Origin of the sequence: Streptomyces sp. NBC_00988, from assembly GCF_045162645.1 — a bacterium.
In the GTDB taxonomy this organism is placed as follows: Bacteria; Actinomycetota; Actinomycetes; order Streptomycetales; family Streptomycetaceae; genus Streptomyces.
The window spans coordinates 744952-1660572 of the sequence record NZ_CP108730.1; the positions used below are offsets into that span (position 1 = coordinate 744952).

Sequence of the window (915621 nt, forward strand, 5' to 3'; positions counted from 1 at the left end):
GCTACCCGGTGCGCCCGGGTGAGCGGAGCACGTCGGTCGGCGGCACGATCGGCACCAACGTACGACTTGACGCACTTGATCGTCGGCTCCGAGGGCACCCTGGCTCTCGTCACCGAGGCGGTCCTGCGGCTGAAGCCCGGTGCCGGACACGGCGCGACGGTGCCGGCGCCCTTCGCAGGGGCCGAGGAGGTCGCGCGGGCCGTCCGGCGCCTGCCGGCCGGAGGACTGGACCCGCTGGCCCTGGAGTACGTCGACATGCTCACGATGGCCGCGATGACCACTCAGCAGTACCTCGGGCTCGGCATCCCCGCCAAGATCCGCGACACGGCCCTCGGCTGTCTGGTCGTGGTCCTCGAAGCCGATGTGGAAACTCTGGGCGCGCAGTTGCTCGACCTGGGTGCGGCCGACGTCCATGGGCTGCCGTCAGCGGTGGCACGCCAGTTGATCGAGGCGCGGGAACGGGCCTTCTGGGCCGCTCGGTCGGCCGGTGCCGACGAGGTCGTGGACATCGTCGTACCCCGTGCGTCCCTCCCCCGACTGCTCGCCGATGCGGGACGGCAACGTGCACCTCGCTGTCTTCCAGCCGGACGCGAAGCGGCGGGACGAGGTCCTACAGTGGCTGTTCCGCGCGGGAGCGGACGACGGCTCACTCCGGAGAACCGCAGCCGCAGGTTCCCCGGGGACATCTCCTCGTAGAGTCCCGGCAGTTGGTCGTGGTCGCCCGCCACGACGGGACGGACGCACACGGTGGCGCCGTACCGCGAGCAGGGCATGGACGGTGGGTCGGTTGAGCACGTCGTCCGTCGTCACGGGTCTCCTCCAAGGTTCTTCGACACTTCGAGCGTCCCGCGGAACGGAGAGAGGCCCCATGGGCTGCCTGGGGGCGGACCATGGGGCCTCTCTCGGTCGCGCTCAGTCGTCGGCGACCAGCGCCGTCAGGTCGAGGAGTCGGTTGGTGTAGCCCCACTCGTTGTCGTACCAGCCGAAGACCTTGGCCAGGGTGCCGTGTGCCTGGGTCAGGGCCGGGTCGAAGATGCACGAGGAGGGGTCGCCGATGACGTCTCGGGAGACGATCGGGGCCTTCGAGACGCGGAGGATGCCGTTGAGCAGGCCCTCGGCGGCCTCGTCGAAGGCCGCGTTGATCTCCTCGGACGTCACCTCTCGACGCAGCACCACCGCGAGGTCGGTGAGCGAGCCGTCCTCGACGGGCACGCGCACCGCGATGCCGTCCAGGGCGCCGGCCAGCTCCGGCAGCACCAGGCCGACGGCACGCGCCGCTCCGGTGCTGGTCGGGATGATGCTCAGCGCCGCCGAGCGGGCCCGGCGCAGGTCCTTGTGCGGACCGTCGAGCAGGGACTGGTCGTTGGTGTAGCCGTGGATGGTGGTCATCATGCCGCGCTCGATGCCGAAGGCGTCGTTCAGCACCTTGACCATCGGCGCGACGCAGTTGGTGGTGCAGGAGGCGGCCGAGACGATCCGGTCCTGCCAGCGGTCGTACGTCGAGTCGTTGACGCCCATCACGATGGTGGCGTCCGCGTTCTTGCCGGGCGCGGACAGCAGCACGGTGTGGGCGCCCGCCTTCAGGTGCAGGGCGGCGGAGTCGCGGTCGCGGAAGCGGCCGGTGGACTCGACGACGACGTCGGCGCCGTAGTCGGACCAGTGCAGGGCGGCCGGGTCGCGTTCGGCGCTGACGGCGATGCGCGTACCGTCGACGGTGATCGAGCTGTCGTCGTGGCCGACCTCGCGTCCGATGCGCCCGAACGTCGAGTCGTACTCCAGGAGATGGGCGAGGGTGGCGGGCGAGGTGATGTCGTTGATCGCGACCACCTCGACGTCCTGGGTGCCCGCCTCGGCGCGGTCGAGTGCCGCGCGCAGATAGGTGCGGCCTATCCGGCCGAAGCCGTTGATGCCGACGCGTATGGTCATGGCGGTGAACTCCTTTGCAGGGTAAGGGGTTTCAGGCGTCCCAGGTCCAGTCGGCGACCTCCGGCAGGTCGGTGCCGTGCTCGCGGATCCAGGCCTGGTGGCGGGTCCGGGCGTCGGCCATGGTCTGGCGTACGGCGGCGGCGCGCACGGCGAGGCCGGGGACGCGGTCGATAACGTCCATGACGAGGCGGTAGCGGTCGAGGTCGTTGCGGACGACCATGTCGAAGGGTGTGGTCGTGGTGCCGGACTCCTTGTAGCCCCGCACGTGCAGGTTGGCGTGGCCGGTGCGGCGGTAGGCGAGGCGGTGGATGAGCCACGGGTAGCCGTGGTAGGCGAAGATGACCGGCTTGTCCTTCGTGAACAGGCCGTCGTACTCGAAGTCGCTCATCCCGTGCGGGTGTTCGTCGCGGGGCATGAGCCTCGTCATGTCGACGACGTTGACGACGCGGACGGCGAGGTCTGGCAGGTACCGGCGCAGCAACTGGGCTGCGGCCAGGATCTCCAGGGTCGGAACGTCTCCGGCGCAGGCGAGGACGACGTCGGGTTCGCCGCCGTTCTCGGTGCCGGCCCACTCCCAGATCCCGGCGCCACGTGCGCAGTGGGCGCGGGCCTGGTCCATGGACAGCCAGTCGAAGCAGGGCTGCTTGCCGGCGACGACCACGTTGACGTAGTCGCGGCTGCGCAGGACGTGATCGGCCACGGAGAGAAGGGTGTTGGCGTCCGGCGGGAGGTAGACCCGTACGACTTCGGGGCTCTTGTTGAGGACGTGGTCGACGAAGCCGGGGTCCTGATGCGAGAAGCCGTTGTGGTCCTGGCGCCAGACATGGGAAGTCAGAAGGTAGTTGAGGGAGGCGATGGGTGCCCGCCACGCCAACTCCCTCGACGTCTTCAGCCACTTGATGTGCTGGTTGACCATCGAGTCGACGATGTGCACGAACGCCTCGTAGCAGGAGAACAGCCCGTGCCGGCCGGTGAGCAGATAGCCCTCCAGCCAGCCCTGGCAGGTGTGTTCGGACAGGATCTCCATCACGCGGCCGTGCCGGTCCAGGTGTTCGTCGACCGGCAGAAACCCGGCCTGCCAGGCCTTGCCGCTGGCGTTGAAGACGGCCTGCAGCCGGTTGGAGGCGGTCTCGTCCGGGCCGACGACCCGGAAGTCGCGGCTCGCCGAGGTGTCGTGCATGACCCTTTCCAGGAGGTCGCCCAGGATGCGGGTGGGCTCGTGCAGGGTGGTTCCGGGCTTGTCGACGGGGACCGCGAACTGATCGAGCGACGGGACCGGCAGATCGCGTACCAGGAGACCGCCGTTGGCGTACGGGCTGGAGCCGAGGCGCTTGGTGCCCTCGGGCAGGCAGGCGAGGACGTCCGCGACGGGCCGACCCTCGGCACCGAACAGCTCCTCCGGGTGGTAGGAGCGCAGCCATGCCTCCAACTGCCGTAGGTGCTCCGGGTTTTCGCGCACCTCGGACAGCGGGACCTGGTGTGCGCGCCAGGTGCCCTCGACGGGGACGCCGTCGACCTCGGCCGGACCGGTCCAGCCCTTGGGTGTGCGCAGCACGATCATGGGCCAGTGCACCCGCTCGGTGACGTCGTCCTCGCGGGCGGTCCGCTGCATCACGGCGATGCGGTCCAGCGCGTCGTCGAACGCGGCGGCCATCGCGCGGTGCACCTTGAGCGGGTCGTCGCCGGTGACGTGGATCGGCTCGTGGCCGTATCCCCGTAGCAGCTCGTCGAGTTCGGACTCGGGGAGGCGGGACAGTACGGTCGGGTTGGCGATCTTGTAGCCGTTGAGGTGCAGGATCGGCAGGACGGCGCCGTCGTGGACGGGGTCGAGGAACTTGTTGGAGTGCCAGGCGGCGGCGAGCGGGCCGGTCTCCGCCTCGCCGTCACCGATGACGCAGGCGACCAGCAGGTCCGGGTTGTCGAAGGCGGCGCCGTAGGCGTGCGCGAGCGAGTAGCCGAGCTCGCCGCCCTCGTGGATCGAACCGGGCGTCTCGGGTGCCACGTGGCTCGGTACGCCGCCGGGGAAGGAGAACTGCTTGAAGAGCCGGTCCATGCCCGCCCCGTCGCGCGAGACGTTCGGATAGGTCTCGCTGTAGCTGCCCTCCAGCCAGGAGTTGGCGAGCACCGACGGGCCGCCGTGTCCCGGTCCCCACACGCACAGCGCGTCCAGGTCACGTGCCTTGATCACCCTGTTGAGGTGGGTGTAGACGAGGTTGAGGCCCGGCGAAGTCCCCCAGTGACCGAGCAGTCGCGGCTTGATGTGCTCGGGCCGGAGGGGCTCGGTGAGCAGCGCGTTCGCCATCAGGTAGATCTGGCCCGCCGCAAGGTAGTTGGCGGCCCGCCAGTGGGCGTCCAGGGTGCGCAGTTCGTCGTCGGAAAGTCCGGTCGCGTCCGGGTGTTCGGCCTTGTTCATCAGGGGCTCCGGGAGTCATCGGCGTGGGCAAGGGCGGGAGAAACGGCATGGCAGGCAAAAGACTGCGAGGCTGCCGCGCCGGCCGTACGTGGGACAACTGCGTTGCTTGCGAGTGGAGTTGGTGACCCGCCGCGGCGCTGAGAGCATCGGTGGTCCGCCGCGCGATCCGCGGACCTGCGTCCCCGGTCGCGCGGCGGGTCTCCGAGCGGCCGGTCACCGCGTTCATGTGTGCTCGGGCACGATGACCACCGGGCAGGCGGAGTGGTGCAGCACTCCGTGTGCCACCCGGCCCAGTTGGAGCCCGTAGTGCCCGGAACGGCGCTTGGCTCCGACGACCAGGAGGTCGGCGCCCTGGGACGCGTCCACGAGGACGGGCCGGGTGTGGCCCTCGACCGTGCGGCGGCGTGAGGCGACATCGGTGGGAGCGTCCCGGAGCGCCGCGTCCAGCGCCTCCACCGCCTGCTGCTCGTGCAGTCGGGCGGGTTCTCCGGACATCAGCGGATGGTCGGTGGTCTCGTGCGCGGGCCAGCGCCAGGCCCGTACAGCGTCCACCCGCACCCCACGTCGTCGCGCCTCCTCGAAGGCGAAGCGCACCGCCGCCGAGCCCGCCGGCTTCTCTCCGACGCCCACGACGATGCGGCCGTGCGTACCGGCCTGGGCCTGGTTGTCGTGGTTGCCGCGCACGACGACCATCGGGCACTGCGCGTGCCCGGCCACGATCAGACTCACGGAACCCAGCAGCGCCTCGGCGATGCCGCTGCGGCCGCGGGTGCCCGTCACCAGCATCGAGGCGCTGCGGCTCTCCCGGACCAGCGCGTACTCGGGTTCCTCCGCCAACACCTCGACACGCACGTCGAGTTCCGGATGACGGCGACGCGCCCGGCGTGCGGCGGTGTCGACGACGTCCTCGGCCGCCACCTGCTCGTCTGGCTTGGCGAGGTCCTCGGCGATCGAGGTGCCCTCGTAGCGCTCCCACAGCGAGGCGTACACCACCCGCAGCGGGACCCCGCGCAGCGCGGCCTCGTCGGACGCCCAGTCGACGGCGCGCAGACTCGGCTCGGAGCCGTCCACGCCCACGACCATGGGGAGTGTCATCGTGGTCACCGCCCCGACGTGAGGTCGAAGACGATCCGGGCCCTGACCTCGCCGCGCAGCACGTCGGCGATGGACTCGTTCACGGTGTCCAGCGACCGGGTCTCGTAGATGACCTTCGTGCGGCCCGCCGCGTGCAGCCGGAAGACCTCGTCGAGGTCCTGGCGGGTACCGACGATCGAACCGATCACCGAGGTGCCACCCAGGACGGTGTCGAAGATCGGGACCTGGATGGTGCCGTGCGCGGGCAGGGCGACCATGACGAGCTTGCCGCCGCGCCGCAGACCGGAGTTGACGGCCGCGAACGCGCCCTCGTTCACGGCCAGCGCGATCGCGGCGTGGGCTCCGCCGTGCCGCTTGAGGACCTCTCCCACGTCGTCCTTGCGGGCGTCGATGACGAGGTCGGCGCCGAGCTCCGCGGCCAGTTCGAGCTTCTCGTCGGTGACATCGATCGCGGCGACGGTGGCCCCGGCGATCTTCGCGTACTGCACCGCCAGGTGCCCGAGCCCGCCGACACCGGAGATCGCGACGAGTTGCGCGGGGCGAACGCCGGCGACCTTGAGGGCCTTGTACGTCGTGACGCCCGCACAGGTCAGCGGAGCGGCCTCGACCGCGCTCACGCCGTCGGGCACCGGCTGGGCGAAGTCGGCCCAGGCCAGCATCTTCTCGGCATACCCGCCGTCGCAGCCGTAACCCGTGTTGACCTGCTGCTCGCACAGCGTCTCCCAGCCGGACAGGCAGTGCTCGCACCGTCCGCAGGCCTTGCCGAGCCACGGCACGGCGACCCGCTGCCCGATGCCCAGGTGGGTCACGCCGTCGCCGAGCTTCTCGACGAGGCCGACGCCCTCGTGACCCGGCACGAACGGCGGGCTGGGCTTGACCGGCCAGTCGCCGTGCGCGGCATGGATGTCCGTGTGGCACAGCCCCGACGCCACCACACGGACGCGGACCTGACCGGGGCCGGGCTCGGGATCCGGCCGGTCCTCAATGACGAGGGGCTCGCCGAACGCTCGTACAACCGCTGCCTTCATGACTACTGCTCCTCAGGGGACGGGGATGGATCAGTCGTGTGCGACGACGGCCACGGGGGCGGTGGAGTGGTGCAGGACGCCGTGCGCGACCGGGCCGATGTGGGCGCCGAGCGCGTTGCGGCGGATACGGCGGCCGATGACGACGAGGGAGGCCTCGCGGGCGGCGTCCACCAGGTGGCCGGCGGCGCTGCCGACGCGGGGCTCCAGGGCGACCTCGGTGCCGGGGTGCTTCTGGCGCCACGGGCGCAGGGCCTCGGTGAGGGAGTCGGTCTCCTCGCGGGAGAGTTCGTCGTTGAGGCCCGCGTCCATGGCGAGGCCGTAGGCGTAGTACGGCGGCAGGTTCCAGCCGTAGACGACCCGCAGGCCGGTGCCGCGCAGGGCGGCCTCGGCGAACGCGAACTCGATCACCGTGTCGGCCGGGGCGCCGGCGTCGAGGCCGAGCACCACGGGCCGGGGCGGAGTGGCGGATGCCGGGTCGATCTCGTCCTCGTCGGCGGACTTTCCGTCGGCGCGGACCAGGACCACGGGCAGTTCGGCGTGGGCGACGACGGCGAGCCCGACGGAACCGACGAGGAAGCCGCCGACCCCGCTCAGCCCACGCGAGCCGAGAACCAGCAGTTCGGCGTCCTTCGACGCGTCGACCAGCGCGTCCGAGGGCGTGCCGGTGACCTGCTCCTCGGTCACGTCCAGGCCGGGGTGACGCAGCCTCAGCCCCTCGCCGGCCTCGCGCGGAATCCGCTCGCTCCACTGCTGCTGCGTCTCCACGCCCATCAGCGGCGCCTGGGCCAACGGGTCCGGGGCGGGCACCCAGACATGGACGATCTTCAGCGGCAGACCGCGCAGTTCCGCCTCGCGGGCCGCCCATTCGGCAGCGGCACTGCTCTCGGGGGAACCGTCGAGACCTGCGACAACCGTGCGGACCATGGTTCTTCCTCCTCAACGGGATGTGATTCCAGCTTCGTGGCGTAGGGGTTCCCGCAGCAGGGGCCGCAGGTCCCCGACAGGGGCCGATCGGCCCAATGGACAGCCGGAGGGTGGGCCCCCTCGCGAGGGGCCACCGTTTCTCCTGCGGTCAGCGCAGCCAGGTGTGGTCGCGGACGATGGGCAGCGTGGCCCAGAGCTTGCCGAGACCCCAGGTGACACCGGCACCCGCCGCCGCGAGGGCGATCAGGACCACCGCGTAGATCAGGTGGTAGTCGACGAACGGGTTCGACGACATGCTCAGCGTGCCGTCCGACAGGTGCTTCGCCGGCGGCCACTCGGCCAGCCACATCAACGCCATCATCGCCGTACCGGCGACAGCGGCCGGCCGCAGTGCGACACCGGCAACCAACGCGACACCGACGCCCAGCAGACCGAGTATGAACAGCCAGTTCGCCCAGCCCGCACCCGCCCAGTCATGGAACGTCGACTCCATCGGACCCGCCGCCACCGAACCCAGGAAGCCCTTCGTCGGCGAACCGCCGTCGATCCAGCCCTTGCCCGACGGAGTCGCGTAACCGAAGCCGAACGTCTTGTCGAGGAAGGCCCACAGGAAGACGAACCCGGTCAGCAGGCGAAGGGAGGCGAAGGCGTAGACACGCGTCGCAGTCGTCGTCGTGGCGGCTGCCGTCACGGCGCCGTCCGCCGCCGAGCCGTTCCTGCGGGACGTGGGCAGGTGGAAGCCGGAAGTGCGGTGCGGGTGCTCGTGCACGGCCATGATCGTGGTCCTTTCGAGGTGTCGGTCGTTCGTCGCACCCCTGACTCTTGTGCGCCGGGCCGTCCGCCACCTGATGCCGTTGGTCCGTCGGCCCCGGGCTGAACGACCCCTTCCGCAGGGCCGGTTGGGCGTCCCCCGGAACGGTGTGCGCCGCTCGCTCTCCCGCAAGCAGGCCGGACCAGGGCCATGGCCGGACGTCATCACACTCGCGTGGACCGGCGGGGCAAGCGCGGTGACGAACTGGACGGTGTTCGCCCGCTCATCGTCCGCATGGACCGCCCGCCCGGGTACAGGAGGGCATGACCGGCGAGGGCGACAACGATGCGCGTGGGTGGGCAACCGACGGAAACGGGCGCGGTCCCTCCTACGCGGAGGCTCCCGCGGCCAACTGCCTGGACTTCCTCCGGCCGCGGTAAACGGCCACCGGCACCTTGGCGAACAAGCCCGCGACAGCGAGCGGGATCAGTGGGGAGAGCGCGCGGCCCAGCCGGTTCCAGTCACCCTGATCCACCGGCACCCAGGACCCCCAGGGCTCCTTGGCCACCTTCACCGGCGCTCCGAAGACGGGCTCGGAGGAGAAGCCGGTCGCCGTGATCCAGCGTGTCCCGCCACCCGAGTCCTGCGCCGGATCCACGAACCCCTTGCAATCGAGGTCGGGATGACTGCCACCCCGGGATGTCGTGGCCGGCGCGGACGCCTCGCAGTCCGTGACCCGCATCGTCAGCTCGTTCCCCACCAACCCCAGGCGCCCGACGGCCGAGACGGCCATGTAGACGGCGACACCGAAGAGGGAAAGGGCGATCACTCCACAGAGGACAGTCCCGAAGACCTGCTTCCGCCCCGTGCGCACCGTGGTCTGCTTGATCACTGTCCGATCGTACGAACCCACTGCCGGGAGGCTGACGGCACCCCTGCTTGCGGGGGTCGCCTCTCCATGCACGGTGCGTCAGTGGTGGACGGGAGCCCCCCGAGCCGGCCGGTGCGTGCGGACCACCGGTGTGACCGGCCGCCGTTGCTGCGTCCGGCGGGCGCGCATCCGCAGCACCGGCGCGTCGAGTACGGCGGTGGCCACGGTCGCGATCACGAGCAGGACTCGGTCGGCCCCGTCGGCGGGCCGGGTGGCCCATGGCCCGCCAGGACGCAGGGGCGGACGCTGGAGGTGGTAGATCCGTACGCTTTCCGGAGGTACCTCATGAACACTTCACCGACCATGAGCATGCCGCGGGCCCTGCCCCCGGAGGACCGCGAACAGCTGATGAAGCTCGCCCGCGAGGTGTCCATCCCGCAGGGCACCCGGCTCTTCCAGGAAGGCGCCCGTGCCGACCGGTTCTGGATCATCCGCACCGGCACGATCGCCCTCGACATGCACGTGCCCGGCCGTCAGGCTGCCGTCATCGAGTCGCTGGGTCACAACGAACTCGTCGGCTGGTCCTGGCTGTTCGGCCCGCACACCTGGCACATGGGTGCCGAGGCCACGACGCCGGTCCGGGCCTGGGAGTTCGACGCCACGGCCGTACGCGCGCTGTGCAAGGACGATCCCGCGCTCGGCGTGAACGTCTTCCAGTGGGTGGGCGACATCGTGGCCCACCGGCTCCGCTCGGCCCGCACCCGGCTGCTGGACCTGTACGCCCCGTACGGCAGCGGTGGCATGCGGTGACCGCGCCGACGGGTCGTGACGAGGGAGGAGTGACCATGCATGGATCGCCGCACATCGTGAGCGACGTGATGACCCGTACCGTCGCCACCGTCGTGCGAGGGGCCGCCTTCAAGGACATCGTGCGCACGATGCAGGAGCGGAAGGTCAGCGCCCTGCCCGTGCTCGACGCGGCGGATCGGGTGGTCGGGATCGTCTCCGAGGCGGATCTGCTGCCCAAAGAGGAGTTCCGCGACAGCGACCCCGACCGGCATACCCAGTTGCGCCGGCTGTCCGACCTCGCGAAGGCCGGTTCGGTGACGGCGGGCGAGCTGATGACGTCCCCCGCCCTGACCGTGGGCTCGGGCGCGACCCTCGCACAGGCCGCGCGGGCCATGGCCCGGGCCAAGGTCAAGCGGCTGCCCGTCGTCGACCACGCGGGCCGGCTGGAGGGCGTCGTCAGCCGGGCCGACCTGCTGAAGGTGTTCCTCCGGGACGACGAGGAGATCGCGGAGGAGGTGCGCCGCGAAGTGGTGGCGTACCTGTTCCCCGGTCCGGCGTCGGACGTGCGGGTCGAGGTCCAGGACGGTGTCGTACGGCTCGGCGGCCGGGTGCGGGACACGTCCCTGGTGCCCGTGGCCGCACGGTTGGTGCGAGCCGTCGAAGGGGTCGTGGACGTGCGGTTCGGACTCGACGCGCCCGTCCGCACCGCGTAACGAGAAGCGCGCTGAGCCCGCAAGCCGTTGCCCCGCCGGCCACCGACTGCCGACGAGGCAACGGCGTCTCAGCCGGTCCTGCGCCCGCACCGCGCCGCGGCCTGCTCCCAGTCCTCGCCCCACTGCTCGGTGGCCCGCCGCTCCACCCTCGGCCGGATCGGACGACCGCCGGCGAGCACGAGCAGTCCGCCGACCGGCCCGGCCCCCGTTCCGGCCATCACCACGTGTGCCGTCTCCACGACCGGGCTCGCGGGCTCGTCCACCAGGTGGCCGTGTCCGTCCGTCCACACCGGTACCGCGCTGCCGACGGCGGTTCCGGCCTTCACGTCCGCCATGGCGGTACGGACGGTGCCCTGCGCGTCGGTCCAACGCACGTTCGCCCGCGCGCGGTTGTAGTCGGCCGCGACGCGCGCACCGCGCGGCACGGTGCTGAGCAGCACTGCGGTGGCCGGCCGATGCTTGGCACCGTCCCTCGCCCGGGCGTTCGCGACGATCCATGGCTCGACCGCGTCGCTGTGCCGGCGCAGTTCGTCGGGCCGCCGGCGCCACCCCAGGACCTTCACGCGCTTGGTCTTCCGCATCGGTCACACCCCCTCACGGGACTGATGGAGACGAGAACAACAGGAAGGTCCCACCGGCCGACCGCCGCCGGGAGGGGCCGCCGGACCGTCGCACGGGGGCCGGTCGGGACACAGCAAGAGGGCTGGTTGGGCCGGTCGGCCCTAGTGCTTCGGGGCCGGGCGCGTGATGATCGAGGTCATGGACGGCCCGCAGTCCGTTCACACTCCGGGGAACGAGGCGTCGAGATGGCCGAGGCACACATCTTCACCGCGCAGGACCCGATCCGCGTCTTCCTGCTGGACGACCACGAGGTCGTCCGTCGCGGCCTGTCCGACCTCCTGGACGCCGAGGAGGACATCTCGGTGGTCGGCGACGCGGAGAACGTCGAACACGCCCTGGTACGAGCCCCCGCGGTGCGCCCGCACGTCGCCGTCCTGGACGTACGCCTCCCCGACGGAAACGGCATCACCGTCTGCCGCGAACTCCGCGACCAGATGCCGGAGTTGGCCGTACTGATGCTCACCTCGTTCGACGACGAGGACGCCCTGCTCGACGCCATCATGGCCGGAGCGTCCGGGTACGTCCTCAAGCAGATCAAGGGAACCGACCTGGTCTCGGCGGTACGCACCGTCGCCTCCGGGCAGTCGATGCTCGACCCCGCGACGACGGCCCGCCTGATGCGCTCGCTACGTGCCGAGCCGGTCCAGGCCCCGGAGATGGCACCCGAGTTGGCGAGCCTGTCGCCGCGCGAGCGGGAGATCCTCGCGCTGATCGGGGACGGACTCACCAACCGCGAGATCGGCAAGAGGCTCTACCTGTCGGAGAAGACCGTCAAGAACCACATCTCCCGGCTGCTCGCCAAGCTGGGCGTCCAGCGCCGGGTGCAGGCCGCGGTCCTCGCCTCGCACCTGGAACAGTCCGAGTCCGGCGACCGTTCGGGCGGCTGACCCGCGCGCCGGGCCGTCCGGCGCGATCCGAGGCCGTACGGCCCCTCCCTCCGGCCCTCCCCGCACCACCACGCTGGACAGGAACAGCGAACAGCCCTGGCGCTTCCGGCTCGACCCGGACACGGTGACGCTGGAGATCCGCGCCGTCGCGGAACGCGGCCTGCACGTCTCGGTCGGCTGCGCGCTGTTCAACCTGCGCGTCGCGGTCGCCCACTGCGGCTGGGAGCCCGTGACCCGGCGACTCCCCCGGTCCGACGAACCGGACCTGCTGGCCACCGTACGGCTCGCCGGAACCGCACGACCGCCCACGGCCCCGCATCTCTACAACGCCCTGTGCCGCCGGCGCGGCAGCCGCTTCCCGTTCGCCGACCGGCCGGCGCCGGCCTCTGTGCTGACCGAACTGACCGAGGCCGCCCACGCGGAAGGCGCCGTACTGGACCTCCCAGGCCCGCGGAGACCAACCAGCTGCTGCGGCTGACGCGAGAGGCGGAACAGCACAACACCGCTGGCACAAGCCGGGCGACGGAGAGCCGCCGATGGGTCCACCCGCCCCATGGCGAATCCCTCGGCATACCTCCGGAGGCGATCGGTCGGCAGGACTTCCGGGAGCAGATACCCGTCCGGGACTTCGGCGCCCACCAACACCCGACGACGCTCGCCGCCCGTCCTTTCGAGAAGCGGCCCTCCAGCGCCGCACTGGCCACCCTCCACGACCGCCGTACGGACTGGCTACGCGCCCGTGAAGCACTCGAACGACTCCTGCTGGTGGCCACCACCCACGGCGTGCGGGTATCCCTCCTGCATCAGGCACTGGAGTGGCCCGACCTGCGCGAGCAACGCGTGGACGGCCGACGGGATCACGCACGGATGATGCTCCGCCTGGGCTACGGCACACAGGGGCCCGCCTCACCGCGCCGGTCGGCGGGCCAGGCGTTGGAGCCAGGCACCCTGCCGGCCGCCGGGTCGGATGTGCCTGCTCATTGAAGCGGCCGTCGTCCAAAGCGAAGGTCGTGGGCCCGATCGTCAGCCGCACCTGCAAGTGGCCGGTGGAACTAGCAGCGGACGAGAGCGACAGGGCAGTCGGCCTCGCGCAGGGCCGTCCGGCCGACCGGGTCCAGCAGGCCGCCTCCGAACCGGGACCGGCCACGTACCCCGACAACCAGGAGCTGGCTGTCACCGCTGGCCTCGACGAGGGCCCGGCGAGACCGGGCCTGTGGCCGACGGCAGCGCAGGGTGACGTCCGGGTACCGCTTGCGCAGCTCGGACAAGGTCTCGGCGAGCGCGAAGTCCTCGTCGTCCTCCGCCGCGGCGGCACCGGACTCGCCGTACGGCCTTGTCGCGACGACGTGCCGCAGCTGCACAGCCACCAGGTCGGTTCCCCGCAACGAGGCTTCGGCGAAGGCGAATTCGGCGGCTCCACGGAGTGTTGACGTGCCGTGGACGGCGAGCAGTACGGGGCCGGCCGGGTTCGGCCTGCCACGCACCACCAGCAACGGACCGGACATCCGGGCGGACAGGTGTCCGGCGAACGAGTCGTCGCGCTGGGTGCCGTGTCCTGCGGTGCCGTTCCTTCCGACGACGGTCAGGGACGCGCGGCGGGACTCTGCCGCGAGCACGTTCCCGGGTTCGCCGACAAGGACCTCGCGCGCGATCCTCACACCCGGTGCGGCGCTGTGCGCACGTCGCTCGGCCTCGGCCAGTGCACCGGTGCTGCCCGCAGCCCACGAGGGAACGCCGGCCGGTGTACCTCCGGACGGCCAGCCGATGACCTCCATCAGCTCCAAGCCGACCCCGAGCCGCTCGGCCTGCTGCGCGGCGACTTCCACCACCGTCAGACTCGACCGCGAACCATCCACTCCCACGACCACCGGTCCACTCATCACGGTCCACCCCTCTCCAGGCACCCTCCCTGGACGGAAGAGGCGCTCCACTGGACTCCAGACTCGTGCGGCCCCCGGCGCTCCCACAGGGGCCGGACGGACCCATCGACACACCAACCGGTCCCCGCCCGCGGACCCGTTGGGCCCGACGAGTCCCCGGGCGGTCGGGAGCCGCTGCGGACGCCGGGGTGGGGCGAGGATGTTCGAACGCCGAGTGGCTCAGGTTGCGGATGAGCAGAACGGCGGCGGTCAGGAGCAGGGCGCACAGCAGGACCGAGCCGGCTGACATCGCGAACCAGTCCCAGCCGCTCATGTCGTGGTGGTTCCTCTACATCATCACGGGGTCACTCCCCGGACATGCGGGACCGATGCTGATGGCAGCCGGAGTCGTCGGGCTCATCATGTGCACGAGCACCCGGGGCGCTGTCTTGGTCACCGGCCACTGCCGGGCGCTCGCTGTTCGACTTCAACACCGGTGCGCTGCACCGGAGTTGGCGGGTGGCGTACTACGCGTACGGCGCCCTGCCCCTCGGACGGCCTCATCGCGCTGCTCGCTGTGGTCGCCGGGGTCTCACTGGCCGCCACCGGACGCTCCCCGCGCGGCCCGTCCGACCTGGTGATCGTGCTCAACCGGTGGGTACTGCGCGTGGTCGCCCACGCGGCACTCCTCACCGCCGTACACCTTCTGTTCCGGCTCGACCAGGGAGATGACGAAGGTGACGGACCCACAGCCGCGTCCTGAGCCCGGGCCTTCAGGACTGCCGGCAAGGGCCTGTTGGGCCTGTACCCGGCCCCCGTCGGCCCACGGCCATGGCGCTGGGTCCGGGCCACCGTGGTGACAAGAGACCGACCAGGGAGGCTGTCATGACCGAACACACCTACGGCAACGGCATCGTGGTGGGCGTCGACGGCTCCGAGCCGTCCATGGCGGCCCTGCGCTGGGCGGCCGAGCAGGCAGCGGTCCTGCACACGGACCTGGTCGCCGTGCACGCCTGGGAACCGGCCGCGAACGGACACGCGCCCTACGCCCCGGCGCCCGCCGGCCCGACGGCCGCCCAACAGCGTGAACAGGCCGCCCAGGTCCTCGCCACCACCGTGCGCAAGGCCCTGGGAGCCCGGACCGGCGATGCCGTTCTGCGCATCGTGGTGGAGGGACCTCCCGCCCACGTACTGCTCCAACAGGCCCGCGGCGCCCTGCTGTTGGCCCTGGGCCGCAAGGCGCGCGGGAATTTCGGACTGCCCTCGGTCGGCCCGGTGGGCCGTGAGTGCCTGCGGCACACCAGGGTCCCCGTGGTGACCGTGCCGATCTCGGACCGGTCACAGGAGTCGGCGGAAGCCGTCGGCTCGCCTTCGCTGGCCGGGAGTCGGGCCTCCTAGCGCCGTCGGCGGCCGGAGGGCCGACCGGAAGGCTGCTGCCGCAGACCCTGTTGGGCTTCCCTCCCTCAGGGCAGCCGGCCAGAGGCATGGAGCATGTCGAACACCATCCGGTCCACTGCCGAGACCCGCGCACGATCGCCGTGGCCGAACCAGTCCACTTCTGCGATTTCCCCTGAGGCAACCAGCGGGCCGGTGCAGTCGGCGGTGTAACAGATCATCCGGAACTCGGTGCACCTGCCGGAATCCCTGCGCGTCTCGAAGGTGCCGACGTGCACCATCGTGGCCGTGTCGACCCGGGAGCGGAGTTCTTCGGCGATCTCGCGCGCCAGGGTCTGGGCATCGGACTCGCCACTTTCTCCGGAACGACCTCGTTCTTCCCCATTCCCGGACCCTACCCACCCTCGCCAGCTGCGAGGGGGGTGCGGAGCGGGCGCCTATTTCACCGTCACCGGTACCTTCCACACGAGGGTGGTGCCGCCGCCCTGCGGAGCGGTCCACTCCAGCTCGCCGCCCAGTTGCCGGGCCCGCTCCTCCATGTTCCGCAGCCCGCTGCGTCGGCCTTCGGCCGGAATGCCCACGCCGTTGTCGGTCACGGTCAGACGCACCTCACGGCCGTCGGTCACCAGGGCGATGTCGGCGCGGTCGGCCCGAGCGTGCCGGGCGATGTTGGTCAGCGCCTCGGACAGCACGGCGATCACATGGTCGGCGATCTCCCGCGGCACGTCGGTGTCGACCAGGCCCTCCATCCGCACGCTGGGTGCGAAGCCGAGCACCGGGGCGGCTTCACCGGCCGCGCGCACGACACGAGCCCGCAGCCGCGTCCCGGCGCCGCCGTCACGCGCCCGCAGGCCGAAGATCGTAGACCTGATGATCTTGATGGTCTCGTCGAGGTCGTCCACCGCGCGCACGACACGCTCGGCGGCCTCGGGGTGCTCGATGAAGCGGCCCGCGCTCTGCAGGGTCATGCCGGTGGCGAAGAGTCGTTGGATGGCGAGGTCGTGCAGGTCGCGGGCGATGCGGTCGCGGTCCTGGAGAACCGCGATCTGCTCGGCGTCCCGACGGCGTTCCGCCAGTTCCATCGCGACGGCGGCCTGCGCGGCGAAGGCCTGCAAGGTCTCGGTCTCCGTCGCCGAGAAGGGCAGCCGCCCGACTTCTCGCGCGAGCAGCACCACGCCGCGCACACCTGTCTCGCCCGTGCCGATGGGCACCGCCACGGCGGGGCCGAGTCCCCCGAAGCGCGGGGGCTCCAGGGAGATGCGCTCATCGTGGCTCACGTCCGCGCTGGTGACGGGGGCGGCCCTGGAGAAGGCCAGTCCCATCAGGCTGCGGTCCAAGGACAGCACGAGCCCCTGGTGAGCTTCGGCGTCCATGCCGACGGCGATCTCCACGGCGAGCGACCCGGTGTCCTCCATCGGCAGCGCGACCGCCGTCAGTGCGGACCCCGTGATCTCACCGGCCCGCTCGGCGATCAGGCCGAGGACCTGGGTGCGGGAGTCGCCGGACATCAGGTTGTGGGTGATCTCCGCGTTCGCCCGCAGCCAGCGTTCCCGCAGCCGGGACTCCTCGTACAGGCGGGCGTTGTCGATCGCGACGCCCGCCGCCACGGCCAGGGTGGACAGGACCGACTCGTCCTCGTCGTCGAACTGCGCCCCACCGCGCTTCTCGGTCAGATACAGGTTGCCGAAGACGTGCTCGCGCACCCGGATGGGGACGCCGAGGAAGGTGTTCATCGGCGGGTGGTTGGACGGGAAACCGTACGACGCGGAGTGCTGGGAGATCTTCGCGAGCCGCAGGGGTTCGGGGTGCCGGATCAGCTCGCCCAGGATGCCGTGGCCCTCCGGGTAGGGGCCGATCGCGGCGATCTGCTCCTCGGTGACGCCGATCGTGTGGAAGGCCGACAGCGCCTTGCCGTCAGGAGTGATCACACCGAGCGCGGCGTACTCCGCGTCGACCAGGACCGCCGCCGCCTCGACGATGCTGTGCAGGGCCTGCTCCAGTTCCAGTTCCCTGCCGACCGAGAGCACGGCTTCCAGCAGGCTGTGCACCCGGTCCCGGGTGCCGCGAGCCGCGTCCAGACGAGCCTGCAGTTCCTCCAGCAGCTCGTCCAGTTTCAGCTGCGGCAGCCGTATACGCGCGTCCCGGGATTCCTCAACGCCTGCCACCGGTGATCCTCCAGAACCCCTCGCCACACCGCGGGTCGACCACGCCGGTCACGTGCCACGGTATCGGTCGGAGGCCGGTACGGACATGAGATCAGGCCCAGATCATGGGCCTCGCGCGCCTCACGCAAGGGGTGAAGGAGGCAGGCGCTGTTCGGGGCAACAGGCCGGTCGGCCACGGGTGAGGGCCGAACGGCCCTACCGGACTCGGGCCCCGGCACCGTTCCATGAGCATGATCGAGCCCTCGCCCGCCGACCGTCACCCTGTCGCCCCGGTGGACCGTCGGCCGGAGACACGAAGCGGTGAACGACGAACCCGTACGGAGGCTGCTCACGACCACGAACCATGACCAGCCGACCGCGGCAGTGCCGCACCACCGGAGCATCGAGCTCGACAGTGCGGAGGCACTGCGGCTGCTCGGCAGCGTGTCCCTGGGGCGCATCGCCTTCACGCGGCAGGCGCTGCCGACCATCCGCCCGGTCAACCACGTCGTCGACGGCGGGGTCATCGTCATCCGGACCCACGAGGGTGCGGCCCTGACCTCACGTACTCTCCAGGCCGACGGTCCCGGAGTCGTCGTGGCCTACGAAGCCGACTCCATCGACCCCGACACCCACCTCGGCTGGAGCGTGGTCGTCACGGGCTACGTCCACCTGGTCACCGACGCCGACGAACTGGCCCGATACCAGGGCCTGTTGCGGCCTTGGGTGCAGCAGACGACGGACTACACGGTCCGCATCCGTCCGGATCTGGTCACCGGGCTCCTGCTCGTCCCGGTCGACCAGCCGGCCGAAGCCTGACACTCGGCCTTCCCGTGCCGGTCCGTCTCTCGCACGGACGGGCACGGGTCATGTGCGGCAGCCGCTTGCCGCCCCGACGACGTACGCGTCAGTCGTGGGGCACCACAGCCACGGGCGCTACGGCGTCGCGCAGCACCGCGTGGGTCGCCACGCGCAACGCCGGCCAGGTGTGAACCGGCCTGACCGACCACAGCCTCTTCGATCACCTCGGCACCGGGGAACCTGTCCCGCCGCGCCCTCGGTACGTCGGTCAGCGGCTCCCGCGCGGCAAGGCTTCCGAGCGAGCCGGCCAGGCCGACGGTGACGGCACACGAACGACCGGGGTGCCACCGCCAGTTGGCGGCGACACCCCGGTCCCGACGGGTAACCGGCTGTCTACTTCAGCCAGTTGTGGTCGTGGACGATGGGCAGCTTCGCCCAGACCTTGCCGAGACCCCACGTGGCACCGGCGCCCGCCGCCGCCAGGGCGATGATGACGACGGCGTAGACGAGGTGGTAGTCGACGAACGGGTTGGACGACATGCTCAGCGTGCCGTCGGAGAGGTGCTTCGCAGGCGGCCACTCGGCGATCCACATCAGCGCCATCATCGCCGTACCCGCCACAGCGGCGAGCCGCAGCGCGACACCGGCAACCAACGCGACGCCGACGCCCAGCAGACCCAGCATGAACAGCCAGTTCGCCCAGCCCGCACCCGCCCAGTCATGGAACGTCGACTCCATCGGACCCGCCGCCACCGAGCTCAGGAACCCCTTCGTCGGCGAACCGCCATCGATCCAACCCTTGCCCGACGGAGTCGCGTAACCGAACCCGAACGTCTTGTCCAGGAACGCCCACAGGAAGACGAACCCGGTCAGCAGGCGCAGGGACGCAAAGGCATAGGCACGCGTCGCGGTCGTCACCGCCGTCGTGTCGGTGGCGGCCTGTGCCGTTCCGGTCCGGTGGAGGGACGGGAAGCGGAATCGCGGGTGGTGTTGGGGGTGGTTCTGGACTGCCATGATGCTCATCCCTTTCGAGGGAACGATGCTTGGGATTCGACGACTCTCGTTACGCCCTCAATGTCTCGCGGCGGGCGCCGGCGGCAGAGGGGCTGCAGGTCCCCGATCGAGGGCCCGAACGGCCCTGTCTGCCGGGTCACTTGGCGATGGGCACCACTACGACGGGGCAGTGGGAGCGGTGCAGCAGGGTGTGCGCCACCGGGCCCAGCGGCGGGCCGAACCGGTGGGTGCGACGGTGCGCGCCGACGACCACGACGGCGCAGTCGCGCGTGGCGTCCAGCAGGGCGTGCGCCGGGCCGGTACGGACCGTACGGCTCTCGACCTGGATGCCGGGGTGCCGCGCGCTCAGCCGGGCCAGGCTGAAGCGCGGTACTGAGCCCTCCGCCCTTCCCTTCTGGGCGAGTTGCTCCTGGCCCGGGCTCGTCGCCGGGACCAGTGAGGGCAGTTCGGAGGTGATGTGCCGGTGGGTCCAGGAGTGCAGGACGCGTAGCGGAACACCGCGCCGCTCGGCCTCCTGGAAGGCGTAGAGCGCCGTGTCCTCGTCGCTGTCGCCCTCCAGGCCGAGCAGCACGGGCCGTCGGTCGTCGCACGGATGGTCGCCGCGGACGACCAGCAACGGGCTGTGCACCTGCGCGGCCAGCCGCAGGCTCACCGAGCCGAACAGCAGGCCGGCGAGACCGCCCATGCCCCGGGTCCCTACGACTGTGAGGTCCGCTCCCTCGCTCTCACGCACGAGCGTGCGCACCGGACCGCCGACAGCGTCCTTGGTCACCACCGGCAGTTCGGGGTGACGTGCGCGGACGCGCGTGATCGCGGATGCCAGTACCGGTCCGGCCTCGTCGCTGTCGGGTACGGCGTACACGACACCCAGTTCGACGCCTCGGCGCGCGGCTTCGGCCGCGGCCCAGTCCAATGCCCGGACCGAGATCAGCGAACCGTCCACTCCGACGACCACATGATGGAGAGTCATGTCCCGTTTCCCTTCTGGCTGTTGCGTGCTCACGCTGTTCGGCGGGAAGGGGCCGCCCATGCTCACGACGGCTCCGATGGCGATGCTCGTCCTGTACGGAGGACCCGGTCAGGGGCCACGGGAACCTGCCGACACGCCGTACGGCCCCTTCTTGTGGGGCCGTACGGTCCCGGTGTTCAGCGGTTGAGGTCCACCCCGTCCATCGAACGCCCGCCGACGAGTTCGCGGCCGGTCACCCACTCGGGCTCGACGCGCACGAAGACCTCCTGGGGCGAGGGGACCCAGGAGGACGGGCCGGTTCGGGTCAGGCGTTCGTGCTCGGCCGCGTCGGTCACCACGGTGGCCGACCCGGTGACGACGACGCTCCAGCCCGAGTGTGCGACGGCGTCGACCTCGTCGGCCTCGAAGGCGACCACCGAGCCGTCGATCGCGCGCACCAGCTCCGAGGCGGCGGAGGTGCGGAGCAGTACCGCCCCGTCGTGGTCCAGGGAGAAGTTCACGGGCAGTACGGCGGGCAGGGCCTGGCGGGTGTGGACGATGCGGCCGACGAATGCCTGGCCCAGCCAGCGCAGGCACTCGTGTCGTTCCAGTTCGCGGAATCCGTCGTTGGAATACATCAGCCAGTCCGTCTCTCGCCCTGTGCGCGGGTCTGCGGGTCTGTGGGTGTCACTCCATGGTTCGCCCCGCAGGGTCGGCGGGTGAGGGGCCATCGGTCCCGCCCGCTTCGGAGAACGTCCCCCGTCGCGTGGTGATCCGACGTCCGGTCAGGCTCAGCGCGTCGATACGGATCCACTCCTCGCGTGAGCCGCCGGCCCACGGCGTGCTGAGCGCGTGTTCCGTCAGACTCCGTATGTCGTCCGCGTCGGTCACGGTCCGCGCCCGGCCGAGCGCCAGCACACTCCAGCCCTCACCGAACGCGTCGTCGATACGGTCGATCTCGAAGGTCACCTGGCAGCCCGCCGCCCGCGACGGCGTCGTACCGGGAGCGGTCCGGTAGACGATCGCGCCGTCGACCACGCTGTAGTTGACGGGGACGATGACGGGTCCCGAGACGGTGGGCACCGCGACCCTGCCCACCCCGTGCGTCGACAGCAACTCGCGGCACTCCTGGACGGTCAGTTCGGTGAACGTCGGGTCGGAGCCGGCCCGCCCGGGGCCGGGCGTCTGGTCGCTGCCGCCCCCGGCGAGTTCGGTCACGGTGGTGTCCAGGGCCGCGGCGAGGCTGAGGAGAACGCTCCGGCCGGGAGCGGCACCGGGAAACTCCTCCAGGTACTGGAGGTAGCTCGCCGCCACCCCCGCGCGGTCGGCCGTCTCCTCCCGGGAGAGGTCAAGTGCGGTGCGCCGTACGGAGATCCGGCGTCCGAGGTCACCCACGGGTGAACCCTCTGTCACGTTCAGCGGGAACGGGTCAGGCATGGCTCGTCACGTCCTTCTGTCCTGCCGCCTGGACGGCGACTTCCTCGTGCCGGGTCCCGCCGAGCACCACCTTGGGGGCGCCGGTGTCGGCCGCCTTGGCGAAGACGTCGTACGCCTTCTCCATGTGGTCCAGCGGGAAGATGTGGGTGCCCAGCGCGCCGGTGGGCAGCCGGCCGGGCGGTGGCGATCGCGGCCAGTCCGACCGGACCTGCTCCGACGACGGCGACGGTGTCGCCGGGGCGCACCTGTCCGTTGAGCACGCCCACCTCGTACCCGGTGGGGAAGATGTCCGCGGGCAGGACGGCGTCCTTGGCGTGCTGGGCAGCGGGTGGACGGAGAGGTCGGCGTGCGGGACGCGCACGTACTCGGGCTGGGTGCCGTCGACGAGGTGGCCGAGGATCCAGCCTCCGCCGGCGCGGCACTGGCCGTACATGGCCTTGCGGCAGTAGGCGCAGCGCCCGCAGGCGGTGATGCGGGAGACCAGGACCCGGTCCCCGGGCCGTACGGTCCGGACGTCGGAGCCCGCTTCCACGACCTCGCCGACCGCCTCGTGGCCGAGGACGGTGCCGGGGCGCACCTCGGGCACGTCGCCCTTGAGGATGTGCAGATCGGTTCCGCAGATGGTGACGGCGTCGACGCGCACGATCACGTCGGTGGCGTCCTCGATGCCGGGATCCGGGACGGTGTCCCAGGAGGACTGTCCCGGCCCGTGGAAGACGAGGCCCTTCATGACGTTCCTTCCCCGTTCGGTCGACTGCCCCCGTCTGTCCAGCGTGTCCCGGGCCGTCGGTCCTGGCTTGGGCCGGTCGGCCCTCATCGCCCGGCCGGACGGGCTCGTTGCGGCCGGGCGGCCGCGGGGTGGGCCGAACGGCCCATCTCGAACAGCTGGGCGGGTCCGGTCGGCCCTTCCGCGCGGGACCATCTGGCCGGTTGGCTCGCACCATGACCGAGATCCACACCACCGCCGCCCTGCGCTCCTCGGAACGTGTGATCGCCGGGACGACCCTCGTGGCGCTAAGCGGCGAGATCGACCTCCTCACGGCGCAGCCGCTGTCGGCACGCCTGGACATGCTGACCGCCGGCCCCCGCCCCGATCTCGTACTGGACCTGCGCGCCCTGTCGTTCATCGACTGTGCCGGGCTGGGTGTGCTGTGCCGGGCACAGAACCGGACGGCGACCCGGGGCGGACGGCTCCGAATCGTCACCGGCAAGACGGGCTTCCTGCGGATCCTGCGCCACGCCCAGCTCGGCGGCGTCTTCGAGATCCACGCACGGCTGTCGAACGCCCTGGCCGCCGGGCCGGAGTCCGGCGAGGCCTCCGCCACAGCGGGCTGAACGGCCCGTCCGGGCCCGGGACTCAGTGCCGATGGGGCACCCGACAGCCCCTGTTCGGCCCAAGCGACGTCATGTTCCCGACTGGCACCTTCGGGATGGCGACCACGACGAGGAGGTGCGGACCCATGGGCAGGAACGGGCGTATGAGGAAGCGGCTGTGGCGGTTGCGGAGCAACCCGTTGCGCAGGCACGACGACATCGTCGAGGCCTGGATCGTCCTGGTCGTGGGGGCGGTGATCCTGGTGGGCGGCACCCTCGCCGGCTTCGTGACGTCCCACGCCGCCGACGAGGAGTTCAGCGCGCAGCGCACCGAGCGGCACTCCGTGCGGGCGGTACTCCTCACGGACACCCCGTCCCCCACCGCGGGAGTCGGATCCCGCGACCTGATCAAGGCGAAGGTCCGCTGGACGACCGCCGACGGCACCGGCCGTACGGTCAGCGCCCTGGTGGACACGGGGCAGAAGGCCGGATCCAAGGTCGTGGTCTGGCTGGACTCCGCAGGCAACTCCACCATCGAACCGCCGAGTTCGAAGGAGACGACTCTCGAATCCGCCGTCCTGGGCCTCACCGCCGCACTCGCCTTCGCCGGTCTGGCGTTCGGCACAGGGGCCGCCGCACGGTACCGGCTGGACCGGCGTCGTATCGACTCCTGGGGTACGGAGTGGGACCTGGTGGGGCCGAGTTGGGGTCGAAAGACCGGCTGACGCCCTGCACGCGGCACAGTAGGACCATGCCTCTCCGGCAGCGACTCTCTCCTCCTCGGCTACCGTGCGCCGAGTACGAGGAGGAGTGAGCGATGAACGCGGACAGAGCCCCGGGAGGCACGGGTGGGATGAAGCGGCGTCTGGACGTGTCCGACGCCGTGGTGATCGGTCTGGGGTCGATGATCGGAGCCGGGATCTTCGCGGCCCTCGGCCCGGCGGCCGACGCCGCCGGTTCCGGGCTGCTGCTCGCTCTGGCCCTGGCCGCCGTCGTGGCCTACTGCAACGCGACGTCCTCGGCACGGCTGGCCGCCCTCTATCCACGGTCCGGCGGCACCTACGTCTACGGCCGCGAACGCCTGGGCGACTTCTGGGGCTACCTGGCCGGCTGGGCGTTCGTCGTCGGCAAGACGGCCTCCTGCGCGGCCATGGCCCTCACCGTCGGCGTCTATCTCTGGCCCGGCCAGAGCCACGCGGTGGCCGTGGCCGCCGTAGTGGCGCTGACCGCGGTGAACTACACCGGGGTGCAGAAGTCCGTCCTGCTCACCCGCGCCATCGTCGCGTTCGTCCTGGCCGTGCTCGCCGCCGTCGTCGTCACGGCGCTGACCTCCGCCCATGCGGACACCGCACGGCTGGACATCGGCCAGGACACCACCTTCACGGGGCTGCTCCAGGCAGCGGGCCTGCTCTTCTTCGCCTTCGCCGGCTATGCCCGCATCGCCACCCTCGGCGAGGAAGTCCGCGATCCCGCCCGTACGATCCCGCGCGCCATCCCGATCGCGCTCGGGATCACCCTCGCCGTCTACGCCCTCGTCGCCGTCGCCACCCTGACACTGCTCGGCCCGCGCGGGCTGGCGGACGCCACCGCCCCGCTGTCGGACGCCGCACGCGCCGCGGGCGCCGACTGGCTGGTGCCGGCCGTCCGTGTCGGCGGCGCCGTCGCCGCGCTCGGCTCACTGCTCGCGCTGATCCTCGGGGTCTCCCGCACCACCCTCGCGATGGCCCGGGACCGGCACCTGCCGCACGCCCTGGCCGCCGTCCACCCCCGCTTCGGTGTTCCCCACCGCGCCGAACTCGCGGTCGGCGCGGTGGTCACCGTCCTCGCCGCGACCACGGACGTGCGCGGCACCATCGGCTTCTCCTCCTTCGGCGTCCTGGCCTACTACGCCATCGCCAACGCCTCCGCCCGGACCCTCACCGAGGAAGAAGGCCGACCGAACCGCCTGATCCCTCTCACCGGCCTGGCCGGCTGCGCGGCCCTCGCCTTCGCCCTGCCCGCGAGCACCGTCGTCTCCGGCGCCGCGGTTCTCCTCGTCGGGGCTGCGCTCTATGGTCTACGACGGGTCAGGAACGGCAACGACACCGGCCGCTGAGCCGGACTGCACGCGGTCAGGACCGGTGACCGAGCTGATGGGTGCGGCTCCAGGACGGCGCCGGTGCCAACGGCGTATTTCGTCGGCTCCCCAGACGATGAAGGGGAACGGCGCGACGAGGGCCCATTGCCCGGCGGACAGTGTTTCGGTGCCCAGCACGGTGTGCACGACGGGGACGTACACCCCGGCGAGGGCGGCCAGGAGCGGCTTGTTGGTGAACAGACCGACGCCGCGCAGAGAGGCGTGTTCGGTGCGCACCGCCATGGCCGTGCCGATCTGGCAGGCGACGATCCCGACCCAGGTGACGGTGGTGGCCTGCCGGTAGGCGTGGTGGAGGGGGCTGCCCGCGCCGACGTCGTCGCCGGGGTGCCAGCCCGCGCGCAGGAGGACGACGAGGAGAGCCGTCATGACCAGCAGCGCGGAGATCAGTCCGAGGAAGCCCCGGGCGCGGGCGAGCATCGACCGGGTTACGTCGGCCGGCCTCGATGTCCGAGACGATGGTGGTGAAGTCGTCGTCGGTGAGCACCATCGTGGAGACTTCCCGCGCGACATCGGTGCCGGAGCGGCCCATGGCGATCCCGATGTCGGCCCGGCGCAACGCGGGGGCGTCGTTGACTCCGTCACCGGTCATGCGAAGACCACTTCGCCTGCCGAGGCCGGGAGTTGATCCAGTTCCGGTTCGGAGAGCCGGTCGAGTTCGGTGCCGGTGACGACGTGCACGCGGATGCCGGCCTGATGGGCGCGGGCGATCGCTGCCGCCACCCGAAGGCGGGGAGGGTCGCTCATGGCAACCAGGCCGAGCAGGTACAGGTCGAGTTCGGCTGGCCTCGCGCTGGGCGGGCACCGGTGCGCCGGTGGGGAGTTGGCGGACGGCGACGGCCAAGACGCACAGTCCGGCGTCCGCGTAGTCGTTCATGGCCGAGGTCACTGACGGCGGGCCCGCAGTACGCAGTCCGCTCAAGGGCCAGCGTGGCTCACGCGCCGCCGTCTCATCCCCGGGACTTCACGCGACAACGAACTGCTCCTCATCCGAAGGGCAGAACACGGAGGTTCTGCCCTTCTCTCTGATCACCGTCGATCGTCGTCGCAGCTCTTGCCGCCCTGGCACTCGCGGTGCCGGTCCGGAGGCGCCCGGCCCCCACGGCGGCCCTCGTCCTGTCAGCCGCCGTTCTGCGTGGCCGTCTTGGAGTAGTTGTCCTGCCAGGCGGCCTTGGCGCCCGAGTCACCGATCCGGTAGACGTCCACCACTGCGCCGACCGCGACAGCGAGCGAAAGAACCACGACCACGCCCCGAACCAGTACCGAGGGCGACCACGAAGCACTCACCATGCCGTCCTCGGCCGGTGCCGGGCGGCGGGCCGTCCACCAGACGACGGCCGAGAACACGAAGAGGCCGAGAGCCCACGGCAGCAGGCCGTCGCCGAGTTCGGCATGCTTGCGCACCAACGGGTCGCTGCCGACGTGCTGTTCCAGCCACTCCCCCGCGTGGGTGGCCACCGGCACGCTGGCCAACGTCACGAGCGCGAGGATCGGCAGCAGCAGTCCGAGCCGCCGGGCACCTGCGGGCCAGGCCGCGCACACCACGAGTGCCAGGGCGCTCAGGGGTACGAGCACGATGACGAAGTGCACGAACAGAACATGCGCGGGCAGTCCGTTGACGACAGTGAGGCTCATGAGGACTTTCTCCATGGGGGGGTTGGCCGGACGGTGGACGCTGCGAAAGCCTCGGCACTTTTTCACAGGGACTTCTCAGTTACCTCTGAGCCTCATCCGAATCACGGCCCCCCGTGGCCCCCACAGGGGGGCTCACGGAGCGCGTGAGAAGTAGCTCTCCGCCTGGCTGAAGTGCGGGCGGAGAACGGAATGGAACCCGCACAAACAGGCACGCCAAGCTGTACCGACCGATACGACGAGGTCGAGTCAGCCTGGCGCGAACACCAGATCACGCCGGCGCGCACCGGCCTGACGCTGTTCCACCACCGCTCCGCGCATCGGACGGGCCGGCCGGAACGGAGGAACCCTCTGTGACGCCGCCAAACTGCTTGATCCTGTCGGGACACTTGGAGTTGCCGAGGTCAACTGCCCACGGTTCGACAGGACTTCGGCCGGGGTGTCTCGCGCTCGTCGAGGTGGTTCCGGAAGGCAGTCGGCCCGCGAGACGCGGGGGCTTCCCCGGTCGACGGCAGTCCGCTGAGGCGCTCGATGTCGACGGCGATGGGCGTCAGGACGTGCTGGATGTGGGCCTTCCCCTGTCCTGGGCAGCGGCAGCGTCGCATGCCGTGTCCGTGGGCGAACTCGTTGACCGTGCCCTCCTCTCCGGAGCGGACCGCGTAGTGGTCTTCCACTCGGGCGTCTACTGCTCGGTACGGACGCGGAGTTGCAGGTCGCGGAGGTCTCCTGGGGGAAGGCCCATCCCGTAGGCATCCCGGGAGGCGAGGTGCAGCACGGTGATCTCGTGGGCCAGGGCGTCGTCGGTGGCTTTCCCCGAGCACGTCTTGTCACCGGTCGGCCATGCGTAGAAGGAGGAGCGGGGCCACCCCCACCCGTCGGCTGCGAGCGTAATGAGCACGACGAACAAGGTCACGGTCGCGCTTGCCGCAGCGCCGGTCCGCCACCTTCCACGGTGACGCGAGGCCGGTTCGCGCACGGCCTGGCCGGTCGTTGCGGAGTCGGACGGGGTGACGTACTGGCTGTCGTGGGTACTGGTGCGAGGGAGACGCTTCTCCACGTGCGCGGGTGCCGGGGCGAGAGGGGTGGCCGACTCGACCGCGCCACGCCGGTTCCAGGAGGATTCGGCGAGTTCCCACAGCGCACGCAGGCGCGGTTCCGGCTCGTTCACCAGCTGGCACAGCCTGCGGACCGCCGGCCACGGCGCCAGTGCGTGGCCGGTGAAATACCGCTGCCAGGACGACTTGCTGAACGCCGACTCGGCAGCGAGTGCGGACAGAGTCAGCTTGCGACGGTCGCGGAGCACACGCAGTTCAGCGGCGAGGCGGGCCAGCTCCCGTGGTATTTCCGTCACTTTCGCAGTGCCGCCCAGGTCCGCGGTCCGACCTGGCCGTCGACGCCGAGGTGGTACGTCTTCTGCGCCTGGATCACGGCGGACTCGGTGAGCGGCCCGAAATTGCCGTCGACACCGCCCGGCGAGATCCCCGCACGCCGCAGCAGGCACTGCAGCTCGGCCACCTCCGGTCCGGACATGTCGACTTCAAGGCGATCATTGCGCGTGGTGCTGTCACCGGCGTACCACATCCCGCCCTTGCGGACGTAGTCACAGGTGTACGAAGTGGGCCGCGCGACCGCAGCCGGACGGGTGGCGGTTCCCGCGAGCTGAGGGTGTTCCAACTCCACACCCAGTAAAGCGATCGCGGCACCCGCCGCGGCCGAGACGCCGACGGTCAGGAGCAGCCGGAGTCGTGCCCTGAGCGGCGCAGCGCCGAGAGGGCCACGTGCCAGGAAACCTCCACGGGCACGCCTACCGCCCGCACCTTCCTGCATGCCTGGTGCGCTGTCCCGCTCCACCGCACCGGGCCCGCTGTCCTCCTCGGCAGAAGCAGGTGTGTCGGGGTTCCGGTCACGGGACCAGGCCTCCTGTGCCATCTCGTGCCGCGCCAGCAACCGGGTCGAGTCCGCCCCCACCGTCGCGGCCAGGGCTTCCACTGCCTCACGCGGAGGCAAGGACCGACCACCGAGGTAGCGGTTCCACGACGATGCGCTGTAGCCGGTGCGGGCGGCCAGCTCCCGCAGACTCAGCCCACTCGCGTCCTTTAACCGGCGCAGCTGCGCCACGAACCCCACGACTGCGGGGTCAAGCCCCGCAGGCAGCGCTTTCCAGCGCGCCATGTCCCGCCCCCGTTTCTCCCCCGCAGCACACCCCCCGAGTGCCTCGGCCCGATCGTAACGGCTCACCCGTCCCCGCTTCCACGGGCACGAGCGTGTCGCGGCGACCCGCGCCGCGGCCGCCACACGGTCCCGGATTACTGCAGGTAAGAGCTGGTGGCAGTCCGTCCCGTCGGCACATTGCGTTCGTCCATCGACACGGACTTCAGGCCGGCGGTGAACCATCGGCAGCGCAGGAGGCACCACCACGCGGCGGGAACAGCAGCTCGCCGTGGTCGAGGAGGCCGCTCGCCGGCCGGCGGCCTGCGCGGACCGCGTCCGTGCGGCGCACGCGAACGGCACGGCGACACGCGAAGGCGTCGAGTTCGCCGAGTTCTTCGCCGCCGGGGCCGCCACCGCGGCCGACGACCGGCGCCGGCTGCGGCAGGAGCAACCCGAAGGCCGGCAGCGGACTTTCGAACCGTCGTGCCGCCTGGGCGCGCGCCGAGATCGGGGCCCGTGCGGCTGCCGGCCTGGAAGCCGAAGGGTGGATGCCGCCCGAGCGCTACGCCCGCCGCGTCCTCGCCGACTACGCCGCGCCCTGGCCACCGCTGTGGTTCTTCCGTCCGGCCCCCGGCGCCCTGCGGCACACGCAGGACGACGGGCACCTTGTGGCCAGGGCCAAGCCGCTCGACCCGACACCGAGCATGACGTCGCGTCAGCAAGCCGCGTCAGTGCACCGCTCGACTTTGAAGACCTCGGAAGGCGGGCCTGTCTCCGCCGCGGCGAGCGAGCGCGGGGCGAACGGACCGTCGTGGTCACTCCGCCCCGCACACTCGCCGCCGGGAGGGGCTCGGCGGTCAGCTGCCGACGAGCATCTGCCAGGTCTGCGGTCCGACCTGGCCGTCCACACCCAGGCTGTGCGCGGACTGGAAAGCCCGGGCTGCGGTGGCGGTGCCGGAGCCGAAACTGCCGTCGACAGCAAGGCCGTAGCCGAACTTGTTCAGCTCGACCTGGGCGGCACGGACGTCGTCACCACTGGAGCCCGACTGGACCTGGACGATCAGCGCCGACCACGTCTGCGGTCCGATCTGACCGTCCACACCCAGACCGTGCGCGGACTGGAAGCTCTTGGTCGCGGCGAGAGTGGCCGACCCGAACTCGCCGTCGGCGGTGATCGAGGCACCGTGGTAGCGCAGCAGGTACTGCGCGGCCAGCACATTGTTCCCGGTGTCGCCGTCGATGACGTTCGGCCAGGGCGGCGCGACGGTGCCACCGCCCGTGGCGCCGTTCCCGGTGCCGACGAGCATCTGCCAGGTCTGCGGTCCGACCTGGCCGTCCACACCCAGGCTGTGCGCGGACTGGAAGGCCCGGGCTGCGGTGGCGGTGCCGGAGCCGAAGTTGCCGTCGACGGTGAGGCCGTAGCCGAACCGGTTCAGCTCCACCTGGGCGGCACGGACGTCGTCACCACTGGAGCCCGACTGGACCTGGACGATCAGCGCCGACCACGTCTGCGGTCCGATCTGACCGTCCACACCCAGACCGTGCGCGGACTGGAAGCTCTTGGTCGCGGCGAGAGTGGCCGACCCGAACTCGCCATCAGCGGTGATCGAGGCACCGTGGTAGCGCAGCAGGTACTGCGCCGCCTGCACGCTGGGCCCCGTCATGCCGTCGGTGATGTTCGGCCAGGACGGCAGGATCACACCGGTACCACCGCCGCCGGTGCCGCCCCACTGCCCGAAGTCGGCGGCCATCGCCTGGTCGAGGTCCGCGTCGTGCCCGGCGACCGCGATACCGTTCTGGACCTGTCTCAACTGCGCGCGGCTGTCCCAGTTCCCGCCGGACCACGCGTACGTCTGCCAGCCCCAAGCTATCTTCCCGTTGTCGAAGAGTTCTCCGATCACGTGGTAGCCGCCGTACGCACCGGTCCGGGACCGGCCGATCACCGAGGCGACGCCGTCGAAGTAGGAGTTGAGCGCGGAATACATCGAGGGCTGAAGGTCGAAGTCGACGCTGAAGTAGATCGGCCGCGACGACGGCATCCCGTTGGCCAGCGCTTGCCGTTGCGCCTCAGTGGCATGCCCGGCCCCCTGGGAGTAGGGGTCGGAGGGGACTCCGCTCTGCCAGTCCTGCAGCCCGTCGGACTCCCAGTTGGAGACGATGCCCAGATCCGCGGCGGTCAGGGCCTGAGCCTCGGACAGGGTGAGGACCTTCGGGTTCGGCAGCCAGCTGAGGTAACGGCACACGAAGCCGTAGCCCGCCGCGGCGACCGAACCGGCGGTGAGCGACGCGTCGGAGTAGTCGATCCCGTAGCCGGTCGCCGCGGACGCCGACGGGGCAAATGCGATACCGGTCGCGGTGGCCACCGCGGCGCCGCCGGCGAGGGTCAGCAACCTGCGTCGGGACAATTGACGGCTATGGCCGAACAGGCTCATGACATGTTCCAATCCTTGACGTCTGGTGGCGGGTGAGCAACGCAGGATCCGCTGGGCGAACGGCATGCGAGTCCTGCCGGCGCCAGCTGTCCGGCGCTTGGGCGGTGCCAGTCGGAAGCAGCGCTGCAGGTGATCTTTCGGCCCCGGTCCGGCCCGTGTCCACGGCGAGTCGGGATCTGGCGGGATCGCGGGACGGCACCGGCACTGACCTGCCGGGATCCGCAGCGGCGTGACGATCGAGCGGGACAGTTTCGGTGCGGCCGCCGAGCAGGGCGGCTGTGTGGGTGCCGGCCCAGGTCTCGGTCGGGTTGGGCGCTGGTGCTGTGGAAGCAGCGCGAAGCCGCCCAGAGCTTTCCGGAGTCTTCACAGGTGAGCGGTGCGCTGGTTCGGCTTGCTGACGCGACGTCACGCTCGGCGCCGGGTCCAGTGGCTCGGCCCTCGACCCAGGGTGCCCGTCGACCTGCGTGATCATTTCTGTTCTCCACCCAGAACGATCACGCGGGAGCCACGGGCCTGCTCAACGATACGACGTTGCCGCTCGGCCTCGACAGGGTGTCCGTCGACCGGGTCGCGCGGCTGGCGGACGGGACACGCCGGGTCCACCTGGCCACGGCCGATGAGAGGGCCCGGGCGTGCCCGGTCCACAGGGTGTTCGCCACCGGAGTGAAGGGCTCGGCGGTGACCCGGCCCCGCGATCTGCCGTACGGCGAGAGCGGGTTGAAGTCAGGCCGGCACAATCGCCGCTGGTGGTGCCAGGAGCCCGGCCGCCCGCGCAGGTCCTACTGACGACCGTCGTCCAGCTCATTACGGCCGCCGAACGCGCCCGCGCCCAGGTCCACACCGGCCTCGCGCAGCTGCGCCAGGACGCCACCGCGAAGGGCCTGCCGCCGATCACCCGGGACAGGACATGGGGCTACCGGATGCCGGACGGCGCACGGGAGGCCCGGACGGGCTACGAGAGGGCGCTCATCGAATCGGTGCACCACCGGGTCGCCCACTTCGCCGCCGGGATCCTGCTGCCGCCCCGGAAGAAGACACCCGACGCCCCCTGCAGCCGCACGGTCATGCCACCGATGGGCGCGATCGAGCCCACCCGGACCTCCTCGCCGGCCTGGAGCGATCCACCCGAGGAAAGCAACGGGCTGCGACCGCCTCGCAGTTGGCTCTCTGTCAGGTCGCGACCCGGCACCCCGTCACGACCCTGCCCCTGCCCCTGCCCCGCCGCCCCTACGACACCAGTGACCTCGAATGGCTCCTCCTGGAACGGCTCCTGCCCGTCCCCGCCTGCCAGACCTCCAAGGGCGGGGGCCCGGAGAAATGGCCCCGCCGGCACGTCGTCGACGCCATCCGCCACATCACCGCCAACGGCGCGACAGGGCGGGCACTGCCCGCCGACTTCGGCATCCCCTGACGCACTGTGCTCGGCTACTTCGCCCGCCGGGCGAAGGCCGGCGTCCTGCGCCACATCCAGCGGATGACGATCCTCGCCGGGGCCGCGCCCGGTATGCAGCTCACCTGGCAGGCGGCCCGCCGCGGCCGGCTCTGGACGGCCGCCGCCGGTGCCTCACCCGGCGCCGATCGGGCCGCACATCAGGTTGCCGGGTTCGGCAGGGTCGTCGCTGGTCCAGAACTGGGTCCACAACGCGGCGAACTCAGAGCGGCTGAGGTAGCCGTCGGCGTCCTGGTCGAGCCGGTCGAAGGCACCGCCGGTCGCCACGGGCCGCCCATGCCAGGTGTCGACGAGACGCTGGTGCTCGCCGCGCGAGATGCGCCCGTCGGCGTTCTCGTCGACCGCGTCGAAGATGGTGTCGGCAGTGGCGGTGACGGCCTCGGGGATGGTCCGCAGCAGGTCCACCATGGCGAGGAGGTCGTCCATGTCGATCCGGCCGTCCCGGTCCGTGTCCACGGTGTCCGACAGCTGCTGCCACCAGCCCTTGAGCACACCGTCCACGCGCGCCGCCAGTTCCGCTCCCTCTCGCACTCGCGGCAGCCGGCCCCAGCGGTCCGCCAGGGCCACGAAGTCCGCCTCCTCCAGATAGCCGTTGCCGTCCGCGTCGAACGCCTCGAACATGGCCCGGAGCTTGGTCCGCTGGAACTCGCTGGACATCACACGTCTCCTCGCTCGCAGTACTTCAGTACTTCACTACTGGAGGACATGCTTTCCGCAGCCGGCCGCCCCGCAACGGCGCTCGCGCTCACCGCGGCGGACACCCGCACGCCCACGCGCCCGCCTGATGCGCCGGGCGCCGGTTTGCCCGCGCAGGATGGAGGACCGTTCCCCCGCAACCGCCCACGCCCGCCGAGAGCCGCCGCCGATTCCGTACCCTGGCGGCATGCGCATGCGCCCCACTCTGAGCTGGACCCCCGCGGCGGCGGCGGACCTGCTGCCGGGCACCACCGACCTGGAGCCGGTCGTCGACGTGCTGAGCGCCGGCGGTGTGCTGGTGCTCAGCGGGGCCGGCATCTCCACGGAGTCGGGCATCCCCGACTACCGGGGCGAGGGCGGGAGCCTGAGCCGGCACACCCCGATGACCTACCAGGACTTCACCGCGAGCGCGAACGCGCGGCGTCGGTACTGGGCGCGCAGCCACCTCGGCTGGCGCACCTTCGGGCGGGCCCGCCCCAACGCGGGACACCTTGCGGTGGCCGCCTTCGCCCGGGACTCCCACGTCTCGGGCGTCATCACCCAGAACGTCGACGGCCTGCACCAGGCCGCCGGCAGCGAGGGCGTCGTGGAGCTCCACGGCAGCCTGGACCGGGTCGTGTGCCTCTCCTGCCGCGCCATCAGCCCGCGCCGCGAACTCGCCCGGCGTCTGGAGGCCGAGAACCCCGGCTTCGCCCCGGTCGCCGCCGGGATCAACCCGGACGGCGACGCGGACCTCACCGACGCGCAGGTCGGGAACTTCCGCGTCGTGCCGTGCGCCGACTGCGGGGGCGTCCTCAAACCGGACGTGGTGTTCTTCGGCGAGGCGGTTCCGCCGCAGCGCGTCGAGCACTGCCGGCGGCTGGTCCGCGAGTCGACCGCGCTGCTGGTCCTCGGCTCGTCGCTGACGGTGATGTCCGGGCTGCGGTTCGTCCGTCAGGCGTCGCAGGAGGGCAAGCCGGTGCTGATCGTCAACCGTGACCCCACCCGGGGCGACCCGCACGCCCGCACCCGGGTTGCCCTGCCGCTGGGAACGGCCCTGACGACCGTCGCCGACCGGCTCGGCATCCCGGTCGGCGGGCCGACGGGCTGACGTCATCCGCTTTCCGAACGTGATCGGTCGGTTCGGGGCAGGCGGGCATGAACTCCGGTCGGTGGACGGAGAGACGGGCGTGATGCCTCCGCTCGTCCGGCTCGTGGAGGTGGCTGGTGGCGTCGGTGCCCGGTCCGCCGGCGGCCAGGGAGAAGAGGGTCCGGGAGGAGAGCGCACGGTTGCGGGAGGAGGCCCAGCAGGTGCAGCCCGCGCTCGGTGCGGCCGAACGCGGGCTTCACGGTCGGTGGATGCCCGGGTGACAGTGACCGAGGTGCCGACCGGGCCGCCTTCCCTCCACGACCGGGCGGCCCGTTCCGGTGTCGCCGATCGGGTTCACGCGTACGGCGCGCACCCGCGCCCCCGGCCGGCCTCACACCGAGAACTCGCGTATCACCGTGTTCCGGAACACCGCGCTGCCACCGATCGTGAACAGGGCGAGCCGGGTGTCCAGCAGGTACGGGAACACCTGGCTGGTGTGCACGTAGCGGCCGTCGTCGACGAACATCTCCACCGACGTGCGGTCCACCAGGATGCGCAGCTTCACCGTGCCGGCGGACGGGTCGAACGGGGTGTGGCTCTCCTGCCACGTGCCGGACGTGTCGGCGTTCACCGTGCCTCGTCGGTTGAGGAAGGCGTAGTCGGCGTAGATGCCGGCGTCGATGTGCCGACCGCCGCCGGGTGAGCGCCTCAGCTGAAGGCCCGCGCCGGTGAGTTGGGACCAGGTGATCTCGGTCGTCACCTCGTAGGAGATACCGGTGTAGTCGAGCACCTTCGTGCCGTCCACGGCCACGTCGCCCAGGTTCACGGTGCGGGAGACATGCGCGTCGAGGCCGGCGACGGGCTGGGAGGCGAGGTAGTAGGTGCCGTCGGATGCCTTCTTCAGGGCGATCTCGCGGACGACGGAGTCGGTGCCGTTGAAGCCGTCGCAGTCGATGGTGGGGGTGGTGTCGGCGTAGTCCCAGTTGTTCACCCATCCGATCGCGTACCGGGCGGCCGTGTCCACCGCGCCGCTCGCGTCCCGCTTCTCGAAGGTGACGGCGGCGTACCAGTCCCAGCCGTGGTCGAGCCACTGCGGGTCACCCGCATCGGCGGTGAACGCACTGCCGTCGAAGGAACCCGTCCAGTAGGCGTACGTGTTGGGCAGCCCCGAGCTCTTCCCGTTGGCGCTCACGCCGAGCACCCATTTCACGGTGCCGTCGGCGGCGGTGACGCGGAACAGGTCGGGGCACTCCAGGACGCCGATGCCGTCGTGGACGAAACCGTCCACGTACGTCCAGGACTTGAGATCGTCGGAGTGGTAGAAACCGATCTTGTCGTTCTCGGCGAGGGCCATCACCCAGCGGCCCCGGTCCTCGTCGCGGATCACCTTGGGGTCGCGGAAGTCGGCGACGCCGGGGTTGGGCAGGACGGGGTCGGTCCCGTAGTTGGTGAAGGTGAGACCGCCGTCGGTCGAGTAGTACAGGAACTGCTCCTGGTGGTCGGTGCCGCCGCCGGGGGACATCGTGACGATGACGACGACCGCGCCCGCACCGAACCCGGCCGTGTTGCCGGTGTCGACCACCACCGAACCCGACCAGAGATCGCCGTTGACCGTGGTGTCCTTGGGCACGGCGACCCCGCGGTCGGTGAAGGAGACCAGGTCCGTGGTGGTGGCCAGGCGCCACGCGGTGCCGACGACGCCGGTGAAGTAGTCGGCGTTGTAGAGGTAGTAGTAGCGGTACTCGCCGTCGATCCAGACGGGCCGCTGCGGGTCGTTCTTCCACTGGTCGGGCACCGTGAAGTGGTACGCGGCGCGGTAACTCGCCCCACTCACCGCGGAGTTGGCGCCGCTCTCGGCCGTAGCTCCGGGCTTCGGGGCAGCCGTGGCCGTCCCGGTGGGCAGCAGCGCGGCGGCTGTGCCGGCCGCCGATCCCGCGAACAGTGATCTCCTGGAAATCCCCGATATCCCCGACGTCGCCGATATTCCGGGCATGACAGATCGTTCCTCTCGTGGCGGCCCATGAGGGCTTGTGGCGGCTCGTCACACACGCGAGTGCGGCTCACAGTGCGGAGGGCGTGAAAAATCAGCTCCTGCGAACGAGGACTGTAGACCTAACTCGTTAAAGGTCAAGCGTTCCCGACCCTTGACAGGCCTGCCGCCCGGTTCCCATCATCTGGGGCATCACCCCTGAACTAACACGAGTTAGGCCCGTTGATGACTGACTCGCACCTCCCCCGCCGCACACTGCTGCGGTACGGCGCGTACGGGGCCGGAGCAGCCGCCCTGGCCGGGACCGCCGCGAGCTGGGACCGGCTCACGGGAGCCGACATCCCCGGCCGTGACGACGGCTCCCTCGTCGTCGCCACCCTCGGCTCCGCCTTCGACCCGGCCACCGTCGACGCCCTCACCAAGGGCTTCCACCGGCTGCACCCCGACATCCCGCTGCGGGTGAACCCGGTGCAGGCCGTCGACTGGTCGGACTTCTTCGCGAAGATCCTCACCCAGATCGCCGCGGGCACCGCCCCCGACCTGGTGTATGTGGCCACCGAGGGCGTGCAGTTGTTCGCCCAGCGGCTTGGCGTGTCCCTGGACCGCTGGGTGCGGCGGGATGCGGCGGAGCTGCGTGAGTACTTCGCCGACGTCCACCCCTCGCTGGTGGAGTCGATGATGTACGAGGGGCACCTCTACCAGCTGCCCATGGAGTTCAACGCCGCCGACATGTACCTCAACAAGCAGGTGCTGAAGCGGGCGGGCGCGGGTTTCCCGGCGGCCGACTGGAGCCGCGACGACTTCACCGCGCTGCTGCGGGAGATGAAGCGAACCGGCGGTTCGCACTTCACGCCGTACTTCTGGACCAACCGGCTGTGGGGCGGCGTGGTGCCCTGGCTCTTCGCGAACGGCACGAACCTGCTGAAGGAGTCGAAGGCGCCCGGCGGCTCCTGGCTGTGGGACACCTTCTACCCGGCCGCCGACCGGCGGGGGCGCGGCGGAGGCTTCCGCTGGACGACCCCGCAGGCCACCGCCGACCGGGTCGAGGAGGCGTACGACTATCTCGCCTCCCTCGTGCAGGAGGACCTGTGCACCCGGCCCGAGGGCGGCAACGGCAGCAACCTGGTCGGCGTGTTCTCCACCGGCCACGTCGGCGTCACACCGGCGGGCGGCTTCTGGGCGGGCGGCCTGCAACAGGCCGGCATGCGGGCCGACGGCTACGACGTGCAGTACTTCCCGCGCTGGCGCACCCAGCGCCACCAGTTCGGCGCGGCGGGCTACGCGCTGCTGCGCACTTCGAAGAAGCAGGAAGCCGCCTGGGAGTTCATCAAGTACGCGGCCCGCAAGGACACCATGACCCGGCTGTTCAAGAGCAACCAGACCACCCCGGCCCGGCGTTCGATGCTGAACGCGGCCCGCTATGCCGCGAGCGGCCCGGCGCACTGGCGGGTCTTCTACGACACCCTCGACCGGTTTCCCGACACCGGCCCGATCCCCGCGCCGCCGCAGGTCGCCGAGGTGACCGACGTGCTGCTCAAGTACACCGGCACGGCGCTGGCCTCGCCGCGTGCGGTGGGTCCCGCGCTGCGCCGGATGCAGGGCGACCTGGAGCAGGCCATGGAGCGTGAGGTATGACGAACACCCAGGTCCCGAACACTCAGGACCCGAACGCTCAGGTCCCGGCCGTACGTTCGCGGCCCGCCGTGCCACCCGCCGTCGCCGTGCGGCCGTCCGTCCGCGACCGCGGCGCCCGGCTGCTGGCGGCGCTGTTCCTGGCGCCCACGGTCGTCGGCATCGTCGTCTTCACGGTCGTGCCGATCATCGGGTCCGTCGTGCTGAGCCTGTTCCACTGGAACGTGATCGACCCGCCCCGTTTCGCCGGCGGCGCCAACTACCGTACGACCTTCACGGATTCGACCGTCCTGGTCTCCTTCCGCAACACGCTCCTCTTCATGGTCCTCGCGGTCACGCTGCAACTGCTGATCGCGCTGTCGCTGGCGCTCGCGCTGAACGGGCGGATGCCGGGGTGGCTGCGGTCGGTGTTCCGTTCGGCGTTCTTCTTCCCCCTGGTGCTGTCCGCCGCGTCTATCTCGGTGGTGATGAAGTACCTGTTCAACCAGGACTTCGGGGTGGTGAACTGGCTGATCGGCCTGGTCGGCGTCGCGCCCGTGCCCTGGCTGACCTCGGAGCACGCGGCGATGGCCACGGTGGTCCTGGTCTACGTCTGGCAGCAGTTCGGATTCTCGTTCCTGCTGTTCGTCGGCGGTCTGAACAACATCCCCAAGGAGATCCACGAGGCCGCCGCCCTCGACGGCGCGACCGGCCTGCGCAAGCACCTCGGCATCACGCTGCCGCTGCTGTCGCCGACGCTCCTCGTCGCGTCGGTGGTCGGCATCATCAACGCCCTGCAGGTCTTCGAACAGCCCTACGTCCTCACCGACGGCGGACCCGGCGACGCCACCCGCACCGTGGTGATGGTCATCTACGAAAGGGCCTTCGAGCAGCTCGACTTCGGCGAGGCGTCCGCGGTGGGCGTGCTGCTCTTCGCGCTGATCATGGCGGTCACCGCCGTCCAGTTCCGGCTCAGCCGGCGTTTCGTCCACTACCAGTGAGCCGGTGAGCCGCATGAGCCAAGCAACCCCGACCCTGAGCCGCGTACGTCACTCACTCACCCCGTGGGCCCGGATCGCCGGACTGACCGTGTGCGCCCTGGTGACGCTGGGCCCGGTCATCTGGACCGTCGCCACCTCGCTGCGCACTCCGGCCCAGTCCTTCGACCTGCCCCCGCAGATCATCCCGACGCATCCGACGACCGCGGCCTACCGCGGGGTCTTCCAGCAGATCGACGTGTGGCTGCTCGCCCTGAACTCCACGCTGGTGACGGCACTGGTCGCCGTCGGCCAGATGATCACGGCGGGCCTGGCCGGATACGCCTTCGCGCGCCTGGAGTTCCGGTTCAAGAAGCCGCTCTTCGGCCTGGTCCTGGCGACCATGATGGTGCCGTTGCAGGTCACCATCGTGCCGGTGTTCCTGGTGCTGAAGTCGATGGGCCTCACCGACACGCTCCTCGGCCTGATCATCCCGGCCTTCCCGACGGCCTTCGGCACGTTCCTGATGCGCCAGTACTTCCTCGGTATGCCGAAGGACCTGGGCGAGGCGGCCATGCTGGACGGCGCGGGGACCTGGCGGATCTTCCGTTCGGTGTACGCGCCGCTGGCCACACCCGGCCTGGCGATCGTCGGCGTGCTGGCCTTCAACTACCACTGGAACGAGTTCTTCCGCCCGCTGATCCTGGAGACCTCCAGCCAGAACTACACGCTTCCGCTGGGTCTGGTCTCCCTCCAGGGCAACCTCGGCACCGGGTCCATCTCGGTCGTCCTGGCCGGGGTCGTGCTCTCGATGCTCCCCGCCGTCGCCGTGTTCGCCGTCGGCCAGCGCCCTCTCCGCGAGGGCATCACGTCCGCAGGAGTCAACCGTTGAGCAATGACCCCAACGCGCCGCGTTTCAGGGTCCGTCCACCCGCCGGCTGGATCAACGACCCCAATGGGCCGTTCCGTTGGCGGGACCGCTACCACCTCTTCTACCAGTACAACCCCGACGCACCGGTGCACGCGAACGTCCACTGGGGTCACGCCTCCAGCACCGACCTCGCGCACTGGGAGCACCACCCGATCGCGCTCACCCCGACGCCGGGCGGCCCCGACGAGGCCGGCTGCTGGTCGGGCTGCGTGACCGACGATGCCGGCACACCGACCGCCGTGTACACGGGAGTTGACCATGCCCACACCGGACTCGGCACCATCTGCCTGGCGCGGGCGGCGGACCCGGACGACGAGCTGCTGACCGAATGGAAGCCGCTGCCGACACCGGTGGTGGCGGGGCCGCCGCCGGGACTGGACGTGGTGATGTTCCGCGACCCGTTCGTCTTCCGCCACGCGGAACGGCGCTGGGCCCTCGTCGGGGCCGGGCATGCCGACGGCACGCCGTCGGTCCTGCTCTACGACTGCGACGACCTGGCCGACTGGCGGTTCGCCGGTGTGCTGCTGGACGGCAACGACCCGGTGGCCGCAGGCGTGTTCGGCGACAAGTCGGTGGGCTGGGAGTGCCCGCACCTCTACCGGACAGCAGGCGGCGACCACGTACTTCTGGTGTCCCTCTGGGACGGAGACCCCTGCTCCACCGGTTACCTGACGGGCCGTCTGGAGGCGGACGGCAAGGGCAAGTTGAGATTCGCGCCGCGCACGGGCGGTCGACTCGACCAGGGGCGGGACTTCTACGCCCCCGCCGTGCTCCAGGAGCCGGACCGCGCACTGCTGTGGGGCTGGTCGTGGGAGGCCCGCCCGCAGGAGGAGATAGACCGCGCCGGATGGGCAGGCGTACTCACGGCACCCCGGGTGGTCGACATCCACCCCGACGGTTCACTGCGGGTGAGTCCGGCCCCGGAACTCGAACTGCTGCGCCCAGCCGAGCCGTTCGTCACCGCGCCGGGCCGGGTTCCGCTTCCCCCCACGTACGACCTGACGCTCACCGCATACGAACCGACCACGGTGACCCTGCTCCGGGACGCGGCGGGCCGGGAGCTGACCGTCCGGGCGGACCCCGCCTCGGGGACCGTCGTCCTCGACCGCGGCGCCTGGCCCCGGACCGGCAGGGAGGGCTCCGCCCCGATCACCGTGCAGGTGCCGAAGGCGCCGGAACTCACCCTCCGGCTTCTCGTCGACGGCTCCCTCCTCGAACTCTTCGTCGCGGACCGAGCCATGGTCACCGAGCGCGTCTACCGCCGCCCCGGCGACACCGCCGAGCTGGTCGTCGACGGGCCGGGTGCCCGGGTCACCGGGTGGGCGCCGGACCCACGGAGTCGCGGCTGACCACAGGGCAGGCCAGGCGTCGGACGGTCGCGGGCGGCGCCTGGCCCGCTTCGATGGCGTCCAGGAGCAGCCGGGTCGCCGCCTCGCCCATCGCCCGGTGCGGCAGCGCGACCGAGGTGAGCGGCGGGGTGAGGAACGCGGCCATGTGCTCCTGGTCGTCGTAGCCGACCACCGACAGATCGGCGGGTACGTCGATCCCGAGCCGGGTCGCGGCGTGCAGGACGCCCGCCGCGACCCGGTCGTTGTAGCACAGGACGCCGGTGGGGCGGCGGCCCGGCTCGACCCCGTCGAGCAGGCGCAGCGCCCCCGCGTATCCGGCGGAGATCTCCCCGCCGCCGCGCACGATCCACTCCGCGGGCAGGGTGACGCCCTCGGCACGCAGCGCGTCCCGGATGCCGCGGGTGCGTTCCGCCGAGGCAATGTCGTCCAGACCGCCGATCACGGCGAGCCGGCGGTGGCCCGCAGCGAGCAGCAGGCGGGCGGCGGTACGGCCACCGGCGCGCTCGGCGGGGACCACGGCGGGCAGGGAGTCGTCCTCGGGCAGGCAGTTGGCCAGCACGGAGTGGGTGCGGTGCAGGCCCTCGGGGACGCGGACCCGGCGCAGTGACATGGCCGCGTAGATGATGCCGTCCACGCGCCGGTCGAGCAGTTCCGCGACGGCCGCGTCCTCCTTGACCGGGTCACCGCCGGAGTCGACGGTGAGGACGAGATGGTCCCTGTCCCAGGCGGTCTCCATGGCGCCGCGCAACAGTCGGCCGGCGAACGGCGAGGACGCGATCTCGTCGGTGACCAGCCCGATCACGGCCGTACGGCGACGGCGCAGACCGCGGGCCACCGGGTCGGGGCGGTAACCCAGCTGGGCCGCGGCCTGCTGGATGCGTTCCTGGGTGGCGGCCGAGAGGTTGCCGTCCGCTCGGCCGTTGAACACGAAGGACACCGCGGTGTGCGACACGCCGGCGAGCCGGGCGACGTCCCGTGACGTCGGGCGCCCGGTGCCCGTGTTCCCGCTCTCCTCGGCACCGCCCACGCCGTCCGCCGTCCTCGCCCAGCCCGTCCCTGTCGATCACCGTCCACCCTATCCGCGGGGAGTGCCGCGGCACACAGGAGAGCCTCAGGACGCCGAGGCGTGGGCGTCCGATGTGATCAGAAGGGGGAAGCCCCCGGACACAAGTCCAGCCCTGCAAAAAGTAATGCCCAGTATGTACAAGGGAAAATCCAGTTCATCAGTCCGCAAATCGATCACTGGATCGGTGTAATCGGCACCTACGCCGCACCGCTCAGCGATCTAGCGTCGGAGTGCACGGGGCCGCACGGACCAGAAAGGCATCCAGACACTCATGCCCATCCCGCATACCGACGTCATGCCCGAAGCCGAGTTCGACACCCTGACCGTCTCCCGCGGCGGCGGTCTCCCGCCGGCCGGCGACCTCCTCCAGCCCGTCGACGAGCTGCCCGAGTTCACGTCGGAGCCCGACCTGGTCTGCCGCCGGGTACGCGACGAGCTGATGCTCGACGGCAACGCGCGTCTCAACCTCGCCACCTTCGTGACGACCTGGATGGAGCCGCAGGCAAGGGAGTTGATGGCGGAGACCGCCGAGAAGAACCTCGCCGACCGCGCCGAGTACCCGCAGATCACGGCGATGGAGGAGCGCTGCGTACGGATGCTCGCCCGGCTCTGGCACGCGCCGCACGCGGAGCAGGTCCGCGGCTGCTCGACCACCGGCTCCAGCGAGGCCGCGATGCTCGGCGGGCTCGCGCTCAAGCGCCGCTGGCAGGAGCGCCGCCGCGCCCAGGGCAAGGACACCTCTCGCCCGAACATCGTGATGGGCGCGAACGTCCAGGTGTGCTGGAAGAAGTTCGCCAACTACTTCGAGGTGGAGCCGCGTTACGTCCCGATGGAGCCGGGCCGCTACCACCTCACGGCCGACACCCTCACCGCCTACTGCGACGACAACACCATCGGCGTGGTGACGATCCTCGGGTCCACGTTCGACGGTTCCTACGAGCCCGTCGCGGACATCTGCATGGCCCTGGACGGCTACCAGGCCGCCACCGGCACCGACATCCCCGTCCATGTCGACGGCGCGTCCGGCGCGATGGTCGCCCCGTTCCTCGACCCGGGCCTCATGTGGGACTTCCAGCTCGAACGCGTCGCCTCCATCAACACCTCGGGGCACAAGTACGGCCACGTCTTCCCGGGCCTGGGCTGGGCGTTGTGGCGCAACGCCGAAGCCCTCCCCGACGACCTGGTGTTCGAGGTCGACTACCTCGGCGGCAGCTCCCCCAGCTTCACCCTCAACTTCTCCCGCCCGGGCGCGCATGTCGTCGCGCAGTACTACAGCTTCCTCCGCTACGGCGTCGAAGGGCTGCGCGGTCTGGCGTCCCAGAGCCGCTCCACGGCCCGCGCACTCGCCGCGCGCATCGAGACCATCGCGCCCTACGAGTTGGTCACGGACGGCTCCGAACTCCCGGCGTTCGCCTTCCGGTTGACGCCCGGCACGCGGGGCTTCACGGTGTTCGACATCTCCCACGCGATGCGCGCCCGCGGCTGGCACCTGCCCGCCTACAGCTTCCCCGCGCCCTGCCAGGACGTCTCCGTCCTACGTCTCGTGGTGCGCACCGGGTTCACCGCCGAACTCGCGGGCATGTTCATCGCCGACCTGACCGAGGTCACCAGGAACCTCCACGAGACCCGCCCGACGCTCGCGCCCCCGCACCAGCCGCTCGTCACCGCCTGACGAGACACCCCTCTCCCCCTGCACCTCCGTGGCCACCAACTCACCTTTCCCTGCGCCGAGTTGAGCACCCTCCGATACGCGGTCCGCAGCGACACCTGTCAGTGGGTGTGGCGGCGGACCGCGTCCAGCATTTGGTCGATGTCGTCGGCACTGTGCGAGAAGGCGGTGACGAAGCGGACGATGCCCGGCTCCCACCGGTCGTGGTAGAAGGCGTAGCCCTCGGCGAGGAGGCCTTCGGTGACCTGCTGAGGCAGGCGGCAGAAGAGGATGTTGGCCTGCGGGGTGGCCAGCAGGCCTGCCCCGGCGATGGACTTGAGGCCGTCGCCGAGGCGGGTGGCCATCGCGTTGGCCTGGCGGGCGTTGCGCAGCCAGAGACCGTCGGTGAGATACGCGTCGATCTGGGCCGTGTTGAAGCGCATCTTGGAGGCGAGTTGCCCGGCGCGCTTGGCGCGGAAGGCGAGTTCACCGGCGAGCGCGGGGTCGAAGGAGACGATGGCATCGGCGGTCATCGCACCGTTCTTGGTGGCGCCGAAGGACAGCACGTCGATGCCCGCCTTCCACGTCATCTCGGCCGGGGTGACGCCGAGTTGGACCAGCGCGTTGGCGAAGCGCGCCCCGTCCATGTGGACGCGCAGGCCCGCGTCCTTGGCGATGGCGGACAGTTCGCGGATCTCCTCCAGGGTGTAGACGCTGCCGCTCTCGGTGGCCTGGCTGATGCTCACCGCGGACGGCTGCACACTGTGCACGTCACCGGCCCGCCGACGCACCGCCGCCAGCAGCGCCCCGGGGTCGATCTTGCTGTCGGCGCCCGGCACACCGACGAGCTTGGCCCCGTTGGTGAAGAACTCCGGCGCGCCGCATTCGTCGGTGTTGATGTGGCTGTCCGGGTGGGAGAGCACGCTCCCCCACGGCGGGGTGAGGGCGGCCAGGCTCAGTCCGTTGGCCGCGGACCCGGTGGAGACGGGGAAGACATCGACGTCCCGCTCGAAGATCTCGCCGAGCCTGCGGCGGGCGCTGTCGGTGAAGGGGTCGTTGCCGTACGGCAGGACCTGCCCGGCGGCCGCGTCGGCGACAGCGCGGGCTATCTCCGGGGACGCTCCGGCCATGTTGTCGCTGATGAAGGCACGGCTGGAGGGCGTGGTGGCGATGGCGGAGGTGCTCATGAGCGGGGGTTCCTCGGTCTCAAGTACTGCTGAGGTCTTGGCTGTTGATGAGGTCTTGGTCTCTGCTGACGGTGACTCAGGTGCTGATGGGGGAGGCGAAGACGACGGTGATGTCGACCTCCTCGGCGCCGGTCCGGTAGAAGTGCGGGGCGTCTCCGGCGAAGGCGAGCATGTCGCCGGGGCCCAGGTCCTGCGGGGCGTCGACGGGGCCGGCGGTGACGTGCCCGGTGGCGATGAGCAGGTGCTCGATGGTGCCGGTGGCGTGCGGTACGCCGGCCAGCTCCGTCTCCGGCGGGATGCGCAGCCGCCAGATCTCCAGGCTGTTGCCGCTGCTGATCCGGCGTAGCAACTCCCTTGAGACTTCGCCGGGTTCGATGTCCGTGCCCGGCCGGAAGACCGGTCCGGTGTCGGCGTCGCGCGCCAGCAGGTCGGCGATCGGGATACGCAGAGCGATCGCGATCGCATCCAGGGTGTCGATCGTGGGATTGCCGTTCCCGGCCTCCAACTGCGACAGGGTGGCCTTGCTCAGCCCGGCCCGTCGGGCCATCTCCGCGGCGCTCATCCCGCGCTGCTGACGGCGCAGCCGGATCTTCGCGCCGACCGCGGCCGCGGTACTGCTCACCGGCCGGCGGCCGGACGGCGGGGGTGTCATCAACGGCTCCGGTGGGTCGCGGTGTAGGACACGCGGACACGGCCCTTCTTGACCTTCAGCGTCGGCAGCACCACAGTGGCCAGGTCCCCGAGGCTGCGCACATGCGTGCCGCCGCATGGCGCGGAGTGGAGCGCGTCGAGATGCACCACGCGCCGCCCGTCGGGAAGGTACCGCGCGGAGACCGGCAGATCGTCGGCGACCGCGGCCGCCACGGCGGCGCGCAGCTCGGCGGTCACTTCCTCCCGCCCGTCCGGATCGGCCAGCCGCGCGTCCGCGTGCGGCGCCTGGAACTCGATCCGAGCCTGACCGGGAAAGTGAATGCTCCCGGCCATCTCCCACCCCTGCGTCCGCCCGACCGCCTCGACGAGGTGCCCGGCCGTGTGCAGCGCCGCATGCAGCATCCGTTCCCGCAGATCGATCCGGGCCCGCACCCCCTCCCCCACGGCGAGGTCAGGAAGCCCCCCGCCCTCAGCCGCCGTAGCCACGATCAGGCCAGACGCCCGCTCCCGGACCGGAACGACCTCCGCATCCCCCAACCACCCGCGGTCGGCAGGCTGCCCCCCGCCCTGCGGATGAAACAGACAGCGCTCTACGGCCGCCCAGGGCGCCCCGTCCGTCTCGCCGACCGCGATCACCCGCGTGTCGACCTGCTCCAGGTATGTGTCGTCGAGGTACGCGCTGATCTGTGCGCCGACCCGAGAAGCCGCGATCGAATGAACCATTCGTTCACTATACCGAACCATGAGGGGAGTAGTGAACACATCGTTCGTTTTAATCAACGCATCCGTCCGTGAGGCCAGAAATCGACGAATGCCCGAGAACACCCGGGCCACGGGAACCACTCCGGCATCCGACGCATCAGGAATCACGCCAATGTCGGCACCCGATGCCTCACATCAGGTGGGCGCACCAACGCCCCCGCGAGCCCCGAACGCCCACCCCATGCAGTGCACGTACGCGACCCAGGCCGCCACTTCACACACTCGCCGCACCACCGTCACACCAGAAACGCATTCAGCCGATCCACGACCCGGGCCCTCCCCGCAGGGCTGACGGCCCGCGCGGGGCGCGCCTAGCCTCCCGGCCCATGCGATCACCACGTATGAGACGCCTGGGTCTCGCCACTGTCCTCGGTTTCCTCCTCGCCGTCTTCGGCCTGGCCCCGAGTGCGAGCGCGGCGGACGCCGACCTGACCTTTGCCACCGACACCGCCACCACGACGCCCGGCGGCGCGGTGAAACTCTCGATGACGCTGACCAACAACAAGACCTACGACGTCCTGTTCGTCTACCAGACGATCGAGCCCACCTGGCTGACCACCCAGCGGCCCGACCTCAAGTACAGCTTCACCGACTGCGCCCTGACCACGGACACCGGCAGCACCCCGTGCACCGGCGTCGGGCCCACCGACCTCGGCCCGGACTACGGCGCCACCATCCCGCCCGGGCAGAGCCGGACCGTGACGCTGACCCTCCAGGTCGCCACCGACTCGGGCTGCAACGGCAACATCGGCTTCTACTCGTACTACTACTCCGAGTTCAGCGACTCGACGAACGTCAGCGGCGGCCCGGTCTACACACCGGAGACGCGCGTCCTCTGCGCCTGACCTCCGACCGGCCCGTGGCCGTCGTCCTCAAGTCCGCTCCCTCGCCCCGCCGGTCGCCCGACCGCCGGGGCGAAGCGCTTCCCTCATTTGCGAAGCGGAAAGACTCGAACCACACCAATAACGCGAACACCACGCGGGTTACGATCGATTGGTACGTAGGCACTCTTGAGTGCGTTGCAGTCCTGACGGGAGAACCAGATGGCCACCAAGGCGAAGCAGGCGCGTCAGATCGAGCCCGGCACGTACGAGGCGTACATGCACGACTGCCCCGCGGTGGCCCTGCTCTCGACGATCAGCAACCGGTGGGTCAGCCTGACGATGTGCACCCTCGGGTCCTACGGCGAGCCGATGCGCTACAGCCACATCAGCCGCGAGATCCCGGGCGTCAGCCAGAAAATGCTGACCCAGACGCTGCGCATGCTCGAACGCGACGGAATGGTGGACCGGACGGTCACGCCGACCGTGCCGGTACGCGTCGACTACGAGCTGACCCCGCTCGGGCAGGGCCTCTACGGCCTGCTGTCCCAGGTGCGCGACTGGGCGGCCGAGAAAACGGACGAGGTCGACGAGGCGCGAGGACGCTACGACGCCCGGCAGACCGACCAGTGACGACAGGCGACAGACACCAGCCCTCCCACCTCGCGGGCTGTAACGCACTTTAAAGTGCCTTCTTACTAATCGATCGTAACCTGCCTAGCGTTTGTGGCGTTCGGATACGCAAACAGAATGGCGGACATCATGCGCGCTGCAGTCGTCAGGAAGATCGGTGGACCCGAGGCCGTCGAGGTCCTGGAGGTTCCCCTCCCGGAACCGGGCCCCTTCGAGATCCGCGTCAAGGTCGCGGCCGCCGCGCTGAATCCCGCCGACGCCGCCGTGTGGGGCGGGTTCTTCGGACCGTTGGACGAGGTCGAATGCACGGGTCTCGGTCTCGACGCCGCCGGGACGATCGACGCGGTCGGAACGGGTGTCCTCCTCAAGGTCGGAACGCCGGTCATCGTGTTCCACTCCCCCGTACAGCGCCCCACCAAGGCCCAGGCCGAGTACCTGGTGACCGACCTCAACTCCATCGCCCCCGCCCCTGAGGGCATGGACCTGACGCTCGCGGCGACGATCCCCCTCAACGCGATGACCGCCTCGATGGCCCTGGACCACCTCCCGCTGCGCCCTCGCGACACTCTGCTCATCACGGGCGCCGCCGGGGCCGTGGGCGGCTACGCCGTCGAGTTGGCGCGGATGCGGGGCGTGCGGATCGTCGCGCAGGGACGACCCGAGGACGAGGAGTTCCTCCGCGAGCGCGGCGCCACCTGGTTCGTCTCGCGCGACGAGCAACTGAGCGATGCGGTACGCCGGTTCGTGCCGGAAGGCGTGGACGGCGTCCTCGACGCGGCGGCGCTGGGCGCACCCGCGCTGGCTGCCGTCCGCGACGGCGGCATCTTCGTGAGCGTGCGGGTCGACGTGCTGCCGACGCCGGAGCGGGGGGTGGTCGTACGCCACACCTCCGCCGGCCCCGAACCCACCCGTCTCGCCTACCTCTCCGCCCTCGCGGAGGTCGGCGTCCTCACGCCACGCGTGGCGCAGACGTACCCCCTGTCCCAGGCACCCGAAGCCCACGCCCAGCTCGCCCGGGGCGGGCGGCGCGGCCGGATCGTACTGGTCCCGTAAACCCCGAGACCGACGGCTTCCTCCGCGGAAGTGGAGGAAGCCTCTCCACGTTCATTGACGTTTTTTTACGACGGTGACAAGATCGCTACATGGAACCTGAGATCCCGTCCGTTCCCAAGCTCCCCGTGCCCATAGCCAGCACCATCGCGCCACCGGACCTCGCCGACAGCACCTTGCTGAACGTCAGCCCGAATCCGCAGATGACCCTTGGCGCGGTAGAGATCGAGAGCCGTCCTGACATCGCCTTCAGCACGGTGCATCTGCCCAACGGACAGTCGCGCGATCTGAAAGCCGACATTCTTCGGCCCGCGACGGCAGACCGGCTTCCGCTGGTCGTCTTCCTTCCCGGCGGCGCGTTCCTCCGCTGCAACAAGGCAATGGCGTTCGACCTGCGTCGACACGTCGCCGAATCGGGCTTTGTCGTCGCCAGTGTCGAATACCGCGTCGCACCCGACGGTGGTACCTACGTGGATTCCGTCCACGATGTGCGGGCCGCCCTCACCCATCTGCGGCAGCATGCGGATGACTTCGGCATCGACCCGCGTGCGGTTGCCCTCTGGGGAGAGTCGGCCGGCGGCCATGTGGCGGCACTGACGGGCGTCACGAATGGCCTACCCGAGTTTTCCGGAGACTCGGACCCCGCCTCAACAGGTGCCGTGCAGGCGGTGGTTGACGCCTTCGGCACCTCCCTGCTCTCGGCGATCGCCGACGACTTCGACGAGGAGGCGCGGCTCCACTACCAGCGCACGGCCAGGCATTTCTCGGCCTATGCCGGCAAGGCAGGCGCGCTGTTCTCGGAGATTCCCGAGGCGGTCGGTGCCGCGGATCCCGCAACCTACGTGACGGCTTCGGCGCCGCCGTTCCTTCTCCTCCACGGCAGCGACGACATGCTCGTCTCCTCCTCCCAGACGCAGCACGTGCACAAGGCTCTTCTCAGCGCCGGCGTGGACAGCACTCGCTATGTCGTGGCCGGGGCCAATCACGGCGATTTCGGAGTCCTCGCGGATTCGGATGCCGCCCTCGCCTGGTCGTCCGCGACCGTCATGGACGTCATCACCGCATTCCTGCACCGCCATCTCGACGGCGCCGACCTGCCGAAGTGAGCGAGTTCTCCGCCCCTGGGACCGCGGGGCGAGTGGCTCAGTGGGTCTGCTCGTTTCCCGTGAACATGTCGAGCAGGCTCTGCGGCGCGTTGTCGCCGAAGAGCACCTCGTTCAGGTCGGCGCCGTCGGCTGCGGCCGCGGCGCTGCGGGGGAAGAGGGACTGTTCGTATGCGGTGAGGGCGGCTTCGGGGTCGTCGGGGTGGGCGGCGAGGGCCTTGCCGAGTTCGGCGCCGTCGTACATGGCCAGGTTGGCGCCTTCGCCGTTGGGGGCCGAGAGGTGGGCGGCGTCGCCGAGCAGGGTTGTGCCGGGCACGCGGTCCCACCGGTGCTCGACGGGGAGCGCGTAGAGGGGGCGTAGGACCAGCGGGGTGTCGCTGTCGGTGATCAGGGCGGTGAGTTCGGGGGCCCAGCCGTCGAATTCCCGCGCTATCCACTGGGCCGCCGTTGCGGAATCGGTGAAGTCGATGCCGGCGAACCAGTCCTCCGACCTGGACAGCGCCACGTAGGTGTGGAGGGTACCGCCGTTCTCCCGGTGTGCCTGGATGCCCTTGCCCGGTGCGAGCGCGAACAAGGACCCACCGCCGACTGCTTTCGCGACGGCGGGGTGGCGGGCGTCGGCGTCGTACAGGTAGGTCTCGACGTACGACCTTCCGGTGTATTCGGGTGCCGCGCCGGACAGCAGCGGTCGGACCCGTGACCATGCGCCGTCCGCGCCGACCAGGAGGCTCGTCGTGACGGTGGTGCCGTCGGCGAAGGTCACCTCGTGGCGACCCTCGCCGAGGGTATGGACGCCGCTGACCTTGTGCCCCCACCGGACGGTGCCGGGCGGGAGCGAGTCGAGCAGGATCCGTCGCAATTCGCCACGCAGCACTTCGGGGCGGCCGCGCGTGCTGTCGTCGTCGAAGAGGACGTTCCCGTCCGGGGCGAGGACCCGTGTCGCCTCACGGCCCTCCAGGACGAGGCCGCGGAACTCCTCGGTCAGGCCCGCCGCAGCGAGGGCCGGCTGGCCGTTGTCCTCGTGGATGTCGAGCATCCCGCCCTGCGGACGCGCGGTCGGCGCGGGCTCCGCCTCGTAGACGGTGGCCGGGATGCCGTGGACGTGCAGGACGCGGGCGAGAGTGAGGCCGCCGAGTCCGGCGCCGATGATCGTGATGTGCGTGTTCATGGTGACTCCTCAGGGATCCGGGTCGCCCGGTTGACTCCGGCCGACCTCTCTGGAATGCCATTCCATTGTTGGAACGGCGCTCCAGATATGTCAAGATGACCGCATGGCAACGCGGACTGGCAGGTCGAAGCGGCGTACCGAGGCGCTCTCCCGCAAGCGCATCGTCGAGGCCGCCGTCGAGCTGCTCGACTCCGTCGGCGAGGACGGGCTGACGTTCCGGACACTGACCGAGCGACTGGCCACCGGGCCCGGGGCGATCTACTGGCACGTGGCGAACAAGGGCGAGCTGCTCGCCGCCGCCACCGACGCCGTCGTGGCCGCCGCCCTGACCGTCGAGCCCGCCGACTCTCCGGACACGCCGCAGGACGGGATCCGCGTCGTCGCGCTCGGTCTGTTCGACGCGATCGAGGAACACCCGTGGCTCGCCACCCAGCTCGCGACGCAGATCTCCCACAGCCCCTGGGGGCCGGTGGCGCCGCGGATCTTCGAGAACATCGGCCGACAGATCCGCGCGCTGGGTGTGCCCGAGGCCGGCTGGTTCACCGCGACCTCGGCGTTGATGCACTACATCCTCGGCGCCGCAGGGCAGAACGCCGCGAACACCGAGAGCGCCGGCACTCTCGGGCCCGACACGGACCGCGCCCAGTTCCTGGACGCCGTATCGACGGCCTGGGAAGAACTCGACCCCGACGACTACCCGTTCACCCGGGCCGTCGCGAACCAGGTGCGCGGGCACGACGACCGCGAGCAGTTCCTCGCCGGGATCGACCTCGTCCTCGCGGGCGTCACCACTCTCCACCCGATGAACGGTTAGGGCTGCCGACAGCCTCGGCCATCACTGCCCAGGGCAGGATCGTCGCGTCGCTCGTCGCATGACCGAGGGCCCCTCCTCGGCAGACCTGATCTCATCACAGGCGCCCAACACACCGCTCTTGGCGCCGAGTTGCTCCAGTACGACACCGCGACGACCGCACCCCGCCCGGGCACCGCCCGCCGAAGTGTCGCCCTGAAAAAAGCCCACGTTCATCCGGTTGTTCCCGAACCCCACCGGCACCCCTGCCTATCGTGCGCCGGAACGAAGCGTTCCGCCCCCGAACCAGAATGCCCGGAGCAATCACCATGCCCGTCCGGACCCTCGGCCGTTCCCTCGCCGCCTCGCCTCAGCCCACGCGACTCCCCAAGTCCACCCGGAGCGCCGCCGCGCTGCTGTGTGCCGCCACCCTCACCATGGCCGCCTCCGCCTGCTCCTCGTCGTCCTCGTCCACATCCGTCGGTGGAGCCGCCGCACATCACCTCACCGCCTACGTCAGCGGTGACACGAACATCCAGAAGCTGTGGGAGGACATCGTTGTCCCGGCCTTCGAGAAGGCCAACCCCGGTTACCAGGTCAAGGTCGTCTTCTCCGCGCACGGCACCGCCGACGCGACCACGCTCGCCAAGCTCCAGGCCGCGGCGAAGACCGGCCGCGACCCCGGCTACGACCTCATGGAGTCGTCCGTCACCCTCAACGCGGCCACCGCCGGTCTGCTCACCAAGGTGTCGGCGAAGAACGTGCCGGGTCTCAAGGACGTCGACTCCGCCCTGCTCGGCCCGGTCGCCAACTCGGCCGTGCCGTACCGCGGTTCATCGGTCGTGCTGGCCTACGACGCGACGAAGGTGAAGACGCCGCCGAAGACGTACGACAGCCTGATCTCCTGGATCAAGGCCAACCCGGGCAAGTTCGCGTACAACAGCCCGGCCACCGGTGGCTCCGGCGGCTCATTCGTCGAGACGACGCTCGACCGGCACCTCGACGCGAAGACGCTGAAGACCTTCCAGAACGGCTACGACGCCTCCCTCGAAGCCAAGTGGGACCCGGGGTTCAAGGAGTTGAAGGCCCTGAACAAGGACGTCTACGGCAAGGGCGTCTACCCGAACGGCAACCAGGCCGTGCTCGACCTGCTCGCCAAGGGCCAGATCGAGCTGGCCCCGGTCTGGTCGGACCAGTACCTGTCGGGCGTCCAGAACCACACCCTGAACTCCGGCATCAAGTTCACCCAGATATCGGACCCGACGTTCACCGGCGGCGCCTCCTACCTCGGCATCCTCAAGTCGAGCAAGAAGCAGACCGCGGCCCTGAAGCTCGCCGACTTCTTCCTCCAGGCGCAGCAACAGGACGCGATCGTCAAGCAGTTGGGCGCCTACCCGGTGATCCCGGCGAGCAAGCTGCCCGCGGCGACGGCGGCCCGGTTCAACGGTGTCGACGTCGGCAACCTGCGTGCCGGTTACTCCGGTCAGACCAGCAGCGACATGAACAACCTGTGGCAGCAGAAGGTGCCCGGTCAGTGAGGACGACGAGTACTACGGGTACTACGGGTACTACGGGTACTACGGCGGGGGCGGCGGACGGTGCGCGTGCGCGCCGCCGCCGTTCCCCGGCCGGGGCCGGAGCCGTCGGCACGCTCATGGTGCTGCCGCCGCTCCTGGTGGTCGCCCTCTTCGTCGGCATCCCGGTGGTGTCCGGCGTGCTGTACACCCTCGGCCACTTCGGCGGTCTGAACTCTGTCATCGCCTCCATAGGCCTGCACCAGCACCCGGCCGACCACTGGTGGGGCACCCTGGCCGCCTACCGCGAGGTCCTCACCAGCGACACCTTCCTGCGCAGCCTGACCGTCACCGTCGAGGTGACGCTGGTGAGTGTCGTGGCCGTCTTCGCGCTCGGGCTCGCCGTCGCGCTGTACGCCCGCCTGTCCGGCGGCCGAACTGCCCGACTGGTCACCGCACTTGCTGTCACTCCCCTGTTCCTGCCGGCAGTCATCGGCTCGTACGCGATCCTGACCTTCTACGCCGGCGACGGCGCCCTCACCACCATGGCGCACGCGGTGGGCTGGTCCTCCGCGCCCCGGCTGAGCTACACGACATGGGGCGTGATCGTCGGCCAGGTGTGGACCAACCTCCCTTTCGCCGTTCTGGTGTTGACCTCGGGACTGGCCGCCGTGCCGGACGCGCTGATCGAGGCCGCCCGTGACGCCGGGGCGCGCCCCGCGCAGGTCGTGCTCCGTGTTCTGCTGCCGATGACTAGCGTGCCCGCGGTCATCACGGCCACGTTCACCACCATCGCGGTGCTCGGCAGTTTCACCGTGCCCTATCTGGTCGGGCCGACCGCGCCGACCATGCTCGGCGTCCAACTCGCCAACGCCTTCCAGTCGTTCAACCAGCCGCAGCAGTCCCTGGTGACGGCCGTCGTCGTCTTCGCGCTCGCCTCGGTGGTGGGGGTGGCGTACGTCCGGTCCAACGTCCGCGAGGCCCGGCGCGCCGCGTCGGTACCGCGGTGAAGGGGCAGCCCATGTCCGTCGTGACCGTGGCACGTCGCGCGGGCGGTGCCGCACTGGCCGCGCTGCTCGCCCTGTTCATCCTCGGCCCGCTGCTGTGGCTGCTCCCCCACGCCTTCGCCGACACCTGGCGCTACCCCGATCTGCTCCCGCAGGGCTGGACCCTCCGCTGGTGGACGACGGTCGCGGACAATCCGGACCTGGTGGCGGCGGTGCGCTGGAGCTTCGTGTTCGCGCCGGTGGTGACGCTGCTCTCGGCGGTGATCTGCCTGCCCGCCGCGTACGCGTTCGCCCGCCGCGACTTCCCCGGACGCCGGTTCTTCCTGGTGGCGCTGTTCTCCGTCAACGCGTTCCCGAAGATCGGTCTGTACGCGGCGATGGCCTCCCTCTTCTACACGTTGAACCTGATGACGACCTTCTGGGGCGTGGTCGTCGTGCAGTTGCTGGGCACGGTCGTCTTCATGACCTGGTTGCCGGCGGCGGCGTTCGCCGCGGTGCCGCGCAGCCTGGAGGAAGCCGCCCGGGACGCGGGCGCGGGCCCGCTGACCGTCTTCTGGCGGGTCACCCTGCCGCTCGCCCGCCCCGGCATCCTGGTGGCGCTGATCATGTCGTTCCTGGCCGCGTTCGACGAGGCCCAGGGCACCCTGCTGGTCGGCGCGCCCACGTACACCACCATGCCCACCGCGATGTACAGCATGGTCACCAACTACCCCGAGGGCGTCGCCGCGGTCTTCTCCCTCCTGCTGTCCGTGCCGTCCGTCCTGCTGATGCTCGGCGTACGGCGGCACATCATGGGCGGCCATCTCGCGGAAGGGTTCCAACTGCGGTGACCAGCACCACTGTTCACACGGCCACCGCCGGACTCGTGCTGTCCGGCCTCACGAAGACCCTCGGCGGCAGGGAGGTCGTCTCCGGCCTGGACCTGCATGTCGAACCGGGCGAGATGGTCTGCCTGTTGGGCCCCTCGGGCTGCGGCAAGACCACGACCCTGCGGATGGCGGCCGGTTTCCTGACCCCGGACTCCGGCCGGGTCGAGATCGGCGGCACGGACTACGCCGCCGTGCCGCCCGAACGCCGCCCCACCGCGATGGTGTTCCAGAACTACGCCCTGTGGCCGCACATGACGGTACGTCAGAACATCGGCTTCGGCCTGAAGATGCACAAGGTGCCGCGCGCCGAGGCCGACCGCCGTGTCGCCGAGGCGCTGGAACTGGTCGGCCTCGCCCACCACGCCGACAGCCGCCCGGCGCACATCTCGGGCGGCGAACAGCAACGCACCGCGCTGGCACGGGCGTTGGCCCTGCGCCCCCAACTCCTCCTCCTGGACGAGCCGTTGTCCAACCTGGACGCCAAGCTCCGCGAACGGGTCCGCGAGGAGATCAGGGACATCCAGCAACGCCTCGGCATCACCACCCTGTTCGTCACCCACGACCAGGACGAGGCGCTCAGCATCGCCGACCGCATCGCGGTCATGAACGCCGGCCGCATCGAGCAGTACGCGTCCCCGGACGAGCTGTACCGCACCCCGGCCACCCTGTTCACCGCCGAGTTCGTCGGCAGCCTCAACCGTCTCGACGACGCGTTCGCCGCGCCGGGCACGGTACGGCTCGGCCAAGTCACCCTGCCGTGCGCGGAGTTGACCGGCCCGACGGGATCGGGCCTGACGGTCGGCATCCGCCCGGAGGAGGTACGCCTGGACGGCACATCCGAAGGAGCCCCCGCCCGGGTCGAGAAGGTCCTCCCGCGCGGCCACTTCACCGAGGTGGTCGTGGAGTTGGAGGGCGGCCCGCGTCTGCGGTCGTACGTCTCCGGCGCTACGGCACCCGCGCGCGGCGAGGTCGTACGGGTGAGGGTCGGGCAGGCCCTGTCGTACGCGGTCACCCCTGTCGTAGAAGCAGAAGAAGCGGAGGCGGCGTGAGGACGCGGCGGGCGTTGGCCGTGGCGCACCGGGGTGATCCGTGGGCCGCGGTGGAGAACACCCTGGAGGCCGTGCGGCTGGCGGCGGACGCGGGGGCCGACGCGATCGAGGTGGATCTCCGGTGCACGGCGGACGGTGTCGTCGTCCTGCATCATGACGACGACCTGCGGCGTCTGTGGGGGCGTCCGGAGTCGGTCGCGGCCCTGACGTCGGCCGAGTTGCGGGAGTTCGCGCCGGCGGTGCCGACCCTGCGGGAGGCGCTGGAAGCCGCCGGCGGGGTGCCGTTGCTGTTGGACACCGGGGATCCGGTGATTGCGACGGCGGCGCACGCGGAGCTCGGTCGGCTGGGGGCCGTGGCCATGTTCTGCGGCGCGGCGGAGGCGATGGCGGCGGTGCGGGCGCGCGACGAGCGGATCACCCTGTTCCTCAGTTGGTACGGCGAACTGCCGCCGCCCGAGGGCGTGTTGGGGGCCGTACGTCCGCAGTATTTCAATCCGGAGCACCGGTTCCTGGACGAGGAGTCGGTGGCTTACTGGCATGCGCGGGATGTGCTCGTGAGTTGCTGGACGGTGGACGACGCGGACCGGCGCGGCGAACTGCTCGCCTGGGGCGTGGACGCGATCATTGGTAACGACCTGAACGGGGTGGTGAAGAGCTGTGCCGAACGGACATGACCTGGACGGTGCTCTGCGGGTGGCCGTGGAGTTGGCCGAGTGGGCGGCGGAGGCGATCCGTGGCGGGAACCGAGGAGGTGCGGGTCCGGTCCGGCAGAAGGACAGCCCGGCCGACATCGTCACCGACACGGACGAGGCGGTTGAGCGGCACGTACGCGCGGTGCTGCGGCGGGAGTTCCCCGACTGGGGCATCGACGGCGAGGAGTACGGCGCCGAGGCAGGCACCTCGGACGACGCACCGCACTGGGTGATCGACCCCGTCGACGGAACGACCAACTACGCCCACGGGCTTGGCTGGTGCTCCTTCTCCCTGGGCCTGGCGGAGCCGGACGGCTCCCCGCTGCTGGGTCTGGTGGCGGACCCGTGGCGGGGCGAGGTCTTCACGGCGGTGCGGGGCAAGGGCGCGCACCTGAACGGGACTTCGATCCACGCGGCGGACCACACCACGCTCACGGGCCATGTGTTCCTCACTGAGTGGGCGGCCCACGCCCACTGGCCCGGCCTCGACGCGCTGCTCGCGCAACTGGCCGACCGGCACTGCACGGCACGCGTCATGGGTTCGACCGCGCTGTCCTTGGTCCAGGTCGCTGCGGGCCGGGCGACGGCCGCCGCGATCGGCGAGTTCCACCCGGTGGACGGCCTGCCCGCCCTGCTCATCGCGACCGAGGCGGGCGCGGTGGCCATGCCGCAACTCCCCTCGTACGGTGAGCCGTTGCTGCTCGTGGCACCGGAAGCGGCGGCGGAGGCCGGGGAGTTGTGGCGCTCGACGGTCGGGGCGCGGCGACTCTGACGGCGTCCACCGAGTCGGCGGCCGTCGGTGTCCTTACGACAGGGGCATCACCTTGCGGTAGGTGACCACCGCAGCCGCCGCGACCGTCACGTGCATCAGGAGCAGCGCCCCGACGCCGGTCGCGCCGCCGTCGCCGTAGAGCAGGAAATCAGGGACGAAGGACACCACGACGAGGGTGGGCACGAGCCACCGCACCAGCGTCTGGGGGTCCTTCGACACCTTGCGCACGATGGCCCAGCCGATGGCGCCCGCGACTATGCCGAGCGTCGTCAGGAAGATGTACGACGGTGCCTTCAGGGGCTGGAAGTCGTCGGGTGCGCCTGCGGCCAGGGCGAGTTGGGCGAGCACGGTGTCCGCCGCGGAGGCCACCACGATCGCGGCGAGAACACCTCCCGCGACGGCGAGCGGGCCACGGCGGACGGCGACTGCATCGGAGACAAGTGACATGACAACTCCAGGGAGGAAGATTTCGGGCAGAACCCAAAGAGCTCCGAGATCCCCTGAGACGGATCATTTGAACTCTCAAACGAGAGTCTGACCGACTCCGTTTGAAACTTCAAGCGCGACGAAGTGCGGACGAGCGAGAACGTGCGGCCTGAGCGTAGGACCTGGCCTCACCGGACAGGTCACGGGTACCGGATCGCGGTCGGTGGCCAGGCCGGGGCGGTGTAGGGGCGTCGGAAGGTGTGGCGTCCCGAGCCGACCTCGAACGGGGCGCTGCCGTCCGGTAGTTGAACCTCGGCGTGCGTGTTCACGGGGACCAGCGCCTCTACGACGATGACGTCTCCCTCGATGTGCCAGCCCGCCTCGGCCCTGCCGTACGGGGTGTCGTGGGCCGTCTTCGCCCAGGTCAGGTCGCCGCCCGGGACCGGCGCGATGCGCAGCCGCCGCCAGCCGGGTCCGGCGGCGGCGAGACCCGCGACCGTGCGGTGCAGCCAGTCGGCGACGGCGCCGAGGGCGTAGTGGTTGAAGGAGGTCATCTCGCCGGGGTTGACGGTGCCGTCGGGCAGCATCGAGTCCCAGCGCTCCCAGACGGTGGTGGCGCCCATGGTCACCGGGTAGAGCCAGGACGGGCAGTCCTTCTCCAGGAGCATGCGGTAGGCGAGTTGGGGCTCGCCCGCCGCGCACAAGGCGTCGCAGATCAGGTGCGTGCCCGTGAAACCGGTGGCGATACGGAAGGACGCGCGGCGCACGATCTGCGCCAACCGCTCGGCAGCGCCCCGCCGTTGACGTTCCGTCGGCAGGAGCGAGAAGGCGATGGCCAGGGCGTACGCGGTCTGCGTGTCCGAGGACAGCCGGCCGTCAGGTGTGACGAACTGGTCGGCGAACCGCTCGCGTACGGCCTGCGCGTGCGCGTGGAAACGGGCGGCGTCCTCCTTGCCGTCCAAGTGCCCTGCGTCGTCCAGGAGTTGGGCGACCTCGGCGAGCACCTCCGCGGAGCGGATGACGTACGCGTTGGCCACCAGGTCGCCGTCGGTCCGCGCCTCTCCCGGACGGTCCGGCGGGGCCTGCGGGTCGAGCCAGTCCCCGAGTTGGAAGTCCTGGCGCCACAGTCCGCCGCCCTTGGCGGTGAGCCGGATCGTGGCCTCGCCCCAGGCCCGCATGCTCGGGTACTGGGTGCGCAGCACCTCCAGGTCCCCGAATCGCTGGTACAGGGTCCACGGCAGAAGCACCGCGACATCGGCCCACACCGCCTGGGCACCCGCGTCCTGGAAGGCGGCCGGGAGTACATCGGGGACGACGAGGGGCGGCACTCCGTCCGCTCGCGCCAACTGCTCCGCGGACAGGTCGCACAGCCAGCCGGTCAGCATGCCGGAGCAGTCGTGAAGGAAGGACGCAGTGGGCGCGAAGACCTGGATGTCGCCGGTCCAGCCCATGCGTTCGTCGCGCTGCGGGCAGTCGGTGGGGATGTCGAGGAAGTTGCCGCGCATGCCCTGCACGACGTTCTCGTGCAGTCGGTTCACGAGGAGGTCGGAGCTCTCGAACCAGCCGGTGCGGGCCATGTCCGTGTGGAGTACGACCGCTTCGACGTCGGCGGGGTCGAGCGGTCCGGGCCAGTTCCCGATCTCGGCGTATCTGAAGCCGTGGAAGGTGAAGAGGGGTTCGTAGGCCTCAACCCGCTCGTCTTCATCTCCCTCTCCCTCCACTTCATCTCCCTCCACGCCTTCGCCGCGCAGAACGTACGTATCCGTCGCGGCGGCCAACCGCAAGGGGCGCGTGCTCAGTTCGCCGTGCTCCAGCACCTCCGCGTGGCGCAGAGTGACCTCGTGGCCGGCGGGGCCCTTGACGCGGATGCGCAGTCGGCCGACCAGGTTCTGTCCGAAGTCCAGGACGGTCTTTCCCGACGGTGTCGTAATGACCTCGACCGGGGCGACGGCCTGGGTGCGTCGCACGGGCGGCCCCGTCGGTGCCACCAACTCCGCGCGCGGGGCGGGCAGTTCGCGGACACCGGTCATGCCGGACACCTCGTGTCCCGGCGTGGACCAGCCCTGCCGCTCCCGCCGCGCGTCGTACGCCTCGCCGTCGTAGATCTCCGAACGCAGCACGGGGCCGGTCGTCGTACGCCAGTGTTCGTCGGTGCGGACGGTCCGGGTCGTGCCGTCGGCGTAGGCGATCTCCAACTGGGCGAGGAGCGCGCGGTGTTCACCGTAGATGTCGCGGCGGCCGCCGTGGAAGCCGAGGCGTCCGGTGTACCAACCCTCACCGAGCAGGGCCCCGATGACGTTCTCACCGGTTCGCAGCAACGACGTGACGTCGAACGTCTGGTAGCGGAGCCGGTGTTGATACGAGGTCCAGCCGGGGGCCATGACCTGGTCGCCCACGTGCTCGCCGTTGATCTCGGCCGCGTAGACGCCGTACGCGGTGATGTACAGCCGGGCGGAGGCGACGGGACCGGCAACGGTGAAGTCGCGGCGGAGCAGCGCTGCGGGGAGCGGTTCCTCGGTGGGGGCGTCGAGATCCGGGGTGATGGGGCGGGCCGTCCAATCGGTCGGCTCCAGGAGTCCGGTCTCCGCGTACGCGTGCTCCGACCAGGGCGATGGCGCCTCCTCCCCCTCACCCCAGACACGTACGCGTACACCGACGCGTTCCCGGGAGCCGAGGTGCGGCCCAGGCCAGGGGACGAGGACGGACTCGGCGGTCTCCACGCGTCCGGTGTCGGCGAGGACCGTGCCGTCGGCGGCGGTGATCTCCACCTGGTGAGCGGCCTGGTGCCAGTCCCCGGTGTCGGTGACCGTCTGCCAGCTGAGGCGGGGAGCGGATTCGCCGATGCCGAGGGGTTCGCGGTGGTGCTCGAAGATAGGCGGGGTGACATGCACGGGGATCAACTCCGGCTCGGGTCATGGCAGATGTACACCCGTGGGGCTCCGCCCTCGTCGGGTACGGGATCCGCGGCCGTGGCGCGCACGCCCTCGCGGACGGTCTCGCCGGTGCGGGGATCGACCACCCGGTACGGGAGCGGGACGTTCTCCGGGTCGGTGATGAACAGTGGGCCGCCCTCCTCGGCGTAGCAGAGGTACAGCACGCCGGGGACGGACAGGCCCCGGGGCGCCAGGGCGGAACGCCAGTCCGGTCGCATGTCCGTCAGGGGAAGGCCGTCGAGGATGCGGGAGATCAGCCCGACGTGCCGCGAGCCCTCGAAGTGCAGTGCCTCGCGCCAGCCGGCGTCCTCGGCGAGGAAGAACTCCTCGTGGCCGGGTTCGGCGGCGTGCAACCGCCACTGCCACAGGCTCGCCGCACCGTAGACCACGCCCATCGTGCCGCCGGCGCAGACGTTGCTCCAGGCCTCGTGTCCCTGCCACCAGCCCGCGGCGCGGCCGGGGCGGCCGGTGTTCTCGTACGTCGGTTCGGCGTTGGCGACCGCCTTGGCGGGGGTGTTGCGCCACATGTCGGCGACCCGTTCCTGGACGTGCCCGCCCATGTGGCCGGTCTGGCACCACTGGAAGTGCAGCCAACTCTCGCTCTGGTGGGCGGAGTTGTCGGCGTGCGGCCGGTAGTGGATGCCGCAGGGCTGACCGTAGGCGTCCCAGCGGCCGACCTCCGCGCCGCCCGCCGCGATCTGCGGTTCGTGGCCCTCGCCGTCGGCGCCGACCAGGTAGACGACGGGGGCGGCGCCGTAACGGGCCACCAGATAGCGGCAGTAGCGCGCGTACTCCTGCGGCGGCACCACCGGACCCGCCACCCGCAGGCCCTTCCAGCCGAACCCGTGGAAGAGCGGCTGGAGTACGGGGACGATTCCGTGGTCGCGCAGGATGCCGATCAGCCGGTCCAAGTACTGGAAATAGGCCGGGTTGAGCACAGTGACGTGCCCGGTGGGCAGGTCCTCGAAGCCGACGTCGAACCCTTCGTCCACGGTGCGGTCGCGCGGTCCACGCGCGTCCATGTCGGGCTGGACGCTCATCAGCAGGGCCGCGTTGAAGCCCTTGGCCCGCCGATCGGCGGCGTACTCCGTGACCTGCTCCTCGGTGGCCCGCCAGGGCAGGGCCCAGGCGGTGTCGCCGACCAGCAGCGCGGGCGTCCCGTCCGCGTGCACCAGGCTGCGTGCGCCGGGCGACATCCGCCAAAAGCCGTACCGGTGAAAGGAGTTGGCGTCGTCCGCGACGGGGCGTACGACGAGCGTTCCGCCCTGCCCGGACAGTCCTTCGTCGGCGACTGAACTGCCGCTGAGCCAGGTCCAGCGGCCATCCGTCTCTGGGGAGGCGAACCGGACCTTCCAGACCCGGCCGCCGTCCCAGAAGGCGGGGCGGCGCAGGACGGTGCCGGATTCGTGGGTGAACTCGGCCCATACGTCGATGTCGGTGTACGGATTGGCGTAGTCGCGGGTCCCGGTGAGGGTGATCTCGGTCTGTCGCCAGGGCGCGACCACCGGGTCCGCTTCCGGCCGTGTATCACTCATGAGGTGCCGACGGCGATGTCGGCGGCCAGCGGCAGGGTCGTCGAGGACGGGCCCGCTTGCAGGGTGAAGATCCCCAACTCGACTGCCCAGCCACCCACTTCGGTGTCCCAGTGCTCGAACGCCCGCGCGTCCACGGTGACCGTCGCGACGGTCTCTTCGCCGGGTGCCGCCTCGACTACCGCGAACCCGGCGAGCCAGCGGAGCGGGCGCTCGACGGCACCGCCCGGGCGGCCGGCGTAGACCTGCACGACCTCCTTGCCGTGCCGGGTGCCGCTGTTGCGTAGGCGCACTTCCACGGTGAGACCGGCACCGGACGGCACCTCGCTGGGGGCCTCGATCGAGACGTAGTCCCAGGTGGTGTAGCCAAGTCCGTGGCCGAAGGCGTAGCGGGGCGGCTGGGAGCCGGTGCGGCCGTCGCCCCGGTAGCCGATGAACAGCCCTTCGTCGTAGGTGAGTACGCCGTCGATCGGTTCGGTGGCGGGTAGTCCCTGTTCGGACGCGGGCCAGACGGTCGGCAGCCGGCCGCCCGGCTCCGCGACGCCCAGCAGGACGTCGGCGAGCGCGTTGCCGAACTCCTGGCCGGGGAACCAGGCGAGCAGCACCGCCGCCACCTCCTCGGACCACGGAAGCAGCACCGGAGCACCGGAGTTGACCACCACGACGGTACGGGGGTTGGCCTCGGCGACCCGGCGGACGAGTTCGTCCTGCCGGCCGGGCAGTGCCAGGCGGTCGCGGTCGAAGCCCTCGCTCTCGACCTCTTCCGTGGTGCCGACCACGACCACGGCGACGTCGGCCTCGCGGGCGAGTGCCACGGCCCGCTCGATCTCCTCGTCGTCGCTGCCGTGCGGCGGCTGGAGGTTGAGCTGGAACATGGTGATCGCGTCGCCGAGGGCCTCGTCCGACGAGTGGACGTCGTAGGTGACCATGTCGTGGGTGACTGTGTCGTGGGTGAGGACGACTTCCGTCTCCTCGCCCTCCGCCAGAACGACGGTGTGCAGACGTTGCGGCGGAGTCATCAGCCCCTCCACCAGGTCGGCACCAGGCGGGAGTTGGAGGCGTACGTCGAACACCTCGGACCCCGCGACGGACAACCGGAAGCGCCCGATGCCCGACCCGCCGATCGCGTACCGGCCCGCGTCGGTCGCGCGGATCACGGTGCGTATCTCCACCCGGGCGACCTGACCGGTGGGCACGCCGGGGCCGTAGGACCCCATCCAGGTGTAGGCGCCCCCGGCGCGACGCTCGGACCCGAGCGGGGTTCCGTCCTCGGAGAGGAAGTTCACCTGCACGCCCTCGCCGGAGCCGTCGGGGTGACGGAGGTAGGCAAGTGCCGCCGCGGGTACGCGGGTTTGCGGGGTGACACCGACGCCGTGGGTGACCTCGACGTCGTCGCCCAGAGCGGCTCGGATGCCGTCGAGGGGCGAGACGGTGTAGGGCGGGAAGACGGTGGCGCTGCCTCCGCCGAGAGTTCGGGCCACGGCGGCGTTGGGGCCGAGGACGGCGACCCGGTTCAACTTGGCACGGTCCAGCGGGAGTTGGGCGTTCTCGTTGCGGGCCAGTACGAATCCGGCGGCGGCGGTCTCGCGCAGTTGGGCCGCCACGGACGCGGCGTCGTAGTGGGGCGGGCGGGCGGTGGCGGGTATGCCGCTCAGCGCGCCGACCCGAGCGGCGAGGCGCAGTAGTCGTAGCACCTTGTCGTCGACGAGCGACTCGTCGACCTTGCCCTTGCGTACGGCGGCGACCAGCGCGTCGCCCCACGGACCGATCGGGCCGGGCATCACCAGGTCGAGGGCGGCGCGAGCGGCCGGTTCGGTGGTGCGGGCCGCGAACCAGTCCGACATCACCAGGCCGTCGAAGTCCCAGTCGTCGTGCAGTACTTGGCGCAGCAGCGGGCTCTCGGTCATCGGGTGCCCGTTGACGCCGTTATAGGCGGCCATGACCGCCCAGACCCGGCCCTCGCCGACGATCCGCTCGAACGGCGCCAAGTACAGCTCACGCAGGGCGCGTTCGCCGATCCGCGCGTCGAGCGTCATGCGCTGGGTCTCCGAGTCGTTGCCGACGAAGTGCTTGGCCGTGGCCGCGACACCGCCGCCCTGGACGCCTCGGACGTAGGCGACGCCGATGCGGGCGGTGAGCAGGGGGTCCTCGCTGAAGCACTCGAAGTGCCGTCCGCCGTAGGGGGTTCGGTGCAGGTTCACGGTGGGGGCGAGGAGGACGTCGACACCCTTGGCGCGTGCCTCGTGGGCGAGGAGCCCGCCGAGTCGTTCGATCAGCGACTCGTCCCAGGTGGCGGCCAGTGCGGTGGGCGAGGGCACATTGGCGGAGGGGCTGCGTTCGTCCCACAGCTCGCCACGGACTCCGGCGGGTCCGTCCGAGACGACCAACCGGCGTAGGCCGACGGCGGGTTCGGGGTGGAGGGACCAGAAGTCGGCGCCGGTCAGCAGCCTCACCCTCTGCTCCAGGGTGAGCGCACCGAGGCGCCTGGCGAGCTCGGCTTCGTCGACGGCGGAAGGGGTGGAGGGGGCGTCGGTGGTGGGCTGCCGGGTCACGGCGTCCTCCTCGGTGAAGGTGAAAGTGAGGGTGCAGACGAAGGTGAAGGTGAAGTGGGGTCGCCGTCGCGTTCGATGAGCAACCGGACGTCCCAGGGGCCGAGTTCGAGCGCGGTTCCGGCGGCGAGGGGCTCACCGGTGAACAGGTCGCGGACGTCCACCGGCAGGCGGTAACCGACCGGATCCCAGGCCCAGTTGTGGATGAAGCGCAGGACGGCGCCGTCGGCGGTGGTGGCCGATGTACAAGTGACGGACGCGGGCCGGTCCTCGCGCCAGGCGTCGGAGGGGAGCGAGACCGCGGTGACCCACTCGGCGAGGCTGCGCGAGAGTTCGCGGTCCGGGACGGTGCCGACGTACGTAACGCGCCCGTCGCCGTACTCGTGCGTGGTGACGGCGGCGAACTGACCCAGGTGCCGATGGTCGTACCCGGCGAGGACGGTGGCGCCCTCCGCGATCAATCCATCGGCCCAGGCGGTGGCGTGCCCGTGCAGAGCTGGGCCGTTCGTGTCCCCCTGGGTGATCGTGACCGGGGTCAGCACATTGGTGAACTCCTGGTAGGACGCGCCCGTCGCGGGCCGCAGCACTCCGGGCATGACCGTGTGCCGGGCGACAGCCTCCTCGTCCGCGTAACCGGTGCGCGGAGTGAGGACGAGATGGCCGCCGGCTTCGGCGTACCGGCGCAGCAGATCAAGCGTCGCGTCGTCCGCGATGTACAGCGCCGGGACGACAAGCACCGGCCACCGGTCCACCAACTCCTCCGGGCTGGAGGGAAGTTGCTCCGGGGAAACGATGTCGACGGACAACCCGACATCGAACAGCCCCCGGTAGAACGCGGCGACGATACGGTCGTAGGACTGCGGATCACCGAACCAGGCTGGGGTGTTGCCCCTGAGCGGCGCCATGAACTCCATGGCCCAGCGGCTGTCGGCGGACAGCAGCATCGCGACGTCGCTGCGGGGCCGTAGGCCCTCGATCGCGGTGCCGGCCTGCTTGAACTCCCCCGCGATTGCCGAGAGTTCGTCGTACGTCCGGCCGGGTTCCAGGCTGTGGCCGAGGATGCCGCCCCAGTAGGTCTCGGCGCCGTAGTGCAGGGAGTGCCAGTGCCAGTACTCGATCATCCTGGCGCCGCGCGCGACCATGCTCCACACGGCCTGGCGGGCCTGGCCGCGGTAGAGGGGGAAGTTGTCGGCGGAGCCGCCGATCGAGGTGGCGTTGGTCTCCATGACGAGGAAGGGTTCCTGGCGGATGCCGCGTGCCATGTCGTTCTGGAGGTAGAGCCAGGCGGGTCCTGACCAGGCGACGAAGAACGGATACAGGCCGCCGTCCGGCTCGTCGGGCCCCGGAAGGGCCAGCCCGTCTTGCGTGGCGTAATAGATGTTCGCCCCGGCGATGTCGAGGGGCCGGCCGATCGTCGAGATGTCCAGGCCCTGCTGGCCGAGGGCGACGCAGGTGGTGACGAACTGGTGCTCCGGTACGAGGCCGCGGACCAGCTCGGCGTGCCAGGTGATGTATTCCTGCGTCAGCTGCGATTGATAGCGGCGCCAGGCGAGGTCGTACGACGGGGTGGAGTTGCCGTCGGGGGTCCATAGGTCCGCCCAGTCCTGCAGGCGGTGGGACCAATAGGTCAGCCCCCAGCGGCGGTTGAGGGTCTCGACGTCGCCGTAGCGTTCGCGGAGGTGGTCGAGGAAGCCCTGGAACACAGAGTCGTTGTGGAAGAGCCGCAGTCCGGGTTCGTTGTCGACCTGCCAGCCGATGACCGCCGGGTGGTCGGCGTAACGCCCCACGATCCTGCGGACCAGCCGCTCGGCGAGATGCCGGAAGGCGGGGTGCGAGTAGTCCGCGTCCTGCCGCATGCCGTACGGGATGGGCTGCCCGGTGCCGGAACGGGCCGCCGTCTCCGGGTACTTGCGGCGCAGCCAGGGCGGGACGGCGTAGGTCGGGGTGCCCACGATCGCCTTGATGCCCCGGTCTTGGGCGGCGTCGAGCACCGGTTGCAGCCAGTCGAGTTCGAACTGGCCCTCGCGGGGTTCCCAGGTCGACCAGACCGACTCGCCGACCCGGATGACGCTGAACCCGGCCTCGGCCATGAGATCGAGGTCCTGCGCGAGCCGCTCGTAAGGCTGGTACTCGGTGTAGTACGCGGCTCCGAAGAGCATGTGTGGGGAGGAAGTGCCCATACGGTGCTGGTGACTTTCTCTCAGGTGCCGGTCGGCTGTCGTTGACGGGGCGAAGGCGTCAGTCCTCGCCCCGGTACCTGAACTGGTCGAAGGCGACGGTCCCTTCGGCGGCGTACATGCCGACGACTCGGCCCGTGAAGGACGCGGCGGTCTCCGCGGAGACGTAGCGGCCGTCGAGCGCGGCGAGTTCGACTGGTCCGCTGTCGGTGTCGGTGTCGGTCTCGACGGACAGGCGGACCATGTCGGGGCCCAGGGCGTCGAGGCCCATGCCCCTCACCGGCTCGGTCTCGATCCGTACGGTCACCGGTCCCGGCCCCGTGGGAATCGGCTGCTCCCAGGTCTGGCACATCCCGCCCACCCGAGCGCGGGCGCGGGCGATACCGGCGCCCACCTCGATGTCGTAGTGATGGCGTTCGTCGATCCGCAGGCTCAGGCCGCCGACTCCCCCGGTGCTGTCCACCCGGACCGAGAAGGCGGCCGACTGGTGCTGCTGGCGCCGGCCGACGAACCGTGGCCGCGGGTCGTCCATGGTGGAGCCGTCGGCGTGTACGACGAGGTGGCCCGGTCGTTCGGTGAGTGAGGACCAGTCGGCGGCCGGTGTCCGTATGGAGAGCCATTCCGGGCCGAGTTGGGAGCCGGTGAAGTCGTCGTGGTGCTCAACTGGTTCGGTGGGCGGGGTCAGTTGGACCGGCTGTACCACCGGCCAGCCGTCAACCCATTCCAGCGAGGCGCTGAACGTCTCGCGGCCCATGGGAGAGAACGCCCTCGTCAGACCGCCGGGCCGCATCCCCAGCAGGAAGAGTGCCCAGCCGCCGTCCGGAGTGCGTACGAGGTCGGCGTGACCGGTGTTCTGGACCGGACGCGCGGTGCTACGGGCGCTGAGTACAGGGTTGGCCGGGCAGCCCTCGAAGGGGCCGTCGGGACGGGTGCCGCGGGCGATGCTCACGGAGTGGCCGCGTTCGGTGCCGCCCTCGGCGATCAGGAGGTACCAGGTGCCGTCGATCTCGTAGAGGTGCGGCGCTTCGGGGAACATCAGGCCCGTGCCCGACCACAACGAGCGGGGTTCTTCGAGGGGTTGGCCGGTTTCGAGGTCCATCCGGACCTGTTGGATTCCCAGGTGCTCGCCGGCGCGGTCGCCGTCGAGTTGGAGACCCGAGTACGTGACGAAACAGGTACCGTCGGCGTCCCACGCGAGGTCCGGGTCGATGCCCGGCACGCCCTGCATGACGATGCCGTCGGACCAGGGGCCCTCGGCCCGTTCGGCGGTGAAGATGAGACTGCCGCGGCCCATCGCGTCGGTGACGACCAGCCAGAAGCGGCCGTCGTGGAACCGGATGGTGGGCGCCCAGGCGCCGCCGAGTGTGGGGACCTTCTCGACCGCCAACTGCCCAGGCCGGGTAACGACGTTGCCGATCTGCTCCCACCGCACCAGGTCGCGGCTGTGGAACAGCGGTACGCCGGGGAGGTACTCGAAGCTGGAGCAGGCGAGGTAGTAGTCGGCGCCGACGCGGGTGATGCTGGGGTCCGGGTGGAAGCCGGGGAGGACGGGGTTGGGCAGGGTCATGCTCGGTCTCCCGACGTCGAGGCGGTCGTGGATACGGCTGTGGAAGCATCCAGGGACGCAGCTGTGGCCTCGGCCAGCCGTCGGCGCTCGGCCCGGCGTTCCGCCTGCCGCTGCGGGTCCGGCACCGGCGCGGCGAGCAACAGGCGCTGGGTGTACGGGTGTTGGGGTTCAGCGGTGACGGTGGCCGCGTCGCCGGTCTCGATGATTTCTCCGCCGCGCATGACCGCCACCCGGTGGCTGATGTGCCGGACGACGGACAGGTCGTGGGTGACGAAGAGGTAGGCGACGCCGGTGCGTTCCTGGATCTCGACGAACAGGTCCAGTACCCGGGCCTGGGTCGACAGGTCCAGCGCGCTGACCGGCTCGTCGCAGACGATGACGCGCGGGTCCCGGGACAACGCCCGTGCGATGGCGATGCGTTGGCGCTGTCCGCCGGAGAACTCCCTCGGCAGCCGCTCCCCCGCGTCGACGGGCAACCGTACGTGGTCGAGCAGGTCCCTTACCCGCTTCTCGGCCTCCGTCCGAGGGGTTCCCGCGACGCGCAGCGGTTCGCTGAGGATGTCGTTCACGGTCATCGCCGGGTTGAGGGAGGTGTACGGGTCCTGGAACACCACCTGGATGTCGCTGCTCAGCGCCCGGCGTTCCTTCGCACCCAGGCCGGAGATGACCTTGCCGTCGTAGCGGACGGTGCCGGAGGCGATCGGGGCCAGTCCGAGGACGGCCCGGCCCAGCGTGGTCTTGCCCGATCCGGACTCACCGACCAGTCCGAGGGTCTCGCCCGCGCCGATGGTGATCGACACGCCTTTCAGCACCCGGAACGGCGGCTTGCGCCAGCCTTTCGCCGGGTACTCCACGACCAAGTCGTCGGCGACCAGCAGGGGTTCGACCTGGAGTGCCTTGTTCGGTGTCCCGTTCATGGCCCCGTTCAATGTCCCGGTCATGCCGGACCCTCCTGACGTCCGGTGTTCGTGACCCCTGCGGCGCTCGCCGACACGGTGCGGCTCAGGCTCAGCGCGGACCGCGGTTCGGCGTCCTCCAACGTGGAGGACAGGAGCATGCGCGTGTACGGATGCTGCGGAGCGGCGAACAACTCCGCGACGGGTGCGGACTCCACGACGGTGCCGGTCTGCATCACCGTCACGCGGTCGCAGATGTCGGCCACCACGCCGAAGTCGTGGGTCACCAGGATCATGCCCATGTTCCGTTCGCGCTGAAGGGACCGCATCAGGTCGAGCACCTCGGCCTGCACGGTCACGTCGAGGGCGGTGGTCGGCTCGTCGGCGATCAGCAGGTCCGGTTCGCAGGACACAGCGCCGGCGATGAGGACGCGTTGCGCCATACCGCCGGAGATCTGGTGCGGATAGGAGCGGAAAACCCGTTCGGGGTCGGAGATGCCGACCCGTTCCAGCAGGCCGAGCGTCTTCGCCCTCGCCTCGGCCGCCGACAGCCCGAGGTGTCGGCGTACCGGTTCGACGAGTTGGGCGCCGATACGGAAGGAGGGGTCGAGGTTGGACATCGGTTCCTGCGGGACGTAGGCGATCCGGTGGCCGCGGTAGCGGTTCATCGTGGCGCGGCCGAGCCGCCCCAGCTCCGTGCCGTCGAACTCCAGCCGGGTGGTGGTGACTTGGGCCTCCCGGGGCAGCAACCCGAGGACGGCGAAGGCGGTTTGACTCTTGCCCGAGCCCGACTCCCCGACGAGTCCGAGGACTTCGCCCCGGTGCACTGTCAGGGAGACGCCATCGACGACGGTCTTCTCGCCCTGGGCCGTCGGGTAGGCGACGGTCAGGCCTTCGAGGACGAGCAGGGCGTCGCCCGTCTCCCCCGCCTCAGCTGTGACGGGCGGTGCCTTCTTGTCAGCGGCCGGCCTACGGGTCGTAGCGCCACGCGACTTCTTCCGCCCGCCGGTCGCGCTCCCGTCGAGCGCGTCCCGCAGGGCGTTGCCCAGCAGGCCGAAGGCGGCGACGGTCACGGCGAGCGCCACGCCGGGCCAGACCATCAGGACCGGCTTCGTGTAGATGTTGCCGAAGGCGTCGTTGAGCATGGAGCCCCAGCTCGCCTGGGTCGCCGAGCCCAGGCCGAGGAACTCCAGCCCGGACTGGATGATGACGCCGAGGCCGAGCATCTGGGCGGCCTGGATGATGGTCGGCGCCTGCACTACGGGCAGGATGTGCCGGCGGATGATCCGGGCGTCCGTCAGGCCGGACACCCGTGCCGCGTCGACGTACAGCTCCTCGCGTACGGAGATCACCGAGGCGCGGATCAGCCGGAAGACGCCCGGTGACATCAGCACGCCGAAGACCGCCATGGCGAGGTAGGTGTTCTGGCCCACCGCGGACATCACGACGAGGAGCACGATGATCGCCGGTACGGCCATCAGCAGGTTGGACACCCAACTGCTCACCGCGTCGAACCACTTGCGGTAGTACCCGGCCACCAGACCGGCGGGAACACCGATCACCACGGCGACGGTCACCGCGAGCAGGGCGCCGAGCAGGCTGGTGCGGCCGCCGTAGAGGAGGCGGGCCAGGACGTCGCGGCCGACGCCGTCGCCGCCCAGCGGGTGCTTGCCGCTGATCGGGGCGAGGCTGTCGGTCAGTGAGGTGTGTGCCGGGTCCTGGCTGGTGAGGAGCGGTGCGAACAGGCTGGCCAGGGAGATGAGGGCGAGGAGCACCAGGCAGGTCACGGCCACCGGGTCGCGCAGCAGTCGGCGCAGGAGTCCGGCCCGTCCCTGTGCGGCGACAGCGGGGGCCACCGCTTCTTCGGACTGGGGAAGCGTCATCCGACACGCACCTTCGGGTTGAGCCAGCCGTATGCGAGGTCCATCAGGATGTTGACCACCACGACGAGGGCGACCATGACCACGACGACGCCCATGACCACCGGGGTGTCGCCCTGAGAACCGGCGGTGGTCGCCTGGCTGCCGATCCCGTTGAGGCCGAAGACCTTCTCGACGACCACCGCGCCGCCGACCAGGCCGATGAACTGCAGGGCCAGCACGGTCAGCGCGGCCGGGGCGGCATTGCGCAGGGCGTGCCGGAACAGCAGGCTGCGCTCGCTGATGCCACGGCTGCGGAGGGTGCGTACGTAGTCCGCGCGCAGGACGTCGACCATGGAGCCGCGCACCTGTTGGGCGGTGGCGGCGATCGCTCCGACGGAGAGCGACAGCGCGGGCAGGGTGATCGACCGGAGCCAGCCGCCCGCCGAGTCGGCCAGCGGCACGTAGCCGGTCGCGGGCAGCCAGCCCAGGTCGACGCCGATCACGACGGCGAACACCAGGGCGACCAGGAAGCTGGGTACGGCGAACCCCAACACCGCGAGCAGTTGCACCACTTGGTCCAGGGCGCCCCGGCGGACCGCGGCGGCCACGCCCAGCACCGTGCTCAGTACGGCCGACACCAGGAGCGCGGCCAGCACGATCGACAGGGTGACCGGCAGTTTGTTCTCAAGTGAGCTCGTCACGGACTCGCCGCTGAACCACGAGCTGCCGAGGTTGCCGTGCACCGCGTCCGCGAGCCAGTGGCCGTAGCGGACCACGAAGGGCTGGTCGAGCCCGAGTTCGGCGGACTTGGCGGTCACCTGCTGCTGGGTGGCGGTCTGCCCGACGATCTGGCGGACCGGGTCGGAGCCGGTGAGGCCCATCAGCGCGAAGGTCGTGGTCGCGATGACCAGGACCAGGACCAGCCCGGCGACGATGCGCCGGACCAAGAAAACGATCATCAGTCTCTCCACCTTGCCTCTCCCTGACCGGAGTTCATCGGCGGCCGGGCGGAAGCCATGTCACTGCTCCCGCCCGGTCCGACTCCCGGTCAGCCAGCGGGCTTGAAGTTGTAGATCGGCGGGACGGCGGCGAACGTCTGCGGTGTGAAGGTGACGTTCTTGGTCGTGGCGTAGGTGTTCTCCACGGAGTCCCAGGGCGCGTTCCACGCCTGGTCGACCAGGTAGGTGTTGAGCTGCTTGAACAGCGCGTCCTGGGCGGCACCCGTCGCGGACTGCGCCTTGGTGATGAGGTCGGTGACCTTCGGGTCAGAGCTGTGCAGCGGGTTCCACAGCGCGCTCTTGCCCACCTCGATCTGGATGGTGTCCCAGGGGCGGAAGGAGGCCAACGTCATGTACGACAGCGGGTACTTGCCCGCGAGGAGGGCGCTGATGAACTGGGTGACGGGGATCTTGTCGACCTTGACCTTGATCCCGATGTCCTCCAACTGCTGCACCATGGCGGCCTGTTGGTCCGGGAACACCGACGACACGTCCGGGACGGTGACCGAGAAGCCGTTCGGGTAGCCGGCCTCGGCCAGCAACTGCTTGGCCTTCGCGGGGTCGTAGGAGTACGTGGAGTCGAGTGAGCTGTCAAAGGCCGAGCCACCCGGGTTGAAGATCTGGGTCGTCGCCTTGCCCAGTCCCTGCTTCGCCGTCTTGACGATGGTGGAGCGGTCGAAGGCGTAGTTCAGGGCCTGGCGGACCCGGACGTCGCCGAGCGCCTTGACGATCTTTCCTTCGCGGTCCCAGATGTACACGCCCTCGACGTCACCGGAGGTGTACTTGGTGACGCTCAGCCCGCTGCTCTTGGCCGGCGCGACGTTCTTGGCGCTGGCCAGCAGCGCGCCGTTGACCTGCCCGGAGCGCAGCGCGTTGAGCACGGCCGTCGGGTCGGTCAGCGGCTTGAGGACGATCTTGTCGAAGAGGAAGGCGGCCTTGTTCCAGTAGCCCTGGTTGCGCACGAAGGTGTACGTACTGCCGTCCGTGGTCGCGGACTTGTCGAGGGTGTACGGCCCCGAGCCGACCGGGGTGGTCTTGATCGTCCCCGCGGCGATGGCCTTGGGGCTGGCGATCATTCCGGCCACGTTGCCGAGGTTCGGCACCAACGACGGGTCGGGGGCGGAGAGTTTGATCGCGACGGTGGTGGCGTTGACGACGTCGACGCCGGTGATGCCCTTGAGCTGGCCCGCGGCCTCGCTGGTGCCCTTCTCGGTGTGCAGCAGGTTGGTCTTGACCGCCGTCGCGTCGAGGGCGGTGCCGTCGGTGAACTTGACGCCGGTGCGCAGGGTCATCGTGAGGACCGTGCGGGCCGCGTTGTACGACCACTTGGTCGCCAGGTTGGGCTTGACGTCGGCCGTCGGGGACAGCCGGAGCAGCGAGTCGTATACGGGCTGGTAGTACTGCGTGTTGTTGCCGAGACCGGCGTCGGCCAGATCCCACGGCTGGGCCGCGACCAGGGGGGCCAGGGTGAGGGTGCCGCCGGTGGCCGCCTTGCCCGAACCGGATCCCGATCCCGAGCCGCAGGCTGCCGCGGACAACATCAGGACAGCCGATACGGCGGTCAGCGCGATTCTTCGCATGGGTGCTCCGCTGGTGAGTGGTTGACCGGACGACATCGCGCGGCGAGCCGCCCTCAAGGGCCTCGGAGGGAGTGGGAAACAAACCAGGTCCTGACGCGGCCTGGACCGTTCTTGGCGGTCAGCCGTTCCTGGCGGAAGGGGCTATATGTCCACCGTTTTTCGGTGGGTCCGAAATCAGCCACTGATACGTACAAGTGAAACGTATGCGTAACGTAGCCCCGCGCTTGGTGGACCACAAGAGCCGTGCAACAGCTTTTTGGAAAGGGGGGAATCCGGACGAACGGCGACGGACGGTGGAGCCGTGGCGTACGGGGAGCCGGGGCGATGGCGCGCGGAGAGCCGGCGCTGTGGCGCGCCGGAAGCCGGGCCTACCCGGAGTCAGTCGAAGGCACCCTGGTCAGACGGGCCCGGGTCAGGCGGACTCGCGGACGACCAGCGTCAGCGGGGTCACCTGGGGTGCCGGTGGCTGGGATTGGCCGTTCACGCCGTTGACGATCATGCGGGCGATGCGGCCCACGGCGACGTCGAGGTTGTTGTCGATCGTCGTCAGCGGCGGTACCGCGAACGGCGCCAGTTTGTCGTTGTCGACGCCGATCACGGCCAGGTCGTCAGGGGCGGCGAGGCCCACCCTGCGCATCCCCGCGAGGAGGGCGAAGGCCGTCTCGTCGTTGTAGGCGCACACCCCCGTGACGGCGGGCGCGGCCGCGTGCCACTGCTCGGCCGCGGCGGCGGCCGCCGAGATGTCGAGGGGCACGTCCAGCACGACCGGCGGTTCGAGGCCTTGCTCCTTGCAGGCGGTACGGGCGCCGTCGAGTCGCAGGTCCAGGAAGTCCCGGAGCCGGGGGTCCCCGGGAGCGGCGTAGCCGATGCGCGTGTGTCCCGTCGCCGCGAGCCGCTCGACCTGCATCGTGCCGATCAGGGTCTGGGGAACGGTCAGGACGCCGGGGGCGACCGCGGGGCCCATCCCGGCGCTGACCACGTGGATGCCGGCCGCGCGCATGCTGGCCACGTCGTCGGCGCCGACATCGAAGGCTGTCATCACGGCCGCCGGCATCAGCTCACGCCACAGCGACTTCAGCGGGGCGTGCCGCTCGCGCCGTGTGACGAGGTTCAGGCCGTGCCGTTCCAGTTCGTCGCCGAGCAGTTCGACCAGGGCGGTCAGGGTGCCGCCGACGGGAACGTCCGGAAGGAACAGCAGCACGAGATCGCTGCGGCCCAGGCGCAGGGCGCGGGCGGCGGCCGACGGCTCGTAGCCCAGCTTCACGACCGCGTCGAGCACTTTGCGCCGGGTCTGGTCGGAGATCTTCTGGTGCGACACGTCGTTCAGCACATAGCTGACCGTGGTCTGCGAGACCCCCGCCTCCTTGGCGACGTCGGTCGCCGTCACACGGCCGGTCCTGCGCGCCATGGGAGTCTCCTGTGGAAGGTCTCGGGCAGTCCTGATTGCGGAGCGATTGCGGGGCGTCGACTGAGCGGCGGGCTCTACTGAATCGTAACAGTGAGCCTGCGGGATGTCCGATACCCCGGACAGCACGGACCGTGAGAGTCCAGTGCGCACCACCTTCCGACCGACGTCGGCCTCATGTGCTGTTGTCGATGCTCCAGGCCCACAACTTCCCCGTGGCGATGCGCTTGAGGAGGGTGTTGAAGTCGGCCTTGACGGCTTCCGGGGTCTTCTCCGGCGGGAACAGGGGCTTGACGGTCTGGCGCTCCAGGGGCAGGTCCTGGGAGAGGCGGGCCTTGTAGGCGTTGTACACCGCCGCGATGTCCTTGCGGATCGTCTCGCCCTCGCCGTTGCCCAGGATCGGCATGCCGCGCACACGGTTGTCGTTCGTCGCGGCGATCGACGCCACGTCCATGAGGAAGCAGTCGATCAGGTCGGTGACGTCCTGCTCCCGGGCGCCGTCCTCCTTGTTGTGCACGTCCCGCAGCAGCAGGTCCGCCATCTCCAGGGTGACGTCGCGGTAGACGGTGTACCGCGGACTTCCGGGGATGACGCCGAGCACGTGGTCGGCCTGCTGGGCGGTGTCGGAGTTCATCGACGCGAATCCTTCGGGAACGTCCTTCCCCTCAAGACCCGGCACCGGGTACGGCATGCCCCGGAAGGTCTCCTCTTCCTCGTTCATGTTGGGGGTGGCCTGCGCCATCGGATGCATGCCGAACTCATGGCACAGCATGCCCACGATGTAGCCGATGTCGTAGTTCTCCAGGTAGTAGGAGGCCAGCGTGACGAAGACGCCCTCGGCCCCCTTGTCGACCACGTCCGCCGGCGTCTCCGTCGTCCGCTTCTCCAGCGTGATCCGACAACTCCGGTCGCCGAGAAAGGACTTGACCTTGCTGTTGGAGGCCAGGAGTTCCAGAATCCGCGTGGCCTTCCCCTGCGATTCCGGGTACTTGAGCGACACATTGGTGAACGAGATGTTCCCGTGCGACAACTTGCTCCGCTGAACCACCGCCCGCTGCACGGCCGGAGCGGGCTCGCCCGCCCGCCCGGCCCAGGAGTGACCCCCTTCGCCGAGCATCCGCACGACCCCGGCATTGCCCGCCCTGCCCTGGAGCGACAGCAACTCGTGTGAAGGCGTAGCGGTGTTGACGGTATTGACTGCGGGGCCGCTCACCGAGGTACGCCGAACTGCGGCATCCTTCGGGTGGACTTCGTCTCGGGCGTGCACGTGCTCACTTCCTGGCCGGCCTGACATCGCGATCATCGCTGTCTAACCGCAGGCCGGACACCCCCACCAGGTCCTTCGGGGCAATGATTCCCGCCGAAGACCCCTCCAACTGCCCGTAGGGGCACGAAGGTTCAGGACGTACGCCGCGCGAACCTCGCACGAGCGTCGTCATGCGCGCCCCGCAACAACTCCACGACCAACTCCCCCGTCTTCTCACCGGGATTGACGACGCAGATCCAGCCGAGCGTCCCGTACACCGGGTGCGGCAGCACGGTGTCGATGGCCGTGAAGTCGTGGGACGGGTTGATGGTGTGCGGCTCCTGCTCCCCCGTGAGTTCGCGGAACGCCGTACGACCGACGTGGATGTTGACGCGCCAACGCCCCGGAGGGTCAAGGTCGGACGCGGTGTCGTCGGGGTAGTTCTTGGTGACGACGGTGCCGTACGGCTGGACGTTCTGCGGCAGTTGACCGTCGGGGGCGTAGTAGAAGAAGGCGTCTCCCCAGGCGAGTTCGGGAAAGTCGCCGCCCGGTTCCGGTACCAGCACGAGGGCGCCGGTGAAGTCTCGTACGGTCGCGATGATCTGTTCCATACTCATGGTTCAAGCATGGCCTTCAAGTGCTTATGTGGGGTTGGGCGATGAGTGAGCCGACGAGCGGTCCGCAACAGGAGACGCTCAGGACCGCCGAGGTCGCGCGGGAGTCGGGGTACTCGGTGCAACAGGTGCGCGACCTGGAACGGCTGGGAGTCATCCCTCCGGCAGTTCGGTCGAGCAACGGCTACCGTTCCTACGCACCGCTGCACGTCAACGCCCTCCGCGCATATCGAGGGATCGCGGGTGCTGTAGGACCAGTCGCAGCACGGCAGTTGCTCGCCGAGCTGCGCACGAAGACGATCGCTGAGGCGGCCTCGGCGATCAACGAGGTGCATGTGCGGCTCGCGCAGGAACGCGAGGAGGCCCTGCGCGCCCGACAGGCGTTGGACGCGATCCAGACCGAGGCGGACACACCGGAGTTCGAGCGGGACGTCGAGCAGGACAGCGACGCGATGACGATCACCGAACTCTCCAGAGCACTAGGCGTACGCCCTTCGACCCTGCGCTTCTGGGAACAGGAGGGACTCGTCACCCCCGAGCGGGTGACCTCCCTCCAGGCCCGCCGCTACGACCTCTCCGCCATCAGGACGGCCCGCGTCGTCGCGGCCCTCCGCAGCACCAGTTACGGCATTCCGGCGGTGCGCGAGATCGTGGGGTCCCTGCATCGACTCGACGGCGCGGAAGAGGCCCAGCGTGTCCTGGCTGCACGTCTCGACCAGATCGCGCAACGGACCGTAGGACTGCTCCGGGCGGGGACGGACCTGGCAGCCGTCGTCACCGATCCTCGCCGCGCCCGAACCTGACGTAGGCGAAGAGTCCGAGGACGTTCCCGTAGGCGCAGATCGCGAGCCGGATCTGGGGCGGGAACCGCTGGGTGCGTGGGTGGTGTGCGATGTCGAGCATGCAGAGACCACGGGGAGGATCGCGATGAGCGGCACGATCGCGACGCGGGCCTTCGTGTCGCCGGCCCTGGGGTTCAGCGGGATGTCGACGACCGCGTGGTCGCCGATGCGGCGCCCGAACGGCTCGCCTTCGCCGTAGCTAGCCCTCGAACTCCCCGACGAGTCCGGTGACCGTAGCCAGGCCGTCGCCTCGAACCTTGTCGGTGAAGGCCTCCAGCGTCTGCGCGTTGAAGGACTCAACTACAGCTCGACCACAACTACAGCTCGACGTCACAGACGGCGTCACCACGGCATCACCCACAATCCACCGGACAGCCCCGCCCCCGGACACCCCTCACCGAATTCCCGCACCGGCCCGGTCAGTTCACGGTCAAGAGCCTTGACAGGGGATTGGTCTAGTCCAAATATGGTCGCTGTTCGTCCCGGTCAGGGGCGACTTCTCTCCTCTCAGCATGGGAGCGTCAATGAGACGATCTGGGCCTCTTCGCGCGTCGCTGTCCTGCGCAGCCGTAACCGCCTTGTCCGCAGGGCTTGTTGCCGTCGGCGGGGGTGCCGCGGATGCCTCGCACCGCGCTCGGCCCATGCCGGACCATGTGGCGGCGCCGTACTTCGAGGCGTGGACCGGTGAGAGCCCGGCGGCGCTCGCCGCCGCGTCCGGGAACAAGTACCTGACGATGGCCTTCCTGCAGACCGAGGCGGCCGGTTCGTGCTCGGCGTACTGGAACGGTCTGCCCGCCCAGCCGATCGCGAAGTCCACCTTCGGCAAGGACATCGCCACGATCCAGGCACGCGGAGGCAACGTCATCCCGTCCTTCGGCGGCTACGCGGCGGACACCACCAACACCGAACTGGCCGACAGCTGCACCGATGTCGACGCCATCGCGAAGGTCTACGAGAGCCTGGTCACGACCTACGGCGTGAGCCGGATCGACCTCGACATCGAGGCCGACTCCATCAACAACACGGCCGGTATCGACCGCCGCAACAAGGCGATCGCCAAGGTGCAGCGCTGGGCCCAACGCATCGGCCGCAGCGTGGAGTTCTCCTATACGCTGCCGACCACCACCACCGGTCTCGCGCCCAACGGCGTCGCCCTGCTGCAGAACGCCGTCGACAACGGCGCGCGCGTGGACGTCGTCAACATCATGACGTTCGACTACTACGACGGCGCAACCCACGACATGGCGGAGGACACCAAGACCGCCGCAACCGGCCTGCACTCCCAACTCGCCGCGCTCTACCCGAAGAAGAACCCGGCGAAGCTGTGGAAGATGATCGGCGTCACCGAGATGCCCGGCATCGACGACTTCGGCCCGGCGGAGACCTTCACCACGCAGAACGCGGTCACGGTGAAGAAGTGGGCCGTCGCCCGGGGCATCAACACGCTCTCGTTCTGGGCACTTCAGCGCGACAACGGGAATTGTGTGGGCACCGGCGGCGCCAACAACTGCTCCGGGATCGCCCAGGACACCTGGTACTTCAGCCACACCTTCAAGTCGTTCACGCGCGACTTCGGCTACGACCACTAGCGGCTCGGCGGACCGCGTGTCGCCGCCTCCCCCAAGGCGGCGTCGCGTCAGTCCTGCATCATCTCGCGCACCAGCGGCGCGACCTTCGTGCCGTACAGCTCGATGTTGGTCATGAGGGCGTCGTGGGGCATTCCGGTGATGCCGTACTTCAGGTTGAAGCGGGTCGCGTCGAGGGTCTTGAGGGTGTCCGTGATCTTGCGGGCCACGGTCTCGGGAGATCCGACGTGCAGGGCGCCGCCGGGGCCGACGTCCCGCATGAGGCTCTCGCGGGTCGGGGTGCGGAAGCCGCGTTCCCGCGCCACGCTCGCGATCAGCTGCTGGAAGGCCGGCACGAATTCCTCCACCGCCTGTTCGTCGGTGGCGGCGACAGGGCCGGGCGCGTGCACGCCGATGGGCCGTGCGGGGTGGCCGAACTCCGCCAGCGCCCGCCGGAACAGCTCGGAGAACGGGGCGAAGCGGGCCACGTCCCCGCCGATGATCGCCAGCATCAGGGAGAACCCGTACTGGGCGGTGCGGATCACCGACTGGGGACTGCCTCCGACGCCGATCCAGGTGGGGATCGAACCCGTCTCGCTGTGCGGGTACACGGAGACACCGTCGAGGGCGGCACGGGTGGTGCCGGACCAGGTGACGGGCTTCTCCTTGAGCAGTTCGGCGAAGAGGGCGACCTTCTCCTCGAAGAGCTCCTCGTAGTCGTTGAGCTCGTAGCCGAAGAGCGGGAAGGACTCGGTGCTCGACCCTCTGCCAAGGATGACTTCGGCGCGGCCCGCGGACACGGCGTCGAGAGTGGCGTAGCGCTGGAAGACGCGGACCGGGTCGTCCGAACTGATCACCGTCACGGCCGAGTTGAGGCGGATATGCTCGGTGCGCGCGGCGATGGCCGCGAGGACGACGTCGGCGGCCGACAGAGGCATCGACTCAGTGTGGTGCTCGCCGATGCCGAAGTGGTCGACGCCCACCTGGTCGGCGAGGACGCCTTCCTCGACGAGGCGGCGGATCGCCTGGCCGTGGGTCAGCGGGGTGCCCTCGGCGTCGTTCGTGACGTCACCGAAGGTGTCCAGGCCGAGCGTGATGTCGAAGGGGGTGGTCGGGGTGGTCATCTCATGCTCCTCGGGTCTGCTCGGTGGGTCAGGTGGCGATACGGCGCATCACGCCGAGGAGCCGGGTCAGGTCGGCGGCGTCGACGTGGTCGAGGACATGGCGCCGGACGCTGGACAGGTGGGCGGGCCATGCCTCCTGGAGGCGGGCGAGGCCCTGGTCGGTGAGGACGGCGTTCCAGCCGCGGGCGTCCTCGGCGCACCGCTCCCGTCCGACCAGTCCCTGCGTCTCCAGGCGGGTGACGATGCGGGTCATGCCGCTCAGCGAGAGGTTGCAGACGGACGCGAGCTCGCTCATGCGCATGCGCCGGTCCGTGGCCTCGGAGAGGTGCATGAGGGTCGTGTACTCGGACAGCGGCAGGCGCTGCTCGCGCATCATGTCGGCGTCGACGGCCCGGGGCAGCACGAGCATCACCCGCGCGAGTTCGCGCACCAGCTCCTCCTCGTGCGGACTCATGGGGCGCAGTGGCTGCTCGGGCGTGGTCATGCCACCAGTTTACTTGATTGACGAAACAAGCAAGTCGGGTGAACTGTGCGGCGGGGCGGACCTGCGGCGCTCAGCGGCCGGGAGGGATCTCTTCGGTCGTGGTCGCGTGGCCGTGATAGCGCAGCAGGAGCATCGCGGCGTCGTCGTGGAGCGGTCCGGCCGTGTGGCGGACCAGGTCCTCGCGCAGGGAGTCGAGCGCGCTCTGCGCGTCGGGTTCCTTCAGCAGGTGCGCCCGCTCGCCCAGCGGATAGAACGTGCCGTGGTCGTCGCGGGCCTCAGTGACGCCGTCGGTGTACAGCAGCAGTTGCTCGCCCGGCGCGAAGCGCACGGAGAACGGCTTCGGGCTCTCGCTGCCCTGGGCGCCGCCCAGGCCGAGCGGCGGGGCGTAGGAGGGCGGTACCGGGAAGTCGGCGGTGCCGTTGCGGCGGACGACCATCGGGGGCGGGTGGCCGTAGTTGAGGAAGAGCACCTCGTGGTCCGTGCCGATCTCGGCGAGGACGGCGGTCACGAACTTCTCGTCGGACAGCACGCGGGAGACGCTGCGTTCCAGGCGTTCGCCGAGTCCGACGAGGTCGGGTTCGTCGTGCGCGGCCTCGCGGAACGCGCCGAGCACCACGGCGGCCGTCTCGACGGCGGCGAGACCCTTGCCCTGTACGTCGCCGACGATCACCCGCACGCCGTGCGGCGAGGCGACCACCTCGTACAGGTCGCCGCCGATACGGGCCTCCGCGACGGCCGAGGTGTACGACACCGCCGCCTGGAGGGGTCCCGCGGTCAGCGGCACGGGTCGTAGAAGAACTCGCTGCGCGACCTCCGCGATGGAGCGCACGCTGGCGAGTTCGGCCTCGCGGCGGCCACGCATCACGGCGGCGGCGATGCCCGCACCGGTCACGCCCACCACCGACACCATCGCCAGGAAGCCCCGGCGTTCCTGGAACAGGCCGTCGTAGAGGCCGAGTCCGACGCACAGGGCGAGCGCGGCCGCGCCGAACCACGCGGTACGGCGCCAGCCGCCGACCAGTCCGGCGAAGGCCGGGCCGAGGGAGGCCAGCGGGAGGAAGCCGAGGCCCGGCCCCGTGACGATGTCCCCGACCGCCACCACCGCCATCACCGCAGCGGGCAGCCAGGTCAGCACGGAAAGACTGCGCTGCGGCTTCGCTGCGGCCATGGTCCACTCCAAGGGCGTCGCGGCTTTCGGGGGCCGCCTTCCGCAGGGGCCCCTCCCCCACCTTTGGACATCCCAAGGCTGCCAGGCAATCCCCTCGGCGTGCCCGGCGCTTTACCCAATTGAGTCCGAGAGCGGACATTTCCTGATCGACGACAACCAGTCGACAACCATCTGCCGCCGCCTGGTTGCCGATCACGGACTCAGGGCAAGTGAAGTGTGTAGGACCGGCCGCGCAAGGTCTGCGGCGGCCCCGGTGCGGTGACGCCGCGGGGATACCGGGTTGTCCTAGGAGGGGAAGTGATTCGCCATGCGTACGCATCGGCGTACCCATAGGCGTTCTGTACGCGTGGAGTACCTGCTGCCCGACGAGGCCGCGTCGGCGGGTCAGGCACGGAGGCTGACCTCGGAGTTCCTCGCGCGGTCCCGCCATCAGTTGGCGCGGGTGGACGCGGAGCAGATCGACGACGCGACGCTGATCGTGTCCGAACTCGTCGCCAACGCGACCGAGCACGGCCGCGGCGAGTGCCGGCTGCGCCTCCAACTGTCCGACGAGCGCGTCACGGTCGAGGTCTACGACGACAACCCGGCCCCGCCGCGCGTGCGGCCGATGACGGTCGAGACCGAGAGCGGCCGCGGCCTGGCCATGGTCCGCTGCCTGGCCCACCGCCTCGACGTCACGCCGCTCACCGGGGGCGGCAAGCGGGTGCGGGCGATCCTGGCGATCTGACCCCGGCGGACGGTCGGTTCAGCCGACGCGCAGCGGCGGTACGACGGGCACCTCCGGCGCGGCTTCGATGTCGGCCTGCGTCATCCGGAACTCGACGGGGTACGCCTCGCGCCGGGTGCGGCGGTCGGGTTCGGTGGTGCGCCACATGTAGAGGCAGCGGACGCATTGGAGTACGTCCCACACTCCGGGGACCGGCGAGGTGGTCACGGTGTCGACCGTGTCGTGGGCGCAGCGGGGGCAGATCATGACGGGTGACTCCTGAGGTCGGGTCGGTGCACTGGGCGTCCAGTGGGCTTTCAGCGGGCGGCGATGAGGGCGCGCAGCCGGTCGGCCCACTCGGGGGTCTCGGGCAGGTCCCGTACCGGGGTGTCGAAGTGGCCCCGGTTGTCCGGTGCGACCGGGGTCGTGGCGTCGATGATCATCTTGCTGGTGATTCCCGGGGTGTTGGCGGCCGGTGCCAGTGCCATGACCGACAGGTTGGGGACGATGATCACGTCGTCCTGGGGGTTCACCTTCGCGGACATCGCCCACATCACCTGGGGCAGGTCGAAGGGGTCGACGTCCTCGTCCACCACGATGACCTGCGTGACGTAGCCGAGGCCGTGCGGTGTCGTCATCGCGCGCATGCCGACCGCCTTGGCGAAACCGCCGTAGCGCTTCTTCGTCGAGACGATCACCGCGAGGCCGTGGGTGTACATGGCGTTGACTGCCTGCACCTCCGGGAATTCGGCGCGGAGTTGCTTGAGGAGGGGGACGCAGGTGTTGGGGCCGACGAGGTAGTCGACCTCGGTCCACGGCATGCCGAGGTAGAGGGACTCGAAGACCGGGTTCGTGCGGTAGGAGACGCGGTCGACGCGGATCGTCGGCATGCGTCGGCCGCCGGAGTAGTGGCCGGTGAACTCGCCGAAGGGGCCCTCTATTTGACGCTTGCGGCTCTCGACCACGCCCTCGATGACGACCTCGGAGCCCCAGGGGACGTCGAAGCCGGTGAGGGGTGCGGTGGCGATGGGGGCGGGGGCGCCGCGCAGTGCGCCGGCCATCTCGTACTCGGACTGGTCGTAGCCCATCGGCATGCCGGCGACGATCGTGATGACGGGGTCGTTGCCGAGGGTGATCGCGATGGGCAGGTCCTCGCCCGACTCCTCGGCGGCGTGCAGGTGTTGGGCCACGTCGTGCATGGGGACCGGCTGGAAGGCGAGGCGGTCGCGGCCGATGACCTCGATGCGGTACGTGCCGACGTTCTGCTTGCCGAAGTGGTCCGGGTCGCGCGGGTCGCGGGAGACCACGGCGGCCTTGTCGAGGTAGAAACCGCCGTCGCCGTCGTTGAGCCGGAACAGCGGGAGGACCTTGAACAGGTCGATGTCGGCGCCCTGTTGGGTGTTCTCCCGCCAGGGCGCGTCCTCGCGGCGCTCCGGTACGACCGGGAAGGCGTCCCAGCGGCGGGCGAACTCCTCGACCTGCTCGCGCACGGAGGTGTCCGGGGGCAGTCCGAGGGCGAGGGCGTGGTTGCGCCACGAGCCGTGGACGTTCATCGCGATCCGGGCGTCCGTGAAGCCCTTCACGTTGTCGAAGTAGAGGGCGGGGGCGCCCTCGCCGATGCGTCCGGCCGCGTTGGCGGCGGCGGCCAAGTCCGGTTCGGGGAGGACCTGTTCGGTGATCCGCAGCAGTTGGTCGTGCTTGTCCAGGGTGTCCAGGAAGCTGCGGAGGTCGTCGTAGGGCATGGGGGCTCCGTACGTGAAGGGGTGGCGTCTCAGGCGGCGGGGTGGATGCGGGCGTCGCGGGCGGGGCGCATGCCTTCCCAGCGCCTGGCGGCGGGGGCGGGCAGGTCGAGCTGGTCGAGGACGCGGGAGGTGATGTGGGTGACGATGTCGTCGACCGAGGCGGGGTGGTTGTAGAAGGCGGGCATCGGCGGCACGATGCGGACGCCCTTGCGCGCGAGGTCGAGCATGTTCTCCAGGTGGATCTCGCTCAGGGGTGTCTCGCGCGGTACGAGGACCAGCGGGCGGCGTTCCTTGAGGATCACGTCGGCGGCCCGGCCGATCAGTCCTTCGGCGTAGCCGGTGCGGATGCCGGCCAGGGTCTTCATGGAGCAGGGCACGATCACCATGCCGTCGGTGCGGAACGACCCGGAGGCGATGGTGGCCCCCTGGTCCTCGGGGCTGTGGACCACGTCCGCCAGCTCGGCGACCTCTCGGGCGGTGCGTCCCGTCTCCAGCTCCACGGTGGTCCGGGCCCAGCGGCTGAGGACGAGATGGGTCTCCACCTCGGGCAGCTCGGCGAGCTGCTCCAGCAGCCGGACACCGAGGACGGCTCCGGTCGCCCCGGTCATGCCCACGATCAGTCGCACGTCGCCCAGCTCCTTGCCCAGTTCGGTCTCTGCGCTTTCGACCGTAGGAGCAGTTCGGTGGCCGACAAGGGTAGGCTCGGGACTCACCATGGGAAAAAACGGTCAGCATCGGTCCGAGATCACGGACGTGGCGTACCGTCCGTCACTCAGCGCGCCCATCGGTATGGACATCGTGGGATTCACCGAGCTGCTGGCGCGCGGTGCGCGTCGTGGCATCGACCTGTCGGCACCGCAGCGGCCGGACTTCCACCACCTGATCCATGTCACCGAGGGCACACTGCGCCACCGGGTGGACTTCACGGACTGCACGGTGGAGGAGGGCGGCTGGCTGTGGGTGAGCTCGGGACAGGTGCACCAGTACGTCCCCGCCGACCTGATGACGACCCGCGGCACGATCGTCATCTGGCAGCCCGGCTTCGTCCTGGCCGATCCCCCCTTCGACCAGTCACCCCTGCTCCCGACGGGCCCCCACGCCCGAGCGGCACGCCTGACACTCCGTCACCTCACTCACGAATACGCCGACTTGGCCTCGCTCCCGCTCGACGCCCACCTCCAGACGCTCCGCATGCTCCTCTCCGTCCTGCTGCTCCGCCTCTCCCACGTGCGCCCGGACCCGGTGTCGTCCGCACCGCCCGACGACACGTTCCGCCGCTACAGCGCCGCCCTGGAACGCGACTTCCGCACCAGCCACCAAGTAGCCGACTACGCGGCCGCCTTGGGCTACAGCCCGCGCACCCTCACCCGCGCGACCCTCGCGGCGACCGGCACCACCGCCAAGCAGTACCTCGACGCCCGCATCCTCCTGGAGGCCAAGCGCCTCCTCGTCCACACCGACGCGACGGCGGCGGACGTCTCCCGCACGCTCGGCTTCGGCGAGCCGACCGACTTCGCGAAGTTCTTCCGCAAGCGGGAGGGTCGTACGCCCCTTGAGTTCCGGGCGGTGGCACGCGGGCAGACATGAGGGAGCCCGACCAACCGGAGGTGGATATGCGGGAGTTCCAGCCGGGTGAGACCGCCGTACGGCGTGATGTGTTCCGGCGGAAGGTGTGGAGTGCCCATGCGTTACGGGTCGTCGAGGACACCACCGAGGCGCTGGTTCTGGGGTGCCGGCCGGGCGCGGAGTCGTTGGCGCCGACGACCTGGATCGAATCGCTCCTCACCGGTGACGAGACCGCCCGACTGCGCGCCCTGTCGAACCTGGCCGACGGCAACTGGCAGCTCGGCCACTGGACTTGGCGGGACACAGTCCATCTCCAATGGGTGCCGCCCGACAGTTGGTTCAGCGTCAACGCGTTCTTCGACACCGCGGGACACGGTCAACTCACGTACTGGTACGTCAACTTCCAGCATCCGATGCGCCGCACACCCATCGGCTTCGACACCTTCGACCTGCTGCTGGACCTGGTGGTCGTGCCCGACCTGTCGCGGTGGGACTGGAAGGACGAGGACGAGTACGCCCACGGCCGCCGGTTGGGGGTGGTGAGCGAGGCCGATCACCGGGCGGTGGAGAAGGCTCGCGAGGAGGTGATCGCGATGATCGAGGGTGGTGTCGGGCCGTTCGCCGCGGAACGGGGGTTGGGGAAGTGGCGCTACGAACCCCACTGGCCCGACCCTCAACTGCCCACCGGTGTCCTGGACTTGGGCTAGTCAGTACCGCCCGGATCTCCTGAGGGGCGGATACGCACCGGCAGTTCACTCAAGCCCCGCAGTAGCGTGCTCGTTCGCCATGTCAGTGTCGCGGGGTCGGTGGCGAGGGCGAGGTCCGGGCAGTGGTGCAGGAGGAGGCGTGCGGCGATGGCGGCCTCGGTGCGGGCCAGGGGTGCTCCCAGGCAGTGGTGGAGGCCGTGCCCGAAGGCGAGGTGGCCGGGGCCCCGGCGCCCTAGGTCGAAGCGGTCGGGTTCGGGGAAGTGGAGGGGATCACGGGAGGCCGCGGCCAGAGAGATCTGTACCGCGTCCCCCGCCGGGATGCGGGTACCCGCGAGGTCCAGGGACTCGGCCGCGAAACGGAACGCGGTGGCGTGCACGGGCGAGTAGTGGCGCAGCGCCTCCTCCACGGCGGCACCGGCCAAGTCCGGTTCGGCACGCAGCAGTTCGAGCTGGTCGGGGTGGGTGAGCAGGGCATGGACGGTCGCGGAGATCAGATTGACGGTCGTCTCGTGGCCGGCGACCAGGAGGAGGAAAGCCATCCCGAGGAGTTCCTCGGAGGTGAGCGGCGACTCGGCGGCGGGCTCACGAGCCACGCCGACCAGATCACTGAGCAGGTCGGCCTCTTGCGTGCCGCGCTTCCGGTGGATCGACTCGAACAGGTAACCGCCCAGAGCGGCGGCGGCCGAGGCGCCCGCCTCGGGCGAGGCGGGCATGACGAGCTCGTTCGACCAGGCGTGGAACACCGTACGGTCAGCGACGGGCACCCCGAACAGATCGCAGATCACCGTGACGGGCAGCGGCAGGGCGTACCAGCTGACCAGGTCCACGGTCCCCCGCCCCGGCAGCTCGCCGAGCAGATCGACGGCGATCTCCACGATGCGCGGCCGGAGGGCGGCGATCCGCGCGGACGTGAAGTGGCCCGCGACCAGCCGCCGTAGGCGCGTGTGGTCCGGCGGATCGGTCTGCAGCATGTTCCGGCCGAGGGCGTGGCCGCCGTCGTCCTGCCAGGTCGAGGAGTACCGGATGTCGTTGCGCAGGCGCGGATCGGTCAGCGCGGCCCGGGCCGCGTCCCGGGTGACGACCAGCCAGGCCTCACCACTGCCCGGCACCAGCACCCGATGCACGGGCCCGCGCTCACGCAGGGCCGCGTAGACGAGGTGGGGATCGGCGGCCAGGTCGAGGCCGTCGGGGGTCAGGTCCTGCAGAGTGGGTGCCGTCACGGCACTCCTTTCGATGGTCACCGGGGATGTGCGGGCATGATTGGTCGCTACGACACCTGCCCCAGCCCGCGTGACGACCGGCCCACCGGAACGCAGGGCCTTGCCGTCACCCGCCGCCGCGCCACACGGCATACACCGCGTACGCGAGAGCCATCGCCTGGGCGTGGCCGACTCGGGCGACGGGAGAGGGAGTTCAAGGCGCGGCCCACCGCATGCCCAGCTGCGCGATCGGGGGTCCGGCACGGCACTCCTTTCGATCGATACGGGCCGCTCGGGGCCGGGCCGGTCAGCCACCGCCGCGCCACACTGCATGCACCGCGCGCGAGAGCCGTCGCCTGGGCGTGGCCGGCTCGGGCGGCTGCCGGGCGGCGGGCGTCGGCGGTCAGGTCGCGGCCCATCGCGTGTCGGGCCTCGCGATCGGGGGTCAGGAGGGTGATCTCGGCTCCCTGGGCGGCGAGTTGGGCCGCCTGCTGCTGGGCGCTGGGGTGCGGGCCGACCGCCGTGGGGATCGGCGCGGCGGCCAGGACGTGGCGGTGGTCGGCGGCCAGGTACAGGTTGGCGGTCGTGCGGCTGCCGCCGTCCATCCAGCGGCGGCCCGCGGCCGTGACGGGCGGCGAGACGAGGGGGACGGCGCAGTTCGCGGCGACCGCTTCCAGGAGGGTGACCTTCGAGTCGGCGTCGAATGTCTCCAGGGCCCCGGACGCGGCGTCGACGGCTGCGATCCGCAGGGCGCGGTCGGGCCAGTCCCGTGCACCGCGCAGCAACGTGCCGACCGCGTCGAGGAGTTCGGACTCGGGTCCGCTGCGCGCGCCGAGGGCGGCACGGCCGAGCCGTTGTACGGAGCGCTGTGGATCTCGGGATCCCAGCGCCGCCCACAGGAAGCGCATCGTCTGGGCCGCGGTGACCCGCAGCTCCACCTTGTCGGCGCGGGTCACTTGACGTTCGTACGACTCCTGCGGTGTCTCGCCGGCCGCGAGCCGGGCGCCGAAGATCGCGCCCACGGAGGTGCCGATGATCACGTCGGCTCGGCCGAGGTCGACCCCGGACTCCGCGAGACCCGCGAGCACGCCTGTCATCCACGCCCCGCCGACCGGCCCACCACCCCCCAGGACCAGTGCCGTGCCCTGCATGACGCCCCCCCGCCGTCGAAGTGGGGACTACTCCCCACTTGATGGATCGACGATAGCATCACTACCGGGGAGCACTCCCCACCAGCTCGGAGGACGATGATGACGGGCCCGAACGACGCGACGGCACCTGCGCGACGCCGCGATGCGCGGCGCAATCGGGAGTTGCTGATCGAGGCCGCCCACGCCGTCTTCACCGAGCAGGGGCTGCACGCACCGATCGACGTGATCGCCCGCCGCGCGGGCATCGGCAACGCCACGCTGTACCGGCACTTCCCCACCCGTGCCGCGTTGGTGGACGCGGTCTTTCGCGACCTGCTCGCCGACACGATGAGCATGGGCGAGCAGGCGCGCGCGGCCGAGGATGCGTGGGCCGGGCTGACCGGCTATCTGGAGACCGTCTTCGCCGGTCTGACCGCCGACCGTGGCACCAACGACCTGATGACCACCCACCTCGACGGCGTCGAATCGCTCCAGGCCGTGCACGCCCACAACCGCCGCACCGTGGAACTGCTGCTGAGCCGGGGCCGCGACCAGGGCACGGTCCGTGCGGATGTCACCCCGGAGGACGTCCTGTTCGCCCTCGCCGCCCTGGGCCGCACCGTCCCGTCCCTCACGGCGGCCGCCGGCCCCGACGCCTGGCGCCGCCCCCTCGCACTCCTTCTCGACGGCCTGCGCGCCACCCCCGCGACGACCCCGCTCCCCTCCCCCGCCCTCACCGCGACCCAGCTCAACGACGCACTGCAGGGTCTCGGGCCGCGCAACTGAGCGGATTTCGGCGCGAGTTCACCGCCGCAGACCGGTCTACGGCCGTGCGCCGACCGCAGTTGGCCCCCAGCCCCGTCCAGGACCGGCACCCCACATCCGGCCGGCTCACCGCAAGGGCCGCTGCCCACCCGGGAGTTGACGACCGCGCAGCACGCTGCCCGGCGCAGAAGACCGATCCCTCGATCCTCCGGCGCCGGGCAGCACACCCCCGTACGTTCAGCCCACCGAGGTCAGGACTCGACCCCCGCCTCCTCCAGCGCGCCGACCGGCTCGGGCTTCTCCTGGCTCGGTGCGGCCTGCCGTACCGCCGGGATCGCCGCCGCGACCAGGGCCGCCAGCAGCGCGACGCCGCCGCCGATGATCAGGCCCGTGCGGAAGCCGCCCTCGGAGGTGAAGGTGTAGCCGCCTGCCGTGGTGGTCATCTGGGAGAGGACCACGCCGATCACCGCGGCGCCGATGGACGTGCCGAGGGCGCGCATGAGGGAGTTGAAGCCGTTGGCGGCGGCGGTCTCGGAGAGCGGGACCGAGCTCATGATGAGGGCGGGCATCGCGCCGTAGGCGAGGCCGACGCCGCTGTTGATGACGAGGCAGACGAGCATGAGGCCCCACGCGGAGCCCATCAGGCCCATCGACAGGGCGTAGCCGGCGGTGATGACGAGGACACCGCTGATCAGGGTGAACTTCGGGCCGCGGGCGTTGGTGAGCTTTCCGCCTAGCGGGGAGACGATCATCATCATGATGCCGCCGGGCGCCATCCACAGGCCGGCCGCGAGCATCGACTGGCCCAGGCCGTATCCGGTGGCCGCGGGGAACTGGAGCAGCTGCGGCACGACCAGCATGCTGGAGTACATGCCGACGCCGACGAAGACCGAGGCGATGTTGGTGATCAGGACCCGGGGTCGGGCCGTGGTCCGCAGGTCGATCAGCGGGTCGCCGGTGCGCAGCTCCCACACGCCCCAGGCCAGGAAGGCCACGACGGCGACGGCGAACAGGCCGAGGACGGTGCCCGAACCCCAGCCCCAGTCCGCACCCTTGGAGATGCCGAGCAGCAGGCAGACCAGGCCGACGGCCAGCCCGAGGGCGCCGGGCACGTCGAAGCGCTGACCCTTGGCGGCGGCCGGTACGTCCGGGATCAGGAACCAGATCAGCGCGGCGACGCCCGCGGCGAGGGCGGCCGAACCCCAGAACAGGGCACGCCAGTTGGCGTACTGGGCGACGGCCGCGGCGATCGGCAGACCGAGCCCACCGCCGATGCCCATGGAGGCGCTGACCAGTGCGATGGAGGGGCTCAGCCGCTCCTGCGGTACGACGTCCCGCAGCAGGGCGATGCCCAGCGGGATCATGCCCATGCCGATGCCCTGGAGACCGCGTCCGACGATCATCGGGACGATCGAGGAGGACAGCGCGCACACCACCGAGCCCACGATCAGCGGGACGGAGCAGGCGAGCAGCATGCGGCGCTTGCCCAGCAGGTCGCCGAGGCGGCCGACGACCGGCACACAGACCGCGGCCACCAGCAGTGTGGCGGTGATCACCCACGCGGCGTTCGAGGACGAGGTGTGCAGCATCGTCGGCAGGTCGGCGATGAGTGGCGTGACCAGCGTCTGCATGATCGCCGCGGTGGTGCCGGCGAAGGCCAGCGTGGCGACCACGCCGCCTGCGCGGGCTGAAGGCTGGGGGGCGTCCATGACGGGACTCCTCGGCATGTCTGTTCAGTCGGGATGTGAAGGAATATGCATCGTACACATCATATGTATCGACCATGTGATGGGGATGATGCATACCGTCGTGCGAGGATGGGCCGGGCCGCCCCTAAGCGCAGGACACGGCGGCGGCATCGGCAGGAAGCAGGAGGCAGCGGACCGATGGACAGGCGCACGCGCGAGATCGAGTACGAGCAGATGCTTCTCAGCCGGCACGGGCTGCTCGCGCAGAAGGGCGGGCGCCGCAAGGACGGCGTGCTGGAGCGCAGCGCCTACATCCTGTTGAGCCGGATCCGCATCCAAGGGCCCATGTCCATCGGCGAGTTGAGCGACGCCTTCGGTCTCGACACGTCCACCCTCAACCGGCAGACGGCGGCCGCCATGCGGTCCGGCCTGGTGGAGCGCATCCCCGATCCGCAGGGCGGCATGGCCCGCAAGTTCCGCATCACGGACCAGGGCGCGCGGATGCTCGACGACGAACGCGAGGGTCTCGTCCAGGCCCTGGACCAGATCATGGACGGCTGGTCGGACGAGGACATCGACACCTTCGCGGCTTTTCTACGACGCTTCAACACCGACATCGAGCGGCTCGGCGGGCGTCCCTGGCCACGGCCGTGAGCCCCGCCCCGTGACAACTCACGGGACGGGGCGGTCAGTTCACGCCGGGCGTGGCTGTGTCAGGAGGAGCGGCGGGCGCGGCCGGCCGCGTAGACCCCGCCGGCACCCAGGGCGATCACCAGGGCCGCACCGCCCGCTATGAGGCCGACCGGCGCGTTGGAACCGGTCTCCGCCAGCGGCTGGTTGCCACCGTTCGGCGTCGCCTTCGGAGTGGGCGAGGGCGACGACTTCAGCGGCGGGACGTGCGCGGAGGTGGGAGGCGTCGTCGACGGCTTGGGGCTGGCCGGCGGGGTCGACTCCTCGGCGGGAGGCGTGCTGTCGGCCGGGGTCGACGGCGTCGCGGGCGGCGCCGAGGCGGGCTGCGTCGGCGTCGGGGTAGGCGAGTCCGGCGTGCTCGGGGTGCACTCCTTGTCACCGCCGTTCCAGGCCGCGATGAGGTGGTAAGGCGTCATGATGTTGTCGGGTTGGTACGGCAGGGGGCCGTGGCCCTCGCCCGTACCGCCGTCGTAGGTGACGTCGTCGCCGTACAGGTCGATCTGGCCGTAGCAGTCAGGTGACTTGACCTTCAGCTGCTGCCAGGTGTGCTGGGCGTCGCTCGCGCCGGCGACGTCCTTGGCGGTGAGGTAGACCGTGGCCTTGTCGACCATGGTCTGGTGGCCGGAGTTGTACCAGTTGGGGCCCTCGGCGGTGTACTCGGCGAGGGAGACGGGGTACTTGCAGCTGTCCCCGACGCTCTGGTCGGGAGCCAGCCGGACCTCGACGGTGCCGGGGATGGTGTCCCATTGGAGGAACCCGCCCTGCGAGGTCCAGTCGGCGCCGACAACGTTTCCATCGGCGCCGACGATGCGGTACTGCACGGTGGCGGACTGGCACGCGTCGGCGTCGGTGGCGCTCGCCGGGCCGGCCGCGAGCACGGGCGCGGCGGCGGCGATGAACGCGGTGGCCGCGAGGGCGGACAGGGATTGGAGGTGGTGCGAACGTGACAAAGTGAGCCTCGACGATGGTAAAAGGTGTGGGAGGTGGCAGAGCGAGCGGCGGGCGCACGAAAGGAAACGATCGAGGCGTGCGCGACCGGACCGCTCGCATGTGCTCCGCTCAGCGTAGGCACAGCGAAGCAAGCTGAATTCTTGTCACCTTTCACAACTCCCGTCAATCCTTCACCAGTTGGCCACAGGTCAAGATCGGGGCATCACCGCGAGTAGATGCCGGCGCAGGCCCTCCAACTCGACGTAGAGACCGGGGTCGACCAGTTCGTCGCCGTCCCGGTCGTAGGTCAAGTCGCCGAGGAGTTCCGTGAGTTGGCGGGAGCCGCCGCGCAGGTCGGGCCACGGGAGGCGGACCCGGCCCTGGGCCGGCTGTTCGGAGAGGTTCACGACGACGAGGTGGCGGCTGGATTCCGTTGTCCAGGACCAGGCGATCAGGTTCTCGTGGGTGGGGTTGTCCGGCCAGCCCGTGCAGTCGAGCAGCTGCCACTCCCCTCCCGTGCGCATGCCGGAGGAGGCGACGGCCGCGAGCAACTGGTGGTGGAACGCGAGGAGTTCCTTGTCGACGGGCTCCTCCGGCCGACGGGAGAGGAAGACCGGCGGGCGTACCCGTCGCCCCTCGAACTGCCCCTCGTGCCAGAGCGTCGCGCCGGGCAGGGTCGCGATGGTGACGGCCGCCGCCCGTTCCCGCTCGGGCGACAGGGTGGCGGCGGCCCGGGGTTCGTCGTGGTTCTCCAGGAAGCGGACCAGGCCGCGCTGGTAGCGGACGTCGGCCTGAAGATGGCCGCGCACCGACTCGGCGCCCTCGTGCAGCAGCCGGTCGTAGAGGCGCTTGTCGTAGCAGTGGTCGAACCCCTGTTGCTGCAGGGCCCATTCGAGGTCCCAGTACGCCTCGGCGACGAAGAGGAAGTCGGGGTGCCGCTCACGGACCCTGGGGATCGTGTACGGCCAGAAGTCCTCGGCCGGTGCCGTGCCGGCCCGTTCGCCCCAGGTCTTCGCGAAGACGTCGGTCATCAGCAGCATGGCCATGTCGCAGCGCACGCCGTCGGCCTGGTCGGCGATCGAGGCGAGGGTGTCGACGGCCGCCGTGCGCAACTCGTCGCTGAAGGCGTTGAGTTGGACGACGTCGGGCCAGGGCGCGAAGTACGGGTCGCGGCCACGGGCGAAGACCTTGCCGCCCGCTTCCAGGAAGGCGGCGGGGACGCGCGCCAGGTCGTCCCGGGTGCCCTGGACGAGGCAGCCGGGGCGTTCGGTCAGCCAGGGATGGTCGGGAGCCACGTGGTTGGGGACGTAGTCGAGGATCAACCGGACTCCACGGGAGGCCAGTTGGGCGCGGGCCGCCGCCAGCCCCTCCGGGCCGCCGAGGGACGCGTCCACGACGTAGTTCCGGACGCAGTACGGCGATCCGGCGACGTCCTCCGGGCGGAGGTCGGGCAGTGCCGCCCGGAACGACGCCTGGAGCGAGGCGTCGCGCAGCGCGATCTCCAGTCCGGCCGGGCTGCGTTCCCACACGCCCATGAGCCAGACGGCGTCGACGCCCGGGAGGGCGACCTCGTCCCAGTCGGGCGCGGGCACCTCGCCGAGGGTGACGGTACGGCCGTAGCGGCTGCTCAACTCCCCCAGCCAGATCAGGGTGTTGATCTCGTAGATCACGGGGTGCTCGGGCCAGGCGGTCATGACAGGGGCTCCTCTCGGTCGCCGGTCGGGCGGAGACTCTCGCGGCCCCGGGCCGACCATTCGCCGTCGCCCAGGGTGTGGAAGAGGGTGGCGGTGACCGCGGACAGGCCGGTCCAGCCGGTCTGGTGGGAGGCGCCGAGACCGGCCCCGTTGTCGCCGTGGAAGTACTCGTAGAAGAGGATCAGGTCCTTCCAGTGCGGGTCCTTGGCGAACTTGGCCTGGGCGCCGTGCACCGGCCGGTGTCCGTCGGCGTCGCTGAGGAAGGTCGCGGTGAGGCGGTCGGCGATCTCGCGGGCGACCTCGTAGAGCGTGAGTTGTCGGCCCGATCCGGTGGGGCACTCGACGGTGAACTCGGCGCCGTGGAAGGCGTGCAGGTTGAGCAGCGCGCGGATCAGCAGCAGGTTGACCGGGAACCACACGGGGCCGCGCCAGTTGGAGTTGCCGCCGAACATCCCGGAGTCGGACTCGGCCGGCAGATAGCCGACGCCGTACGACTCCCCGTGCACCTCGAAGGTGTACGGGTGGTCGGCGTGGTACCGGGAGAGGGAGCGGATGCCGTGCGGGCCGAGGAACTCGCCCTCGTCGAGCATCCGGGACAGGATGCGCCGCAGCCGGTCCTCACCGAACAGGGCGAAGAGGTAGCGGCCGTCGGCGTTCGGGCCCAGCGCCTCGTGCGAGGAGATGGTGGCCTCGACGGCCGGATGGCGTTCGATGAACTCCCTTGCCCCTGCGACCAGTTCAGGGAAGCGCTGGTCCGCCCAGCCGCCGACCAGGCTGGTGGCCGCGAGCGGGATAAGTCCGACGAGCGAGCGGACCTTGAGCCGGGTCGCCGTGCCGTCGGGCAGCCGCAGCACGTCGTAGAAGAAACCGTCCTCCTCGTCCCACAGGCTCGCGTTGTCGGCGCCGATGCGGTTCATGGCGACGGCGATCCACGCGAAGTGCTCGAACAGGGACTGCGCCTGCTCGATGTAGACGGGGTTGTCGACGGCCAGCTCTATGGCGATCTCAAGGAGGTTCTGGCAGTACAGCGCCATCCACGCCGTGCCGTCGGCCTGGTCGAGATGGCCGCCGGTGGGGAGCGGGGCGCTGCGGTCGAAGACGCCGATGTTGTCGAGGCCGAGGAAGCCGCCCTGGAAGACGTTGTTGCCGTCGGTGTCCTTGCGGTTGAGCCACCAGCTGAAGTTCTTCATCAGCTTCTGGAAGGCGTTCTCAAGGAAGGCGCGGTCGGCCTTGCCGGTGCGGTGCTTCTCCAGCTCGTAGAGGAACAGGGTGGCCCAGGCGTGCACGGGCGGGTTGACGTCGCCGAAGTTCCATTCGTACGCCGGGATCTGGCCGTTGGGATGGAGGTAGAGGCGGCGCAGCAGCAGGTCCAACTGGCCCTTGGCGAAGGTGAGATCGACCATCGACAGGGCGACGGTGTGGAAGGCGAGGTCCCAGGCCGCGAACCACGGGTACTCCCAGGTGTCCGGCATCGACATGATCTCGTCGTTGACCATGTGGTACCAGTTGCTGTTCCGCACCCGGGGGTCGGAGGCGAGCGGGTCGACGCCGTGCTCGGAGAGCCAGCGCTCGACGTCGAGGTAGTAGTACTGCTTGCTCCACAGCATCCCGGCCAACGCCTGCCGCACCAGCCGCCGTTCGTCGACCGACGCGTCGGCGGAGGTGATGCCGTCGTAGAACTCGTCCGCCTCCGCGCGCCGTTGGGTCATGACGGTGTCGAAGTCGCCGGTCCAGTCGGGCAGTTCGGAGGCACTGAGGCGCAGGCGGACGGTGGCGCTCTGGCCGCCCGGGATGGTCAGCACGTGGTGGACGGCGGCCTTCGTGCCGGTCCGGTCGGGGTTGACAGCGCCGGTCTCGCCTCCGACGACATGCCGGTCGATGCCGTCCTTGACGTACGGGGACGAGTTCGAACTGCCGAAGATCTTCTCGTTGTTGGTGTCGTTCTCGGTGAAGAGGGTCTCCGCGTCCGCGTCGCAGTACAGCCAGCGCGGGCCCAGCTCCTCGTGGTCGGCGCGGAGCGGGCCGCCGGGTTCCTGGTGGATGGACGGTACGGCGGTGCCGCCGGCCCAGGACCAGGTGTGCCGGAACCAGAGGGTCGGCAGCAGGTGCAGGGGTGCCTCGTCGGGGCCGCGGTTGTGCGCGGTGATCTCGATCAGCAGGTCGTCGGGGCCGGCCTTGGCGTACTCGACGAACACGTCGAAGTAGCGGTCCTCGTCGAAGATGCCGGTGTCGAGGAGCTCGTACTCGAAGTCGCCACGCCCCCGTGCCTGATTGGTGGCCTTGAGGTCCTCGTACGGGAACTCCGACTGCGGGTATTTGTAGAGGTACTTCATGTACGAGTGCGTGGGCGTGCTGTCGAGGTAGAAGTAGTACTCCTTGACGTCCTCGCCGTGGTTTCCCTCGGAGTTGGTGAGGCCGAACATCCGCTCCTTGAGGATCGGGTCGCGGCCGTTCCACAGCGCGAGCGCGAAACACAACCGCTGCTTGTCGTCGCTGACGCCCGCGATGCCGTCCTCGCCCCAGCGGTAGGCGCGGGAGCGTGCCTGGTCGTGGGTGAAGTACGACCAGGCGTCACCGCTGTGGCTGTAGTCCTCCCGTACGGTCCCCCACTGCCGCTCGCTCAGATAGGGACCCCAACGGCGCCAGGGCACCCCGGACTCGTCCGCCTCGGCCAGCCGTCGCCGCTCGGCGTCCGGCGTGTCACCGCTCGTCCCCATCGTGTGTCCTCCTCGTAGCCCGGCACCTTCCCCAAGACTCCGGTGTCTGGCGCGCGACGGCAACGGATACAGGGCCGACCATGCGGATGGCTGCTTCTCGTTCATCTCCGGGTTCGGGCGGAGTGTGTGAGAACCACCGTGACTGCCAGCAGAAACGCCATTACCGCCGCGATCGGCGCCACCAGGAACGCCCCGGCGCTGCCGTGGCCGTCGGCCAGATATCCGGCCAGCGCCTGCCCTGTCGCGGTGCCGAGCGGGCCGCCCGCGCACAGGATCGTCAGGGCGACGGTCGCCCGGTCGGCGGGTGCGAGGCGTTCGGTGAGGGCGTAGAGGCTGATCAGGTACGGGGCGACCGTCACTCCGGCGACGGCCATGGCTGCGGGAAGCGCGTGTCCCCTCTCCCCGGCCAGCAGGGTGAGCGCGCCCAGCAGCAGCGTCGCGGCGAAGGTCACATACCGCTGACGGAGGGTGAAGCGTGCGGGGAGCCAGGCGCAGGCGGCTCCTGCCAGGGCGCTGCCGATGCCGAAGACGGCGTAGAGGAGACCTGCGCTGCCCGGGTGACCGCTCTCGTTCGAGTACGCGGTGACGCCGGTCTGAACGGCGCCGAAGATCGTGCCCATCGCGGCCATGGCGAGGAACATCGCGGCAAGTGGCAGGCGGGGCAAGGGAGTTCGCGCCGTGTGCGTGCTCTGCCGGAGTTCGGTGCTCCCCCGGGTCAGGGACAGGGCGAAGGGCAGGGTGGCCAGGACGAGGAGGGCGATGGCGGCCAGGGTCGGCGCTGTCGGGCCGAGGGCGGTGAGCAGTCCTACGAGCGCGGGTCCGGCGACGAAACTGATCTCGTCGGCAGTCGCCTCGTACGAGAAGGCGGTCGGTATGAGGTCGGGCCGGGCGCGGGCGTGCAGCAGGCGGGACCAGTGGACCCGTACCAGGGGGCCGACCGGGGGTTGGGCGAGCCCGGACAGGGCGGCGGCTGTCAGCATGCTCGCGCGGCCGGTGTGGCTCGCCGCGACGAGGGCGGTCAGGGCGGCCGCGTTGGCGAGTGCGGTGACCGCCCCGACGAGGCGGTGGCCGTGGCGGTCGGCCAGGGTTCCGGCGATCGGGGCGCCGATCGCGTTGGCGATGCCCTGGGCCGCCGCGGCGAGTCCGGCGAAGGCGTAACTGCCGGAGGCGGCCTGGACGAGGACGAGCGTCGCGAGCGACGAGGTGGCATAGGGCAGGCGGGCCAGAAAGCCCAGCGGGAAGAAGGCCGCGCCGGGCACACGCAGCAGGGATCGGTACGCCATCGGCGTCTCCCGTGAACACGTCGAAGAGACGCGCCACCCCAGCCACCAACGCGTAGACGATCCCTGTTCTGCCGCGCAGCCTAGCGAGCGAACGGGCCTGTCACCAGAGCGTTTCAGTCCCTTCCGTGATCACCGAAAGCGGTGACGGACAGGAAGCGGACGGGGAGTTCGAGCAGCTCCTGGGGGCCGTGTGCGCCCTCGCCGTCGAGTTGGAGGGCGTCGCCGGGTCGCATCGTGTAGGCCGCCTCTCCATGGCCGTAGACCATGACGCCTTCGAGCATGAACAGCAGCTCGGTGCCGGGGTGTTGGAAAAGGGGGAAGACCTCGCTGGACTCGGTGAGGGTGACCAGGACGGCTTCCATGCGTTTGTGGGGGCCGCGCAGGGCGCCGAGGAGTTCGTAGAGGTGGCCGACCCGGCTGCCGCGGCGGATGATCTGGGCGCCGTGGCCGGCGGGAACGTAGACGGCCTCGCGTTCGGTGTCTACGCCGCGGAAGAGGGCCGTGACCGGGACGTTCAGGCCGGTGGCGAGACGGCCGAGAGTGGTGAGGCTGCACGACGTGTTCGCGTTCTCGATCTTCGAGAGCATCGCTTTCGAGATGCCGACCCGGGCCGCCATCTCCGCCACCGACAGACCGGCCGCGATCCGGTAACGGCGCACCTGCCGGGCGATCGCGGTCTCCAAGTCCACCGGCCCGTCAGCCTGTTCGGGGGTGATCTCCCGGTCGGGCAGCGCGGCTGCCCGGTCGTCGTGGTCGGTGCCCATGGCGGTCATTCTGCCTGATGGGCGTGTGTTTGCCGGGAGTTGCGGGTCGGGGGTCATCGGCCGAGCGCGAAGCGTGGGTGGGGCTCGGCACGGCCCAGGGCGAGGTCGGCGGCCATCCTGCCGACGAGTGGCGTGAACTTGGCTCCGTGGCCCGAGCACGGGGAGACGACCACGAAGGGGCCGCTCCGGTCGAGCACGAAGTCCTCGTCGGGGGTGGTGGTGTAGAGGCAGCTCGCCTCGGCGACGGGTGTGGGGTCCAGGCCCGGGAGCGTACGTTCCACCCACGCGGTGACCTTGTCGCGCGAGGCCGGATCGACAATGCCGGTGCGGGTGTCCGCAGTTGTGGGGGTGCCCTCGTCGTGCTGGGCGACCTTCAACGCCGGGAGCGGTCCGCCGTCGCTGCCGGAGGGGAGGCCGTAGAGGTTCAGTTCGTCCTTGTGGACGAAGACAGGCCAGTTCACTGACGGGTCGCGGCGGCGGAAGTGGAACACCTGCTGTTGGGTCACCCGGAGGGGCGGCAGGGGCTCGGGAATGCCTAGTGGGGCGGCGAGTTGGGGCAGCCAGGCGCCGGACGCGATCACGACCGTGCCGGCGACGACAGTGGGGCCGTCCGAACTCAGGGCAACACGACCGTCGTTGCGGACCTCCGCACCGGTGACACGGACGCCGGTGAGGACGCGGGCACCCAGTTCGGCGGCCCGTCGTACGGCGGCGGCCACCGTCGCGTCGGCGTCGACCGTGCCCGCGTCCGGGTGGTGGAGCACAGGACCGTCGAAGCGGAACTGCGGCCAACGGTCCGTCGCTTCGGCCGCGGTCAGCAGTTCGTGCGGTACGGCGGCTGCCGCCAGGATGTCGGCGATGCCTTCCGGGTCGCGGCCCGCGCCGAAGTCCAAGCCACCGGTGAGGCGCAGCAGTTGGGTGCCTGTGTCGCGCTCCAGCTCCTGCCAGAGTTCGCGGGCCTCGCCGGTCAGGCGGACGTAGAGGGGGTCGGCGTAGGCGCGGCGGTAGATGCGTGAACTGCCGTGGGAGCTGCCGGACTTGTGGCCGGTCTCGTTGGCCTCGATGAGGGTGACCTCGTGGCCTTGCCGGGCGAGTTGCCAGGCCGTGGCCGCGCCCATGAGGCCCGCTCCTACGACGGCGATCACAGGGCGGCTCCGGAGGTGCCGGGGATCCAGTCGGTGCCGGCGAGGGGGACGCGGGCCATGGCGGCGGACTCGATGGTGAGGGCGACCAGGTCCTCGGGCTCCAGGTGGTGGAGGTGCGCCTTGCCGCAGGCGCGGGCGAGGGTCTGGGCCTCCATGGTGAGGACGCGGAGGTAGTTGGCGAGTCTGCGTCCGCCTTCGACCGGGTCGAGGCGGGCGGCGAGTTCCTCGTCCTGGGTGGAGATGCCGGCCGGGTCGCGGCCGTCCTGGAAGTCGTCGAAGTAGCCGGCCGCTGAGCCGAGTCGGCGGTACTCGGCGTCGTGGCGGGGGTGGTTGTCGCCGAGGGCGATCAGGGCGGCGGTCCCGATGGCGACCGCGTCCGCGCCGAGCGCGATGGCCTTGGCGACGTCGGCGCCGGTGCGGATGCCGCCGGAGACGATGAGTTGGACCTCGCGGTGGACGCCGAGTTCCCGAAGTGCCTGCACCGCCTGGGGAATCGCGGCGAGGGTCGGGATGCCTACGTGCTCGATGAACACGTCCTGGGTGGCGGCTGTGCCGCCCTGCATGCCGTCGACGACCACGACGTCGGCGCCCGCGTGGACGGCGAGCTTCACGTCGTAATAGGTGCGTGTCGCGCCGACCTTGACGTAGATCGGCTTCTCCCAGTCGGTGATCTCACGGAGTTCGCCGATCTTGATGGTGAGGTCGTCCGGACCGGTCCAGTCGGGGTGGCGGCAGGCGCTGCGCTGGTCGACGCCGACGGGCAGGGTGCGCATCCCGGCCACCCGGTCGGTGATCTTCTGACCGAGCAGCATGCCACCGCCGCCGGGCTTGGCACCCTGGCCGAGGACCACTTCGATGGCGTCGGCCTTGCGGAGGTCGTCGGGGTTCATGCCGTAGCGGGACGGCAGGTACTGGTAGACGAGGTGTTTGGACTGCCCGCGTTCCTCAGGGGTCATGCCGCCGTCGCCGGTGGTGGTGGAGGTGCCGGCCGCGCTCGCCCCGCGCCCGAGCGCCTCCTTGGCGTTCGCGGACAGCGCGCCGAAGCTCATGCCGGCGATGGTGACCGGGATGTCCAGGTGCAGCGGGTACTTGGCGTTGCGCGCGCCGAGGACGACGTCGGTGTCGCAGCGCTCGCGGTAACCCTCCAGCGGGTAGCGGGACATGCTGGCGCCGAGGAAGAGCAGGTCGTCGAAGTGCGGGAGGGGTCGCTTCGCGCCCCAGCCCCGGATGTCGTAGACGCCGGTCGCGGCGGCCCGTTGGATGGCGTGGATGGTGGCGCGGTCGAAGGTGGCCGACTCGCGCAGGCCGTGGGACGCGAAGTCCATGAACGATGCAACTCCCTCAGTACGCCGTCGAGTTGTCGACCGTGAAGTGATACAGCTGCCGGGCCGAGCCGTAGCGGCGGAAGTCGGCCGGGTCCTCGTCGGACTCCGCCGCCTTCAGCAACTCGGCCAGTTCCGCGAGGTGTTCGTCCCGCATCTCCTTCTCCACGCAGTCCGCGCCGAGGGACTTGACCACGCCCTTGACGTAGATGCGGGCCTCGTAGAGGGAGTCACCGAGGGCATCACCCGCGTCGCCGCAGACCACCAGCCGTCCCGCCTGTCCCATGAACGCGCTCATGTGTCCGACGTTCCCGCCGACGACGATGTCCACGCCCTTCATCGAAATCCCGCACCGGGCCGCCGCGTTGCCCTCGATCACCAACAGCCCGCCGTGTGCGGTGGCCCCGGCGGACTGGGAGGCGTCGCCGCACACCCGGACCGTGCCGGACATCATGTTCTCGGCGACCCCGACTCCGGCGTTGCCGTGCACGGTGACCGTGGCGTGCTGGTTCATGCCGGCGCAGTAGTAGCCGACGTGGCCCTCGACGTCGACGGTCACCTCGTCCTTGAGACCGCAGGCGACGCTGTGGGCGCCTCGGGAGTTCAACACCCGCCAGGCCGGGGCCGGTTGGGGGGCGTGGAGCGCCTGGTTGAGATCGCGGACGGTGGAGGACGCGAGGTCGGCGACCTCCACCCCGGTCAGCGCTGCCATACGTACACCTCTTCCGGCTCGGGTTCGAAGATGCGGGCGTTCTCGATGCCCGGCAGGACGTCCAGGGCGCGGTACTCGGAGGCCATCGCCACCCAGGTGTCGGTCTCGGCGACCAGCGCGGGCTTGCAGGCGATGGCGTCGCGGACCACCGCGAAGGAGTCGGTGGTGGAGACCAGCAGCGTGTAGAAACCGTCGAACCGTTCGCACAGCAGCCGCAGCGCCTTCTCCAGGTCGGCGCCACGGGCGAGGTGGTGGGCGACGAAGCGGGCGCCGACCTCGGAGTCGTTCTCGCTGTCGAACTCCACGCCCTGGGCCCGGAGTTCACGTCGGATGGTGGCGTGGTTGGCGAACGACCCGTTGTGGACCAGGCATTGACCGGGGCCGACGGAGAAGGGGTGTGCGCCCTCGGGGGTGACGGCCGACTCCGTGGCCATCCGGGTGTGGCCTACGCCCTGGTAGCCGGTCACTCCGGCGAGCCCGAACGACTCGGCCAACTGGACGGGATTTCCGGTGCCCTTGAGGACGGCGAACCCCTCCCCCGAGCCGATGACGGTGGCGTGCGGCAGCGCGGTGGCGATGGTGGCGAGCAACTCGGCGACCGGCGAGTCCGCGTGGACGACTGTCGTGGCGTCGGCGGCGACAACCCCCGCACCCGGCAAGGCCGTTGAAACCTCCTCCGGAGTCACCCCCAGCAGCGAGACGACGGCACGCCCGGGCGGCGACAGGCGCGGGTCGCCGTAGACCGCTACGCCCGCCGAGTCCGGGCCGCGTTCTACGACTTGGCCCAGCATCGCGGTGAGCAGTTCACCGAGCCGGGGTTCGAGGGAGGGCTCACGCAGATGGAGCCCGACGATTCCGCACATGCGGCTCTCCTCATGACCAGATGCGACACGAGATGGGACAGATGGGTCAGAAAGCGGTGAGGTAGCGGTCCAACTCCCAGGCGCCCACCGTGCCGTGCCAGTCGAAGAACTCCTGGCGTTTGACCTCGCCGAAGTACTCGCTGACTCCCGGGCCCGCCGCGTCGAGAGCCCCGCCGATCACCGGGTCGGCGGCCAGTGCTTCCACGGCGTGCAGCAGGGTCGGCGGCAGTTCGGGGCGGGCCGCCGTGGCCGCCGCGTCTCCCGGTTCGCCGGGGTCGAGGCCGCGCTCGATGCCGTCGAGTCCGGCGGCCAGCGCTGCGGCTGCCGCGAGGTAGGGGTTGGCGGAGCCGTCGCCGCCGCGCAGTTCGACGCGGTTGCCGTCGGGGACGCGGACGAAGTGGGTGCGGTCGTTGCCGCCGTAGCCGGCCTTGCGAGGTGACCAGGTGGCGCCCGAGCGGGTCGAGACCGCGCCGGTGCGCTTGTACGAGTTGACGGTGGGCGCGATGACGGCCTGGAGGGCACGGGCGTGGTCGAGGATGCCGCCGACGAAGGAGTAGGCGAGCGGGGACAGGCCGAGGCCTCGGGTGTCAGAGGCGTCGGGGAAGGCGGGGTCGCTCCCCCGCCACAGCGACAGGTGCATGTGCATCCCGGAGCCGGTGCGGTCGGTGAACGGCTTCGGCATGAACGTGGCTGTCATGCCCCGCTGTTCGGCCAGCACCGACACCAGGTACCGCATGGTGATGACCCGGTCGGCGGTGGTGAGGGCGTCGGCGTAGGCGAAGTTCTGCTCGAACTGGCCGTTGCCGTCCTCGTGGTCGTTGGCGTAGTTGCCCCAGCCGAGGGAGTTCATCGCCTTGGAGACGGCGGTGAGGTGGTCGTACATCCGGGTCAACCCGCGGGCGTCGTAACAGGGTTGGGCGGCGGTGTCGCGGCTGTCGGCGACGGAGAGCGTGCCGTGTTCGTCGCGGTTCACGAGGAAGTACTCGATCTCCGCGCCGACCGCGAGGGACAGCCCGAGCTCGGCGGCTCGCGCCAGTACGGCGCGCAGGATGATCCGGGGTGCGTACGGCCAGGGCTCGCCCTCGACGTGCGGGTCGCAGTGCACGAGGGCAAGTCCCGGGCGTACAAAGGGCAGCGGGGTGTACGAGGTGACGTCCGGGAGTGCGATGACGTCCGGGTCGCTGGGCTGCTGGCCGAGGGCGCCTGCCGCGTAGCCCGCGAATCCGACGCCGTCGGACTGGAGTTCCTCGACCGCCTCGACGGGGACGAGTTTGGCGCAGGGTTTGCCCGCGAGGTCGACGAAGACGGCCAGGACGAACTCGATGCCGTCGGCGCGGACTTGGGCGGCGAGGTCGGGTGCGGGGTCAGTCGTCCGTGCCGGGTCGGTGATCGTGGGCGGTGCGGCTGCGGTGTCCATCGCCATGGGAGGCTCCCAGCATCCGGGGTTTCCTGATGTGAATCTCGATTTCTCCCGAGGAAACCGCGCGGGCATTTCCGAGCCGTTTCCCGCACGGAAGCAGCCTGTTGCCAACTTCCGGGCGGGGCCGCCCGCGACGTAAGGCCGATCTCCTGTGATGATTATGGCGTTCTCAATTATCGAGAGGTAGCCTCTCGCTTGTTCGTCACAGCTCACGCCGTCTCGTCAACGTCTCGCCGGGGAGGCCGTCATGGCAGGCACGATGCAGGGCAAGGTCGCCGTGATCAGCGGAGGTTCGACCGGTGTCGGGCGGGCCGTCGGGGCGCAGCTCGCCGAGAACGGGGCACAGGTGGTGCTGCTCGCGCGGCGCGCCGACCGGCTGGAGGCTGCCGCGCGGGAGATGCCGGGCTCGGTGCTGACGATCCCGACCGACGTCAGCAGCGGCGACAGCGTCCGCACGGCGTTCGCTCAGGTCGAGGAGCGGTTCGGGCGGATGGACATCCTGGTGAACAGCGCCGGCGTCGCCCGTATCCGCGCCATCGAGGACATCGCTGACGAGGACATCCACAGCTGCATCGGCACCAACCTCCTGGGCCCGATCCACACGATCCGCTCGGCGGTGCCGCTGCTGCGGGCGGCGGGAGGTGGTGACATTCTCAACATCTCCTCCGAGATCACGCTGGACCACATGCCGCTGATGGCGATGTACGCGGCGAGCAAGCACGGCCTGAACGGCTTCACCGCCGCGATGCACAAGGAGCTGCGGGGCGACGGAATCCGGGTCGCCCTGGTGATCCTTGGCTCGATCTCGGACAGCGCCTTCATCGAGAACTTCCCCGGCGAGGACCGGCAGCGCGCGGCCCCGATATGGGAGGCGGACGGCTATCTGACCAGGGTGGGAGCCATGAAGCCGCTCCCCTCGGCGACGGTCGCCCGGGTCATGTTCCAGTTGCTCAGCACGCCGCCCGAGGTGGTCCAGGACGTGGTGCACATCCGCCCGGCGGGCTGAGAAAACCCCCGTCCATTCCATACACCGGCCGAACGTCACCCTTGGGCGCCTCATAAACCGGCCTTATGAGGTCATAGACCGGACCCGCATACCGACTTAGGCATGCCTTAGTTTAGGCTTCCCGTCGAGTCGCTTGTTTTCGCTCGAAGGGAACCTGATCATGCCGCGCCCCCTGCGGGTAGCCATCGTCGGAGCCGGCCCCGCCGGGATCTACGCCGCCGACGCCCTGCTCAAGTCCGAGGTGGCCGCCGAACCCGGCGTGTCCATCGACCTCTTCGAGCGGATGCCCGCGCCCTTCGGCCTGATCCGGTACGGCGTCGCCCCCGACCACCCGCGCATCAAGGGCATCATCAACGCCCTGCACCAGGTCCTCGACAAGCCGCAGATCCGCCTCTTCGGCAACGTCGACTACCCGACCGACATCAGCCTGGACGACCTGCGCAGCTTCTACGACGCGGTGGTCTTCTCCACCGGCGCGACGGCCGACCGCGACATGTCGATACCGGGCATCGAGCTCGACGGTTCCTACGGCGCCGCCGACTTCGTCTCCTGGTACGACGGCCACCCGGACGTCCCGCGCACCTGGCCCCTGGAGGCCGAGAAGGTCGCCGTCCTCGGCGTCGGCAACGTGGCTCTCGACGTGGCCCGCATCCTCGCCAAGACCGGCGACGAGCTGCTGCCGACCGAGATCCCACCGAACGTCCACGAGGGCCTCAAGGCCAACAAGGCCCTGGAGGTCCACGTCTTCGGCCGCCGCGGCCCGGCGCAGGCGAAGTTCTCCCCGATGGAGCTGCGGGAGCTGGACCACTCGCCGAACATCGAGGTCATCGTCGACCCCGAGGACATCGACTACGACGAGGGCTCGATCACCACCCGGCGCGGCAACAAGCAGGCCGACATGGTCGCCAAGACCCTGGAGAACTGGGCGATCCGCGATGTCGGCGACCGCCCGCACAAGCTGTTCCTGCACTTCTTCGAGTCCCCGTCCGAGATCCTCGGCGAGGACGGCAAGGTCATCGGCCTGCGCACCGAGCGCACCGCGCTGGACGGCACCGGCAACGTCAAGGGCACCGGCGAGTTCAAGGACTGGGACGTCACCGCGATCTACCGCGCGGTCGGCTACCTCTCCGACAAACTCCCCAAGCTCCCCTGGGACATCGACTCCGGCACCGTCCCCGACGAGGGCGGCCGGGTCATCCAGGAGACCGGCGAGCACCTCCAGTCGACGTACGTCACCGGCTGGATCCGGCGCGGCCCGGTCGGCCTGATCGGCCACACCAAGGGCGACGCCAACGAGACGGTCGCCAACCTGCTCGACGACCACGCCAACGGTCGTCTGCACACGCCTGTTTCGCCCGACCCGGAGGCCGTGGAGGCGTTCTTCGCCGAGCGCGACGTCCGCTTCACCACCTGGGACGGCTGGTACCAACTCGACGCCGCCGAGAAGGCGTTGGGCGAGCCGCAGGGCCGCGAGCGCGTGAAGATCGTCGAGCGTGAGGACATGCTCCGGGCGAGCGGCGCGTAAGCCTCACTCCCGCGCAGCTGACACCGAGGGGCCCGGCGGCCGTACCGCCGGGCCCCTCGCGCATGTCAGCGCGGCGCCCTCCCGTACCGTGCGAACACGGTGTGGGCCGTCTTCTCGATCTCCTGGCACTCCAGGTGGAGGGGCGGACCGCCCGCCGGGAAGAGCCGTTCGCCGGTGCCGAGGACCGTGGGGAAGGTGATCAGCCGGTACTCGTCGACCAGGTCCTCCGCCATCAGCGTGCGGACGACGGGCAGGCTGCCGATGACGATCACATCCCGCTCCTCGCGCTTCACGGCGTCGACAAGGTCGCCGTCGAGGACGCTCGAATTCGTCCACGCCGACACATCGGTCAGGGTGCGGGACGCGACCAGCTTCGCCCCGGCGTTCATGCGCGCGGAGAACTCGTCGTCGCGGCCCGGCCACAGCCGCGAGAACGCCTCCCAGGTCCTGCGGCCGAGCAGCATGACCCCGCCGTCGAGGGCGCTGCCAAGCCGGAACTTGTCGCCGTCGATCTCCTCACGGCCGTAGCGGAAGATCCAGCCGCCGTCCGGGGTGCCGTCGGACCCGTCGGGGTCGGAGACGATCCCGTCCAGGGTGTTGAACTGGATGACGATGACGCTCATGATGGGTGTCCTTTCGGTCGGTGCTCACCGGTACGTACCGGTGGCGTCGGCCGAACTCATCGCCGCGAGCGGGGTCAGTTCGAGGGAATCCGTCGTGGCAGGTCGAAGGTGTCCAGTACCTGCGGATCGGTGAAGACGACATTGCGGGTGATGCGGTCGCCGGTGACCGCGAAGACCTGGAGGCTGTGCAGACGGTGATCGCCTGCGGGGTCCTGTGCGTACGCGGCCAGCGCGGGCTGGCCGTTGGCGACCAGACGCCTCAACGCCCAGTCCGTTCCCCGGAGTTCGAAGACCCGGTGCATGAACGCGCCATAGTGCTCGGTGCCTCGGAACCAGAGCGGGACCGGCGGCATCTCCAGGACCACGGCGTCGGCCAACAGCCGTACCAGGGCGGGGACATCGGCCGCCTCGAACGCCCGCAGGTAGCGGTCGACGACCTCGCGGGCCTCGGGGTCGTCCGGTTCGGCGATCGCGTCGCCGTCACCCACGTCCGTGAGGGCGGCGCGGGCACGCTGGAGTGTGCTGTTGACGGCCGGGACGGTGGTGTCGAGCTGGTCGGCGACCTCGGCGGCGTTGAACTGGAGCACCTCGCGCAGCACGAGTACGGCCCGCTGGCGCGCGGGCAGCCGTTGCAGGGCGACGACGAGGGCCAGCCGCATGTCGGCGCGGGCCTCCATGTCGTAGCGCGCGTCGGGGAAGGGCTGCAGCCAGGGGATGTCGGTCGCGGGCGTGAGCGGTGTTCCGGGGTCCTCGCCCGGTGCGCCGAGGCCGGACGGCAGGGGGCGGCGCGCCCGTCCTTCGAGCGCGGTGAGGCAGACGTTGGTGGCGATGCGGTAGAGCCAGGTGCGCACGGACGCGCGGGCGGGGTCGTACCGGTCGCGGGCCTTCCACGCGCGCAGCATCGTCTCCTGCACCAGGTCTTCGGCCTCGTGGAACGAGGCCAGCATCCGATAGCAGTACGCCACCAGTTCGCCCCGGTACGGTTCGAAGTCCACCCGCCCATCATGGCGTACGGGCCTGCTAACGTCCCCCGGTGTTCTCCCTCCTCGAACCCCCGTTCCTCAGCCGTCTGCGCGACGCCCGCCGGATCCTCGTCGCCGGTGCGGGCGGCGGCTTCGACGTCTACGCCGGGCTGCCGCTGGCCCTCGCGCTGCGCTCGGCCGGCAAGGAGGTGCACCTCGCGAACCTGTCCTTCGCCGATCTGTACGGCCTCGACCAGGACGTGTGGGTGGACCGGGACGTCGCCGCCGTACGCCCGGACACGGAGGCCCGGGGCGACTACTTCCCCGAGCGGTCCCTCGCCCGCTGGCTCGACCTGCACGACCTGCCGTCGACCGTGTACGCGTTCCCCCTGACCGGTGTGGGGCCGCTGCGGGACGCGTACCGCACGCTGATCAGGCATCTCGGCGGTGTCGACGCCGTCGTGCTGGTGGACGGCGGCACCGACATCCTGATGCGGGGCGACGAGCACGGGTTGGGCACCCCGGAGGAGGACATGGTCAGCCTCGCGGCGGTGAACGGGCTGGACGAGGTGCCGGTGCGGCTGGTGGCGTGCCTCGGGTTCGGTGTGGACGCGTATCACGGCGTCAACCACTCGCTGGTGCTGGAGAATCTGGCCGCGCTCGATCGCGAGGGTGCCTATCTCGGCGCGTTCTCTCTCCCGCGTGAGAGCCGCGAGGGGCAGCTGTATCTCGATGCGGTGGCGCACGCCCAGGAGTCCACTCCGGACCATCCGAGCATCGTCAACGGTTCCGTGGCGGCGGCCGTGCGCGGGGACTTCGGCGACGTCCGTTTCACCGAACGCACGCGCGGCGGCGAGCTGTTCATCAATCCGCTGATGGCGCTGTACTTCTGCGTGGACGCACCGGGCCTCGCGCGCCGGAACCTCTACCTCGACCGGCTGGAGCGGACCGCGCTCATCCGCCAAGTCAGTTCACTCATCGAGGAGTTCCGCGACGAACTGCCCCGGCAGCGGCCACCACGCGCCTATCCCCACTGACCGAACCGAGCAGCGGACGCCCACTCGCACCCGCGAGAAGCAGGCCGGTCAGCATGCAGACGAGGCCGAGGGCCGGTCCGGACGCCCAGTCCACGCTCGATGCCCGGAAGGCCGGCACTACAGCCGGCCCGTTCGTCATGGGCGGCCCTGCGCAACCGGCGTGGCCAGGCGGGACGTTGGGGCCGAGGCGGCGAGGGCGGTCCGCTTCAGCAGTTCACGGCCGTACATCACGCGCAGGCTCACGACCGTCGTCGCGGCGAAGGCGAGCATGCCGCAGCCGATGGCGACACCGGCGGACAGGGCCGTCAACCGGTCGAGGCCGAGGGCGTGTTGGAAGACCGGGGCCGCGCCGATCGACAGCACCGGGGCCAGGCTCAGGGCCGTCAGGTGCAGCCGCCACTCCTCCCGCGCCCAGAACCGCCCCTGCCGTCCGGCCCGGCGGGCATTGACGGCCATCACGGCGTAACTGACCGCGTAGGGAAGGAGATAGGCCCACAGCAGTCGCCGTCCGGTCGCGCCGAAGTCGAGATACGAGCGCGCGATCCACAACAGGGCGGCCGCACCGGCGAGTTGCGCGACGGCGAGCACGGGCAGCGGCGCCCAGGAACCCGACACGCCCTCCACCGTCGTACGGCGGTCCCGTACGCGCGAGGCGATCAGCGCGCCGAACACGACCACCGAGCCCAGGTGCATGATCGCGACCTGGTTGATCTGTTCCATGGTCAGGCCGGGCAACAGCCGGGGCAGGAAGCCCCATTCGAGGCGCAGCAGCGGTGCGGTGAGGAGGAATCCGTAGCAGAGGAGCATCCAGCGCTGGTGCAGGTCGGGGTGTCCGCCGACCGCGGCGAGGATGCCGAAGGTCACGCTCATGACGGTGCCGACCAGGAGGGTGGCGAGCACGATCCAGAACGCGGGGCCGCTGAACGCGTCCTTGGGGGCCGTGCGCGCCAGGTAGATACCGGCGCCGGCCATCGAGACGTACACCGTGACCGCGAAGACCACGCCCAGCGTGCGGTGCAGGCGGGTGCGTCGGCGTGCGGCGGTGAGGAGTTGGGCGGGGCCGAGGAGCATCAGGGCGCCGCCGAGGACCGAGTGCACGATCATCGGGACGAGGCTGTGGCGGTAGGGGGCGACGCGGCCCGCGAGGGCGTCGGTGACGTAGCGCGGGGGGACGACGCGGCCCATGACCCACTCGCCGAGGGCGGGGGCGCCGGGGCGGGCGTACGGCCACAGTTCGGTCATCGCGATCGGCGCGTAGGCCAGGCACACGACCGTCACCGCGATCATCGTGGCGCGGCGCCAGGTGCTGTTCGTCGGACGGCGCACGGCGGCCCCCTTGCTGGGTCAGGGCCTCGGTCCGGCCCTCAATAGTCTCGTTTGGACTATCGAGACGGTAGGGCCGACCGTCGTCGGGGTCAACGGTCCTGCGCGCGTTCGTCGCGGTGCCGTACCCACTGCCAGAAGTCGACCATCATCCGCTCGTACCGGATGCCGAACTCCAGCGCCTCACGCTGCCCCGGGGTCAGTAACTCGCCCACACCCTCGGCGAGTTCCTCGTAGCCCCGCAGGGTCTTCTCGTGCTCGCCGAGCTGGACCGGCGCGAGGACGTCGGGCCGGCCGCCGAACCACAGCTTCAGAATGCCGCGCTCCCTGGCCTCGACCGGCACGAACTCCGGGTCGTCCAGCCAGCCCCTGAGGACGGACCGGCCCTGGCCGGTGAGGGTCAACACCCGGCGGTTTCGGCCGCTTTCCTGCCGTACCTGGGACAGCAGGCCCGCCTCCAGCAGCCGGTCGCACTGGGCGTACACCTGCGCGTGCGGCACCGACCAGAACGGCGCGACCGTGCGCGCGGCCTCCGTCTTCACGTCGTACGGGCTCGCCTCGCCGAGTCTGTCGATGATGCCGAGGACGAGGAAGGAGGAGGTGGTCAGCCGCGCGTCAGACATGCGTCGACCGTATCGCGGTGTCGAACGAATACTTGGGGTCCGCAAATGATGTGAACTGCCCCACGACGGGTAGTTCTTAACTCAGCTAGCCCTTAACTCAGCGCCTCTTCCGCGTGAACACCTCCACTCAAAGGAACTGTGGTCTTGGCTCTCGCGTACCCTGACGCCCCGTCAGCCCGTCGACCCGGGCGTACCTGGACTATTCGCATCACAGGTCACCGCGACCGTACCGCCTCGGTCAGCTGCTCCTCCGGGTGCGGCATGCCCGCCCGGTCGCGCGACATCACGGCCCTGCGCCGCTTCGCCGAAGCCCATGCGGCGGCCCACGTCAGAGCGGCGACCGTACGCCCCGACGCGGCCTGCGGCTGCCGTCGTCAGCGGTGCGCGGCGCACGAGGGGACCCGGGTCGACTGCTCGGGCTCGGTGCTGCTCGTGCTGCGCCACGATCCCGCGGTCGGCCAGGTGTGGACCCTGGCCGAGGTCTGCGCGGCCTGTGCCTCGCGGATGACGCACACCCGCGTCGTCGGCAAGCCGCTGCCGCGCACCCGGCCGCCGCGCGAGGAGACGGTCGTACCCCTGCAGGCGCCGTCCCCGACGAGCGCCCGTTCGGTACCGGCCGGGTTCAGCGCGCCCCCGCCCGAACCGGGCGCCCCGTCCCGGCCGGGCGCCACGGACAGGCGTCGGAACCGGTGAGACCGGGTGGCACACGGAAGGGACCCGCCCCGAGCGGATGGTGGGCGGGTCCCGTCCGCCACACCATTCTGCGGACAGGTCCACGTCAGAGGCACGCGTGAAACCCGGCCGCCCGGAGTGAACCGATCACACCCCGCGCGTAAGCTCACGCGGTATCCCAGGAAAATCGGGGCATACGAGACTCTACGACCCCTGCTCGACCCCCCGCTTGACCCGCCAAGATCTCCGACGGTGATACTGGTGGGTCAGCACCGCCCCCGCCCGCAGATTGGCCTATGTCGAACTCCTCCACAGCTCCGCCCACGATCCCCCACACGGTGTGGCTGGCTCGCGGCCGCCACGTCGGGTCCGCCGACGCCGCGGATGTCGTACGGCGACAGCTGCAACGGCTCAAGGACCGCGAGGTCATCGACGACCACCTGGAACCCGACGAGGACCAGGATCAGCAGCACGACCCCGGTCAGGGCCAGGTCCGTGATCCGCTCGACCGGGTCTTCGAGGCGCGGTGGCGTGTCGAGGGAACGGTGACCGTACGGGCACGGCTGACGCTTCCGCACATCCCGGAGCCCGGCTCCGGTTCTGCCGCTGCCGCCTCCGTCTCGGCGGAGGGGCAGGAGTGGCTCCTGGTCGCGGAGGCCGAGCGGGTCTGGGATCCCCGGTGGCCCTCCCCCGCGACCATGTTCTGGCCCGAGGACCCTGAGAGTGCAGACGCCGGCTGGGACCAGGTGACGGTCCCCGGGCTGCGCTTCGGGCAGGTCAATCCGCTGCCTTCCGACGAGAAGGAGCTGCGGCGCCTGTTCCGCAGCTGTGCGCAGGACGGCTGGAGCATCCACGTCGTCGTGCACGAGGCCATGACCCCGGACGCGCACGGCCGAGAGCCCCTGGCCCGGCTGCTGCCCGCGAGTCTCCGGCACTGCGTGGTGGAGCACCGGGCCACACCCGATCAACTACGGTCCGTCAACTGGGCGTTGCTCCGCGAGTTCGACTTCCAGGTGCCGCGCGGCGGTGCCGTGGTGCTGCCGACCAGTCCGGTGGCTCCCTCCTACGACGTGCGTGAGTTCTCGGTGCGCAGCGTCTTCCTCGACGGCTCCGAGCCCACCGAACTCGTGGACGTCCTCTGCCGCTACGCCGCCTCCGCGCGCCCCCTGCCGGACGGAGGCCAGGAAGCCGTCACGGCGCTGCGCGAGCAGTGGAAGCTGATGACACTGGAGGAGGAACTGGCCCGCGAGCGCAGGCTCGTGGCCATGTACGCCGAGGCGCTCGAAGCGATGACGAAGTCCCGCGACCTGTACCGGGAGTCCGCGGACCGTGCCAACGAGGCACTGGCCGCACTGCGCGACTCCGCCGGAGCCTCCGTGCCCGGGGCCCCGTCCCAGCCGGGCGGGTCCTCGTTCCAGCGGACGTTCGGCCGGCTGAGGGACGCGACGAAGGCACTGCGCCCCGCACCACCGACCGACAGCGACCGCGCTGATCCGCCGAGTGACGGTGACCGCCCGGCCGAGGAGCGGTAGGCAGTCGGCCTCGGAGCCATGGCAAACGTCGTCACGCAGATGACGCCCTGGCCCCTCGGCCGCGCCGAGGGCCTACGCAGTGCAACACCGATGGTGAGAATCGACCACCAGTGGTGATCACCGCCCACGCGCCCTCTGCGCACACCGTCCTAGCTTGGCGACATGCCGATGCAACCCTGGTTCCGCGATGCCAAGTTGGGCATCTTCGTCCACTACGGGATCTACGCCGTCGACGGCGTGCCGGAGTCCTGGTCCTTCTACTCGGGCCAGGTCCCGCACGACCAGTACATGCGGCAGCTCGACGGGTTCACCGCCGCACGCTACGAACCGCGGGCCTGGGCACGGCTGTTCGCGCGGGCGGGAGCCAAGTACGCGGTGCTGACCGCACGTCACCACGACGGCGTGGCCCTGTGGGACTCGGCCCACGGTGACCTGGACGTGGTCCGCCGCACCCCGGCGGGCCGCGATCTGATCGGGCCGTACGCGGAGGCGCTGCGCGAGGAGGGTCTCAACGTCGGCCTGTACTACTCCCATTCGGACTGGAACCACCCCGACTACGCCAGCACGATGCATCCTCAGCCGCCCGACGAGGAGATCCGCACCAACCCGTATGCCTCCGCACGGCCCGGCCACGAGGACCCGGCCGCCTGGGCCCGCTACCTCGCCTACCGCAACGGCCAGGTCGGCGAGCTGGTCGACCGCTTCCGGCCCGATCTGTTGTGGTTCGACGGCGAGTGGGAGCGCAGCGAAGAGCAGTGGGGCATGCGGGAGTTGGCGGAGCTGATCCTCGCCGGGAACCCCGACACCGTCCTCAACGCCCGCATGCTCAGCTACGGCGACTACGCGACGCCCGAGCAGGGGGTGCCGCTGCAAGCGCCGGACGGGCCGTGGGAGTTGTGCCTGACGGTCAACGACTCATGGGGTTTCCAGCACGGGGACGAGCATCACAAGTCGGTGCGGCAGCTGGTGCGTTACTTCACGGAGACGATCGGGATGGGCGGCAATCTGCTGCTCGACGTGGGCCCGAGGGAGGACGGGACGATAACGCCCGCGCAGACGGAGCGACTTGAGGGGCTCGGCGCGTGGATCGCCCGGCACTCCGAGGCCGTGTACGGGACGGTCGCCGGTCTGCCCGCCGGGCACCACTACGGCCCCAGCACCCTCTCCGCCGACCGCCGCACGCTGTATTTGGTGTGCTTCGATCCGCCCCGCGAGTCGGTGTCGGTGCGCGGCCTGCGTACGCCGGTCAAGCGGGTCACGGTCCTCGGCACCGGCGCCGAGCTCGGCCACGACGTCATCGGCGGGCTCGGTGACGTGCCGGGCGTGACGTGGATCGACGCCCCGGGTACAGCCGACGTGGACGAGTCGGCGACGGTCCTGGCGGTCGAGCTGGACGGGGATTTGGAGGTGTACCGGGGAGCGGGTCGGGACTGAGACATTCGGCAGCCACGACACCGGGCCGCACACCCGACCCTCAGCTCCCGCCCACCCGTGCCCGAACCGCCCTGGGTGAAGCCCCCAGTTCGCGTCGGCACGCCTTGTTGAAGGCCTGCAGATCGCCGATGCCGACGGCGGCCGCGATCGCCGGGATGGACAGGGTCGACTCGCGCAGCAGGTGCCGGGCGCGTTCCATGCGGCGGTGCCGGAGGTAGGCGACGACCGTAATGCCGGTCTCGGCGCGGAACAGGCGGATGAGGTGGTTGTGCGAGATGCCGGCCGCGTGTGCCACGTCGGGGACGGTCAGTTGGGCCGCCAGGTTCGACTCGATGTGGGCCACCGCGAGGGCGAATGCCGGGTGGGGACCGGTGGTTCCGCCCGCGGCCGGGGTCGCCAGGTCCGCCACGCGCCACAGGACGGTCCACAACTCGGCTGCCGCACGGGCGGAGTTGCGCGGCGCCGCCGCGACGGCCCGTTGCATCAGGTCGGTCAGCACGGGCGTCTGGGTACCGGCGTCCTGCATCACGGGAAAGGTCAACCGCTCACCGGTCGACGGGAGTTCCAGGTGGGCGAAGAGGTGCTCGGAACGGCCCCGGTAGTGGTACCGCACCAGCGCGCCGGGCGGCACCAGGCTCACATGGCCGGGCCTGATCTCGTGCGCCACGCCGTCGACGGTCAACTCGGCCTCGTAGCGGTACAAGTGGAGCTGCCAGAGGTCGGGCAGCCGGAACACGTCACGCAGGCTGACCGTGCCGTGCACGCCGACTCCGAGGCTGGCCACGCGTGGCGGGGCGTCGAGGCCGATCCGCACATGGGTTCCGGGGCCGTTGGTCGCGTTCACGGTGAAAACGTACCAGTGCCTGACATGGGGTCAACGGCTGTCAAGGCTCTTCGAAGCGTTCGGGTGTGATGTTCCCCTCCTCGGCCATACCGGGGCCGTAACCGGGCATCCGGATAGGGCACATGCCGTGCGGCCGGACCGGGAAAAGGGGCGCCAGTGGACTCGACCACAACCGTGATCGTCATCGTCGCGGTGCTCGCGGTGATGCTGCTCGCCGTGGCCGTCGGAGTGCTGGTGCGGCTCGTCCGCATGCGGCGTTCCATGCGGCGCGCAGGGCTTCCGACCGGCCCCAAATGGGTTTTCTGGGGTGCCGTCCTCTACTTCGTACTGCCGACCGATCTGATGCCCGATCCCGTGTATCTGGACGACATCGCCGTACTTCTCCTCGCTCTTCGCACGATGCGCAACTCCCTCGGCGAGCAGGAGAAGGGGCTGCCGGGCGAGCTCGACTGACCGCGGTGTGCGCGGCGCGCTCCTTACTCTGACTACGCAGAGTAAGGAAACCATTCACTCGTTCGATTCGTATAAGTCTCTGGAAGCAGACGGAAGTCAGCGGGCCAAGCGACCTCGCAGGGTGGCCACCGCTTGCACGAGGCAGTACCGACGAGGGAGAGACGATGCAACCGTTCGCGCTCAACTACGCTCGCCCGGCAGCACAGTTGGAGCTCACCGCTCCGTACAGCTACGACTCCGGACTGCAGTTGAACGTGCTCGCCGACGGACGGGTCGCCGCCCATGATCTCGCTCTGCTGAGAGAACTGGGGACCACGACGTCCACCGCGGGATCGAAGACTCACTTCGACGACTGAACACGGAACGACGAAAATGACCGTCCTGGTCCTTACCTGCGAAGAGGACGTCACGGCGGACATGGTGGTGGTCCACCTGCACGCGTCCGGCGTCCCCGTGGTCCGGATCGATCCCGCCGACCTCACCGGCGGGGTCGCGCTGTCCGGTGAGTACGTGCACGGAGCCTTCCGCGGCCATCTGTCCGCCGGGGGGCGGCTGGTGAGCGTGAGCGGACTGCGCTCCATCTGGGTGCGCCGACCGGGCACCCCGGCGACCCGCGCACCGCAGCCCTCCGCATGGCTGACCGAGGAGGCCTCCCAGGCGCTCTACGGCATGCTCCGCGGCTCCGGCGCCCGCTGGATGAACCACCCCGACGCGTCCCGACGCGCCCGGCACAAGCCCTGGCAGCTGCGTCTCGCGCAGCGCAGCGGGCTGCCCGTGCCGGCCACCCTGATCACCACGTTCCCGCAGGCCGCCCGCGAGTTCTCGCAGCGCTTCCCGGACCTGGTGGTCAAGCCGGTCTCCGGCGCCCATCCGCAGGATCCGCCCCGGGCGGTGCCGACGAGCCGGGTCGCGCCGGACACCGACTTCGCCGCCGTCGCGTTCGGCCCGACGCTGCTGCAACGCCGCGTCGCCAAGCGCGCGGACATCCGGCTCACCGTCGTCGGCGACCGGATGCTCGCCGCCCGTACGGCGACCGCCCCGGACGCCGACCCCACCGAGGTCGACGTCCGTTTCGCCACCTCCACGCAGCCCTGGTGCCCCGCCGAGGTCCCGCCGCGCATCGCCGAGGCCGTCCTGACGTACATGCGGGACGCCGAACTGGCCTACGGCGCCTTCGACTTCGCCGAGGACGGCGACGGGACCTGGTGGTTCCTGGAGTGCAACCAGTCGGGCCAGTTCGGCTTCGTCGAGGCGGAGACCGGCCAGCCGATCGCCCGGACCATCGCGGAGTGGCTGGCCCTGCCCGCCGCCTCGGAACGGGAGGGCCTCGTCAACGGGTCGGACAGCGTGGCCGGTTGAGCAGTAACGGTTCGCCTGAGGCGGACGGGGTGAGCGCCCCGGGTCAGGAGTGGCGCTCTGCCCCGTATGTCCCCAACAGGCCGCACACCGCGTCCTCCTCGACCGCGCGCACCTTGGCCAGGAGTTCCGGGTTCCCCGCCTGGTTCACCTGAGTTGTCAATGAGAAAGTGAGCGAGCGTCGGCCGTCGGGGGTCGCCGCGATCAACTGTGTGTAACCGAGGGTGTTTCCGGTATGTCCGAGTACGACGCCACATCGGGTGTCGTAACGGAAGAGGGCGAGTCCGGCGCTGTTGCGGCCGGGGCCGGCCGGTTCGGAGGCGCCGGGGATCCAGTGCCGCTGTTCCCGCACGACCGCCTTCGAGGTGAGGGCCCCGGCGGCGTATCCACTGATGAACGCGGTCAGGTCGCGGGGTGACGAGGTGATCCCACCCGACGCCCACACGCCCGACATGCCGATCGTCTCGCTGACGTCCTCCGGTCCGGTGGCTCCGCCGACCGCGTATCCGTGCATGTACGGCTCCGGCATCCGGTACCCCTGCGGCAGGCTCGTGTCGTGCAGCCCCAGCGGCTTGTAGACGTCGTGGCGCAGCAGGTCCTCGTAGCGCGTGCCGGTCGCCGCCTCGGCCATCAGGGCTACGGCGATGTTGTCGGAGTTGGAGTAGCGGTACTGCGAGCCCGGGGTGAAGCGCAGCGGCTCGCCCGCCACGAAGTCGAGCAGGCGCCGCGAGTCGAAGTGCCGGTGCGGGTCGGCCTGGATGAGGCTGCGGAAGCGGGTGCTCTCGCTGAAGTCCGGGAGTCCGCTGGTGTGTTGGAGGAGCTGGCGCAGGGTCACCTTCCGCCAGGCCCGGGGCTGGTGGGGCAGCCGGGTGCCGATCGTGTCGTCGAGGGCGAGCCGGTGCCGTTGTACGAGATGCAGGGCCACCGCTCCGCTGAACGCCTTGCTGGTGCTCGCGGTCCGGGTGTGGTCGTTCGGTTCGAGCGGGCGGCCGGTGGTGATGTCGGCGGTTCCGGCGCTCAGGACGCGCTGGTGGTCGCCGTCGCGCAGGACGACGATCACGCCGGGCGGGCCGTCGGGGGCGGCGACCAGGTCGTCGAGGCCGCGCTGGAGGGAGTGGTCGTCGGCCGCGGCGGTCGACGCGGGCACGAGGGCGCCCACGCAGGTGGCGACCAGCAGGGAGACGAGGCGGAGCGGCAGGGGCATGGAGTGTCCTGGGGGCTGTGGGGTCGGGGCACGACCAGAATCCGGGGGTCCGTGGGCGTCCGCGCGGGAGCGTGCTCCATACGGCCCCCTTCCCCTGTTCACCTCGCGCGCTGTTGCCCCGCGGGGCGTGCTGTGCCGTAATCGGATGACCCGTGGTTCGGATCTTGGCGGTGCCGTGCCGCGCCGGAAGGAGCGGCTGGGATGGACGCTTACGGTGCCGGGGACGGTGTCTCGGCCGCCCCGGGCGGGCTGCTGGACCTGTTGCGGGTCGCGGCGGTGGTCCTGGACGCGGGCGGGTACATCGGGCTGTGGAGTCCCGAGGCGGAGCAGTTGCTCGGCTACTCCCCCGAGGAGGCGCTGACCCAGCGCGCGGACCGGCTGCTCGTGTCGCCCGACGACCGGGTCAGGGCGCGTGAACTGTTCGCCCAGGTCGGTACGGGCGCCTGCTGGGCGGGGGTGTTCCCGCTGCTGCACCGGGACGGCACGGAGCGGCCGGTGGAGTTCCGCACGATGCGGCTGCGCGACAGCCACGGTCAGGCGCATCTGCTGGGCCTTGCGGCGGACGCCACGACCGTACGGGGTGTGGAGCGGGACCTGGCCCTGTCCCACAGCCTGGTGCGGCAGACGCCGGTGGGCATCGCAGTGTTCGACACCGATCTGCGGTGGGTCGGGGGCAACCCGGCCCTGGAGCGCATCAACGGCGTGCCGGAGGAGGAGGTCGTCGGGCGCCGGGTGGGCGAGGTGCTGCCCGGTCTGGACGTCGCGGCCATCGAGTCACGGATGCGGCATGTGCTGATCACCGGCAAGCCGCTGCTCGACCAGCAGACCGTGGGCCGGACGGCGGCCGACGTCGTGGACCGGGCGTACTCGGAGTCGTACCACCGCATCGAGGACGCGCAGGGCCGGGTGCTGGGGCTGGCGATGGCCGTCCTGGACGTGACCGAGCGGGAGCAGGCGGCGGAGGAGGTCGCGCAGGCGCGCCAGCACCTGTCGGTCGTCGCGGAGGCCGGGGTGAGGATCGGGACGACGCTGGACCTCCAGCAGACCGCCCGTGAACTGGCCGACGTCGCGGTCCCGCATGTGGCCGACCTGGCCGCCGTCGACGTCCTGGAATCGGTCGTCACGGACGGCACGATCACCCCGGTGACCGAGGACGCGCAGGTCGAGTTCCGCGCGCTGGCGGTCGCCGCCGGATACCTGACCGACGCGATCCACGCGGCGGACCCGGTGGGCGAGTTGGCCACCTACGGCCCGAACCGCATCATCACCCAGTGCGTCCGCGAGGCCGGCCCGATCCTCGTCGAGCGGGTCGACCCGCCGATGATGCGCCGCATCGCCCGGGACGGGCGCGCCGCCCAGACCCTGCGCACGGCGGGCGTCCACTCGTACCTGGCCGTCCCGTTGATGGCCCGCGGCGAGGTCCTGGGCACGCTGAGCCTCTACCGCACCGTCAACGACCGCCCCTTCGACGAACAGGACCGCGTCCTCGCCACGGAACTCGCCGCGCGCGCCGCGATCTGCATCGACAACGCCCGCCTCTACGGCCGCGAGCGCACCACCGCGCTGACCCTCCAACGCAGCCTGCTGCCACCGGCCCCGGCCCGGCAGGAGGGCCTCGACATCGCGGCCCGCTACCTGCCGGCGCTGAGCGAGGTCGGCGGCGACTGGTACGACGTGCTGCCACTGGGGCCGGGCCGCACCGGGCTCGTCGTGGGCGACGTGATGGGCAAGGGCGTCCAGGCCGCCGCCATCATGGGCCAGTTGAGCACCGCGACCCGCGCACTGGCCCGGCTCGACCTCCCGCCCGCCGAGTTGCTGCACCACCTCGACGACCTCACCGGTTCCCTCGGCGACGCGATCGCCACCTGCGCGTACGGCGTCGTCGACCTCGGCCGGGGCACCTGCGAACTGTCCAGCGCCGGGCATCTGCCACCCGTCCTGATCCACCCCGACGGCACCGCGGAACTCCTCGACATCCCCGGCGGAGTGCCGCTCGGCGTCGGCGGCGTGGACTTCGGTACCGCCGAAGTCGACTTCACCACGGGCGCGTTGCTCGCCCTCTACTCCGACGGACTGGTGGAGAACCGCGGCGAGAACATCGACGTGGGACTGCATGCGCTGACACGGCTGTTGCAGAGTTCCCGCCGCCCCCTGGAGCAGACGAGCGACATGCTCCTCAACGCGCTGCGCCCCGAACCGGACGACGACGTGGCGCTCCTCCTGGTCCGCGTCACCGGCTGACCGGTCAGGCGCCCGTGGTCGAACCAGGGCGGATGATCATGAGGACGGTGACGGTCGCCCACAGCAGGTTGAAGATGCCGGTGAACATGGCGAGTTGAACGGTCCCGGAACGTTCCACGGGCCGCTGTGCGCCGAGTTGCTCCAGGAGTTCGTCCTGGCGGGGCAGCACGAAGGCGATCAGGATGCCGGCCGCCACCGCGGTGAGCGTGATGGAGGCGATGAGCCAGCCGCTGCCGAGGACGCCCATCGCGGAAGCGGTCGCGAAGCCGAAGAGGGGCACCGCCAGCCCGACCGCGCCGTAGACACGGCAGATGCGATGCAGCAGTCGTACGGTCGTCACCCCCGCGTCGGGTCCGTCCGCGCCCGTGAGAGCGCGGCGGGCCGCCGGTGGGAACATGCTGGCGGCGACGGTGACGGGGCCGACCGCGACGATGGCGGCCAGGACGTGCAGAGTGAGAAGGATCTTGGTCACCGGCCCAGATTAGGGACGGCCGACGCGGCAGCACAGGGGCTGAAACGACAGCTTGCAACGGATTCTCGCCAAGCCCTCTCAGCAGGCAGCTATGCCAGAAGACCATGTGGGATGGCTGGCGGGAATCCATCTATCGTGGTGTTCATGCACACCGTCGCGATCCTGGTTCTCGATCATGTGGTGCCGTTCGACATGGCGACACCGATGGAGGTGTTCGGCCGTACCCGGCTGCCGGACGGGCGGAACGCCTACCGGGTGCGGGTGTGCGGCGAGACGCCGGAGGTGCGGACGGACGGGTTCGCGCTGCGGGTCGACCACGGGCTCGAAGCGCTGGTGGACGCCGACACCGTCATCGTCCCGGGCCGCTCGGAGCAGGCCGCGCCGCCCTCCGCCCGGGTGCTGGCGGCACTGCGGGAGGCGGCAGCGGCGGGTACCCGGATCGTGTCCATCTGCGTGGGCGCCTTCGTGCTGGCCGAGGCCGGGCTGCTGGACGGGCTGCGCGCCACCACGCACTGGGTGGCCGCCGACGCGTTGGCCCGGTCCTATCCCCTGGTCGAGGTGCAGCCGGACGTGCTGTACGTCGACAACGGGCAGATCCTCACCTCGGCCGGGGCCGCCGCCGGCCTTGACCTGTGTCTGCACCTCATCCGGCGGGACTACGGCTCGGCGGTCGCCGCGGACGCGGCCCGGCTGTCGGTCATGCCGCTCGAACGCGAGGGCGGGCAGGCGCAGTTCATCGTCCACCAGCACCCGCCGGTCCCGCAGGGGTCGACCCTCGAACCGCTGCTCCAGTGGATCGAGGACAACCTCTCCCACGAGGTCACCCTGGGCGCGCTGGCCTCGCGATCGGGCATGAGCGAGCGGACGTTCAGCCGCCGTTTCCGCGAACAGACGGGCAGCACACCGCTTCAGTGGCTGCTGCGGGCCCGCGTACGACGCGCCCAGTACCTGCTGGAGAACAGCGACCACACCATCGAACGCATCGCCCAGCAGGCCGGGTTCGGCTCCCCCACCGCGTTCCGCGAGCGCTTCCGCCGAGTGGTCGGCACCAGCCCGCAGGCGTACCGCTCGGCGTTCCACGGCAGGAAGGTTCCCGAAGTCGCCTTCTCCTGACGGATCTACGCAACGGCGCGGCCGTCCGCGACCACACTGCCCGGTGCGCTGCGCGCCGCCGCCAACAAAGCGTCCGCCTTGACGATGGCCTCCCGGATGCCGGTGGTGCCCATCATCACGCAGAGCGTGTAGACGACGTCGTTCAACTCGTCGGCCGCCTCAGGCCGGTGGCGCTCCGCCTGGGAGATGCGCAGCACCGCGTACCGGGTGAGCAGTTTTCTGACGGCCTTCGGGTCCGGCACCAGCACGAAACGCCCCTCTCTCGCTTTTCGCTCCGTGTGCCCAGCCCGCGCCGGTCCAACCAAACGACCGCGAGATCCGGTCAGGCGACCTGCCCGCTGTGCAGCGCCGTGTACGCACCGCCCCGGCGCAGGAGTTCGTCGTGCGTGCCGACCTCCAGGATCTCCCCGTCGCCCATCACGACGATCCGGTCGGCGCCCCGGACGGTGGACAGCCGGTGCGCGACCACGAAGGTCGTACGGCCGCGCAGCAGCCGGGCGAGGGCCTGTTGGACGAGGGCTTCCGAGCGGGTGTCCAGGGCCGAGGTCGCCTCGTCCAGGACGAGCACCTTGGGGTCGCGGATCAACGCCCGTGCGATGGCGAGGCGTTGGCGCTGACCGCCGGACAGCCGGGCCCCGCGCTCGCCGACCAGGGTCTCCAGGCCCTGCGGCAACTTGTCCACGAACTCAAGGGCGTTGGCGTCCCGCAGGGCCGCGCGCACCGAGTCCTCGTCGGCGTCGTCCATGCCGTAGGCCACGTTGTCGCGGATCGTGCCGTCGAAGAGGATCGACTCCTGCGGGACGACCGAGACGAAGCGGCGGTAGGTGCGCAGGTCGAGGGTGTTCATGTCGGTGCCGTCGAGGAGCAGTTGGCCGGTGGTGGGGCGGATGAAGCCGATGACGAGGTTGAGCACGGTGGATTTTCCGGCGCCGGACGCGCCGACGAGGGCGACGGTCTCGCCGGGTGCGACGGTGAGGGTGAAGTCGTGCACGGCGGGCCGGTGTTGGTCGTTGTCGTAGGCGTGGCCGACGTGTCGGAAGGTGACGGCTCCGCGTACCTCGGTGACCTCCGCCTTGCCCTCGTTGTCCTCCAACTCGGGTGCCTGGAGCACTTCGCCGACCGAACGGACCGATTCCAGGCCCTTGGTGATGACCGGGGCCAGGGTCGTGAGGGACGTGGTGGAGTTGGTGAGCGTGGTCAGGAAGGCGCTCAGCATGACGACGTCGCCGGCGGTGACTCCCCAGACGCCGTAGTACGACACCAGGGCCGCGCCGGCCAGGACCAGGACGCCGACGACGTTGAGGACGACCCAAGCCAGCGAGCCGAAGCGGCCGTTGAGGAGGTCGAGGCGGTTTCCGGAGGTGAGGAGTCGGCGCAGGGTGCCGTCCATGCGACGCAGGGCCTTGCCCTCCAGGCCGTGGGCGCGGGTGACCGGGATGAGGCGGGTCATCTCCGTGACGCGTGAGGACAGGGTCTCCACCTCGTGGCGGAAGTGCTCGTTGTGGGTGCGCAGGCGTGACCGCAGCCGGGACACGAGGAGCGCGGCGACCGGTACGACGACGATGAAGACGGGCACGAACTCCGGTGTGCGGAAGCCGATGATGACCAGGCCGCCGGTGAGCACGGTGATCGCGCCGAGCCCGGTCTCCGCGGTCTGCTGGACCATCTGCTCGACGGTCTCCACGTCCCGCACGACCTTGGCCTGGAGCACTCCGGCGCTGACCCGGGAGTGGTAGCCGATGGAGAGCTGCTGCATGCGGGTGCACAGGGCCGAGCGCAGATCGGTGCCCATGCGGCGGACGCTGCCGTAGAGGAGGCGGACGTAGAGCACGTGCAGGGGGTAGTTGATCAGCAGGATGAACAGGATGATGCCGGTGCTCGTCCAGAGCCTGCTGACCGGCTGGTGCTGGACGACCGTGTCGATGATGGACGCGGTGATCAGCGGGAGCAGCCAGATGGGGCTGTGCTTGACCGTGAACACGGCGACGGCCAGGGCCAGTTGTCTTCGGTCGGCACGGAAGAGGTAGGCGAGGGTGCGGATCGGGTGTTCGTCGCGGTAGCGGTGGTCGAGCGGTTTCTCCGTGGTCGACGCCATCGGTGGTGGTCCTCCCCCTGTGACCGGTCGGCCCCCTGGGGCCAGTTGGCGGGCAAGCGCTTTCTGCCCTTGCCCGCCCCTACTACACCTCAGACATCAGGGTCTTCTCAAACGGCGTCCAGCTCCGCGATCTCCTCGGCGGAGAGGGTGAGTTCGGGTGCGGCGGCCGAGTCGCGGATCGTCTCCGGGCGGCTGGCGCCCGGGATCGGTACGACGACCGGGGACTTGGCGAGCATCCAGGCCAGGCAGACGCGCTGCGGGCTGACGCTGTGCTTCTCGGCGATGCGGGCGAACGGCGCGTAGGCGGAGCCGAGTTCACCGGCGCGGGCGATACCGCCGAGGGGGCTCCAGGGCAGGAACGCGATGCCGAGTTCGTCGCAGAGGTCCAGCTCCGGTTCGCTGGAGCGGAAGGCCGGGGAGAACTGGTTCTGCACGGAGACCAGCCGGCCGTCGAGGATCTCGTTCGCGAGCCGGATCTGCTCCGGGTCCGCGTTGGAGATGCCGGCCAGGCGGATCTTGCCCTCGTCGAGCAACTCCCGTACCGCACCCACCGATTCGGCGTACGGGACCTTCGGGTCGGGGCGGTGGAACTGGTAGAGCCCGATGGCCTCCACGCCGAGCCGGCGCAGGGAGGCCTCGCAGGCCTCCTTCAGGTACGCGGGGCTGCCGTTCAGGGTCCAACTGCCGTCCCCGGGGCGGAGATGACCGCCCTTGGTGGCGACGAGGACGTCCGCGCCCCGGTCGTGGGAGGCGAGGGCCTTGGCGATCAGGGACTCGTTGTGCCCGACATCGTCGGCGTGCAGGTGGTAGGCGTCCGCGGTGTCGATCAGCGTCACGCCCGCGTCGAGGGCGGCGTGGATGGTCGCGAGGGAGCGTGCCTCGTCCGGCCGTCCTTCGATCGACATGGGCATACCGCCCAGGCCGATCGCACTGACCTCGACGTCACCGATACGGCGGGTGTCCATGCTGGTGCTCCTCTTCCGGTCTTCCGGCTGTCGCGCAGAACCGTGCCGTCCGGCACCGCCTGAGCCGGAGCCGGGTCTCGGACCGGGGTCACGACGGGCAGGACGCATCGCCCAGCCTCTCCGGCCCGGGTCCGCAGGTCCAATAGAAGAAATCGAACGGATCCAGCAGCGGGACTGCTCAATCGGGATCGCCCAGTCGGAATCGCTCAGTCGGGACTGCTCAACGAGCGGCGACCTTGGCGATGAACGCCGTGACGTTGGTGACGGTCCGCTGGATCTTCTCCTCCAGGGTGAGTGATTCGGGCATCCGTGCACCGACGCCCGCGTCCTTCTTGCCGCGCACGTACAGCGGGCAGGCGAGGTCGCTGCATATGTACGCGCCCACGGAGTTGCCCTGCTGCCCGGCCTTGCCCGCCCTCGCTGCGGTCATCAGCGAGACGCCTCCGGTGTGCATGGTCATGCACACCGAGCACATGCTGCGCCGCGTCTGCCAGGAGGCGACGCCGGGAGAGCGCAGGGCGACGGCCGTCGGGCGGCCGTCCAGCTCGATCGCGAGGTAGGCGCGGTCCGGGGCCTGGGGGTCCCGCCAGCCGAGGAAGTCCAGGTCGTCCCACGGCCGTTCGGCCAGGTCCCGGGGCACGGACAGGCGCTTGGCCTCGCCCTTGGTGCAGTTCACGAAGGCGGCGCGGATCTCCCGCTCGGTCAGTGGTCTCATGAACGGCACGCTAGTTTGCCTAAAACCTTTAGGCAAATACATAATGGCCATCGTCGAATGGGAGGAAGGTTATGGCCAGAGCAGGACTGACGCCGGAGCGGCTGACCCTGGCGGGGGCGGAGCTGGCCGACGAGGTCGGCTTCGACCAGGTGACCCTCTCGGCACTCGCGCGACGGTTTGACGTCAAGGTCGCGAGCTTGTACTCGCACCTGAAGAACTCCCAGGAACTCAAGACCAGGATCGCCCTGTTCGCGCTGGAGGAAGTCGCCGACCGGGTCTCCGACGCGGTGGCCGGGCGGGCCGGCAAGGACGCCCTGGCCGCCTTCGCGGACGCCTACCGGGACTACGCCCGGGAGCACCCCGGCCGGTACGCGGCGGCGCGGCTCCGGCTCGACCCCGAGACGGCGGCCGCCAGCGCCGGGGTGCGGCACTCGCAGATGACCCGGGCGATCCTGCGCGGCTACGACCTGGCGGAGCCGGACCAGACGCACGCGGTCCGGATGCTGGGCGGCGTCTTCCACGGCTACGTCAGCCTGGAGCTGGCCGGGGGCTTCGACCACAGCGCGCCCGACGCGCGGGAGTCCTGGGCCTGGATCGTGGATTCGCTCGACGCGCTGCTGCGGAACCGGGCCGCGCCCCACAACTGACCGTCCCGGAAACCCCGATCGACAGGCTGAGGCGATGAGCACCGAACACGACACGATCACCACACCCGTCACCACCGACATGCTGCGCGGCTTCCTCGACGTGGAGACGACCGCGCACGGTCTGCTGCCGCACCGGCTGCCCGCCCGGGCGCGCCGCCAGATCCCCGACGACCAACTGGCCGTGGCCGAGGCGCAGCCCTCCGGTGTACGGCTGGTCTTCCGCACCCGGGCCACCACGATCGAGCTGGACACGCTGCCCACCAAGCGCGTCTACCGGGGGTTCCCGGCCCCGGCGGACGGCGTGTACGACCTGCTGGTCGACGGCCGCCTCACGGCCCAGGCCACGGTGGTCGGCGGCAACGTGCGCACGATCACCGACATGATGACCCAGTCCTCCGAGTTCACGGAGGGGCAGCCCGGCACCGCCCGGTTCACCGGTCTGCCGGCGGGCGACAAGGACATCGAGATCTGGCTCCCGCACACGGAGACCGCCGAGCTGATCGCCCTGCGCACCGACGCCCCCGTCGAGAAGGCGCCGGACAACGGGCGCAAGGTGTGGCTGCACCACGGCAGTTCGATCAGCCACGGCTCGAACGCCACGCATCCGACGGCGATCTGGCCGGCTCTGGCTGCCGCCGAGGGGCAGGTGGAGCTCGTCAACCTCGGGTTCAGCGGCAACGCGCTGCTCGACCCGTTCACCGCCCGCGCGATGCGGGACACCCCGGCGGACCTGATCAGCGTCAAGATCGGCATCAACATCGTCAACGCCGACGCGATGCGTCTGCGCGCCTTCACCCCGGCGGTGCACGGCTTCCTCGACACCATCCGCGAGGGGCATCCGACCACACCACTGCTGGTCGTCTCCGCCATCCTCTGCCCGGTCCAGGAGGACACTCCCGGCCCCCTCATGCCCGACTCCGACGGCGGCACCCTGCGGTTCAGGGCGACGGGCGACCCGGCGGAACGCGCCCTCGGGCGCCTGACACTCACCGTCATCCGCGACGCACTCGCCCGCGTCGTCGAGCAGCGAGCGGCCGACGACCCGAACCTGCACTACCTCGACGGCCGTTCCCTCTACGGCGAGGATGACTACGCCGAACTGCCGCTCCCCGACGAGGTCCATCCCGATCCGGCGGGACATCGGCGTATCGCGGAGAACTTCGGGCGGTTGGTGTTCGGCGAGGGCGGCGCTTTCACGACCGGGACCGGACCCCGGACCGGCTGAGGTCGGCTGAGCAGGATCGCGGTTGCGCTGCGGCTCAACTGGGCGGACGTGAGCGGGACTTCGAGGCGGGTCCGCAGCATCAGCGGCATTCCTCGGCGCCCAACTGCCGTGCCTGGGCCGGGAACCATGCGGTGCGGGCGGCGAGTGCTCCGCCACCCGCAGCGGCCTTGCCGTCATGCGGGGCCGACTGACTGAGCTCGGCGCATCGATCGGCAGCCGGCAGCCCCGGTAGCGGTAAGGGCTTGCGCACCCGCCCCGTTCATATGGCACGCTCACCGGCGACCGGCCGGTCGGATCGGCTCCGGTCTCGTCACCAGGTTCGACCGTGGAAAGGCAGCGTTATGCGTATCGGACTGCTCGGCACCGGCCCTTGGGCGCAGATGGCTCACGCCCCCGCCCTCAGCGGGCACGACGCGTGGGACTTCGCGGGCGTGTGGGGGCGCCGCCCCGACGCCGCCAAGGAACTGGCCGACCAGCACGGCGTAGCGGCCTACGACGATGTCGACGCCCTGCTCGCGGACGTGGACGCCGTCGCCGTGGCCCTGCCGCCGTCGATCCAGGCCGAGTTGGCGGTGCGGGCCGCGCGGGCGGGTCGGCATCTGCTGCTGGACAAGCCCATCGCGCCGACGGTGGAGCAGGGGCGGGCCGTGGTCGACGCGGTGCGGGAGGCCGGGGTCGCGTCGGTCGTGTTCTTCACCACCCGCTTCCAACCGGAGACCGACGCCTGGATCACCGAACAGGCCGCCTCGGAGGGCTGGTTCACGGCTCGGGCCGAGTGGCTCGGGTCGGTGTTCACCAGCGACAGCCCGTTCGCGGCCTCGCCCTGGCGGCAGGAGAAGGGCGCGCTGTGGGACGTGGGCCCGCACGCCCTGTCCGTGTTGCTGCCGGTCCTCGGTGATGCACGACGGGTGGCCGCCGCCGTACGAGGTCCCGGCGACACCGTCGTGCTGGTCCTGGACCACGTCGGCGGCGCGTCCAGCACGCTGACGCTGAGTCTCACCGCGCCGACCGCCGCGGCGGGAGTCACGGTCGAGCTGCGCGGCGCGGCCGGGGTGACCAGCCTCCCGGACAGCTCGGGCGACGCGGTGTCCGCCCTGGTGCGGGCCGCCGACGCGCTGAGCGAGGCCGTACGCACGGGCCGGCCGCACGCGTGCGACGCGGTTTTCGGGCTTCGGGTCACCGAGATCCTGGCCGAGGCCGAGGCGATGGTGGACAGCGAGCCTGCCTGATCAGTCGCCCTGGTCGGTCGACGGGTCACTCGCCGCCGGGTGGCTCCTCGTCCTCGTCGAACGGCTCGTCGCTCCACCGGAACCAGGCCCGCTCCCCCTCGATGTGCAGCAGGAACTCGGGCACGGGACCGTCCGGCGAGGTCAGCGTCACCTGTCGGCTGATCTCGTCGTAGGCCTCTTCCCACCGGATCCAGTGCCCGTCGTCGTCCGCTTTCGAAAGGGCCAGTTCCCGCGCGAACAACTCCTCCACGTCACCGAACGCCGGACCGGCGGTGAACTTGCCCGACAGCCAAGGGAAGTCGGCGTCGTCGATCAGGATCTCCCCCACCGACTCCTCGCCCGTGCGCACCTGCCAGACCTCGCCGACGAACCCCATGCCCGCCTCCATCCCGCCGTAGATCGACCTGCCGCCAGCATGGCACCCGGCACTGACAGTCGGCCCGGAACTGATGACAGCCCGGGCCGACCGCCCTATGGGTCTACGGGTCTACGGGTCTACGAATCGACGCGCATACTCGGCTACTCGGCTACTCGGCTACTCGACGCAATTGAAGCTGGCCCGCTCCCGGATGACCGGATAGCCGACCTTCGCGAAGTGCGCGGCCATCGGGAAGTTGCCCTGGTCCGTGGCCGCGGCGATGAACTCGGCGCCCCGCTCGACGAGGTAGTGGGTGCACTCGGCGAGCAGGTCGCGGGCGTAGCCGTGGCCGCGCTGTTCCGGTACGACTCCGATGAAGCCGATGCAGGGGCCCGACGGGTTGTGGGCCGGGATGTGGATGCCCGCGAGGTCTCCTTCCGGGGTGCGTGCGATCTGCCACCACTCGCGCGGGGACGGGCACCAGCGGAAGAAGTCGATCTCCTCCTGTGCGGCCTTCTCGACTCCCCCTTGTTGGATGGCCCGTTGGGCGTGGGCGTCGAGGGTGACGGAGTGGATGCGGCGCAGCGCGTCGAAGAACACGGCGTCGTCCGGTTCGGGGGCGAAGACGAGGCGGCCGGGGCGTTCGGGCAGGCCGCACTCCGGGGTCCACCGGTAGATGAACCGCTCGACCAGGAGGTCGTAACCGGCCGCGCGCAGGGCGGTGAAGCGTGCCTCGGCGGCGGCGCGGGTCTCGGGGTTGTCGCGCCAGCCGGCGGGGAGGTTCAGTTCCACGTCGACGCGCCAGGGTGCGCTGCGCAGGAGTTCGGCCCCGACTTCCTCCTCGCCCTCGATCAGGTCGAAGCAGTCGACGGCGAGGGGTTCGGTGTCGTTCGGGCCGCCCCACCAGGCGGCGCGTGCGACGACCGTGCCGTCACGCAGGGCCACCCGCTGCCAGTCGGGCCGCCAGGTTGTCCGGCGGTGTTCGGCTCGGGCGCCGAGGGCGTCGGGAAGGGTGTCGAAAAGGTGGGCGTCGCTCTCGTCGAGCGCGCGAATGACCAGATCGGTCATGGGTTTCCTCCGGGAGGGGTACTGCGTGGAGCGCTCCCGGTCAGGTCACATGTGGCACGCCGGGTCAACGGGGAGGGAGCGCTGGGGTGTTGTGAACCTCATGGCACTCGCCTCCTTCCGCTGGTCTCAGGGCGTGCACGCACACGCTAGGGGGTGATCTCCCGCCCGTCCAACGTATTTTCGGGCCGGCCCGGCGGAGCGGCACTCCGCCGGGCCGGTGCGCATCACCTGGTGTGCGTCACCGGATGCGCGTCACTTCGGCAGTTGTCCCGGGTCGGTCGCCCAGCTCGTGTTCGGGTCGGTGGCGAGCCGGAAGTCCAGCCTGCCGCCCTTGAGCGTCAGGCCCGCGCCGGTCCACGCGCGCGTGAGGGTGCGGCCGTCAAGGTGTACGGCGTCGACGTACTGGTGGGTGTCGTCGGCGTCGGGGGCGGTGATGACGATGTCCGTGCGGCCGGGCCGGTCGACGACCGCCTTCGGGAAGAGGGGTGCGCCGAGCAGCAGGTCGGCGCTGCCCGGGGTGCGCGGATAGATGCCGAGGGCGGAGAGGACGTACCAGGCGGACATGGTGCCGAGGTCGTCGTTACCGGGCAGGCCCTTGGGGCCGGTGCCGTAGGCCGTGTCGAGGATCTGGCGGACCGTCGCCTGGGTCTTCCAGGGCTGGCCGAGGGAGTTGTAGAGCCAGGGCGCGTGGATGTCGGGCTCGTTGGTCGGGTCGTAGCGCAGCGCGTCGCCGCCCCGGACCGACCAGGCGCCGTCGGCGGTGTGGAAGAAGCCGTCGAGCCGGGTCGCCGCTGCCTCACGGCCGCCCATCGCCTCGGCCAGTCCCTGTACGTCCTGCGGGACCATCCAGACGTACGCGGCGGCCGAGCCCTGCGCGAAGCCGAGATCGCTCGCCGGGTTGAACGGGCCCACCCAGGAGCCGTCGAGGTTGCGGGCCTGGACGTAGCCGGTGGCGGGGTTGAAGATGTTGCGCCAGTAGGCGCCGCGTTCGGTGAAGGTCTTCGCCTCGGCGTCACGGCCCAGCAGTTTCGCCCACTGGCCGAGGGCGGAGTCGGCTACGGCGTCCTCCAGGGTCTCGGCTGCGCCGCCCCAGCAGTGGCAGGCGTCCTGAGCGGCGTAGTGGGAGGTCATGTACTGGGCGAGGTTGGGGCGTTGGCCCACGCACTGGCCGGGGCAGCCGGCGTCCGAGAGTTCGTCCGGGTTGGGGACGGTGGCCTGGTGGACGAGGGAGTCGAAGGCGCCCTCGTAGTCGAAGTTGCGGACACCCATGGCGTAGAAGGTGGCCAGGGTCGCGGCGGTCGGGTCGCCGGTCATGACGTGGGTGGCGCCGCTGATGTGCACCCAGCGGTCCCAGATTCCGCCGTTCTGTTTCGAGAAGTTGTAGAGCGACTGGGCGAAGTCGCCCGCGACGGTGGGCTTGAGGAGGGCGAGGAGCTGGATCTGGGCGCGGTACTGGTCCCAGCCGGAGAAGTTGCTGTACTGCGCCCGCTGTCCGCGCGCCAACCGGTGCACGGCTTGATCCATGCCCCAGTAGCGGCCGTCCTCGTCGCTGATCAGGTTGGGCTGCATCAGGGCGTGATAGAGCGCCGTGTAGAAGGTCTGGCGGCGTGCGGGGGTGCCGCCGTCGACGCGTACGGTGCTCAGTTCGCGGTCCCAGGCGCGGGCGCCCGCCTCGGCGACGTCGGCCACGCGCGCGTGCGGGGCGATCTCCTGGCGCAGGTTGGACTCGGCTCCCCCGAGGCTGACGTAGGAGATGCCGATCCGCATGCGGACATCGTTGTCAGAGGCGGTGTCGAAGCCGACCCAGCCGCCGGAACCGCGTCCCGCGCGGTCGGCGCCGGTGGCGTATCCCTCGCCTCCGGAGGAGGTCGTCGACCCGGGTGACACGGTGCTGTCGTGCCAGGTGCCGACGGAGGAGAAGGCGCGGTCGAAGGAGGCGCTGAAGTAGAGCTTGTAGTAGCTCTTGCGGTTGTTGACGCCGCCGTTGGCGCGGCGCCCGCAGAAGGCTCCCGTGTACACCCAGCCGGTCACCTTGTGGTGGGCGGTGTCGATGTCGACGTGCGCGTCCTGGCTGCCGTTGAGGGAGTTGGAGACGCGGAAGAGCAGGCTCGCCGGGCGGTCGGCGGGGAAGGTGAAGTCGGCGACTCCGGCACGCTTGCTGACGGCGAGGTCGGCGGTGGCGCCGGAGGCGAGGCCGAGGGTGTAGCGGCCGGGGGTGGCCTTCTCGTCGGCGTGCGAGAAGTTGGACGCGTACACGGCGTCCTTGGTGTCCGCCGAGGGTGACGAGGTGACGTCGCCGACGAACGGCATGATCGGTACGTCACCCGCCGCGCCGGGGTTGCAGCCCGCGCCGTTGACATGGGTGAGGCTCAGGCCGCGGATGCGGGTGGCGCCGTACTCGTACCCGTTGGCGGCGCCCGTGCTGGTCTGGTCGCCGGTGGTGCTGGTCGGGGACCAGGCGATCATGCCGTACGGGAGGGTGGCGCCGGGGTAGGTGTTGCCGCCGTTGCTGGAACCGATCAGCGGGTCCACGAGCGAGGACGGCCGGACGGACGGGACGGTCGCCGCGACGGCGGGGAGCGGGGCGGACGCGGCGAGCGCGGTCGTGACCGCCACGGCCGCGACTCTGACGCCGAACCGTCTTGCCGTGCCGAGGAGTTGGTGACGCATGCGTCAAGTCGCCTTTCGAGGAAGGGACATGGAGTCGGAAAAAAGACAGGGGGCGTCGCGAGGCTAGGAGGCCGTGCGATGGGAGGGAAGAGGCGCCCGGATACGGGTGATGAAGCACGGGTGAACGCTTCGTCGGGCGCTTAAGCAGCCCTTAAGTGGGGGTTAAGCCACCCATCTCACCACGTCCGTGCAGGTCAGCGCGGTGACGACTTCCCGCAGAACCGTTGGCTCAGCCCGTGGTCGTGCGTAACATCGGGCCTCGGCGGCGGTGTCGACGCTCGCTGTGAGAGCGCTCTCAATGCGTCGGCACCGTCCGCTTCGAACAGCCCGACTCGCCCGGAGGTCCCCCCACATGACTCCCCGTCACCAGCGCACGCTCGGCCGCCGCAAGCTCCTCTTCGCCCTCGGTGGCGCGGCGGTGGCCGCTCCCGCCGTCGCGGCGCTCGCACCACACGCCCTCGCGGACACCAAGTCCATGGAGACCAGCGCCGATCAGGCGGGCGCCCTGCCGCTGACGCTGGTCAACAACAGCGGGTCGTTCGACAACGCGAACGTGCACATCTACGTCGTAGGAAACGTGGACGGCAAGCAGGTGCGGGTCACTCCCGACGGGACGATCGCGCCGATCGCGCTCTCCGACAACGGCGCCGACGGTTTCACCGACTACGCGATCAGCCTCAACTCCGGTGCGGAGACGACGATTTCGCTCCCGTACCTGTCGGGCCGCATCTACGTGTCGCTCGGTGCGAAGCTCAAGTTCAAGGCCGTGGCGGACGGCAACGGCAGCCCCGCACTTCAGTACCCGGCCGGCTGGGTGACCTCCGACCCCAACTACGGAGTGCTGCACGACTGTGCCGAGTTCACGCACAACGCGTCCGGGATGTTCTGCAACACGACGATGGTCGACATGTTCAGCGTGCCGCTGAGCATCCGGCTGACCGGCGCGCAGGACCAGACGACGGGCACCCTGCGCGACGGCGGCCGGGCATCGGTGTTCGACGCCGTACGGAAGGTCGAGGCATTCGCCCCGCTGATCGTGGGCGACACGCGGGTGATCGCGCCGGGGCACGGGTTGGACGCGGGCCTGTTCTCCGCGGACTACTTCGCGCCGTACATCGACGAGGTGTGGAGCACGTACACCGGCAAGGACCTCACCGTCACCACGAACGCGGGTGCCTTCACCGGGCGGGTGCGCGCCGGCCAGTTCACCTTCACCGGACCGGCCTCGGTCTCGTTCGCGAAGCCGTCGACGCGGGACGTGCTGTTCTGCGACGGCAACCTGGCCGCCCCGAACGACGGCACCACGGGCCCGGTCGCGGCGGTCCTCGGCGCCGGGTTCAACCGCTCGACGCTCCTGTCGAACCCCGCCCAGCCGACCACCGACGCGTCGGGTTTCTACGCCACCGACCTCACGAACCACTACGCGAAGGCGATCCACGCGGCGACCGCCGACGGCAAGGCGTACGGCTTCGCCTTCGACGACGTGGCGGACTTCGCGTCGTACGTCCAGGACACGGCGCCGACAGGGATACGGCTGACGCTCACGCCGTTCTAGGCGCTCGGCGTGCGGGGCCGGTCCCGCCGTAGGAGCGTGGTGGTGTGGGAAAGGCGCGCGTTCCGCCGTTCCGCCGGGTCCGGGAGCCGGCCCGGCGGGGGTGGCTTCGGGGCGCGCCGGCGCCGCGGTGGGTGCGGGTGCTGCCGGGGGCGCTGGTGGTGGGGGTGTGCGTGGCGACGCTGGTCAGCCCGCACGCGCTCGACATCGGCTTCCTGCTGGGCGCCATCCCGCCGCTGGCCGGGCTGTCGTACGGGCCTGTCGCGACCGCGCTGCTGGGCGGCGCCACGGTCGCCCTGCTGACCGTGCCGGCGTTCCATCTCAACGATCCCGGCCAGACCGATCTGCTCACGATCCTGTTCGTCGCGGTGCTGAGCGTGTTCGTGTCCTTCGTCCGCAGTCGCCGTGATGCCCAGCTGGACCTGGAGCGCACGGTCGCCGAGGCGGCGCAGCGGGCCGTCGTGCCGCCGCTGCCGGAGCGGGTGGGGCCGGTGGGGTGCGTGGGGCTGTACCGGGCGGCGCAGCGCGGGACGCTGGTCGGCGGGGACTTCTTCGACGTGCGGGACGGGCCGTACGGCGTGCGGGCGGTCATGGGCGATGTGCAGGGGCACGGGCTGTCGGCCGTCGCGACGGTGGCCTCGCTGCTGGGGGCCTTCCGGGAGGCGGTGCTCGATCTGCCGGACCTGGAGGCGGTCGCGGCGCGGCTGGACCGGCGGCTGGTGGTGGACTCGGCGCGGTCGGCACACGCGGAGCTGTTCGCCACGGCGGTGCTGCTGGAGTTCACGGCGGACGCGGGCGCGGTGCGGATCGTGGCCTGCGGGCACCCCGCTCCCGTGCTGCTGCGCGGGGGCCGGGTCACGGAGATCGACGTCGAGGCGTGGACGCCGCTCGGTCTCGGGCTGTCCGACGCCGGTCCGCTGAGCGGGGTGAGCGTCCAACTGCGGCCCGGGGACCGGCTGTTCCTCGCCTCCGACGGGGTGTGGGAGGCGAGGGACACGGACGGTTCCTTCTATCCCTTCGCCGAGCGGCTGGTCCAACTCGCCGACGACGAACCGGCCTTGATGGCGGAGCGGGTGTGGGCCGACCTGCTGCGGCACTCCCCGGAGATCCGGGACGATGTGACGATGCTCGTGCTCACACCCCGGACACGACCGGTCGGCAGTTGAGACGCACGCCCCGGGCGCCGTACGGGAGTTGAGGCTCACGGCTGCTGCTCGTGGTCGCCCTCCGCGTCGATGTGCGGCAGGATCCGGTCCAGGAACCGGGGTGTCCACCAGGCGTGCCGGCCCAGCAGGGTCATGACCGCGGGCACCATCAGCAGGCGTACGACGGTCGCGTCGATCAGCACGCTGACCGCCAGGCCGAGGCCGAGCATCTTGACCACGATGTTGTCGCTGACGACGAAGGCCGCGAAGACGCTGACCATGATCAGGGCGGCGCAGGTGATGACGCGCGCGGTGATCTCCAGGGCGTGGGCGACCGACGCCTCCGCGTCGCCGGTGCGCAGCCAGGCCTCGTGGACGCGGGAGAGCAGGAAGATCTCGTAGTCCATGCTCAGGCCGAAGATGATCGCGAACATCATCATCGGGACGTAGCTCTCGATGGGGACCTTGCCGGAGACGCCCAGCGCGGGGCCGCCCCAGCCCCACTGGAAGACGGCGACGACGACGCCGTAGGAGGCCGCGATGGAGAGCACGTTGAGGACGGCGGCCTTGAGGGCGACGAGGAGGCCGCGGAACACGGCGAGGATGATCAGGAAGGCCAGCGCGACCACCACGCCGATGATCAGGGGCAGCCGGCTCGACACGATGTCGCGGAAGTCGACCTGGGCCGCGGTGGTGCCGGTGACGTAGCCCTTGGCGGAGGTGCCGGAGACCGCGTCCGGGAGGGTGTCGTGGACGAGCCGGTTGGTGAGGTCGGTGGTGTCGGCGCTCTGCGGGGACTGCTTGGAGTAGACGGTGCCGACGAGGACGTCACCGTCCTTGGTGGTCGTCAGCGGGGTGACCTTGGCGGCGCCCTGCACCCCGTCGAGGGTCTTCTGGGCCTGGCTGGAGAGGTCTGAGCGCTGGGAGGTCGGGACGCCCGTCTGGTCGATGACGATGGTGAGCGGGCCGTTGGAGCCGGGGCCGAAGGCGTCGGTCATCAGGTCGAAGGCGCGTCGGTCCGTGAACGAGGTGGGGTCGGCGCCGTCGCCGATGTGGCCCAGTTGGAGGGAGAAGACGGGGATCGCGAGGACGACCACGGCCGCGACACCCGCCGCGAGGAACGTCCACGGCCGGTGTTCCACGCGCTGCGCGTACCGGTGCCAGGTGCCCGTGGGTTCGGTGCCCGGCGCGGCGTCGGTCTCGGCGACCGGGCGGCGCACCCGGTAACGGTCGATCCGCTTGCCGAGGAGCCCGAGCAGGGCGGGCACCAGGGTGAGCGCGCCGATGACCGCCGACACGACCGTCACGGCGGCCGCGAGCCCGAGTTTGCCGATGAAGGGCACGCCGGACACGAACAGTCCGGCGAGCGCGATGATCACGGTGCAGCCCGAGACGAGCACGGCACGGCCGCTGGTCGCCGTGGCCTGTCCGGCGGCGCGCACGGGATCGGAACCGTTCATGAGGTTCTGCCGGTGACGGGTGATCAGGAACAGGGCGTAGTCGATGCCGACGCCTATGCCGATCATCGTCGCGAGGGTCGGTGACACCGTCGCGAACGTGAACGCCGCCGCCAGCAGCCCCAGGCACGCGAGTCCCCCGATGACGCTGATCAGCGCGGTCACCAGAGGCATCGCGGCGGCGACCACGCTGCCGAAGCCGATCAGCAGGACGACGATCGCCACGGCGAACCCGATGAGTTCGCTGATCCGGTCGTCGGCGGCGGGCCGGGCGAGTTCGCCGAGCGGTCCGCCGTACTCGACCTGGGCGCCGGCGGCACGCAGCGGCTTCACCGAGGTGTCGACGCCGTGGAGATAGCCGTCGCCGAGGGTCGACGGCTGCACGTCGAAGCGGATGGTGATGTACGCGGTCTTCGCGTCGGAGGAGAGAGGGCCGACGTTCGGGCTGGACGACGCCGGTGGCTGCGTTCCGGGCTGTGGCAGCGGGTTCTGCACCGACAGGACGTGCGGGAGTTTCTGCAGGTCGCCGACCGTCTCGGACATCTGCGAGTTCAGTGAGGTGAGCTGCTTGTCCTTGTCGTGCAGGACGATCTGGCTGCTGTAGCCCCCGGCCGCCGGATCGTGCTCCTTGAGGACCTGCAACCCGTGCTGGGACTGAACGCCGGACAGCGAGAAGTCGTCCGAATAGTCGCCCCCGAAGGACCTGTTGAGGACCTGGAGCGCGGCCAGCGCGACGAGCCAGGCGACGATGACGATCACGAAGTGCCGGGCACACCACTCCCCCAGCCTCCGCAGCACGCCCTTCGCGGCGGTTCCGCTGCCCCCTGCACTGGATTCCGTGGGCGCCATGGCCTCGGCCTTTTCCGCCAGGGGACACATCCGACATCCCCATTAGACGCCCCATGGATCACACCGGCATCTCGGGCATATCGATGTTTTGGACAGGGGTCAGCCGACGTCCCACAGGAACCGGTGGGTGTGGATGCCGAAGTACGGGAACGACTGGACGCTCCGCACTCCTTCGACCGGCCGCACCACGTCGTTGACGAAGTCGAGCAGGTCCCGTGGCCCCGGGGTGACCACCTCGGCGAACAGGTCGAAGCCGCCGGAGGTGAGCACGGAGTACACCACCTCGTCACGCAGGGCCAGTTGGTCGGCTACGGCACGCGGGTCGCCGTCCACCTCGATGCCGAGCATCGCCATGGCCTGGCCGCCCATGGCCATCGGATCGGTCACGCCGACGACCTGAACCGCCTTGGAATCCAACAGGCGTTGGAGCCGCTGGCGGGCGGCCGACGCGGACAGGCCGACCTTCGGTCCGAGGTCGGCGTACGCGATACGTCCGTCGGTCTGCAGCTCGCGCAGGATGGACCGGTCGATGTCGTCCACGTGCTTGCCTCCAACTCCCTGTGTCAGTGCGCCAGTTCGGCGAGCGCGTCGGCGAAGACCCGGGTGTGGGTGTCCACGTCCTGCCTGGTGGTGTCGGGGCACATCAGCGCCATGCTGTGGAACGGGGTGAGCAGGATGCCCCGGTTGGCGAGGTAGAGGTGGAGGAAGTCCTCCAACTCCGGGTCACCGGCGGCCTCGGACTCGGTGCCGGTGCGCGGCGCCGGCGAGGCGAAGCGGTACTCACTGCGGGCGCCGAGGCGGCTCACCGTCCAGGGCAGCGCATGGGCGTCGATGCCCTGCTGCACACCGGCGGCGAAGCGCTCGGACAGCTTCGCCATGTGGGCGAACGCCTCGTCGGTCAGGACGTGTTCGAGCGTGGCGCGCATCGCGGCGACGGAGAGCGCGTTGCCCGCGAGGGTGCCGCCGACGCCGCCCATGTCGACCAGGTCCAGGTCGGCGCGGCCGAGCAACCGGTCGGCGAGTTCGACGGAGAGGCCGTAGGCACCGGCCGGGATACCGCCGCCGATCGCCTTTCCGATGGTGAGCAGGTCGGGTTCGAGATCCCAGGCGGCGGTGCAGCCGCCCGGGCCCGCGGAGAACGTGTGGGTCTCGTCGTTGATGAGCAACGTGCCGTGTTTCCTGGTCAGTTCGCGTATGGCGGCCAGGTAGCCGGGCTCGGGCAGCACGATGCCGATGTTGGTGAGCGCGGGTTCCATGAGGACGGCGGCGACGTCACCGTGCGCCAACTCCCGTTCCAGCTGGGCCGGATCGTTGAACTCGGCGACACGGCTGGTGAGCGTGACGTCGCAGGGGGCGCCGACGTTGCCGGGGCGGGCGGTACCGTGGCCGTCCGGTCCTACGACGATGAGCGACTCGTCGACGCTGCCGTGGTAGCTGTAGCTGTTCACCAGGATCTTGGGGCGGTCGGTGACGGCGCGGGCGAGCCGGATCGCCCAGCGGTTGGCGTCGGTCGCGGTCAGCGCGAAGCTCCAGCGGGCGAGCCCGAAGCGGCGGGTGAGTTCCGCGCCGACCCACTCGGCGTCCTCCGTCGGGAGCATCGCCGTGGCGCCGCCCTGTTCGGCGAACCGCCGCTGCACCGCCTCCGCGACGACGGCGGGCGAATGGCCGGCCATCGCTCCGGTGTCGCCGAGGCTGAAGTCGATGTACTCGTGACCGTCGATGTCGGTGACGCGGGCGCCCCGGGCGGTGTCGAGGTAGCGGGGGAAGGCTCCGGCGGTCTTGTTCATCCAGGTCATCGGCACCCGCCCGAAGAGATGCTCGGCGCGCTCGTAGGCGGCCTTCGAGCGCGGGTTGAGCCGCTCGGCCTCGGCGCTCTCGCGGGCGAGGAGGTCCTGCAGGCGGGTGCGGTCCATGGGATTCCTCGGTGGCGTCGGCGACGGAATGTCCGGACCATATGACCGAAAGAGGCGAGCAGGCAAGGCATGGCCGCTGAATCGATCGCGGCGACGATCGATTCACGCTCACGTCCTGTCCACACGCGGACACGCGCTGGACGAGGCTCCCCTCCCGCACCGGCAGCTGCGCGCCAGGAAGATCAACGGCCGTGCGGTGATCCAACCGAACAGCTCACGCCCGCCGGCAAGTGCAGCAAGTCCCGCCCGATCGCCGGGAGTTCCGGCACGCCCGTCAGGCGCATCGTCTCGACGAGTTCCGCCGTCAGCTCCCCGAGCAGGCGGGTCACGCCCGCCGCACCGGCCAGGGAGAGTGCCCACAGGGCGGGGCGGCCGACGAACACCGCGCGGGCCCCGAGGGCGAGCGCGGCGAAGATGTGGGTGCCTCGGCGCAGTCCGCCGTCCACGTACACCTCGGTGCCCGTCCCGGCGACGGCGTCGACCACCTCCGGCAGCGCCCAGGCCGTCGGGATCAGCCCGTCGAGCTGGCGGCCGCCGTGGTTGGAGACGATCAGTCCGGCGGCGCCCGCGTCCACGAAGGCGCGGGCGTCGTCGCCGCGCAGGACGCCCTTGACGACAACCGGGAGCCCGGTCAGGTCACGCAGCCGGCCGATGACGTCCGGCGTGAGGTCGGGCGCGTGTTCGGCGGCCTCCCGGTCGGGGGTGCCGGTGACGTTGCCGTACAGGTCCTCCGGGCCCACGAAGTCGGCGACATGCGCGCCGGGTCTGCCGTGCGAGCCGATGACGGGGGTGTCGGCGGTCAGTACGACCGCCCGGGCGCCGGCCGCCACGGCTCGCCGGAGGGTCTCCTCGGTCAGGGACCGGTCGCGGGCCACGTACACCTGCACCCACCACGGCGCGCCCGAGGGTTCGAGGGCCGAGAACGGGACCGCCGTGTTCGAGGTCACCGCGAGCAGCGACCCGGCACCGGCCGCGCCGAGCGCGGTGGCCGCCTCGCCGTCGGGATGGGCACGGCGCTGCAAGGTGCTCGGGGCGATGAGGACCGGCGTGTCGACTGCCGTGCCCAGCACGGTCGTCGAGGTGTCGCACCGGGACACGTCCCGCAGGATGTGCGGTCGCAGGCGGAATCCGTCCCAGGCGGGGGCGGCTTCGGCAACGCTGAGGCCCTGGCCCGCGCCTCTGCGGAAGTAGGCGTGGATCTCCGGTGGAAGGACACCGGCCGCCTGTTCCTCGATGCCGTCCAGCCAGCGCGCCACACCTGTCACACCGCTCCCCCTTCATGCATGATGCACCGACCCTAGCGACTCAACTCTCTTTCCCCACAGGCCATTTCAGACACTTGCCACAGAAGCGAACAGAGGCCGGTCAGTTTCGGAGGGAACTCCTGTTACACCGTGCGAGAGCGGTCGATGACGGTGTGTACTGTGCTCCGGGCACCCCGCCCGAGGGGCCCGGACTAAGCCTCAAGGGCCCCGACTCAGCCCTGCCCGACTTCGCTTGGACTCGATTCGATGACCGAATTACCGGACCTGGTGGCCGGTGCGCTCGCCGCCGGCACGCTGTCCGCGCTGGCGCTCGGTGCCGGGCTGCTGCGGTCGCGGCGTCAACGTGCCCTGCAGCGTACGGAGATCGCCGAGCTGCGGGACCGACTGGACGGTGTTCAGGCGGCGTTGGCGGCGGAGGTCGAGCATCTCGCGGTGCAGCGGATTCCGGCCGCCGCCCGGCACCTCACGCATCCGCGGGTCACCGTGCCGGGGCCCGGCCAGCCGCAGTTCATCGGCTCGCCTCTCGGCATCGCCCTCGAAAGCGTGCTGAGCGCGGTGCGTTCGGAACTCGCCGCGCAGCGCACCCGCATCGACGCCGCCGCTCAGGCCGGGATGCGCGGGGCCACCCGTGAGATCCAGGCCGCGCTGTACCGCCTCCAGGACGCCCTGCGCTCGCTCCAACAGCGGTACGACGACCCCGAGTTGGCGCAGACCCTGTTCATGCTGGACCACGAGAACGAGCAGTCGCTGCGCCGTGCGCAGGTCGCGGCCGTCGTGTGCGGTGCCTGGGTCGGGCTGGCGCGGGAGGAGTCGCACCTCGTCGAGGCGGTCACCGGCGGCCAGGCCCGGCTCGCCGGGTACCACCGAGTGCGGGTGCACAACCATCTGGAAGCCGGTACCGCGCTCGTCTCGCACGCCGTCGAGCCGGTCGCGATCATCGTCGCCGAACTCCTCGACAACGCGCTGCGGCACTCCGCCCCGGACACCGAGGTCGTGGTCAACCTGGAGCACGTGCACCACGGTGCCTGCGTCACCGTCGACGACGCGGGTCTCGGCATGACCCAGGACGAACGCGACCACGCCGGGCGGATGGTGGCCGGTACCGACCCGATCCTGCTCACCGACCTGGGCGACCCGCCGCGCATGGGCTTCGCCGCGATCGGCCGTCTGACCCGGCAGTTCGACCTGAGCGTCGACGTGTCCTCGCCCTCCCCGTACGGCGGCGTCCGCGCGGTCCTGCGCATCGACAGCCATCTCCTCAGCCGCATCGACCCCGAGCGGCAGCCACCCGCGGCCGGCGCCCCGCGCTCGACCCGCCGCGCCCCCGCACCCACCCGCACGCCCGCCCCCGCACCGGCCCACTCCTACGGCTCCGAGCGCGACGAGCGGGCCGTGGCCGATGCGTCCGGGCATCAGGCCGTACCCGATGCGGGCGGCCTGCCGCGACGCCGTCGCCGCACCCCGGCCGCCGCACCGGCAGGACCGGTCGCGCCCGAGACACGCCGGCCCGAGCGCCGCCCGGAGCAGGCCGCCGCCGCACTCGGTGCCCTCCAGTCCGGCACCGCCGCCGCGCGCGCCGCGACGGACGACGCCGAGACCGCCGTAGCGGAGCGGGCACCCGAAGCAGTGACAGCGCACGAGACGCGTCAGACCGACTACGAAGGGGGAGCGGCTAGATGATCAGCCGCGATGGGGGCGACACGGCGTGGGTGCTCGATCCGATCCTGGAGGTGCCGCATGTGGTGGCGGCGGTGCTGTTGACCCGGGACGGGCTGGTGCGGGGGTACACCGACGCGCTGTCCCAGGCCTCGGGCGAGCGGGTCGCCGCGATCACCAGCACGGTGCAGGGGGCGTGCCGTACCGCGGCGGCGGCCTTCGCCGACCGGGAACGGGCCGAGATACGGCAGGTGGTCATCGAGTCGGACCACGGCTATGTGCTCATCGTCCCCACGGATCACGGGACGTGTGTCGCGGCCTACGGCGACACCGAGGTGCGGCTGGATCTGCTGGCGCACCGGGTGCACTCGCAGGTGGCGCGGCTGGGTGAGAAGGCGATGGCCGCCGCTCCGCGGGGAGTTGACGGCGGCGCGCCGGCATGACGGGCCGCCGCGGCGGCCGTCCTCTCGTTCCCGCGTATCTGTCGACCGGCGGTGTGGCCCGGCCCAGCCGCCCGCATCTGGAACGGCTGACGGTGCTCAGCGGGAGCGGCGAGCCCGCCCCGGCCGACCTGCCCGCGGCTCAACTCGCCCTGCTGGACGCCCTGTACAGCGGTTCGCTGACGGTGCTGGAGGCGGCGGCCCTGCTGGAGCTGCCCGTGTCCGCGGTGCGGGTCCTGGCCGCCGGTCTTCTCGACCGGAGCCTGGTGCTCGCCCGTGCCCCGATCCCGCCCGCCGAACGCTTCGACCCCGACCTGCTGAAGAGAGTCGCAGATGGCCTACGCGCCCTCAAGCACCACTAGCGGCAGCACGACCGGCGGCGTCCATCTGCCGGACACCGCCCGCGAGTTGGTCAAGATCCTGATCGCGGGTCCCTTCGGGGTGGGCAAGACGACCCTCATCGACTCCGTGTCGGAGATCCGGCCGCTGCACACCGAGGAGCGGCTGAGCGAGGCGTCCGTCCCCGTGGACGATCTCGACGGGGTGCGGGAGAAGTCGACGACGACCGTCGCGATCGACTTCGGGCGGATCAGCCTGCCGGGCGGGATCGTGCTGTACCTGTTCGGCACGCCCGGGCAGGAGCGGTTCCGGGCGCTGTGGGAGGACATCGCGTACGGCGCGCTCGGGGCGCTCGTCCTGGTCGACAGCCGCCGGATCGACGCCTCGTTCGACGTGCTCGCACTGGTCGAGGAGAGCGGGCTGCCGTACGCCGTCGCCCTCAACACCTTCCCGGACGCGCCCCGGCACCACACCGAGCAACAGCTGCGCGCCGCCCTCGACTTGGAGCCCGGCACACCCCTGGTGACCTGTGACGCCCGGGACACGGACTCGTCCCTCGACGCGCTGCTCGCCCTGGTCCAGCACCTGATCGACCGCGACCCTCCGGAGCACCGGTGACCATTTCTTCCCCCGCCCGACCCGTCCGGCTGTGGGAGGACGGCTTCGCACTGGATCCCTACGGCTACTACGCCGCCCTGCGCGCGCAGGGTCCGGTCGGCTGGGCCGAACTCGCCCCGGGCGTACCGGCGTTCGTCGTCACCGAGCGGCGGGCCGCGCTGGAGCTGCTGCGCGACACCGACACGTTCTCGCACGATCCCCGGCCGTGGGAGACGACGGTCGCCGAGGACTCGCCGGTCCTCGGGATGATGCGCTGGCGGCCCAACTCCCTGTTCGCGGACGGCACCGCGCACGCCCGCTACCGTGCCTCGCTGATCGACACCTTCGAGCGGATCGAGCCGCACGACCTGCGCGCCCGGGTGCACCGGGCGGTGCATGTGCTGGTGAGCCGGATCGGGCCGCGCGGAGAGGCCGATCTGGTGGGCGAGTTCGCCAGGCCGCTCATGGCGCTGGTGTTCAACAGCCTGTTCGGGCTGCCCGACAGCCAGAGCGAGCGGCTGGACCGGGCGCTGGGCAAGATGATGGAGGGCGGCGCCCAAGCGGCTGAGGGCGAGGCCGAGTTCGGCGGTTACGTCCTCGAACTCATCGCCGCCAAGGCGCAGGCGCGCGGCGACGACCTCCCGAGCTGGCTCCTCGACCATCCGGCCGGACTCACCCCGGAGGAAGTCACCTGGCAGGTGTTCCTCACCCTGGGCGCCGGCCACGAGCCGACCGCGAACCTGGTGTCCAACGCCCTGTCCCGCATCCTCGGCACCTCGGTCTACTACTCCACGCTGACCAGTGGCGCCCGACCGGTCATGGACGCCGTGGTGGAGGTCCTGCACCACGAGACCCCGCTCGCCAACTACGGCATCCACTACGCCCGTTCACCCGTGACGTTCCACGGCGCGTGGATCCGGCCCGCGATCCCGGTCGTCGTCTCGTACGGCGCGCTCGCGCACTTCGCCGAGCAGGAGATCGTCACCGGCCGCCATCCCCAGGACGCCTCGCACCTGTCGTGGTCGGCGGGCCCGCACGCCTGCCCGGTCAAACAGCACACGCTGCTCATCGCGACGGAGGCGATCGAGCGGCTCACCCTGTGGCTGCCGGACCTCGAACCCGTCGTACCGCGCGCGGAGTTGACCTGGCGTCCCGGCCCCTTCCACCGCTCGCTCACGTCCCTGCCCGTGCGGTTCAGCCCCCGCTCCCCCGACCAGCCAGGAGACCTGTCGTGACCGTGTCCGACCGCATCGCCCTCGACCCGTTCGGCGCCGACATGGCCGCCGAGAGCGCCAAGTTGCGTGCCCTCGGCCCGATCGTGCCCGTGGAACTGCCCGGCGGCATCCCCGCCTGGGCCCCCACCGGCTACGACACCCTGAAGGAACTGATCCTCGACCCGCAGGTCAGCAAGGACCCCCGGCTGCACTGGAACCTGTGGTCCGAGATCGGCGAACACCCGTCCTGGGGCTGGGTGTTGGGCTGGGTCGGCGTCATCAACATGCTCTCCACCTACGGCACCGACCACGCCCGCCTGCGCAAACTCGTCGCGCCCAGCTTCACCCACCGGCGCACCGAGGCGATGCGCGCCCGGGTCGAGACGATCACCGGAGAACTGCTCGACGCGATGGCGGCCGACGACGCCGAGGTGGTCGACGTCAGGGCGGCGTTCGCCCGTCCGCTGCCGATGCGGATCATCTGTGAACTGTTCGGTGTGCCCGACGAGTTGGTGGACGACACGGGTCGGCTGATCGCGGCCATCATGGACACCTCGGACCCGTCCCCGGAGCACGCGGCGTCCGTGCAGCGGCAGATCGGCACGGTGCTGCCCGCGCTGATCGCCCACCGCAGCGAGCACCCCGGCGACGACCTCACCACCGAACTGATCCGGGTGCGCGACGAGGACGGCGACCGGCTCAGCGACGAGGAACTGCTGTACACCCTGCTGCTGGTGATCGGCGCGGGCTTCGAGACGACGGTCAACCTCATAGGCAACGCGATCGTCGCGCTGCTCAAGCGCCCCGAGCAGCTGGCGGACGTGCGCGCCGGGAAGATCAGCTGGGACGCGGTCGTCGAGGAGACCCTGCGCGTCCACCCGTCCATCGCCTCCCTGCCGCTGCGGTTCGCGGTGAGTGACCTCATCGTCGGCGAGGTCACTGTCCCGGCCGGGGACGCCATCATCACCACGTTCGCCGCGGCCGGGCTCGACCCCGCACACTACGGCCCCGACGCGGACGTCTTCGACGCGGCCCGCGGTGCCGACGACCACCTGTCGTTCGGCATCGGCGTGCACCGCTGCATCGGGGCGCCGCTCGCCCGCGTGGAGGCCCTGACCGCGCTGCCCGCGTTCTTCGACCGCTTCCCGGACGTCCGGCTCGCCGTAACGGCGGACGAGCTGCGCCAGGTGCCGTCGTTCATCGCCTTCGGCTGGCAGGAGGTGCCGGTACGGCTGCACGGCTGAGCCTCGCGCCCCCGCACCCGCCCCTGTACCCGACGGCGGTGGAACCGCCCCGCCGCGGCCACGGGGGATGGGCCGCGGGCGGAGCCGGTCCTGCCCGGGTTCGGGGGAGAGACCCGGGCGCTCCCGTCGGCTTCCCCTGATTTCCCGGGGTACACATCCGCCGGACCGGCCGGCCGCAGCGGGCCCGCGCGGCGACCCGCGCGGGCACGGCATAAGCTCGGCGGGTGGCCAAGTACTTCGACGTGCATCCGGACAATCCGCAGCCCCGCACCATCTCCCAGGTCGCGGACAGTGTGCGCTCGGGTGCGCTGATCGCGTACCCGACCGACTCCTGCTACGCGCTGGGCTGCCAGCTGGGCAACCGTGAGGGCATGGAGCGGATCAAGACGATCCGGCATCTGAACGACCGGCACCACTTCACGCTGGTGTGCCAGAACTTCGCCCAGCTGGGCCAGTTCGTGCACATCGACAACGACGTGTTCCGCGCCATCAAGGCGTCCACGCCCGGGAGTTACACGTTCATCCTGCCGGCGACGAAGGAGGTGCCGCGCCAGTTGCTGCACGCCAAGAAGAAGACCGTGGGCGTGCGCATCCCCGACCACGTCGTCACCCAGGCGCTGCTGGCCGAGCTGGGCGAGCCGCTGCTGTCCAGCACGCTGCTCCTGCCCGACGAGGAGGAGCCGATGACCCAGGGCTGGGAGATCAAGGACCGGCTCGACCACGTGGTGGACGCGGTGGTCGACTCCGGGGACTGCGGTACGGAACCGACGACCGTCATCGACTTCTCGAACGGCGAGGCCGAGATCGTCCGCAAGGGCGCAGGGGACGTCTCCCGCTTCGAGTGAGCCCGGTTCCGCTTCGAGTGACCCCGGCGGAGGGGCCGTAGGCAGGCGTGCCACGATGATCGGAACACGCCGCGCCGGGCCGGCTGTCGGCCCGGCGCCCATCCGCAGGGAGGCACCCCCACCATGACCGCCGTACAGGGCACAGCCGTGGACATCCCCACCGAGGACGGCATCGCGGACGCCTATCTGGTGCATCCCGGTGACGAGCGCCCCCGTCCGGCCGTGCTGCTCTACCAGGACGCCTTCGGACTGCGCCCGCACCTGAAGTCGATGGCCGACCGGCTGGCCGAGGCCGGTTACACGGTCCTGGTGCCGAACGTGTTCTACCGGCAGGGTCGCGCGCCGGTGGTGGAGCTGCCCGAGTTCATCGATCACGACGGACGTCCGGAGATCTTCGAGAAGGTCGGCCCGCTGATCATGGGGCTGGCCCGGCATCCCGAGCTGATCGAGCGGGACGCCGGGGCCTATCTGCGCTGGCTGGCCGACTCCCCGCTGGTCGTCGACGGGCCGATCGCGATCACCGGGTACTGCATGGGCGCCCGCCTCGCGCTGTACACCGCCGGTGCCTACCCGGACCGGGTGGCGGCCGCCGCCGGTTTCCACGGTGGGCGGCTGGCCACCGACGACCCGGGCAGCCCGCACCTGGCCGCCGAACACATCACCGCCGAGCTGTACTTCGGCCACGCCGACCAGGATCCCTCGCTGCCCGAGGACCAGATCAAGCGGTTCGAGAACGCGCTCACCGCGGCCGGTGTCCGGCACCGCTGCGAGGTCTACCCGGGCGCGCGGCACGGCTACACGCAGGCCGACACCTCGGCGTACGACGCGGAGGCCGACGAGCGGCACTGGGTCGCGCTGCTCGACCTGCTGGACCGTACGTTCTGATCGGCAGACCGCTTTCACTCATTCAATCCAGGTGCCCACGGCGCGAGTTGCCGTGGGCACCTTTCGTTCAACTCATTGACATGCCCGCGGCTCGGCGCGACGCTGAGAGCGCTCTCACACAGGTACGGACCAATTCTTCGTACACCCCCCACACGGAGGTGAGTAGTGCTCGCCAGACTCATGCGTCGACTGGGCGCCGCGACCGCGGTGGCCACGATGATCGCGCTGGCCACACCGGTGACGGCGGACGCCGCGGTGCCGGCCACGATCCCGCTGAAGATCACCAACAACTCGGGCCGCGGTGACGCGGTCTACATCTACGACCTGGGCACCAACCTGACCACCGGCCAACAGGGTTGGGCCGACGCGAACGGCACGTTCCACGCCTGGCCGGCCGGGGGCAACCCGCCCACCCCGGCGCCGGACGCGTCGATCGCGGGCCCGGCGGCCGGACAGTCCACCACCATCCGGCTCCCCAAGTTCTCGGGCCGCATCTACTTCTCGTACGGCCAGAAGCTGGTGTTCAAGCTGACCACCGGCGGTCTGGTGCAGCCGGCCGTGCAGAACCCGACGGACCCGAACCGCAACATCCTCTTCAACTGGTCCGAGTACACGCTGAACGACTCCGGGCTGTGGATCAACAGCACCCAGGTGGACATGTTCTCCGCGCCGTACGCGGTCGGGGTGCAGCGGTCCGACGGGAGCACGGCCTCCACCGGGCACCTCAAGTCGGGTGGGTACACCGGGTTCTTCAACGCGCTGCGCGGGCAGCCGGGCGGCTGGGCCAACCTGATCCAGACCCGGTCCGACGGCACGGTTCTGCGAGCGCTCTCACCGACGTACGGGATCGAGACGGGTGCCCTGCCGAGCACCGTGATGGACGACTACATCAACCGTGTCTGGTCGAAGTACTCGTCGTCGACGCTGACCGTGACGCCGTTCGCCGACCAGCCGAACACGAAGTACTACGGCCGGGTGTCGGGCAACGTCATGAACTTCACCAACAGCTCCGGGGCGGTGGTCACGACCTTCCAGAAGCCGGACGCGGCCAGCATCTTCGGCTGCTACAAGTACCTCGACGCCCCCAACGACCTGGTGCGCGGGCCGATTTCACGCACGCTGTGCGCGGGCTTCAACCGGTCCACGCTCCTGGTCAACCCCAACCAGCCGGACACCACCACGGCGAACTTCTACGTGGACACGGTGACCAACCAGTACGCGCGCAAGATCCACGCGCAGATGGCCGACGGCAAGGCGTACGCGTTCGCGTTCGACGACGTCGGCGCCCAGGAGTCCCTGGTGAACGACGGGAACCCGCAGCAGGCCTATCTGACGCTGGACCCGCTGAGCTGAGAGAAACCGGAACACCCCGCACGCCTGGGGGCGCGTGCGGGGTGCCGGACTCACGGATCGATCAGCTGGTCGTGACGGCGGTGTCGTCGATGACGAAGCTGGTCTGGAGCGAGGAGTCCTCGACCCCGCTGAACTTCAGGGCGACCGTGGTGCCCGCGAAGGCCGACAGGCTGAAGGACTTCGCGACGTACCCGGTGGCCGCGTTGAGGTTGGAGTACGTGCCCAGGGTGGTCGATCCGGCGGTGACCGTCAGCTTGTCGTACGCGGTGCTGGTGGTGGTCTCAGCCGTGTCGATGTGGATGTAGAAGGTGAACGTCGTCCCCGTGCAGCCGCTCGGGATCGTCACCGACTGGGACAGCGTGTCGGTGTGGGTCGAGCCGTAGCCGTCGAGCCAGGCCTTGTACGAACCGGTGCGGGCCGCCTCGTCGGTGTCGCTGGTGATGACCCCGCTGGTCGCGGTCCAGGTGGTGGCACCCGACTCGAAGCCCGCGTTGCCCAGCAGCTGTGTCGAGGTGCAGGTGCCTCCCCCGCCGCTGGAGCTCACGGTCCAGGTGAAGGCCGCGGTGCCGGTCGCCCCGGTGCTGTCGGTGACGGTCACCGTGGTGCTGTAGGTGCCCGAGGTCGTCGGGGTGCCGGTGATGGCGCCCGTGGAGCTGCTGATCGACAGGCCGGTCGGCAGTCCGGTCGCGGCGTACGTCAGGGTGCCGCTGTTGGTGCTGCTGGCCGTGATCGCCAGGCTCACCGCCGTACCGACGGTCGAGGACTGGCTGCCCGGGTTGGTGACCGTGACGCCGGTGGTCGGCACCGTGATGTGGCTGCCGACGTTGATACCGGCGAAGGCGTTGCCGACTCCGGCGTACTGGGCGGACGTTGTGCCGTACAGCGCGCCGGCGGCACTGAGTGCGGCGGTGCGGGCCTGGGCGTACGTGGTGCTGGACGTCATGTACGTCGTCAGCGCCTTGTACCAGATCTGCAGGGCCGCGGCCCGGCCGATACCGGCGACGGCGACGCCGTCGGAGGTCGGGCTGTTGTAGGTGACGCCGTTGATGGTCTTGGTGCCGCTGCCCTCGGAGAGCAGGTAGAACATGTGGTTCGCCGGGCCCGAGGAGTAGTGGACGTCCAGGTTGCCGACGCCGGAGTACCAGCTGTCGGCGGAGCCGCCGTCCTTGTCGGGCTCGTCCATGTAACGCAGCGGCGTGCCGTCGCCGTTGATGTCGATCTTCTCGCCGATGAGGTAGTCACCGACGTCGGTGGAGTTCGCCGCGTAGAACTCCACGCCCGTGCCGAAGATGTCCGAGGTCGCCTCGTTCAGACCACCGGACTCACCGCTGTACTCAAGGCCCGCGGTGTTGGAGGTGACGCCGTGGCTCATCTCGTGACCGGCCACGTCCAGCGAGGTCAGCGCGTGGGTGCTGCTGGTGCCGTCGCCGTACGTCATGCAGAAGCAGTCGTCGTCCCAGAAGGCGTTGACGTACGCCGTGCTGTAGTGGACGCGCGAGTAGGCGGCGACGCCGTCGTTCTTGATGCCGCTGCGGCCGAACGTGTTCTTGTAGAAGTCCCACGTCATCTGCGCGCCGTAGGCCGCGTCCGCGCCGGCGGTCTGGGTGTTGGAGCCGGCGCCCGTACCCCATACGTCGTCGGAGTCGGTCATCAGCGTGCCGGTGCCGGACGTGCCGTTGTTGAGGCTGTACGTCTTGTGGCCGCCGCGCGTGGTGTCGTAGAGCTGGTAAGTGGAGCCGGACAGCGTGGTGTTGAGCGTCACCGTGCCGCTGTACTGGGTGTTGCCGGTGCCCGTCTTGATGCCCTGGTAGCGGTAGAGCTCCTTGCCGCTGGAGGCGTCGGTGATGACGTGCAGCTGGCTCGGCGTGCCGTCGTCCTGGAAGCCGCCGATCACGGTCTCCCAGGCGAGCTTCGGGGTGCCGCTGCCGGCCCAGATGACCTTGCGGGCGCTGTCGGTGGCGGGGCTCTTGGCGTCGAGGGTCCTGGCGGTGGTGAGCGCCTTGGTCTCGGCGGCCGTCTTGGAGAGGGACGCGGTGGTGGAGGGGACCGTGACGGTGTGCTTGTTGTTGAACGTGGCACTCACGGTGCCCGTCGCCACGCTGGCCGGCGGGGTGTGCACGACGAGGTCGCCGCCGAGGACCGGGAGGCCCGCGTAGGTGCGCTCGTAACGGGTGTGGACCGTGCCGTCGTTGTCCTTGACGACGTCCCGGACGACCAGCTTCTCCTTGGCGCCGAGGCCGAGGGTGCGGGCGGTCTTCGTGCTGTTCTGCGTGGCACTCGTCACCAGGGCGGAGCGCTGCGCCGGGGTGAGCTTCGCCTCCAGGCTGCCGGTGAGCAGCGGGCTCGGGTGGGGGGATGCGGGCTTCGCGGTCGCCGGCACCGTCTGGATGCCTACGGCCAGGAAGGCGGCGGTGGAGACCAGGGCTCCTACCGCCATCCGCTTGCGGGGGATGCGTCTCACTCTTAACTCCTACTGCGACGACCGCGGACGCGGCCGGTGACAGACCGGGCAGCCGGGTCTGCTGTCCGGGAAGAGCCGAGCTGTGCGGGACCGGTACGAACTTTGACCAATCCGTGGAGGATCCGTGGGGGTGGCTGGGTGGAGGATGACAGTCTTGACCCGTCCATGTCACCCAGGTCAGGGGCACTCAAGGGTTTTCCCTCTGTCAGGGATTTCGCTACAAGTTCCGAAATTATTCGTGACGGCTGAGCCACGCCGGCGAAACAGACCCTTCCTAACGTCGCAGTCAGCCACAGAGGTCCCATCAGCCGCATTACGGCCGTCGGACCGATAACGCTGCTTTCCCCGAAAATCCCGGAACCCGAAAAGGGCGGGGCTCCGGAATTCCCTTCACTGTCCTCAGCGCCCCATGAGACAGGAGCCCCCGAGTGTCCGATCCCTCCCGCCGCGGCGTCCTCAGACTGTCCGCCGGCACCGCTCTGCTCGGCACCCTCGCCCTCGCGGGCTGCGGGCGCGGCGACACCGCGACCGCCACCGCGAAGGCCACGGCCAAGTCGATCGACGACAAACCGGCCACCGGCACCGTGAACGTCTGGGCCGCGCAGGGCGACGCCGATGTCCTCGACAAGGTGATCAAGCCCTTCAAGGCCGCGAACCCCGACGTCACCGTGAAGTTCACGCTGATACCGAACTCCGAGTACTACACGAAGCTCCAGGCGGCGATCGCGGCGGGCAAGGGCCCCGATGTGGCCCAGTTCTTCCCCGAGTCGCAGGCGCAGTTCCTCGACCCGTCGATCCTCCGGCCCGTACCGGACGGACTCGTCGACTCCGGCGCCTTCTTCAAAAGCCTCTGGGATGCGGGCCTGGTCAAGGACGTCGCCTACACGGTGCCTTGGTACGCGTACACGTACGCCCTCGTCTACCGAGCCGACCTCGCCAGGAAGGCGGGCGTCGAAGCACCCACCACCTGGGCCGAAATGGTGCCGTTCTTCAAGGCGTTGAAGGGCGCCGGAGCCGTGCACGGGCTCGGGGCGGACAACGGCTGGGACATCTTCAACGGCCAGGACGTCGCTATGTACGCCTGGCAGGCGGGCGGCAACCTCCTCTCGTCCAGCGGCAGTTGGACCCTCGACACACCCGAGATGGTCGACGCGCTCAAGTACAACGCGTCGTTCTTCACCTCGAGTTCGGCCGACACCGCGACCCCCACCTTCCTCGACGCGCAGCCGTACTTCGTGTCCGGGAAGACGGCCACGATGATCACCGGTCCGTGGGTGCTCGGACAACTGGACACCGCCGCGAAGAAGACCGGCTGGACGGCGGCCCATGTCGCCACGGCTCCCCTGCCGGCCGGTGCCTCGGGCAGCATCTCCTTCTCCGCCGGGGGGACTTGGGGCGTCCTCGCGGACAGCGGGAACACGGACGCGTCGTGGAAGTTCGTCCGCCACGTCGCGAAGCCGAGCACGCAGGTCGCGCAGTACTCGGCGTACGGCTCACTGCCCGCGGTGATTTCCGCCTGGGACGCTCCGGCCGTCAAGAAGCAGCCGCTCCTCGACGCCTTCCTCACCCAGCTGAAGAACACCAAGGCCCTTCCCCAAGTGGGTACTTGGCAGCAGGTCGCCACCCGGCTGGGCAAGGAGATGGAGACCGTGGCGAAGGGCACGCAGACCGCGGAGAAGGCCGCCGCGAGCATCCAGGCGTACGCCAAGAGTCTCGGCACGGGCGCGGAGTGAGCCGCGGATGACCACCACGCTCGTCCCGGGAGCGCGGCACCGGGCACGCAACTCCCGTCGCACGGCGGTCGCTTGGCTGTTCCTCGCGCCGTTCGCCGTCGTGTTCCTGATCTACACCGCGATCCCCACGGTGGCCGCGCTCGGCTTCAGCCTGACCGATCTGCGCGGCTCGGACCTGCGGCATCCCCTCGCGGTCGACTTCACCGGCCTGGACAACTACCTGCGTCTGTTCCAGGATCCGACCTTCCTGCGGGACATCCTGAACACCGGTGTCTTCGTCGCCGTCGGGGTCCCGCTGACCATGGCGATCGGCTTCGGGCTGGCCGTCGCGCTGAACTCCGGGATCCGGCGGCTGCGTGGCGTGTTCCGTACGGTCTTCTTCGCACCGGTCGTCACCAACGTCGTCGCGGTCGCGCTGATCTGGCAGTACGCCTTCAACGCGGGCGGCACCGTCAACAAGGCACTGGGCTACGTCGGTCTCGCCGGACCGAACTGGCTGGACGATCCGCACCTCGCGATGCCCGTGGTGATCCTGCTCGGCGTCTGGCGCAACTTCGGCACCGCGATGGTGCTGTTCCTCGCCGGACTACAAGCCATACCGGAGGACGTGTACGAGGCCGCCGCGCTCGACGGGGCGGGCCGCTGGCGGCAGTTGAGGCATATCACCCTGCCGCTGCTGCTCCCGACCACTCTCATGGTGTCGGTACTGCTGACCGTCTTCTACCTCCAGGTCTTCGACGAGCCCTATCTCCTCACCGACGGCGGCCCGTTGGGGGCCACCGAGTCCGTCTCGCTGTACACCTACCACCAGTTCGGCTCCGGCCAGCTGGGCATGTCCTCGGCCGCGTCGTTCGTGATGCTGCTGCTCGTGCTGCTGGTGAGTGTCGTCCAGTTCCGACTGCTGAGGCCCCGCACATGACCGCCGTAGCCGCGTCGTTGACCGACGCAGACGCCGACCTGATCGCCGCCGCCTCCGAAAACCGGATCGCCGTACGCACACGGTCCGTTGGCCGCCCCGTCCTGTACGGCGCGTTGGTGCTGTGCGCGCTGCTCACGCTGCTGCCCTTCTTCTGGGTGGTCAGCGGTTCGCTGCGCGGACTCGACGAGATCCGCTCGGACCCGGGCGCGTGGCTGCCGCGGCACGTCACGCTCGACAACTTCGTGCGGCTGTTCCGGACCGAGGGCTTCGGGCGCTTCCTCACCAACAGTGTCCTGGTCGCCCTCATGGTGGTGATCGGCAACATCGTGGCGGCCTCGGCGGCCGGATACGCCCTGGCCAAGCTGGAGTTCGCGGGCAGGCGGCTCGCGTTCGGGGCGGTGATGGCGGCGATGATGGTGCCGTTCACGACGGTGTTCGTCACCCAGTTCGTGATCACCGTCGACATGGGCCTCGCCGACACCCTCACCGGCATCGCGCTGCCCGGTGTGGCGCTGCCGCTGTCGGTGTTCATCATGCGGCAGTACGCACAGTCGGTCCCCGACGAGTTGCTGGAGGCGGCGCGCATCGACGGGGCGGGCGAGTTCCGGATCTTCTTCCGGGTCTTCCTTCCGCTGACCGGTCCGGCGGTCGCGACGATCACGATCATGTCGTTCCTGAACTCGTGGAACAACTTCATCTGGCCGCTCATAGTCGCCCAGAGCACGGCGAGTTACACCCTCCCGGTAGGCCTCGCCGCCACCAGCCAGGCGGCCCAGCACGTCACCGACTACGGCCTGGTCCTCGCCGGCGCGATCGTCGTGATGCTGCCGGTCCTCGTGCTCTTCCTGTTCCTGCAGCGGTACTTCGTGCAGGGCATCGCCGGATCGGGGATGCGGTGACGCAGGTGACCGGGACCTGTGGGTTCGCGTCCGTCGCACGGGGCAAGTCCGAGGTGGCGGAGGGGTGTTGATGTCGGGGATGAACCAGAGCGCCGTGCGGCGCGTCAACACCTCGGTCGTCCTGCGCGCGCTCGCGGTCTCCGCGGGGCCCACGACACTGACCGCGCTCGCCGAACGGGCCGGGCTGTCTCGCCGTACCATCGAGCTGATCCTGGACTCGCTCGTCGAGGCGGGCTGGGTCGCCGAGTTGGAGCGGATACCGGTCAGCGGCTCTGCCGGGCGACCGGCCCGGCGGTACGAACTGCGCGCGGAACACGCCCTGTTGGCGGCCGTCTACATCAACACCGCTGACGCCTCGGCCGTGATCGCCGACGTACGCGGCCGTATCGTCGGCCGGGCGCACCGCCCGCTGCGCGCCTACCAGGACCCTCAGGTCACGCTCGACGACGCGGCGGCCCTGGTGCGGGAGGCGCTCGACGACGCGGGCGGATCACCGGAACGGCTGCGCGCCGGTGCGGTGGCGGCCGGTGGCGCCATCGACGACGAGGGGGTCGTACGACGCCTGGTGCACACCACGCGCTGGGAGGGCGTGCATCTGCCGAAGGAGCTCGAACAGCGCATCCGGATGCCCTGGTTCGCGGACAACGACTCCAACCTCGGTGCGCTGGCGGAGCGTTGGCGGGGTGTGGCCGGTGATCACGACAACGTGGTGTGGGCGATCCTGGGCAACCGGACCGGTCTCGGCATCCTGATCCGAGGGGCCGTGCACCGGGGTCTGGACGGCGCGGCGGGCGAGATCGTCGAGGCGCGGTCGATCCCGACCGGCACGGTCCAGGACCGCCCGGTGGCGTTGCTGAGTTCACCGGAGGCCGCCCAACGGAAGGTGGCGCTGGCCCACTTCGAGGCCGCCCGGGCCGGTGACGCCGAAGCGCTCGCCGAGGTAGACGAGTTCGTCGAGAACATCACCTCCATCCTCACCACCCTGTCGTGGACGGTCGCGCCCTCGCTCATCGTGCTGGGCGGCGGTCTGGAGGACGCGGCCGATGTGCTGCTCCCCCGGGTGCGCGAGGCGATGCGCGCGGCCCGTACCCCCGCGATCGAGTTGCGCGCCACCGGCCTGGGCCGCGACGCCGCGCTGATCGGCGCCGTGAAGCTGGCACTCGACCGCATGGACACCGAGTTGTTCGGCCCGCTCGTCCTCAGTCCCTAACTCCCCCCACAGCAACCGATTTTGGAGTCTTCCTGTGACCGACACCCCGCACACCGACGTCCTCATCGTAGGCAGCGGCATCATGGGTTCCGTGGTGGCCCGGCTGCTGCGGGAGAGCGATCCGGGGCTGGGCATCACGATGGTCGACGGCGGCAGCGCGATCGGTGAGGCGCCCGGGCTGCATCTGCACGACGTCGCCGATCCGGACGTCTGGTCTCAGTACAACGAGCGGGTCGAATCCGGTATCCAGGGCATGTACACGGGTGCCGAGGTGGTGCGCGAGGCCGCGGACAGCCTCGCCGGACTGACGCCCGGCATGTTCCACGCGCTGGCCTTCGGCGAGGACGCCGAGGCGATGCCCGCGACGGCGCTGGCGTGGAACGCGGGCGGCATGGGCGTCCACTGGACCGCCGCGACCCCGTGGCCGGCCGGAGACGAGGTCTTCGACTTCGGCGACCCGGCCCGCTGGGCGGCCGACCTGGACACCGCGCGCCGCCTGCTCGCCGTCTCCCCGTCCCCCATCGGCCCGACCGCGGTCGGCCGGACCGTCCTCGACGTCCTGCGCCGCCGCTACGACGACACCGCGCCCGCCGACCGGCACCCGCAGCCGATGCCGATGGCGGTCACGGCGACGGACTCGGGCCCCATGCCGCGCACGGCGCCGGGGACGGTCTTCCCGGCGATCGCGGCGGGCGGCGACCCGGCGTTCACCCTGCTGACGGGGACCCTTGCGACCCGGCTGCTCGTCTCGGACGGCCGGGCCACCGGCGCCCGACTGCGCCGCCTCGCCGACGGCACGGAGTCCGTACTCCACGCGGACACCGTGATCGTGTGCGCCGACGCGCTGCGCACCCCGCAGCTGTTGTTCGCCTCGGGCATCCGCCCCGACGCGCTGGGCCGCTACCTCAACGAGCACGCGTTCATCACCGCCCAAGTGCTCCTGGATCTCGACCGGTTCGGGATCGCCCTGGACGATCTGCCGCTCCCGCGCACCGGCGAGTTCAGCACGGACTCGCTGTGGCTGCCGCAGAACGGGGCGGCTCAGCCGTTCCACGGTCAGATCATGAACCGGACGTACGTCGACGAGGACGGGCGTCCCCTCGCACACGCCGTGGGTCTGTCGCTGCTCGTCCCGGTCGAGTCGCGCCCCGAACACCGGCTCGTCTTCTCGGAGTCGGAGACGGACCTCGCCGGACTGCCGCGTATCGGCGTCGAGTTCGCCTACACGGACACCGACCAGGCGCTGATCGAGCGGGGACTCGCCGAAGTCCGTTCACTGGCCGAGGAGTTCGGCCCCTTCGACCCCGCGACCGAACTCGCCCTGCTCCCGCCCGGCTCGTCCCTGCACCTGACCGGTACCGTCCGCTCGGGCACCGCCGACGACGGGACCAGCGTCTGCGATCCGGACGGCCGGGTGTGGGGCTTCGACAACCTGTACGTCGCCGGCACCGGCGTGATCCCCACGCCGATGGCCGCCAACGTGACGCTGACCGGCGCGGTGACGGCCGTACGGGCCGCCCGTGCCGTGACCACCCGCACCGCGCCGCTCACCGCGCACTGAGAGGAAGCCCAACCGTGAAGGACGCCCGGACGTGATCGACATCGTGAAGGAATACCGCGTGGCGCTGCCGGCGTGGATCGACGACGAGGTGGCCGACGTGCCCGCCGTCGTCCCCGGCCGCGAGGACCGGATGCGCCTCGTGCACCGGCTCGCGGACCGCAACTGGCGGGAGGGAAACGGCGGTCCGTTCGCAGCACTCGTCGCCGAGCGCGACACCGGCCGGATCGTCTCCGTGGGCGTGAACGTCGTTCTCGCCTCCGGAGTCTCCAGCGCACACGCCGAGGTCATGGCTCTCGGCCTGGCCCAAGTGGCCACCGGCGGCTGGGACTTGGGCGCCTCCGGCCTCCCGACGCACGAGCTGGTCGTCAACTGGCGCCCCTGCGTGCAGTGTTACGGCGCCACCTTGTGGTCCGGGGTGCGCGGTCTGGTGGTCGCGGGCGAGGGCCCGGAGCTGGAGGAGATCACCACGTTCGACGAGGGCCCGCTCGGCGCGGACTGGGCCCAGCAGTTCGAGGCGCGGGGCATCGAGGTCGTAGGAGATGTGCTCCGGGACGAGGCGCTGGCCGTGTTCCGGAACTACCGCAAGGCCGTCGACGAGTCGGACGGTGTCGTCGTCTACAACGCGCGCGGAGGTGCCGAGTGACCCCGCGTTTCGCGACCGATGTCGTCACCTTCTACCACCCGGACTTCTGGGATCTCCCCTCCGCGGACGCCGTTCGCGCGTGGGCGCTGGCGCACCCCGAGCGTTTCTGGGAGCGGGTGATGGACGCGCTGGACGAGGCCGGCGTCACGGGCATCGAACTCACCTTCGCGCCGGGCGACATCGAGTCGGCGCTGCGGGCCTTCGGCAGTGCGCAGGGCTTCCGCCGCGAGCTGGTGTCCCGTGGGCTGGCCGTGGTGAGCGCGTTCGTCGCCGGGGAGGACAGCCCCGACTGGCGGGACGCCGAGAACCTGCCCGCGATCGTCGCCGACGCCGAACGGCGTGCTGCCTTCCTCGTCGACGTGGGGGCCGAACTCCTCGTCGCGGGGCTCCCCATGCGCACGACGTTCGGGACGCGCCCGCCCCTCTTCGTCGACGCCCCGTACATGACGCGCATGGCCGACATCGCGCACGCGGTGGGCGAGGCCGTCTCCCGGCAGGGTGTGCGGCTCGCCTTCCACACGGAGTCCAACAGCACGCTCTGGTACGAGCGCGACATCGACCTGTTCATGGCCTTCACCGATCCTCGCTACGTCTGGCTGTGCCCCGACTCCTGCCACATCGCGCTCGGCGGAGGTGATCCGGTGGCCGTGGCACGCCGTCACGCTCAGCGCGTCGCGCTGGCGCACTGGAAGGACGCGGTCAGGCCCATCGACGTGGAACTCACCATCGACGAGACGGTCTTCGCCCAACAGCAGCCCTACATGGCCGAGTTGGGCTCGGGCATCGTCGACTGGAAGGGCTGGGCCGACGTAATGTCCCGTACGCCCGGCGCGGACACGGTGCTCATCGAACTCGACGAGGCGGCCGATCCGGTCGCCGCGTTGCTGGCGGGGAGGGCGGTGGCGTCGTCGGTGCTGCCGTGACCGGTGGCACAACTGCCGTGGCAGAAGGGTCACTTGATACGATCCGATCATGCCGCGCCTGGTGGACGTTCCTGGGTACGTACGCTTCTGGACCGCCTCCGCGATCTCGTCGTTCGGCTCGCAGATCACCGGGCTGGCACTGCAGATCCTCACCGCCGTCACGTTGAGCGCCTCCGCCACGGAGGTGGGTCTGGTCAACGCGGCCCGCTGGGCGCCCTACTTGCTCTTCGGGCTCGTGGCCGGAGTGCTGGTGGACCGCTCCCGGCGCAAGCCGGTCATGGTGGCCATGGATCTCGGCAGGGCCGTCCTCCTCGGCGCCATCCCGCTCCTGTACGCCCTGGACCGGCTCAGCGTCGCCACGCTGTGCGCGTGTGTCTTCGCCTTCGGGGTGCTCTGTCTGTTCTTCGACGCGGCCAACCACTCCTACGTCCCGCAGCTGGTCCCCAAGGAACTCCTCAACGCGGGCTATGCCCGGGTGGGGCAGGCCGACGCGGCGGCCGGGTCGACCGGGCCGCTGATCGCCGGAGTGCTGATCAGGCTGGTCGGCGCGCCGCTCGCCGTGCTCGTGGACGCCGTCAGCTATCTGGTGTCCGGCCTGCTGCTCACCACGGTGCGGGCCCACGACCCCGTTCCCGATCGCGGCGCGCGGCGCAGTCTCCTCAGCGAACTGCGCGAGGGGACGGCCTGGGTCTACCGCCACCGGACCCTGGCGTCCATCGCGCTGACCTCGCACCTGATGCTCCTCTTCAACACCGTCGTCAGTACGGTCTTCGTGGTCTTCGCACTGCGTGACCTCAAGATCGGGGACTTCGGCCTGGGCGTGACGTACGCCTGCGCGGGCCTCGGCGGAGTGCTCGGCGGCGCGTTCTCCGCACGCGCGGCGCGGAAATTCGACGTCGGCGCCGTCCTGATCGCGGGCCGTCTCGTCGCCGCCGTCGGCTGGCTGCCGCTGGTCCTCGCCCAGCGGGGACCGTGGGCCCTGATCTCGGTGTCGCTGGCCTTCTTCGTGGTCTCCGGCGCCATCTCGCTCGAAAGCCCGGTCGAGATGAGCTACCGCCAGGCGGTCACGCCCGAGCGCCTCCGGGGACGGATGAACGCCACGATCCGCTCGTTCAACTGGGGCATGGTCGCGATCGCCGCACCCCTGGGCGGCCTCCTCGCCGACCGGGTGAGCTACCGGTTCGCCCTGTGGGTGGGTCTGTCCGGAGCGGTCCTCCAGGCACTCCTGCTCGCCGGGTCCCGCACCCGGGAGGCCCGCGACACCGACGGGGTCGAGCCTCTCGTACGCGCCTGAGCCGAGGGATCGCCATGCCTTTCCGAGGTGGTCAGGAACGGCGACGTCAGAGGTGCGGCTCACGATCACCCACGACGGACAGGAGCTGGAGCTTCTGGTGGCTCTCGGTGCCGGGTGTGGCGGTGTAGACGAGGAGTGCCTGTGCCTGGTCGGCGTCGTAGAGGACCTGGCACTGGAGGTCGAGGATGCCGAGATCGGGGTGGCTGATGCGTTTGCGGTCGTCGGGTCGGCGGACCGAGATCTCGTGGTCGCTCCACAGTCCGGCGAACTCCTCGCTCTCCGCCAGGAGCGCCTCGACGATCTCGCCCACCCGGGTGTCGGCGCCGTTGCGGGAGTAGACGGCGCGCATTTCGGAGGTGAAGACGCGGCTGTTCAGCGCGTGGTCGGCCTCGGGATAGATCCGTCGGGCCAGCGGGTCGGTGAACCAGCGGTAGCCCAGACTGCGGCTGAGGCCGGTGAACTCGGTCTCGTTGCCGATCAGCGCGACCGCGAGGCGGGTCTGGATCAGGGTCTCGCCGAGGCCGTTGACGACCTGGGCGGGCGTGTCCGCGAGGCGGTCCAGGATGCGCATGATGCCCGGGTTGACATGGTCGGTGCCGAGACCGCGACTGGGTGTGTTGTGGCCGGCCATCCGGAACAGGTGATCGCGTTCGTCCAGGGAGAGATGCAGGCCACGGGCGATGGCGGCGAGCATCGCCTCGGACGGCATCGGCCCGCGCTGCTGCTCGATGCGTGCGTAGTAGTCGGTGGAGATACCGCAGAGCAGGGCGATCTCCTCGCGCCGCAGGCCCCGGGTACGTCGGCGCGGGCCGCGGGGCAGACCGACGTCCTCGGGCTGCAGTGCCTCGCGCCGGGTCCGCAGGAAGTCGGACAGCTGTGCTCGGTCCATGACGTGATTCTTTCTCAGGCGGGGAAGCGGACACCGGTCAGTTCCTCGGACAGCTCCCAGATCCGCCGGGCGTCGGCTTCGCTGCGGGCGTTCTTGTAGACGGCTTGTTCGACGGGGGCGCCGCTCAGGTGCAGGAAGCCTCCGGGGCCGTAGAACGCGCCGCCCCGCGCAGCCGGGTCCGTCGCCGCGTACAGCGCCGGCAGCGGTCCCGCGTCGAGGGGCTGGACGAGGAGACCGGCGCTCGCGAAACGGCGGATGATCCTCACCGACGCGGTGTCCTTGGACCGGCCCATGTGCGGCTGCGCCGCGAGCAGGTTGGTGGGGGTGACACCGGGGTGGGCGACGTTGCTGGTGATCCCCCAGCCGAGCCGGGCGCTACGGCGGTCGAGTTCCAGAGCGAAGAGCATCAGCGCGATCTTGGAGTGGCTGTAGGCGCGGGAGGGCTTGTACGTAGCGCGCCACTGGGGGTCGGCCCAGTTGATGCCGCCCATGTTCGCGGAGACGCTCGACTGCGCGGTGACCCGGCCGCCCGCCGCACGCAGCAGGGGCAACAGCCGTGCCGTGAGCGCGAAGTGGCCGAGATGGTTCGTACCGAACTGCAGCTCGAAGCCGTCCTTGGTCTCCGCACGCGCGGGCGGTTCCATGATGCCCGCGTTGTTCACCAGGAGGTGGACGGGCCGCCCTTCGTCGACCAGGGTCGCGGCGAGGGCCTCGACGGAGTCCAGTGAGGACAGGTCGAGCGGGCGGGTCGAGACCTGTGCGCCCGGGTGGGCTGCCTTGATACGGCCGACGGCGTCCCCGCCCTTGGCCTGGTTGCGCACGGGCAGGATCACCTCGGCTCCGGCGGCGGCGAGACGGCCGGCGAGACCGAGCCCGATCCCGTCGCTGCCACCGGTGACCACGGCGAGCTTTCCGGTCAGGTCGGGCACGGCCGGTTCGGGAATGTCCATGATGGTTCGGCTCCTGGGTCGGGGCTGGCTGGCTGGTGGCCAGGTGTGACGGTGCAGGGCGGTGAACCCGCCACCACCCACGATTCCGGCGCCGCCCCCGCGGATGAAGGCACAACGCATCCAGGGACAACCGATCCCTGCCTGACGCCCCGCCCGGCACCGAAATGCGGCCCGCCGGAAGCAGGGGGATGCTGGGAGGGCCAACGCACGTCCGAAGGAGGACAGCCATGTCGATCATGGACAAGGTCAAGGGAATGCTGGGCCAGCACTCGGACAAGGCCAAGGAAGGCGTGGACCGGGCGGGAGACATGGTCGACGAGCGCACGGGCGGCAAGCACGCCAAGCAGGTCGACATGGCGCAGGACAAGGCCAAGGACTTCATCGACCGCGAGAAGCCGCAACAGCCCTGACCGCTTCTGTCCCCGTATCACCCCCGATGCGCCCCAAGTGATGTCCCGGAAGCAGAGAGTTAACCGACCACTGGTGTGAAAAGGTTGCGCAGCCGGGGCCCGATCCATACATACTCCCCCCACAGGAAGCCACAACTCTGGGGGGAGTTGGCTCATGCAAGGCACGATCGACGGGTTCCGCTACGGTGCGGTGACCCCGGTGGCGGCCTATCTGATGGCCAGCCTGGGCGGGGCTCTGGGACTGCGCTGCGTAGTGCGGTCCCTGCACAACAAGCAGTCGTGGAAAGCGGGTTGGCTCGCGCTCGGCGCGACGTCGATCGGCAGCGGCATCTGGACGATGCACTTCATCGCGATGATGGGCTTCCAGGTCGAGGAGACCCGGATCGGCTACGACATCGGCCTCACGGTGCTGAGTCTGGCCGTGGCGATCGTCGTGGTCGGCATCGGTGTGTTCGCCGTGGGCTACCGCGGCGCGACCGCCGGCACGCTCTCCGCGGCCGGCGTCATCACCGGGTTAGGAGTCGCCGCCATGCACTATCTGGGCATGGCGGCCCTGAAGTTGAACGGCGACATCGAGTACCGGACCAGTACGGTCGCCTTGTCCGTGGCGATCGCGATCGTCGCCGCGACCGCGGCCCTGTGGGCGGCCGTCTCCATCCGCGGCTTCCTGGCGAGCCTGGGCGCCAGCCTGGTGATGGGCGTGGCCGTCTCCGGGATGCACTACACGGGCATGGCCGCCGTGAGCGTCCACCTGCACGGCACCGGCGGCGCGTGGACGGGCGACTCCGCCAACTCCATTCTGCTTCCCATGCTGTTGGGACCGGTGATCTTCCTGCTGCTGGCCGGGGTCGTCGTGATGTTCGACCCGCTGCTGGTGATGGGCGAGGGCGAATGGGACCGCTCCTTCGCCCGCCACCCGGTCGGCCCGGACACCGGAGGCAAGCAGCCCGCCCAGCGCCCCGACTCCCTCTTCGACACGGCGGGCCGCCCGGCAGTCGGCCGACCGGGCGGGTACGAGAGCCCACCCGCCCCACCGGGCAGCCGCCGGAGCCGAAGCCGGTACAGCCGCAGAAACCCCGCCACCCCGACGCCGAACCGACAGGCCTCGTACGGCAGCCCCGCCATCCCCTCGCCGCCGAATCCCCGCGGCGCCCACAACACCCCGACCGCTCCCGCACGCGGCCGCCCGGATCCGTACGGCACCCCGCAGCGCCCCGGCGAGTGGTGACCAACACCGCGCACCACGGCCCGACTTGAGCCCCCGCTCGCCGTAGCCGTCAAGTAGCCCTACGGCGGGCTCAGTTGGGCGCGCCCGGCGGCACCCGGGGCAGCGGATCGACCCGCACCGACCCGGCGTCGGCGAAAAACGCCCGGATCGACTCGCCCGCCTCACGCGCCTGTTCGTCGCCCTGGCACCGCAACTCCATCCCGAGCCGTCGCACGGCACCGCGCAGCGACATGCGTACCGGCGCGTGGAGAGCCGTGTCGTCGAGCAGGCTCAGCAGGTGGTTCAGGAGGGTCCAGTCCGCCGCGTGTTGTACGGCGGCCCCGCCGGGCAGTTCGGCGGGCACCGAGTCGGTACGGCGCCAGGTGGCGGCGAGGAGCGCGTCAACGATGTCGGTGACACCGGGCGCCGCGGGGTCGGCGGCATGCTGCCAGGCCACCCGGTTGAGCCGCGCCGGGTCCAGCAGTTGCTCCGTCACCAGTGCGGTCGCGACCCGTACGGCCTCGAAGGGGTCGAAGATCCGCCCGGCACCCGTGTCGAGGTACTGCCCCGTCCGGCCGTAGCGGATCGCGGGCGGGGTGAGGGCGTCCAACACCGTTCCGGGCAGGGCGAGTTGCTCGGCGCGCAGCAGTTCGGCGAGTCGGGCCAGCGCCGTGTGCTGGGTGGCCGCGTCGACGGCCTGTGCGCCCCGGCCGTCATCGCCCGCGAACCCGTACCCGTAGCGCACCCCGCCCACCAGCCGGGCCACGGCCGTCACCTCGTGCCGGTGCAGGAGGTGCAACAGGACGGCCCGTTCCTCCAGTTCACCGGTCTGCCGGTCGGGCGGCAGCACCCCGCGGGAGAAGCCGTCCAGTGCGATACGGCGGACCCGCAGCATCGTCTCCAGCGCCTCGAAGGCGTCCGGCCCGGTCACCCACGTCACGGCGTCAGCGTGCGCGGCGTTCGGGCCCTGGGCGTCCTCGTCGGAGAGGTAGATCAGGCCCGACTCGGCGGCCTCGCGGCGCAGTTGGGCGAGCGCGGTCTCCTCCACGCCGTCATCGAACCGGCCGTAGCCATGCGCGACCAGGAAGTGGTCCCACGGCCCGAGTCCCTTGCCGTACGCGGCGGACAGGTCCAGGTCGCCCTCCTCCGTGACCTGGATGCGCGCATGCGGATAGTCCATGACGGACGGCTCGGGGTGCTGCGTACTGGCGAAGTTGTGCATGAAGCCGAGCGCGTGGCCGATCTCGTGCGCGGCGAGCTGACGCAGCCGGGCGAGCACCAACTCCTCGACGGCGGCGAGCCGTTCGACCTCGTCCGGGCGGCCGTAGGGGGCGAGGAGGGACTCGCCGAGCGCGCGGACCTGTTCGACGCGCTGGGAGCCGAGCCGTACCCGGGCATGCAGGATCTCGCCGGTGCGGGGGTCGGTCAGTCCCTGGCCGAGGGACCAGCCGCGGCCCGCCCGGTGCACCCAGACCACACCGTTGACGTCGGAGTCGTACGGGTCGAAGCCGTCGCCGCCGGGCTCGACCCGGTAGGCGTCGGGGAGTCCGATCCGGGCAAAGGCCTGCTGCCACCAGTTGCCGCCCTCGACGACCGCCGAGCGGAAGGGCTCGGGGACGGCCGGGTCGATCTGGAAGACGATCGGGGCGCCGCCGGGCTCCGCGCGGAAGCGGGGCTGGAGCTTGACCTGCGTGTTCGCCCGGCCGACCAGGCCGTGGTCGGCGTACCCGATGGCGTAACCGCCCGAGGCGGGGTGGTAGCGCCGGACAGGAAGCGGGGACGCGGGCAGCCGCAGCAGGTTCAGCTGCTGGACGACGGTGAGGGCGCGCGGGTCGGCGGCGACGGCCCGGACCGCTGATCCGCGGCCGGGGCCCCGGAAGGTGAGCAGCGCGGGCAGCCGGACGGCGGTGGGTCCGGTGCGGCTGTCGGGGACCAGCGGGAGGCTGGTGGACGCGTCGATCGTGTAGTCGCCCTGCTCGCGGGAGTGGAGATGCTCGGCGATCCCGTCGTGGTCGGCGACGACGAGCCCGGTGGCGTCCACGACGGCCGCGCCGTTCTCCTCGCGCAGCACGGGCCCGCTCCACAGCACGGACAGCGCGAACGACTCGTCCCCCGCTCGTACGGCGGCCGCGTCGCCGGAGGTCAGGAAGTGCTTGTTGCGGACGGCGAACAGGACCCGGTCGCCGACCCGGCGGAACTCGGCGAGCCAGGTCCGGCCCGCCTTCCCCCGGTCCAGCCACAGGTCGCTGGAACCCAGGCCCTGGGAGAGCGAGACGGAGAGGAGGAAGGGTTCGTCGAAGTGGCGGATGCCCAACAGCAGCCGGTCCGAACGGAGTTCGGGGTCGGGGATCAGGTCGATGAAGTCGGCTTCGCCGGGCATGCGGGGGCCTTTCGGTTGAGCATCGTCGAGTTGATGTTGTCAGGCCCCTGCCTCTCGTACCGCGTTGGCTCGTTGTTACGGTGCACCGGTGTCTGAATCTTCACGCGATACTCTCGAAGGCGCCGGTTGGGGCACCGCGGAGCGCGGTGCGTATCAGCAGCTCATGCCGTCCCATGTCGAGAAGGTCTCGTGGCTCAGCCCGAAGACTCTGTGGGCCGCGCGCAACGGCGTGTTGGCCACTTGGTTCGGGGATCCGACCGGCGACACCCGCAGCCGTTGGGTGGCCCAGCGCACGGACGCCGGCGCAGCAGCCGACAAGGTGATCCGGCGCGACGATCCAGACACCTTCTCCTTCATGGTCATCGGCGACACCGGCGAGGGTGACGATCCCCAATACGCCGTCGTGCCGGGCTTTCTGAAGGCCGGTCAGGACACGGCGTTCGCGGTCGTCGCCAGTGACGTCATCTATCCCGTCGGCACCGCGGACGACTACGAGACGAAGTTCTTCCGCCCGTACCAGGCCTATCCGGCGCCCATCTACGCAATACCCGGCAACCACGACTGGTACGAGGGCCTCGGCGGTTTCATGCGCGTCTTCTGCGACGACGCGCCCGCGCTGCCCGCACCGAAGGCGCCACGCCCGCTGACGCGTGCCTGGTGGCGCGCGCTGCTGTGGCACCACCCCAGCCCGTCCGACGGCGAACGCCTGGACAAAGCACGGGAGTTGCGTTCCTCGCCGGTCCAACAGGCCGTGCAGCCGGGCCCGTACTGGGCGATCGACGCGGGTCCGGTGCGCATCATCGGTATCGACACGGGCCTGTTGGGCACGATCGACGCCGAACAGGGCGCCTGGCTGCGCGAGGTGGCGAAGGGGCCCACGCCGAAGATCCTCATCACCGGTTCGCCCCTGTACGTCGACGGCGAGCACCACCCCTGCGCCATCGAGGGCGGCGGCACGGTCGACGACATCGTGAGCGATCCGGCCCACCGCTTCGTCGCCGCGATCGGCGGCGACATCCACAACTACCAACGCTATCCAGTCCAGTTGGCGGACGGCCGCACGCTCCAGTACGTGGTCTCGGGCGGCGGCGGCGCGTTCATGCACGCGACCCACACCGTGCCGCGCGTCGACATCGCGAACGTCACCGAGCAGGACTTCCGGTGCTACCCGCTGCGCGGCGACTCCCTCGCCTTCTACAGCAGGCTGTACGGGCGCCGCCTGCACCTGCGCCGCTTCTTCACCCTGACCGAGGCCGAGGCATCGGCCGTGATCTGCGAGCGCCTCGGCATCCCGCCGACGCGGACTCCGGGCCCGCCCGTCCGGATCACCCGCCGCGTCCGCCTGGTGGCGAGCCTGCTGGGCGCCGGGAGCCGTCCCGGCCGCCGCTCGCGCTTCCGCCTCCCGGTGCGCAAGATCTACACGCAGCTCTTCTCGCCCAGCTCGGTGACGTACAGCCCGCCGTTCTTCAAGTGCTTCCTACGGCTGGACGTCACCCCGGACGCGGTCCGGCTGCGCTGTTTCGCGGCCACCGGCAACCGCGCCCAGGAGATGGACCCGCCGGTCGAGGACGAGATCACCATCCCGCTGAACTGATCACACGCGCGCAATGTTCGCCTGTCACAATCAGGACAGAACAGAACTGACGTACGACCGCCGGAGGAGCCCGTGCCGCCCACCTCACGCCCGCTGCGAAAGCTGGGCTTCCTCACGATCGGCCTCTTCGACGAGGCCGATCCGCGCCGGGGCCACGAGTCGACGCTGGAGATCATCGAACTGGGCGAACGCCTGGGCTTCGACAGCGCGTGGCTGCGCCACCGCCATCTCCAGTACGGCATCTCCTCCCCCGTCGCGGTCATGGCGGCGGCCTCGCAGCGCACCAGCCGTATCGAACTCGGCACGGCGGTGATCCCGCTCGGCTGGGAGAACCCGCTGCGGCTGGCGGAGGACCTGGCGACCGTCGACATCCTGTCCGGGGGCCGCATCAACCCGGGCGTCAGCGTCGGCCCGCCGATGCACTTCGACCAGCTCAAGGAGGCGCTGTACCCCGACACGGCCGACGTCGAGGACTTCAGCTACGAGCGGGTGCGCCGCCTCCTGGACTTCGTGCGCGGCAAACCGGCGACCGACTTCAGCGGGGTCGAGGGCTTCGAGGTGTTCTCGGACCGGGTCCAGCCGCACTCCCCTGGCCTGGGACGTCGCCTCTGGTACGGCGGCGGCAGCGCGGGCTCTGCGAAGTGGGCCGGCGAGCACGGGATGAACTTCCTGACGAGCAGCGTCGTCAAGGCCGAAGGGCCGGACGAGTCAAGGGACTTCGCGGAGATCCAGCTCTCCCACGTCCGCACGTTCCGCGCCCACCACCCCGATGGCGACGACGCCCGCGTCTCCCAGGGGCTGGTGGTCATCCCGACCGACTCCGCGTCGCCCGAACAGCGCGCGAAGTACGAGGAGTTCGCCCGCAAGCGCACTCCCCGGACGACGTCACCGCAGGGCCCGGCCCGGCTGATGTTCGCGCCGGACATCGTCGGCACCTCCGCCGAGATCGCCGAACTCCTGCACGCACACGCCGCGTTCAGGGAGATCGACGAGGTGGCGTTCGCGCTGCCGTTCACCTTCGAGCACGAGGACTACGCGCAGATCCTGACGGACATGGCGACAAAGCTGGGACCGGCGCTCGGGTGGCAGCCCGCCGCCTGACATTTCGGTGGCAGGCCGCCGCCCGACCTCAACCTCACCAGCGGCCGGGCTCGGTGCCGACGATCGGCTCGGACGGCTTGCCGTTGACGCCGACCGGTATGTCGCCGGTGAGCATCACACGGTGCATGGTGCGCGGGAAGCCGAGGTGGGCGTTGTCGCTGGGGGCGAGGTGGATGGTGGCCCGGTTGTCCCAGAAGGCCACGCTGCCCGGCTCCCAGCGGAACCGGACCGTGTACTCGGGCCGAGTCGCCTGCGCGAGCAGCATCTCCAAGATCGCGGCGCTCTCCGCGCGGGAGACGTCGGTGATCTGCTCCATGTAGTAGCCGTTGACGAACAGCACCCGCTCCCCCGTCTCGGGGTGCACCCGCACCAGCGGGTGCACCGAGGCGACCTGGTGGTCCAGGAGGTGACGGACGTACGCGTCGTCGCCGGACCGCGGCTGATAGCCGACGCCGAGCCGGTGCTCGGCCCGCAGTCCGTCCACGAACTCCCTTACCGGCTGCGACAGTCCGGCGTACGCGGCCGCCAGATTCGACCAGGTGGTGTCGCCGCCGTACGGCGGGACGGTCTCCGCGCGGAGGATCGTCGCGGCGGGCGGGTCGACGCGGGCGCCGTGGTCGCAGTGCCAGCCGCGCAGGAGCGTGTGCCTGCGTCGCTCCAGCCACTCCTCGTGCTCCATGCCGAACCGGCCGCCCAACTCCAGCCGGTCGGCGGTCGTTTCGATCTCCGGGAAGCCTTCCGGTGACGCGCTGCCGCGCCGCCCGAGCACGACCGGTTCCCCGAAGCGGCGCGCGAACGCCACATGCCCGGTGTGGTCGAGCCGTTGCCCGCGGAAGAACACGACCTTCCAGCGCAGCACCGCCGCCCGGATCGCTGCGACCACGGCGTCGTCGAGTTCACCGGCCAGGTCGACACCGGTGATCTCGGCCCCGATGTGCCCGGCGGCGGGCCGCACCTCCATGCCGTCCACCCGCACCGTCTCGTCCGTCGTCGTACCGCTGCTGTCCGTCGTCATGCCCGCTCCGTCGTCGTACGTGCCCGGCCGGTCGTCCGTACCAGGTCCTCCCTACCGGGTCGTACCCAGGTCGTACGGCTTCCAAGGAAGATCGTGTCAGCGATCCCCGCGCAGGGCGACAGGGGTTCCGGTCGCCCATACTGGCTGTACCGCACAGTCAAGGGAAGGTCGACCGTGATCAGCATCCCGACGCACACGCTCAACGACGGCACGAAGATCCCCGCCATCGGCCTGGGCACCTGGCCGATGGACGACGCGACGGCCGAGGAGGCCGTCGCCGGTGCGTTGCGCATGGGCTATCGCCTGGTGGACACGGCGACGAACTACCGCAACGAGACCGGCGTCGGTCGCGGCATCGCCCGCAGCGGCGTACCGCGCGAGGAGATCCTCGTGACGACGAAGCTGCCGGGCCGCCATCACGGCTACGAGGAGACCCTCGCGTCCTTCGAGGAGTCCCGGGCGCGGCTCGGCGTGGAGTACGTGGACCTGTATCTCATCCACTGGCCGCTGCCGCGCGTCGGCAAGTTCGTCGATTCCTGGAAGGCGATGATCAAGCTCCGCGAGGAGGGTCTCGTCCGGTCGATCGGTGTCTCGAACTTCACCCCCGGACACATCGAGCAGTTGGAGAAGGAGACCGGCGTCCTGCCCTCCGTCAACCAGATCGAGCTGCACCCGCTGTTCCCGCAGGACGAACTGCGCGCTTTCGACACCGAGAAGGGTGTTCTCACGGAGAGCTGGAGTCCTCTCGGGCGCGGTTCCGAGCTGTTGAACGACCCCGCTGTGGTGACGGTCGCCGAGGCCTTCGGTGTGACACCGGCGCAGGTGGTGCTGCGCTGGCACACCCAGCTCGGGGCCATCCCGATCCCCAAGTCGGCGGATCCCGACCGGCAGCGCGCGAACCTCGACATATTCGGCTTCGAACTCGGCCCGGCCCAACTGGCCGCCATCGCCGACCACACGCCGCAGCGGCTGGGCGGGGACCCGGAGACGCACGAGGAGTTCTGAGAGTCCTGGGAGCTCTGGAAGTCCTGGGAGCTCTGGTACTTCCGGAAGTCTGCGAGTTCAGGGGGTGGAAGTCGGCGTTTCTGCCCCCAACTCGCGTTCCCTGCCTCTATGTTCACGGCGGATGCTCAGGATCTCATCGGAAGGTTCTCGTATGCGCACCGCGTTCCGTACCGCCGTGACCGGGTCGGTGGCCGCCGCCGCTCTCCTGATCGGCGGCACCGCCCAGGCGACCCCGGCGGGGCCCGGAGTCACCGCCCGGCTGATCAGCCAGACCACGATCGGCGACACCGACTACACCCTGCGCGAGATCACCATTCCGCCCGGCCAGGCCACCGGCTGGCACTATCACGACGGCCCCCTGTACGGCGTCGTCAAGCAGGGCACGCTGAGCCACTTCGACTCCAGCTGCGCCTCCGACGGCGTGTACCGGGCGGGCAGCCCCATTCAGGAACCGGCCGGTTCGGGCAACGTGCACATCGGCCGCAATCTGGGGAACGTCCCTCTCGTCCTCGACGTGCTGTACGTCCTCCCGCACGGATCACCGTTCTCGGAGGACGCGCCGAACCCCGGATGCCCCTTCGAGTGAGCGGTCCGGTAGGCGAGTTGTCCGGGTCAGTCCGCCGGCGGCAGCGGCTGTTCGGCCCAGATGGTCTTGCCGCTGCCGGTCTGCCGGCTGCCCCAGCGCTGGGTGAGCTGGGCGACGAGGAGGAGGCCGCGCCCGCCCTCGTCGTAGGCGTGGGCGCGGCGCAGGTGCGGTGAGGTCGAACTCCCGTCGGAGACCTCGCAGATGAGGGCGCTGTCGCGGATCAGGCGGAGCTGGATGGGCGGTTCGCCGTACCGGATGGCGTTGGTGACGAGTTCACTGACGACGAGTTCGGTGACGAAGGACTCCTCGTCCAGCCCCCACGCGGTGAGTTGCTCGGTGGCGGCCTGCCGGGCCCCGGCCACGTGCGCGGGGTCGGGTTCGATGTCCCAGGTGGCGACCCGGTCGGCGCCCAGCGCCCGGGTGCGCACCAGCAGCAGGGCCACGTCGTCGCTGGGATCCTCCGGCATCACGGCCTTCAGCACCGAGTCGCACAGCGCGTCCAGCGACTCGGCGGACGCGGTGAGCGCGCGGCACAGTTCGGCGGTGGCGTGGTCGACGTCGCGGTCGCGGTCCTCGATCAGGCCGTCCGTGTACAGGGCGACGGTAGCTCCCTCGGGCAGCTCCAACTCCACTGCCTCGAAAGGGAGTCCGCCGACGCCGAGCGGTGGTCCCGCGGTCATGGGGACGAGGCTCGCGGTCCCGTCGGGCAGGACGACGGCCGGCGGTGGATGTCCGGCGGCGGCCATGGTGAGGCGGCGCGAGACCGGGTCGTAGACGGCGTAGAGGCAGGTGGCGCCCAGTTCCGCGACCTCGTCGCCGGTGTCGTCCGTCGCGAGGTGGGTGACCAAGTCGTCGAGGTGGGTGAGGAGTTCGTCGGGCGGCAGGTCCACGTCGGCGAGGGTGCGGACGGCCGTACAGAGGCGGCCCATGGTCGCCGAGGACGGGATGCCGTGGCCGACGACATCGCCGACCACCAGGGCAACACGGCTGCCGGACAGCGGGATCACGTCGAACCAGTCGCCGCCGATACCCGCGAGCGACCCGGAGGGCAGATAGCGGTGGGCCACCTCGACCGCCGCCTGCCCGGGCAAGTCCCTGGGCAGCAGGCTGTGTTGGAGTGCAAGTGCGGTCGAGCGCTCGCGGGCGAAGCGGCGCGCGTTGTCGATGCAGACGGCGGCCCGGCTGGCCAACTCCTCGGCGAGTACGGCGTCGTCGGCCGCGTAGTCGTCCGGGTGGGCCATGCGGACGCCGACCGCGACACCGAGCGTGGTGCCCCGCGCCCGCAACGGCACCGCGATCATCGAGTGGACGCCCTTGCGGTGCGAAATCCCTTCGGGAGAACGGGCGTTGCGGTCCGCGACCCACCGCACGAATTCGGGCTCGCCCGCCTGACTGCGCACCGCCCGTCCCTCGCGCAGAGCACGCACAGGTGGCGAGGACGGCTCGTAGACGTCCGTCTGTCCCAGGCGTACGGCGGCACCCGGCGTGCCCTCGTCGACAGAGCCGTGGGCGACGCGCCGCAGCACGATCTCGCCGTCCGACGCCGGCGGTGGTTCGTCCGCGCCGAGCACCCACGGGAGGAGGTCCACGCTGGCGAAGTCGGCGTAGCGCGGCACGAGGATCTCCACCAGTTCCTCGGCGGTGCGGACCACGTCGAGGGTGGTGCCGATGCCGGCCGCCGCCTCGTTCAGCAGGGCCAGCCGCTGCCGGGCGAGGTACTGCTCGGTGCTGTCGAACGCCGCGAGGGCGACCCCGGTCACCTCGCCGGAGTCCTCCTTGAGGGGCCACATCTCGATGCTCCAGGCGTGCTCCCTGTTCAGGGCGGGAGCGCCCGCCCAGCTGTTGTAGCGGACCGGTCTGCCCGTCTCGGCGACCAGGCGCAGGTTGGTCAGGAAGCTCCGGCTGTGGTCGGCGTCCTCGACGCTCTCCGGGAAGAACCGGCCGATCAGGACATCCTCCGGGACTCCCATCACCCGGCAGGCGACGTCGTTGAGGCGGAGGTAGCGCTGCTCGGTGTCGAAGACGGAGAACGACATCGACGCCTGCTGGAAAGCCTGCTCCGCCAAGGTGGGCCCGGGTGCGGGTGCCGGTTCGGCGAGAGGCTCGGCGGTGAGGACGTATCCGTCCGGTGCGCCGTCCGCGCCGAGCACCGGGCAGGCCCGCACGGTGAGCGGGAGCGGGGTTCCGTCCCGGTGCCGTAGGACCAAGGTGCCCGTGAGCGCGGCCAGGGCCGTGGTGGAGGGAGGTTCGGCGAGCAGTGCCGCCACCGGCCGGCCCACGGCCTCCTCGGCCGGGTATCCCGTCAGTGTCCGGGCACCGTCGCTCCACCCCGTCACGATGCCTCGGGCATTGATGACCGCCGCGGCGGAGGCCTGCTCCATATCGTCCAGGATGGTCCCTATACCGCGCCGCAACAACCGCGCTACGGCATTTGTGGCCTCTGTGTCACTTCCGGTGGGCGCGGAGGGCGGCAAGGGCGCGGTCGGCGTGGGTGTTCATCCGCAGTTCGCTGGAGACGACCTCCAGGATCGTGCGGTCCTCGCCGATGACGAAGGTGGCCCGCTTGGTGGGTGCGAGGGAGAACCCGCGCTTCACCCCGAACCGCTCCCGGATGGTGCCGTCGGTGTCCGAGAGGAGCGGCATGCCGAGGGTGTGCTTCCCGGCGAACTCCTGCTGCTTGTCGACGGAGTCGCCGCTGATGCCCACGGGCCGCGCGCCGACGGCCGCGAACTCGGCGGCCAGGTCCCGGAAGTGGCAGGCCTCGGCGGTGCAGCCGGCGGACAGGGCTGCCGGATAGAAGAACAGCACCACCGGCCCCTCGGCGAGCAGTTCGGTGAGGCTGCGCTCGGCACCGGTCTCGTCCGGCAGCGTGAAGTCCTCGACCTTGTCACCGACGTTCAGGCGTCCCGTCATGACCGTCCCTCCCCATTCTTCGCGACACTACGGGCCCACAGTACGAGAGGTACCTGCAGCGGCAGACGCCCGATGGCCGCCGCTTTCTGCGGGGTCGGCCGGTCCCGCCAGTCCAGCGCCATCTTCACGTTGGCGGGGAACACGCCCACGAAGAACCCCGCCGCGGCCAGCGCGGCCGTACGCCGGGTACGCGGCACCGCGATCCCCGCGGCCAGCGCCAGTTCGACGACACCGCTCGCGTACGTCCAGGCCCGGGGCGACCCCGGCAGGGAGCGCGGGATCGTCGCGTCGAACTGTCGCGGCGAGGCGAAGTGGGCGACCCCCGCGGTCGCCAACAGACCGGCGAGCAGCAGCGACGAGCGTTCGGACCGTGGCACGGTTCCTCCTCTGATGGCCTGCCGCGCGATGTTACTCCACGGTAGACGGGCGGTGGCGGTCGGCCTTGTCCAGCAGTGACGGTTGACCTTGTCCAAAGGTGAGGCCCGACGGTCGTGCGGAGACGAACGAGAGGAACCCGCATGAACGCGCGCTGTCTGATCCTCGACATCGGCGGTGTCCTGGAGCTCACGCCCCGGACCGGCTGGCTCACCCGCTGGGACGAGCACCTCGGCCTCCCGCCGGGCACGGCGGACCAACGGCTGACCGACGTATGGGACGCCGGAGAGATCGGGACCGTCACCGAGAACGAGGTGCGCGAGCAGGTCGCCGCCCGGCTGGGACTCGGACCGGTGGACACCGAGTCATTCCTGGCCGACCTGTGGGACGAGTACCTGGGTACCCCCAACACCGAACTCATCGACTACGTGGCGGGGCTGCGCCCGCACTGCCGGCTGGGCATCCTCAGCAACAGTTTCGTGGGCGCCCGCGAGCTGGAGACGGCGGCGTACGGCTTCGACCGGCTGGTCGACGAGATCGTCTACTCGCACGAGATCGGCGTCCGCAAACCCGATCCCCGGGCCTTCGCCATCACCTGCACCCGACTCCAAGTACGGCCCGGCGACTGCCTGTTCGTCGACGACTTCGCTCCCAACGTCGAGGCCGCCCGCGTCGCGGGGATGCAGGCGCACCTGTTCGAGGAGAACGCCGGGACGGTCGCACGGATCACCGCACATCTGGACCCTACTGCTTCGGTCTGACCTTTGATATGTTTCGCAATCGGAACCGGAGAAGGGTCCACATTCCATGGACTTTGAGCTGACCGAGGACCAGGAAACGATCCGCAAGTCCGTCGCCGGACTGCTGCGTGACTTCGACGACCAGTACTGGATGGAGAAGGACCAGGCGCACGAGTTCCCGACGGAGTTCTACGAGACCGTCGCGGGCGGCGGCTGGCTCGGGATCACGATCCCGGAGGCCTACGGCGGCCACGGCCTCGGCATCACCGAGGCCAGCCTGCTGCTGGAGGAGGTGGCACGCTCGGGCGGCGGCATGAACGCGGCCAGCGCGATCCACCTGTCCATCTTCGGCATGCATCCGGTGGTCGTGCACGGCTCCGAGGAGCTGAAGCGCCGCACACTCCCGCGCATCGCCAACGGCGACCTGCACGTCTGTTTCGGCGTCACCGAACCCGGCGCGGGACTCGACACCACGAGCATCACGACGTACGCCCGACGGGACGGCGACCACTACGTCGTCAACGGCCGCAAGGTGTGGATCTCCAAGGCCATGGAGTCCGAGAAGATCCTGCTGCTGACCCGCACCAGCAAGGCCGACGAGGTCGCCAAGAAGACCGACGGGATGACCCTGTTCCTGACGGACATCGACCGCGACCGGATCGACGTCCGCCCGATCCCGAAGATGGGCCGCAACGCCGTCACCTCGAACGAACTCTTCATCGACGACCTGCGCATCCCGGTCGAGGACCGCGTCGGCGAGGAGGGCCAGGGCTTCCGCTACCTCCTCGACGGCCTCAACCCCGAGCGCATGCTGATCGCCGCGGAGGCCCTCGGCATCGGCCGGGCCTCGCTCGACAAGGCCGTCCAGTACGGCAAGGAGCGCGTCGTCTTCGGCCGCCCGATCGGCATGAACCAGGCCATCCAGTTCCCCCTCGCGGACTCCCTGGCCCACCTCGACGCGGCGGAACTCGTGCTGCGCAAAGCGACGTGGCTGTACGACAACGGGAGGCCCTGCGGGCGGGAGGCGAACACCGCCAAGTACCTGTGCGCCGACGCCGGGTTCACGGCCGCCGACCGGGCCCTGCAGACCCACGGCGGCATGGGCTACTCCGAGGAGTACGGCGTGGCCCGCTACTTCCGCGAGGCCCGCCTCATGCGCATCGCACCGATCAGTCAGGAAATGATCCTCAACTACCTGGGATCACACACGCTGGGACTCCCGAGGAGCTACTGAATGACCGACAGCACAGGGCTGTTCGACCTCACGGGCCGGTCGGCGCTGGTCACCGGCGCCGGGGGCGGCATCGGTTCCGCGGTCGCCGAGGCACTGGCGCGCGCGGGTGCCGCGGTGCTGGTGACCGACGTCGACGAGTCGGCCGCCGCGGCCGTCGCGGGGAAGATCGACGCCGCGGGCCTGACGGCGGACAGCGCCGCACTCGACGTACGGGACCGGTCCGCCGCCGACGCGGCGGTGGCCCGCGCGGCGGCGCTCGCGGACGGGACGCTGCACATCCTCGTGAACAACGCCGGGGTCATCGCCCCGGCCATGTTCGACAAGCTGGAGGAGGCGGCGTTCCGGCGCGTCCTCGACATCCATGTGATGGGCACGTTCCACTGCGCGCAGGCCGCGCTGCCGTTCCTGCCGGACGACGGCACGGGGCGGATCATCAACGTCACGTCGTCGGCGGGCCTGGTCGGCACGCTCGGCCAGGTCAACTACTCGGCCGCGAAAGCCGGGATCATCGGCCTGACGAAGTCCCTGGCCCGCGAACTGGCGCGCCGGCGCGTGCTGGTCAACGCCCTCGCGCCGCTGGCCGCTACGCCCATGACGGAGACCATCCGCACCAACGAGAAGTTCTCGGCCCAGATGCTCGCCCGCATCCCGCTGGGCCGGTGGGCCGAGCCGGCGGAGATCGCGGGCAGTTTCGTGTTCCTCGCCTCGGATGCCGCGTCGTTCATCACCGGGCAGGTACTGCCGGTGGACGGCGGCATGGTCATTTGAAACCTCCCCCACCTAATGGGCGGGGATTCCTGGCTCACGTTGGCTGTGGACCGGCGGTCCGGCAGCTCTTACACGATCAGCACCAGCCGGGTTGAGACCAGCCCGGACGAGCATCACGCGGGCGGAGTTCTTGTCCCTGGGAGACACGGTTCCGCACACGGTGCAGGTGTAGGTACGTTCCGAGAGAGGCAGTGCGTGCTTGGTTCTCGCTCCGCACTGTGCGCAGTCCATGGTGGTGTGCGCGGGGTGTACGAGGTGAAGTTCGCGTCTGTATTTGGAGGCCATACGGATCAAGGCCTGCTTGGTCACGCCGATCGCCGCGTCAGCGGCCTTGCGGGCCATGGTGGACTTGGCGAGGAACTTCGGGCGGAAATCCTCGACCGCAAGGCGGTCGTGGTCACGGACCACGTGCTTGGCCCACTTGCGGCCGGTGTCCTCGCGTTGCCGCGCGATCTTCTTGTGGAGTTTCGCGGTCTGCCGCTTCGCTTCGCGGTAGCCCTTCGATCCGGCCTGTCCACGCTTGGGTTTCCGACGGGCCATCCTCTTCTGGTAACAGGCCAGGCGCTGCGCGGCGGTCTTGCCATGCTGGGGATGTGGGAGGTCGTGGGCGTCGCTGGTGGTGGTCGCGGTTTCCTTCACTCCCCAGTCGATGCCGATCGCCCGGCCGGTGGCGGGCAGGGTCTCGGTGGTGGTCACCACGACGAACGAGGCATACCAGTGGCCGAGACTGTCGCGGTAGACGCGGACGGACGATGGCGGCTTGGGCAAGCCCCGCGACCACACCACACTCAGCACGATCCCGCCCGCGAGGTGCAGGCGGCCATCTTTGAGTCGGAACCCGCGCTGCGTGTAGTTCAGCGTCGGGTCGGCCGCATGCTTCTTCTTATACTTCGGCATCCCGGCCCGCCGATGCTGCGGCAGCCGGGCCTTGATGTCTTTCAGGGCCTTCGTGCGGGACTTGGCGAAGTCGCGGATGGTCTGCTGCTGCGGCACCGAACTTCCCTCGCGCAACCACGCGTTCTCGGTGCGGGCCTCGGTCAGCATCTTGTCGAGGCGGGCCGGGCCGCACTTCTCCTCGTCGGCATGCGCCTTCTTGGAGCGGGCGCAGCACTCGTTCCAGATCCACCGGCAGCGCGTCCACTCCGCCTCCAGCGCGGTGCGGGCGGTCGACGACACACGGAGCCGATAGGTGTACCGGGCATGTCCGGCGCCTTCGACTTCCCTCAGGGTCATCATGCCGCCATTCTGCCACTACTGTAGGGGCATGAATGAAGAAACAAAGATTACGCTCAGGCTCCCCACGGAACTGCACCGGTGGCTCACGGCTCAGGCCAAGTCCGCCCGCAGGTCTCTCAACTCCGAGATCGTCTACCGGCTGGAGGGTGAGCGGGACGCCGCTGTTGCGGACGCCGAATCGCCCTGACGGCGATCCTGAAGGCCTAGGCATCCTCGGAGGTACCCTGTGGCAGCCGACGCGGATGCTGTGTTCAATGGTTCAGCCAAAGAGGCCGAAGAGCGCGGCTTCCGACGAGAGGCCTGAACCTGTGCAGAGCGCCGAGCACCCTTCCCGCACCCTTCGGGGACGCGCTACGGCCGGTGAGCCCCGGCCGCGCTTCGACACGCTCACCGTCCCGAAGGCGTCGGACGTGCTGGCGGCGGAGGTGCGCGAACGGATCCTCTCCGGGGAGTTCACGGAGGGCACGGCGCTGCCTCCTGAACGGCAACTGGTCGAGCAGACCGGGCTGAGCCGGGCGACCGTGCGCGAGGCGCTGCGCATCCTGGAGGTCGAACGGCTGCTGGAGATCAGGCCGGGGCGCGGGGGCGGTGCCTTCGTGCACCGGCCGGGCCGCGAATCCCTTGCGAACACTGTGCGGCTGGTGATCCGGGGGCAGCGGATCCGGCTGGAGGACCTGCACGAGACCCGGGAGGCGATCGAGCCCGTGTGCGCGGCACTGGCGGCCAGGCGCCGTACGGATGCCGATCTCGCGGAGCTGGACGACGCCCACGCCGACCTCGTCGCGGCGGGCGAGGACATCCAGCGCTTCCTGCGCGCCAACATCCAATGGCACAACGCCGTGGCGAGGGCCGGCGAGAACGAGCTTCTCATCGGGTTCATGAGCGCTCTCTCGCAGTCGATCCACGCGGCCACCGACATCGAGCAGTTCATGGACGCGGACATCCGCAAGCTCACCGCCCGCGCGCACGCCCGGATCACCGAGGCGATCCGGGAGCGCGACAGCGAGGCGGCGATGCGCCGGATGACGCGCCATGTGTGCGGCTTCGCCCGGGCCGCCGCCGAGGTGGACCGCCGGGACGGCGTGGAGCTCGTCGATCCGGAGAACTGACCCGATCGGAGAACTGGCTCAGCCGAAGGCGAGAATGTGATTCTCTTCTTCGTGCAACACCATTGACAGTATCGGTCTGACCTTTAATACCATCCCGGTATGAGCAAGGTGACTCCCGTGCTGACCGTGGCCGCCGACGGAGACGTCCGCATCGTCACCCTGAACCGCCCCGACCGGCTGAACGGCGTGTCCGAGGAACTCCACCGCCGCCTGTCGGAGGTGTGGCGCGAACTCGCGGACGACACCGAGGCCCGGGCCGTCGTCCTCACGGGCGCGGGGCGGGCGTTCAGCGCCGGTGGCGACTTCGACCATCTCCTACGGCACCACACCGACCCGGAGCTGCGGGAGCGGTCGATCCGTCTCGACCGCACCATCCAGACCGAGATGATCCGCTTCCCCCTGCCGGTGATCGCGGCCGTCAACGGCCCTGCGGTGGGCCTGGGTTGCAGCCTCGCCCTGGCCTGCGACCTGGTGCTGATCTCCGAGGACGCCTACTTCGCGGACCCGCACATCTCGGTGGGCCTGGTAGCCGGCGACGGCGGAGTCACCCTGTGGCCGATGCTCACCAGCCTGCTGCGCGTGAAGGAGTACCTCTTCACCGGGGACCGTATCCCCGCACCCAAGGCGGTCGAACTCGGCCTCGCCAACCGCACGGTCCCGCCCGACGACCTGATGCGCGAGGCTCTCGCCCTGGCCCACCGGCTCGCGGCCCAGCCCGCCGAGGCACTCCGCGCCACCAAGCTGGCCCTCGCGGCGGTCGCCGAGCAGGTGTCACGCGGCGGCATGGAAGCCGCGCTGATGGCCGAGCGGGCCACGATGACCAGCCCGGACCACATCCGCATCATCACCGAACTCGCGGCCCGCGCCGAACGGCGCGCCAACCTCCCTGAGGGGAACTGAGCGTGGACCACGAGGAGTTCGTCCTGGTCCGCGACATGGTGCGCTCACTCGCGACCCGCTTCGGCGTCACATCGGCGGACGAGGTGAAACCGTCGACCCGGACGGCCGCCCAACAGGCCCTGGACGAACTGGGTTTGGCGGATCTACGGCGCACCTCTCCCCCGGCGGCGACCGCCCAGGAGTGCGCGCTGCTCGCCGAGGAACACGGCCGCCACCCGCTCACGACGTCCCTGCTCGGCACGGTCCTACTGGCCCCCGAGCTGCTCCGCCTGCTCGGCGACGACAACCCGAGGTCGACGCCCACCATCGCGCTCACCCGCGAACTCCGCTTCCCCGGACGGACACCGACGGATCTCGTCGCCTGGGACAGCGAGGGAGCCGACAGCGCGCTCTGCGTCACCACCGAAGGGGCGGTCACACGGGTCGAGTTGGGCCCGGCGGCACCGAGCACGGACCTCGTGCGCTCGGTGCGGGCGGTGCCGTCAGGTGCCCCCGTGCAGGTCATCGGTCATCTCGACCCACCGGACCTACTCCGTTGGCAGGCCTACGCACTTGTAGTCGTGTCCGCCGAACTCGTGGGCACGGCGGGCTCGTTCGTGAAGCAGGCGGTCGAATACGCCCGCGTCCGGCACCAGTACGGGCAGGCGATCGGTTCCTTCCAGGCCGTACAGCATCTCCTCGCGGACGCGACAGTCCTCGTGGAGGCGTGCACCAGCGTCACGCGGTACGCGGCCTGGTGTCTCGACAACGAACCGCCCGAGCGCGCCCTGGCTGCGGCACGTGCCGCCAAGGCAGAGGTCAACTCCTCGGCGCTGGAAGCGGTTTACGCGGGGATGCAGGTCTTCGGCGGTATCGCGCAGACCTGGGAGCACATCGCGCACCTGTATCTGCGCAAGGTGCGCCTGGGCGCGACGCTCCTCGCCACGACGGACGAACTGCTCGCCGCGCTGGCCGTACCGGAGGTGACGCGATGACCGACACCCCGCTGGACTTCGGCGACCCGGCCGATCTGGACCGCCTGCGGCGGGAGTTCCGTGCCTGGCTGGCCGAACACCCGCTCCCCGAGCGGCAGTCGGGCGAACCGGTACCGGTCTTCCTGCGCCGCTGGCACCGGCTGCTGCACTCGGGCGGGTGGGTCGGCCTCGACGTCCCGGAGCGCTACGGCGGCCGGGGTCTGACCGCGCTGCACCAGGTGGCGATCAGTGACGAACTCGGCGCCTGCCGGGCCCCGGGCGTCCCGAGGATCGGCTATCTCGCCCACGCGCTCCTGGAGTTCGGCTCGGAGGAGCAGCGACTCCGGTTCCTGCCACGGATGTTGGCCGGTGACGAGGTGTGGTGTCAGGGCTTCAGCGAGCCGGGTGCCGGTTCGGACCTGGCCGGCATGAGCACCTTCGCCGAACGGCACGACGACCACTACATTGTGCGCGGGCAGAAACTGTGGACGAGCTACGCCCAGTACTCCGGCCTGTGCCTGCTGCTGGCCCGCACGGACCGTGCAGCACCGGCCCACAAGTCGATCTCGGCGTTCGTCCTGCCTCTGGACCGACCCGGCGTGACGGTCCGACCGCTGCGCGCAGCCAACGGCGACGACGAGTTCTGCGAGCTGTTCCTCGACGACGTCCGCATCGAGGAGCCCGAGCGCATCGGCGCCGAGGGCATCGGCTGGGCACTGGCGATGACGACGGTGTCGTACGAGCGCAACGCCCTCGACACCGGGCACATCTCGAAGTACGGGCTGCTCGTCGAACGGCTGCGGCGCCACGCCGCCGAGCACCGACACAGCCTGCCCGACGGGCTGTTGTCCCGGATCGGCCGGTGTGTCGTCGACTACGAGGTCCTGGTGGCGCACGCCCGCCGCCGTACCGCCGAACGTCTCGCCGGGCAGAACGCCGGCCCGGAGTCGTCCGTGGACAAACTGCTGATGACGAGGACCGAACAGCGGCTCTACGACACGGCACTTGAGGTGTTCCCGGCCGAACTCTCCGGAGAGGGCGGCGAGTTGTTCGGCGACTACCTGTACTCCCGCGCTGCCTCCGTCTACGGCGGCACCTCCCAGATCCAGCGGAACATCATCGCCAAGCGGATCCTGCATCTCCCCTCGAACGGCTAGCCCTGGAGCCAACTGATGCGCTACGACGACGAATTCCTCAGCATCCCGAACGTCATCAGGCTGGCGGCCAGGCGTTTCGGGGACGCCACGGCGCTCATCGACGGTGACCGCCGGTGGACGTTCCGGGAGCTGGAGGAGCAGATGGTCGACTCGGTCCGCGCCACGATGGCGCTCGGTATCAAGCCGGGCGACCGGGTCGGGCTGTGCGCCCCCAACTCGGCGGAGTGGATCTTCACCGCGCTGGGCATCCACGGCGCCGGAGCCATCCTCGTTCCGCTCAACACACGGTTCAAGGCGCAGGAGATCTCGTACATCCTGCGGAAGTCGGAGGCGGCGGCCGTGTTCGCCTCGCCCTTCCTCGGCAACGACTACATCGGCGAACTCCGGAAGGCCGACCCGGGACTGCCGGCCCTGCAGAAGACGGTGTCCGTTCTCGGCCCGCAGGGGGCGGCCGAGCTGGCCTGGAACGACTTTCTCGGCGCTGGAGAAGGCGTTTCCACGGCTGCGGCCCATGAGTCGGTCGACCGGTTGACGCCGGACGACGTGTCCGACGTGATGTTCACGTCCGGCACGACCGGCCACCCCAAGGGCGTGATGCTCACCCACGGCCAGTCCCTGCGCGCCTACGGGTGGATGGCGAAGGAGTACACCTTCGATGCCTCCGACACCTTTCTGGTGATCCCGCCGTTCTTCCACTGCTTCGGATACAAGGCAGGCTGGCTGGCCTCGCTCATGCACGGCGTGACCGTCATCCCCATGCCCGTCTTCGACGCCGGTCGGGCCCTGGACCTCATCGCGCGGGAGGGGGTGAGCATCCTCCTCGGACCGCCGACCATCTTCCACGACCTGGTCAACCACCCGGACCGTGCCACGCACGACCTGTCGTCGCTGCGGGTCTCCATGACGGGCGGTACGACGATCCCGGAATCGCTGATCCACGCCATGAAAACGGAGTTGTCGTTCGACATCGTGATGAGCGCCTACGGCCTGACCGAGTCGACGGCGCTGGTGACCACGACCCGTGTCGGCGACTCCGAGGAGACGGTGGCTCACACCACGGGAAGTGCCATTCCCGGTGTCCAGGTCCGGATCGTCGCCGCCGACGGTCTCGACGTCCCGATCGGCCTCGACGGCGAGATCCTCGTCCGCGGCTACAACGTCACCCGCGGTTACTGGGACGACCCCGACGCCACCGCCGCGACGATCGACGCCGAGGGCTGGCTGCACACCGGGGACATCGGCCGGCTCGACGACGACGGCGACCTCGCCATCGTCGACCGCAAGAAGGAGCTGTACATCGTCGGCGGCTTCAACGCCTATCCGGCGGAGATAGAGAAGCTGCTTCTCGGCTGCGAGAACGTCCAGCAGGTCGCCGTGATCGGCGTTCCCGACGAACGGCTCGGCGAGGTCGGCTGCGCCTTCGTGGTCCCGCCACCGGAGCGGACGCCGACCGAGACCGAGGTCATCGCCTGGGCCCGCGAGCACATGGCCAACTTCAAGGTACCCCGCCATGTCCGCTTCGTCGGCCAACTGCCGCGCAACGCGAGCCAGAAGGTGCTGAAGGACGAACTGCGGGCACAGTTCACGACCGCGATCCGAGACGCGACGATCTGAGATGACGACAACAACAGGGCCGCTGGCCGGAATCACCGTGGTCGCGCTGGAGCAGGCGATCTCGGCTCCCATGTGCACCCGCACGCTCGGCGACTTCGGTGCCCGTGTGATCAAGGTGGAGAACCCCAAGGGCGGCGACTTCGCCCGCCACTACGACGATGTGGTCAAGGGCCTGGGGGCGCACTTCGTCTGGGTCAACCGGGGCAAGGAGTCGCTGGCTCTGGACCTGAAGACACCCGGCGGCATGGGCGTCCTGCACCGCCTACTGGAACGCGCCGATGTCCTCGTCTCCAACCTCACACCCGGCACCACGGCCAAACTCGGCGTCTCTCCCGACGACTTGAAGACCCTGCACCCCAACCTCATCGCCGTCGAGATCGACGGATACGGCCCCGGCGGCCCCCTCTCCCACAAGCGCGCCTACGACCTCCTCGTGCAGGCCGAGTCGGGCGCCTGCGCGGTGACGGGCCACCCCGGGGCACCGGCCAAACCGGGGCCGCCGATGGCCGACGTGTGCAGCGGCCTGTACGCCGCCCTGTCGATCATCGCGTTGCTGTGCGGCAGGGAACGCGGAGTGGGGCCCGGGCCCGCGGCCTCGTCCGTCGCGGTGAGTCTGTTCGACACGATGACGGAGCTGATGGGCTATCCCCTCACCTACACCCGTCACTCCGGCATCGACCAACAGCCGCTCGGCATGAGCTCCCCCGCCGTCGCACCGTACGGCGCCCACCGGACCGCCGACGGTCACACGGTGATCCTCGGCACGACGAACGACCGTGAATGGCAGCGCCTGGCACGGGAGTTGATCGACCGGCCGGACTTGGCGGACGACCCGCGCTTCGCGAGCAACGCCGGACGGGTGGAACACCGCGCCGTGCTGGAGCCGGAGATCTCCGCCTGGTGCGCGCGGCACGACCTCGCCCACGTGCAGGACCGTGCCGACGCGGCCGGGATCGGCAACTCCCGCTACAACACGCCCAGCGACGTCATCGCCCACCCCCATCTGCGGGCCCGCGACCGATGGCGCGAGATCGACACACCGTCGGGCCCGGTCCCGGCGCTGCTGCCGCCCCCGGTCATCGCCGGGTACGACCCGCCGATGGGCGCGATACCCGCTCTCGGCCAGCACACAGACGCCGTACTCGCCGAACTCGGGCTGACGGACGAGGAGATCGCGGTTCTCCGGGCGCAGGGGGCGGTGCGATGAGTGCACGGCCGGTCCTGCTGACGAGCGACGCCGAGGGAGTACGCACACTCACCCTGAACCGACCCCACCGCAAGAACGCGATCGACGCCGAGCTGTGGGACGCCCTGAGAACGGCACTCTCCGCAGCGGGCAGCGACCGTACGGTGCGTGCGCTGGTCCTGACCGGTGCCGACGGCGCGTTCTGCTCCGGGGCCGACATCCGCAAGGGCGTCAGCGGCGAGCACCCCTTGTACCGGATGCGGACCCTGAGCGAGGTCACGCTGCTGCTGCACGAGCTGCCGATCCCCACCATCGCCAAGGTCAACGGCGTGGCGGTCGGGGCGGGTTGGAACCTCGCCCTGGGCTGCGACTTCGTCGTCGCGACTCCGGACAGCACGTTCTCGCAGATCTTCGCGCGCCGCGCCCTGTCCCTGGACTGCGGCGGATCGTGGCTGCTGCCGAAGCTGGTGGGGTTGCAGCAGGCGAAGCGGCTCGTGCTGCTGGCCGAGACGATCGCCGCCGAGGCGGCCCGGGCCCTGAACCTGGTGACGTGGGTCGTGGACGCCGACAAGATCGACGCTTTCGCGGACGACCTCGCCGCCCGGCTGGTGGCCGGAGCGCCGGTCGCCCTCGCGCAGAACAAGGCGCTCCTCAACGAGAACGCCGATCGCACCCTGCGCGAGGCCCTTGCCGGCGAGGCGCGGGCGCAGGCCATGAACTTCGCCACGGCAGACGTCCCGGAGGCGTACGCCGCCTTCGTGGAGAAGCGCCCGCCTCGCTACACGGGGCGCTGGGCGGTGCCGGGAACAGCGGAGCCAGGATCGGCCGTGCCGACAGCTACGGAGGACTCGTGATGCGTGAGGCAGTGGTGGTGGAGGCGGTCCGCACCGCCGTCGGCAAACGGAACGGCGGGCTGGCCGGTGTGCACGCGGCCGACCTCTCCGCCGTCGTCCTTCAGGCCCTTGTCGACCGCACGGGTCTTGACCCCGAGGTCGTCGACGACGTGGTGTGGGGCTGTGTCGGCCAGTTGGGCGACCAGTCGAGCAACATCGGCCGCTACGCGGTGCTGGCCGCGGGCTGGCCCGAGAGCATCCCGGGGACCACGGTCAACCGGGCCTGCGGATCGAGCCAGCAGGCGCTGGACTTCGCCGCCCAGGCGGTCATGTCCGGCCAGCAGGACGTCGTGGTGGCGGGCGGCGTCGAGGTGATGAGCCAGATACCGCTCGGCGCCTCACGGGCCGGCGGGATGCCGTACGGCCCTCAAGTCCTCGCCCGTTACGAGGACTTCTCCTTCAACCAGGGCGTCTCCGCCGAGAAGATCGCGCAGAAGTGGGGACTGGGACGGGGTGTCCTCGACGAGTTCTCCGCGCTGTCGCACGAGCGGGCGGCGGCCGCGCAGGACGGCGGGGCTTTCGACGCGCAGATCGTGCCGGTGACCGGCGGCACGAACACGGTGACCGCGGACGAGGGCATACGGCGCGGTACCAGCGTCGACACTCTCGCGCGGCTGAAACCGTCCTTCCAGGAGGACGGGGTGATCCACGCGGGCAACTCCTCCCAGATCTCCGACGGAGCCGCCGCCCTGCTGGTCACCACCCCTGAAAAAGCACGCGAGTTGGGGCTGACGCCGATCGTCCGCTACCGCGCGGGCGTCGTCACCGGTTCCGACCCGGTCCTCATGCTGACCGGACCGATCCCGGCGACCGAGAGGGTGCTCCGCAAGGCCGGCGTCCGCCTGTCGGAGGTGGGCGTCTTCGAGGTCAACGAGGCCTTCGCACCGATCCCGCTCGCCTGGCTGGCCGAGACCGGCGCGGACCCGGCGCTGCTCAACCCGCTCGGCGGCGCCATCGCGCTCGGACACCCGCTCGGCGCGTCGGGCGCCGTCCTGATGACCCGCATGATCCACCACATGCGGGACCACGGGATCCGCTACGGCCTGCAGACCATGTGCGAGGGCGGCGGCACCGCCAACGCCACCGTCGTCGAACTCGCCACCTGACAGGGGATGTTGTGCGCCGACACGTCTTCACCGACGACCACGAGGCCTTCCGCCGGCTCGCGCGGGACTTCATCGGCAAGGAGGTGGTCCCCCACTACGCCGAGTGGGAGGAGGCCGGCCGACTCCCCCGCGCACTCTTCGAACAGCTGGGCTCACTGGGCCTGTTGGGCACGGCCGTCCCCGAGGAATACGGCGGAGCGGGCCTCGCCGACTACCGCTACAACGTCGTCCTCCAGGAGGAATCGGCCCGCGCCCTGGTGACGTTGGGCACCGTGCGCACCCAACTCGACGTCGTGCTGCCGTACTTCCTCTCCTACGCGGACCGGGAGCAGCGCGAGCGTTGGTTCCCTGGCATGGCGTCCGGGAAGTTGCTGACGGCCATCGCGATGACCGAGCCGGGCACGGGCTCCGATCTCGCGGGGATCCGTACGACGGCCGTGCGCGACGGGGATTCGTACGTTCTCAACGGGGCGAAGACGTTCATCACCGGCGGGCTCCTCGCCGACCTGGTGATCGTCGTGGCGCGCACGTCGACCGACCCGGACAACCGCCGCGCCGGTCTCACCCTGCTCGTCGTCGAGGACGGCATGTCCGGCTTCACGCGCGGCCGGGTGCTGCACAAGTTGGGCATCAAGGTGCAGGACACAGTGGAGTTGGCCTTCGACGACGTACGGGTCCCGGTCGCCAACCGGCTCGGCGAGGAGGGTGCCGCGTTCGGCTATCTGGGCAACAACCTGCCGCAGGAGCGGATGACGGTGGCGGTCGGCTCGGTCGCCCAGGCACGAACAGCTTTGGACACGACGATCTCGTACGTCAAGGAACGCAAGGCGTTCGGAAAGACGGTCGCCTCCTTCCAGAACACCAAGTTCGAACTCGCCGCCGTGGCAGCCGAGATCGAGGCGGCGCAGGCGATGCTGGACCGGGCGGTGCTCGAACTCGTCGCCGGTGAACTGAGCGGACCCGACGCCGCCAAGGTCAAGCTGTTCTGCACCGAGATGCAGGCCCGCGCGGTCGACCGCTGCCTGCAACTGTTCGGCGGCTACGGCTACATGCTGGAATACCCCATCGCCCGGCTCTACGCGGACGCACGCATCACCCGCATCTACGCCGGGACCAGCGAGGTCATGAAGGTCATCATCGCCAAGTCCCTCGGATTGTGAGGCGGTTACGGTGCCGGACTTCTCCAGCAGACCAGGTGTCGCGTTCGTCGCGGGCGGCTCGGGCGGGATCGGGGCGGCGGTCGTCCGTCTCCTCGCTGAGCGCGGCAGCGAGATCGTGTTCACCTACCGCGCCAACCAGGAGGCGGCGGACGCGGTGGCCGCCGAGGTCACGAAGCTGGGCCGTCAAGTCCGGTCGCTGCGAATCGACTTGACCGACGAGTCCGCCACAGCCGAGGCCGTGTCGGAAGTGAGCGGCGGCATCCACACCCTCGTGTACGCGGCGGGCCCGCACGTACCCATGCGGCACCTGAGCAAGGTGACGCCGAGCGAGTACCGCGCCCAACTCGAAGGCGACGCGGTGGCGTTCTTCAACCTGGTGCATCCCGCGCTGCCGTTGCTGCGCGAGAGCCGGGGCAACATCGTCGCCGTCACGACCGTCGCCACCCGCCGCTTCCCGGTACGGGACGGACTGTCGTCGGGCGCGAAGGGCGCGGTCGAGGCGGTCGCCCGGGCACTCGCCGCCGAGGAGGGCCGCTACGGCGTCCGCGTGAACTGCGTGGCACCCGGCATGCTCAACGACGGCATCGCCGGCCGTCTGATCAGCTCCGGCGAACTGGACGAGGCCGCCCTCGCCGTCACCCGGCGCAACATCCCGCTGCGCCGTTTCGGCGATGCGACCGACATCGCGGAGGCGGTCGCGTTCCTCGCCTCCGACCGGGCCGGGTTCATCACCGGGCAGGCGTTGGGAGTTGACGGCGGGTACAGCGTGTAGGTCATGAGGGGCTGATACATCGGCCGGCGTGTCCGCGCCGGGTGTTGGGGCTCACCGGTGAACAGCCGTAGCGGGGCCGGAAAATGGGGCTGGGTCACGACCGTCGCCCCGAGCCGCCGCAGCCAGGGAATCGTCTCGGCCGGGATCACCGACCCGTGCTCGATCCGGTCACCGTCGGCCGGTCCCGCCTCGTCCAGGGCGAGCAGTGTCACCAGCAACTGCACCCGGGTCACACAGCGCACGGCGACCGACCGGGGCCTGGTCTCCCCTATGGTGCGGCCGAGTTGGGCGGGAGCGGGGAGCGTCGGATCGTCGAGCATCAGCTTCACGGGCTCGTCGACGCCCATCACCAGGAGCCGTTGCGGGAGAACGGACAGCATCTGTGTGAACCCGCTCGCGGGGTGCGGGTCGGCGTTGGTGAACCCGGTGACGCCGAGCGCCGCGGCCCGCCGCCCGATCCCCTCCAGATCCAGCCGTACAAGCGGCACAAGACCGCGCAGCCGCTCGTCCTCACCGGAGTCGAGTTACTACTTCCCCATCCACACCGGGCTACGGCGTTCGGCGAAGGCCCTTGCCCCCTCCACCGCGTCGGCGCTTCTGAACACGGAGTCGACCTCTTCCGGTTCGGCCCAACGGCGTTCTCGCATCAGCTTCTTGGTCATCGCGACGCCGAGAGGGCCGTTCTCGGCGATGCGGCCGGCCAGGGTGAGCGCCGTCTCCCGCACCTCCCCGGCCGGGACGGCGCGATTGACCAGGCCGAACTGCTTGGCGTCCGTCGCGGTGACGAGGTCTCCGGTCAGCCCCATCTCCATGGCCACGGCCAGCGGGACCCGGTCGGCGAGGGTCGTACCGCCTCCGGCCGCGAACAGGCCCCGTTTCACCTCCGCGATCCCCAGCTTGGCGTCCTCCGCGGCGACCACCAGGTCGCAGGCCAGGGCGAGTTCGAAGCCGCCAGCGAGTGCCGAGCCGTTGAGGGCGGCGATCACCGGAGTGGTGATGCCCTCGCGGAAGAACCACACCAGGCCGTCGAACCTGCCGCCGCCCTTCGCGAACGCCTTGAGGTCCATGCCGGAGCAGAAGACCGTTCCGGCGCCCGTGAGGACGATCGCCCGTACCGCAGGGTCGGTGTCCGCCTCCCGGAGCACGACTGACAGTTCGTCGATCAGCTCCGGGTTGAGGGCGTTTCGGGCCTCCGGGCGGTTCAGGGTCGCCACGAGGACGGCGCCGATCCGTTCCGTCAGGACCAGGTCGCTCATCGGGCCGCCGCCACGGCCGCCCGGGCCTTGGTGCGGAATGCCTCCAACTTCTCGGCGGGCTCGATGAGTTGGTGGCTGCGGGAGCGGGTGCTGACGTCGTGGCCCTCGGCCGCCTTGCGCAGCGCGCCCACGGTGGCCTGTTCGCGCGGGATGTGCGCGAAGGGGTCGAAGGAGTACCAGCGCATCGCGTTCTCGTAGGTGATCTTCCTGGCCTCGTCGTCGGGGACGTCGCAGCTCGACAGCACGTCGTGCAGCTGCTCGGGGGCGTCCGGCCACAGGGAGTCGCTGTGCGGATAGTCGCCCTCCCAGCAGATGTTGTCGATGCCGATGTCGTGCCGAAGTCGCACGCCCAGCTTGTCGGTGATGAAGCAGGTCAGGAAGTGCTCGCGGAAGACCTCGGAGGGCAGCTTGCCGCCGAAGTCCTGGAGGGTCCAGGTGGAGTGCATCTCGAAGGTGCGGTCGAGGCGCTCCAGGAAGTACGGGATCCAGCCCGTTCCGCCTTCCGAGAGGGCGATTTTCAGGTTCGGGAACTGCTTGATCGGGGGCGACCAGAGCAGGTCCGCCGCGGCGGAGACGATGTTCATCGGCTGGAGCGTGATCATCACGTCGGGCGGCGAGTCGGCGGCCGGGACGGCGAGCCTGCCGGAGGAACCGATGTGCACCGACATGACGGTGTCGGTGTCGGACAGCGCGCGCCACAGCGGGTTCCAGTACGGGTCGTGGAAGCTCGGGTAGCCGAGGACGGCGGGGTTCTCGGTGAAGGTGAGCGAGTGAACGCCCTTCTCGGCGACCCGGCGCACCTCCGCCGCGCACAGCTCCGCGTCCCAGATGGCGGGCAGCGCCATCGGGATGAAGCGGCCCGGGTAGGCGGCGCACCACTCGTCGATGTGCCAGTCGTTGTACGCCCGCACGAGCGCGAGGGAGAAGTCCACGTCCTTGGTGGCGAACAGGCGGGCCGAGAAGCCGGGGAAGGACGGGAAGTTCATCTGGGCGAGGATGCCGCCCGCGTTCATGTCCTTGATCCGCTCGTGCACGTCGTAACAGCCGGGGCGGATCTCGTCGAGGCCCTGCGGTTCGACGCCGTACTCCTCCTTGGGTCGGCCGGCCACCGCGTTGAGCGCCGAGTTGGTGATGGTCGCGCCGCCGAACTGCCACACGTCGGTGCCGTCGTCCCGGTGCACCAGTTGGGGCGCTTCTTTCTTGTAGCGCTCGGGGAGGTGGTTCACGAACATGTCGGGGGGTTCGATGATGTGGTCGTCGACGCTGATGAGGATGAGGTCGTCGCGGTCCATGACGGCTCCTTACGGGGGTGGGTCGGTCAGTCGGAGGCGGGCAGCGGCTTGGCCGCCTTCAGGGTCATGGGGGCGCCGTCACAGGTGAGTTCGCCCGCGCCGGAGGCGGTGCAGAGCAGTTCGAGCGTCCCGGTGGTGTCGACGTACCGCTTGCCGATGAGGGTGGTGGTGCCGGCCGGTCCGGGCTTCGCCGGGGGTGCGTCGGCCGCGGGGACCAACGGGCTGCCGCCGCAGGCCAGTTGGGGCTGTACGTCGGCGGGTGCGCGGATGACGACCACGCGGGTGCCGCAGACGGCGCTGGCGAGTTGGTCACCGGGGCGCGGCGTCGGTGCCGGTGGGGTCATGGCGGAGTTCCCTTTCGAGCAGGCGGTCGGCGAGGAGTTCCACGTCGTAGGACTGACGGGCCATCCAGTACCGCAGGAAGCCGGTGAGCGAGTACCGCAGGAAGAGTGCGGAACCGACGACGCTCCCGGCGACCGCGGCCAGGCCAAGAGTGAGAGCGTCGTTCTGCACCAGCGGATCGCTGGTGTCGTGCGAGATGAAGTAGGCGCACACGCCGAGGACGACGCCGATCGTCATCAGGGCGGCGCCCGCGCGCAGCCAGAGAACGGCCCTCCCGGCGGCCGGATCCGGGATTTTCAGGACGGTGAGTTCGCGGACGAAGCGGTCCGCTCGCGTCTCGGTGGACGTCATGTGGAACTCCCCAGGTAGAGAGCGGACAGTTCGGCACGCAACCCGCCGTCGGGGTGGCCCTGCCGTTCGACCCGGCCGCGTACGAGGACGGCGGCGTGGTCGCAGATGTCGAGGACGGCGGCGGCGAACTGCTCGACGACGAGCACGGCGACGCCCTGCCGGGCGATCTCGCCGACCTGTTCGTAGAGCCGGCCGACGACCAACGGGGCGAGCCCCATGGAGAGTTCGTCGAGCAGCAGGACGGCGGGGTCGGTGGCGAGGCCGCGGGCGAGGGCGAGCATCTGCTGTTCGCCGCCGGAGAGGGTGCCCGCCGCTTGTCCGGCACACCGGGCGAGGACGGGGAAGCGGGCGAACGCGATCTCCTCGATCTCCTCGCGGCTGCGGCCGGTGAAGGTCATCATGAGGAGGTTGTCGCGCACGGACAGGTTCGGGAAGACGCCTCGTCCTTCGGGGATGAGGCAGACTCCGGCGCGGGCCAGGTCGCGAGGGTCGGCGCCGGTCATGTCCCGTCCGCCGAGGACGAGTTGGCCCGATTCGACGGGGTGGACTCCGGCGGCGACGCGCAGGGTGGTGGTCTTTCCGGCGCCGTTCGGGCCGAGGAGTGCGACCACCTGTCCGGCGGCGACGTCGAGGTCGACGCCGTGCAGGACGGTGATGCGTTCGTGGGCGGCGCGGATGCCGCGCAGTTCGAGAAGTGCGCTCACGCGTCCCCCAGGTAGGCGGCGAGTACCGTTTCGTCGCTGCGGATCACCTCGGGCGGGCCGACGGCGATGATCTTGCCGAGGTCGAGGACGTACACCTCGTCGCAGACGGCCATCACGAGGCTCATGTCGTGCTCGACGACGACGACGGCGGTTCCGTCGTCGGTGAGGGCGCGCAGGAGTTCCGCGAAGCGTTCGGTCTCCTCCGCGTCCTGTCCGGCGGCGGGTTCGTCGAGGAGAAGCACCTTCGGGCGGATCGCGAGGGCCCTTCCCACCTCGACGAGACGGCCGACTCCGGTGGGGAGGGCGTCGGGTGAGGTGTCGGCGAGGCCGGTGAGTCCGAGGCGGTGCAGGATCTCGGTGACGACCTGGTCCGCGCGGCGGCGTTCGGGGCCGAGTTCGGCGGCGACGAGGAGGTTGTCGCGCACGCTGAGCCGGCCGAACAGTTCCAGACGTTGGAAGGTGCGGGCGAGTCCGTGCCGGGCGCGGGCGGAGGGCCGGGCCCGGGTGACGTCCCGGCCGTCCAGCCGGACCTGCCCGGAGGAGGGCCTGCGGAGTCCGGAGGCGACGTCGAACAGGGTACTTTTCCCTGCCCCGTTGGGTCCGATGAGTCCGGTGACGCGGCCTGCCTCGGCGGTCAGGGCGACTCCGTCGAGAGCGCGGTTTCCGCCGAAGGAGACGGTCACTCCACTAACCTGCAGCGATGCCACGGGCCAGCACCTCCTCGTCCTCGGGGCGCCAGTCACGCCGTATGCCCCACCACTCGACGGGGATCTGCGGCTCGGCCGGAGCGGTCTGCCGGGCGGTTGCCCAGGTGCGGAGGGCGACGGCGAGGACGAGTGAACCGCCGTAGTACGTCCAGTCGTTGATCACGTCGGTGAAGCGCAGGGCCCAGGCCGGGGCGAGGGCGCAGAGCAGGATGGACAGGGCGATGCGGTCGCGGGCGAGGGGCTCCCACTGGCGGCGGAAGCGGGGGACGATGCCGTCCGGGTTGTGGCCGAGGCCGACACCGGCGAGGCCGGGGAGAAGGGCGACCAGGTTCGCGGTGCCGGGCGCGATGGCGATCAGGGCGTTCGTCGGGCCGGCGAACGCGGTGCCGGCGAAGAGCCCGTTGCCGACCGCGCCGAGTCCGCCGACCACGGCGACGAGGAAGATGGGCAGGCCTGCGATGAGGCTGAACTGGCCCGCGGTGACGGTGCGTTGCTGCATTCCGTAGAGCGCACCGCCGAGTCCGGCGATGCCGGAGGCGAGGGCGAACACGGCGACCTTGGCGACCAGCAGGTTGCCGCCGAGGGTGGCGTAGGCGGCCTCGCTGTCGCGCAGGGCGATCAGCCGCCGGCCGAAGCGGCTGCGGCGCAGGGCCGCCACGCCGATCGAGGCGAGCGCGAGACAGACGGCGGCGAACACCATCAACTCCCGTCCGCTGTCGAGCCGGAGGCCGAACAGGTCGGGACCGGTGGCGTCGACCGAACCCTGGTCGAACAGGGCGATCCGCAGGCCGAGGACGTGGAAGGCCGGCAGGGTGAAGATCCACCGGTCGAGGATCACGGCGAACGCGGCGGTGCCCAGGGCGAGATACACGCCGGAGAGCCGCAGCGCGGGCAGTGCGACCAGCGCGCCGGCCACCGCGGAGACGAGGACCGTCGCGCCGAGCGCCCACAGTTCGCCGTGGGCGCCGAGGTGTGCCCAGACGACCGCGCCGATGCCGGCCATGCTCAGCTGGCACAGGGAGACCTGTCCGGCGTACCCGGCGAGCGGGACGTACGAGAGCGCCACCACGCCCAGCGAGAAGATCGCTCCGTAGGTGATGAGGTCGGCTTCTCCGAGGAGAGAGGCCAGTACCGCGCCGAAGGCGACGACGACCGCGGCGAACACGAGCGTGCCGCGCGCGCTCGGCACCGGCACGCGGGCCAGCCGCCGTTCACGGCCGCGCAGGCGTCGGTGCGGGAAGACCAGCAGGGCGAGGAAGAGCAGCAGGGCGGGGGCGGCGAGCCGTAGACCGGGAAGGTAGTCGTTCTGCGGGAGGTAGCCGGTCAGATAGCTCTCCATACAGCCGACGACGACCGCGCCGAGGAAGGTGAGCGGCAGGCTGCGCAGCCTGCCGAAGACAGCGGCGGTGTAGGCGCTGACGATCAGCAGGGAGAGCTGGGCGGCGTCGAGGGTGACGGTCGGGGCGATCAAGATGCCGCCGATCGCGGCCAGTTGGGTGCCGAGGATCCAGGAGACCCGGCCCGCCCGGACCGGGTCGGCGCCGGTGAGGCCGACGAGTGCCCGGTCGTCGACGGCCGCGCGCATCTCGGCTCCGGCGCGGGTGCGGTAGAGCAGGATGCGCAGGCCGGCCGCGACGGCGACGGCCACCGCCATGGTGATCGCCTGGTGCCAGGTGATGACGGCCGGGCCGAGGTGGATGGGCTTGCGGGCGGCGAAGAACATCGGCAGGGGCCGCGCCACGTTGGGGTCCCAGATCCAGCGCGCGGCCGCGATGAGGCCACTGAGCAGCGCGACCGTCATGACGAGCCGTTCTGCTTCGCCGAGTGCCTGGACGGGCCGCAGCACGAACCGCTCGACGAGCAGCCCGAAGCCCGGGGCGAGCACGAGCAGCACCACGACCAGGGCGACCGGAACGGGCCAGCCCCAGCCGACGGTCAGCTGCCAGTACATGAACGCGGACAGCATGCCGGCCGCGCCGTGCGCGAAGTTGAACACGCCGGTGGTGGTGTAGGTGAGCACGAGCCCACTGCCGATGACGGCATAGATCGCGGCCGTGCTCAGGCCGACGATCCCGAAGGTGAGGAACTGGTCCATCGCGTCGGATCTCCCCTCTCCATCGCTGGAAACTAGCTTCTCATCTACGGAGAATCAACCATTCAGACAGAGACTGTTGACGTCGCCTCACCCGCCGTGGAAATCTGCCACTCATCTGAGAGAATGCAATTCTCACTCATGGTGAAGGGTGGAAAGTCCTTGTCCTCCTTGCCCGTTCCGGCTCCTCCCCCTGGTCCGACCGACGACCTGATGGAGATCCAGCAGCTCCTCGCCCGCTACGCGGTGTGCATCACCCGCGGTGACCTGGACGGGGTGCTGGGGGTCTTCACACCCGACGGCACGTACAGCGCCTTCGGGGACTCCTACGGCCTCGACGAGTTCCCGAAGCTCGTGGCCGCCGCGCCCAAGGGGCTGTTCCTCACGGGCACGCCGGCCGTCGACCTGTCCGGCGGCACAGCGACCGGCACCCAGCCGCTCTGCTTCGTCGACCACGCCACACACGACCTGCGGATCGGCTACTACAACGACACCTACGTCCGCACGGACGAGGGCTGGCGACTGCGCACACGGGCGATGACGTTCATCCGCCGCAGCGGAGCCCACGACTCGGGCCGCCCGCACGCCTATCAGCGCCCAGGTACATGAACGTCGCCTCGGCGCCCGGGAACATGGACGTCGCCGACTTCCGCACGGGCCTGCGCACTTGGCTGGACGAGCACGACCTGTCCCCCGGCCCCGACCACACCCTCGACACCCAAGTCGCTCAACTGGCCCGGGTCCGCCAGGCGTTGTACGACGCGGACTGGATGCGGTACGGCTGGCCCGCCGAGGTGAGGGGGCTCGGCGGGCCCGCGGTGCTGAGGGCGGTGCTCGGCGAGGAGGTCGCCACAAGGGAGTTGGCCGAGCCGGGGATCTACTCGATGATCGAGGTTCTCGCCCCGACGATGATCTCGTACGCCCCTCCCGCGCTGGCCGCCGAGATGGTCCCGCGGTTGCTGAGCGGGCGTGAGCAGTGGTGCCAGGGCTTCTCCGAACCCGGCTCCGGCAGCGACCTCGCCTCCCTCACCACGCGGGCGGTTCCGCGCGGCGACCACTGGGAGATCAGCGGCCAGAAGGTGTGGACGAGCCTGGCTCAATTCGCCGCCCGCTGCGTCCTGTTGACCCGCACCGCGCCGGGCCACAACGGGATCACCGCGTTCTTCGTCGACATGGACACCCCCGGCATCACCGTCCGGCCGCTGCGCACGATGCACGGCGTGGACGAGTTCGCCGAGGTGTTCTTCGACGATGTGACGGTGCCCGCCGACCGGATGCTCGGCCGCCCCGGCGACGGCTGGCGCCTGGCGATGGACCTGCTCCCGCACGAGCGTTCCACCTGCTTCTGGCACCGGATCGCCCATCTCTACACGCGACTTGACCGCCTGCTGGCCGAGACGAGCGTCCCGGACGACGCCGAACTCGGCGCGGCCTACCTGGCGTTGCACACCGTCCGCTGCCGCTCCCACGCCACCCAGCGCCGCCTGGCCGCGGGTGAGCGGCTGGGCGCGGAGACGTCGGTCGACAAGGTCTTGCTGGCCACGGCCGAGCAACAGCTCTTCGAGACAGTGCGCGATCTGCTACCCGGCGTACTGGAGTTGACGGACACTCCGTGGCGCTCGGAGTACCTCTACGCGAAGGCGGCCACCATCTACGGCGGCACGGCCGAGATCCAGCGGAACATCATCGCGCGCCGACTGCTCGACCTCGGGAGGGAGTAGCCGTGGACGCCGCCGAAGAGCACCTGCTCGCCGAGACGCTCCGCAAGACGATGACGGCGGCCTCGGGACAGGCGCTGGACGCCGCCCTGACCGACCTCGGCTGGGCCGAACTCCTCGCGGAACAACCGGACATGGCCGTACCGCTCACGTTCCGTCTGCTGGGCGAGACGGGCGCGCACGCGCCGCTCCTGAACGACGTCCTGCTGAACGCGGCGGCCCGTCCGGTCGGCGGCACGCTGCCGCTGCCGTTCACGGGCGGCACGTGGGTCGTCTGGGACCGCGACGACGCGGCCGCCGGGACGGCCCTGGACGCCGAACTTCCCCTGCGCTCCGTGCCCGTCGGACCTTCTGTCCCCCTCGCCACCGGCCGGGTCGCGCTCGGCTGGTGGCTGCTCGGGACCGGCCGCGCCATGCTCACGCTGGCCCGCCAACACGCCGTGGACCGCGTGCAGTTCGGCCGTCCGTTGGCCTCTTTCCAGGCCGTACGGCACCGGCTCGCCGAGTCCCTCGTGGCGCTGGACGGCGCCGAGGCGACCCTGGTCGCCGCCAACGACGAGTTGGGCGCGTCGCTGGCCAAGGCGGCGGCCGGGAAGGCCGCGCTGACGGCGTCCCGGCACTGCCAGCAGGTCCTCGGCGGGATCGGTTTCACCGCCGAGCACGATCTGCACCGGCATGTCCGACGGGCCGTGGTACTGGACGGACTGCTGGGCAGCGCACGGCAGTTGACGCGCGAGGCGGGGGCACTGCTGCGGGCCGGCGGGTCCGCGCCACGGCTCGTCCACCTGTGATCGACCGAGGAGTGATATCAGTGACCGATCTGTGGAGCGACCTGCTCTCCTGCCTTGACCTCGGCACCCGGCCCGGCTCCGTGTTCGAGGGTCGCAACCAACAACTCGGCTACCACCGCATCTTCGGCGGGCAGTTGCTCGCTCAGAGCGTCCGCGCCGCCCAACTGGCCTGCCCTGAGAAGGCAGTCAAGAGCCTTCACGTGCAGTTCGCCCGCGCGGGGCGGCCACAGGAGCCAGTGCGGTACGAGGTGACGCGTCATCATGAGGGCGGCTCCTTCGCCACGTTGACGGTCGTGGCGCAGCAGACGCAGGGCGTCGCGGCCGTGGCGGCCGTATCGCTGCACTCCCATGAGGACGGTCCAGACCAGCAGATCGCGTTCCCGATGCCCCCGGTGCCGGGGGCCGAGCACGACGTGGATCTGTCGCTGCTTCCCTGGGACACCCGGGCCACCGTCGACATGGACTCGCCGAAGTCGGAGCCGCCCGAGTACGACCTGTGGATGCGCACACCGACCGTCGCGCCGGAGCTGGCCCCGGCGTTGGCGGCGTACGCGAGCGATCTGGGTCTGATCGGTACGGCGCTTCGGCCGCTCGAAGGGGTCACCCAGCACGATTCGGGAACGGCGTTCTCGTCCGCCGTCACCGCGCACACGGTGTGGTTCCACCGCCCTTTCACGACCGACGGCTGGCTTCTGCTGCGCCACCAGAGCCCGCTTCTCGCCCACGGCCGCTGCTACGGCCGCGGCGATGTGCTCACGACCCAGGGGTCCCTGGTCGCCTCGTTCGCGCAGGAGGCGTTGTTGCGCTTCCGTACGATCGCGTAGCTGCCCGTCCCCCACGCAGCGTTCAGCGCATCACCGTGCCGCCGTCGACGTTGATGACCTGGCCGTTGATCCAGGCTCCGTCGGCGGACATGAGGTGGGCCACCATGCCGGCGACGTCGTCGGCACGCCCGTGGCGGGTGCTGCGGGTGCGGGCGAGCAACGCCTCCAGCAGGTCGGGGGCCGCGCCCTCCTGGATGGCCTGCGTCAGGATCAGTCCCGGTGCGACCGCGTTGGCGCGGATGCCCTCACGGCCCCAGCGGGAGGCGACATGGCGGGCGAGGGCGTTGATGCCCGCCTTGGTCGCCGAGTACGCGGGGCGCGCGGCCTCGCCGGTGAAGGCCGCGATGGACGAGGTGTAGACGATCGCGCCGCCGCCCCGGGCCAGGAGTTCGGGAACGGCGTACCGGGTGACGAGCATGTGGCCCCGCAGATTGACGGCGAAGGTCCGGTCCCACACCGCGAGGTCCATGTCGACGACGTCCGTGTCCTGGGAGACCGCGCTCATGTCGCCCGCGTTGACGTGCACGGCGTCCAGACCGCCGTACGTCCGCACGGCGGTCCGCACGAGTTCGGCGACCGAGGCCTCGTCGGCCATGTCGAAGCCCACCGCGACCGCCTGGCCACCGGCGTCGCCAATGGCCGTGGCGGTCCGCCGGGCTCCGTCCAGGTCGAGGTCGCCGACGACGACCCTGGCGCCCTCGTCCGCGAGCCGTCGGGCAGAGGCGGCCCCCAGCCCGGTGGCCGCGCCCGCGACGAGAACGGCCTTCTCCTTCAAGCCCTCCACGTTGTTCCCTTCACGTCGTCGACGTTCTCCACCACCGGAACCGACTGCTGACGGACTATGGCGCGGGTACCTCGATGACCGTGGCCGAGCCCATGCCGCCGCCCGCGCACATCGCGGCGACGCCGATGCCGCCGCCACGGCGCCGCAGTTCGTGCACGAGCGTGACGAGCATCCGGGCGCCGGTCGCGGCGACCGGGTGGCCGAGGGAGCACCCGCTGCCGTTGACGTTCACACGGTCGGGGTCGAGGCCGAGCAGCTTCACCGCGGCGACGGGCACGGCGGCGAAGGCCTCGTTGATCTCGAAGAGGTCGACGTCGGCGGTCGAAAGTCCGGCGCGGGCAAGGGCTTTGGGGATCACCTTCACCGGGGTGAGGCCCGTCTCGGCGGGGTCGGCGCCGACCGAGGCCCACGAGCGGACGACGGCGAGGGCGGGCAGGCCAAGCCGGTCGCTGGCCACCACCAGGGCGGCGGCACCGTCGTTGGCGCCGCCCGCGTTGCCCGCCGTGATGGAGAAGCCTTCGATCTCCGGGTGGAGCGGCTTGAGCGAGGCGAGTTTCTCCAGGCTCGTGGTGCGGCGGGGGTGTTCGTCGACGGAGAACAGTCCGTGCGGTGTGCCGATGGGCGCCACCTCGGCGTCGAAACGCCCTTCGTCGATGGCGCGAATGGCGTTCTGGTGGGAGCGCAGAGCCCATGCGTCCATGTCCGCGCGGCTGAGGCCGGCCCGTACGGCGGTGTTCCAGCCGACCGTGATCGACATGTCCAGGTTGGGGGCGTCGGGCCGGTCGGGGTGTGTGGGCGGGCTCCATGGTTCGACCCACTCCCCGTCGACGCGGAAACGCTGTTTCGGGGACGTGGAAGCCGAGTTGACGCCGCCCGCGATGACGAGTTCGTCCATGCCCGCGCGGATGCTCGCCGCCGCACTCTGTACGGCGGCGAGTCCGGCGGCGCAGTGGCGGTTGTGGGCCAGGCCCGGTACAGAGGTGAGGCCGACGGTCAGTGCCGCGTGCCGGGCCACGACCCCGCCGCCGTACAGGCCCTCGCCGAGGATCACGTCGTCGATCGCGTCCGGGTCGAGGTCCTCCGTGGCGGCCGCCGCGGCGACGATGTGGTGGGCCAGGTCGAACGCGGTGGTGTCGCGCAGGGTGCCCTTGACGGCGGTGCCGACGGGCGTGCGCAGGGCGGACACGAGGACTGCTTCAGGCATGGGTGGTCTCCAACTCGGCCAGCAGGGTGCGGCGCAGCAGCTTTCCGGTCTCGGTCTTGGGGAGTTCGGCGCGGAACACGATCGCGTCGGGGGTCTTGGAGGAGCGCAGCCGGTCCTTGACCCACTGGCGGACCTCGGCCGGGTCGCCCTCGCCGACCACGACGGCCACGATCCGCTGCCCCCACTCGGGGTCGGGCACGCCGATCACGGCCGCCTCCACGATCCCGGGGTGGGCGACGAGAACGTCCTCTATCTCGGCGGGAGCGATGTTCTCGCCGCCGCGAATGATGGTGTCGTCGGCGCGTCCCTCGATGAACAGATAGCCGTCGGCGTCGAGTCGGCCGCGGTCCCGGGTGGGGAACCAGCCTTCCGCGTCGAGCGCGCTGCGTCCGCCGTACTCGCCGGAGATCTGCTCCCCGCGCACGAACACGAGCCCAGTCTCCCCGGCACGGGCCGGCTTTCCGTCGTCGTCACGGATCTCGATCTCGACTCCGGGCAACGGCCGTCCCACGGAACCGAGTCGGTCCCGTACACCCGGGTCGGATGCCGCAAGCGCCTCGCGGTGGTCGTCGGGTCCGAGGACCGCGACCGAGGAGGCCGTCTCCGTCAGGCCGTACGCGTTGACGAACCCGGTCCCGGGAAAGATCTGCAACGCCCGTTCCACCACGGGCCGCGGGGTCCTGGCGCCGCCGTAGGCGAGGCTCCGGAGCGTGGGCGTGCCGGCGTCGTCGGTCGGGACCTCCGCGACGATGCGGGCCAGCATGGTGGGGACGACGAGTGCGTGGGTGACCTGTTCGCGGCGCGCGGTCTCCAGCCACTCCCCCGCGTCGAAGGCGGACAGGTACACGAGGCGGCGGCCGGAGTAGAGGTTCGTGAGCAGGTTCATCAACCCGGCCACGTGGTACGGCGGTACGGCCACGAGTGCCGCGTCGCCCTCCTCGGCGGAGGCGAACTCCTGGGTGTTGAGGACGTAGGCCAGCAGGTGCCGGTGCCTGAGCAGGGCCGCCTTGGGTTCGGCGGTCGTGCCGCTCGTGTAGAGGACCACCGCGACGGCGTCCTGGCCCCGGGTCAACTCCGGTGCGTCGGTGCCCCCTTCGGCGTCCTTCTCGGCGCTCAGCAGGGCGTCGAGGTCGGCGGGGCGCAGGACGAGGGCGCCGGGGTGGCGGGCCAGGAGGCGGGCCAACTGGCGTTCGCCGAGGCGGTAGTTGAGCGGGATGAAGGGGATGCCCGCCAGGGCGGCGCCGAACAGGGCCACCGGGTAAGCGAGGTGACTGGGGCTCAGATAGAGCACGGCCGGGTGGCCCCGGAAGCGGTGCGCGGCGGCGTGGGCGCGGGCGAGCAGGTCCGAGGCGGTCAGGGAGCGGCCGTTCGCCGTGACCACCGGTCGGTCGCCGCCCGAGGCCACCATCTCCAGAATCATGGTTATATTCATGAGAATGCTATTCTCGTCTCACTAGAGCGCTGTTCGCAAGAGAGGAAATCCTTGATGCAGATCAGTGGGAGCTCCGCGGTGGTCGTCGGCGGGGCGGGGGGCCTGGGCGAGGCCACCGTCCGTCGGCTGCACGCAGCGGGAGCGAAGGTCGTCGTCGCCGATCTGGCCGACGAGAAGGGCAAGGCCCTGGAGCAGGAGCTGGGGGTGCGCTACGTGCGCACCGACGCGACCTCCGAGGACGACGTCCAAGCGGCCCTGGCCGAGGCGGAGTCGGCGGGACCGCTCCGCATCTCGGTGGACGCGCACGGCGGTCCGGCGAGCGGTGGCCGGCTCGTCGGCAAGGACGGCTCGCCCCTCGACCTCGCGGGTTTCCGCACGACGATCGACGTGTATCTCACCGGCGTGTTCAACGTGATGCGGCTGGCCGCGGCCGCCATCGCCCGCCAGGAGTCCGCCGAGGGCGGCCGAGGTGTCATCGTCAGCACGGCCTCGATCGCCGCGTACGAGGGCCAGATCGGCCAACTCCCTTACGCGGCAGCGAAGGGCGGGGTCGTCAGCATGACCCTGGTCGCCGCCCGCGACCTCTCCCCGCTCGGCATCCGGGTCGTCACGATCGCGCCGGGCACCTTCAACACTCCGGCCTACGGCAAGGCGGGCGACCAGTTGGAGGCCTACTGGGGGCCGCAGATCCCATACCCGAAGCGGATGGGGCTGCCGGTCGAGTACGCGGGTCTCGTGCAGCACATCGTCGAGAACGACTATCTCAACGGCGAGGTCGTCCGTCTCGACGGCGCCCTCCGGTTCCCGCCGAAGTAACCGGCATGAGTCAAGTGACGGGCATGAGCGGGCAGTTGAAGGGCAAGGTCGCGTTCGTCGCGGGCGCCAGCCGCGGCATCGGCCGTACGGTCGCGGTGGCGCTCGCGGAGGCGGGCGCCTCGGTCGCCGTGGCCGCGCGTTCCGAGCGGGAAGGCCGACTGCCCGGGACGATCCACTCGGTCGCGGACCGGATCACCGCGGCGGGCGGACGCGCGCTGCCGGTGCCCTGTGACGTGAGCGACGAGGCGTCGGTCGACGCGGCTGTCGCCGCCACCGTCGCGGAGTTCGGCGGAATCGACATTCTTGTCGCCAACGCCGGGGTGCTGTGGCTCGGCCCGGTCGAGTCGACGCCGCTCAAACGCTGGCAGTTGTCGCTGGACGTCAATCTGACCGGGGTGTTCCTGGTGACCCGCGCGGTGATTCCGCATGTACGGGCGCGTGGCGGTGGCTCGTTGGTGGCCGTGACGACCGGCGGGGTGGGCATGACGGACCGGGGCGCCAACGCGTACTGGGTGTCCAAGGCGGCGGTCGAGCGCCTCTACCTGGGCCTCGCCACCGACCTGCGGAAGGACAACATCGCCGTCAACTGCCTTGCCCCGTCACGGGTGGTGCTCACGGAGGGCTGGCAGGCGGGTGGCGGGGGCCGGGAGATCCCGCCGGAGATGGTGGAGCCTCCGGAGGCGATGGCGCGGGCCGCGGTCCTCCTCGCGGGCCAGGACGCGACCGGCCTCACGGGAACCGTCCAGCGCTCGGAATCCCTTGCCTGAAAGGCAGTTGGCCTGCGCGCGACGCGGGATGCGCATGACTGTTCGGCATCTTCCGGGGCACTCGGGAGACAACGGCGCAGCCACCGGGATCACCGGTGGCTCGCCGTCTATCCGTAGGGGTTAACAGATGCTTGCATTCGTGGCGGCCGCACTCTTCTTCATCGCCTTCATCATCCGTGTCACCGAGACGTCGACCCAGATCGTCTTCAGTTCGACGAGCCTCATGCTTCTCGGGCTCGCCTTCCTCGCCGCGCACTCGGCCGGCGTGGGGTCCGGCTGGTCCGCCCGGCGGAGCAGCGGCCGTCGGCGCTGAGGAAGCGGCGCGCTCCCTCGACAGCGCGCCTCCTCGGACAGCCGTCGACCGGTCACCGCCCGGCGCGTTCTCGCACCGCCGCACAGACCCCACCGTCGACGAGAACGTCGATTCCGGAAACGAAAGCGGCCTCGTCCGACAGCAGGAACGCCACCGCAGCCGCGACGTCCTCGGCCCGGCCCACCCGCCCGAGCGGCGTCTGCTCCACCAGAGCGGCCATGGCGGGCTGGGCCGAGGCCTCCTGTTGTCCCTGAGGAGTGTCGATGACACCCGGCGACACGGAACACACCCGGGCGCCGTACGGCCCGAGCCGCACCGCCTCCCGCCGTACGAACCGGTGCACCCCGTACTTGGCCCACGCGTACGCGAGACCGGTGTTCTCCACGGCAGGCCCGAGGGCCCCGCGCAGCCGGTCGAGAAAGTCGTCCCGGAGCGGATCGTCGAGGACCGCCGCCACGTCGGGATCGGCCTCCAGGTTGCCGAGGAGCGGGGCCATCGAGGCGAAGCACACCATCGCGGTCCCCTCGGTGGCGAGCGGGCGGAGTGCCTCGGCCAGGCGTGCGGTGCCGACGAGGTCGACCTCGAAGATGCGCCGCCAGTCGGCCATGGTGGGCGAGATTCCGGCCGCGTGGGAAACTGCCCTCAGCGAGCCCAACTCGGCTACGCAGGCGGCGAGTCGGGACAGTCCAGCCTTGTCGGTGATGTCGAGGACGAAGGGTTCGACCTCGATCTCCCCGTCCGCAGCGGCCAGTTCCTTCGCCGCGGCGGTCACGGCCAGCTCGTCCCGGTCCACCAGCAGCAGTGTGTCCACCAGTTCGGTGAGCCGCCGCGCGCAGGCCAGTCCCATGCCGCGCCCGGCCCCGGTCGCGATGCCTACGGTCGTCATGCGTCCTCTCCTCCGTGACCCCAGAGCTTCTCCAGTCCCGGTCGCGCCACCCGGTCCACGAGTTCCACGAGCAGTCCGCTCGGGCCGCGCAGAAAGGCGAAGGGCGCACCGCCGGAGCCGGACCGGCTCGCCTCGGTCACGAAGCCCTGTCGGGTGAGTTCGGCCGCATCCGCGGCGACGTCGTCGGACCAGTAGCCGACGTGGTGCACACCGCCACCCGCCACCGGTTCCCACAGCGTTCCCGGGATACGGCGGACGATCTCCAGTCGGGGCACCGTCCGGGAGTAGGCACAGCTGATGTCGAGAACGGCGTTTCCAGTCGGCAGAATCAGCGGAACCGACCCGCCGATCTCGGCGCACCACTCGTACCCGAACGCGGCCGAGAACTCGGCCAGCGCCCCGTCGAAGTCCTCGACCACAAGCCCGAGATGGAACTGGTCCTCCGCCCTCACGACTCCCCCACCACCCCGGAAGCGTCATGCTCACCCAGGCGGGGCGGCGGCCCGTACTCCGGCTCGTACCCCTCGACCCGCACAGAACTGCGCACCAGCCGGAAGTCCCCCGCCGTCACCACGGCCTCCGGCGTCGCCGCCAGCGCCTGCGGCAACGTTCGTACGGCGGCGGCCGGCACCCCGAGCGGACGCAGCCGCGCCTCCCAGGCTGCGGCGGTTTCGCCCGCCAGGGCATCCGTCACGGCGGCGAGCACCTCCTCGCGGCGCTCCGCGCGTTCGGCCATGGTGGGGAATCCCTGGACGCCGGCCTCGGCGGCGAAGGACTTCCAGAAGCCGTCGTGGGTGATGAAGAGCGCCAAGTAGCCCTCGGCGGTGGGAAAGAGCTGGGCCGGAACGTAGTAGGAGTGCGCGCCGAGCGGCAGTCGGCGCGGTTCGACGCCCTCGTTGAGATAGGCGGAGGCGCGGTAGTTGAGCTGAGAGAGCATCACATCCCGTAAGGACACCTCCACTTGGCCGCCGCGCCCGGAGACGATCTGGGCGAGGAGCCCCAACGCGGCTGTCAGGCCTGAGGAGTTGTCGGCTGAGGAGTAGCCGGGCAGGGTCGGCGGCGCGTCCGGGTCGCCGGTCAGCGCGGCGACACCCGTGGCCGCCTGGACCACATAGTCAAAGGCGGGCTCGTCGCCCGCCTCCAGCCCGTATCCGGTGAGCGCGACGCACACGATCCGGTCGTTCCACTTGCGCAGCACGTCGTAGGTCAGGCCCAGTCGGTGGATGGCCGACGGTTTGAGGTTGACGAGCAACGCGTGGGCGTCTACGACGAGTTCACCTAGCCGGGCCTGTCCGTCGTCGGTCGTGAGGTCGAGGCGGATGCTGCGTTTGCCGCGGTTGAGGCTGGCGAAGTAGGCGTCGCTCACCTGGCGGGAGATGTCCCCGCCGGGCGGTTCGATCTTGGTGACCTCGGCGCCGAGGTCGGCGAGCATCATCGTGGCGTAGGGGCCGGCCAGCATGTGGCCGACCTCCAGGATGCGGATGCCGTCGAGCGGTCCGGCGGTCATCGCAGGTCCGCGGCGAGGGCGGCGAGCATGTCGCGGGTGCGGTACTTGGAGGCGACCAGTTCGTCGCGGTTCTCGCCGATGGGCAGCAGCCGTACGGAGAGATCGGTGACCCCGGCGTCCGCGAACCGCTTGAAACGGGCGGCAATGGCGTTCTCGTCGCCCGCCGCGCACAGGTCGCCGACGTCGCGGGCGTCGCCGTACTCAAGGACCCGTTGGTAGTTGGGCGAGATCTCGGCCTCGCCGAGGATGCGGTTGGCGCGCTCGCGGGCCTCGTCGACGCGGTCGGGGCCGCACAGGCAGACCGGGATGCCCGCGACGATCCGCGGTGCCGGGCGTCCGGCGCTCTCGGCGGCCTTGGTGATGCGGGGGACGACGTGTTCGGCGACGGCACGTTCGTCGGCCATCCACAGCACGGTCCCGTCGGCGCGTTCCCCGGCGAGGTTGAGCATGACCGGGCCGAGGGCCGCGATCAGGACCGGCAGCGGGGAGACGGGGGCGAGCGTGAGCGGGTTGTGGACGGTGAAAGTGTCGTTCTCGACATCGACCATGTCCGTTCCGCCGAACGCGGCGTCCAGGACGTCGAGGTAGTCGCGGGTGAAGGCGGCCGGTTTCTCGTACGGCAGTCCCAGCATGTCCCGGATGATCCAGTGGTGGGACGGTCCGAGGCCCAGTGCAAGCCGTCCTCCTGCCGCTGCCTGGGCCGAAATCGCCTGCCGGGCAAGGGCGATGGGGTGCTGGGTCTGCAACGGGACGACAGCGGTGCCGAGTTCGATCCGCTCGGTGCGCGCGCCCATCAGCGCGATCGCGGTGAGCGCGTCGAAGTCGGTAGGGATCTGCGGCACCCACACGGTGTCGAAACCGGCCTTCTCGGCCCATGTCACGTCGTCGATCATCCGCGTGACCTTGCGGACCGAGTCCCCGCGGTCGGGCCCGATCATCACTCCGATACGCACGCTGCCTCCAGGTTTTCGGGTCGCCGCCGGGTCATGGCGAGGTGACGGATGTCAGAGCGCGCATCTGGGCCACGAGGGCGTCGAGCGGCGTGCCGGTGGGGAAGACCGCGGCGGCTCCCGCGGTGAGCAGTTTCGGTACGTCGGCCGGCGGGATGGTGCCGCCCACCACGACGGCGATGTCCTCGGACCCCGTGGCGCGCAGTGCCTCGATCACTCGGGTGGTGAGAGCGAGGTGTGCGCCGGAGAGAATGCTGAGGCCGACGACGGCCACGTCCTCCTGGACGGCGACGGCCACGATGTCGTCGACGCGCTGCCGGATCCCGGTGAAGATGACCTCGAAGCCCGCGTCGCGCAGGGTCCGCGCGACGATCTTGGCACCGCGGTCGTGTCCGTCGAGCCCTGGTTTGGCGACCAGTACGCGGGCTTTCATCAGAACACCACCGGTTGCTGGAACTCGCCCCAGACCGCCTTGAGCGCGGCGACCATCTCGCCGACCGTGCAGTAGGCGTTGGCGCAGTCGACCAGGATGGGCATGAGGTTCTCGGTGCCTTCCGCGGCGCGGGTCAGTTCGGCGAGGCGTTGCCGTACGACGGATGCGTCGCGGGTGGCCTTGACGTCGGCGAGCCGTTTCAGCTGCCGGTCGCGGCCTTCGGCGTCGAGTTCGTACGTGGCGAGGTCGGGCGGGGGTTCCTCGGAGACGAAGCGGTTGACGCCGACGACCGGCCGGGTGCCGGCCTCGACCTCGCGGTGCAACTGGTAGGCCTCGTCGGCGATGAGGGTCTGCAGATAGCCGTCCTCGATGGCGCGGACCATGCCGCCGTAGCGCTCCAGGTCGTCCATGATCTCGACGATGCGGGCCTCGGTGGCGTCGGTGAGCGCCTCGACGAAGTACGAGCCGCCGAGCGGGTCCGCGACCCTGGTAACGCCCGTCTCATGAGCGAGAATCTGCTGTGTGCGCAGCGCGAGTGTCGCCGACTCCTCGCTGGGCAGGGCGAACGGCTCGTCCCAGGCGGCCGTGAACATCGACTGGACCCCGCCGAGGACCGAGGCGAGCGCCTCGTAGGCCACGCGGACGGTGTTGTTCTGCGCCTGGGGCGCGTACAGCGAGGCGCCTCCGGCCACGCAGCCGAAGCGGAACATGGCCGCCTTGTCGCTGTCCGCCCCGTACCGCTCGCGCACGATGGTCGCCCAACGCCTGCGTCCGGCACGGTACTTGGCGACCTCCTCGAAGAAGTCGCCGTGTGTGTAGAAGAAGAAGGAGACCTGCGGGGCGAACTGATCGATCGTCATACGGCCGCGGGCCAGCACCGTGTCGCAGTAGGTGACCCCGTCCGCGAGCGTGAAGGCCATCTCCTGCACGGCGTTGGCGCCGGCGTCGCGGAAGTGCGAGCCGGCGACCGAGATCGCGTTGAAGCGCGGTACTTCGGCCGCGCAGAACTCGATGGTGTCGGCGATGAGTCGGAGGGACGGTTCGGCGGGCCAGATCCAAGTGCCCCTGGAGGCGTACTCCTTGAGGATGTCGTTCTGGATCGTCCCGGTGAGTTTCGCCCGTGGCACGCCCGCCCGTTCGGCCGCCGCGACGTAGAAGGCGAGCAGGATCGCGGCCGTTCCGTTGATGGTGAAGCTGGTGCTGATCTTGTCGAGCGGGATGCCTTCGAAGAGGACCTCGGCGTCGGCGAGTGTGTCCACGGCGACGCCCACCCGGCCCACCTCCTCGGCCACTTCGGGGTCGTCGGAGTCGTAGCCGCACTGGGTGGGCAGGTCGAGCGCCACGGAGAGTCCGGTGCCGCCCTGTCGGAGGAGGTAGTGGTAGCGGAGGTTGGAGGATTCGGCGGTGCCGAAGCCGGAGTACTGGCGCAGCGTCCACAGCCGTCCCCGGTAGCCGGTGGCGTAATTGCCGCGTGTGAAGGGGAAGTTGCCCGGCGCGGGCGGCGGGGTGTCGACGTCGTCGGGGCCGTAGACCGGTTTGAGGGGCAGGCCGGACGCGGTCCGGACGAGGTCGTCGCCCTGGGGCGGTGTGGGAGGCGTCATCGCAGGAGGTCCTTCATCACTTTTCCGGTGGCGTTCAGCGGCAGTTCCGTGCGGAACTCCACGGTCCGGGGCACCTTGAACCCGGCCATGCGGAGCCGGCTCCACTCGATCAACTCGTCGGCGGTCAGCGGCTGTCGGAGGACGACGAATGCCCTGCCGACCTGTCCCATCCGCTCGTCGGGGACGCCGATCACTGCGGCCTGGGCGACCGCCGGGTGTGCCATCAGGAAGCCCTCGATCTCGGCCGGGTAGGCGTTGAAGCCGCCGACGATGAACATGTCCTTCTTGCGGCCTACGATCCTCAAATAACCGCGCTCGTCGAGCGTGCCGAGGTCCCCGGTGTGCAGCCAGCCGTCCTCGTCGATGGCCTCGGCGGTCGCGTCGGGGTCGTTGAAGTAGCCGCGCATCACGCTGTAGCCCCGGACCAACACCTCGCCGTCGTCGGCGACTTGGACCTCGACGCCGTCGCAGGGAGTGCCGACGGTGGTGGCGATGTCCTCGAAGGAGTCGCCGGGCCGGGTGGCGGTGGCGGTGCCCGCCTCGGTCAGGCCGTAGCCCGTCATGATCGAGGTGAAGGGCAGTTCGGTCATCACGCGGCGGATCAGCTCGACGGGGATGTCGGCGGCCCCGGTCACCGCAACTCGCAGTGAGGACAGGTCTCTTGTGCCACGGTCGGTGAGCAGCGAGTGGTAGAGCGTGGGCGGGCCGGGCAGGACCGTCACCTTCTCGCGCTCGACCAGGTCGAGGACGGTGTCCACGTCGAAGACGGGCACGGGCAGGATGGTCATGCCGCGGATGAGCGACGCGACCATGCCCGCCTTGAAGCCGAAGATGTGGAAGAACGGGTTGACGATCAGATAGCGGTCGCCCTCCCTGACCCCGGCCAGGTCGCACCACTCCGCGTACAGCCGGAGCGTCTGGGCGTGGGTCATCAGGACGCCCTTGGGCCGGCCGGTGGTGCCCGAGGTGAAGACGATGTCACTGACCTGGTCGCCGGTCACCTTCCGCTCGAAGGGTGAACCGCTCGCCAGGAAGCCGGACTTGAGGTCGATGACCGGCACACCGGGCGGTGCCGTGAAGTCCAGGCCGAGGAAGCCCTCCTGGACGAGAACGGCCTTCGCACCGCTGCGCACGATGATGTCGTGCGCCTCGTCCGCCTTGAAGCGGGTGTTCACCGGCACCACCACACCGCCCGCGGTCATGAGACCGAAGGCGGCGACGATCCACTCGGCGGAGTTGGGCGCCCAGATCGCGACCCGGTCGCCCTGCTCCACCCCGGCCGACGCGAACGCACCCGCAGCCACACGCACCCGCTCGACCAGCTCGGTGAACGTGAGGCGGAGCGGGCCGTCCACCACGGCTTCGGCATCACCGAAGCGGTCGGCCGCGCTCAGCACCATCTGCGGGATGCTCTCCCAGGTCATACGCCGATCAACCGGGCGAGGTTGCCGCCCATGATCTTGGCCTGGTCGGCCTCCTTCATGCCCTGGAGCGCGTCGATGTAGGAGACCGGGTCGGCCAGCCCCTCGGGGTGCGGGTAGTCGGACCCGAACAGGACGCGCTCGACCCCGACAACCTCGGAGAGCGCGGCCATGTCCTCCTCCCAGAACGGGCTGATGTGGATGCGCTTCCTGACCTCCTCGACCGGGTCGCCCAGGAAGCCCTTCGGCTGCTTCTTGTAGGTGCTGCCCAGTTGGTCGAGCAGCGGCAGCAGCCAGGAAGAGCCGTTCTCGATGACCGAGACCTTCAGTTCCGGGAATCGGAACAGGGCTCCGTGGCAGACCCAGGACGCGACCGCGTCGGTGACCGGGCGCCATTCGGACATCATCCGGAAGACCTGCGCCTGGAACGGCGTCATCTCCTGGCTCTTGCCCTCCCAGTCGCTGGAGTAGCGCGAGTAGCCGCTGTCGGAGGAGTGCATGGCCACCAGCACGCCCGCCTCCTCGACCCGCTTCCAGAACGGGTCGAACTCCGGCAGCGCGAAGGACCGCGACCCGCCGTAGCCGGGGACCGGGGCGGGCCGGATGAGAATGACCCTCGCGCCGCGCTCCAGGCACCACTCCAGTTCGGCGATCGCCTTGTCCAGGATCGGCAGACTGATCACCGGGGTGGTGAAAATGCGGTTCTTGTAGTTGAACTGCCAGGTCTCGTGCAGCCATTGGTTGAGGGCGTGCACGACGACATGGATCAACTCCGGGTCGTCCCGCATCCGCTCCTCGACCAGGCTGGCGAGGGTCGGGAACATCAGGGTCTGCTGGATGCCCAGGTCGTCCATGAGCGCCAGGCGGGGCCCGGGCTCGCGGAACGCGGGGATCGACCGCATCGGCTCGCCGAACAGCTCCCGGTGGGACTTGCCCTCCGGGTTCCCCTCGCGGAAGTAGTCCTCCCACGCACCGGGCCTGGCTACAACCTCGAACGTCGGGTTGGGGATGTAGTCGCTGATCTGACCACGGATGGCGATCTTCGTACGGCCCTTCACCTGCACGTACTGGATGGCGCTCGCGTACTGCTTGGGCAGGTACCGGGTGAGCGCATCCTCCGTCTCGTACAGGTGGTTGTCCGCGTCGAACAGTGGATACGGCGGCACGCGCGATGGCATGAGATCCTCCTTCGCATATTGCGAGAATCCTATTCTCACTCTTGATGGGCGGCAATATCCTTGCGGAGAACGAACTTCCGGACCTTGCCGCTGGCGGTCCGCGGGAAGTCCTCGACGATGTGCAGTTCCTCCGGCCACTTCTGACGGGCCAGGCCCGCCGCGGCGAAGTGGGCGCGCAGGTCGTCGAGGGTGGGTTCGGGGTGGCCGGACCGCAGTCGTACGACGGCTGCCGCGCGCTCTCCGAGGCGGGCGTCCGGGGCGGCCACGACCGCGGCCTCGGCGACGGCCGGCAGGGCGAGGAGAACCTCCTCCACCTCCAGCGCGCCGATGTTCTCGCCGCCGCGGATGATGATGTCCGCCTTGCGGTCGGTGATGGTCAGGTAGCCGTCCTCGTCGAACTCACCGATGTCGCCGGTGCGGTACCAGCCGTCCTCGTCGAAGGCCTGCCCGGTGAGGGCCGGGTCGGTGTAGCCGAGGCACAGGTCCGGGCCGCGGCTGAGGATCTCGCCGTCCTCGGCGAGCCGGATCTCCACTCCGGCCAGCGCGTCGCCGTCGGTGTAGAGCCGCTTGCCCTCGGGCGCGGTGTGGGCCGAGGCGGTGATCGAGGGGTGCTCGGTGCTGCCGTAGGCGCGGAAGACCGTGATGCCGAGGTCGGCGAGGCGTCTGGTCACCGCGTTCGGTACGGCCGCGCCGCCGAGGCCCGCGTACTTCATGCGCGTGAGGTGGCCGGGCGTGAAGTCGGGGTGGTCGAGGAGGCTCGTCATGTAGTACGCGGCGCCGCCTCCGACGGTGAGGCCGTCGCGGGCCATCAACTCCAGGGCGAGGCCCGGGTCCCAGGTGTCGGCGAGGTTCACCGGGCTGCCGTCGAGGACGGGGATCAGGAAGGCGTTCACCATGCCGATGAAGTGGCCGACGGGCGCGGAGGTGAGTTGGTCGCCCCGGTCGGGCGGGTAACGGCCGGCGAGTTGGCGGGTCTCGAAGCCCAGGGTGCGGTGGCTGTGCACAACTCCCTTGGGGTCGCGGGTCGTTCCCGAGGTGAAGGCGATCAGCGCGGGTCCTGACGGGTCCGTCGGTACGACGCCGACGAGCGGTTCGTCGGCGAGCAGCTCGTCGAAGTCCCGCCCCACGACGCCGACCACGGGGATCTTCGCGCTCAGCTCGGGGTCGTGGCGCAGGTGCCCGAAGCGTTCGGCGGTGACGAAGACCTTGGGCTGGACCGTGTCCAGGATGTAGCCGACTTCCTTGCGGCCGTAGAAGTGGACGACCGGCACCACGACCGCGCCGAGGAACGCCGAGGCCCAGAAGACCGCCGCCGCCTCCATCCAGTTGGGCAGTTGGAGGGCCACGACGTCACCGGGGCCGATGCCCCGCTCGCGCAGTCCGGCGGCCAGTCGGCGGGCGGTCGACTCGACCTCGGCGAAGGTCCCTTCCCAGGGGCGCACCGCCGAGTGCACGCGGAACACGGCCCCCGGGGCGGCCGCCAGTCCCCGCGTCAGCAGGTCACCGATCGTCTCACTGGTCCACCAGCCCTCCGCCTCATAGCGGTTGACGAGTTCAGCGGGGATCGTTCGCACGACAGGAACTTCCTCTCGTCATTGAGAATTGCACTCTCTCAGAGCGAGAAGGTAAATTCCATACATGGGACGAGACCACGGGTTCCACCCGGTGCGGATCACACGGATCATCCAGGAGACGCCCGACACACGGACGTACGTACTCGACGCGCCCTTCCCGTACCGGGCGGGCCAGTTCGTGACGATCAAGGCCTGTGGCACGCTGCGCAGTTACTCCATGTCCAGTTCGCCGGAGACGGACACCGAGTTGATGACGACGGTGAAGCGGGTTCCGGGGGGTCTGGTGTCCAACTGGATGCACGACCATCTCGCGCCCGGCGACGTCGTCGAAACCACCCTTCCAGCAGGCGTGTTCTGTCTGCGGGAGGGCGACGAGGTGGGCGGCGCGCGGGAGTTGGCCGCACCGGTCGTGGCGTTCTGCGGGGGCAGCGGGATCACGCCGATCCTGTCGCTCGCCAAGTCGGCGCTGGCCGGCACCGGGCGCCCGGTGCGGGTGCTGGCCGCCGACCGGGACGCCGGTTCCGTCATCTTCGCCGCCGCGCTGGGCGAGCTGACCGAGCGGTACCCGGACCGGTTCGAGGTCCGGCACCACCTCGACGACCGGCAGGGCTTCGCCACCGCGGACCAGGTACGGGAGTTCGCGGGCGGCGACCCGGACGCGGACTTCTACCTCTGCGGGCCCGCGCCCTTCATGGAGCTGGTGGAGAACGCGCTTTTCGCCCACGGTGTCGCCCCGGAGCGGATCTTCGTCGAGCGGTTCGCGCAGGCCGCCACCGATCGCCCGCTCCACGAGAACTCCGAGCAGGAACCCGAGGAACCGACCGAACAGGACGGCACCCTCACGCTCGTGATCTCCGGCAAGCGGCACACGCTCGCGCAGCGCTCCGGCGAGACGTTCCTGGAGAGCGCGCGTCGGGCCGGTCTGGCCCCGCCGTTCTCCTGCGAGGCGGGCAACTGCGCCACCTGCATCGCCCAGGTCACCGAGGGCGAGGCCAGGATGCGCGTCAACAACGCGCTCGACGAGGACGAGATCGCCGAGGGCTGGGTCCTGACCTGCCAGGGCGAGCCGACCACACCGCACGTCACTGTCGAATACGAGGACTGAGGCCATGGACGTAGATCTCGAACTCGACGAGGGCCTGGCGGTCGTCACCATCGACCGGCCGCACGCCCGCAACGCCATCGCCCCGACCACGATGGACGAACTGGACAAGGCGCTCGACGCGGCCGCGGGCGCCAAGGCCCTGGTCATCACGGGCGCCGGCGACCGGGCGTTCGTCTCCGGCGGGGACCTGAAACAGCTGAGTGCGATCCGGACCGAGGAGGACGCGATGGCCATGGCCCTGCGGATGAGGGGGATCTGCGATCGCATCGCGGCCTTCCCCGGACCGGTGATCGCGGCGTTGAACGGGCACGCGTTCGGCGGCGGCGCCGAGGTCGCGGTGGCCGCCGACATCCGGGTCGCCGCCGACGACATCAGGATCGGCTTCAACCAGGTGGCCCTGGCCATCATGCCCGCGTGGGGCGGTGCCGAGCGCCTCGCCCAACTCGTCGGCAAGGGACGGGCGTTGATGCTCGCCGGTGCCGGGACGGTTCTCGACGCGGCCGAGGCACAACGCGTCGGACTGCTCGAACTGGTGCTGCCCCGCGCCGAGTTCGCCGAGGGCTGGCGCACGCTGGCCAGATCCCTCGCGACCAATCCGGCGCGGGAGATCAAACGCGTGATGAGCGGAGCCGTCCCGGAGGAGGAGGCGGCCCGCGCCTTCGCCCGCCTCTGGGTGTCCGACGAGCACTGGCAGGCAGCGGAGAGGGTGATGTCCCGTGGGTGACACACGAGTTGGGGCGGCCGGAGCGAACGCCGACCTGACCGGCACCGACCTGACCGACGTACGGGCGGACACGGACCGTGCGGCGGCGGCCGGCGACGGGCGGGTGCGGGTCGAGTCGAGCCCGGTGGGGCCGATCGTACGGCCGCCGGACGCGAGCGATCTCGTCGTCCTGTATCTGCACGGGGACCGGCAGTTGTCGGGTTCGCCGGAGTCGGTGGTGGACCTGGCCGAGCGACTCGCCCTGCGGACAGGGGCAGTTGTGGTGTGCCCGCGTTACCGGTCGTCGTTCCCGGGGGCGTTGGACGACGTGCACGCCGTATACAGCTCGTGCCAGGCCCGTGGGCCGGTGGCGCTGGCCGGTGAGCGGTTGGGGGCCGGGCTCGCGGCCTCGCTGCTGGTACGACTGCGGGACATGGGGGCGCCGGAGCCGGAGTGTGCGGTGCTGATCTCGGCGCTGCTCGATCTGACGTTGGACGCGCCGAGTCTGCTGTTCAACGCGGCCGCCGATCCGGGCTTCGACATCGACGAACTCCGGTTGCACGCGGCCCGGTTCGCGGGCGACGCCGACCGGACCAACCCGCTGCTGAGCCCGCTGCACGCCAACCTGCACGGGCTGCCGCCGATCCAGCTCCTGGTCGCCGGTACCGATCCGCTGCTGGACGACTCCCTGTCGTTCGCCGCCCGCGCGGCCCGCTCCGGTGTCACGGTGGATCTCCGGGTACGGCCGGACGCGGTGAGTCTGCACCCCGAGAGCGTCACGGCGATGGCCGATTTCATACAGGCGTGGGCCCGAGCAGCACGCCCATGACATCGCGGATGATCTCGGGGTAGTCGGTCTGCTCCTCGTCGAGCATCCACTGCTGCTGGACCCCTTCGAGCATCGCCACCACGGCGGTGGCGGCGGCTCGGGGGGACAGGCCGCTGGGGACCCGGTCGCCGTAGAGCGCGGTGAGGTGCTCGACGGTCTGGTCCTGGATCGACCGGTAGTAGTCGTGGCAGAACCGCTGTGCCTCGTCGCTGCCGGTGACGCCCTCGGCCACGAGAACGCTGTGTATCTGAGCGAGACCGGGATTCTTGTGGTCGTAGGTGATGACCTCGGCGAGCAGCCCGGGCAGGTCCTTGCCGGCGTCCGCGTGGAGCGCGGCCAGGTGTTCGCGGGCGAGGTCCTCGCGGAGCTGGACGAGGGCGAGGAGAAGCCGCTTCTTGCTGGGGAAGTAGTGCAGTACGCCCTGTCGGGTCAGGCCGGCGCGCTCGGCCACCGCGTCGATGGATGCCTTCTTGTAGCCCCGCTCGGCGAACACCCCCAGCGCGGCGGCAAGAATCTCCTCGTGTCGGGCCGTCGTCATTGAGCACCCCTTCCACCCCGGCAACACCCATGTGACATTACGGTTGCCGTCGCGATCGGGCGACCCTTCCGGCCATAGCGGACCCATTGACCGTACGACGGCGCCGGAGCCGGTCGTCGCGGTCGGGAGGATGTCGGGAGGGTGGGCGTACGCGGACCGGGCCGCCGGCCGGCAGCCGGGGCCCGGTCGTGGCCCACAGGGCAGTGCCCTCTCATGCACCCCGGGACGGCGGCTCGAAGCCCGCGATGATCACGGCGTTCGTGTCGGCCGCGGCCTGCCGCAGGGGCTTCGCCCGCTCGTACGCCTCCGACTCGTACCACGCACGCGCGGCTTCGGCGCTCTCAAATTCGAGAACGACGGTCCGGTCGCCGGGCCACTCGCCTTCGAGGAGCTGCGGACTGCCGTCGACCGCGAGGACGGACGCGCCGCCCTCGGCCATGGACGGACCGGCCGCCCGGCTGTAGGCGTCCATCCCGGCCGCGTCGTTGATGGACTCGGTCAGGATGACGTACCCCTTGGGCATCCGGTTCTCCTCAGCTCACTGGCTCACTGTGATCGCGCGCTCGGGGCAGCTGCCGATGGCCGTGCGGACCTGTTCCTCGTACTCGGCGGGGACCTCGGGGGTCAGCACCTCGGCGTAGCCGTCGTCGGTCAGGTCGAACACCTCGGGGCAGATCGACCAGCAGATCCCGTGCCCCCGGCAACGGTCCGCGTCGACGACGGCTTTCATCGGGCGGCCCCCTCAGGCCCCTCAGAGCCCACGGACTTCTCGGACTCCTCGGCGAGCGTGAACTCCAGGTTGAGATGGGTGAGTCCGCGCAGGATGTACGTCGGCAGGTAACGGAAGTTCCGCGCGTCGGCAGGGCCGTGCACGCTCTCCGAGATCCTGATGTCCGTCGTACGGTCGAGCATGCGCTCGATGCCCACCCTGCCCTCGGCGCGGGCCAGCGGGGCGCCGGGGCAGGTGTGGGGACCGCGGCCGAAGGCGAGGTGGTGGCGGGCGTTGGCGCGGGCCGGGTCGAAGATCTCGGGGTCCTCGAAGTGGCGCGGGTCGCGGTTCGCGGCGCCGTTGAGGACCATGAGGGTGGTGCCGGCCGGGATGTCGACGCCGCCGACCGTGGAGGGGACGCGGGACAGCCGGAAGTCGCCCTTGATGGGGCTCTCCGTGCGCAGCACCTCTTCGACGAAGTTGGGGATGCGGTCGCGCTCGGTGCGCAACAGGTGCTGCAGATCGGGGTCTTCGGCGATCATCTTGAGCGCGTTGCTCAGCAGCCGGACGGTGGTCTCCTGGCCGGCTGCGAAGAGGTTGGTGGCGACACGGGCCACGTCGGCGACGTCGGGGGTCGAGCCGTCGGGGAACTTCGCGGTGGCGAGACCCGTGATCACGTCCTCGCGGGGTTCGCGTCGGCGCTCCTCGACATAGGCCGAGAACTGCCCGTACAGGTACTCCAGCGGCGAGTGCGCCACCTCGCCGTCCGTGCTCCCGATGCCGCCCCGCGGCTGGTGCTCAAGGCCCTCCACGAACGTGTTGCGGTCCTCGTCGGGCACACCGAGCAGATCGGCGATGACCCGCAGGGTGAAGGGACCGGCGAACCCGCTGATGAAGTCGCCCTCGCCGGCGGCGAGATACGCGTCCAGCTGGGCGTCGGCGAGGTGCCACATCGACGCCTCGTTCTCCTTGAGGCGGCGCGGGGTGATCAGCCGCATCAGCAGTCCGCGGTGGTCTGTGTGCATGGGCGCGTCGAGCGTCGGCAACTGGTCGCTCATCGGGAGCTGGTCGCGGTACCGCTCGATCAGCGCGCTCACGTCGTCGCCCACGAGCGGGACCGGGAACCCCGGGAAGGGGCCGGTCACCGAGATGCAGGACGAGAAGGTGTCGGAGTCGTTGAGGACCTGGATCGCCTCGTCGTACCCGGTCACCATCGTCACGTCGTGGTGGCTCTCGCGTTGCACCGGGCACTTCCCGCGCAGGGCCGCCAAGTAGGGATAGGGGTCCGCGACGACTTCGTCGTCCTGGAAGAAGTCGATCGCCTCGAAGTCCTTCACGGTGTGCACGGTTCCCTTCCGTCACCAGTCTGACGACGAGCGACGATATCAATGTTCTCCGATGGCGAGAAGCTCGTTTTCGGTTTCATGGAGCGGGAGTTGCGGGTGCCGTCAGACGTCCCTGGCCCATGTGATCGAGGGCCGCGTCGGCCGCCGTCAGCACGGTGCCCGTCGGAGCGCCGGCCGAGTCGGCGAGGTCGGCCAACAGCCTCACGTCCTTGCGGAGCAGCGGTCCGGCACGTTCAGCGAGACGGTCGAGCGTGCCGCCCGCGGCCCGCACCCGATCGAGTGCGAAGCTCGATCCACTGCCGTGGAGGACGACTTCGGCGAGGGCACCGCGGTCGATGCCGAGCCCCGGTGCCAGGGCCAGCGTGTCGGCCGCAGTCGCCAAGTTGGCGGTGAACAACAGGTTGTTGAGGAGTTTGGCGATCTGTCCCGAGCCGAGCGGGCCCATGTGGACGACCGGATCGCCGAACGTCTCGAACACCTTGCGGCAGTAGGCGACCGTGCCGGACTCGCCGCCGGCCATCACCAGCAGCCGGCCCTCGGCGGCCGCCTTTCCGCCGCCGCTGACGGGTGCGTCGACCACGGAGACGCCGTGCACCTTGGCGCGCTCGGCGAGCCGCCGACAGGTGTCGGGGTGGACCGTGCTGTGTACGGCGATCACCCCGCCCCGGCGCAGACCTCTCAGCACGCCCTGCTCGCCCGTGACGACCTGCTCGGCGTCTGCGTCGTCGACGACGCAGACGCACACCAGGTCGCTGGCGGCGGCCAGTTCGACGGGGGACGTGGCCCGCTGCGCCGCCGTGTCCGCGAACGCGGTGAGCGTGGCCGGGCGCCGCGCCCAGAGCGTCGTGGCGAAACCCGCCTCGACGATCCGGCGCGCCATGGGAGCGCCCTGGCTGCCCAGCCCGATGAATCCGACGCGCATCAGCGGGCCTCCTGCTCGACCGAATCGGGGGTGTTCTCGGACTCCGGCTCCGCGACGGGGCTCTGAGGCTCGGCGCCCCCATTGGACTCGGCGTCGGCTTCGGGCTCTGCGTCGGCCTTCGGCTCCGGTCGCCAGAACGTGCCCAGCAGTCCCCCGGTCGCCACGACAGCCGCGCCCAGCGCGATTCCGCCGCCGGTCCAACCGGTCAGGTCGACGCCAGCCGCGTGGTCGACGGACCAGCGGCCGGGGCCCAGCACCGCGAGGGCCAGGGCGACGACGGCGAGCGTGAGGACGTACTCGTAGCCGTCCTTGAAGACGAAGAACCCGTTGGGCCGGTGGGCGAGCAGCCCCGCGACCAGCATCACGGAGATCACGGCGGCGCAGGCCAGCGGGGTGAGCAGGCCGAGGATCAGCAGGACGCCCGCGCCGACCTCGGTGAGCACGCTCGCCCAGGCCTGCAACACGCCCTGTCTCAGGCCGAGTCCGGTGAACCAGCGGGCGGTGCCCTTGATGCGGCCGCCGCCGCGCCAGTGGTTGAGTCCGTGCATGATCATGATCAGTCCTACGACCACGCGTACGAGCAGCAGTACCGCGACGTCGGCGTCACTCATCCGGCCCTCCTCGGCAGACGGTCGATCCCGTCGTTGTCGTATCCACCGTTCTCGGATGCGAGAACGCACTCCTCGACGAACGAGAGGATCTTCAGGTGGTATCCGGTCGCGGTGTGCCCGATGCTCAAGTTGTGGCCGCTGTCGGCCTGTTCGTCGGTGACGACCCTTGGGGAGTGGGTGAACAGGCTGGCGATGTCGGCCATGGCCTCGGGCCCGGAGCTCCACACGCGTTCGTGGTCGCCGAGCGTGTAGTGGACGGGAATCCGTACACGGGCGGCGACTTCGGCGAACTCCCGTGGCCAGCGGCGGGCGACGGTGGATTCGTACGGCGGGCCCGGTGACTGGATCCGGGGCGCGCCGACCACCTCGTCCGGGTACAGGCGCGAGGGCTCCCACAGCAGGTCGCGCAGCCCGGGTCCGGAGCGTCGCGGTACGGCCGGGTCACGCCGTCGGAAGTCGAGGATCTCGACGGCGCCGGGCGCGTGGTGGCGTCCGGTACCGGCGATCTCCAGACCGAGAAGGTCGTTCCGGCGTTCGTCGCCTGCCATGTGCACACCCAGGGCGCAGCCGATCGAGTGCGCCCAGAGGAACAGTCCCGCTCCGCGCGGACGCGAGGCGAGCAGCCGCTCCACCGCTCCGTAGGCGAGGTCGACGCGCCGAGCGGGCGAAGCCATGGTCTCGCTGTGCGGAGCCGAACTGCCGTATCCGGGGCGGTCGATGGCGACGACGGTGAAGTCCAGTGCCGTCGCGGTGCGCAGGAGGGACAGCCGGGGCTGGTCCGGGTAGTCGAAGTAGCCCGACGTCACCGCTCCCCCGTGCAGGGCGACGACGACCGCGCGCGGGTTGCGGACCTCGCACAGCAGCCCCGACATGGGGATGCCGTCGACGTCGACGACGCGCGAAACGACCTCCGTGGTACGGGAGTTCATCCGTCCGCCCGGAAGAGGATCACGCCGCTCGGGGTGAGTCCGCCGCTGCTCGCCACCGCGACCCGCGCGCCGGGTATCTGGCGTGCCCCGGCCGCGCCGCGCAGTTGGGTGATGGCCTCGTGGACCAGTCCCATGCCGTGGGTGCGGCCGTGGGAGAGCTGTCCGCCGTGGGTGTTGAGGGGCAGTACGCCGTCCCGTGCGATGTTCTTGCCTCCGTCCAGGAAGTCCTTGGCCTCGCCGATGCCGCAGAACCCCAACCCCTCCAGCCAGGAGAGGCAGTTGAAGGTGAAGCCGTCGTACAGCTCGGCCACGTCGACGTCTTGGGGGCGCAGCGCGGTGCGTGACCACAAGTGGGCGGACTGGCCGAGGACTTGGGGTTCATGGGTGAGTGTGCTCTGGTCCCATTCGAGCCGTTCCAGGATCTGGGTGCCGACTGCCTCGACGAATATGGGCGGTTGGGCGAGGTCCCGGGCCGCGTCCACGGCCGACACGATCACGGCGACCGCTCCGTCACAGGGCACGTCACAGTCGTAGAGGCCGAACGGGGTGGTGATCGGGCGGGCGTTGAGGTAGTCGTCCATCGTCATCGGGTCGCGGTAGATCGCCGTGGGGTTGAGTGCGGCGTTGGCCCGCTGGTTGAGGGCGATCCAGCCGAGCGTCTCGCGGGTGGTGCCGTAGCGGTGGAAGTGGCGTTGGGCGTTCTGCGCGAGGGTGTGGGCGGCCGAGATCGCTCCGAACGGCTTCATCCAGCCGTCCAGTTGGCGCGGTGGGTCCTGCGCGATCCGGCCGCGGCGCACGAGTTCGCCGTACGACGCCTCCCAGACCGTACGGAAGCACAGCACATGGCGGGCCAGGCCGCCCGCGACGGCGAGCATCGCGGAGATGAGTGAGCCGCAGGGGCCGAAGGTCTCGCTGCCGCCGTTGTACCAGGTCGGTTCCAGACCGAGGGCCGACTCCAGGGCGGTCACGCCTCCTTCGCCGAAGCCGCCGTACGCGGCACCGGCGCCCGGGTAGGTGGCCAGGCCGTCGATGTCGTCGACGGTCAACCCGGCGTCGGCGATGGCACGTTGGCAGGCCTGGACGGTCAGGGACACCGGTGGGACCAGGAGGCGGCGGCCGATCTCGGACATGCCGATGCCGGTGATCGCGACCTTGTCCTCGAACTTCTCGGTCGACGCCATCGGCCTTACGCGGCGGGCGAGTTGACGGGTGTCGACCTCGGCGAGCGGCAGGGGGTCCGTCGCCGGGTGGTCGCGGGCCGGGCGGAACAGCGGCAGCCAGGCGTCCTCGACCTGTTCGAAGACGACCTCCATCCGCATGCCCAACTCCAGCTCGTCCGGGGCGCATTGGACGGCGTTGGTGGTGAGCCGGACCCGGGGGTCCTCCTCGACGGCGACCTGGGCCACGACGTAGGGCGCGGGCAGGCCGGGCAGGGCGAAGCGGTGGTTGACGGTGAAGCCGATCAGCGTGGCACGGCCGGAGACGGCCCGGACGCCCATGTCGTGCCCGTGGCAGTACCGGCAGACCGGCTGCGGCGGGTGGATGAGGGCCGCGCACGACCCGCACTCCGCCAGCCGCAGCCGGCTGTCCGCGCCGGAGGCCCAGAAGAACGCGTTCTCCTCCGTGACCAACGGCCCCGGGCGGGTTGGGGAGTTCATGTGCCGATCCGTGCCTTCGCCGTACGGACGGTGACCGGTTCGGCGAGGCGCTGTTCGTCGCAGGCCTTCTGGAGTTCGGCGAGGGTCTCGTCGAGTCCGGCGCCGAGCCGCTTGCCCGGCGTGAAGGTCGCGGGGAGGTGGCGCATGCCCTGGATGACGCCGATGGTCTCGTAGTGCACGGCGCCTTCGGGGTCGCACGCGTAGTCGGGCATCCGGTCGAGGACGGCCGTCATCATCCGCTTGAACACCGTGCGGGCCACGTTGGAGCCGATGCAGCGGTGGATGCCGAGGCCGAAGCTGCTGTGCCGGTTGCCCTTGCGTTCCATGTCGATCATGTCGGGATCGGGGAAGACCGACGGGTCGCGGTTGGCCATCGCCCAGGAGAGCCAGAGGCGTTCGCCCTCCTTGAACGCGGTGCCGGCGATCTCGCAGTCGGCGGAGAAGGTACGTCCGTCGCCGGGGGCCGGGGTGTAGAAGCGCAGGAACTCCTCGGTCGCGGAGTCCAGCAGGGTCTTCCGGTCGCGGCTGAGCCGGGCGCGTTCCCCGGGGTTCTGCGAGAGCCATTCGAGGGCGTGGGCGGTGAGGGCGGTGGTGGTGTCGAAGCCGCCGCCGATCAACAGGGCGAGTACACCGAGGAGTTCGCCGTCGTCCGGGGTGCGGCCGTTGAGGTCGGCGCGGACCAGGGCGTCCACCAGACCCGGTCGGGGCGCCTTGCGGATCTCCATGAGCTGGCCCATGAGGTCCATGCCCATTTTGCGGCTGAGGTCCAACACCCTTTCCCGGTCGGGGGAGTTGGGGGGTGTGTAGACGGAGGCGTGGGCGGGTTCGTTGTAGATGGTCCAGCGCTCGACCGGGATGCCCATCATCGCCAGGGTGAGCACGGCCGGGACGATGTTGGCGAGGTCGTCGACGAAGTCGATGTGCCCGGACTCGATCTTCTCGTCGATGCTGGCGCGTACGACCTCGTCGACGAACGGGATCCAGCGCTGGATGGCCGCCGGCGACAGATACGGGTTGAGGGTCTGCCGGTAGTAGCGCTGGTCCGGCGGGTCCATCTCCAGGAAGCCGCCCTGGGCCTCCCGGGCGCGGGGCGGCGGGGGGATGGAGATGCCCTTGTAGCCGCGCCGTTCCCCTTTCACGTCATGGTCGTTGGAGAGGAACTCGGCGGACCTCGCGAGTTCGAAGACCTCGCGGTTGCCGCTGGCGACCCAGTGGCCGCCGTGGGTCTCCGTCCAGGCGATCGGGCACTGTCCGTGCAGCTCGTGGGTGATGTCCTCGAACCGGTCACGGTAGTCGGGTGTGTGCCGGTCGAAGTGCACCTGCGGGTGCTTGCGGCCGGCGTCGTCGTCGACGGCCGCGTCTTCCGTGGTCATGCGGAGTCCTCTCCTGCTCGGTGGATGAGGTGGGGGGGGTCAGGAGATGAGGGAGATCGCCCGTTCCGGACAGGACAGGACCGCCTCGCGGACGGCCGCCTCCTGGTCGGCGGGGACTTCTTCCTGGACGACCGAGGAGTGCCCGTCGATCTCGCTGAGTTCGAAGGTGTCCGGAGCGCGCATCGCGCAGAGCGTGTGGCCCTGGCAGCGCTCCGGGTCGACTCGTACCTTCACGGTCCTTCCTTCCTGCCGTGGTGAACGCCGTGGTGAACGGGTGGCGTGGCGTGGCTACTTGAGGTCGGCCATCGACTTTCCGACGTCGGCCAGGGTCGGCGGCTTGCCGTAGTTGCCCTTGAACTTGTAGGCGGGCGCGTCGCAGCGGTAGGCGCCGTCGGTGGGCTTGAAGTCGGCGGGCACCCAGCCGCTGGTGGTGGCCTTCTCGACGTTGAAGCACTTCAGGGGCTCGTCGGGCGCTGACAGGTTCACCGAGGCCTGGAGCCCTCCCCCGGTCCACTCGGTCTGCTTCTTGGCGTTCGCCAGGACACAACTGCGGGTCAGCTCCGCGCAGTCGCGGGCCGAGGTGGCGAACAGCAGCCAGGAGGAGAATGCCTGCATGGCAGGCAGGGTGATCTGGGCGTCGGGCGCGTACTTCTTGAACAGGGCGACCATCTCCTTCGTCGCCGGGTTTCCGTCGGCCTTCTCCAGCGGGTAAGCGCCGTTGATGGAGGCGAAGTTGGTCTGTGTGCCGAGCGCGGGGCCGGCCAGCTTGAGGAAGGCGGGGCCATACGCGTTGCTGTTGGCGTCGATCCAGTCGAGCTTGTAGTCGATGTTGGTGAGCGCCTGCTCCAGCTTCGCCAACTGGGTGAAGTCGCCCAGGAAGACGAGTCCCTTGACCTTCTTCGTCTTGATGGACTGGGCGTACGGCGTCCAGTCGGAGACACCCTGGGCCGGGTAGAGGTCGGAGTAGGTGACCTTGCCGCCCATCGCGGTGAGGACTTCCTTGTCCTGCCCGGCGATGGCCTTGGTGATGGGCACGTCACCGGTGATGATGCCGACGCCGCTCGCCGACGAGGGGTAGGCCTCCTTCAACAGCCAGGAGTAGTAGCCGGCGTAGGGCGAATATCCGGTCGAGGCGCCCGTGGTCATCACCTGGAGGTCCGCGCCGATCTCGGTGGTGACCTGTGCCGGGAACTCGGGAAGCAGGCACTTCAACCGGGTCTTGACGCCCAGGCCGTCGAGGGCGGCGCCGCCGCCGACCTCGAAGAAGTCGGTGCGGCAGGCCGAGATCATCTGCTGGTTGACCTGCATGAGCTGGGAGTCGTGCGTCACAGGCGTGATCTTGCGCCCGTTGATGCCGCCTGCGGCGTTGCACCAGGAGGTGAAGACCTTCGCCGCGTTCTCGAACTCCGGGTTCTTGGTGAACCCGACGTCGGTGAAGACGCCGACCTTGATGTCGGAGCTGGTGACGCCCTGACTGGTGACGGACTTGGCCGTCCCCTTCCCGCACACGGACTTCAGCGTGCCGAAGTCCGCGGTGGCGGTGTCGGCGGCTCCGGTGGTGGAAGGGCTGCTGGTGTCCGCGGACTTGGTGCGGCCGGAGCATCCGGCCGCGGCCGCGAGGGCCAGGACGAGCGCGGGGATGAGCAAGCGTCTCATCGGTTCTCCTCGTTGAGAATGTGAGTCCCGCTGTCGGGTGGTCAGGTGACGGCGCCCGCCGCCTTGAGCGCGATGATGCGGTCCCAGTCCAGGCCCAGTTCGAGGAGGATCTCCTCGGTCTGGGCGGCGAACCCGGGTGCGGGCCCGAGTTGTGGGGCGTGCACGTCGAACTGCACGGGGCTGGCGACCAGTTCGAGCTCTCCTGCGCGCAGGAGGTACTCGTTCGCTCTGATCTGCGGGTCGTCGCCCACTTGCAGGGAGTCCTGCACCGGGGCCCACGGCCCGGCGAGGGTGGTGAAGCGCCTGCTCCACTCCGCGAGGGTGCGGGTGGCGATGACCTCGCGCAGGATCTTGACGGCCTCGGCCGTGTGGGAAACGAGGTTCTCGGCCGTGTCGAAGCGGGGGTCGTCGGCGAGTTCGGGGCGGTCGATGTGCCGGCACACGTCGGCCCAGAACTTGCCGGGCTGCATCATGACGAACGCCAGATGGTGGCCGTCGGACGTCTCGTACAGCCCGGACAGGGGGTTGGTGACGGAGCCGTGGGTGCCGACGGGCGGCGGGATCCAGGGCTTGCCGAGGTGCAGGGAGAGCGCGGTGGCGTGACCCATCGCCCACAGTCCGCTGCCGAGCAGGGAGACGTCCACGACCGACGGCTCGCCGGTGCGCTCGCGTTTCAGGAGCGCGGCCGCGATGCCGCCGGCGAGGTTGGTGCCGGAGATGGTGTCGCCGTAGGCCGGTGCGGGCGGGTTGATGATGCCGTCGGTGCCTTCGGGGGTGATGCTCGCGGCGGTGCCGGCGCGGGCCCAGAACGCCGTCATGTCGTAGCCACCCTTCCCCGCCTCCGCTCCGCGCGGGCCGAAGGCGCTGCCCCGGGCGTAGATGATTCGGGGATTGACGCTACGGATGTCGTCGACGTCGATGCCGAACCGCTCCCGGTGACCGGGAAGGAAGCTGGTCAGGAACACGTCCGAGCGCCGGGCGAGGTCGTGGAGAACGTCCTTTCCCTCGGGGCGGGAGATGTCGAGGCCGAGGCTGCGTTTGCCGCGGTTGGCGTGCTCGACGTTGGGGTTGGGGTCGCCCTCGACGCGCATCGTGCCGGTCTGGCGCAGACCGCGCTGCGGGTCGCCGGTAACGGCGTGCTCGACCTTGATGACGTCCGCTCCCCAGTCGGAGAGGACGGCTCCCGCCGAGGGCACGAAGCCGTACATGGCGACTTCGAGGACGCGGATGCCTTCGAGCGGCATCATGACCGGACCACGACCGCGAACGCCTTGTACTCCAGGAACTCCTCAAGACCGGCCACGCCGCTCTCGCGGCCGATGCCCGACTGCTTGTAGCCGCCGAACGGCACGTCGGCGGCGAAGTAGTTGCCGCCGTTGATGCTGAAGGTGCCGGTGCGGATGCGGCGGGCCAGCGCGATGGCCCGCTCGTCGTCGGCGCTCTGGATGCCGCCGGAGAGGCCGAAGACGGAGTTGTTGGCGATGCGGACGGCGTCGTCATCGTCGTCGTACGGGATCACCACGAGCACCGGGCCGAAGACCTCGTCCTGGGCGATCTCGCTGTCCGGATCGACGTTGCTGAGCAGGGTCGGCTTGTAGAAGAAGCCGGGATCGATCTTCTCGCCTCCGGTAACGAGGTTCGCACCTGCGGCTACGGCCCTCTCGACCATGCCGTCGACCTTCTCGCGCTGGCGCTCGCTGATGAGCGGGCCCGCGAAGGTCTTGGGGTCGGCCGGGTCGCCGAGCGGGATGCGGCCGAGGCCCGCCGCCACCATGGCGACGATCTCGTCGTGGTGCTCCCTGGGCACGAGCAGCCGTGAGGTGAGCGCGCAACCCTGCCCGGAGTGGGAGCAGATGGTGCCGGCCGCGAACATGGCGGCGGTGGCGAGGTCGGCGTCGTCGAGGACGATCATGGCGGACTTGCCGCCGAGTTCCAGGAAGACCTTCTTCACCGTGCGGCTCGCAGCCTCCATGACCCGGCGGCCGGTCGCGGTGGACCCGGTGAACGTGATCATGTCGACGTCGGGGTGCGTGGTGAGCGTCTCGCCGACGTCGGCACCGGACGACGTGAGGACGTTGACCACGCCGGGCGGTATGTCCGTGTGCTCGGCGATGAGTTGGCCGAGGAACAGGGTCGTCAGCGGGGTGTCCGGGGCACCCTTGAGGACGACCGTGCAGCCGGCCGCGAGCGCTGGGGCGAGCTTGGCCAGGGCGAGTTGGTTCGGGTAGTTGTAGGCGATGATCGCCGCTACGACCCCCGCGGCCTCCTTCTCCACCCAGCGCCGGTGACGCTGGCCGCGGCTCTCGGACTCGCCGAGTTCCTCGGTCAGCGGGTACTTGCGCAGCAGGTCCGCGTAGTAGCGCACCAGCTTGACGGGGTCGTCGAGTTGGGGGCCGTAGGTGAGCATGCGGGGCGCGCCGACCTCGGCGATCGTCAGCTCGCGCAGCTCCTCGACGTGGTCGGTGAGCGCCTGATGCAGCTGGTCCAGACAGCGGATGCGCAGCTGTACGTCGGTGGACCAGGCGGTGGTGTCGAAGGCGGTGCGCGCGGCGGCTACGGCTGCCTCGGCCTGGGCGGTGGTGGCGTCGGGCGCGTGGCCGTAGACCTCGCCGGTCGCGGGGTTGAGGGAGGGGAACGTCCGCTCCCCGTCGACGAGTTGGCCGTCGATGAGCAGGCGGGTCACAGCCGCACCACCTGTCCACCGTCGACGCTGATGGTCTGGCCGGTGAGCCAGCCCGCGTCGTCGGAGAGCAGGAACAGGACGGTGGGGGTCAGGTCGCCGGGCGTGCCCATCCGTTTGATGGCCAGGGCCTGGGTCATCCGCTCCTGGAACTCGACCGGTACGACCGTGGCCGTGGCCTCGGTGTCGGTGGGGCCGGGGGCGATGCCGTTGACGCGGATGCCCCGCCCACCGAGTTCGGCGGCGAGGGATGCGGTCAGGTGGTTGATGCCGATCTTGGCCAGGCCGTAGTAGCCGCTGGCCATGTAGGCGGCGGCGGACGACTGGTTGACGATCGCGGCGCCCTCGGCCAGATGCGGGACGACGGCCCGGGTGACGTACAGGGCGCCCATCAGGTTCACCTGGATGAAGCGGTTGAGGTAGTCGAGGTCGACGGTGGTCAGGCCCTCGCGCCGCATGCTGTGGTAGATCGCGGCGTTGTTGATCAGGTAGTCGATGCGGCCGAACTCGGCGACGGTGGCGGCGGCCAGCGCGTCGGCCGAGGCGGGGTCTCCGACGTCGACCCTGACGAAGAGCGCGGAGTCCAGTTCCTTGGCGACCCGCTGTCCCTGCTCCTCGTTGATGTCGGCGACCACGACCCGTGCTCCCTCGGCGGCCAGCGCCCGGGCGTAGTCCTCGCCGATTCCCTGTCCCGCTCCGGTGACGATCGCCACCTTGTCCTGGAACCGCATCCTGTTCTCCTCGCATGGATGGGCGGCTTGCTCCAATGAAGCGGAAACTACATTCTCCTTATACGCGAATCAACCATCCGGCAGCGAGAATGTCATCCTGACGACTTGCTGACAGACCCACGGGGCGCGGCGAACAGCCCCCGCCTGCGCGGGACTTCCGGAAGCACCGGAGACGAGAATACGCTTCTCGTATCCGGAAGGGAGATTTTCATGATCGAGACGAAGGGGGTTCCGGCATGAGGACAGCGCTCGTCACGGGCGGCGGCTCCGGCATCGGACAAGCCATCGCACAGCGCCTGGAGGCCGACGGTCTCCAGGTCGCCACCCTCGACCTCAACCCGTCCGACAGGGGCTTCTCCCGGAAGGCCGACGTCTCCGACCGGGCCCAGGTGGACGAGGCACTGACCGAGATCCGCGAGCAGCTCGGCCCGGTCACGGTCCTGGTCAACGCGGCCGGGATGGAGGGCTACAAGCGCTTCGCCAACCTCACCTTCGAGGCCTGGCAGCGGGTCATCGACGTCAACCTCCACGGCGTCTTCCACTGCGTCCAGGCGGTGTTGCCGGACATGGTGGAGGCCGGCTGGGGCCGCATCGTCAACATCTCCTCGTCCAGCGCGCAGTCCGGCCAGCAGTTCATGACGCACTACGTGGCCGCCAAGGCCGCGGTCAACGGGCTGACCAAGTCGCTGGCCCTGGAGCTGGGTCCGCAGGGCATCACCGTCAACGCGGTCCCGCCCGGCTTCATCGACACGCCCATGCTGCGCCGCTCGGAGGAGCGCCAACTGCTCGGCGGGACGGTCGAGGAGCACATCGGGCGCACTCCGGTACGGCGGGTCGGGCGCCCGGAGGACATCGCCGCGGCCTGTGCCTTCCTCGCCTCCGAGGAGGCCGGTTACATCACGGGCCAGATCCTCGGCGTGAACGGCGGGCGGAACACGTGAGCGAGCACAGCGAGCATGGCCAGCACGGCGAACACGGCAGGACCGCCACCGAGCGCAGCGGGCACGGAGAACGCGGCCTGCACGACAACTCCGCCGCCGAGAACGCCGTTCGCATCCCCCCGGTGCCGTATGACGACTGGGACCACGAGGTGTTCTCGGTCATCAACCCGAACCGGAAGCTGCCGCAGGCCAACGTCCTGGGGATCTTCCAGCGGCATCCGGCCCTGGCCCGGGCGTTCCTGACGTTCAACATGCACCTCAACACCACGGCCCTGCCGGTGCGCGTCCGCGAGCTGGCCGTCCTGCGCGTGGCCTGGCGGCGGGGCAGCAAGTACGAGTGGGCGAGTCATGTCCTGATCGGCCGGAAGGCCGGGGTGACCGAGGCCGAGATCGACGAAGTCCGCACGGGCGCCGACACGTTGCTCAACCGGGCGGTGGACGAACTGGATGCCGACTCGGGCCTGTCGGACGCGACCTACGCCGCGCTCGCCGCCGACCTGGACGAACACCAGCTGATGGACCTGGTGTTCACCATCGGCGCCTACACGATGCTCACGATGGCCCTCAACACCTTCGGCGTGGAACTCGACCCCGCGATCTCGGAAGAGAACTTCAGTTTCCCGAAACGAGAATGGTATTCTCACAAACGAGAGGGGTGATCCCATGCCACACTTCACCAAGCCCGAGGCCGGGAGCTGGACCGAGAACTACCCCGAGCTGGGCACCAGCCCGGTGAACTACGAGGACTCCATCGACCCCGCGTACTACGAGGCCGAGAAGGAAGCGATCTTCAAGAAGACCTGGCTGAACGTCGGCCGGGTCGAGCAACTGCCCAAGGTCGGCAGCTACTTCACGAAGGAGCTCGCCGTCGCCGACACCTCACTGGTGATCGTGCGGGGCAAGGACAAGGAGATCCGCGCCTTCCACAACGTCTGCCGCCACCGCGGCAACAAGCTCGTGTGGAACGACTTCCCGGGCGAGGAGGTCAAGGGCACCTGCCGCCAGTTCACCTGCAAGTACCACGCCTGGCGCTACAGCCTCGACGGCGATCTGACCTTCGTCCAGCAGGAGAAGGAGTTCTTCGACCTGGACAAGGCGGACTACGGCCTCAAGCTGGTCCGCTGCGAGGTCTGGGAGGGCTTCGTCTTCGTCAACCTCGACCCCGACGCGCAGCCGCTCAAGGAGTACTTGGGGGAGTTCGCGAAAGGCCTGGAGGGCTACCCCTTCCACGAGATGACCGAGGTCTTCACGTACAAGGCGGAGATCGGCAGCAACTGGAAGCTGTTCATCGACGCGTTCGCGGAGTTCTACCACGCGCCCGTCCTGCACATGAAGCAGGCCGTCAAGGACGAGGCCGACAAGCTCTTCAACGTGGGGTACGAGGCGCTGCACTACGAGATCCACTCCCCGCACTCGATGATCTCGTCCTGGGGAGGCATGTCCCCGCCCAAGGACCTGACCATCGTCAAGCCGATCGAACGCGTCCTGCGCAGCGGCCTGTTCGGGCCGTGGGAGGCACCCGACATCGAGGGCCTGGACAATCTGCCGACGGGCCTCAACCCGGGCCGGCACCGCGCGTGGGGCAACGACTCCTTCGAGTTCTTCCCCAACATGACCCTGCTGATCTGGAAGCCCGGCTGGTACCTGACGTACCACTACTGGCCGACGGCGGTGGACAGGCACCTCTTCGAGGCCAACCTGTACTTCGTGCCCGCCAAGACGGCGCGCGAGCGGCTGAAGCAGGAGCTTGCGGCGGTGACGTTCAAGGAGTACGCCCTCCAGGACGGCAACACCCTCGAAGCCACCCAGACGATGCTCAAGAGCCGGGTCGTCACCGAATTCCCGCTCTGCGACCAGGAGTTGCTGCTCCGCCATCTGCACAAGACAGTCGCCGACCACGTCAAGGAGCACACCGATGCTGCCCAGTGAGTTCGCGGCACTTGAGCCGTTCAGCGAGTGGGTCCTGGAGTCCGAGCGCGACCGGTACAGCAAGCGCCTGGCCAGCTCCATGGAGGAGATGCAGGCCTTCTACGACGCCGCGTTCCCGCTGCTGGAACAGGCCTCCGACCACCTCGACAAGTTCCCGCTCGCCGAACTCCCGGAGCAGGAACGCAACTTGCTGCTCCTGATGTTCTCCCTGGTGAACGTGTCGTTCCCGGTCGAGGTCTGGAAGCAGGCCCGGGTGCCGGACAGCGGGGCCGCCTATATGGACCTCGTCGTCGAGCCGAAGGTCTGACCGGTCGTGCTCACGCTCAGAGCGGCGCGTGTACTGCATGTGGAGACGGGCGAGTTCGAGTCGCCGGGCCTGATCACGGTCGAGGGCGACCGCATCACGCACACCGGCGTCGGCACCGGCGAGGGTGAGGGTGCCCGTGAGAACGAGGTTCTCGATCTCGGCGACGTGACTCTCCTGCCCGGTCTCATGGACATGGAGGTCAACCTCCTGATGGGCGGCCGCGGAGAGACGCTCGCGTTCTCCCCCGTCCAGGACGATCCTCCGCTGCGGATGCTCCGCGCGGTGGGCAACGCCCGGCGGACCCTGCGCGCGGGGTTCACCACGGTCCGCAACCTCGGCCTGTTCGTGAAGACGGGCGGCTATCTGCTGGACGTCGCGCTGGCCAAGGCCATCGACGCCGGCTGGATCGACGGCCCGCGCATCGTGCCCGCCGGACACGCCATCACATCCACCGGCGGCCATCTCGACCCCACGATGTTCGCCGCGTACGCCCCCGGAATCATGCCTCTCTCCCTGGAAGAGGGCATTGCCAACGGCGTCGACGAGGTGCGCAAGGCCGTCCGCTACCAGATCAAGCACGGGGCTCGGCTCATCAAGGTCTGCGCGTCCGGGGGCGTCATGTCCCACACCGGCACCCCCGGCGCGCAGCATTACTCCGACGAGGAACTGCGCGCCATCGTCGACGAGGCCCACCGGCGCGGACTGAAGGTGGCGGCCCACACCCATGGGGCCGACGCCGTCCGGTCAGCGGTGGAGGCGGGCATCGACTGCATCGAGCACGGTTTCCTGCTCGACGACGACACCATCGCGCTGATGGCGGAGCGCGGCACTTTCCTGGTGCCCACCACCGCTCTCATCGACGGGATGGACATGTCCCATGCCGCGCCCGAGCTGAAGGAGAAGGCCGCCGAGATCTTCCCCCGGGCGAAGACGGTGGTGGCCAGGGCCGGCAAGGCGGGTGTCCGGATGGCGCTGGGCACGGACGCGCCGGCGATTCCGCACGGCCGCGGCGCCCAGGAGCTGATCGCCCTGGTCGACCGCGGGATGACTCCCCTGGAGGCGCTCCGGGCGGCGACGGTCAACGCGGCGGAGCTGATCGACGCCGACGACAGGGGCCGTATCGCGGAGGGCCTCCTCGCCGATCTGATCGCGGTGCCGGGCAATCCGCTGGAGGACGTCTCCGTGATGGCGGACGTCCGGTTCGTGATGAAGGGCGGGAAGGTGTTCCGGGACGAGCGCCGCTGATATCAACTCCCAGGCCAGTGGCGGGAGTTGATCAGGCCGGCCCGTCGAGGGGTCGTAGCATCCGCAGGATCATGTCGACCGTGCGCTCGACGGGGCGGTTGCGGGCCGTGACCGTGGACAGGAGGGTGCGGGTCAGGACAGCGCCTAGGAGCATGTCGAAGACGTCGTCCGGGTCCACGGCGGGGTCGACGGTCCCGGTCGGCGCGGCGCGCAGGATGTCCTGGAACTGGGGCCGCGCCGACACGCGCAGCAGCATCTCCGGCGGCCGGGGCGCGTTCGACGTCTGGGAGTGCGCGAAGAGACCGGCCGCGGCGGCACGGGCCGCGGGCGCGCCGAAGGCCGCCAAGTAGGCGCGGACGAACCGACGTAGATCGCGGCGCAGGTCCCCTGTCGGGCGGACGCTCAACGGGCTGAGCCCGGGGAACGTGGCCTCCTCGATCAGCTCGATCCGGGACGGCCAGCGGCGGTAGATGGCGGAGGCGTGCACGCCCGAGTGTTCTGCCACCGCCTGGATCGTCGTCGCGTCGAAGCCGCGCTGGACGAGGAGTTCGCGCGTTGCCGCGAGGGCCCGTTCGTTGATGCTCGTGTCCCGTGGACGGCCCGGGGCACGGCGCGGTTCTGCCATGCCGTGATTGTAATGACCGGGCGGGGTCCCGGTGTTGCCGTGTTCTCTCAATTATAGGAGACCGTCTTCTGTAATTTCCTCTGTGTGGCTACAGTCCGAAGGGGACGGACTTCGGAGTGCGGAGGAGAGTCTGATGCGTGCTGCTGTGCTGCGGGGCGGGAGCGTCGAGGCGCGGACCATCGACGATCCGGTCCCCGGACCGGGCCAACTCCTCGTCCGCTCGCTGGCGTGCGGGATCTGCGCCTCGGATCTGCACTTCATGGACCATCCGGAGGCGGGCGCCGACGACGACAGCGGGATGTCGACGTACGACCAGGACGTCGACATCGTGATGGGTCACGAGTACTGCGCCGAGGTCGTGGACTACGGCCCCGGCACCGAGCGGCGGATCCCGGTCGGGACACGGGTGAGTTCGCTGCCCGTACTGAGCACTCCCGCCGGCCGCAGGATCATCGGCCAGAACCCCGAATCACCCGGCGGATTCGGGGAGTTGTTCCTGCTGACCGAGGCCGTCACCCGGGTCGTGGTGTCGGACCTGCCGAGCGAGGTCGTGTGTGTCGCCGACGCGATCTCGGTCGGCTGGTCGACCGCGTCCCGCGCCCGACTGACCGCGAGCGAGGCGCCGTTGGTCATCGGCTGCGGCGCCATCGCCCTCTCGGCGATCGGTCGGCTCAAGAACCTCGGCGTCGGTCCGATCGTGGCGGCCGATCTCGTCGCGTCGCGTCGCGCGACCGCGCTGGCCATGGGCGCCGACGTGGTCGTCGACCCCGCCGAGGTCTCGCCGTACGAGGCGTGGCGCAACACGGCCGGGAACCGGTCGAGTTGTGTCGTGTTCGAGTGCGTCGGCGTTCCCGGCGTTCTCGACTCGATCATCAAGGGCTGCGAACGCGGTACCCGGATCTTCTCCGTCGGCGGTCCGCCGGAGGGCGACCATCTGCACACCCTGACCGCGAAGCGGAAGGGTCTCAACATCCAGTTCGGGGGCGGCCCGTCGATGGACCACTGGGACGAGGCGTTCCGGGCGGTCTGTTCCGGCGGCCTCGATGTCGGGCCGATGCTCGGCCACACCGTCGGGCTCGACGGAGTGCCGGCCGCGCTCGACGCCGCGCGGGACGCCGACGGGCCGGCCCGCATCATCGTCGTACCAGGGAGCTGAACGCCCATGAGCGAGACCGCCGAACTTGCCCAGCTGCGCGCCACCGTCGCGTCGTTGGCGACGAAGGTGCGCGCCTTGGAGGACCAGGTCGAGATCGCGCAACTCGTCACCCAGTACGGGCCCGCAGTCGACAGCGGTTCAGGTCAGGCTGCTGCCGCCCTCTGGACCGAGGACGGTGTTTTCGACGCGATCCCCCACCTGCGGATGGAGGGCCGGGACGGCATCGTCGGCATGGTCCATGGCGCCGGACACCAGAGTGTGATCCACAACGGCTGCGGTCACGTGCTGACCGCGCCGCATGTCGTCGTCGACGGCGACCACGCCACCGGCCGCAACCACGCGCTGCACCTCCGCTGGGACGCCGAGGCCGGCCGGTTCTGGGTGTTCCAGGTCTCCGCCAACACCTGGCGCTGGGTGCGTACTTCGGAGGGCTGGCGCATCGCCGAGCGGGTCAACGCCAACCTCGACGGCACCGAGGGGCCACGCGCGATGCTGGCGCCGTCGTCGAACTCACTCCACCTGGAGGAGAGTTGAGGATCGGGTTCATCGGGTCGGGCCGCATGGGGCAGCCGATCGTCGAGCGCCTGGTCGCCGCCGGGCATGACCTCACCGTCCACTCGCGCCACCCGGAGACGCGCGCCACCGCCCACGCGGACGGGCCGAGTTGGGCCGGGACGGTCGAGGAGTCCGTGCGCGACGCCGACGTGGTGTTCGTCGTCGTACTGACGGACGAGCAGGTGCGGTCGGTGTGCCTCGGCCCTCACGGTGCCATCGCGGCCATGGCGGCGGGCGCGACGCTCGTCCAGCACACCACCTCCGCCCCCGGGACCGCCCGCCTGCTCGCCGAAGCGGGTGCGGAGCGCGGTGTCCGGGTGTTGGACGCCGCGCTCTCGGGCGGCCCGCACGACATCGCCGCGAGCCGACTCACCCTGTGGGTGGGCGGGGACGAGGCACAACTGGAGGAGATGCGCCCGCTGTTGGAGACGTACGCCTCGCCGGTCATGTTCGTGGGACCGGTCGGCAACGGTCAGCGGGTCAAGCTCGTCAACAACGCCCTGTTCGTGGCGCAGGTCGGTCTCGCCGTCGACGTGGTGCGGGTGGCGGGGTCGCTGGGCATCGACGAGAAGGTGATTCTCGCGGCGCTGCAGCACGGCAGCGGTGCCAGTCGGGCGCTCGGTGTCGTCGCCAGCGGGGGGTCGGTCGACTCGGTCGCGGTGCGGCTGGCGGACCTGATGAGCAAGGACGTCGCCGTGGTGCGCGAGGTGGCGCGCAGCACCGGCGCGGACCTCGGGATCATCGGGACGGTGCTGTCGTCGGACGCGGTCGAGAAGAAGGTTCTCCGTTCGTCCCGGACGATCTGACTGATCTTGACTGAGGAGTACGAAGTGACCGAAACACTCACTGCCAAGTACGGGCCGTGGGGTGTCATCGCCGGCGGGTCGGACGGGGTGGGTGCCGCGTTCGCCCACCGGCTGGCGGCCCAGGGGATGAACGTCGTACTCGTGGCCCGGCGCCTGCCCGTGCTGGAGGCGTCCGCCGACGAGATCCGCGCGCGCCACGGCGTCGAGGTCCGCACCGTCGCGCTCGACCTCAGCTCCCCAAGTGCCCTGGCGGAGTTGGAGCATGCGACCGTCGGCCTGGAGGTCGGCCTGTTCGTGTACAACGCGGGCAGCGACGACGGCAGCGTGCCGTTCCTCGACAAGGACCTCGACACCCACCTCGGGCTGGTGCGGCGCAACTGCACGGCCGTACTCGAAGCGGCCTACCGCTTCGGTGGCCCGATGGTGGCGCGCAAGCGGGGAGCGGTGGTCCTGGTGACCTCGGGGGCCGCGTGGGCGGGTGGCGCCACGCTCGCCGCCTACGGCGCGTCGAAGGCCTTCGACCTCATCCTCGCGGAGAGCCTGTGGGCGGAGTGGCGGGGCAGCGGGGTCGACGTCCTGGGACTGGTCCTCGGCAGGACCGACACCCCGTCCCTGCGCCGGACCGAAGGCGTCCAAGGGAGTTCCTGTGGCGGCGACTTGGCCGATCCCGACGACGTGGCCGCCAGGGCGCTCGCCCACCTCTCCGACGGTCCGACCTGGATCTGCGGCAGCCCCACCCCGACCGGCGGTTCACCGTTCGGGGCGTTGAGCCGCCGCGACGCGGTCCTGGCGATGAGCCGGGGCGCGACCGCGCACAAGGAGCGGTGACGGTCGCGGTCCGGTCCATCAACCCGGCGGCCTGGCCTACTGGCCCTTGATGCGTTCCTTCATGGCGTCGAGCTGCGTGAGAATGGGATATCCGCTCACGCTCAGCGCGTTCCCGTGTCCTGTCTCGTGGATGTCGAACACGGACTGGATGGCGGCGTAGAAGCCCTGGACGTCGAGACTCTGGTTGACGGCCCGCTTCGCCTGACGGAGGCCGAAGGACGGCATCCGGGCGATCTGGTGGGCTAACTCCAAGGCCTCGGTGACCAGTTGGTCGAGCGGGACGACCTTGTTCACCATGCCGACCTTCGCCGCCTCCTCGGCGGTGACGGCGCGTCCGGTGAAGAGGATCTCCTTCGCCTTGCGCGGGCCCAACTCCCAGGTGTGGCCGTGGTATTCGACTCCCCCGATGCCCATGTGCACGACGGGGTCGGAGAACTCGGCGTTCTCGGCGGCCACGATCAGGTCGCAGGGCCAGCACAGCATCAGTCCGCCCGCGATGCACTTGCCCTGCACGGCGGCGATCGTCGGCTTGGGCAGGTTGCGCCAGCGCAGGGTGTACTCCAGGTACCGGCGGGTCTCGGCGCTGTAGATCCACTCCAGGGTGATCTCCTTCGGCGCCGGCCAGCGGTCCTTCAGGTCGTGTCCTGACGAGAAGTGCTTGCCGTTGGCCTTCAGGAGAATGACCTTCACGTCCTCGTCGGCCGCGGCCCGGCTCCAGGCCGCGTCCAGGGCGTCGAGGAGCTCACTGTTCTGCGCGTTGGCGACCTCGGGCCGGTTGAGGGTGATGATCCCCACCCGGCCGTCGACCTCGTACAGGATCTCGTCCATGCGTCTCGTCCTCTGTCGGCACTGCGTATGACGGCTCTGGCGGAATTCGGCTCTGGCGTAGGACAGTTGTGGCGCACGGCGGCTTCAGCGCGGCAGGCCGAGGATGCGCTCGGCGATGATGTTGCGCTGGATCTCGGAGGTGCCGCCGGCGATCGTCCCGCCGAAGCTGCGCGCGTACCGCTCGAACCAACTGGCGTTGAACGTCTCCAAGTTCATATGGGTGTACGGCCCTGTCCGCACGGGATGCAACAGCGCCTCGGTGCCGTGCTGTTCGAGGGCGTGCAGTTCGGCGCTCTGCGCGGCCTCGGAGCCGAGCAGCTTGAGGACCGAGATCTCCACCGGGTTCCGGTCGGGTCCGAGGAGCCGGTAGCCGAGCAACCGCAGTGCCTGGACGTCCATTTGGAGGGTGGCGTACCACTCCTCGTCGCAGGCCGCGTCCTGGATCAGGGCGTCCATCCGCTCGGCGTAGTGCACCCACAGCAGGGTCCGTTCGTGGCCGAGCGAGCCGTTGGCCACGCGCCAGCCCTCGTTGAGGGGGCCGACGAGGTTCTCCTTCGGGACATGGACGTCGGTGAAGAACACCTCGTTGAAGTCGAGGTCGTCCGGTGCGGCGATCGACCCGAACGGCCGCCGGACCAGGCCCTCGGAGCCGGTGGGGATGAGCAGGACGCTGATCCCCTTGTGCTTGGGCGCCTCGGGGTCGGTGCGGACGAAGGTGAGCAGGACGTCGGCGTCGTGCGCGCCCGAGGTCCACACCTTCTGTCCGTTGACCACGAAGTGGTCACCCTCAAGGGCCGCGCGAGTGCGCAGTCCGGCGAGGTCGGAGCCTGCTCCGGGCTCGCTCATGCCGAGCGAGGCGGTGATCTCGGCGCGCAGCAGGGGTACGGCCCAGTCACGTTTCTGTTGCTCGGTGCCGAAGGTCAGCAGTGAGGCCGCGATGATGTTGAGGCCCTGCGGGTTGAAGCTGTGGTAGATCCGGCGCCGGGACAACTCCTCAAGGTGGGCGACCACTTGGGGCAGCGTGGCGTTGCGGCCGCCGTACTCGGGCGGTTGGGCGGGCAGCAGCCAGCCCGCGTCGAAGAGCTTGCGCTGCCAGCGCCGGGCCCAATCGGGTATGTCCGCGCTGGACTTGGAGCGGACCGTGGCCTCTTCGGGGGTGGGCAGGTGGGCGTCGAGGAAGTCGCTGAAATCGGCGCGGAACTTCTCGACCTCGGGGTCGGGGGCCAGCCTCATACCAGCAGCGCCTTCCTGTGCTCGGACGCCGTACCGAGGAGCAGGTCCCCGGCCTTGGCCCGCTTGAGATGGATCTGCAGCTCGTTCTCCCACGTGTAGCCCATGGCCCCGAACAGCTGGAACCCGTTCTGGAAACAGACCCGTTGGCAGTCACCGGCGGCGGCCTTGGCCATCGCGGCGGCCCGGCCGCGGCGCGGGTCGTCCTCGGCGATGGTGAGTGCGGAGAAGTAGGCGAGCACCTTGGCGCGTTCGATGGCGACGTACATGTCGGCGGCCTTGTGCTTGACGGCCTGGAACGAGCCGATGGGGACGCCGAATTGGTGCCGTTGCTTCACATGGGCGACGACCAGGTCGAGGATGCGCCGGCAACTGCCGACCGTGCTCACCGCAAGTCCCATCAGGGCCAGGTCCGGTACGCCGGCGACCAGGTCCGGCGCGTCCACCCGGGCGATGTGCAGGGTCGGGTCGAACACGGACAGCCGCTCGGCCGCCAGGTCCGTTCCGTCCCGTACGACCACGCCCTCGGAGGTGAGAATCGCGATCTCGTCCGCGCGGTCGGCGTCGAGGACGAACTTCCCCTCCCCGTCGAAGACACCGGTGCCCGAGCCGTTGGGCAGCCGTCCGGCCAGCGGCGCGAACCAGGTCGCCGTGGCGAGGAAGGGCGTCGGATCGGCGGCGTACCCCAACTCCTCCAGGACGATGGCCAGTTCCACCGGCGGGGCTTCGAGCCAGCCCAACTCCAGGTAGGTGTCCCAGAGTTGCTTCTCGGGCAGTGACCGTGACTTGGTGACCGTTTCGCGGACCACTCGCTGGAGCAGCCGCTGTTCGTCGTCGAACTCAAACTCCATGCGCGACCTCCAGAAGGACCTTGCCGATGGCACGGCGCCCCAGGCCGAGGGCCTCGGCGACGTCGGCGAGCGGATACACGGCGTGGATGCGGGGCCGGATCTTCCCGGCGGCGAACAGTCCGTGGAGTTCGGTGCGGGCGGCGACCAGGTCGTCCCGCCGGTGCCGCGCCCAGCCGCCGAGGTCGAAGCCGTGCAGGCTGACACCTTTGAGCATCGGGAGGTTGAGCGGGATACGCGGGATCTCCCCGCTCGCGAACCCCACGCTCACGAACCGCCCGCCCCAGCGCATCGCCCGCAACACCTCCTCCGCGTACGGCCCGCCGACGGGGTCGATCACGACATCGGCACCGCCCGCGTCCCGCAGCCCCCGCTTCAGATCGTCGTACGGCAGAGTCAGCCGCGCGCCCTGCTCGGCGCACACCGCCCGTTTCTCCTCCGTCGAGGCGACGGCGACGATCTCCGCGCCGAGCAGCGCGCCGAGTTCGACGGTCGCGAGGCCGACTCCACCGGCCGCGCCGAGGACGGCGACCCGTTCGCCCGGCCGCACGTCGGCTACCAGGCGCAGCGCGTCGAAGGCGGTGGCGTGGCTGACGCCGAAGGCCGCCGCGCGCTCGGTGGGAATTCCGTCGGGGATACGGCTCAGTCCGGCGGGGCGTGCGGTGACGCGTTCGGCGAAGGCGCCGACGAACATCGAACCGAAGACCCGCTCACCCTTCTCGAATCCGTTCGCGGACGCGGCGACCACGCCGGCGAACTCGCTGCCGGGGGTGAAGGGCGGCACCGCCTTCACCTGGTACGCGCCGTCGATCACGAGGAGATCGGCGAAGTTGACGGCGGCGTAGTGCACGTCGACCGGGATGCCGCCCTCCGACCCGGCCAACTCCCCCTCAGGCACGACCTGTTCGGGGATGTCCTCGACGACCACCGGGCCGCCGACGGCGTTGCAGCGGGCGGCTCTCATAGCCGGGTCGTCGCGGCGAGTTCGGCCGCCTGGGCGGCCATCTGCAGGACGACGTCGCCGTAGTGGGCCATCTTCGGGTTGCCGCCCTCGCCCTTCACATGGCGGGCGTAGCCGCCTTCGAGGACGATGGCCATCTTGAAGCGGGCGAGGATCACGTAGTAGTCGATCTCGCTGACGTCGCGGCCGCTGACCTTGGCGTAGTGCTCCAGCAGGTCGGCCCGGTCGGGCATGCCGGTGTAGTCGACGTAGCCCTTCTGGGTGCGGTCCTCGTCGGCGTCTGGCCAGCCCATGATGACCCAGCCGAGGTCGAGCAACGGGTCCCCGACGGTGGCCATTTCGAAGTCGACCAGGGCGGCGAGCCGGGCGGGCGCGCCGTGCTGGAACATGACGTTGGCGAACTGGTAGTCGCCGTGGATGATGCCGGGTTCCCAGTGGGCGGGACGGTGTTCCCGCAGCCAGGCAGCGGCGTTCTCCAGGCCGGGTATCTCGCGGAACTTGAACTTGGCGAGGTGGGCGAGCCAGCGGTCGACCTGCCGGTCGTGGAAGCCGTCGGGGCGGCCGAAGCCTTCAAGCCCCTGGGCCCGCCAGTCCACGTTGCCCAACTTGGCGATGCCCTCGACGAGTTGGTACGCGAGGCCGGGACGCAGGGACAGGTTGCTGAGGAACGGCTCGGGCCAGCCGTCGGAGTTCATCGGCGACCAGCCATCGACGTGTGCCATGAGGTAGAAGCAGGAGCCGAGCACGCTCGTGTCGTCGCACACGGCGATCGCCTCGGGGTGCGGGACGTCCGTGCCGTTGAGGGCGTTGAGGACGCGGTATTCCCGGAGCATGGTCTCGTTGCGCCCCGGCGGAACCTTCTCCGGCGGTTTGCGCAGCACCATGCTGCGGTCGCCGCGCCGGATGCCGTAGATGTCGTTGGAGGTGCCGCCGGAGATGTACGACGTCTCGACGGGTTCGCCGGGGGCGATGCCCTGGTCGTCCAGCCAGCGGGCGAGTGATTCCGTGTTCGCGAGCGTCACAGCAGGTCCTCCAACTGCTTCCGGGCCCATTCGCGGCGGGTGGGCAGGTGCTGGGTGGGCCAGAGGCCGGGGGCGGCTTCGTAGCCGCGCAGGACGTCACGGGCGACGGTGATCTTGTGGACCTCGGTGGGGCCGTCGACAACCGCCATGACGGCAGCGCCGTTCCACATGTCCGCGAACGGCATTTCGTTCGACACACCGAGGGCGCCGTGCAGGTGCATCGAGCGGTACACGACGTCGTGCAGCACCTTCGGGGTGAGGAACTTGATGGCGGCGATGTCCTTACGGACCCGCTTGTAGTCCTGGTACTTGTCGATCTGCCAGGCGGTGTAGAGCACGAAGAGGCGGAACTGGGCGAGTTGGGCGTAGGAGTCGGCGAGGTCGGCGCGGACGAGCTGCTTGTCCGCGAGCCGCTCGCCCTGGGTCTCGCGGGACAGGGCCCGCTCGGCCATCATGTCGAGCGCCTTCTGGCTCTGGCCCACGACGCGCATCGCGTGGTGGACGCGGCCGCCGCCGAGCCGGGTCTGGGCGATCGCGAAGGCCTGGCCCTCGCCGCCGAGCAGCGCGTCGGTGGGGACGCGGACGCCGTCGTAGGCGATGAGTGCGTGCATGCCCTCGTCGGTGGCCTCGCCCATGATGCCGAGATGGCGCTCGATGCGGACACCGGGGGTGTCGCTGGGGACGAGGAACATCGACATGCTCTTGTAGGGGCTGACGTCGGGGTTCGTCACGGCCATCACGATGACGAACTTCGAGGTGCGGGCGTTGGAGGAGAAGAACTTGCGGCCGGTGATGACCCAGTCGTCGCCGTCGCGTTCGGCGCGGGTGGTGAACATCGTGGGGTCGGCGCCGGCCTGCGGCTCGGTCATGGAGAAGCAGGAGAAGCACTCACCTTCCAGCAGTGGTTGGAGGTAGCGCTCCTTCTGCTCGGCGGTGCCGTAGCGGGCGATGATCTCGGCGTTGCCGGTGTCGGGTGCGGCCGTGCCGAAGATGACGGGGGCCCAACTCGACTGGCCCAGGATCTCGTTGATGAGCGCCAGCTTGACCTGGCCGAAGCCGCGCCCGCCGAGTTCAGGGCCGAGGTGTGGTGCCCACAGGCCCTCGTCGCGGACCTGTTGCTTCAACGCCCGCACGATCGGGCCGAGTTGGTCGTCGAGCGGGTGGTACGCCCGGTCCGGATGGAGCAGGTCCAGCGGCTCCACTCGCTCGGAGCGGAATCGCCGGATCCACTCCAGTTTCTCCTCGAACTCCGGCTCGGTGGAAAAGTCCCATGCCATGTCAGACGAACCTCCTGCCAACCCGGACGGATGGCGGTGAGAATATCATTCTCATCTCACGCAAGTAAGGGTCTCGAAACTTGCCGTGCGTCCTTCGGTAGGGGAAGCCGGGGTGTTACCGCTGAAGTGGAGTATCGTTCTTCAAGTGACAGCTGTCCCCGAAGAACAACCAGCCTGGCGCCAGCGCGCCGTTGAGCGTTCCACCCGTGCCGCCAAGCTCCGCGCCGAACAACGTGTGCAGCGCTTCCTGGACGCGGCGCAGGAACTCATCGCGGAGAAGCGGACGACGGACTTCACGGTCCAGGAGGTCGTGGACCGCTCCAAACAGTCACTGCGCAGCTTCTACCAGCACTTCGACGGCAAACACGAGCTGCTGCTCGCCCTGTTCGAGGACGCGCTGTCCAAGTCGGCGGCGGAGATCCGCGAGACGGCCGGTTCCCAGTCGGATCCGCTCCAGGCGCTGCGGCTCGGCGTGACGATGCTGTTCGAGCAGTCGCTGTCCAACCCCGGTGTGGAGCGCCCCCTGTTCAGCGACTTCGCACTCCAACTCCTCGTGAAGCATCCCGCGCAGGTGGCGACCGCCCATCTCCCCCTGCACCAGGTGTTCACGGAGTTGGTCGAGCAGGCCGAGGACGCCGGCGTCCTCCCCGCCGGGAAGCCCCGCCGCCAGGCCTCGATCCTGATGCAGACGGTCATGTTCGTCGCGCAGGGCAACGGAGTTCCGGCCGGCAGCCACGCGGCCCCGGTCACCGCCGAGGAGGTCTGGCAGTTCTGTCTCGGCGGCCTCTCGGGCGTCCCCGTGCACAACTGACGGACGGCTGACGGGTATCCAACGGACGCTCGTCGATGTAATTGACGCTCTCCACAGCCGAGAGTACGGTTCTCGCCCACCGGAACAAGGGGTGGTCGATGACCGAGCCGCTACGGCATGGAGTGCAGCGCTACCGAGTCGTGCAGTGGGCCACCGGGAACATCGGCGCCCGCACTATGCGTGCCGTACTGGAGCATCCGAACCTGATCCTGGCCGGGGTGTATGTCCACACCCCGGCCAAAGCAGGCCTGGATGCGGGTGAGTTGAGCGGCCGCGGGCCCGGCACGACCGGGATCGTCGCGACGCACGACATCGACGAGATCCTGGCGCTCGGTGCCGACTGCGTCCTCTACACCCCGCGCACCTGCGACTTCGACGACGTGTGCGCACTGCTCTCGTCAGGCGTCAACGTCGTGTCGACGCGTGGCGAGTTCCATCACGCGCCCAGCCTCGACCCGGTCACACGAAAACGGATCGAGGACGCGTGCGAGCGGGGCGGGACCTCGGTGCACAGCACGGGCAGCAGTCCCGGATTCATCACGGAGGCCCTGCCGCTCGCACTCACCTCGATCCAGCGGCGGCTCGACGCGCTGACGATCGACGAGTTCGCGGATCTCTCCCAACGGGACTCCCCCGGGCTGCTGTTCGAGGTGATGGGCTTCGGCCGGCCCCCTGCCGCATTCGGCGAACAGCGCCTGGCCGGACTGCGCGACAGCTTCGGCCCGTCGTTGCAGCTGCTCGCCGAGGCGCTCTCGACACCGCTCGACTCGGTGGAGGCGGTCGGCGAGGTCGCAACTGCCCGCCGCACCACCCGAATCGCCGCGGGCACGCTGCCGGTCGGCACGGTGGCCGCGCAGCGGATCACCGTGTCCGGCCTGTGCAAAGACCGACCCCTGCTGCGGTTCCGCGCCAACTGGTACTGCACCACTGACCTCGACCCCGCCTGGGATCTCCGCGCGACCGGCTGGCACGTCTCGGTCGAGGGAGACGCGCCGCTCGACGTCGACCTGAGGTTCCCCGTGCCCCTCGACCGCATGGCGGCGATGTCCCCGTCCTACACCGCGAACCGTGCGGTGAACGCCGTGCCGTTCGTCTGTGCGGCAGCCCCCGGAATCCGCACCACGGCCGACCTCGGGTGACGTCAGCGCGCCCCGGGGGCCGGAACCCCGACGGTCCGCACGGAACCCAGACGGCCCGCACCCGGCACCGGGACGTCCCGCGCCTGGAACTCAGACGGTGCCGGCCGGGGCCACGACCTCGGTCTCGCCGTCCTCGTCGATCGAGTACTTCAGGAAGTCGTCGACCATGCGGTGGAACAGCGTTGCCAGTTGCTGCAGTTCATCCGTCGACCAATCCGAGAGGGCCATTTGCATGCCGCGCGCACCGGCGTCCCGGACACTGCTCACGGCCTTCCGGCCGGCCTCGGTCAGCTCGATCCGCTGGGCCCGGCGGTCGTCGGGGTCGGGCACGCGGGTGACGTAGCCGGACTTCTGGAGCTGCTGCACCGTCCGCGTCACATGCGAGGCCTCGACACCGAGGCGATGGGCCAGCTCCCCCGGACGCAGCGGGTCGGAGTCCGCGACCTGCCGCAGCAACGCCACCGCCGCGCGGTCCAGAGGCACACCGGCGAGGGCCATCAGCCGTTCGTGCTGGCGGGCGCGGGTGCTCAGGTAGGTGATCCGAGTGAGGGCTCGCTCGATCTCGGTCACCTCCGGGGAGGCGGGGGCTTCGGGGATCGGTGGTGTGGACATGGGACCCACTTTACCATATTGTTGCGTAACTCAAGTAATTTACTGCGTTCGTTTGGCGCGCGTACTGCGGAGAGAGTACTTGCCGGGTGTTCCGCCGCTCCGCCGCCCCCGCTCCCCGCCCCGTTCCCGCCTCACCGAAGCTTCACCAGGGCTTCTGGCTCGCGAAGAACCGCTCGAAGAAGTCCACCTTGGCCGCGTCCGCGAGGGCGAGCGGGCCGAACCGGTCGCCGCGACGCGCACGCCGGTCCAGGATGTCGCCCGCTGCGGCGGACGCCAGCGGTTGGCGCCCGCCGTGGTCGCCGCGTACGGCAGTCCCTTGAAGACGGTGACGCCGGAGACGAGGGAGGCCACGCCGGACACGCGGCCGGTGTCGATCCGGAGCGGGCCGGCGAGCGGGATTCCGGAGGCCGTGCGGTCCGCCGCGCCGACGCTCGTTCCCGCACCGACGAGTGCGGCCGTCGCGGCGACGGTCAGCGACCCGTTGAGGAAGGTCCGGACGGTTCATGGCGTTCGAAAGCATGGGGGCTCCCTAGTCCAGGTACTTGCGAACGCAAATTCCGCCGACCAGGAGTGCCAACATTATTGTCAACTTCAGAGCGGATCCACAGCATGCTCCCGCAGCGGGCCCACGGACAGGCCCCGCAGCGCGCAGGTGTCGAGGATGCGGGGCACGGCGCCGAGGGTTGCGCGCCAACTGCCGGGTGTCGAGGTGCAGTCGGAGTCGTGCAGCAGAACGGTGCCGCCGCCGCGGAGGTCCTCGGTGACCGTCCGGTGGACCGACTCGGGTGTGGCGCGCGCCCTCCAGTCCTCGCCCCAGGCCGTCCACAGCACCGGCGTGAGGTCCAGGCGGCGGGCTGCGAGGTGGGCGCCGGTCGACATCACGCCGTAGGGCGGGCGGAAGAGCCGTGGCACGCGCCCGGTGAGGTCGCCGACCGTGTCGCGGGCGCGGGCGAGGTCGTCGTGGGTGGCGCGGGGACCGCGCAGGACCAGCGGGCGGTGCAGCCAGCCGTGAACGGCGATCTCGTGTCCGGCGGCGGCGATCTCGCGGACCAGACCGGGGGCGCGTACCGCTTGGTTACCGAGGAGGAAGAAGGTGGCGTGCACCCGGCGCTCGTCGAGCAGCCGTAGGAACAGCGGGGTGGAGAGGGGATCCGGCCCGTCGTCGAAGGTGAGCGCCACATGGTCCGGCCGACCGCGGCCGGAAAGACGGGGCATCACGCGGTTGCGCAGCGGCCCGTAGGTGGAGAGGACGGGGGCGGCGTATGCGACGGCAAGGATCGGGAGTGCGGGGAGCGCGACGCGGGCGGTCGCGCGGAGAAGACGGGTGGCTGTCATGGACGGCGGCCCTTCGTGGAGCTCACGGCGGACGCGGTGCGGGCGGAGCAGGCGGCGTCGCGGACGCGCGGCGCGGCACAGCCGGCCGTAAGAAGAAGGCCTACGGTCGTCATACGCGGCGCCTCCTCGCGCCACCCACAGTCGAAGCGGCGCACGGCAACGAAGTTGCGCGGTGCGGCGCAGGCTGCCTAGGAAGAAGGCCTACGTCGCTCATGCGTGGTGCTCCTTCACGTGGCCCGCGTGGCCCCCGTGGGGCGCATGTTCCGCGTGGTGTGCGTGGCTCAGGTCGTCGAGGTCGAGGCCCTGGCCTATCGCGTGCATCAGGCCCGGGCCGCTCTCGGTCGTGGCGACCGCCGTGCCGACCGCGCCTGCCCAGACCGCGCAGGCCAGGGCGGTGGTGGTCGCGAGCCGCCGGGCGGTCGGGCGGGTGGTCCGGCGAGTGGTGGGCGGGATCGCGGGCCCCGTGGTGAGGGGCGCGGCGGGAACGATGCCCGCCCGGCAGATCCTGGCCGTCTCGGCGGCCGGGCCGCCGTCCGAACCGTCCGCGAACAGGGCGAGGCCCGCCTCCCGTTGCAGCAGTCCGCGCGGGCCGTCGATCAACTCGCCCAGTACGTGCTTGAGTTGGGCCGGGTCCCGGATCCACGCGGCGACGCCCGCCTCGTCCAGGGCGGCCGCGTTGGTCAGTCCGTGGCCGGGTATGCAGCCGTAGCTGGCGACGGGCAGGCCCGCGGCGAAGGCCTCCAGGGAGGTCAGGCCGCCGGCGTTCTGGACCAGGACGTCGGCTGCGTGCATCAGGCCGGGCATGTCGTCGACCCAGCCGTGGACGTGCTCGATGCCGTCCGCGCGGAGCTGCTCGGCCAGCATCTCGTTGCGGCCGCAGACCACGAGCGGTACGGCCGCGCCGCAGTCGCGCAGATCACGGGCGACCTCCCGGACCGGTCCCACGCCCCAGGAACCGGCAACCAGCAGGGCCAGTGGGGCAGTTGGAGGCAGGCCGAAGCGGGCGCGGGCCGCGGCGCGTTCCGGTGCGCCCACGGGGTGAAAGCGCGGGTCGGCGACCGGGCCGCACACGCGGACGTCGCGCGCGCCGGCGGCCCGGGCCTGCGTGGCGGGCACGGCGTGCAGTGCGAGGTGGACGTCGACGCCGTCGGCCACCCACAGCGGGTGCACCGAGAAGTCGGTGAGGTAGGTGAGGACGGGCACGGTCAGCCGCCCGTCGAGACGGAGGTTGCCCAGGACCCGGCTCGCACCCGGGTAGGTCGACACGACGGCGCCCGTGTCGGCGGGCAGGGCGCGCAGCAGCCGTTCCTCGGCGGAGCGCAGCAGCGCTCGCGCTACGGGGCCGCCGCCTCCGGCGCGCTCGGTGCTGCTGTAGATCCGCTGGTAGGCCCAGGGTGCCCGGACGAGCATGCGGTGGTAGCCGTCCCGCACGAGCCGGCCGAGCCGGGCGGGCAGCACGTCGAGCAGGTCGAACCGGTCGACCGTGAGACCGGCCGCCACCAGCCGCCGCTCCAGTTCGGCGGCGGCGCCGTCGTGACCGGCTCCGACACTCGCCGAGACGATCACGACACGCTCGGCCGGCAACGGACGGCGCACCGTGTTTCCGAGGTGGGGCATGGGCTTTTTCCTCCGCAGGTGGAGTGGAGCGGCGAAACTCTACAACATGTAGTAGATAAGCTCGTACAACATGTAGTAGATCGCGGTCGCAAAGCCCTTGACCGACCCCCTGGCCGATCTCTCCGACCCTTCGGTCCATCCCTTCGAGCCCTTGGCGCACTTCCTACAGGCCGTAGTAGGTACGCGGGTAGGCTGGGACGCCGAGCGGTGAAAGGCGGTGGGGTGAACAGTGCACGACCGGAAGAACGACGAGCCCGGCGCGACGTCCGGCAGGCGGGCGCGCGGTGAGCTGGAGAGCGGGGTTCTCGCCGCCCTCTACGGGGCCGACGCGCCGCAGACCGCTCGCCAGGTCAAGGACCGGCTCCCCGGGGACCTCGCGTACACGACCGTTCTGACGATCCTGTCGCGCCTGCACGACAAGGGGATGCTCGTCCGCCACCGCGCGGGCCGCGGGTACGCGTACGCGCCGGCCCGCGACGAGGCGACCCACACCGCGGAGCGGATGCGCTCGCTGCTGGAGCACGGCACCGACCGCGAGGCGGTGCTCACCCGCTTCGTCTCCGAACTCTCCGCCCAGGACGAGCAGTTGCTGCAGCGACTGCTCTCCGGACACGACGGACCCCACCCCGCCGGTCACACCGACGAAGGACCGTGAGCCGGTGCTGATCAGCGTGTACGTCCCCCTTCTGATCACCATGGTCATCGCGGTGTTCGCACCTCGCGCCGCTCCCCGACTGGCGCCGCGCCCGGCCGCCTGGTCGCTGGCCTCCGCCGCGCTGGTGGCGTCGCTGGGCTGGCTGGGGTCACTGGCGTTGCTGGCGTTCGCCGGGCTGGTGCAGATCCCCGAGGTCGCCGAGGAGGGCCGCTGGTCGGTCGCGGCCGTACGCGCCTCCGACCCGGTCTATCTGACGGTCGCCGGGGCCGCCGCCCTCGCCCTCCTCGCGTCCGTCACGGCCCTCGCCATCGCCGCAACCCGTCAGCTACGGCATCTGCGCTGGGCCCGCCGCGAGTGCCGACTCCTGCCCGGCGACACGGAGTTGGCCGTCCTGGACATCGAGTCACCGGAGGCGTTCGCGCTGCCGGGGGCGCCCGGGCGGATCGTCGTGTCGAGCGCGATGCTGCGCTGCCTCGGCGACCGCGAACGCGAGGCACTGCTCGCCCACGAGCGGGCCCATCTGCGCGGCCGCCACCACCTCTTCCAGACCCTCTGGCGCCTCTCCGCCGCCGTGAATCCGCTCCTACGACCGCTGTCCAACGCGGGCGGCTTCGTCCTGGAGCGCTGGGCCGACGAGGAGGCCGCGGTGCGCGTCGGCGATCGTACGGTCGTCGCCCATGCCGTGGGCCGGGCCGCTCTCGCCACCTCGGCGAACCGCTCCCGCCCGGCACTCGCCGCGACCGGCGGAGCGGTACCGCAGCGGGTCCGGGCGCTGCTCGCACCTCCTCCCCCGCGCCGGGCCCTGCCGTTCGTCGCGGGCGCCGCCCTGCTCGTCGTGTGCTGCGCGAGCCTGGCCGACGCCGCGACCGACAGCGAGGACATGATCGAGACGGCGCAGCGTGCGGCATGCGTGGCGACTCAGGCGGCGACCGTGCCGACACCAGGGGCGTCGGTCTCGCCGCATGGGGTGTGCTGTGAACACGGGGAGCTGGAGGGGCCCGCCCAGCACCGCTGACCACAGGGTCGGCGCCGTGGCGGCGTCGAGGAACACGCCGGGACACCGACCTGGGTCGGGGCGACCCCGCACCCGAAGCCACAGCCCTCCGGCGTCGCCCCCTGAACAGCGCCGATCGCACCATCCACGCGATATACACGCGTGTTATCGTCGCCCTACCCATCGCCAGGAATCCTGTTGATCGGCGCCCCGGCGATCGGACTCGAATCCCCCGTCGCGCTCACTCCACGAATGGAGCGGCATGTCTGTTCTGGCCCGGCCGGCGGTGGCCGCCTTCGCCGCCAAGTCCCTGCAGCGTCTTTCCGTGATGGCCGACCGGCGCCCCAGCGGACGTGGTTCCGCCGCTTCCTCGCATCAGCGGCTTCCTGAATTTCCGCGCCGGACACGGGAGTTGACGATCCCGACGAGCATCGCCCCGGCACGCGCCACGGTGTACCTGCCGGCCGGCGAAGGGCCGCCTCCGCCGGTGCACGTGAACTTCCACGGCGGCGGCTACGTCGTCCCGCTGACCGAACTCGACGACCCGCTGTGCCGTTTCCTCGCGGCGGAGGCCGGTGTCGTCGTGGTCAACGTCGACTACGTCGTCGCGCCGCAGCACCCGTTCCCCGCGCCGCCCCGGCAGGCCTTCGAGGTCGTCCGGTGGATCGCCGAGCTCGGCGGCGAGCAGGGCTGGGACGGGGACCGGCTCACCGTGGGCGGACAGAGCGCCGGGGGTGGACTCGCGGCGGCGGTGGCCCGGCAGGCGCTGGAGGAGGGCGGGCCCTCGATCGCGCTCCAGGTGCTGCACTATCCGCCGCTGGACCTGGCGACCAGCGCCAAGGACAAACACTCCGCCATCGCCAAGCCCGTGTTGAAGCCCTGGATGGCGGAGGTCTTCGACACGTCGTACGTCCCCGATCCGAAGGTCCGTGCCGACCGGCTGGTGTCGCCCGCCCATCCGTCGGACACCGCGGACCTGAAGGGCATCGCCCCGGCCCTGGTCGTCACGGCGGAGTACGACCTGCTCAAGGCGGAGGGTGTGCGGTACGCCGACCGGCTTCGTACGGCGGGGGCACTGGTGGAGCACGTCGACGTCGCCGGCGCCGACCACGGCTACGACGGCACGGACGACGAACGGGCCCTGCAGACCTATGCCCTGATCGCGCATCAGATACAGGAAGCCGTGGGTACTGCCTGAACTCCCCTCCCTGACAACGCACTTCGCCGACCATCCCCCTCGGACGGTCGGCGAAGTGCCGCTGGGTCACGCCGACGGCACCGCCTCCGGCAGTGTGAGGCCGAACTTCCCTGCCGCCTCGGTCAGTTCACGCCAGACCTTGGGCGCGACGGGGATGCCCTTCGCACCGCGCCCCTCGGCGACCGCCGCGCTGCGTTCGCCGGGGTAGAAGACACCCTCGGCGCCGTCTGCCGGCGGCAACTGCTTGAGGGTGGCCAGCGTTGCGTCGACCGCCTCGGTGAAGGCGGCCGGGTCGCCGAAGGCCGCCGGGTCGAGGGCGATGAGCAGGGCGTTCTGGCGGTGCTTGCGGCCCTGGGGGTCGTCCGAGTGGAACGCGGCGAAGATCGGCGCACCGACCAGCACGCTGGTGAGCAGCTCGAAGGCCAGGGACATGCCTGAGCCCTTGGCGCCGCCCAATGGCAGGGGCATGACGGCCAGTTCGGGGTCGGTGGTCGGGGTGCCGTCCGCCGTGGCCGCCGCGCCCTCGGGCAGCGGGGTGCCGCTCGCCTTCGCCTGGCGGATCTTGCCCAGGGCGATGGTCGCGGTGGCCATGTCGAGGAGCAGCGGGGCATGCGATTCCGCCGGTACGGCGATGGCGAGCGGGCTGGTCGCCACGGCGGCGCCCTTGACGCCGGTGTAGCCCATGTTGGGCATCCCGGCGACGTAGCCGACGCCGACGAGTCCCTGCTCGGCGATCTTCGACACGTAGTAGCCGATGGCGCCGGTGTGGACGGTGCGGCGGACCCCGACGGCGGCGACTCCGCTGATCCTGGCCCGGGTGACCGCCTCGTCGGCGGCGGCGCTGAGGGCCACCGGGCCGGGAGCGCGGTCGGCGTCGAGGACGGCCGCGGCCGGGGCCGTTGACTCGATCCTGATGTCGGCGTCGGGGTTGGCCACACCCTTGGCCAGCAGCTCCAGGTAGGCGGGGACGCGCGCGATGCCGTGCGAGTCGACGCCGCGCAGCGCGGCCCACACGAACACGTCGGCGGTGGTACGCGCCTGCTCGGCGTTCAGGCCGCCCTTCTCCAGGAGTGCGGCGGAGAAGGCGCGCAGGTCGTCGGCGGCGACAAGTACCTTGCCCGGCTTGGGCGTTGCGGTGTCGGACATGGTGGCGGGTGCCTTCCTGGTTCAGCGGGTGACGAGGACGTCGACGACGGCGGTGGTGCCCTCCGCCACGGCCTTGAGCGCACGCTCCAGCGCGGGCACGAGAGCCTCGGGTGCGTCGACGGTCTCGGTGTGCATCCCGAACGGCTCGGCGAACGCGGCGAGTCGGGGCAGCCGGCGCAGATCGGTGCCGAGCCACTCACCGGTGTCGGCGGCGGCGCCCTCGGGGTAGAACCTGCGGTGGTTGAGGTTCATCGACTTGTAGACGCGGTTGTTGAACACCACGATCAGCAGCGGGAGTTCGTAGGCGTTGGAGGCGTCGTACGACGGGATCACCGGGTTGTAGGTGAACGCGCCGTCGCCGATGGTGAGCACCACCAGGCGTTCCTGGGCGGCGAGTTTGACGCCGAGCGCGACCGCGATGCCCTGGCCGAGGCCGCCCTGGACGTAGAAGTACGAGTCGGGGTCGGCGGTCTGGACATGGCGCTTGACGACACGGCTGTGCGTGATGGTCTCGTCGACCACGATTCCGCCCTGGCCGTCCAGCAGCTTGCGCAGGGTCGCGGCGACGAGGACCGGGTCAACGCCCGCCGCCCGCGCCGCCTTTGCCTCGGCGGCGGCGATGGCGGCCTGCTCGTCGGCGTGCCGTTGCTCCTGGGCCGCACGGCGTACGGCGACGGCCTCCGTGTCCAGGCCCTCTGCCCGCTTGGCCAGCTGACGCAGGGTGTTGGCGACGTTGCCTTCCAAGTACGTGTCGGCGAACAGGACTTGGTAGACGACGTGCGGGCGCTGCGGTACCTCGTCGATGACGACGATCGTCGCCTTGGAGGGCCGGCGCGACGGCGGGTAGAAGGGAGCACGGCAGTTGACCAGAAGAATCAGGTCCGCCTCGTCCATCCACGGGCCGATGTCGTTGCCGGCGTGCAGTGGGTGGGTGCGCGGGAAGTTGCCGCAGACCGCCGAGTCGGGCTCGACGACCGGGATGTTCCACGCCTCGGCGAAGGCGACGAGCGCCTCGAAACCGCCCGCCTCACGGCCGGCCGTCTCCGTGACGATGACCGGATTCTGAGCCTCGCGGATCAACTGCGCGACAGGATCGACCTCTTCGGGCGAACTGTGCGTCGAGCCGGGCGGCACGATCGGCTTGGCCTCGCGCCCGTCCCACTCCTCCAGCAGGATCTCCAGCGGGACGTTGAGGTACGCCGGTCCCGCCGGGGCCCGCCAGGCCAGTTCCGCCGCCCGCGTCACCATCGTAGGAAGGGTGTGGACGCTGGCGGCCTCGTTGGACCACTTGGTGAAGGGCTGTGCGATCTGGTGCGGGCCGCCGACGACGGACAGGTTGCGGTACCACTGGCCGCCGGGGTCCTGGCCGGGGCCGTCTCCGTACGTGGTGGACTCCGAGGAGCTGACCACCATCGGGACGCCCGCGAGCAGCGCCCCGTGCACGGCCATCGAGCCCTGGAGCAGACCGGGGGCCGCGTGCAGGAGCACGCCCTGCGGCCGGCGCTTGATGAGGCCGTAGCCGGTGGCCATGCCGACGGCGACGGTCTCGTGGGTCAGGTCCAGGTACTGCGGGCAGGGCAGTCCGTCGCGGTGCCGGCGGGCGAGGGACTCCCAGACGGGGGCCCACTCGGAGCCCGACGAGCAGAAGATGTAGTCGGCGCCGACGGCGTTGAAGGCGGTGACGAGAGCGTCGCCGCCGTCGGCGCCCGGGGTGTTGGTGGTGTCGGTCATCTCTCGTGGTTCCTCAGCCCTCGATCGGCCAGTTCAGGACCTCGGAGATACCGCGGCCCATGATCCATTCAAGCTCCTCGGGCGTGAAGTCCCAGTGCTTGGTGAACTGCTCGATCGTGTCGGTGTAGGTGATGCCGTGGCCGAGCAGCCGGGTGATGTCGGTGCCGTAGAAGCAGCGCTGCGGGCCCATCTTGTCGACCATCTCGCGGACGTACTTCTGGATGTTGTTGTTCGGGAACGGCTGCGTGGAGTAGCCCGGGAGCGCCGAGAGCTTCACGTAGATGTTCGGGTGGGCGGCCAGGTCGGCGGTCTCCGAGACCCAGTAGCCGATCGCGTCGTCGACGCAGCGGGCCATGATGCCCATGTGGTCGATGATGATCTTCAGCTCGGGGTGCTTGGCCGCGATCTCGCCCAACTCCCGCTTCCAGATGGGCGCGTGGACCATCGTCGGGACGCGCAGCTCCTCGGCGATCGGCCAGTACCAGTCGTTGGTGCCGTCGATCATCCAGTTGCGGTCCTGCGGCCGGTGGAAGGTGAGGCGCGTGCCCTTCACATGCGGGTTCTGCGCGAAGTCCGCCAGCATCGCCTTGCCCTCTTCGGGCTTGTTCTGCGGGATGCGCGCCATGATGCCGAAGCGGTCCGGGTGCGCCTCGCAGGCCTCCAGGGCGTAGTCGATCCGGTCGCCCTCCCAGGACGGCGGCAGGATCAGGGCCCGGTTCACGCCGGCCTCGTCCATCAGCTCCAGGGCCTCTTCGTACGAGAAGGGGTCCTCGCGGTGTCCGTTGAGGCGGATACGCTCCCGCGCGCCCGGGACCCAGGGGCGGTCCGGGGTCTCTTCCTTCCAGATGTGGATCTGCGTGTCGACAACGAACATGTCGTGAGCTCTTTCTCTCGAAGGTCTTACGAAGGTCGTGCGAAGGGGCTGGTGAGGTGGTGTTGCGGAAGGAACGCTAGGCGGGTCGCGAGGCCTTGCCGAGCCCCGGGAGCGCAAGCAGTAGTTGCGCGAAACACCGCTGCACGCAGGGCATTCTCAGTGTGCGGACGGGGTGTCGAACACGGCGCCGACGATGTGCTCGGCGATCGCCATGGACGCCGTCGCGGCCGGCGAGGGCGCGTTGCGTACGGCGGTGATCCGGCCGACCTGGTGGATGCGGAAGTCGTCCACGAGCGTGCCGTCGGGGTCCAGTGCCTGGGCGCGGACGCCCGCACCGCCGCGTACGACGTCGGACACGCCGACGCCGGGGACGTACAGTTCGGCGTCCTTCATGAAGGCCTTCGCGGACAGCGAGCCGCGGTACTCCTTGATGCCGGTCCGCCAGTGCTGGGCGGCCATCTTCCAGGAGCCGGGGTAGGCGGCGAGGCCGGCGAGGTCCTTCAGGGAGAAGCGGCTCAGCTTGTAGCCCTCCCGCGCGAGGGCGAGGACGGCGTTCGGGCCGACCTCGACGCTGCCGTCGACCCGCGGGGTGAAGTGCACACCGAGGAAGGGGTAACGGGGGTCGGGCACCGGGTAGATGAGCCCGCGCACCAGGTTCGTGCGGTCCGGCTTGAGGAGCATGTACTCGCCCCGGAACGGGACGATCCTCGGTTCCCTCTTGTCCTGGGCCAGCTTCGCCACGGCGTCGGAGTGGAGGCCCGCGCAGAGGATCAACCGGTCGACGCGGACGCGCAGTTGGCCCGAGGCGACCTCGATGCCACCGGGCACGTTGGTGATGGACGTGACCGGGAAACCGAGCCGCACCTCACCCCCGGAGGCCTCGATGTCCTTGGCGAACTCCCTTGCGATCGCCGGGTAGTCGGTGATCGCGGTGCGCGGGGAGTGCAGGGCCGCGATGCCGCCCGCATGCGGCTCCAGCTCCTTGATCTCCTCCTGGGAGATCTTGCGGAGTTCGGGCACGTGGTTGTTCCTGGCCCGCTCGTAGAGGTTCTCCATCCGGCCCAACTCGTCCTGCCGTACGGCCACTACGAGCTTGCCGATCTCGTCGTACGGCAGCCCGCGGTCCTGGCAGTACTCGCGCAGGATCGCTACGCCGCGCACGCACAGCTCGGCCTTGAGGCTGCCCGGCGCGTAGTAGATGCCGGCGTGTACGACCCCGGAGTTGTGGCCGGTCTGGTGGACGGCGACCTCGTGTTCCTTCTCCAGGACCACGACCCGGGTGCCGGGGCGGCGCAGGGCGATCTCGCGGGCGGTGGCCAGGCCCACGATGCCGGCGCCGACGATGCCGATCGTCTCGTCAGCCATCGGCATCCTCCTCTCTGTCGTACCGAATATCTGTCGTACCGACTTGCTCAGACCCCGAAGTGGATGGCAACGGTTTTGACCCGGGTCGAGAAGCGCAGGACCTCGTCACCCTGCTCCTTGTAGCCGGTGCCGGAGTCGTGGAATCCGCCGAAAGGCAGGTGCACGTCCCAGCCGGGGGTGGTGGCGTTGACCGCGATCTGCCCGCACTCGGCCTCGTCCGCGAAGCGGTACGCGGAGGCGAGGTCGCGGGTGAACACGGCGGCGGCAAGGCCGAATTCGGAGTCGTTGACCGCGTCGACGGCCTGCGTGAAGTCGTCCACGGCCCGCACGGCCAGGACCGGTCCAAAGACCTCCTCGCGCCAGATGGCCGTCTCGGCGGTGACGTCGGCGAGCACGGTCGGCTGGACGAAGCACCCGTGCGCGTGGTCGCCGTCGGTGTCCGCGTGGCCGCCGGTAAGAACGGTCGCGCCTTGTTCTACGGCCCCTGCGAGGTGGGCGAGGACGCTGTCGCGCTGCTTCGGGCTGGACAGCGGGCACAGGGTGGTCGCCGGGTCACTGCCCGGGCCGACCTTGAGGGCCTGGACCTCCGCGACCAGCAGCTGGGTGAACTCGTCGTACACCGGCCGCTCCACGACGACCCGGCTGGTGGCGGTGCACCGCTGTCCGGCCTGCCCGAACGACGCCGCCACGACGGTCCTCGCGGCGAACGGCAGGTCGGCATCCTTCAGGACGACGGAGGCGTTCTTGCCGCCGAGTTCGCCCTGGAAGCGGACGTTGCGGTCGGCGAGACGGCGACGGATGCGGCCTCCGACCTCGTTGGAGCCGGTGAAGGTGATGGCCACGATGCGCGGGTCGTCGAGGAGCGCCTCCTCGATCTCGGCGGTGCGGCCGGTGACGACGTTCAGGACACCGGCGGGCAGGCCTGCGTCGTGCAGGGCGCGGGCGAAGTGCAGGCCCGACAACGGTGTCTCGGTGGCCGGCTTGAACACGGCCGCGTTGCCGGTGGCGAGGAGTGGGGCCAGCTTGCGGGCCGGGGTGATCAGCGGGTCGTTCCAGGGGCTGATCACGAGGATCACGCCGATCGGCTCGCGCTGGGTGTGCACCCGGGTGTCGGGGCGGGCGTCGTGCAGGAGGGTGCCGTAGCCCTGGCGGGCCAGGCCCGCGTAGTAGTCGAGGAAGTCGGCGGCCTTGAGGGTCTCGCCGCGGGCCTCGGCACGGGTCTTGCCGTTCTCGGCGGTGACGTCGGCGGCGATCTCGTCGACCCGCTCGCGGATCAGCCTGGCCGCCTCCGTGAAGACACGGGCCCGCTCGAAGGGGCTGGTGCGCTTCCACACGGCGAAACCGCGCTCGGCGTGGTCGTAGGCGCGGGTGACGTCCTTGGCGGCGAGGGCGGGGATGCGCGCGAGGGGGGTGCGGACGTCGGCGGGGTTCTGCACCTCGATCCACTCGCCGGTCGCCACCCACTCTCCGCCGGAGAGGGTTTCCAGGCTTCGCATGAAGATCACTTCCTTCGTCCGCCGCGGTGCGGGTCCGCGGTCTGCACAGTCGGCGGCCACAGTGGGCCGAATGCGACAACACACCATGTGGGGGCGGTGCCACCAGCCCCGCGGAGGCAGGCATTGCTTGCGCCGCGCGCAGGTCGGCGGAGGGTTGATCCGTGCTGGAATCGGCGGGCCGCACGGCACTGCCGACACGCCGTCGGCAGCCGAGGATCCACTCAGGATTCGAGGATCCGCCGAGGATTTCGACGAGGAGAGACACGACATGGCCTACGCCGTCATCGCCCACTACTTCTGCGAGCCCGCCGACGAGGCCACGGTGCGCGCCGCGTTGCTGAAGGTGCGCGAGCTCACCCGTGCCGAGCCGGCGAACCTGGCGTACGAGGTGCACGCCGAGGCGGATGTGCCGGGGAGTTTCGTGCTGTACGAGCAGTACGCCGACCGGGCCGGTTTCGACGCGCACAAGGCCGCCGAGCACTTCAACGAGCTGATCGTGGCGACCATTTGGCCGCTGCTGACCGACCGCAGGGTGACGTTCGCCGAGGTGCTCTGAGGTTTCGTGAGACCCCGCCGGGAAGCGCGTCTCCCGCGCTTCCCGGTCCTTATGTCAGAACTCGTTGCCCCACACATACCGTGCGACCGTCTCCACCAACTCGATCTTCCGGCGCTGCTGTTCGGTGGTCAGCAACGGTCGGCTCGCCACATCGGCAAAACCCCGTGACGGTGATACGGCCCCGTCCTCCAGGTCCTTGAACTCCCCCACCGCGTCGAGCCTGGCCATCACCGTGTCGATGTCCTCCAGCTCGGCCACGGTCGCGTCGACGACACCCAGGCAGAAGTCGCGGTCCTCCGGCAGGGCCTTGACGAGGGCGAGTTCGGCCGGGGTGCCCTGGTCGAAGGGGAGGATCCAGCGGTCGGCGCCGATCTCGCCGTAGAGCCGTTCGGCGCGGGCCCAGTCGACAGCGGCGGGGGCGACTGGGCCGGGTGCGAGACCGATCCGTACGCCCTCGGGGCGCTCGTCCAGGCGTACCGCCAGGGCGTCGATGGCGAGCGCGTCCTCGAAGGAGAGCGCGCCCGGGTCTGCCGGGTCGGTGGCCAACTGGCCCAGCAGGAGCGGGTTGTTGAGCTGGATCAGGCGTACGCCCCTGGCGACCAGCAGCTCCATCTCGGCGAGGACGATCTCCGCGAGGGCCTCCCCCAACTCCCTTGCGGAGGACGGGCCGTGGCCGGGCTGGAAGGTGGTGGCGGCAAGGTACGCGGGTGAGGGCAGCGAGGCCTTCGGGGCGATCACCGTCAGTTCGGTGAGGCGTGCCGCCCAGTCCGCGAGCAGGGGGCCGTTGGCCTTCGGGAGGGACTCCGCGACCCAGCGGGTGAGACCGTCGGCGTCGGTCTCGTCCGTGCGCCGGAAACCTGATACTCCGTCAAAGACCGCGCTGCGGAAGTCTTCCCGGGGGAAGTCGCCGTCGGTGACGACGGTGGAGCGGAGCTTGCGCTGGAAGACGATCGCGTCCTTGACCGCCTGGAGCTCCGCCTCCTTCAGGGCCTCGGGGTCGCCTGCCCCGCGTGCGGCGGTGAGTTCGGCGGGGCGGACCAGGCTGCCGTGGTGGTCGATGCGGTAGTTGAACGTGTCCGCCATGGGTCAGGCGTCCTTTCCGGACGGGGACGACGGGGCCGGGGCCGACTTGCCCGCAACGCCCCAGGCGGCGAACTCCAGTTCGTAGCCGAGGGACGCGAGGACCTCCTCGGCGATCTGCTGGTCCTCGTCGGCCGTGCCGCCGGCGATGCCTAGGCCGCCGATGATCTCGCCGTCCTTCTTGATGGTGAGGCTGCCTTCGGTGGCCATGATCGGCATGGCGGCGCCGGGGAGCTGGGAGAGCTGGGCGAAGAAGACGGGCTGGCTCTCCTGCCACTTCTTCAGCATCTTGCCGGGGCGCTGCATGACGGCGGCCGTGTACGCCTTGGCGCGGGCGATGTCCGGGGTGAGCGGGCGGGCGCCGTCCGGGCGGCGGATGGCGATGGGGAAACCGCCGGCGTCCACGACGGCGACGCTGACCGCCTTCCCGATCGACTGGGCGCGCTTGTGGGCGGCGTCGATGATCTCCTCGGCGGCGTCCAGGGTGAGGCTGCTCATGCTGCTTCCTTCGGTGCGGTGAGGGTGCGGCGCAGGTGGGCGACGGCGGCGTTGTACTTCGCGGGCGTCTCCCAGTACATGGAGTGCGGGGCGTCCGGGACGATCTCCAGGTGCGAGCCGGGCAGCAGTTCCTGGGCGCGGGTCACGGTCTTCACGCTGAGCACCGCGTCCTTCTCGCCGGCCAGGAACGCGACTCTCACGCCGGAGTTCTGGATGTCGTCCAGGGTCGGGCCGTCGGTGTCGAGGTTGCGCAGGTCCTGCATCCTGGCGACGTTGAACGTGCCCATCTGCTGGAAGAGGAAGGTGAGATCGGCGCGTTCCTGCTGGAACCTCTTGGTCAACAGGCGGTCGATGACGGGCAGTTTGACGGCCTCGGCGCGGTCGGCGGCGGCGAGCTCCTTCAGCTCGGGGTGGCTGATGCCGCCCAGCGAGTGGCCGAGCACGACGGAGCCCACGCGCTCGGGACGGAGCAGTCCGGCGCGGAGCGCGGCGACGGAGCCGATGGACTGGCCGACCAGCATGGCGTCGGTCAGGTCCTCTTGGTCCAGTACGGCGACGACGTCACCGGGGAAGTCCTGCCCGTCGAACTCGGGCCTCGACGAGTTCGGAGGGATGGGTGCGTCGGACTTGCCGAAGCCGCGCAGGTCCACGGTGACGACCGTGAACTCCTCGCGCAGCGCGGCCACTTGCTGCCACCAGGCGGCGTGGTGGCCACCACTGCCGTGCACGAACAGGATCGCCGGACCGCTGCCGTGGCGCTCGTAGTAGATGGAGGTGCCGTCGGAGTCGGCGATGGGCATGGGGGTGAACTCCTGTACGCGGGTGGCTAGTTGGGGCGGCGGCCGTGGAAGACGAGCTCGATCATGGTGTGGTCGGGGTCGTGGATGTAGCAGAACTTCGACTGGTTCTCAGGGCGTTCGATCGGCCGGGTGTGCCGGATGCCCAGGTCATTGAGGTGGGCGAGGAAGTCGTCCCAGTCGTCGACCTCGACGGCGAAGTGATAGGGCGCCATGCGCTCCATCTCCTCGACCGGGGTGAAGTGGAGGTCGAAGTTGCCGCGGGTCATCAGCACCACGCGGGTGTTGGACTTGGGCATGATGCGCTTCATCCCGAAGACCTTCGTGTACCACTCGGCGGTGCGGTCGGGGTCGGTGGTGGGGAAGTTGACGTGGTGGATGTAGCGGGGTGCGCTGCTCATGACGGATTCCCTTCGCTGTGTACGGGGTTGGACAGGACGCCGATGCCGCTGATCTCGATGTCCACGGTGTCGCCGGGTTCGAGTTGGCAGGTGGACTCGGCGCCCATCCACAGCACGTCCCCCGGGTGCATGGTGATGTGCTTGGTGAGTTCGACGATGTGGTCGAAGGGGTCGAAGACCATGTCGCCGGTGGCGAACGAGGCGCGGACCTCGCCGTTCACACGGAGTGTCGTGGTCTGCGCCAGGGCATCGACGTCGGTCTCCATCCAGGGGCCCATGGGCTTGAACGTGTCGCTGTTCTTGCTGCGCCAGAACGAGCGGTCCTGGTGCTGCCAGGTGCGGGCGCTCACGTCGTTGCCGATCGTCCACCCGAAGACCGACTTGCGTGCCTCGTCGTAGGTGGCGTGCTTCAGGGTGCGGCCCATGACCGCGACGAGTTCGGGCTCGGCCTCGAAGCGGCCCTCGACCCCGGCCGGCTTGACGATGGGTGAACGGTGGCCGGTGAGCGCGTTGTTGGCCCGGTAGCCGACCTCGGGGCGGGTGGGCGTCTCGGCGCGGGCGTGCGCGATGTGCCGCGGGTAGTTCATGCCGACGGCGTAGAACACGGGCGGGACGACGACGGGCAGCCAGTGCGCGGTGGCGACCGGCACGCTGCCGATCACGGTCGGGTCCCCTTCGATCGGGGACTCGGACAGCAGCTCGATGTCCTCCTCCCCCACGCGGCCCCACACCGCCCGGCCGCCGACCGCAACTCGCGTGTACCTCATGGCGGTTCAGCCCGCCAGCAGGTGCGAGACGCGCTTGGTGATGAGGTACGCGTCGAGGGCTTCGGGACCGCCCTCCCTGCCGTAGCCGCTCTCCTTGACCCCGCCGGAGGGGGCCTCGGCGACGGAGCCGCCGCAGTGGTTGATGGAGAGGATGCCGGCTTCCAGCGCGTCGATGAGCTTCTCGGCGGTGGTGGCGGACTCGGTGAAGCCGTAGGCGGCGAGGCCGTAGGGAAGGGAGTTGGCGAGGGCGAGGGTCTCGTCCAGGTCGGTGAAGGGCACGATCGGGGCGAGCGGGCCGAAGGGTTCCTCGTGCATCAGCTTCGCGTCCGCCGGTACGTCCGTGAGGACGGTCGGGGCGTAGAAGTAGCCGTCGCGGTCGAGGCGTTGACCGCCGGTGAGCACCTTGGCGCCACGCTCGACGGCGTCGGCGACCAGAGTCTCCATCGCCTGCAACCGGCGCTCGTTGGCCAGCGGGCCCATGGTGGTGTCGGCGTCGAGACCGTCTCCCACGGTGACTTCCTGGGCGGCCTTCACGAACTCGGCGGTGAACTCCTCGACGATGCTCGCGTGGACGAAGAAGCGGCTCGGCGAGGTGCACACCTGGCCGGCGTTGAAGAACTTCGCCTGGGCCGCCTTGCGGGCGGACTTCACCGGGTCGGCGTCCGCACAGACGATGACCGGGGCGTGGCCGCCGAGTTCCATCAAGGTGGGCTTCATGACCTCGCCGGCCTGGGCCGCGAGGAGCTTGCCGACCGGGACCGAGCCGGTGAAGGCGACCAGGCGGATCCGCGGCGAGGGGATCAAGTGGGCCGAGACCTCGGCCGGTTCACCGAAGACGAGGTTGAGGACACCGGCCGGGAGTCCGGCGTCGGCGTAGCAGGCCACCAGCGCGGCGGCAGTGCCCGGTGTCTCCTCGGACGCCTTGATGACGATCGAGCAGCCGGCGGACAGGGCGGAGGAGAGCTTGCGGTTGGGGCCGCCGACGGGGAAGTTCCACGGCACGAACGCGGCGACGGGGCCGACCGGTTCGCGGCGGACCGTAAGGAGGGTGCCGGGCGCGGACGGGATGATCCGGCCGTAGGCGCGGCGGGCGTCCTCGATGTGCCAGCGCAGGGTGTCGGCGGTGCGCAGGGCCTCGGTGGTGCCCTCGCGGAGGGGCTTGCCCTGTTCCTGGGCCATGATCCGGCCGATGTCGGGGGCGCGTTCGGTGATCAGGTCGGCGGCGGCGTGCAGGATCGCGGAACGCTTGGCGATCGGGGTGTCGCGCCAGACGCGGAAGCCGTCGGTGGCCGCGTCGAGGGCTCGGTCGAGGTCGGCGGTGGTGGCCAGGGGTACGTCGCCGATCACCTTCTCGGTGGCCGGGTTCACGATCGGGGCGGTCCGTCCGGTGCCGCCCTGGCACCACTCGCCCGCGATGTACATGCGGACGGCGGGGTAGCCGTGGTCGGAGGTCATGAGTGGGTGCCCTCTCAGGCTGGGGAGGAGAGTCAGGTGGCGGGGGCGTCCTGCTGGTCGCGGTTGGAGCGCAGCGCCCAGATGTGGTGCGGCGGGGTGGTCTCGTGGACGCGGGTCTCGTAGGTGTCGTCGACGCGGTCCATGTCCGCCGCGTACTCGACGCGGCCGCCGCACGGAGCGTGCAGGAAGCGGAAGACGTTCGAGCCGACGGTGTGGCGGCCGAGCTTGCGGGCCTCCCGCCAGCCGCGCTCGATCATGTGGTTGCCGCCCTCGATGACATCGTCGAAGCCGGGGACCTCGTAGGCGATGTGGTTGACGCCGGCGCGGTCGGGGCGGTGGCACAGCAGCATGGTGTGCTGGTCGTCGTTCCCCGGTGCCTGCATGAAGACGCCCATCGGTTCGACGATGTCGGTGGGCCGGAAGCCGAGCCGCTCGGTGTAGAACGCGACGGCTTCCTCGCGGCCCTCCTTGACGATGTTCAGCGCGACATGGCACATGCGGAGCGGAAAGGCCCGGGTGAGCGGTTCCAGCGCGGTGTTCCAGCGGTCCACGTTGCCGAGTGCGTTGGCGGGCCGCGGGGTGACGTCCGCGTTCTTCGGGCGGGCCAGGGTGAGTCCGACACCGAAACCGCTCTCGTCGACGGTGTGGTGGACGCCGTCGGCGCTCGCGTGGACCTCGCGGTCGCGGCCCGCGGCGGCGACCAGCCGGGCGAGTTCCTCCGGGGTGTCGACGCCCCAGACCACCTCGCGGATGGTCGGCCCGGCCTCCACCGGCGGGGGCAGCAGGGGGCCGGGCACGGTGTCCAGGTGGAGGGTCTGCCCGGTGAGGGTCTCGAACACCGCGTGCTCCTCGGTCCGCTCCAGCAGGAACAGCCCGAAGTCGCCGAAGAAACGGACACATTCGTCTACGTCGTCGATCCCGTAGGTGACGGATTCGATTCTCTGGATTCCCATGGATGCCTCGTTTCGCGGGTCGCCCGGCGAGCCTAGATTTCGGGGCGTGAAGGCCTCAATGGTCCGGGCTCGTCTGAATTCGCAATCGTTTCTTGCGACTACGACTCGATGGCCGGAATGGGGTTCTGTGAGAACCATTCGGCGAGGAAGTCCAGGAACACGCTGACCTTGCGCGGGGTGGCCTGACCGGGGCCGTAGATCGCGAACAGGGGGCGGTCGGGGACCGCCAGCTCGGGGAGCAGGACCTGGAGGGCGCCGGTCATCAGGTCGTCGTAGGCCGGGCGCTGGGGCAGCAGGGCGATGCCGCGGCCGTGGACGGCGGCCTTCTGGAGGGCGATGTACGAGTTGGACGAGAAGGCGATGTTGCGGATCTTGTGCAGGGTGGAGGCGTGGCCGTGGCCGATGCGCCAGACCGGGTCGTTGACGTGGACGAGGCAGTCGTGGTGGGCGAGGCCGTTGGGCTCGGTGAGCGGGCCGCCGCGCTCCAGGTACTTCTCGGAGGCGCAGAGCACGAAGGGCAGCGAGGCGATCTTCTTGAGGCGCACGCTGGAGTCGCGCAGGTCACGGGTGTGGAAGGCGACGTCGAATCCGCTGTCCAGGAAGTCGTACGTCCGGTCGGACATGCCGCCCAGTTCGAAGCGGACATGGATCTTGGGGTGGGCGGCGGAGAAGGCGGCGATCGCGTCCCCGAGGTCCAGGCTGCCTATCCACTTCGGGCAGATGATGCTCAGGGTGCCCTCGGCGCGGTCGTGGAGGTGCGAGATGACGGCGTCCTCGGCCTCGATCTCGTCGAGGATGCGGGCCGCGAACTCGGCGTACTTCAGCCCCGGTTCGGTGAGGCTGACCGAGCGGGCGGTGCGGTTGACCAGGCGGACGCCCACCTGCCGCTCCAGCTCGGCGACGTGACGCGACACGAGCGACCCCGACGAGCCCAGCTTCTTCGCCGCGCCGCTGAAGCTCCCGGCCTGCGCGACGGTGACGAAGCTGTGCATGAGGAGCAGTCGATCCATGATTCCTCCGGAGGCCCACGCATGCCGGGGGTGGGCCCCGGCGGCGGTGCCGGTCGTACTGATGGGTCCGACCCCTGCCGGGATGTCCTGGTGGCGGCTCCACTTGGACGTTCCGGCGGTGTGACGGACAGGCGGCTCGGACAACGATGAGACAGGTGTCGCTCCCGGCACCGGACCCCGCTGCTTCAGGCGGCACTCGTCACTTCGGGCAGTACTGGGGGGCCTTGCTCAGGTTGTCCTTGGTCACCAACAAAAGAGGAATGTTGGCAATTTTGTCAACCTTTTTCTTGGCCAACAGACCGACCGCGTTCTTCACCGCGGTCTGTCCTATCGCCATGGCCGAGTTGGCCACCGTGGCGGAGAGCCGTCCGTCCTTGACGGCGGCCAGGCCCTCGTCCGTGCCGTTGGCGGTCACGATCTTCACGTCCTTCTTGCCGGCCGCGTCGAACGCCTTGCGGGCGGCCAGCGCCATGTCCTCGGAGGCGACGAACGCGTACTGCAGGTCCGGGTGGGCCTGGATCATGTTCTCGGCGACGTCCTGTGCCTTCACCGGGTTGAACATGCCCGGCTGGTTCGCGACCACCTTCGCGGTGCTGGGCAGTGCCTTCGTGAAGCCGCCCACCATCAGGTCGGAGGCCGCGCCGGGCGCACCCGCGATGACGCCGACCTGGATGCTCCTGCCGCCCGCGTCCTGCGCGATCCAGCCCGCGTCCAGGGCACCGAGCTTGCCGAGATCGACGACGGCCGCGCCGAGGATGTCGTTCACGTCGCTGGTGGCCACGGAGGTCAGATAGATCGGGATGTTCGCGGCCTTCGCCTTGGCGATGTCGCCCTTCAGCGCGTCCACGTTGACCGTCTGCACGATCAGCGCGCTCACGCTGCGCGAGGTCATGTCCTCGATGTTGGACAGCTCGGTGGTGGAATTCTGGTGCGAGTTGGCGGTGAAGACCTTGGCGTTCTGCGTCTTCGCCTCCTGCTCGACCGCTTTCTGGAGACAGCTGTGGAACTCGGTGTCACCACCGTTGACGAATCCGAGGGTGACATCGCCGGAACTCCCGCTGTCGTCGCTCGCCCCACAACCGCTCAGTACGAGAGTGGTGCCGGCGAACGCGGCGAGCATGGATCTGCGGGAACGGAGCGAAATTCTCATGGTGAACCGCCTTTATGGGTACAGGATTTGGACGCGGTGAGTGAGACCGGTCAATGCCGTGCGGAACGTGCCTTGTGCATCTCGTTGGCGACGGCCGCGATGAGCAGCACCGCGCCGACGGAGACCGACTGGTAGTTGCTGGAGACCTGGAGCAGGTTCAGCGCGTTGGCGACCACGCCGAGGAGGACCACGCCGAGCGCGGTGCCGACGACCGTGCCGTAGCCGCCGGCCAGGGCGGTGCCGCCGATGACGACCGCGGCGACGGCCTGGAGCTGGAGCGAGAGTCCGCCGGTGCCGGGGCTGCTGCCGCTGAGCCGGGACAGCAGCATCAGGCCGGCCAGCCCGGACAGGGCGCCGGTGAGGGCGTAGAGCGAGAGCTTGCGGGCGGTGACGTTGATGCCGCTGAGCCGGGCGACGTGCTCGTTGCCGCCGATGGCGAAGGCGTCGCGGCCGAACACGGTGAACCGCATGACCAGAGCGGTCGCCACCAGCACGAGGATCGCCACGACCAGCAGATACGGAACCCCGAGGATCTTGTTGTTACCGAGGGCGAACATCCTGGTGCCGATGGAGACGCTGACGCTGTCGAGCACGAGCAGGGCGACGCCGTCCAGCAGGGTGGCCGTCGCCAGCGTCGCGACGAACGGGGCCACGTTCGTGAACGTCACGACCACCCCGTTGACCAGACCGATCAGGGTGGCCAGCACCAGCGAGACCACGACGGTGAACGCGGTGGAGTGGCCGTGGGCCAGCAGCTGCGCCCCGACCGCGGTCGTCACGGCGACGTTGCTGCCCATCGAGAAGTCCATGCCGCCCGCGGTCATCAGCAGCGTGAGTCCGGCCGCGATCACGGCGACGACGCTGACCTGACGCAGGATGTTGATCACGTTCGTGTCGGTCGCGAACGAGTCGGTCCGCAGCGAGGTCGCCACGATCACGACGATCAGGACGGCGATCAGCCCGGTGTGCGGGGCCCCGCACAATGCCGCGAACGAGAAGCGGGAAGGGGCTCTCCCGGGTGGGTCGTCGACGCCGGGGGCGTCGGGAAGTGTCTTGACGCTCACTGCGGTTGACCTCCGAGAGCGGTGGCGACGAGTTCGTCGTGGGTGATGGCGTCGATGTCGTGCTCGGCGACCGTCCGGCCGGCGCTGACGACCACGACCCGGTCGGCGAGGCGCATGACCTCCTCGGCGGACGAGGAGGCGAGGAGTACGGCGACACCGCGCGAGGCCAGGTCGTCGACGAGGGCGTGGATGTCGGCCATGGCCGCGATGTCGACCCCGTTGGTGGGGTCCTCCAGGAAGCAGGCGACCGGCTCGGTCTGGAGCCACTTGGCGAGCAGCACCTTCTGCTGGTTGCCCCCGGACAGCGCGCCCACCGGCGGGTTCCCGGCGAGTGCGACCACGCCGTAGCTGCGGCGCAACGGGGCGGCCCGGCGGGCGAGTTGAGCGCGTCGGTGTGTCCGGCGGCGGGCGAAGCGGTCGCCGGCCAGCATCAGGTTCTCGTCCAGGGACAACTCCGGGACCAGGCCGAGGGCGCGACGGTCGCCGGTGACGCACCGCAGGCCGCTGGCGAGCGAGGCGTGAACTCGGCCGAACGGCACCGGAGTTCCGTCCACGGCGAGTCGGCCGGTGTCGGGGCGGCGGCGCCCGGAGAGCACGTCGAAGAGGCGTGACTGCGCGTCCCCGGCCGGTCCGAGCACGGCGACGATCTCGCCCTTGCGCACCTCGACGGTGAAGCCCCGCACGGCCCGGCCGTCGGTGAGACCGCGCACCGTGAGCCCGATCTCGTCCTTGGGGGCGGGCCGTTGGGTCCGCTGCGAGACGACCTCCCGGCCGACCATGCTGCGTACGAGACCTGCGGCGTCGAACTCGGCGGCCGGGGCGCTGCGTACGACCGCTCCGTCGCGCAGCACCGTGACACGGTCGGCGACGGCCAGCACCTCGTCGATGTAGTGCGAGATGTAGACGACGGCGACGCCCTCGTCGCGCAGGGTGCGGACCAACTCCCTTATCTGCTGCGCCGCTTCGGCGCTCAGACAGGCGGTCGGTTCGTCGAGGATCAGGATGCGGCCGCCGCGGCGGACCTCGCGCGCCACCTCGACCATGGTCTGCTCGGCGACGGTGAGCGACCCCGCGGTCCGCGTGACGTCGATGTCGATACCGAGGGCCTCAAGTGCCTTCCTGGCCTCGGAGTTGACCGCCTTCCAGCGCACGGCCCCGCCGCGCGTCGGCAGGTCGCCCAGCATCACGTTCTCGGCGACGGTGAGCCCCATCGCCAGCTCCCGGCGCTGGGGCACCGACGCGATGCCGAGCCGGCGCGCCTTGCGGACCGTAAGTCCGTGCTGCGCCTGCCCGTTGACCTCGACGGTGCCGGCGTCGGCCTGATGAACCCCCGAAAGAACCTGTACCAGCGTCGACTTGCCGGCCCCGTTCATGCCCATCAGCGCGTGGACCTCGCCCGGGTACAGATCGAGGTCCACACCCTTGAGCGCGGCCGCGCCGCCGAAGCTCTTGGTGACTCCCCGGACGCGAAGTACCGCGCCTCCCCCCGGAGTTGTCACGGCCGTGACTCGGTGCCGTCGGCGTCGTCAGAGCTGTCCGGGGCGATACGGCCGTAGCCGCGGATGTCCGGGAACGGGGGTTCCCTGTCGGCCTGGAGGTCCACCTGGAAGGTGTTCAGGCACATGCCGAGCATGGTGAAGTTGCCGAGCGCGCCGATGGTGTCGACCAGGCCCTTGGAGCCGAAGTACTCAAGTGCAGCGGCGAAGGTCTCGTCGGTGACGAAGTGGTCGTCGAGGATCTCGCGGCAGAACCGGTAGAAGACCTGGTCCGCCTCGTTGTCGAAGACGGCCTCGCGCTTCTCCGCGATCGCCTTGACGGCGGCCTCCGGGATGCCGGCCTCGATGGCCTGGTGCACATGGGCGTTCCAGGAGTACTGCGCGTCCCAGTTGCGGGCGGCCATCAGCAGCGTGAGTTCGCTCAGGTGCCTGGGGAGGCTGGAGTCGAAGCGGGCGAAGGCGCCGAGGGATTCGGCCCGTTCGCACATCTCCGGGCTGTGCAGCCAGACCCGGAAGGGGCCGCGGACCCCGCCGCGCCGGCCGGCGATACGGGCGGCCAGTTCCTGCTGGCGCGGGTCCATTTCCTCTTCGGTGAGAACGGGGAGCCTCATGGGGCCTGTACCTGCCTTTTCTTTCCGGCGCGTTACGTGCACGGTTCGTGAATCCGTGCGATGCGTGCCGACGGTACAGGCGGGTCCGGGAAGCTCACCCCCCTGGAAATGCAAGGTAAAGCTGCACGCCAGAGGGCACCCATTCCCGCGCGCGGGGCCTAATGTCATGCGACGCAGAAGCGTGTAAGCGGAAAGGAAATCCGGATGACCACGATCATCAAGGTCGCGTCCGTGCCCGTGCTCGACCGGGGCGGTGCCGTCGTCACGACGCCTCTCGTCACGACGCCGTCGGCGGGCGGGGAGAACCGGATCACCAGTGGGATGAGCGTGTATCCGGGCGGCTCCGGGGCGCCGTTGCACTCGCACAACTGCGACGAGCACGTGACCATCCTGGAGGGCCGCGCGGAGGTCGTGGTCGACGGCGAGGTGACGAAGCTGGAGCAGTACGACACCACGTACGTCCCCTCGCCGATCCCCCACCTGTTCCGGAACATCGGCGACACCCCGCTGCGCATCCTGTGGGTGTACTCGTCGGGGTACGTCACGCGGACGTTCGCCGAGACGGGGAAGACGGTGGAACACCTGTCGGCGGAGGACCAGATGGGCAAGGACTGAGGCACACCCTCGTCAACCAACCCGCGCCTGCGCCCACTTGGGCAGCAGGCGCTTCTTCGTGTCCGGACAGGTCGACATGTCCGCACAGACACCGACGCCGGCCCCCGCATCCCCTGCGGTGGCCGGCGTCCGGTCCTCGTCCCCGCGCACCCGGGACAGGTGTCCTGCCTCAGTGACTGGCGACCAACTCCTGCTCCACGCCGGTCCGTTCACCCTGCTTCGAGCTGCGCAGCGCCGCGATGCCGATGAACACCATCGACGAGAGACCGGCGATGGCGAAGGACGTGAAGCCCCAGTCGCCGTTGCCCGAGGCGAGGAGCTGGCCGCCGAGCCACGGGCCGAAGACGGCGCCGAAGCGGCCCATGCCGGAGGTCCAACCGACCGCTGTGGCACGGTTGTCCGGGGTCGAGCGGATGGAGACGGTCGCGTAGATCATCGTCTGGGCGCTGTTGAGGAAGACGCCGGTGAGGAAGACGACCAGCATCGTCACCGCCTGGTTCATGTGGACACCGAGCAGGAAGACACCGACGGCGGTGAGCGCGAACCAGATCGCCGAGATGCGCGGGGCGCCGAAGCGGTCGGCGGCACGACCGGCGACGAGCATGCCCACGATGCCGCCGAGGTTGAACACGACCACGAACGTGAGGGCGTTGGCCAGTTCGTAGCCCTCGGCGCGCATCAGGGTGGGCAGCCAGGTGGCGACGCCGTAGACGAGGAGCAGGCCGCCGAAGGAGGCGAACCAGTACAGCAGGGTCTGGAGCCATTCGCCGCCGCGGAAGAGGGCGAGCAGGGCGTCCCAGCGGTCGGCCGCGGTCTTCTTGCCTGCCGCGGCGGGCAGTTGGACCTCGAAGCGTTCGGAGAGGGCGTGGGCCTCGTCGGTGCGGCCCTTGGCGACGAGGAAGCTCAGCGACTCGGGCAGGAACTTCAGGAGCACCGGGACGAAGAGCAGCGGGAGGACGCAGACCCAGAACGCGGCGCGCCAACCGACCGGGTCCACCAGCCACTTGGCCACGTAGGCGGAGAGGATGCCGCCGGCGTGGTGGGCGGTCATCAGCATGCCGATGGTGAGGGCGGTCCGGCCGCGCGGGGCGTAGTCGGAGACCATGCTGATCGCGGTCGGCAGCAGACCGCCGAGGCCGACGCCGGCGAGAGTGCGCCCGAGGCCGAAGACCTCGACGCTGCCCGAGACCGCGCAGATGCCGGAGGCGAGCGAGAACAGCGTCACGCAGCCGATCATCAGCTGCTTGCGGCCGATCCGGTCCGCGACCGTGCCCGCGGTGAGGGCGCCGACGAGCATGCCGAAGGTGGCGTAGCTGCCGAGGTCACCGGCCTGGTCGGCGGTGAGCCCGAAGGTCTTCGTCTCCAGCAGGTGCGGCAGCACCGAGCCGTAGATGAACATGTCGAGGCCGTCGAAGAGCACCGCCAGCCAGCACAGACCGATGACCAGGAGGGCCAGTCTGCTGGCGCGCGCGGACACGGCGGGCGACGGGGATGGGGAGGGGGAGGAAGACATCGTTGGTTACCTCTCGTGCTTGGTGCGCTAGACGCTAAGGAGCCACCCCCCAGATAGTCAACGTTTTTGTCAACAATCTCATCGACAATCGCGTGGGGGTGACTCCGGTGGGTCCTGCGCGCCGCTCAGCCGACCGGCGGAGTCCCGTGCGTGTGGAAGGACTCGATGGTCTTCAGGCCCCAGGCCTGCCCCTTCTTCCGCTCCTCCTCGGTCCAGGTGATCAGCGGCCAGTCGGGCGCCAGGACGAGTCGGGTGAGCGGGTTGCACAGTTCGATGCGGTTGCCGCCGGGCTCGTAGACGTAGAGGAAGAACGTCTGCTGGATGGCGTGCTTGTGCGGGCCCGTCTCGATGAACACACCGGTGTCGATGGCGAGATCGGCCGCGCGCAGGATGTCCTCGCGGGTGTCGGTCGCGAAGGCGATGTGGTGCAGCCGGCCGGTGGAACCGGTCCAGTCCTCGGTGTAGACGACGTCGTACGACTTGTTCGTGTACGTCAGCCAACGCGCCGCGATCCGCCCGCTGTTGAGCCGGATCTGCTCCGTCGGCCGGGCGCCCAGCACCTGTTGCTGGAACTCGGCACTGGACAGCACGTCCTCGGCAAGGAAGTTGATGTGGTCCAACCGCCGTACGCCGACGCCCCGGTTGGGCTTGGCCTGCGGCTGGTTCTTCAGCGCCGGCTTCAGCTCGTCGGGGGCCTGGTAGTACTCGCTCTCCCAGTACAGGGCGTGCTCGTGGCCGTCCGGGTCGGTGGTGACGTAGAGCTTGCCGAGACCGGGTTCGTCCTCGACCCACCTGCCGGTGCCGCCCGCCTCCTCGATCGCCTTGATACGGCGCTGGAGGGCCTCCTCGCTGGAGGTGCGCAGGGCGAGCCGGCCGAGGCCGGGCTGTGCGCGGGCGGTGAGGACCAGGCTGTGGTGCTCGTAGTCGTCGTAGGTCCGGAGGTAGACGGTGTCGCCGTCCTGGCCGTTGACGGTGAGGCCCAGGTAGTCGGTGAAGAAGGCGACACTGGCGTCCAGGTCCGGGGTGAAGAGCTGGGCGTGGCCGATATGGGCGATGTCACCGAGCGGCGGAGCCATCGTTGCCTCCAAGGGGGCGTGCGGGTGCGGGAGTTGGGGCGGTGTGGGTCGGTGCGATGTCGGCGGGTCGGGGGAAGACCGTGCCGTCGAAGATCTTGCGTGCGGTGCGGACGACCGCGGTTCTGCGGACCACGGGAGCGGAACCTTCGGATCCGGCGTCCACGCTGGTTTCGATGTCCAGGAATCCGCTGGGATGCTCGATGCGAATCCGGTCACCCTGCACGGGGATGTCCGCGATACCCTCCCCCACCCCTCCTGGCAGGAGCAGCCCCGCCGCCACGCTCGCGGCACCCAGGACGCCGATCGAGGTGTGGCAGCGCACGGGGATGAAGGTCCGGGTCATGACGGCGCCGCCCTCCCCGGGCGGTGCCAGCAGGCTGAGCTTGGGCACGGTGGTGCCCTCGACGTCGCCGAGGCCCATCCGTTTGCCGGCCTCCAGGCGGATCTTCCGGAGGCGATCGGCGAGAGCGAGGTTCTCTTCCAGGTCCTTGGGGTTCTCGTAGCCGGTGACGTCCAGTGCGGCGGCCGGGATCAGGACGACCGGCATGCCGTTGTCGACGCACGTCACCTCGATGCCGGCGATGACGTCACGGATACGGCCCGTCGGCAGCAACGGGCTGCTCCCCTGCGGGAATTCGATCACCACCGGTGCCGCGGTGCCGGGGACGCCGGAGATCTCCGCGGTGCCGGAGTAGTCGACGCGACCGCCCGGAGTCGGGAAGCTCGCGATCGCCAGTTCCCCGGTGTTGAGCATCCGGATGCGGACGGAGGTCTCGCCGTCACCGGGGGCCACGAGCCCCCGCTCCACGGCGAACGGGCCTATTCCGGCGAGGATGTTGCCGCAGTTCTGACGGTCGGTCACCTCGGGGCGGTCGACGGCGACTTGCAGGAACAGGTAGTCGACGTCGGCCTCGGGGTCGGCCGAGGCGGAGACCACGCCGACCTTGCTGGTGAGCGGGTGGGCGCCGCCCAGGCCGTCGATCTGGCGCGCGTCGGGGCTGCCCATGACGCGCAGCAGCAGGTCGTCGCGTTCGGCCGGGGCGGCGGGGAGGTCCTCGGCGAGGAAGTAGGCGCCCTTGGAGGTGCCGCCGCGCATCAGCATGCAGCGGACCTCCGCGGGCCCGGTCACGACCCGGCTCCGGTGTACTCCTCGTACGACCGGTACTCGACGCCGAGTTGCTTGAGGGTGTCGCGCAACCCGTAGCGGTCCAGGCCGAGTTGGCCCTCCAGGAAGGCGGCGCGGGTGGCGGCTTCCTTGGCCTCGCGGGCCTCCGACTTCTCGGCGGTCTCGCGGGCCTTCTCGCGCGGTACGACCACGACGCCGTCGTCGTCGGCGACGATCACGTCACCGGGGCGGACGACCTGGCCGTCGACGGCGATCGGCACGTTGACCGAGCCGCCGGTGGCCTTGACGGTGCCCTGGGAGGAGACGGCGCGGGACCAGGCGGCGAAGCCCATGTCGCGGAGTTCCTGGGTGTCACGGATGCCGGTGTTGAGGACGACTCCACGCACCCCGCGCTGCTGCAACGCGGTGGCGAAGAGCTCGCCGAACAGGCCGTCCGTGCACGGGGACGTGGTGGTGACGACGAGGATGTCGCCCTCGCCGCACTGCTCGACGGCAGCGTGGATCATGAGGTTGTCGCCGGGCCAGCTGAGCACGGTGACAGCGGTGCCCGCGACCCGAACTCCCTGCTGCACAGGGCGGATCGACGGTCCGAGCAGACCGGTGCGGCCCATGGCCTCGCTGACGGTGGCCACACCGAAGGCGGCGAGTGCCTCGACGTCCTTGGCGTCGGCCTTCGGGGGGTTGGTGACGATCACGCCGCCCATGGTTATGCCAGCTCCTTCGCGATCTGCGGGTACGGGCGCATGTACGCCTCGGCCATCGTCTTGTGGGCCAGGCCCAGGTTCGGGCCGGCGTTGCGCTTGAGCTGGACGCCTCGGCGTACGGCCAGGTCGGTGTAGTAGTCCCACAGGTGCTGCTGGGCGCCGAGGCACTCCATCGCCTTGCGCTTGGTGTCCCAGACCTCGGTGATGTCGAGCAGGACCTCGGGCTTGAAGCCGCTCATCTCGGGCTGGTGCGGCTCGAAGTAGAAGACCGGCGGGGCTCCGATGATCTCGCCCTCGCCGGGGTAGCCGATGGCCTGCGCGAGGACGCGGGCCTCCAGCGCCATGCGGTTGGCGGCCGGGTGGTCGCCGTTGTACGGGTCCTCGGTGGGGTGGGTGAGCACGACGTCGGGCTGCGTGGCGCGGTAGACCTCGACGAGCTTGTCGGTCAGCTCGGCGGTGGCGACCAGGGGATAGTCGCCCGCGTCGAAGAAGCGGACCTCGGCACCGAGGGTGGCCGCGGCACGCTCGGCCTCGTCCCGGCGTATCGCCTTGATCTCGTCCAGCTTCTTGCCCTCGCGCCAGGCCTTCGCGGACTCGCCTCGCTCGCCGAAGGTCAGACAGGCGATGGTGACCTTCTCGCCGCGGGCGGCGGCCAGGGCGATGGCTCCGCCCGCCCGCCAGACGAAGTCCCCGGCGTGCGCCGTGACGACGAGTGTCGATCGTGGGGTGGCGGGCGCGTTGCCGTGCGTCATGAGTCGAATCTCCTTGATGGACAGGTGTGCGCCCGCCCCCGGTGCGCCGATGCGCCGCGCGTCAGTCGCGCAACGCCCCGATCACGCTGGTGAGATGGGCGCGGACGGCCGCCTCGGCCGCCTGCGGGTCCCTGGCCGTGATCGCCTCGATCATCGCCAGGTGCTCGCTCAGGGACTGCTGCGGACGCCCCGGCCGCAGCGCCAACTGGAAGCGGTGACGCACCAGTTGGGCATTGAGCCGCTCCAGCAGGGCCACGGCCGTCTGCTGGCCGGAGAACTCCCGTACCTTGTCGTGGAGTTCGTGGTTGAGCTCGGAGTAGGTGACCGGCTCGCCGTCGGCCACGGCCTTGGTCATGGCCCGGCCCAGGTCCGCCAGTTCGGCCAGCTGGTCGTCGCCGGCCGCGACGGCCGCCTTGGCCGCGCACAGTCCCTCCAGGACCATGCGGCACTCCGTGATGGCGACCGCTTCCTCCACGGTCACCACCCGCACCCGGGAACCCCGGTTGCGGATCCGCTCCACCAGCCCCTCGGCCGCCAGATCGATCAGCGCCGCCCGGATGCTGGCCCGCGTCACATCGAACTGCTCGGCGAGTTCGTTCTCCACCAACCGCTGCGCCGGTGCCATGTCGCCCTGCAGGATCGCCTGCCGCAGCTGCGTGAGCGCATGCTGCTTGGCCTGCTCCCCGGTGCTCGGACGGGCTTCTTTCGGCATCGTTGCCCTCCCTGAGTGAGTGCCTGTCGAACCTAAATCTAGCCAAACAAGATTGTCAACAATTTTGTCCGCTGTATTGCACGCATGCTGCTGCCCATACTTACCGCAGACACGTCACTGCCCGCCCATGGACCGGCCATGGACGGGCAGTGGACAGCGGATTTCCCACGACCTTCTCATACTGTCTACGGCGTGTGACGGCCGCAGCTCATCGACTTGCCGTCCTTCGTCCCGCACCACTCCTGGTAGCCCGAGGTGAAGGAGCCCGCCCACTTGTAGTGGTCGTCGGGCAGCTTGTCGGGCGTGTAGGCGCGGTAGTTGGCCGCGTCCTTCTTGTCACCCGAGCCGTCGTAGGCGACGAGCTGCGGATACGGATAGACGGGCCGCGTGTACTCGACGGTGGGCGCGCTGCTGCTCGCGCTCGCGGAACCCTTGGTGTCTTTGGTGTCGCCGCCGCCGAGTTGGCCGCCCGCCGGTCCGCCGGGCTGGTTGCCTCCGCTGGTCTTGGAGGCGATGACGGCACCGGGCGTCCCGCCGGTCTCCCGCCAGGAGATCAACTGGCTCAGCAGGTCGAAGCTGTCGGGCCCGTCACCGCTGCCGCAGTGTAGGGGTACGTCGGCTCGGCGCCGTAGAAGGCCTTGGTGATCGCCTTGGCGGCGGTGGCGAAGGCATGCTCGGAGCGGTAGCCGAAGTCCACCTTGAGCTGGGGGTTCGTCGCCCAGACCTCGGCGGAGCCACCGCCCGTGCCGGAGGTGGGGACGTGGCCCTGATTGTCCTGGCCGAGGGCGAACGAGCCGTCGGTGACGGGGGCGCAGCCGGTGGAGGCGGCGGGCTGGGCGCTGACGCCGACCATCCCGCAGTAGCCGCCGCAGCCCTCCTGGAGGTAGCGCTGCCGGTACATCTTCGTCGGCAGCCGCAGTTCGAACTGGATCTGCCGGGCGACGGTGCCCTGGACGTCGCAGTACTCGTACGCGTTCGAGTCGCTCTCGGCCACCACGCTCGCGGAGGCGACAGAGGTCGCCGCGTCGTCGAGCGGGCCGAAGTTCCTCCGCAGCAGGTCGGCACAGGAGATCCTCGCGGTCGCATCGGCGTCCGCCGAGAACGTGTCGGGCAGCAGCGCGAGGCCGGTGATGAGGGCCGCGACGACGACGGCCACCAGGATGACGATCCTCGTCCGCTTCGACGAGTGGGCTCGACCAGGGCTCATGGTGTCAGCGTCGAGTCAGCCCCCGGCGGAGGCCACCACCGTGGGCCACAAGGGTGACAGGCTCAGGCCTCGCGGTAGAGGGCGGTGAGCAGTTCCAGTACGGCCTGGGTGGCGGGGTGCGGGTCGTCCTTCCACCAGGCGAGTCGTACGGCGACGGGCTCACTGTCGCGCACCGGGCGGTAGACGACTCCGGGCCTCGGGTACTGGTTGGCGGTCGACTCCGCCGTCATGCCGACGCTGCGGCCGGTGGCGATCACGGTGAGCCAGTCGTCCACGTCGTGGGTGTCCTCGGTCGCCGGGCGCGAGTCGGGCGGCCACAGGTCGGCGGTCGTGGTGCCGGTACGGCGGTCGACGAGGAGGGTGCGCCCCGCGAGGTCGGCCAGCCGGACCGAGCGGCGCCGAGCGAGGGGGTCGTCGGAGGCCATGGCGCACAGCCGTCGCTCCAGCCCGACGATGGCCGACTCGAACCGCCGGTCGTCCAACGGCCTGCGGACCACGGCGAGTTCACAGGCGCCTTCCCCGAGGCCGGCGGTGGCCGAGTTGACGCGGACCAGGTGCAGGTCGGTCTCCGGGTGCGTCCGGCTCCAGCGGCGCTGGAAGGGGAGCGTGTGCCGGCCGAGCGCCGACCAGGCGTAGCCGATGCGGAGATGGGTGTGGCCCGAGGTGGCGTCGCGGACCAGGTCGTCGACCTCGGCGAGCACCCGCCGGGCGTGTGCGACCACCCGCAGCCCGGTGCCGGTCGGGGTCACCGCCCGCGAGGTGCGCCTCAAAAGCCGTACGCCGAGGGCGCGTTCGAGCGAGGCGAGGGTGCGGGAGACGGCGGCCTGGGAGACGCCGAGCGTGGCGGCGGCGTCGGTGAAGGTGCCCTCGTCGACGATCGCGACGAGGCAGCGCAACTGCCTCAGCTCCATATCCATGACTCCAGCGTATAGATCGTCCCGCTGTTGCATTTTGCGCATGTGCCGATCAGGCGCACGATCGGAGCATGCCTGAAGTCGCCCCCGCACGCGCCTCCGCCTCAACTCCCCTGCCTGCCAAGGTACTTGTCGCCCCGCAGCCGTCCCGGGTGGGCCTCCTCGGGGTCGCCACCATGGCCGGCAGCGGTCTGTCCAACCAGCTCGGCGCGGCGATCGGCTCCCTCGCCTTCCCGGTCATCGGGCCCGTGGGGGTCGTCGCGGTGCGCCAGTACGTCGCCGCCGTCGTCCTGTTCGCCGTGGGCAGGCCCCGGTTGCGGGAGTTCACCTGGCGGCAGTGGTGGCCGGTGCTGCTGCTGGCCGTGGTGTTCGGGACGATGAACCTGTCCCTGTACACGGCGATAGACCGCGTCGGGCTCGGCCTGGCGGTGACGCTGGAGTTCCTGGGGCCGCTGTCCATCGCGCTGGCCGCGACCCGGCGCCGCACGGACGCCTGTTGTGCGCTGATCGCGGTGGCGGGCGTGGTGACCCTGATGCGGCCGCGCCCCTCGGCCGACTATCTGGGCATGGGGCTCGGGCTGCTGGCCGCCGGGTGCTGGGCGTCGTACATCCTGCTCAACCGGACCGTCGGCCGCCGCATCCCCGGGGCGCAGGGATCGGCGACGGCGGCCGGGGTGTCCGCGCTGATGTTCCTGCCGGTCGGGATCGTCGTCGCGGTCCGGCATCCGCCGACCCTCACAGCGGCCGCGTGCGCGGTGGCGGCCGGGGTGCTCTCATCGGCGGTGCCGTATCTGGCCGATCTGTTCACGCTGCGCCGGGTGCCGGCTCCGGCCTTCGGCCTGTTCATGAGCGTCAACCCCGTGCTCGCCGCCGTGGTCGGGTGGATCGGCCTCGGGCAGCGGCTGGGCTGGGCGGAGTGGGCGGGCATCGGTGCCGTCGTGACCGCGAACGCGCTGAGCATTCTCACCGCGCGGGACTGAACAGCCGAACCCCGCCCGTCCTTGTCATTCGGCGATGACGTCGCCCATGTCGCTGCTCTCCCGCCACTCGCTGAGCAGCGCGTGGAACTCGATGGGTCCGCCGCCGTACGACTCGCTGCGCTCGGAGGCCCGCCGAAGCCGCCGCCGACGATCGCGACCTCGACACAATCGGAGAGCGGTTCGCGGGTGACGTCGGTGTCGGCGTAGGGGTCGTCCGCGTAGTAGCCGAACTCGCCGGTGGCACCCCGGTATTGGGCGCAGCCGTCCGGTCGGATACGCCGGTCGCGCTCGGCCCGGTACCTGGCGCGCAGCACCTCCGGGTCGCAGCCGAGGTCGGTACGACAGGGCCGGACGCCGGTGTCCGTGGGGTGACCGGCGTCCGGGGCGGAGCCGTCAGTGCCGCATGTGCCGGCGGACCCACGCGGCCTGCCCGCCGTCGACGAGGAGGTCGGTGCCGGTGATGAACTGGGCCTGCGAGCCGGTGAGGACGCCGTGCGCCGCGTAGCCCTCGGCGGTCAACGCGGCGACGGCGCGGTCGAGTTGACCGCTTGAGACGTCGGCGAGGAACAGGGTGCGGCCGCTGCCGAGGCGACGCGCGATCGCCGTCCCCCTGCCTCCGGCACCGGTGACCACGACGACGTCGCGGGGTTCCTCAGACAGTCGGTGCGCCGTGGACGGCCTCCTGCCAACTCGCTCCGGCCACGATGGCCTGTCGCCATACGCGGATCGCCTTGGGCGGCATGCCGACCGCGAGGGCGCCGGTGAGCCGGTCGCCGGTGCGATAGGCGGCCACGAACCGCCGCTCGCCCAAGTCCCCGTCCACTACGGCGACTTCATCGTGGCCGCGCAGATAGCCGTAGGCCTGGATCTTCATGTCGTACTGGTCGGACCAGAAGTAGGGCACAGGCGCGAACGCCTTGCGCGCCTCGGAGTTGAGGAGGTTGCGCCCGGCCGCCATGCCCTGTTCGGCGGCGTTGGTGCGGTGCTCGATGCGCATCGAGGTGCCGAACAGCGGGTTGTACCAGCGGGCGACGTCACCGGCCGCGTACACGTTCTTGGCGGCCTCGCAGTACTCGTCGCACACCACGCCGTCACCGACGGACAGTCCACTGTCGGCGAGCCACTCGGTGTTGGGCAGCGAGCCGATCGCGACGAGCACCTCGTCGGCCTCGATCTCCTCGCCGGTCCCCAGCCGTACGCCCTCGTCGGTCACCTCGGTGACGGAGACGCCGGTGCGCAGCCGCACGCCGTGGTCCACGTGCGCCTGTGCCAGCACCTGCCCGACCTGCTCGCCGACCGCGTGCGCCAGCGGCACGGGCGCCGGCTCCAGCAGGGTGACCTCGACACCCAGCCGCCAGGCCACGGCGGCGGCCTCCGCGCCGAGGAACCCGGCGCCGACCACCACCAACTTGCGTCCGGGGCTCAGCCGTTCGCGCAACGTGAGCGCGTCGTCGAGCGTGCGTAGCACATGCGCACCCTCACCCGGCAGCCTGCGCGGACGCACCCCGGTGGCGATGATGAGCCCGTCGTACGACACCTGCGCGCCGTCCGACAGCCACACCTCCTGCGCCGCCAGGTCGAGCGCGGTCGCGGCGACCCCGAGCCGCAGGTCGAGGTCGAGCCCGCTCAGGTCGGCCGGGGTGCGCAGGGCCACCCGCTCGGGTTCCCACTCGGCGGCGAGGACCTGCTTGGAGAGCGGCGGCCGGTCGTAGGGCAGGTGCCGTTCGTCGCCCACGAGGGTCAGCGTGCCGGTGTAGCCCTCGCGGCGGAGCGTCTCGGCCGCCGCGAGTCCGGCGGCCGAGGCTCCGACGACGACGATCCGCGTCACCGCTCCACCAGTCGGATGGCCGCGGCCGGGCAGACCGCCACGGCTTCCCGTACGTCGTCGAGGAGTTCGGCGCCGGGCCGCTCCTCCAGGAGGATCGCCACGCCGTCGTCGTCACGCTGGTCGAAGACGTCGGGGGCGGCGACCACGCACTGCCCTGAGGCGACGCATTTCGGTTCGTCGAGTTCGACCTTCATGGCCGTGTCCTTTGCTCTCGGTTCGTTCGTGAGGGGGGGCGGTCACCAGGCGACGGGCAGGCAGGCCACGCCGTAGGTCGTGCCGGTGCGGTCGAAGGCCAACTGCTCGACGGGGACGGCCAGTCGGAGGGTCGGGATGCGGCGGTAGAGGGTGCCGTAGACGACCTGGAGTTCGAGGCGGGCGAGGTTCTGGCCGAGGCACTGGTGGGGGCCGTAGCCGAATGCCTGGTGCCGGCGGGCGGACCTGCCGATGTCGAGGCGGTCGGCCTCGGGGAAGGCCTCGGGGTCCCAGTTCGCGGCGTGCAGGTCGAAGATCATGCCCTCGCCGGCGCGGATGGTGACGCCGCCGATCTCGATGTCCTCCTTGGCGACGCGGCGGACGCCGGTCTGCACGATGGTGAGGTAGCGGAGCAGTTCGTCGACCGCGCCGGCGATGACCTTCGGGTCGTCCGTGTCGCGTAGCAGGGCGAGTTGGCCGGGGTTCTGGAGCAGGGCGAGCGTGCCGAGGCTGATCATCGTGGCGGTGGTCTCGTGCCCGGCGATGAGCATGGCGACGCCCATGTGGACGGCCTCGGTGCGGGTCATCTCGCCGTTGTTGACGCGCCCGGCCATCTCGGACAGCACACCCTCGGCCGGGTTCTCCAGGCGCAGCCCGATGAGCTTGTCCAGATAGGCCGCCAGCGCGCCGCTCGCCGACCGCGCCTCCTCGGGCGACGCAGCGCTGTCGAGCGCGATGCCGCTGTCGCGCTGGAAGAAGTCGTGGTCCTCGTACGGCACTCCGAGCAGTTCTGCGATGACCAGCGAGGGAACGGGCAGCGCGAGCGCGGTGAGCAGGTCGGCGGGGTCGGGGCCGGCCAGCATGTCGTCGATCAGCTCGTCGACGATCTTCTGGATAGGCGCCCGCATGGCCTCTATCCGCTTGACGACGAACGGCGCGTTGACCGTCCGGCGCAGCCGGGTGTGCTCGGGCGCGTCGGTGTTGGTGATCATCCGCGGGGTGTGCGGGGCGATCTCGGCGCGGTTTGCGTTGACGTAGGGGAAGCCGGCTTCCAGGTCGTCGTCGCTGACGCGGGGGTCGGTGAGCAGGGCGCGCTGGTCGGCGTGGCGGGTGATCAGCCAGGGCGTGGTGCCGTTCCAGATGCGGACGCGGCTGATCGGTTTCCCGTCGCGCAGGCCGTGCACGGCGGGTGGTGGGGCAAGGGGGCAGCACGCGTCCCGCCGCATCGGGTATTCGGGGACCGCCGCTGCCGTGTCGGGCGCGGTGTCGGTCAGGGTGTCGGCCATGTCTCTCCTCGGTGGTGGGGGGCTCCGTGTGGGGGGGGAAGCGCCGGGGTACTGGGATCGAGGCCTCGATGAGCACATGCAAACAGAGCGGGCTGACGCCCTCCGGTCAGTTTCCTGACAACGCCCTGACGTGGCCCAGATCACGCGTCAGCACTGTTGCCATGAGCCGGACAGAGATGCCAGGGATGGTCAACTCAGCTGATTTGACGGTGAGTTGACCGATGGGGACGCGACACCGCCGACTCACGCACGCAACGAGAAAAGGGCGGCGCCACGTCACCGTGACACCGCCCCGCACCCCGGTTCACAGGGTGTACATATTTACTCCGCGAATCCCTTGCAACTCCCCGGCGGGGCACTCACGCGCTCACGCCTCACCGGCCGCCCGTCCGAGCCAGTAGCCGAAGCCCCGGCGCGTATGGATGAGTGCGGCGCCTTCCTGGTCCACCTTGCGCCGGAGGCGGGAGACGAGCTGCTCCATCGCGTTGTCGCCGCGGAAGTCGCCCCAGACGTACCGGCTGATCTGCTCCTTCGACAACACCTTGTGCGCGTTGACGAGGAGGTGGCGCAGCAGCCGGTACTCCGCGGGCGTGAGGTCAAGGGTGCTTCGTCCGCGCCGCGCCTGGCAGGTGGTGTCGTCCAGGACGAGGTCGGCGTAGTGCAGCGCGCCGTCACGTCCACCACCCCGGCCGCGCAGTAACACCTGGATACGGGCGAGCACTTCGGCGATCCGGAAGGGCTTGGTGACGTAGTCCCGCTCCCCCGCGCCCAGTGCGGGCAGCAGCTTGTCGAGGGCGTCCCAGCCGGTGAGCAGGAGCACGGACGGGCGGTGCGTGACGAGTCGGCGGCCCTGCGCGAGGGCGTCCATCTCGGGCAACTCCGCGTCGATGACGACCAGTTCGAACCGCTGCTCCGCGAGCCGGGACACCACCTCGGTGCCGTTGCCCGCCGTCCTGATGTGGTAACCGGCCAACTCCAGTGTCGTGGAGAGGAGTTCGGCGTTGTCCGGCTCGTCCACGGCGACGAGCAGATGCTGCCCGCCACCGCGGGCGAGTGATCGTGTCTCACTGATGGTGTCGTACGTGGACATGGGCGTCACCCTATCGTCCTGCTTGCCTGACTCAAGCAATATACATTCGATTGCTTGACTCAAGTAAGTCAGATACGCTTGCCTAACTCAAGGAAGCCCGCCGTGAGGGTGGGCCGACAGGAGTCAGGAGCACAGCTGAGCCCTCGCTCACCAGAGCCGGGGCCGCCTTGAGCGGAAGGCGGCCCCCGCGCCGAACCCGTGGGGACGGGGGTCGGCGCCGTCCCGGACCCGGTCGCCGGCCACTCCCCCAGATCGGCGCCGGGTCCGCGGACACCCCCTCTCCCCCACCTCGGGACGACCGCGGCGGACCCGCGAAGAACCAAGGAGTACGCCATGCACGGCACCGGTCTTGAAGGGCGCAGCGTCGTCGTCACCGGGGCGGGGTCCGGGATCGGGCGGGCCGCCGCGCTGCAGTTCGCGCTCGCGGGTGCCGAGGTCGTGGTGGCGGACCTCGACCGGGCGGGCGCCGAGCGGACTGTCAAGGAGATCGAGCACGACGGCGGCTCCGCCGTGCGTGTCGTCGGCGACCTGAGCGAGCAGGCGGTGGTGGACGAGGTCGTCGCCACCGCCGTCGACGCGTTCGGCGGGCTGGACGTGCTGATCAACAACGCCGGGATCATGGACCGGATGTCGGCCCTCGCGGACACCGGCGACGCCGAGTGGGAGCGGGTTCTCCGGGTCAATCTGACGGCGCCCTTCCTGCTCACCCGGGCAGCGCTGCCGCACATGCTGGCCGCCGGACGCGGCGCGATCGTCTTCACAGCCGCCGAGGCCGGCCTGCGCGGCAGCGCGGCGGGCGCCGCCTGCACCGCCGCCAAGCACGGGATCGTGGGCCTGGTGAAGTCCCTCGCCGTGATGTACCGGGGGCAGGGAATCCGCGCCAACGCGATCGCCCCGGGGGCCACCGCGACGGGCATCACCTACGACGTCGACGCGCGGGCCCACGGCCCCGGGGTGATCGGCCCCGGGCTCGTGGTCTCCGACCGGATCGCCTTCCCGGAGGAGCAGGCGGCCGCGCTCGTCTTCCTTGCCTCCGACGCGGCCCGGCACATCAACGGCGTCGTGCTGCCCGTCGACGACGGCTGGTGTGCCGTATGACGGGCGCGCCGGGCCGTCGCCCCGGTCGGGTCAGGGGTGCCCAACTGTCACCACTCGACGGGCAGTTCGTGAACGCCGTAGACGGAGCCGTCGTGCTTGAACGGGATCCGGTCGAGGTCGGTGGCCCTGCGGAGGGTGGGGATGCGGCGGTTCAACGTGCCGTAGACGACCTGGAGTTCGATCCTGGCGGGCCTGGTGAGGTCGAGGCGGTCGGGGTCGGCGATGGCGTCGGGGTCCCGGTTGGCGATGTCGTTGGGGAGGATGATGCCGTCGCCGGCGCTGATCGTCCCGCCCGCGAACTCGATGTCCTCCAGGGCCACTCGACGTCGTCCGTTGTGCGGGATGGCGAGGTAGCGCAGGAGTTCCTCGACCGCAGAGACGACCAGCTTGGGGTCGTCCGTGTCACGCAACACGGCGAGCTGGTCCGCTCGACCAGTCCGGCAAGCAGGTCCTGGGCGGGGTTGGCCGCCTTCGCGCCCAATAGGCCGTCGAGGTACTCGATCAACCGTGCGCCGACGGCCATCCGTTCCTCGGCGGACGCGTCCCGCCTGATGAGGGTGCTGCCGTTCCCCTGGAAGAAGTCGTGGTCGCCGTACGACACTCAGCCGCTTCGCCGTGGTGGGGATCAACTCCCCTGTGCCGCCGACCTGTTCGGCCTCTGCTGTCGCCCTGTCCGTCGTCGCCGCCATCACCGTCACCGCCGTTCTCCCGGACGCGGGCTTCAGGCAAGCGGAAGCGCTCATTCAGGTCGAGCAGTTGACTTAAACGTCATCGGGTTCCGGCCACGCACCGCCCCGCCGGGCAGGAGACCGTCAGGCCGCCCGCCCGCGGGTCCGGTACAGACTGACGCCCGCCCCCAGGGCGACGGCACCCATCCCCACGGCGGTCAGCACGGCCTGCGCGCCGTCGGTGACGAAGGGCGCGGCCGTGGCGACGAGCAGGTTGAACAGGAACAGGAACCACAGCACGGGTCTCGACGCGAGCAGTGGCGTCATGGATGGTTTCCTCCGGATCGAGAAGACTTGGATCTTGACTGACGTGTTGCCTCAACGATTCCGCCGTCCGCCCTACGCCACGAGGGAGCGATCTCCCGGACCCGTGGTGGAGCGGGCTACACCCGTGTCGGGTCGTCAGCTCCCGCGTGCCCGGGCCGATGCGCCTAACCTGATCTCCATGCGCGCTACCGTGCGGCAGGCCGCCCGAGCCACCATCCAGCTGGTCGTCTCGGCCGCGATGGCCTTCGGGTCGTACATCTTCATCACCGTGCTCCTGATCACCGCGATCGCCACGGCCGCGGTGGTCGGCGCGTTCATGGTGCCCGAGACGGTGCTGCTGATACGGCGGATCGCAGGCGCCAAGCGGCAGCAGGCGGGCGCGTGGACGGGACGGAAGGTCCCCGAGGCGTACCAGCCGCTCACCGGCACGGTGCGGGAGCGGGTGCGCACGGCGGTCCGCGACCCGAGCACGCTGACCGACTTCCGCTGGCTGGTCGCCTACTACGCCTACGGCGCGCTGCCCGTGCTGATGCTGCCGTTGTGGCCGCTGGGTCTGGTCGTCGACGGGGTGTGGTGCGGGCTGCTGCGCCGCCGGGCCGTCGTCCTGCCGTTGATCAGTCGGCTCGCGGATCTCGACGCGCACTGGTCCACCGTCCTGCTGAAGCCCTCGCCTAAGGCCCAACTGGCCGTCCGGGTCGAGGAGTTGGTGCAGACCCGGGCGGGCGCGATCGCCGCGCACGGCGCCGAACTGCGTCGCATCGAACGCGATCTGCACGACGGCACCCAGGCCCGGCTCGTCTCGCTGTCGATGCGGATCGGCCTCGCCAAGCGGGCCTACGACCAGGACCCGGAGGCGGCGCGCAGGATGCTCGACGACGCGCAGACACTGGCCGAGGACGCGCTGACGGATCTGCGGCATGTCGTACGCGCCATCCATCCGCCGATCCTCACCGACCGCGGCCTGGTCGGCGCGGTGCGCGCGCTCGCCGCCAGCAGCGCGCTCACCGTCACGGTGACCGTGGACGGGCTGACCGACGGACACGACGGGCCGCGCGCGCCCGCGGCGGTGGAGGCGGCCGCGTACTTCGTGATCGCCGAGTCGCTGACCAACGCGGCCAAGTACAGCGGCGCCGACCGCGCCGACGTCCATCTCGCCCGCGCCCGCACCGGACTGCGCGTCCGGGTGCGCGACGAGGGCCGGGGCGGGGCCGACGAGGCGGGCGGATCGGGGTTGCTGGGCATGCAGCGCCGGGTCGCCGCGCTCGACGGCAGTGTGACTGTGACCAGCCCCGTGGGGGGACCTACCGTGATCGAAGTGGAGCTGCCGTGCGTCTGGTGAGCGTAGTTGAGGCGGAACTGTCGTGAGAGTGGTGCTCGCCGAGGACAACGCCCTGCTCAGGGAGGGTCTGGTCCTGCTGCTGACGTCAGCAGGGCACGAGGTGGTGGCGGTCGCGGGCAGCGGCCCCGAGGTGCTGCCCGCGCTGCTCGAACACCGGCCGGACGTGGCCGTGCTCGACGTACGGATGCCGCCGGGCTTCCGCGACGAGGGCCTGCGGGCCGCGTTGGAGGCACGGGAGCGGATCCCGGGGCTGCCGGTGCTGGTGCTGTCGCAGTACGTCGAGGAGTCGTACGCCGCCGAGCTGTTGGGCGTCGGCGCGAGCGGGGTCGGCTATCTCCTCAAGGACCGGATCGGCCGCGTGGACGAGTTCCTCGACGCCCTGGACCGGGTGGCGGCCGGGGGTACGGCGCTGGACCCCGAGGTGGTGACCGAGCTGCTCACCCGGCGCCGCAATTCACCGCTGGACTCGCTGACCCCGCGCGAGCGTGAGGTGCTCAAGCTGATGGCCGAGGGGCACGACAACACGACGATCGCCAAGACCCTGGTCGTCACGGAACGCGCGGTCAGCAAGCACATCGGCAACGTGTTCCTGAAGCTGAGCCTGCCCCCGAGCGACAGCGGGCACCGCCGGGTGCTGGCGGTGCTGGCGTATCTGCAGAACGTGTGACGCGCGCCGCCGGTCGTACCCGGGGATGACACGGCGGGCGGCGCGTACCGCGTTCTCAGTAGTGGCGATTGTCGGCAGCCGTAGGACGACGGGACGCGGGTCCGCCCGGGAGTCTGGGACGGTCCCCGAGCAGCAGATGTGGAGCACTCCGTCCCGTGGCTACTTTCCTCGACTGACCGGGCCTCATCGGAGACACCCATGAACGACAGCCTGCAGCGCTACGCGGACGAGCACATCCGCACCGTCGACACCATGTCGGCCGTCCTGCTGTTCGCCATGTTCCTCTTCGGCAGCGAGCTGGGCGCCCCCGGCGGTCCCCGGCCGGACGCCGTGGGCCCCACGATCACGCTCGCCGCGGTCTCCTGCGCGGCCCTGCTCTGGCAGCGGAGCCGTCCTCGTACGGTCGTCGCGGTCACGGCGGTGGCGGCTGCCGGGGCGAGTGCGCTGGGCCACCTGCTCACCCCGCTGATCCTGGGGCCGCTGATGCTGGCGCTGTACCGGCTGGCCGTTCTCACCGGCCGCGGCACGGCCCGCCGTCACTTCTTCGCCTCGGTCGCGCTGGTGGTCACCACGGCCACGGTGGTGGACCCGGTGCATCACCCCTGGCCGTTCAGGACCGTCGGCCCGGCCGCCTGGCTGCTGTTGCCGGTCGTCGCAGGGAACGCGGTCCGGCTGCGGGACGCGTATCTGGAGGCGGTGCAGGCGCGGGCCGAGTACGCCGAGCGCAGCCGCGAGGACGAGGCGCGGCACCGGGTCGCCGAGGAACGGATGCGTATCGCCCGGGAGTTGCACGACGTCGTCGCCCACCATCTGGCGCTGGCCCACGCGCAGGCCGGCACCGCGGCCCACCTCGCGCGCACGCACCCCGACCATGTGCGGAGGATCCTCACGGAACTCGCCGGTACGACGTCCTCCGCGCTGCGCGAGATGAAGGGCACGGTCGCGCTGCTGCGCCAGCCCGACGACCCCGGCACACCCCTGGCCCCGAGCCCTGGTCTGACCCAACTGCCCGAACTGACCCGCACGTTCGCGTCCACCGGGCTCACGGTCACGGTGACCACGGAGGGCAAGGAGCGCCCGCTGTCACCCGGGGTGGACCTGACGGCTTACCGGATCGTGCAGGAGGCCCTCACCAACGTCAGCAAGCACGCATCGAGCCGGTCGGCGCGGGTGCGGTTGCGGTACTCCTACGACCGGTTGACCGTCACGGTGACCGACGACGGAGCGGGCGCGGTGGACGCTGCCGGGGGCGGCGACGGGGCGAACGCGGCACCGGCCCCAGGCCACGGCTTCGGACTCGACGGGATGCGCCGGCGCGCCCGGTCCGCCGACAACGCCCTCCGGGCCGAGCACTCTGCCGCGAGCGGCGACGGAGCCGGCGCGATGCTGGTCGCCGCCGGCGGCTTCGGACTGATCGGTATGCGCGAGCGCGCCCGGTCCGTCGGCGGCGCCCTCCAGGCCGGGCACCGTGTCGAGGGCGGTTTCGAAGTCACCACCGAACTGCCGCTCTACCCCAGCGCCCCGGAACCGGAAGAAAGAACCCCATGACCATCCGCGTACTGCTCGCCGACGACCAGGCCCTTCTGCGGGCCACCTTCCGGATCCTGATCGACACCTGCGAGGACATGGAGGTGGTCGCCGAGGCGGCCGACGGCGCCGAGGCGATCCTGTTGGCCGGTGAACACCGCCCCGACCTCGTCCTGATGGACATCCGCATGCCCGGCACCGACGGTCTGACCGCCACGACCGCGATCTGCGCCGACCCGGCGCTGTCCGACACCCGCGTCCTCATCCTCACCACCTTCGAGGTCGACGAGTACGTGGCACAGTCCCTCCGGGCAGGCGCGAGCGGTTTCCTCGGCAAGGACGTCACCGCCGACGCGCTGCTGTCGGGCATCCGCACGGTCGCGTCCGGCGAGTCACTCCTCTCCCCGCTCGCCACCCGTACCCTGATCGCCCGCTTCCTGGCCACTCCCGCGCCGGGCGCCCGACTGGCCACGCCCGGCCGACTCGGCGCCCTCACCGCCCGCGAGCGCGAGATCATGGCCATGGCCGCCGAAGGCCACTCCAACGACGAGATCGCCGAGAAGCTGTACGTCAGCCCACTGACCGTACGCACGCATGTGCACCGCGCCATGGCCAAGCTCGACGCCCGCGACCGCGCCCAACTCGTCGTGATGGCCTACCAGACGGGTCTTGTGCAGGCGCCGCCCCCGCCCGTGCCCGAGTTCTGAGTCGACGACCACCAAGGGGGTCGGGGCCGTTCAGGCGAACCCGTACCGAAAAGTGCGTGCCACCGCCCACCCCCGTCGACACCTCTGCCGTGACCCCACCACCGCAACCGCTCCCCCGCATCCCACCCATGCTCGCCACCCCCGGCCCCCTCCCGCCCACCGCCCAGGACCTCCAATGGGCCTACGAGACCAAGCAGGACGGCCAGCGCGTACTCGTCCACCTCCCCGGCGACGGCAGCGTCCTCCTGCGCGCCCGCTCCGGCGAGGACATCACCGCCGCCTACCCCGAACTACTCGCCCTGGGCGGCGAGTTGGGCACCACCCCGGCGATCCTCGACGGCGAGGTGCTCGCCCTGGACGAACAGGGCCGCGCCGACTTCCAGTTGCTGCAGGGCCGGATGGGCCTGGCCGGGTCGCCCGCACAAGCCGCGCGCCGAGCCGCCGAAACACCCGTCCACCTCGTGCTGTTCGACGTCCCCCACCTCGGACAACCGCTCCTCGCCCTCCCTTACACCCATCGACGCACCGCCCTGGAGCAGCTCGACCTCAACGGCCCGTACTGGTCAACTCCCGCCGCTCTCACCGGACATGGCGCAGAAGCCCTGCGGGCCACCCGTGAGCACGGGCTCGAAGGCCTGGTCTGCAAGCGGCTGGACTCGGTGTACGAACCCGGGGTCCGTTCCCGCGCCTGGATCAAGATCCGCAACCTGCGCAGCGAGGACGTGCTGGTCGGCGGCTGGGTGCCCGGCAAGGGGCGCCTGACGGGTCTGCCCGGCGCGGTGCTGGTGGGGCAGCGCGCGGGCGGGCGGCTGCGGTACGTCGGCAATGTCGGCACCGGCTGGAGCGAGGCCGAGCGTGCCGAACTCGCCGTACTCCTGCGGGCCGCCGGGACCGGCACGTGTCCCTTCGACCCCGTACCGCCGGTGGCCGGCGCGCGCTGGGTCGTGCCCCGGCTGGTCGGTGAGGTCCGCTACAGCACCCGCACCCGGGCCGGGATGCTGCGCCAGCCGTCCTGGCTGCGGCTGCGCCCGGACCTCGCGCCGGAGGAGTCGGCGGCGGACCTGCCCGAGCGTTAAGGAAGTTGCGTAGATCAAGTATTGGGCGGGTCGTTACCGGAGTGACACCCCCGCCCCTTGGCGCGTACATGGAAAGTCGGGACTATGAAAGCCCTTTCCCCCCAGAGCCGTTGGGCTGCACCCAAGAGGAGGACGCAGTGTCGTCCCAGAAGTCCCGCATCCGCCGTGGAAGGTGGCTCGCCGGCCTCGGCGGTGCCGCCGCCCTGGTCATCGCCTTCCCCAGCGCCGCCTTCGCCGCCCCGCCCACCGCGCTCCCCGCGAACGCCGAAGCCGCCGAGCAGACGTATCTGCCCGCCTTCGACTACGACACGGACGGCTGCTACCCGACACCCGCGATCGGCCCCGACGGGACGATCAACGGCGGCCTGAACCCGACGGGTTCGCTCAGCGGCGAGTGCCACGACGCCTCGGACCTCGACAACACCAACAGCTACTCGCGCTACAAGTGCAACAACGGCTGGTGCGCCTACATGTACGGCCTGTACTTCGAGAAGGACCAGGCCGTCGCCAACTCCAGCATCGGCGGGCACCGTAACGACTGGGAACACGTCGTGGTGTGGGTGCAGAACGGCACGATCCAGTACGTGTCGACGTCCAACCACGGTTCGTTCACCGTGCACGCGGCGTCCGACGTCCGTTTCGACGGCACGCACGCCAAGATCGTCTACCACAAGGACGGCATCGGCACGCACGACTTCCGGCTGGGGAACGCGAACGACGAGCCGCCGGAGAACGCCAAGCACACCTGGCAGTACCCGCCGCTCGTCGGCTGGAACGGCTACCCGGCGGGCCTGCGCGACAAGTTGAGCGCCTACGACTTCGGCAGCGCCAACTTCGGCCTCAAGGACGCCAACTTCGTGGCCCACCTCACGTCGGCCAAGCCGTCCGGAATCACGTTCGACCCGGCCGCCTGACCGAACCGTCCAGGGGGCACCATCGTTCTCAGGGCTCCCGGAGTCACCTCGACCCCGGGAGCCCGAGAGGACGGAACGTGGCAGCTGAACGCGGGATCTCGCGGCGGGCTCTCCTGATCGCGCTGGGCATCGCCGGGGCGACGGCGGTCCCGGCGGGTGCGCAGGGCCCGGCTCCCGGGAACGGATACACCATGCCCACCCTCGCCTTCGACGACCAGGCCGTCCAACGCCGCCTCGGCACCGTCTACGCGTCCGCGCTCAGATCCGTCTCCGGCGCCAACACCATCGGCGCCGACCGCTCGGTGTACGACAAGGCGGGCCTGCTCAGCTACCCGCCCGGCACCGTCGTCCGGGCGGGCGGCGGCTATCCCGCGCCGCAGCGGTGGACGCGGGACGCGGCCGTCAACGCGTGGAGCGGGGTCAGCCTGCTGGCTCCGGACGTCGGCCGCAACACCCTGTGGTCCGTGGTCGACCGGGCGCGGGACGGGTTCGTCGTCCAGCAGGACAACCAGTGGTGGGACCAGATCGTGTGGGTCCTGGCCGCCCACCACCACTACCTCGTCACCGGCGACCGGGACTTCCTCACCCGGGCCTACGACACGTCCGCGCACACCCTCGCGGCCCGCCGCGCCCAGCACTTCAACCCGTCGTTCGGCCTCTTCGAGGGCCCCGGCTTCATGAACGACGGCATCTCCGGCTACCCCAGCCCGCCCGCCTCGACGTCCGTCCACTCGTCCTTCGTCCTCGACCACCCACACGCCGACAAGCTGATGTGCCTGTCGACCAACTCCCTCTACTACGGCGCCCAACTCGCCCTCGCCGCCATGTCCGAGGCCCTCGGCCACCCCGTACAGGCCGCCTCGTTCCGCTCGGACGCGGAGCACCTGCGCGCGGCGATCGACAAGCACCTGTGGCGCGCGGACGCCGGCACCTACGCCTATCTCGTGCACGGCGAGGGCACCCGTGCCGGACACGTCGACACCTCGCAGGAGGGCGCGGGCCTGGCCCTCGCGATCCTCCTCGGCGTCGCCGACCCCGAACGCGCCGTCCAGCTCCTCGACTCCACGCACTGGCAGCCGTACGGCATCGTCAACGTCTGGCCGCACTTCCCGCGCTTCGACGACCGGCATCCGGGACGGCACAACGTGATGGTCTGGCCGATGGTCCACGGGCTGTACGGCCAGGCCGCCGCCGACGCGGGCCGCGCCGAGCCGTTCGCCCTCGCCGTCGACACCCTCGCCGATCTGATCACCGCGAGCGGCGGCTTCTACGAGCTGTACAACTCCGCGACCGGCGCGGTCGACGGCGGCTGGCAGGGCGGCGCGAGCGGGCACGCCGACCACTTCGTGTCCCAGCCCGACCAGACCTGGTCGGCGACGGCGTATCTCCGCCTGATCCACGACGGCCTGTTCGGCCTGACGTTCACGGACGACTCCCTACGGCTGCGCCCGTGCCTGCCGTCGAACTGGGGGCCGGTGAGTCTGCGCGGGCTGCCGTACCGGGGCATGACGCTGGACGTGACGCTGAGCGGGGGCGGCAGCCGGGTGCAGTCGTGCACGGTCGACGGGGCGTCGGGCGAACCGGTCGTGGCCGCCGGTGGGCGGGGACGTCACGTGATCTCGATCGTGCTGGCTGACTGAGCGACCGGCTGGTGGGGCGGTGATGTGCGGCTCCGCCGCCCGGGTGGGGCGGGAGGGTGGATGGGCCGTCGTTCCGGTGCCGCACCGTCGTGGCTGGTCGCGCAGTTCCCCGTGCCCCTTCACGTCAGGGCGTTGCCGAGGCTCGGCCGGCTTCACCCAGGCCGCCTGGGTCCGCGGGCGTCTGCCGCGCCTGCGTAGCTGGTCGCGCCCACGCGGCGGAGCCGCATATCGACACAGCCCGCGCCCCTTCGGGGGCGCCGCCCGAACCGCTTGGGTCCTCAGGCCTAGGACCGGAGGTGGGCGTCTCTTCCTCCTCCGGTCCGTTCTGCGGACGCAGCTCCGCGCCTAGCGTGCTGGGCATGGATACGAGCGGAACGCTGGAAGAGGCTTTCGAACGACTGCACTCCACCGGACCCGAGCGCGAGGGCTGGCTCAGCAACCACGCCCCGATGGTCGCCGAGGCGCTCGCCGCGCACGGGCAGGCGGGGGCCGTCCACCGCTGGCTCGACCTCTACCGGGACAAGCTGGAGGACTTCCCCGAACCGGTGGCTCCCGTCACGGACGCCAACTGGCCTGCCGCGCTGGGCGATTCACGCCGGGCCGCCGACTGGATCGGCTACTTCTCCCGGGCTCTCGCCGAGCGACCCTGGCAGGTCGTGCTCGCCGTGTGGTGGCCGCGGCTGCTGCCCGGGATCGCCGCGGGCGCCACCCATCCGGTCATCCGCGTCGGGCATGCCGTACGGGCCCTCGGCCTCGACGAGAACGAGCCCCGCCGTACCGAACTCGCGCACGGGCTTGGTTATTGGGCGGCCCGGCACCAACCCGTGTCGGGGATCGCGGAGTTGCCCGCCGGTCCCACCGCCGCCGGTGCCCTCGACGCCGTGCCGCCGATCGCGGGAGGGGTGGTCGGCTTCCGGGCGCGGCTGGACGCCGTACGTCAACTGCCCGTCTGGGCGGGCGAGGTGAGCGATCCGGACGTGGCGCGGGAGCGGCTCACCGAGTTGGTGCGCGCGGCCACGCATCGTTACGCGACCCACGGTCACGGCGAGCCGACCATGCTGGTGCACGCGGCGACGGCGCCCAACGCCGTACTGCGCGCCCTGGACGCGCTCCCCCGCGACCTGTGGGCACCGAGCCTGCACGCGGCGTGGACGGCGTCCGCTGCCGTCACCGCGATGTACGCCCCGCGGGAGGCGATGGACTACGTTCCGCCCTCGCGGCTTTCGGCCGAAGAGGTGATGGAGCGAGCCCTGGAACATGGGGACGAGCACGTGATCAAGTTGACGGACACGGCCCTGGATGTCGGGGACGAGCGGGCTCTCGCCGCCGCACTGCGGGCCGTGGAGATCAGTGAGCCCCTTGTGCGAGGCCGGGCCTGAACCTGTTGCCAGGTGCACCCATCGGTCAACACGGGCATGCCGGACGGTCTATCGTGTCCGCATGTCCGTGCCCGAACTGATCCGTATCGTCTCCCGCGACTCGCCCATGGCGCTGGCCCAAGTGGAGCGTGTGCGCGCCGAGTTGGCCGTCCTTCATCCGCAGGTGCGCACCGAGGTCGTGCCGGTCAAGACGACCGGTGACAAGTGGATGGGCGATCTGGCCCTGGTCGAGGGCAAGGGGGCGTTCACCAAGGAGGTGGACGCCGCGCTGCTCGCCGGGGTGGCAGATCTCGCGGTGCACTGTGTGAAGGACGTGCCCGCCGACCGTCCGCTGCCGGCCGGTACGACGTTCGCCGCGTTCCTGAAGCGGGACGACATCCGTGACGCCCTGGTCCACCCGGGCGGGCTGACCCTCGACGAGCTGCCGCCCGGGACGCGCATCGGCACCTCGTCGGTCCGACGGGTCGCCCAACTCGCGGCTACGCACCCGGAGTTGCAGTGCGTGCCGTTCCGCGGCAACGTCAACCGGCGGCTGGAGAAGCTCGCGGCGGGTGAGGCCGACGCGCTGCTGGTCGCGATGTCCGGCCTGGACCGTATCGACCGGCGTGACGTGATCAGCGAGGTGCTGTCCCCCGAGGTGATGATGCCGCCGATCGGCGCGGGCATCCTGGCCCTGCAGTGCCGTGAGGGCGACACCGACGTCATCGACACGGTGAGCGGGCTCGGTCACCCGGAGACGCATCGGGAGGCGACCGCGGAGCGTATGTTCCTGCACGTCCTCCAGGGGCACTGCAACAGCCCGATCTCCGGGTATGCGCAGGTGGACCGGAGCGGTGAACTGTCGCTGCGCGCCTGTGTGTTCACGCCGGACGGCAAGACCCGGCTCAACGCCCACGAGTGGGCGGGCCGCCTCGACCCGGCGACGCTGGGCACATCGGTGGCCGTGGCGCTGCTGCGGCAGGGTGCCCGGGAGATCATCGACGGCATCCCGCACTGACCCGGGAGTCTCAGGAGGTGCCGGGCCACGCCTGGTCCGGAGGCTCAGGGGGTGCCGGGTTCCGCCTGGTCGCGGAGGAACTTGCTCACCTGGTGCGCCAGGCCGTCCCGCCCCACCCCGGCGGCGACGGCCGCCTCGCACAGACCGATGCCGCCGGCCCACAGGCGCCGTTCGGTCCACTCCTCCTCCACCCGCAGCTGGACCTGGACGTCCACCTGCTTCAGGGAGGCCTCGGGACCGGCGGCGTAGACGACGGCGGTGGCGCGGCGCAGCGGATAGACGTCGAAGCCCTCGATGAACTGCGAGCTGCGCCAGTCGATGAAGGCGCTCTCGCCGTCCGGGCCGACCCTGACGTCGATCTGGCCGTCCTCCAGGTGGATGCCGTAGTGCCGCGCGCCGCGGTTCTCGACGGTGACACGGAGCGTGAAGTAGGTCAGCCCTTCGGCCGCGTCGTCACGTCCGCGTGGCGGCTCGGCGGCGGCCAGGCTGTGGACGCGGACACGCAGACCGGCATGTTCGTCGTACTCGTGCCAGTCCCCGACCACGTTCGGCTCGTACACAGTGCACCCTCTCGCCCTCAGAGAGCTGCTTCCTATCTGTGTGCTCAGCGCACTGTCAAATGAGCAGAATGCGCTGTGGCCAGCGTTTTCGCCCGCTTGATCACTGATCAAGCCGTGCGCAGCAAGAATCCGCTTTCCGGCCATCGAATCCTGGTCGGGAGCGTGCCGCACATCACGTCCCGTCCAAGATCAGCGGGCGAGCCGTCCGAGCAGCGAGGAGGCGGCCGCGATGCCCAGTGCGGCGGCCATCAGCAGGACGGCGAAGTCGGTGCCCACATGGGCCGGGGTGCCGAGCAGCAGCCCGCGCAGCGCGTCCACTTCGTAGCTCAGCGGGTTCACCTTGCTCACCGCCTGCAGCCACCCCGGCATGATCGCCACCGGGTAGAGGGCGTTGGACCCGAAGAACAGCGGCATGGTGATCGCCTGGCCGAAACCCATCAGCCGGTCCCTGCTGAGCACGATGCCGGCGATGGTCATCGACAGACAGGAGAAGAAGGCCGAGCCGAGGATCACGATCGCCCCGACGCCGATCAGCTTCAGCGGGTTCCAGGTCAGCGCGACCCCGAGGAGCGCGGCGATGACGACCACGACGACGGCCTGGATCAGTGACTTCACACCGGCCGCGAAGGCCTTGCCGGTGATCAGTGCCGAGCGCGGGGTGGGGGTGACGAGGAGCTTGTTGAGGATGCCCGCGTCCCGTTCCCAGATGATCTGGATGCCGTAGAAGATGGCGATGAACATCGCGGACTGGGCGATGATGCCCGGGGCGAGGTAGTCGATGTAGGGGATGCCGCCGGTGGGGATCGCCTTGATGCGGGTGAAGGTCTGGCCGAAGATCAGCAGCCACAGGGCGGGTTGGACGGCGCGGGTGTACAACTCGGTGCGGTCGTGGCGGAGTTTCTGGAGTTCGACCGCGCACATCGCGATGACGCGGGCGGGCAACAGGCGCCAGCCTGCCCGGGGTTGGGGCGGGGTGAGCAGCAGGTTCAGGTCGTTCTCAAGGGCCGGGTCAGCCGACGCGGTTCGCGGTGCGGCGGGTGCTTCGGACATCGCGGAAACCTCCTGACTGGTCTTCGAGACCGCTGCCGGCTATGTCCCGGAAGACGTCCTCAAGGGTGGGCAGCGGATCGGTGGCGGGCGCTCCGTCGGCGCGCCGGCGTTCGCCGAGGCCCTCGCGGAGCTGGTCCGGGGTGCCCAGGGCGCGGATGCGGCCGCGGTGCATGAGGCCGACGCGGTCGCAGTACTGGTCGGCCTCGTCCATGTAGTGGGTGGTGACCAGGACGGTCATGCCGGTGGCCGCGCGCACGGCGTTGATGTGCTCCCACACGCTGGTGCGGGCGATCGGGTCGAGGCCGATCGTGGGCTCGTCGAGGATGAGCAGGCGGGGCGCGCTGACCAGGGCCTGCGCGAGTTCGAGGCGGCGGACCATGCCGCCGGAGTAGGTGTTGGCGAGCCGGTCGGCGGCATCGGTGAGGTCGACCGCGCGCAGCGCCTGGGCGACGCGCGCGGCGCGTTCCTTGCGCGGGACGTCGAAGACGCGGGCGAAGAGAGCGACGTTCTCGCGTCCGGTGAGCCCGCTGTCGGCGGACAGCTGCTGCGGGACGTAGCCGAGCATGCGGCGCACCGGCATCTGTTCCTTGGCCGTGTCGTGGCCGAAGACGTGGACCATGCCCGCCGGGACCGGCAGGAGGGTGGTGATACAGCGGATCGCCGTGGTCTTTCCGGCGCCGTTGGGGCCGAGCAGTCCGAAGACCTCCCCCTCCCCCACGGACAGGTCGAGCCCGTCCACCGCGGTCGTCTCGCCGAAGGAATAGGTGAGCCGGGTACAGCTGACGGCCGCGGGCCGCCCGGTGGCGATGTCAGTGGCGGTGTCGGTGGCAGCGTCGATGGACGGCGTCATGACTCCTCGGCCTCCTCGTGCAGGTTGACGGCCAGTTGGCGCAGGGCCGGGATCGCCGCGCGCAGCGCGTCCCGGTCCGACTGGTCGAGACGGTCCACCTGGCCCCGTACGAGCGCCGCGCGCCGCGCGTGCCAGTCGCTGAGGCGCGTCTTGGCCGCCTCGGTGAGCTGGAGGCGGGCGGCCCGCCGGTCGGCGGGGTCCGTCTCACGGATCATGAAGCCGTCCCGGACGAGCTGGTTGACGAGCGTCGACACCGAGTTGCTCGCGAGGAACAGCTCCTTGGCCGCGTCCGAGATGCCGATACCGGGCCGGACCTCGACCAGCCGCAGCAGCTCCACCTCGGCGCCGCGCAGTCGCGGCAGGGTCATCTCGCTGCGCAGTCGCCTGCGGATCAGCCGCTGGACACCGACGAGCGCGTCGGCCAGCTCTTCCGGGAATTTCTCCGTCTCCACACTCGGAGATTACCTCTTTAGCAGAGGTAACTAACCCAAAGGGATGGTCAAGACACCCGCTCGGCAGGCCGTCGGACCGGTTCCGGTTGGACACTGGTGGAGACCGGTGGCCGCCGGTCCACGAGATCGGAACGCGACTGCCATGAACCACGACAGGAATCCGTACCCCGGTGAGCTGGACGCCGTCTCCACCCGTTCGGTGTTCGGCGCCCCCTGCTGGGTGAGTCTCACGAGCCGCGATGTGGAGAGCACGGAGGCCTTCTACGAGGCCGTCTTCGGCTGGAAATGGCGCTCCGCCAGTCTCGGCGACCGGTTCCGGATCGCCACGGCGAACGACATCCCGGTGGCCGGTCTGGCCGCGGTCGCCTCCATGTGGCAGGTCGCGGTGGCGTGGACGCCGTACTTCGCCGTGCCCGACGCGGACGTGGCCGCGGCCCGGGTCCGGGAGCGCGGCGGCACGGTCGCCGTGGGACCGCTCTCCTTCCCGCCCGGCCGCGCGGCCCTGCTCGGCGACCGGGACGGCGCGACCTTCGGCATCTGGGAGGGCGACCTCGTCCGCGGCTGGGAGACATGGCGCCGCTCGGCCCCAGCCTTCGTCCGGCTGCGCACCCGCGACGCCTTCGACGCGGCGATCTTCTACGGCGAGGTCCTCGACTGGGCCTCGGCGGACCCGCAGAGCTGTGACGTGCGGTACGAGGGCGGCGAGGTCGTCCTGCGCAGCGGCGGGAACGTCGTGGCCCGCATCGAGTCGGGCGCCCTGGAGGCGGCCCCCGACCCGACGGTCCGCCCCAACTGGCAGGTCCACTTCGCGGTCTCGGACATCAGGTCCTGCGCCCGGCTCACCGAGGCGCACGGCGGCAGCGTCCTGCGCGAGAACACCACCGAGGCCGTCCTGCGCGACCCCGACGGCGCCCGCTTCACGGTCACCTCCCGCGACGCCCCCTGACCCTGCCCTCCTCCCGGGCGGGCCGCGACAACAGCACGAGACCGCGCGCCTCTACGGCCATCTCGGTGCCGGCCTTGTGTTCCGTCTCGTCCGGGGCGCCCTGCGGCTCGGCGGTGTCGATCAGGGTCGTCCAGCGCTCGCCGTAGGCGACGTCGGGCAGGCGAAAGTCGACGGGCTCCCAGTAGCTGTTCAGCAGGAGCAGGAACGAGTCGTCGACGACGGGCCCGCCGTGCGGGTCGCGTTCGGCGATGGCGTCGCCGTTGAGGAACACGCCCACACAGTGCGCGTCGGAGCGCTGCCAGTCCAGGTCGGCCATCTCGCGCGCGTCGGGCAGCAGCCACACCAGGTCGGGCAGCGGCTGACCCGCGTGCACGGCGGTCTCACCGCGGAAGAACCGGCGACGTCTCAGCACCGGATGCGCGGCTCGCAGCCCGATGACGTACCGCGTGAAGTCGGCGAGTTCACGCTGTTCGTCGCTCAACTCCCAGTCGATCCAGGAGACTTCGTTGTCCTGACAGTAGGCGTTGTTGTTGCCGCCCTGGGTACGGCCCAGTTCGTCGCCGTGGCTCAGCATCGGGATGCCCTGCGAAAGGAGCAGCGTGGCAAGGAAGTTGCGCTGCTGCCGCGCGCGCAGCTCCAGCACGGCGGGGTCGTCGGTGTCCCCCTCCGCCCCGCAGTTCCAGGACCGGTTGGTGCTCTCACCGTCCCGATTCCCTTCCCCGTTGGCCTCGTTGCGCTTGTCGTTGTACGAGACGAGGTCGCGCAGGGTGAACCCGTCGTGCGCGGTGACGAAGTTGACGCTGGCGCGCGGACGGCGCCGGCTGTGCTGGTACAGGTCGGACGAGCCGGTGAGCCGGGACGCGAACTCGCCGAGCGTGTGCTCGCCGCCCCGCCAGAAGTCCCGTACGGCGTCCCGGTACTTGCCGTTCCACTCCGACCACAGCGGCGGGAAGTTGCCCACCTGGTAGCCGCCCTCGCCCACGTCCCACGGCTCGGCGATCAGCTTGACTCGGCTGATCACCGGGTCCTGCTGGATCAGGTCGAAGAACGCCGACAGCCGGTCCACCTCGTGGAACTGCCGGGCCAGCGTGGCCGCGAGGTCGAAGCGGAAGCCGTCGACATGCATCTCGGTGACCCAGTAGCGCAGCGAGTCCATGATCAGCTGAAGGACGTACGGGTGCCGCATCAGCAGGCTGTTCCCAGTACCCGTCGTGTCGTAGTAGTGGCCCCAGTCGCCGTCCACCAGACGGTAGTAGGAGGCGTTGTCGATGCCCCGGAAGGAGAGGGTGGGGCCCTTCTCGTTGCCCTCGGCGGTGTGGTTGTAGACGACGTCGAGGATGACTTCGAGCCCGGCGGCGTGCAGCGCCTTCACCATGGACTTGAACTCGGTCACCTGGCGCCCGCGTTCGCGGTGGGCGGCGTAGGCGTTGTGCGGGGCGAAGAAGCCGATGGTGTTGTAGCCCCAGTAGTTGGACAGGCCCCGGTCCTGGAGCACGCCGTCCTGCACGAACTGGTGCACCGGCATCAACTCGACGGCGGTCACCCCGAGTTGGACGAGATGCTCGACGACGGCCGGATGGGCGAGTCCCGCGTACGTCCCCCGGAGTTCCTCGGGGACCTCCGGGTGGGTGCGGGTCAGCCCCTTCACATGGGCTTCGTAGATCACGGTGTCGGCGTACGAGCGCCGGGGCGGGCGGTCGTCGCCCCAGTCGAAGGCCGGGTCGGTGACCACGCCGAGCATGCCGTGCCCGGCACTGTCGCCGGGGGCGGGTCCGGCCGAACGCTCGTACAGCGAGGGGTCGTTGTCGATCTGGCCGTCCACCGCCCGGGCGTAGGGATCGAGGAGCAGTTTCGCCGGATTGCAACGGTGGCCGAGGGCCGGAGCCCACGGACCGTGCACCCGGTAGCCGTAGCGCTGCCCCGGTCCGACGCCCGGCAGATAGCAGTGCCACACGAAGCCGTCGGCCTCGGTGAGCCGAACGTCCCGGTGTCGGCCGTCGTCGCCGACGAGGACGAGGTCGACGCGTTCGGCGACCTCGCTGAACAGGGCGAAGTTGGTGCCCGTCCCGTCGTACGCGGCCCCCAAGGGAAAGGGGTGCCCGTTCCAGACGGGCACCCCTTTCCGGGACGGGCGCGCGGTCACTTGGCGTCCTCCAGGACGCCGTGCGTCGGGCGGGCCGGCAGGGCGGCCGGTACCTCGCGCGGGAGTTGGAGCATCTCCCGCAGGCGCGGCGCGGGCGTCCTCGGGACGCGCGGGACGCGTTCGCCGCTGCGGGCGCGCTGCGAGAACCAGATGACCTTGCTCCCGGTGTCGGTGGCGCAGCAGCCCCAGCCGTCGCTCATCGCGGCGATCCGGGCGAGGCAGGCGCGCAGGTCCTGGTCCGGGCGCAGATCGCGGTCGTTGTCGCCGATGGCGGTGATCAGGTGCTGGCCGTTCCACCACAGCTCTATGGACGTCTGCTTGTCCGTGGCGTGCTCGTCGATGGCCCGCAGCAGCAGCTCGGCGCCACGGCAGACGGGCTCCACGAGGATCTCCAGGTCCCACAGCCGGAGGTGGGCGGCAAGAATGCGCCTGACCTGCCCGACCCGTTCCTGACTGACGTCCACATCGAGGTGGTAGTAGCACGGCACTGCGGTCTTCATCTTCGTTGGCTCCTCACCGGCGGAACTCTCGCTCCGCCTCTGCCCCCTGCGGGGCCCGGCCCCGAACACGAAGCGTGAGCACTTATCGCTTCTGAGTCAGCTCCAGAGTGCGAGCGATAGGCCATTCGTGCAACACGAGCGACGAGTGAGGTAGTTGAAGAACCAACAAGACGCTGGGTCATCACCTGTGCACCATGAGTGAAAGCCTCGACTGCCGTGACGGAGCCATGCCGCTCCGGGTACGGCCGCCACCCGACGGTCGGGAACCGCAGTCCGCCGAGGCGAAAGGTGAACAGCGCCATGCTGCTACCCGCCAAAGCCGAAGTCGCCCGCCAACTGCGGCGCTATCGGGCGTGGGAACGCGTGATGCTCGCATCGCCGGGCGACCGGACGGTACGGGCCACCTTCGAGGACTCGGGCTACACCTTGTGCGTGCTGATGGGGAAACGCTGCGCGCGCGAGGCCGCGGAAGCCGCCGAACGCTTTCTGCGCGGCAGCCAGGGCACGTACCAGCAGGAGCAGAACGCCCGCCCCCGTACGGCGGCCGTCGTGCACCGCGGACCGCCCGTCGCGGTCGACCAGCGTTCCCCGGCGGGAAGGTAGTCCCCCTTCCGGCGCAGCTCGCACCCACGGCCGGGCGAACAGCCCGGCCTCCGGCACGGCGGAGGTGAGACCCATGAACGCGACCCCGGCAGCCATCGGCCGCATTCCGGTACGTGACGTACGCCCGTCCGTGGACAGCGGCGCCCGCCCGGCGAAGGCGGTGATCGGCGAGACGTTCCAGGTCACCGCCACCGTCTTCCGCGAGGGCCACGACACGATCGGCGCCAACGTCGTGCTCCACGACCCGGACGGCCGCCCGGGTCCATGGACCCCGATGCGCGAACTCTCCCCCGGCAGCGACCGCTGGGGCGCGGAGGTCACCCCGGACGCGACGGGCCGTTGGTCCTACGTCGTGGAGGCCTGGGGCGACCCCATCGCCACCTGGCGCCGGACCGCCCGCATCAAGATCCCGGCCGGCATCGACATCGGCCTGATGCTGGAGGAGGGCGCGGAGCTGTACGCCCGAGCCGCCACAGAGGCGCCCGAGGGCCCGGCCCGCGCCACGATGCTGGCCGCCGCGGAGACGCTGCGCGACGACACGCTGCCGGTGGGGACGCGGTTCGTGGCCGCGTTGACGCCGGGTGTGGACGGGGTGCTGGAGCGGTATCCGTTGCGGGAGTTGGTGACGGTTTCCGAGCCCCGGTCCCTGGTGGTCGAGCGGGAACGGGCTCTCTACGGCGCCTGGTACGAGTTCTTCCCGCGCTCCGAGGGCACGGTCGAGATCCCCCACGGCACCTTCCGTACGGCCGCACGGCGACTCGACGGCATCGCGGCGATGGGCTTCGACGTCGTGTACCTGCCGCCGATCCACCCCATCGGGAGCACCTTCCGCAAGGGCCCCAACAACACCCTGTCCGCGGGGCGCGAGGACGTCGGAGTCCCCTGGGCGATCGGCTCACCGGAGGGCGGGCACGACGCGATCCACCCGCAGCTGGGCACCCTGGAGGACTTCGACGCGTTCGTCGCCCGGGCCGCCGAACTGGGCATGGAGATCGCGCTCGACTTCGCCCTCCAGTGCTCCCCCGACCACCCCTGGGTGGAGAAGCACCCCGAGTGGTTCCACCACCGCCCCGACGGCACGATCGCGTACGCGGAGAACCCGCCGAAGAAGTACCAGGACATCTACCCGATCGCCTTCGACCGGGACATGGACGGCCTGATCACGGAGACGGTGCGGGTACTACGTCACTGGATGGACCACGGCGTGCGGATCTTCCGCGTCGACAACCCGCACACCAAGCCGGTGGTGTTCTGGGAACGGGTGATCGCGGAGATCAACGGCACCGACCCGGACATCATCTTCCTGGCCGAGGCCTTCACGCGCCCGGCGATGATGGCCACCCTGGCGCAGGTCGGTTTCCAGCAGTCGTACACCTACTTCACCTGGCGCAACACGAAGGACGAACTCACCGATTATCTGAGCGAGTTGTCGGGTGAGGCGGCGGCGTACATGCGGCCGAACCTGTTCGTGAACACCCCGGACATCCTGCACGAGTTCCTCCAGGACGGCGGCCGCCCGGCCTTCGAACTGCGCGCGGTACTGGCCGCCACTCTGTCCCCGACATGGGGTGTCTACAGTGGTTACGAACTATGCGAGAACGCCGTTCTCCGGCCGGGGAGCGAGGAGTATCTCGACTCGGAGAAGTACCAACTCCGCCCGCGTGACTGGGAGTCCGCCGAGCGGGAAGGACGTAGCATCGCGCCATTGCTGGGCGAGCTCAACGACATCCGGCGCCGTCACCCCTCGCTGCACCAGCTCAGGAATCTCCGCTTCCACCGGACGGACAACGACGCGCTGATCGCGTACAGCAAGACCACGGGTGTGGACACGGTTCTGGTGGTCGTCAACCTGGATCCGCGCCATACCCAGGAGGCCACGGTCTCGTTGGACATGCCGCAACTCGGCCTGGAACCAAACGAATCCATGTCGGTGTACGACGAACTGACGGGTGAGTCCTACCAGTGGGGCAGGACCAACTATGTGCGTCTCGAACCCGGCCGGGCTCCCGCGCACGTGTTGCACGTCCGGCGGTCCACACAGAGCGGAGGGTCAAGAGCTTCATGACTGTCAACGAACCGGTCCACGACACCTTCGAGGACACTCCCGCCAAGGACCGGGACCCCGAGTGGTTCAAACGCGCCGTCTTCTACGAGGTCCTGGTCCGCTCCTTCCAGGACAGCAACGGCGACGGCGTCGGTGACCTCAAGGGCATCACCGCCAAACTCGACTACCTCCAGTGGCTCGGCGTCGACTGCCTCTGGCTACCGCCCTTCTTCAAATCCCCGCTCCGGGACGGCGGTTACGACGTCTCGGACTACACCGCCGTACTCCCCGAATTCGGCGACCTCGCCGACTTCGTGGAGTTCGTCGACTCCGCCCACCAGCGGGGCATGCGCGTCATCATCGACTTCGTCATGAACCACACCAGCGACCAGCACCCGTGGTTCCAGGAGTCGAGGAAAGACCCCGACGGCCCGTACGGCGACTACTACATGTGGGCCGACGACGACAAGCAGTACCCCGACGCCCGCATCATCTTCGTCGACACCGAAGCCTCCAACTGGACCTTCGACCCGGTCCGCAAGCAGTACTTCTGGCACCGCTTCTTCTCCCACCAGCCGGACCTCAACTACGAGAACCCGGCCGTGCAGGAAGAGATCCTGGCCGCCCTCCGCTTCTGGCTCGACCTCGGCATCGACGGCTTCCGCCTCGATGCCGTCCCCTATCTCTATGCGGCCGAGGGCACCAACTGCGAGAACCTGCCCGCCAGTCACGACTTCCTGAAGCGCGTCCGCCGCGAGATCGACGCGATGTACCCGGACACCGTGCTGCTGGCGGAGGCGAACCAGTGGCCTGAGGACGTCGTCGACTACTTCGGCGACTTCCAGAGCGGCGGGGACGAGTGCCACATGGCGTTCCACTTCCCGGTCATGCCGCGGATCTTCATGGCGGTCCGCCGTGAGTCCCGCTACCCCGTCTCGGAGATCCTGGCCAAGACCCCGGCGATCCCGTCCAGCTGCCAGTGGGGCATCTTCCTGCGCAACCACGACGAGCTGACCCTGGAGATGGTCACCGACGAGGAACGCGACTACATGTGGGCGGAGTACGCGAAGGACCCGCGCATGCGCGCCAACATCGGCATCCGCAGGCGCCTCGCGACACTGCTGGACAACGACCGCAACCAGATCGAACTCTTCACGGCCCTCCTGCTCTCGCTCCCCGGCTCGCCGATCCTCTACTACGGCGACGAGATCGGCATGGGCGACAACATCTGGCTCGGCGACCGCGACGCCGTGCGCACGCCGATGCAGTGGACACCCGACCGGAACGCGGGTTTCTCCTCCTGCGATCCGGGGCGGCTCTTCCTGCCAGCCATCATGGACCCGGTCTACGGCTATCAAGTCACCAACGTCGAGGCGTCGATGTCGTCGCCCTCCTCGCTGCTGCACTGGACGCGCCGCATGATCGAGATCCGTAAGCAGAACCCGGCGTTCGGCCTCGGCTCGTACACGGAGCTCCAGTCGTCGAACCCGGCGGTGATCGCGTTCCTGCGCGAGTACGAGGACGACCTCGTCCTGTGTGTGCACAACTTCTCCCGGTTCGCGCAGCCGACCATGCTCGATCTGCGGGAGTTCGACGGCCGGCATCCCGTGGAGCTGATCGGCGGGGTACGGTTCCCGGCCATCGGTGAACTGCCGTATCTGCTGACGCTCGCGGGGCACGGCTTCTACTGGTTCCGGCTCCCGCGAGCCGCTTCCCGCATCGGCCGACGACTTTGAGGATGTGCCGGCGAAAGGACGCGTCACCATGCCGAAGACCGCACCGCTTCGACTGAGCAGCCCCGGCGTCGACAGGCCTCCGGCCACGCTCGCCGGACTGCTGCGCGAATGGCTGCCCGGGCAGCGCTGGTTCGCCGGCAAGGACCGGCCGGTGGCCGACCTCGACGTGCTGTCCACGACCGAACTCTTCCCGGGCTGCCTGCACTTGCTGGTCCACGCCTCGCATACTCCGGTGCCCTCGCCGGGCGGCACTCCCCCGCCCGGCGACTGCTACCAACTCCTGCTCGGTGTACGGGAACACGTCTCCCCGCGCCTCGCCCGGGCGTACATCGGGCGTGTGCAGGAAGGCCCGTTGGCAGGGCTCGCGGTCTACGACGCGCTACAGGATCCGCGGTCGGCGGAGCTGTTGCTGGAGCGGTTGAGGCACCCAGGTACGACGGGTCCCCTGCACTTCGAGGCGGACCCGTCGGTGTCCGTGCCCGCCGAACTCACGCCTCGGCTGCTGGGTGCCGAGCAGTCCAACTCCTCGCTGGTGTACGGCGATCGGTTCATCCTGAAGGTGTTCCGGCGTATCCAGCCCGGCGTCAATCCGGACCTGGAGCTGCCGGAGGCGCTGGCGGCGCAGGGCTGCAGGCGGGTCCCCGCGCCCGTGGCGTGGTTCCGGACGGCGGAGCCGCGGGCCGCGACGCTCGGTGTGCTCCAGCCGTTCCTGCCGGACGCCTCCGACGGCTGGGCGCTCGCGCTGCGCGCACTCGCCGACGGTGACGAATTCACCACCGAGGCCCACGAGTTGGGGCAGGCCACCGCCGATGTCCACCTCGCGCTGGCCGCGGCCTTTCCGTCAGGCGGCCATCCCCTCGCCGAGAACGACCGTACGGCGGCGACGATGACCGAGCGTCTGGAGGCGGCCGCGCACTCCGTGCCCGCGCTGCGGCCGTTCGTGCCGGGGCTGCGGACCGCGTTCGGCGCGCTCGTCGGCCGTGATGCCGGGCCGCCCGCCCAGCGCATCCATGGCGATCTGCATCTCGGGCAGGTGCTGCGGGCCGGCCGCGACTGGTTCGTCATCGACTTCGAGGGCGAGCCGTCCAAGCCGCTGGCGGAACGGCGCAGCGCGCAGTCCCCGGTGCGGGACATCGCCGGCATGCTGCGCTCCTTCGACTACGCGGCCCGGCAACGCCGGCCCTGGCGCCCGGAGTGGGCGCGCCGCTGCCGCGAGGCCTACTGCGCGGGCTACGCGGCCCGGGCCGGCTGGGACCCCCGCACCAAGCACGCCCTGCTGCGCGCGTACGAGACGGACCGCGCCGTGTATGAAGTGCTGTACGAGGCCAGACACCGTCCGGACTGGCTTCCCGTACCCATGGCGGCGATCGAGCGTCTCGCCGTCCGAGGAGGCTGAACTCCGTGGCCCTGCGCGACACTTCACCTCAGGAGGCGGGCGGTCCGCCCACGACCGGCGGCCCGGAGACGGACGAACCGACCGGGCCCGCCGCGCCGGACGCCTGCAGCCCGGCCGTACCCAGCTTGCCAGAGACGGGCGATCGGACCGTGACCGAGGCACCGGAGATGAACAGCTCGCCCACAACCGCCGGCCCGGAAACGGGCGAACCGAGCGGGCCTGCCGCACCGGACGCCTCCAGCCCGGCCGTACCCGGCCCACCGGAGACCGCCGACCGGACCGTGACCGAAGCGCCTGGTACGAGCGGCTCGCCCACGGCCGCCCGCCGAGCGCACGAGGGCCCGCCCGCCACCGCCTCCCCGCCCGCAGCCGCCTCGCCCTCGCCCCTTCCGGTCCCCCTGGGCGCGGGCGGTCCCACGGCAGCCTCCCCACTGGACCCCGCCGACCGCGACCGCCTCCTCTCCGGCGCCCACCACGACCCGCACGCGCTGCTCGGCGCGCATCCGGTGCCGGGCGGGATCGCCTTCCGGGCGCTGCGTCCGTACGCCCGTGCCGTGAGCGTCCTGATCGACGGGACGCGCAGCCCGCTCACCTCGGAGGGCGGCGGTCTCTTCTCCGGCGTGCTCCCGCTCAACCAACTCCCCCCGGCGTACACGCTGCTGGTGTCGTACGCGGAGGACGACGAGCACGAGGTCCACGACCCGTACGGCTTCCTGCCCGCCCTCGGTGAACTCGACCTGCACCTCATCAAGGAGGGGCGGCACGAGGAGCTGTGGAAGGCGCTCGGCGCGGAGCCGATGACGCACGGCGGAGTGGCCGGTACCCGTTTCACCGTGTGGGCGCCGAACGCCCAAGGGGTGCGTGTCGCCGGGGAGTTCAGCTCCTGGGACGGTACGGCCTTCCCGATGCGGTCGCTCGGTTCGTCGGGTGTGTGGGAGCTGTTCCTGCCGGGTGTGGGCGAGGACGCCCGCTACAAGTTTGAGATCACCTCCCGGAGCGGCGAGCGCTTCCTCAAGGCCGACCCGATGGCCCGCCGGACGGAGGTACCGCCCGCCACGGCGTCCATCGTGACGGCCTCGCACTACGAGTGGGGCGATGAGGACTGGCTCGCCCGCCGGACGGAAACTCCGGTCCACGAGGCGCCCTTCTCCGTCTACGAAGTTCATCTCGCCTCCTGGCGTCAGGGCTTGACGTACCGTCAGCTCGCCGTCGAACTCCCCGCCTATGTGAACGAACTGGGCTTCACCCACGTCGAGTTCATGCCGGTGGCCGAGCACCCCTTCGGCGGTTCCTGGGGCTACCAGGTCACGGGTTTCTACGCGCCGACCTCCCGCATGGGCACGCCGGACGACTTCAAGTTCCTGGTCGACGCGTTCCACCAGGCCGGTATCGGCGTGATCATGGACTGGGTTCCGGCGCACTTCCCCAAGGACGACTGGGCGTTGGCCCGGTTCGACGGGGAGCCGCTGTACGAGCCCGGGGACGAGCGGCGGGCCGAGCATCCGGACTGGGGGACGTACGAGTTCGACCTCGGGCGCACCGAGGTGCGCAACTTCCTTGTGTCCAACGCCGTCTACTGGTGCCAGGAGTTCCACATCGACGGTCTTCGTGTGGACGCGGTCGCCTCGATGCTCTACCTCGACTACTCACGCGACTCGGGCCAGTGGACCCCGAACGTCCATGGCGGGCGCGAGGACCTGGACGCGATGGCCTTCCTCCAGGAGATGAACGCGACCGTGTACCGCAGGGTGCCCGGTGTCGTGACGATCGCCGAGGAGTCCACCGCCTGGGACGGGGTGACCCGGCCGACCGACACCGGCGGTCTTGGCTTCGGGTTCAAGTGGAACATGGGCTGGATGCACGACTCGCTCGACTACATGTCGCACGAGCCCGTCCACCGCAAGTTCCACCACAACGAGATGACGTTCTCCATGGTGTATGCCTACAGCGAGAACTACGTCCTCCCGATCTCGCACGACGAAGTCGTCCACGGCAAGCGGTCGTTGGTGTCCAAGATGCCGGGCGACTGGTGGCAGCAACGCGCCGATCACCGTGCGTATCTGGGATTCATGTGGGCCCACCCCGGCAAGCAACTCCTCTTCATGGGCCAGGAGTTCGCCCAGGGCTCGGAGTGGTCCGAATCCCACGGCCCCGACTGGTGGCTTCTGGACCCGGCCTACGATGCCGCGCCCGATCACCGGGGCGTCCAGGACCTCGTCCGGGACCTCAACACGGTCTACCGCGCGACCCCCGCCCTCTGGCAGCGCGACACCGACCCCGGCGGCTTCCGATGGGTGATGGGCGACGCGGCCGAGGACAACGTCTTCGCGTTCCTGAGGTTCGACGCGGAGGGCTCCCCGCTCCTCGCCGTCAGCAACTTCTCCCCCGTCGTGCGCCATGACTACCGTCTCGATGTCTCCGACGAGATCCCGGCCTGGCGGGAGACCCTCAACACGGACTCCGCGCTCTACGGCGGCAGCGACGTCAGGAACCCCGACCCGGTCAAACCCGAGGACGGCCATATCCGGCTCACGCTCCCGCCCCTCGCGACGGTGTGGCTGACACCGGGGTGACATCCTGCTCCCATGCCGACGCCGATCCACTCCGACACCATCCAAGTAACCGGCCTGCACCTGGAGTTGCGGAACGTCTCGCAGGAAGTGCAGGGCGCCGGGCGCGTGTTGGACGACGTGACGTTCGAGGTCGAGGCCGGGCACCTCATGGTCATCGCGGGGAGCAGCGGCGCGGGCAAGACGGTGCTGCTGGGGACCCTCGCGGGACTCCAGGCCCCGGCCTCGGGGGACGTACTGCACGACGGCGCCCAACCGGGGCCGCCCGGGCCGGAGTTCGGATACGTTCCGCAGGAGGACGTGATCCACCGCGAGCTGCCGTTGCGGCGCACGCTGGAGTACGCGGGACGGCTGCGGATGCCGGGCGGGACGGTGTCGGCGCGGGTGACGGAGGTGCTCGACGTCCTCGGTCTTGCCCAGCGCGCCGACACACCGGTGCGGGCGTTGAGCGGCGGGGAGCGCAAACGGGCCTGTATCGCCGCCGAGTTGCTGACCCGGCCCCGGGTGCTGTTCCTCGACGAGCCCACGTCCGGGCTCGATCCGGTCACCGGCGCCGCGCTGTTGGCGACCTTGCGCGGTCTGGCCGAGTCCGGGACCACCGTCGTCCTCACCACCCACGTGCTGGCCGATCTGCCGCGATGCGATCAGGTCGTGTTCCTGTCGCCGGGCGGGGCGGTCGCGTTCGTGGGGGCGCCGGACGCGCTGCTCGGAGCGTTCGGGGCGGAGACGGCGGAGGACGTGTACGCGGCGGTGGCGGACGGGAAGAGGGCCGAGCGGGCCGCCCCGGCGCCGCGCGCGGAGCGGGTCCCGGCGCCTGTCGCGCACCGTCCGCCGCGCGTCGGTGCCGTACGCCAGTGGGCGCTGCTGACCCGTCGTACGACGGCGTTGTTGGTGCACAACCGGCTGTCGGTCGCCGTGTTCGTGGGTTCGCCGGTGATGATCGTGGCGATGTTCGCGGTGTTGTTCCGGGCGGGTGCGTTCGATGCGGCGGCGCCCGATCCGGGGTCCACGGCGATGATCATGTTCTGGATCGCGTTCGGGGCGTTCTTCTTCGGGCTGACGTACGGACTGCTGCAGATCTGCACGGAGTTGGCGGTGCTGCGCCGTGAGTGGCTGGCCGGGGTGCGCATCGGGCCGTACGTCGCCTCGAAGCTGACCACCGTGCTGCCGGTGCTGGCCGGGGCGGACGCGCTGCTGCTGGCGGTGCTGCGCGCGCTGGACCGGTTGCCGGCGGCGGGCTGGGACACGTACGCCTCGCTGTTCCTCACCAGTGTGCTGGCCTCGGCCGCCGCGCTCGCCCTCGGGCTGCTCACCTCGGCGGCGGTCACGGACCCGGGTCAGGCGACCTTGATGCTGCCGCTGCTCTGCTTCCCCCAGGTGCTGTTCTCGGGGGCGTTCGTCCCGGTGCCGAGAATGGCGTCGGCCGGGCAGGCGATCAGCTGGGCGATGACCAACCGCTGGGCGTTCGAGGCACTGGGCGGCGCGATCGGCCTGGAGAGCCTGTGGCGCGACGGCAACTCCCCTGCGGGACCACCGCTGTTGCGCTCGTACGGCGACTCGTTCGCGCATCCGGCCGGGCGCGGCTGGCTGATCCTCGCGGGCTTCGCCGTGCTGTTCCTGGCGGCGACGTGGGCGGTGCTGGTGCGCAAGTGCCGTCAGGGGGTGGCTGCGGCGCGCTCCGGGCGATGAGCAGCCCCCGCTCAGACCGTGAGGCCCCCGAGTGATCGCTCAACAGCCCGCCCGATCCGCGAGACCCGCCACCGTCGGCACCCGGTCCCGGTACGTGTTCGCGACGAAGTCCAGAAACGTTTCCACGTCCCTGGGCTGTGAGGAGACGCCCACCGAGACCCGTACCGCGCCGGCGGACGGCAGCCCCAGTACGTCCAGGTAGTCCTCCAGGGAGCCCAGTGGCTTGCGGGCAGCCGAGCGCAGGCTGCGCAACGGGAGAGCGAACGCGGCTTCTCCGGCGCCCGGGTTGCAGAAGCAGCCGTAGCGGAGGGAGATGCGGTGGTCGGCGCTGTCCTGGGAGACGACGCGTTCGTCGATCACCCGGCCGGCCGCGTCGAGGAGGTTGAGGGCGACGGTGCCGCCGCGGGCGGGGCCGGTGTCGGTGGGGCCGTAGACGCGTGTCATCGGGGAGCCGTCGCTGTGGCGTAACTCGGCGACGCCTGCGAGGAGTTGGCCGGTCAGGCGGGTCACGTGGTCGTGGACGCGGTCCATGCCGATGGTGTCGATCCACTCCAGGCCGGCCGTGATGTCGGGTATGGAGAGGAAGTTGACGGTGCCGTCCTCGAAGGCGGCTTCGCCGTCGGCGAGGACGTGCCACTGTGCCTGGGCGCTCGCGGCGTAGATGGTGCCGCCGGAGAACCAGGGGCGGCGCAGCCGGGCGAGGGCCTCGCGGCGGACGACGAGGCTGCCTATGCCGGTGGGGTAGCCGAACACCTTGTACCAGCTGACCACGGTGAAGTCCGGGTGGTGGCGGGACAGGTCGAGGGGGTTGGTCGGCACGAACGCCGCGGCGTCCAACAGGACGTCGTAGCCCTGTTCCTGGGCCGTGGCGATCCAGTCCAGGGAGTGCCGTACGCCGGTGAAGTTGCTCTGTGCCGGGTAGGCGAGGAGTCCGCGTCCGCGGCGGCGTCTGCGGGCCGACAGCGCGGTGTGCAGTCGCTCCTCGTCGATCGCCAACTCCTGGCCGTGGACCGGGACATACTCCGTTTTCGCGCCGCCTGCTCGCGCGTACTCCCGTAACCCGTTCACGGAGTTGTGGTTGTCGAGGAGCATCACGAGCCGGCTGCCGGGCGCGAACGGGTACGACTCGCCGATCAGGCGGAGCGCGGCCGTCGCGTTCGCGGTGAACACCACCGTGTACTCGGCCGGGTCCGCGTGGAAGTGCCGGAGCACCGCGGCGCGGGCCCGGGCGAGCAGGTCGCCCGAGGCGCGGGAGGCGGGGCTCTCCGAGTGGGGGTTGCCGAAGACGCTTCCGGTGATGCGCTCGGCGCTGGCCCGGACCAGGGAGGTCGGGGCGAGTCCGGCACCCGTGTAGTCGAGATAGGTGTGTCCTTCGGCGTCCAGGTAACCGAAGTCGTGCGCCCTCAACTTGCCGAGATCCACCGCGTTCACGTCCTCGTACCCCCCGCTTTGTCAGGTCGGTCCCACTCAACCATCAAACTCGGCAAAGGCACTTCCCGGTTCCCCTCACCAAACGCTCACACCTGGGCTACATTCGAGCACCGTCGATAACAGTAATGATCGGCAGAGTCACGCCCCGTACAACCCAGGAGCAGCGCATGCGCGACTTCGCCGTCGCTCCACCCCCCACCTCCACTTTCAACGGCGGCCTCGCCGACAGCATCTTCGAGACCGCGGTCCTGAATCCCACCCTCCCCCTGATCGCACGCAAGCCCGACCCCTCTTCCACGGAGTGGGAGGAGGTGACGGCCGTTGAGCTGCGGGACGAAGTCGTCGATCTGGCAAAGGGGTTGATCGCCTCCGGGATATCGCCGGGCAGCCGGGTCGCGATCATGGCCCGTACCCTTTACGAGTGGACGGTGCTCAGCCACGCCCTGTGGGCGGTCGGCGCCGAGGTCGTGCCGGTGCATCCGACGTCCTCGCGGGAACAGGTCGAGTGGATCCTGCGGGACGCCAACTGTGTGGCCGTGGTCGTGGAGGACGAGCAGGGCATCATGACCGTCGGCACGGTGTGTGCCGCGCTGCCGCTGCTGCGGCACGTCTGGCAGCTGGACTCCGGGGCGCTGGCCCAGCTCGTGGAGCGGGGCACGTACATCCCGCAGACCACGGTGGACTCGCTGCGCCGGATCGTGATGCCGGACTCGACCGCGGTCATCGCCTACACCTCGGGCACCTCGGGCCGCCCCATGGGCTGCGCGCTGAGCCACCGCAGTCTGGCCAGCCCCTGCGACACGCTGCTCGCGGGCTGGTCGCACACGGCGGCCCCGCCGGGGGAACAGCCGGCCGTGCTGGCCTTCCTGCCGTTCTCGCACGTGTACGGGCTGATGATCCAGGGGCTGTGCATGCGCGGCGGCTGGCTGATGGCGCACGAGCCGGAGATGACCGAGGCAGCGCTGGTGTCGGCGCTGCGCACCTTCCGGCCCACGTACCTGTACGCCGTGCCGTCGATCTTCGAGAAGATCTACAAGAACTTTCTCCGTACGGCCCAACAGATCGGCCGGGGCGCCCTGTTCGAGCGTGCCGCCGCGACCGCGCGGGAGTTCGCCGCGGCCGAGGAGAGACAAAGACTCGGCCGGGGTTCGGGTCCCAGCTTCGACCTGCGGCTCCAACACGCCCTGTTCGAGCGGACCGTGTACCGCAAACTGCGCGCCGGGCTGGGTGGCCGGGTGGTCCGCGCGACGTCGGGCGGTTCTCCCCTGAACCGTGAACTGTCCTTGTTCTACTCGGGTATCGGCATCTTCGTGCACGACGGCTACGGCCTCACGGAGACCGCCGGCGGGATCACGATGCAGCCGCTGGGCCGGGAGAAGATCGGCACGGTGGGGCAGGCGCTGCCGGGCACGGAGATCCGGGTCGCGGAGGACGGGGAGATCCTCGTGCACGGCCCTTCGTTGTTCCAGGGCTACATCAACGACGAGCGGGCGACCCGGGCCGCGATGCACACGGGCTGGCTGGCCACCGGGGACATCGGGCGGCTGGACACCGAGGGGTATCTGACGATCACCGGCCGCAAGAAGGACATCATCATCACCAGCAGCGGCAAGAGCGTCGCGCCGGCCGCGCTGGAGAACCGGCTGCGCATGCATCCGCTGATCCATCAAGCGGTGGTCGTGGGCGACGACCGTCCCTGTGTGGGGGCGCTGCTCACCCTGGACCCGGAGTTCGTGGCGCACTGGCGGGCCGGTCTCGCGCTGCAGAGCGACGCGCGGGGCCGCGAGGCGCGGGAGGAGAACGCGCTGCGGGAGGAGATCACACGGGCCGTCGCGGCCGCCAACAGCCCTGTGGGGCGCGCCGAGTCGATCCGGGTGTTCCGGGTGCTCCCGCATCCGTTCGACGTCGCGGGCGGGCTGCTGACGCCGTCGATGAAGCTGCGCAGGGACGCGATCGTACGGCACTACGCGTTCGAGATCGACGCGATGTACCAGGCACGCGCACGTGCCCCGCAGCAGTCGGCGGAGGAACAGCTCGCGGGCTGGGACGACGCGGACGACGTGTTCCGCTAGATCGTGTTGCCGAAGGTCTGGACCCAGTGGAGTGTGGCGGCGAGGCACTGACCGGAGTGGTGGTCGCGGGCGGTCTTGTCCGAGAGCGGGTCGGGCGGCATGGTCGTGTCCGCGACCTGGCCACCGGTCAGACGAACGCCAGCGCCCGCCCCTTGCCGTCGGCGACCAGGTGCGTCCTGGACGTCAACCCGCCACGGGAGCGGCCGATCGCGTGATCAGCGGGTTCATCTCCGAACTTCTTGTAGTTCGACCGTGCCCCCTGTGTCCCTGGGCAGGGTCGCGCCGTGCTGGTGAACGTGCGCCCGGACCCCGACCTTCGACCAGCGGTCGAAGGTCGTGTGGATCGTGTTCCGGTTCCCGAACCGCTCGGGCAGACCACGTCACGCGACCCAAGCACAAGGCTGCGCCCAACGACTTCGAGGACCCTCTGGCAACACGCTCCGAGGCTGACCGGGACTCGTTGCCCGCACGCGCCACGAAGCGTCTACTGGTCAGACGGGATCGGTGAACGAGATCGGCTTGCCGGTGGCGTGGGCATATGCGATCTCCCTGCTCGTGGACTCGCCGACATACCCGCCGGGGTTGACGACCAGAACCCGGTCGGCCAGGTCGATCTTGCGCAGGTGGAGGGCGTCCAGCGCGGTCTTCTGCTCGTTGGTGATCAACTCGTCCGCTTCGCCTGGCGCGACGACGATGACACCTGCGAAGGTCAGATCACGGTTCGCCGCACGCATCTCGTCCACGAACCGGGTAGAGCCGCAGATGCAGACGATCTCAGGTCGGTCTGGCACGGCTCAGCCCTTCGGTCGAACGGGAAACCGTCAGTGTGCACGTTGACATCACAGACAGGCACACGGGCCAACACCCCCGGCTCACCAGATTCCTTCACCAACACGGCCTAGGTCACCGGCCAGGGGGCGTTCCGGACGGTGGTCACTCCGGCCGGTGGGCGACGACCGCGAACATCGTCACGGACATGTGCAGCGCGCCCCGCTCGGCGGCCTCGGAGAGGTCCTCGTAGGCGCGGTCGCGCTGGGCCTCGGTCAGGGCGCCGCGGCGCACTGCGGACTCGCCGAGCATGCGGATCAGAGGCCAGGCCACCGAACGGTGGTCCTGGAGGAGCGCCTGCGAGCCGCGGTCGTCGACGACGAGTCCGGCGGCGCTGAGCTGGCCGACGAGCCGGCGGCCGGAGTAGGGGTTGGCCGCGCCGATGAGGGCGCCGGAGGTGAACGCGGCGGTGACCTCGGGGTCGCCCGGGTGCAGGATCGTGGTCGCCCAGTCGGTGTCGAGCAGGGCCACGCGTCCGCCGGGGCGCAGCACGCGGGCCATCTCGGCGACGGCCTTGTCGGGTTCCGCGAGGTGCTGGAGCACCCGTTCGCACCAGACGACGTCCACGGAGGCGTCGGGCACGGGCAGGGACAGCGCGTCGCCGTCCGTGAAGCGGGCCGGGTTACCGGCCGACGCGGCGCGTTCCTCGGCGACCGCGCGCAGCCCGGGGTTGGGTTCGACGCCGAGCGCCGACCCGTTCGGGCCGACGGCCGCGGCGAGTTCACGGGTGGTCGAGCCGGTGCCGGCCCCGATGTCGAGGGCACGTTCCCCGCTGCCCGGGGCGAGGGCCTCATGAGCCCATGCGCGCAGTCGTCGTACGCCTGGATTGGCTTCCTGGATGTCGAGCGCGGCCACCAGGCGCGTCACGTTGCCGGCGTCGATGTTCTGGGTGCGGAAGCCTGACCCCGGATCGGGCTGAGTGTGCGACATGGCGTGCACTCTACGGTCCGAAGTGATCGTCCACAGGCGGGTCAAAGGTCATTCAGGTACGGCATTTGTTCATGTGTCCGCGGCGTACAGCGGGCGTCGGCGGGGCATGCTGGTGCCCACGCGTTCGTCTGCCTGCCGCGCTCAGCTGGCGGAACGGCTCCCGGCACGGTGGGATCGATGTGGTGCGAGGCAGCGATCCAGGGGCAGGCGTACGGCGTCGAGGCAGACCGCCTGGAGCCGCAGAAGGGATGAACACCGTGACACGACCGAGGATCCTGGTGGTTGGCGCAGGCTTCGCAGGAGTGGAGTGCGTTCGCCGCCTGGAGAGGAAACTGACCCCGGAGGAAGCCGACGTCACGCTGGTGACGCCGTTCTCCTACCAGCTCTATCTGCCCCTGCTGCCCCAGGTCGCCTCCGGCGTCCTGACCCCGCAGTCGATCGCCGTCTCGCTGCGCCGCAGCAAGAAGTACCGCACCCGGATCATCCCGGGCGGTGCGATCGGTGTGGACATCAAGGCCAAGGTCTGTGTGATCCGCACGATCAACGACGAGATCGTGAACGAGCCCTACGACTACATCGTGCTCTCCCCCGGCAGTATCACCCGCACCTTCGACATCCCCGGGCTGACCGATCACGCCTTCGGGATGAAGACCCTCGCGGAGGCCGCCTACATCCGCGACCACGTCATCACCCAGCTCGACCTCGCGGACGCGAGCGACGACCCGGCGGAGAAGGCGTCGCGGCTCCAGTTCGTGGTCGTGGGCGGTGGTTACGCCGGCACCGAGACGGCCGCCTGTCTGCAGAAGCTGACGCACGCGGCGGTCAAGCGCTATCCGCGGATCGACCCGGGTCTGATCAAGTGGCATCTCATCGACATCGCGCCGAAGCTGATGCCCGAGCTGGGCGACAAGCTCGGCAAGAGCGCGCAGGAGATCCTGACCCGGCGCGGTATCGACATCTCCCTGGGCGTCTCCATCGCGAAGGCGGGCCCGGAGGAGGTCACCTTCACCGACGGCCGGGTGGTGCCCACCCGCACGCTGATCTGGACGGCCGGTGTGGTCGCCAGCCCGCTGATCGCCACGCTGGGCGCGGAGACGGTGCGGGGTCGGCTCGCGGTCACCGCCGACATGAACCTGCCCGGACACGACGGCGTGTTCGCGCTCGGTGACGCCGGCGCGGTGCCGGACGAGGCCAAGGGCGGGGACGGCGCGATCTGCCCGCCGACCGCGCAGCACGCCATGCGGCAGGGCAAGGTGGTCGCCGAGAACGTGATCGCGACACTGCGCAACCAGCCCCTGAAGCCGTACGTCCACAAGGACCTCGGGCTCGTCGTGGACCTCGGCGGCAAGGACGCGGTGTCCAAGCCGCTGGGCATCGAACTGCGCGGTTTTCCCGCCCAGGTCGTGGCCCGCGGCTACCACTGGTCGGCGCTGCGCACGAACGTCGCCAAGGTCCGGGTCGCGACGAACTGGACGCTCAACGCGCTGGCCGGCGACGACTTCGTGCGCACCGGCTTCCAGGCCCGCAAACCGGCCACGCTGAAGGACTTCGAGTACACCGACTCGTATCTGTCGCCGGAGCAGGTACGGGACCGCATCGAAGGGGCCGGGACCCAGGAGCCGTAGCATCGGTGGTACGGATCTTGATGTGAACCTGGGGAGAGTACGGCGGCGTGAGGGCAGCGGGACGGGCGGCGTGGGCACGGGTGCGGTATCGCGTCGCGGCGTCCGATCCCGGACTGCTGCGGCTGACGGCCGGACTGCGGACGGTGGCCTCGATCGCCCTCACGCTGACCGTGCTCTCCCTGCTGCACGCCTCCGTGCCGCATCTGGTCGCCGGCGCGATGGCGGCGATGGTCTCCACGTTCGCCATCCGCGAGAAACAGCGCACCCAGCAGGCGGTGACGCTCGCACTGGGACTGCCGGTGGCACTGGCCTCGGTGTCGCTGAGCGCGCTGCTGAACTCCCGGGTGGTCGCCGGTGACGTCTTCTTCGTCCTGCTGATCTTCGGCGCCGTCTACAGCCGCCGGTTCGGCGAACGCGGCACGGCCCTCGGTCTGATCGGCTTCCAGATCTACTTCCTGTCCCTGTTCGTCGGCGCGACCGTCTCCGCACTGCCTCGGCTCTACGGCGTGATCGGCGTCGCCTTCGCGTGCAGCGCGCTGGTGCGGTTCGCGCTGGTGCCGGAGACGCCCACGGGGACGCTGGACCGGCTGCGGCGGGCGTTCCGGGCGCGGTTCGCCCAACTCGTCACCGCGCAGCTCGCGTTGCTCGACGCCGGCCCCGACGACATGGAGAAGGCCCTCGTCGACGTACGGGAGGGCACCGCGCGCCTGCACGAGACGGCGCTGCTGATCCAGGGCCGGCTGGAGGACGGCACCTCCGACGAGACGGTGGCACGGCTCGTGCAGCGCCGTATCGCGGACGCCGAGGTCGCCGCCGAACGGCTCGGTCTCCTGCTGCTGACCGCCCGTAGCGCCGAGCGGGGGCACACCCTCACCCTGCATCTGCCGGGCGCACCGGTCCCCCTGGCCGACCGGCTGCCGGTGCGGGACGAGGCGACCGACACGCTGCGCCGCGATCTGGAGGCGCTGCGCCTGCTCGTCCTGCGGCCGGCGGGCACGGACTCGGGTACCGGGCTGGCGCATGTGCGCAACCGGCTGCTCGGTTATCGCGAGGAGGAGAACCTGCCGCCCGCCCCGGACGCCGTCCAGGACGTGTTCCGGGGCATCGGGGAGGCAGGGCGTGCGGTGCTGGGGCTGCGGATCGCCGTGGACGGGCCGCAGGACGAGTCGGAGGACACGCCCGCGACAACCCGCTCGCGCGAGGAGCTGGACGCGGAGGACGTCGCCATCGCGGGCAGCGAGGAGGCCGAGCAGGAGGACGCGGAGCGCACCGGGCTAAGGCGGCCGACCACGCGGGCCGCCGTGCAGGTCGCCGTCGGATCCTCCCTGGCCATCATCGGCGGCGAGTTCCTGTCCAGTCAGCGCTGGTACTGGGCGGTGCTGACCTGCTGGATCGTGTTCCTCAACACCTCGTCCACGGGCGAGATCCTCGTCAAGGGCTACCGGCGGCTGCTGGGCACGGTCCTGGGTGTCGTGGCCGGCATCGGGCTCGCGGGCCTGGTCGGTCATCACACGTGGACGGCGTTCGCCCTGGTGCTGCTGTTCATCTTCGCGATGTTCTACACGGCACCGCTGTCGTACACCCTGATGTCCTTCTTCGTCACCGCGATGCTGGGCCTGCTCTACACGCTGCTGCACACCTACAGCGCGTCGGTGCTGCTGCTGCGGATCGAGGAGACGGCGCTCGGCGCGGCCTGCGGGGTGGTCGCGGCGGCGCTGGTGCTGCCGGTGCACACGGACCGCCGTACGAACGAACTGCTCGGCACCGTGCTGGCGCGGCTCACGGACGTCACCGAGGCCGCCGTCGACCAGCTCAGCGGCGGGGCCGCGGCCGAACTGCTCGACAAGGCACGGGACTTGGACCAGGCGCTGGCCGATCTGAGCGCGTCCACGCAGCCGTTGACGCACCCGATCACGCCGTTGCGGGCGCGGCGGGACACGGCGCGGTATGTCGTCGCGCTGCTGGAGACCTGCGCGTATCACGCGCGGTATCTGGCGGCGACCGCCGAGCTGCTGCCCACGCATCCGTCGATAGCGGCCGATCCCCGGCTGCGTGAGGCGGGGCGCCGGATCGTGCACAACATCGGGGTGATCGGCGCGTACGTCGCCGACGGGGACGGTGTCGGCGAGATCGAGACCGGGCCGAGCATCGCGTCCCTGCTGCGGCCCGGGACACCGGGGACCCCGCGCTACGGGCGCGTCACGGACCGTGTGCTGCGGCATCTGCAGCGCCTCGACGAGGCCGTGACCGGCCTGGCCCGGCCGCTCGGCGTGCCGATCGCGGCGCCGGTGAAGTGAACTGCGCGCGCCTGGGTAGGCGACGGACATGACTGATGTCGTGGACTCGGACGAACTGTTGCGGCGCATCCAGCGGGCCCGGGCCTTCGCCGCCCAGGAGGTGCAGACGTGGTCGCAAGAGGGCGACGCCGTGAGGGAAGTGGCCTACGAGGCCGTTCTGCGGGTGCTGGACGAGATCGTGGCCCCCGGTCGGCATGCCGCGAAGTGAAACCGGTCACGCGACCGGTTGAACTGGGTACGAAATGCCCGTCGATGGTTTACGGTTCATTCATACGTGGATACGGGGTCGACCGTACCGTCCCCCGAGCCACCGCTTACGGCCCTGGCTGGTCTCCCCCGTCCAGCCAGGGCTTTTTCATGCCCCGATTCCGTCCCCCGAGGTGCCCGGGACGTCGACAGAGGCTGAAATGGGCGTAGGGAGAATTCCGGATCCGCTGCCGGCGAGGAGCCCTGTGCCATGACCAAAGCGATAAAACTGCTGACCGCCCTGCCCCAGGCCCAGCGCGAACGGCTGATGGAGGTCGCGCGGGAGGTCTCGTTCGCCGAGGACTCCAGGATCTTCGAGGCGGGCGGCACGGCCGACCGCTTCTGGGTCGTCCGCTCCGGCGCCGTCTCGCTCGACCAGCAGGTCACCCCGCAGCAGCGGGTCACCGTGGCCACGCTCGGCGCGGGCGACCTGCTCGGCTGGTCGTGGCTGTTCCCGCCGTACCAGTGGGACTTCGGCGCGGAGGCGTTCAGTGCCGTGCGGGCCTACGAGTTCGACGCCTCGGCCGTGCTCGCCCTGTGCGTGGAGGATCCACTGCTCGGGCTGTCCCTGGTCCGGATCGTCGCGGAGATCCTCGCGCACCGGCTGGCGATGACCCGCAGCAAGCTGATGGAGCACTACGCGCTCCATCGGCCGGTGTGAGGTCAGATTCGGTAGCGGCGCAGCGCCGGGACCGCGGCGGCCAGGGCCAGCATGATGACGATGACCAGGATGCCGCCGCCGGCGACCGCCGTACGCGTGCCGAGGGCCGAACCGGCCGTGCCGTGCAGGACGTCGGCGAGGCGCGGGCCACCGGCCACCACCACGGTGAAGACGCCCTGCATACGGCCGCGCATCTCGTCGGTCGCGGCGGACAGCAGGATCGCCCCGCGGAACACCATGGAGACCATGTCGGCGACACCGGCGGCCGCCAGGAAGGCCACGCCGATCCACAGGTTGCTGCTCAGCCCGAAGCCGGTGATGGCCGCTCCCCAGGCGACGACCGCGCCGATCACCATCCAGCCGTGCCGGCGCGCCCGCGAGAACGTCCCGGAGAACAGTCCGCCGACCACCGCGCCGATGGGGATCGCCGCGAACAGCATGCCGAGGGCGAGGCCCTCGCCGTAGGGCGCGTAGGTCTGGGCGGCGAGTTGCGGGAACAGGGCGCGGGGCATGCCGAAGACCATCGCGATGATGTCGGCGAGGAAGGACAGCAGCAGCACCTTGTGCAGCGAGATGTAGCGGAAGCCTGCGGCGACCTCGCGCCAGCCCGCGCGGCGCGGTGTCGCGGACTCCAGGGGCGGCAGCGAGGGCAGCTTGACGACCGCCCAGAGCGTCACGCACAGGGCCAGCGCGTCGATGAGATACAGCTCGGGCAGGCCGATGACCGGGATGAGGACGCCCGCGAGGAGCGGTCCGACGACCTGCCCTGTCTGCATGACGGTCGAGCCGAGGGCGTTGGCCGCGGGCAGCTGCCCGGCGGGGACCAGGCGGGCGATGGAGGCGTTGCGGGCGGGCGCGTTGAGGCCCCAGAAGGCCTGCTGCATGGCGAGCAGCACCATCAGCGCGGTCACCGAGTTGAGCCCGGTGGCCGCCTGGACCCAGAACAGCACCGAGGTCACGGCTATGCCGCTGTTGGTGATCAGCAGCAGTTTGCGGCGGTCCATGCTGTCGGCGAGCGAGCCGCCCCACAGCGCGAACACGATGAGCGGCAGCAGGCCGGCCATGCTGGCGGCGCCGACCCAGGCGGAGGAGCCGGTGATGTCGTAGATCTGCTTGGGTACGGCGACGGCGGTGAGCTGGCTGCCGACGGCCGTGACGATGGTCGAGGACCACAGACGGCGGTAGGCGGGGATGCGCAGGGGGCGGGTGTCCATCGCCCAGCGGCGCCAGCCGCGCCGGGGGCCGGTCGCCGGATCCCGGTCTTTCTGCGACTCTTTCCGCGATTCGGGTTCCGTGCCGCTGTCGGTGCTCTCGCTCGTGTCCACTGGCTTCCTGGTTGCTCGCTACATCTAATCGACCAGGGTTCACTATCGCAGCACCGGCTGTTGCTGCCGAATCCCCATCTCACGCTCCGGCCACCAGCGTTGCGCCGAGACCGATCATCGTCGCGGCGACCAGGCCGTCCAGCACCCGCCAGGCCGAGGGCTTGGCGAGGAAACGGCTGAGCAGGCGGGCGCCGAAGCCGAGCGCGGTGAACCAGCACAGGCTGGCGCAGACGGCGCCGAGTCCGAAGGTCCAGCGCAGCGGGCCGCGGGCGGCGGCGATGGAGCCGAGCAGGAACACGGTGTCCAGGTAGACGTGTGGGTTGAGCCAGGTCATCGCCAGGCAGGTGAGGACGGCCCGGCGGCGCGAGCCGGTCGACTCGCCCTCGGCCTGCAGGGCGGCGGGGCGGAAGACCCGGCGGGCGGCGAGGACGCCGTAGCAGAGCAGGAAGGCGCCGCCGATGAGCCCGACCGCCGTCAGCGCGCCCGGCCAGGCGACCACGACCGCGCCGACCCCGCCGACGCCCAGCGCGATGAGGAGCGCGTCCGAGAGGGCACAGATGCCGACCACGGCGAGGACCGCGTCGCGGCGGATGCCCTGGCGCAGGACGAAGGCGTTCTGGGCGCCGATGGCGACGATGAGCGAGAGGCCGGTGCCGAATCCGGCGGCCGCTGCGGAGAGGGCGTTGGTCATGCTCTCGACGCTAGGGATACCGGTGACTGGAGTACAGCTAAAGATTCTTACGTAACATTAGCGCTCGTGATGGTTTCGGAGCTTCCCCTCGACCAGGTACGGACGCTGCTCGCGGTGGTGGACGAGGGCACGTTCGACGCGGCGGCCTCCGCGCTGCATGTGACGCCCTCGGCGGTCAGCCAGCGTGTGAAGGCCCTGGAGCAGCGCACGGGCAGGGTCCTGCTCCTGCGCACCAAGCCGGTCCGGACGACGGAGTCCGGCGAGGTGGTCGTGCGCTTCGCCCGCCAACTGGCCCGCCTGGAACGGGACGCGCGCGCCGAGCTCGGCATGAGCGGCGCCGGCGAGGCGACCCGGGTGACGATCGCCGTGAACGCCGACTCCCTGGCCACCTGGTTCCTGGGCGCGCTCACCCGCGTCCCGCGCGAACTCCAGGTCTGCTTCGAACTCCGCCGCGAGGACGAGGACCATACGGCGGCTCTCCTGCGCGAGGGCCTGGTGATGGCGGCGGTCACCTCGTCCCCGGACGCCGTACCGGGGTGCTCAGTGCGCGCGTTGGGACGGATGCGCTACCTCCCGGTCGCGAGCCCGGAGTTCAAGGAGACGTATCTGGCCGGCGGCCCGCTGCGGGACACGCTGGCCGAGGCACCGGTGATCACCTTCGACCGGCTCGACGACTTCCAGGACGCCTTCGTACGGCGGCTGCGGCGCGGGCAGGGCGGTGCGAGTGCGGTACGGCATCTCGTGCCGACCTCGGAGGGGTTCGTCGAGGCCGTCGCCGCCGGCCTGGGGTGGGGCATGGTGCCGGAGATGCAGGCCGCTCCGTTGTTGAATGCCGGGCGGCTGGTCGACTTCGCGCCGGAGCGGTCGGTCGACGTACCGCTGTACTGGCAGCAGTGGAAGCTGGACTCACCGGCGCTGGCGGCCGTGGCGGCGGCGGTCATGGGGACGGCGGCGGGGGCGTTGCGGGGCTGAGCGGTGCGCCGTCGTGGCTGGTCGCGCGCACACGGCGGAGCCGTATATAGACACAGCCCCGCGCCCCTTTCGGGACGCTGCCGCAGGGGGTGGACATCACGCCTGCTCAGGGGCGTGCGGACTTCAGCTGGATGGCTGCGCTGTCCAGCAGCATCTCCAACGCCGTCGGATACGCGCTGTCGACCATGCGGGACGCCAGGAGTGGGGCCGCCTCGGCGATGCGGGGGTGGGTGGTGCGGGGTAGACGGGCGTACGTCGAGCGCCACATGTCCTCGTCGGCGTGGAGCGAATCGCTCGGCAGGGCCAGGGACGCGGCGTCTAGGGCGGCGAAGGCCAGGGTCTGGTCGATGAACGCGTGGTAGATGCGCACGGTGTCCGGCAGCGGGAACCCGGCCGTGCGCAGAACGTCCAACACCGCCTCGTCGGCGGCCAGTTCATTGGCCCGGCCGGTGACCCGGCTCGCGGTGAGCTGGGCAGCCTGCGGGTGGGCGACGTACGCGGCGTGGATGCGCAGGCCGATCGCGCGCAGGTCGGCGCGCCACTCCCCCGTCGGCTCCCAGCCGCGCAGCGCCTGTCCGACGAGGGCGTCGCCGATGGCGAGGGTCAGTTCGTCCATGCCGCGGAAGTAGCGGTAGAGCGTGCTGGGGTCGGCGTCCAGGGCCAGGCCCAGGCGGCGGGCGGTGAGGCCCGCGCTGCCGTGTTCGCGCAGCATGCGCAGGGCCGTGTCGACGATCATCTGCTCGGAGAGGACCGTGCCGCTCTTGGTGGGACGGCGCCGTCGCCGCTTCTCCTCGGACACCACCGGTTTCGGCATCACGGCCTCCCAGTCCTCTTATGCCAACGCCATTGACCTTATCCGTGCGACCGGCGTTGTATCTCCGGCAGGGGCCCCACCGACTTTCGTGACGTGCCGGGGATATCGGCAGTGAAGGAGTTCTTGTCATGCGTGTACTGCTCGTGGGAGCCGGTGGTGTGGGGACCGCGGTCACGCGGATCGCGGCCCGGCGTCCGTTCTTCGACGCGATGGTGGTCGCCGACTACGACCTGTCCCGCGCGGAGGCCGCGGTCGCCGCGCTCGGGGTGGACGGCGCCCGGTTCCGCGCCGAGCGGCTGGACGCGAGCGACGAGGAGGCGGTCGTAGCGGCGCTGCGTGCGCACGAGTGCGATGTGCTGCTGAACGCGACCGACCCGCGCTTCGTCCTGCCCCTGTTCCGTGCGGCGCGTGCCGCAGGCGCCAACTACCTCGACATGGCCATGTCGTTGTCCCGGCCTCATCCGGAGCGGCCGTACGAGGAGTGCGGGGTCAAGCTCGGGGACGCGCAGTTCGCCGACGCGGACGACTGGGAGAAGGCAGGCGCGCTGGCGCTCGTCGGCATGGGTGTGGAGCCGGGGCTCTCGGACGTGTTCGCGCGGTACGCGGCCGATGAACTCTTCGACGAGATCGAGGAGATCGGCATCCGCGACGGGGCGAACCTCACCGTCGACGGCTACGACTTCGCGCCCTCCTTCAGCATCTGGACGACGATCGAGGAGTGTCTGAATCCCCCGGTCGTGTACGAGGCCGAGCGCGGCTGGTTCACGACCGAACCGTTCAGTGAGCCTGAGGTGTTCGACTTCCCCGAGGGCATCGGTCCGGTCGAGTGCGTGAACGTGGAGCACGAGGAGGTGCTGCTCGTGCCTCGCTGGGTCGACGCGCGCCGCGTCACCTTCAAGTACGGGCTCGGCAACGAGTTCATCGAGACCCTGAAGACCCTGCACCTGCTGGGACTTGACCGCACCGAGCCGGTCACCGTGCCGAGTGCCGCGGGGCCAACTGCCGTGTCGCCGCGTGATGTTGTGGCCGCCTGTCTGCCCGACCCCGCGACACTGGGCGACCGTATGCACGGCAAGACCTGTGCGGGCACGTGGGTGCGTGGCACGAAGGACGGGGCGCCGCGCGAGGTGTACCTCTACCACGTGGTCGACAACCAGTGGTCGATGGCGGAGTACGGCTCCCAGGCCGTGGTCTGGCAGACCGCGATCAACCCGGTGATCGCGCTGGAGTTGCTGGCCACGGGGGCGTGGAGCGGTTCGGGTGTGCTGGGGCCGGAGGCGTTCCCGGCCGGGCCGTTCCTGGATCTGCTGACGGAATACGGCTCGCCGTGGGGGCTGCGGGAGCAGTGACGGGCACCAACTCCACCGACGACACTGTGAATTGAGTGAGCGTCAATCTCCCTCTGGCGCAGCGGAGTTCGGCAGGCGCAGCGTGAACACGGAACCGGCGCCGGGTTCGCTCGTCGCCTCGACCGTGCCGTCGTGGGCGGCGACCAGGTCGCGGACGATGGACAGGCCCAGGCCGCTGCCTCCGGTGCGGCGGCTGCGGGACTGGTCGGCGCGCCAGAAGCGTTCGAAGACGTGCGCGAGGTTCTCGGGCGCGATGCCGGTGCCGGTGTCGGCGACGGTCAGGACGATGTCGTCGCCGTCGCGCCATGTGGTCACGGTGACGGTGCCGTCGGCCGGGGTGTGGCGCAGGGCGTTGGACACGAGGTTGCCGAGGACCTGGCGCATGCGGACCGGATCCGCCTCCAGCCAGAGGGAGTTGTCCGTCTTGCCGGTGAGGGCGACCCCGGCCGTGTCGGCGGAGACGCGGTAGGCGGCGACGACCTGGTCGACGAGGTCCTCGACACGCACGGGTTCGCGGTGCAGGCGCAGGGTGCCGGCGTCGGCGGCGGCGAGGTCCTGGAGGTCGTCGATGACGCGCTGGAGGACCATCGCCTCGTCGTGCAGGGAGCCGAGGAGGGCCGGGTCGGGTTCGACGAAGCCGTCGCGGGTGACCTCAAGCCAGCCGCGGATGTTGGTGAGGGGGCTGCGGAGTTCATGGGCGATGTCGCTGACCATGGCCTTGCGCTGGGCCTCCATGCGTTCCCGGCGTTCAGTGAGGTCGTTGAACGCCTCGGCCAGGATGCCGGCCTCGTCCCGGGTCTTCACCGGTACCCGGACGTGCAGCTCCGGCGGCTGCTGGGCCGCTTCGGTCAGTGCGCGCAGGGGTCGTACGAGCCGGGTCGCGACCACCGCAGTGACGAGGACGGTGAGGGCGAGGACCGCGGCGGCCGCGCCGACGACCTTGGCCTTGTTCGCCGGGGAGACGGCGAAGCGGGGTGCGGTGGTGTTCCCGCCGCCCAGGAAGAGTTCGGCCACCGGCGCCACGTAGGGGTCGAGTTGGGCACGGCGGGCGCTGTCGGTGCAGGCCTCCGCCTTGCGTATGGCGGCCGCGTCGCCCAGCTTGCTGTACGCGCCCGTGACGTAGCGCGAGCCGAGGTTCTTGTCGAAGACGTCGACGCCGAAGTACGGGACCTTGAAGCTCACGCCTCCCTGTATCAGGCAGGGCTGGGCGCTCACGATCAGGCTCTTCAGCGCCTTGCTCTCGGTGGTGGTCGGGGTGTTGAGCTTCCCGTCGGCGCACGGCTCCGGCACAGAATCATTGGCGTCGTTGCCGTCCGCGTCGGTGAGGACGGGACGGCCGCTCGGCGTCATCGTGATGGTCGTGTCGATGCCGTTCTGCTTGAAGCACGCCTGGCGCTCCTTGGCGAGCCCCTCAAGCCGGACCCGCTCCTTCGCGGTCACCCGGTACGGGCCGACGACCCGGGGGTCGAGACCGCTGAGCTGTGCGCCGGGCTCCGTGTACGTGTCGGTGTGCAGAGGGTCGACGCTCGCGGCGGCGCGGGGCGGCAGGGAGGTGCCGTGCGGTGCGGAGTCCGCGATGAGGGCGCGGTCGGAGGTCGTGAGGGCGATGCGCCGGCCCATCTTCTTCGACAGTGCGCGGACGGTGGGTGCGACGCCCTTCCACTCGGGGTGGGTCGCGGCGTATCCGCTGAGCTGCGCGAGGATGCGCATGTCGTCCGCGAGGTCCTGGCCCTGTTCCTCCCGGATGGCCCGGGTGGTGGTCGTCACCGCGAGCCAGGCCGTCGCCCCGACGGAACAGACGGCGATCAGCACGGTGGCGACGAGCAGCCGGACCAACAACCGCTTGCGCAGCGGTATCCGGGGCCTCACGCGCGGCCGCCGCGGAGCTTGTAGCCGACGCCGAACACGGTCAGCAGCCGGACCGGCCGTCGCGGGTCGGCCTCTATCTTCTTGCGCAGGTTCATGATGTGCACGTCGACGGCCCGTTCCGTGGAAGCCCGGTCGAGGCCCCGGGTGTACTGGAGCAACTGCCGCCGGGAGAAGACCCGTTCGGGTTCGGCGATCATGGCGAGGAGGATCTCGAACTCGGCCGGTGTGCAGTCGACGGGCGCCCCGTCGCAGCGCACCTCGTGCCGTACCGCGTCGACGGACAGCCCCGCCGCCCGTACGACGGTGTCCTCCTGCCGGTCCTCGGTGGTGCGGCCGCTGCGCCGCAGGACCGTGCGGATGCGGGCCATCAGCTCGCGCGGGCTGTAGGGCTTGGTCATGTAGTCGTCGGCGCCGAGTTCGAGGCCGAGCAGGACGTCGTCCTCGGTGGAGCGGGCTGTGAGCATCAGGACGGGGATGTCGTCCTCGCCGCGCAGCACCCGGCACACCCCGAAGCCGTCGATCACCGGCAGCATGAGGTCGAGCACCACGAGGTCGGGTCTGAGTCTCCGGGCCGCCTCGATGGCGGCGGCCCCGTCGTGGACCACTGTCGCGGTGTGGCCTTCCGTCAGCAGGGAGCGTCGTATCAGCTCGGCCTGCATCTCGTCGTCCTCGGCGACCAGCACATGTGCGCACACCTGGCGGATCCTAAGCGGTCAGTGGTCGAGTGCGGCGGCGTCGCCCATGACGACGACGGGGTGCCGGGCCGGGTCCAGGGTGCGCAGGAGTTCCTTCATGTGGTCCTCGGCGATGCTGACGCAGCCGTGGGTGGGGCCGCCGTGGTCGACGTGGATCCAGATGCCGCCGCCGCGCGAGGCGCCGAGCGGGCGGGTCCAGTCGAGGGGTGAAGTACCGGGCTGCCGGTTGTAGTTGATGGCGATCACGTAGTCGAAGGACCCGGCGAGGGGTTCGCCCTCGAAACCGGTGCCGGGCGAGACGAAGCCCGTCCCGTGGTCGTACGACAGCTTGGTGCCGGGGTCCTTGAGCAGTCCGCCCGCGTCGGTGAGCGAATAGACACCGATCGGCGAGCGCAGGTCACCGGCCATGTGGTGGTCGGACCAGCCCTTGAGCGCGTTGTGCGCGGCCCAGCTCGCGGTCTGCTGCCAGCCGTCGTCGGTGCGCTCGTACAGGGCGAGGGTGGAGAGGGGCGAGTCCTCGCCCCGGCCGGTCACCAGGACGACCTGTTCGGTGCTCGCCGGTATGCGCGCCAGCATCTTCGGCCCCACGCCCGGGAGTTGGCGGGGCGCCGCCTCGGCGGATATCTCCGACGAGGGCGACGGCGCGGACGAGGAGGCGGGAGTGGGGGCGGACGTGTGGTCCGTCGCCGCCAGCGCACCGCCGCCGCATCCCGTGAGGAGAACGGATGCGGCGACGAGTGCGACCGAGGGAATACGAGTGATCATGAGTCGACGATGACCGACACATGTGAGGAACTCGTCAGCTCCTACGGCTTGGTCGGCTTGCCTTTCGTGTAGAGCCAGGTGTGGAAGAGGGCATCCAGGCTTGTGCCCGATTTCCGCTCCGCCAGGCTGACGAACTGCGCGGTGGTTCCGTGCCCGTAGCGGTGTGCGCCCGCCCAGTCCCGCAGGATCGCGAAGAAGGTCTTGTCGCCGACGGCCAGGCGCAGTTCGTGCAGGGCCATGGCGCCGCGGGCGTAGACCGGCGTGCCGAAGATGTTCGCGCCGCTGCCCGGGTCGCCGGGCGGGAACGCCCACAGGTCGTCGGTCGCCTTGCGGGCGTACAGCGCGTCGAAGGTCTGCTGGGCGGTCTTGCCGCCGTGCTGCTCGCTGTAGAGCCACTCCGTGTAGGTCGCGAAGCCCTCGTTGAGCCAGATGTCCTTCCAGGCGGTGAGGGACACGGAGTCCCCGAACCACTGGTGGGCGTTTTCGTGCACGAGGGTGCTGAGGTCCGGCGCCGAGTCGTAGATCGGCCGCCCCTGCGTCTCCAGCGCGTACCCGACGTCCGGCGCGTGGTCGACGATCGACCCGGCCGAGCGGAACGGGTACGGCCCGAACAGCTTGCTCTCCCACTCCAGGACGGAGGGCAGTTTCTTCAACACCGGTGCTGCGGCGGCGGCTTCACGCGGATCGACGGCGTTGTACACCTTCACACCGTCGCGGGTGGTGTACTGCTCGACCTTGAACTTCCCGACCGTCGCGGTGGCGAGGTAGGCGGCCATCGGCTCCGGCGCGTGCCAGCGGAACGTGGTCTTACCGTGCGCGGTCCGCTGCCCGAGGAGCACGCCGTTGGCGACCGCGGTGCGCCCCTGCGGGACCGTGATCGTGAAGTCGTACGACGACTTGTCCTTGGGGTGGCTGTTCGCCGGGAACCACGTCATCGCGCCCTGCGGCTCACCGGCCACGAAGGCGCCGTCGTCGGTGGCGATCCAGCCGTCGGCCGAGCCGTCCGGGTCGGTGACCTGCTTGGGGACGCCGCTGTACGTGACGGTGACCTGGAACCGCTGCCCCTTGCGGACGGCCCGGCGCGGGGTGACGACGAGTTCCTGTCCGTCGCGGCGGAAGTCCGCCTTGGCGCGGTCGACGGTGAGACCGGTGACCTTGAGGCCCTTGAAGTCGAGGTCGAAGCGGGTGAGCTTCTCGGTGGCGCGGGCGGTGAGGACCGCCTTGCCGTCGAGCCGGCGGCTCGTCGGGTCGTAACGGAGCGTCAGGTCGTAGTGGGCGACGTGGTAGCCGCCGTTGCCGGAGAGCGGGAAGTACGGGTCTCCCGCGCCGGCCGAACCGATCGTCGTGGCGCCTGCGGGCGCGGCGGCCGCGAGCAGGGCCGCGAGGGCGACGGGAACGGTGGCCACGACTGCGCTGCGGCGGAGGACAGCGGTGCGTCTTGTGGACTGCTGCCGGAGTTGCGTCACATGCGCTCCTACGGGTGAGGGGGGTTGATCATCCGCCTCAGAGACTAGGCCGCCGACTCCGTGTGGATCCCTCTAGTTAAAGCAAACTTGTTCGGCACTTGGTGAGCGGCTAGTGGCCGCGCGCGAGGAGCGGCGGTTCCGGAGCCGGAGTGGCGGCGGCCCGGTCGATGGCGCGCAGTTCGTCGAGGCTGTCGGCGAGGGTGCGGCCCGCCAGTGCGTGGAGGACGGCCGCCTCGGTCTCGTCGGTGAGCCTGAGGAAGTACTCGGCGGAGTGGTTGGTGACCAGGCACTCCCGGGGTCCTTCCCGCCGGGGGGCCCACAGCGGCTTGTCGCCGACGGACGAGCGGTAGATCTCCTCCAGCGTGATCCGGTCCGCGGGTCGGCCGAGGCGGACACCTCCGCTGCGGCCCTTGATGGACGCGACGAGACCGTCCTGCACCAGCGGGACCATCAGCTTGCGCACCAGGCTCGGGTTCGTGTCCAGACTCCTGGCGAGCTGGGTCGAGCTGAGGACGGGGCTGCCCGACTCCTCGGCATGGCCCAGCAGGAGCATGGCCTTCAGCGCGCTGGAGAACCGCACGTCCAGCATGGTCGTACCCCTTTTCTTCCGCCTCGTCCGCCGCTCGGTCCGGTTGAGTCCCGATGCACCCATATTAGCAACTCTTACTGTTGCACTTCTGTCGAAGGATATGTACTTTTCACACATGCATATTGCGGCCGCCCCAGGCGCCCGCCTGAGAGAACCGGAGAACGCCATGAGCACCGAGACCGAGATAAGGCAGATCGTTTCCCGCTACACCCGGGCCGCCGACCAGCGCGACGGCGAGGCGCTGGCGCAGCTCTACGAGGCCGACGCGGTCGTCGAGGTCCACTACCACCGCGGGCCCGACGGGACGGAGCTGCTGGGCAAGCTCTCCGGCGGAGCGCAGATCGCGGCGGCCATGTCCACGGCCATGGCACCGCACCCGCCGCTGGGCTGGAGCCACCACACCACCTACGACCACCTGGTCTCCGTCGACGGCGACGAGGCCAGTATCGACACCCAGTTCATCACCTTCGACGTCGTCGGAGCCGGGAAGCCCGAGGGCGGCTGGCCCGCCGGCACGTTCGGCGCGCAGGGCACCATCAAGCCGATCGAGTCCGGGTACTACCGCTTCACCTTCCGGCGGACCGACGGGGTGTGGCGGATCCGGCACCAGGACGTCATCCACGACATCCCGTACGTCTTCTGATCACCCGGCGGCTCGTCATCGATTTCAGCAGTCACCGCTGATCGGCACTCAATCGGGAGGTTGTTCCCGGCATGGCGACACTTGGACTCATCGGCAGTGGAAACATCGGCAGCACACTCGCCCGGCTGGCGGTCGACGCCGGACTGGACGTCGTGCTGAGCAACTCGCGGGGGCCGGGGACGCTTTCCGGCCTCGTGGACGAACTGGGGTCGCAGGCCCGTGCGGCAACTCCCGCGCAAGCGGCGGCCGTTGGGGACTGGGTGGTCGTGACGATCCCGGTCGGCGCCGTGGGGACGGTTCCCCGGGAGCCCCTCGTCGGCAGGACGGTCATCGACACCGGCAACTACTTCGCACCGCGCGACGGCACCATCCCGGAACTCGAAGCGCGGGAACTCACCGACAGCGAACTGCTCCAGCGGCACCTGGTCGAGGCGCACGTCGTGAAGGCGTTCAACAACATCAACTACCAACACCTCAGGGCGTTGCCGCGCCCCGTGAACGCGGCCGATCGCACGTCCCTGCCGATCGCCGGCGACGACCCGGGCGCGAAGAAGCATGCCACCGAGTTGCTCTCGCTGCTCGGATTCGACGCCGTGGACATGGGACCGCTCGCCGAAAGCTGGCGCTCGCAGGTGGGCGCCCCGGTCTTCTGCGCGCCGTACTCGGTGACCAAGGGCGACCGATACAGGAACCAGCCGGCCGCGCCCGCGTCCGCCGACGAGATCCGCGCGGCGCTGGCGGCGGCACGACGCTGAGCCACCGCCTGGGTCAGGGCAGCATGGTCATCACCACGTCCGCGCCGGTGCCGACCTCCATCTCCAGGGTGAGGGCCGCCCATGTGTCCCAGTCCGATGAACGTTGTTACGGTCCTGCCCACCACGACAACTACTGAGTGATGTCCGGTACGGCGAGGCCGAGTTCGCGCTCGCCGAGGGGTGCGAAGAAGCGTTCGACGTCCGCGTCGGTGACCTCGGCGAGCGAGGGCGGTGACCAGTGCGGGGTGCGGTCCTTGTCGATGACCTGGGCACGGATGCCCTCCACCAGGTCGGGGGTGGCCAGGGCAGCGCAGGAGACGCGGTACTCCTGGTTCAACACGCTCTCCAGCGGGCCGAGTCGGCGAGCCCGGCGGAGTGCGACGAGGGTGACTTTCAGTGCGGTGGGCGACTTGGCGAGGAGGGTTTCGGCGGCCTGCTTCGCCGCGCTGTAGCCGTGGTCGAGGAGGCGCTGGATGATCTCCTCGACGGTGTCGGCCGCGTAGCAGGCGTCGATCCAGGCCCGTGCCTCCGCCAGTTCACCGGGGGGCGCTTCGCGCGCGTACCGGCCCAGGACCTCCCGTACCGGCATGTGGGCGAAGTCGTCGAGGAGTTGGGGCAGGAACTCGGAGGGGATGTAGTGGTCGGCGAGGTCGCAGTGCAGGGCGTCGGACGCGCCCACCGAGGCTCCGGTCAGCGCCAGGTGGGTGCCGATCTCGCCGGGCGCGAGGCCGAGGAGGTAGGTACCGCCTACGTCCGGTACGAAGCCGATGCCGGTCTCGGGCATGGCGATGCGCGAGCGTTCGGTGACGATGCGGAAGCCGCCGTGCGCGGAGACGCCGACGCCGCCGCCCATGACGATGCCGTCCATGACGGCGACATACGGCTTCGGGTAGCGGGCGATACGGGAGTTGAGCCGGTACTCGTCGCGCCAGAAGGCCGCCGACGCCGAACCGTCCCCGTCCCGCGCGTCGTTGTGGATGGCGCGGATGTCGCCACCCGCGCACAGGCCCCGCTCCCCCGCGCCCGTGAGGACGACGGTTTCCACCGACGGGTCGTGTTCCCAAGCCGTCAGGGCCGCGTCGATACGGCGAACCATCTGGTGGGTGAGGGCGTTGAGTGCCTTGGGGCGGTTGAGGGTGAGGTACGCGGCGCGCCCCTCGACACGTACGAGTACGGAGTCGTCGGTGCCGTTCATCCGAACACCTCCGTCAGGCCGCGGGTCACGATGACGCGCATGATCTCGTTGGTTCCTTCCAGGATCTGGTGGACCCGCTGGTCGCGGACGATCTTCTCGATACCGTATGCGCTCAGGTGGCCGTAACCGCCGGGTCGGGGCTGTCCAACGAGTGGGCGTTCAGCGCGTTCGCCGCGGCGGGCACCGCCGCCGTGGACGTGACGCCCGGCGGGGACGCGAGCAAGAACGCCAGATCGGTCTACCGGACCCTTCTGTCGACGGCGAGTTGGCCCTCGGCCACCCCCGTGGTCACCGACTACGAGCGGGGGACGCTGAACGCGTACGCCGCCGGGATCGATCCGGCCCGGGTGTCCGCCGGGCGCAATCTCGTCGCGGACATCTACGGCTACTGGCAGCCGGCGGAGGCCGGCTACTTCGGTCCGTCCGCCAATTTCAACGGCACCGTCTTCGCCGCGCTGGCCCTGAACGGCGCGAAGACGCAGTCCGGAGTGCAGCGCGTCCCGCCGGCTCTGCGCGACACGATCATCACGCGGCTCCGCGCCAACCAGCACAACAACGGCGGCTGGAACTACAGCAAGGCCGAGGGCAACGCGACCCAGCTCGCGGCGACGAGCGACATCGGCATGACCGGGGCGGCGATGGCGGCCCTGTGCGTGTCGGGGGTGCCGAACACGGACACCGACATCGTGCAGGCGAAGGCGTTCCTGAAGAGCAGACTGGTCGCGGCCAGCGGCGCGATCAAACGCCCTGTTCGGCGTCAACACCGACTCCAACGGCTGGGCGGTCTCCGGTCTCAACGCCTGTGGCATCAACCCGCAGACGGGTGACTTCCTCACCTCCCTGGGCAAGACACCGTTGGACTTCCTGATCGCCCAGCAGTTCAACCCGGGCGGCGGCTTCAAGTACCTGCCCAGCGACACGAGTCCGTCTGCCTACGCCTCACTCGACGGGCTGCGCGCGGTAGTTGGCGGTGGCTTCACCGCCGCCCCGCCGACCCCGGTCACCAGCGGCGCCCCGCAGTGGGTGGGCCAGACCGCCTTCACTTCGGGTACGGCAACGAAGCTGGCGCTGACCGTGGACGACGGTGCGGGCGCCCTCGGGGTGTGCTCAGTGGCGCTCACCCCGACCGGCACCACGACGACGCTGGGCGCCGTCCTCGACGCGGCGACGAGCGCCGCCACCCCCTCGGGCTGCGTGACCGGCGTGACCCCCTCGTCCGGCACGGGCACGATCACACGCTCAATGGCAAGGCCAACAGCGGTTCCGGGACCTGGAAGGTGAGCGTCGACGGCGGCGCCTTCACCGGCGCGACCCGCGATCAGGTGATCAACGTCGGCGACACGATCGCCGTGCGCTGGGGCGCCTGACGCCGGAGCCGGGGTCGTAGGGTCGCGGCATGCGCATCGTCTCCCTGCTGCCCGCCGCGACCGACATCGTCGCCGAACTGGGGCTGTCCGCGCGGCTGGTCGGACGTACGCACGAGTGCGACTGGCCGCCGCGCGAGGTGGCCTCCGTCCCGGTGGTGACCAGTGCGGACCTGGACCAGGACCGGCTCACCAGCCGGGAGATCTCCGACGCGGTGGGCAGCTCGGCGCACAAGGGGTTGCCTTCCTGGCGTGGGCGGGCCCGCGGACGGCACCGAGCGGCCCGCGCGACGAACACGCCGGCGGGCCAGGGTTCTCGGCTTCGCGCTGCGGACCATGACAGTGGAAAGCGGTACGGAACACGACACACGCCGGGTGCCCCGACTCGCGACCCTGCCGGGCCGCACACGGTTGCAGGTCAGCGCCGGATTCCCACCGGCTTCCCCCGGTCGCACGCATAGGTGGTGCGGTTGTTGCCTTGCTGGAGCTGGTAGTGCTGCAGGTGCTCAAACCCCGGCATCTTAGGGCCAGTTGGCTTGCCGATGTCAGGGGTGTTCTCGTCCATTCGTCCGGCTGATCAGCGGCGGTGCATCGTCTGGAGGGCCTCGACCAGGACCTTCGGGTCGTGTCCGCCCTTGTAGACCGGGGGTGGTTGCCGGTCCAGGCCCAGGAGTTGGGCTACGGCGGTCCAGGCGGTGCGTACCGAGTACTCGACGGTGAAGACGACGTCGTCGGGGACCTCGGCGTACTGGCCGATGAAGGCCAGGTTGGTGGAGCCCTCCGGGACGACCTGCGGGCGGTCTCCCGAACTGCGCACCAGGAACTGGCTGGTGATGTACGGCATCAGCGCCGGGATGACGATCGAGTGGTCGAGGATCTGCGGGCCCTCCTCGAAGCGGAGGTGGTGCAGGACCTCGTCCAGGATCTCCCGGCCGGTGCACTCGCGCATCGGCTTGCGGACGAAGTCGCCCTTCCTGTCCGGAAAGAGGCCATAACCCCACCACACGAAGGTGTCCTCGGGCTGCTCGCGGAAGTGCGGCTGGTGGTTGAGGACGATGGTCAGCAGCCAGGTGGAGTCCTTGAACGTGATCAGCCCGCCCTTGCCCGCCTCGCTGCCGCTGAACCTCTCCATCACCTCGAAGAACGTCGGATCCTTCGTCGTGACCGTGAAGGACGCCCAAGTGGACTCCGTGATCGAGGAGTTGAAGACAGACGGGTCACCTACCCGGCCCGGCCTCTTCGCCGCGAGCGTCTCCCACAGCCGCCAGGATCCCCCCTCGCCGGAGGTGTCCAGCACGGGCGCGGTGTCGGTGGAACCGAGCGTGGAGTCGGCGGTCATCGAACCGTTGGTGACCAACACCAGGTCACCGGGGCCGAGCACCGTCTCCCCGCTACGGCCCGCCCGCGTCCAGGTGAGAGCCTCGACGGTGAGCGCGTCCCCCTCGGCCAGCCGCAAGTCGGTTACCCGCGTGCCGAGTTGGACGCTGACCCCCTGCTCGGTCAGCCACTTCGACAGAGGGCGCACGATGGAGTCGTACTGGTTGAAGCGGGTCCGGTAGATCCCCGACATGGAGTCGAAGGTCTTGAAGAGGTGCACGAAGCGGTTGAGGTAGCGGCGGAACTCGACCGCGCTGTGCCACGGCTCGAAGGCGAACGTGGTGCACCACATCCACCAGAAGTCCGTACGGAAGAAGCCCTCGCTGAAGCAGTCCGTGATGCGCTTGCCGTCCAGCAGCCGCTCCGGGGTGCCCACGTACTTCACCAGCTCCAGCCGGTCGCGCTCGGAGAAGCCCATGGAGTGCGTGTCGACCACCTTGCCCGCCCCGTCGACGAGGCGGGCGTGGTCGTCCCAGGCGAAGTCCTCGTGGAAGGCGAAGGTGTCCTCGGTCACCGACTTCGACGGGTCGTCGAGCGACGGGATCGAGCCCAGCAGGTCGTACGTGCAGTCGAAGTGGATCTCGAACATCCGCCCGCCACGCATCGTGTACCCGGTCTCGGGCGAACCGGCCGCGTCGAGGCTGCCGCCTTCCCGGTCCTGTTCCTCAAGCAGCAGGATGTCCGACCCCACGAACCCACCCTCACGGATCAGGAACGCCGCCGCCGACAACGCCGCGACACCACTTCCCACCAGGTAAGCCTTCGCCATGAACGCCGTCCCTCCTTGATGCCTTCACGCCGTCACGCCTTCATGCCGCGACCACGGGCGGCCCGGGCGGAGGCACGGGCACTTCACCGGCGTGCGGTCGGCTTTCCCAGCGTCGGCCGCGGGCTGGTTGCCCGCAGCGGGGCGGGGCCGAACGAGTGAGTCGGCGGTCCGGCCGTGGCGTTGGGTACGCCACCTTGGGATTTACGGCGTGGTCACCACAGGTCGCGGGCTACCAGGGAACGACCCCGTCGTCCTCGAAGAACGAGCCGGTCTGGCCTCCGTCGGGCAGCGTGGCCAGCCGGATCGCTGTGGCCGCGCCCTGCTCGGGGGTGCGGGGTCCGTGGAAGCCGGTGAAGTCGGTTGCGACCAGGCCCGGGCAGGCGGCGTTGATCAGGATGTTCGTGTCGGCCAGCTGCCGGGCGTACTGCACGGTGACGGCGTTGAGGAACGACTTCGACGGGGCGTAGGCCGCCATGACGGGGCCGATGTCGATGGCCGGGTCCGCCTGCCGGGTCAGGGAGGCGACAGCACTGGAAATGTTGACGATGCGGGGTGACGGCGAGCGCCGCAGGAGCGGCAGCATCGCGTTGGTCACCCGGATGACACCGACGACGTTGGTCTCCACGACCGTGCGGACCAGGTCGAGGTCGAGCGTGGTCGGGTCCTGGATCCAGCCCGGCCCCATGTCCCCTGAGATACCGGCGTTGTTGACCAGGACGTCCAGGCGCCCGGCCCACCGCTCGATCAGTTCCGCGGCAGCGGTGACACTCCGGTCGCCGGTCACGTCCAGCGGCACCCCGAACGCGTCCACCCCGGCGGCGTGCAGCTTCTCCACGGCACTTTCGCGCCGGGCCTCGTCGCGGGCTCCGACGCCCACCCGGTACCCGAGGGCGCCCAGCCCGGCCGCGATCTCGTACCCGATTCCCTTGTTCGCGCCGGTCACCAGCGCGGTCTTCGCGGTCTTCGTTTCGCTCATGCCGTTGATGGTCGCTCGCGGACGAGCTGTGCGGCCAACACCGTTACGGTGCCCTGTCATACCCGGTGGGTATCACCCGGAAGCTACGCTGGGGCCATGGACGCCCTGGAGACCCGCGAGTTGAGGTACTTCCTGGCCGTCGCCGAGGAACTGCACTTCGGCCGCGCCGCCGAGCGTCTCGGCATGGCCCAACCACCGTTGTCCCGGGCGATCCAGCAGCTCGAACGGCGCCTTGGCGTAAGCCTGTTGGAGCGCAACCGCCGCGGCGTCGCCCTGACCGGCGCCGGAGAGGTACTGCTGCACGAGGGCCGCGCCGCCCTCGACGCGAGCACCGCCGCCGCTCGCCGCGCCCGTCGCGCCGGTGGCGCCGACGGTCCGGGCGGCCCCCGCGACCGCCTGGTGCTGGCGGTGAAGGCCGCCGCGTCCCACGAGCTGCTGCGGAAGCTTCTCGACGCCTACGCGGCCGAGCCCGGTGCCGCCGAGATCGAGGTGCTCCCGTGCGGCATGTGCGAGCAGCCGGAGCTGCTGCGCGACGGCCGTGCCGACGTGGCGCTCATGCACGCGCCGTACAACTCCCTCGCCGGGTTCGACAGCGAGGCGCTGATGACGGAGGGGCAGATCGCCGTGCTGCCGGCCGGGCACCCTCTCGCCGCGCGCAGGACGTTGTCCCTGGCCGACGTGAGCGACATCCCCGGTCTTCCGCCCGCCCGCTGGCCCCACCACGGCACGTACCCGCCCGGCCCGGGCCCCGAGATCCACGACCAGACGCAGCTCGCCCAACTGATCGCCCTCGGACGCACCATGGCCGTCTTCCCCGACTCCGCCCGCTCCTGGCTGTGGGCCGGTCACACCGCGGTCCCCCTCACCGACGCACCCCCCGTCGTCACCCACATCGCCTGGCCCGCCCACAGCCGCTCCCTCGCCCTCGCCGGACTGGTCCGCACGGCCGTACAGCTATGACCCTCTCCGGGGTATCAAACTGACAGCCTCGCGTAAGGGGAGGGCGTGTCGCCCCGGCCCAACACCCCGCCGTTCAGCCCGAATCCACCGGCCCCGATCCCCGGACCAGCTGATGCCAGGCATGGGTGCACCCGGCGGCGCAGAACCACTCCCGGCGGCGCCCGTCTGCCACTCCGAGCAGGGCCACCAACAGCCGGAATGCCCTCACCCGCTCGTCCTGCGGCAGATTGATGATCTTTGTCAGCTGCGCGGGCAACTGCTGCCCACGCGTGATCAGGACCGCCGGAGTGTGCGTCGGCCGGATGCCGGCCAGACGCACGCTCTCGGGGCCGTCATCGACCGTCGCGCGGGCTTGGATACAGAACCCGCCCAGGTCCCGCAGGATCTCGAACTGCTCGTCCGCGCCAAGGCCCTCGAACCACTCGACCCCCTGTACGAGCGGACGCAGTCCCTGCGCGAACTCGTTGAGCTTGACCGTGCGTTCGTCCATCCATCCACCCCGTGATTCAGATCGGGCCGACACCTCCGCAGGCGAACTGGGAATCGCGGCACAGCCAGTCGGGCTCGCGGAGTCTCGCGATGGAGCTGATGAGCTCTACCTCGGATTGGGCGAGGTCCGGCCACGGGAACTCATAACCGTTGCGCAGCAGAACATAGCCGTGCATGGCTGCCCACAATTGTGTCGCGGTGGACAGAACGTTTCTCACGCCGGAGGATCCGTCGGCGATGCAGAGTCGGACGCCGTCCATGAGGTAGGCGAACGGCCCGGCGTCTGGGTTGCGGTTGTCCGGCTTGTTCGGCTTGTCCGCGGGGGTGGTGCGGGGTTCCGCTCCGCGAAGGAGCCGGTTGCGCTGGAAGAGCAGTCCGTACAGATTCGGGTTGTCGACCCCGAACGCCATGTAGGCGCGGCAGCCCGCGATGAGCCGGCTCCGAGGCGTCCGGCAAAGGTAATTCCCTGTGAACTGTTCGCAGGGTCCGTGGAGGGGCGGCCAAGGACCACGATCAGCGGACCAACCAGGCACCGACGCCGCGTAGTTACGATCGTGTCGAGATCCTGCCCGGCGAAATGACGATCGCGGAGGGAGACCACGCATGCCGCAAGGAGCCGCCATCGCGATGGCCGGACTCACCGGCGTGAGCGGCGCGGTCGCGCTACTGACGGGCCTCGTCGGCCTACGGAGGATCCGGCGTCTGCGCCGTGCGGGCGTGGACGTGTGGGCAATGGTCAAGCGCACCGGCCCAGTTGGTGATGCCGACCACCCACGACCCCTGCTCCAGTTCACGACGAAGGACGGCCGGGTCATGGAGGTCGGTTCGCCGGCGCCCGCGTCCAAGCGTCGCCCTCTGGCCGGAGGCAGCCACGTGCTCGTCCGGTACGACCCCGACGATCCGCGCGAGTTGGTCCTGTACGGACATGAACGGACGTCCTGGGAGTACGCGTTCACGGGCCTGGGCGCCGTCTTCCTTCTCGTGAGCACGGGCCTGCTCCTCGGTTAGCCAGGGGATCGCGGGTGGACACCCGCTGAACAGACCGTTGGCCGCCGGTACTTCTGCCATCCGCCCCCGGAACTTCCCCGGCACTCCCCCGCGTTCGAGCCACAGGAGTGGCCCTCGCGGCCAGCGCGGCGCGGGCCGCTCCTGGTCCCTCATCGCCAAGGGCTCCGCCAACGGCACCACGGTGAACGGCGCCGATGGCCCCATCTCCCCTTACGTGCCGGTGCCGTTGAAGCACGGTGACCGCGTACACGTAGCCCTTTGGACGACGATCACCCTCCACCGGGACTGAACCGCACCCGCGCCGGCGGGCCGTGGACGACAGGCCTGTCTACACCTCGATGTGCCAGCCCATGATGATCGTCCGGTCGCGGGGCAGGCCGAAGTGCTCGGCGGCGTCGGCCGTGATGTGGGAGGTGGCGATGAACAGCCGTTTGCGCCAGGGGGCCATCGTCGGTGCCGGGCCGCGCCGTAGCTCGATCGTCGACAGGAAGTAGGACGCCTGGTCGAGCAGCAACGGCCCCTCGGTGTCGGCCGGGTCGAGCATCGCCAGCGTGGCGGGCACGTCCGGTGTCTCCATGTAGCCGAACCGGGCGGTGACGTGGATGATCCCGTCATCGGCGTAGCCGAGGCCGTCGACGACGATCCGCCGGTCGGCCGGGACGCGGGGCACGGGTTCGGTCTCGATGGACAGGATCACGACCTGCTCGTGCCGTACGTGGTTGAGTTCCACGTTGGCCCGCATGGCCAGAGGCGCCGTCTGCTTGCTCCGGTTGAGGAAGACCGCCGTACCGGGAACCTGGAGCACCGGCCGCTCCCCGCCGCGGAGTCGGTCGACGAACTCGCGCAGGGAGCCCTCGTGTTCCGCGCGTTCGGCGGTGACGACCTCGCGGCCGCGCTGCCAGGTCGTCATGACGGTGAACGCGGTGATGCCGATCAGCAGCGGCAGCCACGCGCCGTGGACGAGCTTGGTCAGGTTGGCCGCCACGAACAGCAGGTCCACGGAGAGCAGCAGGGTCGCGCCGGTGGCGATCAGCCACATGGGCGTGCCCCATTTCGCGCGGGCGACGTAGAAGAAGAGCAGGGTCGTGATGGTGATGGTGCCGGTGACCGCCATGCCGAACGCGAAGGCCAGTGCGGCGGAGCTGCGGAACGCGAAGACCAGGGTGAGGACCGAGACCATGAGCAGCCAGTTGATCCAGGGGACGTAGATCTGGCCGATGGTGGACTCGGAGGTGTGCGCGATCCGCAGCCTCGGGAGATAGCCGAGCTGGGCCGCCTGGGAGGCGACCGAGTACGCGCCGGTGATCACGGCCTGGGAGGCGATCACCGTGGCCGCCGTGGCCAGCAGGACCATCGGCCAGCGTCCCCAGTGGGGCACGAGCAGGAAGAACGGGCTGCTGATGTTGTCCGGGTCGGCGAGGATCAGCGCGCCCTGGCCGAAGTAGCTCAGGATGCAGGCGGGGAAGACGAGGAGCAGCCAGGCGCGGGTGATGGCCCGGCGGCCGAAGTGCCCCATGTCCGCGTAGAGGGCCTCCGCGCCGGTGACCGCGAGCACGACCGCGGCGAGCGCGAAGAAGGCGGTGCCGAAGTGGCCGAAGAGAAAGCCCAGGGCATAACTCGGCCACAGCGCACGGAGAATGGCCGGGTGATCGGCGATGCCTACGACGCCGCACGCGCCGATGGCCACGAACCACAGGATCATGATCGGCCCGAACACCCGCCCCACGGCCGCGGTCCCCCGCCGCTGCACCAGGAACAGCAGCACGATGATCACCGCCGTGATGGGCACGACCGCGTCGCCCAGCGACGGTTCGACGACCTTGAGCCCCTCGACCGCGGACAGCACCGAGATCGCCGGGGTGATCATGCTGTCGCCGAAGAAGAGCGAGGCACCGAAGATACCCAGCCCGGTCAGTACGACGGCAGCGCGCCGCCCCCGCTGTGAACTCCACTGCCGCACCAGGGTGATGAGCGCCATGATGCCGCCCTCACCCTCGTTGTCGGCACGCATCGCCAGCAGCACGTAGGTGACCGTGACGATGACCATCACCGACCAGAAGACCAGCGACACCACCCCGTACACGTTCTGCGTGCTGACCGGGACCGGGTGCGGGTCGCTCGGGCTGAACACGGTCTGCAGGGTGTAGATCGGGCTGGTCCCGATGTCACCGAAGACCACCCCGAGGGCCCCGATGACCACCGCGAGCCGCACCGTGTCCCGCATGCTCGCGGGACGAGCCTCCGGCGGCCCCGCCGCGGACCCTTCGTCCGCTACGGCCCCGTGCCCACGCTCGGCCATGATGATCCTCCCTCTGCCGGACCGCGCTGCCGCAGGCCCGGTGCATCGGGGCGGACACTACCCATGCCCCGGCGCAATCGCCCGCAGGCACCCGCCACTTCGCCTGGAACCGTGTCGCGGCACGGACGAGGAGGTGATGGGCGGCGCCGGGTGCTTCCGCGCTGGGCGATCAGGACGGCTGGACCTGGTCGAAGAGAGCGAGGGCTTCGGCGGGGTCCGGGCTCACCAGGCGTTCCAGACCGGCCGTCGTGATCTTCGCCCACCTGCCGGCCCGCGCCCACATCCGCACCTCGAAGGCCCGGACGGCCTCGTCCAGATCCTCAGGGCCGGTGGCGATGGACTCGGCGAGCTCGGCGCCCTCCAGCAGCGCGAGGTTCGCGCCCACCCCCAACGGGGGCATCAGATGGGCGGCGTCGCCCAGCAGCGTCACCCCGGGGACGTGGGTCCAGGTGTGGGACACGGGCAGGACGTACAAGGGGCGGTGGACGAAAGCGGTGCCGTGGCGGAGGAGGTCGAGGACGGAAGCGGCCCAGCCGTCGAACAGAGCCAGCAGGCTCGATCGCACGGCCTCGACGTCGGCCAGGTCCAGGTCCGTGTGCCAGTCCAGCGGCGCACGGAATTTCGTGTACACCTTCACGTGGCCACCGCTGTTGCGCTGGGCGACGAGGCTTCGGTTCACGCCGTACACAGCCACGGAACCGTCGCCGATCAACCGGGCGAGGTCGGGGTGGCGGGTGTCGACGTCGTCGAGGGAGGTCTCGACCGAGGTGACGCCGGTGTAGTGCGGCGTCACCGACGAGACGGCCGGACGGACCCGGGACCAGGCGCCGTCCGCGCCGACCACGAGGTCGAACGTCTCCTGCCGTCCGTCGGCGAAATGGACCCGTACGCCGTCCCGGGCCCCCGGCACCACCTGCGTCACGCTCTGCCCCCACTGGATGTCGAGAGGACCGAGCAGCAGGTCACGGAGTTGCCCGCGGTCGATCTCGGGATTGGCCCGGTCGTCCGGACGGGGTCGCCAGTCGCGCAGGACGGTTCCGTCCGTGTCCAGGATGCGCATGGCCTGCCCCTCGGGACGGGACAGTTCCTGGAACTCCGCCAGCAGCCCCGCCTTGTCCAGCGCAAGCTGGCCCAGCCCTTCGTGCAGGTCCAAGGTGCCGCCCAGAGGGCGGGCGTCGGGGCCGGGATCACGTTCGAGGACGGCGGCGGGGTGACCATGGCGGTGCAGAACGCGGGCGAAGGCAAGACCGGCGGGGCCACTCCCGACCACAGCGATGCGATGTCTCATGTCGATACACCGTATTGCTTCGATACGACGCATCGCAACAGTACGATGTGAGCATGACTGTGTGGGACAGGCCGGAGCCGCCGACTCGCCCCGTGCCGCTGGACCGGGAGCGGATCGTCGCCGCCGCCATCGCGCTGGCCGACGAGGGCGGGCTGGAAGCGGTGTCCTTGCGCAAGGTCGCCGCCCGGCTGGAGGCCGGCCCGATGCGGCTGTACGGCTACATCGCCACCAAGGAGGAGCTGTTCGACCTCATGGTGGACGAGGTCCAGGCCGAGATCCTGCCCGAGGAACAGCCCGGTGACTGGCGGGAGGCGCTGCGCGTCCTCGCCCACCGCACCAGGCAGACCGCTCTCCGTCACCCATGGCTGGCCGACCTGCTCGGCGGCCGCCCGACCCTGGGCCCGAACGGCCTCGCCGTCACCGAGGCCACGCTGGCCGCCCTCGACGGCCTCGCCGACATCGACACCGTCATGCGTGCCGTGGAGACCGTCAGCGCCTACTTCACCGGCGCGATCAGACGCGAGATCGCGAACCTGCGGGCCGAGCGCGCCACGGGCCTGTCCAAGCGTGACTGGCAGCGCGCCCACGGCCCGCATGTGACAAGGATGTTGGCCACGGGCCGCTTCCCTGCGCTGGCCAAAGCGGTGCACGACGGCACGGACGTGGACGCCGAGGCATCCTTCGCGACCGGCCTGGACTGGGTCCTCGACGCCGTGGCGACCAGACTCACCCGACCGCAGACGTGACACTCAACTCCCGCCGCATGTGAGGCCGGCGTCGGCGAAGGCTGCCTCGATGCTTCCGGGGTCGAGCGGCGCCTCGGGATCGAGGTGGGTGAGCGGGACGGCGTGTTCGCGAAGCCAGTCGGTGAACGGGGCGCGGGGGGAAGCACGGGTCATGCGGGCGGCCCGGTTCTCAGTGCGGGAAGGGGCCGGGCGCTACGGCCTCCAGGTCGTCGACGGTGCCGGACATGACCGTGCGGAGATGTTCGGTGAGGTGTGGCAGCGGCCAGTCCCACCAGGCCAGCGCGAGGAGGCGCTCGATGTCGGCGTCGGTGTAGCGGCGGCGGATCAGCCGCGCGGGGTTGCCGCCGACGATGCCGTAGTCGGGAACGTCGTCGACGACGACGGAGCCGGAGGCGATGACCGCTCCGTGACCGATGCGGACGCCGGGCATCACCATGGTGCCGTAGCCGAACCAGACGTCGTTGCCCACGCTGGTGTCGCCCCGTCCGGGCAGACCGGTGATGAGGTCGAAGTGGTCGGCCCAGGAACCGCCCATGATCGGGAAGGGGAACGTCGAGGGGCCGTCCATCCGGTGGTTGGCGCCGTTCATGATGAACCGCACGCCCTCGCCCAGTGCGCAGAACTTCCCGATGACGAGCTTCTCGGGCCCGTAGTGGTAGAGGACGTTGCGGGTCTCGAAGGCCGTCGGCTCGCCGGAATCGTCGTAGTACGTGAACTCCCCGACCTCGATCAGCGGTGAGGTCACCAGTGGCTTGAGGAGTACGACCCGAGGCTGGTCCGGCATCGGATGCAGCAGGGTCGGGTCGGCGGGAACGGGCGGCATCTGTGATCGCTTTCTTTCCGGGGGGGGCGTCAGACGTCGGTCTCGGGGGCGCCGAACCAGCGGGTGAGCGCTTCGCGCAGCGCCGGTACGGCGTCGTCGGAAGAGTCGTCGACGGTCGCGGCCCAGGCGATGTGCGCGTCGGGCCGGATCAGGATGGCGTCGGCGGGGCGGTCGTCGGTCTTCGCGGTGTGGACGTCGACGCGGGAGCGCCAGCCCGCGGCCGCCCGGCGGAGATCCTCGCGGTCGGCGAGGTCGAGGAGGAGGGGGCGTGCGGTGTGCAGGAGGTCGCCGACGCCGGACGTTCCCCGGTCGCTGTGCAGGGTGAGGTCGGGGACGAACGCTCCGGCCAGCGGGTGGCGGCCGGATGGTCCGGGCATCGGGTAGCGGATGTCGGTTCCGGCGAGGAACGCCCCCAGGCGGCGCTGCGGCTGCTCGTCGGCGAGCAGTTCCTGGAAGACCTCGCGGAGTGCCTCGGCGGCCGGGTCGGTGCCGCGCCGCAGCGCCACTTGGGCCTGGGTGTGCAGCATGGTGCGCGCACCGGCCGAGTGCCGTTCGTCGTGGTAGGTGTCCAACAGGCCGTCGGGGGCCCGGCCGTGGATGTCGGCGGCCAGCTTCCAGGCCAGGTTGACCGCGTCGAGCATGCCGGCGTTGATGGCCACGCCGGTCGCCGGGAACAGATGTGCCGCGTCACCGGCCAGCAGGATCCGCCCTTTTCGGTAGTGCTCGGCCTGCCGGGCCTTGAAGGTGAAGCGCGACAGCCGGATCGCCTCGCGCACGGGGAGGTCCGTGCCCAGCACGCGACGGAGGCTGTCCTGGAACTCTGTCAGGGACATCGGGGTGTCGTCGTCGTACTCGTCGGCCTCGTCCTCGGTGGTGAAGAGGGAGACCACGGGTGAGTCGGGCGATGCGCCGACGCCCAGGAGACCGCGGTCCGTTGGCGTGAAGCCGCCGGGGACCGTGCCGTGGCCGGCGACGTCGAGATCGCCGTTGCCGAGCACGGTCACCGTGTCGGGAAAGGTGACCTGCGCCAGCCGGTTGACCTCCGGATAGGTGGTGCCGGGGAAGGCGATGCCCGCCCCGTCGCGGACCCGGCTGCGGGCGCCGTCGCAGCCCGCCAGGTACCGGGCCGTCACCCGGTACGGCCCGTCCGGGCCGAGCACCTCGGCGGTCACCGCCACCGCGTCCTGGTCGACCCCGGACACCTGGTGCCCGCGGCGGATCTCGACACCGAGTTCACCGGCGCGCTCGGCGAGCACGTCTTCGAGCCGCTGCTGCGGAAGCGGCAGGGCGTGCAGCGGTGGATCGGCGAGCCGGGTCAGATCGAGGTGGATACCTCCGAACGGGAACCGGGGCGCCGGGACTGGACCGGTGCAAGCGGCCTCGCATCGCTCCAACAGGCCCCGGTAGCGCAGGAGTTCCAGGATCCGTCCGCCGAGGCCACCGGCCTTCGCGGTGTCCCGGCGGTGCGCCTGACGCTCCAGCACCAGCGGGCGCACCCCGGCCAGGCTCAGTTCGCACGCCAGCATCAGCCCGGTCGGACCGGCTCCCACGACGATCACGTCGGCATCCATGCAACCTCCCCCGTCGGTACGGCCGTTGCCCTGCCGCGCCGTAAAGGAGAGTGCACGCATGGGCAGCTCGTCAAGAACGGCACGTGCCGTGTCGTTAGGGTGGCCGCATGACCGATCCCCTGCGTGGCGCCGGCCGGACCGAGGCCATCATGCGGACCACTCTGGAGCTGGGCCAGGAGATCGGCTACGCCAGGCTCAGCATCGAAGCGATCGCGGTCCGGGCCGGCGCGGGCAAGCACACCATCTACCGCAGGTGGCCGTCCAAGGGCGCCCTGTTCCTGGACTCCCTGCTCTCCCTGCACCAGTCCGACCTGGACCACCCCGACACGGGCGACATCGTCGCCGATCTGCGCACCCAGATCCGGTCGGCCATCGACCTGCTGGCCGACCCGCCCTTCGGCCCGCTGTACCAGGCCCTGGTCGGCGAGGCCCAGTACGACCCCCAGGTCGCCGCCGCCCTCAACGAGCGCTTCATCGCCCCGCAGGCCGAGTTGACCGTCGCCCGGCTTCGAAAGGCCCAGGACCAGGGGCAGTTGTCGCCCGACTTCGATCTGAGCCTGGCGATGGCGATTCTCTCCGGCCCGCTGTACTTCCAATTCCTGATCACGCAGGAGCCGTTGACCCACGAGTACGTGGACCGTGTCCTCCAGGCCCTCTTCACCGGCATGGGGAATCCCTCATGAACCCGACACCTGACCAGGAGAGTCATGACAAGCAGGTTCACCGAGTTGGTCGTCGACTGCCGTGATCCGGAGAGGCTCGCGGCCTTCTGGTGCGCGGTCCTGGACTTCACGGTGATCGACCGGACCGGGGGCAGGGTCGAGATCGGCTCCTGGGTACCGACCGCCGAGGACGTCCGGGCTCGCCAGATGCCGCCCACCCTGCAGTTCATCCAGGTACCCGAGGACAAGACCGTCAAGAACCGGCTCCACCTCGACGTCAGCCCGATCGACGGCAGCACGGAGGACGAGGTGAGCAGGTTGCTCGGCCTCGGCGCCACCACGACGGATGTGGGCCAGGGCTCGGATCGGAGCTGGGTGGTCATGGCCGATCCTGAGGGCAACGAGTTCGATGTGGTGCGGAGCCTGGCGCCGCGGGAGAACCAGGACACGTTCACCGGCACGGCGGTGAACACCCCGTAGCCGCCGCCGAGTTCAGGCCCGATCCGGGCTACGGCCCGCTGTGGATCAGGGACGCCCACAGGTGTGGCCGCCCGGAGTGTTCGGTGCGCAGCTGCCGGATGACGCGGTGGAGCACGATCGCCGCGTCGTCGGCGGACGGCGTGTCCGGCATCAGCCGGTAGAAGTGCTCGGCCGCGGCGGCCGCCACGTGGTCGTCCAGGGGCCAGAGGCTCGCTACGACGTGCCGGAACCCGGCCAGTTGGAACGCGGAGGCGAGGTGGATGGACTCGTCCGCGTGCCGCCTGCCGACGTGTCCGGTGGAGCACGCGGACAGGTAGGCCAGTTCGGCCTCGTGGAGGTCGAGGCGGCCGATCTCCGCGATGGACAGCACGCCGTCGTGGAGGTGGAGCCCGCCCTCGGACGGCGCGTCGGGGTCGGTGCCCGCGTGGCAGGCGAAGTGGGCCCAACTCGCCCTGGGGAGCGCGTCGGTCACACTGCCGGCGGTGGCCTGCTCGTTGGTGAGGAGCGGCATGTCGGGATGGGCGGCGTGCAGGCTCGCCGCCTCGGCGGCGGTGGCCGGCAGGTCCGGCAGACCCGGGGTCCGGTCGAGGGTGACGGTGAGCCGGCGCTGGGCCGTCGCGGCGGGGCGTCCTTGTGCACGGCCCAGGGTGCGCATGGTGGGCGTGTACGACGAGATCACCCGGTCGAGCGCCCCGGCGTCACCGGGGTGTCCGGCCGCGTGCAGCGGCAGCAGCGCGAGCGGCCCGGTCGGCATCCACCACACGCGGGGCAGTTCTCCGTCGGCCGGGCGGAGCCGGTCCTCGATCGCGTCGAGGACCGGCTCGACCGTCGTGTCCCACAGCCGGCCGAGCAGTTCCGTCAGCACGCGTTGGCAGCGCAGCTCGCCGGTGAACGAGCCGGCGTTGTGCGTCGCTTCCGTCAGCTCGGCGGCCCACGACTCGACGTCGGACAGGCGCAGTTCGGGCAGCGGCACCGGCAGCAGGGGGCCGTCGGCGGTGACGACGACGGCGTCGCACCGCTGCAGGCCGGCGTTGAGCAGCACGACCGCCTCGCCAGCGCCGGTCGGCCGCAGCCGGGTCCACCTCTGCGGGAGCAGGAACCGGTCCAGTCCCGGCAACCGGCGGATCTCCGCCAGTACGGCGTCGTGCTCGGCCCACAGCCGTTTGCGCCGGTCGACATGGTCGATGTGGTCGACGTCCTGACCGTCGGGCGTGGCCATGGCCGGGGGATCCGGCGCGTTGAGGGCATCGCGGACCCGGCTCAGCCGGCCGGCCAGTGCCGGGTGCTCGGCTTCGAGGTCGCCGAGGGGTGTCCGCAGCGCCAGCCGGGACGTCAGCAGGATCGACCGGCCCAGCTCGGCGGCCTGGACCGCGCCGCCCGGATCGTCGAGGGCACAGTGCACGGCGATCGTCTCGCCGACCAGTCCGTGGATCGCGCCGAGGTGGTACTCGTGGTCCGCCGAAGAGGTCTCCCGTGCCGCGACCAACGGCAGCAGCTCCACCGCCGTGTCGAACAGCAGCCGGGCGGTGTGCGGTTCGTCCAGTACGTAGGCGAGTCGGCCGACCACCCAGCAGGCGCGGAGCCGCTCCAGCGGGGGCGATGTCGTGGCCGCGAGCGCCTCCTCCGCGAGCCGGATGATCCGCGGCCGGTCGACGGTGCTGCCGCTGTCCCACCTCCTCGTGTGACAGATCGCGAGGAGGTAGATGCGTGAGGCCCGCCGGGGATGGTCGACGGGGGTTGCCGCGACGGTCCGTTCCGTGGCGTCGACGGCACGGTCGAGGTCGGACGGGTCGCCGGTCCGCTGGAACCGCAGCCGGTGGGTGTTGCCGAGGTTGAACAGATGCTGCGGGAGGAGCGGATCGTCCACGGGGACGGCGTCGGCCGCCTCCCGCGCCAGGTCGACCGCACGGTCCAGGTCGGCCGGATCGCCCGAGCGCCCGTACCGCGCCTGATAGGACCGTCCGAGGTTGTACAGGCGCAACAGTCGGTCGGGGTGGTCGGCGGGAGTGGCCGCGAGTGCCAGGAGCGTGCGGTCGATGGCGCTGTCGAGATCGGCGCCGCCGGCGGTCCGGCCGGACCGCGACAGGTAGGCGGTTCCGAGGTTGGACAGGTGCATCGCCCGGTTCGGGTGGTCGTCGGGCGTGGCGGCCACGGCCTGTTGGTGATGCGCGACGGCACGGTCCAGGTCAGGAAGGCTGCCGCTGTGCTCAAACCGTTGATGGAGGGCGGTACCAAGGTTGGACAGGCGCATCGCACGGTCCGGGTGATCGTCCGGCGTGGCGGCCACCGCACGCCTGCCGGCGTCGATGCCCGCGTCCAGGTCGGACATGTCTCCGGTGCGGGTGAGCCGGGACCAGAGGGCGACGCTGAGGTTGGACAGGTGCGTCGCCCGGTTCGGGTGGTCGTCGGGCGTGGCGGCCACGGCCTCTTCGTGAAGCGCGATCGCCCGGTCCAGATCGGCCACGTCCCCCAGCCGGTCGAACCGCCCGCGCAGGGTCGCCGCCAGATTGGACCGGGCCATCGCGCGGAAGGGGTGATCGGCCGGTGTGGCGACGACGGCGCGTTCCAGACTCTCTACGGCCCGGTGCACATCGGCGAGGTCCCCCTTCCGGTCCGACCGCGCGTCGTACGCGGCGCCCAGGTTGGACAGCCGGAGGGCGAGATCCGGATGGCCCTCGGGCGTGGCGGCAACGGCCTGTTCGTAGTGGCCGATCGACCGGTCCAAGTCGGCCACGTCCCCCCGCCGGTCGAACCGCGCCCCGTACACGATGCCGAGATTGGACAGGATCGTCGCGAACTCGCGGTGCCCCCGGGGCGCCGCGGCAGCGGCACGATCGAGGTGGCTGATCGCCCGGTCCAAGTCGGCCTGCTCCCCCAGCCGTTCGAACCGGGCGTGGTACGCCATGCCGAGGTTGGACACGTAGGTGGCGCCGTCGGAGGCGTTGTCCGGAGCGGCGGCCACCGACTGTTCGTAATACCCGATCGCCCGCTCCAGGTCGGCCAGGTTCCCCGTCCGCTCGAAGCGGTCGGTGTAGGCGGCGGCGAGGTTGGACAGGGCGGTCGCTCGGTGCGGGTTGCCGGTGTCGGCGGCGGCCTGTTCCCCGAAGCCGATGGACCGCTCCAGGTCCGCCGGACGGCCTGCCCGTCCGAACCGTGCCCAGTAGGAGGTGGCGAGGTTGGTCAGGGTCGTCGGCCGGTGAGGGGAATCGACGGGGGTGACCGCCATCGCCTGCTCACCGCTGTCGATGGAACGGTCCACATCCGAGAGGTGCCCGGTTCCCTCGAATCGCCGCATATAGCCCAGGGTGAGGTTGGCCAGAATCGTCGGCCGGTCACGGGAATCGACGGGAGTGACAGCCAACGCCCGCTCACCGTTGCCGATGGAACGGTCCAGGTCCGAGACGTGCCTTGTCTGCTCGAACCGCAGCAAGTAGCTGTTGCCGAGGTTGGTCAGGACGGTCGGCCGGTGCGGGAAATCGGCGGAGGCGACAGCCATGGCTTCCTCACCCCTGTCGATGGAACGGTCCAGATCCGAGGGCTGCCCGGTTCTCTGGAAGCGCAGCAAGCACCCCGTGGAGAGATTGGCCAAGGTTGTCGACCGGTGAGGAAACTCGGCAGAGGCGACAACGATCACCTGCTCGCCTCTATAGATGGAACGGTCCAGATCCGAAAGCTGCCCGGTCCGCTCGAAGCGCAGCAAGTAGCCCGAGGCGAGATCGGACAAGGCTGTCGTCCGGTGCGGCGAATCGGCGGAGGCGACAGCCATCACCCGCTCACCGATGTCGATGGAACGGTCCACATCCGAGAGCTGCCCTGTTTTCTGGAACCGCAGCAGGTAGCCCGTGCCGAGGGTGGCCAGGTGGAACGCGAGGTTCGGGTTGGCGCCGGGCACGCCGACAGCCCGCTCCCCGAGCTCGACGGCCCCGTCCAGATCCTCCGGGTGCCCGACCCGCCGAAACCGCAGGAGATGGGTGGCGCTCAGGTTGCCCAGGATCAGCGCGGTGTTGGGGTCGCCGTGGTGGAGGGCTGCTACGGCCTGTCGCCCGATGCCGATCGACCGGTCGGCGTCGGCCACCTGTCCCGTCAGCGCGTACAGCGCCCGATGGCACTCGGCGAGGTTGTACAGGCGGGTGGCGAGGCGCGGATGGTGATGCGGTGTCAGGGCGAGGATGCGCTGGAACAACGAGACGCAGGTGCCCAGTTGTGCCGTGTCACCGGCCCTGCTGGCCCGGTCCAACAGGTCGACCGCCTGCTGGTTCAGCAGCTCCGGATCGGGCTGGTGGTAGGAGGTCATCACCCATGAGACTATCGGCCGACTGGCGGAAGGAGGAGCCCTGGTGGACGCCGAACGATCGGCACTGACCACGCTGTGCCAGGAGTTCGAGGCGCTGATCGGCGAGACCGGGCTCCACTCCGCGGAACGTCAGGAACTGCTGGAACGGATCGTGGCCGAGGCACGGGCCCGGCGTCCGGTGCTCGCCCTGCTGGGCCAGTTGCTGAACACCGACCGTGAGACCACCCTGCGTACGCTCTCGACGGCGCTGCCGGGATCCGGGCCGGGCTTCGCCCGTCAGGAGACCTTCCGCTGCCCGGACGGCGCCTGCGACCGGACGGCGGTTCCGCTCCCGGCGGGTGCGATCCCGCGCTGCGCCGTCATGGGTCGGCCCCTGGAACGGGGGTAGCGCAAGTGGGCGGTTTCTTCGAGCAGTTGGCCAAGACGCTCGCCGACCGGTGGATCAGCCTGCTGGTGCTGCCGGGTGCGTTCTTCCTCGGCGCGGTGTGGCTGTCCGTCAACCTCGGCCAATCCGACGCGTGGAACGTCGCGTTGTCGGCCCGGCGGGTCGAGAACACCGCCGACACGGTCAGGGACCTGCCCAGCGGGGCGCAGGCACTCCTCGTCGTGGCCGTACTGGCGGCCGCCTCCGGTGTCGGCTTCGTCGTGCAGGCGCTGGCCGGAGTCACCCGGCGCGTCTGGCTGGGGCCGTGGCCCCGCCCGTTCGCCGCGGCCGCGACGGCGCGGACAGCGCGCAGGCGTGCCCGGTGGCACCAACTCCTGGAGGAACGCCGGGCGTTCGAAGCCGCGAGCCCGGGCACACGCACCCCCGAGCAGCAGCACCGGATCGACACCGCGGCCGAGCGCGTCACCCGGCTGGCCATGGCCGAACCGGGCAGGCCGACCTGGATGGGCGACCGGATCCACGCCGTGGAGTCCGTCGCGTACCACCGCTACGGCCTCGACCTGACCTACGGCTGGTCCCGGCTCTGGCTGGTCCTCCCCGACGCCGCACGCACCGAACTCACCGCCGCGCACTCGGCGTTCGCCGCCGCGGTCGCCACCGGAACCTGGGCCCTGCCCTACCTTCTACTCACCGTGGTGTGGTGGCCCGCCGTCCTGATCGCCGCGGGCATCGGCCTGACCGGATGGACCCGCGCCCGTTCCGCCGTAGCCGATCTCACCACCCTGACCGAGGCCACCCTCGACCTGCACGGCCGCACGCTGGCGGTCGCGCTGGGGGTCGGCGACCCCACGGAGGGCACCGGCCCGCTCACGATCGGCGAGGGCGAGCGCATCACCGACCTCGTGCGGAAGGGCCGCTAGCAGAACTCCGTTGCTGCGTAAGCGGGTTGACGCCGGATGGGCGGCGCGAGTCGACCCGGGCGATGACCGCAGCCGGGACGAGCCCGGTACGGAGGATCACGCCGGAAACCCGCGGCACCGCTGGGCCGCTCAACGTAGGCCGACTTAATTCGGTTGCCGCTCCCCGTGCCCGCCCCTCACCATGGGCGGGCCACCGGGAGCTGCCCGGTGCTCCACGAGAGGAGGCGCGACCGTGAACACGACTGTCCTCGGCCTGCCCGCCGACCGCCTCCCTCTCACCTCATGGAGCACCCTCAGCGATGTCTCGCAACGATGTCCCGCAGCACCCTCAGCACTCTCAACTCCCGGCGTTTCCTGACGCCTTCAGCACCGCCCCCTACCGCCACGTCCCGCCGCCGGGCGACGCGGTACCGGGCGACATCGACGACCGGTTCGTCTTCGACTTCCGTCCCTACGACGACCTCGCCGACGGCCAGCGCTGGTCGACCTGGCTCCGCGTCGAACCCCTCAGCCGAGGCCCCGAGCCGCTCCCGGACTGGGTGGTGACCTCGCAGGGCGCGATCGACACAGAGCTCGGCGTCCTCAAGACCGGCAAGGAGGCCGACGTCCACCTCGTCGAGCGCGCCGACCCGCGTGACCCCGCCCCCGGGGTCGTCATGGCGGCCAAGCGGTACCGCTCCCCCGAGCACCGGACCTTCCACCGCACCGCGTCCTACACCGAGGGCCGCTCGACGAAGCGCTCACGCGACGAACGGGCCCTCAAGCGGAAGAGTACCTTCGGCCGACAGGTCGCGGCCGGCGAGTGGGCGGTGTCCGAATGGGCCGCGCTGGTACGGCTCTGGAACCTCGGGCTGCCGGTCCCCTACCCGGTCCAGATCGACGGCACCGAGATCCTGATGGAGTGGATCACCGTCGTCGACGAGGACGGCACCGTCCAGACAGCGCCCCGGCTCGCCCAGACCCGCCCCTCACCCGAGCTGCTGGCGGCCTACTTCGAGCAGCTCACCGACGCGCTCGCGACGATGGTGCAGAACGGCCTCGTGCACGGCGACCTCTCGGCGTACAACATCCTGGCGGCGGGCGAACGGCTGGTCGTCATCGACCTGCCGCAGATCGTCGACCTGGTCGGCAACCTCAATGGGATGACCTTCCTCCAGCGCGACTGCGCCAACATCTGCGGCTGGTTCCGCTCCCGTGGCCTCGATGTCGACGAGCACGCACTGTTCGCGGAACTGATGTCACACGCTTTCTGAACCGGGCGGCCCGTGCCGCATCAGGCAACGTCCGCCATGTCGACGCCGGCGCGTGGGCGCAGGTCGTCGGCATGGCGGTTCCGCCGGACGATGTAGTGACGGACGCGGCTTCAGGACGCACACCGTAGGCTCACCGCACCATCGCCACCCGAGGGAGCCCGCCCGTGACCGTCCGCGTGCGTCGTGTCTACGATCCGCCCGAGCCGGAGGACGGCGTGCGCGTCATGGTCGACCGGCTGTGGCCGCGTGGCCTGTCCAAGGACGCGGCCCGGGTCGACGAGTGGCCCAAGGGGATCACCCCGTCGACCGAGCTGCGCCGCTGGTATCACGCGGGCGAGGGGGACTTCCAGGAGTTCAGCAGCCGTTACGAGGCCGAGCTCGCCGAGCCCGAGGCGGCTCAACTCCTGCACACCTTGCGGAACTTGGTCCGTATGGGACCGGTGACCCTGGTGACGGCGGTCAGGTCGCCGGAGCGGAGTCACGCCTCGGTGCTGGCCCGCCTCCTGGAGGGGTGAGGAGACGGGCCGTAGGGCCAAGAAGTACTGCTAGGCCGTCTGTTTCGCCGCCGCGCGGCCCGCCGCCCGGCCCGAGAAGAGGCAGCCGCCGAGGAACGTGCCTTCGAGGGCGTTGTAGCCGTGCACGCCACCGCCGCCGAAGCCGGCGACCTCACCCGCCGCGTACAGTCCGCCGATCGGCTTGCCGTCGGCGGCCAGGGCCCGGGAGTCCAGGTCCGTCTGGATGCCGCCGAGGGTCTTGCGGGTTAGGACGTGCAGCTTGACGCCGATCAGGGGGCCGGCCGCCGGGTCCAGGATGCGGTGCGGGGTGGCCACGCGGCCCAGGCGGTCGCCGATGTAGCGGCGGGCGTTGCGGATGCCCTGGACCTGGGAGTCCTTGCTGTAGGGGTTGGCCATCTGGAGGTCGCGGGCCTCGATCTGGCGCCGTACCACGGCCGCGTCCAGGAGGGGTTTGTCGGTCAACTGGTTCATCTTCTCGACCAGTTGCTCAAGGTTGCCCGCGGTCACGAAGTCCGCGCCCTTGCGCAGGAAGGCGTCCACCGGGCCCGGGGCGCCCTTGCCGAGGAGCCGGTCGCGCAGGACCGCCTTCTTGTCCTTGGCGGTGATGTCGGGGTTCTGCTCGGAGCCCGACAGCGCGAACTCCTTCTCGATGATCTTCTGGGTGAGGATGAACCAGGAGTGGTCGTGATCCGCCAAGTCCTCGGTGGTGCGCAGGTATTTGAGGGTGCTGAGAGTGTCGTAGCCCGGCAGGCACGGGTCGGGCAGGCGGCGGCCGAGGGCGTCGAACCACAGGGAGGAGGGGCCGGGCAGGATGCGGATGCCGTGGCCGGGCCAGACCGGGTCCCAGTTCTGCAGGCCCTCGGTGTAGTGCCACATGCGGTCGCGGTTGACGAGCCGTACGCCCGCCTCGGCGCTGATGTCGAGCATCCGGCCGTCGACGTAGGCCGGGACGCCGGTGACCATCTCGGCGGGCGGGGTGCCGAGGCGCTCGGGCCAGTACTCGCGGACGATGTCGTGGTTGGCACCGATGCCGCCGGTGGTGACGATCACGGCCTGCGCGGTGAGTTCGAACGCGCCGATCGCCTCGCGGCTGGAGGTGACGCCCCGGGCCGCGTTGTCCTCGGCGAGGACCGTGCCGCGGACGCCGCGCGCCTCGCCCTCCTCCACCACCAACTCGTCCACCTGGTGGCGGTAGTAGAAGGTGAGCAGTCCGTCGCGGGCGGCCTGCCTGGCGTAGTTCACGAAGGGTTCGACGACTCCGGTGCCGGTGCCCCAGGTGACGTGGAAGCGCGGGACGGAGTTGCCGTGTCCGTGGGCGCGCAGGTCGCCGCGTTCCGCCCAGCCGACCGTGGGCAGCAGCTTGATGCCGTGCCCGTCGAGCCAGGTCCGCTTCTCGCCGGCCGCGAACTCGACGTAGGCGCGCGCCCAGCGCACCGCCCACGAGTCCTCGTCGTCGACGCGGTCGAAGCCGGCGCTGCCCTGCCAGTCGTTCCAGGCCAGGTCGAAGGAGTCCTTGATGCCGAGGCGGCGCTGTTCCGGCGAGTCGACGAGGAACAGTCCGCCGAAGGACCAGAACGCCTGCCCGCCCAGGTTGTTGGCGTTCTCCTGGTCGACGAGCGCGACCCGGCGTCCCCGGCTGGTCAGTTCGTGGGCCGCGACCAGACCGGCCAGCCCGGCTCCGACGACGATGACGTCCGCATCCATGGCGACCGTTGCCTTTCTCATTCGAGGGCGCGGCTGCCGTCCGTCAGCAGCGCGGTGAGTAGTTGCTTGAGCCAGACACGGGCGTGCTCCACGTCCTTGTCCAGCAGCAATTGAGTGGTGACTCCGTCGTACGCGGCGATCACCGCGTGGGCGGCGCTGTCGACATGGTTGAGCACAGTGGGCAGTTCGAACCGGCCGGCCGCCAGGGCGAGCCGATCGGCGATCACCGCGCGCAGTCGTGCCCGGTGGTCGAGCAGACTCTGCGCGACGGCCGGGTCCCGGGCCGCGTGCACCAGGAAGTCCGTCTTGACCAGGAGCCAGTCCAGGTCGAGGAGGAGCACGTCGGTGACCCGGTCCACAGCGGCCGGTACATCGAGGTCCGGTCCGTCGAGGGCGAAGGCCTCGGACACCTGGTCCGCGATCAGCTCGGCCCGCTCCTGGTAGAGGGCGAAGAACAACTCGTCCAAGCTGTCGAAGTTCGAGTAGAAGGCGCCTCTGCTGTAGCCGGCGGCTTCACAGACCTCCTCGATGGAGACCCGGCCGTATCCCTTGGCGGCGAACACCGCGAACGCGGCGGCCAGGAGGTTCGCCCGTGTGCGGACACGGCGCCTGGTCACACGCTTGGGCGTCACCTCAGTCACCATGCCCGGACCTCCAGTCGATACGCGAATGTATCCGATACACCGATGTATCGAAAGAGCGGAGTTCATATAGGAACAGATATTCGAATAAGGAGTACGCTGGCTTCATGACCGCGCACCACCTCCAGGGCTCCCTCTTCGACCAGACCGACCAGCTCCGCCTCGGCCCCCTCGACGGGACACGCCGTACGGCACTGGGGCTCGGCGCCTGGATCGACGTGCTGCCCGGGTGGCTCGCCGGCGCCGACGCCCTGTTCGAGGAGCTGGCCGCCGAGGTGCCGTGGCGCGCCGAGCGCCGTCAGATGTACGACCAGGTCGTCGCCGTACCGCGGCTGCTCTCCTACTACGGCGCCGACGACACGCTCCCCCACCCGGTGCTGGCCGAGGCCCGGGACGCGCTCTCGGCTTACTACGCAAGGGAGTTGGGCGAACCCTTCAGCACGTCCGGGCTCTGCTACTACCGCGACGGCCGGGACAGTGTCGCCTGGCACGGCGACCGGATCGGGCGGGGTGCCCGCGAGGACACGATGGTGGCGATCCTCTCCGTGGGCGCGCCCCGCGACCTGCTGCTGCGCCCCGTGCGCGGCGGCGGCGAGTCGGTGCGGCGCCCGCTCGGGCACGGCGATCTGATCGTGATGGGCGGCTCCTGTCAGCGGACCTGGGAGCACTGCGTCCCCAAGACCACCCGCGCCGCGGGACCGCGCATCAGCGTGCAGTTCCGCCCGCACGGCGTGCACTGAGGCGGAGAGGCGGCCGCTTCGGACGCACGCGGGGGCCGCCCCCGGCGGACGGCGCCGGAGGCGGCTTCCCCCGCGCACGCCAAGGTCACGCGCGTCTGGTTGGCTGTCCCCGTACGGGGCACCACCTCACGAGGGACGATCATGCGGGCAGATGTACGCCAAGTCGCCGACGGCACCTACCTGGTGCACGGCAGCAACACCAACTGGGTGATCCTCACGGACGGCGACGCGGTCACCCTGGTGGACACCGGATACCCCGGGGACCGCCCGCTGGTGCTCGACTCCCTTGAGCAGGTGGGGAGTTCACCGAAGGCGGTCACGGCGGTGCTGATCACCCACGCCCACAACGACCACCTCGGTTCGGCGGAGTACCTGCACAGCACCTACGGCACACCCGTCCTGCTGCACGAGGCCGAAGTGCCGCACGCCAGGCGGGAGTTCCTACAACAGGTGACCGTCGGGGACGTGTTGAAGAACGTCTGGCGTCCCGGAGTGCTGCCGTGGATGGTGCACACGATCCGCGTCGGAGGCACCGAGCAGCATCCCGTCGCCTCGGCCGAGGCCTTCCCGGCCGCGGACGGCCCGCTCGACCTGCCCGGCCGCCCCGTCCCCGTGCACACCCCCGGCCACACGAGCGGGCACTGCGTCTTCCATCTCCCGGACAGTGGGATCGTGATCTCCGGGGACGCCCTGGTGAGCGGCCACCCGACCTCGCGGATCAAGGGGCCGCAACTGCTGCCCGACATGTTCCATCACGAGCGCGAGCGCGCCGTGGCCTCGCTGGACACCCTCGAAGCGCTGGACGCCGAGACCCTGTTGCCCGGCCACGGCCCCCTGCACACCGGTCCGGTCCGTGAAGCGGCGCGGCGCGCACGCGAACACGCGATCTAAGGTCACCCCATGGCACTGCAGATCAACGCGACCAACCCGGAGCATCCGGTCCTCCTGCTGGAACTGCCCTGGGACGTCCCCCTGGAGGAGTGGCCCGACGAGTACCTGGTGCCGCTGCCGCGCGGCATCTCCCGCCACGTCGTGCGCTACGCCCGCGCCGGCAGCGAGGTCATAGCCGTCAAGGAACTCGCCGAACGGCCCGCGCTGCGCGAGTACGAGCTGCTGCGCGACCTGGACCGGCTGGGCATCCCGGCGGTCGACCCCCTCGCCGTGGTCACCGGGCGCCTCGATGCCGACGGCGAGCCGCTGGAACCGGTGCTGATCACCCGGCACCTGGGCGGCTCGATGCCGTACCGCTCGATGTTCGAGACGACGCTGCGCCCGGCCACCATGCACCGGCTGATGGACGCGCTCGCGGTGCTGCTGGTGCGGTTGCATCTGGCCGGCTTCGCGTGGGGCGACTGCTCGCTGTCGAACACGCTGTTCCGGCGGGACGCGGGCGCGTACGCCGCGTATCTCGTGGACGCGGAGACCGGCGATCTGCACCCGAGCCTGAGCAACGGACAGCGCGACTACGACCTCGACCTCGCCCGCGTGAACATCAGCGGCGAGCTGCTCGACCTGGAGGCGTCCGGGGCGCTGCACCCCTCCGTCGACCCGATCGAGTTCGGCATGGAGATCTGCGCCCGCTACCAGGGTCTGTGGGAGGAGCTGACCCGCGTCTCGGTGTACCCGGCGGGCAAGTACCACTTCATCGAACGCCGGATCCGGCGCCTCAACGAACTCGGCTTCGACGTCGCCGAGATGCAGATCGAGCACTCCTCCAACGGCGACACGGTCACCTTCGTGCCGAAGGTCGTCGACGCGGGCCACCACCAGCGTCAACTGCTGCGCCTGACCGGCCTGGACGCCGAGGAGAACCAGGCGCGGCGGCTGCTCAACGACCTGGAGTCCTGGATGGCCACCCAGGACGACTACGCCCCGGGCGACCCGCTCGCCGCCCGGCCCGAGGTGCTCGCGCACCGGTGGGTGCGGGACGTGTTCCGGCCCACCGTGCGCGCCGTACCGCTGGAACTGCGCGGCTCGATGGACCCGGCCGAGATCTACCACGAGCTGCTCGAACACCGCTGGTACATGTCCGAGCACGCCCAGCACGACATCGGTCTTGACATCGCGGTCGAGGACTACCTCAAGAACATCCTGCCGAAGGTGCGCGAGACGCTGGCGCCGACCACCCCGGAGTGACCCGGGTCAGCCCTTCGCAGGCGGGGCCGTCGTGCCGCGGACGACGAGCCGCGGCGGAACCACGCTCTCCCCCTCCGTTACGGCCTCCCCGTCCAGGCGGGCGATGGCGCGGCCGACGGCGAGTTCCGCGAGGAGCGGGATGTCCTGGGCGACGGTGGTGAGATCGATGTGGGCGAGCCGGGACAGGCTGGTGTCGTCGAAGCCGACGACGGAGATCTCGCCGGGGACGGAGACACCGGCGCGCAGGAGGGTGTCGAGGACGCCGGTGGCGCAGCGGTCGTTGAAGGCAAGTACCGCGCTGGGCCGGGAAGTTGAGGCTTCGGCGAGCAGGGTACGAGCGCCGCGCGCGCCGTCGTCCTCGGTGAGCCCGCCGGGCAGGACACGGACGTGGTCGTCGAGGCCGTGGCGGTGCATCGCGGTGCGGTACCCGCGGCGGCGGTCGGCGGCGCCGGGCGCCCTGCCGCCGTCGATGTGCGCGATGGCGCGATGGCCGAGCGCGACCAGGTGGTCCACGGCCTGGCGGGCGCCCTCGTCGTCGGCGGTGCGGACGACGTCCACGGCCGGCGGGGCGGGCCGTAGCCGCCGGGCCACCGAGACGACCGGGACCTGGGTAGCCAGGTGCGCGAGGCGGGCGGCCGGGACCTCGGGGCCGAGCAGGACGAGGGCCTCGCACCGGTCGGCGAGCAGCGCCTCCACGGCCTGCCGCTCACCGCGCGACGGGGCGACCGCGCTCAGGGCGACCTGGTAGCCGGCTGGCTCGGCGGCGGCGTAGATGCCTTCCACCAGGTCGGTGTGGAAGGGGTGGCGCAGTCCGAACTGCACGCCGAGGAGGCGTGAGCGGTTGCTGCGCAGCACCCTGGCCCGGGTGTCGGGCCGGTAGCCGATCTCCTCGGCGGCCTTGAGCACCCGCTCGCGGGTGGTGGCGCTCGCGCCGTAGGCCCCGCGCATCACGATGGAGACCAGCGCGACGGACACGCCCGCCCGGGCCGCGACATGGGCCAGCGTGGGCCGCTTTCCGTCGGGGACCGCGGGGGTGGTCGGCACGGTTGTCCTTCCGGTCGAGGTGTCGTTGCGTTTCGGGATCGTAGCCGCTTCGAAAGGTGTGCAACATCGCTGCTCCGAAGGTACTGCAACGTTCTAGAAACTTGCCCGGCGAAGTCTTGACACAGGAATCCAGTAGTGGCGTACTACTGCCATCTAGAACGTTCTAGAAGAGGGCGAGCAGTCATGTACACGTTGGCGGTCTGTGCCGAGATGGTGTTCCGGGACCTGCCGGTCCACGAGCGGGCGCGGCGCATCCACGAGGCCGGTTTCCAGGTCGAGATCTGGGACTGGACCCGGCACGACCTGGACGCGCTCACGCGGACCCCGGCCGAGTTCTCGTCGATGACGGGCTATATCCGGGGCAGCCTCACCGACGAAGCGGGCGCCGCCGAACTCCTGCGCACCGCCGAGGAGTCGGTGAAGGCCGCCGACCAACTGGGCTGCCCCCGGCTGAACTTGCACGGCACCGGCCTCGACTCCGAGGGCCTGCCGGTGGTTCCGGTGACGGGCGAGCCCACCGGCGCGATGTGGATCGCCGCCCACCGCACCCTGACCCGCCTCGCCGAGCTGGGCGAGAGCAACGGGGTCACCTTCACGCTGGAGAACCTCAACGCTGCGGTCGACCACCCGGGCGTACCGTTCGCGACGGCCGCCGACACCCTGGCCCTGGTCAAGGCGGTGGACCGGCCGGGCCTGCGCATGAACCTGGACCTCTACCACGCGCAGATCGGCGAGGGGAACCTCATCGAACTCGTCCGCAGGGCCCACGAGTTGGACCTGATCGGCGAGATCCAGGTGGCGGACGTACCCGGCCGCCAGGAGCCCGGCACCGGCGAGATCAACTACCCGGCGATCGCCCGCGCCCTCGCCGACATCGGCTACGACGGGACGGTCGCGATGGAGGCCTGGGCCTCGGACGGCGACAGCGAACGCGCCCTGGACCGCTTCCGCACCGCGTTCACGGTCTGACCCGCCCCCCCCGGATTCACACGACACTAGGGAGAACGCCCATGACCACCCAACTGCCCCTCGCCATCGGCCTGGTGGGCGCGGGCCGCATGGGCTCCTTCCATGCCGAGACCCTCGCCCGCCGGCTGCCCGGCGTCCGTCTCGCCGCCGTGGCCGACCCGGCCCCGGGCGCCGCACGGCGCCTGGCCGACCGGCTCGACTGCCCCACGGCGTACACCGAGATCGGCGACCTGTTCGCGGATCCGGACGTCGACGCGGTGGTCATCTCGACACCGGCCCGCACCCACGCGGACCTGGTCGTGGCGGCGGCGCGGGCGGGCAAGGCCGTCTACTGCGAGAAGCCGATGGCTACCACCCTCGCGGACGCCGACCGCGCCATCGCGGCAGCCACCGAGGCGGGCGTACCGCTCCAGGTCGGCTTCAACCGCCGCTACGACACCGGGTTCCGGGCCGCGCACGACAAGGTGGCGGCGGGCGCGATCGGCACCCCGCAGCTGCTGCGCTCGCTCACCCGCGACCCGAAGCTGGCCGACCCGGCCCCGATTCCGCCGTGGACGATCTTCCTCGAAACCCTCATCCACGACTTCGACACCCTGCGTTACCTCAACCCCGGTTCCGAACCGGTCGAGGTCTTCGCCATGGCCGACGCCCTGGTCCGCCCCGACTTCAAGGCCCGCGGCCTGCTCGACACGGCCGTCGTCACGATCCGCTTCGACAACGGCGCCCTCGCCACCGCCGAGGCCAACTTCCAGGCGGTGTACGGCTATGACGTACGCGGCGAGGTCTTCGGCTCCGCGGGCATGCTGACGATGGGCGACATCCGGCGCACCCATCTGACGTCCTACGGCGCGGACGGCATCGCGGCCGAGACGGTCACGTACGACCAGGACCTGTTCCACGACGCGTACGTCGCCGAGCTCGCCGACTTCGCCGAGACGGACCGCACCGCCCGCATCCCGTCGGCCACCGGCGAGGACGCGCGCGCCGCGCTCACGATCGCACTGGCGTCGATCCGGTCGGTGGAGAAGGGCGTCCCGGTGCGCATCGAGGAGATCCGTGCCGAGGCCAACTGACCGAATTCTCCTGAGGGTTCAGGACGCCGGCACCACGGCCACCGGGCACTCCGCGTGGTGCAGCACCCCGTGCGCGACCGAGCCGATCCGCGCGCCCACCGCCGTACGGTGGGCGCGTCGCCCGACGACCATCAACTGGGCGCGCCCGGCGACCGACAGCAGCACCTGACCCGCGCTGCCGATCTCCACGTGCTCAACCACGGGCACGTCGGGGAAGCGTTTCCGCCACGGTTCCAGCGCCTCGGCGAGGCCCTTCTTCTCGTACGGTTCCAGGCCTCCGGCGTCGTCGAGGAGCTTCATCGAGGCGGGGCTGTAGGCGAACACCGGCGGCAGGGTCCAGGCCCGTACGGCACGGACCGTCGCTCCCCGTGCCGCCGCCGTCTCGAAGGCGAAGCCGAGCGCGGCGGCGCTGTCCTCGGGGTTGCCGTGCTGACCCACGACGATCTCGCGCCCCGCCGCCTCCCCGGCGGTCTCGTCCCCGGCGCGGACGAGCACGACGGGCCGTGGGGAATCGGCGATGACCTGCTGGCCGACGGACCCGAGCAGGAAGCCGACGACGGGTCCGTGGCCGCGTGAGCCGAGGACCAGGAGTTCGGCGTCGGCAGCGGCGGCGGTCAGGGCGTCGACGGGGTCGCCCTCCAGGACGTCGGTGGTGATGTCCAGGCCGGGGTGGCGTTCGGTGACCGTCCGGGTGGCCTCGGCGGCCGCGTCCCGCACCCAGCCGTCCTGGGTGTCGCGGTCCCCCGCGTCGAGGGCCTGGTGCTCCTCGTACCGCCAGACATGCACGACACGCAGCGCCCGCCCCCGCCGTACGGCCTCCCGGCCCGCCCAGGCGAGTGCGGCGAGACTCTCCGCCGATCCGTCGACCCCTGCGGTGATCGGTCGTGTCATGCGGTGGCCTCCCGGTGGTGCGGTCACATGCGTCGGGCCCAGTCTTCACTACGGTGCCCGCATGACCTTGGAGTGGGAGCAGGTAGTGGTGGACTCGGCCGACCCCGTCGCGCTGGGACGCTGGTGGGCCGAGGCCCTCGGATGGGTGGTGGTGGGCGAGGCACCGGACGAGTTCGAGATCCGGCCGGAGCCCGAGCGGCTGCCGGGGCTGCTGTTCGTGCCGGTGCCCGAGGGCAGGACGGTCAAGAACCGGCTGCATCTGGACTTCCGGCCCGACGACCAGGAGGCCGAGGTGATCCGGCTGCTCGCGCTGGGGGCGCGGACGGCGGACGTCGGTCAGGGCGAGCAGTCGTGGGTGGTGCTGGTGGACCCGGAGGGGAACGAGTTCTGCGTGTTGCGCTCCCGGCGCCCCTGAGGCCCCCGTCTCGGGTGTAGCGGAGCGCGGCGCGGCGATCGACCATACGATGGTGGGGAGCCGGCGCGGTGACAACGGCGCCGCCGTGCCGTGAAGCCGACCACTCGGGGTGGGAGACGTATGGCACAGGCCGCCGAAGCCGCGCGGACCGTCATCATGACCGTCGACAAGATGCCACTTACGGCCTTCGAATCATAGGCGCAGGTCGAGCACATCAGCGCAGGTCAGGGCCGTATTGCAAGTGCAACTTGGTCCCAGCGGGCCATGATCCAGAACACGCCAACGGACCGCGATTCCAAGGATTTCGAGCGGGGGCACCTTCGGATCATCGGCAGGCCGTGAATGTGCAGGTCACCGCCGGGCGAGGTTTCGCGCCGGGTGATCACAGGAACCGCCCACCGCGTGCCCGTCGGCGGAGCTGCGGAGGCCAGCCGGAGACGTCGTCATTGCCGATCATGACCGGGCGGTGCTCGGGATCTTGTCCAGGATCCATCGTGAGGTCCGGCCCGGTAGATAGATCGGGCGAAGTTGGTCCCTCTCGACGTGGCCAGGGACGGCCTCCCCGCGCCCGGCGCAGCTCAGCCCTCAGGGCGCGCAGTTCCGTGGTCGACCTGGCCGCCTTGATCTTGCCGATCAGCTCGGTGATCTTGTCAGTCATCGTCGCCCCATTCGAGGTCAGGGAACTCCGCCTTGGCGGCCTCCAGCTCCAGCCGTACGGCCTCGGGATCGTCGTCCGGCACACCGGGACCGGCGCCGCTCTGATCGGCCGTCACGGGGCCACCCTCGCCCTCGGGCTCAATCACCTCGGCGTCCACGTACGGGAGATCGGCCGGTTCGTGGAGGCCCTCGCGGACGTACCGCACGCCCTTGATCACCACGTACTCGGTGCCACCGGTCCGGAAGGGCCACGGGGTGCGGTCGGCAGCCTGTTCGGTAACCGGCTCCGGCGGCTCAGGCGGTTCGACGCCTTCCAGGATCGCGGCGGCGGACTCCAGCGCGAACGCCTTCCGGTCCGGGGGGAGTTGGAGCCGGTCGATCACGGCCGTGATCGCGTTCACGGTGAGGTCGGCCCGCGCCTGCAACGTGATCTCCAGCGGTTCTTTCGGAGCCAGGCCATACAACCGGATCTCCGTCTCGTCGATCTTGCGGAGCTGATCATTCGCCGCCAGCACCGGGCCGTCGTCGATCAGCGGCCGACCGTCGGGCCCATTCACGATCTTCCCTGTCTGCACCACGAAGTGAGGGCGGGCCCGGACAGCGCTGGCCACGGCGCGCTGATCATCGAGCCGGGCGGCTGTGATCTTGCGCAGCTCCTCGACTTCCGGCTCTACAAGATCACGGATGGCGTCCGCGATGATCTCGTGCACGCGCGCAGGCGAGAGCTGGACATGGGTTGCGATGCGGCGCTCGGTCCAACCGGCGATCCGGAGCCGCATGATCGTTGCGTCTCGCTCGGCTCTCAGTGCTTGGTCGGTGTGCCGTTGGGGCGGTGCGGCCATCACTCATCAACTCCCGTAATTTCAGGGGCCGTTCGAAGCAAATCCAGGGCTCCGCGCAAGGGGCATGCAGGGTGGTGGCAGTCCATCGGCGCGCACGGGTCGCAGCGGGGAGGGCCGAAGCACTCCACCGGCACGTACCGCCATGCGGCGCGGTCCCAGCGCCAGGGCTCCGGGTCGCGAGGGTGCTGCCAGCAACCGGCTCGGGTGGTCCGGCACTGAGGGCATTCGCCGGGGAGGTCGGGAGGCCGCGCGGGGAAAGAAGTCATGATCAGTCCTCCGTTCCGAGAGCACACCAGGGCGCATGATCGGACTCCTCGGCGAGGTCCGGAACGCAGGTGCACGAACTCGGGGGAGATGGGGGAGATGGGGGAGACGTCTTCGGCTCTTTCTCTACGTGTGCACCCTCTTCACGTGCGCGCTCTTCACGCGGTGAAGAGAGTGTTTTCGCTGACGCGTAGGAATATCCATCTCCCCCATCTCCCCCGGATGATGTTGATTCCGCCTCGTCCACCACTTGGATCACATACTTGGTGACGTGTCCGTGGCTGGTCCCGGACTTCACCAGCCGCAGGCCGCCCCGGATCTGATTGAGGACGCCTCGGTACGCGTAGCCGAGTTTCCGGCTCCAGTCCTTCGGGGTCGTGTCTTCCAAACCGGGCGGAGTGATGGTCGGCCGGTCACCGGTGAAGGAATTCGCGCCCCGGACTTGCCGCCAGTCCTTCACGTCGGCCGTGGTGAATTCCGTGGAGCCGAACGTGTCGGCCAGCCATACGAAGTGCTCGGCCCACTGGACACCGGTCCAGTCGGATTCGGTGCGCTTGGCCCGCAGGCCGCCTAGGAAGCCGGGCACCCCGGCCGTCTGGAGAATGCCGCCGATGGTCCTCTCCCACCGGGTGAACGAGCCGAAGGACTCGGCCCCCTGAGTGAACGGGCATCCGGCCGCATACCAGGCCCTCACGAGCGTGAGAACGGCGCTCAGGAGTTCCGCCCGGTGCTCGGTCGCCCATTCCTTGAGGTCTGCGTGCCGGAAGGAACTCGCCCGGCGGTCCTGTGGGTTGGCGTACGCCGGGTGCAGCCGGATCCAGTACACCCGGCGCGATATGTCGCCCTCGACGGAGACGTTGTTGCCGAGCGCTACCCAGGTGACCGTGTTGGGCAGTTGGATATTCTCGCTCACCCCGAGCACCCGGTCTCTCCAGAAAGGCGTGGTGAGCACCTGGGCCAGGGCCCTGCCTTCGAGCTTGTGTGCTTCATCGAAAACGACCAGGGGATTGCCGCTCCGCAGCGTGGCGGTCATCTGCTTGCGGACTTCCTCATTGCTGCCGGAAAGCGGCTGCGTGACGGCAGCCTCGCCGGTCGCGAGAATCGAGACGACGTCGGCGAGCAGGTTCTTGCCGACACCCATCTGAAGCCCGTCGACAACGGCCAGCGGCGCGAGATCGATTCGGTCGCGGATGAAGGGGGTCAGCAGCAGCGCGAGCGCTCCGGCCCGGTCGCTTTCCTCGGGGAATGGGAAGTCCCCGAGGAGATCCACCGACAGCAGCTTGAGGGCGGAAGCGATCTCCTCCGCCGACGGCTCCACCGGCACGGTGATGGTCAGGCCGCCGTCCAGCTCCAGCCAGGTCCGTGACGCCTCGTCGTAGCCACCGGCGGCGCACACCGTGCCGTCCTCCCGGACGAACGGCGCCCGCACGATCCGGGTGACCGGGGTGTACGCCGGTGCCCGGCCGAGCACCGCTTCGACGGTCGGCGCGTCCGGCCACGCGTCCTCGAATGAGGCGGGCCGCGTGGTGGTCGCCTCCCTGTACGTGAAGCACGCGCACGCCTCCACCAGGACGTTGAGGAACTTGCTCCGCTCCAGCGGCTCCAACTCGGCGCCCTTGCGCAGCGTGATGGCCCCGCCGTAGTCGAACAGGGTCTCCCCGTCCCACCTCGCCGTGAGCGCCTCGGTGATGTTCTCGATCACGGCCTTCCGGTCGGCGTTGACGATCACGCTGGCGCGGCCACCGGTGTCCGGCGGTTCGACCGGATCCGGCTTGCGCGCTTTCTGCTTGGGCCGACGTCCGAGCTTGTCGGTGGCGCGGTCGGCGACGTTCTCGATGAACGACGTCCGGCGGTTCTCCGGCCGACGGCCGAGAACGTCGTCAAGTCCTTCCTTGGCTTTCGCTCCGGCCAGCCTGGCGAACACCACCTCGTCGGCGCCCTCGACTTCAAGTGCTTCCTTGATCCCGGCCGCCGCGTCCCACACATCGGAGTTCGTCGACATGTCGGCGTCGAACAGAACGATCACCTTGTGGCCGTCGGCCCAACTCAGATCGGCCCCAGCCCAGTTGTTACACCCGGGCACGCCTGCGATTCCCCATTCCGGCGGTGCCCACGAAAGGGCTGCGTGAGTCTGCTTCGTGCCCTCGGTGATGAGGTACGGGTCATCGGGGCCGGTCGGCTCCCGAAACACCGCGACGAACGAGCCGCAGCCCTTCGGGAGCAAGTACTTGTGCAGCTTGCCGTCCGGGGTCTCGATCGGATCGTCCGGCCGGTACTGCGGTACCGGCTCACGCCCCGGCACGGGCCAGAAGAACAGGATTCCTTTCTCGGCCTCGCCGAGGAAGTCGGACCAGGTGGCAAAGATCTCGCCTGGGATGTCGTCCGGTCCGGTCACCGACCGGATGCCGTATTCCTCGATCACCTCGTCCGTGATCGCCGCCGCGTTCAGAAAGGTGTGGTGCTCGGAGGTCATCCCTATGTCTGGCTCGGGCGATTCATTTACTGCGGCACGAGGATCGCTTACCATGGAAGCGTCCTTTCTGGTTTGGGATGTTTCTGGTTGGCGTTGAGCTGATCCCTCAGTGCCTGTCCGGGTCGTGCATGGTCGTCGTGTCTGATCCCTCTGAGCCCCTCGGCTTACCTCCCGAGGGGCTCAGCCCTTTTCCGGCTCCGTCATTCCGTCGGCCTCCCGGTCGAGCTGGTCGGCCAGCTCCCGGAAGTGCACGGCCTTCAACCGCAACACCTTGATACCGAGCCGGTCCGCCTCTTCGGTCCGGCCGCGCCGGATTGCCACGGCCCGGCGGTTCTGTGCGCTGATCACTTCTGGGCTGTTGAAGATCCTGGGCATTCTCGTTCCCTCTGTCCGTCTGAACGCACGAGAGCCGGTGACCTCATTGAGGTCACCGGCTCTTCTGTCCGTGTGCACTTACAAGGTACGCCGTGCACGCCGCTAATGCACATGTTCAAAGCAGTCGAAAGACAGCGAGCCAGCCGGCATGGCAATAGATAAGAACCGATGAGAATTGCCAATGTAGATGGAGAGGGAAACGGCGACCGCTGGAGGTCATCAGGCTCACGGCCGCCGTTCACCCCTGAATTCAGGGTATACGCTGTTTTGCAAAACAACGTTCGGGGAGGGTCCGGCGTGGAGCAATTCATATCGATTGCGGAGGCCGCCGCTCATCGCGGTGTCACGCCTCAGACGATTCGCAATTGGGCCCGGCTGGGTCTCATGTCCCAGCGCCAGGGCGCGCGCGGCTGGTCCGTCTCCCGCCGTGAACTGGAAGAGCTGACCAATCGCCAGTCGCTTCAGGTCGCCACGGAACACGGCAGCGTCGAGAACCTCGCCGTCAAGCTCCGTGATCTTCTGTTCCCGGTCGAGCAGCGGGAGACCCAAGGGAAGCTCGGCATCACCTTCACCGACCGCCGGTCGAACTCCGGCAAGCACGCGGCCAGTGCCCTTGCCGACTATCGGAACGGCGCGCTCGTCGCCGACGGGGTGACCGTGTTCGGTCGGCCGACCCTCGAAGCCGCGTGCATTCCGCCCGGGGTCGGCTGCCGGTGGCACGTCGCCGACATGATCGCTCTGGTGGACGGTGGCCCCATGCCGGTCGATCTTCCGGCCTGGCGAACGCTCTTGGGCGGTATGTGCGCGGGCTGCGCCATGGAGCTTCACCCGAAGCGCCCTGCCACCAGGACGGCCGTCAGGGCGCCTGCGCGCCCCTCTCGTGGCCGGACGGCCGGGGGTGGCCCCAACTCCCCGGTCTACTGGCGTTCGCAGGCCGAGAACGCCCTCACGCTCGCCGACGAGGCCCGCGCGAGCGGTGATCACGCCGCCTCCCGGCGTCTGCGTGACCGCGCGGCCGAGTACACACGCAGGGCAGGGAGTTGACCATGTCTCAGTACCAGCCCCACGAGGGCGGCCAGCAGCCCAACGTCCCGCCGCGTGATCCGCGCGGCGTCCAGCAGTTCGCCGCAGCCACCGAGTTGGAGTGCCCGAACGGCATGATCTTCGACCCCGCCCTCGGGACGTGCATCGCCGAGCCGGAACCGGAGAGCTGATCATGAGCGATCTTCCCGAACTCAGCCGGACCGAGCGGTCCATGATCGTGGCCGACGGCATCACCGAGATGATCTCGCGGCCGGACGGCCGCGCCCTCCTCGCCGAGCTGGCCGCCCGGTGCCAGCCGCCGATCATGGATATCCCCTTCGCCGACCTCGTCCGCGAGCGGCTGCGTGCCGACCGGCTCGCCGCGATCGTCGACCTCGCCGCCCGGCACGGCGCGACGGCGACCGACACCCGACCGTTCGGTGAGGTCGTGCGCCAACTCCCGGAAGAGACAAGGGCGTTGATAGCCGACCACATCATTGCGGCGGGGTGGCAGTGATGTCCCGCGTGTACGAGACCAGGGCCGAACGGCCCCTGTCCGCCCAGCCGTTGGCCGTGCGGGTGACGGCGTACCTGCGTCACCGCCGGGATTCGGGACTCGACCCATGGGCCGATCTCGACATGATCCAGCGGGGAACCAAGATCGCCGACCGTGCCGACGCGACCAGCGCCCTGGCGCACCTCACCGAAAGGGCACGGGTGGAGCGCGACCCGGGACCGCAGGGTCTCGCGTCGGCCGGTCGGCCCACGAGATGGCGGATCTCGTGATCACGAGCCGGAGACCTTGATCCACAACTAAGCGGCGCCCTGCACCGGATGACAGCCGGGCAAGGCGCCTAGGAACACAGCTACGAAGGAGCTGTATCCATGATCGGAAGACTACTGGCCCGTGCCGACCAGTTCATCGGCAGCCTTTTTCCCCCGCCCAAGCCCGAGGTCAGCCACGAACACAACCGGCTGGCCGAACGGGTCGGGGACCCCGAACGCTGGGCCGAGATCGTTTCGGCCCGTGGCCTGTCCGGTCTGGTGCTCGGCGCGGCCTCAGCATGGGAGTACGGCGTCGTGCTGCGTTTCCGCCTGCTCGGCAAGTTGACCTTTGGCGACGTCGAGGACAAGGCCATGCACCTGGCGACCGCGCTCGGCCTGGTGCGGGCCCGGACGATGGGACTCGACGGAATCGACCACTTCGAGGTTGACGCGGAGACGATCGCCCTCGGAATGATCAAGACGCACCGTAAGTGGGGCGGCTCGGTGATCTTCGTGGACCGGACAGACCGGAGTGATCGGGTTGATCTCTGGATCGGTTACCACGACGAACTTGCCCCGGCGCTCCACGAGTTGGACACCGAGGCCGCCAGCCTCAAGGCGGCCGAGGAAGCCGAGAAGATCACGAAGCGGCGCGAGGCCGAGCGCGCCCGTGACGCCCGCATGACCGGCACGGGCGGCGGAACACACGGACAGACAGTAGGGATCCCCGAGTTCCGCAACCTCGCTGACCTGCGCGTTCACGAACCGGGTTCCGTCCCTCACGGAACCGCTGACCTGCGCGTTCACGAGGGGGACGGAACCGCTCACACCGCCCCTTCACAGCGCGCCCGGGAGCTGATCGACATGGGGGTGAGGGACGCCGCCGCCCTCGCCCGTCAGCTCGAACGCGAGGGTCAGCGGGTGCCGTCGGCAAGCTACCTGCGGCGACTGATCAGGGAGACCACGTCATGACCGACAGGAAGATCCCCGACCGCGACGCACAGGCCCTGACCGCCGTCACCGCGCTGGCCGTCCTGATCGTGGCCGGTGCCGTCGTATGGAGCGCGGTCGCCATCGGCGGACTGCTCGCCCTGGCCTTCCCGGTGTGGATCTCGTACGGCATCGCGGCCGTCTTCGATCTCATGTGGATCGGCCTCATGATCCTGGAGTGGACGACCCGCTACGACACGGAGCGGGTCGCTCTGCCGCGCCGTGCGGGGTGGGCGGCCCTGGTCCTGTCCATGACCCTGATCACGGCTCACGGCGCGGCTCACGGGTTCCTGTGGGTCGGCCTGGCCGGTGCCGCCGTGAGCCTGCTGGCCAAGAGCTACTGGCACATCGTCATGAAGACGACCGGCGCGAGGCTCGCCCCCGAGGCCGCGAAGTCGGTCAAGGAACGCAGGGACGCGGTCCACGCCGACCTTGCGCTGATCGCGGTGAGCCGTCAGCTCACCCGGCTCACCGCGAAGGCCGACGCCGAGAAGACGGCTCTGGGCCTGGGCTCGGGCGGGCTCACGGATGAGCCACCGGTTCACCTCGTTGAGCGGGTCGTTGAGCCGGTCCATGAACCGGTCGGCCCCCCGGCTCGGACCGGCTCACCGGCTCAGCTCACGTCGGCTCAGCGGCTCAGGGCGGACCGGCTCACGAGGGTCAGTGAGCTGATTCGCGATGACCCCGAGCTGACCCCGGCTCAGGCGGCTCAGCGCCTCGGGGTGAGCCTGGCCACCGCGAAGAGAGATCTCCGTCAGGTCCGGTCCTGATCAAGCCCCTCGCGACCTGGGATCACCGCGAGGGGCCTTTTCATGCCCCGTTGCACATGAAGATCAGAGTGCTCGCCGGCCCCAGTGTCCTCGCACGTCACAGGAGTTCGGGTGTTCACCGTCGGATTCACACCCGGGACTACGATCCGGAACCATGAGCGTCACCGTCCGCCGCACCGCCGCCGGTCAGCGTCTGCCGGACCGCATCCGGTCCCTGCTCGCCAGCCAGGGGCCGATGACCGTGAAGGCCATCGCCGCCGTTCTCTGCGCCCCGGGTGCGGATGCGGTCGGCAGGGTCGGGGCATCCCTGCACGCCCTTGAGCGGCGCGGGCTCGTCGTCCAGGACGGCGAGCTCTGGCGGATGCCGGGCTGACCAAGATCGCCCAGACTCTAAGATCGAATGCCCAACTCGGCGTACTGGTAGGCGAGTTGGAAGATATTCCGAGCGAGATTGCGCCCGCCGGTCACGTCCGGCCTCGTGGTGCCCGGCGGGCTGACCGGTGAACTGCCCCCGGATTGCAGCGTCCTGGCCGCCCTGGGGGCCGTGCAGGGTCCTGGACGACCTAACGCCATGCACCCGCACCCCTGCGGCCCGCAGACGGCCGCACAGCGCTTCCGGATCACCTGGAGCAGTCAGGTGACGTTGAGGGTCCGGCGCGCGTGGCTGATCAGGTTCTGGGCGTCGGTGCCGAACACGGCCGACTCCCGCAGCGTCCGCCAGGTCCGCAGGTAGAGCGCGATCGAGTCGGCGTCGTCGATCCACAGTTCGGCGTGCCACACCTCAACCATGGCAAGGCGCTCGTCATGCACCCAGAAGCCGCCGGTCGGCGGGATCTTCAGCGAGGCCGTGAAGGGGATGATCCCCAGCCGGACCGTGTCCAGGCCGATCAGCCCGGAGAGCCGGTCGAGCTGCGCGGCGAGTACCGAGGGTGGACAGATCAGCGACCGGAGCGCGGTCTCGCCGATCAGGATCTCGAACCGCCGGTGGGCGTCGTAGAGAAGCTCTTGCCGCTTCAGCCGGGCGCGTACGGCCGCCTCGGTGTCCCGGGGGGAACGCTGGAGTTCCGCGTACCGGTTGAAGACGTGCCGGGCGTAGTCGGCCGTCTGCAAGATGCCCGGCACGGTCACCGACTCGAAGCCGTGGACGGTGGCCGAGCGCTCGTACTCGGCGGCGATCGTCTGCTGGACCGGCTGGTGCCCGCCGGAGAGCTGGCGCCGCCATGAGCGGATGTGGGACTCGAACCCCCTCAGCCGGGCCAGGAGTTCGGCGTACGCGTCGGGCTGGCCGGTCGCGTCGGCCCACGCCTGGAGATCTTCGGGGGTGGCGGTCTGCTTCCCGTTCTCCAGCTTCGAGATCTTGGGCTGTGGCCACCCGAGAAGCTGCGCGAGGCGGGTACCGGTGAGACGGCCGTCGGGCGCGGACATGCGCAGCTCCCGCAGGCGCACCCCGAGCGCCTCACGTGCCTGCTGATAGTCCGTCGTCACCGGTACCCGAACCGCCCTTCTAGCAGGTGGCCGATGCGAGCTGCTGGAACGGGACGGCGTGATGCCAGGCCGCGTCCCGGAGCATCGCGTACCTGATCACCTCAGCCGGTTCCGTGATCAGCTCCACGTCCGTCAGCTCGTCGGCGTCGGTGAAGTTGAGCCGCGCGACCAAGCGCGAGTCGAAGATCCAGAAGTCTTCGCTGCCGAGCTTCAGCCGGTCGGCGTCCTCGCGGCGCAAGGTGCGGATGTCCTCCCCGAGGTCGGTGTTGCGCTCGGCGTTGATCATCAGGTAGCGCTGACCGGTGGTCGCCGGGTCGTCGACCACCCGCACCCGGGCGACCGACTTCCCGGCCGCCGTCTGGCGCCCGATCGTCTCGCAGTACCAGGTGCTCGTGTCCCAGTCGACACGGCCCTCGGCGAGGTACTGCGCGTAGGTCTCGGTCGACTCGTCGGACGCGTACCGGCGCCGCGTCTCCAGCCGCCAGGCGGTGTGCTCGAAGATCTCGAACAGCCGGTTGAAGGCGTCGAGATCGATCACCCGCGCCTGGCGGGTCCGGTCCTTGGGCGCCCAGTCCGTGATCAGCTCGCGGGGGACGACGACCGCGACCTCTCCGGGTCCGAGGTGCTGGAGCTGTGCGACGTCCTCGGAGTCGGCCAGGGGCGGCCCGTGAACGATCACCTGGCCGGTGTCGACGTCCTCGTGGATCGATGGACAGCCGGTGTCCCCGCTGCCGGTGCCGTTGAAGCGGATGTTGCGCGTCATGTGCCCTCCCTCGTCGGGTCGTACTCGGTGATCCGATCTTGTCGCCGGGGCGTCCCGCCCGGCTATGGCCTCCCTGACGCTCCGTGAGAATCCTCGGGCATAAGGCGCCTCTACCCGAGAATAAGAGCGAATACCCGCTCGCCGGCTCAACTGCTCCGCCGTGACGGTGAGTTCATGACCACTGCACAGAAGTCGGGCACGGCCGAAGCCGTCGAGGCGGTCGAAGTCCTGCGCGGAGCGCTGACGGCGGCCGGGATCGTCCTGCCGTCCCTGGGAGCCGACACGGCCTCCCCCGACCTGAACCTGATCAACCTCGGGCGGGTACGCGCGGACGTCGCGCTGCGCCTCGCGGACGTCCTCCGGCGGGGGTGCGCATGAGCGAGTTCACGCCGGAGGTCGGTGAGCTGGTGTACGACGAGGCGGCCCGTCAGGTCGGCGAGGTGATGGGCCATGAGGGCCCGCGCTTCCAGCTCCGCCCGGTCGGCGGAGGGCGCGAGTGGGACGCGTCCGGCCCGCTCCGGCCGCCCACGGATGCCGAGCGGTTGTCGGCGGGCGTGGCGATGGCCAACGCGCGGAGCCGGGGCGAGCTGTGAGCGCGCCGACCGTCGACACGGACACCATGAGCGCCGAATGCGCGGTCGCCCAACGGCCGGAGTACAAAGGCCTGCACGCCGACTGCCGACAGACCAGGGACATCCCGCTCCCGGGAGGTGGCGGGATCTTGCTGGTGCCCCGCTGCACGTGCACCTGCCACCTGTTCAGGAAGGCGTGCGCGTCATGACCGAGACCGTTCCTGATCCGGCTTCGCCGGTACGCGTGTGCCGCGCCTGCGACGAGGCGATCGAGAACCCGGACGACGCCGTGATCGTCATGCACGAGCTGAGCAACTCCGGCCCCGGATGGGACGTCTACGCCCACCGCGATCACGCCGACGACGTAGACGTGATCGACCCGGACCTGCTCCGGATCATGACGCGGGTACTGGTGTCCAGACGCCTGCGCGGGGCGTAGCCCCGACACGACGAAGCCGCCCCAGCGCCGATGCGGGGCGGCTTCGTCGTGTGCGGATGATCAGTTGTTGAGCCCCCACTCGGTGAGCAGATCCTCACCGTCCTCGTTCACAAACTCGATCCGGTCGGCCGGGGCCCGGGACGTGCTGTCGGCCACCCGCTTGATCCGGGGCTGACCGAACATGTCCGGGCTGAGCAGCTCGGCGACCAATGCGCGCTTCACGGCGAGCTGGGCCGACTCCCACGCCGACCACGCGTCGGCCAGCGCAGCGCCGGGGCCAAGGTCGAGGTGATCACCCATCGGCGCGCGCGGGGTCAGACCCTTGATCTTGCTCTCCAGCCCGGTGATCTCCGCGCGCAGCTTCTCGATCTTCCGGCCGATCAGGTCGGCCGCCGCCGGGGTCTCCGGATCAGCGTCCTCGAACTGCTTGAAGCTTCGCTGCTTGGTCGTCAGCTTCACACGGGCGTCGGCCAGCTCGACGCTCTCCTCGTCGGCCGGAGCGCGGTAGAGGTGCGGGGAGGTGAGGAGCTTGATGATCAGTCCGGGGTCCTCGGCGTCACCGATCATGTACGCGTCGGTGGTCGCCTTGTCGATCGTGAAGCAGTCACGGTCCCAGCACCGGTACACGAGACGGCCCTCATACGCGTCACCGCCCGGCCTGACCGACACCTTGCCGCCACAGTTGGAGCACCGGAACACGCCGGTCAGAACATGCTTGACCTTCGTCGTCACGGTGGACTTGCGGGACGGGTCAGCCAAGATCACCTGCACGGCGTCGAACAGCGCGGGCTCGATGAGCGGCTTCCAGTTGCCCCGTCGCTCCGTCCCCTTGTGCACGCGGATGCCGACGTACGCCTTGCGCCGGAGCATATTCGCGAGGCTCTGCCGGGTGAACGGCACGCCGTCCCGGCTCACGATGCCGCGCTTAAGCCAGTCCTGTTCGACGGTCCTGATCGACTCGCGGTTACGGCCGTTCCACCCGGCGACCCGCTCGAACAGCTCCACCACCGGCGGGCCCTCGACAGGGTCGGCTTCCTGGGATACCGGACGCGGGCGGCCGTCGATCAGCTCGTACGTGCGCCGGTACCCGAAGTTGATCTTGCCGTGCGGCCGGGCGGCGGGCTCGCCGTCATCATCCACGGCGTTGACTGCGCTGTTCACTCCTCGCAGCGTACGGGCGGACAAGAGCCGGGCCTCTTTCTCGGCATCCTTGATGCCGGTGATCAGCGTGTCCCGGTCGCTGTAGTTCGAGGGGTTGAAAGTCCGGTCGAGGCTGGTGACGTGGATCAGGTAGCCCTGCTCCTCGCACAGATCGACGACTTCCACGCCGGACAGAGTCTTCCGGGTCAGGCGGCTGATCTCCCACAAGACCAGGACTGTCCCGACCGGGCCGAACGCGCCGGTCCGCATGTCGGCCACCATGCGGAGGAAGTCGTCGTTCGGCTTGAGTGCCTTGTGCCAGGCGCTACCGGTGTCGGCATAGGGCTCACCCCAGGTCCACGGACCATGATCCGCTTCGGCCGCAAGGTTCTGGATGTGCTGGTCCTGAGTGCTGCGGCTGCGTTGGCCTTTGCCCTTCGAAGAGCGCGCGTACTCCCGTGCCGTCCGGGTCCCCACCGCTGTTGCCATGGCCCGCCCCTCACTACGCCGTTAGGGTTTTCATATGTCGCCTTCGAGGTCCGCTTCCTCCTCCACCGTAAGTGTCATCATGACCGTGGACGACGATCCGGGAGTCTCCCGTGCCGTCGCCCGTGACCTGCGGCGGCGCTACGGCGAGTCGTACCGCATCGTGCGTGCGGAGTCCGGCGAGTCCGCGCTGGACGCGTTGCGTGAGCTGAAGCTGCGCGGGGATCTCGTGGCCGTGATCCTGGCGGACTACCGGATGCCGCAGATGAACGGCATCGAGTTCCTGGAGCAGGCCCTCGACGTCTATCCGGGCGCGCGCCGGGTGCTGCTGACCGCGTACGCGGACACGGACGCGGCGATCGACGCGATCAACGTCGTGGACCTGGACCACTATCTGCTGAAGCCGTGGGACCCGCCGGAGGAGAAGCTCTACCCGGTCCTGGACGACCTCCTGGAGGCCTGGCGGAACAGCGACTACCGGCCCGTGCCCGCCACGAAGGTGGTCGGGCACCGCTGGTCGGCGCGCTCCTCGGACGTGCGGGAGTTCCTGGCCCGCAACCAGGTGCCCTACCGCTGGTACTCGGCCGACACCCCGGAGGGACTGCGGCTGCTGTCCGCCGCCGGGCAGGACGGGCAGCGGCTGCCGCTCGTCATCACCGCCGAAGGGAACGTGCTGGTCGAGCCGGAGGCGACCGAACTGGCCGCCGAGGTCGGGCTCGCGACCACACCGACGGCGGACTTCTACGACCTCGTCGTCATCGGCGGCGGCCCGGCGGGACTCGGCGCGGCCGTCTACGGGGCTTCGGAAGGGCTGCGGACGGTTCTCGTCGAGCGGTCCGCCACCGGTGGCCAGGCCGGGCAGAGTTCGCGCATCGAGAACTACCTCGGGTTCCCCGACGGGGTGTCCGGGGCCCAACTCACCGACAGGGCGCGGCGGCAGGCCACCAAGTTCGGCGCCGAGATCCTCACCGCGCGTGAGGTGACGGGGCTGGAGGCCAACGGGTCTGCGCGGGTCGTGCACTTCGCGGACGGCTCGACGGTCGCCGCGCACGCCGTGATCCTGGCGACCGGTGTGTCGTACCGGCAGCTGGAGGCGCCCGGCACTCCCGACCTGACGGGCTGCGGGGTCTACTACGGCTCGGCGCTGACCGAGGCCGCCTCCTGCCAGGGGCACGACGTGTACATCGTCGGCGGCGCCAACTCGGCGGGCCAGGCGGCGATGTACCTGTCCCGGGGCGCCAAGTCGGTGACACTGCTGGTGCGCGGGGGCTCGCTGGCCGCGTCGATGTCGTACTACCTGATCCAGCAGATCAACGAGGCCGAGAACATCTCGGTGCGCACCGGCACGGTGGTCGACGCCGCGCACGGCTCCGACCATCTGGAGCAGCTCACCCTGCGCGACACCGCGAGCGGAAACACCGAACTCGTCGACGCACAATGGATGTTCGTGTTCATCGGCGCGGCCCCGCTGACCGACTGGCTCGACGGGTCGGTGCTGCGGGACGAGCGCGGGTTCATCCTGTCCGGGCCCGACCTCACCGCGGACGGAAAGCCGCCCGCGAGCTGGGAGTTGGACCGGGCGCCGTACCACCTGGAGACCAACATTCCCGGCGTGTTCGTGGCGGGCGACGCGCGCGCCGAGTCCGCGAAACGCGTCGCGTCCGCCGTCGGAGAGGGAGCCATGGCCGTGATGCTCGTCCACCGCTACCTGGAGCAGTCATGAGCGGGCAGGTGCTGCCGTGCAGCCCGCAGGAGATCGGCACGCTGTTCCTGTTCGAGAAGCTGACGCCGGAGCAGCTCGGCCGGCTGTGCTGCGACGGGCAGGTGGAGCAGTTCGAGGCCGGGCCCGTCTACACCGAGGGTGACCCGGCCACCTGCTTCTACGTCATGATCGAGGGCACCGTCGTGCTCTCGCGGCGGGTCGGCGGCGACGACGTGGAGGTCGCCCGGACCTCGCAACGCGGCGTGTACACGGGCGCGATGCAGGCCTACATCGGGGACCGGGTGCAGCAGGTGTACCTGAACTCGATGCGGGTGACGGAGCCGACGCGGTTCTTCGTGCTGCCCGCCGAGACGTTCGCGGCCATCATGAGCGAGTGGTTCCCGATGGCGGTGCACCTGCTGGAGGGCCTCTTCTTCGGTTCGAAGAGCAGCCAGTTGGCGATCAGCCAGCGTGAACGGCTGCTGGCGCTGGGCTCGTTGTCCGCCGGGCTCACGCACGAGCTCAACAACCCCGCCGCCGCTGCCGTCCGGGCCACCTCGACGCTGCGCGAGCGGGTGGCGAAGATGCGGCACAAGCTGCGCGTCATCTCCTCCGGCCCGTACTCGCGCGAGGACCTCGCCAACCTCATCGACATCCAGGAGCGCACGGCCGAACGGGTCGCCAAGGCACCGACGTTGAGCCCCCTGGAGGCCTCGGACCGCGAGGACGCGCTCACGGACTGGCTCGACGACCACGGCATCATGCAGGCCTGGCAGATCGCGCCCGTCTTCGTGCAGGCCGGTCTCGACATCGACTGGCTCGACCAGGTCGCGGCGGCCGTGGACGAGGACGTCCTGCAGGCGGCGGTCGGCTGGCTCAGCTACACGGTCGAGACCGAGCTGCTGATGACGGAGATCGAGGACTCCACGACCCGGATCTCGAATCTGGTCGGCGCCGCGAAGCAGTACTCGCAGCTGGACCGCGCGCCCTACCAGGTCGCCGATGTGCACGAACTCCTCGACAGCACCCTGCTGATGCTCGGCGCGAAGCTCGGCGACCGGATCAAGGTGGTCAAGGACTACGACCGCACGCTCCCGAAGATCCCGGCCTACCCGGCCGAGCTCAACCAGGTGTGGACCAACCTGATCGACAACGCGGTCTCCGCCATCAACAGCACAGGCGGGGAAGGCACGTTGACGGTGCGGACGGCACTGGTGCGCGATCAGCTGATGGTGGAGTTCCGTGACACGGGGCCCGGTGTGCCGCAGGAGATCCGCAGCCGTATCTTCGATCCGTTCTTCACCACCAAGCCGGTGGGCGAGGGCACGGGGCTCGGTCTGGACATCTCCTGGCGGATCGTCGTCAACAAGCACCACGGCACCCTCCAGGTGGAGTCGGTGCCGGGCGACACCCGCTTCCAGGTCCTGCTCCCCCTCACCGCCGTCGACAACGAGACGCCCGAGGAGTCCGCATGAGCGACATCACCGGAATCGACCCCACCGTCCCGCCGAGCGGCGCCGGTTGCGTGGAGTGCGACGCGGCCGGCGGCTGGTGGTTCCATCTCCGGCGGTGCGCGCAGTGCGGCCACATCGGCTGTTGCGACGACTCCCCCGCCAAGCACGCCACGGCCCACTACCAGTCCACGGGACACCCGTTCATCCAGAGCTACGAACCCGGCGAGGACTGGTTCTGGAACTTCACCACCTCCGAGCTCTACGACTCCGGCCCCGAGCTCACCGCCCCGGTTAGCCACCCGAAGGACCAGCCGACGCCCGGTCCGGCGGGACGCGTTCCGGCGAACTGGGCCGAGACCCTGCGCTGAACCCCGGGCCGCCGGGCGGGGACCGTCTCCCGCCCGGTGGCCAGGTGCGTTGTCAGTGGCGCGTGCCAGGATGGGGGCGTGACGTCATCCGTGGCAGCAGCCCCGCTCATCGGCCGGGACGAGGAACTCGCCCGCCTCGCCGGTGTGCTGGAGCGCGCCCGCGCGGGTACGGCGGGGGCGGTGCTGATCGCCGGGGACGCGGGCGTCGGCAAGACACGGGTCCTTGACGAGGTGGCGGCGCGGGCCGCGGCCGCCGGGATGACGGTCCTCACCGGGCACTGTGTCGACCTCGGTGACGTCGGTCTGCCGTATCTCCCGTTCACCGAGATCCTCGGTGTCCTCGCCGACGACGAACGCTTCGCCGCCGCCCTGGCCGCGCATCCGGCGGTCGACCGGCTGCTGGGCGCCGGTTCGGACGCGGCGCGGGACGCGGGCGGCCGGCTGCGGCTCTTCGAGGGCATCGCCGGACTGCTCGCCGACCTCTCCGACATCGCTCCCCTGCTCCTGGTCCTGGAGGACCTGCACTGGGCCGACCAGTCCTCCCGCGACCTGCTCCGCTTCCTGCTCAGCCGGGGCATCCTCCAGCGCCCGGCGGGCGGCACGCCCACCCACCGCCTCGCGGTGTTCGCGTCGTACCGCGCGGACGACCTCCACCGCCGCCATCCCCTACGGCCCCTGCTCGCCGAGCTGGTCCGGCTGCCCGCCGTGGAGCGCCTGGAGCTGCGTCCCATGGGGGACGCGGAGGTCGCCCGGCTGGTGCGCGCGCTGCGCACGGGCCCGGTGCCGGACGGCACGGTCCGCCGGATCGTCGAACGCGCCGAGGGAAACGCCTTCTACGCCGAGGAGTTGCTCGCGGCGAGCGACATGGAGGCGGGCGGTGTGCCGAGCGGTCTGGCCGACGTCCTGCTGATCCGTTTCGAGCAGCTCTCCGACACCGCCCAGCAGGTGCTGCGCACCGCCGCCGTCGCCGGACGCCGCGTCGAGTACGACCTGCTGCGTGACGCGGTCCAACTCCCGGAGGACGAGCTGGAGTCGGCGCTGCGCGAGGCCGTCGAGCGACAGCTCCTGGTCCCCGGGCACGCCGACACGTACTCCTTCCGGCACGCCCTGGCCCGCGAGGCGGTGTACGCCGACCTTCTCCCCGGCGAGCGCTCCCGGCAGCACGGCGCGTTCGCCCGCCTCCTCGCCGGGCGCGGGCATCCGGCCGAGAGCGCGGCGGAGCGCGCCCACCACTACCGCGAGAGCCACGACCTGGCCGAGGCACTGGCCGCCTCCCTGGAGGCCGCGGACCACGCCCAGCGCGTCGGCGCACCCGCCGAGGAGCTACGGCATCTCGAAACCGTCCTCGATCTGTGGTCGTCGGTGGACCCCGCGGCCCGCCCCTCGGGCGAGGGCATCGGCAGTGTGACCCTCACCCTGCGCGCGTCGGCGGCGGCCGCCCACGCGGGGGACTCGCATCGCGCGGTCGCCCTCACCCGGTCCGCGCTCGCCGGGATCGGTCAGGACACGGACTCCGAGCTGGCCGCCCGGGTCCGCTACACGCTGGCCGACAATCTCATGGGCGTCGACAGCCTCACGGCCGCGTTCGCGTACAGCAGCGAGGCGCTGGCGATGATCCCCGCCGAACCACCCTCCCGGACCTGGGTGTGGGCCGCGGCCACCCATGTGCTGGCGGCGCGTCAGGTCGGCGAGGACGAGATCGCGCTGCGGATCGCCCGCCAGGCCCTGCGCACCGCCGAGGAACTCCAACTGACCGACGCCCGGGCCGACTTGCTGATCTCCCTTGCCACGCTCGAAAAGGGCGGCCGACGCACCCGCGAGGGCCGGGAGCGGCTCGCGCAGGCACGCGAACTGGCCCGGCAGGCCGGGCACGCGCCCGTGGAGATGCGCGCCCTGTTCCATCTCGCCATCGGCAGTTTCGAGTCCGGGGACCTGGAGGAGTCGCTCCCCTGGCTCGCCGAGGGCCTGGACCGGGCCCGTCGCGCCGGGTTGCTCTCGTCGCCGTATCCGCTGGAGATGCGCTATCTCCAGCTCCTGGTGCTGTACACGCTGGGCCGCTGGGACGAGTGCGTGAAGGCGGCCGCGAGCGACGCGGACGTGCTGCCGCACGCGGGCGGCTTCACCATGGGACCCGCGCTGTATGTGGCGCTGGCGCGCGGCGACTTGGGGACGATGGGGCAGGCCCAGGCGCTGTTGGAGGGGCCGTTCGACTGGATGGCCGCGATGGTGGCGGGCATCGTGCTCACCGACGCAGCCGCCGTCCAGGGCGACCCCGAGACGGCCGTCGAGCACCTGCGTACCGCGGTCGCCGCCCTCACCGACGACTCCGGCCGGCGTCCCGACCTCACGGTCCGGCTCGCCGCCCTCGCCCTGGACGCGGTCGCCGACCGGGCCACCGCGCTACGGCTGACGGGCGACGAGGCGGGGGTGCGCCGCTGGACGGACACCGCGACGGAACTCGTCGAGCTGGCCCGGTCCGTGGCCGCCGCGGGTGGCGACGCCCGGCCCCAGGGGCCGGAAGGACAGGCGTGGCTGGCCCGCGCCGAGGCCGAGTGGACACGGGCGGCCACCGGACCGGACGCGGCGGCCTGGGAGAAGGCGGTGGCCGCGTTCGGCTACGGCGACGTCTACGAGCGGGCGCGCTGCCAATTCCGGTTCGCCGAGGCCCTGTTGGCGGCCGACCGCCGTGAGGAGGCGGCCGCCCAGGCCCGCGCGGCACGGGAGACGGCCGCCCGGCTCGGCGCCACGCCCCTGCTCGCGAAGGTGGACACGCTGATCCGCCGTGGCCGCCTCGGCGACCCGGCGCCGGACGCCGGGGACCGCCCCTCGCCGCTGACGGCCCGCGAGCGGGACGTGCTGCGGCTGCTCGCACTGGGCCGCAGCAACCGTCAGATCGGCGAGGAGCTGTTCATCACCGGCAAGACAGCGAGCGTCCACGTCTCCAACATCCTCGCGAAGCTGGGCGCCGCGAGCCGTACGGAGGCGGTGGCGATCGCCTACCGCCAGGGCCTGATCACCCCGGAGGCCACGGCGTCCGGCTGAGCCTCATTTCCCGCAGTCGAGGCTCTTGAGGTCGACCGCGTCGGCCATGGCCGCCATCCCCTTGTCATTGGGGTGCAGATGGTCGCCGCCGTCGAAGAAGGGGAGGATCCTCTCATGGTCGTAGGGGCTGCGGAGGATGTGGTCGAAGTCGGTGACGGCGTCGAACTCCCCACTGTCGCGGATGAATTGGTTGACATCCTGGCGTAGGGCCTCGGCCGCCGGGTCCCATTCGGACCAGCCCTTGAACGGGCCGACCGTGGCGCCGACGACACACTTCCCGGCCGCGTGCGCCCGCTCGATGATCTCGCGGTAGCCCGCGATCATGTCCTGGGCGGTGACGCCGGAGTGGGCCTTGATGTCGTTGACACCCTCGAAGAGGAACACGGTGCGGACACCCGGCTGGGACAACACGTCTCGCTGCAACCGGTTCAGGGCGCTCTGCCCGGCGCCGTCTGCGAGGACCTTGTTGCCGGAGATCCCTTCGTTGGCCACTCCCTTGACGGCCGTGTCGGCACGCTGGAGGCGTCGGGCGAGGTAGTCGGGCCAGCGCCGGTTGAGGTCCGACGTGGACGCCCAGCCGTCCGTGATGGAGTCGCCGAGCGTGACCACGGCACCGATGCCCGCTTTCGGCCGTACGGAGACGGCGTCGAGGTAGTACCAGGATCCGGTGGTGTCCGTCCACGCGGTGGCGCCTTCCTCGCCGGTGTGGTCGCCCTGTGTGGCGTACGACGTCTGCATGGCCATGCCGTGGCCGGTCGCCGGGCCCGCCGCGTCCGGGGTGTGGATGCTGACCACGAGGTTGGTCGCGGCGGGCACCTTGCCGGACAGCGGGTCGCTGTAGACGACCTCGCCCGCGGGGATCGTGACCGACTTGGCGCCGCCGAAGGTGAGCCGCCGGTTGGAGCCGGGGACGAGCGCGGCCCCCGACTGTTGCACACCGGCGTAGACGTCGTCGAAGGTCAGCGGCCGGTCACCGAAGGCGTTGGAGAGCCGGATCCGCAGATCGGTGCCCGCCACGCTGGTGTGGACGATCAGCCGGTAGCTGCGGTCGGCGACGCCGTCGCCCAGGTGGTCGGCGCTCGCTCCCCAGGTGATGACGCCCTTCGAGTCGTTCAAGGCCTTCACCTGTGTCTGCGTGTGCGGTTGTGCTTGCGGTTGTGCGTGTGCGGGTCCGGCCTGGAAGGCGGCGGCGAGCAGGAGCAGTGCGGCCGTGCGGCGCAGTCGTGCCCGTCCGGCGCTCACCGGGCGAAGTCCCTCAACGTGACGGATCCGCCCGGCTTGACGGTCACGGTGCGGGTCGTTCCACCGTGGGCGACGGTCGTGGTGCGACCGCCGACGCTGCGGAGCTTCACCTCGGTGGGCTTGCCGTTCTTCCAGCGCAGGTCGACGACGAAGCCGCCGCGGGCGCCGGCCCCTGTGATCGAGCCGGACTCGGCCCAGGCGTCCGGGAGGGCCGGCAGGAGTTCCAGATGGCCGGGGCGGGAGTACAGGAGCATCTCGGTCACGGCCGCCGGGGTGCCGAAGTTGGCCTCGATCTGGAAGATACCGCGGCCCTGTTCCACCTCGTAGATGTCGAAGAGGTTGAAGGCGGTGCCGTTGGTGCCGTTCTCGGACGGGCGGAGGTTGTTGACGACCAACTGGTAGGCGTTGTCGGCGTTCTTGAGACGCGACCAGCACAGGCTGCGCCAGGCGTTGGCCCAGCCGAAGTTGTTCATGCCGCGCGCGGTGAGCAGGGCGGTGGCGCCGTCGACGATGTCCTTCGGGGTGGAGCCGTCGGGACGGATCCGGTCGCCGGGGAACAGGTTGATCAGCGGGGACAGGTGGCGGTGGGTGGTCTCGCCGAGGTTGTCGGGCGACATCCACTCCTCCAGCCAGCCGGACTTCGGGCTCACCTCGGGCAGGTACAGACGCCTGCGTAGTCCCGAGATCGTGCTCGCGTACCCGCTGTCCCGCTTCAACTCCGCCGAAGCGGTGGCGTAGTTGCCGAAGAGGGTCCACACCACTTCCTGGGCGTAGGTGTTGCCCCTGGCGTCCTGCGGACCCTGCTCGGGCGACCAGTCGTGGTCCGCGACCAGTACCTCCTTGCCGTTGTCCAGGGTGGTGGTGACCAGCCGTGCCTCCCAGAACTCGCAGGCGCCCTTGAGGAGGGGGTAGATCTTCTCCAGGTGGGTGCGGGAGTGCGTGAACTCGTAGTGCTCCCAGAGGCTGTTGCTCAGCCAGGCGTTGCCCGCCGGGTGCCACCACCAGCCGAGCCCGCCATAGGGGTTGGTGGAGAAGGCGACGGTCCAGCCGGCGACCTTCCCGCTGGTGTTGCGGAACCGGTTGCGGGAGTCCTGGAACAGCCTGCCGGTCAGCTCGGTCCAGTCCTTCACCTGGGTGACGCAGTAGTCGGTGAACGCGTCGAAGCACGAGGACAGGCCCACCCGGTCGGCCATCCAGTAGTTCATCTGGATGTTGATGTCGGTGTGGTAGTCGCCCATCCAGTCCGGGTCGTTGCCGTCCAGCCACACTCCCTGGAGGCCCATGGGCAGGCTGCCACGCGATGCGGCGACCATGAGGTAGCGGCCGAACTGCACGTAGGCGGCTTCGAGTTCGGGGTCGGGCTCGCCGCTCGTGGCGCGCAGCTGGATGCGCTCCCAGGTGTCGAGGGCGCGCTGGTCGGCGGTCGACTCGCCGAGCGAGAGGCCGAACGTCCCGAAGGCCGCGCGGTGGTCGGCGACATGGGTGCGCAGCAAGGTGTCGGCCGAGTACCCGGCGGCGGCACGGACCTTGGTGCGGGCGAGCTTCTGCGGGTCGGCCTTGGGGTCGCGGTAGCCGTGGGCGGGGTCCGGCGCGTAGTTGGTGCCGCCGCTGACCACGACGGTCAGGTCCTTGCAGCCGGAGAAGGTGATGTTCGCGCCGCTGACCGTGACCCGGCCGCCGCTGCCGTAGGCGGTGACGGCGGCCCCGTACTTCAGGCCGTTGGCGAACGTGGCGCCGAAGGAGGTCGCGGCGGCCTCGCCGTGCGTCCCCTCCAGCGTGACCGTGCCGGTGTAGCGTCCGCCCCCGTTCTGGCTGAAGTGGAGGACGATCGCGTCGTCGGGGCGGCTGGAGAAGATCTCCCGCTGGTACGTCACCCCCGAGCGGACGTAGGAGGCGCCCACCACGCCCCGGTCGAGGTCGAGGGTGCGGCGGTAGCCGGAGACGGCGCCCAGGTCGTGGTCGGGGATGTCCACCGTGAGCTTGGCGAGCAGGGTCAGGGACCCGAAGTCGGCTCGGCCGTAAGGGAATTGGCCGTCGGAGTCGAGCGTGTCGTTCAGGCCGCCGGTCCACATGGTGGCGTCGGTGACGAGAAGAACCTCGTGGCCCGAGTCGTTGCTCGCGAGGGCGCCGAGGCGGCCGTTGCCGACGGGCAGACCCTGTTCGATCATCGAGGTGTCGCCGGCGGGGGCCTGCCACCACAGCGTGTTGGGCGAACCGCTGCCGCCGTAGGCCGAGTTGTCGTCGGCCGAGGCGTCGGGGCGCTGCGGTGCGGCCGAGGCGGTGAAGGTCGGGAGGGCGGCCAGGGCGCCGGTCGCGGTGGCGAGGGCGAGCAGGTCGCGTCTGGGCAGCAGGGGGGACGGTTCGGGGTTCATTGCGGCTCCTGGTGGCTCGGTCAGGCCGACGTGGGGACGTCGATGCGGTCGATGTCCGGCGCGTAGCCCGAACCGCTGTCGAAGGTGATCGTGTTGGCGCCCGCCTTCAGGGTCACCGGCACGCTGACCGTCCCGACGGTCCCCCAGTCGCCGGTGGACGGGAACTTGTGGCTGGTGGCGGCGTTGCCGTTGGAGGAGATGCTCGCCGAGCGGGAGTCGCCGCTGACGTAGGCGACCTTCACCTGGTAGGTGCCGGCCTTGGCGACGACGACGTTGTTGACGGTGAGCTTGCCGCCGACGTAGAGGTTGCCGACCTTCTTGCCGCCGGAGCAGGCCGAGCAGTCGGCGATGTTGGCGTTGCCGGAGAGGGTGTTGGTGGTCGCCTCGGCCTCGTAGGCGGTCGTGGTGACGGCGCTGCCGTGCGGGGTGACGGTGAAGAGGCGGGAGCCGTGGGCGGGCAGGGCCTCGGTCACCTTGCCGGTGAAGTTGCCGAGGTCCTCGTGGTTCCAGAGGTCACGGACGGCGGCCTTGCCGGTGAAGCCGAGGGTCGTCCAGTTCGCGGAGACGGCGGCGGGGGCGTCGGCGAGGTTGAACAGGGCGACGGTGTAGGTGCCGTTGGGGTTCTTCGCGGCCCACACCTGCTGGGCGTCGGACGGGGTGACCGGGCGCGCGGGCGGTGCGTCGCTCTGGTCGACGCCGATGACCTCACGGTTGGTGAGCAGCGAGAGGCCGTAGTCGTCGAGGCGGGTGAGGTCGTCGCCGGTGAAGAGCGGGGACTTGGCCACGGCCCAGAGGGTCGCGTAGCTCTGGCGTTCCGCCTTGGTCAGGCCGTCCATGGCGCCGCTGCCGACGTCGAGGGAGTCGAGGTCGTTCCAGCCGCCGGGGCCTGCCTGGCCGGTCCAGGCCGGGGTGTCGTCCCAGCGGTCGTCGACCGAGTTCTCCCAGCTGACAAGGGTGTTGCAGTAGCACTCGACGTCGGTGTCGATGCGCCAGCCGTTGGAGTACTTCTTCCAGTCGGCGGCGTGCCCGTAGTCCAGGGACCAGGAGAGTTCCAGGTGGATGGGGCGTCCGACGGCGGTGATGGCCTTGTTCCAGGCGGCCACATCGGCAACGTTGTCGTATTGGTCGCCGCTCTTTCCGGACCCCGGGCCGACACCGTCGAGCTTGAGGAAGTCGTAGCCCCAGTCGGCGATCAACTGGGCCTGCGAGTCAATGTACTTCTGGGTGCAGGGCCGCGAGAAGTCGAGCTTGTACGAGCTGTCCCAGCCGTTGGTGGTGCGCAGGTCGCTGTAGACGATGTCGGCGGTGGTGCAGCCGTCGGCGTTCCAGATGGGCGTCTTGCCGTCGTTGTAGGCCTCCTTCTCCAGGCCCGCCGGCAGGTAGATGCCGGCCTTGAGGCCCTTGGAGTGGATGCGGTCGGCGACGGCCTTCATGCCGCTGGGGAAACGTTTCGGATCAGCCTTCTGGCGGCCGTACTGGTCGTACTCCGGCGTCCAGTCGTTGGCGCGCCACCAACCGGCGTCGATATTCACGTAGTTGTAGCCGTACTTCTTCAACTTTGAGGCCAGCGCGTCCGTCTGCTTGGTGACGTTCGCCTCGGTGAGGTAGCTGTAGTCGCCGTCCGGGTTGAGGCCCGGGTACTTGGACGACTGCATGCTCCAACTCGACCAGCCCATATAGGGCTTGGCCGCGACAGCCGTGGCGGTGTCCGCCGTGGGGGTGGCCGCCTGCGCGGCGGGGAGGTAGGTGGCGAAGCCTGCGGTGAGGGCCAGGACCACCGTGGCTCTCAGGGCACGGACGGGCGTGAGGGAGTACATCGTCGGGCTCCTCGTGCGGGTAGGAGTGTGGCGGGCATAGAGGGGGGCGTGGGTGCGTGGGGCGTGCGGGCTAGTCGGCGGCTCGGATGAAGGACTGGATCGCGGTGGCCGCGGCTCCGCGCGCCCACTCGTCGAAGGGCAGGGGACGGGTGTGTACGTCACACCGGGCGGCGGAGCCGAAGGCGGCGGCGGCGAAGGAGTCGCGGATCTGCTCGGCGAACAGGTCGTAGGCGGCCAGGCCCTCGCCGGAGATGATCACGCGTTCGGGGCCGAACAGGTTGACCACGGTCGCGATGCCCCGGCCGATGGCCTCACCGGCCCGCGCGTACACCTCGCGCGCTCCGGCGTCGCCCCGGTGGGCGAGGGCCAACGCCTCGGCGGTGTCGGCGACTTGGACGCCGGTGACCTCGCGGATACGGGCGACGATCGCGGCGTCCCCGGCGATCGCCTCGACGCAGCCGCGGTTGCCGCAGTGGCACAGGGGGCCGGCGGGGTCGACGACCACGTGCCCGATCTCCCCGGCCACCCCGTGGGCGCCCGCGACGACCTGGCCGTGCACGACGAGTCCGCAGCCGATGCCGGCGCCGACGGTCACCACGGCGAAGTCCGTGAGACCCGCGCCGGCGCCGAACCACTGCTCGGCGACGGTCAGCGCGCGTACGTCGTTGTCGACGGTGACTGGCAACCCCGTTGTCATGGCGGCCAGTTCGGCCAGAGGTACGTCACGCCACTCCAGGAACGGCGAGTAGCGGACGACCCCTTCGCCGCGGTCCACGTCCCCGGAGACCGCGAGGCCGAGGCCGAGCACCTGGATGCCCAAGTCGTCCGCCTCGGTGCGGAGTTCCTGGGCCAGGTCCGCGATGGACGCCAGTACCGCCTTGGGGTCGTGGTCGGTCAGCGGCACATGGCGGGCGACGCGGATGCGGCAGCACAGGTCGGCGAGGACGCCGATGATCTCGTCGCCGGTCACCTTGACCCCGATGAACAACGCCCGTCCGCCGTCGACCCGGACGAGGTTGGCGGGCCGCCCGAGCGCCGGGGGCGCGTCCTGGTCGGCGCCCTCCGCCAGGTACCCGGCCTCCATCAGCGGCCGGACCGCCTTGGTCACGGCGGCCGCAGACAGCCCCGCCCGGCGGGCCACCTCAAGTCGGGTGAGGGGGCCGTGGGACAGCACGGTCGTGAAGACCTGTGAGACGGCCGGCGTGTGGGCCGGGAACGACTCGGTACGGGGGATCGAGCGCATGGCGGGAACCTAGATCCCTTCTTTTCCGTCGTCAATAAAAGAAGCAGGATTGGTCGAAGCCAAGTTGTGAGTCGCCTGAGCGGAGCTGATGCCTGCCGAGGCCCGATTGTCAGTGCCGGGCGGCACAATCGCCGTATGACGACGATCGATTGGTCCGAGCTGACCCACGCCTACGGCAGCGCCGAGAACATCCCGGGCCTGTTCGCGCGCCTCGGGGGCGCCGAGGACGAGGACGTGTGGCAGGAGCTGTGGGGCTCGCTGTGCCACCAGGGCTCGGTGTACGACGCGAGCTGGGCGGCGATGCCCGTGCTCACCGACATCGCGCTCGGCCGGGCGCCGGGCGGGGCGATACAGGCGGTCACGATGGCCGGGCTGATCACCACGGACCCGGACGAGGAGTGCCGTGCGCGGCACGCGCGCGAGATAGCCCAACTGCTGGATGTGGCAAGGGTGTTGCGCGCCGACCCGGGGCAGGACGCGCACACCTTCGTCTATCTCCAGATGGCCGTGCTCGCCTTCGAGGACGACGGCGGGGTGTGGGCCGAGGCGCTGGAGGGGGTGAACAGCGAGGAGTACGACCTGGAGTGCCCCGAGTGCGAGGAGGGCCTGTTCGTCGCGTTCGGTTCGTACGGTGTCTTCACCTCGGCTGGCGACTATGTGACCGGCGCCGACAAGGAGGCCACGGAGGGGCGCACGGAACTCGTACCCGCCACGCCCGACCTGCTCGACGGCATCGGTGCGCGGCTGCACGGGGAGGCGGTCGCGTTCGGGCAGACGGAGGTCGCGACGGCGTTGACGTACGTGTTCGGGAAGGCCAGTTGCCCTTCCTGCGAGGCCGTGTTCACGGTGTCCGAGGAGGTCGAGAAGCAGTGGATCTGAGGAGGTCGGCAAGCAGCGGGCCGAGGCCGGGCGTCCGGGTGCCCCGCTCGTGGCAGGGCACCCGGACGGTCATCAGTGCCTGGCGGCAGGGGTGTTGGCGACCGTGACGTTCACGGCGGCCCAGGCCTGGTCGACGGTCTTGTACGCCGTGCTGTTCGCGCCGTAGAGGTCCGCCGCGGCCTTCAGCGTCGCGAGGCGCGCGTCGTGGAAGTCGGTGGTGGACACCATGTAGCGGGTGAGCGCGCGGTAGAAGATCGCCGTGGCCTTGGTGCGTCCGATGCCGGTGACCGTCGAACCGTCGTAGGTGGGCGAGTCGTAGGCGAAACCGCCGATCGTCTTGCTGCCGCTGCCCTCCGCGAGGAGGTAGTACGCGTGCGAGGAGACCCCGGAGCCGGCGTGCACCTCGGCGTCGTACGTCTGCGGCGACCAGTAGTCGATCGTGCCCTCCAGCTTGTCCAGGGAGGGGTGGTCGAGGCGGCGCAGGAACTTCTGGGCGAGGCCGAGCTTCTCGCCGATCAGGTAGTTCGGCGGGTTCTTCGCGTTGTTGGCGCTGAACTCGACGTTGGAGCCGAAGATGTCCGCGAGGGACTCGTTCAGCGAGCCGGCCTCGCCGTACTGGTTGCCGTCCGCGTCGACGCGGGTGGGCTCCAGTTTGGCGGTGGCGTCCACGACGCCGTGGGTGAGTTCGTGGCCGGTGACGTCGAGGACGACGAGCGGCTTCTTGAACATGTCCCCGTCGCCGTCGCCGTAGAGCATGCAGCCGCAGGTCGAGTCCCAGAAGGCGTTGGCCACCTTGTCGCCGAAGTGGACCATGCCGCGGGCGGCCTTGCCGTTGTTCGCTATGCCCTTGCGGCCGAAGGTCTTCTTGTAGAAGTCCAGCGTCTTGGTGATGCCGTACTGGGCGTCGACGGCGGCGCTGTCGCGGTGTGAGACCGCGCCGTTGCCCCACTTGTCGGTGGTGCTGGTGAACTTCTTGCCCTGCGCGAAGTTCTCCAGTTCCTTCCCCTTGGCGTCGCGGGTCTCGGTGCCCCAGCGCGTCGGGTCCTTGAGGAGGTAACTGGTGCGTGCCGTGCGGGTGGTGGTCAGCGGCACCTTGCCGACGAAGAGGGAGGTGCCGGTGCCCGAGGCGGTGACCGGGTAGTGGACCGCGCGGCTCGCGGCGGCTGCCGCGAGGGACCTCGGCTCTACGGCGGTACCGGTCGCCGGGTCCAGGGTCTCGCCGCGCTCGCGCAGGGTGTCGAGCAGCTTGGGCGAGAGGAACTCGTCGCTGTCGGGGGTGTTGCTGCGGACCTTGCCGGTGACGGCGTCGACGACGACGGTCCGGGTGCCGGTGGCCTCGGCGGTGCTGCTGTCGCTCACGGGTATCTGGTAGGCGAGGGCGGCTCCCCCGTCCCGGGCGTCCACCACGAGGTGGGCGGTGCCCGCGTCACCCTTGCCGACGGCGGCGGCCTTCGCCTCGGCCTGACCGGGCGTCAGCCTGGCCTGCGTGGTGGCGGGTCTGACGCTCTGCTCGGCCGCCCGGGTCACACCGGTGTAGGCCAGGCTGTGGGACAGATGGACGACGAGGTCGCCGCCGAGGACCGGCATGCCCTGGTGCGTGCGTATGAACCGCACATGCCGTGCGCCCTCGGGATCGATCATCACGTCCTGGGCCCGGAGTCCGTCGCCCCGCGTGACACCGGTCGCCGACGCGTGCGCGAACGCTGCGGCACGCGCGGCCGTGACGACGGACGCGGCACTGGTGCCGGTGTCGGTCGAGGCCGTCGCACGGTCCGTCCCGGTGGCCGGTCCCGCGAAGGCCGTGCCGGCCAGCCCCGTGGCGGCCGTCGTCACGGCGACGGCGACCGCCAGGCTGCGTATGTGGGGTCCACGCATGGATGAGGGCTCCTCCGTACGAAGGCGGCCGGGATCACCAACCGCCTTGAGACAGGGCGCGGTTGAACGCGCCCACGGGGCTGGTCGGGCCCCGAACCGAAACCCTCACGCATCCACCATGTACATGTAAAGCCGAAATGAACGGTTTTCGAGGCTTTCATGGCAATACTTGGCAAATCCGTATCGCTCAGTGATCAACGAATGACCAACTGTGCGCCAGCTGTGGAGATGTGACGGGACGCGAGAAGGTTGCCTCGCGCCACTGTGATCGATCTCGCATACCGAGAAAACGGGAGAGAACCGGATGGTCTCAAGAACGGTGCGCAGGGCCACGGCGTCGGCGGCGGCACTGCTGACGCTCGCGGCGGTACCGGCGCATGCCGCGACCCACGAGTCGGACACCACGCGAACCAGCAGCACAGCACCGCTTCCGGCCCCCGACGCGGCGGGACTTCCCGCCCCCGACATGGCGAGCCTCCGTGCCGTCCTGCGCACGCTGACGGCACAGGGCGCGCCCGGGGCGATCGCCCGCATCGACGACCACGGCACCGTCCACACGGCCGCCGCGGGCATCGACGACCGCACGACACGCCGGGCCATCGGCAACGCCGACCGCTTCCGCATCGGCAGCATCACCAAGTCGTTCTCGGCCGTCGTCCTGCTCCAACTGGCCGACGCCCACAAGCTGAACCTGGACGCCTCGGTCGACCACTACCTGCCCGGACTGCTGCCCGACCAGCGCATCACTGTGCGCCACGTCCTGAGCCACCGCAGCGGCCTGTACGACTACACGAACTCCATGTTCGCCAGCTCGGTCTCCGGCTTCGAGGCCGTACGCGACAAGGTCTTCACGTACCGCCAGCTGGTGCAGCTGTCCCTCAAGCACGCGCGCACCAACGCGCCGGGCGCCGCCTACTCGTACTCGAACACCAACTTCGTCGTCGCCGGGATGCTCATCGAGAAGCTGACGGGCCACTCCGTGGGCACCGAGTACCGCGACCGCATCATCAAGCCGCTCAAGCTGCGCGACACCTTCTACGTCCACCCGGCCACGAAGATCCCGGGCCGGTACGCCCACGGCTATCTCACCCCGGACCGCGCGGGCGCACAGCTCGTCGACGCCACGAACCAGACGGTCTCCTGGGCGCAGAGCGCGGGCGCGGTCATCTCGACCACCCACGACCTGAACACCTTCTTCTCCGCCCTGCTCGGCGGCAGGCTCACCTCCGCCGCCCAGCTCGCGCAGATGGAGCGGTGGATCCCGGTCAACAGCACCACGCGCTACGGCCTCGGGCTACGGCGCCGCGATCTGTCCTGCGGTGTCTCGGTGTACGGCCACACGGGCGCGGTCCAGGGTTTCTACACCTACTCCTTCACCTCGAAGGACGGCCGCCGCAGCCTCACCGCCCTGGCCAACACCTCCAACAACGGCACGGTCCTGAACACGATGGCGCGCACCCTGGAATCGGCGTTCTGCGGCAAGCGGACGAAGGCGATCCAGAGCTCGCCGCTCACGGGCCGAGGCTCCTACGTCACCGAACGGAACGTGGCCTACGAGGACATCGCACCGGGGGTGGCACGGGACTGAGGACGCGGTGGGGGTGGGGGGTGAGCTGCATCGCCCTCCCGCCCCCGCCTCCTCACGTGGGAACCCTCGCGCCCTGGCGGGACGTTGAGTGGAGGACGAAGTCCCCCACCGAGGAAGGCCCTCGGGGAAGTCCCCCACCGGGCACGAGCAGCGAGGGCGGTGCCATGAACGAGCTGGTGCCGGGCGGCAATCTGCCCCTTCCGGGCGGCGCCCTGACCCTGTGGGTGCCCGGTCCCTTCGACGTGTCGGCACTGATCACCGACGAGAGCGGCAAGGTCGGCGGCGACGCGGACTTCGTGTTCTACAACCAACCGACGGCACCCGGAGCGCGGTTGCGGGACGACACCCTGACCATCGACCCGGCCCGCCTGCGCCCCGGCGCCGCGCGGGTCACCGTCGTCATCAGTCCCGCCGATCCCGGCACCCCCTTGGGCCGCCTGCCCGCACCGACCCTCCACGTGACCAACCCCGGTGGCCAACCCCTCACCCGCTTCACCCCGTCACGCCCCCAGCGGGAAACCGTCCTGCTCCTGGCCGAGCTGTATCGACGTGGCACCGGCTGGAAGCTGCGCGCGCTGGGACAGGGCTACGCCGATGGACTCGCCGGGATCGCGCGGGACTTCGGCGTGGACCTCGTCGAGGACGCGACTCCTGCTCCTGCCGCTGTGCGATCGGCCTTCATACCCGCACCTCGGTCGACACCCTCAACCGGCCCCCACTTCAACTCGCCCTCCCCCACCTCGCCGGCCACCGACCCCACCGGCTTCCTCACCCTCGCCAACTCGGCCCGCGCCAACGCCGGTTCACCGCCCGTCGCCCTCGACCACCGGCTCACCTCCGCGGCACAAGCCCACGCCTCCGACATGGCCGCCGCCGGACACCTAAGCACCGAGAGCCGCGACGGCACCTCCGTGTACCAGCGCGTCACCCAAGCCGGTTACACCTACCTCATCATCGGCGAGCATCTGGTCTCCGGGCCGCGCACCCCCGCCGATTTCGTCGACTACTGCCTGCGTACCGAGAAGGCCCGCCGGACGCTGCTGGAACGGGACTTCACGCACGCGGGCTTCGCCCAGGCCGTCGACCCCCGCTCCGGTGACGTCTACTGGACGGCGTTGTGGGCAACGCCGCTCACCGCCGGCAACCTGGCCCGTACGGCGGCGGAGGTCGTCGAGCTGACCAACGCGGAGCGCGCCAGGGCCGGGCTGCGCGCACTCGCCGTAGACCCCCTGCTCGCCGCCGCCGCGCAGGCGCACAGCACCGACATGGTGGTCCGTGCCTTCTACTCGCACACCTCCCCCGACGGCTCGCAGCCCTGGGACCGGGCCGCCGCCGCGGGTTCGCGCAGGCGCACGATCGGCGAGAACATCGCCTGCGGTCAGCGGTCGGCCGCCGAGGTCGTGGAGGGGTGGATGAACAGCCCCGGCCATCGCGCCAACATCCTCAAGCCGGACTTCACCCACATCGGCATCGGCTTCGCGGGCGGTGGACAGACGGGGACGTACTGGACGCAGCTCTTCGGCGCCTGACCTCGCGGGACGGTCGTCCCGTCCGCGATCTTGTCGGAATGAGATCTTCCGGGACAGGATGCCCGCATGAAGGGTGATCTGTTTTCCAGTGAGCACATGGTGCAGCCGGCCACCGCGCCGGGCATGACAGTCGAGAATGCCAAGTGCATCAGGTACGCGGTCAACGGCGAGATGCTCGCCCGCCAGGGGGCGATGATCGCCTACCGCGGCAACCTCCAGTTCGAGCGCAAGGGCCAGGGCGTGGGCGGCATGCTCAAGCGCGCCGTCACCGGTGAGGGGCTGCCGTTGATGGCGGTGCGCGGCCAGGGTGAGGCGTGGTTCGCGCACGAGGCGCAGAACTGTTTCGTGGTCGAGATCGACCCCGGTGACGAGTTCACGGTCAACGGCCGCAACGTGCTGTGTTTCGACGCCTCGTTGTCGTACGCGATCAAGACGGTGAAGGGTTCCGGCATCGCGGGCGGGGGTCTCTTCAACAGTGTCTTCACCGGGCAGGGCAAGCTGGGTCTGGTCTGCGAGGGCAACCCGCTGGTCATACCGGTCTCGCCGCAGTATCCGGTGTTCGTCGACACGGACGCGGTGGTCGGCTGGTCGGCCCATCTCCAGACCTCGCTGCACCGTTCGCAGTCCATCGGCTCGATGCTGCGCGGCGGTTCCGGCGAGGCCGTCCAACTCATGCTCCAGGGCGAGGGGTTCGTCGTCGTACGCCCCAGCGAGGAGACCCCGCAGAAGGCGCAGCAGCACTGAGGACTGAAACGTGTTGACCTGCGCGTCCTTTCCGCGTCAGGGTCGAACCGGCACGGGTCACCTGTCCCCGTGCCGGAAGGATGACTGCCTTGATCGGCATCTCGGAGATCGAAGCCGCCGCCGAGCGGATCGCCGGACACGTCGTACGCACCCCGACCCTGGAGAGCTTCGGGCTCTCCGAGCTGCTCGGTGTCCCGGTCACGACGAAGCTGGAGCTGTTGCAGCGCACCGGTTCCTTCAAGGCGCGCGGGGCGACGGCGAAGCTGCTGTCGCTGAGCGAGGGCGAGTTGGCGGCCGGAGTGGTCGCGGTCAGCGGCGGCAATCACGGGATCGCGCTCGCGGTCATGGCGGCGGCGCTCGATGTGAAGGCGACGGTGGTCATGCCGCGTTCGGCGCCGGCGCGGTCCGTCGCTCTGGTGGAGGCGGCGGGCGCGTCGCTGCGGCTGACCGACGACATGCCGAGCGCGTTCGAGCTGGTGAACCGGTTGCGGGACGAGGGGCTGACCCTGGTCCACCCGTTCGACGACCCGGTGGTGATCGCCGGGCAGGGCACGGTCGGGCTGGAGTTCGCACAGGACGCGGGTGAACTCACCGACGTCCTGGTCAGCATCGGCGGCGGTGGCCTGATCGCCGGCGTCGCCGCCGCCCTGCACGCCCGGCGGCCCGGGATCCGGGTCTGGGGCGTGGAGACCGAGGGCGCCGAGGCCATGTCCGCGGCGCTCACGGCGGGCGGCCCGGTGTCGGTCACGCCGTCGTCGATCGTGACCACGCTCAGCGCGCCGGCCGTGTCGCAGCTGACGTACGACCACGTGTCGGCCCTCGTCACCGAGGTGCTGACCGTCCCGGACCGGGACGCCGTGCAAGGGTGTCTCGACCTCGCCGAGCATGCCAAGGTGTGGACCGAGCCCGCCGCGGGCTGTCTGCTGCCCGCCGCCCGGCAGGTGCTGGAGCGGGTCGGCGACGGCGCCCGGCTCGGCCTCGTGGTCTGCGGGGGCAACGCGACGGTCGGGGAGATCGCGGCCTGGTCGGAGGGCTTCGGGTTGCGCTGACTTCGCGTCAACTCCCTTCGTCCACAGGATCGTTGACGGACTCGTTGACAGATTCCCTTGACTACGTTGTCGACAAACACCGGCGTATTCGTGGTCTTCACGCCTGCGTTTACCGCCGGTTACCACCAGGTAGGGCGCCGATATTCCGCCACGGAAGCCCCCGGGGCGAATTCACCCGCCCCGGGACACGAGCGCCGACCTGGGACCTCCCCAGCGACTCGGTTTTCTCGCACACCTGCTCGCCACCGTTGAATAAAAGGCAAGAAACACCGGGGAATTGGGCTTCCATTGAACGCAGCCCATCACACCCACCGTACTTCTGGGAAAGGTGAGAGCCCGGGGTTCAGCGAGGGATGGCCATGGTCGAGACGCACGTCTCCGTACACGAGTCGGTCGCCGGCAGATACCGGCCCATGGAGGTCGCGCACCGCGAGACCAACCGCGTCTCCTGGTACGGCGAGGACATGATCGCCGAACAGCCCTGCCTCCTCACGGAGGTGGCCCTCCCCTTCGCCCCGGACGCGGAGAGCGCCGGGCGGATCACCGCCGGCATCCGGCGCACCACCGACGTCATGGTGCTGCTCTGCCCCACCCGGGTCGCCCCGGTCGTCGACGCCGTCGAGGAGGCCGGCACGCTGTGGACCGTCACCGACTGGATCGACGGCACGCCGCTGGGCCAAGTCCTCGCCCAGCAGGGCACGTTCCACTACGTACGAGCGGCCCGCATCGGACTCGAACTGCTCGACATCCTGGAGGCGGCGCACAGCGAGGGCATCACCCACGGCGAACTCAGCCCCGGCCAGGTGTTCGTGCGGGATCAGGGCGGTGTCGTCCTCACCGGCTTCGGACTCGCGGGCGCCACCCTCGCCCCGCGGATCACGGCACCGTCGTACGCCTCCCCCGAACAGGCACGGGACGAACGCATCGGTCCCGCCGCCGACTTGTGGGCGCTGGGCGCGATCCTCTACACGCTGGTCGAGGGACACCCGCCGTTCCGCGACCGGGGCCGCCCCGAGGCGACCATGAAGGGCGTGGACCGGCTCCCGATGCGCGGCCCGTCGCGCGCCGGGCCGCTGGCGCAGGTCGTGCAGGGGCTGCTGCGCAAGAACTCCCGGGAGCGGCTGACCCGCCCGGTGGTCCGCGAGTCCCTCACCCGCATCCTCAACGACGACCCGTACGCCGACCGCGAGCCGGTTCCGCTGCCCCGCCTGCGGAGGGCCTACGACGCCGTGCGCGGGGCGGGGACCACCTGGAGCGGCCGGGGCATGGCCGCCGGGACCGCCCTCGCCGTCGGCACCGTCACGGTCGCCGTCCTGGCCGCCACCCACCAACTGCCCGGCACTCAGACCTCAGCCACGACCGAGCCCTCCCCCTTGCCGTCCGCGTCCGCATCGGTCAGCGCCCCCGGCGAGAACGTGGACGGCCACGCCTACTCCCCGTCCCCCACGCCGTCGCCCACGTCCCCCGCCTCCCCGTCCGCTTCCGCGTCGCCCTCGCCCTCGCCCTCCGTCACCGCGTCCCCCTCCCCCACCGCCTCGGCGCTGCCGGCCGGCTTCCGCGTGTTCAAGGCGCCGCAGGGCTTCTCCGTCGCGCTGCCGAAGGGCTGGAAGGTGGTGGAGACCCAACAGGTGTCCGACGCCTACCGCGTCACCTTCGGCGCGACGGGCGACCCGCGCACGCTGGCCGTGACGTACAGCACACAGGCGGGCCCGGACCCGGTCGCCGTATGGCGTGACGACGTCCTGCCGGGGCTCAAGCAGACTGAGGGCTTCCAGCAGATCGGCGACATCCAGGCCACGACGTTCCAGGGCGACAAGGCGGCCGACCTGGAGTGGTTCTCCGGCACCGGCGACGACCGGGTGCGCACGCTCGGGCGCGGTTTCCTGATCGGCGGCGGGCGCAGTTTCTCGCTACGGTGGACGACGCCCGCCGACGAATGGAACGACGCGGCCAACCGCCAGGCGTTGCAGACCTTCTTCAAGACCTTCCGGCGGGAGTCGAACTGACGGCACTGACGGCGACGCGAGGGCCGGGCACTCAAACCAACGGCAATGGGTGGATATAGGCTGCCTGTTCGCACCGTGCCTCATCACAAGCCCAGGAGAGTCCGCCTTGACCGTAGTGATCGACCAGGCCGAGACGTCTTTCACCGCCCTCGACGACGCCGGCCTCGTCGCCCGGGACGCGCACGAGTTCGGAGCCTACGCCCGCACCGGCGGCTGGGCGTTCGGCCTCAAGGTGGCGCGCAGCGTCCGGCCCGGCGGGCAGAGCGCGGACGAGACGCCGAAGGTGTCCGCGAAGGAGTTCGCCGAACTCGCCGACTGCTCCCCCGAGCGTGTCATGCGTTACTACAAGGCCTGGGACCGGGCCGCCGACGACGGTCTCGTCCCGCACTTCGAGGAGCTGGCCCCCGGCCAGGAGGTCGAACTCCCGGACGCCGACGTGTGGTTGAACTACTACGTCTCCCGTTCCAGCGCCACCTCCGAGCGCGGCACCGCCATCACGGAGGCCGCCGAAGCCGAGGGCATCCGCCCCACCAAGGCGCTGGAGGTCGCGGAGAACCCGACCGCGCTGCGCGCCGCGATCCTCGCCGACCCGTCCACCGCACGGGCCGCCCGGCAGGCGCTGCTGGACCGCGTCCGCGAGGACCCGGAGCTCCAGTCCGAGCTGGCCCGGGACGTCGTACGCACGGACGACCTGAAGAAGGCCGTCGCGACGGAGAGCCGGTCGGCGGACAGGATCGGATACGTCCGACAGATCGCCGAGTCGGGCCAGATCAAGACCCCGGCGGGCCAGACCGTCGACGCGCCCGTCGACCTGCGCCAGGAGGCCGAACGGCACCTCTCGCTCCTCGACGAGCTGGAGGACGGCGAGGACACCGGCGGGTGGGCCACCGAGGCCTACGACACCATGAAGAACCTGGTCGTCGAGGCGGTCGAGGCCGACCCCGAACTGCGCGTCCAGGAGAAGCGCACGAAGTTCTACAGCAGCCTGCAGAAGGCCACGAAGGCGTTCGAGGAGCTGACCTTCGACGACGCCCAGGACTTCTACGAGGACGACATGGTCCAGCGTCTGGAGGAGCTCCAGCAGGCCATCGACAGCTGCCTGAACGCGCTGCGCAAGACCACCACTCCGGCTGAGTAGCCGTACTCATGTAGCGACTTCGGCCGTCGGACACGATGGGGCTCCCCACGACAAGGGAGCCCCATCGTGTCCGTTCCCGCTTCCGCGCCGCGGCGCCGTCTGCCCGCCGCCATGGTCGCGCTGGTGGTCGTCGGCATGGCCCTCTCCGCCTGGCATCCGCACGACCGCACGACGTGGTTCCTGGAGACCGTGTGGGTCTTCGCCGGACTCCCGGTGATCGTCCTGACCTGGCGCCGCTTCCCCCTGACCGGCCTGCTGTGCTGTCTGCTCGCCGCGCACGCGCTGGTCCTCGCCGTCGGCGGCCACTACACGTACGCGGAGGTACCGGCGGGCGACTGGGTCCGTGACACCTTCGGGCTCAGCCGCAATCCCTACGACCGTCTCGGCCACCTCATGCAGGGCTTCGTACCGGCTGTCCTGGTACGGGAGTTGCTCACCCGCACCTCGCCCCTGCGCGGCAGCCGCTGGCTGGCGCCGCTCACGGTGTGCGCGTGTCTCGCCTTCAGCGCCCTGTTCGAGTTGTTCGAGTGGGCGGCGGCCGTGATCGGCGGGCACAGCGCGGACGCCTTCCTGGCCACCCAGGGCGATGTGTGGGACACGCAGTGGGACATGTTCTGCGCGCTGATCGGGGCCACGGTCTCGGTGCTGGTGCTGAGCCGGGTGCACGACCGGCAGATGGCGCGGCTCGGTGTCATCGGGTCGTATCACGCTGCCGTGCCCACAGGGGCAGTACGAACCAGCACAGCAGGTACCAGGTGACGACCCCCGCGACCAGCCAGGGCACATACGCGTCGTGGGTGGCGACCCGGAGGACCAGCAACAGCGCGGCGGTCATCGTGGCGAGCAGCAGGACGAGGCCGACGAAGGTCAGCCGGGACGCCCAGCGCACCGCCTGGGGTTTCACGCTCCGGCCGGAGACCAGGCGGTGCAGGGACACCGGGCCGATCAGGGCGCCGGTGGCGGTGGCGCCGAGGACGACGGTCACGAGGTAGAGCACCTGGTTCGCGTGCTCCAACTGCTCGTACTTCGGGGTGAAGACGACGGTGAGCAGGAACCCGAACAGGATCTGTACGCCGGTCTGCGCGACCCGGACCTCCTGGATGAGCTCGGCCCACATCCGGTCCGCCCGCTCGTCCTCGGACTCGTCGCGCCCCGTCCGCCGCTCTTCCTCGGTCATGCGGTCCGTGTAACCGGACCGCCGACCGTTCAAACGGAGAACCGTTCAGGGGCAGGGGTCTACCAGCGGCCCTCGACCTGGTCCTTGATCCGGCGGTCGCAGAGGTCCCGGATCGCGGTGAGCGTGTCCTCGGAGAGGGCGGGCAGCTTGGCGGCGGACGCGTTGGCTCGGGCCTGTTCGGGTGAGCGGGCGCCGGGGATCACCGAGGTGACGCCGGGCTGGTCGATGATCCAGCGCAGGGCCAGCTGGGCCGGGGTGTACCCCTCCGGGGCGAGCGCGGAGAACTCGGCGGCGGCCTCGACACCCGTCGCGTAGTCGACGCCGGAGAAGGTCTCGCCCTGGTCGAAGGCCTCGCCGTGCCGGTTGTAGGTGCGGTGGTCGTTCTCCGGGAACACCGTGTCCTTGGTGTACTTGCCGGACAGCAGGCCCGACGCGAGCGGCACGCGCGCGATGATGCCGACGCCCGCAGCCTGCGCGGCCGGGAGCACCTGGAGCAGGGGCTTCATGCGGAAGGCGTTGAGGATGATCTGCACGCTGGTCACGTTCGGCCGGGCGATCGCGGTGAGGGCTTCCTCGCAGGTCTCGACGCTGACGCCGTACCGGGCGATGCGCTCCTCGGCGACCAGGGTGTCGAGGGCGTCGAACACCTCGTCCGAGGAGTACACCGGCGTGGGCGGGCAGTGCAGCTGCACGAGGTCGATGCGGTCGACGCCCAGGTTGCGGCGCGAACGGTCGTTCCACGCGCGGAAGTTGTCGAGGACGTAGTTCTCCGGGATCTGGTCGACGCGGCGGCCCATCTTCGTCGCGACCAGGACATGCAGATCGGGCCGGCCGCTCAGGAAGGTGGCGATGGTCTGCTCGCTGCGCCCGTCGCCGTACACATCGGCCGTGTCGAAGAAGGTCACCCCCGACTCCGCCGCCGCCTCCAGCACGGCGAGGGCTTCCTTGTCGTCGACGTCTCCCCAGTCGGCGCCCAGCTGCCAGGTGCCGAGACCGACGACGGACAGCTGCTGATTCGACCTGCCGATTACACGTTCGTCCATGCCGTCAGTCTGTCATCCGCCACTGACATGCGCGGATCGGGCTCCTCCTGGCCGTGACCTGTGAATCTTTCACTCACACGAGTGAACCGGTTCGACAGGATGCCTACTCGTGTCAACGCGCACCTAGCGTGTGCGCGTGACCGATCATGTGGCGAACAACCTCCAGTCCGGGAACGGCAGTTCCGCTCCCTGGACCCGTCGGGGCTTCCTTCTCTCCGCGGCCGCCCTGGCCGCCGTACCCGTACTCCTGACGGCCGATCCGGCTCTCGCGGCGGCCGAGCTGCCCGACTTCCCGGCCGAGGTCGACCTCTACCGCTCGGCGTACCGGAACTGGGTCGGCGAGATCACCGCCGACGGCCTGTGGGCATGCGCGCCGACCGACCCGGGCCAGGTGGTGTCGGTCGTCAACTGGGCCTGGCAGCACGGCTGGGGGGTCCGCGCCCGCGGCTCCTCGCACGGCTGGTCACCCCTGACGATCGAGTCCGGTACGACGTCCGAGGCACCGGTGCTGCTGGTCGACACCGCCCCACACCTCACGGGCCTGACCCTGGACTCCGACTCCGCCGTGCGGGCCGGTACAGGTGTCACCCTGGAGGCGCTGCTCACGTTCCTGGAGGGCCACGGCCTCGGTCTCACCGCCTCGCCCGCGCCCGGCGACCTGACGCTCGGCGGCGCCCTGGCCATCGACGCGCACGGCACGGCCGTACCGGCGAACGGCGAGGTACGGACGGCCGGGCACACGTTCGGGTCGCTCAGCAATCTGGTGCTGTCGCTGACGGCGGTGGTGTGGGACACGGACTCCGGCGCGTACGTCCTGCGGACCTACACCCGCGACGAGGCGGACTGCGCCGCGCTGCTCACACATCTGGGGCGGTCGCTGGTCACCGAGGTCGTACTGCGGGTCGGGGCCAACGCCAACCTGCGCTGCGTGAGCCGTACGGACATTCCGGCCACCGAGCTGTTCGCGGCGCCCGGGTCCGGCGCGCGGACCTTCGCGAGCTTCCTCGACGCGTCGGGGCGGGCCGAGGCGATCTGGTTCGCGTTCACCGAGTTCCCCTGGCTGAAGGTCTGGAGCGTCGAACCGACCCGGCCGCTGACCTCACGGCACGTCTCGTCGCCGTACAACTACCCGTTCTCCGACAACGTGCCGACCCTGGTCGCGGATCTCGTCGGGCGGATCCTGTCCGATGCGGCGTGGTATCTGGCGCCGGTGCTCGGCAACGCCCAACTCGACGTGGCCGCACTCGGGTTGACGACGACGCTGTCGGCGGACATCTGGGGACCGTCGAAGAACACGCTGCTCTACATCAAGCCGACGACCCTGCGGGAGACCGCCAACGGGTACGCGGTGCTGACCACCCGGGCCCAAGTGCAGCGCGTGGTCCACGAGTTCACCGCCTTCTACCAGGAACGGCTCACCGCGTACGCCGCGCTCGGCCGCTTCCCCGTCAACGGCACCGTCGAGATCCGCGTGACCGGCCTCGACCACCCCGCCGACACCGAACTCACCGGCGCCCGCACCCCGTTGCTGTCCGCACTGCGGCCGAGCACCGAGCACCCCGAATGGGACACGGCCGTCTGGCTGGACGTCCTGACGCTGCCCGGCACGCCGTACGCGGAGGAGTTCCTGCGGGAGTTGGAGCAGTTCCTGCTGCGCTCGTACGACGGTACGGACGCCCTGACCCGGGTCGAGTGGTCGAAGGGCTGGGCCTACACCGAGCAGGCCGCGTGGAGCGACGAGGAGGTGCTGGGCACGGCGATCCCGGGCTCGTTCGGGGAGTCGGTGTGGGGGCAGGCGGCGGGGACCTTCGACCGGCTGGACCCGCACGGGGTGTTCGGGAACGCCTTCCTGGACCGGCTGTTCGGGTAGGACTGACTAGGCTGTCTCCGGGTCCTTGAGCTGGGGAGAGTCGTGAGCAGTTGGTCCACCGCACTGACGAAGGCGGGCATCACCGATCCGCGACTGCGGCGTGCCTACGACGCCCAACGCCGGCTCGTCCGCAGGTTCGCGCCGCACGAATACACCGCGGTACGGCTGCTGTTGCCGGCGGAACTGCATCCGCCGGCCATCGCCGCGGTGGCCTACATGCACGCGACCGACGAACTGATCGACACCGGTGCCGTGGACGTCCGTACGGCGACCCTCGCGTCCTGGGACGCCGAGACCACTGAGGCCCTTGAGCGCGGTGAACTGCCGGACCAGGACACCCTGTTGGCGCTCCGGGACAGCACGCGCCGTCACCCGTACCTGGCCGCCCGGGTGCGGGCCTTCCTCGACGGCGCCACGGTCGAGGCGAGTTGGACGGGCTTCGCTACGGAGGCCGACTTCCAGGCGTACGTGGACAGTTACGCGCTGCCCGCCCTGATGCTCACCGCGTCGCTGCTCGCGCCCGACCCCGACGCCGGACCCGGCGATCCGTACGTCCGGGGATGCCGGGCCCTGATCGAGGGCTTGCAGCGCGCCGACTTCCTGGCCGATCTCGCGGAGGACGCCGAGGACGGCCGTATCGGCATCCCGGAGGACGAACTGGTCCGGTACGGGCTGAAGTTCGAGGATCTGCGGAGCAGGTCCGAGGCGTGTGTGCCCGCGTTGGAGCGGCTGGTCCTGGAGCAGGCCGATCTCGCCGAGGCCACGCTCACGGAGGGCCGTCGGCTTCCCGCGCTCGTCGCGCCCGAGTACCGGCCGTTTCTCGACGCCCTGATCGCCGTCCAGGAACTGCGGCTCCGCGCGGTGCGCCGCGAGGGCGGGAGGCTCCTGCGGCGCGGGGCGAGTCCGGCCGCTCTCGCCTCCTTGCGTGCCCTGGTCCGGCAGTACCGTCGCGCACGGGCGGAGCGGCGCCGGGCGCGCTAGGTCGTGTCCGCAAAGTCCCGTCATCCGCCCGAAGGGCGGGCCTCGCGGCGTCCGGTGCGTGCTCTCGGCGTGCCGGGCGGAAGCCCTCGTACTGGACGTACTTGGGCTTTCGTCCGGTGCGGCGAGAGTGCGTGCCGGGCGTCGCGAGGCAGGCGGGACTCTGCGGACACGGCCTGGCTCAGCGGGGCGTCAACTGGGCCTGCACAGTGGGTCCGTAGCGGTCCACGATGATGTCGGTCGCGGTCGCGCGCAGCCGGGTGCCGCGGGCGATGCCGTACATGACGCCGAGGCCGAGGATCGTCGCGACGGCGAGTTCGGCGCGCAGGGCGGTGTCCGGGCCGGAGAGGCGTTCGGCGAGGCGGTCGACCACCTGGGCGCGGAAGTTGACGCGCAGGATGTCGCCGTGGTCGCCCTGGAGGGGGGCGAACGCGATGCGCAGCAGCGGGTCGGCGCCGCGCTCTCGCTGGCTGACCAGGACGTGCCGGACCATGTGGCGGCCGAGTTCGTCGAGCGGGGCGTCGAGGAGGTCCTCCACGTCGGTCTCGAAGGACATGACGCGGGCGAAGAGGGCGTCCTTGTTGCCGAAGTACTTGAGGATCAACGGCGCGCTGACACCGGCGCGTTCGGCGACGGCCTTGAGGGTGATGTCGGCGTGCGCGTTGCGCGCGAGGAGGTACCGGGCGGCCTTGAGGATGGCCGCCTTGGTCGCCTCGGCGTCCCGGCGTGCGGGCGGGGACGCGGTGGGTGGAGTGGTGCTCACGGCACTCACGCTCCCTCCAACGCCTCGTCCCGCGCGCCCTCGGCACCCTCGCGGGCGGGCCGCCTGTCCTCAGGGGCGGGGTCGCCCGGGATGGTCAGGGCCGCCGCGCTCGCGACCAGGGCGATCACGCCCGCGATGCCGAACGCCATCAGGTATCCGTGCAGCGTGGGCAGCGGGAGCCCGCCGACCAGGCTGGTGTGGTGCACCAGCACGGCGGCGACCACGGCGCTGGAGACGGCCTGGCCGATGGTGCGCATCAGGACGTTGACGCCGTTCGCGGACGCGGTCTGGCCGGCCGGGACGGCGCGCAGGATGAGGGTGGGCAGCGCCGAGTAGGCGAAGGTGGTGCCGGTGGCCACGACCGTCGCGCCGAGGATGATCGTCCACAGGTCACGGCTGTCGGCGATGCGCACCACATAGCCGAGGGCGATGATCGCGGCGCCGAGGGCGAGCGTGATGCGCGGGCCGCGGGCCGCCGAGATGCGGGCCGAGACGGGTGAGAGCAGCAGCATGGTGATGCCGCCGGGCAGCAGGCACAGGCCGGTCTGGACGATGGACAGCCCGAGCCCGTACCCGGTGGCCTTGGGCGCCTGCACCAGCTGGGCGGTGACCAGGGAGTTGGCGTAGAACGCGAAGCCGGTCAGCAGGGCCGCCACATGGGACAGGCCCACCCTTGGCCTGGACACCAACCGCAGGTCCACCAGCGGCTGTTCCACGCGGAGTTGCTGCCACCACCACAGCCCGAACACGACGACCGTGGCGAGGAACAGCCCGAGGATGCGCGAGCTGCCCCACCCCCACTGGCCGCCCTGCGACACCCCGAGCAGCAGACACACCAGTCCTACGGCGAGTCCCAGCGCGCCGAGCACGTCGAAGCGGCCCGGCGAACGGACGGGCGACTCGCGCACCGCCCACCAGATCCCCCACACGCCGATCGCGCCGAGCGCGCTGGTCGCCCAGAACATGACGTGCCAGTTGGCGTACTGCACGATCAGCGCCGCGAGCGGCAGTCCGAGCGCGGCGCCGATACCGACCGTGGAACTCATCAGGGCCACCGCGCTGCCCCGGCGCTCCGGGGGCAGTTCGTCGCGCAGGATGCTGATCGACAGGGGGACCACGGCGGCCGCGGCGCCTTGCAGGGCGCGGGCGAAGATCAGGACGCGGATGTCGGAGGACAGGGCGCACATGACCGAGCCCACGGTCATCAGGCCGAGGGCGCTCGTGAGGACCCGTCGCTTGCCGTACATGTCGCCGGCCCGGCCGAGCACGGGGGTGAGGACGGCGCCGGAGAGCAGGGTCGCGGTGACCATCCAGGAGACGGCGCCCGCGGAGGAGTGGGTCAGCCGGGGCAGGGATGGCAGCAGGGGGACGACCACGGTCTGCATGACCGCCATGAGGATCCCGCCGAACGCCAGCACCGGAACGGTGAGCCGGTCCCGCAAGGGGGTCCGCCCGGCGAGGGCGCCGGACGGGTCGGGTATCGGGACGGGCTGGCCCATGGGCACTCCAGCTGGCATGAAAAAAGAAGGTGAATGACTATTCACCCTAACTGGTGAATAGTCATTCACCCAACCTCCCCAGGCCGCTCACGGAAGCCGGACCGCTCCCGGAGGGCGCCCTACTTGCGGGAGGCGAGCGCCCGCGCGTGCACGGTCCGCGCGACCTTGGGCCCGAGCCACCGCTTGAACCGGCGCAGCGCCTCCAGCCGCCCGGCCGCCTTGTCGATGCCGTAGTAGACCTGCGGCGGGACGTACGGCAGCAGGGGTGAGTGGCGCTGGCCGAGCAGGGCGAACATGCGGTGCGGGGGCAGGTGGATGTAGCGCTGGAGGTTCTCGTACCACTGGGCGCTGTAGCGGGCCGCGCTCTGGATGGACAACAGGGCGGATCTACGGCGCTGTTCGTAGGCGGCGAGGGCCTGCGGCAGCTCGGTGTGGTCGCGCAGGGCGTCCGCGAGCGCGATGGCGTCCTCCAGGGCGAGGGTGGTGCCGGCACCGATGGAGTAGTGGGTGGTGTGGGCGGCGTCGCCGAGCAGGACGAGGTTGCCGCGGTGCCAGGTGCGGTTGGTGAGGGTGCGGAAGTTCAGCCACTGGGCGCTGCCGTCGGCCGAGGCGCGGCCGATCAGGGAGTGGCCGTCGAGGAGGTCGGCGAACAGCTTCTCCAGCAGGGCGAGTCCGTCGGCCTCGGCCGCGGTGTCGAGGCCGAGCCCGGTCCAGGTCTCGGGTGCGCACTCGATGACGCAGGTGCTGCCCTCGGGGCCGAACGCGTAGCCGTAGCACCAGATCCAGCCGTGGTCGGTCTCCACGAAGGCGAAGGTGAAGGAGCCGAAGACCTTGCTGGTGCCGAGCCAGATGTACTGGTTGCGGCCGGGCTTGAGTTCGGCGCCGAAGTGGTCGGCATGGCGGGCGCGCAGCGCGCTGTTGACGCCGTCGGCGGCCACGATCAAATCCGCGTCAGGCAGGTCGTCAGCGGTCACCTCACACTCGAACTCCAGCCGCACGCCCAGGGATCGGGCCCGTTCGGCGAGGATCTTGAGGAGTCGGTGGCGGCCGATGCCGTGGCCCTCGTCCCCGGGTTGAGTGGTCGTCAGGTCCCGGATGCGGGCGACGCCGTCGCTCCAGCGCACCGAGTGCTCGTCGACGGCCTGCGCGGACTCCGGGTCGTACTCCCGGAGTTGGTCGAGCAGCCCACTCCAGTACGTCACGCCCCAGCCGTAGGTCGAACCCTCGGGGTTGCGCTCGTAGACGGTGATGTCGTGGGACGGGTCCTGACGCTTCAGCAGGATCGAGAGATACAGACCGGCGGGCCCGCCTCCGACACAGGCGACCTTCACGCGCACACCCCTGGGGATTACTCAAAGTGGTCAAGTGGAACCGCAGAGTAGCAGGCAGAAGGCGCAGGGAAGTCCCATCGGCCTCGGGACCCGAAGACCGATGGGACGCGTCGAGCAGGCGAGGCGCTTACGCCTCGGCCGTGGCGCACTCCGGGTGGCCCCAGCCCTGGGGGTTCTTGCTGATGGGCTCGCCGGCCGCGTACGCGCGACCGCACAGGCAGCGGCCGGGGAACTTGGCCTTGATGGTGCGGGAGGCCGAACCGGCGCTCTTGCGGGGCGACTTGGCACCGCCGGAGCGGGCGGGCTTCTTCGGGGTGTCGGGCGAGGGGGGCGGTTCCGGGGAGCCGAGGTCGCTGCCCGCGGGCTCCTGGACGATGGCCGCCTGGCTGGCCGCGCGGTCGGCGAAGTCGTTCAGCGGGTCGCCGTCGACTTGATGGGCGGGGACGTAGCGGAACTCGACCGAGCGGCCGCCGAGGAGTTCGTCGATGCGGACGACCAGCTCCTGGTTGGCGACGGGCTTTCCGCCGGAGGTCTTCCAGCCGTTGCGCTTCCAGCCGGGCAGCCAGGTGGTGACCGCCTTCATGGCGTACTGCGAGTCCATGCGGATCTCCAGCGGTACGTCCGGTGCGGTCGCCGTCAACAGGCGCTCCAGCGCGGTGAGTTCGGCGACGTTGTTGGTGGCCTTGCCGAGCGGTCCCGCCTCCCAGCGGGCCGGGCTCTCCTTGTCGTCCGAGACGACCCACGCCCAGGCGGCCGGCCCGGGATTCCCCTTCGAAGCCCCGTCGCACGCGGCCACCACACGTTCACGCATGCGCCCGATCATGCCATGGCAGCGCGAGGGGTCCCGCACGCCCCCGGACGAGCGGGCGGCGTTCACAGCCGACTGCTAATATACAAGTGTCAATTAGTCCACCTTGTTGGGATGCCAGATGTTCAGTGCGGACACAACCGCCGCCGAAGTGATCGAGGGTGTCGACCTGCACGGCCGCCGGGCCGTGGTGACCGGGGCCAGTTCCGGGATCGGGGTGGAGACGGCGCGGGCGCTCGCCGCGGCGGGCGCCGATGTCACGCTGGCCGTGCGGAACACCGACGCGGGCGCCCAGGTCGCGGAGCGCCTGGAGAAGGAACTGCCGCCCGGATCGGGGCAGTTGACGGTCGGGCGGCTCGACCTGGCCGACCGGTCGACGATCGCCGCGTTCGTGGCGGCCTGGCAGGGCCCGCTGCACATCCTGGTCAACAACGCCGGCGTGATGGCCACACCCGAACTCACCCGCACGCCCGAGGGCCGCGAATGGCAGTTCGGCGTCAACCACCTGGGCCACTTCGCCCTCACCACCGGCCTCCACCCGGCCCTCGCGGCGGCGGACGGCGCGCGGGTCGTGTCGGTGAGCTCCATCGGCCACCTCTTCTCCCCCGTCGTCTTCGACGACCTCGACTACCGCTTCCGCCCCTACGACCCGTGGACCTCGTACGGCCAGTCGAAGACCGCCAACGCCCTGTTCGCCGTCGGTGCCGCCGAGCGCTGGGCCGGCGACGGCATCACCGCGAACGCGCTGATGCCGGGCAACATCGCGGACACCTCCCTGGCCCGGCACATGGACATGGACCAGGTGGCCGCCTTCATCGCCTCGGGCGAACTCGCGCTCCCGCCGCAGAAGTCGGTGGAACAGGGCGCCGCGACCTCGGTGCTGCTCGCCGCCTCGCCGACCGTGCAGGGTGTCACCGGCGCCTACTTCGAGGACTGCGCCCGGTCCGAGCCGGTCACCGAGCGGGCCGGTGCCGTCGCCGGCGTCGCGCCGTACGCCCTGGACCGGGACAACGCGGCCCGCCTGTGGGCCGTGTCCGAAGATCTCGTCCACTAGCCCTCTACGCTGCGCGCATGACCTCGCGACAAGACCAATGGGCGCGGGTGCGCCACCACTTGTGGCGGCCCCCGCGCCCCCATGGCGAGCAGCCGCGCGAGCGGGTGGTCGGACCGCTGGAGCTCTTCTACGACCTGGTCGTGGTCGTGCTGGTCGCGCAGGCCGCTCACCATCTGTCCGGGGAGCTCGACTGGCACGGACTGGGCCTGTTCGCGGCGGTGTTCGCTCTGGTGTGGATCGCGTGGCTCAACGGCAGCCTGCACCACGAGCTGCACGGGCACGAGGACGCCCGCGGCCGGAGCATGTTCCTGCTGCAGATCCTCGTACTCGTCCCGCTGGGCGCGTTCATCCCCGGCGCGGGCGACGAGCGCGGTGCCGCGTTCGCCATCGACGCGGGGGTGCTGTTCGGGGTCCTGGCGCTGCTGTGGCTGCTCGCCTCGCGCAGTGACACGCCCGAATTCCGGCGCCCCAGCATGCTGTACGTGACGGGGACGGCGGCCTGCGCTGTCGTACTGGCCGCGAGCGCCGCCCTGCCCGCCGACGCCCGCGTGCTGACGTGGGGCGCGCTGGCCGTCGTCTACCTGATCGGGTTCGTGGCCGTCATCGGGAGGGCCATCCCGGAACAGGTGGTCGCGCTCAGCGTGACCGACGCGCTCACCGAACGGTTCGGGCTGTTCATCATCATCGTGCTCGGCGAGAACGTGACCGGAGTGGTCGACGGACTGGCCCACGAGCCGACCAACGCGCTCACCCTCGCCGTCGGACTGGTCGCCGTCGTCGTCGGGTTCGGCGCGTGGTGGACCTACTTCGACTTCGCCGGACACCGGCTGCCGAGGCCCACGCGCGCGTGCGCCCTGCAATGGATGATGGTCCATCTGCCGATCACGGCCGCGGTGGCCGCCATGGGCGCGGCGATGGTCGGCCTCGTCGAGCACGCCCACGACAGCCGGACGCCCGCGGCCACGGCCTGGGTGCTCTGCGGGGGCGCGGCCGTCGTGCTCTGCGCGACGATGGTGCTCGCGGCGTCCACGCGCGCGTGGAGCGAGAACCTCGGGCTCTACCGGCCCCTGGCCAGCACCTGCGTCGCCATGGCCGTCCTGTGCGTGGGAGTCGGCGCCCTGCGCCCGGCTCCCCTCGCCCTCGGCCTGGCGCTCGTCCTGCTCTTCGGCATCCCCTGGGGAGTCGCCGTGGCCAACCGCGTGGCCAACTACGAGGAGGAACCGACGACTTGACCGCACACCGGTGTCAGGGCGCCGAAAGGCGCGTCTCGGTCCAGTCGACCATCAGTCGGCGCTCGGCGAAGTACCAGTCGCCGTCCTGCTTGGTGAACTCATCGAGGTAGCGGATGGAGGCGATCATCAGCGTGCGCTGCCCCGACTCGTCGACCCCGATGTGATGGGCGAGGCAGTAGCTCTCGCCCGTCGCCCGGTCGTCGCCGTCCATGGAAATGGTGCTCTGGCCGTTGAAGTGGGTGGTCGCCTGGTAGGTGTTGAGGTTGTCGAACACCGGGGCCAGGGACTCGCGGCCGTGCAGGGTCTGCGTCGGCTCGGCGGCCGTGGCGTCCATGAACACCAGGAAGCGGGTGTCCTCGGTGAACAGGCTCATCTGGCCCTTGGCGTCCCGCCGGTCCGCGCAATGCGCGTAGGCGTCGATCAGCTCGCGGATGGCCAGCCTGTCGGCGGCTTCCCGGGGTGAGATCTCGGTGTGCGAGGCCATGGCGTTGTCCCTTCACCGCACTATTTGACATATGTATAAAATCACCCCCCATGGCAGAGTGCAACGTGCATGCGAGGAGGGCAGAGCACTGAGCGACCGGATCGATCCGCGCATCACCCGTACGACGCGGGCCTTCGAAGAGGCGATCGTGGACCTCGCCGCCGAGCGGCCCGTCTCGCAGATCACGATCGGCGAGCTGGCCGACCGCGCCGGGGTCACCCGCGCCACGTTCTACAACCGCTACAGCTCCCCGCTGGACCTGCTCATCCAGGTGCTCCACGCCGACCTGGACCGCGGCCACCTGCTGGAGGCCGAGCGCCGCGCGCGGGGCGAATCGGCCCCCGAGCTGCTGCGCCTGGCCACGTCGGAGGTGGCCGACCACGTCGAGCGGTACCTGCCGATATACCGGCACGCCCTCGACGACCCGGCGGACAGCGGCGTGTACGAGGCCCTCGTGCGTCACTTCAGCGACTACACGCTGGCCCTCATGGCCGACGGCCACCATCCGGGACTCCCCGAGGCCAACCGGCACGTGATCGCGCAGTTCATGGCGCGCGGTTTCGCGGGAGCCATCCGGGCATGGCTCGGCGACCCCTCTGTCACGAAGGCCGACCTGGTCGACGCCGCCGTGGCCTGCGCTCCCGCCTGGTGGGCGGCCGACGGGAGCTGATGGACGGCCTCGGCTAGACGTCCGTGCTCGTCGGGAACTCGCCCTTGGTCGTGTTCACGTCGATCACCGTGAACGCGGCGCCCTGCGGATCGCTCAGCGCCGCGAACCGCCCGAAGGGACTGTCCATGGGGCCGAAGCGCACGATGCCGCCCAGCTCGGTGGCCTTGGCGACGGCCTCGTCGCAGTCGGGGACGGCGAAGTACACGTTGACGTACGACGGCACCTCGGGCGGGAACTCGTCGCCCATCGCCATCCGGCCCAGCACCGTCTCGTCGCCGACGTTGTACATCCGGTAGTCCATCTCGCCGCCGTCCATCTGCTTCTGCGCGTACGGGAAGACCGCCGCGAAGAACGCGTCCGCCTTCCCGGGCTCGCGCGTGAAGACCTCGGCCCAGGCGTAGGCGCCAGGCACGCCCGTGGCCTCGAAGCCCTCGTGGACGCCGCCCTGCCAGACGCCGAAGACGGCGCCGCTGGGCTCACTGGCCAGGCACATCGTGCCGAAGTCGCCGACCTTCATCGGCTCCATGAGCACCTGGCCGCCGTTCTCCCGGATCTTCGCCGCGGTGGCCGCCGCGTCCGGTGACGCGAGGTACAGGCACCACCGCGACTGCCCCTCCGCTCCGGGCATCGGCGGTACGACGGCCGCGACCGCCTTGTCGTCGACGAAGGCCTGGGTGTAGTTGCCGTACTCCGACGACGCGTCGCCGAAGGTCCAGCCGAGGACCTCGCCGTAGAAGCGCTTGGCCCCCTCGACGTCGCTGAACATCGCGTCGGCCCAACAGGGGTTCCCTCAGGTTGTACGGCCATGATTACGGCCCTCTCCGGTAGGTCGGGTTGTCCGAATTCTCACGCTAGTCACCCGGAGAGCGAGGCGCGCGCCGAACGCCGCGGTCCGTTCCACACTGGACGTATGGCGGATACGACGACGATGCGCGCGTGGGCCGTGACCGAGCCGGGGCCCGTCGAGGGAGGCTCTCTCCAGCTCGTGGAGAAGCCGGTGCCCGTGCCTGGGGACGACGAACTCCTCGTGCACGTGCGCGCGTGCGGGGTGTGCCGGACCGATCTGCATGTCACCGAGGGGGATCTGCCGGTGCGCCGCCCGGGGGTGACTCCGGGGCACGAGGTCGTCGGGGCGGTGGCGGGGCTCGGGGCCGGGGTGAGCGGGTTCGCGGTCGGCGACCGGGTGGGCGTCGCGTGGCTGCGCCGTACCGACGGCACCTGCGCGTACTGCCTGCGCGGGGCCGAGAATCTGTGCCCGCGCTCCGAGTACACCGGCTGGGACGCCGACGGCGGCTACGCGGAGTACACGACCGTACCGGCCGCGTTCGCCCACCGACTCCCCGCCGGCCTGGACGACGTGGCCCTGGCGCCTCTGCTGTGCGCCGGGATCATCGGCTACCGCTCGCTGCGCCGGGCCGCCCTCCCGCCGGGCGGACGGCTCGGTCTCTACGGCTTCGGGGGCAGCGCCCATCTGTGCGCGCAGGTGGCGCTGGCCGAGGGGGCCACCGTGCATGTCCTGACCCGGGGCAAGGCCGCACAGCGGCTCGCGCTGGAGCTGGGGGCGGCTTCGGCGCGTGACGCGTACGAGGCGCCGCCGGAGCCGTTGGACAGCGCGATCCTGTTCGCGCCGGTCGGCGATCTCGTGCCGGTGGCGCTGCGGGCGCTCGACCGGGGCGGGGTCCTCGCGGTCGCGGGCATCCACCTCAGCGACACTCCGCCCCTGGACTACGAGCACGAGCTGTTCTACGAGAAGGAGTTGCGCAGCGTCACCTCCAACACCCGTGCGGACGCGAGGGAGTTCCTCGATCTGGCCGCCCGGCACGACGTGCGCGCGACCACCCACACGTATCCGCTCTCGCGGGCCGCGGACGCGCTGACGGATCTGAAGGCCGGCCGCTTCGACGGGGCCGCGGTGCTGGTGAACGATCTCAACGGGTAGGCGGCGCACGGGCGTTCGCGCAGCCGAGGCGTTCCAGCGCCCTGTACGCCGGGGCACGGGAAGGACCTCCTCCTCTCCCCGCCTCGATCGGCGGTTTACATCCTGCAGGGCGTGAAGCCGCCCCCTGCGCGCGGTTACCGGTCCTGGGCACGGCTGTTTGGCTTGTACACCGACGACGCGCTCACCCCTGTTCACCTCCCGGGAGGGAATGTGTCCACTCCGGAAAGCGCCCACGGACCCGCCACCGACGAACCCGGCCCCGCGACCCCCGGCAACGGTCAACTACCCACCAGCCTCGGCACCCTGGCCGCACGTCAGCTCGCCACGACCACCAAGTCCGAACCGCAGATGCAGGCCATCACCTCGCGATGGCTGCTGAAGATGCTGCCCTGGGTCGATGTGCGGGGCGGTGCCTACCGGGTCAACCGGCGGCTCCAGCTCAGCGTCGGCCGCGGCCGGGTGCGGTTCGAGCAGAACGGCGCCGACGACATCAAGGTCATCCCCGAGACACTCACCGAACTGCCCGTGCTGCGCGGGTACTCCGACACGGAGGTTCTGAAGGAGGTCGCGGGCCGGTTCCGGGTCCGGGAGGTGCGGGCCGGCCAGATCCTCTTCGAGGCCGGACAGCCCGTCACCGAGGCCTACTTGGTCGCCCACGGCCGCTTCACCCGCTACACCGCCGGCAAGTACGACGAGGAGGAGATCCTCGGCGTCGTCACCGACGGCGACCAGATGGGCGACGAGGCGATAGGGCAGTCCGACCCCCTGTGGCTGAGTTCCGTACGGGCCGAGACCGCGGGCGTCCTGCTCGTGCTGCCCTGGGACGTGGTGGCCGAACTCACCGACCGCGTACCGTCGTTGGCCGCCCATCTGGAGGCGTACGCCGAGCGGCAGCGGCTGCCGATGAACCGCAAGGGCGAGGCCGACGTCCCGGTGCAGGCCGGTCATATAGGCGAGCCGACGCTGCCAGGCGGCTTCGTCGACTACGAACTCGCCCCGCGCGAGTACGAGTTGTCCCTCACCCAGACCGTGCTGCGGGTGCACACCCGGGTCGCCGACCTCTACAACGACCCGATGGACCAGACCCAACAGCAACTCAGGCTCACCATCGAGGAGATCCGCGAGCGGCAGGAGTGGGAGCTGGTCAACAACCGGGAGTTCGGGCTGCTGCACAGCGTCGACTACACCCAGCGCATCAGCACCTTCACCGGTCCGCCGACCCCGGACGACCTCGACGAACTGCTCGCCATGCGGCGCAAGACACGGCTCTTCCTAGCCCATCCGAAGGCGATCGCGGCCTTCTTCCGGCAGTGCAACCGACGCGGTCTGGTGCCCGCCACGGTGACCGTCGAGGGGCACGAGATCCCCGCCTGGCGCGGTGTCCCGTTCTTCCCGTGCGGCAAGATCCCGATCACCCCGCAGCACACCAGCAGCATCATCGCGCTGCGCACCGGCGAGGCCGACCAGGGTGTCGTCGGGCTGTTCCAGACAGGTATCCCCGAGGAGTTCCAGCCCGGTCTGAACGTCCGCTTCATGGGCATCGACTCGGCCGCGATCATCCGCTACCTCGTCACCGCGTACTACTCGATGGCCATCCTGGTGCCCGACGCGGCGGGGATCCTGGAGAACGTCCAGATCGGCCGGACCGCCGAATGACGGCCTGGAGCCCCTCATGACCACATCTCTTTCGCTGCCCGGTCCGCCGAACCTGGCCGGCGCCGTACGAGCCCGGCGCACCGGCGCGATCCCCGGCCTCAAGTACCAGCCCGCGGCGCCCGCCGACCCCGAGAAGGCCGCGGAGATCGACCGTAGGCTGGAGGCCTGGGCCCGCGAGCTCGATCTGTTCCCGGCCGCGTGGGACGGGGACTTCGCCGGGTTCCAGTTCGGCCGGGCCGTGGTGCTCCAGCACCCGGGGGCGCTCGACCTCGAACGGCTCACCGCCGCGGGCAAGTTGCTGCTCGCCGAGAACATCGTCGACAACTGCTACTGCGAGGAGGACGAGGACAAGGGCGGCTCCCACCGCGGCCTGGGCGGACGGCTGATCTTCGGACAGTCCGCGCTCGACCCCTTCCACTCCACTCCCGAATACGAGGAGGAGTGGCGGCACGGCGTACAGGCCGACGGCCCGCTGCGCTCGTACCACTTCGCACTCAAGGACTACGCCCTCCTCGCCACCCCCAGCCAGACCGACCGGTTCGTGCACGACATCGCCCGGCTCCACCTCGGCTATCTCGCCGAGGCCGCCTGGGCGGAGATCCGGTACAGGCCGCGTATCTGGGAGTACCTGGTGATGCGGCAGTTCAACAACTTCCGTCCCTGTCTGTCGATCGTCGACGCGATCGACGGCTACGAACTGCCCGAGCAGGTCTACGCCCGGCCCGAGATCCAGCGGGTCACGGCTCTGGCCTGCAACGCCACCACGATCGTCAACGACCTCTACTCGTTCACGAAGGAACTCTCCGACCCCGGCCACCTCAACCTGCCCCAGGTCGTCGCCGCCAACGACCGGCGCGGGCTGAAAGCGGCGTATCTGAAGTCCGTCGAGATCCACAACCGGATCATGGACGCCTTCGAGGAGGAGTCCGCGGTGCTGTCCGCCGCCTCCCCCCTCGTCGAGCGCTACATCCAGGGCCTCGCCGCCTGGGTGGCCGGCAACCACGAGTGGCACGCGACCAACAGCCACCGCTACCACCTGCCCAACTACTGGTAACAGACCGGCCCCTGACATCTCGTCAGACGCACCACGCTAGGAGTCACCGTTGACCACCGCCGACGCCGGCACCACAGCAGCACCGGTGCCGACCCAGTCCACGTACCAGAACCGTGTCGCGGACTACTGGAACGCCGAAGAGAACCCGGTCAACCTCGCCCTCGGACAGCTCGACGACCTGTACCACCACCACTACGGAATAGGCGGGGCCGACGAGTCGGTGCTCGACGAGCCCGATCCCGTTCGGCGCCGGAAGCGGCTCACCGCCGAACTGCACCGCCTGGAGCACGCGCAGGCCGAGCTGCTCGCCTCCCGCCTCGGCCAACTCACCCCGGACGACCGGGTGTTCGACGCGGGCTGCGGCCGCGGCGGCGGCAGCGTGGTGGCGCATCTGCGGTACGGCTGCCGGGCCGACGGGGTCACGATCTCCGCCAAGCAGGCCGAGTTCGCCAACGCGCAGGCGCGCCAGCGGGACATCGACGACAAGGTGCGCTACCACCACCGCAACATGCTGGACACCGGCTTACCGACAGGTGAGTTCGCCGCGTCCTGGAACAACGAGTCCACGATGTATGTGGAGTTGGACCTGCTGTTCGCCGAGCACGCCCGGCTACTGCGCCGGGGCGGACGCTATGTGGTGATCACCGGCTGCTACAACGACACGTACGGCCGGGCCTCGCGCGAGGTGTCCCTCATCAACGCCCACTACATCTGCGACATCCACCCCAGGTCGGAGTACTTCCGGGCGATGTCCCGCAACCGGCTGGTGCCGGTCCATGTCCAGGACCTCACCGAGGACACGATCCCCTACTGGGCACTGCGCAAGCAGGCCGACCATCTGGTGACGGGGATCGAGGACACCTTCCTGACCGCCTACCGCAACGGAAGTTTCCAGTATCTGCTGATCGCGGCCGACCGGGTCTGAGTCTCAGCGCCCGGCGATCCTGGAGGCCGCCTCCGGGAGGCCGGGCACCGGATCGAGCAGGTCCAGCGTGCCGTGCGCCCGCAACAGGCGCACGGTACGCGGGGCGCACACCACGGCGAACCCCGCCTCGTGCTCCAGCACGCGGCGGCGGAAACGCAGCACCAGGTTGAGGCCGGTGGAGTCGATGAACATGGTGCGGCGCAGATCGACGACGTAGGCGGGCGCGCGCAGAGCCACCACCGAGTCCAGCCACTCGCGAAGCGGCATGGCGGTCGCGAGGTCGACGTCTCCGTGGAGGTCGACGACCAGCAGGCCGTCCCGCGTGCCCAGCAGGGCGTGTTCGCCGGGTGCGGGCCAGGCCGGGGTGGGCACCGGCTCCAGGCGGTTCTCGTACGACAGGGCGTTCTCGGGCAACAGGCCGTTCTCGTGCAAGGTGTTCCGTCCCCGTTCCGTGCTGTCCGCGCGCGGGCGCGCGATCCGGCGCGGGTCCGTGCGGCGGCTTCGACATCCCCGCACCGCACGAGCCCGCGCCGGAACTCCCCCCGAGCGGCTCCCCCTTGAACCGTGGGTACCAACTGTTCTACCTTCGCCACATGGTCGGGGCATCAACGCCCGCTCATCAGCGACACAACGAGCGGGCAGCAGTTGGGCCAGGTGATCCGGAATGCGTCCGCACCTCGCCCTGATCGAGGACGAACCCGATTTCGCACTGATGTGCCGTTCCTATCTGGAGCGCGAGGGATTCACCGTCACCTGGGCCATGGACGCCCGCGCCGGAAAGTCCGTCCTGTACGAGAGCCGTGTCGATCTCGCCGTCCTCGATCTGGGCCTGCCGGACGGCAGTGGCCTGGAACTCCTCCGGGCCCTGAGGTCCACCAGCCGGCTCCCGGTCATCGTGATCACCGGGCGGGGCGCGGAGGCCGACCGCGTGGCCGGCCTGGAGATCGGCGCCGACGACTACCTGGTCAAGCCGTTCTCGCAACGGGAGTTGGTGGCCCGCATCCGGGCCGTCCTGCGCAGATCGCAACCGCCGGAGGTCCCGGCCGTGTTCCAGATCGGCTCGCTGCGGATCGACACGGCGGCCCGCCAGGCGTCCGCCGACGGCGTCTTCCTGACGCTACGGCCCAAGGAGTACGCCCTGTTGGAGATGCTCGGGGAGGCACCCGGCCGGGTGTTCTCCACGGAGCAGGTGCTGGAGCGGATCTGGGGTGCCTCCTGGCAGCAGCCCGCGACCGTGATCGAGCACGTGTACCGCCTGCGCGGCAAGCTCGCGGCACTCCCCACGCCCGCGCCCCGGATCACCACGGTCCGCGGCTACGGCTACCGCCTCGACCCCTGAGAGCCGTCATGCCGCCCCTCGCCACCCCGGACTTCCGGCTCCTCTTCGACGCGTCACTGTCCCCGCTGCTGGTGCTCAGCCCCGACTTCACGATCGTCGAAGTCAACCGCGCGTACCTCACCGCCACCCGTACGGAACGCGCGATCGTCGGGCAGCGCATCTTCGACGTCTTCCCCGACAACCCGGACGACCCCTCGGCCGACGGGGTCGCCAATCTGCGCCGCTCGCTGGAGTCGGTAGTGGCGACGGGCCGCAAGGACACGATGGCCCTCCAGCGCCACGACATCCCCGGCGGCGAGGCGGGCACCTTCGACGAGCGGTACTGGAGTCCCGTCAACTCCCCCATCCTGGATGCCGCCGGACGCGTCACGCACATCATCCACCGGGTCGAGGACGTCACCGACTTCGTCCATCTGCGCCGGGTCGGCCGGGAGCAGGAACGCGCCGTGGCGGAGGCGCAGATGCGGGCGGAGGGCATGGAGATCGACCTGTTCGTCCGGGCCCGGGAGATCCGCGAGGTCAACGAGCAGCTGAGCCGCGCCAACGCCGAACTGGACGCTGCCGGAAAGCAGTTGAGGGAGGAGCAGCGGGCCAAGGACCGTTTCATCGCCACGCTCTCCCACGAGCTGCGCAACCCGCTCGCCGCCGCGACCGCGGCCGTGGAACTGTTGGCGCTGGACCTGCCGGACGGCGGCCATCCCGCGCTGCCCGTCCTGGAACGGCAGTTGGGCACGCTGGTACGGATGAGCAACGATCTGCTGGACGGGACACGGGCGTTGACCGGCCGTCTGGAGTTGGTGCCCGAGCGGGTCGACGTGCGGTCCGTCGTCGAGGGGGCCTGCGCGGACATCCGGAGCCTGTTCGGACACGAGGACCGCACACTCCAACTCACCTTGCCCGACACACCTGTTGTGGTCGACGGGGACCGGCTGCGGCTGGCGCAGGTGCTGACGAACCTGCTGTCCAACGCGCTCAAGTACACCCCGCCCGGCGGACGTACGGAGGTCCGCCTCGCGATCGACGAGGGCCAGGCCCGGCTCACGGTCCAGGACGACGGCATCGGTTTCGAACCCGCCCAGGCCGAGGATCTGTTCGGGGTGTTCACCCGCGCGGCCCCGGCCGGCCCCAACACGCCAGAGGGCCTCGGCCTGGGGCTCGCGGTCGCCCGCACGGTGGTCGACCTGCACGGCGGCCGGATCAGCGCACACAGCGAAGGCCCCGGCAAGGGCGCGACGTTCACGGTCCTGCTGCCACAGGCCGACGAGGAGGCACCGGAGCCGCCACGGCCGTCCGCGCTCCCTCGCCCCCGGCGCCAACTGGCCGTCCTGATCGTCGAGGACAACACCGACCTGGCCGCGACCTACCGCACGTTGCTGGAGCGGCAGGGCCACCACGTCACCGCCGTCCACACCGGCGCGGACGCGCTCACCGCGACCGAGTCCGACGTCTTCGACGTGGTCCTGTGCGACCTGGGCCTGCCCGACACCGACGGCTACACGGTGGCCCGTACGGTACGCGCCCGCCCGCACGGCACCCGGCCGCGCCTGATCGCGGTCTCCGGCTTCAGCCAGGGCACCGACCGCTCGCTGTCCCGGGCGGCCGGCTTCGACGCCCATCTCGCCAAGCCGCTCCCCCTGACCGATCTGCTGGAGTTCCTGGAGAGTCCCGAGTAATCGGGCGTAGTAGTCAGTTCGGGTGTCTTCCTCCTTCCGTCCAGCTGTGCTTGCCTGAGGGGCCGTTTTCCGGTGCCGGGGGCGGGAGTTGGCGTATGCGGAGACCGTGGATCGTGGGTGTGGTGCTGGCCGCGGTGCTGCTCGGCGCGTGCACGGACCCGTCGTCCGGGCCCGAGGTCGCCCCGCCCACGCCCTCCGTTCCGACGACCACACGACAACAGGCGCCGGTCTCGCCGAGCACTACCCCGGTGAAGTGGGCGCCCAGCGTTCTGTATCTCGGGGACTCCCTCGCGATGGAGAGCCAGAACGTCCTCGGGCGGGAACTGCGCGGCGAGTTGGACGCGACGTACACGAGCGCCCCGTACTCGGGGACCACGCCGTGCGACTACCTGGAGGGCACCAAGGAAGGTTCGCTGGTGCCGGACGGGGACAAGGCGGCCGTGCTGGTGCGCGCGCTGCACCCGGACTTCGTGGTGCTGCAGTTCTGGGGCAACGCGTGGGGCTACACGCCCTGCATGGACGGGATCACCTACGACGCCGACCGGGAGGCGTACTTCACGCGGTACAAGGCCGACGTCAAGAAGCTCACCGCGCAGATCGCGACCGCCGGTGGCGCCCAACGGCCCACGATCGTCTGGGTGTTGCAGGGCCCCGACCCGATCACGCCCGAGCGCGTCCGGAACGTGAACGCGCTCTACGAGTCCCAGGCCAGGTCAGCGGCCGATCTCGTCGCCGACGCCGGCAGCACCGTGAGCCGCGCCGGAGCCCGCTACACCTGGACCCAGTACCTCCCCTGCACCGCCTACGAACGCGCCCACCCCGACTACTGCACCCAGCCGGCCAACGGGCGCACGGCCCTGCACCTCGACTCGGACTACCTGCACTTCTGCCTGGTGCCGACGACCTCGACGCCCAGGCCGTGCCCGGTCCCCTCCCCCGGCATTCTGCGGATCGCCCGGGAGATCACTCGGGTGATCGGCGCCCAGGCCCCAGTTCCGTCTCGATGAGGCGGTTGAGGTGCCGGCGGGCGTCCTGGGTGCTCAACGGGGGTGCCTGGCGCAGGCGTTGCAGGGCGAGGCCGTCGGCGAGGGCCGCGAAGCGGACCGTGAAGCCGTCGAGGTCGTCGGCGTCGAACTCGCCGTCGGTGACGCCCCGTTGGGCCAGTGCGCGGATCTGCTGGTGCCAGGTCTCGTAGCGGTGGGCCTGGCCGCCGCTGAAGGCCGCGTCCGTGCCCTGTTCGCCCGCGTTCCAGTAGTCGAACCACATGCGCCAGTGCCGGTCGGTGTCCTCGGTGAACAGCGCGTCGACGAGCAGCCGCAGCGCCTCGGCACCGCTCGTCGCCTGCTCGGCCGCCTCGCTCAACTCGGCGTAGTAGCGCTCGATATGGAGGACCATCGCCTCGGAGAGGATCTCCTGCACACTGCCGAAGTGGTACGTCACGGTGCCGACGGAGACCCCGGCCGCCGCCGCCACGTCCCGCACGCCGACCGAGGCGTAACCGCGTTCCGCTATCAACGGGACGGCCGCCTCCACGATGAGCCGGCGGCGCACCTCGGTGGGCTGCCGGGTGCGGTCGGCGGCGGCTACGGCGCGGCGCGGGGACTTGGTGGCCGGCTGGGGCTGCTTGGCGGCCGTCATCCCGACGTCCTCGGGGTGGTGCGGTGCCATGCTCGCTCGGCCACTGTCTCTCCGTTCGCCCGTGCTTCGACGCGACTGTCCATGACGAAGTCCGCGGCCGTGGCGCGCAGCTCCGTCCGCGCCATGATCTCAGCGTCGTAGTCGTCCCCGCGGCGCAACCGGATCCGCCACTCCGACACGGCGCTCGCGGACAGCGGGTCGTCACCCCGGATGCGGTACGTCTCCCGCGCGCTTTCCTCGTAGCGCAGCCCGTCCGGATACGTCCGCGAACCCCCGTAATTGGGGTCGACCTCCAGCGTCCACTCGCCCTTGGCGACGTCGTGCGTGACGAGTCGCTCGGGGGTCGGCTCGGCGGGCCGGTCGTAGGTCACGTCGAGCGGTGTCGCCTGTTCGGGTTCCTCGAAACGGATCAGCGGCTCATCTCCCGCTTCGCGCACGGGCAGTTGTACGGCGCTCTCGGCCGGTACGACCCGCAACTCGCCGCGCTGGCCGTGCGGCCAGACCCACGGCCAGTACGTGTCGGAGACGGCGAGCCGGACGCGGTGGCCGGCCGGGATCGCGTAGCCGATGCCGGTCAGCTCGAACTCGACGTCCTCGTACGTCCCCGGTGTCCACTCGACGACCCGGTCACGGCCGTGCCTGCTCAGCAGGTTGAGCACTCCACGGGTGACAAGCGTGGACGAGCCGTCCGGCGCCACGTCGCACAGGCGGGCGACGACATGGGCGCGCGGGGTGCTGCTGTCGAGGCGGAGCCTGACGCGCGGGCGGCCGAGGATCTCGACGCGTTCGGTGAGCGGCTCGGAGTCGAAGCACACCGAACGGCCGTCCTCCTCCCGCTGGTCCGGCGGCAGGTCGCTCGCGTTGCCGAAGGGGAAGAAGCGTCCGGCGTCGAGGCCGGTGTGCTGCGGGGAGCGTACGAGGACGGGTTCAGCGCTGGCGCCGAGGGGACGTGAGTCCCAACTGACCTTCTGGCTGGGCCACTTGGCGTCACCCACCCAACGGCCGGGCAGCACGTCGTACGACGTCGCCGGCGGGACCGGGTCGGTGATCCAGGCCCGCAGCAGCGGCTCCGCCATCGCTCCCGTGTCGATGCCCTTGAGGTGCTGGTCCCACCAGCGCAGGGTCTCCTGAAGGAAGCCGATCGCCGGGCCGGGCGGCAGTCCGCGGTCGGGGTACTGGTGCGACCACGGGCCGACGATGCCCCGGACGCGGTCCTCGGTCAGGTGCTCGACGAGCCTCAACACGGCGTCGCGGTACGGGTCGTTCCAGCCGCCGACCGCGAGGACGGCCGCGTCGATGGCGGTGTAGTCCTCGCAGACGCTGCCGTGCTGCCAGTAGTCGTCGCGCTGTTGGTGTGCGAGCCAGGTGTGGAGGAAGGGTTCGAGGGCGTCGAGGCGTTCGCGCCACATCGGCACCCAGCGGTCCGCACCGACGCTCGCCGGGTCCGGCGGGCGGGAGGCGAAGGCGAGCATGGTGCCGGCCCAGGCGAGCATGTCGATGCCGAGGACGGCGCCGCCCGTGTAGTGGACGTCGTTGTCGTAGCGGTCGTCGGTGGAGCAGACGGTGACGATCGCCTTGAGCGGTTCGGGCGCGAGGGCGGCGATCTGGAGAGCGTTGAAGCCGCCCCACGAGATGCCGAACATGCCGACCTTGCCCGTGCACCAGGCTTGTGTGGCAAGCCAGTTGATGACGTCGACGCCGTCGGCGAGTTCCTGCGCGTCGTACTCGTCGCCGGGCAGGCCCTCGCTGTCACCGTGACCCCGGATGTCGACGCGGACGGAGGCGTAACCGTGTCCGGCGTACCAGGGGTGACGCTGGGCGTCACGCGGTGCCGTCCAGTCGCTCTTGCGGTACGGGAGGTATTCGAGCAGCGCGGGCACGGGGTCGGACTCGGCGTCATCGGGCCGCCAGATGCGGGCGTGCAGCCGGGTCCTTCCGTCCCGGGTGGGGATCCAGACGTCCTCGCGGACGACCTGGCGCTCGAACTGTTCGCGGTACTTCACAAAGCTCCTTCTGCCACGGGGGCGTTGAGGGGGCGCCAGCGCCGGACGCGGTGGCCGTCGTCGCCCTGGCCGGTCCAGATGTCGTCCCCGTCCGCCGCGTCGGCCCAGTCGGCGGTGTCGTCGACGTAGGGCTGTGCGTCGGGGTCGGGTTCGAGGGCGGCGGCCATGAGCTGGCGGGTGTAGGGGTGCTGGGGGTCGGCGAAGACGGTCTCCGTCGGGCCTTCCTCGACGACGACTCCGTGGCGCAGTACGACGACCCGGTCCGCGATGCCCCGTACGACGGCCAGGTCGTGGCTGATGAACAGGCAGGCCAGGTCGCGCTCGCGCCGCAGGTCGTCGAGGAGCCGGAGGACGTCGGCCTGCACCGACACATCCAGGGCGGTGGTGATCTCGTCGGCGATCAGGACGTCCGGCTCGCCCGCCAACGCCCTTGCTATGCCTATGCGTTGGCGCTGACCGCCGGAGAGTTGCGCGGGCAGGCGGTCGGCGAGGGCCGGGTCCAGGCGTACGTCCGAGATGAGTTGCCGGGCCCGCTCGGTCGCCTCCGTGCGGTCGGTCACCGTGCCGAAGAAGCGCAGGGGGTGGCGGACCGCGTCGCCCACCGAGCGGCGGGGGTTGAGCGAGGTGTCGGCGTTCTGGAAGACGAGCTGCACCCGACGGCGCAGGGACAGCGGCCGTTGCTGCGCCGGGCGGGCCAGGTCGCCGTCCGCGTGTTTCATCGAGCCGCCGGACGGGGTGCGCAGCCCGGCCAGGCTCCACGCGAGGGTGGACTTGCCGCTGCCCGACTCGCCCACCAGGGCGAGGACTTCGCCGCGTCGGACGTCGAAGGAGACGCCGTGGACGGCGCGTGTGCTGCCGTAGTCGATGGTGATGTCCTGCGCGGACACGGCCACGGGGGCGTCGGCGGGGACCTCCGCCCTGGGCCTGACCTCCCGCTCCCCCGCCTCCCCGACGACGGCGAGCCCGGCGTCGTCGAGGCGCGGCACGCTCGCCAACAGGCGCTTGGTGTACGGGTCTTGGGGCTGGGCGAACAACTGCCTGGTGGCCGCCGATTCGACCACGCGGCCGGACCGCAGGACGGTCACCTCGTCCGCCATGTGGGCGACGACGCCGAGGTCGTGGCTCACCAGGACTGCGGCCAGGCCGAGTTCGTCGCGGAGGGCGGCGATCAGGTCGAGGACGCTGCGCTGGGTGACGACATCGAGGCCGGTGGTCGGCTCGTCGAGGACCAGGACCTTGGGGCGGGCCGCGATGGCCATGGCGATGGCGACGCGCTGCTGCTGGCCGCCGGAGAGTTCGTGCGGGTAGCGGCGGGCCAACTCCGCCGGGCGCGGCAGCCGGACCTGTTCGAGGAGGTCGACGACGGGTACGTCGCCGCCCGCCTCGGCGATCTGCCGTCCGATGCGCATGGAGGGGGTGAGGGCGTGGCCGGCGTTCTGGCCGACCATCGCGACCGTTCCGCCGCGCAGTCGTCGCAACTCCCGTGCGGGCAGGGCGAATACGTCGGCTCCGGCGACCTGGACCGAGCCCCCGGTGATCCGGGAGCCGTGTCGCAGGTGGCCGAGGAGAGTCGCGGCGATGGTCGACTTGCCGCTGCCGGACTCGCCGACGAGGGCGTGGGTCTGCCCCTCGGCGACGTCCAGCGACACCTCGTGCACGACGGGGATGTCCTGGCCGCCCGAACGGTAGGCCACGGACAGAGAGTTGACGGACACGATCGAGGCCATCAGGAGCCCTCCCTGATCCGGTCGACGCCCCACGCCTTGGACAGGCCGTCGGCCGCGAGGTTGAGCCCGACCACGAGGGTGGCCAGGGCGATGATGGGGGCGAGGCTGGCCATCGGGACGACGGTGATGGCGGTGCGGTTCTCGGCGACCATCAGACCCCAGTCGGGAGTGGGCGGGTCGGCGCCGAAGCCGAGGAAGGACAGCGAGGAGATCAGCAGCACGACCCAGGAGGCCCGCATCGCGAACTCCACGCACACCACGTCCGTGATGTTCGGCAGGATCTCCCGGCGCAGGATCGACCAGGTGCTCTCGCCCCGGGCGCGGGCCGCGGTCACGTAGTCGGTGGGGACGACCGCGAGGGCGGCGCCGCGGACGACGCGGACGACCTGCGGGACGTAGGTGATCGCGACGGCGAGGACGATGACCGACGGGCCGGTGCCGAGGGCGGTCACGACGACGAGGAGTGCCAGGACGGAGGGGATGGACAGGATCGCGTCCAGGATCCGGCCCAGTACGTCGTCGAACCAGCCGCCGCGCAGGGCCGCCGCACATCCGATGACCGTGCCGAGCGCGACGGTGATCAGGGTCGCGGTGACGGAGATGCCGAGCGCGTACCGGCCGCCGTAGAGGACGCGGGCGAGGACGTCCCGGCCGTACTGGTCGGTGCCGGCCCAGTGGCTCCAACTCGGGCCGAGGAGGGCGTGGTTGGCGTCGTTGGCGATGGGGTCGTAGGAGGTGAGGAGGGGTGCGAGCAGGGCGATCAGGACGTGTACGGCGACGATCGCGAGGCCGACGAGTGCCGTGCGGGAACTGCTCACGGTGCGCCAGGCGCGGACGGTGCGGGCGCCGCGTACGGTCGTCGGCGGGACGGTGTCGAGCGTGGTCATCGGGTCCTCCCTCGGGTGCGGAGCCTGGGGTTGAGGGCCATGGTGGCCAGGTCGGCCGCGAGGTTGCAGACGACGTAGACGACCGCGCTGATGAGGGCGATGGCCTGGATGGTGGGCAGGTCGCGGTTCTGCACGGAGGAGAGCATCAGCTTGCCTATGCCCGGGTAGTTGAAGACGTTCTCGACCACCGCGACCCCGCCGACCAGCCAGGCGACGTTGAGCGCGATGACGTGCAGGGTGGGCAACAGGGCGCTGGGCAGGGCGTGTCGGGTGACGACCCGCCAGGTGGAGAGGCCCTTGAGGCGGGCGGTGGTGACGTACTCGGTGGCCATCACGTCGATGACCGAGGTGCGGGCCATGCGGACGATGTACGCGGCCATCACCACGGCGAGCGCGAGTGCAGGAAGCCATACGGCGGGCATGAGTTGGGAGACGCTGGCGTCGGGGCCGTAGAGGACGACCGCGGGGAACCACGGGAGGGCGACCGAGAAGCACAGGACGAGCACGGTGGCGACGACGAACTCGGGGACGCTCATGCCGACGAGGCTGACGGTGGAGATGACGTGGTCGGGCCAGCGGTCGCGGTAGAGGCCCGCGAGGATGCCGAGGACGATCGATCCGGTGACCGCGAAGAGGACGGTGACGACGGCGATCAGCGCGGAGTTGCCGAGATACATGGAGACTTCGCCGCCGACGGCCTTGCCAGTGACGAGGGAGGTGCCGAAGTCGCCGTGGAGCGCGCCCCAGACCCAGTCCCAGTACCGCTCCCAGGCCGGCCGGTCGAGCTTCAGCTTCTCGCGCAGGGCCGCCACCGCGTCCGGGGTCGCGTCCTTGCCGAGGATCTGGGTGGCGACGTCGCCGGGCAGCGCCTGGACGGCGAGGAAGACGAGGATGGAGGAGAGGAAGAGGGTGCCGACTGCAGCCGCGATACGGCGGGTTATGAAGGAGAGCATGGTCAGGCTCCCTTCAGGCCGATGTTGAGGTAGTCGAACTCGAAGCCGTGCTCGGCGTATCCGCGTACCTTGCGGGAGATGCCGACGAGCCGGTCGGCGAACATCGGGGTCATCGCCCCGCCTCTCTCGATCACCAACGTCTGCGCCTCGCCGTAGAGTTCGCGCCGCTTGGTGTCGTCGATCTCGGCGCGGGCCCGGTCGAGCACCGCGTCGAATTCCTTGTCGGACCAGGCGGTCTCGTTGTAGGAGGAGCCGCTGCGGAAGATCTGGGTGAAGAGCTGGTCGACGGGCCGGCCGGTGAACCAATAGGTCGCCATCAGCGGCTTCTTCATCCAGATCTGCGTGTAATAGGAGTCCGCGGAGGCCGTCTTGACCTTGATCCGGATACCGGCGCGCTCGGCCGAGTCCTGGTAGGCGAGCGCCATCGGCGTGAACAGCGGGTCGTAGGACGACGTGTAGAGGTCCATTGCCAGGCCCTCGTGGCCCGCCTGCTTCAGCAGGTACTTCGCCTTCTCCGGGTCGTGCTTCGGGTGCGCGGAGATGTACGCGGGGTCGCTCGGCGGTACGGGGTTGTCCCAGCCGGGGGTGCCCGCGCCCTGGAGGGCGACCTTGACGACGTGCTCGGGGTCGTAGGCGAGCTTCATCGCCTGGCGGACGCGGACGTCGGTGAAGGGCTTCTCGGTGGTGAGCATCGGGAGGACGTACCACTGGGCGTTCTTCACGCGGGCGATGGTGGCGCGGTCGGAGGCGGCGACCACGCGGGCGGTCGCGAAGTCGAGGTTGGTCTGGGACAGCAGGTCGACTTGGCCTGCCAGCAGGGCGTTTGAGCGGGCCGACATGTCGGCGACCGAGTAGAAGGCGACCGCGTCGAGGACGGGGCGGCCCGCGAAGTGGTCCTTGTACGCGGTGACGCGGCCGGGGCCCGCCGGTGCGAACGACTCCAGCTTGAAGGGGCCGGTGCCGATGCCGGTGCGGCCGATGGACTTCGCGCTGCCGTCGGGGATGACGTAGCAGTTGTAGTGCGTCAGCAGGCTCGGGAACTCGGCGTTCGGGCTCTTCAGCGGGACGACGAGGGTGTGGGCGTCGGGCGTGCCCAGCTTCGCCGGGTCGATGAGCGGGGCGAGGACCGCGGCCTGCGGGGACGCCGTCGCCTTGTCGAGGATGTGGCGCAGTGTGTAGGCGGCGTCGGCGGAGGTGAAGGCGCGGCCGTTGTGGAAGGCGACGTCCTTGCGGAGGCGGAAGGTCCAGGTGCGGGCCTTGGCGTCGGTCTCCCAGGACTCGGCGAGGTCGGGGGCCAGCTCACCGTTCGCGGCGACGCGGACGAGCCGGTTGTAGAGGGCGCCCAGGTACTCGTACGCGGACAGCGAGCTGGCCGGGTCGAGGGTCTCGGCGTCGGAGGCGGGCGGCCGGGCGATGCGCAGGGTGCCGCCGCGGTCGGGGGCGCCCTTCTCAGCGGCGGCCGGCAGGACGGGGGCGGCCTGTGCCCCACTGCAGCCGGTCAGCAGCCAGGACCCGCCGAGCGCGGCGGCCGAGGCGACACCCGCGGCGAGCACCGACCGGCGGCCCGGGTGGTGGATGTCGGACATGTACCGACCGTCCTTGTCGCTATTCGTTCAGCCGAACGATTGAGTGAAGTTGGTGAACGATAACGAGGGGATGGTTTCCCGCCAACCCCTTGAGCCCGGAAATTAACGTCCGAAACGCACTGGTTACGCGGAGGGGGCGCGCGGGGGTCGCGGCGACGGGTCGCGCGGGGGCTCCGAGCGCGGTCGCTCAGCCGGTGGTCTCGCGGGCCCAGGGCAGCAGCGCCCGCTCCGCGAGGACGACGACGTAGAAGAGCAGCACGCTCATCACGCTGAGCAGGGCCATCGCGGCGAACGCAAGAGGGGTGTCGGCGTTGCCGCCGGAGGCCACGATGACGTAGCCGAGGCCCTGGTCGCCGCCCGCGAACTCGCCGACGACCGCGCCCACGACGGCCAGGGTGACGCCGAGGCGCAGACCGGTGAAGACCTGGGGCAGGGCCCACGGGATACGGAGTTTGCGGTAGGTCTGCCAGCGGGACGCGGTGAGCGAGTGGGCCAGCTCGCTCAGCTCCAGCGGGACCGAGGTCAGCCCGGCCATGGTCGACACCACGACGGGGAACCAGGCGAGCAGGGCCACCATGAACACCTTCGGGGCGGTCCCGAAGCCGAGCCAGACCACGAGGAGGGGTGCCACCGCGATCTTCGGTACGGCGTTGACGGCGACCAGGAGCGGCATGACCGCGCGTTCCACGCCACGCGACGCGGTGAGCAGGACGGCGGTCGCGAGTCCGGCACCCACGGCCAGCCCGAAACCGACGGCCGTCTCGGTGAACGTCTGCCAGGTCTGCCGGAGCAGATAGCCGGGCAGCCGGCCGAAGGCGCGGACGACGTCGGGCGGTGACGGCAGCAGGAACGGCCGGATGCCGAAGGCGACGGTCGCCAGCCACCACCCGGCCAGCGCGCACCCGGCCGCCAGGACCGGTGCTCCCGCCGCCAGGACGCGTCTCACGCGGCGGGCCTGCGGCCGATGGTCGAGTAGGTGAAGTGGCCGCGCACCACGAGCCGGGGGTCGGTGACCAGTCGGCTCAGCTCGTCCAGTTGAGCCTCGGTCATGCCCGCCGCCAGGAACTCCTCCCGCGTCTGGGCGATGTTCCCGGCGATCAGCAGCGCGCCCGCGGTGCCGCCCGGCCAGGACCGGGCCTGGATCACGGTGTCCACGTCGGTCAGGCCCGCCGCCAGCATGGCGGCGGGCACCCGGCCCGCCCAGGTGGGGTCGTTGCCGTGGGCGGGCAGGACGTGTTCGACGAGCAACTCGTGGTAGCGGTCGACCAGTTGGGCCGCCTCCGGGGTCGGGGCCGCCAGCACCAGTTTGCGGAAGGTCGTCTCGAAGTCCTCCACCACCAGCGCACCACCGGGTGCGAGCGCCGCCGCGAGCCTCCGGAGAACGGCTTCCCGTCCGGGCAGATGCAGCAGCACCAGCCGGGCGTGGATCACGTCCCAGGTCCCGTCCGGCACCGGTTCGCTCTCCAGGTCGTGCACCAGCACGTCGTACGGCGGACTCGGTGGCAGATGACGGGTGTTGACGTCGGTGGCCAGCACCCGCCCGGTCGGGCCCGTCGCGCGAGCCAGCCAGGCGGCGATGCTGCCGCCTCCCGCACCGGTCTCCAGACAGCGCCGGCCGGTCAGGTCACCGAGGGACGACAGCCGCGAGATCGTGAACTCGTCGAGGATCGCGGGGAGTTGCCCGTGCCGGTCGACGGCCTCCGGGTGGTCGTTGTCGAAGACGTACGGGAGCGGTGTCTCCACCTCCGTCAACTCCCCTTCATGGCAGCGAAGTCGACGACGTCCTGCGGGGTCATCCCGGGCTGGATGACCCCGGCGTTCTGAAGGCTGGTGATGGCACGCCGCATCCGCGCCTCGGTGATGAGGCCGATGGACGAGTCACCCTCGGCCGTCACGGACGGCGTCATCAGCTTGATCTCCGCGGTCGCGGCCGTCGCGTCCGTCTCCGGGTGCTTGTCGTGCAGCAACTTCCCTGCCTCGTCCGGGTGTTGGATCGTGTACTTCAGTCCCTTGAGCAGGGCGGTGCGGAAGCGCTTGACCAGGTCCGGTTTCTTCGCGGCGAGGGAGGCCGTGGTGACGGTCGCGTTGCCGTACAGCTCGGGCAGGTAGGTGCTGTAGGGGAACACCACGACGTGCTTCGACCTGGCCTGCACGGTGGCCTTCTCGATGGTGGGCCGGCCGATCAGGAACGTGCTGAGCGCGTCGGCCTTTCCGCTCGCGAGGGCCGGGCCCAACTGGACGGGCTGGACCGCGATCCAGTGGATTCCGGCGGAGTCGATGCCGGCGAGCCTGGCGTAGCCGGGGAAGAGCAGCTGGTTCACGGAGTTGGCGGCGGCCGCGATCCGCTTGCCCTTGAGGTCCTTCGGGGTGGTGATGCCCGAGCCCTGCATCGCCATGATGGAGACGAGAGTCCGCTGATGGATGGCGAGTACCGCGCGGAAGTCGCGATAGGCCGTGGAGTTCTTGGCTCCCGCCGAAATCATCGCGCCCGTGAGGTCCAAACTCGTGAACTGCGCTTTTCCGGAGGCGAGGGCCTTGAGGTTCTCGCCGGCGGCCTTTCCGAGTTCGATCTGTACGTCGATTCCCGCCTGCCGGAAATAGCCCTTCTGCTCGGCCACCCAGGCGAAGGCGTCCCGTCCCGCCGCACCGAAGGCGGTGACGTAGGTGATGTGATCCTTGGACGAACTCGGGCTCTTGGAGGAGGAGTTGGAGTCACAGGCAGCGGCGGCCAGCAACGTGACCGCCGTACAGAACACCGTCGCCGTGCGGTATGAGCGGATCATGCGACCTCCCCTGACGGGGGAATGGGTGGGGGGACGGCGGCACTTGACGGGGCTTTATCGCCGGGGTCGCGATCCGGAAAATCGTACGCTCGCATGTCACAATCCAGCAGAGCGATTTTCGGTACTCCGCGCACGGCGGCCGACGGGAGTCGACGCGTGATCGAACTACGGGGTGTGTCCAAGGAGTTCGCACACCGGCGAGGCTCCGTCGAGGCGCTTCACGGCATCGATCTGGAGGCCGCCGACGGCGAGTTCGTGGCGGTCGTCGGGCGGTCCGGTTGCGGAAAGTCGACGTTGCTGCGGCTGATCGCCGGGCTGGTGCCGCCGACGCGGGGCGAGGTGCTGATGGGCGGCCGGGCCGTCACCGGGCCGCGCCGCGACTGCGCCGTGCTCTTCCAGCGTCCGGCGCTGCTGCCGTGGCGGTCGGTGCTGGACAATGTGCTGCTGCCTGCGGAGATTGCGGGCGAGCGGCGCGATGGCTCACGCGAACGGGCGCTGGGGCTGATCGGGACGATGGGCCTCGACGGCTTCCAGCGCCGCCTGCCGCACGAGCTGTCCGGCGGGATGCAGCAGCGGGTGGCGCTGTGCCGGTCGCTCATGCGGCGGCCCCGGGTGCTCCTGATGGACGAGCCGTTCTCCGCGCTCGACGCGCTCACCCGGGACGAGTTGTGCGCCGAGTTGCAGCGGACGCACCGCGAGCATCCGTCCACCGTCGTCCTCGTCACGCACTCCGTGGACGAGGCGGTCCTGCTCGCCGACCGGGTGGTCGTGCTCACGCCCCGGCCCGGCCGGATCCGTACGGTCCTCGACATCACCCTGCCCCGGCCGCGCACCCGCGCCGAGGCCGGCCAGGCGGAGCAACTGGCCCGGCGGGCGGCCGAGTTGCACGCGCTGCTGCTGGACAGCGAGAGCTGATCCTCCCTCCCGCAGACAACTGCCGCCCCTCCCGGCCCTGTTGACATCACACAGCGCCCGCATAGCGTGTCCAGCGCACAGCATGTCGCACGACATCCGGGATTTCGAACAGGAGTGGAGTGGTGGAGGGACACCACCGCCCCGACTCCCAACTCCTCGACATGCGAAGGACATTGGTGATGACCCCATCTCTGGGCAGACGTCAGTTGCTCGCGGCCGCAGGTGCCACCTCGGCGGCCCTGGCCCTCACCGGCGGTGGTGGCACGGCGCACGCCGCCACCGGAGCCGCGCCGGCACTCCCTCCGGCCCGGCCCTTCCCGCTCACCGCCGTGACCCTGCTGGACAGCCCGTTCCGCGACAACCAGCGCCGCAACTCGGCCTACCTGCGCTTCGTCGACATCGACCGGCTGCTGCACACCTTCCGCACCAACGTCGGTCTGCCGAGCGGCGCCCAGCCCTGCGGCGGCTGGGAGGGCCCGGACGTGGAACTGCGCGGTCACTCCACCGGCCATCTGCTCTCCGGTCTCGCCCTCGCGTACGCCAACACCGGTGACGCGAGCCTCCGCGACAAGGGCCGGACCCTCGTCACCGAACTGGCGAAGTGTCAGGAAGCCGCACCCGCATCCGGTTTCGGCAAGGGGTATCTGTCCGCGTTCCCGGAGAGCTTCTTCGACCGGCTGGAGGCCGGCACCGGGGTGTGGGCGCCGTACTACACGATCCACAAGATCATGGCGGGGCTGGTCGAGCAGTACCGGCTGACGGGCGACGACCAGGCCCTCGACGTGGTGCTGCGGCAGGCGCGTTGGGTCGACGCGCGGACCGCGAAGCTGTCGTACGAGCAGATGCAGCGGGTGCTGGAGACGGAGTTCGGCGGGATGAACGACGTGCTCGCCGATCTGCACGCCCTCACTGGTGACGGCACCTGGCTCGATGTCGCCGAACGCTTCACCCACGCCCGTGTCTTCGACCCGCTGGCCCGGAACGAGGACCAACTCAGCGGGCTGCACGCCAACACGCAGATCCCGAAGATGGTCGGCGCGCTGCGGCTGTGGGAGGAGGGGCTGCCGGAGCGGTACCGCGCGATCGCCGCGAACTTCTGGCGGATCGTCACCGGCCACCACTCGTACGTCATCGGCGGCAACAGCAACGGCGAGGCCTTCCACGAACCCGACGTCGTGGCAGGGCAGTTGTCGGACAACACCTGCGAGAACTGCAACAGCTACAACATGCTCAAGCTGACCCGGCTGCTGCACTTCCACACCCCGGAGCGCGTCGAACTGCTCGACTTCTACGAACGGGCCCTGTTCAACCAGATGTTGGGCGAGCAGGACCCGGACTCCGAGCACGGTTTCAACATCTACTACACCGGTCTGGCGCCGGGTTCGTTCAAGCGCCAGCCGTCCTTCATGGGCACGGATCCGAACGCCTACTCCACGGACTACGACAACTTCTCCTGCGACCACGGCACCGGCATGGAGACGCACGCCAAGTTCGCCGACACCATCTACACGCACGACGAACGCGGGCTGCTGGTCAACCTGTTCATCCCCTCGCAGGTCGTCTGGCGCGAGCGGGGCATCACCTGGCGGCAGACCACGGGCTTCCCGGACCGTTCCACCACCACCCTGACGGTCACCGCCGGCCGGGCCGCACACCGGCTGCGCGTCCGCATCCCTGCCTGGGCCGCCGGCGCCCGCGCGAGCCTCAACGGCCGTACGCTGCCCGACCGTCCGAAGCCCGGGAGCTGGCTCAGCCTGGAGCGGACGTGGCGCACCGGCGACCGCGTCGAGGTGTCCCTGCCGATGCGCACGGTCGTCGAGGCGACCCCCGACGACCCCGATGTACAGGCGGTGCTGCACGGACCGGTGGTCCTGGCAGGGGCGTTCGGCGATCAGGCCGATCCCTGGCTGTCACGCCTGGACGTCGACTCCGTACGGCAGGAGTCGTCGGACCCGCTGCGTTTCACCGCCCGCGCGGACGACGCGGACGTGACCCTGCTGCCGATCGCCCGTGTCCACCACCAGCACTACTCGGTGTACTGGCTGACCGGTGAACCCTCGCCCCCTCCCCCGGAGTTCGCCGCCTGGCACCGCTTCGACGAGACGTCGGGCACGGCGGCATCCGACGCGACCGGCAATGGCCGTACGGCCCAACTGGTCGGTGGTGCCTCCTGGTTGGCGGACGGGCGTCTCGACGGCGCGGTCGCGCTGGACGGGGTCGACGGTCATGTCGCCCTGGCCGAGGACCTGTTGGCGGGCGCGTCCGCCTACTCCCTCGCCGCGTGGGTCCGGCTGGACGGGCGACCCGGCGTCTGGAGCCGGATCTTCGACCTCGGTACCGGGGTCACCGCCAACATGTTCCTGACCCCGCTCAGCGGCGACGGCACCCTGCGGTACGCGATCACCGCGGGCGGGGCGGGCGCCGAGCAGCGCATCGACGCCGGCCCGCTGCCCACCGACCGCTGGGTCCACGTGGCGGTGACGTACGGCGACGGGACCGCGATCCTGTACGTCGACGGCGCCGAGGTCGGCCGGAACGCGGCCGTCACCGTGGAGCCGCGCCGCTTCGGCAACCACATCCGTGCCGGATACCTCGGCAGGTCGCAGTACGCCGACCCGTACCTGAAGGGCGCGGTCGACGACTTCCGGGTCCATGGCAGGGCGCTGAGCGCCGCCGAGGTGGCGACGCTGGCGCAGGCACAGTCGACGTAGCCGAGGAGCGGCCGTCACTCCCCCGCGAAGGCCTTCTCCAGCGCGGCGAGGTCGAACTTGCCCATCGCCATGAAGGACTCCGTCGCGCGGGCGACCTTCGCGGGGTCCGGGTCGGTGATCATGTCGATCAGCCGGGTGGGGACAACCTGCCAGGACACGCCGAACTTGTCCTTGAGCCAGCCGCACGGGCCGGGCTCGCCGCCGTCGGTGAGCTTGGTCCAGTAGTAGTCGATGTCCTCCTGGTTCTCGCACGGGATCTGGAAGGACACCGCCTCGGTGAACTTGAACTCGGGGCCGCCGTTCAGCCCGACGAACTTCTGGCCGAAGGCCGTGAACTCCACGGTGAGCACCGAGCCCGCCGGTTGCGGGGCACCCTCGCCGTAGTGGCTGACGCGGCCGATGCTGGAGTTCTTGAAGATCGACACGTAGTGGTGGGCGGCTTCCTCGGCCCGGCCGTCGAACCAGAGACACGTGGTGAATCCGTCGGTGGGTGCGTCGGTGGTCATGAGCTCCTCCATGGGCTCCAGGGGGCATCGAACACGGTCATCTGTATCGACCCCCGCCCGCCACGAAACTCATCGGTCGGACGGCCGGATAACCCGGGTGGCCGATCCCCCGCCCGGAACTAGTCTCGGATGCCATGACGTCCTCGCAGGCAGACAGCGTCCAGCCATTCCGTATCGACCCGTTCCACATCGACATCCCGCAGGCCGACCTCGACGACCTGCACGCCCGCCTCGACCGCACCCGCTGGCCCGACGAGCTGCCCGGCACGGGCTGGGCGTACGGCGTACCGGCCGACTATCTGCGGGAGCTGGTCCGGTACTGGCGGCACACGTACGACTGGCGTGCGGCCGAGGCGGAGCTGAACGCGTGGCCGCAGTTCACGACCACCATCGACGGGTCGACCGTCCACTTCGCGCACATCCGCTCCCCGGAGCCGGACGCCACCCCGCTGATCCTCACGCACGGCTGGCCGGGCTCGATCGTCGAATTCGTGGACATCGTGGGCCTGTTGACCGATCCGGCGGCCCACGGCGGCGACCCCGCCGACGCCTTCCACGTCGTCGTACCCAGCATCCCCGGCTTCGGACTGTCCGGGCCGCCCGCCGACACCGGCTGGGAGACGGGCCGGATCGCCGACGCGTGGGCGGAACTGATGCACCGGCTCGGCTACGAACGGTTCGGCGCGCAGGGCGGCGACTGGGGCTCGGCGATCTCCCGCGAGCTGGGCCGCGCCCATCCGGACCGGGTCATCGGCGTCCACCTCAACCTGTTGCCGGGCGCGCAGGCGCTCACCGAACCCAGCGCCGAGGAACTCGCCGCGCTCAGCCCCGAGGAACAGGCGGACACCCAGGAATCCTGGCGCCGCTGGACCGCCTGGTCGCGCGAGGGCACCGGATACGCCGTCCTCCACGCCACCCGACCGCAGACCCTGGCGTACGCCCTCACGGACTCGCCGGTCGGCCAACTCGCCTGGATCGTCGAGAAGTTCAGGGAGTGGACCGACTCGGAGGAGCTGCCCGAGGAGGCCGTGGACCGGGACCGGCTGCTCACGAACGTGATGCTGTACTGGCTGACGGGGACGGCCGGTTCGGCTGCCCGGATCTACTACGAGCGGGCCCACGCCACCGGCGCCCGGGCCACCGCGCCCACCCTCCCGTCCACCGCCCCCACCGCGCTCGCCGTCTTCCCGGCCGAGATCCAGATCCCGCTCCGCCACAGGGCCGAGCGCACCGAGAACATCGTCCGCTGGACCAAGCTCGACCGAGGCGGCCACTTCGCCGCGATGGAGGAACCGGACCTGCTGGCCGAGGACGTACGGGCCTTCTTCCGGGAACTGCGAGAACTCCGGGAGAAGGGCGTCGGCTGACCCGTCTGCTCACGGCGAATCTGCTGAAAGCCTAGAAATCCCCAGGCCGGGGCGTTGTCGGCCGACAGTGGAGACAGGTCACGACACCTTCGACACTCTCGACAAGGAGTGCCCATGTCTCCACTCACGGCCGGTTTCGCCCCGGCCCTCATGCCCCGCGCCGAGGAGGGCGACACCCCGTCCTCCCGCTTCGACGACCACCTCGCCGCCCAGCTCCTCGGGCAGCGGATCGTCTTCCTCGGCACGCAGGTCGACGAGGTCTCGGCGAACCGGATCTGCGCCCAGTTGCTGCTCCTGTCCGCGGAGGACCCGCGCACGGACATCAGCCTGTACATCAACAGCCCCGGCGGCTCGGTGACGGCGGGCCTCGCCATCTACGACACGATGCAGCTGATCCCGAACGACGTCGCCACGCTGACCATGGGATTCGCGGCCAGCATGGGCCAGTTCCTGCTCAGCGTCGGCACCCACGGCAAGCGCTACGCCCTCCCCCACGCGCGGGTCATGATGCACCAGCCGTCGGCGGGCATCGGCGGCACCACCGCCGACATCGAGATCCAGGCGGAGAACCTCGACTTCACGAAGAAGACCATCGAGCGGCTGACGGCGCAGCACACGGGCCAGAGCGAGGAGACCATCTCCCGCGACGGCGACCGCGACCGCTGGTTCACGGCCGAACAGGCCAAGGAGTACGGCATGGTGGACCGGGTCGTCGCATCGCTGGACGATGTGCGCCCGGCCGCCTCCAAGCGACGGATGGGGCTCTGACATGGGGACGTACACAATTCCGAACGTCGTCGAACGCACCCCGAACGGCGAGCGTTCCTACGACGTGTTCAGCCGGCTGCTGTCCGAGCGGATCATCTTCCTCGGCACCGACATCGACGACGGCGTCGCCAACGTCGTCATCGCACAACTCCTCCATCTGGAGTCGTCGTCGCCGGAGAGCGAGATCGCGATCTACATCAACTCGCCCGGCGGATCGTTCACTTCACTGATGGCGATCTACGACACGATGACGTACGTACAGGCCCCGATCTCGACGTTCTGCGTCGGTCAGGCCGCGTCGACGGCGGCCGTGCTGCTGGCCGGCGGGGACCCGGGACGGCGGTTCGTGCTGGAGCACGCGCGCGTACTGCTCGGCCAGCCGGCGAGCGGCGGGCAGCGTGGCATGGTCTCCGATCTCGCCCTCCAGGCGAAGGAGATGGTGCGGATCCGCTCCCAGGTGGAGGAGGTGCTGTCCCGGCACACCCACCACGACATTCCCACGCTGCGCGCCGACATGGACCGCGACAAGGTGTTCACCGCGCCGGAGGCCGTGGCGTACGGCCTGGCCGACGAGGTGGTCAGCCGACGCCTCGGCCCGCTCTGAGCGGCGCCGTCAGGCGGCGACCAGACTGAGCTGCCCGTTGTACGGCGAAGTCACCCTGCCCTGACGCCTGTTGCGGTGCCGGCCGAGTTCGTCCCCGGCCAGCGACAGCAGGTCGCCGAGGTCGAGACCCAGCGCGTGGGCGGCGGCCGCGAGGACCTCCGAGGAGGCCTCCTTGCGGCCCCGCTCGACCTCCGAGAGATACGGCATGGAGATCCGGGCGGCGTCGGCCACGTCCTTCAACGTGCGTTCCTGCGCGAGGCGTTCGCGTCGCAGGACGTCACCGACCAGGTCGCGCCACAGGGGTTCCTTGGGCGCGGGGACCTGTGGCTCCGGCAGGTGAGGGGCCGGCTCGTGCGGGCGCAGCGGAATCACGCGGGCTTGGTTCGGCGCTTGGTTGCTCACCCCCTCAGACTAAAAGCCTTGGACGTGAGGGCAAGGGATCAGCATTCTGCCCTGGGGGGAATCGTCGATACGAAAGGGTGCCGGAACGGTGCTGCGCGACACATTCGACGGAGCGGCCGAGCGCTACGACCGGGCCCGCCCCCGGTATCCGCGCCCCCTGGTCGACGAACTGGCCCGTACGGCGAACCTCGGCCCGGACAGCCGGGTCCTGGAGATCGCCCCCGGCACCGGTCAACTCACCGTCCCGCTGGCCGAGTTCGGCTGCCGGCTGACCGCCGTGGAGCTGGGGCCGTCGCTCGCGGCGGTGGCCCGGCGCAATCTGAGCGCGTTCCCGCGAGCGGACGTACAGGTCGCGGACTTCGAGCTGTGGGAGGTGCCGGACGAGCCGTTCGACCTGGTGGTGATCGCGACGGCGTACCACTGGTTCGATCCTGGGAGCTTCCTCGCGAAGGCGGCGTCCGCGCTGCGACCCGGCGGGCACCTCGCGGTCGTCACCACACACCATGTGGCGGGCGGCACGCAGGACTTCTTCGACCGGATGCAGCGCTGCTACGAACGCTGGGACCCGGCCACCCAGCCCGGCTTCCGGAGTCCCACCGAGGACGAAACGGCAACGGACACAGGGGAGTTCGAGCACTCCGCGCACTTCGAGGACGTCACGGTGTGGCGCGGCGCGCAGGAGATCACGTACACGACCGACGAGTACCTCGACGTCGTGCTCACGTACTCGAACCATCTCGCGATGGACGAGCCCGCGCGTCAGGGCCTGTTGGCCTGTCTCCGGGAGCTGCTGGAGACGCGGCACGGCGGCCGGGTCACCAAGCGGTACCTGCACGAGCTGATCACGGCCACCAGGAGCGGGGCGTGAGGGCCTAGCGGTCCTCGCCGTTCAGGTACACCACGGCGCGCACCCGCTTGCCGACCGGTACCCGTTCGACGCTCACCTGCGCGGCCAGGGCGTGGACTATCTCCAGGCCGTGCCGGCCGATGCGCTCGGGGTCCCGGGCGAAGAGCCGGGGCAGGGCGACGCTGCTGTCGCAGACGGACACCGTCACCGAGGTGTCCGTGCCCTCCAGTTCCAGGATGTACGGGCCGTTGCTGTGGCGATCGGCGTTGGTGACCAACTCACTCACCACCAGCAGCAGTTCGCCGTCGGACTGGTCGTCGATCGTGGCGCACCACTCGGTTCTGAGCTGCTCCAGGAACTGGTGGGTGAAGTGCCGGGCCGCTGAGATGCAGCCCGGTTCGCCGGTGTAGTGCGCCGCCCGCCTCAGCGGTTCCACGGGCACGTCGAAACGAGTCGGTATCACTACCCCGTCCCGGTGGTCGATCATGCGTGTCTCTCTCGGAAGGCGGCACTGCCGGTCGCTGTCGTACCAGTGCTCGTACCCAGCCCCACGCCCGGCAGTCCCCCCGATCAGAGTGACGGTGAAATCGACCCCGGCGAAACCGGCGCGCTGAAGCTCGACGACGAGGTCGTGGTCGTGTCGGAAGCGAGAGATTCGGGTGGGGACGACGAGGCCGAGGAGGCGGAAGAGGCTGACGACGACTCCGTCGACGGCGGCTCGGAGGACGGGGACTCCGAGCTCGGGGACGAGGAGGACGGCGAGGACGGTGCGCTCGACGTCGGCGGGCACGGGCTCGTGGACGTGCCGGGCGTTCCCGGCGTACCGGGGGCCGTGGAGGCGCACGGCGACGGGGAGTTGGAGGACGGTGAGGTCGGCGGGGAGACGGTGACCGAGGGGCTGGCCGGGTTCACCGGCGGCGGCGTCTTGTGGTCGTGCTTGCCCGTGTCGCCGTGGTGGCGGCCGAACCAGTGGTGGCTGTCGGGGTCGTAGATCACGAAGATGTTGATGATCTGCGGTGCGGGGGTGACCACGACGACGTTCTGCGGCCGGTACGAGGACCAGGTGTCGCCGGTGCGCTTCGGGGTCGTCTGCTGGGCGACGGGGGGCGACAGCGGGTTGCCGCAGGCGCAGCGGACCCGGGGCACGCCGTGGCCGTCGACGAGGACGGCGGTGCCTGCCTGGAGGACGGCCTGGTAGCTGGTGGCGGCGCCGTCGCGGTAGCCGTGGTTGGTGACGCGGGTGTCCATGCGCAGTTGTACGGGGGTGAGCGAGCGCAGGTAGGCGGGGACTCCGGCGGGCTGGACGCCGACGACGGACGCGAACGCCGTGTTCTTCGCCGGGGCCGCCTGGAGGGCCTTGATCTGCTTCTCGACGTCACAGCTGGAGACGTTCTGGGTGCCGCCGTAGAGACCGGGGGCGCCGCCGTCGACTCCGCGCACCGCGTTCACGGGTTCCGAGGCGGTGGGTGAGGCGGAGACCGGCGGGGCGGAGTTCTCCGTGGCGCTGGACTCGGTGAACGGGTCGGGGCCGGTCTTGGCCGCGGACTGCAGGAACACCTCGCCCTTGTTCGCCGTGTTGCTCGAACCGCCGTCGGACCGGGTGAAGACGAGACCCAGAACCACGGCAGCCACCACGACGGCCGTGAGGATCGCGACGCGCGGCACCGACTTCCACCAGGGCCGGTGCGGCTCCGGCGCTCCCGCACCGCCGCCGCCCGTGGGCTGCGAGGGCGGGCCCGAAGGCGGCTGGGAGGGTCCCGACAGCGGGCCGGAGGGCGGTCCGGTGGGGCGGCCTGAAGACGGAGGTTCGACGCTCACGAGCTCTTCTTCCCGACGCGGGCGACAGCGGCATTCGTAACGACTTATGCCGCTTTATCCACAACGAACCCATTGTGTGCTCCGGTCATGGTCCGCCCGCAAGCCGACGCGGACGGCCCTCCCGGCGGGCGCGCTCCCCGGCCGCTGCTTAGCGTGACACCGTGACCCCCCGAACCCCCTCTGACCAGGCAGTAGCCCGCCACGGCTGGCTCCAGGCGCTCGCCACGGTGCTGGCAGGACTGCTCAGCATGGGCCTGGTGTCCGCGCTCGGCCTGTGGGCGGCGGGCGCGACGGACCTCCCGGACGGCGCGTTCCCCCGGGTCGTCACGGCCACGGTGGTGACGGCGGTGGGCGGCACGGTGAAGCTCGCCGGCAACGCAGGCTCCCTGGCCGACACAAAGGCAGGCCTGACCGTCATCCCCCTCTCGGTGACACTCACCGGCACCCTGATGACCGCAGCGGGTTTCCTACGACCCCTGCGGCACCGAGCGGTCGCCTCGGGGGCGGAACTGGCCGGCTGGGCCGCCCGTATCGCCGTCCTGTGGCTGCTCGCCCTGATCGGACTGGCTCTGGGCGCGCGCCAGAAATTCTCGATCTCCCTGGGCACCGGAACCCTCGGTGACATCGGCGACCTGCTCGGCACCTCCCCCGAGGTCGGCTTCGAGGCGGACGTACCGCGGACGGTGCTGTTCGGCCTGCTGTGGCTGGCAGGAGTCCTGGCACTGGCCCTCCTGGTGTCACCCGGCGCGCCCCTCCCCGCCCGCCTCCTCCGCTTCCACGCGTCGGTACGCCCGGCCGCGTTCGCGGTGGTGGCCCTGCTCCTCGCCTACGTGGCACTCGGCGTCGTCCTGGCCCTCGTCGTGGCGGCGACACGCGGCTACGCCGCCCAGACCTTCGCCCTCATCCTCCTGGGCATGCCGAACCTGGTCTGGCTGGCCCTCACGATCGGCCTGGGCGCCACCTGGAACGGCCGGGTCGACGGCCCCTTCGGCCTCCCCGTCCCCCGCCTCCTGAACGAGGTCCTGCGCACCCCGGACGTCTCCACCCTGAACCTGCGCTCACTGGCCGCCCACGACAACGGCGTCTGGTGGCTCCTGGTCGTGAACGCGGTCCTGCTCCTCGCCACCGCCTTCCTGATGGCCGCCCGCTCCCCGGCCCACGTACGCGCCTGGCAACACGCCCTCCACCTGGCCATCGCCTTCGCCCTCGCGGTCCTCATGATCTGCCTGGTCGGACGAGTCTCGGCCCACTACGGCCTTTCCCTCCTGGGCATCGGCGACGTGGGCGGCGGCCTGTCCGGAGACCTGCTCCTGAATCCCGAGGTGTGGTCGGCGGTGGGACTGGCCGCGCTGTGGGGGTTGGTGGCGGGCTTCCTGGGCGCACTGCTGGCAAGGCCGGTCCACCGACGGGGCGAGGTGGAAATCCCCAAGCAGCCCCAGCACCAACCATGAGAGTGTGCGCCCACCCGACGGAAGGGCAGACATGGCATTGCCTCTCGAAGACCGCCTGGCCATAACGGAGTTGATCGCCCTGCACGGCCACCTGGTCGACGAGGGCGAACTCGACCGCCTGACCGAGGTGTTCACCCCGGACGTCGAGTACGACCTCACCGACTTCGGCCAGGGCACGCTCACCGGCCTCACCCAACTCGCGGACGCCGCCCTCACGTTGGGCGCAGCGAACCCCGTCGCGCACCACGTGACGAACGTGGTGATCGAGGAGCTGTCCGACGACCGGATCCGGGCGCGATCGAAGGGCCTGGGCATCCGCACGGACGGCTCGTTCGGCTCGGTGACGTACGTGGACTCGGTGGTTCGGGTGGGGGTGGGCTGGCGGATCGCGCGCCGGAGGGTGGAGGCACGCCGCGTGCCTCTGAACGGGCTGGGCAGCACCCCCTAGGGGCACGGGGCTGTATCGGTTTGCGGCTCCGCCGCGTGGGCGCGACCAGCCACGACGAACCCGCAGCCGAAACACTTCAGTCGCGCCGCCTGAACACCGGTTCGGCCCACCGCGGCGGTGCAGGAGGTCGCTCGTCCCGCCCCCGAGCCACCGCCACCCGCCGGTCCACCTCGGTCGGCGCATGCCCGGCCTCACCCCCGCGCAGCTCCGTCACGAACGCCAGGCAGGACTCGTACCGATCATCAGGACTCTTCGCCAACGCCCTCGCGAAAACCTCGTCGACATGCCCCGGCAGATCACCCCGAGCCTCGCTGACCGCCGGAGGCATGTCGTACTGGTGCGCCCACAACAGAGCCATGTCATCGTCCCGCCGAAACGGCGGCCGTCCCGCCAGGGTCTCGTAGACGACGCACGCCAGCCCGTACACATCGCACCGCCCGTCCACCGGCCGCCCCGAGATCTGCTCAGGAGCCACGTAGTCGAGCGTGCCGACGAACTGTCCCACGGTCGTGAACCCGGTCAGGGACAGGGACTTCTTCGTCAGGCCGAAGTCGGTGAGGTACACGTGCTCGGGGTGGTCGCTGTCGGTGCCGCGTGCCACGAGGATGTTCCCAGGTTTCACGTCCCGGTGGACGAGCCCGTGTTCGTGGGCCGCGTCCAGCGCGGACGCGACCTGCGTGGCGATGCGTGTGGCCGTCGGGAGCGTCAACGGGCCCTCCCTGTCCAGGAGATGGCGCAGGTCGCTGCCGGAGACGTAGCGCATCGCGATGTACAGGACGCCGTCCGTCTCGCCCGCCTCGAAGACGGGGACGATGTGCGGGTGGTCGATCGCGGCGGCGACCCGGGACTCGTGGGTGAAGCGTTTGCGGAAGGTGTCGTTGCGGGCGAGTTCGGGGGCGAGGAGCTTGAGGGCGACCGTGCGGTCGAGGCGGAGGTCGTGGGCGCGGTAGACGACGGCCATGCCGCCGCGGCCGATCTCGTCCTCGATGCGGTAGCCGGCGATCTGCTGCCCGATCAGCTCGGAGGGGCGGCCGGAGAAGAGGCTCGCGTCACGGGCCATCGGGGCTCACGACCTGGGTGGGGGCGTGGCCGGGGTCGGCCGGTTCGGCGTGGGGTCCGTCGTCCGAGGCGTAGGTGCTGAGGCGAGTGCCGTCGCCGTGGACCCAGCGCTCGTGGTCGGAGTCGTAGAGCCAGACGGATTCGCCGTCGACGACCACGCCGATCCGCAGGCCCTTCGTGCGGGCCTCGAAGGACGCGCCGTCCAGGCCGCCACCCGCGAGGTCCTCGACCGCGCTGCGATAGCGGACGAGGGTCTGTTCGGCGCGAGCGAGCAGCGGGCGTGGGTCGGCGGTGCGAGTCAGTGGGCCGCCGGCCGCCGGTGGGTCCTGGGAGACCGAGATCAGGTGGCGGCCGTCGACCCAGGCGGACCAGCCGTTGGAGCACAGGGCGTGGGCCCAGTCGCCGCGCCGCTCCAGCAACTGGACCGGGAGCAGCGCGTCGAGCGGCACGGTGGGGCGGGCGGGGTCCGGGGCCTCCCAGGCGGGCATCCCGTGCTCGGGGACGACATGCGTGGGCCGGAAGCCGGGGTTCGGGGTCGTCATCGTGGCGCCCCTACTTCCGCATCACTGCGGGTTCGTGCCGCCGCAGCAGCCGGGACACCAGGAAGCCGAAGAGCAGCGACAGCACGATCAGCATGCCCATGTTGAGCAGCCACACCCCGGCCGAGTGCCGGAACATCGGATCGCCGGTCAGCTCGCCCGGCACGATCCGGGCCAGCCCGATGGTGCCGGCCATCCCGCCGAGCGCCCACCGGGAGGGGACGAGCCAGGACAGCTGTTCCAGGCCGGGTACGCCGTGCAGCTTCAACAGGGCGCCGCAGAACACCACTTGGACGATGGCGAGCAGCACCAGCAGCGGCATCGTCACCTCCTCCTTGCGCACCGTCGCGGAGACCAGCAGGCCGAGCATCATCGCGGTGAAGGCCAACAGGGCGACGGCCACGGTGATTTCGATCAGGGGTGGCATCAACACCCCTTTGCCTCCGGGCGCGTTGAGGTCGACGCCGAACAGTCCGACCAGGGTGAGCACCACGGCCTGCGCCACGGTGATCGCGCCCAGGACGACGACCTTGGAGAGCAGATACGCCGATCTGGAGAGGCCGACGGCTCTCTCACGCCGGTAGATGGCGCGTTCCTTGACGAGTTCACGCACGGCGTTGGCCGCACCGGTGAGCACACCGCCGACGCACAGGATGAGCAGCGCGTTCATCGCGGTCTCCCGGGTCAGCTCGCTCCCGGCCAGCGCGCGGGCCATCGCGCCCATGACGAACGGCAGCGCGATCATGATGACGAGGAAGGTCCGGTCGGCGGCGAGGGCGGCGGTGTAGCGGCGGACCAGGGTGCCGAGTTGTGCGCTACGGCTGCGGGGCCGGGGCGGCGGCGGAGCAGCGACCGGACCCGAACCCACCTGGTGGGGCTGCGCGGTCGAGTTGGCGATGTACTGGCGTTGGAAGGGGGAGTCCCTGAACTCCCCCGCCCAGTCCCGCTCTTGATCCCGTTCGAAGGCTTCGAAGGCCTCCGGCCAGTGCTCGAAGCCGAAGAAGGCGAGGGCGTCGTCGGGCGGCCCGTAGTAGGCGACCTTGCCGCCGGGTGCGAGCACCAGGAGCCGGTCGCACACGTCGAGGCTGAGGACGCTGTGGGTGACGACGATGACGGTACGGCCGTCGTCGGCGAGCCCGCGCAGCATGTGCATCACCGAGCGGTCCATGCCCGGGTCGAGTCCGGAGGTCGGTTCGTCGAGGAAGAGCAGCGAGGGCTTGGTCAGCAGTTCCAGGGCCACGCTGACCCGCTTGCGCTGGCCGCCGGAGAGGCTGTGCACGGGCTGCGCGGCGCGCTGTTCGAGGCCGAGTTCGCGTACGACCTCGTCGACCCTGGCCTGCCGTTCGGTCTTGGCGGTGTCCTGGGGGAACCGGAGTTCGGCCGCGTAGGACAGGGCGCTGTGCACGGTCAGTTGGGCGTGCAGGATGTCGTCCTGCGGGACGAGGCCGATGCGCTGGCGCAGTTCGGCGTAGTCGCGGTAGAGGTCGCGGCCGTCGTAGAGGACGGTGCCGCGGTCGGCGGGACGCTGGCCGGTGAGCGCGTTCAGCAGGGTGGACTTGCCGGCGCCGCTGGGTCCGACGACGGCGAGCAGACATTTCTCGCCGACCGGGAACGACACCTGGTCGAGAAGGACCTTGCGGCCGTGGTCGACAGCGACCGTGAGGTCCTGTACGTCGAGGGAGACCTCACCGGTGTCGACGTACTCCTGCAGCTGGTCGCCGACGAGACAGAACGCGGAGTGTCCGATGCCCACGATGTCACCCGGTCCGACCGGGGCGCGGGCGACGGGCTGGCCGTTGAGGTAGGTGCCGTTGTGGCTGCCGAGGTCGACGATCTCGTACGTCCCGTCGGGCATGGCGCGCAGTTCGGCGTGGCGGCGGGAGACGATCAGGTCGTCGACGACGAGGTCGTTGTCGCCGGCCCGGCCGATGCGGACGGTACGGCTGGGCAGCGGTCGTACGGTGGTCGGTTGCCGGAAGGTGCCGGTGAAGGCGGGCATGGACACGGCCGAGGGGCGTTCCGGGGCCGGGGCCGGGCGGTCGGCCAGGGTGGCGCACGGGCCGTCGGCCGGATTCCCGAAGCGGATCACGCTGCCGGGGCCGACGCCCCACTCCTGGATACGGCGGCCGTCGGCGTAGGTGCCGTTCGTGCTGTGCTCGTCCTCCAGCGTCCAGTGGCCGGCGTCGGGCCGCAGGACCGCGTGGTGCCAGGAGACGCGGGCGTCGTCGATGACGATGTCGCTGAGCGGGTCGCGGCCGACGTGGTAGTCGCGGCCCGGGGTCATGACCGTGGAGCCCGATTCCGTCTCCAGGAGGAGTTCGGGCGCGGTCGGCGCGTGCGGCCGCTCTGACATGCCCTGAATTCTACCGATTCGTTCACGTGTGCGCCCGGCCAGCGGTCAGGGGTGTGCGGTGGCCGACACGTGTCAGACACCCCATGTCGTTTGGTGTCAAGCGGCTTGGGTGTGTGCGTGGTGCGACCAGGCGGTCGCTTCGTCGTAGAGGGTGCGGGTCTTGAGGCAGCCGTGGAGGATGCCGACGAGGCGGTTGCCGACCTGTCGGAGGGCGGGGTTGTATCCGCTCTCGCGGGCTCGCTGTTTGTCGTAGTAGTGGCGGGCGCCGGGTGAGGCGCGCAGGGCGGCGAACGCCTGACGCTGGAGGGCGTCGGCGAGGCGGTTGTTGCGGATGTAGCGGGCCTGGACGGTGTGGCTCTTGCCGGAGGCCCGGGTGATGGGGCTGGTGCCGGCGTAGTTCTTGCGTGCCTTCGCGGATGCGTAGCGGGTGGGGTCGTCGCCGAACTCGGCGAGCACCCGGGCGCCGGTGATCTCCGCGATGCCGGGCATCGAGAGGTAGATCTCAGCGTCCGGGTGCTTCAAAAAATGGGCCTTCACCTGCACCTCCAGCGCGGCTATCTGCTCGTTCAGCGCGATGATCAGCTGTGCGTGGGCGGTAGCGGCGGCCGCGTAGGCTGCCGTGACCGGCTCGGGCAGGCCCAGCTGCGGCTCGCGCAGGACGGTCTGGATGGTGGCGGCCCTCGCCTCGCGGTGACGGCGGCGGTGTCGGGCCAGGACCGCGACGATCTGGCTGCGCGTCAGCTTCGCCCCAGCCGCCGGGGCCGGCGCCTTGATCAGCAGTTCCAGAGCGTCCGTGCTGGTCAGTTCCAGGTCCGCGTAGGCAGACAGGGCTGCGGGGAAGTACTCCCGCAGTGTGCTGCGCAGCCGCTGGAAGGTGCGGGTGCGTTCCCAGACCAGACTCTGATGGGCGCGGGCGACGACCTTGACGGCCTGGGCCTGCTCACTGTCCCCGGCCACCGGCCGCAGCTGGTCGCGGTCGATACGGACCATGTCCGCGAGCGCGTGCGCGTCGCCCTTGTCGCTCTTGGCGCCGGACGTCGCGTACCGCTCCTTGAAGCGGGCGCCCTGCCTCGGGTTGATCGCGTAGACCTGGTAGCCGGAGGCGATCAGTGCCTGCACCCACGAGCCCCGGTCGGTCTCGATCCCCACCACCACTGCAGCTGGATCCAGGTCCGCGCCGCCATGCTTCGCGAGGAGCTCGTGCAGCCTCGCGATTCCCTGCACCCCCTCGGACAGCCTCGCCGCGGCGAGTTTCCGGCCCGCCTCGTCCTGGACCTCGACGTCATGGTGGTCTTCGGCCCAGTCATCGCCGATCAGCAGCAACTTTCCCTCCCTGCACGGCACTTCGTTTCCTGCAGCCCGCGGAAGGCAGCGCGCGGCCTAATGGATCCAGTGCTCACGCCCCACTGCCCGGCGGGCACGCCACCCCATCAGCGGTCTGGCCTCCCGGCCGACCAGCAGGGGCACGGTCTGACACCAGAACTCGACTGCTTCCGGCGATGGAAGTGCTCACCTACTGGCGGCTACAGCACCGAGTCTCTCCGACCCGGCAACTCCCATTAGGCGACGGGGACGACCAGTGCCGGAACGGTCCGCTGCATCCTGAGGGCGTCGACCGATTCGGCGAGCAGCTCGTACTCGGTGGTCTCGTCGCTGATGGCTATCTGCACAAGCCGCCCGGCCGCTAACTCGTAGGCGACCTGCTCCTGTTGGCCCACGTCACGGGACCAGGTGCGTAACGCGCGGGGCACGTCGGGAGCCGTATCCGAAACGGGCACCAGGGCACCCCGGGGGAAGCGCGGGTTCTCCGGTTGCGGGTCGAGCCGGTCGGCCATCCACACCGCACGGTCCCGTAACCACCACAGGGCGAGCGCCAGGGTCGGCGCACGGTAGGTTCCCAGAGGCACCCCGACGCGCTGTCCGTCGCAGGTACCGTACGCGGTGACATGGCACAGGAATTCGTCGTGCACGATCACTCCCCCGTCGCGTGTCTCGATTGCCGGTCGGGCCTCGCTTTCCATGCGGCTCTGCTGGCGGCTCGGGCGGTTCAGGCGGTGCGCACGATGGCGGATTTGCCTCGTGGAGCTATGCCCTGGCATTCGGGAAGTTATGCCCTAGCAGACGAGTATGTTCACTCCTGAAACACTGTCACCACGACTTTTTAGCCACTCTCTTGGCATATTCACAGCCCTCGTTGGCCGAAAAGCTTCGGAGCCCGTTCCGCGGTGTTCTCCCGTCGTCATTACCCGAGGGGTAATCGACGCTTCCCGCGGCCCCCGGCAAGCTGGGGTCACCGGGTCGGCAGGCAGCTGATCCGGGCCCTGACCAGTACGAACGACCTCGCTGGAGGCTGATTCACCATGTCCGTGAACACCGACCGATACGAGAGTGCCGTCGCCCGCTACTTCGAGGCCTGGAACGCGGGCGAACCGGAGGCGCTGGCGAAGGCGGTCGCCGCCGCCTGGTCCGTCGAGGGTACGTACACCGACCCGCTGGCGGCAGTCACCGGCCACACGGAGATCGCGGGCCTGATCGCCGGGGCGCACGAGCAGTTCCCGGGGTTCGCCTTCCGCCCCCTGGGCGCCGTCGACGGACATCACAACACGGCGCGCTTCTCTTGGGAGTTGGTGAGCGAGGCCGACGGCTCGGCGCCCGTCGCCGGGTTCGACGTGATCACGCTGGACGGGGACGGCCGTATCCGGTCCGTGCTCGGCTTCCTCGACCGGGTGCCCGCCGGGGCCTGAGGGCCGGCATCCGCGATGAGTTCTCCCGCTCGGGGTGGTCTCTTGTACGGCAGGCCACCCCGAGCGGAGGACATCATGAGTACCGGCACCCCGTTGAACGAGGAATTCACCGCCGAATTGATCAAAAGCCCGAACGATGGCGGCTGGACCTATCTCGTCTGGCCCGAGTCCGTCGCATTCTCCGGCACCCGCGGTCTGGTCAAGGTCCGCGGCACGATCGACGGACACCCTTTCCGCAGTTCGTTCATGGCCCTCGGCGACGGCACCCACGAACTCCCCGTGAAAGCCGATCTTCGAAAGGCCATCGGCAAAGGCAAGGGCGACCAGGTCACCGTGCGCCTCGAAGAACGGCTCAGCTCCTAGCCAGGGCTTCCTCTCGGTACCGCCGCGGCGCCACCCCGACCGTCCGCTTGAAGGCGTTGCTGAAGGCGCTCTCGGAGGTGTAGCCGACGGAACGGGCGAGCGCGCCGACCGGGGCGGCGTCCTGCCGGAGGGCCCGGGCGGCAAGATTCATCCGCCAGTTGAGCAGGTAGGTCAGGGGCGGCACACCGGCCGCCTCCTTGAACCGTACGGCGAACGTGGTGCGGGACATCGCGGTCGCCCGGGCCAGCTCCTCCAACTGCCAGGGGTGGGCCGGGTCTCCGTGCATCAGACGCAGCGCGGGGGCGAGCCGTTCGTCGGCGAGGGCACGCAGCCAGCCGGGCGGCAGCCCGTCCGAGTCGGTCAGGCAGACCCGCAGCACCTGCACGAACATCAGCTGCGCGAGCTGCGCCGAGACGAACTCGACCCCGGCCCGGCGCGTGCGCATCTCGGCCGCCAACTGCCCGATGAGCCACCGCAGTACACCCGCCTCGGGCGAGTCGGCCCGCACGTGGACGAGCTCCGGCAGCGCCCGGCGCAGCAGGTCACCGCGGTCGCGGCTCAGGTCGATGTGCCCGGACACGCAGGCGACGTCCACCGCGTCGCCCTGCCCGAGCCGGCCCATCCTGGTCGCCGGGTCCATGACGACGTCCGCGGAGTCGGTCGGCGCGACGCCGGGCCGGCTGCACAGCGTGTACGGCTGACCGCCGTCGGAGATCACCACATCCCCCTCGGCGAGCCGCAGCGGTTCGCCGCCGTCGCGGACCAGCAGACAGCCGCCCTGCACCACGGCGATCACCTTCAGCCGGTCACGTCCGCGCAGCTCGACGGCCCAGTCGCCGCCGGCCGTGAAGCCGCCGGAGAACACACTGCGGGCATCGGCGACGGCGAGGGCGTCGGACAGGGGATCCACGGTCATGTTCGAACTATCACGCAAGTTATGCGGATTCTCAAGTATTCATCGTACGGATCCGCCGCCCTACGGTGGTCTCAACAGCTCAGCTGATGAGGAGAGAGCAGACATGACCAGCACCGCACAGCAGCCCCTGAATTCCGGCTTCGGCGCCGCGTCCACCGCCGAGGAGGTGATCAAGGGCGTCGACCTGACCGGCAAGGTCGCGATCGTCACCGGCGGCTACTCCGGCATCGGCCTGGAGACGGCCCGTGTACTGCACGGCGCAGGGGCCCAGATCGTCGTACCCGCAAGGGACGTGGAGCGGGCCAGGACGGCGCTCGCGGTCCTCCCCGGAACCGAGGTCGAGCACATGGACCTGCTGGACCCGGCGTCGATCGACGCCTTCGCGGAGAAGTTCCTGGCCTCCGGGCGTCCGCTGCACCTTCTGGTGAACAACGCCGGGATCATGGCGACCCCGCTGGCGCGGGACGCGCGCGGGTACGAGGCGCAGTTCGCCGCCAACCACCTCGGGCACTTCCAGCTGACCACCAGGCTGTGGCCCGCACTGGTCGCGGCGAACGGCGCGCGGGTCGTGGTGCTGTCGTCGCGCGGCATCCGCTTCGCCGGCGTCGACTTCGACGACCTGCAGTTCGAGCACCGGAAGTACGAGCCGTTCCTCGCCTACGGCCAGTCCAAGACGGCCAACGCCCTGTTCGCCGTGGAGGTGGACCGGCGCGGACAGGCCGAGGGCATCCGCGCCTTCGCCGTGCACCCGGGCCTGATCATCGACACCGGTCTGGTCAAGCACCTCGACCCGGCGGTGCTCCAGGCCGCGGGGGCGCTCGACAGCGAAGGCAAGCCCGTCCGTGACCCCGAGCGCCAGATGAAGACCGTGCAGCAGGGCGCGGCCACCAGCGTCTGGTGCGCGACCAGCCCGCAGCTCGACGGTCTCGGCGGGGTCTACTGCGAGAACGTCGACATCAGTCCGCTCGTGACCCCCGAGAACGAGGCCGCCTGGTACGCCGGGGAGAACACCCCGGGCGTGCTGCCCTACGCCGTCGACCCAGAGGCGGCGGCCCGCCTCTGGGAGGTCAGCGAGCGGCTTACGGCCTGACGATCGCGTCGATGCGGGCCAGCTCGTCGGCGTCGAAGTCCAGGTTGCGGGTGGCCGCGACGCTGTCCTCGATCTGCTGCGGGCTGCTCGCACCGACCAGCGCGGAGGTCACCCGGCCGCCGCGCAGCACCCAGGCGAGGGCGAGCTGGGCGAGGGTCTGACCGCGCCCCTTGGCGATGTCGTCGAGGGCCCGCAGCTGACCGACCAGGTCCTCGGTGACGGCGTCCGAGTTCAGGAACGGGCTGTCGCTCGCGGCCCGGGAACCCTCCGGGATGCCGTCGAGGTAGCGGGAGCTGAGCAGCCCCTGCTCCAGCGGGGAGAAGACGATGGAGCCGACCTGGAGCTCGTCGAGGGCGCCGAGCAGGCCCTCGTCCTCGGGGCGGCGGTCGAGCATCGAGTAGCGCGGCTGGTGGATGAGGAGCGGGGTGCCCAGCTCGCCGAGGATGCGGGCGGCCTCCCGGGTCTGTTCCGCCGAGTAGTTGGAGATGCCGACGTAGAGCGCCTTGCCCTGCTGGACCGCGGAGTGCAGGGCACCCATCGTCTCCTCCAGGGGAGTCTCCGGGTCGGGGCGGTGCGAGTAGAAGATGTCGACGTAGTCCAGGCCCATGCGGCTGAGGCTCTGGTCCAGCGAGGACAGCACGTACTTGCGCGAACCCCACTCGCCGTAGGGGCCGGGCCACATCAGATAGCCGGCCTTGGTGGAGATCACCAGCTCGTCGCGGTACGAGCCGAAGTCCGCCTTCAGCGCCTCGCCGAGGGCGGACTCGGCGGCGCCGGGCGGCGGGCCGTAGTTGTTGGCCAGGTCGAAGTGGGTGACGCCGAGGTCGAAGGCGCGGCGCAGGATGGCGCGCTGGGTCTCGACCGGGCGGTCGGGCCCGAAGTTGTGCCACAGGCCCAGCGAGATCGCGGGCAGCTTCAGACCGCTGCGTCCGGTGCGCCGGTAGGGCAGGTCCGCGTAACGGTCGGGGTGTGCGGTGTACAACGCGACTCCAGAGGGGTTGGCACACGGGATACCGGTTCCAGGGAACCACCACCCACTCTGTCGTGACCTGCGGGCAGTGGTCCAACAGAAGAATCCGATGGAATTCAGCGGCTACGCTTCTCAATCATGGAACTGCGTCATCTCCAGCATTTCATCGCCGTCGCCGAGGACCACCACTTCACCCGTGCGGCCGAGCGGCTGATGGTGTCCCAGTCGGGCCTGTCGGCCTCGATCCGCGCCCTGGAACGGGAGTTGCAGACCCCGCTGTTCGTCCGCACCACCCGCCGGGTCACGCTCACGGAGGCCGGCCGGGCGCTGCTCGGCGAGGCGGAACGCATTCTGGCGCAGGTCCGCTCGGCACACGAGGCGGTGGCCGCGGTGCAGGGCGTCCTGCGCGGCACGCTGTCACTGGGCACCGAGCAGTGCATCGCCGGGGTGCATGTGGCGGGGTTGCTCGCCGCGTTCCGGCGCCGCCATCCCGATGTCGAGATCCGGCTGCGGCAGGCGGGTTCCGGCGCGCTGGCGGAGGAGGTCGCGGCCGGGCGCCTCGACCTGGCGTTCGCGTACCGGACCCAGGCGGACACCGACCAGCTCCGCTCCGTATCGCTGACCAGCGAGCCGATGACCGTGCTGTGCCATCCCAGCCATCGGCTCGCGGAGACCGGCGCGGCGGTCACTCCGGACGACCTCGGCGGCGAGGTCTTCGTCGACTTCCACCCGGACTGGGCCTCGCGCCGCACCACGGACGCCGTCTTCGCCGCGGCGGGCGTACGGCGGACGGTAGCGCTGGAGGTCAACGACGTGCACAGCCTTCTCGACCTGATCGACGAGAACCTCGGCATCGCGGTGGTCCCCCAGCATTTCCGTCACAAGCGCGAGCCCCTCACGGCGCTCCCCCTCAAGGGAACCGGCGAGGAGGTGTACGAGACGGTGGCCCTGCTGCCGCCTCCCCAGGCCACCAGCCCGGCGGCGAGGGCCCTGATGACCCTGCTCGAAACCGGGACTCCGGCCGCGTGAGCGACGGCGATGCGCGAAGGTGGACGTATGCATGCCAACGACATCCTCATTGACGCGTACGGCCGTATCCAGGAAGAAGTCCACGCCGCCGTCGACGGCCTGACGCCGGACCAACTGCACGCCCGCCTCGCCCCCGACGCCAACTCCATCGCCTGGCTGATCTGGCATCTCACCCGCGTCCAGGACGACCATGTCGCCGACGCCGCCGGCCTCGACCAGGTGTGGCTGGCCCAGGGCTGGGAGAAGCGCTTCGGCCTCGACCTGCCCGCCGAGGACACCGGCTACGGCCACACCGCCGCGAAGGTCGGCAAGGTGCGGGTCGAGTCGGCCGGGCAGCTCACCGGGTACTACGACGCCGTCCACGACCAGACGCTCGCGTATGTGCGCGGGCTGACCCCCGAGGACTACGAGCGGATCGTGGACGAGCGCTGGGACCCGCCGGTCACCCTGGGCGTACGGCTGGTCAGCGTCCTGTCCGACGATCTTGAGCACGTCGGACAGGCCGCGTATGTGCGCGGGCTGCTTCAGAGCGCGGAGGCGTAACCCGGCAGGACGACGTCCTCGATGAGGGCCTTGCGCTCGTCGTACGGGATGAACGCGCTCTTCAGGGCGTTCACCGTGACCGTGCGCAGGTCCTCGACGCTCCAGCCCGCCTGCTCGATCAGCAGGGACATCTCGCGCGTCATCGTCGTACCGGACACCAGTCGGTTGTCGGTGTTGAGGGTGACGCGGAAGCCGAGGTCCTTCAGGGCGGTGATGGGGTGCTCGGCGATCGAACTGGCCGCGCCCGTCTGGAGGTTGGAGGTCGGGCACATCTCCAGGGCGATACGGCGGTCGCGGACCCAGCCGGCCAGGCGGCCGAGCTTGCCGTCGACGATGTCCTCGGTGATGCGGACGCCGTGGCCGATGCGCTGGGCGCCGCACACCTGGAGGGCCTGGTGGATGCTGGGCAGGCCGTGCGCCTCACCGGCATGGATCGTGAACGGCACGCTCTCGCGGCGCAGGTGCTCGAAGGCGGCGAGGTGGTCGGCGGGCGGGAAGCCGTCCTCGGCACCGGCGATGTCGAAGCCGACGACACCGGCGTCCCGGAAGGCCACCGCGAGGTCCGCGGCCTCGCCGACCCGGTCGAACATCCGCATCCCGCACAGCAAGGTCCGCACCTGCACCGGCGTTCCGGCCGCGGCAGCCTTGGCCATACCGGCCGCGAGCCCCTCCTGGACGGTCTCGACGACCTCGGCGAGCGTGAGTTCGCCGTTGGTGTTCAGCTCGGGGGCGTAGCGCACCTCGCCGTAGACGACACCGTCGGCGGCCAGATCGAGGACGTACTCCTCGGCGGTGCGCAGCAGGCCCTCGCGGTTCTGCATCACGGCGAGGGTGTGCTCGAAGGTGGCGATGTACCGCACCAGGTCACCGGAGTTGGCGGCGTCGAAGTACCAGGCGGCCAGCTCGTCCGGGTCGGTGGTGGGCAGCGTGTGCCCGACCGCCTCCGCGAGTTCCACCACGGTGGCGGGGCGCAGGCCGCCGTCGAGGTGGTCGTGCAGGACGGCCTTGGGGAGTCGGCGGAGAGCGTCGGCGTCTATGCGCGTAGATGACATGTGCGGTGGTTCCTCGGTCGTCGTTCGGTGAGCGGGGTGGGGCCGTGCGGGAGGTCAGGCGGCGGGCTGGAGCAGGTCCCAGCGGTTGCCGTACAGATCCTGGAACACGGCGACGGAACCGTACGGCTCATGCCGAGGCTCCTCCAGGAACGTCACACCCGCGGCGAGCATGCGGGCGTGGTCGCGGGCGAAGTCCTCGGTGTGGAGAAAGAACCCGACACGGCCACCGGTCTGGTCACCGACCCGGGCCCCCTGATCCTCACCCTTGGCGCGGGCGAGCAGCAGACCGGTTCCGGAATCGTCCGCACCGGGCGGCGCCACGACGACCCAGCGGGAGCCGTCGGGACGGGGCGCGTCCTCGACGAGCCGGAAGCCGAGGGCTTCGGTGTAGAAGCGGATCGCCTCGTCGTAGTCGTCGACGACGAGGGTGACCAGGGCGATACGACTCATCGGGGGGTCTCCGTGCGGGTTCCTGTTGGCGGGATTGACGGGTGAGGTTATACGTAAAACTCGGCGTGCGCCAGTCGGATTCGGGGAGGGGTGGGGCAACCCCCTGCCCAGCCCCCACCCTCACTCCTCGCCCGGCTCCAGAAGGTCCCGCAGCACCCGCTCGTCATCAGGACTCAGCTGCGCGACGAAGCGGGCGAGCACCGTCTCCCGGTCCCCGTCACGGTCGAGCTCGGTATGCATACGGCGGGCGGTGAGCCCCTGCGCGTCCTGCACCGGAAAGTAGGCGTATCCCCGCCCCTGCCGCCGCCGTTCCACGACGCCCTTGTCGTGCAGCCGGGTCAGGATCGTCGTCACCGTGGTGCGGGCCAGACCCGTGTCGAGGCTCAGCTGCACCTCGCCGGGGGTCTGCGGGTCGCCGGCGGCCCAGAGGGCGGCCATGACGGTGGCCTCCAGCTCACCCGCCGGTCGGCGTTCGTCCTTCTCGTCGGCCATGGGAACGATCCTCACCCCGTCTTCGTCTACAGTTCAGTAGACCGTCTACAGAATTGTAGTCACTCGGGTGCCGTCTCGTCACCGCGCCCGTGTGTCCGCTTCCGCCCGCCCATTATGGAAGGACCGTCGACGATGACCGCAGGGCTTCACTCACTCATCCCCTCGCGCGTGTCGACGGGCTTCCACGCGATACCGGCGCTCCGTCTCCGCCCAGGTCCTACGACGGAAGAGCGCCACGATGTGTCCCCACTCATCCGGGATCCCCGCCAGGTTTCCCTCCGTACCTCGTCTGCTCGCCCTGCTCCGCCGCCACCTGGGCCGAGCCGTCGCCGTGACGTACCTCACCGCGGCGATGCTGCCAGGACCCGGCCTGTGGCTCCGGCACCCACATGCGACGGGTATCGCGGAACTGACCCTGCGCACACCCCAGTTACTCCTCGCCCTGGTCCTGTTCGGCGCCGGCCTCCAGGTACCGCTGCGTGAACTGCGGTTGCTGCTACGGCGCCCCGCCGCCCTGCTCGCGGGCCTCGCGCTGCACATCCTGGTGCCGCTGCTGATCGTCCCCGGGGTGGCCCTCGCGCTGCGGCTGTCGCCGGACCACGACGGCGGCAGCGGGATGATCGCCGCGATGATCCTCGTCGTCGCCATGCCGGTCGCTGCGGGGGCGACGGTGTGGACCGCGAAGGGGGACGGCGACCAGCCCACGGCCGTCGGCCTGGTGCTCGCCTCCACCCTGGTCAGCCCGCTCACCGTTCCGCTCACCCTGGCCGTCCTGTGCCCGCTGCTCCAAGGCGACTACGCGGGCAGACTCGCCGTCGCCGCCCACTCGGCCGGGAACGCCTTCGCCCTCACCTCGGTCGTCCTGCCGTGCGCGGCGGGCATCCTGTGCCGGCTCCTGCTGCCCCGACGCGCACGGGACGGACTCATCGGCGTCGCCGTGCCCGCGGCGCTCCCGGGTTCGCTGCTGTTGACCTACGTCAACGCCAGCGGAGTCCTCGGCCCCTTCCTGCGCCACCCGCGCCCGGTCCTCCTGCTGGCCGCGCTCGGCGTCGCCGCGACAGTGTGCGGACTGTCCTTCACGCTGGGCCGCGTGGCCTCACAGGTCCTGCGCCTCGACGCGCGGGCCGGTGCCTCGGTGACGCTGGCCTGCGGGATGAACAACAGCAGCGCGAGCGCGGTGCTGATCACGACGACCCTGCCGGACCGTCCGCACATCCTGCTGCCGGTGCTGGCGTACGGGCTGCTGCAGAAGGTGGCCGCCGGACGGGTGGTCCGCATAGGACAGGAGACGAACCCCGCGCCGGCCCCCGCGCGATAGCCGGATCGAGGGGCCGAAGCGCCCTCCGGACCCGGCCGTGACGGGCTGGAGCTCACGTCGGGTCCCGCCCCGACGGCGCCACCCCCAACCAAGCACTGCCGTACAGGAGTTGAGCCCCATGTCCTCCGAGCTGCCGAAGTCGACCGGAGCCCCGGCCCATCAGAACATCACCTTCCCCAGCGCCGGGAGCACCGCCCACGGCTATCTCGCGCTGCCGCCGTCCGGGAGCGGACCGGGCGTGATCGTCATCCAGGAGTGGTGGGGCCTGACCGACCACATCGCCGACGTCGCCGACCGGCTCGCCCAGGAGGGCTTCGTCGCGTTCGCCCCCGACCTCTACGGCGGCAACGTGGCGCACGAGAGCGACGAGGCCCTGCGGATGATGCTGGCCCTCCCGGTCGCCCGCGGTGTCGAACTGCTCTCCGGCGCGGTCGACCACCTGCTGTCCCTGCCCGAGGTCACCTCGGACACGGTCGGCGCGGTCGGCTTCTGCATGGGCGGCGGTTTCGTCCTGTACCTCGCCGCGGCCGACCCCCGGGTCAGCGCGGCGGTGCCGTTCTACGGCGTGATCCAGGGCGAACTCCCCGACTTCTCCGGCCTGAAGGCCCAAATCCAGGGCCACTACGGCAAGTTGGACGAGAGCATCCCGGTGGCGGGCCTCGACGCCCTGAGCAAGCACGTCCAGGAGCAGTCCGGCATCACCCCGGACCTGCGCCTCTACCCGGCCAACCACGCCTTCTTCAACGACGGCCGCCCGGTCTACGACGCCGATTCCGCCACCCGCGCCTGGGCGAGCACGGTCCCGTTCCTGCACGAGCAGCTGGGCTGACGCTCACGCGCCCTCGGGCCGCGGTCCTACGACCCTGGCCCGAGGCGCCGCGCGGGCAGCGCCGGTAGCGTCCCGGGCATGACGATCACCGTGCCGCCCCGCGGCCCCGAAGAGCGCAGGCGTGACGTACTGGCCCGGCTGGAGCGGGAGTCGGACATCTGGGTGGCCTCGGCGGACGCCGACGGGCTGCCGTGTCTCGTACCGCTGTGGTTCGCGTGGGACGGGCAGTCCGTGTGGCTGTCCACCCGGGCCACGAACCCCACGGGCCGCAATCTCACGGACGGGCGGCGGACCCGGCTAGCCTTCGCGGACACCCGGGACGTCGTGCTCATCGACGGCGAGGCGACGGCCTTCACCGCCCAGGACGTCCCGGCCGCCGCGGCGGAGGCCTTCGAGGCGAAGTACGGCTGGGATCCCCGCGAGGACCGCGCGCCCTACTCCTTCTTCCAGGTTCGGCCGGTCGCCGTCCAGGCATGGCACGAGCAACGCGAGCTGCCCCAGCGCCATCTCATGCGGGAGGGGACCTGGGTGGCCTGAGCCCCGCCGACCGTCAACCGGCCTTCCGGTGCAGCTCGTCGAGCCGGGCCAGTTCGTCCTCGGTCAGCCGGATCGCGCCCGTGGCCACGTTCTCGGTGAGGTGGTCGGGGTTGCCCGTACCGGGGATGGCGAGGACGTGCGGGCCCTGGGCGAGGGACCAGGCGAGGCGGATCTGGGCGGGGCTCACGCCGTGGGTGTTCGCGATGGCCAGTACCTCGTCGTCGTGAGCGGTGGTGGCGCCCTGCGGGCCGGCCGCTCCCGCGATGGCGAAGAACGGGACGAAGGCGATGCCCTGTTCCCCGCAGATCCGCAGCATCTCGTCGGTCTCGGGGCTGGACGAGTCGAGCCCGAACCGGTTCTGCACACTCACCACCGGCGCGATCGCCTGCGCCTCGGCCAGGTGTCGCGGCTCGACGTCGGAGATCGCGAGGTGCCGGACCAGTCCCTCCTCCTGGAGTTCGGCGAGGGCGCCGAAGTGCTCGGCGATCGAGTCCTGCCGCATCCGGCGCAGGTACACGACGTCGAGGTGGTCGCGCCCCAACTGCCGCAGGTTCTCCTCGACATGGCCGCGCAGGTCGTCGGGGCGGGCCGAAGTGCCCCACTCCCCCGAGTAGTTGCGGAAGGGACCGACCTTGGTGGCGATCACCAGGTCGTCGGTGTAGGGCGCGAGCGCGGAGTTGATGAGTTCGTTCGCGGACCGCAGGGACGAGAAGTAGAAGGCGGCCGTGTCGATGTGGTTCACACCCAGCTCGATCGCCCTGCGCAGCACGGCGATCGACCGGTCGCGGTCGCTCGGGGTCCCGAGGTTGAAGGCGGCGCTGCCCGTCAGCCGCATCGCGCCGAAGCCGATGCGGTTGACGGGCAGGTCGCCGAGTTGCCAGGTGCCCGCGGCGGCCGCGGTGATCTTCTCAGAGGTCATCAGCGGAGTTTCGCACACGCCCGCCGCACGGCCGACCGCGCTTTACGGATACGTGTAGCCGTTCAGGGAGTTGACCGCGGAGGCCGGGTCACCGAGGTCGTAGCGGTCCACGGCAAGGAAGTTGGGCTTCTTGCGGGCGGCCGGCTGGCAGAACCGCTGGGCCCGGTCGAGGACCTTGGTGTTGTCGGTCTGCGCCGTCCCGGCGATGGTGGCGTCACGGAAGTGGTTCATGACGAACAGCGGGCGGAACCCCGAATACGTCTGCGTCAGCGGGACGTTGAGGTCGCTGCCGTACCAGCGGCTGTAGCAGGACCAGTCGGAGGAGCTCGCGCCGGAGCCCATGGACCAGTAGTTCTCGACGGTCCACTCTCGCTGGTACATCACGCCGAAGCTGTCCCGGGTCAGTCCGGCGGACTGGTCGGAGGCGCGGCTGTGGTCGGTGAAGATCAGCAGGCGGTGGTTGGCGGCGATCAGGTCGGCCATTTTCGGCCAGCCGTTCTGCTGCACACCCGTCTGGTCGGGGCGGTACAGCACGTCGTACAGGCCGTTGACGCGGGCGAGTTCGCTGCGCAGGACGCCCGGGTCGACGTAGTCCTCCAGGAAGACGGTGACGAACTGGTCGGGGTGCGCCTTGAGGAAGTCGACCATGCGCTGGAGGTCGACGTTCAGGGCGACCGGGCTGCTGACCAGGGTGCAGCTGTCGTGGCAGAGGATCGCGCCGTCGGAGGTCTGGTGGATGTCCAGCATGAACCCGCGTACACCGTCGGAGAGTTGCTGGTTGATGCCGCGTGACTGGTTGGGGAAGAAGTTCACGAAGGGCGGGGCGAAGCCGCCGTCGACCCCGTTGGCGTAGGCGTTGTGCGCGGTGAGGAACGTGACCTGGTCCAGGGTGCGTTGGTCCTGGGCGGGCATCGGCTTGGTGGGCGAGGTGATCGGCGTGAGGTACCAGGAGGCGAGGCCGCCGGAGGAGCCGACGGCCAGCTGGGCCGGGTAGTTGGCGCCGGAGGGCTTGGCGGCCACGGTCAAGTAGCTTGCTGTGCCCGGGACTTGGAGCGTGTACTGGTCGCCGCCGGTCGGCGTGATCTGCCAGGCCGCGTCGGCGCTCGTACAGGCGACGGTCTTCGCCGTGCTGCCCGAGCGGCCCAGACAGCTGCCGGCCGTGTCGGTGCTCTCCAGGACGTACGAGGATCCGCTCGTCCGGAGGTTCCACTGCTGGTGGTCCTCGTTGCCCTTGGGGTTGTGCTGCTCCACCGCTCCCCCCTTGTCCGCCGCGTTGAGCCCGGTCGTGGCGCTCTGGACGTAGTAGGTACCGGGCGCCGGGACCGCGTCGGCGGCTCCGGCCGGTGGAGCGACGATCGCCGCCGACAGCGCGGCGGCGACGGCGAGCAGGGCGTGGGGGGTTCGCATGGGTGCCCTTCGGTTCGAGTGTGGTCAGGCTCATGACACCGAAAAGGTGATCGGCCACACCCAAGCGCCTGTGGTCTGAACCAGTCAAGAGGAGTGACCGGTCGGCGGAGTGAACGGCGAAGGGCGAGACACGATCACCCCGATTTCCTCAACTCCCGCCAGGCCAGGTGGTGATCGAGGAGGGTCTCCTCCAACGGCCGGTAGTGGATGCCCAGTTCCTCCACGCCGCGCCGGTTGTCGACCGTGAACCTGATCCCCAGGTGCTTGCGGATGTAGTCCTGGGTGAGCCCGAACGCCGGGCCGAGGACGCGCACCGGCCAGTGCGGCAGGCCGTGTCGGGGCAGCCGGTAGTCGCGCGGGAGGCGTTGCCGCAAGGCGCGTGACATGTCGAGGAAGGACGCCATCCGGGCCGCCGCGACGATGTAACGGCCGTGCGCGTCAGGGTTCTCCGCCGCCGCGATGTGCGCGCTCGCGACGTCCCGCACGTCGGCGACGGTGAAGCTGAAGTCGGGTGCCCCGTAGAAGAAGTAGCCCTTGAACAGCTCGTCGAGGAGGAACAGGCTGCCGGAGTCGGAGGCCGGGGTGAGTGAAGGGCCCAGGATCAGGCCGGGGTTGACGGAGACCATGCGCCAGCGGTTCTGCGCCTGTTGCGCGTCCCAGGCGGCGCGTTCGGCGACCGTCTTGGCGTAGTGGTAGGGGTTGTTCTCGACCGTGCTGGTGGTGTTGAAGTAGTCCTCGGAGAGGGTCTCGTCCTTCATCTTCAGTACGTCGACGTAGTCGCCGAAGATCGCGCCGACCGTCGAGGTGAACACCAACTTCTCGACCGTGGGCGTGCGTTCGATGCCGGCGAGGACGTTCCGGGTGCCGGTGAGCGCGGGCTCGACGACGTCCTTCCGGCCGTCCTTGATCTTCTCCGGCATCAGGAACGGCGAGGCCACGTGGAAGACGACCCGGCAGCCGTCCATCGCCGCGTCGAAGGAACCCGCCGCCAGCAGATCGGCCTCGAACAGCTCCAGCGCGCCCGGGAACTGCTCCCCCATGGCCCGCAGCGGCGCGACCTTCGCCTCGTTGCCGAGGGAGCGCACGGTGGTGTGCACCCGGTAGCCGCGCTCCAGCAACTGCCGGACCAGATGGCTGCCGACGAATCCGCTGCCGCCGGTCACCAACACCGTCTCGCCGCCGACACTCATCCCTGACTCCGATCACCGTGGCGTCCAGCGCGCACGCTACAACGGTGATCGGTGTCAGGTCAGTGCTTCGGTCGCTACGGCTCTCAACTCCCCGCCCCTGTATAGGCGGCCGTGGTCCGGTCGGCCGCCTCGCGGGCCACCGGCTCGTCCTCGCCGCTCGCCACGTTCGCCGCGAACCACGCCTCGCTGCTCGCCGTGACGAAGCGGCGGCCCTCCTCGGACGCCAGCCAGGCCATGGCGTCCTCGGGCTTCACGGAAGCGTTGCCCGACAGGTTGCCGTCGAGGCCGAGAAGGATCGAGTCCCAGCCGACGCCCACCGCGCCGGGCCCGAACTCGGCCCACTTCGTGTCGTCGACGTGGGCGATGTGCTCCAACTCGAAGCGCGTCCCGTCGCCCTCGGGCGTCAACCGCAGCTCGATCCAGCTCACTTCGCCGCCGAACTCCCAGGTCGCGAAGAAGCTGTTGGGCGGATCGCAGCGCTCGACGGTGCCGCCCGCGTTGCCCTGCAACTGGTACTTCCCGCCCAGCCGCAGTTCGCCGGTGACCGGCAGGAACCAGCGCGGGATGCGCTCGGGGTTGGTGCACGCGTCCCAGACATCGGCGATCGGAGAGTCGTAGGACTGACCGATGGTGATCACGCGGGCCTCGCCGGCCTTGAAGTCGCGGCGGCCGACCTCGCGGCTCACGGAGTTGATCTGGTGGGTCACGTCGATCATGGGGTGCTCCTCGACTCGTCGGGGCTGTCGTCGTCGGACTCGCGGAGCCGGCGCTCGCGCTTGCCCCGGGCCAACTCGGTGGCCAGGGCGTCCAGATGAGGGGTCCAGTAGCGGCGGAACCGGTCGAGCCAGGCGTCGATGTCCCGCAGCGGCTCGGAATTGACCGCGTACAGGCGCCGGGTGCCGTCCGGCCGTACCGTCGCGAAACCGTTCTCCCGCAGCACCTTCAGATGCTGGGAGACCGCGGGCTGCGTTATCCCGAACTCGCGCCGGACGACATCGCTGACCGTGCCGGCGGGCTGCTCGCCCTCGGCGAGCAGTTCCAGGATGCGGCGGCGCACGGGGTCTCCGAGCACATCGAAAGCGTGCATGGGCCCAAAAGTATCACCGGTCGCTTATATAAGCGACCGGTGATAGAAGAGTCTGCCCGTCAGGCGAGCGGCTTCTCCAGCAGGGCCTTGCGGTGGCTGAACGTCTCGATGGAGTAGCGGCCGTGGTAGTTGCCCATGCCGCTCTCGCCCACGCCGCCGAAGGGCAGGTCGGAGACGGTGAGGTGGGCGAGCGGGAGGCCATAGCCGACGGCGCCGGAGGAGGTCTCGGCGGCGATCCGGGCGCGGGTGTCGTCGGAGTCCGTGAAGACGTACAGGGCGAGGGGCTTGTCGTGGTCGGTGATGAACGCGATCGCCGCGTCGAGGTCGGGGACGGTGACGATCGGCAGGATCGGGCCGAAGATCTCCTCCGCCATGACGGGCGCCTTCGGATCGACGTCGGCCAGGACGGTCGGCGCGATGTACTTGTCACCGCGGTCGCTGCGTCCGCCGACGACGACCCGGCCGGAGTCGAGCAGTCCGGCGAGCCGGTCGAAGTGGCGTTCGTTGACGATCCGGCCGTACTCGCCGGAGGTCTGCGGGTCGGCGCCGTAGACCTTCTCGACCGCGCTCACCAGCAGGGGTTCGAGCGCGGCGGCGGTCTCCGGGTCGGTCAGGACGTAGTCGGGGGCGACACAGGTCTGGCCGGCGTTGAGGAACTTGCCACGCGCCAACCGGTCCGCGACGACGGCGAGATCGGCGTCGCGGTCGACGAACGCCGGGGATTTGCCGCCCAGTTCGAGGGCGACCGGGGTCAAGTGCTCGGCGGCGGCGCGCAGGACGATACGGCCGACGGCGCCGTTGCCGGTGTAGAAGATGTGGTCGAAGTGCTCGGCGAGCAGGGCCGTGGTCTCCGGGATACCGCCCTCGACGACGGCGACCGCGTCGGTGTCGAGGTAGGCGGGCAGCAGCCGGGCGATGGCGGCGGAGGTGGCCGGGGCCATCTCGCTGGGCTTGACGACCACCGCGTCACCGGAGGCGAGCGCGCCGACGACCGGGGTCAGCAGGAGCTGCACCGGGTAGTTCCAGGGGGCGATCACGAGGACGACGCCGAGCGGGTCGTACTGCGTCCAGGCGGTCGCGTCCGTGCCGAGGTGGGCCGGCACGGGGGCGGACTCGGGGCGCAGCCATTCCTCAAGGTGGTCGAGGGTGTGGTCGATCTCGCGGATCGTGAAGCCGATCTCGGTGCGCTGGGCCTCGGCGGCGCTCTTGCCGAGGTCGGCGTGGAGGGCGGCGGCGAGGTCGTCGCCGTGCTCCGTGAGCAGGTCGCGCAGGCGGCGCAGCTGGGTGGTGCGCCACTCGACGGGCTTGGTGCGGCCGGTACGGAAGGTGGCGCGCAGCCGCGCGACGATGTCGGCGGGCTGCTCGGGGCTGGACTTGTTCACGGTGCCTCGCTGCTGGTGCGTGGGGGTCTCGACGGTCAGGTGTATATAGCAACCATTCTTGCACCGGGAAAAATTCCGGTGCGGCCATGGTCACCCTCAGCCTCGCGGCTGTCACTTGCGGACGAGCTCCCGGCGCCGGCGTTCCAGATAGCCGCGTTCCGCCGCGCTCCCGGTACGGGCGATGGCCGCCTCGTACGCCTCGACGGCCTCGGTGTCGCGGCCCAGGCGGCGCAGCAGATCGGCGCGGACGGCGTGCAGGACGTGGTACTCGCCGAGGTCCAGCGCGTCGACGAGGTCGAGGGCCTTGCGCGGGCCGTCGACCTCGGCGACGGCGACGGCCCGGTTCATGGCGACGACCGGGCTCGGGGCGACGGCCATCAGCTGGTCGTACAGCTGGAGGATCTGCCCCCAGTCCGTGGCGTCCGCGGTCGGTGCGTCGCTGTGTACGGCGTTGATCGCGGCCTGGATCTGGTACGGCCCCGGGTTGTTCAGCCGCAGGCACCGCCGTACGAGTGACTGGCCGTCGGCGATCAGCTCGCCGTCCCACCGCGCGCGGTCCTGCTCGGGCAGCGGCACCAGCTCACCGTCCGCGCCCTCCCGCGCGGCCCGGCGCGACTCGATGAGCAGCATCAGGGCGAGCAGGCCGGTGACCTCGGGCTCGTCCGGCATCAGCTCGGAGAGGAGGCAGCCGAGGCGCAGGGCTTCGGCGCACAGTTCGGGCGAGTCCGTGTAGCCCTCGTTGAAGATCAGGTAGACGACGGCCAGCACGCCTCCCAGCCGGTCGGGGAGGTCGGCGTCGCGTGGCACGCGGTACGGGATCCTCGCGTCGCGGATCTTGGCCTTGGCGCGGACGAGGCGTTGGGCCATCGTCGGTTCCGGCACCAGGAAGGCGCGGGCGATCCGGGCGGTGGTGAGGCCGCCGAGCAGGCGCAGGGTGAGCGCGACCTGGGCCTGGGTGGCGAGCGCGGGGTGGCAGCAGGTGAAGATCAGGCGGAGCCGGTCGTCGCGCACGGGTCCCTCCTCGGCGGGCGCGTCGGACGCGTACAGCAGGGCGGCCTCGGCCTGGCGGACCTCCCTTGAGGACTCGCGGCGCAGCCGGTCGATCGCGCGGTTGCGGGCGGTCGTGATGATCCACCCGGCCGGGCTCGGCGGTACGCCGGTCTCCGGCCACTTCTTTACGGCCGTGGTGAAGGCGTCCTGGACCGCTTCCTCGGCGAGGTCGATGTCACCGAGGAAGCGGACCAGGACCGAGACCGCCCGCCCGTACTCGGCACGGAAGACGGCCTCGATGTCGGTGTCGAACGGCATCAGTCCTCGGCCGTGTTCATGAAGGGGCGCACCTCGACGGGCAGGGTGGTGGCCCAGGTCGCCCGCTTCCCCCACTCCAGCGCCGCGTCCAGATCGGCCGCCTTGATCAGGCAGAGCCCGCCCAGGTACTCCTTGCCCTCGGCGAACGGCCCGTCGGTGATCAGCACGTCACCGTCCTTGGGGCGCAGCACGGTGGCCGTCTCCGGCCCGTGCAGTCCCCCGGCGAAGACCCAGGCACCGGCGGCCTGCAGTTCGTCGTGGAAGATCTCCAGCTTGCGGCCGATCTCCGCCATCTCCTCGGGCGAGGGCATCTGTCCGTCGGTCGGGGTGATCACGCTGAGCAGGTAGTGCTGCATGACGTCCTCCAGGGCGTAGGGGGTTCTCTCACCTCCTACACGAACGCCATGGTGCCGGATCGACACCTCGCCTCAGTAGGTGACCCTTTTTCTGCGCCCATTCCTCAACCGGCTTGTCAGGGTCGGCCTACCGTGCCGGGCGGAACGGCCGCAGGAAGCGGATCCCGTCCTCGATGCCGCCGTCCATCAGTTCCAGCAGCCGGGGCACCAGGTCCTGCATGCGGGGTGCCCGCAGGTGGCCGTCGAGGGCCTCGCGGCTCTCCCAGCGCTCGAAGATGACGAACGTGCCCGGTTCTCCCTCGACCTGGTGAGCCTCGTAGTCGATGTTGCCCGCGTCGTGGCGTGATGCGGTGACGGCGGCTGTCATGAACGCCTTCATCGCGGCTTCCTTCCCGGATCTGGCCCGGGCTTCCCACAGCACGGTGACGTAGTGGTTCGACGTGGTGGTCATGGTTGTTCCTCCTGGGTCCGAACAGCGTCGTTGTGCGCCCTTCACGACTCGACACTGGGCGCCGGGGAGCGTCGGCGGGAGCTACGGGGCTTCGTGGTACAGCGCGTACCACCCGGCGGGGCGGGGTGTGCGGGAGGATGGTGTGCATGGATCAACTCGGTGCCGCGCTGCGGGCGTGGCGGGACCGGCTGGATCCCGCGACGGTGGGCTTCGCGCACGGATCGCCGCGTCGGGTCCCCGGTCTGCGGCGCGCGGAGCTGGCGACGCTGGCCGGCATCTCGGTCGAGTACGTGGTCCGGCTGGAGCAGGGACGGGTGGCGACGCCCTCGGCTCAGGTCTGCTCGGCCCTGGCCCGCGCCCTGCACCTGTCCGACGACGAGCACGCACACCTTTTGCGCATGGCCGGTCACGCGGCGGATCCGGCCCGGGTTCCGCGCATGATCCCGGGGAGCCTGTACCGGATCGTGGACCAGCTCTCCGGCAACCCGTTGGCGATCTACGACGCCACCTGGCAGCTGCTGCACTGGAATCCGCTGTTCGCGGCCACGTTCGGCGATCCCACGGTCCGCGGTGCGGGAGACCGCAACGTGCTGGTCTGGCAGTTCCTGGGTGAGCTGCCCCGGGTCCGGCAGACGGCGGCCGAGCGGGCGGCGTTCGAGGAGTCCCTCGTCGCCGACCTGCGCGCGACGACGAGCCGGTACCCCGACGATCCCGACCTCGCGGCGCTGGTGTCGAGGCTGGACCTCAGCCCACGGTTCCGGGAGTTGTGGAGCCGCCGGGCGGTGGGCGGTCACCAGAGCGCGCACAAACTCGTCCGGCACCCGGATGTCGGAGACATCGTCCTGAACTCCGACATCCTCACCACCCAGGACACGAACCTCCGCCTCGTGGTGTACACGCCACAGCCAGGCACCGACGCCCGCGGCCAACTCGAACTCCTCGCGGCCATCGGGGTCCAGAGGATGTCTCCGCAGAAATGACGGCCCGCGTCCCGCCCGTCCGGTGGAGCGGGCCGCCGGGTGGTACGCGCGGTACCAGGAAGTCCCGTAGCTCCCCCCGACCCTCCCGGGAACCCAGCATGGAATGCGTGAACAGCGCACGACCGTGCTGTCCGGAGCAGGAGGAGCCGGCATGACCACCACCTTCATCACCGGGGCCAACAAGTCCCTCGGTCTTGAGACCGCCCGCCGCCTCGTCGCGGCGGGCCACACCGTCCTCCTCGGTGCCCGCGACCGTGAGCGCGGCCGGGCCGCGGCAGAGGCGCTCGGCGCCCGGTTCGTCCAGATCGACGTGACCGACGACGCCTCGGTCCGGGCCGCGGCCGCGGATGTCGCCGCGCACGAGGGAACGATCGACGTCCTGGTCAACAACGCCGGCGTCCTCGGCAGGGTCGGCCCCGTCGAGGAGTACACCGCGGCCGACGTGAGCACCGTGCTCGACGTGAACGTCGTCGGGATCGTGCGCGTCACCCACGCCTTCCTCCCGCTGCTGCGCGAGTCGCCGAACCCCGTCATCGTCAACGTGTCCAGCGGGATGGGCTCCTTCGGCATGACCCAGGACCCGGCGCGGATCGAGTCGCGGTACGCCCTGCCCCTCTACTGCGCCTCGAAGGCCGCGGTCACGATGCTCACGACGCAGTACGCCAAGGAACTGAAGGACGTGAAGGTCAACGCCGCGGACCCCGGGCAGACCGCGACCGACTTCACCGGCGGCCTCGGACACAGCGTCGCCGACGGCGCGGAGTCCATCGTGACCCTCGCGACGATCGGCCCGGACGGACCCACGGGACAGTTCGTCGACCGGTCCGGGAACCTCCCGTGGTGAACCTCAGCCGGCTTGTGACGCGGCGTACGTGAAGTCGTACGGCGCCCAGTCGCAGATCCGCCGGTAACCGAGGCGCTGGTAGAGGGCGTTGCTGGTGGGGTTGCCCGCGTCCGTGTACAGCACGATCTCCGTGGCACCCGCGGTGAGCGCGGCCCGGCTGACCTCGGCGGTCACGGCGGCCGCGTAGCCGCGGCCCCTCAGGTGGGCCGGGGTGTAGACGGGGTCCACCCGCACCATGCCGGCGACCGTCGGGTTCACACCCGCCAGGGAGACGGGGGTCCCGTCCGGGGTCTCCCAGAAGGTGTAGCGCTTCTCCGCGAAGCGGGTGCTCTCCCAGGAGCCGGCGTCGATGGTGACGCTCTCCCCGAGGTCCGCGGCGAGTTCACGGCACCAGCGCATGAGGTGCTCGTGGTCCTGCGCGCCCACGACCCGCCCGCGGCCCTCCGGATGCGGCTCGGGCGGGGTGAGTGTGCCGAGGCGGTACAGGTGCATCCGGACGCGGAGCGTCGGCGTCGCGCCGGTGTGCTTCTGCCAGGCCTCGGCGAAGGCGGTGGCGGTGTCGTGGTCCGCGGTGACACCGGTGAGCGTGTGGCCGAGACGGGACAGTTCCGCCGCCAGGGCGTCGGCCCGGTCGGGGGAAAGTGGGGTAAGCGTCAGGCGGCGGGTCGGCGGGCGGTAGAAGACGGCCCGGGTCTCGCCCTCCGACTCCAGCCGGCCGAAGAGGACGGTCCCGGGGACGAACGCGCCCGGGTGGGTCCGCCACTTCTCGATCGTCGTGAGCGGTGTGTTGTGCAGGGCGGGGCGCGAGGCGAGGAAGTCTCCGGCCCGCGCGACGAAGTCGTCGATGTCTTCGGTGAGTTGCCAGGTATCCGCGTGCATGCCGCATGATCCCGCATGCACGCGACTCCGGGCAGCCGGTACCCGAAGCCGAGGATCCGTCCTCCTCGAACGCCTCAGCAAACCGGCGGGATCGCCTCAGGACACCGGCAGGGTCTTCTCCGCGGGTTCGTCCGCAGACTCCTCTACGGGGTCCTGGTCGAGGGCCGCCGTGAGCCGGGCCAGCAGTCGTACGAGGTCCCCCTGGTCGTCGATCGCGTCGAGGAGCCGGGTCTGGTCGGTGAGGAGGCGGTGGGCCGCGCGCTGGTGGAGGGTGCGGCCGCGGGCGGTGAGGTGGAGCAGGACGCGGCGGCGGTCGGCACGGTCGGGGCGGCGGTGGACCAGGTTGTCGGCGACCATCCGGTCGACCAGTTTCGTGAGGCTCGGCGCCGGCATCAGCACCTGGTCGGCGATCTCGGTCATCGGGTGGCCCTTGCCGTCGGCGATGACCGACAGGACGCGCCACTGTTCGACCGAGCAGTTCTCCTCGGCCAGAACTGCGGTCATGCGCAGGCCCAGCCGCCGCTCGGCGTGACTCAGCAGGTGGGCGAGGCCCGGCGACGGTACGGACGACATTGCCGCTGTCCTTCCGGTAGGTCTACTGTGCGGTTCAGATTACGAGCCTCTGCGAGGGCGCCGGGGCCGGGACGGGTTTCCGTGCCCTCACGCCCTCACGGAGGTGGTCTGGTGCATCCCCTGCCGCCCGGGCGGATCAGCGGCCCGGTCAAGACGCTGGTCGTGGCACTGGTCGTACCCCTGCAAGGTCCGGCGGGCGTCTTCGGCCCGTCCTGCGAACTGGCCGCACAGCTCGCCGTGGAGGAACTCAACGCCACCGGCGGGGTGTTGGGCCGCGAGGTCCGGCTGATCGTGGTGGACGGCGGCGCGCCGGCGGAGCAGGTGGCCTTCGAGGTAGAGATGTTGGTGTCGATGCGCGCGGTCGACGCCGTGGTCGGCTGGCACACCTCGGCCGTCCGCAAGGCGCTGGTGCCGCGCATCGCGGGCCGTGTGCCGTACGTCTACACCGCGCAGTACGAGGGCGGTGAGCGCACGCCGGGCGTGTTCCTCACCGGCGAGACCGATGCGGCCCAACTCCTTCCCGCCATGCGGCTGTTGGCGGAGGAGACCGGCGTACGGCGCTGGTGCACGGTGGGCAACGACTATGTGTGGCCGAGGGTGACCGCCCGGGCCGCGCGCCGCTACGCCCGGGACTGCGACGGCCGGGTGCGCGACGAGGCGTTCGTGCCGCTGGGCACGTACGAGTTCGGGCCGGTGCTGCGCCGGATCGAGCGGTGCGAGGCGGACGCCGTCCTGATGCTGCTGGTCGGGGACGACGCGGCGCGCTTCAACCGGGCGTTCGCCGAGCGCGGGCTGCACCAGCGGTGTCTGCGGCTGAGCACGCACATGGACGAGAACATCCTGCTGTCCACCGGCGCGGAGGCGACCGAGGGACTGTGGGCGGCGGCCGGTTACTTCGAGACCCTGGCGACCGCCGAAAGCCTTGATTTCAGCGGGCGTTACGCGGCCCGCTTCGGCGTGGAGGCACCCGTCGTGGGCAGCCTCGGCGAGTCGTGTTTCGAAGGCGTACGACTGCTCGCGGCCCTGACGGAGCGGGCGCGGTCGCTCGATGTCGGCGCCATGTGCGCGGTGGGCGGCACCGTCTCGTACGAGGGCCCGCGAGGCGTACTGCGTCTGCACGGCAATCACCTCCGCCAACGGCTGTACCTGGCGCGGGCGGACGCCTTCGACTTCGACATCGTCGCCCAACTCTGACCTTCCCACCTGCTGCGGCCGAGAGTACCTTCCTCCAGGAATAGTTTCCACAGGAAGCATCGATTAAATCTACGCGCGTCGCCAAAAGAATTTTGAAAGCCCTTCCATTTAAAGCAGGCGAAACGGTCGGGAAACAATTCGGCGTGACTCTTCCGTCCAACTCCCCCGGGCCGTCCGGGAGATGACCCACACCCGTGGAAGAGGGAAGTGTCGTGACGGAGATCGTCGACAAAGAGGCGCCGGCAACGGCTGCCGGACGGACCTACAACGACTGGGCGAAGAACGACACACTGGAGGACTACTCGCTGCGCTACGCGCCGAAGTCCTTCCGCCGCTGGACGCCCTACGTGGTGGCCACCACCGCCCTGGGCGGCATCGCGTACCTCGCCGACTTCGCCATCGGCGGTTCCATCGCGATCTCGAACGGCTTCTCCAGCGCCATGGTGGCGATCCTGGCGGCAGCGGTGACGATCTTCCTCACCGGCATCCCGATCTCGTACTACTCCGCCAAGTACTCCATCGACATGGACCTGTTGACCCGGGGCGCGGGCTTCGGCTACCTCGGCTCGACCCTCACGTCGGTCATCTACGCCAGCTTCACCTTCATCTTCTTCGCCCTCGAAGGCTCGATCATGGCGCAGGCATTGGACCTGGGCCTCCATATCCCCCTGGCCGTCGGCTACTTGATCTGCTCGCTGATCATCCTGCCGCTGGTGATCTACGGCATGACCGCGCTCTCCAAGATGCAGGTGTGGACCCAGCCGGTGTGGCTGGTGCTGATGGTCGCGCCGTTCGTGTCCATCGCGATCCAAGAGCCCGGCAAGTTCTCGCAGTTCACGCACTTCGCGGGCAACTCCCCCACCGGTTCCAGCATCAGCATGCTCGGTGTCGGCGCGGGTGCGGGCGTGGCCCTCTCGCTCATCGCGCAGATCGGTGAGCAGGTCGACTACCTGCGCTTCATGCCCGACAAGACCCCCGAGAACGCGAAGAAGTGGTGGGGCGCGGTTCTCTCGGCGGGTCCGGGCTGGGTCGTTCTCGGTGCGGCGAAGCAGATGGGCGGCGCGTTCCTCGCCTTCTACATCGCCGGCAGCGTGGGACTGGCCAAGGCCAACGAGCCCATCCAGCAGTACGTGCACGGCTTCAAGACCTTCGCCGCTCCGGTCGCCCTGGGCCTCGCCACGTTCTTCGTGATCCTGTCCCAGGTGAAGATCAACTCGACGAACGCGTACTCCGGTTCGCTGTCCTGGTCGAACTTCTTCTCCCGTCTGACACACCGTCACCCGGGCCGCGTGGTCTACATCTTCCTCAACGTCGGCATCGCGCTGGCCCTGATGGAGGGCGGCGTCTTCGGCTTCCTCAACACGGTCCTCGGCTTCTACTCCAATGTCGCCATCGCCTGGATCGGCGCGGTCGTCGCCGACCTCGTCATCAACAAGCCGCTCAAACTCAGCCCGTCCTACATCGAGTTCAAGCGCGCCCACCTGTACAACTTCAACCCGGTCGGCTTCGGCTCGATGCTCATCGCGTCGGCGGTCTCCATCGCCGCGTACTTCAACGCGTTCGGCGACTACGCCAAGGCGTACTCCCCCTTCATCGCCCTGTTCCTGGCGATGGTGCTCTCGCCCCTGTTCGCGTACCTCACCAAGGGCAAGTACTACATCGCCCGCCTCGACGACCTGGAGGAGCCGCTCCTCGACGCGGACGGACTCCCCTCGGCGGTCATCCTCAACTGCACCGTCTGCACAACGGACTTCGAACGTCCCGACGTGGCGAACTGCCCCTTCCACTCCGGCCCGATCTGCTCCCTGTGCTGCAGCCTGGAGAAGGACTGCCACGACTCCTGCAAGAGTGCCCCCGGCGCCACGGCCCCGGTCGACCTGGCGATGCCCGCCGTACGCTCGGCGGACTGACCCCCGCGTTCCCACCGCTCCGGCCCGCGTCCTACGACACGGGCCGGAGCGTCGCGCGTGCCCGACCCGCCCGATCGGCAGAATCTCCCGCATGACCTCCCACTTCCTCGTAACCCGCGCCCGACACCTCGCGGACGACCTCCTCGCCCCACACGCCGAACAGGTCGACCAGGAGGGCGTCCCGGCGAGCCACATCGAGGCGATCAAACGCTCCGGCCTGCTGGGCGTGAGCGCCCCTGTGGCCTACGGCGGCTCGGCGGCCCCCGGCGCGGTGGCGAGGGAGACGGCAGAAATCCTGGCCGGGGCATGCTGCTCGACCTGGTTCGTACAGACCCAGCACCACACACCGGTCATGACCCTGGCGAAGAGCGAACTGCCGGTACGGGAGAGCCTGTTGGGACCGCTCGCGCGAGGCGAGCTGATGTCCGGGGTGGCGTACGCGCACCTGCGGGCGTACCCCCGGATCCCGGTACGGGTCACGCGGGAGCGGGGCGGCTGGCGCTTCGACGGGACGGTGCCCTGGTACACGGGCTGGGGTCTGAACGACGTGATGCTGCTCGCGGGGGTGACGGACGCGGACGAGGCGTTGTTCGCGTTCACGGAGGCGCGGGAACAGAAGGGGCTACGGCCGTCCGCCCCGATGCGGCTGGCCGCACTCACCGCGTCCCGCACGGTGTCGCTGGAGCTGGACGGCCTGTGGCTGCCGGAGGAGGCGGTGGCCTTGCGGACACCGTACGCGGACTGGGCGAAGACCGACCGCCCCAAACCGACGAACGCGTCACCGGCGGTCTTCGGCATCGCGGCGGCAGCCCTCGCTCTCCTGGACGACAAGCAGGCGGGTCCGATCCGCACCCGCCTGGACGACGTGCGCAAGCAGGCCTACGCCCTGGCCGACCACCCCGTTCCGCACGAGCACCTGGAGGAACGGCTGGCGCTCAGGACACAGGCGTACGAGGTGCTCATGACGGCGACCACGGCCGCCGTGGTGGCCGGAGGCGGCAGATCGCTGTCCTTGACGAGCAAGGCTCAACTCCTCGCACGGGAAGCCCTGTTCCTCCTGGTTCAGGGCCAGACGGCGGAGTCGAGACGGGCCCACTTGAAGGCACTGGCCGACTCTGCCGCCTGAGACGAACGGCGCCCGGTCTTCACGGGGTGTCGTGACCGGCCGTAATTCGCTTGACCTGGTCCCCGGGCGACGCTGCACTGTGGCGAGACACCACGGGTGGTGGTGCCGGTATCCGGGGAGGCAGCGGCAGCGATGGAGATCCGTCCCACGACCGACGAGGATCTTGACGTCTTCGTCGACACGGTCCACGCCGCGTTCGGGCTCTTCCCTGAAACCCCGGTCGAGGGTGGCGGGCTGTGGTGGTCGGCGCTCGAAATGGACCGCTGTCTGCTCGCCCTGACCGCGGACGGGCGGCCCGTCGGCACCGCGGCCACGTACCCCTTCGAACTCACCCTGCCCGGTGGGACCCTCGTCCCGGCCCCCGGGGTGACCGCCGTCGGCGTCCTGCCCTCGCACCGGCGCCAGGGCGTGCTCAGCGCGATGATGCGGCATCAGCTCACCGAACTGCGGGCCCGCGGAGAGGTCCTCTCCGTGCTGCTGGCCTCCGAGGCCACGATCTACGGCAGGTTCGGCTACGGACCGGCGACCTACACGGCACGGCTGACGGTGCCGCGCCACAAGGCCGCCCGCGCCGTTCCCCGGGCGCACGGAACGGCCGACGCACCGGCGACCGGCCAGGACAACGGCTCGGTCGAAGTACTGCGTCGCGCCGAGTGCGGCGAGATCCTCGAAGAGGTCTACGACGGGTACCGCCGCGCCCAGCCCGGCGCGCTGTCCCGGCCGCACCGCTGGTGGGCCCTGCGCGCGGGGCAGCCCCCGATCTCGCCGGCACCGCGATACGTGGCCGTCCACCGGAACACCGACGGCGTCCCGGACGGGTACGCCAGCTACTCGATCGGTGAGGGCAAGACCCTGACGGTCGACGAGACCATCGCCACCGATGACGCCGTCTTCACGGCCCTGGCCCGGTTCGTCCTCGAACACGACCTGGTCTCTCAGGTCGTGTTCAAACACGTCCCGCCCCAGCACCCGCTGCGCTGGCAGCTCGCGGACTTCCGCGCCGGCGAGGTGGGCGGCGACACGGACTGGCTCTGGGTACGGCTGCTGGACGTCCCGCGCGCGCTGACCGCGCGCGACTGGTCCACGGACGGCGAACTCGTCCTCGCCGTCGACGACCCGTTCCTGGACGACCACGGCCGCTACCTGCTGACCGTCCGGGACGGCAAGGCCGACTGCGTGCCGACGGGCCGGGAGCCCGACCTGTCCCTGGACGTGTGCGATCTGGGCTCGGTCTACCTCGGCGGCACCGCCCCGAGCACGCTCGTGCGGGCCGGCCACATCCAGGCTCACCGCCCGGGCGCGGCCGCCCTGGCCGACGCCCTCTTCCGCGCCGACCGCTCCCCGCACTGCCTGCACTGGTTCTGACCACGCGCCCGCCGAACCTCGCAACGGCGTTCAAACGGCGCGGAGTTGAACCGTAACCGCGAGCAGCCACGCTCATCCGGCACCCGGCGCCCGTCAACTGGCGAACGGCACCTGTGCCGCAGAAGCCTTTTGCTCACCGACAGGGTGCTGCCACACCCCCTCCGCCGCCAGCCTCGGCAGCACGCCCTCCCCGAACCAGTACGCCTCCTCCAGGTGCGGATACCCGGACAGCACGAACTCCTCGATCCCCAGCGCCGCGTACTCCTTGATCCGCTCGGCGACCTCCTCGTGGCTGCCGACCAGCGCCGTCCCCGCCCCACCCCGCACGAGCCCGATGCCGGCCCACAGGTTGGGATGGATCTCCAGCCCGTCCCGGCTCCCGCCGTGCAGCGCCAGCATCCGCTGCTGCCCTTCGGACTCGCTCCGCGCGAGCCCGGCCTGTACGGACTTCACGGTCGCGGAGTCGAACCCTTCGAGCAGCCGGTTCGCCTCGGCCCAGGCCTCCGCGGACGTGTCACGCGTGATGACATGCAACCGGATACCGAACCGAAGCGTCCGCCCCTCCTTCGCCGCCAGCCCCCTGATCCAGGCGATCTTCTCGGCGACCTGGGCCGGCGGCTCGCCCCAAGTGAGGTACACGTCCACGTACTTGGCGGCGATCTCCCCCGCGATCGGCGACGATCCCCCGAAGTACACCTCGGGCACCGGGTCGGGCAGCCGCGCCAACTTCGCGTCGTCGACGCGCAGATGCTCACCAGCTAGATCGACGGTCTTGCCGTCCCACAACTGCCGTACGATCTCCAGGAATTCGCCGGTACGTCGGTACCGGTCGTCCTTGTCGAGGAAGTCGCCGTAGGCCCGCTGCTCGTGGCTCTCGCCGCCGGTGACGACGTTGAGGAGCAGACGTCCGCCGGTCTGCCGCTGGAACGTGGACGCCATCTGCGCGGCGAGCGTCGGTGAGACGAAGCCGGGGCGGAAGGCGACCAGGAACTTCAGGCGTTCGGTGTTCTGGCTGACCATCGCGGTGGTCAGCCACGCGTCCTCGCACCAGGCGCCGGTGGGCGTGAGGGCGCCCACGAAGCCGAGGTCCTCCGCCGCGCGGGCGATCTGGCTCAGGTAGGCGACCGTCGGCGGCCGGTCCCGTCCGGAGGCGGTGGCGGGGGTGCCGTGACCGCCGCCCACGACATGGCGGCTGTCCCCGTTGGTGGGGAGGAACCAGTGGAAGGTGAGGGACACGTGGGGGCTCCTGTCTGGACTGTCCTGCGGGTGGGTCAGAGAAGGCCGTGGCGGGGTGGCCTGGTGCCGCTCAGCACGTAGCGGCCGATGTGCTGGATCTTCCAGCGGGCCGGATCGTGCAGGGTGTGGGTGCGGGCGTCGCGCCAATGCCGGTGCAGGTTCAGGGAGTTGAGGGCCGAGCGCGTTCCCGCCACCTCGAACAGGGCGCCCGCCACCTCGACGGCGGTCTGCGCCGCGTGCACCTTGGCCGCCGCGACCGCGATGGAGGCCTCCGCCGCCGAGTCGTCGTTGAGGTCGGCGCGCGCCGCGTCCACGGCCTTGGCCGCCTGGATCAGCAGGGCCTCGGACGCCCTTACCTGGATGGCGAGTTCACCGAACCGCTGGATCAGCAGCGGGTCCTCGGCGGCGGTCTCGACCCCGCTCTCGAACCAGGGGCGGCTCTTCGTCCGGACGAACTCGGCGGCCTCGGCCAGCGCTCCCCCGGCGATCCCGGCGTCGATGGCCGCGTGCAGCAACTGGGCGACGGCGCCGTGGAGTTGGGGTCCCCCGAAGGTGAGGTGGTGCGGCAGGACACGGTCGGCGGGGACGGCGACGGCTTCCAGGCGGACCGTGCCGCTGGCCGTCGTACGCTGGCCCATTCCGTCCCAGTCGTCGACGACCGTGACGCCCCCGGCGTCGCTCGGGACGTACGCGACATGGAGGTTGTCGTCCTCGGTGCGGGCGAGGACGGGGATCCAGTCGGCGAAGAGGGCGCCGGTGGAGTAGTGCTTGACGCCGGTCAGTCGGTACGAGCCGTCGGGCTGGAGTATCAGGCGGGTGCGGATGTCCTGCACGTGTTTGGTGCCGGCCTCGGACTGGGCGTTGCCGAAGCGGCGGCCCGCGAGGAGTTCGGCGAAGAAGAACTTCCGCTGGTCCGGGGTGCCCTGACGGCGGATCACATTGACGTAGGCGAAGTGGCTCTGCGGGATCTGGGCGAGGCTGCCGTCGGCCGAGCCGAGCAGGCGGAAGATCTCGGCGAGGGTCTCCGCGCTGACGTCGGCGCCGCCGTGTTCGGCGGGCACGGTGACGGCGAGCAGTCCGGAGCCGGACAGACGGTCCAACTCGGCGCGCGGGAGCCTGCGTTCGGTGTCGCGCGCCGAGGCCCCGGCCCGGAACTCGTCGGCGAGCGCGGCGGCGAGGGCGAGGGCCTCGGCGTCGTCCGCGATCACGTGGGCGGTCGCACGGTCGGTCATGGTGGTCAGCTCGCCGCGGCCAGCAGCGGGGTGCGGCCGAGGGCCGCCGAGAACTGGTCCACCACCTGCGTGAGCGCCTCGGTGGTGGCCGGGGCGACGGTGAGCGAGCCGTCCTCGTGAGCGGTGATGTCCTTGTCGAGGGTGAACCAGCCCTGGACTATGTGGGCCGCACCCATGGAGTTCAGCACCGGGCGGAGCGCGTAGTCGATGGCGAGCACATGTGCGGTGGACCCACCGGTGGCGAGCGGCAGCACGGTCTTGCCGGTGAGGGCGTACTGCGGGAGCAGGTCGAGCAGTGCCTTGAGGACGCCGGAGTAGGAGGCCTTGTAGACGGGGGTGCCTACGACCACTCCGTCGGCGCGGGCGAACAGTTCGGTGGCCTCGACGATGGCCGGGTGGCGGAAGTCCGCGCCGAGCAGGGCCTCGGCGGGGATGGTGCGCACGTCGAGCGGGATCACCTCGTGGCCCTGGGCGATCAGCCGCTTGTCGAGGTGTCGTAGAAGCCGGTTGGTGCGGGAGGAGACGGAGGGGCTGCCGGAGACGGACAGGACGGTGGCCATGGGTCCTCTTTCGGGGAGGTGGGGCGCCCGCTCAACTGGCAGGCGCCCCGGGGCAGTTCGGTCAGGAGTACCAGGTGGGTTCGGGCAGTTCGCCCTCAAGGACCCAGCGGCCGACCTCGCGTCGCTTGTAGGCGACGGGGTCGTGCAGGGTGTGGGTGCGGACGTTGCGCCAGAACCGGTCGAGGCCCTCGGAGGCGGCGGTGGAGCGGGCGCCGGTGACTTCGAAGATGCGGTTGCCGATCTCCAGGGCGACATCGGTGGCGCGTGCCTTGACGGCCGCGACGCGTACCTCGAAGTCGCCGCGTGTCTTCTCGGTGACGGCGTCGGGGTCGTCGTGCAGTTTCTGTCCCTCGGCGGCGACGGTGTCGGCGAGGGCCTCGACCGCCCAGAGCTTCGCGGTGAGGTCGCCGTAGGTGTCGATGACGTGGGGCTCGTCGACCGCGCGCTCGTAGCCGCCGTGCAGCCAGGAGCGGGCCTTGGTGCGGGTGTAGGTGGCGGCCGTCTCCAGGGCGCCGGCGGCGATGCCCAAGTAGAAGTTGACGAAGACGAGTTGGATGGTGGGGACGTTGAGCGTGTTGTAGGTGCGCGGCCGGAATTCCCTGTCGACGTAGCCGGCCGCCGAGGACCACGGGGTGCGGACGCCGTCGAGGATGACGCCACCGCTCTCGGTGAGGCGCTGGCCGATGTTGTCCCAGTCGTCGAGGAAGGTCAGGCCCTCGCTGTCGGAGGGCACGATCGCGAAGACGTGCTGGTCGGTGCCTTCCAGGACGCCTTCGAGGACGGTGACGTCGGAGACCCTGCTGCCGGTGGAGAAGGACTTGCGGCCGGTGAAGACGAGGTCGTCGCCGTCCTCGGTGACGGTGACGTCCTTGTCGCGCGGGTTGACGGCGCCGCCGAAGAACCACTGGTTGCGGGCGGCTTCGGCCTCGACGTGCTCCCACTGTTCGCGGGTGCCGACCAGGCGGGCGGCCCAGTTCCACAGGTAGTGGTAGCCGAGGAGTTGGCCGATGGAGCCGTCGGCCTGGGCGATCTCGCGGACGACGCGGTAGGCGGTGGGCCAGTCCTGGCCTCCTCCGCCGTGCTCCGTGGGGCCGAGCAGGGTGACGAGGCCGGAGTCCTTGAGGAGTTGGACCTCGGCGTACGGGGTGGCGCCGGCCCGGTCGCGGGCGGCGGCGTCGGTGTCGAGGAGGGCGGCGACCTCGGCGGCGCGGGCGATCCAGTCCTGGGCGGACCGCGGGGCCGGGCGGGTCTGCCAGTCGGTGGGCGTGACGGTGCTCATGCGGGTGTCCTCTTTCGCAGTGGGGTGCGATCAGGCGTGCACGGAGACGGACTCGGTCTCGCCGTCGGGGAGTTGGGCTTCCAGTTCACGCACCAGCGGCAGCACCCGCTTGCCGAAGTACTCCACCTCCTCGTGGTAGTGCAGAAAGCCGAGCAGGAGAAGGTCGACGCCCAACTTCTTGTAGGCGACGATCCGTTCGGCGATCTGCTCCGGAGTCCCGATGAGTCCCGTGCGGAAGCCGTCGTTGTACTGCACGAGGTCCTCGAACGTGGAGTCCTGCCACATGCCCTTGCCGTCGGCCGAGGACTGCCCGGCCTGCTTCACCGCGGCCCCGAAACCCTCGACGGCCTCACGGTCGGCCTTGGCGACGATCTCGCGGAGCGTGTCGCGGGCCTCGGCCTCGGTGTCCCGCGCGATGAGGAAGCCGTTGAGGCCGAACTTCGGTGCGGTGCGGCCGACTTGGGCCGCCGAGTGGCGTACGTCGGCGAGCTGCTCGGTGACGCCGTCGAAGTCCTTGCCGTTGGAGAAGTACCAGTCGGAGACGCGGCCGGCCATCGCGCGGGCGGCGGTGGAGTTGCCGCCCTGGAAGATCTCCGGGTGCGGTCGTTCGGGGGTGTTGAGGGGCTTGGGCTTGAGGGAGAAGTCGCGCAACCGGTAGAAGTCTCCGGCGAGTTCGGTGTGGTCCTCGGTCCAGATCTGGCGCAGGGCCTGGATGAACTCCTCGGACCGGCGGTAGCGCTCGTCGTGCTCAAGCCAGGGCTCGCCGAGCGCGGTGAACTCGCCCTTGAACCAGCCGGACACGACGTTGACGGCGAAGCGGCCGTTCGACAAGTGGTCGGCGGTGGCGCCGAGTTTGGCGAGGACGCCCGGGTGCCACAGCCCGGGGTGGACGGCGGCGATGACCTTCAGGCGCTGGGTGGCGAGGAGGAGGGCGAGGCTGAAGCTGGTCGACTCGTGCTGGAACTCGGCGCCGTAGCTGGCCATGTAGCGGACCTGGCTGAGCGCGTACTCGAAGCCGTTGTTCTCGGCGAGCACGGCGAGTTCGCGGTTGTACTCGTAGCCCCAGTCGGTGCGTTGCTCGATCTTGCTGGTGACGAGTCCCCCGCTGACGTTGGGGACCCAGTAGGCGAATTTCACGGGCTCTGCGGGCATGCGGAACTCCTGTTGCGGAATGCGATTTCGGGCACGCCGAATCCGGCCGGAGCGAATTCCGGCGAATGTCAGGCGGGAGGAAAAGGAAGGCGGCGGATCACAGGACGGAGGTGACGGGGATCAGGCCGCGGTGCAACAGGAGGCGCTGGAGACGCGCGCGAGGTCGACATGGCGTCGCCGCGTGAGGTCCAGTCGCATCATCATGCCGTCGATCGTGGCAGCCGTCGGCGAGGACCGTCAAGGAAAACCCGACCGGTCTCGTATCGCGGACCATTGAATTTCACGAACGTGTGACAGGGAAACCCTTGAACAGCCCGGGAAATCGGCCGCATTCTGCGGGCATGCGCACCGAACAGCTGGAATACATAGCGGCCGTCACCCGGCTCGGCTCCCTGCGCCGGGCCGCCGAGGAACTGCGCCTGTCACAGCCCGCGTTGAGCGAGACCGTGCGCAATCTCGAACGCGAGCTCGGTGTCGATCTCCTGGAGCGCAAACGGTCCGGCGCGACGATGAGCGCGGAGGGCCGGGAGCTGCTGCCGAAGATCGTCGACGTGCTGGACGCGGTGGACCGGCTGCGCGCGGCGGCCGGCGAGCAGCACCGGATCAGCCGCATGGTGCGGGTCGGCACGGTCAACGCGGCGACCGTGCCGCTGCTGCTTCCCGTCGTACGGGACTTCCGCGCCTCGCATCCGCTCACCCAGGTCGAGGTGGTCGGCGCGCAGCAGGCCGACATCCACCGGGCGCTGTCCGAGGGCGGGTTCGATCTCGGGCTGGTCAATCACCTGGACGGCGACGACATGCCGGCCGAGTTCGAGTCCACCGAGCTGCTGTCCGGGCTGCCGGTGGTGTGCGTGCGCCCCGACAGCCCGCTGGCGTCCCGGCCGACCGTCAGTGTGGACGACCTCCTCACCGAACCGCTGATCGGTATGCGTTCCGGCTATGTGATGCACCGCTATGTCCACCGGCTGCTCGATGGCCGAGGTCCCGCCTTCGCGTACTCGACCGACGGCGCCGAGATGGGCAAGCTCATGGTCGCGGAGGGGCTCGGGGCGACGGTCCTGCCCGACTTCAGCGTGGTCGGGGACCCGCTGGAGCGGCTCGGCGCGATCACCTACCGACCGATCGCCGGCGACACCGCCCGCGTCCTGCTGATGCTGCGCCGCCGCCGCGCGGACTCCGTACCGCAGGCGGCCGGGGACCTGCACGAGGCGTTCGTACGACGAGCACGGGAACTGACGGACAGCGAGCACGGGAACTGAGGGGAACGCGCGCCTGCGGCCGTGGACATCGCCTGAGGCGATAGTCGTCTGGCCCGAGACGGTGGTCGTACGGTCAGTCCTCGTCGCCCATCGGAACCACCACGAGGAACGCGTCGGACTTCAGGTCCATGACGACCCTGGCGGGCTCACCCTCGGCGCGGCGCCGGGCCGCGAACTCCTCAGCAGGCCATGATCCGCGCGGAGCCCCCGCCGAAAACCGCTTCAACACCTTCGCGCCCATGTCCGCAGACACCTCCAGCATCGTTCCTCGGCTCCCCACGGGGACCGTCGTACCTGTTCACCTGCCCCCGATCGACGCCGACATGCCAACCAACTATGGCGGTGGGACGGCGCCCGGAGCGCGTACGCCCGTCGGGTGACAACCGCATCCGCCGGGCGCGCCGGACCTGAAGCACCTCACGACCCCCTTTCCCGTCTCCCGGAGTGCGCGCCATGAACGTCTCGGTCGCCCTGTTCACCGCCGACCTGCGCCTGCACGACCATCCCGCGCTGCGCGCCGCCGCCGAAGCCCGCCAGGTGGTCCCGCTGTTCGTGCGCGACCGGGGTGTGACGGCCGCCGGGTTCGCCACGCCCAACCGGCTGGCGTTCCTCGCCGACTGTCTGCGCGATCTCGACGCCGGCCTGCGTGAACGGGGCGGCCGTCTGGTGATCCGGTCCGGTGACGTCGTCGGCGAGGTGTGCAAGGTGGCCGCCGAGACGGACGCCGACGAGGTGCACATGGCGGCCGACGTCAGCGACTACGCGCGGCGGCGCGAGCAGCGGCTGCGGCGGGCACTGGAGGCGGAGGGGCGGCGGCTGCACGTCCACGACACCGTGACCACGGCCGTCGCCCCGGGCGCGGTGACCCCGGCCTCCTCGGACCACTTCGCGGTCTTCACCCCGTACTTCCGCCACTGGTCCGGGCAGCACCTGCGCGCCCCGCTGGCCGCACCGCGCACTGTGTGCGTCCCGGACGGTGTCGGTTCCGAGGAACTCCCCACCCGTACCAGCGTCGTTGGGCTGTCGCCGGGCCTGGCGACCGGCGGGGAGACCGAGGGCCGCAGGCTGCTGAGCCGGTGGCTGCGCAACGGCATCGCCGAGTACGAGAACGTCCACGACGACCTTGCCACGGACGCCACCTCCCACTTCTCACCCCACCTGCACTTCGGCACCCTCTCCCCCGTCGAACTGGTCCATCGGGCACGGCAGTTGGACGGCCCCGGCGCCGAGGCCTTCGTACGGCAGGTCGCGTGGCGGGACTTCCACCGCCAGGTACTGGCGGCCAGGCCCTCGGCCGCAGGTGCCGACTACCGTACGAAACACGACCGTTGGCGCTCCGACCGCACGGCCCGCGAGGACATCGCGGCCTGGAAGGAGGGCCGCACCGGCTATCCGCTGATCGACGCGGCGATGCGCCAACTGCGCCACGAGGGCTGGATGCACAACCGGGGACGGCTGCTGACGGCGAGCTTCCTCACCAAGACGCTCTACGTCGACTGGCGCGTCGGCGCCCGGCACTTCCTCGACCTGCTGGTCGACGGTGATGTGGCGAACAACCAACTCAACTGGCAGTGGATGGCGGGCACCGGCACCGACTCGCGCCCCAACCGGGTCCTCAACCCCGTCACGCAGGCCAAGCGGTACGACCCGGACGGCGCGTACGTCCGGCGTTGGGTGCCCGAACTCGCCCAGCTGGACGGCCCGTTGGTGCACGAGCCGTGGAAACTCAGGGGACTTGAGCGTGCGGCACTCGGTGACTATCCGGATCCGATCGTCGAACTCGCGGACGGGCTCGCGCGGTTCAGGCGAGGTCGGGCAGGTGACTGAGGCCCCCGGTCAGGGCCGTGCCGCGTACAACCCCGACAGGGCGTCCACGGCATCCGCGAGCGTCGCCGGCCGCAGCGCACCCCGCACCGAAGTGCCGGACCAGCCGGGACCGGCCAGCGCCACCGAGGGCTGGCGCCGGGCGCCCTTCACTCCCCACCGGATGTCGGCGAGTTGCCGGGCCAGCGACGGGCTCGCTGCGGAACGCGCCTGCGCCCACAGGACGACGGCCGCCGGACCCAGCCGCCGCACCGCCGCGGTGAGCGCCTCGGCAGGCACAGCGGCGCCGAACATCCTTGTGGGCAGGCCGAGTTCACCCAGTGCGGCGTTGAGCGCCTCGATGGGGAGGGTGTGTTGTTCGCCGGGTACGCAGGCCAGGACGATCGGCGAGAGGTCGACCTGTGGCCCGGGAAGCGGGGTGTGTCGACGCAGGGCGGTGGAGACGTGCCAGGACAGCAGGTGCTCCACCTCGACGTAACGGTCCCCGGACGACGCCCACTTGCGCCCCACCGCGTGCAGCGTCGGCACCATCACCTCCTGCCAGGCGACGACGGTGCCGTACTGGCCGACGGCATCGGCCAGTTGACGCTCGACGGCCGGTGCGTCGAGCCGTACGGCGGCGCGTGCCAGGCCGCGGCACTCCTGGCGCACGTCCCCGAGGGGCAGCGCGCCGGGGGCCTGTGACTTCCGGTTCCGTACCGGCACGGGCGCCGTGTGCGAACCGGCGGCTCCCTTCGCCACCTGCGCCGCCTCGGCCGCCGGTACGCCCGACGAGGTCAGCCGGCACATCGCCTCCAGCAGGGCCACGTCCCGCGGGGTCCAGCGCCGGTGCCGCCCCTCGGCGCGGACCGCGGGACCGACGCCGTAGCGACGCTCCCAGGACCGCAGCGTGGTCGGCGCCACACCCAGCCGCCGGGCCAACGCACCGGTCGTCAGGGGCACTTCGGCCACTGACGGGTACGCGGCGTCTCCGCCTGCGGGCATTTCGCTCATCCAGCGACTATACGATGCAGAATCGACGCGAGTTGATGGCCTTGATCCCTTGCTCCCACGATGACCGGACAGTCGCCGTCCGACGCGCGAGGAGTCGTAGCCATGAGCCCGCAGACCGGCGCCCTCCGCCCGAGTCCGGCGGCGGAGTCGCTCACCGACGAGGAGTTGGCCAGGGGGCTGGTGGCGGGTGACGAGGACTGTCTGGCCGCCGTCTATCACCGCTGGTCGCCGCTGGTGCACAGCCTGGCGCGGCGCTCGCTGGGGGACGTCAAGGAGGCCGAGGACGTGACGCAGCAGGTGTTCCTCGGGGTGTGGCGCGGGCGGCGGGGTTTCCGTCCCGAGCGCGGAACGATCGGCGGCTGGATCGTCGGCATCACCAGACGCAGGATCGCCGACGCGCTGTCCGCCCGCACTCGTCGCCTTCACATCCTGGCCGCCACAGCCTCGTCACTGGCCCTCGCCGATCCGGTCGCCCCGAGGCCCGAGACGGTTCTCGACCGCGTCGTCGTCCTGCACGAGCTGGCCAGACTGCCCGCACCCCAACAGCGGGTCCTGCGGCTGACGTACTACGAGGACCTCACCCAGACCCAGATCGCGCGGCGCACCGGCTGGCCGCTCGGCACGGTGAAGAGCCATGCGCGACGTGGGCTCCACCAGTTGCGACGCCGTCTCCAGGGCGACGAACAGGCTGACCACTACACATAAAGGCGAAATAAGAGCACTATGGAGATAAGCGGCTTTTGCCGCATACCGCACCAGACGCGGTCAGGCCAGCGAAGTCAAAGGAGACGAGTCATGGCCAACGTCTCGCACACCAGAGGTGACATAACGAGCCACCCTGATGTCTCCGAAATGCAGGCGCGCTACGCCCGCATGCTCGGTGGACGCGATGTGGCGCTCGTGGACGGACCGGTGTTCCTGCTCGGTCTGTACTGCGCCGTGTCCCCGTGGATACTCCACTACACGACGAGCCAGCCCGCGCTCGTGCCGCACAACCTGATCGTCGGCATCGCGATCGGCCTGCTGGCCCTCGGGTTCACCAGGGCACCGGAGCGCATGTACGGCCTCAGCTGGGCGATGAGCGCCCTGGGTGTCTGGATGATCGTCTCGCCGTGGATCGTCGGCACCAACCCCGACAAGGGCGTCATCCTGAACAACGTCATCATCGGCGGACTGGCCGTGCTGATGGGCCTGGTGTGTGCCGGTACGGCGGCGCGGAGCACTCCCAAACCGTAGAGACCAGCCCCCGAGACAAGCCGTAGGAACCCGGAAGGAAGCCCCCCTTCAGTGGCCGCCTGGCACCAGCCAGGGCGACTGCGGGAGGGGGCTGCCGGTTTCGAGGACCGACTTCAGGTTGGACAGCACGGCCGGCCAGCCGCCGGACACGTCGGACAGCTCGCCCTGGTCGGCGAGGTCCTCGTGGGTGACGGTGAGGCGCACGATGTCCTCGTGGCGCCGGATGTCGTAGGTGACGCGGGAGTACGTGTCCTCCTGGCCCTCGTTCTCCGGTGAGGTCCAGGTGGTCACGAGGCGGGTCGGGCGCTCGCTCTCGACGACGGTGCCGACGACATCGGCGATGCCGGAGCCGTCCGTGCGCACGTGTTCCCAACGGGAACCCGGCTGCCAGTCGGAGACGTTGCTGTGGCCCCAGTAGGCGGCGGTCAGGTCGGCGTCGGTGAGCGCGTCCCAGACCTTTTCAGGGGTGCTCGCGATGTAGGTGACGTAGACGAATGTCGGCTTGTCGGTCATGGCTTCCTCGGCTCGTCGCTTCAGGGCCCCGAGTGCGCGCAGTCGCGGGCGCTCGAACTTGTCGATCCAGCGCTCCTGGATCTCGTGCAGCGGGACCGGATTGAGGTAGTGCAGCTTCTCCCGCCCGCGCCGCACCGTGCTGACCAGGTTGGCGGCCTCCAGGACGGCCAGATGCTGGGTCACCGACTGACGGGTCATGTCGATGCGCCCGCACAACTCCCCGAGCGTCTGCCCGTTCTCCTCGTGCAGCCGGTCCAGCAGACGTCTGCGGGTCTCGTCGGCCAGAGCCTTGAAGACCGCGTCCATCCCTGAGTCATGTTCGGATCGCACACTCAACGTTATGCAGGCAGTTACCTGCATGTCAAGGTGAGCGGCTTCGTCCGATTCATTCCGATCTTCTACGACGGGAACGCGCCCAGCTCGCGCCGGTGCGCGGCCACCCAGTCATGCGCGTCCCGGATCTCGTCCACGACCCCGCTCGCCCGCAGGCCGGCCATGCCCCGCTCACCGCGCTCGGCACCGGCCCCGATGCCTCGCCAACACCGGTCCTGCCACCACAGGACCGTGTCGAGGAGCCGGTCGGTGCCGTCGAGTTCGTCGAGGCCGTACGCCTCGCAGATCAGCGCGATCCGGCGGGCGGCCTCGGGCACGTCGGTGACGCCCGGGCCGAGGTCCAGGTACTGCCAGCAGACGTGGGCGACGTCGTGGACACGCTCGCCGGGAGCCGCGAGATCCCAGTCCACGAAGGCCAGCGGGTGCCACACGCTGTCGTAGACGGTGTTCTTGGGGGCCAGGTCGTTGTGGCAGACGACGTCCTGGTCACCGGCCTCCGGCGTGCCGTGCGTCAGGTCGTGGAACGCGCGGACGAGCTGCGCGACACGCACCAGGCTGTCGTCGGTGCGGGCGGCGGAGCGCTCACCGGGGCTGACGGCCGCCCGGCCCTCGATGTACCGGAACACCTCCCGGCCCCGCTCGTCCATGCCGAGGAGGCGCGGTGCCCCTGACCACCCCCGCCGCTCGAACAGCATGAGCAGTCCGGTGACGAAGGCGGACCGTTCCGGCGGGGTCGGAGTGCGTCGTACGGTCTCGCCGACCCGTACGACCGCGTTGATCGCGCCTCCGCCGAGCGCCGATTCCTCCAACTGGCCCGCCTCCCCATATCGTTCGACCGCACGAGTATCGCTTGGCACGCTGCTCGGATGGATCACGCGGAGGCACTGCTCATCGGAGGACGGGCCGGGGTCGGGAAGACGACCGTCGGCTGGGAGGTGTCGGCGCGGCTGCGGGCGGCGGGGGTCGCCCATGCCGTGATCGACGGGGACTTCATGGGGCAGGTGCATCCGGCGCCGGACGGCGATCCGCACCGGGCGGCGATCAGTGAGGCCAACTTGACTGCCGTATGGGGGAATTACGCCGCGCTGGGGTACCGGCGGCTCGTGTACACGAACACGGTGAGCGTGCTCGACGAGGCGGCCGGACAGTTCCGCCGGGCGATGGGGGCGGACGTGCGGATCGTACGGGTGCTGCTGACCGCCTCCGACGAGACCGCGGCCGCACGGCTCAACGGGCGGGAGATCGGCAGCGAGTTGGAGCACGAGCTGGCCAACAGTGCCCGCAAAGCACGGATGTTGGACGAGCGGGCGCCCGCGGACACCGTTCCAGTGGTGACCGACGGGCGCTCCGTCGTCGAGGTCGCGGTGGACGTGCTGGCCGCGACCGGCTGGGTCAACTGCCGCTAGGCACCTGCCGGTTCCGTGTCCGGGGTCGATTCCACGAGGTACTCCTCCGTGATCTCCTTCGGGCCGAACGGCCACACCTTCTCGAAGCGGGCCCAGATCAGGAAGGCCACGCAGCCCAGGGCCAGCCAGGCCAGGGACCACTCGATGGGGTGGCGGCCCGGGGAGTTCCGGTCCGCGTAGCCGTAGATCACGCACCAGCCGACGAAGGCGATGATGCTCGGCACTGGGTAGAGCCACATGCGGTACGGGCGGCGCAGGGTCGGCTGGCGTTTGCGCAGGACCGTCAGGGCGATGATCTGGGCCAGTGCCTGGACGATGACCATCACCGTGGTGAGCAACTGGATCAGGGTCGCCAGGTCCGTGTGGCGGCCGATGAGGAAGCCGATCGCCGTGATCACGCCCATGGTGGCCAGGCCCAGCATCGGGAAGCGGTGCTTGGGGTGGAGTTTGGCGTAGGGGCGGAAGAAGACGCGTTCGCGGGCCGCGTCGTAGGGCACCCGGGAGCCGCCGAGGAGGCCGGTGAAGACCGAGGCGAAGGCCGTGATGAGGATCAGGACGGTGACCGTGTCGGCGGCACCCTTGCCCCAGGTCTTCTCCAGGACCGCCGAGGCCACCGAGGTGGAGGCGATGTCGTTCACGTGCGTCATCCGCTGCCAGTCGATGACGCCCAGCGTGCCGATCTGCAGCATCAGGTAGATCGCCATGATGCCGACGATGGAGAAGAGGATGGAGCGCGGCAGCGTACGGCCCGGGTCCTTGATCTCGGCGCCCATGTAGGCGGTGGTGTTGTAGCCGAGGTAGTCGTAGATGCCGATGGTCAGACCGCCGGCGAAGCCGAGCCAGAAGTGGTCGCTGCCCAGGTCGAAGGCGTGCGCCGGGTAGGTGAAGGCGAGGTGCGCGCTGAAGTCGCTCGCGGCGGCCACGATGACCAGGAAAACCGAGGCGATCATGACCGTCCACATCACGGCGGTGATGCGCGCGATGTTCTCGATGCCGCGCCAGAGGAGCAGGATCACCAGGGCGATCACGCCGAGGCCGATCAGGTCGCCGGACGTCTTGCCCAAGTCCGGTGCCAGATAGCCGAGATACTGCACGAAGCCGACCACGCCGGTCGACATGATCAGCGGGATGAAGAGCATCGCCGTCCACACGAACAGGAACGGCATGAGGCGACCTGTGCGGTACTGGAACGCCTGGCGCAGATAGACGTAGCTGCCGCCGGAGCCGGGCATCGCGGCGCCCATCTCGGCCCACACGAGTCCGTCGGCCAACGCGAGGATCGCCCCCGCGACGAAGCCGATCACCGCCTGCGGACCGCCGAACACGGTGACCATCAGCGGGATCGTCACGAACGGCCCGATGCCGCACATCTGGCTCATGTTGATCGCGGTGGCCTGGAAGAGGCCGACGCGGCGGACGAACCCGCCGTCGGGGGGCGGGCTACCGGGAGACGGACTACCGGACATGGGGACTCCTGGGGCTGGTCACGGGGAGAGGGTGACGGGGTGGCCCGGTGCGGGTGACTGGGCGATAAAGTTAAGGAGCCTTACTAGACTCGTCAAGAGGCTGTCCCGGATACCGGAGAATGATGCGATGCCCGTCAGTGACGCCGTGGAGCGACCGGACCAGCCTTGGAGCCGTCAGCGGCTGCGCAGTACCAACGCGCGGCTGCTGCTCGACCGGCTGCGCACCGCCGGTGCCGCGTCCCGCGCCCAACTCGCCCGCGAGACAGGCCTGTCGAAGCCGACGGTCTCCAGCGCGCTGGCCGCGCTGGAGGAGGCGGGACTGGTCCACGAGGTCGGCACGCAGGCCCCCGAGCGCGGCCGGACCGCCGTGCTCTACGCGCCCGATCCGTCCGCCGGGTACGCGCTCGGGATCGACGTCGGCCGCAGTTGGCTGAGGGTCGCGGTCGCCAATCTGGACGGCGAGGTGGTGGCCCGGGCGGACGTCCGCAACCGGGCCCGCAGCTCGGGCGCCATGGCCGAGCTGGTGGTCGCCACCGCCCACCAGGTCGTCGCGAACTCCGAGGTGGAACCGGCCGCGGTCGTCCACGCCGTGGTGGGCACGCCCGGCGTCTACGACGAGCAGCGGCGCCGCGTGCGGTACGCGATGCATCTGCCGGGCTGGGGCCGGGCCGGACTGTTCGACCGGATGCGGGAGGAGCTGGGCGTCCCGCTGGAGGTGCACAACGACGCCAATCTCGCGGCGCTGGGCGAGTACACGTACGGCGTCGGCGCGGGCAGCCGGCTGTTCGCGTACATCCTGATCGGCACCGGTCTCGGCATGGGGGTCGTCAGCGAGGGGCGGCTGTTCACGGGGGCGCACGGCGGCGCCGGGGAGATCGGGTTCCTGCCGTGGCCGGGGCAGCAGAAGCCGGAGACGCTGGAGGACGCGGTGTCCGGGGTGGCCGTCGTGGAGGCGGCCCGCCGGTTCGGCATGAGCGGGCAGCAGCTCACCGCGAAGGCCGTGTTCGACGCGGCCCGGCAGGGAAACGCCGCCGCGATCAAGGCAGTTGAACTGGAGGGCGAGCGGATCGCACACACGGTTGCGGCCGCTGCCGCTGTCCTCGATCCGGACCTCGTCGTCCTGGGCGGCGGTGTCGGACACAGCGTGGATCTGCTGCTGCGCCCGGTGCGGGAGAACCTGCGCGCGCTCACTCCGCTCCGGCCGAAGATCGTGCCCAGCGCGCTGGGCGAGGACGCGGTGCTGCTGGGTGCGGTGGCCACCGCTCTCGGCACCGCGCGGGACCTCGTGTTCGAGCGCCATTCGGCGTCCTGAGCAACTCACCCACGGACACAGGTGTTTGACAGGCATCGTCCAGCGCCCTACCTTCTGGTGCGGTTAGTAAAGCTTCCTAACTTGACGAGGCTGGAGACCGCCGTGTTCCACCGCCCCGCCGTTCCCCCACTCCTCAGAGGCCGTCTCGCCACGGCCGCGGTCGCGCTCGGCCTGCTGGGTTCCCTCACGACCAGCGCGTGGGCGGGGGCCCGGGAGTCGTCCCCGCCGCAGCGCACGCAGGCCCCGGTGACCGCTGCATCACCCACCGCCGTACGCTCGACCGCCGGGACCGCCACCCCGCTGTCCGGCTACGCGATCCAGTCGTCCGCCAAGGTCACCGACTCCGCCGCGGCCGTCTCCTCCCCCGGCTATCGGGCGACCGGCTGGTACCCGGCCGGCGCGCGCTCGACCGTCCTCGCGGCCCTGATCGCCGACGGTGTCTACCCGGACCCCTTCTACTCGACCAACCAGCGGAAGATCCCGAAGGCCGACTTCCAGGTGCCGTGGTGGTACCGCACCGACTTCACGGTCGCCGACCCCGGCAAGCGCACCTACCTCGACTTCAGCGGAGTGATCTCGGCAGCCGACGTCTACGTCAACGGCAAGCGGATCGCCCAGGCCGCGGACGTCAACGGCGCTTACACACAGCACGAGTTGGACGTCACCTCGCTCGTCCGCTCCGGCACGAACACGGTCGCTTTCCGCATCCAGCCCAACGACCCGAACAAGAACCTCACCATGGGCTGGATCGACTGGCTCCAGCCGCCGCCCGACGAGAACATGGGCATCGTCCGTGACGTCCTCGTCCGCCGCGGCGGCCCGGTCGCACTGCGCGACGCACACGTGGTGACGAAGTTGGCCGTGCCGTCGCTCGCCTCCGCGGACCTGACGGTGAAGGCGCGGGCCCGCAACGACTCGGACGCGCCCGTCACCACGAAGGTCAGGGGCAGCATCGGCAGTTCGACCTTCGAGAAGACGGTCTCCCTCGCCGCACACGAGACGAGAAGCATCACCTTCGGCCTCCATCTCACCTCCCCCAAGGTCTGGTGGCCCGCAGGCATGGGCGGCCAGCCCCTCTACGACCTCGACCTCACCGCCTCCGTCGCGGGCGCCCCCTCCGACACCGCGCACCAGACCTTCGGCATCCGCGACGTGCAGGCCCCGCTGAACTCCGCCGGCGACCGGCAGTACCGGATCAACGGCCGCAAGTTGCTGATCAAGGGCGGCGGTTGGTCACCGGACGAGTTCCTGCGCTGGGACAAGACGTACGTCGAGGACCGCCTCAAGTACGCCCTCGATCTGGGCCTGAACACCATCCGCCTGGAAGGGCACATCGAACCGGACGAGTTCTTCGACCTCGCCGACCGCTACGGCATCCTGACCCTCCCCGGCTGGGAGTGCTGCGACAAGTGGGAGGGCCAGGTCAACGGGGACGAGACCGGCGACAAGTGGACCGCCGCCGACTACCCGGTGGCCAAGGCGTCGATGGCCGCCGAGGCCGCCCGGCTGCGCGACCACCCGAGCGTGATCTCCTTCCTCATCGGCAGCGACTTCGCCCCCGACGCGAAGATCGAGAAGACGTACCTGGACGCGTTGAAGGCCGCCGACTGGAAAACCCCGGTGGTCGCCGCCGCCTCCGACAACTCCTCACCGGTCAGCGGCAGTTCAGGCATGAAGATGACCGGACCCTACGACTGGATCCCGCCCAACTACTGGTACGCCAAGCGCGAGGGCGGCGCCACCGGCTTCAACTCCGAGACCAGCGCGGGCCCGGACATCCCCACCCTCGACACCCTGCGCCGCATGATGACCCCGGCCGAACTGGCCACCCTCTGGAAGGACCCGAGCGCCAAGCAGTACCACCGCTCCCCGTCCTCCACCTTCAACACCCTCAAGCTCTACAACAACGCGCTCACCGGCCGCTACGGTCCACCGACGAGCCTGACCGACTACGTCCGCAAGGCGCAGCTGGCCCAATACGAGAACGTGCGGGCCCAGTTCGAGGCATACGAGCGCAACGCCACCGACGCCTCGAAGCCGGCGACCGGGGTCGTCTACTGGATGTTCAACAGCGGATGGACCTCGCTGCACTGGCAGTTGATGGACCGTTACCTCGACCAGGGCGGTGCCTACTTCGGCGCGAAGAAGGCGAACGAACCGCTGCACATCCAGTACTCGTACGACAACCGCTCGGTCGTCGTGGTGAACAACCGGAACGCCTCCGCACACCAACTCACCGCCCGCGCAACGCTGTTCAACACCGACGGCACGCGCAAGTACGACAAGAAGGTGACCGGGGTGAAGGTGTCCGGCGGCGGCGCGCACAGCACGGCGCTCACCCTGCCCTCGCCCTCGTCGGTGAGCGGGCTGTCGACGACGTACCTGGTGCGGCTGACCCTGACCGACGCGTCCGGCATGGAGGTGAGCCGGAACGTGTACTGGCTCTCCGCCAAGCCCGACACGCTCGACTGGGCGCACACCGACTGGTACTACACGCCGACGACGAGCTACGCCGACCTCAAGGGGCTCAACTCGATGGCACAGGCGCCGGTTTCGGCGACGGCGTCGACCGAGGCGGGCCCGCACGGCACGTCGACCACGACGGTCACGGTGCGCAACTCCGGGACGGGCAAGGGCTCGGGGAAGACGCCTTCACTCCTCACCGACGTCCATCTCGTGGACTCGGCGGGCAAGCCGGTACTGCCGGTGCAGTGGTCCGACAACGACGTGAGCCTGTGGCCCGGGGAGTCGACGACACTGACGGCGACCTACCGGACGGCGGATCTGCACGGGTCGGCGCCACGGGTGCGGGTCTCCGGCTGGAACACACCGGAGCGGACGGTCTCGGCACGGTGAAGCCGTGAACCCGTGGGGCCCAGCCGCCGCCGGGCCCCACCGGTCGTCGTCAGCTGACGTTCAGCGCCGTGTCGTCGATGACGAAGGACGTCTGGAGGGTGGACCCTTCGACGCCGCTGAAATTGATGGTGGCGGTGGTGCCGGCCAGGGAGGAGACGTCGAAGGACTTCAGGACGTATCCGGAGGCCGCGTTCAGGTTGGAGTACGTGGCCAGGGTGGTGGATCCGGCCGTCACCGTCAGCTTGTCGTAGGCGGTGCTGGTGGTGGTCTCCGCGGTGTCGATGTGCAGATAGAAGCTGAGGGTGGCGGAGCAGCCGGACGGGATGGTCACCGACTGGGACAAGGTGTCGGTGTGGGCCGAACCGTAACCGTCGAGCCAGGCCTTGTAGGAGCCGGTGCGGGCGGCCTCGCTGCTGGAGGTGGTGATGACGCCGCTGCTGGCGGTCCAGGTGGTGTTGCCGGACTCGAAGCCCGGGTTGCCGAGCAACTGGGCGGCGGTGCAGGTGCCGTCGCCGCCTCCTCCGCCCCCGCTGCTGCTGCCGTCGCCGGCCAGCCACGCGGTGGCGTTGAGGGCGAGGGCGGCGTTGGTGGCGCCGGTGTCGTTCCAGCCGTCGTAGAGCGTGTTGCCGGACTGGCCGGTGCCGTCGTCGATGGGTGAGCTGTCGCCCCAGAACGCGACGCGGCCGCTGCCGAAGGTGCTGGTCGCGAAGAAGGCGCCGGTGTTGCCGGAGTAACCGCTGCGGTACACGAGGCCCTTGACGTTCGCGTTGTCGGCGGGCTTGAGGGTGGCCGTCGTGCCGTCGGCGATCAGGCTCTTGGTGACCGTGCCGAAGGCGCCGTTGAGGACCTCGTTGGTGCTGTCGCTGATCGCGGCGGGGTAGCCGGAGCTGATGTCGAGCGTGTCGATGGAGAAGCCGAACGGGTCGGTCGAGTCGACGCTGTTGTTGGTCATCAGGTCGTTGAGGATCTCGACCGCGTCCTCGCCGTCGCTGTTGCGGTCGGCGCCGGTGTGGTCCGAGATCATGAACAGGCCGCCGCCGTTCTGGACGAACGTCATGATCGCGGTCTTCTCGGCCGTCGTGAACAGCGTGTTGGGCTCGGGCAGGACCAGTGTGTCGAAGTTCGACAGGTCGGTCGTCGACGAACCGCCGTACGTCAGCGCGCTGGTGGCGGTCTTCAGGCTGTAGTCGCCGGTCTTCTGCAGGGCGACGCCCCAGGACGAGAGCGCCCCGGTCCAGTCGGTCTCGGAGGACGGGGAGGAGTCCTGGGAGAGCGGGTCGGGCTTGCTGGTGGAGATGATCCAGTCCGCGTTGCCCGCCTCCTCGGCGTGGCCGTCGTCGAACAGGACGCGGTTCGTGGTGGCCGCGTGCGCGGGCGTGGCCGTGGTGGTGACCTGGAGGGCGGCCCCCGTGACGAAAAGTCCCAGGCCGGCGAGGGCGGTGGTGAGTCTGCGGCGGGATCTTCTGGATCCAAGCATCCGTCGAACCTCCGTGAGGGGATGGGGAAGGGTGCGGTGCGGGCGCCTGATCTGCGCGCGTAGAACGGCAGTTGGGGAGTTCTACACGCGTTGAACGATTGAAAGGTACATGGCATGACGGGGTGGTGAACAGAAAGTCCCGGCAATAACAGGCAACAAAACTCCGGCGGACTGCCTTGGCGTCCAGCGGGCACATGAAGAGAGCAGAACTATCGACAAAGAGGGGCGGAGATGGAGATCTCGGGCATCATCAGTGCCATCATCATCGGCATCATCATTGGCGTGCTGGGACGGCTCGTCGTCCCTGGGCGCCAGCACATAGGCGTTCTGCTGACGATCGTCGTCGGCATCGTGGCCGCGCTGATCGGCGCGGCGATCGCATCGGGCCTGGGGGTCGCCGACACGAAGGGCATCGACTGGATCGAGTGGCTCATCCAGATCGGCCTGGCAGCGGTCGGTATCGCCGCGCTGGACCGGTCCAGGGCGCGCCGCTGAGGGGTGGTCGGGAAGTGCCGCGGGTGAGACCGGGCGGAGGCTCGCAGTCGCGGGCCTGTCGCCCGGTCCCCCTCGTCCCGCACTCCTGACGGGCAGCCCTTGTCACCAGGCATCATCCCGCTCGTCGATCCGAAGTCCGGCCCGTCGAGCCGCCGGCCGGCTTCCGTGCGCCTGCTCCTCCGTTCGTCAAGGAGGGCAGGCGCACTGCGCTCAACGCGCGGCGTGCAGTGCCGCCAGGCCCTCACCGCTCGACGGGTACACCGGCGTCCAGCCCAGTTCCCGTTCCGCCTTCGCGCTGGACACGCGCAGGTTGCCGGTCATCACCGTGTGCGCGTACGCCATCGGCCGAACCACCCACAGCGGTACGGCCATTGGCTTCGGCAGGCCGAACTCCCGCGCCACGCACAGGACATGGGCGCGGAAGCCAAGCGGTGTGGGGTCGGTGATGTTGTACGCCTGTCCGGGGCGCCCGCGTTCGACGGCGGCGGCCACCGCGCGGGCCGCGTCGGTGAGTTCGACCCAGGGCAGGACCCGGCCGTGGTCGTCCGGGACAGGCAGTCGGCGCCTGCGCAGCATGGGGAACAGGGCATCGGTGCCGCCGGGGCCGTAGAGGAGGCCGAAGCGGAGTGCGATGCCCTCCAAGTCCTTTGCCTCGAAGGTGAGTTGTTCCTTGGTGCGCATGCCCTCGATGTGCTTCTCCAGCTCCGGTGTGGTGCCGTGCGGGCCGAAGGGGTCGTCCTCGGTGCGGGGGCGGGTGCCGAAGTCCCCGTAGCCGTAGCCGAAGACCATCGACTCGCTGATGAAACGGCGGGCGCCGGAGGCCCGCGCGGCCTCGATGAGGTGGGCGGTGCCTTGGATGCGCAGGGCGTCGGTGGCGTGCATGTCGCGGTGGCGCAGGGGTGGCTTGCGCAGGGCGGTCGCGGCGTGGATCACCGTGTCGAAGTGGTGTCCGTCGACCGCGCGGAGCAGTGCGTCGCGGTCCATGAGGTCGGCGCGGATGCCGTTGCCGGTTCCTCGGCCGAGGCCGGTCACCTTGTGGCCCGCGTCGGTCAGGGCTTGGGTGATGTGGCCACCGAGGACACCGGTGGCACCGGCGAGGAGGATGCTCCGGCCGCCCTGGTTGCTCGCGTTCGTCGTCATGACGATGCGACGGATCGGGTCGGCGCGGATGTGACATCGACCCGTTGAGCTGCGGGTCTACGGCTCGTAGACGTACGGCGTGGTCGTGGTCAGCGGGGAGAAACCGAGGCGTTCGAGGATGGGGCGGCTCTGGTCGGAGGCGTCGACCTGGAGGTAGCGGTAGCCGCGGTCGGCGGCGATGCGGGCGCGGTGGGCGATCAGGGCGCGGTAGATGCCGCGGCCCCGCCAGGCTTCCACCGTGCCGCCGCCCCACAGGCCGGCGAACCGGGTGCCGGGGACGAGTTCCATGCGCGCCGCGCTCACCGGTTCGTCGCCGGCGAGGGCGACGACGGCGACAACTGTGTCGGGTTCGGCGGCGAGTTGGGCGAGCAGGCGGGCCCGCAGCCGGGCGCTGTCCGTGCCGAAGGCCTTCTCGTGGACGTCCGCCACGAGGTCGACGCCGGCCCGGTCGGTGGCGGGCAACAGGCGGATTCCTTCCGGCAGTTGGGCGTCGAAGGTGAGTGCGGCGACCTCGCCGATCATCAGGGTCTCCTGCGGCTCCGGCGTGAACCCGGCCGCCGACAGCCGCTGTCCGAGATCGGCCGGCAGGTCGTGGCCGTAGAGCTTCCACTCGAAGTCGCGGCCGATCGCCGTGAAGTACGCGATCTGCTCGGCGATCGTCGCGTCGGCGTTCGTCTCGTCGAGGTCCGACCACAGGACGCCGTTCCAGCCGTGCGCGTCGGCGACCTGGCGCACCACTCCCCCGACCCGTTCGACGCGGGACCCGGGGCCGTCAGGTCGGGCGCCTTCGCGCAGGTCGCGGTCGTGGAGGGCGAGTACCGAGGCGTGATCCATGGGCTCACTTCAACATCCGCGGGCGCACCCGGCAACGGGATTACACGCCCCGCGCCGGTACGTCCGCCCGTACCGCCGCCAGATACGCGCTCAGCCGGTCACGGTTGCGGGCCAGGCAGTCGATGCGGGCCTGGATCCGGTCGACGTGGTCACTGAGCAGGGCGGCCGTCTCCGGGGTCAGGCAGTCGGCGGGGACGTGGATCTCGTCCGGGCCGGAAAGATACGGCAGGATCGCGCGGATCATCTCGGTGGTGAGCCCCGAGTCCAGCAGGCCGCGGATCTGCTGGACGTCCCGGACCGCGGGCTCGCCGTAGAAGCGGTAGCCGTTCTCGGTGCGGTCGGGGTGCAGCAGGTCCTGTTCCTCGTAGTAGCGCAGGAGGCGGGTGGCGACGCCGGTGCGGCGGGAGAGCTCGCCGATCTTCATGCCTGCCTCCGGGGAGGGCGTGCGGGCGGGGACTCGCTCGTGGGGCTCGCTTGCCTTCACACTGATGTGAGGGTTCGACCATGGTCCCATGACCACCGCATCCCCGGCCAAGGGCAGCGCCCTGCCCTGGTCCGGGCTCCTCGCCCTGTCCACGGCCGCCTTCACCGCCGTCCTGACGGAACTCCTCCCCGCCGGTCTGCTGCCCCGGATGGCACCGGTCCTCGGCGTCTCCGAGGCGCGGGTCGGCTTCCTGGTCACCGGGTACGCGGTCGCCTCCTTCCTGGCCGCGATCCCGGTCACCGCGGCCCTGCGCGGACTGCCGCGCCGCCCGGTCCTGGTCGGTACGCTGCTCGGTTTCGCCTGCGCCAACGCCGTGGTCGCGCTGTCGTCGTCGTACACCGTCACCTTCGGCGCCCGGCTGCTGGCCGGGGTCATGGGCGGCACGATGTGGGCGATGCTCGCCGGGTACGCGGCCCGGATGGTGCCGGTCGAGCGGCGCGGCCGGGCCATCGCGATCGTGCTGGCCGGAATCACCCTCGCCCTGTCGCTGGGCGTGCCCGCCGGCACCGCGCTCGCCGGGGCGGTGGGCTGGCGCCCGGCGTTCGGGATGCTGGCCGGGCTCTCGGTACTGGTGGTGGTCTGGATACGGCTGCGGGTGCCCGGCTTTCCCGGTGAACTCCCGGGCGCACGCGTGCCGTTGAGGGGTGTCGCCGTCCTCCCGGGGATTCCGGCCGTCCTGTCGGTCACGCTGTTCCTGCTGCTGGGGCATCAGGTGATGTACACGTACATCGCCCCGTTCACGGCGCACACCGGCTACGGCCGTACGGACGTCGTCCTGCTGGTGTTCGGGGTCGCCACGGTCGTCGGGATCTGGGCCACCGGGGTGCTCGTGGACCGGTGGGCGCGGCCCACACTGGTGGGCGCGATGACACTGTTCGTGGCGGTCATGTGTGTGCTCGGCCTATGTGGCGACTCACCGGTCGTCCTGCTCGGTTCTGCCGCTGTGTGGGGAGTTGCCTTCGGCGGGGCGCCGACCCTGATCCAGACCGCGCTCGTCAACGCCTCAGGTCCCGAACACGCCGATGTGGCAACATCGTTGCAGACCACGGTGTACAACGCGGGGATCGCCGGGGGCTCGTTCACCGGTGGGCTCGCGCTGTCGGGGTTGGGCGCGGGGGCGTTGCCCTGGACGGCGTTGCCGTTGGTCACGGGCGCGCTCGCGGTGGTCGTACTGGGGCGCCGGTACGCGTTTCCGGCGGCACCTTTGGTGGCCGAGCGGCGCGTCAACTCACCTTGCGCGTAGGGGACGTTGCGCCGAAAGCGCCCCCGTGCACGTAGGCGGTGACGGCCGTACTCTCGTGGGTGGTGAAGGCGACGACCGGTGTGTGGCTGGTGGAGGTGTGGCCGTCCTCGTCGGTGCTGGTGTCCGTGAGCACGGCGATGACACGGCCCCGAACAGCGGGTCGGGAGCTCAGCGCGACGATACGGCCGCTCCACTCACGCACGTTCTCGGGCAGGTACCACGCGCCGAACACCGCCCAGAGCCCGCCGAAGCCGATCAGAGCCCACAGCCGGCCCCGGTCGATCGCGGCGAACACCACCACTCCGACGTAGATCAGGAAGCCCGCGGAGTTCGGCCACCCGAGTCCGCGTCGGCCTACCGAGAGGTCGCCGACGAATTCATGGGCGTGCGGGCTCCCGCGTGGACAGCGGACGCCGACCTCCCGGCCCGTCCAGGCAGCCGTGATCCTCTCGCCGTGGTCACGGTCGTTCGTCACGGTGAACTCCCGCCCTGTGGACGGGTCCTGGAAGGAGACGACCACGGATATCCCGCCGCGCCGCGAGCTTCCGTACCGGGGCTCCCGGACCTGCTCGATCCACCCCATGACCCGGATCGCCCGCTGCACCCGGGTCGTCCCGGCCAGCGACCGGGCGTACCCGACGAGGGCGACGGTGCCGAACACCCCGCACCACAGCGCCAGATATCCGTGCACGCCCATGGGTCTTCCTTTCTCCTCCTGAGCGAGCCGAGCTCAAGACACCTGAACTGCGGGCTCACTTGAGGCCCGAGTGGGCCAGGCCCTCGACGAACTGGCGCTGGGCGACGACGAAGACGATCAGGACCGGCAGGACGGTCATGGTGGCGGCCGCCAGTTGGGTGTTCCACATGTCGGCCCCGTAGGAGTCGGTGAACCGGGTGAGCGCCTGCGGCAGCGTGAACAGGTCCGGCGAGGTGAGGTAGACGGTGGGTTCCAGGTAGAGGTTCCACGAGGTGAGGAACGTCAGGATCGCGACCGCGGACAGCGCCGGCTTGGCCAGCGGCAGGAAGATCCGCCACCACAGCGCGGGGCGGCCGAGGCCGTCCAGCCGGCCCGCCTCCTCCAGCTCGGCCGGAAGCGCGATGAAGAACTGCCGCATGATGAAGGTGGCCAGGACACAGGGCCCGGCGAGTGCGGTGACCAGGATCAGCGGCCAGTGGGTGTTGATCATCCCGGCCCGCTTGAACATCTGGAACAGGGGCACGATCGTCACCTCGCTGGGCACCAACAGGCCGACCAGCACCACCAGGAAGAGGGCGTTCGCGCCGGGGAAGCGGATCCGCGCGAAGGCGTACCCGGCGAGGCTGGAGACCAGCAGGGTGATCACGGTGACCAGGACGGCGATGTACACGCTGTTCGCGTACTGCCGGGCGAAGGGCTGGAAGCTGAACGCCTCGCGGTACGCCGACAGCGTGGGGTCCGAAGTCCACAGCGACGGCGGGGACTTGAAGATCTCGGGCAGCGGCTTCAGCGAAGCGGCCACCATCCAGACCGTCGGCACCACGAAGGGGATCGCCAGCACGCCGAGCGCCGTCACCAGGAACACGCGCCGCAGGAGAGAGGTCGACCTACTGCTCATGGAACACCCACTTCCGTCGCAGCTGCCACTGCAGAAGGGTCAGCAGCATGACGAAGGACAGCAGCATCAGGGCCAGCGTCGAGCCGTAGCCGATGTGGTTGAACTCGAAGGCCTGCTGGAAGACGTAGTACACGAGCACCGTGGTGCTCAACTCCGGGCCGCCACCGGTCAGTACGGCGATCTGCGCGAAGGACTGCAACGCCCCGACGATGGTGATGATCGAGGTCAGCAGCACCGTGGGTGAGATGAGCGGCAGGGTGATCCGGGTGAACATCACCCTGCTTCCCGCGCCGTCGATCCGGGCGGCTTCGTACAGGTGTGACGGCACGCCCTGCAACGCGGCAAGGAACAGCACCATGTTGACGCCGACGCTGCGGATCACCTGCGTGAAGATCACCGACACCATCGCGGTGTCGCCGTGCTGGAGCCAGTTCGGTCCCGTGATGCCGACCGTGCCGAGAAGGCCGTTGACACCGCCGTTGTCCTGGAGCAGAAAGCCCCAGACGAGGGTCCACGCCACCACGGAGACGACGACCGGGGAGAAGAACAGGGTGCGGAAGAACGTCGCTCCGCGGAACCGCCGGTTCAGGAGTACGGCGAGCAGCAGGCCCAGGCCGATGTTCAGGATCACGACCCCGACGCAGAAGACGGCGGTGGCCCACAGCACCGAGGGCAGTTGCGGATCGTCGGCCAGGGCTGCGTAGTTGTCGGTTCCGACGAAGGTCTGCTCGCCGGTGAAGACGTTCCAGTCGCTGAGGCTGTACCAGATCGCCAGTCCGACCGGGATCAGCACGAACAGTACGACCCCGGCGAGCTGCGGAGCGATGAACAGATAGCCGGCGAGCACGTCCCTGCGCCGGCTCGTCCAGAACGGTGGGGCGGCGGCGCTCCGGGCTCCTGTCGGTGCCCGGGAGGCGTCCGGTGTCGTCGTCGGGGTCTTCGTGAGGGCGGCCATGGCTACTTGGCCAGGATCGGTTCGATCGCGGAGCAGACCGACTTCAGTACGGCGGGGATGTCGGCGTCGGCCTTCCACATGGCGTCCAGTGCGGTCTTGCCCTTCTGGGCGATCTCGGCCGGGCTGGTGTGGTTGGGCAGGGTGACGGCGTTCGGCAGCTGGTCGACCACGGCCTCCTGGAGTTGCGCGGCGGTCAGCACCTTGCTGTCGGCGGCGAGCTTCGCGCCGGTGAGCAGCGATTTCCGGGGCGGCGGGAAGAACTGGGCCAGCTTCGCCGAGTTCGCCGGGTTCGTCATGTAGGCGAGGAAGTCGGTGGCCTGTGTCCTGTGCTTGCTTGCCGTCAGGACGCCCACGCCTGCCTGGCCGATGACGGAGTACTTGCCGGCCGGGCCCGCCGGCAGGGGGTACAGCGCGTACTTGAACTTGTCGGTGAGCAGCGAGGCACGGGAGACCTGGGCCACGGTGAAGGCGGCGTCACCGGCGAAGAAGTCGGCCGTCGTACCGGGGCCGGGCATGGCCTTGGTCTTGAACGCGGCGTCGTGCAGGAAGGTGAAGGCCTGCTGCATCTCGGGGCTGGTGAAGGTGCACTTCTTGCCGTCCGGGCTCCATGCGGCGGCGCCGAAGCCGGTCCATACGGTGGCCAGCGTGTTCCACGCCTTGTAGTCGAAGTCCCGGACGACGAAGCCGGCCTTGCCGGTGGTCGAGTGGACGGCCGCGCCGGCGGTGGCGACCTGGTCCCAGGTCAGGGTCTTCGGGTCGATCTTCTGCTTGGCCTTCGCCAGCAGGTCGGTGTTGACGTACAGCGCGAACGGCGAGGTCGAGAACGGGTAGGCGTACAGCGTGCCGTCCCGGCTGAACTCCTTGGTCACGCTGGGCTCCAGGTCGCCGTACTGCCAGCCGTCGGTCGCCTTCAGCTTGTCCGTCAGGCCGACCAGCGCGTCGGAGGCGATCAGGTCCTTCGACAGGTCGCCCATCCAGGCCAGGTCGGGTGCGTTGCCGCCGGCGATCTGGGTGGTCAGGGTGGTGTTGTAGTCGTCGAAGGGCAGGCTCTCGAACGTGATCGACGAGATCTCGGGGTGCTCGGCGCGGTAGGCGGCGGCGATCGTGTCGAACAGCTTGAGCTGGTCCTGGTTCGAGGTCCAGACGGCCATGCGCAGCTTGACGTTCCTGGCGTCCGTCGCCCCGGACCCGTCGTCGGACGCGCCGCACGCGGCGGTCAGCGCCAGTGCCGTCGTCAGCGCGACCGCGCCGAACAGCTTTCTTGCTCTGTTCATAGGAGTGGTTCCCTCTGTGCTCTCGGCGCGCGCTGCGCCTCGGGTTGGCTAGTAGCCGGCGATGTCCGGCCAGTGGAGTTCGACCCCGGCCTCGGTCAACCTGCCCTGGAGCCGGCCGACGAGGTCCTCGTCGGCCGCGATCTGCTGGGGGCTCAGGCCGATTTCGAGGCAGTACGCGACGAGTTCGCCTGCCGATTCACCGACGTTCCACTCGACCGGATGCAGCCGGTAGGCACCGTTGGTGATGTGGGTGGTGCCGATGTTCTTGGCGGCCGGCACCAGGTTCCGGGTGGCCACCGGGATCAGCGCGCCGAGGGGTATCTCGAACGGCGCGCACTCGACGTCGATGTAGTTGTCGCCGCCGGTGGAGGGGTGCAGATCGATCCGGTACATCCCGACCCCGACCGAGCCGTCGAACCGGGCCGGTCCCGCGTCGCCGCGGGCTTTGACGGAGATGTCCTGCTCGCGCACCGTGATGAGGGCCTTGATCCGCCGGGATTCGCGGATGTACGGCGCCTGCGCGAACCCGTCGGCGGTACCGACCAGGTCACCGCGCAGTCGTAGTCCTGGCCAGCCGCGGCCGCCGTCGGGGCGGGGCGCTTCGGTCTGGAGCCAGTACACGTAGGCACGGGACTGGGCCTTCGCGGCGTCCAGGTGGTGCTGCCGGTCGCCGGTGTCGATGATCGAGCCGTTGACGTAGTCGAGCTGGGGCCAGTTGGCCAGCACGATGTCGCTGTCGTAGAAGCCGTCGGCGAAGTTCTGCCGGGCGGCGATCCGCCGGAACTGCCACAGGTCCCGGTCGCCGGCGTCGAATCGGGGGTCGCCGGTGGCGTCGTCGGCCGGGTTGACGTTCATGGTTCGCTCCTCCGGCACGAGGGTCCGCGGGTTCGGCGCGACGAAGGACAGCATCGGCGCGCCCCAGTACGGCAGTTCGAAGGAGCGCCAGAAGTCGTAGTCGTCCGGCCGGGCGATGGTGTGGTCGCCGGCCACGTGGTCGAAGACGAAGCACCAGGCGACCGACTGCACGTTGCCCGGATCGGCGGCCTCGGGGGCGCTCGGTTCACCGGTGTCGGACCGCGCCTCGGCCCCGACGACGTACTCGGTTCCGGTCAGGGGTAGCAGGTCGCCGGTCTCGGTCCCGTCGAGGACGTACTCGGCGGTGATCACGGTCTCGGCTCCGGTGCGCGGATCGGCGACGGTGACGGTGCGGACCGTCGCGTCGCTCACCTCGGCCGCGACGGGCACCGCGGGTTGCAGGACGGTGAGCCGACCGGTCGAGCGGTACGGCGCGAGCAGGGCGGTGATCACCGCGTTCGCGACCCTCGGTTCGTGGCACAGTCTGCTCACCCGGCCGCGGCCCGGGTTGAGTTCCCGGTCGGCGCGAGCGGCCGCCGTCAGCGGGTAGTGGTCGCGGTAGTAGCGGCGGATGTCCTCCCGCACCGCGCGGTAGCGCGCGGTGACGCCGAACTGCTCCACCCAGATGTGCTCGTCGGGGGGCACGGCCTGCGAGGTCAGCTGCCCGCCGAGCCAGGCGTACTCCTCGGTCATCACCACACGGCGACCGCGTTGCAGCAGCGCCAGCGCCGCGGCGACGGAGCCGAGTCCACCGCCGATGATCGCCACCTCGGCCGTGATCCGGTCGGTCATGACGACGTGTCCGTCCGCGCGACGATGGTGTCCCCGGGCTCGACCTCGGCGACCAGCAGCCGCTCCGTGTCCAGGCCGGCCCACTCCTGCGGGTCCGTGGTGATCAGGAGTTGCAGGAGGTCGAGTGCCTCGGCCGCCAACTGCTGCCTGGGGACGTGGAATCCGGCCAGTACCCGGCCGTCCACACGATGGCCTCGCACCTCGCCGAGCGCGGCGAGCGAGATCTCGTCCGGTACGGCGACTTCGGCGCCGGAGAGCGCGTGCGCGACGTCCTCGGCGAGGAACGCGTCCTCCGCGATGATCAAGGTGGCGCCGGTCGCCCGGGCCAGCCGGGGCAGGTCGGCGATCCGCTCCTCACCGACCAGCAGGAAGGCCAGCCGGCCGTCCGCCGAGGCGGCTTCGACGGCGCCGCGCCGGTCCCGCGCGGTCGGCGTGTCGCGGCCGCGGTGGACGTACAGCGCCTGCTGGTGGCCGTCGGCCGCGGCCTGGTCGATCAGTGCGGTGGTCGGGGTGACGTAGTCGATGGCCACGTACGGCACCGCGGCGGCGGTCTCGTCCCGGCGGCCGATCGCGACGAACGGGAACTGCTCGGCGACCAGCCGCTCCAGCTCGGACGCGACCATCTGCTGGCCGAGCAGGACACAGCCGTCGGTCAGCCGGAGCCGCGTCTTGCGGTGGAAGAGGCTCCGCGTGCCGTTCTCGACCGGTGAGGAGGTGAAGAACAGCAGGTCCCAGCCGATGTGTTCGGCGGCCCGCTCGATCCCGTTCAGCAGCGGACCGTAGAAGTCCATGCTCTCGGGGGACAACGCGGCCTCGTAGGTGAAGACGCCGATGATCTGGTTGTCCAGACCGGCGAGCCTGCGGGCCGCGGGGTCGGCGACGTAGGTGAGTTGTTCGATGGCCGCCTTGACCCGCGCTCTGGTGGCTTCGGGGACCCGCACGTTCGAGCCGTCGCGGTCGTTCAGGACCACCGACACGGTGGTCTGGCTGACGCCCGCCAGCTCGGCGATCTCGCGTTGGGTGACGCGGCGAGGTCTCGGCGACATCGATCCTCCATCTTGATAATGCCTATCTTCACTTGCTGATGATGACCGTAACCCAAGGGTGTCCGCCTGGGCAAGGACCCGTTGACATCAACGTATCGGCCTGGAAACGTGGCGTTCACGGACTTGAAGATAGGCATTATCAGTGCGCGGCGCCGAGCGCCGGACAGGAGCAGACGATGACCTCCGAGGCCTTCTCCGGACCCACCCTCAACCGCCGGGGCTTCCTCGGCGCGGCCCTCGCGGCCGGTGTCGTACTCGTCGCCGAGTCGACCCCGATCGCGGCGTACGCGGCGGCCGGCGATGTCACCCTGGCCGCCGGTGGCATCAGCCTGCTGGCCAGTCCGGGCGGCCGGCTCGCCATCCGTGACGCGGGCGGTGTCATGCGGTCGGCCGGGTCGAAGTTCCAGGTCAAGGACAGTGCCACCGGCATCCACCTGTCCACCGGCGGCACCCCGGCCCTGAGCGCGCTCCCGGACGGGACACCGGCGATCCGCATGGACTACACGTTCGACGCCGCCGCGGGCCCGACCGCCGTCACCGGCTGGTTCAGCGTCGGCACCTCCCGCGCCGTGCTGGAGTGGCACATCACCGGGGCGGCCACACTGGTCCCGGACGGCTTCCTGTTCAGCCGGGCGATCCAGGCGCCGACCGCGCCCGACGACTACATCGCGATCACCGAATGGGTCCGCGACACGGGCGGAGGCATCCCGTACGAGGACACCCTCGGCGTCGCACACACCTCCACCTGGGGAACCGCGCTGCACGGCCTGTTCCTGTTGGACCGCTCCCGGCAGGCCTGGACGAACGCGACCTGGGTGCACGCGCCGGGCATCGCCGACCCGGCCGGCGGCTGGACCAGCCGGGCCGACTTCTTCTTCTCCGAGACCCGTCCGTCGGCCACCGCCACCATCGGCCGGGGCCGCGAGCTCGGCCTCGAACTCACCACGAACCGCGACTTCAACCTGTACGAGTCGGCCGGTGACCAGATGGAGCTGACCGCCCTGGTGGCCAACGGCGGCGCGGCGCGATCAGTCGACCTGGACCTGTGGGTGCGCGGCTTCGACGGCACGCTGCTGGCCTCCACGACCGCGACCGGCGGCGTCGCCGCGGCCGGCACCTGGCAGCACACCTTCACCCTGACCGCGCCCGCCGGCGGAATCGCCCTGGCCGAAGTGGTGGTCAGATCGGGCGACGACGAGGCCTTCGCCCGGACAAATCTCGCGGTCCTGCCGTCGTACGACTACCAGGCCGGCGCGGACAGCATGTTCGGCATCGCCAACTACCCGTGGCTGCAACGGCCCAGCGCCGACGCCCTGTTGGACCTGTGGCAGAAGGCCGGCATCGGTCTGGTCCGGATCGCCTACGACGGTGGCCCCGGGCTGCCGCCCGCCTCCTTCGACGCGCGCGGCATGCGGCACAACATCGAACTCCAGCCGTCACTTGATGCCACCGACACCGAGGCGGCGACCTGGGCCGCGGACAAACTGGCGGTGGCAGTCGATGCGGGCGCCGGTTACTTCGAGGTCGGCAACGAGCTGAACAGACCGTTCAACACCGGCGACGCCGCGCAGGCGTACCTGAACAAGGCGCTGCGGCCGGTGTTCGACCGGCGGGCGGTCACGGGCGGCACCGTCAAGCTGATGAACAACGGGCTGGCCGGCATGGACAAGCCGTGGGTGCAGAACTTCGTCGCGGCGGGCGGCTGGGACCTGATCGACGCCTTCGCCTACCACCCGGGGCGCGGCAACTTCACCCCGGACTACATACCGCCGGGCGACGTCTGGAACACCGGCGGCGACGGCACCTACTGGAACTTCTACGGTGGCCTACGGCAGTTGAAGGCGCTGATGGCCGAGCACGGCGAGAAGGAGATCTGGCTGACCGAGGCCTACGCCCCGACCAAGCCCAACAGCTGGTGGCACGACACCTACCGGCACGCCGCGGAGAACGTGCTGCTCACCCTCGTACTGGCCAAGGCCGAGGGGGTCCGGTGCGTGTGCTGGTACCAGTTCCACGACAGTGTGCTCGGCATGCCGCAGGTCGCCGACCCGGACAACGTCGAGTACCACTACGGCCTGATGAACCGCGATCTCAGCCCGAAGCCGTCGCTCCTGGCGTACGCGACAGCGGCCCGAGCGCTCGACCAGGCCACCTTCCGGGGCGAGTTGACCTTCGCCGACCCGCAGACGTTCGGCCTGTGGTTTGACACCCCCGACGGTCCCGCGGTCGTGCTGTGGAACCGGGCCGACGGCTATCTGCTGAACACCGCGGGCCAGCGCACCGACTGGCACTTCCCCGCCCCCGAGGTGTGGGTCGACCCCTGGCCGACCAAGACCACGGTCGTGGTCGCCGCCACGACCGCCGTACGACAGGTCGACGCGGTCGGGCAGGTCCGCCAACTCCCAGTCGCGGGCGGCAAGGTGACGCTGACGCTCGACGGTGCGCCACGGATCCACTACGGCCTCGTGCCGCGCACGGACAGCCAGGGCCTGCACACCCTGGCGTGCGCGCCGGCCCGGAACTGAGGCGGGCGAAGTGCCCCCGCACGAAAGCGCACAAGGACAACCGGACCGAGGAGCAACGCCCATGTCCCCCACCACCGCCCCCTGGTGGCGCAACGCCGTCATCTACCAGGTCTACATCCGCAGCTTCGCCGACGGCAACGGCGACGGCGTCGGCGACATCGCCGGCATCCGCTCCCGGCTGCCGTACCTCAAGTCCCTCGGTGTGGACGCCCTTTGGATCAACCCGTGGTTCAAGTCCCCGATGGCCGACCACGGTTACGACGTGGCCGACTACCGGGAGATCGACCCGCTGTTCGGCACGGTCGCCGAGGCCGAGCAGCTCATCGAGGAAGCACACGAGCACGGGATCCGCATCGTCCCGGACATCGTGCCGAACCATTCCTCCGACCAACACGCCTGGTTCCGGGCCGCGTTGGCGGCGGGCCCGGGCAGCCCCGAACGCGAGCGCTTCATCTTCCGCCCCGGTCGCGGCCCAGACGGCGCCCTGCCGCCCAACGACTGGGACTCCCGCTTCGGCGGACCGGCCTGGACCCGGGTCGCCGACGGCGAGTGGTATCTGCACCTCTTCACGCCTCAGCAGCCGGACGTCAACTGGCAACACCCGGACGTGCACGCGGAGTTCGAGTCCGTCCTGCGGTTCTGGTTCGAGCGCGGTGTGGACGGCTTCCGTATCGACGTGGCGCACGGCCTCGTCAAGGATCCCGAACTGCCGGACCTGGCAGGCCTCGACGGCGGCGTGCACCCCTTCTGGGACCGCGACGAGGTCCACGACATCTACCGCGCCTGGCGCAAGGTGGCCGACGAGTACCCCGGCGACCGCGCCTTCGTCGCCGAGGCGTGGACGGACACCCCCGAGCGGCTCGCCGCCTACCTCCGCCCGGACGGCCTGCACACCGCCTTCAACTTCGACTACCTCATGGCCAGTTGGGACGCGAAGGAGCTGCGCGCCGTCATCGACGGCACCCTCGCGATGCTCGGCACGGTCGGCGCCCCGGCCACCTGGGTCATGTCCAACCACGACGTCATGCGCCACGCCAGCCGCTTCGGCCGAAACGCCGCCAGGAAGTGGGTGGCCAACGAGTCCTACGTCCCCGCCGGCCCCGCCGACCTCGAACTGGGCACCCGGCGTGCCCGCGCCGCCGCCCTGCTCACGCTGGCCCTTCCCGGCGGCACGTACATCTACCAGGGCGAGGAACTCGGCCTGCCCGAGATCGAGGACCTGCCCGAGGAAATCCTCCAGGATCCCGTCTGGGAGCGTTCCGGACACACCGACCGGGGCCGCGACGGCTGCCGCGTCCCGATCCCCTGGTCCGGGCGGACCGCGCCGTACGGCTTCAGCCCCGCGGACGCCACCGCCGCGCCCTGGTTGCCCCAGCCCGCCGACTGGGCGCCGTACACGGTGGAGGCCCAGACCGGCGACGGGACCTCGATGCTGGAGCTCTACCGCGCCGCCCTCCTGCTGCGCCGCGAGCACCCGGCCCTCGGTGACGGCGGCCTGACCTGGCTCGACGCCCCCGTCGGCGTCCTCGCCCTCCGCCGCGAACCCGGATTCGTCTGCGTGGTCAACCTCTCGACCGAGCCGTACGAGTTGCCGGGGCACGCCTCGGTCCTGCTGACCAGCGGCCCCGTCGAGCACAACCGCCTGGCCCCGGACCAGGCAGCGTGGCTCGCGGTGTAGCGAGCCGCACCCACGAATCCCCAGGGCCTGTCCGGTCCCACTCCCCGCCGACCGGACAGGCCCTGGCCTCCTACGCCTCCCCGAAGTAGTGCCCCGTCTCAAGGTCGGCGATCAACCCCACCTCCACCGGCTCCCACCCCGTCTGCTTCCGCGTCAGCGTGCTCGACGCCGGGCAGTCCAGGGAGGCGACGAGGCCGAGGAAGCCGAAGTGGTCGACCGCCTGCTCGGGCGGCACGCTTCCGGTCGGGACGCCGAGACGGCGGGCGATGACCTCGGCGAGCTCGCGGAGCGGCAACGCCTCGTCGCCGACCGCGTGGTACTGCGCGCCCGCCGGGGCCGACTCCAGGGCCCACTTGTACAGCCGGGCCGCGTCGAGCCGGTGCACGGCGGGCCAGCGGGCAGCGCCCTCGCCGACGTACGCCGACAGGCCCTTCTCCCGTGCTACGGCGATGAGTTGGGGGACGAAGCCCTGGTCACCGGTGCCGTGCACGGACCGGGGCAGCCGGATGACCGACGACCGGACCCCGCGCTCCGCCAGCGCGACCGCCGCGATCTCGGAGGGCTGCCGGATCGCCGCGAACGACCCGGGGTCGACGTGGTCCTCCTCCGTCGCCACCCTGCCGTCGGGGAGCCCGGGTGTGCCCGAGGTGACCACGAACGGCTTGTCCGTGCCCGCGAGTTGCTCACCGATCGTCTCGATGGCGCGCAGGTCGGTGGCGCAGTTGGCGGCGAAGTCCGTGAAGTCGTGGATGAACGCCAGATGGCAGACCCCGTCCGCCGCCGCGGCCCCGGCGCGCAGACTGTCGAGGTCGTCGAGCGAGCCCCGGTGCACGGCGACCCCGGCTGCCGTCAGCGCCTCGGCGGACGCGTCCGACCGAGCCAGTCCGGTGACCGTGTGCCCGGCGTCGAGCAGTTCACGGACCACGGCGGAGCCGATGAACCCGGTGGCGCCGGTGACGAAAACACGCATGGTGCGTTCCTTCGATGAGGTGGGGTGAGCCTGCACTGCGATGTATCGCGCTGTGCTGTGCTTCCATCGTGGGCGGGGTACGGGTTCCGGGTCCAAAGCCTGTTTCGCATGCCGCAATACGGATCAGGCATCACACCAGCTCAGAAGCCATTTAGCCGAAGTCTCCCTGATCTCACGCCGTACACTTCAGGCATGACGGACCTGCCCTCTGCGCCCGATCTCGAACTGCGTCTCGTGCGGTACTTCATCGCGGTCGCCGAGCAGCGTCACTTCGGCCGTGCCGCCGAGGCGCTGCACATCACCCAGCCGTCACTGAGCCGTCAAGTCCGGCGACTGGAGGAGCAGTTGGGGGCCCGGCTGCTGGACCGTACCCCGCAGGGCACCCGGCTCACGGAGGCCGGGGAGGTGTTTCTGCCGCGCGCCAAGGCGCTGTTGCGTGCCACGGCCCAGGCCGCCGCCGAGACCCGTGCCGCCGCGGAGCCCAGCCGCCTCACCGTCGGGTACATGGCGAACCTGTTCGTCACGCCGGCGGTGCGCGAGGTGCGGCGCCGGCATCCGGACGCCGAGGTGCACGTCGTACATCTGGCCTACGACGAGACACGCGCCGCCCTGCTCGAACGGCGGGTGGACGCGGTGGTGGCCCGACTGCCGTTCGCCACCGATCAGTTGGAGGTGACGGTCCTCTACGACGAGCCGCGTGTCGTGCTCGTGCCGCTGGACCACCGGCTGGCCGGCAAGGAGTCCGTCACCCTGGACGACATCGCCGACGAACCCCTTCCCCAGACGCCCGGCGCGGACCCGGCGTGGAGCGCCTTCTGGCGCATCGACCCCCGGCCCGACGGCCGCCCGGCACCCGGCGGCCCGGTCATCCGGGTTCTGGAGGACAAGTTCGAGTTCGTCGCGGATGGACAGGCCGTGGCCATCACGGCCGGTCTGCGGCCCGGCCAGACGATCCGTCCCGACATCATGGCGATCCCCCTCCACGGCGTCGAACCGAGTCACGTCGCCCTCGCGACCCGCGCCGGCGAACACAACCGTCTGCTGACCGCGTTCCGCAGGGCGGCCCACGCACTCCTGAAGGCTCCGGCGGAGCAGTCCGAGGAACTCCCCTACCGTTCCTAGGGGTTGGCGTCCTCACAACGCGCCCTGGAGAAGGCCGGGTTCAGGCGTGAGGGCGTTCTGCGGAGCGTCGCGTACCGGGACGGGCGGTGGCGGGACGGGGCGCGGTACAGCATCCTCCGCGGCGACCTGCGCCGACCCATTCGCGCTGGACGACGGAGGCCCCACCGGTCACGTACCCGGTGGGGCCTTCCGTCCTGGTGCGGGTGCTGGGGTCAGCGTCCCGCCCTGGGGCGGTAGCGCCGGTACAGGGCGGCGCCGCCCAGGAGGAGGGCCGCGCTCGTGACGGCGGCCGGGACGGTGCCGTCGGCGCCCGTGTGTGCGAGTGACGCCTCGGCGGCGGGTGGGGCGGGGTGTCCCTTCACCTCCGTCATCGGCTTCGGGCCGGGGTGCGGCTTCGACGGCGTGGGCGGCGCCGGGGTCGGCGGCGCGGGGTGGTGGGGGTGGTCGCCCGAGGTGTTCTCGGAGTGGTTGCCCACGGTCGGGTTGGCGACGCCGACCACACTCACGGAATTGCCGCTGAGGTTCACCGGAAGGTGGATCGGGAGCTGCACTCCGTTGCCGGAGAGCACACCCGGCGAATCCTTTTCGCCGCCCTGTGCGACGGCCCCGCCGTGCGGCCCGCCGGTGTTCTTCCCGCCGCTCCGCCTGCCACCGCCCGCTTTCGCGCCGCCTTCATTGGCGCACGTGTTCCCCGCGGCGGGATTGAGGAGCCCCACCACGTTCACGGTGTTCCCGCACACGTTCACCGGCACGTGCACCGGGAGCTGAATGGTGTTGCCGGAGATCACCCCGGGCGAACCGGCCGCGGCGCCGTCCGCACCGGAATCGGCGAACGCCGGCATCGCCACGGCCAGCGCACCGGATGCGGCGGCGACGGCGATCACACCGTTTCGGGTAACCCGTTTCATAGGGTCCCTGCCTTCCAGAGATGTAGCGAGCACTCACCCGCACCGGATAAAACGCGGGCGCACCATCCGAGTTATGGCTTATCGGCCTTTCACTCCATCGAGCGTCACGGTTATCGAACTACTCATAACGACTCTTCATCAGTCGGATACCACATCGACCGAAAACCGTTAGTAGGAAAACCGCTTTGACCTATTGAAGGGGCGCAGAATACGACACCGATCACCGCTCCGCCCGCCGGGAGGCGGGGCCCGCGAGGCCCGCTTATCGTGATCGCAGGCGCTGGTCACGGCGCGTTCTTGGAGGCATTGATGCTGGCCAAGCTGTCATCGCGGCCCGCGTTCCGGCGGTGCGCGTTCACCGGGGTCCTCACGCTGGCGCTGCTCGGCGCGGGGCTGCCCGCGCTCGCCACGGCCGAGAGCCGGCCGCAGGCCGACCTGTCCCGTTTCTACCGGCAGAAGGTGAAGTGGGCCGCGTGCGAGACCCCGGACGCGCCCAAGGACCTGCAGTGCGGGAAGGTCACCGTCCCGCTCGACTACGCGAAGCCCGGCGGCGGGACGCTCGATCTCGCGCTAGCCCGTTACCGGGCGACCGGGAAGTCGAGGGGGTCGGTGCTGCTGAACTTCGGCGGTCCCGGTGGCGCGGGTGTCAGTGAACTCGCCTCGGACGGCAAGGAGTTCATGGATCTGACGAACGGCTACGACGTCGTCACGTTCGATCCGCGCGGCGTCGGCCAGTCCTCGCCGGTGAGTTGTGGCGAGGGCTCCGACCAGGGCTCGGCCGCGATCGACGAGGACACCACGGAGAGCAGTGATCCGAAGGTCGTCCTCAAGCAGTTGCGGAAGGCGGCCGCCACCTGCGCCAAGTACTCCGGCCCGGTGCTGCCCCACATCGGCACGGTCAACGCCTCCCGGGACCTGGACGTGATGCGCCAGGCCCTCGGCGACAAGAAACTCAACTACCTCGGTTTCTCCTACGGAACGCGGCTCGGCGCGGTGTACGCGGCCCAATTCCCCAAGAAGGTGGGCCGGTTGGTGCTCGACGGCGTCGACACCCTCACCGAACCGCTCTCCGAACAGGGCATCGCGGGCGCCGAGGGACAGCAGACGGCGCTGGAGGACTTCCTCAACTGGTGCGTCCAGGACATCGCTTGCCCCTTCGGGACGGACGCACGTGAGGCGCCGGACCGGGCCGTGCACCTTGTCCGCTCGCTCGACCAGGACCCGGTGCAGACGGACTTCGGCGACGGGTTCTCCGGTCAGGACCTGGTGGGCGCCATCAGCCAGGCGCTGTACAGCAAGCAGATGTGGCCGACGCTGGAGCGGGCCATCGCCTCACTGGTGGAGGACGGCGACACGCGCGCCATCATGGCGTTCTCGTCGGGCGGCACCGGTCTGCCCCACCTCGGCGGGGGCGGCGGGATCGTCGACGCCCAGGACGTCCCGCTCGACAACCTCCCGGCCGCGCTGATGGCCATCAACTGCGCGGACGACCCCGACCGCCCCACCGCCGAGCAGATCACCAAGAACCTGGACGGCCTGCGCGCCCGGTACGAGGAAGCCTCACCGGTCTTCGGCCGCTACCGGCTCACCGAGGTGCTGATGTGCTACGGCCGCCCCAAGGGCACCGACTACATCCGCGACGACGTCAAGGACGTGCACGCGGCGAAGATGCTGCTCGTCGGCACCCGGGGCGACCCGGCGACGCCGTACCGCTGGACCGTGGAGACGGCCCAGCGGCTCGGTTCCTCGGCTGTGGTGCTCGACAACAAGGGTGAGGGCCACACCGGTTACGCGTCGTCCAAGTGCGTCCACACCAAGGTCGACGACTTCCTGCTCTACGGTTCGCTGCCGGCCAGCGGGAGTTCGTGCCAACCGGACAGCACGGTGGTCCCCTGAGGGACGGTTCAGCCGAGGGCGATCTCGGGCTTGTAGAGGTCCATCCAGAGCGCCAGGTCGAGGGCGCGTTCCAGGCCGCGGCGGCCCGCCTGGGTGCTGATGGGCGCGTCCCGGTGGGCGGCCTGCCGGAGCCTCTCGCGGTCGACGAGGTCGAAGACCGGGTGGGAGGGCCGGGCGAGGAGGTCCTTGGCGTGGTCCTGGAGGGCGACCGCGTACTTGGGGTCCTGCGTGGACGGATAGGGGCTCTTGACCCGGTCGTAGACGGACTTCGGGAGGACGTCCGCGGTGGCCTCCCTGAGCAGGGTCTTCTCCCGGCCGTCGTAGGACTTGAGGGACCAGGGGGTGTTGAAGACGTACTCGACGAGCCGGTGGTCGCAGAACGGGACGCGGACCTCCAGGCCGACGGCCATGCTCGCTCGGTCCTTGCGGTCGAGCAGGATGCGGACGAAGCGGGTGAGGTGGAGGTGGCAGATACGCCGCATGCCGTACTCGAAGTCGCTTTCCCCGTCGAGGCGTTGGATGCCGGCGACGGCGGCGCGGTAGCCGTCCGCGATGTACGACTCGGTGTCCAGGGCCTTGGTCAGGTCGGGGCGCAGGACGTCGGCGTCGTCCCCGAAGTGCCGGCCGAACCGCACCAGCCAGGGGAAGGTGTCGGCGCGCCTCGCCTCCTCGTCGAAGAACTGCAGGTATCCGCCGAAGACTTCATCGGCGGACTCGCCGGACAGGGCGACGGTGGACTGGTCGCGGATGGCGCGGAACAGCAGGTAGAGCGAGGAGTCCATGTCGCCGAAGCCCAGGGGGAGATCGCGGGCCCGGAGCATCTTCGCGCGGACGTCGAGGTCGGCGAGGGCGTGCGGGTCGAGCACGATGTCCTGGTGGTCGGTGCCCGAGGCGCGGGCCACGTCGTGGACGTAGGGCGTGTCGGGGGTGCCGCGCAGTTCGTCGGCGACGAAGTTCTCGTTCTGGCCGACGAAGTCGACGGCGAAACTGCGCACCTTCTCGCCGTGCTCGGCGAGTTGGCGGGCGGCGATCGCGGTCATCGCGGAGGAATCGAGGCCGCCGGAGAGCAGGGTGCAGCGCGGTACGTCGGCGACGAGCTGGCGGCGCACGATGTCGTCGAGGAGTGTGCGGACGGCGGCGACGGTGGTGTCGCGGTCGTCGGTGTGCGGGCGTGTCTCCAACTGCCAGTAGACGCGCCGCCGTAGACCCGAACGGTCGACGGTGACGACGGTGCCGGGCTCGACCTCGCGCATGCCGTCCCAGATGGCGTGTCCGGGTGTCTTGATCATGGTGAAGAGTTCCCGCAGGCCGTCCAGGGTGACCCGTGCGCGGGCCAGCGGGTTGGCGAGGATCGCCTTCGGTTCGGAGCCGAACAGGACGCCGTCGGAGGTCGGGTGGTAGTAGAACGGCTTGATGCCCATGCGGTCGCGGATCATGACCAGTCGGTCGCGGCGGCCGTCCCAGATCGCGAAGGCGTACATGCCGTTGAGGCGTTCGGCGACCGCGTCGCCCCATTCGAGATAGCCGTGCAGGACGACCTCGGTGTCGGAGTCGGTGGTGAACCGGTGTCCCCGGTCGGTGAGTTGGCGGCGGAGTTCGGTGAAGTTGTAGGTCTCCCCCGAGTAGACGAGCGCGACCGTGCCGTCCGCCGTGTCGACGGTCATCGGCTGCCGGCCGCCGGGCAGGTCGATGATCGCGAGCCGGCGGTGTCCGAGGGCCGCGGGACCCTGGACCCAGGTGCCGCGGTCGTCCGGGCCGCGGCAGGCCATCGTCTCCGTCATTGCATCCAATGTCGCGGCCTCGGTGCGCAGTTCACGGTCGAAGGAGACCCAGCCGGTGATGCCGCACATGCGTTACCTCCTGCGTTCGGTCCGCCGGATGAAGGTCTCCCACCTGTGTGTTCTCACACGCCCGACCCGCACCCGCCGAACCAGTTGTATCCAGCACCTATATGACGAGCGTGTGTCACACCCACAGGGCCGGTCAACATGCCCGTAACCTGAACGGCCTTGCCACCCCCGGGTTTTCGGCCGCGCTTTGCGCTCCCGAGATCCACGGACCGGGTCTCCACCGGGTGGCTCTCGTCAGGAATCGGCCACGGGCAAAGAGTTGACCAACATCCCTGCGGCGCCCGCGACTTGGCGCGACGTCCCGCGGCTTCAGAACTCCACGGGGTCCCGCACGATCGGGCAGGTCATGCAGTGCCCGCCGCCCCGGCCGCGTCCCAGTTCGGCGCCGACGATCGTGATGACCTCGACGCCGGCCTTGCGCAGCAGGGTGTTGGTCTGGGTGTTGCGGTCGTAGGTGAAGACCACGCCCGGCTCCAGCGCGACCGCGTTGTTGCCGCTGTCCCACTGCTGGCGTTCGGAGGCGTAGGCGTCACCGCCCGTCTCCACGACACGCAGTTCGGGCAGGCCGAGCGCCTTGGCGACGACGTCGGTGAACGGGGTCGGGCCCTCGTCGACGATGTCGATGCCGGGGCCCTTGTCGGCCGGACGCAGGGAGAAGGTGTGGACCGCGTCCATGATGGCCGGGTACAGGGTCACCAGGTCGCGGTCGGCGAAGGTGAAGACGGTGTCCAGGTGCATCGCGGAACGCAGCTTCGGCAGGCCGGCGACGACGACGTGCTCCGCTGCGCCCAAGTCGAAGAGGGCCTTGGCGACTTGGGTGATGGCCTGGCGCGAGGTGCGTTCGCTCATCCCCATGAGGACCACGCCGCTGCCTACGGGCATGATGTCGCCGCCCTCGAACGTGGCCTGCCCCCAGTCGAGTTCGGGATCGCCCCACCAGACGACGGAGCCCGCGAAGTCCGGGTGGAAGGTGTAGATCGCCTTCATCAGCAGGGTCTCGCCGTGCCGGGCGGGCCAGTAGAGCGGGTTGAGGGTGAGGCCGCCGTAGAGCCAGCAGGTCGTGTCGCGGGTGTAGAGGGTGTTGGGCAGGGGCGGCATCAGGTATTCGCTGACGCCGGTCGACTCACGGACGAGGGCGACGAAGTCCGTGCGGTAGTCGTCGGGGAGGTCGGTGGTGGCGAGGCCGCCGATCAAGTACTTGGCCAGTTCGGCCGGTTCGAGGCTCTCCAGATAGGCGCGGGTCGCGTCGACCATCCCGAGGCCGACCTCGTTCGCGACGATCTTCCGGTCCAGGAGCCAGTCCTTGGCGGCGGGGATCGTCATGGTCTGGGCGAGCAGCTCGTGCAACTCGACGACGTCGACGCCGCGTTCGCGGAGTTCGTTGACGAAGTCGGCGTGGTCGCGCTGGGCGTTCTCGACCCACATCACGTCGTCGAAGAGCAGGTCGTCGGAGTTGGTCGGGGTGAGCCTGCGGTGGGCCAGACCGGGCGCGCAGACCAGCACCTTGCGCAGCCTGCCGACCTCGGAGTGGACGCCGTACTCATGTCGGCCGACGGTGTCTTGACCGGTCACGGTGCACGCACCTTTCCAGAGGTCGGGGGCGAGGCCGGAAACGAGGCCGGAGGCTGATCCGGCCCGGCGTCGGGGCGACGGCCCGCGCGATCAGGGCACCTGACACCCGTGCCTCCCCCGTGAGCCGGCGCGGGACGGAGCGCGGCCCCGGCTCCGACCATGGTGGTCGGCGGCGGCAGGGGCAGCTCGGCGGCGGAGGTTCGCGGGAGATTCGTGGCGGCCCGAGCCACGCGAGGGACCTTAGCAATCAATTGCCCCGTTTGCCTGGCGGGCTTCCCCCATATGCCCCATCCGCCAATCGGCCCTATCGTGCTGTTATGGAGCACGCACTGAGTCCCGCCACTCTCACCGAACTGCGGCGCCCGCGCCCCTACCCCGCGGTCTCCGTGCTCACCCCGACGCATCGTCGCGAGCCCGACAACGCCCAGGATCCGGTCCGGCTGCGCAATGTGCTGGCCGAGGCCAAGAAGCAGCTGGAGGCCGATCCCGCGGTTCCCCGGGAGCGGCGCATCGACGTGTCCCGTCAGCTCGACCAGGCCCTCGCCGAGGTCGATCTGGCGCACGCCGAGGACGGTCTGGTGATCTTCGCCGCGCCGGGCGAGCACCAGGTGTGGTCCCTAGCCAGGTCCGTGCCGGAACGTGTGGTCCTCTCCGACACGTTCCTCACCCGGAATCTCGTCTCCGCGCAGGCCTCCGAGCGCCCGTTCTGGGTGCTGTCCCTCGCCGCGGACCGGGTCACGCTGTGGAACGGCGGCGTCGACCGGGTCGTCGAGAGTCACACCGGCGGCTTCCCGCTGACCCGCGACCACCGGGACAACTTCGACGCCGAGCGCCAGGAGCGGATCGGGGACATCCCGAGCACCTTCCGCGACGAGGACACCCGCCACTTCCTGCGCGAGGCGGACACCGCGATGTGCCGGATCCTGCGCGAGCACCGGCGCCCGCTCTACATCACCGGCGAGCAGGCGGCCCTGTCCGCCTTCGACGAGGTCGGCAACGCGACCAAGGACGCGGTGCACATCGCGCACGGCGGCCTCGCGCACGGCACACCCGACGCCGTGTGGCAGGCCGTACGGCCGCTGGTCGACGCCGAGGCCCGCAAGAACACCGTCACCGTGACCCGCGAGCTCGAATCCGCGCGTGGGCGCAAGGAGTTCGCGGCCGGCGTCGACGAGGTCTGGCAGAACGCCCGCGAGGGCCGGGTCCGGCTGCTGGCCGTCGAGGAGAACTACCGCGTCACGGTCCGCGACGACCACGGCGACCATCTGATCCCGGCCGACGGCAGCGATCTCGACGCCCGCGAGGACATCGTGGACGAGATCGTCGAACAGTGCCTGGAGACGGGCGCCGACGTCCGCTTCGTCCCCGACGGCACCCTGAACGACGCGGACGGCATCGCGGGCGTGCTGCGCTACTGAGCCCACCTCACTGCCACGTCCCGCACATTCCGGAGGCCCCCTCCCCCTACGGCGTACGCTACGGCGTGATCGTCGACGGAGAGGGAGTGCACACGTGAGTGACCTGCTGGGCGTGGCCGTGCTGGGTGCGGGACACATGGGAGCCGACCACATACGACGCCTCGACCAGGTGGTGAGCGGCGCCAGGATAGCCGCGGTGGCCGACCCCGACACGGATCGCGCCAAGGCGGCAGTGGCCGGGCTGGACGCGGTCACGGTGCACGAGGACGCCGTGGCCGCGCTGGACGCCCCCGGGGTCGAGGCGGTCCTCATCGCCTCGCCGGGTCCCGCGCACGAGGAGGCCCTGCTCGCGGCCTTCGCGCGTGGACTTCCGGTGCTGTGCGAGAAGCCCATGGTGCCCGACTCCGTCGGAGCGCTCCGGGTGGTGGAGGCGGAGGCACGCCTCGGGCGGCGGCTCGCGCAGATCGGGTTCATGCGGCGCTACGACGCGGAGTACCAGGGCCTCAAGTCCCTGCTGGACAGCGGGCAGTTGGGGCGTCCGCTGATGCTGCACTGCGTCCACCGCAATGTGTCGTCGCCGCCGTACTTCACCTCGGCGATGCTCATCGACAGCTCCGTGTCGCACGAGATCGACGCGGCCCGCTGGCTGCTCGGCCAGGAACTCACCGCGGTGACCGTGCTCAGCCCGCGCTCCTCGGCGAACGCCCCGGAGGGTCTGCTCGACCCGCAGCTCGTGCTCTTCGAGACCGAAGGGGGCGCCCTGGTGGACGTCGAGGTCTTCGTCAACTGCGGCTTCGGCTACCAGGTGCGCTGCGAGGCCGTGTGCGAGGCGGGCAGCGCCCGGATCGGCGAGGACCGCTCGATGGTCGTCACGACCCGGGGCAGCGCCCACGAGGACGTGCCGCTGGACTACCTCGTCCGGTTCGCCGACGCCTACGACCGCGAGGTGCAGTCCTGGGTCGACGCCACCCGGCGGGGTCTGGTCACCGGCCCCAGCGCCTGGGACGGCTACGCGTCCTCCGCCATCGCCGAGGCCGGGGTCCGGGCGCTGGAGAGCGGTGGCCGGGTGGCCGTCGGACTCGCCCCGCGCCCGGAGCTGTACACCGACGTCAGCCGCTGACGCTCGCCGCGCCCGACTCCAGGTGCCCGGTGAACCGGCGCGACCAGGTCGCGTCGGAGTCGACGGTCACCGTGAAGTCGTACCAACCGCCTTGATTCGCCACGGCGTTGAAGAAGTCCTCCGTCGACGCGCCCGCGGCGACCGTGTAGGTCCACGGTCCGTCGCCGCGGTAGTGGTTCGAGGTGATCGTGAACTTCACCGACGCGGCGGACGAGTTGGTCATCTTGAAGTAGACGGCGAGCTTGCCGGTCCCCGACTCGACGGCGTAACGGGTGCTCACCTCAACGGACTTGCCCGCCTTCGTCGCGTCGCCCTGGAAGCGGCGCAGGAAGCGGTTGGGGCCGACCATGCTGAGGTCGTACTTACCGCTGCCGTAGCCCGTACCGATGTTGAAGTAGTCGGAGGCGGTGCCGCCCGGGTCTACCGTGTACTGCCAGGGCGTGGTGTCGCGGTAGACGTTGGGGTGGATGGAGAGGTGGGCGGCGCTCTTGGCGGCGCCGCCCTGGTTGGACATGGCGAACCAGGCGAGGATCTTGCCGCTCGACCCGAACTCCAGGTGATCCAGGTACCCGTTGGGCTGGTACGGCAGCGCGCGGGCGGGCCGGGTGCCGGTCTCCTGCGCGGGCAGGGCGTTGTCCGTCGGCACCGGGTTGGGCAGCGGGCCGCAGGTCGAGATGCCGATGACGCTGGTCGCGGGCAGGGACACCGCGCCGTAGACCGGGTTGGCGAAGTCGAAGACGCCGGTCAGGTCGCCGCTGACCTTGCGGCGCCAGGTGCTGATGTTGGGGCAGGCGGCGGGCTTGCCCAGAGTCGAGGTCCAGGTCTCCAGGAAGCGCAGGACCGAGGTGTGCTCGAAGACCTCGGAGGAGACCCAACCGCCGCGCGTCCAGGGCGAGATGACGATCATCGGGACGCGGAAGCCGAAGCCGTAGGGCACGCCGTTGAGGAACTCGCCGTCGGTGCCGGCGGGCGGGGCGGGCGGCGGGACGTGGTCGAAGTAGCCGTCGTTCTCGTCGTAGTTGAGGAACAGGACGGTCGAGTCGAAGACGTCCGGGTCGGCGGCGAGGGCCTGGTAGACGAGGCCAATGAAGTGGGCGCCGTCGCCGGGCGGGGCGTAGGGGTGCTCGGAGAACGCCTGGTTGGGGACCACCCAGGAGACCTGCGGGAGCGTGCCCGCGAGGACGTCGGCCTTGATGGCGGCCGCGATGTCGTCGGGCGTGGAGCCCGTGGTGGCGGGGACGGAGGACATGCCGCGGTCGTAAAGGGGGCTGCCCGCCTTGGAGTTGGCGAAGTTCTTGAAGTAGGCGCAGCCGTTGTCGCCGTAGTTGTCGGCCCCGTTCTGGTAGACCTTCCAGGTCACTCCGGCGTTCTGCAGGGACTCGGCGTAGGTCTGCCAGGTCAGGCCGGACTCGTCACCGCCGTCGTAGCTGGAGGAGTCGACCTTGCCGCTCCACAGATAGGTGCGGTTGGGGCCGGTCGCGCTGAGGGTGGAGCAGAAGTAGGCGTCGCAGATGGTGTAGTTGTCGGCGAGGGCGTAGTGGAACGGGATGTCCGAGCGGTCCAGGTAGCCCAGTGAGCGGACATTGCCCACGCCCGAGACCCAGTTGTCGAGGCGGCCCTTGTTCCACGCGGAGTGCTGCGATGACCAGGAGTGCGGCAGGTCGCCGTTGCACTGGGCGAGGGTCTCGCCGTCCTGGCCGCCCGCGGCCGGGGTGGCGCTCAGCTTCCACGGGTACTGACGGCCGCCGCCGTTGGGCTGGTCGAAGACCGGGTAGCCGCCGCTCAGGGTGATGCCGCTGCGGTCGTCGAAGCCGCGGACGCCCTTGAGGCGCCCGAAGTAGTGGTCGAAGCTGCGGTTCTCCTGCATGAGGATCACCACGTGTTTCACGTCCGAGATCGTGCCGGTCGCCGCCGCCCGCTGCGCCGCGACCGCAGGCCGTGCGCCGGTGCCCATGGCCATGCCCGCCGCCACGGTGGCACCGAGCCCCACGAAGCCTCTTCGGCTGATCGCTGTCATTCGCCCCACCCTCGTCACAGGCGTGCCCGAGCGGCACACCGCGCGCAAGGGTGCACGGGGTGATCGCCAAGGTCCATACCGGGACGGTGAGATGGAGGTGAACAAAAGTCAAAGTCGCCTTCAGGGCGCCGAGTCGCCCTCGACCGCTCACACGCTCCCGAACAGGGCGCTCAGCCCCCGGTCGACGACCGCGTCCATGTCCTCCTGCCCGGTGGCCACCACTTCGTAGGTCCGCAGCAGGAAGCGGCGCAGTTCCGGGGTGTGGAAGTGGAGCAGGGCGAGTCCGAACGGCGAGTGGAACTCCAGCACCGTGCGGGCCCGGCCGCACGGCCACAGGTGCACGTCACCGCCGCCGGCCGGCCTGCGCAGCCCCTCCTCCAGCAGCGACCGGGCGAAGGTCCAGGTGACGCCCTCGCCGTCGAGGGAGACCTCGGGCGGGAAGTCGAGGTGCACGGCCAGCGGGTCCGAGGCGAGGTAGCGGAGCGTGGCGGACACGGGAATCTCCGTGTCGTCCGCCGTGATCAGCCGGGCTCGGGTGGGCTGTTCGAGGGTGATGTCCATGGTCGGTCTCCACTGCGGGTGTGAGGTCGGCCGGATTGCCGTGTGCCTGTACGACCTCGCAGGTGCCCTTTGCATTACGCGGAAGCCCGAACGAGTTGATGTGACCTGCGTCACTCCGCCGTCGATGCGTGGGGCTGCCGGTGAATTCGTTTGCGACGGGACGGGCGGGTCCGGTGAGGTGGGCTCATGGACGGGGCACCGGAGCAGGCGCGACGAACTCGGTGGCAGAGGTCGGCGGTGCTCGCGGCCCTGATGCTGGCCGCCTTCACCTTCAACACCGCGGAGAACCTGCCGATCGGCCTCCTGGAACTCATCGCCGACAGCCTGCGGGTCTCCGTGTCGGCGGTCGGACTGCTGGTCACCGGTTACGGCGTGACGGTGGCCGTCGCGTCCGTCCCACTCGCCCACGTCATGCGGGGTGTGGCCCGGCGCCATGTGCTCACAGCACTCCTGACGGCACTGGTCGCGTCCAGTGTGATGGCGGCCCTGGCCACGTCGTACTGGCTGCTCCTCGCGGCCCGGCTGCTGACTGCACTCGCCCAGGCGCTGTTCTGGGCCGTGATGGGACCGGTCGCGGTGGGCCTGTGCGCGCCCGAGGTCCGGGGGCGGGTCATCGGCGCACTGTCCGTCGCCGGTTCGCTGGCCCTCGCCCTCGGGGTGCCCGCCGGCACCTGGCTGGGCCGCCGCGAGGGCTGGCCCGTACCGATCGCCGTGCCGGCGGCCCTGGGGCTGATGTCCCTGGTGACGATCGCCGTCCTGCTGCCGACCTCACGTCCGGACGAGGAGCGCGCCGCCTACGGCACGCGTCCCGACGTCCGCAGGTTCGCCACCGTACTGGCGGCGGGGACCCTGTCCGCCACGGGGGCGTTCGCGGGATTCACGTACATCGTCACGTTCCTCGGCGACGTGACGGGCTTCTCCCCGGGCGCGGTCGGCATCCTGTTGGTGGTGTTCGGCGTCGCGTGCCTGGCCGGGGTGACCATCACCGGGGCGGTCCTCGACCGCTTCCCACAGGCGGCACTGAGCACCGCCGTCGCCACACAGGCGGTGGGCATGCTCGGCCTCTACGTGCTCGGCACCCATCGGGTGGCGGCCGTCGTGTTCCTCACGCTGATGGGCGGTGCGCTCGGACCGGCGTTCATGACCGCCCAGAACGCGATGCTGCACTGCGCACCGGGACGTACGGACATCGCTCTCGCGGCCAACTCCGGTTCCTACAACGCGGGTATCGCGGCCGGCGCGGCGCTCGGGGGGCTCGTGCTGCGGCTGGCGGATGCGCGGGGGACGTTCCTCGCCGGGGGGTTGCTGACCGTGGGGGCTTGCGCGGTGTTGATGGGGGCGTGGGTAGAGGGGCGCGGGGCAACGTCGGCTGGACAGCGCCATGTTGGGGAGGAGGAGCGGGTCGGCGGCTGACCAACTCCCTCTCGTACGGGCACCGTAGCCAGGACGAGGGCCCGCACGGTGCGCCGGCATCGATCGCGGCGGGACGGAGGGAACAACCCGCGGGTACATCTCTCGCTGGCGAGCTGCTGACCGCCGGTTCCTGCTAGGTGCCGCTCGGCGCGCGGGTTCTGGGGCGCGGACCAACGCCCGCCCGACAACGCCGAGTTGGGAAAGCCGGTCGGGACGACCGAACCACTCACTCCTCTGCTGGTGTCGTGCTCGGCGTGTAGGCGTCAAGGGCGGCGAGTCGGAGGGCGGCTGCCACGCGGGTGAGTGCTTCGGTGGGTGGGTGTGGGAGGCGGGCGAGGAGCAGGCGGCGTTGTTCCTGGGGGCCGCCGCGTACCGGCAGGACGCGTACGCCCGGCGGAACTGCCGGGGCGAGGGAGCCTGTCACCGTGGTCAACCCGAAGCCCGCCGCGACGAGTTGGAGCTTGGCCAGCCAGTCGCGGGCGGTGTGGACGATCTCGGGGCGCTCGTCCAGGCCCGGCCATACGCCCATCAGGCGGTCCTCGCCGGAGGAAGGGCTCGCGATCCAGCGCTGGCCGCGCAGGTCGGCCACGTCGATGTAGTCGCCGCGGGCCAGTGGATGTGTGGCGGGCACCGCTAGGTACAGCGGGCGCTCGGTGAGCGTACGCAGCTTCAGCGGTGGTGACTCGGTGTCTGGCGGCCGGAACGGGGGCGCCGACGCCAGCAGCGCCAGGTCGAGGCTGCCGGCGCGCAGGGCGCGTACCAGGGCCGGGGTGCCGCCCTCCCGGCTGACGACGTGCAGGTCCGGGTCGCTGCGCCGCAGGGCGGCCAGGGCGCGGGGCAGCAGGACCGCTCCCGCGCTGGGGAACCAGCCCAGGCGGACGGTCGCGGCCCCCGGCGGCAGACCGGACAGCTCGCGCGCGGTCGCGCCGATCTCGTCGAGTACGACCGTCGCCCTGCGCATGACGATCCGGCCGGCCGGGGTCAGCCGTACGCCGTCGCGGCGCCGTTCGAGCAGTTCAGTGCCCGCGGCCCGTTCGATCGCGGCGATCTGGCGGGACACCGCGGACTGGGTGTAGCCCAGTGACGCGGCGGCCGCGGTGAAGGTTCCCTGTTCGGCGACCGCGCGGAAGACGCGCAGCGCGGTGAGTGACACATCCGTGAAGTCCATGACGATCACGCATGCTAGCGGTGCGTAAGTCTCGTTGGACGCACAGCCGGCGGGTTCCTACCGTGGCAGTCATGAACGTTTCGCGCATCGCCCTCGTCACGGGCGCCAACCAAGGACTCGGCCGCGCCCTTGTCGAGGGCCTGGCCGCCCGCCTGGGCTCCGACGACCTGGTCCTGCTCACCGGACGCGACGAGCGGCGCGTCACCGACGCGGCCCACGAGGTCGCGAGCCTGCCCGGCACCCGCAGCCGCGTCGAGGGCCGAGTCCTGGACGTCACGGACACCGACGCCATCACCCACCTGGCCGACGATCTCCGGCAGCGCTACGGCGGGGTCGACATCGTGATCTCGAACGCCGTGGCCCGGGTGCTGCCCGGGGAGTCGCAGGCGGCGCGCGCCGACGAGTTCATCGACGTGTCCAACACCGCCACCCACGCACTGCTGCGTTCCTTCGGTCCCGTCCTGCGCCCGGGCGGCCGCTTCCTCGTCGTGGCCAGCAGCCTGGGCACCCTCGGGCACCTGGACCCCGCGCTGCACGAGCTGTTCGACGGCGCGAGCCTGGACCAGGTCGAGTACGCCGTCGAGTCCTGGCGCGGCGCCGTCCACCACCGGACCACCGCCGAGGCGGGTTGGCCACTCTGGCTGAACGTGCCCTCGAAGGTGGCCCAGGTCGCCGCCGTCCGCGCGGTTTCCGCCGAACGCCGCGAACACGACCTCGCGACCGGCACGTTGGTCGCCTCGGTGTGCCCGGGCATGGTCGACACGGACACCTCCCGCCCCTGGTTCAGCGACTTCAGCCAGGCCCAGTCCCCGGCCGAGGCGGCGGGCCCCGTCCTCGACCTCGTTTTCGCCGAGCACGTCGACCCCACCCACTACGGCGAGCTGGTGCGCTTCGGCAAGGCCCTGGACTGGTATGGCGGCACACCGCCGGTGGAACAGGACCGGCTGATCACACCGTGACCGCGGGACGTCGTACAACTGGCCGATCATGCCGATGGGTTCTGGCCGCGCCTTCGTGCACACCGGCGCGGCCAGAACCAACTCGGGCTGTCAGGCACCGAGTCCGAACCCCTCAGCCCCCAACTGCGGGGCTAGACAGCTTGGTTCACGGAGTGAGCTGCCACTGCTCGATGTAGCCGACGTCGATCGCCGCGTGGTCCTGCACCCTCAACTTCCAGGTGCCGTTGACCGGTTGGGCGGAGGTGTCGACGGTGAAGGTCTGGTCGACGTTGTCCGCGGAGCCGCCGGAGCGGTTCAGCAGGGAGTAGACCGTTCCGTTCGGGCCCACGAGGTCGACGGTCAGGTCGCCGCGGTAGGTGTGGACGATCTTGACGTAGACCTGGGTGGTCGCCGAGGCGTTGCCGTCGCGGCCCGTGACCGTGATCGGGGACTCCACGGCGGCGGCGTTGTCGGGGATGTCGACGCGGGTGGCGCTGGCGTAGATGTTGGCGATCCGCCAGCTGAAGGCGGCGGTGGCGGTCGCGCCCGTGTCGTCGGTGACGGTCACCGTGACGTCACTGGTCCCCAGGGTGGTCGGGATCCCGGAGATCAGACCGGTGCTGCTGATGGTCAGTCCGTCGGGCAGTCCCGTGGCCGAATAGGTCAGGCCCGCACCGGAGTTGGTGGTGTACGCGTCCGTCTGCAGGGACACGGCCTGGCCGACTCCGCTGATCTGCGCGGCGACCGGGGCCACGTTGACGCCGAGCGCGATCCGGCTGCCGACGTTGATCGCCGCCCACGCGTCCGCCACGGCGAGGTAGGTCGGGCTGTAGGCGCCGAAGAGGTCCGCGGCGGCCTGCAGGGTCGCGGTGCGGGCACCGGCGTAGTTCGTGGACGAGGTCATGTACGTGGAGAGCGCCCGGTACCAGACCTTCTGGGCGTTGTCGATGCCGATGCCGGCGACGGGCACACCGTCGTAGGTGGGGCTGTCGTAGGCGACCCCGTTGACGGTCTTCGCGCCGCTGCCCTCGGACAGCAGGTAGAAGAGGTGGTTCGCCGGGCCCGAGGAGTAGTGGACGTCGACGCTGCCGAGCGTCGAGCTCCAGTAGTCGCGGGACGCGCCGTCCTTGGAGGGCTTGTCCATGTAACGCAGCGGTGTGCCATTGCCGTTGATGTCGATCTTCTCGCCGACCATGTAGTCGGGGACGTCGGCGGGCAGGTTCTCGTGGAACTCCACCGCGGCGGCGAAGATGTCCGAGGTGGCCTCGTTGAGGCCGCCCGACTCACCGGAGTAGGTGAGGCCGGCGGTGGCGGCGGTGACGCCGTGGCTCATCTCGTGCGCGGCCACGTCCAGCGCGGTCAGCGGGTGGGTGTTGCCCGAGCCGTCGCCGTAGGTCATGCAGAAGCAGGTGTCGTCCCAGAACGCGTTGACGTAGTTGTTGCCGTAGTGGGCCCTGCTGTAGGCGGCCACTCCGTCGTTGCGTATGCCGTTGCGGCCGAAGACGTCCTTGTAGTAGTCCCAGGTCGCCGCCGCGCCGAACGCGACGTCCACGCCCGCGGTCTGCCGGTTGCTCTGGGTTCCGTCACCCCAGACATCGTTGTCATCCGTGAAGAGGGTGCCGGTGCCGGAGGTGCCCTGGTTCAGGTCGTAGGTGCGGTGTCCGGCGCGGTCGCCGTCGACGAGCTGGTACGTCGAGCCGGAGAGCGTGGTGCCGAGCGGGACCGTTCCGTTGAACTGGCCGGTGCCGGTGCCCGTTTCGATGCCCTGGTACTGGAAGACGGCCTTGCCGGAGTCGGCGTCGGTGATCACATGGAGTTCGCTGGGCGTGCCGTCGTCCTGGAAGCCGCCGACCACCGCCTCCCAGGCGAGGACGGGCTTGGCTCCGGCGGCCCAGACGACGAGCCGGGGGGCGCCGTCGAGCTGTGCCTTCTCGCCGCCCGCCTTGGACGCTGCCGCGAGCGCCTTGGTCTTCACCGTCGCCGACGTCACGTTCGGGGTGATGTCCGGCAGGGCCAGGTCGGCCTTCGCGGCCTTCGTGACCGTGAGACGGCCGCTCTTGGCGTGGACGACCAGGTCGCCGCCGAGGACGGGCAGTCCGGCGTACGTCCGCTCGTAGCGGGTGTGGGTGGTGCCGTCGGCGTCCTGGCTGACGTCCTTGACGACGAGCTTCTCCTTGGCACCGAGGCCAAGGGTCTTCGCCGTGCTCTTGACGGCCGTGCCCGCGCTCTTGAGGAGGGCGGCGTGCTTCGACGGCGACAGCGCGGCGGGGGCCGCTCCGGCCCGAGGAGTGGCCAGGATCTTCGCGGCGGCGGTGTGCCCGCCGGGAGCGGCGGAGGCCGCACTGGTCTGCATACCGGCGGCCAGCAGGGTGCCGACCGCGGTGAGCACGAGGGCTGCGGTGAATCTGGGGTGGTGCGGATAACGGTCATGCCGGGTCAAGGCGTTCTCCTTATGTGGGGTGGTCGGACTCGGTGGAGTCCTGGAGAGCGGGTCGGGCCGGGGTACGGCCGTCCGGCGGGCGCGCGGGTGCGGGGAGGAAGGGTGAGGGAGGAGTGAACGCTCGGTGAGCGTGGTGCACAGCAGCGTGGCACCACGCTCACAGAATTGTCATGGCTATAACAAAGCAAAGTCTCAAAATGACTGTTGCGTCCTGCGGATCACTCGCTTGAGCGACACTTTTCAGCCTCACGCCGGGCGCCGGCGCCGCACGGGAACGGCCGACCGTCGAACAGGTGGTTGAATGACGACCCGGAAGGGTAATCAGTCCTTCAACTCGCGTACGGCGCATACGACTTGCCCCACCAGGACAGCCGCGCCACGAGCACGGCACCAGCCGCCCGTGAAGACGCTGGCATATGCCAGAAGCACCACCGGATCGTGTGTTGCCAAATCCCTTACAGGGCGTCGCAGCCTGTGCGACAGTCGTAACCGGTCCCTCCATCCGCCTTGGTCGTACCGTCCCCGCATCGGAGTGCGTCATGCCGTCCCACCTCTCTGCGGACCGCCCCGCCGCCCAGCCGCCCGCGCGCGGCTCGGTCGACGCGTTGATATCGCAGGCGCGGCGGCTCATGGGCGACGTGGACGCCGTACGACGGGACGCGCAGCACGACGGTGCGGACCCGCGCGAGCGGTGGCAGCGGGCGCTGTGCGACCTGGCGCTGCATCAACTCAACGACCTCGACGAGCACTTGGCCCAGTTGCGGGACGGCCCGCCGCCCGTGCCGACGGCCGTGGAAGCATCGCTGACCCCGACTGCCGTACCGGAAGCGCCTCGTGACGACTCGCTGCTCAGCCGGGTCGGCAGCGCGGAGTGGAATCTGCTGACGGACGAGGCGAGTTGGTCCGGGGAGCTGTATCAGATCCTCGGCCGTGACCCGGCCGCTCCCCCGCTCACCCTGGACGAACTGCCGTCCCTGATCCTCGACGAGGACCGGTCGGCGCTGACCGCGATGGTCACGGACTGTCTGATCGACGCCAAGCCGATCGACGGCGAGTTCCGCATCGTCCGGCCCGACGGCACCGTACGGACGGTGCACATGATGGGCGAGCCCGTGCTCGACGCCGACGGCGGCACCGCCTCGATGTGGGCCGTGCTGCGGGACGTCAGCGAACTGCGCCGCAGCCAGCGGACGGTGAGCGAGACCCGTGACTCGCTGCAGCTCCACCGGCACCACGCGCAGACCGAGCGCCGGCTCGCGGTCGAGCTGCAGGAGGCCGTGCTGCCGCCGTGGCGTGGCTCCCTGCGGCTCCCGCACCAGGGGCCGGAGACACTGGACCTGGCCGCCCGCTATCTGCCCTCCTCCACGAGCGCGCTGATCGGCGGCGACTGGTACGACGCGCTCCAACTGTCGGACGGGGCAACGCTGTTGAGCGTCGGCGACCTCACCGGACACGGTGTCGCCGTCACCTCGGGCATGGCGATGCTGCTGGGCGCCCTGCGCGGCATGGCGATGGCGGGCACCGAGCCCGGTCAACTGATGTCCTGGCTCAACCAGTTGCTCGACGCCACCGTCCAACCGGCCCTGGGCAGCGCGGTGTGCTGCCGCTACCGGCCCGAGACCCGCACCCTGGCGTGGGCGCAGGCAGGACACCCCGCCCCACTGCTGTTCCGCGGCGGGACGGGGCGCGTGCTGAGCGCACCGGACGGCGTCCTGCTCGGCGCCACCTCGGGAGCGGCCTACGGACAGGCCGAGGAAACCCTCGAAGCGGGCGACGTACTGCTGCTGCACACCGACGGACTGGTGCCGGGGCGCAGTGGAGAGGCCGCCGTGCGCCAACTCCTGGACCTGGCCCCGCGGTTCGGCGAGGCGCGCACCGCACAGGACTGCGTACGGATGGTCGTGGAGGAGTTCGGCGACACCGAGCGCGCGGACGACGCGTGCGTGCTCGTCGCCAGGACGACCTGAGAAAGAAGCGGTTGCACGCACTCCTTGTGCGGAAGGAGCCGTACAAACCCCTTATGCCTGTGCGCTGTTGCCACCCCTGGCCCGCGGGCTCCTCGACTGTGTCTTCGGCAGCGCGAGTGCGATCTCCTCCCGCAGTTCGTGGATCTTCGGATAGCCCGCGTACTGGGCGGTGAGCCGGTACATCTCGCGCAGCCGGTCCCAGGTGCGGTGGGAGGAGTTCGAGCCCATCGACGCCAGGGCCAACCGCGCGTACCTGTCCGCCTGTTCGGGGTCGTCGGCGATGAAGCAGGCCGAGGCCATCGACAGGAAGTCGAAGATCTTCGACCGCTGCCGTCCGTCGACCCGCAGCGCCAGTGCCTTCTCCGCGAAGTACTGGGCGTGCACGGCCGCTCCGGGCTCGTGCTCGGCCAGGGTGCGGTAGGCCAGGGCCTGCATGCCGTAGAGATCCTCCTCCTTGAACGTCTGCATCCAGCTCGGGGGCGGTACGTCGCCGCGGTCGGAGACGAAGAGGTCCTCCGCCCGGCCGAGGGTGCGGCGCATGGCCTGGCCCTTGCCCATCGACGCCTGTGCCCAGGCCTCGATGGTGAAGAGCATCGCCTGGGTGCGCGGCAGCACCTCGTCGCCGGAACCGGTCTTGGCGAGTTTCATGAGATCGAGTGCGTCGTCGGGCCGGCCCAGGTGCACCATCTGGCGAGCCGCCCGTGAGAGCGCCTCCCCGGCGCGGGGCCGGTCGCCGCCCTCACGGGCCGCGTGGGCGGCGATGACGAAGTACTTCTGGGCCGTGGGCTCCAGGCCGACGTCGTGCGACATCCAGCCCGCGAGTACGGCGAGATTGGCGGCGACGCCCCACAGGCGCCGCTGCACATCGGCGGGGTGCCGGTAGGCGAGCATGCCGCCCACCTCGTTGAGCTGTCCCACCACGGCCTTGCGCTGCAGCCCGCCGCCGCGGGCCGCGTCCCAGGCGCGGAACACCTTGACGGACTCCTCCAGTTCCTCGATCTCCTGCGACCCGATGGGGGCGGCCTCGTAGCGGTCGAACCCAGCGGGGTCGGCGTGCAGGGGATCGTCGAACCTGGGAGTGTCGGCGGAAAGAGTCGGATCGGAGTGCAGCCATGCGTACATGGCGCTGCTGAGTGCGGAGCCTGCGGCGAGCGCGGCGCCCGCGCCCACCAAGCCGCGTCGGTTGAGCATGAGGTCCATTCCCGTGAATTCGGTGAGGACCGCAGCAGTCCGTTCGGGCGCCCACGGCACACCGTCGGGATGTTCCACACTCCCGTCGTCGGGCCGTTTTCCCGTACGCCCGTGCCGGACCAGACCGAGGTCCTCGATGGTCACGACACGGCCGAGACGCTCGGTGAACAGAGCCGCCAGCACCCTCGGCACCGGATCGCGCGGGATCTCTCCCGTGTCGATCCAACGCCGTACCCGCGAGGTGTCGGTCGACAGCTGGGGGTGGCCCATGGCCGCCGCCTGCCGGTTGACCCGCCGCGCGAGCTCGCCCTTGGACCAGCCGGCCAGGCCGAACAGGTCCGAGAGACGGGAGTTGGGTTGTCCGTTCACATCAAGCCCCCAGGTTCTCGGCTGACTTGAACATAGCCCGGCGCGGGTTGCCGGGCGACTATTCGCCAGGGTTCGCCAGGGTCCGCCAGATGGTGTGCCACTGCGCATCTGGTGTCAGGTAGGAACGCGCCACCCCGACCCGGTCACCGAGGGACACTCCCCAGGGTGCACCCGTGGGACCGGGCCGGGCAGCGCGCTTGTTTGGACAGGCACTGCAGGCACACGAAGGGATCTGTATCTCCCATGTACACAGCATCGTCCTCCGTGTCCGCCCCGCCCCGGTCGCTGCACCCCCGCCCGGGCGCCGGCGGCCCCTACCTCGACCCGGCGCGGCCGGCGGCCGCCCCCGTGCTCGGTGCGGGCAGGCCGCGGCGCGTTCCCGGGCTCGGCCCCCAACCCGTCAGCGGGAGACTCGACTTGTCCGGCCCTCAGGGCGCCCAGCTGCGTACGGCGATCGCGTCGGTGCACCGGATCTGCCCGGAGTTCGCTCCGGTGCAGGTGCTACGCCGCAACGGGCGCTCCGTGCTCCTGGTCGGAACGACCGGACGCAGCACGGCCGTTGCGAAGTGTTTACTGGACCACTCCCCCGCGTGGGCCGAGCGGATCCGGCACGAGATAGCCGCATACCGTTCGTTCGTCCGGCACCGCCCGCCGGTGCGGGTGCCGCGGCTGATCGCGGCGGACCCGGACAACTGCACGCTGGTCATCGAGCGGATGCCGGGCCGGGTGGCGGCACTGCACCGGCACCCGGCCGAGGCCCCGCCGCGGGCGGACATCCGGGCGGCGCTCGGCTCGATCTGCCGACTGAACGCCTGGCGGCCGCCGGCGGGCACGTTCGACGCCCCGCTGGACTACGCGGCCCGTATCTCCCGCTTCCACGAGCTGGGGCTGCTCACCGACCGGGACATGGGAGACCTGCAGAAACTGCTGCACGGCATCGCGCACTCGGCGGGCCGCGGCGGGATGGGCCAGTTCTGTCACGGTGACGCCCTGCTGTCCAACATCCTTCTCTCACCGGCCGGTCCAGTGCTGGTGGACTGGGAGCACGCGGGCTGGTACCTGCCGGGCTACGACCTGGCCACGCTGTGGGCGGTCCTCGGGGACGCGCCGGTGGCCCGGCGGCAGATCAGCCAGATCGCGCAGTCGGCGGGACCGGCGTCGCGTGACGCGTTCCTGGTGAACCTGATGCTGGTGCTGACCCGCGAGATCCGTACCTACGAGATGGCCGTGCAGCGTTCGATGCACGACTCGACCCCGGCGGCACCGGGAGTGGTGGCCCACCCGGGTGCTGCGCCGTCCGGCGAGGAACAACGGCTGCTGCTGAGGCGGCTGCACGACGACTGCCAGATGGCCCGCCGGGCCGTGCGTGCGGCGGTCGGCACTCGCTGACGGGGACGACGGTCCGCGGTACGCCCTGCAGCGGCGTACCGCGGGCCGTCGTGTGTCCGGCCGACATATTGTCGACCTCTATGTGTCCGGCCCATATATCTGTCCGGGCCCCGCCGCACTCCCCCATTGGTGTACTCCACTGACGCCCCGCAGGCCCGGACACCACCGCCACGAAACTCCTCGCATCCCGCGTTGACATGGGAAATCGCCTTCCTCTGGGCATGATTGACGGATAGTCGGCCAGCCGGTACCACTGACGCACGCCCGGCCCCGCACGGTTCATGACAATCCCACCGTCCCAGGAGGCTGCATTGCGAGGATCCTCGACCGACCCCACCCGCTCTCCCGGACACAGACGCGCGCGCCGGTCCGCCGGCGCGCTCGCCACCGCCGCCCTGCTGCTGCCCCTGCTGGGCGCGGCCCCCTCGGAGAACGCCACCGACTCCTCCACCGCCACCCTCCAGCGGGCGTTCGCGTCGGCGTCCGCCCAGTACCACGTGCCGCAGACGGTGCTGCTGGCCGTCTCCTACCTCCAGTCCCGCTGGGACACGCACGGCGGAGCGCCCAGCGTGACCGGCGGCTACGGCCCGATGCACCTCACCGACGCCCGCACCGCCCTCGCCGCGACGGAGCACCTGAGCGAGGGCTCCGAGGACCCCCGCGGCGACAGCGCCCGCGCCGCCCTGCATCCCACCGCACAGATCCCGGCGGACTCCCAACTCCCCGCCCGCCTCAAGACGTTGACGAAGGCGGCCGAGCTGACCGGCCTTCCGGCGACCGACCTCCGTACCGACGAGACCGCCAACGTGGCCGGCGGTGCCGCCCTGCTGGCCGACGCCCAGAAGGGCCTCGGTGAGTCGCTGAGCGCGGACCCGGCCGACTGGTACGGCGCGATCGCGCGCTTCTCCGGCGCGGACGACACGGCGACGGCCGCCGCGTATGCCAACGATGTCTACGACGTGATCCACACCGGCGAGGCGCGCACCACGGACGCCGGGCAGCAGGTCGCGCTGGCCGCCCAGCCGGACCTCGCGCCCGACACCGCGCAGCTGAGGGAGACCGGCCTGCGCACGGTCTCCGCCGACGGCACGGAGTGCCCGAAGAAGGTGTCCTGCGAGTGGATCCCGGCACCGTACTCCCAGTTCGGGGACGACGACTACGGCAACCACGACCTGGGCGACCGGCCCGCGTCGCAGAGCATCAAGTACATCGTCATCCATGACACGGAAGGCCAGTGGGCCGGTGTCCTGAACCTGGTCCAGGACCCCACCTATGTGTCGTGGAACTACACGATCCGCTCCACCGACGGTCTCATCGCCCAGCATGTGAAGGCCAAGGACGTGGCCTGGCACGCGGGCAACTGGTACATCAACGCCAAGTCGATCGGCATCGAGCACGAGGGCTTCCTCGCGGCGCCGGACGCCTGGTACACGGAGGCGATGTACCGCTCGTCGGCGCGGCTGGTGTCGTACCTGACGAAGAAGTACGGCATCCCGCTGGACCGGCAGCACATCCTCGGCCACGACAACGTGCCGGGCCCGACCACGTCCACGGTCCCCGGGATGCACACCGACCCGGGCCCGTACTGGGACTGGGCGCACTACTTCGACCTGCTGGGCCACCCCGTCAAGCAGACCGCGAAAAAGGGCGGCGGCCTGGTGACGATCCGCCCCGACTACGCCGGCAACCAGCCGGTGTACACGGGCTGCGTCACCGCCGGCCAGCCGTGCGCGGTGCACGGGTCGAGCGAGGTCCGGCTGTACTCCGGGCCCGGCGAGACCTACCCCCTGATCAAGGACATCGGCCTCGGGACGACCCCCACCACCGGGGTCAACGACCTCTCCTCACGCGTGTCCACCGGGCAGCAGTACGCGGTGGCCGACCGCGCCGGGGACTGGACCGCGATCTGGTACCTGGGTCAGGAGGCCTGGTTCAAGAACCCGAAGAAGCAGCCCACCGCGGTGAAGGCGGCCGGTCTGGTGGTGACGCCGAAGGAGGGTGTGGACAGCGTCCCGGTGTACGGCCGCGCCTACCCGGAGGCCTCGGCCTATCCGGCGGGAGTGCCCGCCCAGGCGATCTCCCCGCTGCCGTACAAACTGCTCAAGGGCCAGAAGTACGTGGTCGGTGACAAGGTGCCCGGCGAGTACTACTACGCGGTCACCTTCACCACCGACTCGCACAAGGTCGTCGTAGGAAAGGATCTCTACTACGAGATCCAGTACGGCCACCGGGTGGAGTTCGTGCGCGCCGCCGACGTGACGGTGGAGCGGTCGAGCCGGTAGCCGTGCCTCAGCCCTGCTGGAACAGTTCCGCCGGGAGCGGTTTCAGCAGGGCGTAGAGGTCGTCCGTGATGGGGCGGTCCCAGGCGGCGATGGTGACCAGGACGTTGTCGCTGCGGTCGAACTGGACGCAGGAGATCCGGCTCTCGGAGAGCTTGAGGCGGCGCACGATCAGCAGGTTGTCGCCCTGCATCACCGGCATGTCCTCGACGCCTACGACGGTCACCTCCTCGTCGTTCTCCAGCGCGAGGAGCAGTTGCGCGACCTCGAACGGGATCTCGTCCTCGGCGACGTCACGGGCCGGGGAGCCCTCCGGCAGATTGCCGATGACCATCGCGGGGCCGCGGCCGCCGAAGAGGTCGTACCGCAGGAACACGCCCTGGCAGGTGCCGTCGGGCGCGGGCAGCAGACCGGCACCCAGGTTGCCGGGCCAGTCGCCCGGGTCCATGGCCAGCACATCGAATTCGGGGCCGGCGGGGGTGGCGCTGCGGCGGCGGAGGAACGACATGCAGCAATGGTACGGGGTGCCGTTCGGCGATGGGCACGTGGTTTGGCGCGGGTTCGTTGTCGGGTGCGGGTGCGTGGGGGCTGAGCGCGCCCACGCGGCGCAGCCGCACATTGAGACAGCCCCGCGCCCCTAGGGGTTCGGCCCTACGTCGGCTGGATCAGTGCCGCTCCCAGGCCTGTGCAGTCCGTGCCCAGTTTTCGGTAGGCCGCCGAGAGCAGGCGTACCGCCGTCTGTTCGTCCGTCTGGAGTTCTACGGCTATTTCGGCGTCCGTGTGGCCTTGGGCTGCCAGGATCGCGGCGGCGCGTTCCTGGGTCGTGAGGGTGTCGGTCTCCGTGCTGTGGAGGCGGCGGGGGCGTAGGCCTGCTGCTGCCAGTTCGGCGCGGGCCGTGTCCGCGAGGCCGTCGGCGCCGCATTGGACGGCTGCGTCGAGGCCTCGGTAGAGGTGGTCGCCGGCTTCCTTGGACCTGCCTGCTCGGCGGAGTTCGGTGCCCAGGGCGACGAGGGCGCAGGCCAACTCGTAGGCGGCCGGGGAGCGTTCGAGGTGGGTGACGGACTCTTCCAGGAGTTTGGCGCGGGCCGAACCGGTGGAGACCTCGGCGGCGACGCGCAGGGCCTGGCCGATGGCGGACGGGGTGCCGAACTGGCGGGCGCGGGCGACCGCTTCGTGGGCGGTGGCGACGGCGCGCTCGGGGGTGTCGTGGCGTTCGGCGCGGGCGAGGTGGAGCTGCCAGGGGCACCAGGCGGGGTTGCGGATGCCGCGCGGGTCCAAACGGCGGCCGGCGGAGGCGAGTTCGGCGGCGGCCTCCTTGGCGAGGCCCCGGGCCAGGAGGAGTTCGCCGTACACGGTCTGGGCGTCCGGGAAGACGACGGCGGCCGGGAAGGGTTCCGCGAAGGCGTGGTCCTCGGCGAGTTGTACGGCTTCGGCGACCCGGCCGCGGGCCAGCAGGACCTCGATGAGGATGCCGGTGCCGTACCAGTAGACGGGGGTGCCGGGTCCGACGCGTTCGGCGAGGCGCAGGCCCGCGCGGGCGAAGTCCTCGGCCTCGGCGAGGCGGCCGCGCCGGTAGCGGAGGTAGCCGAGGAAGGTGTACCCGAAGGACAGGTGCGCGCCGCGCCAGCCCTGTTGTTCGAAGTCGGCGATACCGGTGGCGAAGAGTTCCTCCGCGCGGCCCGGCCGGTCGCAGTACATGAAGGTGAGGGCGACCAGCACCGGCACCTCGAAGCCGCGGTCGGCCTCCGCCCAGCCGAGACCACCACTCAATGCGCGTTCGGCATGGTGCAGGGCCACATGTGCGGGTTCACCACGGAGTACGGCGTCCCAGGTACGCAGGCCGATGATGTACCGCTCGGTGAGGTCGCGGCCCTTGAGACGGTCGGCGAGTTTGGTGAGCCGGCGGGAGCGTGAGGGGTGGTCGGGTTCGTCGGCGCGGAAGGCGTCCCACATGAACTGCTCGGAGACCATGCGCAGTTTGACCCGGGCGTCGTCGGTGACGCGGATCTCGCGGGCGAGCGTGTCGGAGGCCTCGGCGAGTCGGTCGCTGTGGGCGAGGACCTGGGAGAGGCGGTAGACGATGTTCTGCCGCAGACCGGCGTCGCTGATCGGCTCTTCGAGGGCGGCCCGCAGATGGTTGACGGTGGTCGCCGGTTCGGTGAGCAGGGAGGCGCTGCCCAGTTCGTACAGGACGGCGGCCCGGTCGTCGAAGGGCGGGGGTTCGCGCAGGGCGCGGGCGAGGTAGCTGCGGGCCGTGTCGGGGGCGCCCGCGCGCAGGGTCTCACCGGCCGCCGCGCGGAGCTGCTGGACCACCCAGTTGTCGCCGTCGGGGTGGGTCTCCATGAGGTGGCGGGCGGCGGCGGAAGGACCCTGGCCCTCGTTGATGACGCACCAGGCGGCCTGGCCGTGCAGGGCCACGCGGACGCCGGCGGGGATGGCCCGGTAGACGGCGGTGGCGATGAGCGGGTGCACGAATTCGAGGGTGTCCGCCGCGGTCAGCGTGCCGGTGAGGATGCGGGCGCCGCGCAGCGCGTCGACGGCGTCGGCCGCCTCCTCGTGGCCGAGTCCGGCGACGGCTGCGGCGAGCATCGGATGGGGCTCGGTGCCGAGGACCGCGCAGGCCCAGGCGAAACGGACGGTCGAGGTGCCGAGCCGTTCGAGGCGGGTGGTGAGGCCGCTGCCCTTGACGGCGGCGGCGAGGTCGCGCAGTTGGTAGGCCCCGGCCTCGGTGGGGGTCAGGCCCCGGTCGTGGATCTTGGCGGTGAGTTCGACGGTCTCGAAGGGGTTCCCGGCGGTGACGGCCCAGCACTCGTGGCAGAACGCGTCGTCGGCGTGCTCGCCGAGCGTCTCCCGCACCAGGTCGGCCACGGCGGCGACGCTGAGCGGTTCGAGGTCGAGGGGACGTCCGCCGGCCCGGCCGGGCAGTCCCCTCAACGACTCGGCGTGGCCGGGGAGTTCGTCGGGCCGGTAGGCGACCACGACCAGCAGCGGGAGTTGTTCGGCGCGGGGCGCGAACGCGGCCAGCCAGCCCAGGGATTCGGGGTCGGCCCAGTGCGCGTCGTCGAGGACGAGGACCATCGGGCCGCGCTGCACCGCGAGGTGGGTGAGCACCCAGTCGAGCCCGTCGCGCAGACCCTGTTGGTCCGGCGGGGAGCCTTCGGTGGGTGCGCACAGGCCGAGGGCGGGGCCGACGATGTCGTACCAACTGCCCAGCGAGGAGCGGAGATCGGCGTCGGCCGAACCGGCGAACTGCGGCTGCAGCAGCTGTCGGGCGACGTGGAAGGCGACGCGCTGTTCCTGGTCGCCGCCTCGCGCGGAGAGCACGGTGCAGCCCTTGGCGGCGGCGCGACGGCGCACTTCGGCGAGGAGGGTGGTCTTGCCGATGCCGGCCCGTCCAGCGAAGGCGAGCAAGGCACCGCGTGGCCGGTCCTCCGGCTCGCCGCCGTCCGCCCGCAGACCTGTCAGCTCGCCCAACGCCTCGTCCACGGCGGCGAGTTCACTCTCCCGTTCGAAGAGTGTCCTTCTGCTGCGTGCACTCCGCTGCCCCATGCCATACCCCCTGCCACGGTGGTGTGCCCGCGCGGGGAGCGAACGCGCACCGTGAGCTACAGGGACCTCAGCGTACGCTTCCCGAGGGTCGCGCGACCTGGTAGTCGACGAAGGCGTACCGGCCGGTTTCCCTGTGCCACCAGTGACAGCGGAGGCGCGGGCCCCGCTTGATCAAGTCCCGCCCGAGACAGACGATGGGATCACTGCTCTGCCCCTCAGGTTCGGAGGCGAACGTCGATGGACGATCTACGTCAACTGCTGCGCGACCTGGAGGTCTTCGCGGGCGAACTGCCCGTCTTCGATCCCTTGGCCGCGCCGGACACCCCGTCCGAGCTGTTCACCGAGTGGCTGTTGGGGGCGCTGGAGGCCGGGGTGCGCGAGCCGCAGGCGATGACGGTCTCGACAGCAGGCGCCGACGGCAACCCGTCGGCAAGGACCTTGATCCTCAAGGGCGTTGGACCCGACGGCTGGCGGTTCGCATCGGACGGCGGCAGCGTCAAGGCCCGCGACCTCGCCCAACGGCCTTTCGCCGCGCTGACGTTCTACTGGTCGCCGCTCGCCCGCCAGGTCCGCGTGCGCGGTCCCGTCGTGGCGGCGGGCGAGGCGGACAGCGCGGCGGACTTCCTGGCCCGGAGCACCGGCGCCCGAGCGGAGGCGCTGGTCGGCCGCCAGTCGCAGCCGCTGGCGGACCTCGCCGAACGGGACGCGGCGGTCAAGGAGTCACTGGAACGCCTTGAGGACGAGCCGGACCTCGTGGCCCCCGGCTGGACCCTGCACACCGTGCGCCCGGATTCGGTCGAGTTCTGGCAGGGCGACAAGGAGCCTCGGCACACACGGCTCGTGTACGTCCGCGAAGGCGAGGGGTGGCGCAGGCAGTTGCTGTGGCCGTGACCACCGACCTGCTTGCCGGTGCGGCACACACGGCACGACACCGTCGAGCAAGTCACCGTAGAGACAAGGGACTTGCTCACTCCTCCAACGCCGTCGGCGGCACCACCGCGACCGGGCTCGCCGCGTGCAGCAGGACCGCCTGGGTGACCGAGCCGAGGAGTCGGGCCGGGGACAGCAGGCGGCGGCGATGGCGGCCCACGACGACGAGGTCCGCGTCCTTGGAGGCGGCGACGAGGTGGCCGGCCGCGTCGCCCGGGGCGACGTACGGCTCGGTGGGGACGTCCGGGTGGTGTTCGCGGTGCGGGGCGAGGAGGGCGTCGGTGAGGGTGCGGGTCTCGTTCTCGATGGCGTCCTGGTCGATGACCGGCGGGACGAGTTCGCCGGGGGACGCCCAGGCCTGCGGCGGCCACGGGTAGGCGGCGACGACCTGGAGGCGGGCTCCGCGCAGGGCGGCCTCGGCGAAGGCGAAGGCGAGGGTGGTCTCGTCGGGGCTGTCCACGTGCAGGCCGACGACCACGCGGGGTCCGGGTCCGGCCGGCATCGCGCCGTGCACCTCGCGGCCGGGCCTGGGCACGACGACGACGGGGCAGGCCGCGTCGCGGGCGGCGGCCATGCCGTTCGAGCCGAGCAGCAGGCTGGCGAAGCCGCCGCGGCCACGCGAGCCGAGCACCAACAGCTGTGCGGTGGAGCCGAGTTCGGGCAGTACGGCGCCCGGTGCGCCCTGCAGCCCGAGGTACTCCATGACCGGCCGGTCGGCCCGCCCCTCGACATGCGTACGGACCTGGTCGAGCACCTCGTCCTCGTCCGGCTCCGGCGGTCCGGCGACCAGGACGCCGGGCGGTGTCCAGGCGGCGGCGTACTGCCACACATGTACGACCCGCAACGGCGCCCCGCGTCCACGGGCCGCGTCGAGGGCCCAGTCCAGGGCGCGCAGGCTGTCGTCCGAACCGTCGACCGCCGCGATGACCGGCAGGGTGCTCATGGGTTCCTCAACTCCGGAGTAACGGGACCTTCCCCCTCCGGGGCCAGCCTGGCTCAGGCACTGGCTCCGGAAGGGCTATCAAGGTCGCGTGTCCGGAAAATCAGGTGCGACACCCCTTCTACGTGCTCGCCTCGCAGAGTGTGGCGTTCTGCGGGTGCAAGGACCGTGACGTGAGATGCGTGCCGATCACGAGTCGACGGTGACGGCGATGGCCACGAGTAGGCGTTCGCGGCCCAGGGCCCGGTCGAGGAGGTGCACCATGCGGTACATGAAGAAGCGTCGCCTCATCAACTCTTGGACGCGGGCGGTCTCCGCGGGTTCCAGGAGCCGGGCGGTCGCCCGCACGGCGGGTACACCGACGGGGACGGTGCCCTTCATGTTGCACGGGGCGATGGCCACTTGAGGGTTGTTGCGGATCCGCTTGACCTTCCCGGTCTCCGGCGGTGTCAGGACGTAGAGGGCGCCGTCCTGCACGAGGCCGCCGACGGGGGTGGGGACGGCCTGGCCGTTGCGGCGGAAGGTGGTCAGGCTGACGTGGCTGCCCTTGCCGATGCGGTCGAGAGCCTGGTCGAAGTCGCTGCGCGGGGTGGTCATGCGCGTCTCCAGACCTAGCGGGTTCTCCGGTCGGCGAGGACACGGGCCGTGCGTGCGGCCTGCTCCTCGACGGAGGACCGGGTGTTCCAGCGGCCGGGCAGCATGTCCTGCTGCTGGAACAGGGCCAGGCCGTGAGCTGCGGCGGCGACCTGGACGAGCAGTTCGAACGCCTCGTCCGGGTCGGGGGCGATGCGGCTCGTGACGGGCATCAGGTCGTCGTGCAAGGCACCTCCCGCCGCGGCCAGTTCGGGGTGCCGGCTCTTGTCGAGGCCCGCCAGGAAGGTGATGTCGAAGAGGGCGCGCTCCTCGGCGGCGAACCGCACATAGGCCGTCGCGAAGGCCGCCAACTGCTCGACCGGATCCGCGTGCGCGGCAAGCGCGATGCGGTAGCGGCGCCGCTGCTCCTGGTAGCCCTTCAGAGCCAGCGAGGCCAGCAGTGCCTCCCGGTCGCTGAAGTGCTTGTAGGGGGCCGACACGCTCACCCCGGCCCTCCGGCACGCCTCGGCGAGGGTGAACCCGTGCGGGCCACGCTCGCCGACCAGGGCGAGGGCCGCCTCCTCCAGCGCGTTGCGCAGATCTCCGTGGTGCGTGCCGGTGGGACGCCGTTTGACTGCCATGCCGACAAGGTTAACACTATTAACCACAGGTGAATGCTATTCACCTTCGACGGCGAGCGAGCCGTCGGGCGAGCAAACGAACGGGCAGGCAGGCAGGCAGGCCATGGTTGCCGCCCCCTCGCGGCCACCCAGTCCCCGTACTACTCCTGGAGGAACCGATGACCGGATCGAACCCCGCGCACTGGACACCCCGGAACATCCCCGACCAGCACGGCCGCACCGCCGTGATCACAGGTGCCAACACCGGCATCGGATTCGAGACGGCCAAGGCCCTCGCCCTGCGCGGGGCAGAAGTGGTCCTGGCGGTACGGGACACCGACAAGGGCAAGCGCGCGGCGGAGGAGATCACTCTCGTCGCGCCGACGGCACGGGTGCACGTCCAGCGGCTCGACCTGAGTTCACTCGCCTCGGTCCGTGACGCGGCCGGGGAACTGAGAGACACCTACGCCCGGATCGACCTGCTGATCAACAACGCCGGCGTGATGTACACGCCGTACCGGACGACCTCGGACGGCTACGAGCTCCAGTTCGGAACCAACCACCTGGGGCACTTCGCCCTGACCGGGCTGCTGCTGGACCTGCTGCCGGCCTCGCCCGCCTCCCGAGTCGTCACGGTCAGCAGCGCGGGCCACCGCATGGGCGGCCCCATCGATCTCGATGATCTCGACTGGCGCAGACGCCCCTACGACCGGACCGCCGCGTACGGGCACTCCAAGCTGGCCAACCTGCTGTTCACCTACGAGCTCGACCACAGACTGCCCGCCGGCGGGCCGCTGGCCGTCGCCGCGCATCCCGGCGGCGCCGACACCACCGGCTCCCGAAGCGCGATGTCGCACTCCTCCGCCCTCACCCGCACAGCTTTCGCGGCGATCCGACCGCTGCTCCTCCAGTCCCCCGAGAGGGGAGCACTGCCCGTGCTGCGCGCCGCGACCGACCCGGACGTGCGGGGCGGTGAGTACTACGGCCCCCGCGGATTCCAGCAGAGCAAGGGGTACCCCAAGGTGGTCCGCTCCAGCCCGCAGTCGTACGACACGTCGCTGCAACGCCGCCTGTGGGCGCTCTCCCAGGACATGACCGGCATCGAGTTTCCTGCGGAACCGGAGGCGGCCGCGAACGGCACGCAGCCCGGCCGCCACCCTCACGAGTGAAGGCCGGGCTGAAGAAGCCTGTGCGCACTTCCCCCGATGGTTCGCCGGGGAACCTCCACCGTCAGGTGAGGTCGAACTCCCCTTCCCGCGCCCCCGACACGAACGCGCCCCATTCCGCGGGCGTGAAGATCAAGGAAGGGCTTTCCGGGCGGCCGCTGTTGCGCATCGCGATGAATCCCTCGACAAAAGCGATCTGGACATCCCCCAGTCCACGGCTGCCTGAGTGCCAATCGGCGTCACTGAGGTCCAGCTCCGGCTTGTCCCAGCCCGCAAGCGGGTGCTGCTGGATGGTGCTCTCGGCCACGTCCGTGCTCCTCCCGATTCGTCGTCCGCGGCCAGCCTAGCGATCGGTTTCTGATGCCAACAGGCCACGTGAGGGGGACCTTTCAGGAGGCGGGGGGTTCGCTGCCCACGAGCCACATCGAGAAGAACTGGGATCCGCCGCCGTAGGCGTGCCCGAGAACCCGTCGAGCGCCTTCCACCTGGTGTTCTCCGGCTTGCCCGCGAACCTGGAGGGCGGCCTCCGCGAAGCGGATCATGCCCGAGGCGCCGATCGGATTGGTGGAAAGCACACCCCCTGACATGTTCACGGGGAGGTCGCCGTCCAGCTCGGTCACGCCCGATTCGGTGAGTTTCCAGCCCTCTCCCTCCTCGGCGAATCCGAGGTTCTCCAGCCACATGGGCTCGTACCAGGAGAACGGCACGTACATCTCCACGGCGTCGATGTCCCGGCGTGGGTCGGCGATCCCGGCCTGCCGGTACACGTCGGCGGCGCAATCCTTGCCGGCCTGGGGCGACACACAGTCCTTTCCGGCGAACAGTGTGGGTTCACTCCGCATGGCGCCCCCATGCATCCAGGCCGCCGGACGTGGTGCGCGAGCCGCTCCCGCCCGGTCGGTGAGGACCATCGCACAGGCGCCGTCCGAGGAGGGGCAGGTCTCCGAGTACCGGATCGGGTCCCACAACATCGGCGAGGCCTGGACCTTCTCCAGCGTGATGTCGTGCTCGTGGAGATGCGCGTACGGGTTCTTCAGCGCGTTGCGCCGGTCCTTGTACGCCACCAGCGAGCCGACCGTGTCGGGCGCCCCGGTGCGCCGCATATAGGCGCGTACATGCGGCGCGAAGAACCCGCCCGCACCTGCCAACAACGGCTGCGTGAAGGGAATCGGCAGGGACAGCCCCCACATGGCGTTCGACTCGGACTGCTTCTCGAAGGCGAGGGTGAGGACGGTGCCGTGGACTCGCGCCGCGACGAGATTCGCCGCGACGAGTGCAGTCGACCCGCCCACCGACCCGGCGGTGTGCACCCGCAGCATGGGCTTTCCCACGGCGCCCAGCGCGTCGGCGAGATACAGCTCGGGCATCATGACACCCTCGAAGAAGTCGGGCGCCTTCCCGATGACGACCGCGTCGATGTCGGCCCACGTCAACTCGGCGTCGTCCAGCGCCCGTTGGGCCGCCTCCCGCACCAGCCCGGCAATCGACACGTCCCGCCGCGCGGCGACATGCTTGGTCTGGCCGATCCCTACGACGGCCACGGGCTCCTTGCTCATCGCGGATCCCCTTCGAGTACGGCGACCAGGTTCTGTTGCAGACAGGGGCCGGAGGTGGCGTGGGCGAGCGCCCGGTCGGACTCGCCCCGGTGGATGCGAGCGGCGGCCTCACCGATGCGGATGAGCCCGGCGGCCATGACCGGGTTGGCGGCGAGGGCGCCCCCGGACGGGTTGACGCGCACGTCGTCACCGAGGCGCAGCGCCTTGCGCAGGACGACTTCCTGCGCGGTGAACGGCGCGTGCAACTCGGCGGTGTCGACGGGCCGTTCGAACGCACCGGCCCTCTCGGCGGCCAGCCGGGTGGACGGCGAGTCGGTCAACTCCCGTACGCCCAGCCCGTGTGCCTCGATACGGTGGTCAATTCCCCTGATCCAGGCGGGCCGTTCGCACAGCTCGCGGGCCCGGTCTCCGGCAGCGAGGATCACGGCGGCGGCACCGTCACCGACCGGCGGACAGTCGCCGGTGCGCAACGGCCGTACGACATAGTCGCCCTGCGGCACCGAACCCCGCACCTGCGCATGGGAGTTGGCGCTGGCGTCCGTCCGGCTGCGGGCCGCGACGGCGGCGAGGGCGGGTTCGTCGGTGTCGCCCGCGTCGATGAGGGCCTGGGCCTGGAGGGCGGCGAGCGCAACGGAGTCCGGCCAGAGGGGGGCGACGTAGTACGGGTCGAGCTGCCGGGTCAGGACGTCGCGCATCGAGCCCGGGGAAGACTTGCCGTACGAGTAGACGAGCGCGGTGTCGGCGTCGCCAGTAAGCAGCTTGGTCCACGCCTCGTAGAGCGCCCAGGCGCCGTCCATCTCGACGTGCGACTCGGAGATCGGCGGCCAGGCGCCGACGCCGTCGAGGGCCATGGTGAAGGAGAAGGCGCGGCCGGCCAGGTAGTCGCTGGAGCCTGAGCAGGTGAAGTCGATGTCGGCGGTCTTCAGGCCGGTCTGTTCGAGGACGCCGTGCAGGACCGGCATCAGCATCTCCACCTCGGAGAGCTCGTCGGTGGTGCGCCGGTGGTCGGTCTGCGCGAAGGCGACGACGGCGATCTCCCGTATCGCAGCGGCTCCTTGCATCACAGCAGCTCCTTGTAGACGTCGTAGTCCGCGTCGGGTTCGCCGGTAGGCCGGTAGTGGTCCGGATAACGGCCGCCCTCGCTCCACACCGGCTCAACCCGCAGCCCCATGCGCACCTGGTCGTACGGAATCCCGCCGATGCGTCCGTGCAGCGCGAGGTCGGCGCCGTCGAGGGCGATGTGCGCGTAGACGTACGGCACTTCGATGTCGAGGTTCTTCGCCTTGATGTTGACGATGCAGAACGTGGTCACAGTGCCGCCCGGACCCACTTCGACATGTTCCGCTGTGGCGACACCACATGTGGGACACGCACCCCTCGGCGGGACGTACACCTTCCGGCAGGAGGGGCAGCGTTCGCCGACGGTCCGTTGTTCGGAGAGCGCGCGGATGTAATCGGTCTGGGCACGGCCGGGCGAGTAGACGTAGTCGAGGCGCGCGGGCGCCACGATGCCGGTGACCATGTCCTCGAACTCGCCGCTGTGGGCGGCGGGTTGGTGTCCCTCGTCGCCTCCGCCCTCATCCTCGTACGGCTCGAAGCAGGCGATGTCCGTGATGGCGCCGGTGCGTTCCTCGGCCCAGCGGACGCGGACGCGCATGCCGGTGCGGACGGTGTCGGGGCCGGGCGCGTCCAGGGCGTGCAGGAGGGCGGTGTCGGCACCGTCGAGCCGGACCAGGACCCAGGCGAAGGGGGTGTCGAGGGGCTGCCCGCGCCGGGGTTCGTGGTTCCAGGCCCAGGTGGTGACCGTGCCGATGGCACCGACCTCGACGAGATCGCGAATCTCCTCGGCGGTAACGGGGTCGTACTCGACAGGAGGGACGAGGGTCCGGCCGTCACCGGTCTTCACCCCGAGGACAACGCGTTCGCGCAGCCCGGTGAGGAACGCGCTCTGGACGGGCCCGAGGGAACGGGTGAAGGGAAATTCGAGGACGAGAGGGGCTTTGAGTACTTCGGGCACAGCATCTCCTCACTGGACAAACGGGGTTGCGCGGATCTCCCCAGGGGCACGGGGCTGTGTCGTACAGGCGGCTCCGCCGCGTGGGCGCGACCAGCCACAACGAACCCGCGGACGAGAACCGACCGACCAGCACAACGCCTACGCCCGCTTGTAGACGGGCGCCCGCTTCTCCGCAAAGGCACGGGCCCCCTCCTTCGCGTCGGCGGTATCGAAGATCGGCCAGCCGCGCTTGAGTTCGGCCGCGAGACCCTCCGTCTCGGTCAGCTCCGCCGTCTCATACACCGACGCCTTGACCGCCTCGACAGCCAACGGCCCACACCCGTTGACGAGTTCGGCGATCTCCAGCGCCTTGGCAAGCGCCGTACCGTCCGGCACGACATGTCCGACGAGACCGACGTCCGCCGCCTCCCGCGCGCTGTACGGACGCCCGGTCAGCAGCATCTCCAGCGCATGCGTACGCGGAATCTGCCGCTGGAGACGGACAGTTGAGCCACCGATCGGGAAGAGCCCGCGTTTGACCTCGAAGAGCCCGAACGTCGCGGACTCCCCCGCGACCCGGATGTCGGTGCCCTGGAGGATCTCCGTACCGCCGGCCACGCAGTACCCCTCGACCGCGGCGATCACCGGTTTGCGGGGCCGGTGGTGGCGCAGCATCGCCTTCCAGTGCAGATCCGGATCAGCCGTGAGCCGATCGCGATACTGCTGCCCCTCCATGCCCTTGCCGGCCAGCGCCTTGAGGTCCATGCCCGCGCAGAACGCGCCCCCCGCCCCGGTCAGCACGATCGAGCGGATCGCGTCGTCCGCGTCGGCCTCGATCCAGCCGTCGTAGAGGCCGACCAGCATGGGCAACGAGAGCGCGTTCTTGGCCTCGGGCCTGTTGAGCGTGAGCACCAGTGTGGCGCCCTCGCGCCGCACGGTCAGGTGTTCCGTACCGCTCATGGTCGTCCTCCCGTCGCCGTACCGCCTCCGGAACGAGAACAGGTTGCAGGAGGCGCCCTGCCAGTACAAGGGGTTTCTGACACTCAGTCAGATTTCTTCTGCGCGGACCCTTCACAGTTGCCGCGCCCTTTGCTCTGATGACCGGCGAACCGACGTCAGGAGGAGTGGTGGAGTACAACATTGCCGACCTGTTCGAGTCGGTCGTCGACGTGGTCCCGGACCGCGAGGCGCTCGTGTACATCGACCACCCGGGCACAGGTGCGGAACGCCGCCTGACCTACGCGGAGTTGGACGCGGCCGCGAACCGCGTCGCCCATCATCTGATCGCCACCGGGATACGCCCTGGCGAGCACCTCGGGCTCCATCTCTACAACGGCATCGAGTACTTGCAGACGGTGCTGGGCTGTCTCAAGGCGCGGGTCGTCCCGGTCAACGTCAACTACCGCTATGTCGAAGAGGAGTTGGTGTACCTCTACCGGGACGCCGATCTCGTGGCGCTGGTCTTCGACACGGAGTTCACCGAGCGGGTGGCGGCCGCGCTGCCGCGTGCGGAGCAACTCCGGCACCTGGTACGGGTGGGAGCGGCGCCGGAGGACGGACCGGACGTGTCCGCCGTGGCCTTCACGGACGTCGAAGCCGCCGGGTCTCCCGAGCGCGGGTTCCCGGCGCGGTCGGCGGACGACCAGTTCATCATCTACACCGGCGGTACGACCGGGATGCCCAAGGGTGTGATGTGGCGCCAGGAGGACCTGTTCTTCTCGGGGCTCGGCGGTGGTGCGCCGACCGGTGAACCGGTCAAGAAACCCGAGGAGTTGGCCGAGCGGGTCGCGGCCGGCGGGGCGGGGATCACGTTCTTCCCCACTCCCCCGCTGATGCACGGCACGTCCACGCTCACCGCGTTCATCGGCTTCAACTTCGGCCAACGCATCGTGATCCACCGCAAGTTCGTGCCGGAGGAGGTGCTGCGGACCGTGGAGAAGGAGAAGGTCACCAGCATGTCCCTGGTCGGTGACGCGATGCTGCGGCCGCTCATCGACGCCCTCAACGGGCCGATGAAGGGCACCGATTGCTCGTCGATGTTCAGCGTCTCGTCGTCGGGCGCGATCATGTCGGAGACGGTGCGGCGGCAGTTCCAGGAGCTGCTCCCGAACACGATGCTGCTGAACAACTACGGTTCGTCCGAGTCCGGGTTCAACGGCACGGCGACGGCCGACTCCGGGGCCGGGAAGTCGTTCCGCATCCGCGTCAACTCGCGCACCCAAGTGGTCGATCCGGCTACGTACGAACCGGTCGCCGTCGGTGAGATCGGCCGGGTCGCCCAGTGCGGTCACGTACCGCTCGGCTACTACAACGATCCGAGGAAAACCGCCGAGACCTTCTTCGAGAAGGACGGCCGGCGCTGGGTCCTGCTCGGCGACATGGCGACCGTGGACGAGGAGGGCGTCGTCACGGTTCTCGGGCGCGGCTCGCAGTGCATCAACACCGGTGGGGAGAAGGTGTATCCGGAGGAGGTCGAGCAGGCGCTCAAGTCGCATCCGGATGTCTACGACGCGCTGGTGGCCGGGGTGCCGGACGTGCGGTGGGGCAACCATGTGGCCGCCGTCGTACAACTGCGGTCGGGTGCGGAAAGGCTGTCCCTGGACGAGATCCAGACGCACTGCCGCACCCATCTCGCCGGCTACAAGATCCCGCGCCAGTTGGTGATCTCGGAGTCCATCCAGCGGTCGCCGAGCGGCAAGGCGGACTACCGGTGGGCGCGGGAGGTGGCGGTCGCCGCAGATCAGTGAGTCAACAGTGGGTCAACGCGCAGGCCGGGTTGAACTGACGGTAGCGTGCGCCCGTACTGGTGGTGACGGATGTGGTGGCCCGGGCCAGGTCCGCCATGCCGTCACCGGGCTCAGCACGGAAGGACGTTCGGGTGCCGCTCTTCACTCGCTCTCACCCATTGGCGCAGCAGAAAGCCACCGGGGAGACCGACCCGACAGCGGCGACGGAGGCCGCCGCACCGCCCGAACCACAGGACCCACCCGAGCCACGCGGCTCAGCGGACGCGACCGAGACACGGGAATCGGCTGACGCGACCGGGTCGACGGATTCGGCTGAGGCGATCGACGCGAGTGAAACGGCCGACGCGACCGAGGCAGTTGACCCAGCCGACGCGGCTGACTCGGCTGACCTGGCCGACGCGACCGACGAGGCTGGCTCCGCCGACGCGGCCGGTTCGGCCGACGCTCCCGAGCCGGCCAGGTCCGCCGAACCTGCTGGATCCCCCGCATCCGCAGGGCCCGACGAGCCCGCTGAACCCGAGCAGTCTGCCGAGCACGCACGGGCCGCCAAGGACGCGGAGGCCGCCGAGCCCGGAGAGCCCACTGAACCCACACGATCCGCCGAGCCTGCTGGATCCGCCCAGTGCGCCGAGCCCGTAGAGCCCAGCGAGGTCGCAGAGCCCGCCGAGCACGCCGAGGCCGCCGCGCCTGCCAATCCCGGCGAGCCCGCTGAGTCCGCCGCGGCCAGCGAATCCTCAAGTTCCGCCGAATCCACGGAATCCGCAGACCCCACAGGGTCGGCCGAACCCGGCGAGACCGCGAAGATCGGCGCCTCAACAGACTCCGCCGCACCCGCCGAGACCACTGACCCCGCCGAACGTTCGTCCCAACTCCCCCTCCGCTCAGGCTGGTTCGGGTGGCGTCACCGTTACCCGCGCACCGCACGTGCCGTAGGGGTGGGCACGAGCGTGCTGGCCGGTGCGCTGCTGGTCGTCGCGCTGGTCGTGCCCGACCGGCTCGACCGGATGACGTTCCAGTCGTTCCTCCGGCTGCCCGTGGAGCTGATCGTCCTCGCGGTCGTGCTGCTGGCGCTGCCGTCGCGGGCCCGGCGGATCACCGCCGTGGTGCTGGGTGCGTTCGTCGGGCTGTCCACCGTCCTGAAGTGCCTCGACATGGGCTTCTACGAGACCCTGGCGCGGCCGTTCGACCTGGTCTTCGACTGGGTCCTGTTGAGCGACGCGGCGGACTGGATGAAGGACTCGTTCGGTCGCTCGGGCGAGGTGCTCGCGATCATCGGCGTGATCGTCCTGCTGGTCGCCGTGCTCGCGGGCAGCGCGCTCGCGATGGTGCGGCTGGCGGATGTGATGGCCAGGCACCGCCCCATGGCGGTACGCACCACACTTGTCCTCGGTGTCGTGTGGATCATGTGCTTCACCCTGAGCGTGCAGGTCGGCGGTGTCACCCTCGCGACCAAGGGCTACAGCCAGTTCCTCAGCAACCGTGTGAAGTACGTCCGTGAAGGCCTGGGCGACGCCGACGTCTTCAAGAAGCAGCTCACCGTCGACGCGTTCGCGAAGACCCCGCCCAACCAGCTGCTGACCGGACTGCGCGGCAAGGACGTGCTGTTCACCTTCATCGAGAGCTACGGCCGGGTCGCGCTCGACGACCCGACGATGGCACCGGAGATGGACAAGACGCTCACGGCGGGCGACGCCCGGCTGAAGGCGGCCGGCTTCTCGTCGCGCAGCGCGTGGCTCAGGTCGCCCGTGACCGGCGCGGGCAGCTGGCTCGCGCACTCGACGTTCCTGTCCGGCCTGTGGATCAAGAACCAGCAGCGGTACCGGACCGTGACGACGAGCACCCGCGCGACCCTCACCAGCTACTTCCAGAAGACCGGCGCCTGGCGCACGGTCGGCATCGTCCCCGGTGTGCGCAAGTCCTGGCCCGAGGGCAAGTACTTCGGCCTCGACAACATCTACGACTCCACGCATCTCGGCTACAACGGCCCGTACTTCAGCTGGACGCCGGTGCCGGACCAGTTCAGCCTGGAGTCCTTCGAGAAGTTGGAGTACGGCAAGAAGAACCGTGACCCGATCATGGCGGAGATCATCCTGGCCTCCAGCCACAACCCGTGGTCCCCGATCGCCCACACGATCCCCTGGAACCAGCTCGGCGACGGCACGATCTTCAACCAGATCAAGAAGGAGGGTACGAACCCGACGGAGGTCTGGAAGAGCGCGAAGCGGGTGCGGACCGAGTACCGCAAGGCCATCCAGTACTCCGTGGACAGCCTGACCCAGTGGGTCCAGCGCTACGGCAACAAGAACACCGTCCTCGTCTTCCTCGGCGACCACCAGCCCGTCCCGACGGTCACCGGTGGCACCGCCGACCGGGACGTGCCGATCACCATCGTCGCCCACGACCCGAAGGTGCTGGACAAGATCTCCAGCTGGGGCTGGACGGACGGCCTCAAGCCGGCCGACAGCGCACCGGTGCTGGGCATGGACAAGTTCCGGGACCGCTTCATGACGGCGTACGCGAAGTGACCTGCTCGCCCACCAGGAACGCCTCCACGGCGGCGAGGAACTCCTCCGGCCGGTTCTCGTGCACGAGATGTCCGGCGTCGACGGTCACCAGGCGCGCGTCGGGGATCCGTTCGGCGAGCGCGGCGACCCGGTCCTGAGGAACCCCGCTGGTGGGACCACCCGCAATCACCAGCGTGGGCATGGTGATCCGCCCCATGTGGTCCCACCACATGGGGTCGGGGTCGTTCGCTGTGGCGTCGGTGGCCTCGATCATGGCCCAGTCGAACGGCAGCTCCCCTGCGGGTCGTTCGGTGGGCTGCCGGGGCGGATCGAAGGCGATCGGCGCGGGCACGTCCTCCAGAACCAGCCGCCGTACGACGCCGGGCGCCTCCTGCGCGACCAGATACGCGACGATGCCGCCGAGGGAGTGCCCGATGACGTCGGCGCGTTCGATGCCGAGGGCGGTGAGGAGGGCGAGCATGTCGTCCCGCATCGCCTCGTAGGCGTACGCCTCCGCCGTGGCGCCCGGTTCGGTGCCGGGCCAGTCGCTGGTTCCGTGGCCACGCAGGTCGGGGGCGTACACGCGGTACGGGACGGGACCGTTGGCGAGCCGCTCGGCGATCGGCGTCCAGTCGGTGCCGTCGGTGCCCCGGCAGTGGAGCAGGAGGACGGGCGGCGCGTCTTCGGGGCCCCGGACACGGCAGGCGAGGGTGATGCCGTTCGCCTTGACGGCGCGGATCTCGGTGTCCATGCCGGGAACGTATCCGGTGGGCCGCCGAGTCATCCGCCTACTCTGCCGAGGGCAGAGCCCCGCCGCTCCCGTCGAGGAACGCGGTGACACGGCGCACGAACCACTCCGGGTCGTCGAGCCACGGGTAGTGCCCGGCGCCCGGCTGGACCGCCGACTCGGCGTTGCGGAAGACGTCGGAGGCGCGGTGGGCGAGATCGGGGCGGGGGCCGCCGTCCAGCTCGCCCGCGAGGACCAGGACGGGTGCGGGCAGGTCCGCGAGGGCGGCCCGGGTGGCGGGCGGGTCGAAGGCGCCCTCGGAGAAGTACAGGTCGGCGGCCTCGTCGTTGCACTGCTCGTCGGCGAGCGCAGAGTGTTTCTCGGCGGCGGCATCCCAACGGCCGTAGAAGAAGGGCTCGAAGACCGGGTCGAAGTCTGCCGTGCCCGCGAGCCACGCCTCGAACGCCGGGTACGCGGCCTCGAACCACGGCTCGCCCTTCCGTAGCCGTGCGGCGGCGAGCCGGCCCTCGGGCGTGGCCGGCATGTCGAGTGCCCACGGGGTGGCGGTGATGAGGGTGAGCCGTGCGACTCGCTCGGGGTACCGGGCCGCGTACAGCATCGCGAGGCTGCCGCCCGCCGAGTGGCCGAGCAGATCCATGTGGTCCAACCCCATGTGGGCGCGCAACACTTCCACATCGTCGACGAGTCGGTCGCAGCGGTACGACGTCCGGTCCGCCGGCACCGCGGAGTCGCCGGTGCCCCGGAGATCGAGCAGGATCAGCCGACGATGTGCGGCCAGTCCGCCGAGGTCGCCGAGGTACGTGGAGGCGCGCATGGGCCCTCCAGGCAGGACTACGAGCGGCTCGCCCTCGCCCCGGACGTGGTAGGCGAGTTCGGTGCCGTCGGTGGCGGTGAAGGTCGGCATGCGGCCGATCCTCACCGTCAACCGGGCCCCACCGCAAGGCAGTTCCTGACGATCCGCTCGGCTGAGGCGTCCGCGAGATCGGACGGCGGATGGGAGATCAGGTCCGAGGCCGCGGGATGCGCCACGTTCGTCGTGAAAAGCCGGAGGTAGTGCTCGGCGTCCGTGGCACGCGCGGACACGCCGGGCGTACGGCCTCCAAGGCGAACACCTCCCGCGTCCGCGCCCCGGCGGAGCCCAGGAAGTCCGCCGCCGAGCAGTCATGCCCCGTCGCCTCGGCGAAGGCGGCCACCGCTTCCTCGGCGGCCCCGCGGTCGGCGCCGTGGAAGAGGGTCTCGATCCGGTCGATCTCGCGGCTGAGTTCCTCAACTCGCGCCCTGGACACGGACGGTGGCAGGAGCTCCGGACGAAGATCCACGTGCCCATTCTGCCGGGCGACACGTCGAGAAAGTGGGGGCAGACCTCTTGCCCCGGTGGGTGGCTGGCTGGATTACTGATCCCACACACGTCGACCGAATGATCGGTCGCCCGAAATGGCACGATTGACGAAAGGGTGCACCGATGGCGGACGCGGCGGAGCTGCTCGACTCGGGGGAACGGCTCGACCAACACGCGCTCAGGACACTGCAGTTGGAGCGGCTACGGGCCTCCCTCCGGCACGCCTACGCGAACGTGCCCTTCTACCGTCGGTCCTTCGACTCGGCCGGAATCCACCCGGACGACTGCCGCGCACTCTCCGACCTCGCCCTTTTCCCGTTCACCACCAAGCTGGACCTGCGCGACAACTACCCGTACGGAATGTTCGCCGTCCCTGAGGACCGTATCCGCCGCATCCACGCGTCGAGCGGCACCACCGGCCGCCCCACAGTGGTCGGCTACACAGAGGACGACCTTTCCATGTGGGCGGACGTGGTGGCCCGTTCCATCCACGCCGCGGGCGGACGACCCGGCGACAAGGTGCATGTGGCCTACGGCTATGGGCTGTTCACCGGTGGTCTGGGCGCTCACTATGGTGCCGAACGACTGGGCTGTACGGTCATCCCCGCGTCCGGCGGTATGACGGCCCGCCAGGTGCAGATCATCCAGGACTTCAAGCCCGAGATCATCATGGTCACCCCGTCCTACATGCTCACGCTCCTCGACGAGTTCGAGCGGCAAGGGGTCGATCCGCGCGGGACCTCTCTGCGGGTCGGCATCTTCGGGGCGGAGCCCTGGACCGAGCAGATGCGGCTGGAGATCGAGGAGCGGTTCGCGATCGACGCGGTCGACATCTACGGGCTGTCGGAGGTGATCGGTCCGGGTGTCGCGCAGGAGTGTGTGGAGACCAAGGACGGGCTGCACATCTGGGAGGACCACTTCTTCCCGGAGGTCGTCGACCCCATCTCCGGTGAAGTCCTGCCCGAGGGTGAGAAGGGCGAGTTGGTGTTCACCTCGCTCACCAAGGAGGCCATGCCGGTGATCCGTTACCGCACCCGGGACCTGACCCGTCTCCTCCCCGGCACCGCCCGACCCGCTTTCCGGCGCATGGAGAAGGTCACCGGCCGCAGTGACGACATGGTGATCCTGCGCGGGGTGAATCTCTTCCCCACCCAGATCGAGGAGATCGTCCTGCGCACCCCGGGCGTCGCACCCCACTTCCAGCTCCGACTCACCCGTGAGGGCCGCCTCGACGCCCTCACCGTACGGGCCGAGGCCCGCCCCGGCGCCGACCCCGAAACCCGGGACGCGGCGGCCCGCGCCATCACCACGGCCGTCAAGGACGGCATCGGCGTCTCCGTCGCGGTCGAGATCGTGGAACCGGAGTCGTTGGAACGCAGCGTGGGCAAGATCCGGCGCATCGTGGACCTGCGGACACCCTGAGGCGGCTCCCCCGGCCGAAGGTTCCGTCGTCGACTCCCCCAGCCCAAGTCCCCGCCCGACAGGCGCAGTTACCCCAACCCCAGCAGTTCCGCCAGATTCCCGCCCAGCACCCGGTCACGCACCTCGCCCGGAGACGTGACCCGTTCCACCGTCGTGCGCGCGACGACCGGGTCTCCGTAGGGAGCGTCCGAGCCGAAGAACGTGCGGGTGGGGAGTTCGTGGATGGCGAGGCGGACGGCGAAGACGATGTTCGCGGTGGAGAGTTCGAGGTGGAGGTTGGGGGTGGCGCGGGCCAGTTCGATGGCCAACATCCATTGGGCTCCGGCCAGTTGGCTGATCGCCAGCGGCACCTTCGGGTAGCGGCCGGCCAGATCGGCGAGCGTGCGCACGTCTGCCGCGGTCGTGGGCGCGGCACCGTGGACGACCACGGGCAGGCCGGTGTGGTCGTGGCCCGCACGGCCCCGGCACCCGCCGCCCCGGGCTCGGCTCCCAGGTGAGGACGCTCAGGCTCCCGGGTGGTGAGAACGGTCAGTCCCCCAACCGCTCCCGCAACTCCCGCTTGAGGATCTTCCCACTGGCGTTGCGCGGCAGTTCGTCCACGAACACGACCCGCTTCGGTGCCTTGAAGTGGGCGAGCTTCTCCCGGGCGTGGTCGATGAGTTGGGCCTCGGTGACCTCGCCACGCGGGACGACGACCGCCGTGACGGCTTCGATCCAGCGGTCGTCGGGGAGGCCGATCACCGCGACCTCGGCGACACCCTCGTGGGTGTAGAGGACGTCCTCGACCTGGCGTGAAGCGACCAGTACGCCACCGGAGTTGATGACGTCCTTCACCCGGTCGACGACGGTGAAGAAGCCCTGGGCATCCCGTACCGCGAGGTCACCGGAGTGGAACCAGCCGTCGCGGAAGGCGGCTGCGGTCTCCTCGGGCTTGCCCCAGTAGCCCTCGCACAACTGCGGTGAGCGGTAGACGATTTCACCCGAGGTGCCGTCGGGAACGTCTTTGCCGTCCTCGTCGACCACGCGCGCGTCCACGAACAGGACCGGACGGCCGCAGGAGTCCAGTCGGCCCTTGTGCTCGTCGGGGCCCAGGACGGTGGCCAGCGGGCCGATCTCGCTCTGTCCGAAGCAGTTGTAGAAGGCCAGCTTGGGCAGCCGCTCGCGCAGCCGCTCCAGGACGGGCACCGGCATGATCGACGCGCCGTAGTACGCCTTGCGCAGCCCGCTCAGGTCACGGGTCGCGAAGTCGGGCCGGTTCGCGAGGCCGATCCACACCGTGGGCGGGGCGAACAGGCTGTCCACACGCCCGGCCTCGATCAGGTCGAAGAGCCGGTCCCCGTCCGGCGCATCGAGGATGACGTTCGTCGCCCCGACCGCCAGATACGGCAGCAGGAACACGTGCATCTGCGCCGAGTGGTACAGCGGCAGCGAGTGCACCGGCCGGTCCCCCGCGCTCAGGTCCAGCGCGGTGATGGCGCTCAAGTACTCGTGCACCAGGGCCCGGTGGGTCATCATCGCGCCCTTGGGCAGCGCGGTCGTGCCCGAGGTGTAGAGCAACTGCACCAGGTCGTCGGTGCGCGGCTCGGGCCCGTCGTACGGCGCCGCGGTCGCCAGCCGCTCCAGCAGCGAGCCGTCCGCGTCCCGCAGCGGCAACGTCCGTACGTCGTCTGGGAGTTGACCGGTGAGGTCCGGGTCGGTGAGCACCAGCGTGCTGCCGGACTGGCCGACGATGTACGCGAGGTCGTCGCCGGTGAGGTTCTGGTTGACCGGCACGTGCACGAGGCCCGTGCGGGCGCAGGCGAGGAAGCCGATCAGATAGGCGTCCGAGTTGTGGCCGTAGGAGCCGACCCGGTCGCCCGGCGCGAGGCCCTGGTCGAGGAGCACGCTCGCCGCGCGGGAGACGGCGTCGTCGAGTTCCTCGTACGTCCAGGAGCGCTCGCCGTAGTCCACCGCCACGCGTGCGGGAGTGCGCCGGGCACTGCGTCGCAGTACCCCGTCAACCGTGCTGCCGTGTCCGGGCGTCATGACACATGATCCTCGGGCCGCCACCCGGGCAGGTCAAGCGGGCCGGTCGGGGTGGTCCCGCTCCACATAGATCGAGACCACATGGGTCCGGACCACACCCTCCCCGCTCCAAGTGTCTGCGGCACTCACACAGGCCGCGTCCGCCCCTCCCAGTACGGATCCCGCAGCCGCCGCTTGTACAGCTTGCCGTTGGGGTCGCGGGGCATCTCGGTGATGAAGTCGATGCTCTTGGGCCGTTTGTAGCCGGCGAGTTGCTCGGCGCAGTGGTCGAGGAGGGCGGTGGCGAGGGCCGGTCCTGGCTCGTGGCCGGGGGACGGTTCGACGACGGCCTTGACCTCCTCGCCCCACTCGTCGTGCGGGATGCCGAAGGCCGCGGCGTCGGCGACGGCGGGATGGGCGAGGAGCGCGGACTCGATCTCGGCCGGGTAGATGTTGACGCCACCCGAGATGATCATGTCGATCTTGCGGTCGCGGAGAAAGAGGTAACCGTCCTCGTCGAGGATGCCGAGGTCGCCGACGGTGAAGAAGTCGCCGATGCGGTTCTTCTTCGTCTTGGCCTCGTCCTTGTGATAGGCGAAGCCGCCGGTGCTCATCTTCATGTACACGGTGCCGAGTTCACCGGGCGGGAGCCGCTTGCCGTCGTCGTCGAAGACCGCGAGTTCGCTGATGGGCCAGGCCTTGCCGACCGTGCCGGGCTTCTTCAGCCAGTCCTCGGCGGTCGCGAAGGCACCGCCGCCCTCGCTGGCCGCGTAGTACTCCTCCACACACTGGCCCCACCAGTCGATCATCGCCCGCTTCACATGGTCGGGGCACGGGGCGGCGCCGTGGATGGCGTGCCGCATGGACGAGACGTCGTAGCGCGCCCGTATGTCCTCCGGGAGGGCGAGGAGGCGGTGGAACTGGGTGGGGACCATATGGGTGTGGGTGCATTTCTCGCGGTCGATGAGGCGGAGCATCTCCTCCGGGGTCCACTTGTCCATGAGGACCAGGCGGTGCCCTATGTGCAGGCTCGCGCCCGCGAACTGGAGGACGGCCGTGTGGTAGAGCGGTGAGCAGACCAGGTGGACGTTGTCGTCGAACGGCTTGATGCCGAAGATGCCGAGGAACCCGCCGAGGTACGCCGACTCGGGGGGCCTGCCCGGCAGGGGGCGGCGGATGCCGCGGGGGCGGCCGGTGGTGCCCGAGGTGTAGTTCATGACCCAGCCGAGCGTGCGGTCCGTGGGCGCCGACTCCGGTTGTCCGTCGAGGAGTTCGGCGTACGGCCGGAAGCCCTCGACCGTGCCGACCGCGTACCGGTGGGTTGCCGGGAGGCCGGCCTCGTCGGCGGCCTGGCGGGCGGGCTCGGCGAACCGCTCGTGCGCGATGAGCACCTTGGCGCCGGAGTCGGCGACGATCCAGGCGATCTCCGGTGCGACGAAGTGGTGGTTGACGGGGACGAGGTAGAACCCGGCCTGGGTGGCGGCCAGATGGGCCGTGAAGAACTCGACGCCGTTGGGCAGCACTACCGCGAAGGCGTCGCCGCGTTCGAGTCCGGCGGCGCGCAGACCGTGGACGAGCTGGTTGGCGGCGGCGTGCAGCCGGCCCGCCGTCCACACCTCGCCGTCGGGCGCGACGAGGACCTCACGGTCGGGATCCTGAGCCGCCTGGGCCCAGAAGCCGGCGGGAGGTGTGCTCACACCCTGTGTGGCCGCCCCACGTGTGGTCCCGCCCTGTGTGGTCTCACCCTGGGTGCTCACTGGCCGCTCCTTCCGGCGATGCGGTTGATGCGGTCGACGGCGTGCTCGAAGCCGCGGGTGAGGTCGTCGAAGACGGCCTGGACACTGCGTTCGCTGTTCATGCGGCCGACGATCTGGCCGACGGGGGTGCCGAGCAGGGGGTCGATCTCGTACTTCTGGATGCGTGAGACGGCCTCGGCGACCAGCAGTCCCTGGAGGGGCATGGGGAGGGTACCCGGGCCGTCCGTGTCGTCCCAGGCGTCGGTCCACTCGGTGCGCAGTTGGCGGGCCGGTTTCCCGGTCAGGGCACGGGAGCGGACGGTGTCGCCGGACCCGGCGGCGAGCAGTTTGCGGGTCAGGGCGGGCGAGTGCATGTCGGCTTCTGTGGTGGTCAGCCATATGGAGCCGAGCCACACACCTTGGGCGCCGAGACTGAGCGCGGCGGCCACCTGCTGTCCGCTGCCGATGCCGCCCGCGGCGAGGACCGGCAGCGGGTCGACGGCGTCGACGACCTCGGGCGTGAGCACCATGGAGGCGATCTCGCCGGTGTGGCCGCCCGCCTCGTAGCCCTGGGCCACGACGATGTCGATGCCGCCCTCCGCGTGCTTGCGGGCGTGCCGGGCGCTGCCCGCGAGCGCGGCGACGAGCACGTTGTGGTCATGGGCGCGGGCGACGACGTCGGCGGGCGGGGAGCCCAGCGCGTTGGCGAGCAGCTTGATCGGGTAGTCGAAGGCGACGTCGAGCTGGTTGCGGGCGACCTGTTCCATCCATCCGGTGATGCGCCAGCCGGACACCTCGCCCTCGGCGAGTTCGGGCACGCCGTACTTGGCCAGGGTCTCGGTGACGAACTGCCGGTGCCCTTCCGGGATCATCGCCTCGACCTCGGCCTCGGTGACGCCCTCGACCTTCTTCGCGGGCATGACGACGTCCAGGCCGTACGGCATCCCCTCGACGTGCGCCTCCAGCCAGTCGAGGTCGTGCTTGAGGTCGTCGGGGGCGGTGTAGCGGACCGCGCCGAGCACTCCGAATCCGCCGGCCCGGCTGATGGCCGCGGCGACGGCGGGGAACGGCGTGAAGCCGAAGATGGCGTGCTCGATTCCCAGTTTCTTGCTCAACTCCGTCTGCATGGGCGCAGAATGCCGCAGTCCTCCGGACGACGGAAGGCCTTTTCTGATGCTCCGTCAGATTTTCCTTGAGCCGCGGGTCTACCGAGCCCGCCGAGCCGTGAGCACCGGCTGGTAGAAGCCGCTGTCCCCCGGGTCGTGCCAACTCACCTCCGCGAAGCCCGCGTCGGCCACCTTGGCGCTCAACTCACCACGCGTCAAAGCCCAGTACGCGGTACGCCGTACCCGCACCTCCCAGGCACCGCCCTCCCCGGGCACGAGCTGGAAGTGCTCCAGGTCGTAGCGCTCGCCGTCCTCGTGCCAGTGCCACAACTGGAAGGTGATCACCCGGCCTTGGGCGGTCGTCGACACCTGCGGGGGTGCGGACGGGGGACGGGCGGCGCGGATCCCGTCGTAGTCCCGGATGCTCAGCACAAGGAGCCCGTCGTCGCGGAGGACCCGGCGCATGCCGACCAGGGCTGTGCGCACATCGTCTGCGGCGAGCAGATGCGGCAGCGAGTTGTCGGCACAGACCACGACGTCGAAGGCGGCTGCCCGGAACGGCAGCGCCCGCATGTCCGCCGCGGTCACCGGAAGGCGGACGCCCCGGGCCTCGGCCTCGACGGCGGCCCGCGCGACAGCGGCCGGGCTCAGATCGCTCCCGGTCACCCGGTGTCCGACCCGGGCCAGCCCGATCGCCTGTGTGCCGATCCCACATGAACAGTCCAGCACCTGGTGTGGCCCCGCACCCAACCGAGCTCGGACGACGCCGTCCAGCGCCGCCGCCTGGCGGGTCATGCTCGCGTCCCAGTCCGGGAAGATCAGGTGGTAGTCGGCGGCGAGCGCGTCGTAGAAGTCCCGGACGGAGGACATCACTCCCCCGCCCCCAGCACCGCCATCGCCGCGTTGTGCCCCGGCACCCCGCTCACTCCGCCACCCCGCACCGCGCCCGCCCCGCACAGCAGGACGTTCGCGTGCCGGGTCTCGACTCCCCAACGGCCGGTGTCGTCCTGGGCGTAGGGCCAGGTCAGTTCGCGGTGGAAGATGTTACCTCCGGGGAGTCTGAGGTCGCGTTCCAGGTCGAGCGGGGTCTTCGCCTCGATGCAGGGACGGCCGTCCGCGTCGGTGGCCAGGCAGTCCGCGAGGGGTTCGGCGAGGTGGTGGTCCAGCTGGGCCAGCGTCGACTTCAACAGCTCGTCGCGTACGGCGTCGTTGTCCCGTTCGAACAGCCGCGCCGGTGTGTGCAGACCGAAGAGGGTCAGGGTCTGGTAGCCGTCCTCGACGAGGTCCCGCCCGAGGATGCTCGGGTCGGTGAGCGAGTGGCAGTAGATCTCCGAGGGGGGCGCGGCGGGCAGCGAACCGGACGCGGCCTGGGCGTGTGCGGCGGCCAGTTGGTCGTAGCCCTCGGCGATGTGGAAGGTGCCGGCGAACGCCTCGCGCGGGTCGACCGAGGTGTCGCGGAGCCTGGGCAGCCGCTTGAGCAGCATGTTGACCTTGAGCTGGGCGCCCTCGGCGGGCGCGGGCGGCGCGTCGCCGGTGAGGGCGGCCAGTTGCTGCGGCGAGGCGCCGACCAGGACGTGCCGGGCGGCCACGGTCCCCTCCCCCTCGGCCGTGCGGTAGGTGATCTCGGCGGCACGTCCGTCCGTGTCGATCCGTACGGCCTCGTGCCCGGTGGCGAGTACGGCGCCGGCCTCGCGCGCGGTGGTGGCGAGGGCGTCGGTCAGGGCGCCCATGCCGCCGACGGGGACGTCCCAGGCGCCGGTTCCGCCGCCGATGACGTGGTAGAGGAAGCAGCGGTTCTGGGCGAGGGTGGGGTCGTGGGCGTCGGCGAAGGTGCCGATGAGGGCGTCGGTGAGGACGACGCCCCGGACCAGGTCGTCCGTGAAGTTCTCCTCGATCGCGACGCCGATCGGCTCCTCGAAGAGCATCCGCCAGGCGTCCTCGTCGTCCACGCGGCGGCGCAGTTCGTCGCGGGTGGGCAGCGGTTCGGTGAGCGTGGGGAAGACCCGTTGCGCGAGGCGGCCGGTCATGCCGTGGAGCCGCTGCCAGGCCGCGTACTCGCGGTCGCCGCCGGTCAGCCGGGCGAAGGCGTCCCGGGTGCGGCGCTCGCCACCGCCGACGAGGAGTCCGGTGGGACGCCCGTCGCGTTCGACGGGGGTGTACGACGAGATGGTGCGGCCGCGGATACGGAAGTCGAGGCCGAGGTCCCGCACGATCTTCTTGGGCAGCAGGCTGACCAGGTACGAGTACCGGGACAGCCGCGCGTCGACCCCGGCGAACGGGCGCGTCGACACGGCCGCGCCGCCGGTGCCGTCGAGGCGTTCCAGGACGAGCACGGAGCGCCCGGCCCGGGCCAGGTAGGCGGCGGCGACCAGTCCGTTGTGGCCGCCACCGACGATGACGGCGTCGTACGTCCGGTGTCCGGGTCCCTCGTGTGCAGGCATGGTTCTTCGTAACACGAGGTGATCTAGGTCGGCCAGGGGTGGGCGGCGGGCGGTTCCCGGTGACCGTGGGCGGATGTGGACAGGGTCGGGGGCAGGTGTGAGCGGGCTCGGGCTTGCGGGTGTCCGCGCCCACCGCCGGAGGGGCGGGGTATTGGGCGCTGCCGGGCGGATGCGAACCGGGCGGAGGCAGGCGCAGCGGTTCCTTCCACGGGCGGACGGGGACCGCGGCCGTCCGCGAACACGGCTGGAGGGAGGCGGGCGGTACCGGGCGCCTGCGAGCGGACGCGGACTGGGCCGACGGCAGACGCGGCCGTCCCCTCTGCGGACGGACGAGGGGCGCAGCCGTCCGCAGACAGGACCGAAGACAGACACAGGCGTCCCATCCGCAGGCGGACGGTGGCGCAGCCGTCCGCGAACACGGCCGAAGGGAGGCAGGCGGTACCGGGCGCCTGCGGGCGGACGCAGACAGGGCCGACGGCAGACGTGGCCGTTCCGGACGGCGGACGGGGTTGTCCGCGTCCGCCGTCCGGAGTTGGCGGCGCGGCTCTCAGTGCCCGCCGGCCGCCCGCCCCTGCCTGAGTGCCGCCACCCGGCGGTACAGCTCGACCGCCTCGGCGTTGCGGCCGAGTTGTTCCAGGCAGTGGGCCTCGTCGTTGCGGCTGGCGAGGGTGTCGGGGTGGTCCGGGCCCAGGACGCGCTCGCGGGCGGCGGCGACCCGGCGGTACTCGGTGAGGGCGTCGGCCCAGCGGCCCAGCCAGCCCAGGCCCACGGCGACCTCGCGGCGGCTGACCAGGGTGTCGGTGTGGTCGGCACCGAGGACGCGCTCACGGATGGCGCACACGTCGCGGGACTCGGCGAGGGCCTCCTCCCAGCGGCCGAGGCGCCCGAGGTTGACGCCGAGGCCGTGGCGGGCGCGGAGGGTCTCGGGGTGGGCGGGGCCGTGGACGCGGGTGCGGTCGTCGATCAGGTCGCGGTACAGCTTGAGGGCGTCGGCGCTGCGGCCGAGCCGGCCGAGGCTGATGCCGATCTCGTAGCGGGCGGCGAGCGTGTCGGCGTGATCGGGGCCGAGTGCTTGCGCACGTGCCTCGGCGACCTCGCCGTAGGTCTGCAGGGCCTCGGGCCAGCGGCCCAACTGGCCCAGCGCGTAGGCGACTTCATAGCGGGTGACCAGGGTGTCGGGGTGGCCGGGGCCCAGCACGCGGGCGCGGGCGGCGGCGACCTCGCAGGCCATGCGGTACGAGTCCTCCAGGCGGCCGAGCCGGCTGAGGTTGAAGGCGAGGTTGTGGCGGCAGCGCAGGGTGTCCGGGTGGTCCGGGCCCATGGTGCGTTCCCGGGCGGCGAGTACGGACGTGTACACCTGGTGGGCGTCGAAGTGGCGGCCCAACTGGCCCAGGACGTACGCCATTTCCTGCCGGGCGGCGAGCGTGTCGGCGTGGTCGGCTCCCAACTCCCGTTCCCTGGCGCGGGCGACGTGCGTGTACTCGTGCAGGGCGTCGGCGGCGCGGCCGGTGCGGCTGAGGGTGAAGCCGAGTTCGTAGCGGCTGGCGAGAGTGTCGGGGTGGTCCGGGCCCAGCAGGTGCCGGCGTTCGGCGGCGACCGCGCGGTGCACCTCGCCGGCCTCCGCCCAGCGGCCCAACCTCCCAAGACTGAGGCCCGCGTTGTGGCGTCCGGCCAGGGCGTTGAGGGTCTCTGCAGACGGCGCGGACGGTGACTCCGGCGCGGGTTCCTCGGCGTGGCCGGTGGTCGGGCGGGCGATCCACTCGCCGGTGAGTCCGGCTCCGGCGTCCGGCGGGGTGGTGCGCAGTCCGGCGCCGGTCGCCTTGTGCCCGGTGGTCATCCCGCGCGTCCAGGACGGCAGGCGCGCTTCACGGGAGACCGGCTCGGACGCCGGTTCCGACACCGCTTCGGACGGGCGCAGTTGAAGCTGCGGGGTCACAACGGTCGGTACGTACAGGGGCGTCGTACGGCCCATGGTGATCCGGCGCCCCAACTCGCGGGCATCATGCGGACGTTGCTCCGGGAGCTTGGCCAGCAGGTCGAGGATGACCTTCTCCAGGTACTCGGGCACTTCGGGGCGCTCGGCGCGCGGCGGGCGGGGCGGGGTGTCGCGGTGGCCGATGAGGATCGCCCAGGCGTCACCGAGGTCGAACGGCGGTGCCCCGGTGGCGAGTTCGTACAGCACGCAGCCGAAGGAGTAGAGGTCGCTGCGCTGGTCGACCTCGGTGCCGCTGATCTGTTCCGGCGACATGTAGTGCGGGGTGCCCATCGCGATGCCGGTGCCGGTCAGCCGGGAGGTGAAACCGATGTCGGCGCCGAGACGCGCGATGCCGAAGTCGCAGATCTTCACCGTGCCGTCGGTCAGCCGCATGATGTTCGCGGGCTTCAAGTCCCGGTGCACGATGCCCTGTTGGTGGCAGTAGGCGAGGGCGGAGGCGACCTGGTCGGCGATCTCGACGACGTCACCGACGGGCAGCGGCCGCTGCTCGTTGTCCTCCAGTAGCTGGCTGAGATTGCGGCCGTCGAGCAGCTCCATCACGAGGTAGAGGACGCCGTCGGCTTCGCCGAAGTCGTGGACCACGGTCACCCCGCGGTGCTGCAACGCGGCGGCCACCCGGGCCTCCCGCCGGAACCGCTCACGCAGGACGCGGGTGAACGACTGGTCGTGGTGCGGGTTCAGCGGCTTGAGGCACTTCACGGCGACATGCCGCCCCAGCGACTCGTCCCGCGCACGCCACACCTCGCCCATGCCGCCGCGCCCGATCAGTTCGAGCAGGCGGTAGCGACCCTGGATCAGTCTGCTGTCCCCCATCTCCCGCGTTCGCCCCCGTCGGTGTTCGTCCCGCCCTCCCCTGGCTCGTCCAGTATGGCGAGCGATCGTCCGACTTTGTACGGGGGCATGCGCGAGCAGAGCCGGTACGGGGGCGATTTGTCCGGACCCGGGGGTCGGTCCGCCGTAGAGCCGATGGGCGTACGACGGCAGGGTGGCGTACGACGAGTGCGCCACGCGCCGCCGGAGCGCCTCGCGCGCGGGGACGACGACGGGGCGTTCCCGTGGGGCGAAGCGGCGCACCCAGGGCTAACGCCGCACCCTCGGCATCCCCAGCCCGATCCACGAGATGATCTCCCGCTGGATCTCGTTGTTGCCGCCGCCGAAGGTGAAGATGACGGCGGAGCGGTAGCCGCGCTCCAACTCACCGTGCAGGACGACGCCCGCGGAGCCCTCCTTCAGCGCGCCGGCCGCGGCGACGATCTCCATGAGCCAGGCGTACGCGTCGCGGCGGGCCTCGGAGCCGTAGACCTTGACGGCGGAGGCGTCCTGGGGGGTGAGGGTGCCTTCCTGGACGGCGTTCACCATCTGCCAGTTGAGGAGTTTCATCGCGTCGAGCCGCGCGTGGGTGCGGGCGAGGAGGCGGCGGACCCAGGGGAGGTCGACGACGCGGCGGCCGTCGGCGAGTTTGGTCTCCATGGCCCAGTGCTGGACGTCGTGCAGGGCGCGGATCGCCATGGTGCCGTGGGCGGCGAGGGTGACGCGTTCGTGGTTGAGCTGGTTGGTGATCAGGCGCCAGCCCTGGTTCTCCTTGCCGACGCGGCGGGTGACGGGGACGCGGATGTTCTCGTAGTAGCTGGCGGTGGTGTCGTGCGAGGCGAGGGTGTTGATCACCGTGCAGGAGTAGCCGGGGTCGGTGGTCGGGACCAGGAGCATGGTGATGCCCTTGTGCGGCGGGGCGTCCGGGCCGGTGCGGACGGCGAGCCAGACCCAGTCGGCGGTGTCGCCGTTCGTCGTCCAGATCTTCTGGCCGTCGACGACGTACTCGTCGCCGTCACGGACCGCGCGCGTCTTGAGCGCCGCGAGGTCCGTGCCGGCCTCGGGCTCGCTGTAGCCGATCGCGAAGTCGATCTCGCCGGCGAGGATCTTGGGGAGGAAGTACGCCTTCTGCTCATCGGTGCCGAACTGCATGATCGTCGGGCCGACGGTGTTCAGCGCCATCAGCGGCAGCGGTACGCCCGCCTGCGCGGCCTCGTCGAAGAAGATGAACTGCTCCATCGGCGACAGCCCGCGCCCGCCGTACTCCTCGGGCCAGCCGACGCCGAGCCAGCCGTCGGTGCCGAGCCGGTGGATGGTCTCGCGGTAGAAGCGCTTCTGGGCGGCCGGGTCGTCGTAGCGCGAGTAGGCGTGGTCGGGCACCAACTCGGCGAAGTAGGCGCGCAGTTCGGTACGCAGCCGCTGCTGCTCGGGCGTGTATTCGAGATGCACGGCGCCTCCAGGCTCCCCAAGGCCGGTCCTGACGGCGCACACCGTAGAACGTGTTCCAGAAATAGGGAATGGCGAGGCGGCAATGCCCCTGAAGGAAGCGGCGACGTCCCTGAAGAGGCCGTAGGCGCGCGCCGGTTCAGCGTGGCCATGGGCTTCAGGTCGGCACGGCCGCGGACTTCAGTTCAGCGTGGCCATGAACTCCGTGCACGCCCGCGCGCAGTTCCGGCACGCCTCCGCGTCCGCCTCGGCGCCCGGCTGCGCGTCGAGGACCTGCGCGCACTCCAGGCAGACGAGCAGGCACCACTTGGCCTGGAGGCGCAGGGCGGACTCGTCCTGGAGGTTCTGCTCGGCCAGCATCCGGCAGGTCGCGTCGCACACCTCCGCGCACAGCAGCGCCTTGCGTCGTACGAGTGCCTCGTGGTCGGTGGCGTCCGGATCGGAGCGGCTGACGCGCAGCACGCAGGCCCGCGCACACTCGGTGCAGGCCTGTGCGCAGGCGAAGCGGTCCTCCAGAAACCGGACGAGCTCCTGTTGCGTGGTCATGGCTGTCACACAGTCCGGGTTGCCGCTGCCGTCCGGCGCAAACCCGGCGGAGCAGGCATCCGGAGCAGGCATCCGGGGTGCGCGCTCCCCCGCCGGTCAGTACGGTGCTGTCCAGGTGTTCGACCTTGGACACGAGGAACCGCGCACGTCATCGAGGGGTTGAGGCGGCATGGCCGGCAAGAAGGCGGCAAAGCTGCCGCGCGAGAAGTACGAGACCGAACTGCTGCGCCTGCAGACGGAGTTGGTGAAGCTCCAGGAGTGGGTGCGGGCCGAGGGCACCCGTCTGGTCGTGGTCTTCGAGGGCCGGGACGCGGCGGGCAAGGGCGGCACCATCAAGCGCGTCTCCGAGCACCTCAACCCGCGTGTCGCCCGGATCGCCGCGCTGCCGAAGCCGACCGACCGCCAGCGCACCCAGTGGTACTTCCAGCGGTACGTCGAGCATCTGCCGGCCGCCGGCGAGATCGTCCTGTTCGACCGCAGCTGGTACAACCGGGCCGGCGTCGAGAAGGTGATGGGCTTCTGCACCAAGGAGGAGTACCAGCTCTTCCTGCGCCAGTGCCCCATCTTCGAGCGGATGCTCGTGGAGGACGGGATCGTGCTGCGCAAGTACTGGTTCTCGGTGAGCGACGACGTCCAGGAGGAACGCTTCCGCCGCCGCCTGGACGATCCGCTGCGCCGCTGGAAGCTGTCGCCGATGGACCTGGAGTCCCTCACCCACTGGGAGGCGTACTCCCGGGCGAAGGACGAGATGCTGGTGCACACCGACATCTCGGAGGCCCCCTGGTACGTCGTGGAGAGCGACGACAAGCGCCGGGCCCGCCTGAACATGATCGCCCACCTGCTCGGCTCCCTCCCCTATCACGAGGTGTCGCCGCCGGTCCTCGAACTCCCGCCCCGCCCGCCGTCCACCGGCTACGAGCGCCCGCCGCGCGATCTGCAGACCTTCGTCCCGGACCACGCGGCGAGCCTCTGAGCGGGGCGGGTCGAGGAGCACCATGTCCCCCAGCCCGGGCGGGCACGTCCTGAAGTGGCGGCGCCTGACGCCCGGAATCGCCGCGCTGGCCGGATACCGGCGCGCGTGGCTGCGCGGCGATCTGCTGGCCGGAGTCACGGTCGCCGCGTACCTCGTCCCGCAGGTGATGGCCTACGCCGGGGTGGCCGGCCTCCCGCCGGTCACGGGCCTGTGGGCGATCCTGCCCGCGCTCGCCCTGTACGCCGTACTGGGCTCGTCCCGGCTCCTCTCGGTCGGCCCCGAGTCGACGACCGCGCTGATGACGGCGACGGTCGTAGGTCCGCTCGCCGCAGGCGACCCGGCCCGCTACGCCACCCTCGCCGCCGCCCTCGCGGTGACGGTCGGCCTGCTCTGCCTCGTCGCATGGGCGGTACGGCTCGGCTTCGTCGCCGATCTCCTCTCCCGCCCGGTCCTGATCGGCTACTTGGCGGGCGTGGCCCTGATCATGATCGTGGACCAACTCCCCAAGCTCACCGGGGTGTCGACGACAGGCACGGCGTTCTTCCCCCAACTCTGGTCGTTCCTACGGCACTTGGGTCAACTCCACACGCCCACACTTCTGTTCGCCGCCGTCACGCTCGCGTTCCTGTTCACGGTGGCGCGGCTGTCCCGGATGGTGCCCGGCCCGCTGCTGGCCGTGGTGCTGGGCACGGCGGCCGTGTCCGTCCTCGACCTCGACGACCGCTACGGCATCAAGGTGATCGGCCACGTCCCGGCGGGACTTCCCACGATCGGCCTGCCCGACCTCACCCAACTCCCCCACCTGGTACTGCCCGCGCTCGGCGTCCTGCTCGTCGCCTACACGGACTTCATCCTCACCGCCCGCGCCTTCACCGGCGGCGAGGAGGACGACGGTCCCGGTCTGGACGCCGACCAGGAGTTCCTGGCGCTGGGCGCGGCCAATCTCGGCGCCGGCGTACTCCACGGCTTCCCGGTGAGCAGCAGCGCCAGCCGCACCGCGCTCGCCTCCTCGGCGGGCGCCCGCAGCCAGGCGTACTCACTGATCGCCGGAGCGCTCGTCCTCTCGGTCCTCCTCTTCCTGAGCCCCCTGCTCACCCGCACCCCCTCGGCGGTCCTCGGCGCCCTCGTCGTCTACGCCGCCGTCCGCATGATCGACCTCACCGGCTTCCACCGCCTGGCCACCTTCCGCCGCCGCGAACTCCTCCTGGCCCTGGGCTGTTTGAGCGGAGTGCTGGCCCTGGACATCCTCTACGGCGTGATCGTCGCCGTGGGCCTTTCGGTGGCCGAACTCCTCACCCGGGTGGCCCGTCCACACGACGCCGTCGAGGGCCTGGTCCCCGGTGTGGCCGGCATGCACGACGTGGACGACTATCCGCAGGCCCGCACGATCCCCGGCCTGCTCGTCTACCGCTACGACTCACCGCTCTTCTTCGCCAACGCGGAGAACTTCCGCCGCCGCGCCCTGGCCGCCGTGGCCCAACAGGCCACCCCTGTCCGCTGGTTCGTCCTCAACGCCGAGGCCAATGTCGAGGTCGACATCACCGCCCTGGACGCGGTCGACGAACTCCGCCGCGAACTCACCCACCGGGGCGTCGTGTTCGCCCTCGCCCGGGTCAAACAGGACCTCCTGGACGACCTGCAGGCGTACGGCCTGGTGGACTCGGTCGGCACGGACCACATCTTCCCGACCTTGCCCACGGCTGTGGCCGCGTATCGGGAGTGGAGCGGTGTGCCCGGTGAGGGGGCGGGGCGGGGCGACCCGGCTCCAGGTGTGGGCGGTTGACGTGGCCGTGGCCGCAGGGGGAGTCCCAGCCGCTGCTGAAGGCGACTGCCGAGCCGCCGAGCCCGGCATCTAGGTCACATTGCCGATGCCACCGCAAAAGCGCTCCTCATAGGGTCCATGACATGCCACACCGATGAAGCCGCCCGTGCGCGGCTGAGCCCGCCGACCGAGCCGAACTCCTGACGGCACCTGTTCAGTTGGCGCCCGCCGCCCTCGCACAGCAGCTCAGCGGCGAGCGCTTCTCAGACCTGTTCCTCCACATCCCCATGCCTGAGGAGTCCCATGAGTTCCGATGTTTCCCGCCGCAAGGTGCTGGCCGCCGGAGCGGCGCTGGCCGGGTCGGCAGCGCTGATAGCCGGTTCAGAAGGAACGGCCGGCGCGGCGACAGCCCCGGCCGCCACCGGTGAGGAGAAGTCGAAGGTGAAGCCCACGATCGTCTTGGTGCACGGCGGCTACGCCGACTCGTCCTGCTGGAACGCCACCATCGGGGAGTTGCAGGACAAGGGCTACACCACGATCGCGGGGTCGAACCCGCTGCGAGGCATCCCGACCGACGCCCCGTACATCGCGAGCCTGCTGGGCTCCATCAGCGGACCGGTCGTGCTGGTCGCCCACTCCATGGGCGGCACGGTCATCACGAACGCCGCCGCCGGGAAGAGCAACGTCAAGGCACTGGTCTACATCGCCGCGTTCGTACCCGACGTCGGCGAGACGCAGGGCGAGCTCATCACCAAGTTCCCCGGCAGCGAGGTCGGGCCGGTGAGCGTCCCGGTCCCGTACACGAAGGCCGACGGCACGACCGGCACCGATCTCTACCTGAGCAAGGACGGCCACGCGGCCTTCGCCGCCGACATCTCCACCACCGACTTCCGCATCCTGCAGGCCACCCAGCGGCCGTTCGACGCCGATTCCTTCGTCTTCCCGACCACGGCCGCGGCCTGGAAGACGATTCCGGTGTGGGGCCTGGTCGCCGGCCAGGACAAGGCGATCCCGCCGGCCTGCGAGCGCTGGATGTACAGCCGTGCGAACGCGCGCAAAGTCGTCGAAGTGCCGCGCTCGTCCCACGTCGCGATGATCAGCCACCCCAAGACCGTCGCCAAGCTCATCACGGACGCCGCCAAGGCGGTCAGCTGACACTCGCGACCAGTGCCCCGGTCCACCGCCAGGGACCGGGGCGCGCTGCCACCCTCCTACTGCCTCGATCTGGAGGCGGCGCGAGCACCCTCGCCTAGGCTGGCCGCTTCATCCGAAGCACCACGACGAGGATCAGGCCATGCACAGCAGCACCAGGATCCGCCTGATCGAGCCCGCCGACGCCACGCCGATCGCCACGCACCGGGCACGGGACCTCGAAGCTTTCCGGCCGTGGGAACCGGCCCAGCCCGCCGACTTCTTCACCCCGGAGGGCCAGGCGGAACGGATCGACAGGCTGCTGGCCGGATACCGGGCCGGTTCGGTCTGGCCGGGTGTGGTACTTGCCGACGACCAGGTGGTCGGGCAGGTCACCGTCGGAGGCATCCTGCCGCAGCCGCACCTGCGCCGCGGTTCCGTCGGTTACTGGATCGCGAGCGTCGCCCAGAATCAGGGGCACGCCGGGAACGCCCTCGGGCTCGCACTCCGGGTGATGACCGACGAACTCGGGCTGCACCGCGCCGAGGCATCCACCCAGCTGGAGAATCTGCCGTCGCAACGAGTGCTGCGCCGCAACGGGTTCAGCCCGTACGGCGTCGCGCACTCCTCGATCCTCCTCGACGGGAGCTGGCGGGACGGGCTGCTGTGGGAGCGGGTGCTCGGCGACTGACGGACTGACCCGCGGTTGGTCTTGCCGTCGAGGTGCCAGCCGGATGTCTCGTCACGAGGATCGCGGCAGGTCCTCCGCCACGAGTCGCGCCTGGCCGCCGATGGGGGCCAGGCAAGGAACCGTCGAGTGAGTACGGGCGTCCAGAGGGGCATGCATCAAGGTTTCCGACTGCGTGAGGCGACCGCCGAGGACGGCGACATCCTTGCCGACGTGCACACCCGGACCCGGACCGCGTACTACACCGCGGGCGGCATGACCGAGGAGCAACTCGCCGACCCGAGTGCACGGGAGCAACGGCGTGATGCCTGGGCGCGGGTGCTGGCCACGTCGTCGCGCACCACGCTGGTCGCGGAAGACGCGAACGGGACAGTCGTCGGGCTGCTCACTGCCGGGCCACCGCACCACGAAGACCTGGACGCCTCGACCTCCTACGAGCTGTACCAGATCGGTGTGCTGCCGCACGCCTGGGGGCGCGGGGTGGGCGGGGCCCTGCACCGGGAGTTCGTCACGCTGGCCGCGGCCGCCGGCTGCGCCGAGGGCGTGCTGGAGTGCTGGACGTCCAACGCCCGTGCGCAGGGCTTCTACGCCCGAAACGGCTGGCGGCCGGACGGAGCGCGCCGTCCGGGACCGGTGGACCATGACTACGTCCGGCTGCGACTGAAGCTCGTACCGCACAGTTCCTGAACGGCAGCCGGCTGCCGGGACGCTCGGGGACGTCGGACCCACGGACCGCCCGCAGCGGCCGAACTTCCCGGATCGTCCGGTCGCTCGTGGCGGACCTCACCTCGTAGAGCACGCCCAACGCCTCAGGGGTGAGCCCGGTCCGCAGATGGACCAGCCTCACCGGGAGCCGGCCGGTGAAGACCAGTCACCGACCAAGGTCACTCGCAGGTCGGCTCGTTAGGCTCGGAGGCATGACCTCACCTCTTGTCGGCAGTGCATTCGACTCGCTCCGCCTGGACGCCGTGCGCGACCAGGAGGCGCTGCGCCAGGTCTACGAACTCCCGCGTGACACGGCCATGCGGAAGCAGATGACCGAACTCACCGAGCAGACCCGACAGTTGATCGGCTGCTCATCGCTGGTCCTGGTCGCCAGCGCGGACGCCGAGGGCAACTGTGACGTCTCCCCTCGCGGCGGCCCCGCCGGGTTCGTCGCCGTCCTGGACGCACGGACGGTGGCGATTCCGGACGCGACCGGCAACAAGCGTCTGGACACCCTCCAGAACGTCGTCGCCACCGGACGGGCCGGGCTGCTGTTCGTCATCCCGGGACGCACCACGACGCTCAGGGTGAACGGCCGCGCCTGCATCTCCACCCACCCGGAACTGCTGTCACAGCTGACCGCCGTAGGCAAGCCACCGGCCAGTGCACTGGTCCTGGGAATCGAGGAGGTCTACCCACACTGCCCCAAGGCCCTCCTGCGCAGCGCGGCCTGGAGACCGGAGCAGTGGCTGCCCGCCGACGCCCAGCCGACCTCCGCCGAGGTGACACTGGCCCAACTCCGGATGCCGGACCTGACGATCGCCGACATCGAGCAGTCGGAGGCGGACTCGCTGAAGTACCGGTACGAGTAACGGGCCCCCGGGGTCCGAAAGGACCGTACTGATCACGGCCCCAGACAGGGCCTAGTTTTTCTGCAGGGCGCGGGTGACACCCGCGATGACGGCGGTCGTCAGCACCCAGCCGAAGGCGATCAGCAGGTAGGCCAGCCACTGGAGACCGCCGTTCGACCAGTACCAGGCCGTGCGCTGGCCCAGGCCGCCGATGGGGATCAAGAGGTCGAGCGTGTAGACGAGGGGCTGGAACGGGGCGCCTTCGCCTCGTTGGACCGGAGTGGGGGCGTGTGTGCTGAAGGACAGCGTGCCCAGCAAGGTCAGCGCGAGGAGCCAGACGCCGGCCAGCCACGGGCGGTAGCCGTAGCCGACCGTCACGTCGAGCAGGTGCCCCCACACGCGTGCGAGCCGGGGCAGAGTCTGACGCCGATGTCGCTGCCTGGCCAGCAGGACGCGGCGGGCCTCGTCGTCGTGACCGGCCTGCCGGTACCAGCTCGCCAACTGTTCGTAGGGCTGCGGGTTGTAGCCGGGGCAGCGTCGTATCCACGCCACTCGGGAGGCCACGGAGTTCCGCCGGCCCACTGCCTCCCGGCGCCCGCCCGCCTCGTCCGCCTTGATGGAGCCGTAGACGAAGCCCTCCAACTCCACCACGTCCGGCCAGCTCTGCTCACTGTCGTGGAGGTAGGTCACCTGCGCGCCCCGTAGATCCACCGTGCCGGACGGCGGCTGGGCCAGCGTGAGGTTGACGTCGACGGCCTGCATGAGTCGGCAGGTCAGGGCGGGGCCGTCACCGCCGGGTGGGCCGTTCAGGACGGCTCCTGCGAAGCTCAGGCTGTCCGAGATCTGGGTGCGCCTCAGGTGCACGGTCCCGTTCGCGGTGAATCCGTCGGAGAAATCGAGCCTTGAGGCCACGGCGTTGTTCATCGCGAGCGCCACTCCGCCTGGGCCGGGGTCTTCCAGCTGCGCCCCCTGCATGAACAGCCCGCGCGGCAACTGCGCGCCCATCAGCCGGACTTGTCCTCGCGCGACGAAACCGCCCCCGCAGAAAACGCCCCCTTCCATGAGCAGTCCACCGGCGGCCACGGCCCATCCTCCCGGCGCGCTGATGTGGGCCCCGTTCAGGAGCATGCCGCCGGTCACTCGGGCGTCGCTCAGCGACAAGGCGGTGCTCACGTGGTTGAAGGGCGAGGAGGCGAGGCTTTCCACGACGGAGCCCCGCAGGTCGAGGTTTCCCTCGATGCGGGCCGAGTCGGCTTCGATGCCGGGCACCCGGCTGTCCGTGATCACGAGTGTCTGCGACGACGCTCCGAGAAGGTTCACCGACTCCTCGAACCAGCAGCCCTCCAGCCAGAGGGCGTGAGCGATCTGCGCCCCGGCCAGGTTGAGATGTCCGGATATCCGCGCCCCGGACAGCCTCAGACACGCCACGGCGCCCGATTGCACCGTGTTCGCACCCAGCAGGAGCGCCACGATCACCGTGGCCCGGACTGTCCGCCCGGGACCCCACTGCCCACCGTCGAGGGCACGGTCGTCCTCCGGCACACCCGTGCGGAGGTCCACGCGCCGTCCCTCCGGGAACGCGTCCCACAGCTCACGCTCCGGTGGGGTCAACTCGCCGTATGAGAGCACCAGTTCAGAGTAGTGATCTTCCTCCGCGCCCGCCTCACTGCATAGGACACAGTCTGACGAGCACCCCACGGCATGACCCCACCCGATCGCGGCGCCGCCGACCGAGCGCCGCCCCGACCGCCGGTACCGCACTGTCCAGTACCACCACGACCGGGGCGATCGCACATCTACACCTGCTGCCGACCCGTCGGCCGACAGCCCGCCCTCACTTCAAGTGCCGCCCGAAGAACCGGTCCCCGTCCTCCCGCTCGAACCACGGGGTACCGGTGTGCCCGCCCAGATTCGCGTGCAGCGTCTTCTCCTTGGTGCCGAAGGCGTCGAACAGGTCCAGGGCCCGCTGCCGGGGGTTCCCCTCGTCGTCCCACTGCAGCAGGAACAGCAGCGGAACGGTGACCTGCGGGGCCTCCTCGCGCTGGGCGCGGGGCACGTAACCCCCGGCGAAGAAACCGGCGGCCGCGATGCGCGGCTCGACCACCGCCAGTCGGATGCCGAGGGCGGTCCACCCCGAGTACCCGACCGGGCCACCGATCTCGGGCAGTGCGAGGAAGGCATCCAGAGCCAACTGCCATTCCGGGGCCGCCTTTTCGACCAGCGGGCCGACGAAGGACTCGAAGATCTCGTCGACCGGCTCGCCGGCCCACATCGCCCGGCGGAGGTCGGCGCGGGCCTGTTCGTCGGCGGCGGAACGGGGCCGGTCACCGCACCCGGCGGCGTCGATGGTGGCCACCGCGTAGCCGGCCGCCGCGGACAGCCGGGCCCGGGCAACCAGCCGGGGTTCCGCCTTGGGCAGGCCGTTGTTGTGGGCCATGAGAATCAGCGGGGCCGGTGCGACGGATTCAGGGGTCCACAGGGTGCCGGGGATCTCGCCGAGGGTGAATTCGCGTTCGAGGACGCCGTCGTCGAGGTGGCGCTCGGAAGTGACATGCATGGTCGTGCCTTTCGGGAGAGCAGCTTTACGGCGCTCCCGGACGACCTATCGCCCGACCGTGACCCCGGAGGAGAGCACCCACGTCGATTCTGCGTTCACGGGTACCACCTCCTCGTTCTCTCGCACGGCCTCCCGGAAAGTAGCAGTGGTCGCCGTGCTCGGCCAACGGGTTTTCGCGAAGGCCCCCGAGCCGGACACCGCCTCACCAGACGAGATGCCGCCCCACCACCGAATACCGGCCCACCCCATACGATCCGGTCCTACTCCTCCGATCCGGTCCTACTCCTCATCACCGGCAGCCGTCAGCTCGACCTCCGTCACACCGTCGTTCTGGAACAGCTCGGACGTCAACTGACCGGCGTCGGCCGCACCTTCCAGCCGCAACAGCACCCGCGCGGCCGGATCGGCCCGCTCGGGCAACCGGTCGACCTTGACCTCCTGGATGCGGAAACCCCTGCGCGTGCAGGTCTCCATCAACCGCGGCAGCAGCGCCGTACCGGTCCGGTAGGTCAGCCGTACCTCGAACGACCCCGCCTCGGCGCCGGGCATCATGCGCGCGAAGAGCAACGGATATCCGCGTACGACGAGGAAGTGCACCGCGGTCGTGGCCAGCGCGAGGATCGGCAGGCCGCCGCCGCAGGCCATGCCGACCGCGCAGGTGAGCCAGATGGTGGCGGCGGTCGTCAGACCCCGTACCGCGTCCCGGCGTACGAAGATCAGGCCGCCGCCGATGAAACCGATCCCGGAGACGATCTGGGCCGCCACGCGGGACGGGTCGAAGGAGACGTTGTCCAGGCCGAGGACATTCGTGAAGCCGTGCTGGGAGACCTCCATCATCAGCGCGCCGGCGATGCCGACCAGGGTGTGCGTGCGCAGCCCGGCGCTCTTCTGCTGGGCTGCCCGTTCCCAGCCGATCAGGGTCGACAGCAGCAACGCCAGCCCCAGTTCGGCGAGTTGGCGCAGTCCCTGCCCATTGCTCACGTCCCACAACGGGACCGCCAGTCCGGCCACCCCGCACCTCCCTTCCCCTCCGGCTCCATGCCCGACAGAGCCCCTACCCGGATGGACGGGACCATGCCCACCCGACAGCTCCCCTTCCGACAACTTCCCCCTCCTTGACAATTTTATTTGTCGGTTGGATCCTGGAGCGACCAGCACACGCACGCACACCGACCACCCGAGGACCCACGATGCGCACCCTGATCAGCACCGCCTTCATCTCCCTCGACGGCGTCATGGAGGCCCCGGGCGGCGAACCCGGCTACCGCAACTCCGGATGGACCTTCAAGGAGGTCGAGTTCCTGCCCGAGTCGTTCGACATCAAGGGGCGGGAGCAGCTGGAGTCCGCCGCGATGCTGATGGGCCGGGCCAGCTACGAGGCGTTCAGTCCGGTGTGGCCGGACATGGACGAGTTCGCGCACTACAAGACGCTGCCGAAGTACGTCGTCTCCACCACCCTCACCGACGACAGGCTCGTGTCGAACTGGGGCGAGACCACGATCCTGCGCGACCTCGACGAGGTCGCCGCCCTGAAGGAGACCGAGGGCGGCCCGATCATCGTGCACGGCAGCGCCGCCCTCAACCACGGCCTCGCGGACGCCGGCCTGGTCGACCGCTACCACCTGCTCGTCTTCCCGCTGCTGCTCGGCGCCGGAAAGCGCCTGTTCCCCGCCTCCGACAAGGACACCCAGAAGCTGAAGCTCGTCGAGCACGCCGTGTACGCCAACGGACTGCAGCTGAACGTCCTCGACGTCGTGCGCTGACCACGCCTCGACCGCAGCGCACCTCAACAGGTGTAGACCCTTGACTCCGATTCAACACAACTCCACACTGTCGCCCAAACCTCCACGGACAGTCAGGACGGCGCCCGCCCGCTCCTGAGAGCGCTCTCCGGGACTGTCCTCACCCCCCTCTGGAGAAGGACGACACTGTGCGAAGAGCCTTGAGATGCCTTCTGCCCTTATGGGTCATGGCCCTGGTCGCCGCCCTCTGTTCGGTCGGTGCGCCACCGGCCCAGGCGGCAGTCGCGGCCACCTCGATCACCGTGGACGGTGGCCAGAGCGGCCGGACGTTCGACGGGATCGGCGCGATCAGCGGCGGCGGGGGCAACTCCCGGCTGCTGCGCGACTATCCGGCCGCCCAGCAGGCGCAGATCCTGGACTACCTGTTCAAGCCGGGCTACGGCGCGAACCTCCATTTGCTCAAACTGGAGATCGGCGGAGACGCCAACTCCACCGACGGCTCGGAACCGTCCATCGAGCACACCAAGGGACAGATCAACTGCGACGCCGGCTACGAGTTCTGGCTCGCCGAACAGGCCAGGGCCCGTAACCCGGACATCAAGTTGTACGGTCTGGCCTGGGCCGCCCCCGGCTGGATCAGCGGCGGGTTCTGGTCCACCGACACCATCAACTACCTGATCTCCTGGCTGGGTTGTGCCAAGCAGCACGGTCTGCCGATCAGTTACCTCGGCGGCTGGAACGAGCGGGGCCACGACGTCAACTGGTACATCCAGTTGCGATCGGCGCTCGACAGTGCCGGATACGGTGCCGTGCAGATCGTCGGCGACGACTCGGGCTGGAGCGTCGCGGAGGACATGGCGAACAACGCGTCGTTCAACGATGCCGTGTCGGTCATCGGCGCACACTACCCCTGTGCGGGCGGTGACGGCGGCAGCGCGGACACCTGCTCCAGCACCACCACGGCGAAGAACAACGGCAAACCGCTGTGGGCGTCGGAGAACGGCTCGCTGGACATGGACGCCGGAGCACCCGCACTGATCCGCTCCATCGTGCGCGGCTACGTGGACGCGCGCATGACGGCGTATCTCAACTGGCCGCTGGTCGCGGCCATTTACCCCAACCTGCCCTACGGCACGGTCGGCCTGGCCGCCGCCAACTCGCCGTGGTCCGGGAACTACTCGATCGGCGAGAACACCTGGGCGACCGCGCAGGTCACCCAATTCGCCCAGCCGGGCTGGAAGTTCATCGACTCCGCGTCGGGCTATCTCGGAGGTACCGAGTCCAACGGCACGTACGCGACCCTGAAGTCGCCGAACGGCTCCGACTACTCCACGGTTCTGGAGACCACGACCGCCACGGCGGCGCAGACGGTCAACGTCCAGGTGCAGGGCGGTCTTTCGACCGGTGCGGTGCACGTCTGGGCGACCCGGGTCAACGACCCCAGCCCGTCGACCGACTTCACGCACACGCAGGACGTCACCCCGACCGCCGGCTCGTACTCGCTGACGCTCCAGCCGGGTTGGATCTACACGGTCACCACGACCACCGGCCAGGGCAAGGGCACCGCCACCGCGCCCGCCGCGCACGCCCTCGCGCTGCCGTACGGCGACACGTTCGACAACGATGTCTCCGGCACCGAGGCGACGTATCTGTCCGACATGCAGGGCTCGTTCGAGGCGCGCCCGTGCGCGGACGGCCGTAGCGGAGAGTGTGTGCAGCAGGTGACGCCGGTCAAGCCGATCGAGTGGCAGGACGACTCCGACGCCTTCTCGCTGCTCGGCGATCCGACGTGGTCCGACTACACCGTCAAGGCCGACGTGGACCTCCAACAGGCCGGTACGGCCGAGCTGTTGGGCCGGGCCAACACCCAGAACCGCCCGCAGAGTCACCAGGCGGCCTACCTGCTCCGGGTCAGCGACACGGGTGCCTGGTCCATCGTCAGGAGTTCGGCGGCGGGCACCCTGACGACGCTGGCCTCCGGGACCCGGGCGGCGCTCGGCACGCACGCGTGGCACACGCTCGCTCTCGGCTTCTCCGGCGACCGGATCACCGCCACCGCGGACGGCGTCAACCTCGGCTCCACCGACGACAGTTCATACTCCGCGGGCCAGATCGGTGTCGGCGTGGTGGGCTACCAGACCGACCAGTTCGACAACCTGTCCGTCACCGCCAACCCGCCGGGCGACCACGGCGGCATCCTCAAGGGCCGTCAGTCCGGCCTGTGCGCGGACGTCCCCGGCGCGAGCCGGACCAACGGCGTCCAACTCGCCCTCTGGGACTGCAACGGCGCCGCCAACCAGTCCTGGACCCTGACACCCGCCGGCCAACTCACCGTCTACGGCGGCGCGAAGTGCCTGGACGCCAAGGGCAGCGGCACGGCCGACGGCACCCCGGCGCAGATCTACGACTGCAACAACTCCGCGGCCCAGAAGTGGACCGTGAACAGCGACGGCACGGTGGTCAACCCCAACTCGGGCAAGTGCCTGGACGCCACGGCCGGAGCCACCGCCCCGGGCACCCTGTTGGAGCTCTGGACCTGCACCGGCGGCACCAACCAGAGCTGGCTGCGCGGCGCGGTCGCGGCACCCCTCAAGGGCCAGGAGTCCGGCCGCTGCATCGACGTCCCCGGCGCGAACCGGACCAACGGCACCCAGCCCGCCCTCTGGGACTGCAACGGCGGTACGAACCAGACCTGGACGTCCACGACCACCAACCAACTGACGGTCTACGACTCCAAGTGCCTTGAGGTCACGGGCGGCGCCACCGCCGACGGCAGCCCGGTGGAGATCTGGGACTGCGGCAGTTCCGCGGCCCAGCAGTGGCGGGTACGTTCCGACGGCAGTGTCGTCAACGCCGGCTCCGGCAAGTGCCTGGACGCGGTCGGCCACGGCACGGCCGACAGCACGGCACTGGAGATCTGGACCTGCACGGGCGGCGCCAACCAGATCTGGCGCCGGTCCTAGCATCGCGGGCTGCCGCCGGGTCGTGGACGGGTACGACCTCTCCTGCCAACGGCCCGGCGGCAACCCCACCACACACAGGTTCCGAGCTGGCACTTCGCTGATCCGCTGAGTAGCCTCCGGGGCATGCGGATCTCTGTTTCCTCGGACATGGACGAAACCGTGGCGCGTTCCCTCGTCGCGGAGTTGCGCGGCCGGGGGCACGAGGTGGTGACGCACGGGGCGTTGCGTCCAGGGGACGACCCGCAGTGGGCGGTCTGCTCGGAGGCGGCGGCCCGCGAGGTCGCGACCGGGGCGTCGGACCAGGCGGTCGTGTGCTGCTGGACCGGTACGGGCGCGTCGATCGCCGCGAACAAGGTGCCGGGCGTACGGGCGGCCCTGTGCACGGACGCGTACACGGCGGACGGCGCCCGCCGCTGGAACGACGCCAACGTCCTGGCCCTCAGCCTGCGGCTGACGTCCGAGCCCCTGCTCAAGGAGATCCTCGACGCCTGGTTCACCGCGGAGGCGAGCGAGGACGCCGACGACCGGGAGAACGTGTCCCGCATCGGGCAGCTCGACCTGAACAGGCCTGCCTCATAGGGGAGTTCGAGCGGACGGGGCTCGCCTCTCGCTACGCGAAAATCTCATGCGTGGACCTGTGTCACCCCATACGATCCCCCTCGCCGCCCGTACACCAGTGCGTATCCAGGCACCGTGGCACGGGCATCCAAACGGGAGGGATCACTTGACCACGTCCTTCGGCGCGCGCCCGCGTGCCGTCCTCGCTTCTGTCGGAACCCTCGGCCTGGCGCTGGCCGCCGCCGTGTCGCCCGCGAGCGCGGCCGACGCGACACCCGTCACACCGACCCAGCTGTTCAACGGCTACCAGAGCTGCTCGACCGACTCGGACCGGCCCACCTACCTCTGGGCCGGCAACGGCCTCACCGTCGAGGGCATTCCAGCGACCACCGACGCGACCAGCAACTCCCTGGTGACCGTGCAGTACCAGGTCTGGCCGGTCGCCGACCCGACGCACACCACGACGGTCACCCGCCCCTACGCCCTCCCCGGATCCGAGGCCGCCGCCAACCTGCCCGCCGACGCGCTCCCCGACGGGCAGACCTACGCGTGGCGGGCACAGACCGTGGCCGGGGGCGCGGCATCGGACTGGTCCGCTCCTTGTTACATCGCGATCGACAACACGCGGCCGGCGACCACTCCCGGCATCTCCTCGCCCAACTACCCGCAGGGCGCGCGGAATCAGGGCGGAAGTCCGGTCGAGTTCACTCTGAACGCCAACGGCGACGAGGATGTCACCGGGTTCGAGTACTCCTGGCAGCAGGACCTCCCGATCGCCGGTTACGCGAACATCGGCGAGCACGGCGTCCCGCAGTTCGTCGACCCGTACGCCGACGCGAGATACTTCACCCGCGCCGATGCCCCGGGCGGTTCGGCCACGATCAGTCTCCTCCCACCGAGCGGCTCCTCAGGTCCGATGACCCTGTGGGTGCGCGGCCTCGACCGGGCCTACAACGGATCGGCGATCACCAGCTACTCGTTCTTCCTCGACTCCACGGCGCCCACCGTCACCCCGGCCGTCGCATCGCCCGTGTTCGACAAGCCGACCACCTTCACCTTCCAGCCCAACGCAGGCCTCCAGTCGACGAGTCCGGTCGTCAGCTATTCCGTGGAGATCGTCGGCGGTCAGGGCGGCGACAGGACCATCGACGTCGCGGCGGGGCCGGACGGCACAGCGAGCACCAAGCTCACCCTGGACGGAATCTACGGCGAGTCCCTCCGGGTGAGCAGCAGGAGCGCGAACGGCTGGGTCAGCGACGCGGCTTTCTGGAGCATCACCTACGACACCACGCCCACCGTCGCTTCGGACGTCTACCCCGAGAACGCTTCCGGCGGCGGCGCCGGCGTCCCCGGCACCTTCACGCTCAGTCCGAAGGTGAAGGGCGTCGCGAGCTACACGTACTCCGTCAACGGGGACCCCGAAGTCACGGTCGCCGCGGGCGCGCACCACTCCGCGAGCGTCGACTGGACCCCGGCCGCGGCCGGCGACTACAACCTCACGGTCTACGCGACGACCCGCTCCGGCATCCAACTGGCGCCCTACTACTACTCCTTCACCGTGAACTGAACCGCGTGACGGTCACGCCCGAGCCACCGGTCGGTCCGGTTCTTCATTTCCTCCGGGCGCATGATTCATTTCCGGTGGGGCACTCGGATGCCTGGAGGTCGATACATATGTTTCCCCTGATCCTTGTTCTTCTCCTGGCACTGCTTCTTTTCGGTGCGGGATTCGCCATCAAAATTCTTTGGTGGGTCGCAATCGTCGTTCTCGTCCTGTGGCTGCTGGGATTCGTCGCCCGTTCGCCGGGTTCCAGTGGTAGTCGAGGACGTTGGTACCGCTGGTAGGAGATAAATCACCGATCTCGAAATCCACCCACCATTAAGCGAGGTTTACATGGCGGACAACATGTGGGACTACCAGGCCGAGTCGGGCCACCGGACCGGTACGGATCTGACCGGATTCAAGGTCGAGGCGAGTGACGGCTCGATCGGCAAGGTGGACAAGCACTCCGAGGACGTCGGGGCCATGTACATCGTCGTCGACACCGGTGTGTGGATCTTCGGCAAGCACGTACTGCTGCCGGTCGGGACGATCGCGTCCATCGACGTCGCGGAGCGGACGATCCACGTCGGCCGGACGAAGGAAGAGATCAAGAACTCCCCGGAGTTCGACAAGGACAAGCACCCCGGTGACGCCGGCTACCACGAGCAGGTCGGCGGCTACTACGGGAACCCCCGCGCCTGATCGGCATGTCGCGGCTGGACAGGGTGGTGGGCACCGGCAGTTCTTCCGGTGCCCACCACCCTGTCGCGCTACCCCCGTAGACTGCCGGGGCGGTGACCGCCGTCCTCCTTGTTGCCGCGCTCCGTGGACATGTCCTGGCCCGGCCCGACAAGGATCGAGGTGGCGGCGCGATGAGTACGGCCACCGACGGTGCACCGTTCGCGCATCCCGCGCTGTTCTACCGGGGCGAGGAGCAGTACACGGCCGGTACCGTGCCGTTCGTGCGGGCGGGGCTGGCCGCCGGAGAGGCCGTCGCGGTCGCCGTTCCCGGCCCTCACCTCGACTTGATCAGGGCCGGACTCGGATCGAGAGCCGTCGGTGTGCGGTTCCTCGACATGACCGAGGTCGGGCGCAATCCGGGGCGGATCATCCCGGGCGTACTGCGGGCCTTCGCCGACGCCCATGCCGACGGCGAAGGCCGGGTGCGGATCATCGGGGAGCCGATCTGGCCCGGCCGCACCGCCGCCGAGTACCCGGCGTGCGTCCAGCACGAGGCGCTGATCAACTCCGCGTTCCGGGACCGTGAGGTGACGATCCTATGCCCGTACGACGCGGACCGGCTGGAGCCCGACGTGCTCGCCGACGCCCGCGCCACGCATCCGGTCGTCATCGACGAAGGCGCCCGACTCCCCAGCGCCACCTACGATCCGCAGCGCGCTATCGCCCGCCACAACGAGCCGCTCCCCCACCCGCCGGGCGCCGCGTCCATCGCGTTCGACGCGGGCGAACTCCCCAAGTCCCGTTATTTCGCGGTCCAGGAGGCCGAGCGGCTGGGTCTGGCGGGTGCTCGGCTACAGGATCTGACGCTGGCCGTCGCGGAGTTGACCACCAACAGCGTGCTGCACGGCGGCGGTTCGGGGACGCTGCGGATCTGGGCCGAGGACGAGCGGATCGTCTGCGAGGTGCACGACCACGGCCGGCTGACGGATCCGCTGGCCGGCCGGCGACCGCCGTCACGCGACCAACCCGGCGGACGGGGCCTGCTGTTGGTGCACTACGTCGCCGACCTCGTCCGTGTCCATACGGCGCCGGACGGCACAACCATCCGTTTCTACCTGGCCCGTTGACGCTTCAGCGGCTGTTCGCCGGAGGCGTCCAGGCCGCTTCGGCCTCCTGTGCGGTCGCGTGGGCCGTGAAGACCTGGTCGAGGCCGACCATGTGGAAGATCCGGCTGATGTGCGGGGGGACCGCCGCCAACGCGATGGCCGCCCGGGCGGCGAGGGCGTGGTTGCGGGCCGCGAGCAGGGCGGTGATACCGCTGGAGTCGCAGAACGTGACGCCGGTCAGGTCGACGACGAGCTGCTGGCCGTCCTGGAGCGCCAACTCGGGCAGGAGTTCACGCACTTGGGTGTAGCTGTCGTAGTCGAGTTCTCCGGTGAGTTCGACGACAGGCCCCGCGGGCGTGGTCCGGGTGCGGATGGCGAGTTGGGTCACGGCTGCTCTTCGCTGGTGGGTCGGGGCACGTTGATGGCGAGGACGGCGGTGTCGTCGTCGACGCCGGTACCGAAGGTGTCGAGCAGGTCGCGGATCGCGGCGACGGCGTCGGACGCGGTGGTGGGTGCCAGGGCACGGACGAAGTCGAGGAGGGCCTCGTCCCCATACCGGTCGGCGTCCCTGGTGTGGGCCGTGCGGGCTTCGGTGAGTCCGTCCGTGTGGAGCAGCAGGGTGTCGCCCGCCGCCAAGTGGACGGTGGCGGTGGCGATATGGGCGTCGGGCAGCACGCCGATGAGCTGTCCGCCGGGGGTGTGCACATGGTCGGCGCTGCCGTCGGCGCGCAGGAGCAGGGCCGGCGGGTGGCCGCCGCTGGCCAGGGTGATGCGGAAGCCGCCGCGGTCGCCCTCGGGGGTGAGCAGCCCGAAGACGACGGTGCAGAACCGCGGGTCGTGGCCGTTGTACTCGTGGTTGAGGACGGTGTTGAGGTTGCTCAGCACGGCGGCCGGGTCGGGGTCGTAGACGGCGGCGGCACGCAGCGTGTAGCGGGCCAGCGAGGTGACGGCGGCCGCCGCGGCGCCCTTGCCGCACACGTCCCCGAGGAACAGCCCCCAGGTCCCGGCGGAGAGGGGGAAGAGGTCGTAGAAGTCACCGCCGACCATGTCGGTGGAGGCCACGTGGTAGTGCGCGGCGACGTCAAGTCCCGGCACATTGACCAGAGTTGGTGGCAGCAGGGTCTGCTGGAGGGTGGCGTTGAGGCGCTTGAGTTCGTCCTGTTCGTGTTCCGCCTGCTGTCGGGCGCGCAGCAGTTCCGTCTCGTAGGCGCGGCGGTCGCGGGCGTCGAAGACGGTGGTGCGGATCAGCAGCGGCTGTCCGTCGCCGCCGGTCTTGACGGTGGAGGTCACCAGCACGGGCAGCCGGCTGCCGTCGGTCGCCTTGAGTTCGAGGGCGATCCCGCTGACCTCGCCCTGCATGCGCAGCAGCGGGCCGAAGTGGGTCTCGTGGTAGAGCCGGCCGCCCACGGTCAGCAGATCGGAGAAGGTCCTGCGGCCCACCAGGTCGCCGTGGTCGTAGCCGAGCCAGTCGAGCAGTGTCGTGTTGATCTTCGCGATGGTGCCGTCCAGCAGCGTGGAGAGGTAGCCGCACGGCGCGTGTTCGTACAGGTCCTCGGCGCTGTCCTCAAGGAGTGCGGAGAACGCCGCGTGGTCGTCACCGGGCTGTTTGCCGGGCGGTTCCCCGTGGGGTCTCTCGGGCGGCCGGTGGTCGCCGCTCTCGCTGTCGCCGCCGATGCCCATCAGCGGACGGCCTCGACGAAGTCGGTGATCACGGTGGCCGTTTCCTCCGGGGCGGCGAGCTGCGGGCAGTGCCCGGTCGCGTTCAGGGTGACCAGCCGGCTGCCCGGGATCCGGTCCCGTACGAAGGCTCCGACCTCCGGGGGCGCGATCGCGTCGACGGAACACTGGGCGACCAGCGCGGGCACGCTCACCTTCGCGAGGTCGTCGCGGTTGTCGGAGAGGAACGTGACGCGGGCGAAGACCCGGGCGATGTCGGGATCGGCGCGGCAGAAGCTGTTGGTCAACTCCTCGCCCAGTTCCGGGCGCTCGGGATTGGCCATGATCACCGGTGCCATGGCGCCCGACCATCCCAGGTAGTTCGCGTCCAGCGACTCCAGCAGTTCGTCGATGTCCTCGGCGCTGAACCCGCCGCGATAGCCGGTGGCCGGATCGTCGACGAAGCACGGCGAGGGGGCGAGCAGTACCAGCCCGGCGAAGGCCTGCGGCTCGCGTGCGGCGGCCAGGACGCCCATCATCGCGCTCACGGAGTGCCCCACGAACGTCACCGGGCCGAGCGCCAGTTCACGGCAGATGTCCAGCACGTCATCGGTGTAGCCGTCCAGCGTGGAGTAGCGCTCCGGGCTCCAGGCGGACAGGTCGGAGCGTCCGGCGCCGACATGGTCGAAGAGGACCACGGTGAAGTCGCGTTCCAGGAGCGGTACCACCAGCCGCCACATGTGCTGGTCGCACCCGAAACCGTGCGCCAGCATCACGACCGGCCCGCCGGCCCGGCCCGACACCGTCACATGGTTCCTGCTCCGCATAGGCATGCGGCACATCCTCACAGACCGCTGCCCTGTCCCCACCCCGCCGACCCGGTACAGCCGTCTTCAGGCCCGCGTCGGCTTGCCCAGGGACCAGCCGGACACGTCCGTCAGCCGGCCGCGCCACAGAGGCATCACGGCGGTCCCGCCCCCGCCGGTGACTCCGGTGGCGTCGCGCAGATGGATCCACTGCGGCAGCCGTTGCGGACCGGGTCCCCCCTGCCTGTCCTCGACCACCTCGTCCACCTGCTGCGGGAACCGCTCCAGCAGCTGCGCGCCGGTGCCGTCCATCCCGTGCAGGCTGCGTGCCCAGTCGGTGGTCCATGTCTCGTGGGAGATCAGGTCGCCGTAGAGGAAAGCGCCTCCGACGGTGAGGGTGATGGGCAGGGCGGCCTCCGCGTCCTGGCCGATCAGCCGTACCAGCAGCTGGAGTTGGAGGTCGGGCACGGGCTCGGTCACGATCGGTGCGGCGGGCTGGTGCAGGGGATCGTGGTCGGTGCTCGTGGTGCTCATGCGGGGTGATCCTTTCGGTGCCGCGCGAGGGGAGAACTGTCGGGCGGGCGGATCACGTGGGCAGGAGGCCGGTGCGTAGCTTGGCGAGGGTGCGGTTGAGCAGACGGGAGATGTGCATCTGCGAGAGGTTCAGCTCGCGGCCGATCTCCGCCTGGGTCAGCTCCTGGCCGAAGCGCATCTCGATGATGGTCCGTTCCCGCTCTTCGAGCTGTTGCAGCAGGGGGGCGAGCGTGTGGAGGTCCTCGAACAGCTCAAGCGCCGGGTCGGCGTCGCCCATCGTGTCCGCGTACTTGGGCGCGCTGTCGGACTCGTCGTCGCCGCTCGGGGTGTCGATGGACCCCGCGACATAGCCGTTCGCGGCGACCAGACCCTCGATGATCTCGTCCTCGGACAGCTCCAGGTGCGCGGCGAGTTCCTTCACCGTGGGCGTGCGGCCGAGTTCGGTGCCGAGGCTCTCCTTGCTCTTCGCGAGGTCGACGCGGAGTTCCTGGAGGCGGCGCGGGACGTGCACGGCCCAGGTGGTGTCGCGGAAGAACCGCTTGATCTCGCCGAGTATGTAGGGGATCGCGAAGGAGGTGAACTCGACCTCGCGCGACAGGTCGAAGCGGTCGATGGCCTTGATCAGACCGATCGTGCCGACCTGGATGACGTCCTCCATGTCACCGCTGCCCCGGTTGCGGAACCGGCGCGCCGCGAAGGACACCAGCGACAGGTTCATCTCGATCAGCGTGTTCCGCGCGTACTGGTACTCGTGGGTGCCCTCCTCCAGCTCCTGCAGCCGGTCGAGGAAGATCCTGGACATCACCCGCGCGTCCTTGGGCGCGACCTTGGCCCCGTCCTCGATCAACGGGAGGTCGTCCACGACATCCGATACTCCCGCGCGGACAGGAGCAGTTGCTTCGAGAGCCTTCACGGAGGAAGCCACGGTGCCGCCTTAACTGGAGAACAGGACGAACGTCGCGTGCCCCCTTCGGGCACAACCATGTCTCCCCGGACCTCACAATTCCGCAGCCGACCGAAAAGTCTGCCCCGCAGGGCCCCGCCGACACGGGGACCGCACGTGGTTTCACACCGTTTCGCGGATTCTTCACACCACTTCATGGGTTCACAGGCGCCGCCAGCGTGCCGAGGCGAAGGAGAAACCGCCGAAGAGGACCAGTCCGACGGCGACGGCGACCAGCAGCCACGGCCCCGCCGGAGTGTGCGCGAAGGTGCGCAGGGTGGCGTCCATGCCCTTGGCCTGGTGGGGGTCGAAGCGGATCGCGGCCACCAGCGCGAACACACCCACCCCGGCGAACACGGCACCGCGCGCGACGCCGCCGCCCACGCCCAGGCCGGTGACGACCTGCCGTACCCGGCGGCTCATCTTCCCGGTCTCCAGCTTCCGCAGGAACCGCCGCATCACCGCACGCGCCGCGAGGGTCACTCCGACCCCGATCAGGACGCAGCCGACGAGCCCCACCAGCACCTGACCGCCCGGCAGTTTCAACGCCGAGGCGGTCCAGTCCTGCGACTTGGCGTCACTGCCGGACGACCCGCCGGCACCGGCGGCGAAGGAGGCCGTCCCCCAGCAGACGAAGCCGTAGAACACGGCCCGGCCCCCGTCCAGCAGGCGCGAACCGACCTTGTTCTTCGGCCCCTTCGCCAGCAGCGCCCCGGAGGCCCGCCAGATCGCCATGCAGCCGAAGCCGACGACGAGCATCCACAGCATCACCTTCCCGAAGGGCTGCGCCGCGACCTGTTGCAACGCGCCCTGCCGGTCCGCCTCCCGGCCCCCGCCGCCGAACGCGATCCGCAGGGCGAGCGCGCCGACGAGGACGTACACGACACCGCGTGCCACGAACCCGGCGCGCCCTGTGACGGCCAGCGCCTGCCTGCCCTCGGCCTCTCCCGGTGCGTGGCTCCGGGCGGCCGAACTCGCCCTCCGGAGGCCCCACTTGTGCGTGTGCGACGAGGTCATGATGCCTTTCCTGGAAACACTGGACGAGCCGAGACGCGGACGCACGGTACGCGTCCCGTACTGTCGCGTGCCCCCGGCGGACGCTTCGATGTGCGTCGCGGGGACGGCATCGCCCGATCGCGCCACAAAGGCCCCTCACAGCTGTTACTTTCCTTTTCAAGATCCCTTGATCTACTGTCCCCTCCCCCACCCACACACCCGCGGCGAGGCCCCCATGCCCAACTCCCCCTCCGTAGACCGCGCGAGCGGACGTCACCGCAGGAACAGAGCGATGAGTCCGGCGCTCCGCCGCGCCGCCGTCATAGCGGTGACCGCCCCCGTCGCCGGGACGATCCTGTTCGGCACCTCCGCCTTCGCCGCCGAGAAGACCGTCTCCACCACCGCCGCCACGCTCGACACCGCCGAGCAGAAGATCGCGGACAACCTCAACACCCGTGTCCAGGACACCCGTTTGGGCAGCACGCTCAGCGGCGTCGTCATCGACGCGGAGTCCAAGAAGGCCGTATGGGGCCACGACGCGACCACCGCGCTGATGCCCGCGTCGAACACCAAACTCGCCACGTCGACCGCCGCGTTGACGATCCTCGGCCCCGATCACCGCTTCACCACGAAGGTCGTCTACGACAACGGCACCCTCACCCTGGTCGGAGGCGGGGACCGCACCCTGACCACCGCCGACCTCACCACGATGGCCACAACTGCCGTAGCGGGCCTGAAGAACGCGGGCCTGACCACGGTGAAGGTGACGGTGGACGACAGCCTCTTCCCCGCGCCCACCCTCGCGACCGGCTGGAACGACGGCTACTACCCCGACTCCATCGCCCCTGTACGGGCGTTGGTGGTCGACGGCCGCCACGTCACGGACACGTCCCTGGACGCCGGCCAGATCTTCGCGAAGCTCCTCGCCCGGCAGGGCGTCACCGTGACCGGGAGCGTCACCCACGCCACCGCCGGCTCCACAGCGGTCCCGGTGGCCCAGCACGAGTCCGGCACGCTGTCGTCCATCGTGGAGCACATGCTCAAGGTGAGTGACAACGATATCGCCGAGACCCTCCTGCGGAGCACCGCGCTGGCCGCCGGCCGCCCGGCCACCTTCGAGGACGGCACGGCGGTCGTCCGCCAGGTCCTCACGCGGTACGGCGTATCGCTGGCCAACTTCGAGATCCACGACGGCAGCGGCCTCTCCCGCTCCAACCGCATCCCGGCCCAGACCATCGCCGACATCCTCGACGTGGCCGACGACCCCGCCAACGGCCCGACCCTGAAGTACATCGTCGACGGCCTCCCCGTCGCGGGCGAGGCGGGCTCGACCCTGGGCCCCGAGTGGGGCCGCTTCGACACCGCGGACTCCCAGTGCGCCGTCGGCAAGGTCAGCGCCAAGACGGGCACACTCACGGGCGCGATCGCACTGAGCGGCCTGACCAAGGCCGATGACGGCCGCTGGAAGATCTTCTCCTTCATCGAGAACAACTCCACGGCCGCCCCGGACGCCACGAAGGATGCTCTGGACGGGCTTGCGGCCACGGTCAACGGGTGCTGGGCGTAGCCGCCCGGCACAGCCCACCCTGATCGGTTCCGGACATCGGTGACCTATGCGGTCCCGGTGCCGGAACCATCCGATCGACGTAGCGACAAATCGATTCACCGGGTGAACGCGGTGGCATACGACCGGCCGCGCAGGTCAGCGCGGCAATCCTGGAACGGCTGTCGGCCCGCTCGACAGCGCCAGCCCGTCCAGGACTGCCCCTTCCCTGACCAAGGAGTCCCTTTGCGTTTTCGTCGTACGGTGATCAGCGCCCTCGGGTCCGCCGCCCTCGTGCTCGGCTCGCTCGGCGCCGCGGCCGCCGCGAGTCCCGCGGCGGCCGGTCCCTGCGGTTTCTACGAGACCGGGTCCGACGCCTTCTACCGCCACTGCACGACCGACGGTTCGCGGGTCGTCATCAAGGTCGAGGTCGCCCGGGCGCGCGACTACGAGCGGTGCGTCGCGCACGGTACGACCTGGCTCGGCTCCGCCCGCAAGATCCAGGGCGCCCACTACGCCGGGCGCACCTGCTGACATCGATCGTCGTGCTGCGCGGTGACGTCACCGCGGCGCGTCACAGCGCCGCGGTCGTCCCCTCGCCGGAGCCGCTGCCCGCGAGCCACTGGTCCCAGCCGAGGTTGAAGTCGGCGTAGCCGTTGTCGGCCGGGGCCTTGCCGCGGGGCGATCCGGTGATGGTGATGGGGTCGCCCTGCTTGACCTGGCCGTAGAACCACTTGGCGTCCGACAGGGACAGGTGGACGCAGCCGTGCGAGCCGCGGGCGCTGCCGCTGCCCGGGTTCGGGTCACCGGTCGAGTAGTGCACGTAGGTGCCGGACTGGGTGAGGTGGATGTCCCAGGGCAGTGTCAGGTCGTAGTAGTTGGCGCTGCCCTTGTCGCAGCTGATGCCGACGCTGCAGGAGGTCATGTGGACCTTCTCCTGCTTGTCGATGACGGCCATCGTGCCGTCCCACGTCGGGTACTCGGCGCTGCCCGCGTTGATCGACAGGGTGCGCACCGGCGCGCCGTTCTTGGTCACCTTCATGGTGTGGTTGGTGACGGAGACGTCCGCGCGGACGTCGTCGCCGACCTTGAAGGTGTGCGTGTAACTGTGCACGCCGTAGCGGCCGTTGCCGTTGGTGACGCCCTTCATGTCGGCGTCGATCTTCACCGTCGTGCCGGAGGGCCAGTACGTCTTCGGGCGCCAGTCGACGCGCTTGTCGCCCATCCAGTGCCAGGCGCCGACCACCGACTGCGAGGCGCTGACCTTCATGTGCTTCTCGACCGTGGCCCGCGCCGTGGACGCCACCGGGTTCGTGAAGATCACCGAGATCGGCATGGCCACGCCGACCGTGGTTCCCGTCTGCGGGGTGATCGTGTCCAGCAGCATCGGCGGGCCCAAGGGCTTCGTCGGCGACGGAGAGGCGGTCGCACTCGCCTTGCCCGACGCCTTCGCGTCGTCCCCGCTCGCCTTGTCGCTGCCGCCCCCACCACAGGCAGTCGCACCCACCAGCACCGCACCCGTGACGAGTGCGATCCCTATGCTGCCCTTGCGCCGTCCCACGACTTGCCCCACTCTCTAGCTCCTCGACCTCGACCCTGACGGGCCCGACTCACTGTCAGACAGCGACAGAGGGGGCCTCAGTTGCGTACGTCGCGTAAAACGTGTCTCAAGACTCGGTACGCACCGAGTGATCCATGACGACGAGTGCCCGGCGCCTCCGGCTGCCGCACCCCGCCCGATCCCGATCTCGATCCCGATCGCGACCTCTGCCGCCGCCCTGGCGTCTACCACGAAAGGACCGAGGTATGCCGAGCCTGAGCATCGGTTCGAGTTAGCCGGAGCCGTTACGGTGGCGGTGGGGATGCGAGTCAGGCGAAACATGTCGGGGGCGGAATGTATCGGTTGGTTCACTTTCACCTGATGTGGTGCGTCGTGGCGCTGATCGGCTCGGCGATCGCACTCCTTGTGGTGGGAACCGTGCGAGGCTTCGACGAACCGTTCGACAACGACACGGTGTTCTACCTGTCGTGCTGGGCGGTCGCGAGCGCGGTGTTCGCCTTCTGGCCCGGAAGGATGAGCAGAGTACGGGCGGAAGCGAAGAACGCACGACCACTGGCGCCCGGGACGGTACTGCCCACCGCGAGCACGTCCTTGGCGCGCGGCGCGGAGTGGGGCTTCCTGACGGTCCCGACGGTCCTCCCCCTGTTGTTCGGCCTCTTCGCCGGCGTGTGGTGGACCCTCTGGCTCGCCTGCGCGATGGCCCCCGAATCACTCGTCACCGCCCTGTACCTGGTAGTCCGGGAGCGCCGGCTGGGCAAGGTGTTCTGGTACGACGCCCCCATGAACGTGGGAGAGCCCGCGGGCAAGGAGCCCGACGAGAAGTCCGGCCGGGACTCCAGCGATACGTCCGGACGGCCATTCCGGCCGAGGGCGGAACGGCGTCGTCCGCCGGTCTGGTCACCGCGTCCCACGTCGGCGTCGCGCGTCGTGCCGCCCTATGCCGCGTACGACGCCTGGCTGGCGGAGTCCACCCCTCCGGCCACTCCCCCGCCGACACCGGGCTGTCACTGAGGGAACCGCTCCGGCCGGAAGTCCGCGAGCAACCCGTCCCTCTCCCCGGTGAGGATCTCAGCCGCGAGCAGCCGCCCGATCACCGGCCCGAGCGTGATGCCGCTGTGGGAGACGGCCTCGTAGTAGCCCGGCACGGACGGCACCCCTCCCACCGAGGGGAAACCATCGGCCGGTATCGGCCGGTACGCCACCTGCACCTGTGCGATGCGGGAGTCGGCGAGGTCGGGAACGACAGGCCGCGCCAACTCCTGTAGCAGCCGCGCGAGTTCCGCCGGTTCTTCGCCCGCGTCGATGAGTGCGTCGATCTCACGGCTGTGGAGGACCATCGAGGCATCTCCGTCAGGACGCATCTCGATGTGGGGCGCGTGCATGGCCCGGTGGATCGGGACCTGCGCACAGTCGATCCGCGCGACGACACCGGGTTCCCGGCGCATCGGCAACCGCCGTGCGACAAGCTCGGCGACATGGGAGGCGCTGGGACCCGCCGCGTTCACGATGACGTCTACGTCGAGACGGCTGCCGTCGGACAGAGCGACGGTCCGGACGCTCCCGTCGACACCGGTCCCGATGCCACGGACCGTGGCGCCGGACCGTAACTCGGCGCCCCCTGCGACGACTTGGCCGACCAGACGGTCGACGAGATGACGTCCGTGCACCCAGGCCTCGTCGGGGTAGAGCACGACGGGAACCTCGTCGGGCAGCGCGAGAGCGGGTTCGAGACGGCGGCGCACCTCGGCCCCCGTGCACACCTCGACCCGGTAGCCCCAACTCCCCAGCAACTCGGCGGTTTCCAGGAACTTCGCCTCCGCCGCGGGATCGTCCGTCCAGCGCAGGTGACCGCTGGGATACCACCACGAGTCCGGCCCGATGATCCCGGCAAGCTCACGGTGCGCCGCCATGCCGGCGGCGTTCAGGTCGAAGTAGGACCTGGTCACGGTCTTGTTGCTGGCGTTGACCCACGAGAAGGACCAGTTGGTGACACCTTCGCCCGGCCGGCCCGCGTCGATGAGGACGACCTCGGCACCGCGCCGGGCCAGGTTCCAGCCCACGCAGGCTCCGAGGATGCCCACGCCGATGACAGCGACTCGCCGAGGCCGCCTCCCGGACCCGTTCCTCACGAGCGCCCCCTTCCCGGATCACGATCGCCTCAACTCCCTTTTCCAGCATGCAAGATGACGAACGGTGAGCACTATGAACGGGCGCGGAAAAGGCTCCGGAATCGACGGCCAGAGCATTGGAGAAGTGACGGAAGCGGTGCCGCGTACGTGCCGGTATCGATACCTTCCGGCCCGGCACAATCCCCCGTGTGACGATCACCCAGGGCGCACCGCCGCCCACGCGCAACACTCCCGTCGCCCTCGCCCGAGGGGTTCTGACGGGCGGTGTGATCGGCGCGTCGCTGGCCGTTTTCGTCGTCGGCTGCGTCATCGAGAGCGTGCCCCTGTGCGTGACGGGCGTGGGCCTGCCCGCGGTCTAGATGAGGAGGTCGTCGCCCGCAGCGGCCTGGTACACCTGCGCCAGTCCCTCGTCCTCAAGGAGCCGGTTGACGGTCAACAGGCCCTGGGCGCCCACACCGGGCGGTGCGCCGCGGAGAGGTCCGTGGGGGCGCTGCGCTGTCGTACGTACTGTGCTTGATCCGGGCAACGAGGAAGCTGCACGCGTACACCTCGGCGAGGACGCCGTAGAGGGCGTCTTGGTGGGTGCGGTAGTCCAGGACGGGGAGGTCGGTGCGCAACCGGCCCATGGTCAGGCGGTGTCGGCTGTGGCGGATGCCGATGGTGACGGGCACAGGCCGCGGCGGTGAGGGCGGCCGCGGCGCCCGATCCAGTCGGGGTCGACGCCGGCCGCCTCGGCGACCTCGTCGTTGGTCAGGACGCGCTCGGGTAGGCACGTGCCGGTGGCGAGGACGCCGATGCTCGGCGCTGGGGACACCGTGTACCTCCAAATGACTTGCGGGGTTGGCGAGTTCGCCGGAATCCGTACGCACGGTCGGCTTCCGCCGGATTGCCCGCCGGGCACGATGTCCAGCAGGGCGCGAAGGCAGGCGTCGAAGCACTCGCCGAATTCCGTTTACACCCCAATTCGCGCTGATCCACGCCGATTCACCACGGGATGCTGGGCAAGACACGGGAATGTTGAGCGTGTTGAATCCGGCTTGTGTGAACTCCCGAAAACTCTGGCGTCGATTTCGGTGCCGAACTCGCCGCCAGGCGTGGGCTGTTGCCCGCCAGTGAGCGCCCGTCACCGGAGTTACCAGGGTGATGTGCGCGGACTCCCCGTCCATGGACGTGGCATTCAACGAATTCCGGTATGAGCCCCCGGAATGCAGCAATTACCCCCTGGTCTCTCCCTTGGTGGTGAGCAGGTGTTCCAGGCGGTCGAACCGCTCGTGCAGGGCGTGGGCCGTCTCGTCGTACGCCTCGTGGACGTCGCGTTCCGCACTCCGGACGAGGTGGTGGCGGGTCTGCTCCCGGCCGACGAACCAGGTGGCGAGGGCCGCGGTGACGAGGCCGTACGTGGTGATCCCGACGACCATGACGACCGAGCCGACGATCCGGCCCCACAACGTCACGGGGTAGAAGTCGCCGTAGCCGACCGTGGTCGCGGTCTCGATCGACCACCACAACGCCCTTGGATACGTCGTGAGGTTGGCGCGCCGTGCTCCGTCCTCGGCGGCCACCACCGCGTACGAGCCCACGAGCATCACCACGACGAGCACGGCCGTCGCGGCACCCGCGGTCTTCAGATGGAGCGAGCGGCCCTCCCGGGCGAGCAGCAGGTTCATCGCCTTGGTCAGGAATCCGGGCAGCATGTCCGGATCCTGCGGGACGGGCCGCAGGTCAGCGGTGCAAGGCACGCTTCTCACGCGCGCCGATCACTCGTTCGGAGTCGGTCCGGACCGGTCACCCGTGCGGGTCCAGCTGGTGTTCAGGACCGCTGCCGGCCACCACGCTGTACGGCAGGATCGTCACCACGACGAACGGCAGTTCCTCCAGGGCGCGGGCGATCCGTTCGGCGGTGCCGCCGTGCAGGAGTCGGCCGAGCACGGTGGTGTAGGTGCGGCGGGCGATGAGCAGCGTCAGAGCGGTGCGGCCGTCGGCGGTCTCGCGGGCGGCGAGTTCGGTCAGGGCCCGTTCGAGTCGGCGGTCGGGGCAGTCGACAAGCTCCAGCGGGACATCCGTGGTGCCTACGGCCTCCCACCGCGCCACCAGGTGGCGGGCTCGCACACCGTCGACGGCGACGTGTACGGCCCGCACTTCGTCGGGCCTCAACTCGTGGGCGTAGCGCAGCGCGTGGAAGACGGCCGGGTCCACGGCGTCGACTAGGACGCACACGACATGGCGCCGTCGGCGTGGCCGGTCGCTCTGTCCGGCGGGCGGGAGTGCCTCGACCTCGGCGGCCTCCGCACGGTATTCACGGTTGATGCGGATCAGGGCCCACACGCCGAGCGGGAAGACCACGACGACCAGCCAGGCGCCTTCGGTGAACTTGGTGACGGCGAAGATGAGCACGACGAGCGCGGAGACGACCGCCGCGGTCGCGTTCACCGCGATCTTCCAGCGCCGGCCGGGCTCGCGACGGCGTGCATGGTGGACGGTCAGTCCGGCGCCCGCCATGGTGAACGCGGTGAACACACCGATGGCGTACAGCGCGACGAGCCGGTCCACGTTGGCGTCGGTGACCAGGAGCAGGACGAGGGCGACGACGGCGAGCGTGATGATGCCGTTGGAGAAGGACAGTCGATGTCCGCGCCGGGTCAACTGCCGTGGCAGGAAACGGTCTTCGGCGACGAAACTGGCCAGGTAGGGAAAGCCCGTGAAGGGCGTGTTCGCGCCGGTGTAGAGGATCAGCGCGGTGGCGAGCTGCACGAACACCAGCCCCGCCGTGCCGAACACACCGCTGCCGAAGACCAGTCGGGCCTCCTGCGCGATCACGGTCGGCGTGCCGTCGGTGTACGGGACGGCGTGGGTGAGGTGGGCGAGACCCGAGACACCGAGGACGAGGACGCCCAGGACGCAGCTCATGGTGACGAGCGTGCGGCGGGCGTTCTGGCCCTGCGGTTCGCGGAAGACGGAGATGCCGTTGGAGATCGCCTCCAGGCCGGTGAGCGAGGAGCCGCCGTTCGCGAACGCGCGCAGCACCATGAACAGCGACGCCCCGTACAGCCACCCGTCCCCCGACGTACCGAGCGGCACGACACCGCTCGCGTGGACGTCGGCGTGCGGCAGATCCCCGAACCCCCAACGGGCCAGACCCACGGCGAGCATCAGCCCGACCGCGGCCATGAACAGATACGCGGGCACCGCGAACACCCGCCCCGCTTCCCGCAGGCCGCGCAGATTGCCGTACACCAGGATCAGCACCACCCCTACGCTGACCGGGAGTTGGAGGTGGTCGATGCCGGTCCAGCCGTTGCCGACGAGGTGGGCGAGCGAGATGAGCGCGTTGGTGCCCGCCGAGACCTGGACGGCGACCGTCACGACGTAGTCGACGAGCAGCGCCACGGCGGCGATCTGGGCGACGTCGGGGCCGAAGTTCTCCCGGGCGACGACGTAGGAGCCGCCGGCCCGCGTGTAGATCGTGACGACGTCGCTGTAGCAGAGCGTCAGCAGCACCAGGATCAGCAGGATCGCGCCCGTCACCGGCATGAGCAGGGTGAAGGCGGCGACCCCGACCACGGGCACCAGGACGCGCAGCATCTCCTCGCTGCCGTATGCCGACGAACTGATGCAGTCCGAGGCGAGGACGCCGAGCGCTGTCCGGTTGTCCAGCTTCTCCCGTTGGATGCGCCCGGTGACCAACGGCGGCCCGAGCAGCCGGCGCTTGAGACGGTAGGACAGCGGTTCGGGAAGGTACTCGGGAGGTGGCTGGGGCAACTGGGAGTTGTCGGACGCGTCTGGTGCGGGTACGGCGGGGTCGGTCATGGGGCCATCACACCTGGACTCGCGACGGCACCTGCTGAGGATCACCCGTCAGGCCCTCGAACTGCACCCGGCCGGGCGGACGGTGGCCCCACGACAGCGAACCGTCAGTCAGAAGAACGTGGGCCGGCGTGTCACGTACGGCTCCTCAAGGGAGTCGATCTCCTCGGCCGTCAGCTCGATGTCGAGCGCGGCCACGGCATCCGCGAGGTGGCGGGGTTTGGTCGCGCCCACGATCGGGGCGGAGACGACCGGGTTCTTCAGGACCCAGGCCATCGCGATCTGGGCCATCGACACACCGCGGGCCGAAGCGATGCGCTGGACGGCTTCGACGATGGCCTGGTCGCTGTCGAGGAAGATCGGGCGGTTCTGCTGGTCGACCGTGCGGTTGAGTTCCGCACGCTGTGTGGTGCGTTCGCCCCAGGGGCGGGTGACCAGTCCCCCGGCCAGCGGGCTCCACGGGATGCTGCCCACGCCCTGGTCGGCGAGCAGGCCGAACATCTCGCGTTCCTCCTCGCGGTGGATCAGGCTGTACTGGTCCTGCATGGAGACGAAGCGGGTCCAGCGGTTGGTCTGCGCGGTGTGCTGCATCGTGGCGAACTGCCAGGCCCACATGGACGAGGCTCCGATGTAGCGGACCTTGCCCGCCTTGACCACGTCGTGCAGTGCCTCCATCGTCTCCTCGACCGGGGTCTCCGGGTCGAAGCGGTGGATCTGGTAGAGGTCGACGTGGTCGGTGTCCAGGCGTCGTAGCGAGGCGTCGATCTGTTCCATGACGGCCTTGCGGGACAGGCCCGATCCGCCCGGGCCCTCGTGCATCGGCGCCCACAGCTTGGTGGCCAGCACGATGTCGTCGCGCCGGGTGTACTTGCGCAGCGCCCGCCCGACGATCTCCTCCGAGGTGCCCAAGCCGTAGATGTTCGCGGTGTCCCAGAAGGTGATGCCGAGTTCGACGGCCTCGCGGAAGACCGGCTCGGCCGCGGTGTCGTCGAGTGCCCAGGTCGTTCTCTTGGAGGGGTCGCCGAAGCTCATGCCGCCCAGGGCGATCCGGCTGATCTTGAGCCCTGACGTTCCCAGTCGCGTGTAGTCCATGGCTTGCTCCACTTCGGTGCGGGGGCTTGTGCGACGTGCCTGTGCGGGTGTTCCAGAGGGTTGTCGCCTTCACGCCCCCACCGTGGCACTAATCGCCGCCCATAGCCTCCCACCAGGGGATTCCCGCTGTTACAGGTACTGCCAGGGCCTCTCACGCACGCGGAAACGGACGTGCCTTTGCGCGATGGACGCCCGCACCGAGTTCCGCGACTTCCTCACCTCCCGCCGCGCCAGGATCACCCCCGAGCAGGCCGGTCTGCCCGTCCACGGCGGAACCCGTCGGGTGACCGGTCTGCGTCGCGAGGAGGTCGCGCTGCTGGCCGGTGTCAGCGCCGACTACTACATCAAGCTGGAACGCGGCAACGCCCGCGGCGTCTCCGACAGCGTCCTGGAAGCCCTCTCCCGCGCCCTCCACCTCGACGAGGCCGAGCGCGCCCACCTGTTCGCCCTGGCCCACGCCGCCGACACCGGCACACGGACGGCCGCGCGCACCCCCAGACCCCACGTGCGCCCCAGCGTCCAGCGCATCCTGGACTCCATGGCCACCACCCCGGCCTACGTCCGCAACCGCCGCCTGGACATCCTGGCCACCAACCGCCCCGGCAGAGCCCTCATCAGCCCGATCCTCGCGACCCCGCGCCGGCCGCCCAACGTAGCGCGCTTCATGTTCCTGGATCCCGCGGCCACCGACTACTACCCCGACTGGGAACGCATGGCCGCCGGCACCGTCGCGATCCTGCGCGCCGAAGCGGGGCGCGCCCCCCACGACAAGGCGCTGACCGACCTGGTCGGCGAACTCTCCACCCAGAGCGACCTGTTCCGCACCCGCTGGGCCACCCACAACGTCCACCTGCACCGCGGCGGCACCAAACGCCTCCACCACCCCGTCGTCGGCGAACTCACCCTCTACTACGACGCCCTGCAACTGCCCGCCGACACCGGACTGACCATCATGGCCTACAGCGCGGAACCCGCCTCACCTACCATCAACACCCTTGCCCTGCTGGCCAGTTGGGCCGCGCGCGGCGACGAGAGCGACGGCTCCGGTTCGGGGACGAGGCCCCTTTCCGTTCCCTGGCCCGGTCCCTACGCCCCCTGGAACCAGGGTCCTGCTTCCGACTTCGGAAGCCGGCCGCGCGGGCAGTCGCACACACCTCGGCGGCCAAGGCCCGGTGGGTGACGCGCGGCCTGTAGCGCCCGCGCGTCACCCACCGGGGAAGGGCTCAGTGCTTGGGCTCCGTGCTTGTTGACCGCCGAGGCCCAGTCGAAGTTCACGCCCATGTCGGAGTACATCTTCGAGTAGCCGACGAAGCAGTTGAACTGCTCGACCTTGCCGTCGTGCAGGTACCAGAAGTCAGCGGTCGGTGCGTCGACCCTGTGGCCGTTGCCCTTGACGACGCCGCCCGTCGGTGACTGGAGTTGTCCGTCGAACGTGCCCTGGATCGACAGTTCGATGCTGATCACGTCGCCGTTCACGGTGATGCGCTTGAGGTCACGGTGGACGTCGGAGAAGAGGCTCTTCATGTAGGGCAGAACGCTGCCGAGTGCCGTCCCCCGATAGGCCTGGCCGGCGACCATGTCGTTGAAGACGCCGTCCTTGGCGAAGCTGCCGACGAACGTCGGGACGTCGATGTGGCTGCCCTCCGCCACGTTGTAGTCGCGCAGGACGACGGCGAGGTTGTGCCGCTCGTGCTTGGTCAAGTGGCGGTCGGTGAGCGGCAGTTCCGCCAACTGACGGGAGGTCAGGTCCGGGACCGCCGAACTGCCCTGCACCGCCGCCTTGTTGTGGGCGGAGCTTGCGGCCTGTGACGGCACGGCGGCGATGGAGAGACCGCCCAGGATCGCTATCGCGGTCGCGGCGGTGATCGACTTCCGGCTGAGCAGCTTCATGTCGTGTTCCTCCAGATTTGCCGGGAGGGTCCGAGGCGCGTCGCAACGACCTCGACCCCTCGCGGGCTCTTAGTAAATCAAACGCTCGCTTGACTTTATGAACGGCAGTGCAGGCTGTCAAGCCGCTGTTTGAATTGTGTGACTGCGCGGCCCCGGAGGGGGGCGCGGCAGCACGTGGGCGGCCTCGATCCGTGAGGCGACTGTTTGACAATGCACTCAAGCAACCGCTTGAATACCTGCCATGACCAGGGTGGAAAAGACAGACCTGCGCCGCGAGGCCGGTCAGCGGACGCGGGACGGTCTGCAGGCCGCCGCCCTGGAGTTGCTCGCGCAGCGAGGCCAGGACGGCTTGACGCTCCGCGAGATCACAGAGCGCGCCGGCGCCAATGTCGCGGCGGTGAGTTACCACTTCGGTTCGCTGAAGGCGCTGTGCGACTCGGCGATCGAGCACGCGTTGGAACGGTATCTGGACGCTCAGATGCAGGCCATCGATTCTCTTGGCTCCGCTCCGACCCTCCAGGAGGTGGCGGCGGCATTCGCCGGGCCGATGGTGCGCGCGCTCGCGGCCGGTGGACAGGATCTGGCCGTGATGCGGACCGTGGCGCGCGTCGGCATCGATCCGCCCGAGGGGTGGGAGCGGCTGACCGGCAAGTTCGTCCAGAGTCGCCGGGATGTCCTCCGGGTGCTGACGCCTCACATTCCCGGAGTCGACGAGCAGGAACTGAACTTCCGTACGCGCTGCGCGGCCGGCCTGCTCAACTGGCTTGCCCTGGCGCCCATCGGCGCGGAGCTGGCCGCCATGTCCGCCGAGCAGATCGAGCGGCAGTTGGTCCCCGTGGTGGCCGGGGCGTTCCGCGGGGACACCGGCGGCGGCTCCCCCTCGACCTCGTAGTCGGGTACTCGGCAGGGCTGGTGCGGAGCAGCCGTGCGCCTCAGCCCGTCGTCGGGCGCCGGGCCGGGCAGACCGTGGTCCGGATGCCGGGGAGCGTAGGGACGGACGTGCCCGGCGGGACCTGGCGCAGGACGAGTCGGCGCAGGTCCGGCAGGGCGGCGGTCATGGCCGGCAGGTCCGCTTCCGGCGGCCAGTCGAGGACGACCGAGCGGACGCCGTCCACCTCGTCGAAGCGCACCTTGCGCGCCCCTGACACCAGGCTCAGGTGACGTACCCGCAGTCCGGCCGGGAGGCGTTCCCGACCGCGCGGGCGGGACGCCACGCACAGGCTGTCCAGCTGTACGCCGGGCAGACGCGCTCATCGCTCGCCGTCGACTTCCTCGCCGGAGATCAGCGGCCTGCGGTCCGGTACACCGGACTGCCGGGGATCCAGCACCAGCTTGATCCGCTGGGTGGAGGTGTGGGACACCTTGCCCTCGGTGCCTAGTTCCGCGACCCAGAACCTGACCTTGCCCCCGGCGCCGCCCTCCTTGCCCACGGAGAGGGCCAACTCCAGCTCGACCGGGCCGAGTTCGAACCGCAGCCCGGCGTCCTCGCCGGCCCGCATGGCCTCGGTGAGTTCCGCCCTCAACTGGGCTATCAGTTCGGTCAGTTCCACGCCCGCCATCGCAACCATCCCCGTTCCCACCGGCGTTGAGCTGTAGCTGTACGCGACACGCAGGCCCGAATTCAACGTACAACAGTCCGTCGCCGGACGCCGGTGATCGTCCCTCCAACTCTCGGGAGGGGTCCCGAGAGACGCCCATGACGTACCTCCGAGCGGACGACACCAAGCCGACTTTCGCGGGGTCCGCTCAGTGCTCGTCCTTCTGCCACGCCGTGACCCCGAGCTTTCCGGTGGTTCCGAGGTCGAGGTTCGGGGTCACGATCACCGGGTCGGCACCGGCTTTCGCCCGGACCCGCACATAGGGCACGTTCACCGGTGTGCCGAACTCGGTGGTGTTGTGCCAGACCAGGCTGGCGGTCGCCGACTCGCCGGGCTTGAGCGTGACGGGACCGGGCTGCTTGTCGTCCACGCTGCCGGGGGTGATCTCGCCGCCGCCGTCGACGATCTTGACGCCGTCGACGTGCTTGAAGTCGTCGTCCAGGAGCTCCAGCAGCGGGTGGCCGTCGACGTCGTAGTCGCGCGTGCCGCAGTTGTCGAGATGCAGGCCCACGACGCGCAGCCCCATGGCCGCGTCGCCCCGGTCGGCGCTGACCCGGATCCCGGAGGCGGGGCAGGTGCCCGGTGCGGCCGGCGCCTCGCTTGAGGGGACCTTGCGCACTTCGAGCACCTTGGCCTGTGTCACCCGCGGTGTGGTGGGCGGCAGTTCGCCGGCCCGGATCGTGCCTCGTACGGTCTTTCCGGGGCCGACGTCGCGGACGGTCGCGGTCTGGTTGGCCATGGCCCCGCCGTCGGCACTCATGAAGGTGATGACGACCGAGTAGGTCAGGGTCTCGGTGCCCTTGTTGGTCACCTCGTAGGTGGCGGAGATCCCCGAGTCCGCGGTGAGGCTATCGGCGGAGACGGAAGTGCTGCGGGTGGGCGACGGGGAGGCCGACGGGAGGGTCAGGGAGGTGACCCGTACGCCGTCCTTGCCCGGGTCGTCGACCTGCGTGCGGGACGACGGTTCGGCCGTGGCCGCGCCGGTGTTCCCGGAGCCCGCGCGCTCCGTCCCGCAGGCCGTGAGCAGCAGCGCGGTCGCCGCGAGGGCCGACAGGAAGGGGGCGGTGCGGGCGAGAGCCGGGCCGAGTGTGGCGGGTCTGGGCATCCGGTCATCTGATCAGCGCGTCAACCCCGCACATGTGATGGAGGCCATAATTCCAGTCACAGGGCTGTCACAACTTCGGTGGCGGCGCGGGTGGTTGGGCGATTCCGGCCACCGTCACCCGCCATGGCCGATGGGGTGGGCTGTTGTCTCGCGTCGCACCGCGGTCGCGTCGAGAGGGAGCTTCGTCACCGCACGGAACGTGGCCGCCTCAGGCGAAGTCTGCCGCGGTGATGCTGTCGGCGTGTCCGGGCGGCCACTCCACCAGCTCGATCCGGTAGCCGTCCGGGTCGGTGAGCCACGACGTCTTCGGACCGTGGGGGCCGCCCGGGTGCTGGGCGGGTCCCGGCTCCAGGCCGGCTTCGGTCAGCGTCTCCAGAGTGGTGGCGAGTATGTCCACCTGGATCGCGAGGTGGTCGAAACCGCTGCCCACGTCGACCGGTCCGTCGCCGGGGCGGTGGACCAGTTCGAGCGAGGCCGCCGGTTCGCCGGGGAAGTTGAGGATCACGAGGCGAGCCCCGGCGCCGAGGTCGACCCTGCCCAACTCGACGTAGCCCAAGGCGGTGTAGAAATCGAGCGAGCGGTCCAGGTCGGTGACGCGGTAGGAGACGAAGAGCGTCTTCACGCGGCCTCCCCGGTTCGGCGCACCCGGTAGCGGAGGTGCGTGACGTCCCGGTCCTCAAGCCGCCGGACGAGGTCGAGTTCGATGTGATCGCCACCCAGGTGGTCGAAGAGCCGTCGGCCGTCCCCGAGGAGTACCGGAACCAGGTGGATCTCCATCTCGTCCACCTGCCCGGCCCGGAGGAGCGCTTGCGCCGCGCCCGCCCCATGGACCATGACCGGCCGGTCCCCGGCGGCCGCGCGAGCCTGACGGGCGCAGTCCTCGACATCGGTGACGAAACGCGCGTGGCCGGGTGGCACGTCCCCGTCGTCCACCCGGTGAGTGAGGACGAGGATCGGCACACCGTCGTGATGGTCGCCCTGCCAGCGCCCGGCGAGTTCGAAGGTCCGGCGTCCGGAGATCACTGCGCCGGTCGCCAGCGCCTCGCGGTAAACCTGCCCGCTGGGACCGTCGGATTTCCGGTCGTCGAGCCAGTTGAAGAGCCGTCCACCATCACGCCCCAGCTCCTGCCCCGGCCGATCGTCCGGCCCGGCGATATAGCCGTCGAGCGACATCGACATGTACAGCCGAATCGGGGTGCTCATCCTGACCTCCACCTCTCTTCCAAGGCACCGGGACCCGCCGCCTCCTGATCCGCCGGCGGGGCGGGCATGTCACGGGGAGGACTCCAGGCAACCGGCAAACTCATCGGCCCGACCCACCGACCCTGCCGCCGGGCCACCGAGGGGGTACGAGTCTTCGCGGGGAGGCGGATCTCACCTCCCGTGGCCGCATCTCACGACCGACGGTCCGGTCAGACGGCCTTGACGACGGTGCCGGTGTCTTCGAGTGCCGTGACCTCGTCGGCGGGTGCCGCGGTGTCGGTGACCAGGGTGTGCAGGAGGGTGGAGGGGCCGACGTAGGCGTAGGCGGTGTGGCCGAGTTTGCTGCCGTCGGCGGCGACGATGACGCGGCGCGTGGCGGCGATGCCTGCCTTCTTCACGGCCGCGTCGTCGAGGTCGTAGGCGGTCAGGCCCTGAGCCGCGCTGAGACCGCAGCAGCCCATGACGGCGGTGTCGAATCGCAGTGCCGCGAGGGACGCGAGGGTGAGGGGGCCGGTGAGGGCTCCCTCGGCGGCCCGGGGCTGCCCGCCGGGCACCATCAGCGTGGCCGGGCCCGGGCCCTCCCCGAACACGTGGATGGCCTGCAACGACAGAGGCATCACCGTGACCGGCCGCCGGCGCAGCAGGTGGGCGATCTCCAGGCAGGTGGTGCCGCTGTCGAGGAGGACGGTCTCGCCGTCGGCGATGAGCGCGGAGACCTCGGCGGCGATGCGGCGCTTGGCGTCGACGGCCTCGTGGGCACGCAGCGCGAAGGGCGGCTCCTCACCCCTGAGCAGCAGGGTGCGCGCGCCGCCGCGGACGCGTTCGAGGACGCCTTGCGCGGACAGCGCGTCGAGGTCGCGCCGGATGGTCATCTCGGAGGCGCCGGTCAGTTCGACGAGTTCCTGGACCGTGACCCTGCCCGACTCCCTGACGGCCTGCGCGATCGAACCGTGCCGGTCTGCGTTGCTGCTCATACCGCGATTGAACACCAACCAAAACGAACACTCAATATGTGCGAAGCGACAGTATTCAATCGCCATAGATGTTCGTTACCGTGGTCGACATGAATGATTCGCTCCGAGGCGCCCGCATAGCGACCTTTGTCTACTTCAGCCTGTGCGGCACTCTGATGGGCACCTGGGTGGTGAACATCCCCGCCATCGAGGAACGCGTGGGCATCACGCACGCGACGCTCGGCGGGCTGCTGGTGCTGCTGGGCCTCGGCGCCTTCATCGGCATGCAGGTGGCCGGGCGTCTGACCGACCGTCTCGGGGCGCGCGTCGTCGTCCCCGCCACCGCCGTGCTGTGCAGCGCGGCCCTGGTGCTGCCCGGTCTCCCCCGGGACCCGTGGACTCTGGGCGGTGCCCTGCTGGTCTTCGGATTCTGCAACGGCTGCCTGGACGTGAGCATGAACGCCCACGCCGTGCACGTGGAGAAGGCGTACGGCCGGCCCGTCATGTCGGCCTTCCACGCCACGTTCTCGGTCGGCGGCGTCCTCGCCGCACTCGTCGGGGCGGCTACGGCGAGCGCCGGCCTGAGCCCGGCAGCGGGCATGGCCGCCATGGGAGTCCTGGGCATCACGATCGCCCTGATATCGGCACGCGCCCTGTTGCCGGCCGAACCCACCACCACCGGCACCGACCCTGTGGAGAAGGTCGAGCACGCACCGGCGTCCGACCGCAGCACCACCCACAGCACCCGCAGGCGCATCTGGATCCTCGCGGCCCTCGCCCTGATGGTCATGCTGTGCGAGGGAGCCGCCAACGACTGGAGCGCGCTGCACCTGAAGGACGTCCTCGGCGCACCCGCGAGCGTCGCCGCCTTCGCCTACGGCACCTTCGCGGCGACCATGACCATCGGACGGCTGCTCGCCGACCGCCTCGTCACCCGGTTCGGGTCCATGGCGATCCTGCGCCACGGCGCGACGACGGCCGCGGTCGGCATCACGATCGTGACCGTCTCCCCATGGACATGGGCCGCGTTCGCGGGATGGGCGCTGTTCGGTCTGGGGCTGTCCGGCTGTGTCCCGCAGTTGTTCAGCGCGGCCGGGCACGCCGACCCCGCAGCCGCGGGGGCCAACGTCTCCCGCGTCGCCGGGCTCGGCTACGTCGGCATGCTCGCCGGTCCCGCCGCCATCGGCTGGCTGACCCACCTCGTCGCCCTCAACCACGCCTTCGTCCTGCTGATCCTGCTGTGTGCGACCACCGCCGTGGCCGCCGGGATCCTGCGCACCGGATCCGACCGCACGCCCGAGCTGGCACACGGCACCCACTGACCGCCTGTGCGGCACGGCTCACTCCGTGCCGCACAGGCTTGTCCTCCCGCCCCGGCCACCAGAACCCGGAGGAAATCCCACCATGTCGACCGCCCGCAGCATCGTCCTGTTCGACCTCTTCGGGGTCATCGCCCGCCACCAACGCCCGGGCGCCCAGGGCAAGATGGCCGCCCTCTGCCACACACCCACCGACGCCTTCACCACGGCCTACTGGGACTGCCGCCCGCCCTACGACGCCGGTCGGCAGTCCGCGTCCGAGTACTGGACCGCCGTACTGCGACGGCTGTCCCTGTTCACCGACGCCGACACGATCGAGGAACTGCGCCTCACCGACATCGACAGTTGGTCGCGCGTCGACGACCGGATGGTCTCCTACGTCCGGTCCCTCCGCGATGTCGCCGAGATCGCCCTGCTGTCCAACATCCCCTCGGACCACGCGGACGCCTTCCTCGCCGCGCAACCCTGGCTGCGTCTTCTGGACCACGTCGCCTTCTCCGGGAAGATCAGGGCAGCGAAGCCGGACCCGGCAGCCTTTCAGCACTGCGTCGACGCCCTGCGGGCCACCCCGACCGACTTCCTCTTCGTCGACGACCGAGAGGAGAACGTGCGCGTCGCACGGGCCATGGGCATGAACGGACACGTCTTCACAGGTCGCGACGAGTTGGCGGCGGTCATCGACAGCTGGTTGCCGACTCGACGATCCACGTGGAATGCGTGAGGGCTGTGACAGCGCCAGCCCGTGTCACGGCCGTTGTCAGTGGCAGCGGTCAGACTGTGCCGTATGACATCGGTGACCGCTCGTGACTATGCCTGGATACGTTCCTCTCCGTTGTTCGACTGCGCGTTGGAGATCGGGTACACCCTGTCCCTGGTGCGGGGCGTCGTCCCGAGGGAGGTGCTGCGGGTGATGGAGGCGGAGCCCCAGGGCAGTTGCACGGGGGCGGACGAGTTGATCGAGCGGCAGGACGAACTGCGCGACCCGGAGGACTACTCGGACGAGTCCTTCATGGCGGGGGCATTCACCGTCCCGGGCGAGGGCGGTGACTGGACGCTCGTCCTGCACGTCGGAGAGGGGGGAATGGGGATGCAGTCGCGCTTCCTGGAAGCCTTGACGGACGGCGGGTGCGCCGCGGTGCACTCCAGCAATGGCGGCAAGCCCATGCACTTTTTCCATTGGTACGAGGACGGGGAACTCCGGACCACCTTCGAGTGGCCCACGGTCAGGCACGGCAGCACTCCCGATGCCCTCAACTCGGCTATGCGCGAGGTCGGTTACGTACTCTCGGACGATGAGGACGGGACGAGCGGGACGAGCGAACGGGTCGACACCAAGGCAGCAGCTTTCGCCCTCTCCGAGCGGCTGACCGGGGTTCGGGTGACGGAGGAACTGCTCCAGGGCGCCGAATACCAACTCGGATATGTGCCCGAAGAACCCCCCAGAGAAATCGCGGGCGGGCAGGGCTGAGGCGCCGTGAACCGTCAGACCCCACCCGGTCCGACGGTCCACGTGATCCGCGAGGCGGCTCGCCCGGTCCGGTCAGTCGAGCAGGGTGTCTCCCCGCACCGTGCGCGTCGAGCCGTCGGCCAGGTGCAGGGTGAGGGTGCCGGTGATCGCGCCGTCGGGGTCGCCGTCGGGCCACCAGGCGGTGAAGCGGCCGTCCTGGATCGTGGCCTCGATCGTGTGCCCGTGGTCCCGTACGGTGATGCCCTCGACGTCCGAACCCGCCCAGCCGACCACGTAGTTGAGCTCCTCGTCGCCGCTGCCCCGGGAACCCAGCGTGTCCACCTTGATGTGTCCGTCGGGCTGTTGGCGCACCGGGGAGATGCCCATCGACGCGCCGCCGTCCGAACCGGCCAGGCAGTAGGCCGACACGTCGCCACGCGTGACGACCATCGAGGCGACCTTCCCGCGCAGGTCCGCGTTGCTGATCACCGGCTCGGTGCCGGTGCCGTTCAGGTCCGTCGCGTCCAGGCACCACTTTCCGGCGGCGGAGGCGCGCGCGGCGGCGACGTCCACGTTCTTGGCGGTGCCGGTCCAGCTGGCGAGTTCCGAGGAGGACAGCGGGCCCGAACCGCCCATGCCGGGCACACCGCCGTTCACCGCGACCAGCGCGAGGCCGGCCGCGAGTGCCCCGGCCGCCGTGAAGGAGAGTCGTCGTACCAGCGGGCGGCGGAACGTGACGCCGACCGAGCGGCCGGGACGCTCGTCGTCGTCGAGGATGGTCCGCAGCAGCGTCTCCTCGCGGTCGATCTCCTGGGCGGACGGCGTGCGGCGCGGAGCGGCGTCGAGGTCGGCGAGGCGGGTGAGCAGGTCATTGGTCATGAGAAATCCTGGCTTCCTGTTCAGTGCGTGGAACGTGCGAGAGGAGCGCGTGGGGTCAGCGCGTGGAGAGGGAAAACGCCGACGACTCGGCGACGGCGTGGCCCAGTTGGCCGGCCAGGCGCCGCTTCGCACGGGTCAGGCGCATGGAGTACGAGGCCCGCGTGCAGCCCAGTACCCGTGCCGCCTCCTTGGCGGTGAGGTCCTCCCAGACGTGCAGCGCGAGGACTTCCTGATCGGCCGCAGCGAGCGCCTGCCAGGCCTCGACCAGCTCCAGCCGACTGTCTACGCCGTCCGTCGGGTCGTGGGCGTCGATGGTGGCGGTGGCGGTGCGACCGATGTGCACGACGAGCGCGGACTGCCGGCGCATACCCCGGTTCGCGTTCAGCATCAGATTGCGGGCGGTGCCGAACAGCCACGGCCGCGCGTCCTCGGGCACCTCGCGCCGTCGGCGCCATGCGGCAAGGAACGTCTCACCGACGACGTCATCGACGTTCATCGGATGCGCGCGACGGCGGACGAACCGCAGCACGTCCTCGTAGTGCGCCCGGTACACCTCGGTGAACTGGGCTTCGGTGGCGATGGGCATGTGCTTCCTTCCCTGGCGTCTGCCCCTACATGTCCGGCGCGCGTACGGGTGCAACAGGCGCTCAGGAAAACCGTGTTGGGAATCGGACGCGGCTGAGCGCTCTGCCCCCATCGGCGACAAGGGCAGAGCCTCTCAGCCGGGGTCACGCGCCCGGGGCGTCTCCCGGCTCGGGCCGGAACGGGCACTCGTCGGCGTGGGTCGCTGCGCCGAGGGCGCTCGGGGAACCGTCGGTCGGCATGCGCGCATGTCGGCGGCATCGTCCGACGGCGGGGTGAAGGCGACGTCGAGGCGGGTCAGGCCGCGGAAGTTGAGGCTGCGCTGCCACTTCGGGGGCTCGGCGGTGTCGAGACGCAGGTCGGGGAGGCGGGCGAGGAGGGCTTCCAGGACGATCGTGCCCTCCAGCCGGGCCAGCGCCGCGCCGAGGAAGAAGTGCGGGCCGTGTCCGAACGCCATGTGCCGGCCGCCGGGCCGCTCGAAGTCCAGCACATGGGGGTCGGGGAACACGGCCGGATCCCGGTTGGCGGCGCCGCACACCAGGAGCACCGTCTGCCCTTCGGCGATGGCGCGGCCCGCGAGGTCCAGGTCGTGCCGGGCGCGACGCCGCATGAGCTGGACGGGGCGTCGTAGCGCAGGAGTTCCTCGACCGCGGCGGGCAGCAGGTCCGGCCGCTTGCGCAACTGCTCGGCCGCGTGCGGGTGGTGGAGGAGGGCGAGGGTGGCGTTTCCGATGAAGTAGGTGGTGGTCTCGTGGTCGGCGATCAGCAACAGGGCGCAGTTGGCGAGAAGTTCGTCGGGGTCCTGGTCGGTGTTCTCGGCCTGACGGTCACCAGGGCGCGCAGGCTGTCCGGGGCCGGCGGGGTGTCCGGGCTGGTGAGGAGTCCGCGGAAGTAGGCGAGCATGTCCGCCATGCTCTGCGAGGCCTCGTGGTCGCGGTCCGACGATGGCGGGCAGCCGACTGCTGATACCGCCGGTCAGCAGCGGTCCGCAGGTGCCGGCCGCGGCCAGCAGCAGCCCGGTCGCTACGGCAGGGGCGTGGCCCGTACGTCAGTACTCCCGCGGTCAGCGCGGCGGCGTACAGCCGACAGGCCGCCGCGATGACCTTCCGGCCGTCCCGGGCGAGGTCCAGCGGGCGCGCGACGAAGGGGCCGAGCAGGTGCGGGGCGGTGATGCAGGCGCCGAGCACCCCGGCGAGCGTCCTGGAACCACCGGACGAGGTGACGAGCAGAACGACGGCGACCACCGCTCCACCGTCGGCCGTACGGGCGAGGGCCGCGGCGACGACGTAGCGCGCCAGGCCGTTGCCGCGCCTGCTACCCCTCCCATCCCGGCCATCCCTGCCGCCCTGACACCCTTTCCGAGCGAAGGCGGAACTTCCCATACCCTCCGCGTACTTGATATGTGCTGCTCACCCATGTGGTTCGTGCTCAGGAGGTGAGCCCGAGGGCGTCCAGCGCGGCGACGACCTCCTGGCGAGCGGTCTCGTCCAGCCCTCGCAGGGGACGCGGCAGATTCGGTTCGCCCGTCAGGCCGAGGTGGGAGGCGGCAGCCGACATCACACGCAGGCTGCCGTGGCGGCGGAAGAGGGCCCACAACGGTTCGAGTCCTGCGGACAGTTGGTCCGCCTGGTCCGCGTGACCGGCCTGGGCGGCTCGGGTGAGGGCGAGCGCGGTCTGCGGGAAGGTGCCGCCGAGGACCGAATACCAGGCGTCACAACCGGAGTTGAGGCCACGGACGGCCGTCCAGTCGCCGCTCACCCCGATGGTGACGGTGTCGGGAATCAGCGCACGCAGCGCGCCGACGCGGAGTTCGGCCTCGCGCGGGTCCTCGGGCACACCGGGGATCTTGATCGAGCCGACGTTCGGCAACCGCGCGATACGGCCGTGCAGTTCGTCGGTGAAGTGGACGTGCGTGGTGCCCGGGTTGTCGTAGACGCACAAGGGCACGGAAAGTTCGCGCGTGACGTCCTCGTACAGGCCGAACACCTCATCCTCGGTGAGCAGTTGATACGTCATCGGGGCGAGCAGCACTCCGGAGGCACCCGCCTTCTGAGCGTCCTCGGCCAACTCCAGTACCTGCGCGGTACGCAGCGCGCCGATACCGACGATGACGGGAACCCCGTCGGCGGCCCCCACCGCGATCTTCGCGGCGCTGGCGCGTTGCTCCCGGGTGAGATAGGCGTAGCCGCCGGTGGAGCCGAGCGCGCCGATGGAGTCCACGCCTGCTGCGGCGAGGCGGGCGACGAGCGCCGCGTACGCCGTTTCGTCGATGCCCTGCTCGCTGGTGGGCGTGAGGGGGAAGGCGCTCAATCCGCGGAACATGATGGCTCCTTGAGTGAGGGGAGAGAGAAATGGGCGGGCGAAGTGGGCAGGCGGATCGTGATGGTCAGGTGTCCGTGGAGCGCAACTCCGCTACGACCGCGGCGAGTTCGGCGGCGAATGCCTCGGCCTGCGCCTTCGTGACCGTGGAGGCGGTGACCCGGATCGCGCCCTGATGGGCGGCCGGATCGGGCGCGAAGAGGTGACCGGGCCGCACCGCCCAGCCCCGCTGCGCGAGAGCTGCGACCACGGCTCGTGCGTCGACGTCGAGTTCGACCCATACGTTCAACCCGTCCGGCCGGTACGGGACTTCGATGCCCTGGGCGCGCAGCCGCTCGACGAGCAGGCCGCTGCGCCGGGCGTAGAACTCGCGGGCCCGTTCGTGGAGTTCGTGGACCCGGGGATCCAACAGGAGTTCACGGGCGGTGTGTTGCAGCAGGCGGCTGACCCAGGTGGTGCCGGCGCTCAACCGCGCCTCCAGGCGCGCGGTGGTTTCGGCGTCGGCGGCGACGAGGGCGAGGCGCAGATCCGGTCCGAGGAACTTGGACACGGACCGCACCAACGCCCAGCGTGTACTGCCCGGCGGGGTGACCCGGTGGTACGGCCGCGCGGAGACCGCCGAGAAGTGGTCGTCCTCGATGACGAGAACCTGAGGGTGCTCCGCGAGGATCGCCCGCAGGTCGGCCGCCCGTTCCTCGGTGAGGCTCGCGCCGGTCGGGTTGTGGGCGCGGGGCGTGCAGACGACCGCGCGGGCACCGGCTTCCAGGGCGGCCCGCAGCGCGTCGGGGCGCATACCGGCGCCGTCGACCGCGACGGGTGCGGAGCGGTATCCGCTCAGCCGCAACGTCCCGATGCTCGCCAGGAAGCAGGGGTCCTCGATCGCCACCAGATCCCCGCGGGTGAGGTGAGCGTTGAGCAACCGCTCGGTGGCATCGACCGCTCCGTGCGTCACCAGCGTGCGGAACGGCTGGTCGATGTCCTCCGCGAAGTCGGCGCGGGCCCATGCGTCCAGCCCCGGGTCGATCGCGGGCTCGCCGTACAGCGGCGGGCTGTAGTCCCCGCGCCGAGCGGCTCCCAGGAGGTCGGGCAACAGCATCGGGTCGGGATTGCCGCTGGCCAGGTCGACGCAGTCACCCCCGACGCCGGCACCAACACCCTCCCGCGCGAGCTGCGGCACAGCCGCGACTACGGTGCCGCCACGCCCCCGCGTCTCGGCCACCCCCGCCTCGACAAGCCGCCGGTACGCGAGGGCGACCGTGTTCCGGTTGACCCCCAACTCGGCCGCGAGCACACGCACCGGGGGCAGACCGGCTCGCGGCGCCAACTCACCCGAAGCGACCTGATCCCGCACGCTGCCCGCGATCTCGGCCGCGGTGGTGCCCTTGATGCTCACGTGATCAGCTCCGCCCGAACAGGAGGTTTCGTCCTATGCCAAAGTTTGTCCTAGGCCAAAGATACGGCATGGGTGGGCGCGGAGGGCATATGGGTCGCGGGTTCGGAGTGAGGGGGGTGGGAGGGGTGGGGGGTGAGCGGATGAGTGTGGGTGAACGGATGACTGGGCGACTACGACCCGGCTACGACTCCGTGTCCATGTCCATGTCCATGTCCATGTCCGCAGCGGCGATCGGCGCCGTCAGGCCAACGCCCGTGGGAGGCCGAACACCCTTGTGGAGCACAGCGGTTGTCTACTGCGAGACCTTCCGTTCGTCGGCCTTGAGGCCGCGCAGTGTCCACAGTCCGTACAGGGCCAGCAGCGGCTTGACGACCACCCACTCGCCGGGGCGGTAGTCATCCGCACGCACCAGCCTCGCCGCGAGATCGGGGCGCTGCCGCCGTAGGTACGCACGGGCCTTGAGCGCATGAGCCGGTTGGGAGGCGATCTTGATACGGTCCACGTCTTCAAGCAGTGGGATCACGTTCGTGATGTTCTCCCACGTCGTCGCGCTCTGGTCTTCCAGGAGCACCGTGCCGTCGAACCCGAGCACCGACTTCGCGTAGTCGGCCATCAGTTGGGCCTCCGCAACACCTCTGCCGGGCGCACCGCCGCTGAAGATCACGCACGTCCCCTGCACACGGTCAGCGTCGATGGAGCGAATGCCGGCACGGACTCGCCACCGGTTGATCAAGTTCGCCGTCGCCTGGGGATTCCGGTACCCCAAGACCACTACGGCCTCCGAACCGCCCTCGCTGTTGCCCACCAGAACCCGAGACCAACGCCAGTTCAACCACTCGCCCCAGGCCAGGGCCGCTACCCCGGCCATCGCCAGTCCCGTCCTTCGCCGCATGCGGCGACTCTAGGACACCTCGCCAGTCGGCTTACGCGATATGGCGGTTGATGAATCCGTGCCACATGGCGGAGGCGTGTTCCGGGGTGTCCCGGTGGCCTCCCGCGAAGCCGAGCAGTTCTTTGACGGGGCTCACGAAGGCGTCGAACAGCTGGAGTTGCCCCAGGCGCGGGAAGATCTCGTCGTCCCACTGCAGGTGGAAGAGGACCGGTGCGGTGATGGCGGAGGCGTCGTTCAGGACGCGGCGCGGGGCGTGAAGTCCCGGATTAATACCAGGAGTTGATCGCGTGCCGAACTTCCCGAACACCGCGCACCTCAGCCCTGTCCCGAGGGCGCGTGCGGCAGCGAGGCCGAAGCGCGTGCCCATGGACAACCCGAAGTACGCCTGACGTGTCGAGTCGGCGATCCCGGTGCCCACCAGCAGGTCACGCGCGGCAACCCAGTCGTCAGCCATGCGGTCCAGCACCCGGCCGATCCCCTCGGCAGCCATCCGCCTCTGGTACTCCACCGGCGGGAGAGGCGATGCCACCCGCTCGCCGTGGAACGGACCGTCGATCGCTACGGCCGCACAGCCGGACGAGGTGATCCGGTCGGCCATCGACAGGACCCGGTCGCTGTGTCGATGCCCGCTGCCACCGTGCCCCAGCAACACCAAAGGGACTGCCCCGGACCGACCGTTCGGCGTCCACACGGTGCCGGGAATGGTCGACTGCGGCCGGTTGATCACGAACGAACGCCGTGTGGAGTGCGCAGAACCCGCGCGACAGTCGGACCAGACCACATGCTGACTCACATCGCCATCACAACACGAGGAACTCCAAGCCCGCCACGATTGTTCGTGGCTTCGACTGTTCATGGCTTCGACACTGGAGAGGGCCGTCCCCATGTCAGATCTCGTGCCAGATCCGGTCTCAGATCTCGCTGCCGAGCTCACGGCGTTCATGACGCGGTACGAGCAGGCAACCAACACTCACGACATCGATCGCGTGGCGCCGTTGATCGATACGGATGCCGTCTACTGGTTCTCCGACGGCTCCCATCGGGGCCTGGTCGAGATCATGGGAGCAATCGAGCAGACCTTCGCGGCCATCCAGGACGAGGTGTACGAGATCAAGGAGCTTGAGTGGGTCGTCCTGGCCGCCGACCACGCCGTGTGCCGATATCGCTTCTCCTGGACAGGGGTGGTCGACGGCCGACCCCGGTCCGGACAGGGACGGGGCACGAACGTGCTGGTGAAACGGGAGGGCGGGTGGTGGAAGATGCAGCACGAGCACCTGAGCTCCTGATCGGCCGGCCCGCTGACCCGTCGGACATTCGAGGCGGTCTGACCACCCCGGTGCCGAGCCGCCCCGCACGCAGGGCGGCAGAACACTCAGCGCCAGCCCAGCTCCGGTGCCACCTGGGTCAGGATGCTCTCCAGCACATGGGCGTTGTAGGGCCTGTGTGATGTCGTGATCAATCGTGCCGATCTGGATCCGTCTGGAACGCGGATCCGGTAGGAAGGCGTTCGTGACGCGCAGGCAACTCAGCGACGAGCAGTGGCAGTTGATCGAACCGTTCCTGCCGATAGGCGATTACGGTCCGTACCCTGAGCGGCTGCGTAAGCAGTTCGAGGGGGTGATCTGGCGGTTCCGCACCAGCAGCCAGTGGCGGGAGATGCCGGGCGAGTTCGGCCCATGGCCGACGGTCTACGGCCGCTTCCGCGTCTGGAGGGACGCCGGCGTCTTCACCGCATTACTGGAAGGCATGATCGCTGAGGCCGCCCGCCAGGAGCAGGCCGACTTGTCCCTGGTCAGCGTGGACTCCACCACCGTCCGTGCCCACCACGACGCCGCCGGGATGCGCATCGGCAAGGAAGTCATGGACGCCCTCGAGGAAGCCGCCGCCGACCAGGAACGGGCCCGGCAAAAGGGGGCGGCCCGCCGGAACAGAACGGACAGGACGGACGCGACGCCCCCGGCCGGGAAGAACTGCGGCACCTCAGGCGACGGCGCAAGCTCCGTCTGAAGGAAGCCCTGCTCGGCAGGTCCCGAGGCGGGCTGACGAGCAAGATTCATCTCGCTGCGGACCGCAAGTGCCGTCCCTTGTCGTTCGTCCTGACCGCGGGACAGGCTGCTGACAGCCCGCAATTCGCCCCCGTGCTGCAGAAGGTGCGGGTCCGTCTGCCGGTCGGCCGTCCCCGAACCCGGCCCGGGGCTGTCGCCGCGGACAGGGCCTACTCATCCCGCGCCAACCGCTCCTACCTGCGCAAACGCAGCATCAAGGCCGTCATCCCGGAGAAGAAGGACCAGGCCGCCAACCGGAAGAGGAAAGGCAGCCGGGGCGGCCGGCCCACAGGTCACGACGCCGATCTCTACAAGGAACGGAACACCGTCGAGCGCCTGATCAACAAGCTGAAGGCCTGGCGGGGCATCGCGACTCGATACGACAAGACGCCCGAGAGCTATCTCGCCGGCCTCCACCTCCGCGCCTCGATGATCTGGATCAACGACCTGCTGCAAGCAACCGCTTGATCACGACATCACACAGGCCCTAGTCGACCCCGAGCTGGTTCGGGACGGTCAGCAGGAGGGTGTCCGCGGCCTGGATGGCCTCGTCCTCCTGGAGTTGCTTCACCAGCACGTCCGGCTCGGCGGCGTACGAGCGTCCGAAGATCGCCCTGGTCGTGTCGTCGATCATGCCGACCTGGTCCCGCGAGTTGCGGTCGTTGCCGAAGTAGGCCCGGTCCATGTCGTCGGTCAGGGCGAAGATGCTGCGGCTGACCGACACCCGGGGCTCGCGCGTGTGGCCCGCCTCCTTGTACGCCTCGCGGTACGCCTCGATCTGCTTGCGCTGCTGGACATGCAGCGGCTCGCCCGTCTCGTCGTCCTTCAGCGTGGAACTCTGCAGGTTCATCCCCAGCTTCGCGGCCCAGACGGCGGTCGCGTTCGAGCTGGAGCCCCACCAGATCCGTTCGCGCAGCCCCTCGGAGTACGGCTCGACGCGCAGCAGCCCCGGCGGGTTGGCGAACATCGGCCGCGGGTTCGGCCGCGCGAACCCCTCCCCCTCGATCACCTTGAGGAAGGCCTCGGCGTGCTGGCGGGCCATGTCCGCGCCGGTCTCACCCTCCGCAGGCTCGTAACCGAAGTAGCGCCAGCCGTCGATCACCTGCTCCGGTGAGCCACGGCTGATGCCGAGCTGCAGTCGGCCGCCGGAGATGAGGTCGGCCGCACCCGCGTTCTCGGCCATGTACAGCGGGTTCTCGTAGCGCATGTCGATCACGCCGGTGCCGATCTCGATCTTCGAGGTCCGCGCGCCGATCGCCGAGAGCAGCGGGAACGGGCTGCCCGCCTGCTGCGCGAAGTGGTGCACGCGGAAGTACGCGCCGTCCACGCCGAGTTCCTCGGCGGCGACCGCCAGGTCGATGGACTGGTGCAGGAAGTCGGCAGCGGACCGGGTCTTGGAGTGCGGACTCGGCGACCAGTGACCAAAGGAGAGAAAACCTATCTTCTTCACACAGCCTGAAGCGTCCGGCGGCCACGATTGATTCCCCGCGCCCACATGGTGTGACCAGGCCATCCGGTCGACGCGGCCGGCACGGAATCCATCTATGGAAACCATCTACAGAAGCCGGCTCAGGAGTGCGACTGCCGCATCCGTGACGGCGAGACCGGTGAGGGAGAAACAGACCGGAAGGCGGGGTTGTCGAGCGATCACACCTCGGGAGAGACTTCTACAGCACTGTAGATTGAAGCGCGTGGCCGGTACGCCGTAGCGGCCTTGCTCCCCGGGAGAAAGCAGACCTGATGTTCGGCTTGAGCGAACTGGCCGTGATCCTTCTCGTCGTCGTGGTCGTCCTCGGGATCAAGAAGCTGCCGGAGCTGACGCGTTCGGCGGGCAAGGCGAGCCGCATCTTCAAGAGCGAGGCCAGGGCACTCAAGGAGGACGACTCGCGGCGCTCCTGACGACTAGTCCGGCTGGGCGGCGAACAGTTCGAGGTGCGCGCAGGTCGGACAGCGATAGGCGTCGATCTGCCAACGCGGTCGGCCCATCCTCCTGGCATTGCCGAGTGGGCCTCGCTGAAGGGCGCCTGCGATCCACCGCGCGAACCCGCGGGCGCCTTGCCCGGAGTCCTCGACGAAGCCCGGCTCCAGCCCCACCGCACCGCATTGCGTGCACCGTATGTTGTTCATCGAGGGACGGTTCCCATCATCGCCCTGTCCGACACCCGGAGTCGGTAGGCCGGACAGGGCCACCGTTCATCGGCTACCGCCCGCCGTTCGCCAACTCCCCGGATTCGCCCGGCAGTTCGGCAGCAGTACTGCCACAGACGGGCGGCGGCAGAAGGCGCTGGTCGATGCGGGAGGGGACACGGCCGAGGTCGACGAGGATCACCTCATCGCCGTCACCGCCGGCGCCCGCGTCCCCGGCCAGGTTGTCCCCGGCGTGACGGACGGATCCGTCGCCGCTGATCACATGCTGGAAGAAGACGACGTCGACCGACTCGCGCCCACAGCCCAACCTCCCTGCTCCGTAAGGACGTTGACGCGATGGTTGGCAAAGAGCAGCGCCGAGGCGTCCAGGTCGGCCTCCCCGGGACCGGTCGGCCTTGCGAGGCGCGGCTTGCCGGCCGGGCCCCATCCGTACCGAACTCAGGGCCCCGCCATCGGACTTGCCCAGGCCGATCCGCCACCCCTTGCCCAGGCCGACCGGCCTACGTGATCTCTCCCGCTACCGGTTCTCAGACACCCACGCCGAAGTCGGAGGCGATCCCCGCCAGTCCGGACGCGTACCCCTGGCCGACCGCACGGAACTTCCACTCCGCACCGTTGCGGTACAGCTCGCCGAAGACCATCGCGGTCTCGGTCGACGCGTCCTCGGACAGGTCGTAGCGGGCGAGTTCGGCGCCGCCGGCCTGGTTGACGACGCGGATGAAGGCGTTGCGGACCTGGCCGAAACTCTGGCTGCGGGACTCGCCGTCGTGGATCGAGACGGGGAAGACGATCTTGTCGACCTCGGCCGGTACGGCGGCGAGGTCCACCTTGATGGACTCGTCGTCGCCCTCGCCCTCACCGGTGGTGTTGTCACCGGTGTGCTCCACCGAACCCTCGGGGCTCTTGAGGTTGTTGTAGAAGACGAAGTGCTGGTCGGAGATGACCTTGCCCGAGGCGTCGAGCAGCAGCGCCGAGGCGTCCAGGTCGAAGTCCGTGCCGGTCGTGGTGCGCACGTCCCAGCCCAGACCGACCAGCACCGCCGTAAGCCCCGGTGCCTCCTTGCTCAGCGAAACGTTGCCACCCTTGGACAGGGAAACACCCATGACTCATTCCTCCACGCGTACCGACGGTTCGGGCCCGCGGCACGGACCCGAACCAGAATCTACAACACTGTAGAAATAATCGAGGGGATCGGGACGATGCGGCCGAGTACGGTGCGGCCGAGCAGCACCCCGTCGATACGATGGGACGATCGCGACCCCGCGGCAACGCGGTGGCATACAGGAGGGAGACGGAGCGTGGCGAGACCGGATCCGCGCCCTCCGCGCCGGGCGCAGGGCGAGTTGGAGACGCAGGTGCTCACCGTCCTGCGCACGGCCGACGCACCGGTGACCGCGGCCTGGGTGCAGGAACGCCTGGACGCCGAGCTCGCGTACACGACCGTGATGACCGTACTGAGCCGGTTGCTGGAGAAGCAGGCCGTGACCCGCGTGCGGGAGGGCCGCTCCTTCGCCTGGTCGCCGGCCGCGGACGAGGCGGGGCTCGCCGCGCTGAAGATGCGCAAGGTGCTCGATCGCGAGCAGGACCGCCGGGCGGTGCTGGCCAGCTTCATCACCGCCCTTCCGGAGGACGACGAGCAGCTGCTGCGCGATCTGCTGGACCAGGCCACCGACGAGTCGGCGGGCTGACGTCCCGTGGGCGTCCTCGTCTTCCTGCCGCTCGTCCTGCCGTTGACGGCCTGGCCGATCGCCCACCTGGCCACCCAGCACCTTCATCCCCGCACCGCCACCGGCCTGTTGAGCGCCATGGCCGCCGTCATGGCGCTGTGCAGCACGCTCTGCCTGGGCCTGCTGATGGTGGTCGGCACCGCCCAACTGCCCGGCAACCCACTCCCGGACGGCTGGTCGGACCCCGAGGTGCGCGAGAGCGTGCCCCACGACGAGATCGTGGGGAAGGCCGCGATTCCCGTCCTCCTCGCCGTGGTCATGGGCTGCGCCCGAACTCTGTGGCACCACCGCCGAGTTCGACGGCTGGCCCACGCGGCACTCGCCGGTCTGCGCGACACATCGGTCGCGGTCCTCCGCGACGACGAGCCGTACGCCTACGCCCTCCCCGGCGGCCCGCGCGACCGGATCGTGGTGACCACCACCCTGCTCGCCTGCCTCGACTCCCGGGAACGCCGGGCCCTGTTCGCCCACGAGCGGGCCCACCTCACCGCCCGGCACCACCGCCACCTGCTGATCGCCCAACTGGCCGCCCGCGCCAACCCGTTCCTGCTGCCGCTGCGTACGGCGGTCTCCTACGTCGCGGAGCGCTGGGCGGACGAGGAAGCCGCCCAGTCCGTCGGCAGCCGCAGAGCCGTCGCCCGCGCGATCGGCAAGGCGGCCCTCGTCTCCCACACCACGCCGGCACCGACGCTCGCGGCCCTCGCCGCGCCGGGCCCCCTCCCCCGCCGGGTCGCCGCCCTGCTGGCCCCACCGCCCCCGGCCCGCACCTGGCCACCGCTCTTCACCGCCGTGAGCCTGGCGCTCTGGAGCGCGGCGGCAGGTGCCGCCCTCTCCGCGACGCTCTCGGCGAACTCGGCCGTGACGCTGCTGCTGCTCCTGCACGCCGCGACCCCGCTCTAGGCGGAAGGCCCGCAGCGCCGACAAGCGGTAGCGAAGGGCGGCAGGGGCCGGGAGTCCGGCACGTCCCCACCCGTGGCCGACAGGACACAGCAACTCCCGTCGGCTACAGGGCTGTTGCGCTCAGAGAGGCCGGCTCACTGGCCCACCTCGTGCGGCTCCTCGGCCACGCTCTCCAGTCCGCTGTCTGCCGTGTCGGACGCGGGTGCGGGCTTGCGTCGCCGCCCGGTCAGGCGGGTGGCCAGGGGCTCGGTGTAGCGGGCGGAGAGCGGGCCGACGATGACCAGGATCAGGACGTACGCCGTCGCCAGGGGGCCGAGGGAGGGTTCGATGCCGGAGGTGACGGCGAGTCCGGCGATGACGATGGAGAACTCGCCCCGGGCGACCAGCGTGCCGCCCGCCCGCCAGCGGCCCTTCGCCGAGATCCCCGCGCGCCGAGCGGCCCAGTACCCCGTGGCGATCTTCGTGCCCGCGGTGACCACCGCCAGGGCCAGCGCGGGCAGCAGGACCGGCGGGATGCTCGCCGGGTCGGTGTGCAGGCCGAAGAAGACGAAGAACACGGCGGCGAACAGGTCCCGCAGCGGGGAGAGGAGGTTGTGCGCGCCCTCCGCGGCCTCTCCGGACAGGGCGATGCCGACCAGGAACGCGCCCACGGCGGCGGAGACCTGGAGCTGCTGGGCGAGACCGGCGACCAGCAGGGTCAGGCCCAGGACGACCAGCAGCAGCTTCTCCGGGTCGTCACTGGAGACGAAACGGGAGATGTGGCGGCCGTAGCGGACCGCGACGAGCAGGACGAGTGCCGCGGCGCCGAGGGCGACGGCCAGGGTGAGGCTGCCGGCCGCGAGGCCCGTGCCGGCCAGCAGGGCGGTGATGATCGGGAGGTAGACGGCCATGGAGAGGTCTTCCAGGACCAGGACGCTGAGGATGACGGGGGTCTCGCGGTTGCCGAGGCGGCCCAGGTCTCCGAGGACCTTGGCGATGACCCCGGAGGAGGAGATCCAGGTGACCCCGGCCAGCACCACGGCGGCGACCGGTCCCCAGCCGAGCAGCAGTGCCATGGCGGCACCGGGCAGGGCGTTGAGGGCGGCGTCGACGAGACCGGCCGTGTACTGGGTCTTGAGGTTGGAGACGAGATCGCTGGCCGAGTACTCCAGGCCGAGCATCAACAGCAGCAGGATGACGCCGATCTCGGCGCCGATGGCGACGAACTCCTCGCTCGTGCCCAGCGGCAGCAGCCCGCCCTCGCCGAAGGCCAGCCCGGCCAGCAGATAGAGCGGTATCGGGGAGAACTGGAAGCGCGCGGCGAACCGGCCCAGCAGTCCCAGGGCCAGGATGATCGCGCCGAACTCGATCAGGAACCTCGCGGACGAATGCACCGGTTCACTCCCGCCCGAGTATCGCCGCGGCCGACTCGACGCCCTCGCGCGTGCCGATCACGATCAGGGTGTCCCCGCCGGCCAGCCGGAAGTCCGGCGTGGGAGACGGCACGGCCTCGGCCCGGCGCAGTACGGCCACGATCGAGACGCCGGTCTCGGTGCGCATCCGGGTCTCCCCCAGCACGCGGCCGTTCCAGTGCGAGAGCGCCGACAGCTGGACGCGCTCCGCGACCAGCCCCAGTTCGGTCGTGGACAGCAGATTCGGGCTGTGGTGCGAGGGCAGCAGGGCGTCGATGAGCGCCGTCGTCTCCCCCGCGGTCAGCCGCACCGACAGGGCGCAGGCGTCCGGGTCGTCCGTGCGGTACGCGTTCAGCGTGCGCTCGCCGTCCCGGTGCGCGACCACCGAGACACGACGCTGCTCACGCGTCGTCAGGTCGTAACGGACACCGATCCCCGGCAGCGGCGTACTGCTCACGCGTGGAGTACCCATGTGTGTCTTCCTGTCCTCTCTGTTGGAATCCGACTCTCTTGGAATCCGATGCGCCACCGGAACGGGGCCAGGACCGCGACGTCACCCCCTCTGATCGTGTCAGCCGCAGACGTCGGCGTGATCAGGAGGGGGTGACGAGTATGAGGACGGCACACCCCACCACCGTCAGGAAACCCTCGCATTCTTGCGGGAGTTCACGACGGCAGCGATAGGGCTACAGGCTGGTGCGCGTTCGATGGAGCCGCACGGCGAGGGGTGCGAAAACGGCGATCATTCCGAGCGAGTAGACGGTCGTCGCGAGGACGGGATGCTGCAAGGGCCAGGCATGCACCGCACTCGCTGGATTCGGATTTCCGAACAACTCCCGGATGGCGGCGGAAAGTGAGCTGAGCGGATTCCAGTTCGCCACCACCCGGAGCCAGGACGGCATACCCGAGGTGGGGACGAAGGCGCTCGACACGAAGGTGAGTCCGAGCATCAGCAGGACGCCGAACTGCTGGACCCCCTCGGCACTGCGGAACACCATGCCGAGACAGGCCATGCCCCAGTTGAGCGCGTAGGCGAACAACAGAACGAGGACGAAGGCTTCCGCGGCGTGTCCGACGTCGGTGTGGATGCACCAGCCGATCGCCAGTCCGGTCACGGCGAGGACGATCACCGCGATGACGGTGGTGAGCAGATCCGCCAGGCTCTGGCCGGCCAGGACGCCGGACCGGGACATCGGCAGGGACCTGAAACGGTCGATGATCCCGTTCGCCATGTCGTGGTTGACGGCGCTCGCGGTACCGGTCGACGCCGATGTCATGGTCATCGCGAACATGCCCGGGATCAGGTAGTCGTGGTAGCTCACGCCGTTCGGCAGCGCGATGGCGCCGCCCACCACGTAGGCGAAGAGCAGCGTGAACACCACGGGGGTGAGTGTCACGTCGATCAGCGACTCCAGCTCGCTCAGCGTCCGGGCCAGGTTCCTGCGGGTCAGCACCAGCGTGTCGTTGATCAGCCGGCGGATCCGGCCGACCGTGCCGAGTCCCGGGTCGAGGTCGGGGGCGACCGTCAGGGTGGTCATGCGGTGGTCTCCAGGGGGGGGAAGAGGTGCGGATGCCGTCTTCAGCCGGCCGTGGCCACGACGTCGTTCTCGTCCGCCGCCCGGGTCTCGGCCGTCGACTGACCGGTCAGCGCGAGGAACACGTCGTCGAGGGAGGGCCGCCGGACGGAGCAGTCGTCCAGGCTGATGCCGTGCGCCAGCAGCGCCTCGACCACCTCGGTGGCCAGCCGCGGCCGCACGGTCACGGGCACCCGCACATGGCGCGTCCCGGAGTCCGTGGCGGCGGGGCCGGTGCCGAAACCGCCCAGGACCAGCGCCGCCGTGGCGAGATCGCCGCCGGGCGAGACCACGATCTCCATCTGGGCTCCGCCCAGGACGGACTTGAGTTCGCGCGGGCTGCCCTTGGCGATGGTCTCGCCCCGGTCGATCACCACGATCTGGTCGGCCAGTTGGCCGGCCTCCTCCAGGTACTGCGTGGTGAGGAAGATGGTCGCCCCACCGGCCACCAGATCGCGGACGACCTCCCACATCACGTTCCGGCTGCGCGGGTCGAGGCCGGTCGTGGGCTGGCGGCCAGGTCGAGTCGCCGTCGCATACCGCCGGAGTAACCCTTCACGGACCGTCCGGCCGCCTCCACGAGGTCGAACTCCTCCAGCAGTTCCTCGGCCCGCTCGTGGGCCGCCCGGCGGCGCAGGCCGGCCAGCCGCCCGATCATGACGAGGTTGTCGCGGCCGCCCTGGAACTCGTCCAGCGCCGCGTACTGGCCCGTCAGGCCGACGGTCCGGCGGACGGCGGCGGGATTCTTCCGCACGTCGTAGCCGCCCACCCACACTTCCCCGCCGTCGGGTTCGAGGAGTGTCGCGAGCACCCGGACGGTCGTGGTCTTGCCCGCGCCGTTGGGCCCGAGGACACCGACGACCGTGCCGGTCGGCACCTCCAGGTCGACTCCTTTGAGGGCTTCGTGATCGCCGAAACGTTTGACGAGGCCTTTGACGCTGATGGCGATGTCGACTCGCACAGAGACAGCCACGGACTTCTCCTCACCGGACAAGGGATGGGGCCGAGCGACCGACTGGCGGTCCGGGTGACCTGATCCGGCCCCGGGCTTGCTACTGTGCAGGTGAAAACCAGAGCAACCGGCAAGCCCGCGTTAGACACTCCGCCCAGTTCCTACTTGCCGAACGCCAAGGCAGGCACTTGCCGATCGTCAAGGAGAGGTCCGTCGTCATGGCCAGTCGGACAACGAATGACCAGGTCAACAGGAAGGGATCCGGTTCCGGCAGTACCCGCGACCGGCTCCTCTCGGTGGCCATAGAGCTGTTCACCACGCAGGGGTACGGAGGCACGTCCCTGCGCGAGATCGCCGAGCGCCTGAGCGTGAGCAAGGCCGCGATCTACTACCACTTCCGCACCAAGGAGGACATCGCGCGGGTCATCGTGGAGCAGATCATGGAGGTGAACGGCGGCATCGCGGACCGGCTCACCGTGGCGGGCAAGGACACGGAGGCGTGGCAGCGCGCGTTCGACCAGATCATCGGGATCGCCCTGACGAACCGCCGGCTGTTCATGGTCTGGGACCGCAACGACGACGCCTTCCAGAAGCTGTTCGCCGACGACCCGGTCCTCGGGCCGCGGATCGAGGCCCAGGGCGAACCCCTCGCCGCGCTGTTCGCCGACCCGTCCCTGCCGCCCGCCGACCGGATCCGGCTGGGCTGCGCCTTCGGCGCCATGATGGGTCCGCTGGTGATGTACACGTCCTTCTACGAGGACCTGGACGCGGACGTGCTGCGGGAGCACATCCGCACCACGGTCGCCACCCTGCTGCGGGGCTGACGACCGCTTCGACGACGGCGGGAGCGGCGGAACGGACGGGAGCGGCGGAACCCGGCGACAGTGACCACACGTCGCACGCTGCACGGAGTACAACTCGACCGGGCCCATGGGTGCGCGAACTCCCGCCCGCACCAGGCGAGTTGCCGGCTTCACCGACGGTGGAAGCCGTCCGGACCGCTTCCACTACCTGCCCGTCACACCAGGCGCCTGATCTCCCCGCGCACTCGGTAGAAGCCGGCCGACGAGGAATGCAGCGCGTCCACCACATAGCGCGCTCCGGGCTCGCGTATCGCACGCGGGAACTGGACGTTCCAACCCTGCTCATAGCCCTCGGAGACGACATGGACCCGCACGCGGCCTCCTTGCTCGAAGCACTCCACGACGACCCCGTTCCCCGCCGCGGGCACAACACTGACCGTGGCGACGGAGGCGGCGGTGGTCAGCGGTGCGTACGTCGGCATGGCGGCCGCCAGCTTGATGTCCGCGGCGACCGGCACAGCGCCCGACTGGGCGGCGGTGATCGCGGCCTCGCTCGCGTCGATGCAGGCGAGCGAGCCGTCCGTGGAGACGATGTACAGCCGTTCGTCGTGGTACTGCATGGACAGCGCCGAGCCACCGCCCGTGCCGAGCTTCCACAGCCGGGTGCCGTCGGCGGTGAAGCAGTAGACGGAGGATGCCGAGTCACCCGCGAAGACGTACCGACCGCCGGCGGACGTGGCACACGAGTACACCGCGGCATCGCACTGGTAGGAGGCCTCAATGGCCCCCGAGGACTTCGCGAGGCGCTGGACGACCCGCCGTCCGGTCCCGGCGTAGACCGCATGCTCCTCCTGCCAGCCGAAGAGCACGTTGCCGTTGGTCGCCGTGTGCCAGAGCTGTCTGGCGCCGTCCGCCGCGTAGGCCGTCACACCCTGGCTGTGCCCGTGGTAGACGGCGTGGTCGTCGGCCCGCACCATCCACGCGTTGTCCCCGGACGAGTTGCGGGACCACTGGAGCTCGTCCTCGTGGTCGATGACCGTCAGCCCGCCGTTGCGGTCGGAGACGTTCAGCACGCCCGCGTGGATGTCCAGCCAGAAGATGTCGACCTCGGCCGCGATGTCGTAGGCCGCGAACGGCACCTTCGAAGAGAGGTCGTACACCCGGCCGTCGTCGCAGCCCGCGTAGATCCAGAAGTCGTCGGCCACCAGGCACTTCACGCCGTCGGGCAGGGAGTAGTGCGCCAGCACCTCGCCGTCATGGCTCAGGTTGTAGACACTGCCGTGCTGGTTGCCGACCCAGCAGCGGTACTCGTCCACGTGGATGCCGAACGCCGAGGCGCCGGTGCGGAAGCGCCACAGCACCGGGGCGGTCGCCCGCGCCGTCGACGGGGCGGACGTCACCTGACGGCGCGTCACGGGGCGGGCCGCGCGCTGCCCCTGAACCGCGGGCGCGTACCCCTTCCGTACCTTCTCGGCTATCTTCTTCGCCGCTGCCGCCTGCGCCTTCTCGACGGTCGGAAAGGCGGAGGTCTGGTGCTGCCCGTCCACGCCGATCCGTCCGTACCGCACGGCGACGGTGGTCCCCTCGACAGTCACCTCGTAGAACTTGTGGGCGCCACCACTCTCCTGAGACAGCTCCAGGTACGTCGTGTTCCCCGACTGTCGTGTCTGCGCAGCGGACACAGCACACCCCTCCCCAAAGGCCCGTTCGGCCCGTGCGGCCGATCTCCAGTGACTCCAAACTAGTGGTGACCACTGACATCGCCGTCCCGGGGCCGCTCGTTCCAGGGGACCGGCAGCGCCTCTCCCCATATCCTCAGGACCACGTCAGGGCGCGGGAGTTCGCCTCAGACGCTCCGCCAGCGTGACCGCGAACTCCTCCGCCCGCGCCAGCTGGGTGCGCAGGTCCGCCACCCGCTCGTGAGCGGCACGCTCGAAGCCGCGTACGCGCTCCAGTCCGACAAGACCCGCGAGTCCATCGGCCAGGGCATCGCGAACATCGTCACCGGCTTCTTCGGCGGCATGGGGGGCTGCGCGATGATCGGCCAGACGATGATCAACGTTCGGGTGTCCGGCGCCCGCACCCGGCTGTCGACGTTCCTGGCCGGTGCGTTCCTGTTGGTGCTGTGCGTCGTCTTCGGTCCGGTCGTCGACGAGATCCCGATGGCCGCCCTGGTCGCCGTCATGGTGATGGTGTGCTTCGCGACCTTCGACTGGCACTCCATCGCGCCCAAGACCCTCAGGCGGATGCCCGCCGGGGAGATCACCGTCATGGTGGTCACCGTCGCCTGCGTGGTCACCACCTCCAACCTCGCCGTCGGCGTCGTCGTCGTCGGCAGCGTCACCGCCATGGTCATCTTCGCCAAGCGCCTCGCCCACCTGGCCGACGTCACCTCTGTCACCGACCCCGACGGCACCCAGGTCGTCTACTCCGTCACCGGCGAACTGTTCTTCGCCGCCTCCAACGACCTCGTCGGCCGGTTCAACTACGCCACCGACCCCGACAGGGTCGTCGTCGACCTGTCCGCCGCCCACATCTGGGACGCCTCCTCGGTCGCCGCGCTCGACGCCATCGAGACGAAGTACGCCCAGCGCGGCAAGAGCGTCGAGATCATCAGCCTGAACGAGCCCAGCGCCCGCATCCACAAGACCCTCAGCGGCGAACTGACCGGTGGCCACTGACCGTTCTCGGCTGTCACTCCGTTCCCGTTCCGCGAACGTGCGTCTCCTCACCCGGTGAGAAATCCGATGACCGCCTCGTTCACCGCGTCGGGCCGCTCCAGGTAGCCGTAGTGACCGCAGCCGGGTATCTCGGTGTACGCGGCTGCCGGGATGGCCGCGGCGAGTTCGCGTGACAGGTGTGGGCGGACGACCATGTCGTCCTGGAAGGCGAGGACGAGGCAGGGGCGGGTGATCCGCCGGTAGTGCGGAAGGCGGTTCGGGATGACTTCGAGGCCGAGTTGGGCGCGGATCGTCGACGGGTCGGAGCCGGAGAGCTCCAAGATGCCGAGCCAGTCACGCAGTTGGTCCTCGTCGTTGAGGGTCCGTGGGGAGAGGTTCTGCAGGGCCTGCCGGTACGCGGACACGGCGGGAGGGATCTTGACGCCGCTGTCGGCCAGCTCGATGTCGGCGGCCGACATGGCGGTGATCAGCGCGTCCGCTCGTCCGCAGCTGGCCATCAGGACGGCGCGCGTGACGAGTTCGGGCCGGGCGAGGAGGAGTTCCTGCGCGATGAGACCGCCCAGCGAGTGGCCCACGACCCGGCAGGGTCCCGCGCCCAGGTGCTCGATCAGACCGGCGACGTCCGCGGCCATGTCGTCGAGAGTGAATTCGGCGGCGGACGGACCGGTCGGCGGGATGCCGCGGTTGTCGAGCGTGATCACCCGGTGGCCGGCCGCCCTGAGGGCGGGCACCTGGTGGGTCCGCCAGATCCGTCCCGGGGCGCCGGTGCCGGCGACCAGCACGACGGGCTCCCCCGGGCCGCCGTGGTCGTCGTAGCCGAGGTCTGTTCCGTTGACGCGCGCGATCGGCATCGTCCTGTCCTTCCGCCGCCTCCTGTGGGGCGGCCCCTGGCGGACGGAGCGGCCCGCCGCGCTGTTCGGAAACCGGAACGCCCGGGCCCGCCGACAGGTTCGCCCCCGCCGGCGGACCCGGATCACCTCACCGGCCGGACCACACGGGATCACGTTTCTCCGCGAAGGCCCGGGGGCCTTCCACGGCGTCCCGGCTGTGCATACGCCGTTCCTCCCACGCGTACCTCGTGGCGAACGCCTCTTCCAGCGGCTGGTCGAGCGAGCGCATCACCGCTTCCTTGATGGCCCGTACCGACAGGGGCGCGCTGCGGATCAGGTCGTCCGTCCAGGCGTCGACCCGTCGGTCCAGGTCTCCTTCCTCGGCGACCTCGTTGACCAGTCCGAAGTGCAGCGCTGTCGCCGCGTCGATCGGTCGCCCGGTGAGCAGATGTCCCATGGCGGTCTTCAGGGGCAACTGGCGGGCGAGCCGGAAGGCGCCGCCCGCGCCCGGGATCAGCCCGAGCCGTGCCTCCGGCAGGGCGAACCGCGCGTCGTGCGAGGCGATGACGAGGTCGCAGGCGAGCGCCAGCTCGAAGCCGCCGCCGAGGGCGTAGCCGTTGACCCGTGCCACGACCGGTTTGGACAGGGTGAACCGCTCGGTGAGCCGGGGCCAGCCGGGCAGGCCCCGGCTTCCGAACGTCGTCCGAGGGGTCCCTTCCGCGTCGAGGCGGCTGCGTTCCTTCAGGTCCTGTCCGACGGAGAAGGCCCGGTCGCCCGCGCCGGTGAGGACCACGACGCGGATGTCGTCGTCGGCCTCCACGTCGTCCCAGACAGCGGCGAGTTCCTCGTGCGTGCGCAGGTCCATCGCGTTCAGCACCTCGGGACGGTCGAGGGTGACGCGGGCGACGTGGTCCTTCTTCTCGTACCGCACCCGGGCGCGGTCGTCGGGGCTCACCCGATCCCCGGTCACGGCGACGACCTCGCCGCGAACCTGCCGACCTTGTGGATCACGTCCTCCCCGTACAGCCGCAGCGCCTGCTGGAGGGCGAACTCCGCCATGTACGCGCGAAACGCCTCGGCGGGCTCCTCGGCGAGGTTGAGCATGCGCCGGTTGGCGAGCACAGCCTCGCCGTCGAGGCGCTCCAGGCTCCGCTCGACGGCGGCGTCCAGCTCCCGCGGGTCCACGACCTCGTCCACCAGCAGCCGTGCCTGCGGCTCCGAGGCCCAGATCCTGCGCCCCTCAAGGATCACCTGACGGGACAGCCTGGGTCCGGCGTACCGGCCGAGCCGGAAGTTGGCCACGCCAGGGATGATCCCTTCCTTGGCGGCCGGGAGACTGAGGTAGGCGTCGGACGCGGCGAGGACATGGTCGAACACCAGCAGCAGCTGGGCGCCTCCGCCGATCGCGAAGCCGTCGACGGCGGCGACCCACGGCTTCTCGACGTACGGCGAGTGCCACCGGTCCGGGTCCTCGACGAGCAGGCCCCGGACGAGTTTGTGGATGTAGCCGAGTTCACGGCGCAGCAGGAAGTCGACCAGGGAGATGTCACCGGAGCTCAGGTTCTTGAGGTTGATGCCCGCGCTGAACACCCGCTTGCCGCGGTGGCGGGGATGGCTCATCTCCCCTCCGCGCAGCAGGCCGACGCGGACGGCCGGATCGAGGAGAGCAAGGTCTACGGCGGTCTCCATGTCGTCGACCTGCTGGTTGTCCTCGGCGTTGAGCCGGTCGTGCCGGCACATCGTCAACCGTGCGACGCCGTCGCGGCGTTCGAGCCGTACGGCCTCCATCTCCACGACACCGGTCCGCAGGAACTCCGGCAGCAGCCCCCGTGCCCGGGCCGTCGGCCGGAGCATGGCGTCGAGGAGGTGCGGACCGGCCGAGGGCGACCGCAGGACGGCCCGCAGGAGGATGCCCTGGTCGATCTCGTGGCCCTCCTTGTCGGCCTGCGGCCGGCTCCGCTCCTGCGCGAGCCGGCCGGCGTCCGGCACCAGGCCGGGGAAGGCGGTCGCCGCGGCCGCGGCCAGTTCGTCGATCCGCAGGCCGCGGGTGCGCCCTTCGGTGACCCGGTCGTACACGGCGTCGCCGTACCCGTCCAGGAACCGGGCGCGCAGGGCGCGGGCCCGGTTCTTCACCGCCTCGGCCAGGTCCCGCTGTTCGGGTGTGCGGCGCGTCGGGTACGGCAGTGACGCCAGCGTCTTGTCCACGCGCTCGGCGGCCTCCGTCAGCGCCGACCACTCCGCACGCGCGCTCTCCTGCTCCAGCACGTCGGTCGTCATACGGTCGCTCCGCCTTCCGCCCTCACCCGGTGCGGACGGGGGGTGTCCGCACCGGGGAGTACAGGGGTTGGCCGCGTCATCACGCGGCCTCCTCGACGGTGCGCCGCAGAGCGCGGTCGCAGGCCGCCAGGTGCGGGCCGAGGGCGTCCTCGAAGCTGACCGTCATCGCGTCGAGGAGCAGTTGGCGCCGTAGGGCGAGTTCCTTGCCCGACAGGCCCTCGGAGCGCTGGACGGCGGCGGCCGCCGCGGTGTCCGGCGCTTCGGTCACCTCGTCGGCTATGCCCAGCGTCAGCGCCTCGGGCGCCGGGATCGGGTGCCCGAACAGGACGGCGCGGCGGGCGCGCGCGGCGCCGGCCAGGCGGGCGAGGCGGAACGCGGCCATGCCGGGCCAGGTGGCCTCCCCGTCGAAGGGCAGGAGAAGACGGCTGCCGCGCGTCGCGATCCGGATGTCGGCGGTGAGGAAGGCGTCGAGGGCCACTCCGCCGCAGTCGCCGGCCGCGACCGCGACGGTCACCCCGGGCAGCCGTTCGAGCCGTCGCAGCACCCGTTCCCACTTGGTGACGAGGGAGACGTCCAGCCCGTCGGCCCAGCCCGGTGCGGGTGTGCCGGTGACCCGCAGGATCGCGGCCCCGCCCTGGTCCTCCACCTCGTCGCACAGGACGGTGAGGTCCTTGACGGTCCTGATCGACAGTGGCCGGGATCCGTCAACGGCCAGTGTCCGTACGGCACTTACGTCACTCACTGTGCTCTCTCCTGTCTTCACCACTGGACCAGCGCCGTTTCGAGCGTGGATCCCGGGCCCATGGTCATGAGCACTCCGTAGTCGCCGGGCCGGGTCACCTGCTCGTCGAGGAGGCGTTCGTACGAGAAAAGGAACGATCCGCTCGACACGTTGCCGTAGTCCCGCAGGACGCCGACGGTGTGGCGCAGGTCGTGGCGGGTCAGGCCGAGGTTGACGACCACCGCGTCGATCACCTTCTTGCCGCCGGAGTGCACGAGCCAGTGGCGGATGTCGCTCCTGCGCAGGCCCGTGTCCTGGAGCAGGCGGTCGACCACGATCTCGGCGTGGGCACCGACGACGTAGGGGATCTGCGGGTCGAGGTAGAAGCTGAACCGGTCCAGTTCGCGGTCCCAGTCGTAGCGCATCGCGCCGATCGCGTCGGGGATGATGCAGCTGGCGAACTTCAGGAGGGTCGGACCCTCGGCCGCGCCGGACGCCTCGTCACCGGGTCCTGACCTCAGGGCGATCGCTCCGGCGCCGTCGCCGAAGAGGCTGTTGACGACCGCGGTCCGCATCGAGGAGTCCATCGCGTACGCCGCTGAGCAGGCCTCCGTGCAGAGGACGACGGCGAGTTCGCCCGGGTGGGCGGCGGACCAGCCGGCCACGACGTTCAGCGCGTTGAGCCCCGCGTTGCAGCCCATGCCGACGATGTCGCTGCGGCTGCAGTGCCGGTCGATGCCCAGTTCGCGGATCATCAGGGCGCTCAGGCCGGGGGTGAGGAAGCCGGTGGACGACACGCAGCACAGGTGCCGCAGATCGGAGAGTTCGGCGCCGGCCCGCTTCAGACAGGCGCGCAGTGCCTCGGCGCCCATCTCCGTCGCCATGGCCTTGTGCTTGTCGAGCAGGTCGCCCTGCGGCTCGGGGGCGCGGACACCGTCGGCGTCCGGTTCCGGCAGGGTCAGGTGGCGCCGGTCGATGGCGCTGTTGGCGAACACGGACCGGATCTTCGGGTCGGTGATGCGGAAGGCGTCGAGCACCTCCTGCTGGGAGTAGACGGCGGCCGACGTGGCGGTCCCCACCCCGACGATCCGCGGTCGGTACGGCGTCTTCAGGGCGCCGTCACCGGTCAGGACGACGGGCCGCCGGAAATCGTCCGCCAGGACGTCGGCCTCCAGTCCTTCCGGCCGGTCCAGATTGATGGTCATCGGAAAGTCCACCCCCACATGCGCGGCTTCGACCGCGGTATCCGTGCATTGCTGTTCCCGGTCACTTGCTTCGCCTTTCCCGGAGAATTCACGACGCCGAGGACTGCGCCTCGATGAACCGTGCGAGCCGCGCCGTGCCCTCTTCGATATCGGCCGTCGTCAGATAGCTGGTGGAGAGACGGAGGGCCTGATGGCCGCCGCCCTGCGGATAGAAGTAGTTCATCGGCGTCCAGATGACGCCGAATTCCTGTGCCGAGCGGGTCAGCGCCGCATTGTCCGCCCGGAAGGGGACGTGGACCGTGAGGAAGAAACCTCCGGTCGGTTCGTTCCAGCGCACGCCCAGAGCGGCTCGCCGGTCCGCCGGCAGACGCGCGTCGAGATTGCGCAGTGTGGTCCGCATGGCATTGCCGTAATAGGCCGCCGGTTCCGCGTTCATCTCGGAGATCCGGCCGTCGCCCGCCAGCAGGGCGCCCGCCACCGCGGCCTGGCTCAGGGACGAGGTGTTGACCGTCACCATGCTCTTGATCTTGGCGAGCTCGTCGGCCAGGAGACCGGTCCGGCCCGATGTGTCGACCACCTGCTGGTCGGCGACGGCGAAACCGACCCGGGCGCCGGGGAAGACGGTCTTGGCGAACGAGCCCAGGTGGACGACACTCCGCGAGCGGTCCATGGACTTGAGCGTCGGCAGCGGCGTACCGGGGCTCACTCTGCGGTAGGGGCTGTCCTCGATGAGGAGGATGCCGTGGCGCTCCGCCGTCTCCAGCAGCGCGGCGCGCGTCGGCGCGTCCATCGTGGTTCCCGACGGGTTGGAGTGATCGGGAATGACGTAGAGGGCCCGGGGGCGCCCTCCCCGGGCGCGCTCGCGCACGATCGCGGTCTCCAGATCGGCGCAGGAGAACCCGTCCTCCCGCTCCTCAACGGCCGTCACCGGCACGCCCAGCAGGCGTGCCACGCCCGTGATGCCGACATAGCAGGGGCTCGCCGCGAGCAGCACGTCGTCGGGGCCGGCGGTGAGGGCCCGCACCACCAGCAGCATGGCCTCCTGCGCGCCGACGGTGATCACGATCGATTCCGCCGGGACGTCGATGCCCTCGTCCGCGCGCAGGGAGTCGGCGACGATCTCACGGATCTGGCCGGCGGTGGGACCGTACTGGTACATGGCGGTACGGATGTCCTGCTCCGTGCGTCCCTGCGCGGCCAGATGGTCGAGGTAGCGGCGGAGGTACGTGAAGATCTGCTCGGTGTCGAAGAAGCCGTCGTAGGGCCGCCCTGGCGCGAAGGAGACGGCGTCCGGGTAGCGGTGGGTGACCTCGTTGAGGAAGGTCATCGTGTCCAGGACGGGATCGGAGAGGCTGGGGTGGAGGTCGTCCTTGCGCAGGACGCCCACGGCATTTCCCTGGGCGCTCGCGGCACCGCTCCAAGCACCCACGGCACCGCCCCGGGTGCCCGTCGGGCGTACGGGGGACGGCGGACGCTGTCCGGTACGGAGGCTGTCGGGGCGGGTCTCGACGATCGAGGCGGTTCCGGTGAACGTCATCGCCTCCTCCAACTCCCGCACGAGAGCGCCCAGCACGTCGGTGACGCCCGCTTCCCCGTCGACGATCAGCCCGTCCAGCACCAGCCGTCCCACGAGGACCGCGTCGGCCCCCGAGGCCAGGGAGACCAGGATGTCGGCGCCCCGGCGGATGCCGCCGCCGAGCAGGACGGGGCGGTGCGTGCCCGCGACCGCGGCGAGGTCGGGCAGCGCGTCCAGCGAGTCGGTGACGATGCCGTCGGCCCCGGTGTCGAACGCGCGGGAGGCGTCGGCAGCGGTGCGTACGCCCGCGACGAGCAGGGGCAGCGCGGATGTGGCGCGCAGCCTCTCCACGTCGGCCCAGTCCGCGCGGGGAGCATCGGGGCGCGCGAGTCGGCCGCCGCCCTGGGACCCCAAAGAGAGGAGGAGTGCGGCGAACCCGGCGCGCTCCGCGTCGGCCACCGCCCGCTCGACGTCACCGTGCTCCCGGTAGCCGTATGTGCGGAGCCACCGCGGCCCGTCGTCGGCCGGCTCCGGGTGCGCGAGGTCGTTCGGGGTGACCATGTCGACCACGACGGGCAGTCCCGCCGCGTCGGCCGCCCGCAGCACGGCGGGCTCGTCCGCGGGCCGGGCGAGTCCGGCGAGCGGGCCGACGGCGATCGGTGCGGCCCAGGGACGGTCCAGGATCTTCGTGCTGGTGTCGGGCGGCCCGGGCCGGGTGGACCGGGCCGGCCTCAGACCGGTCCGGTCGAAGGCCGCCCTGTTCTCCGCAGAGGCTCGTTCAACGGCTTCCAGGGATTCCGCGAGAACGTGATCGAATCCTTTCCTGGCCAGTCGTGCATAGTCGTCGAGGCTCCGTCCGGCCATGGAATTCCTCCCGGCGGAATCGGGTATTGGAAGGCTGATTCGGCATTCAGGATCACACGATCGCAATCCTCACCACAACACTGTCCAACGGTCCGAAACCGCCACTTGGACGGGGAGTTGACTTGGACGGGCAGTTCACCAACGGATGCGAGGGCTTTTCTTTTCACCGTCCATGTGGAGGGCACGCGACCTCCGAAAAACGCACGAGTGACATCGGAAGATCCGCTCTGCCGCGCACCTTCAATTTCCGGTATATTTTGGTGAGATGCTGTTCCACCGTACTGACCGTTATGGAGAGCCGGTCGGCGATCTCGCGGTTGGTACAGCCGGACGCGGCGAGGGCCCCGACCCGGCGTTCCGCCTCGGTGAGTTCGGCCAGCGCCGCGGGCACCGCGTCCGGATCGGCGGCGCCCGTCGGGACCACGCTCCGGGCCGGCGCGGACGGAGCGTCCCACAGTGCTCCCAGCGGGTGCTCGCGCCCGAGCGCGGTGGTCTCCCCCTCCGCCCTGCGCGCGGCTTCCTCGTCGGCCCGGGCGCGCCTCGACTCCAGCCCGTCACCGCAGGTTTCGAGGATCTGTACCGCCTCCTGGAGCAGCCGCAGCCGGTTCCGGGACGGACCCACCGCCGCGAGATGGCGCAGCGCGATGCCGCGGGCGCGGGTGGGCCGCTCACCGAGCCGGGCGAGGTGTTCCTCGGCCCGCTCCCGGGCCCGCCGGTGATCGCCCATGGCGATGAGGGCGGCGACCGCGTCGTTGCGCCAGTCCACGAGTTCCGGTGCGTCGAGCCGCCACTTCGTCATCAGCTCGCCGCACGACTCGAAGTCCCGCAGGGCGGCGCGCGGCCGGCCCAGGGCGAGGTGGAAGCGGCCCAGCGCCTGGAGGTAGGGCAGCGCGAAGGGGGTGCCGAACATGACCATGGGAACGGGCAGGTCGAGGTAGGTCCGCGCCGTGTCGACATCGCCGCTCTCGGTCGCCGCGCGGATCGCCAGGGCCAGCGGCAGGCCGATCGCGATGCCCCAGGCCTCCGGGCCGACCAGGCTCAGCGCGGTCCCGGCGGCCTCGCCCGCGTCGGCGGCGTCACCCCGGCTCAGGGCCGCCGCCGCTCGGATCGTCTCCAGGAACGCCCGCCGCATGGGGGCACGCCGGTTGCGCGGCTCGTCCAGCAGCCGCTCCGACCAGAGCAGCGCCTCGTCCAGCCGCTGGGACCCGATCAGGAAGATCAGCGCCACGAGCGTGTCCGCGAACGGGCCGGCCCTGCCGGTGCCGCGCAGCAGCTCGTCGGGGGCCGGGTCCTTCCCGAGCTCGACGAGGTCGGCCGAGAGCCTGATGAAGGTGCGGGGCGACATCGTGGTGCCGCGCCGCAGACCGGGGCAGCAGAAGGACAGCCACACCCGGACGAGGGTGTGGTCCGAGCGGATGACGGCCCGGGAGTAGCCCGCTCCGTCCCAGGCGTTCTCCGCGCCGGCGCCCTCCCGCGCCTCGATGATCCGCAACAGGTCGTCGGCCTGCGCGAACTCGCCGCGCCACACCTTCTGTTTCACCACGACCAGGGCGTCGGACCCGGTGAGCAGACCGGCGCGCACCATACGGCTGAGCTGCGGGAGGTACCGGGACGCCTTCGCGGGGTCGATGAGCCACTGCGCCTCCGCGAGGGCGGCGATCACCTCCGCTTCCTGGTTGGCGTCCGTGCAGAGGCCGGAGGCGTGCCGCAGATAGCCGACGCCGGCACCGATGTCTCCCGCCGCCAGGGCCTCACGCGCGGCCTCCCGGAGGATGTCGGGCTGCCAGGCGGCCTGCGCCGAGTCGTGGCCGGCCAGCAGTTGTTCGGCCACCACCGAGGCGGGCGCACCGCTCTCGCGGAGCAGCTCGGCGGCCCGGGCCCGCAGAGCGGGGAGGTCCTTGCCGGGAATGTCCGCGAGCACGGTCAGCCGGGCACGCTCGTGGCCGAACCACGAGCCCGAGAACAGCCCCGCCGCGCGCAGGTCGGTGACGCTCCGGCGTACGGAGGTCGCGTCCGCCCCGAGGAGGTCGCCGATCAGGGCGGGTGTCACGGACTTGCCGAGGACGGCGGCGGCGCGCGCGACAGCGAGCAGGGTCGGCTCGCAGCGGTGGAGGCAGCGGAGAAAGGCGTTCCGGAACGACTCGCACGGCACCGGGGCACCCCGTCCCGCGGCCTCGACCGTCCCCTGCCCGGCGAAGTCCTCGATCAGGGCGTCCAGCAGCAGAGGGTTCCCCCCGCTCGTCCGCGCCCACAGCTCGACGGTCCCCGGCGTCACCGAACGCGTCGCCGGATGATCCGTCAGATATCCGGCGACCCCCTCGGCCGAGAGCGGACCGAGCCGGATCCGATGGCAGTAGGGCAGGTGGAGCGTCTCCGCGTGGAGCGTGGCGAGTGCCTGTTCGTGGCTGGGACTCTCGGTCAGGACGACCAGGACGGCCAGCGAGTCGATGCGCCGTACGAGATACCTCAGGCACTGGAGCGATGCCTCGTCGGCGAAGTGCACGTCGTCGACGTGGAGGACGAGCGGCTGTTTCTCGGCGAGTTCGGCGACGGCCCGGTAGACGCGCTGCATCAGTGCGCGTGGCACCCGTCCGCTCGCCTCCGCGGCCGTCGTGACGTCCGCGACGGCCGGTGGCCCGTCGGCCGGACCCACCGCACCCATCGCGGTCACCAGCTGGTCGATCAGCCCGAGCCTGTCGAGGCTCTCACTCACGGAGCCGGTCGCCGACAGGACGGCGCCCCCCTGCTCCGTCACCTGCTCGACGAATGTCTGGATCAACGCGGTCTTGCCGCACCCCACAGGACCGTTGGTAATGACCAGGGAACCCTTTCCGGCCACACACCCTCTGTAGAGACGTCGTAGAAGACCGAGTTCTCCGTCCCTTTCACTGAGCTTCACAGGCACCCCCGTACCTTCGCCGATCAGTCAGCGCAACTCAGGATAGCGTCTCATTCACGCCGACACGGGCTGACTTTCGGTCACTCGGCCAAGGAATAGGGGGTGTCTTTCAGACATGGAGCGGCCGGGAATTAATGGAAAATTAAAGAAGAAATGCACAACCCCTCCCGGTGAAGAGCGGAATGATTCACGCCACTTCCCTGACCCCGCACACGACTCGGGGCCGTCGCGAAAGCGCACCTTTCGCGACGGCCCCCTCTGTCCGAGGCGCGGGCTCAGCCGATCTGCGCGACGTCCTCCCCGACCCTCTCGGCGAACTCCGACCACAGGTCGGCGAACTGCCGGGCGAGATCAGCCACGATGTCACTGCAGTGCGGCGGGACGTTGCTGATGATCGCCTCCCACTCCTCCTTGCGCAGCGTGTGCAGAGCGAGCAGGCGCAACAGATTGCGGCCGGTCTCACTGAAGCGCAGGGCCGGGTCGGCCATGAGCCGCTTGATCAGCACGGCGTGGTCCGAAGCCGGTGCGACGTCCGGACGCGTCCGATTTCCCGGCCGGGCGAGCCGCAGCGTCCCGAACTCCCCTCCTACGGCCCGCTCCTCGTCCGGCGCGGCCTCCCGGCGGCGGCGCCGGGGCAGCGGGTCCTCGCCGTTGCCCAGCCGGTTGCGCACGTCCCGGGCGGTCTCCGGGGAGATGCCCGCCGCCCGGGCGACCTGCCGCAGCGAGAGGTCCGGGTTCTCGGCGAGCAGCTCACCGGCGAGGATGCGGCCGCTGCTGCCGTCGACCGGCCGCATCCTGCCGTCCCTGCCGAGCCGGCGCCCCTGCGGCCCCGGCCCCCGGACGACCCGCTTGCGGATGTCGCCGACGGTCCCGGGGGCGATCCCGGTCACCGAGGCCACCCTGCGATCCGACCACTGGGGATGGGCGACGATGATGCGCTCGGCGGCACGCTTGCGGTCGGCGAGCGCCAGCGGCAGGCCGTGAGTGACATTGAGCCTCACCGACAGGACGAAGGCCGCCGTTTCGTCCCCGTCGAAGAACCGGGCGGCGATCCTGCTCTCGCCGCGCAGCCGGGCGGCTCTCAACCGGTGGTAGCCGTCGATGACCCGCATCGTCGGCCGGTGCACCGTGATCGGCGGCAGCGGGTTCGGCGCTGCCGCGAGTACTTGTATGTGCTCCGAACTCTCTCCGGCCAGCCGCGGTGATCCGGACAGGCTCAGCGAGCCGATCTCGACCTCCACGACGGGCTGTTCCCCTATGGCCCCCTCGGACTCCACCCCAGCTCCTCACATACCCCCGCCGCTGCGAGAGCGTCGCCGTCCACGAAGAAGAATTTCTCGTGCAAGCACGCTTTCTGCAGAAAATCCACTGCCTGCCGCCGCGAAGAATGCGGGGGGTGGCGATTTCGACACCCTCGGCCCGCCCTGTCACCCCGAGACAGAGCATCCGCGTGCGGCATTCGCGTGCTTCGGATGTGACCGAAATTAACAGCCTGACATCCAAGCCGAAACCCCTGTGGACATCGGGGGGTGGTGCCCCCTACGCCCTAGGGGGCACCTGAACCCGGGGTTCCGCGCAATGCGGCGATCAGCCGACGGAGGCCGTGACGTCACTCCGCACGCGGGTCGCGAAGTCCGCCCACATGTCGGCCAGTTGGACGGCGAGGTCGGCGACGACACCGCTGCAGTGCGGCGGGACGTTGCCGATGATCGCCTCCCACTCCTCCTCGCGGACCGCGTGGATCGTGAGGAGCCGCAGCAGACTGCGGCCGGTCTCGGAGAAACGCAGCGCCGGATCGGCGGTCAGCCGCTTGACCAGGACGACACGGTCCGGCGCCGCGTCCGCGCGGGCCCGCGCGACGGGATGGGGCGGCCGCCCGGCAGCGGGTTCGCCGCGCGGCGCCGGGACGGACACGCACCCGGGGCGGGTGTCCGCACCGGTTCCGGCCTCGGGCGCGGATGCGTGGCGCGGTTCGGTGTCGCTGTCGCGGCGGCGCGAGCGGGGCAGCAGATCCTCGCCGTTCCGCAGGCGGTTGCGCACGTCGCGCACGGTCTCCGGGGAGATGCCGGCCGCGCGGGCGACCTGACGCAGCGACAGACCGGGTTCCTCGGCGAGCAGTTCACCGGCGCGGAGGCGGCCGGCGGTGCCGTCGAGCGGGCGCATCCGGCCGTCCTGGCCGAGCCGGCGCGCCTCCGGGTCGGCGGCGCCGGAACCCAGGCGGCGGCGGATCTCACCGACGGTTCCGGGGGCGATGCCGGCGACCGAGGCCACTCTGCGATCGGACCAGTGGGGGTGGGAGGCGATGATCCGTTCCGCGGCGCTCTGCCGGTCGGGCAGGGCGAGCGGCAGCCCGTGGGTGACGTTCAGCTGGACCGCGAGGACGAAGGCGTCCGACTCGTCGCCGTCGAAGAAGCGGGCGGCGATGGTGGTGTCCCCCCGCAGCCGGGCCGCGCGCAGCCGGTGGAAGCCGTCGATGACCCGCATCGTGGGACGGTGGACGATGATCGGCGGCAGCGGGGTCGGCACCGCCGCGAGCAGTTCGATGTGTTCTTGTCTTTCGCCGGCCAGCCGCGGTGACCCGGTCGGCCGTAAAGCGTCGATTTCCACTTCCACTATGGATTGTTGGTCGATGACTCCCCCGGTTTCCACCCCTGCTCCTCACCGGTCCTCGCCGCCATCACGACGAGCGGCCGTTCTCGTTCTCGAAGAGGAATTCCCTTCCGTACCGTCCGCCGCGGGATCGCTGCCGTGCGGTGCGGGCCACACCGACATCTTCCTTATTTAGGCATCTAGCGCCATAAATACCGCCCGCATCGGACAAGACCGAACGTAACAGTCCCTCAATGCGTTCGAAACCCCTGCCGCCGGGCGAACGGCCGCTCGACGTAGGGGGGTTGACGGGACGACAGAAGTGGTGCCCACGACCCCCATGGGGGTCGTGGGCACCACTCGGAGAGGGGATCAGCGGGTTCGGGGGCCTCCCGGACCTCCCGGACCTCCCGGACCCTCGGGGCCACCGGGACCGAAGACGACCGGCCCGCCGCCGGGCCCGCCCATCCCCGGACCGCCGACCATCCCGGGACCGCCGACCATCCGCGGACCGCCGGGGCCCCCAGGACCGCCGGGGCCGAAGACGACCGGCCCGCCGCCGGGGCCCACCGGTTCCGGGACCCGCTGCTCCGGCAGAACCTCGACATCGCTGTCGTCCTCGGCGGACGGCCGGGCGAACTGCGTGCGGTAGAGCTCGGCGTAGAGCCCGCCGAGCGCGAGCAGCTCGTCATGCGTGCCGCGTTCCACGATCCGCCCCTGGTCCAGGACGATGATCTGGTCGGCGTCCCGGATGGTCGACAGGCGATGCGCGATGACCAGCGAGGTCCGGCCCGCGAGCGCGGTCTTGAGTGCCTGCTGCAGGGCGGCCTCGGACTCCGAGTCGAGATGCGCGGTCGCCTCGTCGAGCACGACCACCGGCGGCGCCTTGAGCAGCAGCCGGGCCATGGCGATGCGCTGCTTCTCACCCCCGGAGAGACGGTAGCCGCGGTCGCCGACCATGGTGTCGAGGCCGTCGGGCAGCGAGGCGACGAGTCGCCAGATCTGTGCGGCCCGGCAGGCCGCGACCAGTTCCTCCTCGGTGGCGTCCGGGCGGGCGTAGAGCAGGTTCTCCCGGATGGTGGTGTGCAGCAGGTGCCCGTCCTGGGTGACCATCCCGACCGTGTCGCTCAGTGACTCCAGCGTCAGGTCGCGCACGTCGCGGCCGTCGATGAGGACGGTGCCCTCCTCCGGGTCGTACAGCCGCGGCACCAGGTGGGTGATGGTGGTCTTGCCCGCCCCGGACGGACCGACCAGCGCGGTGAGTTTGCCGGCCGGCACGGTGAAGCTGAGGTCGCGCAGCGCCCAGCTGTCGCCGACCCGCTCGGGCGTCGGCACGGCGAAGTCCTCCAGCGAGGCCAACGAGACGTCGGCGGGCCTCGGGTGACGGAACGACACCCCGCGGAACTCGACCCCGGGGGCCACGTCGCGGGTCGTGGTGGGCGGCAGCGCCACCGCGTCGGGCTTCTCGGTGACCAGGGGCTTGAGGTCGAGGATCTCGAAGAGCCGGTCGAAGCTGACGAGCGCCGTCATCGCGTCGGCCTGGGCGTTCGACAGCTGGCCCACCGGGGCCATCAGGCGGGTGAGCAGCGTGGTGAGGGCCACCAGGGTGCCGATGCGGAAGGCGCCGTTGATGGAGAGCACGCCGCCGACGCCGTAGACCGCGGCGGTGGCGATCGAGCCGATGAACATGGTCGACAGGAACAGCAGCTTCATGGCGACCGAGTTGCGGACGCCGATGTCGCGGCCGCGGGCGGCGAGCCGCGCATAGCCGGCGGTCTCGCGGTCCGGACGGCTGTAGAGCTTGGCCAGGAGCGCGCCGGCGACGTTGAACCGCTCGTGCATGAGCGAGCCCATCTCGGCGTTCACCTGCATGTGCCGTCGCGCGAGGCCCTGGAGCCGGCGGCCGATGAGGCGGCCGGGAAGGATGAAGAAGGGAACCAGTGCCAGCGAGATCAGCGTGATCGTCCAGGACAGGTAGAACATGGTGGCCAGCACGAAGATGACGGTCAGTCCGGCCGACACCAGGGTGGCGAGCATCTGGGTGACCGCCTGCTGGGCGCCGATCACGTCGGTGTTCAGCCGACTGACCAGGGCACCGGTCTGCGCACGGGTGAAGAAGGCGAGCGACTGGCGCTGCACATGGTCGAAGACCTTGACCCGCAGGTCGTAGACCAGGCCCTCGGCGACCTGGGCGGAGAACCACGTCTCCCCGAACCCCACGACGGCGGCCAGCACGGAGACCGCGGCGACCGCGGCCGCCAGCCGGACCACGGTCCCGGTGTCGCCGGCCGTGATGCCGTCGTCGATCAGGTACTTGAGCAGCAGGGGCGGGGCCACCGCGCAGCCGGCGCTCAGCGTGGTGCACACCAGGAGAAGGCCGATGGAACGGCGGTGCCCCCGGGTGTACGGAATGATTCTTCTCGTCGTTCCGGGCTTCGCCCGCTGGGTGTTGTTCGAGGAATCCGGTCCGTCGGACCGGATCATGACGGGTCCGCCCATCATGGCCACAGGTACTCCCTGGGTCGCGTCGCTGCGGTAGGACGGGCCATCAGCGGGCCGCCTCGGTCTCCCTCATCGCGTCGATGAGGCTCTGCGGACGGAGATCCGTCCAGTTCTCCTCCACATAGTCGAGGCATTCCTTTCGCGTGGCCTCTCCGAAGGCGAGCCGCCAGCCATTCGGAATTTCGGCGAATGCAGGCCACAGCGAGTGCTGATTCTCCCTGTTTACGAGCACCAGAAAGGTCCCGTTTTCATCGTCAAACGGGTTCGCCATAACTGCCCCCACGGATCGCATTTCCCGGTTGATGGGAAAACCTTAGCCGCCTCATATGGGGCGAACAAGGCTCGTCAATTCGAGGAGGTAATTCACGCATGCGGGTATTGTTTATGGTGGGACTGGTGGAGTCGCGTCACCAGTGTCACGTGCCCGCGCCCGACGCGACAGTGTCGTCCAACCGGCCGACCCGAGCACTTGGACACGGACCGACCGGGTGCGGCGCCCCCTCCGGACGGGGGCGGACGGCGAGGGCGCCGCGGTCCGGATGTCAAACCTCCTACGGTGTCGGCTAGTTGGTCGCGAGAGCCTCGGTCGGGGGCAGCCGGGCCGCCCGTACCGCGGGGTAGAAGCCGGCCAGTCCACCGATGACGAGGGTGGCGGCCAGGCCGCCGGCCATCGCCCACAGCGGCACTAGGGCCACCCACCCCTGGTAGGCGGCATAGCCGTTGGTCACGCCGATGCCCAGCAGTACGCCGCCCAGACCGCCGAGCCCGGACAGCAGCAGTGCCTCGGCGAGGAACTGGATCCTGATCTGGCCCCGGGTGGCACCGAGCGAGCGGCGCAGCCCGATCTCCGAGCGCCGCTCCAGCACCGAGATGACCATCGTGTTGGCCACCCCGACACCGCCGACCAGCAGCGCGACCCCGCCCAGGCCCAGCAGCAGTCCGCTCAGCGTCTCGTCCGTGGCGTTCTTGGCGGCCAGCGCGTCGGAGGGACGGGAGACGTTGACCTCGTTGGGATCCTGCGGAGAGACCGTGGGGCCCAGCACGCTGTGCACCTTCTCGACGTCCGCGTCCTTGGCCCGCGTGTAGACCGTCGTCGGATAGCCGTCGAAGGACAGTTCCTTCTCCGCCACCGACCAGCCCACGAACGCCTGTGTGTCAAGGGCCGGCAGCAGCTGGTTGTGTGCCAGCAGACCCACCACGGTGAACCAGTGGTTGCCGAGCCACACCTGCACTTCCGGTCCGGCCTGGTGGATCCCGAGGCTCCGCGCCGCTTCCGAGCCCAGCACCACGGCGGGATAGCGGCTGCTGGCGCCGTTGATCCAGCGGCCGTCCACGATCTCCCCGCCGATGGACCGGAGCAGATCGGTCTGCGCCGCGTTCACCGTCAGGCCGCCGGACTCCACCGACGGGATGTGGTCGTTGCGGTAGAGCTTCGCGTCCGTGGTACCCGTCGCGGAGGCCGAGATCACCTCCGGGCGGTTCGCGATCATCGCGACGGCGTCGTCGGACAGATGGGCGTTCGCGCCGGTCAGGGTGGTACCGGGGGCGACCGTGAGCAGATTGGTGCCGAGCGCGGCCAGCTTCTTGTTCAGGTCGTTCGTCGACGAGGTGGAGATGCCCACCACGCTGATCATCGCGGCGATGCCGATCGCGATGCCCAGGGCGGAGAGGAAGACCCTCATGGGCCGCGAGCGCAGACCCCAGCCGCCCACCCGGGCCACGTCCGACAGGTTCAGCCGGGCCGGCCGGGGCCGCGGCGGCGGGGGCAACTCGGCCCAGGGCCGCTCCCGTTCGGCGGGACCGCCCGCATGCGTCAGGCTCATCGCTCCACCCCCGTGTGCGCCAGGGCCAGGGGCTCCGGCAACGCCGAGTCGTGCTCGATACGGCCGTCCCGCACCCTGACCTCACGCGGCAGGGATGCCGAGATGTCCCGGTCGTGGGTGATGACGACCACCGTCGTCCCGGCCTCGTGCAGCTCGTGGAGCAGCTCCATCACCACAGTCCCCGAGCGGGAGTCCAACGCGCCGGTCGGCTCGTCGGCCAGCAGCAGCGGCGGATCGCCGACCACCGCGCGGGCGATCGCCACCCGCTGCTTCTCACCGCCGGACAGCTGCTGCGGCTCGTGCAGGAGCCGGTGCCCCAGGCCCACCCTGCGCAGCGCCGCCTCGGCGAGCCGACGCCGCTCGCGGCGCGGCCGTCCGCCGTACAGCAGGCCGTCGGCCACGCTGTCGAGGGCTGGGACTCCGGCGGCGAGGTGGAACTGCTGGAAGACGAAGCCGATGGTGCCGGCGCGCAGCGCCGACAGCTCGCGGTCGTTGAGGGAGTCCACGTCGTGGCCGGCGATCGCCACCGTCCCCGCCGAGGGGCGGTCCAGCGTGCCCATGATGTTGAGCATGGTGGACTTGCCCGAACCCGACGGGCCGACGACCGCGAGCATCTCGCCGCGGTGGACCACCAGGTCCGTCTCGACCAGGGCGGCCACGTCGCCGTACGACTTGCTGACCCCGGCCAGCTCGATCACCGGGTGGGCTGCGACGGTCACTTCGGGACCCCCACGACCGTGCCCTCGGTGATGCCGACTCCGGAGACCTCGACCTTGCCGTTGCCGAACATCCCGAGCTTCACCGATCGGTACTCCGTCTTCGCCCCGGTCACCACCTCGACCGCGTAGCCGCCCTGGGGCAGGGCGTACAGGGCGCTGATCGGCACCGCCAGTACGTTGTCGCGCCTCGCGGACGCGAACTCGACGCTGACGGAGGCTGCCTGGTAGGAACCGATCTTCTTGGCGTCCTTGACTTTCAGCTCCACCGGGATGGTGGCCTTCGAGGAGTCCGAGCCCGACGAGTCCCCGGAGGACGCGGGGTCCGAGGAGTCGCTCGACGAGGTCGGCGTACCGATGTCCGTCACCACGGCGGTCACCGTGGTGTTGTCCGGCAGCGTGACCGTCGTGTTCCCGCCCTGCTTCGCCAACTCCGCGTACTGCACCGGCAGATCGACGGAGATGACCCGGTCGGTGCCCGTCCAGGTGAGCACGTCCCCGGAAAGGGCGTCTCCGATGGCGAGCTGCGCCTTGGCGACCCGGCGTGCGCCGGAGGTCACCACCGCGTCGCCGACCTGCACCTCCCCGGTCTCCGCACGTCCGAGGTCGTCCTGCCACTTCTCGACCGCGGCGGCCGTGTCGGAGTTGTAGGTGCTGTCCACCGTGAAGCCCCGGTAGCCGAGCGCCCGGAGGTTCCGCTCCAGCATCTTGACGTCGCTCCCGGTGCTGCCCGGCTTCAGCGTCCGGTACAGCGGCACCGAGCCGTACAGCAGGGGCACCGACTCCTGGTTGACCTTGTAGACCGGCTTCCCCCGGGTGATGGTCTCCCCGTCCGAGGGCATCCAGGTGACGATTCCGGAGGAGGCGGCGCCGCCCTGCGTCGATCCGCCGGACTGCGCCGAGCCGGCCGACGACCCGGTCGACGGGGCCTGGACCGCCGAGGTGTCGCCGTACCCGAGTTGCCCGTCCATGGTCTGGGAGCTGGTCAGTGTCGTCCGCTCCACCTTCGCCGTGGCGGGCGGACCGGTGGGCGCCGCCGCCTTGTCCTCCTCGCCGCCACCGCCGAACGCACCCGAGGCGGCACCGACCGCGGCCACGGCGATCACCACCGCACAGGCCGCGATCAGCGCGATACGCATGCCGCGGCGTGGCCGGCGGATGCCCGTCGAAGGCGGCTCCTCCACGGCGCCACCGCTCCCGTCCAAGGGGGCGAGAGCCGCGGCCCGGGGCTCCAGCTCCCCGCCCACGATGTCCTCCGAGGCCTCGGCGGCCGTCCGCTCGACGGTCCCCCCGTCCTGACCGGTCACTGCTGCGGCCCTCCCATGAAGGCGAGCGTGCCGCCGGGCCGGATGCTGTAGCAGGCCTCCGCGGCCTTGGTGAAGTTCGGGTCCTCCCGCCCGGACAGGCCGGACTTGTTGACATCGATGACGATCGTGTTCCCGTTCACCTCGGGGTCCGGGAAGTTGGGAACGCCATGCTCACGGATGCACTTCGCCCATGCCGCGACCTTCGTGGCGTCGAAATCACGGCTGCCGGCGGCGTCGCCGGTGTCACCCTGGTACAACAACGACTGGCAGGCCGACTGGGCGGATTTGAAGGTCGGCGAGTTCTGGTCGACCCCCTCGGGGATGACCAGTTTCACGCCGCCCCCGCTCTGCTGCTCCGGGTCGGGGAAGTTCGTGACGCCGTTCTGGCGCATGCACTGCGCGTAGGCCACGCCCGCGTTGCTCGTACCGCCCGACGAACTCGACGAACTCGACGACGAGGGGTCGGAGTTCGAGCTGTCGGCGGCAGCGTCACCCGAGCCGCAGCCGCTGAGGAGTGTTCCCGCTGTCACCACGGCCAGGACCGCCAGGAGCGGCCCGGCCATGCGCTTCTGATAGTTGTTCGGCATACCAGCTGTTCTACGGGGCGCCCGGTCACACCGAGGTTGCAACGGGCGCCCCGTGCGACCGTTCAGTCCGGCCCGTCCCCCGCGACGTTCCCCTGCACTTCCGACGGCACCAGCACAATGGCGCGGGCAGGGCAGCGGGCAGCGGCCACCCGCAGTGCCTGGAGTGCCTCGGGCGCCGCGTCACGCACGCGCGGCAGCACCAGGCCGTCGTCTTCCGACTGGTCGAAGAAGTCCGGCTCGAACAGCGCGCAGGCACCCGAGCCCACACAGCTGTCGCGGTCCACCTGGATCTCGATCCGCCCCGCTCTCGCCACCTGCCTCACCACACGACCGGCAGCGTCTCGACGCCGAACTGCGGCGCCAGCGACCGATACCGCAGCTCCTCCACCTCGACGCCGAGCCGCAGGCCGGGGAACCGCTCCAGGAGGCCCGTGAAGGCCACGCGCAGCTGCAGCCGCGCCAGCGCCGCGCCCAGGCAGAAGTGGATGCCGTGCCCCAGGGCCAGGTGATTGGCGGGTTCCCGGGCGATGTCCAGCCCGTCCGCGACACCGTCGCTGTACGGGCAGCGGTTCGCGGTGAACACCGAACACGACACCACCTCACCGGCCTTGATCACCTCGCCGCCGATCTCGACGTCCTCCAGCGCCGTGCGCGGCGACACGGCCGCGACCACCGACACATAGCGCATCAGTTCCTCCACGGCCCGGTCCATCAGTTCGGGACGCTCCCGCAGCAGGGTCAGCTGCTCGGGGTGGCAGAGCAGCGCCAGGGTTCCCAGGGCGATCGTCTCCGCGGTGTTCTCGATCGAGCCGTTGGCGATGCTCTCGCAGAGCCCGGCCAGCTCCTCGTCCGACACCGCGTCCCCGTGCTCCCGGATCAGCATCCCGGCCAGGCCGTCGCCCGGATCGCGGCGCTGCGCCGTGACCAGCTTCCGGAAGTGCCCGACGTACTCCGACGCCGCCGAGTGCCGACGGGAGCTGTGCCCGGAGGCACGGTGATCGCCGAGCCGGGACAGCTCGGGCAGGTCGTCCCGGGGCAGGCCCAGTATCGCGGCAAGGGTCAGCCCGGACACGGGCCGGGCGAAGTGCCGCATCAGGTCGGCGGGCCGACCCGCCCGCTCCAGCAGGTCCAGGCGCTCCGCCACGATCCGCACCATCATCGGTTCCAGCTTCTGCATCTGACGCACCGTGAACATCGGCGCCACCAGTCGCCGCAGCCGGCTGTGCTCCGCCCCGTCCGTCTGCAGCAGACTCCCCGGATGCGGATCGGGCTTGCGGCCGTCCTGCTCCGGAGGCGGCATGCTGGAGAACCGCTCGGCGTCGGCGAGGATCTGCCGCACCACCTCGCGGTCGGTCACGATCCAGTGGGGCATCCCCCCAGGAGGCCTGAAAAGAGGCGTCCGCGCGCTGATCTCCAGGAGCTCCGGCACGGGGTCCAGCACGTTCCGGCGCTTGTCGACGGGTAGTTCGAATGACTGGGTCATGCGAGTCCTGCCTTTCTCAGACGGGCTTGTCAGCTGACTCGGGCCTGCCGGACACGAGCTCGGACCGCCCGTCGGAGGCGTGGGCGGGCTCAGGCGCCACAAGCTGTTCCGCGACCGCTCGGCCGATGGCCGCGGCATGCTCGCCCCGCAGCATCCCGACGTGGTCGGCGGCGATCTCGAATCCCTCGATAGGGCCGGCTATGTACTGTTCCCAGGTCGTGCGCGCCGCCGCGAGCGACATGTGGGCCAGCCCGCCCTCGGTGGCCAGGAACAGCAACGCACCACCGCCGAAGCGCCGGGGGGTGTGCCCCTGCGCCAGCCGGATCATGTGCTGCTTCGTCTCCTCCATGTTGAGCGTGAAGGAGTCGGCCGGCGGGTTCACCGCTCCCGGACCGTCGAGCAGGGCCCGCCCCTCCTGGTCCGCCCTGCCGTCGATGCGGACGTGCGTCCCGTCGTCTCCGTCCTGCGGACCGCCGTCGTCCTCCCTGTGGTGTCCGCCGGGGAAACCGTCCAGCAGGGCCAGCAGTGCGACCTCCTGGCCCTGGCTTTCCAGCTCGGCGGCGATGGCCTGGGCCAGCACCGCGCCGAAGGACCAGCCGAGGAGCTGGTACGGCCCCTCGGGCTGCACCGCGCGGATCCGGTCGACGTAGTCGGCCACCAGCTCCTCCACGCTGCCCGGCATCGCCCTGCGGTCGGTGAAGCCGGGCGCCTGCAGCCCGTAGACCGGCAGGTCCTGTGGCAGGTGCCGGAGCAGCGCGGCGTAGGACCAGGCCAGCCCCGTGCTGTGGTGCAGGCAGAACAACGGCGTTCGGGAGCCCTCGCTCTGCAGCGGCAGCAGCGGAGCGAGGTCGTCGCGCCGACGCCCGGCGCGCCGCGGTGTCGACAGACCGGTGCGGCCGTCCTCCGCGGCACGCGGCTGCACCAGCCCGTCCGAGGTCCACGCGGCGCGTCGACCGGTACGGAGCATCAGGTCACCGCCGGGCCCGAAGGGGTCGGGGACGAGGTTCCCCGCGGTGCGGGCCGGCGCGCCCGCATAGACACGGGCCAGGGACGGTCCCGCCACATACAGGTCGCCCGGCACGCCGGCCGGGACCGGACGGAGCCACTCGTCGAGCACGTACGCACGGGCGGTGCGGGGCAGCAGGGCGGTGAGCGGCGCGGGCTCGGGGTCCGGTCGCCCGCCCGCGGGCACGGCGGCGGCCTCCAGCACGACGGTGCGGTCCCCGCGCAGCGCGGCCAGCAACCCGACGAGCAGCTCGGCGGTGGGCGCTCCCGCGTCCAGGCGGATCACGTCACCGGCCGACTCCGACGGCGGGGATGCCGCCTGACGGTCGATCACCCGGCCGAGCAGGGACCGGTGGTCCACCAACTCGCCCACGAGCGTGCCGTCCGGTGCCTCCGCGGGGAGCACCACGGCCGGGTGGGACGGCAGCGGGTCCGGGACGGCGACGGCACGGCGCAGGAGCCGGCCCCCGGCCCGGATCGCGTCGTCCACCCGCAGCACCGGCACTGCCTCCGACCCGGGACCGTTCCCCGGCGCACCGGCCGCGGCGCCGCCCGACCGGACGAGCGCGACCGGGCGGGCGCAGCCCAGTGCGGCGGCCGCCGCCAGCGGGCCCTCGGGATCGTCCGGGTCGGCGATCAGGCACGCGGCCCCGGAACGGAGCACGCCGAGCACGGCGACCGCCCAGCCGGTGCCGGGCCGCGCCGCGACCACCACGACGTCACCCGCGCCCGCCCCGCACCGGTCCAGCCTCGTGGCGAGCCACGCCGTCGCCCGGTCCAGGGCCCGACGGCTGAGGAAGCCGTACGCGTCCTGGACCGCCACGGCGCGCGGGTCGCGGGCCGACGACTCGGCGAGCCCCGGGAGCACGGTGCCGTCCGGGACCCGGGCCGCGCCACGGTTCCAGTCCTCGGTCAGGCGCCGCAGCTCCGACTCACCGAGCAGGATGTCGACCTGGCTCAGCCGTAGCTCCGGATCGGCCGCCGTCTGCCCGAGGAGGCTGAGCAGCCGCCGCGCGAGGCTGACGGCGGTGGCCCGGTCGAACAGCTCCTCGGCATAGATCAGGCTGCCGTCGAGGCCGTCCGGGCCGCCGTCGTCCCGGTGCCGGTCGGTCAGCCGTACCGTCAGATCGAACTCGGACGCCGGAGCGCCGAGGTCGACGACGGAGGTGGCCAGCCCCGGCACCGCGGGGACGTCCCACTTCGCCGCGGTGTCGTCCCTGATGTCCAGGACGACCTGGACAAGCGGATGCGGGTCGCCGGGTTCCGCGCCCGCGAACCCCAGAGCGTCGGCGATGCGCGCGAACGGGACGTCCCGGGATCGCTCCGCCTCCTCGGTGGTCTCCCGGACGCGGCCGAGCATCTCCCGGAACGTCGGGTCGCCCGAGACGTCGGTGCGCAGTGGCAGCAACCCGGCGAACGGGCCCATGGCGGCCTCCAGTTCGCCCTCGCCCACCGGTCGCGGTGCCACGGCGCCGACCGTCAGATCGGTGCCGGCGCCCATCCGGGCGAGAAGCATCGCCAGTGCCGCGTGCACGAGGGCGACCGACGTCACGCCGAGCGGTCGGGCCACCTCCGTCAGCCGGGCGTGCACCTCGGCCGGGACGCGCAGCGGCACCGCGCGGGCCCGGTGCGACGGCCGAGTGGGGCGTGGCCGGTCCGCGGGGAACGTGGTGGTGGACGGTGCGTCCGCCAGGACCTCCTTCCAGTAGCCGATCTGGTCGCCGGCCACGCTCTCCTTCGCCTCCGCGCCCGCGAGCAGCCTGCTCTCCCACACCGCGTAGTCGGCGAACTGCAGCGGCAGGGGGGCGCGCTCCGTCGCGCGGCCCTCCCGACGCGCGCCGTACGCCACGGAGACGTCACGCACGAGGGCGTCCCGAGACGCGTCGTCGCCACCGATCCGGTGCAGTACGAGGAGGAGCACATGGTCGGTGTCGGAGAGCGCGAACAGAGTGGACGCCCAGGGCGTTTCGCTGCCGAGGTCGAAGTCGCGGGCGGCGTGGGCCGCCAGGACGGCGGGAAGCTTCTCCTCGGTCGTCGCGACAACCGGGAGGGCCGGGAGGACGGCGGGATCGTCCGCGCCCAGGATCCGCTGGATCAGTCCGCCGTCCGGGGTCTCGGCGAGGACCGTGCGCAGGATGTCGTGCCGTGCGGCCACGTCCGCCAGGGCCGCACGCAGCGCGTCGTGGTCGAGCTCACCGTGCAGGCGGAGGGCCACGGACGACTGGAAGGCCCGCGTGCGCGAGTTCGCCGCGGCACGTCGCCGGACGAGCTGCTGTCCGGCCGTGGCCGCCGCCTCGCCGCCCTCGTGCTCGACGGGGACCAGCGAAGGGCGCGACTTCGTACCCAGGATGCGCGCCGCGCCGATCGGCGTCGGATCACCGAAGAACTGCTTCAGGTTCAGCTCGGCGCCGGTCTCCGACCGGATCCGGCCCGCGAGGTGCATGGCCAGCGCCGAGTTGCCGCCCAGGTCGAAGAAGTTGCCGTCGGCGGCCACCCGGTCGAGGCCCAGCACCGAGGCGAACAGGGCGCACAGCGTCGCCTCGACATCGGTCCGGGGAAGGAGCCCCGAGCCATCGCTCTCCGGGTCGGGCACGGGCAGGGCGGCCCGGTCGATCTTGCCGTTGACCGTAAGAGGCAGGGCATCGAGGACCACGACGGCCGAAGGGACCATGTAGTCCGGCAGCCGTGTCGCCGCGAACTCACGCAGACTCCCGGCCTCGGGGGCCCCGTCCTCGGAGCCGGCCGGAAGGACATAGCCGACGATGCGCGGATGACCGGGACGGTCCTCGCGGACCATCGCCACGGCCGTCCTGACATCGGGGTGAGCGGCGAGGACGGCTTCGACCTCACCGAGTTCGACGCGGAAGCCTCGGATCTTCACCTGCTCGTCCGCGCGCCCCACGAAGGCCAGTTGACCGTCAGCGGTCCAGCGGGCCAGGTCACCGGTGCGATACATCCGGCCGCCGTCCTCGTCGAACGGGCACGCCACGAAGCGCTCCGCGGTCAGGTCCGGGCGGTTCACGTAGCCGCGGGCCAGGCCATCCCCCGCGATGTACAGCTCGCCGGCCACACCGACGGGGACCGGGCGGAGGGACGTATCCAGTACGTAGGTGCGGACGTTGCCCAGCGGGCGGCCGATCGCGGGCGGAGCATCCTCACCCGTGATGCCCTCCTCCAGCAGGACGGCGGTGGTGATGACGGTGGCCTCAGTGGGGCCGTAGGTGTTCCAAAGCCGGGCGTTCTCACGCCACTTGGCGGCCAGACCTGCCTCCAACCGCTCCGCACCCAGCACCCAGTTGGCGATGGTCGGCACCGTGTCCGGCTCCAGCGCTCCGATCAACGACGGCACCACACTCGCCACACTCACACCGGACGCCTCGATCATGCGGGCCAGGGCAGCGCCGTCCAGCCGCTCATCGGACGAGGCAATCGCCAACGTGCCACCGGCGGCGAGGGTCACCGCCACATCCAGCACGGCCGCGTCGAAGGAGAACGACGCGAACTGCAGTGCCGTGACGCCGGGTTCCACACCCAGGACGGGCCGCATCACCGACGCGAGGTTGGCCACAGAGGCGTGGGCCACGGCCACGCCCTTGGGACGCCCGGTCGACCCCGACGTATAGATGACGTAGGCCAACTGATCGGCAGTCACATCCGGCAGCACACCGGAATCGCTCCCCAACTCATCAATCAACACGGTGTCGACGTCCGCGGACAGACGACCAACAGTCTCGGCGGTCGCCAGGACCAGTTCGGCGTCGCTGTCGGCGACCATGAACACCAACCGGTCGGAGGGGTATTCGGGATCCAGCGGGACGTACGCGCCGCCGGCCTTCCACACCGCCAGCATCGCCACGACCGCTTCCATCCCACGCGGCAGGCACAACCCGACGCGGGACTCGCGCCCCACACCACGCGCCACCAACCCACGCGCCAACGCATCCGACCGGGCCTCAACCTCGGCATACGACAACGCCAGGCCCTCGGACCACAGCGCAACCGCCCCCGGCTCCCTGACCACACCGGCACGGAACCGCTCCAACACCGTTGAGGTATCAACCTCGTTCGCGGTGGCATTCCACTGCTCGACGACCGCGGACCGCTCAGACTCCTCCAGCACCTCCACGGCACTCAGCCGCAGCTGCGGATCGGCCGCGACCTGCTCCAGCACCCGCACCAGCCGCTCGGCCAGCCGACGGACGGTCTCCTCGTCGAACAGGTCGGCCGCGTAGAGAATCCCACCGCCCAAACCAGCCGGGACACCCTGTCCGGACCACCGCTCCCCCAGCGAGAACGAGAGGTCGAAGCGGGCCGCGGGGTCCTCCGCCGGCGGGATCTGCTCGACCGCCAGCCCTTCGAGATCCCACTGCGCCTCGGGCACGTTCTGAAGCGCCAGCATCACCTGGAAGAACGGACTACGGGCCGCCGACCGCGTCGGGTTCAGTTCGTCGACGAGCTTGTCGAACGGCACGTCCTGATAGGTGTACGCCGAGAGGTCGGACTCCCGGACACGCGCCAGCAGGTCACCGAACGTGGGGTCACCGGAAGCGTCGGACCGCAGGACGAGCGTGTTGACGAAGAACCCGGCCAGATCCTCCAGTTGCACGTCCGACCGGCCGGCGACCGGGGTGCCGACACAGACGTCCTCCCCCGCACCCATCCTCGCCAACAGCACCACCAGCGCGGCATGCACGACCATGAACATCGTCGCCCCACCTCGCGCCGCCAACTCCACCAGCCGGCCATGCGTCTCCGCATCCACCCGCACCGGTACCTGACCGCTGCGGAACGACGGCGTCGCCGGACGCGGCCGGTCGAAGGGCAGCGGCGTCTCCTGCGGCACGTCCTCCAACTCCCGCCGCCAGTAAGCGATCTGACCCGCCCCCGCGCTGTCCGGGTCGTCCAGCTCGCCCAGCACCTCCCGCTGCCACAACGCGTAATCCGCGTACTGGACAGGAAGCGGCTCCCACCCCGGTTCGCCACCCGACAGACGGGCGCGATACGCGGCCTGGAGGTCGTTCGCCAGCACCCCCATCGACCAGCCGTCCGAGGCGATGTGATGGGCCACCAGCAGCAGGCCCCACTCCGTGTCCGAGATCCTCAGCAGGGAGGCCCGCCACGGCAGGTCGACCCGGACGTCGAACCCGCGCCCGATCTCGTCCTGCATGAGGTCGTGCCACCGCTCACCGGCCTCGATGACCTGGAGCAGGGGACGGCCTTCCGCCCCCTCGCGGATCTCCTGATACGGCACGCCCTCGACGTCCGGGAAGACCGTACGCAGACTCTCGTGCCGGTCGGCGATGTCCCACAGAGCGGCCTGCAGCGCCTCGATGTCGACGGTGCCGGTCAGGCGCAGGGAGAAGGGGAGGTTGTAGGCGGAAGCCCCGGCCCCTTCGGTTTCGGCACCCTCGGTCCCGGCCCCCTCGATCCGGTTGAGGAACCACATGCGCTGCTGGGCGAAGGACAACGGCACCCGCTCCGGCCGCTCCCTACGCGCCAGCACCACACCCGCCGACGCTCCGGTGCTCTCGACCAGCCGCGCGACACCGGCCACCGTCGGCTCCGCGAAGACCTCACGGACACCGACCGACACCTCCAACACCGACCGGATACGAGCGATCAGCCGCATCACCTTCAGCGAGTCACCGCCCAGTTCGAAGAAACTCTCCTCCGCACCGACCGTGTCCGCCTCCAGGCCCAACACCTCGGCGAACAAGGCGGAAAGGGCCACCTCGGCCGGGGTCGACGGCGCACGACCACTGTCCGCCGCGCGCTCCGGCTCGGGCAGAGCGGCCCGGTCGATCTTGCCGTTCACCGTCAACGGCAAGGCGTCGAGCAGCACGATGGCGGACGGCACCATGTAGTCGGGCAGCCGGCCGGAGGCGAACTCCCGTACCGCGTCGGCCTGCGGGTTCCCTCCGGCGACGGGCAGCACGTAGCCGATCAGCCGTTCGTCGCGCACGACCGCTATGGCCGTCTTCACCTCCGGGTGGGCGGTCAACGCGGCCTCGACCTCGCCCAGTTCGACGCGGAAGCCGCGGATCTTCACCTGCTCGTCCGCACGGCCCACGAAGTCCAGCCGCCCGTCGGCCGTCCAGCGGGCCAGGTCGCCGGTGCGGCACATCCGCCCGCCGTCGTCGAACGGGCAGGCCACGAACCGCTCCGCCGTCAGGTCAGGGCGCCCGATGTAACCGCGCGCCAGTCCGTCCCCGGCGATGTACAACTCGCCAGGCACCCCTACCGGCACCGGCCGCAGATAGGCGTCCAGGACATGCGTCCGGACGTTCTCCAAGGGGCGGCCTATGGACGGCGGCGCGTCTTCGGCGGTGATGCCCTTCGGCAGCAGCGTCGCCGTGGTGATGACGGTGGCCTCGGTCGGGCCGTAGGTGTTCCACACCCGCGTGCGCTTCCGCCACTTGGCGGCCAGGCCGGCCTCCAACCGCTCGGCGCCCAGCACCCAGTTGCCGATTCCGGCGAGCGCCTCCGGCTCCAGCACACCGAGCAGCGACGGGACGACGCTCGCCACCTCGACACCGCAGGTCTCCACCAGGGCTGCCAGGGCAGCGGGGTCGAGCCGCTCCTCGGACGAGGCGATGGTCAACGTACCGCCCGCCGCCAGCGTCACCGCGACGTCCAGGACGGATGCGTCGAAGCTGAACGACGCGAACTGCAGCGCCGTCACACCGGGCTCGACGCCCAGTACCGGGCGCATGGCCGTGGCCAGGTTGGCCACCGGCGCGTGTGCCACGGCCACACCCTTGGGACGCCCCGTCGATCCGGACGTATAGATGACGTAGGCCAGTTGATCGGCATCGATCTCCGGCAAGTCGCCTGAGACGTCGACGAGTTCGTCGATGTGGACGGTGGCGACACCCTCCGGCAGACGGTCGGCGGTCTCGTCCGAGACCAGCACCAACTGCGCCGTGCTGTCGGTCACCATGTAGGCCAGCCGATCGGACGGGTATTCGGGGTCCAGCGGGACGTACGCCCCGCCGGCCTTCCACACCGCCAGCATCGCCACGACCATCTCGGCCCCGCGCGGCAGGCACAGCCCGACCCGGGACTCGCGCCCCACACCACGCCCCACCAGCCCACGCGCCAACGCATCCGAGCGCCCATCCACCTCGGCATACGTCATCGAACGGTCGAGGGAGCGGAGAGCCGGCGCCGTCGGCGTCAGCGCGGCCCACTCGCGGAACCGTTCCACGACCGTGATGACCTCGTCCGCATCGCGAGCCGCGGCGTTCCGCTCCGCCACGACCGCGGTCCGCTCGGCCTCGTCCAGCACCTCCACGGCGCTCAGCCGCAGCTGCGGATCGGCCGCGACCTGCTCCAGCACCCGTGCCAGCCGCTCGGCCAGCCGACGGACGGTCTCCTCGTCGAAGAGGTCGGCCGCGAACAGGATGCCGCCGCGCATACCCTCCGGCTCGCCTTCGGCGGTGTGGGACTCGTTCAGCGCCACCGACAGATCGAACCGGGCGGCCGGGTCGGACGCGGGCGGTATCTCCTCGACCGCCAGCCCTTCGAGATCCCACCGCGCCTTCGGCACGTTCTGGAGCGCCAGCATCACCTGGAACAGCGGGTTGCGCGCCGCGGAACGCGCCACACCCAGCTCGTCGACGAGCCGCTCGAACGGCACGTCCTGGTTGGCGTACGCCGAAAGGTCGGACTCCCGGACACGCGCCAACAGCTCACCGAACGTGGGATCACCGGAGGCGTCGGACCGCAGGACGAGCGTGTTGACGAAGAACCCGGCCAGCCCCTCCAGTTGCACGTCCGAACGCCCCGCGACCGGCGTACCGACGCAGAGGTCCTCCCCCGCACCCATCCGGGCCAGCAACACGACCAGCGCCGCGTGCACGACCATGAACATCGTCGCCCCACCCTGCGCCGCCAGACCGGCCAGCCGGGCATGCGTCTCCGCATCCACGCCGACGGGAACCGACCCACTGCGGATCGACGGCGCCGCCGGACGCGGGCGGTCGAAGGGAAGCAGCGTCTCCTGCGGCGCACCCTCCAACACCCGCCGCCAGTACTCGACCTGCCCGGCACCCTCGCCGGCCCCGTCGTCGTCCAAGTCGCCCAGCACCTCCCGCTGCCACAACGCGTAATCGGCGTACTGCACGGGGAGCGGCTCCCATCCCGGGGAGTCCCCGCCGAGACGGGCGCGATAGGCGATCTGCAGGTCGCCGGCCAGCACGCCCATCGACCAGGCGTCCGTGGCGATGTGATGAGCCACCAGCAGCAGCACCCACTCCGTCGCCGAGACCTTCAGCAGCGTGGTCCGCCACGGCAGGTCGCCTCGGACGTCGAACCCATGCCCGGCCTCCTCCTGCATGAGTTCGCGCCAGCGTTCTCCGGCTTCGATGACCTGGAGCCGGGGACGGCCTTCCGCCCCCTCGCGGATCTCCTGATACGGCACGCCCTCGATGTCCGGGAAGACCGTGCACAGACTCTCGTGGCGGTCGGCGATGTCGCCCAGCGCGGCCTGCAGGGCCTCGATGTCGAGGGTGCCGGTCAGGCGTAGGGAGAAGGGCATGTTGTAGGCGGAAGCGCTCACCTCGTCCATCCGGTTGAGGAACCACATCCGCTGCTGCGCGAAGGACAACGGCACCCGCTCCGGGCGTTCCCTACGCGCCAGCAACACACCCGCCGACGCTCCGGCGGTCTCGACCAGCCGCGCGACACCGGCGACCGTCGGCTCCGCGAACACCTCACGGACACCGACCGACACCTCCAACACCGACCGGATACGAGCGATCAGCCGCATCACCAGCAGTGAATCGCCGCCCAGCTCGAAGAAGCTCTCCTCCGCACCGACTGTGTCCGCCTCCAGGTCCAACACCTCGGCGAACAAGGCGGAAAGAGCCACCTCGGCCGGGGTCGACGGCGCACGACCACCGCTCGCACCGAAGTCGGGGATGGACAGCGCGGATCGGTTGATCTTGCCGTTGGCGGTCAGAGGGAACTCGTCGAGGACGACTACTGCCGACGGGACCATGTACTCGGGCAGCCGGGTGGCGGCATGCGCGCGTACGTCCTCCTCGTCCACGTCCCCGACGACGTAACCGACCAGACGGCCGTCCCGGGCCAGCACCACAGCCCTCTCTACCTGCGGGTGCGCGGCGAGAACGGCTTCGACCTCACCGAGTTCGACACGGAAGCCACGGATCTTCACCTGTTCATCCGCGCGGCCTACGAACGCCAGTTGACCGTCGGCCGTCCAGCGGGCCAGGTCACCGGTGCGATACATCCGCCCGCCGTCCTCGTCGAACGGGCAGGCCACGAAGCGTTCGGCGGTCAGATCGGGACGGTTGACGTAGCCGCGGGCCAGGCCTGATCCGGCGATGTACAGCTCACCCGTCACTCCGACGGGGACAGGGCGGAGGAAGGCGTCCAGTACGTACGTGCGGACGTTGCCCAGAGGCCGGCCGATCGCCGGCGGAGCATCCTCACCGGTGATGCCCTCGTCCAGGAGAACGGCGGTGGTAATCACGGTGGCCTCGGTCGGCCCGTAGGTATTCCAAAGCCGGGCGCCCGCACGCCACTTGGCGGCCAGACCGGCCTCCAACCGCTCCGCACCCAACACCCAGTTGGCGATGGTCGGCACGGTGTCCGGCTCCAACGCACCGAGGAACGACGGCACCACACTCGCCGTGGTCACACCGGCCGCCTGCAACATCTCCGCCAGGGCAGCGGGGTCCAGCCGCTCGTCGGACGAGGCAATCGCCAACGTGCCACCGGCGGCGAGAGTGACCGCCACATCCAGCACGGCCGCGTCGAAGCTGAACGACGCGAACTGCAGCGCCGTGACGCCGGGTTCCACACCCAGCACCGGCCGCATCACCGACGCGAGGTTGGCCACGGAGGCGTGTGCCACGGCCACACCCTTCGGACGCCCCGACGACCCCGACGTATAGATGACGTAGGCCAGTTGATCGGCAGTGACATCCGGGAGGTTGCACGACTCGTCGTTCAGCTCGTCGAGCAGGACAGTGTCGACGTCCGCAGACAAGCGGTCGGCGGTCTCGGGTGTCACCAGGACCAGTTCGGCGTCACTGTCGGCAACCATGAACACCAACCGCTCGGACGGGTATTCAGGGTCCAGCGGGACATACGCCCCACCGGCCTTCCACACCGCCAGCATCGCGACAATCGCTTCCGCACCGCGCGGCAGGCACAACCCGACCCGGGACTCACGCCCCACCCCACGCGCCACCAACCCACGCGCCAACGCATCCGACCGCGCATCCACCTCCGCATACGACAACACCCGGCCCTCGGACCACAGCGCAACCGCATCCGGCGCCGTGACCACATTGGCGCGGAACCGCTCCAACACAGTTGAGGTATCAACCTCGTTCGCGGTGTCGTTCCACTGCTCGACGACCGCGGACCGCTCAGACTCTTCCAGCACCTCCACGGCACTCAACCGCAGCTGCGGATCGGCCGCGACCTGCTCCAGCACCCGCGCCAACCGCCCAGCCAGCGCACTGACGGTCTCCTCGTCGAACAGGTCGGCCGCGTAGAGAATCCCACCGCGCAGACCATCGGCAGAACCGCTGTCCGAACGACGCTCGCTCAGCGTCAGGGACAGATCGAAGCGAGCCGGGGGGTCCTCCGCCGGCGGGATCTGCTCGACGACCAGTCCTTCGAGGTCCCAGTGCGCTTCGGGCACGTTCTGGAGGGCCAGCATCACCTGGAACAACGGATTGCGAGCGGCAGAGCGCGCTGGATTCAGCTCGTCCACCAGCCGCTCGAACGGAACATCCTGATGGGCGTACGCCGACAGATCGGACTCCCGCACCCTGCGCAACACCTCGGCGAACGACGGATCCCCCGCCAAGTCCGACCGCAGGACAAGCGTATTGACGAAGAAGCCGGCCAGATCCTCCAGTTGTGCATCCGAGCGACCGGCGACCGGGGTACCGACGCAGACGTCCTCCCCCGCGCCCATCCTCGCCAGCAACACGACGAGCGCGGCGTGCACGACCATGAACATCGTCGCTCCACCCTGCGCCGCCAGACCGGCCAGCCGGGCATGCGTCTCCGCCTCGACGTCCAGCGGAACCGAACCGCTACGGAACGACGGCACCGCCGGACGCGGCCGGTCGAACGGCAGCAGCGTCTCCTGCGGCGCACCCTCCAACTCCCGCCGCCAGTGGGCGATCTGACCCGCCCCTGCGCTGTCCGGGTCGTCCAGTTCGCCCAGCACCTCCCGCTGCCACAACGCGTAGTCCGCGTACTGGACAGGGAACTGCTCCCATTCCGGCGCCTGGCCGGTCAACCGCGACTGATACGACGTCTGCAGGTCGCGGGCCAATACGCCCATCGACCAGGCGTCGGAGGCTATGTGATGGGCCACCAGCAGCAGCACCCACTCCGTCTCCGAGAGCTTCAGCAGCGTGGTCCGCCACGGCAGCTCCACCGCCAGATCGAACCCACGCCCGGCCTCGTCCCGCATGGCGTCACGCCAGCGCTCGCCGGCCTCGACCACCACCAACTCCGGACGACTGCCCGCCCCTTCCAGCACCCGCTGATACGGCACGCCCTCCACATCCGGGAAGACCGTACGCAGACTCTCGTGACGATCGGCGACGTCACCCAACGCCGCCTGCAGCGCCTCGGTGTCGAGGGTGCCCGTCAGACGCAAGGCGAAGGGCATGTTGTAGGCGGATGCCCCCGTCCCGTCCATCCGGTTGAGGAACCACATGCGCTGCTGGGCGAAGGACAACGGCACCCGCTCCGGCCGCTCCCTGCGCGCCAGGACGACAACCCCCGACACTCCGGTGCTCTCGACCAGCCGCGCCACCCCGGCCACCGTCGGCTCCGCGAAGACCTCACGGACACCGACGGACACCTCCAACACCGAGCGGATACGGGCGATCAGCCGCATCACCTTCAGCGAGTCACCGCCCAGTTCGAAGAAACTCTCCTCCGCACCGACCGTGTCCGCCTCCAGGCCCAACACCTCGGCGAACAAGGCGGAAAGGGCCACCTCGGCCGGGGTCGACGGCGCACGACCACCGCTCGCACCAAGGTCGGGGGTGGGCAGCGCGGATCGGTCGATCTTGCCGTTGGCGGTCAGCGGGAACGCGTCCAGTACGACGACCGCCGACGGGACCATGTAGTCCGGCAGCCGGGATGCGGCGAAGGCACGCAGGTCGTCGGTGTCGGCACCTCCGACGGCGTAGCCGATCAGACGGCCGTCGCGTACCTGTGCCGCAGCCTGCTCGACCTGCGGGTGGGCGGCTAGGACGGCTTCGACTTCGCCCAGCTCGACACGGAAGCCACGGATCTTCACCTGCTCGTCCGCACGGCCCACGAAGTCCAGTTGACCGTCGACCGTCCAGCGAGCCAGGTCGCCGGTGCGGTACATCCGCCCGCCGTCGTCGAACGGGCACGCCACGAACCGCTCTGCCGTCAGGTCCGGACGGTTCACGTAGCCGCGGGCCAGGCCATCCCCCGCGATGTACAACTCACCCGCCACACCCACAGGAACAGGGCGCAGGAACGCGTCGAGCACATAGGTACGGACGTTGCCCAACGGGCGGCCGATCGCCGGCGGAGCATCCTCGCCCGTGATGCCCTCCTCCAGCAGGACGGCGGTGGTGATGACGGTGGCCTCGGTCGGCCCGTAGGTGTTCCAAAGCCCGGCACCAGCACGCCACTTGGCGGCCAGCCCCGCCTCCAACCGCTCCGCACCCAACACCCAGTTGCCGATCCCCGACACCGCATCCGGCTCCAACGCACCGAGCAGCGACGGCACCACACTCGCCGTAGTCACGCCCGCTGCCTCGATCATGCGGGCAAGTGCCGCCCCGTCCAGCCGCTCCTCCGACGAGGCAACCGCCAACGCACCACCGGCAGCGAGGGTGACCGCCACATCCAGCACGGCCGCGTCGAAGGAGAACGACGCGAACTGCAGCGCCACCACCCCGGGTCCCACACCCAGCACCGGACGCATCACCGACGCCAGATTCGCCACCGAGGCATGCGCCACGGCCACGCCCTTGGGACGCCCCGTCGACCCCGACGTATAGATCACATAGGCCAACTGGGCCGGATCCACCCTCACATCCAGACGATCACCGTCTGCGAGGGCAAGGTCCTCCAGAAGTACGGTGTCGGCGGCCACCGGCAGCCGGCCAACGCTCTCCTCCACGGCCAGGACCAGTTCGGCGTCACTGTCGGCGACCATGTAGGCCAGCCGGTCGGAGGGGTACTCCGGGTCCAGGGGCACATACGCCCCACCGGCCTTCCACACCGCCAACATCGCCACGACCATCTCGACCCCGCGCGGCAGGCACAGACCGACCCGGGACTCGCGCCCCACCCCACGCCCCACCAACCCACGCGCCAACGCATCCGACCGCGCATCCACCTCCGCATACGACAACACCCGGCCCTCGGACCACAGCGCAACCGCATCCGGGGCCGCAGCCACCCGCTCCCGGAAGCCCGCCAGCACGGTCGATGTCTTTACCTGCTGGTGCGTGGCATTCCAGTCCTCCACGACCGCGGATCGCTCGGATTCCTCCAGCAGATCAAGGTCGCTCAGCCGCAGCTCCGGGTCGGACGCGACCTGCTCCAGCACCCGCACCAGCCGCTCAGCGAGCCGACGGACGGTCTCCTCGTCGAACAGGTCGGCCGCGTAGAGAATCCCGCCGCGCAGACCATCGGCAGAACCGCTGTCCGAACGACGCTCGCTCAGGGAGAGGGAGAGATCGAAGCGAGCCGCGAGGTCTTCCGTCTGCGGAACCTGCTCGACCGCGAGTCCTTCGAGATCCCAGTGCGGCTCGGGCACGTTCTGGAGGGCCAGCATCACCTGGAACAGGGGGTTGCGGGCGGCAGAGCGGGCCGGGTTCAGCTCGTCCACCAGCCGCTCGAACGGCACATCCTGATGGGCGTACGCCGACAGGTCGGACTCCCGGACGCGCGCCAGCAGATTCCTGAACGACGGATTCCCGGCCAAGTCGGACCGCAGGACAAGCGTGTTGACGAAGAGGCCGGCCAGTTCGTCCAGTTGGGAGTCCGAGCGACCGGCGACCGGGGTGCCGACACAGACGTCCTCTCCCGCACCCATCCTCGCCAACAGCACGACGAGCGCGGCGTGCACGACCATGAACATCGTCGCCCCACCCTGCACGGCCAGTTCTGTCAGCCGGGTATGCGTGTCCGCACTCACCGACACCGGTATCTGACCGCTGCGGAAGGACGGCGCCGCCGGACGCGGACGGTCGAAGGGAAGCAGCGTCTCCTGTGGCGCACCGTCCAACTCCCGCCGCCAGTACGCGACCTGGCCCGCGCCCGCACTCTCCGGGTCGTCCAGTTCGCCCAACACCTCCCGCTGCCACAACGCGTAATCCGCGTACTGGACAGGAAGCGGCTCCCAGCCCGGGGCCTCCCCCGCGAGACGGGCGCGATACGCGGCTTGAAGGTCGTTCGCCAGCACGCCCATCGACCAGGCGTCCGTGGCGATGTGGTGGGCCAACAGCAGCAGCACTCGTTCCGTGTCCGAGACCTTCAGCAGTGTGGTCCGCCACGGCAGTTCCACCGCCAGATCGAACCCACGCCCGGTCTCGTCCTGCATGGCGTCGCGCCACCGCTCGCCGGCCTCGACCACCACCAGTTCCGGACGGCTGCCCGCGCCCTCCAGTACCTGCTGATACGGCACGCCCTCGATGTCCGGGAAGACCGTACGCAGACTCTCGTGCCGATCGGCGATGTCACCCAACGCCGCCCGCAACACGTCAATGTCGAGGTCACCGGTCAGACGCAGGGCAAAGGGAAGGTTGTAGGCAGCCCCCGCTCCGTCGGCGCCGTTCCCGTCCATCCGGTTGAGGAACCACATGCGCTGCTGAGCGAAGGACAACGGCACCCGCTCGGGACGCTCCCCACGCCCCAGCACCGCCACGTCCGTCGTAGCTTCGGCACTCTCGACCAGCCGTGCCACCCCGGCCACCGTCGGCTCCGCGAAGACCTCACGAACACCGACCGACACCTCCAACACCGAGCGGATACGGGCGATCAACCGCATCACCAGCAGCGAATCACCACCCAGCTCGAAGAAACTCTCCTCCGCACCGACCCGCTCCAGATCCAGAACCTCACCGAACAGAGCGGCAAGCGCCTCCTCGACCGGGGTCGAGGGCGCCCGGCCGCCGTCCGCCGCGCGCTCCGGCTCGGGCAGGGCATCACGATCGACCTTGCCGTTGACGGTCAGCGGGAACGCGTCCAGCACCACGACCGCCGACGGGACCATGTAGTCCGGCAGCCGGGTGGCGGCGAAGGCACGGAGGTCGGCGGTGTCGGCACCTCCGACGGCGTAGCCGATCAGACGGCCGTCCCGTACGACGGCCACGGCCTGCTCGACCTGCGGGTGGGCAGCGAGAACCGCTTCCACCTCACCCAACTCGACACGGAACCCGCGGATCTTCACCTGCTCATCCACACGCCCCAAAAACTCCAACTGCCCATCAACCAACCACCGCACCACATCACCCGTGCGATACATCCGCCCACCGCCGTCGAACGGACACGCAACAAACCGACCCGACGTCAAACCAGCACGCCCCGCATACCCACGCGCCAACCCAACCCCCGACACATACAACTCACCCCGCACACCCACCGGCACCGGCCGCAAAAACGCATCCAGCACAAACAACCCCGCATTACGCAACGGCCGCCCAATCGGCACCACACCAGCGCCCGCACCCACACCAGCACCCGCACCCGCACCCGCACCCGGCCCCAACGGCAAACTCATCGCCGCACACACCGTCACCTCAGTCGGCCCATACGCATTCACCATCCGCCGACCCACCGACCACCGCTCCACCAACCCCGGCGAACACACCTCACCCGCCACCACCAACGTCTCCAACCCCGACGGCAACACCCCCTCCTCCACCGCCAACACACCCGGCGGAACCGTCACATGCGACGCCCGAGACAAACGCAACGCCTCACCCAACGACACCCGCGGCGGCAACCCCCAGGCACCCGCCACCACCAACACCCCACCCGCACCAAACGCCATACACAACTCCGACACCGCCGCATCAAAACTCAACGACGCAAACTGCAACACCCGCGCACCCACACCCACCCCAAACCGCTCAATCTGCCCAACCGCCAAATTCACCAACCCCACATGCGACACCACCACACCCTTCGGCCGCCCCGTCGAACCCGAGGTGTAGATGATGTAGGCGAGCTGGTCAGGAGCGATGTCCGGCAGTTCGCACGAGTCGCCGTCCGAGTCGCCCAACTCGCCCAACTCGTCGAGCAGGACCGTCTCCACGGCGTCGGACCACCGGCCGGCGGTCTCGGGTGCGATCAGGACCAGTTCGGCGTCGCTGTCGGCGACCATGTAGGCGAGCCGGTCGGTGGGGTACTCGGGATCCAGCGGGACGTACGCGCCACCGGCCTTCCACACCGCCAGGATCGCGATGATCGCGTCCATCCCACGCGGCAGGCACAGCCCGACCCGGGACTCACGCCCCACACCACGCGCCACCAGCCCACGCGCCAACGCATCGGAACGCGCGTCCAGTTCCGCGTAGGACAGCGTCTGGTCCTCGGAGCACAAGGCGTCCGCCTCCGGCGTCCGCGCCACCCACCCGCGGAACAGCTCCATCACCGTTGAGGCATCGAGTTCGCTCGCGGTGTCGTTCCACTGCTCGACGACCGTCGCCCGCTCGGCCTGGTCCAGCACCTCCACGGCGCTCAGCCGCAACTCCGGGTCGGCGGCTACCTGCTCCAGCACCCGCACCAACCGCTCGGCCAGCCGGCGGACCGTTCCCTCGTCGAACAGGTCGGCCGCGTAGAGAATCCCACCGCGCAGACCACCGGCAGAACCGCTGTCCGAACGACGCTCGCTCAGCGTCAGGGACAGATCGAAGCGAGCCGGAGGATCTGCCAGCGGCGGGACCTGCTCGACGACCAGCCCTTCGAGGTCCCAGTGCGCCTCGGGCACGTTCTGCAGCGCCAGCAGTACCTGGAACAGCGGGTTGCGCGCCGCGGAACGGGCCGGGTTCAGCTCGTCGACGAGCCGCTCGAACGGCACGTCCTGATGCGCGTACGCCGACAAGTCGGACTCCCGGACGCGCGCCAGCAGGTCACCGAACGTGGGGTTACCGGAAGCGTCGGACCGCAGGACGAGCGTGTTGACGAAGAAGCCGGCCAGATCCTCCAGTTGGGAGTCCGAGCGACCGGCAACCGGCGTACCGACACAGACGTCCTCCCCCGCACCCATCCTCGCCAGCGACACGACCAACGCGGCATGCACGACCATGAACATCGTCGCCCCACCTCGCGCCGCCAACTCCGTCAGCCGAGCATGCGTCTCCGCATCCACTCCGACCGGAACCGACCCACTACGGAACGACGGCACCGCCGAACGCGGACGATCAAACGGCAGCACCGTCTCCTGCGGCGCACCCTCCAACGCCCCACGCCAGTAAGCGACCTGACCCGCACCCGCGCTCTCCGGGTCGTCCAACTCGCCCAGCACCTCCCGCTGCCACAACGCGTAGTCCGCGTACTGGACGGGAAGCGGCTCCCGCTCGGGCGCCCGGCCGGTCAATCGAGACAGGTACGCCGTCTGCAGGTCGTTCGCCAGCACGCTCATCGACCAGGCGTCCGTGGCGATGTGATGGGCCACCAGCAACAGCACACACTCCGCCGCCGAAACCCTGAGCAGAGTGGTCCGCCACGGCAGCTCCGCCGCCAGATCGAACCCACGCCCGGCCTCGTCCTCCATGAGTTCACGCCACCGCTCGCCGGCCTCGACCACCTGGAGCCGGGGACGGCCTTCCGCCCCCTCGCAGATCTCCTGGTACGGCACCCCCTCCACATCCGGGAAGACCGTACGCAGACTCTCGTGCCGGTCGGCGACGTCTCCCAGCGCGGCCTGCAGCACCTCGATGTCGAGGTCACCGGTCAGACGCAGGGCAAAGGGGAGGTTGTAGGCAGCGGCCCCCTCAGAGCCCTCCCCGTCCATCCGGTTGAGGAACCACATCCGCTGCTGCGCGAAGGACAACGGCACCCGCTCCGGACGCTCCCTGCGCGCCAGGACGACAGCCCCCGACGCTCCGGTGCTCTCGACCAGTCGCGCGACACCGGCCACCGTCGGCTCCGCGAACACCTCACGGACACCGACGGACACCTCCAGCACCGACCGGATACGAGCGATCAGCCGCATCACCTTCAGCGAGTCACCGCCCAGCTCGAAGAAACTCTCCTCCGCACCGACCCGCTCCAGATCCAGAACCTCACCGAACAGAGCGGCAAGCGCCTCCTCCGTCGCCGTGACCGGCCCACGAGAAGCACCCGCACCCACATCCGGCACAGGCAGGACATCACGATCGACCTTGCCGTTGACGGTCAGCGGGAACGCGTCGAGGACGACGACCGCCGACGGGACCATGTACTCGGGCAGCCGGGTGGCGGCATGCGCGCGTACGTCCTGACCGTCCACGTCCCCGACCACGTAGGCGATCAGACGGCCATCCCGTACGACGGCCACGGCCCGCTCGACCTGCGGATGAGCGGCGAGAACAGCTTCGACCTCACCGAGTTCGACACGGAAGCCGCGGATCTTCACCTGCTCGTCCGCACGGCCTACGAAGGCCAGTTGACCGTCGGCCGTCCAGCGGGCCAGGTCACCGGTGCGATACATCCGCCCGCCGTCGCCGAACGGGCACGCCACAAACCGCTCCGCCGTCAGGTCCGGGCGGTTCACGTAGCCACGCGCCAGACCATCCCCCGCGATGTACAACTCACCCGCCACACCCACAGGAACAGGGCGCAGGAACGCGTCGAGCACATAGGTACGGACGTTGCCCAACGGGCGGCCGATCGCGGGCGGAGCATCCGCGCCCGTAATGCCCTCCTCCAGGAGGACGGCAGTGGTGATGACGGTGGCCTCGGTCGGCCCGTAGGTGTTCCAAAGCCGGGCGCCCGCACGCCACTTGGCGGCCAGCCCCGCCTCCAACCGCTCCGCACCCAACACCCAGTTGGCAATCCCCGACACCGCATCCGGCTCCAACGCACCGAGGAACGAGGGCACCACACTCGCCACACTCACACCGGACGCCTCGATCATGCGGGCAAGTGCAGCGCCATCCAGCCGCTCATCGGACGAGGCAATCGCCAACGTGCCGCCCGCCGCCAGCGTGACCGCCACATCCAGTACGGCCGCGTCGAAGCTGAACGACGCGAACTGCAATGCCACCACCCCGGGTTCCACACCCAGCACCGGACGCATCACCGAGGCCAGATTCGCCACGGAAGCATGCGCCACAGCCACGCCCTTGGGACGCCCCGTCGACCCCGACGTATAGATGACGTAGGCCAAATCACGGGACACGACAGGCACGTCAACCGGCTCCCCGGACTCGATCGCGATGCCGTCCAGGAGAACGGTCTCACCGCTCAGCGATCCCGCTGTCTCCTCCGTGACCAGCACCAGTTCGGCACCGCTGTCGGCGACCATGTAGGCGAGTCGCTCGGACGGATACTCCGGATCCAGCGGGACGTACGCCCCGCCGGCCTTCCACACCGCCAACATCGCCACGACCATCTCGACCCCGCGCGGCAGGCACAGACCGACCCGGGACTCGCGCCCCACGCCACGCGCCACCAACCCACGCGCCAACGCATCCGACCGCGCATCCACCTCCGCATACGACAACGCCCGGCCCTCGCACCACAGCGCAACCGTCCCCGGAGCACTCACCACACCGGCACGGAACCGCTCCAACACCGTCGAGGTGTCAACCGAGTTCGCGGTGTCGTTCCACTCCTCCACGACCGTCGCCCGCTCGGATTCCTCCAGCAGGTCGAGGTCGCTCAGCCGCAACTCCGGGTCGGCCGCGACCTGCTCCAACACCCGCACCAGCCGCCCAGCCAACCCACGAACCGTCCCCTCATCGAACAGGTCCGCGGCATAGAGAATCCCGCCACCCAGCCCAGCCGGAGCGCCCTGACCGGACCACTGCTCGCTGAGACCCACCGACAGGTCGAACCGGGCAGGCGCCATCTCCGGCGGGATCTGCTCGACGGTCAGTCCCTCAAGCTCCCAGTGCGCCTCGGGCATGTTCTGGAGCGCGAGCATCACCTGGAACAGGGGGTTGCGGGCGGCAGAGCGCGCTGGATTCAGCTCGTCCACCAGCCGCTCGAACGGCACGTCCTGATGGGCGTACGCCGACAGGTCGGACTCCCGCACCCTGCGCAACACCTCGGCGAACGACGGATCCCCCGCCAAGTCGGACCGCAGGACAAGCGTGTTGACGAAGAAGCCGGCCAGATCCTCCAGTTGGGAGTCCGAGCGCCCGGCAACCGGGGTACCGACACAGACGTCCTCCCCCGCACCCATCCTCGCCAGCAACACGACCAGCGCGGCGTGCACGACCATGAACATCGTCGCCCCACCCTGCGCCGCCAACTCCGCAAGCCGGGCATGCGTCTCCGCATCCACTCCGACCGGAACCGAACCGCTACGGAACGACGGCACCGCCGGACGCGGACGGTCGAACGGCAACGCAGTCTCCTGCGGCGCACCCTCCAACGCCCCCCGCCAGTAAGCGACCTGACCCGCCCCCGCGCTCCCCGAGTCGTCCAACTCGCCGAGCACCTCCCGCTGCCACAGCGCATAGTCCGCGTACTGGACCGGCAGCGGCTCCCACCCCGGGGTGTCCTCCCCGGCGAGACGGGCGCGATACGCATCTCGAAGATCGCCCGCTATCACGCTCATCGACCAGGCGTCCGCGGCGATGTGATGGGCCACCAGCAGCAGGACCCAATCAGCGTCCGAGACCTTCAGCAAAGTGGTCCGCCACGGCAGGTCGACCCCGACGTCGAAGCCACGCCGGATCTCGTCCTGCACGAACTCACGCCACTGCTCGCCGGCTTCGGCCACCACCAGTTCCGGACGACTGCCCATGCCCTCCAGCACTTGCTGATACGGCACGCCCTCGACGTCCGGGAAGACCGTACGCAGACTCTCGTGGCGGTCGGCGATGTCACCCAGCGCCGCAGCCAGCGCGGCCACCTCCACCCGTCCGTTCAGACGCAACACCAGCGGCATGTTGTAGACAGCGTCCGTGCCCTCCGCGTCAGCCTCTTCCATGTGGTTGAGGAACCACATCCGCTGCTGCGCGAAGGACAACGGCACCCGCTCCGGACGCTCCCTGCGCCCCAGCACCACCACACCCGCCGCTGACGCTCCGGCGCTCTCGACCAACCCCGCGACACCCGCCACCGTCGGCTCCGCGAACACCTCACGAACACCGACCGACACCTCAAACACCGACCGGATACTAGCGATCAACCGCATCACCAGCAGCGAATCACCACCCAGCTCGAAGAAACTCTCCTCCGCGCCAACCCCCTCCGCACCGAGCAACTCGGCGAACAGCCCGCAGAGCACCTCCTCCGTCGGAGTCACCGGCCCACGGGAAGCACCCGCGCCCACATCCGGCACAGGCAGCACAGCCCGATCCACCTTGCCGTTCACCGTCAACGGCAGCGCATCCAGCACCACCACGGCCGACGGCACCATGTAGTCCGGCAGCCGTGTCGCCGCATGAGCCCGCACTGCGTCCTCGTCCACGTCCCCGACGACGTAGCCGACCAGACGGCCGTCCCGTACGACGGCCACGGCCTGGTCGACCCGCGGGTGGGCGGCGAGAACCGCCTCCACCTCGCCCAACTCGACACGGAACCCGCGGATCTTCACCTGCTCGTCCGCACGGCCTACGAACTCCAACTGGCCGTCGGCCGTCCAGCGAGCCAGGTCACCGGTGCGATACATCCGGCCGCCATCCTCGCCGAACGGGCACGCCACGAAGCGTTCGGCGGTCAGGTCCGGACGGTTCACGTAGCCACGCGCCAGGCCTGATCCGGCGATGTACAACTCACCCGCGACACCGACGGGAGCAGGGCGCAGGAAGGCGTCGAGCACATAGGTACGGACATTGCCCAACGGGCGGCCGATCGCCGGCGGAGCACCCTCACCGGTGATGCCCTCGTCCAGGAGGACGGCGGTGGTGATGACGGTGGCCTCGGTCGGCCCGTAGGTGTTCCAAAGCCCGGCACCAGCACGCCACTTGGCGGCCAGCCCCGCCTCCAACCGCTCCGCACCCAACACCCAGTTGGCGATCCCCGACACCGCATCCGGCTCCAACGCACCGAGCAGCGACGGCACCACACTCGCCACACTCACACCGGACGCCTCGATCATGCGGGCCAGTGCCGCACCGTCCAGCCGCTCCTCGGACGAGGCAATCGCCAACGTGCCACCGGCGGCGAGAGTGACCGCCACATCCAGTACCGCCGCGTCGAAGGAGAACGACGCAAACTGCAACGCCACCACCCCGGGTTCCACACCGAGAACGGGCCGCATCACCGACGCGAGGTTGGCCACGGAGGCGTGTGCCACGGCCACACCCTTGGGACGCCCCGACGACCCCGACGTATAGATGACGTAGGCCAGTTGGTCGGCAGTGACATGCGGCAGCACACCGAAATCGCCGTCCAGCTCGTCGAGCAGAACAGTCTCGACATCCGCAGACAAACGGTCGGCGGTCTCGGCTGTCACCAGGACCAGTTCGGCATCGCTGTCGGCGACCATGAACACCAGCCGGTCGGACGGGTATTCGGGATCCAGGGGCACGTATGCCCCACCGGCCTTCCACACCGCCAGCATCGCGACGACCGCTTCCGCACCGCGCGGCAGGCACAACCCGACACGGGACTCCCGCCCCACACCACGCGTCACCAACCCACGCGCGAGGGCGTCCGAGCGGGCCTCCACCTCGGCATACGACAACGCCCGACCTTCGGACCACAGCGCAACCGCCCCCGGCGCCGTGACCACATTGGCGCGGAACCGCTCCAACACGGTCGAGGTATCAACCTCGTTCGCGGTGTCGTTCCACTCCTCCACGACTGTCGCCCGCTCAGGCTCCTCCAGCACCTCCACAGCACTCAGCCGAAGCTCAGAGTCGGCCGCAACCTGCTCCAACACCCGCACCAGCCGCCCAGCCAGCCCACGAACCGTTCCCTCGTCGAACAGGTCGGCCGCGAACAGAATCCCGCCACCCAGCCCAGCCGGAGCACCGCTGTCGGTCCAGCGCTCGCTGAGGTCAACCGACAGGTCGAACCGAGCGGCGGGCTCCTCCACCGGCGGAACCTGCTCCACCCACAGCCCCTGCAGTTCCCACCGCGCTTCGGGCACGTTCTGGAGGGCCAGCATCACCTGGAACAACGGATTGCGAGCGGCAGAGCGCGCTGGATTCAGCTCGTCCACCAGCCGCTCGAACGGCACGTCCTGATGGGCGTACGCCGACAGATCGGACTCCCGCACCCTGCGCAACACCTCGGCGAACGACGGATCCCCCGTCAAGTCAGACCGCAGGACAAGCGTGTTGACGAAGAACCCGGCCAGCCCCTCCAACTGCGCATCCGAACGCCCGGCAACCGGCGTACCGACACAGACGTCCTCCCCCGCACCCATCCTCACCAACAGCACCACCAGCGCGGCATGCACGACCATGAACATCGTCGCCCCGCCGCGAGCGGCCAACTCCGCAAGCCGGGCATGCGTCTCCGCATCGACGTCCACCGGAACCGACCCGCTACGGAACGACGGCACCGCCGACCGCGGCCGGTCGAAGGGAAGGACCGTCTCTTGCGGCGCACCCTCCAACTCCCCCCGCCAGTACGCGACCTGACCCGCCCCCGCGCTCCCCGGGTCGTCCAGCTCGCCCAGCACCTCCCGCTGCCACAGCGCGTAATCCGCGTACTGGACAGGAAGCGGCTCCCAGCCCGGAGCCTCCCCGGAAAGCCGCGCACCATAGGCAATCTCAAGGTCGTTCGCCAGCACCCCCATCGACCAGGCGTCCGTGGCGATGTGATGGGCCACCAGCAACAGGACCCACTCCGCCTCGGAGACCTTCAGCAGCGTGGTCCGCCACGGCAGTTCCACCGCCAGATCGAACCCACGCCCGGCCTCGTCCCGCATGACGTCACGCCAGCGCTCGCCGGCCTCGACCACCTGGAGTCGAGGACGCCCCTCGGCACCCTCGCGGATCTCCTGATAAGGCACCCCCTCCACATCCGGGAAGACCGTACGCAGACTCTCGTGACGATCGGCGATGTCACCCAGCACCGCATCCAGCGCAGTCACATCCACCCGCCCCAACAGCCGTAGGCCGAAAGGCATGTTGTAGGCGGAGGCCCCCGCCCCGTCGGCGCCGTCCCCATCCATCCGGTTGAGGAACCACATGCGCTGCTGGGCGAACGACAAGGGCACCCGCTCGGGACGCTCCCCACGTCCCAGCACCACCACACCCGCCGACGCTCCGGCGCTCTCGACCAACCCCGCGACACCCGCCACCGTCGGCTCCGCGAACACCTCACGGACACCGACCGACACCTCCAGCACCGACCGGATACGAGCGATCAACCGCATCACCAGCAGCGAGTCACCACCCAGCTCGAAGAAGCTCTCCTCCGCGCCAACGCTCTCCAGCCCCAACACCTCGGCGAACAACCCGCACAAGGCCTCCTCCGTCGCCGTCACCGGCCCACGAGAAGCACCCGCACCCATATCCGGCACCGGCAACGCGGCGCGATCGACCTTGCCGTTCACCGTCAGCGGGAACGCGTCCAGCACCACGACCACCGACGGAACCATGTACTCGGGCAGCCGGCCGGCGACGAACGCCCGCAACTCCCCACCATCCACATCGCCGACCACATACGCGACCAGACGGCCGTCCCGGACCAGCGCCACGGCCTGCTCAACCCGCAGGTGGGCAGCGAGGACAGATTCGACCTCACCCAACTCGACACGGAACCCGCGGATCTTCACCTGCTCATCCACACGCCCCAAAAACTCCAACTGCCCATCAACCAACCACCGCACCACATCACCCGTGCGATACATCCGCCCACCGTCGTCGAACGGACACGCAACAAACCGACCCGACGTCAAACCAGCACGCCCCGCATACCCACGCGCCAACCCAACCCCCGACACATACAACTCACCCCGCACACCCACCGGCACCGGCCGCAAAAACGCATCCAGCACAAACAACCCCGCATTACGCAACGGCCGCCCAATCGGCACCACACCAGCGCCCGAACCCGCACCCGCACCCGGCCCCAACGGCAAACTCATCGCCGCACACACCGTCACCTCAGTCGGCCCATACGCATTCACCATCCGCCGACCCACCGACCACCGCTCCACCAACCCCGGCGAACACACCTCACCCGCCACCACCAACGTCTCCAACCCCGACGGCAACACCCCCTCCTCCACCGCCAACACACCCGGCGGAACCGTCACATGCGACGCCCGAGACAAACGCAACGCCTCACCCAACGACACCCGCGGCGGCAACCCCCAGGCACCCGCCACCACCAACACCCCACCCGCACCAAACGCCATACACAACTCCGACACCGCCGCATCAAAACTCAACGACGCAAACTGCAACACCCGCGCACCCACACCCACCCCAAACCGCTCAATCTGCCCAACCGCCAAATTCACCAACCCCACATGCGACACCACCACACCCTTCGGCCGCCCCGTCGAACCCGAGGTATGGATGACGTACGCGGCGTTGGCGGGACGCAGGGGAGCCGTGCGCTCGGCGTCGGTCACCCGGCCCGGGGTGTGCCGTGCCACCGCTGCCACGACCTCCGGGTCGTCCAGGGCGATCGCCCGGTCCCTGGCGGTCTCCGGCAGCAGCTCGCGGCCTGCCTCGGTGCACAGCACGGCGACCGGGTCGGCGTCCTCGATCACGAGGGCGAGCCGGTCCGCGGGATGCCCGGGGTCCAGGGGGACGAAGGCGCCGCCGGCCATCGAGACCGCGAGGAGCGCGATCACCGTGCCCGCCGACCGTTCGGCCACCACGGCGACCCGGCGCTCCGGCCCGACCCCCAGGGTGATCAGGTGCCGTGCCAGGCGGCCCGCCTCGTCCTGCAACTCGGCGTAGCCGTAAGCCCGTTCGTCCGAATCCAGGGCCGTCGCATCCGGCGTCCGCCGCACCTGGCCGGCGAGCAGTTCGGGCAGCGTCCCGATGGGCGGCTCGGACTGGATGTCCTGCCAGTCCCGGGTGACGCGGGCCAGTTCGTCGCCGGCCAGCAGTCCGAGGCGGGCCAGCGGTGCCCGCGGATCGGCCGCGAAGCCTTCGAGTACCTGCTGCAGTGCGGCCAGCACCTGTTCGGCGCCGGCCCGGTCGAACAGGTCCGTACGGTGGTCGAGTTGCAGCTCCAGCCGCTCGCCCGGCCCGACGATCAGGCCGAGCGGATAGTGGCTGGCGTCCCTCGTCCGGCCGTCCAGCCGGATGGTGAGGGAGTCGGGGTCGTCCGGCACCGCGGCCGCCGGGCGTGGGTAGTTCTCGTACACCACGAGCGTGTCGAACTCCGCGCCAGGTCCGGCGAGTTCCTTGATCTCGGTGAGCCCGAGGTGCTGGTGGCCCAGGAGGGCGACCTGGCGCGCCTGCAGTGTGCGGAGCAGGTCGGCGACGGAGAGGCCACCGGCCAGCTCGACCCGGACCGGCAGCGTGTTGATGAACAGGCCGATGAGCGAGTCGGCACCCGGCAGGTCCGTGGGGCGGCCGGCGACCGTGGTGCCGAACACCACGTCCTCGCGGCCGGCCAGCCGGGCGAGGACCAGCGCCCACGCGCCCTGCACCACCGTGGCCATGGTGACCCCGTGCTCGCGTGCCAGTGTCTCCAGCGCCCGGGTCAGTTCCGCGCTGCACTCGGCAACCAGCGCCTCCGGCCGCAGCGGCGCCCGGGCGGGGTCGGCCGGGGCGACCAGGGTGGGCTCGTCCGCCCCCGCCAGCTCCGCGCGCCATGCGGCCCGTGCCGCCTCGCGGTCCTGGCGGCCCAACCAGGCCAGGTAGTCCTTGTACGAGCGGACCGAGGGCAGCGCCCGCACATCGCCCCCGGCCCGGTACAGCTTCGACAGCTCGTCCACCAGGATCGGCAACGACCAGCCGTCAAGAACGATGTGATGGGTCGTCATCACCAGCCGGTGCCGCCGCTCGCCGAGGCGGATCAAGAGCAGCCGCAGCAGCGGGCCCCGTTCGAGATCGAAGCCGGCCGACAGTTCGGCCTCGGACAGCCGAGCCGCCTCGGCCGCCGCCTCGTCCTGCGGCAGGCCACTCAAGTCGACCTCACGCCAAGGGAGTTCGGCGTGCCGGGCGACGACCTGCACGGCCTGGCCCGACCTGCGCCGGCGGAAGCCCGCCCGCAGAGCGCCGTGCCGGGCGATCAGGCCCTCCCAGGAACGGCGGAGCCTGTCGACGTCCAGCGGCCCGTCGAGGGCGAGGGCCCGCTGTCCCGCGTACACGTCGGACGCCCCGTCTCCGAAGGCCGCGTGAAACAGCAGCCCCTCCTGCAGGGGCGACAGCGGCCAGATGTCTTCGATGGCGTTCCGGGTCCGGGTCATCGCGTAGATCTCCTCACAGCGGTAACAGCTTCGGTTCGGCAGCACGAACAGAGCGTCAAGGGGCGGAAGTCGGGAACGGGGTGGCCCGGAACGGGGGCCGGAGAGCGTGACAAGAGGTGGAAGGAGGTGGAAGGAGAAGGACAGTCGCGGCGATCAGTGATGGTCGTCGGCGAACTCGGACTCAAGGGCCTCGATCTCGTCCTGGTCGAGATCGAGCAGTGCGAAGTCGGAGGGTGTGTGGCCGCCGGCCGACGGATCGGCGGTATGGACGGCGAGGCCTTCCAGCAGTTCCAGCCAGGCCCGGCCCAGACACTCCGCCCGGCTCTCGCCGAGCAGCGTCCCGGGCCAGCTCAGCGTGATGGTCAGCAGCGGCCCGTCCGAGGTGTCGGCCACCAGGGCGCCGGCTTCCAGCGTGTGCTGCACCGGCATGTCGGGATCCGCCGTACCGACCATCGCCGCGTCCCCGGCCGTCTGCCAGGCGCGGACCGGGCCCGCGTCCGGTCCGGCAGCGGCGAACCGGCCCAGATAGTTGAAGCCGATCTCCGGCACGGGAAGATCCGCCAGCACCCGTGCCGCGTCCGGGTTCGCCCAGCGCAGCAGACCATGGCCCAGTCCGTCTCCCGGTACCGCCTGCACCTGCTCCTTCACCCGCTTGACCAGCTCGCCCGCCGAGGCACCACCGACCGCGGCATCGTCCAGATCCAGACCCGACACCTCCAGCCGCAACGGCTGCACCGCGGTGAACCAGCCCACCGTCCGGGACACGTCCATGCCCTCCGCCAACGGCTCACGGCCATGCGCCTCAACGTCCACCAGCAGCCCACCGGTTGCACCGTCCCGCGGACGCCACCGCGCCACGGCTCCGGCCAGTGTCGCCAGCAACACCTCGTGCACACCGCAGTGGAAGAGCGCCGAGGTACGGCCGACCAGGACGGCACTGCGATCGGCGGGCAGCGTCCACTCCTGGCGGGAGAGGGTCCGGACGATGTCACGGGCCGGGTCCAGGGCCCGCGATCCGACCACCGCGCGCCCGTCGGCCCCGGTCAGCAGACCCACCCAGCGGTCCAGCTCCGCCACCCGCTCCGCGCTCCGCGCCGACCGTTCCAACTGCCGCGCCCAGGACCGGAAGGAGACACCACCCGGCTCCAGGGCGGTCCCAGGCTTCCGACCCGCGGCCACGGCCTCGCAGGCCGCCCGCAGGTCCGGCATCAGCACGCGCCACGACACCCCGTCGACCACCAGATGATGCGCTACGACGACCACACGCCCGACCCGGTCCGGGCCGGCGTCCACCCACACCGCGCGCACCATCACCCCGGCCACCGGATCCAGACCTGCGACCGCGTCTACGGCAGCGTCCCCGGCCACGTCGTCGAGGCCGTCGTCGGGAACACCGACGGCATTCACCCGCACCACCCGGCCGGACAGATCCACCTCGTCGGGTTCCGGCACCACCAGCACCGGATCGTGGGCCCCGCCGCGCACACGGGCCCGGAGCATGACGTGCCCGGCCAGCACCGCTCCCAGCCCTGCCTCCAGCACCTCCGTCCCCAGCCCGGCGGGCGCCCCGACCGCCATCCACTGCGCGAACCCCGGCCGCAGCGCATCAGCGCCCAGGGACCGCATCACCGGCGTCCACGGCACCTCACCGACACCGCCGTCCTCGATCTCTTCGGACGCGTCCTCGGTCCTGGCCGCCACCAGCGCGAGCCGCTCCGGTGTCTTCTCCTCGAAGACCTGCCTGGGCGTCACCACCCACCCGGCCCGCCGGGCACGGGAGGCGAGCAGCATCGACATGATCGAGTCACCGCCCAACTCGAAGAACCCGTCTCCGATCCCGACCCGCTCCAACCCCAGCACTTCGGCGAAGAGCGCACAGAACGTCTCCTCCACGGAGGTCCCGGGCGCCCTCGCGACCACGGATGCGAGGTCGGGGGCGGGGAGGGTGGATCGGTCGATCTTGCCGTTGGCGGTCAGGGGAAACGCGTCGAGGACGACGACCGCCGACGGGACCATGTACTCGGGCAGCCGAGTGGCCGCATGCGCGCGTACGTCCACCTCGTCCACGTCGCCGACGACGTAACCGACCAGACGACCATCCCGTACGACGGCCACGGCCCGCTCGACCTGCGGGTGCGCGGCGAGAACAGCTTCGACCTCACCGAGTTCGACACGGAAGCCACGGATCTTCACCTGCTCGTCCGCACGCCCCACGAAGGCCAGTTGACCGTCAGCGGTCCAGCGGGCCAGGTCACCTGTGCGATACATCCGCCCGCCGTCGTCGTCGAACGGGCACGCCACGAAACGCTCGGAAGTCAGATCGGGGCGGTTCACATAGCCACGGGCCAGACCATCTCCGGCGATGTACAACTCACCGGCCACACCCACGGGGACAGGGCGGAGGAAAGCGTCCAGTACGTAGGTACGGACATTGCCCAGAGGCCGGCCGATCGCGGGCGGAGCATCCTCACCCGTGATGCCCTCCTCCAGCAGGACGGCGGTAGTGATGACGGTGGCCTCGGTAGGCCCGTAGGTGTTCCAAAGCCGGGCGCCCGCACGCCACTTGGCGGCCAGCCCCGCCTCCAACCGCTCCGCACCCAACACCCAGTTGGCAATCCCCCGCACCGCATCCGGCTCCAACGCACCGAGCAGGGAAGGCACCACACTCGCCGTGGTCACACCAGCCGCCTCGATCATGCGCGCCAGTGCCGCCCCGTCCAGCCGCTCCTCCGACGAGGCAACCGCCAACGCACCACCGGCAGCGAGGGTGACCGCCACATCCAGCACGGCCGCGTCGAAGGAGAACGACGCGAACTGCAGCGCCACCACCCCGGGTTCCACACCCAGCACCGGACGCATCACCGACGCCAGATTCGCCACCGAGGCATGCGCCACGGCCACACCCTTCGGACGCCCCGACGACCCCGACGTATAGATCACATAGGCCAGTTGATCGGCAGTGACATCCGGGAGGTCGCGCGACTCGTCGTTCAGCTCGTCGAGCAGGACAGTGTCGACGTCCGCGGACAAACGGTCGGCGGTCTCCGCTGTCACCAGGACCAGTTCGGCGTCACTGTCGGCGACCATGAACACCAGCCGCTCGGAGGGGTATTCGGGATCGAGCGGGACGTACGCCCCGCCGGCCTTCCACACCGCCAGCATCGCGACGACCGCTTCCGCACCACGCGGCAGGCACAACCCGACCCGGGACTCCCGCCCCACACCACGCCCCGCCAACCCACGCGCCAACGCATCCGACCGCGCATCCACCTCCGCATACGACAACGCACGACCCTCGGACCACAGCGCAACCGACCCCGGAGCCGTGACCACATTGGAGCGGAACCGCTCCAACACCGTTGAGGTATCGACCTCGTTCGCGGTGTCGTTCCACTCCTCGACAACCGTCGCCCGCTCGGATTCCTCCAGCAGATCGAGATCGCTCAGCCGCAGTTCCGGATCGGCCGCGACCTGCTCCAGTACCCGCAGCAGACGGCGAGCCATGTGCAGCGCATCCCGGCGGTCGAACAGATCGGAGCGATGGTCGAGGCGGATTTCGAGGCCGTCCACCGGAGTGACCCCGAGGGCCAGCGCGAAGTTGGTCGACTCGCGGAGCTCGGTGGCCGTGAGGGTGAGCCCGGCGCCGAGGGGCTGGGCGTCGAGGTCGCCCGGGTAGTTCTCGAAGGCCAGCAGGGTGTCGAAGGTCGCGCCGGGACCCGCGGCCCGCTGCACTTCGCTCAGTCCCACGTGCTGGTGGTCGAGCAACGCCGACTGCCGCGCCTGCAGCTCCTCCAGAGCCTCACCCACCGACCGGGCCGGATCCAGATCGACGCGGACCGGCAGTGTGTTGATGAACAGGCCGAGCATCGCCTCCATCCCCGCGAGCTGTGCCGGGCGCCCGGCCACCGTCGCCCCGAACACCACCGCACGTCGCCCCGTCAGCTGCCCCAGCACCAGACCCCACGCCAGCTGCACCACGGTGTTCAGCGTCACGCCGGCCCGACGGGCGACCCGCTCAAGATCGCGCGCCAGTTCGACACTCGCGCGCTCGGTGACCCGGTCCAGGACGACGGACGCCGTCACGCTCAGCTCGGCCGGGGCGACGAGTACCGACTCCTCGACCGGCGCCAGTTCGATCCGCCACGCCTCCAGCGCCGCCGATGTGTCCTGCCCGGCCAGCCATGCCCAGTACGGCCGCGACGACACCGGCGCACCGAGCCCGTCCGCCCGGCCACCGGCCGCGTAGAGCGCCCACAGCTCTCGCAGCACGAGCGGCAACGACCAGCCGTCCAGCAGCAGATGGTGGAGCGTCACCACCATCCGTGAGCGTCCGGCTCCCTCCCTGACGAGCGCCACCCGCAGCAGCGGCGGTGCCGTGAGGTCGAACCGCGCGGCCCGCTCCTCGACACCCACGCGCTCCGCGGCAGCGCCGTCCGAACCCGTCACATCGACGTCGTGCCATGGCAGTTCGGCCCGGTCGACCACGACCTGCACCGGTCCCGCCGCTCCCGCGACCTGGACGAACCCGGCCCGCAACGCCGTATGCCGGTCGAGCAGCGCCTGCCACGAGGCCCGCAGCAGAGCCCCGTCCACATCGCCGTCGAGCATCAGGACGAGCTGCTCGACATAGACGTCCACGCCCTCCTCGTCGAAGAGGGAGTGGAACAGCAGGCCCTCCTGAAGTGGCGCGACGGGAAGTACGTCCACCAGACCCGCGACCGCCGCCTCGATCTCCTCGACGTCCGCCTGGTCCAACGAGACCAGCGGGAAGTCCGACGGCGAGTGACCACCCGCCCCGCCCCGGACGTCCACGACCAGCTCGGCGAGCCCGCCCGCCCACGCCTCCAGCAGCCCGCGCGCCCGCCCCGCACCCAGCAGCCGCGCCGGGTAGGCCAACTCCAGCTCCAGCTCCGGACCGTCCGCCGTCTCACGTACCGATCCCAGCAGCTCCAAGGCGTGCGTCGGCGCGGCGTTCGGCGCGCTCCCCGCCCCGAATCCCTCGCCCACGCCCCGGCGCCCGAGGTAGTTGAACCCGACCTGCGCCGACGGCAGGCCCGCCAACACCCCGGCCGTGTCCGGATTGACGTACCGCAGCAGCCCGTAGCCGAGCCCGTCGCCGGGGACCGCCCGCACCTGCTCCTTCGTCCCGGGCACCGACACACCTCGGTCCGCGGTCAGCCGCACCGGACGCGAGGAGGTGAACCACCCCACCGTCCGCGACAGGTCCTGGACGCCCGGCAGCGGCTCACGCCCGTGGCCCTCGACGTCCACCAGGAACGCGCCCGTCCCGGCCCACTCACCAACCGCCCCGGCAAGCCCCGCGAGCAGCACCTCGTCCACCCCGGCATGGAACGCCGCCGGAACCGCCGTCAGCAGCGCCGCCGTCACCTCCGCCGGAACGCGGACCGACACCTCGCGAACCGTCGCACCGACATCCACGACCGCGTCCGACGGCACGTCCGTGAGCGGCAGATCCGGACCGTCCAGCACCGCCCGCCACGCCGTCAGCTCGGCCACCCGCTCCGGCCGCTCCGCCTCCGCCGCCAACTCCCGTGCCCACGCCCGGAACGGCACCGGAAGCGGATCCCACTCCACGACGCGCCCCTCGGCGAGCCCCTTGTACGCGGACCAGAGGTCTGCCAGCAGCACCTGCCAGGACACCGTGTCCACGACCAGATGGCAGGCCACTACGACCATCCGCCCAGCCGCGTCCGGCCCCGCGTCCAGCCACACCACCCGCACCATCACCCCGGACGCGGGATCCAGCCGCCCCACCGCCGCCGCGATCTCCGCCTCCACCCATGCCGCCGGATCCACACCGCCGGTCTGGACGCGCGCCACCAACCGGTCGAGCGGAACTGTCAGCCCCTCCGGGACCACCAGCACCTCCCGCTCGGCCACCAACCGCGCCCGCAACACCTCATGGCGCTCCACCAGGGCCGCCACCGCGCCCCGCAGCGCCATTTCGTCCAGCCCTGCTGGCGCCTCCACCACCATCGACTGCACGACCGCGTGCACGCTGTCGGCGCCGACCCGGTCCAGCACCTCGCGCATCACCGGTGTCAGCGGTACCTCACCGACGGCGGAGTCCACCGGTCGAGCGCCGTCCACCGCCCCGCCGACCGGCTCCGCCACCGCGGCCAGCCGCGCCGGCGTCCGCAGCTCGTGCACCTGCCGAGCCCCTACGACCAGCCCCTCGTGGCGAGCCCGCGACACCAGCAGCATCGCCGTGATCGAGTCACCGCCCAACTCGAAGAAGCTCTCCTCCGTCCCGACCTGCGCCACCCCGAGCAACTCCGCGAACAGCCCGCACAGCACCTCCTCGGCCGGAGTCGACGGCGCCCGACCAACACCCACCGCGGCCTCCGCCATCGGCAGGGCGACGCGATCGACCTTGCCGTTGACGGTCAGCGGGAGCACGTCCAGCACCACGACAACCGACGGGACCATGTACTCGGGCAGCCGGCCGGCCGCATGCACGCGTACGTCCTCCTCGTCCACGTCCCCGACGACGTACCCGACCAGACGGCCATCCCGTACGACGGCCACGGCCCGCTCGACCTGCGGGTGGGCGGCGAGGACGGCTTCGACCTCACCGAGTTCGACACGGAAGCCACGGATCTTCACCTGCTCGTCCGCACGGCCCACGAAGGCCAGTTGACCGTCAGCGGTCCAGCGGGCCAGGTCACCGGTGCGATACATCCGCCCGCCGTCGTCGCCGAACGGGCACGCCACGAAGCGCTCCGCGGTCAGGTCCGGGCGGTTCACGTAGCCGCGGGCCAGGCCATCCCCCGCGATGTACAGCTCGCCGGCCACACCGACGGGGACCGGGCGGAGGGACGTATCCAGTACGTAGGTGCGGACGTTGCCCAGCGGGCGGCCGATCGCGGGCGGAGCATCCTCACCCGTGATGCCCTCCTCCAGCAGGACGGCGGTGGTGATGACGGTGGCCTCGGTCGGCCCGTAGGTGTTCCAAAGCCGGCCGCCCGCACGCCACTTGGCGGCCAGACCCGCCTCCAACCGCTCCGCACCCAACACCCAGTTGGCGATCCCTGGAACGGTGTCCGGCTCCAACGCGCCGAGCAGCGACGGCACCACACTCGCCGTAGTCACGCCCGCTGCCTCGATCATGCGGGCAAGTGCCGCACCGTCCAGCCGCTCCTCGGACGAGGCAACCGCCAACGCACCCCCGGCAGCCAGCGTGACCGCCACATCCAGCACGGCCGCATCGAAACTGAACGACGCAAACTGCAGTGCCGTGACGCCGGGTTCCACACCGAGAACGGGCCGCATCACCGAGGCCAGATTCGCCACCGAGGCATGCGCCACAGCCACACCCTTCGGACGCCCCGACGACCCCGACGTATAGATCACATACGCCAACTGATCGGCAGTCACATCCGGCAGCACACCGGAATCGCTCCCCAACTCACCGATCCACACGGTGTCGACGTCCGCGGACAGACGACCAACAGTCTCCTCCGTCACCAACACCAACTCAGCACTGCTGTCAGCGACCATGAACTCCAGCCGGTCGGACGGGTATTCAGGGTCCAGCGGGACGTACGCCCCACCGGCCTTCCACACCGCCAGCATCGCCACGATCGCTTCCGCACCACGCGGCAGGCACAACCCCACCCGGGACTCGCGCCCCACACCACGTGCCACCAGCCCACGCGCCAACGCATCCGACCGCGCATCCACCTCCGCATACGACAACACACGACCCTCGGACCACAGCGCAACCAACCCCGGCGCATCGGCCACCCAGCCCCGGAACCGCTCCACCACCAAACCAGGCTCAAGCAATCGCTCCGTGGCGTTCCATCCGCCCGTCACCAGGCCACGCTCGGCATCCCCCGCCACCCCGATCCGCCGCACCGGCGCCGTAGGGTCCCCGACCGCCCGCTCGACGAAACCGACCAGTGACCGGTGGACCGCCCGCACCCACGCCCGGTCGTAGAGCGCCGCGTTCGCCTCGACGGTGACCTCGATCCCCGAGTCCGTCCGGTCGACCAGCACCCCGAAATCCTCGACCAGTCGGGTCGACAGGTCCCGTGCCACGCCTCTGCAGTCGCCGAAGGCCAGTTCCCCGGTCCGCGGCAGGATGTTCACGTACGGCCCGAAGTGCCAGCGGTCGCCCTCCGGCCAGCCCAGTTCCCGGCGCAGCCACTCGCCCCGGTACCGCTGGTGCCGGAGCAGCTCACCGACGGTCGCGTCGGCCGTGCGTGCCAGGTCGAACAGGCTCGCTCGGGCGGGGATCGGGAACCGCAGGGGCAGCATGTTCGCCCGGGTGACGCGTGCCCGCAGGTCCGCCTCGCCCACGCGCCCGGTCACGGGCAGGCTGAGCAGCGCCTCGGCCGACCCTGCCATGCCGCTCACGAAGGCGCCGGTGGCGGCGATGAGCAGTCGGGACGTCCGCAGGCCGGCGGCGTCCGCCGCGCCCCGCAGCGTACGGACGCCGCCGGGTGCGAGGGCGCCCGTCTCACGCAGCACCGCCCCGGCACCGCGCTCGCCCTGCTGGAGAAGTCCGGAGACGCCGGAAAGGCGTGCGACTTCCGCCAGTTCGGGCCTGTCCGAGAATCGGTCGCGGAAATATCCTTGGTCGTCGGTGAATTCGGTGGACTTCCGGTAACTCGCCTCGCCGTAAAGCCCTTCTTCCAACGAGACGGCCTCGAAATCCGGGAGTGCCCCGCCCCCGATGTGCGCCGAATACACCTCGGCGACCCGGCGCGCCATCAGTGTGCACGCGTAGCCGTCGAGCAGGAGGTGGTTGTAGCCCTGGAACCAGCAGTACCGATGCGAGTCGATACGGAAGAGCACGAAGGAGAACAGGTGCGCTCCCAGTGGATCCTCGACCCCGGCCAGTTCCTCGCGCATCCGGGTTTCGATCCATGCCCGGCCGTCGCCGCGGTCCGCGTCTGGTTCCTCTACGCGCAGGTTCCATCGCCGGACGGTGTGCGGCACGGCTCGCGCCCCGCCGGCCGCGTCCTCGGCGAATCGCATGCCCAGGATCTCCGTCTCCTCGACCGTGCGGCGCAGCGCGGCCTCGAAGGCGGGCACGTCGAGCGCGCCAGTGATCTCGACGGCCTGCCCGACACCGTAGAGCGCGCGCGGGCCCCCCAGGCGCTGCGCGTGCCAGATGCCTTTCTGGCTGTCGGAAAGGGGAATGCTGCCACTGATTCGCTCGCTCATACCCACCCTTAATCCCTGTTCCCGCTCCATGGGCATGCCGGTGCCCAATGCGCCATTCCATAGGAAAATCAAGGCAGAGAGCTTCGGCTCGGGAAGCTCCTGGGAATCTCACCCCGTGGACCGAAAGGCCGGGTGACACGTCGTCAAAGTCTGTTCACGACCGGGCCGGTCACTCAGAACAATACCTTTTGGGCGGTGTCGTCCAACCCGCCGTTCTGGTCACTTGGACGCGGTTTCCGCACGCGTCTGCGGCCAACCCTCGTAGCGCTCTCCGCCCTTGACAAGGAGGGGGAAGGAGACCTCGACGACGAGCCCGCCCTTCGGCCGGGCGCGGGCGGTGAGGTGGGCGTCGTGGGCCGCGGCGATGGCCCGGACGATCGACAGGCCGAGGCCGTGGTGACCGTCGCCGGCGGTACGGCGCATCCGCTGGAACGGCTCGAAGAGCTGGTCGACACGGTCCTTGGGGACCTCGGGACCGGTGTTGGAGACCGTGAGGACGGCGAGCCGGTCGCGGCGCCGCAGGGTGATGTCCACGGTCCCGTCGGGAACGTTGTAGTAGGCGGCGTTGTGGACCAGGTTGGCGACCAGCCGTTCCAGGAGCGCGGTGTCCCCGGCGACGGGCGCCGGCTCGGTGCGGTCCACGATCCGCACGCCGTTCCGCTGGGTCTCCGGCAGCGGGGTGAGCAGCACGGACGCGGTGACTTCGGCCAGGTCGACGGGTTCGGACCGGTCCATGCCGCGCTCGCTGACGGCCAGCGTGAGCAGGGACTCCAGCAGGGCTCCTTGGTGGGTGCTGATCCGCAGCAGGCGCTCGAAGTTCTCGCGGAACGACTCGGCTGTGGCGTCGCGATCGAGGAGGGACTCCTCAAGGAGGGCGCGTTCCACCGTGAGCGGGGTGCGCAGCTCGTGGGCGGCGTTGGCGACGAAGCGTTTGTGGGATTCCAGGGTGGCTTCGAGCCGGGCGAGGAGCCCGTCGATGCTGTCGGCGAGTTCGCTGATCTCGTCGCGGGGGCCCGCGACGGCGAGGCGTTCGTGCACGTTGCTGGCGGAGATCCGGGTGATGCCCGCGTTGAGGGTGCGCATGGGCCGGAGCACCCGCCGGGCCAGCAGCCAGCTGAGCACGATGGAGATCGCCGCCATGATGGCCAGGGCCGTTCCGGACTGCACGAGGAGCTCGTGCATCTGGGCGTCGTGCAACTGGGCGGACTGCCTGCGGAGTTCGTCGTTGAGCCATGCGCTGACGTCGGGCGGGGGTGTGGCGTCCGGGCCGGGCAGGATGACCGTCCCCGGTGGTGAGCCGTCCAGCTGCCCGCCTTCCCTGTGGAAGGCGGTGAAGACGTTGCGGGCGGGGCGGTTGACGAGCAGATAGGTGATGCCGAGGAGGACGGCGCCGGAGGCGATGAACAGCAGTCCGAAGAGCATGGCGAAGCGGACCCGGACCGGGCGCGGTGTGAGGAGGCGAGCCAGCGCGCGCAGCCCGGCGCCGGTGCGGGTCAGCAGGGTTGTCGCCATGTCAGATCCGGTACCCCTCTCCGGGCACGGTCTGGATCACGGAGCGGTCGACGAGTTTGGTCCGGAGCCGGTTGACCGTGGCCTTGACGGTGGTGGTGCCGGGGTCGGTGACCTCGTCCCACACCTTGGCGAGCAGCTCGTCGGCCCGGACGGTCCGCCCCTCGGCACCGAGCAGGTAGGCGAGCACGCCGAACTCCTTCGCGGTGAGGGGGAGTTGGGTGCCGGCGTGGCTGGCGGTGCGGCGGGCGGGGTCGAGCAGGAGGGAACCGCGGGCGAGGACGGGCTGCCGCACGGGGTGGGCGCGGCGGCCGAGGGCGCGGGTGCGGGCGAGGAGTTCGGCCCAGGCGAAGGGTTTGGGGAGGTAGTCGTCGGCGCCGAGGCCGAGGCCCTCGACCCGGTCGGCGATGGAGGCGGAGGCGGTGAGCATGAGCACCTTGGTGCGGACGCCCTCGGCGGTGAGTTCGGCGCAGACCTCGTCGCCGTGCACGTCGGGGAGGTCGCGGTCGAGGACGACCACGTCGTAGTCGACGTCGATGGCTAGGTCGAGCGCGGTCCTGCCGTCGTAGGCGGTGTCCACCGCGAGGCCCTCGCGGCGGAACACCCTGGTGATCGAGTCCGCGAGTTCCGTATGGTCCTCAACCACCAGTACCCTCATCGCTCCCCCTACGAGACACACGTCACGGATGCCAGGCTCCCCCACCCCGGGTCACACCCGGGTTACTCCCCTCACAGGCTGGCGTACCGTCACCCGCCTGGCAACAACGGCCGTCCCGTGGTCGCGCCCGTCAGATCCGGTAACCGACGTGCGGGAGCGTCTCGATGACCGGCGGATCGCCGAGCTTGCGGCGCAGCCGGCTGACGGTGACCTTGACGGTGTTGCTGAACGGGTCGGCGTCCCGGTCCCAGGCCCGTTCCAGCAGTTCCTCGGCGGATACGACGGCACCGCCGGCGGCGAGCAGCACCTCCAGGACGGCCATCTCCTTCGGTGACAGGTCCAGCTTGCGTCCGCCGCGGAGCGCGGTGCGGCGGGCGGGGTCGAGCTCGATGTCGCCGCGGACGAGGACGGGGGGCACGGCGGGCTGATCGCGTCTGTCCAACGCCTGGACACGGGCGATGAGTTCGGCGAAGGAGAAGGGCTTGGCAAGGTAGTCGTCGGCGCCGAGGTCGAGGCCGTCGACGCGGTCGGCGAGGGTGCCGGCGGCGGTGAGCATCAGGACACGGGACGGGCTGCCCTGCCGGACGAGCGCACGGCAGATGTCGTCACCGTGCACGAGCGGCAGGTCCCGGTCCAGGACGACGACGTCATAGGCCCCGCTCGATGCCCGGCTCAGCCCCTGCTCGCCGTCGTGCGCGAGCTCGACCTCCATGGCATGCCGACGCAACCCCCTCGCGACGCTCTCCGCGAGATCCTTGTGGTCCTCCACGATCAGTACGCGCATGCCCCAACTCTGGCACCAGGGAGGTCACTTAGGGGTAACAGGGGTTTCCCGGGGTGACATTCAACAGTCGGCTTCCCCCGTCACCGCAGCAGCGGGGCGTTGTCAGTGGTGGGTGGCAGCATCGGGCGTATGACGGATTCCACGGCATTCGACTGGCGGTCCTTCCTGCTCGGGTGGAGCGGGGAGTGGGCGGATTCCCTGCTGCACGGCGAGATGCGGGGCGAGGACGACGAGGCCGCGCGACAGGCGCGCTGGCTGGGGTTTCCGGCCGCGTCGGAGGAACGGATCACGGCGCTGGAGGAGCGCCTCGGTCGCCAAATGCCGCCGTCGTACCGGGAGTTCCTCAAGGTCAGCGACGGGTGGCGGCACGCGGGCGGGTTCGTGTCGCTGCTGGCGGGGACCGAGGACGCGCACTGGCACAACAACGAGTCAGGGCTCGCGGACATGTTCGAGGAGTACCTGGACGACGACGCGGGGCCCGAGGAGCGGCGGGAGGCGGACCTCTGGCGGCGCGGGCTGCAGCTGGATGTCGAGTCCGACATCACGCACGTCCTCCTCGACCCCGAGGACGTGGACGAGGACGGCGAGTGGGCCGTGTACACGTGGTCGAGCTGGCGGGCCGAGTCGCCCGCGCGGCACACCGATTTCACCGCGTTCATGCGGGACATGCACCGGGAGTTCCACAGCCTTCAGGCGCGCCGGAGCGACGGGGAGCCGGTGTTCGCGAACGACACGACGCGAAGGCTGGACGCCCAGGTGGAGGAGGCCCGGCTGGAGGCGCTGCGCGGCGGCTGGGAACAGGCCATGACGGCGCTGGACGAGGCCAAGGGGTACAGCAGGGCGCGGGCCGCCGGGCTGGGGGACCAGATACGCCGACTGCTCGGACAGACCTACATGGTGTACTACGACGGCCTCGTGACGGACCCGCGGTACGCGCCCGAGCTGCTGCCACCGCTGGTCGCCGAGCACGCAAGGCACTCGTACCGGGACGACTCCACGCTGACGTTCCATCTGCGGGGCGCCGACGACGACTTGATGTCACGGGCTCACGCGACGCTGGACCGGGTGAGGGACGGCGCGTACCGGTACACGGCGGCCGGGCCGTACGGCGAAGCGGTCGAGCGGGCGCGGGAGTTGGCCCGTTGGGGAGACACCGACGGGGCATGGCGGACGCTGACGAACGCCCTGCCCCTGTGGGAGCCGCTGGGACCGGACCATCTGGCGCCGCTGGGGTGGGTGGCCGACCCCGTGCTCGGGCCGCTGCTGACCCCGGAGCGGGGCCGCGAGCTGCTGTCCACACCGAGGGGTGGGCAGTCCGGCGAGGCACCGCGGCCGACGCCCGCCCTCGACCCGGGCGACCTGGCGTGGCTCGCGGAACCGGACCGGGGCAACAACCGCACGTCCTACCGGTTCGTCCTGGTCGAAGGTACGGAGCCGAGGGAGTTGCCCGGACGCCTCGCGGACGCGGACAGGGATGCGGACAGGGACGGGAACGGCACCGTGCTGAACGAACCCATGACCTTCTGGGAGGCGCGTCAGAGATCGCTGCACAACCAGAGGGAGTTCTCGTCCTACGACGACAGGGCCCTCATGGCAGTCGGCCGGGCCGGCACCGGCTGGAGCTTCGCCTTCGACGGCGCTCCCGCCCCGTTCAGCCGGCAGCGCTTCGTCTCCCCCGCCGCGACTGCCGGCGAGGGCACCCGCGCGGTGGTGGTGTGGAGCGGCTTGAGGACACCGCACGGGAAACCGTTCTTCCACCTCTCGGTGGCACGAGACGGTGCCGAGCAGTACGCGTTCACGTACGCGGACGGAGAGATCCAACGGAGCGGGGAAATACCGCCGTCGCTGGACCCGAGCCGGTTCTTCGATGACCTGGAGGACAGCGCCCAAGCAGAACGACCGCTGCTGGAAGCGGTGTCCGAGCAGTTCGGTGCGTCTCTACCCCGTCACGCCATCGTGAACGGACGCCTGCACAGATTCACCACCCGCTCCTGGACCCGACCCCCAAGGGACGGCGAGACGTATGCGGTGATCCGCATGCACCCGGCAGCCACGCTCCCGGCGGACGCCGAGCGGACGGGAGACAACGGGCCCAAAGGCAGGTAACCACCGTGGTGGCCGCCTGCACCGACACCTTCGCACCGCTGGCCGTGACCATGGCGATCGAGGGTGTCACCCGCGGGGTGCTCGGCCTCATCATGGCCACGGTGACGTACGAGACGGTGCCGGAGGAACCCCCTGCTCCCCTTGGTTCGCAGAACGAGCCGCAGGGACAACCAACGCTGAGCGACACCCCAACTGGTCGCGGATCTGCCGACGGGACCACTTTTTCGCATCCCGCAGATCTCCACGCGCCACCAACCGGGATCACCGCACGCCCAAGACCTACTTCCGGAACACCCCCTGGGGTGTGGGGAACCCACCCACCGCCCGTTCATAGGCGTGCGCAACACGCAGCACAGTCGCGTCGTCGAAGCGCCTGCCGGTGATCATCAGGCCCGCCGGGAGGCCGTCGACCAGGTCGGTCGGGACGCTGCATGAGGGGTGGCCGGTCGCGTCGAAGGGTGCTGTGTTGCCGACCATCGACAGCGCGAGATGCAGGTAGTCGGCCAGGGAGATGTCGGCCGGCGGGATCTCCCTGGCCGTGTAGGGGACGGTGGGCATGACCAGCACGTCGTACCGGTCCAGTGCCGTGTCGTAGGCCGCGCGGACCTCCGGCAGGAGGCGGCGGGCCATGCCGTAGTACTTCCCGCCCCCGGCCTCGAAGGTGTAACGGCCGGACAGGCCGACGAGTTTGACGGTCCTGGACAGTGTGGCGCCGCGGTCGACGCGCCCCTGCGCGTAGTGGGCGATCAGCTCCGGGTCGTAGAAGTCGTCGGCGTTCATGCCGTAGGCGTTGCCGTCGAGCATCTGATACGCGGCGCCCTCCGTCGCGATCACGTTCCACACGTGGAGGGCGTCCAGGTGCCAGGGGATCGACACCTTCTCCACGGTGAGTCCGGCCGAGGCCAGCACGTCGATCGCGGCGTGGACGGCCTCGTCGACGCCCGGGTCCGACACCGGCGTACCGAAGCCCTCCGTGACGACGCCGACGCGCAGGCCCGCGGCGGGCTCGGCGAGCGCCGCCAGATAGTCCACCGGTGCGATCACGTCGGGCTGGCGCGGGTCGAAGCCGTCGGCGCCGGCCAGCACGCTGAGCATCGCGGCCGCGTCGGCGACGGTGCGGGTCATCGGGCCCACGTGGTCGATGGTCCGCTCGATGGGGAAGGCGCCGGTGTAGGGCACCAGGCCGTGGGTGGGCTTGTGTCCCACGATGCCGCAGAAGGCGGCCGGCATCCGGATCGAGCCGCCCTGGTCGCCGCCGAGGGCTAGGTCGACCTCGCCGGTCGCCACGAGCGCGGCGCTGCCGCTGGACGAACCTCCCGTGTTCCGGCTCTCGTCCCACGGGTTGCGCACCGGCGCCGGGTGCGAGGTGAAACTGGCGCCGGAGAAGCACAGGTCCTCGCACACGGACTTGCCCGCGATCGTCGCGCCGGCGTCGAGCAACCGCCGTACGACGGTGGCGTCTTGGCGCGGGACGAAGCCCTCGACCGTCCGCGAGCCGTTCATCATCGGCACGCCCGCGACGGCGATGTTGTCCTTCACCGCGACCGTACGACCGGCCAGTCGGCCTTCGGCGGACTCGGTGACCGAGGTCTTCACGTACCAGGCGCCCAGCCGGTTCTCGTCCGGAGCGGGCGACGTCCAGGGACGGTCCGGGGCGGTGGGAGCCGTGCGTTCGTAGAGCCGCTCGACCGCCTCCGAGGCGGCGAGGGAGCCTGCCACCGCAGGCGCGAACTCCTCCAACTCCTCGGCGGACAGGCCGAAGTGGAAGTGCTGGTCGATCGCCGCGAGGCGGGCGGCATCGGGTGCGGGGAGTGAGGACAAGGGACGACTCCTTTTCGGCTGGACACGCATCAACCTAGAACATCGCGCCAATAGGTCAATACTTATTGACGTAACTTCGCGGTTAACCAGGCTGAACGAGCCGACCGGGTCGACCTGGCCAGCCGACCGGCCCGGCAGGGCTACAGCGAGACCGGTCTCAGTCCGGTGCCGGTCGCCTCGGTGACGAAGAGGTCCTGGGTGACCCGGCCGCCATCGTCCAACGTGACGGTGCCGCGCGGGAGTTGGAACCTGCCGGGGCGCATCGCCTCGGCGATCAGCCGCGGTTCGTCCGCGCCCACCCGGCGCGCGGCGGACCACCAGATGTGCGCCGCCTCGAAGACCGACTCGCTCAGGGTCGACAGCGGCGGGGCCCAACGGCCGTACGCCTCCCGATAGCGGTGCAGCAGTACGGCGTTGCCGGCCGACGCCAGCTGCTCGACGTAGCCGGAGACGGCGTACAGGCCGGGCGCGGCGTCGACTCCGACGTGCTCCAGGGTGGACTCGTCCATGGCCGGCGCGAGCGTGACGCACCGCTCGCGCAGGCCCATCGCGTGGCACTGGCGCTCGAACGCGGCGGCGTCCGCGCCCACGAACGTGGACAGCACGATGTCAGCGCCCGAAGCCGTCACCGCGTCGATGACCTGTGTGAAGTCGCGGGTGCCCAGGGCGGCGTACCGCTCCCCCACCACCCGCGCGCCCGATCGCGGCAGGATGCGACGGGCGGCCGCGTGCGTGCTGCGCGGCCAGCAGTAGTCGTTGCCGGCCAGGAACCAGCGCTTTCCACCGGCCGCCCGCATCAACGGCCGTACCGCCGCCGCCAGTTGGTCCTCGTGGTGCTCGCCGAGCTGGACACGCAGCGGGCCGGCTCCGCCGCCCTCGTTCATGTGGGGCTGGATCAGGAGCACTTCGGTTCCGGCGAGCGCCCGCGAGACCGCGAAGTAGGTGGCGGAGGTCGTGGCGACGAGGATCGTGCGGCAGCCGGCCCGGACCAGTCGCCGGGCCTCGGCGACGCCGACCGCCGGGTCCGAGGCGTCGTCGCCGACCACCAGTTCCACCGGCCGGCCCCGCACCCCGCCCTCCGCGTTGATCTCCTCGACGGCGAGCATGGCCATGTGGTCCGTCGCGGCCCCGAACATGCTCCCCAGGCCCGACTTGCTGTTCAGCAGACCGAGCCGCGCGTTCGGATTCGGCGCGGACCCACGGCCGGCCGGCAGGCCCCGGCGGCGCATCAGCCACTCCAGCCCGGCCTCGTCGAGCTCGGCGAACAACCGGACCCTCGTCCCGCCGCGCTCGGCGTCGAAACGCAGCTTGATCCGGCCCCGCCAGGGCTGGTCGTGCACGATCTCGATACGGCCGCCCTGTCCGGCGTGGCCGCGTGCGTTCCCACGTGCGTTCCCACGTGCGGGCGTCGGCGGCCGGACTTCGCTGATCCGGCCGATGATCTCCACCATGTCGGACACCGGGCCGCCGAGCGGAGCGCCCATCCGCACCACCGCGCCCGCCGCGACCCGGTCGCACACGGCGTCGAAGACCCAGCCCGCACCCACGCCCGCGCCGAACAGGCCGAACGTCGCGCTCGGCGATGCGTCGGTCCACTCCTCGGCGGGCAGCAGAAGTGCGGCCATCACGTCACCTCATCCGGTCATCCGGCGGACCGGCCGTCCTGGACGTCGGGGTCGGTGGCCGCGGCCCCCGTCGCGGTGGCAGCGCGCCCGGCGTCGGCGAGCGCTCCCTGGAACAGCGCCTGCAACGTCGCGATGACGTCACGCGCGGGCCCGGCCGGGTCGATCGAGTAGTGCCGGAACCGGCCCGCCTTCCGCTCGGTCACCAGGCCGGCGGCACGCAGGACACGCAGATGGCTGGAGACTCCGGTACGGCCGATGCTGGTGATCCGCTCCGCCAGCTCCCCCACGGTGCACTCCTCGCGCTCGGCCAGCACGCCCAGGATCTGGCGGCGTACGGGGTCGGCGAGCGCGTCGAACGCCAGGTCTGCGGGCACCTGTGTTCACCCCCTCCATAGGTCAGCGACGGTTGACATGTGCCAGCGTAGTCGAGGGTGCGGAATCGCTGTGAGGAACCGCCCGCGTGGTCATGACGCGCAGGCCGGCCCGGCGGATCTCCAGGACCTCGCGGTACGGCAGCACCGTCCAGCGGTCGTCGGGCTGCGGAATACCGCTGGAGGCTATGACCACCCGGTCCTCGTCGACGCGGTAGCGAAGCCGAAAGAAGTCGGGGCCGCGCCGCCTGCTGACCGACCGCCGCTGCGTCCTACTCCCGGCCGACCACCCGGCCGCCGCCTCCTCGCCCACGGCGCCGTTGGCCGACCTGGCGGGCGAACGCTGGGTGCTGGAGTCCGGCCGTACTCGCTTCCTGGCCGCGTGCCGCGACGCCGGGTTCACACCCTGGATCGCCGCCACCGCCGACGACCAACTGACCCTGCACAGCCTGGTCGCCAACCGCATCGGCCTCGCGGTCATGAACGAACTCGGCGTGACGGCCCACTTCGCCCCCCGGGTCGTCGCGCGCCCCCTCACCAACTGGCCGGTCCGCCGCGCCTTCGCCCTGCTCTGGCCGGACACCCTGCGCATCCCCGCGGCCGCCGCACTCCTTCACGCACTGCGCGACACGGCTAGGCCGACGGACGACTCACCCGTGCCGTCGTGACCGCGAGTCGCCCAACAGCCCGGATGGTGCGGGCCGTTGCCCGGCAGTACCGCAGAAGCGACACAGGGCGGCTGGCCTAGAAGCCGCCGTCACTCCGGCAGACGCGGGGCCGTGGTCGAGTCGCGCACCACCAGCCGCGAGCCGACCCGGATGAGCCGGCCGGCGCCCTCCGGGCCGGGGTCGCCGTTGTCGGGGCGGCTGTCGATGCGGCGCAGCAGTTGCTCGGCGGCGAGTTCGCCGAGGTCGCGGGCGCCGTTGTCGACGACGGTGATCGGCGGGTGCCAGTACGGGAACCAGGGGGCCTCCTCGTGGCACACGAGAGAGAGCTGTTCCGGCACCCGGACCCCGAGCTGCACCAGGCCTCCGAGCACCCCGAACGTCGCTTCGTGGTTGGCGCTGTACAGCGCGGTGGGCGTGTTGCCCGCCGCCATCAGCCGCATGACCGCCTCCGCACCGAACAGCACGGTGTACGGGCCGCGTGCGCACAGCGCGGGATCGGGTTCGAGTCCGGCGGTGGCCAGGGCCGCGGCGAACCCCGCGTAGCGGTCGCGCCCGGAGTCGACGTGGGGCGGGCCGCCGATGAAGGCGATGTTCCGGTGCCCGAGGTCGAGCAGATGACGGACGGCCAGCTCGGCGCCGTCCCGGTCGCTGGCCATGACCGAGTCGCCGGGGGCGTTGTCGGGTGTGCGCATCAGGTTGACCACGGGGATACCGGCCGCGCTGACCTCCCGGACCGTCGCGGTGTTGTCGCCCGTGCCCACGATGATCAGGCCGTCGACGCGATGGTCCAACAGCATGTCCAGGTAACGGCGTTCGCGTGCCGGGTCCGAGTCGGTGACGCACAGCAGCACTTGGTAGCCGCGCTCGTCGAGCCGTTGCTGGAGCACTTCGGTGATGCGGTGGAACGAGGCGTTCACGAGGTTGGTTATCACCAGCCCGACGAGGTTGCTGCGCCGGGTGCGCAGTCCGCTGGCGATCCGGTTGGGGCGGTAGCCGAGGCGTTCCGCCGCGGACTGCACCGCGCGCTTCGTCTGCGCGCTGACCCGACTGGAACCGCTGAGCACCCGCGAGGCCGTGCTCTTGGAGACCCCTGCCGCCTCGGCCACCTGGTCCAAGGTGACGGCCACCGGCCCACCCCCGATCATGAAATCGATCCCATACGGCTCTTCTCACGCGCCGAGCCGTGATCGCCATCATGTCAGACGCGGTCGAGTCGGTGGCGTAAACAATGCGTTTCGCCAGCAGTTTCCGGCCAGAACGAGGTTGACCGTCCCCTCGGGCCGGTGTCACGGTGCTGTGCAATCGATCCCACAGAGTGGTCCCAGCAGGTGACGTCCTGACGGGACTGGCACTCGATCGGAGCTCACCATGAACACCTCGGTCGCCGCCCCCTGGCGCGGCTACTGGCCGGCCGCGCCCACCCCCTTCGCCGCCGACGGCTCCCTCGACGAGGACGCCTGGCGCGCACTGCTCGCGCTGTACGCGGAGCACGGCGTGCACGGAGTCCTGGTGAACGGCACGACCGGTGAGTGGTTCTCCCAGACCCCCGAGGAGCGCCGCCGGGTGGCCGAGATCGCGGTCGCCGAACTCTCCGGCCAGATACCGGTGGTGATCGGCTGCGGCGCGTACACCGCCGCCGAGTCGGCGCGCTACGGCGAGCACGCCCGCTCGATCGGCGCGGACGGCATCCTCACCACCCCGCCGCCGTACGTCCATCCGAGCCAGGACGAGATCCACGCCTTCTACGCCACCCTCGCCGGGGCGGTCGACCTGCCGCTCATGGTCTACAACTGGCCGCGCGGCACCGCCGTCGACATCACCGTCAACACCCTCGTCAAACTCGCCGAGTTGGACACCGTGGTGGCCGTCAAGGACAGCTCCGGCGACGAGTTGAAAGTCGCGGACACCTGCGCAGCCCTGGCCGGGAAGGTCCAGGTCTTCGGCCGCTTCATCCACCGCCGGGGCATGGCCGTCATGGCCGAGTTCGGCGGCGCCGGGAACATCGACGGCGGCGGCCTCGGCGCCCGCTTCGCCGTCCCCTTCTACGAGGCCTACTGGGCCGGTGACCTCGACCGGGCCCGGGACTGGTCCGCACGCTACGAACGGCTTGTGAACCTGCTCGTCAACGACGACTACAGCTCACGGTTCGCCTCACCCACCTCGCAGCTCAAAGCCGCCATGCGGCTGCTCGGGCAGCCCGGAGGGCACGTACGCCCCCCGCTGCTCCCCCTGGAGGACCCGTCCGCGCTGCTCGGCCTGTCCGAGGCGCTCGACGAGGCCGGGCTGCACCCCTGTTCCACCAGCACCGGAAAAAGGTGAACCGACCGTGCGCAGACTTCTCATCGCGGCCTCCTCAGCCGCCGCCCTCCTTCTGACCGTGACGGCCTGCGGCAGCGGGGACTCGTCCTCGTCGTCCGCCGCCGCGGCCCCGACCGGCTGCACACCCAAGGTGGGCAAGGCGGACCTGGTCACGGCGGGCACGCTGACGATCTCGACCAACGCGACGCTGCCGCCCATGCAGTACCTGGACGCCTCCAACAAGATCGTCGGCATGCGGGTGGACCTCGGCGACGAGATAGCCAAACTCCTGTGTCTCACCCCGAAGTTCGTCAACATCCCCTTCGACGCGCAGATCCCCGGCGTGCAGTCCGGCCGCTGGGACATGATCGACACCGGCATGTTCTACACACCGGAACGCGCCAAGACCGTCAAGCTCGTCCCCTACGAGGTCCAGGGCGTCTCGATCTCCGTCGCCAAGGGCAACCCGAAGAAGATCACCTCCGAGGACGACCTCTCCGGCAAGACCATCGCCGTAGAAGCGCCCGGGTACGAGTTCGACACCCTCACCGCGCTCAACAAGGAACTGAAGGCGGCCGACAAGAAGCAGGTCACCGTCCGCACCTTCACCACCACCGCCGACGCCTACCAGGCACTGTCCGCGGGCCAGGTCGAGGGCGTGGCCATCGTCGAGGCGGTCACCAGCTACTACCAGAAGGACGGCCGCTTCGAGACGGCGGTGAAGGGCATGAACCCGGCCCCGCTCGCCCTCGGCTTCGGCAAGCAGAAGCCCGCCGACGCGGTCGCGGACGCGCTCAACACCCTTCGTAGCAATGGCTACTTGGCCACGCTGTACAAGAAGTACGGCGTCACGGCCTACACCGGCGACCTCAAGGTGACCACCGGCGCGATCAGCGCGAAGTAAACCGATCCGCGCCACGTAACCAGCGAAGGGCGAGAGCCATGTGGTCCTGGGATGCCTTCTTCGACTTCCTCACCGATCCCCAGCTCGTCCAGGGAGCCTGGACGACGATCTGGCTGACCGCGGTCAGCATGGCGCTCGCCCTGCCGCTCGCCGTGCTCGTCGCGGTCGGCAGAGCGTCCCGGTTCCGGCCGGTCCGGCTGGTCACGGGCTTCTACGTGTGGCTGATGCGGGGCACCCCGCTGCTGGTCCAACTGGTCATCATCTACACGGGGTTGCCCCAGCTGGGCCTGCGTCTCGGCGTGATCAGCGCGGCCCTGACCGGCCTGGTCCTCAACGAGGCGGCGTACCTCTCGGAGATCGTCCGCGCCGGGGTGCTGTCGGTCCCGCGCGGCCAGTCCGAGGCGGCCCGCGCGCTGGGCATGCCGCCCTGGAAGGTGTTCCGGGTGGTGGTCATGCCGCAGGCGCTGCGGGTGATGGTCCCGCCGCTCGGCAACAGCTTCAACGGACTGCTCAAGACGACCACGCTCGTCTCGGTGATCTCCGTCGAAGAACTGCTGCGCCGCACCCAGTTCGCCGTCCAGACCAACTTCCGCGTCCTGGAAGGCCTCACGGCAGCCGCCCTGTACTACCTGGCGATGACCACGCTGTGGGGACTGGTCCAGCGCTGGCTGGAGATCCGGGTCGGCCGCGGCCACCAGACCGGGCCGAGCCGAGGCCGCCGTATCAAGAGCGCCGCCGTACCGGCACTCGAATTGGAGACCCGATGACCACCGAGACGGTCGTTGAAGCGCGCCAAGTACGCAAGTCCTACGGCGGAGTCGAGGTCCTCAAGGGCATCGACCTGACCGTCCGGCAGGGCGAGGTCGTCCTCGTCCTGGGCCCTTCGGGCGGCGGCAAAAGCACGTTCCTGCGCACCCTCAACCACCTGGAGACCCCTGACTCGGGCACCGTCAGCATCTGCGGCGAACGGATCGGCTACGGCGAGCGGGGCGGACGCCAACTCGCCCTGCGGGAGCGGCGGATCGCCGTTCAGCGTCGGCGTACCGGCATGGTGTTCCAGCAGTTCAACCTGTTCCCGAACATGACCGCGCTGGACAACGTGGCGTCCGGTCCGGTGCACGTGAACGGTGTGTCCAAGTCCGAAGCACGGCTCGCGGCAGGCGAGTTGCTGGCCATGGTGGGACTCGCCGACAAGACCGCCTCCTACCCGTCGCAGCTCTCCGGCGGCCAGCAGCAGCGGGTGGCCATCGCCCGCGCCCTGGCGATGCGCCCGGAGCTGCTGCTCTTCGACGAACCCACCTCGGCGCTGGACCCGGAGATGGTCGGCGAGGTCCTCGACGTCATGGTCCGGCTCCGCGAGGAGGGCATGACCATGATCGTCGTCAGCCACGAGATGGGCTTCGCCCGGGCGGCGGCCGACCGGGTGGCGTTCATCGCCGACGGCCTGGTGGTGGAGGACAAGTCCCCGGACCTCTTCTTCTCCGCGCCGGAACACGCGCGCACCCGCCAGTTCCTGGACCGCATCCTGTGAACCCCCCACCCCCCACCAGCCCTGTGAGCACAGCCATGAGCACCAACTCCCTCCCGCAGACGGTCACCGTGACCATCGACGGCACCCCCGGCCAGGCCTGGGCGGGCCAGTCCGTGACCGCCGTCCTGGTCGCGGCCGGCATCTGGCCGCTGCGCCGCAACCCGGTCAACGGCCAGTTGCGCGGCCCCTTCTGCGGGATGGGCGTCTGCCTGGAGTGCGAGGTGACCATCAACGGCCGCCCCGGCTCCCGGAGTTGCACCGCGCACGTCACCGACGGCATGGACATCCGCACCCACACCGAGCCCCTGCCGACGGCCGCCCATGGCTGACGTCATGGCGGAGTCGGAGGCGGACGTCGCGGTGGTCGGCGGCGGGCCGGCGGGACTGCACGCGGCACTGGTCCTGGCACGGGGCGGCCTGAGCGTCGTCCTGCTCGACGAGTCCGACACCCTGGGCGGTCAGTACTACAAGCGCCGGGCCGAGCAACTCACCGCCGCCTTCGGCGACTTCCGCCCGCGCGGCACCGAACTGATCCACCAGGTGCGGGCTGCCGGGGTCGTCGTCCGCACCGGCACCCTCGTCTGGGGCGCCGAGAACGCGGGCCGCACTCTCTTCACCTCCGACGTCCACACGGGCACTCTCGGCCGCATCAGCACCCGAGCCACACTCGCCGCCACCGGCGCCTACGAACGCTCCCTGCCCTTCCCGGGCTGGACGCTGCCGGGTGTGGTCACTCCCGGGTTCGCCCTGCACCTGGCCACCATGGACCGGGTTCCCGTGGGCCAACGGGTCGTACTGGCCGGGACGGGTCCATTCCTGCTGCCGGTCGCGTGCGCGCTGCTGGAGGTGGGCGCCCGGATCGAGGCGCTGATCGAGCTCAACCACCCCTACCGCCCCCGCACTTCGTCGATCGGCGGCGCACTGCGACAGCCCGCCCGGCTCGCTGAGGCGGCCCGCTATCTGCTCACCCTCGCCCGGCACGGCGTACGCGTCGAACAGGGCGCCCGCGTGCTCGCCGCGCACGGCGACACCCAGGTCACCGCCGTGGACATCGGCCAAGAAGACGGCGGCGTAAGGCAGTTGGAGACCGACGCACTGTGCGTGGGATTCGGCTTCCGCCCCAGCACCGAACTCCCCCGGCTGCTGGGCTGTCTTACGGAGCCGGACCCGACGGGCACGGAGCAACTCCCGGTCGTGGACGCGGACGGCGTGACCTCGGTGGACGGCTTGTACGTCGCCGGGGACTGTGCCGGTATCGCGGGGGTGCACGCGGCCGGCGTACGAGGGCAGCTCGCCGCCCACGCGATCCTGCGCCGCCTGGCACCCGAACGCGCACCCGTACGCCTGACCGGCCTCCGCCGCCGGGCCCGCGCCCTGGACCGTTTCGCCGAACTGGCCGACCGTCTCTACCCGTTGCCGGCCACGGCCGACATCCCCGACGCCACCCAGGTCTGCCGCTGCGAGGGCGTCAGCGCGGGCGAGATCCGGCAGGCGGCCGCGACCGGCTGGAACGACCTGCACGGCACCAAGGCCGCCACCCGCGCCGGCATGGGCCCCTGCCAGGGACGCGAATGCGGCCACATCGTCGCGGCGTTGGCCGGGCGGGGCTCCGATCCGAACCAGGCGGCTGAATGCTTCGCGGCCCGGATGCCGATACGGCCGCTGCCCATGGCCGCGACGGTCGAAGGGCAGGAGGTCCCGTGACCCGGCCCGACGTCATCGTCATCGGCGCCGGCATCCTCGGCGCCAGTGCCGCCTTCCACCTCGCCGAACGCGGTTACCGGGTCGTGGTGTTGGAGCGCGGCGCACCCAACCGCGAGGGCTCCGGCACCACTGCCGGCAACCTCCATATCCAGGCCATCCACACCCGCCGCCCGGGCCAGGAGGTCCCGGTCGACAGCGCCCGTCTGCTGCCCCTGCAACGCCGGGCCTCGGACCACTGGGCGCAGATCGAGGAACGGCTCGGCGCGGACGTGGAGTTGCGGCGCGGCGGCGGCTTCATGGTCGCCGAAACCGCCGTGCAGGAAGAGGAGTTGAGGGAGAAGCACGAGTGGGAGCGGCGGGCGGGTATCCCCACCGAGGTGCTCACCGGCGACGAGGCACGCAAGCAGCTGCCGTTGCTCTCCGGCCGGGTACGCGCGGCCAGTTGGTGCCCGCTCGACGGCTACGCGAACCCGCTCCTGATCACCCCCGCCTATCTGGCCGCGGCCCGCCGCCTCGGCGCCGAACTGCATGCCTTCACCCCGGTGACCGGCATCCAGCGGGTGGACGACGACTACAAGGTGCTTTCGGGCGACCGGAGTTGGACCGCACCGGTGGTCGTCAATGTGGCCGGGCCGTGGATCACCGAGATCTCCGCGCTCGCCGGGGTGGGGATCCGGATGTCCCCGGTCGCGATCCAGATGCATGTGACCGTGCGGGTCCCGCCGGTCATGCACCACCTCGTCCAGCACATCGGCGAGGGCATGTCGGTCAAGCAGGTCAGCGCGGGCAACCTGCTGATCGGTGGCGGCTGGCCGGCGGCGAAGCTGGACATGGCGGACCGCAGCACCGTCAGTGTGCCCAGCATGGCCGGCAACCTCGCCCAGGCCGGGCGCATCCTGCCGTTCCTCGGCGACCTGCGGCTGCTGCGCATGTGGGCCGGACCGCTGGCCGCGACCCCGGACGAGATGCCGGTGATCGGTGAAGTCCCGGGCCACCCCGGCTTCTTCGTCGCGGGCGGCACCTACGCCTTCACCCTCGCCCCCGTGTGGGGCGACACGCTGGCCCGCCAGATCGCCGGAGAGCCGCCGGCCGACGCGGTGGACGACCTCGGCCCCGGCCGTCTGCTCCACGACGACGCCACCACTGCCGTATCACCCTGAAAGGCACTCCCCCATGACCCTGAAGATGTTCGTCAACGGCCAGGCGATGTCAGGAGGCACCCTCAACCACGCGCTGAGCGAGGCCCGCCTGCTCGGCCCCGCCCGCACCGCACCCACGTACCAGTTCTTCTCCGTACGCGACGAGTTTCCCGGCCTGCACCCCGTCACGGAGGGCGGCGCGGCGATCAACGGCGAGGTGTACGAGGTCAGTTACGAGGTGCTGCGCGAACGGCTGCTGCCCGAGGAGCCCGCGGAACTCGAACTGGGCGTGATCGCCCTGGCCGACGGCTCGGGCTCCTTCTCGATGCGCATGCGCGCGTCCGCACTGACGGCTCCCGGAGTCGTCGACATCACCGCCCACGGCGGCTGGCACGCCTACCTCGCCACTCTCTGACACCTCGCCCTCGCTGGAGGTCTGCCATGTCCCACCCCTCATCGATCGAACCCGTCCGACCCGTCGACCTCGTCGTGCGAGGCGGCACCGTGGTCAACGCCGACTGGCAGGGCGCCGCGGACGTCCTGGTGGGCGGCGGCAAGGTGCTCGGGGTGGTGGAGCCGGGCGCGTACCGCACCCAACAAGCCCCCGGCACCGCCGAGTTGGACGCCTCCGGACGCCTCGTGCTGCCCGGCGGAGTCGACCCGCACTGCCATGTCGGCTTCACCTCGGGGGACTTCACCTCCCTCGACGACTACCGCCAGGCCACCACGGCGGCCGTCTTCGGCGGTACGACCACGATCGTGGACTTCGCCATCCCGCGCCCCGGCGAGAACCCCGCCGACGTCGCCGCGGCCCAACGCGCCAAGGCGGCACAGGGGTTGTGCGACAGCGCGCTGCACGGGTGCGTGGTCGAGTGGGACGACACCGTGCCGGAACAGCTGCGGTCGATGGCCTCCGACGGCATCGTCACGGTGAAGATGTTCACCACGTACCGCGGCGAGACGATGGCCGACGAGAAGACCATCCTGAACGTGATGACGACACTGCGGGACCTGGGCGGCATGGTGGTCATCCACTGCGAGGCCGACCACATCATCGCGGACACGCAGGAGCGCGGCGAGGCGGCCGGGTCGATCAGCGCGTCCCATCACGCCGGTACGCGGCCGGAGTTGGCCGAGAACGCGTCGGTCGCCGAGATCCTCGCCATCGCGGAGTCGGTGTCGGCCCCGGTGTACTTCGTCCACCAGTCGACACCCGAGGCGGTCGACCTGGTGGCACGTGCCCGCGGCCGGGGAGTGCGGGCGTTCACGGAGACGGTGGCCCACCACCTGGTCCTGGACGACACCGCGTACGCGGGCCCGCACCCCGAACGCTTCGTGTGCTGCCCGCCGTTGCGGGACGCCGGCACGGTCGCCGGACTGCGTTCACGGCTGCTCATGGGCCAGGTGGCGACGATCGGCAGCGACCACTGCTGCTACGACACGGCCCAGAAGGAGTCGGTGAGCCACGACGTACGGGCAATGCCCAACGGCCTGCCGGGAGTTGAGACCCGCATGCCGGTGATCTTCAGTGAGCTGGTGGTCAGGGGCGGCCTGCCGGTGGGCCGCTTCGTCGAGTTGATGTGCGCCAACCCGGCCCGGCTCAACGGCCTCTACCCCCGCAAGGGAGTCATCGCGCCCGGCTCGGACGCGGACCTGGCGATCTGGAACCCGACGGCCACCCGGACCGTCCGCAGCACCGGTCTGCACATGGCCACGGACTACACGCCGTACGAGGGCATCCCGGTCACCGGCTGGCCGGAGACCGTGGTGGTGGCCGGCCGTCCCGTCGTCGACGCCGGCCGGCTGACGGACCCCGAACCCCGGGGCCGCCATCTGCGCTCGGGCCCGCTGAGCCGGTCCCTGGTCTGCTGACACCGCGGGCGGACCGTCCGAGGCGGTCCGCCCAGGGCCGTAGTTCCCTCCCGGCGGGGAGGACTGACGACTTCTGAGGCGCCGTATGCCGGCTACTTCAGGTTGAGTGTGTCTCCGGCCGACGCCTTCAGCGAGGTGGTCGTGGTGCCGGGGAAGTACCAGCGCCAGCTGCCTGCCGAGGTGACGGTCACCTTGGTGGTCAGGTTCCCGGTGCTGTTCGTCGTCACGGTCTTGACCGTGCCGTAGTGGGCGGCGCCCTTTTTCTTGAACTGGAGCTTGACCTGCTGCCCGGTGAACCCGTGGTACTTGCGGTCTTCCCAGTTGGCGCGCGACAGCTTGCCGGTGACGGTCGCCTTGGAGCCCTTGGCGACCTTCTCGGGTCCGATCACGGTGGTCAGCTGGGCGGCCCGCTTGACCTTGTACTCGGCGATGTGGTCGGAGATCCAGTAGTCACCGTCCTTCGCCTTGACCGTGGCGTTGACCTGCCAGACGCCCGCGACCTTGTTGGTGTCGATGTCGTCGCTGTCGGCGATCCAGGCGGGATCGATGGTCAGCGTGGCCCGGCACACCGAGGTCGTCGCGCTCTTCTTCGTGCAGGACGAGTCGTCGTTCCAGGTCGCGAAGGTGTAGGCGTTCGACTTGTTGAAGGTGCTGACGTCCGTGAGCCCCTTCACCCCCGAGTTGTCCTTGACCGTGATGTCGACCGGGTAGCGGATGGTCTTCGCCGTGCCCACGATGACATTGCCGCCGCCGTTGACGACGGTCTTCACCACCCGGACGTCGCCCCGCCCCTCCGCGTGCGCCCCGGTCGCCGTCGTCAGCACCAGAGCCGCCGCCCCGCCGGCCGCGGCCCAGGCCGTTCTGCCTCTCATGGTCCTCCCCTTGTCGTGTGCGTGCCAGGAGAGGCTACGTGATCAGGGATCTTCCACGGTGTTCGGTTTCCGGGCCGCGGCCGGCCCTGTTGAACGCCTCGGCGAAATACGCCTTCGTCCAACTCGGCGACGGCGTACACGACGCTGTCCAGGCCGTCGCACACATACACAACCTCACCCTCGCCGCATGACCGACAAGTAGTGCCGATCAGCGCTGGGTGTGCCGGGGTTCACCATCGTGCAACTTCCCTCCTGTGCACCGGACTTGAATCCGGTGGAGGGCATCTGGTCGCCGTTACGGCGTGGCCCGCCGGCCAACACCGCCTTCACCGACGACGAGCGTCTTGAACGCACCTCGCGCCGGGGCCTGCGTCATGTCCAGCTCCGGCCCGACCTCATCGACGGCTGCCTTGCCGGCACCGGACTCACCCACACCCGACACCAGACGACAATCCGACGAGCTCAATAACTCCTACGCCCCTCTCCTACGCCTCGCGCTCGTCCTCACGATGCTCAAGAACATCGCCCGCGCGGGGGCACTTGGCCTGCCTCCTGAGATGGAGCCGAGAGGGGCCGGCCACTCCAGGAGGAGGAGACCGGCCCCTACGTCGAGCGGACGGGATCAGCTCAGGCCGAGGTCGGCCAGTGCGGTCGTCCAGTCGGTGACGATCGCGTCCTGGGCGTCGGAGAGGGTGACGGTGCCGGCACAGACGGCCTTCTTGAGCTTGTTCTCGACGGTGTCCTTGTTGGCGGCGGTCTTGGTTCCGTACTCCGGCTCGGGCCAGAGGTTCAGCGCACTCTTGGGGGCGCCGCCGAGTTCGAGGGGGACGAAGTGGTCCTCCTCGTAGTCCGAGGTGCTGGTGTCGGTGTAGCCGTACTCGACGATCTGCGTCTTCTTCAGAGCGGTGGTGTACGAGCTGGACGGCCGGACGGTCGCGGTCCATCCGGAGACGCAGATGGTGGTGTCGATGGTGGACTGGGTGACGTCCGCGTTGAAGGCACCGGGCTGGCAGGTGGGGTCGGGGAGGGGGAGGTAGGCCTGGCTGCAGCTCTGCGCGTGCGCGGTGCCGGCGGCGACGGTGAGGCCGGCGGCGGCGAGGGCGAAGGAGGAGAGGGCGGTGACCACGGAGCGGGATATTCGGGGCATGGGGGGGATCTCCCGGAGCGGTGCCCGGCAGGGATTCCGGGCGGTCGTGAACATGACAGCACCGGGATCATCTATGCGGGTAGAACCTTTACCGGCCCCGAAGATCCCTTTGTTGAATGTTTTAGTACGGCGGGACCGACGGAGGGGAAGTCATGGCCCGCTCATGGTTGTCGGCATCGCGCGCAGGGCCCGGCGACGGCCCCTCGCAACGTGAGCCCCAAGACCACATTGCCCCTTCTGCATCCCGGCGCCAGGGGCGCGAAAGTCCGGGGGCAGGCGACCCGCACGGAGCCCGGGTGCTGTACGTCCCCACCGGCTGCGGCCCTGCCAGCCCCCAACGAGCCCAGGAGGCACGCCTGGAGGCCGTCGAATCCCTCCAATCCGCCCTGTCGGCAAGCGACTTCGTCCTCTCGGTCTGCCCACCGCACGCGGCGGAGGACGTGGCGCACAACTTCCTCGCGCATCCCTTCCGAGGCATGCACGTCGAGGCCGACGCCATCAGCCCGCACCGGATCCGGCGCATCGCCGCCACCTGCGCCGAGCGTGACGTCCTCATGCTCGTACCGCGCCGCAGTGCGACGCAGGGCGCCGGGCGCCGGCGGCAGTGATCATGGTCGGCCGGGCGCTGGTCGCCATGGGGAGCTTGGTGTTCGTCTTCGGCTCGGACTGCCTGTGGCTGGGCATCACCTTCACCACACTGGCCGGCCGGCCCGGCCAGGAGTACCTGTGCATGAGCCGCATCTTCGCCGCCTACTCCGCGGGCGGCCCGCCGGGTCCCCTGCTCGGCTCCATCCACGGCGTACGAGGTCCGTTCACCGCCTACTTGGTGCTCACCCTGCTGATGGCGGCCCCCGTGCCGGCGCTGCAACTGCCCGCACATGGTGCGACGTTCACCGCCGACCGCCGGGTACCGCACTTCGGCACCAAGCTCGCTCAGGCCCAGATCGGCGCGCTCTTCGCGGCGACTTCGGTACTGGTGGCCGTCTCCCCCGCGCCGGCCGCCCGGCTCAGCCCTCGCCGCGCCCTACTGGCCTCGACCGCGCCGGTCATCACCGGACTCGCCGCCACCGGGGCCGGCTCATCGGTACCGGTCTGGATCGTCGCCCTGGCAGGTGCGGGATGCGGCATCGGGTTGGCCGACACCGGCGCCATCGGGGTCCCGCTCGACGCCGTACCCGCACAACGCATCGTCACCGCGATGGTCCTCTGGTCCCGGATCGGCATCCTGGGCCACCTCCTCGCCCCTCTCACGGGCGGGCCCATCGCCGACGCCTACGGCTGCACCGCCGTCGCAGCCACTGCCGGCGTCGGCGACATGGCCGTCGCCATCACCCTGGCCCGGCAGCACCGAGACACGCAGCGACCCACGGCTTCCGACGTGTGACCCGACATGGCCGTGACCCACCCTGTGGTGACCTCGTCGATCCACGAACAGTCACACCGCAACCGGCCCGCGTCTGTCGACGTACCGCAGCGCTCGCCTCGTCCTTGGCGGCTGTGCCGGCTCTCGTACAAGCGGACAGCGGCTACAAGCGGACGGCGGCTCGGCGCTCGGCCGCTTCCTGGAGATACTGCACGCGTGACCGAGCCAGGCATCGAAGTTCCGTCGGACCCGAAGCGCCCCGCGTGGCTGACCCGCAACGTCAAGGTGCTGTGCGGGGTGTCCTTTCTCCAGGACGCGGCCAGCGAACTCCTCTATCCGATCCTGCCGATCTTCCTGACCGTGGTGCTGGGCGCCCCACCCGCCGTCGTGGGCGCGATCGAGGGACTCGCCGAGGGCGCGGCGTCGATCACCAAGGTGGCCGCCGGGCGCCTCGCGGACCGGTTCGACCGTCGTCCCCTGATCGGCGTCGGCTACGGCCTGGCAGCGGTGGGCAAGCTGCTAATCGCCCTGGCGACCGTCTGGCCGCTGGTGCTCCTCGCCCGGGTCACCGACCGGCTCGGCAAGGGCATGCGCGGGGCGCCTCGCGACGCCCTGCTCGTCGAGGGCGTACCGAAGGGGCAGCGCGGCAGGGTGTTCGGGCTGCACCGGGCCGCCGACACCGCCGGCGCGGTGGTCGGCCCGCTCGTGGGGCTGGTCCTGTACGAGGCGCTCGACCACCGGCTGCGCCCGCTGTTCTGGGTCGCCGTGATCCCCGCCGTCGCGTCGGTCGCGCTGGTCGCCGCCGTCCGCGACCCCCGGTCCCGCAGGACAGCCGACGGCACGCCAACGAAGGCGGCCCGGACACCGTGGCGGTCCCTGCCGCGCCCGTACTGGCGGGTTCTCGGGGTGCTGCTCGCCTTCAACCTGGTCAACTTCCCCGACGCGCTCCTGCTGTTGCGCGCCCACGACCTGGGCCTCTCGACGGCCGGGGTGGTGAGCGCGTACGCGGTCTACAACCTCGTCTATGCCGCCCTGTCCTACCCCGCCGGGGCGCTGTCCGACCGGCTGCCGCGCCCGCTGGTCTTCGCCGCCGGCCTGGTCTTCTTCGCGGTCGGCTATCTCGGCCTCGGCCTGATCCACAGCCCCTGGTTGGTGTTCGTGGTGCTGCCGCTCTACGGCGGTTTCGCGGCCTGTACCGACGGCGTCGGCAAGGCCTGGATCTCCACGCTCGTCCCCGACCGCCAACAGGGCACCGCTCAGGGCCTCTTCCAGGGCGCGACCGGCGCCGCCGTGCTCCTCGCGGGCGTGTGGGCCGGGCGCGCCTGGGGCGCCGACGGCCACCTTCCGCTGCTGGTCTCCGGCGGCATCGCACTGGTCCTCGCCGGTGTGCTGCCGGTCATCGCCCGCGCGCGGATCGCGGCACTCTGACCCGGAGCCCCGATGAAGGCGGGATGAACGGGTCGGCTTCCGGCCATGTGTAGTGACAGGTTCTGGTCAAGGACTGTCCAAATGCCGGACTCCTCCCGCCGCCGGTGGTCGGGTCGTCCCCGACGGCTGTATCCGTGCCCGCCCGGGAGGACCTGGTGTCAGTACCGACCCGCAAGAGACGTTGGTTCACGATCTGCGCCATCACCGCATCCGCCGCACTCGTGGCGATACCCGCCGGCGCCGCGCCCGGCTCGGGCAGCAGCCCCTTCGGGGCCCGCGCACTGGCTCAACTGGCCGCCGAACGAGGGCAGTCGGTGGGTGCGGTCAGCCCGAAAGCCAAGACTGACGACGACGGCGGTGACGACGGCAACGAGGCCGACGAGATAGCCGAGGGAGCGGACCAGTACGCCGAGGCCCGCACCTCACCCGGCATCGTCGCACCGGGCGCGTACGGAGCCGCCTGGACGAGTCTGACCAACCTGCCCAGCACCGGCGGCAGTTGGCGCAACATCACCGACCTGCCGTACAACTCCGACGACCCGCGCTACCGCGACTACGACTCCAACTCCAGCGGCGGCTCGGGCAATGTGACCGGCCGGATGGCCGCGATGGCCGCCGACGACGACGGGTACGTGTACGCGGGCAGCGCGGGCGGCGGAGTGTGGCGCTCACACACCGGTGGCGGCCGCTGGCAGGCCATCAGCGACAAGCTGCCCGCCCAGTCCACCGGCGCGCTCGCGCTGGACGGCGCCGGGCGGCTGTGGCTGGGCACCGGCGAGGCGACGACCAACGCGGACGCCTACCTCGGCAGCGGGGTCTACGTCCTGTCGAACCCCCGTCACGGCACGTTCTCCGCCCGCAGCCGGGTCGGCGGCGACGAGCTGGAGTCCACGACCGTCCACGAACTGCGCTTCGGCGGCGGCAGGGTGTGGGCAGCGACCAGCGAGGGCGTGTGGAGTCACTCCACGAAGAAGCTGAGCGGTGCCTGGAAACTGGAGTTCGCGCCCAACCCCGCCTATCTGCCGGGCGGTTCACTCGCGAACGACGACTCGGCCGCGTACAAGAACATCGCCAACGACATCGCGATCGACCCGAAGGACCCCTCCAAGGTGGTCCTCGCGGTCGGCTGGCGCAGCGGTGACGACTACAACGGCTTCTACACCAAGGTGCACGGCGTCTGGACGCGGATCACCAGCGGCCTGGGCGACCTGCCCGCCGACGCGGACGACGTCGGCAACGTCACCTTCGCCCGCTCCGCCGACGGCTCGCGCTACTACGCCATCGACCAGTCCCCGGAGCAGCTCAACACCAACCCGGACAGCGGCCTGGAGGGCATCTACGTCTCCAAGTCCGGTTCCCCCACCGGCCCTTGGACGAAGATCGCCGACTACAAGGGCCTGGCCGCCGACGGCTCGGCGCTCACCTCCAGCGGCTACATGCCGGGCGTACAGGCCTGGTACAACCAGTTCCTGACCGTCGACCCGGCGAACGCGGAGCACGTGTACGCGGGCCTGGAGGAGGTCTACGAGACCAAGGACGGTGGCACCAACTGGTCCACGGTCGGCCCGTACTGGAACTTCGGCTTCCCCTGCTGGAGCATCGACCCCACCAAGCAGACGGGCGACTGCAGCCCGACCACCCACTCCGACCAGCACGGCGTCGCGATCGGCAGCTACCACGGCAGGAGCTTCGTCTACGTCGGCAACGACGGCGGCGTCTACAAGCGCCCGCTGAACGGCTCCCAGGACGCCTCCGGCCACGCCACCGACTGGACCTCGCTCAACGACGGCACCATCGACACCCTCCAGTACTACTCGGTGGGCGTCGGCAAGGACCTGACCTACGGCGGCGTCTCCGTCACCGGCGGCCTGCAGGACAACGGCCAGTCCATCCTGCGCAGCAACGACACGGTGATGGGTTCCAACTTCGGCGGTGACGGCGGCGACACCCTCACCGACCCGGCCAACGGCTGCAACCTCGCCGAGGAGTACGTCTACCTCGCCATCCAGGTGACCCAGAACTGCGCGGTGAACGACGGGAGTTGGGTCACCGACCCGAGCAAGATCACGTCGTACAACGTGGCCCCCGCCGACAACGCCACCGGTGAGGCACGCTTCATCGCCCCGATCACGGCCGACATGAAGAACAGCTCGACCTGGATCGCCGGCGGCCGCCACATCTGGGTCCAGACCCACGGCTACGCCATCCGCAGCGGCGACGAGTGGACCAGCGTGTACGACCTCGGCGCCGGCCGTACGGCGACCGCCGTCGCGGCCTCGGGCGGCAAGGTGTACGCGGCCTGGTGCGGCCCCTGCAACAACCAGGGCTTCGCCCGCGGCATCTCCGTCGGCAACGCGGACGGCACCGGCTGGCACGACATCACCCTCCCGGCCACCGGCGCGGACGGCACCGTACCGAACCGCTACCTCGCCGGCTTCGCCGTCGACCCCAAGAACGCCGACCACGTCTACCTCGCGGTCAACGGCTTCTCCCGGCACTGGACCGAAGGCCCCGGCGCCGGGATCGGCCACGTCTTCGAGTCCACCGACGGCGGCACCACCTGGAAGGACATCTCCAAGAACCTCCCGGACGTCCCGACCAACTCCGCGGTCGTCACCTCCAACGGCGGCCTCGCCGTCGCCACCGACCTCGGCGTCGTCTACCGCGCGCCCGGCCGTACGACCTGGGAGCGCATCGGCAGCCTCCCGGCAGTCGCCGTACTCCAGCTGAAGCTGAGCCCGGACGGCAGGACGCTGTACGCGGCCACCCACGGCCGCGGCATCTACACGGTCAAGGTGAGCGACTGCCACTGACGCGGCAACGTCTGATGGGGTGATCCCGGGTCGCCGGGGTCACCCCTGCCTCGGGTACGGCACCACGCTCACGTACAGGGTGAAGACGACGCGCGCCGCACCCGCCACGTCCGGCACTTTCGCCATCGCCGTGATCCTCGCGATACCGCCCCGGGTACCCGCACACCGCAGCGAGGCACGGGCCGAACCGTCCTTCGCCGGCTGCCACCCGGCCACCACGACGAAGACCGGAGCGGAGCTCAGCAGGACCGTCCACCGCTTGTCGTCCGTACGGGACTTCAGGACGAGGGACACCACTGTTCCGGGCCGCACACACAGCCGCTGCTCGACCGCGTCACCAGGGCTGACGGTGACGTTCACATGCCCGGCGACGCAGCTTTCGGCCGAAGCCGAAGATGTAGGCGGGCTTCCCTCGGTAGGAGTCGCGGACGGGGCTGCGGACGTGTGCGTCGGTGCGCCGGTCGACGATCCCGCCGAACTACTCCCGGACGGCCCACCGGCCGATCCACCGCCCGCCGACGAACTGCACGCGGCCAGGATGACCATCCCGACAACCACCCATCCCCCGGCCCACCGCCGCATCCCGGTACCTCCCGACCCGCTCGAACAGATACAGCATGCCCGGACAAGCGAATCTGTGGACGAAGTCGGCCAGTCGGCTTTCCCGGCCTCCCTTGCCTCCCGCCGCATGAAGACGAGCGCCACCAGGGCCAACTCGACTACCTCATCGACGAGTTGCATGCCAATGAACCCCAGGATCGAACCAGGCGCGATGCCCGCGAATGAGTCGGTGAAGGCACCAATAGTCACGGCGGGGTCGGCGAAGGACGTCGACGACATGAACCAGTACGCGGCGCCGATGCAGAACGCGACGGCCACGAGCGCGAACTGCACCCGGTCTGCGCACGCCAGGCCGAAGATCAGCAGGATCAGACCGGCAGTCGCGACCACCTCACCCAGCAGCAGATGCCCGGCCGAACGGTCATGCGTAGACCACTTCACCAGCGGCTCGCCGAACATCGCGTCCACGATCGCTTCCACGACCTGCGCGGGCACGGACACGGCGACCTCGCGCAGGGTCACCCCCTGCGCCTCCGCGTCACGCCGTCCACCACTCGGCCAGCCTGACGACCGGGTTGAAGTGCGCGCCGGAGACCGGTCCGAGCAGCAGGATCAGGATGCCGAGTCCGAAGACGGTGGCGAGGTAGTCGGCCAGGAGTTGCACGCCCACGTCGTGACTCAGGTTGGTGGCCCGGCTGCCGGAGCCGACCACGACGGCCACCAGCAGGGCGGTGCCTATGAGTTCGGCGGCGGGGCGGCTCCCCGCGCGGACCCGACGGAGACCGAGTCGGCAGCGGGTGTGGTGGACTCCGCGACCGGGGCGGCTTCGGCGGCGATCATGGGCAGGCCCTCTTGTTCTCGGCGGCGGCGCGCGCGGACTCGGCCAGCTCGGCGAACTGGCCGGCGAGCGAGGCGAAGACGTCCGGGCGCAGCTTGTAGTACGTGTACCGGCCGCACGGCTCCGTCTCGACGACCCCGCCCTCGCGCAGCACCTTCAGATGGTTCGAGAGATTGGTCTGCCGAGCACCGGTCTCCTCTACGAGGTGAGTGGTGCACAGCGTCTCTTTGGCGAGCAAGGTCACGATCTGGAGCCTGAGTGGGTCGGCCAGAACCCGGATCAGATCAGTGTCGACTGACATCAGCACAACGCCGGCCGTTCCCAGATGGCCGCCTCGTGGCTGACCCACCTGGCCGGGGACCGCGTCGAGGTCCGCTCCGCCGGCTCCGACCCGGGCGCCGCCCGTCGAGGCACTGCGCCTGGCCGCCGGGCAGGACCGCCGCGATCCCGAGATCGCCGCGCCGATACAGGAACTACTGGCCGACAGTCCCGAGTTCGCCGCCATGTGGCAGGACATCGGCGTCAGCGGCCTGGGCCACAAGACCAAGGTCTTCAACCACCCGGACGTCGGCCGGATCACCCTCACCCACCAGGCGTTCGACGTACAGGCCACCTCCGGCCAGTACCTCCTGGTCGGCACCGCGGAGGCAGGAAGCACCGACGCGGACTCCCTCGCACTCCTGGGGTCCCTCCGCGCGGCCGACCGACGCCGACCGTGATCAGGGCTCACCATCAGTTCCGGGCTCGCGCAGTGTCGTATCAGGCGAGGGCTTTGCCGAAGTACATCAGTTCCCACAGCGCGTCGTCGGTGTGGCTGTCGACAAGCTGCTCACCCTGGTAGTGCTCGATTCGCAGCTCGCCGGCGAACCGCTGGTAGGTGCCGTCGAACCCGGCGAGTTTCGCGGCGGCCTTCTTCGGGCCCTTGAGCTCGTCGATGAATTTCACTCCCATGAGGTCGGAGTGCCGCGTGAAGGTCACGACGTAGCGCTCGTCACCATCGGTGTAGGTGTAGCGGGTGACGTTGGCGACGGGCTTGCCGGTGTCGGTGTCGGTGTAGCGGCCGAGTTCTTCGAAGGTGACCTTGGCAGTGTCGTCGGCGATGAGCTTGCCGTCGCGGGCCAGCATGAACACCGGGAAGGTGTTGTAGCCGTACTTCTTCTCCGCGGTGATGTAGGACGCGATCACCGAGTACGGGCCCGCGGCGCCGCGCGCCCAGTACCAGTGGTGCATGAGCTTGAGCATCAACTCGTTGCCCCAGTTGTGGTCGTGGTAGCCGACGCCGGACGTCGTGGTGCTCTTGCCGCCGACGCTGTAGGTGACCTCGACCTTGCCCTGCGGGACCGACGGCAGCCAGGCGAAATGGTGCTCGTCGTGTTCCCCGTACAGCCAGTACCCGGTCTCCGGGCGCCAGGACGGAACCTGTCCGGTCAGCCTGACGTCGACTGCCAGGTCCCCGCTTCGGGCGCGGATCTTGTAGTCGTGCAGGTTGCCGGCGAAGACGTTGTCGCCGATGCGCACGTCGCAGGACTCGGTCGAGGCGCTGTAGGCGGCCCGGTCCAGCTCGGCGAGTTCGGCGAGCGCAGTGCCGTCCGGCAGGGTCAGGTCGATCTGGACCCGCGGACTCAGCGGCTTGCCCAGGTCGGTGAACTCCTTGGTGAAGAAGACCACGACGAGCTTGGCGCCGTCGTCCAGGTGCGCGTCGAAGTACCACCACTCGTAGGTGCCCGGCGCGCCGTCGGTACGCGCGCCGTCCTCGAACTGCTTGATCGCGTGGGGTTCGATGCCGAGCCGGGCGTAGTCCTCGGGCGTGTCGCCCAGGCGTGCGGGCAGGGCCGCGGTGCTGGTGCGGGACATGGCATACCTCCTTGTCGGCGGAGACGGCGGAACAGGTTATTTGCCAGTCGTCTATTTAATGTTACGATCAGTATGCGTCGTTTGTCCGCTTCGAGCAACAACAGGAGACTCCAGATGGCCCAGGCCGCAGCCGCGCGAGGCCGGGGGCGTCCGCGCACCGGCGAGGGGCTCGACTTGACCCACCTGCTGCGCGGGGCACTGGACGCCTTCGCCGAGTCCGGTTACGACGGCACCTCCGTGCGCGAACTGGCGCGACGACTGGGAGTGAGCCATGCCCTGCTCACCGCGCGCTTCGGCTCCAAAGAAGGGCTCTGGTTCGCCGCGATGGAACACGCACTCACCTTGATCGAGCCGGCATGGCGCGACAGTGCCCGGTCACCGGAACTCGACGACCTCGACGCACTGCGCGGCGCCATCATCGAGCAAGTGCTGTTCTCGGCGGCGTACCCGCAGGTACTGCGGATCATGAACCATGAGGGGGCGATCGACAGCCCGCGTGTGCGCTTCGTCATCGAACGGTTCACCAACCCTCTGCGTCCCGGTGTCGAAGCCCTGCTCTCCCGCCTCGTCGACGCCGGACGCATCCGCCACGTCCCCTACGCCACGCTGCACTACCTCGTGGTCGCGGGCGGCGGCACCCTCTACGCGAACCCCGTCGAAGCAGCACTGCTCGGCGCACCCGCCCACCCCGACACCGACACCGTCCGCGCCCACGCCGAAACCGTCGCAGACATGCTCATCGCGGGCATCACCGTGCCACCACCCCCGGCCCGGTAGGCGCGTGTCGTTGACAGCCACGACCAGCACGGCCGCTCCCTAGGGAGCGGTACGACTGTCCGTATCGACACCTTTGGTCCCGTTGGCCACCAACGCTCGAACCAGTCGGCGATTCGCTTCCTGCGCGGTCATCCCCCAGTCCCACTCGCTCTTGTGGAGCCGCAGGGAGACGACACCGTGCCACGCCGACCACAACAGGAGCGCGGAGGCGAAGGGCGCGGCCGGGTCGACGAGCCGCGCGAGTTCGACGATGCGCGCCTGGAGGCGGGGGCCGTGCGCGGCTCTGGTCTCCGGCAGTGCGTCACCACTCTCGAAAAGGAGCTGGTACGCACCCGGGTGGGCGGCACCCCAGGCGATGTAGGCGTCGCCTGCGACGACCAGTTGATCGTCGGCCTCGTCCGCGGAGTCGAGGGCCGACTCGACCGCTTCGACCAGCGAGGCGTACTCGGTGTCGAGCACCGCCGAGCGCAGGTCCGCCTCGGAGGGGAAGTGCCAGTACACGGCCGAGGGGGCCACCCCACAGGCCCGGGCGATCGAGCGCAGCGACGGAACGGCCACCGCTTGGGGCTCCGCCAGCATGGCGATCGCGGCGGCCACGAGTTCGGAGCGCAGGTCACGGCTGTCTGCCTTGGTCACCGATTCATTGAACACCTGTTCATGGTAGCGTGCAATGAACAGGTGTTCAGGAAGGTGGCGACGACATGCTCAGGCTGATGACGGTGATCAGGAAGCGCCCGGAGATTTCCACGGAGGACTTCCGCCGGTTCATGGAACGGGAGTACGGGCCGACCTATGTGGCGCTTCCCCAGGTCAAGGAGTACGTGCAGTACTACCTGACGGATCTCGCGGCGGACGGGGAGGAGGAGCCGATCGACGCGATCGTGCGGATCGCCTTCGAGTCCGAGGAGGAGATGCGCGAGGCCCTCGCAACCGAGACATACCGGAAGGCACACGACCTGCGGGCGGCGTACATGCGGGAGACGTCCGTCGGGATTCATTCAGCCGTCCTGGACCGCAGGGTGCAGTTGGTCTAGGGAGCGTTGCGGCCCCCTCGCCGACGACCCGGCTGTCCGGCGGCGAACGCGCTGCCCCGCACACACTTCATCAGCAGCCCGTGCCGCCGAGGAACGCGGGCAGTGCCGTACGCACGCTCCGGTCCGGGCGGAAGGCGACCGCCGACGCGCTGATCGAGGAATTCCATCCCGGCGTCACCGAACGGCTCCGCCTGGGAACGGCGGTCCAGCTCGCCCGCAACCCACTTCTGACGTACGGGAGGATGACCGGCTGGGGCTGGAGCGGCCCGGCAAACCGGCCACTCCCCCGTCCCTCTCAACCTGGTCGGGGACAGGGGTACCAACCTGTTCAACGGGTACGGCGCCCGTCTACCTGCATCTACCGCACGTCCGACGGCGGTCCCAAGGCCGTAGGCAACCTTGAGCCACTGTTCCACGGCGCCTTGTTGCATGTGCCTCGCTCAGACGGGGCATGGCCCCACCCTAAACGCAAACGCTGGTTTCCGTTACTCGGAGGCGATGAAGGCCGGCCGGGCATCCAGAGGCTGTGCGACGCGGAGCGGTGCCAGACGGTCGGGGTCCGCACTGCCGGGTTCGGCGGTACCGACGAGCAGGCTCTGTCCCGGCGCGTCCTGCACTTCGAAGGTCTGGTAGGTGAGGGTGATCCTTCCCGCCACGGGATGCCGGAAGGTCTTGAGCCCGCTCCCCAGGCGGCCGACGTCCTGACGCTCCCACAGCTCGGTGAACTCCTCACTCTCAGCGCCGAGTTCATCGATTCCTCACCGCCACCGGCGACACAGCCGCGATCGGAGGCACCGGCCGCTACAAAGAACGGCAGGTGCACCATGTTCCGCATACGGAACGACGAGATCTGATCCACGGCACCTTCACGGGCCGCTCAGCCCCGGTTCGACCTGTCGATCGGATGCGGTGAGCGACCAGGCGACTACGTTGTGAGAGCAGGGACTTTCGGCCCAGTGAAGGGACAGCCCCATGAGGATCTCCGTGACCGCGCTCTCCGTCGTCGCGAGCACCCTGGCTCTCGGCGCGCTGAGCGCGACGGGCCCGCTCGCGACAGCCTCCGCGGCACCGGCCGCGGCCAACTGCCGCGAGACCGTCGCACAGACCCGGACGGACCTGGCCAACGCCGGCGCCCCAACGAGCGCCACCGACTGGCAGAGCGTACGCAACGCGGCCCAGGACTTCATCAACAGCCACCCCTGGGGCGGCAACGCGGTCACCGCGCTCCGGCGGGACGTCAACGACCTCAACGCCCAGTGCGCTCCATAGCCGAACTCCCCACGCAGCCAAGCCCGCCCCGGCTGCCCGATGATCACCTCCTCCCGTCTGACGATCGGAGTGCCATGCGCCGCCTCTCCCTCCTGCTGACCCTGTGCGCCGCCGTGTTCGCGGCCGTCGCGTCCCCGGCCACCGCCGCCGCAGCGGATCCCTGCGACCAGTACCCGTCCGGCACGTACGCCCACGCCGACTGCATGGCCCAGCACGAGTGGCACTGAGCCGCCCACAGGACGGAGCCACGTTTGAACGCCGGCTCGCGCCTGTCGGGTTTCGAACAGGCCTGCACACGTGCGGGTCGGCGAGCGCCGGGACGGCAGAGGCGGCCTGGATGGTGACGTAGAGAGCGGCGCCCCGGTCAGGGGTTGGGGCCTTGCCGCAGAGGACCGTGACGGTGCGTTGGCGCATCGCGTCGAAGGACGCGGCGTCGGTTTCCGGCTGGATGCTGATCGACAGGTTCGCCAGGCCTCCCGATGGGGCGAGGAGCGGCAGCGTTCGCACACGCGCGGGCTCCCGGACATGGACGTCCGCCTGAAACCGGCTCACGGGCCGCTTCATCGCCGTGCGCCGCAAGGGCACCCGCGGCAACCGCTGAACACCGGGCGACCCGGGCGGCGTCACAGGTTGAGGACCCCTGGCCCGGCCTGAACACCGTCGCCCGGTCCAGGCCCCAGGGGACGGGGCGACGGCGTTCAGCCCGTCCAGCCGTCCATTCCTTGCAACTGTGCGTACATCTGGGTGAGTTGTACGTCCAGGACGGTGCAGAGACGGCAGAACGTCCAGTAGTAGCCGCAGACGTGCAGTAGCTCGACGAGCTCGCGGGCGGAGAGGAACTCGCCTGCCGCGGCGAACACTTCGTCGGACACCCGGGGGCCCACGACGACCTCGGCGGCGAACTGGATCACCGCGCGGTCACGCTTCGGCAGAGCCGGATTCGTATGGTCCCCGTTCTTGATCAGTTCGCGGGTCGCGTCGTCCACGCCGGCGGCCTGCGAGAGGGGTACGTGCTGGGTGAGGACGAAGTCGCATCGCGCGCCTTCGGCCACCGTCACGATGGCCAACTCCCTTGCCCGTACGGGTAGTTCCAGGGAGGTGTAAAGGGCCTGGGCCAGGCCGATGAAGGGCTGGACGGTGGTCGGTGAGTGCGCCAGCATCTTGAACATCGGGTCCGGCGGGAACGCGGCCAGGAAGCGGGCGACGTCCTCGGGGATGTCCTTCGCGTCGGGGTCCGGCAGTCGTGTCATCGCTCGCTCCCTGCGGTGAGGCTCATCAACTCGGCCATGTTGTCGAGGTGTTCGAGTTGGTTGATCCGCTCGACTGTCTTTCGCGCGGCCGGGCCGCTGATGAGGCCTTCGACGTTGTCGAGGAACTTGGCCTCGATGTCGGTGTCCTCGGTATCGGGGTGCGCGGGGTGTCCCCGGACGCCCCACTGGGTGTGGGACAGCACGCGGCCGTCGGCGAGCGCGATGTCGACCCGGCAGCTCAGGAAGGGCGCGTCCGGCGGGAACTCCGTGGCGTACGGCACCACCTCGTCGACGACGGACAGCAGATCGGGATCGGTCCACAGGGCGGGATCCATGTAGTCCTCGGGACGGTTGTGGCCCCGGACCAGCCGCAGCGCCACGCTGAACGCCGTACTGAACTGGGCCGAGACCATGTCCGTGGGCCGGGTGACCGCCGCCCCGTGTCCGACCGCGATCGCGGGAAGACCGAGCCGGATCTCCCTGATGTCGTGCCATGGGAGGGGGTTGTGGGCCTGGAGATGGCGGACCGCCTCGATGGCCGGTCCGGCGGATCCGATCGTGAGATACAGCCGGAAGATCGTGTCGACGATGTGGAAGTGGTCCCAGAGCCCGTCGACGCCCGACGTGTCCCGGGTGCCGGCGAAGAGGGGGAACAGTCCGCGCTCGCCCTCGATGATCGTCGCCGGTCCGGTGAGTCCGTCCTGGGCAAGCAGTGCGGCCTGGGAACCGCTGCGGGCGGCGGATCCGGAGTGCATCCGCTTGACCTCGCCGCCGCTGCGTTCGTACTCCATGGTGCCGCCCGCGTCGCTGCCCGCGATCCCGAGGGCATGGGTGAGTTGGACCGTGGTGAGGCCGAGGAGTCTGCCCGCTGTCGCCGCCGCGGTGAACGTGCCCAGGATCTTGGAGGCGTGCCAGCCCGTGCCGACCATGTCCCGCACGGTGGTGGCACCCAGCAGAGACATCACCTGTGCTCCGGCGACCACGGCCGTGAGCACCTCACGGCCGCTCGCGCCGGTGCTCTCGCCGAACGCCAGAGCCGTCGGGACCACGGCCGACCCGCTGTGCGCGGCGTACATGTGCACGTCGTCGAACTCGAAGGCGGCGCCCAGGGTTCCGTTGACGATGGCGGCGTACGGGGCGACCGTCCGGGCGCCGGAGAGCACCATCGTGCTCTCCGGCGCGGCCCTCATCGCTTCGACGAGCCGCCGCTCGGGCCGGACGTTGGGCAGGGTCGCGCCGCGGACCTGCAGACCCAGTTGGTCGAGGATCAGCAGCTTCGCCATCTCGACCGCGCGGGGCGGCAGTTGGTCGTACGACAGGGCGGTGACCCATGTCGCCAGCCGGGCCGCCAGAGGGGTCTCGCTCATCGCGTGCCTCGTTTCCTTCTCGCCTCGGGTCAGCGCTGGATCGCCTTGGTCTCCAGGAACTCCTCCAGACCGAAGCGGCCCATCTCACGGCCGTTGCCGGACTGCTTGTAGCCGCCGAACGGGGCGAGCAGGTTCATCTGCGGACCGTTGACGTCGATCTGCCCGGCGCGCATCCGCTTGGCGATGGCCAGCGCGTGCCCCGTCTCACCGAACACGGCGCCGTTCAAGCCGTAGTCCGTGCTGTTGGCGATCTGTACGGCGTGGTCGTCGTCGGCGTAGGGGATGACCGCCAGCACGGGGCCGAAGATCTCCTCGCGGGCGATGACGGAGTCGGGGTCGACGTCGGCGAAGACGGTGGGTCGGACGTAGGCGCCCGTGTCCAGGCCCGCGGGCCGGCCAGGGCCGCCGACGACGACCGTGGCACCGTCGGCGACACCGCGTTCGATGTACGAGGCGACGCGTGCGCGCTGGGTCTCCGAGGCGAGCGGGCCGAGAAGGGTGGCCTCGTCGGTCGGGTCGCCCACCGTGTACGCGGCGGCCGCCTGGCGGAGCAGGTCGACCACCTCGTCGTGCAGTTCGGCGGGAACCAGCATGCGGGTGTAGGCGCCGCACACCTGGCCGCTGTTGATCCAGGCACTCGACAGGCCGCGGGTGACGGCGTCCTTCAGGTCTGCGTCGCGCAGAACGATGTTTGCGGACTTGCCGCCGAGTTCCAGCGCGACCTTCTTGACGGTCGCCGAGGCGAGCTCCGAGACGCGCTTGCCGGCGCGGGTGGAACCGGTGAAGGACACCATGTCGATTCCCGGGTGCGCGGCGATCGCCTCACCGACGACCGGTCCGGTGCCGTGCACGACGTTGAACACTCCGGCGGGTAGACCGGCCTCGGCGGTGACCTCCGCGAGGATCCGGGCGGCCAGCGGGGCGACCTCCGACGGCTTGAGCACCACGGTGTTGCCCGCCAGGAGAGCCGGGACGACCTTGGTGATGACCTGCTGGAGGGGGAAGTTCCAGGGAGTGATCGCGCCGACCACGCCGATCGGCTCCCGTACGACGAGCGAGTTCGCGATCTCCTCGGTCCAGGGGAAGTCCGCCACGACGGAGACGGTGGCCTCGGCGGCCATCACCGGCAGGCCCGCCTGGCCCATGCGGGCGAAGGAGATCGGGGCACCCATGTCGGCGCTGATCGTGGCGGCGATCTCCTCTGAGCGCGCCTGGAGCCCCGCCGCGATGCGCCGGACGACGGCGGCACGCTCCGCCGGGTCGGTCGCGGCCCAGGCCGGGAACGCGGCGGTGGCCGCCGCCACGGCATGGTCCACGTCCTCGGCCGTGCCGGCCGGGACCGTGGCGATGACGGCCTCGGTGGCCGGGTTGACCACGTCGATCACGGGCCCGCCGAAGGAAACCGCCTTGCCGTCGATCCAATGGGCGGGGGCGGGGAAACTGAGTTCGCTGTTGGCGTTCATGCGACCCAGAGTCACAAGCGCCGAAGATCGCATCCAGGGACGGATTGTCCCGTGATCCACGTCACATTCAGTACGGCTGGTGGTCGCTTATCCACGGATCGACCGACCCTGGCTGAGCTCTTCGGCGACCCTGTCCGATCTGCGAAACTGGGTGGTGGGAGCGCTTCTGACCTGGGCGTCACCGATGAGCGAAGCGAGAGGAGCAGGCGTATGGACCGCGCCGGGCTCGCCGACTTCCTGCGTACCCGGCGGGCGGCGCTGCAGCCCGAGGATGTCGGCCTGCCGCGGACTCGCCGCCGCCGTACCGGGGGTCTGCGCCGCGAGGAGGTCGCCGCCCTCAGCAGCGTGTCGACCGACTACTACAGCCGTATCGAGCAGCAGCGCGGCCCCCGTCCCTCCGAGCAGATGCTCGCCGCCCTCGCGCAGGGCCTGCGCCTGTCACTGGACGAACGCGACCATCTCTTCCGGCTGGGCGGCTACGACACTCCCAAGCGCGTCTCACGCACCGACCACATCAACCCCGGGATGCAGCGCATCTTCCAGCGCATGGACGACAGCCCGGCCCAGATCATCAACCACCTGGGCGAGACCCTCGCGCAGAACCGCCTCTCCACCCTCCTCGTCGGCGACCAGACCCTGCACACCGGCATGGCCCGCTCGTTGGCCTACCGCTGGTTCACCGACCCCGCCGAACGGGAGCGCTTCCCTGCCGACGACCATGCCCAGCACGGCCGTACCGTCACAGCCCAGCTCCTCGCGGCCCACACCCGCAATCCCGACGACCTCCGCGTCACCGGCCTCGTGGAGACCTTGCTCAAAAAGAGCGAGGAGTTCGCCGACATCTGGCGCCGACACCCGGTCCTGGGGCCGTACTGCGCCCCCAAGCTGATAGAGCACCCCCGAGTCGGCCTCATGGAGCTGCACGGACAGAGCCTGATAGATCCCGACCAGTCGCAGATCCTGACTGTCTTCACCGCCACCCCAGGCAGCGAAAGCTACGAGAGACTCCAATTCCTCTCCGTTCTGGGCGACCAACTCCTTTGACGTGCGTCACCACGCCCCTCGGGAACGAGCGCCGCCAGCGGCTCGGGGACGTACGCGAAACCGTCCATCCCGCTGGCGACCACCACGGCCGAGGCCCACAATTCCTCGCCCGAGGCAAGCTTGAGGTGGAACCCGTCGGCCTGCCGGTCGACGCCCAGCGCCAGGGTGTTCTCGACCTCGGGCACCAACTGCTCGGCGAACCAACGCCCGTACCGGACGAACATCTCGACCGGCACCGGGTCGCGCCCCGCCAACTGCCGCTCCCCCGCCTGCCGGACGTAGGCGTCCAGCGTGAAGCCGGACTTCGGCGTGGACAGCATCGACGCGCTCGGCGGCGACTTCAGCAGCACGCCCTCGGGCATGTTCGCGGCCCAGCTCGCCATCGGCGAGCCGAACACCCTGACGTGCAGGCCGCGCGCCTTGAGGTGCACGGCGGTGGACAGGCCGTAAGGGCCCGCCCCGATCACGACGGTCGTCGTGGACATGAATTCCCCCAGAGGGCAGCCCTGTTGGGCTGGCCGTGAATGTGGTCGGTCGGGTGGTGGTGCGTGCGGGCACGCGCGAATCGCCGCCGGGCCGACTACGGCCGTTCAGGCAGCGGTCAGCACGCCGGGAGGGAGACCTCGGCGTACGACACAGTGGGCGAGCGCCGGTTCGCGTGGCGAGACGCGGGCCGGTCCGGAGCGGGCGGGCGCCACCTCAGGAGCCGCGAAGGTGCTCTCGACGCCTTCTCGCGGAAACAGCAGACGCCACAACCAGGCGCACAGGGAACGCAGTTCGCCCGCCACCCGGTGCTGACCGGTCCGGCCGTACCGCACACCGTGCAGGAGGACCGCGAGCAGGACGGTCATGGCGAGATGGGCGATCACGAAGGGCCAGGCCGTGGACAGCCGCTCGTACGCGGGTGCCGTGGTCGTGGTGAACCAGCAGACCCCGAGCGTCTGTCCCACCACGGCCAATGCCAACTTCCGTGAAACCAGGCTCGGTTGCCCGGAGAAGGGAAACGCCACGGCGAACAGTGCCGCGCGGGCAGCCGCGATCCGTACCGGGGCCGGTACACCACCGGAACGGCACAGGCGGGACACATGGGTTGAAGTCGCCATGACCCGCGCATCATGAGGGGTGGGCCGACGCCCTGTCCCTACCGCGTCCGCGTCGCCTGCACGTAGTGAAGCCGGGGCCGTGGTGTCCAAGGAGGCGTCGGACAGGTCGAGCGATTCGGCGATGCCCTGCTACTTGATGTACCGCGCGGGCCCGGTGGCCGCGTGCAGCAGGTACTCCAGGGGCCCGCGCCTGAAGTGACGGGTCCACGCGGTGGCCAGCAGCATGGTGGCGGCGATGAAGGCAAGCAGCGCAGGCAGTCCGGACATCGTCTCGTCCTCTACGGCGGCCACATGCCAGACGTCGGTCAGGAGCCAGAGGGCGACGATGTGCAGGACATAGGCGGTCAGCGCCATCGCGCCGACTGCGGAGACGGGCCTCGTCAACCGGGTCAGGCGCGGCATCCGGTCAGCGACCGTCAGGCACCCGGCGATCACCACGAACGCGACGCCCGTGTTGCCGAGGACGGAGAGGGTCGTCTGGCTGTGCGGTGCGGCCACCAGGAGCCAGGCGAGCGGTGTGCCGTTCTCGGGTTCACCGACCGTGTCGGACCACCAGGCTGAGGACGCCGAACCGCCGCCCGTGGCCGACGAGATGACGCTCAGCGCGTGCGGGACGAGACGCAGGGCAAGCCAGGAGCCGCCGTAACCGATGACCGCGAGCGCACCGCCGGTCAGGGCGAGCCGGGACCGGATCCCGGGCCGGGTGAGGTCGAGCCTGGCCACCGCCATGCCCGCGATCAGGAACGGTGCCCAGGTCAGAGCCGGGTACGAGCCGGTGAACAGCAGTTCTACGACGCCGTCCGTACCGCTGATCCGGGCCAGTGGGTCCGCCTGGACGACCGTGTCCGACCAACTGCCCTCCTCGATGGACTTCCTTACGGCGTAGAGGACTTGGGGCAGGATCAATGCGCCGACGGCGGCGATCTGCGCGAGGGTCGCGGCGCGTAGCCGGTGCAGGGGGAGCACGGTCAGGAAGAGCAGGCCGTAGCAGCTGAGGATCACCTCGACCTCGGTGTCCAGGGCGGTCAGCGCGTAGCCGAGTACCAGCAGGACTACGGCGCGGATCACGACCCTCACCGCCGCCTGGCGTCCGGGGCGGCCGGTCCGGGGACGGGGGCGGCCCGTGATGATGATCAGCGAGAACCCGGCGAGTACGGCGAACAGGGCGGAGGAGCGGCCTCGTGCGGTCTCCAGCAGGAAGCCGACGGGGCCGCCGACCGTGACGTCGGGGCCGACGTGGGCGGAGTACATGCCGAGGACGGCGAGCCCGCGCGCCAGGTCGATACCGATCAGCCGTCCGGTCGTTGGAGCGTCGGAGGGGACCGGGTGCCGCTCGGGTAACGCGGCCGGCGGCGCGGTGGGCGGTGCGTCGTGTGTCATGCCCTCAGGGTTCGCGGGCGGCGGGGAACAGCACACCCGGCGACCGTCCGGGACCGGCCCGCCGACCGGCCGGAACCGCACCGGCCGACCGGATGGTCCCTGCCGACGACAGGCCGGAGCCGAACCGGTTCCCGGGGGCGGGCGCGGGTCTGCGTGCTACCCCTTGTACGGCGGGCAGTTGAGGAGCGGAGCGCGCATGATCCGGGTACTTGTGGTCGACGACGAGGCTCTCGTCCGCACCGGCTTCACCCACATCCTCAACGCCTCGGACGGTATCGAAGCCGTGGCGGCGGTTCCCGGCGGTCAAGCCGTCCTGGCCGTACGGGAATTGGGTCCCGACGTCGTCCTGCTCGACATCCGCATGCCCGACGTGGACGGGCTGACCGTCCTGGCCGCGCTCCGCCGGCTGCCGGACCCTCCCGTAGTGGCGATGCTGACGACGTTCGACACCGACGAATACGTCGAGGCGGCGCTGCGCTCCGGCGCCGCCGGTTTCCTCCTCAAGGACACCGATCCCGAGCAACTGCCGTATCTCATCCGCGCATTGGCCGAGGGAAGAACCGTGCTGTCGTCGCAGGTCGTACGCACGGTGGTGGACGGCTTCCTCGACCAGGGCGGGCGCGAGCCCTACGCCGTCCAACTCGTCGACCGGCTGAGCGGTCGCGAGCGCGCCGTCCTCACGCTGATGGCCGAGGGTCTCTCCAACACCGATATCGGCGACCGGCTGCACCTGAGCACCGGCACCGTCAAAGGCCATGTCAGCGTCGTCTTCGAGAAGTTGCGGGTCGACAACCGCGTGCAAGCCGCACTGGTCGCCGAACGGGCCGGGCTGCTCAAGCCGCCCGAGGACGGAGCCGCCCGGTGAACCCACAGCCGAATCCCCGACCGAATCCCCAGCCGAACTCCCGCCGCCCGCATGCCCTGTTGCTGGACGCGCTGCTGGTCTGTGCCGCGCTGCTGGACCTGTGGGTGAACCTCGACAGCGAGAACCACCCGGCCACCGCCTACGGCCTCCTCGCCGCCCTGGCTCTCACCCTGCGCCGCCACCGGCCGCTGCTCGCCTTCGCCCTCACGCTCCCCTCCGCCCTGATCGGTGACGCGGCGTTCGCCACGATGGCCGCGCTGTACACGCTCTCCTCGCTCTGCCGGCACCGCACGCTGCTCATCGGCTGCGCTCTGGCCTTCGCCACCGTCGACTTCATGCCCTGGCCGTGGACGTCCCTCGACGTCGACGAACTCGACGAGACCTACAGCCTGGTGCACCTCACCTACACCCTCGCCACGGCCGCCGCCCCGGTCTTCCTCGGCCAACTCGTCCAGGCGCGGCGCGAGTTGACGCTCCGGCTCGCGGAGATCTCAAAGGCCCGCGAGCAGGAGCAACTGCTCAGCGCTCAGGCCGTGTTGGCGAAGGAACGTGCCCAACTCGCCCGCGAGATGCACGATGTGGTCTCCCACCAGGTCAGCCTCATCGCCGTGACCGCCGGCGCACTCCAGGTCGGCAGCCCGGACGCCGAGGCCCGAGCGGCCGGGGCCACGATCCGCCGGCTCAGCGTGCAGACCCTGGAGGAGCTGCGCCACATGGTCGGCGTCCTGCGCGCCTCCGGTATCCGTCCCACCGAACTCACCCCCCAGCCCTCCCTCGCCGACCTGCACCAGCTGATCGCGGTCAGCGGCATCGAGACCGAACTGGACACAGACCTGCCCGACGGGCTCCCGCCCACCCTCCAACGCGCCGTCTACCGCACGGTCCAGGAAGCCCTCACCAACGTCCGCAAACACGCCCCCGGCGCCACCGCGACGATCCGCATCCACCACCGCGACGGCGCCCTCCGAACCACCGTCACCAACACCACCGCCACCCGCCCCGCACTCCCCCTCCCCGGAGCCCACCACGGCCTCGTCGGCCTGCGCCAGCGCGCCGAACTCCTCGGCGGCACCATCACCTCCGGCCCGACGACCGACGGCGGCTACGAACTCCACCTGGAACTGCCGGCCCCCTGACCGGCACATCCCGGGGGCCCGAGCAGAATGCTTGACCAGGCAGAACGCTGAGCACCTCGGTCTCAGTTCTGGTCTCATCCACCCTCGTCCGACGCCGTCCGGGAGCACCGCCACCACCCACCTCGCCCCAGGCCAGAACACCCCCTGTCCCCACCGAACCCCCGCACGAGGACTTGGAGAGCGTGTTGGGGCAACCTGTCACGAGTTCAAATCTCGTCCCCTCCACACCCACCCACCAGGGCGAACGAGGGGCCGCATCTGAGCAAGGAACGCACGCCGCCCTCGGGCCACGTCAACGAGGTCACGGCCCTCCCAGTTGATCCCGTCAGGCTTGCGGATGGACCAGCGGGTGAAGGGCTGGCCCAGCCTGGTCGGGCGAGTGGTGGCCGTCTGCGCGACGAAGTCCTCGTCGTCAGGGCTGAGCAGGCGGGTACAGACTCCCGCCCACCGAGGGTCCAACAGGCCAGACCGGCCTCGTTGAACCGGTGGATGACATCCCGGACGGTACCTTCATCAGCCAGCAGGGGTACGCCGTCCCAGGGCAGGTGACTCCCCTCCGACTGGAATACCCCTGTGGCCGTATCGATTGCTTCCCTTGTACCGATCGCGGGAGGGGGACACTGGTGGCTGACCTGATGCTGTTCCGGCAGGACGCCGAGGGCCGGGACGTCGAGCTTCGGGGCTCGACGGTGGCGCTGGAGGTTGAGCTGCAACGCCGGGTCGAGGCGAGGATGGAGTCGATGCTCCGCATCCGCTTCCTGGCATCGGAGTAGCCCGACCGGTCCGTGGCACCGGGTTCGGATCGACACACTCGGACTCGACGAGAACAACACCCCCGTTGATCGAGTACACGAAGGGCCCCGACACCGGCGTCGTGTCGCAGGCCGTCTCGTACCTGTCGTGGCCGGACTCGGCACGTCATGAGTTCGAGGCGCTGCTCAAGGAGAAGCTGGGCGCTGAGGCAGCCGAGGCGATCGACTGGCGGAACCCGACACCACCCTCGAACGCGCAGGCCAGATCCAACACGAGCGGGACCAGGTCATGGCCCTCATGGAGGGCTCACAACCCTGATCACTGCAGCTCTACGAAAGCCGGGCCAAGGAGATCCGCAACGTCGAAGGCTGGCACTACGCGGACGAGCTGTCCTTCCAAGACCCACGCTCGTTCGGACAGCCGACTACCTGGCCAACCGGATGGATCCCGACCAGCCTTCACAGACCGACCACGCCCAGGTCGCCCTCGCCCGATCCACCTCCGGCCACCGGGAAGAGACCACTCCCATGCTCATCCGTGTGCAGCGCCTGCGAGGGCACCGCCAAGGTGGAATCGACATCAGTGACTTCGACACGGAGCCGCTCACCGTTCCAGCGGACGCTCACCACGCCTGCGGCGTGCGTGTGCGTGTGCGTGACCGAGTTCGCGACCAGTTCCCGGGTGAGCAGTTTCAAGTCGTGGGTCAGTTCTTCATCCAGGTCCAACCCAAGTCCCCGAGCACGGTCCCGCGCCTCTGGCACCGCCTCGATCAGAGCCGGGACGGTGAACGCGTAGGGCGATCCTTCGAGCGGGCGCGGCATAGCTGGGAACCTCTCGACAAGCAGCGGCTAAGAAGTCGGCACGGTCCCCCGAAGCGAATGGCTCGCGCAGCGCCTTCACCAGACAGTCCCATGCGCGTCCAAGCCCGTGACCTTCACTGCGGCAAGGTCGATACTTGTCGGAGGGGCGTTCCAGCCGCCCTCGCCCGGCCAACTCCAGAGACCTGACGACCCGTCATCAAAGTCAGCATTAAGTCAGCATCAGTACCGCCAGAGCCCGCTACGCACCGCCAAGGACCGCCAAGATCGACAACTGACCAAACCCACTCTGACCAGCAAAGATACAGGCCAGAAGCCCATCCGTTAGCCCCGCCAGGAGGTACCCATGAAGATGCTGATCAACGTCGCGGAAACCGTGGTCACGGACGCGCTGCGAGGCATGGCGGCCGCCCATCCCGAGTTGACCGTGGACGTCGAGAACCGGGTGATCGTACGGCGGGACGCTCCCGTGGCCGGGCAGGTGGGGCTTGTTTCCGGTGGGGGGTCGGGGCACGAGCCGTTGCACGGGGGGTTTGTCGGGCCGGGGATGTTGTCGGCGGCCTGTCCTGGTGAGGTGTTCACGTCACCGGTGCCCGATCAGATGGTGCGGGCCGCGGCCGCTGTGGACAGTGGCGCCGGGGTGCTTTTCATCGTGAAGAACTACACGGGGGACGTCCTCAACTTCGACATGGCGGCCGAGCTCGCCGAGGACGAGGGCATCCAGACCGCCAAGGTGCTGGTCAATGACGATGTCGCCGTAACCGACAGCCTCTACACCGCGGGGCGGCGCGGCACCGGTGCGACGCTGTTCGTGGAGAAGATCGCCGGGGCCGCCGCGGCCGAGGGGCAGCCGTTGGACCGGGTGGCGGCGATCGCCCGGCAGGTCAATGAGAACTCCCGGAGTTTCGGTGTCGCGCTCAGCGCCTGCACCACCCCCGCCAAGGGCAGCCCCACCTTCGATCTGCCGCCGGGCGAGCTGGAGTTGGGCGTCGGTATCCACGGCGAGCCGGGCCGGGAACGGCGGGCGATGATGACCTCCGGTGAGATCGCCGACTTCTCCGTCCACGCGATCCTTGAGGACATGTCGCCGCGCAACCCGGTCCTGGTCCTGGTCAACGGCATGGGCGCGACCCCGCTCCTGGAGCTCTACGGCTTCAACGCCGAGGTCCACCGCGTCCTCGGCGAGCGCGGCGTCGCCGTCGCCCGCACACTGGTCGGCAACTACGTCACGTCCCTCGACATGGCGGGGGCCTCGGTCACCCTGTGCCAGATCGACGAGGAACTGCTGCGGCTGTGGGACGCGCCGGTGAAGACGCCGGGACTGCGCTGGGGCATGTGACCCGGCGGCACACCCGGTCAACTCACCCACCACGCAAGGAGATCCCGTGCTCGACGCCGACTTCTTCCGCCGTTGGATGACGGCGACCGCCGCCTCCGTCGCCCGCGAGGCGGGACGGCTCACCGACCTCGACTCACCCATCGGCGACGCCGACCACGGCGCGAACCTGCAACGCGGGTTCACCGCCGTGACGGCCACCCTGGAAAAGGAGGCACCGGACACCCCGGGTGCCGTCCTCGTGCTCGCCGGACGCACCCTCATCTCGACGGTCGGCGGCGCGTCGGGTCCGCTCTACGGCACGCTGCTGCGCCGCACCGGCAAGGCGCTCGGGGATGCCACCGAGGTGAGCGAGGAGGAGTTCGCCGTCGCGCTGCGCACTGGAGTGGACGCGGTCATGACCCTCGGCGGTGCCGCGCCCGGCGACAAGACCATGATCGACGCGCTCGTCCCGGCGGTCGCCGCGCTTCCGGACGGTTTCGCCGCGGCACGGGCCGCCGCCGAGGAGGGCGCCGTGGCCACCACACCCATGCAGGCCCACAAGGGCCGGGCGAGCTATCTCGGGGAGCGGAGCATCGGACACCAGGACCCGGGCGCCACGTCCTCGTCGCTGCTGATCGCCGCACTCCAGGAAGCCGCGACCGCGGAGGCCACCGGTGAGTGACAAGAAGCTCGTGGGCATCGTGCTGGTGTCGCACAGTGCGGAAGTCGCCGCCTCCGTGGCCGAGTTGGCGCGCGGTCTGTCCGGCTCGGGCACCTCGGTACCGCTCGCCGCCGCCGGCGGCACCGAGGGCGGCGGGCTCGGCACCAGTTCCGAACTCATCGCCGCGGCGGCCGCGTCCGTCGACCGCGGCGCCGGAGTCGCCGTCCTCACCGATCTCGGCAGCGCCGTACTCACCGTGAAGGCCCTCCTCGCCGAAGGCGACGAACTCCCGGCCGGCACCCGCCTGGTCGACGCCCCGTTCGTCGAGGGCGCGGTGGCCGCCGTCGTCACGGCGTCGACGGGAGCGGACCTGGACGCGGTGGAGGCGGCGGCCACGGAGGCGTACACCTATCGGAAGGCGTGAGGCGGGGTCGGGGCCGCAGCGGAGGGCGTGAGTCAGGCGCCGTAGCGGAAGGTGTGCGGCGGGAACCGCAGCGGATGGCGGAGAGCAGACGGCGCTCGGCGCTCGGCAGCGGTCATGGGCCGGTCGCTCCCAGCGAAACCCACCAACCCGACCCACCAGCCCTACCCACCTGACCGCCCCATCGGATCGAGCCGCTGATCCGAGCCCCCATATCGAGCCGCCCGGGCCCCACTCTCCACCCGCCGACGCCGCCCGCCCGAGCACGCCAATGCCCCCGGCCAAGACGCAGTCGCGCCCGCCCCTGCCCAGCCCCGCCCTGCCCGCCCTGCCCCAAGGCGCACTCCCCCTACGGCACCTAAGAAACCCCCTCCGCCGCGATCGCCAGCGCCGAGCGCAACGTCTCCGCCACCTCGGCCTCGCCCACCGCCTCCCCCACCCCCGAGTCCGCCCCGGACTCGCTCGCACTCCACGCGAACCGCTCCACCGCCGCCCGCAGCGCCGCGTTCAGCATCGCCGCCTGGATCATGGGCCGTAGGTCGTCGGCCGGTAGGCCCGCGCGGTCGGCCAGGGCTCGGGCGAACGCCGGTTCCGCCTCGTCGTAGGTCTGGAGCCAGATTGCGCGGAGGCCAGGTTCCGTGCGGGTGAGGCGGACGAGGGCGCTGCCTGTGGCGCCGTCGGGGCCGGTGGCGGCGAGGAGGCCGGTCGCGAGGGCCTGGTCGAAGAGTTCCGACAGGGGGTGGCCGGGGCGCCACTCCCGCAGGCGGGCGGCGATCACGTGGATGCCGGCCGAGAAGAGTGGTCGTACGCAGCTCTCCTTGCTCGGGAAGTAGCGCCACACGGTGCGCGCGGAGACACCGACCGCCTGGCCGATCTGTTCGCCGGTGGTCGCCGCGACGCCCTGGGCGACGAACAGCTCCACCGCGGCCCGGGCGATCTCCAGGCGGATCTCGGCCTTGCGTGACTCGGTGAGAGGTGGTCGTCCCGTGCGTCCGCTGGGTGCGGTCATCAGTTCCCCTCCGGCTGCGGTCGTGACGTCCCGGGATTCTCCCCCATGTCTCCCGCACGACTTTATGTCACTCGCAGACATTAAGTCGTAGGGTGAGAGGAACCCGGGCGGCACAGAGCCCTCGAACCTCGGACAGGAGCACCTCATGGCCACTGGACTCGACGGACGCAGCGTCATCGTCACCGGAGCGGGTTCGGGCATCGGGCGTGCCGCCGCCCTGGCCTTCGCCGCGGAAGGTGCCAAGGTCGTCGCCGCCGACCTGAACGCGGACGGCGCCGGGGCGGTCGTCAAGGAGATCGAGCAGGCGGGCGGTACCGCCGTCGCGGTCACGGGCGACCTGAGCGAACAGGCGGTCGTGGACGAGGTGGTCGCGACCGCCGTGGAGCGGTTCGGCGGGGTCGACGTCCTGGTCAACAACGCCGGGATCATGGACCGCATGTCGGCACTGGCGGACGTGGCGGACGCGGAGTGGGAGCGGGTCATCCGGGTCAACCTGACCGCGCCCTTCCTGCTCACCCGGGCCGCGCTGCCGCACATGCTCGAGGCCGGCCGGGGCGCGATCGTGAACACCGCCTCCGAGGCGGGCCTGCGGGGCAGCGCGGCGGGCGCCGCCTACACGGCCTCGAAGCACGGGGTGGTGGGTCTGACCAGGAACCTCGCCGTGATGTACCGCAAGCAGGGCATCCGCGCGAACGCCATCGCCCCGGGCGGGACGGCGACCAACATCTCCGTGGAGGCCGACCGGGCCGCCCACGGTCCGGCGGCGCTCGGCCCGCACTTCGTCAACGTCGGCCGCCTGGCCCGGCCCGAGGAGCAGGCCGCCGCCATCGTGTTCCTCGCCTCGGACGCGGCGAGCAACATCAACGGCGTGATCCTGCCGGTCGACGACGGCTGGTCGGCGGTCTGACGACCCTGCCCCGGAGTGCTCGGCAGGCCGCACCCTACGACCCCGGACTCCCAGCGGCGCCCTGCACGAACAGCCGCGCCAGCCGCTGTCCCGTCTCCACGGCCGCCGCGTGGTCCTCGATGGGCTTCACCTGCGAGTCCTTGAACACGATGTAGGTGACCCCGGCGTCCGTCCCGCCGCCGCGCGGGTCGGTGCGGATGCCCAGCCCCTTGGCCGTGGCGTACGACGCCTCGCCGATGATGTCGTGCGGACCGACGTCTCCTACGACGGCGTACTGCACCCGGTCCCGGTAGACGACGGCGGCGACCGAGCCGCCGCCGACGCCGTGCTCCCGGTGGTTCCAGAGGGCGCTCGCGGCGGGGACCACGATGTACGGGAGCCGTTCGGCGTTCAGATAGCGGCCGTCGGACTGCTGGTAGGCCGTCATGGAGGAGAAGAGCGGGTCGGTGCGCGCGTTGCAGCGGGCGCCGGCCTGGCCGTCGCAGTCGATGTCCAGGTCGGCCTTCCAGTAGACGGCCTCCTTGGTGCCGCAGACCGGGATCGTCGCGCGCCCCCCGTCGTCACTGCGGTACCGGCCCCGCGAGACGGGCACGCAGTCACGCACCTTGGCCAGCAGGTCGGCGGCGCGTACGTCGCCCTCGCGCAGCGCAGCCGGCCCCGCCTGAGGTCGGACGAACGCGACAGGGGCGGCGGCAGGCAGCATGGTCGGGGCGAGCAGGGCGGCGCCGGCCGCGGCCAGCGTCAGCGACTGGACACGCACGATAGAGGACCCTCTCCTGGGGGATCTGACGGACACTCAGCCCACCCTGGTACCGGTCCGATCGGGCGGCCACCGGTAGGGGGCCGGACGGTGCACGCCCCGAACTCCGGGCGGAAACCGAACCCCTGAGTCCGTGCCCTTCCCGACGGAGGCCGGGACTCTGAGCCCGTGTCACTCCTGACGGAAGCCAGGCTCTGAGCCCATGTCACCCCCGACAGAAACCGGGAACCCTGAGCTCGCGCCGCTCCCGACCGGGACCAAGACCCTGAGCCCGCGTCCTCACCAACAGAGACCGGGACCCCGATACCGCCTCACTCCCGACGGGGGCCGGGGACCCGAGCCGGTATCGGCTCCGGCCACCCGACCGCCCGCGCCGGCGCGGGATCAGCGACGACAGCGGTCCGCGCCACCGGCATGAACTGCCCACTCTCAGGGGCGAGTTCAGCCGTGCGGACTTCAGCATACGTAACCCCCGTGACCGGTCGGCAACGGCGCCCCTCTTGATACGGCCGCACCACCCGGGCCATATTGGTCCGGACCTTTTCCGTCGTGTGGTGCCCGCGTGATGCCGGGGAGGCAGAATCGTGCGACGCGTCCGTGCCACCCCCACCCTCTTCCGTGCCACCCTCGCTCTCCCCCGTACGGTCCTGGTGTGCGCCGCGCTCCTGCTGCTCGCCTCCTGCGGCATGACCGGCGAGGAGGACGGCCGCGCCCCCGGCGCCCCGGCAGGCGTCACGGCCGCGGCGGGGAGCGCGACCAGCGTGCACGTCATGTGGGACGCGGTGACGGCGGACCCGGGCATCGGCACCTACGAGATATACCGAGGCGCCACGAAAGTGAAGGAAGTAGCGGGTTCCGAGCACATGGTGGATGTCACCAGGCTCCGGCCCGCCACCCTGTACTCCTTCACCGTGCGGGCCCGGGACACCGACGGCCGCCTGGGTCCGAGCAGCCGGACGGTCCGGGCGCGGACACCGGTCGCCGTCGCGGCCGACCACTCGGCACCCACCCGTCCACGCACCCCGCAGGGCCGCGTCATCGGCAGCCGGGCGGTCCAACTCTCCTGGGGCGGCTCGACGGACGACCGGGGTGTGGTGTCGTACGACATCTATCAGGGCGGGGCGAAGGTCCACAGTGTGGGCGGAGCACAGACCGCGACCGTGGTGACAGGGCTACGGCCGAGCACGCGCTACTCCTTCACCGTGCGGGCGCGGGACGCCTCCGACAATCTCTCGCCCGCGAGCACGGCAGTCCCGCTCACCACCGCGCCGGGCAGCGACGACGGGAGCGGCACCGCCCCCACGGACTTCCGCGCGACCACGCACCGGGGCGACGACGGGGCGTACTACATCGACCTGTCCTGGGTGCCGCCGCGCACGGACGGGATCGTCACGGAGTACCAGATCCAGCTCGACGGGAAGCCCGCCACCTCTCTGGTCTGGGGCGGGACCGCGCCGCGCGATCACGCGAAGTACAGCTTCTACGCCAGCAGGGATGCCGGGGTCAGCCATCGGGTGCGGCTCCGGGCACGGTTGCCGGACGGTACGTGGGGCGGGCTCTCGGCGGAGCGGACGGTGACGACGGGCGATGCGGGGGCGTAGGGGAACCGTAGGACTCGGCGACATAAATCCGGTCGCTGGAAGCGCAGTTGGGGCGCGAGCCGTTCGATAGGCAACCGCGCGGTGTCGTTCCGGCCTCGGTCGCGGACCAGTCGGCCGCGCAGGTCGCGGCGCCCTTGTCCGCGCCGGCCGTCGTAGCGGATCGGGGTGCTCTCGGCCCGGACCGGTCTCCGGACCCCGTGCACATCGCCTGTCCTGCCGAGCTGCTGTGCACCCGGGGGCCGCCCGCCCTGGCATCGCCGACCGGGGAGGGTGCGCGGCAGCGGGTGGGTCCGGGGGGCGGACGATCTCCTCGACGGGCCGCGGGGCAGGCGTTTCGATCTGGTGATCGCCACCGCCCGACCGCGCGGGCGGACGTCGACCTGGGAGCCGTTGCCGGACGAGCAGTTCGCACTGGTCACCTCGCCCGCGTGGGCGGAGCGCGTCGGGGCCGGGCGGGTCACGGCCGAGGGCCCGCCGCGCTGCACGGGGTGCCGCTCGTGTCGTACCCGAGGATCCGCCCATCACGCGCCTCTGCCGCGCGGGTTTCCAGCGGCGGTCGCGACCGGAGCCGGGATCACCGTCCTCCCCCGCCATCTCCGCCTGGCCGAGTCGGCGTCCGGCGCGCTGGTGCCGCTGCCCCTGCCGGTGCCCGAGGACCCGCCGATCAACACCTCATATCTGACCCGGCACCCCGGCTCCTCCGACAACCCGCACGTCACCCTCGTACGGGAGCGGCCGCTCCGCGCGGCACCCACCAGGTGAACCCACGGGACCCCGCCCGTGCCCCTGACCGCGCATCACCCCTGAGCCGGACGAAGGAATCCGTCACCTGCCCGGTCCCCGTCCGCATGCGGGACGGGCCGGGGGCGCGTTGGCTTCCTTGGAGGCAGCACGGCCGTTTCCCGATCCCGGCGGCGCAAGGGATGTTCCGCCAACCGTGCCGCCGGAGGGCAGTCCCATGCGCACTTTTCAGCTACTACTCCGCTCCGGCCTGACCGTGACAGCCGCCGCCGCTCTTCCCCTCGCCCTGACCGCCGGAACCGCCGGCGCGGCGTCGGGGATCTCCGTGAGCACGACCGGGACCACGGTCTCGGTCACGACCAGCGCGTGCTCCCAGAACCGCACCACCGGCGTCTGGGGCACCGGCTCGCTCCTCACCAGCAGCCAGGGGAGCTTCGCCGAGGGCCGCAAGGCGACCCTGGCGGGGACGACCATCAGCCAGTCCACCGCCTGGACGAACGTCACCCCGGGCACCTACACCGTCATCGTCATGTGCCAGAACGCCAGCACGCCCGCGGGCACCCAGTCCGTGATCGTGTCCAGGTCCACGACCCCCACGGTCTCCGCCACGGCCTCGCCAACGCGCGGTGTCATGGGCGGCCTCGGCGGGGCCACCAAGGACTACGGCCCGCTCACCCTGGCGGCGGGCGGGGGCCTGGTCGGAGTCGGCGTCATCGCGACGGCCTGGTTCCTGCGCAGGCGCGCGAAGCCGTACCGCCTCTGACCGTCCACGACCACGAGGGGCCGCCCGGTGACCGGCGGCCCCTCCCTCATGTCCTACGACGACTCGCCCCCACGCGCTACGGCAGTTCGGCGAACTCCTCGATCGCGTGCGTGAGCCACTGCGTCCAGAAGGTCTCCAGGTCGATGCCGGCGCGCAGCACGAGGTGCTGGAGCCGGTCCTGGGGGCTGTCGCGGCCGGGCGGGAAGTCGCGCTCCTCGATCTCCTCGTACTCCGCCAACTGCCGCTGGTGCAGGGCGAGATGGCGGCGCAGGTCATCCTCGATACCGTCCGTGCCGACCACCGCCGCCGCGCGCAGTCGCAGCAGCATCGTGTCGCGCAGCGGCTTGGGGTCCTGGGAGGACGCGGTCCAACGGGCCAGTTCGGCGCGGCCCGCTGGCAGGACCTCGTAGCGCTTCTTCTGGCCGCGGGCCGGCTGCTCGGACGCGAGTGCCCTGATCTGGCCCTCGGACTCCAGTTTTCCCAGCTCGCGATAGATCTGCTGGTGCGTCGCCGACCAGAAGTAACCGATCGACCGGTCGAAGCGCCGGGTCAGCTCAAGACCCGAGGACGGCTTCTCCAGAAGGGCGGTGAGGATCGCGTGCGGGAGTGACATGGAGGTCATCCTAGGGACGGGCCCCGGTCCTGGGGACGGGCCTCAGAGGGCGGCCGCGACCTCGGTGCCCTGCTTGATGGCCCGCTTGGCGTCGAGTTCGGCGGCCACGTCGGCACCGCCGATGAGGTGCACGCTGCGGCCGGCGGCGGTCAGTTCGTCGTAGAGGTCTCGGCGCGGGTCCTGGCCGGTGCACAGGACGACCGTGTCCACCTCCAGGACCGTGGAGCGGCCGTCGACGGTGACGTGCAGCCCGGCGTCGTCGATCAGGTCGTACTGGACGCCCGGGACCATGGTGACGCCCCGGTGCTTGAGTTCGGTGCGGTGGATCCAGCCCGTGGTCTTGCCGAGTCCGGCGCCGACCTTGGTGGCCTTGCGCTGGAGGAGGTGGACGCTGCGCGGCGGGGCGGGCCGCTCGGGTGCGGTGAGGCCGCCGGGGGCCGCGTAGTCCATGTCGACGCCCCAGGCGCGGAAGTACGTCGCCGGGTCCTCGCTCGCCTTGTCGCCGCCGTCCGTGAGGAACTCGGCGACGTCGAAGCCGATGCCGCCCGCGCCGAGGATCGCGACGCGGTCGCCGACGGGGACGCGGTCGCGCAGGACGTCGAGGTAGCCGACGACGCTGGGGTGGTCGACGCCGGGGATGTCGGGGGTGCGCGGGCTGACGCCGGTGGCGACGACGACCTCGTCGTAATCGGCCAAGTCATCTGACGCCACAGGGGCGTTGAGGCGTACGTCGACTTCGTGCTCGGCGAGCTGTGTGCGGAAGTAGCGCAGCGTCTCGTCGAACTCCTGCTTGCCGGGGACCTGTCGGGCGACGTTGAGCTGTCCGCCGATCTCGCTCGCGGCGTCGAAGAGGGTGACCTCGTGACCGCGTTCGGCGGCCGAGACCGCACACGCCAGACCTGCCGGACCCGCACCGACCACCGCGACGCGTTTGCGCAACCGCGTTGGGGCGAGGACGAGTTCGGTCTCGTGGCAGGCGCGCGGGTTGACCAGGCAGGAGGTGATCTTCCCGCTGAAGGTGTGGTCGAGGCAGGCCTGGTTGCAGCCGATGCAGGTGTTGATCGCGTCGGAGCGGTCGGCCGCGGCCTTGGCGACGAAGTCCGGGTCGGCGAGCATCGGGCGGGCCATCGACACCATGTCGGCGTACCCGTCGGCGAGCAACTGCTCCGCCAGTTCAGGGGTGTTGATGCGGTTGGTGGTGACGAGCGGGACCGAGACCGCGCCCATCAGTTTCTTCGTCACCCAGGTGTACGCCCCGCGCGGCACCGAGGTCGCGATGGTCGGGATGCGGGCCTCGTGCCAGCCGATGCCGGTGTTGATGATGGTCGCCCCGGCGGCCTCAACTGCCTTGGCCAGCCTGACGACTTCGTCGAGCGTGGAGCCGCCCGGCACGAGGTCCAGCATCGACAGCCGGTAGACGATGATGAAGTCCTCGCCGACCGCCTCGCGCACCCGGCGCACGATCTCGACGGGGAAGCGCGTCCGGTTCTCGTACGAGCCGCCCCAGCGGTCGTCGCGGTGGTTGGTCTGCGCGGCGATGAACTCGTTGATGAGGTAGCCCTCGGAGCCCATGATCTCGACGCCGTCGTAGCCGGCCTGCCGGGCGAGGCGGGCCGCGCGGGCGTAGTCCTCGACGGTCTGCTCGACCTCGTCGTCTGTGAGCGCGCGGGGCGGGAAGGGGCTGATCGGCGCCTGGACGGCGCTCGGCGCGACGAGGTCCTGGTGGTAGGCGTACCGCCCGAAGTGCAGGATCTGCATCGCAATCCGCCCGCCCTCGCGGTGCACGGCGGCGGTGATCTCGGCGTGCTGCGCGGCCTCGGCGTCGGTGGTCAGCTTGGCGCCGCCCTCGTAGGGCCGGCCGGCCTCGTTGGGCGCGATGCCACCGGTGACGATCAGGCCGACTCCGCCACGCGCGCGTGCCGCGTAGAACTCCGCCATGCGCTCGAAACCGCGCTCGGCTTCCTCCAGGCCTATGTGCATGGAGCCCATGAGGACGCGGTTGGGCAGTGTGGTGAAGCCCAGGTCGAGCGGGTTCAGCAGGTGCGGGTAACGGCTCATCGAGGCCTCCGTGCGCGGTGTCGTGCCTCTTTTGTAGAGGACGGGGAGGCCTTTATGCAACTAGTTGCACAATCGGGAGTGGGTCATGGGGTGGGCCATGGGAAGGGCCCTGGGGGCATCCGGCTCCCGATTCACAGGGATTTATTACCGCTTCTTTATCGCCCGCCCCGGAGAATCACAGGCAGGCGTGCCGGTGGGATGCCGCGCGCGTGGCCTAGGGAGCGAGCCGTGACGCACGATCCTGAGCACGAAGCCGACGACAGCGCGGCGGTACCTCCGATGCCCGACCACGCGCCGGAGTGGGAGGTGCTCACCGGCCCCGGCGGAGCTGAACGCGATGGCGGTCTCGACCGGTTGTGGCGACAGCGGTCGAGGCGGTCCCGGGCGGTGATCGCCGTGGCCACGGTGGGTGTGCTGGCGCTCGGCGGGACCGTCGCCTACGCGGCGACCTCGGGGGGCTCGGGCAGCGACGCCGTACCGGCCGCAGCCGCGTCCCCGTCGGGCACGCCGTCGCCCGGCGGGCCCGGCTTCCGGCACGGTGGCGGCTTCGGGCTCGGCGGCGCGGCCGTGCACGGCGAGGCGACGGTCAAGGACGACGCCACCGGCAAGTGGGTCGTACGGATCTGGCAGCGCGGAACGGTCACGAAGGTCGACGGCGACCAGGTCACCGTCAAGAGCGACGACGGCACGTCATGGACCTGGACCGTGGGCTCAGCCGCCACGCCCCAGGGCGCCACCGCCCTCAAGAAGGGCGACACAGCCTCCCTGACAGGCACCCGCTCCGACACCGGCACCCGCACGGCCGACCGGGCCTTCACAGGCACCTTCGACCGCAAGGGCCCAGGCGACGGCCGGGGCGGCCCGGGCGGCCGAGGCCCCTGGGGACACGGCAACCACGGCCCAAGCGCAGCACCCACCCCGTCCAACGGCGCCCCGAGCCCGGCACCCAACCCGTCCGGCAGCGACGCTACGACCTGACGGGCACCCCCTCCGACGCAGGCACCGCGCACCGAGCTTTCACGGGCGCCTTCGACCACCAGGGCCCGAGCGATGGACGAGGCGGGCCGGGGACGCATCGACCACGGCCCAAGTGCCCGTACCCAGCCCGTCCGAAGGCGCCCCGAGCCGGGCCCCCAGCCCGTCCGGCAACGACGCTACGACCTGACAGACACCCCTTCCAACGCGGGCACCCGCACCGCCCACCGAGCCGTCACCGGCACCTCCGACCGCAAGGACCCGAGCCCAGCACCAGCCCGCCCGACAGAACCCCGAGCCCCGCCCCTCCAGCAGCCGCGCTACGGCCCGACCGGCCCCGCCACCCCGACGCCGATCACGACGTTCGCGTACAACTCCTCCGAGTACACCGACCGCGTCTCCAGCCCGGCGCGCGTGAACGCCTCGACCGCTGACGGGAGTTGACGCTCACTCGTCTCGACGAGGAGGCAGCCGCCGGGGGCGAGCCAGTCGGGGGCGCCGGTGGCGACCTCGCGGAGTATGTCGAGGCCGTCGATGCCGCCGTCGAGGGCGACCAGGGGTTCGTGTTCGCGGGCCTCGGCCGGTAGCAGACCGACCTCGCCCGTGGGGACGTACGGCACGTTGGCCGCGAGGATGTCGACGCGGCCGCGCAACGCGTCGGGCAGCGCCGCGTACAGGTCGCCCGTGTGGACCTGGCCGCCGTAGGGGGCGACATTGCGGCGGGCGCAGCGCGTGGCGGCGGGGTCGATGTCGGCGGCGTGCAGTTCGACCCGGCCGAGGGCTGAGGCGAGGGCCGCGCCGACCGCGCCCGAACCGCAGCACAGGTCCACGACGACGGACGCGTCGGGGGCGTGCGCGAGGGCCTGTTCGACGAGGAACTCGGTGCGGCGGCGGGGCACGAACACGCCGGGTTCCACGTCTATGCGCAGGCCGCTGAACTCGGCCCAGCCGACGACGTGTTCGAGGGGCAGACCCACGACCCGGCGGTCCACCATCGCGGTGAGTTCGTCCGGGGTGCGCGCGGCGGCGAGGATCAGTCGCGCCTCGTCCTCGGCGAAGACACAGCCCGCCGCACGGAGCGCGGCGACGACGGAGGCGGGGGAAAGAGAGGGCATGAAAGCCGAGAGCCTTTCGGGAGGCAACCGAAGGGCGCTCTCGCGGTCACCTACCGGCGGTGATCCGCGTTGTCCTGAGGTGAGAGCACCCGACCTGACACAGCGGTAATGGGTCTCACCTCCCAGGAGTTCAGGGCCGCGACTGTCCGCGACCGGGGGGCAACACTACCCCAACCACCGGGCCCGCGAAGGGCCGCCCTCCTGTCCGAGTTGTACTCTGCAACAACCGGGTGAACTAGGGAGATTCCAGTGCGAGCGGACCAGGCCGTGGAGACCATCCAGCGCGAGATGACGGCCTTCGCCCGGCGCGCCCGAGCCTCCGCGGGCCGCCTCCACCCCGAGCTGTCACTGGTGTCGTACACCCTCCTCAGCCACCTGGAGGAGCAGGGCGGCTGCCGGGCCACCGACCTCGCCGCGCACTACGCCCTCGACAAGTCCACGGTCAGCCGTCAGGTCGCCGCCCTGGAACGCGCCGACCTCATCGAGCGCCGCCCCGACCCCGAGGACCACCGCGTCCAGGTCCTGCACCTCACCGCCGCCGGCCGCCGGATCCTCGCCCAGGTCACCGAGAACCGCCAGGCCGCCTTCCGGGAGCGGCTCGCGGACTGGCCCGAGGAGGACCTGACCCGGTTCGCCGGCTATCTGGAGCGCTACAACGCTTGGCCGGGCGGGGAGTCGGACGACGGCTGAGGGGGCACCGGCCCCTTCGGTTCTACGACACCCCCACGGGCCGCGTCTGGGTGAGGTGCTCCGGCGCCCGCGCCGCGAGGAACGCGGTGTTGAGGCGCAGGCGGAAGCCCAGGGACTCGTACAGCCGGATGGCGGTCGCGTTGCTCGCGCCGGTGTGCAGGAACGGGGTCTCGCCGCGTTCACGGATGCCGTGCGCGACAGCCAGGATGAGGCGGCTCGCGAGGCCCTCGCCGCGGGCGGCGGGGTCGGTGCAGACCGCGCTGATCTCGGTCCAGCCGGGCGGGTGCAGACGTTCGCCGGCCATGGCTATGAGGGCACCGTTACGGCGGATGCCCAGGTAGGTGCCGAGTTCGATCGTGCGGGGCAGGAAGGGGCCGGGCTTGGTCCGTTCCACCAGGTCGAGCATCTCGGGAACGTCGGCGGGGCCGAGGACGATCGCCTCCGGCTCCGGTGCGGCGGCCAGCCCGTCGTCCACCATCTGCACGCCGTCGATGTGGAAGGTGATCTCCCAGTCGTCCGGCACCCGGTCCCGGAAGCCGAGGAGCGGGATCTCGGCGCCCGGGGCGGACATCGCGGCGACGTCCGCCCAGTCGTCGGCGTCGGGCTCGTCGGGCAGGGCCAGCCACGGGGTCACGTCGACCGGGTAGCGCAGCACCCGTCCACGCTGCTCGGCGAAGTGCGCGTGCGGGCCGGTGAGGGCGGCACGGGCCGGGTTGTCGAGGACACGTTCGTCGGACGTGCTCATACGGCGACCTCGATCACGATCTTGCCGCGGGCGTGACCGTCCTCGACGGTGCGCAGGGCCTCGCCGGCCCGGTCGAGCGGGAAGGTCTGGGTCACGTGCGGGTCCAGTTGGCCCCTGATCACCAGCTGCGCGAGCGCGTCGAGGACGGCGGAGGTGCGGGCTCGTTCGACACGGGCTCCGCCGAGCTTCTCCACCTCGGGGGCGGGCGCCCCGGCGGTGATCAGTTTCGTGGGGTCGGTGAGGAGGCCGGCGGCCGCGGCGAGGACCTCGCCGCCGACGAGGTCGTAGGCGCCGTCGACGCCGTCCGGGGCGGCGGCCCGTACGCGTGCGGCCAGGTCGGGTCCGGAGGGGACGTGGACCGCGCCCAGCGACTCCACGAAGTCCTTCTTGCCCTCGCTCGCCACGCCCACGGCGCGCAGTCCCAGCGCGCGGGCGATCTGCAGGGCCGCGGAGCCGACACCGCCGCCCGCGCCGGTGACCAGCACGGTCGCGCCGGCGGGCAGGTCGAGCTGACGGATCCCGTCGTACGCGGTCGCCGCGGCGACGGGCAGGGTGGCGGCGTCCGTGAAGGACAGCTCGGCGGGCTTGTGCGCGGTGACCGTGGCGGCGAGCAGGGCGTACTCGGCGTATCCGCCGGCCACCGTGCTGCCGAACACCTCGTCGCCGACGGCGAATCCCTCGACTCCGGCACCGATCTCCCGTACGACTCCGGAGACCTCCTGGCCGAAGACCGCGGGGAACGCGCGTGAGCCGGTCTCGCCGGGCCGTCGGTAGCCGTTGCGCTGCTTCCAGTCGACCGGGTTCACCCCGGCCGCGCGCACCGCGAAGAGGACTTCACCGGGACCAGGGCTGGGCTGGTCGACCTCGACGAGCGCCTCGGTCTCGGGTCCCCCGTAACGCGTGAAGACGTACGCCTTCGGCATCTGTTCCCTCACTCTCCTTCGCAGTCACCGGATCAACCTGTGGTCACGACATCAGCACGACCACGGGCTGTCCGCACTCAAGCCGCCGCCACTCGAACCGCCACTCAAGCCGCACTGAAACCAAGGTCGATCCCCGGGCGCCTATTCCCCCGCACGCGGAGAGTTCATACGGCCGCAATGATCGGCGGTCGCCCTCGGACCTGGGCATACCTCGTGGACGCGTACCGTTGAAACGAGAAACCACTGATCACGCTCGCCCGGCGGACCCGCGCCGCAGCGGCCTGGAGGCTCCACCCGTATGCACGTCACCCGAGGCTTCACCGGACGCCCCCGCGTCCCCGACGCCGGCCTGCCGCCCGGCCAGTACGACGCGGGCGACGACTGGCCCGTCCTGTCCGCCGAGGTCACCCCCGACCTCGCACCGGCCGACTGGACGTTCCGCGTCGACGGACTCGTGGAACAGCCGCGCACCTGGAACTGGACGCAGGCGCACGAACTGCCCGCGTCCGCCTACGAGGGCGACATCCACTGTGTGACGAGCTGGTCGAAGTTCGGGGTGCGGTTCGGGGGCGTCTCGCTGGACGCGTTCTTCGATGTGGTGCGGCCCCATGTGTCCGCCACACATGTGGTCGCGTATTCGCACACCGGGTACACCACGAACCTCCCGCTCGAAGACGTGACCGGTGGTCGGGCCTGGATCGCGTGGGAGTACGACGGCAAGCCGCTGCCCGCCGAGCACGGCGGTCCCGCCCGGCTGCTGGTGCCGCACCTGTACTTCTGGAAGAGCGCCAAGTGGATCGCGGGCCTGCGTCTCCTCGACCACGACGAGCCGGGTTTCTGGGAGCAGAACGGCTATCACGCCCGGGGCAACCCCTGGGAGGAACAGCGGTACTCCGGTGACTGACACCTTCGCGCCGACCACCAAGTTCGCGGTGCCGGGACGCATCGCCGTGAGCAACCGCGCCGCCGCCGTGTGGCAGACCGCCACGCTCACCGAGATCCGCCGGGAGACCCCGCACGCCGCCACGTTCCGGTTCGCGGTGCCCGGCTGGGCCGGACATCTGCCCGGCCAGCACCTGATGCTGCGGCTGCGCTCCGAGGACGGCTATGTGGCGCAGCGCCACTACTCGATCGCCTCGCACCCGGACGACGCCGGGCATGTGGAGCTGACCCTGGACCACGTCGAGGGCGGCGAGGTGTCGGGCTGGTTCCACACGGTGGCCAGGCCCGGTGACGAGGTCGAGGTGCGCGGCCCGCTGAGCGGCTTCTTCGCCTGGCCCGGCGACCGGCCCGCGCTGCTGCTGGGCGCCGGCTCCGGGGTCGTACCGCTGATGTCGATGCTCCGGCAGCACCGGGCGCGGGACCTGTCCGTGCCGCTGCGGCTGGTGGTGTCGGCGCGCAGTCCCGAGGAGTTGATCTACGCGCGCGAGTACGGCGCGGAGACCACGGCCGTGTTCACGCGCAGTGCGCCGGAGGGTGTGCCGGTGGGACGTATGGCCGCCGCACATGTGGCGCCGCTCCTGGCCGAGCAGCCCGCTGGTGGGTGGGAGGCCTATGTGTGCGGCTCCAACGGCTTCGCCGAGCATGCCTCACGGCTGCTGGTCGAGGCGGGCCAGCCGGTGGACCGGATTCGCATCGAGCGGTTCGGCTGAGGATCGGCTGCACGCGGCCTCCCGGTCGATCCACTCCTCCTCCGGTTGAGAGAAGTACCTCGGAGGGGGTACGACTTCTGTGTGGACGCTCGCATGCGTGCGCGGTGTCGAGGCGGCGGCGGACCGGCCCCACAGGGGGCTTCCGGCCTTACGGTTCCTCGGCTCCGGTGACGGCGAGGAGACCGACATGCGGACCCGGGTACGGAGTCGACGCCGACGGCGGAATCCGCTGCGGCGCCGGTCGGATGTCGTGGAGGCGTGGACGGCGCTGGCCGTGACCCTCCTGCTGTTCGTCGGCGCGCCCCTGGCCGGCGCCGCCGCGGGCCTGTGGGCCCACGACCAGGCCCGGACCATCGCCGCGACCCAGCGCGCCGACCGTCATCGCGTCCACGCGAAGGTGATCGGCAACCCGCCCGCCCAGCTCCCCTCCGTGGAGGGGGACCGCCCACGCAGCTTCCCGGTGGCGGTGCGCTGGACGGAACCGGGCAAGGGGGCGCGTACGGCCACGGTCGCGGTCCCTGCGGACACGGGACGCGGTGACGTCGTGGACGTATGGCTCGACGCCAAGGGCCACAGTGTCGCCCCGCCACCCGGTGAAGTGGCCGTCTGGCAGCACACGGTGACCGTCGGCGTGTGGTCGGCGGCCGGAGTGATCGGCGTGGCCCTTCTCGCGCGGGCGGTGACCCAACGGGTCTCCCTGCGACACCGGTTGGCCGAGTGGGAACGGGACTGGGCGCTGACGGAACCGCAGTGGACCCGACGGCGGGCGTGACGGACGGGATGCAAGTGGGAGCCGGCTGACGGACGGGGGCGCTGGCGTGACGGACGACGGGCCGTGACGGAGGGCGGGCGCGGCACATCAGCCGTGACCACCCCGACCGGTCTCGCACCCCAACAACCCAGCCGCACAAGGAAGTTGGGCCGTCCACACACACCCACCCCACAGCGACCGACCCTCAGCCCCTACCCCTCCCCCGCTACACCCCCCGCTGCATCCGCCGGGCAACCCGCCCATGGTCCCGCAGCACATCCCCCAACCCCGCCAGCACCGGCTCGCCCCGCTCCACCAGCACCCGCCCGCCCACCACGGTCGTCCACGCCCGCGCGGGCCCGCACCGCAGCCACGCCTCGACGGGGTCACTCACCGCCCCGGCCAGCGCGACCTCGTGCAGGTCCCAGACGACCAGGTCGGCACAGGCCCCCGGCCGCAGATGCCCCAACTCGTCAGCCCGGCCCAGGCACCGCGCCGAACCCCGGGTGGCGATGTCGAGGGCGTCCCGCGCGGTCATCGCACCGGGCCCGCCCCGGTAGCGCCCCAGCAGCAGAGCGCCCCGAGTCTCCATCCACAACGAGGCGTGATCGGTCGAGGCGGAACCGTCGCAGCCGATGCCCACCGGCAGCCCCAGCTCGCGCATCTCCTTCACCCTTGCCGTGCCGCCCCCGATGAGCATGTTGGAGCTGGGGCAGTGGGCCACGCCGATGCCCGCGGCGGCGAGGCGGCGCAGTTCGTCGTCATTGGGGTAGATGCAGTGCGCGACCCAGGTGCGGTCGCTCATCCACCCGGTGTCCTCGAAGTACTCGACGGGCCGGCAGCCGTAGGTCTCCAGGCAGTAGGTGTCCTCGTCGCGGTCCTCGGCGAGGTGTGTGTGCAGGCGGACGTCGTACCGCTCGGCGAGTTCCGCGGTCGCCGTCATCACGTCCTTGGTGACCGAGAACGGTGAGCAGGGGGCGAGCGCGACCCGGATCAGCGCGCCCGGTTCCGGGTCGTGGTGGGCCTTGATCAGCCGCTCGCTGTCGGCCAGCACCTCGTCGGTGCTCTGTGTGACGCTCCTCGGCGGCAGTCCCCCGTCCTCGACGGAGCGGGTCATCGAACCGCGGGTCGCGTGGAAGCGGAAGCCGATGTCGCGGGCGGCGCGGATCTCGGCGTCGACGAGATAGGGGCGCGGATGCACATAGAGGTGGTCGGAGGATGTGGTGCAGCCACCCATGAGGAGTTCCGCCATACCGACGTACGCCGACACGTACGCGGCCTCCTCGTCGAGGCCCGCCCACAGCGGGTAGAGCGTGGTCAGCCAGTCGAAGAGGGTGCCGTTGACGGCGGGGGCGTAGGAGCGGGTGAGGTTCTGGTAGATGTGGTGGTGCGTGTTGATCAGGCCGGGGGTGACGAGCCGCCCGGTCGCCGAGATCGTCGTAGCCGCATCGGGTTCGGACCCTCCCGCGCCGACGGCGGTGACCCGACCACCCGTGACGGCGACCCAGCCGCCCGGGATCTCCCGCCCGCCGTCCACGACGAGCAGTTCGGCGTCCTTGACCAGCAGATCCACGGCAGACGACATGCCGACATGGTAGGCGCGGGGCGCCGCACGAGCCTGGCGAGTCCTCCGATGTCACACGTACGGTGTGATCATCCGTGCTCAGACTTCACAAAGGCGGTCATCGATGGCCCTGTTCGACCTTCCGCTCGACGAACTCCGCGACTACCGGAGCGATTCCGTCGAGCCCGAGGACTTCGACGCCTTCTGGTCCAAGACCCTCCAGGAGACCCGCGAGCACGATCTGGACGCCCGCTTCGAACCGGTCGACACGGGACTGTCCACCGTGAAGGTGTACGACGTGACGTTCGCCGGGTTCGGCGGTCACCCGGTGAAGGGCTGGCTGCGGCTGCCGGCCGACGCGGCCCAACCACTGCCGCTGGTCGTGGAGTTCATCGGTTACGGCGGCGGGCGGGGCCTCCCGCACGAGAACCTGCTGTGGGCCTCGACGGGCCGCGCGCACTTCATCATGGACACGCGCGGGCAGGGCAGCGCGTGGGGCGGTGGCGGTGGCACCCCGGACCCGGTGGGCGGCGCGCCCGCGTACCCCGGCTTCATGACCCGGGGCATCGACGCCCCCGAGAACTACTACTACCGCCGGGTGTTCACGGACGGCGTGCGAGCCGTCGAGGCGGCGCGATCGCACCCGTTGGTCGATCCGACGCGCACGGTGGCCCTCGGCGCCAGCCAGGGCGGCGGCATCACCATCGCCGTCGGCGGTCTGGTCGGGGACCTGGCCGCAATCGCGCCGGACGTGCCGTTCCTGTGCGACTACCCGCGCGCCGCGACCCTCACGGACCGCGACCCGTACCGGGAGATCGGCAACTACCTCAAGACCCATCGCGGTCGCACCGACGATGTCCTGCGCACGCTCTCGTACTTCGACAGCGTCCACTTCGCGTCCCGCGGCCGCGCCCCCGCCCTCTTCTCGACGGCCCTGGAGGACCAGACCTGCCCGCCTTCCACGGTGTTCGCCGTGTTCAACGCCTGGGCGCACGAGGACAAGAAGATCGAGGTGTACGACTTCAACGACCATGAGGGCGGCGGCCCTTACCAGGAGGCCGTGAAGCTGGACTGGCTGCGGTCGTACGCCTGAGGGGTGCCGTATGGACACGAGTGAGGCCGCCGAACATTTCGTGCGCGTCTGGGCGCGCGCCTGGGCCGAGCACGACGTGGACGCGTTGCTGGAGTTGTACACCGAGGACTGCGTCCACCGCTCGATGCCGTTCCGTGAACCCCACCGGGGGCGAGCCGAGTTGGCCGCGTATCTGCGGTGGTCGTTCGCGGCGGAGCAAGTGAGGGATGTGCGCTTCTCGGCACCGATCATCGGCCAACACGGCCTCGCCGTGGCCGAGTTCAGGGTGCTGGCCGAGGAGGACGGCGAACCGTCCACCCTCGCGGGCTGTGTCTTCGCACGCTTCGACGGCAACGGTCTGGCCGTGGAGACCCGCGACTACTGGCACACGGAGGCGGGGCACCGGGAGCCGGCCGGCACCTTGTTCCTGAACTGAGCGTACGGCGCCTTCCGGTCAGTCCGACCAGTCGGTATGTTCAGGGGGTCCGGGCCGCAGCGTCGCGGCCCGGGCGTCCGGCATACCACGGAGGCCCCATGTCCGAGCACCAGCCAGCCGTCGACGGCCACTGCGACCCCCGCTTCACCGCGGTACGCACGGCATTCGAGGAGAACTTCCGGGACCGCGGTGAACTGGGCGCCGCGGTGACCGTCACCGTCGACGGCGAGACCGTGGTCGACCTCTGGGGCGGCTGGGCCGACGCGGCACGGACCCGCCCCTGGGAGCGGGACACGCTGGTCAACGTGTGGTCGACGACGAAGGGCCCGGTGGCCCTGTGCGCCCACATCCTGGCCGACCGCGGCCTGCTCGACCTCGACGCCCCGGTGGCCACGTACTGGCCGGAGTTCGCCGCCGCGGGCAAGGAGAACGTCCTCGTACGACACCTGCTGTCACACCGTGCCGGACTGGCCGGACTGCGCGAGCCGCACTCCCTCGCGCAGCTCTACGACTGGGAGTTGACCACCGAGCGGCTCGCGGCGACGGAGCCCTGGTGGGAGCCGGGGACGCGGTCCGGGTACCACGCGCTCACCTACGGCTTCCTCGTCGGCGAAGTGGTGCGCCGTGTCTCGGGGTTGCTCCCGAGCGCCTTCCTGGAGCGCGAGGTCACCGGTCCGCTCGGGATCGACTTCACGATCGGACTGCCGGAGAAGGAGGCCGGCCGGGCGGCCGAGCTCGTGCATCCGCCCGCCGCGTCCGCGAGTGAACAGGCCGCGATCTTCAGCCAGTTGGCGCCCGCGGCCATCGCCGCACTGACCAACCCGATCGCGGGCGCGGCCGAGGCCAACACCCCCGAGTGGCGCGCCGCGGAGATCCCGGCCGCGAACGGCCACGGCACCGCACGCGCCATCGCCGCGCTCTACGGTGTCTTCGCCGGGCGCGGGACCTACGGCGGCCACCGCGTCCTCTCCCCCGAGGCGGCCGAGCGGGTGCGCGAGGGGCAGGGCAGCTGCCGTGACCTGGTGCTCGGCGCGGGCTTCGCGCACGACACGGAGGTCGGGCTCGGCCTGTGGCTCAGCGGCCCGAACGAATCGTACGGCCGCAACCCGAGGGCTTTCGGACACGACGGGTTCGGCGGTTCCTTCGGTCTTGCCGACCCGGAGGCGGGGGTGTCAATGGGCTATGTGATGAACCGGATGGGGCCTCATATCGCCGACGACCCACGGAAGATGATCCTGATCGACGCCGTGCACGACGCCCTGTGAGGGGTGATCGGCGCGGGTCGGTTTCGGCCTAACTGCCCTGCCGCTCTTCCCTGGTGGTTTAGACCAATGCTAGATCTGGTCGCGCAACGAGCCCGCACGGCTACGAATCGTCACCAGTTCTGCCCTCAGTCTTGTCACCAACAGGAGGCGCGGCATGGCCCGCACCACCCCCCACGACCACCCGACCGCCGACGACCAGCCCCTCTACGGGAAGGTCGCCACCCAACTGCTCGGCGAACTCCACGACGGCACCATCCCGCCCGGTGAACGCCTGCCCGGCGAACGGCAGTTGGCCGAACACTTCCAGGTCAGCCGGGAGACCATAAGACAGGCGCTGGAGGTGCTGCGCAGGGACGGCCTGGTCGCCACCGACCGGCGCGGCAGCCACGCCACCCTGGCAGGCCAGCCCGTGGAGACCCCGTCCTCCCTCACCTTCCCGGTCGGCGCCCGCAGCACGGACCCGACCGGCTTCGACCGGGCCACCGTCGCCTGGGAGACTCCCCCGCCCGACCACGCCGAGGCCCTGGGCATCGCCCCGCACCGGCCGACCCTCGTCCACCGCTACGCGTCCGCGGCGGCCGACGGCAGCGGGCTGCGTACGGCCGTCACGTCCTTCTCGGCGGTGGCGCTCGCCGAGGTGGAGGAACTGGCCCGCTACCGCGACCGCGCCGACGGCTCCGCCGCCGCCCAACTCCGGCGCACCTACGACTGGATGCGCCGGGCGGGTCTGACCCTGCACCACCGGGACGCCATCACCCAGGTCGCGAACGCGCCCTCGGTACGCGTGACCCGCCGCGTGCACGACCAGTACGCGCGCCCGCTGGAGATCACCGACCTGGTGGTGGAGGCCCAACAGGACGCCCTGATCTACGAGTTCACGCTGCCTGCCGCAGCGGGCTGAGCCCGAGGTCTCTGCACGGTGGCGCGCGGCGGGTCCCAACTCGCCGCGCGCCCACCGGACTCAGGCACTCGTGAGCACGACCAGCTGCTGGGTCGCCCGGGTCATCGCCACATAGTGGTCGACGGCTCCCTCGATGCCCTCACCGAACTCCTCCGGGTCGATGAGCACGACCAGGTCGAACTCAAGTCCCTTGGACAGCACGGGAGTCAGCGTCCGGACGCGGGGCCTCGCCCGGAAGATGTCCGCGTCCATCTCGGCCGTACCGATGACACAGCCGATGCCGTCCGCGTGCTCGGCGAGCCAGGTGTCGAGGACCGACTCCAGGTCGGAGGCGGGTCCGTGGACGACGGGGATGCCGCTGCTGCGGATGGAGGTCGGCACGTTGGCGTCCGGGAGCACGGCACGGATGACCGGCTCGGCCTCCGTCATGATCTCTTCCGGGGTGCGGTAGTTGACGGTCAGGGACGCCAGGTTGATCCGGTCGAGGCCGATCCGCTTCAGCCGTTCCTGCCACGACTCGGTGAATCCGTGCCGGGCCTGGGCGCGGTCGCCGACGACGGTGAAGCTGCGGGACGGGCAGCGCAGCAGGAGCATCTGCCATTCCGCGTCGGTCAGTTCCTGTGCCTCGTCCACGACGATGTGCGCGAACGGCCCGGCGAGCAGGTCGGGTTCGACGGCGGACACCTGTGCGGCCTCGTCGATCAGCGCGTCCCGCAGATCCTTTCCGTGGAGCATGCCCATCGCTCCCTCGCTCTCGTCGATCTCGACGTTCTGCAGCAGGCTGTCGATGACGTCGGTCCTGCGGGCGTGTTCAGCGACGACGGCGGCTTCCTGCCGGCGCTTGCGGCGCGCCGACTCGGGGTCGCCGAGCCGTTGCCGTGCCGCGTCGAGCAGCGGCAGGTCGGACACCGTCCAGGCCTGGGCGTCCGCGCGCTGCAGCCGCTGGACCTCGTCGCGGCTCAGCGAAGGGGCGCACTTGCGCAGGTAGGCCGGTACCGTCCACAGGTCACCGACGAGGTCTGCCGCTTCGAGCAGCGGCCACGCGCGGTTGAAGGCGGTGAGCAGGTCCCTGTTCTGCCGCAGCGACCGCCGGAGCTGTTCGGGCGTGACCTGGCCGTCCTCACCGTCCTGCGGTGAGGCGGTGTTGTCGTGCTTGTCGACCAGGATCGTGAGCAGCTCCTGCCAGACCTGCTCGCGTCCCTCGTTGTGCGGGGTGCCGGGTTCGGCCGCCTCGAACGCGACGGCCCAGTCCTCGGGGCTCAGCCAGATGTCGGACCAGTGGGTGGTGACGTTCATGCCCTTGGTGGGCGGCTCCTCGTAGAAGCGGACGGCGGGCTCGATCGCCCGCACCAGCCCCACGGAGGACTTCAGCCGGGCCACCTCCGGATCGGCCTCCGCGACCGCCGCAGCGCCCTCGGCGACGAGGTCCCGCAGGATGCAGGTCTGCACGCCCTCCTCGCCGAGGCTGGGGAGGACGTCCGCGACGTAGTCCAGATAGGGCCGGTGCGGACCGACGAACAGCACGCCGCCCCTGCGGTGCCCGAGGCGCGGGTCGGAGTAGAGGAGGTAGGCGGAGCGGTGCAGGGCGACGACGGTCTTGCCGGTGCCGGGGCCGCCGTCGACGACGAGCGCGCCGCGTGATCCCGCGCGGATGATGGCGTCCTGGTCGGCCTGGATGGTGCCGAGCACATCGCGCATCCGGCCCGAGCGGTTGCCGCCGAGGCTGGCGATGAACGCGGACTGGTCGTCGAGCGCGGCGTGTCCGACGAAGCCGTCGGCGGTGAACACCTCGTCCCAGTAGTCGCTGATCCGGCCGCGCGTCCAGCGGTACCTGCGGCGGCTCGCGAGACCCATCGGGTTGGCGTGGGTCGCGCCGAAGAACGGCTCCGCAGCGGGCGAGCGCCAGTCGAGCAGCAGCCGTCGTCCCGTGCTGTCGGTGAGGCCGAGCCGCCCGATGTACACGGGCTCGGATGTGTTGGCGTCGACCATGTGGCCCAGACACAGGTCCAGGCCGAAGCGACGTAGGGTGCGCAGCCGTGTGGTGAGCCGGTGGATCTCCGTGTCCCGGTCCATCGCCGCCCTGCCGATGCCGCCGGGCGCCCTGCGCGCGACGTCGAGGCTCTCGGTCAGTTCCGCGATCGACCGGTCGAGGCTCTCCGCGATCGCCGCGAAGTGCTGCTCGTCGGCGGCGATCAGCGCCGGGTCGGCCTTGGCCGAGAGCCGGTCGGGAAGGTCGAAGGCGCTGGTGGTCAGGGGGTTCACGGCATCAATTCCGATCTGGGGTCGCTCACGGCCCGGCGTGCGGCTGGGCGTGAGGACCGGTGCGTGCGGTTTCTCGTGTGCTCGGTTCGGCCGGTTCACGCGTGCGTGGACCGCCCTTCCCCGCTGACCATGTCCAGGAGCAGCTTCGCGGCCACTGTCGTCCCGTCGGTGCGGATCGTGCCGGCCACGGCCCGCGCCCGTTCCCGGATCCCGGGCGCCAGGACGGTGGTGAGCGCGGCGGACAAGGTGTCGTAGGTCGGTGTCGCCCCGTCGTGTGCGACGCCGATGCCCAGCTCGGCCACTCCTGCGGCCCAGTATGGCTGGTCGGCGATCTGCGGCACGACCAGCTGCGGCGCACCGGCCAGCGCGGCGGTCGTCGTGGTGCCCGCGCCGCCGTGGTGCACGACGGCGGCGACCCGCCGGAACAGTGCCTGCTGGTTGACCTCTCCCACGACGAAGCAGTCGTCCCGGTCGTCGACCGCGGCCAGGCCCGCCCAGCCCCGGGCGAGGAGGACGCGGCGGCCCTGCGCGCGGACCGCGTCGACGGCGACCCGGGCGAAGTCCGGCGAGGTGCGCAGGGCCATGCTGCCGAAGCCGACGTACACCGGCTCCGCACCGGCCTGCAGGAACGTCTCCAGGTCGGCCGGGAGCGGGCGTTCGTCGGGCAGGATCCACGGGCCGGTCACGACGACGTCGAGATCGGTGTGGTCCTGCCACGGGAACAGCGCCGGGTCCGCCGCCAGCCACGGCCGCTCGGTGAAGACGTAGTCCCGTACGTTGTCGACCGGCGGCAGGCCGAGCTCCGCGCGGTGCCGGTTCTCCGCCTCGCCGTACAGGGCGTTCACGCGCTGGGCGTCCTGCTCCCACAGTGCCTTGATGTCGGTCTCTTCCGGCGAGGACGCGTGGCCGGGACGCGAGAGCGGCGGGTACTTCGACGACGGCAGTCCGGCCGTGTGGAAGCAGGCGAGCACATAGCGGATGCCGAGTTTCTCGGCCACCGAGCGGGCGCCGGCCGGCATCAGACCGGTGGCCAGCAGCACGTCACAGCCCTCGGCCGCCGCCGTGAGCGTCTCGTAGCGGGCGGCGACCAGCTCGGGCGCGAGCTGGAACGCCCGCTCCGCCGACGGCGGCTTCGCCCCGTTCACCACGGACCGCACCGACGGACCGAGCGGCGTCAACGGCACACCGGCCCGGGCCAGCAGCTCCACGAACTCCTCGTCCGGTGGCGCGCACACCCGCACCTCCGCGCCGAGTTCCAGCAGGCGCGACGCGAGTCCCGCGAGCGGTTCGACATCCCCGCGCGATCCCCACGTCGTCAACAACACACGCATTCGAGACTCCCGTTTCCGCAGGTCATGGCCTCAGGCCGGACATTCTGCGGCACGACGGGGGCCTTGCCGCAAGCCCCCCGGTGCGCTATACGTTAAGAAGGGAAGAGGAGTGAGTACGCCTCCCTTTCCACCCTCCCTCGCGAAACTCGCGGAAAAAAATCTGCCGCCGATGTCGAGAACCCGCGCCCGGCTCCGTCCCCGAGGTGAACGCGACCACAATGGGTCGCACGAGCACCAAGGAGAACGACCATGGCCAAGTACCTGCTGCTGAAGCACTACCGTGGCGCCCCCGCCGCCGTGAACGACGTCCCCATGGACCAGTGGGCCCCCGAGGAGATCACGGCCCACGTCCAGTACATGAACGACTTCGCGGCCCGCCTGGAGAAGACCGGCGAGTTCGTCGACAGCCAGGCGCTCTCCCCCGAGGGCACCTTCGTCCGCTACGACGGCGAGGGGCGCCCGCCGGTCACCGACGGGCCGTTCGCCGAGACCAAGGACGTCATCGCCGGCTGGATGGTGATCGACGTCGACACCTACGAGCGCGCCGTGGAACTGGCCGGTGAGCTGTCGGCCGCGCCCGGGGCCGGTGGCAAGCCGATCCACGAGTGGCTGGAGCTGCGGCCGTTCCTGGGCACGCACTCCACCGTCACGGACACGGAGTGCACCTTCAAGTGAACGAGGTCCTGCTGCGGAGCCTCACTCCGAGCGTGCTCGGCGTCCTCGTCCGCCGCGGAGCCGACTTCGCGGCGGCCGAGGACGCCGTACAGGACGCGCTCGTCGAGGCGGTCCGGGTGTGGCCGGACGATCCGCCGCGGGACGCGAAGGGCTGGCTGGTCACGGTGGCGTGGCGGCGGTTCCTCGACGCGACGCGGGCGGAGACCGCCCGCCGCAGACGTGAGGACCTCGTGGACGAGGAGCCGGCTCCCGGGCCCGCGCCCGCCTCGGACGACACGCTCCAGCTCTACTTCCTGTGCGCCCACCCGAAGTTGACGCCGTCGTCGGCGGTCGCGCTCACCCTACGCGCCGTCGGCGGGCTCACCACCCGGCAGATCGCGCAGGCCTATCTGGTGCCCGAGGCGACGATGGCGCAGCGGATCAGCCGCGCCAAGCGCACCGTCTCCGATGTGCGCTTCGACCAGCCCGGCGATGTCGCGACCGTGCTGCGCGTCCTCTACCTGGTCTTCAACGAGGGCTACTCCGGCGATGTCGACCTCGCCGCCGAGGCGATCCGGCTCACCCGGCAGCTCGCCGCCGCGATCGACCACCCCGAGGTCGCGGGCCTCCTCGCGCTCATGCTGCTGCACCACGCCCGGCGCGCCGCCCGGACCGCGCCGGACGGCAGCCTGGTGCCGCTCGCCGAGCAGGACCGCGGCCGCTGGGACACGTCGGCGATCGCCGAGGGCGTCACCATCCTCCAAGTCACCCTCGCCCGCGACCGGTTGGGCGAGTTCCAGGCGCAGGCGGCGATCGCGGCGCTCCACGCGGACGCGCCCACCGCCGAGGAGACGGACTGGGTGCAGATCGTCGAGTGGTACGACGAACTCGCCGGCCTGACCGACAGCCCGGTGGTCCGCCTCAACCGCGCGGTCGCCGTGGGCGAGGCCGACGGCCCGCGCGCCGGCCTGGCCGCGCTTGCGGTACTGGACGCCTCGCTCCCCCGGTACACCGCGGTTGCCGCCTATCTCCACGAACGTGACGGCGACCTGACGACGGCGGCCCGGCTGTATGCCGAGGCCGCGCACCAGGCCCCCAACCTCGCCGAGCGCGACCATCTGACCCGGCAGGCCGCCCGGCTCAACACCCTCCGGTCCGTCTGAGCCGTTTGCCTTTTCGCGAAAAGTGTGGGCAATTCCCGGGTGCCCAGAATTCCCCTTGCCCACACCATTGGAGAGTTCGTCAAGGGCGATATTGGCAACACCGGAAAGGGAGTTGTCCGTTCCCGAACGGCGGTAAATCGCTGCTACGGTGAGCACTCGTCCCGAGGTCGAGCGATGTGCCGTGTCGGCGCCCCGACCTCGGATTGCACAGCGAGTGTTCCGCTTCTCACCGGATTCCGTTCACTCTCACCTTTCCCTGTTCGCGGCACTCCCTGGAGTTCTTGAACCATGTCTGCTGAGAGCGTGGCCACGGCCACTTCGACGGCACCGGAGCATTCCGGTTCCGCCCCCAGAGACCGGCATCTCGGTCTCGCCCTTTTCGTCATCGCGGCGGCCCAGCTGATGGTCATCCTCGATGCCACCATCACGAATATCGCCCTGCCCGCCATCCAGACCGACCTCGGTGTCTCCGACGCGAATCTGGCGTGGATCGTCAACTCGTACGCGCTGTCCTTCGGCGGTCTGCTGCTGCTCGGCGGCAAGGCCGGTGACCTGTTCGGCCGACGCCGGATGTTCCAGGTGGGCATCGCCGTCTTCACCCTCGCGTCCCTGCTCGGTGGACTGGCCCCGAACGAAGCCCTGTTGATCGGCGCGCGCATCCTCCAAGGCGTCGGCGCGGCACTCGCCGCACCCAGCGCGCTGGCGCTGATCACCACGACGTTCCCGGCGGGCAGGCCACGCAACCGGGCGATGGGTGTGTACGCCGCGATGGGCGGCCTCGGTGCCACGGTCGGTCTGCTGCTCGGTGGTCTGCTCACCGATGTGCTGGACTGGCGTTGGGTGTTCTTCGTCAACATCCCCATCGGCCTCGCCGTCCTCGCCGGCACCCGCAGCCTCGTCGAGGCACAGCGCCACCCCGGCCGCCTCGACGTCCCCGGGGCCGTCACCGGGACCGGCGGTCTGATCTCCCTGGTCTACGGCATCACACGCGGCGGCGAACACGGCTGGACGGGCGGCCTCACGCTCGGCTGCTTCGCGGTCGCCGCCGTCCTGTTGGTGGCGTTCCTGTTCCTCCAGGCCCGCACGCCGGACCCGATGATGCCGCTGCGCCTGTTCAAGGACCGTAATCGGTGGGGCAGTTACGCCACCATGCTGTTCATCGGCTCGGGCATGTTCGCCTTCTTCTACTTCCTGACGCTCTATATGCAGCTGATCCTCGGCTACAGCCCCATCAGGACCGGCTTCGCCTATCTGCCGTTCAGTTTCGGCATGGCCGCGGCGGCGGGCATCAGCTCCAAACTCGTCGCCCACATCGCGCCCCGGCTCATCGCCGCACCGGGCCTCCTGGTCGCGGCAGTCGGCATGTTCTGGTTCGCCACCCTGGAGCCGGACTCCTCCTACGCCGCGCATCTCATGCCTGCCATGTTTGTCACCGCTCTCGGCCTGGGCATGAGCTTTGTCCCGATGACACTCGGCGCGGTCAGCGGTGTCGCCCACCAGGACACCGGCATCGCCTCGGCCCTGCTCAACACGGCGCAGCAGATCGGCGGCGCCCTGGGCCTCGCCGTCCTGTCGACGATCTCGAACTCGGCGGCCGACGACAGGCTGCCGCAGGCGGCCGGCGCCCTCTACCGGGGCCTGGCCACCCAGGACTTGGGCCTCGTGTCGAAGGCGAGTGACGCCCTGACGCACGGCTACACGATGGCCTTCGTCGCCGCCGGAGTCGTGTTCGTGGCCGGTGCCGCCGTCACCGCGTTCGCCGTCAACGCGGGCAGGCAGCAGCACACCGAAGGCGCCACCCCGGTCCACATGGGCTGAGCCCACCCCTGTCCAGGCACCATCACGTCGAACCGGCGCGAAGACCGTGCCCGCGGTGCCCCGCAGCCCTGTGCGGCGGGGCACCGCGGGCACGTACAGCCGCCGCGCCCCTGGAGCCCCGTATGACTAACCCACCCTCTTCGGCGAACCCCGAGCACCCCGAACTTCCCCCGCCGGTCGAGGCGTTGACCCACGCGTTCGCCCTGCTCGGCAAACGCTGGAGCGGTCTGGTCCTCGCCGCGCTGGCCAAAGGCCCCGCAGGGTTCGGCGAAGTGCGCGAGCGGGTGCCCGGCATCAGCGACCGCATGCTCGCCGACCGCCTGCACGAACTGGCCGCCGCCGGTCTCCTCACCCGCACCCCGCTGCGCTCCTCCTACGCCCTCACCCCGCACGGCACCGCCTTCCTGATCCCCCTCGCCGCCCTGGCCGTCTGGGCCGAGGAGCACCTCATGGTCACTCCCACTGGTACTGGAGGTACTTCCCGTCGAGAGTGATGACGACCCGGTCACCCGCGGGATCGGGCACCCGGCTGACGTCGAGGCGGAAGTTGATGGCGCTCATGATGCCGTCGCCGCACTGCTCGTGGATCAGTTCCTTGATGGTGGGGCCGTAGACCTGAATGACCTCGTAGAGCCGGTAGATCGTGGGGTCCACGGGCACGGCGGCGTCCAACGCGCCCCGGGTCGGCTGGAGTTGGAAGGCGAGGGCGGCGTCCTCGCCGAGTTCGAGGAGGGCGGCGGCCGTTGTCGCCTCGTCCTTGCTCATGGGGTGCTGGCCCAGCAGAGCCGCCGTGGTCCACGCGAGCGGTCGGCCTACGGATTCGGCCAACTGGGCCCATGTGACACCGGTCTTCACCTTGGCCTGGCGGACTGCTTCGCCGGCTTCACCCTTGCTGAGCATGCACAACTCCGTTCCCGGACAGCACGTTTGGTCACACGCCGTTCAGCGTAGGAGATCACCCATGCCGCGACAATGGCGCGATCACGGGCGGCGCGCCACAACCATGCGCACCCGGGGGCTGCCGTCGCCGCGGTGCCCGAACTCGGGCAGGGAGTGGAGGTCGACGTCGAAGCCTGTCCGCTCCAACTCCCCTCTCACGTAGCCGAGTCGGAAGTCCCGGTAGTACATGACGAACGGCGGTCGCCAGACGGCGTTGCGTACCTTCATCACCGCGTCGAAGCCGGACAGCATCCAGTACGCGGGGGAAGTGGGGCGCGGCGGCGCGACGACGGGGAAGGCGAAGCATCCGCCGGGCCGCAGCACCGAGTGGACCTGGGTGAACAGCCCCGGCAGTTCGCGGGGCAGGAAGTGGCCGAACGCCCCGAAGCTCACCACCAGGTCGAAGGCCGAAGTGAACGGCAGGGCCCTGGCGTCGCCGCGCACCCATGAGACGCGGCGTTCGCTGCTCGTCACGCGCTCCCGGGCGACTTCGAGCATGCCCGCGCTGAAGTCCACGCCGGTGACGCTCACTTGGCACACTTTCGTCAGCACCTCGGCGCCCGCGCCCGTACCGCAGCACAGGTCGAGCCCGTCGTCGAAGGGGCCGACGCGGCGCAGCATCGTGGCGACCGCGTCGAGCAGCGGGGCCGGTGTGCGGAACGGGGTGCGGTCGAACTTGGGCGCGAGGAGGTCGTAGCCGTGCTCGACGGACGACAGTGCCTGGACGGCGAGTTCGCGCAGACTGGGGCCTTCGGGGCTGAACATCCGGGTCAGCCTAGGGCAACGCGCTGCTTCAGGATCGCCAGAACGCGCTCGCACCAGCGCAGGTTCTCCTCCTCGAAGGTGATCCCGGCCATGAGCGTGAGATACGGCCCGATGCGGTCGGCGTCCCGGAGGTACTCCTCCTCGGTCAGGCCGCCGAGGAGACGGTCCCGTACGCGCTGGTAGCGGTCGAGCTTGCCGCGCGCCCACGACCCGCGCTCCTCGATCAGCTCGCGGGTCACGGCGGGGTCGGTGCCGTCCATGGCCTGGATCTTGATGAGGAGTTCGTCGCGGATGGCGGTGGGGCGCCGGGGCGGCTCGGCGGCGAAGGTGTCGAGGTCGCGCCGGCCGGCCTCGGTAAGCGTGAACATCCTTTTGTTGGGCCTGCGTTCCTGCTGTACGACCCGTGCCTCGATCAGCCCGTCCTGCGCGAGGCGCTCCAGTTCGCGGTAGAGCTGCTGCGGTGTCGCGGGCCAGAAGTTCGCCAGCGACACGTCGAACACCTTCGCCAGCTCGTAGCCCGAGGCCTCGCCTTCCAGGAGGGCCGCGAGGACCGCGTACTTGAGGGACATGTGGACACGCTAACAGCCGTTGATTAGTCTCATCCATACCTACTCAACAAATTGACTATGAGGTGAACCGATGCGTGCGTTCCGTGAGGCGGTCGAGGCGCAGGACATGGACGCCGTCGAGGCCCTGCTGGCCGAGGACGTGGTCTTCACCAGCCCGGTCGTGTTCAAGCCGTACCCCGGGAAGGCGATCACCGCGGCGATCCTGCACGGGGTGGCGCGGGTCTTCGAGGACTTCCGGTACGTCCGGGAGATCGGTGACCCGGACGGCAGCGACAGCGCGCTGATGTTCGCCGCGCGGGTCGGCGACCGGGAGCTGACCGGGTGCGACTTCATCCACGTCGACGAGGAGGGCCTGATCGACGAACTGACGGTCATGGTCCGGCCGTTGTCCGGGGCGCAGGCCCTCCAGGCGGCCATGGGTGCGCAGTTCGAGCGGATCGCGAAGGAGGCGGAGGCGCGGCTCGCGTGAGCCCTTCAGCTCGGGTGGGCCCCGCGCCTCCGCCCATGCCTCACGCGACGGTCAGCGTGAGGGCGCCCGTGTAGGTCTGGCCCGCCGTGATGGCCGTGGCCGTCCCGTCGACCGTCAGCGTGACCTTCTTGCCGCGGGGCGCCTTGACGGTCGCGTCGGCGGCGAGGGCGAGCCGGGTCAGGTACGAGGTGCCGGTGACCGTCCACGTCGAGCCGCTGTCGAGCTGCACGATCGCGCCGTTGTTGACGGCGGCCTGGGCGGTGTTGGTGACGATGCCCAGCTCGTAGAAGGTCGAGGCGTCGATGCTGGAGACCCGGTGCTTGGCCTTCGTCGCGGAGATGACGCCCTCGACGCTCGCGCCCTCGAAGGTGAGGACCATGTTCTTGCCCTTGCGCATGCCGTTGTAGAAGTCGCCCTTCAGGGCGATGGAGTTGAAGGTGGCGGCACCGTCGGTGGCGTGCACGGCGGTCGGGTCGAAGGTCGCGTCCTTCGCCGGGTCGCCGGTGGGCTCGGTGTAGACGCCGATGTTCATCATCTTGCCGTTGACCGGGACCGGGCCCGGGTCGTCCAGCTCGATCATCTGGAGGATGATCCCGTCGCGCGGGTTGAGCCGGGCGCCCTGCGAGCCGTCGACGCTGATCGTGGTCTGCTGGCCCTTGTTGAGGAAGGTGGCCCGGTCGGAGTTGATCACCGTGCCGCCGTCGAGGGTGAGTTGGCCGGCGCCGAAGAACATGTAGCCGAAGTGCCCGGAGTTCACGACGGTGTTGCGCGCCGGGATCGACGCCAACTCGGCCTTGGACAGACCGAGTTCCAGCTCGGTGTTGAGCGCGGCGACGGCGGCCCTGGTGCTGTCGCCGTAGTGCACGACCGCGGCCGGGCCCGCGATGATGGTCGCGTAGCTGCCGACGTCGAGCCGGGAGCCGAGCACCCGCACGGTCGCGTCGCCGATGGCGTAGGTGCCGTAGCCGTACTCCCCCGTGTTGCCGAAGTGGCTGTTGATCGCGGTCAGTTTGAGCCCGCTGCCGCCCTCGACCGACAGGGCGCCCCAAGTCTCGGAGAACACGGTCGAGTTGAGGTAGGTGGCCTTGCTGTTCTTGCCGATGAGGTTGGTGGCGCGGACGTTGCCGTCGAGGCCGAGCATCCAGGGCACGGACTCCATGTAGGGCGTTTCCACGGTGGCTTGGTAGTCGGCGGGCAGGACGCCGTTGCGGGCGCGGAGGACGGAGTCCTTGACGATGACGTTGGCGCCGTCGTTGGCGATGACGGCGGTGCGGACGACTCCCTTGTTGTCGATGCGGGCGCCGTCCACGACGAGCGTGGTCGCGGAACCGTCGCCGACGACCGCGGCGCCGTAGCCCGCGAAGTCGCAACGGCCGTTGCCGGTAAGGGAGATGGAGGGCCGGTCGAGCGTGAAGGTGGCGTCCTGGACGTACACGCCGTCGAAGCACTCGCCGGTCGAGGCGATCGACACGTTCTTCGCGTAGGCGTCCGTCAGCTTGCCGCCGAGGACGGCCGCGAGGACGGACTTGTCCGTGACCACGCCGTCACCGTCGACGTACACCGCCTGCCGGAAGGGGAAGGTGAGCGTCTGGTACGTCACCGCGTTGGCCGCGGCGACGGTCAGGACGACGTCACCCCGGTAGGTGCCGGCCTGGATCAGGGTGGCCGTTCCGCCGGTGGCGGTGAGGAGTTGGCCGGTCTCCACTCCGTCGACGGTCAGCGAGAGGCTGGAGCCGTCCGGGGCGGCGATCGTGCCGCCGGCGGCGATGGACAGCTCGCTCACGCGGGTGGTCGCGGAGACCGTGTACGTCTCACCGGATCCGACCGAGATCCGCTTGCCCGAAGCCTTCGGGGTCTTGGTGGCCGTCGGAGCGGCGGTGGCGGAGACCGCCGGCACGAGTACGGCTCCGGCCGTGGCGGTACCGGCGATCAGGACCGAGCGTCGGGTGATCAGCGTCATTGCTTGCCTTCCCAGGGATCGATGCGCCGTCGCGCAGTGTGACCGGCCGGCCGTCGAACGCGGGATGCGGACGGCCCGGCGGAGGCACCGAAGGTGCGCACGAGGGAGTGAAGCAGCCATGAGAACCAGGGAATAGGCAGGCGGCACACACATATGGGAGTCCGATGCCTCGGATCACGCCGACCATTTCATGGCGGTCACACAGAGTCGTCATAGCGCGGGCACGAGCTTGAACACGACGGCGAGGCGGGCGGCTCGTCAGCCGTCCACCTCGCCGTTTTCCGCACCCCGTTCAGCTACGACGGGGCGATCATCCCGGCCGACAGGTCGATGTCGGCCCCGCACAGGCCGGGCATCGCCAGCATCGCCACGAGCGCCTGCGCGACCTCGTGCTCCTCGACGAGCCGGCCGAGGGCGGCCCGGGAGGCGAAGTCACGTTCGGCCTCGGCGACCGTGCAGCCGGTCAGTTCGGCGGTGAGCCGGAAGTTCCGGTCCATGCGCGGGCCCCGAACCGGGCCCGGGGAAAGGGAGTTGACCGCGATCCCCCGTGGGCCGACCTCCCCGGCAAGGGTCCGGGTCAGGCCGAGCAGCGCCATCTTGGAGGCGGTGTACGGGGTGCGGTTCAGCAGTGGCCGTTTGCCGCTGACCGAGGCGACGTTGACGACGTCACCGCGTCCGGTCGCGAGCATCGGCGGCAGGAAGGCCCGGCACATCAGATAGACGCCCCGGACGTTGGCGGCGAACACCTCGTCCCACTCGTCCGGCTCGATGTCGACCAATGGCCGTACGGGACCGGCGACTCCGGCGTTGTTGACGAGCAACGACACGTCCTCGTCGGCGAGTTGGGCGGCCAGGGCACTGACGGCCGAAGGGTCGGAGACATCGCAGGAGGCCGTACGGGCCTGTGCGCCGTCCTTGACCACACGTGCCGCCGCCTCCGCGAGCGCCGCCTCGTTGCGCCCGACCAGGATCACCCGGGCACCGGCGTCCGCGAGAGCCAGCGCGAAGGCGCGCCCCAGCGGTCCGCCGCCGCCGGTGATCAGCGCCGTACGGCCGTCGAGAGGCGTACGTCGATCCGAGGTGACGCCGGGATCCGAGGTCACGCGGTGTTCCAGGGCAGCTCGTCGCCCGCGGCCTTCGCCGCCCGTACGTCACCGGAGCGGGCGTGCCCCTCGAACAGCTCGACGCGGGCCGCCCGTCCGCACAGCCGGCCGAGCAGTGCCTGGGAGTCGGTGTCGGTGACCTCCTGATAGGTCACCGTCTTGAGGTACTTCCCCACCCACAGGCCGCCGGTATAGCGCGCGGCACCACGTGTGGGCAGCACATGGTTCGTGCCGATGACCTTGTCGCCGAACGACACACAGGTGCCCTCACCGAGGAACAGGGCGCCGTACTGGGTCATCCGCTCCAGCGCGAGCCGCGGTTCGGCGGTCAGCACCTCGACGTGCTCGAAGGCGAACTCGTCCGCGAGGGCGTACAGCTCGTCGAGGGTGTCGACGACGTGGACCTGGCCGTGGTCGCGCCAGGCGGGCCCGGCGAAGTCGCGGGTGGGCATGCCGGGCAGCAGGCGTTCGACCTCGGCGATCGTCTTCTCGGCGACCTCGCGGGAGGTGGTGATGAGGACGGCCGGGGAGTCCGGCCCGTGCTCGGCCTGGGAGAGCAGGTCCACGGCGCACACGAACGGGTCCGCCTCGTCGTCGGCGAGGACCAGGATCTCGGTCGGCCCGGCGAACAGGTCGATGCCGATCTCCCCGAACAACTGCCGCTTGGCCTCGGCCACATAGGCGTTGCCGGGCCCGGCGATCAGGTTGACGGGCCGCATCGTGTCCGTGCCGACGGACATGGCGGCCACCGCCTGCACCCCACCGAGCAGCCAGATCTCGTCGGCGCCGGCGAGATGCATCGCGGCGACGGTGGCGGCCGGGATCTCCCCGTGGATGGGCGGCGTACAGGCCACGACCCGGGGCACGCCCGCGACCTTGGCGGTGACGATGGTCATGTGGGCGGAGGCGGTGAGCGGGTAGCGGCCACCGGGGATGTACGCGCCGGCCGCCTGCACGGGGATGTGCTTCTGCCCAAGCCTCACGCCCGGCAGGGTCTCCACCTCGAACTCCCGCAAGGAGTCGAGCTGGTGGCGGGCGAAGGTGCGCACCTGGTCCTGGACGAAGCGGATGTCGTCGATGACCTGTTGCGGCACCGACGCGATGATCTTCTCGACCTCCTCGTCCGTCAGCCGGAAGGAGTCGGGGCTCCACTTGTCGAACTTCTCGGAGTAGGCACGCACCGCCTCGTCACCGCGCGCACGGATGTCCGCGATGACGCCGGTCACGGTCTCGCGCACCTGGGCGAGCGAGGCGGTCACCTCTGACTTGGGCACGGCGTGCTTCAGGATCGTTGCCACAACTGCGGCCTTTCTGCGGGTGGTTCGCGACAGAGGGGTGCCGGACGGGGAGACGGAGGTGTCAGACGGGGGGCGCCACGAACAGCACGTCGGGGTCGTTGAACTGCTCCTTGGCGACCGACTCGCTCATCGGGTCGGCGGTGCCCCACTGGTCCTGGGTGATCGGGTCGTCGACGTCGTGCCGGCCCGGGTGCCACAAGTCCTCTTCGAGGACGGCGAGTTCGGTCGTGTACTCGACGGTGTTGCCGTGCGGGTCATGGAAGTAGGAGAAGGTGTTGTCACCGGCGAGATGCCGCCCGGGCCCCCAGGTGAGCCGGGTCCCGGCGCGCAGCGCCCGCCCGGTGCCGCGCATGTACTCCTCGACCCCGCGCATCTCGAACGAGGCGTGGTGCAGGGAGACATGGGGTCCCCGGGCGATCGCGAAGGAGTGGTGGAGCGGGCTGCACCGCAGGAAGTACATGAGGTCGCCCATGTGCGTCGAGTACAGGGTGTCGGTGAGCCGGAACCCGAGGTGCTGGACGTAGAAGTCCCGAAGCCCTTCCGGGTCCTGGGAGTTGACCACGCAGTGCGAGAGCCGGACCGGGATCGCCTCACGCTCCTCGATCCTGCGGTGAGCGCGGGTGGCGACGTCCGCCGAGACCTCGACGACCCGCCCGTCCGGGTCGAAGAACCGGAAGCCGTAGCCCCCGCCCGGAGTGTCCAGCACACCGGGTTCCCCGAGGAGTTGAATGCCGGCCCGTCCCAGCCGCCCGTGCAACTCGTCGACGGCGGCCGGTGATTCGGCGCCGAAGGCGACGAGGTCCATCCGCTTCCGCTCGTCCTCGCGGATGCGGACGATGTACTGCTCGGGGCTGCCCTCGGCGGCGAAGAAGGCGACACCGCTGTCGTTGGCGACCTCGGTCAGGCCCCACGTCGTGCCGTAGAAGGCGCGCTGGCGGGCGAAGTCCGGTACGGCCAGGTCGACATGGCGCAGATGGGTGATGGGCTGGAAGCTCATACGTGGCTCCTGACGGTGTTGCGCTGGTGGCCCAGGCCGGTGATCTCTGACTCGACGACGTCGCCGGGCTTCAGGAAGACACCCCAGTGCGCGCCGTTGCCGGCCGGAGAACCGGTGAGCAGCAGGTCGCCGGGGCGCAGGGTGGTGGTCGTGGAGATGTACGCGATGAGCCGGGGGATGTCGAAGATCATGTCCTTGGCGGACTCGTCCTGGCGTACAACTCCGTTGTGGCGGAGGGTGATCCGCAGGTCGCCGGGATCTCCGACGAAGGCCGCCGGCACCAGGAAGGGGCCGGTCGGCAGGAAGGTGTCGGCGTTCTTCGCGGTGAACCAGTCGGTGCCGATGGCCTTGAGGTCGGGCCGGTAGAGGCGGTCGCGGGTGGTGAGGTCGTTAGAGATCGTGTACCCGGCGACGTACTCCATCGCGTCCTCGGCCGCGATGTTCTTGCCCGCCTTGCCGATGACCAGGGCGAGTTCGAGTTCCCAGTCGTGCTGTTCGCCGAGCGCGGGGAGCACGATGTCGTCGTAGGGGCCGCTGATGGCGCGCGGGGAGCCGAGGAAGACGTACGGCACTCCGTTGCGGGCGCGCTCGTCCATCATCAACTCGGCGTCGGCGCGGGCCTCTTCGGGGGTGGCGCCGTGCACGCTCTCCTTCTCGGCGGCGACCAGATCGACCACGTGCTTGCGGTAGTTGGCTCCGCTCTGCAGGATCTGGCCGGGCTCGATCGGGGTCAGGACGCGCAGCGCGGCCAGATCGTGCCAAGTGCCGGAGCCGCCCTCCGCCATGGCGAGGTCGCCGAGCCGGGGCAGCCAGGCGTCCCACTCCTCGACGAGCGCGCGGATCGACGGCACGAGGTCGGAGAGGTCACGCACACGGTCGCCGGTGACCAGTCCGGGGAAGTCCGCCTCACCGGAAGCGAACGTGCCGAGCGCGAACGGTCCGGCGTGGGTGGGCAGTTGATCGGGCACGGCGCTCTCCTCGTACGGGTGGGGGCTCGCCGTCGACGCTAGGCAGCCGCGGGGCGCGGCGGAAATGGCGATCCGCGATGCCTGCCATCACCGGCCCGCCGGGCCCGGGACCGCCGCTCCGTCGGGGGCCCACCAGGCACTGAACCGCTGGTCCATCGCCGTACGGGATGCATGACGTCCCCCTTGCCGATGCCTCGATCCGTTGACCCCCGCGTCGGGCGCCACGCAGGCTCGGAGCACCCCACCACCCGAGGAGCGCACCGTGGTCGTCGAGCATGCCGAGCTGACCGTCGAGGCCGGTCGTGAGCAGGAGTTCGCGGAGGTGTTCGGCAAGGCCCGCGAGGTGCTCGCCGAGGCCGACGGCTTCCGGTGGGCGGAGCTGCTGCGGGGTGCGGAGCGGCCGACGACCTTCCTTCTGCTGGTCGGCTGGGACTCGGTCGAGGCCCACACGGTCGGCTTCCGGGAGTCCGAGGCCTTCGGGCGCTGGCGGGCCCTGGTCGGGCCGTTCTTCGCCGAGCCGCCGGCCGTCGAGCACTTCCACGAACTCGGCGCCCGCTTCTCGGGATGACCCCCACTCTTCTGTCTACGTTCGCAAGGATCGCCCATGCCCGTACAAAAGGTGCTCGTCGTCGGCGGCGGCATCACCGGAAGCGTGCTGTGTCTCGCGCTCGCCCAGCGGGGCGCCGAGGTGGAGCTCGTCGAAATCTCTCCGCAGTGGTTCGGTGTGGGCCATGGCATCACCATCCAGGGCAACGCGCTCAAGGCGCTGCGTTCCGTGGGTGTCCTGGACCGGGTGCTGGCCCGGGCGGTGCCGTTCGACATCATGCGGCTGCGCCGCGCCGACGGCGGGCTGCTCACCGAGTTGAACACCCCGCACACCGGCGGCCCCGAACTGCCGTCCACAGCAGGGGCGTTGCGCTCGGATCTGCAGGACGCGCTGTGCGACGCGGTGCGCGCGCACGGGGTGCGGGTCCGCCTCGGGCTGAGCGTGGACCGGCTCGACCAGACACCCGACCACGTGGACGTGGCCTTCACGGACGGTTCGACCGGCCGCTACGACCTCGTCGTGGGCGCCGACGGCATCAACTCGGCGATGCGCGAACTGATCGGCATCGACGCCAAGCCCCGTCCCGTCGGCATGTCGATCTTCCGGGTCGTCGCGGAACGCCCGGCCGAGATGGACTGCGCCGAGGTGTACTACGGCGGCCCCCGCTTCAAGGCCGGCTACAGCCCGATCTCCCCCGACCAGTGCTACGCCTACCTCCTCGACGAGAACCTCGACACCACGCTGATCGGCCCCCGCGCACCCCTCGCCCTGCTGCGTGAACGCGGCGCCGGATACGGCGGCACCTGGGGCAGGATCCTCGCCTCGCTGCCCGACGACACGGCGGTCGACTACCGCTGGATCGAGGCGATCCTCGTCGACGAGCCCTGGCACCGGGGCCGCGCGATGGTCATCGGCGACGCCGCACACGCCTGTCCGCCGCTGATCGCGCAGGGCGCCGCGATGTGCATGGAAGACGCGGTGCTGCTCGCGGAGTTGGTGACGGCGGACGAGCCGACGGAGAAGGCTCTGGACCGCTTCATGAACCGGCGGCTGCCCCGGGTACGAATGGTCCTGGAGAACTCCCTCCAGCTCGCCGACTGGGAGATCCACCCGGACACTCCCGGCGCCGACCCGGCCCGCATCATGTCGGAGACCCTGGACACCCTGACGGCGGCGGCGTGAGCGGCTCGCCCGTGGTCGACTTCCACGGCCACCTCGCCGTCCCCGCCGCCGACGCCCTGGTCGCGGGCACCCCGGGTCTCGCCGCCGAACTCGCGGCCGAACAGCGCGCCCACTGCCCCGCCTCCCTGGCCGCCAATCGTGCCCAACTCCAGCGCCTGGAATCCAAGTTGACGGACGTCAGCACGCGCCTCGCGGACCTCGACGCGATGGGCGTCGACATCCAGGTGGTCGGCCCGATGCCGATGCACCACTACTGGGCCGACCCGGACCTGGCGATCAACCTCGCCCGCACGGTCAACGCGGCCGTGGCCGCACACTGTGCAAACGCACCCGACCGGCTGTACGGACTGGGCACCGTCCCGCTCCAACACCCGGACCTCGCGGTCGCGTTGCTCGACCAGGCGGTCAACGACCATGGCCTGTACGGCATCAGCGTCTCCACGACAGTCGACGGGCGCGAACTGGCCGACCCCGCGCACGACGTGGTGTGGCAGCGGGCCGAGGAGCTGGGCGTGGTCGTCTTCGTGCACCCGTGGGGCTGCTCCCTCGGCGAGCGCCTGGCCACCAACTACCTGGGAAACACGGTCGGTCAGCCGGTGGAGACGACGGTCGCGCTCTCGCAGCTCATCTTCACCGGCGTCCTCGACCGCTTCCCGCGCCTGAAGCTGGTGGCGGCGCACGGCGGAGGCTATCTGCCGACGTACATCGGCCGTTCGGACCATGCCTGGCGGGTACGGGAGGACGCGCGCGGCTGCGCCGAGTTGCCCAGCTCCTATCTGCGGCGGATGTGGTTCGACGCGCTGGTGTACACCCCGCGCGCCCTGCGTCACCTCGTCGAGGAGGTGGGCGCGGACCGGGTCGTCCTCGGTACCGACCACCCCTTCGACATGGGCGTCGACGACCCGGTGGCCCGCCTGGACGCGGTCGGCCTCACCCCGGCCGACCGGGCCGCCGTCGCCGGGGGCAACGCCCTCGACCTGCTGCTGAAAGGACGTACGCGATGACCGCCGGTGCCCTCGGACCGATCGAGGAGGAACTCGCCAAGGCCCGTGCCGCCTACCGCAATTGGGGCCGCTGGGGTGAGGACGACGTGCTCGGCACGCTCAACTTCATCGACGACGCGATCCGTGCCCACGCGGTGGGCCTGGTGCGACGCGGGCGGTCCTTCTCGCTGGCCCAGGAGTTCAACGAGTCGGGCCCGCAACGCGGTTTCCGCGGCCGTATCAACCCGGTCCACTACATGAGGGACACCGGCTCCGACGCGGCGGCCGGCACCCAGGGCTTCCCGCACGGCTTCGGCGGCGCCGACGACCACGTTCTGATGCCCTTGCAGGCCTCCACCCAGTGGGACGGCCTGGGCCACATCTACGACAACAAGCAGGCGTGGAACGGCCGTCCGTGCACCATCGTCAACGGCGACGGCGACTCGGTCACCGGCATCGAGCACATGAAGGAGGCCTTCACCAGCCGCGGAGTCCTCCTGGACGTGGGCCGCGCGGTCGGCGACGAGCACGGTGAACTCCCGGACGGATTCCCCATCCTGGAGGAGCATCTGCGGGCCACGATCGAGGCGCAGGGCGCCACGAGTTCGGTCCGGCGCGGCGACCTCGTCCTGATCCGCACCGGCCAACTCGGGCGCGTGCGGCGGCTCGGCGCGTGGGGCGGTTACGCCGCCGGAGACGCGCCCGGCCTCTCCTTCACCACCCTCGGCTGGCTGCACCGCACGGAGATCGCGGCGATCGCCTCCGACACCTGGGGACTTGAGGTACGGCCCTACGAGTTCCCCCAGCCCTCGATGTCCCCGCTGCACCAGATAGCGATCCCCAACATGGGCCTCCCGCTGGGCGAGATGTGGGACCTGGAGGCGCTGGCCGAGGACTGCGCGGCCGACGGTGTCTTCGAGTTCCTGCTGGTCGCCGCGCCGCTGCCGGTGACCGGAGCGGTGGGCGCCCCCGTCAACCCGATCGCGATCAAGTGAATACCGGCGTGAACCTGAACCGTTTCTCCGGCACCCTCCTCCTCTCCGACGACGAGGACTTCGAGACGGCGTGCTTCGGGCGGGTCTTCAACGCCCGCCGCCCGACGGACCGTTCACCGGCGGCAGTCCTGACGGCCGAGTCGGAGCAGGACGTCGTCGAAGGCGTACGGCTCGCCCTGGAGCGCGGCTGGCAGGTCGCCGTCCGTTCCGGCGGGCACAGTTGGGCCGCCTGGTCGGTGCGTCAGGACGCGCTGCTGATCGACCTCGGGGGCTTCCGCGAGATGGCGTACGACCCGGGGACCGGGATCGTGACGGCGACGCCCAGCGTGAAGGGCGGCGACGAACTCAACCCGTTCCTCGGCGAGTTCGGGCGCTTCTTCAACGGCGGGCACTGCCCCTCCGTAGGCATCGGCGGTTTCCTTCTCCAGGGCGGGCAGGGCTGGAACGCGCGGGGCTGGGGCTGGGCGGCGGAGAACATCGTGGCGATCGACGTCGTCACCGCCGAGGGCGAGTTGGTGCGCGCCGACGAGACCCATCACAGCGATCTGTTCTGGGCGGCGCGTGGCGCGGGCCCGGGTTTCTTCGGCATCGTCACCCGCTTCCACCTGCGCACACGGCCACTGCCGACCTACCTGGGCCACACCGTGCACGCCTATCCGCTCGACCTGTTCGACGAGGTCATGACCTGGCTGCACGGCATGCACCACACGGTCTCGGACCTGGTCGAGATCGTCGCGCTCACCCAGACACCGCCCGACCTGGACGAACCGGTGCTCCTGGTCACGGGCGTGTCGATGACCGACACCGCGGAGCAGGCCGCCGAGGCGCTGGCGCCGCTGCACGCAAACCCGTACGCGGACCGGGCGTTGTTCCGCGTGGAGGCCCAACAGACCACGCTGGCGGAGCAGTTGGCGGGTCAGCGCATCGCCAACCCCGAGGGCCACCGCTACCTGGTCGACAACGCGTGGCTGACCGGCTCCGCCGACGAGGTCGTCCCGGCGATCCGCAAGGCGTTCACCGAGCAGCCCACCCGGCAGACCTTCACCATCTGGTTCTCCATGGCCCCGCTGCGCCAACTCCCCGACATGGCCTTCTCGTTGCAGTCGGAGATCTACTGCGCCACCTATGTCATCCACGACGACCCGGCACGGGACGCGGAGTTGCGCGCCTGGCTGGACGGAGCGATGGCGGACATGGAGCCGGTGACCGCCGGCCAGTACCTCGGCGACTCCGACTTCACCGTGCGGCAGTTGAGGTTCATGGGCGACGAACAGTGGCGCCGGCTGCGGGAGATCCGGGCCGCGTACGACCCCAAGGGCCTCTTCACCGGCCACCTCAGCACGGGCACCGTCACCAACACCAACCACTGGGAGCAGTGAGCGATGCGTTTCGCGACATACGAGTACGAGGGCGTGGAGCGCGCCGGGGTCCTGCGCGACGGGACCGTTCATCCGCTGCCCGAGGGCATCACCGTACTGACCCTCCTGGAACAGGACGTACTGCACGCGGCGGGCACCGAAGCGCTGCGCGCACCAAGCGACTTGACGGTGGATCAAGTGCGGCTGCTGCCTCCCCTCAAGCCGCCGTCCATCCGGGACTTCGTCGGTTTCGAGGCGCACATCGAGGGGGTCTCGAAGTCCCTGGACGGGCTGGAGCACGTGCCCGAGGAGTGGTACCGGGCGCCCAACTTCTACTTCACCAACCCGCATGCCGCGTACGGCGCGCACGACAACGTGCCGGTCCCGGCGGGCTGTTCGGTGCTCGACTTCGAGCTGGAGGTCGGGGTGGTCATCGGCCGCAGCGGGCGTGATCTGACGCCGGAGCGGGCACGCGAGCACATCGTCGGCTATCTGGTCTTCAACGACTGGTCGGCGCGCGATCTGCAGAAGCCGGAGAAGAACCTCGGGCTCGGCTTCTCCAAGGGCAAGGACTTCGCGAACACGCTCGGCCCCTGCCTGGTGACCGCCGACGAGGTCGAGGACCGGCGCGACCCGGACGGCTTCCTGGACCTGGAGATGACCGTCACCCTCAACGGCGAGCTGATCGGCCGCGACACCCTCGCCAACGTCTCCTGGACCTTCGAGGAGATGATCGCCTACGCCTCCCGGGACGCCTGGGTGCGCCCCGGGGACATCCTCGGCTCGGGCACCTGCGGCTGGGGCGCGCTGGCCGAGTTCTGGGGCCGGGTCGGCGAGCGCACCCCGCCGCCGCTCCGGCCCGGCGACGAGGTGACACTCTCCGTGGAGCGCCTCGGCACCCTCTCCAACCATGTCGTGCCCGGCCGTACGGACGTATACCTGCCGCGCGCCCGCAAGCGCGGCCGGACCCCCCGGCCGTAGTCCTGTCGGCAGTCCTGCCGGAATACCGTCCGACCTGCACACATCCAGGGATCCGATGGCAGCTATCGGATCCCTGTGACTTCTCCCCCGGCCCCTTCCTCGGCGGGAGGCCGCTCGTTACGCTCCGGTTTCACCGAGCTTCAACGACGCGGCCGGAAGGACACACGCATGGGTCTGGGAGCAATCGACCTGAATCTTCTGGTGGCTCTGGAAGCCCTCCTGGAGGAGAAGAACGTCACCCACGCGGGGGTACGGCTGTCCACCAGCCAGTCCGCGATGAGCGGCTCGCTGGCCCGGCTGCGGCGGCACTTCAACGACGAGCTGCTGGTGCGGGTGGGCCGCGAGTACGAGCTGACGCCGCTCGCGGAGCGGCTGCTTCCGGTCGTCCAGTCCTCCCTGCACAAGGCGGAGGAGGCGCTGTCGCTGACCAGGCACTTCGATCCGTCGCGCAGTCGGCAGCGGTTCTCGGTCGTGATGTCCGACTACGTGATGACGGTGTTCATGGAACCGCTGCTGCGGGCCCTCGCGCAGGAGGCCCCGGGCATCCGGATCGACTTCCACCCGATCGTCATCGGGCAGTTGGAGACGGAGACCCATCTGCGCTGCCACGACCTGATGATCGTGCCGCTCGGCTATCAGCTGCCGGGCGTCAGCGAGACCGTGATGCACGACCGGTTCGTGTGCCTCGTCGACCCGGACAACCCTCGGCTGGTGGACGGGCGGCTCTCGCTGCGCGACCTCGCGGAGATGCCCCACGCGGCCTGCGTCATCGGCAAACTCACGCCCGCCGACCGGCAGTTGGAGACCCTCGGCATCACACCCCAGGTGCAGGTCAGCACGCCCGGCTTCAACGTGCTGCCGTTCCTGGTGGGCGGCACCGACCTGGTCGCCGTGGTCCCCGAGCGGCTCGCCCGGCGCTACGAGGGCTTCGCGCGGTGTGCCGTCGTACCGACGCCCTTCCCGGACGTACCGCTGGTGGAGGCCATGTACTGGCACCACAACCGGCACGCGGACCCGGCGCACCGCTGGCTGCGGGAGACCGTCCGCAAGGTGGCCGCGGCGCTGGACGACCCGGTGGCGCGGTCGCTCGACGAGCCGGCGGTGCGGGAGATCGCCGACGAGATCGCCGACGTGGATGCCACCCATGCCGATCGTGCGTTTCCGGAGCTGACCCCGGCTTCCTAGCGTGGACGGGAGACAGCCCGCACCCCCTGGAGGAACCGTGAGCCGCACGCGTCTGGCCGGTCGTACCGTCGTCGTCACCGGGGCCGCGCAGGGCCAGGGAGCCGCCGAGGTGGCGGCCGCCGCCCGGGAGGGTGCGACGGTGATCGCGACCGACGTCCTGGACGAGGCGGGCGAGAAGCTCGCCGTGTCACTCCGGGGCGACGGCCTGGACGTGACCTATCGACACCTGGACGTGTCGTCCGAGGACGACTGGGCGGACCTCGCGGCTTCCCTCACGGAAGTCCACGGCCTGGTCAACAACGCGGGCATCGCCGTGCGCGCCCGTCTCGGTTCGGTCGAACTCGCCGACTGGAACCGGGCGTTCGCGGTCAACACCACGGGCGCGCTGCTCGGCATCCAGGCCCTCACCCCGCTGATGCCGGCCGGTTCGTCCATCGTGAACGTCGGTTCGGTCGCGGGCCTCACCGCGCATCACGCGGTCGCGTACACCGCGAGCAAGTGGGCGCTGCGCGGCCTCTCGAAGGTGGCCGCGCTGGAGCTGGCCCCGCGCGGCATCCGTACGAACGTGATCCACCCCGGCTACATCGAGACCCCGTTGATGGCCTCCGCGAACCCGGTGTTCGTCCAGGCCCACCTGTCGCTGACCCCGCAGGGCCGGGCGGGCACGGTCGACGAGGTGGCGCCGCTGGTCGTCTATCTGCTGTCCGACGAGGCGTCGTACGTCAACGGCGCGGAGATCACCGTCGACGGCGGTTACGCGGCGCACGGCGGGGTGAAGGCGATCACGAACGCGCTCGACGCCACGTGACGGCCGGCGTCCTGGGCGACACCGGCCGTCGTGGGTGAAGAGCGAGGCGCTACTGATCGGTGCGGTCGGTGCGGAAGTTGGCGGTCAGCCGGTTGATGCTCTTGACCGCGAGTTCGGCGAAGTTCGAGCGGGCGACGATGGCGGTCGTCTCGCCGTGCCGTCGGACGCTGCGCAGGTCGCGCTGTACCTGGCGCGAGAGCTGGTGGAGTTCGCGCTGGGCGGTGGCGAGCCGCTGCTCGGCGGCGCTTCGGGCCTGCCGGTGCTCCCGTCGGGTACGGGGAGTGCCGGTGCTGTCGGCAGAGGTCTCCGTGGGCATGTCGGTGCTCGCTTCCGTGGTGGTGGGTCGCGTCGCCGCGAGGGGGCGGACGCCGACGGTGTCCAAATAGGCTTCTACGGCGGCGAGTTCGGCGGTGTCGACCACGGCGGCGACGTATCCGTCCGGGCGGACGAGCACCCACTGCTCGGCGGACAGTCCGTAGGCGTTCTGGACACGGTCGCCGCTGTCGACGATGTCGCCCCGGGTGCCGATGGTGTGGATGTGCAGGCCGGCGCGCGCTGCCGGGACCGAGGTGCCGTCGACCTCGTGGCCGAGCAAGGTCCAGTGGGGTCCTTGGAACAGGCTGAACAGGCGGGTGGGGAGGCCGCCCGCGCCGGTGACCGGCGAATCGGGCGCGCGGTCGCCGGCCAGTACGCCCTTGTCGCGAGCCGAACTGTGCAGTGACAGGGGCGAGTTCAGGTAGCCGAGGTCGAGTTGGCTGACCTCGCGGCCCCGGTGGATGTCACGGTTCTTGGCCGCTTCGAGCAGCTTCTCGGACAGGCCGAGGACGGCTTGGGCGATGGGCCGGCGTTCCTGCTCGTACGTCTCCAGCAGTGACTCCGGGGCGCCGTCGAGCACGGCGGCGAGCTTCCAGCCGAGGTTGTAGGCGTCCTGGACACTGGTGTTGAGGCCCTGCCCGCCGGTCGGCGGATGGCAGTGCGCCGCGTCCCCGGTCAGGAACACGCGCCCCCGCCGGTACGAGTCGGCCAGGCGGGCGTTCATCTGGAACGCGGACGCCCAGGACACGGAGCGGATCACGACGTCGTCGCGCCCGGTGCGTTCGCGGAAGAAGGCGGTGAGCCCCTCGGCCGAGAGGTCCAGGTCGACATCGAAGGGCACGGGGGCCTGGAGCTGGAACATGTCGGTGCCGTAGAGCGGGCACATCGAGACCTGCCCTGCGGTGTCCTCGCCCCACCGGTGCCAGGCGTCCGACGAGACGCCGTCGACGTACACGTCGGCCACGATCGCCCGTACGCCGAGGGTCTTGCCGGGGAAGCCGATCCCGAGCGTCTTGCGGACGAAACTCGATCCGCCGTCGGCACCGATCAAGTACCGTGCCCGTACGGCCTGTTCGCCGTCCGGGGTGGCGATGCGCGCGGTCACGCCGTCGCCGTCCTGGTCGAAGCCGACGAGTTCGTGGCCGTAGTGCGGGGCGTGACCGAGTTCGGCGAGGCGTTCGCGCAGCCGACGCTCGGTGAGGAACTGCGGGACGAGCAAGGGTATTTGGTACGGCTCCTCGGGCGTCGGCTCCGACATCTCCACGCCGACCTGGTCGATGGGCCCGTCGGCGGTGTAGATGCGCTGGACGGGATACTCACCGCCGGAGGCGACGATCCGGTCGATCACGCCGAGGTCCTCGAAGACCTCCTGGCTGCGGGGCTGGATCCCTTTGCCGCGGGAGCCGACGAACGGCTGCGGCGCCTTGTCGATCAGCAGGAAGGCGATGTTCCTGCGGGCGAGGTCGACAGCGAGGGTCAGACCGGCCGCGCCGGTGCCGCAGATGATGACGTCGGTGTCTGTGGTGGGGGACATGGCTCTAGGCTCCTTGGGTGATTCCGGTACGAACTGCGTGACGGTCGGGGCGAGTTCAGGGCACCAGGACGGTGCGTACGCCCGGGACCTCGGGCGCGTTCCAGGCACTCTCGACGTCGGCGAGGGGCACCGCCTTGGCGGTGACCGCGATGCCGCCGCTCTCGATCTCCTCGACGAGGGACGGGAGTTCCTCCAGGTACGTCCTGGTCGACACGGCTCCCTGGCCGTTGCCCTGGAGCCGGAAGTTCGCCGAACGCAGTGCCACTGACGGGAGTTCGATGGTCGGGCCCGCCATGGCGCCGATCTGGATCCAGTTCAGGGCGCGGCTCCGGTCGGCGCGGGCCCGCAGCAGCGCCATGATCGCGTCACCTGCGGGCTTGCCCCACAAGTAGTCGATGACCAGGTCGACTTCGGCGGCCTCCTTGGCCAGCGCCGTCGCGGTGGCGTCGGCGTCGTCGGTGAGCGCGACGGTCGCGTCCGCGCCGATTCCGGGCAGGGCCGCCAGGCGGGCCTGGTCACGTCCGGCTCCGACGACCCGCCCGGCGCCGAGCCGCTTGGCGACCTGGACGGCCATCTGGCCGGCGTTGCCGGTGGCGCCGAGGATCAGCACCGACTGCCCGGCCTCGATGGGGACGCGGCGGCGCAGCGCCACCCAGGACGACATGGCGGGGTTCATCGCGGCGGCGATCTTCACGACGTCCGCGCCGTCGGGCAGCGGGATGCTGTGCCGGCTGTCGATGACGGTCCGGGTGGCCATCGGGCCGGCCAGTTCGTCGTCGGCGACGAAGTACACCAGGCGACCGTCCGCCCGCCGGCCGACCCCGTCGACACCCGGCACCATCGGCAGCTTGCCGGTGCTGGTGTAGTGGTCGCCCGACGCGCCGGTGCGGACGCGGGGGTGCAGGCCGACGGCGAGGACGTCGACGATTTCCTGGTCCTCGTCGGTCGGCGCGGGCAGGTCGAAGGGCTCGTAGCGGGGCGGGGTGCCGTACGACTGGACGACGGCGGCGCGGATGTCCATGAGAGGTCTCCTCGGCTCGGATTCAGGGCACAGGACGCGACAGATTTGGTAGGCGCCGCGTAGGTTTTAGTACGTGACACCAATCAAATTAGTAGGTGCCACGTACCTTTGCAAGTAGAATCGGGGACATGACCTCAGCGCACGACACCCCGCCCCCGCCGGCCGAGGACCTCGGCCTGGTCGACGCCCTCGCCCAGCTCTCGTTCCTCGTGCAGAACGCGCTGGCCGAGCTCGCCGGGGAGCACGACCTGTCGATCACCCAGACGCGGCTGCTCGGGATACTGCGGGACCGCGAGCCGACGATGAACGAACTCGGCCGTCACCTCGGCCTCGACAAGTCCTCGATCACCGGCCTCGTCGACCGCGCCCAGCGCCGGGGCCTGGTCACCCGCACGCCCAGCACCGTCGACCGCCGCTCGTTCCAGGTGTCGATCACCGACGCCGGCCGACAGCTCGTGGAGCAGGTCGCCGCCCAGTTCGCCGAGCGAATCGAGAGGTGTGTCGAGCCGCTTCCCGCAACCGACCGGAAGCGGCTGTCGCGGATGGCGACGCGGATCGTGACCGCCGACGCCCACGACCGTGGCATCGACCTGCGCACCGGTCCGCGCTGACCGGACTCCGTCAGACGGAGCTGCGCGGCACCGTCACCACGTGCTTGCCCACGACGCCGCCGCGCTCGAACGCCTGGTGCGCCGCGGCGATGTCCGCGAGCGGGTACACACTGTCGATCACCGGGCGCAGCGCGCCCGAGGTGACACGGTCGGCCACGTCGCGCAGCACGGGGGTCTCGGGGTTGGCGCTGAAGGTGCGGATACGGCGGGAGCCGTGCACGCTCGACGCGGCGATGGCGGCGATGGCGGACGGGGACAGTCCGACGGTGACCATCCGGCCGCCCTTGGCCAACCGGCCGCGGTAGCAGTGGAGTTCGGTGCCGACGGTGTCGACGATGACGTCGAACGGCCCGATCTGGTCCGAGGTGGTGGAGCCGTAGTCCAGGACCTCGTCGGCGCCGAGGTCGGTGAGGATCTTGGCGTGGCGGTCGCGGGCCAGCGCGGTCACATGGCCGCCCATCGCGTGCGCCAACTGCACGGCGGCCGTGCCGACTCCGCCGGCCGCGCCCCGGACCAGGACCTTCTCGCCGGGCACCAGGCGCACACTGTCGCGCAGCGCGATCAGCGCCGTGGAGCCCGCGACCACCAGGGAGGCCGCCTCGACCGAGGAGAGGTCCGCCGGGGCGTGTGAGATGCGCTCCGCGGAGACCACGACGTACTCGGCCGCCCCGGCGACGGAGTGCTTCTGCCGGGGGTGCACCATGCCCCACACCCGGTCCCCGACCCGGTAGCCCTCGACACCGGCGCCGGTCGCGGCGACGACGCCGGCGAAGTCCAGCCCCACACCGATCGGGAACCGGCGCCCCGACACCATCTTCAACTCCCCCGACCGGACGATCACATCGTGCCCGTTCACGCTGGAGGCCTCGACCGACACCAGCACCTCACCCGAGCCGGGAGCAGGACGATCCACCTCATTGACCCGCAGAACGTCCGCAGTACCGAAACTCGTGATCTGAACGGCCTTCATGTCGCTGTTCCTTCCGTGGCCCGCTGTGTGGTTGATCCGATGGTGGACCCCGCACGCGACATCGCGGTCGTTCTCCTATTCCTGGGTCCGGCAGACCCACCCTCGCGGGCCGCGCCGACGGCATACTGACGCGGTGACCGACTCCTCCCTCGCCATGAGCGACGACCCCCGACGCGAACTCGCGGATTTCCTGCGCACCCGCCGAACTCGGCTGCGGCCGGAGGACGTTGGCCTGGAGCCCGGCCCGCGACGGCGCGTCGCCGGACTACGCCGCGAGGAACTGGCCCTGCTGGCCGGAGTGAGTTCGGACTACTACCAGCGCATGGAGCAGGGACGCGACGTACGCCCCTCCGAACAGGTCCTCGACGCCCTCGCGCGCGCCCTCAACTTCTCCGCCGAGGAGACCCGCCACCTGCACAGCCTCGCCGCCGCCGCGCGCACCCCGGCCCAACTGCCGCGTTCGTACGAGCCCGAGGAGGTACCGGACACCACGCTACGACTGCTCCACGGCATGACCGCACCCGCTCTGGTCGTCGGCCGTTTCCTGGACGTGCTGGCCTGGAACCCGCTCGGTGGCGCCCTGTTGGGCGACTTCACCCGCCAGCCCCAGAAGGAACGGAACATGCTGGCGCTGTTCCTGCACCCCCAGGCCGACCGGACGTGCCCGAACCGGGCGGCCACCGTCGCGGAGCTGATCGGGATGCTACGGACGCAGGTCGCCGCCGATCCGGGGAACCCGCGCGCCGTCGAGCTGGTGGGTGAACTCGCCGTCCGCAGCGACGAGTTCGCGGCCCTGTGGGCCCTCCACGACGTGGCTGAACCGACCCGCGGCCAGATGCGCCTCGACCACCCCCGGGTCGGCGAACTCAACCTGGACTGGGACGCCTACCCGATACCCGGCAACCCGGGCCCCGCGCTCATGGTCTGCACCGCGGCCGAAGGCAGCCTCGACGCCGAGCGACTCCAACTCCTCGCGGGTCTGCTCGACGCCCCCTGAGGACGCCCCCCGGTCAGCCGCCCAGCCGGAGCCCCGCGAGCCAGACCTCAGGGGTACCGGGTTCCGGCTCCTCGGCCGCCAGTCGGGCCAGGATCTGCCGTGCGCGGCGCAGGAGTGCGAGGGCGGTCATCGGAACCTCCGGTGTCGTGGGCTGCTTTCACCCCACCGACGAACGCCCCCTACACGGATCGACACTCCGCGAGCCGCCGCTCCAGAAACCTTCGCTCCGCCGCGTTCTCCACCAATTCCAGGGCCCGTTCGTACGCGACGGCAGCCTCCGCCGTACGACCGCTGCGGCGCATCAGATCGGCGCGGGTCGCGGGCAGCAGGTGGTAATCGGCCAGTTCGCCCGACCGCTCCAACTCGGCCACCAACTCCAGCCCCGCGTCCGGGTGTTGGGCCATACCCACGGCCACCGCCCGGTTCAGGCGCACCACCGCGGAGGGCACGAAGCGCTCCAACTCGCCGTACAGGCCCGCGATATCGGCCCAGTCGGTGTCCTCGGCCGTGGGCGCGGTGGTGTGGCAGGCTGCGATCGCGGCCTGGATCTGGTACGGCCCGGGGCGGCCCCGGCGCAGCGCGGTCTCCAGCAGGGCGGCGCCCTCGTCGACTTCGGCCCGGTCCCATGCCGTACGGTCCTGGTCCTCCAAAGTCACCAACTCCCCCGCCGCGTCCACACGCGTGCCACGCCGGGCGTCGTGCAGCAGCAACAGGGCCAGCAGGCCGAGGACTTCGGGCTCGTCCGGCATCAGGCGAGCGAGCACGCGTGCCAGGCGGATCGCCTCCGCGCACAGGTTCGTCCGCACCAACTCGGCGCCTGAGGTGGCCGCGTAGCCCTCGTTGAAGAGGAGGTAGACCACCCCCAGGACGCCCGTCGTGCGCTCGGGCAGGAGATGTGCGGGCGGCACGCGGTACGGGATACCGGCGTTGCGGATCTTCTTCTTGGCGCGTACGAGCCGTTGCGCCATGGTCGCCTCGGGGACGAGGAAGGCGCGGGCGATCTCGGGGGTGGTCAGGCCCGCGAGCGTGCGCAGGGTCAGGGCGACCCGGGCCTCGATGGGCAGCGCGGGGTGGCAGCAGGTGAAGACCAGCCGCAGCCGGTCGTCCTCGACGCCGCTGCCGTCGCCGTCGTACTCCGGGTCGTACGGTCCCTCATCGCGCCCCAACACCGCGACCTCCCGCAGTTTCGCCGCCCCGACCGCCTCCCGGCGCAGGACGTCGAGGGCGCGGTTGCGGGCGGTCGTGGTCAGCCAGGCGCCGGGGCGGCGCGGGATGCCGTCGCGCCGCCACCGGTCGAGTGCCTGGGCGAAGGCGTCCTGCGCGCACTCCTCCGCGAGGTCCCAGTCGCCGGTCACCCGGATCAGGGTGGCGACGACCTGGCCCCACTCCTCGCGGAAGGCGGCGGCGACCGCCTCCTCGACGTCCGGCACGTTCACTCCCAGACCGGCCGCACCTCGACCGAGCCGCCGTCGGAGGCGGCCGGGTGCTTCGCGGCCAGGGCGATCGCCTCGTCGAGATCCGCGACGTCGATGAAGGCGATGCCGGCGAGATATTCCTTGGTCTCCGCGAACGGGCCGTCGCTGAGCAGCACTTCATCGCCCCGGACACGCACGGTGGTGGCGTCCGTGGAGGGCCGCAGCCGTGCACCTCCGGTGACCCGGCCCGCCCGCGCCTGCTCGAAGTAGGCGGCGAAACGCGGGTCGTCGGCATGCTCCGCCGGGCTCTGTTCCTCGTCCCCGACCGGGGAGCAGAACAGCAGGGCGTACTTCATCACGCCCCCTTCAGGGACACGGCGTGCTCATGAGTGATCAGTCGGCGCAGGCCTACGTCGCGGTAGCCGGTGGTCACGCGCAGCGTTTCGTCGAGCGGGGTGCCGTCGGTGCGGGTGCCGGTCAGGCGTACGAGGGAGTGGGAGAAGCCGATGCTCTCGTCCACCTGGATGCGCAAGGCCCGCACGTCACGGGTCACCGGCCCGGTGACCGACGCGAACAGGTCCTGCAGTGCCTTGCGGTGGGCGTCGAGGCCCTGCCGCTCGTGGCCGTCGGCGAGGTGGAAGACCTCGGCACGGGGTGCATAGCAGGCCAGCGCGCGATCGACGTCCCGCTCACGGACCGCGTCGGTCAGTTCGGCGTCGAGCACGCGGATCTCCGCCTCGGCGTCCTCGTCGTCCCAGAACTTGCGGACCTCCATGGCTCCGATGGTGGCCACAGGGTGCTTCGCGGCGGCCTCGACGGCCTCCTCCAGGGTGTCGCACTCCAGGATGTCGAACCCGGCGACGTACTCCTTGGTCTCCGCGAACGGCCCGTCGGTACGCAGCACCTCCCCGCCGCGCACCCGCACGGTGACGGCGTCGGCGGCCTGCGCGAGCCGGTGCCCGTGCAGCCGTACGTTCCGGTCGCCCAGCTCCTCCACCCAGGGTTCCACGGGTGCCATCCCGGAGCCGTCGGCGGTGTCGTCGCCGCACACGAGCAGCATGTATTTCATGGGTCCTCCCGGTCCTCGATGAGCTTCCTACACCCCACCGACGAACGCGACCGAACCGGATCGACACCCCGCCGAGAAAAAACACGGATCCAAGAAACAACACGGAGAGGCCGGGGCACCGGCCCCGGCCTCTCCGTAACTACGTACCTGTCACGCGGTGGCAGCCTGCACCGACGGCTCCCCCGCCCCCACAGCCGCGCGCTCGGTGTTCTTGCGCACCAGCAGCAGGGTGACCATCGCGCCCAGCAGCGAGGCGCAGCCGCAGATCACCACGCCGATGGCCATGCCGTGGCCGAGCGCGGTCTGCGCGGCGGCCTTGGCCTGGGCGCTGCCCGCGTTGACGACCGCAAGGGGACCGGCCGCCTTCTCCATGCCGGCGTCGGCCCCGCTGAGCTTGCCGACGAGCGCGGAGGACGCGAGGCTCATCGCGATGGTGGAGATCACGGCCGGGCCGAGGCCCTGGCCGAACTCGCGGACCAGGCTGGTCGCGCCGCTGGCCATGCCGGTCATGTTGATCGGTACGGCGTTCACGGCGGCGGAGGTCAGCGAGGACACCACGCAGATGAAGCCGATGCCGAGCAGCAGCACCGGGCCGATGAAGGCGGCGAGGGAGGTGGTGGTGATGGGCAGTGCGGCGATCCAGAACTGTCCGGCGGCCATGGGCAGCAGGCCGCCCATCAGGAGCCAGCGGGCGTCGATCCTGGTGAGCATCCGGCTGAGTACCGGTGCCAGCAGCAGCGGGATCAACTGCAGGATCACGAACGGCATTCCGGCCCGCAGCGCGCTGAGGTGCATCACCGCGCCGAGGCGGATCGAGACGCAGTAGGCGGTGCCGATGAAGCCGAACATGCCGGCCAGGGCGACGACGGCCGCCGCCGCGAACGAGGGGATCTTCAGCAGGTCGAGGTTGAACATCGGGGAGGCCGCGCGGGTCTCCGCGACGATGAACCCGGCGAGCGCGACGGCCGCCAGGGCCAGCGAGCCGACGATCGCCGCGCTGCCCCAGCCGCGGTCGCCGCCCTCGATGATGCCCCAGAGCAGGGCGGTCAGGCCGACGGCGATCGTGATCTGCCCGGGCCAGTCCAGCGCGCGGCCCTCGGGCGCCTTCGAGTCGGTGACGAGCTTCCACGAGGTGACCGCGACGACGAGACCGAGAACGACCGGCGGCACGAACGCCCAGCGGAAGTCGGCGACCGTGGCGAGGATCCCGGAGGACAGGGGGCCGAGCGCGGAGGCCAGCGAGATCGACAGGGCCCAGGTGGAGACGGCTTTCGCCCGGTCCTTGCCGTCGGGTGTGGCCGCCGCGATGACCGCGAGGGAGCTGGGGAACAGGGCGGCGGCGCCGATGCCGGCCAGGGCCTGCCCGGTCCACATCATGGTGATGTTCTGCGAGGTGGAGTTGAGGAGTTCACCGAGCGCCAGGACGATCCCGCCGAGCACCAACAGCCGCTTGCGTCCGAAGAGATCGCCGACCACACCGAAATTCAGTTCCAGAATCGCGGTGGGAAGAATGAACGCGGAGGTGACCCAGGCGACCTGGGAACCCGATGCGCCGAATGCGGCCTGAATTTCTCCGTTGATGGGCGAGGGAACGGTAATGCACAACTGCGCCGCCGCGACCGCGAGACAGCATGCTATGAGTGTTCCGGGGTCCAGTCTTTTCAAGGAGGTCGAATCCGTCATCGTGCGTGCCCTCACTCTGCGTTTTTCTCTATGAGTTCGATGAGATTTCCCTCGGGGTCACTGACCCAGGCCATGCGCACTCCGGGCTCGGGGGACGGACCGGGTGCCATGACCTCGCCGGCGCCATGGGCCACCAACGCGCCATGGACGGGGTCGAGTTCGGGGGTGGTGACCGCGAAGTGCCCATATCCCTCGGTGAGGGCGGCGGTCAGCGGGTCCGGCGCGCGAAGGCCGGGGGTGGAACCGGGTCTGGCGAGCAACTCGATGCGCCAGCCCCGCGGATGCTCCAGGACGACACCCTTCAGACCGGGCCCTTCGAGATGGAACTCGAAGACGGTCTTGAGGCCGAACGCGCCCTGGTACCAAGCGACTTGGGCCGCCAGATCCCGTACGTTGACGCCCACGTGGTCGAGTCGGGTGGTCACGGCGGCTCAGCCCGCCATCGCGCTGTCGCCGCCGTCGACCATGAGGTTGGCGCCGTTGACGAAGGCCGCCTCGTCGGAGCAGAGGAAGGCGGCGGCCCGTGCGATGTCCTCGGGCCGCCCCACCCGCCCGACCGGGATGCGCGCCTCCAACTGCGCCTTGGGACCGGCCGGATCGTCGAGGAAGGGCGCGGTGGCGGAGGTGCGGGTCATGCCGGGCGCGATGGTGTTCACCCGGATGTGATGCGGGGCGCCGGCCGCGCACAGGTGCAGGCTCATCGCCAACACCCCGCCTTTGGCGGCCCCGTGGGGCACCATCGGCATGAACGGCGCCCCGCGTACGGCGGCCACGGACGCGACGTTGAGAACGGCCCCGCCACCCCGCGCGATCAGGTGCGGCCAGGCGGCCTGGGTGCAGAAGTAGGGGATGTCCAGCTCGTTCTTGATGGTGAAGTACCAGTCCTCGGCGGGCATCGTCCCGAACGGGCCGTTCCGCAGCGCGGAGGCGTTGTTGTAGAGGATGTCGATCCCGCCGAAGGCCGCGATCCCGGCCTCGATCCACTCCCGGGCGCCACCCTGGGTGGACAGGTCAACTGGAGCCAGGGACCGCATGGTTCCGCCGGCCTTTTCGACGAGTGCCACGGTCTCGGCCGCACTCTCCTCGTCAATGTCGCAACCGAAGACCTCGGCACCCTCCGCCGCGAATATCAGCGCCGCGGCCCGCCCTATTCCAGCCCCCGTTCCACTGATGAAAGCGATTTTCCCGGCCAGTCGACCCATGATTGCCAAGTCCCTTGTCCCGTGCCGCCGTGGTGCGGTGGTGGCAGCGTAGGTACGGCCATTGACGAGAACAAGAAATGGGTCGACGAAGGGCCATCGGGGGTTCGTATGGCTGGTATGAGGCGGGAAGCCGGAAACTCCTCACAGGTTCACGGCAGGATGTCCCCATGAGCACCGACGACCAGGCCCGGCTGATGCGCGCCAACCAGGCGAACTGGGACGCCCGCACCCCCGTCCACCTCGCCAGCCGGTTCTACGGCCTGGACGGGGACCCGGACCCGGACCGCTGGTTCGCCGCCTTCGAGTGGGACGACCTCGGCGACCTGGCCGGCCGTGACGTGCTGCACCTCCAGTGTCACCTCGGCACCGAGACCCTCGCGTTCGCGCGGCGCGGGGCGCGTGCCACGGGCCTCGACTTCTCCGAGGCGTCCGTCGCCGCCGCGAACGACATCGCGGCGAAGGCGGGCCTCGACGTCGGCTACGTACAGGCGAACGTGTACGACGCCGTGGAGGCCCTGGGGCAACGGCAGTTCGACGTCGTGTACACCGGCAAGGGCGCCCTGTGCTACCTGCCGGACCTACCGCGCTGGGCGGACACGGTCGCCCAACTCCTGCGCCCCGGCGGCCTGTTGTACATCGTCGAGTTCCATCCCCTGCTCAACTCGCTGGGCCCGAAGGCGGCTCCGGGCGAAGGACCCGAACTGCTGCTGCGCCACGACTACCTGGGCGGCGGGGGCCCGGTGCACCGGGACGCGACGTTCACGTACACCGACGGCCCGGCCGTGGCGGGCGCGACCGACAGCTACGAGTGGATGCACGGAATAGACGAAGTCATCAACGCGTTGACGACAGCGGGACTGAACATCCGGCGCCTTCGCGAGAGCGACGAACTGCCGTGGCCGCGCTGGCCGCAGATGGCCCGGACCGAGACCGGCTGGTGGCGACTGCCCGAGCCCCGGATCCCCCTCCTGTACGGCCTCCTGGCGAGTCGCTGAGCCCCGCGTCACACCCAGAACCGCACCGGGTGTGCTACGGTGCGGTCAGCACTTGTGCACGCCCCGTTCTGGGCGCCGGTGCTGGATTCACTTCTCTTCCGCCGAACAGCCCGTCGATTCCGACCGGCACACCGGCTTCTCCACACCACTTCGTGACCGGCGTTTTTCCGCCGTACCCGAGGTGATGTTCCCCGCCGCCCCGAGGAGCGCTCGTTCGCCCTCCGCCCGCGGCTTCTCCCCCCTTCCTTCCGCATGACACATGCATCCCGTCCTTGAAAGGACCACCCATCATGACCACCACACTCGAACCCCCAGTACAGGAACAGCCCCGCATCCAGACCGCCACCGGTGTCCTCGACATCGACGGCAACGGGAAGGGGCACCTGCGAGCGCTGGACTGCCAGCCCTCGCCCACCGACCTCCAGGTCTCCCCCGCGCTGATCCGCCGTCACGGCCTGCGCAAGGGCGACCTCGTGGAAGGCGTCCGCGGCGGGCAACGCGCCCTGACCGAGGTCGCGTTCGTCAACGGGCGCACGCCCGCCGAACTGCGCGGCCGACGCCACTTCCGTGACCTCACCCCGCTGCACCCGCGTGAGCGGCTGCACCTCGAACACCCGGCGGCCGGCCTGACCGGACGCGTCGCCGACCTGATCGCCCCCGTCGGCAAGGGCCAGCGCGGGCTGATCGTGGCCCCGCCCAAGACCGGCAAGACCGTACTGCTCCAGCAGATCGCGGCCGCCGTCGCCGGCAACCACCCCGAGGCCCACCTCATGGTCCTGCTGCTCGACGAGCGGCCCGAGGAGGTCACCGACATGCGGCGCTCCGTGCGCGGCGAGGTGTACGCCTCCACCTTCGACAAGGCCCCCAAGCAGCACATCGCGCTGGCCGAGCTCGTGATCGAGCGGGCGAAGCGGCTCGTCGAGGCGGGCGAGGACGTAGTGATCCTCCTCGACTCGCTGACCCGGCTGTGCCGGGCGCACAACAACGCGGCCGCGTCCGGTGGCCGCACCCTCAGCGGCGGTGTCGACTCGACCGCGCTGATCGGCCCGAAGAAGTTCTTCGGCGCCGCACGCCTCGCCGAGGAGGGCGGTTCACTCACCATCCTCGCCACCGCCCTGGTCGAGACCGGCTCCCTCGCCGACAACGTCTACTTCGAGGAACTCAAGAGCACCGGCAACATGGAACTCCGCCTCAGCCGCGACCTGGCCTCCCGCCGGATCTTCCCGGCCATCGAGATCACCCCGTCCGGCACCCGCCGAGAGGAACTCCTCCTCACCCCGGCCGAGTTGACGGCGGTACGGGGCCTGCGCCGCGTCCTCCAGAACAGGGACGCCCAGGGCAGCCTGGAGACCCTGCTGGAGCGGATGCGAGAAACCCCGGACAACGCGACGTTCCTACGCCAGATCCAGCCCACGCTCCCTTCGAACTGACGGGGACCGTCATGCCTCAAGGGGCGCGGGGCCGTGTCGATGTGCGGCTCCGCCGCGTGGGCACGACCAGCCCCTACCGGGCCCGCGGCCGAATCACTAGCGCATCCGGGTGCTGACGACCCCCGGTCGGCCCGGCCAACACTCTCCACAGCGTCTCCGTTCCTACGTTTGCGGTATGACAATCGGATTCCCACCCCGGATCACCGTGTCGGCCTGCGCCCTGTGCCTCGCGGGCGCCCTCGCGTTCACCCCCGTCGCGGCGGCAGCCCACACCGGGTCGGATCCCGGCACAGCAACACCGCCCCCCGCGCTCCTGAACCGCCCCGACACCCAGGTCAGACCACACCCCGGAGTCCCCACCGTCCCGGACGTCTCCGCCCTGTCATGGCTCGTGGCCGACGCCCGCACCGGCGAGGTCCTGGCCGCCCACGACGCCCACCGCAAGCTCCCACCCGCCAGCACCCTGAAGACACTGTTCGCCCTGACCGTCCTCCCCGCGCTCCCCGGAGGAATCCGGCATCGCGTCAGCGAACAGGACCTGGCCGGCATCGGCGAGGGCAGCAGCCTCGTCGGCGTCGAGGAGGGCCACACGTACCGCGTCGCCGACCTGTGGCGCGGCGTCTTCCTCAACTCCGGGAACGACGCCGTGCACGTCCTGGCCTCCCTCAACGGCGGCTGGCAGACCACGGCCACGCGGATGCAGGCCAAGGCACACGCCCTCGGCGCCCTCGACACCCATGTCGTCTCACCGGACGGCTACGACACCGACGGCCAGGTGTCCTCCGCCTTCGACCTCGCGGTGTTCGGCCGGGCCGGACTGCGCAACGCGGACTTCGCCCGCTACTGCTCCACCGCCGAGGCAGAGTTCCCGGGCGAGGGCTCGTCGTACGGCATCCAGAACACCAACCGCCTGCTGACCGGCAACGACGGCGTCGAGCGGTATCCGGGGATCATCGGTGTGAAGAACGGCTACACCACGCACGCCGGCAACACCCTTGTCGCGGCGGCGCGTCGGGGCGGGCGGTCGCTCGTCGTGACGGTGATGAATCCTCAGGCGGGCGGTGGTTTCACCGTGTACGAGGAGGCGCGCGAGCTGCTCGACTGGGGTTTCGCGGCGGCCGGGCGGGTCGATCCGGTGGGGTCGCTGGACGCCTTGCGGGCCAGGCCGCGACCGGGTCCCTCGGCGGTGCCGGTGGCCGCCGCGGTCGTACCGGACGAAGGACCCGGCTGGGCCGAGACCGCGGTGATCGTGGCCGCGGCCGTGCTGGGCGCGGGTGCGATGGTGGCCGCGATCCGGCTCAGGATCAAGCGGCTGCCGCCGGTCTGACCCGTCGGCAGCCACAGCAGCAGGCCGAGCGTGACCCAGGTGTACGTGTTGCTGCCGAGGAAGCCGTCGACGCCCGAGGAGTCGTCGAACCACAGCCACACGACGCTCGTGCACATCACCGCGTAGAGGGCGCCCGCGATCCGCGGGTGTCCGGCGCGGACCAGGACGGCGAAGGCCGGCAGCAGCCACACGAGGTGGTGCACCCAGGTGATCGGGCTGATCAGACACGCGGTCAGCCCGGTCAGCGCGAACGCGGCCGTCCAGTCCCCCAGGACGACCGCGCGGCGCGCCCGCACCGCCCACACGGCCAGCACGAGGACGACGACCGTCGCCCACAGCGGGCGGCCCGTTTCGCCGAGCCGGGCCAGGACGCCTTGCAGGGACTGGTTGGAGACGTAGTCGAGGCGGCCCACCCGGGTGGTGTCCCACATGGCCCGGGTCCAGTAGAACCGTGAGGCGTCCGGGACCACGAAGAACGCGAGCCCGGTCGCCGCGAGCGCCACAGCCGTCGCGACCGCGGCGGCTTTCCAGCGTCTGGCCAGCAGCAACAGGGCGATGAACAGGGCCGGCGTGAGCTTGATCGCCGCCGCGAGACCGATGCCGACGCCCGCCCAGCGGCCCCGGCCGGTGGACAGGAGCCAGCCGTCGCCGAGGACGAGGGCCAGCAGTATGAGGTTCACCTGCCCAAAGCTGAAGGTGTCGCGCAACGGCTCGAACAGCGCCAGCCCGCAGGCCACCAGCGCCCACCCGAACCAGCCGTAGCGCCGCCACCGGGGCCCGGCCAGGATGCGCAGCACGACGCCGAGAGCTGTGAGGTTGAGGACGAGTGCGGCGGTGATCGCGGTGCCGAGGCCGAGGTAGCCCATCGGGGCCATGCTGACGGCGGCGAACGGCGGGTAGGTGAAGCCGTAGGTCGTCCCCGGCACGTGGTAGTCGTAGATGCGGCCGCCGTGGTGGAGCCAGGTGTGGACGGTGCCGTAGTAGACGCGCAGGTCGAACCAGTCGCGCAGCAGCGGGACGGTCGCGGTGAAGACGGTGACGACGGCGGCGAGGGCCAGCACCAGGAGGACGCGGCCGCGGTCGGTGGTGGGCGTTCTCATGCCGTACGTCCCAGGGCCGGGGCCTCCGCCGCCTGGCGGGCCTGCCAGAGGACGACGATCGCGAGGACGCCGCCGGAGACGGCCAGCACGAGCTGTCCGATGTCGGCGGGTCCGCCGCTGGGCAGGACGGCGAGGGCGAGGACGCCGGTGACGGCGGCCACCCGGTGTCGTACGGACGTGCTCGGCGCGGCGGCGGCGATGAGGAAGAGACCCCACAGGGCGTACCAGGGGCGGATCGCCGGGCCGAACGCGGCGACGACCGCGAGGCTCAGGCCGAGCGCGTAGACCGGGCTGGGGCGCAGGCGGAACCATATGGCGAGGACGGCCGCGCCGGTGACCGCGAGTCCGAGGGCATGCCAGGCAGGGACGGCGAAGGGCGCGAGATCGCTGCCCAGGTGTTTCAGCAGGGCGCCGGTGGCGCGGCCGAGGAGGCTGGTGAGGGCCCAGTTGTGCGCCGAGACGGGTGTGTCGAGGGCGCCTATCCAGCCGTAGCCCGTGCCCGCGAAGGCCGTGGCGGCGACCGTGGTGACGGCGGACGCGACGACGGTCGTCGTGACGGCCTTGGCCGGGCGGTGGCCCGCGCGGATCTGGAGGAGTACGACCGCGGCGAGACCGAGCGCGGCCGGTGCCTTGACCAGGGCGGCGAGTGTGACGAGTACGGCGCCCAGGACCGGCCAGCGGCCGAGGGCGGCGACCAGGCCGACGCCGAGGAGTCCGAGCATGATCGCGTCGTTGTGGGCGCCCGCGACGAGGTGGAGCAGGACGAGCGGGTTGAGGGCGCCCAGCCAGAGCGCGGCGGCCGGGTCGGCGCCGCTGTGCCGGGCGAGCCGGGGCAGCGCGGCGGCCATCAGGCCGACCCCGAGGAGGGCGACGAGCCGCATCCCGAAGAGCCCAGCGGGCAGTTCATCGCGGGTCAGTCCGGACAGCCACGACGCCACGGCGAGGAACACCGGGCCGTACGGCGCGCCGGTGTGCTGCCACAGCGGGGCGACCTCGTCGGCGAGGGGCCCGCCGAGCGTGGCGGGGCCGTGCGCGTAGACGTCCATGTGGGCGTCGACCATGGCGCCCTGCGCGAGATAGCTGTACACGTCCCGGCTGAACAGCGGCGGCGCGAGCAGCAGCGGGGACGCCCACACGGCGAGGACCAGGAACAGGGAGCGCGGGGTGGGCGGTTCGGCGCTGCGGATCAGCTTGCCCAGCAGCAGCCAGGCCGCTATCAGCAGGACGACACCGAAGTAGACCCCGACCAGCCCGAGCGCCGCCTGCGCCGAGGCCGGGGAGAAGAGGTCCGCGGCCGGCAGCGCCCCGGCCGTCTCACCGCCCAGCGCGAGGACGGCGGTACCGGCCAGACCGAGTACCTGGCAGCGGCGGAGATCGACGGGAAATGCCATGGCCAACACTCGCCAAGCGTGTCAACGCCGGATGGCGGGAAGGCGACCTGCCGCTCTCGGGGCGGCGGACTGCGCGTGACCTCCGTGTGCTCGGCCCTCAGCACCGATGAGTTCTCGGTCCCCGACGGGTCTTCCTGATGACCGACTTTCCCAGAACGGACGTGATGACCGTGCCGACCAGCTCCGCCCGCACCAAGGTGAACGGCCAGGAGATGTACTACGAGATCCATGGCACCGAGCACGAGGGCCGACGCCCGCTGGTGCTGCTGCACGGCGGTGTGCAGACCGTCGGTCTGACCTTCGGGACGATGCTGCCCACGCTGTCGGCCGAGCGGTACGTGATCGCCCCCGAACTCCAGGGCCACGGCCACACCGCCGACACCGACCGGCCGCTGACGATCCCGGACCTGGCCTCCGACGTGGTGGCACTGCTCGACGAACTGGGCGTCCGGCAGGCCGACTTCGTCGGTTTCAGCCTCGGTGGACTGGTCGCGCTGGAGATCGCGGTCCGGCACCCGGAGCGGGTCGGACGGCTCGTGCCGACCAGCACCGCGTACTCCCTGGACGGCTACCACGACGAGGTCCGCACCCCCGACTTCAGCTCGCCCCGGCTGCCCAGCCAGGCCGACTTCCAGGAGATGGCCGACGCCTACGCGGCCGTCGCACCGCACCCCGAGCACTTCCAGGACTTCTTCGCCAAGTCCTCGGCGGCGGCGAACGCCCCGCTGCCCTGGACCGCCGACGACCTGCGCACGGTGACCGCGCCCACGCTCCTCGTGATCGGCGACACGGACTTCTTCCCCGTCGAGCACCTCGCCGAGATGCAGCGGCTGATCCCCGACGCGCAACTCGCCGTGCTGCCCGGCACCACGCACATGGAGGTCATGCGACGGAAGGCGCTGTTGCCCCTGCTCACCGAGTTCCTGGCCTGACGACGGTCAGAACACCGACACCCCGGTCAGCGTCGTGAAGCGGTCGAGCGCGGCGACCCCGGCCACCGAGTTCCCCCGCTCGTCAAGTCCCGGGCTCCACACGGCCAGCGTGCACCGGCCCGGGACGATCGCGATGATCCCGCCGCCCACCCCGCTCTTGCCGGGCAGCCCCACGCGGTAGGCGAACTCGCCCGCCGCGTCGTACGTCCCGCACGTCAGCATCACCGCGTTGACCTGCTTGGCCTGGGTGAGGGTGAGCAGCCGGGAGCCGTCGGCGCGGCTGCCGTGCCGGGCCAGGAAGCCGGCGGCGAGGGCGAGGTCGGCGCAGGACGCCATGACCGAGCACTGCCGGAAGTACTGGTCCAGGAGGACGGGCACCTCGTTGTCGATGTTGCCGTAGGACTTCATGAAGTGGGCGAGGGCCGCGTTGCGGTCACCGTTCGCGGACTCGGAGGCGGCGACGTCCTTGTCGAAGTCGAGGGAGGGGTTGCCGCTCTCGGTGCGCAGGAAGGCCAGCAGTTCGCCGGCCGCGTCTCCGGTACGGGTCTGGAGCCGGTCGGTGACGACGAGCGCGCCCGCGTTGATGAACGGGTTGCGCGGGATGCCGCTCTCGTACTCCAGCTGGACAAGGGAGTTGAAGGGGTTGCCGGAGGGCTCGCGGCCCACGTGCTCCCACAGTTCGTCGCCCTCGCGGGCCAGGTCGAGGGCGAGGGTGAAGACCTTGGTGATGGACTGCGTGGAGAACGGCTGTTGCCAGTCCCCCACCCCGTACACCGTGCCGTCCAGCTCCGCGACGGCCATGCCGAAGCGGCGCGGGTCGCAGGCCGCGAGCGCCGGGATGTAGTCGGCGGCCTGGCCGCGGCCGGGCATCCGCTCGATCTCACCGGCGATGCGCTCCAGGACCGGCTGGAAAGCCATCGATGGGGACATGATCACCATTGTGCCTCCGGGCCGGTCCTGGTGCGCGTGGGCGGATCAGACAGCTACGGGGCCGCTGCCGGCCAGGACCTCGGGCCGCAGCAGGGCCGCGAGGGTCTCGGCGGGCAACAGGCCCTTCTCCAGAACGAGTTCGGCGACACCCCGGCCGGTGGCGAGGGCCTCCTTGGCGATGTCGGTGGCGGCCGTGTACCCGATGTGCGGGTTCAGCGCGGTCACCAGGCCGATGGAGTTCTCCACGCTCGCGCGCAGCGCCTCGGTGTTGGCGGTGATGCCGTCCACGCAGCGCTCGGCGAGGGTGAGGCAGGCGGCACGCAGATGCGTGATGGACTCCGACAGCGAGTGCAGGATGATCGGCTCGAACGCGTTGAGCTGAAGCTGTCCGGCCTCGGCGGCCATCGTGATGGTGACGTCGTTGCCGATCACCTCGAAGGCGACCTGGTTGACGACCTCGGGGATCACCGGGTTGACCTTCCCGGGCATGATGCTCGAACCGGCCTGCACCGGCGGCAGGTTGATCTCCCCGAGCCCCGCACGCGGCCCCGAGGACAGCAGCCGCAGGTCGTTGCAGCTCTTGGAGAGCTTGACCGCGACACGCTTGAGCACGCCCGACATCTGCACGAACGCCCCGCAGTCCTGCGTGGCTTCGACCAGGTTGGCCGCCGTCACCAGCGGCAGCCCGGTGATCTCCGAGAGATGCCGCCGAGCCGACTCCGCGTATCCGGCAGGAGCGTTGAGTCCGGTCCCGATGGCCGTGGCCCCCAGGTTGATCTCATGGATCAACTGGACAGCCTCGTCCAGACGTTGACGATCCTCGTCAATCATGACCGCGTACGCCGAGAACTCTTGACCGAGCGTCATCGGCACCGCGTCCTGCAACTGTGTACGGCCCATCTTGAGCACGTCACGGAACTCGACAGCCTTACGGGCAAAGGCGTCCTGCAGTACGGACATGGACGCGATCAACCCATGTACGGCAAAGACAGTCGCTACCTTGACGGCGGTCGGATACACGTCATTGGTCGACTGCCCGAGGTTGACGTCCTCGTTTGGGTGCAGGTACTGGTACTCACCCTTGCTGTGCCCCAGCAACTCCAACGCCCGGTTCGCGACAACCTCGTTGGCGTTCATGTTGGTCGAGGTACCTGCCCCGCCCTGCACCACGTCCACCACGAACTGGTCGTGCAGCTTCCCGGCCCGGATCTCCCGGCAGGCGGCGACGATGGCGCCCGTCTTCTCCGGCGAGAGCAGCCCCAACTCCTCATTGGCGAGAGCAGCGGCCTCCTTGACGGCGGCGAGGGCATTGATCAAGTGCGGGTACACAGAGATCGGCGTCCCGGTGATGGGGAAGTTCTCCGTGGCCCGCAGGGTGTGAACACCCCAGTAGGCATCGCCGGGTACATCCCGGTCCCCGAGCAGATCATGCTCGCGACGAACAGCAACGGTCATGAGGGTCACCTTCCAAAGAGGTCAAGGGACAACGCCCTGCTTTTCAGGGGCGCGGGGCTGTATCGATATGCGGCTCCGCCGCGTGGGCGCGACCAGCCACAACGGACCCGCAGCGCCCCACAACCGATCTAGGCACACGCGGACAGCGGCGGCACCGGGTCCAACGCACGCACAGGCCGAACACAACCAACCGGCTCGCCGCCACCGAGCAACGGCTCCCCCGCGAACTCGGTGAGCAGCCCCTCCTCAACCCCGGCCCGCGCAAGCGCTGCCGCAGCCACCGGCACGCGCGCCCGATTGGCCCCGTCCGAGACCTTCACGGCAACAGCCCGCCCATCGGGCAACGCGGCAACCTGAACCCCCTCGAAACCGTCCTTGGCAAGCAGCCCAGGAACCGCCCGCATCAACGCGGCCACATCCCGCCCCGCCCCGGACGCCATCTCCGCATGGGCACGCATCGCATCAGCGACCCGAGCCTCAGGCGTACCAGGTGCGGCAGTGGTAATCCGAGCAACAGCCCGGGCAAGCCCATGCAGGGAGATGGAGAACAAGGGAGCCCCACACCCGTCGACCGTCACCCGGGCGATCCGCTGCCCGGTGAGATCCTCGACGATCTCGGCGATCGCCTGCTGCAACGGATGGGCCGGGTCGAGATAGTCGTCGAGGGACCACCCGTTGAGCTTCGACACGTACAACATGGCCGCATGCTTCCCGGAACAGTTCTGGGCGAGCCGGGACGGCGCCCGCCCCTCACGCACCCAGACATCCCGCACGACCGGGTCGAACGGCAGGTCGGGAACGTTGCGCAGAGAGTCCTCGGTGAGCCCGGCGAGTTCGAGGATCCGCCGGGCCCCGGCGAGGTGACGTTCCTCGCCGGAGTGGCTGGCGGCGGCGAGCGAGAGCAGCTCGCCGTCGAGCGGCAACCCGGCCCGCACCATGGCGACGGCCTGCACGGGCTTGATCGCCGAGCGCGGATAGAACGCCGCCTCGATGTCGCCGATCTGGAGCTGGACCTGGCCGTCGGCGTCGAGGACGACGACGGAGCCGTAGTGGATGCCCTCGATCATTCCGCCGCGTATGAGGTGGGCGACGGGTGCGTGGAGGGGTTCACGGATGAGGGGTGGGTCCGCGAGGGAACTGCTGTACATCACTGCCTGTCAGGGTTCGGACGGCGTGGGTCTCACGCGTCGGGTGCGGTGGAGGACGTGCTGGCCACGCGGCGGCGGACGGCGAACCATCCGGCGACGAGCGCGGCGGCGATCAGCGGGAGACAGAGCACGGTGGTGCGTCCGGCGCCGCCGTCGGCGTACATGAGGACCAGGACGGAGGCGAGGAAGGCCAGCGTCACGAGTTCGGTCCAGGGGGAACCCGGCAACCGGTAGCTGGGGCGGGTCAGTTCGCCCTTTTCGGTCTTCTTCCAGAAGAGGAAGTGACAGAGCATGATCATGCCCCAGGTGGAGAGGATGCCGATCGCGGCGAAGTTGAGGACGATCTCGAAGGCGTCCGCCGGGACCACGAAGTTGAGGCCGACGCCGAGGACGCAGATGCCGCTGGTGAGCAGGATGCCGCCGTAGGGGACCTGGCTGCGGCTCATGACCGAGGTGAACTTGGGGGCGGAGCCGGACATCGCCATGGAGCGGAGGATGCGGCCGGTGGAGTACAGGCCGGAGTTGAGCGAGGACATGGCCGCGGTGAGGACGACGAGGTTCATGACGCCGCCGGCCGCCGGGATGCCGATGTTCGACAGCACGGTCACGAAGGGACTCTGGCCCGCGCTGTACTTGTTCCACGGCAGCAGCATCGAGAGCAGGACGACCGAGCCGACGTAGAAGAGGCCGACGCGCCACATGATCGAGTTGATCGCCTTCGGCATGATCTTCTCGGGGTTCTCGGTCTCGCCGGCGGCTACGCCGACCAGTTCGACCGAGGCGTAGGCGAAGACGACGCCCTGGATGATCAGGAGCATGGGCAGCAGGCCGTTGGGGAAGATGCCGCCGTTGTCGGTGATCAGGGACGGGCCGGGGGTCGTGCCGTCGACCTGGTGCTGGGTGACCAGCAGGAAGATGCCGATCAGCATGAAGACGACGAGTGCGCTGACCTTGATGATCGCGAACCAGAACTCCAGCTCGCCGAACATCCGCACCGAGATCAGGTTCACCGTGAGGACCACAGCGAGGGCGATCAGGGCGATCACCCACTGGGGGATGTCGGAGAACATGCTCCAGTAGTGGGTGTAGACGGCGACGGCGGTGATGTCGGCGATGCCGGTGGTGGCCCAGTTCAGGAAGTACATCCAGCCCGCTATGTACGCGCCCTTCTCGCCCAGGAATTCGCGGGCGTACGACACGAAGGCGCCGGACGAGGGCCGGTACAGGACGAGTTCGCCGAGGGCGCGGACGACGAGGAAGGCGAAGAGTCCGCAGACCGCGTACGCGATGAACAGCGAGGGGCCGGCGTCGGCGAGGCGGCCGCCCGCGCCGAGGAAGAGGCCGGTGCCGATCGCGCCGCCGATGGCGATCATGTTGACGTGCCGGGACTTCAGGGACTTGCTGTAGCCGACGTCTCCGGCGTCGACATGGCCGGATCGTTTCTGCACGCCATCGCGCTGGGACTGTTCGCCGTCGTGCAGGGACTGCTCGCTCACGCCTCGGGTCCGCCTTCCGTGGGGGTGTTCGTGCGCGCGGGGCGCACGATGTCGGTGAGGGTCGTCTCGACCCGGTCGAGGTGGTGGGACATGGCCTCGACGGCGTCCGGCTCGCTGCCGTCGATCAGCGCCTCGACGATCGCCCGGTGCTCGCGGTTGGACTGCTCGCGCCGGCCGCCGAGTTCGTTGAGGAACGCGGACTGGCGGGCCAGCGCGTCGCGGATCTCCTCGATGACCCGGCGGAACACCGGGTTCTGGGCGGCCTCCGCCACGGCGAGGTGGAAGAGGGTGTCCATCGCGACCCACGCGGTGGTGTCGGTCTCCTGTTCCATGCGGTCCAGGAGGTGGGCCAGGTGGTCCAGGTTCTCCGGGGTGCGGCGCAGTGCCGCGTACCCGGCGACCGGGATCTCGACGTGGCGGCGCACTTCCAGCAGGTCGCTGGCCGCGTAGTCGCCGAAGGTCGGGTCCTCCACGGCGTTGGCCACCACGAAGGTGCCCTTGCCGGTCTTGGAGACGGTCAGGCCCATGGTCTGCAGGGCCCGCAGGGCCTCGCGGAGCACGGGCCTGCTGATCTCCAGGGTGCGGCACAGCTCCGCCTCGGAGGGGAGCTTGTCGCCGATGGCGTAGTCGCCGCGCTCGATGGCGCCGCGGAGGTGGACAAGCACCGCTTCCATGGCGCTGACGCGCCGCGGCCCGACTCCACCTGTCTGGCTGTCTGACAGGTTCACGGACGTGATCCTGCGGGTGACGGGACAGTGCTGTCAAGCGATCCGAAAAGAAAAATTCAGCGGGCGTGAAGCCTGAAAATCCGGCTTCACGCCCGCTGCGATGATCGTCCACCCACTGTCGGCCGCTGTCAGCTGTTGAGCACACCCGTGCCGAGCAGCCCGAACAGCAGCAGACCGATGATGATCCGGTAGATCACGAACGCGTTGAAGGAGTGCTTCGCGACGAACTTCAGCAGCCAGGCGATGGAGCCGTAGGCCACCACGAACGACACGATCGTGCCGACCGCCAACGGGGCCGCGCCCACGCCCGCCCCCAGGGCGTCCTTCAGCTCGTAGATACCGGCGCCGGTCAGGGCCGGGATGCCGAGGAAGAAGGAGAGCCGGGTGGCGGCGACGCGGTCCAGGTCGAGGATGAGACCGGTGGACATGGTGGCGCCGGAGCGCGAGAAACCGGGGAAGAGCAGCGCCAGGATCTGCGAACTGCCCACCAGCATCGCGTCCTTGAAGGTGGTGTCGTCCTCGCCGCGCTTGTGCCGGCCCATCTGGTCGGCGCACCACATGACACCACTGCCGACGATCAGCGAGGCGGCGACCACCCACAGCGAGCCGAGCGGCCCGTCGATGAGCGGCTTCGCGGCCAGGCCCACGATCACGATCGGGATCGTCGCGTAGATCACCCACCAGGCGAACTTGTAGTCGTGGTGATAGCGCTCCTCGCGATTGCGCAGGCCACGGCCCCACGCGGTCACGATCCGCACGATGTCCTTGAAGAAGTACAGGAGCACGGCGGCGATGGCGCCGACCTGGATGACGGCCGAGAACGCGACGACGGAATCGTCGTCCACGGGGATCTTCATCAGCCCCTCGACGATCTTCAGATGGCCGGTCGAGGAGACCGGAAGGAACTCGGTCACCCCCTCGACGACTCCGAGGACGGCGGCCTGACCGACGCTGATGACGCTCATGAGATCCAGTTCTTGGGAGTTGGTCGACAGTGCTGTAGACAATAGCGCCGGGAACGGTCCTGCACGGGCACGGGAACCGCCCGAGCCCTTACGTCCACAGGGCCTCCGCGATCGACACCCCGACAAATGCCGCACCGAGGCCCGCCGTCACGCTGCCGACGACGTTGGCGGCAGCGTAGAGCCCCGCCCCCGTCTCGGTCAGCCGCAGTGTCTCGTACGAGAAGGTCGAGTACGTCGTCAGGGCCCCGCAAAGCCCTGTCCCGACGAGGAGTTGGAGATGCGGACCCGCGGCCCCGGCGGACACCGCACCGGTCAGCACACCGAGAATCAGACACCCGGTGACGTTGACCGCGAAGGTGCCCCAGGGGAACACGGTGTCGTGCCGGGTCTGCACCGCGCGGTCGGTCAGATAGCGGAGCGGGGCACCGACCATGGCTCCCGCGACGACCAACACCCAGTTCACAACGACCTCTTACCCTTCCGGCCCGAATCGCCGGAGCCGTCGGCGCGGCCCACATACCGGATGACCTCGCAGTCGTCGAGGATCACCAGTCCCTCGCCGACGAGTTCGTCGAGCTCCGGCAGGAACGCCCGTACGCGCTCCTCGGTGTCCACGATCACGATCGCCACCGGCAGGTCCTCGCTCAGCGACAGCAGCCGCGAGGTGTGGATCAGGGAGGAGGCGCCGAAGCCCTCGATGCCCCGGAAGACACTGGCACCGGCCAGCCCGGCCGCGTGCGCGCGGTGCACGATCTCCGTGTAGAGGGGCTTGTGGTGCCAGGTGTCGTTCTCGCCGATGAAGATCGTCACGCGCAGGGCGCTGCCGGTCAGCCTGGTCATCGCTGCCTCCACTTCAGGACCCGCCGGGCCGCCGTCACCCCGAGCCACACCGCCACGAGCGCCGCGAGCAGGGTCGCGGCGAGATACGCGAGCGCGGTGCGGGGATGGCCCTCGTCGACCAGTTTCTCGATGTCGACGGCGTACGTCGAGAACGTCGTGAACCCGCCGAGCACACCCGTGCCGAAGAACGGCCGCACCAGCCGGTGCGCGGCCCACACATCGGTGATGACCACCATGAACACGCCTATCACGGCGCACCCGACGACGTTGATCCCGAAGGTGGTCCACGGGAAACCGCCGCTCTGCGCGGGCCACCACAGCGAGGCCGCGTACCGGGCCACGGCCCCGATCGCGCCGCCGAGCGCGACCACGGCGACGACCGGTCCCTGACCCCGCCAGACGGACGGGCGCGGGGCCTCGGTCCGGGCACGCAGGCTCTCGGCTTCGGGAGCTGTCATGGCCGTACGTCTCCTACTCGTCGGGGGCCCTAGGGGCACACGCCTCTACAAGTAGGGACCGTTGGCGGCACCTCTGCCGCGGTTCGGGTACGGCGGGCCCCACCGCCGCGCCGCGAGAGGTGATCGCGGCCGGGCATCAGGGTAACGCCGGGGGCGTGCCGGGGTCACTTCGGGGCGGGCGGCTCGCACAGCGCGACACCGCGTTCCCGCAGGCTGCCCAGCACGAGGTGACCGGCCGCCTCGCAGACGCCGGTGACCATGCGGAACGGCGAGCCACGCGCGATGAGGTGGTGGACGACCTGTCCCTCGTCGTCGACCGCGAGGGCCCCGATCGTGCCCGTGGGGCGGTAGGGCGCGCGTACGGCGATCCGGGCGGCGGTGTGCCGTACGGCGTCCGGGGCGCGGTGGAGGAGGTCGAGCGGGGGCACGCGGGGTCCGGCGAGGGCCACCCAGAGCGGCCCGTCGGGGCCTGCGCGCCAGATGTTGTCGGGCATACCGGGGAGATCCTCGACGAAGGGTTCGCCACGGCCCGCCCGCTGTCCGGTGAGCCAGTAGCGGGTGAGGCGGTAGGCACCGGTCTCCGCGATCACCAGGAAGGACTCATCGGCGCTCGCGGCAAGGCCGTTGGCGAACTGGAGCCCGTCCAGGAGGACTTCGGGGCTGTCGCTGCCCGGCGCGAGGCGCAACAGCCGTCCTGTGCCGGTGTGTTCGACGATGTCGCCGATCCACTGGTGGAGCGGATAGCGGCGGCTGGAGACGGTGAAGTACACGCTGCCGTCGGACAGGGCGACCACGTTGCTGCAGAACCGCAACCGCTCCCCCGCCACCGAGTCGGCGAGGACCCGCACCGAGCCGTCCCCAAGGTCGATCCGCAGCAGTCCGCGTTCCGCGTCGCACACCAACAGGCCGTTGTCCGGGAGGAGTTCGAGGCCGAGCGGCCGGCCGCCGGTGTCGGCGAGGGTCTCCACCCGGACCGCCTCGGGGTCGGCCAGTCCGTCGAGGCGGAGGATGCGGCCGTCCTCGACGCCGGTCAGCACCCGGCCGCGGGCGTCGGCGACCACGTCCTCCGGGCCGCGGCCGCCGATCGCGACGTAGCGGCGGGCGAGCAGGGCGTCCGGGCGGTCATCGGGTCGGTCCATGAAAGCCTCCACGGTTCGGGCAGGCGCGCGTACGCTTGCTGTTCTTCCCGGTCGTCGCGTCGCCCGGCCACGTTTGCCGAGCGTATTGCTGGTGACCCGGATCCCGCTGCCGGTCGGCGAGAAGGGGGCCCTCATGTCACGGTCGGCCACCCAGCGTGCGGGACGTCCGCGGTGAGACGGGTGCGCGCGGTGTGGCAGGGGCTGGGACTGGCCGAACTCAACCGGCGCGGCCGGGAGTTGGAGCTGCTGCACCGGGCGATGGGGTTCGCGACGCTCGCCCTGGTGACCCTCGCACCTCTGTTGATCGTGGTGGCCGCGGCCGATCCGCTCGGGCACGGCGGGTTCGCGCTGTGGCTGGTGGACGGCATGGACCTGTCCGGCCGGTCCGCCCGTGCGCTCACGGATGTGTTCACCCCGCCCCGCAAGGTCATCGGCGCCACCAGCGCGTGGAGCGTGGCGCTGCTCGCGCTGTTCGGGCTGTCCTTCGCGTCGAGTGTGCAGAGCGGTTACGAGCACGTGTGGCTTCCGACCGGCGCCCCGTGGAACCGCATCTGGCGCCAGCTCATCTGGCTGGTCATGCTGATGGGCTACCTGTACGCGCAGGTGCAGACCCGCAACGTCCTGGAGGGCACGCCCCGCATCCTGCTCAGCATGACGGCCGGCCTGCTGTTCTTCTGGTGGGGCCCGCACTTCCTGCTCGACCGCCGGGTCCCCTGGCGCTATCTGCTGCCGGGCGCCCTCGCCACGATGGCGGGCCTGGTCGGCCTGCGCTGGTTCTCGTACCTGGTGTTCACCCCGCTCCTGGTCACCAACGCGGTCAGCTACGGCCCGGTCGGCACCGTCCTGGTCGTGGAGTCCTGGCTGGTCGGCGTGGGCTTCGTGCTCTACGGCGGCGCGCTGGTGGGCCGCCTGCTGTGCGAGCGGTTCGGGGATCCCGACGCGGCGTTCCGCACGGAGCCGGAGGCACCGGACGACCCGGTGTCCGCCGAGCCGGAGGAACCGCCGACGCGCTCCGAGCAGGACAAGGTCTGAGGCCCCGCTCGCGGGAGGCCACCGGAAAGGCGGGGCTACCAGCCCTTCTCGAACATCCGGGCCACCTCGGCGATACGGACCTCGTCGCGCCGGTAGTAGGTGCGCAGCCGGATCCGCCGCACGCGCAACAGGCCCATGTCCGCGAGGAGTTCGAGGTGGGTGTCGGCGACCTGGCGGGACACGCCGAGCTTGGCCGCCACGGCCTCCGAGGTGACACCGGCCTCGGGGACATACCGATGGTCCGGGAAGTGGGTGGCCGGATCTCTCAGCCACTCCAGGATGTCCAACCGTCGCTGGCCTGTCGGAGTCCTCAGCATGTCGTGACCCTCCGTTCTGCGCGCCACTTGCCGCGTCCTCCCACTCTCCCGCAGTACGGTCCGCCGCGTCCCGGACTCGGTGACCCTTGTCCGGGACCGAACGGTCCTGTTATAGAGGGCCGATCGGCCCTGGGGCGTGGAGTGACGGGTGGGGCGCGGCCGCACGGACGTGACCTGGCGGCGGCTCCCGAGGCCGGTGATGGCCGAACCACACCGCCGTAGCCGAACAGAACCGCACGCCTGACAGACGGGAAGTCCCCCAGGTCCCCCTCCACCCGCGGCTCGCGGCTCGCGCGGGCGGAGGGGAGTCGGGTCAGCCGTCGAGCCGTACGACCCGGACGGCTCCGGCGGGGACCGCGAGGCCGCCCGCGGCGCGTTCGCCGGTCAGCAGCTCGGTGCCGTCGGTGCCGAGCGGCACCTTGACGTCCGAGGCGCTGTGGTTGATCGCGAAGAGGAAACTGCCGAACTCGCCTTCCCTGCGCACGACTTCGACCTCGTACGGCAGGTCGGCGCGCGGCGAGATCCGGGCGTCCTCGGTCGCCCAGCCGAGCAGGGCGTCCAGGCCGTGGGCGTCGAGCCGGGTCGACACGTACCAGGCGGTGCCCTCGCCGAGGCGGTGCCGGGTGACGGCCGGGTGGTCGGCGGTGAGGCCCTCGGCGTACGTCCACACGGTCTCGGCGCCGTCCGGGACGACGAACTCGGTCCATACGTCGCCGGTGAGTTCGGAGCCGTCGGGGCCGGTGATGCGGACCTGTTGGCCCGCCAGGAGCGGCGAGAACTCCTCGACGGTCAGGCCGAGTACGTCCCGCAGTGCACCCGGGTAGGCGCCCTCGTGGACGGCGTCGTGCTCGTCGACGATGCCGGAGAAGTAGGAGACGACGAGGGTGCCGCCGTTCTCGACGTACCGCTGGAGATTGCGGCCGGCCGCCTCCGTCATCAGGTACAGCGCCGGTACGACGACGAGGGGATAGGCCGACAAGTCGGCTTCCGGGTGGGCGAAGTCGACCGTGAGGTGGCGGTCGTAGAGGGCCTCGTAGAAGGCGTCGGCGCGCTCGCGGGCGTCGTGGTCCTCACTGGGACGCCATGCCAGTTTCTGCGCCCACCACGAGTGCCAGTCCCATACGACGGCCACGTCGGCCTGCGTGCGCGTGCCGCGTATCTGGCCCAACTCCTCGACGGACGCGCCGAGTTCGACGACCTCGCGCCAGACACGGGTCTCGGTGCCGCCGTGCGGGACCATCGCGGAGTGGAACTTCTCGGCGCCGCGCCGGGACTGGCGCCACTGGAAGAACATCGCGCCGTCCGAGCCGCGCGCCACGTGGGAGAGGGCGTTGCGGGCCATCTGGCCGGGAGCCTTGGCGGGGTTGCGGGGCTGCCAGTTGACGCCCGAGGTGGAGTGTTCCAGGAGCAGCCAGGGGGCGCCGCCCGCGACGGAGCGGGTGAGGTCGGCGGCCATCGCGAGGTTGACGTGGGTGCGGCGGCCGTCGGTGATCAGGTAGTGGTCGTTGGTGACGAGGTCGACCTCGCGGCCCCAGGCCCAGTAGTCGACGGACTCGCACTGGCTGAGGGCGGCCATGAAGTTGGTGGTGACCGGGATGCCGGGGGCGAGGCGGTGCAGGATGTCCCGCTCCGCGACGAAGTTCTCGCGCATCGTGGCGTCCGCGAACCGCGTGTAGTCCAGCGCCTGGGCCGGGTTGACGGCGGTCGGGGTGAGGCGCGGCGGATTGATCTGGCCGAGGTCTCCGTAGCGCTGGCCCCAAAAGGCCGTCCCCCAGGCCTCGTTGACGCCGTCGACGGTCTCGTACGTCGTGGTCAGCCAGCGGCGGAAGTGGGCCGCGCAGGAGTCGCAGTAGCAGGCGGAGACGGGGACGCCGTACTCGTTGAAGACGTGCCACAGCGCGAGGGCGGGGTGGTCGCCGTAGCGCTCGGCGAGCTTGGTGGTGATGTTCGTGGCGGCGGCGCGGTAGTCGGCGTTGCTGTGGCAGATCGCGCCGCGGGAGCCGAACTCGTAGCGGGTGCCGTCGGCGGTGACGGGCAGGGCCTCGGGGTGGGCGCGGTAGAACCAGGCGGGCGGCGAGACGGTGGGCGTGCCGAGGTCGACGCGGATGCCGTTCTCGTGCAGCAGGCCGATGATCCGGTCCAGCCAGCCGAAGTCGTACACACCCTGCTCGGGTTCCAGCAGTGCCCAGGAGAAGATCCCGACGCTCACCATGGTGACGCCGGCCTCGCGCATCAGCCGGACGTCCTCCTGCCAGACGCTCTCCGGCCACTGCTCGGGGTTGTAGTCCCCACCGAAGGCGAGCCTGGTGAGGCCCTTAGGGGTGGTCTCCGGCATGGATCTCTCCCGTAGTCGATCATTTGGGAACGTGCACACAGCACGCCCGAGGGCGCCGCCCCAACATAACCGCACGCCTGCGACCGCTGACAAGTGTCCCTGGTGTTTCTCTGCTGTGAACGCTCCCAGCACGGTGCTTCTGGCTCCGGGTCCGGGAGCCGTAGAGTCTGGACCATGAGCAATACGGGGGGTCGGCGCAGACCACCGACGATCCATGACGTGGCGCGCGAGGCCGGCGTCTCGCGGGGCACGGTGTCGCGTGTCCTCAACGGCGGGCACTATGTGAGCCCGGCCGCGCAGGAGGCCGTCAACGCGGCCATCCGCAGGACGGGTTACGTCGTGAACCGGCACGCCCGGTCACTGATCACGGGGCGCTCGGACTCGGTCGGTTTCCTGCTGACGGAACCGCAGGAGAAGTTCTTCGAGGACCCGAACTTCAACATTCTTCTGCGGGGCTGCACGCAGGCGCTGGCCGCGCACGACATCCCGCTGCTGCTGATGCTGGCCGGCACCGAGGACGAGCGGCGGCGCATCACGCGGTACATCACCTCTGGGCACGTCGACGGGGTGCTGCTGGTGTCCAGTCACTCCGGGAACCCGGTGGCGGAGGAGCTGAGCGAGGCGGGGGTACCGCTGGTCGCGTGCGGCAAGCCGATCGGGCTCGGCTCCAAGATCAGCTATGTCGCCGCCGACGACCGGGACGGTGCCCGTGACATGACCCGGCACCTGCTCTCCCTCGGCCGCCGCCGCATCGGCACGGTCACCGGTCCGCTGGACACGCCGGGCGGTGTCGAGCGCCTCGCCGGTTACAAGGAGGTGCTCACGGAGTCGGGCATCGAGGTGGACGACGACCTCGTCGTCTCCGGCGACTACAGCCGGCTCAGCGGCGAGCGGGGCGCCGAGCGGCTGCTCGCCCAAGTCCCGGACCTGGACGCCGTGTTCGTCGCCTCCGACCTGATGGCACGGGGCGTGCTGACCACGCTGGAACGGGCCGGGCGACGCGTGCCGGAGGACGTGGCGGTCGGCGGCTTCGACGACTCCCCCGCCGCGCTGGCGTCCAGCCCCGAACTCACCACGATGCGGCAGCCGTTCGACCGGATCAGCGCGGAGATGGTGCGGGTGCTGCTGGCGCAGATCGGGGGCGAGGACACGGCGGCGGTGATACTGCCGACGGAGCTGGTGAAGCGGGAGTCGACGTGAACGGGCGGCCTGTCGCCGGGAGTTGGGGCAACAGCGCGGTGCGCGCCGGGAGTTGAGGGGACGAGCTGCGGGCTCGCCCCCCAACGTCACCGTCAGGCGGACGGGTTGACGATCACCTCGGCCGAGTTGTTCTCGGTGTCCGAGTCGAAGGCGAGGGGCGTGCCGTTGTAGGCCCGGGTCGTGACTCGGCCCGTGGCGTCGGGGACGACCCGGTCGATGCGGAGCTGGAACGGGAAGCTGACGTCCAGGTCGGGCTTGGCCCACGTCGGCAGGGTGCAGGCGTAGTGGGCGATGGTCGAGTCGTCGCCGGGCGTATGGGCCCCGTGGCAGGTCTTGGGCATGGATGTGGCGACAGTGCCCTCCGGTGCGTAGAAGTCGAGCGTGGTGATCGGATCGCCGGCGCTGACGTCGCCGGCCCAGGCAGGCCCGTGGTTGACGAAGCGGAAGCCGGAGGTGACGGTGTCACCGACCGCGCCGCTCGCCGAGGTGCCGTAGACGGCGAAGTCGGCGGTGTTGTCGGCGTTGATGTGCCAGGAGCCGCCGTTGTCCGAGCTGTCGAGGTCGGTGGTGTCGCCGAGGGGCTCGACCTCGTAGTCGAACCGGTCGTACAACGCGTGGTCGGTGACGGCGAGCCGCAGCGACTCCGGCAGTTCCACGGTGGCGCCGGGGGCGACATCGGTGTCGAAGGAGCAGGTCACGACCGTATCGCCACTGCCGTCGACGTCCGGCCCGGTGTAGGTGCACTGCGGGTAGCGGGTGGTGATGTCGAGGCCGTACGTCGCCCACATGTTCATGCTGAAGCCGTGGGCGGTCTCGTTGCCGGTGTTGGTGATCGAGTACGGCGCGGTGAGGCTGGTGCCGGGCGCGACGCCGGTGGCGTCCTGCCGGGTGCTGATTCCGAGGTCCACGCCGGAGCCGACGGTGACGGTCGTCTCCGCGGAGCCCGCCTGGGCGACGAGCGTGCCGTCGGGTCCGCCGGTGGCCTCGGCGGAGTACTCGATCACACCGTGCGCTCCCACGGCGGCGCCGGCGACGGCCCGCGTCTTCAGCTGCACCTGCGCGCTGTAGCGGGTCGGCACGTCCCCGGTGTCGCACACGGCGACGGTGCCGGCGTCGTTCGGCGTGCAGTTGTCGGGCCAGGCCACCTCGGCGACCCCGGCGAGTCCGGAGGCGTCGACGGTCAGCCGACCGTCGGTCACGGTGAAGCTGTCGTTGTAGTGGTACATGCCGAGCGCCAGCGGCCGGTACTGCGCCGCGCCGCCGTCCGGGGCGACGGTGACCGTCTGATCGGACGGCGCGTGGATCCACAGGTAGTCGGTCTGCGGCGCGTCGTCGCCGAAGGCGGCCCCACTCCCGAGACCGGCGACGACCAACGCCCCCACGGCTCCGGCACATGCTCCGCGACGCAGCACGCGTCCGACGGAGACAGAACTCATGACATCCCCCAGCTGGGACAGAAGAGAGCCCGGCAATTGACCAGCACCGGGCGCGAGTTGGACGGTGCGCTGAGGTGGAAGGTTGTAGGTGGGGGGCGTGTGGCGGGTGGTTCTTACCTTCTTCTTGACCAGTGCGGTCGGCGCCGCGGATCCGCGCCAGAGGGCCTGTCACCGTGGGGAATCGTGGGCGGGACACCACCGACGCGACACCTGTCGTACGGACTCAGCCGTCGAGGTCAGTGGCCGGCCTCGGAATCCTGGTCGGCCGTGGTGGCGGTCGCGACGATGGTCGTGGATGCCGAGCGCAGTGAGTCCGCGTGCAGCAGCACCACCCGGGCGACCGGGTCGCCCCTGCCAACCTTCAGAGGCCGGGTCGGGTGGACGGCGATGCTGAATCCGCCGCGGTCGGCCATGGCGTTGACCGTCTTGGACGCGATCACGCCCATCGGTACGTCGAGGCCCGGAAAAGCCATGCCCATGACCATCAAGAAGTACCGCTCCGGGATGTGTACGCCCCAGCCGAGTCGCCATTCCACCGTGCCCATCCCGTTGGGCAGGAACATGCTCTCCCAGGTCCCGTTGGCACGGTAGTCGTGGAGACGCAGCCAGCCGCTGTCCTGGGTGGCGATCCAGGCGTTGTTGCGGTGCCACACCTCGCTGCGGTTGATCTTGCGCCCAACGCTGCGTAGTTCCTCTTCGGCCGGGACGTCGAAATCGACGTCGCCGAGAGGCGCCATCTCCACGGACACCGGCGAGCGCACCACCCAGCCCAGTTCCTGTCCCAGCACCCAGGGCGGACAGTCGACCGGCAGGCGGGTGACCCGCTTGTAGCGAAAGTGCTCGCGATAGACGTCCCGCTCCGCCCGCGCCTCCGCCCGGTTGACTCGCGACTCGTCAGGCACCAGTGCCCAGGGCTGCAACTGGGAAAAAGTAACGTCGGCCATGTGCGTAGTGGCTCCCCTAGGAACACGGCGGTGTGTCCGTCCCCCCGCGATACTGGAGGGGGCGGACACACCGACTGGATCGGACGGTCAGGCCTCGACTCGGTCCACGCGGTTGAGCCGCTCCTCCTCGGGGATCGTGTCGAGGTCGAACATCACGACGCTGCAGGGGCCGTAGCCGACGAAGATCTCCTCGTACTCGAACTCGCCCTCCTGGCGGTCCAGGGGCGCCGACTTCAGGTCGACCATGGTGAGCGTGTTCGGTCCGAAGGCCGGGTTCTTGTCCTCCTCCGGCAGGGAGATGACGGACGCCCGGGCGAAGTTCGAGATGTACGCGGTGAAGTCGTTGTGGTCCACCACGAGTCCGCGGGGCCCGGGGCCGACCGGGATGTGCCGCGTCACTTCGAGGGTCTCCACGTCCACCACGTAGATGCGGGCGACGGTTTCGACGGTGATGAACGCGTACTTGCCGTCCTCGCTGAAGGCGACTCCGCGACCTCCGATGTAGCCGACGTCGACCCGGTGCGTCTCGTTCGTCGCCACATCGATCACCGTGACGTACGTCGCCTGGGTGTTGGCGACGAAGACGCGCCTGCCGCTCGGGTCGATGTTGAGGCTGTAGGGGTGCGCTTCGCGGTCGACCGGGATCTGCGCCACCTCGTGGACCGCGGCCGCGTCGCCGTTCTTCAGGCCGCTCACGTCGAGCTTGCTGACGTAGCCGTCGCCCCAGACGCAGACGTAGGCCCAGGCCCCGTCGCTGCTGATCATCATGTGGCGGGGGTCGCGTCCCAGCGGGATCTGTCGCAACTCGACGTTGAGTTCCAGATCGACGATGGACAGCGAGTCGGAGCCGGAGTTGCTCACCAGCACGTACCTGTCGCCGGGCAGGATCCCCAGGCCACGAGGGCCGTGGCCGACCTCGATACGACGCACCTCGGTCAACGCTACGGCGTCGATCTCGGACAGTGTGTTCTGACTGGTGTTGCAGACGAAGCCGCGTCCGCCCTTGGTGAACTTCACACCGCCTCGCGGGGCGTTGCCGACCCTGATCTGCTTCACCTGCCGGTGCTCGCCCGGCCCTGTCTTCGCCACCACCGACACCACTCCGTCGTCGGTGTCGGTCGAGAAGATCTGTACGTTCCGCATCACTTTTCCCCTTGCATTGAGACGAACATGTGAGCGCACGTGCTGGTGTACCGATTTTTCTGAACGGTGGACGACTCAGCTCTCCGACGCGTAGTTCAGATTCCACGAGATGGAGATCCGAACGGAACCGTCGTTGAATTCCGGAACCGCATGCTTGAGCCAGCCGGGAAAGAGCACCAGTTCACCCGGTGAGCAGCTCAGCCGAACTCGGTGTCCCGAGCCGGCGAGTGAGATTCCGGGGTCGAAATAGTCTACGTTCGGGCGCGGATCCAGGAGATCCAACTCACATTTTCCCGGAGCCTCCGCGTAATAGATCGCGGTCAATGCCGTGTTGGGGTGGAAATGCGCCTCATGGCGATCACCCTTCCGGTACACGCTTGCCCAACTACGGCTCACCACCACCGCGACAGAGCCTTCGCCCCCTGTGCCGGCACCGCCGTTCACGGCGCCGCCGCTCATCCTGGCCGCCGAGTCGGCGAACGCGTCCGCCAAGCTGCGCCGGGTGATCGTCTCTGTGAACTGGCGGGCCGCGCGCAGCACCCATTGGGACAGGCTGTCGACAACCGGATCGCCCCAGTGGGCCAGGTCGTCGGGGGTTTCCGACTTGTAGCCGAGCCTTTTCTGCAGGGGATCCAGTCGGGCCAGTACGAGTTCGACCAGCGGGCCGTTGAATTCCGCGGCATACGGACAGGCGATCCGCGCGACCGGCGTGGAGAAAAGCTGCGCTATTATCGCCTTCTTGGCCGATGGAGCACGAACGTCGTTGTCTTCTTCCTCCGGACCGGACATTTGCCTCCCAAGGAACCGCGCAATCGACAGAGGACTGACCGCTGAACGTCGAACAGGGAAACGTTCTCCGGTGTCCATGCTCCGTAGACAGGACGGTCCCTGCCACCCTTTCGACGATGGTCGAATAGCGCTGATGAGGCACCCGTCCGGCACCGGCCGCAACTCAGGTCGCGAGCGGGTCGGCCGGATACACGTCGTGGAGAAGGCGCCAGCCCAGAGGCGTCGTGGTGTGGTGGACGCTGCCGCCGGTCCGGTGGGTGGTGATCAGTCCGGCGTCGCGCAGAACTGCCGTGTGGTGCGAGACGGTGGCCGGGGAGATCCCGGTCTGCAGCGCCAAGTCCTCGGTGGTGCTGGCGAGTTGTGTCGCGATGGCGCGCAGCACGGTGGCGCGGGTGGCGCCCAGCAGCGCGGCCATCTTGCTCTGCCGCGCATCATGGGTGCGGTCCTGGTGCGTCCCCGGGTCCCAGACGACGTCGTGGTTGATCGGATAGACCACTGCGGGGGACAGTTCGGGGTCCAGGTAGATCAGAGGTCCGTCCTGGAAGAAGGACGGGACCAGATGGAGGCCGCGCCCGCCGAGATGGATGTCCAGGTCGTATTCGGGAGAGTGGAGTTCCAGCACGGGTGACCGCCAGCGCATCGTGGGGTGCAGGCGGGCGAGCATCGCGTCCAGGCCCCCGGCCAGCAGTTGGCGGACACCTCCCGAGCGTGCCGCGTCGACGCGGCTGCGGATGTGGTCCTGCAGCGGGGCGATGGTCAGCCGGTGCCAGTCCTGCAGAGCGGCGCTGAGCGCCTCGAGGGCGCGGGGAGAGCCGTCGGCGAGTGAGCGTGTCCAGGCCAGCAGCACCGGGCGCCCCGCCGGGGAATCGGGCGCCGCGAGCCCGGCGTAGAAGTCGGCACGAAGCCGTGCCTGGGCGAGCCATGGCAGCGCGTCCGGACCGGTTCCGAGGGCGGGGGCACCGAGCGGGAGCGAGAACTCCGGGCTCAGCTCTCTGGTCGGCACTCTCCCCCGCAGTAAGTGGAAGGAGCGCGGGAGGCGGGAACCGGCCCAGCGCTGCCACGCCACGAAAGGAGCCGCGGGACGCTGTTCCTGGACGACGCGCAGGCTGACGATGGTTTCGAGCAGTGGATCGCACCCCCGAGCGAGCGTCACGCGCAGAAAGTCGTCGGGACTGAAATGTATGCGTAAGGCCATCCGGCATCTCCCCCTTCAAGTCCGCATGAGCACCGCGTCCGATCCGATGGCTCACGTGGCCGCTTCCACCGCGCCCTCGTCCGCGTCCGTCGGGCGCACAGCATCACCGGGCAGGAGCACCGTCGCCCAAGCGCCGACGGCTCCGGCCGCCACCAGCACTGCCAGCGTTGCGTGGACGCCACTGGCGGCGAGTACCAGGCCCCCGGCCGAGGAGCCGAGAGCGGAGCCGAGGTTGTAGCCCGAGCCGATGATCGCGTTGGCTTCGGTTTGGCGGTCGCCGCTGAAGTGTTCGTCGACCAGCAGATAGCCGATGACGAACAGCGGAGTCACGCCCAGCCCCGTGACGAAGACCGCGGCGACGGTGACGGCGGTGCCGCCCGGCAGATAGAGCGTGAGGAGCGCGAGGGCGAGGAAGGTGGAGGCGGCGAGGTATCTCGTGCGCAGAGAGGCCCGTGACTTCCAACGCCCGTACAGAAGACCGCCGATGACGCCGCCGAGTGAGAACGCCGCGAATCCGAATCCGGCGGACGCGATACGCCCGCCACGCTCGGCCAGCGCCGGCAGCACGACAGCGAGTCCGCCCCCCGCCAGGCCCAACGCGACGACGGGAATCACGGTTCCCTGGGCCTTGCGGTCCCACAGGAGCGACCGCTGCCGCTTGCCCGCCGTAGCAGAGGGTTCGGCCGCGCCCGCTGTCCCGTCAGCTTTTCGGTCGGCGGTTTCGGTCGCGGCGGAGGCCGTGCCAGGGGGGAGGTGTCCGAACGAGGTGAGCATCGGGACGGCGACAGCGATCAGGCCCGCTCCGAGGACCAGTGCCCAGCGTGCCGAGGTGAGGGTGAGCATGGTCGTGGTGAGCAACGGCGCCACTACGAAGGTGGTCTCTTCGATGACGGAGTCGAGCGCGTGGATGCGCTGCAGCTGTTGCTTGTCCGGCAGGAGGCGGCTCCAACTCGTCCGCAGGACCGGGCTGACCGGCGGGGCGAGCGCGCCGGCGACCGCGATCAGGACGAGGGACACGGGCCAGGGAAGATGTCCCAGGAACGCCGCGAGCAGGCCCAGCGCCACCACCCATACGGTGGCGAACAGCAGCACGGCGTTCGTGCCGTAGCGGTCGATCTGGCGGCCTCGCCACGGCCCCAGCAGCGCGATCCCCGTCATCAGCACGGCGGAGGCGATGCCTGCGACACCGAAGCCGTGCCGCTCGGCGAAGGCGACCACTATGGCGAACGGCACGACGCCATAGGCGAGGCGGCCGACAACACCGGCGGCGATGAGTGGTTTGACCCTGCGGGTACCCAGCACCTTGGCGTAGCTGTCGGAGGTGCCGGAGTTCTGGGAGGTGTCGGTCATGACGCGCCTCCGGTGACGGGCGGAGTGCTCAGCCACGGGAGCGGCTGAGCCGGTGGCCGGGCGGCGGCCCAGGCAGCGGCGGTCGCGGCCGCCCGGGTGTGATGCGCGGGGTCGGCCCCGTCACGGAGCTGGTGTCCCTCCACTTCGGCGACGCCGTCACGGACGCGTAGCGCGAGACGTCCGGTGATCTCGGTACCTGCCAACACCGGCATGCCGAAGTACCCGCATTCTCGAAGAGCGGACTTCTTGTACGCCTCCAGCAAGTACTCCACCCCGAAGAGACGGCGCATCCGCGGCCGGTGCCAGATCAGCGAGTCGAACGGCGACAGCGGGGTCACGGCATCCTGCCGGACGAGCGGGGGTTGCCCGAGGACCGAGGCATGGCCCCAGGTGACGTCCGGCCACCCTTCGACCCGGACGGGAACGGCCTCAGGATGATCCGCGAGCGTATCGGCGACCACATTCTTCGGCAGCCTGAAATAGTCCGCCACGTCCTCGGCGGTCGCCACTCCCAGCGCGCGGAGCGCGATGCCGGTCAGGGCCGGGAAGCACTCCTGATCGGATGGCTCTCGTGCGAGGAGTTCACCGGGAACCGCCGACTCCGCCGTCTGGTAGACCCGGCTGAAGCGTCGGCGCCTTACGCAGACGAACTCGCCGGTGGCCAGCAGCCATTCGGCCGCCCACTTGTGCGGCGAGCTGCGCTCCCAGCCGCTTCCACGCGCACCACCGAGATCAGTGACGGTCACCGGGCCGGAGTCCTTCACCTGTTGCCGTACCTGATCGACCGTCGCCGCGTCGACCGCGGGCCCCCGCCAGCCGTCCGCGGCGAAGCGGCGGCGCCGGAACGCGAAGAGCGGCCAGCTGCCCATCGGGATGACGCTGGCCGCATGGGCCCAGTACTCGAAGAAGTAGGGCTGGTCGTGGTGTTCGAGGAAGGAGGGCTCCTCGGGAGTGGTCTCGTGCCGGGCCAGGAGGATCATCTCGTGGGAGCGCCGTACGACCTGGATCGTGTCGAGCTGAACGCATCCGAGCCGCTCCAGGGCGCTGCCGACACCGCCGGAAACAGGGTCCGACCGGTGCAGATACTGGGCGCCCACGGCCAGGGTGCGCGCCTCGACAAGGCTGAGATCAAGCATCGTCATCCAGTTCCTGGGCCGGTTCGGGGCCCCTGCCCTGGGGGGTCGGCCTGGTCGTGTCGTTCACCGAGCGCGCGCCGGCTGCGGCGCACCGTTCACGTGGAACAGAGCGGAACGAAAACTGGTCGAGTGGCCGGACCATCATGCGATGCGGTTGTTACCGGTGTTGCGCTCTCGGTGATCGGCAATCCAGTTTGGCTGTATATCAGCGGTCACTGTCCGAGAGACGTCCAGGCCGACGCGTGTCGAACGGATACGGCCGTTGCCGCGTGCGGTCGTCGAGGAACGTACGGTTCGACAGGCAAGTTGAAGCTCGGAGCACGAAGCGTGCCGCGGTGTCGCGGTGCGAGTCGGGAAGGCAGACCTGTGCACACGGACGTCCACGGTGGAGAGCACTCACCGGCGCACGACACACCGCAGGCTTCCGGCACCGCCCGCGAGGAGAGCGTGCCGAGGGCGGGGATGCTGCATCACGTCGAGGTGTGGGTGCCGGATCTCCAACGCGCCGTCGCGCAGTGGGGGTGGCTGCTCGAGCAACTCGGTTACACGCTCTTCCAGAACTGGAAGGAAGGCCGCAGTTGGCGTCTCGGCCCCACCTACATCGTCTTCGAACAGTCGCCGAGCCTGACCTCCGAGCGCCACGACAGATGTGCCCCCGGCCTCAACCACCTTGCCTTCCACGTCCATGACGAACACGCCGTCGACACCCTGGTGGAAAGGGCACTGGGCAACGGCTGGACGCTGATGTTCCCCGAAGAGCACCCCTATGCCGGCGGCAAGCAGCAGTACGCGGCCTACATGGAGAACACCGACGGGTTCGAGGTCGAACTCGTGGCCATCCCCGGACCCGCGATCCACGGATGAGACCGGCGCCGGGCCCGCCGACCGGAACCGACCGGTCAGGATTGGAGAAGCCCCCGCCCCCTCCCCCGTCCTAGCCTGAATTCACCGGCGAAATCCGTCGGACCACGCTTCACGGAGGAACTCGCCATGACCGACGGACTGAACACGATCATCTACCCCGTCAAGGATCTCGACAGCGCGAAGGCCCTGTTCGGCGCCCTGCTGGGGGTCGAGCCGTACGCGGACGAGCCGTACTACGTCGGCTACAAGGCCGCCGGGCAGGACGTCGGTCTCGACCCGAACGGGCACGCCAGGGGCATGACCGGACCGGTTCCGTACTGGACCGTGGACGACATCCGGACGCGGCTCGCGGCCATGGTGGAGGCGGGGGCCGAACTGGTGCAGGACGTCCAGGACGTCGGCGGCGGCAAGCTGATCGCCTTTGTGAAGGACGCGGACGGGAACTTCGTCGGGCTGGCCCAGAATCCGGCCGCCTGACGCCGATGCCGTACCGGCCGCACTACTTGCACGTGCACTAGTTGCGCACTCAATAATTGGCCGGATCGGTGTTACCGTGCCTGTATGGCAGTGAAGACGGCCGGCGCCCGGCAGCTGGAGGAACAGTGGCGGGACATCCTGTCCGTGCACGCGCGCACGATGTGCGAGATCGACCGTGTACTGCACCCGCACGGCCTGGGCGCGAGCGACTTCGAGGTACTCGACATGCTCGCGTCCGAGGCGCCCGAAGTGGGCGACCAGTGCCGGGTGCAGAACCTGGTCGGCCGGGTCCATCTCAGCCAGAGCGCGCTCTCCCGCCTCATCGGACGGCTGGAGAAGGACGGCCTCGTGGAACGTTCCGTCTGCGTGGAGGACCGACGCGGGGTATGGGTCGCGCTGACCCGTAAGGGCCGCGACCTCCACGCGGAGGTGCTGCCGCTCCAACGGGACGTGCTGGCACGGATGTTGGACGACGCGCAGGACTGACAAAGTCCCCCTCCGCACTCGCCTCACACCACGAACTCGGCCCCGTCCATGAGTACTTCGACCCCCGCCCCGTTCACCTGCGCCCTTGCCGCCGAGCCCGCGTCGAGCAGGGGGTTCGTGTTGTTGAGGTGGGTGTAGATCCGGCGGACCCCGGGATGGCGGGTGAGGGCGGTGAGGCTGCCGTGGGGGCCCGTGACGGGCAGGTGTCCCGGCGTCGGCCTGCCGGCGCGTGCCGTCGTGCCCGTCTCGTCGGCGGTGAAGAACGTGCCGTCCAGCACCGCGCAGTCCGTCGACGTCATCAGGTCGTCGAGGGTGTCCGTCCAGGCGGCGATGCGCGGTGCGTAGACGAGGGCCCCGCCGGTGGCCAGGTCCTCGACACGGTACGCCGTCACCCAGCGGTCGTCCGGTGGGCGGGGCGGCACGTACTTGGGGGCCTTGGCGCCCACCGGGTGCGCCGTGACGACCAGGCCGCCGGCCAGTACGAACCCGCCCTCCGCGAGGCTGTCGGACCACTCCCAGGGGGCGTAGCGGTCGAGGACGGCCCGGGCCGGGGTGAGCGCGGCGAGGACGGGCGACGGAGCGTACACCTTGAGGCCCACCGCCTCGCGGAGTGCGGCCAGGCCCGCCGCGTGGTGGGCCTCGGCGTCGGTGAGGAGCACACCGCGCACGGGGGTGGTCTGCGGGCCGGGGCCCGGCCAGAGCGCGGGGGTGGCGGTGAGCTGGGTGCGGATGTCGGGTGAGGCGTTGAGCAGCCACCAGTCCCGCGCGTTGCCGGTGACGGCCACGCACTCCTGGGTACGCGAGGGCAGCTTCCCGTCTCGGGCGGCTCCGCACAGCGCACAGGCACAGTTCCACTGCGGGAAACCGCCGCCGGCCGCGGTACCGAGCAGGACGACCCTCACGACGATCGCGCCCCCTTGCAGAACTCACCCAACTCGCGGACTCACCGAATGCCCTCGAGGGATCTTTCCTCCAAAACGGACCCGACTACCCCACCGCAGGGGACAGTTCCGGCCGATCTCCACCCGCCCACTCCCCCTCTCCCCCGGTCAACGCAACAGATCCCGTACGGCCGCGAACGCCGCCTCCACCGTCGCCGGATCCGCCCCCGGACGGGCCAGCGCGCTCATGGGAATCGGGGTGACGGAGGGCAGCCCGTCGTAGGGAGTCAGCCCGTCCGGAGCCGAACCGACCGCCGCGAGCAGTGCGACGCCCTGCCCCGTGCGGGCGATGTCGAGGACCCCGGCGAGATAACCGGCGTCACCGACCACCGCGGCCGGTACCCCGTGCGCCGCGAGGGTCGAGATGGCCCGGCGGCGGATCGCGCACGGGTCCTCGATCGCGACCAGCGGGACGGGCGCGGGCGCGGCCGGGCGCTGCCAGCCGGGCGTCGCGTGCCAGGTGAGCGGGAGGCCGCCGACCGGTGTGCCCTCGGTGGCGGCCGCCTCGGTGACGTACACCGCGACGTCGACGCTGCCGCGTTCCACGGCCTCGACGAGGCGGGCCGAGCGGTCGATGCGGAAGCGGACCCGGCAGCCGGGCCGCACCTCCTGGACGGCGGCGGTCAGCCGTGGCAGGAACTGGTCGGCCGCGTGTTCGGTGGACCCGATCGTGACGGTGTCGCCGTCCACGTCGAGCAGTGTGCGTACGGCCTCGTCGTGCACGGCGAGGATGCGGCGGGCCTGTTCCAGGAGCAGCCGTCCCTCGGGCGTGAACCGGGTACCCCGCCCCTCCCGCTCCACGATCGGCCGGCCCAGCGTCTTCTCCAGCCTGCGCACATGCTGGCTGACCGCGGACTGGCTCAGGGCGAGGGCCCGGGCCGCGCGATGGAAGCCGCCGCAGTCGGCGATCGCGGTCAGGCTGCGCAGGGCCACGATGTCGAGGACAGGTTGGGGCATGCCGGTGACGGTAGCCGTTCCACGTATCGATCCGAATCGATCGCGATAACTGATCGATTTCGATGCGGAATCATCGTTGGACGCGATCGGTCGCGTCCGGTCATGATGGGCGCATGCTGCACACGACCGCTTTCGCTGCCCTTCTGACGCAGCGCCGAGTCATCGACTTCGGCGTGGCGTGCAGCGCGCGTTGTCGTTGACCCACCGCCTCTTCGCGGCGCCCTTCCCGAGCTCTCGCTGATTACGTTCTCGCTGATCACGTCCGCCCTGCGCACTGACACGTGACGGCGGCTCCAGCCTGCTCACTTCCTCCCCCTCTTCTCAATTCCCCTCCCCTTTCCCCTCGTTGGGAGCTGTCACCCCATGCCCTCTTCCTCCGTCTCGTCCTGGGACGAACCCGAAGGCCTCGCCGCGCGCGGCACGTTGATCGTGCTGGCCGGGCGGGGCGAACACGGCGGTGTCTACGAGCGGTTCGGCCGCCGGCTCGGCTACGACGCCTACCGCGTCCGCGCCCTCGGCGACCCCACCGCCGACCCCGCCGTACTGGAGCAGGCCGCCAAGCTGCTCGCCGACGAGTCGCTGCCCGGCCCGAAGGTGCTGGTCGGTTCCGACACGGGCGCGCTCTACGCCCTTCAGCTCGCCGCCGAGCAGACCGCGGGCGTCGACGCGCTGGTCCTGGCCGGACTGCCCACCGGCGCCTGGACAGCGGGCAGTTGGGAGGAGGAGGCCGCCGCCCGCACCGCCTGCCCGACCCATCAGGGCCGTCTCACCAACGACCCCGGCTTCCGGCGCGGTGCCATCGACGACACCCCGGACCTGCCCGAACCGCGCCTGGACCTGGTGCGCGTCCCGGTCCTGGCCCTGCACGGCAAGGACGACACGATCAGCCCGCTCGACCGGGCACTGAGCGTCTACGGCGGTCACCCGGGCGTGCACACCGTCGTCTTCCACGGCGGTCGGCACGACGTCCTCAACGACGCGCTGCACCGCACCGCCGCCGCCACGGTCGTCCTGTTCCTCGAACGGCTCCGGCTGGCCCCCGAGGCACCGGTGACCTCTGAAGTCCGCGAACTTCCGCTGATTGCTCAGGAGTTGACATGACCGGCCGCGTGACGACCACGGTCCACGAGCTGACCGAACTCCTCGGCTCCGACCAGCCCCCCGTGCTGCTCGACGTCCGCTGGGCCCTCGGCGATCCCCACGGCCGCGACCACTACGCGGACGGCCACATCCCCGGCGCGGTCTACGTCGACCTGGACACGGAGTTGGCCGCACCGGCGAGCCCCGAGGGCGGCCGGCACCCGCTCCCCGACTTCGCCGAACTGCAGGAATCCGCCCGCCGTTGGGGCATCGGCGACGGCCGGCCCGTCCTCGTCTACGACGACCTGGGCAACACGGCCGCGGCTCGCGCCTGGTGGCTCTTGCGGTACGCCGGGATCGCCGAAGTGACCCTGCTCGACGGGGCGTTGGGGGCCTGGCGGACAGCGGGACTGCCGTTGGAGTCCGGGATTCCCGACGATCCGGCACCCGGTGACGTCGAACTCCGCGCGGGTGCACTGCCGACCACCGATGCCGACGGCGCCGCCGAACTCGCCGTATCCGGGCTTCTGTTGGACGCCCGCGCCGGTGAGCGCTACCGGGGTGAGGTCGAGCCGGTGGATCCGCGCGCCGGACACATCCCGGGGGCCGTGTCCGCGCCGACCGGGGAGAACCTGGCGGCGGACGGGACCTTCCTGGCGCCCGAGCTGCTGCGCAAGCGGTTCGAGGAGCGGGGGGCCGGTGAGGCGGCCCGCATCGGCGTGTACTGCGGGTCCGGGGTCACCGCCGCGCATCAGATCGCGGCGCTGGAGATCGCCGGGTTCGAGGCGACGCTCTTCCCGGGTTCCTGGTCCGCCTGGTCCGCCGACCCCGCGCGCCCGGCGGCGACGGGAGACCGGCCATGACGACGAAACCACTGGACGCGGCGGTGCTGCCGCAGCAGAAGGAAGTGGCGCCCGCGCCGTCCACCCGGGTCACCATCCGCGGCACCGCGAAGGTCAACCGCCGTTTCACCGTGCCCCGTTCGGTGCGCCGGGCCGCCGGACCCGTCGGTCTCGTCCTGCTCTGGTTCCTGACCTCGGCCACCGGCGTGCTCCCCGAGTCCGTGCTGGCCTCCCCCGTCGACGTCCTGCGTCAGGCGGTGGACCTGACGAAGAACGGCGAACTCCCCCACGCCATCGCCGCGTCGGGCCGCCGCGCCGCCATCGGCTTCCTCATCGGCGCGACCGTCGCGCTGACGCTGTCGCTGCTGGCCGGGCTGTTCCGGCTCGGTGAGGACGTCATCGACTCCTCGATGGGCATGTTCCGGGCGATCCCCTGGGTGGGTCTGATCCCGCTGTTCATCGTCTGGTTCGGCATCGAGGAGACCCCGAAGATCGCGCTCGTGGCGCTCGGGGTGACGTATCCGCTGTACTTCAACATCTACGGCGGCATCCGCTCGACCGACGCCCAACTCGTCGAGGCCGCACGGATGATGGGGCTCGGCCGGTTCGGGCTGATCAAGTACGTGATCCTGCCGAGCGCGCTGCCCGGGGCACTCGTGGGCCTGCGGTACGCGCTGTCCACCGCGTGGCTGGCGCTGGTCTTCGCCGAGCAGGTCAACGCGGACGCGGGGCTCGGCTATCTGATGAGCAACGCCCAGCAGTACTTCCGTACGGACGTCATCGTGCTGTGCCTCGTCGTGTACGCGCTGCTCGGTCTCGCCTGCGACTTCGCCGTACGGATCCTGTCGCGCCGGCTGCTGACCTGGCGTGCCAACTTCGAGGGTGAGGCGTAGAGATGGCCAACTCCGTTGAGATACGGGGGCTTTCACGGGCCTTCGACGGCAACACCGTGCTGCACGACCTCGATCTGGACATCCGTGAGGGCGAGTTCGTTGCCCTGCTCGGGCACAGCGGCTGCGGCAAGTCGACGCTGCTGCGGATCCTCGCCGGGCTGGACGACGAGATCGGCGGCGAGGTGACCGTGCCCGCGCGGCGCAGCGCGGCCTTCCAATCGCCGCGGCTGCTCCCGTGGTTGAAGGTGTGGCGCAATGTCGTGCTCGGGCTGCCGGGGCGTCCGAACCGGACGCTCGCGCTCAAGGCGCTCGACGAGGTCGGCATCGCGGAGCGGGCGACCGTCTGGCCCAAGACGCTGTCCGGCGGTCAGGCCCAGCGGGTCTCGCTCGCCCGTGCCCTGGTCCGTGAGCCCGAACTCCTTTTGCTGGACGAGCCGTTCGGCGCGCTGGACGCGCTGACCCGGGGCAAGGTGCAGGCGCTCGTCGCCGAGCTGTGGCGGCTGCACGGGTGCGCGATCCTCCTGGTCACCCATGACGTGGAGGAGGCGCTGCTGCTCGCCGACCGGGTCCTGGTGATGGACGAGGGCCGTATCGCCCACGAGGTGACCGTCGACCTGCCCCGCCCCCGTGATCTGACCGCCCCCGAGTTCGTGACCCTGCGCGCCCGCCTCCTGAACTGGCTCGGCGTGACCCGCACCCTGGAAGGAACCCCCTCGTGATCCGCAGAATCGCCGCCACCACCCTGAGCATGACCGCCCTGCTGGCGCTGAGCGCCTGCGGCGCCGACTCCTCGGCGGACGCCTCCGCCGGCGGGCAGGTCACCCTCACCATCGGCGACCAGGCCAAGACGCTCCAGACGATCATCGCCGCGTCGGACGCGCTCAAGGGCGCCAAGTACAAGGTGAAGTGGGCCGAGTTCCAGGGTGCGGCCCCGCTCTATCAGGCGGTGCAGGCGGACGCCGCCGACACCGGGTACTCCGCCGACCTGCCCGCGCTCCAGGCGCTCAGCGGCGGAGTCAAGATCAAGAATGTCGCCGCTCTCAAGAACGACGGCACACACGTCGGGATCGTCGTCCGTAAGGACTCCGGCATCGACAGCGTGAAGGACCTCAAGGGCCAGAAGGTCGTGGTGTCCTCGGCCAAGGGCAGCATCTCGGAGTACCTGCTGGCCAACGTGCTGAAGCAGAACGGGCTCAGCTACAAGGACGTCAAGGTGCAGTACCTGCTGCCGACCGACGCGCAGGCCGCCTTCGCCTCCGGGAAGGTCAAGATCTGGGCGACGTTCGGCGTCTACCAGGCGGTCGGCCTGGAGCAGGGCGGCAAGCTCCTCGTCGACGGCGCGGACGGCCGGGTCAGCGGCTACGGCTTCATCAACGCCTCGGAGAAGGCACTCGCCAACTCGGCGAAGAAGACCGCCCTTTCGGACTTCCTCCAGCGTCTGAGCACGGCGCTGAAGTGGACCAGCACCCACCAGGACGCGTACGCGAAGGCCATCGAGCAGCGCAACGGCGCCGACGCCACGGTCGCCAAGACCCTCGCCTCGGCCGCCTACAGCCAGGTGCTGCCGATCACCTCGGACGTCGACACGACCGTCCAGCAGGTCGCCGACCTCATGAACAGCATCGGGGTCCTCGACCCGAACGTCGACGTGGCCAAGTCCGCCGACACCTCCCTGCTCAAGTGACCACGGACACCGCCCCGCTCAAGTGACCTTCCCGTCCTAGGAGTTCGCTCATGCCTGTCGAGTTCATCAGCGCCGTCCACACCGACTCCGGGGCCTCGGGTCCCGCCGCGTCGAGCCGTACCGGCTTCGACGTCGACCATCTGCGCAAATACGCCCGCGCGTTGGACGACGGCGGCTTCGACCACACCCTGGTCGCCTACCACTCGGCCTCGCCCGACGCCTTCCAGGTCGCCCAGTTCGTCGCCACCCACACCGAGCGCGTCCGCCCGATCCTCGCGCACCGGCCCGGCGTCATCTTCCCCACGCACGCGGCACGCGCCCTGGCCACGCTGGACCAGATCAGCAACGGCCGGCTGACGCTGCACATCATCTCCGGCGGCAGCGACGAGGAGCAGCGCCGGGAGGGCGACTACCTCAACAAGGCCGAGCGGTACGAGCGTTCGGACGAGTACATCCAGATCCTGCGCAAGGTGTGGGAGGCCGAGGGGCCCGTCTCGCACGAGGGCAAGTACTTCACGTTCGAGGGCTACTACTCCGACGTGAAGCCGGTGAACGGCCTCGTCCCGATCTCGGTCGGCGGCTCCTCGCAGGACGCGTACCGGGTGGGCGGGCAGCAGGGCGACATCTTCGGGCTGTGGGGCGAGCCGTTGAAGGAGACGGCCGAGCAGATCGCCGCCGTCAACGCGGTCGCGGATGCCGCCGGGCGCCCGCATCCCCGTATCTGGGTGTCGTTCCGCCCGATCATCGCGCCCACCGAGGAACTCGCCTGGGAGAAGGCCCACCGCACCCTCGGCGTCCTCAAGGACCAGGCGAAGAACACCGAGTTGCTCCGCCACTACCGCACCACCGGCCGCCCCGCGAACGTCGGCTCGCAGCGCCTGCTCGACATCGCCGAGCGCGGCGAGGTCCAGGACCGCTGCCTGTGGACCGCCCCCGCCGTCGCCACCAACGCGGCGGGCGCGTCAACTGCCCTTGTGGGTACGCCCGAGACGGTCGCCCAGGCGTTGCTCGACTACGTCGACATCGGCTGCGACCTGCTGTCGATCCGCGGCTACGACCCACTCAACGACGCGATCGACTACGCCCGCCACGTCCTGCCGCTGGTCCGCCAGGAACTCGCCCACCGGGCGACCACCTCGCAAGCCGCCTGATCCGTCCCCCTCCCTGATTGCGAACTCCCCTATGGAGACCCCGTGTTGTTCCGCCGTTCCCTGCGCGCGTCCGCCGCCACCCTCGCCCTGCTGCTCCCCTTCGCCGCCGCCTGCGGAGGCAGCGCGAAGGCCGAGTCCTCGTCCGACGTCTCCTCCGTGACCCTGCGGGTCGGCGACACCGGCTGGAAGGTCGGCGCGGCCGTCCTCAAGTACGCCCACCTCGACGACACCCCGTACAAAGTGAAGTGGAGCCTGTTCCAGGGCGGCGACCAGCAGCTCCAGGCGATCCGCGCCGGAGCGCTCGACCTCGCCTCCTCCAGCGAGATCCCGCCCCTCTTCTCGGCGGCCGACGGCAACCCCAACTTCAAGGTCGTGGCCGTCCAGCGCGGCACCACCCTCAACCAGGAAGTCGTCGTCCCCAAGGGCTCCAAGGTGACCGACATCGCCGGCCTGAAGGGCAAGAAGGTCGGCTACGTCCAGAACACCACCGCCCACTACTTCCTCTACGAGCTGCTGAAGCAGGCCGGGTTGACCTGGTCGGACATCGACGCCAAGCCGCTGCTCCCCAACGACGGCCTCGCGGCCCTGAACGGCGGTTCCATCGACGCCTTCGCCTCCTACGGCACGTCGATCATCACCGCCCACCAGCAGGGCGCGACGACGGTCGGCTCCGGCGCCGACATCCTCTCCGGCAACTTCCTCTGGTCCGCCCGCGACAGCGTCCTCAAGAGCCCCGCACAACGGGCCGCCGCGGCCGACCTGATCGCCCGGATCACCAAGGCGTACGCCTACGTCCGCGACGGCCACGAGGACGGCTTCGCGAAGGTCACCGCGGACGCCACCCACCAGCCGCTCGCCCGGGCCAAGTCGGACCTGGTCGCCGCGCAGAAGCAACGTCCCACCCAGGCCAGGACCGTCGGCGCCGACACGATCGCCTCCCAGCAGAAGGTGGCCGACGCCTTCACCGAACTCGGCGCGCTCAAGAAGCACTTGGACGTGAAGTCGTTCTGGACCACCGCACTCAACTCCGACCTGAAGAAGGCCCTGTGACCGCCCGCATCGCCGACCTGGCCGCCGGCTACGACCAGTCGGGCGCCTTCCCCGCCGACTCCCTCCGCATCGCCCACGAGGCCGGCCTCCTCACCGCGACCATCGGCGAGTCCTACGGCGGCGGGGGCGCCCGGGTCGAGGAGAGCGCGCGCATCCTCCACCGGATCGGGCAGGGCGACCCGTCGGTGGCCCTGATCGCGGCGATGACCCTGAACACGCACGCCCGGCAGGCCGCACAACCGCACTGGCCCGAAGAGCTGTACGCGCGTGTGGTCAAGGAGTCCTTCGAACGGCCGGTGCTCGTCAACCACGCACGCGTGGAACCCGAGTTGGGCTCCCCCGCACGCGGCGGCCTCCCCTCCACCCTCGCCCGGCGCACCCCGGACGGCTGGTCGCTGAGCGGCACCAAACGCTTCGTGACCGGCGCGGAGGGCCTGGACTGGTTCCTGGTGTGGGCCACCACCGACGAACCCGAGCCACGCGTCGGCACCTTCCTGGTGCCGGGCGGCTCCCCCGGGATCGAAATCACCGGCCGCTGGGACCAGTTGGGACTGCGGGCCAGCGGCAGCCACGACGTGACGTTCCGGGACGTGGAGATCCCGTACGAGCATGTCATCGGCATCGGCCCGTACGGGGCATCGGCGGAGCAGGACAACCGGGCGGGCGCCTCCCTTCATCTCCCCCTCGCCGCCCTCTACTTGGGGGTGGCACGGGCGGCGCAGTCCTTCTTCCACACGTTCGCCCACGCGCGCGTGCCCGCCAACCTCGGTCATCCGGTGGCCCGTACGGAACGCTTCCGCAGGACCGCCGGGGAGATCGAGGTACTGCTGGCCGCCGCCGAGCAGCTGGTGTTCGGCGGGGCCGCCCGGGTGGACTCCGGCGACTCCTCGTACACCCCCGAACAGGCGCTGGGAGCACGGGTGTTGGCCGACCGGCACGGTGTACGGGCGGTGGAACTGGCCGTACGGCTGCTCGGCAATCCCGGGCTCGCGCGCGGGAATCCGCTGGAGCGGCACTTCCGGGACATCCAGTGCGCGCCCGTGCACGCCCCTCAGGAAGACATCTCCTTGCTCGCGATCGGAACGAAGGCGTTGAACCCGTAGTCCGCCCTATAACGGACCCCATGTCGGCACGCACAGTGAAGGTACGGAACCGGTGACCACAGCTCCCCCCACCACCCCCACCGCCGCCGCCCGGCTGCTCGGTCTGCTCGCCCGGGATCTGCCGCCCGACCAACTCGCCACGGACCCGCGCACGTTGGCGGCGCACACCACGGACCGTTCGGGCACCCGGCCGGACGGTGTCCCGCTCGCCGTGGTGCACGCGCGGCGCACCGAGGACGTGACCGCCACGCTCCGGCACGCGAACGCGCTGCGCGTGCCGGTGGTGCCGCGCGGTGCGGGCACCGGCCTGTCGGGCGGGGCGTCGGCCGGCGAGGGCGTGCTCGTGCTGGACCTGTCCGGGATGAACCGCATCCTCGAACTGTCGGCCGACGACCAGCTCGCGGTGGTCGAACCGGGCGTGATCACAGCCGAGTTGGACCGGGCGGCGGGTGAACACGGGCTGCGGTACGCACCCGATCCGGCGAGTGCGGCGATCTCCACGATCGGCGGGAACATCGCGACCAACGCGGGCGGGCTGCGGTGCGCGAAGTACGGGGTGACGCGGGACAGCGTGCTCGGTCTGGAGGCCGTCCTCGCCGACGGGACGGTGGTCACGACCGGCCGCCGTACCGTCAAAGGGGTCACCGGTTACGACCTCACCGCGCTGCTGACCGGCTCCGAGGGCACCCTCGCCGTCATCACGTCGGCGACGCTGCGGCTGCGTCCGGTGCCGGTGGCGACCGCGACGCTGGCCGCCTACTTCGACTCGTTCGAGGCGGCGGCCGAGGCGTCGTACGCGATCGGGCGGGCCGGGGTCGTGCCGGCGCTCGCGGAGCTGCTCGACGGGCCGGTGCTGCGGGCCGTCGATCCGGCGCTCGGCGAGCGCGGGTCGGCGCTGCTGCTGGTGCAGTGCGACGGGGCGGGGGCGGCCATCGAGGCGGAGCAGGTCGCGCGGGTGCTGGCGCCGACGGCCACGACCGTGGAGACCACCGCGGACCCGGTCGAGGCGGAGGCCCTGCTCGCGGCCCGGCGGCTCGCCCTGCCCGCACTGGAGCGGCTGGGCCGGCCGCTGATCGAGGACATCGCCGTGCCCCGGTCGCGGCTCGCGGAGGCGGTCCGCGAGATCCGCGCCATCTCGGCCCGCCACGATGTGCCGGTCTACACTCTCGCGCATGCCGCGGACGGCAACCTCCATCCGATCATCGTGGTCGATCCGGCCCTGGACCGGCTGCCGGACGCGGCCTGGGAGGCGGCCGGCGAGATCTTCGCGCTGGCGCTGCGGCTCGGCGGGACGCTGACCGGTGAACACGGTGTGGGCGTGCTGAAGCGGCAGTGGGTGGCGGACGAACTCGGGCCCACCGCTCACGCGTTGCAGCGCCGGCTGAAGGAGGCGTTCGATCCCCGGGGCATCCTCAACCCCGGCAAGACCCTGTGAGGCGCCCCGGACCGGATACCGCCGAACGGGTGAGGCCGAGTGATCCGGGGGTGGTGCGGGAGCACGTGCGGTTGGCATGTGCCTCGACCGCCGTCCGAAGTCATCACTCGTCGTGACCGACGACGGGTAGCTCTACGCACGGAATGTGACGGACGCAGCCGTCCCGCCAACGGACGCAGCCGTCCCGTCACCCGTGCGACAGGAGAGAAGGCACCATGTCGGTCGACACCGGTACCGCGCCCGAGGCGGGCGCCGAGGAGCGGGAACAGCAGAGCCTCGGTACTGCCGCGGCACGCACTCTGGCGACCACGACCAAGTCCGAACCCCAGATGCAGGGCATCAGTTCACGCTGGCTGACCCGCATGCTCCCCTGGGTGAACGTGCCCGGCGGCACCTACCGCGTCAACCGCCGGCTGTCCTACACACGGGGCGACGGACGGGTGACGTTCTTCCAGACCGGCGCACAAGTGCGGGTCGTCCCCGCCGAGTTGAGCGAACTGCCGCTGCTGCGCGGATTCGCGGACGCCGACGCGCTCGGCGCACTGGCCGAGCGGTTCGAGCAACGGGAGTTCGCACCCGGCCAGTTGATCGTGGAAGCGGGCCGCCCCGCCGACCAGGTGTTCCTCATCGCGCACGGCAAGGTCGAGCAGCTCGGGGAGGGCCCCTACGGCGACGAGGCGATCGCCGGTCTGCTGGCCGACGGCGACACCTTCGGCGGCCAGGTGCTCGCCGACCCCGACGGCAGCTGGGAGTTCACGGCCCGCGCGGCGACGGCCACCACGGTACTGGCGCTGCCGCACTCGGCGTACCAGGCCGTCGCGGAACGGCACCCGGAGCTGAGCGCGCACGTCGAGGCGACCGGCTCGGATGAACCCGGCCCGGTCAACCCGTTCGGCGAGGCGGCGATCGCCCTCAGCGCCGGACATGTCGGCGAGCCGGATCTGCCGGGCACGTTCGTGGACTACGACCTCGCCCCGCGCGAGTACGAACTCAGCGTCGCCCAGACCGTGTTGAAGGTGCACAGCCGCGTCACCGACCTCTACAACCAGCCGATGAACCAGACCCAGCAGCAACTCCGGCTGACTGTCGAGGCGTTGCGCGAGCGGCAGGAGAACGAGCTGGTCAACAACCGGGACTTCGGCCTGCTGCACAACGCCGACTACGACCAGCGGATCTCCACCCACTCCGGGCCACCGACCCCCGACGACCTGGACGAGCTGCTGAGCATGCGGCGCGACACCCGCTTCCTGTTCGCCCACCCGAAGGCGATCGCCGCGTTCGGCCGGGAGTGCAACAAGCGGGGTGTCTACTTCAGCGGCGTCGACGTCGGCGGCCACCATCTGCCCGCCTGGCGCGGGGTGCCGCTGCTGCCGTGCGGCAAGATCCCGGTGAGCGCGTCCCGTACGTCGTCGATCATCGCGATGCGCACCGGCGAGGACGACCAGGGCGTGATCGGCCTCTACCAGACGGGCATCCCGGACGAGCTCGAACCGGGCCTCAACGTACGGTTCATGGGCATCAACGAGCAGGCGATCATCTCCTACCTGGTGAGCACCTACTTCTCGGCGGCGGTCCTGGTGCCGGACGCCATCGGCATCCTGGAGAACGTCGAGGTCTCCCGCCGGGACGGCAACTGACCGCCGGACACGGCTAGTTCAGGAACGCGTCCAACCGCGCCGCGTCCGGCGCCGTAGCCGGACCCGACGCGGTGACGGCCAGGGCGGCGCCCGCGTTGGCCCGGTGAGCGGCGGCCACCGGGTCGACACCCCGAGCCAGGGCGGCCATGAACACCCCGGTGTGCGCGTCGCCGGCGCCGTTGAGATCGACGGCGTCGACGGCGAATCCCGGCACGGCGACGAGGTCTCCGCCGTGGTGCACGAGACACCCGTCGGGGCCGGTACGGACGAGCACCGAGCCGCGCCCCAGCCGGGATTGGAGCACGCGGGAGGCCTCCGCCGGATCGTCGAGGCCCGTGAGCAGCGCGGCCTCGCGGGCGTTGCAGCTCCACCAGTCCGAGCGGGCGAGCAGCAACTCCACAGCCTCAGCGGGGATTTCGTGGACCAACGGCCCCGGGTCGGTGACCAGCGTGACGGCCGGGTCCAGTCGGGGCAGGAGATCAAGCAGGGCGGTGCGGTTGCTGTCGTAGAGCAGGCTGTATCCGGTGACGTAGACCAAGTCGCCCGCGCCCGGCCGGAGTTCGGCCAAATCGGCGCTGGTCAGAGTGGCTTCGGCGCCGGGGCTGGTGACGAAGGTGCGCTCGCCTTCCGTGTCCACCAGGCAGACCACGAAGCCGGTGTCCGGTTGCTGACGCGGCGCGAGCAGGATGTCGATGCCCTCGGCGTACAGCGCGGCGCGGGCCCGGTCACCGAAGGGGCCGGTGCCGTGCGCTCCTGCGTAAGTCACCGGGAGTCCCTGGCGGGCGGCGGCTGCCATGACGTTGAAGCCGCCGCCCGGGGTGCGCTCGGTGCGGGTGGCGAGGACGTCGCCGCCGCGCTCGGGGAGGGCGGGGACATCAAGGACCAGGTCGACGACGACGTTGCCGAGGTGCCACAGTCTGGCGCTCACGGTCGGGCCCGGAGTCCGAGCAACGCGGCGGCTGTCGCGTCCAGTTGGAGCTTCGGGTTGACGCGTACGAGCGTCTCCCGCGCGGCGGCCGGGAAGGCGTCCACCCCGTGGCAGGCACCGCCGACAGCACCCGCGATCGCGGCGATGGTGTCGCAGTCACCGCCGACGGACGCGGCCAGCAACACGGCCCGCCAGGGGTCGTCGGGACAGGCGGCCAGCACGGCGAAGGCGGCGGGTACCGACTCCTGCGTGGCCAGACTCGTTCCGACCAACGCGTAGACGCGTTCGCAGACTTGGGCCTCCGTGAGACCCCGCACCAGCCCCGTCGCCCACACGATCCGTTCGGCGACGTCGGCGGCGGCCACCCAGTGTCCGCGCCCCGCCGCCAACCGGGCCGCCGACACGGCCACTTCGACCGCCTCGGGAACCGACGCCCCGTCAACTCCGGCGCTGACAGCGGCGGCCACGGCCGCGGCACCGGCGAGCGCGACCCCGGTGTTGTGGGTCAGGCTGCTCGCCTCGACCACCCGGTCCACCAACTCGGCCGGGTCGGCGACCGACACCGCGATGCCCACGGGGGCGATGCGCATCGCCGCTCCGTTGGTGGTGCCGTAGCGCCCTACTTCGTCGACCGTGGTGCCCGCGAGGACGAGTTCCACCGCGCGCTTGGTGGACGGCCCGAGGAGGTCGAGCGAGCCGCGGGCCCGCATGTCGTCCTCCCAGGCGATCAGGCGCCGGGCGAGTTCCGCCGGGTCGACGCGGCCCTTGCCGTCGAGGAGCAACTGGGCGAGGAGCAGGGCCTGTTCGGTGTCGTCGGTGACGGCTCCGGCCGGCATCCCGGCGGCGAGGGGATGGTCGGCGTCGGCCGGTTGGAAGCCGGTCAGGAACGGGCCGTAGCGAGATGTGATGTCCGGGCGGGACAGCATCTGGGTGGGCATGCCGAGGGCGTCTCCGAGGGCGAGCCCGTAGAGGGCTCCGGTGGCGCGGCTCTGGAGGGTCATGGGTACTTTCCGGGGGCAGGGGTGCGGGTCAGCCGAATTCGAGGGTCAGTTGGAAGTGGTCGGGGTCGAGGAGGCTCACGACATGTTCGACGAAGGAACCGTCGGCCGCCCGGCTGGTCCGCCGCGTGTCGAGGAACCAGTCACCCGGTTCGCGGCGCAGCAGCTCCGCCTCCCGCCCGTCGATCCGCCGCCCGCTCACCCGCTGCTCACCGTGGTCGGGCCGCAGCCCGGCCCGCAGCATCACCTCGGTCAGGGACTGTCCGTCGAGGCCTCTGGCGGGCAGCTCGCGCACCCCAGGGACGGGCGGCAGAAAGCTGCGTTCGTACGACACGACGACCGCGTCCGCGGCCAGTTCCCGTATCCGCTCCACGCACACGAACTTGGCCGCATCGAGGCCGAGTTGACTGGCCAGTCGCTCTTCCTGCCGTTCGTCCACGGCGAGGGTCCGTACCCGGGTGTCGATGCCCTGAGTGGCCAGCGCGTGGGCCCAGCCGAGGCGGTCGTCGAGGGGGCGGCCGTCGAAGAGGACGTAGGAGCCCTTGCCGGTGTGGGTGGCGATCAGGCCGGCCTCGCTGAGTTCGGCGAGGGCGGCGCGGACGGTCGTACGGCTGACGCCGAAGCGTTGGGCCAGGGCGTGTTCGCCGGGGAGTTGCTCGCCGGCGGGGCGGTGGCCGCTGCGGATCTCCTTGGCGAGGACGTCGGTGATGCGCTGGTGTTTGAGCCGGACGCCGGTCACGAGGTCTCCCCGACCGCCTCGGCGACGGTGACCACCCGGATCAGGGGTCGGTAGAGGTCCATGACGTGCAGCGCCTTGGCGTGGGAGTCGTCGTCCACACCGGCACAGGCGTCGGCGACGACCAGTACCTCGACTCCGGCGTCGGCGGCGGCGAGGGCGGTAGAGAGGACACAGCAGTCGGTGCTGACGCCGGCGAGGACGAGACGGCCGGTGGGGGCGACGCGTTCGGCGAGTTCCGGGGTCCACTTGCCGAAGGTGGGCGCGTCCACCAAGTGCCGTGCCCGGGCGGCGAATTCGTCGGTCAGTTGCCAGAGGGGGGCGTCCGGGGGCTGGAGCGCGAAGGGCCACTGGTCGTAGTAGGCGCGCCAGGCGCCCTCGGGTTTCTCGGGGGCCAGGAAGCGGGTGAAGGTGACGTGTTCGCCGAAGGCCGGCAGCAGTCGTCGTACGCCCGCCGCCGCCTCGGTGAAGCGGGGGGTGGCCCACGGGCTGTCGGGTTCGGCGAAGACGCGTTGCATGTCGATGACGGCGAGGTGGCCGGGTGCGGTGGTCATACGGCGGGCACCGCCTCCGGGCTCGGGGCCTCGGCTTCCTGCCGCTGGATGCGGGTGCGGCCCAGCGCGAGTGTGCCGAGGAAGCCGAGGGCGAGGGCGATCAGGACGCCGAGGTTGGCGTAGGCCCAGGAGCCGGACTTGCCGCCGAGGCCGAACGGGTCGAGCAGATAGCCCTGCCAAGTCAGCCAGCTGGCGGCCGTGTTGGTGACCAGGCCCCAGCCGATCGCGGTGGCGGCGAGGGTGAGGAGGAGCGGCGTGAGTGCCACGTCGCCGTAGCGGCCGGTCGGGCGGAAGAGGTCGCCCTCGTCGTAGTCGCGGCGCCGAAGGAGGAGGTCGGCGAGCATGATGCCGCACCAGGCGGCGATGGGGACGCCGAGGGTGGTGAGGAAGCCCATGAACTGGCCGAGGAAGTCGTCGGCGAAGAACACGATGTAGACGGAACCCGCGATCATCAGGACGCCGTCGACGAGCGCGGCGAGGTAGCGGGGTACCCGGAGGCCCGCCGACAGCAGGGCCAGGCCGGAGGAGTAGATGTCGAGGACCGCGCCGCCGACCAGGCCCAGGACGGCCACCACGGCGAACGGGACCAGGAACCAGGTGGGCAGGATCGTCGTCAGCGCGCCGATCGGGTCGGCGGCGACCGCCTTGTTGAGCGTGCTGGAGGAACCGGCGAGCAGCAGACCGAAGACCAGCAGGAGCAACGGGGCGACGGAGGCGCCGAACGTGGTCCAGCCGATCACGCCTCTGCCGGACGAACTCCGGGGCAGATAACGGGAGTAGTCGGCGGCGGCGTTGACCCAGCCGAGCCCGAAGCCGGTCATCATGAACACCAGCGCGCCGATGAACTCCTGCGCGGAGCCCGCCGGTACGGCGCTGACCGTGCTCCAGTGGATGTGGTCGGCGACGAGCGCGATGTAGACGATCGTGAGCACGCCGGTGACCACGGTGATGACCGTCTGCAGCCGCATGATCAGGTCGAAGCCCATGACTCCGCCTACGACGGTGAGCGCACCGACCAGGATCAGCGCGACCACCTTGGTCTCGGTGCCGCCGCCCCAGCCGAGTCTGCTGAAGACGGTCGCGGTGGCCATGGTCGCGAGGGCGGTGAGGACGGTCTCCCAGCCGACGGTGAGGACCCAGGAGATCACCGAGGGCAGCCGGTTGCCGCGCACGCCGTAGGCGGCGCGGCTGAGGACCATCGTCGGGGCGGAGCCGCGCTTTCCGGCGACCGCGATGAAGCCGCAGAGCAGGAAGGAGAAGACGATCCCGATCACACCGGCGACGAGCGCCTGCCAGAACGAGATCCCGAAGCCGAGCGCGAAGGCACCGTAGCTCAAGCCGAGGATGGAGACATTCGCTCCGAACCAGGGCCAGAACAAGGTACTTGGGGTGCCTTTGCGTTCGGCGTCGCCGATCACATCGAGGCCGTGTGTCTCGACCTGGAGCTGCCGGGACTGGGAAGTCTGGGAGGAGTCCGCCATCGTCGACCTACCTGTCTAGACGTGTTTAGTCGAGGCTAGGCGGGGTCGGGAGGGGCGTCAAGGGCGGGCCTGGGGCGGACCACTCCCTGTCAGTGGCAGTCGCCGTGCCGGCCCAGGGTCTCCACGGGGGTCGCGCCGGGGCGGGTCCACTGCGGCACGGGACGGCTGGTCCCGCCCCAGGTGGCGTTCCCGTCGGCGTCCGAGCGCCAGTACCAGCAGGCGTCGCGGCCGGGCGGGTAGCCCTCGGGGTTGTCCTGCCAGGCCTCGCCGCGGCCGTAGGGCGTCATGTCGAGCAGGGCGAGGGAGCCGTTGACGGGTTCGTTGCCGCGGCCCGTCGTGGAGTAGGTGAGGAACACGCGGTCGCCGTCGCGCAGGAAGGCGAGGATGTGCCCCATCCCGCCACCGATCGGCGCGTCCAGGCCCCGCACCGAGTACCAGGGCTCGGTGTAGCCCATGAACTCGACGTACGGGGCCACCTCGTCCCACGCGCCCGTGGTCAGGACGGCGTACGAGACGCCCCGGGCGTTGAGGTAGACGGCGTCCTTCATGTGCCAGGCGGTGGTGGTGCAGCCCTCGCACTGCCCCTGGTGGGGTGCGTGGTCGTGCCACATGTGCTGGTACACCACAAGTTCGTCGCGCCCCTGGAACAGGTCGAGGAACGGGACCGGCCCGTCGGCGCCGACGACCTCGGCCTTCCCGTCGAGCTCGACCATCGGCAGCCGCCGCCGGGCCGCGGCGATCGCGTCCCCCTCACGGGTGTGCGCCTTCTCCCGGATCAGCAGCTCGTCGCGCGCCGCGTCCCAGGTGGCGATGTCTACGACGGGCGGCTTGCCGGGGAGGTCGCGGCTCGCGGTGCCGGGTGTGGTCGTCATGGGGTCCTCCGTGGTGCGTCGTGTCGGAGTCGTTTCGGGCAGCGTCGTACGACGTACTACGGCGCTCACCGGATCAGACTCCGGGCGCGGCCGAAACTCATCGCGACGGGCAGGGCGTCCGCCGCAGGCGGGTCGTCCGCTGCGGGCGCCCACATATGGCGGCACCACATGTGCCGGCGCCACACGTGGGCACACCCCGCTGTTCCGCTCACCGGCACAGCACGCGACACGTCGTCGAACCGTCCGCAGGCTGTTCCCATCGGTCGGGGCGTGACACGTACCGCACCACGGGTGCCGCGCTTCCGCGATCTCGAAGGGGGCCGCCATGGAGTCGTCCGGGACGCATCAAGGGCACGGCGAGGCCGCCCACACTTCCCGCAAAGCCCGCGCCCGCGACACGTTGGCCCTGCTGAGCGGCGAGTTCGACGGGACGCACGGCGTATGGCGCTCGGCCATGGGCACGGTGTGTGTGGCCGACCCGGAGTCCGCCCGGGCGGTGCTCGGCAACCGGGACGCCGTGGTCGTCGAGGCGTCCGACTTCTACCGGACCCGGCACGGCGACTTCGGGCCCCGTGCGGCGCAGATCAGGATCGGGCGCGCGGCCCGCGCCCTGATACGCCGTCACCTGAACGCACGGCGGGCGGAGTTACCCGGCCTGGTCGCCGAACTCCTCGCCCCCAGCGCCGTCTGGCCCGACGCCGGGAACCTGCTCGTCCTGCGCCATCTGCGAGACGTCCTGCTGCACCGGGACGCGCCGCCCCAACTGCACGCCACCGTCGGGCAGATCGTCCATCGGGCGGTCCTGGCGGGCGCCCGGCACCGTCACTCGCCGCCGTCCCGACTGTTCTTCCGGCGCCGCGCGCTGAACTTCCTGCACACCGAAATACGCGCCCGGCAGGGGCAGTTGGATCCCACCCGCGATCCACGCGACCTCCTCGACGTCGTCGTGGACGAGAGCGAGCCCGGGGCCGACCCGAAGGATCTCGCCGAGGTCTATCTCTCCTTCCTGTTCGCCACCGTCGGCTCGGTCGGCTTCGCGCTCGGCTGGTCCGTGTACCTGCTCGGCACGCACCCCGACTCCCTTGCTGCGGAGCCGAGTTGGACGGTACGGGAGGCGCTGCGGCTGTGGCCCGTGGCGTGGCTGTTCGCACGGACACCGAGCCATGCGCAGACGCTCGGCGGGGCGGAGGTGACCCCGCGCGACCTCCTCGCCGTCTGCACCTACCTGGTGCACCGGCATCCCGGGTACTGGGAACGGCCGGACGAGTTCGTACCGGAGCGCTGGGCGGAGGCGGTTCCGGACGCGGCGTATCTGCCGTTCGGGTACGGGCCGCACACCTGTGCCGGGGCGACCGTCACCATGCGGCTCCTCGAAGACCTCATCGAACTCATCACCCGTGACTGGCGGTTGTCGGTCACCCAGGACGGCGCCGGTCCCCAGGTGGGCCCGGCGCTCGCTCCACCGCGTTTCACCGCGATGCTGAGCGCCCGCTCCGACTGTCCCGGAAGGAGGTGAACGCACATGCACGCCCTGTATCTCAAGGCGAAGTCCGTCCTCAACATCCGAGGCTCGTACGGACAGTTCTGGTACCTGTACCACCACATCTGACCGGCCCGGCGCGGGGAACCACCGAGCGGCCGGCTCCCCGCGCCCCACGAGGGGACGCTCATCATGACCACCCCGCAGCACCCCGAGGACTTCCTGCACTCCATCCGTACGCGCAGCGCCGCCGAGGACGGGATCTTCTGGGTCGACGACACCCGGCTCGGTGTGTTCGAGCCGGAGGCGGCGCGCCGGGTCAGTGCCACGAACTGGCGCCGGTTCGTCCTGCACGACCGGCTGATCGACATGCTGCTGCGGCGGCGCAGTCCCGAGGTGCGGTGGAGCCAGATCCGTTCCGCGTGGCTCACCCAACTGCACACGCTGGCCACGGCGGAGCACCACGGCAGCCTGATCGACCGCATGGAGCGGATCATCGACGAGCGGCTCGGCGAGGACGTGGACCTGGTGATGCTCACCCAGGACGTGGCGCTGCGGTCCATGCTGCCGGTCGCGCTGTCCGGACTCACCTCCGGCGAGGCCGAACTGGTCCGCCGTGACCTGGAGATGAAGCTGCTGCGGCTCGTCTCGCCCGAGCCGGCCGGGACTTGGCATCATCTGCGGTTCATCGTCGTACAGCTGCGGTCCGGGCTCGTGGTGCGCCGGGTGCTGCGGCAGCGCGCGCACGGGAAGCGGAAGCGTGAGCTGGATCTCGCGGATCCGTTCGTCGACCTGTTGCCCCAACTCGGCATGGACCGCGCGCTGGACGTCGTCACCACTGTCCTCACCGCGATCGGCGGTCCGCCGGGCACCGCCGCCGCGAGTCTGCTGTACGAGTTCGTCCGGCACCCCGAGTGGCAGGAGCAACTCGCCGAGGAACTGGGCGCCGTGGACCCGGTCGAGTTCCGTACGGCTCCGACGCACGCGGCCCCGGTGACGCACCGGTTCGTGAAGGAGGTGCTGCGGCTGTGGAGCCCGCCGTTGCTGCTGGTCCGGCGCAACCAGTTCCCCTTCGACTTCGGCAAGACCCGCCTGGAGCCCGGTGATTGGTATCTGCTGAGCCCGCATCTGATCCACCGTGACGAGCGGGTGTGGAAGCAGCCGGACGTCTTCGACCCGGACCGTTTCCTGCCGGGCGCGCCGCACGGGCCGGCGGACCGTACCTGTTATGTGCCGTTCGGCTGGGCGCCCAAGAAGTGCGTCGGCGCCAGTATCGGGACCGTTCAACTGATGGGCCTGTGCCATCTGTTGTGCACCCGGTACCGGCTGACCGTCGACCACCCCGAGAAGCTCACGATGGCGCTCCGCTTCGCGCCGGTCCCGGAGGACTTCCGCGGGCGTCTCGCGCTGCGGTAGCGAAACCTCTGCGGTGTCCGCTCGTTGAGCCTGCGTCTCGGAACTCCCGCGAAATTGTCCGTGATCCGTAACAGGCGGATCCTCCCCCGCCTTTACGCCGTCCTGACGAGTGCACGGAGTCGATCAAACAGGACGAGGGCAGGGCTGACATGGCGCGGCACGGTGGGCGGGGTTGGTACGGGCGGGTACTCGCGGCGGCGGTCGGGGTGACCGCGGTGGCGGCGGCAACGTCGGTGTGGACCGCGCAGGCCGGTGTCGTCGACAGGCAGGGCGCCGGGGCCTCGCATCCCTCCGCCGCCAGTTCGGCCCCCGCCCGGGCCACCGTCTCGGAGGAGATCGTGCACGCCTCCGACAAGGGCGCCCACGCCGTCAACATCACCATCGACGACGGCCCGGACCCGACCTGGACGCCGCAGGTGCTCCAAGTGCTCAAGGAGTACGGGGTGAAGGCCACCTTCTGCATGATCGGCCCCGAGGCCGAGGCCCACCCCGATCTGGTCAGGGCGGTCGTGGCGGCCGGGCACCGGCTGTGCGACCACACGGTGTCGCACGACACCACGATGGACAAGAAGTCCGAGGCCTACCAGTCGCAGGAGATCCTGAACGCCGCGAGCATGATCACCAAGGCGTCGGGGGGCGTACGACCGCAGTACTACCGTGCGCCGGGCGGCGCCTTCACGCCGTACAGCCGGCACCTCGCCGCCTCGCAGGGGATGCGTCCGCTGGGCTGGAACGTCGACTCCAAGGACTTCGAACTCCCGGGCACGGACGCCATCATCGCCACCGTCAAGAGCGAACTGCCCAACGGGCCGACGATCCTGTTCCACGACGCCGGCGGCGACCGCTCGGAGACCGTGGCCGCGCTGCGCGAGATCCTGCCGTGGCTGAAGCAGCAGGGTTATTCGTTCGGATTCCCCGTGCGCTGAACGGTGGCGTGCCGAACAGTGCGCTGAATTGGCGTTCGCTGTTCTTCAGGTGACGAGCATGTGTGGGAAATGTGTAACGGCCCGCGAGGTGGCGGTATTTAACCGTGTCAGTGCCGATTCGCGCTGTCGGCGCCGCACAGCGAAGGCTTGCGGCGACTTCAGGCGTGCAGTAACTACGTGACACATGAACCTGTTCAACCGCGCTGCGCCCCTCCGCCGCTCGGCACCCCCCGCCATCCCGAAACGCCCGGCCGCCCCACCGGCCTCCGCCCCCTCCGGCCTGCCCGATCCCGCCCTAGCCGCGCTGACCGGAGAGTGGATGATCGACCCCGCGCACAGCCGGATCGGCTTCTCCGTCCGGCACGCGATGGTGACGACCGTGCGCGGGTCTTTCGCCGAATACAAGAGCCGGCTCTACTTCGACGGCCGCAACCCCGCCCGTTCGCAGGCCGAGATCGTGGTGTCCACCGGCAGCGTCGACACCGGCGTGGAACAACGCGACGGCCACTTGGTCGGCCGTGACTTCCTGGACACCGCCACCTTCCCGCGGATGCGGTTCGCCAGTACCGCGGTGCAAATGGCGGGCAACGATGTCTACCGCATGCTCGGCGATCTCACCATCAAGGACGTCAGTCGTCCCGTCGTCCTGGAACTCACCTATATCGGCCATGTCACCGACCCGTTCGGCGTCGAGCGCGTCGGCTTCGACGGCACCACCACCATCGACCGTTCCGACTGGGGCCTGACCTACAACTCCCGGCTGGCCGAGGGGGGCGCGATGGTGAGCGAGAAGGTGCGGCTCCAGTTCGACATCGCGGCGATCCGTACGATGCCGGCCGCCTGACAAAACGTTTGCTCGCCCGGACGCCGTGTCGCTGCGTGCCGGGCGAGTCGTATGTTCCCCATCGTTTCCAGTCGTCTCTCGTCGTTCCGGCGTGCGGTCTCCCTACCGGGTGACGAGACGGCCGCCGACGATCGTGTGGACGGGGTTCAGGTCGCGCAGGGCTTCGCTCGGGCAGTGGGCGGGGTCCTGGTCCCAGACGGTGAGGTCGGCGAGGCGGCCCGGTGCGAGGGTGCCCCGCAGATCCTGATCGCCGCACAGGCGGGCCGCGTTGACGGTGTGCAGGGTGAGCGCCTCGTCGTAGGTGATGGCGTGTTCGGGGCCCTTGACGCCGATGACGGTCTGGCGGGTGGTCATGCCGTAGACGGAGCGCATCGCGCCGAACTGGCCGACGGGGAAGTCGGATCCGGCGCTGACCTGCGCGCCCAGGTCGATCCAGCCGCGGGCCGGGAAGAGCCGGGCGACGCGTTCCGGGCCCCAGAAGCCCTCCTCCACCTCGGCGGTGTCGTGCAGCAGGGGCTGCTGGATGGTGACGGGGATGCCCAACTCGACGGCGCGGGCGCGCTGTTCGGGACCGGCGAGGCCGCCGTGCTCCATCACCAGCGCGCCGGCGGGCAGGCCGGGGTTGCGGGCGAGGACGCGCTCGTAGACGTCCAGGAGGGTGCGGACCGCGCGGTCGCCGTAGGCGTGGGTGCCGACCCGCCAGCCGCGCCGGACCACGGCCTCGACGGCCTCGACCAGCGCGTCGGGCTCCCAGATCAGCGTCCCGGAAAAGGCGTGGTCGCAGGCGTACGGCTCCTCGGTGGCGCCGGCTTCGAGGCCGCCGTCGAGGCCGAACTTCACGCCCCACACCCGCAGCCACGGGTCGGAGCCGTCACGCCAGTCCTCCATGACGTCGAGCAGGTCCTCCACCTGGGCCGCGCTGGTCATGCCGAGCGCTGAAATCAGGGCGCGGACACGGGTGTTGAGCGCGCCGGCCTCGCGGGCGGCCAGGAGGACGGCGTAGTCCTCGGCGGTGACGGCGCAGTCCCGGACGGTACCGATGCCGGTGGCGGCGTACTGGGCGGACGCCAGGCGCAGTCCATCGATGCGCCGGGCGCGGTCCGGTGCCGGGACCAGGCGCTCCACCAGGCCCAGCGCGTTGTCCACCAGCCGGCCGTTGAGCCGGCCGTCGGCGTCGCGGCCGATGACACCGCCCGGCGGTACGGGGGTGTCCTCGGTGATGCCCGCCAGGCGCAGCGCGTAGCTGTTGACGATGTCGTTGTGGCCGCCGCGCTTGACGAGGACGGGGTGCCGGTCGGTGGCCCGGTCGAGTTCGGCCGCGGTGGGCATGCGGCGCTCGGCGAGGTTGAGTTCCTGCCAGTTGGTGGTGGTGCGGATCCACTCGCCCTCGGGGGTCACCTTCGCCCGTTGCCGGATCAGGTCGAGGAACTCGGGGATGTCGTGGGCCTGGTGGACGGGCACGTCGTGCGCGCCGAGCGCCGCGTAGATCAGGTGCGTGTGGGTGTCGTCGAACGCGGGCAGCACGGTGGCGCCGGGCAGGTCGTGGACCGTCGTGCGCTCGCCCAGGAGGTGGTCGAGTCCGTTCGGGTCGGGCGAGAGGGCCACTATGCGGTCGCCCCGCACGGCCAGCGCCCGCTGCGGCGCCTGTCCGGGCACCCGTGTGTGGATCGCGTTCGCCCGGATCACCAGATCGGCTCCGTGATCAGTCATCGTTCTCTCCCACTTCCTCGCGACATCCACTGACCAGGCTTTTGTACGGCTGGATAGCTGGTTCGCACATATTTGGCGACCTTGTGCGCAGGAAATAGGTCAGTACTGGGGCTCTCGATCGAGATCGTGCGCCAAATGATCGGCAAGATGTACTGCCGGATCCCGGCCGCAGCTCCTTCACCGACCGGCAACACACCGACCGTCATTGACAAGCCGATTCCGTACCGGTTGTCATGAACACATGCCGAAATATCCGGGGCCCCGTCACACCCGCCTCACCCGCCTCACTCGCCGATCCACCTGCCCCGCCCTCGGCTCCGGTTGTGCTCCGTCCCTGGACTCGCCGTGGGAGTACGGTCATTGACCGGCCGCCGCGAGCTGCTCGACACTGCCCGGGCCGAGTTGACGATCCGTCACGGAGTACTTCTCCACGGCCCCGCAGGCATCGGCAAGTCCGTACTGGTCGCCGCCCTCGTGGCGTCCTCAGCTGCTCAAGTCCAGCCTGCCGGAACGGTGTTGCACTGCTCCCCCGCCGAGGAGGACGCCCGGCTCCCGTTCGCCGGTCTCGTGGACCTGTTCGCACGGGTGCCGGAGAGTTGCCTGGCGGCCCTGGCGCCCGAACCCCAAGTGGCCTTGCGGGCAGCCCTGTTGCGCGGCGGGACACCGGACGGCGACCGGGACCGGCTCGCGATCCGCGTCGCCGTTCTCGACGTGCTGCGCGCCCTCGCCAACACCGGCCCCGTGCTGCTGGTCCTCGACGGTCTCCAGTGGCTCGACGCACCGAGCGCCGAGGTGATCGCCTTCGCGGTACGACGCGTCGAGGGCCTCGACGTACAGGTGATCGCTGCCGAGCGGGTGTCCGAGGGCGAGCAGCCCGAGCGGCCGCACTGCTGCCCACCCGGCACCGTCGAACTGCCCGTGCCACCCCTGACGGACGACGAGGTGGCGCAGCTCCTCCCCACCGACCTGCCGCCGGCGGTACTGCGGGCCGTCCAGGACACCGCCGCCGGAAACCCTTGGTACGCACGGGAGTTGGGGCGGGCGGCCCCGCGTGACGGAGCGGCCGTCGGTCTGGGCCGGACGCTTCCCGTACCCCGACGCTTGCGCACCCTGCTCCTGGAACAGGTGCGCGCGCTGCCCGAATCCGCGCGCAGCACCCTCCTCGTCACGAGTGCCGCCGCCCGCCCCACGCTCACGCTGCTGCGCGCCGCCGGATTGCACGACCCCGCCGCGGACCTCGCGGAGGCGGAGCGGCTCGGGGTCGCGACGGCCGACGCCGACGGGACCGTACGCTTCCGGCATCCGCTGATCCGGGCCGCCGTCTACGCCGACGCTGCGGAACACGAGCGCCGACAGGCACACGCGCTGCTGGCCGGTGCGGTCACCGAACCCGTGGAGCACGCACGGCACTTGGCGCTCGCCCACCCGTACGAGGACGAGACCACGGCCCGCACGCTGACGTCCGCGGCCGAGTGTGCCCGTCGCGACGGCGCGCCCGACGCCGCCTTCGAACTGGCCGGGCTCGCGGCCCGGCGCACACCCGGCGACCGTCCGGTGGAGCGCGCCGACCGGCTGTTGGCGGCGGCCGAATACGCCTGTGACGCGGGGCAGTTGGAGGAGGCGGGGCAGGCGGCCGAGACCGTGCTCGCCGGGTCGGGCTCCGCACGGCAGCGGGTGCGGGCGCGGCTGGTCCTGCTGCGCAACGCCGGGCAAGCGTTGAAGGGTGCGCACGCCCTGATCGAGGAGGGGCTCCGGGACGCCGACGGTGATCCGGAGGCCGAGGCGTGGCTGCACCACTGGGCGGCCGTACGGGGCCTGCTGTGCGGGGAGTTGGAGGACGCGGCCCGGCATGCCCGGCGGTCCGCGCGGCAGGCGGCCGTGGTCGGCGACACGGAGACCCGGATCGGGGCGCTAGCCACGCTCGCCCGGGTGCGTTCCCTGGGCGGCGAACCGGTCGCCGCCGACGCCGCGTTGGAGGAGGCTCTCGCGCTCGCCGGTGGCGCCGGCGCGGGACCGGAGAGCTGGGGGCTGATCCGGATGCGGGCGATCCTCGCCCTGGACTCCGACAAGGTCACCGAGGCCCGGGAACGGGTCACCGAACTCCTCGCGGAGATCGGGGAGTTCGCCGGGGTCGAGGAGGTCATGGCGACCCTGGTGGCCCTCACCCGGATCCAAGTACGCGCCGGGCACTGCCGGGAGGCCCTGGACACCGCCGCCCGCTGCACACGTGCCGTGGCCGAGACCGGCGTACAGGCTGCTCCGGCGCTGTACGCGGCGGCGCTCGCGGCGACCGCGGGCGGGACCGCCGACGAGGCGCGGCGGCTCGCCGGGCAGGCGGTGCGGGCCTCGGAGGCGGACGGCGACCGGCTGTTCCTGCTCCGCGCGTTGGCGGTGCTGGGGCAGGCCGAGTTGCTCGCCGGTGACCCGCGCGGGGCCGCCGCCGCGGTCGAGGCGCTGCAGCGCGTCAAGGAACTCGGCGCGGCCATGTCCGCCGCCGATCCGCCCCTGCTGCACTGGTACAGCGACCTGGCCGAGGCCCTGGTCGTGCTGGGCGAGACGGACGCGGCCGGTGCCGTGATCGACGAGGCCCGGAGGCGGGTGTCCGTCGACGCGCCCGGAAGCGTACTGGCGGCCTTGGAACGGGCCGAAGGGCTGCGCGAAGCGGGCCTCGGCCGGGCGAAGGAAGGGGCGGTGCGGCTGCGGACCGCCGTCGACCGGTTGCGTCAACTCCCGTTGCCCATAGACCTGGTACGCACGCTCATCGCACTCGGCGCGGTCGAACGCCGGGCCCGTCACCGGAACGCGGCACGCACCGCTCTCGGCGAGGCATGGGAGACGGCGACGCGGATCGGCGCCGTTCCGCTGGCGGCGCGGGCCGGGGACGAACTGGCCCGGCTGGAGGCCGGTGACCGGGACGGTGAGGGGCGGCCCGAACTCACCCCCACGGAAGCACGGGTGGCCGAACTGGTAGGCGGCGGAGCCACCAACCGGGAAGTCGCAGCCGAGCTGTTCATCAGCGTGAAGACGGTCGAGGGCACGCTGTCGCGGGTCTACCGCAAGGTCGGGGTCCGCTCACGGACCGCGCTCGCCCACGCCATGGCGGTCGCCGTCATCGCGTCCGGCGCGGCGACCGTGAGCGTCGGCGACGACGACCAACAGCAGCTCACCACACCGGCGGTGACGATCAGTCAGCCTGGCCGGGTCCGTAGTCCGAGGACACTCGACAACCGCCGTTGACCTGTCATTCACGGTTCACATGACATCCGCAGTTAACACGCGACGCAAGGGTTCCCCCGCTTATGCGGGTGGGGTCGATGTTCCTACGGTGAAGCAGTTCCGCTTCCGGGACAGCAACCCCCCACTCCTCGGAGGACCTCAGTGACGTCACGACTGAAACTGGTCGGTCTGGTCGCCGTACCGGCTCTGCTCGCCGCCGCCGTCCCCAGCGCCTACGCCGCCGCCCAGCCGCACACGACTCGCGCCGCCATCGCGGGAGATGTCCTCAAGGGCCTGAACCACGACGCGGCCCGCACCGGCGCCGTCTCCGCCGCCAAGCACATATCGGTGGCCATCAGCCTGACCCCGAGAAACAACAAGGGCCTCGACACCTTCATCGCCAACGTCAGTAATCCGCGGTCGAGTTCGTACGGCCACTATCTGACGAAGGCCCAGTTCGCGGCCCGGTTCGGCCGGACCGACGCCGAGGTGAAGCAGGTCAAGGAGTACCTGCGCGCCCAGGGTCTCACCGTCGGCAAGGTCCACTCGGGGAATCTGCTGGTCGACGCCAGCGGCACCGCCGCGCAGTTGGAGAAGGCGTTCGGCACCAAGCTGTCGACGTGGAAGGACGCCAAGTCGGGCCGCGCGTTCTACGCCAACGAGACCGCGCCGACCCTGCCGACCGGCATCGCCGGCCTGGTCAGCGACGTGACCGGCCTCAACAACCGCGCCCAGCTGCACCACCAGGCCACCGACACCGTCGCCCCGCGCAACGGTCCCGGCGGCGGCTACACCCCGGCGCAGCTCAAGGGCGGCTACAACGTCTCCGGTACGTACACCGGCAGCGGCCAGAAGATCGCGCTGCTGGAGTTCGACGGCTTCGCGCAGTCCAACATCACCAAGTACGACACCAACTACAGCCTGGGCTCGCCCACTCCGACCGTGTCGAAGGTGGACGGCGGTTCCGGCGCGCTCGGTGACGGTCAGGTCGAGGTCGAGCTGGACATCGAGGTCCTGCACGCCATCGCCCCCAAGGCGAACGTCACCGTCTTCGAGGGCCCCAACTCCGACGCCGGCGAGGTCGACACCTACCAGGCCATCGTCGACAGCGGCATCCCGACCACCTCGATCAGCTGGGGCGCGTCCGAGAGCCAGCGCACCACCTCCAACATCAACGCCGTGGACGCCGTCTTCAAGGCGGGCGCGGCCGAGGGCCTCGGCTTCTACGCCGCGTCGGGCGACGACGGTTCGGACGACGCGGGCGACGGCACGACCACGGTCGACTACCCGGCCTCCGACCCGTACGTCACCGGCGTCGGCGGCACCAAGCTGACCGTCACCTCCGCCAACGCGTTCAGCAAGGAGGTGGCCTGGTCCGGCGGTGGCGGCGGCAAGTCCTCCGTCTTCAAGATCCCGAGCTGGCAGACCGCGGTGCAGAAGACCGCGGGCGGCGGCTACCGCCAGGTGCCCGACGTCTCGGCGCATGCCAACCCCAGCCCCGGCGTCTCGATCTACTCGCAGGGCACCTGGACCTCGGTCGGCGGCACCAGCGCCGCCGCGCCCGAGTGGGCCGCGTTCGGCGCGCTCTACAACCAGCAGGCCGCGGCGGCCGGCAAGGCCAACCTGGGCTTCGCCAACCCCGCGCTCTACACGGCGAGCGGCACCGGCTTCCACGACATCACCAGCGGCAGCAACGGCGCCTACTCCGCCGCCACCGGCTGGGACTTCACCACCGGCTGGGGCTCGTACAACGCCGCGACCCTGGCCACCAAGCTGCTCGGCTGACCGCCTGTGGCTGAACACCGATGAATGAAGCGCGGGCCGGGAGTGATTCCCGGCCCGCGCTTCACATCGCCTGAATCACCTGAACTTGGCTTTGCCGGGGCCCTCTTCGACGAAGCTCCGCATCCCCCGCTCACGGTCCTCGGTCGCGAACAGCCCCGCGAACCACGTCCGTTCGACCGCCAGCCCGGTCTCGATGTCCGTCTCCAACCCGGTGTCGATCGCTTCCTTCGCGGCACGCAACGCGATCGCCGGCCCCTGCGCCAACTTCGCCGCCCACGCATGCGCTTCCGTGTACACATCGGCAGCAGGCACCAACCGGTCCACCAGCCCCAGCGCCAACGCCTCGTCCGCCTTGACCATACGGCCCGTGAAGATCAGGTCCTTCGCCTTCGACGGACCGATCAGACGCGCCAACCGCTGCGTGCCACCCGCCCCCGGAATCAACCCCAGCAGGATCTCCGGCTGACCGAGCTTCGCGTTGTCGGCGGCGATCCGGAAGTCCGCGCACAATGCCAACTCGCAACCCCCGCCCAGCGCATAGCCCGTGATCGCCGCCACGACCGGCTTCGGGATACGGGCCACCGCCGTGAACGACTCCTGCAACGCCCGCGCCCGAACGACCATCCCCGCATGGTCCATCCGCTGCATCTCCTTGATGTCCGCACCCGCGGCGAACACCTTCTCCCCGCCGTAGACCACCACGGCCCGCACATCGTCGCGACGCGAGGCCTCCTCGGCGAGTGCGCGCAGGCCGTCCTGCGTCTCCGTGTCCAGAGCGTTCATCGGCGGGCGGTCGAGGCGGATCGTGCCGACGCCCTCGGCGACCTCGAAGTGAAGTGTCATGGCCGGCCTCAGCTGTCGTAGTCGACGGCGAGGGTGTCGGACACGGGGAAGGTCTGGCAGGTGAGGACGTAACCGGCGTCGACCTCGGCGGGTTCGAGGGCGTAGTTGCGCCGCATGTCCGCGGTGCCGTCGGTGACCAGCGCGCGGCAGGTGCCGCAGACGCCGCCCTTGCAGGCGAAGGGCAGGTCGGGGCGGGTCTTCTGGGCGCCGTCGAGGATCGAACTGTCCTTGTGCAAGGCCGAGTTGGTGGTGCGGCCGTCGAGCGTGACGCTCACCTGGCTGACGGGGCCGTCGTAGGCCTTGTCGATGTGTTCGTTGGTCCGTACGGGCTCGTCGTCGGCGTAGAACAGCTCCTGGTGGACGCGTTCGACGGGGACGCCGAGGCCGGTGAGGACCTGTTGGGCGTCGCGGACCATGCCGTGCGGGCCGCACAGCCACCAGTGGTCGGCGGTCTCCACGTCCACGAGGGCGTCGACGAGCGCGCTGAGCCGGTCGGCGTCGAGGCGGCCGGAGAGGATCTCCGCCTCGCGCGGTTCGCGGGACAGGATGTGCGCGAGCTGGAAACGGCCGGGGTACAGGTCCTTCAGGTCGGCCAGGTCGTCGGCGAACATCACGGTGGCGCTGCGCCGGTTGCCGTAGAAGAGCGTGACGCGGGAGCGGGTGTCGGCGGCGAGGACGGATTCCGCGATGGAGAGCATCGGGGTGATTCCGGAGCCGGCGGCGATCAGGACGTGGTGGCCGGGGCTGGTCAGGTCGGGGGTGAAGGCGCCGGTGGGGGCCATCACCTCGACGGTGTCCCCGGGGCGTACGTCGTTGACCAGCCAGGAGGAGAACAGGCCGCCGGGGACGACCCGTACGCCGATGCGCGGGCGCGCTCCCGCCGGGGAGCAGATCGAGTACGAGCGCCGCTCGTCGCGTCCCTCGACCTCGCGGCGGAGCGTGAGCGACTGGCCGGGCCGGTACGCGAACTCCTCGGCGAGATGCTCGGGGATGTCGAAGCTGATGGCGGCGGCGTCCTCGCACAGCGACTCGACGGCGGCGACCCGCAGCGCGTGGAAGGCCGGGCGCCGGCGCGCCGGGCGGGCGGGGGTGGTGGGGGCCGGGGCGGTCACTGGTCCACCGTCCTTTCCACGAGCGGGAGTTGGGGGCGCGCCATCAGATCTCCTTGACGTACTCGAACGGCTCGCGACAGGCGCGGCACCGCCACAGGGCTTTGCAGGAGGTCGCGGCGAAGTGCGAGGTCTCCTCGGTGTCGTCCGCTCCGCAGCGGGGGCAGGGCACCGTGCGGCGGGTCGGCGACAGCGTGAGCTTGATCGGACCGCGAGGGGCGGCACCGGGCGGGGCGATGCCGTGCTCGGCGAGGCTGCGGCGGCCCTCGGGGGTGATCCAGTCGGTGGTCCACGGCGGGTCGAGGACCGTACGGATCTCCACACGTGCGAACCCGGCGTCCCGCAGCCGCGCGGCCACTTCGGCGCGCATCTCGGCCATGGCGGGGCAGCCGGAGTAGGTGGGCGTCAGGCTCGCCACGACCGTGCCGTCCGCGTCGATCTCCACTCCGCGCAGCACCCCGAGGTCGGCGAGGGTGAGCATGGGCATCTCGGGATCCGGAACCTGTGCGGCGATGTTCCAGGCGCGTCGCGAGTCGATCAGGGTGGTCACCATGTCGCCTCCGGGTGGGCGCGGGCCACGCTCTGGAGTTCGGCCAGCAGTGGGGCCAAGTGGTCGGTGTGGTCACCGTCGCGGCCGTGTCCGGGGACCGGTGCCGCGTCGGGGAGGGCTAGTCCGGCGGCCTCCGTGACCTGGCGGAGCACTGCCAGGACCTCGGTCCTCAACTCGTCATCCCCCGCGAAGAGTTCGTCCACGTACGGGGCGATGCCGGCGAACGCGTCCCGCATCCGCCGCTGCGACTCCTCCGTGCCGTCGCCCAGCCGGACGACCCACTCGGCGGCGTACTGGCGGTGGTACGCGAGCTCCTTGACGCCCTTGGCGGCGATGGCGGCGAGCACCGGGTCCGAGGTCGTGCCGGCGAGCCGCTCGAAGAGGGCGAGCCGCCAGGAGGACAGCACCAGCAGCCGGGTGACCGAGAACGCGAAGTCTCCGTTGGGGAGTTCGGCCAGCCGTACGTTGCGGAAGGCGTCGGCGTCGCGGAAGTAGGCGTACGCGTCCTCGTCGCGTCCGGTGCCGTCGACCTGGCCGGCACGCGCGTAGAGCAGGCGGGTCTGGCCGAGGAGATCGAGCCCGATGTTGGCCAGGGCCACCTCCTCCTCCAACTCCGGTGCGGCCGTGCACCATTGGGCCAGCCGCTGCGCGCTCACGAGTGCGTCGTCGCCAAGTGCCAGGCAGAACGCGGCCAGTTGAGCGGAGTCCGTCCCCTCCGGCACGGTCTGGTCGACGCCGTGCAGCGGGTCCTCGAAGCCGGTGCCGAACGCCCAGCGGGCGTCGCTGTCGTCGTGACCCTCGGCCAGGGACAGATAGACGTGGTCGTCACTCATTCCCTGCTCCTAGATGTGGGGGACGTCTTCGGGGATGTCGTAGAAGGTCGGGTGGCGGTAGACCTTGTCGGCGCTCGGCGCGAAGAACGGGTCCTTCTCGTCGCGGGTCGAGGCGGCGATGTGCTCGGAGCGCACGACCCAGATGGACACACCTTCGTTGCGCCGCGTGTAGAGGTCGCGGGCGTGGGTGAGCGCCATGGCGTCGTCGGCGGCGTGCAGCGAGCCGACGTGGACGTGGTTCAGGCCGCGCTTCCCGCGGACGAACACCTCGTACAGGGGCCAGTCCTGCGTCATGCCGCCGCTCCTTCGGATTTCTGCGTACGGGCCGTTTCCTGTGTACGGGCGGCCTGCTTGGCCGCGTAGGCGGTGGCCGCCTCCCGGACCCAGGCGCCCTCCTCGTGGGCGGCCCGGCGGCGGGAGACCCGCTCGGCGTTGCGCGGTCCGTCGCCGCTGATCACGCGCTGCAACTCGGACCAGTCCGGGGTGCCGAAGTCGTGGTGACCACGTTCCTCGTTCCACACCAACTCCGGGTCGGGCAGGGTGACTCCGAGCTTCTCCGCCTGCGGGACGGTCATGTCGACGAAGCGCTGACGCAGTTCGTCGTTGCTGTGCCGCTTGATCTTCCAGGCCATGGAACGCGCCGAGTTGGGCGAGTCGTCGTCGGGCGGGCCGAACATCATCAGCGACGGCCACCACCAACGGTCCACGGCGTCCTGGACCATGGCCCGCTGCCCGTCCGTGCCGCGCATCATCGTGAGCAGCAACTCGTAGCCCTGGCGCTGATGGAAGGACTCCTCCTTGCACACCCGCACCATGGCCCGCGCGTACGGCCCGTACGAACAGCGGCACAGCGGCACCTGGTTGCAGATCGCCGCGCCGTCCACGAACCAGCCGATCACGCCGACGTCGGCGAAGGTCGGCGTCGGGTAGTTGAAGATCGACGAGTACTTCTGCCGGCCCTCGATCAGCGCCTCGGTCAGCTCCGCGCGGTCCGCGCCCAGGGTCTCGGCGGCCGAGTAGAGATACAGTCCGTGTCCGGCCTCGTCCTGCACCTTCGCGAAGAGGATCGCCTTGCGGCGCAGGGAGGGCGCGCGGGTGATCCAGTCGCCCTCCGGCTGCATCCCGATGATCTCGGAGTGCGCGTGCTGCGCGATCTGCCGGATCAGGGTCCTGCGATAGCCGTCGGGCATCCAGTCGCGGGGCTCGATCCGCTGGTCCTTCGCGATCGTGGCATCGAACTGCTCCGAGAGCCGCGCTTCGTCCCAGCCGGCGGCTGACGCCTCCGTGCCTGTGCTGGTCATCGACACACCAACTTCCCTACCGACCATTCGTTCGGTACCTAGTCTGATGGGTTTCCCCCGGCGAGGCAAGACCTGCCGAGTGAATGACTGGTCACCAGCCCTCTCACCGGCCCTCGAACGACGGCTCCGCCCGAGCCAGAAACGCCGCTACGGCCGCCCGATGGCCCCTCGTGGCACCCAGCCGCTCCTGCGCCGCCGCCTCCCGCTCCAGCACGGCGGCGAGGCTCGCGCCGGGCGCGTCCCGCAGCAGCGCCTTCACCTCCGCGTACGCGACGGTGGGCCCGGCGGCCAGCCGCCTGGCCAGGGCCAGCCCCTCCGCCATGGCGTCCCCGTCCGGCACGACCCGGTGCACCAGCCCCCACCGCAGCGCGTCCTCCGCTCCGAACCGGTCCCCGAGCAGCATCAGCGCGGCAGCGCGCGACGGACCCACCGCCTGCGCCAGTGAGCCACTCAGCCCGCTGTCAGCGGCCAGCCCGATCCCGGTGAACGCGGTGGCGAACCGTGCCCCCTCCGCCGCGACCCGCACATCCGCACAGAGCGCCAGCCCGAGCCCGGCCCCGACACACGCGCCCTCGACGGCCACGACCACCGGCTGGGTCAGCGCGTGCAGCGCCTCCACGAGGGGGTTGTACTCGTTCCGCACGCAGGCGAAGGCCGACTCGGGTTCGGTCTCCAGCGCGCGGGCGTGCTCCTTGAGGTCCTGTCCCACGCAGAAGTGCTTGCCCCGCCCGGTGAGCAGGACGGCACGGACCGCGTCCCCGTCATCGCGCACCTGGCGTACGGCGGCCAACAGCCCACTCCGCAGGGCGACATCGAGCGCGGGCCCGCGCAACTCGATGGTGGCGACACCGGCGTCCAGGCGGTAGCCGACGCCGTCCGCAGACTCGCTCACTTCCACTCGTAGAACCCCTGTCCCGTCTTTCGGCCCAGCTCACCGCGTGCGACCTTGTCGCGCAACAGCTGTGGCGGTGCGAAGCGCTCGCCGAGGGTGGAGTGCAGGTACTCGGAGATGGCCAGGCGTACGTCGAGACCGACCAGGTCGGTGAGCCGCAACGGCCCCATGGGGTGCTTGTAGCCGAGGCTCATCGCGTCGTCGATCGCCTCCGGCGCGGCGACGCCCTCCTCGACCATGCGGATCGCCTCCAGACCGAGCGCCAGTCCGAGGCGGCTGCTGGCGAAGCCGGGCGAGTCCTTGACGGTCACGTCCTTCTTGCCGAGGGCGTGCGTCCAGTCGAGGGCGGCGCTGACGACGGCGGCCTCGGTGTGCGGGGCTACGACGATCTCGACCAGCGCGGAGGCGGGCACGGGGTTGAAGAAGTGCATGCCGAGGAAACGGCCGGGCCGGGTGAGTACGGAGGCGAGTTCGGTGACCGAGAGGGAGCTGGTGTTGGTGGCCAGCACGGTCGTAGCGCCCACCGTCTGCTCGGCCGCCGCGAGCACACGGGCCTTGAGCCCGGCGTCCTCGGGGACGGCCTCGACGACCAGATCGGCGTCGGCGGGCAGCCCGTCGACCGAGTCCGCCATGGTGACGCGGGCGAGCACCTGCTCGGCGGGTTCGTTGAGCAGGCCGCGCTCGGCTGCCCGCTTGAGGCCGGTGGCAACCCGGTCCAGCGCGGCGGCCGAAGCCGCTTCGCCGCTCTCCACGACGGTCACGGACGAACCGGCTGCCGCGAAGGACTGCGCGATCCCGGCGCCCATCCGGCCGCCGCCGATCACGCCGACAACTGCGGGCGCTGAGTGGGGTGTTGGGCTCATGCTCGGCTGCTCCTCTTCTCCAAGAAACGTGTCATACGGTCCCTCTTGTCCTGCCCCTCGAAGAGCACGGCCTGCGCGAGGTCGTCGGCGACCGGGTGGGCGCCTGGCGAGTCGACGACGAGCTTGGTGAGCCTCAGGGCCGTAGCCGACGAACGGGCCATGCGGTCGAGCAGCGCGTGTGCCTCGTCGAGCAGCTTCTCCGCCGGTACGACGTCGATGACCAGCCCTGCCGCCAGTGCCGCCGCCGCATCGAGATTCCGCCCGGCGAGCAGCACCTGCTTGGCGATGGACTCGCCGACCAGCTCGGGCAGCCGCCAGCAGGCACCGGCCGCCGCGAGGATGCCGAGCCCGGGCTCCGGGTTGCCGAAGACGGCGTCCGGTCCGGCGATACGGAGGTCGCAGGCGTACGACAGTTCCGCGCCGCCGCCCAGCGCCCAGCCGTCCACCGCGGCGAGGGTCGGCATCGGCAGTCGGCGTACGCGCTCGAAGAGGCGGCTGTTGATGCCCTGCAGGGCTTGGTCCCGTCCGCGTGCCAGCAGCTCGGCGATGTCGGCGCCGCCCGCGAAGACCCCGCCGTGTCCGGTGAGCAGGAGCAGCTTGGGGTTCTGCTCCAACTGGTCGCAGACGGCGTGCAGTTCGCGGATCATCTGGCCGCTGATGGCGTTGCGGGCCTCAGGGCGGTGCAGGGTGACGACGACGCGGTCCTCGCGCTCCTCGACGAGCAGCGTCTCGTAGGCGCCGGTGCTCATACCCGCTCCACAAGCATCGCCACGCCCTGCCCGACCCCGACGCACAGCGTGGCCAGACCCCGGCTGCCGTTCTCGCGCTCCAGGCGGCCGAGCAGGGTGAGTAGGATCCGGGCGCCGGAGCAGCCGAGAGGATGGCCGAGGGCGATCGCTCCGCCGTCGGCGTTGACCTTCTCCTCGTCCAGCTTGAGGCGGCGCGTGACCGCGAGGGCCTGGGCGGCGAAGGCCTCGTTCAGTTCTACGGCGTCCAGGTCACCGGTCTGCCAACCCGCGCGGGCGAGGGCCTTCTCGGTGGCGGGGACCGGGCCGAGGCCCATGATGTGGGGCTGCACCCCGGCCGAGGCCGACGTGACGATCCGCGCCCTCGGGGTGAGTCCGTGGCGTCGGACGGCTGCGCCGCTCGCGACCACCAGGGCGGCGGCGCCGTCGGACAGCGGTGAGGAGGAGCCGGCGGTGACGATGCCGCCCTCGCGGAAGATGGTGCGTAGGGAACCGAGCTTCTCCAGCGTGGTGCCGGGGCGCGGACCCTCGTCCCGCGTCAGCTCGCCGTCCTTGACCGTGACCGGCACGATCTCCCGGTCGAAGCGGCCCGACTCCTGGGCGGCGACGGCCCGTTGGTGGCTGCGCAGCGCGAACGCGTCGGACTCGGCGCGGGTGATGCCGTCGAGCGCGGCGACCTCCTCGGCCGTCTCCCCCATCGTCAGGGTCTGCTGGGCGGCGAAGCGCGGATTGGTGAAACGCCAGCCGAGCGAGGTGTCGTGCACCTCCCCCGGCTTGGCCCACGGGGTGCCGGGCTTGGCCATCACCCAGGGCGCGCGGGTCATGGACTCCACGCCGCCCGCGACGACGAGGTCCGCCTCTCCGGCGCGTATGGCCTGGGCGGCCGAGGCGACGGCGGTCAGGCCCGAGGCGCAGAGCCGGTTGACGGTGTAACCGGGCACGGTGTGCGGCAACCCGGCCAGCAGGACGGCCATGCGGGCCACGTCGCGGTTGTCCTCGCCGGCCTGGTTGGCGGCGCCGAGGATCACCTCGTCGACCTCCTCGGTCGGGATTCCGGCGCGCCGGACCGCCTCGCCGACGACCAGCGCCGCGAGGTCGTCGGGTCGTACGGAGGCGAGGGCACCGCCGTAGCGGCCCTGCGGGGTGCGGGCCCCGTCGATCAGGTAGACCTCGTCGGAGGACGGCTCAGGCATCGGTGGTCTCCTCGGCGGGTGCGGGCCGGCGTGACTGCAGGGTCGCGAAGCGGCCGGTGACGAACGCGGGGTCGGACAGGGTGGCACTGGCGGCCGGGTTGGCGGCGCTGCCGTGGAAGTCGCTGAACGCGGCGGACTGGTTGACGAAGACGCCGCCGGTGAGGTTCTCGGAGAGGTGCACGCCCGCGTCCAGGGCCGTCAACTCGGCCGCGTCCAGCACCAGTTCGCTGGTGGAGTGGACGGCGGCGGTCAGCGCACCGTGCGCCCGCACCGTCTCGCGCAGGATCCGCAGGCTGTGCTCGGTGGAGTCGGTGCCGATGACGAACGACACCGGCCCGAACCACTCCCGGGTGTACGTCTCCCGGTCGTCCTCGGCATCGAGGCGTGCGATCAGGGGCGTACGTACGACGGCTTTCGGGTGCTCGGGGTGTTCGACGGGCGCCGAGGCGCGCACCGTACGACCGACCGTGGCGGCCTGCTCCAAACGGTCCCGCACGCCGTCGTTGACGATCGCGCCGAGGGTGCCGGCGGCGCGGGCGGGGTCGCCGAGCAGTCTGTCGAGGGCTGCGCCGAGGTCGGCGGCGAACTCGTCGGCGCTGCGCGGGCCTTGGTCGGTGGTGATGCCGTCGCGCGGGATCAGGAGGTTCTGCGGGGTGGTGCACATCTGGCCGCTGTAGAGGGCCAGCGAGAAGGCGAGGTTGCCGAGCAGGCCGCGGTAGTCGTCGGTGGAATCCAGGACGACGGTGTTGAGACCGGCCTTCTCCGTGTACACGAGGGCCTGGCGGGCGTTGGTCTCCAGCCAGTCACCGAACTCAGTCGAGCCGGTGAAGTCGATGATCCGGACGTCGGGGTGCAGTGCGAGGACGGCGGCGCTACGGCCCCCGGGCTCCTCGGCGGCGAGGATCACGACGTTCGGGTCGAAGCCCGCCTCGGCCAGTACCTCGCGGGCGATCCGAACGGTGATCGCAAGGGGCAGGACGGCGCCCGGGTGCGGCTTGACCACGACCGGGTTGCCGGTGACCAGGCTGGCGAACAGGCCCGGGTAGCCGTTCCAGGTCGGGAAGGTGTTGCAGGCGATCAGCAGCGAGACCCCGCGGCCGACCGGGGTGAACTTCTTGTCCAGGACCTGCGGGCCGCCCTTGCGCTGCGGCTTGCTCCAGCGGGCCGTGCCCGGGTGCCGCTTCTGCTCGGTCCAGGCGTACGCGACGGCCTCAAGTCCGCGGTCCTGGGCGTGCGGGCCGCCCGCCTGGAACGCCATGACGAAGGCCTGGCCGGTGGTGTGCTGCACGGCGTGCGCGATCTCGAAGCTCGCCGCGTTCAGCCGGGCGAGGATCTCGGCGGCGACTCCGGCGCGGGTGTCGGGGCCCGCGGCGCGCCAGGGCCCGGTGGCGGCCAGGGCGGCGGCCACCGCCTCGTCCGGCGCGACGCGGGGGTAGGAGATGCCCAGCTCGAAGCCGTACGGAGAGGTCTCGGCGGCCTGGACGCGCCCGTCGCCGGGATGCCCCGCCAGCTCGAAGGACCCGCCGAGCTGCTCCTCGAAGGCGGCTTCGCCGATCTTGGCCGCGTCCTCGCCGTAGACCGACTTGCTGGGCGACTCCGGATACGGCGTCCAGTGGTCGCGGGTGGCGGTCGCGGCGACCGCCTGTTCCAGCAGGGCGCGATGGCGGGAGAAGAAGTCGGGCAGCTCGGAGCTGGTCTGGGGCATGCGTTCCACCTCTTGACAGGCAGTGGTGTTGCTGGATTACTTGGCCGTGACGCACGCTAACCGAATGTTCGGTCGGTCCACAAGGTGGTGGAAAATGACGCAGGCCGCTGACACGGCCTCCGGTCCGACGGCGAGGATGTTCGCCGCGGACGAGGCGTCCCGGGCTCTCGGGATAGAGCTCGTCGAGCACGGCGAAGGGACCGCCGTGCTCCGTATGACCGTGACCCCGGCCATGGTCAACGGACACAAGACCGCTCACGGCGGCTATCTGTTCCTGTTCGCGGACTCGGCCTTCGCCTGTGCCTGCAACAGCCACGGCCCGGTGACCGTGGCCGCCGCGGCCGACATCGACTTCGTCGCCCCGGCGCACGAGGGCGACGTCCTGGTGGCGACGGCGACGGAGCGCACCCGGTTCGGCCGCAGCGGCATCTACGACGTGAGCGTGGTGCGCGGCGACCAGGTGATCGCGGAGTTCCGCGGCCGCAGCCGCACGATCAACAGCGCGAAGACGAAGGAGTCTCCATGAGCAGCGACCTGACAGCCCCGGCGGCCCCACCGGCTTCGCCGCCCGTGAGTCCGCGCCTCGGGGAGCCGCTCCCCGACGGGTTGCTGGACGCCGCCGAACGCCTGAGCCGCGAGGAGCTGCGCGAGCACCAACTCGGCCTGCTCCAGGCCACGTTGAGGCATGCCTACGACAACGTGGAGTTGTACCGCAGGAAGTTCGACGAGGCCGGCGTCAAACCCGACGACTGCCGCACCCTCGACGACCTGGCCCGGTTCCCCTTCACCACCAAGGCCGACCTGCGCGACACGTACCCCTTCGGCATGTTCGCCGTCCCCATGGACCAGGTCCGCCGTATCCACGCCTCCAGCGGCACCACCGGCCGCCCCACGGTCGTCGGCTATACAGAGAACGACATTTCCATGTGGGCCGACGTGGTGGCCCGCTCGATCCGCGCGGCCGGTGGCCGGCCCGGCCACAAGATCCATGTGTCGTACGGCTATGGGTTGTTCACCGGCGGCCTGGGCGCCCACTATGGTGCCGAGCGCGCGGGCTGCACCGTGATCCCCGCCTCCGGTGGCATGACCGCCCGCCAGGTGCAGATCATCCAGGACTTCAAGCCCGAGATCATCATGGTCACCCCGTCGTACATGCTCACCCTCCTCGACGAGTTCGAGCGCCAGGGCGTCGACCCGCGCACCAGCTCCCTCAAGGTGGGCATCTTCGGCGCCGAGCCGTGGACGGAGGAGATGCGCCGCGAGATCGAGGAGCGCATGGACATCCACGCGGTCGACATCTACGGCCTGTCGGAGGTGATCGGCCCGGGTGTCGCGCAGGAGTGCGTGGAGACCAAGGACGGCCTGCACGTGTGGGAGGACCACTTCTACCCGGAGATCGTCGACCCGATCTCCGACGAGGTGCTGCCCGACGGCGACAGCGGCGAGCTGGTCTTCACGTCCCTCACCAAGGAGGCGCTGCCGATCATCCGCTACCGCACCCGCGACCTGACCCGGCTCCTCCCCGGCACGGCCCGCCCGGCCTTCCGGCGCATCGAGAAGATCACCGGCCGCTGCGACGACATGATCATCCTGCGCGGGGTGAACGTCTTCCCCAGCCAGATCGAGGAGATCCTGCTGCGCACCCCGGCCGTCGCCCCGCACTTCACGATCCAGCTCAGCCGGCGCGGCCGCATGGACCACATGACGGTCCGCGCCGAGGCCCGCCCCGGTGCCACTCCCGAGCAGCGGGACGCCGCAGCGGCAGCGATCGGCAAGGGTGTCAAGGACGGCGTGGGCGTGACCGTGGCGGTGGAGATCGTCGATCCGGAGACCCTGGAGCGCTCGGTGGGCAAGATCCGCCGGGTCAAGGATCTGCGGGACCAGTGACCTCCGAGGCCGTTCCGCCCGGCCCGGTCGCCGGCCTTGTCACAATGGACCCGTGACCAGGACACCTGTGCAGAACCCGGCCGGCCGCCACGGCCGTCCCGCCTACGACCGCGACTCGCTGCTGGAGGTCGCCGTCGTGGTCTTCAACGAACGCGGCTACGACGGCACCGGCATGGAGGAACTGGCCAGGCGCCTGGGCCTCAGCAAGTCGAGCATCTACCACCATGTGTCCGGCAAGGAGGAGCTCCTCGAACTCGCGGTCAACCGCGCCCTGGACGCCCTCTTCGCCGTCCTCGACGAGGAGGCCGGGGACCAGGAGGGGGCTGGCGGAGCCCCGGACACGACCGCGACCGCCACTGCCCGGATGAAGCGCATCATCCACCGCAGCGTCGAGGTGCTGGCCGCCGAACTGCCGTACGTCACCTTGCTGTTGCGGCTGCACGGCAACAGCGAGGTGGAGCAGCGGGCACTGGCCCGGCGCCGTGAATTCGACCACCGGGTGGCCGAGTTGATGACGCGGGCGGCGGCCGAGGGCGGCATACGGGCGGACATCGACCCGCACCTCGCCAGCCGGCTGCTGTTCGGCACCGTCAACTCCCTCGTGGAGTGGTACCGCCCGGACCGCGACCTGACCGTGGAAACGCTGGCCGACGCCCTGACGACCATCCTCTTCGACGGCCTGCACGGACGCGCGGCGAGCTGACGGGAGCGGCGAGCCCCAACTCCCCTCCCCCACAAGCCACATGAAGCACGGCGAGTACGATGATCGGAAGCCTGCCCCACCCCTTCCGCCCACCCTTCTCACCTGCCGCGATGGAGTTGCCATGACGACCGACCCCCAGCCGTCACCGCAGATCGACACCGGCAAGGCACACCCCGCGCGGGTCTACGACTGGCTGCTGGGCGGCAAGGACAACTACCCGGTCGACGAGGCCGTAGGGGAGAAGCTGCCGCCCGAGGCGAAGGACGCGGCGCGGCAGAACCGGGAGTTCATGCACCGTGCGGCGACCTGGCTCGCCGGGGAGGGCATCGACCAGTTCCTGGACATCGGCACGGGCATCCCGACCGCGCCCAACCTGCACCAGATCGTCCAGCGGACCGTGCCGACGGCGAAGGTCGTCTACACCGACTACGACCCGATCGTCCTGCGTCACGCCGAGGCGCTGCTGATCAGCCACGCCGACGGGGTCACCGACTACATCCAGGCCGACGTGCGCGAGCCGGAGCTCATCGTCGAACACGCCCGCCACGTCCTGGACTTCACCCGCCCGATCGCCCTCTCGCTGATCGCGTTGATGCACTTCATCCCGGACGAGCAGGACGCCCACGGCATCGTCCGCAACCTCGTCGCGACCCTGCCGTCCGGCAGCTACCTGGTCCTGTCCCACGCGGCGTCCGACCTGTACCCCGAACTCGCCGCCCAGGTCACCGCGGAGTACGCCAAGGGCGGCATCAAGCTCGGCTTCCGCACCCGCCCGGAGGTGGCCCGCTTCTTCGACGACCTCGAACTGGTGCCGCCCGGCCTGGTGACGGCGACGGAGTGGAATCCGCCGGCGTCGGAGGAGGCTCCGGAAGGCAGCGGGATCTACGCGGCGGTGGCGCGGATCCGCTAGCGGCGGCCCGTGTCCTGGGCGTGCACCGGAGGCTGGTCCGGCCACGCGAACGCGTAGCGCGGATCGCCTCCTCGGCCGAGCCGTACGAAGCGCAGGAGTTCGCGGACGATGCCCGCGTTGCCCATCGCCCACCCCGTGAAGGGTTCGAGGTCGCTCGGGGTGGCCCGCTGTTCGACGTTGGACCAGCGGGCGCCGTCGTTGTCCCGGATCGCGCGGGCGGCCAGGTCAGCGACGAGGACGTGGGCGAAGTCGTACGGGTCCTGCCGCTCCTGCGGTTCCTTCTGTTCGGCGAGTCGGTCGCAGGCCAGGGCGAGGACGCCCGCGGTGCCGCAGCAGCGGCCGTTGTTGTCCCAGAAGCGGGGGCGCAGCCGCTGGGGCAGGCCGGAGTGGGTGACCGTGTGCCAGCAGCGGTCGGTGAGGGCGGACCAGGCGGGGTCGGCCGTGATGTCCCGCAGGAGCCGGAAGACCTGGGCGTCACCGGCCGGGCCGTGGCACCAGCCGTAGCTGACGGGCTCGACCACGTCGGGGCGGTACGGCGGGGTGGAGTGCCGGACCAGGAAGCCTTCCGGTCCCGCCTCGTCGCGCGACACGACGTCCGCTGCACCGGCCAGCGCCAGCTCGACCAGGTCCGCGCGGCCGGTGGCCTCGCCGACCGTGGCGAGTCCCACGACGATGCCGAGTGTGCCGTGCGAGATGTGGTGCAGACGCGCCTCGATGCCCGTGCGGTGGGGCCAGTGGACGCCCGCCGGAGTCCGCTCCGCCGTCCGCAGGTACGGCTCCACGGCGAGGACGGCGAGTTCGGGGTCGCCGGCCAGGAGGGCGCCGAGGCCGATCCCCGAGTTGCCGCCCATCAGCTCGAACAGCTCGCCCCAGCGGGTCCCGTCGAAGCGTGACCGCACGAGGTCCAGCGCGCGGTCTGCGGCGGCACCGGCGGCCGCGTCCCCGAGTTCTTCGTGCAGGGTCCGCAGGACGAGGGCCACTCCGGTGCGGCCGAAGTAGAGGGAGTCGTCTTCGATGCCGTCGACGGAATCCGCGAGACCGAGGCCCGCGCGCAGGGCCGCGTCGGCGTAGGAGTCGTCACCGAAGTGCCGCCACGCCTCCAGAAGCACGGGGACGTTCCCGGCCGTACCGCTGTAGAGGGACGGGTTCGGCTCGTCGTCCGAGGGCTTCCCCGACCAGGCGAGGCCTCCTCCGGAGGTCTCTCGCGCCGCCTCGATCAGCCAGCGCAGCCCGTCCACCGCGAGTTCCTCGACCTCGTCCACCGCCACGACCGTGGCTTCTGGTGCCGTCATGCGCCCACTCTCGCATGATCTTCCGGACCCGCCCAGAGGGCGCCGACTCGGCTGATCCGTCGGCCGAGTTCGCTTCGCCGCCCTCGCGCCCCCGCCCTCAACTCGCGGTATTGGTCTGCCAGACGACCGCGGCGTCCGTCGCGATGACCATGTTGCCGTCCTCCAGCACCTTGAGCACGGCCCCGGTGGCACCTTGGGTGTTGCTGCTCCACAGGGCCTGGTGCTGAGCGTCGTAGACCACGAGGTTGCCGTCCGCCTGGAACGTGGCCGTGTTCCCCGCGCCCTGGGTCTGGCTCGCCCAATGCGCCGTTCCGGCCGCGTCGTAGAGCACGAGGTTGCCGTCCGTCTGCATGATCAGTTTCGAGCGCACGGTCTGGATGAACTTCCCGACCTCGAACGTGAAGGGGGACTTCACCACCACGGCGTCGGGCAGCTTGCTCTCACCCGTGCCGGAAGCGGAGGCAGAAGGAGACGCCGTCGCTCCGCTTGCGGACGGGGAGGCCGACACGTGGGCGGCGCGGCCGGCGCCGGCGGACGGGGTGACATGGGCTGACGCCGAGTCCTTGCTCTTGCTGTCGCCCTTGTCGTCAAGGGTGTTGAACAGGAGCAGCCCGGAGCCGGCGACGACGACCAGCGCGGCTGCGCCGATGGCGGTCCAGAGCGTGCGACGCCCGGGTTCACCTCGGGTGCCTCCGCCGTCCGGGGGCGGAGTCGGTCCGGTTCCCACCGGATAGGGGCCGTAGACATCCGCCACGTGCGGCTGCGTGGGGGTGTCCAGGCCCGGGTTCGGCGCGAGGAGCGTGGCCGCATGGGCTTCCCGCGCGCCGCCGTCCATGGCCGCCGTCGACTGCGGGGCTACGGCCGACACAGCGCCCCCGCTGTCGGCGACGGTCGCGGCACGTTCCCGGTCCGTCAACGAGCCCACGGCGAGTGCCCGTTGATAGGCGGGATGGTGGACCAGATCGGCCTCGGCCCGGCAGAGTTCGACGATCTGATGCGGGGTGGGGCGCAGGGCGGGATCGCTCTGCGCGCAGGCAGCGATCAGTTCGGCGACGCCGGGATCGACACCCCGCAGGTCGATCTCGCCGTGCACCGAACGGTAGGACACGGCCGCGAACGGCCCGTCCCCGTAAGGCGGGCGGCCGGTGACGGCGAACGCCAGCGTGGCCCCGAGGGCGAACACGTCCGCGCCCGGACCGGTCTCGCCGCCCGTGATCGTCTCCGGCGCGATGAACCCGGGACTGCCCATCGCCCCGCCGACCTGCGTCAGGTTGGACGTGCCGGTGGTCCTGGCGATGCCGAAGTCGATCAGTTGAGGGCCGGTCGCGGAGAGGATGACGTTGTGCGGCTTGAGGTCCCGATGCCACACACCGCGGACGTGGATGGCGTCCAGTCCCTCGGCGAGGGAGGCCAGCACGACCCGGGCCAGGTCGGCGGGGAGCGGTCCGTTGGCCACGACCGCGGCGTGCAGCGTGGGCCCCGGCACATACTCGGTGGCGAGCCAGTACGGCGGCGTGTCCAGCTCCGCGTCGATGAGCGACGCCGTGTACGCGCTGCGGACCGTACCCAGGGTCTCCACCTCGCGGCGGAACCGGCTGAGGGCGTGTTCGTCATGGCGCAGCTGGTCGTTGATCACCTTGACGGCGGTGGGACGGCCTCCCGGCGAACGCGCGAGGTACACCCTCCCCATCCCGCCCTCGCCGAGTCTGCCGACCAGACGGTAACGACCTATGTGCGATGGGTCGGAGCCATCGAGCGAAAGCACGGGACATGTCCTCCTTGGGTGGAACCGAGAGTCACCAGATCCACCGTGAGGTCAACTCGACTGGGCTCCAACCCCGTTGCCCAGCGGGGGTGCGGGGATGCGACACCAGTCCTCGGACGACACGCCCGGACCGGACCCCGACATAGTAGAGGGAACGGGCCCCCGCGCCTCACCCGTCACCCTATTCACTGGATGTCCTCGTGCAGATGCACGACGAGCCAGTGACCGGCGGGGTGCGCACGCCGTAGGACCGCGGTGTTGCGGGCCAACTCCGAAGGGGCCGCACGGAAGTCGACCCGTAGCCAGTAGCGGGCCACGGCCAAGTCCCCGAAGACGTCGACGACTTGGCCGTACGCCGTGAGGCCGGTCTCGGCGGGACCGTCGTCCGGCGTGGGACGGGCGTCCCGGACGCGGTTCAACTCCGTTCTGCCGCTGATGAGTTCGGGGGTCGCCGAGTCCCAGATGGTGGCCTTGGGGTCGAGGAAGGCGTCGATGCGGTCGCGGTCGCCGGCCGTGTAGCCCTCGTACATGCCCGTGATCACCGTCCACACGTCGGCCAGGTCGGCGGGCGCGCCACCCGGGCGGGCACCGCGGTCGGCGGCGGGACGGGCGGGAGGGGGTGGTGGAGCGGGCATGGCGGATCCTTGGTCGAGTGCTGGGTGGGAGGGGGCGCGGTCCGGGTCAGGGGCGGTCGTGCGCCCACGTTCGCAGGGTGAGCGACCAGCCCCTTCTTACCGTGGTGATCGGCGGTTCATCGGTGAGGTGGTAGCCGGCGGCTCGGGCCACCGCCGCACTGGCGGCGTTGTCCGTCGCGATGCTCAGCGTCAACCGGGGCAGGTCCAGGGCGTGGTGGGCGTACTCCGTCATGACGGTCAGGGCCCGGGCTCCGAGGCGTCGGCCGCGGTGCGCGGCTCCCACGGAGTAACCGAGGCTCGCCGTACGACCGTTGGCGTTCTGCCGGATGACGAGGACCTCACCCAGCGGCAGTTGGCCGTCGGTGGTGATGGCCAGCTGGATGCACAGGCCCTCGGCGCGGGCCCGTCGGGCGGTGGCGAGGTAGGCGCGGGCGGCGGTCTCGTCGAACGGCGAGGCCAGCGGGGTCCAGTGCGCGATCTCGGGGTCGTGGAACAGGTCCGTCATGGCGGGGAGGTCGTTCTCGGTCCACTCACGCAGGACCAAGTCCTCGCCCGTCAGGCGTAGTTGGGCGGGTACGGGGGCGGGGTTCTTGCCGTGGATCATCACGTCTTCCTGTCCCTCCTTTCCCTCCCGCTGATGCCGGCTCAAGGGAGGACCACCAGGTCACGGGGCGTGCGGTTGAGGCGCTCGCCGCCCTCCTCCGTGCAGATCACGATGTCCTCGATCCGGGCTCCGTACCGGCCGGGCAGGTAGATACCGGGTTCGACGGAGAAGGCCATGCCCGGTGCGAGCGGGAGCGGGTTGCCGGTCACGATGTAGGGCTCCTCGTGGCTCTCCAGGCCGATGCCGTGTCCGGTGCGGTGGATGAAGTGCGGTCCGTATCCGGCGTCGGTGATGATGTCCCGTCCCACAGCGTCGAGTTGACCGGCCGTGATACCCGGTCGCACGGCGTCGGTCTGCGCGCGTTGGGCGCCGAGCAGCACGTCGTGGAGGCGGCGGAACTCGGCGGGCGGCTCGCCCACCGCGTACACCCGGGTGGAGTCGGAGCAGTAACCGTCCAGGGTCGTACCGCCGATGTCGACCACCACCGGGTCGCCGGGGCGGATCGTCCGGTCGGAGAGTTCGTGGTGCGGGCTGGCGCTGTTCGGGCCGGAACCGACGATGACGAAGTCGACCCGGATATGCCCCTCGGCGATGATCGCGTCCGCGATGTCCCGGCCGACCTCGCGTTCGGTACGCCCGGCTCGCAGCCACTCCCCCATGCGGGTGTGCACCCGGTCGATGGCCGCACCGGCCCGGCGCAGGGCGGCCGCCTCCTGCGGGGTCTTGCGCATCCGCAGCCCGTTCAGCACGGCTCCGGCCAACTCCTGCCTGGCGCCCGGCAGTTGGGTGCGGAAGGCGATGGTCTTCTCCGCCCACATACGGTTGTCGACGCCGACGCGGGCGGTACGGGCGGGCAGCCGGGCCGCGACGAGGGCATAGGGGTCGTCGGTCTCGCCCCAGCCGGTGATCTCGATGCCCAGGTCACCGGCCGGGGATGCCTTGGCGGCGAGTTCCTCCAGGGCCGGCACAAGGAGGAAGGGATCACTGTCGGCGGGCAGCACGAGGCACGTCAGCCGTTCCAGCGGCTTGGCGTCGTAGCCGGTCAGGTAACGCAGGTCCGGACCGGGCGAGATCAGCAGGGCGTCCAGACCGGCTCGGGCCGTGGCCTGCTGGGCACGGTGGAGGCGGTCGGCCGGGTACAGGTTCGCGGCCGGGTCCGTGGAGTGGGGGTGGTCGTCGTCGGGCGCTGGGGTGGCGGGCATCGGGTCTCCGTGAGGCTCGGCGTGAGGATCCGTTCGGCGTTCTGGGCGTGGGTTTCCGCGTGTGCGGGAGTGCGGGGCGCCGCTGACGCGGGGGCTCCGCGCACACTGGTGACAGACAGGGCGCGGTGGTCACGCCCCAGTAGAGCGACCGTCAGCGGGCGGCTCTGTGACCAAACGTTGCCGGCGTTGCCGGGGTGGATCCGGACACCCCACCCCCGCTCACGCCGCGTACAACCGGCACGCGACACCCCCCGCGATCAACTGCGGCTCCTCCCGGTCGCAACCGTCGAAGGCCTGCGGGCAGCGCGGGTGGAAGCGGCAGCCACTCGGCGGGTCGGCGGGGTCGGGGACGTCGCCGGGGAGTTCGGCGGGCAGCACGCCCGCCCCATCGGGCTTCGGTACGGCGGCCAGGAGTGCCCGGGTGTACGGGTGGCGCGGGTCCGCCCAGACCTCGGCGGTGGGGCCGGTCTCCACGATCCGGCCGAGGTACATCACGGCGATCCGGTCCGCGATCAGCCGTACGACGGACAGGTCGTGGCTGATGAACAGCAGCCCGGCGCCCGACTCGACGGCCAACGACCTCATCAGCGTGGCCACTTGGAGCTGAGCGGAAGCGTCAAGGGCGGAGATCGGTTCGTCGCCGACCAGCAGCCGGGGTCGGGCGGCCAGGGCGCGGGCGATGGCGATGCGCTGGCGTTGGCCGCCGGAGAACTCCTGGGGATAGCGCTCGGCGGCGCTCGCCGGCAGCCCGACCCGGGTCAACAGGTCCTCCGGGGTGGTGAGTTCGGCCGCGGCCTCGCCCCGCCCGGCCGCCGTACGGATGCCGTCGGCGATCTGCGAGCCCACCCGGCGCCGGGGGTTGAGGGAGCCGTACGGATCCTGGAAGACCATCTGGATGCCGGTCAGGGCCAGTTCGCGGCGGCGCACCCGCAACGGGCGTACCGGGGTGCCGTCGTAGGTGATCCGGCCTTCCGCGGGTGCGGTGAGGCCGCAGACCGCGCGGGCCAGCGTCGACTTGCCGCAGCCCGACTCGCCTACCAGGCCCACGACTTCGCCCGCCCGCACCTGGAGGCTGACCCCGGCGACGGCTCGGGTGGGGGCTGCGCCCGGCCGGTGGTACTGGACCACGAGGTCGTCGACCGACAGGAGAGGGGTCGTCGAGTGGGGGGTCGTAAGGGTCGGCGGGCTGGTCGTCATACGGTGCTCCTTCCGGGGAGCGCGTCCAAGAGCGTGCGGGTGTAGTCGTGTTGCGGGTCGGTGAGGACCCGGCCGCGCGGACCCGTCTCGACGACCAGGCCGTGGCGCATCACGCTCACCTCGTCGGCGATCGCGGACATCACGCCCAGGTCGTGGGTGACCAGCAGGACGGCGAGGCCGAGGTCGTCGCAGAGACCGCGCAGCAGCCGCAACACACCTGCCTGCACGGTCACATCGAGCGCGGTCGTGGGCTCGTCGGCGATCAGGACCTTCGGTTCGCAGGCCAGCGCGATGGCGATGGCGATGCGCTGGCGCATGCCGCCGGAGAACTGGTGCGGGTAACGGCCCAGCGCCTCACGGGGATTGGGGATGCGGACCTGTGTCAGCAGGTCGGCGGCCCGCTCCTTCGCCGCCTTGCGGTTGAGCTTCAGGTGGTGGCGCAGGTGGTCGGTGAGCTGGTGGCCGATGCTGAGCATGGGGTGCAGGCTGGTGGACGGGTCCTGGAACACCATGCTCACCGACTGCCCGCGCAGCGCGGCCAGTTGGCGGGCCGGCAGGGTCAGCAGGTCGGTGCCCTCGAACTCGATCCGCCCGCCGGTACGCGCGCCCGGCGGCAGCAGACCGAGCACGGCAAGACCGGTCATGGTCTTGCCCGAACCGCTCTCCCCCGCGAGCCCGTGGATACGGCCGGGTTGGAGCGCGAGATCGACGCCGCCGAGGATGCGGGCACCGCCCAGGTCGAGGGTCAGACCACTGATCTTCAGTACGTCGACCGTGTCGCCGTCGGTCATGCCACACGCTCCTTCTCCGCGCCGATCGTGCGGGCGGTGCCCGGGTCGAGGGCGTCCCGGAGTGTGTCGCCGAGGAAGTTGAAGGCGAGGACGACGGTGAGGATCGCCAGCCCCGGGAAGACCCCGATCCACCACTTGTCGAACTGCTGCGTGCCGTCCGCCACCATCGCGCCCCACTCGGCGGTCGGCGGTTTCGCGCCGAGCCCGAGGAAGGACAGCCCGGACAGCAGCAGCGTCGCCGTGCCGATGTCGAGGGTGGCCAGGACCAGCAGGGGGCCGAGCACGTTGGGCAGGATGTCGACGCGCAGGGAGCGCCAGGCGGAGAACCCCAACAGCCGTCCGCTGAGCACGAATTCGCGGTTCCGCAGGCCCATGACCAGGCCCCGGGTGACGCGTGCGTACGACGGCCAGGAGACGACCAGGACGGCCAGCACCGCGTTCTGCAGGCTGGCGCCGAGCGCGGCGGCGACCACCATCGCCAGGATGACGGTGGGGAAGGCGAACACCAGGTCCGCGATCCGCATCACGGTCTCGTCCACCCACCGCCCGAAGAACCCGGCGCAGGCCCCGAGCACTCCGCCGACGAGCAGCGACATGGCCACCAGCAGGAGCGCGAGCGGGATGGAGACCCGCGCGCCGTACAGCACGCGGCTCAGGACGTCCCGGCCCAGCTCGTCCGTGCCGAACCAGTGTCCGGCGCCGGGGGCGGCCAGCCGGGGCAGGTTCTGCGCGAGGGGGTCGTGCGGGGCGAGCAGCGGGGCGGCGACCACGATCAGCAGCCAGAACACCGCGACCAGGCCGCCCGTCACCGCGAGCGGTCTGCGCCAGGCGGGCGGCAGCCGTCGGAGGAGACCGCGTTTCACCACGCCCTCGGGGCTCCGCTCAGGACTGCGTTTCACTGGACCCTCACCCTCGGGTCGATCACGCCGTAGAGGACGTCCACGGCGAGGTTGACGGTCAGGTACACGAGGCCGACGACCAGGCCGACGCCCATCACGGCGGGGAGGTCGAGGGTGGTCGCGCTGCGGTAGGCGTAGGCGCCGAGGCCCGGCCAGGCGAAGATCGACTCGACCAGGACGGTGCCCGAGAGGAGGGCGCCGAAGGCCAGTCCGGCGACCGTGATGACGGGGACGAGGGCCGCGCGGAGGATGTACTGGAAGAGGACCGTGCGGGCGGGGAGGCCCTTGGCGCGGGCCGCCCGGACGTAGTCCTGGTTGAGGACCTCCAGTACGGCGGAGCGGGTGAAGCGGGTCAGCAGGCCGACGGTGTAGGCCGTCAACACCAGTGCGGGCAGGGCGAGATGGCTCACCGCACTCCAGAACACCGGCCACTGTCCGGCGAGTACCGCGTCGACCGTGTACAGGCCGGTGACGTGCGGGGGCGCGGTCATGCCGGGGTCGAGGCGGCCGCTGCCCGGCGCCCAGCCTAGGCGGTAGAAGAAGACATAGAAGGCGAGCAGGGCCAGCCAGAAGGTCGGTACCGAGACACCCAACAGGCTGACCACGCGGAGGAGTTGGTCGGTGAGGCGGTCCCGGCGCAGTGCCGCGACGACGCCGAACGCGACGCCCAGGACCAGGGAGACGACGATCGCGGCACCGGCGAGTTCGAGGGTGGCGGGGACGGCCGTCGACAGGTCGGTGAGGACGGACTGGTGGCTCTGCTGGGACTCGCCGAGGTCGCCGTGGAGGAGGTTGCCGAGGTAGGTGACGTACTGGACCGGCAGTGGCTTGTCGAGGCCGTAGTGGTGGCGGAACTGGGCGACGATCGCCGGGTCGCCGATGGCCCGCTGGCCGAGGTTCGCCGCCGCCGGGTCGCCCGGGACCAGGTTGGTGAGGACGAACGTCACCAGGGTCACGCCGAGGGCGAGCAGGACGGCGGTGGCGGTACGGCGGAGGAGGAAACGGGCGAGGGGGTGGCGGGCGAGGAGACGTCTGCCACCCCCCGCACCCCTATTTGGTGCCCAGCGCGGCGACATCGATCGTCCATACGGGGTTGTAGGCCACGCCGGTCACGGACGCGGCGGAGACGGTGTTGCGGCTCGGCTGCATCAGCGGGATGAAGGGGCCGTCGGTGTTCATCTTCGTCTGGATCTGCTCGTACAGGGTCTTGCGGGTGTCGTCGCCGATCGTCGTCGCCGCCTTGTCGCCGAGTGCGGTGAGGGTGGGGTCGGCGCCGGCCTTCCAGCCCGCGCGCAGGCCGACGAGGTCGCCGGGGAGGAAGGTCAGGTAGTCGCTGGGGTCCGGGTAGTCCGGGCCCCAGTACCAGAGGCCCAACTGCTCTTTACCGTTGCGGTAGTTGTCGAGTTCGGTGGTGGTCGGCGCGGGGGCGAGCGTGACGGTGATGCCGACCTCCTTCAGCTGGGCCTGGACCCGTTCGGCGAGGGTCTGCAGGGAGAGGCCGTCGACGGTCAGGTCGCTGGCGTAGCCGAGGGTCACGGAGGGCTTGGCGATACCGCTCGCCTTGAGCGCCGCCTTCGCCCCGGCGAGGTCGCGGCCCGCGGCCTCGGAGGCGGGCAGCGCGCCGAGGAAGGTCGACGGGATGATCCCGGCGGGCTGGACGGAGCCGGTGCCGGCGAGCGAGAGCAGGCTCTTGTAGTCGATGCCCTTGCGCACCGCCTCCGCGAACTTCGCGTTGGCCGTCGTACTGCTGACCTTGGTGTTCCGGTTGAGGAGCAGGAAGATCACGTCCGAGGACGCGCCGCTGTCCACCTTGAGTCCGCCACCGAGCCCGCTGACCTGGTCGGAGGTGAGGTCGAGGGCGATCTGGCTGTCACCGCGCTGGACGTTCAGCTTCTGGGTGGGGGCCTGGACGTTGCGCAGCACGATCTTGTCGTAGGTCGGCTTGTCGGAGCCGGTGTACTTGGGGTTCTTCGTCAGGACGACCTGGGTGTTCGTGTTGAACGAGGTGAGCGTGTACGGGCCGGAGCCCGCCGACGTCGTGTTGAGGTACTTCTCCGCCGCGTCCGTCGCGGTCGCCGAGCCGCCGTGGGCCTGGACCGTCTTCGCGCTGAGGATGCCGAGCGCGGGGTTGGGGAGGATGAAGGGCAGCGCCGGGTTCGCCTTCTTCGACACCAGGGTGACGGTGGAGGCGTCGGTCTTGGTGACCGTGACGCCGTCGAGCAGGAACGACGGGTTGCCCTTGAGCGCGATCACCCGGTTCAGCGAGAAGACGACGTCGTCGGCGGTGACCGCGCTGCCGTCCGCGAACTTCGCGCCGGTCCGCAGGTGCAGGGTGAGCGTCTTGCCGTCCGCGGACTGCTCGTACGACGAAGCCAGCCCCGGCACCGGCTTGGTGACGTCGGAGCCCTTGAAGGACAGCAGGGTCTCGTACAGCGCCTTGTCCACGATCTGCCCGGTCGGCTCGAACTCGCGGCCCGGGTCGGCGGTCTTCAGGTTGAACGACGTGTCGACGACCAGGGTCTTGCCGGCCGAGGAACCGGAGGCGCTCGTACCGCCGGAGCAGGCGCTCAGGGCGATTGCCGCGACCGCGACGAGGGGGAGTGCCACCGGGTACGACCCGGCAGTGAATCTGGGCATGCGTGCCTCCGTGAGCAGGGCGGAGCGTGGCGGAGCGGAAGAAGGCCGTGCGGGACCGGGTGTGCGGGTACGGGCGGATGCCGGGAGGGGACCTGGACGATTCGCCGTTAGGGTTGGCTGAAACTAACCAGGACTCTCGGCGGACGGGACCAGCGCGAGACGTAATGCAATGGAGAGGCGCGAACATGGAAGATCTGTCGGCCCCGGAGACCCCGGGCTCGCGCCGCTCTGGACGGATCGGCATCGGTCTTGCCCTGGATTCGGTGCATTTCAAGATCCTCGACGTGCTCCGTACACAGGGCCGCATCTCCGTCGCCGCCCTCGCGGAACGCGTCGGCGTCTCCCGCGCGAACGCCTACACCCGCCTCGAAGCCCTCCGCGCCGACGGCGTGATCAACGGCTTCAGCGCCCGCGTCGACCACAACCGGGTCGGGCTGGAGATCTGCGCCCTGATCTTCGTCACGGTCCGCCAGGAGCTGTGGAACCAGTTCCGTACCGCCCTCGCCCAGATGCCGGAGGTGGAGTACTGCGCCGTCACCACCGGCCAGCACGACGCCATGATCCAGATCCGGGTGGCCGACGTCACCGCCGTCCACCGCCTGGTCACCGACCGCCTCTCCACCATCCCCGCGGTCCGCGCGACCGAGACCGTGATCATCCTCGACGAGGTGCTCCGCCGCCCGTACGTCCTGCCGACCACGTCTCGCACCACCGAATCGGCTACCGGCAACCCCCAAGACGCCGCCACAACAAGCCAGTTCGGGATGACCCGCTTCATTCGGGCCGCGGAGGGACGGGCCGATCTGCAGCGGGCTTCCGAGCCGGAGGACTGACGAGGGGCGCGCGCCGTCTTCCGTCGGGGATGCGGGGGCGCGGCACTTTCCGTGCGGGATGTCGGCGGCGCAACACTTTCCGTGAGGGACACGGGCGGCGCGGTGTGAGCCGGCGGACGGATGTGACCTCCAGGGCCGGAGCCGCCCCACCGGACACCGAAGCCCGCCCCGCGCCACCGGACTCCGAAACCCGCCCCGCCCCACCAGACACCGGCGCCCGCCCTACGCCCAGACACTCGCGCCTGTCCCTACGAACGCCCCCCAAGGCCCCATTGACATGCCCACACCCCCTGCTGGACTAGACCAACTCTGCCGGACGGCCTGATCACGGGCACCGCCATCGCACCGACACCAGCACCATAGGCACCACCACCGGCACCCCGCCCGACCAGGCCCTGCCCAGAGCGCTCCTGACCAGAACGCTCGAAACAGGACCGCCGGACCGCCGAGCGCGGTCCCGCGGAGGGGAGACCGCATGCGCGCAGGCGCTCACCGCCACCGCTTAGCCAGCATCCTGACCGTCACACTGCTCAGCGCGACCATGTCCGTCGCCGGATCACCGGCACACGCGGACCAGCACACCGAACACAGCCGACCCGACCGGATCGCCCAACAGATCAGCGACGGGCTCCAGTTGGCGCAGAAGGGCGCGGCCAGCCCGGGCGGCCTGAACTTCGATCCGTCGCTCGCCCTGCTGCCCGCCGAGGCCCGGGGGAAGGTCAACTTCCTTCAGGCCGACGTGGATCGGGGAGCCCGCGGCAAACTCCGGGCAGCACAGCGGAACTTGGCCGGGCTCGCGGCCGCGACGTCGTACGCCGAGAAGGAACCCGCGGGCACGCTCGGCGCCAACGACACAGTGCCGACCGCCGAACGCATCACCGGTTTCGGCGCCGGTGCCCGTCAGAACTCCGCGGTCGCCATCGCCGGAGATCTCGCCGACGACCCCGACATCCCTACGCTGCCCGCCGGTTCGGAGGACAACGGGTCCATCCCGCTGGCCATCGACACCGGTGTGGCCGGGGCGCGGCAGGCCGTCAGGACCAGCGGCGTCATCGGTGACGGACCGCACGGCAGCGCCGGTGACGGTCACGGGGACTTCGACTTCTACAAGGTGTCCGGAGTGCCGGCCGGTGTGCCCCTCACGATGGACGTGGGCGCCCAGGGCGGTCTCAACGCGATCATGCGGCTCTACGACGCGAACGGCGGCACGGTGTTCTGGGCCGACGACCCGTCGAGTGGAAACGTTTCCGTGAGTCTGCCTCTTCCCAGCACCGGGGACTACTACCTGATGGTGGCCGGGTCCGGGCCGAACATCGGCTCGCCCACCGACCCGAACGACCCCGCCAGCGGCGCCGGTGCGGGCTCCGAGGGCGCGTACAGCCTCAAGCTCTCCACCGAGCAGGGCGGGGACCAGGACGTCTACGGCGTCAACCTGAAGGCGGGAGACGTCGTCGGGGCCACGGTCACCGGCAGCGCACACCATCTGTCCTTCTACGACGCCGCCGGCACGGAGCTGATGGGCTCGACCCTCGACGCCAGCGGGAGTTACGCCTCGGCGTCGCCGCTGCCCGGCGGGGGCAACGCCACGGTCGACCTCGTCGCGCCACGCGCCGGCCGGTACTACCTGGCCGTGAGCAACGGAGTCGGCGCCTACCGTGCCGAGTTGGAGGCCTACCGCCCGGGAACCGAGGTGGAGCGCAAGGGCACCGTCCAGACGCTGTTCCTCGACTTCGACGGCGCTCGCGTCAACACGTCGATCTTCGGCGCGGGCGGCGCGCAGCACGATCTGTCACCGCTGTCGGCGTTCCTGCCCGGCTGGGGGCTCGGCCCAGCCGACGAGAACAAGGTGATCGACGCCGTCGTGGCCTCGGTGAAGGAGAACATCGCGACCGACCTGGCCACGAAGGGCACCGACCCGCACTTCGCCGTCAGAGTCCTCAACAGCCGTGACAATCCTGACCCGTTCGGCCGGCCCAATGTGAGCCGGGTCGTCGTCGGCGGCACGATCGCCGAGTCCGGCATCCCGACCATCGGCATCTCGTCCTCCATCGACCCCGGCAACTACGGCCACGAGGACACCGCGCTCGTCCTGCTCGACCTGCTGAGCGCCGCGGCGCCGAACCCGAACTCGCTCAACACCTACCTGGGACCGCAGAGCGACAGGATCGGCTTCATCGGCCGGGGGCTCGGCAACATCATCACGCACGAGATCGGGCACTACTCGGGCGACTGGCACACCGACCAGTTCGACGACACCGCGAACCTGATGGACCAGGGCGGCAACATCGCCCAGATGCTGGGCGTCGGTGCGGACGGGATCGGCGGTACGGCGGACGACGTGGACGTCGACTTCACCACCGACTCGTACACCCCGCAGGAGCCGTTCACCGGTTCCGAGGACACCCTGGACACGACCGCCTGGGCGTACAGCCGCGGGCTCGGCTGAGCACCCGCACGAACGCCTCCTCGCCCGCCGTCCCGTGGGCGGGCGAGGAGGCCGCGCCGCGTCGGGCCCGGGGCATTGTCAGTGGTGGGAGGCAGGATGGGAGTCATGACAACTCCTGCAGCTGTGATCGTGGATGCCGCCGCCTACGCGCAGGCGGTCGAGGACGCGGTGAAGGCGTCGGCCGCCTATTACGCCGCCGGCACCTCCGCTCTGGACGACGACTCCTACGACCGGCTGGTGCGCGGCATCGCCGCGTGGGAGGCCGAGAATCCCGACCAGGTGCTGCCCGACTCCCCCACCGGGAAGGTGGCCGGCGGCGCGGTGGAGGGCGATGTCCCGCACACGGTGGCGATGCTGAGCCTGGACAACGTGTTCTCCCCGGAGGAGTTCACCACCTGGACCGCGTCGGTGGCCCGAAGAATCGACCACGAGGTCACGCGGTTCAGCGTGGAGCCGAAGCTGGACGGCCTGGCGATCGCGGCCCGCTACACGCGCGGCAGACTCACCCGGCTCATCACCCGCGGCGACGGCACGGCCGGGGAGGACGTCTCCCACGCGATCGGCACCATCGAGGGCCTGCCGCTGGAGCTGGCCGAGCCGGTCACCGTCGAGGTGCGCGGCGAAGTCCTCATGACCACCGCCCAGTTCGAGCACGGCAACGAGGTCCGCACCGCGCACGGCGGCCAGCCCTTCGCCAACCCGCGCGGTGCGTCGGCGGGCACCCTGCGGGCCAAGGAGCGCGCCTACACGGTGCCGATGACGTTCTTCGGCTACGGACTGCTGCCCCTCCCGGACACCGAGGCCGACCTCGCGGCACGGCTGCCCGAGCTCGCGCACAGCGAGCTGATGACCCAGGCCGCCGCCTTCGGGGTCAACACCACGGCCACCACCGCCGTGCCCGGCATCACCGCCGACACGGTCGAGGAGGTGCTGGCCCGGGTCCAGGAGATCGCCGAGCTGCGCGCCCAACTCCCCTTCGGGATCGACGGGATCGTCATCAAGGCCGACCTCGCCGCCGACCAGCAGGCCGCCGGGTCGGGGACGCGGGCCCCGCGCTGGGCGATCGCCTACAAGCTGCCCGCCGTGGAGAAGATCACCCGGCTCCTGGAGGTGGAGTGGAACGTGGGCCGCACCGGCATCATCGCCCCGCGCGCGGTCCTGGAGCCGGTCGAGATCGACGGCGCCACCATCACCTACGCCACGCTCCACAACCCGGGCGACATCACCCGCCGCGACCTGCGCCTGGGCGATCACGTCATGGTCCATCGCGCCGGTGACGTGATCCCCCGCATCGAGGCCCCGGTCGCGCATCTGCGCACGGGCGAGGAACAGCCCATCGTGTTCCCCGAGGTGTGCCCGCGCTGCGGCTCCGGCATCGACACCAGCGAACTGCGCTGGCGCTGCGAACAGGGCCGCAACTGCCACCTGGTCGCCGCCCTCTCCTACGCCACGGGCCGCGACCAGCTCGACATCGAGGGGCTGGGTCACACCCGCGTCGTCCAGCTCGTCGACGCCGGCCTGGTCGCCGATCTCGCCGACCTGTTCGCCCTCACGCGCGAGCAGCTCCTGGGCCTGGAGCGGATGGGCGAGACCAGCACCGACAACCTCCTCGCCGCGATCACCACGGCCAAAGGGCAGCCGCTGTCCCGGGTGCTGTGCGCGCTCGGGGTGCGCGGCACCGGCCGCTCCATGTCCCGCCGTATCGCCCGTTACTTCGCGACCATGGACGAGATCCGCGCGGCCGACGCGGAATCGATGCAGCGGGTCGACGGCATCGGCACGGAGAAGGCCCCCTTGATCGTCGCCGAGCTGACCGAACTCGCCCCGCTCATCGACAAACTGGTCGCCGCCGGCGTCAACATGACCGAGCCGGGCGCGACCCCGCCCGCGCCCACGACGGACGACGCGGCTGCCGACGGCGGCGAAGGTGCCACGGCCGACGACGGGCCGCTGGCCGGTATGACGGTGGTCGTCACCGGCGCGATGACCGGCCCCCTGGAGAAGCTCAGCCGCAACCAGATGAACGAGCTCGTCGAGCGCGCCGGCGGCCGTTCCTCCTCCAGCGTCTCCAAGAAGACGACCCTGGTCGTGGCGGGCGAGAACGCGGGATCGAAGCGAGCCAAGGCCGAGACGCTCGGCATCCGCCTCGCCACCCCCGACGAGTTCGCGACGCTGATCGCGGAGTACCTCAACTGAAGCCTCGCGTAAGGGGTGTTCCGCGCGGGGCGGCGTCTCGCACCGAGTGTTCCGCAGCTCACAGTCCCAGACAGGACATGCGCGGGAACAACTGAGGCAGGTGGCCCGTTCATCTATATGTGGCTGCGGAGGGGACAGTGTCCCCGGGCCTCACCTATAGCCCATGGGGACGATCGTTCGGCTGAAGCCCCATGGAGCCCCTCGCCGAGAGGCGACCGCCCTCCGCACGCCACCACGTACGGCCCCGGCTGGTCTCCCCCGTCCAGCCGGGGCCTCTTTCACTCCGAGGAGCGACCTCGCGCACCCCGCGAGCGGGGCAGAATGGACGCCACACAGCCGCTGCGGATGGGGAGTTCATGGACACGCGTACGTTCGACGCGCTGACGGAGTCGATGAAGAGCGCGTACGTCGCGGGTCTCAGCGAAGGCGCCGTCCCCCGCCCGGTCATCATGCCGCTGGTGCGCGGCGAGTTGGTCGGCCTGATCTGGCTGCGCCCGGTCAGGTCCGGCGAGGACGCGCTCACGGCGATCGCGTCACTGTCGAACATCGCCGCTGCGGCGAACGCCGACGAGATCGTGCTCGCCTGGGAGACCCAGGACGTGGCCACCACCTGCGAACTCCCCGCCGACGGCCCGTCCCCCTGCCTCAACATGGTGCACGCCACGAAGGACGGCCACACGCTCCACCAGTTCCCCTACACCGAGGACCCGTCCTCCGCCGGACCCCAGTGGCAGCCGGCCCCGGCTCCCCAGCTCGACGCCAAACTGGTGCCGCCCGTCCAGGCAGCGGTCGACTACGCCTTCACTCCCCTCGAACTGGACCATCCGTCCCCGTTCGGCGTCACGGTCGTCCTGATGGAAGAGGACGGCTACAACCTGCGCCTGACCGAGGCGTTCGCCTTCTGAGTCACGCGCCACCAGGCACTCCGACACTCGGCTGATCCCCGATTGCCGTTACAGACGCGACACACTTCACGGTGCAGAGGCTCCTCACGCCCGCCCCGGGCCTACGCTGTGCCCGTGACCAGTGTTGACGTCGCCCCCGGAACCGCCGCCGAGAGCGGGCCCGAGCCGCGCACCCAGTCCCTGATGCTGACCTTCTTCGGCGTTCACGTGCTGGGGCGGCCGGTCGCCGTGTCGTCGGGCAGTGTGATCACCGCTCTCGGGCGGGTGGGGAGCACCGAGGAAGCGGTGCGGACCACCCTGAACCGGATGGTCAAGCGCGATCTGCTGGAGCGTCGCCGGCAGGGGCGGAAGACGTACTTCGCGCTGACGCCGCACGCCGTGCAGGTGCTGACGGACGGCAGGGACCGTATCTGGCAGACGGGCGCGGTGAACCGGGACTGGGACGGGCGCTGGACGATGGTGGGCTTCTCGCTGCCCGAGGCGTGGAGCCGTGAACGGCACGATCTGCGCTCCCGTCTGATCTGGGCGGGCTTCGGCCCGCTGCAGAACGGCCTGTGGGTGGCCCCGGCGCCCGTCGACGTCCGCGAGATGGTGGCGGGGCTCGGGCTGGAGCCGTATCTGCGGGTGTTCCGGGCCGAGGTGGAGTCGCCGACCGACGTCCGCGAGGTGCTGGAGCAGGCCTTCGACGTGCCGGCCATCGGCGCCCGGTACCGCGCGTTCCTGGACCGCTGGGACCGCACCGACCCCCTGCCCGCGGCGACCTCCGGCGACGACCTGGCCGGTCAACTCCTGCTGCACACCGACTGGTTGGATCTCGTACGACGGGACCCGCATCTGCCCGCCGAGCACCTCCCCGGAGACTGGCCCGCCGCGCAGGCGGAGACCGTCTTCCGCGGCCTGGCCAGCCGCTGGGAGCGACCGGCGGCGCGAGCGGCCGTCCGGCTGCTCGACACCATGACCCTGGACTGATCCGCACCCGCGGACCCGATTCCGTCCGCACCCGGCCCCCGTGCGCCCACACACGGATTCGCCTGCCTCATTATTGGTCACTCTATTGACGGCCATGAAAAAAGAGCCCTACATTCGCACCGCTCTTCCAGTTCGTTCGACCGCCTAACCCGCTCCACCTCGCACGTCCAGCACGCTCCCCCCTCGGTCCCCCTGACTCGCGGAGCCGCCGTCATGCCCCGACCCCGTCTCTCGACCCTCGCCGCCGCCTGCGCGACCGCCCTCGCGACCGCCCTGATCGGTCCGGCGGCCGGCGCCCACGCCGCCACCGGCATCGCCACCGCCGGCCACTACTCCGGCACGCTGACCGACGGCGCCACCTGGATCGCGGACACGCCCGAGCAGTGGAACGGCACCCTGCTGCTGTTCAGCCACGGCTTCGGCCCGACCACCGCGGCCGACGCGCCCTCGCCCGCCGCGAGCCAGGCCCTGCTGGACGCCGGTTACGCCCTCGCCGGGTCCTCCTACGACCCCAACGGCTCGATGTGGGCGCTCGGTTCGGCCGAGCGGGACCAGTTCGCCGCACTCACCGCGTTCCGCCGACAGGTCGGCACACCGACCCGGGTCATCTCCGTGGGCGAGTCCATGGGCGGACTCGTCAACGCCCAGATCGCCCGGGACGGCGCGGGCCGCGTCGACGGTGCGCTCGGCCTGTGCGGTCTGGTGGCGGGCGGTGTCGATCTGGACAACTACCAGTTGGACGCCGAGTACACCCTGACCACGTTCTTCGACCCCGCCGACGCCGATGCCCTGGTGAACCTCGACAACCAGGCCGACGGTGCCGCCCTCGCCGCCCGGCTCACGGCGGCCGTGGAGACGGCGCAGCAGACCCCGGCGGGCCGGGCCCGGATCGCCCTCGCCGCCGCCTATCTCAACCTGGCCGACTGGGCTCCCGGTCAACTGCCGCCCGAGCGCGGCGACTTCGCGGGCCAGGAGCAGCAGCAGTACGCATGGCTGGCTCAGGGGCTTCTCTCGTTCATCGTCCCGGCGCGCTGGTCGGTGGAGCAGTCCGCCGGCGGCAACACGTCCTGGAACAAGGGCGTCGACTACGCCGGGCTGCTGCGCGGGTCCGCCCACGTCAAGCAGGTCGAGGCGCTCTACCGTGACGCCGGGCTCGACCTCCGCACCGACCTGAACCGGCTCACCCGCGGTGCGGACATCACCGCCGACCCGGCCGCGGTGGCCCGTCTGAAGCGGACCTCGACCGCCGGACAGGGACTGGCCGTTCCACTGCTGGACCTCCACACCACCGCCGACCAACTGGTGCCCGTGGAACAGGAGTCGGCGTTCGCCGGGCGGGTGCGCGCGGCCGGCGACTCCCACCTCCTGCGACAGGCCTACGTGTCCCGCCAGAGCCACTGCAACTTCACCACCGCCGAAGTGGTCGCCGGTCTGCACGCCGTGGAACACCGACTGGACACCCGGCACTGGGGCAACGCCACCACTGCCAACCAACTCCAGCGCAGCGCCGACGAGTTGGGCCTCGACGGCGCAGCCTTCACCGACTACCGGCCGAGCCGTCTGACCGGTACCCGCTGATCCCGAACCGCTCCCTCCCCTGTTCTCCCCCGGCCCTCTCCCTCCCCTGTTCCCAGCCCGCGCGCCCCAGGAGCCCTCCGTGTCAATGACGACCGAACCCTCCACCAGGACCGCCGCCACCGGTCCCGGTCTGACCACCGGCACCCTGGTCGCCGGTCTCCTCGCCGTCTGCCTCGCCCAGATCGGCCTGGCCATACCGGCCACGCTCAACGGACTGTTCCAGTCCGACCTGCATCCGGTCGGCTCCCAACTCACCTGGATCTCCGACGCGTTCCTGCTCCCGGTCGCCGTACTGGAGCTGACCTTCGGCCTGCTCGGCGACCTCTTCGGCCGCAAGCGGCTGCTGGTCGGCGGTGCCGCGCTGCTGGCCGTGGGCGAGTTGACCAGCGCCACCGCCTCCGGCGTCCACCAACTGTGGGCAGGGCAGGCCCTGGCGGGCCTCGGCGCTGCCGCCCTGTTCCCGACCTCGCTGGCCATCCTGGCCGCCGGCACCACCTCACCCGCCCAGCGGGCCCGGGTCATCGCGATGTGGGCGGCCCTGCTCTCCACCGGCGGTTTCCTCGCCCCGCTGCTCGGCGGCGTCACCGCCACCTACGGCTCGTGGCGCTGGTCGTTCGTCGTGGTCACCGCCATCGCCGCGGCGAGCGCCGCCGTCAGCGCCCTGTTCGTCGTCAACTCCAGTGCCCCCGAGGGCCGTTCACTCGACATAGCGGGCCAGGTGACCATCGGCCTGGGCCTGTTCGCCCTCCTCTACGCCATCATCCAGGGCCCGACGGACGGCTGGGCCTCGCCCTCGATCGTCATCGCCTTCGTCCTGGCGGCCGTGTTCCTCGCCGGCTTCGTGCTGGCCGAGAAGCGCGCCAAGTCCCCGCTCCTGCGCCTGGATCTGTTCAGTAACCGTGCCTTCGCGGTGGCCTCGGTCGTGGCCGTGGTGGGCATGTTCGCCTTCCTGGGCACCGCCTACTCCGTCAGCATCCGGCTCGGCCCGGTGCAGGACCAGGCCCCGATGCGGACGGGTCTGGCGTTCGTCCTCCTCAACGGCATCACCCTGGCGATGCTGCCCCTGACCGAACGGCTGCTGCGCACGGTCGCACCGGGGCTGCTCCTCGGCTCGGGGCTGCTGTTGATCGCGGCGGGCGACTACCTGGCGGCCACGCTGCCGATCACCGACACCGCCTTCACCTCGCTGATCGTGCCGCTCGGTCTGGTCGGCCTGGGCTTCTCGGTCACCGTCACCTCGATCACCGCGACAGCCGTCAACACCGTGCCGACCCACCTGGCCGGCATGGCGAGCGCCACCACCAACCTGCTCCGGGACTTCGGCTTCACCCTCGGCCCGGCCGTCATCGGCGCCGTCGCCCTGAGCCGCGCGGCCAGCAGTTTCTCCGACTCCCTGCACGGCTCCGCGCTCCCGGAGGCACTGAAGGGCGCGGGCACGGCCGTACTGGAAGAAGGCGGGCCGCTCGCGGTGAACGGTGCCTCGGCGGCGTCGCCGAAGCTGGCCGACCTGCATCCGCTCGCCCTGGACGCCCTCGGCCACGGCTACTCGATCGGTTTCGTGGTCTGCGGTACGGCCGCGCTGTGCTCCGCGGTGCTGGCTCTCGTCACGCTGCGCGGCCGGGCCACCTCAGACGGCGATGCGGCCTCACAGGTCGATGCCGCTTCACGGGACGCTTCCGCGCAGCCGGAGTAGTCCCGAAAGAGCGAACTCCCCACGGGTCAGCGGCTCTTGCGGACCCTCGCCGCCGCGCGGGCCTCCGCGGCCTTGCGGGCCTCGGCGGTCTTCCGGGTCTCCTTGCCGGCCCGGCCCGGGCGGGTGCCCATGCCGCGGAAGGGGGCGTTGCCGGTGCTGGTCTTCGTCTCGGTCGGCGGGCGTCTGGCGCCGGTGATGGCGGTCAGCTTCTCCTCGCCGGAGCGGACCTGGGTGACGGTCGGGCGGATACCGGCGTCGGACATCATCCGGTTCACGTCGCGCCGCTGGTTGGGGGTGACGAGGGTGACCACGCTCCCGGACTCGCCGGCCCGCGCCGTACGCCCGCTGCGGTGCAGGTAGTCCTTGGCGTCGGCCGGCGGGTCGACGTTGACGACGAGGTCGAGGGCCTCGATGTGGATGCCCCGCGCGGCGACGTTGGTGGCGACCAGCACGGTGATCTCGCCGTCCTTGAACTGGCCGAGCGTGTGCGTGCGTTGGGGCTGCGACTTGCCGCTGTGCAGCGCCGACGCGCGTACGCCGCTGGCCCGCAGATGGCGGGTGAACTGGTCGACACCGGCCTTGGTGTCCAGGAACATCAGCACCCGGCCGTCGCGCGCGGCGATCTCGGTCGCCGTCGCGTACTTGTCGGCGGCGTGGATGTTCAGCACATGGTGTTCCATCGTCGTGACCGAGCCCGACGCCCGGTCGACCGACGCGTGCACCGGGTCGTGAAGGTGGTCCTTGACCAGCTGGTCGACGTCACGGTCGAGCGTGGCCGAGAACAGCAGCCGCTGCCCGTCGGCAGGGATCTGCCCCAGGAGCTCCGAGACCTGCGGCAGGAACCCCAGGTCGCACATCTGGTCCGCCTCGTCCAGCACGGTGATCCGCACGTGGTTCAGGACGCAGTCCCGGCGCGACACCAGGTCGGTCAGCCGTCCCGGCGTCGCGACGACCACCTCGACGCCGGTCCGCAGCATTGCCTGCTGCCGGTTGATCGACAGCCCGCCGACCACCGTCCCCATGCGCACGCCCATCGTCCGCGCATACGGCTCCAGCGCGTCGCCGACCTGCTGCGCGAGCTCCCGGGTCGGCACCAGGACCAGGGCCAGCGGCCGCTTCGACTCCGCCCGCCGGCCCGCGAGCCGTACCAGCAGCGCGAGACCGAAGGCCAGCGTCTTGCCGGAACCCGTCCGTGCCCGGCCGAGCACATCGCGCCCGGCCAGCGCGTCGGGCAGTGTCGCCGCCTGGATCGGGAACGGCTCCGTCACCCCGAGGCCGGTCATCGTCCCGACCAGCTCGGGCGGCAGTCCGAGCGCGCCGAAGGAAGCGGCCGGCGGCTTCGCGTTCATGGGGAACCTTCCTCAGTCCTGTGCCCGCAACGGCACCGGGGCCCATACCCCTCGGTACGGGCCCCGGCGGCGTCGAAGCGTGCCCCCATTTTACCAGCGCGCCTCCGGCCCGCCCGCCGTAGCGGAGCATGTGCGGGATCGCGGTCGGTGACCGCCTGTCCGCCAGTAGGCTGTGACAGCTGCGCCACCCCACCAACACCCCTTCCCTCAAAGGGACATGGCCTGCAGCAGTCGAGTCGTTCCACTGCGTGAGGATGAAGCAACAGGTGCTGATAGCGGGCCGGTACCGGCTGAACACCACCATCGGACGCGGCGCGATGGGCGAGGTCTGGCAGGCGTACGACGAGATGGGCGGCCGTCCGGTGGCCGTCAAGCTCCTGCACTCCCAGAACTCCGAGCCCACCGCCACCGCCCGCTTCCGCCTGGAGGCCCAGACCGCGGGCCGGCTCAGCCATCCCCATGTGGTCGGCGTCCTCGACTTCGGCGAGCAGGAGGGCCGTCTGTACCTGGTGATGGAGCTGGTCGAGGGCGACAGCCTCTCCCACGTACTCGCCCAGGCGGGCACGCTGCCGGCGGAGCACGTGGCCCACATCGCCGCCCAGTCGGCCGCGGGACTCAGCGCGGCACACGAGCAGGGCATCGTGCACCGTGACATCAAGCCCGGCAACCTCCTCCTCGGCGCCGACGGGTCCGTGAAGATCGCCGACTTCGGCATCGCGCACTTCATGAACGACCCGAACGGCGCGCTCACCGCGACCGGCCAGATCGTCGGGACCAGCCTGTACATCGCGCCCGAGCGCGCCCTGGGCCAGTCCGCCGGGCCGCCGTCCGACGTCTACTCGCTCGGCTGCGTGCTCTACCAACTCCTCACCGGACAACCGCCGTTCCGCGCCGGCAGCGCCATCGCGGTCCTCCACCACCACCTCGACACACCCCCGGTACCCCCGCGGGAACTCGGCGTCGGACTCCCGCCCGCCTTCGAGAACTATTTGCTCGGTCTCCTCGCCAAACGCCCCGAGGACCGTCCTACGGCGCGCCAGGTGGCCGAGTGGTTCGCCTCCGGCGCCTGGAGAGGGCGTCCCGAGCCCCTCCCGGCAGCCGCACCGCGCCCCGAGCCGACGCCGACGCCGAATGTGACCTCCTGGGACGCTGCCGTGAAGCCCAGGACGAACGCGGTCCCCGGCTCCGGGTCCGGCCCTGGCTCCGGCTCTGTGACCACGTACGCCTTCCCGGCCGCCGCCACCGGCAGTACCGCTCCGGCCCACCGGACCCGGCGCCGGCAACGACCGGGGGGCCGCGGTGTCGCCGTACGCCGGTCGAAGACGGTGGGCACGGTCGCCGCCGTGCTGGTCTTCCTCGGGGCGCTGCTGATCGGGTTGGCCTGGTTCTCCCCCGACCACAGCTCGGCGGACACCTCACCGACGGATCCGCCCAGCGGCACGAGTTCCGCCACGCCGTAGGCTCACGCCCCGTGGAGGCGGGCCTCCCGACGGGCGTGCGAGCGGCGGCCGGTCAGGCGCCACAGGACGCGGGCGGGCAGCGGTGCCTTGGTGAGGATCGCCCGCTGCTCCTCGGGAGTCGCCACCGCCATCAACGCGCTGAAGGCGCGCAGCAGATGCTTCTTCTCCAGCTTGGCCAGGCTGATCTCGCCGAGTTCCTCCCACTCGGCGACGCTCAGACAGTCGGCGGCCAGCGGGAGGATGGTGTTCTCCTCCTCGTCCATGTGCGCGGTCAACACCGAGCCCAGTTCCGCGAGTTGGGCCGCCACCTGCTCGCAGAGGGGCGGCCGGGGATCGGCGGCCAGCCCGTCCAGCGCGCCCCTCACTCGCGTGACCAGCTCTTCGAGCCGGTGGTGCTGTTCCTCCATGCGCGTGATCGCCCCGGCGTGCAGCGTCGTCCGTTCCGCGAGCCGGGGCCAGAGGAATTCGTCCTCGCTCACATGGTGGGCTTCCAGGCCCATCAGCATGAACTGCACCGCTTCTACGACCAGTTGGGCCCGCGCGGTGTCGCCGGGCCGCAGGCCCCGCACCAAGTCCGGCAGTTCCGCGCACGCTTGGCGGAACGTGCGATGCACCACCACCATGTCGTGGACATCCGGCTTCGAGGTGACTACGTCGGACATGGTGCTCCCTAGCCCTTGCTCAGCTGGTCGTGAAAACGGTGTGCCAGGTCCGTCAGTTCGTCCGCGTTCCGCGCGGTCTGCTGCAGGTCGATGAGGACCTCGTCGGCCCCGGCCGCGTGGGCAGCGAGCAGGTAGTCAGAGACCTGTACGACCGTTCCCCGGTGCGGGACGGCGTCGCTCGGTGCGGTCTCGGCCGTCACCACGGGGTTCACCCGGACCACGGTGCGCAGGGCGTCGGGGTCACGGCCGTTGGCCTCCGCGGACTGGCGGATCTGGCTGATGACGTAGGCGAGTTGAGGCACCGGAAGTGCCACGCCCGCCCAGCCGTCCGCGCGCCGGCCGACGCGTTCCAGCGTGGCCGGGGTGAAGCCGCCCAGCAGGACCGGCGGGCGGGGGCGCTGTACGGGGAGCGTGCCGATGTGCGCGCCGGGGATCGTCCACAGGGCGCCCTTGTGCTCGGCCGACGAACCGGACCAGAGGTGATCGAGGACGTCCAGGATCTCCTCCAGCCGGGCCCCGCGCCCCCGCCACGGGACGCCGATGGCCTCGTACTCGTCGGACGACCATCCCAGCCCGAACCCGATGTCGAGCCGCCCCCCGCTGAGGATGTCGACGGACGTCAGTGAACGGGCCAGCAGGAGCGGGGAGTAGAAGGGCGCGTTCAGCGTGCTGGTCCCCAGGCGCAGCCGCCGGGTGGCGTGCGCCAGGAAGGACAGGGTGGCGATGGGGTCCAGAAAGGTGCGGTACTCCTCCGGCACGGGACCGCCGCCGGGGTAAGGGTCACGGGGCTGTGTCGGCACCAGGGCCCGGTCGCCCACCCACAGGCTGTCGTAGCCGATCGCTTCGACGGCGGAGGCGAACCCGGAGATCGTGGCGGGGTCGGTGAACGACCCGTACTGGGGGGAGCCCAGGCCGATTTTGAGCATGTCTGTCACCTGTTCGAGGAGGTTCTTCAGTCCGTTCTCGGATCACCGTGCGGTACACGGATCGACGCCCGGTCGACGGCGTGTGAACGCGGGACCGGCTCGGCGGGCGGACGGCCTCAGCGCTTCGCCGCTTCCCGCCGCAGGCGGTCGCTCACCTCGTACACATGCTGGGCAGCGGAGAGGTTCACGTCGGCCCGGTCCGAGCTCAGTGCAGTGAACAGGCGGGCCACCTCCTGGAGGAAGTAGGCCGGGCTGTTCGGATCGTCCTCCGCGCCGGCAACGGCCTCCGACTCGGCGAAGAACCCGACGGCCTCCGCGGTCCGCCCCCGGTCCGCCAGTACGACCGACACGAGCCGGGCGGACAGGAAGAGCGTCACCCGGTCGTCGACGGCGCGCGCACGCCGGATCGCCTCGCGCAGATCGGTTTCCGCCGCCGTCAGATCGCCGCGGATGAAGGCGAGCCAGGCCCGGATGTGCCGGGTCTGAGCCCGCAGCGCCGGGTCGTCGCCCACGTCGGCCGCCACGACCGCGTGGTCCGTGACGCGTTCCAGTTCCCGCTGATGCGCGGGCCCGGCGAACAGCCCGCTCGACGCGATCACCGACAGTGCTGCGACGACGATCCTCGCGGCGTCCGGGATGTCCCGCAGCACCCGGGAGAACACCGCGACCAGCAGCGTGTGTTCGGCCAGCAGCCAGGCATGCGCCTGCTCGGCGTCGACGAACCGCAGCCCGGTCAGCGGCACGGAGAACAGATGGATGCTGAGCGAACCGGCCCGCTCGGTCGCGCTCATGGCCTGGAGCAGGGTGGCGTGGAGGAACATCGTCAGCCGCACCAGCGCCGCCTCGCGGTCCGCGACGGGATCCTCGCGATCGGCCCGCCGGGCGGCGAACGCCCGTACCAGATCGTGGAATCGGTAGCGGTCGGCCGAATGCGGTTCGAGCAGACCGGCCTCCACCAGGTGCTCCAGTTGCTCCTCGGTCTCCTGTTCCGGCTGGTCCAGCAGGACCGCCGCGACGGCGACCGGGAAGTCGGCGGCGTCGAGCAGTGCGCACAGGCGCATCGCCCGGGCCCGGTCGGGGGCGAGAGCCCGATAGCCGACCTGGAAGGTGGCCTCCACCGACATGTCTCCGGCCCGCAGCTCGTCGAGCCGCCGCTCCTCGGCGCGCAGGCGCAGCAGCTGCGCGCCGAGCCCGCGTCCGGGACGAGCCGCCGCACGGGCACCGATGATGCGCAGCGCCAACGGCAACTGCCCGCACGCGTGGACCAGTTCGAGCGCGAGTTCCGGGGCCGCGGCGATCTCGGCGTCGCCGGTGAACCGGCCCAGCATGGCCACCGCCTCCCGCTGATCGGGCACCGGTACCTCGAAACGCGTCGCGCCCGGCGGTACGAGCGACCGGTGCCGGGTCGTGATCAGCGCGGCGTTGCCGGGGGTGCCCGGAAGCAGCGGGGTCACCTGGGCGGTGTCGGACGCGTTGTCCAGGAGCACCAGGATCCGGCGGTCGGCGGTCAGGGTGCGATAGGCACCGGCGCGGGCGGTGGGCGTCACGGGGATCCCGGCGGCGGGCATACCGAGCGCGAGGAGGAAGTCGACCAACACGTCCGCGGGGTCGGCGGGTTGGCCGCCGTCGCCCCGCAGGTCCACGTAGAGCTGCCCGTCCGGATAGTCGCCGCGGATGCCGTGGGCGACGCGCAGCGCGAGCGCCGTCTTCCCCACGCCGCCGATCCCGCTGAGCACCGTGAGCGCGACCGCTTCCCCGCTGGGCCGCAACGCGAGCCCGAGCCGCTCCCGCAGGCGCTCCCGACCGACGAAGTCGCCCGGCGCCGGGGGAAGTTGCTGCGGGCGGACGCGGGCCGGGACCTCCTCGACCCGTGTGGTCGCCGGCGGGTCGGCTTCGGGGGCGGCGGAGGCGGCGGCATCGGTCGATGTCGTGGAAGCCGTAGAGCTGGTCGAGGCAGTGGCGCCGAACGACGGTGTGGCACCGGCGAGTTGCCCCTCGGGACGCAGCTCGATGACGTCGGGCTCTGTGCCGTTGAGGATGCGGGTCTGCACCTCACGCAGCTCCGGCCCGGGATCCATGCCCAGTTCGGCCACCAGGGTCTCGCGGGCCGCGGCGTAGACCGCCAGGGCCTCCGCGGTCCGCCCGGCTCGGTACAGCGCACGCATGCGCAGCGCGTACAGGTCCTCGCGGAGCGGATGGTCGGCGATCAGGGAGATCAGCTCCGTCGCCACGCGGGCGTGCTCGCCCAGTTCGTCGGCGCAACTCAGCTGCGCCACCTGGGCGTTGAGCCGTAGATCGACGAAACGTCCGCGCTGTCGGCGGGCGTAGGGGCCGGGTACGCCGGACAGCGGCTCCCCCGACCACAGCGCGAGCGCGGCGTCGAACGCGCGCAGGGCGGAGGCGGTCTGTCGCGCGGCGCGCAGTTCCTCGCCGTCGCGGACGAGCCGCTCGAAGCGCAGGGCGTCAACGGCCTGTTCCGGGACGGCGAGTTGGTATCCGCCCTGGGTGGTCTCCAGGCGGGAGCGTTCCTCGCCCAGCGAGAGGCGGATGCGGTAGATGTACGTCTGCACCGAACGCACCGCGTTGCCGGGCGGCACTTCCCACAGGGCGTCGATGAGGTGGTCGAGGCCGCACTGGCGTCCTTCCCCGAGCAGCAGCCGGACCAGGACCGCACGCTGCAGCGGGCTGCCGAGATCCAGCACCCGCCCGCCGTACCGACCGCTCAATGACCCCAGCAGCCCGAATTCGTAACCATCCACCGCCGTTGCCACTTGACGGATTCTAGTGGCCGAACAAAACGGAAGTCGTACCGGCACCGATCGTGACCATGCCCGCCCGGGGATCCGGAAAAGGGAATCCAGGGCGGGCTGTGGTTATGGCTGGTGGTGCTGCTCGTGCTGTACGAGGGGCACGGGTCAGCCGCGGCGCAGCATCATGACGACAGCGACGATGACAATGATGACGACGACGGTACCGAGACCTATGTACACGGGTTTCTCTTTCCTTTGGGGAGCGGCGACCCCTGGGTGCCGCAGAAAGCCGAGTACCCCCGACAAAGCCTTTCAGCCCGCTGCGGCACCATGATGGGGAAAGCCTCAGAAAACGAGCCGGTGCCCCCGTTCCCCTCAGGTCATCGGCTCACGTCAGCGGCGGTACGCCTCGCAGCGGACGGCGCGCTCCACCGTGGCGGCCATGGCCTGCTGGCCCTGTGCGTTGGGGTGGGCGGGCGCGGTCGGGGCCGGCGCGACCAGGGGTTCGATCCAGCGCTCGCCGGCCGGCTCGCACATGTCGTGTCCGACCGTCGGGGTGTAGGTGTCGACGTACCGCGCGCCGTTCGCCGCCGCCTGGTCCGCGATCATCGCGTTGAGCTTCTTCTCGGTGTCCCGCAGATAGGCGAAGTCACCGGCGGCGAGCGGTACGGCGGAGCTGGTGCAGCCGACCCCGTCGTCCGGGAACAGGTCGGGGTAACCGACCACCAGGACCTTGGCGTACGGAGCCCGCTGCCGTACGGCGTCCAGCGCGGCGGCGATCTTGGGAGCGGTGTCTTCGACCCGCTGCGCCAGCCGGTCGGTGCCGTCGCTCGTGAAGAAGGTCTGGCACGGGTTGCCCGTCGGGTCCTTCGACGTCAGTCCGGCGCAGGTGGCCAGATTGCTGGAGAAACCGATGTCGTTGCCGCCGATGGTCAGGGTGACCACGTCCGTGTCGGCACCGAGTGCGTCCAGTTGCGGCGGCTGCGAACCCTGGGGTCCGGCCAGGGCAGTTGTCGTCGCGCCCGAGCAACTGACGTCGGTCAGCTGCCAGTTCCTCGCCGCCGCGAGGAGGGACGGGTAGTTCTGGTCGGATCGCGCACATGTGGCGTCGACCTGGGTCGGGATGCCGGGGCCGGAGGCGTAGGAGTCGCCCAGCGCAACGTAGTTGACGGTGGTGTGCGCGGTGGGTATCGAGGCGGCGTTCGCCGCCGTCGCTCCCGCGACGGACAGGGCCATCGCGCTGCACGCCACCGTGGCGCCTCGCAACAGGCCTCGCCGGGCGGGAGATCTCTTGGTCTGCTTGTTGTTCAAGTCCATCCATTCGTCGGGCCCCCGAAGCACTCGTCGAAGCACTCGTCGCATCGCTCGGCCAACAGGCGTCAGATGCGGGGGCGTTGTGCTGGCGAGACGTCAAACGGCGGGCGCACCAAGGAGGTTCACTCCTGGGGGGCGGAGCCCTATTGGTTGTGGCTGCGCCGGAGGTGGGACTCGGCGTAGGCGTGGGCCCGGAAGGCGAGGACGGGGTCGTCGGAGAGCTGGATGCCGGTGGTGACCCGGGTGGGGTTGAAGGCCTGCGTGTTCCAGGGGTCCTGGTCGTCGGCGGGCGCGGAGATCTCCAGCCGCCCGGCGGTGAACTCCTTGCGGTGATCGGGCCAGACAGTGCTGGGGTCGTGGGTGGGGTCGTCGGGTTCGGCGAGCTGGATCCGCAGGTCGAAGGCCACCGGTGCGTGTTCCAGGCGCCGGTGCAGTTCGTCGGTGAGGTAGTGGGCGGTACGGGTGGCCGCGTCCGCAGCGGTGAGTTCGGCGCGTCCGGCCGCCGGTTCCCAGCGGTACCGCACGGGCCGCCCGGCACCGTCCGCGTCGACCCAGATGAAGGCGTGGATGGCCCAGTAGGCGGCGGTGGCATAGCTGACGGGTATGGGCGGCTGCTGCGCCACGGCTTCCGCCAAGTGGGGATGGGCACCGACGAACGCGTGCACCCGGGCCAGGTCGGGCTGGTGGGTCACGGGGTCGCGGCGCAGGGCCTCGGTCAGCTCCAGGAACTCCCTGGGCGTCGAGGCGACGAACCGGGGGACGGAGAGGGCGACGAGGTCGGTGTCACCGCCGTCGTGCAGATGGAAGCGGACAGCCATGCCGCGGGTGACCGGGGCGGTGTCGGGCGTGTGCGGATCTCCCTCGGAGTTCGAGAACCGCACGGTCGCCGGAACCGGCCGCGTCTGCAGATGCGCGGCCGTGGTCAGCGCGGCAGCGGCCCCGCTGGGAGTGAAGGTGGCCCGGAAACCGGCCCCCCGGGCACTGGACCGGCGGTATCCGGGATGCCTCCCGCTCATCCGCTCCATGCTGTCGACGACCCGGACAGCCAGGGTCTGGTCTGCGGAACTGCTTGACATGTCATTCCTTAGAAGACGAACCGATCACGGAGCCCCGGACGCTCTCAGCGGCAGGGGCGCACCCCGGACGAGCCCTTCGCGGGACTCGTCGCGTTGCGGTCTACGAGCCGCTCCGGTACCCGGTTCACCGGTCGCCGGGATCAGTTGCCACGATGGGAAAGCAGTGTGGGTACGGGACTTGGCGGATCAGCGGTGCCGGCCCGGGCCGTTCAGCACTCCGGTGAAACCGGCGAGCAGGGAAGGGTTGGCGGCGAGCCAGGCCCGCACATGGTCCGCCCCGATCGCACGGCTCGGACCGGACCTGAAGTAGGCGTCCAGCTTGTCCAGCAGGACGCCCACCGCACGGCGGGCCAGTGGCTCACGTACCCGGTCGAGCGCCTCGCCTGCGCGGTCCATCCACAGCCGCGCGTCGCCGGACGCCGACGGGGCGGGTGGGCCGAACGTCGTCACCGCCACGAGGCCTACGGCGGCCATCGCTCTGCGGTCGAGCGGTGCCGTGGGGCTGTTCCAGACGTCGGCGAAGATCGTCTGCGCGTCCGCGAAGCGACCGCCGTAGAACGCCAGTGTTCCGCGCAGGATGGCCGCTGCGGCCCGGAGGTCGTCCGCGCTCAGTTCGTCCGCGAGGCGAACCACCTCCGAGAGCCGGTTCTCGGCCGACTCGACCGCTCCCTCCGCGATGTCCAGGCACACGATCCTGAGCGCGGCGTACGCGTACTGACCGCGCGCGCCGATCGACCGGAGGATGCGTGCCGCCTCGGTCCAGTGCACACGGGCGCGGTCGCGGAGGCCGGCACTCTCGTCCGCGTCGCCGCGGAGCGTGAGGGTGCACGCCCTGGCGAAGTCGTCGCCGGAGGCTGTCGCGGCCGCGACGGCGGCCCGGCCGTGGCCGCGGGCGCCGTCGATGTCGCCGACCTGGAGGCAGTACGTCGTCCAGTTGGTCAGGAGGATCGCCCGGTCCCAGTGGAACTCGGTGCCCGCGACGCCTTGTTCGGCCCGTACGAAGAGTTCCGCCACGTCGTCCTGCCCGGTCAGCATGGCGTGGAGGGGCTCGTAACAGGCTCCCAGGACAGCGAGGTCGGGGTTCTTGGCCTGGCGCCAGGCCGCCTTGAACCGGTCGACGAAGTAGCCGCCTTCCGCGTACCGACCGACGACATGGTTGAGCCAGACCAGCCACGCGAGGGCGTAGAAGAGCGCCCGCTCGTCCTCTTCGGTGGGCTCCGCGGCAGCCCCGTCATAGGCCCGCACACTGCGCTGAAGACGGTCGATGCCCTCTTCCTCACGGCCGCTGATGATCCAGTAGCTGCCCCGCCGTGCTTCCAGCGTCAGCGCCTGAGCTGCTCTCTCCCGGGTCATCATGAGATCCGAGGCCGCCCTGACATTGGCGGATTCCGCGGTGTGCCGGCGGATCAACTCCCCTTGGTCGCAGGGCATGTTGACGTCGGTGCTCTCGTGCACGAAACGCAGGGCCCACGCCATGAAGCGTTCCTCCGCCTCGACGGCGCGCCCTTCGTCCCGGAGCCGGTCGAGCGCGTACTCGCGGACCGTCTCCAGCATCCGCAGCCGACTTCCGTCGGGCGTCGAGACGGTGAACAGGAGGGATGTGTCGACCAGTTGGGCCAGCACTTGCAGGATCTCGTGGCGGTCCGCCCCGGGAAGGCAGATCGCCGTCTCCGCGAACTCGACGGAACAGCCGCCGACATACAGGGCGAGTTCCGTCAACACCCGTTGCTCGGTGGTGTCCAGGAGGGCGTAGCTCCAGTCGAGGACCGCACGCAGGGTGCGGTGCCGGGCGGGAGCGGTCCGTTTCCCCTTGGCCAGCAGGGCGAAGCGGTTGTCGAGGCGGAGTTCGATCTCGCGCACCGGCAGCAACCGCACGTGTGCGGCGGCGAGTTCGACCGCGAGCGGCAGTCCGTCCAGCCTGCGGCAGAGCGAGCGGATGTCGTGCATGGCCGTCTCGTCCCCGGCGAAGGACGGGTCGATCATGAGGGCGCGGGCACTGAACAGGTCCGCGGCCTCACCGTCGGGCATCGGCGCCAGCGGATACAGCGCTTCACCCGCAACTGCCAGCGGGGCTCTGCTGGTTGCCAGGACGGTGAGTGCGGGGCACCGGCCGAGCAGGACCGCCACGAGCGGGGCGACCGCGTCGAGCAGATGCTCGCAGTTGTCGAGCACGAGCATCGCCCGCCGTCCGGCCAGGAACGAGGTGAGCCGGTGCACATAGTCGTGCGGTGGCTGGTCGGGCCGGACCGACGCGTCCGACAGACCCAGGGCTCCGGCGATCGCCGCGAGGACCCCCGCGCCGTCGGCCGCCGCCAGATCGACCCACCACACACCGTCGTACGAGGGCTGCATCAGCACACACGCCTCAAGCGCGAGGCGGGTCTTCCCGACACCGCCCGGTCCTACGACGGTCACCAGCCGCTCGCGGTCGAGGGTCGCGCGCAGCCCGTCGAGTTCCTCGGCGCGGCCGACGAACGGGCCGAGGGGGTGGTCGGGACCGCCGTCGCCGGGCGTCGGATGGGAAGCGGGACGCGTTGTCGCGCGGGAATCGGGAGGAGCCGAGGACAGCCGTACGGGGTCCACGGGCGCCGTCCCGGGACGCGGGTCGCCGCCCGCCAGTTCCGCGTCGTGCGAGGACAACCGTATGGAGTCCGCCGTCGGCGCCCCAGGGCGCAGCTCGCCTGCCACCATCGCGTCGTGCAGGGAACGCAGTTCGGGGGAAGGGTCGGCGCCCAGCTCGGACCTCAGGAGTCTGCGGCCCGATTCGTACACGTCCAGCGCCTCGGCGTGACGACCGCAGCGGTGGAGCGCGAGCATCAGTCGCGCCCGGGACCGTTCCCGCAGGGGTGCGGCGGACACAAGTGCCGTGAGTTCGGGGACCAGTTCGGCCGCGCGGCCGAGTTCGAGACCGGCGGCACTCGCGTCCTCCTGTGCGCTCAGGCGCAGTTCCTCAAGGCGCAGGCGCTCGGCGTCGAAGACCCGGCCCTTCAGATCGTCCAGGGCGCGGCCCCGCCACAGGGCGAGTCCCCGCCGCAGAACGTCTTCGGCCTGCCGGTACGCCCCCGCCGCCAGGTGTTCGCGGCCCTCGCGGACCGTCGCCTCGAAACGGACCGTGTCGAGCTCGTCCTCCGGCCCCAGCACGAACCGGTATCCCCCGTACTGCGACTGCAGGCGCCCGCCCCGACCCCGGGTCGCGAGCGCCGCGCGGAGTTTCGTCACCTGGACCTGAAGGGCGTTCACGGGGTCCTTCGCCTGGCGGTCCTCCCACAGTTCGTCGATGAGGGTGTCGCGATGCACGACCGCTCCCCCGGCCAGCAGCAGCCGGCCGACGATCGTGCGGGAGACGGCGCCCGGAAGAGCGACGGCACCGCTCCCGTCGGCCAGCTCCAGGCGGCCGAGCAGTCTCAGGTGCAGGGCGTCGTCGTTCATGTGTCAGCCTTCATCGGCGGTTCCGATGCTCGAAACCTGGATTCCGAGCATGCCCGTGACCGTACGAGGCAGGCGGTGGTTACCCGCAAGGGATACTAGTACCCATTGGGTACTGTTGCGGTATGACCAAGACATCGGGCCTCTGCGAGGACCCCAAGAGCGTCTACTCCGCGGCCTGCCCCTGCCGCGACATGCTGGACCTGCTCGCCAACAAGTGGAGCGCCCTCGCGCTGGGCGCCCTGGAGGACGGACCCCAGCGCTTCGGCGCACTGCGCGGCCGGCTGCAGGGCGTGAGCCCCAAGGTCCTCACCCAGACACTGCGCCGCCTGGAGGACTACGGCCTGATCGACCGCCGGATCTACGCGGAGGTCCCGCCCCGCGTCGAGTACAGCCTGACCCCGCTCGGCAAGGACGCCTGCGCCCCGCTCTCCCATCTGCGCAGCTGGGTGGAGCAGAACATCGACCGGTTCCCGGAATCCGCCTGATTCGCGCGACACGCGAGGCCCCTCACGCCCTCTCCACCTCGATGGTTTCCTTTGGGAAGTAAGATCCCTTGATGGTTACTACCTCCCGATAGGTACCTTGCGGGTCGTGGCCGCCGGTCCTCGTCGGCCGACCGCACGAGTCGAGGAGATCCATGATGAGCGAGACCCGGAAGACGTCGGCGATGCCCGCCGTCGCCTATCTCAAGAGCCTGCCGATCGACGACGCCGAGAGCCTGGTGGACGTCGAACTGCCCGTGCCCGAGCCGGGTCCGCACGATCTGCTGGTCCAGGTGGAGGCGATCGCGGTCAACCCCGTGGACTACAAGGTCCGGCAGAGCAACGACCCGGGCGGTGAGCCCAAGGTGCTCGGCTGGGACGCCGCCGGTACGGTCGTCGCGGTCGGCGAGCAGGTGGAGCTGTTCGAGGCCGGCGACGAGGTCTTCTACGCCGGCGCGATCGACCGGCCGGGCACCAACTCCCGTTTCCACACCGTCGACGAGCGCATCGTCGGCCGTAAGCCCACCACCCTCTCCTTCGCCGAGGCGGCGGCGCTCCCGCTGACCTCGCTCACCGCCTGGGAGGGGTTGTTCGAACGCCTCGGTCTGCGCGAGGGCGCCGGGGAGGAGACCGGCACGCTGCTGGTGAC

General features: G+C 70.4%; 830 protein-coding genes, 16 pseudogenes and 1 riboswitch (1 of these 847 only partly in view). Of the genes and pseudogenes, 366 read left to right on the top strand and 480 right to left on the bottom strand.

The features are described from left to right. Nucleotides 1-66: 66 nt before the first annotated feature. Entirely contained in the window at nt 67-696 is a 630-nt protein-coding gene (locus OG496_RS03465) for an FAD-binding oxidoreductase (RefSeq protein WP_405969500.1), read from the top strand. A 216-nt stretch (nt 697-912) separates the two neighbouring features. On the opposite strand, the gene gap is transcribed toward OG496_RS03465, so the two are convergent. The 8 genes from gap to OG496_RS03505 all read right to left on the bottom strand — a co-directional run bounded on the left by gap (nt 913) and on the right by OG496_RS03505 (nt 9245). Beyond that, on the bottom strand, nt 913-1926 hold the full coding sequence (gene gap, locus OG496_RS03470) for a type I glyceraldehyde-3-phosphate dehydrogenase (RefSeq protein ID WP_405969501.1): 1014 nt from the start codon (nt 1924-1926) through the stop codon (nt 913-915). 31 nt (nt 1927-1957) lie between these two features. Beyond that, nucleotides 1958-4339, bottom strand: coding sequence for a phosphoketolase (locus tag OG496_RS03475; protein WP_405969502.1), 2382 nt, complete (start codon nt 4337-4339; stop codon nt 1958-1960). 222 nt (nt 4340-4561) lie between these two features. Beyond that, nucleotides 4562-5434: a universal stress protein gene (locus OG496_RS03480; protein ID WP_405976557.1), complete on the bottom strand. Its 873-nt coding sequence runs from the start codon at nt 5432-5434 to the stop codon at nt 4562-4564. A 5-nt stretch (nt 5435-5439) separates the two neighbouring features. Beyond that, nucleotides 5440-6462 (bottom strand): zinc-dependent alcohol dehydrogenase, encoded by a 1023-nt coding sequence (locus OG496_RS03485; RefSeq protein WP_405969503.1) that lies wholly within the window; start codon nt 6460-6462, stop codon nt 5440-5442. A 30-nt stretch (nt 6463-6492) separates the two neighbouring features. Beyond that, nucleotides 6493-7386: a universal stress protein gene (locus OG496_RS03490; protein ID WP_405969504.1), complete on the bottom strand. Its 894-nt coding sequence runs from the start codon at nt 7384-7386 to the stop codon at nt 6493-6495. A 148-nt stretch (nt 7387-7534) separates the two neighbouring features. Continuing rightward, on the bottom strand, nt 7535-8161 hold the full coding sequence (locus tag OG496_RS03495; RefSeq protein WP_405969505.1) for a hypothetical protein: 627 nt from the start codon (nt 8159-8161) through the stop codon (nt 7535-7537). A gap of 364 nt (nt 8162-8525) precedes the next feature. After that, a complete protein-coding gene (locus OG496_RS03500) occupies nt 8526-9029 on the bottom strand; it encodes a hypothetical protein (RefSeq protein WP_405969506.1) in 504 nt (167 codons plus the stop codon). Between the two features lie 78 nt (nt 9030-9107). After that, nucleotides 9108-9245: a hypothetical protein gene (locus OG496_RS03505; RefSeq protein ID WP_405969507.1), complete on the bottom strand. Its 138-nt coding sequence runs from the start codon at nt 9243-9245 to the stop codon at nt 9108-9110. A 108-nt stretch (nt 9246-9353) separates the two neighbouring features. On the opposite strand from OG496_RS03505, the gene OG496_RS03510 reads away from it, so the two are divergent. Further along, on the top strand, nt 9354-9818 hold the full coding sequence (locus tag OG496_RS03510) for a cyclic nucleotide-binding domain-containing protein (protein WP_366492721.1): 465 nt from the start codon (nt 9354-9356) through the stop codon (nt 9816-9818). Nucleotides 9819-9853: 35 nt separating this feature from the next. Next, nucleotides 9854-10510 (top strand): CBS domain-containing protein, encoded by a 657-nt coding sequence (locus OG496_RS03515; protein WP_405969508.1) that lies wholly within the window; start codon nt 9854-9856, stop codon nt 10508-10510. Nucleotides 10511-10578: 68 nt separating this feature from the next. Here OG496_RS03515 and OG496_RS03520 read toward each other — a convergent pair whose 3' ends face one another. Then, nucleotides 10579-11091, bottom strand: a complete 513-nt coding sequence (locus tag OG496_RS03520) for a hypothetical protein (protein WP_405969509.1) — start codon at nt 11089-11091, stop codon at nt 10579-10581. A gap of 225 nt (nt 11092-11316) precedes the next feature. Between OG496_RS03520 and OG496_RS03525 the strand changes: the two genes are divergently transcribed. Both OG496_RS03525 and OG496_RS03530 read left to right on the top strand, forming a co-directional pair. Further along, the gene (locus OG496_RS03525) at nt 11317-12018 is read left to right on the top strand and encodes a response regulator (protein WP_405969510.1); all 702 of its coding nucleotides are present in this window, start codon (nt 11317-11319) and stop codon (nt 12016-12018) included. A gap of 124 nt (nt 12019-12142) precedes the next feature. Then, entirely contained in the window at nt 12143-12496 is a 354-nt protein-coding gene (locus tag OG496_RS03530; RefSeq protein ID WP_405969511.1) for a hypothetical protein, read from the top strand. Between the two features lie 251 nt (nt 12497-12747). On the opposite strand, the gene OG496_RS03535 is transcribed toward OG496_RS03530, so the two are convergent. Both OG496_RS03535 and OG496_RS03540 read right to left on the bottom strand, forming a co-directional pair. Then, nucleotides 12748-12879, bottom strand: a complete 132-nt coding sequence (locus tag OG496_RS03535; protein ID WP_405969512.1) for a hypothetical protein — start codon at nt 12877-12879, stop codon at nt 12748-12750. A gap of 191 nt (nt 12880-13070) precedes the next feature. Beyond that, nucleotides 13071-13898: a universal stress protein gene (locus tag OG496_RS03540; protein WP_405969513.1), complete on the bottom strand. Its 828-nt coding sequence runs from the start codon at nt 13896-13898 to the stop codon at nt 13071-13073. Between the two features lie 475 nt (nt 13899-14373). Here OG496_RS03540 and OG496_RS03545 point away from each other — a divergent pair, with 475 nt between their 5' ends. Both OG496_RS03545 and OG496_RS03550 read left to right on the top strand, forming a co-directional pair. Continuing rightward, entirely contained in the window at nt 14374-14640 is a 267-nt protein-coding gene (locus OG496_RS03545) for a hypothetical protein (RefSeq protein WP_405969514.1), read from the top strand. Between the two features lie 122 nt (nt 14641-14762). Beyond that, on the top strand, nt 14763-15275 hold the full coding sequence (locus OG496_RS03550) for a universal stress protein (RefSeq protein WP_405969515.1): 513 nt from the start codon (nt 14763-14765) through the stop codon (nt 15273-15275). Between the two features lie 65 nt (nt 15276-15340). Here OG496_RS03550 and OG496_RS03555 read toward each other — a convergent pair. Beyond that, nucleotides 15341-15619: pseudogene (locus OG496_RS03555) on the bottom strand (DNA mismatch repair protein MutT); the annotation flags it as partial. Nucleotides 15620-15709: 90 nt separating this feature from the next. Beyond that, nucleotides 15710-17437: a GAF domain-containing protein gene (locus OG496_RS03560; protein ID WP_405969516.1), complete on the bottom strand. Its 1728-nt coding sequence runs from the start codon at nt 17435-17437 to the stop codon at nt 15710-15712. 300 nt (nt 17438-17737) lie between these two features. On the opposite strand from OG496_RS03560, the gene OG496_RS03565 reads away from it, so the two are divergent. Further along, a complete protein-coding gene (locus OG496_RS03565) occupies nt 17738-18235 on the top strand; it encodes a pyridoxamine 5'-phosphate oxidase family protein (protein ID WP_405969517.1) in 498 nt (165 codons plus the stop codon). Between the two features lie 375 nt (nt 18236-18610). Here OG496_RS03565 and OG496_RS03570 read toward each other — a convergent pair whose 3' ends face one another. From OG496_RS03570 to OG496_RS03590, 5 genes and pseudogenes are all read right to left on the bottom strand, one after another. Beyond that, entirely contained in the window at nt 18611-19231 is a 621-nt protein-coding gene (locus tag OG496_RS03570) for a hypothetical protein (protein ID WP_405969518.1), read from the bottom strand. A 136-nt stretch (nt 19232-19367) separates the two neighbouring features. Continuing rightward, complete coding sequence (locus OG496_RS03575) at nt 19368-20201, bottom strand: universal stress protein (RefSeq protein ID WP_405969519.1); 834 nt, start codon at nt 20199-20201, stop codon at nt 19368-19370. Between the two features lie 176 nt (nt 20202-20377). Further along, nucleotides 20378-20818, bottom strand: a complete 441-nt coding sequence (locus tag OG496_RS03580) for a pyridoxamine 5'-phosphate oxidase family protein (RefSeq protein WP_405969520.1) — start codon at nt 20816-20818, stop codon at nt 20378-20380. A gap of 49 nt (nt 20819-20867) precedes the next feature. Then, nucleotides 20868-21617 (bottom strand): helix-turn-helix domain-containing protein, encoded by a 750-nt coding sequence (locus OG496_RS03585; RefSeq protein ID WP_405969521.1) that lies wholly within the window; start codon nt 21615-21617, stop codon nt 20868-20870. Further along, a pseudogene (locus OG496_RS03590) lies at nt 21610-22347 on the bottom strand (alcohol dehydrogenase catalytic domain-containing protein). Before OG496_RS03590 ends, OG496_RS03585 begins: the two are co-directional and overlap by 8 nt. 212 nt (nt 22348-22559) lie before the next feature. Here OG496_RS03590 and OG496_RS03595 point away from each other — a divergent pair. The 3 genes from OG496_RS03595 (at nt 22560) to OG496_RS03605 (ending at nt 25026) form a co-directional block, all read left to right on the top strand. Beyond that, nucleotides 22560-22952, top strand: coding sequence for an STAS domain-containing protein (locus OG496_RS03595; protein ID WP_405969522.1), 393 nt, complete (start codon nt 22560-22562; stop codon nt 22950-22952). A 143-nt stretch (nt 22953-23095) separates the two neighbouring features. Further along, nucleotides 23096-23656, top strand: a complete 561-nt coding sequence (locus OG496_RS03600) for a hypothetical protein (RefSeq protein ID WP_405969523.1) — start codon at nt 23096-23098, stop codon at nt 23654-23656. Between the two features lie 92 nt (nt 23657-23748). After that, nucleotides 23749-25026, top strand: coding sequence for an APC family permease (locus OG496_RS03605; RefSeq protein ID WP_405969524.1), 1278 nt, complete (start codon nt 23749-23751; stop codon nt 25024-25026). Here OG496_RS03605 and OG496_RS03610 read toward each other — a convergent pair. The 8 genes from OG496_RS03610 to OG496_RS03645 form a co-directional block, all read right to left on the bottom strand. Further along, nucleotides 24988-25485, bottom strand: coding sequence for a cation transporting ATPase C-terminal domain-containing protein (locus OG496_RS03610; protein WP_405969525.1), 498 nt, complete (start codon nt 25483-25485; stop codon nt 24988-24990). The genes OG496_RS03605 and OG496_RS03610 overlap by 39 nt on opposite strands. 168 nt (nt 25486-25653) lie before the next feature. Next, nucleotides 25654-25812 (bottom strand): hypothetical protein, encoded by a 159-nt coding sequence (locus OG496_RS03615; protein WP_405969526.1) that lies wholly within the window; start codon nt 25810-25812, stop codon nt 25654-25656. Nucleotides 25813-26184: 372 nt separating this feature from the next. Then, entirely contained in the window at nt 26185-26700 is a 516-nt protein-coding gene (locus OG496_RS03620) for a DUF2231 domain-containing protein (RefSeq protein ID WP_405969527.1), read from the bottom strand. A 401-nt stretch (nt 26701-27101) separates the two neighbouring features. Further along, nucleotides 27102-27371 (bottom strand): hypothetical protein, encoded by a 270-nt coding sequence (locus OG496_RS03625; protein ID WP_405969528.1) that lies wholly within the window; start codon nt 27369-27371, stop codon nt 27102-27104. An 8-nt stretch (nt 27372-27379) separates the two neighbouring features. After that, nucleotides 27380-28048, bottom strand: coding sequence for a helix-turn-helix domain-containing protein (locus OG496_RS03630; protein ID WP_405969529.1), 669 nt, complete (start codon nt 28046-28048; stop codon nt 27380-27382). Next, the gene (locus tag OG496_RS03635; RefSeq protein ID WP_405969530.1) at nt 28045-28869 is read right to left on the bottom strand and encodes a peptidoglycan-binding protein; all 825 of its coding nucleotides are present in this window, start codon (nt 28867-28869) and stop codon (nt 28045-28047) included. The genes OG496_RS03630 and OG496_RS03635 overlap by 4 nt, the downstream gene beginning before the upstream one ends. An 836-nt stretch (nt 28870-29705) precedes the next feature. Beyond that, nucleotides 29706-31280, bottom strand: coding sequence for a peptidoglycan-binding protein (locus OG496_RS03640; RefSeq protein ID WP_405969531.1), 1575 nt, complete (start codon nt 31278-31280; stop codon nt 29706-29708). A 952-nt stretch (nt 31281-32232) separates the two neighbouring features. After that, a complete protein-coding gene (locus OG496_RS03645; protein WP_366492697.1) occupies nt 32233-32373 on the bottom strand; it encodes a hypothetical protein in 141 nt (46 codons plus the stop codon). Between the two features lie 66 nt (nt 32374-32439). Here OG496_RS03645 and OG496_RS03650 point away from each other — a divergent pair, with 66 nt between their 5' ends. Continuing rightward, nucleotides 32440-32691, top strand: coding sequence for a transposase (locus OG496_RS03650; RefSeq protein ID WP_405969532.1), 252 nt, complete (start codon nt 32440-32442; stop codon nt 32689-32691). A 153-nt stretch (nt 32692-32844) separates the two neighbouring features. Here the strand turns inward: OG496_RS03650 and OG496_RS03655 are convergent, their stop codons facing one another. After that, nucleotides 32845-33387: an EF-hand domain-containing protein gene (locus OG496_RS03655; protein WP_405969533.1), complete on the bottom strand. Its 543-nt coding sequence runs from the start codon at nt 33385-33387 to the stop codon at nt 32845-32847. Between the two features lie 226 nt (nt 33388-33613). Between OG496_RS03655 and OG496_RS03660 the strand changes: the two genes are divergently transcribed. Further along, the gene (locus OG496_RS03660; protein ID WP_405969534.1) at nt 33614-34516 is read left to right on the top strand and encodes an NAD-dependent protein deacetylase; all 903 of its coding nucleotides are present in this window, start codon (nt 33614-33616) and stop codon (nt 34514-34516) included. A gap of 370 nt (nt 34517-34886) precedes the next feature. On the opposite strand, the gene OG496_RS03665 is transcribed toward OG496_RS03660, so the two are convergent. Then, the gene (locus OG496_RS03665) at nt 34887-36488 is read right to left on the bottom strand and encodes a glycoside hydrolase family 32 protein (protein WP_405969535.1); all 1602 of its coding nucleotides are present in this window, start codon (nt 36486-36488) and stop codon (nt 34887-34889) included. Between the two features lie 222 nt (nt 36489-36710). Here OG496_RS03665 and OG496_RS03670 point away from each other — a divergent pair, with 222 nt between their 5' ends. Genes OG496_RS03670 through OG496_RS03685 form a run of 4 tightly spaced genes read left to right on the top strand, consistent with a single transcriptional unit; the run spans nt 36711 to nt 41353 of the window. Next, on the top strand, nt 36711-38120 hold the full coding sequence (locus OG496_RS03670) for an extracellular solute-binding protein (RefSeq protein WP_405969536.1): 1410 nt from the start codon (nt 36711-36713) through the stop codon (nt 38118-38120). Next, a complete protein-coding gene (locus OG496_RS03675; RefSeq protein ID WP_405969537.1) occupies nt 38117-39097 on the top strand; it encodes a carbohydrate ABC transporter permease in 981 nt (326 codons plus the stop codon). The genes OG496_RS03670 and OG496_RS03675 overlap by 4 nt, the downstream gene beginning before the upstream one ends. A gap of 13 nt (nt 39098-39110) precedes the next feature. After that, on the top strand, nt 39111-39965 hold the full coding sequence (locus OG496_RS03680) for a carbohydrate ABC transporter permease (RefSeq protein ID WP_366492691.1): 855 nt from the start codon (nt 39111-39113) through the stop codon (nt 39963-39965). Next, complete coding sequence (locus OG496_RS03685) at nt 39962-41353, top strand: glycoside hydrolase family 32 protein (RefSeq protein ID WP_405969538.1); 1392 nt, start codon at nt 39962-39964, stop codon at nt 41351-41353. The genes OG496_RS03680 and OG496_RS03685 overlap by 4 nt, the downstream gene beginning before the upstream one ends. Here the strand turns inward: OG496_RS03685 and OG496_RS03690 are convergent. Beyond that, on the bottom strand, nt 41316-42380 hold the full coding sequence (locus OG496_RS03690) for a LacI family DNA-binding transcriptional regulator (RefSeq protein ID WP_405969539.1): 1065 nt from the start codon (nt 42378-42380) through the stop codon (nt 41316-41318). The two genes, OG496_RS03685 and OG496_RS03690, sit on opposite strands and share 38 nt — an antisense overlap. A gap of 310 nt (nt 42381-42690) precedes the next feature. Here OG496_RS03690 and OG496_RS03695 point away from each other — a divergent pair, with 310 nt between their 5' ends. Continuing rightward, entirely contained in the window at nt 42691-44091 is a 1401-nt protein-coding gene (locus OG496_RS03695; protein WP_405969540.1) for a glutamate decarboxylase, read from the top strand. A gap of 98 nt (nt 44092-44189) precedes the next feature. On the opposite strand, the gene OG496_RS03700 is transcribed toward OG496_RS03695, so the two are convergent. The 3 genes from OG496_RS03700 to OG496_RS03710 all read right to left on the bottom strand — a co-directional run bounded on the left by OG496_RS03700 (nt 44190) and on the right by OG496_RS03710 (nt 46628). Then, nucleotides 44190-45254 carry a threonine aldolase family protein gene (locus OG496_RS03700; RefSeq protein WP_405969541.1) on the bottom strand — a complete coding sequence of 355 codons (1065 nt, stop codon included), beginning with the start codon at nt 45252-45254 and terminating at the stop codon, nt 44190-44192. A 76-nt stretch (nt 45255-45330) separates the two neighbouring features. Next, the gene (locus tag OG496_RS03705) at nt 45331-45906 is read right to left on the bottom strand and encodes a helix-turn-helix domain-containing protein (protein ID WP_033280946.1); all 576 of its coding nucleotides are present in this window, start codon (nt 45904-45906) and stop codon (nt 45331-45333) included. After that, on the bottom strand, nt 45906-46628 hold the full coding sequence (locus OG496_RS03710; protein WP_405969542.1) for a metal-dependent hydrolase: 723 nt from the start codon (nt 46626-46628) through the stop codon (nt 45906-45908). The genes OG496_RS03705 and OG496_RS03710 overlap by 1 nt, the downstream gene beginning before the upstream one ends. A gap of 380 nt (nt 46629-47008) precedes the next feature. Between OG496_RS03710 and OG496_RS03715 the strand changes: the two genes are divergently transcribed. The 4 genes from OG496_RS03715 to OG496_RS03730 all read left to right on the top strand — a co-directional run bounded on the left by OG496_RS03715 (nt 47009) and on the right by OG496_RS03730 (nt 50277). After that, a complete protein-coding gene (locus tag OG496_RS03715; RefSeq protein ID WP_366492684.1) occupies nt 47009-47512 on the top strand; it encodes a hypothetical protein in 504 nt (167 codons plus the stop codon). A 198-nt stretch (nt 47513-47710) separates the two neighbouring features. Continuing rightward, nucleotides 47711-48121, top strand: a complete 411-nt coding sequence (locus OG496_RS03720) for a helix-turn-helix domain-containing protein (protein ID WP_366492682.1) — start codon at nt 47711-47713, stop codon at nt 48119-48121. Between the two features lie 129 nt (nt 48122-48250). Next, on the top strand, nt 48251-49174 hold the full coding sequence (locus OG496_RS03725; RefSeq protein ID WP_405969543.1) for an NADP-dependent oxidoreductase: 924 nt from the start codon (nt 48251-48253) through the stop codon (nt 49172-49174). Between the two features lie 89 nt (nt 49175-49263). After that, on the top strand, nt 49264-50277 hold the full coding sequence (locus tag OG496_RS03730) for an alpha/beta hydrolase fold domain-containing protein (RefSeq protein WP_405969544.1): 1014 nt from the start codon (nt 49264-49266) through the stop codon (nt 50275-50277). Nucleotides 50278-50314: 37 nt separating this feature from the next. On the opposite strand, the gene OG496_RS03735 is transcribed toward OG496_RS03730, so the two are convergent. Then, nucleotides 50315-51442 carry an FAD-dependent oxidoreductase gene (locus OG496_RS03735; RefSeq protein WP_405969545.1) on the bottom strand — a complete coding sequence of 376 codons (1128 nt, stop codon included), beginning with the start codon at nt 51440-51442 and terminating at the stop codon, nt 50315-50317. Nucleotides 51443-51545: 103 nt separating this feature from the next. Between OG496_RS03735 and OG496_RS03740 the strand changes: the two genes are divergently transcribed. The 7 genes from OG496_RS03740 (at nt 51546) to OG496_RS03770 (ending at nt 58135) form a co-directional block, all read left to right on the top strand. Continuing rightward, nucleotides 51546-52256 carry a TetR/AcrR family transcriptional regulator gene (locus OG496_RS03740; RefSeq protein WP_405969546.1) on the top strand — a complete coding sequence of 237 codons (711 nt, stop codon included), beginning with the start codon at nt 51546-51548 and terminating at the stop codon, nt 52254-52256. 305 nt (nt 52257-52561) lie between these two features. Next, nucleotides 52562-53770, top strand: a complete 1209-nt coding sequence (locus tag OG496_RS03745) for an extracellular solute-binding protein (protein ID WP_405969547.1) — start codon at nt 52562-52564, stop codon at nt 53768-53770. Beyond that, nucleotides 53767-54756: an ABC transporter permease gene (locus OG496_RS03750; protein WP_405969548.1), complete on the top strand. Its 990-nt coding sequence runs from the start codon at nt 53767-53769 to the stop codon at nt 54754-54756. The genes OG496_RS03745 and OG496_RS03750 overlap by 4 nt, the downstream gene beginning before the upstream one ends. A gap of 11 nt (nt 54757-54767) precedes the next feature. Continuing rightward, a complete protein-coding gene (locus OG496_RS03755; RefSeq protein ID WP_405969549.1) occupies nt 54768-55583 on the top strand; it encodes an ABC transporter permease in 816 nt (271 codons plus the stop codon). After that, nucleotides 55580-56671, top strand: a complete 1092-nt coding sequence (locus tag OG496_RS03760; protein WP_405969550.1) for an ABC transporter ATP-binding protein — start codon at nt 55580-55582, stop codon at nt 56669-56671. Before OG496_RS03755 ends, OG496_RS03760 begins: the two co-directional genes overlap by 4 nt. After that, the gene (locus OG496_RS03765; RefSeq protein ID WP_405969551.1) at nt 56668-57345 is read left to right on the top strand and encodes a glycerophosphodiester phosphodiesterase; all 678 of its coding nucleotides are present in this window, start codon (nt 56668-56670) and stop codon (nt 57343-57345) included. Before OG496_RS03760 ends, OG496_RS03765 begins: the two co-directional genes overlap by 4 nt. Then, entirely contained in the window at nt 57329-58135 is an 807-nt protein-coding gene (locus tag OG496_RS03770; RefSeq protein ID WP_405969552.1) for an inositol monophosphatase family protein, read from the top strand. Before OG496_RS03765 ends, OG496_RS03770 begins: the two co-directional genes overlap by 17 nt. Nucleotides 58136-58168: 33 nt before the next feature. Here OG496_RS03770 and OG496_RS03775 read toward each other — a convergent pair whose 3' ends face one another. From OG496_RS03775 to OG496_RS03835, 13 genes are all read right to left on the bottom strand, one after another. Then, nucleotides 58169-58582, bottom strand: coding sequence for a DUF6069 family protein (locus OG496_RS03775; RefSeq protein WP_399388106.1), 414 nt, complete (start codon nt 58580-58582; stop codon nt 58169-58171). Between the two features lie 179 nt (nt 58583-58761). Further along, complete coding sequence (locus OG496_RS03780; protein WP_405969553.1) at nt 58762-61452, bottom strand: family 78 glycoside hydrolase catalytic domain; 2691 nt, start codon at nt 61450-61452, stop codon at nt 58762-58764. 5 nt (nt 61453-61457) lie between these two features. Then, a complete protein-coding gene (locus OG496_RS03785; RefSeq protein ID WP_405969554.1) occupies nt 61458-63029 on the bottom strand; it encodes a DUF4038 domain-containing protein in 1572 nt (523 codons plus the stop codon). Continuing rightward, a complete protein-coding gene (locus OG496_RS03790) occupies nt 63026-65578 on the bottom strand; it encodes a beta-glucosidase (protein ID WP_405969555.1) in 2553 nt (850 codons plus the stop codon). Before OG496_RS03790 ends, OG496_RS03785 begins: the two co-directional genes overlap by 4 nt. Then, complete coding sequence (locus OG496_RS03795; RefSeq protein WP_405969556.1) at nt 65575-67755, bottom strand: beta-galactosidase; 2181 nt, start codon at nt 67753-67755, stop codon at nt 65575-65577. Before OG496_RS03795 ends, OG496_RS03790 begins: the two co-directional genes overlap by 4 nt. 58 nt (nt 67756-67813) lie before the next feature. Next, a complete protein-coding gene (locus OG496_RS03800) occupies nt 67814-69319 on the bottom strand; it encodes a glycoside hydrolase family 43 protein (protein WP_405969557.1) in 1506 nt (501 codons plus the stop codon). Next, nucleotides 69316-70260 (bottom strand): ATP-binding cassette domain-containing protein, encoded by a 945-nt coding sequence (locus tag OG496_RS03805; protein ID WP_405969558.1) that lies wholly within the window; start codon nt 70258-70260, stop codon nt 69316-69318. Before OG496_RS03805 ends, OG496_RS03800 begins: the two co-directional genes overlap by 4 nt. Next, on the bottom strand, nt 70257-72098 hold the full coding sequence (locus OG496_RS03810) for a dipeptide/oligopeptide/nickel ABC transporter permease/ATP-binding protein (protein WP_405969559.1): 1842 nt from the start codon (nt 72096-72098) through the stop codon (nt 70257-70259). The genes OG496_RS03805 and OG496_RS03810 overlap by 4 nt, the downstream gene beginning before the upstream one ends. Then, the gene (locus tag OG496_RS03815) at nt 72095-73036 is read right to left on the bottom strand and encodes an ABC transporter permease (RefSeq protein ID WP_405969560.1); all 942 of its coding nucleotides are present in this window, start codon (nt 73034-73036) and stop codon (nt 72095-72097) included. The genes OG496_RS03810 and OG496_RS03815 overlap by 4 nt, the downstream gene beginning before the upstream one ends. Before the next feature lie 89 nt (nt 73037-73125). After that, nucleotides 73126-74655, bottom strand: a complete 1530-nt coding sequence (locus OG496_RS03820) for an ABC transporter substrate-binding protein (RefSeq protein ID WP_405969561.1) — start codon at nt 74653-74655, stop codon at nt 73126-73128. Nucleotides 74656-75067: 412 nt separating this feature from the next. Then, nucleotides 75068-76063 carry a LacI family DNA-binding transcriptional regulator gene (locus OG496_RS03825; protein WP_405969562.1) on the bottom strand — a complete coding sequence of 332 codons (996 nt, stop codon included), beginning with the start codon at nt 76061-76063 and terminating at the stop codon, nt 75068-75070. Nucleotides 76064-76235: 172 nt separating this feature from the next. Continuing rightward, a complete protein-coding gene (locus OG496_RS03830; protein ID WP_405969563.1) occupies nt 76236-77273 on the bottom strand; it encodes a hypothetical protein in 1038 nt (345 codons plus the stop codon). Between the two features lie 185 nt (nt 77274-77458). Further along, nucleotides 77459-77917, bottom strand: a complete 459-nt coding sequence (locus OG496_RS03835) for a DUF6194 family protein (protein ID WP_366492952.1) — start codon at nt 77915-77917, stop codon at nt 77459-77461. A 47-nt stretch (nt 77918-77964) separates the two neighbouring features. On the opposite strand from OG496_RS03835, the gene OG496_RS03840 reads away from it, so the two are divergent. Beyond that, the gene (locus OG496_RS03840) at nt 77965-78723 is read left to right on the top strand and encodes a MerR family transcriptional regulator (RefSeq protein ID WP_405969564.1); all 759 of its coding nucleotides are present in this window, start codon (nt 77965-77967) and stop codon (nt 78721-78723) included. On the opposite strand, the gene OG496_RS03845 is transcribed toward OG496_RS03840, so the two are convergent. Further along, complete coding sequence (locus OG496_RS03845; protein ID WP_399388132.1) at nt 78695-78823, bottom strand: hypothetical protein; 129 nt, start codon at nt 78821-78823, stop codon at nt 78695-78697. The two genes, OG496_RS03840 and OG496_RS03845, sit on opposite strands and share 29 nt — an antisense overlap. 580 nt (nt 78824-79403) lie before the next feature. Here OG496_RS03845 and OG496_RS03850 point away from each other — a divergent pair. Next, nucleotides 79404-80351, top strand: coding sequence for a chitinase (locus OG496_RS03850; RefSeq protein WP_405969565.1), 948 nt, complete (start codon nt 79404-79406; stop codon nt 80349-80351). A 47-nt stretch (nt 80352-80398) separates the two neighbouring features. Here the strand turns inward: OG496_RS03850 and OG496_RS03855 are convergent, their stop codons facing one another. From OG496_RS03855 to OG496_RS03865, 3 genes are all read right to left on the bottom strand, one after another. After that, nucleotides 80399-81451, bottom strand: coding sequence for an LLM class flavin-dependent oxidoreductase (locus OG496_RS03855; RefSeq protein WP_405969566.1), 1053 nt, complete (start codon nt 81449-81451; stop codon nt 80399-80401). Nucleotides 81452-81479: 28 nt separating this feature from the next. After that, nucleotides 81480-81935 (bottom strand): MarR family winged helix-turn-helix transcriptional regulator, encoded by a 456-nt coding sequence (locus OG496_RS03860; RefSeq protein WP_405969567.1) that lies wholly within the window; start codon nt 81933-81935, stop codon nt 81480-81482. 70 nt (nt 81936-82005) lie between these two features. Then, entirely contained in the window at nt 82006-83103 is a 1098-nt protein-coding gene (locus OG496_RS03865) for a PP2C family protein-serine/threonine phosphatase (RefSeq protein ID WP_405969568.1), read from the bottom strand. Between the two features lie 307 nt (nt 83104-83410). Between OG496_RS03865 and OG496_RS03870 the strand changes: the two genes are divergently transcribed. Beyond that, entirely contained in the window at nt 83411-83830 is a 420-nt protein-coding gene (locus tag OG496_RS03870; RefSeq protein WP_405969569.1) for an ATP-binding protein, read from the top strand. 18 nt (nt 83831-83848) lie between these two features. On the opposite strand, the gene OG496_RS03875 is transcribed toward OG496_RS03870, so the two are convergent. From OG496_RS03875 to OG496_RS03885, 3 genes are read right to left on the bottom strand one after another with little or no spacing between them, the layout of a single operon-like run. After that, nucleotides 83849-84076 carry a non-oxidative hydroxyarylic acid decarboxylases subunit D gene (locus tag OG496_RS03875; RefSeq protein WP_366492651.1) on the bottom strand — a complete coding sequence of 76 codons (228 nt, stop codon included), beginning with the start codon at nt 84074-84076 and terminating at the stop codon, nt 83849-83851. A 50-nt stretch (nt 84077-84126) separates the two neighbouring features. Further along, a complete protein-coding gene (locus OG496_RS03880; protein WP_399388141.1) occupies nt 84127-85551 on the bottom strand; it encodes a non-oxidative hydroxyarylic acid decarboxylases subunit C in 1425 nt (474 codons plus the stop codon). 29 nt (nt 85552-85580) lie between these two features. Next, nucleotides 85581-86177 (bottom strand): non-oxidative hydroxyarylic acid decarboxylases subunit B, encoded by a 597-nt coding sequence (locus OG496_RS03885; protein ID WP_366492649.1) that lies wholly within the window; start codon nt 86175-86177, stop codon nt 85581-85583. 88 nt (nt 86178-86265) lie between these two features. Between OG496_RS03885 and OG496_RS03890 the strand changes: the two genes are divergently transcribed. Both OG496_RS03890 and OG496_RS03895 read left to right on the top strand, forming a co-directional pair. Further along, the gene (locus OG496_RS03890; protein WP_405969570.1) at nt 86266-87138 is read left to right on the top strand and encodes an AraC family transcriptional regulator; all 873 of its coding nucleotides are present in this window, start codon (nt 86266-86268) and stop codon (nt 87136-87138) included. Then, nucleotides 87135-87824: a DUF402 domain-containing protein gene (locus OG496_RS03895; protein ID WP_405969571.1), complete on the top strand. Its 690-nt coding sequence runs from the start codon at nt 87135-87137 to the stop codon at nt 87822-87824. The genes OG496_RS03890 and OG496_RS03895 overlap by 4 nt, the downstream gene beginning before the upstream one ends. Here the strand turns inward: OG496_RS03895 and OG496_RS03900 are convergent. Together OG496_RS03900 and OG496_RS03905 are read right to left on the bottom strand one after the other, a co-directional pair. Continuing rightward, nucleotides 87821-89044, bottom strand: a complete 1224-nt coding sequence (locus tag OG496_RS03900) for a cytochrome P450 (protein ID WP_405969572.1) — start codon at nt 89042-89044, stop codon at nt 87821-87823. The two genes, OG496_RS03895 and OG496_RS03900, sit on opposite strands and share 4 nt — an antisense overlap. A 47-nt stretch (nt 89045-89091) precedes the next feature. Next, nucleotides 89092-90174 (bottom strand): patatin-like phospholipase family protein, encoded by a 1083-nt coding sequence (locus OG496_RS03905; protein WP_405969573.1) that lies wholly within the window; start codon nt 90172-90174, stop codon nt 89092-89094. Between the two features lie 96 nt (nt 90175-90270). Between OG496_RS03905 and OG496_RS03910 the strand changes: the two genes are divergently transcribed. Continuing rightward, nucleotides 90271-90939, top strand: a complete 669-nt coding sequence (locus tag OG496_RS03910) for a TetR/AcrR family transcriptional regulator (RefSeq protein WP_405969574.1) — start codon at nt 90271-90273, stop codon at nt 90937-90939. Nucleotides 90940-91169: 230 nt separating this feature from the next. Here the strand turns inward: OG496_RS03910 and OG496_RS03915 are convergent, their stop codons facing one another. After that, a complete protein-coding gene (locus OG496_RS03915; protein WP_405969575.1) occupies nt 91170-92627 on the bottom strand; it encodes an MFS transporter in 1458 nt (485 codons plus the stop codon). A 177-nt stretch (nt 92628-92804) separates the two neighbouring features. Here OG496_RS03915 and OG496_RS03920 point away from each other — a divergent pair, with 177 nt between their 5' ends. Beyond that, nucleotides 92805-93260 carry a MarR family winged helix-turn-helix transcriptional regulator gene (locus tag OG496_RS03920; protein ID WP_405969576.1) on the top strand — a complete coding sequence of 152 codons (456 nt, stop codon included), beginning with the start codon at nt 92805-92807 and terminating at the stop codon, nt 93258-93260. 59 nt (nt 93261-93319) lie between these two features. On the opposite strand, the gene OG496_RS03925 is transcribed toward OG496_RS03920, so the two are convergent. The 10 genes from OG496_RS03925 to glnT all read right to left on the bottom strand — a co-directional run bounded on the left by OG496_RS03925 (nt 93320) and on the right by glnT (nt 106149). After that, complete coding sequence (locus OG496_RS03925; protein WP_405969577.1) at nt 93320-94246, bottom strand: hypothetical protein; 927 nt, start codon at nt 94244-94246, stop codon at nt 93320-93322. A gap of 189 nt (nt 94247-94435) precedes the next feature. Then, on the bottom strand, nt 94436-95920 hold the full coding sequence (locus OG496_RS03930; RefSeq protein ID WP_405969578.1) for an alpha-amylase: 1485 nt from the start codon (nt 95918-95920) through the stop codon (nt 94436-94438). After that, nucleotides 95917-98637, bottom strand: coding sequence for an MGH1-like glycoside hydrolase domain-containing protein (locus tag OG496_RS03935; protein WP_405969579.1), 2721 nt, complete (start codon nt 98635-98637; stop codon nt 95917-95919). Before OG496_RS03935 ends, OG496_RS03930 begins: the two co-directional genes overlap by 4 nt. A gap of 101 nt (nt 98638-98738) precedes the next feature. After that, nucleotides 98739-99920: an MFS transporter gene (locus OG496_RS03940; RefSeq protein WP_405969580.1), complete on the bottom strand. Its 1182-nt coding sequence runs from the start codon at nt 99918-99920 to the stop codon at nt 98739-98741. 113 nt (nt 99921-100033) lie between these two features. Further along, nucleotides 100034-100684 carry a helix-turn-helix domain-containing protein gene (locus tag OG496_RS03945; protein ID WP_405969581.1) on the bottom strand — a complete coding sequence of 217 codons (651 nt, stop codon included), beginning with the start codon at nt 100682-100684 and terminating at the stop codon, nt 100034-100036. A gap of 53 nt (nt 100685-100737) precedes the next feature. After that, nucleotides 100738-101829, bottom strand: a complete 1092-nt coding sequence (locus tag OG496_RS03950; protein WP_405969582.1) for an FAD-dependent oxidoreductase — start codon at nt 101827-101829, stop codon at nt 100738-100740. Further along, the gene (locus OG496_RS03955) at nt 101826-103154 is read right to left on the bottom strand and encodes an FMN-binding glutamate synthase family protein (protein WP_405969583.1); all 1329 of its coding nucleotides are present in this window, start codon (nt 103152-103154) and stop codon (nt 101826-101828) included. Before OG496_RS03955 ends, OG496_RS03950 begins: the two co-directional genes overlap by 4 nt. Nucleotides 103155-103170: 16 nt before the next feature. Continuing rightward, entirely contained in the window at nt 103171-103863 is a 693-nt protein-coding gene (locus OG496_RS03960; protein WP_405969584.1) for a glutamate synthase, read from the bottom strand. Then, a complete protein-coding gene (locus OG496_RS03965) occupies nt 103851-104726 on the bottom strand; it encodes a glutamine amidotransferase (protein ID WP_405969585.1) in 876 nt (291 codons plus the stop codon). The genes OG496_RS03960 and OG496_RS03965 overlap by 13 nt, the downstream gene beginning before the upstream one ends. A 46-nt stretch (nt 104727-104772) precedes the next feature. Further along, nucleotides 104773-106149 carry a type III glutamate--ammonia ligase gene (glnT, locus tag OG496_RS03970; protein WP_405969586.1) on the bottom strand — a complete coding sequence of 459 codons (1377 nt, stop codon included), beginning with the start codon at nt 106147-106149 and terminating at the stop codon, nt 104773-104775. Nucleotides 106150-106393: 244 nt separating this feature from the next. Between glnT and OG496_RS03975 the strand changes: the two genes are divergently transcribed. Further along, nucleotides 106394-107152: an SDR family oxidoreductase gene (locus OG496_RS03975; protein ID WP_405969587.1), complete on the top strand. Its 759-nt coding sequence runs from the start codon at nt 106394-106396 to the stop codon at nt 107150-107152. 160 nt (nt 107153-107312) lie between these two features. Continuing rightward, on the top strand, nt 107313-108677 hold the full coding sequence (locus OG496_RS03980; RefSeq protein WP_405969588.1) for an FAD-dependent oxidoreductase: 1365 nt from the start codon (nt 107313-107315) through the stop codon (nt 108675-108677). 65 nt (nt 108678-108742) lie between these two features. Here the strand turns inward: OG496_RS03980 and OG496_RS03985 are convergent, their stop codons facing one another. Both OG496_RS03985 and OG496_RS03990 read right to left on the bottom strand, forming a co-directional pair. Then, a complete protein-coding gene (locus OG496_RS03985; protein ID WP_405969589.1) occupies nt 108743-109300 on the bottom strand; it encodes a dihydrofolate reductase family protein in 558 nt (185 codons plus the stop codon). 74 nt (nt 109301-109374) lie between these two features. Beyond that, nucleotides 109375-110295, bottom strand: a complete 921-nt coding sequence (locus OG496_RS03990) for a sigma-70 family RNA polymerase sigma factor (protein ID WP_405969590.1) — start codon at nt 110293-110295, stop codon at nt 109375-109377. A gap of 38 nt (nt 110296-110333) precedes the next feature. Here OG496_RS03990 and OG496_RS03995 point away from each other — a divergent pair, with 38 nt between their 5' ends. Then, nucleotides 110334-111299, top strand: a complete 966-nt coding sequence (locus OG496_RS03995) for a DUF1152 domain-containing protein (protein ID WP_405969591.1) — start codon at nt 110334-110336, stop codon at nt 111297-111299. A gap of 135 nt (nt 111300-111434) precedes the next feature. On the opposite strand, the gene OG496_RS04000 is transcribed toward OG496_RS03995, so the two are convergent. Beyond that, a complete protein-coding gene (locus OG496_RS04000) occupies nt 111435-112625 on the bottom strand; it encodes a DUF2306 domain-containing protein (RefSeq protein ID WP_405969592.1) in 1191 nt (396 codons plus the stop codon). An 89-nt stretch (nt 112626-112714) separates the two neighbouring features. Further along, nucleotides 112715-113245, bottom strand: coding sequence for a PadR family transcriptional regulator (locus OG496_RS04005; RefSeq protein WP_366492626.1), 531 nt, complete (start codon nt 113243-113245; stop codon nt 112715-112717). Between the two features lie 261 nt (nt 113246-113506). On the opposite strand from OG496_RS04005, the gene OG496_RS04010 reads away from it, so the two are divergent. The 3 genes from OG496_RS04010 (at nt 113507) to OG496_RS04020 (ending at nt 116883) form a co-directional block, all read left to right on the top strand. Next, the gene (locus OG496_RS04010) at nt 113507-113938 is read left to right on the top strand and encodes a hypothetical protein (protein ID WP_405969593.1); all 432 of its coding nucleotides are present in this window, start codon (nt 113507-113509) and stop codon (nt 113936-113938) included. A 275-nt stretch (nt 113939-114213) separates the two neighbouring features. Then, nucleotides 114214-115449: a hypothetical protein gene (locus OG496_RS04015; protein ID WP_405969594.1), complete on the top strand. Its 1236-nt coding sequence runs from the start codon at nt 114214-114216 to the stop codon at nt 115447-115449. Nucleotides 115450-115611: 162 nt separating this feature from the next. Next, nucleotides 115612-116883 carry an alpha-L-fucosidase gene (locus OG496_RS04020; RefSeq protein ID WP_405969595.1) on the top strand — a complete coding sequence of 424 codons (1272 nt, stop codon included), beginning with the start codon at nt 115612-115614 and terminating at the stop codon, nt 116881-116883. A gap of 40 nt (nt 116884-116923) precedes the next feature. On the opposite strand, the gene OG496_RS04025 is transcribed toward OG496_RS04020, so the two are convergent. Continuing rightward, complete coding sequence (locus tag OG496_RS04025) at nt 116924-117727, bottom strand: helix-turn-helix domain-containing protein (RefSeq protein WP_405969596.1); 804 nt, start codon at nt 117725-117727, stop codon at nt 116924-116926. Between the two features lie 156 nt (nt 117728-117883). Between OG496_RS04025 and OG496_RS04030 the strand changes: the two genes are divergently transcribed. From OG496_RS04030 to tgmB, 3 genes are all read left to right on the top strand, one after another. Continuing rightward, nucleotides 117884-118180 (top strand): YkvA family protein, encoded by a 297-nt coding sequence (locus tag OG496_RS04030; protein ID WP_405969597.1) that lies wholly within the window; start codon nt 117884-117886, stop codon nt 118178-118180. A 164-nt stretch (nt 118181-118344) separates the two neighbouring features. After that, nucleotides 118345-118536 (top strand): putative ATP-grasp-modified RiPP, encoded by a 192-nt coding sequence (gene tgmA, locus OG496_RS04035; protein WP_033283043.1) that lies wholly within the window; start codon nt 118345-118347, stop codon nt 118534-118536. A 16-nt stretch (nt 118537-118552) separates the two neighbouring features. Beyond that, on the top strand, nt 118553-119539 hold the full coding sequence (gene tgmB / locus OG496_RS04040) for an ATP-grasp ribosomal peptide maturase (protein WP_366492621.1): 987 nt from the start codon (nt 118553-118555) through the stop codon (nt 119537-119539). A gap of 43 nt (nt 119540-119582) precedes the next feature. On the opposite strand, the gene OG496_RS04045 is transcribed toward tgmB, so the two are convergent. Next, the gene (locus OG496_RS04045) at nt 119583-120740 is read right to left on the bottom strand and encodes a serine hydrolase domain-containing protein (RefSeq protein WP_405969598.1); all 1158 of its coding nucleotides are present in this window, start codon (nt 120738-120740) and stop codon (nt 119583-119585) included. A gap of 201 nt (nt 120741-120941) precedes the next feature. Between OG496_RS04045 and OG496_RS04050 the strand changes: the two genes are divergently transcribed. Further along, a complete protein-coding gene (locus OG496_RS04050; protein ID WP_405969599.1) occupies nt 120942-122981 on the top strand; it encodes a SpoIIE family protein phosphatase in 2040 nt (679 codons plus the stop codon). A gap of 4 nt (nt 122982-122985) precedes the next feature. Here OG496_RS04050 and OG496_RS04055 read toward each other — a convergent pair whose 3' ends face one another. Beyond that, nucleotides 122986-123453, bottom strand: a complete 468-nt coding sequence (locus tag OG496_RS04055) for a hypothetical protein (RefSeq protein WP_405969600.1) — start codon at nt 123451-123453, stop codon at nt 122986-122988. Between the two features lie 144 nt (nt 123454-123597). On the opposite strand from OG496_RS04055, the gene OG496_RS04060 reads away from it, so the two are divergent. Then, nucleotides 123598-124566: a GlxA family transcriptional regulator gene (locus OG496_RS04060; RefSeq protein ID WP_405969601.1), complete on the top strand. Its 969-nt coding sequence runs from the start codon at nt 123598-123600 to the stop codon at nt 124564-124566. Nucleotides 124567-124571: 5 nt separating this feature from the next. On the opposite strand, the gene OG496_RS04065 is transcribed toward OG496_RS04060, so the two are convergent. The 4 genes from OG496_RS04065 to OG496_RS04080 form a co-directional block, all read right to left on the bottom strand. After that, nucleotides 124572-124814 (bottom strand): DUF5133 domain-containing protein, encoded by a 243-nt coding sequence (locus OG496_RS04065; protein WP_405969602.1) that lies wholly within the window; start codon nt 124812-124814, stop codon nt 124572-124574. A 74-nt stretch (nt 124815-124888) separates the two neighbouring features. After that, on the bottom strand, nt 124889-126661 hold the full coding sequence (locus OG496_RS04070; RefSeq protein WP_405969603.1) for an ABC transporter ATP-binding protein: 1773 nt from the start codon (nt 126659-126661) through the stop codon (nt 124889-124891). Between the two features lie 107 nt (nt 126662-126768). Then, nucleotides 126769-127626 (bottom strand): aldo/keto reductase, encoded by an 858-nt coding sequence (locus tag OG496_RS04075; protein WP_405969604.1) that lies wholly within the window; start codon nt 127624-127626, stop codon nt 126769-126771. Nucleotides 127627-127846: 220 nt separating this feature from the next. Beyond that, the gene (locus tag OG496_RS04080; protein WP_366492613.1) at nt 127847-128341 is read right to left on the bottom strand and encodes an FBP domain-containing protein; all 495 of its coding nucleotides are present in this window, start codon (nt 128339-128341) and stop codon (nt 127847-127849) included. Between the two features lie 71 nt (nt 128342-128412). On the opposite strand from OG496_RS04080, the gene OG496_RS04085 reads away from it, so the two are divergent. The 3 genes from OG496_RS04085 to OG496_RS04095 all read left to right on the top strand — a co-directional run bounded on the left by OG496_RS04085 (nt 128413) and on the right by OG496_RS04095 (nt 131442). After that, nucleotides 128413-128988 (top strand): TetR/AcrR family transcriptional regulator, encoded by a 576-nt coding sequence (locus OG496_RS04085; RefSeq protein ID WP_405969605.1) that lies wholly within the window; start codon nt 128413-128415, stop codon nt 128986-128988. A 34-nt stretch (nt 128989-129022) separates the two neighbouring features. Beyond that, nucleotides 129023-130213 (top strand): GDSL-type esterase/lipase family protein, encoded by a 1191-nt coding sequence (locus tag OG496_RS04090; protein WP_405969606.1) that lies wholly within the window; start codon nt 129023-129025, stop codon nt 130211-130213. Between the two features lie 341 nt (nt 130214-130554). Then, nucleotides 130555-131442: a Gfo/Idh/MocA family protein gene (locus tag OG496_RS04095; RefSeq protein WP_405969607.1), complete on the top strand. Its 888-nt coding sequence runs from the start codon at nt 130555-130557 to the stop codon at nt 131440-131442. 25 nt (nt 131443-131467) lie between these two features. On the opposite strand, the gene OG496_RS04100 is transcribed toward OG496_RS04095, so the two are convergent. From OG496_RS04100 to OG496_RS04110, 3 genes are all read right to left on the bottom strand, one after another. Then, the gene (locus OG496_RS04100; protein ID WP_366492609.1) at nt 131468-131818 is read right to left on the bottom strand and encodes a hypothetical protein; all 351 of its coding nucleotides are present in this window, start codon (nt 131816-131818) and stop codon (nt 131468-131470) included. A 159-nt stretch (nt 131819-131977) separates the two neighbouring features. Next, nucleotides 131978-132868 (bottom strand): GNAT family N-acetyltransferase, encoded by an 891-nt coding sequence (locus OG496_RS04105; RefSeq protein ID WP_405969608.1) that lies wholly within the window; start codon nt 132866-132868, stop codon nt 131978-131980. A gap of 252 nt (nt 132869-133120) precedes the next feature. Further along, nucleotides 133121-135538, bottom strand: a complete 2418-nt coding sequence (locus OG496_RS04110) for a GH92 family glycosyl hydrolase (RefSeq protein ID WP_405969609.1) — start codon at nt 135536-135538, stop codon at nt 133121-133123. Between the two features lie 352 nt (nt 135539-135890). On the opposite strand from OG496_RS04110, the gene OG496_RS04115 reads away from it, so the two are divergent. Next, complete coding sequence (locus tag OG496_RS04115; protein ID WP_405969610.1) at nt 135891-137093, top strand: glycoside hydrolase family 64 protein; 1203 nt, start codon at nt 135891-135893, stop codon at nt 137091-137093. A 44-nt stretch (nt 137094-137137) separates the two neighbouring features. Continuing rightward, nucleotides 137138-138256 (top strand): PP2C family protein-serine/threonine phosphatase, encoded by a 1119-nt coding sequence (locus tag OG496_RS04120; RefSeq protein WP_405969611.1) that lies wholly within the window; start codon nt 137138-137140, stop codon nt 138254-138256. Nucleotides 138257-138291: 35 nt separating this feature from the next. Here the strand turns inward: OG496_RS04120 and OG496_RS04125 are convergent, their stop codons facing one another. The 4 genes from OG496_RS04125 to OG496_RS04140 form a co-directional block, all read right to left on the bottom strand. Continuing rightward, nucleotides 138292-140541: an MMPL family transporter gene (locus tag OG496_RS04125; RefSeq protein WP_405969612.1), complete on the bottom strand. Its 2250-nt coding sequence runs from the start codon at nt 140539-140541 to the stop codon at nt 138292-138294. A gap of 99 nt (nt 140542-140640) precedes the next feature. Beyond that, nucleotides 140641-141081, bottom strand: coding sequence for an Lrp/AsnC family transcriptional regulator (locus OG496_RS04130; RefSeq protein ID WP_405969613.1), 441 nt, complete (start codon nt 141079-141081; stop codon nt 140641-140643). A gap of 23 nt (nt 141082-141104) precedes the next feature. Further along, the gene (locus tag OG496_RS04135; protein ID WP_405969614.1) at nt 141105-142454 is read right to left on the bottom strand and encodes a transaminase; all 1350 of its coding nucleotides are present in this window, start codon (nt 142452-142454) and stop codon (nt 141105-141107) included. A gap of 182 nt (nt 142455-142636) precedes the next feature. Further along, nucleotides 142637-143719: an alpha-hydroxy acid oxidase gene (locus OG496_RS04140; RefSeq protein ID WP_405969615.1), complete on the bottom strand. Its 1083-nt coding sequence runs from the start codon at nt 143717-143719 to the stop codon at nt 142637-142639. Between the two features lie 246 nt (nt 143720-143965). On the opposite strand from OG496_RS04140, the gene OG496_RS04145 reads away from it, so the two are divergent. The 9 genes from OG496_RS04145 to OG496_RS04185 all read left to right on the top strand — a co-directional run bounded on the left by OG496_RS04145 (nt 143966) and on the right by OG496_RS04185 (nt 152292). Then, nucleotides 143966-145399, top strand: a complete 1434-nt coding sequence (locus OG496_RS04145; protein WP_405969616.1) for a sensor histidine kinase — start codon at nt 143966-143968, stop codon at nt 145397-145399. After that, nucleotides 145396-145818 (top strand): roadblock/LC7 domain-containing protein, encoded by a 423-nt coding sequence (locus tag OG496_RS04150; RefSeq protein ID WP_366492598.1) that lies wholly within the window; start codon nt 145396-145398, stop codon nt 145816-145818. Before OG496_RS04145 ends, OG496_RS04150 begins: the two co-directional genes overlap by 4 nt. Further along, complete coding sequence (locus OG496_RS04155) at nt 145815-146177, top strand: DUF742 domain-containing protein (RefSeq protein WP_405969617.1); 363 nt, start codon at nt 145815-145817, stop codon at nt 146175-146177. Before OG496_RS04150 ends, OG496_RS04155 begins: the two co-directional genes overlap by 4 nt. Next, nucleotides 146149-146772, top strand: coding sequence for a GTP-binding protein (locus OG496_RS04160; RefSeq protein WP_405969618.1), 624 nt, complete (start codon nt 146149-146151; stop codon nt 146770-146772). The genes OG496_RS04155 and OG496_RS04160 overlap by 29 nt, the downstream gene beginning before the upstream one ends. After that, nucleotides 146769-147986 carry a cytochrome P450 gene (locus OG496_RS04165; RefSeq protein ID WP_405969619.1) on the top strand — a complete coding sequence of 406 codons (1218 nt, stop codon included), beginning with the start codon at nt 146769-146771 and terminating at the stop codon, nt 147984-147986. The genes OG496_RS04160 and OG496_RS04165 overlap by 4 nt, the downstream gene beginning before the upstream one ends. Then, the gene (locus tag OG496_RS04170; protein ID WP_405969620.1) at nt 147983-149209 is read left to right on the top strand and encodes a cytochrome P450; all 1227 of its coding nucleotides are present in this window, start codon (nt 147983-147985) and stop codon (nt 149207-149209) included. The genes OG496_RS04165 and OG496_RS04170 overlap by 4 nt, the downstream gene beginning before the upstream one ends. 224 nt (nt 149210-149433) lie before the next feature. Then, nucleotides 149434-150054 carry an L-threonylcarbamoyladenylate synthase gene (locus tag OG496_RS04175; RefSeq protein WP_366492594.1) on the top strand — a complete coding sequence of 207 codons (621 nt, stop codon included), beginning with the start codon at nt 149434-149436 and terminating at the stop codon, nt 150052-150054. A 123-nt stretch (nt 150055-150177) separates the two neighbouring features. Beyond that, entirely contained in the window at nt 150178-150939 is a 762-nt protein-coding gene (locus OG496_RS04180) for a dienelactone hydrolase family protein (protein WP_366492592.1), read from the top strand. Nucleotides 150940-151104: 165 nt separating this feature from the next. Then, nucleotides 151105-152292 (top strand): glycoside hydrolase family 64 protein, encoded by a 1188-nt coding sequence (locus OG496_RS04185; protein WP_366492591.1) that lies wholly within the window; start codon nt 151105-151107, stop codon nt 152290-152292. A gap of 61 nt (nt 152293-152353) precedes the next feature. On the opposite strand, the gene OG496_RS04190 is transcribed toward OG496_RS04185, so the two are convergent. Beyond that, complete coding sequence (locus OG496_RS04190) at nt 152354-154729, bottom strand: M4 family metallopeptidase (protein ID WP_405976558.1); 2376 nt, start codon at nt 154727-154729, stop codon at nt 152354-152356. Between the two features lie 452 nt (nt 154730-155181). On the opposite strand from OG496_RS04190, the gene OG496_RS04195 reads away from it, so the two are divergent. The 8 genes from OG496_RS04195 (at nt 155182) to OG496_RS04230 (ending at nt 163935) form a co-directional block, all read left to right on the top strand. Then, on the top strand, nt 155182-156486 hold the full coding sequence (locus tag OG496_RS04195) for an extracellular solute-binding protein (RefSeq protein WP_405969621.1): 1305 nt from the start codon (nt 155182-155184) through the stop codon (nt 156484-156486). Between the two features lie 7 nt (nt 156487-156493). After that, nucleotides 156494-157405 carry a carbohydrate ABC transporter permease gene (locus tag OG496_RS04200; protein ID WP_405969622.1) on the top strand — a complete coding sequence of 304 codons (912 nt, stop codon included), beginning with the start codon at nt 156494-156496 and terminating at the stop codon, nt 157403-157405. Then, the gene (locus OG496_RS04205) at nt 157402-158304 is read left to right on the top strand and encodes a carbohydrate ABC transporter permease (protein WP_405969623.1); all 903 of its coding nucleotides are present in this window, start codon (nt 157402-157404) and stop codon (nt 158302-158304) included. Before OG496_RS04200 ends, OG496_RS04205 begins: the two co-directional genes overlap by 4 nt. A gap of 79 nt (nt 158305-158383) precedes the next feature. Further along, nucleotides 158384-159514, top strand: a complete 1131-nt coding sequence (locus tag OG496_RS04210; protein WP_405976559.1) for an ROK family protein — start codon at nt 158384-158386, stop codon at nt 159512-159514. A gap of 34 nt (nt 159515-159548) precedes the next feature. Beyond that, nucleotides 159549-161075 (top strand): GMC oxidoreductase, encoded by a 1527-nt coding sequence (locus tag OG496_RS04215; RefSeq protein ID WP_405969624.1) that lies wholly within the window; start codon nt 159549-159551, stop codon nt 161073-161075. Between the two features lie 31 nt (nt 161076-161106). Continuing rightward, complete coding sequence (locus OG496_RS04220; RefSeq protein WP_366492586.1) at nt 161107-161718, top strand: nucleoside deaminase; 612 nt, start codon at nt 161107-161109, stop codon at nt 161716-161718. After that, complete coding sequence (locus OG496_RS04225; protein WP_405969625.1) at nt 161715-162641, top strand: sugar phosphate isomerase/epimerase family protein; 927 nt, start codon at nt 161715-161717, stop codon at nt 162639-162641. The genes OG496_RS04220 and OG496_RS04225 overlap by 4 nt, the downstream gene beginning before the upstream one ends. 49 nt (nt 162642-162690) lie before the next feature. Continuing rightward, on the top strand, nt 162691-163935 hold the full coding sequence (locus tag OG496_RS04230; protein ID WP_405969626.1) for an MFS transporter: 1245 nt from the start codon (nt 162691-162693) through the stop codon (nt 163933-163935). 46 nt (nt 163936-163981) lie between these two features. Here the strand turns inward: OG496_RS04230 and OG496_RS04235 are convergent, their stop codons facing one another. Both OG496_RS04235 and OG496_RS04240 read right to left on the bottom strand, forming a co-directional pair. Then, a complete protein-coding gene (locus OG496_RS04235) occupies nt 163982-164824 on the bottom strand; it encodes a helix-turn-helix transcriptional regulator (RefSeq protein ID WP_405969627.1) in 843 nt (280 codons plus the stop codon). Between the two features lie 14 nt (nt 164825-164838). After that, the gene (locus tag OG496_RS04240) at nt 164839-165774 is read right to left on the bottom strand and encodes an SDR family oxidoreductase (protein ID WP_405969628.1); all 936 of its coding nucleotides are present in this window, start codon (nt 165772-165774) and stop codon (nt 164839-164841) included. A gap of 227 nt (nt 165775-166001) precedes the next feature. Between OG496_RS04240 and OG496_RS04245 the strand changes: the two genes are divergently transcribed. Continuing rightward, nucleotides 166002-166184, top strand: coding sequence for an antitoxin (locus tag OG496_RS04245; protein ID WP_043664173.1), 183 nt, complete (start codon nt 166002-166004; stop codon nt 166182-166184). Between the two features lie 154 nt (nt 166185-166338). Further along, the gene (locus OG496_RS04250) at nt 166339-167412 is read left to right on the top strand and encodes an MHYT domain-containing protein (protein WP_405969629.1); all 1074 of its coding nucleotides are present in this window, start codon (nt 166339-166341) and stop codon (nt 167410-167412) included. Nucleotides 167413-167482: 70 nt separating this feature from the next. On the opposite strand, the gene OG496_RS04255 is transcribed toward OG496_RS04250, so the two are convergent. Further along, complete coding sequence (locus tag OG496_RS04255) at nt 167483-169771, bottom strand: zinc-dependent metalloprotease (RefSeq protein ID WP_405969630.1); 2289 nt, start codon at nt 169769-169771, stop codon at nt 167483-167485. Between the two features lie 88 nt (nt 169772-169859). Here OG496_RS04255 and OG496_RS04260 point away from each other — a divergent pair, with 88 nt between their 5' ends. Both OG496_RS04260 and OG496_RS04265 read left to right on the top strand, forming a co-directional pair. Beyond that, nucleotides 169860-171365 (top strand): metallophosphoesterase family protein, encoded by a 1506-nt coding sequence (locus OG496_RS04260; RefSeq protein WP_405969631.1) that lies wholly within the window; start codon nt 169860-169862, stop codon nt 171363-171365. 72 nt (nt 171366-171437) lie between these two features. Continuing rightward, nucleotides 171438-172466: an LLM class flavin-dependent oxidoreductase gene (locus OG496_RS04265; RefSeq protein WP_405969632.1), complete on the top strand. Its 1029-nt coding sequence runs from the start codon at nt 171438-171440 to the stop codon at nt 172464-172466. A gap of 34 nt (nt 172467-172500) precedes the next feature. On the opposite strand, the gene OG496_RS04270 is transcribed toward OG496_RS04265, so the two are convergent. Then, nucleotides 172501-173481, bottom strand: coding sequence for a TauD/TfdA dioxygenase family protein (locus tag OG496_RS04270; protein WP_405969633.1), 981 nt, complete (start codon nt 173479-173481; stop codon nt 172501-172503). 174 nt (nt 173482-173655) lie between these two features. Here OG496_RS04270 and OG496_RS04275 point away from each other — a divergent pair, with 174 nt between their 5' ends. Both OG496_RS04275 and OG496_RS04280 read left to right on the top strand, forming a co-directional pair. Then, nucleotides 173656-174486, top strand: coding sequence for an aldo/keto reductase (locus OG496_RS04275; RefSeq protein WP_405969634.1), 831 nt, complete (start codon nt 173656-173658; stop codon nt 174484-174486). Between the two features lie 151 nt (nt 174487-174637). Further along, nucleotides 174638-175072, top strand: a complete 435-nt coding sequence (locus tag OG496_RS04280) for a cupin domain-containing protein (protein ID WP_366492575.1) — start codon at nt 174638-174640, stop codon at nt 175070-175072. 26 nt (nt 175073-175098) lie between these two features. On the opposite strand, the gene OG496_RS04285 is transcribed toward OG496_RS04280, so the two are convergent. From OG496_RS04285 to OG496_RS04295, 3 genes are all read right to left on the bottom strand, one after another. Further along, complete coding sequence (locus OG496_RS04285; RefSeq protein ID WP_405969635.1) at nt 175099-177453, bottom strand: SpoIIE family protein phosphatase; 2355 nt, start codon at nt 177451-177453, stop codon at nt 175099-175101. A gap of 64 nt (nt 177454-177517) precedes the next feature. Beyond that, on the bottom strand, nt 177518-177985 hold the full coding sequence (locus OG496_RS04290; RefSeq protein WP_033282996.1) for a peroxiredoxin: 468 nt from the start codon (nt 177983-177985) through the stop codon (nt 177518-177520). Further along, nucleotides 177982-178362, bottom strand: a complete 381-nt coding sequence (locus OG496_RS04295; RefSeq protein ID WP_405969636.1) for a DoxX family protein — start codon at nt 178360-178362, stop codon at nt 177982-177984. The genes OG496_RS04290 and OG496_RS04295 overlap by 4 nt, the downstream gene beginning before the upstream one ends. A gap of 141 nt (nt 178363-178503) precedes the next feature. Between OG496_RS04295 and OG496_RS04300 the strand changes: the two genes are divergently transcribed. Genes OG496_RS04300 through OG496_RS04310 form a run of 3 tightly spaced genes read left to right on the top strand, consistent with a single transcriptional unit; the run spans nt 178504 to nt 181102 of the window. Continuing rightward, on the top strand, nt 178504-179121 hold the full coding sequence (locus tag OG496_RS04300; protein ID WP_405969637.1) for an HAD family hydrolase: 618 nt from the start codon (nt 178504-178506) through the stop codon (nt 179119-179121). 46 nt (nt 179122-179167) lie between these two features. Continuing rightward, nucleotides 179168-180334, top strand: coding sequence for an acyl-CoA dehydrogenase family protein (locus OG496_RS04305; RefSeq protein ID WP_405969638.1), 1167 nt, complete (start codon nt 179168-179170; stop codon nt 180332-180334). After that, entirely contained in the window at nt 180335-181102 is a 768-nt protein-coding gene (locus tag OG496_RS04310) for an SDR family NAD(P)-dependent oxidoreductase (RefSeq protein WP_405969639.1), read from the top strand. A gap of 12 nt (nt 181103-181114) precedes the next feature. On the opposite strand, the gene OG496_RS04315 is transcribed toward OG496_RS04310, so the two are convergent. Then, nucleotides 181115-182338: an RNA-guided endonuclease InsQ/TnpB family protein gene (locus tag OG496_RS04315; protein ID WP_405969640.1), complete on the bottom strand. Its 1224-nt coding sequence runs from the start codon at nt 182336-182338 to the stop codon at nt 181115-181117. A gap of 28 nt (nt 182339-182366) precedes the next feature. Here OG496_RS04315 and OG496_RS04320 point away from each other — a divergent pair, with 28 nt between their 5' ends. The 11 genes from OG496_RS04320 to OG496_RS04370 all read left to right on the top strand — a co-directional run bounded on the left by OG496_RS04320 (nt 182367) and on the right by OG496_RS04370 (nt 193188). Beyond that, nucleotides 182367-182525 (top strand): Arc family DNA-binding protein, encoded by a 159-nt coding sequence (locus OG496_RS04320; protein ID WP_405969641.1) that lies wholly within the window; start codon nt 182367-182369, stop codon nt 182523-182525. A 121-nt stretch (nt 182526-182646) separates the two neighbouring features. After that, nucleotides 182647-183447 carry a FadR/GntR family transcriptional regulator gene (locus tag OG496_RS04325; protein ID WP_405969642.1) on the top strand — a complete coding sequence of 267 codons (801 nt, stop codon included), beginning with the start codon at nt 182647-182649 and terminating at the stop codon, nt 183445-183447. A 99-nt stretch (nt 183448-183546) separates the two neighbouring features. After that, nucleotides 183547-184347, top strand: coding sequence for an enoyl-CoA hydratase/isomerase family protein (locus tag OG496_RS04330; RefSeq protein ID WP_405969643.1), 801 nt, complete (start codon nt 183547-183549; stop codon nt 184345-184347). A gap of 2 nt (nt 184348-184349) precedes the next feature. Continuing rightward, nucleotides 184350-185321 carry an acyl-CoA dehydrogenase family protein gene (locus OG496_RS04335; protein ID WP_405969644.1) on the top strand — a complete coding sequence of 324 codons (972 nt, stop codon included), beginning with the start codon at nt 184350-184352 and terminating at the stop codon, nt 185319-185321. Beyond that, nucleotides 185318-186457 (top strand): acyl-CoA dehydrogenase family protein, encoded by a 1140-nt coding sequence (locus tag OG496_RS04340; RefSeq protein ID WP_405969645.1) that lies wholly within the window; start codon nt 185318-185320, stop codon nt 186455-186457. Before OG496_RS04335 ends, OG496_RS04340 begins: the two co-directional genes overlap by 4 nt. Before the next feature lie 15 nt (nt 186458-186472). Further along, nucleotides 186473-188071, top strand: a complete 1599-nt coding sequence (locus tag OG496_RS04345) for a FadD3 family acyl-CoA ligase (RefSeq protein WP_405969646.1) — start codon at nt 186473-186475, stop codon at nt 188069-188071. A 1-nt stretch (nt 188072) separates the two neighbouring features. After that, entirely contained in the window at nt 188073-189278 is a 1206-nt protein-coding gene (locus tag OG496_RS04350; protein ID WP_405969647.1) for a CaiB/BaiF CoA transferase family protein, read from the top strand. Beyond that, nucleotides 189275-190111 (top strand): enoyl-CoA hydratase/isomerase family protein, encoded by an 837-nt coding sequence (locus tag OG496_RS04355; RefSeq protein ID WP_405969648.1) that lies wholly within the window; start codon nt 189275-189277, stop codon nt 190109-190111. Before OG496_RS04350 ends, OG496_RS04355 begins: the two co-directional genes overlap by 4 nt. Continuing rightward, nucleotides 190111-191256, top strand: a complete 1146-nt coding sequence (locus tag OG496_RS04360) for a thiolase family protein (protein ID WP_405969649.1) — start codon at nt 190111-190113, stop codon at nt 191254-191256. The genes OG496_RS04355 and OG496_RS04360 overlap by 1 nt, the downstream gene beginning before the upstream one ends. 11 nt (nt 191257-191267) lie before the next feature. Continuing rightward, nucleotides 191268-192416, top strand: a complete 1149-nt coding sequence (locus tag OG496_RS04365) for an acyl-CoA dehydrogenase family protein (RefSeq protein WP_405969650.1) — start codon at nt 191268-191270, stop codon at nt 192414-192416. A gap of 10 nt (nt 192417-192426) precedes the next feature. After that, complete coding sequence (locus OG496_RS04370; RefSeq protein WP_405969651.1) at nt 192427-193188, top strand: SDR family NAD(P)-dependent oxidoreductase; 762 nt, start codon at nt 192427-192429, stop codon at nt 193186-193188. 527 nt (nt 193189-193715) lie between these two features. Here OG496_RS04370 and OG496_RS04375 read toward each other — a convergent pair. From OG496_RS04375 to OG496_RS04405, 7 genes are read right to left on the bottom strand one after another with little or no spacing between them, the layout of a single operon-like run. Next, complete coding sequence (locus OG496_RS04375) at nt 193716-194444, bottom strand: enoyl-CoA hydratase-related protein (protein WP_405969652.1); 729 nt, start codon at nt 194442-194444, stop codon at nt 193716-193718. After that, on the bottom strand, nt 194441-195736 hold the full coding sequence (locus OG496_RS04380) for an amidohydrolase family protein (RefSeq protein WP_405969653.1): 1296 nt from the start codon (nt 195734-195736) through the stop codon (nt 194441-194443). Before OG496_RS04380 ends, OG496_RS04375 begins: the two co-directional genes overlap by 4 nt. 26 nt (nt 195737-195762) lie before the next feature. Next, nucleotides 195763-196080: a hypothetical protein gene (locus OG496_RS04385; RefSeq protein WP_405969654.1), complete on the bottom strand. Its 318-nt coding sequence runs from the start codon at nt 196078-196080 to the stop codon at nt 195763-195765. Beyond that, a complete protein-coding gene (locus OG496_RS04390) occupies nt 196046-196429 on the bottom strand; it encodes a hypothetical protein (protein WP_328685621.1) in 384 nt (127 codons plus the stop codon). The genes OG496_RS04385 and OG496_RS04390 overlap by 35 nt, the downstream gene beginning before the upstream one ends. Further along, nucleotides 196426-197133, bottom strand: coding sequence for an ABC transporter ATP-binding protein (locus OG496_RS04395; protein WP_327406566.1), 708 nt, complete (start codon nt 197131-197133; stop codon nt 196426-196428). Before OG496_RS04395 ends, OG496_RS04390 begins: the two co-directional genes overlap by 4 nt. Continuing rightward, nucleotides 197130-197816 carry an ABC transporter ATP-binding protein gene (locus OG496_RS04400; protein WP_405969655.1) on the bottom strand — a complete coding sequence of 229 codons (687 nt, stop codon included), beginning with the start codon at nt 197814-197816 and terminating at the stop codon, nt 197130-197132. Before OG496_RS04400 ends, OG496_RS04395 begins: the two co-directional genes overlap by 4 nt. A gap of 4 nt (nt 197817-197820) precedes the next feature. Then, complete coding sequence (locus OG496_RS04405) at nt 197821-199935, bottom strand: ABC transporter permease subunit (protein ID WP_405969656.1); 2115 nt, start codon at nt 199933-199935, stop codon at nt 197821-197823. A 210-nt stretch (nt 199936-200145) separates the two neighbouring features. Between OG496_RS04405 and OG496_RS04410 the strand changes: the two genes are divergently transcribed. The 4 genes from OG496_RS04410 to OG496_RS04425 are packed head-to-tail and all read left to right on the top strand — an operon-like array spanning nt 200146 to nt 203265. Next, nucleotides 200146-200541 (top strand): nuclear transport factor 2 family protein, encoded by a 396-nt coding sequence (locus OG496_RS04410; protein ID WP_405969657.1) that lies wholly within the window; start codon nt 200146-200148, stop codon nt 200539-200541. Then, nucleotides 200538-201653, top strand: coding sequence for an acyl-CoA dehydrogenase family protein (locus OG496_RS04415; RefSeq protein ID WP_405969658.1), 1116 nt, complete (start codon nt 200538-200540; stop codon nt 201651-201653). The genes OG496_RS04410 and OG496_RS04415 overlap by 4 nt, the downstream gene beginning before the upstream one ends. Nucleotides 201654-201655: 2 nt before the next feature. Then, nucleotides 201656-202441 (top strand): acyl-CoA dehydrogenase family protein, encoded by a 786-nt coding sequence (locus OG496_RS04420; RefSeq protein WP_405969659.1) that lies wholly within the window; start codon nt 201656-201658, stop codon nt 202439-202441. A 20-nt stretch (nt 202442-202461) separates the two neighbouring features. Then, a complete protein-coding gene (locus OG496_RS04425; RefSeq protein ID WP_405969660.1) occupies nt 202462-203265 on the top strand; it encodes an acyl-CoA thioesterase in 804 nt (267 codons plus the stop codon). Between the two features lie 22 nt (nt 203266-203287). On the opposite strand, the gene OG496_RS04430 is transcribed toward OG496_RS04425, so the two are convergent. The 3 genes from OG496_RS04430 to OG496_RS04440 are packed head-to-tail and all read right to left on the bottom strand — an operon-like array spanning nt 203288 to nt 206673. Further along, on the bottom strand, nt 203288-204049 hold the full coding sequence (locus tag OG496_RS04430; RefSeq protein WP_405969661.1) for an SDR family NAD(P)-dependent oxidoreductase: 762 nt from the start codon (nt 204047-204049) through the stop codon (nt 203288-203290). 55 nt (nt 204050-204104) lie between these two features. Further along, complete coding sequence (locus OG496_RS04435) at nt 204105-205253, bottom strand: thiolase family protein (protein ID WP_405969662.1); 1149 nt, start codon at nt 205251-205253, stop codon at nt 204105-204107. Beyond that, nucleotides 205246-206673: a class I adenylate-forming enzyme family protein gene (locus OG496_RS04440; protein WP_405969663.1), complete on the bottom strand. Its 1428-nt coding sequence runs from the start codon at nt 206671-206673 to the stop codon at nt 205246-205248. Before OG496_RS04440 ends, OG496_RS04435 begins: the two co-directional genes overlap by 8 nt. Before the next feature lie 66 nt (nt 206674-206739). Here OG496_RS04440 and OG496_RS04445 point away from each other — a divergent pair, with 66 nt between their 5' ends. The 3 genes from OG496_RS04445 (at nt 206740) to OG496_RS04455 (ending at nt 208581) form a co-directional block, all read left to right on the top strand. Beyond that, nucleotides 206740-207501 carry an SDR family NAD(P)-dependent oxidoreductase gene (locus OG496_RS04445; protein WP_405969664.1) on the top strand — a complete coding sequence of 254 codons (762 nt, stop codon included), beginning with the start codon at nt 206740-206742 and terminating at the stop codon, nt 207499-207501. Between the two features lie 5 nt (nt 207502-207506). Then, nucleotides 207507-208268 (top strand): SDR family NAD(P)-dependent oxidoreductase, encoded by a 762-nt coding sequence (locus tag OG496_RS04450; RefSeq protein WP_405969665.1) that lies wholly within the window; start codon nt 207507-207509, stop codon nt 208266-208268. 127 nt (nt 208269-208395) lie between these two features. Continuing rightward, on the top strand, nt 208396-208581 hold the full coding sequence (locus tag OG496_RS04455; RefSeq protein ID WP_328685609.1) for a hypothetical protein: 186 nt from the start codon (nt 208396-208398) through the stop codon (nt 208579-208581). A 52-nt stretch (nt 208582-208633) separates the two neighbouring features. Here OG496_RS04455 and OG496_RS04460 read toward each other — a convergent pair whose 3' ends face one another. From OG496_RS04460 to OG496_RS04500, 9 genes are read right to left on the bottom strand one after another with little or no spacing between them, the layout of a single operon-like run. Then, nucleotides 208634-209467: an SDR family oxidoreductase gene (locus tag OG496_RS04460; RefSeq protein ID WP_405969666.1), complete on the bottom strand. Its 834-nt coding sequence runs from the start codon at nt 209465-209467 to the stop codon at nt 208634-208636. Next, nucleotides 209464-209919 (bottom strand): VOC family protein, encoded by a 456-nt coding sequence (locus OG496_RS04465; RefSeq protein WP_366492538.1) that lies wholly within the window; start codon nt 209917-209919, stop codon nt 209464-209466. Before OG496_RS04465 ends, OG496_RS04460 begins: the two co-directional genes overlap by 4 nt. After that, nucleotides 209916-210974 carry a CaiB/BaiF CoA transferase family protein gene (locus OG496_RS04470; RefSeq protein WP_405969667.1) on the bottom strand — a complete coding sequence of 353 codons (1059 nt, stop codon included), beginning with the start codon at nt 210972-210974 and terminating at the stop codon, nt 209916-209918. The genes OG496_RS04465 and OG496_RS04470 overlap by 4 nt, the downstream gene beginning before the upstream one ends. Continuing rightward, nucleotides 210971-211927 (bottom strand): LLM class F420-dependent oxidoreductase, encoded by a 957-nt coding sequence (locus tag OG496_RS04475; RefSeq protein WP_405969668.1) that lies wholly within the window; start codon nt 211925-211927, stop codon nt 210971-210973. The genes OG496_RS04470 and OG496_RS04475 overlap by 4 nt, the downstream gene beginning before the upstream one ends. A 31-nt stretch (nt 211928-211958) precedes the next feature. Next, on the bottom strand, nt 211959-212357 hold the full coding sequence (locus tag OG496_RS04480) for a cobalamin B12-binding domain-containing protein (RefSeq protein ID WP_366492535.1): 399 nt from the start codon (nt 212355-212357) through the stop codon (nt 211959-211961). Next, nucleotides 212357-213958, bottom strand: coding sequence for a methylmalonyl-CoA mutase family protein (locus OG496_RS04485; RefSeq protein WP_405969669.1), 1602 nt, complete (start codon nt 213956-213958; stop codon nt 212357-212359). The genes OG496_RS04480 and OG496_RS04485 overlap by 1 nt, the downstream gene beginning before the upstream one ends. Further along, a complete protein-coding gene (locus OG496_RS04490) occupies nt 213955-215382 on the bottom strand; it encodes a FadD3 family acyl-CoA ligase (RefSeq protein WP_405969670.1) in 1428 nt (475 codons plus the stop codon). The genes OG496_RS04485 and OG496_RS04490 overlap by 4 nt, the downstream gene beginning before the upstream one ends. After that, nucleotides 215379-216557 carry an amidohydrolase family protein gene (locus OG496_RS04495; protein ID WP_405969671.1) on the bottom strand — a complete coding sequence of 393 codons (1179 nt, stop codon included), beginning with the start codon at nt 216555-216557 and terminating at the stop codon, nt 215379-215381. The genes OG496_RS04490 and OG496_RS04495 overlap by 4 nt, the downstream gene beginning before the upstream one ends. 35 nt (nt 216558-216592) lie before the next feature. Continuing rightward, a complete protein-coding gene (locus OG496_RS04500) occupies nt 216593-218131 on the bottom strand; it encodes an AMP-binding protein (protein WP_405969672.1) in 1539 nt (512 codons plus the stop codon). 64 nt (nt 218132-218195) lie between these two features. On the opposite strand from OG496_RS04500, the gene OG496_RS04505 reads away from it, so the two are divergent. Genes OG496_RS04505 through OG496_RS04515 form a run of 3 tightly spaced genes read left to right on the top strand, consistent with a single transcriptional unit; the run spans nt 218196 to nt 220768 of the window. After that, on the top strand, nt 218196-219236 hold the full coding sequence (locus OG496_RS04505) for a 2Fe-2S iron-sulfur cluster-binding protein (RefSeq protein WP_405969673.1): 1041 nt from the start codon (nt 218196-218198) through the stop codon (nt 219234-219236). A 4-nt stretch (nt 219237-219240) separates the two neighbouring features. Beyond that, a complete protein-coding gene (locus OG496_RS04510) occupies nt 219241-219960 on the top strand; it encodes an enoyl-CoA hydratase/isomerase family protein (protein WP_405969674.1) in 720 nt (239 codons plus the stop codon). Further along, nucleotides 219953-220768, top strand: coding sequence for an alpha/beta hydrolase fold domain-containing protein (locus tag OG496_RS04515; RefSeq protein ID WP_405969675.1), 816 nt, complete (start codon nt 219953-219955; stop codon nt 220766-220768). The genes OG496_RS04510 and OG496_RS04515 overlap by 8 nt, the downstream gene beginning before the upstream one ends. Here OG496_RS04515 and OG496_RS04520 read toward each other — a convergent pair. The 14 genes from OG496_RS04520 to OG496_RS04585 all read right to left on the bottom strand — a co-directional run bounded on the left by OG496_RS04520 (nt 220734) and on the right by OG496_RS04585 (nt 233921). Further along, on the bottom strand, nt 220734-221306 hold the full coding sequence (locus tag OG496_RS04520) for a TetR/AcrR family transcriptional regulator (protein WP_366492526.1): 573 nt from the start codon (nt 221304-221306) through the stop codon (nt 220734-220736). The two genes, OG496_RS04515 and OG496_RS04520, sit on opposite strands and share 35 nt — an antisense overlap. A 211-nt stretch (nt 221307-221517) precedes the next feature. Then, nucleotides 221518-221829, bottom strand: coding sequence for a DUF1330 domain-containing protein (locus OG496_RS04525; protein ID WP_366492525.1), 312 nt, complete (start codon nt 221827-221829; stop codon nt 221518-221520). Nucleotides 221830-221844: 15 nt separating this feature from the next. Beyond that, nucleotides 221845-222036 (bottom strand): ferredoxin, encoded by a 192-nt coding sequence (locus OG496_RS04530; protein WP_366492524.1) that lies wholly within the window; start codon nt 222034-222036, stop codon nt 221845-221847. After that, nucleotides 222033-223361: a cytochrome P450 gene (locus OG496_RS04535; RefSeq protein WP_405969676.1), complete on the bottom strand. Its 1329-nt coding sequence runs from the start codon at nt 223359-223361 to the stop codon at nt 222033-222035. Before OG496_RS04535 ends, OG496_RS04530 begins: the two co-directional genes overlap by 4 nt. A gap of 76 nt (nt 223362-223437) precedes the next feature. Further along, complete coding sequence (locus OG496_RS04540; RefSeq protein WP_405969677.1) at nt 223438-224283, bottom strand: NAD(P)-dependent oxidoreductase; 846 nt, start codon at nt 224281-224283, stop codon at nt 223438-223440. Beyond that, nucleotides 224283-224894, bottom strand: coding sequence for a DoxX family protein (locus OG496_RS04545; protein ID WP_405969678.1), 612 nt, complete (start codon nt 224892-224894; stop codon nt 224283-224285). Before OG496_RS04545 ends, OG496_RS04540 begins: the two co-directional genes overlap by 1 nt. After that, nucleotides 224891-225823, bottom strand: coding sequence for an alpha/beta hydrolase (locus OG496_RS04550; protein WP_405969679.1), 933 nt, complete (start codon nt 225821-225823; stop codon nt 224891-224893). The genes OG496_RS04545 and OG496_RS04550 overlap by 4 nt, the downstream gene beginning before the upstream one ends. Beyond that, nucleotides 225820-227481 carry a thiolase C-terminal domain-containing protein gene (locus tag OG496_RS04555; protein ID WP_405969680.1) on the bottom strand — a complete coding sequence of 554 codons (1662 nt, stop codon included), beginning with the start codon at nt 227479-227481 and terminating at the stop codon, nt 225820-225822. The genes OG496_RS04550 and OG496_RS04555 overlap by 4 nt, the downstream gene beginning before the upstream one ends. Next, entirely contained in the window at nt 227478-228854 is a 1377-nt protein-coding gene (locus OG496_RS04560; protein WP_405969681.1) for a cytochrome P450, read from the bottom strand. The genes OG496_RS04555 and OG496_RS04560 overlap by 4 nt, the downstream gene beginning before the upstream one ends. 39 nt (nt 228855-228893) lie before the next feature. Beyond that, nucleotides 228894-229088: a ferredoxin gene (locus tag OG496_RS04565; RefSeq protein WP_363097681.1), complete on the bottom strand. Its 195-nt coding sequence runs from the start codon at nt 229086-229088 to the stop codon at nt 228894-228896. A gap of 54 nt (nt 229089-229142) precedes the next feature. Further along, nucleotides 229143-230510: an ABC transporter substrate-binding protein gene (locus tag OG496_RS04570; RefSeq protein WP_366492517.1), complete on the bottom strand. Its 1368-nt coding sequence runs from the start codon at nt 230508-230510 to the stop codon at nt 229143-229145. Between the two features lie 41 nt (nt 230511-230551). Continuing rightward, on the bottom strand, nt 230552-231757 hold the full coding sequence (locus OG496_RS04575; protein ID WP_405969682.1) for a CaiB/BaiF CoA transferase family protein: 1206 nt from the start codon (nt 231755-231757) through the stop codon (nt 230552-230554). Further along, entirely contained in the window at nt 231754-233193 is a 1440-nt protein-coding gene (locus OG496_RS04580; protein WP_405969683.1) for an aldehyde dehydrogenase family protein, read from the bottom strand. Before OG496_RS04580 ends, OG496_RS04575 begins: the two co-directional genes overlap by 4 nt. Then, nucleotides 233190-233921, bottom strand: a complete 732-nt coding sequence (locus OG496_RS04585; RefSeq protein ID WP_366492514.1) for an SDR family oxidoreductase — start codon at nt 233919-233921, stop codon at nt 233190-233192. The genes OG496_RS04580 and OG496_RS04585 overlap by 4 nt, the downstream gene beginning before the upstream one ends. A gap of 236 nt (nt 233922-234157) precedes the next feature. Between OG496_RS04585 and OG496_RS04590 the strand changes: the two genes are divergently transcribed. The 5 genes from OG496_RS04590 to OG496_RS04610 are packed head-to-tail and all read left to right on the top strand — an operon-like array spanning nt 234158 to nt 238343. Next, nucleotides 234158-234862 (top strand): SDR family NAD(P)-dependent oxidoreductase, encoded by a 705-nt coding sequence (locus tag OG496_RS04590; RefSeq protein ID WP_405969684.1) that lies wholly within the window; start codon nt 234158-234160, stop codon nt 234860-234862. Then, the gene (locus tag OG496_RS04595; RefSeq protein ID WP_405969685.1) at nt 234859-235521 is read left to right on the top strand and encodes a carboxymuconolactone decarboxylase family protein; all 663 of its coding nucleotides are present in this window, start codon (nt 234859-234861) and stop codon (nt 235519-235521) included. Before OG496_RS04590 ends, OG496_RS04595 begins: the two co-directional genes overlap by 4 nt. A gap of 4 nt (nt 235522-235525) precedes the next feature. After that, entirely contained in the window at nt 235526-236791 is a 1266-nt protein-coding gene (locus tag OG496_RS04600) for an aromatic ring-hydroxylating dioxygenase subunit alpha (RefSeq protein ID WP_405969686.1), read from the top strand. Next, complete coding sequence (locus OG496_RS04605) at nt 236778-237098, top strand: hypothetical protein (protein WP_355916144.1); 321 nt, start codon at nt 236778-236780, stop codon at nt 237096-237098. The genes OG496_RS04600 and OG496_RS04605 overlap by 14 nt, the downstream gene beginning before the upstream one ends. A 6-nt stretch (nt 237099-237104) precedes the next feature. Next, nucleotides 237105-238343, top strand: coding sequence for an amidohydrolase family protein (locus OG496_RS04610; RefSeq protein WP_405969687.1), 1239 nt, complete (start codon nt 237105-237107; stop codon nt 238341-238343). Between the two features lie 31 nt (nt 238344-238374). Here OG496_RS04610 and OG496_RS04615 read toward each other — a convergent pair whose 3' ends face one another. After that, nucleotides 238375-238968, bottom strand: a complete 594-nt coding sequence (locus OG496_RS04615; RefSeq protein ID WP_399388345.1) for a TetR/AcrR family transcriptional regulator — start codon at nt 238966-238968, stop codon at nt 238375-238377. A 133-nt stretch (nt 238969-239101) separates the two neighbouring features. Between OG496_RS04615 and OG496_RS04620 the strand changes: the two genes are divergently transcribed. From OG496_RS04620 to OG496_RS04635, 4 genes are read left to right on the top strand one after another with little or no spacing between them, the layout of a single operon-like run. Next, entirely contained in the window at nt 239102-240124 is a 1023-nt protein-coding gene (locus tag OG496_RS04620; RefSeq protein ID WP_405969688.1) for a zinc-binding dehydrogenase, read from the top strand. A 6-nt stretch (nt 240125-240130) separates the two neighbouring features. Continuing rightward, complete coding sequence (locus OG496_RS04625) at nt 240131-240658, top strand: nuclear transport factor 2 family protein (protein ID WP_405969689.1); 528 nt, start codon at nt 240131-240133, stop codon at nt 240656-240658. Continuing rightward, complete coding sequence (locus OG496_RS04630) at nt 240655-241485, top strand: NAD(P)-dependent oxidoreductase (protein ID WP_405969690.1); 831 nt, start codon at nt 240655-240657, stop codon at nt 241483-241485. Before OG496_RS04625 ends, OG496_RS04630 begins: the two co-directional genes overlap by 4 nt. 24 nt (nt 241486-241509) lie before the next feature. Then, nucleotides 241510-242313, top strand: coding sequence for an SDR family NAD(P)-dependent oxidoreductase (locus OG496_RS04635; protein ID WP_405969691.1), 804 nt, complete (start codon nt 241510-241512; stop codon nt 242311-242313). 36 nt (nt 242314-242349) lie between these two features. On the opposite strand, the gene OG496_RS04640 is transcribed toward OG496_RS04635, so the two are convergent. The 6 genes from OG496_RS04640 to OG496_RS04665 all read right to left on the bottom strand — a co-directional run bounded on the left by OG496_RS04640 (nt 242350) and on the right by OG496_RS04665 (nt 248479). Beyond that, nucleotides 242350-243141 carry an enoyl-CoA hydratase gene (locus tag OG496_RS04640; RefSeq protein ID WP_405969692.1) on the bottom strand — a complete coding sequence of 264 codons (792 nt, stop codon included), beginning with the start codon at nt 243139-243141 and terminating at the stop codon, nt 242350-242352. Between the two features lie 84 nt (nt 243142-243225). Continuing rightward, a complete protein-coding gene (locus OG496_RS04645) occupies nt 243226-244374 on the bottom strand; it encodes an acyl-CoA dehydrogenase family protein (protein WP_405969693.1) in 1149 nt (382 codons plus the stop codon). Next, the gene (locus OG496_RS04650; RefSeq protein WP_405969694.1) at nt 244371-245222 is read right to left on the bottom strand and encodes an acyl-CoA dehydrogenase family protein; all 852 of its coding nucleotides are present in this window, start codon (nt 245220-245222) and stop codon (nt 244371-244373) included. The genes OG496_RS04645 and OG496_RS04650 overlap by 4 nt, the downstream gene beginning before the upstream one ends. Next, on the bottom strand, nt 245212-246183 hold the full coding sequence (locus OG496_RS04655; RefSeq protein WP_405969695.1) for an NADPH:quinone oxidoreductase family protein: 972 nt from the start codon (nt 246181-246183) through the stop codon (nt 245212-245214). The genes OG496_RS04650 and OG496_RS04655 overlap by 11 nt, the downstream gene beginning before the upstream one ends. Then, nucleotides 246180-247202 (bottom strand): phosphotransferase family protein, encoded by a 1023-nt coding sequence (locus tag OG496_RS04660; protein WP_405969696.1) that lies wholly within the window; start codon nt 247200-247202, stop codon nt 246180-246182. Before OG496_RS04660 ends, OG496_RS04655 begins: the two co-directional genes overlap by 4 nt. Continuing rightward, on the bottom strand, nt 247199-248479 hold the full coding sequence (locus OG496_RS04665; protein WP_405969697.1) for an acyl-CoA dehydrogenase family protein: 1281 nt from the start codon (nt 248477-248479) through the stop codon (nt 247199-247201). The genes OG496_RS04660 and OG496_RS04665 overlap by 4 nt, the downstream gene beginning before the upstream one ends. Before the next feature lie 145 nt (nt 248480-248624). Between OG496_RS04665 and OG496_RS04670 the strand changes: the two genes are divergently transcribed. Both OG496_RS04670 and OG496_RS04675 read left to right on the top strand, forming a co-directional pair. Beyond that, nucleotides 248625-249290: a TetR/AcrR family transcriptional regulator gene (locus OG496_RS04670; protein ID WP_366492497.1), complete on the top strand. Its 666-nt coding sequence runs from the start codon at nt 248625-248627 to the stop codon at nt 249288-249290. Nucleotides 249291-249388: 98 nt separating this feature from the next. After that, nucleotides 249389-250429 carry a dihydrodipicolinate reductase gene (locus tag OG496_RS04675; RefSeq protein WP_405969698.1) on the top strand — a complete coding sequence of 347 codons (1041 nt, stop codon included), beginning with the start codon at nt 249389-249391 and terminating at the stop codon, nt 250427-250429. Nucleotides 250430-250519: 90 nt separating this feature from the next. Here OG496_RS04675 and OG496_RS04680 read toward each other — a convergent pair whose 3' ends face one another. The 4 genes from OG496_RS04680 to OG496_RS04695 all read right to left on the bottom strand — a co-directional run bounded on the left by OG496_RS04680 (nt 250520) and on the right by OG496_RS04695 (nt 253993). Then, entirely contained in the window at nt 250520-251041 is a 522-nt protein-coding gene (locus tag OG496_RS04680; protein ID WP_366492495.1) for a MarR family transcriptional regulator, read from the bottom strand. 39 nt (nt 251042-251080) lie between these two features. After that, a complete protein-coding gene (locus OG496_RS04685) occupies nt 251081-251401 on the bottom strand; it encodes a carboxylesterase family protein (RefSeq protein WP_405969699.1) in 321 nt (106 codons plus the stop codon). A 231-nt stretch (nt 251402-251632) separates the two neighbouring features. Further along, on the bottom strand, nt 251633-252376 hold the full coding sequence (locus OG496_RS04690; protein WP_405969700.1) for a polysaccharide deacetylase family protein: 744 nt from the start codon (nt 252374-252376) through the stop codon (nt 251633-251635). Nucleotides 252377-252586: 210 nt separating this feature from the next. Next, a complete protein-coding gene (locus tag OG496_RS04695; protein ID WP_405969701.1) occupies nt 252587-253993 on the bottom strand; it encodes a glycosyltransferase in 1407 nt (468 codons plus the stop codon). A 229-nt stretch (nt 253994-254222) separates the two neighbouring features. Between OG496_RS04695 and OG496_RS04700 the strand changes: the two genes are divergently transcribed. The 3 genes from OG496_RS04700 (at nt 254223) to OG496_RS04710 (ending at nt 256840) form a co-directional block, all read left to right on the top strand. Next, a complete protein-coding gene (locus tag OG496_RS04700; protein WP_405969702.1) occupies nt 254223-254648 on the top strand; it encodes a BlaI/MecI/CopY family transcriptional regulator in 426 nt (141 codons plus the stop codon). Nucleotides 254649-254652: 4 nt separating this feature from the next. Next, on the top strand, nt 254653-255663 hold the full coding sequence (locus OG496_RS04705) for a M56 family metallopeptidase (protein WP_405969703.1): 1011 nt from the start codon (nt 254653-254655) through the stop codon (nt 255661-255663). A gap of 241 nt (nt 255664-255904) precedes the next feature. Continuing rightward, nucleotides 255905-256840: an alpha/beta hydrolase fold domain-containing protein gene (locus tag OG496_RS04710; protein ID WP_405969704.1), complete on the top strand. Its 936-nt coding sequence runs from the start codon at nt 255905-255907 to the stop codon at nt 256838-256840. A 66-nt stretch (nt 256841-256906) separates the two neighbouring features. Here OG496_RS04710 and OG496_RS04715 read toward each other — a convergent pair whose 3' ends face one another. The 5 genes from OG496_RS04715 to OG496_RS04735 form a co-directional block, all read right to left on the bottom strand. Next, a complete protein-coding gene (locus OG496_RS04715) occupies nt 256907-257986 on the bottom strand; it encodes an Ldh family oxidoreductase (RefSeq protein ID WP_405969705.1) in 1080 nt (359 codons plus the stop codon). 21 nt (nt 257987-258007) lie between these two features. Further along, a complete protein-coding gene (locus OG496_RS04720; RefSeq protein ID WP_405969706.1) occupies nt 258008-259717 on the bottom strand; it encodes a thiamine pyrophosphate-dependent enzyme in 1710 nt (569 codons plus the stop codon). A gap of 13 nt (nt 259718-259730) precedes the next feature. Continuing rightward, on the bottom strand, nt 259731-260591 hold the full coding sequence (locus tag OG496_RS04725; RefSeq protein WP_033282910.1) for an amidohydrolase: 861 nt from the start codon (nt 260589-260591) through the stop codon (nt 259731-259733). A 156-nt stretch (nt 260592-260747) separates the two neighbouring features. Next, on the bottom strand, nt 260748-261956 hold the full coding sequence (lhgO, locus tag OG496_RS04730; protein WP_405969707.1) for an L-2-hydroxyglutarate oxidase: 1209 nt from the start codon (nt 261954-261956) through the stop codon (nt 260748-260750). Between the two features lie 47 nt (nt 261957-262003). Next, complete coding sequence (locus tag OG496_RS04735) at nt 262004-263452, bottom strand: aldehyde dehydrogenase family protein (RefSeq protein WP_405969708.1); 1449 nt, start codon at nt 263450-263452, stop codon at nt 262004-262006. Nucleotides 263453-263720: 268 nt separating this feature from the next. Between OG496_RS04735 and OG496_RS04740 the strand changes: the two genes are divergently transcribed. Then, nucleotides 263721-264008: a putative quinol monooxygenase gene (locus tag OG496_RS04740; RefSeq protein WP_405969709.1), complete on the top strand. Its 288-nt coding sequence runs from the start codon at nt 263721-263723 to the stop codon at nt 264006-264008. Between the two features lie 54 nt (nt 264009-264062). Here OG496_RS04740 and OG496_RS04745 read toward each other — a convergent pair whose 3' ends face one another. From OG496_RS04745 to OG496_RS04800, 12 genes are all read right to left on the bottom strand, one after another. Next, nucleotides 264063-265091 carry a methionine synthase II (cobalamin-independent)-like protein gene (locus tag OG496_RS04745; RefSeq protein WP_405969710.1) on the bottom strand — a complete coding sequence of 343 codons (1029 nt, stop codon included), beginning with the start codon at nt 265089-265091 and terminating at the stop codon, nt 264063-264065. A gap of 3 nt (nt 265092-265094) precedes the next feature. Next, nucleotides 265095-265586 (bottom strand): heme-binding protein, encoded by a 492-nt coding sequence (locus OG496_RS04750; RefSeq protein ID WP_405969711.1) that lies wholly within the window; start codon nt 265584-265586, stop codon nt 265095-265097. Further along, nucleotides 265583-266386, bottom strand: coding sequence for an alpha/beta fold hydrolase (locus tag OG496_RS04755; RefSeq protein WP_405969712.1), 804 nt, complete (start codon nt 266384-266386; stop codon nt 265583-265585). The genes OG496_RS04750 and OG496_RS04755 overlap by 4 nt, the downstream gene beginning before the upstream one ends. Nucleotides 266387-266412: 26 nt before the next feature. Next, nucleotides 266413-266784: a VOC family protein gene (locus OG496_RS04760; protein WP_366492480.1), complete on the bottom strand. Its 372-nt coding sequence runs from the start codon at nt 266782-266784 to the stop codon at nt 266413-266415. Further along, nucleotides 266781-267551, bottom strand: a complete 771-nt coding sequence (locus tag OG496_RS04765) for a fumarylacetoacetate hydrolase family protein (protein WP_405969713.1) — start codon at nt 267549-267551, stop codon at nt 266781-266783. The genes OG496_RS04760 and OG496_RS04765 overlap by 4 nt, the downstream gene beginning before the upstream one ends. A gap of 6 nt (nt 267552-267557) precedes the next feature. Beyond that, nucleotides 267558-269006 carry an NAD-dependent succinate-semialdehyde dehydrogenase gene (locus OG496_RS04770; protein WP_405969714.1) on the bottom strand — a complete coding sequence of 483 codons (1449 nt, stop codon included), beginning with the start codon at nt 269004-269006 and terminating at the stop codon, nt 267558-267560. Between the two features lie 32 nt (nt 269007-269038). Further along, the gene (locus OG496_RS04775) at nt 269039-269959 is read right to left on the bottom strand and encodes a VOC family protein (RefSeq protein ID WP_405969715.1); all 921 of its coding nucleotides are present in this window, start codon (nt 269957-269959) and stop codon (nt 269039-269041) included. Nucleotides 269960-270057: 98 nt separating this feature from the next. After that, on the bottom strand, nt 270058-270969 hold the full coding sequence (locus OG496_RS04780; protein WP_266879392.1) for a LysR family transcriptional regulator: 912 nt from the start codon (nt 270967-270969) through the stop codon (nt 270058-270060). A gap of 199 nt (nt 270970-271168) precedes the next feature. After that, nucleotides 271169-272119: a sugar ABC transporter substrate-binding protein gene (locus tag OG496_RS04785; RefSeq protein ID WP_405969716.1), complete on the bottom strand. Its 951-nt coding sequence runs from the start codon at nt 272117-272119 to the stop codon at nt 271169-271171. A gap of 50 nt (nt 272120-272169) precedes the next feature. Beyond that, entirely contained in the window at nt 272170-273183 is a 1014-nt protein-coding gene (locus OG496_RS04790; RefSeq protein ID WP_405969717.1) for an ABC transporter permease, read from the bottom strand. Further along, nucleotides 273180-274682 carry a sugar ABC transporter ATP-binding protein gene (locus tag OG496_RS04795; RefSeq protein ID WP_405969718.1) on the bottom strand — a complete coding sequence of 501 codons (1503 nt, stop codon included), beginning with the start codon at nt 274680-274682 and terminating at the stop codon, nt 273180-273182. The genes OG496_RS04790 and OG496_RS04795 overlap by 4 nt, the downstream gene beginning before the upstream one ends. Further along, nucleotides 274679-275260, bottom strand: coding sequence for a carboxymuconolactone decarboxylase family protein (locus OG496_RS04800; protein WP_405976560.1), 582 nt, complete (start codon nt 275258-275260; stop codon nt 274679-274681). The genes OG496_RS04795 and OG496_RS04800 overlap by 4 nt, the downstream gene beginning before the upstream one ends. Before the next feature lie 234 nt (nt 275261-275494). Between OG496_RS04800 and OG496_RS04805 the strand changes: the two genes are divergently transcribed. Then, nucleotides 275495-275905 carry a cupin domain-containing protein gene (locus OG496_RS04805; protein ID WP_405969719.1) on the top strand — a complete coding sequence of 137 codons (411 nt, stop codon included), beginning with the start codon at nt 275495-275497 and terminating at the stop codon, nt 275903-275905. Between the two features lie 169 nt (nt 275906-276074). Here OG496_RS04805 and OG496_RS04810 read toward each other — a convergent pair whose 3' ends face one another. The 9 genes from OG496_RS04810 to OG496_RS04850 form a co-directional block, all read right to left on the bottom strand. Continuing rightward, complete coding sequence (locus tag OG496_RS04810) at nt 276075-277418, bottom strand: MFS transporter (protein WP_405969720.1); 1344 nt, start codon at nt 277416-277418, stop codon at nt 276075-276077. 125 nt (nt 277419-277543) lie between these two features. Further along, nucleotides 277544-278494 carry a catechol 2,3-dioxygenase gene (locus tag OG496_RS04815; protein WP_405969721.1) on the bottom strand — a complete coding sequence of 317 codons (951 nt, stop codon included), beginning with the start codon at nt 278492-278494 and terminating at the stop codon, nt 277544-277546. Further along, nucleotides 278475-279623, bottom strand: coding sequence for a 4-oxalomesaconate tautomerase (locus OG496_RS04820; protein ID WP_405969722.1), 1149 nt, complete (start codon nt 279621-279623; stop codon nt 278475-278477). Before OG496_RS04820 ends, OG496_RS04815 begins: the two co-directional genes overlap by 20 nt. Further along, nucleotides 279620-280324 (bottom strand): 4-carboxy-4-hydroxy-2-oxoadipate aldolase/oxaloacetate decarboxylase, encoded by a 705-nt coding sequence (locus OG496_RS04825; RefSeq protein WP_399388400.1) that lies wholly within the window; start codon nt 280322-280324, stop codon nt 279620-279622. The genes OG496_RS04820 and OG496_RS04825 overlap by 4 nt, the downstream gene beginning before the upstream one ends. A gap of 2 nt (nt 280325-280326) precedes the next feature. Continuing rightward, on the bottom strand, nt 280327-281076 hold the full coding sequence (locus tag OG496_RS04830; RefSeq protein WP_019057005.1) for a PIG-L deacetylase family protein: 750 nt from the start codon (nt 281074-281076) through the stop codon (nt 280327-280329). A gap of 61 nt (nt 281077-281137) precedes the next feature. After that, nucleotides 281138-281788 carry a GntR family transcriptional regulator gene (locus OG496_RS04835; RefSeq protein ID WP_405969723.1) on the bottom strand — a complete coding sequence of 217 codons (651 nt, stop codon included), beginning with the start codon at nt 281786-281788 and terminating at the stop codon, nt 281138-281140. 185 nt (nt 281789-281973) lie between these two features. Beyond that, the gene (locus OG496_RS04840; protein ID WP_405969724.1) at nt 281974-282345 is read right to left on the bottom strand and encodes a hypothetical protein; all 372 of its coding nucleotides are present in this window, start codon (nt 282343-282345) and stop codon (nt 281974-281976) included. Nucleotides 282346-282350: 5 nt separating this feature from the next. Continuing rightward, complete coding sequence (locus OG496_RS04845; RefSeq protein WP_405969725.1) at nt 282351-282995, bottom strand: tannase/feruloyl esterase family alpha/beta hydrolase; 645 nt, start codon at nt 282993-282995, stop codon at nt 282351-282353. 62 nt (nt 282996-283057) lie between these two features. Continuing rightward, nucleotides 283058-283912 (bottom strand): LysR family transcriptional regulator, encoded by an 855-nt coding sequence (locus tag OG496_RS04850; RefSeq protein WP_405969726.1) that lies wholly within the window; start codon nt 283910-283912, stop codon nt 283058-283060. 173 nt (nt 283913-284085) lie between these two features. Here OG496_RS04850 and OG496_RS04855 point away from each other — a divergent pair, with 173 nt between their 5' ends. Beyond that, nucleotides 284086-284889, top strand: a complete 804-nt coding sequence (locus OG496_RS04855; RefSeq protein ID WP_405976561.1) for an EamA family transporter — start codon at nt 284086-284088, stop codon at nt 284887-284889. Nucleotides 284890-284913: 24 nt separating this feature from the next. On the opposite strand, the gene OG496_RS04860 is transcribed toward OG496_RS04855, so the two are convergent. From OG496_RS04860 to OG496_RS04885, 6 genes are all read right to left on the bottom strand, one after another. Next, nucleotides 284914-285057 carry a hypothetical protein gene (locus OG496_RS04860; RefSeq protein ID WP_405969727.1) on the bottom strand — a complete coding sequence of 48 codons (144 nt, stop codon included), beginning with the start codon at nt 285055-285057 and terminating at the stop codon, nt 284914-284916. Nucleotides 285058-285282: 225 nt separating this feature from the next. Continuing rightward, complete coding sequence (locus OG496_RS04865; RefSeq protein ID WP_405969728.1) at nt 285283-285522, bottom strand: hypothetical protein; 240 nt, start codon at nt 285520-285522, stop codon at nt 285283-285285. Nucleotides 285523-285541: 19 nt separating this feature from the next. Beyond that, the gene (locus tag OG496_RS04870; RefSeq protein ID WP_405969729.1) at nt 285542-286717 is read right to left on the bottom strand and encodes an NAD(P)/FAD-dependent oxidoreductase; all 1176 of its coding nucleotides are present in this window, start codon (nt 286715-286717) and stop codon (nt 285542-285544) included. After that, nucleotides 286714-286911, bottom strand: coding sequence for a ferredoxin (locus OG496_RS04875; protein ID WP_366492462.1), 198 nt, complete (start codon nt 286909-286911; stop codon nt 286714-286716). Before OG496_RS04875 ends, OG496_RS04870 begins: the two co-directional genes overlap by 4 nt. 42 nt (nt 286912-286953) lie before the next feature. Beyond that, nucleotides 286954-288195, bottom strand: coding sequence for a cytochrome P450 (locus tag OG496_RS04880; protein ID WP_405969730.1), 1242 nt, complete (start codon nt 288193-288195; stop codon nt 286954-286956). Nucleotides 288196-288562: 367 nt separating this feature from the next. After that, nucleotides 288563-289285, bottom strand: coding sequence for a response regulator transcription factor (locus OG496_RS04885; RefSeq protein WP_405969731.1), 723 nt, complete (start codon nt 289283-289285; stop codon nt 288563-288565). 333 nt (nt 289286-289618) lie between these two features. Here OG496_RS04885 and OG496_RS04890 point away from each other — a divergent pair, with 333 nt between their 5' ends. After that, nucleotides 289619-290383, top strand: a complete 765-nt coding sequence (locus tag OG496_RS04890) for an SDR family NAD(P)-dependent oxidoreductase (protein WP_405969732.1) — start codon at nt 289619-289621, stop codon at nt 290381-290383. Between the two features lie 47 nt (nt 290384-290430). Here OG496_RS04890 and OG496_RS04895 read toward each other — a convergent pair. Both OG496_RS04895 and OG496_RS04900 read right to left on the bottom strand, forming a co-directional pair. Next, nucleotides 290431-290984, bottom strand: a pseudogene (locus OG496_RS04895) (cytochrome P450); the annotation flags it as partial. A 211-nt stretch (nt 290985-291195) separates the two neighbouring features. Continuing rightward, nucleotides 291196-291378: a hypothetical protein gene (locus tag OG496_RS04900; protein ID WP_405969733.1), complete on the bottom strand. Its 183-nt coding sequence runs from the start codon at nt 291376-291378 to the stop codon at nt 291196-291198. 178 nt (nt 291379-291556) lie between these two features. On the opposite strand from OG496_RS04900, the gene OG496_RS04905 reads away from it, so the two are divergent. From OG496_RS04905 to hemC, 9 genes are all read left to right on the top strand, one after another. Continuing rightward, entirely contained in the window at nt 291557-292717 is a 1161-nt protein-coding gene (locus OG496_RS04905) for a histidine kinase (protein WP_405969734.1), read from the top strand. Nucleotides 292718-292739: 22 nt separating this feature from the next. Then, the gene (locus tag OG496_RS04910) at nt 292740-293384 is read left to right on the top strand and encodes a response regulator transcription factor (RefSeq protein ID WP_366492456.1); all 645 of its coding nucleotides are present in this window, start codon (nt 292740-292742) and stop codon (nt 293382-293384) included. A gap of 198 nt (nt 293385-293582) precedes the next feature. Beyond that, entirely contained in the window at nt 293583-294932 is a 1350-nt protein-coding gene (locus OG496_RS04915) for a sensor histidine kinase (protein ID WP_405969735.1), read from the top strand. Next, the gene (locus OG496_RS04920; RefSeq protein ID WP_366492454.1) at nt 294929-295618 is read left to right on the top strand and encodes a response regulator transcription factor; all 690 of its coding nucleotides are present in this window, start codon (nt 294929-294931) and stop codon (nt 295616-295618) included. Before OG496_RS04915 ends, OG496_RS04920 begins: the two co-directional genes overlap by 4 nt. A gap of 128 nt (nt 295619-295746) precedes the next feature. After that, entirely contained in the window at nt 295747-296694 is a 948-nt protein-coding gene (locus tag OG496_RS04925) for an ATP-dependent DNA ligase (protein WP_405969736.1), read from the top strand. Between the two features lie 137 nt (nt 296695-296831). Beyond that, nucleotides 296832-297608, top strand: a complete 777-nt coding sequence (locus OG496_RS04930; protein WP_405969737.1) for an NPP1 family protein — start codon at nt 296832-296834, stop codon at nt 297606-297608. Nucleotides 297609-297685: 77 nt separating this feature from the next. Then, nucleotides 297686-299248, top strand: coding sequence for an MGH1-like glycoside hydrolase domain-containing protein (locus OG496_RS04935; RefSeq protein WP_405969738.1), 1563 nt, complete (start codon nt 297686-297688; stop codon nt 299246-299248). Nucleotides 299249-299607: 359 nt separating this feature from the next. Next, nucleotides 299608-300627: a questin oxidase family protein gene (locus OG496_RS04940; protein WP_405969739.1), complete on the top strand. Its 1020-nt coding sequence runs from the start codon at nt 299608-299610 to the stop codon at nt 300625-300627. 61 nt (nt 300628-300688) lie between these two features. Next, nucleotides 300689-301624 (top strand): hydroxymethylbilane synthase, encoded by a 936-nt coding sequence (gene hemC / locus OG496_RS04945; RefSeq protein ID WP_405969740.1) that lies wholly within the window; start codon nt 300689-300691, stop codon nt 301622-301624. A gap of 44 nt (nt 301625-301668) precedes the next feature. Here the strand turns inward: hemC and OG496_RS04950 are convergent, their stop codons facing one another. From OG496_RS04950 to OG496_RS04965, 4 genes are all read right to left on the bottom strand, one after another. Continuing rightward, on the bottom strand, nt 301669-302184 hold the full coding sequence (locus tag OG496_RS04950) for a hypothetical protein (protein WP_366492449.1): 516 nt from the start codon (nt 302182-302184) through the stop codon (nt 301669-301671). Between the two features lie 189 nt (nt 302185-302373). Beyond that, entirely contained in the window at nt 302374-303234 is an 861-nt protein-coding gene (locus OG496_RS04955; RefSeq protein ID WP_405969741.1) for an ABC transporter permease, read from the bottom strand. Next, nucleotides 303194-304084, bottom strand: coding sequence for an ABC transporter ATP-binding protein (locus OG496_RS04960; protein ID WP_405969742.1), 891 nt, complete (start codon nt 304082-304084; stop codon nt 303194-303196). Before OG496_RS04960 ends, OG496_RS04955 begins: the two co-directional genes overlap by 41 nt. Further along, nucleotides 304081-304536 (bottom strand): MarR family winged helix-turn-helix transcriptional regulator, encoded by a 456-nt coding sequence (locus OG496_RS04965; RefSeq protein WP_405969743.1) that lies wholly within the window; start codon nt 304534-304536, stop codon nt 304081-304083. Before OG496_RS04965 ends, OG496_RS04960 begins: the two co-directional genes overlap by 4 nt. Before the next feature lie 142 nt (nt 304537-304678). Here OG496_RS04965 and OG496_RS04970 point away from each other — a divergent pair, with 142 nt between their 5' ends. Beyond that, nucleotides 304679-305482, top strand: a complete 804-nt coding sequence (locus OG496_RS04970; protein ID WP_366492445.1) for a VOC family protein — start codon at nt 304679-304681, stop codon at nt 305480-305482. Here the strand turns inward: OG496_RS04970 and glgX are convergent. Both glgX and OG496_RS04980 read right to left on the bottom strand, forming a co-directional pair. Beyond that, nucleotides 305460-307625: a glycogen debranching protein GlgX gene (gene glgX, locus OG496_RS04975; RefSeq protein WP_405969744.1), complete on the bottom strand. Its 2166-nt coding sequence runs from the start codon at nt 307623-307625 to the stop codon at nt 305460-305462. The two genes, OG496_RS04970 and glgX, sit on opposite strands and share 23 nt — an antisense overlap. Beyond that, nucleotides 307622-308125, bottom strand: coding sequence for a pep a2 (locus OG496_RS04980; RefSeq protein ID WP_366492443.1), 504 nt, complete (start codon nt 308123-308125; stop codon nt 307622-307624). The genes glgX and OG496_RS04980 overlap by 4 nt, the downstream gene beginning before the upstream one ends. A 300-nt stretch (nt 308126-308425) precedes the next feature. Here OG496_RS04980 and OG496_RS04985 point away from each other — a divergent pair, with 300 nt between their 5' ends. The 6 genes from OG496_RS04985 to OG496_RS05010 all read left to right on the top strand — a co-directional run bounded on the left by OG496_RS04985 (nt 308426) and on the right by OG496_RS05010 (nt 318163). Further along, on the top strand, nt 308426-308728 hold the full coding sequence (locus OG496_RS04985; RefSeq protein WP_366492442.1) for a DUF5133 domain-containing protein: 303 nt from the start codon (nt 308426-308428) through the stop codon (nt 308726-308728). Between the two features lie 73 nt (nt 308729-308801). Beyond that, complete coding sequence (locus OG496_RS04990) at nt 308802-310793, top strand: alpha-1,4-glucan--maltose-1-phosphate maltosyltransferase (RefSeq protein ID WP_405969745.1); 1992 nt, start codon at nt 308802-308804, stop codon at nt 310791-310793. Then, nucleotides 310790-312508: a maltose alpha-D-glucosyltransferase gene (treS, locus tag OG496_RS04995; RefSeq protein ID WP_366492440.1), complete on the top strand. Its 1719-nt coding sequence runs from the start codon at nt 310790-310792 to the stop codon at nt 312506-312508. The genes OG496_RS04990 and treS overlap by 4 nt, the downstream gene beginning before the upstream one ends. 28 nt (nt 312509-312536) lie before the next feature. Next, on the top strand, nt 312537-313904 hold the full coding sequence (locus tag OG496_RS05000) for a maltokinase N-terminal cap-like domain-containing protein (protein WP_405969746.1): 1368 nt from the start codon (nt 312537-312539) through the stop codon (nt 313902-313904). 5 nt (nt 313905-313909) lie between these two features. Next, nucleotides 313910-316477, top strand: a complete 2568-nt coding sequence (glgB, locus tag OG496_RS05005; RefSeq protein WP_405969747.1) for a 1,4-alpha-glucan branching enzyme — start codon at nt 313910-313912, stop codon at nt 316475-316477. Nucleotides 316478-316489: 12 nt separating this feature from the next. Beyond that, on the top strand, nt 316490-318163 hold the full coding sequence (locus OG496_RS05010; protein ID WP_405969748.1) for an ATP-binding cassette domain-containing protein: 1674 nt from the start codon (nt 316490-316492) through the stop codon (nt 318161-318163). 39 nt (nt 318164-318202) lie between these two features. Here OG496_RS05010 and OG496_RS05015 read toward each other — a convergent pair whose 3' ends face one another. Further along, the gene (locus OG496_RS05015; RefSeq protein WP_405969749.1) at nt 318203-319594 is read right to left on the bottom strand and encodes an aminotransferase class V-fold PLP-dependent enzyme; all 1392 of its coding nucleotides are present in this window, start codon (nt 319592-319594) and stop codon (nt 318203-318205) included. A gap of 167 nt (nt 319595-319761) precedes the next feature. Here OG496_RS05015 and OG496_RS05020 point away from each other — a divergent pair, with 167 nt between their 5' ends. Next, the gene (locus OG496_RS05020; RefSeq protein ID WP_405969750.1) at nt 319762-321666 is read left to right on the top strand and encodes an AMP-dependent synthetase/ligase; all 1905 of its coding nucleotides are present in this window, start codon (nt 319762-319764) and stop codon (nt 321664-321666) included. Between the two features lie 136 nt (nt 321667-321802). Here OG496_RS05020 and OG496_RS05025 read toward each other — a convergent pair. From OG496_RS05025 to OG496_RS05035, 3 genes and pseudogenes are all read right to left on the bottom strand, one after another. Then, a pseudogene (locus OG496_RS05025) lies at nt 321803-321892 on the bottom strand (IS5/IS1182 family transposase); the annotation flags it as partial. A gap of 265 nt (nt 321893-322157) precedes the next feature. After that, nucleotides 322158-322457, bottom strand: a complete 300-nt coding sequence (locus OG496_RS05030; protein WP_197349732.1) for a hypothetical protein — start codon at nt 322455-322457, stop codon at nt 322158-322160. Between the two features lie 142 nt (nt 322458-322599). Further along, the gene (locus tag OG496_RS05035; RefSeq protein ID WP_405969751.1) at nt 322600-323424 is read right to left on the bottom strand and encodes a methyltransferase domain-containing protein; all 825 of its coding nucleotides are present in this window, start codon (nt 323422-323424) and stop codon (nt 322600-322602) included. Nucleotides 323425-323672: 248 nt separating this feature from the next. On the opposite strand from OG496_RS05035, the gene OG496_RS05040 reads away from it, so the two are divergent. From OG496_RS05040 to OG496_RS05055, 4 genes are all read left to right on the top strand, one after another. Continuing rightward, the gene (locus tag OG496_RS05040; RefSeq protein ID WP_366492434.1) at nt 323673-325049 is read left to right on the top strand and encodes an NAD(P)/FAD-dependent oxidoreductase; all 1377 of its coding nucleotides are present in this window, start codon (nt 323673-323675) and stop codon (nt 325047-325049) included. A gap of 47 nt (nt 325050-325096) precedes the next feature. Continuing rightward, nucleotides 325097-327346 carry an FUSC family protein gene (locus OG496_RS05045; protein WP_405969752.1) on the top strand — a complete coding sequence of 750 codons (2250 nt, stop codon included), beginning with the start codon at nt 325097-325099 and terminating at the stop codon, nt 327344-327346. Between the two features lie 28 nt (nt 327347-327374). Beyond that, entirely contained in the window at nt 327375-327554 is a 180-nt protein-coding gene (locus OG496_RS05050) for a hypothetical protein (protein ID WP_399388450.1), read from the top strand. 249 nt (nt 327555-327803) lie between these two features. After that, nucleotides 327804-328253 carry a cyclic nucleotide-binding domain-containing protein gene (locus tag OG496_RS05055; RefSeq protein WP_366492431.1) on the top strand — a complete coding sequence of 150 codons (450 nt, stop codon included), beginning with the start codon at nt 327804-327806 and terminating at the stop codon, nt 328251-328253. A 2-nt stretch (nt 328254-328255) separates the two neighbouring features. Here OG496_RS05055 and OG496_RS05060 read toward each other — a convergent pair whose 3' ends face one another. Together OG496_RS05060 and OG496_RS05065 are read right to left on the bottom strand one after the other, a co-directional pair. Continuing rightward, nucleotides 328256-329578, bottom strand: coding sequence for an MFS transporter (locus OG496_RS05060; protein ID WP_405969753.1), 1323 nt, complete (start codon nt 329576-329578; stop codon nt 328256-328258). Nucleotides 329579-329657: 79 nt separating this feature from the next. Beyond that, nucleotides 329658-330269 carry a LysE/ArgO family amino acid transporter gene (locus tag OG496_RS05065; protein ID WP_405969754.1) on the bottom strand — a complete coding sequence of 204 codons (612 nt, stop codon included), beginning with the start codon at nt 330267-330269 and terminating at the stop codon, nt 329658-329660. 69 nt (nt 330270-330338) lie between these two features. Here OG496_RS05065 and OG496_RS05070 point away from each other — a divergent pair, with 69 nt between their 5' ends. Next, nucleotides 330339-331241, top strand: a complete 903-nt coding sequence (locus OG496_RS05070; protein ID WP_405976562.1) for a LysR family transcriptional regulator ArgP — start codon at nt 330339-330341, stop codon at nt 331239-331241. A 106-nt stretch (nt 331242-331347) separates the two neighbouring features. Here OG496_RS05070 and OG496_RS05075 read toward each other — a convergent pair whose 3' ends face one another. Continuing rightward, entirely contained in the window at nt 331348-332055 is a 708-nt protein-coding gene (locus OG496_RS05075) for a TetR/AcrR family transcriptional regulator (protein WP_405969755.1), read from the bottom strand. Nucleotides 332056-332183: 128 nt separating this feature from the next. Here OG496_RS05075 and OG496_RS05080 point away from each other — a divergent pair, with 128 nt between their 5' ends. Further along, nucleotides 332184-333404, top strand: a complete 1221-nt coding sequence (locus OG496_RS05080; protein WP_405969756.1) for a saccharopine dehydrogenase family protein — start codon at nt 332184-332186, stop codon at nt 333402-333404. A 42-nt stretch (nt 333405-333446) separates the two neighbouring features. On the opposite strand, the gene OG496_RS05085 is transcribed toward OG496_RS05080, so the two are convergent. The 5 genes from OG496_RS05085 to OG496_RS05105 form a co-directional block, all read right to left on the bottom strand. Next, nucleotides 333447-335273 (bottom strand): ATP-binding protein, encoded by a 1827-nt coding sequence (locus OG496_RS05085; RefSeq protein WP_405969757.1) that lies wholly within the window; start codon nt 335271-335273, stop codon nt 333447-333449. Beyond that, entirely contained in the window at nt 335270-335968 is a 699-nt protein-coding gene (locus OG496_RS05090) for a response regulator (RefSeq protein WP_405969758.1), read from the bottom strand. The genes OG496_RS05085 and OG496_RS05090 overlap by 4 nt, the downstream gene beginning before the upstream one ends. A gap of 18 nt (nt 335969-335986) precedes the next feature. Then, nucleotides 335987-336733 (bottom strand): L,D-transpeptidase family protein, encoded by a 747-nt coding sequence (locus OG496_RS05095; protein WP_405969759.1) that lies wholly within the window; start codon nt 336731-336733, stop codon nt 335987-335989. Between the two features lie 41 nt (nt 336734-336774). After that, the gene (locus tag OG496_RS05100; protein WP_405969760.1) at nt 336775-338199 is read right to left on the bottom strand and encodes a M1 family metallopeptidase; all 1425 of its coding nucleotides are present in this window, start codon (nt 338197-338199) and stop codon (nt 336775-336777) included. Nucleotides 338200-338308: 109 nt separating this feature from the next. After that, complete coding sequence (locus OG496_RS05105; protein WP_405969761.1) at nt 338309-338788, bottom strand: RrF2 family transcriptional regulator; 480 nt, start codon at nt 338786-338788, stop codon at nt 338309-338311. A 166-nt stretch (nt 338789-338954) separates the two neighbouring features. Between OG496_RS05105 and OG496_RS05110 the strand changes: the two genes are divergently transcribed. Together OG496_RS05110 and OG496_RS05115 are read left to right on the top strand one after the other, a co-directional pair. Next, nucleotides 338955-339431 (top strand): nuclear transport factor 2 family protein, encoded by a 477-nt coding sequence (locus OG496_RS05110; RefSeq protein ID WP_399388465.1) that lies wholly within the window; start codon nt 338955-338957, stop codon nt 339429-339431. Between the two features lie 71 nt (nt 339432-339502). Beyond that, on the top strand, nt 339503-340186 hold the full coding sequence (locus OG496_RS05115; protein WP_405969762.1) for an NADPH-dependent F420 reductase: 684 nt from the start codon (nt 339503-339505) through the stop codon (nt 340184-340186). A 130-nt stretch (nt 340187-340316) separates the two neighbouring features. Here the strand turns inward: OG496_RS05115 and OG496_RS05120 are convergent, their stop codons facing one another. Both OG496_RS05120 and OG496_RS05125 read right to left on the bottom strand, forming a co-directional pair. Then, on the bottom strand, nt 340317-341381 hold the full coding sequence (locus tag OG496_RS05120; RefSeq protein ID WP_405969763.1) for an enoyl-CoA hydratase/isomerase family protein: 1065 nt from the start codon (nt 341379-341381) through the stop codon (nt 340317-340319). Continuing rightward, nucleotides 341378-341512, bottom strand: a pseudogene (locus OG496_RS05125) (acyl-CoA dehydrogenase family protein); the annotation flags it as partial. The gene OG496_RS05120 and the pseudogene OG496_RS05125, both read right to left, overlap by 4 nt. On the opposite strand from OG496_RS05125, the pseudogene OG496_RS05130 reads away from it, so the two are divergent. Further along, nucleotides 341510-342748: pseudogene (locus OG496_RS05130) on the top strand (hypothetical protein); the annotation flags it as partial. The pseudogenes OG496_RS05125 and OG496_RS05130 overlap by 3 nt on opposite strands. Nucleotides 342749-343097: 349 nt before the next feature. After that, a riboswitch (cobalamin riboswitch) is annotated at nt 343098-343229 on the bottom strand. A 93-nt stretch (nt 343230-343322) separates the two neighbouring features. Here the strand turns inward: OG496_RS05130 and OG496_RS05135 are convergent. Both OG496_RS05135 and OG496_RS05140 read right to left on the bottom strand, forming a co-directional pair. Continuing rightward, nucleotides 343323-344891, bottom strand: a complete 1569-nt coding sequence (locus OG496_RS05135; RefSeq protein ID WP_405969764.1) for an oleate hydratase — start codon at nt 344889-344891, stop codon at nt 343323-343325. A 229-nt stretch (nt 344892-345120) separates the two neighbouring features. Further along, nucleotides 345121-345867, bottom strand: a complete 747-nt coding sequence (locus tag OG496_RS05140) for an SDR family oxidoreductase (RefSeq protein ID WP_405969765.1) — start codon at nt 345865-345867, stop codon at nt 345121-345123. Nucleotides 345868-345963: 96 nt separating this feature from the next. Here OG496_RS05140 and OG496_RS05145 point away from each other — a divergent pair, with 96 nt between their 5' ends. Next, complete coding sequence (locus tag OG496_RS05145) at nt 345964-346827, top strand: LysR family transcriptional regulator (protein WP_405969766.1); 864 nt, start codon at nt 345964-345966, stop codon at nt 346825-346827. A gap of 73 nt (nt 346828-346900) precedes the next feature. Here the strand turns inward: OG496_RS05145 and OG496_RS05150 are convergent, their stop codons facing one another. Together OG496_RS05150 and OG496_RS05155 are read right to left on the bottom strand one after the other, a co-directional pair. Further along, the gene (locus tag OG496_RS05150; RefSeq protein WP_405969767.1) at nt 346901-347317 is read right to left on the bottom strand and encodes a DUF5958 family protein; all 417 of its coding nucleotides are present in this window, start codon (nt 347315-347317) and stop codon (nt 346901-346903) included. Nucleotides 347318-347333: 16 nt separating this feature from the next. Then, nucleotides 347334-347939 (bottom strand): TetR-like C-terminal domain-containing protein, encoded by a 606-nt coding sequence (locus OG496_RS05155; protein ID WP_405976563.1) that lies wholly within the window; start codon nt 347937-347939, stop codon nt 347334-347336. Between OG496_RS05155 and OG496_RS05160 the strand changes: the two genes are divergently transcribed. Together OG496_RS05160 and OG496_RS05165 are read left to right on the top strand one after the other, a co-directional pair. Then, on the top strand, nt 347920-348324 hold the full coding sequence (locus OG496_RS05160; RefSeq protein ID WP_405969768.1) for a DUF3592 domain-containing protein: 405 nt from the start codon (nt 347920-347922) through the stop codon (nt 348322-348324). The two genes, OG496_RS05155 and OG496_RS05160, sit on opposite strands and share 20 nt — an antisense overlap. Nucleotides 348325-348361: 37 nt before the next feature. Then, nucleotides 348362-348613, top strand: a complete 252-nt coding sequence (locus OG496_RS05165; RefSeq protein ID WP_405969769.1) for an FHA domain-containing protein — start codon at nt 348362-348364, stop codon at nt 348611-348613. 39 nt (nt 348614-348652) lie between these two features. Here OG496_RS05165 and OG496_RS05170 read toward each other — a convergent pair whose 3' ends face one another. Together OG496_RS05170 and OG496_RS05175 are read right to left on the bottom strand one after the other, a co-directional pair. Beyond that, nucleotides 348653-350623 (bottom strand): potassium transporter Kup, encoded by a 1971-nt coding sequence (locus tag OG496_RS05170; RefSeq protein ID WP_405969770.1) that lies wholly within the window; start codon nt 350621-350623, stop codon nt 348653-348655. A gap of 169 nt (nt 350624-350792) precedes the next feature. Beyond that, nucleotides 350793-351911 carry an FAD-dependent oxidoreductase gene (locus OG496_RS05175; RefSeq protein WP_405969771.1) on the bottom strand — a complete coding sequence of 373 codons (1119 nt, stop codon included), beginning with the start codon at nt 351909-351911 and terminating at the stop codon, nt 350793-350795. A gap of 53 nt (nt 351912-351964) precedes the next feature. On the opposite strand from OG496_RS05175, the gene OG496_RS05180 reads away from it, so the two are divergent. Further along, the gene (locus OG496_RS05180; protein ID WP_405969772.1) at nt 351965-352657 is read left to right on the top strand and encodes a TetR/AcrR family transcriptional regulator; all 693 of its coding nucleotides are present in this window, start codon (nt 351965-351967) and stop codon (nt 352655-352657) included. Between the two features lie 3 nt (nt 352658-352660). On the opposite strand, the gene OG496_RS05185 is transcribed toward OG496_RS05180, so the two are convergent. The 3 genes from OG496_RS05185 to OG496_RS05195 are packed head-to-tail and all read right to left on the bottom strand — an operon-like array spanning nt 352661 to nt 355051. Next, nucleotides 352661-352810, bottom strand: coding sequence for a hypothetical protein (locus OG496_RS05185; protein WP_405969773.1), 150 nt, complete (start codon nt 352808-352810; stop codon nt 352661-352663). 16 nt (nt 352811-352826) lie between these two features. After that, nucleotides 352827-353480, bottom strand: coding sequence for a CatB-related O-acetyltransferase (locus OG496_RS05190; RefSeq protein WP_405969774.1), 654 nt, complete (start codon nt 353478-353480; stop codon nt 352827-352829). Between the two features lie 29 nt (nt 353481-353509). Further along, nucleotides 353510-355051, bottom strand: a complete 1542-nt coding sequence (locus tag OG496_RS05195; RefSeq protein ID WP_405969775.1) for an FAD-dependent monooxygenase — start codon at nt 355049-355051, stop codon at nt 353510-353512. A gap of 107 nt (nt 355052-355158) precedes the next feature. On the opposite strand from OG496_RS05195, the gene OG496_RS05200 reads away from it, so the two are divergent. Together OG496_RS05200 and OG496_RS05205 are read left to right on the top strand one after the other, a co-directional pair. Beyond that, nucleotides 355159-355734 carry a TetR/AcrR family transcriptional regulator gene (locus OG496_RS05200; RefSeq protein WP_405969776.1) on the top strand — a complete coding sequence of 192 codons (576 nt, stop codon included), beginning with the start codon at nt 355159-355161 and terminating at the stop codon, nt 355732-355734. Nucleotides 355735-355758: 24 nt separating this feature from the next. Then, the gene (locus tag OG496_RS05205; protein WP_405969777.1) at nt 355759-356193 is read left to right on the top strand and encodes a VOC family protein; all 435 of its coding nucleotides are present in this window, start codon (nt 355759-355761) and stop codon (nt 356191-356193) included. A gap of 28 nt (nt 356194-356221) precedes the next feature. Here OG496_RS05205 and OG496_RS05210 read toward each other — a convergent pair whose 3' ends face one another. Then, nucleotides 356222-360487: a CHAT domain-containing tetratricopeptide repeat protein gene (locus OG496_RS05210; RefSeq protein ID WP_405969778.1), complete on the bottom strand. Its 4266-nt coding sequence runs from the start codon at nt 360485-360487 to the stop codon at nt 356222-356224. 43 nt (nt 360488-360530) lie between these two features. On the opposite strand from OG496_RS05210, the gene OG496_RS05215 reads away from it, so the two are divergent. From OG496_RS05215 to OG496_RS05230, 4 genes are all read left to right on the top strand, one after another. Continuing rightward, nucleotides 360531-360875 (top strand): hypothetical protein, encoded by a 345-nt coding sequence (locus OG496_RS05215; RefSeq protein ID WP_405969779.1) that lies wholly within the window; start codon nt 360531-360533, stop codon nt 360873-360875. A gap of 5 nt (nt 360876-360880) precedes the next feature. Further along, a complete protein-coding gene (locus OG496_RS05220) occupies nt 360881-361792 on the top strand; it encodes a hypothetical protein (protein WP_405969780.1) in 912 nt (303 codons plus the stop codon). Nucleotides 361793-362091: 299 nt separating this feature from the next. Then, nucleotides 362092-363045, top strand: a complete 954-nt coding sequence (locus OG496_RS05225; RefSeq protein WP_405969781.1) for a serine protein kinase RIO — start codon at nt 362092-362094, stop codon at nt 363043-363045. Between the two features lie 164 nt (nt 363046-363209). Then, a complete protein-coding gene (locus tag OG496_RS05230; protein WP_405969782.1) occupies nt 363210-363560 on the top strand; it encodes a DUF488 domain-containing protein in 351 nt (116 codons plus the stop codon). A gap of 30 nt (nt 363561-363590) precedes the next feature. Here the strand turns inward: OG496_RS05230 and OG496_RS05235 are convergent, their stop codons facing one another. Both OG496_RS05235 and OG496_RS05240 read right to left on the bottom strand, forming a co-directional pair. Next, the gene (locus OG496_RS05235; RefSeq protein ID WP_405969783.1) at nt 363591-365264 is read right to left on the bottom strand and encodes an FAD-binding dehydrogenase; all 1674 of its coding nucleotides are present in this window, start codon (nt 365262-365264) and stop codon (nt 363591-363593) included. 17 nt (nt 365265-365281) lie between these two features. Beyond that, on the bottom strand, nt 365282-365908 hold the full coding sequence (locus OG496_RS05240) for a TetR/AcrR family transcriptional regulator (RefSeq protein ID WP_366492390.1): 627 nt from the start codon (nt 365906-365908) through the stop codon (nt 365282-365284). 104 nt (nt 365909-366012) lie between these two features. Here OG496_RS05240 and OG496_RS05245 point away from each other — a divergent pair, with 104 nt between their 5' ends. The 3 genes from OG496_RS05245 (at nt 366013) to OG496_RS05255 (ending at nt 368781) form a co-directional block, all read left to right on the top strand. Continuing rightward, on the top strand, nt 366013-366645 hold the full coding sequence (locus tag OG496_RS05245; protein WP_405969784.1) for an alpha-ketoglutarate-dependent dioxygenase AlkB: 633 nt from the start codon (nt 366013-366015) through the stop codon (nt 366643-366645). Nucleotides 366646-366786: 141 nt separating this feature from the next. Beyond that, nucleotides 366787-367536 carry an MBL fold metallo-hydrolase gene (locus OG496_RS05250; RefSeq protein WP_405969785.1) on the top strand — a complete coding sequence of 250 codons (750 nt, stop codon included), beginning with the start codon at nt 366787-366789 and terminating at the stop codon, nt 367534-367536. Nucleotides 367537-367545: 9 nt separating this feature from the next. Beyond that, nucleotides 367546-368781, top strand: coding sequence for a DUF4032 domain-containing protein (locus OG496_RS05255; RefSeq protein ID WP_405969786.1), 1236 nt, complete (start codon nt 367546-367548; stop codon nt 368779-368781). A gap of 6 nt (nt 368782-368787) precedes the next feature. On the opposite strand, the gene OG496_RS05260 is transcribed toward OG496_RS05255, so the two are convergent. Then, entirely contained in the window at nt 368788-369825 is a 1038-nt protein-coding gene (locus OG496_RS05260; protein ID WP_405969787.1) for a LacI family DNA-binding transcriptional regulator, read from the bottom strand. 183 nt (nt 369826-370008) lie between these two features. On the opposite strand from OG496_RS05260, the gene OG496_RS05265 reads away from it, so the two are divergent. Both OG496_RS05265 and OG496_RS05270 read left to right on the top strand, forming a co-directional pair. After that, nucleotides 370009-370794, top strand: coding sequence for a TIM barrel protein (locus OG496_RS05265; protein WP_405969788.1), 786 nt, complete (start codon nt 370009-370011; stop codon nt 370792-370794). Nucleotides 370795-370835: 41 nt separating this feature from the next. Then, nucleotides 370836-371867: a Gfo/Idh/MocA family oxidoreductase gene (locus tag OG496_RS05270; protein ID WP_405969789.1), complete on the top strand. Its 1032-nt coding sequence runs from the start codon at nt 370836-370838 to the stop codon at nt 371865-371867. Nucleotides 371868-371885: 18 nt separating this feature from the next. Here the strand turns inward: OG496_RS05270 and OG496_RS05275 are convergent, their stop codons facing one another. After that, a complete protein-coding gene (locus OG496_RS05275) occupies nt 371886-372758 on the bottom strand; it encodes a universal stress protein (RefSeq protein ID WP_405969790.1) in 873 nt (290 codons plus the stop codon). Between the two features lie 61 nt (nt 372759-372819). On the opposite strand from OG496_RS05275, the gene OG496_RS05280 reads away from it, so the two are divergent. After that, nucleotides 372820-373173 (top strand): VOC family protein, encoded by a 354-nt coding sequence (locus OG496_RS05280; RefSeq protein ID WP_405969791.1) that lies wholly within the window; start codon nt 372820-372822, stop codon nt 373171-373173. A 382-nt stretch (nt 373174-373555) separates the two neighbouring features. Here OG496_RS05280 and OG496_RS05285 read toward each other — a convergent pair whose 3' ends face one another. The 4 genes from OG496_RS05285 to OG496_RS05300 form a co-directional block, all read right to left on the bottom strand. After that, a complete protein-coding gene (locus OG496_RS05285) occupies nt 373556-373831 on the bottom strand; it encodes a hypothetical protein (RefSeq protein ID WP_405969792.1) in 276 nt (91 codons plus the stop codon). Beyond that, the gene (locus tag OG496_RS05290; RefSeq protein ID WP_405969793.1) at nt 373824-374609 is read right to left on the bottom strand and encodes a hypothetical protein; all 786 of its coding nucleotides are present in this window, start codon (nt 374607-374609) and stop codon (nt 373824-373826) included. Before OG496_RS05290 ends, OG496_RS05285 begins: the two co-directional genes overlap by 8 nt. A 331-nt stretch (nt 374610-374940) precedes the next feature. After that, nucleotides 374941-377409 (bottom strand): hypothetical protein, encoded by a 2469-nt coding sequence (locus tag OG496_RS05295; protein WP_405969794.1) that lies wholly within the window; start codon nt 377407-377409, stop codon nt 374941-374943. A 180-nt stretch (nt 377410-377589) separates the two neighbouring features. Then, the gene (locus OG496_RS05300; RefSeq protein ID WP_405969795.1) at nt 377590-377784 is read right to left on the bottom strand and encodes a hypothetical protein; all 195 of its coding nucleotides are present in this window, start codon (nt 377782-377784) and stop codon (nt 377590-377592) included. A 384-nt stretch (nt 377785-378168) separates the two neighbouring features. Between OG496_RS05300 and OG496_RS05305 the strand changes: the two genes are divergently transcribed. From OG496_RS05305 to OG496_RS05335, 7 genes are all read left to right on the top strand, one after another. After that, the gene (locus OG496_RS05305) at nt 378169-378828 is read left to right on the top strand and encodes a hypothetical protein (RefSeq protein ID WP_405969796.1); all 660 of its coding nucleotides are present in this window, start codon (nt 378169-378171) and stop codon (nt 378826-378828) included. Between the two features lie 2 nt (nt 378829-378830). Then, nucleotides 378831-378998 (top strand): hypothetical protein, encoded by a 168-nt coding sequence (locus OG496_RS05310; RefSeq protein ID WP_405969797.1) that lies wholly within the window; start codon nt 378831-378833, stop codon nt 378996-378998. A gap of 2 nt (nt 378999-379000) precedes the next feature. Then, entirely contained in the window at nt 379001-379324 is a 324-nt protein-coding gene (locus OG496_RS05315; RefSeq protein ID WP_405969798.1) for a hypothetical protein, read from the top strand. After that, nucleotides 379324-379593: a hypothetical protein gene (locus OG496_RS05320; RefSeq protein ID WP_405969799.1), complete on the top strand. Its 270-nt coding sequence runs from the start codon at nt 379324-379326 to the stop codon at nt 379591-379593. The genes OG496_RS05315 and OG496_RS05320 overlap by 1 nt, the downstream gene beginning before the upstream one ends. Before the next feature lie 99 nt (nt 379594-379692). Next, nucleotides 379693-380544, top strand: coding sequence for a hypothetical protein (locus tag OG496_RS05325; RefSeq protein WP_405969800.1), 852 nt, complete (start codon nt 379693-379695; stop codon nt 380542-380544). Next, nucleotides 380541-381332, top strand: a complete 792-nt coding sequence (locus OG496_RS05330) for a hypothetical protein (RefSeq protein ID WP_405969801.1) — start codon at nt 380541-380543, stop codon at nt 381330-381332. The genes OG496_RS05325 and OG496_RS05330 overlap by 4 nt, the downstream gene beginning before the upstream one ends. A 154-nt stretch (nt 381333-381486) precedes the next feature. Further along, nucleotides 381487-381705: a hypothetical protein gene (locus OG496_RS05335; protein ID WP_405969802.1), complete on the top strand. Its 219-nt coding sequence runs from the start codon at nt 381487-381489 to the stop codon at nt 381703-381705. Nucleotides 381706-381965: 260 nt separating this feature from the next. Here OG496_RS05335 and OG496_RS05340 read toward each other — a convergent pair whose 3' ends face one another. Together OG496_RS05340 and OG496_RS05345 are read right to left on the bottom strand one after the other, a co-directional pair. Beyond that, nucleotides 381966-382817, bottom strand: coding sequence for a helix-turn-helix domain-containing protein (locus tag OG496_RS05340; protein ID WP_405969803.1), 852 nt, complete (start codon nt 382815-382817; stop codon nt 381966-381968). 19 nt (nt 382818-382836) lie between these two features. Beyond that, a complete protein-coding gene (locus OG496_RS05345) occupies nt 382837-383580 on the bottom strand; it encodes a DUF6879 family protein (RefSeq protein WP_405969804.1) in 744 nt (247 codons plus the stop codon). A gap of 174 nt (nt 383581-383754) precedes the next feature. Between OG496_RS05345 and OG496_RS05350 the strand changes: the two genes are divergently transcribed. The 3 genes from OG496_RS05350 (at nt 383755) to OG496_RS05360 (ending at nt 384591) form a co-directional block, all read left to right on the top strand. After that, nucleotides 383755-383958 carry a hypothetical protein gene (locus tag OG496_RS05350; RefSeq protein ID WP_399388549.1) on the top strand — a complete coding sequence of 68 codons (204 nt, stop codon included), beginning with the start codon at nt 383755-383757 and terminating at the stop codon, nt 383956-383958. Then, the gene (locus OG496_RS05355; protein ID WP_405969805.1) at nt 383955-384173 is read left to right on the top strand and encodes a hypothetical protein; all 219 of its coding nucleotides are present in this window, start codon (nt 383955-383957) and stop codon (nt 384171-384173) included. Before OG496_RS05350 ends, OG496_RS05355 begins: the two co-directional genes overlap by 4 nt. A gap of 184 nt (nt 384174-384357) precedes the next feature. Continuing rightward, nucleotides 384358-384591 (top strand): hypothetical protein, encoded by a 234-nt coding sequence (locus OG496_RS05360; RefSeq protein WP_405969806.1) that lies wholly within the window; start codon nt 384358-384360, stop codon nt 384589-384591. A gap of 60 nt (nt 384592-384651) precedes the next feature. Here OG496_RS05360 and OG496_RS05365 read toward each other — a convergent pair whose 3' ends face one another. Continuing rightward, entirely contained in the window at nt 384652-386220 is a 1569-nt protein-coding gene (locus tag OG496_RS05365) for a recombinase family protein (protein ID WP_405969807.1), read from the bottom strand. A gap of 34 nt (nt 386221-386254) precedes the next feature. Here OG496_RS05365 and OG496_RS05370 point away from each other — a divergent pair, with 34 nt between their 5' ends. From OG496_RS05370 to OG496_RS05385, 4 genes are all read left to right on the top strand, one after another. Beyond that, nucleotides 386255-387940: an FAD-dependent oxidoreductase gene (locus OG496_RS05370; protein WP_405969808.1), complete on the top strand. Its 1686-nt coding sequence runs from the start codon at nt 386255-386257 to the stop codon at nt 387938-387940. Continuing rightward, nucleotides 387937-389394: an ATP-binding protein gene (locus OG496_RS05375; protein ID WP_366492380.1), complete on the top strand. Its 1458-nt coding sequence runs from the start codon at nt 387937-387939 to the stop codon at nt 389392-389394. The genes OG496_RS05370 and OG496_RS05375 overlap by 4 nt, the downstream gene beginning before the upstream one ends. Beyond that, entirely contained in the window at nt 389391-389741 is a 351-nt protein-coding gene (locus OG496_RS05380; RefSeq protein ID WP_366492379.1) for a UBP-type zinc finger domain-containing protein, read from the top strand. Before OG496_RS05375 ends, OG496_RS05380 begins: the two co-directional genes overlap by 4 nt. A gap of 78 nt (nt 389742-389819) precedes the next feature. After that, nucleotides 389820-392783: an AAA family ATPase gene (locus tag OG496_RS05385; protein ID WP_405969809.1), complete on the top strand. Its 2964-nt coding sequence runs from the start codon at nt 389820-389822 to the stop codon at nt 392781-392783. Between the two features lie 3 nt (nt 392784-392786). Here the strand turns inward: OG496_RS05385 and OG496_RS05390 are convergent, their stop codons facing one another. The 4 genes from OG496_RS05390 to OG496_RS05405 all read right to left on the bottom strand — a co-directional run bounded on the left by OG496_RS05390 (nt 392787) and on the right by OG496_RS05405 (nt 399457). Beyond that, the gene (locus OG496_RS05390) at nt 392787-394025 is read right to left on the bottom strand and encodes an SGNH/GDSL hydrolase family protein (RefSeq protein WP_405969810.1); all 1239 of its coding nucleotides are present in this window, start codon (nt 394023-394025) and stop codon (nt 392787-392789) included. Further along, nucleotides 394022-396397, bottom strand: a complete 2376-nt coding sequence (locus tag OG496_RS05395; RefSeq protein ID WP_405969811.1) for a glycosyl hydrolase family 95 catalytic domain-containing protein — start codon at nt 396395-396397, stop codon at nt 394022-394024. Before OG496_RS05395 ends, OG496_RS05390 begins: the two co-directional genes overlap by 4 nt. Before the next feature lie 20 nt (nt 396398-396417). Then, nucleotides 396418-398214, bottom strand: a complete 1797-nt coding sequence (locus tag OG496_RS05400) for a CBM35 domain-containing protein (protein ID WP_366492375.1) — start codon at nt 398212-398214, stop codon at nt 396418-396420. Between the two features lie 70 nt (nt 398215-398284). Beyond that, on the bottom strand, nt 398285-399457 hold the full coding sequence (locus OG496_RS05405; protein WP_366492374.1) for an ROK family transcriptional regulator: 1173 nt from the start codon (nt 399455-399457) through the stop codon (nt 398285-398287). Between the two features lie 135 nt (nt 399458-399592). On the opposite strand from OG496_RS05405, the gene OG496_RS05410 reads away from it, so the two are divergent. Further along, nucleotides 399593-400336 (top strand): hypothetical protein, encoded by a 744-nt coding sequence (locus OG496_RS05410; RefSeq protein WP_405969812.1) that lies wholly within the window; start codon nt 399593-399595, stop codon nt 400334-400336. A gap of 72 nt (nt 400337-400408) precedes the next feature. On the opposite strand, the gene OG496_RS05415 is transcribed toward OG496_RS05410, so the two are convergent. After that, nucleotides 400409-402211: a M4 family metallopeptidase gene (locus OG496_RS05415; protein ID WP_405969813.1), complete on the bottom strand. Its 1803-nt coding sequence runs from the start codon at nt 402209-402211 to the stop codon at nt 400409-400411. A gap of 304 nt (nt 402212-402515) precedes the next feature. Between OG496_RS05415 and OG496_RS05420 the strand changes: the two genes are divergently transcribed. The 7 genes from OG496_RS05420 to OG496_RS05450 all read left to right on the top strand — a co-directional run bounded on the left by OG496_RS05420 (nt 402516) and on the right by OG496_RS05450 (nt 411024). After that, a complete protein-coding gene (locus tag OG496_RS05420; RefSeq protein WP_405969814.1) occupies nt 402516-403799 on the top strand; it encodes a serine hydrolase domain-containing protein in 1284 nt (427 codons plus the stop codon). Nucleotides 403800-403963: 164 nt separating this feature from the next. Continuing rightward, complete coding sequence (locus tag OG496_RS05425) at nt 403964-405328, top strand: CAP domain-containing protein (protein WP_405969815.1); 1365 nt, start codon at nt 403964-403966, stop codon at nt 405326-405328. Between the two features lie 66 nt (nt 405329-405394). Next, the gene (locus OG496_RS05430; protein ID WP_329352489.1) at nt 405395-406072 is read left to right on the top strand and encodes an AIM24 family protein; all 678 of its coding nucleotides are present in this window, start codon (nt 405395-405397) and stop codon (nt 406070-406072) included. Nucleotides 406073-406161: 89 nt separating this feature from the next. Continuing rightward, nucleotides 406162-407121 carry a threonine/serine dehydratase gene (locus tag OG496_RS05435; protein WP_405969816.1) on the top strand — a complete coding sequence of 320 codons (960 nt, stop codon included), beginning with the start codon at nt 406162-406164 and terminating at the stop codon, nt 407119-407121. 353 nt (nt 407122-407474) lie between these two features. Next, the gene (locus OG496_RS05440; protein WP_405969817.1) at nt 407475-409127 is read left to right on the top strand and encodes a protein kinase domain-containing protein; all 1653 of its coding nucleotides are present in this window, start codon (nt 407475-407477) and stop codon (nt 409125-409127) included. Between the two features lie 115 nt (nt 409128-409242). Continuing rightward, on the top strand, nt 409243-410265 hold the full coding sequence (locus OG496_RS05445; RefSeq protein WP_405976564.1) for a hypothetical protein: 1023 nt from the start codon (nt 409243-409245) through the stop codon (nt 410263-410265). Nucleotides 410266-410376: 111 nt separating this feature from the next. Further along, the gene (locus OG496_RS05450) at nt 410377-411024 is read left to right on the top strand and encodes a DUF2238 domain-containing protein (RefSeq protein ID WP_405976565.1); all 648 of its coding nucleotides are present in this window, start codon (nt 410377-410379) and stop codon (nt 411022-411024) included. On the opposite strand, the gene OG496_RS05455 is transcribed toward OG496_RS05450, so the two are convergent. Both OG496_RS05455 and OG496_RS05460 read right to left on the bottom strand, forming a co-directional pair. Next, complete coding sequence (locus OG496_RS05455) at nt 410957-411442, bottom strand: DUF6328 family protein (RefSeq protein WP_405969818.1); 486 nt, start codon at nt 411440-411442, stop codon at nt 410957-410959. The two genes, OG496_RS05450 and OG496_RS05455, sit on opposite strands and share 68 nt — an antisense overlap. Nucleotides 411443-411501: 59 nt before the next feature. Then, entirely contained in the window at nt 411502-412485 is a 984-nt protein-coding gene (locus OG496_RS05460) for an aldo/keto reductase (RefSeq protein WP_405969819.1), read from the bottom strand. 136 nt (nt 412486-412621) lie between these two features. On the opposite strand from OG496_RS05460, the gene OG496_RS05465 reads away from it, so the two are divergent. Next, nucleotides 412622-414355, top strand: a complete 1734-nt coding sequence (locus tag OG496_RS05465; protein WP_405969820.1) for a cholesterol oxidase substrate-binding domain-containing protein — start codon at nt 412622-412624, stop codon at nt 414353-414355. Between the two features lie 42 nt (nt 414356-414397). Continuing rightward, on the top strand, nt 414398-415336 hold the full coding sequence (locus OG496_RS05470; RefSeq protein ID WP_405969821.1) for a squalene/phytoene synthase family protein: 939 nt from the start codon (nt 414398-414400) through the stop codon (nt 415334-415336). 178 nt (nt 415337-415514) lie between these two features. Here OG496_RS05470 and OG496_RS05475 read toward each other — a convergent pair whose 3' ends face one another. The 4 genes from OG496_RS05475 to OG496_RS05490 form a co-directional block, all read right to left on the bottom strand. Next, nucleotides 415515-416105 carry a TetR family transcriptional regulator gene (locus tag OG496_RS05475; protein WP_405969822.1) on the bottom strand — a complete coding sequence of 197 codons (591 nt, stop codon included), beginning with the start codon at nt 416103-416105 and terminating at the stop codon, nt 415515-415517. Beyond that, nucleotides 416102-417595 (bottom strand): MFS transporter, encoded by a 1494-nt coding sequence (locus tag OG496_RS05480; protein ID WP_405969823.1) that lies wholly within the window; start codon nt 417593-417595, stop codon nt 416102-416104. The genes OG496_RS05475 and OG496_RS05480 overlap by 4 nt, the downstream gene beginning before the upstream one ends. 119 nt (nt 417596-417714) lie before the next feature. Next, nucleotides 417715-418926 (bottom strand): FAD-dependent monooxygenase, encoded by a 1212-nt coding sequence (locus tag OG496_RS05485; RefSeq protein WP_405969824.1) that lies wholly within the window; start codon nt 418924-418926, stop codon nt 417715-417717. A gap of 127 nt (nt 418927-419053) precedes the next feature. Beyond that, nucleotides 419054-419749, bottom strand: coding sequence for a ribonuclease H (locus OG496_RS05490; RefSeq protein ID WP_405969825.1), 696 nt, complete (start codon nt 419747-419749; stop codon nt 419054-419056). Nucleotides 419750-419855: 106 nt separating this feature from the next. On the opposite strand from OG496_RS05490, the gene OG496_RS05495 reads away from it, so the two are divergent. Continuing rightward, the gene (locus OG496_RS05495; RefSeq protein ID WP_405969826.1) at nt 419856-420788 is read left to right on the top strand and encodes an SDR family NAD(P)-dependent oxidoreductase; all 933 of its coding nucleotides are present in this window, start codon (nt 419856-419858) and stop codon (nt 420786-420788) included. A 17-nt stretch (nt 420789-420805) separates the two neighbouring features. Then, the gene (locus tag OG496_RS05500) at nt 420806-422020 is read left to right on the top strand and encodes a low temperature requirement protein A (RefSeq protein ID WP_405969827.1); all 1215 of its coding nucleotides are present in this window, start codon (nt 420806-420808) and stop codon (nt 422018-422020) included. Nucleotides 422021-422033: 13 nt separating this feature from the next. Here the strand turns inward: OG496_RS05500 and OG496_RS05505 are convergent, their stop codons facing one another. Continuing rightward, the gene (locus tag OG496_RS05505; protein ID WP_405969828.1) at nt 422034-422504 is read right to left on the bottom strand and encodes a nuclear transport factor 2 family protein; all 471 of its coding nucleotides are present in this window, start codon (nt 422502-422504) and stop codon (nt 422034-422036) included. 58 nt (nt 422505-422562) lie between these two features. Here OG496_RS05505 and OG496_RS05510 point away from each other — a divergent pair, with 58 nt between their 5' ends. Beyond that, entirely contained in the window at nt 422563-423174 is a 612-nt protein-coding gene (locus OG496_RS05510) for a TetR/AcrR family transcriptional regulator (protein ID WP_405969829.1), read from the top strand. A gap of 13 nt (nt 423175-423187) precedes the next feature. Here the strand turns inward: OG496_RS05510 and OG496_RS05515 are convergent. Next, nucleotides 423188-423981 (bottom strand): annotated as a pseudogene (locus OG496_RS05515) (VOC family protein). A gap of 121 nt (nt 423982-424102) precedes the next feature. Here OG496_RS05515 and OG496_RS05520 point away from each other — a divergent pair. The 4 genes from OG496_RS05520 (at nt 424103) to OG496_RS05535 (ending at nt 428748) form a co-directional block, all read left to right on the top strand. Beyond that, a complete protein-coding gene (locus tag OG496_RS05520) occupies nt 424103-425113 on the top strand; it encodes a zinc-binding alcohol dehydrogenase family protein (RefSeq protein WP_405976566.1) in 1011 nt (336 codons plus the stop codon). Nucleotides 425114-425323: 210 nt separating this feature from the next. After that, the gene (locus OG496_RS05525; RefSeq protein ID WP_405969830.1) at nt 425324-426769 is read left to right on the top strand and encodes a family 2B encapsulin nanocompartment shell protein; all 1446 of its coding nucleotides are present in this window, start codon (nt 425324-425326) and stop codon (nt 426767-426769) included. A gap of 16 nt (nt 426770-426785) precedes the next feature. Continuing rightward, nucleotides 426786-427823 carry a family 2 encapsulin nanocompartment cargo protein terpene cyclase gene (locus tag OG496_RS05530; RefSeq protein ID WP_405969831.1) on the top strand — a complete coding sequence of 346 codons (1038 nt, stop codon included), beginning with the start codon at nt 426786-426788 and terminating at the stop codon, nt 427821-427823. Nucleotides 427824-427872: 49 nt separating this feature from the next. Next, a complete protein-coding gene (locus tag OG496_RS05535) occupies nt 427873-428748 on the top strand; it encodes a geranyl diphosphate 2-C-methyltransferase (RefSeq protein WP_405969832.1) in 876 nt (291 codons plus the stop codon). 3 nt (nt 428749-428751) lie between these two features. Here OG496_RS05535 and OG496_RS05540 read toward each other — a convergent pair whose 3' ends face one another. Next, on the bottom strand, nt 428752-429180 hold the full coding sequence (locus tag OG496_RS05540; protein ID WP_405969833.1) for an STAS domain-containing protein: 429 nt from the start codon (nt 429178-429180) through the stop codon (nt 428752-428754). Between the two features lie 232 nt (nt 429181-429412). Here OG496_RS05540 and OG496_RS05545 point away from each other — a divergent pair, with 232 nt between their 5' ends. From OG496_RS05545 to OG496_RS05555, 3 genes are all read left to right on the top strand, one after another. After that, nucleotides 429413-430087, top strand: a complete 675-nt coding sequence (locus OG496_RS05545) for a response regulator transcription factor (protein WP_405969834.1) — start codon at nt 429413-429415, stop codon at nt 430085-430087. An 8-nt stretch (nt 430088-430095) separates the two neighbouring features. Next, nucleotides 430096-431760, top strand: coding sequence for an ATP-binding protein (locus OG496_RS05550; RefSeq protein WP_405969835.1), 1665 nt, complete (start codon nt 430096-430098; stop codon nt 431758-431760). Between the two features lie 95 nt (nt 431761-431855). Then, a complete protein-coding gene (locus OG496_RS05555) occupies nt 431856-432767 on the top strand; it encodes an SGNH/GDSL hydrolase family protein (protein WP_405969836.1) in 912 nt (303 codons plus the stop codon). Here the strand turns inward: OG496_RS05555 and OG496_RS05560 are convergent. From OG496_RS05560 to OG496_RS05600, 9 genes are all read right to left on the bottom strand, one after another. Next, a complete protein-coding gene (locus OG496_RS05560; RefSeq protein WP_405969837.1) occupies nt 432724-433428 on the bottom strand; it encodes a TetR/AcrR family transcriptional regulator in 705 nt (234 codons plus the stop codon). The genes OG496_RS05555 and OG496_RS05560 overlap by 44 nt on opposite strands. Then, complete coding sequence (locus tag OG496_RS05565) at nt 433395-435401, bottom strand: CocE/NonD family hydrolase (protein WP_405969838.1); 2007 nt, start codon at nt 435399-435401, stop codon at nt 433395-433397. The genes OG496_RS05560 and OG496_RS05565 overlap by 34 nt, the downstream gene beginning before the upstream one ends. Beyond that, on the bottom strand, nt 435398-437128 hold the full coding sequence (locus OG496_RS05570) for a dipeptide ABC transporter ATP-binding protein (RefSeq protein ID WP_405969839.1): 1731 nt from the start codon (nt 437126-437128) through the stop codon (nt 435398-435400). Before OG496_RS05570 ends, OG496_RS05565 begins: the two co-directional genes overlap by 4 nt. Then, nucleotides 437128-438015 carry an ABC transporter permease gene (locus OG496_RS05575; protein ID WP_405969840.1) on the bottom strand — a complete coding sequence of 296 codons (888 nt, stop codon included), beginning with the start codon at nt 438013-438015 and terminating at the stop codon, nt 437128-437130. Before OG496_RS05575 ends, OG496_RS05570 begins: the two co-directional genes overlap by 1 nt. After that, the gene (locus OG496_RS05580) at nt 438012-438968 is read right to left on the bottom strand and encodes an ABC transporter permease (protein ID WP_366492341.1); all 957 of its coding nucleotides are present in this window, start codon (nt 438966-438968) and stop codon (nt 438012-438014) included. The genes OG496_RS05575 and OG496_RS05580 overlap by 4 nt, the downstream gene beginning before the upstream one ends. A gap of 2 nt (nt 438969-438970) precedes the next feature. Further along, nucleotides 438971-440554, bottom strand: a complete 1584-nt coding sequence (locus tag OG496_RS05585; protein WP_405969841.1) for an ABC transporter substrate-binding protein — start codon at nt 440552-440554, stop codon at nt 438971-438973. Nucleotides 440555-440741: 187 nt separating this feature from the next. Continuing rightward, entirely contained in the window at nt 440742-441500 is a 759-nt protein-coding gene (locus OG496_RS05590) for an ABC transporter permease (RefSeq protein ID WP_405969842.1), read from the bottom strand. Further along, nucleotides 441497-442297 carry a class I SAM-dependent methyltransferase gene (locus OG496_RS05595; RefSeq protein ID WP_405969843.1) on the bottom strand — a complete coding sequence of 267 codons (801 nt, stop codon included), beginning with the start codon at nt 442295-442297 and terminating at the stop codon, nt 441497-441499. Before OG496_RS05595 ends, OG496_RS05590 begins: the two co-directional genes overlap by 4 nt. 5 nt (nt 442298-442302) lie before the next feature. Continuing rightward, nucleotides 442303-443337 carry an ABC transporter substrate-binding protein gene (locus tag OG496_RS05600; protein WP_405969844.1) on the bottom strand — a complete coding sequence of 345 codons (1035 nt, stop codon included), beginning with the start codon at nt 443335-443337 and terminating at the stop codon, nt 442303-442305. A gap of 156 nt (nt 443338-443493) precedes the next feature. Here OG496_RS05600 and OG496_RS05605 point away from each other — a divergent pair, with 156 nt between their 5' ends. After that, entirely contained in the window at nt 443494-444252 is a 759-nt protein-coding gene (locus tag OG496_RS05605) for an ABC transporter ATP-binding protein (protein ID WP_405969845.1), read from the top strand. Between the two features lie 179 nt (nt 444253-444431). Continuing rightward, nucleotides 444432-446963 carry a beta-L-arabinofuranosidase domain-containing protein gene (locus tag OG496_RS05610; RefSeq protein WP_405969846.1) on the top strand — a complete coding sequence of 844 codons (2532 nt, stop codon included), beginning with the start codon at nt 444432-444434 and terminating at the stop codon, nt 446961-446963. Nucleotides 446964-446977: 14 nt separating this feature from the next. Here the strand turns inward: OG496_RS05610 and OG496_RS05615 are convergent, their stop codons facing one another. Continuing rightward, entirely contained in the window at nt 446978-447481 is a 504-nt protein-coding gene (locus OG496_RS05615; protein WP_399388641.1) for a VOC family protein, read from the bottom strand. 122 nt (nt 447482-447603) lie between these two features. Here OG496_RS05615 and OG496_RS05620 point away from each other — a divergent pair, with 122 nt between their 5' ends. From OG496_RS05620 to OG496_RS05630, 3 genes are all read left to right on the top strand, one after another. Further along, nucleotides 447604-448836: an epoxide hydrolase family protein gene (locus tag OG496_RS05620; protein ID WP_405969847.1), complete on the top strand. Its 1233-nt coding sequence runs from the start codon at nt 447604-447606 to the stop codon at nt 448834-448836. Nucleotides 448837-448950: 114 nt separating this feature from the next. Beyond that, the gene (locus OG496_RS05625; RefSeq protein WP_393755116.1) at nt 448951-449604 is read left to right on the top strand and encodes a ClpP family protease; all 654 of its coding nucleotides are present in this window, start codon (nt 448951-448953) and stop codon (nt 449602-449604) included. A gap of 1 nt (nt 449605) precedes the next feature. Continuing rightward, a complete protein-coding gene (locus OG496_RS05630; RefSeq protein WP_366492331.1) occupies nt 449606-450208 on the top strand; it encodes an ATP-dependent Clp protease proteolytic subunit in 603 nt (200 codons plus the stop codon). Between the two features lie 9 nt (nt 450209-450217). Here the strand turns inward: OG496_RS05630 and OG496_RS05635 are convergent, their stop codons facing one another. Further along, nucleotides 450218-450610: a helix-turn-helix transcriptional regulator gene (locus OG496_RS05635; protein WP_328685430.1), complete on the bottom strand. Its 393-nt coding sequence runs from the start codon at nt 450608-450610 to the stop codon at nt 450218-450220. An 88-nt stretch (nt 450611-450698) separates the two neighbouring features. Between OG496_RS05635 and OG496_RS05640 the strand changes: the two genes are divergently transcribed. Continuing rightward, nucleotides 450699-451478 (top strand): class I SAM-dependent methyltransferase, encoded by a 780-nt coding sequence (locus OG496_RS05640; RefSeq protein WP_405969848.1) that lies wholly within the window; start codon nt 450699-450701, stop codon nt 451476-451478. A 4-nt stretch (nt 451479-451482) separates the two neighbouring features. Here OG496_RS05640 and OG496_RS05645 read toward each other — a convergent pair whose 3' ends face one another. Together OG496_RS05645 and OG496_RS05650 are read right to left on the bottom strand one after the other, a co-directional pair. Beyond that, a complete protein-coding gene (locus OG496_RS05645; protein WP_366492329.1) occupies nt 451483-451944 on the bottom strand; it encodes an ATP-binding protein in 462 nt (153 codons plus the stop codon). A gap of 83 nt (nt 451945-452027) precedes the next feature. Further along, nucleotides 452028-453275, bottom strand: coding sequence for a DUF6777 domain-containing protein (locus tag OG496_RS05650; protein ID WP_405969849.1), 1248 nt, complete (start codon nt 453273-453275; stop codon nt 452028-452030). Between the two features lie 161 nt (nt 453276-453436). Between OG496_RS05650 and OG496_RS05655 the strand changes: the two genes are divergently transcribed. Together OG496_RS05655 and OG496_RS05660 are read left to right on the top strand one after the other, a co-directional pair. Next, nucleotides 453437-454726 (top strand): streptophobe family protein, encoded by a 1290-nt coding sequence (locus OG496_RS05655; RefSeq protein ID WP_405969850.1) that lies wholly within the window; start codon nt 453437-453439, stop codon nt 454724-454726. 31 nt (nt 454727-454757) lie between these two features. Beyond that, nucleotides 454758-455174: a nuclear transport factor 2 family protein gene (locus OG496_RS05660; protein ID WP_405969851.1), complete on the top strand. Its 417-nt coding sequence runs from the start codon at nt 454758-454760 to the stop codon at nt 455172-455174. A 76-nt stretch (nt 455175-455250) separates the two neighbouring features. Here OG496_RS05660 and OG496_RS05665 read toward each other — a convergent pair whose 3' ends face one another. The 5 genes from OG496_RS05665 to OG496_RS05685 all read right to left on the bottom strand — a co-directional run bounded on the left by OG496_RS05665 (nt 455251) and on the right by OG496_RS05685 (nt 461095). Then, nucleotides 455251-456234: a serine/threonine-protein kinase gene (locus tag OG496_RS05665; protein ID WP_405969852.1), complete on the bottom strand. Its 984-nt coding sequence runs from the start codon at nt 456232-456234 to the stop codon at nt 455251-455253. Next, nucleotides 456224-456775 carry a hypothetical protein gene (locus tag OG496_RS05670; protein ID WP_405969853.1) on the bottom strand — a complete coding sequence of 184 codons (552 nt, stop codon included), beginning with the start codon at nt 456773-456775 and terminating at the stop codon, nt 456224-456226. The genes OG496_RS05665 and OG496_RS05670 overlap by 11 nt, the downstream gene beginning before the upstream one ends. A 10-nt stretch (nt 456776-456785) precedes the next feature. Beyond that, entirely contained in the window at nt 456786-459125 is a 2340-nt protein-coding gene (locus OG496_RS05675) for an FHA domain-containing protein (protein ID WP_405969854.1), read from the bottom strand. Between the two features lie 96 nt (nt 459126-459221). Next, the gene (locus tag OG496_RS05680; RefSeq protein ID WP_405969855.1) at nt 459222-460448 is read right to left on the bottom strand and encodes an IS110 family transposase; all 1227 of its coding nucleotides are present in this window, start codon (nt 460446-460448) and stop codon (nt 459222-459224) included. A 236-nt stretch (nt 460449-460684) separates the two neighbouring features. Beyond that, nucleotides 460685-461095 carry a hypothetical protein gene (locus OG496_RS05685; protein WP_365306119.1) on the bottom strand — a complete coding sequence of 137 codons (411 nt, stop codon included), beginning with the start codon at nt 461093-461095 and terminating at the stop codon, nt 460685-460687. A gap of 390 nt (nt 461096-461485) precedes the next feature. Here OG496_RS05685 and OG496_RS05690 point away from each other — a divergent pair, with 390 nt between their 5' ends. Further along, complete coding sequence (locus tag OG496_RS05690; protein ID WP_405969856.1) at nt 461486-461869, top strand: nuclear transport factor 2 family protein; 384 nt, start codon at nt 461486-461488, stop codon at nt 461867-461869. 75 nt (nt 461870-461944) lie between these two features. Then, nucleotides 461945-462232 carry a DUF1905 domain-containing protein gene (locus tag OG496_RS05695; RefSeq protein WP_405969857.1) on the top strand — a complete coding sequence of 96 codons (288 nt, stop codon included), beginning with the start codon at nt 461945-461947 and terminating at the stop codon, nt 462230-462232. Here OG496_RS05695 and OG496_RS05700 read toward each other — a convergent pair. Then, the gene (locus tag OG496_RS05700; protein WP_405969858.1) at nt 462222-463148 is read right to left on the bottom strand and encodes an AraC family transcriptional regulator; all 927 of its coding nucleotides are present in this window, start codon (nt 463146-463148) and stop codon (nt 462222-462224) included. The genes OG496_RS05695 and OG496_RS05700 overlap by 11 nt on opposite strands. A gap of 103 nt (nt 463149-463251) precedes the next feature. Here OG496_RS05700 and OG496_RS05705 point away from each other — a divergent pair, with 103 nt between their 5' ends. Beyond that, nucleotides 463252-464238, top strand: a complete 987-nt coding sequence (locus OG496_RS05705) for an oxidoreductase (RefSeq protein WP_405969859.1) — start codon at nt 463252-463254, stop codon at nt 464236-464238. Here OG496_RS05705 and OG496_RS05710 read toward each other — a convergent pair. After that, on the bottom strand, nt 464228-465220 hold the full coding sequence (locus OG496_RS05710) for an aldo/keto reductase (protein WP_366492318.1): 993 nt from the start codon (nt 465218-465220) through the stop codon (nt 464228-464230). The two genes, OG496_RS05705 and OG496_RS05710, sit on opposite strands and share 11 nt — an antisense overlap. A gap of 126 nt (nt 465221-465346) precedes the next feature. Between OG496_RS05710 and OG496_RS05715 the strand changes: the two genes are divergently transcribed. Then, on the top strand, nt 465347-466237 hold the full coding sequence (locus OG496_RS05715) for a LysR substrate-binding domain-containing protein (RefSeq protein WP_366492317.1): 891 nt from the start codon (nt 465347-465349) through the stop codon (nt 466235-466237). Between the two features lie 27 nt (nt 466238-466264). After that, complete coding sequence (locus OG496_RS05720) at nt 466265-466780, top strand: mycothiol transferase (protein WP_366492316.1); 516 nt, start codon at nt 466265-466267, stop codon at nt 466778-466780. Here the strand turns inward: OG496_RS05720 and OG496_RS05725 are convergent. The 3 genes from OG496_RS05725 to OG496_RS05735 form a co-directional block, all read right to left on the bottom strand. Next, complete coding sequence (locus OG496_RS05725) at nt 466762-467832, bottom strand: adenosine deaminase (protein ID WP_405969860.1); 1071 nt, start codon at nt 467830-467832, stop codon at nt 466762-466764. The genes OG496_RS05720 and OG496_RS05725 overlap by 19 nt on opposite strands. A 54-nt stretch (nt 467833-467886) precedes the next feature. Continuing rightward, on the bottom strand, nt 467887-468282 hold the full coding sequence (locus OG496_RS05730; RefSeq protein WP_405969861.1) for a VOC family protein: 396 nt from the start codon (nt 468280-468282) through the stop codon (nt 467887-467889). A gap of 120 nt (nt 468283-468402) precedes the next feature. Next, nucleotides 468403-468774: a BlaI/MecI/CopY family transcriptional regulator gene (locus OG496_RS05735; RefSeq protein ID WP_399388671.1), complete on the bottom strand. Its 372-nt coding sequence runs from the start codon at nt 468772-468774 to the stop codon at nt 468403-468405. Between the two features lie 238 nt (nt 468775-469012). On the opposite strand from OG496_RS05735, the gene OG496_RS05740 reads away from it, so the two are divergent. From OG496_RS05740 to OG496_RS05750, 3 genes are all read left to right on the top strand, one after another. Continuing rightward, a complete protein-coding gene (locus tag OG496_RS05740) occupies nt 469013-470092 on the top strand; it encodes a sodium-dependent transporter (protein ID WP_405969862.1) in 1080 nt (359 codons plus the stop codon). A 118-nt stretch (nt 470093-470210) separates the two neighbouring features. Continuing rightward, nucleotides 470211-470921 (top strand): dienelactone hydrolase family protein, encoded by a 711-nt coding sequence (locus OG496_RS05745; RefSeq protein ID WP_405969863.1) that lies wholly within the window; start codon nt 470211-470213, stop codon nt 470919-470921. 78 nt (nt 470922-470999) lie between these two features. After that, nucleotides 471000-471458 (top strand): pyridoxamine 5'-phosphate oxidase family protein, encoded by a 459-nt coding sequence (locus OG496_RS05750; protein ID WP_405969864.1) that lies wholly within the window; start codon nt 471000-471002, stop codon nt 471456-471458. A 13-nt stretch (nt 471459-471471) separates the two neighbouring features. Here OG496_RS05750 and OG496_RS05755 read toward each other — a convergent pair whose 3' ends face one another. From OG496_RS05755 to OG496_RS05795, 9 genes are all read right to left on the bottom strand, one after another. After that, the gene (locus OG496_RS05755) at nt 471472-472377 is read right to left on the bottom strand and encodes an aldo/keto reductase (protein WP_405969865.1); all 906 of its coding nucleotides are present in this window, start codon (nt 472375-472377) and stop codon (nt 471472-471474) included. Nucleotides 472378-472419: 42 nt separating this feature from the next. Beyond that, complete coding sequence (locus tag OG496_RS05760; RefSeq protein WP_405969866.1) at nt 472420-473784, bottom strand: RICIN domain-containing protein; 1365 nt, start codon at nt 473782-473784, stop codon at nt 472420-472422. Nucleotides 473785-473918: 134 nt separating this feature from the next. Next, nucleotides 473919-474974, bottom strand: coding sequence for an NAD-dependent epimerase/dehydratase family protein (locus OG496_RS05765; protein ID WP_405969867.1), 1056 nt, complete (start codon nt 474972-474974; stop codon nt 473919-473921). Between the two features lie 83 nt (nt 474975-475057). Then, entirely contained in the window at nt 475058-475690 is a 633-nt protein-coding gene (locus OG496_RS05770; protein ID WP_405969868.1) for an SRPBCC family protein, read from the bottom strand. Beyond that, nucleotides 475687-476061 (bottom strand): metalloregulator ArsR/SmtB family transcription factor, encoded by a 375-nt coding sequence (locus tag OG496_RS05775; protein ID WP_366492305.1) that lies wholly within the window; start codon nt 476059-476061, stop codon nt 475687-475689. The genes OG496_RS05770 and OG496_RS05775 overlap by 4 nt, the downstream gene beginning before the upstream one ends. Before the next feature lie 59 nt (nt 476062-476120). Further along, a complete protein-coding gene (locus OG496_RS05780) occupies nt 476121-477482 on the bottom strand; it encodes an aldehyde dehydrogenase family protein (protein WP_405976567.1) in 1362 nt (453 codons plus the stop codon). A gap of 72 nt (nt 477483-477554) precedes the next feature. Then, nucleotides 477555-478751 (bottom strand): RNA polymerase sigma factor, encoded by a 1197-nt coding sequence (locus OG496_RS05785; protein WP_405969869.1) that lies wholly within the window; start codon nt 478749-478751, stop codon nt 477555-477557. Next, complete coding sequence (locus OG496_RS05790; protein WP_366492303.1) at nt 478751-479107, bottom strand: YciI family protein; 357 nt, start codon at nt 479105-479107, stop codon at nt 478751-478753. Before OG496_RS05790 ends, OG496_RS05785 begins: the two co-directional genes overlap by 1 nt. Before the next feature lie 127 nt (nt 479108-479234). Beyond that, entirely contained in the window at nt 479235-479558 is a 324-nt protein-coding gene (locus OG496_RS05795; RefSeq protein WP_366492302.1) for a putative quinol monooxygenase, read from the bottom strand. Nucleotides 479559-479704: 146 nt separating this feature from the next. Here OG496_RS05795 and OG496_RS05800 point away from each other — a divergent pair, with 146 nt between their 5' ends. Both OG496_RS05800 and OG496_RS05805 read left to right on the top strand, forming a co-directional pair. Further along, nucleotides 479705-480538, top strand: coding sequence for a helix-turn-helix domain-containing protein (locus OG496_RS05800; RefSeq protein WP_405969870.1), 834 nt, complete (start codon nt 479705-479707; stop codon nt 480536-480538). A 151-nt stretch (nt 480539-480689) separates the two neighbouring features. Continuing rightward, complete coding sequence (locus OG496_RS05805; RefSeq protein ID WP_405969871.1) at nt 480690-481382, top strand: SDR family NAD(P)-dependent oxidoreductase; 693 nt, start codon at nt 480690-480692, stop codon at nt 481380-481382. 3 nt (nt 481383-481385) lie between these two features. Here OG496_RS05805 and OG496_RS05810 read toward each other — a convergent pair whose 3' ends face one another. After that, on the bottom strand, nt 481386-482261 hold the full coding sequence (locus tag OG496_RS05810) for a GNAT family N-acetyltransferase (RefSeq protein WP_405969872.1): 876 nt from the start codon (nt 482259-482261) through the stop codon (nt 481386-481388). A 96-nt stretch (nt 482262-482357) separates the two neighbouring features. Beyond that, complete coding sequence (locus OG496_RS05815) at nt 482358-482834, bottom strand: MarR family winged helix-turn-helix transcriptional regulator (RefSeq protein ID WP_366492298.1); 477 nt, start codon at nt 482832-482834, stop codon at nt 482358-482360. Between the two features lie 111 nt (nt 482835-482945). Between OG496_RS05815 and OG496_RS05820 the strand changes: the two genes are divergently transcribed. The 4 genes from OG496_RS05820 (at nt 482946) to OG496_RS05835 (ending at nt 488429) form a co-directional block, all read left to right on the top strand. Then, nucleotides 482946-484028 carry a substrate-binding domain-containing protein gene (locus tag OG496_RS05820; RefSeq protein WP_405969873.1) on the top strand — a complete coding sequence of 361 codons (1083 nt, stop codon included), beginning with the start codon at nt 482946-482948 and terminating at the stop codon, nt 484026-484028. A 212-nt stretch (nt 484029-484240) separates the two neighbouring features. After that, entirely contained in the window at nt 484241-485938 is a 1698-nt protein-coding gene (locus OG496_RS05825) for a hypothetical protein (RefSeq protein ID WP_366492296.1), read from the top strand. Nucleotides 485939-486029: 91 nt separating this feature from the next. Then, nucleotides 486030-487064, top strand: coding sequence for an acyl-CoA dehydrogenase family protein (locus OG496_RS05830; RefSeq protein WP_405969874.1), 1035 nt, complete (start codon nt 486030-486032; stop codon nt 487062-487064). Nucleotides 487065-487196: 132 nt separating this feature from the next. Next, nucleotides 487197-488429: a GNAT family N-acetyltransferase gene (locus OG496_RS05835; protein WP_405969875.1), complete on the top strand. Its 1233-nt coding sequence runs from the start codon at nt 487197-487199 to the stop codon at nt 488427-488429. 93 nt (nt 488430-488522) lie between these two features. On the opposite strand, the gene OG496_RS05840 is transcribed toward OG496_RS05835, so the two are convergent. The 6 genes from OG496_RS05840 to OG496_RS05865 form a co-directional block, all read right to left on the bottom strand. Next, nucleotides 488523-489665 (bottom strand): LLM class flavin-dependent oxidoreductase, encoded by a 1143-nt coding sequence (locus OG496_RS05840; protein ID WP_366492293.1) that lies wholly within the window; start codon nt 489663-489665, stop codon nt 488523-488525. Between the two features lie 35 nt (nt 489666-489700). Next, entirely contained in the window at nt 489701-490897 is a 1197-nt protein-coding gene (locus tag OG496_RS05845; RefSeq protein ID WP_405969876.1) for an SfnB family sulfur acquisition oxidoreductase, read from the bottom strand. A 5-nt stretch (nt 490898-490902) separates the two neighbouring features. After that, nucleotides 490903-491457 carry an NADPH-dependent FMN reductase gene (gene ssuE, locus OG496_RS05850; RefSeq protein WP_200709625.1) on the bottom strand — a complete coding sequence of 185 codons (555 nt, stop codon included), beginning with the start codon at nt 491455-491457 and terminating at the stop codon, nt 490903-490905. A 61-nt stretch (nt 491458-491518) separates the two neighbouring features. After that, nucleotides 491519-492736, bottom strand: a complete 1218-nt coding sequence (locus tag OG496_RS05855) for an acyl-CoA dehydrogenase family protein (protein WP_405969877.1) — start codon at nt 492734-492736, stop codon at nt 491519-491521. 30 nt (nt 492737-492766) lie between these two features. Then, on the bottom strand, nt 492767-493888 hold the full coding sequence (gene sfnG, locus OG496_RS05860) for a dimethylsulfone monooxygenase SfnG (protein WP_327406322.1): 1122 nt from the start codon (nt 493886-493888) through the stop codon (nt 492767-492769). Between the two features lie 120 nt (nt 493889-494008). Next, complete coding sequence (locus tag OG496_RS05865) at nt 494009-494092, bottom strand: putative leader peptide (protein ID WP_351305882.1); 84 nt, start codon at nt 494090-494092, stop codon at nt 494009-494011. Between the two features lie 137 nt (nt 494093-494229). Between OG496_RS05865 and OG496_RS05870 the strand changes: the two genes are divergently transcribed. Continuing rightward, the gene (locus OG496_RS05870) at nt 494230-495147 is read left to right on the top strand and encodes a LysR family transcriptional regulator (RefSeq protein WP_399388692.1); all 918 of its coding nucleotides are present in this window, start codon (nt 494230-494232) and stop codon (nt 495145-495147) included. 73 nt (nt 495148-495220) lie between these two features. On the opposite strand, the gene OG496_RS05875 is transcribed toward OG496_RS05870, so the two are convergent. Beyond that, nucleotides 495221-495409, bottom strand: a complete 189-nt coding sequence (locus OG496_RS05875) for a hypothetical protein (RefSeq protein WP_033280720.1) — start codon at nt 495407-495409, stop codon at nt 495221-495223. A gap of 191 nt (nt 495410-495600) precedes the next feature. Between OG496_RS05875 and OG496_RS05880 the strand changes: the two genes are divergently transcribed. Next, nucleotides 495601-496974: a cryptochrome/photolyase family protein gene (locus OG496_RS05880; protein WP_405969878.1), complete on the top strand. Its 1374-nt coding sequence runs from the start codon at nt 495601-495603 to the stop codon at nt 496972-496974. Between the two features lie 9 nt (nt 496975-496983). Here the strand turns inward: OG496_RS05880 and OG496_RS05885 are convergent, their stop codons facing one another. Continuing rightward, nucleotides 496984-497964 (bottom strand): MerR family transcriptional regulator, encoded by a 981-nt coding sequence (locus OG496_RS05885; protein WP_405969879.1) that lies wholly within the window; start codon nt 497962-497964, stop codon nt 496984-496986. 102 nt (nt 497965-498066) lie between these two features. Between OG496_RS05885 and OG496_RS05890 the strand changes: the two genes are divergently transcribed. Further along, nucleotides 498067-498669 carry a sigma-70 family RNA polymerase sigma factor gene (locus OG496_RS05890; protein WP_366492286.1) on the top strand — a complete coding sequence of 201 codons (603 nt, stop codon included), beginning with the start codon at nt 498067-498069 and terminating at the stop codon, nt 498667-498669. 90 nt (nt 498670-498759) lie between these two features. Next, nucleotides 498760-499200: an SPW repeat protein gene (locus OG496_RS05895; protein ID WP_327406318.1), complete on the top strand. Its 441-nt coding sequence runs from the start codon at nt 498760-498762 to the stop codon at nt 499198-499200. A gap of 48 nt (nt 499201-499248) precedes the next feature. On the opposite strand, the gene OG496_RS05900 is transcribed toward OG496_RS05895, so the two are convergent. After that, nucleotides 499249-500019 (bottom strand): metalloregulator ArsR/SmtB family transcription factor, encoded by a 771-nt coding sequence (locus tag OG496_RS05900; protein WP_366492285.1) that lies wholly within the window; start codon nt 500017-500019, stop codon nt 499249-499251. Between the two features lie 92 nt (nt 500020-500111). Further along, complete coding sequence (locus tag OG496_RS05905) at nt 500112-500855, bottom strand: phosphotransferase (RefSeq protein ID WP_405969880.1); 744 nt, start codon at nt 500853-500855, stop codon at nt 500112-500114. A 57-nt stretch (nt 500856-500912) separates the two neighbouring features. Between OG496_RS05905 and OG496_RS05910 the strand changes: the two genes are divergently transcribed. Beyond that, nucleotides 500913-501452 (top strand): hypothetical protein, encoded by a 540-nt coding sequence (locus OG496_RS05910; RefSeq protein WP_366492283.1) that lies wholly within the window; start codon nt 500913-500915, stop codon nt 501450-501452. Here the strand turns inward: OG496_RS05910 and OG496_RS05915 are convergent. Next, entirely contained in the window at nt 501449-502918 is a 1470-nt protein-coding gene (locus OG496_RS05915) for an APC family permease (protein ID WP_366492282.1), read from the bottom strand. The genes OG496_RS05910 and OG496_RS05915 overlap by 4 nt on opposite strands. Before the next feature lie 127 nt (nt 502919-503045). Here OG496_RS05915 and OG496_RS05920 point away from each other — a divergent pair, with 127 nt between their 5' ends. Both OG496_RS05920 and OG496_RS05925 read left to right on the top strand, forming a co-directional pair. Beyond that, the gene (locus OG496_RS05920; RefSeq protein WP_403594239.1) at nt 503046-504230 is read left to right on the top strand and encodes an ROK family protein; all 1185 of its coding nucleotides are present in this window, start codon (nt 503046-503048) and stop codon (nt 504228-504230) included. A 102-nt stretch (nt 504231-504332) separates the two neighbouring features. Then, nucleotides 504333-507086 carry a glycosyl hydrolase 2 galactose-binding domain-containing protein gene (locus OG496_RS05925; RefSeq protein ID WP_405976568.1) on the top strand — a complete coding sequence of 918 codons (2754 nt, stop codon included), beginning with the start codon at nt 504333-504335 and terminating at the stop codon, nt 507084-507086. 49 nt (nt 507087-507135) lie between these two features. On the opposite strand, the gene OG496_RS05930 is transcribed toward OG496_RS05925, so the two are convergent. Continuing rightward, on the bottom strand, nt 507136-508563 hold the full coding sequence (locus OG496_RS05930; RefSeq protein ID WP_366492280.1) for a hydrolase: 1428 nt from the start codon (nt 508561-508563) through the stop codon (nt 507136-507138). Between the two features lie 231 nt (nt 508564-508794). Here OG496_RS05930 and OG496_RS05935 point away from each other — a divergent pair, with 231 nt between their 5' ends. After that, nucleotides 508795-509058, top strand: a complete 264-nt coding sequence (locus tag OG496_RS05935) for a GlsB/YeaQ/YmgE family stress response membrane protein (protein WP_019057177.1) — start codon at nt 508795-508797, stop codon at nt 509056-509058. Nucleotides 509059-509268: 210 nt separating this feature from the next. On the opposite strand, the gene OG496_RS05940 is transcribed toward OG496_RS05935, so the two are convergent. The 3 genes from OG496_RS05940 to OG496_RS05950 are packed head-to-tail and all read right to left on the bottom strand — an operon-like array spanning nt 509269 to nt 511456. Then, nucleotides 509269-510198, bottom strand: coding sequence for an NAD-dependent epimerase/dehydratase family protein (locus tag OG496_RS05940; RefSeq protein ID WP_405969881.1), 930 nt, complete (start codon nt 510196-510198; stop codon nt 509269-509271). A 57-nt stretch (nt 510199-510255) separates the two neighbouring features. Further along, nucleotides 510256-511032, bottom strand: coding sequence for a GNAT family N-acetyltransferase (locus tag OG496_RS05945; protein WP_405969882.1), 777 nt, complete (start codon nt 511030-511032; stop codon nt 510256-510258). A gap of 40 nt (nt 511033-511072) precedes the next feature. Then, nucleotides 511073-511456, bottom strand: a complete 384-nt coding sequence (locus OG496_RS05950; RefSeq protein ID WP_405969883.1) for a MerR family transcriptional regulator — start codon at nt 511454-511456, stop codon at nt 511073-511075. 88 nt (nt 511457-511544) lie between these two features. On the opposite strand from OG496_RS05950, the gene OG496_RS05955 reads away from it, so the two are divergent. Beyond that, the gene (locus OG496_RS05955; RefSeq protein WP_405969884.1) at nt 511545-512759 is read left to right on the top strand and encodes an MFS transporter; all 1215 of its coding nucleotides are present in this window, start codon (nt 511545-511547) and stop codon (nt 512757-512759) included. Here the strand turns inward: OG496_RS05955 and OG496_RS05960 are convergent. From OG496_RS05960 to OG496_RS05985, 6 genes are read right to left on the bottom strand one after another with little or no spacing between them, the layout of a single operon-like run. Next, nucleotides 512740-513456 carry a DUF3592 domain-containing protein gene (locus OG496_RS05960; protein ID WP_405969885.1) on the bottom strand — a complete coding sequence of 239 codons (717 nt, stop codon included), beginning with the start codon at nt 513454-513456 and terminating at the stop codon, nt 512740-512742. The genes OG496_RS05955 and OG496_RS05960 overlap by 20 nt on opposite strands. 55 nt (nt 513457-513511) lie before the next feature. Further along, a complete protein-coding gene (locus OG496_RS05965; RefSeq protein WP_405969886.1) occupies nt 513512-514354 on the bottom strand; it encodes a carbohydrate ABC transporter permease in 843 nt (280 codons plus the stop codon). Continuing rightward, nucleotides 514344-515309, bottom strand: coding sequence for a carbohydrate ABC transporter permease (locus OG496_RS05970; protein ID WP_405969887.1), 966 nt, complete (start codon nt 515307-515309; stop codon nt 514344-514346). The genes OG496_RS05965 and OG496_RS05970 overlap by 11 nt, the downstream gene beginning before the upstream one ends. Before the next feature lie 2 nt (nt 515310-515311). Beyond that, entirely contained in the window at nt 515312-516583 is a 1272-nt protein-coding gene (locus tag OG496_RS05975) for an ABC transporter substrate-binding protein (RefSeq protein ID WP_405969888.1), read from the bottom strand. Nucleotides 516584-516631: 48 nt separating this feature from the next. Further along, nucleotides 516632-518230 (bottom strand): FAD-dependent oxidoreductase, encoded by a 1599-nt coding sequence (locus OG496_RS05980; RefSeq protein WP_405969889.1) that lies wholly within the window; start codon nt 518228-518230, stop codon nt 516632-516634. Beyond that, nucleotides 518227-519276, bottom strand: coding sequence for a LacI family DNA-binding transcriptional regulator (locus OG496_RS05985; RefSeq protein WP_366492269.1), 1050 nt, complete (start codon nt 519274-519276; stop codon nt 518227-518229). Before OG496_RS05985 ends, OG496_RS05980 begins: the two co-directional genes overlap by 4 nt. Before the next feature lie 176 nt (nt 519277-519452). Between OG496_RS05985 and OG496_RS05990 the strand changes: the two genes are divergently transcribed. Both OG496_RS05990 and OG496_RS05995 read left to right on the top strand, forming a co-directional pair. Then, a complete protein-coding gene (locus OG496_RS05990; protein WP_405969890.1) occupies nt 519453-521801 on the top strand; it encodes a hypothetical protein in 2349 nt (782 codons plus the stop codon). 61 nt (nt 521802-521862) lie between these two features. After that, on the top strand, nt 521863-523479 hold the full coding sequence (locus OG496_RS05995; protein WP_405969891.1) for a glycoside hydrolase family 13 protein: 1617 nt from the start codon (nt 521863-521865) through the stop codon (nt 523477-523479). 70 nt (nt 523480-523549) lie between these two features. On the opposite strand, the gene OG496_RS06000 is transcribed toward OG496_RS05995, so the two are convergent. Then, complete coding sequence (locus OG496_RS06000) at nt 523550-524449, bottom strand: SDR family oxidoreductase (protein WP_405969892.1); 900 nt, start codon at nt 524447-524449, stop codon at nt 523550-523552. 192 nt (nt 524450-524641) lie between these two features. On the opposite strand from OG496_RS06000, the gene OG496_RS06005 reads away from it, so the two are divergent. Beyond that, nucleotides 524642-525571: a LysR family transcriptional regulator gene (locus tag OG496_RS06005; protein ID WP_405969893.1), complete on the top strand. Its 930-nt coding sequence runs from the start codon at nt 524642-524644 to the stop codon at nt 525569-525571. Nucleotides 525572-525783: 212 nt separating this feature from the next. Here OG496_RS06005 and OG496_RS06010 read toward each other — a convergent pair whose 3' ends face one another. Beyond that, on the bottom strand, nt 525784-526455 hold the full coding sequence (locus OG496_RS06010) for a chaplin (RefSeq protein ID WP_405969894.1): 672 nt from the start codon (nt 526453-526455) through the stop codon (nt 525784-525786). 333 nt (nt 526456-526788) lie between these two features. Here OG496_RS06010 and OG496_RS06015 point away from each other — a divergent pair, with 333 nt between their 5' ends. Further along, nucleotides 526789-528375 carry an alpha/beta hydrolase gene (locus OG496_RS06015; RefSeq protein WP_399388730.1) on the top strand — a complete coding sequence of 529 codons (1587 nt, stop codon included), beginning with the start codon at nt 526789-526791 and terminating at the stop codon, nt 528373-528375. Between the two features lie 8 nt (nt 528376-528383). On the opposite strand, the gene asnB is transcribed toward OG496_RS06015, so the two are convergent. Further along, on the bottom strand, nt 528384-530225 hold the full coding sequence (gene asnB, locus OG496_RS06020) for an asparagine synthase (glutamine-hydrolyzing) (protein ID WP_405969895.1): 1842 nt from the start codon (nt 530223-530225) through the stop codon (nt 528384-528386). A gap of 309 nt (nt 530226-530534) precedes the next feature. Further along, nucleotides 530535-531797, bottom strand: a complete 1263-nt coding sequence (locus tag OG496_RS06025; RefSeq protein ID WP_405969896.1) for an arginine deiminase — start codon at nt 531795-531797, stop codon at nt 530535-530537. Nucleotides 531798-532114: 317 nt separating this feature from the next. On the opposite strand from OG496_RS06025, the gene OG496_RS06030 reads away from it, so the two are divergent. Continuing rightward, a complete protein-coding gene (locus OG496_RS06030; protein ID WP_405969897.1) occupies nt 532115-533215 on the top strand; it encodes a chemotaxis protein in 1101 nt (366 codons plus the stop codon). A 94-nt stretch (nt 533216-533309) separates the two neighbouring features. Continuing rightward, nucleotides 533310-534335, top strand: coding sequence for a Gfo/Idh/MocA family protein (locus OG496_RS06035; RefSeq protein ID WP_405969898.1), 1026 nt, complete (start codon nt 533310-533312; stop codon nt 534333-534335). Here the strand turns inward: OG496_RS06035 and OG496_RS06040 are convergent. Both OG496_RS06040 and OG496_RS06045 read right to left on the bottom strand, forming a co-directional pair. Then, nucleotides 534325-536352: a phosphocholine-specific phospholipase C gene (locus OG496_RS06040; RefSeq protein WP_405969899.1), complete on the bottom strand. Its 2028-nt coding sequence runs from the start codon at nt 536350-536352 to the stop codon at nt 534325-534327. The genes OG496_RS06035 and OG496_RS06040 overlap by 11 nt on opposite strands. A gap of 147 nt (nt 536353-536499) precedes the next feature. Beyond that, on the bottom strand, nt 536500-536913 hold the full coding sequence (locus OG496_RS06045) for an SsgA family sporulation/cell division regulator (protein ID WP_366492257.1): 414 nt from the start codon (nt 536911-536913) through the stop codon (nt 536500-536502). Between the two features lie 252 nt (nt 536914-537165). Here OG496_RS06045 and OG496_RS06050 point away from each other — a divergent pair, with 252 nt between their 5' ends. Beyond that, nucleotides 537166-538326, top strand: coding sequence for an MFS transporter (locus tag OG496_RS06050; RefSeq protein WP_405976569.1), 1161 nt, complete (start codon nt 537166-537168; stop codon nt 538324-538326). Nucleotides 538327-538552: 226 nt separating this feature from the next. Here OG496_RS06050 and OG496_RS06055 read toward each other — a convergent pair whose 3' ends face one another. After that, entirely contained in the window at nt 538553-539494 is a 942-nt protein-coding gene (locus OG496_RS06055) for a LysR family transcriptional regulator (RefSeq protein WP_405969900.1), read from the bottom strand. Between the two features lie 71 nt (nt 539495-539565). Here OG496_RS06055 and OG496_RS06060 point away from each other — a divergent pair, with 71 nt between their 5' ends. Beyond that, a complete protein-coding gene (locus OG496_RS06060; RefSeq protein ID WP_405969901.1) occupies nt 539566-540453 on the top strand; it encodes an SDR family NAD(P)-dependent oxidoreductase in 888 nt (295 codons plus the stop codon). 145 nt (nt 540454-540598) lie between these two features. Here OG496_RS06060 and OG496_RS06065 read toward each other — a convergent pair whose 3' ends face one another. Further along, nucleotides 540599-542872: a M4 family metallopeptidase gene (locus OG496_RS06065; protein WP_405969902.1), complete on the bottom strand. Its 2274-nt coding sequence runs from the start codon at nt 542870-542872 to the stop codon at nt 540599-540601. Between the two features lie 539 nt (nt 542873-543411). On the opposite strand from OG496_RS06065, the gene OG496_RS06070 reads away from it, so the two are divergent. After that, a complete protein-coding gene (locus OG496_RS06070) occupies nt 543412-544839 on the top strand; it encodes a PP2C family protein-serine/threonine phosphatase (RefSeq protein ID WP_405969903.1) in 1428 nt (475 codons plus the stop codon). 51 nt (nt 544840-544890) lie between these two features. Here OG496_RS06070 and OG496_RS06075 read toward each other — a convergent pair whose 3' ends face one another. After that, nucleotides 544891-546399 carry a hypothetical protein gene (locus tag OG496_RS06075; protein WP_405969904.1) on the bottom strand — a complete coding sequence of 503 codons (1509 nt, stop codon included), beginning with the start codon at nt 546397-546399 and terminating at the stop codon, nt 544891-544893. Between the two features lie 243 nt (nt 546400-546642). On the opposite strand from OG496_RS06075, the gene OG496_RS06080 reads away from it, so the two are divergent. Beyond that, nucleotides 546643-547788, top strand: coding sequence for an aminoglycoside phosphotransferase family protein (locus OG496_RS06080; protein WP_366492251.1), 1146 nt, complete (start codon nt 546643-546645; stop codon nt 547786-547788). 311 nt (nt 547789-548099) lie between these two features. After that, the gene (locus tag OG496_RS06085) at nt 548100-550070 is read left to right on the top strand and encodes an N-acetylmuramoyl-L-alanine amidase (RefSeq protein WP_405969905.1); all 1971 of its coding nucleotides are present in this window, start codon (nt 548100-548102) and stop codon (nt 550068-550070) included. Nucleotides 550071-550077: 7 nt separating this feature from the next. Here OG496_RS06085 and OG496_RS06090 read toward each other — a convergent pair whose 3' ends face one another. Together OG496_RS06090 and OG496_RS06095 are read right to left on the bottom strand one after the other, a co-directional pair. Beyond that, on the bottom strand, nt 550078-550575 hold the full coding sequence (locus OG496_RS06090) for a hypothetical protein (RefSeq protein WP_033280692.1): 498 nt from the start codon (nt 550573-550575) through the stop codon (nt 550078-550080). Nucleotides 550576-550718: 143 nt separating this feature from the next. Further along, nucleotides 550719-553616: an AAA family ATPase gene (locus tag OG496_RS06095; RefSeq protein ID WP_405969906.1), complete on the bottom strand. Its 2898-nt coding sequence runs from the start codon at nt 553614-553616 to the stop codon at nt 550719-550721. 237 nt (nt 553617-553853) lie between these two features. Here OG496_RS06095 and OG496_RS06100 point away from each other — a divergent pair, with 237 nt between their 5' ends. Then, nucleotides 553854-554507: a pyridoxal 5'-phosphate synthase gene (locus tag OG496_RS06100; RefSeq protein ID WP_405969907.1), complete on the top strand. Its 654-nt coding sequence runs from the start codon at nt 553854-553856 to the stop codon at nt 554505-554507. A gap of 76 nt (nt 554508-554583) precedes the next feature. On the opposite strand, the gene OG496_RS06105 is transcribed toward OG496_RS06100, so the two are convergent. From OG496_RS06105 to OG496_RS06115, 3 genes are all read right to left on the bottom strand, one after another. Next, nucleotides 554584-555489 carry a universal stress protein gene (locus OG496_RS06105; protein WP_405969908.1) on the bottom strand — a complete coding sequence of 302 codons (906 nt, stop codon included), beginning with the start codon at nt 555487-555489 and terminating at the stop codon, nt 554584-554586. Nucleotides 555490-555675: 186 nt separating this feature from the next. After that, complete coding sequence (locus OG496_RS06110) at nt 555676-556083, bottom strand: PPOX class F420-dependent oxidoreductase (protein ID WP_405969909.1); 408 nt, start codon at nt 556081-556083, stop codon at nt 555676-555678. Nucleotides 556084-556097: 14 nt separating this feature from the next. Next, nucleotides 556098-556700, bottom strand: a complete 603-nt coding sequence (locus OG496_RS06115) for a TetR/AcrR family transcriptional regulator (protein WP_405969910.1) — start codon at nt 556698-556700, stop codon at nt 556098-556100. A gap of 158 nt (nt 556701-556858) precedes the next feature. Here OG496_RS06115 and OG496_RS06120 point away from each other — a divergent pair, with 158 nt between their 5' ends. Continuing rightward, complete coding sequence (locus OG496_RS06120) at nt 556859-557848, top strand: oxidoreductase (RefSeq protein ID WP_405969911.1); 990 nt, start codon at nt 556859-556861, stop codon at nt 557846-557848. Nucleotides 557849-557909: 61 nt separating this feature from the next. Here the strand turns inward: OG496_RS06120 and OG496_RS06125 are convergent, their stop codons facing one another. The 5 genes from OG496_RS06125 to OG496_RS06145 form a co-directional block, all read right to left on the bottom strand. Next, complete coding sequence (locus OG496_RS06125) at nt 557910-558152, bottom strand: DUF397 domain-containing protein (protein WP_019057879.1); 243 nt, start codon at nt 558150-558152, stop codon at nt 557910-557912. An 82-nt stretch (nt 558153-558234) separates the two neighbouring features. Beyond that, the gene (locus OG496_RS06130; RefSeq protein WP_327406278.1) at nt 558235-559401 is read right to left on the bottom strand and encodes a thiolase domain-containing protein; all 1167 of its coding nucleotides are present in this window, start codon (nt 559399-559401) and stop codon (nt 558235-558237) included. Continuing rightward, the gene (locus tag OG496_RS06135; RefSeq protein WP_405969912.1) at nt 559398-560462 is read right to left on the bottom strand and encodes a thiolase domain-containing protein; all 1065 of its coding nucleotides are present in this window, start codon (nt 560460-560462) and stop codon (nt 559398-559400) included. The genes OG496_RS06130 and OG496_RS06135 overlap by 4 nt, the downstream gene beginning before the upstream one ends. After that, the gene (locus OG496_RS06140; RefSeq protein ID WP_366492241.1) at nt 560462-561418 is read right to left on the bottom strand and encodes an OB-fold domain-containing protein; all 957 of its coding nucleotides are present in this window, start codon (nt 561416-561418) and stop codon (nt 560462-560464) included. The genes OG496_RS06135 and OG496_RS06140 overlap by 1 nt, the downstream gene beginning before the upstream one ends. Nucleotides 561419-561556: 138 nt before the next feature. After that, nucleotides 561557-562357, bottom strand: a complete 801-nt coding sequence (locus OG496_RS06145) for a crotonase/enoyl-CoA hydratase family protein (RefSeq protein ID WP_399388763.1) — start codon at nt 562355-562357, stop codon at nt 561557-561559. A gap of 167 nt (nt 562358-562524) precedes the next feature. Between OG496_RS06145 and OG496_RS06150 the strand changes: the two genes are divergently transcribed. Then, nucleotides 562525-564144 carry an acyl-CoA synthetase gene (locus OG496_RS06150; protein ID WP_405969913.1) on the top strand — a complete coding sequence of 540 codons (1620 nt, stop codon included), beginning with the start codon at nt 562525-562527 and terminating at the stop codon, nt 564142-564144. Nucleotides 564145-564947: 803 nt separating this feature from the next. After that, nucleotides 564948-566669 (top strand): sulfatase, encoded by a 1722-nt coding sequence (locus OG496_RS06155; protein WP_405976570.1) that lies wholly within the window; start codon nt 564948-564950, stop codon nt 566667-566669. Here OG496_RS06155 and OG496_RS06160 read toward each other — a convergent pair. The 3 genes from OG496_RS06160 to OG496_RS06170 form a co-directional block, all read right to left on the bottom strand. Next, a complete protein-coding gene (locus OG496_RS06160; protein WP_405969914.1) occupies nt 566647-567399 on the bottom strand; it encodes an alpha/beta fold hydrolase in 753 nt (250 codons plus the stop codon). The two genes, OG496_RS06155 and OG496_RS06160, sit on opposite strands and share 23 nt — an antisense overlap. Nucleotides 567400-567436: 37 nt before the next feature. Then, nucleotides 567437-568300: an alpha/beta fold hydrolase gene (locus OG496_RS06165; protein ID WP_405969915.1), complete on the bottom strand. Its 864-nt coding sequence runs from the start codon at nt 568298-568300 to the stop codon at nt 567437-567439. A 97-nt stretch (nt 568301-568397) separates the two neighbouring features. Further along, nucleotides 568398-568715 carry a hypothetical protein gene (locus tag OG496_RS06170; protein WP_405969916.1) on the bottom strand — a complete coding sequence of 106 codons (318 nt, stop codon included), beginning with the start codon at nt 568713-568715 and terminating at the stop codon, nt 568398-568400. A 143-nt stretch (nt 568716-568858) separates the two neighbouring features. On the opposite strand from OG496_RS06170, the gene paaK (OG496_RS06175) reads away from it, so the two are divergent. Continuing rightward, entirely contained in the window at nt 568859-570157 is a 1299-nt protein-coding gene (gene paaK, locus OG496_RS06175; RefSeq protein WP_405969917.1) for a phenylacetate--CoA ligase PaaK, read from the top strand. A 68-nt stretch (nt 570158-570225) separates the two neighbouring features. Here paaK (OG496_RS06175) and OG496_RS06180 read toward each other — a convergent pair whose 3' ends face one another. The 9 genes from OG496_RS06180 to OG496_RS06220 form a co-directional block, all read right to left on the bottom strand. Beyond that, nucleotides 570226-570585, bottom strand: coding sequence for an amidohydrolase family protein (locus OG496_RS06180; protein ID WP_405969918.1), 360 nt, complete (start codon nt 570583-570585; stop codon nt 570226-570228). Between the two features lie 100 nt (nt 570586-570685). Then, entirely contained in the window at nt 570686-572182 is a 1497-nt protein-coding gene (locus tag OG496_RS06185; RefSeq protein ID WP_405969919.1) for an acyl-CoA synthetase, read from the bottom strand. Nucleotides 572183-572307: 125 nt separating this feature from the next. Beyond that, nucleotides 572308-573858, bottom strand: coding sequence for an acyl-CoA synthetase (locus OG496_RS06190; RefSeq protein ID WP_405976571.1), 1551 nt, complete (start codon nt 573856-573858; stop codon nt 572308-572310). A gap of 56 nt (nt 573859-573914) precedes the next feature. Then, nucleotides 573915-575024, bottom strand: a complete 1110-nt coding sequence (locus OG496_RS06195) for a nitronate monooxygenase (protein ID WP_405969920.1) — start codon at nt 575022-575024, stop codon at nt 573915-573917. Between the two features lie 78 nt (nt 575025-575102). Then, entirely contained in the window at nt 575103-575873 is a 771-nt protein-coding gene (locus OG496_RS06200) for a class I SAM-dependent methyltransferase (RefSeq protein ID WP_405969921.1), read from the bottom strand. Next, nucleotides 575873-577444 carry a phytoene desaturase family protein gene (locus tag OG496_RS06205; RefSeq protein WP_405969922.1) on the bottom strand — a complete coding sequence of 524 codons (1572 nt, stop codon included), beginning with the start codon at nt 577442-577444 and terminating at the stop codon, nt 575873-575875. Before OG496_RS06205 ends, OG496_RS06200 begins: the two co-directional genes overlap by 1 nt. Before the next feature lie 547 nt (nt 577445-577991). Continuing rightward, complete coding sequence (locus OG496_RS06210) at nt 577992-580253, bottom strand: tetratricopeptide repeat protein (protein ID WP_405969923.1); 2262 nt, start codon at nt 580251-580253, stop codon at nt 577992-577994. A 267-nt stretch (nt 580254-580520) separates the two neighbouring features. Beyond that, a complete protein-coding gene (locus OG496_RS06215) occupies nt 580521-581699 on the bottom strand; it encodes an acyl-CoA dehydrogenase family protein (RefSeq protein WP_405969924.1) in 1179 nt (392 codons plus the stop codon). A 177-nt stretch (nt 581700-581876) separates the two neighbouring features. After that, nucleotides 581877-582242, bottom strand: a complete 366-nt coding sequence (locus tag OG496_RS06220) for a ferredoxin (RefSeq protein WP_366492938.1) — start codon at nt 582240-582242, stop codon at nt 581877-581879. 169 nt (nt 582243-582411) lie between these two features. Between OG496_RS06220 and ppk2 the strand changes: the two genes are divergently transcribed. The 6 genes from ppk2 to OG496_RS06250 all read left to right on the top strand — a co-directional run bounded on the left by ppk2 (nt 582412) and on the right by OG496_RS06250 (nt 588373). Beyond that, nucleotides 582412-583215, top strand: coding sequence for a polyphosphate kinase 2 (gene ppk2 / locus OG496_RS06225; RefSeq protein ID WP_366492225.1), 804 nt, complete (start codon nt 582412-582414; stop codon nt 583213-583215). Between the two features lie 22 nt (nt 583216-583237). Then, nucleotides 583238-584998 carry a SulP family inorganic anion transporter gene (locus OG496_RS06230; RefSeq protein ID WP_405969925.1) on the top strand — a complete coding sequence of 587 codons (1761 nt, stop codon included), beginning with the start codon at nt 583238-583240 and terminating at the stop codon, nt 584996-584998. Between the two features lie 282 nt (nt 584999-585280). Further along, the gene (locus OG496_RS06235; RefSeq protein WP_405969926.1) at nt 585281-586132 is read left to right on the top strand and encodes an alpha/beta fold hydrolase; all 852 of its coding nucleotides are present in this window, start codon (nt 585281-585283) and stop codon (nt 586130-586132) included. A 139-nt stretch (nt 586133-586271) separates the two neighbouring features. Beyond that, a complete protein-coding gene (locus tag OG496_RS06240) occupies nt 586272-586799 on the top strand; it encodes a GNAT family N-acetyltransferase (protein WP_405969927.1) in 528 nt (175 codons plus the stop codon). Between the two features lie 150 nt (nt 586800-586949). Continuing rightward, entirely contained in the window at nt 586950-587483 is a 534-nt protein-coding gene (locus OG496_RS06245; protein ID WP_405969928.1) for a GNAT family N-acetyltransferase, read from the top strand. A gap of 230 nt (nt 587484-587713) precedes the next feature. Then, nucleotides 587714-588373: an MSMEG_1061 family FMN-dependent PPOX-type flavoprotein gene (locus tag OG496_RS06250; protein WP_405969929.1), complete on the top strand. Its 660-nt coding sequence runs from the start codon at nt 587714-587716 to the stop codon at nt 588371-588373. Nucleotides 588374-588424: 51 nt separating this feature from the next. Here the strand turns inward: OG496_RS06250 and OG496_RS06255 are convergent, their stop codons facing one another. The 3 genes from OG496_RS06255 to OG496_RS06265 all read right to left on the bottom strand — a co-directional run bounded on the left by OG496_RS06255 (nt 588425) and on the right by OG496_RS06265 (nt 591920). After that, nucleotides 588425-589981 (bottom strand): oxidoreductase, encoded by a 1557-nt coding sequence (locus OG496_RS06255; RefSeq protein ID WP_405969930.1) that lies wholly within the window; start codon nt 589979-589981, stop codon nt 588425-588427. A 205-nt stretch (nt 589982-590186) separates the two neighbouring features. Continuing rightward, the gene (locus OG496_RS06260; RefSeq protein ID WP_405969931.1) at nt 590187-590909 is read right to left on the bottom strand and encodes a dienelactone hydrolase family protein; all 723 of its coding nucleotides are present in this window, start codon (nt 590907-590909) and stop codon (nt 590187-590189) included. Between the two features lie 279 nt (nt 590910-591188). After that, on the bottom strand, nt 591189-591920 hold the full coding sequence (locus OG496_RS06265; protein ID WP_405969932.1) for an MgtC/SapB family protein: 732 nt from the start codon (nt 591918-591920) through the stop codon (nt 591189-591191). 179 nt (nt 591921-592099) lie between these two features. Here OG496_RS06265 and OG496_RS06270 point away from each other — a divergent pair, with 179 nt between their 5' ends. The 7 genes from OG496_RS06270 to OG496_RS06300 all read left to right on the top strand — a co-directional run bounded on the left by OG496_RS06270 (nt 592100) and on the right by OG496_RS06300 (nt 599523). Then, a complete protein-coding gene (locus tag OG496_RS06270; protein ID WP_399388790.1) occupies nt 592100-592672 on the top strand; it encodes a dihydrofolate reductase family protein in 573 nt (190 codons plus the stop codon). A gap of 206 nt (nt 592673-592878) precedes the next feature. Then, a complete protein-coding gene (locus tag OG496_RS06275; protein ID WP_405969933.1) occupies nt 592879-595614 on the top strand; it encodes a ricin-type beta-trefoil lectin domain protein in 2736 nt (911 codons plus the stop codon). Nucleotides 595615-595737: 123 nt separating this feature from the next. After that, a complete protein-coding gene (locus OG496_RS06280) occupies nt 595738-596193 on the top strand; it encodes an RpiB/LacA/LacB family sugar-phosphate isomerase (RefSeq protein WP_366492214.1) in 456 nt (151 codons plus the stop codon). A gap of 145 nt (nt 596194-596338) precedes the next feature. Next, the gene (locus OG496_RS06285) at nt 596339-597739 is read left to right on the top strand and encodes a hypothetical protein (RefSeq protein WP_405969934.1); all 1401 of its coding nucleotides are present in this window, start codon (nt 596339-596341) and stop codon (nt 597737-597739) included. A 107-nt stretch (nt 597740-597846) separates the two neighbouring features. Then, complete coding sequence (locus OG496_RS06290) at nt 597847-598017, top strand: hydrophobic protein (RefSeq protein ID WP_366492937.1); 171 nt, start codon at nt 597847-597849, stop codon at nt 598015-598017. 49 nt (nt 598018-598066) lie between these two features. Then, nucleotides 598067-598417, top strand: coding sequence for a PRC-barrel domain containing protein (locus OG496_RS06295; RefSeq protein WP_366492212.1), 351 nt, complete (start codon nt 598067-598069; stop codon nt 598415-598417). A 170-nt stretch (nt 598418-598587) separates the two neighbouring features. Further along, the gene (locus OG496_RS06300; protein WP_366492211.1) at nt 598588-599523 is read left to right on the top strand and encodes an anti-sigma factor RsbA family regulatory protein; all 936 of its coding nucleotides are present in this window, start codon (nt 598588-598590) and stop codon (nt 599521-599523) included. A 4-nt stretch (nt 599524-599527) separates the two neighbouring features. Here OG496_RS06300 and OG496_RS06305 read toward each other — a convergent pair whose 3' ends face one another. The 6 genes from OG496_RS06305 to OG496_RS06330 form a co-directional block, all read right to left on the bottom strand. Continuing rightward, nucleotides 599528-599890 (bottom strand): STAS domain-containing protein, encoded by a 363-nt coding sequence (locus tag OG496_RS06305; RefSeq protein ID WP_366492210.1) that lies wholly within the window; start codon nt 599888-599890, stop codon nt 599528-599530. After that, nucleotides 599887-601182 (bottom strand): PP2C family protein-serine/threonine phosphatase, encoded by a 1296-nt coding sequence (locus OG496_RS06310; protein ID WP_405969935.1) that lies wholly within the window; start codon nt 601180-601182, stop codon nt 599887-599889. Before OG496_RS06310 ends, OG496_RS06305 begins: the two co-directional genes overlap by 4 nt. After that, nucleotides 601182-601991, bottom strand: coding sequence for an alpha/beta fold hydrolase (locus OG496_RS06315; RefSeq protein ID WP_405969936.1), 810 nt, complete (start codon nt 601989-601991; stop codon nt 601182-601184). The genes OG496_RS06310 and OG496_RS06315 overlap by 1 nt, the downstream gene beginning before the upstream one ends. Nucleotides 601992-602051: 60 nt before the next feature. Then, nucleotides 602052-602498, bottom strand: a complete 447-nt coding sequence (locus OG496_RS06320) for a hypothetical protein (RefSeq protein WP_405969937.1) — start codon at nt 602496-602498, stop codon at nt 602052-602054. A 52-nt stretch (nt 602499-602550) separates the two neighbouring features. Next, a complete protein-coding gene (locus tag OG496_RS06325; protein ID WP_405969938.1) occupies nt 602551-603423 on the bottom strand; it encodes an RNA polymerase sigma factor SigF in 873 nt (290 codons plus the stop codon). 180 nt (nt 603424-603603) lie between these two features. Continuing rightward, the gene (locus tag OG496_RS06330) at nt 603604-604458 is read right to left on the bottom strand and encodes a DUF1206 domain-containing protein (protein ID WP_405969939.1); all 855 of its coding nucleotides are present in this window, start codon (nt 604456-604458) and stop codon (nt 603604-603606) included. 271 nt (nt 604459-604729) lie between these two features. On the opposite strand from OG496_RS06330, the gene dacB reads away from it, so the two are divergent. Further along, nucleotides 604730-606004, top strand: a complete 1275-nt coding sequence (gene dacB / locus OG496_RS06335; RefSeq protein WP_405969940.1) for a D-alanyl-D-alanine carboxypeptidase/D-alanyl-D-alanine-endopeptidase — start codon at nt 604730-604732, stop codon at nt 606002-606004. Between the two features lie 222 nt (nt 606005-606226). Then, nucleotides 606227-606514, top strand: coding sequence for a DUF6355 family natural product biosynthesis protein (locus tag OG496_RS06340; protein ID WP_405969941.1), 288 nt, complete (start codon nt 606227-606229; stop codon nt 606512-606514). Between the two features lie 40 nt (nt 606515-606554). Here OG496_RS06340 and OG496_RS06345 read toward each other — a convergent pair whose 3' ends face one another. Then, the gene (locus tag OG496_RS06345; protein WP_366492203.1) at nt 606555-607553 is read right to left on the bottom strand and encodes a L,D-transpeptidase; all 999 of its coding nucleotides are present in this window, start codon (nt 607551-607553) and stop codon (nt 606555-606557) included. 348 nt (nt 607554-607901) lie between these two features. Here OG496_RS06345 and OG496_RS06350 point away from each other — a divergent pair, with 348 nt between their 5' ends. After that, the gene (locus OG496_RS06350; protein WP_405969942.1) at nt 607902-608552 is read left to right on the top strand and encodes a hypothetical protein; all 651 of its coding nucleotides are present in this window, start codon (nt 607902-607904) and stop codon (nt 608550-608552) included. On the opposite strand, the gene OG496_RS06355 is transcribed toward OG496_RS06350, so the two are convergent. Then, on the bottom strand, nt 608546-609670 hold the full coding sequence (locus OG496_RS06355) for an NAD(P)/FAD-dependent oxidoreductase (protein ID WP_405969943.1): 1125 nt from the start codon (nt 609668-609670) through the stop codon (nt 608546-608548). The genes OG496_RS06350 and OG496_RS06355 overlap by 7 nt on opposite strands. 188 nt (nt 609671-609858) lie before the next feature. On the opposite strand from OG496_RS06355, the gene OG496_RS06360 reads away from it, so the two are divergent. Then, a complete protein-coding gene (locus tag OG496_RS06360; protein WP_405969944.1) occupies nt 609859-610029 on the top strand; it encodes a hypothetical protein in 171 nt (56 codons plus the stop codon). Between the two features lie 269 nt (nt 610030-610298). On the opposite strand, the gene OG496_RS06365 is transcribed toward OG496_RS06360, so the two are convergent. From OG496_RS06365 to OG496_RS06380, 4 genes are all read right to left on the bottom strand, one after another. Further along, nucleotides 610299-610484, bottom strand: coding sequence for a hypothetical protein (locus OG496_RS06365; protein WP_405969945.1), 186 nt, complete (start codon nt 610482-610484; stop codon nt 610299-610301). A 400-nt stretch (nt 610485-610884) separates the two neighbouring features. Next, the gene (locus OG496_RS06370; protein WP_405969946.1) at nt 610885-611364 is read right to left on the bottom strand and encodes a potassium channel family protein; all 480 of its coding nucleotides are present in this window, start codon (nt 611362-611364) and stop codon (nt 610885-610887) included. 91 nt (nt 611365-611455) lie between these two features. Continuing rightward, nucleotides 611456-613477 carry an APC family permease gene (locus OG496_RS06375; protein WP_405969947.1) on the bottom strand — a complete coding sequence of 674 codons (2022 nt, stop codon included), beginning with the start codon at nt 613475-613477 and terminating at the stop codon, nt 611456-611458. Between the two features lie 108 nt (nt 613478-613585). After that, entirely contained in the window at nt 613586-614566 is a 981-nt protein-coding gene (locus OG496_RS06380) for an aldo/keto reductase (protein WP_405969948.1), read from the bottom strand. A 184-nt stretch (nt 614567-614750) separates the two neighbouring features. On the opposite strand from OG496_RS06380, the gene OG496_RS06385 reads away from it, so the two are divergent. Then, nucleotides 614751-615746 carry a helix-turn-helix domain-containing protein gene (locus tag OG496_RS06385; protein WP_405969949.1) on the top strand — a complete coding sequence of 332 codons (996 nt, stop codon included), beginning with the start codon at nt 614751-614753 and terminating at the stop codon, nt 615744-615746. Here OG496_RS06385 and OG496_RS06390 read toward each other — a convergent pair. Continuing rightward, the gene (locus tag OG496_RS06390; protein WP_405969950.1) at nt 615653-616456 is read right to left on the bottom strand and encodes a nuclear transport factor 2 family protein; all 804 of its coding nucleotides are present in this window, start codon (nt 616454-616456) and stop codon (nt 615653-615655) included. The genes OG496_RS06385 and OG496_RS06390 overlap by 94 nt on opposite strands. A gap of 241 nt (nt 616457-616697) precedes the next feature. Here OG496_RS06390 and OG496_RS06395 point away from each other — a divergent pair, with 241 nt between their 5' ends. Then, on the top strand, nt 616698-617348 hold the full coding sequence (locus tag OG496_RS06395) for a TetR family transcriptional regulator (protein WP_405969951.1): 651 nt from the start codon (nt 616698-616700) through the stop codon (nt 617346-617348). 40 nt (nt 617349-617388) lie between these two features. Here the strand turns inward: OG496_RS06395 and OG496_RS06400 are convergent, their stop codons facing one another. The 6 genes from OG496_RS06400 to OG496_RS06425 form a co-directional block, all read right to left on the bottom strand. Continuing rightward, nucleotides 617389-617670 carry a hypothetical protein gene (locus OG496_RS06400; protein ID WP_405969952.1) on the bottom strand — a complete coding sequence of 94 codons (282 nt, stop codon included), beginning with the start codon at nt 617668-617670 and terminating at the stop codon, nt 617389-617391. Nucleotides 617671-617706: 36 nt separating this feature from the next. Beyond that, nucleotides 617707-618006 (bottom strand): trypco2 family protein, encoded by a 300-nt coding sequence (locus OG496_RS06405; RefSeq protein WP_405969953.1) that lies wholly within the window; start codon nt 618004-618006, stop codon nt 617707-617709. Nucleotides 618007-618202: 196 nt separating this feature from the next. After that, on the bottom strand, nt 618203-619159 hold the full coding sequence (locus tag OG496_RS06410; protein WP_405969954.1) for a DUF4232 domain-containing protein: 957 nt from the start codon (nt 619157-619159) through the stop codon (nt 618203-618205). Nucleotides 619160-619367: 208 nt separating this feature from the next. After that, on the bottom strand, nt 619368-619781 hold the full coding sequence (locus tag OG496_RS06415) for a VOC family protein (protein WP_405969955.1): 414 nt from the start codon (nt 619779-619781) through the stop codon (nt 619368-619370). Further along, entirely contained in the window at nt 619778-620362 is a 585-nt protein-coding gene (locus OG496_RS06420) for a dihydrofolate reductase family protein (protein WP_405969956.1), read from the bottom strand. Before OG496_RS06420 ends, OG496_RS06415 begins: the two co-directional genes overlap by 4 nt. A 209-nt stretch (nt 620363-620571) precedes the next feature. After that, complete coding sequence (locus OG496_RS06425) at nt 620572-621336, bottom strand: DeoR/GlpR family DNA-binding transcription regulator (RefSeq protein WP_366492186.1); 765 nt, start codon at nt 621334-621336, stop codon at nt 620572-620574. An 89-nt stretch (nt 621337-621425) separates the two neighbouring features. On the opposite strand from OG496_RS06425, the gene OG496_RS06430 reads away from it, so the two are divergent. The 3 genes from OG496_RS06430 to OG496_RS06440 all read left to right on the top strand — a co-directional run bounded on the left by OG496_RS06430 (nt 621426) and on the right by OG496_RS06440 (nt 624102). After that, on the top strand, nt 621426-622637 hold the full coding sequence (locus OG496_RS06430) for an MFS transporter (protein WP_405969957.1): 1212 nt from the start codon (nt 621426-621428) through the stop codon (nt 622635-622637). An 82-nt stretch (nt 622638-622719) separates the two neighbouring features. Further along, on the top strand, nt 622720-623355 hold the full coding sequence (locus tag OG496_RS06435) for an HAD family hydrolase (RefSeq protein WP_405969958.1): 636 nt from the start codon (nt 622720-622722) through the stop codon (nt 623353-623355). A gap of 63 nt (nt 623356-623418) precedes the next feature. Next, nucleotides 623419-624102 (top strand): DUF6461 domain-containing protein, encoded by a 684-nt coding sequence (locus OG496_RS06440; RefSeq protein ID WP_405969959.1) that lies wholly within the window; start codon nt 623419-623421, stop codon nt 624100-624102. A gap of 72 nt (nt 624103-624174) precedes the next feature. Here OG496_RS06440 and OG496_RS06445 read toward each other — a convergent pair whose 3' ends face one another. The 3 genes from OG496_RS06445 to OG496_RS06455 form a co-directional block, all read right to left on the bottom strand. Then, nucleotides 624175-624960 carry a hypothetical protein gene (locus tag OG496_RS06445; protein ID WP_405969960.1) on the bottom strand — a complete coding sequence of 262 codons (786 nt, stop codon included), beginning with the start codon at nt 624958-624960 and terminating at the stop codon, nt 624175-624177. 55 nt (nt 624961-625015) lie between these two features. Next, nucleotides 625016-625546, bottom strand: coding sequence for an RNA polymerase sigma factor (locus tag OG496_RS06450; RefSeq protein WP_405969961.1), 531 nt, complete (start codon nt 625544-625546; stop codon nt 625016-625018). Between the two features lie 132 nt (nt 625547-625678). Beyond that, on the bottom strand, nt 625679-626152 hold the full coding sequence (locus OG496_RS06455) for a cytochrome P450 (RefSeq protein ID WP_405969962.1): 474 nt from the start codon (nt 626150-626152) through the stop codon (nt 625679-625681). Between the two features lie 140 nt (nt 626153-626292). On the opposite strand from OG496_RS06455, the gene OG496_RS06460 reads away from it, so the two are divergent. Further along, nucleotides 626293-626436, top strand: a complete 144-nt coding sequence (locus tag OG496_RS06460; protein ID WP_405969963.1) for a hypothetical protein — start codon at nt 626293-626295, stop codon at nt 626434-626436. Nucleotides 626437-626969: 533 nt separating this feature from the next. Here the strand turns inward: OG496_RS06460 and OG496_RS06465 are convergent. The 4 genes from OG496_RS06465 to OG496_RS06480 all read right to left on the bottom strand — a co-directional run bounded on the left by OG496_RS06465 (nt 626970) and on the right by OG496_RS06480 (nt 630743). Beyond that, complete coding sequence (locus OG496_RS06465; protein ID WP_405969964.1) at nt 626970-627863, bottom strand: dihydrodipicolinate synthase family protein; 894 nt, start codon at nt 627861-627863, stop codon at nt 626970-626972. Nucleotides 627864-627927: 64 nt separating this feature from the next. Beyond that, a complete protein-coding gene (locus tag OG496_RS06470) occupies nt 627928-629253 on the bottom strand; it encodes an aminotransferase class I/II-fold pyridoxal phosphate-dependent enzyme (protein WP_405969965.1) in 1326 nt (441 codons plus the stop codon). A 292-nt stretch (nt 629254-629545) separates the two neighbouring features. Then, the gene (locus OG496_RS06475; RefSeq protein WP_405969966.1) at nt 629546-630145 is read right to left on the bottom strand and encodes a YdcF family protein; all 600 of its coding nucleotides are present in this window, start codon (nt 630143-630145) and stop codon (nt 629546-629548) included. Nucleotides 630146-630176: 31 nt separating this feature from the next. Beyond that, nucleotides 630177-630743, bottom strand: a complete 567-nt coding sequence (locus OG496_RS06480; RefSeq protein ID WP_405969967.1) for a hypothetical protein — start codon at nt 630741-630743, stop codon at nt 630177-630179. A gap of 256 nt (nt 630744-630999) precedes the next feature. Here OG496_RS06480 and OG496_RS06485 point away from each other — a divergent pair, with 256 nt between their 5' ends. Both OG496_RS06485 and OG496_RS06490 read left to right on the top strand, forming a co-directional pair. Then, nucleotides 631000-631431, top strand: a complete 432-nt coding sequence (locus OG496_RS06485; RefSeq protein ID WP_405969968.1) for a YybH family protein — start codon at nt 631000-631002, stop codon at nt 631429-631431. Nucleotides 631432-631654: 223 nt separating this feature from the next. Continuing rightward, nucleotides 631655-632658, top strand: a pseudogene (locus OG496_RS06490) (IS5 family transposase). Between the two features lie 19 nt (nt 632659-632677). On the opposite strand, the gene OG496_RS06495 reads toward OG496_RS06490, so the two are convergent. Then, complete coding sequence (locus OG496_RS06495) at nt 632678-633640, bottom strand: LLM class flavin-dependent oxidoreductase (RefSeq protein ID WP_405969969.1); 963 nt, start codon at nt 633638-633640, stop codon at nt 632678-632680. A gap of 290 nt (nt 633641-633930) precedes the next feature. On the opposite strand from OG496_RS06495, the gene OG496_RS06500 reads away from it, so the two are divergent. Further along, nucleotides 633931-634089 (top strand): twin-arginine translocase TatA/TatE family subunit, encoded by a 159-nt coding sequence (locus OG496_RS06500; RefSeq protein WP_366492173.1) that lies wholly within the window; start codon nt 633931-633933, stop codon nt 634087-634089. A 3-nt stretch (nt 634090-634092) separates the two neighbouring features. Here the strand turns inward: OG496_RS06500 and OG496_RS06505 are convergent, their stop codons facing one another. The 3 genes and pseudogenes from OG496_RS06505 to OG496_RS06515 all read right to left on the bottom strand — a co-directional run bounded on the left by OG496_RS06505 (nt 634093) and on the right by OG496_RS06515 (nt 635441). Continuing rightward, nucleotides 634093-634317, bottom strand: coding sequence for a hypothetical protein (locus tag OG496_RS06505; RefSeq protein WP_366492172.1), 225 nt, complete (start codon nt 634315-634317; stop codon nt 634093-634095). Between the two features lie 157 nt (nt 634318-634474). Beyond that, nucleotides 634475-634828: pseudogene (locus tag OG496_RS06510) on the bottom strand (TerD family protein); the annotation flags it as partial. 37 nt (nt 634829-634865) lie between these two features. After that, entirely contained in the window at nt 634866-635441 is a 576-nt protein-coding gene (locus tag OG496_RS06515) for a TerD family protein (protein ID WP_366492171.1), read from the bottom strand. 195 nt (nt 635442-635636) lie between these two features. Between OG496_RS06515 and OG496_RS06520 the strand changes: the two genes are divergently transcribed. Further along, nucleotides 635637-636026 (top strand): BlaI/MecI/CopY family transcriptional regulator, encoded by a 390-nt coding sequence (locus OG496_RS06520; protein ID WP_366492169.1) that lies wholly within the window; start codon nt 635637-635639, stop codon nt 636024-636026. Nucleotides 636027-636032: 6 nt separating this feature from the next. Further along, on the top strand, nt 636033-636965 hold the full coding sequence (locus OG496_RS06525; protein ID WP_405969970.1) for a M56 family metallopeptidase: 933 nt from the start codon (nt 636033-636035) through the stop codon (nt 636963-636965). A 134-nt stretch (nt 636966-637099) separates the two neighbouring features. Here OG496_RS06525 and OG496_RS06530 read toward each other — a convergent pair whose 3' ends face one another. The 5 genes and pseudogenes from OG496_RS06530 to OG496_RS06550 form a co-directional block, all read right to left on the bottom strand. Beyond that, nucleotides 637100-638338, bottom strand: a complete 1239-nt coding sequence (locus OG496_RS06530; RefSeq protein WP_405969971.1) for a cation:proton antiporter — start codon at nt 638336-638338, stop codon at nt 637100-637102. A gap of 4 nt (nt 638339-638342) precedes the next feature. Beyond that, on the bottom strand, nt 638343-638828 hold the full coding sequence (locus OG496_RS06535; protein WP_405969972.1) for a cation:proton antiporter regulatory subunit: 486 nt from the start codon (nt 638826-638828) through the stop codon (nt 638343-638345). 214 nt (nt 638829-639042) lie between these two features. Beyond that, nucleotides 639043-639894, bottom strand: coding sequence for an ABC transporter permease (locus tag OG496_RS06540; protein WP_405969973.1), 852 nt, complete (start codon nt 639892-639894; stop codon nt 639043-639045). Nucleotides 639895-639935: 41 nt separating this feature from the next. Beyond that, nucleotides 639936-640403, bottom strand: coding sequence for a hypothetical protein (locus OG496_RS06545; RefSeq protein ID WP_405969974.1), 468 nt, complete (start codon nt 640401-640403; stop codon nt 639936-639938). After that, a pseudogene (locus OG496_RS06550) lies at nt 640403-640783 on the bottom strand (ATP-binding cassette domain-containing protein); the annotation flags it as partial. The pseudogene OG496_RS06550 and the gene OG496_RS06545, both read right to left, overlap by 1 nt. A gap of 317 nt (nt 640784-641100) precedes the next feature. Between OG496_RS06550 and OG496_RS06555 the strand changes: the two are divergent. Then, a complete protein-coding gene (locus tag OG496_RS06555) occupies nt 641101-641706 on the top strand; it encodes a TetR/AcrR family transcriptional regulator (protein ID WP_405969975.1) in 606 nt (201 codons plus the stop codon). Nucleotides 641707-641900: 194 nt separating this feature from the next. Here OG496_RS06555 and OG496_RS06560 read toward each other — a convergent pair whose 3' ends face one another. Together OG496_RS06560 and OG496_RS06565 are read right to left on the bottom strand one after the other, a co-directional pair. After that, nucleotides 641901-643367, bottom strand: coding sequence for a WGR domain-containing protein (locus OG496_RS06560; protein WP_405969976.1), 1467 nt, complete (start codon nt 643365-643367; stop codon nt 641901-641903). A 144-nt stretch (nt 643368-643511) separates the two neighbouring features. Further along, nucleotides 643512-643640 (bottom strand): annotated as a pseudogene (locus OG496_RS06565) (MerR family transcriptional regulator); the annotation flags it as partial. On the opposite strand from OG496_RS06565, the pseudogene OG496_RS06570 reads away from it, so the two are divergent. Beyond that, a pseudogene (locus tag OG496_RS06570) lies at nt 643641-644366 on the top strand (SulP family inorganic anion transporter); the annotation flags it as partial. Between the two features lie 47 nt (nt 644367-644413). Here OG496_RS06570 and OG496_RS06575 read toward each other — a convergent pair. From OG496_RS06575 to OG496_RS06680, 22 genes are all read right to left on the bottom strand, one after another. Then, complete coding sequence (locus tag OG496_RS06575) at nt 644414-645217, bottom strand: alpha/beta fold hydrolase (RefSeq protein ID WP_405969977.1); 804 nt, start codon at nt 645215-645217, stop codon at nt 644414-644416. A 127-nt stretch (nt 645218-645344) separates the two neighbouring features. Further along, the gene (gene dpgD / locus OG496_RS06580; RefSeq protein ID WP_405969978.1) at nt 645345-646166 is read right to left on the bottom strand and encodes an enoyl-CoA-hydratase DpgD; all 822 of its coding nucleotides are present in this window, start codon (nt 646164-646166) and stop codon (nt 645345-645347) included. Further along, entirely contained in the window at nt 646163-647473 is a 1311-nt protein-coding gene (dpgC, locus tag OG496_RS06585) for a (3,5-dihydroxyphenyl)acetyl-CoA 1,2-dioxygenase DpgC (RefSeq protein ID WP_405969979.1), read from the bottom strand. Before dpgC ends, dpgD begins: the two co-directional genes overlap by 4 nt. 79 nt (nt 647474-647552) lie before the next feature. Next, complete coding sequence (dpgB, locus tag OG496_RS06590; protein ID WP_399398319.1) at nt 647553-648215, bottom strand: enoyl-CoA-hydratase DpgB; 663 nt, start codon at nt 648213-648215, stop codon at nt 647553-647555. Between the two features lie 17 nt (nt 648216-648232). Continuing rightward, nucleotides 648233-649399 carry a 3,5-dihydroxyphenylacetyl-CoA synthase DpgA gene (gene dpgA, locus OG496_RS06595; protein WP_405969980.1) on the bottom strand — a complete coding sequence of 389 codons (1167 nt, stop codon included), beginning with the start codon at nt 649397-649399 and terminating at the stop codon, nt 648233-648235. A gap of 88 nt (nt 649400-649487) precedes the next feature. Then, entirely contained in the window at nt 649488-651779 is a 2292-nt protein-coding gene (locus OG496_RS06600; protein WP_405969981.1) for an aminotransferase class I/II-fold pyridoxal phosphate-dependent enzyme, read from the bottom strand. A gap of 163 nt (nt 651780-651942) precedes the next feature. Further along, complete coding sequence (locus OG496_RS06605) at nt 651943-654684, bottom strand: AAA family ATPase (protein WP_405969982.1); 2742 nt, start codon at nt 654682-654684, stop codon at nt 651943-651945. A 269-nt stretch (nt 654685-654953) separates the two neighbouring features. Next, a complete protein-coding gene (locus tag OG496_RS06610; protein WP_405969983.1) occupies nt 654954-655955 on the bottom strand; it encodes a ParB/RepB/Spo0J family partition protein in 1002 nt (333 codons plus the stop codon). A gap of 310 nt (nt 655956-656265) precedes the next feature. Continuing rightward, nucleotides 656266-657285 (bottom strand): ParB N-terminal domain-containing protein, encoded by a 1020-nt coding sequence (locus OG496_RS06615; RefSeq protein ID WP_405969984.1) that lies wholly within the window; start codon nt 657283-657285, stop codon nt 656266-656268. A 354-nt stretch (nt 657286-657639) separates the two neighbouring features. Then, the gene (locus OG496_RS06620; protein ID WP_405969985.1) at nt 657640-659769 is read right to left on the bottom strand and encodes an ABC transporter ATP-binding protein; all 2130 of its coding nucleotides are present in this window, start codon (nt 659767-659769) and stop codon (nt 657640-657642) included. Between the two features lie 46 nt (nt 659770-659815). Continuing rightward, a complete protein-coding gene (locus OG496_RS06625) occupies nt 659816-660040 on the bottom strand; it encodes an MbtH family protein (RefSeq protein ID WP_124000056.1) in 225 nt (74 codons plus the stop codon). Nucleotides 660041-660332: 292 nt separating this feature from the next. After that, nucleotides 660333-661592, bottom strand: a complete 1260-nt coding sequence (locus tag OG496_RS06630) for an ABC transporter permease (RefSeq protein WP_399398312.1) — start codon at nt 661590-661592, stop codon at nt 660333-660335. Further along, nucleotides 661589-662311 carry an ABC transporter ATP-binding protein gene (locus tag OG496_RS06635; protein WP_399398311.1) on the bottom strand — a complete coding sequence of 241 codons (723 nt, stop codon included), beginning with the start codon at nt 662309-662311 and terminating at the stop codon, nt 661589-661591. Before OG496_RS06635 ends, OG496_RS06630 begins: the two co-directional genes overlap by 4 nt. Next, nucleotides 662308-663615 carry a peptidoglycan-binding protein gene (locus OG496_RS06640; protein WP_405969986.1) on the bottom strand — a complete coding sequence of 436 codons (1308 nt, stop codon included), beginning with the start codon at nt 663613-663615 and terminating at the stop codon, nt 662308-662310. The genes OG496_RS06635 and OG496_RS06640 overlap by 4 nt, the downstream gene beginning before the upstream one ends. Then, a complete protein-coding gene (locus tag OG496_RS06645; RefSeq protein ID WP_399398309.1) occupies nt 663612-664202 on the bottom strand; it encodes a hypothetical protein in 591 nt (196 codons plus the stop codon). The genes OG496_RS06640 and OG496_RS06645 overlap by 4 nt, the downstream gene beginning before the upstream one ends. Nucleotides 664203-664264: 62 nt before the next feature. Then, a complete protein-coding gene (locus tag OG496_RS06650; protein ID WP_405969987.1) occupies nt 664265-664516 on the bottom strand; it encodes a ferredoxin in 252 nt (83 codons plus the stop codon). Between the two features lie 5 nt (nt 664517-664521). Further along, nucleotides 664522-665685 carry a cytochrome P450 gene (locus tag OG496_RS06655; RefSeq protein WP_405969988.1) on the bottom strand — a complete coding sequence of 388 codons (1164 nt, stop codon included), beginning with the start codon at nt 665683-665685 and terminating at the stop codon, nt 664522-664524. Nucleotides 665686-665701: 16 nt separating this feature from the next. Further along, the gene (locus OG496_RS06660; RefSeq protein WP_405969989.1) at nt 665702-694177 is read right to left on the bottom strand and encodes a non-ribosomal peptide synthase/polyketide synthase; all 28476 of its coding nucleotides are present in this window, start codon (nt 694175-694177) and stop codon (nt 665702-665704) included. 153 nt (nt 694178-694330) lie between these two features. Next, nucleotides 694331-703372, bottom strand: a complete 9042-nt coding sequence (locus OG496_RS06665) for an amino acid adenylation domain-containing protein (protein ID WP_405969990.1) — start codon at nt 703370-703372, stop codon at nt 694331-694333. A 219-nt stretch (nt 703373-703591) separates the two neighbouring features. Further along, on the bottom strand, nt 703592-704884 hold the full coding sequence (locus OG496_RS06670) for a sensor histidine kinase (RefSeq protein ID WP_405969991.1): 1293 nt from the start codon (nt 704882-704884) through the stop codon (nt 703592-703594). Nucleotide 704885: 1 nt separating this feature from the next. After that, nucleotides 704886-705539, bottom strand: a complete 654-nt coding sequence (locus OG496_RS06675; RefSeq protein WP_399393074.1) for a response regulator transcription factor — start codon at nt 705537-705539, stop codon at nt 704886-704888. A gap of 130 nt (nt 705540-705669) precedes the next feature. Further along, a complete protein-coding gene (locus OG496_RS06680) occupies nt 705670-706323 on the bottom strand; it encodes a response regulator transcription factor (RefSeq protein ID WP_365605848.1) in 654 nt (217 codons plus the stop codon). Nucleotides 706324-706452: 129 nt separating this feature from the next. On the opposite strand from OG496_RS06680, the gene OG496_RS06685 reads away from it, so the two are divergent. Continuing rightward, entirely contained in the window at nt 706453-708429 is a 1977-nt protein-coding gene (locus tag OG496_RS06685; protein ID WP_405969992.1) for an SMI1/KNR4 family protein, read from the top strand. Nucleotides 708430-708708: 279 nt separating this feature from the next. Here OG496_RS06685 and OG496_RS06690 read toward each other — a convergent pair whose 3' ends face one another. The 4 genes from OG496_RS06690 to OG496_RS06705 all read right to left on the bottom strand — a co-directional run bounded on the left by OG496_RS06690 (nt 708709) and on the right by OG496_RS06705 (nt 712559). Next, entirely contained in the window at nt 708709-710250 is a 1542-nt protein-coding gene (locus OG496_RS06690; protein ID WP_405969993.1) for an amidase, read from the bottom strand. 140 nt (nt 710251-710390) lie between these two features. Continuing rightward, on the bottom strand, nt 710391-711875 hold the full coding sequence (locus tag OG496_RS06695; protein ID WP_405969994.1) for a substrate-binding protein: 1485 nt from the start codon (nt 711873-711875) through the stop codon (nt 710391-710393). Nucleotides 711876-711892: 17 nt separating this feature from the next. Continuing rightward, on the bottom strand, nt 711893-712249 hold the full coding sequence (locus tag OG496_RS06700; RefSeq protein WP_405969995.1) for an ArsR/SmtB family transcription factor: 357 nt from the start codon (nt 712247-712249) through the stop codon (nt 711893-711895). Between the two features lie 22 nt (nt 712250-712271). Then, a complete protein-coding gene (locus tag OG496_RS06705) occupies nt 712272-712559 on the bottom strand; it encodes a hypothetical protein (protein WP_405969996.1) in 288 nt (95 codons plus the stop codon). On the opposite strand from OG496_RS06705, the gene OG496_RS06710 reads away from it, so the two are divergent. Then, nucleotides 712498-712914 carry a LysR substrate-binding domain-containing protein gene (locus tag OG496_RS06710; RefSeq protein ID WP_405976572.1) on the top strand — a complete coding sequence of 139 codons (417 nt, stop codon included), beginning with the start codon at nt 712498-712500 and terminating at the stop codon, nt 712912-712914. The two genes, OG496_RS06705 and OG496_RS06710, sit on opposite strands and share 62 nt — an antisense overlap. A gap of 89 nt (nt 712915-713003) precedes the next feature. Here OG496_RS06710 and OG496_RS06715 read toward each other — a convergent pair whose 3' ends face one another. After that, complete coding sequence (locus OG496_RS06715) at nt 713004-714041, bottom strand: LacI family DNA-binding transcriptional regulator (RefSeq protein ID WP_405969997.1); 1038 nt, start codon at nt 714039-714041, stop codon at nt 713004-713006. Nucleotides 714042-714282: 241 nt separating this feature from the next. Here OG496_RS06715 and OG496_RS06720 point away from each other — a divergent pair, with 241 nt between their 5' ends. Genes OG496_RS06720 through hydA form a run of 9 tightly spaced genes read left to right on the top strand, consistent with a single transcriptional unit; the run spans nt 714283 to nt 722362 of the window. Then, on the top strand, nt 714283-715233 hold the full coding sequence (locus OG496_RS06720) for a dihydrodipicolinate synthase family protein (RefSeq protein ID WP_405969998.1): 951 nt from the start codon (nt 714283-714285) through the stop codon (nt 715231-715233). A 7-nt stretch (nt 715234-715240) separates the two neighbouring features. Then, on the top strand, nt 715241-716116 hold the full coding sequence (locus OG496_RS06725) for an ABC transporter substrate-binding protein (RefSeq protein WP_405969999.1): 876 nt from the start codon (nt 715241-715243) through the stop codon (nt 716114-716116). A gap of 38 nt (nt 716117-716154) precedes the next feature. After that, a complete protein-coding gene (locus tag OG496_RS06730) occupies nt 716155-716883 on the top strand; it encodes an amino acid ABC transporter permease (protein ID WP_405970000.1) in 729 nt (242 codons plus the stop codon). Then, nucleotides 716880-717647 carry an amino acid ABC transporter ATP-binding protein gene (locus tag OG496_RS06735; RefSeq protein WP_405970001.1) on the top strand — a complete coding sequence of 256 codons (768 nt, stop codon included), beginning with the start codon at nt 716880-716882 and terminating at the stop codon, nt 717645-717647. The genes OG496_RS06730 and OG496_RS06735 overlap by 4 nt, the downstream gene beginning before the upstream one ends. 35 nt (nt 717648-717682) lie before the next feature. Further along, entirely contained in the window at nt 717683-717976 is a 294-nt protein-coding gene (locus tag OG496_RS06740) for a (2Fe-2S)-binding protein (protein ID WP_365306708.1), read from the top strand. A 4-nt stretch (nt 717977-717980) separates the two neighbouring features. Next, a complete protein-coding gene (locus tag OG496_RS06745) occupies nt 717981-719351 on the top strand; it encodes an FAD-dependent oxidoreductase (RefSeq protein WP_405970002.1) in 1371 nt (456 codons plus the stop codon). Then, a complete protein-coding gene (locus OG496_RS06750; RefSeq protein WP_405970003.1) occupies nt 719348-720511 on the top strand; it encodes an NAD(P)/FAD-dependent oxidoreductase in 1164 nt (387 codons plus the stop codon). The genes OG496_RS06745 and OG496_RS06750 overlap by 4 nt, the downstream gene beginning before the upstream one ends. 13 nt (nt 720512-720524) lie before the next feature. Further along, complete coding sequence (locus tag OG496_RS06755; protein WP_366494952.1) at nt 720525-720905, top strand: gamma-glutamylcyclotransferase; 381 nt, start codon at nt 720525-720527, stop codon at nt 720903-720905. 26 nt (nt 720906-720931) lie between these two features. Continuing rightward, the gene (hydA, locus tag OG496_RS06760) at nt 720932-722362 is read left to right on the top strand and encodes a dihydropyrimidinase (RefSeq protein WP_405970004.1); all 1431 of its coding nucleotides are present in this window, start codon (nt 720932-720934) and stop codon (nt 722360-722362) included. A 92-nt stretch (nt 722363-722454) separates the two neighbouring features. On the opposite strand, the gene OG496_RS06765 is transcribed toward hydA, so the two are convergent. Further along, the gene (locus OG496_RS06765; protein ID WP_405970005.1) at nt 722455-723234 is read right to left on the bottom strand and encodes a hypothetical protein; all 780 of its coding nucleotides are present in this window, start codon (nt 723232-723234) and stop codon (nt 722455-722457) included. 232 nt (nt 723235-723466) lie between these two features. On the opposite strand from OG496_RS06765, the pseudogene OG496_RS06770 reads away from it, so the two are divergent. After that, nucleotides 723467-723703 (top strand): annotated as a pseudogene (locus OG496_RS06770) (IS630 family transposase); the annotation flags it as partial. A 153-nt stretch (nt 723704-723856) separates the two neighbouring features. Here the strand turns inward: OG496_RS06770 and OG496_RS06775 are convergent. Beyond that, a complete protein-coding gene (locus tag OG496_RS06775; RefSeq protein WP_405970006.1) occupies nt 723857-724381 on the bottom strand; it encodes a hypothetical protein in 525 nt (174 codons plus the stop codon). 296 nt (nt 724382-724677) lie between these two features. Between OG496_RS06775 and OG496_RS06780 the strand changes: the two genes are divergently transcribed. The 4 genes from OG496_RS06780 (at nt 724678) to OG496_RS06795 (ending at nt 729985) form a co-directional block, all read left to right on the top strand. Further along, nucleotides 724678-724989, top strand: a complete 312-nt coding sequence (locus OG496_RS06780; protein ID WP_405970007.1) for a hypothetical protein — start codon at nt 724678-724680, stop codon at nt 724987-724989. 26 nt (nt 724990-725015) lie between these two features. Next, complete coding sequence (locus OG496_RS06785) at nt 725016-725765, top strand: hypothetical protein (RefSeq protein WP_405970008.1); 750 nt, start codon at nt 725016-725018, stop codon at nt 725763-725765. A gap of 195 nt (nt 725766-725960) precedes the next feature. Continuing rightward, entirely contained in the window at nt 725961-727172 is a 1212-nt protein-coding gene (locus OG496_RS06790) for an MFS transporter (RefSeq protein ID WP_405970009.1), read from the top strand. 155 nt (nt 727173-727327) lie between these two features. Continuing rightward, nucleotides 727328-729985, top strand: a complete 2658-nt coding sequence (locus OG496_RS06795; protein WP_405970010.1) for a glycosyl hydrolase — start codon at nt 727328-727330, stop codon at nt 729983-729985. A gap of 39 nt (nt 729986-730024) precedes the next feature. Here the strand turns inward: OG496_RS06795 and OG496_RS06800 are convergent, their stop codons facing one another. From OG496_RS06800 to OG496_RS06810, 3 genes are all read right to left on the bottom strand, one after another. Beyond that, entirely contained in the window at nt 730025-731068 is a 1044-nt protein-coding gene (locus OG496_RS06800; protein ID WP_405970011.1) for a hypothetical protein, read from the bottom strand. Between the two features lie 16 nt (nt 731069-731084). Then, complete coding sequence (locus tag OG496_RS06805) at nt 731085-731267, bottom strand: hypothetical protein (protein ID WP_405970012.1); 183 nt, start codon at nt 731265-731267, stop codon at nt 731085-731087. 115 nt (nt 731268-731382) lie between these two features. Continuing rightward, the gene (locus OG496_RS06810; RefSeq protein ID WP_405970013.1) at nt 731383-731691 is read right to left on the bottom strand and encodes an ArsR/SmtB family transcription factor; all 309 of its coding nucleotides are present in this window, start codon (nt 731689-731691) and stop codon (nt 731383-731385) included. 18 nt (nt 731692-731709) lie between these two features. Here OG496_RS06810 and OG496_RS06815 point away from each other — a divergent pair. Both OG496_RS06815 and OG496_RS06820 read left to right on the top strand, forming a co-directional pair. Continuing rightward, nucleotides 731710-731781, top strand: a pseudogene (locus tag OG496_RS06815) (phosphotyrosine protein phosphatase); the annotation flags it as partial. A gap of 16 nt (nt 731782-731797) precedes the next feature. After that, complete coding sequence (locus OG496_RS06820; protein WP_405976573.1) at nt 731798-732103, top strand: hypothetical protein; 306 nt, start codon at nt 731798-731800, stop codon at nt 732101-732103. A gap of 40 nt (nt 732104-732143) precedes the next feature. Here the strand turns inward: OG496_RS06820 and OG496_RS06825 are convergent, their stop codons facing one another. Beyond that, nucleotides 732144-733238 carry a lipocalin-like domain-containing protein gene (locus tag OG496_RS06825; RefSeq protein ID WP_405970014.1) on the bottom strand — a complete coding sequence of 365 codons (1095 nt, stop codon included), beginning with the start codon at nt 733236-733238 and terminating at the stop codon, nt 732144-732146. Between the two features lie 114 nt (nt 733239-733352). Here OG496_RS06825 and OG496_RS06830 point away from each other — a divergent pair, with 114 nt between their 5' ends. Beyond that, nucleotides 733353-734015: a TetR/AcrR family transcriptional regulator gene (locus OG496_RS06830; protein WP_405970015.1), complete on the top strand. Its 663-nt coding sequence runs from the start codon at nt 733353-733355 to the stop codon at nt 734013-734015. A gap of 39 nt (nt 734016-734054) precedes the next feature. Here OG496_RS06830 and OG496_RS06835 read toward each other — a convergent pair whose 3' ends face one another. Next, on the bottom strand, nt 734055-734651 hold the full coding sequence (locus tag OG496_RS06835) for a TetR/AcrR family transcriptional regulator (RefSeq protein ID WP_405970016.1): 597 nt from the start codon (nt 734649-734651) through the stop codon (nt 734055-734057). A 65-nt stretch (nt 734652-734716) separates the two neighbouring features. Between OG496_RS06835 and OG496_RS06840 the strand changes: the two genes are divergently transcribed. Beyond that, nucleotides 734717-735049 (top strand): EthD domain-containing protein, encoded by a 333-nt coding sequence (locus OG496_RS06840; protein WP_405970017.1) that lies wholly within the window; start codon nt 734717-734719, stop codon nt 735047-735049. A 485-nt stretch (nt 735050-735534) separates the two neighbouring features. Here OG496_RS06840 and OG496_RS06845 read toward each other — a convergent pair whose 3' ends face one another. Next, nucleotides 735535-735804, bottom strand: a complete 270-nt coding sequence (locus OG496_RS06845; protein WP_405976574.1) for a hypothetical protein — start codon at nt 735802-735804, stop codon at nt 735535-735537. A gap of 217 nt (nt 735805-736021) precedes the next feature. Here OG496_RS06845 and OG496_RS06850 point away from each other — a divergent pair, with 217 nt between their 5' ends. Then, nucleotides 736022-736318 (top strand): hypothetical protein, encoded by a 297-nt coding sequence (locus OG496_RS06850; protein ID WP_405970018.1) that lies wholly within the window; start codon nt 736022-736024, stop codon nt 736316-736318. Nucleotides 736319-736392: 74 nt separating this feature from the next. Further along, a complete protein-coding gene (locus OG496_RS06855; RefSeq protein ID WP_366494965.1) occupies nt 736393-736545 on the top strand; it encodes a hypothetical protein in 153 nt (50 codons plus the stop codon). A 471-nt stretch (nt 736546-737016) separates the two neighbouring features. Here OG496_RS06855 and OG496_RS06860 read toward each other — a convergent pair whose 3' ends face one another. From OG496_RS06860 to OG496_RS06870, 3 genes are read right to left on the bottom strand one after another with little or no spacing between them, the layout of a single operon-like run. After that, nucleotides 737017-737568, bottom strand: coding sequence for a carboxymuconolactone decarboxylase family protein (locus OG496_RS06860; RefSeq protein WP_405970019.1), 552 nt, complete (start codon nt 737566-737568; stop codon nt 737017-737019). Further along, entirely contained in the window at nt 737565-738935 is a 1371-nt protein-coding gene (locus OG496_RS06865) for an MmgE/PrpD family protein (RefSeq protein WP_405970020.1), read from the bottom strand. Before OG496_RS06865 ends, OG496_RS06860 begins: the two co-directional genes overlap by 4 nt. A 29-nt stretch (nt 738936-738964) precedes the next feature. Beyond that, nucleotides 738965-740398 (bottom strand): aldehyde dehydrogenase family protein, encoded by a 1434-nt coding sequence (locus OG496_RS06870; protein ID WP_405970021.1) that lies wholly within the window; start codon nt 740396-740398, stop codon nt 738965-738967. Between the two features lie 210 nt (nt 740399-740608). Here OG496_RS06870 and OG496_RS06875 point away from each other — a divergent pair, with 210 nt between their 5' ends. Beyond that, complete coding sequence (locus tag OG496_RS06875; RefSeq protein WP_405970022.1) at nt 740609-741442, top strand: helix-turn-helix transcriptional regulator; 834 nt, start codon at nt 740609-740611, stop codon at nt 741440-741442. Here the strand turns inward: OG496_RS06875 and OG496_RS06880 are convergent. The 3 genes from OG496_RS06880 to OG496_RS06890 all read right to left on the bottom strand — a co-directional run bounded on the left by OG496_RS06880 (nt 741394) and on the right by OG496_RS06890 (nt 743925). Then, nucleotides 741394-741927: an FAD/NAD(P)-binding protein gene (locus OG496_RS06880; protein WP_405970023.1), complete on the bottom strand. Its 534-nt coding sequence runs from the start codon at nt 741925-741927 to the stop codon at nt 741394-741396. The two genes, OG496_RS06875 and OG496_RS06880, sit on opposite strands and share 49 nt — an antisense overlap. 105 nt (nt 741928-742032) lie before the next feature. Further along, entirely contained in the window at nt 742033-742545 is a 513-nt protein-coding gene (locus tag OG496_RS06885; protein ID WP_405970024.1) for a hypothetical protein, read from the bottom strand. Between the two features lie 129 nt (nt 742546-742674). Then, on the bottom strand, nt 742675-743925 hold the full coding sequence (locus OG496_RS06890; protein WP_405970025.1) for a DUF418 domain-containing protein: 1251 nt from the start codon (nt 743923-743925) through the stop codon (nt 742675-742677). A 196-nt stretch (nt 743926-744121) separates the two neighbouring features. Between OG496_RS06890 and OG496_RS06895 the strand changes: the two genes are divergently transcribed. Beyond that, a complete protein-coding gene (locus tag OG496_RS06895) occupies nt 744122-744790 on the top strand; it encodes a response regulator (protein ID WP_405970026.1) in 669 nt (222 codons plus the stop codon). Between the two features lie 59 nt (nt 744791-744849). After that, the gene (locus OG496_RS06900) at nt 744850-745926 is read left to right on the top strand and encodes a sensor histidine kinase (RefSeq protein WP_405976575.1); all 1077 of its coding nucleotides are present in this window, start codon (nt 744850-744852) and stop codon (nt 745924-745926) included. A gap of 330 nt (nt 745927-746256) precedes the next feature. Here the strand turns inward: OG496_RS06900 and OG496_RS06905 are convergent. Continuing rightward, a pseudogene (locus OG496_RS06905) lies at nt 746257-746471 on the bottom strand (helix-turn-helix domain-containing protein); the annotation flags it as partial. Between the two features lie 78 nt (nt 746472-746549). Between OG496_RS06905 and OG496_RS06910 the strand changes: the two are divergent. Then, on the top strand, nt 746550-746699 hold the full coding sequence (locus OG496_RS06910) for a hypothetical protein (RefSeq protein WP_405976893.1): 150 nt from the start codon (nt 746550-746552) through the stop codon (nt 746697-746699). A gap of 438 nt (nt 746700-747137) precedes the next feature. On the opposite strand, the gene OG496_RS06915 is transcribed toward OG496_RS06910, so the two are convergent. Next, nucleotides 747138-747500 (bottom strand): ATP-binding protein, encoded by a 363-nt coding sequence (locus tag OG496_RS06915; protein WP_405970027.1) that lies wholly within the window; start codon nt 747498-747500, stop codon nt 747138-747140. Nucleotides 747501-747843: 343 nt separating this feature from the next. Here OG496_RS06915 and dhaK point away from each other — a divergent pair, with 343 nt between their 5' ends. Genes dhaK through OG496_RS06930 form a run of 3 tightly spaced genes read left to right on the top strand, consistent with a single transcriptional unit; the run spans nt 747844 to nt 749900 of the window. Further along, the gene (gene dhaK, locus OG496_RS06920; RefSeq protein ID WP_405970028.1) at nt 747844-748836 is read left to right on the top strand and encodes a dihydroxyacetone kinase subunit DhaK; all 993 of its coding nucleotides are present in this window, start codon (nt 747844-747846) and stop codon (nt 748834-748836) included. 46 nt (nt 748837-748882) lie between these two features. After that, nucleotides 748883-749497 carry a dihydroxyacetone kinase subunit DhaL gene (gene dhaL / locus OG496_RS06925; protein ID WP_405970029.1) on the top strand — a complete coding sequence of 205 codons (615 nt, stop codon included), beginning with the start codon at nt 748883-748885 and terminating at the stop codon, nt 749495-749497. Continuing rightward, the gene (locus tag OG496_RS06930) at nt 749490-749900 is read left to right on the top strand and encodes a PTS-dependent dihydroxyacetone kinase phosphotransferase subunit DhaM (RefSeq protein ID WP_405970030.1); all 411 of its coding nucleotides are present in this window, start codon (nt 749490-749492) and stop codon (nt 749898-749900) included. Before dhaL ends, OG496_RS06930 begins: the two co-directional genes overlap by 8 nt. 355 nt (nt 749901-750255) lie before the next feature. On the opposite strand, the gene OG496_RS06935 is transcribed toward OG496_RS06930, so the two are convergent. Next, on the bottom strand, nt 750256-750906 hold the full coding sequence (locus OG496_RS06935; RefSeq protein WP_405970031.1) for a TetR/AcrR family transcriptional regulator: 651 nt from the start codon (nt 750904-750906) through the stop codon (nt 750256-750258). A 145-nt stretch (nt 750907-751051) separates the two neighbouring features. On the opposite strand from OG496_RS06935, the gene OG496_RS06940 reads away from it, so the two are divergent. Beyond that, nucleotides 751052-751813 (top strand): SDR family NAD(P)-dependent oxidoreductase, encoded by a 762-nt coding sequence (locus tag OG496_RS06940; protein ID WP_405970032.1) that lies wholly within the window; start codon nt 751052-751054, stop codon nt 751811-751813. A 34-nt stretch (nt 751814-751847) separates the two neighbouring features. Here the strand turns inward: OG496_RS06940 and OG496_RS06945 are convergent, their stop codons facing one another. Next, nucleotides 751848-752573 carry a glycoside hydrolase family 75 protein gene (locus tag OG496_RS06945; RefSeq protein ID WP_405970033.1) on the bottom strand — a complete coding sequence of 242 codons (726 nt, stop codon included), beginning with the start codon at nt 752571-752573 and terminating at the stop codon, nt 751848-751850. Nucleotides 752574-753157: 584 nt separating this feature from the next. Here OG496_RS06945 and OG496_RS06950 point away from each other — a divergent pair. The 3 genes from OG496_RS06950 to OG496_RS06960 all read left to right on the top strand — a co-directional run bounded on the left by OG496_RS06950 (nt 753158) and on the right by OG496_RS06960 (nt 755678). Next, nucleotides 753158-754174, top strand: a complete 1017-nt coding sequence (locus tag OG496_RS06950) for a fibronectin type III domain-containing protein (protein WP_405970034.1) — start codon at nt 753158-753160, stop codon at nt 754172-754174. A 270-nt stretch (nt 754175-754444) separates the two neighbouring features. Then, a complete protein-coding gene (locus OG496_RS06955; RefSeq protein WP_405970035.1) occupies nt 754445-754936 on the top strand; it encodes a hypothetical protein in 492 nt (163 codons plus the stop codon). 196 nt (nt 754937-755132) lie between these two features. Then, nucleotides 755133-755678 carry a hypothetical protein gene (locus tag OG496_RS06960; RefSeq protein ID WP_366494982.1) on the top strand — a complete coding sequence of 182 codons (546 nt, stop codon included), beginning with the start codon at nt 755133-755135 and terminating at the stop codon, nt 755676-755678. A 76-nt stretch (nt 755679-755754) separates the two neighbouring features. Here the strand turns inward: OG496_RS06960 and OG496_RS06965 are convergent, their stop codons facing one another. Both OG496_RS06965 and OG496_RS06970 read right to left on the bottom strand, forming a co-directional pair. Then, on the bottom strand, nt 755755-756291 hold the full coding sequence (locus OG496_RS06965; RefSeq protein WP_366494983.1) for a PadR family transcriptional regulator: 537 nt from the start codon (nt 756289-756291) through the stop codon (nt 755755-755757). 42 nt (nt 756292-756333) lie between these two features. After that, on the bottom strand, nt 756334-758349 hold the full coding sequence (locus tag OG496_RS06970) for an FAD-dependent oxidoreductase (RefSeq protein ID WP_405970036.1): 2016 nt from the start codon (nt 758347-758349) through the stop codon (nt 756334-756336). Between the two features lie 228 nt (nt 758350-758577). Here OG496_RS06970 and OG496_RS06975 point away from each other — a divergent pair, with 228 nt between their 5' ends. Beyond that, nucleotides 758578-759327, top strand: coding sequence for a hypothetical protein (locus tag OG496_RS06975; protein WP_405970037.1), 750 nt, complete (start codon nt 758578-758580; stop codon nt 759325-759327). Nucleotides 759328-759644: 317 nt separating this feature from the next. Here OG496_RS06975 and OG496_RS06980 read toward each other — a convergent pair whose 3' ends face one another. Continuing rightward, nucleotides 759645-760439: a putative protein N(5)-glutamine methyltransferase gene (locus tag OG496_RS06980; protein WP_405970038.1), complete on the bottom strand. Its 795-nt coding sequence runs from the start codon at nt 760437-760439 to the stop codon at nt 759645-759647. A 249-nt stretch (nt 760440-760688) separates the two neighbouring features. On the opposite strand from OG496_RS06980, the gene OG496_RS06985 reads away from it, so the two are divergent. Continuing rightward, nucleotides 760689-761129, top strand: coding sequence for a MarR family winged helix-turn-helix transcriptional regulator (locus OG496_RS06985; protein WP_405970039.1), 441 nt, complete (start codon nt 760689-760691; stop codon nt 761127-761129). Nucleotides 761130-761151: 22 nt separating this feature from the next. Here OG496_RS06985 and OG496_RS06990 read toward each other — a convergent pair whose 3' ends face one another. Continuing rightward, entirely contained in the window at nt 761152-761874 is a 723-nt protein-coding gene (locus tag OG496_RS06990; RefSeq protein ID WP_405970040.1) for a GNAT family N-acetyltransferase, read from the bottom strand. Next, nucleotides 761871-762797 carry an NADP-dependent oxidoreductase gene (locus OG496_RS06995; RefSeq protein ID WP_405970041.1) on the bottom strand — a complete coding sequence of 309 codons (927 nt, stop codon included), beginning with the start codon at nt 762795-762797 and terminating at the stop codon, nt 761871-761873. Before OG496_RS06995 ends, OG496_RS06990 begins: the two co-directional genes overlap by 4 nt. 298 nt (nt 762798-763095) lie before the next feature. On the opposite strand from OG496_RS06995, the gene OG496_RS07000 reads away from it, so the two are divergent. The 3 genes from OG496_RS07000 (at nt 763096) to OG496_RS07010 (ending at nt 765221) form a co-directional block, all read left to right on the top strand. After that, nucleotides 763096-763701 carry a sulfite oxidase-like oxidoreductase gene (locus OG496_RS07000; protein ID WP_033278661.1) on the top strand — a complete coding sequence of 202 codons (606 nt, stop codon included), beginning with the start codon at nt 763096-763098 and terminating at the stop codon, nt 763699-763701. Then, a complete protein-coding gene (locus tag OG496_RS07005; protein ID WP_405970042.1) occupies nt 763694-764449 on the top strand; it encodes a ferredoxin reductase in 756 nt (251 codons plus the stop codon). The genes OG496_RS07000 and OG496_RS07005 overlap by 8 nt, the downstream gene beginning before the upstream one ends. A gap of 97 nt (nt 764450-764546) precedes the next feature. After that, nucleotides 764547-765221 carry a hypothetical protein gene (locus OG496_RS07010; protein ID WP_366494991.1) on the top strand — a complete coding sequence of 225 codons (675 nt, stop codon included), beginning with the start codon at nt 764547-764549 and terminating at the stop codon, nt 765219-765221. Nucleotides 765222-765426: 205 nt separating this feature from the next. Here the strand turns inward: OG496_RS07010 and OG496_RS07015 are convergent, their stop codons facing one another. After that, the gene (locus OG496_RS07015) at nt 765427-766785 is read right to left on the bottom strand and encodes an 8-oxoguanine deaminase (protein WP_405970043.1); all 1359 of its coding nucleotides are present in this window, start codon (nt 766783-766785) and stop codon (nt 765427-765429) included. 103 nt (nt 766786-766888) lie between these two features. On the opposite strand from OG496_RS07015, the gene OG496_RS07020 reads away from it, so the two are divergent. From OG496_RS07020 to OG496_RS07035, 4 genes are all read left to right on the top strand, one after another. Next, a complete protein-coding gene (locus OG496_RS07020; protein WP_405970044.1) occupies nt 766889-767857 on the top strand; it encodes an acetylxylan esterase in 969 nt (322 codons plus the stop codon). A gap of 10 nt (nt 767858-767867) precedes the next feature. Beyond that, nucleotides 767868-768272: a nuclear transport factor 2 family protein gene (locus tag OG496_RS07025; protein WP_405970045.1), complete on the top strand. Its 405-nt coding sequence runs from the start codon at nt 767868-767870 to the stop codon at nt 768270-768272. 98 nt (nt 768273-768370) lie between these two features. Next, the gene (locus tag OG496_RS07030) at nt 768371-769537 is read left to right on the top strand and encodes a serine hydrolase domain-containing protein (protein WP_405970046.1); all 1167 of its coding nucleotides are present in this window, start codon (nt 768371-768373) and stop codon (nt 769535-769537) included. Between the two features lie 154 nt (nt 769538-769691). Continuing rightward, nucleotides 769692-770438, top strand: coding sequence for a GntR family transcriptional regulator (locus tag OG496_RS07035; RefSeq protein WP_405970047.1), 747 nt, complete (start codon nt 769692-769694; stop codon nt 770436-770438). Between the two features lie 60 nt (nt 770439-770498). Here the strand turns inward: OG496_RS07035 and helR are convergent, their stop codons facing one another. Together helR and OG496_RS07045 are read right to left on the bottom strand one after the other, a co-directional pair. Beyond that, nucleotides 770499-772700: an RNA polymerase recycling motor ATPase HelR gene (gene helR, locus OG496_RS07040; RefSeq protein WP_405970048.1), complete on the bottom strand. Its 2202-nt coding sequence runs from the start codon at nt 772698-772700 to the stop codon at nt 770499-770501. A 95-nt stretch (nt 772701-772795) separates the two neighbouring features. Further along, entirely contained in the window at nt 772796-774031 is a 1236-nt protein-coding gene (locus tag OG496_RS07045; protein WP_405970049.1) for a glycosyltransferase, read from the bottom strand. Between the two features lie 249 nt (nt 774032-774280). Between OG496_RS07045 and OG496_RS07050 the strand changes: the two genes are divergently transcribed. From OG496_RS07050 to OG496_RS07065, 4 genes are all read left to right on the top strand, one after another. Next, nucleotides 774281-774706, top strand: coding sequence for a YciI family protein (locus OG496_RS07050; protein WP_399392992.1), 426 nt, complete (start codon nt 774281-774283; stop codon nt 774704-774706). Continuing rightward, nucleotides 774703-775848 carry a DUF6596 domain-containing protein gene (locus OG496_RS07055; protein WP_366495000.1) on the top strand — a complete coding sequence of 382 codons (1146 nt, stop codon included), beginning with the start codon at nt 774703-774705 and terminating at the stop codon, nt 775846-775848. The genes OG496_RS07050 and OG496_RS07055 overlap by 4 nt, the downstream gene beginning before the upstream one ends. A gap of 288 nt (nt 775849-776136) precedes the next feature. Continuing rightward, nucleotides 776137-777666 carry an MFS transporter gene (locus OG496_RS07060; RefSeq protein WP_405970050.1) on the top strand — a complete coding sequence of 510 codons (1530 nt, stop codon included), beginning with the start codon at nt 776137-776139 and terminating at the stop codon, nt 777664-777666. Between the two features lie 122 nt (nt 777667-777788). Continuing rightward, nucleotides 777789-778160 (top strand): winged helix-turn-helix transcriptional regulator, encoded by a 372-nt coding sequence (locus OG496_RS07065; RefSeq protein ID WP_405970051.1) that lies wholly within the window; start codon nt 777789-777791, stop codon nt 778158-778160. On the opposite strand, the gene cynS is transcribed toward OG496_RS07065, so the two are convergent. The 3 genes from cynS to OG496_RS07080 form a co-directional block, all read right to left on the bottom strand. After that, the gene (gene cynS / locus OG496_RS07070; RefSeq protein WP_366495003.1) at nt 778120-778566 is read right to left on the bottom strand and encodes a cyanase; all 447 of its coding nucleotides are present in this window, start codon (nt 778564-778566) and stop codon (nt 778120-778122) included. The genes OG496_RS07065 and cynS overlap by 41 nt on opposite strands. Before the next feature lie 81 nt (nt 778567-778647). Continuing rightward, on the bottom strand, nt 778648-779370 hold the full coding sequence (locus OG496_RS07075) for a class I SAM-dependent methyltransferase (protein WP_405970052.1): 723 nt from the start codon (nt 779368-779370) through the stop codon (nt 778648-778650). A gap of 5 nt (nt 779371-779375) precedes the next feature. Then, the gene (locus OG496_RS07080) at nt 779376-779939 is read right to left on the bottom strand and encodes a PadR family transcriptional regulator (protein WP_366495005.1); all 564 of its coding nucleotides are present in this window, start codon (nt 779937-779939) and stop codon (nt 779376-779378) included. Nucleotides 779940-780009: 70 nt separating this feature from the next. Here OG496_RS07080 and OG496_RS07085 point away from each other — a divergent pair, with 70 nt between their 5' ends. After that, nucleotides 780010-780408, top strand: a complete 399-nt coding sequence (locus OG496_RS07085) for a nuclear transport factor 2 family protein (RefSeq protein ID WP_366495006.1) — start codon at nt 780010-780012, stop codon at nt 780406-780408. 40 nt (nt 780409-780448) lie between these two features. Here OG496_RS07085 and OG496_RS07090 read toward each other — a convergent pair whose 3' ends face one another. The 5 genes from OG496_RS07090 to OG496_RS07110 form a co-directional block, all read right to left on the bottom strand. Next, a complete protein-coding gene (locus OG496_RS07090) occupies nt 780449-782368 on the bottom strand; it encodes a hypothetical protein (protein ID WP_405970053.1) in 1920 nt (639 codons plus the stop codon). Nucleotides 782369-782664: 296 nt separating this feature from the next. Next, complete coding sequence (locus OG496_RS07095; protein WP_405970054.1) at nt 782665-783471, bottom strand: SDR family NAD(P)-dependent oxidoreductase; 807 nt, start codon at nt 783469-783471, stop codon at nt 782665-782667. Further along, nucleotides 783468-784769, bottom strand: a complete 1302-nt coding sequence (gene hisD / locus OG496_RS07100) for a histidinol dehydrogenase (protein ID WP_405970055.1) — start codon at nt 784767-784769, stop codon at nt 783468-783470. Before hisD ends, OG496_RS07095 begins: the two co-directional genes overlap by 4 nt. A 61-nt stretch (nt 784770-784830) precedes the next feature. Then, nucleotides 784831-785766, bottom strand: coding sequence for a VOC family protein (locus OG496_RS07105; RefSeq protein ID WP_405970056.1), 936 nt, complete (start codon nt 785764-785766; stop codon nt 784831-784833). Further along, nucleotides 785763-786734: a fumarylacetoacetate hydrolase family protein gene (locus tag OG496_RS07110; RefSeq protein ID WP_405970057.1), complete on the bottom strand. Its 972-nt coding sequence runs from the start codon at nt 786732-786734 to the stop codon at nt 785763-785765. The genes OG496_RS07105 and OG496_RS07110 overlap by 4 nt, the downstream gene beginning before the upstream one ends. A gap of 262 nt (nt 786735-786996) precedes the next feature. Between OG496_RS07110 and OG496_RS07115 the strand changes: the two genes are divergently transcribed. From OG496_RS07115 to OG496_RS07150, 8 genes are all read left to right on the top strand, one after another. Beyond that, complete coding sequence (locus tag OG496_RS07115; RefSeq protein ID WP_405970058.1) at nt 786997-787302, top strand: antibiotic biosynthesis monooxygenase family protein; 306 nt, start codon at nt 786997-786999, stop codon at nt 787300-787302. A gap of 36 nt (nt 787303-787338) precedes the next feature. Then, complete coding sequence (locus OG496_RS07120) at nt 787339-788463, top strand: FAD-dependent monooxygenase (protein ID WP_405970059.1); 1125 nt, start codon at nt 787339-787341, stop codon at nt 788461-788463. Continuing rightward, the gene (locus OG496_RS07125) at nt 788460-789467 is read left to right on the top strand and encodes an amidohydrolase family protein (protein ID WP_405970060.1); all 1008 of its coding nucleotides are present in this window, start codon (nt 788460-788462) and stop codon (nt 789465-789467) included. The genes OG496_RS07120 and OG496_RS07125 overlap by 4 nt, the downstream gene beginning before the upstream one ends. Then, nucleotides 789464-790441: a cyclase family protein gene (locus OG496_RS07130; protein ID WP_405970061.1), complete on the top strand. Its 978-nt coding sequence runs from the start codon at nt 789464-789466 to the stop codon at nt 790439-790441. Before OG496_RS07125 ends, OG496_RS07130 begins: the two co-directional genes overlap by 4 nt. 8 nt (nt 790442-790449) lie before the next feature. Beyond that, nucleotides 790450-791820 (top strand): FAD-binding oxidoreductase, encoded by a 1371-nt coding sequence (locus tag OG496_RS07135; RefSeq protein WP_399392967.1) that lies wholly within the window; start codon nt 790450-790452, stop codon nt 791818-791820. A gap of 3 nt (nt 791821-791823) precedes the next feature. Continuing rightward, nucleotides 791824-792780, top strand: coding sequence for a fumarylacetoacetate hydrolase family protein (locus OG496_RS07140; RefSeq protein ID WP_405970062.1), 957 nt, complete (start codon nt 791824-791826; stop codon nt 792778-792780). A gap of 168 nt (nt 792781-792948) precedes the next feature. After that, nucleotides 792949-793965 carry a LysR family transcriptional regulator gene (locus OG496_RS07145; protein WP_405970063.1) on the top strand — a complete coding sequence of 339 codons (1017 nt, stop codon included), beginning with the start codon at nt 792949-792951 and terminating at the stop codon, nt 793963-793965. A gap of 37 nt (nt 793966-794002) precedes the next feature. Further along, nucleotides 794003-794773: an SDR family NAD(P)-dependent oxidoreductase gene (locus tag OG496_RS07150; RefSeq protein ID WP_405970064.1), complete on the top strand. Its 771-nt coding sequence runs from the start codon at nt 794003-794005 to the stop codon at nt 794771-794773. A gap of 49 nt (nt 794774-794822) precedes the next feature. Here OG496_RS07150 and OG496_RS07155 read toward each other — a convergent pair whose 3' ends face one another. Together OG496_RS07155 and OG496_RS07160 are read right to left on the bottom strand one after the other, a co-directional pair. Next, nucleotides 794823-796622, bottom strand: coding sequence for an FAD-dependent oxidoreductase (locus tag OG496_RS07155; protein ID WP_405970065.1), 1800 nt, complete (start codon nt 796620-796622; stop codon nt 794823-794825). Nucleotides 796623-796677: 55 nt separating this feature from the next. Beyond that, nucleotides 796678-797643, bottom strand: a complete 966-nt coding sequence (locus OG496_RS07160) for a zinc-binding dehydrogenase (protein WP_405970066.1) — start codon at nt 797641-797643, stop codon at nt 796678-796680. Between the two features lie 128 nt (nt 797644-797771). On the opposite strand from OG496_RS07160, the gene OG496_RS07165 reads away from it, so the two are divergent. Further along, entirely contained in the window at nt 797772-798254 is a 483-nt protein-coding gene (locus OG496_RS07165; protein WP_405970067.1) for a MarR family winged helix-turn-helix transcriptional regulator, read from the top strand. Between the two features lie 10 nt (nt 798255-798264). On the opposite strand, the gene OG496_RS07170 is transcribed toward OG496_RS07165, so the two are convergent. Next, the gene (locus OG496_RS07170) at nt 798265-799224 is read right to left on the bottom strand and encodes an NADP-dependent oxidoreductase (RefSeq protein ID WP_405970068.1); all 960 of its coding nucleotides are present in this window, start codon (nt 799222-799224) and stop codon (nt 798265-798267) included. A 154-nt stretch (nt 799225-799378) separates the two neighbouring features. Here OG496_RS07170 and OG496_RS07175 point away from each other — a divergent pair, with 154 nt between their 5' ends. Further along, entirely contained in the window at nt 799379-800221 is an 843-nt protein-coding gene (locus OG496_RS07175; RefSeq protein ID WP_405976576.1) for a helix-turn-helix transcriptional regulator, read from the top strand. 179 nt (nt 800222-800400) lie between these two features. Here the strand turns inward: OG496_RS07175 and OG496_RS07180 are convergent, their stop codons facing one another. From OG496_RS07180 to OG496_RS07205, 6 genes are all read right to left on the bottom strand, one after another. Continuing rightward, a complete protein-coding gene (locus OG496_RS07180) occupies nt 800401-801657 on the bottom strand; it encodes an RNA polymerase sigma factor (RefSeq protein WP_405970069.1) in 1257 nt (418 codons plus the stop codon). Continuing rightward, entirely contained in the window at nt 801654-801992 is a 339-nt protein-coding gene (locus OG496_RS07185) for a YciI family protein (RefSeq protein ID WP_399392954.1), read from the bottom strand. Before OG496_RS07185 ends, OG496_RS07180 begins: the two co-directional genes overlap by 4 nt. Then, nucleotides 801992-802705 (bottom strand): YciI family protein, encoded by a 714-nt coding sequence (locus tag OG496_RS07190; protein ID WP_405970070.1) that lies wholly within the window; start codon nt 802703-802705, stop codon nt 801992-801994. The genes OG496_RS07185 and OG496_RS07190 overlap by 1 nt, the downstream gene beginning before the upstream one ends. 150 nt (nt 802706-802855) lie before the next feature. Then, on the bottom strand, nt 802856-804388 hold the full coding sequence (locus OG496_RS07195) for an MFS transporter (protein WP_405970071.1): 1533 nt from the start codon (nt 804386-804388) through the stop codon (nt 802856-802858). Nucleotides 804389-804399: 11 nt separating this feature from the next. Beyond that, nucleotides 804400-804813 carry a VOC family protein gene (locus tag OG496_RS07200; RefSeq protein WP_366495028.1) on the bottom strand — a complete coding sequence of 138 codons (414 nt, stop codon included), beginning with the start codon at nt 804811-804813 and terminating at the stop codon, nt 804400-804402. A gap of 6 nt (nt 804814-804819) precedes the next feature. Beyond that, nucleotides 804820-805590 carry an SDR family NAD(P)-dependent oxidoreductase gene (locus OG496_RS07205; protein WP_405970072.1) on the bottom strand — a complete coding sequence of 257 codons (771 nt, stop codon included), beginning with the start codon at nt 805588-805590 and terminating at the stop codon, nt 804820-804822. 167 nt (nt 805591-805757) lie between these two features. On the opposite strand from OG496_RS07205, the gene OG496_RS07210 reads away from it, so the two are divergent. The 3 genes and pseudogenes from OG496_RS07210 to OG496_RS07220 all read left to right on the top strand — a co-directional run. Further along, the gene (locus OG496_RS07210; protein WP_405970073.1) at nt 805758-806585 is read left to right on the top strand and encodes a class I SAM-dependent methyltransferase; all 828 of its coding nucleotides are present in this window, start codon (nt 805758-805760) and stop codon (nt 806583-806585) included. Between the two features lie 290 nt (nt 806586-806875). Then, complete coding sequence (gene rho / locus OG496_RS07215) at nt 806876-808015, top strand: transcription termination factor Rho (RefSeq protein ID WP_405970074.1); 1140 nt, start codon at nt 806876-806878, stop codon at nt 808013-808015. A gap of 175 nt (nt 808016-808190) precedes the next feature. Then, nucleotides 808191-809006: pseudogene (locus OG496_RS07220) on the top strand (D-alanyl-D-alanine carboxypeptidase family protein); the annotation flags it as partial. Nucleotides 809007-809065: 59 nt separating this feature from the next. Here OG496_RS07220 and OG496_RS07225 read toward each other — a convergent pair. Next, nucleotides 809066-810442: a glycosyltransferase 87 family protein gene (locus OG496_RS07225; RefSeq protein ID WP_405970075.1), complete on the bottom strand. Its 1377-nt coding sequence runs from the start codon at nt 810440-810442 to the stop codon at nt 809066-809068. Continuing rightward, nucleotides 810439-811833, bottom strand: a complete 1395-nt coding sequence (gene mptB / locus OG496_RS07230) for a polyprenol phosphomannose-dependent alpha 1,6 mannosyltransferase MptB (protein ID WP_405970076.1) — start codon at nt 811831-811833, stop codon at nt 810439-810441. Before mptB ends, OG496_RS07225 begins: the two co-directional genes overlap by 4 nt. A 137-nt stretch (nt 811834-811970) precedes the next feature. Here mptB and OG496_RS07235 point away from each other — a divergent pair, with 137 nt between their 5' ends. Then, nucleotides 811971-812765, top strand: coding sequence for an alpha/beta fold hydrolase (locus OG496_RS07235; RefSeq protein WP_405970077.1), 795 nt, complete (start codon nt 811971-811973; stop codon nt 812763-812765). Between the two features lie 6 nt (nt 812766-812771). Here the strand turns inward: OG496_RS07235 and OG496_RS07240 are convergent, their stop codons facing one another. The 10 genes from OG496_RS07240 to OG496_RS07285 all read right to left on the bottom strand — a co-directional run bounded on the left by OG496_RS07240 (nt 812772) and on the right by OG496_RS07285 (nt 821924). After that, nucleotides 812772-813704 (bottom strand): glutaminase, encoded by a 933-nt coding sequence (locus tag OG496_RS07240; protein ID WP_405970078.1) that lies wholly within the window; start codon nt 813702-813704, stop codon nt 812772-812774. 36 nt (nt 813705-813740) lie between these two features. Next, on the bottom strand, nt 813741-815150 hold the full coding sequence (gene aspA / locus OG496_RS07245; protein ID WP_405970079.1) for an aspartate ammonia-lyase: 1410 nt from the start codon (nt 815148-815150) through the stop codon (nt 813741-813743). Between the two features lie 128 nt (nt 815151-815278). Beyond that, on the bottom strand, nt 815279-816298 hold the full coding sequence (locus OG496_RS07250; protein ID WP_405976577.1) for an asparaginase: 1020 nt from the start codon (nt 816296-816298) through the stop codon (nt 815279-815281). Between the two features lie 32 nt (nt 816299-816330). Then, nucleotides 816331-817794 (bottom strand): amino acid permease, encoded by a 1464-nt coding sequence (locus OG496_RS07255; RefSeq protein ID WP_405970080.1) that lies wholly within the window; start codon nt 817792-817794, stop codon nt 816331-816333. Beyond that, entirely contained in the window at nt 817791-818468 is a 678-nt protein-coding gene (locus OG496_RS07260) for a FadR/GntR family transcriptional regulator (protein ID WP_033278612.1), read from the bottom strand. Before OG496_RS07260 ends, OG496_RS07255 begins: the two co-directional genes overlap by 4 nt. A gap of 182 nt (nt 818469-818650) precedes the next feature. After that, nucleotides 818651-819487 (bottom strand): undecaprenyl-diphosphate phosphatase, encoded by an 837-nt coding sequence (locus OG496_RS07265; RefSeq protein ID WP_366495038.1) that lies wholly within the window; start codon nt 819485-819487, stop codon nt 818651-818653. A gap of 88 nt (nt 819488-819575) precedes the next feature. Then, nucleotides 819576-819950, bottom strand: coding sequence for a fluoride efflux transporter CrcB (crcB, locus tag OG496_RS07270; RefSeq protein ID WP_318014505.1), 375 nt, complete (start codon nt 819948-819950; stop codon nt 819576-819578). Beyond that, nucleotides 819947-820327 (bottom strand): DUF190 domain-containing protein, encoded by a 381-nt coding sequence (locus OG496_RS07275; RefSeq protein ID WP_405970081.1) that lies wholly within the window; start codon nt 820325-820327, stop codon nt 819947-819949. Before OG496_RS07275 ends, crcB (OG496_RS07270) begins: the two co-directional genes overlap by 4 nt. Beyond that, entirely contained in the window at nt 820324-820785 is a 462-nt protein-coding gene (crcB, locus tag OG496_RS07280) for a fluoride efflux transporter CrcB (protein WP_405970082.1), read from the bottom strand. The genes OG496_RS07275 and crcB (OG496_RS07280) overlap by 4 nt, the downstream gene beginning before the upstream one ends. 164 nt (nt 820786-820949) lie before the next feature. Further along, complete coding sequence (locus tag OG496_RS07285) at nt 820950-821924, bottom strand: SMP-30/gluconolactonase/LRE family protein (protein ID WP_405970083.1); 975 nt, start codon at nt 821922-821924, stop codon at nt 820950-820952. Nucleotides 821925-822095: 171 nt separating this feature from the next. On the opposite strand from OG496_RS07285, the gene OG496_RS07290 reads away from it, so the two are divergent. Beyond that, nucleotides 822096-822956, top strand: coding sequence for a ribonuclease BN (locus OG496_RS07290; protein ID WP_399392931.1), 861 nt, complete (start codon nt 822096-822098; stop codon nt 822954-822956). 35 nt (nt 822957-822991) lie between these two features. Here the strand turns inward: OG496_RS07290 and OG496_RS07295 are convergent, their stop codons facing one another. Further along, a complete protein-coding gene (locus OG496_RS07295) occupies nt 822992-823273 on the bottom strand; it encodes a helix-turn-helix domain-containing protein (RefSeq protein ID WP_366495044.1) in 282 nt (93 codons plus the stop codon). A gap of 313 nt (nt 823274-823586) precedes the next feature. Next, the gene (locus tag OG496_RS07300; protein ID WP_405970084.1) at nt 823587-825608 is read right to left on the bottom strand and encodes a beta-galactosidase; all 2022 of its coding nucleotides are present in this window, start codon (nt 825606-825608) and stop codon (nt 823587-823589) included. A gap of 174 nt (nt 825609-825782) precedes the next feature. On the opposite strand from OG496_RS07300, the gene OG496_RS07305 reads away from it, so the two are divergent. Continuing rightward, nucleotides 825783-826808 (top strand): LacI family DNA-binding transcriptional regulator, encoded by a 1026-nt coding sequence (locus OG496_RS07305; protein WP_366495046.1) that lies wholly within the window; start codon nt 825783-825785, stop codon nt 826806-826808. 92 nt (nt 826809-826900) lie between these two features. Here OG496_RS07305 and OG496_RS07310 read toward each other — a convergent pair whose 3' ends face one another. The 7 genes from OG496_RS07310 to OG496_RS07340 all read right to left on the bottom strand — a co-directional run bounded on the left by OG496_RS07310 (nt 826901) and on the right by OG496_RS07340 (nt 834807). After that, complete coding sequence (locus tag OG496_RS07310) at nt 826901-828244, bottom strand: hypothetical protein (protein ID WP_405970085.1); 1344 nt, start codon at nt 828242-828244, stop codon at nt 826901-826903. Between the two features lie 236 nt (nt 828245-828480). Then, complete coding sequence (locus OG496_RS07315) at nt 828481-829188, bottom strand: hypothetical protein (RefSeq protein ID WP_405970086.1); 708 nt, start codon at nt 829186-829188, stop codon at nt 828481-828483. An 87-nt stretch (nt 829189-829275) separates the two neighbouring features. After that, nucleotides 829276-830331, bottom strand: coding sequence for a YncE family protein (locus OG496_RS07320; RefSeq protein ID WP_405970087.1), 1056 nt, complete (start codon nt 830329-830331; stop codon nt 829276-829278). 75 nt (nt 830332-830406) lie between these two features. Continuing rightward, nucleotides 830407-831120 carry a putative 2OG-Fe(II) oxygenase gene (locus OG496_RS07325; protein ID WP_405970088.1) on the bottom strand — a complete coding sequence of 238 codons (714 nt, stop codon included), beginning with the start codon at nt 831118-831120 and terminating at the stop codon, nt 830407-830409. Between the two features lie 163 nt (nt 831121-831283). Continuing rightward, nucleotides 831284-832315 carry an ArsR/SmtB family transcription factor gene (locus OG496_RS07330; protein ID WP_405970089.1) on the bottom strand — a complete coding sequence of 344 codons (1032 nt, stop codon included), beginning with the start codon at nt 832313-832315 and terminating at the stop codon, nt 831284-831286. Between the two features lie 51 nt (nt 832316-832366). Next, nucleotides 832367-833665 carry an MFS transporter gene (locus OG496_RS07335; RefSeq protein WP_405970090.1) on the bottom strand — a complete coding sequence of 433 codons (1299 nt, stop codon included), beginning with the start codon at nt 833663-833665 and terminating at the stop codon, nt 832367-832369. After that, nucleotides 833662-834807, bottom strand: coding sequence for a DNA glycosylase AlkZ-like family protein (locus tag OG496_RS07340; protein WP_405970091.1), 1146 nt, complete (start codon nt 834805-834807; stop codon nt 833662-833664). The genes OG496_RS07335 and OG496_RS07340 overlap by 4 nt, the downstream gene beginning before the upstream one ends. Nucleotides 834808-835263: 456 nt before the next feature. On the opposite strand from OG496_RS07340, the gene OG496_RS07345 reads away from it, so the two are divergent. The 3 genes from OG496_RS07345 (at nt 835264) to OG496_RS07355 (ending at nt 836628) form a co-directional block, all read left to right on the top strand. Further along, a complete protein-coding gene (locus tag OG496_RS07345) occupies nt 835264-835665 on the top strand; it encodes a VOC family protein (protein ID WP_405976578.1) in 402 nt (133 codons plus the stop codon). A gap of 126 nt (nt 835666-835791) precedes the next feature. After that, on the top strand, nt 835792-836142 hold the full coding sequence (locus OG496_RS07350; protein WP_405970092.1) for a VOC family protein: 351 nt from the start codon (nt 835792-835794) through the stop codon (nt 836140-836142). Between the two features lie 84 nt (nt 836143-836226). After that, complete coding sequence (locus OG496_RS07355) at nt 836227-836628, top strand: MarR family winged helix-turn-helix transcriptional regulator (RefSeq protein WP_405970093.1); 402 nt, start codon at nt 836227-836229, stop codon at nt 836626-836628. 23 nt (nt 836629-836651) lie between these two features. Here OG496_RS07355 and pqqB read toward each other — a convergent pair whose 3' ends face one another. Both pqqB and OG496_RS07365 read right to left on the bottom strand, forming a co-directional pair. Then, on the bottom strand, nt 836652-837530 hold the full coding sequence (gene pqqB / locus OG496_RS07360) for a pyrroloquinoline quinone biosynthesis protein PqqB (protein WP_405970094.1): 879 nt from the start codon (nt 837528-837530) through the stop codon (nt 836652-836654). 147 nt (nt 837531-837677) lie between these two features. Further along, on the bottom strand, nt 837678-838526 hold the full coding sequence (locus tag OG496_RS07365) for a LysR family transcriptional regulator (RefSeq protein WP_365605654.1): 849 nt from the start codon (nt 838524-838526) through the stop codon (nt 837678-837680). Nucleotides 838527-838889: 363 nt separating this feature from the next. Between OG496_RS07365 and OG496_RS07370 the strand changes: the two genes are divergently transcribed. From OG496_RS07370 to OG496_RS07415, 10 genes are all read left to right on the top strand, one after another. Beyond that, nucleotides 838890-839627 (top strand): alpha/beta hydrolase, encoded by a 738-nt coding sequence (locus OG496_RS07370; protein WP_405970095.1) that lies wholly within the window; start codon nt 838890-838892, stop codon nt 839625-839627. Then, a complete protein-coding gene (locus tag OG496_RS07375; protein WP_405970096.1) occupies nt 839624-840469 on the top strand; it encodes a sulfurtransferase in 846 nt (281 codons plus the stop codon). Before OG496_RS07370 ends, OG496_RS07375 begins: the two co-directional genes overlap by 4 nt. Next, entirely contained in the window at nt 840466-841341 is an 876-nt protein-coding gene (locus OG496_RS07380; protein ID WP_405970097.1) for an ABC transporter permease, read from the top strand. Before OG496_RS07375 ends, OG496_RS07380 begins: the two co-directional genes overlap by 4 nt. Before the next feature lie 2 nt (nt 841342-841343). Next, nucleotides 841344-842060 carry an ABC transporter ATP-binding protein gene (locus OG496_RS07385; RefSeq protein WP_366495055.1) on the top strand — a complete coding sequence of 239 codons (717 nt, stop codon included), beginning with the start codon at nt 841344-841346 and terminating at the stop codon, nt 842058-842060. Next, the gene (locus OG496_RS07390; RefSeq protein WP_405970098.1) at nt 842057-843025 is read left to right on the top strand and encodes an ABC transporter substrate-binding protein; all 969 of its coding nucleotides are present in this window, start codon (nt 842057-842059) and stop codon (nt 843023-843025) included. Before OG496_RS07385 ends, OG496_RS07390 begins: the two co-directional genes overlap by 4 nt. A gap of 50 nt (nt 843026-843075) precedes the next feature. Then, complete coding sequence (locus OG496_RS07395) at nt 843076-844176, top strand: LLM class flavin-dependent oxidoreductase (RefSeq protein ID WP_405970099.1); 1101 nt, start codon at nt 843076-843078, stop codon at nt 844174-844176. Between the two features lie 42 nt (nt 844177-844218). Beyond that, nucleotides 844219-845226: an ABC transporter substrate-binding protein gene (locus tag OG496_RS07400; protein WP_405970100.1), complete on the top strand. Its 1008-nt coding sequence runs from the start codon at nt 844219-844221 to the stop codon at nt 845224-845226. Continuing rightward, nucleotides 845223-846329, top strand: a complete 1107-nt coding sequence (locus tag OG496_RS07405) for an acyl-CoA dehydrogenase family protein (protein ID WP_405970101.1) — start codon at nt 845223-845225, stop codon at nt 846327-846329. The genes OG496_RS07400 and OG496_RS07405 overlap by 4 nt, the downstream gene beginning before the upstream one ends. Nucleotides 846330-846381: 52 nt before the next feature. Further along, a complete protein-coding gene (locus tag OG496_RS07410; RefSeq protein WP_405970102.1) occupies nt 846382-847764 on the top strand; it encodes an FAD-binding oxidoreductase in 1383 nt (460 codons plus the stop codon). Between the two features lie 215 nt (nt 847765-847979). Next, nucleotides 847980-849401, top strand: a complete 1422-nt coding sequence (locus OG496_RS07415; protein ID WP_405970103.1) for a family 2B encapsulin nanocompartment shell protein — start codon at nt 847980-847982, stop codon at nt 849399-849401. Between the two features lie 13 nt (nt 849402-849414). Here the strand turns inward: OG496_RS07415 and OG496_RS07420 are convergent, their stop codons facing one another. From OG496_RS07420 to OG496_RS07445, 6 genes are all read right to left on the bottom strand, one after another. After that, on the bottom strand, nt 849415-850329 hold the full coding sequence (locus OG496_RS07420) for a PfkB family carbohydrate kinase (RefSeq protein WP_405970104.1): 915 nt from the start codon (nt 850327-850329) through the stop codon (nt 849415-849417). Then, complete coding sequence (locus OG496_RS07425) at nt 850326-851330, bottom strand: ADP-ribosylglycohydrolase family protein (RefSeq protein WP_405970105.1); 1005 nt, start codon at nt 851328-851330, stop codon at nt 850326-850328. Before OG496_RS07425 ends, OG496_RS07420 begins: the two co-directional genes overlap by 4 nt. A 28-nt stretch (nt 851331-851358) precedes the next feature. Beyond that, the gene (locus OG496_RS07430; RefSeq protein ID WP_405970106.1) at nt 851359-852066 is read right to left on the bottom strand and encodes a GntR family transcriptional regulator; all 708 of its coding nucleotides are present in this window, start codon (nt 852064-852066) and stop codon (nt 851359-851361) included. Then, on the bottom strand, nt 852063-852617 hold the full coding sequence (locus tag OG496_RS07435; RefSeq protein ID WP_405970107.1) for a cysteine hydrolase family protein: 555 nt from the start codon (nt 852615-852617) through the stop codon (nt 852063-852065). Before OG496_RS07435 ends, OG496_RS07430 begins: the two co-directional genes overlap by 4 nt. Further along, complete coding sequence (locus OG496_RS07440; protein WP_405970108.1) at nt 852614-854098, bottom strand: purine-cytosine permease family protein; 1485 nt, start codon at nt 854096-854098, stop codon at nt 852614-852616. Before OG496_RS07440 ends, OG496_RS07435 begins: the two co-directional genes overlap by 4 nt. 89 nt (nt 854099-854187) lie before the next feature. Next, nucleotides 854188-854970, bottom strand: coding sequence for a DUF899 family protein (locus OG496_RS07445; protein ID WP_405970109.1), 783 nt, complete (start codon nt 854968-854970; stop codon nt 854188-854190). Nucleotides 854971-855295: 325 nt separating this feature from the next. Here OG496_RS07445 and OG496_RS07450 point away from each other — a divergent pair, with 325 nt between their 5' ends. From OG496_RS07450 to OG496_RS07465, 4 genes are all read left to right on the top strand, one after another. Beyond that, nucleotides 855296-856486 (top strand): cytochrome P450, encoded by a 1191-nt coding sequence (locus tag OG496_RS07450; RefSeq protein ID WP_405970110.1) that lies wholly within the window; start codon nt 855296-855298, stop codon nt 856484-856486. A 156-nt stretch (nt 856487-856642) separates the two neighbouring features. Continuing rightward, nucleotides 856643-857866 carry a cytochrome P450 gene (locus OG496_RS07455; protein ID WP_405970111.1) on the top strand — a complete coding sequence of 408 codons (1224 nt, stop codon included), beginning with the start codon at nt 856643-856645 and terminating at the stop codon, nt 857864-857866. A gap of 149 nt (nt 857867-858015) precedes the next feature. Next, a complete protein-coding gene (locus OG496_RS07460; protein ID WP_405970112.1) occupies nt 858016-858792 on the top strand; it encodes a polysaccharide deacetylase family protein in 777 nt (258 codons plus the stop codon). Between the two features lie 184 nt (nt 858793-858976). Further along, nucleotides 858977-859636: a YceI family protein gene (locus tag OG496_RS07465; RefSeq protein WP_405970113.1), complete on the top strand. Its 660-nt coding sequence runs from the start codon at nt 858977-858979 to the stop codon at nt 859634-859636. Nucleotides 859637-859738: 102 nt separating this feature from the next. Here OG496_RS07465 and OG496_RS07470 read toward each other — a convergent pair whose 3' ends face one another. After that, on the bottom strand, nt 859739-861346 hold the full coding sequence (locus tag OG496_RS07470) for an amidohydrolase (protein WP_405970114.1): 1608 nt from the start codon (nt 861344-861346) through the stop codon (nt 859739-859741). 360 nt (nt 861347-861706) lie between these two features. On the opposite strand from OG496_RS07470, the gene OG496_RS07475 reads away from it, so the two are divergent. Then, complete coding sequence (locus OG496_RS07475; RefSeq protein WP_405970115.1) at nt 861707-864583, top strand: AAA family ATPase; 2877 nt, start codon at nt 861707-861709, stop codon at nt 864581-864583. 141 nt (nt 864584-864724) lie between these two features. After that, nucleotides 864725-866347: a protease pro-enzyme activation domain-containing protein gene (locus tag OG496_RS07480; protein WP_405970116.1), complete on the top strand. Its 1623-nt coding sequence runs from the start codon at nt 864725-864727 to the stop codon at nt 866345-866347. 75 nt (nt 866348-866422) lie between these two features. Here OG496_RS07480 and OG496_RS07485 read toward each other — a convergent pair whose 3' ends face one another. The 11 genes from OG496_RS07485 to paaN form a co-directional block, all read right to left on the bottom strand. Further along, nucleotides 866423-867190, bottom strand: coding sequence for an enoyl-CoA hydratase/isomerase family protein (locus OG496_RS07485; protein WP_405970117.1), 768 nt, complete (start codon nt 867188-867190; stop codon nt 866423-866425). Nucleotides 867191-867198: 8 nt separating this feature from the next. Beyond that, on the bottom strand, nt 867199-868302 hold the full coding sequence (gene paaE / locus OG496_RS07490) for a 1,2-phenylacetyl-CoA epoxidase subunit PaaE (protein WP_405970118.1): 1104 nt from the start codon (nt 868300-868302) through the stop codon (nt 867199-867201). Nucleotides 868303-868345: 43 nt separating this feature from the next. After that, nucleotides 868346-868852: a 1,2-phenylacetyl-CoA epoxidase subunit PaaD gene (gene paaD / locus OG496_RS07495; protein WP_405970119.1), complete on the bottom strand. Its 507-nt coding sequence runs from the start codon at nt 868850-868852 to the stop codon at nt 868346-868348. After that, on the bottom strand, nt 868846-869682 hold the full coding sequence (gene paaC / locus OG496_RS07500; protein ID WP_405970120.1) for a 1,2-phenylacetyl-CoA epoxidase subunit PaaC: 837 nt from the start codon (nt 869680-869682) through the stop codon (nt 868846-868848). The genes paaD and paaC overlap by 7 nt, the downstream gene beginning before the upstream one ends. Nucleotides 869683-869691: 9 nt before the next feature. After that, nucleotides 869692-869976 carry a 1,2-phenylacetyl-CoA epoxidase subunit PaaB gene (paaB, locus tag OG496_RS07505; RefSeq protein ID WP_033278572.1) on the bottom strand — a complete coding sequence of 95 codons (285 nt, stop codon included), beginning with the start codon at nt 869974-869976 and terminating at the stop codon, nt 869692-869694. Continuing rightward, the gene (gene paaA / locus OG496_RS07510) at nt 869973-870983 is read right to left on the bottom strand and encodes a 1,2-phenylacetyl-CoA epoxidase subunit PaaA (protein ID WP_405970121.1); all 1011 of its coding nucleotides are present in this window, start codon (nt 870981-870983) and stop codon (nt 869973-869975) included. The genes paaB and paaA overlap by 4 nt, the downstream gene beginning before the upstream one ends. A gap of 103 nt (nt 870984-871086) precedes the next feature. After that, nucleotides 871087-871875 (bottom strand): enoyl-CoA hydratase/isomerase family protein, encoded by a 789-nt coding sequence (locus OG496_RS07515; RefSeq protein ID WP_405970122.1) that lies wholly within the window; start codon nt 871873-871875, stop codon nt 871087-871089. Continuing rightward, nucleotides 871872-872738, bottom strand: coding sequence for a 3-hydroxyacyl-CoA dehydrogenase family protein (locus OG496_RS07520; protein WP_405970123.1), 867 nt, complete (start codon nt 872736-872738; stop codon nt 871872-871874). The genes OG496_RS07515 and OG496_RS07520 overlap by 4 nt, the downstream gene beginning before the upstream one ends. After that, on the bottom strand, nt 872735-873487 hold the full coding sequence (locus OG496_RS07525) for an enoyl-CoA hydratase/isomerase family protein (RefSeq protein WP_399392874.1): 753 nt from the start codon (nt 873485-873487) through the stop codon (nt 872735-872737). The genes OG496_RS07520 and OG496_RS07525 overlap by 4 nt, the downstream gene beginning before the upstream one ends. Then, complete coding sequence (locus tag OG496_RS07530) at nt 873484-874677, bottom strand: thiolase family protein (protein ID WP_405970124.1); 1194 nt, start codon at nt 874675-874677, stop codon at nt 873484-873486. The genes OG496_RS07525 and OG496_RS07530 overlap by 4 nt, the downstream gene beginning before the upstream one ends. Next, nucleotides 874670-876382, bottom strand: a complete 1713-nt coding sequence (paaN, locus tag OG496_RS07535) for a phenylacetic acid degradation protein PaaN (protein WP_405970125.1) — start codon at nt 876380-876382, stop codon at nt 874670-874672. Before paaN ends, OG496_RS07530 begins: the two co-directional genes overlap by 8 nt. A gap of 94 nt (nt 876383-876476) precedes the next feature. Between paaN and paaI the strand changes: the two genes are divergently transcribed. The 4 genes from paaI (at nt 876477) to OG496_RS07555 (ending at nt 879882) form a co-directional block, all read left to right on the top strand. After that, the gene (paaI, locus tag OG496_RS07540; protein WP_405970126.1) at nt 876477-876908 is read left to right on the top strand and encodes a hydroxyphenylacetyl-CoA thioesterase PaaI; all 432 of its coding nucleotides are present in this window, start codon (nt 876477-876479) and stop codon (nt 876906-876908) included. Beyond that, a complete protein-coding gene (gene paaK / locus OG496_RS07545) occupies nt 876905-878269 on the top strand; it encodes a phenylacetate--CoA ligase PaaK (protein ID WP_405970127.1) in 1365 nt (454 codons plus the stop codon). Before paaI ends, paaK (OG496_RS07545) begins: the two co-directional genes overlap by 4 nt. Before the next feature lie 52 nt (nt 878270-878321). Then, a complete protein-coding gene (locus tag OG496_RS07550; RefSeq protein ID WP_405970128.1) occupies nt 878322-878972 on the top strand; it encodes a TetR/AcrR family transcriptional regulator in 651 nt (216 codons plus the stop codon). A 121-nt stretch (nt 878973-879093) separates the two neighbouring features. Beyond that, nucleotides 879094-879882: an SAM-dependent methyltransferase gene (locus OG496_RS07555; RefSeq protein WP_405970129.1), complete on the top strand. Its 789-nt coding sequence runs from the start codon at nt 879094-879096 to the stop codon at nt 879880-879882. Here OG496_RS07555 and OG496_RS07560 read toward each other — a convergent pair. The 10 genes from OG496_RS07560 to OG496_RS07605 form a co-directional block, all read right to left on the bottom strand. Then, complete coding sequence (locus OG496_RS07560; RefSeq protein ID WP_405970130.1) at nt 879879-881174, bottom strand: lanthionine synthetase LanC family protein; 1296 nt, start codon at nt 881172-881174, stop codon at nt 879879-879881. The two genes, OG496_RS07555 and OG496_RS07560, sit on opposite strands and share 4 nt — an antisense overlap. Before the next feature lie 97 nt (nt 881175-881271). Further along, nucleotides 881272-882939, bottom strand: a complete 1668-nt coding sequence (locus OG496_RS07565) for a protein kinase domain-containing protein (protein ID WP_405970131.1) — start codon at nt 882937-882939, stop codon at nt 881272-881274. Nucleotides 882940-883124: 185 nt separating this feature from the next. After that, complete coding sequence (locus OG496_RS07570; RefSeq protein WP_405970132.1) at nt 883125-883574, bottom strand: nuclear transport factor 2 family protein; 450 nt, start codon at nt 883572-883574, stop codon at nt 883125-883127. A 46-nt stretch (nt 883575-883620) separates the two neighbouring features. After that, nucleotides 883621-884178, bottom strand: coding sequence for a GNAT family N-acetyltransferase (locus OG496_RS07575; RefSeq protein ID WP_405970133.1), 558 nt, complete (start codon nt 884176-884178; stop codon nt 883621-883623). Between the two features lie 41 nt (nt 884179-884219). Beyond that, nucleotides 884220-885380 carry a M24 family metallopeptidase gene (locus tag OG496_RS07580; RefSeq protein ID WP_405970134.1) on the bottom strand — a complete coding sequence of 387 codons (1161 nt, stop codon included), beginning with the start codon at nt 885378-885380 and terminating at the stop codon, nt 884220-884222. A gap of 219 nt (nt 885381-885599) precedes the next feature. Beyond that, complete coding sequence (locus OG496_RS07585) at nt 885600-886577, bottom strand: oligopeptide/dipeptide ABC transporter ATP-binding protein (protein ID WP_405970135.1); 978 nt, start codon at nt 886575-886577, stop codon at nt 885600-885602. Next, nucleotides 886574-887368 (bottom strand): ABC transporter ATP-binding protein, encoded by a 795-nt coding sequence (locus OG496_RS07590; protein ID WP_366495095.1) that lies wholly within the window; start codon nt 887366-887368, stop codon nt 886574-886576. Before OG496_RS07590 ends, OG496_RS07585 begins: the two co-directional genes overlap by 4 nt. Next, complete coding sequence (locus OG496_RS07595; RefSeq protein WP_366495096.1) at nt 887365-888267, bottom strand: ABC transporter permease; 903 nt, start codon at nt 888265-888267, stop codon at nt 887365-887367. The genes OG496_RS07590 and OG496_RS07595 overlap by 4 nt, the downstream gene beginning before the upstream one ends. Next, a complete protein-coding gene (locus OG496_RS07600; RefSeq protein ID WP_405970136.1) occupies nt 888264-889343 on the bottom strand; it encodes an ABC transporter permease in 1080 nt (359 codons plus the stop codon). Before OG496_RS07600 ends, OG496_RS07595 begins: the two co-directional genes overlap by 4 nt. Next, the gene (locus OG496_RS07605; protein ID WP_405970137.1) at nt 889318-890904 is read right to left on the bottom strand and encodes an ABC transporter substrate-binding protein; all 1587 of its coding nucleotides are present in this window, start codon (nt 890902-890904) and stop codon (nt 889318-889320) included. The genes OG496_RS07600 and OG496_RS07605 overlap by 26 nt, the downstream gene beginning before the upstream one ends. 185 nt (nt 890905-891089) lie before the next feature. Here OG496_RS07605 and OG496_RS07610 point away from each other — a divergent pair, with 185 nt between their 5' ends. The 7 genes from OG496_RS07610 to OG496_RS07640 all read left to right on the top strand — a co-directional run bounded on the left by OG496_RS07610 (nt 891090) and on the right by OG496_RS07640 (nt 901524). After that, nucleotides 891090-891737, top strand: coding sequence for an Lrp/AsnC family transcriptional regulator (locus OG496_RS07610; RefSeq protein ID WP_405970138.1), 648 nt, complete (start codon nt 891090-891092; stop codon nt 891735-891737). A 475-nt stretch (nt 891738-892212) separates the two neighbouring features. Further along, nucleotides 892213-894183: a PPC domain-containing protein gene (locus tag OG496_RS07615; RefSeq protein ID WP_405970139.1), complete on the top strand. Its 1971-nt coding sequence runs from the start codon at nt 892213-892215 to the stop codon at nt 894181-894183. Between the two features lie 96 nt (nt 894184-894279). Further along, nucleotides 894280-896379 (top strand): NAD-dependent DNA ligase LigA, encoded by a 2100-nt coding sequence (ligA, locus tag OG496_RS07620; protein ID WP_405970140.1) that lies wholly within the window; start codon nt 894280-894282, stop codon nt 896377-896379. A 356-nt stretch (nt 896380-896735) separates the two neighbouring features. Beyond that, a complete protein-coding gene (locus OG496_RS07625; protein WP_405970141.1) occupies nt 896736-897284 on the top strand; it encodes a hypothetical protein in 549 nt (182 codons plus the stop codon). Between the two features lie 108 nt (nt 897285-897392). Next, entirely contained in the window at nt 897393-898253 is an 861-nt protein-coding gene (locus OG496_RS07630) for a PaaX family transcriptional regulator C-terminal domain-containing protein (RefSeq protein ID WP_399392839.1), read from the top strand. A 213-nt stretch (nt 898254-898466) separates the two neighbouring features. Further along, nucleotides 898467-899831, top strand: a complete 1365-nt coding sequence (locus OG496_RS07635; protein ID WP_405970142.1) for an alpha/beta hydrolase — start codon at nt 898467-898469, stop codon at nt 899829-899831. An 85-nt stretch (nt 899832-899916) separates the two neighbouring features. Next, on the top strand, nt 899917-901524 hold the full coding sequence (locus OG496_RS07640) for an MFS transporter (protein WP_399392835.1): 1608 nt from the start codon (nt 899917-899919) through the stop codon (nt 901522-901524). Nucleotides 901525-901550: 26 nt separating this feature from the next. Here OG496_RS07640 and OG496_RS07645 read toward each other — a convergent pair whose 3' ends face one another. Next, on the bottom strand, nt 901551-902873 hold the full coding sequence (locus OG496_RS07645; protein WP_405970143.1) for a DEAD/DEAH box helicase: 1323 nt from the start codon (nt 902871-902873) through the stop codon (nt 901551-901553). 254 nt (nt 902874-903127) lie between these two features. Between OG496_RS07645 and OG496_RS07650 the strand changes: the two genes are divergently transcribed. Then, nucleotides 903128-904333: a serine/threonine-protein kinase gene (locus OG496_RS07650; RefSeq protein WP_405970144.1), complete on the top strand. Its 1206-nt coding sequence runs from the start codon at nt 903128-903130 to the stop codon at nt 904331-904333. A 2-nt stretch (nt 904334-904335) separates the two neighbouring features. Here OG496_RS07650 and OG496_RS07655 read toward each other — a convergent pair whose 3' ends face one another. From OG496_RS07655 to OG496_RS07680, 6 genes are all read right to left on the bottom strand, one after another. Further along, complete coding sequence (locus OG496_RS07655) at nt 904336-904995, bottom strand: hemerythrin domain-containing protein (protein ID WP_405970145.1); 660 nt, start codon at nt 904993-904995, stop codon at nt 904336-904338. Nucleotides 904996-905003: 8 nt separating this feature from the next. Then, the gene (locus OG496_RS07660; protein WP_399392830.1) at nt 905004-905921 is read right to left on the bottom strand and encodes a TIGR03619 family F420-dependent LLM class oxidoreductase; all 918 of its coding nucleotides are present in this window, start codon (nt 905919-905921) and stop codon (nt 905004-905006) included. Between the two features lie 116 nt (nt 905922-906037). Then, nucleotides 906038-908692, bottom strand: a complete 2655-nt coding sequence (locus OG496_RS07665; RefSeq protein WP_405970146.1) for a BTAD domain-containing putative transcriptional regulator — start codon at nt 908690-908692, stop codon at nt 906038-906040. Nucleotides 908693-909064: 372 nt separating this feature from the next. Next, on the bottom strand, nt 909065-909988 hold the full coding sequence (locus OG496_RS07670; RefSeq protein WP_405970147.1) for an SGNH/GDSL hydrolase family protein: 924 nt from the start codon (nt 909986-909988) through the stop codon (nt 909065-909067). A gap of 140 nt (nt 909989-910128) precedes the next feature. Further along, nucleotides 910129-911061 carry a catalase family peroxidase gene (locus OG496_RS07675; protein WP_405970148.1) on the bottom strand — a complete coding sequence of 311 codons (933 nt, stop codon included), beginning with the start codon at nt 911059-911061 and terminating at the stop codon, nt 910129-910131. Nucleotides 911062-911247: 186 nt separating this feature from the next. Beyond that, nucleotides 911248-914490, bottom strand: coding sequence for an AfsR/SARP family transcriptional regulator (locus OG496_RS07680; RefSeq protein ID WP_405970149.1), 3243 nt, complete (start codon nt 914488-914490; stop codon nt 911248-911250). A gap of 191 nt (nt 914491-914681) precedes the next feature. On the opposite strand from OG496_RS07680, the gene OG496_RS07685 reads away from it, so the two are divergent. Together OG496_RS07685 and OG496_RS07690 are read left to right on the top strand one after the other, a co-directional pair. Beyond that, nucleotides 914682-914975 (top strand): winged helix-turn-helix transcriptional regulator, encoded by a 294-nt coding sequence (locus OG496_RS07685; RefSeq protein WP_399002946.1) that lies wholly within the window; start codon nt 914682-914684, stop codon nt 914973-914975. 155 nt (nt 914976-915130) lie between these two features. Continuing rightward, nucleotides 915131-915621 carry the beginning of a zinc-binding alcohol dehydrogenase family protein gene (locus OG496_RS07690; protein WP_405970150.1) on the top strand. The gene runs 547 nt beyond the window's last position, so the window shows 491 of its 1038 coding nt (coding positions 1-491); the start codon lies at nt 915131-915133; its stop codon lies beyond the right edge, outside the window.

Excerpts from the sequence above, each read along its gene's own strand:
- gap (WP_405969501.1), bottom strand. The coding sequence starts at position 1,926 with ATGACCATACGCGTCGGCATCAACGGCTTCGGCCGGATAGGCCGCACC.
- OG496_RS03475 (WP_405969502.1), bottom strand. The coding sequence starts at position 4,339 with ATGAACAAGGCCGAACACCCGGACGCGACCGGACTTTCCGACGACGAA.
- OG496_RS03480 (WP_405976557.1), bottom strand. The coding sequence starts at position 5,434 with ATGACACTCCCCATGGTCGTGGGCGTGGACGGCTCCGAGCCGAGTCTG.
- OG496_RS03485 (WP_405969503.1), bottom strand. The coding sequence starts at position 6,462 with ATGAAGGCAGCGGTTGTACGAGCGTTCGGCGAGCCCCTCGTCATTGAG.
- OG496_RS03490 (WP_405969504.1), bottom strand. The coding sequence starts at position 7,386 with ATGGTCCGCACGGTTGTCGCAGGTCTCGACGGTTCCCCCGAGAGCAGT.
- OG496_RS03495 (WP_405969505.1), bottom strand. The coding sequence starts at position 8,161 with ATGGCCGTGCACGAGCACCCGCACCGCACTTCCGGCTTCCACCTGCCC.
- OG496_RS03510 (WP_366492721.1), top strand. The coding sequence starts at position 9,354 with ATGAACACTTCACCGACCATGAGCATGCCGCGGGCCCTGCCCCCGGAG.
- OG496_RS03515 (WP_405969508.1), top strand. The coding sequence starts at position 9,854 with ATGCATGGATCGCCGCACATCGTGAGCGACGTGATGACCCGTACCGTC.
- OG496_RS03520 (WP_405969509.1), bottom strand. The coding sequence starts at position 11,091 with ATGCGGAAGACCAAGCGCGTGAAGGTCCTGGGGTGGCGCCGGCGGCCC.
- OG496_RS03525 (WP_405969510.1), top strand. The coding sequence starts at position 11,317 with ATGGCCGAGGCACACATCTTCACCGCGCAGGACCCGATCCGCGTCTTC.
- OG496_RS03540 (WP_405969513.1), bottom strand. The coding sequence starts at position 13,898 with ATGAGTGGACCGGTGGTCGTGGGAGTGGATGGTTCGCGGTCGAGTCTG.
- OG496_RS03550 (WP_405969515.1), top strand. The coding sequence starts at position 14,763 with ATGACCGAACACACCTACGGCAACGGCATCGTGGTGGGCGTCGACGGC.
- OG496_RS03570 (WP_405969518.1), bottom strand. The coding sequence starts at position 19,231 with ATGGCAGTCCAGAACCACCCCCAACACCACCCGCGATTCCGCTTCCCG.
- OG496_RS03575 (WP_405969519.1), bottom strand. The coding sequence starts at position 20,201 with ATGACTCTCCATCATGTGGTCGTCGGAGTGGACGGTTCGCTGATCTCG.
- OG496_RS03580 (WP_405969520.1), bottom strand. The coding sequence starts at position 20,818 with ATGTATTCCAACGACGGATTCCGCGAACTGGAACGACACGAGTGCCTG.
- OG496_RS03585 (WP_405969521.1), bottom strand. The coding sequence starts at position 21,617 with ATGCCTGACCCGTTCCCGCTGAACGTGACAGAGGGTTCACCCGTGGGT.
- OG496_RS03595 (WP_405969522.1), top strand. The coding sequence starts at position 22,560 with ATGACCGAGATCCACACCACCGCCGCCCTGCGCTCCTCGGAACGTGTG.
- OG496_RS03600 (WP_405969523.1), top strand. The coding sequence starts at position 23,096 with ATGAGGAAGCGGCTGTGGCGGTTGCGGAGCAACCCGTTGCGCAGGCAC.
- OG496_RS03605 (WP_405969524.1), top strand. The coding sequence starts at position 23,749 with ATGAACGCGGACAGAGCCCCGGGAGGCACGGGTGGGATGAAGCGGCGT.
- OG496_RS03610 (WP_405969525.1), bottom strand. The coding sequence starts at position 25,485 with ATGCTCGCCCGCGCCCGGGGCTTCCTCGGACTGATCTCCGCGCTGCTG.
- OG496_RS03615 (WP_405969526.1), bottom strand. The coding sequence starts at position 25,812 with ATGAGCGACCCTCCCCGCCTTCGGGTGGCGGCAGCGATCGCCCGCGCC.
- OG496_RS03620 (WP_405969527.1), bottom strand. The coding sequence starts at position 26,700 with ATGAGCCTCACTGTCGTCAACGGACTGCCCGCGCATGTTCTGTTCGTG.
- OG496_RS03635 (WP_405969530.1), bottom strand. The coding sequence starts at position 28,869 with ATGGCGCGCTGGAAAGCGCTGCCTGCGGGGCTTGACCCCGCAGTCGTG.
- OG496_RS03640 (WP_405969531.1), bottom strand. The coding sequence starts at position 31,280 with ATGAGCCTGTTCGGCCATAGCCGTCAATTGTCCCGACGCAGGTTGCTG.
- OG496_RS03655 (WP_405969533.1), bottom strand. The coding sequence starts at position 33,387 with ATGTCCAGCGAGTTCCAGCGGACCAAGCTCCGGGCCATGTTCGAGGCG.
- OG496_RS03660 (WP_405969534.1), top strand. The coding sequence starts at position 33,614 with ATGCGCATGCGCCCCACTCTGAGCTGGACCCCCGCGGCGGCGGCGGAC.
- OG496_RS03665 (WP_405969535.1), bottom strand. The coding sequence starts at position 36,488 with ATGCCCGGAATATCGGCGACGTCGGGGATATCGGGGATTTCCAGGAGA.
- OG496_RS03670 (WP_405969536.1), top strand. The coding sequence starts at position 36,711 with ATGACTGACTCGCACCTCCCCCGCCGCACACTGCTGCGGTACGGCGCG.
- OG496_RS03675 (WP_405969537.1), top strand. The coding sequence starts at position 38,117 with ATGACGAACACCCAGGTCCCGAACACTCAGGACCCGAACGCTCAGGTC.
- OG496_RS03680 (WP_366492691.1), top strand. The coding sequence starts at position 39,111 with ATGAGCCAAGCAACCCCGACCCTGAGCCGCGTACGTCACTCACTCACC.
- OG496_RS03695 (WP_405969540.1), top strand. The coding sequence starts at position 42,691 with ATGCCCATCCCGCATACCGACGTCATGCCCGAAGCCGAGTTCGACACC.
- OG496_RS03700 (WP_405969541.1), bottom strand. The coding sequence starts at position 45,254 with ATGAGCACCTCCGCCATCGCCACCACGCCCTCCAGCCGTGCCTTCATC.
- OG496_RS03705 (WP_033280946.1), bottom strand. The coding sequence starts at position 45,906 with ATGACACCCCCGCCGTCCGGCCGCCGGCCGGTGAGCAGTACCGCGGCC.
- OG496_RS03710 (WP_405969542.1), bottom strand. The coding sequence starts at position 46,628 with ATGGTTCATTCGATCGCGGCTTCTCGGGTCGGCGCACAGATCAGCGCG.
- OG496_RS03715 (WP_366492684.1), top strand. The coding sequence starts at position 47,009 with ATGAGACGCCTGGGTCTCGCCACTGTCCTCGGTTTCCTCCTCGCCGTC.
- OG496_RS03720 (WP_366492682.1), top strand. The coding sequence starts at position 47,711 with ATGGCCACCAAGGCGAAGCAGGCGCGTCAGATCGAGCCCGGCACGTAC.
- OG496_RS03725 (WP_405969543.1), top strand. The coding sequence starts at position 48,251 with ATGCGCGCTGCAGTCGTCAGGAAGATCGGTGGACCCGAGGCCGTCGAG.
- OG496_RS03730 (WP_405969544.1), top strand. The coding sequence starts at position 49,264 with ATGGAACCTGAGATCCCGTCCGTTCCCAAGCTCCCCGTGCCCATAGCC.
- OG496_RS03735 (WP_405969545.1), bottom strand. The coding sequence starts at position 51,442 with ATGAACACGCACATCACGATCATCGGCGCCGGACTCGGCGGCCTCACT.
- OG496_RS03740 (WP_405969546.1), top strand. The coding sequence starts at position 51,546 with ATGGCAACGCGGACTGGCAGGTCGAAGCGGCGTACCGAGGCGCTCTCC.
- OG496_RS03745 (WP_405969547.1), top strand. The coding sequence starts at position 52,562 with ATGCCCGTCCGGACCCTCGGCCGTTCCCTCGCCGCCTCGCCTCAGCCC.
- OG496_RS03755 (WP_405969549.1), top strand. The coding sequence starts at position 54,768 with ATGTCCGTCGTGACCGTGGCACGTCGCGCGGGCGGTGCCGCACTGGCC.
- OG496_RS03775 (WP_399388106.1), bottom strand. The coding sequence starts at position 58,582 with ATGTCACTTGTCTCCGATGCAGTCGCCGTCCGCCGTGGCCCGCTCGCC.
- OG496_RS03785 (WP_405969554.1), bottom strand. The coding sequence starts at position 63,029 with ATGAGTGATACACGGCCGGAAGCGGACCCGGTGGTCGCGCCCTGGCGA.
- OG496_RS03795 (WP_405969556.1), bottom strand. The coding sequence starts at position 67,755 with ATGGGCACTTCCTCCCCACACATGCTCTTCGGAGCCGCGTACTACACC.
- OG496_RS03800 (WP_405969557.1), bottom strand. The coding sequence starts at position 69,319 with ATGACCCTGCCCAACCCCGTCCTCCCCGGCTTCCACCCGGACCCCAGC.
- OG496_RS03805 (WP_405969558.1), bottom strand. The coding sequence starts at position 70,260 with ATGACCGGGACATTGAACGGGGCCATGAACGGGACACCGAACAAGGCA.
- OG496_RS03810 (WP_405969559.1), bottom strand. The coding sequence starts at position 72,098 with ATGACGCTTCCCCAGTCCGAAGAAGCGGTGGCCCCCGCTGTCGCCGCA.
- OG496_RS03815 (WP_405969560.1), bottom strand. The coding sequence starts at position 73,036 with ATGATCGTTTTCTTGGTCCGGCGCATCGTCGCCGGGCTGGTCCTGGTC.
- OG496_RS03820 (WP_405969561.1), bottom strand. The coding sequence starts at position 74,655 with ATGCGAAGAATCGCGCTGACCGCCGTATCGGCTGTCCTGATGTTGTCC.
- OG496_RS03825 (WP_405969562.1), bottom strand. The coding sequence starts at position 76,063 with ATGGCGCGCAGGACCGGCCGTGTGACGGCGACCGACGTCGCCAAGGAG.
- OG496_RS03835 (WP_366492952.1), bottom strand. The coding sequence starts at position 77,917 with ATGGAACAGATCATCGCGACCGTACGAGACTTCACCGGCGCCCTCGTG.
- OG496_RS03840 (WP_405969564.1), top strand. The coding sequence starts at position 77,965 with ATGAGTGAGCCGACGAGCGGTCCGCAACAGGAGACGCTCAGGACCGCC.
- OG496_RS03845 (WP_399388132.1), bottom strand. The coding sequence starts at position 78,823 with ATGCTCGACATCGCACACCACCCACGCACCCAGCGGTTCCCGCCCCAG.
- OG496_RS03850 (WP_405969565.1), top strand. The coding sequence starts at position 79,404 with ATGCCGGACCATGTGGCGGCGCCGTACTTCGAGGCGTGGACCGGTGAG.
- OG496_RS03855 (WP_405969566.1), bottom strand. The coding sequence starts at position 81,451 with ATGACCACCCCGACCACCCCCTTCGACATCACGCTCGGCCTGGACACC.
- OG496_RS03860 (WP_405969567.1), bottom strand. The coding sequence starts at position 81,935 with ATGACCACGCCCGAGCAGCCACTGCGCCCCATGAGTCCGCACGAGGAG.
- OG496_RS03865 (WP_405969568.1), bottom strand. The coding sequence starts at position 83,103 with ATGGCCGCAGCGAAGCCGCAGCGCAGTCTTTCCGTGCTGACCTGGCTG.
- OG496_RS03870 (WP_405969569.1), top strand. The coding sequence starts at position 83,411 with ATGCGTACGCATCGGCGTACCCATAGGCGTTCTGTACGCGTGGAGTAC.
- OG496_RS03875 (WP_366492651.1), bottom strand. The coding sequence starts at position 84,076 with ATGATCTGCCCCCGCTGCGCCCACGACACGGTCGACACCGTGACCACC.
- OG496_RS03880 (WP_399388141.1), bottom strand. The coding sequence starts at position 85,551 with ATGCCCTACGACGACCTCCGCAGCTTCCTGGACACCCTGGACAAGCAC.
- OG496_RS03890 (WP_405969570.1), top strand. The coding sequence starts at position 86,266 with ATGGGAAAAAACGGTCAGCATCGGTCCGAGATCACGGACGTGGCGTAC.
- OG496_RS03895 (WP_405969571.1), top strand. The coding sequence starts at position 87,135 with ATGAGGGAGCCCGACCAACCGGAGGTGGATATGCGGGAGTTCCAGCCG.
- OG496_RS03905 (WP_405969573.1), bottom strand. The coding sequence starts at position 90,174 with ATGCAGGGCACGGCACTGGTCCTGGGGGGTGGTGGGCCGGTCGGCGGG.
- OG496_RS03910 (WP_405969574.1), top strand. The coding sequence starts at position 90,271 with ATGATGACGGGCCCGAACGACGCGACGGCACCTGCGCGACGCCGCGAT.
- OG496_RS03915 (WP_405969575.1), bottom strand. The coding sequence starts at position 92,627 with ATGGACGCCCCCCAGCCTTCAGCCCGCGCAGGCGGCGTGGTCGCCACG.
- OG496_RS03920 (WP_405969576.1), top strand. The coding sequence starts at position 92,805 with ATGGACAGGCGCACGCGCGAGATCGAGTACGAGCAGATGCTTCTCAGC.
- OG496_RS03930 (WP_405969578.1), bottom strand. The coding sequence starts at position 95,920 with ATGACCGCCTGGCCCGAGCACCCCGTGATCTACGAGATCAACACCCTG.
- OG496_RS03935 (WP_405969579.1), bottom strand. The coding sequence starts at position 98,637 with ATGGGGACGAGCGGTGACACGCCGGACGCCGAGCGGCGACGGCTGGCC.
- OG496_RS03940 (WP_405969580.1), bottom strand. The coding sequence starts at position 99,920 with ATGGCGTACCGATCCCTGCTGCGTGTGCCCGGCGCGGCCTTCTTCCCG.
- OG496_RS03945 (WP_405969581.1), bottom strand. The coding sequence starts at position 100,684 with ATGGGCACCGACCACGACGACCGGGCAGCCGCGCTGCCCGACCGGGAG.
- OG496_RS03955 (WP_405969583.1), bottom strand. The coding sequence starts at position 103,154 with ATGGACTTCGCGTCCCACGGCCTGCGCGAGTCGGCCACCTTCGACCGC.
- OG496_RS03960 (WP_405969584.1), bottom strand. The coding sequence starts at position 103,863 with ATGGCAGCGCTGACCGGGGTGGAGGTCGCCGACCTCGCGTCCTCCACC.
- OG496_RS03965 (WP_405969585.1), bottom strand. The coding sequence starts at position 104,726 with ATGTGCGGAATCGTCGGGCTCCATCTGCGTGAGCCCTCCCTCGAACCC.
- glnT (WP_405969586.1), bottom strand. The coding sequence starts at position 106,149 with ATGGCGATGGACACCGCAGCCGCACCGCCCACGATCACCGACCCGGCA.
- OG496_RS03975 (WP_405969587.1), top strand. The coding sequence starts at position 106,394 with ATGGCAGGCACGATGCAGGGCAAGGTCGCCGTGATCAGCGGAGGTTCG.
- OG496_RS03980 (WP_405969588.1), top strand. The coding sequence starts at position 107,313 with ATGCCGCGCCCCCTGCGGGTAGCCATCGTCGGAGCCGGCCCCGCCGGG.
- OG496_RS03985 (WP_405969589.1), bottom strand. The coding sequence starts at position 109,300 with ATGAGCGTCATCGTCATCCAGTTCAACACCCTGGACGGGATCGTCTCC.
- OG496_RS04005 (WP_366492626.1), bottom strand. The coding sequence starts at position 113,245 with ATGTCTGACGCGCGGCTGACCACCTCCTCCTTCCTCGTCCTCGGCATC.
- OG496_RS04010 (WP_405969593.1), top strand. The coding sequence starts at position 113,507 with ATGCCCGCCCGGTCGCGCGACATCACGGCCCTGCGCCGCTTCGCCGAA.
- OG496_RS04015 (WP_405969594.1), top strand. The coding sequence starts at position 114,214 with ATGTCGAACTCCTCCACAGCTCCGCCCACGATCCCCCACACGGTGTGG.
- OG496_RS04020 (WP_405969595.1), top strand. The coding sequence starts at position 115,612 with ATGCCGATGCAACCCTGGTTCCGCGATGCCAAGTTGGGCATCTTCGTC.
- tgmA (WP_033283043.1), top strand. The coding sequence starts at position 118,345 with ATGCAACCGTTCGCGCTCAACTACGCTCGCCCGGCAGCACAGTTGGAG.
- tgmB (WP_366492621.1), top strand. The coding sequence starts at position 118,553 with ATGACCGTCCTGGTCCTTACCTGCGAAGAGGACGTCACGGCGGACATG.
- OG496_RS04045 (WP_405969598.1), bottom strand. The coding sequence starts at position 120,740 with ATGCCCCTGCCGCTCCGCCTCGTCTCCCTGCTGGTCGCCACCTGCGTG.
- OG496_RS04050 (WP_405969599.1), top strand. The coding sequence starts at position 120,942 with ATGGACGCTTACGGTGCCGGGGACGGTGTCTCGGCCGCCCCGGGCGGG.
- OG496_RS04060 (WP_405969601.1), top strand. The coding sequence starts at position 123,598 with ATGCACACCGTCGCGATCCTGGTTCTCGATCATGTGGTGCCGTTCGAC.
- OG496_RS04070 (WP_405969603.1), bottom strand. The coding sequence starts at position 126,661 with ATGGCGTCGACCACGGAGAAACCGCTCGACCACCGCTACCGCGACGAA.
- OG496_RS04075 (WP_405969604.1), bottom strand. The coding sequence starts at position 127,626 with ATGGACACCCGCCGTATCGGTGACGTCGAGGTCAGTGCGATCGGCCTG.
- OG496_RS04080 (WP_366492613.1), bottom strand. The coding sequence starts at position 128,341 with ATGAGACCACTGACCGAGCGGGAGATCCGCGCCGCCTTCGTGAACTGC.
- OG496_RS04085 (WP_405969605.1), top strand. The coding sequence starts at position 128,413 with ATGGCCAGAGCAGGACTGACGCCGGAGCGGCTGACCCTGGCGGGGGCG.
- OG496_RS04090 (WP_405969606.1), top strand. The coding sequence starts at position 129,023 with ATGAGCACCGAACACGACACGATCACCACACCCGTCACCACCGACATG.
- OG496_RS04095 (WP_405969607.1), top strand. The coding sequence starts at position 130,555 with ATGCGTATCGGACTGCTCGGCACCGGCCCTTGGGCGCAGATGGCTCAC.
- OG496_RS04100 (WP_366492609.1), bottom strand. The coding sequence starts at position 131,818 with ATGGGGTTCGTCGGCGAGGTCTGGCAGGTGCGCACGGGCGAGGAGTCG.
- OG496_RS04105 (WP_405969608.1), bottom strand. The coding sequence starts at position 132,868 with ATGACCGATCTGGTCATTCGCGCGCTCGACGAGAGCGACGCCCACCTT.
- OG496_RS04110 (WP_405969609.1), bottom strand. The coding sequence starts at position 135,538 with ATGCGTCACCAACTCCTCGGCACGGCAAGACGGTTCGGCGTCAGAGTC.
- OG496_RS04115 (WP_405969610.1), top strand. The coding sequence starts at position 135,891 with ATGACTCCCCGTCACCAGCGCACGCTCGGCCGCCGCAAGCTCCTCTTC.
- OG496_RS04125 (WP_405969612.1), bottom strand. The coding sequence starts at position 140,541 with ATGGCGCCCACGGAATCCAGTGCAGGGGGCAGCGGAACCGCCGCGAAG.
- OG496_RS04135 (WP_405969614.1), bottom strand. The coding sequence starts at position 142,454 with ATGGACCGCACCCGCCTGCAGGACCTCCTCGCCCGCGAGAGCGCCGAG.
- OG496_RS04145 (WP_405969616.1), top strand. The coding sequence starts at position 143,966 with ATGACCGAATTACCGGACCTGGTGGCCGGTGCGCTCGCCGCCGGCACG.
- OG496_RS04150 (WP_366492598.1), top strand. The coding sequence starts at position 145,396 with ATGATCAGCCGCGATGGGGGCGACACGGCGTGGGTGCTCGATCCGATC.
- OG496_RS04155 (WP_405969617.1), top strand. The coding sequence starts at position 145,815 with ATGACGGGCCGCCGCGGCGGCCGTCCTCTCGTTCCCGCGTATCTGTCG.
- OG496_RS04160 (WP_405969618.1), top strand. The coding sequence starts at position 146,149 with ATGGCCTACGCGCCCTCAAGCACCACTAGCGGCAGCACGACCGGCGGC.
- OG496_RS04180 (WP_366492592.1), top strand. The coding sequence starts at position 150,178 with ATGACCGCCGTACAGGGCACAGCCGTGGACATCCCCACCGAGGACGGC.
- OG496_RS04190 (WP_405976558.1), bottom strand. The coding sequence starts at position 154,729 with ATGGCGGTAGGAGCCCTGGTCTCCACCGCCGCCTTCCTGGCCGTAGGC.
- OG496_RS04200 (WP_405969622.1), top strand. The coding sequence starts at position 156,494 with ATGACCACCACGCTCGTCCCGGGAGCGCGGCACCGGGCACGCAACTCC.
- OG496_RS04205 (WP_405969623.1), top strand. The coding sequence starts at position 157,402 with ATGACCGCCGTAGCCGCGTCGTTGACCGACGCAGACGCCGACCTGATC.
- OG496_RS04210 (WP_405976559.1), top strand. The coding sequence starts at position 158,384 with ATGAACCAGAGCGCCGTGCGGCGCGTCAACACCTCGGTCGTCCTGCGC.
- OG496_RS04230 (WP_405969626.1), top strand. The coding sequence starts at position 162,691 with ATGCCGCGCCTGGTGGACGTTCCTGGGTACGTACGCTTCTGGACCGCC.
- OG496_RS04235 (WP_405969627.1), bottom strand. The coding sequence starts at position 164,824 with ATGGACCGAGCACAGCTGTCCGACTTCCTGCGGACCCGGCGCGAGGCA.
- OG496_RS04240 (WP_405969628.1), bottom strand. The coding sequence starts at position 165,774 with ATGGACATTCCCGAACCGGCCGTGCCCGACCTGACCGGAAAGCTCGCC.
- OG496_RS04245 (WP_043664173.1), top strand. The coding sequence starts at position 166,002 with ATGTCGATCATGGACAAGGTCAAGGGAATGCTGGGCCAGCACTCGGAC.
- OG496_RS04250 (WP_405969629.1), top strand. The coding sequence starts at position 166,339 with ATGCAAGGCACGATCGACGGGTTCCGCTACGGTGCGGTGACCCCGGTG.
- OG496_RS04255 (WP_405969630.1), bottom strand. The coding sequence starts at position 169,771 with ATGCCCGGCGAAGCCGACTTCATCGACCTGATCCCCGACCCCGAACTC.
- OG496_RS04270 (WP_405969633.1), bottom strand. The coding sequence starts at position 173,481 with ATGACGACGGACAGCAGCGGTACGACGACGGACGAGACGGTGCGGGTG.
- OG496_RS04280 (WP_366492575.1), top strand. The coding sequence starts at position 174,638 with ATGCGCACCGCGTTCCGTACCGCCGTGACCGGGTCGGTGGCCGCCGCC.
- OG496_RS04285 (WP_405969635.1), bottom strand. The coding sequence starts at position 177,453 with ATGGAGCAGGCCTCCGCCGCGGCGGTCATCAATGCCCGAGGCATCGTG.
- OG496_RS04290 (WP_033282996.1), bottom strand. The coding sequence starts at position 177,985 with ATGACGGGACGCCTGAACGTCGGTGACAAGGTCGAGGACTTCACGCTG.
- OG496_RS04300 (WP_405969637.1), top strand. The coding sequence starts at position 178,504 with ATGAACGCGCGCTGTCTGATCCTCGACATCGGCGGTGTCCTGGAGCTC.
- OG496_RS04305 (WP_405969638.1), top strand. The coding sequence starts at position 179,168 with ATGGACTTTGAGCTGACCGAGGACCAGGAAACGATCCGCAAGTCCGTC.
- OG496_RS04310 (WP_405969639.1), top strand. The coding sequence starts at position 180,335 with ATGACCGACAGCACAGGGCTGTTCGACCTCACGGGCCGGTCGGCGCTG.
- OG496_RS04315 (WP_405969640.1), bottom strand. The coding sequence starts at position 182,338 with ATGATGACCCTGAGGGAAGTCGAAGGCGCCGGACATGCCCGGTACACC.
- OG496_RS04320 (WP_405969641.1), top strand. The coding sequence starts at position 182,367 with ATGAATGAAGAAACAAAGATTACGCTCAGGCTCCCCACGGAACTGCAC.
- OG496_RS04330 (WP_405969643.1), top strand. The coding sequence starts at position 183,547 with ATGAGCAAGGTGACTCCCGTGCTGACCGTGGCCGCCGACGGAGACGTC.
- OG496_RS04340 (WP_405969645.1), top strand. The coding sequence starts at position 185,318 with ATGACCGACACCCCGCTGGACTTCGGCGACCCGGCCGATCTGGACCGC.
- OG496_RS04345 (WP_405969646.1), top strand. The coding sequence starts at position 186,473 with ATGCGCTACGACGACGAATTCCTCAGCATCCCGAACGTCATCAGGCTG.
- OG496_RS04350 (WP_405969647.1), top strand. The coding sequence starts at position 188,073 with ATGACGACAACAACAGGGCCGCTGGCCGGAATCACCGTGGTCGCGCTG.
- OG496_RS04355 (WP_405969648.1), top strand. The coding sequence starts at position 189,275 with ATGAGTGCACGGCCGGTCCTGCTGACGAGCGACGCCGAGGGAGTACGC.
- OG496_RS04360 (WP_405969649.1), top strand. The coding sequence starts at position 190,111 with ATGCGTGAGGCAGTGGTGGTGGAGGCGGTCCGCACCGCCGTCGGCAAA.
- OG496_RS04375 (WP_405969652.1), bottom strand. The coding sequence starts at position 194,444 with ATGAGCGACCTGGTCCTGACGGAACGGATCGGCGCCGTCCTCGTGGCG.
- OG496_RS04380 (WP_405969653.1), bottom strand. The coding sequence starts at position 195,736 with ATGGACCGCGACGACCTCATCCTCATCAGCGTCGACGACCACATCATC.
- OG496_RS04385 (WP_405969654.1), bottom strand. The coding sequence starts at position 196,080 with ATGACCCCACCGGCACCGACGCCGCGCCCCGGTGACCAACTCGCCAGC.
- OG496_RS04390 (WP_328685621.1), bottom strand. The coding sequence starts at position 196,429 with ATGACGTCCACCGAGACGCGAGCGGACCGCTTCGTCCGCGAACTCACC.
- OG496_RS04405 (WP_405969656.1), bottom strand. The coding sequence starts at position 199,935 with ATGGACCAGTTCCTCACCTTCGGGATCGTCGGCCTGAGCACGGCCGCG.
- OG496_RS04410 (WP_405969657.1), top strand. The coding sequence starts at position 200,146 with ATGGAGATCCAGCAGCTCCTCGCCCGCTACGCGGTGTGCATCACCCGC.
- OG496_RS04415 (WP_405969658.1), top strand. The coding sequence starts at position 200,538 with ATGAACGTCGCCTCGGCGCCCGGGAACATGGACGTCGCCGACTTCCGC.
- OG496_RS04435 (WP_405969662.1), bottom strand. The coding sequence starts at position 205,253 with ATGCCTGAAGCAGTCCTCGTGTCCGCCCTGCGCACGCCCGTCGGCACC.
- OG496_RS04440 (WP_405969663.1), bottom strand. The coding sequence starts at position 206,673 with ATGATTCTGGAGATGGTGGCCTCGGGCGGCGACCGACCGGTGGTCACG.
- OG496_RS04445 (WP_405969664.1), top strand. The coding sequence starts at position 206,740 with ATGCAGATCAGTGGGAGCTCCGCGGTGGTCGTCGGCGGGGCGGGGGGC.
- OG496_RS04450 (WP_405969665.1), top strand. The coding sequence starts at position 207,507 with ATGAGTCAAGTGACGGGCATGAGCGGGCAGTTGAAGGGCAAGGTCGCG.
- OG496_RS04455 (WP_328685609.1), top strand. The coding sequence starts at position 208,396 with ATGCTTGCATTCGTGGCGGCCGCACTCTTCTTCATCGCCTTCATCATC.
- OG496_RS04460 (WP_405969666.1), bottom strand. The coding sequence starts at position 209,467 with ATGACGACCGTAGGCATCGCGACCGGGGCCGGGCGCGGCATGGGACTG.
- OG496_RS04470 (WP_405969667.1), bottom strand. The coding sequence starts at position 210,974 with ATGACCGCCGGACCGCTCGACGGCATCCGCATCCTGGAGGTCGGCCAC.
- OG496_RS04480 (WP_366492535.1), bottom strand. The coding sequence starts at position 212,357 with ATGAAAGCCCGCGTACTGGTCGCCAAACCAGGGCTCGACGGACACGAC.
- OG496_RS04485 (WP_405969669.1), bottom strand. The coding sequence starts at position 213,958 with ATGACGCCTCCCACACCGCCCCAGGGCGACGACCTCGTCCGGACCGCG.
- OG496_RS04490 (WP_405969670.1), bottom strand. The coding sequence starts at position 215,382 with ATGACCTGGGAGAGCATCCCGCAGATGGTGCTGAGCGCGGCCGACCGC.
- OG496_RS04495 (WP_405969671.1), bottom strand. The coding sequence starts at position 216,557 with ATGCCATCGCGCGTGCCGCCGTATCCACTGTTCGACGCGGACAACCAC.
- OG496_RS04505 (WP_405969673.1), top strand. The coding sequence starts at position 218,196 with ATGGGACGAGACCACGGGTTCCACCCGGTGCGGATCACACGGATCATC.
- OG496_RS04510 (WP_405969674.1), top strand. The coding sequence starts at position 219,241 with ATGGACGTAGATCTCGAACTCGACGAGGGCCTGGCGGTCGTCACCATC.
- OG496_RS04520 (WP_366492526.1), bottom strand. The coding sequence starts at position 221,306 with ATGACGACGGCCCGACACGAGGAGATTCTTGCCGCCGCGCTGGGGGTG.
- OG496_RS04525 (WP_366492525.1), bottom strand. The coding sequence starts at position 221,829 with ATGCCCAAGGGGTACGTCATCCTGACCGAGTCCATCAACGACGCGGCC.
- OG496_RS04530 (WP_366492524.1), bottom strand. The coding sequence starts at position 222,036 with ATGAAAGCCGTCGTCGACGCGGACCGTTGCCGGGGGCACGGGATCTGC.
- OG496_RS04540 (WP_405969677.1), bottom strand. The coding sequence starts at position 224,283 with ATGCGCGTCGGATTCATCGGGCTGGGCAGCCAGGGCGCTCCCATGGCG.
- OG496_RS04545 (WP_405969678.1), bottom strand. The coding sequence starts at position 224,894 with ATGAGTGACGCCGACGTCGCGGTACTGCTGCTCGTACGCGTGGTCGTA.
- OG496_RS04550 (WP_405969679.1), bottom strand. The coding sequence starts at position 225,823 with ATGAACTCCCGTACCACGGAGGTCGTTTCGCGCGTCGTCGACGTCGAC.
- OG496_RS04555 (WP_405969680.1), bottom strand. The coding sequence starts at position 227,481 with ATGAACTCCCCAACCCGCCCGGGGCCGTTGGTCACGGAGGAGAACGCG.
- OG496_RS04560 (WP_405969681.1), bottom strand. The coding sequence starts at position 228,854 with ATGACCACGGAAGACGCGGCCGTCGACGACGACGCCGGCCGCAAGCAC.
- OG496_RS04570 (WP_366492517.1), bottom strand. The coding sequence starts at position 230,510 with ATGAGACGCTTGCTCATCCCCGCGCTCGTCCTGGCCCTCGCGGCCGCG.
- OG496_RS04575 (WP_405969682.1), bottom strand. The coding sequence starts at position 231,757 with ATGATGCCGCTCGAAGGCATCCGCGTCCTCGAAGTCGCCATGTACGGC.
- OG496_RS04585 (WP_366492514.1), bottom strand. The coding sequence starts at position 233,921 with ATGCGGTTCCAGGACAAGGTGGCGATCGTCACCGGAGCGGGACAGGGA.
- OG496_RS04590 (WP_405969684.1), top strand. The coding sequence starts at position 234,158 with ATGAGGACAGCGCTCGTCACGGGCGGCGGCTCCGGCATCGGACAAGCC.
- OG496_RS04600 (WP_405969686.1), top strand. The coding sequence starts at position 235,526 with ATGCCACACTTCACCAAGCCCGAGGCCGGGAGCTGGACCGAGAACTAC.
- OG496_RS04605 (WP_355916144.1), top strand. The coding sequence starts at position 236,778 with ATGCTGCCCAGTGAGTTCGCGGCACTTGAGCCGTTCAGCGAGTGGGTC.
- OG496_RS04615 (WP_399388345.1), bottom strand. The coding sequence starts at position 238,968 with ATGGCAGAACCGCGCCGTGCCCCGGGCCGTCCACGGGACACGAGCATC.
- OG496_RS04620 (WP_405969688.1), top strand. The coding sequence starts at position 239,102 with ATGCGTGCTGCTGTGCTGCGGGGCGGGAGCGTCGAGGCGCGGACCATC.
- OG496_RS04625 (WP_405969689.1), top strand. The coding sequence starts at position 240,131 with ATGAGCGAGACCGCCGAACTTGCCCAGCTGCGCGCCACCGTCGCGTCG.
- OG496_RS04640 (WP_405969692.1), bottom strand. The coding sequence starts at position 243,141 with ATGGACGAGATCCTGTACGAGGTCGACGGCCGGGTGGGGATCATCACC.
- OG496_RS04645 (WP_405969693.1), bottom strand. The coding sequence starts at position 244,374 with ATGAGGCTGGCCCCCGACCCCGAGGTCGAGAAGTTCCGCGCCGATTTC.
- OG496_RS04650 (WP_405969694.1), bottom strand. The coding sequence starts at position 245,222 with ATGGAGTTTGAGTTCGACGACGAACAGCGGCTGCTCCAGCGAGTGGTC.
- OG496_RS04655 (WP_405969695.1), bottom strand. The coding sequence starts at position 246,183 with ATGAGAGCCGCCCGCTGCAACGCCGTCGGCGGCCCGGTGGTCGTCGAG.
- OG496_RS04665 (WP_405969697.1), bottom strand. The coding sequence starts at position 248,479 with ATGGCATGGGACTTTTCCACCGAGCCGGAGTTCGAGGAGAAACTGGAG.
- OG496_RS04675 (WP_405969698.1), top strand. The coding sequence starts at position 249,389 with ATGACCGAGCCGCTACGGCATGGAGTGCAGCGCTACCGAGTCGTGCAG.
- OG496_RS04680 (WP_366492495.1), bottom strand. The coding sequence starts at position 251,041 with ATGTCCACACCACCGATCCCCGAAGCCCCCGCCTCCCCGGAGGTGACC.
- OG496_RS04690 (WP_405969700.1), bottom strand. The coding sequence starts at position 252,376 with ATGACAGCCACCCGTCTTCTCCGCGCGACCGCCCGCGTCGCGCTCCCC.
- OG496_RS04695 (WP_405969701.1), bottom strand. The coding sequence starts at position 253,993 with ATGCCCCACCTCGGAAACACGGTGCGCCGTCCGTTGCCGGCCGAGCGT.
- OG496_RS04710 (WP_405969704.1), top strand. The coding sequence starts at position 255,905 with ATGTCTGTTCTGGCCCGGCCGGCGGTGGCCGCCTTCGCCGCCAAGTCC.
- OG496_RS04715 (WP_405969705.1), bottom strand. The coding sequence starts at position 257,986 with ATGTCCGACACCGCAACGCCCAAGCCGGGCAAGGTACTTGTCGCCGCC.
- OG496_RS04720 (WP_405969706.1), bottom strand. The coding sequence starts at position 259,717 with ATGACCGACACCACCAACACCCCGGGCGCCGACGGCGGCGACGCTCTC.
- OG496_RS04725 (WP_033282910.1), bottom strand. The coding sequence starts at position 260,591 with ATGTTCGTTGTCGACACGCAGATCCACATCTGGAAGGAAGAGACCCCG.
- lhgO (WP_405969707.1), bottom strand. The coding sequence starts at position 261,956 with ATGGCTGACGAGACGATCGGCATCGTCGGCGCCGGCATCGTGGGCCTG.
- OG496_RS04735 (WP_405969708.1), bottom strand. The coding sequence starts at position 263,452 with ATGCGAAGCCTGGAAACCCTCTCCGGCGGAGAGTGGGTGGCGACCGGC.
- OG496_RS04740 (WP_405969709.1), top strand. The coding sequence starts at position 263,721 with ATGGCCTACGCCGTCATCGCCCACTACTTCTGCGAGCCCGCCGACGAG.
- OG496_RS04745 (WP_405969710.1), bottom strand. The coding sequence starts at position 265,091 with ATGGCGGACACGTTCAACTACCGCATCGACCACCACGGCAGCCTGGTC.
- OG496_RS04750 (WP_405969711.1), bottom strand. The coding sequence starts at position 265,586 with ATGAGCAGCCTCACCCTGGACGCCGCCGAGGAGATCATCGACGCCGCC.
- OG496_RS04755 (WP_405969712.1), bottom strand. The coding sequence starts at position 266,386 with ATGCCCATCGCCGACTCCGACGGCACCTCCATCTACTACGAGCGCCAC.
- OG496_RS04760 (WP_366492480.1), bottom strand. The coding sequence starts at position 266,784 with ATGAGCAGCGCACCCCGCTACATCCACCACGTCAACTTCCCCACCACC.
- OG496_RS04765 (WP_405969713.1), bottom strand. The coding sequence starts at position 267,551 with ATGAGGTACACGCGAGTTGCGGTCGGCGGCCGGGCGGTGTGGGGCCGC.
- OG496_RS04770 (WP_405969714.1), bottom strand. The coding sequence starts at position 269,006 with ATGACCTCCGACCACGGCTACCCCGCCGTCCGCATGTACATCGCGGGC.
- OG496_RS04775 (WP_405969715.1), bottom strand. The coding sequence starts at position 269,959 with ATGGGAATCCAGAGAATCGAATCCGTCACCTACGGGATCGACGACGTA.
- OG496_RS04780 (WP_266879392.1), bottom strand. The coding sequence starts at position 270,969 with ATGGATCGACTGCTCCTCATGCACAGCTTCGTCACCGTCGCGCAGGCC.
- OG496_RS04785 (WP_405969716.1), bottom strand. The coding sequence starts at position 272,119 with ATGAGAATTTCGCTCCGTTCCCGCAGATCCATGCTCGCCGCGTTCGCC.
- OG496_RS04800 (WP_405976560.1), bottom strand. The coding sequence starts at position 275,260 with ATGGACCCGCGCCAGCAGGAACTGGCCGCCCGTATCGCCGGCCGGCGC.
- OG496_RS04805 (WP_405969719.1), top strand. The coding sequence starts at position 275,495 with ATGACCACGATCATCAAGGTCGCGTCCGTGCCCGTGCTCGACCGGGGC.
- OG496_RS04810 (WP_405969720.1), bottom strand. The coding sequence starts at position 277,418 with ATGTCTTCCTCCCCCTCCCCATCCCCGTCGCCCGCCGTGTCCGCGCGC.
- OG496_RS04815 (WP_405969721.1), bottom strand. The coding sequence starts at position 278,494 with ATGGCTCCGCCGCTCGGTGACATCGCCCATATCGGCCACGCCCAGCTC.
- OG496_RS04825 (WP_399388400.1), bottom strand. The coding sequence starts at position 280,324 with ATGGGCGGCGTGATCGTCACCAACCCCCCGAAGGCCGACGCCAAGGAC.
- OG496_RS04830 (WP_019057005.1), bottom strand. The coding sequence starts at position 281,076 with ATGACGCACGGCAACGCGCCCGCCACCCCACGATCGACACTCGTCGTC.
- OG496_RS04835 (WP_405969723.1), bottom strand. The coding sequence starts at position 281,788 with ATGCCGAAAGAAGCCCGTCCGAGCACCGGGGAGCAGGCCAAGCAGCAT.
- OG496_RS04845 (WP_405969725.1), bottom strand. The coding sequence starts at position 282,995 with ATGAGCCCTGGTCGAGCCCACTCGTCGAAGCGGACGAGGATCGTCATC.
- OG496_RS04850 (WP_405969726.1), bottom strand. The coding sequence starts at position 283,912 with ATGGATATGGAGCTGAGGCAGTTGCGCTGCCTCGTCGCGATCGTCGAC.
- OG496_RS04855 (WP_405976561.1), top strand. The coding sequence starts at position 284,086 with ATGGCCGGCAGCGGTCTGTCCAACCAGCTCGGCGCGGCGATCGGCTCC.
- OG496_RS04875 (WP_366492462.1), bottom strand. The coding sequence starts at position 286,911 with ATGAAGGTCGAACTCGACGAACCGAAATGCGTCGCCTCAGGGCAGTGC.
- OG496_RS04880 (WP_405969730.1), bottom strand. The coding sequence starts at position 288,195 with ATGGCCGACACCCTGACCGACACCGCGCCCGACACGGCAGCGGCGGTC.
- OG496_RS04885 (WP_405969731.1), bottom strand. The coding sequence starts at position 289,285 with ATGTCCACGTACGACACCATCAGTGAGACACGATCACTCGCCCGCGGT.
- OG496_RS04890 (WP_405969732.1), top strand. The coding sequence starts at position 289,619 with ATGCACGGCACCGGTCTTGAAGGGCGCAGCGTCGTCGTCACCGGGGCG.
- OG496_RS04900 (WP_405969733.1), bottom strand. The coding sequence starts at position 291,378 with ATGACGCCACTGCTCGCGTCGAGACCCGTGCTGTGGTTCCTGTTCCTG.
- OG496_RS04905 (WP_405969734.1), top strand. The coding sequence starts at position 291,557 with ATGCGCGCTACCGTGCGGCAGGCCGCCCGAGCCACCATCCAGCTGGTC.
- OG496_RS04915 (WP_405969735.1), top strand. The coding sequence starts at position 293,583 with ATGAACGACAGCCTGCAGCGCTACGCGGACGAGCACATCCGCACCGTC.
- OG496_RS04920 (WP_366492454.1), top strand. The coding sequence starts at position 294,929 with ATGACCATCCGCGTACTGCTCGCCGACGACCAGGCCCTTCTGCGGGCC.
- OG496_RS04925 (WP_405969736.1), top strand. The coding sequence starts at position 295,747 with ATGCTCGCCACCCCCGGCCCCCTCCCGCCCACCGCCCAGGACCTCCAA.
- OG496_RS04940 (WP_405969739.1), top strand. The coding sequence starts at position 299,608 with ATGGATACGAGCGGAACGCTGGAAGAGGCTTTCGAACGACTGCACTCC.
- hemC (WP_405969740.1), top strand. The coding sequence starts at position 300,689 with ATGTCCGTGCCCGAACTGATCCGTATCGTCTCCCGCGACTCGCCCATG.
- OG496_RS04955 (WP_405969741.1), bottom strand. The coding sequence starts at position 303,234 with ATGTCCGAAGCACCCGCCGCACCGCGAACCGCGTCGGCTGACCCGGCC.
- OG496_RS04960 (WP_405969742.1), bottom strand. The coding sequence starts at position 304,084 with ATGACGCCGTCCATCGACGCTGCCACCGACACCGCCACTGACATCGCC.
- OG496_RS04970 (WP_366492445.1), top strand. The coding sequence starts at position 304,679 with ATGAACCACGACAGGAATCCGTACCCCGGTGAGCTGGACGCCGTCTCC.
- OG496_RS04980 (WP_366492443.1), bottom strand. The coding sequence starts at position 308,125 with ATGAAGACCGCAGTGCCGTGCTACTACCACCTCGATGTGGACGTCAGT.
- OG496_RS04985 (WP_366492442.1), top strand. The coding sequence starts at position 308,426 with ATGCTGCTACCCGCCAAAGCCGAAGTCGCCCGCCAACTGCGGCGCTAT.
- OG496_RS04990 (WP_405969745.1), top strand. The coding sequence starts at position 308,802 with ATGAACGCGACCCCGGCAGCCATCGGCCGCATTCCGGTACGTGACGTA.
- treS (WP_366492440.1), top strand. The coding sequence starts at position 310,790 with ATGACTGTCAACGAACCGGTCCACGACACCTTCGAGGACACTCCCGCC.
- OG496_RS05000 (WP_405969746.1), top strand. The coding sequence starts at position 312,537 with ATGCCGAAGACCGCACCGCTTCGACTGAGCAGCCCCGGCGTCGACAGG.
- OG496_RS05010 (WP_405969748.1), top strand. The coding sequence starts at position 316,490 with ATGCCGACGCCGATCCACTCCGACACCATCCAAGTAACCGGCCTGCAC.
- OG496_RS05020 (WP_405969750.1), top strand. The coding sequence starts at position 319,762 with ATGCGCGACTTCGCCGTCGCTCCACCCCCCACCTCCACTTTCAACGGC.
- OG496_RS05035 (WP_405969751.1), bottom strand. The coding sequence starts at position 323,424 with ATGTCGCACACTCAGCCCGATCCGGGGTCAGGCTTCCGCACCCAGAAC.
- OG496_RS05040 (WP_366492434.1), top strand. The coding sequence starts at position 323,673 with ATGAACACCGTGACACGACCGAGGATCCTGGTGGTTGGCGCAGGCTTC.
- OG496_RS05050 (WP_399388450.1), top strand. The coding sequence starts at position 327,375 with ATGACTGATGTCGTGGACTCGGACGAACTGTTGCGGCGCATCCAGCGG.
- OG496_RS05055 (WP_366492431.1), top strand. The coding sequence starts at position 327,804 with ATGACCAAAGCGATAAAACTGCTGACCGCCCTGCCCCAGGCCCAGCGC.
- OG496_RS05065 (WP_405969754.1), bottom strand. The coding sequence starts at position 330,269 with ATGACCAACGCCCTCTCCGCAGCGGCCGCCGGATTCGGCACCGGCCTC.
- OG496_RS05070 (WP_405976562.1), top strand. The coding sequence starts at position 330,339 with ATGGTTTCGGAGCTTCCCCTCGACCAGGTACGGACGCTGCTCGCGGTG.
- OG496_RS05075 (WP_405969755.1), bottom strand. The coding sequence starts at position 332,055 with ATGCCGAAACCGGTGGTGTCCGAGGAGAAGCGGCGACGGCGCCGTCCC.
- OG496_RS05080 (WP_405969756.1), top strand. The coding sequence starts at position 332,184 with ATGCGTGTACTGCTCGTGGGAGCCGGTGGTGTGGGGACCGCGGTCACG.
- OG496_RS05095 (WP_405969759.1), bottom strand. The coding sequence starts at position 336,733 with ATGATCACTCGTATTCCCTCGGTCGCACTCGTCGCCGCATCCGTTCTC.
- OG496_RS05105 (WP_405969761.1), bottom strand. The coding sequence starts at position 338,788 with ATGCTGGACGTGCGGTTCTCCAGCGCGCTGAAGGCCATGCTCCTGCTG.
- OG496_RS05110 (WP_399388465.1), top strand. The coding sequence starts at position 338,955 with ATGAGCACCGAGACCGAGATAAGGCAGATCGTTTCCCGCTACACCCGG.
- OG496_RS05115 (WP_405969762.1), top strand. The coding sequence starts at position 339,503 with ATGGCGACACTTGGACTCATCGGCAGTGGAAACATCGGCAGCACACTC.
- OG496_RS05120 (WP_405969763.1), bottom strand. The coding sequence starts at position 341,381 with ATGAACGGCACCGACGACTCCGTACTCGTACGTGTCGAGGGGCGCGCC.
- OG496_RS05135 (WP_405969764.1), bottom strand. The coding sequence starts at position 344,891 with ATGGCGAAGGCTTACCTGGTGGGAAGTGGTGTCGCGGCGTTGTCGGCG.
- OG496_RS05140 (WP_405969765.1), bottom strand. The coding sequence starts at position 345,867 with ATGAGCGAAACGAAGACCGCGAAGACCGCGCTGGTGACCGGCGCGAAC.
- OG496_RS05145 (WP_405969766.1), top strand. The coding sequence starts at position 345,964 with ATGGACGCCCTGGAGACCCGCGAGTTGAGGTACTTCCTGGCCGTCGCC.
- OG496_RS05150 (WP_405969767.1), bottom strand. The coding sequence starts at position 347,317 with ATGGACGAACGCACGGTCAAGCTCAACGAGTTCGCGCAGGGACTGCGT.
- OG496_RS05160 (WP_405969768.1), top strand. The coding sequence starts at position 347,920 with ATGCCGCAAGGAGCCGCCATCGCGATGGCCGGACTCACCGGCGTGAGC.
- OG496_RS05155 (WP_405976563.1), bottom strand. The coding sequence starts at position 347,939 with ATGGCGGCTCCTTGCGGCATGCGTGGTCTCCCTCCGCGATCGTCATTT.
- OG496_RS05170 (WP_405969770.1), bottom strand. The coding sequence starts at position 350,623 with ATGGCCGAGCGTGGGCACGGGGCCGTAGCGGACGAAGGGTCCGCGGCG.
- OG496_RS05175 (WP_405969771.1), bottom strand. The coding sequence starts at position 351,911 with ATGAGACATCGCATCGCTGTGGTCGGGAGTGGCCCCGCCGGTCTTGCC.
- OG496_RS05180 (WP_405969772.1), top strand. The coding sequence starts at position 351,965 with ATGACTGTGTGGGACAGGCCGGAGCCGCCGACTCGCCCCGTGCCGCTG.
- OG496_RS05185 (WP_405969773.1), bottom strand. The coding sequence starts at position 352,810 with ATGACCCGTGCTTCCCCCCGCGCCCCGTTCACCGACTGGCTTCGCGAA.
- OG496_RS05190 (WP_405969774.1), bottom strand. The coding sequence starts at position 353,480 with ATGCCGCCCGTTCCCGCCGACCCGACCCTGCTGCATCCGATGCCGGAC.
- OG496_RS05195 (WP_405969775.1), bottom strand. The coding sequence starts at position 355,051 with ATGGATGCCGACGTGATCGTCGTGGGAGCCGGTCCGACCGGGCTGATG.
- OG496_RS05200 (WP_405969776.1), top strand. The coding sequence starts at position 355,159 with ATGACCGATCCCCTGCGTGGCGCCGGCCGGACCGAGGCCATCATGCGG.
- OG496_RS05205 (WP_405969777.1), top strand. The coding sequence starts at position 355,759 with ATGACAAGCAGGTTCACCGAGTTGGTCGTCGACTGCCGTGATCCGGAG.
- OG496_RS05210 (WP_405969778.1), bottom strand. The coding sequence starts at position 360,487 with ATGACCTCCTACCACCAGCCCGATCCGGAGCTGCTGAACCAGCAGGCG.
- OG496_RS05225 (WP_405969781.1), top strand. The coding sequence starts at position 362,092 with ATGTCTCGCAACGATGTCCCGCAGCACCCTCAGCACTCTCAACTCCCG.
- OG496_RS05235 (WP_405969783.1), bottom strand. The coding sequence starts at position 365,264 with ATGGATGCGGACGTCATCGTCGTCGGAGCCGGGCTGGCCGGTCTGGTC.
- OG496_RS05240 (WP_366492390.1), bottom strand. The coding sequence starts at position 365,908 with ATGGTGACTGAGGTGACGCCCAAGCGTGTGACCAGGCGCCGTGTCCGC.
- OG496_RS05245 (WP_405969784.1), top strand. The coding sequence starts at position 366,013 with ATGACCGCGCACCACCTCCAGGGCTCCCTCTTCGACCAGACCGACCAG.
- OG496_RS05250 (WP_405969785.1), top strand. The coding sequence starts at position 366,787 with ATGCGGGCAGATGTACGCCAAGTCGCCGACGGCACCTACCTGGTGCAC.
- OG496_RS05255 (WP_405969786.1), top strand. The coding sequence starts at position 367,546 with ATGGCACTGCAGATCAACGCGACCAACCCGGAGCATCCGGTCCTCCTG.
- OG496_RS05265 (WP_405969788.1), top strand. The coding sequence starts at position 370,009 with ATGTACACGTTGGCGGTCTGTGCCGAGATGGTGTTCCGGGACCTGCCG.
- OG496_RS05270 (WP_405969789.1), top strand. The coding sequence starts at position 370,836 with ATGACCACCCAACTGCCCCTCGCCATCGGCCTGGTGGGCGCGGGCCGC.
- OG496_RS05275 (WP_405969790.1), bottom strand. The coding sequence starts at position 372,758 with ATGACACGACCGATCACCGCAGGGGTCGACGGATCGGCGGAGAGTCTC.
- OG496_RS05280 (WP_405969791.1), top strand. The coding sequence starts at position 372,820 with ATGACCTTGGAGTGGGAGCAGGTAGTGGTGGACTCGGCCGACCCCGTC.
- OG496_RS05285 (WP_405969792.1), bottom strand. The coding sequence starts at position 373,831 with ATGACTGACAAGATCACCGAGCTGATCGGCAAGATCAAGGCGGCCAGG.
- OG496_RS05290 (WP_405969793.1), bottom strand. The coding sequence starts at position 374,609 with ATGCGGCTCCGGATCGCCGGTTGGACCGAGCGCCGCATCGCAACCCAT.
- OG496_RS05295 (WP_405969794.1), bottom strand. The coding sequence starts at position 377,409 with ATGACCTCCGAGCACCACACCTTTCTGAACGCGGCGGCGATCACGGAC.
- OG496_RS05300 (WP_405969795.1), bottom strand. The coding sequence starts at position 377,784 with ATGCCCAGGATCTTCAACAGCCCAGAAGTGATCAGCGCACAGAACCGC.
- OG496_RS05305 (WP_405969796.1), top strand. The coding sequence starts at position 378,169 with ATGTCCCAGCGCCAGGGCGCGCGCGGCTGGTCCGTCTCCCGCCGTGAA.
- OG496_RS05310 (WP_405969797.1), top strand. The coding sequence starts at position 378,831 with ATGTCTCAGTACCAGCCCCACGAGGGCGGCCAGCAGCCCAACGTCCCG.
- OG496_RS05315 (WP_405969798.1), top strand. The coding sequence starts at position 379,001 with ATGAGCGATCTTCCCGAACTCAGCCGGACCGAGCGGTCCATGATCGTG.
- OG496_RS05320 (WP_405969799.1), top strand. The coding sequence starts at position 379,324 with ATGTCCCGCGTGTACGAGACCAGGGCCGAACGGCCCCTGTCCGCCCAG.
- OG496_RS05325 (WP_405969800.1), top strand. The coding sequence starts at position 379,693 with ATGATCGGAAGACTACTGGCCCGTGCCGACCAGTTCATCGGCAGCCTT.
- OG496_RS05330 (WP_405969801.1), top strand. The coding sequence starts at position 380,541 with ATGACCGACAGGAAGATCCCCGACCGCGACGCACAGGCCCTGACCGCC.
- OG496_RS05335 (WP_405969802.1), top strand. The coding sequence starts at position 381,487 with ATGAGCGTCACCGTCCGCCGCACCGCCGCCGGTCAGCGTCTGCCGGAC.
- OG496_RS05345 (WP_405969804.1), bottom strand. The coding sequence starts at position 383,580 with ATGACGCGCAACATCCGCTTCAACGGCACCGGCAGCGGGGACACCGGC.
- OG496_RS05350 (WP_399388549.1), top strand. The coding sequence starts at position 383,755 with ATGACCACTGCACAGAAGTCGGGCACGGCCGAAGCCGTCGAGGCGGTC.
- OG496_RS05355 (WP_405969805.1), top strand. The coding sequence starts at position 383,955 with ATGAGCGAGTTCACGCCGGAGGTCGGTGAGCTGGTGTACGACGAGGCG.
- OG496_RS05360 (WP_405969806.1), top strand. The coding sequence starts at position 384,358 with ATGACCGAGACCGTTCCTGATCCGGCTTCGCCGGTACGCGTGTGCCGC.
- OG496_RS05365 (WP_405969807.1), bottom strand. The coding sequence starts at position 386,220 with ATGGCAACAGCGGTGGGGACCCGGACGGCACGGGAGTACGCGCGCTCT.
- OG496_RS05370 (WP_405969808.1), top strand. The coding sequence starts at position 386,255 with ATGTCGCCTTCGAGGTCCGCTTCCTCCTCCACCGTAAGTGTCATCATG.
- OG496_RS05375 (WP_366492380.1), top strand. The coding sequence starts at position 387,937 with ATGAGCGGGCAGGTGCTGCCGTGCAGCCCGCAGGAGATCGGCACGCTG.
- OG496_RS05380 (WP_366492379.1), top strand. The coding sequence starts at position 389,391 with ATGAGCGACATCACCGGAATCGACCCCACCGTCCCGCCGAGCGGCGCC.
- OG496_RS05395 (WP_405969811.1), bottom strand. The coding sequence starts at position 396,397 with ATGAACCCCGAACCGTCCCCCCTGCTGCCCAGACGCGACCTGCTCGCC.
- OG496_RS05400 (WP_366492375.1), bottom strand. The coding sequence starts at position 398,214 with ATGTACTCCCTCACGCCCGTCCGTGCCCTGAGAGCCACGGTGGTCCTG.
- OG496_RS05405 (WP_366492374.1), bottom strand. The coding sequence starts at position 399,457 with ATGCGCTCGATCCCCCGTACCGAGTCGTTCCCGGCCCACACGCCGGCC.
- OG496_RS05410 (WP_405969812.1), top strand. The coding sequence starts at position 399,593 with ATGACGACGATCGATTGGTCCGAGCTGACCCACGCCTACGGCAGCGCC.
- OG496_RS05415 (WP_405969813.1), bottom strand. The coding sequence starts at position 402,211 with ATGCGTGGACCCCACATACGCAGCCTGGCGGTCGCCGTCGCCGTGACG.
- OG496_RS05420 (WP_405969814.1), top strand. The coding sequence starts at position 402,516 with ATGGTCTCAAGAACGGTGCGCAGGGCCACGGCGTCGGCGGCGGCACTG.
- OG496_RS05425 (WP_405969815.1), top strand. The coding sequence starts at position 403,964 with ATGAACGAGCTGGTGCCGGGCGGCAATCTGCCCCTTCCGGGCGGCGCC.
- OG496_RS05430 (WP_329352489.1), top strand. The coding sequence starts at position 405,395 with ATGAAGGGTGATCTGTTTTCCAGTGAGCACATGGTGCAGCCGGCCACC.
- OG496_RS05440 (WP_405969817.1), top strand. The coding sequence starts at position 407,475 with ATGGCCATGGTCGAGACGCACGTCTCCGTACACGAGTCGGTCGCCGGC.
- OG496_RS05450 (WP_405976565.1), top strand. The coding sequence starts at position 410,377 with ATGGTCGCGCTGGTGGTCGTCGGCATGGCCCTCTCCGCCTGGCATCCG.
- OG496_RS05455 (WP_405969818.1), bottom strand. The coding sequence starts at position 411,442 with ATGACCGAGGAAGAGCGGCGGACGGGGCGCGACGAGTCCGAGGACGAG.
- OG496_RS05460 (WP_405969819.1), bottom strand. The coding sequence starts at position 412,485 with ATGGACGAACGTGTAATCGGCAGGTCGAATCAGCAGCTGTCCGTCGTC.
- OG496_RS05480 (WP_405969823.1), bottom strand. The coding sequence starts at position 417,595 with ATGGGCCAGCCCGTCCCGATACCCGACCCGTCCGGCGCCCTCGCCGGG.
- OG496_RS05490 (WP_405969825.1), bottom strand. The coding sequence starts at position 419,749 with ATGATCGGGCGCATGCGTGAACGTGTGGTGGCCGCGTGCGACGGGGCT.
- OG496_RS05495 (WP_405969826.1), top strand. The coding sequence starts at position 419,856 with ATGTTCAGTGCGGACACAACCGCCGCCGAAGTGATCGAGGGTGTCGAC.
- OG496_RS05500 (WP_405969827.1), top strand. The coding sequence starts at position 420,806 with ATGACCTCGCGACAAGACCAATGGGCGCGGGTGCGCCACCACTTGTGG.
- OG496_RS05505 (WP_405969828.1), bottom strand. The coding sequence starts at position 422,504 with ATGGCCTCGCACACCGAGATCTCACCCCGGGAAGCCGCCGACAGGCTG.
- OG496_RS05520 (WP_405976566.1), top strand. The coding sequence starts at position 424,103 with ATGCGCGCGTGGGCCGTGACCGAGCCGGGGCCCGTCGAGGGAGGCTCT.
- OG496_RS05530 (WP_405969831.1), top strand. The coding sequence starts at position 426,786 with ATGACCACATCTCTTTCGCTGCCCGGTCCGCCGAACCTGGCCGGCGCC.
- OG496_RS05545 (WP_405969834.1), top strand. The coding sequence starts at position 429,413 with ATGCGTCCGCACCTCGCCCTGATCGAGGACGAACCCGATTTCGCACTG.
- OG496_RS05550 (WP_405969835.1), top strand. The coding sequence starts at position 430,096 with ATGCCGCCCCTCGCCACCCCGGACTTCCGGCTCCTCTTCGACGCGTCA.
- OG496_RS05555 (WP_405969836.1), top strand. The coding sequence starts at position 431,856 with ATGCGGAGACCGTGGATCGTGGGTGTGGTGCTGGCCGCGGTGCTGCTC.
- OG496_RS05560 (WP_405969837.1), bottom strand. The coding sequence starts at position 433,428 with ATGGCACCGCACCACCCCGAGGACGTCGGGATGACGGCCGCCAAGCAG.
- OG496_RS05570 (WP_405969839.1), bottom strand. The coding sequence starts at position 437,128 with ATGGCCTCGATCGTGTCCGTCAACTCTCTGTCCGTGGCCTACCGTTCG.
- OG496_RS05575 (WP_405969840.1), bottom strand. The coding sequence starts at position 438,015 with ATGACCACGCTCGACACCGTCCCGCCGACGACCGTACGCGGCGCCCGC.
- OG496_RS05580 (WP_366492341.1), bottom strand. The coding sequence starts at position 438,968 with ATGCTCTCCTTCATAACCCGCCGTATCGCGGCTGCAGTCGGCACCCTC.
- OG496_RS05585 (WP_405969841.1), bottom strand. The coding sequence starts at position 440,554 with ATGTCCGACATCCACCACCCGGGCCGCCGGTCGGTGCTCGCCGCGGGT.
- OG496_RS05600 (WP_405969844.1), bottom strand. The coding sequence starts at position 443,337 with ATGATCCGCTCATACCGCACGGCGACGGTGTTCTGTACGGCGGTCACG.
- OG496_RS05610 (WP_405969846.1), top strand. The coding sequence starts at position 444,432 with ATGACCCCATCTCTGGGCAGACGTCAGTTGCTCGCGGCCGCAGGTGCC.
- OG496_RS05615 (WP_399388641.1), bottom strand. The coding sequence starts at position 447,481 with ATGGAGGAGCTCATGACCACCGACGCACCCACCGACGGATTCACCACG.
- OG496_RS05620 (WP_405969847.1), top strand. The coding sequence starts at position 447,604 with ATGACGTCCTCGCAGGCAGACAGCGTCCAGCCATTCCGTATCGACCCG.
- OG496_RS05625 (WP_393755116.1), top strand. The coding sequence starts at position 448,951 with ATGTCTCCACTCACGGCCGGTTTCGCCCCGGCCCTCATGCCCCGCGCC.
- OG496_RS05630 (WP_366492331.1), top strand. The coding sequence starts at position 449,606 with ATGGGGACGTACACAATTCCGAACGTCGTCGAACGCACCCCGAACGGC.
- OG496_RS05645 (WP_366492329.1), bottom strand. The coding sequence starts at position 451,944 with ATGATCGACCACCGGGACGGGGTAGTGATACCGACTCGTTTCGACGTG.
- OG496_RS05660 (WP_405969851.1), top strand. The coding sequence starts at position 454,758 with ATGGCATTGCCTCTCGAAGACCGCCTGGCCATAACGGAGTTGATCGCC.
- OG496_RS05665 (WP_405969852.1), bottom strand. The coding sequence starts at position 456,234 with ATGGCCCGTGACGCGAGCCTCTTCTCCGGCCGCCCCTCCGAGCTGATC.
- OG496_RS05670 (WP_405969853.1), bottom strand. The coding sequence starts at position 456,775 with ATGACGACCCCGAACCCCGGCTTCCGGCCCACGCATGTCGTCCCCGAG.
- OG496_RS05675 (WP_405969854.1), bottom strand. The coding sequence starts at position 459,125 with ATGTCAGAGCGGCCGCACGCGCCGACCGCGCCCGAACTCCTCCTGGAG.
- OG496_RS05690 (WP_405969856.1), top strand. The coding sequence starts at position 461,486 with ATGTCCGTGAACACCGACCGATACGAGAGTGCCGTCGCCCGCTACTTC.
- OG496_RS05695 (WP_405969857.1), top strand. The coding sequence starts at position 461,945 with ATGAGTACCGGCACCCCGTTGAACGAGGAATTCACCGCCGAATTGATC.
- OG496_RS05700 (WP_405969858.1), bottom strand. The coding sequence starts at position 463,148 with ATGACCGTGGATCCCCTGTCCGACGCCCTCGCCGTCGCCGATGCCCGC.
- OG496_RS05705 (WP_405969859.1), top strand. The coding sequence starts at position 463,252 with ATGACCAGCACCGCACAGCAGCCCCTGAATTCCGGCTTCGGCGCCGCG.
- OG496_RS05715 (WP_366492317.1), top strand. The coding sequence starts at position 465,347 with ATGGAACTGCGTCATCTCCAGCATTTCATCGCCGTCGCCGAGGACCAC.
- OG496_RS05720 (WP_366492316.1), top strand. The coding sequence starts at position 466,265 with ATGCATGCCAACGACATCCTCATTGACGCGTACGGCCGTATCCAGGAA.
- OG496_RS05725 (WP_405969860.1), bottom strand. The coding sequence starts at position 467,832 with ATGTCATCTACGCGCATAGACGCCGACGCTCTCCGCCGACTCCCCAAG.
- OG496_RS05730 (WP_405969861.1), bottom strand. The coding sequence starts at position 468,282 with ATGAGTCGTATCGCCCTGGTCACCCTCGTCGTCGACGACTACGACGAG.
- OG496_RS05735 (WP_399388671.1), bottom strand. The coding sequence starts at position 468,774 with ATGGCCGACGAGAAGGACGAACGCCGACCGGCGGGTGAGCTGGAGGCC.
- OG496_RS05740 (WP_405969862.1), top strand. The coding sequence starts at position 469,013 with ATGTGTCCCCACTCATCCGGGATCCCCGCCAGGTTTCCCTCCGTACCT.
- OG496_RS05745 (WP_405969863.1), top strand. The coding sequence starts at position 470,211 with ATGTCCTCCGAGCTGCCGAAGTCGACCGGAGCCCCGGCCCATCAGAAC.
- OG496_RS05750 (WP_405969864.1), top strand. The coding sequence starts at position 471,000 with ATGACGATCACCGTGCCGCCCCGCGGCCCCGAAGAGCGCAGGCGTGAC.
- OG496_RS05755 (WP_405969865.1), bottom strand. The coding sequence starts at position 472,377 with ATGACCTCTGAGAAGATCACCGCGGCCGCCGCGGGCACCTGGCAACTC.
- OG496_RS05760 (WP_405969866.1), bottom strand. The coding sequence starts at position 473,784 with ATGCGAACCCCCCACGCCCTGCTCGCCGTCGCCGCCGCGCTGTCGGCG.
- OG496_RS05765 (WP_405969867.1), bottom strand. The coding sequence starts at position 474,974 with ATGAGTGTCGGCGGCGAGACGGTGTTGGTGACCGGCGGCAGCGGATTC.
- OG496_RS05770 (WP_405969868.1), bottom strand. The coding sequence starts at position 475,690 with ATGATCGACGTGACCCACCAGATCAACTCCGTGAGCCGCGAGGTCGGC.
- OG496_RS05775 (WP_366492305.1), bottom strand. The coding sequence starts at position 476,061 with ATGCACGCTTTCGATGTGCTCGGAGACCCCGTGCGCCGCCGCATCCTG.
- OG496_RS05785 (WP_405969869.1), bottom strand. The coding sequence starts at position 478,751 with ATGCCGTTCGACACCGACATCGAGGCCGTCTTCCGTGCCGAGTACGGG.
- OG496_RS05790 (WP_366492303.1), bottom strand. The coding sequence starts at position 479,107 with ATGCAGCACTACCTGCTCAGCGTGATCACCCCGACCGACGGACAGATG.
- OG496_RS05795 (WP_366492302.1), bottom strand. The coding sequence starts at position 479,558 with ATGACCACCACGTCGAACCACTACGTCACCGTGCTGTGGGAAGCCCGG.
- OG496_RS05800 (WP_405969870.1), top strand. The coding sequence starts at position 479,705 with ATGGATCAACTCGGTGCCGCGCTGCGGGCGTGGCGGGACCGGCTGGAT.
- OG496_RS05805 (WP_405969871.1), top strand. The coding sequence starts at position 480,690 with ATGACCACCACCTTCATCACCGGGGCCAACAAGTCCCTCGGTCTTGAG.
- OG496_RS05810 (WP_405969872.1), bottom strand. The coding sequence starts at position 482,261 with ATGCACGCGGATACCTGGCAACTCACCGAAGACATCGACGACTTCGTC.
- OG496_RS05815 (WP_366492298.1), bottom strand. The coding sequence starts at position 482,834 with ATGTCGTCCGTACCGTCGCCGGGCCTCGCCCACCTGCTGAGTCACGCC.
- OG496_RS05830 (WP_405969874.1), top strand. The coding sequence starts at position 486,030 with ATGACCTCCCACTTCCTCGTAACCCGCGCCCGACACCTCGCGGACGAC.
- OG496_RS05835 (WP_405969875.1), top strand. The coding sequence starts at position 487,197 with ATGGAGATCCGTCCCACGACCGACGAGGATCTTGACGTCTTCGTCGAC.
- OG496_RS05845 (WP_405969876.1), bottom strand. The coding sequence starts at position 490,897 with ATGACCGACCGTGCGACCGCCCACGTGATCGCGGACGACGCCGAGGCC.
- ssuE (WP_200709625.1), bottom strand. The coding sequence starts at position 491,457 with ATGGCCACCGTCCTGTCCGTCTCCGGCAGCCCCTCCGTCTCCTCCCGC.
- OG496_RS05855 (WP_405969877.1), bottom strand. The coding sequence starts at position 492,736 with ATGAGCACCGTCACGCCCACCGACTGGCAGACCCGCCCGGCCCCGCGG.
- sfnG (WP_327406322.1), bottom strand. The coding sequence starts at position 493,888 with ATGCCCGCAGAGCCCGTGAAATTCGCCTACTGGGTCCCCAACGTCAGC.
- OG496_RS05865 (WP_351305882.1), bottom strand. The coding sequence starts at position 494,092 with ATGATGATGCGACTGGACCTCACGCGGCGACGCCATGTCGACCTCGCG.
- OG496_RS05870 (WP_399388692.1), top strand. The coding sequence starts at position 494,230 with ATGCGCACCGAACAGCTGGAATACATAGCGGCCGTCACCCGGCTCGGC.
- OG496_RS05875 (WP_033280720.1), bottom strand. The coding sequence starts at position 495,409 with ATGCTGGAGGTGTCTGCGGACATGGGCGCGAAGGTGTTGAAGCGGTTT.
- OG496_RS05880 (WP_405969878.1), top strand. The coding sequence starts at position 495,601 with ATGAACGTCTCGGTCGCCCTGTTCACCGCCGACCTGCGCCTGCACGAC.
- OG496_RS05885 (WP_405969879.1), bottom strand. The coding sequence starts at position 497,964 with ATGAGCGAAATGCCCGCAGGCGGAGACGCCGCGTACCCGTCAGTGGCC.
- OG496_RS05890 (WP_366492286.1), top strand. The coding sequence starts at position 498,067 with ATGAGCCCGCAGACCGGCGCCCTCCGCCCGAGTCCGGCGGCGGAGTCG.
- OG496_RS05895 (WP_327406318.1), top strand. The coding sequence starts at position 498,760 with ATGGCCAACGTCTCGCACACCAGAGGTGACATAACGAGCCACCCTGAT.
- OG496_RS05900 (WP_366492285.1), bottom strand. The coding sequence starts at position 500,019 with ATGGACGCGGTCTTCAAGGCTCTGGCCGACGAGACCCGCAGACGTCTG.
- OG496_RS05910 (WP_366492283.1), top strand. The coding sequence starts at position 500,913 with ATGGATCACGCGGAGGCACTGCTCATCGGAGGACGGGCCGGGGTCGGG.
- OG496_RS05915 (WP_366492282.1), bottom strand. The coding sequence starts at position 502,918 with ATGTCCGGTAGTCCGTCTCCCGGTAGCCCGCCCCCCGACGGCGGGTTC.
- OG496_RS05920 (WP_403594239.1), top strand. The coding sequence starts at position 503,046 with ATGCCCGTCAGTGACGCCGTGGAGCGACCGGACCAGCCTTGGAGCCGT.
- OG496_RS05930 (WP_366492280.1), bottom strand. The coding sequence starts at position 508,563 with ATGCTTGGATCCAGAAGATCCCGCCGCAGACTCACCACCGCCCTCGCC.
- OG496_RS05935 (WP_019057177.1), top strand. The coding sequence starts at position 508,795 with ATGGAGATCTCGGGCATCATCAGTGCCATCATCATCGGCATCATCATT.
- OG496_RS05940 (WP_405969881.1), bottom strand. The coding sequence starts at position 510,198 with ATGACGACGAACGCGAGCAACCAGGGCGGCCGGAGCATCCTCCTCGCC.
- OG496_RS05945 (WP_405969882.1), bottom strand. The coding sequence starts at position 511,032 with ATGGATCACGCCTCGGTACTCGCCCTCCACGACCGCGACCTGCGCGAA.
- OG496_RS05950 (WP_405969883.1), bottom strand. The coding sequence starts at position 511,456 with ATGAAGATCGGCGAGCTCTCCCGCCGCACCGGCGTCGCCACCCGCCTC.
- OG496_RS05955 (WP_405969884.1), top strand. The coding sequence starts at position 511,545 with ATGACCACCGCATCCCCGGCCAAGGGCAGCGCCCTGCCCTGGTCCGGG.
- OG496_RS05960 (WP_405969885.1), bottom strand. The coding sequence starts at position 513,456 with ATGGGCGTGCACGGATATCTGGCGCTGTGGTGCGGGGTGTTCGGCACC.
- OG496_RS05965 (WP_405969886.1), bottom strand. The coding sequence starts at position 514,354 with ATGAGCAGTAGGTCGACCTCTCTCCTGCGGCGCGTGTTCCTGGTGACG.
- OG496_RS05970 (WP_405969887.1), bottom strand. The coding sequence starts at position 515,309 with ATGGCCGCCCTCACGAAGACCCCGACGACGACACCGGACGCCTCCCGG.
- OG496_RS05975 (WP_405969888.1), bottom strand. The coding sequence starts at position 516,583 with ATGAACAGAGCAAGAAAGCTGTTCGGCGCGGTCGCGCTGACGACGGCA.
- OG496_RS05980 (WP_405969889.1), bottom strand. The coding sequence starts at position 518,230 with ATGACCGACCGGATCACGGCCGAGGTGGCGATCATCGGCGGTGGACTC.
- OG496_RS05985 (WP_366492269.1), bottom strand. The coding sequence starts at position 519,276 with ATGTCGCCGAGACCTCGCCGCGTCACCCAACGCGAGATCGCCGAGCTG.
- OG496_RS05990 (WP_405969890.1), top strand. The coding sequence starts at position 519,453 with ATGACCTCCGAGGCCTTCTCCGGACCCACCCTCAACCGCCGGGGCTTC.
- OG496_RS05995 (WP_405969891.1), top strand. The coding sequence starts at position 521,863 with ATGTCCCCCACCACCGCCCCCTGGTGGCGCAACGCCGTCATCTACCAG.
- OG496_RS06000 (WP_405969892.1), bottom strand. The coding sequence starts at position 524,449 with ATGCGTGTTTTCGTCACCGGCGCCACCGGGTTCATCGGCTCCGCCGTG.
- OG496_RS06005 (WP_405969893.1), top strand. The coding sequence starts at position 524,642 with ATGACGGACCTGCCCTCTGCGCCCGATCTCGAACTGCGTCTCGTGCGG.
- OG496_RS06015 (WP_399388730.1), top strand. The coding sequence starts at position 526,789 with ATGCTGGCCAAGCTGTCATCGCGGCCCGCGTTCCGGCGGTGCGCGTTC.
- asnB (WP_405969895.1), bottom strand. The coding sequence starts at position 530,225 with ATGTGCGGCATCACCGGCTGGGTCTCCTTCGACCGTGAACTGCGCACC.
- OG496_RS06030 (WP_405969897.1), top strand. The coding sequence starts at position 532,115 with ATGGAGCACGCACTGAGTCCCGCCACTCTCACCGAACTGCGGCGCCCG.
- OG496_RS06040 (WP_405969899.1), bottom strand. The coding sequence starts at position 536,352 with ATGACAGCGATCAGCCGAAGAGGCTTCGTGGGGCTCGGTGCCACCGTG.
- OG496_RS06045 (WP_366492257.1), bottom strand. The coding sequence starts at position 536,913 with ATGGACATCACCCTCGAACAGCCCACCCGAGCCCGGCTGATCACGGCG.
- OG496_RS06050 (WP_405976569.1), top strand. The coding sequence starts at position 537,166 with ATGCTGGCCGCCTTCACCTTCAACACCGCGGAGAACCTGCCGATCGGC.
- OG496_RS06055 (WP_405969900.1), bottom strand. The coding sequence starts at position 539,494 with ATGGACTTCACGGATGTGTCACTCACCGCGCTGCGCGTCTTCCGCGCG.
- OG496_RS06060 (WP_405969901.1), top strand. The coding sequence starts at position 539,566 with ATGAACGTTTCGCGCATCGCCCTCGTCACGGGCGCCAACCAAGGACTC.
- OG496_RS06070 (WP_405969903.1), top strand. The coding sequence starts at position 543,412 with ATGCCGTCCCACCTCTCTGCGGACCGCCCCGCCGCCCAGCCGCCCGCG.
- OG496_RS06080 (WP_366492251.1), top strand. The coding sequence starts at position 546,643 with ATGTACACAGCATCGTCCTCCGTGTCCGCCCCGCCCCGGTCGCTGCAC.
- OG496_RS06090 (WP_033280692.1), bottom strand. The coding sequence starts at position 550,575 with ATGTCGTTCCTCCGCCGCCGCAGCGCCACCCCCGCCGGCCCCGAATTC.
- OG496_RS06095 (WP_405969906.1), bottom strand. The coding sequence starts at position 553,616 with ATGGGGCAGCGGAGTGCACGCAGCAGAAGGACACTCTTCGAACGGGAG.
- OG496_RS06100 (WP_405969907.1), top strand. The coding sequence starts at position 553,854 with ATGGACGATCTACGTCAACTGCTGCGCGACCTGGAGGTCTTCGCGGGC.
- OG496_RS06105 (WP_405969908.1), bottom strand. The coding sequence starts at position 555,489 with ATGAGCACCCTGCCGGTCATCGCGGCGGTCGACGGTTCGGACGACAGC.
- OG496_RS06110 (WP_405969909.1), bottom strand. The coding sequence starts at position 556,083 with ATGACCACCCCGCGCAGCGACTTCGACCAGGCTCTCGACCGCATCGGC.
- OG496_RS06115 (WP_405969910.1), bottom strand. The coding sequence starts at position 556,700 with ATGGCAGTCAAACGGCGTCCCACCGGCACGCACCACGGAGATCTGCGC.
- OG496_RS06120 (WP_405969911.1), top strand. The coding sequence starts at position 556,859 with ATGACCGGATCGAACCCCGCGCACTGGACACCCCGGAACATCCCCGAC.
- OG496_RS06130 (WP_327406278.1), bottom strand. The coding sequence starts at position 559,401 with ATGAGCAAGGAGCCCGTGGCCGTCGTAGGGATCGGCCAGACCAAGCAT.
- OG496_RS06135 (WP_405969912.1), bottom strand. The coding sequence starts at position 560,462 with ATGCAAGGAGCCGCTGCGATACGGGAGATCGCCGTCGTCGCCTTCGCG.
- OG496_RS06145 (WP_399388763.1), bottom strand. The coding sequence starts at position 562,357 with ATGAGCGGTACGGAACACCTGACCGTGCGGCGCGAGGGCGCCACACTG.
- OG496_RS06160 (WP_405969914.1), bottom strand. The coding sequence starts at position 567,399 with ATGGACACCGAGATCCGCGCCGTCAAGGCGAACGGCATCACCCTCGCC.
- OG496_RS06165 (WP_405969915.1), bottom strand. The coding sequence starts at position 568,300 with ATGCCGACCTTCACCGCCACCGACGGCACCGAACTCGCCTACCACGTC.
- paaK (WP_405969917.1), top strand. The coding sequence starts at position 568,859 with ATGGCGGACGCGGCGGAGCTGCTCGACTCGGGGGAACGGCTCGACCAA.
- OG496_RS06185 (WP_405969919.1), bottom strand. The coding sequence starts at position 572,182 with ATGACGCCCGGACACGGCAGCACGGTTGACGGGGTACTGCGACGCAGT.
- OG496_RS06195 (WP_405969920.1), bottom strand. The coding sequence starts at position 575,024 with ATGCAGACGGAGTTGAGCAAGAAACTGGGAATCGAGCACGCCATCTTC.
- OG496_RS06200 (WP_405969921.1), bottom strand. The coding sequence starts at position 575,873 with ATGTCCTCCGTCCGGGACTTCTACGACGCGCTCGCCGCCGACTACCAC.
- OG496_RS06205 (WP_405969922.1), bottom strand. The coding sequence starts at position 577,444 with ATGCCTGCACACGAGGGACCCGGACACCGGACGTACGACGCCGTCATC.
- OG496_RS06210 (WP_405969923.1), bottom strand. The coding sequence starts at position 580,253 with ATGGGGGACAGCAGACTGATCCAGGGTCGCTACCGCCTGCTCGAACTG.
- OG496_RS06220 (WP_366492938.1), bottom strand. The coding sequence starts at position 582,242 with ATGACCACGCAACAGGAGCTCGTCCGGTTTCTGGAGGACCGCTTCGCC.
- ppk2 (WP_366492225.1), top strand. The coding sequence starts at position 582,412 with ATGGCCGGCAAGAAGGCGGCAAAGCTGCCGCGCGAGAAGTACGAGACC.
- OG496_RS06230 (WP_405969925.1), top strand. The coding sequence starts at position 583,238 with ATGTCCCCCAGCCCGGGCGGGCACGTCCTGAAGTGGCGGCGCCTGACG.
- OG496_RS06235 (WP_405969926.1), top strand. The coding sequence starts at position 585,281 with ATGAGTTCCGATGTTTCCCGCCGCAAGGTGCTGGCCGCCGGAGCGGCG.
- OG496_RS06240 (WP_405969927.1), top strand. The coding sequence starts at position 586,272 with ATGCACAGCAGCACCAGGATCCGCCTGATCGAGCCCGCCGACGCCACG.
- OG496_RS06245 (WP_405969928.1), top strand. The coding sequence starts at position 586,950 with ATGCATCAAGGTTTCCGACTGCGTGAGGCGACCGCCGAGGACGGCGAC.
- OG496_RS06250 (WP_405969929.1), top strand. The coding sequence starts at position 587,714 with ATGACCTCACCTCTTGTCGGCAGTGCATTCGACTCGCTCCGCCTGGAC.
- OG496_RS06260 (WP_405969931.1), bottom strand. The coding sequence starts at position 590,909 with ATGCATGTCACTTCCGAGCGCCACCTCGACGACGGCGTCCTCGAACGC.
- OG496_RS06270 (WP_399388790.1), top strand. The coding sequence starts at position 592,100 with ATGCGCACCCTGATCAGCACCGCCTTCATCTCCCTCGACGGCGTCATG.
- OG496_RS06275 (WP_405969933.1), top strand. The coding sequence starts at position 592,879 with ATGGCCCTGGTCGCCGCCCTCTGTTCGGTCGGTGCGCCACCGGCCCAG.
- OG496_RS06280 (WP_366492214.1), top strand. The coding sequence starts at position 595,738 with ATGCGGATCTCTGTTTCCTCGGACATGGACGAAACCGTGGCGCGTTCC.
- OG496_RS06290 (WP_366492937.1), top strand. The coding sequence starts at position 597,847 with ATGTTTCCCCTGATCCTTGTTCTTCTCCTGGCACTGCTTCTTTTCGGT.
- OG496_RS06295 (WP_366492212.1), top strand. The coding sequence starts at position 598,067 with ATGGCGGACAACATGTGGGACTACCAGGCCGAGTCGGGCCACCGGACC.
- OG496_RS06300 (WP_366492211.1), top strand. The coding sequence starts at position 598,588 with ATGAGTACGGCCACCGACGGTGCACCGTTCGCGCATCCCGCGCTGTTC.
- OG496_RS06310 (WP_405969935.1), bottom strand. The coding sequence starts at position 601,182 with ATGGGCATCGGCGGCGACAGCGAGAGCGGCGACCACCGGCCGCCCGAG.
- OG496_RS06315 (WP_405969936.1), bottom strand. The coding sequence starts at position 601,991 with ATGCCTATGCGGAGCAGGAACCATGTGACGGTGTCGGGCCGGGCCGGC.
- OG496_RS06320 (WP_405969937.1), bottom strand. The coding sequence starts at position 602,498 with ATGAGCACCACGAGCACCGACCACGATCCCCTGCACCAGCCCGCCGCA.
- OG496_RS06330 (WP_405969939.1), bottom strand. The coding sequence starts at position 604,458 with ATGACCTCGTCGCACACGCACAAGTGGGGCCTCCGGAGGGCGAGTTCG.
- dacB (WP_405969940.1), top strand. The coding sequence starts at position 604,730 with ATGAGTCCGGCGCTCCGCCGCGCCGCCGTCATAGCGGTGACCGCCCCC.
- OG496_RS06350 (WP_405969942.1), top strand. The coding sequence starts at position 607,902 with ATGTGGTGCGTCGTGGCGCTGATCGGCTCGGCGATCGCACTCCTTGTG.
- OG496_RS06370 (WP_405969946.1), bottom strand. The coding sequence starts at position 611,364 with ATGCTGCCCGGATTCCTGACCAAGGCGATGAACCTGCTGCTCGCCCGG.
- OG496_RS06375 (WP_405969947.1), bottom strand. The coding sequence starts at position 613,477 with ATGACCGACCCCGCCGTACCCGCACCAGACGCGTCCGACAACTCCCAG.
- OG496_RS06380 (WP_405969948.1), bottom strand. The coding sequence starts at position 614,566 with ATGGACTACACGCGACTGGGAACGTCAGGGCTCAAGATCAGCCGGATC.
- OG496_RS06385 (WP_405969949.1), top strand. The coding sequence starts at position 614,751 with ATGGACGCCCGCACCGAGTTCCGCGACTTCCTCACCTCCCGCCGCGCC.
- OG496_RS06390 (WP_405969950.1), bottom strand. The coding sequence starts at position 616,456 with ATGAAGCTGCTCAGCCGGAAGTCGATCACCGCCGCGACCGCGATAGCG.
- OG496_RS06395 (WP_405969951.1), top strand. The coding sequence starts at position 616,698 with ATGACCAGGGTGGAAAAGACAGACCTGCGCCGCGAGGCCGGTCAGCGG.
- OG496_RS06410 (WP_405969954.1), bottom strand. The coding sequence starts at position 619,159 with ATGCCCAGACCCGCCACACTCGGCCCGGCTCTCGCCCGCACCGCCCCC.
- OG496_RS06420 (WP_405969956.1), bottom strand. The coding sequence starts at position 620,362 with ATGAGCACCCCGATTCGGCTGTACATGTCGATGTCGCTCGACGGCTAT.
- OG496_RS06425 (WP_366492186.1), bottom strand. The coding sequence starts at position 621,336 with ATGAGCAGCAACGCAGACCGGCACGGTTCGATCGCGCAGGCCGTCAGG.
- OG496_RS06430 (WP_405969957.1), top strand. The coding sequence starts at position 621,426 with ATGAATGATTCGCTCCGAGGCGCCCGCATAGCGACCTTTGTCTACTTC.
- OG496_RS06435 (WP_405969958.1), top strand. The coding sequence starts at position 622,720 with ATGTCGACCGCCCGCAGCATCGTCCTGTTCGACCTCTTCGGGGTCATC.
- OG496_RS06440 (WP_405969959.1), top strand. The coding sequence starts at position 623,419 with ATGACATCGGTGACCGCTCGTGACTATGCCTGGATACGTTCCTCTCCG.
- OG496_RS06445 (WP_405969960.1), bottom strand. The coding sequence starts at position 624,960 with ATGACCAATGACCTGCTCACCCGCCTCGCCGACCTCGACGCCGCTCCG.
- OG496_RS06450 (WP_405969961.1), bottom strand. The coding sequence starts at position 625,546 with ATGCCCATCGCCACCGAAGCCCAGTTCACCGAGGTGTACCGGGCGCAC.
- OG496_RS06455 (WP_405969962.1), bottom strand. The coding sequence starts at position 626,152 with ATGCGGCGTCGCGCCCGGCACGACCTGGACCTCGCGGGCCGCGCCATC.
- OG496_RS06465 (WP_405969964.1), bottom strand. The coding sequence starts at position 627,863 with ATGTTCCGCGGATTGAGCGCCTTCCCCCTCACGCCCACCAGCGAGCAG.
- OG496_RS06475 (WP_405969966.1), bottom strand. The coding sequence starts at position 630,145 with ATGCGGCGAAGGACGGGACTGGCGATGGCCGGGGTAGCGGCCCTGGCC.
- OG496_RS06480 (WP_405969967.1), bottom strand. The coding sequence starts at position 630,743 with ATGGCCGACCGGATCACCTCGTCCGGCTGTGCGGCCGTAGCGATCGAC.
- OG496_RS06485 (WP_405969968.1), top strand. The coding sequence starts at position 631,000 with ATGGCTTCGACACTGGAGAGGGCCGTCCCCATGTCAGATCTCGTGCCA.
- OG496_RS06500 (WP_366492173.1), top strand. The coding sequence starts at position 633,931 with ATGTTCGGCTTGAGCGAACTGGCCGTGATCCTTCTCGTCGTCGTGGTC.
- OG496_RS06505 (WP_366492172.1), bottom strand. The coding sequence starts at position 634,317 with ATGAACAACATACGGTGCACGCAATGCGGTGCGGTGGGGCTGGAGCCG.
- OG496_RS06515 (WP_366492171.1), bottom strand. The coding sequence starts at position 635,441 with ATGGGTGTTTCCCTGTCCAAGGGTGGCAACGTTTCGCTGAGCAAGGAG.
- OG496_RS06535 (WP_405969972.1), bottom strand. The coding sequence starts at position 638,828 with ATGGGTACTCCACGCGTGAGCAGTACGCCGCTGCCGGGGATCGGTGTC.
- OG496_RS06540 (WP_405969973.1), bottom strand. The coding sequence starts at position 639,894 with ATGACCACCCTGACGGTCGCCCCCGACCTCGACCCGGGACTCGGCACG.
- OG496_RS06545 (WP_405969974.1), bottom strand. The coding sequence starts at position 640,403 with ATGTGGGAGGTCGTCCGCGATCTGGTGGCCGGTGGGGCGACCATCTTC.
- OG496_RS06555 (WP_405969975.1), top strand. The coding sequence starts at position 641,101 with ATGGCCAGTCGGACAACGAATGACCAGGTCAACAGGAAGGGATCCGGT.
- OG496_RS06575 (WP_405969977.1), bottom strand. The coding sequence starts at position 645,217 with ATGCCGATCGCGCGCGTCAACGGAACAGACCTCGGCTACGACGACCAC.
- dpgC (WP_405969979.1), bottom strand. The coding sequence starts at position 647,473 with ATGACGACCGACGTGCTGGAGCAGGAGAGCGCGCGTGCGGAGTGGTCG.
- dpgA (WP_405969980.1), bottom strand. The coding sequence starts at position 649,399 with ATGACCATCAATCTGGACCGGCCGGAAGGACTGGAGGCCGACGTCCTG.
- OG496_RS06600 (WP_405969981.1), bottom strand. The coding sequence starts at position 651,779 with ATGGCCGGACGGAGCCTCGACGACTATGCACGACTGGCCAGGAAAGGA.
- OG496_RS06620 (WP_405969985.1), bottom strand. The coding sequence starts at position 659,769 with ATGATGGGCGGACCCGTCATGATCCGGTCCGACGGACCGGATTCCTCG.
- OG496_RS06625 (WP_124000056.1), bottom strand. The coding sequence starts at position 660,040 with ATGGCGAACCCGTTTGACGATGAAAACGGGACCTTTCTGGTGCTCGTA.
- OG496_RS06630 (WP_399398312.1), bottom strand. The coding sequence starts at position 661,592 with ATGAGCCTGACGCATGCGGGCGGTCCCGCCGAACGGGAGCGGCCCTGG.
- OG496_RS06645 (WP_399398309.1), bottom strand. The coding sequence starts at position 664,202 with ATGCCGAACAACTATCAGAAGCGCATGGCCGGGCCGCTCCTGGCGGTC.
- OG496_RS06655 (WP_405969988.1), bottom strand. The coding sequence starts at position 665,685 with ATGACCCAGTCATTCGAACTACCCGTCGACAAGCGCCGGAACGTGCTG.
- OG496_RS06660 (WP_405969989.1), bottom strand. The coding sequence starts at position 694,177 with ATGACCCGGACCCGGAACGCCATCGAAGACATCTGGCCGCTGTCGCCC.
- OG496_RS06665 (WP_405969990.1), bottom strand. The coding sequence starts at position 703,372 with ATGAGCGAGCGAATCAGTGGCAGCATTCCCCTTTCCGACAGCCAGAAA.
- OG496_RS06670 (WP_405969991.1), bottom strand. The coding sequence starts at position 704,884 with ATGGCGACAACCCTGCTGACCCGCACCGGCGCCGGGCTGCGCGCGCTG.
- OG496_RS06675 (WP_399393074.1), bottom strand. The coding sequence starts at position 705,539 with ATGAGGGTACTGGTGGTTGAGGACCATACGGAACTCGCGGACTCGATC.
- OG496_RS06680 (WP_365605848.1), bottom strand. The coding sequence starts at position 706,323 with ATGCGCGTACTGATCGTGGAGGACCACAAGGATCTCGCGGAGAGCGTC.
- OG496_RS06685 (WP_405969992.1), top strand. The coding sequence starts at position 706,453 with ATGACGGATTCCACGGCATTCGACTGGCGGTCCTTCCTGCTCGGGTGG.
- OG496_RS06695 (WP_405969994.1), bottom strand. The coding sequence starts at position 711,875 with ATGGCCGCACTTCTGCTGCCCGCCGAGGAGTGGACCGACGCATCGCCG.
- OG496_RS06720 (WP_405969998.1), top strand. The coding sequence starts at position 714,283 with ATGAACACCTCGGTCGCCGCCCCCTGGCGCGGCTACTGGCCGGCCGCG.
- OG496_RS06730 (WP_405970000.1), top strand. The coding sequence starts at position 716,155 with ATGTGGTCCTGGGATGCCTTCTTCGACTTCCTCACCGATCCCCAGCTC.
- OG496_RS06735 (WP_405970001.1), top strand. The coding sequence starts at position 716,880 with ATGACCACCGAGACGGTCGTTGAAGCGCGCCAAGTACGCAAGTCCTAC.
- OG496_RS06740 (WP_365306708.1), top strand. The coding sequence starts at position 717,683 with ATGAGCACCAACTCCCTCCCGCAGACGGTCACCGTGACCATCGACGGC.
- OG496_RS06745 (WP_405970002.1), top strand. The coding sequence starts at position 717,981 with ATGGCGGAGTCGGAGGCGGACGTCGCGGTGGTCGGCGGCGGGCCGGCG.
- OG496_RS06755 (WP_366494952.1), top strand. The coding sequence starts at position 720,525 with ATGACCCTGAAGATGTTCGTCAACGGCCAGGCGATGTCAGGAGGCACC.
- hydA (WP_405970004.1), top strand. The coding sequence starts at position 720,932 with ATGTCCCACCCCTCATCGATCGAACCCGTCCGACCCGTCGACCTCGTC.
- OG496_RS06765 (WP_405970005.1), bottom strand. The coding sequence starts at position 723,234 with ATGAGAGGCAGAACGGCCTGGGCCGCGGCCGGCGGGGCGGCGGCTCTG.
- OG496_RS06775 (WP_405970006.1), bottom strand. The coding sequence starts at position 724,381 with ATGCCCCGAATATCCCGCTCCGTGGTCACCGCCCTCTCCTCCTTCGCC.
- OG496_RS06785 (WP_405970008.1), top strand. The coding sequence starts at position 725,016 with ATGGGGAGCTTGGTGTTCGTCTTCGGCTCGGACTGCCTGTGGCTGGGC.
- OG496_RS06825 (WP_405970014.1), bottom strand. The coding sequence starts at position 733,238 with ATGTCCCGCACCAGCACCGCGGCCCTGCCCGCACGCCTGGGCGACACG.
- OG496_RS06830 (WP_405970015.1), top strand. The coding sequence starts at position 733,353 with ATGGCCCAGGCCGCAGCCGCGCGAGGCCGGGGGCGTCCGCGCACCGGC.
- OG496_RS06840 (WP_405970017.1), top strand. The coding sequence starts at position 734,717 with ATGCTCAGGCTGATGACGGTGATCAGGAAGCGCCCGGAGATTTCCACG.
- OG496_RS06850 (WP_405970018.1), top strand. The coding sequence starts at position 736,022 with ATGAGGATCTCCGTGACCGCGCTCTCCGTCGTCGCGAGCACCCTGGCT.
- OG496_RS06855 (WP_366494965.1), top strand. The coding sequence starts at position 736,393 with ATGCGCCGCCTCTCCCTCCTGCTGACCCTGTGCGCCGCCGTGTTCGCG.
- OG496_RS06860 (WP_405970019.1), bottom strand. The coding sequence starts at position 737,568 with ATGACACGACTGCCGGACCCCGACGCGAAGGACATCCCCGAGGACGTC.
- OG496_RS06865 (WP_405970020.1), bottom strand. The coding sequence starts at position 738,935 with ATGAGCGAGACCCCTCTGGCGGCCCGGCTGGCGACATGGGTCACCGCC.
- OG496_RS06870 (WP_405970021.1), bottom strand. The coding sequence starts at position 740,398 with ATGAACGCCAACAGCGAACTCAGTTTCCCCGCCCCCGCCCATTGGATC.
- OG496_RS06875 (WP_405970022.1), top strand. The coding sequence starts at position 740,609 with ATGGACCGCGCCGGGCTCGCCGACTTCCTGCGTACCCGGCGGGCGGCG.
- OG496_RS06880 (WP_405970023.1), bottom strand. The coding sequence starts at position 741,927 with ATGTCCACGACGACCGTCGTGATCGGGGCGGGCCCTTACGGCCTGTCC.
- OG496_RS06885 (WP_405970024.1), bottom strand. The coding sequence starts at position 742,545 with ATGGCGACTTCAACCCATGTGTCCCGCCTGTGCCGTTCCGGTGGTGTA.
- OG496_RS06890 (WP_405970025.1), bottom strand. The coding sequence starts at position 743,925 with ATGACACACGACGCACCGCCCACCGCGCCGCCGGCCGCGTTACCCGAG.
- OG496_RS06895 (WP_405970026.1), top strand. The coding sequence starts at position 744,122 with ATGATCCGGGTACTTGTGGTCGACGACGAGGCTCTCGTCCGCACCGGC.
- OG496_RS06915 (WP_405970027.1), bottom strand. The coding sequence starts at position 747,500 with ATGCCGCGCCCGCTCGAAGGATCGCCCTACGCGTTCACCGTCCCGGCT.
- dhaK (WP_405970028.1), top strand. The coding sequence starts at position 747,844 with ATGAAGATGCTGATCAACGTCGCGGAAACCGTGGTCACGGACGCGCTG.
- OG496_RS06935 (WP_405970031.1), bottom strand. The coding sequence starts at position 750,906 with ATGACCGCACCCAGCGGACGCACGGGACGACCACCTCTCACCGAGTCA.
- OG496_RS06940 (WP_405970032.1), top strand. The coding sequence starts at position 751,052 with ATGGCCACTGGACTCGACGGACGCAGCGTCATCGTCACCGGAGCGGGT.
- OG496_RS06960 (WP_366494982.1), top strand. The coding sequence starts at position 755,133 with ATGCGCACTTTTCAGCTACTACTCCGCTCCGGCCTGACCGTGACAGCC.
- OG496_RS06965 (WP_366494983.1), bottom strand. The coding sequence starts at position 756,291 with ATGTCACTCCCGCACGCGATCCTCACCGCCCTTCTGGAGAAGCCGTCC.
- OG496_RS06970 (WP_405970036.1), bottom strand. The coding sequence starts at position 758,349 with ATGAGCCGTTACCCGCACCTGCTGAACCCGCTCGACCTGGGCTTCACC.
- OG496_RS06980 (WP_405970038.1), bottom strand. The coding sequence starts at position 760,439 with ATGCCCTCTCTTTCCCCCGCCTCCGTCGTCGCCGCGCTCCGTGCGGCG.
- OG496_RS06990 (WP_405970040.1), bottom strand. The coding sequence starts at position 761,874 with ATGAGCACGTCCGACGAACGTGTCCTCGACAACCCGGCCCGTGCCGCC.
- OG496_RS06995 (WP_405970041.1), bottom strand. The coding sequence starts at position 762,797 with ATGCCGAAGGCGTACGTCTTCACGCGTTACGGGGGACCCGAGACCGAG.
- OG496_RS07000 (WP_033278661.1), top strand. The coding sequence starts at position 763,096 with ATGCACGTCACCCGAGGCTTCACCGGACGCCCCCGCGTCCCCGACGCC.
- OG496_RS07015 (WP_405970043.1), bottom strand. The coding sequence starts at position 766,785 with ATGTCGTCTGCCGTGGATCTGCTGGTCAAGGACGCCGAACTGCTCGTC.
- OG496_RS07020 (WP_405970044.1), top strand. The coding sequence starts at position 766,889 with ATGGCCCTGTTCGACCTTCCGCTCGACGAACTCCGCGACTACCGGAGC.
- OG496_RS07025 (WP_405970045.1), top strand. The coding sequence starts at position 767,868 with ATGGACACGAGTGAGGCCGCCGAACATTTCGTGCGCGTCTGGGCGCGC.
- OG496_RS07030 (WP_405970046.1), top strand. The coding sequence starts at position 768,371 with ATGTCCGAGCACCAGCCAGCCGTCGACGGCCACTGCGACCCCCGCTTC.
- OG496_RS07035 (WP_405970047.1), top strand. The coding sequence starts at position 769,692 with ATGGCCCGCACCACCCCCCACGACCACCCGACCGCCGACGACCAGCCC.
- OG496_RS07045 (WP_405970049.1), bottom strand. The coding sequence starts at position 774,031 with ATGCGTGTGTTGTTGACGACGTGGGGATCGCGCGGGGATGTCGAACCG.
- OG496_RS07050 (WP_399392992.1), top strand. The coding sequence starts at position 774,281 with ATGGCCAAGTACCTGCTGCTGAAGCACTACCGTGGCGCCCCCGCCGCC.
- OG496_RS07060 (WP_405970050.1), top strand. The coding sequence starts at position 776,137 with ATGTCTGCTGAGAGCGTGGCCACGGCCACTTCGACGGCACCGGAGCAT.
- OG496_RS07065 (WP_405970051.1), top strand. The coding sequence starts at position 777,789 with ATGACTAACCCACCCTCTTCGGCGAACCCCGAGCACCCCGAACTTCCC.
- cynS (WP_366495003.1), bottom strand. The coding sequence starts at position 778,566 with ATGCTCAGCAAGGGTGAAGCCGGCGAAGCAGTCCGCCAGGCCAAGGTG.
- OG496_RS07075 (WP_405970052.1), bottom strand. The coding sequence starts at position 779,370 with ATGTTCAGCCCCGAAGGCCCCAGTCTGCGCGAACTCGCCGTCCAGGCA.
- OG496_RS07080 (WP_366495005.1), bottom strand. The coding sequence starts at position 779,939 with ATGTCCCTCAAGTACGCGGTCCTCGCGGCCCTCCTGGAAGGCGAGGCC.
- OG496_RS07085 (WP_366495006.1), top strand. The coding sequence starts at position 780,010 with ATGCGTGCGTTCCGTGAGGCGGTCGAGGCGCAGGACATGGACGCCGTC.
- OG496_RS07090 (WP_405970053.1), bottom strand. The coding sequence starts at position 782,368 with ATGACGCTGATCACCCGACGCTCGGTCCTGATCGCCGGTACCGCCACG.
- OG496_RS07105 (WP_405970056.1), bottom strand. The coding sequence starts at position 785,766 with ATGAGCTTCCAGCCCATCACCCATCTGCGCCATGTCGACCTGGCCGTA.
- OG496_RS07120 (WP_405970059.1), top strand. The coding sequence starts at position 787,339 with ATGCCCGTACAAAAGGTGCTCGTCGTCGGCGGCGGCATCACCGGAAGC.
- OG496_RS07130 (WP_405970061.1), top strand. The coding sequence starts at position 789,464 with ATGACCGCCGGTGCCCTCGGACCGATCGAGGAGGAACTCGCCAAGGCC.
- OG496_RS07140 (WP_405970062.1), top strand. The coding sequence starts at position 791,824 with ATGCGTTTCGCGACATACGAGTACGAGGGCGTGGAGCGCGCCGGGGTC.
- OG496_RS07145 (WP_405970063.1), top strand. The coding sequence starts at position 792,949 with ATGGGTCTGGGAGCAATCGACCTGAATCTTCTGGTGGCTCTGGAAGCC.
- OG496_RS07155 (WP_405970065.1), bottom strand. The coding sequence starts at position 796,622 with ATGTCCCCCACCACAGACACCGACGTCATCATCTGCGGCACCGGCGCG.
- OG496_RS07160 (WP_405970066.1), bottom strand. The coding sequence starts at position 797,643 with ATGGACATCCGCGCCGCCGTCGTCCAGTCGTACGGCACCCCGCCCCGC.
- OG496_RS07165 (WP_405970067.1), top strand. The coding sequence starts at position 797,772 with ATGACCTCAGCGCACGACACCCCGCCCCCGCCGGCCGAGGACCTCGGC.
- OG496_RS07170 (WP_405970068.1), bottom strand. The coding sequence starts at position 799,224 with ATGAAGGCCGTTCAGATCACGAGTTTCGGTACTGCGGACGTTCTGCGG.
- OG496_RS07175 (WP_405976576.1), top strand. The coding sequence starts at position 799,379 with ATGAGCGACGACCCCCGACGCGAACTCGCGGATTTCCTGCGCACCCGC.
- OG496_RS07185 (WP_399392954.1), bottom strand. The coding sequence starts at position 801,992 with ATGAAGTACGCCCTGCTGTTCTGCTCCCCGGTCGGGGACGAGGAACAG.
- OG496_RS07190 (WP_405970070.1), bottom strand. The coding sequence starts at position 802,705 with ATGAAATACATGCTGCTCGTGTGCGGCGACGACACCGCCGACGGCTCC.
- OG496_RS07195 (WP_405970071.1), bottom strand. The coding sequence starts at position 804,388 with ATGACGGATTCGACCTCCTTGAAAAGACTGGACCCCGGAACACTCATA.
- OG496_RS07205 (WP_405970072.1), bottom strand. The coding sequence starts at position 805,590 with ATGGGTCGACTGGCCGGGAAAATCGCTTTCATCAGTGGAACGGGGGCT.
- OG496_RS07210 (WP_405970073.1), top strand. The coding sequence starts at position 805,758 with ATGAGCACCGACGACCAGGCCCGGCTGATGCGCGCCAACCAGGCGAAC.
- rho (WP_405970074.1), top strand. The coding sequence starts at position 806,876 with ATGACCACCACACTCGAACCCCCAGTACAGGAACAGCCCCGCATCCAG.
- OG496_RS07225 (WP_405970075.1), bottom strand. The coding sequence starts at position 810,442 with ATGAGAACGCCCACCACCGACCGCGGCCGCGTCCTCCTGGTGCTGGCC.
- mptB (WP_405970076.1), bottom strand. The coding sequence starts at position 811,833 with ATGGCATTTCCCGTCGATCTCCGCCGCTGCCAGGTACTCGGTCTGGCC.
- OG496_RS07235 (WP_405970077.1), top strand. The coding sequence starts at position 811,971 with ATGACCGACTTTCCCAGAACGGACGTGATGACCGTGCCGACCAGCTCC.
- OG496_RS07240 (WP_405970078.1), bottom strand. The coding sequence starts at position 813,704 with ATGGTGATCATGTCCCCATCGATGGCTTTCCAGCCGGTCCTGGAGCGC.
- aspA (WP_405970079.1), bottom strand. The coding sequence starts at position 815,150 with ATGACCGTTGCTGTTCGTCGCGAGCATGATCTGCTCGGGGACCGGGAT.
- OG496_RS07250 (WP_405976577.1), bottom strand. The coding sequence starts at position 816,298 with ATGTACAGCAGTTCCCTCGCGGACCCACCCCTCATCCGTGAACCCCTC.
- OG496_RS07260 (WP_033278612.1), bottom strand. The coding sequence starts at position 818,468 with ATGGAAGCGGTGCTTGTCCACCTCCGCGGCGCCATCGAGCGCGGCGAC.
- OG496_RS07265 (WP_366495038.1), bottom strand. The coding sequence starts at position 819,487 with ATGAGCGTCATCAGCGTCGGTCAGGCCGCCGTCCTCGGAGTCGTCGAG.
- OG496_RS07275 (WP_405970081.1), bottom strand. The coding sequence starts at position 820,327 with ATGACCAGGCTGACCGGCAGCGCCCTGCGCGTGACGATCTTCATCGGC.
- crcB (WP_405970082.1), bottom strand. The coding sequence starts at position 820,785 with ATGACAGCTCCCGAAGCCGAGAGCCTGCGTGCCCGGACCGAGGCCCCG.
- OG496_RS07285 (WP_405970083.1), bottom strand. The coding sequence starts at position 821,924 with ATGGACCGACCCGATGACCGCCCGGACGCCCTGCTCGCCCGCCGCTAC.
- OG496_RS07295 (WP_366495044.1), bottom strand. The coding sequence starts at position 823,273 with ATGCTGAGGACTCCGACAGGCCAGCGACGGTTGGACATCCTGGAGTGG.
- OG496_RS07300 (WP_405970084.1), bottom strand. The coding sequence starts at position 825,608 with ATGCCGGAGACCACCCCTAAGGGCCTCACCAGGCTCGCCTTCGGTGGG.
- OG496_RS07305 (WP_366495046.1), top strand. The coding sequence starts at position 825,783 with ATGAGCAATACGGGGGGTCGGCGCAGACCACCGACGATCCATGACGTG.
- OG496_RS07310 (WP_405970085.1), bottom strand. The coding sequence starts at position 828,244 with ATGAGTTCTGTCTCCGTCGGACGCGTGCTGCGTCGCGGAGCATGTGCC.
- OG496_RS07315 (WP_405970086.1), bottom strand. The coding sequence starts at position 829,188 with ATGGCCGACGTTACTTTTTCCCAGTTGCAGCCCTGGGCACTGGTGCCT.
- OG496_RS07320 (WP_405970087.1), bottom strand. The coding sequence starts at position 830,331 with ATGCGGAACGTACAGATCTTCTCGACCGACACCGACGACGGAGTGGTG.
- OG496_RS07325 (WP_405970088.1), bottom strand. The coding sequence starts at position 831,120 with ATGTCCGGTCCGGAGGAAGAAGACAACGACGTTCGTGCTCCATCGGCC.
- OG496_RS07330 (WP_405970089.1), bottom strand. The coding sequence starts at position 832,315 with ATGGCCTTACGCATACATTTCAGTCCCGACGACTTTCTGCGCGTGACG.
- OG496_RS07335 (WP_405970090.1), bottom strand. The coding sequence starts at position 833,665 with ATGACCGACACCTCCCAGAACTCCGGCACCTCCGACAGCTACGCCAAG.
- OG496_RS07340 (WP_405970091.1), bottom strand. The coding sequence starts at position 834,807 with ATGACGATGCTTGATCTCAGCCTTGTCGAGGCGCGCACCCTGGCCGTG.
- OG496_RS07345 (WP_405976578.1), top strand. The coding sequence starts at position 835,264 with ATGCTGCATCACGTCGAGGTGTGGGTGCCGGATCTCCAACGCGCCGTC.
- OG496_RS07350 (WP_405970092.1), top strand. The coding sequence starts at position 835,792 with ATGACCGACGGACTGAACACGATCATCTACCCCGTCAAGGATCTCGAC.
- OG496_RS07355 (WP_405970093.1), top strand. The coding sequence starts at position 836,227 with ATGGCAGTGAAGACGGCCGGCGCCCGGCAGCTGGAGGAACAGTGGCGG.
- OG496_RS07365 (WP_365605654.1), bottom strand. The coding sequence starts at position 838,526 with ATGCCCCAACCTGTCCTCGACATCGTGGCCCTGCGCAGCCTGACCGCG.
- OG496_RS07370 (WP_405970095.1), top strand. The coding sequence starts at position 838,890 with ATGCCCTCTTCCTCCGTCTCGTCCTGGGACGAACCCGAAGGCCTCGCC.
- OG496_RS07375 (WP_405970096.1), top strand. The coding sequence starts at position 839,624 with ATGACCGGCCGCGTGACGACCACGGTCCACGAGCTGACCGAACTCCTC.
- OG496_RS07380 (WP_405970097.1), top strand. The coding sequence starts at position 840,466 with ATGACGACGAAACCACTGGACGCGGCGGTGCTGCCGCAGCAGAAGGAA.
- OG496_RS07385 (WP_366495055.1), top strand. The coding sequence starts at position 841,344 with ATGGCCAACTCCGTTGAGATACGGGGGCTTTCACGGGCCTTCGACGGC.
- OG496_RS07395 (WP_405970099.1), top strand. The coding sequence starts at position 843,076 with ATGCCTGTCGAGTTCATCAGCGCCGTCCACACCGACTCCGGGGCCTCG.
- OG496_RS07415 (WP_405970103.1), top strand. The coding sequence starts at position 847,980 with ATGTCGGTCGACACCGGTACCGCGCCCGAGGCGGGCGCCGAGGAGCGG.
- OG496_RS07425 (WP_405970105.1), bottom strand. The coding sequence starts at position 851,330 with ATGACCCTCCAGAGCCGCGCCACCGGAGCCCTCTACGGGCTCGCCCTC.
- OG496_RS07435 (WP_405970107.1), bottom strand. The coding sequence starts at position 852,617 with ATGACCACCGCACCCGGCCACCTCGCCGTCATCGACATGCAACGCGTC.
- OG496_RS07440 (WP_405970108.1), bottom strand. The coding sequence starts at position 854,098 with ATGGCGGACTCCTCCCAGACTTCCCAGTCCCGGCAGCTCCAGGTCGAG.
- OG496_RS07445 (WP_405970109.1), bottom strand. The coding sequence starts at position 854,970 with ATGACGACCACACCCGGCACCGCGAGCCGCGACCTCCCCGGCAAGCCG.
- OG496_RS07450 (WP_405970110.1), top strand. The coding sequence starts at position 855,296 with ATGGAGTCGTCCGGGACGCATCAAGGGCACGGCGAGGCCGCCCACACT.
- OG496_RS07455 (WP_405970111.1), top strand. The coding sequence starts at position 856,643 with ATGACCACCCCGCAGCACCCCGAGGACTTCCTGCACTCCATCCGTACG.
- OG496_RS07460 (WP_405970112.1), top strand. The coding sequence starts at position 858,016 with ATGGCGCGGCACGGTGGGCGGGGTTGGTACGGGCGGGTACTCGCGGCG.
- OG496_RS07465 (WP_405970113.1), top strand. The coding sequence starts at position 858,977 with ATGAACCTGTTCAACCGCGCTGCGCCCCTCCGCCGCTCGGCACCCCCC.
- OG496_RS07470 (WP_405970114.1), bottom strand. The coding sequence starts at position 861,346 with ATGACTGATCACGGAGCCGATCTGGTGATCCGGGCGAACGCGATCCAC.
- OG496_RS07485 (WP_405970117.1), bottom strand. The coding sequence starts at position 867,190 with ATGACACTTCACTTCGAGGTCGCCGAGGGCGTCGGCACGATCCGCCTC.
- paaD (WP_405970119.1), bottom strand. The coding sequence starts at position 868,852 with ATGGTGACCACCCTGATCGACTCGCGACGCGCCTGGAACATCGCCGCA.
- paaC (WP_405970120.1), bottom strand. The coding sequence starts at position 869,682 with ATGAGTGACGACCACGTCTATCTGTCCCTGGCCGAGGGTCACGACGAC.
- paaB (WP_033278572.1), bottom strand. The coding sequence starts at position 869,976 with ATGACGCAGGACTGGCCCCTGTACGAGGTGTTCGTCCGCGGGAAGCGC.
- paaA (WP_405970121.1), bottom strand. The coding sequence starts at position 870,983 with ATGACCAGCACAGGCACGGAGGCGTCAGCCGCCGGCTGGGACGAAGCG.
- OG496_RS07520 (WP_405970123.1), bottom strand. The coding sequence starts at position 872,738 with ATGAGCCCAACACCCCACTCAGCGCCCGCAGTTGTCGGCGTGATCGGC.
- OG496_RS07525 (WP_399392874.1), bottom strand. The coding sequence starts at position 873,487 with ATGAGCACCGGCGCCTACGAGACGCTGCTCGTCGAGGAGCGCGAGGAC.
- OG496_RS07530 (WP_405970124.1), bottom strand. The coding sequence starts at position 874,677 with ATGCCTGAGCCGTCCTCCGACGAGGTCTACCTGATCGACGGGGCCCGC.
- paaN (WP_405970125.1), bottom strand. The coding sequence starts at position 876,382 with ATGCCCCAGACCAGCTCCGAGCTGCCCGACTTCTTCTCCCGCCATCGC.
- paaI (WP_405970126.1), top strand. The coding sequence starts at position 876,477 with ATGACGCAGGCCGCTGACACGGCCTCCGGTCCGACGGCGAGGATGTTC.
- paaK (WP_405970127.1), top strand. The coding sequence starts at position 876,905 with ATGAGCAGCGACCTGACAGCCCCGGCGGCCCCACCGGCTTCGCCGCCC.
- OG496_RS07555 (WP_405970129.1), top strand. The coding sequence starts at position 879,094 with ATGACGACCGACCCCCAGCCGTCACCGCAGATCGACACCGGCAAGGCA.
- OG496_RS07560 (WP_405970130.1), bottom strand. The coding sequence starts at position 881,174 with ATGACGGCACCAGAAGCCACGGTCGTGGCGGTGGACGAGGTCGAGGAA.
- OG496_RS07570 (WP_405970132.1), bottom strand. The coding sequence starts at position 883,574 with ATGCCCGCTCCACCACCCCCTCCCGCCCGTCCCGCCGCCGACCGCGGT.
- OG496_RS07575 (WP_405970133.1), bottom strand. The coding sequence starts at position 884,178 with ATGATCCACGGCAAGAACCCCGCCCCCGTACCCGCCCAACTACGCCTG.
- OG496_RS07580 (WP_405970134.1), bottom strand. The coding sequence starts at position 885,380 with ATGCCCGCCACCCCAGCGCCCGACGACGACCACCCCCACTCCACGGAC.
- OG496_RS07585 (WP_405970135.1), bottom strand. The coding sequence starts at position 886,577 with ATGACGACCAGCCCGCCGACCCTTACGACCCCCCACTCGACGACCCCT.
- OG496_RS07590 (WP_366495095.1), bottom strand. The coding sequence starts at position 887,368 with ATGACCGACGGCGACACGGTCGACGTACTGAAGATCAGTGGTCTGACC.
- OG496_RS07600 (WP_405970136.1), bottom strand. The coding sequence starts at position 889,343 with ATGTCGCCGCGCTGGGCACCAAATAGGGGTGCGGGGGGTGGCAGACGT.
- OG496_RS07605 (WP_405970137.1), bottom strand. The coding sequence starts at position 890,904 with ATGCCCAGATTCACTGCCGGGTCGTACCCGGTGGCACTCCCCCTCGTC.
- OG496_RS07610 (WP_405970138.1), top strand. The coding sequence starts at position 891,090 with ATGGAAGATCTGTCGGCCCCGGAGACCCCGGGCTCGCGCCGCTCTGGA.
- OG496_RS07615 (WP_405970139.1), top strand. The coding sequence starts at position 892,213 with ATGCGCGCAGGCGCTCACCGCCACCGCTTAGCCAGCATCCTGACCGTC.
- ligA (WP_405970140.1), top strand. The coding sequence starts at position 894,280 with ATGGGAGTCATGACAACTCCTGCAGCTGTGATCGTGGATGCCGCCGCC.
- OG496_RS07625 (WP_405970141.1), top strand. The coding sequence starts at position 896,736 with ATGGACACGCGTACGTTCGACGCGCTGACGGAGTCGATGAAGAGCGCG.
- OG496_RS07635 (WP_405970142.1), top strand. The coding sequence starts at position 898,467 with ATGCCCCGACCCCGTCTCTCGACCCTCGCCGCCGCCTGCGCGACCGCC.
- OG496_RS07640 (WP_399392835.1), top strand. The coding sequence starts at position 899,917 with ATGACGACCGAACCCTCCACCAGGACCGCCGCCACCGGTCCCGGTCTG.
- OG496_RS07645 (WP_405970143.1), bottom strand. The coding sequence starts at position 902,873 with ATGAACGCGAAGCCGCCGGCCGCTTCCTTCGGCGCGCTCGGACTGCCG.
- OG496_RS07650 (WP_405970144.1), top strand. The coding sequence starts at position 903,128 with ATGAAGCAACAGGTGCTGATAGCGGGCCGGTACCGGCTGAACACCACC.
- OG496_RS07655 (WP_405970145.1), bottom strand. The coding sequence starts at position 904,995 with ATGTCCGACGTAGTCACCTCGAAGCCGGATGTCCACGACATGGTGGTG.
- OG496_RS07660 (WP_399392830.1), bottom strand. The coding sequence starts at position 905,921 with ATGCTCAAAATCGGCCTGGGCTCCCCCCAGTACGGGTCGTTCACCGAC.
- OG496_RS07670 (WP_405970147.1), bottom strand. The coding sequence starts at position 909,988 with ATGGACTTGAACAACAAGCAGACCAAGAGATCTCCCGCCCGGCGAGGC.
- OG496_RS07675 (WP_405970148.1), bottom strand. The coding sequence starts at position 911,061 with ATGTCAAGCAGTTCCGCAGACCAGACCCTGGCTGTCCGGGTCGTCGAC.
- OG496_RS07680 (WP_405970149.1), bottom strand. The coding sequence starts at position 914,490 with ATGAACGACGACGCCCTGCACCTGAGACTGCTCGGCCGCCTGGAGCTG.
- OG496_RS07685 (WP_399002946.1), top strand. The coding sequence starts at position 914,682 with ATGCTGGACCTGCTCGCCAACAAGTGGAGCGCCCTCGCGCTGGGCGCC.